The organism is Halomicrobium sp. HArcht1-1, from assembly GCF_058933285.1.
Genome location: NZ_JBZYDL010000001.1, coordinates 873,375 through 1,754,596 on the forward strand (window position 1 = coordinate 873,375; position 881,222 = coordinate 1,754,596).

General features: G+C 66.4%; 879 protein-coding genes, 17 tRNA genes, 3 rRNA genes, 1 other RNA gene and 6 pseudogenes (2 of these 906 cut by a window edge). 464 read left to right on the forward strand and 442 right to left on the reverse strand.

Annotation, left to right across the window (positions count from 1 at the left end; translation table 11 throughout):
- Positions 1-212: the 3' portion of an isoaspartyl peptidase/L-asparaginase gene (locus AC5FRZ_RS04720; RefSeq protein ID WP_493564019.1), read on the forward strand. 634 nt of this gene lie to the left of the window's left edge; only the last 212 of its 846 coding nucleotides appear in the window; its start codon lies off the left edge, out of view; it ends in the stop codon at positions 210-212.
- 5 nt (positions 213-217) lie between these two features.
- Here AC5FRZ_RS04720 and AC5FRZ_RS04725 read toward each other — a convergent pair whose 3' ends face one another.
- On the reverse strand, positions 218-442 hold the full coding sequence (locus AC5FRZ_RS04725; protein WP_153552694.1) for a hypothetical protein: 225 nt from the start codon (positions 440-442) through the stop codon (positions 218-220).
- Positions 443-501: 59 nt separating this feature from the next.
- Between AC5FRZ_RS04725 and map the strand changes: the two genes are divergently transcribed.
- Positions 502-1,398: a type II methionyl aminopeptidase gene (map, locus tag AC5FRZ_RS04730; protein ID WP_170093609.1), complete on the forward strand. Its 897-nt coding sequence runs from the start codon at positions 502-504 to the stop codon at positions 1,396-1,398.
- A 94-nt stretch (positions 1,399-1,492) separates the two neighbouring features.
- On the opposite strand, the gene AC5FRZ_RS04735 is transcribed toward map, so the two are convergent.
- Entirely contained in the window at positions 1,493-1,690 is a 198-nt protein-coding gene (locus AC5FRZ_RS04735; RefSeq protein ID WP_170093610.1) for a DUF7835 family putative zinc beta-ribbon protein, read from the reverse strand.
- A 244-nt stretch (positions 1,691-1,934) separates the two neighbouring features.
- On the opposite strand from AC5FRZ_RS04735, the gene AC5FRZ_RS04740 reads away from it, so the two are divergent.
- Genes AC5FRZ_RS04740 through AC5FRZ_RS04750 form a run of 3 tightly spaced genes read left to right on the forward strand, consistent with a single transcriptional unit; the run spans position 1,935 to position 5,207 of the window.
- Complete coding sequence (locus AC5FRZ_RS04740; protein ID WP_208628839.1) at positions 1,935-2,504, forward strand: HIT family protein; 570 nt, start codon at positions 1,935-1,937, stop codon at positions 2,502-2,504.
- Between the two features lie 47 nt (positions 2,505-2,551).
- Positions 2,552-4,273 carry a sensor histidine kinase gene (locus AC5FRZ_RS04745; protein WP_493564020.1) on the forward strand — a complete coding sequence of 574 codons (1,722 nt, stop codon included), beginning with the start codon at positions 2,552-2,554 and terminating at the stop codon, positions 4,271-4,273.
- A 25-nt stretch (positions 4,274-4,298) separates the two neighbouring features.
- Positions 4,299-5,207 (forward strand): cation diffusion facilitator family transporter, encoded by a 909-nt coding sequence (locus AC5FRZ_RS04750; protein WP_493564021.1) that lies wholly within the window; start codon positions 4,299-4,301, stop codon positions 5,205-5,207.
- Here the strand turns inward: AC5FRZ_RS04750 and AC5FRZ_RS04755 are convergent.
- Genes AC5FRZ_RS04755 through AC5FRZ_RS04765 form a run of 3 tightly spaced genes read right to left on the reverse strand, consistent with a single transcriptional unit; the run spans position 5,204 to position 6,234 of the window.
- Positions 5,204-5,494: a DUF7521 family protein gene (locus tag AC5FRZ_RS04755; protein ID WP_493564022.1), complete on the reverse strand. Its 291-nt coding sequence runs from the start codon at positions 5,492-5,494 to the stop codon at positions 5,204-5,206. The genes AC5FRZ_RS04750 and AC5FRZ_RS04755 overlap by 4 nt on opposite strands.
- A 42-nt stretch (positions 5,495-5,536) precedes the next feature.
- The gene (locus tag AC5FRZ_RS04760; RefSeq protein ID WP_153552687.1) at positions 5,537-5,890 is read right to left on the reverse strand and encodes a hypothetical protein; all 354 of its coding nucleotides are present in this window, start codon (positions 5,888-5,890) and stop codon (positions 5,537-5,539) included.
- On the reverse strand, positions 5,887-6,234 hold the full coding sequence (locus AC5FRZ_RS04765; RefSeq protein WP_170093614.1) for a winged helix-turn-helix domain-containing protein: 348 nt from the start codon (positions 6,232-6,234) through the stop codon (positions 5,887-5,889). Before AC5FRZ_RS04765 ends, AC5FRZ_RS04760 begins: the two co-directional genes overlap by 4 nt.
- Before the next feature lie 244 nt (positions 6,235-6,478).
- Between AC5FRZ_RS04765 and AC5FRZ_RS04770 the strand changes: the two genes are divergently transcribed.
- The 4 genes from AC5FRZ_RS04770 to AC5FRZ_RS04785 all read left to right on the forward strand — a co-directional run bounded on the left by AC5FRZ_RS04770 (position 6,479) and on the right by AC5FRZ_RS04785 (position 10,545).
- Entirely contained in the window at positions 6,479-7,975 is a 1,497-nt protein-coding gene (locus AC5FRZ_RS04770; RefSeq protein ID WP_493564023.1) for a COG1361 family protein, read from the forward strand.
- Positions 7,972-8,640 (forward strand): ABC transporter ATP-binding protein, encoded by a 669-nt coding sequence (locus AC5FRZ_RS04775; protein ID WP_153552684.1) that lies wholly within the window; start codon positions 7,972-7,974, stop codon positions 8,638-8,640. The genes AC5FRZ_RS04770 and AC5FRZ_RS04775 overlap by 4 nt, the downstream gene beginning before the upstream one ends.
- A complete protein-coding gene (locus AC5FRZ_RS04780; RefSeq protein ID WP_493564024.1) occupies positions 8,630-9,772 on the forward strand; it encodes an ABC transporter permease in 1,143 nt (380 codons plus the stop codon). Before AC5FRZ_RS04775 ends, AC5FRZ_RS04780 begins: the two co-directional genes overlap by 11 nt.
- Before the next feature lie 101 nt (positions 9,773-9,873).
- The gene (locus AC5FRZ_RS04785; RefSeq protein WP_493564025.1) at positions 9,874-10,545 is read left to right on the forward strand and encodes a Yip1 family protein; all 672 of its coding nucleotides are present in this window, start codon (positions 9,874-9,876) and stop codon (positions 10,543-10,545) included.
- Here the strand turns inward: AC5FRZ_RS04785 and AC5FRZ_RS04790 are convergent.
- The 4 genes from AC5FRZ_RS04790 to deoC form a co-directional block, all read right to left on the reverse strand.
- Positions 10,542-11,804, reverse strand: coding sequence for a tRNA (N(6)-L-threonylcarbamoyladenosine(37)-C(2))-methylthiotransferase (locus tag AC5FRZ_RS04790; protein ID WP_153552681.1), 1,263 nt, complete (start codon positions 11,802-11,804; stop codon positions 10,542-10,544). The two genes, AC5FRZ_RS04785 and AC5FRZ_RS04790, sit on opposite strands and share 4 nt — an antisense overlap.
- 194 nt (positions 11,805-11,998) lie before the next feature.
- Entirely contained in the window at positions 11,999-12,172 is a 174-nt protein-coding gene (locus tag AC5FRZ_RS04795) for a hypothetical protein (protein ID WP_015762482.1), read from the reverse strand.
- 127 nt (positions 12,173-12,299) lie between these two features.
- Complete coding sequence (locus AC5FRZ_RS04800) at positions 12,300-13,109, reverse strand: glucose 1-dehydrogenase (protein ID WP_170093617.1); 810 nt, start codon at positions 13,107-13,109, stop codon at positions 12,300-12,302.
- On the reverse strand, positions 13,106-13,756 hold the full coding sequence (gene deoC / locus AC5FRZ_RS04805; RefSeq protein WP_493564026.1) for a deoxyribose-phosphate aldolase: 651 nt from the start codon (positions 13,754-13,756) through the stop codon (positions 13,106-13,108). Before deoC ends, AC5FRZ_RS04800 begins: the two co-directional genes overlap by 4 nt.
- A gap of 110 nt (positions 13,757-13,866) precedes the next feature.
- Between deoC and AC5FRZ_RS04810 the strand changes: the two genes are divergently transcribed.
- Positions 13,867-14,700, forward strand: coding sequence for a DUF63 family protein (locus tag AC5FRZ_RS04810; RefSeq protein ID WP_153552678.1), 834 nt, complete (start codon positions 13,867-13,869; stop codon positions 14,698-14,700).
- 235 nt (positions 14,701-14,935) lie between these two features.
- Here AC5FRZ_RS04810 and AC5FRZ_RS04815 read toward each other — a convergent pair whose 3' ends face one another.
- A complete protein-coding gene (locus AC5FRZ_RS04815; RefSeq protein ID WP_170093619.1) occupies positions 14,936-15,112 on the reverse strand; it encodes a hypothetical protein in 177 nt (58 codons plus the stop codon).
- Positions 15,113-15,199: 87 nt separating this feature from the next.
- Between AC5FRZ_RS04815 and AC5FRZ_RS04820 the strand changes: the two genes are divergently transcribed.
- Complete coding sequence (locus AC5FRZ_RS04820) at positions 15,200-15,925, forward strand: nucleoside phosphorylase (protein WP_493564027.1); 726 nt, start codon at positions 15,200-15,202, stop codon at positions 15,923-15,925.
- Positions 15,926-15,962: 37 nt separating this feature from the next.
- A complete protein-coding gene (locus AC5FRZ_RS04825; protein ID WP_170093621.1) occupies positions 15,963-17,426 on the forward strand; it encodes an HPP family protein in 1,464 nt (487 codons plus the stop codon).
- Here the strand turns inward: AC5FRZ_RS04825 and AC5FRZ_RS04830 are convergent.
- The gene (locus AC5FRZ_RS04830; protein ID WP_170093622.1) at positions 17,423-18,610 is read right to left on the reverse strand and encodes an NAD-binding protein; all 1,188 of its coding nucleotides are present in this window, start codon (positions 18,608-18,610) and stop codon (positions 17,423-17,425) included. The two genes, AC5FRZ_RS04825 and AC5FRZ_RS04830, sit on opposite strands and share 4 nt — an antisense overlap.
- An 89-nt stretch (positions 18,611-18,699) precedes the next feature.
- Here AC5FRZ_RS04830 and AC5FRZ_RS04835 point away from each other — a divergent pair, with 89 nt between their 5' ends.
- From AC5FRZ_RS04835 to AC5FRZ_RS04845, 3 genes are all read left to right on the forward strand, one after another.
- Positions 18,700-19,917, forward strand: a complete 1,218-nt coding sequence (locus tag AC5FRZ_RS04835) for a potassium channel family protein (protein ID WP_208628852.1) — start codon at positions 18,700-18,702, stop codon at positions 19,915-19,917.
- Complete coding sequence (locus AC5FRZ_RS04840; protein ID WP_493564028.1) at positions 19,914-21,740, forward strand: DUF8167 domain-containing protein; 1,827 nt, start codon at positions 19,914-19,916, stop codon at positions 21,738-21,740. The genes AC5FRZ_RS04835 and AC5FRZ_RS04840 overlap by 4 nt, the downstream gene beginning before the upstream one ends.
- 134 nt (positions 21,741-21,874) lie before the next feature.
- Positions 21,875-22,651 carry a DUF1405 domain-containing protein gene (locus AC5FRZ_RS04845; protein WP_493564029.1) on the forward strand — a complete coding sequence of 259 codons (777 nt, stop codon included), beginning with the start codon at positions 21,875-21,877 and terminating at the stop codon, positions 22,649-22,651.
- A gap of 570 nt (positions 22,652-23,221) precedes the next feature.
- Here the strand turns inward: AC5FRZ_RS04845 and AC5FRZ_RS04850 are convergent.
- The gene (locus AC5FRZ_RS04850) at positions 23,222-24,196 is read right to left on the reverse strand and encodes a DMT family transporter (RefSeq protein WP_493564030.1); all 975 of its coding nucleotides are present in this window, start codon (positions 24,194-24,196) and stop codon (positions 23,222-23,224) included.
- 221 nt (positions 24,197-24,417) lie between these two features.
- On the opposite strand from AC5FRZ_RS04850, the gene AC5FRZ_RS04855 reads away from it, so the two are divergent.
- Positions 24,418-25,212 carry a helix-turn-helix transcriptional regulator gene (locus tag AC5FRZ_RS04855; protein WP_493564031.1) on the forward strand — a complete coding sequence of 265 codons (795 nt, stop codon included), beginning with the start codon at positions 24,418-24,420 and terminating at the stop codon, positions 25,210-25,212.
- On the opposite strand, the gene AC5FRZ_RS04860 is transcribed toward AC5FRZ_RS04855, so the two are convergent.
- Positions 25,213-26,235, reverse strand: a complete 1,023-nt coding sequence (locus AC5FRZ_RS04860; protein WP_493564032.1) for a hypothetical protein — start codon at positions 26,233-26,235, stop codon at positions 25,213-25,215.
- A gap of 190 nt (positions 26,236-26,425) precedes the next feature.
- Positions 26,426-29,155, reverse strand: a complete 2,730-nt coding sequence (locus AC5FRZ_RS04865; protein ID WP_493564033.1) for a valine--tRNA ligase — start codon at positions 29,153-29,155, stop codon at positions 26,426-26,428.
- Positions 29,156-29,414: 259 nt separating this feature from the next.
- Between AC5FRZ_RS04865 and AC5FRZ_RS04870 the strand changes: the two genes are divergently transcribed.
- Positions 29,415-30,833: a M48 family metalloprotease gene (locus AC5FRZ_RS04870; RefSeq protein WP_493564034.1), complete on the forward strand. Its 1,419-nt coding sequence runs from the start codon at positions 29,415-29,417 to the stop codon at positions 30,831-30,833.
- A gap of 20 nt (positions 30,834-30,853) precedes the next feature.
- On the opposite strand, the gene AC5FRZ_RS04875 is transcribed toward AC5FRZ_RS04870, so the two are convergent.
- Complete coding sequence (locus AC5FRZ_RS04875; protein WP_372479494.1) at positions 30,854-31,777, reverse strand: HFX_2341 family transcriptional regulator; 924 nt, start codon at positions 31,775-31,777, stop codon at positions 30,854-30,856.
- Between the two features lie 94 nt (positions 31,778-31,871).
- Between AC5FRZ_RS04875 and AC5FRZ_RS04880 the strand changes: the two genes are divergently transcribed.
- Complete coding sequence (locus AC5FRZ_RS04880; RefSeq protein ID WP_493564035.1) at positions 31,872-32,519, forward strand: helix-turn-helix domain-containing protein; 648 nt, start codon at positions 31,872-31,874, stop codon at positions 32,517-32,519.
- 59 nt (positions 32,520-32,578) lie between these two features.
- The gene (locus AC5FRZ_RS04885) at positions 32,579-33,895 is read left to right on the forward strand and encodes a cytochrome P450 (RefSeq protein WP_493564036.1); all 1,317 of its coding nucleotides are present in this window, start codon (positions 32,579-32,581) and stop codon (positions 33,893-33,895) included.
- A 116-nt stretch (positions 33,896-34,011) separates the two neighbouring features.
- Here AC5FRZ_RS04885 and AC5FRZ_RS04890 read toward each other — a convergent pair whose 3' ends face one another.
- The 4 genes from AC5FRZ_RS04890 to AC5FRZ_RS04905 all read right to left on the reverse strand — a co-directional run bounded on the left by AC5FRZ_RS04890 (position 34,012) and on the right by AC5FRZ_RS04905 (position 37,142).
- Positions 34,012-34,581, reverse strand: coding sequence for a type IV pilin domain-containing protein (locus tag AC5FRZ_RS04890; RefSeq protein ID WP_493564037.1), 570 nt, complete (start codon positions 34,579-34,581; stop codon positions 34,012-34,014).
- A 117-nt stretch (positions 34,582-34,698) separates the two neighbouring features.
- Complete coding sequence (locus AC5FRZ_RS04895) at positions 34,699-35,079, reverse strand: YgaP family membrane protein (RefSeq protein ID WP_493564038.1); 381 nt, start codon at positions 35,077-35,079, stop codon at positions 34,699-34,701.
- A 223-nt stretch (positions 35,080-35,302) separates the two neighbouring features.
- Positions 35,303-36,877, reverse strand: a complete 1,575-nt coding sequence (locus AC5FRZ_RS04900; protein ID WP_493564039.1) for a sodium:solute symporter family protein — start codon at positions 36,875-36,877, stop codon at positions 35,303-35,305.
- Positions 36,870-37,142, reverse strand: a complete 273-nt coding sequence (locus tag AC5FRZ_RS04905) for a DUF3311 domain-containing protein (RefSeq protein ID WP_493564040.1) — start codon at positions 37,140-37,142, stop codon at positions 36,870-36,872. Before AC5FRZ_RS04905 ends, AC5FRZ_RS04900 begins: the two co-directional genes overlap by 8 nt.
- Before the next feature lie 190 nt (positions 37,143-37,332).
- Between AC5FRZ_RS04905 and AC5FRZ_RS04910 the strand changes: the two genes are divergently transcribed.
- Both AC5FRZ_RS04910 and dnaG read left to right on the forward strand, forming a co-directional pair.
- Positions 37,333-38,070: a sugar phosphate isomerase/epimerase family protein gene (locus AC5FRZ_RS04910; RefSeq protein ID WP_493564041.1), complete on the forward strand. Its 738-nt coding sequence runs from the start codon at positions 37,333-37,335 to the stop codon at positions 38,068-38,070.
- Positions 38,071-38,183: 113 nt separating this feature from the next.
- The gene (gene dnaG, locus AC5FRZ_RS04915) at positions 38,184-39,521 is read left to right on the forward strand and encodes a DNA primase DnaG (protein WP_493564042.1); all 1,338 of its coding nucleotides are present in this window, start codon (positions 38,184-38,186) and stop codon (positions 39,519-39,521) included.
- On the opposite strand, the gene AC5FRZ_RS04920 is transcribed toward dnaG, so the two are convergent.
- The gene (locus AC5FRZ_RS04920) at positions 39,522-39,932 is read right to left on the reverse strand and encodes a GNAT family N-acetyltransferase (RefSeq protein ID WP_170093638.1); all 411 of its coding nucleotides are present in this window, start codon (positions 39,930-39,932) and stop codon (positions 39,522-39,524) included.
- Positions 39,929-41,275 (reverse strand): DUF92 domain-containing protein, encoded by a 1,347-nt coding sequence (locus tag AC5FRZ_RS04925; RefSeq protein WP_372479485.1) that lies wholly within the window; start codon positions 41,273-41,275, stop codon positions 39,929-39,931. Before AC5FRZ_RS04925 ends, AC5FRZ_RS04920 begins: the two co-directional genes overlap by 4 nt.
- A gap of 136 nt (positions 41,276-41,411) precedes the next feature.
- On the opposite strand from AC5FRZ_RS04925, the gene AC5FRZ_RS04930 reads away from it, so the two are divergent.
- Positions 41,412-42,020 carry an undecaprenyl diphosphate synthase family protein gene (locus tag AC5FRZ_RS04930; RefSeq protein WP_170093640.1) on the forward strand — a complete coding sequence of 203 codons (609 nt, stop codon included), beginning with the start codon at positions 41,412-41,414 and terminating at the stop codon, positions 42,018-42,020.
- Positions 42,021-42,079: 59 nt separating this feature from the next.
- Here AC5FRZ_RS04930 and uppS read toward each other — a convergent pair whose 3' ends face one another.
- Positions 42,080-42,994, reverse strand: coding sequence for a polyprenyl diphosphate synthase (uppS, locus tag AC5FRZ_RS04935; RefSeq protein WP_493564043.1), 915 nt, complete (start codon positions 42,992-42,994; stop codon positions 42,080-42,082).
- A gap of 159 nt (positions 42,995-43,153) precedes the next feature.
- Between uppS and AC5FRZ_RS04940 the strand changes: the two genes are divergently transcribed.
- The 3 genes from AC5FRZ_RS04940 (at position 43,154) to AC5FRZ_RS04950 (ending at position 44,139) form a co-directional block, all read left to right on the forward strand.
- Positions 43,154-43,348 (forward strand): cold-shock protein, encoded by a 195-nt coding sequence (locus AC5FRZ_RS04940; protein WP_015762509.1) that lies wholly within the window; start codon positions 43,154-43,156, stop codon positions 43,346-43,348.
- Between the two features lie 5 nt (positions 43,349-43,353).
- Positions 43,354-43,548: a cold-shock protein gene (locus tag AC5FRZ_RS04945; protein WP_015762510.1), complete on the forward strand. Its 195-nt coding sequence runs from the start codon at positions 43,354-43,356 to the stop codon at positions 43,546-43,548.
- 186 nt (positions 43,549-43,734) lie between these two features.
- Positions 43,735-44,139 (forward strand): DUF5778 family protein, encoded by a 405-nt coding sequence (locus AC5FRZ_RS04950; protein WP_493564044.1) that lies wholly within the window; start codon positions 43,735-43,737, stop codon positions 44,137-44,139.
- Here AC5FRZ_RS04950 and AC5FRZ_RS04955 read toward each other — a convergent pair.
- A complete protein-coding gene (locus AC5FRZ_RS04955; RefSeq protein ID WP_493564045.1) occupies positions 44,120-45,856 on the reverse strand; it encodes a flippase activity-associated protein Agl23 in 1,737 nt (578 codons plus the stop codon). The two genes, AC5FRZ_RS04950 and AC5FRZ_RS04955, sit on opposite strands and share 20 nt — an antisense overlap.
- A 158-nt stretch (positions 45,857-46,014) precedes the next feature.
- A complete protein-coding gene (gene carA, locus AC5FRZ_RS04960; protein ID WP_170093643.1) occupies positions 46,015-47,061 on the reverse strand; it encodes a glutamine-hydrolyzing carbamoyl-phosphate synthase small subunit in 1,047 nt (348 codons plus the stop codon).
- A 102-nt stretch (positions 47,062-47,163) separates the two neighbouring features.
- Between carA and AC5FRZ_RS04965 the strand changes: the two genes are divergently transcribed.
- The 4 genes from AC5FRZ_RS04965 to AC5FRZ_RS04980 all read left to right on the forward strand — a co-directional run bounded on the left by AC5FRZ_RS04965 (position 47,164) and on the right by AC5FRZ_RS04980 (position 50,177).
- Entirely contained in the window at positions 47,164-47,577 is a 414-nt protein-coding gene (locus AC5FRZ_RS04965; protein ID WP_018257790.1) for an Lrp/AsnC family transcriptional regulator, read from the forward strand.
- A gap of 150 nt (positions 47,578-47,727) precedes the next feature.
- Positions 47,728-48,600, forward strand: a complete 873-nt coding sequence (locus AC5FRZ_RS04970; protein ID WP_372479482.1) for a mechanosensitive ion channel family protein — start codon at positions 47,728-47,730, stop codon at positions 48,598-48,600.
- Positions 48,601-48,649: 49 nt separating this feature from the next.
- On the forward strand, positions 48,650-49,261 hold the full coding sequence (gene idi, locus AC5FRZ_RS04975; protein ID WP_372479481.1) for an isopentenyl-diphosphate Delta-isomerase: 612 nt from the start codon (positions 48,650-48,652) through the stop codon (positions 49,259-49,261).
- Between the two features lie 82 nt (positions 49,262-49,343).
- Positions 49,344-50,177 (forward strand): hypothetical protein, encoded by an 834-nt coding sequence (locus tag AC5FRZ_RS04980; protein WP_493564046.1) that lies wholly within the window; start codon positions 49,344-49,346, stop codon positions 50,175-50,177.
- 2 nt (positions 50,178-50,179) lie between these two features.
- Here the strand turns inward: AC5FRZ_RS04980 and AC5FRZ_RS04985 are convergent, their stop codons facing one another.
- From AC5FRZ_RS04985 to AC5FRZ_RS05025, 9 genes and pseudogenes are all read right to left on the reverse strand, one after another.
- Positions 50,180-50,554 (reverse strand): cupin domain-containing protein, encoded by a 375-nt coding sequence (locus tag AC5FRZ_RS04985; protein WP_493564047.1) that lies wholly within the window; start codon positions 50,552-50,554, stop codon positions 50,180-50,182.
- A gap of 44 nt (positions 50,555-50,598) precedes the next feature.
- Positions 50,599-52,383, reverse strand: coding sequence for a histidine kinase N-terminal 7TM domain-containing protein (locus AC5FRZ_RS04990; RefSeq protein ID WP_493564048.1), 1,785 nt, complete (start codon positions 52,381-52,383; stop codon positions 50,599-50,601).
- A 427-nt stretch (positions 52,384-52,810) separates the two neighbouring features.
- Positions 52,811-53,254 (reverse strand): hypothetical protein, encoded by a 444-nt coding sequence (locus AC5FRZ_RS04995; protein WP_493564049.1) that lies wholly within the window; start codon positions 53,252-53,254, stop codon positions 52,811-52,813.
- Positions 53,255-53,903: 649 nt separating this feature from the next.
- A pseudogene (locus AC5FRZ_RS05000) lies at positions 53,904-54,032 on the reverse strand (DUF7386 family protein); the annotation flags it as partial.
- A 23-nt stretch (positions 54,033-54,055) separates the two neighbouring features.
- Positions 54,056-54,352, reverse strand: a complete 297-nt coding sequence (locus tag AC5FRZ_RS05005) for a type II toxin-antitoxin system RelE family toxin (protein WP_170093650.1) — start codon at positions 54,350-54,352, stop codon at positions 54,056-54,058.
- Positions 54,333-54,608, reverse strand: a complete 276-nt coding sequence (locus tag AC5FRZ_RS05010) for a ribbon-helix-helix domain-containing protein (RefSeq protein WP_493564050.1) — start codon at positions 54,606-54,608, stop codon at positions 54,333-54,335. Before AC5FRZ_RS05010 ends, AC5FRZ_RS05005 begins: the two co-directional genes overlap by 20 nt.
- Positions 54,609-54,641: 33 nt before the next feature.
- Positions 54,642-54,848 carry a DUF7386 family protein gene (locus tag AC5FRZ_RS05015; RefSeq protein WP_493565075.1) on the reverse strand — a complete coding sequence of 69 codons (207 nt, stop codon included), beginning with the start codon at positions 54,846-54,848 and terminating at the stop codon, positions 54,642-54,644.
- 169 nt (positions 54,849-55,017) lie between these two features.
- A tRNA-Ile gene (locus tag AC5FRZ_RS05020) sits at positions 55,018-55,091 on the reverse strand.
- Positions 55,092-55,258: 167 nt separating this feature from the next.
- On the reverse strand, positions 55,259-55,837 hold the full coding sequence (locus AC5FRZ_RS05025) for an FxsA family protein (protein ID WP_372479471.1): 579 nt from the start codon (positions 55,835-55,837) through the stop codon (positions 55,259-55,261).
- A 139-nt stretch (positions 55,838-55,976) separates the two neighbouring features.
- Here AC5FRZ_RS05025 and AC5FRZ_RS05030 point away from each other — a divergent pair, with 139 nt between their 5' ends.
- Together AC5FRZ_RS05030 and AC5FRZ_RS05035 are read left to right on the forward strand one after the other, a co-directional pair.
- Positions 55,977-57,611, forward strand: a complete 1,635-nt coding sequence (locus AC5FRZ_RS05030; RefSeq protein WP_493564051.1) for a DUF255 domain-containing protein — start codon at positions 55,977-55,979, stop codon at positions 57,609-57,611.
- A 73-nt stretch (positions 57,612-57,684) separates the two neighbouring features.
- Positions 57,685-58,488 (forward strand): TrmB family transcriptional regulator, encoded by an 804-nt coding sequence (locus AC5FRZ_RS05035; protein WP_170093654.1) that lies wholly within the window; start codon positions 57,685-57,687, stop codon positions 58,486-58,488.
- A gap of 4 nt (positions 58,489-58,492) precedes the next feature.
- Here the strand turns inward: AC5FRZ_RS05035 and mptA are convergent, their stop codons facing one another.
- The 3 genes from mptA to ahbB (AC5FRZ_RS05050) all read right to left on the reverse strand — a co-directional run bounded on the left by mptA (position 58,493) and on the right by ahbB (AC5FRZ_RS05050) (position 61,225).
- Positions 58,493-59,422: a GTP cyclohydrolase MptA gene (gene mptA, locus AC5FRZ_RS05040; protein ID WP_208628721.1), complete on the reverse strand. Its 930-nt coding sequence runs from the start codon at positions 59,420-59,422 to the stop codon at positions 58,493-58,495.
- 78 nt (positions 59,423-59,500) lie between these two features.
- Positions 59,501-60,094 (reverse strand): HalX domain-containing protein, encoded by a 594-nt coding sequence (locus AC5FRZ_RS05045; protein ID WP_153552637.1) that lies wholly within the window; start codon positions 60,092-60,094, stop codon positions 59,501-59,503.
- 93 nt (positions 60,095-60,187) lie between these two features.
- Complete coding sequence (gene ahbB / locus AC5FRZ_RS05050; RefSeq protein WP_372479469.1) at positions 60,188-61,225, reverse strand: siroheme decarboxylase subunit beta; 1,038 nt, start codon at positions 61,223-61,225, stop codon at positions 60,188-60,190.
- Positions 61,226-61,361: 136 nt separating this feature from the next.
- Here ahbB (AC5FRZ_RS05050) and AC5FRZ_RS05055 point away from each other — a divergent pair, with 136 nt between their 5' ends.
- Positions 61,362-62,447 carry an anthranilate phosphoribosyltransferase gene (locus tag AC5FRZ_RS05055; protein WP_493564052.1) on the forward strand — a complete coding sequence of 362 codons (1,086 nt, stop codon included), beginning with the start codon at positions 61,362-61,364 and terminating at the stop codon, positions 62,445-62,447.
- 26 nt (positions 62,448-62,473) lie between these two features.
- Positions 62,474-63,379: an alpha/beta fold hydrolase gene (locus AC5FRZ_RS05060; protein ID WP_493564053.1), complete on the forward strand. Its 906-nt coding sequence runs from the start codon at positions 62,474-62,476 to the stop codon at positions 63,377-63,379.
- Here AC5FRZ_RS05060 and AC5FRZ_RS05065 read toward each other — a convergent pair.
- A complete protein-coding gene (locus AC5FRZ_RS05065) occupies positions 63,369-64,136 on the reverse strand; it encodes a hypothetical protein (protein WP_493564054.1) in 768 nt (255 codons plus the stop codon). The genes AC5FRZ_RS05060 and AC5FRZ_RS05065 overlap by 11 nt on opposite strands.
- Positions 64,137-64,220: 84 nt before the next feature.
- Here AC5FRZ_RS05065 and AC5FRZ_RS05070 point away from each other — a divergent pair, with 84 nt between their 5' ends.
- The 6 genes from AC5FRZ_RS05070 to AC5FRZ_RS05095 all read left to right on the forward strand — a co-directional run bounded on the left by AC5FRZ_RS05070 (position 64,221) and on the right by AC5FRZ_RS05095 (position 68,871).
- A complete protein-coding gene (locus tag AC5FRZ_RS05070; protein ID WP_493564055.1) occupies positions 64,221-64,814 on the forward strand; it encodes a class I SAM-dependent methyltransferase in 594 nt (197 codons plus the stop codon).
- Between the two features lie 254 nt (positions 64,815-65,068).
- Positions 65,069-65,767 (forward strand): NAD-binding protein, encoded by a 699-nt coding sequence (locus AC5FRZ_RS05075; protein ID WP_372480808.1) that lies wholly within the window; start codon positions 65,069-65,071, stop codon positions 65,765-65,767.
- Between the two features lie 63 nt (positions 65,768-65,830).
- Positions 65,831-66,436, forward strand: a complete 606-nt coding sequence (locus AC5FRZ_RS05080) for a methyltransferase family protein (protein ID WP_493564056.1) — start codon at positions 65,831-65,833, stop codon at positions 66,434-66,436.
- A gap of 127 nt (positions 66,437-66,563) precedes the next feature.
- On the forward strand, positions 66,564-67,103 hold the full coding sequence (locus tag AC5FRZ_RS05085) for a peptidylprolyl isomerase (RefSeq protein ID WP_493564057.1): 540 nt from the start codon (positions 66,564-66,566) through the stop codon (positions 67,101-67,103).
- Between the two features lie 212 nt (positions 67,104-67,315).
- Positions 67,316-68,479 carry an MFS transporter gene (locus tag AC5FRZ_RS05090; protein WP_170093664.1) on the forward strand — a complete coding sequence of 388 codons (1,164 nt, stop codon included), beginning with the start codon at positions 67,316-67,318 and terminating at the stop codon, positions 68,477-68,479.
- A gap of 50 nt (positions 68,480-68,529) precedes the next feature.
- Positions 68,530-68,871, forward strand: coding sequence for a ferredoxin (locus AC5FRZ_RS05095; RefSeq protein ID WP_153552631.1), 342 nt, complete (start codon positions 68,530-68,532; stop codon positions 68,869-68,871).
- Here AC5FRZ_RS05095 and AC5FRZ_RS05100 read toward each other — a convergent pair whose 3' ends face one another.
- The 6 genes from AC5FRZ_RS05100 to AC5FRZ_RS05125 all read right to left on the reverse strand — a co-directional run bounded on the left by AC5FRZ_RS05100 (position 68,872) and on the right by AC5FRZ_RS05125 (position 76,580).
- Positions 68,872-70,197, reverse strand: a complete 1,326-nt coding sequence (locus tag AC5FRZ_RS05100) for an ABC transporter ATP-binding protein (protein ID WP_493564058.1) — start codon at positions 70,195-70,197, stop codon at positions 68,872-68,874.
- Positions 70,190-71,350, reverse strand: coding sequence for an ABC transporter ATP-binding protein (locus AC5FRZ_RS05105; protein ID WP_493564059.1), 1,161 nt, complete (start codon positions 71,348-71,350; stop codon positions 70,190-70,192). The genes AC5FRZ_RS05100 and AC5FRZ_RS05105 overlap by 8 nt, the downstream gene beginning before the upstream one ends.
- 2 nt (positions 71,351-71,352) lie before the next feature.
- Complete coding sequence (locus tag AC5FRZ_RS05110; RefSeq protein WP_170093668.1) at positions 71,353-72,387, reverse strand: ABC transporter permease; 1,035 nt, start codon at positions 72,385-72,387, stop codon at positions 71,353-71,355.
- 2 nt (positions 72,388-72,389) lie between these two features.
- Positions 72,390-73,388, reverse strand: a complete 999-nt coding sequence (locus AC5FRZ_RS05115) for an ABC transporter permease (RefSeq protein ID WP_170093669.1) — start codon at positions 73,386-73,388, stop codon at positions 72,390-72,392.
- Between the two features lie 7 nt (positions 73,389-73,395).
- The gene (locus AC5FRZ_RS05120; RefSeq protein WP_493564060.1) at positions 73,396-75,066 is read right to left on the reverse strand and encodes an ABC transporter substrate-binding protein; all 1,671 of its coding nucleotides are present in this window, start codon (positions 75,064-75,066) and stop codon (positions 73,396-73,398) included.
- Positions 75,067-75,305: 239 nt separating this feature from the next.
- Positions 75,306-76,580, reverse strand: coding sequence for an RNA-guided endonuclease InsQ/TnpB family protein (locus AC5FRZ_RS05125; RefSeq protein ID WP_493564061.1), 1,275 nt, complete (start codon positions 76,578-76,580; stop codon positions 75,306-75,308).
- A 239-nt stretch (positions 76,581-76,819) separates the two neighbouring features.
- On the opposite strand from AC5FRZ_RS05125, the gene AC5FRZ_RS05130 reads away from it, so the two are divergent.
- Positions 76,820-76,904: transfer RNA gene (locus AC5FRZ_RS05130), tRNA-Leu, on the forward strand.
- A gap of 57 nt (positions 76,905-76,961) precedes the next feature.
- On the opposite strand, the gene AC5FRZ_RS05135 is transcribed toward AC5FRZ_RS05130, so the two are convergent.
- Positions 76,962-77,480, reverse strand: coding sequence for a hypothetical protein (locus AC5FRZ_RS05135; RefSeq protein ID WP_372479457.1), 519 nt, complete (start codon positions 77,478-77,480; stop codon positions 76,962-76,964).
- Positions 77,481-77,562: 82 nt separating this feature from the next.
- Here AC5FRZ_RS05135 and AC5FRZ_RS05140 point away from each other — a divergent pair, with 82 nt between their 5' ends.
- Positions 77,563-78,075 (forward strand): DUF5813 family protein, encoded by a 513-nt coding sequence (locus AC5FRZ_RS05140; protein ID WP_372479456.1) that lies wholly within the window; start codon positions 77,563-77,565, stop codon positions 78,073-78,075.
- A 209-nt stretch (positions 78,076-78,284) separates the two neighbouring features.
- On the opposite strand, the gene AC5FRZ_RS05145 is transcribed toward AC5FRZ_RS05140, so the two are convergent.
- The 8 genes from AC5FRZ_RS05145 to AC5FRZ_RS05180 form a co-directional block, all read right to left on the reverse strand.
- Complete coding sequence (locus AC5FRZ_RS05145; RefSeq protein ID WP_170093673.1) at positions 78,285-78,515, reverse strand: Lrp/AsnC family transcriptional regulator; 231 nt, start codon at positions 78,513-78,515, stop codon at positions 78,285-78,287.
- Between the two features lies 1 nt (position 78,516).
- Positions 78,517-79,203, reverse strand: a complete 687-nt coding sequence (locus AC5FRZ_RS05150) for a potassium channel family protein (protein ID WP_493564062.1) — start codon at positions 79,201-79,203, stop codon at positions 78,517-78,519.
- A 154-nt stretch (positions 79,204-79,357) separates the two neighbouring features.
- Positions 79,358-80,158 carry an agmatinase family protein gene (locus tag AC5FRZ_RS05155; RefSeq protein WP_493564063.1) on the reverse strand — a complete coding sequence of 267 codons (801 nt, stop codon included), beginning with the start codon at positions 80,156-80,158 and terminating at the stop codon, positions 79,358-79,360.
- A 1-nt stretch (position 80,159) separates the two neighbouring features.
- The gene (locus AC5FRZ_RS05160; RefSeq protein WP_015762562.1) at positions 80,160-80,534 is read right to left on the reverse strand and encodes a translation initiation factor IF-5A; all 375 of its coding nucleotides are present in this window, start codon (positions 80,532-80,534) and stop codon (positions 80,160-80,162) included.
- 93 nt (positions 80,535-80,627) lie between these two features.
- Positions 80,628-80,891 carry a hypothetical protein gene (locus AC5FRZ_RS05165; RefSeq protein ID WP_372479454.1) on the reverse strand — a complete coding sequence of 88 codons (264 nt, stop codon included), beginning with the start codon at positions 80,889-80,891 and terminating at the stop codon, positions 80,628-80,630.
- A gap of 14 nt (positions 80,892-80,905) precedes the next feature.
- Positions 80,906-81,439, reverse strand: coding sequence for a DoxX family protein (locus tag AC5FRZ_RS05170; protein WP_153552555.1), 534 nt, complete (start codon positions 81,437-81,439; stop codon positions 80,906-80,908).
- A gap of 171 nt (positions 81,440-81,610) precedes the next feature.
- Positions 81,611-83,311 carry an ABC1 kinase family protein gene (locus AC5FRZ_RS05175; RefSeq protein ID WP_170093677.1) on the reverse strand — a complete coding sequence of 567 codons (1,701 nt, stop codon included), beginning with the start codon at positions 83,309-83,311 and terminating at the stop codon, positions 81,611-81,613.
- 18 nt (positions 83,312-83,329) lie between these two features.
- On the reverse strand, positions 83,330-83,686 hold the full coding sequence (locus tag AC5FRZ_RS05180; protein ID WP_153552557.1) for an Hsp20/alpha crystallin family protein: 357 nt from the start codon (positions 83,684-83,686) through the stop codon (positions 83,330-83,332).
- A gap of 153 nt (positions 83,687-83,839) precedes the next feature.
- Between AC5FRZ_RS05180 and AC5FRZ_RS05185 the strand changes: the two genes are divergently transcribed.
- Positions 83,840-84,763 carry a molybdopterin-binding protein gene (locus AC5FRZ_RS05185; protein ID WP_493564064.1) on the forward strand — a complete coding sequence of 308 codons (924 nt, stop codon included), beginning with the start codon at positions 83,840-83,842 and terminating at the stop codon, positions 84,761-84,763.
- A 48-nt stretch (positions 84,764-84,811) separates the two neighbouring features.
- Here AC5FRZ_RS05185 and AC5FRZ_RS05190 read toward each other — a convergent pair whose 3' ends face one another.
- Both AC5FRZ_RS05190 and lwrS read right to left on the reverse strand, forming a co-directional pair.
- Positions 84,812-85,447, reverse strand: a complete 636-nt coding sequence (locus AC5FRZ_RS05190; protein ID WP_493564065.1) for an HAD family hydrolase — start codon at positions 85,445-85,447, stop codon at positions 84,812-84,814.
- A gap of 88 nt (positions 85,448-85,535) precedes the next feature.
- Positions 85,536-85,940, reverse strand: a complete 405-nt coding sequence (gene lwrS, locus AC5FRZ_RS05195; RefSeq protein WP_493564066.1) for an LWR-salt protein — start codon at positions 85,938-85,940, stop codon at positions 85,536-85,538.
- An 87-nt stretch (positions 85,941-86,027) separates the two neighbouring features.
- Here lwrS and AC5FRZ_RS05200 point away from each other — a divergent pair, with 87 nt between their 5' ends.
- The gene (locus AC5FRZ_RS05200) at positions 86,028-86,873 is read left to right on the forward strand and encodes a hypothetical protein (protein WP_493564067.1); all 846 of its coding nucleotides are present in this window, start codon (positions 86,028-86,030) and stop codon (positions 86,871-86,873) included.
- An 81-nt stretch (positions 86,874-86,954) separates the two neighbouring features.
- Here AC5FRZ_RS05200 and AC5FRZ_RS05205 read toward each other — a convergent pair whose 3' ends face one another.
- From AC5FRZ_RS05205 to ahbB (AC5FRZ_RS05220), 4 genes are read right to left on the reverse strand one after another with little or no spacing between them, the layout of a single operon-like run.
- Entirely contained in the window at positions 86,955-87,233 is a 279-nt protein-coding gene (locus AC5FRZ_RS05205) for a 4a-hydroxytetrahydrobiopterin dehydratase (RefSeq protein ID WP_153552562.1), read from the reverse strand.
- A gap of 40 nt (positions 87,234-87,273) precedes the next feature.
- Positions 87,274-88,617 (reverse strand): glutamyl-tRNA reductase, encoded by a 1,344-nt coding sequence (gene hemA / locus AC5FRZ_RS05210; RefSeq protein ID WP_493564068.1) that lies wholly within the window; start codon positions 88,615-88,617, stop codon positions 87,274-87,276.
- The gene (locus AC5FRZ_RS05215; protein ID WP_493564069.1) at positions 88,614-89,261 is read right to left on the reverse strand and encodes a precorrin-2 dehydrogenase/sirohydrochlorin ferrochelatase family protein; all 648 of its coding nucleotides are present in this window, start codon (positions 89,259-89,261) and stop codon (positions 88,614-88,616) included. Before AC5FRZ_RS05215 ends, hemA begins: the two co-directional genes overlap by 4 nt.
- A 3-nt stretch (positions 89,262-89,264) precedes the next feature.
- Complete coding sequence (gene ahbB / locus AC5FRZ_RS05220; protein ID WP_493564070.1) at positions 89,265-90,344, reverse strand: siroheme decarboxylase subunit beta; 1,080 nt, start codon at positions 90,342-90,344, stop codon at positions 89,265-89,267.
- A 142-nt stretch (positions 90,345-90,486) separates the two neighbouring features.
- Here ahbB (AC5FRZ_RS05220) and AC5FRZ_RS05225 point away from each other — a divergent pair, with 142 nt between their 5' ends.
- Positions 90,487-90,771 carry a zinc ribbon domain-containing protein gene (locus AC5FRZ_RS05225; protein ID WP_170095344.1) on the forward strand — a complete coding sequence of 95 codons (285 nt, stop codon included), beginning with the start codon at positions 90,487-90,489 and terminating at the stop codon, positions 90,769-90,771.
- Positions 90,772-90,896: 125 nt separating this feature from the next.
- Here AC5FRZ_RS05225 and AC5FRZ_RS05230 read toward each other — a convergent pair whose 3' ends face one another.
- From AC5FRZ_RS05230 to AC5FRZ_RS05240, 3 genes are all read right to left on the reverse strand, one after another.
- Positions 90,897-91,322 carry a hypothetical protein gene (locus AC5FRZ_RS05230; protein WP_493564071.1) on the reverse strand — a complete coding sequence of 142 codons (426 nt, stop codon included), beginning with the start codon at positions 91,320-91,322 and terminating at the stop codon, positions 90,897-90,899.
- A 111-nt stretch (positions 91,323-91,433) separates the two neighbouring features.
- Positions 91,434-91,799 carry a DUF7522 family protein gene (locus AC5FRZ_RS05235; protein WP_240936954.1) on the reverse strand — a complete coding sequence of 122 codons (366 nt, stop codon included), beginning with the start codon at positions 91,797-91,799 and terminating at the stop codon, positions 91,434-91,436.
- Positions 91,800-91,942: 143 nt separating this feature from the next.
- Positions 91,943-92,098, reverse strand: coding sequence for a hypothetical protein (locus AC5FRZ_RS05240; RefSeq protein WP_170093688.1), 156 nt, complete (start codon positions 92,096-92,098; stop codon positions 91,943-91,945).
- A gap of 220 nt (positions 92,099-92,318) precedes the next feature.
- Between AC5FRZ_RS05240 and AC5FRZ_RS05245 the strand changes: the two genes are divergently transcribed.
- Entirely contained in the window at positions 92,319-93,611 is a 1,293-nt protein-coding gene (locus AC5FRZ_RS05245; RefSeq protein WP_493564072.1) for an MFS transporter, read from the forward strand.
- A 29-nt stretch (positions 93,612-93,640) separates the two neighbouring features.
- On the opposite strand, the gene AC5FRZ_RS05250 is transcribed toward AC5FRZ_RS05245, so the two are convergent.
- Positions 93,641-94,138: a hypothetical protein gene (locus AC5FRZ_RS05250; RefSeq protein WP_493564073.1), complete on the reverse strand. Its 498-nt coding sequence runs from the start codon at positions 94,136-94,138 to the stop codon at positions 93,641-93,643.
- A 42-nt stretch (positions 94,139-94,180) separates the two neighbouring features.
- Between AC5FRZ_RS05250 and AC5FRZ_RS05255 the strand changes: the two genes are divergently transcribed.
- Positions 94,181-94,564, forward strand: coding sequence for a plastocyanin/azurin family copper-binding protein (locus tag AC5FRZ_RS05255; protein WP_493564074.1), 384 nt, complete (start codon positions 94,181-94,183; stop codon positions 94,562-94,564).
- Positions 94,565-94,612: 48 nt separating this feature from the next.
- On the opposite strand, the gene AC5FRZ_RS05260 is transcribed toward AC5FRZ_RS05255, so the two are convergent.
- From AC5FRZ_RS05260 to AC5FRZ_RS05280, 5 genes are all read right to left on the reverse strand, one after another.
- Complete coding sequence (locus AC5FRZ_RS05260) at positions 94,613-95,707, reverse strand: NADH:flavin oxidoreductase/NADH oxidase (protein ID WP_493564075.1); 1,095 nt, start codon at positions 95,705-95,707, stop codon at positions 94,613-94,615.
- Positions 95,708-95,858: 151 nt separating this feature from the next.
- Positions 95,859-96,848 (reverse strand): ring-cleaving dioxygenase, encoded by a 990-nt coding sequence (locus AC5FRZ_RS05265; RefSeq protein WP_493564076.1) that lies wholly within the window; start codon positions 96,846-96,848, stop codon positions 95,859-95,861.
- A 98-nt stretch (positions 96,849-96,946) separates the two neighbouring features.
- Positions 96,947-98,263, reverse strand: a complete 1,317-nt coding sequence (locus AC5FRZ_RS05270) for a tRNA pseudouridine(54/55) synthase Pus10 (RefSeq protein WP_493564077.1) — start codon at positions 98,261-98,263, stop codon at positions 96,947-96,949.
- Between the two features lie 45 nt (positions 98,264-98,308).
- On the reverse strand, positions 98,309-98,737 hold the full coding sequence (locus tag AC5FRZ_RS05275) for a GtrA family protein (RefSeq protein WP_170093695.1): 429 nt from the start codon (positions 98,735-98,737) through the stop codon (positions 98,309-98,311).
- The gene (locus AC5FRZ_RS05280) at positions 98,738-100,168 is read right to left on the reverse strand and encodes a sulfatase (RefSeq protein ID WP_493564078.1); all 1,431 of its coding nucleotides are present in this window, start codon (positions 100,166-100,168) and stop codon (positions 98,738-98,740) included.
- Positions 100,169-100,417: 249 nt separating this feature from the next.
- Here AC5FRZ_RS05280 and AC5FRZ_RS05285 point away from each other — a divergent pair, with 249 nt between their 5' ends.
- From AC5FRZ_RS05285 to glmS (AC5FRZ_RS05305), 5 genes are all read left to right on the forward strand, one after another.
- On the forward strand, positions 100,418-101,239 hold the full coding sequence (locus AC5FRZ_RS05285; protein ID WP_493564079.1) for an undecaprenyl-diphosphate phosphatase: 822 nt from the start codon (positions 100,418-100,420) through the stop codon (positions 101,237-101,239).
- Between the two features lie 72 nt (positions 101,240-101,311).
- The gene (locus tag AC5FRZ_RS05290; protein ID WP_493564080.1) at positions 101,312-102,175 is read left to right on the forward strand and encodes a CheF family chemotaxis protein; all 864 of its coding nucleotides are present in this window, start codon (positions 101,312-101,314) and stop codon (positions 102,173-102,175) included.
- Positions 102,176-102,270: 95 nt separating this feature from the next.
- Positions 102,271-103,131 carry a CheF family chemotaxis protein gene (locus AC5FRZ_RS05295; RefSeq protein WP_170093699.1) on the forward strand — a complete coding sequence of 287 codons (861 nt, stop codon included), beginning with the start codon at positions 102,271-102,273 and terminating at the stop codon, positions 103,129-103,131.
- 105 nt (positions 103,132-103,236) lie between these two features.
- Complete coding sequence (locus AC5FRZ_RS05300) at positions 103,237-104,430, forward strand: sugar phosphate nucleotidyltransferase (RefSeq protein WP_208628687.1); 1,194 nt, start codon at positions 103,237-103,239, stop codon at positions 104,428-104,430.
- Positions 104,430-106,265, forward strand: coding sequence for a glutamine--fructose-6-phosphate transaminase (isomerizing) (gene glmS / locus AC5FRZ_RS05305; protein ID WP_153552578.1), 1,836 nt, complete (start codon positions 104,430-104,432; stop codon positions 106,263-106,265). The genes AC5FRZ_RS05300 and glmS (AC5FRZ_RS05305) overlap by 1 nt, the downstream gene beginning before the upstream one ends.
- A gap of 23 nt (positions 106,266-106,288) precedes the next feature.
- On the opposite strand, the gene carB is transcribed toward glmS (AC5FRZ_RS05305), so the two are convergent.
- The 3 genes from carB to AC5FRZ_RS05320 all read right to left on the reverse strand — a co-directional run bounded on the left by carB (position 106,289) and on the right by AC5FRZ_RS05320 (position 110,826).
- Positions 106,289-109,531 (reverse strand): carbamoyl-phosphate synthase large subunit, encoded by a 3,243-nt coding sequence (carB, locus tag AC5FRZ_RS05310; protein WP_493564081.1) that lies wholly within the window; start codon positions 109,529-109,531, stop codon positions 106,289-106,291.
- Positions 109,532-109,770: 239 nt separating this feature from the next.
- Positions 109,771-110,001 carry a hypothetical protein gene (locus AC5FRZ_RS05315; protein ID WP_018257712.1) on the reverse strand — a complete coding sequence of 77 codons (231 nt, stop codon included), beginning with the start codon at positions 109,999-110,001 and terminating at the stop codon, positions 109,771-109,773.
- A gap of 288 nt (positions 110,002-110,289) precedes the next feature.
- Entirely contained in the window at positions 110,290-110,826 is a 537-nt protein-coding gene (locus AC5FRZ_RS05320) for a DUF5815 family protein (protein WP_493564082.1), read from the reverse strand.
- Between the two features lie 106 nt (positions 110,827-110,932).
- Here AC5FRZ_RS05320 and AC5FRZ_RS05325 point away from each other — a divergent pair, with 106 nt between their 5' ends.
- Both AC5FRZ_RS05325 and AC5FRZ_RS05330 read left to right on the forward strand, forming a co-directional pair.
- The gene (locus AC5FRZ_RS05325; protein ID WP_493564083.1) at positions 110,933-111,238 is read left to right on the forward strand and encodes a YIP1 family protein; all 306 of its coding nucleotides are present in this window, start codon (positions 110,933-110,935) and stop codon (positions 111,236-111,238) included.
- Positions 111,210-111,578 (forward strand): YIP1 family protein, encoded by a 369-nt coding sequence (locus AC5FRZ_RS05330; protein WP_493564084.1) that lies wholly within the window; start codon positions 111,210-111,212, stop codon positions 111,576-111,578. The genes AC5FRZ_RS05325 and AC5FRZ_RS05330 overlap by 29 nt, the downstream gene beginning before the upstream one ends.
- A gap of 114 nt (positions 111,579-111,692) precedes the next feature.
- Here AC5FRZ_RS05330 and AC5FRZ_RS05335 read toward each other — a convergent pair whose 3' ends face one another.
- From AC5FRZ_RS05335 to AC5FRZ_RS05345, 3 genes are all read right to left on the reverse strand, one after another.
- Positions 111,693-112,106, reverse strand: coding sequence for a DUF7124 domain-containing protein (locus tag AC5FRZ_RS05335; RefSeq protein ID WP_153552582.1), 414 nt, complete (start codon positions 112,104-112,106; stop codon positions 111,693-111,695).
- 40 nt (positions 112,107-112,146) lie between these two features.
- Entirely contained in the window at positions 112,147-112,356 is a 210-nt protein-coding gene (locus tag AC5FRZ_RS05340; RefSeq protein WP_493564085.1) for a hypothetical protein, read from the reverse strand.
- Positions 112,357-112,423: 67 nt separating this feature from the next.
- Positions 112,424-113,674 carry an NAD(P)/FAD-dependent oxidoreductase gene (locus tag AC5FRZ_RS05345; protein WP_153552584.1) on the reverse strand — a complete coding sequence of 417 codons (1,251 nt, stop codon included), beginning with the start codon at positions 113,672-113,674 and terminating at the stop codon, positions 112,424-112,426.
- 128 nt (positions 113,675-113,802) lie between these two features.
- On the opposite strand from AC5FRZ_RS05345, the gene AC5FRZ_RS05350 reads away from it, so the two are divergent.
- Positions 113,803-114,381 carry a DUF6149 family protein gene (locus tag AC5FRZ_RS05350; protein WP_153552585.1) on the forward strand — a complete coding sequence of 193 codons (579 nt, stop codon included), beginning with the start codon at positions 113,803-113,805 and terminating at the stop codon, positions 114,379-114,381.
- A 114-nt stretch (positions 114,382-114,495) separates the two neighbouring features.
- Here the strand turns inward: AC5FRZ_RS05350 and AC5FRZ_RS05355 are convergent, their stop codons facing one another.
- Both AC5FRZ_RS05355 and AC5FRZ_RS05360 read right to left on the reverse strand, forming a co-directional pair.
- Entirely contained in the window at positions 114,496-115,809 is a 1,314-nt protein-coding gene (locus tag AC5FRZ_RS05355) for an NAD(P)/FAD-dependent oxidoreductase (protein WP_493564086.1), read from the reverse strand.
- Complete coding sequence (locus tag AC5FRZ_RS05360; protein WP_493564087.1) at positions 115,806-118,025, reverse strand: sensor histidine kinase; 2,220 nt, start codon at positions 118,023-118,025, stop codon at positions 115,806-115,808. The genes AC5FRZ_RS05355 and AC5FRZ_RS05360 overlap by 4 nt, the downstream gene beginning before the upstream one ends.
- Positions 118,026-118,209: 184 nt before the next feature.
- On the opposite strand from AC5FRZ_RS05360, the gene AC5FRZ_RS05365 reads away from it, so the two are divergent.
- The 3 genes from AC5FRZ_RS05365 to AC5FRZ_RS05375 are packed head-to-tail and all read left to right on the forward strand — an operon-like array spanning position 118,210 to position 119,818.
- Positions 118,210-119,085 carry a homoserine kinase gene (locus tag AC5FRZ_RS05365; protein ID WP_493564088.1) on the forward strand — a complete coding sequence of 292 codons (876 nt, stop codon included), beginning with the start codon at positions 118,210-118,212 and terminating at the stop codon, positions 119,083-119,085.
- Between the two features lie 49 nt (positions 119,086-119,134).
- Positions 119,135-119,458, forward strand: coding sequence for a hypothetical protein (locus tag AC5FRZ_RS05370; protein WP_493564089.1), 324 nt, complete (start codon positions 119,135-119,137; stop codon positions 119,456-119,458).
- 51 nt (positions 119,459-119,509) lie between these two features.
- On the forward strand, positions 119,510-119,818 hold the full coding sequence (locus AC5FRZ_RS05375; RefSeq protein WP_372479427.1) for a hypothetical protein: 309 nt from the start codon (positions 119,510-119,512) through the stop codon (positions 119,816-119,818).
- Positions 119,819-119,897: 79 nt separating this feature from the next.
- Here the strand turns inward: AC5FRZ_RS05375 and AC5FRZ_RS05380 are convergent, their stop codons facing one another.
- From AC5FRZ_RS05380 to pdxS, 3 genes are all read right to left on the reverse strand, one after another.
- Positions 119,898-121,181, reverse strand: a complete 1,284-nt coding sequence (locus AC5FRZ_RS05380; protein ID WP_493564090.1) for a mechanosensitive ion channel family protein — start codon at positions 121,179-121,181, stop codon at positions 119,898-119,900.
- Positions 121,182-121,306: 125 nt separating this feature from the next.
- Complete coding sequence (locus AC5FRZ_RS05385; protein WP_493564091.1) at positions 121,307-121,804, reverse strand: thiol-disulfide oxidoreductase DCC family protein; 498 nt, start codon at positions 121,802-121,804, stop codon at positions 121,307-121,309.
- 30 nt (positions 121,805-121,834) lie between these two features.
- Complete coding sequence (gene pdxS / locus AC5FRZ_RS05390) at positions 121,835-122,740, reverse strand: pyridoxal 5'-phosphate synthase lyase subunit PdxS (RefSeq protein WP_493564092.1); 906 nt, start codon at positions 122,738-122,740, stop codon at positions 121,835-121,837.
- 155 nt (positions 122,741-122,895) lie between these two features.
- On the opposite strand from pdxS, the gene AC5FRZ_RS05395 reads away from it, so the two are divergent.
- Positions 122,896-123,168, forward strand: a complete 273-nt coding sequence (locus tag AC5FRZ_RS05395; RefSeq protein ID WP_170093713.1) for a ubiquitin-like small modifier protein 1 — start codon at positions 122,896-122,898, stop codon at positions 123,166-123,168.
- A 4-nt stretch (positions 123,169-123,172) separates the two neighbouring features.
- Here AC5FRZ_RS05395 and AC5FRZ_RS05400 read toward each other — a convergent pair whose 3' ends face one another.
- The gene (locus AC5FRZ_RS05400; protein WP_493564093.1) at positions 123,173-124,063 is read right to left on the reverse strand and encodes a GNAT family N-acetyltransferase; all 891 of its coding nucleotides are present in this window, start codon (positions 124,061-124,063) and stop codon (positions 123,173-123,175) included.
- Positions 124,064-124,093: 30 nt separating this feature from the next.
- Positions 124,094-125,365 (reverse strand): Glu-tRNA(Gln) amidotransferase subunit GatD, encoded by a 1,272-nt coding sequence (gene gatD / locus AC5FRZ_RS05405; RefSeq protein ID WP_170093715.1) that lies wholly within the window; start codon positions 125,363-125,365, stop codon positions 124,094-124,096.
- Positions 125,366-125,514: 149 nt separating this feature from the next.
- Between gatD and AC5FRZ_RS05410 the strand changes: the two genes are divergently transcribed.
- Together AC5FRZ_RS05410 and AC5FRZ_RS05415 are read left to right on the forward strand one after the other, a co-directional pair.
- Positions 125,515-125,904, forward strand: coding sequence for a DUF7522 family protein (locus AC5FRZ_RS05410; RefSeq protein ID WP_170093716.1), 390 nt, complete (start codon positions 125,515-125,517; stop codon positions 125,902-125,904).
- A 155-nt stretch (positions 125,905-126,059) separates the two neighbouring features.
- On the forward strand, positions 126,060-127,310 hold the full coding sequence (locus tag AC5FRZ_RS05415; RefSeq protein WP_493564094.1) for a DNA double-strand break repair nuclease NurA: 1,251 nt from the start codon (positions 126,060-126,062) through the stop codon (positions 127,308-127,310).
- A 51-nt stretch (positions 127,311-127,361) separates the two neighbouring features.
- Here the strand turns inward: AC5FRZ_RS05415 and AC5FRZ_RS05420 are convergent, their stop codons facing one another.
- Together AC5FRZ_RS05420 and AC5FRZ_RS05425 are read right to left on the reverse strand one after the other, a co-directional pair.
- The gene (locus AC5FRZ_RS05420; RefSeq protein ID WP_493564095.1) at positions 127,362-129,443 is read right to left on the reverse strand and encodes a S9 family peptidase; all 2,082 of its coding nucleotides are present in this window, start codon (positions 129,441-129,443) and stop codon (positions 127,362-127,364) included.
- Between the two features lie 78 nt (positions 129,444-129,521).
- Positions 129,522-129,869: a DUF7113 family protein gene (locus AC5FRZ_RS05425; RefSeq protein WP_493564096.1), complete on the reverse strand. Its 348-nt coding sequence runs from the start codon at positions 129,867-129,869 to the stop codon at positions 129,522-129,524.
- 96 nt (positions 129,870-129,965) lie between these two features.
- On the opposite strand from AC5FRZ_RS05425, the gene AC5FRZ_RS05430 reads away from it, so the two are divergent.
- On the forward strand, positions 129,966-131,780 hold the full coding sequence (locus tag AC5FRZ_RS05430) for an ATP-binding protein (RefSeq protein WP_493564097.1): 1,815 nt from the start codon (positions 129,966-129,968) through the stop codon (positions 131,778-131,780).
- Between the two features lie 97 nt (positions 131,781-131,877).
- Entirely contained in the window at positions 131,878-132,306 is a 429-nt protein-coding gene (locus tag AC5FRZ_RS05435) for a universal stress protein (protein WP_170093721.1), read from the forward strand.
- A 31-nt stretch (positions 132,307-132,337) separates the two neighbouring features.
- Here the strand turns inward: AC5FRZ_RS05435 and AC5FRZ_RS05440 are convergent, their stop codons facing one another.
- Positions 132,338-132,784, reverse strand: a complete 447-nt coding sequence (locus AC5FRZ_RS05440) for a universal stress protein (protein WP_493564098.1) — start codon at positions 132,782-132,784, stop codon at positions 132,338-132,340.
- Between the two features lie 190 nt (positions 132,785-132,974).
- Between AC5FRZ_RS05440 and AC5FRZ_RS05445 the strand changes: the two genes are divergently transcribed.
- Positions 132,975-133,274 carry a VOC family protein gene (locus tag AC5FRZ_RS05445; RefSeq protein WP_493564099.1) on the forward strand — a complete coding sequence of 100 codons (300 nt, stop codon included), beginning with the start codon at positions 132,975-132,977 and terminating at the stop codon, positions 133,272-133,274.
- 392 nt (positions 133,275-133,666) lie between these two features.
- Here AC5FRZ_RS05445 and AC5FRZ_RS05450 read toward each other — a convergent pair whose 3' ends face one another.
- Positions 133,667-134,671: a KaiC domain-containing protein gene (locus AC5FRZ_RS05450; protein WP_170093723.1), complete on the reverse strand. Its 1,005-nt coding sequence runs from the start codon at positions 134,669-134,671 to the stop codon at positions 133,667-133,669.
- A 134-nt stretch (positions 134,672-134,805) separates the two neighbouring features.
- On the opposite strand from AC5FRZ_RS05450, the gene AC5FRZ_RS05455 reads away from it, so the two are divergent.
- The gene (locus tag AC5FRZ_RS05455) at positions 134,806-135,669 is read left to right on the forward strand and encodes an NAD(+)/NADH kinase (protein ID WP_170093724.1); all 864 of its coding nucleotides are present in this window, start codon (positions 134,806-134,808) and stop codon (positions 135,667-135,669) included.
- Here the strand turns inward: AC5FRZ_RS05455 and AC5FRZ_RS05460 are convergent.
- Positions 135,666-135,950, reverse strand: coding sequence for a DUF8006 family protein (locus AC5FRZ_RS05460; protein WP_372479412.1), 285 nt, complete (start codon positions 135,948-135,950; stop codon positions 135,666-135,668). The genes AC5FRZ_RS05455 and AC5FRZ_RS05460 overlap by 4 nt on opposite strands.
- Before the next feature lie 172 nt (positions 135,951-136,122).
- On the opposite strand from AC5FRZ_RS05460, the gene AC5FRZ_RS05465 reads away from it, so the two are divergent.
- Positions 136,123-136,704: a response regulator gene (locus AC5FRZ_RS05465; RefSeq protein WP_170093725.1), complete on the forward strand. Its 582-nt coding sequence runs from the start codon at positions 136,123-136,125 to the stop codon at positions 136,702-136,704.
- Here the strand turns inward: AC5FRZ_RS05465 and AC5FRZ_RS05470 are convergent.
- Both AC5FRZ_RS05470 and AC5FRZ_RS05475 read right to left on the reverse strand, forming a co-directional pair.
- Complete coding sequence (locus tag AC5FRZ_RS05470; RefSeq protein ID WP_493564100.1) at positions 136,692-137,399, reverse strand: hypothetical protein; 708 nt, start codon at positions 137,397-137,399, stop codon at positions 136,692-136,694. The genes AC5FRZ_RS05465 and AC5FRZ_RS05470 overlap by 13 nt on opposite strands.
- 52 nt (positions 137,400-137,451) lie before the next feature.
- The gene (locus tag AC5FRZ_RS05475; RefSeq protein WP_170093727.1) at positions 137,452-138,081 is read right to left on the reverse strand and encodes a TetR/AcrR family transcriptional regulator; all 630 of its coding nucleotides are present in this window, start codon (positions 138,079-138,081) and stop codon (positions 137,452-137,454) included.
- A 322-nt stretch (positions 138,082-138,403) separates the two neighbouring features.
- Between AC5FRZ_RS05475 and AC5FRZ_RS05480 the strand changes: the two genes are divergently transcribed.
- From AC5FRZ_RS05480 to AC5FRZ_RS05490, 3 genes are all read left to right on the forward strand, one after another.
- Positions 138,404-140,230, forward strand: a complete 1,827-nt coding sequence (locus AC5FRZ_RS05480) for a COG1361 S-layer family protein (RefSeq protein WP_493564101.1) — start codon at positions 138,404-138,406, stop codon at positions 140,228-140,230.
- A 3-nt stretch (positions 140,231-140,233) separates the two neighbouring features.
- Positions 140,234-142,768 carry an efflux RND transporter permease subunit gene (locus tag AC5FRZ_RS05485; protein WP_493564102.1) on the forward strand — a complete coding sequence of 845 codons (2,535 nt, stop codon included), beginning with the start codon at positions 140,234-140,236 and terminating at the stop codon, positions 142,766-142,768.
- A gap of 68 nt (positions 142,769-142,836) precedes the next feature.
- Positions 142,837-144,258 (forward strand): dihydrolipoyl dehydrogenase family protein, encoded by a 1,422-nt coding sequence (locus tag AC5FRZ_RS05490; protein ID WP_493564103.1) that lies wholly within the window; start codon positions 142,837-142,839, stop codon positions 144,256-144,258.
- 12 nt (positions 144,259-144,270) lie between these two features.
- Here the strand turns inward: AC5FRZ_RS05490 and AC5FRZ_RS05495 are convergent, their stop codons facing one another.
- Complete coding sequence (locus AC5FRZ_RS05495) at positions 144,271-146,169, reverse strand: sensor histidine kinase (RefSeq protein ID WP_493564104.1); 1,899 nt, start codon at positions 146,167-146,169, stop codon at positions 144,271-144,273.
- Positions 146,170-146,313: 144 nt separating this feature from the next.
- On the opposite strand from AC5FRZ_RS05495, the gene AC5FRZ_RS05500 reads away from it, so the two are divergent.
- On the forward strand, positions 146,314-146,727 hold the full coding sequence (locus AC5FRZ_RS05500; protein ID WP_170093732.1) for a universal stress protein: 414 nt from the start codon (positions 146,314-146,316) through the stop codon (positions 146,725-146,727).
- A 5-nt stretch (positions 146,728-146,732) separates the two neighbouring features.
- Here the strand turns inward: AC5FRZ_RS05500 and AC5FRZ_RS05505 are convergent, their stop codons facing one another.
- Positions 146,733-147,434, reverse strand: coding sequence for a 5-formyltetrahydrofolate cyclo-ligase (locus AC5FRZ_RS05505; RefSeq protein ID WP_493565076.1), 702 nt, complete (start codon positions 147,432-147,434; stop codon positions 146,733-146,735).
- An 87-nt stretch (positions 147,435-147,521) separates the two neighbouring features.
- Here AC5FRZ_RS05505 and AC5FRZ_RS05510 point away from each other — a divergent pair, with 87 nt between their 5' ends.
- On the forward strand, positions 147,522-149,336 hold the full coding sequence (locus AC5FRZ_RS05510) for a formate/nitrite transporter family protein (RefSeq protein ID WP_170093733.1): 1,815 nt from the start codon (positions 147,522-147,524) through the stop codon (positions 149,334-149,336).
- 50 nt (positions 149,337-149,386) lie between these two features.
- Positions 149,387-151,747 carry a DEAD/DEAH box helicase gene (locus AC5FRZ_RS05515; protein WP_493564105.1) on the forward strand — a complete coding sequence of 787 codons (2,361 nt, stop codon included), beginning with the start codon at positions 149,387-149,389 and terminating at the stop codon, positions 151,745-151,747.
- 20 nt (positions 151,748-151,767) lie between these two features.
- Here AC5FRZ_RS05515 and AC5FRZ_RS05520 read toward each other — a convergent pair whose 3' ends face one another.
- Complete coding sequence (locus tag AC5FRZ_RS05520) at positions 151,768-152,397, reverse strand: helix-turn-helix domain-containing protein (RefSeq protein WP_170093735.1); 630 nt, start codon at positions 152,395-152,397, stop codon at positions 151,768-151,770.
- A gap of 147 nt (positions 152,398-152,544) precedes the next feature.
- Between AC5FRZ_RS05520 and AC5FRZ_RS05525 the strand changes: the two genes are divergently transcribed.
- The 4 genes from AC5FRZ_RS05525 (at position 152,545) to AC5FRZ_RS05540 (ending at position 155,099) form a co-directional block, all read left to right on the forward strand.
- Positions 152,545-152,961 (forward strand): SRPBCC family protein, encoded by a 417-nt coding sequence (locus AC5FRZ_RS05525; protein WP_208628653.1) that lies wholly within the window; start codon positions 152,545-152,547, stop codon positions 152,959-152,961.
- A 78-nt stretch (positions 152,962-153,039) separates the two neighbouring features.
- Positions 153,040-153,336, forward strand: a complete 297-nt coding sequence (locus tag AC5FRZ_RS05530; protein WP_206039146.1) for a CGCGG family putative rSAM-modified RiPP protein — start codon at positions 153,040-153,042, stop codon at positions 153,334-153,336.
- Entirely contained in the window at positions 153,333-154,427 is a 1,095-nt protein-coding gene (locus tag AC5FRZ_RS05535; protein WP_493564106.1) for a radical SAM protein, read from the forward strand. Before AC5FRZ_RS05530 ends, AC5FRZ_RS05535 begins: the two co-directional genes overlap by 4 nt.
- A gap of 45 nt (positions 154,428-154,472) precedes the next feature.
- A complete protein-coding gene (locus AC5FRZ_RS05540) occupies positions 154,473-155,099 on the forward strand; it encodes a helix-turn-helix domain-containing protein (RefSeq protein WP_372479404.1) in 627 nt (208 codons plus the stop codon).
- Positions 155,100-155,116: 17 nt separating this feature from the next.
- Here AC5FRZ_RS05540 and AC5FRZ_RS05545 read toward each other — a convergent pair whose 3' ends face one another.
- Genes AC5FRZ_RS05545 through crtID form a run of 4 tightly spaced genes read right to left on the reverse strand, consistent with a single transcriptional unit; the run spans position 155,117 to position 158,898 of the window.
- Positions 155,117-156,292, reverse strand: coding sequence for a hypothetical protein (locus tag AC5FRZ_RS05545; protein ID WP_493564107.1), 1,176 nt, complete (start codon positions 156,290-156,292; stop codon positions 155,117-155,119).
- Positions 156,293-156,351: 59 nt separating this feature from the next.
- On the reverse strand, positions 156,352-156,780 hold the full coding sequence (locus AC5FRZ_RS05550) for an SHOCT domain-containing protein (RefSeq protein ID WP_493564108.1): 429 nt from the start codon (positions 156,778-156,780) through the stop codon (positions 156,352-156,354).
- 43 nt (positions 156,781-156,823) lie between these two features.
- A complete protein-coding gene (locus tag AC5FRZ_RS05555; RefSeq protein ID WP_208628648.1) occupies positions 156,824-157,324 on the reverse strand; it encodes an acyltransferase in 501 nt (166 codons plus the stop codon).
- A gap of 53 nt (positions 157,325-157,377) precedes the next feature.
- Positions 157,378-158,898 (reverse strand): bifunctional phytoene desaturase/3,4-desaturase, encoded by a 1,521-nt coding sequence (gene crtID / locus AC5FRZ_RS05560; protein WP_372479400.1) that lies wholly within the window; start codon positions 158,896-158,898, stop codon positions 157,378-157,380.
- A gap of 101 nt (positions 158,899-158,999) precedes the next feature.
- Here crtID and AC5FRZ_RS05565 point away from each other — a divergent pair, with 101 nt between their 5' ends.
- Positions 159,000-160,064, forward strand: a complete 1,065-nt coding sequence (locus tag AC5FRZ_RS05565; RefSeq protein ID WP_493564109.1) for a Brp/Blh family beta-carotene 15,15'-dioxygenase — start codon at positions 159,000-159,002, stop codon at positions 160,062-160,064.
- On the opposite strand, the gene AC5FRZ_RS05570 is transcribed toward AC5FRZ_RS05565, so the two are convergent.
- From AC5FRZ_RS05570 to AC5FRZ_RS05600, 7 genes are all read right to left on the reverse strand, one after another.
- Complete coding sequence (locus AC5FRZ_RS05570) at positions 160,065-160,736, reverse strand: DUF7504 family protein (protein ID WP_170093745.1); 672 nt, start codon at positions 160,734-160,736, stop codon at positions 160,065-160,067.
- Positions 160,733-161,653, reverse strand: coding sequence for a GAF domain-containing protein (locus tag AC5FRZ_RS05575; RefSeq protein ID WP_493564110.1), 921 nt, complete (start codon positions 161,651-161,653; stop codon positions 160,733-160,735). The genes AC5FRZ_RS05570 and AC5FRZ_RS05575 overlap by 4 nt, the downstream gene beginning before the upstream one ends.
- A gap of 74 nt (positions 161,654-161,727) precedes the next feature.
- Positions 161,728-163,329 (reverse strand): hypothetical protein, encoded by a 1,602-nt coding sequence (locus tag AC5FRZ_RS05580; protein ID WP_372479395.1) that lies wholly within the window; start codon positions 163,327-163,329, stop codon positions 161,728-161,730.
- Between the two features lie 106 nt (positions 163,330-163,435).
- Positions 163,436-164,452, reverse strand: coding sequence for an amino acid ABC transporter permease (locus AC5FRZ_RS05585; RefSeq protein WP_493564111.1), 1,017 nt, complete (start codon positions 164,450-164,452; stop codon positions 163,436-163,438).
- Positions 164,452-165,183, reverse strand: coding sequence for an amino acid ABC transporter ATP-binding protein (locus tag AC5FRZ_RS05590; protein WP_170093749.1), 732 nt, complete (start codon positions 165,181-165,183; stop codon positions 164,452-164,454). Before AC5FRZ_RS05590 ends, AC5FRZ_RS05585 begins: the two co-directional genes overlap by 1 nt.
- Positions 165,180-165,896 carry an amino acid ABC transporter permease gene (locus AC5FRZ_RS05595; protein ID WP_372479392.1) on the reverse strand — a complete coding sequence of 239 codons (717 nt, stop codon included), beginning with the start codon at positions 165,894-165,896 and terminating at the stop codon, positions 165,180-165,182. The genes AC5FRZ_RS05590 and AC5FRZ_RS05595 overlap by 4 nt, the downstream gene beginning before the upstream one ends.
- 5 nt (positions 165,897-165,901) lie before the next feature.
- A complete protein-coding gene (locus AC5FRZ_RS05600) occupies positions 165,902-166,678 on the reverse strand; it encodes a basic amino acid ABC transporter substrate-binding protein (protein WP_493564112.1) in 777 nt (258 codons plus the stop codon).
- Positions 166,679-166,950: 272 nt separating this feature from the next.
- On the opposite strand from AC5FRZ_RS05600, the gene AC5FRZ_RS05605 reads away from it, so the two are divergent.
- A complete protein-coding gene (locus AC5FRZ_RS05605; RefSeq protein ID WP_493564113.1) occupies positions 166,951-168,666 on the forward strand; it encodes a histidine kinase N-terminal 7TM domain-containing protein in 1,716 nt (571 codons plus the stop codon).
- 41 nt (positions 168,667-168,707) lie between these two features.
- On the opposite strand, the gene AC5FRZ_RS05610 is transcribed toward AC5FRZ_RS05605, so the two are convergent.
- Both AC5FRZ_RS05610 and AC5FRZ_RS05615 read right to left on the reverse strand, forming a co-directional pair.
- A complete protein-coding gene (locus tag AC5FRZ_RS05610) occupies positions 168,708-170,297 on the reverse strand; it encodes an oleate hydratase (protein ID WP_493564114.1) in 1,590 nt (529 codons plus the stop codon).
- Between the two features lie 116 nt (positions 170,298-170,413).
- Positions 170,414-171,055: a helix-turn-helix domain-containing protein gene (locus AC5FRZ_RS05615; protein ID WP_493564115.1), complete on the reverse strand. Its 642-nt coding sequence runs from the start codon at positions 171,053-171,055 to the stop codon at positions 170,414-170,416.
- A 383-nt stretch (positions 171,056-171,438) separates the two neighbouring features.
- On the opposite strand from AC5FRZ_RS05615, the gene AC5FRZ_RS05620 reads away from it, so the two are divergent.
- Positions 171,439-172,278 (forward strand): DUF8528 domain-containing protein, encoded by an 840-nt coding sequence (locus tag AC5FRZ_RS05620; protein WP_493564116.1) that lies wholly within the window; start codon positions 171,439-171,441, stop codon positions 172,276-172,278.
- Between the two features lie 6 nt (positions 172,279-172,284).
- Here the strand turns inward: AC5FRZ_RS05620 and AC5FRZ_RS05625 are convergent, their stop codons facing one another.
- Positions 172,285-172,752, reverse strand: coding sequence for a GNAT family N-acetyltransferase (locus tag AC5FRZ_RS05625; protein ID WP_493564117.1), 468 nt, complete (start codon positions 172,750-172,752; stop codon positions 172,285-172,287).
- A 178-nt stretch (positions 172,753-172,930) separates the two neighbouring features.
- On the opposite strand from AC5FRZ_RS05625, the gene AC5FRZ_RS05630 reads away from it, so the two are divergent.
- The gene (locus AC5FRZ_RS05630; protein WP_493564118.1) at positions 172,931-173,698 is read left to right on the forward strand and encodes a Nif3-like dinuclear metal center hexameric protein; all 768 of its coding nucleotides are present in this window, start codon (positions 172,931-172,933) and stop codon (positions 173,696-173,698) included.
- A 52-nt stretch (positions 173,699-173,750) separates the two neighbouring features.
- Entirely contained in the window at positions 173,751-174,326 is a 576-nt protein-coding gene (locus AC5FRZ_RS05635; RefSeq protein ID WP_493564119.1) for a SprT-like domain-containing protein, read from the forward strand.
- A gap of 57 nt (positions 174,327-174,383) precedes the next feature.
- Here AC5FRZ_RS05635 and AC5FRZ_RS05640 read toward each other — a convergent pair whose 3' ends face one another.
- Positions 174,384-174,560 (reverse strand): DUF7557 family protein, encoded by a 177-nt coding sequence (locus tag AC5FRZ_RS05640; RefSeq protein WP_493564120.1) that lies wholly within the window; start codon positions 174,558-174,560, stop codon positions 174,384-174,386.
- 825 nt (positions 174,561-175,385) lie between these two features.
- A complete protein-coding gene (locus AC5FRZ_RS05645) occupies positions 175,386-176,045 on the reverse strand; it encodes a hypothetical protein (RefSeq protein WP_493564121.1) in 660 nt (219 codons plus the stop codon).
- A 575-nt stretch (positions 176,046-176,620) separates the two neighbouring features.
- Here AC5FRZ_RS05645 and AC5FRZ_RS05650 point away from each other — a divergent pair.
- Positions 176,621-176,974 carry a hypothetical protein gene (locus tag AC5FRZ_RS05650; protein WP_493564122.1) on the forward strand — a complete coding sequence of 118 codons (354 nt, stop codon included), beginning with the start codon at positions 176,621-176,623 and terminating at the stop codon, positions 176,972-176,974.
- A 423-nt stretch (positions 176,975-177,397) separates the two neighbouring features.
- Here AC5FRZ_RS05650 and AC5FRZ_RS05655 read toward each other — a convergent pair.
- The 5 genes from AC5FRZ_RS05655 to AC5FRZ_RS05675 form a co-directional block, all read right to left on the reverse strand.
- A tRNA-Pro gene (locus tag AC5FRZ_RS05655) sits at positions 177,398-177,468 on the reverse strand.
- 115 nt (positions 177,469-177,583) lie between these two features.
- The gene (locus AC5FRZ_RS05660; protein WP_493564123.1) at positions 177,584-178,483 is read right to left on the reverse strand and encodes an RNA-guided pseudouridylation complex pseudouridine synthase subunit Cbf5; all 900 of its coding nucleotides are present in this window, start codon (positions 178,481-178,483) and stop codon (positions 177,584-177,586) included.
- 1 nt (position 178,484) lies between these two features.
- On the reverse strand, positions 178,485-179,063 hold the full coding sequence (gene cmk, locus AC5FRZ_RS05665) for a (d)CMP kinase (RefSeq protein WP_153552852.1): 579 nt from the start codon (positions 179,061-179,063) through the stop codon (positions 178,485-178,487).
- 63 nt (positions 179,064-179,126) lie between these two features.
- Positions 179,127-180,041, reverse strand: coding sequence for a DUF106 domain-containing protein (locus AC5FRZ_RS05670; RefSeq protein ID WP_153552853.1), 915 nt, complete (start codon positions 180,039-180,041; stop codon positions 179,127-179,129).
- A gap of 39 nt (positions 180,042-180,080) precedes the next feature.
- Positions 180,081-180,731 carry an adenylate kinase gene (locus AC5FRZ_RS05675; RefSeq protein ID WP_493564124.1) on the reverse strand — a complete coding sequence of 217 codons (651 nt, stop codon included), beginning with the start codon at positions 180,729-180,731 and terminating at the stop codon, positions 180,081-180,083.
- Between the two features lie 84 nt (positions 180,732-180,815).
- Here AC5FRZ_RS05675 and AC5FRZ_RS05680 point away from each other — a divergent pair, with 84 nt between their 5' ends.
- Positions 180,816-181,430, forward strand: coding sequence for a class I SAM-dependent DNA methyltransferase (locus AC5FRZ_RS05680; protein ID WP_493564125.1), 615 nt, complete (start codon positions 180,816-180,818; stop codon positions 181,428-181,430).
- Positions 181,431-181,571: 141 nt separating this feature from the next.
- On the opposite strand, the gene AC5FRZ_RS05685 is transcribed toward AC5FRZ_RS05680, so the two are convergent.
- Positions 181,572-181,799 (reverse strand): DUF7860 family protein, encoded by a 228-nt coding sequence (locus AC5FRZ_RS05685; RefSeq protein WP_493564126.1) that lies wholly within the window; start codon positions 181,797-181,799, stop codon positions 181,572-181,574.
- 185 nt (positions 181,800-181,984) lie between these two features.
- On the opposite strand from AC5FRZ_RS05685, the gene AC5FRZ_RS05690 reads away from it, so the two are divergent.
- The 5 genes from AC5FRZ_RS05690 to AC5FRZ_RS05710 all read left to right on the forward strand — a co-directional run bounded on the left by AC5FRZ_RS05690 (position 181,985) and on the right by AC5FRZ_RS05710 (position 188,934).
- Entirely contained in the window at positions 181,985-182,575 is a 591-nt protein-coding gene (locus tag AC5FRZ_RS05690; RefSeq protein ID WP_208628781.1) for a DUF2150 family protein, read from the forward strand.
- A gap of 62 nt (positions 182,576-182,637) precedes the next feature.
- Entirely contained in the window at positions 182,638-184,995 is a 2,358-nt protein-coding gene (locus AC5FRZ_RS05695) for an Ig-like domain-containing protein (RefSeq protein ID WP_493564127.1), read from the forward strand.
- A gap of 266 nt (positions 184,996-185,261) precedes the next feature.
- Positions 185,262-186,605, forward strand: a complete 1,344-nt coding sequence (hmgB, locus tag AC5FRZ_RS05700) for a hydroxymethylglutaryl-CoA synthase (protein ID WP_493564128.1) — start codon at positions 185,262-185,264, stop codon at positions 186,603-186,605.
- A 320-nt stretch (positions 186,606-186,925) separates the two neighbouring features.
- The gene (locus tag AC5FRZ_RS05705; RefSeq protein WP_493564129.1) at positions 186,926-188,134 is read left to right on the forward strand and encodes a PQQ-binding-like beta-propeller repeat protein; all 1,209 of its coding nucleotides are present in this window, start codon (positions 186,926-186,928) and stop codon (positions 188,132-188,134) included.
- Complete coding sequence (locus AC5FRZ_RS05710) at positions 188,131-188,934, forward strand: hypothetical protein (protein ID WP_493564130.1); 804 nt, start codon at positions 188,131-188,133, stop codon at positions 188,932-188,934. The genes AC5FRZ_RS05705 and AC5FRZ_RS05710 overlap by 4 nt, the downstream gene beginning before the upstream one ends.
- Before the next feature lie 31 nt (positions 188,935-188,965).
- Here the strand turns inward: AC5FRZ_RS05710 and AC5FRZ_RS05715 are convergent, their stop codons facing one another.
- Positions 188,966-189,484, reverse strand: coding sequence for a hypothetical protein (locus AC5FRZ_RS05715; protein WP_493564131.1), 519 nt, complete (start codon positions 189,482-189,484; stop codon positions 188,966-188,968).
- Between the two features lie 81 nt (positions 189,485-189,565).
- On the opposite strand from AC5FRZ_RS05715, the gene AC5FRZ_RS05720 reads away from it, so the two are divergent.
- The gene (locus AC5FRZ_RS05720; RefSeq protein ID WP_372479372.1) at positions 189,566-190,342 is read left to right on the forward strand and encodes a PHP domain-containing protein; all 777 of its coding nucleotides are present in this window, start codon (positions 189,566-189,568) and stop codon (positions 190,340-190,342) included.
- Positions 190,343-190,345: 3 nt separating this feature from the next.
- Here AC5FRZ_RS05720 and AC5FRZ_RS05725 read toward each other — a convergent pair whose 3' ends face one another.
- Together AC5FRZ_RS05725 and AC5FRZ_RS05730 are read right to left on the reverse strand one after the other, a co-directional pair.
- Entirely contained in the window at positions 190,346-191,053 is a 708-nt protein-coding gene (locus AC5FRZ_RS05725) for a helix-turn-helix domain-containing protein (RefSeq protein WP_153552862.1), read from the reverse strand.
- Positions 191,054-191,100: 47 nt separating this feature from the next.
- Positions 191,101-191,670, reverse strand: a complete 570-nt coding sequence (locus AC5FRZ_RS05730) for a DUF7978 family protein (RefSeq protein WP_493564132.1) — start codon at positions 191,668-191,670, stop codon at positions 191,101-191,103.
- Between the two features lie 84 nt (positions 191,671-191,754).
- Here AC5FRZ_RS05730 and AC5FRZ_RS05735 point away from each other — a divergent pair, with 84 nt between their 5' ends.
- Complete coding sequence (locus AC5FRZ_RS05735; RefSeq protein ID WP_372479371.1) at positions 191,755-192,987, forward strand: hypothetical protein; 1,233 nt, start codon at positions 191,755-191,757, stop codon at positions 192,985-192,987.
- On the opposite strand, the gene AC5FRZ_RS05740 is transcribed toward AC5FRZ_RS05735, so the two are convergent.
- Positions 192,975-194,639: a CRTAC1 family protein gene (locus AC5FRZ_RS05740; RefSeq protein WP_493564133.1), complete on the reverse strand. Its 1,665-nt coding sequence runs from the start codon at positions 194,637-194,639 to the stop codon at positions 192,975-192,977. The genes AC5FRZ_RS05735 and AC5FRZ_RS05740 overlap by 13 nt on opposite strands.
- A complete protein-coding gene (locus tag AC5FRZ_RS05745; protein WP_493564134.1) occupies positions 194,636-195,940 on the reverse strand; it encodes a DUF7405 family protein in 1,305 nt (434 codons plus the stop codon). Before AC5FRZ_RS05745 ends, AC5FRZ_RS05740 begins: the two co-directional genes overlap by 4 nt.
- A gap of 270 nt (positions 195,941-196,210) precedes the next feature.
- On the opposite strand from AC5FRZ_RS05745, the gene AC5FRZ_RS05750 reads away from it, so the two are divergent.
- On the forward strand, positions 196,211-197,539 hold the full coding sequence (locus AC5FRZ_RS05750; RefSeq protein ID WP_493564135.1) for a substrate-binding protein: 1,329 nt from the start codon (positions 196,211-196,213) through the stop codon (positions 197,537-197,539).
- 172 nt (positions 197,540-197,711) lie between these two features.
- On the opposite strand, the gene AC5FRZ_RS05755 is transcribed toward AC5FRZ_RS05750, so the two are convergent.
- Positions 197,712-198,329, reverse strand: coding sequence for a response regulator (locus tag AC5FRZ_RS05755; RefSeq protein ID WP_493564136.1), 618 nt, complete (start codon positions 198,327-198,329; stop codon positions 197,712-197,714).
- Positions 198,330-198,527: 198 nt separating this feature from the next.
- Here AC5FRZ_RS05755 and AC5FRZ_RS05760 point away from each other — a divergent pair, with 198 nt between their 5' ends.
- From AC5FRZ_RS05760 to AC5FRZ_RS05770, 3 genes are all read left to right on the forward strand, one after another.
- Positions 198,528-198,953, forward strand: coding sequence for a DUF8009 family protein (locus tag AC5FRZ_RS05760; RefSeq protein ID WP_170093790.1), 426 nt, complete (start codon positions 198,528-198,530; stop codon positions 198,951-198,953).
- 169 nt (positions 198,954-199,122) lie between these two features.
- Complete coding sequence (locus tag AC5FRZ_RS05765; protein WP_170093791.1) at positions 199,123-199,371, forward strand: DUF8028 family protein; 249 nt, start codon at positions 199,123-199,125, stop codon at positions 199,369-199,371.
- An 84-nt stretch (positions 199,372-199,455) separates the two neighbouring features.
- Complete coding sequence (locus AC5FRZ_RS05770; RefSeq protein ID WP_170093792.1) at positions 199,456-200,079, forward strand: ribonuclease H; 624 nt, start codon at positions 199,456-199,458, stop codon at positions 200,077-200,079.
- A gap of 6 nt (positions 200,080-200,085) precedes the next feature.
- On the opposite strand, the gene AC5FRZ_RS05775 is transcribed toward AC5FRZ_RS05770, so the two are convergent.
- Positions 200,086-202,338 carry an NADP-dependent malic enzyme gene (locus AC5FRZ_RS05775; RefSeq protein WP_493564137.1) on the reverse strand — a complete coding sequence of 751 codons (2,253 nt, stop codon included), beginning with the start codon at positions 202,336-202,338 and terminating at the stop codon, positions 200,086-200,088.
- Between the two features lie 100 nt (positions 202,339-202,438).
- On the opposite strand from AC5FRZ_RS05775, the gene AC5FRZ_RS05780 reads away from it, so the two are divergent.
- The gene (locus AC5FRZ_RS05780) at positions 202,439-203,245 is read left to right on the forward strand and encodes a COX15/CtaA family protein (RefSeq protein WP_170093794.1); all 807 of its coding nucleotides are present in this window, start codon (positions 202,439-202,441) and stop codon (positions 203,243-203,245) included.
- Positions 203,246-203,409: 164 nt separating this feature from the next.
- On the opposite strand, the gene AC5FRZ_RS05785 is transcribed toward AC5FRZ_RS05780, so the two are convergent.
- The 3 genes from AC5FRZ_RS05785 to AC5FRZ_RS05795 form a co-directional block, all read right to left on the reverse strand.
- Positions 203,410-204,906, reverse strand: a complete 1,497-nt coding sequence (locus AC5FRZ_RS05785) for a replication factor C large subunit (protein WP_170093795.1) — start codon at positions 204,904-204,906, stop codon at positions 203,410-203,412.
- A gap of 291 nt (positions 204,907-205,197) precedes the next feature.
- Positions 205,198-206,526, reverse strand: coding sequence for an ABC transporter substrate-binding protein (locus AC5FRZ_RS05790; RefSeq protein WP_493564138.1), 1,329 nt, complete (start codon positions 206,524-206,526; stop codon positions 205,198-205,200).
- A 441-nt stretch (positions 206,527-206,967) separates the two neighbouring features.
- A tRNA-Met gene (locus tag AC5FRZ_RS05795) sits at positions 206,968-207,110 on the reverse strand.
- Positions 207,111-207,221: 111 nt separating this feature from the next.
- On the opposite strand from AC5FRZ_RS05795, the gene AC5FRZ_RS05800 reads away from it, so the two are divergent.
- A complete protein-coding gene (locus AC5FRZ_RS05800) occupies positions 207,222-208,220 on the forward strand; it encodes a DUF7115 domain-containing protein (protein WP_372479361.1) in 999 nt (332 codons plus the stop codon).
- Here AC5FRZ_RS05800 and AC5FRZ_RS05805 read toward each other — a convergent pair.
- On the reverse strand, positions 208,217-208,579 hold the full coding sequence (locus AC5FRZ_RS05805; RefSeq protein WP_208628761.1) for a DUF5830 family protein: 363 nt from the start codon (positions 208,577-208,579) through the stop codon (positions 208,217-208,219). The genes AC5FRZ_RS05800 and AC5FRZ_RS05805 overlap by 4 nt on opposite strands.
- Before the next feature lie 119 nt (positions 208,580-208,698).
- Here AC5FRZ_RS05805 and AC5FRZ_RS05810 point away from each other — a divergent pair, with 119 nt between their 5' ends.
- On the forward strand, positions 208,699-209,361 hold the full coding sequence (locus AC5FRZ_RS05810; RefSeq protein WP_493564139.1) for a TVP38/TMEM64 family protein: 663 nt from the start codon (positions 208,699-208,701) through the stop codon (positions 209,359-209,361).
- On the opposite strand, the gene AC5FRZ_RS05815 is transcribed toward AC5FRZ_RS05810, so the two are convergent.
- Positions 209,358-211,850 (reverse strand): PAS domain-containing protein, encoded by a 2,493-nt coding sequence (locus AC5FRZ_RS05815; protein WP_493564140.1) that lies wholly within the window; start codon positions 211,848-211,850, stop codon positions 209,358-209,360. The genes AC5FRZ_RS05810 and AC5FRZ_RS05815 overlap by 4 nt on opposite strands.
- 156 nt (positions 211,851-212,006) lie before the next feature.
- On the reverse strand, positions 212,007-212,126 hold the full coding sequence (locus AC5FRZ_RS05820) for an HVO_2523 family zinc finger protein (RefSeq protein ID WP_015762719.1): 120 nt from the start codon (positions 212,124-212,126) through the stop codon (positions 212,007-212,009).
- A 192-nt stretch (positions 212,127-212,318) separates the two neighbouring features.
- On the opposite strand from AC5FRZ_RS05820, the gene AC5FRZ_RS05825 reads away from it, so the two are divergent.
- Entirely contained in the window at positions 212,319-213,836 is a 1,518-nt protein-coding gene (locus AC5FRZ_RS05825) for a molybdopterin-dependent oxidoreductase (RefSeq protein ID WP_493564141.1), read from the forward strand.
- A gap of 34 nt (positions 213,837-213,870) precedes the next feature.
- Here AC5FRZ_RS05825 and AC5FRZ_RS05830 read toward each other — a convergent pair whose 3' ends face one another.
- Both AC5FRZ_RS05830 and AC5FRZ_RS05835 read right to left on the reverse strand, forming a co-directional pair.
- Positions 213,871-214,614 carry a PspA/IM30 family protein gene (locus AC5FRZ_RS05830; protein ID WP_170093802.1) on the reverse strand — a complete coding sequence of 248 codons (744 nt, stop codon included), beginning with the start codon at positions 214,612-214,614 and terminating at the stop codon, positions 213,871-213,873.
- A gap of 255 nt (positions 214,615-214,869) precedes the next feature.
- Entirely contained in the window at positions 214,870-218,031 is a 3,162-nt protein-coding gene (locus AC5FRZ_RS05835) for an adenosylcobalamin-dependent ribonucleoside-diphosphate reductase (protein WP_493564142.1), read from the reverse strand.
- A 528-nt stretch (positions 218,032-218,559) separates the two neighbouring features.
- Between AC5FRZ_RS05835 and AC5FRZ_RS05840 the strand changes: the two genes are divergently transcribed.
- The gene (locus AC5FRZ_RS05840; RefSeq protein ID WP_493564143.1) at positions 218,560-218,742 is read left to right on the forward strand and encodes a DUF8029 family protein; all 183 of its coding nucleotides are present in this window, start codon (positions 218,560-218,562) and stop codon (positions 218,740-218,742) included.
- A 27-nt stretch (positions 218,743-218,769) separates the two neighbouring features.
- Here the strand turns inward: AC5FRZ_RS05840 and trpG are convergent, their stop codons facing one another.
- The 4 genes from trpG to trpD are packed head-to-tail and all read right to left on the reverse strand — an operon-like array spanning position 218,770 to position 222,654.
- Positions 218,770-219,390, reverse strand: coding sequence for an anthranilate synthase component II (trpG, locus tag AC5FRZ_RS05845; protein WP_170093804.1), 621 nt, complete (start codon positions 219,388-219,390; stop codon positions 218,770-218,772).
- Positions 219,387-221,006, reverse strand: a complete 1,620-nt coding sequence (trpE, locus tag AC5FRZ_RS05850) for an anthranilate synthase component I (RefSeq protein ID WP_493564144.1) — start codon at positions 221,004-221,006, stop codon at positions 219,387-219,389. Before trpE ends, trpG begins: the two co-directional genes overlap by 4 nt.
- A complete protein-coding gene (locus AC5FRZ_RS05855) occupies positions 221,003-221,659 on the reverse strand; it encodes a phosphoribosylanthranilate isomerase (RefSeq protein WP_372479352.1) in 657 nt (218 codons plus the stop codon). Before AC5FRZ_RS05855 ends, trpE begins: the two co-directional genes overlap by 4 nt.
- The gene (gene trpD, locus AC5FRZ_RS05860; protein WP_493564145.1) at positions 221,656-222,654 is read right to left on the reverse strand and encodes an anthranilate phosphoribosyltransferase; all 999 of its coding nucleotides are present in this window, start codon (positions 222,652-222,654) and stop codon (positions 221,656-221,658) included. Before trpD ends, AC5FRZ_RS05855 begins: the two co-directional genes overlap by 4 nt.
- Before the next feature lie 236 nt (positions 222,655-222,890).
- On the opposite strand from trpD, the gene AC5FRZ_RS05865 reads away from it, so the two are divergent.
- The 3 genes from AC5FRZ_RS05865 to AC5FRZ_RS05875 all read left to right on the forward strand — a co-directional run bounded on the left by AC5FRZ_RS05865 (position 222,891) and on the right by AC5FRZ_RS05875 (position 224,477).
- Positions 222,891-222,964 (forward strand) — tRNA-Val (locus AC5FRZ_RS05865).
- A 356-nt stretch (positions 222,965-223,320) separates the two neighbouring features.
- The gene (locus AC5FRZ_RS05870) at positions 223,321-223,677 is read left to right on the forward strand and encodes a hypothetical protein (RefSeq protein ID WP_493564146.1); all 357 of its coding nucleotides are present in this window, start codon (positions 223,321-223,323) and stop codon (positions 223,675-223,677) included.
- Positions 223,678-223,757: 80 nt separating this feature from the next.
- Positions 223,758-224,477, forward strand: a complete 720-nt coding sequence (locus AC5FRZ_RS05875) for a helix-turn-helix domain-containing protein (RefSeq protein WP_170093809.1) — start codon at positions 223,758-223,760, stop codon at positions 224,475-224,477.
- On the opposite strand, the gene AC5FRZ_RS05880 is transcribed toward AC5FRZ_RS05875, so the two are convergent.
- Together AC5FRZ_RS05880 and AC5FRZ_RS05885 are read right to left on the reverse strand one after the other, a co-directional pair.
- Positions 224,474-224,959, reverse strand: a complete 486-nt coding sequence (locus tag AC5FRZ_RS05880; RefSeq protein ID WP_493564147.1) for an HTH domain-containing protein — start codon at positions 224,957-224,959, stop codon at positions 224,474-224,476. The two genes, AC5FRZ_RS05875 and AC5FRZ_RS05880, sit on opposite strands and share 4 nt — an antisense overlap.
- A 346-nt stretch (positions 224,960-225,305) precedes the next feature.
- On the reverse strand, positions 225,306-225,614 hold the full coding sequence (locus tag AC5FRZ_RS05885; protein WP_170093811.1) for a lycopene cyclase domain-containing protein: 309 nt from the start codon (positions 225,612-225,614) through the stop codon (positions 225,306-225,308).
- A 126-nt stretch (positions 225,615-225,740) separates the two neighbouring features.
- Here AC5FRZ_RS05885 and AC5FRZ_RS05890 point away from each other — a divergent pair, with 126 nt between their 5' ends.
- The gene (locus AC5FRZ_RS05890; RefSeq protein WP_170093812.1) at positions 225,741-226,886 is read left to right on the forward strand and encodes a CBS domain-containing protein; all 1,146 of its coding nucleotides are present in this window, start codon (positions 225,741-225,743) and stop codon (positions 226,884-226,886) included.
- A gap of 40 nt (positions 226,887-226,926) precedes the next feature.
- Here AC5FRZ_RS05890 and AC5FRZ_RS05895 read toward each other — a convergent pair whose 3' ends face one another.
- Positions 226,927-227,220: a DUF8011 family protein gene (locus tag AC5FRZ_RS05895; protein WP_493564148.1), complete on the reverse strand. Its 294-nt coding sequence runs from the start codon at positions 227,218-227,220 to the stop codon at positions 226,927-226,929.
- Positions 227,221-227,320: 100 nt separating this feature from the next.
- Positions 227,321-228,073, reverse strand: a complete 753-nt coding sequence (locus tag AC5FRZ_RS05900) for a winged helix-turn-helix transcriptional regulator (RefSeq protein ID WP_170093814.1) — start codon at positions 228,071-228,073, stop codon at positions 227,321-227,323.
- Positions 228,074-228,352: 279 nt separating this feature from the next.
- Between AC5FRZ_RS05900 and AC5FRZ_RS05905 the strand changes: the two genes are divergently transcribed.
- From AC5FRZ_RS05905 to AC5FRZ_RS05915, 3 genes are all read left to right on the forward strand, one after another.
- Entirely contained in the window at positions 228,353-228,718 is a 366-nt protein-coding gene (locus AC5FRZ_RS05905; RefSeq protein ID WP_372479348.1) for a hypothetical protein, read from the forward strand.
- A gap of 125 nt (positions 228,719-228,843) precedes the next feature.
- Complete coding sequence (locus tag AC5FRZ_RS05910; RefSeq protein ID WP_170093816.1) at positions 228,844-229,554, forward strand: potassium channel family protein; 711 nt, start codon at positions 228,844-228,846, stop codon at positions 229,552-229,554.
- A 108-nt stretch (positions 229,555-229,662) separates the two neighbouring features.
- Entirely contained in the window at positions 229,663-231,222 is a 1,560-nt protein-coding gene (locus tag AC5FRZ_RS05915) for a TrkH family potassium uptake protein (protein ID WP_170093817.1), read from the forward strand.
- Between the two features lie 45 nt (positions 231,223-231,267).
- Here AC5FRZ_RS05915 and AC5FRZ_RS05920 read toward each other — a convergent pair whose 3' ends face one another.
- Together AC5FRZ_RS05920 and AC5FRZ_RS05925 are read right to left on the reverse strand one after the other, a co-directional pair.
- Positions 231,268-232,536, reverse strand: a complete 1,269-nt coding sequence (locus AC5FRZ_RS05920) for an RNA-guided endonuclease InsQ/TnpB family protein (RefSeq protein WP_372479345.1) — start codon at positions 232,534-232,536, stop codon at positions 231,268-231,270.
- A 168-nt stretch (positions 232,537-232,704) separates the two neighbouring features.
- Entirely contained in the window at positions 232,705-234,927 is a 2,223-nt protein-coding gene (locus tag AC5FRZ_RS05925; RefSeq protein WP_493564149.1) for a CDC48 family AAA ATPase, read from the reverse strand.
- Between the two features lie 213 nt (positions 234,928-235,140).
- On the opposite strand from AC5FRZ_RS05925, the gene AC5FRZ_RS05930 reads away from it, so the two are divergent.
- Positions 235,141-235,551, forward strand: a complete 411-nt coding sequence (locus tag AC5FRZ_RS05930) for a universal stress protein (RefSeq protein ID WP_493564150.1) — start codon at positions 235,141-235,143, stop codon at positions 235,549-235,551.
- Between the two features lie 46 nt (positions 235,552-235,597).
- A complete protein-coding gene (gene larC, locus AC5FRZ_RS05935; RefSeq protein ID WP_493564151.1) occupies positions 235,598-236,905 on the forward strand; it encodes a nickel pincer cofactor biosynthesis protein LarC in 1,308 nt (435 codons plus the stop codon).
- Between the two features lie 3 nt (positions 236,906-236,908).
- Here the strand turns inward: larC and AC5FRZ_RS05940 are convergent, their stop codons facing one another.
- Together AC5FRZ_RS05940 and AC5FRZ_RS05945 are read right to left on the reverse strand one after the other, a co-directional pair.
- Complete coding sequence (locus AC5FRZ_RS05940; RefSeq protein WP_493564152.1) at positions 236,909-237,196, reverse strand: hypothetical protein; 288 nt, start codon at positions 237,194-237,196, stop codon at positions 236,909-236,911.
- 53 nt (positions 237,197-237,249) lie between these two features.
- The gene (locus AC5FRZ_RS05945) at positions 237,250-237,987 is read right to left on the reverse strand and encodes a hypothetical protein (RefSeq protein WP_372479341.1); all 738 of its coding nucleotides are present in this window, start codon (positions 237,985-237,987) and stop codon (positions 237,250-237,252) included.
- Positions 237,988-238,100: 113 nt separating this feature from the next.
- Between AC5FRZ_RS05945 and radB the strand changes: the two genes are divergently transcribed.
- Positions 238,101-238,808, forward strand: coding sequence for a DNA repair and recombination protein RadB (gene radB, locus AC5FRZ_RS05950; protein ID WP_372479340.1), 708 nt, complete (start codon positions 238,101-238,103; stop codon positions 238,806-238,808).
- A 90-nt stretch (positions 238,809-238,898) separates the two neighbouring features.
- Here the strand turns inward: radB and phoU (AC5FRZ_RS05955) are convergent, their stop codons facing one another.
- The 7 genes from phoU (AC5FRZ_RS05955) to AC5FRZ_RS05985 form a co-directional block, all read right to left on the reverse strand.
- Complete coding sequence (gene phoU / locus AC5FRZ_RS05955; RefSeq protein WP_372479339.1) at positions 238,899-239,579, reverse strand: phosphate signaling complex protein PhoU; 681 nt, start codon at positions 239,577-239,579, stop codon at positions 238,899-238,901.
- Between the two features lie 216 nt (positions 239,580-239,795).
- Entirely contained in the window at positions 239,796-240,464 is a 669-nt protein-coding gene (gene phoU, locus AC5FRZ_RS05960) for a phosphate signaling complex protein PhoU (RefSeq protein ID WP_493564153.1), read from the reverse strand.
- Positions 240,465-240,569: 105 nt separating this feature from the next.
- Positions 240,570-241,238 carry an HAD family hydrolase gene (locus AC5FRZ_RS05965; RefSeq protein WP_372479338.1) on the reverse strand — a complete coding sequence of 223 codons (669 nt, stop codon included), beginning with the start codon at positions 241,236-241,238 and terminating at the stop codon, positions 240,570-240,572.
- Between the two features lie 9 nt (positions 241,239-241,247).
- The gene (pstB, locus tag AC5FRZ_RS05970; RefSeq protein WP_493564154.1) at positions 241,248-242,141 is read right to left on the reverse strand and encodes a phosphate ABC transporter ATP-binding protein PstB; all 894 of its coding nucleotides are present in this window, start codon (positions 242,139-242,141) and stop codon (positions 241,248-241,250) included.
- Between the two features lie 6 nt (positions 242,142-242,147).
- The gene (pstA, locus tag AC5FRZ_RS05975) at positions 242,148-243,845 is read right to left on the reverse strand and encodes a phosphate ABC transporter permease PstA (RefSeq protein ID WP_493564155.1); all 1,698 of its coding nucleotides are present in this window, start codon (positions 243,843-243,845) and stop codon (positions 242,148-242,150) included.
- Between the two features lie 25 nt (positions 243,846-243,870).
- Entirely contained in the window at positions 243,871-244,803 is a 933-nt protein-coding gene (gene pstC, locus AC5FRZ_RS05980) for a phosphate ABC transporter permease subunit PstC (protein WP_170093829.1), read from the reverse strand.
- A gap of 51 nt (positions 244,804-244,854) precedes the next feature.
- Positions 244,855-245,850, reverse strand: a complete 996-nt coding sequence (locus AC5FRZ_RS05985; protein ID WP_493564156.1) for a PstS family phosphate ABC transporter substrate-binding protein — start codon at positions 245,848-245,850, stop codon at positions 244,855-244,857.
- A gap of 304 nt (positions 245,851-246,154) precedes the next feature.
- Between AC5FRZ_RS05985 and AC5FRZ_RS05990 the strand changes: the two genes are divergently transcribed.
- Entirely contained in the window at positions 246,155-247,153 is a 999-nt protein-coding gene (locus AC5FRZ_RS05990) for a phosphate uptake regulator PhoU (protein WP_153552946.1), read from the forward strand.
- Positions 247,154-247,168: 15 nt separating this feature from the next.
- Here AC5FRZ_RS05990 and ppk1 read toward each other — a convergent pair whose 3' ends face one another.
- The 3 genes from ppk1 to AC5FRZ_RS06005 form a co-directional block, all read right to left on the reverse strand.
- Positions 247,169-249,655, reverse strand: a complete 2,487-nt coding sequence (gene ppk1, locus AC5FRZ_RS05995) for a polyphosphate kinase 1 (protein ID WP_493564157.1) — start codon at positions 249,653-249,655, stop codon at positions 247,169-247,171.
- A 1-nt stretch (position 249,656) separates the two neighbouring features.
- Positions 249,657-250,358, reverse strand: coding sequence for a metallophosphoesterase family protein (locus AC5FRZ_RS06000; RefSeq protein ID WP_170093832.1), 702 nt, complete (start codon positions 250,356-250,358; stop codon positions 249,657-249,659).
- A 510-nt stretch (positions 250,359-250,868) separates the two neighbouring features.
- Positions 250,869-251,240 (reverse strand): 30S ribosomal protein S8e, encoded by a 372-nt coding sequence (locus AC5FRZ_RS06005; RefSeq protein WP_015762753.1) that lies wholly within the window; start codon positions 251,238-251,240, stop codon positions 250,869-250,871.
- Between the two features lie 94 nt (positions 251,241-251,334).
- On the opposite strand from AC5FRZ_RS06005, the gene AC5FRZ_RS06010 reads away from it, so the two are divergent.
- On the forward strand, positions 251,335-251,775 hold the full coding sequence (locus tag AC5FRZ_RS06010; RefSeq protein WP_372479332.1) for a DUF2240 family protein: 441 nt from the start codon (positions 251,335-251,337) through the stop codon (positions 251,773-251,775).
- Positions 251,775-252,134, forward strand: coding sequence for a DUF7993 family protein (locus AC5FRZ_RS06015; protein ID WP_170093834.1), 360 nt, complete (start codon positions 251,775-251,777; stop codon positions 252,132-252,134). Before AC5FRZ_RS06010 ends, AC5FRZ_RS06015 begins: the two co-directional genes overlap by 1 nt.
- 8 nt (positions 252,135-252,142) lie before the next feature.
- Here AC5FRZ_RS06015 and AC5FRZ_RS06020 read toward each other — a convergent pair whose 3' ends face one another.
- On the reverse strand, positions 252,143-252,625 hold the full coding sequence (locus tag AC5FRZ_RS06020) for a hypothetical protein (protein WP_372479330.1): 483 nt from the start codon (positions 252,623-252,625) through the stop codon (positions 252,143-252,145).
- Positions 252,626-252,781: 156 nt separating this feature from the next.
- On the opposite strand from AC5FRZ_RS06020, the gene pyrF reads away from it, so the two are divergent.
- Positions 252,782-253,603, forward strand: a complete 822-nt coding sequence (gene pyrF, locus AC5FRZ_RS06025; protein ID WP_493564158.1) for an orotidine-5'-phosphate decarboxylase — start codon at positions 252,782-252,784, stop codon at positions 253,601-253,603.
- Between the two features lie 411 nt (positions 253,604-254,014).
- On the opposite strand, the gene AC5FRZ_RS06030 is transcribed toward pyrF, so the two are convergent.
- A complete protein-coding gene (locus AC5FRZ_RS06030; RefSeq protein WP_170093836.1) occupies positions 254,015-254,218 on the reverse strand; it encodes a hypothetical protein in 204 nt (67 codons plus the stop codon).
- A 60-nt stretch (positions 254,219-254,278) separates the two neighbouring features.
- Between AC5FRZ_RS06030 and AC5FRZ_RS06035 the strand changes: the two genes are divergently transcribed.
- On the forward strand, positions 254,279-254,842 hold the full coding sequence (locus AC5FRZ_RS06035; protein ID WP_493564159.1) for a J domain-containing protein: 564 nt from the start codon (positions 254,279-254,281) through the stop codon (positions 254,840-254,842).
- 35 nt (positions 254,843-254,877) lie between these two features.
- On the opposite strand, the gene AC5FRZ_RS06040 is transcribed toward AC5FRZ_RS06035, so the two are convergent.
- Positions 254,878-255,477, reverse strand: coding sequence for a TetR/AcrR family transcriptional regulator (locus AC5FRZ_RS06040; RefSeq protein ID WP_153552961.1), 600 nt, complete (start codon positions 255,475-255,477; stop codon positions 254,878-254,880).
- A 159-nt stretch (positions 255,478-255,636) separates the two neighbouring features.
- Between AC5FRZ_RS06040 and AC5FRZ_RS06045 the strand changes: the two genes are divergently transcribed.
- The 4 genes from AC5FRZ_RS06045 to AC5FRZ_RS06060 are packed head-to-tail and all read left to right on the forward strand — an operon-like array spanning position 255,637 to position 259,226.
- Positions 255,637-256,236: a TetR/AcrR family transcriptional regulator gene (locus tag AC5FRZ_RS06045; protein ID WP_208628265.1), complete on the forward strand. Its 600-nt coding sequence runs from the start codon at positions 255,637-255,639 to the stop codon at positions 256,234-256,236.
- On the forward strand, positions 256,236-257,735 hold the full coding sequence (locus AC5FRZ_RS06050; RefSeq protein ID WP_493564160.1) for an MATE family efflux transporter: 1,500 nt from the start codon (positions 256,236-256,238) through the stop codon (positions 257,733-257,735). The genes AC5FRZ_RS06045 and AC5FRZ_RS06050 overlap by 1 nt, the downstream gene beginning before the upstream one ends.
- Before the next feature lie 2 nt (positions 257,736-257,737).
- Complete coding sequence (locus AC5FRZ_RS06055; protein ID WP_493564161.1) at positions 257,738-258,517, forward strand: hypothetical protein; 780 nt, start codon at positions 257,738-257,740, stop codon at positions 258,515-258,517.
- A gap of 31 nt (positions 258,518-258,548) precedes the next feature.
- On the forward strand, positions 258,549-259,226 hold the full coding sequence (locus AC5FRZ_RS06060; RefSeq protein ID WP_372479324.1) for an HAD-IIB family hydrolase: 678 nt from the start codon (positions 258,549-258,551) through the stop codon (positions 259,224-259,226).
- A 73-nt stretch (positions 259,227-259,299) separates the two neighbouring features.
- Here the strand turns inward: AC5FRZ_RS06060 and AC5FRZ_RS06065 are convergent, their stop codons facing one another.
- Both AC5FRZ_RS06065 and AC5FRZ_RS06070 read right to left on the reverse strand, forming a co-directional pair.
- Positions 259,300-259,722, reverse strand: coding sequence for an arsenate-mycothiol transferase ArsC (locus AC5FRZ_RS06065; RefSeq protein WP_493564162.1), 423 nt, complete (start codon positions 259,720-259,722; stop codon positions 259,300-259,302).
- Positions 259,722-260,117, reverse strand: a complete 396-nt coding sequence (locus AC5FRZ_RS06070) for an ArsR/SmtB family transcription factor (protein WP_493564163.1) — start codon at positions 260,115-260,117, stop codon at positions 259,722-259,724. The genes AC5FRZ_RS06065 and AC5FRZ_RS06070 overlap by 1 nt, the downstream gene beginning before the upstream one ends.
- 373 nt (positions 260,118-260,490) lie before the next feature.
- On the opposite strand from AC5FRZ_RS06070, the gene AC5FRZ_RS06075 reads away from it, so the two are divergent.
- Entirely contained in the window at positions 260,491-262,158 is a 1,668-nt protein-coding gene (locus tag AC5FRZ_RS06075) for a GTPBP1 family GTP-binding protein (protein ID WP_372479320.1), read from the forward strand.
- A 250-nt stretch (positions 262,159-262,408) separates the two neighbouring features.
- On the opposite strand, the gene AC5FRZ_RS06080 is transcribed toward AC5FRZ_RS06075, so the two are convergent.
- The 5 genes and pseudogenes from AC5FRZ_RS06080 to AC5FRZ_RS06100 form a co-directional block, all read right to left on the reverse strand.
- A complete protein-coding gene (locus AC5FRZ_RS06080; RefSeq protein ID WP_170093846.1) occupies positions 262,409-263,614 on the reverse strand; it encodes an orc1/cdc6 family replication initiation protein in 1,206 nt (401 codons plus the stop codon).
- A gap of 586 nt (positions 263,615-264,200) precedes the next feature.
- Entirely contained in the window at positions 264,201-264,689 is a 489-nt protein-coding gene (locus tag AC5FRZ_RS06085; RefSeq protein ID WP_493564164.1) for a double winged helix-containing putative transcriptional regulator, read from the reverse strand.
- Between the two features lie 3 nt (positions 264,690-264,692).
- Positions 264,693-265,625 carry a methenyltetrahydromethanopterin cyclohydrolase gene (mch, locus tag AC5FRZ_RS06090; protein WP_170093849.1) on the reverse strand — a complete coding sequence of 311 codons (933 nt, stop codon included), beginning with the start codon at positions 265,623-265,625 and terminating at the stop codon, positions 264,693-264,695.
- A 53-nt stretch (positions 265,626-265,678) separates the two neighbouring features.
- A complete protein-coding gene (locus tag AC5FRZ_RS06095) occupies positions 265,679-265,885 on the reverse strand; it encodes a hypothetical protein (protein ID WP_015762773.1) in 207 nt (68 codons plus the stop codon).
- Between the two features lie 28 nt (positions 265,886-265,913).
- A pseudogene (locus AC5FRZ_RS06100) lies at positions 265,914-266,229 on the reverse strand (MTH1187 family thiamine-binding protein).
- A 315-nt stretch (positions 266,230-266,544) separates the two neighbouring features.
- Between AC5FRZ_RS06100 and AC5FRZ_RS06105 the strand changes: the two are divergent.
- Positions 266,545-267,105 carry a response regulator transcription factor gene (locus tag AC5FRZ_RS06105; RefSeq protein WP_372479318.1) on the forward strand — a complete coding sequence of 187 codons (561 nt, stop codon included), beginning with the start codon at positions 266,545-266,547 and terminating at the stop codon, positions 267,103-267,105.
- Positions 267,106-267,114: 9 nt separating this feature from the next.
- Here AC5FRZ_RS06105 and AC5FRZ_RS06110 read toward each other — a convergent pair whose 3' ends face one another.
- From AC5FRZ_RS06110 to AC5FRZ_RS06125, 4 genes are all read right to left on the reverse strand, one after another.
- Positions 267,115-268,263, reverse strand: coding sequence for an ABC transporter ATP-binding protein (locus AC5FRZ_RS06110; RefSeq protein WP_372479317.1), 1,149 nt, complete (start codon positions 268,261-268,263; stop codon positions 267,115-267,117).
- Between the two features lie 102 nt (positions 268,264-268,365).
- Positions 268,366-269,310 (reverse strand): carbohydrate ABC transporter permease, encoded by a 945-nt coding sequence (locus AC5FRZ_RS06115; protein WP_170093852.1) that lies wholly within the window; start codon positions 269,308-269,310, stop codon positions 268,366-268,368.
- Positions 269,307-270,293, reverse strand: a complete 987-nt coding sequence (locus AC5FRZ_RS06120) for a carbohydrate ABC transporter permease (protein WP_493564165.1) — start codon at positions 270,291-270,293, stop codon at positions 269,307-269,309. The genes AC5FRZ_RS06115 and AC5FRZ_RS06120 overlap by 4 nt, the downstream gene beginning before the upstream one ends.
- Before the next feature lie 53 nt (positions 270,294-270,346).
- A complete protein-coding gene (locus AC5FRZ_RS06125; RefSeq protein WP_493564166.1) occupies positions 270,347-271,687 on the reverse strand; it encodes an ABC transporter substrate-binding protein in 1,341 nt (446 codons plus the stop codon).
- Between the two features lie 180 nt (positions 271,688-271,867).
- Between AC5FRZ_RS06125 and AC5FRZ_RS06130 the strand changes: the two genes are divergently transcribed.
- Positions 271,868-272,527: a DUF4013 domain-containing protein gene (locus AC5FRZ_RS06130; RefSeq protein ID WP_493564167.1), complete on the forward strand. Its 660-nt coding sequence runs from the start codon at positions 271,868-271,870 to the stop codon at positions 272,525-272,527.
- A gap of 122 nt (positions 272,528-272,649) precedes the next feature.
- Here AC5FRZ_RS06130 and AC5FRZ_RS06135 read toward each other — a convergent pair whose 3' ends face one another.
- Together AC5FRZ_RS06135 and AC5FRZ_RS06140 are read right to left on the reverse strand one after the other, a co-directional pair.
- Complete coding sequence (locus AC5FRZ_RS06135) at positions 272,650-273,906, reverse strand: PAS domain S-box protein (RefSeq protein ID WP_493564168.1); 1,257 nt, start codon at positions 273,904-273,906, stop codon at positions 272,650-272,652.
- 380 nt (positions 273,907-274,286) lie between these two features.
- Positions 274,287-274,357, reverse strand: a tRNA-Gly gene (locus AC5FRZ_RS06140).
- A gap of 215 nt (positions 274,358-274,572) precedes the next feature.
- On the opposite strand from AC5FRZ_RS06140, the gene AC5FRZ_RS06145 reads away from it, so the two are divergent.
- The 26 genes from AC5FRZ_RS06145 to AC5FRZ_RS06270 all read left to right on the forward strand — a co-directional run bounded on the left by AC5FRZ_RS06145 (position 274,573) and on the right by AC5FRZ_RS06270 (position 291,264).
- A complete protein-coding gene (locus AC5FRZ_RS06145) occupies positions 274,573-275,421 on the forward strand; it encodes a putative RNA uridine N3 methyltransferase (protein ID WP_170093856.1) in 849 nt (282 codons plus the stop codon).
- A 3-nt stretch (positions 275,422-275,424) separates the two neighbouring features.
- Complete coding sequence (locus tag AC5FRZ_RS06150; protein WP_170093857.1) at positions 275,425-276,441, forward strand: 50S ribosomal protein L3; 1,017 nt, start codon at positions 275,425-275,427, stop codon at positions 276,439-276,441.
- A 3-nt stretch (positions 276,442-276,444) separates the two neighbouring features.
- Positions 276,445-277,188: a 50S ribosomal protein L4 gene (gene rpl4p / locus AC5FRZ_RS06155; RefSeq protein WP_170093858.1), complete on the forward strand. Its 744-nt coding sequence runs from the start codon at positions 276,445-276,447 to the stop codon at positions 277,186-277,188.
- A complete protein-coding gene (locus AC5FRZ_RS06160) occupies positions 277,185-277,442 on the forward strand; it encodes a 50S ribosomal protein L23 (RefSeq protein ID WP_015762786.1) in 258 nt (85 codons plus the stop codon). Before rpl4p ends, AC5FRZ_RS06160 begins: the two co-directional genes overlap by 4 nt.
- A 2-nt stretch (positions 277,443-277,444) precedes the next feature.
- The gene (locus AC5FRZ_RS06165; protein ID WP_015762787.1) at positions 277,445-278,167 is read left to right on the forward strand and encodes a 50S ribosomal protein L2; all 723 of its coding nucleotides are present in this window, start codon (positions 277,445-277,447) and stop codon (positions 278,165-278,167) included.
- Entirely contained in the window at positions 278,164-278,586 is a 423-nt protein-coding gene (locus AC5FRZ_RS06170; protein WP_153552979.1) for a 30S ribosomal protein S19, read from the forward strand. Before AC5FRZ_RS06165 ends, AC5FRZ_RS06170 begins: the two co-directional genes overlap by 4 nt.
- Positions 278,587-278,589: 3 nt before the next feature.
- A complete protein-coding gene (locus AC5FRZ_RS06175; protein ID WP_015762789.1) occupies positions 278,590-279,051 on the forward strand; it encodes a 50S ribosomal protein L22 in 462 nt (153 codons plus the stop codon).
- The gene (locus AC5FRZ_RS06180; RefSeq protein ID WP_153552980.1) at positions 279,051-280,004 is read left to right on the forward strand and encodes a 30S ribosomal protein S3; all 954 of its coding nucleotides are present in this window, start codon (positions 279,051-279,053) and stop codon (positions 280,002-280,004) included. Before AC5FRZ_RS06175 ends, AC5FRZ_RS06180 begins: the two co-directional genes overlap by 1 nt.
- Positions 280,001-280,207 carry a 50S ribosomal protein L29 gene (rpmC, locus tag AC5FRZ_RS06185; protein ID WP_015762791.1) on the forward strand — a complete coding sequence of 69 codons (207 nt, stop codon included), beginning with the start codon at positions 280,001-280,003 and terminating at the stop codon, positions 280,205-280,207. Before AC5FRZ_RS06180 ends, rpmC begins: the two co-directional genes overlap by 4 nt.
- A 67-nt stretch (positions 280,208-280,274) precedes the next feature.
- Complete coding sequence (locus AC5FRZ_RS06190; RefSeq protein WP_049940794.1) at positions 280,275-280,577, forward strand: ribonuclease P protein component 1; 303 nt, start codon at positions 280,275-280,277, stop codon at positions 280,575-280,577.
- Complete coding sequence (locus AC5FRZ_RS06195) at positions 280,568-280,894, forward strand: 30S ribosomal protein S17 (protein ID WP_015762793.1); 327 nt, start codon at positions 280,568-280,570, stop codon at positions 280,892-280,894. Before AC5FRZ_RS06190 ends, AC5FRZ_RS06195 begins: the two co-directional genes overlap by 10 nt.
- Entirely contained in the window at positions 280,894-281,292 is a 399-nt protein-coding gene (locus AC5FRZ_RS06200; protein ID WP_015762794.1) for a 50S ribosomal protein L14, read from the forward strand. Before AC5FRZ_RS06195 ends, AC5FRZ_RS06200 begins: the two co-directional genes overlap by 1 nt.
- Before the next feature lies 1 nt (position 281,293).
- Positions 281,294-281,656: a 50S ribosomal protein L24 gene (gene rplX / locus AC5FRZ_RS06205; RefSeq protein ID WP_153552982.1), complete on the forward strand. Its 363-nt coding sequence runs from the start codon at positions 281,294-281,296 to the stop codon at positions 281,654-281,656.
- On the forward strand, positions 281,653-282,396 hold the full coding sequence (locus AC5FRZ_RS06210; RefSeq protein ID WP_372479311.1) for a 30S ribosomal protein S4e: 744 nt from the start codon (positions 281,653-281,655) through the stop codon (positions 282,394-282,396). The genes rplX and AC5FRZ_RS06210 overlap by 4 nt, the downstream gene beginning before the upstream one ends.
- Entirely contained in the window at positions 282,393-282,920 is a 528-nt protein-coding gene (locus tag AC5FRZ_RS06215) for a 50S ribosomal protein L5 (protein ID WP_153552984.1), read from the forward strand. Before AC5FRZ_RS06210 ends, AC5FRZ_RS06215 begins: the two co-directional genes overlap by 4 nt.
- Positions 282,917-283,090: a 30S ribosomal protein S14 gene (locus AC5FRZ_RS06220; protein WP_015762798.1), complete on the forward strand. Its 174-nt coding sequence runs from the start codon at positions 282,917-282,919 to the stop codon at positions 283,088-283,090. The genes AC5FRZ_RS06215 and AC5FRZ_RS06220 overlap by 4 nt, the downstream gene beginning before the upstream one ends.
- Positions 283,091-283,092: 2 nt before the next feature.
- Positions 283,093-283,485: a 30S ribosomal protein S8 gene (locus tag AC5FRZ_RS06225; RefSeq protein ID WP_015762799.1), complete on the forward strand. Its 393-nt coding sequence runs from the start codon at positions 283,093-283,095 to the stop codon at positions 283,483-283,485.
- 2 nt (positions 283,486-283,487) lie between these two features.
- Positions 283,488-284,024, forward strand: coding sequence for a 50S ribosomal protein L6 (locus tag AC5FRZ_RS06230; protein WP_015762800.1), 537 nt, complete (start codon positions 283,488-283,490; stop codon positions 284,022-284,024).
- Positions 284,024-284,746, forward strand: coding sequence for a 50S ribosomal protein L32e (locus tag AC5FRZ_RS06235; RefSeq protein ID WP_372479309.1), 723 nt, complete (start codon positions 284,024-284,026; stop codon positions 284,744-284,746). Before AC5FRZ_RS06230 ends, AC5FRZ_RS06235 begins: the two co-directional genes overlap by 1 nt.
- A complete protein-coding gene (locus AC5FRZ_RS06240) occupies positions 284,743-285,192 on the forward strand; it encodes a 50S ribosomal protein L19e (RefSeq protein ID WP_153552986.1) in 450 nt (149 codons plus the stop codon). Before AC5FRZ_RS06235 ends, AC5FRZ_RS06240 begins: the two co-directional genes overlap by 4 nt.
- Positions 285,192-285,752 (forward strand): 50S ribosomal protein L18, encoded by a 561-nt coding sequence (locus tag AC5FRZ_RS06245; protein WP_015762803.1) that lies wholly within the window; start codon positions 285,192-285,194, stop codon positions 285,750-285,752. Before AC5FRZ_RS06240 ends, AC5FRZ_RS06245 begins: the two co-directional genes overlap by 1 nt.
- Positions 285,749-286,381: a 30S ribosomal protein S5 gene (locus AC5FRZ_RS06250; RefSeq protein ID WP_015762804.1), complete on the forward strand. Its 633-nt coding sequence runs from the start codon at positions 285,749-285,751 to the stop codon at positions 286,379-286,381. The genes AC5FRZ_RS06245 and AC5FRZ_RS06250 overlap by 4 nt, the downstream gene beginning before the upstream one ends.
- Entirely contained in the window at positions 286,378-286,842 is a 465-nt protein-coding gene (gene rpmD, locus AC5FRZ_RS06255; protein WP_493564169.1) for a 50S ribosomal protein L30, read from the forward strand. Before AC5FRZ_RS06250 ends, rpmD begins: the two co-directional genes overlap by 4 nt.
- Positions 286,842-287,336, forward strand: a complete 495-nt coding sequence (locus tag AC5FRZ_RS06260; protein WP_493564170.1) for an uL15m family ribosomal protein — start codon at positions 286,842-286,844, stop codon at positions 287,334-287,336. Before rpmD ends, AC5FRZ_RS06260 begins: the two co-directional genes overlap by 1 nt.
- Position 287,337: 1 nt before the next feature.
- Complete coding sequence (gene secY, locus AC5FRZ_RS06265) at positions 287,338-288,852, forward strand: preprotein translocase subunit SecY (RefSeq protein ID WP_170093863.1); 1,515 nt, start codon at positions 287,338-287,340, stop codon at positions 288,850-288,852.
- A gap of 429 nt (positions 288,853-289,281) precedes the next feature.
- Entirely contained in the window at positions 289,282-291,264 is a 1,983-nt protein-coding gene (locus AC5FRZ_RS06270) for a PAS domain-containing protein (RefSeq protein ID WP_170093864.1), read from the forward strand.
- A 154-nt stretch (positions 291,265-291,418) separates the two neighbouring features.
- Here the strand turns inward: AC5FRZ_RS06270 and AC5FRZ_RS06275 are convergent, their stop codons facing one another.
- The 4 genes from AC5FRZ_RS06275 to AC5FRZ_RS06290 all read right to left on the reverse strand — a co-directional run bounded on the left by AC5FRZ_RS06275 (position 291,419) and on the right by AC5FRZ_RS06290 (position 296,651).
- The gene (locus tag AC5FRZ_RS06275; RefSeq protein ID WP_372479285.1) at positions 291,419-292,597 is read right to left on the reverse strand and encodes a hypothetical protein; all 1,179 of its coding nucleotides are present in this window, start codon (positions 292,595-292,597) and stop codon (positions 291,419-291,421) included.
- Positions 292,594-294,039: a M81 family metallopeptidase gene (locus tag AC5FRZ_RS06280; RefSeq protein ID WP_493564171.1), complete on the reverse strand. Its 1,446-nt coding sequence runs from the start codon at positions 294,037-294,039 to the stop codon at positions 292,594-292,596. Before AC5FRZ_RS06280 ends, AC5FRZ_RS06275 begins: the two co-directional genes overlap by 4 nt.
- A gap of 105 nt (positions 294,040-294,144) precedes the next feature.
- A complete protein-coding gene (locus AC5FRZ_RS06285; RefSeq protein WP_493564172.1) occupies positions 294,145-295,566 on the reverse strand; it encodes an alpha-L-fucosidase in 1,422 nt (473 codons plus the stop codon).
- Between the two features lie 101 nt (positions 295,567-295,667).
- Positions 295,668-296,651, reverse strand: a complete 984-nt coding sequence (locus tag AC5FRZ_RS06290; protein ID WP_170093868.1) for a glycoside hydrolase family 18 protein — start codon at positions 296,649-296,651, stop codon at positions 295,668-295,670.
- A 93-nt stretch (positions 296,652-296,744) separates the two neighbouring features.
- Here AC5FRZ_RS06290 and AC5FRZ_RS06295 point away from each other — a divergent pair, with 93 nt between their 5' ends.
- Positions 296,745-297,080: an L-rhamnose mutarotase gene (locus AC5FRZ_RS06295; RefSeq protein WP_170093869.1), complete on the forward strand. Its 336-nt coding sequence runs from the start codon at positions 296,745-296,747 to the stop codon at positions 297,078-297,080.
- 48 nt (positions 297,081-297,128) lie between these two features.
- Here AC5FRZ_RS06295 and AC5FRZ_RS06300 read toward each other — a convergent pair whose 3' ends face one another.
- Complete coding sequence (locus AC5FRZ_RS06300) at positions 297,129-298,004, reverse strand: amidohydrolase family protein (protein WP_493564173.1); 876 nt, start codon at positions 298,002-298,004, stop codon at positions 297,129-297,131.
- Positions 298,005-298,078: 74 nt separating this feature from the next.
- Here AC5FRZ_RS06300 and AC5FRZ_RS06305 point away from each other — a divergent pair, with 74 nt between their 5' ends.
- From AC5FRZ_RS06305 to AC5FRZ_RS06340, 8 genes are all read left to right on the forward strand, one after another.
- On the forward strand, positions 298,079-298,882 hold the full coding sequence (locus AC5FRZ_RS06305) for an SDR family NAD(P)-dependent oxidoreductase (protein WP_493564174.1): 804 nt from the start codon (positions 298,079-298,081) through the stop codon (positions 298,880-298,882).
- Between the two features lie 55 nt (positions 298,883-298,937).
- Positions 298,938-300,122: a mandelate racemase family protein gene (locus AC5FRZ_RS06310; RefSeq protein ID WP_493564175.1), complete on the forward strand. Its 1,185-nt coding sequence runs from the start codon at positions 298,938-298,940 to the stop codon at positions 300,120-300,122.
- A gap of 190 nt (positions 300,123-300,312) precedes the next feature.
- Positions 300,313-302,463, forward strand: coding sequence for an ABC transporter ATP-binding protein (locus AC5FRZ_RS06315; RefSeq protein WP_493564176.1), 2,151 nt, complete (start codon positions 300,313-300,315; stop codon positions 302,461-302,463).
- Between the two features lie 42 nt (positions 302,464-302,505).
- Entirely contained in the window at positions 302,506-302,742 is a 237-nt protein-coding gene (locus tag AC5FRZ_RS06320) for a hypothetical protein (protein ID WP_170092367.1), read from the forward strand.
- Positions 302,739-303,836: a Gfo/Idh/MocA family protein gene (locus AC5FRZ_RS06325; protein WP_372480807.1), complete on the forward strand. Its 1,098-nt coding sequence runs from the start codon at positions 302,739-302,741 to the stop codon at positions 303,834-303,836. The genes AC5FRZ_RS06320 and AC5FRZ_RS06325 overlap by 4 nt, the downstream gene beginning before the upstream one ends.
- Positions 303,837-303,936: 100 nt before the next feature.
- Positions 303,937-304,707, forward strand: coding sequence for an IclR family transcriptional regulator (locus AC5FRZ_RS06330; RefSeq protein WP_170093874.1), 771 nt, complete (start codon positions 303,937-303,939; stop codon positions 304,705-304,707).
- A 2-nt stretch (positions 304,708-304,709) separates the two neighbouring features.
- Positions 304,710-304,964: a hypothetical protein gene (locus AC5FRZ_RS06335; protein WP_372479278.1), complete on the forward strand. Its 255-nt coding sequence runs from the start codon at positions 304,710-304,712 to the stop codon at positions 304,962-304,964.
- A gap of 671 nt (positions 304,965-305,635) precedes the next feature.
- Entirely contained in the window at positions 305,636-307,504 is a 1,869-nt protein-coding gene (locus tag AC5FRZ_RS06340) for an ABC transporter substrate-binding protein (protein ID WP_493564177.1), read from the forward strand.
- Between the two features lie 323 nt (positions 307,505-307,827).
- Here AC5FRZ_RS06340 and AC5FRZ_RS06345 read toward each other — a convergent pair whose 3' ends face one another.
- The 3 genes from AC5FRZ_RS06345 to AC5FRZ_RS06355 all read right to left on the reverse strand — a co-directional run bounded on the left by AC5FRZ_RS06345 (position 307,828) and on the right by AC5FRZ_RS06355 (position 311,247).
- The gene (locus AC5FRZ_RS06345; protein WP_493564178.1) at positions 307,828-308,832 is read right to left on the reverse strand and encodes an ABC transporter permease; all 1,005 of its coding nucleotides are present in this window, start codon (positions 308,830-308,832) and stop codon (positions 307,828-307,830) included.
- On the reverse strand, positions 308,819-309,844 hold the full coding sequence (locus AC5FRZ_RS06350) for an ABC transporter permease (RefSeq protein WP_153553004.1): 1,026 nt from the start codon (positions 309,842-309,844) through the stop codon (positions 308,819-308,821). Before AC5FRZ_RS06350 ends, AC5FRZ_RS06345 begins: the two co-directional genes overlap by 14 nt.
- A 125-nt stretch (positions 309,845-309,969) precedes the next feature.
- Positions 309,970-311,247 (reverse strand): outer membrane protein assembly factor BamB family protein, encoded by a 1,278-nt coding sequence (locus AC5FRZ_RS06355; RefSeq protein ID WP_493564179.1) that lies wholly within the window; start codon positions 311,245-311,247, stop codon positions 309,970-309,972.
- A gap of 110 nt (positions 311,248-311,357) precedes the next feature.
- Here AC5FRZ_RS06355 and AC5FRZ_RS06360 point away from each other — a divergent pair, with 110 nt between their 5' ends.
- A complete protein-coding gene (locus tag AC5FRZ_RS06360; RefSeq protein ID WP_493564180.1) occupies positions 311,358-312,737 on the forward strand; it encodes an alpha-L-fucosidase in 1,380 nt (459 codons plus the stop codon).
- Between the two features lie 45 nt (positions 312,738-312,782).
- On the opposite strand, the gene AC5FRZ_RS06365 is transcribed toward AC5FRZ_RS06360, so the two are convergent.
- The 3 genes from AC5FRZ_RS06365 to AC5FRZ_RS06375 form a co-directional block, all read right to left on the reverse strand.
- Entirely contained in the window at positions 312,783-313,241 is a 459-nt protein-coding gene (locus tag AC5FRZ_RS06365; protein ID WP_170093880.1) for a hypothetical protein, read from the reverse strand.
- Positions 313,238-313,708: a hypothetical protein gene (locus tag AC5FRZ_RS06370; protein ID WP_493564181.1), complete on the reverse strand. Its 471-nt coding sequence runs from the start codon at positions 313,706-313,708 to the stop codon at positions 313,238-313,240. The genes AC5FRZ_RS06365 and AC5FRZ_RS06370 overlap by 4 nt, the downstream gene beginning before the upstream one ends.
- Positions 313,709-313,877: 169 nt before the next feature.
- The gene (locus tag AC5FRZ_RS06375; RefSeq protein WP_372479271.1) at positions 313,878-316,322 is read right to left on the reverse strand and encodes a beta-mannosidase; all 2,445 of its coding nucleotides are present in this window, start codon (positions 316,320-316,322) and stop codon (positions 313,878-313,880) included.
- Positions 316,323-316,636: 314 nt separating this feature from the next.
- On the opposite strand from AC5FRZ_RS06375, the gene AC5FRZ_RS06380 reads away from it, so the two are divergent.
- Both AC5FRZ_RS06380 and AC5FRZ_RS06385 read left to right on the forward strand, forming a co-directional pair.
- Positions 316,637-319,834, forward strand: a complete 3,198-nt coding sequence (locus AC5FRZ_RS06380) for an alpha-mannosidase (RefSeq protein ID WP_493564182.1) — start codon at positions 316,637-316,639, stop codon at positions 319,832-319,834.
- A 255-nt stretch (positions 319,835-320,089) separates the two neighbouring features.
- On the forward strand, positions 320,090-320,614 hold the full coding sequence (locus tag AC5FRZ_RS06385) for a hypothetical protein (protein ID WP_153553011.1): 525 nt from the start codon (positions 320,090-320,092) through the stop codon (positions 320,612-320,614).
- A 102-nt stretch (positions 320,615-320,716) separates the two neighbouring features.
- Here the strand turns inward: AC5FRZ_RS06385 and AC5FRZ_RS06390 are convergent, their stop codons facing one another.
- Together AC5FRZ_RS06390 and AC5FRZ_RS06395 are read right to left on the reverse strand one after the other, a co-directional pair.
- A complete protein-coding gene (locus tag AC5FRZ_RS06390) occupies positions 320,717-322,216 on the reverse strand; it encodes a cobyric acid synthase (protein ID WP_493564183.1) in 1,500 nt (499 codons plus the stop codon).
- Positions 322,213-323,511: a cobyrinic acid a,c-diamide synthase gene (locus AC5FRZ_RS06395; protein WP_170093886.1), complete on the reverse strand. Its 1,299-nt coding sequence runs from the start codon at positions 323,509-323,511 to the stop codon at positions 322,213-322,215. The genes AC5FRZ_RS06390 and AC5FRZ_RS06395 overlap by 4 nt, the downstream gene beginning before the upstream one ends.
- Positions 323,512-323,860: 349 nt before the next feature.
- Here AC5FRZ_RS06395 and AC5FRZ_RS06400 point away from each other — a divergent pair, with 349 nt between their 5' ends.
- Positions 323,861-324,649 (forward strand): CbiX/SirB N-terminal domain-containing protein, encoded by a 789-nt coding sequence (locus tag AC5FRZ_RS06400; protein WP_493564184.1) that lies wholly within the window; start codon positions 323,861-323,863, stop codon positions 324,647-324,649.
- Positions 324,650-324,736: 87 nt separating this feature from the next.
- Here AC5FRZ_RS06400 and AC5FRZ_RS06405 read toward each other — a convergent pair whose 3' ends face one another.
- From AC5FRZ_RS06405 to cobN, 3 genes are read right to left on the reverse strand one after another with little or no spacing between them, the layout of a single operon-like run.
- Positions 324,737-325,495 carry a cobalt-precorrin-7 (C(5))-methyltransferase gene (locus AC5FRZ_RS06405; protein ID WP_493564185.1) on the reverse strand — a complete coding sequence of 253 codons (759 nt, stop codon included), beginning with the start codon at positions 325,493-325,495 and terminating at the stop codon, positions 324,737-324,739.
- Positions 325,492-326,271: a precorrin-8X methylmutase gene (locus AC5FRZ_RS06410; protein WP_493564186.1), complete on the reverse strand. Its 780-nt coding sequence runs from the start codon at positions 326,269-326,271 to the stop codon at positions 325,492-325,494. Before AC5FRZ_RS06410 ends, AC5FRZ_RS06405 begins: the two co-directional genes overlap by 4 nt.
- Complete coding sequence (cobN, locus tag AC5FRZ_RS06415; RefSeq protein ID WP_493564187.1) at positions 326,261-330,169, reverse strand: cobaltochelatase subunit CobN; 3,909 nt, start codon at positions 330,167-330,169, stop codon at positions 326,261-326,263. The genes AC5FRZ_RS06410 and cobN overlap by 11 nt, the downstream gene beginning before the upstream one ends.
- 34 nt (positions 330,170-330,203) lie before the next feature.
- On the opposite strand from cobN, the gene AC5FRZ_RS06420 reads away from it, so the two are divergent.
- From AC5FRZ_RS06420 to AC5FRZ_RS06435, 4 genes are read left to right on the forward strand one after another with little or no spacing between them, the layout of a single operon-like run.
- Positions 330,204-332,375: an ATP-binding protein gene (locus AC5FRZ_RS06420; protein WP_493564188.1), complete on the forward strand. Its 2,172-nt coding sequence runs from the start codon at positions 330,204-330,206 to the stop codon at positions 332,373-332,375.
- Between the two features lie 51 nt (positions 332,376-332,426).
- A complete protein-coding gene (locus AC5FRZ_RS06425) occupies positions 332,427-332,615 on the forward strand; it encodes a CbtB domain-containing protein (RefSeq protein ID WP_153553019.1) in 189 nt (62 codons plus the stop codon).
- Between the two features lie 2 nt (positions 332,616-332,617).
- Positions 332,618-333,511: a CbtA family protein gene (locus tag AC5FRZ_RS06430; RefSeq protein ID WP_372479264.1), complete on the forward strand. Its 894-nt coding sequence runs from the start codon at positions 332,618-332,620 to the stop codon at positions 333,509-333,511.
- The gene (locus AC5FRZ_RS06435) at positions 333,511-333,840 is read left to right on the forward strand and encodes a (2Fe-2S) ferredoxin domain-containing protein (RefSeq protein ID WP_372479263.1); all 330 of its coding nucleotides are present in this window, start codon (positions 333,511-333,513) and stop codon (positions 333,838-333,840) included. The genes AC5FRZ_RS06430 and AC5FRZ_RS06435 overlap by 1 nt, the downstream gene beginning before the upstream one ends.
- 82 nt (positions 333,841-333,922) lie before the next feature.
- On the opposite strand, the gene AC5FRZ_RS06440 is transcribed toward AC5FRZ_RS06435, so the two are convergent.
- From AC5FRZ_RS06440 to AC5FRZ_RS06495, 12 genes and pseudogenes are all read right to left on the reverse strand, one after another.
- Positions 333,923-335,185: an outer membrane protein assembly factor BamB family protein gene (locus AC5FRZ_RS06440; protein ID WP_493564189.1), complete on the reverse strand. Its 1,263-nt coding sequence runs from the start codon at positions 335,183-335,185 to the stop codon at positions 333,923-333,925.
- The gene (locus AC5FRZ_RS06445; protein ID WP_170093895.1) at positions 335,178-335,549 is read right to left on the reverse strand and encodes a DUF3209 family protein; all 372 of its coding nucleotides are present in this window, start codon (positions 335,547-335,549) and stop codon (positions 335,178-335,180) included. The genes AC5FRZ_RS06440 and AC5FRZ_RS06445 overlap by 8 nt, the downstream gene beginning before the upstream one ends.
- Complete coding sequence (locus AC5FRZ_RS06450) at positions 335,546-336,778, reverse strand: CbiX/SirB N-terminal domain-containing protein (protein ID WP_493565077.1); 1,233 nt, start codon at positions 336,776-336,778, stop codon at positions 335,546-335,548. Before AC5FRZ_RS06450 ends, AC5FRZ_RS06445 begins: the two co-directional genes overlap by 4 nt.
- A gap of 9 nt (positions 336,779-336,787) precedes the next feature.
- Positions 336,788-337,492: pseudogene (locus AC5FRZ_RS06455) on the reverse strand (cobalamin biosynthesis protein); the annotation flags it as partial.
- On the reverse strand, positions 337,485-337,727 hold the full coding sequence (locus AC5FRZ_RS06460; protein WP_208628214.1) for a ferredoxin: 243 nt from the start codon (positions 337,725-337,727) through the stop codon (positions 337,485-337,487). The pseudogene AC5FRZ_RS06455 and the gene AC5FRZ_RS06460, both read right to left, overlap by 8 nt.
- The gene (gene cobJ, locus AC5FRZ_RS06465; RefSeq protein WP_170093899.1) at positions 337,717-338,691 is read right to left on the reverse strand and encodes a precorrin-3B C(17)-methyltransferase; all 975 of its coding nucleotides are present in this window, start codon (positions 338,689-338,691) and stop codon (positions 337,717-337,719) included. The genes AC5FRZ_RS06460 and cobJ overlap by 11 nt, the downstream gene beginning before the upstream one ends.
- A 2-nt stretch (positions 338,692-338,693) precedes the next feature.
- Positions 338,694-339,659 (reverse strand): precorrin-3B C(17)-methyltransferase, encoded by a 966-nt coding sequence (locus tag AC5FRZ_RS06470; RefSeq protein ID WP_493564190.1) that lies wholly within the window; start codon positions 339,657-339,659, stop codon positions 338,694-338,696.
- 1 nt (position 339,660) lies between these two features.
- Positions 339,661-340,653: a cobalt-precorrin 5A hydrolase gene (gene cbiG, locus AC5FRZ_RS06475; protein WP_493564191.1), complete on the reverse strand. Its 993-nt coding sequence runs from the start codon at positions 340,651-340,653 to the stop codon at positions 339,661-339,663.
- A 2-nt stretch (positions 340,654-340,655) separates the two neighbouring features.
- Positions 340,656-341,519 carry a cobalt-precorrin-4/precorrin-4 C(11)-methyltransferase gene (locus tag AC5FRZ_RS06480; RefSeq protein ID WP_493564192.1) on the reverse strand — a complete coding sequence of 288 codons (864 nt, stop codon included), beginning with the start codon at positions 341,517-341,519 and terminating at the stop codon, positions 340,656-340,658.
- Positions 341,516-342,286, reverse strand: coding sequence for a cobalt-factor II C(20)-methyltransferase (locus AC5FRZ_RS06485; protein ID WP_372479254.1), 771 nt, complete (start codon positions 342,284-342,286; stop codon positions 341,516-341,518). The genes AC5FRZ_RS06480 and AC5FRZ_RS06485 overlap by 4 nt, the downstream gene beginning before the upstream one ends.
- The gene (gene cbiT / locus AC5FRZ_RS06490; RefSeq protein WP_493564193.1) at positions 342,283-342,843 is read right to left on the reverse strand and encodes a precorrin-6Y C5,15-methyltransferase (decarboxylating) subunit CbiT; all 561 of its coding nucleotides are present in this window, start codon (positions 342,841-342,843) and stop codon (positions 342,283-342,285) included. Before cbiT ends, AC5FRZ_RS06485 begins: the two co-directional genes overlap by 4 nt.
- Positions 342,844-342,930: 87 nt before the next feature.
- Entirely contained in the window at positions 342,931-343,500 is a 570-nt protein-coding gene (locus AC5FRZ_RS06495; protein ID WP_170093905.1) for a response regulator, read from the reverse strand.
- Between the two features lie 183 nt (positions 343,501-343,683).
- On the opposite strand from AC5FRZ_RS06495, the gene AC5FRZ_RS06500 reads away from it, so the two are divergent.
- The 5 genes from AC5FRZ_RS06500 (at position 343,684) to AC5FRZ_RS06520 (ending at position 349,998) form a co-directional block, all read left to right on the forward strand.
- On the forward strand, positions 343,684-345,249 hold the full coding sequence (locus AC5FRZ_RS06500) for a potassium transporter TrkG (RefSeq protein WP_170093906.1): 1,566 nt from the start codon (positions 343,684-343,686) through the stop codon (positions 345,247-345,249).
- 64 nt (positions 345,250-345,313) lie between these two features.
- A complete protein-coding gene (gene trkA / locus AC5FRZ_RS06505; protein ID WP_493564194.1) occupies positions 345,314-346,651 on the forward strand; it encodes a Trk system potassium transporter TrkA in 1,338 nt (445 codons plus the stop codon).
- A gap of 111 nt (positions 346,652-346,762) precedes the next feature.
- Positions 346,763-347,620: a universal stress protein gene (locus AC5FRZ_RS06510; RefSeq protein ID WP_493564195.1), complete on the forward strand. Its 858-nt coding sequence runs from the start codon at positions 346,763-346,765 to the stop codon at positions 347,618-347,620.
- 4 nt (positions 347,621-347,624) lie between these two features.
- A complete protein-coding gene (locus AC5FRZ_RS06515) occupies positions 347,625-348,308 on the forward strand; it encodes a potassium channel family protein (protein ID WP_170093909.1) in 684 nt (227 codons plus the stop codon).
- 1 nt (position 348,309) lies between these two features.
- Positions 348,310-349,998, forward strand: coding sequence for a potassium transporter TrkG (locus tag AC5FRZ_RS06520; RefSeq protein WP_170093910.1), 1,689 nt, complete (start codon positions 348,310-348,312; stop codon positions 349,996-349,998).
- A 111-nt stretch (positions 349,999-350,109) separates the two neighbouring features.
- Here AC5FRZ_RS06520 and AC5FRZ_RS06525 read toward each other — a convergent pair whose 3' ends face one another.
- From AC5FRZ_RS06525 to AC5FRZ_RS06545, 5 genes and pseudogenes are all read right to left on the reverse strand, one after another.
- A complete protein-coding gene (locus AC5FRZ_RS06525) occupies positions 350,110-350,967 on the reverse strand; it encodes a TatD family hydrolase (RefSeq protein WP_493564196.1) in 858 nt (285 codons plus the stop codon).
- Positions 350,968-351,001: 34 nt separating this feature from the next.
- Positions 351,002-351,460, reverse strand: a complete 459-nt coding sequence (locus tag AC5FRZ_RS06530) for an NYN domain-containing protein (protein ID WP_153553036.1) — start codon at positions 351,458-351,460, stop codon at positions 351,002-351,004.
- 147 nt (positions 351,461-351,607) lie between these two features.
- Positions 351,608-352,117, reverse strand: a complete 510-nt coding sequence (locus tag AC5FRZ_RS06535) for a hypothetical protein (protein ID WP_493564197.1) — start codon at positions 352,115-352,117, stop codon at positions 351,608-351,610.
- Positions 352,118-352,866: 749 nt separating this feature from the next.
- Complete coding sequence (locus AC5FRZ_RS06540; RefSeq protein WP_170093913.1) at positions 352,867-353,154, reverse strand: amphi-Trp domain-containing protein; 288 nt, start codon at positions 353,152-353,154, stop codon at positions 352,867-352,869.
- A 123-nt stretch (positions 353,155-353,277) separates the two neighbouring features.
- Positions 353,278-354,458: pseudogene (locus AC5FRZ_RS06545) on the reverse strand (MFS transporter).
- A 120-nt stretch (positions 354,459-354,578) separates the two neighbouring features.
- On the opposite strand from AC5FRZ_RS06545, the gene AC5FRZ_RS06550 reads away from it, so the two are divergent.
- Positions 354,579-355,607 carry an LLM class flavin-dependent oxidoreductase gene (locus AC5FRZ_RS06550; protein ID WP_493564198.1) on the forward strand — a complete coding sequence of 343 codons (1,029 nt, stop codon included), beginning with the start codon at positions 354,579-354,581 and terminating at the stop codon, positions 355,605-355,607.
- A gap of 5 nt (positions 355,608-355,612) precedes the next feature.
- Here AC5FRZ_RS06550 and AC5FRZ_RS06555 read toward each other — a convergent pair whose 3' ends face one another.
- Positions 355,613-356,998 carry an MFS transporter gene (locus tag AC5FRZ_RS06555; protein WP_493564199.1) on the reverse strand — a complete coding sequence of 462 codons (1,386 nt, stop codon included), beginning with the start codon at positions 356,996-356,998 and terminating at the stop codon, positions 355,613-355,615.
- 110 nt (positions 356,999-357,108) lie between these two features.
- On the opposite strand from AC5FRZ_RS06555, the gene AC5FRZ_RS06560 reads away from it, so the two are divergent.
- Complete coding sequence (locus AC5FRZ_RS06560; RefSeq protein WP_493564200.1) at positions 357,109-359,268, forward strand: beta-glucosidase; 2,160 nt, start codon at positions 357,109-357,111, stop codon at positions 359,266-359,268.
- Positions 359,269-359,275: 7 nt separating this feature from the next.
- Here the strand turns inward: AC5FRZ_RS06560 and AC5FRZ_RS06565 are convergent, their stop codons facing one another.
- Positions 359,276-359,683, reverse strand: a complete 408-nt coding sequence (locus AC5FRZ_RS06565; protein ID WP_372479244.1) for a disulfide bond formation protein B — start codon at positions 359,681-359,683, stop codon at positions 359,276-359,278.
- A 230-nt stretch (positions 359,684-359,913) separates the two neighbouring features.
- Here AC5FRZ_RS06565 and AC5FRZ_RS06570 point away from each other — a divergent pair, with 230 nt between their 5' ends.
- The 4 genes from AC5FRZ_RS06570 to gcvH all read left to right on the forward strand — a co-directional run bounded on the left by AC5FRZ_RS06570 (position 359,914) and on the right by gcvH (position 363,940).
- Positions 359,914-361,368, forward strand: coding sequence for a cytochrome ubiquinol oxidase subunit I (locus AC5FRZ_RS06570; RefSeq protein WP_493564201.1), 1,455 nt, complete (start codon positions 359,914-359,916; stop codon positions 361,366-361,368).
- A complete protein-coding gene (locus AC5FRZ_RS06575) occupies positions 361,361-362,350 on the forward strand; it encodes a cytochrome d ubiquinol oxidase subunit II (protein WP_493564202.1) in 990 nt (329 codons plus the stop codon). Before AC5FRZ_RS06570 ends, AC5FRZ_RS06575 begins: the two co-directional genes overlap by 8 nt.
- Positions 362,351-362,471: 121 nt before the next feature.
- Positions 362,472-363,563 (forward strand): glycine cleavage system aminomethyltransferase GcvT, encoded by a 1,092-nt coding sequence (gcvT, locus tag AC5FRZ_RS06580; protein WP_170093921.1) that lies wholly within the window; start codon positions 362,472-362,474, stop codon positions 363,561-363,563.
- Positions 363,560-363,940: a glycine cleavage system protein GcvH gene (gene gcvH, locus AC5FRZ_RS06585; protein WP_372479241.1), complete on the forward strand. Its 381-nt coding sequence runs from the start codon at positions 363,560-363,562 to the stop codon at positions 363,938-363,940. The genes gcvT and gcvH overlap by 4 nt, the downstream gene beginning before the upstream one ends.
- A 22-nt stretch (positions 363,941-363,962) precedes the next feature.
- Here gcvH and AC5FRZ_RS06590 read toward each other — a convergent pair whose 3' ends face one another.
- Positions 363,963-364,517 carry a hypothetical protein gene (locus tag AC5FRZ_RS06590; protein WP_493564203.1) on the reverse strand — a complete coding sequence of 185 codons (555 nt, stop codon included), beginning with the start codon at positions 364,515-364,517 and terminating at the stop codon, positions 363,963-363,965.
- 125 nt (positions 364,518-364,642) lie between these two features.
- Here AC5FRZ_RS06590 and gcvPA point away from each other — a divergent pair, with 125 nt between their 5' ends.
- From gcvPA to AC5FRZ_RS06610, 4 genes are all read left to right on the forward strand, one after another.
- Entirely contained in the window at positions 364,643-365,980 is a 1,338-nt protein-coding gene (gene gcvPA, locus AC5FRZ_RS06595; protein WP_493564204.1) for an aminomethyl-transferring glycine dehydrogenase subunit GcvPA, read from the forward strand.
- Entirely contained in the window at positions 365,977-367,392 is a 1,416-nt protein-coding gene (gcvPB, locus tag AC5FRZ_RS06600; protein WP_493564205.1) for an aminomethyl-transferring glycine dehydrogenase subunit GcvPB, read from the forward strand. Before gcvPA ends, gcvPB begins: the two co-directional genes overlap by 4 nt.
- Before the next feature lie 50 nt (positions 367,393-367,442).
- Positions 367,443-367,871: a CopG family ribbon-helix-helix protein gene (locus AC5FRZ_RS06605; protein ID WP_015762852.1), complete on the forward strand. Its 429-nt coding sequence runs from the start codon at positions 367,443-367,445 to the stop codon at positions 367,869-367,871.
- Between the two features lie 80 nt (positions 367,872-367,951).
- Positions 367,952-371,080, forward strand: coding sequence for a PAS domain S-box protein (locus AC5FRZ_RS06610; protein ID WP_493564206.1), 3,129 nt, complete (start codon positions 367,952-367,954; stop codon positions 371,078-371,080).
- Position 371,081: 1 nt separating this feature from the next.
- On the opposite strand, the gene AC5FRZ_RS06615 is transcribed toward AC5FRZ_RS06610, so the two are convergent.
- From AC5FRZ_RS06615 to AC5FRZ_RS06630, 4 genes are all read right to left on the reverse strand, one after another.
- Positions 371,082-371,447 carry a response regulator gene (locus AC5FRZ_RS06615; RefSeq protein ID WP_493564207.1) on the reverse strand — a complete coding sequence of 122 codons (366 nt, stop codon included), beginning with the start codon at positions 371,445-371,447 and terminating at the stop codon, positions 371,082-371,084.
- Between the two features lie 128 nt (positions 371,448-371,575).
- Positions 371,576-371,767: a DUF7511 domain-containing protein gene (locus AC5FRZ_RS06620; RefSeq protein ID WP_170093928.1), complete on the reverse strand. Its 192-nt coding sequence runs from the start codon at positions 371,765-371,767 to the stop codon at positions 371,576-371,578.
- A 126-nt stretch (positions 371,768-371,893) separates the two neighbouring features.
- Positions 371,894-372,064: a DUF7838 family putative zinc beta-ribbon protein gene (locus tag AC5FRZ_RS06625; protein ID WP_170093929.1), complete on the reverse strand. Its 171-nt coding sequence runs from the start codon at positions 372,062-372,064 to the stop codon at positions 371,894-371,896.
- Between the two features lie 143 nt (positions 372,065-372,207).
- On the reverse strand, positions 372,208-372,942 hold the full coding sequence (locus tag AC5FRZ_RS06630; RefSeq protein ID WP_372479235.1) for a sporulation protein: 735 nt from the start codon (positions 372,940-372,942) through the stop codon (positions 372,208-372,210).
- Positions 372,943-373,086: 144 nt separating this feature from the next.
- Between AC5FRZ_RS06630 and AC5FRZ_RS06635 the strand changes: the two genes are divergently transcribed.
- The 3 genes from AC5FRZ_RS06635 to AC5FRZ_RS06645 all read left to right on the forward strand — a co-directional run bounded on the left by AC5FRZ_RS06635 (position 373,087) and on the right by AC5FRZ_RS06645 (position 376,615).
- Complete coding sequence (locus AC5FRZ_RS06635) at positions 373,087-373,620, forward strand: cob(I)yrinic acid a,c-diamide adenosyltransferase (RefSeq protein WP_372479234.1); 534 nt, start codon at positions 373,087-373,089, stop codon at positions 373,618-373,620.
- Between the two features lie 90 nt (positions 373,621-373,710).
- Positions 373,711-374,958, forward strand: a complete 1,248-nt coding sequence (locus AC5FRZ_RS06640) for a HEAT repeat domain-containing protein (protein ID WP_372479233.1) — start codon at positions 373,711-373,713, stop codon at positions 374,956-374,958.
- A gap of 46 nt (positions 374,959-375,004) precedes the next feature.
- Positions 375,005-376,615, forward strand: coding sequence for a phospholipase D-like domain-containing protein (locus tag AC5FRZ_RS06645; RefSeq protein ID WP_493564208.1), 1,611 nt, complete (start codon positions 375,005-375,007; stop codon positions 376,613-376,615).
- A 1-nt stretch (position 376,616) separates the two neighbouring features.
- On the opposite strand, the gene han is transcribed toward AC5FRZ_RS06645, so the two are convergent.
- Positions 376,617-378,527 (reverse strand): Hef-associated nuclease, encoded by a 1,911-nt coding sequence (han, locus tag AC5FRZ_RS06650; RefSeq protein ID WP_493564209.1) that lies wholly within the window; start codon positions 378,525-378,527, stop codon positions 376,617-376,619.
- A gap of 266 nt (positions 378,528-378,793) precedes the next feature.
- Between han and AC5FRZ_RS06655 the strand changes: the two genes are divergently transcribed.
- Together AC5FRZ_RS06655 and AC5FRZ_RS06660 are read left to right on the forward strand one after the other, a co-directional pair.
- Complete coding sequence (locus tag AC5FRZ_RS06655; RefSeq protein ID WP_153553059.1) at positions 378,794-379,285, forward strand: JAB/MPN domain protein-containing protein; 492 nt, start codon at positions 378,794-378,796, stop codon at positions 379,283-379,285.
- Entirely contained in the window at positions 379,282-379,710 is a 429-nt protein-coding gene (locus AC5FRZ_RS06660) for an adenylyltransferase/cytidyltransferase family protein (RefSeq protein ID WP_170093935.1), read from the forward strand. Before AC5FRZ_RS06655 ends, AC5FRZ_RS06660 begins: the two co-directional genes overlap by 4 nt.
- Positions 379,711-379,718: 8 nt before the next feature.
- On the opposite strand, the gene AC5FRZ_RS06665 is transcribed toward AC5FRZ_RS06660, so the two are convergent.
- The 3 genes from AC5FRZ_RS06665 to ribH are packed head-to-tail and all read right to left on the reverse strand — an operon-like array spanning position 379,719 to position 381,620.
- On the reverse strand, positions 379,719-379,988 hold the full coding sequence (locus AC5FRZ_RS06665; RefSeq protein ID WP_493564210.1) for a hypothetical protein: 270 nt from the start codon (positions 379,986-379,988) through the stop codon (positions 379,719-379,721).
- 23 nt (positions 379,989-380,011) lie between these two features.
- Complete coding sequence (locus tag AC5FRZ_RS06670) at positions 380,012-381,172, reverse strand: pyridoxal phosphate-dependent aminotransferase (RefSeq protein WP_493564211.1); 1,161 nt, start codon at positions 381,170-381,172, stop codon at positions 380,012-380,014.
- Between the two features lie 34 nt (positions 381,173-381,206).
- Positions 381,207-381,620 carry a 6,7-dimethyl-8-ribityllumazine synthase gene (gene ribH, locus AC5FRZ_RS06675; protein WP_153553063.1) on the reverse strand — a complete coding sequence of 138 codons (414 nt, stop codon included), beginning with the start codon at positions 381,618-381,620 and terminating at the stop codon, positions 381,207-381,209.
- A 122-nt stretch (positions 381,621-381,742) separates the two neighbouring features.
- On the opposite strand from ribH, the gene AC5FRZ_RS06680 reads away from it, so the two are divergent.
- The 15 genes from AC5FRZ_RS06680 (at position 381,743) to AC5FRZ_RS06750 (ending at position 397,195) form a co-directional block, all read left to right on the forward strand.
- Entirely contained in the window at positions 381,743-383,719 is a 1,977-nt protein-coding gene (locus AC5FRZ_RS06680; RefSeq protein WP_493564212.1) for a flippase activity-associated protein Agl23, read from the forward strand.
- Complete coding sequence (locus tag AC5FRZ_RS06685) at positions 383,716-384,879, forward strand: 5-(carboxyamino)imidazole ribonucleotide synthase (protein WP_170093939.1); 1,164 nt, start codon at positions 383,716-383,718, stop codon at positions 384,877-384,879. Before AC5FRZ_RS06680 ends, AC5FRZ_RS06685 begins: the two co-directional genes overlap by 4 nt.
- Positions 384,880-385,076: 197 nt before the next feature.
- Positions 385,077-385,505 carry a hypothetical protein gene (locus tag AC5FRZ_RS06690; protein WP_170093940.1) on the forward strand — a complete coding sequence of 143 codons (429 nt, stop codon included), beginning with the start codon at positions 385,077-385,079 and terminating at the stop codon, positions 385,503-385,505.
- A gap of 50 nt (positions 385,506-385,555) precedes the next feature.
- A complete protein-coding gene (gene purE / locus AC5FRZ_RS06695) occupies positions 385,556-386,212 on the forward strand; it encodes a 5-(carboxyamino)imidazole ribonucleotide mutase (protein ID WP_493564213.1) in 657 nt (218 codons plus the stop codon).
- A 292-nt stretch (positions 386,213-386,504) separates the two neighbouring features.
- The gene (locus AC5FRZ_RS06700) at positions 386,505-386,921 is read left to right on the forward strand and encodes an NADH-quinone oxidoreductase subunit A (RefSeq protein WP_015762872.1); all 417 of its coding nucleotides are present in this window, start codon (positions 386,505-386,507) and stop codon (positions 386,919-386,921) included.
- Positions 386,914-387,603, forward strand: a complete 690-nt coding sequence (locus tag AC5FRZ_RS06705; protein ID WP_015762873.1) for an NADH-quinone oxidoreductase subunit B — start codon at positions 386,914-386,916, stop codon at positions 387,601-387,603. The genes AC5FRZ_RS06700 and AC5FRZ_RS06705 overlap by 8 nt, the downstream gene beginning before the upstream one ends.
- Positions 387,604-387,619: 16 nt before the next feature.
- The gene (locus AC5FRZ_RS06710; RefSeq protein ID WP_170093942.1) at positions 387,620-389,302 is read left to right on the forward strand and encodes an NADH-quinone oxidoreductase subunit D; all 1,683 of its coding nucleotides are present in this window, start codon (positions 387,620-387,622) and stop codon (positions 389,300-389,302) included.
- Positions 389,302-390,357 carry a complex I subunit 1/NuoH family protein gene (locus tag AC5FRZ_RS06715; RefSeq protein WP_208628178.1) on the forward strand — a complete coding sequence of 352 codons (1,056 nt, stop codon included), beginning with the start codon at positions 389,302-389,304 and terminating at the stop codon, positions 390,355-390,357. The genes AC5FRZ_RS06710 and AC5FRZ_RS06715 overlap by 1 nt, the downstream gene beginning before the upstream one ends.
- 34 nt (positions 390,358-390,391) lie before the next feature.
- The gene (locus AC5FRZ_RS06720) at positions 390,392-390,853 is read left to right on the forward strand and encodes a NuoI/complex I 23 kDa subunit family protein (protein WP_015762876.1); all 462 of its coding nucleotides are present in this window, start codon (positions 390,392-390,394) and stop codon (positions 390,851-390,853) included.
- Between the two features lie 317 nt (positions 390,854-391,170).
- Positions 391,171-391,440, forward strand: a complete 270-nt coding sequence (locus AC5FRZ_RS06725; protein ID WP_164731981.1) for an NADH-quinone oxidoreductase subunit J — start codon at positions 391,171-391,173, stop codon at positions 391,438-391,440.
- The gene (locus AC5FRZ_RS06730; protein ID WP_170093944.1) at positions 391,437-391,760 is read left to right on the forward strand and encodes a proton-conducting membrane transporter; all 324 of its coding nucleotides are present in this window, start codon (positions 391,437-391,439) and stop codon (positions 391,758-391,760) included. Before AC5FRZ_RS06725 ends, AC5FRZ_RS06730 begins: the two co-directional genes overlap by 4 nt.
- Positions 391,757-392,059, forward strand: coding sequence for an NADH-quinone oxidoreductase subunit NuoK (gene nuoK, locus AC5FRZ_RS06735; protein ID WP_015762879.1), 303 nt, complete (start codon positions 391,757-391,759; stop codon positions 392,057-392,059). Before AC5FRZ_RS06730 ends, nuoK begins: the two co-directional genes overlap by 4 nt.
- Position 392,060: 1 nt before the next feature.
- Positions 392,061-394,136, forward strand: a complete 2,076-nt coding sequence (gene nuoL, locus AC5FRZ_RS06740) for an NADH-quinone oxidoreductase subunit L (RefSeq protein WP_493564214.1) — start codon at positions 392,061-392,063, stop codon at positions 394,134-394,136.
- Complete coding sequence (locus AC5FRZ_RS06745) at positions 394,137-395,705, forward strand: complex I subunit 4 family protein (protein WP_170093946.1); 1,569 nt, start codon at positions 394,137-394,139, stop codon at positions 395,703-395,705. It begins immediately after the preceding gene.
- The gene (locus AC5FRZ_RS06750; protein WP_493564215.1) at positions 395,705-397,195 is read left to right on the forward strand and encodes an NADH-quinone oxidoreductase subunit N; all 1,491 of its coding nucleotides are present in this window, start codon (positions 395,705-395,707) and stop codon (positions 397,193-397,195) included. Before AC5FRZ_RS06745 ends, AC5FRZ_RS06750 begins: the two co-directional genes overlap by 1 nt.
- On the opposite strand, the gene AC5FRZ_RS06755 is transcribed toward AC5FRZ_RS06750, so the two are convergent.
- Positions 397,192-398,139, reverse strand: coding sequence for an MBL fold metallo-hydrolase (locus AC5FRZ_RS06755; protein ID WP_493564216.1), 948 nt, complete (start codon positions 398,137-398,139; stop codon positions 397,192-397,194). The genes AC5FRZ_RS06750 and AC5FRZ_RS06755 overlap by 4 nt on opposite strands.
- A gap of 89 nt (positions 398,140-398,228) precedes the next feature.
- Here AC5FRZ_RS06755 and AC5FRZ_RS06760 point away from each other — a divergent pair, with 89 nt between their 5' ends.
- The 3 genes from AC5FRZ_RS06760 to AC5FRZ_RS06770 all read left to right on the forward strand — a co-directional run bounded on the left by AC5FRZ_RS06760 (position 398,229) and on the right by AC5FRZ_RS06770 (position 399,513).
- Positions 398,229-398,489, forward strand: coding sequence for a DUF7553 family protein (locus AC5FRZ_RS06760; protein WP_493564217.1), 261 nt, complete (start codon positions 398,229-398,231; stop codon positions 398,487-398,489).
- A 48-nt stretch (positions 398,490-398,537) separates the two neighbouring features.
- A tRNA-Val gene (locus AC5FRZ_RS06765) sits at positions 398,538-398,611 on the forward strand.
- 338 nt (positions 398,612-398,949) lie between these two features.
- Positions 398,950-399,513 carry a hypothetical protein gene (locus AC5FRZ_RS06770; protein WP_153553078.1) on the forward strand — a complete coding sequence of 188 codons (564 nt, stop codon included), beginning with the start codon at positions 398,950-398,952 and terminating at the stop codon, positions 399,511-399,513.
- Between the two features lie 36 nt (positions 399,514-399,549).
- On the opposite strand, the gene AC5FRZ_RS06775 is transcribed toward AC5FRZ_RS06770, so the two are convergent.
- Positions 399,550-399,912 (reverse strand): hypothetical protein, encoded by a 363-nt coding sequence (locus tag AC5FRZ_RS06775; RefSeq protein WP_170093949.1) that lies wholly within the window; start codon positions 399,910-399,912, stop codon positions 399,550-399,552.
- Positions 399,913-400,023: 111 nt separating this feature from the next.
- Between AC5FRZ_RS06775 and AC5FRZ_RS06780 the strand changes: the two genes are divergently transcribed.
- The 8 genes from AC5FRZ_RS06780 (at position 400,024) to AC5FRZ_RS06815 (ending at position 408,194) form a co-directional block, all read left to right on the forward strand.
- Entirely contained in the window at positions 400,024-400,809 is a 786-nt protein-coding gene (locus AC5FRZ_RS06780) for a TSUP family transporter (protein WP_493564218.1), read from the forward strand.
- An 80-nt stretch (positions 400,810-400,889) separates the two neighbouring features.
- Positions 400,890-402,038 (forward strand): thiamine ABC transporter substrate-binding protein, encoded by a 1,149-nt coding sequence (locus tag AC5FRZ_RS06785; RefSeq protein WP_208628171.1) that lies wholly within the window; start codon positions 400,890-400,892, stop codon positions 402,036-402,038.
- Between the two features lies 1 nt (position 402,039).
- Positions 402,040-403,737: an ABC transporter permease gene (locus AC5FRZ_RS06790; protein ID WP_493564219.1), complete on the forward strand. Its 1,698-nt coding sequence runs from the start codon at positions 402,040-402,042 to the stop codon at positions 403,735-403,737.
- A complete protein-coding gene (locus AC5FRZ_RS06795; RefSeq protein ID WP_493565078.1) occupies positions 403,734-404,792 on the forward strand; it encodes an ABC transporter ATP-binding protein in 1,059 nt (352 codons plus the stop codon). The genes AC5FRZ_RS06790 and AC5FRZ_RS06795 overlap by 4 nt, the downstream gene beginning before the upstream one ends.
- Before the next feature lie 58 nt (positions 404,793-404,850).
- Positions 404,851-405,858: an AIR synthase family protein gene (locus AC5FRZ_RS06800; protein WP_372479216.1), complete on the forward strand. Its 1,008-nt coding sequence runs from the start codon at positions 404,851-404,853 to the stop codon at positions 405,856-405,858.
- Positions 405,859-405,926: 68 nt separating this feature from the next.
- Positions 405,927-406,178, forward strand: a complete 252-nt coding sequence (locus tag AC5FRZ_RS06805; protein ID WP_153553084.1) for a DUF7996 family protein — start codon at positions 405,927-405,929, stop codon at positions 406,176-406,178.
- 54 nt (positions 406,179-406,232) lie between these two features.
- Positions 406,233-407,549: a glycoside hydrolase family 68 protein gene (locus AC5FRZ_RS06810; RefSeq protein ID WP_493564220.1), complete on the forward strand. Its 1,317-nt coding sequence runs from the start codon at positions 406,233-406,235 to the stop codon at positions 407,547-407,549.
- 168 nt (positions 407,550-407,717) lie between these two features.
- The gene (locus tag AC5FRZ_RS06815; protein WP_493564221.1) at positions 407,718-408,194 is read left to right on the forward strand and encodes a hypothetical protein; all 477 of its coding nucleotides are present in this window, start codon (positions 407,718-407,720) and stop codon (positions 408,192-408,194) included.
- Positions 408,195-408,202: 8 nt separating this feature from the next.
- Here the strand turns inward: AC5FRZ_RS06815 and AC5FRZ_RS06820 are convergent, their stop codons facing one another.
- From AC5FRZ_RS06820 to AC5FRZ_RS06830, 3 genes are all read right to left on the reverse strand, one after another.
- Positions 408,203-410,320 (reverse strand): GH32 C-terminal domain-containing protein, encoded by a 2,118-nt coding sequence (locus tag AC5FRZ_RS06820; RefSeq protein ID WP_493564222.1) that lies wholly within the window; start codon positions 410,318-410,320, stop codon positions 408,203-408,205.
- Between the two features lie 528 nt (positions 410,321-410,848).
- Positions 410,849-411,958, reverse strand: a complete 1,110-nt coding sequence (locus AC5FRZ_RS06825) for an actin-like salactin (protein ID WP_493564223.1) — start codon at positions 411,956-411,958, stop codon at positions 410,849-410,851.
- Between the two features lie 109 nt (positions 411,959-412,067).
- On the reverse strand, positions 412,068-412,556 hold the full coding sequence (locus AC5FRZ_RS06830; RefSeq protein ID WP_170093958.1) for a FlaD/FlaE family flagellar protein: 489 nt from the start codon (positions 412,554-412,556) through the stop codon (positions 412,068-412,070).
- 173 nt (positions 412,557-412,729) lie between these two features.
- Between AC5FRZ_RS06830 and AC5FRZ_RS06835 the strand changes: the two genes are divergently transcribed.
- The 7 genes from AC5FRZ_RS06835 to artA all read left to right on the forward strand — a co-directional run bounded on the left by AC5FRZ_RS06835 (position 412,730) and on the right by artA (position 421,824).
- Positions 412,730-413,641: a ParA family protein gene (locus AC5FRZ_RS06835; protein WP_153553089.1), complete on the forward strand. Its 912-nt coding sequence runs from the start codon at positions 412,730-412,732 to the stop codon at positions 413,639-413,641.
- On the forward strand, positions 413,638-414,930 hold the full coding sequence (locus tag AC5FRZ_RS06840; protein WP_493564224.1) for a chemotaxis protein CheW: 1,293 nt from the start codon (positions 413,638-413,640) through the stop codon (positions 414,928-414,930). Before AC5FRZ_RS06835 ends, AC5FRZ_RS06840 begins: the two co-directional genes overlap by 4 nt.
- 132 nt (positions 414,931-415,062) lie before the next feature.
- Positions 415,063-416,169 (forward strand): OBG GTPase family GTP-binding protein, encoded by a 1,107-nt coding sequence (locus AC5FRZ_RS06845; protein WP_170093960.1) that lies wholly within the window; start codon positions 415,063-415,065, stop codon positions 416,167-416,169.
- Positions 416,170-416,172: 3 nt separating this feature from the next.
- Positions 416,173-416,607 (forward strand): TIGR04206 family protein, encoded by a 435-nt coding sequence (locus AC5FRZ_RS06850; protein WP_170093961.1) that lies wholly within the window; start codon positions 416,173-416,175, stop codon positions 416,605-416,607.
- Between the two features lie 44 nt (positions 416,608-416,651).
- A complete protein-coding gene (locus AC5FRZ_RS06855; RefSeq protein WP_170093962.1) occupies positions 416,652-417,404 on the forward strand; it encodes a VOC family protein in 753 nt (250 codons plus the stop codon).
- Positions 417,405-417,810: 406 nt separating this feature from the next.
- Positions 417,811-420,723, forward strand: coding sequence for a DUF7282 domain-containing protein (locus tag AC5FRZ_RS06860; protein WP_493564225.1), 2,913 nt, complete (start codon positions 417,811-417,813; stop codon positions 420,721-420,723).
- A gap of 126 nt (positions 420,724-420,849) precedes the next feature.
- Positions 420,850-421,824 (forward strand): archaeosortase A, encoded by a 975-nt coding sequence (gene artA, locus AC5FRZ_RS06865; RefSeq protein ID WP_493564226.1) that lies wholly within the window; start codon positions 420,850-420,852, stop codon positions 421,822-421,824.
- Here the strand turns inward: artA and dph5 are convergent.
- Positions 421,821-422,597, reverse strand: a complete 777-nt coding sequence (gene dph5, locus AC5FRZ_RS06870; protein WP_208628160.1) for a diphthine synthase — start codon at positions 422,595-422,597, stop codon at positions 421,821-421,823. The genes artA and dph5 overlap by 4 nt on opposite strands.
- 75 nt (positions 422,598-422,672) lie before the next feature.
- Here dph5 and AC5FRZ_RS06875 point away from each other — a divergent pair, with 75 nt between their 5' ends.
- The 3 genes from AC5FRZ_RS06875 to AC5FRZ_RS06885 all read left to right on the forward strand — a co-directional run bounded on the left by AC5FRZ_RS06875 (position 422,673) and on the right by AC5FRZ_RS06885 (position 425,358).
- Positions 422,673-423,674, forward strand: coding sequence for a class I SAM-dependent methyltransferase (locus tag AC5FRZ_RS06875; protein ID WP_493564227.1), 1,002 nt, complete (start codon positions 422,673-422,675; stop codon positions 423,672-423,674).
- Between the two features lie 75 nt (positions 423,675-423,749).
- Positions 423,750-423,823: transfer RNA gene (locus AC5FRZ_RS06880), tRNA-Thr, on the forward strand.
- A gap of 329 nt (positions 423,824-424,152) precedes the next feature.
- The gene (locus tag AC5FRZ_RS06885) at positions 424,153-425,358 is read left to right on the forward strand and encodes an NAD(P)/FAD-dependent oxidoreductase (RefSeq protein WP_153553101.1); all 1,206 of its coding nucleotides are present in this window, start codon (positions 424,153-424,155) and stop codon (positions 425,356-425,358) included.
- A gap of 19 nt (positions 425,359-425,377) precedes the next feature.
- Here the strand turns inward: AC5FRZ_RS06885 and AC5FRZ_RS06890 are convergent, their stop codons facing one another.
- The 3 genes from AC5FRZ_RS06890 to AC5FRZ_RS06900 form a co-directional block, all read right to left on the reverse strand.
- A complete protein-coding gene (locus tag AC5FRZ_RS06890) occupies positions 425,378-426,016 on the reverse strand; it encodes a hypothetical protein (RefSeq protein WP_170093981.1) in 639 nt (212 codons plus the stop codon).
- A 107-nt stretch (positions 426,017-426,123) separates the two neighbouring features.
- Entirely contained in the window at positions 426,124-426,366 is a 243-nt protein-coding gene (locus tag AC5FRZ_RS06895; RefSeq protein ID WP_372479202.1) for a DUF7385 family protein, read from the reverse strand.
- Between the two features lie 41 nt (positions 426,367-426,407).
- Positions 426,408-427,280 carry a cytochrome c oxidase subunit 3 gene (locus AC5FRZ_RS06900; protein WP_170093983.1) on the reverse strand — a complete coding sequence of 291 codons (873 nt, stop codon included), beginning with the start codon at positions 427,278-427,280 and terminating at the stop codon, positions 426,408-426,410.
- Between the two features lie 119 nt (positions 427,281-427,399).
- Here AC5FRZ_RS06900 and AC5FRZ_RS06905 point away from each other — a divergent pair, with 119 nt between their 5' ends.
- From AC5FRZ_RS06905 to AC5FRZ_RS06915, 3 genes are read left to right on the forward strand one after another with little or no spacing between them, the layout of a single operon-like run.
- Positions 427,400-428,764, forward strand: coding sequence for a hypothetical protein (locus AC5FRZ_RS06905; protein ID WP_493564228.1), 1,365 nt, complete (start codon positions 427,400-427,402; stop codon positions 428,762-428,764).
- A complete protein-coding gene (locus AC5FRZ_RS06910) occupies positions 428,761-429,018 on the forward strand; it encodes a DUF7410 domain-containing protein (protein ID WP_208628154.1) in 258 nt (85 codons plus the stop codon). The genes AC5FRZ_RS06905 and AC5FRZ_RS06910 overlap by 4 nt, the downstream gene beginning before the upstream one ends.
- A gap of 57 nt (positions 429,019-429,075) precedes the next feature.
- Positions 429,076-429,360, forward strand: a complete 285-nt coding sequence (locus tag AC5FRZ_RS06915; protein WP_015762916.1) for a DNA-directed RNA polymerase subunit L — start codon at positions 429,076-429,078, stop codon at positions 429,358-429,360.
- A 22-nt stretch (positions 429,361-429,382) separates the two neighbouring features.
- Here AC5FRZ_RS06915 and AC5FRZ_RS06920 read toward each other — a convergent pair whose 3' ends face one another.
- Positions 429,383-430,207, reverse strand: coding sequence for a hypothetical protein (locus tag AC5FRZ_RS06920; RefSeq protein WP_493564229.1), 825 nt, complete (start codon positions 430,205-430,207; stop codon positions 429,383-429,385).
- Between the two features lie 77 nt (positions 430,208-430,284).
- Positions 430,285-431,100, reverse strand: coding sequence for an imidazole glycerol phosphate synthase subunit HisF (gene hisF / locus AC5FRZ_RS06925; RefSeq protein WP_153553108.1), 816 nt, complete (start codon positions 431,098-431,100; stop codon positions 430,285-430,287).
- A gap of 103 nt (positions 431,101-431,203) precedes the next feature.
- Between hisF and AC5FRZ_RS06930 the strand changes: the two genes are divergently transcribed.
- The gene (locus AC5FRZ_RS06930; protein WP_372479198.1) at positions 431,204-431,398 is read left to right on the forward strand and encodes a DUF7550 family protein; all 195 of its coding nucleotides are present in this window, start codon (positions 431,204-431,206) and stop codon (positions 431,396-431,398) included.
- 181 nt (positions 431,399-431,579) lie between these two features.
- On the opposite strand, the gene purL is transcribed toward AC5FRZ_RS06930, so the two are convergent.
- Positions 431,580-433,766 (reverse strand): phosphoribosylformylglycinamidine synthase subunit PurL, encoded by a 2,187-nt coding sequence (gene purL / locus AC5FRZ_RS06935; RefSeq protein ID WP_493564230.1) that lies wholly within the window; start codon positions 433,764-433,766, stop codon positions 431,580-431,582.
- A 163-nt stretch (positions 433,767-433,929) separates the two neighbouring features.
- On the opposite strand from purL, the gene AC5FRZ_RS06940 reads away from it, so the two are divergent.
- On the forward strand, positions 433,930-435,090 hold the full coding sequence (locus tag AC5FRZ_RS06940) for a multicopper oxidase domain-containing protein (RefSeq protein WP_372479195.1): 1,161 nt from the start codon (positions 433,930-433,932) through the stop codon (positions 435,088-435,090).
- 162 nt (positions 435,091-435,252) lie between these two features.
- On the forward strand, positions 435,253-436,164 hold the full coding sequence (locus tag AC5FRZ_RS06945; RefSeq protein WP_493564231.1) for a DUF4097 family beta strand repeat-containing protein: 912 nt from the start codon (positions 435,253-435,255) through the stop codon (positions 436,162-436,164).
- 501 nt (positions 436,165-436,665) lie between these two features.
- Here AC5FRZ_RS06945 and AC5FRZ_RS06950 read toward each other — a convergent pair.
- Positions 436,666-438,342: pseudogene (locus AC5FRZ_RS06950) on the reverse strand (cbb3-type cytochrome c oxidase subunit I); the annotation flags it as partial.
- Between the two features lie 94 nt (positions 438,343-438,436).
- Entirely contained in the window at positions 438,437-439,009 is a 573-nt protein-coding gene (locus AC5FRZ_RS06955; RefSeq protein ID WP_493564232.1) for a DUF7998 family protein, read from the reverse strand.
- A gap of 88 nt (positions 439,010-439,097) precedes the next feature.
- Between AC5FRZ_RS06955 and AC5FRZ_RS06960 the strand changes: the two genes are divergently transcribed.
- From AC5FRZ_RS06960 to AC5FRZ_RS06970, 3 genes are all read left to right on the forward strand, one after another.
- A complete protein-coding gene (locus AC5FRZ_RS06960) occupies positions 439,098-439,472 on the forward strand; it encodes a cupin domain-containing protein (protein ID WP_346775241.1) in 375 nt (124 codons plus the stop codon).
- A 67-nt stretch (positions 439,473-439,539) separates the two neighbouring features.
- Positions 439,540-439,773 carry a DUF2249 domain-containing protein gene (locus AC5FRZ_RS06965; RefSeq protein ID WP_015762928.1) on the forward strand — a complete coding sequence of 78 codons (234 nt, stop codon included), beginning with the start codon at positions 439,540-439,542 and terminating at the stop codon, positions 439,771-439,773.
- Positions 439,770-440,072, forward strand: coding sequence for a cupin domain-containing protein (locus tag AC5FRZ_RS06970; protein ID WP_493564233.1), 303 nt, complete (start codon positions 439,770-439,772; stop codon positions 440,070-440,072). Before AC5FRZ_RS06965 ends, AC5FRZ_RS06970 begins: the two co-directional genes overlap by 4 nt.
- Before the next feature lie 53 nt (positions 440,073-440,125).
- On the opposite strand, the gene AC5FRZ_RS06975 is transcribed toward AC5FRZ_RS06970, so the two are convergent.
- Both AC5FRZ_RS06975 and AC5FRZ_RS06980 read right to left on the reverse strand, forming a co-directional pair.
- Positions 440,126-440,446, reverse strand: a complete 321-nt coding sequence (locus tag AC5FRZ_RS06975) for a hypothetical protein (protein WP_153553117.1) — start codon at positions 440,444-440,446, stop codon at positions 440,126-440,128.
- Complete coding sequence (locus AC5FRZ_RS06980) at positions 440,443-440,703, reverse strand: DUF2249 domain-containing protein (protein WP_170093994.1); 261 nt, start codon at positions 440,701-440,703, stop codon at positions 440,443-440,445. The genes AC5FRZ_RS06975 and AC5FRZ_RS06980 overlap by 4 nt, the downstream gene beginning before the upstream one ends.
- Positions 440,704-440,791: 88 nt before the next feature.
- Here AC5FRZ_RS06980 and AC5FRZ_RS06985 point away from each other — a divergent pair, with 88 nt between their 5' ends.
- Complete coding sequence (locus tag AC5FRZ_RS06985; protein WP_493565079.1) at positions 440,792-442,096, forward strand: hypothetical protein; 1,305 nt, start codon at positions 440,792-440,794, stop codon at positions 442,094-442,096.
- 108 nt (positions 442,097-442,204) lie between these two features.
- On the opposite strand, the gene AC5FRZ_RS06990 is transcribed toward AC5FRZ_RS06985, so the two are convergent.
- Positions 442,205-442,537 carry a DUF7521 family protein gene (locus AC5FRZ_RS06990; protein WP_153553119.1) on the reverse strand — a complete coding sequence of 111 codons (333 nt, stop codon included), beginning with the start codon at positions 442,535-442,537 and terminating at the stop codon, positions 442,205-442,207.
- Positions 442,534-442,911, reverse strand: coding sequence for a winged helix-turn-helix domain-containing protein (locus AC5FRZ_RS06995; protein ID WP_018258763.1), 378 nt, complete (start codon positions 442,909-442,911; stop codon positions 442,534-442,536). Before AC5FRZ_RS06995 ends, AC5FRZ_RS06990 begins: the two co-directional genes overlap by 4 nt.
- Before the next feature lie 186 nt (positions 442,912-443,097).
- Here AC5FRZ_RS06995 and AC5FRZ_RS07000 point away from each other — a divergent pair, with 186 nt between their 5' ends.
- Both AC5FRZ_RS07000 and AC5FRZ_RS07005 read left to right on the forward strand, forming a co-directional pair.
- Positions 443,098-445,386 (forward strand): nitric-oxide reductase large subunit, encoded by a 2,289-nt coding sequence (locus tag AC5FRZ_RS07000; protein WP_170093996.1) that lies wholly within the window; start codon positions 443,098-443,100, stop codon positions 445,384-445,386.
- A gap of 133 nt (positions 445,387-445,519) precedes the next feature.
- A complete protein-coding gene (locus AC5FRZ_RS07005) occupies positions 445,520-446,293 on the forward strand; it encodes a hypothetical protein (RefSeq protein WP_493564234.1) in 774 nt (257 codons plus the stop codon).
- A 74-nt stretch (positions 446,294-446,367) separates the two neighbouring features.
- On the opposite strand, the gene AC5FRZ_RS07010 is transcribed toward AC5FRZ_RS07005, so the two are convergent.
- Positions 446,368-446,610, reverse strand: a complete 243-nt coding sequence (locus AC5FRZ_RS07010) for a DUF8593 domain-containing protein (protein ID WP_372479188.1) — start codon at positions 446,608-446,610, stop codon at positions 446,368-446,370.
- Positions 446,611-446,868: 258 nt separating this feature from the next.
- Between AC5FRZ_RS07010 and AC5FRZ_RS07015 the strand changes: the two genes are divergently transcribed.
- The 4 genes from AC5FRZ_RS07015 (at position 446,869) to AC5FRZ_RS07030 (ending at position 450,215) form a co-directional block, all read left to right on the forward strand.
- Complete coding sequence (locus AC5FRZ_RS07015) at positions 446,869-447,138, forward strand: Htur_1727 family rSAM-partnered candidate RiPP (protein WP_170093999.1); 270 nt, start codon at positions 446,869-446,871, stop codon at positions 447,136-447,138.
- Positions 447,135-448,352: a TIGR04347 family pseudo-SAM/SPASM protein gene (locus AC5FRZ_RS07020; RefSeq protein ID WP_170094000.1), complete on the forward strand. Its 1,218-nt coding sequence runs from the start codon at positions 447,135-447,137 to the stop codon at positions 448,350-448,352. Before AC5FRZ_RS07015 ends, AC5FRZ_RS07020 begins: the two co-directional genes overlap by 4 nt.
- Positions 448,353-448,431: 79 nt before the next feature.
- Positions 448,432-449,118 carry a PHP domain-containing protein gene (locus AC5FRZ_RS07025; RefSeq protein WP_493564235.1) on the forward strand — a complete coding sequence of 229 codons (687 nt, stop codon included), beginning with the start codon at positions 448,432-448,434 and terminating at the stop codon, positions 449,116-449,118.
- Positions 449,118-450,215: an asparagine synthase C-terminal domain-containing protein gene (locus AC5FRZ_RS07030; RefSeq protein ID WP_346775275.1), complete on the forward strand. Its 1,098-nt coding sequence runs from the start codon at positions 449,118-449,120 to the stop codon at positions 450,213-450,215. The genes AC5FRZ_RS07025 and AC5FRZ_RS07030 overlap by 1 nt, the downstream gene beginning before the upstream one ends.
- Here the strand turns inward: AC5FRZ_RS07030 and AC5FRZ_RS07035 are convergent.
- From AC5FRZ_RS07035 to AC5FRZ_RS07050, 4 genes are all read right to left on the reverse strand, one after another.
- A complete protein-coding gene (locus tag AC5FRZ_RS07035; protein WP_153553127.1) occupies positions 450,207-450,512 on the reverse strand; it encodes a DUF5658 family protein in 306 nt (101 codons plus the stop codon). The two genes, AC5FRZ_RS07030 and AC5FRZ_RS07035, sit on opposite strands and share 9 nt — an antisense overlap.
- A 130-nt stretch (positions 450,513-450,642) precedes the next feature.
- Positions 450,643-450,849, reverse strand: coding sequence for a hypothetical protein (locus tag AC5FRZ_RS07040; protein ID WP_153553128.1), 207 nt, complete (start codon positions 450,847-450,849; stop codon positions 450,643-450,645).
- A gap of 24 nt (positions 450,850-450,873) precedes the next feature.
- A complete protein-coding gene (locus AC5FRZ_RS07045; RefSeq protein WP_170094004.1) occupies positions 450,874-451,353 on the reverse strand; it encodes an NUDIX hydrolase in 480 nt (159 codons plus the stop codon).
- 39 nt (positions 451,354-451,392) lie between these two features.
- Positions 451,393-452,361 (reverse strand): transcription initiation factor IIB, encoded by a 969-nt coding sequence (locus AC5FRZ_RS07050; RefSeq protein WP_153553130.1) that lies wholly within the window; start codon positions 452,359-452,361, stop codon positions 451,393-451,395.
- 232 nt (positions 452,362-452,593) lie between these two features.
- Here AC5FRZ_RS07050 and gatC point away from each other — a divergent pair, with 232 nt between their 5' ends.
- The 3 genes from gatC (at position 452,594) to AC5FRZ_RS07065 (ending at position 455,621) form a co-directional block, all read left to right on the forward strand.
- Complete coding sequence (gene gatC / locus AC5FRZ_RS07055; protein WP_208628137.1) at positions 452,594-452,872, forward strand: Asp-tRNA(Asn)/Glu-tRNA(Gln) amidotransferase subunit GatC; 279 nt, start codon at positions 452,594-452,596, stop codon at positions 452,870-452,872.
- A gap of 1 nt (position 452,873) precedes the next feature.
- Positions 452,874-454,160: an Asp-tRNA(Asn)/Glu-tRNA(Gln) amidotransferase subunit GatA gene (gene gatA, locus AC5FRZ_RS07060; RefSeq protein ID WP_493564236.1), complete on the forward strand. Its 1,287-nt coding sequence runs from the start codon at positions 452,874-452,876 to the stop codon at positions 454,158-454,160.
- Between the two features lie 246 nt (positions 454,161-454,406).
- Entirely contained in the window at positions 454,407-455,621 is a 1,215-nt protein-coding gene (locus AC5FRZ_RS07065) for a M48 family metalloprotease (protein WP_372479182.1), read from the forward strand.
- A 21-nt stretch (positions 455,622-455,642) separates the two neighbouring features.
- Here AC5FRZ_RS07065 and AC5FRZ_RS07070 read toward each other — a convergent pair whose 3' ends face one another.
- The 3 genes from AC5FRZ_RS07070 to AC5FRZ_RS07080 form a co-directional block, all read right to left on the reverse strand.
- Entirely contained in the window at positions 455,643-456,473 is an 831-nt protein-coding gene (locus AC5FRZ_RS07070; RefSeq protein WP_493564237.1) for a PIG-L deacetylase family protein, read from the reverse strand.
- Between the two features lie 81 nt (positions 456,474-456,554).
- Complete coding sequence (locus tag AC5FRZ_RS07075) at positions 456,555-457,658, reverse strand: glycosyltransferase (protein WP_493564238.1); 1,104 nt, start codon at positions 457,656-457,658, stop codon at positions 456,555-456,557.
- Between the two features lie 35 nt (positions 457,659-457,693).
- Entirely contained in the window at positions 457,694-458,773 is a 1,080-nt protein-coding gene (locus AC5FRZ_RS07080) for a glycosyltransferase (protein WP_170094010.1), read from the reverse strand.
- Positions 458,774-458,856: 83 nt separating this feature from the next.
- Between AC5FRZ_RS07080 and AC5FRZ_RS07085 the strand changes: the two genes are divergently transcribed.
- The 3 genes from AC5FRZ_RS07085 to AC5FRZ_RS07095 all read left to right on the forward strand — a co-directional run bounded on the left by AC5FRZ_RS07085 (position 458,857) and on the right by AC5FRZ_RS07095 (position 460,374).
- The gene (locus AC5FRZ_RS07085) at positions 458,857-459,147 is read left to right on the forward strand and encodes a ribonuclease P protein component 4 (RefSeq protein WP_153553137.1); all 291 of its coding nucleotides are present in this window, start codon (positions 458,857-458,859) and stop codon (positions 459,145-459,147) included.
- Positions 459,148-459,220: 73 nt separating this feature from the next.
- On the forward strand, positions 459,221-459,469 hold the full coding sequence (locus AC5FRZ_RS07090; RefSeq protein WP_153553138.1) for a YhbY family RNA-binding protein: 249 nt from the start codon (positions 459,221-459,223) through the stop codon (positions 459,467-459,469).
- On the forward strand, positions 459,466-460,374 hold the full coding sequence (locus AC5FRZ_RS07095) for a mechanosensitive ion channel family protein (RefSeq protein ID WP_493564239.1): 909 nt from the start codon (positions 459,466-459,468) through the stop codon (positions 460,372-460,374). The genes AC5FRZ_RS07090 and AC5FRZ_RS07095 overlap by 4 nt, the downstream gene beginning before the upstream one ends.
- Before the next feature lie 162 nt (positions 460,375-460,536).
- Here AC5FRZ_RS07095 and ffs read toward each other — a convergent pair.
- Together ffs and AC5FRZ_RS07105 are read right to left on the reverse strand one after the other, a co-directional pair.
- Positions 460,537-460,847: signal recognition particle sRNA (gene ffs / locus AC5FRZ_RS07100), an RNA gene on the reverse strand.
- Positions 460,848-460,920: 73 nt separating this feature from the next.
- Positions 460,921-461,334, reverse strand: a complete 414-nt coding sequence (locus tag AC5FRZ_RS07105) for a DUF7548 family protein (RefSeq protein ID WP_153553140.1) — start codon at positions 461,332-461,334, stop codon at positions 460,921-460,923.
- A 116-nt stretch (positions 461,335-461,450) separates the two neighbouring features.
- Here AC5FRZ_RS07105 and AC5FRZ_RS07110 point away from each other — a divergent pair, with 116 nt between their 5' ends.
- Positions 461,451-461,798, forward strand: coding sequence for a DUF5798 family protein (locus tag AC5FRZ_RS07110; protein ID WP_493564240.1), 348 nt, complete (start codon positions 461,451-461,453; stop codon positions 461,796-461,798).
- 21 nt (positions 461,799-461,819) lie between these two features.
- Here the strand turns inward: AC5FRZ_RS07110 and AC5FRZ_RS07115 are convergent, their stop codons facing one another.
- Both AC5FRZ_RS07115 and AC5FRZ_RS07120 read right to left on the reverse strand, forming a co-directional pair.
- Positions 461,820-462,227: a CoA-binding protein gene (locus AC5FRZ_RS07115; RefSeq protein ID WP_170094014.1), complete on the reverse strand. Its 408-nt coding sequence runs from the start codon at positions 462,225-462,227 to the stop codon at positions 461,820-461,822.
- An 81-nt stretch (positions 462,228-462,308) separates the two neighbouring features.
- Positions 462,309-462,938 (reverse strand): RAD55 family ATPase, encoded by a 630-nt coding sequence (locus AC5FRZ_RS07120; RefSeq protein ID WP_170094015.1) that lies wholly within the window; start codon positions 462,936-462,938, stop codon positions 462,309-462,311.
- A gap of 175 nt (positions 462,939-463,113) precedes the next feature.
- On the opposite strand from AC5FRZ_RS07120, the gene AC5FRZ_RS07125 reads away from it, so the two are divergent.
- From AC5FRZ_RS07125 to AC5FRZ_RS07170, 10 genes are all read left to right on the forward strand, one after another.
- Positions 463,114-463,188 (forward strand) — tRNA-Arg (locus AC5FRZ_RS07125).
- A 317-nt stretch (positions 463,189-463,505) separates the two neighbouring features.
- Entirely contained in the window at positions 463,506-464,510 is a 1,005-nt protein-coding gene (locus AC5FRZ_RS07130; protein ID WP_493564241.1) for a HEAT repeat domain-containing protein, read from the forward strand.
- 56 nt (positions 464,511-464,566) lie between these two features.
- Entirely contained in the window at positions 464,567-465,757 is a 1,191-nt protein-coding gene (locus tag AC5FRZ_RS07135) for an ABC transporter substrate-binding protein (protein ID WP_493564242.1), read from the forward strand.
- 2 nt (positions 465,758-465,759) lie between these two features.
- Positions 465,760-466,686: an NAD(P)/FAD-dependent oxidoreductase gene (locus AC5FRZ_RS07140; protein WP_493564243.1), complete on the forward strand. Its 927-nt coding sequence runs from the start codon at positions 465,760-465,762 to the stop codon at positions 466,684-466,686.
- A 7-nt stretch (positions 466,687-466,693) separates the two neighbouring features.
- Entirely contained in the window at positions 466,694-467,602 is a 909-nt protein-coding gene (locus AC5FRZ_RS07145) for a DUF7551 domain-containing protein (protein WP_493564244.1), read from the forward strand.
- Between the two features lie 195 nt (positions 467,603-467,797).
- Complete coding sequence (locus AC5FRZ_RS07150) at positions 467,798-468,073, forward strand: DUF7521 family protein (protein WP_255318031.1); 276 nt, start codon at positions 467,798-467,800, stop codon at positions 468,071-468,073.
- A 90-nt stretch (positions 468,074-468,163) separates the two neighbouring features.
- Positions 468,164-468,400: a DUF2249 domain-containing protein gene (locus AC5FRZ_RS07155; RefSeq protein WP_170094023.1), complete on the forward strand. Its 237-nt coding sequence runs from the start codon at positions 468,164-468,166 to the stop codon at positions 468,398-468,400.
- A gap of 175 nt (positions 468,401-468,575) precedes the next feature.
- On the forward strand, positions 468,576-468,956 hold the full coding sequence (locus tag AC5FRZ_RS07160) for a putative zinc-binding protein (RefSeq protein WP_372479171.1): 381 nt from the start codon (positions 468,576-468,578) through the stop codon (positions 468,954-468,956).
- 94 nt (positions 468,957-469,050) lie between these two features.
- Positions 469,051-469,761: an endonuclease III domain-containing protein gene (locus AC5FRZ_RS07165; protein WP_170094025.1), complete on the forward strand. Its 711-nt coding sequence runs from the start codon at positions 469,051-469,053 to the stop codon at positions 469,759-469,761.
- Between the two features lie 78 nt (positions 469,762-469,839).
- Positions 469,840-470,727 carry a universal stress protein gene (locus AC5FRZ_RS07170; RefSeq protein ID WP_240936959.1) on the forward strand — a complete coding sequence of 296 codons (888 nt, stop codon included), beginning with the start codon at positions 469,840-469,842 and terminating at the stop codon, positions 470,725-470,727.
- Positions 470,728-470,750: 23 nt separating this feature from the next.
- Here AC5FRZ_RS07170 and AC5FRZ_RS07175 read toward each other — a convergent pair whose 3' ends face one another.
- On the reverse strand, positions 470,751-471,794 hold the full coding sequence (locus tag AC5FRZ_RS07175; RefSeq protein ID WP_493564245.1) for an NAD(P)/FAD-dependent oxidoreductase: 1,044 nt from the start codon (positions 471,792-471,794) through the stop codon (positions 470,751-470,753).
- 193 nt (positions 471,795-471,987) lie between these two features.
- On the reverse strand, positions 471,988-473,271 hold the full coding sequence (locus tag AC5FRZ_RS07180; protein ID WP_493564246.1) for a carboxylate--amine ligase: 1,284 nt from the start codon (positions 473,269-473,271) through the stop codon (positions 471,988-471,990).
- A gap of 321 nt (positions 473,272-473,592) precedes the next feature.
- Here AC5FRZ_RS07180 and AC5FRZ_RS07185 point away from each other — a divergent pair, with 321 nt between their 5' ends.
- Entirely contained in the window at positions 473,593-475,542 is a 1,950-nt protein-coding gene (locus AC5FRZ_RS07185) for a hypothetical protein (protein ID WP_493564247.1), read from the forward strand.
- 131 nt (positions 475,543-475,673) lie between these two features.
- Positions 475,674-477,074: a right-handed parallel beta-helix repeat-containing protein gene (locus tag AC5FRZ_RS07190; protein WP_493564248.1), complete on the forward strand. Its 1,401-nt coding sequence runs from the start codon at positions 475,674-475,676 to the stop codon at positions 477,072-477,074.
- 90 nt (positions 477,075-477,164) lie between these two features.
- On the opposite strand, the gene AC5FRZ_RS07195 is transcribed toward AC5FRZ_RS07190, so the two are convergent.
- Genes AC5FRZ_RS07195 through AC5FRZ_RS07215 form a run of 5 tightly spaced genes read right to left on the reverse strand, consistent with a single transcriptional unit; the run spans position 477,165 to position 483,179 of the window.
- Positions 477,165-478,106 carry a DUF1616 domain-containing protein gene (locus tag AC5FRZ_RS07195; protein WP_493564249.1) on the reverse strand — a complete coding sequence of 314 codons (942 nt, stop codon included), beginning with the start codon at positions 478,104-478,106 and terminating at the stop codon, positions 477,165-477,167.
- 29 nt (positions 478,107-478,135) lie between these two features.
- Complete coding sequence (locus tag AC5FRZ_RS07200; protein WP_493564250.1) at positions 478,136-480,061, reverse strand: glycosyltransferase family protein; 1,926 nt, start codon at positions 480,059-480,061, stop codon at positions 478,136-478,138.
- On the reverse strand, positions 480,054-480,992 hold the full coding sequence (locus AC5FRZ_RS07205) for a glycosyltransferase (protein WP_170094033.1): 939 nt from the start codon (positions 480,990-480,992) through the stop codon (positions 480,054-480,056). The genes AC5FRZ_RS07200 and AC5FRZ_RS07205 overlap by 8 nt, the downstream gene beginning before the upstream one ends.
- Positions 480,985-482,043 carry a non-hydrolyzing UDP-N-acetylglucosamine 2-epimerase gene (gene wecB, locus AC5FRZ_RS07210; RefSeq protein ID WP_372479162.1) on the reverse strand — a complete coding sequence of 353 codons (1,059 nt, stop codon included), beginning with the start codon at positions 482,041-482,043 and terminating at the stop codon, positions 480,985-480,987. The genes AC5FRZ_RS07205 and wecB overlap by 8 nt, the downstream gene beginning before the upstream one ends.
- The gene (locus AC5FRZ_RS07215; RefSeq protein WP_493564251.1) at positions 482,040-483,179 is read right to left on the reverse strand and encodes a DUF354 domain-containing protein; all 1,140 of its coding nucleotides are present in this window, start codon (positions 483,177-483,179) and stop codon (positions 482,040-482,042) included. Before AC5FRZ_RS07215 ends, wecB begins: the two co-directional genes overlap by 4 nt.
- Positions 483,180-483,659: 480 nt before the next feature.
- On the opposite strand from AC5FRZ_RS07215, the gene AC5FRZ_RS07220 reads away from it, so the two are divergent.
- The 4 genes from AC5FRZ_RS07220 (at position 483,660) to AC5FRZ_RS07235 (ending at position 485,710) form a co-directional block, all read left to right on the forward strand.
- A complete protein-coding gene (locus tag AC5FRZ_RS07220) occupies positions 483,660-483,986 on the forward strand; it encodes a DUF7344 domain-containing protein (RefSeq protein WP_170094036.1) in 327 nt (108 codons plus the stop codon).
- Positions 483,987-484,252: 266 nt separating this feature from the next.
- The gene (locus tag AC5FRZ_RS07225; protein WP_170094037.1) at positions 484,253-484,555 is read left to right on the forward strand and encodes a HalOD1 output domain-containing protein; all 303 of its coding nucleotides are present in this window, start codon (positions 484,253-484,255) and stop codon (positions 484,553-484,555) included.
- A 180-nt stretch (positions 484,556-484,735) separates the two neighbouring features.
- Positions 484,736-485,467: a TrmB family transcriptional regulator gene (locus tag AC5FRZ_RS07230; RefSeq protein ID WP_493564252.1), complete on the forward strand. Its 732-nt coding sequence runs from the start codon at positions 484,736-484,738 to the stop codon at positions 485,465-485,467.
- 75 nt (positions 485,468-485,542) lie between these two features.
- Positions 485,543-485,710 (forward strand): DUF7511 domain-containing protein, encoded by a 168-nt coding sequence (locus AC5FRZ_RS07235; RefSeq protein WP_170094039.1) that lies wholly within the window; start codon positions 485,543-485,545, stop codon positions 485,708-485,710.
- Positions 485,711-485,889: 179 nt separating this feature from the next.
- On the opposite strand, the gene AC5FRZ_RS07240 is transcribed toward AC5FRZ_RS07235, so the two are convergent.
- Both AC5FRZ_RS07240 and AC5FRZ_RS07245 read right to left on the reverse strand, forming a co-directional pair.
- Positions 485,890-486,510, reverse strand: coding sequence for a DUF7344 domain-containing protein (locus AC5FRZ_RS07240; protein WP_493564253.1), 621 nt, complete (start codon positions 486,508-486,510; stop codon positions 485,890-485,892).
- A 440-nt stretch (positions 486,511-486,950) separates the two neighbouring features.
- Positions 486,951-488,318, reverse strand: coding sequence for a nucleotide sugar dehydrogenase (locus AC5FRZ_RS07245; RefSeq protein ID WP_493564254.1), 1,368 nt, complete (start codon positions 488,316-488,318; stop codon positions 486,951-486,953).
- Positions 488,319-488,722: 404 nt separating this feature from the next.
- Here AC5FRZ_RS07245 and AC5FRZ_RS07250 point away from each other — a divergent pair, with 404 nt between their 5' ends.
- Entirely contained in the window at positions 488,723-489,232 is a 510-nt protein-coding gene (locus AC5FRZ_RS07250; RefSeq protein WP_170094042.1) for a DUF7344 domain-containing protein, read from the forward strand.
- Between the two features lie 620 nt (positions 489,233-489,852).
- On the opposite strand, the gene AC5FRZ_RS07255 is transcribed toward AC5FRZ_RS07250, so the two are convergent.
- Positions 489,853-490,131 (reverse strand): winged helix-turn-helix domain-containing protein, encoded by a 279-nt coding sequence (locus AC5FRZ_RS07255; RefSeq protein ID WP_026190368.1) that lies wholly within the window; start codon positions 490,129-490,131, stop codon positions 489,853-489,855.
- A gap of 380 nt (positions 490,132-490,511) precedes the next feature.
- Here AC5FRZ_RS07255 and AC5FRZ_RS07260 point away from each other — a divergent pair, with 380 nt between their 5' ends.
- From AC5FRZ_RS07260 to AC5FRZ_RS07300, 9 genes are all read left to right on the forward strand, one after another.
- Positions 490,512-491,063 (forward strand): metal-dependent hydrolase, encoded by a 552-nt coding sequence (locus AC5FRZ_RS07260; RefSeq protein ID WP_493564255.1) that lies wholly within the window; start codon positions 490,512-490,514, stop codon positions 491,061-491,063.
- Positions 491,064-491,159: 96 nt separating this feature from the next.
- Positions 491,160-491,573: a DUF7344 domain-containing protein gene (locus tag AC5FRZ_RS07265; protein ID WP_170094044.1), complete on the forward strand. Its 414-nt coding sequence runs from the start codon at positions 491,160-491,162 to the stop codon at positions 491,571-491,573.
- A gap of 450 nt (positions 491,574-492,023) precedes the next feature.
- Positions 492,024-492,605 carry an acyltransferase gene (locus AC5FRZ_RS07270; protein ID WP_493564256.1) on the forward strand — a complete coding sequence of 194 codons (582 nt, stop codon included), beginning with the start codon at positions 492,024-492,026 and terminating at the stop codon, positions 492,603-492,605.
- Positions 492,602-493,717, forward strand: coding sequence for a DegT/DnrJ/EryC1/StrS family aminotransferase (locus AC5FRZ_RS07275; protein WP_493564257.1), 1,116 nt, complete (start codon positions 492,602-492,604; stop codon positions 493,715-493,717). Before AC5FRZ_RS07270 ends, AC5FRZ_RS07275 begins: the two co-directional genes overlap by 4 nt.
- The gene (locus AC5FRZ_RS07280; RefSeq protein ID WP_493564258.1) at positions 493,710-494,693 is read left to right on the forward strand and encodes a Gfo/Idh/MocA family oxidoreductase; all 984 of its coding nucleotides are present in this window, start codon (positions 493,710-493,712) and stop codon (positions 494,691-494,693) included. The genes AC5FRZ_RS07275 and AC5FRZ_RS07280 overlap by 8 nt, the downstream gene beginning before the upstream one ends.
- Before the next feature lie 82 nt (positions 494,694-494,775).
- On the forward strand, positions 494,776-495,705 hold the full coding sequence (locus AC5FRZ_RS07285; RefSeq protein WP_170094048.1) for a polysaccharide deacetylase family protein: 930 nt from the start codon (positions 494,776-494,778) through the stop codon (positions 495,703-495,705).
- Positions 495,706-495,762: 57 nt separating this feature from the next.
- Complete coding sequence (locus AC5FRZ_RS07290; RefSeq protein WP_493564259.1) at positions 495,763-496,713, forward strand: NAD-dependent epimerase/dehydratase family protein; 951 nt, start codon at positions 495,763-495,765, stop codon at positions 496,711-496,713.
- Positions 496,714-496,782: 69 nt separating this feature from the next.
- Entirely contained in the window at positions 496,783-497,766 is a 984-nt protein-coding gene (locus AC5FRZ_RS07295) for a glycosyltransferase family 2 protein (RefSeq protein WP_493564260.1), read from the forward strand.
- Positions 497,767-498,064: 298 nt separating this feature from the next.
- Positions 498,065-498,325, forward strand: coding sequence for a hypothetical protein (locus tag AC5FRZ_RS07300; protein WP_244257307.1), 261 nt, complete (start codon positions 498,065-498,067; stop codon positions 498,323-498,325).
- 89 nt (positions 498,326-498,414) lie between these two features.
- Here AC5FRZ_RS07300 and glmS (AC5FRZ_RS07305) read toward each other — a convergent pair whose 3' ends face one another.
- Together glmS (AC5FRZ_RS07305) and AC5FRZ_RS07310 are read right to left on the reverse strand one after the other, a co-directional pair.
- Entirely contained in the window at positions 498,415-500,211 is a 1,797-nt protein-coding gene (glmS, locus tag AC5FRZ_RS07305) for a glutamine--fructose-6-phosphate transaminase (isomerizing) (protein WP_493564261.1), read from the reverse strand.
- Between the two features lie 149 nt (positions 500,212-500,360).
- On the reverse strand, positions 500,361-500,909 hold the full coding sequence (locus AC5FRZ_RS07310; protein ID WP_493564262.1) for an HTH domain-containing protein: 549 nt from the start codon (positions 500,907-500,909) through the stop codon (positions 500,361-500,363).
- Positions 500,910-501,200: 291 nt separating this feature from the next.
- On the opposite strand from AC5FRZ_RS07310, the gene AC5FRZ_RS07315 reads away from it, so the two are divergent.
- The 3 genes from AC5FRZ_RS07315 (at position 501,201) to AC5FRZ_RS07325 (ending at position 506,471) form a co-directional block, all read left to right on the forward strand.
- Positions 501,201-502,226 (forward strand): glycosyltransferase family 2 protein, encoded by a 1,026-nt coding sequence (locus AC5FRZ_RS07315; protein ID WP_493564263.1) that lies wholly within the window; start codon positions 501,201-501,203, stop codon positions 502,224-502,226.
- 28 nt (positions 502,227-502,254) lie between these two features.
- Positions 502,255-503,769, forward strand: coding sequence for an oligosaccharide flippase family protein (locus AC5FRZ_RS07320; protein WP_493564264.1), 1,515 nt, complete (start codon positions 502,255-502,257; stop codon positions 503,767-503,769).
- A gap of 758 nt (positions 503,770-504,527) precedes the next feature.
- Positions 504,528-506,471: an archaea-specific SMC-related protein gene (locus AC5FRZ_RS07325; protein ID WP_372479142.1), complete on the forward strand. Its 1,944-nt coding sequence runs from the start codon at positions 504,528-504,530 to the stop codon at positions 506,469-506,471.
- A gap of 52 nt (positions 506,472-506,523) precedes the next feature.
- Here AC5FRZ_RS07325 and rdfA read toward each other — a convergent pair whose 3' ends face one another.
- Positions 506,524-507,132 (reverse strand): rod-determining factor RdfA, encoded by a 609-nt coding sequence (gene rdfA / locus AC5FRZ_RS07330; RefSeq protein WP_170094055.1) that lies wholly within the window; start codon positions 507,130-507,132, stop codon positions 506,524-506,526.
- Positions 507,133-508,161: 1,029 nt separating this feature from the next.
- Here rdfA and AC5FRZ_RS07335 point away from each other — a divergent pair.
- The 5 genes from AC5FRZ_RS07335 to AC5FRZ_RS07355 all read left to right on the forward strand — a co-directional run bounded on the left by AC5FRZ_RS07335 (position 508,162) and on the right by AC5FRZ_RS07355 (position 513,911).
- Positions 508,162-509,633 (forward strand): 16S ribosomal RNA (locus tag AC5FRZ_RS07335).
- 372 nt (positions 509,634-510,005) lie between these two features.
- Positions 510,006-512,925, forward strand: a 23S ribosomal RNA gene (locus AC5FRZ_RS07340).
- Positions 512,926-513,032: 107 nt separating this feature from the next.
- A 5S ribosomal RNA gene (gene rrf / locus AC5FRZ_RS07345) occupies positions 513,033-513,154 on the forward strand.
- Together the 16S, 23S and 5S rRNA genes form the textbook arrangement of a ribosomal RNA operon.
- A gap of 135 nt (positions 513,155-513,289) precedes the next feature.
- On the forward strand, positions 513,290-513,532 hold the full coding sequence (locus AC5FRZ_RS07350; protein ID WP_170094056.1) for a BolA family protein: 243 nt from the start codon (positions 513,290-513,292) through the stop codon (positions 513,530-513,532).
- Between the two features lie 37 nt (positions 513,533-513,569).
- On the forward strand, positions 513,570-513,911 hold the full coding sequence (locus tag AC5FRZ_RS07355; RefSeq protein WP_372479139.1) for a glutaredoxin family protein: 342 nt from the start codon (positions 513,570-513,572) through the stop codon (positions 513,909-513,911).
- Here the strand turns inward: AC5FRZ_RS07355 and AC5FRZ_RS07360 are convergent.
- The 5 genes from AC5FRZ_RS07360 to AC5FRZ_RS07380 all read right to left on the reverse strand — a co-directional run bounded on the left by AC5FRZ_RS07360 (position 513,908) and on the right by AC5FRZ_RS07380 (position 519,909).
- Positions 513,908-515,830, reverse strand: a complete 1,923-nt coding sequence (locus AC5FRZ_RS07360) for a beta-CASP ribonuclease aCPSF1 (protein WP_493564265.1) — start codon at positions 515,828-515,830, stop codon at positions 513,908-513,910. The two genes, AC5FRZ_RS07355 and AC5FRZ_RS07360, sit on opposite strands and share 4 nt — an antisense overlap.
- A gap of 169 nt (positions 515,831-515,999) precedes the next feature.
- On the reverse strand, positions 516,000-517,049 hold the full coding sequence (locus AC5FRZ_RS07365) for a threonine aldolase family protein (RefSeq protein ID WP_493564266.1): 1,050 nt from the start codon (positions 517,047-517,049) through the stop codon (positions 516,000-516,002).
- Positions 517,050-517,052: 3 nt separating this feature from the next.
- Entirely contained in the window at positions 517,053-517,427 is a 375-nt protein-coding gene (locus AC5FRZ_RS07370) for a winged helix-turn-helix transcriptional regulator (protein ID WP_372479136.1), read from the reverse strand.
- 134 nt (positions 517,428-517,561) lie between these two features.
- Positions 517,562-517,828: a helix-turn-helix domain-containing protein gene (locus AC5FRZ_RS07375; protein WP_018259440.1), complete on the reverse strand. Its 267-nt coding sequence runs from the start codon at positions 517,826-517,828 to the stop codon at positions 517,562-517,564.
- An 89-nt stretch (positions 517,829-517,917) separates the two neighbouring features.
- Positions 517,918-519,909 (reverse strand): AMP-binding protein, encoded by a 1,992-nt coding sequence (locus AC5FRZ_RS07380; RefSeq protein ID WP_493564267.1) that lies wholly within the window; start codon positions 519,907-519,909, stop codon positions 517,918-517,920.
- A 191-nt stretch (positions 519,910-520,100) separates the two neighbouring features.
- Here AC5FRZ_RS07380 and AC5FRZ_RS07385 point away from each other — a divergent pair, with 191 nt between their 5' ends.
- Positions 520,101-520,505: a CBS domain-containing protein gene (locus tag AC5FRZ_RS07385; protein ID WP_015763012.1), complete on the forward strand. Its 405-nt coding sequence runs from the start codon at positions 520,101-520,103 to the stop codon at positions 520,503-520,505.
- A gap of 118 nt (positions 520,506-520,623) precedes the next feature.
- Here AC5FRZ_RS07385 and AC5FRZ_RS07390 read toward each other — a convergent pair whose 3' ends face one another.
- Positions 520,624-521,601, reverse strand: a complete 978-nt coding sequence (locus AC5FRZ_RS07390; protein ID WP_493564268.1) for an ROK family protein — start codon at positions 521,599-521,601, stop codon at positions 520,624-520,626.
- Between the two features lie 249 nt (positions 521,602-521,850).
- Between AC5FRZ_RS07390 and AC5FRZ_RS07395 the strand changes: the two genes are divergently transcribed.
- Entirely contained in the window at positions 521,851-523,380 is a 1,530-nt protein-coding gene (locus AC5FRZ_RS07395; RefSeq protein ID WP_493564269.1) for a YegP family protein, read from the forward strand.
- Between the two features lie 4 nt (positions 523,381-523,384).
- Here the strand turns inward: AC5FRZ_RS07395 and AC5FRZ_RS07400 are convergent, their stop codons facing one another.
- Complete coding sequence (locus AC5FRZ_RS07400; protein ID WP_170094065.1) at positions 523,385-524,191, reverse strand: DUF7839 domain-containing protein; 807 nt, start codon at positions 524,189-524,191, stop codon at positions 523,385-523,387.
- Between the two features lie 187 nt (positions 524,192-524,378).
- Here AC5FRZ_RS07400 and AC5FRZ_RS07405 point away from each other — a divergent pair, with 187 nt between their 5' ends.
- Positions 524,379-524,579: a DUF8149 family protein gene (locus tag AC5FRZ_RS07405; RefSeq protein WP_153553192.1), complete on the forward strand. Its 201-nt coding sequence runs from the start codon at positions 524,379-524,381 to the stop codon at positions 524,577-524,579.
- Between the two features lie 4 nt (positions 524,580-524,583).
- On the opposite strand, the gene AC5FRZ_RS07410 is transcribed toward AC5FRZ_RS07405, so the two are convergent.
- From AC5FRZ_RS07410 to AC5FRZ_RS07435, 6 genes are all read right to left on the reverse strand, one after another.
- Positions 524,584-526,224, reverse strand: coding sequence for an aryl-sulfate sulfotransferase (locus AC5FRZ_RS07410; protein WP_493564270.1), 1,641 nt, complete (start codon positions 526,222-526,224; stop codon positions 524,584-524,586).
- A 79-nt stretch (positions 526,225-526,303) separates the two neighbouring features.
- Complete coding sequence (locus AC5FRZ_RS07415; RefSeq protein ID WP_170094067.1) at positions 526,304-526,489, reverse strand: DUF7576 family protein; 186 nt, start codon at positions 526,487-526,489, stop codon at positions 526,304-526,306.
- Between the two features lie 125 nt (positions 526,490-526,614).
- The gene (glmU, locus tag AC5FRZ_RS07420) at positions 526,615-527,796 is read right to left on the reverse strand and encodes a bifunctional sugar-1-phosphate nucleotidylyltransferase/acetyltransferase (RefSeq protein ID WP_170094068.1); all 1,182 of its coding nucleotides are present in this window, start codon (positions 527,794-527,796) and stop codon (positions 526,615-526,617) included.
- Positions 527,797-527,942: 146 nt separating this feature from the next.
- Positions 527,943-528,017, reverse strand: a tRNA-Glu gene (locus tag AC5FRZ_RS07425).
- A gap of 66 nt (positions 528,018-528,083) precedes the next feature.
- Complete coding sequence (locus AC5FRZ_RS07430) at positions 528,084-529,196, reverse strand: PAS domain S-box protein (RefSeq protein ID WP_493564271.1); 1,113 nt, start codon at positions 529,194-529,196, stop codon at positions 528,084-528,086.
- A gap of 180 nt (positions 529,197-529,376) precedes the next feature.
- Entirely contained in the window at positions 529,377-531,341 is a 1,965-nt protein-coding gene (locus AC5FRZ_RS07435; protein WP_493564272.1) for a 3-hydroxyacyl-CoA dehydrogenase/enoyl-CoA hydratase family protein, read from the reverse strand.
- A 113-nt stretch (positions 531,342-531,454) separates the two neighbouring features.
- Between AC5FRZ_RS07435 and AC5FRZ_RS07440 the strand changes: the two genes are divergently transcribed.
- Positions 531,455-532,612, forward strand: a complete 1,158-nt coding sequence (locus tag AC5FRZ_RS07440) for an acyl-CoA dehydrogenase family protein (RefSeq protein ID WP_170094071.1) — start codon at positions 531,455-531,457, stop codon at positions 532,610-532,612.
- On the opposite strand, the gene AC5FRZ_RS07445 is transcribed toward AC5FRZ_RS07440, so the two are convergent.
- On the reverse strand, positions 532,609-532,998 hold the full coding sequence (locus AC5FRZ_RS07445; RefSeq protein WP_493565080.1) for a hypothetical protein: 390 nt from the start codon (positions 532,996-532,998) through the stop codon (positions 532,609-532,611). The genes AC5FRZ_RS07440 and AC5FRZ_RS07445 overlap by 4 nt on opposite strands.
- 92 nt (positions 532,999-533,090) lie before the next feature.
- Between AC5FRZ_RS07445 and AC5FRZ_RS07450 the strand changes: the two genes are divergently transcribed.
- Positions 533,091-533,699, forward strand: coding sequence for a DNA-3-methyladenine glycosylase family protein (locus AC5FRZ_RS07450; protein ID WP_493564273.1), 609 nt, complete (start codon positions 533,091-533,093; stop codon positions 533,697-533,699).
- A 179-nt stretch (positions 533,700-533,878) separates the two neighbouring features.
- Here AC5FRZ_RS07450 and AC5FRZ_RS07455 read toward each other — a convergent pair whose 3' ends face one another.
- Together AC5FRZ_RS07455 and AC5FRZ_RS07460 are read right to left on the reverse strand one after the other, a co-directional pair.
- A complete protein-coding gene (locus AC5FRZ_RS07455) occupies positions 533,879-534,151 on the reverse strand; it encodes a hypothetical protein (protein ID WP_208627837.1) in 273 nt (90 codons plus the stop codon).
- Positions 534,152-534,195: 44 nt separating this feature from the next.
- Positions 534,196-534,660 carry a nucleoside deaminase gene (locus AC5FRZ_RS07460; RefSeq protein WP_493564274.1) on the reverse strand — a complete coding sequence of 155 codons (465 nt, stop codon included), beginning with the start codon at positions 534,658-534,660 and terminating at the stop codon, positions 534,196-534,198.
- Positions 534,661-534,893: 233 nt separating this feature from the next.
- Between AC5FRZ_RS07460 and epsC the strand changes: the two genes are divergently transcribed.
- Positions 534,894-535,499: a serine O-acetyltransferase EpsC gene (gene epsC, locus AC5FRZ_RS07465; protein WP_493564275.1), complete on the forward strand. Its 606-nt coding sequence runs from the start codon at positions 534,894-534,896 to the stop codon at positions 535,497-535,499.
- 192 nt (positions 535,500-535,691) lie between these two features.
- Here epsC and AC5FRZ_RS07470 read toward each other — a convergent pair whose 3' ends face one another.
- Positions 535,692-537,047 (reverse strand): RimK family alpha-L-glutamate ligase, encoded by a 1,356-nt coding sequence (locus tag AC5FRZ_RS07470; protein ID WP_493564276.1) that lies wholly within the window; start codon positions 537,045-537,047, stop codon positions 535,692-535,694.
- Positions 537,048-537,147: 100 nt separating this feature from the next.
- On the opposite strand from AC5FRZ_RS07470, the gene AC5FRZ_RS07475 reads away from it, so the two are divergent.
- From AC5FRZ_RS07475 to AC5FRZ_RS07505, 7 genes are all read left to right on the forward strand, one after another.
- Complete coding sequence (locus tag AC5FRZ_RS07475) at positions 537,148-538,167, forward strand: succinylglutamate desuccinylase/aspartoacylase family protein (RefSeq protein ID WP_493564277.1); 1,020 nt, start codon at positions 537,148-537,150, stop codon at positions 538,165-538,167.
- 99 nt (positions 538,168-538,266) lie between these two features.
- Entirely contained in the window at positions 538,267-538,662 is a 396-nt protein-coding gene (gene sdhC / locus AC5FRZ_RS07480) for a succinate dehydrogenase, cytochrome b556 subunit (protein ID WP_015763031.1), read from the forward strand.
- Entirely contained in the window at positions 538,662-539,027 is a 366-nt protein-coding gene (locus AC5FRZ_RS07485) for a succinate dehydrogenase hydrophobic membrane anchor subunit (RefSeq protein ID WP_170094078.1), read from the forward strand. Before sdhC ends, AC5FRZ_RS07485 begins: the two co-directional genes overlap by 1 nt.
- 2 nt (positions 539,028-539,029) lie before the next feature.
- Positions 539,030-539,917 carry a succinate dehydrogenase/fumarate reductase iron-sulfur subunit gene (locus tag AC5FRZ_RS07490; RefSeq protein ID WP_170094079.1) on the forward strand — a complete coding sequence of 296 codons (888 nt, stop codon included), beginning with the start codon at positions 539,030-539,032 and terminating at the stop codon, positions 539,915-539,917.
- A gap of 18 nt (positions 539,918-539,935) precedes the next feature.
- Positions 539,936-541,813 carry an FAD-binding protein gene (locus AC5FRZ_RS07495; RefSeq protein WP_153553208.1) on the forward strand — a complete coding sequence of 626 codons (1,878 nt, stop codon included), beginning with the start codon at positions 539,936-539,938 and terminating at the stop codon, positions 541,811-541,813.
- A 123-nt stretch (positions 541,814-541,936) separates the two neighbouring features.
- Entirely contained in the window at positions 541,937-543,247 is a 1,311-nt protein-coding gene (locus AC5FRZ_RS07500) for a 5'-deoxyadenosine deaminase (protein WP_493564278.1), read from the forward strand.
- A gap of 28 nt (positions 543,248-543,275) precedes the next feature.
- Positions 543,276-543,375, forward strand: a tRNA-OTHER gene (locus AC5FRZ_RS07505).
- A 574-nt stretch (positions 543,376-543,949) separates the two neighbouring features.
- On the opposite strand, the gene AC5FRZ_RS07510 is transcribed toward AC5FRZ_RS07505, so the two are convergent.
- Positions 543,950-544,034: transfer RNA gene (locus AC5FRZ_RS07510), tRNA-Leu, on the reverse strand.
- A 132-nt stretch (positions 544,035-544,166) separates the two neighbouring features.
- Here AC5FRZ_RS07510 and AC5FRZ_RS07515 point away from each other — a divergent pair.
- From AC5FRZ_RS07515 to AC5FRZ_RS07525, 3 genes are all read left to right on the forward strand, one after another.
- Positions 544,167-544,667 carry a helix-turn-helix domain-containing protein gene (locus tag AC5FRZ_RS07515; protein WP_372479123.1) on the forward strand — a complete coding sequence of 167 codons (501 nt, stop codon included), beginning with the start codon at positions 544,167-544,169 and terminating at the stop codon, positions 544,665-544,667.
- A gap of 45 nt (positions 544,668-544,712) precedes the next feature.
- On the forward strand, positions 544,713-545,840 hold the full coding sequence (locus AC5FRZ_RS07520) for an acyl-CoA dehydrogenase family protein (RefSeq protein WP_170094083.1): 1,128 nt from the start codon (positions 544,713-544,715) through the stop codon (positions 545,838-545,840).
- 111 nt (positions 545,841-545,951) lie between these two features.
- Complete coding sequence (locus AC5FRZ_RS07525; RefSeq protein ID WP_372479121.1) at positions 545,952-546,488, forward strand: HAD family hydrolase; 537 nt, start codon at positions 545,952-545,954, stop codon at positions 546,486-546,488.
- Here the strand turns inward: AC5FRZ_RS07525 and AC5FRZ_RS07530 are convergent.
- Entirely contained in the window at positions 546,476-546,703 is a 228-nt protein-coding gene (locus AC5FRZ_RS07530; protein WP_170094085.1) for a DUF5822 domain-containing protein, read from the reverse strand. The genes AC5FRZ_RS07525 and AC5FRZ_RS07530 overlap by 13 nt on opposite strands.
- A gap of 106 nt (positions 546,704-546,809) precedes the next feature.
- Here AC5FRZ_RS07530 and panB point away from each other — a divergent pair, with 106 nt between their 5' ends.
- The 3 genes from panB to AC5FRZ_RS07545 all read left to right on the forward strand — a co-directional run bounded on the left by panB (position 546,810) and on the right by AC5FRZ_RS07545 (position 548,232).
- The gene (gene panB / locus AC5FRZ_RS07535; protein WP_493564279.1) at positions 546,810-547,616 is read left to right on the forward strand and encodes a 3-methyl-2-oxobutanoate hydroxymethyltransferase; all 807 of its coding nucleotides are present in this window, start codon (positions 546,810-546,812) and stop codon (positions 547,614-547,616) included.
- Between the two features lie 103 nt (positions 547,617-547,719).
- Positions 547,720-547,980, forward strand: a complete 261-nt coding sequence (locus AC5FRZ_RS07540; protein WP_493564280.1) for a type II toxin-antitoxin system HicB family antitoxin — start codon at positions 547,720-547,722, stop codon at positions 547,978-547,980.
- Positions 547,981-548,232, forward strand: a complete 252-nt coding sequence (locus AC5FRZ_RS07545) for a type II toxin-antitoxin system HicA family toxin (protein WP_493564281.1) — start codon at positions 547,981-547,983, stop codon at positions 548,230-548,232.
- Between the two features lie 59 nt (positions 548,233-548,291).
- On the opposite strand, the gene AC5FRZ_RS07550 is transcribed toward AC5FRZ_RS07545, so the two are convergent.
- Entirely contained in the window at positions 548,292-549,083 is a 792-nt protein-coding gene (locus AC5FRZ_RS07550; RefSeq protein WP_493564282.1) for an alpha/beta fold hydrolase, read from the reverse strand.
- Between the two features lie 144 nt (positions 549,084-549,227).
- On the opposite strand from AC5FRZ_RS07550, the gene AC5FRZ_RS07555 reads away from it, so the two are divergent.
- Both AC5FRZ_RS07555 and AC5FRZ_RS07560 read left to right on the forward strand, forming a co-directional pair.
- Positions 549,228-549,467 (forward strand): DUF7127 family protein, encoded by a 240-nt coding sequence (locus AC5FRZ_RS07555; RefSeq protein ID WP_153553217.1) that lies wholly within the window; start codon positions 549,228-549,230, stop codon positions 549,465-549,467.
- On the forward strand, positions 549,467-551,740 hold the full coding sequence (locus tag AC5FRZ_RS07560) for a CDC48 family AAA ATPase (RefSeq protein WP_493564283.1): 2,274 nt from the start codon (positions 549,467-549,469) through the stop codon (positions 551,738-551,740). Before AC5FRZ_RS07555 ends, AC5FRZ_RS07560 begins: the two co-directional genes overlap by 1 nt.
- 309 nt (positions 551,741-552,049) lie before the next feature.
- Here the strand turns inward: AC5FRZ_RS07560 and AC5FRZ_RS07565 are convergent, their stop codons facing one another.
- Positions 552,050-552,790 (reverse strand): DUF7847 domain-containing protein, encoded by a 741-nt coding sequence (locus tag AC5FRZ_RS07565; RefSeq protein ID WP_170094091.1) that lies wholly within the window; start codon positions 552,788-552,790, stop codon positions 552,050-552,052.
- A 714-nt stretch (positions 552,791-553,504) separates the two neighbouring features.
- Between AC5FRZ_RS07565 and AC5FRZ_RS07570 the strand changes: the two genes are divergently transcribed.
- Positions 553,505-553,774 (forward strand): hypothetical protein, encoded by a 270-nt coding sequence (locus AC5FRZ_RS07570; protein ID WP_493564284.1) that lies wholly within the window; start codon positions 553,505-553,507, stop codon positions 553,772-553,774.
- 12 nt (positions 553,775-553,786) lie between these two features.
- Here the strand turns inward: AC5FRZ_RS07570 and AC5FRZ_RS07575 are convergent, their stop codons facing one another.
- Positions 553,787-554,509 carry a class I SAM-dependent methyltransferase gene (locus tag AC5FRZ_RS07575; RefSeq protein WP_493564285.1) on the reverse strand — a complete coding sequence of 241 codons (723 nt, stop codon included), beginning with the start codon at positions 554,507-554,509 and terminating at the stop codon, positions 553,787-553,789.
- A gap of 76 nt (positions 554,510-554,585) precedes the next feature.
- Positions 554,586-555,041, reverse strand: coding sequence for a thioredoxin-dependent thiol peroxidase (bcp, locus tag AC5FRZ_RS07580; protein ID WP_493564286.1), 456 nt, complete (start codon positions 555,039-555,041; stop codon positions 554,586-554,588).
- Between the two features lie 82 nt (positions 555,042-555,123).
- Here bcp and AC5FRZ_RS07585 point away from each other — a divergent pair, with 82 nt between their 5' ends.
- On the forward strand, positions 555,124-555,690 hold the full coding sequence (locus AC5FRZ_RS07585) for a DUF420 domain-containing protein (RefSeq protein WP_170094095.1): 567 nt from the start codon (positions 555,124-555,126) through the stop codon (positions 555,688-555,690).
- 25 nt (positions 555,691-555,715) lie between these two features.
- Here AC5FRZ_RS07585 and purF read toward each other — a convergent pair whose 3' ends face one another.
- The 4 genes from purF to AC5FRZ_RS07605 are packed head-to-tail and all read right to left on the reverse strand — an operon-like array spanning position 555,716 to position 558,625.
- A complete protein-coding gene (purF, locus tag AC5FRZ_RS07590; protein ID WP_170094096.1) occupies positions 555,716-557,158 on the reverse strand; it encodes an amidophosphoribosyltransferase in 1,443 nt (480 codons plus the stop codon).
- 6 nt (positions 557,159-557,164) lie between these two features.
- Complete coding sequence (locus AC5FRZ_RS07595; protein ID WP_015763051.1) at positions 557,165-557,338, reverse strand: 50S ribosomal protein L37e; 174 nt, start codon at positions 557,336-557,338, stop codon at positions 557,165-557,167.
- Positions 557,335-557,517 (reverse strand): LSM domain-containing protein, encoded by a 183-nt coding sequence (locus tag AC5FRZ_RS07600; RefSeq protein ID WP_015763052.1) that lies wholly within the window; start codon positions 557,515-557,517, stop codon positions 557,335-557,337. The genes AC5FRZ_RS07595 and AC5FRZ_RS07600 overlap by 4 nt, the downstream gene beginning before the upstream one ends.
- 46 nt (positions 557,518-557,563) lie before the next feature.
- The gene (locus AC5FRZ_RS07605; protein ID WP_493565081.1) at positions 557,564-558,625 is read right to left on the reverse strand and encodes a M20/M25/M40 family metallo-hydrolase; all 1,062 of its coding nucleotides are present in this window, start codon (positions 558,623-558,625) and stop codon (positions 557,564-557,566) included.
- Positions 558,626-558,710: 85 nt separating this feature from the next.
- Between AC5FRZ_RS07605 and AC5FRZ_RS07610 the strand changes: the two genes are divergently transcribed.
- From AC5FRZ_RS07610 to AC5FRZ_RS07630, 5 genes are all read left to right on the forward strand, one after another.
- Complete coding sequence (locus AC5FRZ_RS07610) at positions 558,711-558,947, forward strand: hypothetical protein (RefSeq protein ID WP_372479115.1); 237 nt, start codon at positions 558,711-558,713, stop codon at positions 558,945-558,947.
- Between the two features lie 62 nt (positions 558,948-559,009).
- Entirely contained in the window at positions 559,010-559,231 is a 222-nt protein-coding gene (locus tag AC5FRZ_RS07615; RefSeq protein WP_153553227.1) for a hypothetical protein, read from the forward strand.
- Positions 559,218-559,646, forward strand: coding sequence for a hypothetical protein (locus tag AC5FRZ_RS07620; protein ID WP_493564287.1), 429 nt, complete (start codon positions 559,218-559,220; stop codon positions 559,644-559,646). The genes AC5FRZ_RS07615 and AC5FRZ_RS07620 overlap by 14 nt, the downstream gene beginning before the upstream one ends.
- A gap of 68 nt (positions 559,647-559,714) precedes the next feature.
- Positions 559,715-560,668, forward strand: coding sequence for a zinc-dependent metalloprotease (locus tag AC5FRZ_RS07625; protein WP_170094099.1), 954 nt, complete (start codon positions 559,715-559,717; stop codon positions 560,666-560,668).
- Between the two features lie 48 nt (positions 560,669-560,716).
- The gene (locus AC5FRZ_RS07630) at positions 560,717-561,352 is read left to right on the forward strand and encodes a DUF6517 family protein (RefSeq protein WP_208627859.1); all 636 of its coding nucleotides are present in this window, start codon (positions 560,717-560,719) and stop codon (positions 561,350-561,352) included.
- Positions 561,353-561,443: 91 nt separating this feature from the next.
- Here the strand turns inward: AC5FRZ_RS07630 and AC5FRZ_RS07635 are convergent, their stop codons facing one another.
- Entirely contained in the window at positions 561,444-561,674 is a 231-nt protein-coding gene (locus tag AC5FRZ_RS07635) for a DUF8527 family protein (protein ID WP_015763059.1), read from the reverse strand.
- Entirely contained in the window at positions 561,674-562,219 is a 546-nt protein-coding gene (locus AC5FRZ_RS07640; RefSeq protein ID WP_372479111.1) for a hypothetical protein, read from the reverse strand. Before AC5FRZ_RS07640 ends, AC5FRZ_RS07635 begins: the two co-directional genes overlap by 1 nt.
- Before the next feature lie 167 nt (positions 562,220-562,386).
- Between AC5FRZ_RS07640 and AC5FRZ_RS07645 the strand changes: the two genes are divergently transcribed.
- The 6 genes from AC5FRZ_RS07645 to AC5FRZ_RS07670 are packed head-to-tail and all read left to right on the forward strand — an operon-like array spanning position 562,387 to position 572,013.
- A complete protein-coding gene (locus tag AC5FRZ_RS07645) occupies positions 562,387-564,174 on the forward strand; it encodes a DUF4129 domain-containing protein (RefSeq protein WP_493564288.1) in 1,788 nt (595 codons plus the stop codon).
- Positions 564,171-565,109: a DUF7269 family protein gene (locus AC5FRZ_RS07650; protein WP_493564289.1), complete on the forward strand. Its 939-nt coding sequence runs from the start codon at positions 564,171-564,173 to the stop codon at positions 565,107-565,109. Before AC5FRZ_RS07645 ends, AC5FRZ_RS07650 begins: the two co-directional genes overlap by 4 nt.
- Entirely contained in the window at positions 565,106-566,416 is a 1,311-nt protein-coding gene (locus AC5FRZ_RS07655; RefSeq protein WP_493564290.1) for a DUF58 domain-containing protein, read from the forward strand. Before AC5FRZ_RS07650 ends, AC5FRZ_RS07655 begins: the two co-directional genes overlap by 4 nt.
- Entirely contained in the window at positions 566,417-567,952 is a 1,536-nt protein-coding gene (locus AC5FRZ_RS07660) for a DUF7519 family protein (protein WP_493564291.1), read from the forward strand. It abuts the gene before it with no gap.
- A 26-nt stretch (positions 567,953-567,978) separates the two neighbouring features.
- Positions 567,979-569,148, forward strand: coding sequence for an AAA family ATPase (locus AC5FRZ_RS07665; RefSeq protein ID WP_493564292.1), 1,170 nt, complete (start codon positions 567,979-567,981; stop codon positions 569,146-569,148).
- 60 nt (positions 569,149-569,208) lie between these two features.
- Positions 569,209-572,013: an AAA domain-containing protein gene (locus AC5FRZ_RS07670; RefSeq protein WP_493564293.1), complete on the forward strand. Its 2,805-nt coding sequence runs from the start codon at positions 569,209-569,211 to the stop codon at positions 572,011-572,013.
- Positions 572,014-573,285: 1,272 nt separating this feature from the next.
- Here AC5FRZ_RS07670 and AC5FRZ_RS07675 read toward each other — a convergent pair.
- The 3 genes from AC5FRZ_RS07675 to AC5FRZ_RS07685 all read right to left on the reverse strand — a co-directional run bounded on the left by AC5FRZ_RS07675 (position 573,286) and on the right by AC5FRZ_RS07685 (position 578,256).
- A complete protein-coding gene (locus AC5FRZ_RS07675) occupies positions 573,286-574,935 on the reverse strand; it encodes a PH domain-containing protein (RefSeq protein ID WP_493564294.1) in 1,650 nt (549 codons plus the stop codon).
- A complete protein-coding gene (locus tag AC5FRZ_RS07680; protein ID WP_170094109.1) occupies positions 574,932-575,393 on the reverse strand; it encodes a PH domain-containing protein in 462 nt (153 codons plus the stop codon). Before AC5FRZ_RS07680 ends, AC5FRZ_RS07675 begins: the two co-directional genes overlap by 4 nt.
- Before the next feature lie 118 nt (positions 575,394-575,511).
- A complete protein-coding gene (locus AC5FRZ_RS07685) occupies positions 575,512-578,256 on the reverse strand; it encodes an ATP-dependent helicase (RefSeq protein WP_493564295.1) in 2,745 nt (914 codons plus the stop codon).
- A gap of 105 nt (positions 578,257-578,361) precedes the next feature.
- Here AC5FRZ_RS07685 and AC5FRZ_RS07690 point away from each other — a divergent pair, with 105 nt between their 5' ends.
- From AC5FRZ_RS07690 to AC5FRZ_RS07700, 3 genes are all read left to right on the forward strand, one after another.
- The gene (locus AC5FRZ_RS07690) at positions 578,362-579,234 is read left to right on the forward strand and encodes a dihydrodipicolinate synthase family protein (protein ID WP_493564296.1); all 873 of its coding nucleotides are present in this window, start codon (positions 578,362-578,364) and stop codon (positions 579,232-579,234) included.
- A 112-nt stretch (positions 579,235-579,346) separates the two neighbouring features.
- On the forward strand, positions 579,347-580,198 hold the full coding sequence (locus AC5FRZ_RS07695) for an ArsR/SmtB family transcription factor (RefSeq protein WP_170094112.1): 852 nt from the start codon (positions 579,347-579,349) through the stop codon (positions 580,196-580,198).
- Between the two features lie 179 nt (positions 580,199-580,377).
- On the forward strand, positions 580,378-581,148 hold the full coding sequence (locus AC5FRZ_RS07700; protein WP_493564297.1) for an MBL fold metallo-hydrolase: 771 nt from the start codon (positions 580,378-580,380) through the stop codon (positions 581,146-581,148).
- A 42-nt stretch (positions 581,149-581,190) separates the two neighbouring features.
- On the opposite strand, the gene AC5FRZ_RS07705 is transcribed toward AC5FRZ_RS07700, so the two are convergent.
- The 7 genes from AC5FRZ_RS07705 to mvaD all read right to left on the reverse strand — a co-directional run bounded on the left by AC5FRZ_RS07705 (position 581,191) and on the right by mvaD (position 588,085).
- On the reverse strand, positions 581,191-582,345 hold the full coding sequence (locus AC5FRZ_RS07705) for a sensor histidine kinase (RefSeq protein ID WP_372479097.1): 1,155 nt from the start codon (positions 582,343-582,345) through the stop codon (positions 581,191-581,193).
- Positions 582,346-582,432: 87 nt separating this feature from the next.
- Positions 582,433-583,500, reverse strand: a complete 1,068-nt coding sequence (locus AC5FRZ_RS07710; RefSeq protein WP_493564298.1) for an mRNA surveillance protein pelota — start codon at positions 583,498-583,500, stop codon at positions 582,433-582,435.
- Between the two features lie 47 nt (positions 583,501-583,547).
- Complete coding sequence (locus AC5FRZ_RS07715; RefSeq protein WP_493564299.1) at positions 583,548-584,765, reverse strand: NAD(P)/FAD-dependent oxidoreductase; 1,218 nt, start codon at positions 584,763-584,765, stop codon at positions 583,548-583,550.
- 38 nt (positions 584,766-584,803) lie between these two features.
- Positions 584,804-585,535, reverse strand: a complete 732-nt coding sequence (locus tag AC5FRZ_RS07720) for a GNAT family N-acetyltransferase (protein ID WP_493564300.1) — start codon at positions 585,533-585,535, stop codon at positions 584,804-584,806.
- A gap of 58 nt (positions 585,536-585,593) precedes the next feature.
- Positions 585,594-586,142 (reverse strand): cysteine hydrolase family protein, encoded by a 549-nt coding sequence (locus AC5FRZ_RS07725; protein ID WP_208627878.1) that lies wholly within the window; start codon positions 586,140-586,142, stop codon positions 585,594-585,596.
- A gap of 4 nt (positions 586,143-586,146) precedes the next feature.
- Complete coding sequence (locus AC5FRZ_RS07730; protein ID WP_493564301.1) at positions 586,147-586,971, reverse strand: YqcI/YcgG family protein; 825 nt, start codon at positions 586,969-586,971, stop codon at positions 586,147-586,149.
- 142 nt (positions 586,972-587,113) lie between these two features.
- Entirely contained in the window at positions 587,114-588,085 is a 972-nt protein-coding gene (gene mvaD, locus AC5FRZ_RS07735) for a phosphomevalonate decarboxylase MvaD (RefSeq protein ID WP_170094120.1), read from the reverse strand.
- Between the two features lie 91 nt (positions 588,086-588,176).
- Between mvaD and AC5FRZ_RS07740 the strand changes: the two genes are divergently transcribed.
- Positions 588,177-588,590, forward strand: coding sequence for a plastocyanin/azurin family copper-binding protein (locus tag AC5FRZ_RS07740; RefSeq protein ID WP_493564302.1), 414 nt, complete (start codon positions 588,177-588,179; stop codon positions 588,588-588,590).
- A gap of 177 nt (positions 588,591-588,767) precedes the next feature.
- Here the strand turns inward: AC5FRZ_RS07740 and AC5FRZ_RS07745 are convergent, their stop codons facing one another.
- From AC5FRZ_RS07745 to AC5FRZ_RS07765, 5 genes are all read right to left on the reverse strand, one after another.
- On the reverse strand, positions 588,768-589,901 hold the full coding sequence (locus tag AC5FRZ_RS07745) for a GNAT family N-acetyltransferase (RefSeq protein ID WP_372479089.1): 1,134 nt from the start codon (positions 589,899-589,901) through the stop codon (positions 588,768-588,770).
- Positions 589,902-590,002: 101 nt separating this feature from the next.
- Entirely contained in the window at positions 590,003-590,623 is a 621-nt protein-coding gene (locus tag AC5FRZ_RS07750) for a 30S ribosomal protein S3ae (protein ID WP_153553458.1), read from the reverse strand.
- Entirely contained in the window at positions 590,620-590,856 is a 237-nt protein-coding gene (locus tag AC5FRZ_RS07755) for a KEOPS complex subunit Pcc1 (protein WP_170094123.1), read from the reverse strand. Before AC5FRZ_RS07755 ends, AC5FRZ_RS07750 begins: the two co-directional genes overlap by 4 nt.
- A complete protein-coding gene (locus tag AC5FRZ_RS07760; protein ID WP_170094124.1) occupies positions 590,853-591,953 on the reverse strand; it encodes a hypothetical protein in 1,101 nt (366 codons plus the stop codon). Before AC5FRZ_RS07760 ends, AC5FRZ_RS07755 begins: the two co-directional genes overlap by 4 nt.
- A gap of 3 nt (positions 591,954-591,956) precedes the next feature.
- Positions 591,957-592,421, reverse strand: a complete 465-nt coding sequence (locus tag AC5FRZ_RS07765) for a 30S ribosomal protein S15 (RefSeq protein ID WP_170094125.1) — start codon at positions 592,419-592,421, stop codon at positions 591,957-591,959.
- 320 nt (positions 592,422-592,741) lie between these two features.
- Between AC5FRZ_RS07765 and AC5FRZ_RS07770 the strand changes: the two genes are divergently transcribed.
- Positions 592,742-594,484, forward strand: a complete 1,743-nt coding sequence (locus tag AC5FRZ_RS07770; protein ID WP_493564303.1) for a DUF7289 family protein — start codon at positions 592,742-592,744, stop codon at positions 594,482-594,484.
- Between the two features lie 93 nt (positions 594,485-594,577).
- On the opposite strand, the gene AC5FRZ_RS07775 is transcribed toward AC5FRZ_RS07770, so the two are convergent.
- Genes AC5FRZ_RS07775 through AC5FRZ_RS07795 form a run of 5 tightly spaced genes read right to left on the reverse strand, consistent with a single transcriptional unit; the run spans position 594,578 to position 597,836 of the window.
- Positions 594,578-595,336, reverse strand: a complete 759-nt coding sequence (locus tag AC5FRZ_RS07775; protein ID WP_493564304.1) for a DUF7289 family protein — start codon at positions 595,334-595,336, stop codon at positions 594,578-594,580.
- Positions 595,329-595,772, reverse strand: a complete 444-nt coding sequence (locus AC5FRZ_RS07780; RefSeq protein WP_493564305.1) for a DUF7266 family protein — start codon at positions 595,770-595,772, stop codon at positions 595,329-595,331. The genes AC5FRZ_RS07775 and AC5FRZ_RS07780 overlap by 8 nt, the downstream gene beginning before the upstream one ends.
- Complete coding sequence (locus AC5FRZ_RS07785; protein ID WP_493564306.1) at positions 595,769-596,764, reverse strand: DUF7261 family protein; 996 nt, start codon at positions 596,762-596,764, stop codon at positions 595,769-595,771. The genes AC5FRZ_RS07780 and AC5FRZ_RS07785 overlap by 4 nt, the downstream gene beginning before the upstream one ends.
- Positions 596,752-597,345 carry a DUF7288 family protein gene (locus tag AC5FRZ_RS07790; protein ID WP_170094130.1) on the reverse strand — a complete coding sequence of 198 codons (594 nt, stop codon included), beginning with the start codon at positions 597,343-597,345 and terminating at the stop codon, positions 596,752-596,754. The genes AC5FRZ_RS07785 and AC5FRZ_RS07790 overlap by 13 nt, the downstream gene beginning before the upstream one ends.
- Positions 597,342-597,836: a DUF7287 family protein gene (locus AC5FRZ_RS07795; protein ID WP_372479082.1), complete on the reverse strand. Its 495-nt coding sequence runs from the start codon at positions 597,834-597,836 to the stop codon at positions 597,342-597,344. Before AC5FRZ_RS07795 ends, AC5FRZ_RS07790 begins: the two co-directional genes overlap by 4 nt.
- Before the next feature lie 226 nt (positions 597,837-598,062).
- On the opposite strand from AC5FRZ_RS07795, the gene AC5FRZ_RS07800 reads away from it, so the two are divergent.
- Positions 598,063-598,134 (forward strand) — tRNA-Ala (locus AC5FRZ_RS07800).
- 404 nt (positions 598,135-598,538) lie between these two features.
- Complete coding sequence (locus tag AC5FRZ_RS07805) at positions 598,539-600,638, forward strand: DUF7289 family protein (RefSeq protein WP_493564307.1); 2,100 nt, start codon at positions 598,539-598,541, stop codon at positions 600,636-600,638.
- A 195-nt stretch (positions 600,639-600,833) separates the two neighbouring features.
- Here the strand turns inward: AC5FRZ_RS07805 and AC5FRZ_RS07810 are convergent, their stop codons facing one another.
- From AC5FRZ_RS07810 to AC5FRZ_RS07850, 9 genes are all read right to left on the reverse strand, one after another.
- Positions 600,834-601,571, reverse strand: coding sequence for a DUF7289 family protein (locus AC5FRZ_RS07810; RefSeq protein ID WP_170094136.1), 738 nt, complete (start codon positions 601,569-601,571; stop codon positions 600,834-600,836).
- Positions 601,564-601,992 (reverse strand): DUF7266 family protein, encoded by a 429-nt coding sequence (locus AC5FRZ_RS07815; protein ID WP_493564308.1) that lies wholly within the window; start codon positions 601,990-601,992, stop codon positions 601,564-601,566. The genes AC5FRZ_RS07810 and AC5FRZ_RS07815 overlap by 8 nt, the downstream gene beginning before the upstream one ends.
- Positions 601,989-602,846: a DUF7261 family protein gene (locus tag AC5FRZ_RS07820; protein ID WP_170094138.1), complete on the reverse strand. Its 858-nt coding sequence runs from the start codon at positions 602,844-602,846 to the stop codon at positions 601,989-601,991. Before AC5FRZ_RS07820 ends, AC5FRZ_RS07815 begins: the two co-directional genes overlap by 4 nt.
- Complete coding sequence (locus tag AC5FRZ_RS07825) at positions 602,834-603,466, reverse strand: DUF7288 family protein (protein ID WP_493564309.1); 633 nt, start codon at positions 603,464-603,466, stop codon at positions 602,834-602,836. The genes AC5FRZ_RS07820 and AC5FRZ_RS07825 overlap by 13 nt, the downstream gene beginning before the upstream one ends.
- 1 nt (position 603,467) lies before the next feature.
- A complete protein-coding gene (locus AC5FRZ_RS07830) occupies positions 603,468-604,013 on the reverse strand; it encodes a DUF7287 family protein (RefSeq protein WP_493564310.1) in 546 nt (181 codons plus the stop codon).
- Positions 604,014-604,246: 233 nt separating this feature from the next.
- Positions 604,247-606,286: a type II secretion system F family protein gene (locus AC5FRZ_RS07835; protein ID WP_170094141.1), complete on the reverse strand. Its 2,040-nt coding sequence runs from the start codon at positions 606,284-606,286 to the stop codon at positions 604,247-604,249.
- Complete coding sequence (locus AC5FRZ_RS07840; protein ID WP_493564311.1) at positions 606,283-608,778, reverse strand: type II/IV secretion system ATPase subunit; 2,496 nt, start codon at positions 608,776-608,778, stop codon at positions 606,283-606,285. Before AC5FRZ_RS07840 ends, AC5FRZ_RS07835 begins: the two co-directional genes overlap by 4 nt.
- Before the next feature lie 109 nt (positions 608,779-608,887).
- Positions 608,888-610,039 carry a pyridoxal phosphate-dependent aminotransferase gene (locus tag AC5FRZ_RS07845; RefSeq protein ID WP_372479075.1) on the reverse strand — a complete coding sequence of 384 codons (1,152 nt, stop codon included), beginning with the start codon at positions 610,037-610,039 and terminating at the stop codon, positions 608,888-608,890.
- Positions 610,036-610,530 carry an Lrp/AsnC family transcriptional regulator gene (locus AC5FRZ_RS07850; RefSeq protein WP_372479074.1) on the reverse strand — a complete coding sequence of 165 codons (495 nt, stop codon included), beginning with the start codon at positions 610,528-610,530 and terminating at the stop codon, positions 610,036-610,038. Before AC5FRZ_RS07850 ends, AC5FRZ_RS07845 begins: the two co-directional genes overlap by 4 nt.
- 100 nt (positions 610,531-610,630) lie before the next feature.
- On the opposite strand from AC5FRZ_RS07850, the gene AC5FRZ_RS07855 reads away from it, so the two are divergent.
- The 7 genes from AC5FRZ_RS07855 to AC5FRZ_RS07885 all read left to right on the forward strand — a co-directional run bounded on the left by AC5FRZ_RS07855 (position 610,631) and on the right by AC5FRZ_RS07885 (position 616,104).
- Positions 610,631-610,951, forward strand: coding sequence for a hypothetical protein (locus AC5FRZ_RS07855; protein ID WP_153553443.1), 321 nt, complete (start codon positions 610,631-610,633; stop codon positions 610,949-610,951).
- A 61-nt stretch (positions 610,952-611,012) separates the two neighbouring features.
- Positions 611,013-611,603 carry a thioredoxin family protein gene (locus AC5FRZ_RS07860; RefSeq protein ID WP_493564312.1) on the forward strand — a complete coding sequence of 197 codons (591 nt, stop codon included), beginning with the start codon at positions 611,013-611,015 and terminating at the stop codon, positions 611,601-611,603.
- A gap of 47 nt (positions 611,604-611,650) precedes the next feature.
- Complete coding sequence (locus tag AC5FRZ_RS07865; RefSeq protein WP_493564313.1) at positions 611,651-612,448, forward strand: BtpA/SgcQ family protein; 798 nt, start codon at positions 611,651-611,653, stop codon at positions 612,446-612,448.
- 42 nt (positions 612,449-612,490) lie between these two features.
- The gene (locus AC5FRZ_RS07870) at positions 612,491-613,441 is read left to right on the forward strand and encodes a mechanosensitive ion channel family protein (RefSeq protein WP_493564314.1); all 951 of its coding nucleotides are present in this window, start codon (positions 612,491-612,493) and stop codon (positions 613,439-613,441) included.
- Between the two features lie 36 nt (positions 613,442-613,477).
- Positions 613,478-614,143 (forward strand): O-methyltransferase, encoded by a 666-nt coding sequence (locus AC5FRZ_RS07875; protein WP_493564315.1) that lies wholly within the window; start codon positions 613,478-613,480, stop codon positions 614,141-614,143.
- A 134-nt stretch (positions 614,144-614,277) separates the two neighbouring features.
- A complete protein-coding gene (locus AC5FRZ_RS07880) occupies positions 614,278-614,880 on the forward strand; it encodes a chemotaxis protein CheC (RefSeq protein WP_170094147.1) in 603 nt (200 codons plus the stop codon).
- Between the two features lie 69 nt (positions 614,881-614,949).
- Positions 614,950-616,104, forward strand: a complete 1,155-nt coding sequence (locus AC5FRZ_RS07885; protein ID WP_372479070.1) for an acyl-CoA dehydrogenase family protein — start codon at positions 614,950-614,952, stop codon at positions 616,102-616,104.
- 45 nt (positions 616,105-616,149) lie between these two features.
- Here AC5FRZ_RS07885 and AC5FRZ_RS07890 read toward each other — a convergent pair whose 3' ends face one another.
- Entirely contained in the window at positions 616,150-616,869 is a 720-nt protein-coding gene (locus tag AC5FRZ_RS07890; RefSeq protein WP_170094149.1) for a DICT sensory domain-containing protein, read from the reverse strand.
- A 233-nt stretch (positions 616,870-617,102) separates the two neighbouring features.
- Here AC5FRZ_RS07890 and AC5FRZ_RS07895 point away from each other — a divergent pair, with 233 nt between their 5' ends.
- The 8 genes from AC5FRZ_RS07895 to acs (AC5FRZ_RS07930) all read left to right on the forward strand — a co-directional run bounded on the left by AC5FRZ_RS07895 (position 617,103) and on the right by acs (AC5FRZ_RS07930) (position 627,788).
- Positions 617,103-619,004, forward strand: coding sequence for a 2-oxoacid:acceptor oxidoreductase subunit alpha (locus AC5FRZ_RS07895; RefSeq protein WP_170094150.1), 1,902 nt, complete (start codon positions 617,103-617,105; stop codon positions 619,002-619,004).
- A gap of 3 nt (positions 619,005-619,007) precedes the next feature.
- The gene (locus AC5FRZ_RS07900; RefSeq protein ID WP_170094151.1) at positions 619,008-619,946 is read left to right on the forward strand and encodes a thiamine pyrophosphate-dependent enzyme; all 939 of its coding nucleotides are present in this window, start codon (positions 619,008-619,010) and stop codon (positions 619,944-619,946) included.
- 73 nt (positions 619,947-620,019) lie between these two features.
- Positions 620,020-620,448 (forward strand): HTH-type transcriptional regulator LrpA1, encoded by a 429-nt coding sequence (gene lrpA1, locus AC5FRZ_RS07905; protein ID WP_153553435.1) that lies wholly within the window; start codon positions 620,020-620,022, stop codon positions 620,446-620,448.
- Positions 620,449-620,483: 35 nt separating this feature from the next.
- Positions 620,484-621,974: a DHH family phosphoesterase gene (locus AC5FRZ_RS07910; RefSeq protein WP_170094152.1), complete on the forward strand. Its 1,491-nt coding sequence runs from the start codon at positions 620,484-620,486 to the stop codon at positions 621,972-621,974.
- A gap of 45 nt (positions 621,975-622,019) precedes the next feature.
- Positions 622,020-622,886 (forward strand): CBS domain-containing protein, encoded by an 867-nt coding sequence (locus AC5FRZ_RS07915; protein ID WP_372479067.1) that lies wholly within the window; start codon positions 622,020-622,022, stop codon positions 622,884-622,886.
- A 53-nt stretch (positions 622,887-622,939) separates the two neighbouring features.
- Positions 622,940-624,643: an acyl-CoA mutase large subunit family protein gene (locus tag AC5FRZ_RS07920; RefSeq protein ID WP_372479066.1), complete on the forward strand. Its 1,704-nt coding sequence runs from the start codon at positions 622,940-622,942 to the stop codon at positions 624,641-624,643.
- A 54-nt stretch (positions 624,644-624,697) separates the two neighbouring features.
- On the forward strand, positions 624,698-625,540 hold the full coding sequence (locus AC5FRZ_RS07925; protein ID WP_493564316.1) for a DUF7847 domain-containing protein: 843 nt from the start codon (positions 624,698-624,700) through the stop codon (positions 625,538-625,540).
- 250 nt (positions 625,541-625,790) lie between these two features.
- Positions 625,791-627,788 carry an acetate--CoA ligase gene (gene acs, locus AC5FRZ_RS07930; protein ID WP_170094156.1) on the forward strand — a complete coding sequence of 666 codons (1,998 nt, stop codon included), beginning with the start codon at positions 625,791-625,793 and terminating at the stop codon, positions 627,786-627,788.
- 12 nt (positions 627,789-627,800) lie between these two features.
- Here the strand turns inward: acs (AC5FRZ_RS07930) and AC5FRZ_RS07935 are convergent, their stop codons facing one another.
- From AC5FRZ_RS07935 to AC5FRZ_RS07950, 4 genes are all read right to left on the reverse strand, one after another.
- A complete protein-coding gene (locus AC5FRZ_RS07935) occupies positions 627,801-628,064 on the reverse strand; it encodes a DUF7520 family protein (protein WP_170094157.1) in 264 nt (87 codons plus the stop codon).
- 183 nt (positions 628,065-628,247) lie between these two features.
- Positions 628,248-630,044, reverse strand: a complete 1,797-nt coding sequence (locus tag AC5FRZ_RS07940) for a cytochrome c oxidase subunit I (protein WP_372479064.1) — start codon at positions 630,042-630,044, stop codon at positions 628,248-628,250.
- 295 nt (positions 630,045-630,339) lie between these two features.
- Positions 630,340-630,585 carry a DUF6684 family protein gene (locus AC5FRZ_RS07945; protein WP_170094159.1) on the reverse strand — a complete coding sequence of 82 codons (246 nt, stop codon included), beginning with the start codon at positions 630,583-630,585 and terminating at the stop codon, positions 630,340-630,342.
- Between the two features lie 49 nt (positions 630,586-630,634).
- Positions 630,635-631,030 carry a DUF7541 family protein gene (locus AC5FRZ_RS07950; protein WP_170094160.1) on the reverse strand — a complete coding sequence of 132 codons (396 nt, stop codon included), beginning with the start codon at positions 631,028-631,030 and terminating at the stop codon, positions 630,635-630,637.
- 95 nt (positions 631,031-631,125) lie between these two features.
- Here AC5FRZ_RS07950 and AC5FRZ_RS07955 point away from each other — a divergent pair, with 95 nt between their 5' ends.
- Positions 631,126-633,726 carry a DUF7527 domain-containing protein gene (locus tag AC5FRZ_RS07955; RefSeq protein ID WP_493564317.1) on the forward strand — a complete coding sequence of 867 codons (2,601 nt, stop codon included), beginning with the start codon at positions 631,126-631,128 and terminating at the stop codon, positions 633,724-633,726.
- Between the two features lie 70 nt (positions 633,727-633,796).
- Here the strand turns inward: AC5FRZ_RS07955 and AC5FRZ_RS07960 are convergent, their stop codons facing one another.
- Positions 633,797-634,102 (reverse strand): hypothetical protein, encoded by a 306-nt coding sequence (locus tag AC5FRZ_RS07960; protein WP_153553424.1) that lies wholly within the window; start codon positions 634,100-634,102, stop codon positions 633,797-633,799.
- A 207-nt stretch (positions 634,103-634,309) separates the two neighbouring features.
- Between AC5FRZ_RS07960 and AC5FRZ_RS07965 the strand changes: the two genes are divergently transcribed.
- Genes AC5FRZ_RS07965 through AC5FRZ_RS07975 form a run of 3 tightly spaced genes read left to right on the forward strand, consistent with a single transcriptional unit; the run spans position 634,310 to position 636,559 of the window.
- On the forward strand, positions 634,310-635,707 hold the full coding sequence (locus AC5FRZ_RS07965; RefSeq protein WP_493564318.1) for an adenylosuccinate synthase: 1,398 nt from the start codon (positions 634,310-634,312) through the stop codon (positions 635,705-635,707).
- A gap of 49 nt (positions 635,708-635,756) precedes the next feature.
- Entirely contained in the window at positions 635,757-635,951 is a 195-nt protein-coding gene (locus AC5FRZ_RS07970) for a methytransferase partner Trm112 (RefSeq protein ID WP_049940806.1), read from the forward strand.
- A gap of 50 nt (positions 635,952-636,001) precedes the next feature.
- Positions 636,002-636,559 carry a DUF7524 family protein gene (locus AC5FRZ_RS07975; RefSeq protein WP_493564319.1) on the forward strand — a complete coding sequence of 186 codons (558 nt, stop codon included), beginning with the start codon at positions 636,002-636,004 and terminating at the stop codon, positions 636,557-636,559.
- 3 nt (positions 636,560-636,562) lie between these two features.
- Here AC5FRZ_RS07975 and AC5FRZ_RS07980 read toward each other — a convergent pair whose 3' ends face one another.
- Entirely contained in the window at positions 636,563-637,642 is a 1,080-nt protein-coding gene (locus AC5FRZ_RS07980; protein ID WP_170094164.1) for a DR2241 family protein, read from the reverse strand.
- A gap of 72 nt (positions 637,643-637,714) precedes the next feature.
- On the reverse strand, positions 637,715-638,590 hold the full coding sequence (locus AC5FRZ_RS07985; protein ID WP_153553420.1) for a CbiX/SirB N-terminal domain-containing protein: 876 nt from the start codon (positions 638,588-638,590) through the stop codon (positions 637,715-637,717).
- An 84-nt stretch (positions 638,591-638,674) separates the two neighbouring features.
- Between AC5FRZ_RS07985 and AC5FRZ_RS07990 the strand changes: the two genes are divergently transcribed.
- The 3 genes from AC5FRZ_RS07990 to corA all read left to right on the forward strand — a co-directional run bounded on the left by AC5FRZ_RS07990 (position 638,675) and on the right by corA (position 641,874).
- The gene (locus AC5FRZ_RS07990; protein WP_493564320.1) at positions 638,675-639,151 is read left to right on the forward strand and encodes a DUF7523 family protein; all 477 of its coding nucleotides are present in this window, start codon (positions 638,675-638,677) and stop codon (positions 639,149-639,151) included.
- Positions 639,152-639,204: 53 nt separating this feature from the next.
- On the forward strand, positions 639,205-640,689 hold the full coding sequence (gene cysS / locus AC5FRZ_RS07995; protein WP_493564321.1) for a cysteine--tRNA ligase: 1,485 nt from the start codon (positions 639,205-639,207) through the stop codon (positions 640,687-640,689).
- A 201-nt stretch (positions 640,690-640,890) separates the two neighbouring features.
- Positions 640,891-641,874 carry a magnesium/cobalt transporter CorA gene (gene corA / locus AC5FRZ_RS08000; RefSeq protein ID WP_493564322.1) on the forward strand — a complete coding sequence of 328 codons (984 nt, stop codon included), beginning with the start codon at positions 640,891-640,893 and terminating at the stop codon, positions 641,872-641,874.
- Here corA and AC5FRZ_RS08005 read toward each other — a convergent pair.
- From AC5FRZ_RS08005 to AC5FRZ_RS08080, 16 genes are all read right to left on the reverse strand, one after another.
- Positions 641,869-643,098, reverse strand: a complete 1,230-nt coding sequence (locus AC5FRZ_RS08005; protein ID WP_208627919.1) for a tripartite tricarboxylate transporter permease — start codon at positions 643,096-643,098, stop codon at positions 641,869-641,871. The two genes, corA and AC5FRZ_RS08005, sit on opposite strands and share 6 nt — an antisense overlap.
- Before the next feature lie 124 nt (positions 643,099-643,222).
- Positions 643,223-643,573, reverse strand: a complete 351-nt coding sequence (gene rpl12p / locus AC5FRZ_RS08010; protein WP_170094169.1) for a 50S ribosomal protein P1 — start codon at positions 643,571-643,573, stop codon at positions 643,223-643,225.
- A gap of 8 nt (positions 643,574-643,581) precedes the next feature.
- Complete coding sequence (locus AC5FRZ_RS08015; protein WP_493564323.1) at positions 643,582-644,631, reverse strand: 50S ribosomal protein L10; 1,050 nt, start codon at positions 644,629-644,631, stop codon at positions 643,582-643,584.
- 1 nt (position 644,632) lies between these two features.
- Complete coding sequence (locus AC5FRZ_RS08020) at positions 644,633-645,271, reverse strand: 50S ribosomal protein L1 (RefSeq protein ID WP_153553413.1); 639 nt, start codon at positions 645,269-645,271, stop codon at positions 644,633-644,635.
- Between the two features lie 297 nt (positions 645,272-645,568).
- The gene (locus AC5FRZ_RS08025) at positions 645,569-646,057 is read right to left on the reverse strand and encodes a 50S ribosomal protein L11 (RefSeq protein WP_153553412.1); all 489 of its coding nucleotides are present in this window, start codon (positions 646,055-646,057) and stop codon (positions 645,569-645,571) included.
- Positions 646,058-646,307: 250 nt separating this feature from the next.
- Positions 646,308-646,508 carry a VNG_1110C family protein gene (locus tag AC5FRZ_RS08030; protein WP_153553411.1) on the reverse strand — a complete coding sequence of 67 codons (201 nt, stop codon included), beginning with the start codon at positions 646,506-646,508 and terminating at the stop codon, positions 646,308-646,310.
- Between the two features lie 177 nt (positions 646,509-646,685).
- Complete coding sequence (gene rqcH, locus AC5FRZ_RS08035; RefSeq protein WP_493564324.1) at positions 646,686-648,812, reverse strand: ribosome rescue protein RqcH; 2,127 nt, start codon at positions 648,810-648,812, stop codon at positions 646,686-646,688.
- Between the two features lie 36 nt (positions 648,813-648,848).
- Complete coding sequence (locus AC5FRZ_RS08040; protein ID WP_493564325.1) at positions 648,849-649,916, reverse strand: NAD(P)/FAD-dependent oxidoreductase; 1,068 nt, start codon at positions 649,914-649,916, stop codon at positions 648,849-648,851.
- A gap of 47 nt (positions 649,917-649,963) precedes the next feature.
- Positions 649,964-650,677, reverse strand: a complete 714-nt coding sequence (locus AC5FRZ_RS08045; RefSeq protein WP_493564326.1) for an MBL fold metallo-hydrolase — start codon at positions 650,675-650,677, stop codon at positions 649,964-649,966.
- 176 nt (positions 650,678-650,853) lie between these two features.
- On the reverse strand, positions 650,854-652,515 hold the full coding sequence (locus AC5FRZ_RS08050; RefSeq protein WP_153553407.1) for a tRNA uridine(34) 5-carboxymethylaminomethyl modification radical SAM/GNAT enzyme Elp3: 1,662 nt from the start codon (positions 652,513-652,515) through the stop codon (positions 650,854-650,856).
- Positions 652,516-652,558: 43 nt separating this feature from the next.
- Entirely contained in the window at positions 652,559-653,074 is a 516-nt protein-coding gene (locus tag AC5FRZ_RS08055) for a cupin domain-containing protein (protein ID WP_493564327.1), read from the reverse strand.
- 51 nt (positions 653,075-653,125) lie between these two features.
- Positions 653,126-653,443 carry a hypothetical protein gene (locus AC5FRZ_RS08060; RefSeq protein ID WP_170094176.1) on the reverse strand — a complete coding sequence of 106 codons (318 nt, stop codon included), beginning with the start codon at positions 653,441-653,443 and terminating at the stop codon, positions 653,126-653,128.
- A 72-nt stretch (positions 653,444-653,515) separates the two neighbouring features.
- Complete coding sequence (locus tag AC5FRZ_RS08065) at positions 653,516-655,747, reverse strand: DHH family phosphoesterase (protein WP_493564328.1); 2,232 nt, start codon at positions 655,745-655,747, stop codon at positions 653,516-653,518.
- 97 nt (positions 655,748-655,844) lie between these two features.
- A complete protein-coding gene (locus AC5FRZ_RS08070) occupies positions 655,845-656,108 on the reverse strand; it encodes a hypothetical protein (RefSeq protein WP_170094178.1) in 264 nt (87 codons plus the stop codon).
- A gap of 50 nt (positions 656,109-656,158) precedes the next feature.
- The gene (locus AC5FRZ_RS08075; protein WP_493564329.1) at positions 656,159-656,776 is read right to left on the reverse strand and encodes a YIP1 family protein; all 618 of its coding nucleotides are present in this window, start codon (positions 656,774-656,776) and stop codon (positions 656,159-656,161) included.
- 48 nt (positions 656,777-656,824) lie between these two features.
- Positions 656,825-657,499 (reverse strand): hypothetical protein, encoded by a 675-nt coding sequence (locus tag AC5FRZ_RS08080; protein ID WP_493564330.1) that lies wholly within the window; start codon positions 657,497-657,499, stop codon positions 656,825-656,827.
- Between the two features lie 315 nt (positions 657,500-657,814).
- On the opposite strand from AC5FRZ_RS08080, the gene AC5FRZ_RS08085 reads away from it, so the two are divergent.
- The gene (locus tag AC5FRZ_RS08085) at positions 657,815-658,558 is read left to right on the forward strand and encodes a CPBP family intramembrane glutamic endopeptidase (protein WP_493564331.1); all 744 of its coding nucleotides are present in this window, start codon (positions 657,815-657,817) and stop codon (positions 658,556-658,558) included.
- Positions 658,559-658,629: 71 nt separating this feature from the next.
- Here AC5FRZ_RS08085 and AC5FRZ_RS08090 read toward each other — a convergent pair whose 3' ends face one another.
- The 4 genes from AC5FRZ_RS08090 to AC5FRZ_RS08105 form a co-directional block, all read right to left on the reverse strand.
- Positions 658,630-659,208, reverse strand: coding sequence for an NADPH-dependent FMN reductase (locus tag AC5FRZ_RS08090; RefSeq protein ID WP_493564332.1), 579 nt, complete (start codon positions 659,206-659,208; stop codon positions 658,630-658,632).
- 80 nt (positions 659,209-659,288) lie between these two features.
- Positions 659,289-659,549, reverse strand: a complete 261-nt coding sequence (locus AC5FRZ_RS08095; protein WP_493564333.1) for a DUF7967 family protein — start codon at positions 659,547-659,549, stop codon at positions 659,289-659,291.
- A gap of 61 nt (positions 659,550-659,610) precedes the next feature.
- Positions 659,611-660,618: a sodium:calcium antiporter gene (locus AC5FRZ_RS08100; protein WP_493564334.1), complete on the reverse strand. Its 1,008-nt coding sequence runs from the start codon at positions 660,616-660,618 to the stop codon at positions 659,611-659,613.
- 79 nt (positions 660,619-660,697) lie between these two features.
- The gene (locus AC5FRZ_RS08105) at positions 660,698-661,612 is read right to left on the reverse strand and encodes an HhH-GPD family protein (RefSeq protein ID WP_493564335.1); all 915 of its coding nucleotides are present in this window, start codon (positions 661,610-661,612) and stop codon (positions 660,698-660,700) included.
- Between the two features lie 98 nt (positions 661,613-661,710).
- Between AC5FRZ_RS08105 and AC5FRZ_RS08110 the strand changes: the two genes are divergently transcribed.
- Positions 661,711-662,040, forward strand: a complete 330-nt coding sequence (locus tag AC5FRZ_RS08110; protein ID WP_153553395.1) for a ribbon-helix-helix protein — start codon at positions 661,711-661,713, stop codon at positions 662,038-662,040.
- Positions 662,041-662,062: 22 nt separating this feature from the next.
- Here AC5FRZ_RS08110 and AC5FRZ_RS08115 read toward each other — a convergent pair whose 3' ends face one another.
- Complete coding sequence (locus AC5FRZ_RS08115; protein ID WP_153553394.1) at positions 662,063-662,851, reverse strand: TrmB family transcriptional regulator; 789 nt, start codon at positions 662,849-662,851, stop codon at positions 662,063-662,065.
- A gap of 673 nt (positions 662,852-663,524) precedes the next feature.
- On the opposite strand from AC5FRZ_RS08115, the gene AC5FRZ_RS08120 reads away from it, so the two are divergent.
- Both AC5FRZ_RS08120 and AC5FRZ_RS08125 read left to right on the forward strand, forming a co-directional pair.
- Positions 663,525-663,857 carry a DMT family transporter gene (locus tag AC5FRZ_RS08120; RefSeq protein ID WP_170094193.1) on the forward strand — a complete coding sequence of 111 codons (333 nt, stop codon included), beginning with the start codon at positions 663,525-663,527 and terminating at the stop codon, positions 663,855-663,857.
- A gap of 180 nt (positions 663,858-664,037) precedes the next feature.
- The gene (locus AC5FRZ_RS08125; protein ID WP_208627935.1) at positions 664,038-665,270 is read left to right on the forward strand and encodes a digeranylgeranylglycerophospholipid reductase; all 1,233 of its coding nucleotides are present in this window, start codon (positions 664,038-664,040) and stop codon (positions 665,268-665,270) included.
- 29 nt (positions 665,271-665,299) lie between these two features.
- Here the strand turns inward: AC5FRZ_RS08125 and AC5FRZ_RS08130 are convergent, their stop codons facing one another.
- The gene (locus AC5FRZ_RS08130) at positions 665,300-666,634 is read right to left on the reverse strand and encodes an aminotransferase class III-fold pyridoxal phosphate-dependent enzyme (protein ID WP_493564336.1); all 1,335 of its coding nucleotides are present in this window, start codon (positions 666,632-666,634) and stop codon (positions 665,300-665,302) included.
- A gap of 78 nt (positions 666,635-666,712) precedes the next feature.
- Positions 666,713-667,981 carry an MgtC/SapB family protein gene (locus tag AC5FRZ_RS08135; protein WP_493564337.1) on the reverse strand — a complete coding sequence of 423 codons (1,269 nt, stop codon included), beginning with the start codon at positions 667,979-667,981 and terminating at the stop codon, positions 666,713-666,715.
- 97 nt (positions 667,982-668,078) lie between these two features.
- Between AC5FRZ_RS08135 and AC5FRZ_RS08140 the strand changes: the two genes are divergently transcribed.
- Entirely contained in the window at positions 668,079-669,260 is a 1,182-nt protein-coding gene (locus AC5FRZ_RS08140) for an AI-2E family transporter (RefSeq protein ID WP_493564338.1), read from the forward strand.
- Between the two features lie 84 nt (positions 669,261-669,344).
- Here AC5FRZ_RS08140 and AC5FRZ_RS08145 read toward each other — a convergent pair whose 3' ends face one another.
- On the reverse strand, positions 669,345-669,623 hold the full coding sequence (locus tag AC5FRZ_RS08145; RefSeq protein ID WP_015763165.1) for a PadR family transcriptional regulator: 279 nt from the start codon (positions 669,621-669,623) through the stop codon (positions 669,345-669,347).
- A gap of 459 nt (positions 669,624-670,082) precedes the next feature.
- Positions 670,083-670,229, reverse strand: coding sequence for a DUF8555 family protein (locus AC5FRZ_RS08150; protein ID WP_170094198.1), 147 nt, complete (start codon positions 670,227-670,229; stop codon positions 670,083-670,085).
- Between the two features lie 58 nt (positions 670,230-670,287).
- Between AC5FRZ_RS08150 and AC5FRZ_RS08155 the strand changes: the two genes are divergently transcribed.
- A complete protein-coding gene (locus AC5FRZ_RS08155; RefSeq protein WP_170094199.1) occupies positions 670,288-671,001 on the forward strand; it encodes a DUF7117 family protein in 714 nt (237 codons plus the stop codon).
- Position 671,002: 1 nt separating this feature from the next.
- Here AC5FRZ_RS08155 and AC5FRZ_RS08160 read toward each other — a convergent pair whose 3' ends face one another.
- The 7 genes from AC5FRZ_RS08160 to glyA form a co-directional block, all read right to left on the reverse strand.
- Entirely contained in the window at positions 671,003-671,476 is a 474-nt protein-coding gene (locus AC5FRZ_RS08160; RefSeq protein ID WP_493564339.1) for an NUDIX domain-containing protein, read from the reverse strand.
- A 1-nt stretch (position 671,477) separates the two neighbouring features.
- Entirely contained in the window at positions 671,478-672,371 is an 894-nt protein-coding gene (locus AC5FRZ_RS08165; protein ID WP_372479037.1) for a bifunctional methylenetetrahydrofolate dehydrogenase/methenyltetrahydrofolate cyclohydrolase, read from the reverse strand.
- Positions 672,372-672,517: 146 nt separating this feature from the next.
- Positions 672,518-674,098 (reverse strand): acetolactate synthase large subunit, encoded by a 1,581-nt coding sequence (locus AC5FRZ_RS08170; protein ID WP_372479036.1) that lies wholly within the window; start codon positions 674,096-674,098, stop codon positions 672,518-672,520.
- Complete coding sequence (locus AC5FRZ_RS08175) at positions 674,098-675,468, reverse strand: NAD-dependent succinate-semialdehyde dehydrogenase (RefSeq protein ID WP_493564340.1); 1,371 nt, start codon at positions 675,466-675,468, stop codon at positions 674,098-674,100. Before AC5FRZ_RS08175 ends, AC5FRZ_RS08170 begins: the two co-directional genes overlap by 1 nt.
- Before the next feature lie 186 nt (positions 675,469-675,654).
- Positions 675,655-676,836, reverse strand: a complete 1,182-nt coding sequence (locus AC5FRZ_RS08180) for an AI-2E family transporter (protein ID WP_493564341.1) — start codon at positions 676,834-676,836, stop codon at positions 675,655-675,657.
- A 13-nt stretch (positions 676,837-676,849) separates the two neighbouring features.
- Complete coding sequence (locus AC5FRZ_RS08185; protein ID WP_493564342.1) at positions 676,850-677,404, reverse strand: metal-dependent hydrolase; 555 nt, start codon at positions 677,402-677,404, stop codon at positions 676,850-676,852.
- 470 nt (positions 677,405-677,874) lie between these two features.
- Positions 677,875-679,149: a serine hydroxymethyltransferase gene (gene glyA / locus AC5FRZ_RS08190; protein WP_493564343.1), complete on the reverse strand. Its 1,275-nt coding sequence runs from the start codon at positions 679,147-679,149 to the stop codon at positions 677,875-677,877.
- A 140-nt stretch (positions 679,150-679,289) separates the two neighbouring features.
- On the opposite strand from glyA, the gene AC5FRZ_RS08195 reads away from it, so the two are divergent.
- The 4 genes from AC5FRZ_RS08195 (at position 679,290) to AC5FRZ_RS08210 (ending at position 685,550) form a co-directional block, all read left to right on the forward strand.
- Positions 679,290-681,350, forward strand: a complete 2,061-nt coding sequence (locus AC5FRZ_RS08195) for a hypothetical protein (RefSeq protein WP_170094203.1) — start codon at positions 679,290-679,292, stop codon at positions 681,348-681,350.
- Between the two features lie 197 nt (positions 681,351-681,547).
- On the forward strand, positions 681,548-682,366 hold the full coding sequence (tbsP, locus tag AC5FRZ_RS08200) for a transcriptional regulator TbsP (RefSeq protein WP_153553382.1): 819 nt from the start codon (positions 681,548-681,550) through the stop codon (positions 682,364-682,366).
- Positions 682,367-682,399: 33 nt separating this feature from the next.
- Complete coding sequence (locus tag AC5FRZ_RS08205) at positions 682,400-684,127, forward strand: YcaO-like family protein (RefSeq protein WP_170094204.1); 1,728 nt, start codon at positions 682,400-682,402, stop codon at positions 684,125-684,127.
- Positions 684,128-684,233: 106 nt separating this feature from the next.
- Positions 684,234-685,550, forward strand: a complete 1,317-nt coding sequence (locus tag AC5FRZ_RS08210; RefSeq protein WP_493564344.1) for a hypothetical protein — start codon at positions 684,234-684,236, stop codon at positions 685,548-685,550.
- On the opposite strand, the gene AC5FRZ_RS08215 is transcribed toward AC5FRZ_RS08210, so the two are convergent.
- The 4 genes from AC5FRZ_RS08215 to AC5FRZ_RS08230 form a co-directional block, all read right to left on the reverse strand.
- The gene (locus tag AC5FRZ_RS08215) at positions 685,547-686,713 is read right to left on the reverse strand and encodes a DUF63 family protein (RefSeq protein WP_170094206.1); all 1,167 of its coding nucleotides are present in this window, start codon (positions 686,711-686,713) and stop codon (positions 685,547-685,549) included. The genes AC5FRZ_RS08210 and AC5FRZ_RS08215 overlap by 4 nt on opposite strands.
- Before the next feature lie 164 nt (positions 686,714-686,877).
- The gene (locus AC5FRZ_RS08220) at positions 686,878-687,720 is read right to left on the reverse strand and encodes an inositol monophosphatase family protein (protein WP_170094207.1); all 843 of its coding nucleotides are present in this window, start codon (positions 687,718-687,720) and stop codon (positions 686,878-686,880) included.
- A gap of 57 nt (positions 687,721-687,777) precedes the next feature.
- Complete coding sequence (locus AC5FRZ_RS08225; RefSeq protein ID WP_153553377.1) at positions 687,778-687,975, reverse strand: hypothetical protein; 198 nt, start codon at positions 687,973-687,975, stop codon at positions 687,778-687,780.
- Between the two features lie 477 nt (positions 687,976-688,452).
- Positions 688,453-688,536, reverse strand: a tRNA-Leu gene (locus AC5FRZ_RS08230).
- A 99-nt stretch (positions 688,537-688,635) separates the two neighbouring features.
- On the opposite strand from AC5FRZ_RS08230, the gene AC5FRZ_RS08235 reads away from it, so the two are divergent.
- From AC5FRZ_RS08235 to AC5FRZ_RS08245, 3 genes are read left to right on the forward strand one after another with little or no spacing between them, the layout of a single operon-like run.
- Complete coding sequence (locus AC5FRZ_RS08235) at positions 688,636-688,917, forward strand: DUF4187 domain-containing protein (protein WP_208627948.1); 282 nt, start codon at positions 688,636-688,638, stop codon at positions 688,915-688,917.
- A 50-nt stretch (positions 688,918-688,967) separates the two neighbouring features.
- Entirely contained in the window at positions 688,968-689,462 is a 495-nt protein-coding gene (locus tag AC5FRZ_RS08240; RefSeq protein WP_493564345.1) for a DUF309 domain-containing protein, read from the forward strand.
- Positions 689,463-689,510: 48 nt separating this feature from the next.
- The gene (locus tag AC5FRZ_RS08245; protein WP_208627950.1) at positions 689,511-690,305 is read left to right on the forward strand and encodes a M14 family metallopeptidase; all 795 of its coding nucleotides are present in this window, start codon (positions 689,511-689,513) and stop codon (positions 690,303-690,305) included.
- A gap of 149 nt (positions 690,306-690,454) precedes the next feature.
- On the opposite strand, the gene AC5FRZ_RS08250 is transcribed toward AC5FRZ_RS08245, so the two are convergent.
- The gene (locus AC5FRZ_RS08250) at positions 690,455-690,916 is read right to left on the reverse strand and encodes a UPF0179 family protein (protein WP_153553373.1); all 462 of its coding nucleotides are present in this window, start codon (positions 690,914-690,916) and stop codon (positions 690,455-690,457) included.
- An 87-nt stretch (positions 690,917-691,003) separates the two neighbouring features.
- Between AC5FRZ_RS08250 and AC5FRZ_RS08255 the strand changes: the two genes are divergently transcribed.
- Both AC5FRZ_RS08255 and AC5FRZ_RS08260 read left to right on the forward strand, forming a co-directional pair.
- Positions 691,004-692,962 carry a PAS domain-containing protein gene (locus AC5FRZ_RS08255; protein ID WP_493564346.1) on the forward strand — a complete coding sequence of 653 codons (1,959 nt, stop codon included), beginning with the start codon at positions 691,004-691,006 and terminating at the stop codon, positions 692,960-692,962.
- 46 nt (positions 692,963-693,008) lie between these two features.
- The gene (locus AC5FRZ_RS08260) at positions 693,009-694,988 is read left to right on the forward strand and encodes an ATP-binding protein (protein WP_493564347.1); all 1,980 of its coding nucleotides are present in this window, start codon (positions 693,009-693,011) and stop codon (positions 694,986-694,988) included.
- A gap of 103 nt (positions 694,989-695,091) precedes the next feature.
- Here the strand turns inward: AC5FRZ_RS08260 and AC5FRZ_RS08265 are convergent, their stop codons facing one another.
- Positions 695,092-695,475, reverse strand: coding sequence for a DUF5820 family protein (locus AC5FRZ_RS08265; RefSeq protein WP_170094213.1), 384 nt, complete (start codon positions 695,473-695,475; stop codon positions 695,092-695,094).
- A gap of 423 nt (positions 695,476-695,898) precedes the next feature.
- On the opposite strand from AC5FRZ_RS08265, the gene AC5FRZ_RS08270 reads away from it, so the two are divergent.
- Genes AC5FRZ_RS08270 through AC5FRZ_RS08285 form a run of 4 tightly spaced genes read left to right on the forward strand, consistent with a single transcriptional unit; the run spans position 695,899 to position 704,733 of the window.
- Positions 695,899-697,971: a PrkA family serine protein kinase gene (locus tag AC5FRZ_RS08270; RefSeq protein WP_170094214.1), complete on the forward strand. Its 2,073-nt coding sequence runs from the start codon at positions 695,899-695,901 to the stop codon at positions 697,969-697,971.
- Positions 697,971-700,253 (forward strand): PrkA family serine protein kinase, encoded by a 2,283-nt coding sequence (locus AC5FRZ_RS08275; protein ID WP_493564348.1) that lies wholly within the window; start codon positions 697,971-697,973, stop codon positions 700,251-700,253. The genes AC5FRZ_RS08270 and AC5FRZ_RS08275 overlap by 1 nt, the downstream gene beginning before the upstream one ends.
- Positions 700,244-701,560 carry a YeaH/YhbH family protein gene (locus AC5FRZ_RS08280; protein WP_493564349.1) on the forward strand — a complete coding sequence of 439 codons (1,317 nt, stop codon included), beginning with the start codon at positions 700,244-700,246 and terminating at the stop codon, positions 701,558-701,560. The genes AC5FRZ_RS08275 and AC5FRZ_RS08280 overlap by 10 nt, the downstream gene beginning before the upstream one ends.
- Positions 701,557-704,733 (forward strand): SpoVR family protein, encoded by a 3,177-nt coding sequence (locus AC5FRZ_RS08285; RefSeq protein WP_493564350.1) that lies wholly within the window; start codon positions 701,557-701,559, stop codon positions 704,731-704,733. Before AC5FRZ_RS08280 ends, AC5FRZ_RS08285 begins: the two co-directional genes overlap by 4 nt.
- Positions 704,734-704,813: 80 nt before the next feature.
- Here AC5FRZ_RS08285 and AC5FRZ_RS08290 read toward each other — a convergent pair whose 3' ends face one another.
- On the reverse strand, positions 704,814-705,032 hold the full coding sequence (locus tag AC5FRZ_RS08290) for a hypothetical protein (RefSeq protein WP_153553363.1): 219 nt from the start codon (positions 705,030-705,032) through the stop codon (positions 704,814-704,816).
- A gap of 172 nt (positions 705,033-705,204) precedes the next feature.
- Between AC5FRZ_RS08290 and AC5FRZ_RS08295 the strand changes: the two genes are divergently transcribed.
- Both AC5FRZ_RS08295 and AC5FRZ_RS08300 read left to right on the forward strand, forming a co-directional pair.
- Entirely contained in the window at positions 705,205-705,588 is a 384-nt protein-coding gene (locus AC5FRZ_RS08295; protein WP_493564351.1) for a hypothetical protein, read from the forward strand.
- Between the two features lie 174 nt (positions 705,589-705,762).
- On the forward strand, positions 705,763-707,214 hold the full coding sequence (locus AC5FRZ_RS08300) for a DASH family cryptochrome (RefSeq protein ID WP_493564352.1): 1,452 nt from the start codon (positions 705,763-705,765) through the stop codon (positions 707,212-707,214).
- A gap of 184 nt (positions 707,215-707,398) precedes the next feature.
- Here the strand turns inward: AC5FRZ_RS08300 and AC5FRZ_RS08305 are convergent, their stop codons facing one another.
- Complete coding sequence (locus AC5FRZ_RS08305) at positions 707,399-709,372, reverse strand: AMP-dependent synthetase/ligase (protein WP_493564353.1); 1,974 nt, start codon at positions 709,370-709,372, stop codon at positions 707,399-707,401.
- Between the two features lie 176 nt (positions 709,373-709,548).
- Here AC5FRZ_RS08305 and AC5FRZ_RS08310 point away from each other — a divergent pair, with 176 nt between their 5' ends.
- The 5 genes from AC5FRZ_RS08310 to AC5FRZ_RS08330 all read left to right on the forward strand — a co-directional run bounded on the left by AC5FRZ_RS08310 (position 709,549) and on the right by AC5FRZ_RS08330 (position 713,585).
- Complete coding sequence (locus tag AC5FRZ_RS08310) at positions 709,549-710,388, forward strand: NOP5/NOP56 family protein (RefSeq protein ID WP_493564354.1); 840 nt, start codon at positions 709,549-709,551, stop codon at positions 710,386-710,388.
- A complete protein-coding gene (locus AC5FRZ_RS08315) occupies positions 710,385-711,026 on the forward strand; it encodes a fibrillarin-like rRNA/tRNA 2'-O-methyltransferase (protein WP_170094223.1) in 642 nt (213 codons plus the stop codon). The genes AC5FRZ_RS08310 and AC5FRZ_RS08315 overlap by 4 nt, the downstream gene beginning before the upstream one ends.
- A gap of 25 nt (positions 711,027-711,051) precedes the next feature.
- On the forward strand, positions 711,052-712,134 hold the full coding sequence (locus tag AC5FRZ_RS08320) for a glutamate--cysteine ligase (protein WP_493564355.1): 1,083 nt from the start codon (positions 711,052-711,054) through the stop codon (positions 712,132-712,134).
- A 288-nt stretch (positions 712,135-712,422) separates the two neighbouring features.
- Positions 712,423-713,034: a winged helix-turn-helix transcriptional regulator gene (locus tag AC5FRZ_RS08325; RefSeq protein WP_372479020.1), complete on the forward strand. Its 612-nt coding sequence runs from the start codon at positions 712,423-712,425 to the stop codon at positions 713,032-713,034.
- A gap of 62 nt (positions 713,035-713,096) precedes the next feature.
- Positions 713,097-713,585, forward strand: coding sequence for a phosphopantetheine adenylyltransferase (locus AC5FRZ_RS08330; RefSeq protein WP_170094226.1), 489 nt, complete (start codon positions 713,097-713,099; stop codon positions 713,583-713,585).
- A 62-nt stretch (positions 713,586-713,647) separates the two neighbouring features.
- Here the strand turns inward: AC5FRZ_RS08330 and AC5FRZ_RS08335 are convergent, their stop codons facing one another.
- On the reverse strand, positions 713,648-713,959 hold the full coding sequence (locus AC5FRZ_RS08335) for a cyclin family protein (RefSeq protein ID WP_018256069.1): 312 nt from the start codon (positions 713,957-713,959) through the stop codon (positions 713,648-713,650).
- 94 nt (positions 713,960-714,053) lie between these two features.
- On the opposite strand from AC5FRZ_RS08335, the gene AC5FRZ_RS08340 reads away from it, so the two are divergent.
- Positions 714,054-714,572 (forward strand): MOSC domain-containing protein, encoded by a 519-nt coding sequence (locus AC5FRZ_RS08340; protein ID WP_170094227.1) that lies wholly within the window; start codon positions 714,054-714,056, stop codon positions 714,570-714,572.
- Positions 714,573-714,605: 33 nt separating this feature from the next.
- A tRNA-Leu gene (locus AC5FRZ_RS08345) sits at positions 714,606-714,689 on the forward strand.
- A 212-nt stretch (positions 714,690-714,901) separates the two neighbouring features.
- On the opposite strand, the gene AC5FRZ_RS08350 is transcribed toward AC5FRZ_RS08345, so the two are convergent.
- Both AC5FRZ_RS08350 and AC5FRZ_RS08355 read right to left on the reverse strand, forming a co-directional pair.
- On the reverse strand, positions 714,902-715,927 hold the full coding sequence (locus AC5FRZ_RS08350) for a sensor histidine kinase (RefSeq protein WP_493564356.1): 1,026 nt from the start codon (positions 715,925-715,927) through the stop codon (positions 714,902-714,904).
- A gap of 303 nt (positions 715,928-716,230) precedes the next feature.
- A complete protein-coding gene (locus AC5FRZ_RS08355) occupies positions 716,231-716,458 on the reverse strand; it encodes a DUF7385 family protein (RefSeq protein ID WP_170094229.1) in 228 nt (75 codons plus the stop codon).
- Positions 716,459-716,554: 96 nt separating this feature from the next.
- On the opposite strand from AC5FRZ_RS08355, the gene AC5FRZ_RS08360 reads away from it, so the two are divergent.
- The 3 genes from AC5FRZ_RS08360 to AC5FRZ_RS08370 all read left to right on the forward strand — a co-directional run bounded on the left by AC5FRZ_RS08360 (position 716,555) and on the right by AC5FRZ_RS08370 (position 719,235).
- Positions 716,555-717,565: a nicotinate-nucleotide--dimethylbenzimidazole phosphoribosyltransferase gene (locus tag AC5FRZ_RS08360; protein WP_493564357.1), complete on the forward strand. Its 1,011-nt coding sequence runs from the start codon at positions 716,555-716,557 to the stop codon at positions 717,563-717,565.
- A gap of 72 nt (positions 717,566-717,637) precedes the next feature.
- On the forward strand, positions 717,638-718,447 hold the full coding sequence (dacZ, locus tag AC5FRZ_RS08365; protein WP_170094231.1) for a diadenylate cyclase DacZ: 810 nt from the start codon (positions 717,638-717,640) through the stop codon (positions 718,445-718,447).
- Positions 718,447-719,235 carry a mechanosensitive ion channel domain-containing protein gene (locus AC5FRZ_RS08370; RefSeq protein ID WP_208627967.1) on the forward strand — a complete coding sequence of 263 codons (789 nt, stop codon included), beginning with the start codon at positions 718,447-718,449 and terminating at the stop codon, positions 719,233-719,235. Before dacZ ends, AC5FRZ_RS08370 begins: the two co-directional genes overlap by 1 nt.
- On the opposite strand, the gene AC5FRZ_RS08375 is transcribed toward AC5FRZ_RS08370, so the two are convergent.
- The 3 genes from AC5FRZ_RS08375 to AC5FRZ_RS08385 are packed head-to-tail and all read right to left on the reverse strand — an operon-like array spanning position 719,232 to position 722,751.
- A complete protein-coding gene (locus tag AC5FRZ_RS08375) occupies positions 719,232-720,773 on the reverse strand; it encodes a class I adenylate-forming enzyme family protein (protein WP_493564358.1) in 1,542 nt (513 codons plus the stop codon). The two genes, AC5FRZ_RS08370 and AC5FRZ_RS08375, sit on opposite strands and share 4 nt — an antisense overlap.
- Complete coding sequence (locus AC5FRZ_RS08380; RefSeq protein WP_493564359.1) at positions 720,767-721,804, reverse strand: mandelate racemase/muconate lactonizing enzyme family protein; 1,038 nt, start codon at positions 721,802-721,804, stop codon at positions 720,767-720,769. The genes AC5FRZ_RS08375 and AC5FRZ_RS08380 overlap by 7 nt, the downstream gene beginning before the upstream one ends.
- Positions 721,801-722,751, reverse strand: coding sequence for a 1,4-dihydroxy-2-naphthoate polyprenyltransferase (locus tag AC5FRZ_RS08385; RefSeq protein ID WP_493564360.1), 951 nt, complete (start codon positions 722,749-722,751; stop codon positions 721,801-721,803). The genes AC5FRZ_RS08380 and AC5FRZ_RS08385 overlap by 4 nt, the downstream gene beginning before the upstream one ends.
- 204 nt (positions 722,752-722,955) lie before the next feature.
- On the opposite strand from AC5FRZ_RS08385, the gene AC5FRZ_RS08390 reads away from it, so the two are divergent.
- The gene (locus AC5FRZ_RS08390; protein ID WP_493564361.1) at positions 722,956-723,396 is read left to right on the forward strand and encodes a DoxX family protein; all 441 of its coding nucleotides are present in this window, start codon (positions 722,956-722,958) and stop codon (positions 723,394-723,396) included.
- A gap of 51 nt (positions 723,397-723,447) precedes the next feature.
- Here the strand turns inward: AC5FRZ_RS08390 and AC5FRZ_RS08395 are convergent, their stop codons facing one another.
- From AC5FRZ_RS08395 to AC5FRZ_RS08405, 3 genes are all read right to left on the reverse strand, one after another.
- A complete protein-coding gene (locus AC5FRZ_RS08395; RefSeq protein WP_493564362.1) occupies positions 723,448-724,434 on the reverse strand; it encodes a 1,4-dihydroxy-2-naphthoyl-CoA synthase in 987 nt (328 codons plus the stop codon).
- Positions 724,435-724,497: 63 nt separating this feature from the next.
- Positions 724,498-725,178 (reverse strand): class I SAM-dependent methyltransferase, encoded by a 681-nt coding sequence (locus AC5FRZ_RS08400; protein ID WP_170094238.1) that lies wholly within the window; start codon positions 725,176-725,178, stop codon positions 724,498-724,500.
- A 241-nt stretch (positions 725,179-725,419) separates the two neighbouring features.
- Complete coding sequence (locus AC5FRZ_RS08405; RefSeq protein WP_493564363.1) at positions 725,420-726,664, reverse strand: mandelate racemase/muconate lactonizing enzyme family protein; 1,245 nt, start codon at positions 726,662-726,664, stop codon at positions 725,420-725,422.
- A 180-nt stretch (positions 726,665-726,844) separates the two neighbouring features.
- Here AC5FRZ_RS08405 and AC5FRZ_RS08410 point away from each other — a divergent pair, with 180 nt between their 5' ends.
- The 6 genes from AC5FRZ_RS08410 to AC5FRZ_RS08435 all read left to right on the forward strand — a co-directional run bounded on the left by AC5FRZ_RS08410 (position 726,845) and on the right by AC5FRZ_RS08435 (position 734,171).
- Positions 726,845-728,320, forward strand: coding sequence for a methyl-accepting chemotaxis protein (locus AC5FRZ_RS08410; protein ID WP_372479012.1), 1,476 nt, complete (start codon positions 726,845-726,847; stop codon positions 728,318-728,320).
- Positions 728,321-728,378: 58 nt separating this feature from the next.
- Complete coding sequence (locus AC5FRZ_RS08415) at positions 728,379-729,344, forward strand: sugar phosphate isomerase/epimerase family protein (protein ID WP_493564364.1); 966 nt, start codon at positions 728,379-728,381, stop codon at positions 729,342-729,344.
- 97 nt (positions 729,345-729,441) lie between these two features.
- A complete protein-coding gene (locus tag AC5FRZ_RS08420; RefSeq protein ID WP_493564365.1) occupies positions 729,442-730,164 on the forward strand; it encodes a TIGR00266 family protein in 723 nt (240 codons plus the stop codon).
- Positions 730,165-730,233: 69 nt separating this feature from the next.
- A complete protein-coding gene (locus AC5FRZ_RS08425) occupies positions 730,234-731,340 on the forward strand; it encodes a Gfo/Idh/MocA family protein (protein ID WP_493564366.1) in 1,107 nt (368 codons plus the stop codon).
- Positions 731,337-732,434, forward strand: coding sequence for a M24 family metallopeptidase (locus AC5FRZ_RS08430; protein WP_493564367.1), 1,098 nt, complete (start codon positions 731,337-731,339; stop codon positions 732,432-732,434). Before AC5FRZ_RS08425 ends, AC5FRZ_RS08430 begins: the two co-directional genes overlap by 4 nt.
- Before the next feature lie 78 nt (positions 732,435-732,512).
- Entirely contained in the window at positions 732,513-734,171 is a 1,659-nt protein-coding gene (locus AC5FRZ_RS08435; RefSeq protein WP_170094245.1) for a glycoside hydrolase family 13 protein, read from the forward strand.
- Here AC5FRZ_RS08435 and gfcR read toward each other — a convergent pair.
- Both gfcR and AC5FRZ_RS08445 read right to left on the reverse strand, forming a co-directional pair.
- Positions 734,168-734,800 (reverse strand): transcriptional regulator GfcR, encoded by a 633-nt coding sequence (gfcR, locus tag AC5FRZ_RS08440; RefSeq protein WP_170094246.1) that lies wholly within the window; start codon positions 734,798-734,800, stop codon positions 734,168-734,170. The two genes, AC5FRZ_RS08435 and gfcR, sit on opposite strands and share 4 nt — an antisense overlap.
- Before the next feature lie 356 nt (positions 734,801-735,156).
- A complete protein-coding gene (locus AC5FRZ_RS08445) occupies positions 735,157-735,948 on the reverse strand; it encodes a DUF8054 domain-containing protein (protein WP_170094247.1) in 792 nt (263 codons plus the stop codon).
- Between the two features lie 269 nt (positions 735,949-736,217).
- On the opposite strand from AC5FRZ_RS08445, the gene AC5FRZ_RS08450 reads away from it, so the two are divergent.
- From AC5FRZ_RS08450 to AC5FRZ_RS08495, 10 genes are all read left to right on the forward strand, one after another.
- Positions 736,218-737,294, forward strand: a complete 1,077-nt coding sequence (locus AC5FRZ_RS08450) for a TrmB family transcriptional regulator (RefSeq protein ID WP_153553336.1) — start codon at positions 736,218-736,220, stop codon at positions 737,292-737,294.
- A 611-nt stretch (positions 737,295-737,905) separates the two neighbouring features.
- The gene (locus tag AC5FRZ_RS08455; RefSeq protein ID WP_372479002.1) at positions 737,906-739,450 is read left to right on the forward strand and encodes an extracellular solute-binding protein; all 1,545 of its coding nucleotides are present in this window, start codon (positions 737,906-737,908) and stop codon (positions 739,448-739,450) included.
- Between the two features lie 77 nt (positions 739,451-739,527).
- Positions 739,528-740,517, forward strand: coding sequence for a carbohydrate ABC transporter permease (locus AC5FRZ_RS08460; protein WP_493564368.1), 990 nt, complete (start codon positions 739,528-739,530; stop codon positions 740,515-740,517).
- Position 740,518: 1 nt separating this feature from the next.
- The gene (locus AC5FRZ_RS08465) at positions 740,519-741,511 is read left to right on the forward strand and encodes a carbohydrate ABC transporter permease (RefSeq protein WP_493564369.1); all 993 of its coding nucleotides are present in this window, start codon (positions 740,519-740,521) and stop codon (positions 741,509-741,511) included.
- Positions 741,512-741,513: 2 nt separating this feature from the next.
- Positions 741,514-742,695 carry an ABC transporter ATP-binding protein gene (locus tag AC5FRZ_RS08470; protein WP_493564370.1) on the forward strand — a complete coding sequence of 394 codons (1,182 nt, stop codon included), beginning with the start codon at positions 741,514-741,516 and terminating at the stop codon, positions 742,693-742,695.
- A gap of 2 nt (positions 742,696-742,697) precedes the next feature.
- Positions 742,698-742,904, forward strand: coding sequence for a DUF8005 family protein (locus tag AC5FRZ_RS08475; RefSeq protein ID WP_170094252.1), 207 nt, complete (start codon positions 742,698-742,700; stop codon positions 742,902-742,904).
- A 49-nt stretch (positions 742,905-742,953) separates the two neighbouring features.
- A complete protein-coding gene (locus tag AC5FRZ_RS08480) occupies positions 742,954-744,018 on the forward strand; it encodes a Gfo/Idh/MocA family protein (protein ID WP_493564371.1) in 1,065 nt (354 codons plus the stop codon).
- A gap of 144 nt (positions 744,019-744,162) precedes the next feature.
- Positions 744,163-745,227, forward strand: coding sequence for a glucose 1-dehydrogenase (locus AC5FRZ_RS08485; protein ID WP_170094254.1), 1,065 nt, complete (start codon positions 744,163-744,165; stop codon positions 745,225-745,227).
- Between the two features lie 158 nt (positions 745,228-745,385).
- The gene (gene trmB, locus AC5FRZ_RS08490; RefSeq protein ID WP_170094255.1) at positions 745,386-746,438 is read left to right on the forward strand and encodes an HTH-type sugar sensing transcriptional regulator TrmB; all 1,053 of its coding nucleotides are present in this window, start codon (positions 745,386-745,388) and stop codon (positions 746,436-746,438) included.
- Positions 746,439-746,518: 80 nt separating this feature from the next.
- Positions 746,519-747,229 (forward strand): dolichyl-phosphate hexose transferase, encoded by a 711-nt coding sequence (locus tag AC5FRZ_RS08495; protein ID WP_170094256.1) that lies wholly within the window; start codon positions 746,519-746,521, stop codon positions 747,227-747,229.
- On the opposite strand, the gene AC5FRZ_RS08500 is transcribed toward AC5FRZ_RS08495, so the two are convergent.
- From AC5FRZ_RS08500 to AC5FRZ_RS08525, 6 genes are read right to left on the reverse strand one after another with little or no spacing between them, the layout of a single operon-like run.
- Positions 747,230-747,769, reverse strand: coding sequence for a gluconate 2-dehydrogenase subunit 3 family protein (locus AC5FRZ_RS08500; RefSeq protein WP_153553325.1), 540 nt, complete (start codon positions 747,767-747,769; stop codon positions 747,230-747,232).
- On the reverse strand, positions 747,766-749,763 hold the full coding sequence (locus AC5FRZ_RS08505) for a DUF7846 domain-containing protein (RefSeq protein WP_493564372.1): 1,998 nt from the start codon (positions 749,761-749,763) through the stop codon (positions 747,766-747,768). The genes AC5FRZ_RS08500 and AC5FRZ_RS08505 overlap by 4 nt, the downstream gene beginning before the upstream one ends.
- Complete coding sequence (locus AC5FRZ_RS08510; RefSeq protein WP_372478994.1) at positions 749,760-750,893, reverse strand: ABC transporter ATP-binding protein; 1,134 nt, start codon at positions 750,891-750,893, stop codon at positions 749,760-749,762. The genes AC5FRZ_RS08505 and AC5FRZ_RS08510 overlap by 4 nt, the downstream gene beginning before the upstream one ends.
- Positions 750,883-752,508, reverse strand: a complete 1,626-nt coding sequence (locus tag AC5FRZ_RS08515; RefSeq protein ID WP_493564373.1) for an ABC transporter permease — start codon at positions 752,506-752,508, stop codon at positions 750,883-750,885. Before AC5FRZ_RS08515 ends, AC5FRZ_RS08510 begins: the two co-directional genes overlap by 11 nt.
- Positions 752,508-753,701, reverse strand: coding sequence for an extracellular solute-binding protein (locus AC5FRZ_RS08520; RefSeq protein WP_493564374.1), 1,194 nt, complete (start codon positions 753,699-753,701; stop codon positions 752,508-752,510). The genes AC5FRZ_RS08515 and AC5FRZ_RS08520 overlap by 1 nt, the downstream gene beginning before the upstream one ends.
- A gap of 34 nt (positions 753,702-753,735) precedes the next feature.
- Positions 753,736-754,896 (reverse strand): alpha-1 4-glucan-protein synthase, encoded by a 1,161-nt coding sequence (locus AC5FRZ_RS08525; RefSeq protein ID WP_493564375.1) that lies wholly within the window; start codon positions 754,894-754,896, stop codon positions 753,736-753,738.
- A 205-nt stretch (positions 754,897-755,101) separates the two neighbouring features.
- Between AC5FRZ_RS08525 and AC5FRZ_RS08530 the strand changes: the two genes are divergently transcribed.
- Genes AC5FRZ_RS08530 through AC5FRZ_RS08540 form a run of 3 tightly spaced genes read left to right on the forward strand, consistent with a single transcriptional unit; the run spans position 755,102 to position 757,786 of the window.
- Positions 755,102-755,845, forward strand: a complete 744-nt coding sequence (locus AC5FRZ_RS08530; protein WP_170094263.1) for a beta-ketoacyl-ACP reductase — start codon at positions 755,102-755,104, stop codon at positions 755,843-755,845.
- Position 755,846: 1 nt separating this feature from the next.
- Positions 755,847-757,442, forward strand: a complete 1,596-nt coding sequence (locus AC5FRZ_RS08535; RefSeq protein ID WP_493564376.1) for an acyl-CoA carboxylase subunit beta — start codon at positions 755,847-755,849, stop codon at positions 757,440-757,442.
- A 2-nt stretch (positions 757,443-757,444) separates the two neighbouring features.
- On the forward strand, positions 757,445-757,786 hold the full coding sequence (locus AC5FRZ_RS08540) for a DUF8022 family protein (RefSeq protein ID WP_493564377.1): 342 nt from the start codon (positions 757,445-757,447) through the stop codon (positions 757,784-757,786).
- Between the two features lie 3 nt (positions 757,787-757,789).
- On the opposite strand, the gene AC5FRZ_RS08545 is transcribed toward AC5FRZ_RS08540, so the two are convergent.
- Positions 757,790-758,005, reverse strand: a complete 216-nt coding sequence (locus tag AC5FRZ_RS08545) for a DUF7836 family putative zinc-binding protein (RefSeq protein ID WP_240936967.1) — start codon at positions 758,003-758,005, stop codon at positions 757,790-757,792.
- A 121-nt stretch (positions 758,006-758,126) separates the two neighbouring features.
- Between AC5FRZ_RS08545 and AC5FRZ_RS08550 the strand changes: the two genes are divergently transcribed.
- On the forward strand, positions 758,127-759,278 hold the full coding sequence (locus AC5FRZ_RS08550) for a thiolase family protein (RefSeq protein WP_493564378.1): 1,152 nt from the start codon (positions 758,127-758,129) through the stop codon (positions 759,276-759,278).
- Positions 759,279-759,357: 79 nt separating this feature from the next.
- Positions 759,358-759,723, forward strand: a complete 366-nt coding sequence (locus tag AC5FRZ_RS08555) for a Zn-ribbon domain-containing OB-fold protein (RefSeq protein ID WP_170094267.1) — start codon at positions 759,358-759,360, stop codon at positions 759,721-759,723.
- A gap of 63 nt (positions 759,724-759,786) precedes the next feature.
- Here the strand turns inward: AC5FRZ_RS08555 and AC5FRZ_RS08560 are convergent, their stop codons facing one another.
- The 4 genes from AC5FRZ_RS08560 to AC5FRZ_RS08575 all read right to left on the reverse strand — a co-directional run bounded on the left by AC5FRZ_RS08560 (position 759,787) and on the right by AC5FRZ_RS08575 (position 762,442).
- Positions 759,787-760,266, reverse strand: coding sequence for an HTH domain-containing protein (locus AC5FRZ_RS08560; RefSeq protein ID WP_170094268.1), 480 nt, complete (start codon positions 760,264-760,266; stop codon positions 759,787-759,789).
- Between the two features lie 150 nt (positions 760,267-760,416).
- On the reverse strand, positions 760,417-761,007 hold the full coding sequence (locus tag AC5FRZ_RS08565; RefSeq protein ID WP_170094269.1) for a DUF7547 family protein: 591 nt from the start codon (positions 761,005-761,007) through the stop codon (positions 760,417-760,419).
- Positions 761,008-761,302: 295 nt separating this feature from the next.
- On the reverse strand, positions 761,303-761,848 hold the full coding sequence (gene dpsA / locus AC5FRZ_RS08570; RefSeq protein ID WP_493564379.1) for a DNA starvation/stationary phase protection protein DpsA: 546 nt from the start codon (positions 761,846-761,848) through the stop codon (positions 761,303-761,305).
- Between the two features lie 216 nt (positions 761,849-762,064).
- Positions 762,065-762,442 carry a DUF8048 family protein gene (locus AC5FRZ_RS08575; RefSeq protein WP_170094271.1) on the reverse strand — a complete coding sequence of 126 codons (378 nt, stop codon included), beginning with the start codon at positions 762,440-762,442 and terminating at the stop codon, positions 762,065-762,067.
- A 111-nt stretch (positions 762,443-762,553) separates the two neighbouring features.
- Between AC5FRZ_RS08575 and acs (AC5FRZ_RS08580) the strand changes: the two genes are divergently transcribed.
- Both acs (AC5FRZ_RS08580) and AC5FRZ_RS08585 read left to right on the forward strand, forming a co-directional pair.
- Entirely contained in the window at positions 762,554-764,653 is a 2,100-nt protein-coding gene (gene acs / locus AC5FRZ_RS08580; protein ID WP_170094272.1) for an acetate--CoA ligase alpha subunit, read from the forward strand.
- Complete coding sequence (locus tag AC5FRZ_RS08585; protein WP_170094273.1) at positions 764,650-765,717, forward strand: phosphotransacetylase family protein; 1,068 nt, start codon at positions 764,650-764,652, stop codon at positions 765,715-765,717. The genes acs (AC5FRZ_RS08580) and AC5FRZ_RS08585 overlap by 4 nt, the downstream gene beginning before the upstream one ends.
- 57 nt (positions 765,718-765,774) lie before the next feature.
- On the opposite strand, the gene bioD is transcribed toward AC5FRZ_RS08585, so the two are convergent.
- The 8 genes from bioD to AC5FRZ_RS08625 form a co-directional block, all read right to left on the reverse strand.
- On the reverse strand, positions 765,775-766,449 hold the full coding sequence (gene bioD / locus AC5FRZ_RS08590; protein WP_170094274.1) for a dethiobiotin synthase: 675 nt from the start codon (positions 766,447-766,449) through the stop codon (positions 765,775-765,777).
- Positions 766,446-767,645, reverse strand: coding sequence for an aminotransferase class I/II-fold pyridoxal phosphate-dependent enzyme (locus AC5FRZ_RS08595; RefSeq protein ID WP_493564380.1), 1,200 nt, complete (start codon positions 767,643-767,645; stop codon positions 766,446-766,448). The genes bioD and AC5FRZ_RS08595 overlap by 4 nt, the downstream gene beginning before the upstream one ends.
- Positions 767,645-768,730 carry a (S)-8-amino-7-oxononanoate synthase BioU gene (gene bioU, locus AC5FRZ_RS08600; protein ID WP_493564381.1) on the reverse strand — a complete coding sequence of 362 codons (1,086 nt, stop codon included), beginning with the start codon at positions 768,728-768,730 and terminating at the stop codon, positions 767,645-767,647. The genes AC5FRZ_RS08595 and bioU overlap by 1 nt, the downstream gene beginning before the upstream one ends.
- Before the next feature lie 4 nt (positions 768,731-768,734).
- A complete protein-coding gene (bioB, locus tag AC5FRZ_RS08605) occupies positions 768,735-769,862 on the reverse strand; it encodes a biotin synthase BioB (protein WP_170094277.1) in 1,128 nt (375 codons plus the stop codon).
- Between the two features lie 238 nt (positions 769,863-770,100).
- The gene (gene thiC, locus AC5FRZ_RS08610) at positions 770,101-771,528 is read right to left on the reverse strand and encodes a phosphomethylpyrimidine synthase ThiC (RefSeq protein ID WP_372478982.1); all 1,428 of its coding nucleotides are present in this window, start codon (positions 771,526-771,528) and stop codon (positions 770,101-770,103) included.
- Positions 771,529-771,617: 89 nt separating this feature from the next.
- The gene (locus AC5FRZ_RS08615; RefSeq protein ID WP_493564382.1) at positions 771,618-772,409 is read right to left on the reverse strand and encodes an Nmad3 family putative nucleotide modification protein; all 792 of its coding nucleotides are present in this window, start codon (positions 772,407-772,409) and stop codon (positions 771,618-771,620) included.
- Between the two features lie 45 nt (positions 772,410-772,454).
- Entirely contained in the window at positions 772,455-773,084 is a 630-nt protein-coding gene (locus tag AC5FRZ_RS08620) for an RAD55 family ATPase (protein ID WP_015763253.1), read from the reverse strand.
- A gap of 28 nt (positions 773,085-773,112) precedes the next feature.
- Positions 773,113-773,739, reverse strand: coding sequence for a MinD/ParA family ATP-binding protein (locus AC5FRZ_RS08625; protein ID WP_493564383.1), 627 nt, complete (start codon positions 773,737-773,739; stop codon positions 773,113-773,115).
- Between the two features lie 82 nt (positions 773,740-773,821).
- On the opposite strand from AC5FRZ_RS08625, the gene pyrB reads away from it, so the two are divergent.
- From pyrB to AC5FRZ_RS08640, 3 genes are all read left to right on the forward strand, one after another.
- Complete coding sequence (gene pyrB, locus AC5FRZ_RS08630) at positions 773,822-774,736, forward strand: aspartate carbamoyltransferase (protein ID WP_170094281.1); 915 nt, start codon at positions 773,822-773,824, stop codon at positions 774,734-774,736.
- On the forward strand, positions 774,733-775,197 hold the full coding sequence (gene pyrI / locus AC5FRZ_RS08635) for an aspartate carbamoyltransferase regulatory subunit (protein WP_153553300.1): 465 nt from the start codon (positions 774,733-774,735) through the stop codon (positions 775,195-775,197). The genes pyrB and pyrI overlap by 4 nt, the downstream gene beginning before the upstream one ends.
- A 75-nt stretch (positions 775,198-775,272) precedes the next feature.
- On the forward strand, positions 775,273-775,644 hold the full coding sequence (locus tag AC5FRZ_RS08640; protein WP_372478979.1) for a TRAM domain-containing protein: 372 nt from the start codon (positions 775,273-775,275) through the stop codon (positions 775,642-775,644).
- A 339-nt stretch (positions 775,645-775,983) separates the two neighbouring features.
- On the opposite strand, the gene AC5FRZ_RS08645 is transcribed toward AC5FRZ_RS08640, so the two are convergent.
- Positions 775,984-776,946, reverse strand: coding sequence for an FKBP-type peptidyl-prolyl cis-trans isomerase (locus AC5FRZ_RS08645; RefSeq protein ID WP_170094283.1), 963 nt, complete (start codon positions 776,944-776,946; stop codon positions 775,984-775,986).
- 132 nt (positions 776,947-777,078) lie between these two features.
- On the opposite strand from AC5FRZ_RS08645, the gene cyaB reads away from it, so the two are divergent.
- The 4 genes from cyaB (at position 777,079) to AC5FRZ_RS08665 (ending at position 780,906) form a co-directional block, all read left to right on the forward strand.
- Positions 777,079-777,630, forward strand: a complete 552-nt coding sequence (gene cyaB, locus AC5FRZ_RS08650) for a class IV adenylate cyclase (RefSeq protein ID WP_493564384.1) — start codon at positions 777,079-777,081, stop codon at positions 777,628-777,630.
- Positions 777,631-777,690: 60 nt separating this feature from the next.
- Complete coding sequence (locus AC5FRZ_RS08655; RefSeq protein ID WP_493564385.1) at positions 777,691-778,893, forward strand: methionine adenosyltransferase; 1,203 nt, start codon at positions 777,691-777,693, stop codon at positions 778,891-778,893.
- 310 nt (positions 778,894-779,203) lie between these two features.
- Positions 779,204-780,391: a tRNA sulfurtransferase gene (locus tag AC5FRZ_RS08660; protein WP_493564386.1), complete on the forward strand. Its 1,188-nt coding sequence runs from the start codon at positions 779,204-779,206 to the stop codon at positions 780,389-780,391.
- 41 nt (positions 780,392-780,432) lie between these two features.
- A complete protein-coding gene (locus AC5FRZ_RS08665; RefSeq protein WP_170094287.1) occupies positions 780,433-780,906 on the forward strand; it encodes a DUF5804 family protein in 474 nt (157 codons plus the stop codon).
- Positions 780,907-780,921: 15 nt separating this feature from the next.
- Here the strand turns inward: AC5FRZ_RS08665 and AC5FRZ_RS08670 are convergent, their stop codons facing one another.
- Together AC5FRZ_RS08670 and AC5FRZ_RS08675 are read right to left on the reverse strand one after the other, a co-directional pair.
- The gene (locus tag AC5FRZ_RS08670; protein WP_493564387.1) at positions 780,922-781,881 is read right to left on the reverse strand and encodes a hypothetical protein; all 960 of its coding nucleotides are present in this window, start codon (positions 781,879-781,881) and stop codon (positions 780,922-780,924) included.
- A 153-nt stretch (positions 781,882-782,034) separates the two neighbouring features.
- Positions 782,035-782,949 carry a PLP-dependent cysteine synthase family protein gene (locus tag AC5FRZ_RS08675; protein ID WP_493564388.1) on the reverse strand — a complete coding sequence of 305 codons (915 nt, stop codon included), beginning with the start codon at positions 782,947-782,949 and terminating at the stop codon, positions 782,035-782,037.
- Positions 782,950-783,066: 117 nt separating this feature from the next.
- Here AC5FRZ_RS08675 and AC5FRZ_RS08680 point away from each other — a divergent pair, with 117 nt between their 5' ends.
- Positions 783,067-783,477 (forward strand): thioredoxin family protein, encoded by a 411-nt coding sequence (locus AC5FRZ_RS08680; protein WP_170094290.1) that lies wholly within the window; start codon positions 783,067-783,069, stop codon positions 783,475-783,477.
- A 52-nt stretch (positions 783,478-783,529) separates the two neighbouring features.
- Here the strand turns inward: AC5FRZ_RS08680 and AC5FRZ_RS08685 are convergent, their stop codons facing one another.
- Positions 783,530-783,811, reverse strand: a complete 282-nt coding sequence (locus AC5FRZ_RS08685) for a DUF7322 domain-containing protein (RefSeq protein WP_493564389.1) — start codon at positions 783,809-783,811, stop codon at positions 783,530-783,532.
- A gap of 51 nt (positions 783,812-783,862) precedes the next feature.
- Entirely contained in the window at positions 783,863-786,010 is a 2,148-nt protein-coding gene (locus tag AC5FRZ_RS08690; RefSeq protein ID WP_493564390.1) for a thioredoxin domain-containing protein, read from the reverse strand.
- A gap of 238 nt (positions 786,011-786,248) precedes the next feature.
- On the opposite strand from AC5FRZ_RS08690, the gene AC5FRZ_RS08695 reads away from it, so the two are divergent.
- From AC5FRZ_RS08695 to AC5FRZ_RS08715, 5 genes are all read left to right on the forward strand, one after another.
- Positions 786,249-787,325 carry a hypothetical protein gene (locus AC5FRZ_RS08695; protein WP_493564391.1) on the forward strand — a complete coding sequence of 359 codons (1,077 nt, stop codon included), beginning with the start codon at positions 786,249-786,251 and terminating at the stop codon, positions 787,323-787,325.
- Positions 787,326-787,550: 225 nt separating this feature from the next.
- On the forward strand, positions 787,551-788,843 hold the full coding sequence (gene purD, locus AC5FRZ_RS08700) for a phosphoribosylamine--glycine ligase (RefSeq protein WP_493564392.1): 1,293 nt from the start codon (positions 787,551-787,553) through the stop codon (positions 788,841-788,843).
- Between the two features lie 71 nt (positions 788,844-788,914).
- Positions 788,915-789,433, forward strand: coding sequence for an acyltransferase (locus AC5FRZ_RS08705; protein ID WP_170094295.1), 519 nt, complete (start codon positions 788,915-788,917; stop codon positions 789,431-789,433).
- Between the two features lie 24 nt (positions 789,434-789,457).
- Positions 789,458-790,192, forward strand: a complete 735-nt coding sequence (locus tag AC5FRZ_RS08710) for an NRDE family protein (protein WP_372478968.1) — start codon at positions 789,458-789,460, stop codon at positions 790,190-790,192.
- Positions 790,193-790,219: 27 nt separating this feature from the next.
- Positions 790,220-790,570 carry a helix-turn-helix transcriptional regulator gene (locus AC5FRZ_RS08715; protein WP_018258646.1) on the forward strand — a complete coding sequence of 117 codons (351 nt, stop codon included), beginning with the start codon at positions 790,220-790,222 and terminating at the stop codon, positions 790,568-790,570.
- A 45-nt stretch (positions 790,571-790,615) separates the two neighbouring features.
- On the opposite strand, the gene AC5FRZ_RS08720 is transcribed toward AC5FRZ_RS08715, so the two are convergent.
- The 3 genes from AC5FRZ_RS08720 to AC5FRZ_RS08730 are packed head-to-tail and all read right to left on the reverse strand — an operon-like array spanning position 790,616 to position 792,425.
- Positions 790,616-791,041 (reverse strand): hypothetical protein, encoded by a 426-nt coding sequence (locus tag AC5FRZ_RS08720; RefSeq protein ID WP_372478967.1) that lies wholly within the window; start codon positions 791,039-791,041, stop codon positions 790,616-790,618.
- 39 nt (positions 791,042-791,080) lie between these two features.
- Positions 791,081-791,401 (reverse strand): DUF8060 family membrane protein, encoded by a 321-nt coding sequence (locus tag AC5FRZ_RS08725; RefSeq protein WP_493564393.1) that lies wholly within the window; start codon positions 791,399-791,401, stop codon positions 791,081-791,083.
- Positions 791,394-792,425 (reverse strand): DUF7490 domain-containing protein, encoded by a 1,032-nt coding sequence (locus tag AC5FRZ_RS08730; RefSeq protein WP_493564394.1) that lies wholly within the window; start codon positions 792,423-792,425, stop codon positions 791,394-791,396. Before AC5FRZ_RS08730 ends, AC5FRZ_RS08725 begins: the two co-directional genes overlap by 8 nt.
- A 108-nt stretch (positions 792,426-792,533) precedes the next feature.
- Between AC5FRZ_RS08730 and AC5FRZ_RS08735 the strand changes: the two genes are divergently transcribed.
- Positions 792,534-793,016 carry a hypothetical protein gene (locus AC5FRZ_RS08735; protein WP_170094300.1) on the forward strand — a complete coding sequence of 161 codons (483 nt, stop codon included), beginning with the start codon at positions 792,534-792,536 and terminating at the stop codon, positions 793,014-793,016.
- Here AC5FRZ_RS08735 and AC5FRZ_RS08740 read toward each other — a convergent pair.
- Positions 793,009-793,764: a DUF2797 domain-containing protein gene (locus AC5FRZ_RS08740; protein ID WP_493564395.1), complete on the reverse strand. Its 756-nt coding sequence runs from the start codon at positions 793,762-793,764 to the stop codon at positions 793,009-793,011. The genes AC5FRZ_RS08735 and AC5FRZ_RS08740 overlap by 8 nt on opposite strands.
- 145 nt (positions 793,765-793,909) lie before the next feature.
- Between AC5FRZ_RS08740 and AC5FRZ_RS08745 the strand changes: the two genes are divergently transcribed.
- Both AC5FRZ_RS08745 and AC5FRZ_RS08750 read left to right on the forward strand, forming a co-directional pair.
- Positions 793,910-794,566: a DsbA family protein gene (locus AC5FRZ_RS08745; protein ID WP_208628028.1), complete on the forward strand. Its 657-nt coding sequence runs from the start codon at positions 793,910-793,912 to the stop codon at positions 794,564-794,566.
- Positions 794,567-794,590: 24 nt separating this feature from the next.
- Positions 794,591-795,154 (forward strand): tRNA (cytidine(56)-2'-O)-methyltransferase, encoded by a 564-nt coding sequence (locus tag AC5FRZ_RS08750; RefSeq protein WP_493564396.1) that lies wholly within the window; start codon positions 794,591-794,593, stop codon positions 795,152-795,154.
- Positions 795,155-795,166: 12 nt separating this feature from the next.
- Here the strand turns inward: AC5FRZ_RS08750 and AC5FRZ_RS08755 are convergent, their stop codons facing one another.
- A complete protein-coding gene (locus AC5FRZ_RS08755) occupies positions 795,167-795,880 on the reverse strand; it encodes a ThuA domain-containing protein (RefSeq protein ID WP_493564397.1) in 714 nt (237 codons plus the stop codon).
- Positions 795,881-795,952: 72 nt separating this feature from the next.
- A complete protein-coding gene (locus tag AC5FRZ_RS08760) occupies positions 795,953-796,486 on the reverse strand; it encodes a phosphate-starvation-inducible PsiE family protein (RefSeq protein ID WP_372478963.1) in 534 nt (177 codons plus the stop codon).
- Positions 796,487-796,687: 201 nt separating this feature from the next.
- Here AC5FRZ_RS08760 and AC5FRZ_RS08765 point away from each other — a divergent pair, with 201 nt between their 5' ends.
- From AC5FRZ_RS08765 to AC5FRZ_RS08790, 6 genes are all read left to right on the forward strand, one after another.
- Entirely contained in the window at positions 796,688-797,227 is a 540-nt protein-coding gene (locus tag AC5FRZ_RS08765) for a transcription factor (protein WP_015763284.1), read from the forward strand.
- Positions 797,227-797,898 carry a DUF2110 family protein gene (locus AC5FRZ_RS08770; RefSeq protein WP_493564398.1) on the forward strand — a complete coding sequence of 224 codons (672 nt, stop codon included), beginning with the start codon at positions 797,227-797,229 and terminating at the stop codon, positions 797,896-797,898. The genes AC5FRZ_RS08765 and AC5FRZ_RS08770 overlap by 1 nt, the downstream gene beginning before the upstream one ends.
- On the forward strand, positions 797,895-798,668 hold the full coding sequence (locus AC5FRZ_RS08775) for a DUF5803 family protein (RefSeq protein ID WP_493564399.1): 774 nt from the start codon (positions 797,895-797,897) through the stop codon (positions 798,666-798,668). Before AC5FRZ_RS08770 ends, AC5FRZ_RS08775 begins: the two co-directional genes overlap by 4 nt.
- A gap of 46 nt (positions 798,669-798,714) precedes the next feature.
- Positions 798,715-799,407, forward strand: a complete 693-nt coding sequence (locus AC5FRZ_RS08780) for a competence/damage-inducible protein A (protein ID WP_170094308.1) — start codon at positions 798,715-798,717, stop codon at positions 799,405-799,407.
- A gap of 190 nt (positions 799,408-799,597) precedes the next feature.
- Complete coding sequence (locus tag AC5FRZ_RS08785) at positions 799,598-800,656, forward strand: ATP-NAD kinase family protein (RefSeq protein ID WP_493564400.1); 1,059 nt, start codon at positions 799,598-799,600, stop codon at positions 800,654-800,656.
- 123 nt (positions 800,657-800,779) lie between these two features.
- Positions 800,780-801,814, forward strand: a complete 1,035-nt coding sequence (locus AC5FRZ_RS08790; protein WP_170094310.1) for a phosphate signaling complex PhoU family protein — start codon at positions 800,780-800,782, stop codon at positions 801,812-801,814.
- A 7-nt stretch (positions 801,815-801,821) separates the two neighbouring features.
- On the opposite strand, the gene AC5FRZ_RS08795 is transcribed toward AC5FRZ_RS08790, so the two are convergent.
- Complete coding sequence (locus AC5FRZ_RS08795) at positions 801,822-802,949, reverse strand: LEA/WHy family protein (RefSeq protein ID WP_493564401.1); 1,128 nt, start codon at positions 802,947-802,949, stop codon at positions 801,822-801,824.
- 104 nt (positions 802,950-803,053) lie between these two features.
- Here AC5FRZ_RS08795 and AC5FRZ_RS08800 point away from each other — a divergent pair, with 104 nt between their 5' ends.
- From AC5FRZ_RS08800 to AC5FRZ_RS08815, 4 genes are all read left to right on the forward strand, one after another.
- Positions 803,054-803,269 carry a DUF7525 family protein gene (locus tag AC5FRZ_RS08800; RefSeq protein ID WP_223270951.1) on the forward strand — a complete coding sequence of 72 codons (216 nt, stop codon included), beginning with the start codon at positions 803,054-803,056 and terminating at the stop codon, positions 803,267-803,269.
- A gap of 117 nt (positions 803,270-803,386) precedes the next feature.
- Complete coding sequence (locus tag AC5FRZ_RS08805) at positions 803,387-803,611, forward strand: DUF7123 family protein (protein WP_018258663.1); 225 nt, start codon at positions 803,387-803,389, stop codon at positions 803,609-803,611.
- 50 nt (positions 803,612-803,661) lie between these two features.
- Positions 803,662-804,105, forward strand: coding sequence for an SRPBCC family protein (locus AC5FRZ_RS08810; RefSeq protein WP_208628036.1), 444 nt, complete (start codon positions 803,662-803,664; stop codon positions 804,103-804,105).
- Complete coding sequence (locus tag AC5FRZ_RS08815; RefSeq protein WP_493564402.1) at positions 804,102-804,914, forward strand: carbon-nitrogen family hydrolase; 813 nt, start codon at positions 804,102-804,104, stop codon at positions 804,912-804,914. The genes AC5FRZ_RS08810 and AC5FRZ_RS08815 overlap by 4 nt, the downstream gene beginning before the upstream one ends.
- 214 nt (positions 804,915-805,128) lie before the next feature.
- Here the strand turns inward: AC5FRZ_RS08815 and AC5FRZ_RS08820 are convergent, their stop codons facing one another.
- From AC5FRZ_RS08820 to AC5FRZ_RS08830, 3 genes are all read right to left on the reverse strand, one after another.
- Positions 805,129-806,322 carry a PQQ-dependent sugar dehydrogenase gene (locus tag AC5FRZ_RS08820; RefSeq protein WP_493564403.1) on the reverse strand — a complete coding sequence of 398 codons (1,194 nt, stop codon included), beginning with the start codon at positions 806,320-806,322 and terminating at the stop codon, positions 805,129-805,131.
- A 225-nt stretch (positions 806,323-806,547) separates the two neighbouring features.
- Positions 806,548-808,077: an aldehyde dehydrogenase family protein gene (locus AC5FRZ_RS08825; protein WP_493564404.1), complete on the reverse strand. Its 1,530-nt coding sequence runs from the start codon at positions 808,075-808,077 to the stop codon at positions 806,548-806,550.
- Between the two features lie 213 nt (positions 808,078-808,290).
- Positions 808,291-810,402 (reverse strand): CDC48 family AAA ATPase, encoded by a 2,112-nt coding sequence (locus AC5FRZ_RS08830; RefSeq protein ID WP_493564405.1) that lies wholly within the window; start codon positions 810,400-810,402, stop codon positions 808,291-808,293.
- 142 nt (positions 810,403-810,544) lie between these two features.
- Here AC5FRZ_RS08830 and AC5FRZ_RS08835 point away from each other — a divergent pair, with 142 nt between their 5' ends.
- Positions 810,545-810,679: a DUF7128 family protein gene (locus tag AC5FRZ_RS08835; RefSeq protein WP_015763299.1), complete on the forward strand. Its 135-nt coding sequence runs from the start codon at positions 810,545-810,547 to the stop codon at positions 810,677-810,679.
- 103 nt (positions 810,680-810,782) lie between these two features.
- On the opposite strand, the gene AC5FRZ_RS08840 is transcribed toward AC5FRZ_RS08835, so the two are convergent.
- Positions 810,783-811,211 carry a DUF5796 family protein gene (locus AC5FRZ_RS08840; RefSeq protein WP_493564406.1) on the reverse strand — a complete coding sequence of 143 codons (429 nt, stop codon included), beginning with the start codon at positions 811,209-811,211 and terminating at the stop codon, positions 810,783-810,785.
- A 96-nt stretch (positions 811,212-811,307) separates the two neighbouring features.
- Between AC5FRZ_RS08840 and AC5FRZ_RS08845 the strand changes: the two genes are divergently transcribed.
- The 4 genes from AC5FRZ_RS08845 to AC5FRZ_RS08860 all read left to right on the forward strand — a co-directional run bounded on the left by AC5FRZ_RS08845 (position 811,308) and on the right by AC5FRZ_RS08860 (position 813,383).
- Positions 811,308-812,186 carry a shikimate kinase gene (locus AC5FRZ_RS08845; RefSeq protein WP_170094318.1) on the forward strand — a complete coding sequence of 293 codons (879 nt, stop codon included), beginning with the start codon at positions 811,308-811,310 and terminating at the stop codon, positions 812,184-812,186.
- Positions 812,183-812,470 carry a chorismate mutase gene (locus tag AC5FRZ_RS08850; RefSeq protein ID WP_015763303.1) on the forward strand — a complete coding sequence of 96 codons (288 nt, stop codon included), beginning with the start codon at positions 812,183-812,185 and terminating at the stop codon, positions 812,468-812,470. Before AC5FRZ_RS08845 ends, AC5FRZ_RS08850 begins: the two co-directional genes overlap by 4 nt.
- Positions 812,471-812,726: 256 nt before the next feature.
- Positions 812,727-812,957, forward strand: coding sequence for an AF_0619 family ribbon-helix-helix protein (locus AC5FRZ_RS08855; RefSeq protein WP_153553261.1), 231 nt, complete (start codon positions 812,727-812,729; stop codon positions 812,955-812,957).
- A gap of 9 nt (positions 812,958-812,966) precedes the next feature.
- Positions 812,967-813,383: a PIN domain-containing protein gene (locus AC5FRZ_RS08860; protein WP_170094319.1), complete on the forward strand. Its 417-nt coding sequence runs from the start codon at positions 812,967-812,969 to the stop codon at positions 813,381-813,383.
- Positions 813,384-813,728: 345 nt separating this feature from the next.
- On the opposite strand, the pseudogene AC5FRZ_RS08865 reads toward AC5FRZ_RS08860, so the two are convergent.
- The 3 genes and pseudogenes from AC5FRZ_RS08865 to AC5FRZ_RS08875 all read right to left on the reverse strand — a co-directional run bounded on the left by AC5FRZ_RS08865 (position 813,729) and on the right by AC5FRZ_RS08875 (position 814,922).
- Positions 813,729-814,152, reverse strand: a pseudogene (locus AC5FRZ_RS08865) (PIN domain-containing protein).
- A complete protein-coding gene (locus tag AC5FRZ_RS08870; protein WP_493564407.1) occupies positions 814,149-814,394 on the reverse strand; it encodes an AbrB/MazE/SpoVT family DNA-binding domain-containing protein in 246 nt (81 codons plus the stop codon). The pseudogene AC5FRZ_RS08865 and the gene AC5FRZ_RS08870 overlap by 4 nt, the downstream one beginning before the upstream one ends.
- Before the next feature lie 141 nt (positions 814,395-814,535).
- Positions 814,536-814,922 carry a helix-turn-helix domain-containing protein gene (locus AC5FRZ_RS08875; protein ID WP_372478955.1) on the reverse strand — a complete coding sequence of 129 codons (387 nt, stop codon included), beginning with the start codon at positions 814,920-814,922 and terminating at the stop codon, positions 814,536-814,538.
- Between the two features lie 135 nt (positions 814,923-815,057).
- On the opposite strand from AC5FRZ_RS08875, the gene AC5FRZ_RS08880 reads away from it, so the two are divergent.
- Positions 815,058-815,831, forward strand: coding sequence for an HFX_2341 family transcriptional regulator domain-containing protein (locus AC5FRZ_RS08880; protein WP_493564408.1), 774 nt, complete (start codon positions 815,058-815,060; stop codon positions 815,829-815,831).
- A gap of 69 nt (positions 815,832-815,900) precedes the next feature.
- Here the strand turns inward: AC5FRZ_RS08880 and AC5FRZ_RS08885 are convergent, their stop codons facing one another.
- From AC5FRZ_RS08885 to guaB, 6 genes are all read right to left on the reverse strand, one after another.
- Positions 815,901-816,491: an arsinothricin resistance N-acetyltransferase ArsN1 family B gene (locus AC5FRZ_RS08885; RefSeq protein WP_493564409.1), complete on the reverse strand. Its 591-nt coding sequence runs from the start codon at positions 816,489-816,491 to the stop codon at positions 815,901-815,903.
- A 55-nt stretch (positions 816,492-816,546) separates the two neighbouring features.
- Positions 816,547-817,455, reverse strand: a complete 909-nt coding sequence (locus tag AC5FRZ_RS08890) for a DMT family transporter (protein WP_493564410.1) — start codon at positions 817,453-817,455, stop codon at positions 816,547-816,549.
- A 16-nt stretch (positions 817,456-817,471) separates the two neighbouring features.
- Positions 817,472-818,263, reverse strand: coding sequence for a 5'/3'-nucleotidase SurE (gene surE, locus AC5FRZ_RS08895; protein ID WP_493564411.1), 792 nt, complete (start codon positions 818,261-818,263; stop codon positions 817,472-817,474).
- Between the two features lie 62 nt (positions 818,264-818,325).
- Entirely contained in the window at positions 818,326-819,738 is a 1,413-nt protein-coding gene (locus AC5FRZ_RS08900; RefSeq protein ID WP_493564412.1) for a small ribosomal subunit Rsm22 family protein, read from the reverse strand.
- Positions 819,735-820,466: a prephenate dehydrogenase/arogenate dehydrogenase family protein gene (locus tag AC5FRZ_RS08905; RefSeq protein WP_170094326.1), complete on the reverse strand. Its 732-nt coding sequence runs from the start codon at positions 820,464-820,466 to the stop codon at positions 819,735-819,737. Before AC5FRZ_RS08905 ends, AC5FRZ_RS08900 begins: the two co-directional genes overlap by 4 nt.
- 64 nt (positions 820,467-820,530) lie before the next feature.
- A complete protein-coding gene (guaB, locus tag AC5FRZ_RS08910) occupies positions 820,531-822,012 on the reverse strand; it encodes an IMP dehydrogenase (protein WP_170094327.1) in 1,482 nt (493 codons plus the stop codon).
- 455 nt (positions 822,013-822,467) lie between these two features.
- Here guaB and AC5FRZ_RS08915 point away from each other — a divergent pair, with 455 nt between their 5' ends.
- From AC5FRZ_RS08915 to AC5FRZ_RS08940, 6 genes are all read left to right on the forward strand, one after another.
- Positions 822,468-823,346, forward strand: a complete 879-nt coding sequence (locus AC5FRZ_RS08915; protein WP_493564413.1) for a DUF5794 domain-containing protein — start codon at positions 822,468-822,470, stop codon at positions 823,344-823,346.
- Between the two features lie 60 nt (positions 823,347-823,406).
- Positions 823,407-823,637, forward strand: coding sequence for a DUF5795 family protein (locus AC5FRZ_RS08920; RefSeq protein ID WP_170094328.1), 231 nt, complete (start codon positions 823,407-823,409; stop codon positions 823,635-823,637).
- Positions 823,638-823,690: 53 nt separating this feature from the next.
- A tRNA-Trp gene (locus tag AC5FRZ_RS08925) sits at positions 823,691-823,871 on the forward strand.
- 239 nt (positions 823,872-824,110) lie between these two features.
- Positions 824,111-824,611 (forward strand): DUF8148 domain-containing protein, encoded by a 501-nt coding sequence (locus AC5FRZ_RS08930; protein WP_493564414.1) that lies wholly within the window; start codon positions 824,111-824,113, stop codon positions 824,609-824,611.
- Between the two features lie 899 nt (positions 824,612-825,510).
- Complete coding sequence (locus AC5FRZ_RS08935; protein ID WP_493564415.1) at positions 825,511-826,239, forward strand: hypothetical protein; 729 nt, start codon at positions 825,511-825,513, stop codon at positions 826,237-826,239.
- Positions 826,240-826,372: 133 nt separating this feature from the next.
- Positions 826,373-826,531 (forward strand): hypothetical protein, encoded by a 159-nt coding sequence (locus tag AC5FRZ_RS08940; protein WP_493564416.1) that lies wholly within the window; start codon positions 826,373-826,375, stop codon positions 826,529-826,531.
- A 194-nt stretch (positions 826,532-826,725) separates the two neighbouring features.
- Here AC5FRZ_RS08940 and AC5FRZ_RS08945 read toward each other — a convergent pair whose 3' ends face one another.
- The 5 genes from AC5FRZ_RS08945 to AC5FRZ_RS08965 all read right to left on the reverse strand — a co-directional run bounded on the left by AC5FRZ_RS08945 (position 826,726) and on the right by AC5FRZ_RS08965 (position 830,166).
- Entirely contained in the window at positions 826,726-828,048 is a 1,323-nt protein-coding gene (locus AC5FRZ_RS08945) for a metallophosphoesterase (protein WP_170094385.1), read from the reverse strand.
- 122 nt (positions 828,049-828,170) lie between these two features.
- Positions 828,171-828,422 carry a HalOD1 output domain-containing protein gene (locus AC5FRZ_RS08950; RefSeq protein ID WP_170094386.1) on the reverse strand — a complete coding sequence of 84 codons (252 nt, stop codon included), beginning with the start codon at positions 828,420-828,422 and terminating at the stop codon, positions 828,171-828,173.
- Between the two features lie 114 nt (positions 828,423-828,536).
- Positions 828,537-829,013, reverse strand: a complete 477-nt coding sequence (locus AC5FRZ_RS08955) for a redoxin domain-containing protein (RefSeq protein WP_170094387.1) — start codon at positions 829,011-829,013, stop codon at positions 828,537-828,539.
- Positions 829,014-829,418: 405 nt separating this feature from the next.
- Positions 829,419-829,868: a hypothetical protein gene (locus tag AC5FRZ_RS08960; protein ID WP_170094388.1), complete on the reverse strand. Its 450-nt coding sequence runs from the start codon at positions 829,866-829,868 to the stop codon at positions 829,419-829,421.
- A gap of 52 nt (positions 829,869-829,920) precedes the next feature.
- A complete protein-coding gene (locus AC5FRZ_RS08965) occupies positions 829,921-830,166 on the reverse strand; it encodes a ribbon-helix-helix domain-containing protein (RefSeq protein ID WP_018258868.1) in 246 nt (81 codons plus the stop codon).
- A gap of 317 nt (positions 830,167-830,483) precedes the next feature.
- Between AC5FRZ_RS08965 and dinB the strand changes: the two genes are divergently transcribed.
- Both dinB and AC5FRZ_RS08975 read left to right on the forward strand, forming a co-directional pair.
- Positions 830,484-831,812, forward strand: coding sequence for a DNA polymerase IV (gene dinB / locus AC5FRZ_RS08970; protein WP_493564417.1), 1,329 nt, complete (start codon positions 830,484-830,486; stop codon positions 831,810-831,812).
- Between the two features lie 211 nt (positions 831,813-832,023).
- Positions 832,024-833,997, forward strand: a complete 1,974-nt coding sequence (locus AC5FRZ_RS08975) for a helicase HerA domain-containing protein (protein WP_493564418.1) — start codon at positions 832,024-832,026, stop codon at positions 833,995-833,997.
- Positions 833,998-834,052: 55 nt separating this feature from the next.
- On the opposite strand, the gene tpiA is transcribed toward AC5FRZ_RS08975, so the two are convergent.
- Positions 834,053-834,700 carry a triose-phosphate isomerase gene (gene tpiA / locus AC5FRZ_RS08980; RefSeq protein ID WP_493564419.1) on the reverse strand — a complete coding sequence of 216 codons (648 nt, stop codon included), beginning with the start codon at positions 834,698-834,700 and terminating at the stop codon, positions 834,053-834,055.
- 116 nt (positions 834,701-834,816) lie between these two features.
- Here tpiA and AC5FRZ_RS08985 point away from each other — a divergent pair, with 116 nt between their 5' ends.
- Positions 834,817-835,365, forward strand: coding sequence for a response regulator transcription factor (locus AC5FRZ_RS08985; RefSeq protein WP_346775248.1), 549 nt, complete (start codon positions 834,817-834,819; stop codon positions 835,363-835,365).
- Here AC5FRZ_RS08985 and AC5FRZ_RS08990 read toward each other — a convergent pair.
- From AC5FRZ_RS08990 to hisC, 4 genes are all read right to left on the reverse strand, one after another.
- Positions 835,362-835,883 (reverse strand): multiprotein bridging factor aMBF1, encoded by a 522-nt coding sequence (locus AC5FRZ_RS08990; RefSeq protein ID WP_153553493.1) that lies wholly within the window; start codon positions 835,881-835,883, stop codon positions 835,362-835,364. The genes AC5FRZ_RS08985 and AC5FRZ_RS08990 overlap by 4 nt on opposite strands.
- Before the next feature lie 109 nt (positions 835,884-835,992).
- Positions 835,993-836,601: a CDP-alcohol phosphatidyltransferase family protein gene (locus AC5FRZ_RS08995; RefSeq protein WP_170094393.1), complete on the reverse strand. Its 609-nt coding sequence runs from the start codon at positions 836,599-836,601 to the stop codon at positions 835,993-835,995.
- The gene (locus AC5FRZ_RS09000; protein ID WP_493564420.1) at positions 836,598-837,104 is read right to left on the reverse strand and encodes an adenylate kinase family protein; all 507 of its coding nucleotides are present in this window, start codon (positions 837,102-837,104) and stop codon (positions 836,598-836,600) included. The genes AC5FRZ_RS08995 and AC5FRZ_RS09000 overlap by 4 nt, the downstream gene beginning before the upstream one ends.
- Complete coding sequence (gene hisC / locus AC5FRZ_RS09005) at positions 837,104-838,174, reverse strand: histidinol-phosphate transaminase (RefSeq protein WP_208625727.1); 1,071 nt, start codon at positions 838,172-838,174, stop codon at positions 837,104-837,106. Before hisC ends, AC5FRZ_RS09000 begins: the two co-directional genes overlap by 1 nt.
- Before the next feature lie 118 nt (positions 838,175-838,292).
- On the opposite strand from hisC, the gene AC5FRZ_RS09010 reads away from it, so the two are divergent.
- On the forward strand, positions 838,293-838,979 hold the full coding sequence (locus tag AC5FRZ_RS09010) for a chemotaxis protein CheC (RefSeq protein WP_170094396.1): 687 nt from the start codon (positions 838,293-838,295) through the stop codon (positions 838,977-838,979).
- Positions 838,980-839,019: 40 nt separating this feature from the next.
- Complete coding sequence (locus tag AC5FRZ_RS09015) at positions 839,020-839,469, forward strand: transporter (RefSeq protein ID WP_372478907.1); 450 nt, start codon at positions 839,020-839,022, stop codon at positions 839,467-839,469.
- Here AC5FRZ_RS09015 and AC5FRZ_RS09020 read toward each other — a convergent pair whose 3' ends face one another.
- The 3 genes from AC5FRZ_RS09020 to AC5FRZ_RS09030 all read right to left on the reverse strand — a co-directional run bounded on the left by AC5FRZ_RS09020 (position 839,470) and on the right by AC5FRZ_RS09030 (position 843,466).
- Positions 839,470-841,104, reverse strand: a complete 1,635-nt coding sequence (locus tag AC5FRZ_RS09020; RefSeq protein WP_493564421.1) for a GMC family oxidoreductase — start codon at positions 841,102-841,104, stop codon at positions 839,470-839,472.
- A gap of 149 nt (positions 841,105-841,253) precedes the next feature.
- Positions 841,254-842,027: a fumarylacetoacetate hydrolase family protein gene (locus AC5FRZ_RS09025; protein ID WP_153553500.1), complete on the reverse strand. Its 774-nt coding sequence runs from the start codon at positions 842,025-842,027 to the stop codon at positions 841,254-841,256.
- 380 nt (positions 842,028-842,407) lie between these two features.
- Entirely contained in the window at positions 842,408-843,466 is a 1,059-nt protein-coding gene (locus tag AC5FRZ_RS09030) for a CNNM domain-containing protein (RefSeq protein ID WP_493564422.1), read from the reverse strand.
- 89 nt (positions 843,467-843,555) lie between these two features.
- Here AC5FRZ_RS09030 and AC5FRZ_RS09035 point away from each other — a divergent pair, with 89 nt between their 5' ends.
- Positions 843,556-844,647, forward strand: a complete 1,092-nt coding sequence (locus AC5FRZ_RS09035; RefSeq protein ID WP_493564423.1) for an ATP-binding protein — start codon at positions 843,556-843,558, stop codon at positions 844,645-844,647.
- 118 nt (positions 844,648-844,765) lie between these two features.
- The gene (locus tag AC5FRZ_RS09040; protein ID WP_170094399.1) at positions 844,766-845,200 is read left to right on the forward strand and encodes a GNAT family N-acetyltransferase; all 435 of its coding nucleotides are present in this window, start codon (positions 844,766-844,768) and stop codon (positions 845,198-845,200) included.
- Positions 845,201-845,268: 68 nt separating this feature from the next.
- Here AC5FRZ_RS09040 and AC5FRZ_RS09045 read toward each other — a convergent pair.
- Positions 845,269-845,342 (reverse strand) — tRNA-Lys (locus AC5FRZ_RS09045).
- A gap of 130 nt (positions 845,343-845,472) precedes the next feature.
- On the opposite strand from AC5FRZ_RS09045, the gene AC5FRZ_RS09050 reads away from it, so the two are divergent.
- A complete protein-coding gene (locus AC5FRZ_RS09050) occupies positions 845,473-846,924 on the forward strand; it encodes a DHH family phosphoesterase (protein ID WP_493564424.1) in 1,452 nt (483 codons plus the stop codon).
- A gap of 33 nt (positions 846,925-846,957) precedes the next feature.
- On the opposite strand, the gene AC5FRZ_RS09055 is transcribed toward AC5FRZ_RS09050, so the two are convergent.
- Together AC5FRZ_RS09055 and AC5FRZ_RS09060 are read right to left on the reverse strand one after the other, a co-directional pair.
- The gene (locus AC5FRZ_RS09055) at positions 846,958-847,272 is read right to left on the reverse strand and encodes a PRC-barrel domain-containing protein (protein ID WP_170094401.1); all 315 of its coding nucleotides are present in this window, start codon (positions 847,270-847,272) and stop codon (positions 846,958-846,960) included.
- 109 nt (positions 847,273-847,381) lie between these two features.
- Positions 847,382-847,927, reverse strand: a complete 546-nt coding sequence (locus AC5FRZ_RS09060) for a DUF7504 family protein (RefSeq protein WP_170094402.1) — start codon at positions 847,925-847,927, stop codon at positions 847,382-847,384.
- Positions 847,928-848,096: 169 nt separating this feature from the next.
- On the opposite strand from AC5FRZ_RS09060, the gene AC5FRZ_RS09065 reads away from it, so the two are divergent.
- Positions 848,097-848,771, forward strand: coding sequence for a metal-dependent hydrolase (locus AC5FRZ_RS09065; RefSeq protein WP_372478902.1), 675 nt, complete (start codon positions 848,097-848,099; stop codon positions 848,769-848,771).
- Here AC5FRZ_RS09065 and thrC read toward each other — a convergent pair whose 3' ends face one another.
- Complete coding sequence (gene thrC, locus AC5FRZ_RS09070; RefSeq protein ID WP_493564425.1) at positions 848,772-849,980, reverse strand: threonine synthase; 1,209 nt, start codon at positions 849,978-849,980, stop codon at positions 848,772-848,774. It abuts the gene before it with no gap.
- A 124-nt stretch (positions 849,981-850,104) separates the two neighbouring features.
- Here thrC and AC5FRZ_RS09075 point away from each other — a divergent pair, with 124 nt between their 5' ends.
- Together AC5FRZ_RS09075 and AC5FRZ_RS09080 are read left to right on the forward strand one after the other, a co-directional pair.
- Positions 850,105-850,791: a protein sorting system archaetidylserine synthase gene (locus tag AC5FRZ_RS09075; RefSeq protein WP_170094404.1), complete on the forward strand. Its 687-nt coding sequence runs from the start codon at positions 850,105-850,107 to the stop codon at positions 850,789-850,791.
- A 273-nt stretch (positions 850,792-851,064) separates the two neighbouring features.
- Positions 851,065-851,892, forward strand: coding sequence for a hypothetical protein (locus AC5FRZ_RS09080; protein ID WP_153553508.1), 828 nt, complete (start codon positions 851,065-851,067; stop codon positions 851,890-851,892).
- On the opposite strand, the gene AC5FRZ_RS09085 is transcribed toward AC5FRZ_RS09080, so the two are convergent.
- The gene (locus AC5FRZ_RS09085; RefSeq protein ID WP_170094405.1) at positions 851,889-852,446 is read right to left on the reverse strand and encodes an NUDIX domain-containing protein; all 558 of its coding nucleotides are present in this window, start codon (positions 852,444-852,446) and stop codon (positions 851,889-851,891) included. The two genes, AC5FRZ_RS09080 and AC5FRZ_RS09085, sit on opposite strands and share 4 nt — an antisense overlap.
- A 247-nt stretch (positions 852,447-852,693) precedes the next feature.
- Between AC5FRZ_RS09085 and AC5FRZ_RS09090 the strand changes: the two genes are divergently transcribed.
- The 8 genes from AC5FRZ_RS09090 to AC5FRZ_RS09125 all read left to right on the forward strand — a co-directional run bounded on the left by AC5FRZ_RS09090 (position 852,694) and on the right by AC5FRZ_RS09125 (position 857,332).
- The gene (locus tag AC5FRZ_RS09090) at positions 852,694-852,876 is read left to right on the forward strand and encodes a hypothetical protein (protein ID WP_015763347.1); all 183 of its coding nucleotides are present in this window, start codon (positions 852,694-852,696) and stop codon (positions 852,874-852,876) included.
- Between the two features lie 6 nt (positions 852,877-852,882).
- The gene (locus AC5FRZ_RS09095; protein WP_153553510.1) at positions 852,883-853,308 is read left to right on the forward strand and encodes an RNA-binding protein; all 426 of its coding nucleotides are present in this window, start codon (positions 852,883-852,885) and stop codon (positions 853,306-853,308) included.
- The gene (locus tag AC5FRZ_RS09100) at positions 853,308-854,000 is read left to right on the forward strand and encodes an RNase P subunit p30 family protein (protein ID WP_372478898.1); all 693 of its coding nucleotides are present in this window, start codon (positions 853,308-853,310) and stop codon (positions 853,998-854,000) included. Before AC5FRZ_RS09095 ends, AC5FRZ_RS09100 begins: the two co-directional genes overlap by 1 nt.
- A 173-nt stretch (positions 854,001-854,173) precedes the next feature.
- A complete protein-coding gene (locus AC5FRZ_RS09105) occupies positions 854,174-854,596 on the forward strand; it encodes a hypothetical protein (RefSeq protein WP_240936970.1) in 423 nt (140 codons plus the stop codon).
- Positions 854,597-854,659: 63 nt separating this feature from the next.
- On the forward strand, positions 854,660-855,292 hold the full coding sequence (locus AC5FRZ_RS09110) for a class I SAM-dependent methyltransferase (RefSeq protein ID WP_208625736.1): 633 nt from the start codon (positions 854,660-854,662) through the stop codon (positions 855,290-855,292).
- Positions 855,293-855,295: 3 nt separating this feature from the next.
- Positions 855,296-855,775: an Rpp14/Pop5 family protein gene (locus AC5FRZ_RS09115; protein ID WP_153553514.1), complete on the forward strand. Its 480-nt coding sequence runs from the start codon at positions 855,296-855,298 to the stop codon at positions 855,773-855,775.
- Between the two features lie 2 nt (positions 855,776-855,777).
- Positions 855,778-856,530 (forward strand): archaeal proteasome endopeptidase complex subunit alpha, encoded by a 753-nt coding sequence (gene psmA, locus AC5FRZ_RS09120; protein WP_170094410.1) that lies wholly within the window; start codon positions 855,778-855,780, stop codon positions 856,528-856,530.
- 76 nt (positions 856,531-856,606) lie between these two features.
- On the forward strand, positions 856,607-857,332 hold the full coding sequence (locus AC5FRZ_RS09125; RefSeq protein WP_015763354.1) for a ribosome assembly factor SBDS: 726 nt from the start codon (positions 856,607-856,609) through the stop codon (positions 857,330-857,332).
- A 127-nt stretch (positions 857,333-857,459) separates the two neighbouring features.
- On the opposite strand, the gene AC5FRZ_RS09130 is transcribed toward AC5FRZ_RS09125, so the two are convergent.
- A complete protein-coding gene (locus AC5FRZ_RS09130) occupies positions 857,460-857,807 on the reverse strand; it encodes an FUN14 domain-containing protein (RefSeq protein WP_153553516.1) in 348 nt (115 codons plus the stop codon).
- A gap of 202 nt (positions 857,808-858,009) precedes the next feature.
- Here AC5FRZ_RS09130 and hflX point away from each other — a divergent pair, with 202 nt between their 5' ends.
- The gene (hflX, locus tag AC5FRZ_RS09135; RefSeq protein WP_493564426.1) at positions 858,010-859,320 is read left to right on the forward strand and encodes a GTPase HflX; all 1,311 of its coding nucleotides are present in this window, start codon (positions 858,010-858,012) and stop codon (positions 859,318-859,320) included.
- A 9-nt stretch (positions 859,321-859,329) separates the two neighbouring features.
- Here hflX and AC5FRZ_RS09140 read toward each other — a convergent pair whose 3' ends face one another.
- From AC5FRZ_RS09140 to AC5FRZ_RS09150, 3 genes are all read right to left on the reverse strand, one after another.
- A complete protein-coding gene (locus tag AC5FRZ_RS09140; RefSeq protein WP_493564427.1) occupies positions 859,330-860,766 on the reverse strand; it encodes an NAD(P)H-hydrate dehydratase in 1,437 nt (478 codons plus the stop codon).
- Between the two features lie 106 nt (positions 860,767-860,872).
- Positions 860,873-861,151, reverse strand: a complete 279-nt coding sequence (locus AC5FRZ_RS09145; RefSeq protein WP_170094413.1) for an acylphosphatase — start codon at positions 861,149-861,151, stop codon at positions 860,873-860,875.
- A gap of 36 nt (positions 861,152-861,187) precedes the next feature.
- A complete protein-coding gene (locus tag AC5FRZ_RS09150) occupies positions 861,188-862,096 on the reverse strand; it encodes a DNA-3-methyladenine glycosylase family protein (RefSeq protein ID WP_493564428.1) in 909 nt (302 codons plus the stop codon).
- Between the two features lie 87 nt (positions 862,097-862,183).
- Between AC5FRZ_RS09150 and AC5FRZ_RS09155 the strand changes: the two genes are divergently transcribed.
- Positions 862,184-862,663 (forward strand): DUF555 domain-containing protein, encoded by a 480-nt coding sequence (locus tag AC5FRZ_RS09155; protein WP_170094415.1) that lies wholly within the window; start codon positions 862,184-862,186, stop codon positions 862,661-862,663.
- A 76-nt stretch (positions 862,664-862,739) separates the two neighbouring features.
- Here AC5FRZ_RS09155 and AC5FRZ_RS09160 read toward each other — a convergent pair whose 3' ends face one another.
- Positions 862,740-862,976, reverse strand: a complete 237-nt coding sequence (locus AC5FRZ_RS09160; RefSeq protein WP_015763361.1) for a UPF0058 family protein — start codon at positions 862,974-862,976, stop codon at positions 862,740-862,742.
- Positions 862,977-863,192: 216 nt separating this feature from the next.
- Between AC5FRZ_RS09160 and AC5FRZ_RS09165 the strand changes: the two genes are divergently transcribed.
- Positions 863,193-863,597: a translation initiation factor IF-2 subunit beta gene (locus tag AC5FRZ_RS09165; protein ID WP_170094416.1), complete on the forward strand. Its 405-nt coding sequence runs from the start codon at positions 863,193-863,195 to the stop codon at positions 863,595-863,597.
- On the opposite strand, the gene AC5FRZ_RS09170 is transcribed toward AC5FRZ_RS09165, so the two are convergent.
- The 3 genes from AC5FRZ_RS09170 to AC5FRZ_RS09180 form a co-directional block, all read right to left on the reverse strand.
- A complete protein-coding gene (locus AC5FRZ_RS09170) occupies positions 863,598-863,777 on the reverse strand; it encodes a DUF7836 family putative zinc-binding protein (protein WP_493564429.1) in 180 nt (59 codons plus the stop codon).
- A 79-nt stretch (positions 863,778-863,856) separates the two neighbouring features.
- Positions 863,857-864,831, reverse strand: a complete 975-nt coding sequence (locus AC5FRZ_RS09175) for a transcription initiation factor IIB (RefSeq protein ID WP_170094417.1) — start codon at positions 864,829-864,831, stop codon at positions 863,857-863,859.
- 210 nt (positions 864,832-865,041) lie between these two features.
- The gene (locus AC5FRZ_RS09180) at positions 865,042-865,326 is read right to left on the reverse strand and encodes a DUF357 domain-containing protein (protein WP_153553523.1); all 285 of its coding nucleotides are present in this window, start codon (positions 865,324-865,326) and stop codon (positions 865,042-865,044) included.
- 101 nt (positions 865,327-865,427) lie between these two features.
- Here AC5FRZ_RS09180 and AC5FRZ_RS09185 point away from each other — a divergent pair, with 101 nt between their 5' ends.
- Together AC5FRZ_RS09185 and AC5FRZ_RS09190 are read left to right on the forward strand one after the other, a co-directional pair.
- Positions 865,428-866,474: an NAD(P)/FAD-dependent oxidoreductase gene (locus AC5FRZ_RS09185; RefSeq protein WP_493564430.1), complete on the forward strand. Its 1,047-nt coding sequence runs from the start codon at positions 865,428-865,430 to the stop codon at positions 866,472-866,474.
- Between the two features lie 76 nt (positions 866,475-866,550).
- The gene (locus AC5FRZ_RS09190; RefSeq protein ID WP_015763367.1) at positions 866,551-866,835 is read left to right on the forward strand and encodes a DUF7545 family protein; all 285 of its coding nucleotides are present in this window, start codon (positions 866,551-866,553) and stop codon (positions 866,833-866,835) included.
- Between the two features lie 69 nt (positions 866,836-866,904).
- Here AC5FRZ_RS09190 and AC5FRZ_RS09195 read toward each other — a convergent pair whose 3' ends face one another.
- Positions 866,905-867,576 carry a 2,5-diamino-6-(ribosylamino)-4(3H)-pyrimidinone 5'-phosphate reductase gene (locus AC5FRZ_RS09195; protein ID WP_493564431.1) on the reverse strand — a complete coding sequence of 224 codons (672 nt, stop codon included), beginning with the start codon at positions 867,574-867,576 and terminating at the stop codon, positions 866,905-866,907.
- A 42-nt stretch (positions 867,577-867,618) separates the two neighbouring features.
- Positions 867,619-868,083, reverse strand: a complete 465-nt coding sequence (locus AC5FRZ_RS09200; RefSeq protein WP_208627348.1) for a hypothetical protein — start codon at positions 868,081-868,083, stop codon at positions 867,619-867,621.
- A gap of 339 nt (positions 868,084-868,422) precedes the next feature.
- On the opposite strand from AC5FRZ_RS09200, the gene AC5FRZ_RS09205 reads away from it, so the two are divergent.
- The 4 genes from AC5FRZ_RS09205 (at position 868,423) to AC5FRZ_RS09220 (ending at position 872,239) form a co-directional block, all read left to right on the forward strand.
- Entirely contained in the window at positions 868,423-869,694 is a 1,272-nt protein-coding gene (locus tag AC5FRZ_RS09205; RefSeq protein WP_493564432.1) for a Single-stranded DNA binding protein, read from the forward strand.
- The gene (locus AC5FRZ_RS09210; RefSeq protein ID WP_493564433.1) at positions 869,691-871,265 is read left to right on the forward strand and encodes an RPA family protein; all 1,575 of its coding nucleotides are present in this window, start codon (positions 869,691-869,693) and stop codon (positions 871,263-871,265) included. The genes AC5FRZ_RS09205 and AC5FRZ_RS09210 overlap by 4 nt, the downstream gene beginning before the upstream one ends.
- Positions 871,265-872,014: a metallophosphoesterase gene (locus AC5FRZ_RS09215; RefSeq protein WP_493564434.1), complete on the forward strand. Its 750-nt coding sequence runs from the start codon at positions 871,265-871,267 to the stop codon at positions 872,012-872,014. Before AC5FRZ_RS09210 ends, AC5FRZ_RS09215 begins: the two co-directional genes overlap by 1 nt.
- 69 nt (positions 872,015-872,083) lie before the next feature.
- On the forward strand, positions 872,084-872,239 hold the full coding sequence (locus tag AC5FRZ_RS09220) for a DUF7837 family putative zinc-binding protein (protein ID WP_493564435.1): 156 nt from the start codon (positions 872,084-872,086) through the stop codon (positions 872,237-872,239).
- Here AC5FRZ_RS09220 and AC5FRZ_RS09225 read toward each other — a convergent pair.
- Positions 872,236-872,499, reverse strand: a complete 264-nt coding sequence (locus AC5FRZ_RS09225; protein WP_170094425.1) for a hypothetical protein — start codon at positions 872,497-872,499, stop codon at positions 872,236-872,238. The genes AC5FRZ_RS09220 and AC5FRZ_RS09225 overlap by 4 nt on opposite strands.
- A gap of 201 nt (positions 872,500-872,700) precedes the next feature.
- Between AC5FRZ_RS09225 and AC5FRZ_RS09230 the strand changes: the two genes are divergently transcribed.
- The 4 genes from AC5FRZ_RS09230 to AC5FRZ_RS09245 form a co-directional block, all read left to right on the forward strand.
- Positions 872,701-873,933, forward strand: a complete 1,233-nt coding sequence (locus AC5FRZ_RS09230) for an ABC transporter substrate-binding protein (protein WP_493564436.1) — start codon at positions 872,701-872,703, stop codon at positions 873,931-873,933.
- A complete protein-coding gene (locus AC5FRZ_RS09235) occupies positions 873,930-876,359 on the forward strand; it encodes a methyl-accepting chemotaxis protein (RefSeq protein ID WP_493564437.1) in 2,430 nt (809 codons plus the stop codon). The genes AC5FRZ_RS09230 and AC5FRZ_RS09235 overlap by 4 nt, the downstream gene beginning before the upstream one ends.
- A gap of 78 nt (positions 876,360-876,437) precedes the next feature.
- Complete coding sequence (locus AC5FRZ_RS09240) at positions 876,438-879,257, forward strand: DEAD/DEAH box helicase (RefSeq protein WP_493564438.1); 2,820 nt, start codon at positions 876,438-876,440, stop codon at positions 879,255-879,257.
- Between the two features lie 76 nt (positions 879,258-879,333).
- A protein-coding gene (locus AC5FRZ_RS09245; protein ID WP_493564439.1) for a pentapeptide repeat-containing protein crosses the window boundary here: on the forward strand, positions 879,334-881,222 show its 5' portion. 226 nt of this gene lie beyond the right edge of the window; only the first 1,889 of its 2,115 coding nucleotides appear in the window; its start codon is at positions 879,334-879,336; its stop codon lies beyond the right edge, outside the window.

Below are 881,222 nucleotides of genomic sequence, written 5' to 3' on the forward strand. Positions count from 1 at the left end.
CGACCGGCGAGGGAGAGGCGATCGCTCGGTACGGACTCGCGAAGGAGGCCGTTCGGGCGCTCGAACGACACGAGCCGAGCCAGGCCGCCCAGACGGCCGTGGACGATTTCGCGGACGCGACGGGCGGACGCGCGGGCGTGATCGTCCTCGACCACGCCGGCCGCGTCGGAGCGGCCGAGAACACCGACGCGATGCAGACGGCCACGCGGTAGGGCCGCTACTCGTCCCAGGGGTCGAGCTTGTTGTCGTACTGCGGTTCGCTGCCGAACCGCTCGACGACGGCGAGCAACGCGGTCACGACGGCCACGCCCGCGGCGGCGCTCGCGAAGACCACGACGCCCGACCAGAGACCGCGGGTCACGATGACGGCGGCCGTCGCCAGGAGCACGACCCCCCACAGGAGCGTGCTGGCGTAGATCGGTCCCTCACGGTTGGTAGCCATTACACCCCTTTTCACGTACAACGGCAAACCCTTTGCCCCACAGTTCCGAACCCACACTCATGACAGACGTGGACCTGGCCGCCGAGAAGTACGAGAAACATCGCGAGGCCGGAGAGATCCTGGCACAGGTGCGCAACGAGGCCGCCGACCGACTCGAAGTGGGGACCGGCTACCTCGAAATTTCCGAGTGGGCCGAAGACCGCATCCGGGAACTGGGCGGCGAGCCCGCCTTCCCGGTCAACGTCAGCGTCGACCACGAGGCCGCCCACGGGGCTGCCGGACCGGACGACGACCGCACCGTCGGCGAGCAGATGGTGAAACTGGACATCGGCGTCCACATCGACGGGTGGCTGGCCGACACGGCCGTCACGGTCGATCTCTCGGGCAACGACGAGCTGAAGACCGCCGCCGACGAGGCCCTCGACGCGGCACTGGAGACCGTCGAGGCCGGCGTCCAGACCGGCGAAATCGGAGCCGTCATCGAGGATGTCATCGAGGGGTACGGCTACAATCCGGTGGTCAACCTGACGGGCCACGGGCTGGGTCACTGGGAGCAACACACCGAGCCGAACGTCCCGAACCGGTCGATCCCCGGCGGTGCGACCCTGGAGGCGGGACAGGTCGTCGCGATCGAACCGTTCGCCACGACCGGGACGGGGAAGGTAAACGAGGGTGCGACGGAGGAGATCTTCTCGCTGGAACGGGAGGGGTCGGTCCGCAACCGCGAGGCCAGACAGGCGCTGAACCAGATCACCGAGGAGTTCAAGACCCTGCCGTTCGCGGCCCGGTGGCTCGACGTGTCCCGTCCGGGAATGGCGCTCCGTCGCCTGAAACAGCAAGACATCGTTCACGGCTACCCGGTCCTCCAGGAAGCCGAGGGCGAACTCGTCAGCCAGAGAGAACACACCGTCATCGTGACAGATGACGGCTGTGAAGTGACGACGCGGCTCGACTGACGCGCTCTCGGTGACTCGGTGTCGGGTGCGCTGGCGCTCGGCGGTGAGCGCCCAAAAGGTGGCGTGGGTGGTGGGTGGTGCCGGGATGTCCGTATCAGGCGTTGTTCATTCGCGTCTCTGTCGTGGTACCACAGACTCGACACTCACTGACGCGATACGGTTCCCGCGAGAACGCGGCGTTCTTCGATTTGGTGCTTTCGGTCAGTATCTGGACGGAGACGTCGTGTGGCGTCGCTCGGTCACACGTCGAGCACGTCTCCGACATGTGGGTGTCGGTGTCTGTGACTGCCATCCCGGTTCGACCAACGGGAGATCAACGCATAAAAACCCTCCACAGTTCGGGGTCGTTTAGACCGTTTATCGCAAGACGGAAGTCGAATATGGCATCTTATGGTACGAGAGGGCAGTAGACTGTTTAAGAATCTCTCTCGTACTGTCTAGATGGGGAGCAACCCGTGAACGGCAACAAGGTTTAAATATTGGATTCGCCGGCCTCGTGGCAAAGCGATTTAGCGTCTCGCGGCCGATCCACGGCCATGGAGCAGGTGTTCGCGCCGTGGCGGATCGAGTGGGTCGAACGCGAGGAGAAGAACCCGGACGTCGACTGCGTGTTCTGTGCGCTGCCCGAGCGCGACGACGACCGGGCGCACAGAGTCGTCGCCCGCAACGACCACGCCTACGTGTTGCTGAACAACGCGCCGTACAGTCCGGGCCACGTCATGGTCATCCCCTACCAGCACACGGGGGACTACCGGGCCCTCCCGGAGGAGGTGTTGCTCGCACACGCTCGCCTGAAACAGCGGACGTTCGACGCTCTGGAGGCGTCGCTCGACCCGGACGCCTTCAACGCCGGGCTGAACCTCGGTGGGGGACCCGCGGGCGGCTCGATCGAGGACCACCTCCACACCCACGTCGTCCCCCGCTGGGAGGGAGACACGAACTTCATGCCGGTGGTCAGCGACACGCAGGTGATCGTCGAGGGGCTGGAAGACACGTACGACCGCGTTCACGAGGGGTTCGCGGCCCAGGACGACGCGACGGTCGTCGACGACGACACCGCCGTCTCGTTCGGGAGCGAACGTGGCTCGAACTGTCGGGAACGATAGTGTCATGACCGTTCGGCGGTGAACACTGCAACAGACGGAGTCTTCGAGTGATCATTCAGTTGTCTGGTGACCTCACCTACGCGGGCTATCTCCTGGTGTTCACTGTGGCAACACTGGCCTGCTTCGTGAGTATCGACCGCGTCCAGCACCTCGAAGAGCCGGGCACGCGACGTGGACTGACGGCACTACTCCTGACCAGCGGTGGCTGGGCGCTCTCGTACCTGGGCTACTTCCTCGTGCCAGATCCCCGGCTCAAAACCGCGTTCTACGTCGCGGGCCTCGTCGTCGGCCTCGCGACGGTCGGTGCCTGGCTCTACTTCTGCTCGGCGTTCACCGGTCGGACGCTGCATCGCAGCACCGGTCTGCGACGCGCGGCCGTCGCGATCTTCCTCGTCGTCGTCGCGCTGAAGGTCACGAACTCGTATCACGGACTGTACTTCGCGACCCGGACCGCGACGGCGCCGTTCCCCCACCTGGCCGTGACACACGGCCCCGCACACTGGATCGTCGTCGGACTCTCCTACGCGCTGACGTTCGTCGGGTACTTCATGCTCTTCGAGCGGCTCCGGCAGGTCAGCTACGAGACGTGGCCGTTCGGCCTCCTCGTCGCGGTGACGGGGGCACCGTTCGTACTGAACTTCGTCGGGCACGCGACGCCCCTGCTCGTCGACGTGAGCCACGAACCGCTCGGTGTCGCGGTCTTCGCCGTCGGCGTCTCGTTCGTCTTCCACGAACGGTTTCAAGCGATCGGGCTCGCAGACGGAGACGACAAGCCCATCCTCATCGTGAACGAACGCGATCAGCTCCGGGAGTACAACGGAGCCGCAGCGAGCCTCTTTCCCTCGTTGAGCCAACCAGACGTGATCGGACGGCCGCTCTGGAGCGTCGTTCCGTCCGTCGCCGAGGCACTCGACTCCGAATCTGGGGTGTTGTCCGTTCACGACGGCAGCGAGGTCCGGTACTACCAGCTCACCGAGAGTCCCTTCGCGGCCGGACGGTCACCGGTCGGTCGGCTCGTGCTCTTTACCGACATCACGGAGCGCGAGCGCGACCGACGCGAACTCCAGCGCCAGAACGAGCGCCTCGAAGAGTTCGCCAGCGTCGTCTCTCACGACCTCCGGAACCCCTTGCAGGTGTTGCGTGGCGCGTTCGAGGGCGCTCGCGAGACGGGGGACCCCTCACACTTCGAGCGCGGAGAGCGGGCGCTCGACCGGATGGAGACGCTCATCGACGACGTGCTCTCGCTCGCCCGGCAGGGCCAGCCAATCGACGAGACCGAACCGATCTCGCTCGCGTCGCTGGCGGCGTCGTGCTGGGAGGTCATCGAGGCCGGCGACGCCGATCTGGTCGTCGAAACCGATCTCGACCTCGTCGCCGACCCCGACCGCTTCCGTCAACTGCTGGAGAACCTCTTTCGGAACGCGGTCGAACACGGTGGTGACGACGTGACCGTTCGAGTCGGGCGACTACCGGACGGTAACGGCTTCTACGTCGCAGACAGCGGTCCCGGCATCCCGGTCGACGACCGCGAGGCAGTGTTCGAATCCGGCTACTCGACGACCGACGGGGGGACCGGCTTCGGACTGGCGATCGTCAGCGAGATCGTCGACGCCCACGGCTGGGAGATCACGGTGTCGGGGCGAGCAGCCGACGACGCCCACGACGGACACACTGAATCGGGTGCTCGTTCGAGAGCAGCCACCGGTGCCACCTTCGAGATCACTGGGATCAGTTCTCCAGCCGGCGTCGACGCGAGCGAAGCGGCTTAGTCACCCCCGGCGCAACGACGACGTAATGTCACGTCGGGACGTGCTCCGCCGGGTCGGTCTCGTCATCCTGGGCGCGAATCTCGCGCTCGTGCTCCTGAAGGGCGTCGTCTGGACGGAGACCGGGAGCCTGGCTGTCGGTTCGGAGGCGGTCAACAGCCTCGCCGACACCGCCTACAGCCTCGTCATCGTCGCCGGGCTCTACCTGACGACACAGCCGCCGGACTTCGAGCACCCCCACGGCCACGAGCGGATCGAGCCGTTCGTCTCGCTGTTCGTCGCCGTCGGGATCTTCGCTGCCGGTGGGATCATCCTCTGGCAGGCCGCCAGCTCGCTGCTGTCGGGCGATGTCGGCGTGAGCCGTGGCCCCGCCGCCGTCGCCGTCCTCGTCTTCTCCGGCGTGCTGAAGTACGCCCTGTATCGGTACTGTCTGTCTGCCGGCCGGGACCACAACTCTCCCGCGCTGGTCGCGACGGCGCTTGACAACCGCAACGACATTCTCACGGCAGCCGCGGCGCTCGTCGGCGTCGTCGGCGCGACGCTTGGCTACCCGGTCCTGGACCCGATCGCCGCGATGGTCGTCTCCGCGGGCATCATCTACACCGGCGTCGAGGTCGTCCGGGACAACCTCGACTACCTCGTCGGGGCCGCGCCACCGGAGGAGTTGCGGGCGGAGATCGTCCGCCGCGCGCTCGAACAGGACGACGTGGAGGGTGCCCACGACGTGATCGCCCACTACGTCGGCCCGGAGATCGACGTGAGCCTCCACGTCGAGGTCGAGGGCGACAAGACGCTGTTCGAGGCCCACGACATCGAGACCGCCGTCATCGAGGCGATTCAGGAACTACCGGAGGTCGACGACGTGTTCGTCCACGTCGACCCCAAGGAACTGGGCGAGTGGAAAGCCGACGCCGACGTGGACCGCCTCGTCGACTAAGCGCCGGTAAACGCGTACAGCACGGTCAGCAGGCCGGTGATTCGACACGTTTGGGCGATCAGCTCTGCCTCGGCGGTCGTCGCCAGCGAGAGGAGGACGAGGGGCTGTTTCAGCACGAACGGTATCGTCGTCAACAGCAGGATGCCGACGGCCAGGGACAGCATCGCACGGCTGGCGTTGCGCCGGTAGCCCCGGTAGGCCTGGTAGGCGACGAAGCCGCCGACGACCGCCGTCAGGAGCGCGGTCACCGTCGTCACCGCCAGCGACGCCTGGAGGAGTTCACTCACGGCTACTCGCCCCCGCTGTCGGCAGTGATGTCGTGTTTCGGGTCATCGCTGTGTGCGGTAGATGACGAACAGGATCAGACCGAGCCCGCTCAGTCTGGTCAGGTCCGTGACGATCCGGATCGTCTCTGTGCTGGCCCCCGTCGTGTTGCCCAGGATCAGGTTCACCACGAGCGGCACGCCGCTCAAGAGCAGGATGCCCGCAGCCATGCCCAGCAGCGCCGAGTCGTGGGTCCGCCGGTAGCTCTGGACGCCCTTGATCAGGATGATGATCGAGAGGACGACCGAGAGGACGAACCCCAGGAAGAACAGCAAGACGAGCAGCTGTCCCGGCGAGGCCGTCGACTGGAGTGGCGTCGACCCGCTCGCGGCGTGTGTGGCCAGTGGTGCGGTCGTCATTTGAGCCCCTCGAACAGTTCGGTGAAGCGGTCGGCCGCGTCGGGTTCACGGCGTTCGATGTCGATGCTGTACTCGCCGTCCGCCAGGTCGACCGTGACGCGGGACAGCTGTGCCCGGAACACGTCGTAGTGGTGGCCCTGTGGATCGAGCTGTTGCTGGGCGACGACGAGGTCCTGCTCGCGCAGCCGTTCGAGCCGGCGGTACACGGTCGGCGGCGAGGCGTCACAGGCGTCGGCCAGGTCCTCTGCCGACATCGGTTCCGTGCTCGTCGCGGCGAGGATCTCCCGTGCGTACTCGTCGTCGAGGAGTTCGGCGACAGTCTCGATCCCTGGCTCCTCGCTCATCAGTCACGTCGACGTAGCGAGTGACGGGGCGGTTCCAGACACGGTTCATATCCGTGATCGACGGGGGAGTATAAAAAACGGGCCGGCACAATTTCACGCCGGGAAGCTGTGGGCGGTGGTATTTTTATTCGGGGGCCAAAGGCGAAAACGGAATGACTACGCCATCGATGTCGCCGAACGTGCCCCGCAGGACGACCGATACGCCTTCCTCTCGACGCTCTCTGTCCGCCACTGGAGGTGCCCGATGAAGCGACTCCGATCGCTCTCGCTCGTCGCGATACTCCTCGTCGGGACCGTCGCACTCACCGTCGGTCCCGTGACGGGTGCCAGCACCGGGGTCGTCTCGATCAGTACGACCACGACACCGGACCAGCCCGCGCCGGGCGACACCGTGACGATCAGTACGACCGTCTCGAACCCGGCGGCGGCCAGCGACAACTACCAGCTTCGCTCGGTCGAAGTGCGCGAGACGACCGCCGACAACAGTACGCTGTACAACTCGACCGACGAGTCGAGCACGATCGAACCGGGCGAGTCGACGACGCGGGACCTCGGAGTCGACATCGAGGAACGGGGCGAACAGCAGTTCGTCCTCCACGTCCAGGTCCTCTCTGGTGGTGACGTGATCAACTTCGAGCGGAACGTGACCGTCACTGCCGGCGAGACCGACCCCGCGCTGTCGCTGTCCGGTGGCGCTGTCGGTGCCGACGGTGACGCGACCTTCGACCTCTCGGTTTCGAACGCGCGCACGGGACCGATCCGAGCGGTCACGGTCGATCTGTCCTCGACCGACCTGCAACTCGACGAAGACCGTCGCGTGGTCTCACAGCTGGACGCGGGGGCAGAGAGGACGCTGCAGTTCTCGGCGAGCGACGTCGAACCGGGCGAGAAGACGGTCGAAGCAGCCGTCTCGTACACGACCGACGACGGCGAGTTCAAGAGCGTCACCCGCGAGCTGACGACGACGGCCGACCGCGCCGAGAATCCCGGCGAAGTCTCGCTGAGCGGCGTCGAGGTGTCGGGTGCTGACGGCGAGTTGAAGGTCTCCGGACAGGCCAACAACGGCGGCGAGACGAACGTATCGGGAGTCACCGTCACCGTCGAAGACGGCAAGTACAGCCTCGGTGAGGCCCAGTCGACTGCGTTCGTCGGCTCTCTCGATGCCAGCAGTTCCACTGGGTTCGAACTCGATGCGACGGTCCCCGAGGGCGCGTCGACTGCCGCGATCCCGCTGACCGTCAACTACCGCCTCGACGGACGCGAGATCTCGCGCACGGTGACGGTACGGGAAGACTTCAGCGCGAGTGGCAACATCACGCTCACCGGCGTCCGGACCGAACAGGTCGGCAGTCAGCTCACGGTCCGTGGCAGCGCCAGCAACCTCGGGACCAGCAACGCCTCCGCCGTGACCGTCTCGGTCGGCCAGAACGAACTGATTCGGCCGGCCCAGTCCCAGTCGAGTTACTTCGTCGGCAACGTTCCACAGAGTGACTTCAAGTCCTTCCAGGTCGACGCCCGACTGATCGGCGACACCAACGAGACCGTCTCGGTGCCGGTCGAGGTCAGCTACCGGGTCAACGGCCAGCGGATCACCAAGACGACCACCGTCCCGTACACGCCGAGGGCTACCGGGGCCGCCGCGGAGCAACCGCAGCGCGACTCCTCGATGCCGATCGTGCTGATCGGCGGGATCGTGCTCGTCGTGGTGGCCGGCGGGCTCGCGTACCGACGATACCGATGAGCGTCATCAGCGCCACCGACGCGGTGAAGATCTACGAGTCCGGCGACAAGACGCTGCGGGCCCTCGACGGCGTCTCAGTCGACGTAAACGCCGGGGAGTTCGCGGCCGTCGTCGGCCCCAGCGGGAGCGGGAAGTCGACGCTGCTGAACCTGCTCGGCCTGCTCGACGAGCCCTCCGAGGGCAGCGTCACCGTCGACGGGACGGCACTGTCGACGCTCTCGAAGCGCGAACGGACGGACCTCAGACGCGAGACCGTCGGGTTCATCTTCCAGAGCTTCTACCTGGTGCCGACGCTGACCGCACGGCAGAACGTCGCCGTCCCCGGCCTCGTCCGCGACGATCGGTCGGACCTGCAGGCGCGGGCCGACGAACTACTCGAACGCGTCGGGCTGGGTGACCGACTCGACCACTACCCAAACGAGCTGTCCGGCGGGCAGAAACAGCGGGTGGCCGTCGCGCGGTCGCTGATCAACGACCCCGACATTCTGCTGGCCGACGAGCCGACGGGGAACCTCGACCAGGACACCGGCGCACAGGTACTGGACGTGTTCGGCGAGATCACCGACGAGGGCGTCGCGATCCTCACCGTCACCCACGACGAGCAGGTGACCGACTTCGCCGACCGGACGATCAGGCTCGTCGACGGGAGGTTAGATGATGATTGACAGCCCGCTCGCGCGGTTCTCGCCGTTCCTGGCCTTCGCTCGGAACAACCTCTCGCGGGCACGCGCTCGGACGATCCTCGCGATGGCGGGGATCACTATCGGCGTGGTCGCGATCGCCTCGCTGGGGATGTTCGGTGCCACGCTCGAACAGTCGTTCATGGGGACGGCCGACGACGCGATCCGAACCGTCGGCGTCGGCCCCGGCGAAGACTCGGAGTTCGGGTTGCTCCGTCGAGAACAGGTCGCCGAGATCGAACGCTACGCCGGCAACGGCGATGTCTACACGCTTTCCCGTGGAGGGGCGAGAGTGACCGGGTTACAGCAGACGACGAGCGCGCCGCTGGTGTCGGTCTCCGATCCAGAGGTGTTCGTCACCGCGGAATCGGGCCAGATCCCGCGGAACTGGCGTTCGGGTGTCGCGATCGGGAACGAACTGGCAGAGACGCTCGGAGTCCAACCCGGAGACAGCGTGCAGGTCAACGGCGAGAGCCGTCGGGTCGTCGCCGTGCTGGCCGAGTCAAGTCGCGCCTCGTTCGTCTCGACGGGCGATGCCGTCGTCCTGCCACCGGGTGAACTCGGTGACGGCGCGTCACAGGTTCTCATTCGCGCGGAGACGCCCCAGCAAGCGTTCGCCATCAGCGATCGGATCGACGAGAATCTCAACAGTGAGCGGCGCTCGCGATACAGCGTCTTCGACGCCGAGTCGGCCCTCGAACGGTTCAACCAGCAGATCGGCCTCATCCGGACGTTCCTGCTCGCGGTCGGGGGGATCTCGCTGCTGGTCGCGTCCGTGAGCATTCTCAACGTGATGCTCATGAGCACGATCGAGCGCAAAGAGGAGATCGGCGTCCTCCGGGCGGTCGGCTATCACCGCCTCGACATCGTCAAGCTGATGCTGTACGAAGCGGCGTTGCTGGGCGTCGTCGGCTCCATCTTCGGCGTGTTCATCAGTATCGGCCTGGGCATGGTGATGAACGCACAGTTGCTCTCGGACCCCCTCGCCTTCTCTGGGCAAGCCCTGCAGTACACGATGCTTGGCTTCCTCTTCGGGACGGGTGCCAGCTTCCTCAGCGGCCTCTATCCGGCCTGGAAGGCGGCCAACGCCCGGCCGGTCGAGGCACTCCGGGACTGACCGGTCGCCGTTGTGGGATTCGCGATTCCGGCGCGGCGACTCGGGACGGCTCCGGGTCCCTCTCGGTAACTATTTCTGGTGCCGTGTCGGAACTGTTGGCGATGGACGTTTCCCTCGCCACGCTGCTCGTCCGGCCGAGAGCGGCGTTCGAGGCGGCCGACGAGCGGCTCTCGCTGGTCCAGCCGCTCGTCCTCGTGTTCCTGGTCGGCGCGGGCAGCATCGCGACCGCGTTCCCTGTCTACGTCGCCCTGCAACGGGGGCTCTCGTCCGACATCGCGACCGTCGAGTTCGTCATCGGTGCCCAGACCGCACGGCTGCCGCTGTGGTTCGCCATCGGCACCGTGGGCGGGATCCTCCTCGTCCTCGTCGGCTGGGTCGTGACGACGGCACTGCTGCACGGGGCCGCGCGTCTCGCGGGTGGCCAGGGACGGTTCAGGCAGTTGTTGGCCTTCGTCGGCTGGTCTCACGCCCCCTACGCCGTCGTCTACCCGCTCGTCGCGCTCGTCGCGGCCTGGCAGCTGGCGGCGACCCCCGGTGCGACGCTGAACGGCGTCCTCCACGGCACCAGCGGCGTCGACGGGACGATGGTGACGTTCAACGGCCGCGGACTGATCGACGTGAGCTCGATCTCCTCTGTGGCGGTGACGCTGTGGATCGGCTACATCTGGATCGGCGCGCTCGACGCGACCTACGACCTCTCGCGGCGTCGTGCGACGGCGGTCGCCGCGGTCGCGACGGTCGTGATGCTGGTGGCGATCCAGCACCCGGTCTAGATCGGCTCGCCGAAGGCGTAGACGGTGTTGTGGCTGGTGATTTCACAGTCGACGAAGTCGCCGACCTTGAGGCCGCGGTCTCGGGCGTCGACGACGACGACCTGTCGGTACGCCTCGTCGTAGCCCACCAGCGACTCGTCGGTCCCGTCTTCGGTCAGGAGGACGCGTCGCTCCTCGCCGACCATCTCCTCGTAGGCGTCGCCGGTCACGTCCATCTTCAGCTCGGACATGGCCTTCGATCGATCCTTCTTCGTCTGGCCGCCGAGGCCCTTCATCTCGGCGGCGTCGGTGCCGGGACGCTTCGAGAAGCGCGTGACGTTGATCTTCTCCGGGCGGGTCTCGCGCAGCAGCGCCATCGACTGCTGGAAGTCCGACTCGGTCTCGCTGGGGAAGCCGACGATGAAGTCCGTCGACAGCGTCCAGTAGTCCAGGTGCTCGTCGAAGGTGTCGACGACCTCGACGTACTCGCCCACGGCGTGCTGGCGGCGCATGTCCGCGAGCACGTCGTCGCTCCCGCTCTGGACGGGCGCGTGCAAGAAGTTGTACAGCTCGTCGTGCTCGGCGAAGACGCGGGCCAGCTCCTCGCGGACGCCGTGGACCCCCTTCGGGTTGGCCATCCCCACGCGGACCCGGAAGTCGCCGTCGATCTCGGTGCAGATCCGCTCCAAAAGCTCGGGCAGCAGGCTCTCGCCCTGGTTCGTGTCCCAGCCGTAGACGCCGGTGTCCTGGCCCGTGATGCGGATCTCCTTCGCACCGGCATGCACCAGCGCTCGGGCCTTCTCGACGTTTTCCTCGACCGACGGGGACTCGATTCGGCCGGTCGCCTGCTTGGTGATACAGTACGAACAGTCTGACATACAGCCACGCGCGATCGGCAGGATGCCGACGACGCCGTCGAGGACGGTCTCCGTGTCGGGCGTGACCGTCGGGCACTCGCCGTTGAGGACGTGCTGGGGCACGTCGTCCCAGTGGAGGACCTCGGCGTCCACGTCGGCCGCGCGGAACTCCTCGCCCTGTGCCAGCGCCATACAGCCGGTGACGACCAGGTCGCCGGGGGTCTCGGCGTCGAGTTCCTCGGCCCGTCGAAGCATGTTCCGCTCGGTCTTTTCGAGGACGGTACAGGTGTTGAGGATCGCCACGTCGGCCTCCTCGGGTCCCTCGGCGGGGTAGTGGCCACCCTCTCGGAGGGCCTGCTCGATCTCCTGGGTCTCGCCGCGGTTCGACGTACACCCGTACGTCTCGATGTGATACTGGGCCATGCGCTGCGTTGTCTCTGTCTTGTCCCTCGTGGCCAAAAGCACGACGGAATCGTTCTCGCAACAGTCGGTGTCGAGGCGGACAAGATTTCCCCGGAGCGAGCCGAGGGCTTTCGAGGACCGCACTACGTGAGTGTTCGGTACAGTGGCTGTCGGCGTGGTAGCGACAGCAGTCGGCGGAGAATCATCTCGATTTGCTAGCGCATCTCGTCTAACGCACGCACGGTGTCTGACATCAGCCAGGCGTCGTCGCTCTGTTCGTCTTCGATCGAGAGGGCGAAAAACGAGTCGCGGCCGTCGTCGAGCGTGATGTGGTATCCGTGACTCGTCAGTTCGTCGTCGCGAGCGGGTGTCTGTTCGGCGTCGGTCACGGGCGGCCTAGCCGGTCACGAGGGAAAACACTCTCGGTCGTGAAAACGGCAGCTAGAGACTCTCAAACGCACGTATGGAAGTGGCCGCCGTCGGCCAGTTTCCGCCCGACCAGGCGGTGAACCTTGCTCACCGCACCGTGTACCCGCCGTCGATCAGCACCGACGAGCCGGTCACGTACCACGAGGCCTCGCTGGCGAGATAGACCACCAGCGGTGCGATGTCTTCGGGGCGGGCCATCTCGTCGAGGAGCATCTCCTCTTTCCACAGCGCTTCCAGATCGGGGTCCTCGCGCAGCGCCTCGTCGACGGGGTCGGTGCGGACGTAGCCCGGCGCGACGGCGTTGACGCGGATGCCGTCGTCGGCCCACTCCGAGGCCAGCTGTCGCGTGAACGAATCGATAGCACCCTTCGTCGCGTTGTACGCGACCTGGTGCTGGGGGTAGTTGGCGACGCGGGCCGACATCGACGAGAGGTTGACGATCGAGCCGACGCCGCCGCGGGCGCTCTCGTCGCTCTGATCGGCGGCGTCGAGCATCGCGCGGCCGGCGTGTTTCGCACAGCGGAAGGTCCCGGTGAGGTTCACGTCGACGACGCGCTGGAACTGCTCGACGGTCATCTCCTCGGCGGGCGCGTGGACGGTGATGCCGGCGTTGTTCACGAGCACGTCCAGCCCGCCGAACGCCTCGACCGTCGCCTCGACCAGCGCCTCGACCTGCGCTTCGTCGGTCACGTCGGCCTCGTAGGCTCGCACGGTCGCGTCGGTCGCGGCCTCGATCTCCTCGGCCGCCCGCCGGCCGCTCTCGGCGTCGCGGTTGCCGATCGCTACGTCGGCTCCGGCTTCTGCCAGCGCCTGCGCGATGGCTCGGCCGATCCCGCGGTTGCCGCCGGTGACGATCGCCGTCTGTCCGTCGAGGCGGAAGCGATCGAGGACGGTCACTGGTCGCTCGCACCGCCCTCGGCGGCCCGCCACTCTTCGGCGATCGTCACGCCACTCGACGCACCGATGCGCTCGGCTCCGGCGTCGAACATGGCCTTCGCTCGCTCCCACGAGCCGACGCCGCCACTGGCCTTGACCGGCCGGTACTGACTCAACAGCTCCACGTCGGCGACCGTCGCGCCACCGTCGGAGAAGCCCGTCGCCGTCTTGCAGAACTCGGCATCGGCCTCCGCGACGATCTCACCGGCGCGGTGCTTCTCGGCGTCGGTCAACAGCGGGGCCTCGACGATCACCTTCACCGGGACCGGCACGGTCGCGACCACTTCCGCGATCGTCTCGGCGACGGCCGCGTCGGCACCGGCCTTCAGCTGGCCGATATTACAGACCATATCGATCTCGTCGGCACCGTCGTCCCACGCCTGTTTGGCCGCCGCCGCGACGGCGTTGGTCGCGCCCTGGCCGTGAGGAAAGTTCACGACCGTGCTGAGCGCCACGTCCGCGTACTCGTCGGCCCGTGCGACGTAACACGGTGGGATGCAGGCTCGCAGTCCGTGTTCGGTCGCGTCGTCGAGCACTGCCTGTACGTCGGCCCACCGCGTCGTCGGTCCCAGCACCGTGTGTTCGATGCGTTCGGGGACGGAGTCCATGGTCACCCATTGGCGGGTCGATACGTAAGCCTCTCGGCGACGGCGCGGTCCCGAGCGACCGATCACCGGAGGTCGGAACACTTTCGCCCCTCGGCGACGGTTGGCGGGATATGCAGATCCTACCGACGAGCTTCGCGCTGCCGCCGCTCCCGTATCTCGTCGTCCTGCTCGGTGGGGCCGGGCTGGTGACGGCACTGCTCTCGGCCGCGGAACCCGAGATCGACCAGCGGGCAGTGGTGTCCCTGCTGCCGTGGATGGCCATCGGTGGTGCCTTCCACGCCTTCGAGCAGTTGGGGCTGTACCCGCCCCTGTACGAACCGCTGTTCGGGACGCCAGCAGTGTACCTGACGACCTTCCTCCTGACAGGCGGCGTCTGGCTCGCTCTCCAGGCCGTCGGCATCGTCCGGGGCAACGAAGACACCGTCGTCCGCAATCTCGGACTGGTCGGGACGGCGATCTTCGTCGTGCTGGTCGTCGTCCGCATCTGGCAGTCGATCGCACAGCCGACGTTCTCGCCGGTGTGGCCGGCGGTGTCGCTGATCGTCGCGCTGGTAGTGACGGCGCTGGTGGTACTGGCGATCAGCCTGTGGCGCACGCCCGTGTTCGTCCGGACGCGGTACGCGGGTCCGGTCGTCGTCTTCGCCCACGCGCTCGACGGCGTCTCGACGGCGGTCGGTGCCGACGTAGTCGGAGCCAGCGAACAGTCGCCGCTGCCGCGTCTGATCATGGAGTTCGCCGGCCAGCTCCCGACGGCCGACCTGCTCGGGGTCGGGTGGCTGTTCCTGCTGGTGAAGCTGGTGATCGCGGCGGCGATCGTCGTCTCGTTCAATCGCTATCTGGCTGACGAGCCCGCCGAGGGCGCGCTCGTGTTCTCGCTCATCGCCGCGGTCGGAATGGGGCCGGCCACCAACAATCTGTTCCTGTTCCTGGCACCGGCGTTCTGACGGCGTCGTCGGCCCGCGCGAGGATCGCTCAGTCCCCTGCCGCTCGGAAGCGAGGGGTCGCTCTGCGAGGAGACGCCAGCCCAGACTATCGGGCGTCCATCTGTGAGCATCTCGCCACGGGGTGGCGCGCTTCACGAAGTTACAGCCGACGGTCTCGTACGGACGGGTGTCGTTGCGTACCGGTGAGCGGTGGGACGGGTAGACGCTCATCGGCACCTCGCGACAACTGTCCGTGTCAGGCAGTCTCGGCCAGCTTCACCTCTTCGAGTTCGACCCCTTCGTGTCCGTCCTCTGTCGCCAGCTCTTTGGCGGCCTGAATCGCCTCGCCGGGGCGCTTCAGATCGCCGTCGACGTGGTAGACTGTCGGTTCGCTCTCCGCGTCGACGCTGAGGTGGACTTCGAGCTGTGGCATAGCCGTACCTTCATACTCACAGACATTATCTGTTTGGGTCGAGCCGAAGCACGGCTATTTTAGTCGCTGTCGTCCCTCCCGACAGACATGGCAAAGCAACCCCACCTGCTCGTCGAGGACGGCGATCTGAGCGACATCGCGCTCGTTCCCGGCGATCCGGGCCGCGTCGACCGGATCGCCGCCCAGTGTGACGAGGCGACGACGGTCGCCCGGAACCGCGAGTACAAGGTCGTCAACGCGACCTACGACGGTCGGGAACTGACGATCTGTTCGACCGGCATCGGCTCGCCGTCGGCGGCGATCGCGATCGAGGAACTCCACGCCGTCGGAGTCGAGACGGTCATCCGGGTCGGCACGACGGGCGCGCTCCAGTCCGGCATCGAGATCGGCGACATGGTCGTCGCCACGGGAGCAGCCAAAGACGAGGGGACGACCGAGCGATACGAGGCCGAGACGGTACCGGCCGTGCCCGACTACGCGGTGCTGTCGGCGCTGGTCGAGGCCGCGGAGGCCAACGACGAGTCCGTCCACGTCGGTCCGATCGCGACGGACGACGCCTTCTACGCCGAGACCGACGAGTACGTCGCGGCGTGGGAAGCGGCGGGCCTGCTGGCCGTCGAGATGGAGGCCGCCGCGCTGTTCTCGCTGGCCCGGCGCAAGGGGATGGCCGCTGGCGCGATCTGTACGGTCGACGGCAACCTCGTCGAGGGGGCCCAGAAAGGCGAGACCGACGACGAGGAACTGCCCGAGAAGGCGAAGAACAACGTCGAGCGAGCGATCACGCTGGCACTGGAGACGGCCGCGTCGCTGTAGCCGACACGCTCATGTCGGCGGCGCGGCAGTGACCGATATGCGCGACCGCCTCGGGCGGGCGATTCGGACGACCGTCGAGCGAGTCCGCGGGCTCCAGCGCCGCGAGCGCCACGAGTTTCGCGCCTGGCTGGAGCGGACGTCGACGATTGTCCACCTCTCCGTGCTGGTCTTCGTCCCGCTGTCGATCGGGCTGGTCACCTACCTCTCGAACACGCTCGAGGCGCTCTCTTTCCTGCTGTTCCCGCCGCTGGCCTCCGGTGCGTACACGCTCTTTGCCAACCCGGACGGCGAGTACGCGAACCCCGCGCAGTTCGTCGGCGGGCTGACGATCGGCGCAGGCTGTGGCTGGGCCGGCCTGGCCGTCTCGAACCGGGTGGTCGGTGCGGCGGCGACATTGGAAGTGACGGCCGTCTCCGCTGCCCTGGCCGTGTTGCTCGTCGGTGCGGCCACGTGGTCGATCGGCCTCGAAGAGCCGGCGGCGTACTCGACGGCGCTGCTTGGGTTGCTCGTCCCCTCGGGCCAGCAACCGGCCTTTCTCGGGAGCGTCTTCGTCGCGAGCCTGCTCGTCGCGAGCGTCTTCGTCGTCTGGCGACGGGAGTTCTACGAACAGCGCGCGACGGTGCTGTACCAGTCGGTCAAGGGCGACGATCATGTCCTCGTCCCGATGTACGGCGAGCAGGCGGACGCGACGGCGATGCTGGGCGGCGAGATCGCCAGCGCGCACGACGCGGGCAAGGTGGTGTTGCTCGACGTGGTCGACGACGAACAGCTGGCACGCGCCGAACGAGACCTGCTGGACGAACACGAGGCCGGCGACTCGGCCGCCGCTGGGTCGGACTCCGAAGAGGCGTTGTGGGACGCCGTCGACCGGTCGGCCGTCGCCGACACGGTCGGCCGACTGGAGACGCGGGCCCACCGCATCGAGACGGCCGCCGGTGTTCCCTGTGAGGTCGTCGTCGCCGTCGAGAGCGGGTCGCTGGGCCGGACGATCCTCGCGACGGCGACCGAGACGAACTGCGATCTCGTCGCCGCTCCCTACGCCAAGCACCGCGGTCGGCTCGCCCCGTTCGTCCACGAACTGTTCCGGAGCGACGTGGACGTGCTAGTCCACCGCTCGGCCGACGGCGCGACCCAGTGGGGGCGGGCACTGGTCCCCGTCCGGCGGGCCAGCGACGTGGCCCACAGCATGATCGACTTCGCGCTCCGGCTCACCGGGGCCACGGGCGAGGTCGCCGTCTGTACCTGTATCGGTCCGTCGGACAACCGGCGACGCGCCGAGTCGATGCTGTCGAACCTCGCGAACGGCTTCACGGCACCCATCGAAACGCGCGTCGCCAGACAGGACATCGTCCCCTTCCTGCGCCGGACGGCACCCGCCTACGATCTCGTCCTCATCGGTGCCAGCCGCGACCGAAGCGCCGCTTCTCGGTTCGTCGCGCCGCCGACCTTCGAGAGCATCGCCGAGATGGACACCGACGTGGCCATCGTGGACCGCGGCTAGAGTTCGTCGTCGAGAATCCGGTCCGCGAGTGACTCGGAGTCTTCGTCACCGAGCGCCGACTCGACCAGCAGGTGACCGCCGATGGCTGCGGGACTGATCACCACGTCCGCGCCCGCTCGCTTGAGCTTCGCGACGTTCTCGCGGTCGGTCGCGGCGGCGACGATCCGGACACTGGGGTTGAGCTGTCTGGCCGTCAGGATCGCCAGCGCGTCCTGTGCGTCGTCGTTGGTCGCCGCCATCACCGCCTGGGCGCGTTCGATACCGGCCCGATGCAGCGGCTCCTCGTCGCTGGGATCGGCCGTCAACACCGGGATGTCCCGGTGTTGGAGCGTCGCGGCGTCGTCCGGGTCGCTCGTCACGACCACGAACTCGACCGCACCGGACAGTTCGTCGAGAATCGGTTCGCTCAGGTCGCCGTAGCCAAGGACCAGTACGTGGTCTTCGAGCAAGTCGAGTTGTGATTCGGTCATGGTTCCGAGTGCCTTCGTGATGCGGCTCTGGATCGCTGGCCCCAACACCGACCCCAGCGCCAGCGCGAAACTGGACGTGCCGAGTACGACCACCGACATGGTGAACAGCTTCGCGGCCTGAGACTGGGGGTCGGGAGAGATGTCGCCGTAGCCGACGGTACTCGAGGTAACGATGGCGAAGTACAGTGCGTCGGTCAGCGTCGAGACGCCGTCGAACTGCTCGCGTAGCGCGTACGTACCGGTGGTGATGTACACTTGCCCACCGATTAGTGCCGCGATCGCGGCCTGCTGGGTCGTCGAGACGTCGAGCGCCCGGTCGAACAGCCGTCGGTTGATCAGCACTGCCGGCAGCGCGAGGATCGAGAGGACGACCAGCGGGAGCGAGACCGGCAAATCGGTCCCCAGGTACGGCAGGTCGACGACCCCCTGTAGCAACCCCTGGACGGCCGACAGCGGCAACAACAGGACCGTCGCGTACCAGCCTGCACGATACCGTCGCCGCAGCCCGGTGACGGCAAAGAGGAGCAGAAAGCCCGTGAGTGCGCCGGTGAATCCGACCGTCTGGCTCACGACCGTCGGGAGATGCTCGGCGAGGGGTCCCGAGGGACGCCGTGCGCTGATGTTCGCCACCCCCGTCACGAACGAGAGCGCGGCGACGAGCGTCGGCAACAGCAGGACTGCGCGCACGCCGAGCACGTCGCGAACGTCGTCCATACCACGTTGCTCGCGTCGGCGCGAGTAAAGCTTGTCTTCTCTCCGCCCGCGCCGATACGACTATAGAACAGGAGCGACAGGGCTGTGACATGGCTTCCTTTCCCGTCGAAGTGCTGCTTGGCATCTATCTGGGGCTGCTCGTCGGGATCATCCCGGCGCTGGTCTCGTGGGCGATGGCGTTCTCGTTTCGCTACTTCGCTGGCGTGACCGTCCCCGCCTTCGGTGTCGCCGTCCTCGCGATCGCGCTGGCGGGGGTCAACGGTGGGCTGCTCGCACTGGCCGATCAGTCGATCACCGCTAGCCCGAACGCCGAACGGATCGTCGTCGCGATCCTCGTCGTCAGCATGGCGTCGATGTACGCCCACAGCAAGGGCGACTCGATGGGTGCGGCGTTCCCGAAACGGCTCACGCTCACGTCGCTCCGGAATCGCACGCTCTCGAAAGACGTGGTCGACTTCGTCGGCGGCGCGGGCGAGGTCCGGATCCACGTCGTCGGCGAGGTGGCGGACATGGAGGGGTACCCGCCCCTGCCCGAACCGCTCCGCGCCGAGATCCGTGGCGGCGAGTGGACGTTTCCCGCCGACCTCCGGCTCGACGAACTCGAACAGCGGCTGGCCGAGCGGCTCAAGACGGAGTTCGACCTCGGCGACGTGTCGGTCACCGTCGACGAGCGCGGTCGGGCGACCGTCGTCGCAGCGCCGCCCTTCTCCGGGCTCTCGAAGCGGATCGAGGACGGCCGCCACGCGGTGTCGGTCGACGCCCTGCTCCCGACCGGGCTCGCACGCGGCGACGAGGTGACGCTGCTGACGACCGACGCACAGGTCCGCGGGACCGTCGTCAGCGCTCGCTCCGGGAGTTCCGAATCCGTCGCCGTCCCGGAGCAACCGGCGGTCGAAGACGGCGAGGAGCTGCCGGCCCCGGTGCAAGCACCGACCACCGACGGCGGCGAGGGCCGGCTCACGGCCGCCGTCCGCCGCACCGACGCCCAGCCGCTCTTGCGTGCCGACCGGGCGAAGGTCGTCGTCGAGTCTCGGGGCACCCGTCGGGAGTACGAACTCGTCTCGCTCCTGCGGCGTTCGGACATGCGATTCCGGCGAGTGACACCACACAGCGGCCAGCCACTCGACGGCGTGACGATCGGCGAGGCGGCCCTCCGAGAGCGCTACGACGTGGCCGTCTTCGCCGTGAGGAAACCCGGCGGCTGGCGGATCGCGCCAGAGGACACGACGGAGCTCGTGGCCGGTGAACAGCTGTTCGTCGTCGGGACGCGGTCCGACCTCGACGCCTTCGAGGAGGCGGTCGCGTGACTCTCCAGCTCGCAAGCGGCGTGACGGGAGCCCTCGTCGACACGGCCGCACGGATCGCCGGGACGGCGGTGCTCGCCGGCTTCCTCGCGGCGGCGGTCGCGCTGTTCTACCGGTGGTACGTCCGCGAGCGGGTGCCGGCCGGACTGGCGTTGCTGGTCGGGCTCTCCGGCGTCGCCGCCGTCGCCGGTGCGACTTCGCTGCTGGCCCAGCAGCTCGTGCCGGGCGGTGCCGAGCCGGACGCCCTCGCGGCACTGCTCAACGTCGTCACGTTCCTCGTCGGCGGCCTCGGCGCGTACGCCGGCATGCGAGTCGGTGACGTACTGGGGATCGATCTGTTCGCGGCGACGGGGGGCAACGGGATCGACGGCGAGGTCAGCCAGCTCGTCAAGGCCGTCGGTCGCGTCATCGCCGTCGAGATCCCCGAGGAGATCGACGACGTGGTCGGCTACGATCCGGTCGCGGCCGCGACCCGCGAGACGCTGGCCGGTCGGACGTTCCTCTTCCCGCGGCGGCTCACGCAGGCGGAGCTGCGCGAGCGGTTCGTCTCGCGGCTGAAGACCGACTACGGCGTCGGCCACGTCGACGTGGAGTTCGACGAGACCGGCGCTATCGAGTACCTCGCGCTGGGCTCGCGGGCCGCCGGGATCGGCCCGACGCTCCCGCCGGCCACCAACGCCGTCGCGATCCGGGCCGACCCGGCAAACGCCGCCAGCGCGGGCGATCTCGTCCAGGTCTGGGAGAGCGATCCCCCGCGGCGCGTGCTCACGGGCGAGCTCCGAGGTGTCGCCGACGAGATCGTCACGGTCGCCATCGACGCCGCGGACACGCCCAAGCTCGACCCCACGAGCCGGTACAAGCTCGTGACGCTGCCGGTCCAGGACCGGCCAGACCGGGAGTTCGCGTCGCTTCTCCGGGCCGCCGACGAGACCCTCGCCACGGTCACCGTCGCGCCGGGGTCCTCGATCGACGGCGCGCCCGTGGGTTCGCTGTCGGTCACCGTCGCTGCCGTCACCCGCGACGACGAGCAGCCGGTCCCGCTCCCGGCACGAGACCGCGTTCTCAGGGCTGGCGACGTACTCTACGCCATCGCGACGCCGGACGCGCTCCGGAAGCTGGAGGCTGCCACCGCGGCCCCCGAGGGCGCGGTCGCGGAGCCGGCCGACGGGACGGACGACGAGCCGGCGACGGCTGCCGAGGACGCAGCCGACTCTGAATCCGCGACGAGCGACCGCTCACCAGCGGACCACCAGCCCGAGCAGTCTGACGGCGAGCGACGAGCAGACCCATCCGACGGGCAACCGGACGCCGGAGACGAGGTGGTGGGCGACGACAGCGAGGACGGCGCGCCGGGCGACGACGCAGACGACGACCTCTCTGGCGACGCGTTCCCCGACAGCGACGAACTCCCGGGCATCGATCCCGAGGACGGGACGGGGGCTCCGTCGGACGGCGGCGACGACGAGACCGAGGCGATCCCCGACACCGCTGCGTTTCCCGACACCGACGACCTCCCCGGATCGGAACTGACAGACGAGGGTGACGCGCGAGCGGATCGGGAGGACGACGGGGACGGAACCGACGACGCGACAGCACAGAGCGCTCCGTCGGACGAGGCGGAGGGCGACTTCGCCGACCTGCTCGACACCGATGTCGGCACGGGGACGGACGATCTGGACGACCTCCTCGACGAGAACTCCGGTGAGACGGTCGAGTTCGACGACGAAACGGCGGACGGACCAGGGACGGACGACCTGGACGATCTCCTCGACGAGGACTCCGACGAGGACTCCGACGAGACGGACGACCGCGACCGGACCAGCTGAGACGGAACGTCGCTGCTTCCCGGTCGGTCCTCACGGGGGAGACGACCGCCGCTCGATCGCGACGACCGTCCGCGTGACCGACGGCGGCTGACCCAACCGCTACCGTTATTTCTCGGCCGCCGTAGAGCACTGACATGGCTGGGCACGACGGCGTCGGGCGGCGACTCGAACGACTGGTCGGGCGCTACTTCGGCGTGACGTTGCCAGACACCGCGGGACTGCCCCGGTACGTCGCACCGCTGCCCGACTGGCTCGAAGACGTCGGGTTGCGACTGGCCTGGCCGATCGCGCTGGTCAACCTCGTCGGCACGCTCTTTGGGTTCTGGTACTACGCGGGTCGGCCGCTGAACCTCGCGCCGCCCCTCGTCGAGGGACAGCTCGGCGCTGCACCGGCGCTGGCCTACCCGCTGATCCCCGACTCGCCCGTCGCGACGATGTTCATCGGGCTCTCGCTCGTGGCCTGGCGACTGGACTACGACGCCGACTGGCTCCACATGCTGGCGTTCTTCGGCTGCCTGAAGCTCGGGCTGTGGACGCCCTACGTCCAGCTCGTGATCAACGGTCCCGCAGGGATCCCGCTGTGGCTCTACTGGTTCCTCGTCGCGAGCCACCTGGCCATGGCCGTCGAAGCCTTCCTGATCCACCGCTACGCGTCGTTCTCGGTGCCGGCCGTCGCCGTCGCGCTGGGCTGGTACGGGTTCAACGACGTGGTAGACTACTTCGTCCCGGTCCTGGACGGGCCACACCACACCTGGCTGCGAGCGGAGTCCGCCGTCGGTGGGTTCGACCACACGCTCCCGGCCCACGATCTGGCCGCCGGCTGGGCGGTGGTGCTGACGTTCGTCGCCGTCTTCCTCGCACTGGCGACGCGGGTCGAGAAGCTCAAACGCCGCGAGCCCGTCGCGGAGTGAGACTGCGAGAAGCGAACGCCGCCGTCCTCATACTGCCGGCTGTCACTTCGTGACGAGCTTCGCCACCCCGGGTGGCGAAATCGGTCACAGATGGACAGCCGGTCGTATCAGGCCGCGCCGACGGCGGCCGCGACGAAGGCCCATCGGGTGCCGCTGCGGGTTTCGGTCTCTTTCTGTGCTGCACGGTGCTGGTCGCGTCGGTGTTGCCAGTTCATCGTAGCCGAATGGAGGGGCCGTACACGCATGAATGTTTCGCGAAATTGATACAATTGTCGTGAACGTCAGTTACAATTAGCGCGTCTGAGAGACACGGATAGCCGGTCCACTCACTCCCGGGTACCGAAAGAGGTAACTGAGCTGTCTGCTAGAATCGTGGTACCACATGGCACGGGCGGCGACGGACGACGCCGCCGAACTCGCGCGGCGCGTGATGATTGTCGACACGTCACAGGAGTCTGGAACGTCTACGGACCGAGCGCCACTGCCGTCATACGGACGGTTGTAGACGTTCACCCAGTCGACCACACACTGCCGTGCGGTCGATCTCGTAGCGATCCACAACCGTCCGTATCAGTCGGACTCGAAGCCGTTGGGCTCGGTTCGGACCGGGGTATCGCTCGCCCGGAGGCCGGGAACGCGGCGGCGGATCGCCGTCGAGTCGACGGACTCGCTCCCGAGCACGGCGAAGCCGGCGAAGATCGTCAGGAAGCCGGCGACGGCGGTCGGTGCGATCGTCTCGTCGAGCAGTGCCCACCCGCCCAGCGTCGCGACGACGGGGACGACGTAGAACACGAGGTTCGCACGGATCGGCCCGGCCGTGTCCAGGAGTTCGAAGTAGGCGATGTAGGCGATCGCACCGGCGAAGACCCCGACGTAGCCAAGCGCCAGCAGTGCCTCGCCGCTCCAGGTGATCACGCCGACTGATTCGCCGGCAGCACGGCTCAGGGCGTGCGTGAGGCCCGCACCGAGGGGAAGTCCCCAGGCAGTGCGGACGCTGCTGGACAAGCTTCCGTCGGCCCAGCGGATGAGCACGCTGCCAAGCGCGCCGCTGACCGCACCGGCGAAGAGGATCGCCTTGCCGAACCCACCGGCGAGGAGGTTCGCCGGGTCGGGGCTGACGACCAGTCCGACACCGAGCAGGCCGAGGATCATCCCGGCGCTACCCCGAGCCGAGAGCCGGTCGTCGGCCAACAGGACTGCCGCGAACACCGGCGTCAGGATCGGGTTCAGGCTGAAGACGATCGAACCGACGGCGCTGGTGGCGTACTGCTGGCCGACGAACAGGAGCGCGTTTGTCAGCCCGATCGCGAAGATCCCGGTGGCGACGATGCCCAGCACGTCGCCGCGAGTGCGCGGCAGGAGTCCCTCGCGGGGCGTCGTCGCGACGGCGTAGCCGATCAGGACGACCGACGCCACGTCGAAGCGCAGGGCGACGAACAGCAGGGGCGGGAAGTAGTCAAGTCCCGCCTTCGCGGCGACGAACGTCCCCCCGAAGAGGACGCTCGCGACCGCGAACAACACGAGCGTTCGGCGGCTACCGTTCACTCGCCGCTCACCCCGTCGGGGCCCCAGCCTGCGGCGGTGCCGATACGATATCGCTGTGCGTCGAGACGAGTCATACTCGAACGGAGGGCCTGCAAGCGCATGAACTACGTTCGAAAATCGAAGCCGCTGTGCAAGGCCCGACTCCCGACCGGCGACCCCCGCCCCGTGAAAATATTTCACGCTGCGAAAGCGGTTTACACCGGCGAGTGCGAACGAGACGTATGGAGGCTGCGCTGTCGGAGATCGAGTTTCTCGCACTCTCTGAGAACCGAGTCTCGGTGCTCGCCCTGCTCGCGAGCGAGCGCCACACCCGCCGGGAACTGGCCGACGAGACCGGCGCATCACAGGCGACCCTGGGTCGCATCCTTGGCGACTTCGAGGACCGGTCCTGGGTCCGGCGCGAGAGCGGCGGCTACGTCGCCACCGCGACGGGCGAACTCGTCGCGGCGGGCTTTACCGACCTGCTGTCGACGCTGGACACGGAGCGAGCCCTGCGACCGATCGTCGAACACCTCCCGACCGCCGCGATGACGTTCGACCTCCGACGGCTGGCCGACGCCACGATCACGACTCCCAGCGGGACCCGCCCCAACGCGCCCGTCCAGCGGGTCCTCGACATGATCGAAACCGCTGCGGACGTGCGTGTCTTCTCACACGCGTTCAACGAGCAGAGCCTCACCGTCGTCCAGGAACGCACCGCCGCCGACCAACAGACGTTTCGCGGCGTGTTCTCCCGGAGCGCGATCGAAGCCCTCGCGGAGGATTCGACGCTGCGCGAGCGACTGCTCGCACTCGTCGCGACCGACGGCGTCGAGATCAGGCTCGCACGCGACGAGCTGCCACTGGCCGTGACCGTCGCAGACGAGACGGTCCACCTGCTCGTACGCGACGACAACGGCGTCCTGCAGGCATCGATCGACGCCGACGACCCCGCGGTGCTGTCGTGGGCCGACGAGACCTTCGAGCGGTACTGGACGGCGGCCGACCCCCTCGATCGAACGGAGTTCGCCGAGTGATTAGCCGGCTTCGACGCTACCCCGACTCGGCGTGCCGGAGACAGACACGTCGGCGGGCGTGTAGACGAGCGTGTCGTCGTCGTCCCGGACGCTGAGCCCCTCCACCAGTAGGTTACCGTTCTGAGTCTGGAGCGTCGCCGTCGCCGCACCCTTCGCGTCGATCGTCGCAAATCGAAGGAGCAGCGATCCGCTGGCGGAGAGGGTCACGTCACGCTTCGAGCGTAGCTGTGCGTAATCGGCGGCCATCTGCCCACCGGCGTCGATCTGTATCCCCTTGTTGCTCTCGATCTCCCCGCCGATAGTCACGGCCCCGGTCGCATCCAGGGACACCCGCTTGTTCGATCTGAGCGTCGCGTTCTGGATCAGAATCTCTCTCGCCTCGATCGACACCCGCTGTCCCCGTGCGTCGATGGTGCCCGCGTCTTTGATCGCGAGCCGAACGCTCCTGTTCTCGAAGTTCTCCAGGTCCTGGACGGTGTACGTCTCCTCGCCCTCGTCGTACTCACCGTCGCCGTCCGCGTCGTCGAACGCCGGCCGATCGCTCGGTCGTCCGCCGCCACCACCGGGACAGTCGTACGCCACGTCGACGGTCAGCAGCGCGTTCTGTATCGTCACGCTGTCACCGGCCGCCTCGGCGACGTGGACCTGTAACTGGGCCGTTCCGCTTTGGCCGTTCGGCTTGCACTTGACCGCGATATCCGTTCCGACACCGGGATCCAGATTCGTCGTCGTTCCGGCGGTGACGACGGTCAGAGCGCCCCCGTCGCCGTCGACCGAGACGCTGTACGCCGTGTTCAGCGCTTCACCGGCGTTGTTGCGCAGCGTCGCGACCGTCGTCTCGCTGGGGTTCGTGACGGTCGTCCCGGTCGGTTCGAGTGCCAGCAGCGCCGAGCCGTCGGGTGCCGTTCCCACCGAGACGCTCCGGTCGGCACCGGCGGTCGTGAGACCGACCGTCGGAGCCAGACCGACCACTACGCCCGCGACGACCAGCACGACGGCGACCGTTCTGAGTACTCGTAACACTGACTACCACCCCGTTTTCGCGTGTCCCACGACCCGCGACGAGCGGGCCACACACCGCCCAGCACCCAGCTGCAGCGGTCGTTCGTTGTCTGTTTACCGGTCCGCTGACGGATAATATTTCTGGGCGCTGGATCGACACGTCTGGCCGACCGCCGGGAACGGTGCCCGCCGAGACGGCTGTCGCTCCCGACTACCCGACGATGACGACCGCGGTCTCGGTCTCGATCATCTCGCCGTCGCCGGAGTAAGTGCGGGCTTCCTCGATCTCGAACATCTCCGCGTCGAGGGTGACGCCAGCGACGTGGAGTCGACCGTCTTCGATCTCGTAGTCGCCCTGTGCGATGCCGGCCTCGATGTCGCCGACCTGGTTGCCGTACTCCGGTCCGACGATCGAGTAGTCGAGGTCGATGTCGCTGATCTCCGTCGTGATGTCGGGGGCGTCCGCGAGCAGTTCGAGGTCTGCGACGTGCATGGCCTCGGCGACGGCGTCTGCCAGCCCCTCGACGTGGCCGTACACCTGGACGTGGTCGAGGTCCGCGTTCAGTGGCAGACCGTTGTCCGTCTTGTACGTCCGCAGCGCCGAGATGACCTCCATCGCCGTCTCGCCGGCTTCGAGGTCGGCGTCGTAGCCGCCGGGGGTCGGCCAGTCGGTCGTGTGGATGGAGGTGTCGCCCCCGGCGAGGCCGGCCCCGTCGGCCGACTCGTCGGTACGGTAGATCCGGTCCCACAGCTCCTCGGTGATGTGGGGGAGGAACGGTGCGAACAGCTTGAGGAAAGTGCGGTGGGCGCGGGTCAGCGCGAACTCCGTCGAGGCGCTGCCCTCGCCGGAGAGGCGCTGCTTTGCGATCTCCAGGTAGTCGTCACAGAAGCTGTTCCAGAAGAACGACCGGAGTTCGTTGCGCGCCTTCGAGAACTCGTAGGCCTCGAAGCGGTCCGTCACCGACTCGACCGTAGCGTCCAGTTCTGCGAGGAACCACTCGTCGATGGGCGCGAGATCGCTCTCGTCGACGGGCTCGACGGCCGCCGGGGCCGGCGTGAGCTGTTCGACCAGCCGCGAGGCGTTCCAGAGCTTCTGGAGCAGGCGCTCGCCGGCTTCGAGGTCGCCTTCCTTGTACGGGAAGTCGTCGCCGATGGAGGTGCCGGCGGCCCAGTAGCGTGTCGCGTCGACCGGGAACTCTTCGAGCACGTCGCTCGGGGGGATGACGTTACCCTTTGACTTGGACATCGCCTCGCGGTTCTCGTCCAGCACCATCCCGTTGATCATCACGTTGTCGAATGGCACCTCGCCGGTGTGTTCGTAGCACTTGACGACGGTGTGGAACAGCCAGAACGAGATGATGTCGTGGCCCTGCGGGCGCAGGTCGAACGAGTAGAGCTCGGGATTTTCCATACTGAACGCTTCGGCGTCGGCGTCCCAGTCCCATCCAGCGTTGACGAGGGGAGTAAGCGACGAGGTCGCCCACGTGTCGAACACGTCTTCTTCCGGCCGCAGGTCGTCGTGGCCACACTCGGGGCAGGCGTCGACGGGCGCGTCGTCCGAGAGTGGGTCGACGGGGAGGTCGGCCTTGTTCGCGAAGACTGGTTCGCCGCAGTTCTCGCAGTACCACACCGGAATCGGGATTCCCGAGTCCCGCTGTCGGGAGATACACCAGTCCCACTCCAGTCCCTCGATCCAGTGCTCGTAGCGGCTGAACATCTTCTCGGGGTGCCAGTCCATCTGGCGGCCCGCTTCGAGGTACTCGTCGGTCCTGTCGAGCATCTCGACGTACCACTGCTCGGTGACGAGATACTCCACCTCCGTCTCACAGCGCTCGTGGACCTGCACCGTGTGATCGTGATCGCGCTGTTCGAGCAGGTACTCCTCGGCGTCGAGATCGGCGAGGATGGCGTCGCGTGCGTCGCGGGTGCTCTGGCCCTGGTAGTCGCCGGCCACGTCCGTCATCGTCCCGGACTCGTCGATGGCGATCCGCAGCGGGAGGTCGTGTGCCTGGTACCACTCGATGTCGGTCTGGTCGCCGAAGGTACAGCACATGACGACGCCGCTGCCGGTCTCCAGATCGACGCGGTCGTCCTCGATGATCGGCACTTCGTGACCGAACAGCGGGACGCGTGCGGTGCCGCCGACGAGGTGCTGGTTGGCGTCGTCGTCGGGGTGGACGAAAATCGACACACAGGCCGGCAACAGCTCCGGGCGGGTCGTCGAGATCGTCAGCGTCTCGTCGTCGTCGGCGTCTCCAGTGCCGTCCTCGACCAGCGGGAACGCGATGTCGTTGAACAGCGTCTCCTGGTGTTCGTCCTCCTGTTCGACCTGCGAGATCGCCGTCTCGCAGTCGGGACACCAGATCGTCGGCGCGCGCTGGCGGTACTCCCGCCCCTTCTCGTAGAGGTCGATAAAGGACAGCTGCGAGACCCGCTGGACGCGGGGCTCGATGGTCTTGTAGGTGTTGTCCCAGTCGACCGAGATCGCCAGCGACTGCACGTCCTCGGTGAACTCGGCCTCGTAGCGCTCACAGACCTCCCGACACTTCTCCTGGAACACCCGCCGCTCGAAGTCCTGGTGGCGAATGCCCTTCTCGCGCTCGGTCAGGCGCTCGGAGGCGATGCCGTTGTCGTCGTAGCCAAAGGGGAAGTAGACGGTGTCGTCGGCCATCCGGTGGTAGCGGGCCACGAAGTCCTGTAGCGTGAACTGGTAGAGGTGGCCCATGTGGAGGTTGCCCGACACCGTCGGCGGCGGCGTGTCGATGCTGAAGCGGGTGTCCGGGTCGACGGTCTCTCCGGCGTCCGGTTCGTCGTACGCGTAGGTCTCCGCTTCGACCCAGTGGTCCTGCCACCGGGGCTCGACGGCGTCGGGATCGTACTCTCCCTCGATCCCCTGTTGCTCTGCTGGCGGTTCGTCGGTCGCGTCCTGTGTGTCACTCATGGGTTCTGTCGGTCGCTGTCGGCGTGGTCGGAAAGCGGTGCGAGCGTCGAGCGGAGTGAGTTAGTGGGGCGTAGCCGCCCCTACTACGGGCCGGAGAACGAGCGCAGTGGGTGCTCGACGCATCATCTACTCGGGGTTAGTCGAGAGGGGGCGTTAACGACTTCGATTTCTGATGCCGGAAGGATACACACAGCTATCGGAACCCATCTGTTTCAACACACCAGTAGTTTCAATACTGTTTGTTCGAGAGTGAATTGTAATGGTCGGTCGTACGTCGACAGCCGTTGTACTTGGTCTGTTGCTGCTCGGGGCGGTGGTTCCGCTGGTGAGTGGTGCCACCGAAGAACTGACGCCGCGAGCGGATCGGACGGCAGTTGAGGTTGATTCGAGCGGAACCGACGCGGTGACGCGTGAACTTTCGAGCGGACAGGCACACCGTGTCCAGTCCAGCGTCGAAGCAAGCGGCCAGATTCTCGATCGACTCCGTGTCCCGGGCGTCCTGATGCTGTTCGCTGTCCTTGTCTTCTGCACGATTGGCTCTGTCGTCACCGTTCTCGTGTCTATCCACGAGCTGGCAGACGCCGACGCGCCGGTGACCGATCGGGTTCAGGCGATTCGGCAGGCCCACAGCGGTACTGTCCTCGTATTCCCGGTCTTCGCTGTGCTGAGTGCTCACTGGCTGGGCGCTCTCGACGTGGTGTCCATCGTCTCGCAGGCAGTACTACCAGTTGAATCGCTGGGCGCTTGGTGGCGAGTTACGAAGTGGTTCGTTGCACTCGGACCGTTCGCTGGCCTGCCGTGGCTGGCGATCACGCTCGTGACCAGACCAAAGATCCAGAACCTTCTGGGTGGCGAATATCAGTGGCACAAAGTGGCCACTGACTGGGCGAAAGAAGTGACGTTGAAAGCCGGCTGGTTCTGGCTGGTCGGAGCAGTCCTGCTGACGTTCGCCTCACAGATTCTCGCGTCACCGATCGTCGGCGGCATACTGGTCGGCCTTTTGACCGTATTCTGGCAATCGATCTCACCGCTGTTGATCTTGCTATTCAACGACGCCCGACCGTTGACCGGCGAGGAGCGAGAATCCGTAATCGGGCTCTTTCGAGAAAAAGGCCTGTCAGTACGAGGACTCTACCGGCTCGATACCGAGGACACTGTCGTGGCACAAGGTCTCATCGCTGGACTATTCGGGAACCACTGGATCTTCCTGACAGACGATATCGTCGACGAGTTCTCTCCCGAGCAGGTCGCTGCGGTCGTCGCACACGAACTCGGGCACGCGGCCCACCGACACCACCTCAAACGAGCAGCGTTCGCGGTCGTGTACTGGTTCCTCGTGTTCTGGCTCTACGCGAACGTGATTCAGATTGTCTGGCTGCTGGTTTTCTCGGTCGTCGTCTACTGGCAGTTCGGTCTGGGCTGGGTCGGGATCCGTCAGGAGTTCGAAGCGGACGCCTACGCAGCGACACTCACGAGTCCAGCAGCGATGCAAGACGCGCTGCAGTCGATTGCAACGGTGAACGCGATGCCCAACGAGACTGGGACGACACACGAACTCACAAGTAAACACCCATCGATCGAGCGCCGTCTCGACCGTCTCGACGAGCTGGCTGAAGACGAGCAACGGTCGTCGAGGAAGCGCGGACAATCGGATCAGCCGGGATCGACTACGCAGTGACGTGAGGGGGCTCGATTCAGCTACTGTTCTCGGTCCCCGTGGGCTCGCACCCACAGCTCTCCGATCCGCGACAGGCGCGTTCGGTACGACTTCCCGTGTTCCTCCTGTTCGATGTAGCCTTTCCCGCCGGGGCCGAGCCGGTCGACGTTGTAGATCACCTTCGAGCGGAAGCTGTCGGTGTACTCCTCGCCCATGTCCCGGGCCAGTGCCTGGGCCAGTTCGGAGACGGACTCGAACTCGCCGTGTTCGCCGAGCGTAAAGAGGATCACTTCCTCGAAGGGCTTGACGTTCGAGAAGGAGGCGACGGGCAACTCGACGACGTGACTGCCGTCGATCTCCTTGGCACCGATAGTGGTCCCGCGCTCGTCGAACTCGTCGAGCAGATCACGCGCCGAGTCGAGGCGGGCCGTGACCCGCTCTCGGAGTTCCTCGTCGTTCTCGTCGGACGCGATCCCGTCGACCTCGGCTTTCAGCTCCTCCAGTAGGTCGTTCTGGCGGCGTAGTTCCTCGGCCAGTTCCGTTTCGAGGTACTTCTCGGGGACGGTGTAGTAGGTGTGGATGCGGTCTCGGTCACCCTCGCGTTCGACCATGATCGAGTGCGACGCCGTCGCGAAGGCAAAGGAGACGGTCCGGGGCATCGCGGAGATGTTGACCCACACCTCGTTGCCCTCGTCGAGTTCGGCGTTGATGAGTTCGAAGGCCTGTTCGAAGGCGGCGTCGTAGTCGTACACGTCCTCGATGACGAACCGCTCGGTGGTCGCGCCCAGCAGGTTCTGGTAGTCCGTCTCCAGTTTCTCGGCGAGGTGCTGGGAGTACTCGACGTTGGCCTCGCTGCCGACGGCTCCTTCCAACAGGATGACGTGGTCCACGTCCAGTTGCTCGCGCACCAGCGGCGCGATCAGCCGGTCGTAGTCGAACCCGACCGGGACGATGTGGGTCTGCATGTCCCGGGCTACTCGTGTCGGAGGCAAAAGAGTAGCCTCTCGCGTGTGTCGGGGCGGTCGACAGTGTCTTTTGCTGGCCGACGCGACCACCGATATGCGGTATCTGACACTCACGTTTCCGCGGTCGCCCTCCTCGGAGCGCCAGGACGCGTTGGTGCCGGGCCTCGACGTCGATCACGGGACGATCTGTAACATGAACTACTTCCACGACGACACGCTCGTAGAGCTGTGCCGGCTGGAAGCCACCCGTAGCAGCGTCGTCAGCGATCTCGAAGCGTGGGACGACGCCATCTCCTACGACGTGTTCGACACCGACGACGGTGATCTGTACGTCTTCATTCACTCCCGGCCGAGTGCGGAGCTGGCAGAGTTGCTCCGAATCGTCGAGCGCCACCGGCTGCTCGTCGAGTTGCCGATCGAACTCGAAACCGAGAGCGTGACGGTCCGCGTCGCAGGTGGGTCCGAGGCACTCCACGACGCGATGGCGGACCTCCCCGCCGACGTGACGGCCGACGTACAGATCGAGCAGCTGGGCACCTACGATCCGGAGGTCGACGCCGCACGGTCGGCGCTGACCGATCGCCAGCGGGCCGTCCTCGATGCAGCCGTCGACGTGGGCTACTACGCGACGCCACGGACCGCGACGATCGAAGACGTCGCGGCTGCCGTCGGCTGTGCGGAGAGCACCGCCTCGGAGCACCTGCGCAAGATCGAGGCGCGGTTGCTTCCGCGACTGACTTAAACGGCCAGCCTTCGCCCGCAGTACACCGATTGACACTGGCCCCATATATTCGGGATACAATGGCAACGACGAACCACACCGACACGCCACCCGGACCCAGCGGCTACCCGATCGTCGGCAGCACCTTCGAGTTCGCCGACGACCGCCTCGGATTCGTCACCGACACGGCCGAGGAGTACGGGCCGGTTGCTTCCTTCGAGGTCGCTGGAACTACGATCTACCAGATCAGCGACCCCGAACTCGTCGAACAGGTCCTCGTCCAGAACAACCAGTCCTACATCAAAGGCGAACTGTTTCAGGAGGCACTGGGTGACGCGCTGGGCGAGGGACTGCTCACCAGCGAGGGCAGTGCCTGGCGCGACCAGCGCCACCGAGTCCAACCGGCCTTCCACCCGCAGATGCTGGAGGCGTACTCCGAGCAGATGACCGACGGTATCGAGCGACTGCTCGACTCGTGGTCCGACGGTGAGACGCGCAACGTACACGAGGATATGATGCATCTCACCGTCGAGATCGCTGCCGATGCACTGTTCGACGTGGACATTCGCGACGAACAGGCGGCCATCAGCGACGCGCTCGAAGCGGTGATGGACTACGCCGAACGGCCGTACCACGCCCCCGACTGGGTTCCGACGCCGGAGAACCGCCGCTATCGGGACGCCCTCGAGACGCTCGACGACGTCGCCGACCGGATCGTCGAGAAGCACGAGGCAGACGGCGGCGACGACGTCGTCTCGATGCTCCTCGCCGCACAGGGTGAAGACATCACGCGCGAACGCGTCCGCGACGAGATCGTGACGATCCTCCTCGCCGGACACGAGACCACCGCGCTGACGCTGACCTACGCGTTGCACCTCCTCGGGCGCAACGCCGAGCAGCGCGAGCGGTTGCAGGCGGAACTGGACGACGTGCTCGGTGGACGGCTCCCCACGATGGGCGATCTCGACGATCTTCCGTACACCGAGCAGACGATCAAGGAGAGTATGCGACGCTATCCGCCGGTCTGGGAACTGGTCAGGGAAGCCACCGAACCCGACACGCTCGGTGACTACGAGATTCCCGCAGGAACGACGGTCACGATGCACCCCTGGGTGATCCACCACGACGATCGCATCTACGACGAGCCGCTGTCGTTCCGCCCGGAGCGCTGGAGCGGGGAGTTCGAGCGGTCGATCCCGAAGTTCGGGTACTTCCCCTTCGGGGGCGGCCCCCGTCGCTGTATCGGCGACCGGTTCGCCATGCTCGAAGCCCGTCTCGTCCTGGCGACCGTCGCACAGGACTGGACCGTCGAACCCCACGACGACCTCTCCTTTGCCCCGTCGATCACGCTCCGTCCGGACGGGCCAGTCGAGATGACCGTCCACCGCCGGGACTGATACTACCGGCTGTAAGTCTGTAAAGAATCTTGCCACCCTGGGGTGGCGAATATCGTGAAACAGTGACAGCCGGCAGTGTGAGACGGAATCAGGACCCGTCGCCGGAGTGCAAAGCGTCACTGGCTCGTCGCGGTCAACGTCTTCGTGATCGGAACCGACTCCGTCGGCGTGTGAACGACGCGGACGGTGATCTCTTCGCCTTCCTCGATCGTACAGTCCGTATCGGGGATGCGGAACGCGATCTGATCGCTGGCCGTGTACTCCGATCCGTGGATCGCGTTCTCGTCGGGCGTGCCGCCGCTGTTGTACGACCGCTCGTCGAAGATGTCGTCGCCCTCGATGTTGCCGGGACCGATCGCCTTGCCGCTGTACCGGTCGACGGGGAGGTTCACCAGCCGCCCCTTCTTGCCGCAGGCGTCGGTCGCGTCGACGGCGACCTCCATCTCGGGGACCGGGATCCTGTCGCCCGCGACGTGAGTGAGCCGGACGATACCGTTGCCGTCACCCACGGTGTTCGCTTCGAGCGTGCCACTGGACTGGCCGACGACGGGTCCCGGATTGGTCGTCTCCTCGGCGAACCCGAGCGCGAACACCGAGACGGTCGCGGCCAGGATCACGACGACCGCGACCAACAGGACGTTCGCCACGACCGGTGAAACGGCACGATCGGATCGAGACGACCCCATAGTCGGTAGTTCTGTAGAGCTAACACAAAAAATCCAGTCTCCGGTTATCGATCGTGAGTCCGAACTACCAGAACGACTGTACTTCGTCGACTGTCCGTCTGTGAAGCGTCTGCGAACTCAGTGACAGCGATCGTGGACGATCTCGCCGCTCTCGTCGGGGCCGCGACGTTCGCCGGGGACGATCGGCTCGCCACAGTCGGCACAGGTGAGTCCGCCGTCCTCGGACGCGTCCTCGACGACAGTCTCCGTGTCCTCGCCTCGCAGTTCGTCGATGTCGAGGCTGACCTCGTCGCCGGTCGTATCGACGCCGAGCGCGTCGTTGACCCCACAGTACTTCGTCGTGGCGTTGAAGCCAAAGGCCAGTGCGCCGATTCCGGCGAGCAGACCGCGCAGTCGCTTGCCGTTCCGGAGCGAGCGAAGCGCTGCGACACTCAGCACGACCGCCAGTAGCGCGCGTACGATCCGATCACGGCCGCCAACGTTGTCCGTTGAACCCATACTCGTATCGTCGGGTTCGACGCTCTTGTATCTTCACCTATGGGTCTCGGACGACCGGTCGTCATACTGCCGGCAGTACGTCTGTCACGAATTTTGCGACCCCGTAGTCGCGAATCGCTTGCTACTACCGGCTGTACATCTGTGACCGATTTCGCCACCCCAGGGTGGCGAAGCTCGTCACGAAGTTCCAGCCGGCAGTATGAAACAGTGACAGCCGGCAGTATCAGTCGCCGTCGACGCCCGAGACGCTGTACAGGCTGGCGTCCTCGCCGGGGGACGCACTCGTCACGAGCGAGACGCCGACGGTCAGGGCCAGTCCCAGCGCCATGCAGACGACGCTGGCCGACCAGCCACCGAAGTAGCTCTGGGGCACACCCGAGAGGAAGACGCTGGCGAGGTAGAACAGCTGCGAGCCGCCGATGCCGGCGTACATCCCCCAGCGAGTCGTCCGGGACCAGTACAGCGCGACGATCACCGGGAGGGCGAGCTGGGCGAACCCGCCGAAGGCGGTGTCGCCGATCTGGACGAGCGTCCCCGGCGCGGAGAGACTGGCGACGAACGAGAGCGTCGCGAAGACGACGACCCCCCCGCGTGCGAGCAGCGCCTCGCGGTCCTGGTCTGATCGAAGCAGGCGGCCGATCGAGACGGCCAGCCCGAGCAGCGAGCGGCGGACGCGACCGACCAGCGACGCGCGGGCCGGCAGCGTCGGCTCCTCGTCTGCGAGGTCGGTCACCGGTCGGTAGAGGTCGCGGGTGAGATACGACGCGCCCGAGAGCAGCATCGAGTCGCTGGAGGACATCATCGCGGCCAGGGCCGCGGCGACGACGGCCGCCGTGAACCACCCGGCGGTGTACTCGTTGAGCACCGCGGGAATCACGTTGCCGTTCTCCGGGACGGTGACGCCCAGGCCGGCGGCCCACGCGCCGAGCATGAACGCGGGGACGAACAGCAGGACCACCAGCACGGGCCACAGCGCCAGCGTCCGCTTGAGCACTTTCTGGGAGCGGGCGACGAAGAACCGCTGGTTGATCTGGGGAAACATCGTCACGCCGAAGGCAATGGAGATCGCCGTCGAGAGGATGTACTCCGGCGTGTACAGGCCCCCGCCCAGTGCGAGGAACTCGGGATCGGTCTCGGCGAGACGCGCCGTCGCAGCCGACGGGCCGCCGACCGCCGAGAGGATCCAGGCGACGGCCGCCCAGATGAGCCCGAGCATGACGATGCCCTGGAGCGTGTCAGTCCAGGCGACCCCGCGCATCCCCGAGACGGCGACGTAGACGATCATAAAGAGCGTGATGCCGCCGGCACCGACCCAGAACGGGACTGCGCCGTCGGTCAGCCCGACGATCGCCTGTCCGGCACCCTTCTGCTGGAGCATCACGTAGGGAAAGAGCCAGAAGAGACTGATCGCCGCCACGAGCCCGCGGAGGAGACGCGAGCCGAAGCGATCGCCCAGCATCTCCCCGAGCGTGACGTAGCCGTGGCGCTGGCCGACGAGCCACTGCTTGTACCCCAGCACGTACCAGAGGACGGCGAAGATGATCCCGTCCATCAGCCCCATCACCAGCAGCCACTCGGGACCCTGCGCGAAGGTGAGGTTGGGGCCGCCGAAGAAGGTAAACGCCGACAGCAGCGTCGCGAACGTCGTGAACAGCAGGACGACCGTGCCGAAGGTCCGGCTGGCGAGGTAGTAGTCTTCCGCCGTGCGGTCGGTCAGGCGGTAGGCGACGACGCCGATAGCCGCCGCCAGCACCATGTAGCCGCCGACGATACCGAGCTGGATCGTCGTGTCAGTCATCACGACTCACCTCCGGCGTCTCGGTCGCTGCTGGATCCGCGCTCTCGACGCCGACGCCCCAGCCATAGCGGGTGAAGGCGTAGAAGGCGACCGACGCCAGCCCCATCCAACCGACGTGCCACCACACCCACAGCGGCAGCCCGGCGACGACGGTGCTGTCTCGCCAGAGGAACCACGGGACCGCCAGTGCCGCCACTACGAGCGCGGCAAGTGCCCACCCGAACGCTTCGAAGCGACTGCGTGTCCAGTTCGAGGCGTCCCACATCGTTGTACTGGCTTACAACTGGACCAACATATGTATGACGCCTCTTCAATAGTCCGAGATGAAGAGAAATGCTGTTCGACATGCCGTCGTGGCGGTGACGGAATCGGCCGGCGACGATCGCAGTCGGGACGGACGAGTTCGGTCGAAACGTGGCCGTAGCTATTTGAGGACACGTCCGCAACGCCGACGCATGCAGACCGCAATCCAGCTGTACACGCTCCGCGAGATCAACGAGTCGATCCTCGACGTGCTCGCCCGCGTCGGCGACGCCGGGTTCGACGGCGTCGAGTTCGCCTATCGCGTCGACGAGGAGCCCGCCGCAGCGATCCGACAGGCCCTCGAAGACGCCGGTCTCGTCGCCTCGTCGGCACACGTCGGAATCGAGGCCCTCGAAGACGACCTCGACGGCGTCGTCGAGACCGCCGAGGCGCTGGGGTACGAGGACATCGTCGTGCCGTGGCTCGATCCCGACCAGTTCGAGACGGTCGAGGCGGTCGAGGCGACGGCCGACCGGCTCTCGGACCTGGCCGGAGCGGTCGCGGACCGCGGGATGCGACTACACTACCACAACCACGACCAGGAGTTCGTCGAGACCGACGAGGGCGTGGCCTTCGATCTGCTCGTCGACCGGTCCAGCGACGACCTCTCGTTCGAGGTCGACGCCGGGTGGGCGCTGTACGGCGGTGCGGATCCCGTCGCTCTCCTCAAACGATACGCCGACCGCATCTCGCTGGTCCACTTCAAGGACGTTCACCTCGACAGCGAGGCCGCGCCCCCACTGGGCGAGGGCGACCTCGACGTCGAGGCCGTCGCGAGGGCCGCCCGAGAGATCGACGCCGAGTGGGCCGTCTTCGAGAACGACGACCCCGACGATCCCGTGACGGCGCTGGCAAACGGCGCGGACGTACTCTCCGGCGCAGTCCGGTAGACGGGGCCGACACCTAGCCCGACGGGGACCGGTCGGCAGCTATTTCAGGCGGCCAATCGAACGTCTTTTCGACACGAATACGGGGTCGGTTCCCCGGCAACTGGAATCCAGGAATGCAGGACTCTACGAAATATCTCATCCACGCAGACTTTACCGCGAACGGCGTCGTCGAGCGAAACGACGTCGTCGGCGCAGTCTTCGGACAGACCGAAGGGCTGCTCGGCGACGAGCTCGACCTCCGGGAGCTACAGGAGGGGTCGAAAGTCGGGCGCGTCGACGTCGAAGTGACCTCGGAAGGGGGACAGTCTTTCGGCGAGATCACGATCGCGAGCGGACTCGACCGCGTCGAGACGGCGATCCTCGCGGCGTCGCTGGAGACGATCGAGCGGGTCGGACCGTGCCGTGCGACCGTCACCGTCACCGACCTCGAAGACGTTCGGCACGCGAAGCGCCGCGAGGTCGTCGAACGAGCCACGGAGCTGCTCGCAGACTTCGAGGCCGAGGCGATCACCTCCCACGACATCGTCGAAGAGGTCCGCCAGCGCCTCCGCGTCGAGGACATCACCGAGTACGAGGGACTGCCCGCCGGCCCACGCGTCGCCGAGAGCGACGCCATCATCGTCGTCGAGGGGCGAGCCGACGTGCTCCAGTTGCTCCAGTTCGGCATCAAAAACGCCGTCGCCGTCGAGGGGACGGACGTGCCCGAGGCGATCGCCGACCTGAGCCGCGAGCGGACCGTCACCGCGTTCCTCGACGGCGACCGCGGCGGCGAGTTGATCCTGAAGGAGCTGGCACAGGTCGGTGCGGTCGATCACGTCGCCTTCGCGCCGGCCGGCACGTGCGTCGAGGACCTCTCGCGCTCACAGATTCTCGCGGCGCTACGGGACAAGGTCCCCTACGAGGCCGTCGACGAGGGGAGCCCGGCCCCGATCGCGGCGACGCCGGACGCGTCCGGGGACGAGCCCGACGAGCCACGCGCAGTCACCTCCGGCGGCCGAGACGTCGACGCCGAGGTCGGGACCGCCGACGCGGCGTCGGCCCCGTCCGAGACGGTCGAACCCGTGAGCCCCGAGGCCGACAGCCAAGCGTCCCCAGAGGCCGCCGAGCGCTCACCCGGCGAGCCCGACGACGGCGGCGGGGACGCAAGCGACGACGCGTCGCCGTCGACGGTGGCGGCACACGCACAGGCGGTCGTCACCGAAGGCACCGGGACCGTCCGGCTGCTCGACGACGAGTCGAACGTCCTCCGGGAAGGTCCCGCGAGCGAGGCGTTCGCGCTCGTCGAGGGGGGCGATCAGATCCCGACGGCGGTCGTCCTCGACGACACGCTCTCCCAGCGACTCCTCGACGTGGCGGCCCAGCGGGGCGTCGACGAGATCGTCGCCCGACAGAGAGGCGAGTTCGTCAAACAGCCGACGGCGGTCCGCGTGCGGACGATCGAGGACCTGTAGCTACCGCTCGAACACCAGACCGTCGGCGTCGTCGTAGTGGTCCGGTATCTCCTCGACGACGGTGAACCCGAACCCACGGTAGAACGCGTGGACGCGCTCGGCGTCGGCCCGCGCGGTGAGCCGCACCGTGTCGATTCCGTGCTCGGCCAGTCGCTCCAGCAGTGCCCGCATCAGGCGGCTCCCGTTGCCCTCGCCCTGTCTGTCGGGCGCGATCGCGAACTCCGCGACGTAGGCGACCCCGTCGTCGGGGACGACGAGCGCGTAGCCGATGGGTTCGTCGACGGTCAGAACCAGGACCAGCGACGGCTCGCCGAGCGACAGCTCCAGTAGCTCCGGCCACGGGTCCGACAGCGTCGCGGCCTGAATGCGGCGCAGCCGGGGCCAGTCGTCGGGCTGGCCCTCGCGGATCATAGCACGAACTGGAAGGCGAGTCCGCCGGCCACCGCCGCCGCCAGCGTGGCCAGCAGGTTCACGCTCTGGTTGCCGACCGTCTCGCCCTCGATCGTCGCCCCGAGGAGGCTGTCGACCAGCATGCCGAGGAAGCCGGCACCGAGGATCACGAGCGCGCCGACGGCTCCGATGTCCGCGAACAGGCCGCCAGCGATGCCGGCGACGATGCCCGAGCCGACCAGCCCGGCGACGGCACCCTGCCAGGTCACGCCGCCGTCGGTGCCGGGTTCGACGCGCCGAAGCGTCGTGATCAGCCGCGGATTGTCGTAGAGGCCGCCGAACTCGCTGGAGAAGGTGTCGCTCATCGCGGCGGCGACCGCGCCCGCGAAGGCGTACAGCAGCAACATCGGATCGATGCCGGTGTGGCTCGGGCTCGCCGCGGCGGCGAGGACGGCCACGAGCGCGACGATGGAGTTCGCCAGGACGTTGCCGCTGCCCCGAGCACCCTCGTTTTCCTCCGCGATGCCGCGGTCGAGCTTCTCGTCGTAGCGGAACTTCGTCGCCAGACCACCGAGACCGAAGAAGGTGATGAGCATGGCGAACCACCGGAAGTCACCGAGGACGATCGTCAGGAGGCCGAGGAAGACGCCGGTGAGCATCCCCGGCAGCGACGCCGTATCGAGCGCGTAGGAGACGTAGCCGAGGACGACCGTCACGCCCAGCGCGAGAGCGATACGCCCCGCCGTCACGTCGTGCAGGGGGAGATCGGAGAACAGCCACAGCAACAGTCCGATCGAGAACAACACCAGCGGGTCGTCACGCTCGAACAGGACTGCACGCAACAGTGCGGCCAGCAGCGCGCCGCTGACCGCGTAGAACGCAAGCAGCGCGAGGAACTGACTCGTCAGCGCTCGGCCGGCCAGCATCGCCGAGACGGCACTCCCGGCGGTCGCCGCCAGGAACCCCGCCGTCACGAACCCGGCAGTCGCGGCCACTGCATCGGCGGTCACGCGCTCGACCAGCCGCGTGCCGAGATTCCCACCGGCAAGCACGAACACGCTGGCGACGAACACCCACATCGGGAGCCCGAACTGGAGGGCGAGCAGCGAGAGCCCGGCGATCGAGAGGGCGAAGCCAGCGAGCCCGTACAGGGTCTGGTCCTCGCGGTCGCCCGGCCTGGCGAACAGCTCGAACAGCGGACCGCCGTCGACGACGGTCAGTGCGAGCGCCGCGATCCCCACGAACGGAGCGATCGCGAGCGCCGTCGCCAGCCACGGTGGTTCGACGCCGTCGACGAGTGGCACGAGGAGCGCCACGGCCCCGACCAGCGCGAACCCGACGGCCCGCCGGACAGCAGATGTCACGTCACGCTGGTACCGTAGAGAGGCACTTACCCTTTCCGAACTCGGCGACCGGCCGTCGGATGGCGGTCGACGGGCGACCACTACGTGAGTCTCGCCGATCCGAAGAATTACGCCGGCCGACGCGCTACGGCTCTGCGTGGCCATCTACGACCGGTATCTCGCTGCCCGCCTCCAGTTGAGCGACGCGGCGCTCCCCGAGACAGTTGCCCTCGTCATCACAGAGCGCGATCTGCTCGTCGACGGTGCCTACGAGACCCTGGAGCGGTTCTTCGATCTGGCCGTGCAGTTCGGTGCCGACCGGATCGTCGTCTACGTCAGCGTCCTCGACGAGGGGGTCGTCCCGACGATCGAGTCGGAGTTGCGGACCCTGCGTGCCCCTCGCGAGGTCGCCGTTCGCGGACCCGACGACGACGACCCGGCAGACGCCCCGATCGGCGTCTCGATCGGGCTCGGCGGCAAACACGAGTTCGCCATCGCCGTCCGCTCGATCGCTCAGTCGGTCGACGACGGCGATCTCGCCCCCGACGAGATCGACGAAAGCGTCGTCGAGGAGCAACTGGTCTTCCCGACCGCACCGGACCTGGTCGTCAAGACCGGGGCCGAACGACTCTCGGATTTCATGATCTGGCAGTCCGTCTACTCCGAACTGTACTTCACGGACGTGAACTGGCAGAACTTCGGCGAACGGGACTACCTGCGCGCGCTCAGGGACTACCAGGATCGACAGCGCCGATTCGGGCGGTAGGCGACGGCGAACCGCGTATTGGAGAGACGGTCGCTCGGAAGTCGGTCCGAAAAGCCGTCTCAGTCCGCGACTACGTCGACATCGTCTTCGACGGCCTCCCGTTCCTGGCGAGTGAGCGCGTCACGGAAGCGACCGAGGATCCGCCGGGCCTGTGACGCCTCGGGACCGAGAGCCCGGACGAGCGTCAGCGCGCGGCGAGCGCGCGTGCGACGCCAGGACGCCGCGCGGTTCTCGTAGGTTCGGATCGCCCGCAGGAAGTCGATCTTCCGGAACTCCGGCCAGTAGGGGGCACAGAAGTAGACCGCTGCCTCGTTGCCGTTGGCGTGCCAGGGGAGGAAATTCGAGGTCCGCTCGTCGCCGCCGGTCCGGACGATCAGGTCGACGTCGCGGGTCGGCCCCTCGTAGAGTCGCCCCTCGATGGTGTCGGCGTCGACCGACTGGGGATCGAGTTCGCCCGACTGGACCGAGCGGGCGATGTCACGCGTCGCTCCGAGGAGTTCTTCGCGCCCGCCGTAGGCCAGCGCGACGTTGAGGTGGAGTCGATCGTATTCGGCGGTCTGGTCCTCGGCGTAGTCGATGGCGTCCCGTACGCGCTCGGGAAGCATGTCGGTCTCGCCGATCGCGCGGATTCGGACGCCGTTGTCGTGGACGCGGTCGGCGTCGGCGAAGGCCGTGAGCTTCTGTTCGATGAGATCGAAGAGGTGTTCTCGCTGTTCCTTCGGTCGGTCGAAGTTCTCCGTCGAGAACGTGTAGAGCGTCACTTCGTCGATTCCGAGTTCGTCACACCAGTGTAGAAGGGCTTCTGTCGTTTCCGCTCCTTCGGTGTAGCCCTCCGTGGTTTCGGCACCCTGCTCGCGGGCGTAGCGGCGATTGCCGTCCTGAATGACGGCGACGTGACTGGGTGCGTCGGAGAGTTCGCGTTCGAGGAGCCGCTCGTAGGCCGATTGCGCAAGTGCTCGTGCCCGCTGTAGCATCGTGTCATTCGACAAACTCGACGGGCATGAGTTTTGCGATCTGTCGCCCGCCGCGGCCGCTCCGTCGGGCCGTTCGACCGGCCGTCTCGAATCCGTCCCATGAGATCGGTCGGAATAACCGGTGGGTTTTAATAGCAGAACCACCTCTAAACACGTGCAATGGCGACCGGTACGGTTGACTTCTTCAACGACACTGGCGGTTACGGGTTTATCGACACAGAAGACGCCGACGAGGACGTCTTCTTCCACATGGAAGACATCGGCGGTCCTGACCTCGAAGAGGGCCAGGAAGTCGAGTTCGACATCGTGCAAGCGGACAAGGGTCCGCGTGCGGAAAACCTCACCCGGCTGTGATCACAATGGCGCAAGGTACTGTAGACTTCTTCAACGACACGGGCGGTTACGGATTCATCGACACGGAGGACGCTGACGACGACGTGTTCTTCCACATGGAGGACATCGGCGGTCCCGACCTCGAAGAGGGGCAGGAAGTCGAGTTCGACATCGTGCAAGCGGACAAGGGTCCGCGAGCCGAGAACCTGACGCGACTGTAAGCTCACGCTGCAGTCGAGTTCTCCGCTTTCCATCGCGACAGCGACGGCACCGGCCGCTGCTACGTCCGTCCGGCGACCGAAGACGTTCGGGAGCAGCGTGTCTCGAAACGGCCGTAGACGAACGATACGGCGGGGTCGCAACCGCGAATCGTGAGTCGTATTAGTGCCGACAGACGAGTGAGGCGTATGGGCGCGGAGACACTCGACGAAGACCTCTATCGACGCACGAAGGCACTGCTCGAACCCGGCGAGATCGAACTGAACGGTACGATCGTCCACACCGACCTCGACGGGCAAGACGACATCGAGATGATGGAGACGACCCTGGAAGCGGGCAACGTCATCGCCGAGCACGCCGGCCACGACCCGAAAGACACCTACGTCTACTCGGGCAACGACGACGCCGACTTCTCCTCGAACCAGCACCAGGGGCTCACCATCGACGGCGAGGAGTTCGTCTGGGAGTGCCAACAGCTGTTGCGCGACGGGAGCTTCGACATCGTGTTTTACTACGAGGCGAGCGCCGATCAGGCCGCGATCCTCGAGGACTTGCGGGACGCGGGGTACGAGGTCACGGGCGTCGAAGGGTAGGCTCCGCCTCGCTCACGTCTTCTCGGACGAAGAACGTCGTCGCCCCGCCAGAGGCACGGAACTGGTAGCTCTCGGCCGTGTATCCCGACAGCCGTGCTTCGAGCGCCGTCGCGTTGTCGCCCCGTGCGACGACGACGGGCGGGCGATCGGCTTCGACGGTCGCCGGGTCGGCCTCACACGACGCGTTCAGGTCGTGTTTAGCGAGGTACCACTGTAGGGGCAACAGCTCTCCGAGATCGCCACAGCTTGGCTCCTGTGGACTGACGCCGCGCGGGGCCGCGAGCTCCGAGCCGTAGATCAGCACGTCCGTCCCGTCGGTGTCGGCCTCGGCGGCGGCCAGCACCGGCCGGAAGTCGTCGGTCGGCTGGGCGTACTGGACGAGGTTGTTGTCCGCCGCGGCCGGCGATTCGTAGACGAGCCCACCGGCCGTCACGGCGACCTGGGCAGTGAGGACGAGGAGCAAGACTCCGACCAGCGAGGTCGACACCGTGTCGTCCTCGTCGAAGGTGGTCCGGCCCAGCCGGTAGAGGTACGCCAGCCCGACCGCCGCCGGGATCGCCAGTGGCACCAGCGCGTTGACCGTGATCCAGGCCCCGTAGATGTCGGTCCCCAGCGGGTAGCCGGCCACCGAGACGAACCCCCAGTAGCTAGCAAAGAGCACGACGGGACGCGGACGGACCGCGCCGTACCGCTCGATCAGGAACCCGCCGACGGCCAGCACCGACAGCGGCAGAGCAGCCACGAGCAGCGTTTCGAGGAACCGTCCGAGAAAGCAGGCGTAGCCGTCGACGAGGTTGTCCTTGTGACAGCCCGGATCGGAGGTGCCGCCGAACCAGTACTCGAAGCCCTCGGTGAGATCCGCGACCGTGGCGTCGACCACCGCCGGGAGCGAACTCGGGTGTCCGATCGCGTACCAGAGTCCGACGCCGTCCGCGGGGTTGCGCGGCGCGAAGAAGAAGACGACGACCAGTCCGAAGACGGCGACGGCCCCGACGAGGTGGCCGGCGTAGCGACCGACGCCGGCTGACCCGAGCGATCGCCCACGGGCCACGAGCCGATCCCAGTACCGCTTTGCGAGGTCGAGACCGCGTTCCTCGCCCCGCTCGGCGAAGAAGAGCTGGTCGACGACGAGCGCGGTCGCGCCGACCCAGACGATGGCGTAGACGACGGTGTTCTCCTTGGCCGCGAGCGCGAGCCCGAACAGCGCGGCGACGCCGTAGACGTAGCGGACCCGTCGCGTGTCGTAGGCCCGCACCGCGAGACCGAAGGCGACGAAGACGAAGCCCGCGACCAGCAGCGTGCTCCGGAAGAACCGCGAGTAGTACAGCAAGACCGGATTGGCCGCCAGTACGATCGCCAGCGCGACCACTTCGCTGTCACGGAGGTGGTCCCGAAAGAGCAGCGCCGACAGCGGCAACAGGCCGCCGAAGACGGCGACGGGGAGTCGCATCACGGCGTCGCCGGTCCCGAGCAACTGGAACAGGTAGGCGTCGACGTACTGGACCAGCGGCCCGTGGACGATGTAGCGATAGGAGATCGACCCCGTCTCGGCGTACTCCAGCGCCCAGTAGGCCACTCTCCCCTCGTCGAAGTGTGCGATGCGTCCTCCCAGGTCGACGAGTCGCGCCACCAGCGCCAGCACCGTCACCGCGACCACCCCCGTCAGCGCGGGGTCGGCGCTCACACGCGCCCGCCAGTCGATGTCGCCAGCAACCATTACGGGGGGAGAGAGAGTCCACCGTTAAAGAGATAGCTATCGATCAAAACCGATCTGAAGGACGATCGACCGGTCGCTTATACTGCCGGCTGTATCTTCGTGACGATCTTCGCCACCCCAAAGTGGCGAAATCGTTCACAGAGGTACAGCCGGTCGTATTACTCTTCTGCCAGCGCCAGCACGTCGTCGAAGAAGTCAAGTGAGTCGTTGGGGCCGGGGTTGGCCTCGGGGTGGTACTGGCGGGTGATGATGTCGAGGTCGTCGTTTTCCAGTCCCTCGGGCGTGTCGTCGTTGACGTTGACCTGCGTCACGTCGAGTTTCTCGCCGGGGTCGGCGACCGTGTAGCCGTGGTTCTGGGTGGTCATGACGACCTGTCCGCTGCGCAGGTCACGCACGGGCTGGTTGACGCCGCGGTGGCCGAACTCCATCTTCTCGGTGTCCCCACCCAGGGCGTTGGCGACGACCTGCTGGCCCAGACAGATGCCAGCGAGGGGGACGTCGCCGACCTTCTCGGCGACGAGTTCGTTGGCTTGCTCGAAGTTCACCGGGTCGCCGGGGCCGTTCGAGATAAACAGCACGTCCGGGTCGAGTTCGTCGACCGTCTCCGGAGTCGTGTCGTAGGGCAGGACGTGGACGGTGGCGTCGCGTTCGACCAGCGACGAGACGATCGACCCCTTCGCGCCACAGTCGACGAGTGCGACCGTCGGCCCGTCGCCGGCTTCGTTGTGGGTCTCTGCCTCGTCGACGCTGACCTGTGCGCCGATGTCGGTGTGGTCGGACATGTGCTCACACTGGGCGAGCTGTTCGAGCGCTTCCGCCTCGCTGGCGTCGGGGCCGGCCGAGATACCACACTTCATCGCACCCTCGTCGCGGATCTCCGTGACGACGTCCCGGGTGTCGAGGTGGTCGACGGCCGGGACGCCCTCGCTTTCGAGCCACTCGGCCACGTCGTCGGTCATCTCGCGAGCGACGGCGGCGCGGGGGTGGACTCGATCGGACTCGAATCGCTCTTCGCGGACGCCGTAGTTGCCGATCAGAGGATAGGAGAACGTGAGGACCTGCTCCTCGTAGGACGGGTCGGTCAGACTCTCCTCGTAGCCCGTGTACGCGGTCGTAAATACCAGTTCGCCACGTGCGGTGCCCGGTGCGCGCGAACGTGCCTCGACGACACGCTCACCTTCGATCGCGACGTATGCGTCAGCCATTACGAGATACGTACATAGTTCGGGCTGATAAGGGTTGCTTTCGAAGTCGAGTTACGATTTTCGTAATCCTCAAGTAGGGACCGCGACAAGCGTCACACCTCAATGGACGACCTCGACCGCGAGATCATGGGCATCCTCCGGCGAGACTCCCGAACGCCGTACACGGAGATCGCCGACGAGGTGGGAACTTCCGAGGGCACCGTCCGAAACCGCGTCGAGCGGCTGATCGACGAGGGGATCATCGAGCGCTTCACCATCGCTACGCAGACGGGCAACGTCAAAGCGATGATCGAGGTCAGCGTCGACGTCAACGTCGACACGCACGCAGTCACCGACCTCATGGCCGAGTGGCCCGAAGTCGACTTCGTCTGGCAGGTGTCGGGAGAGGAGGACATCGTGCTCGTGGTCGACTGCGCCGACACCGGCGGCGTCAACGAACTGATCACACAGGCCCGAGAGCTGGAGGAAGTCGTGAGCACGAAGACGAGGCTGATTCTCGACGAACGGCTCGGATAGTGCCGTTCACTGGAGAATCCGGCGAGATGGGGCTGATTCTCGACGAACGGCCCGACCGCGAGCGCGCTGTGAGTGAATGGCAGGTAGGCGGAACCGGACTCGCCGGTGAACCGCGAGAAACCGTCTTTGGGTCCGGGCACACGATCAGGTATGCTCGTCCAGCAACGGTATCTGACGCGGTTGCTCGATCGCTACCTGGAGATCACCCTCCAGGCTGGCGAGTTTCTCGCGGTCGCGGCGACGGTCTACTTCCTCGGGCGACTCGTGCTCCTGTCCGGTGGCGACTGGCTCCTGGCACGGGCGCGAGTCGACCCGACGTTCGAGAGTGCGCTCCGGAGTATCCTCCACCTGCTGGTCGGTGCCGTCGCGGTCCTCGTCGGTGCCGGAGTCGCTGGCTACCGCGGGGAGCTGGCCGGTTCGACGGTACTGGTCGCCGGGATCACGCTCGCGATTGGGCTGGCGGCACAGGACGTGTTGTCGAACTTCGTCGCCGGGGCGTTCATCGTCCAGGATCCGGACCTGAACGTCGGCGACACGATCCGCTGGAACGACACCGAGGGGCTCGTTCGGGACATCGACCTCCGGGTAACGAGGGTCCAGACGCCAGCGAACGCGACCGTTCTGGTCCCCAACTCCGAGCTGGCCACGAGCGCCGTCACGAACCTGACCAGCGAGGACCCGCAGGCGATCGTCCACGAGTTCGGGATCGACTACGACGAGGACGTGGATCGGGCGGGCGACGAAATCGTCGCCGCCGCGGAGCACGTACCGCGCGTCCGGTCGGTCCCGTCCCCGTCGGTCGAGGTAGTCTCGCTGGACGACACCGCGGTCGTCCTGACGGCGACGATCTGGCTCGACCGCGCCGACCGCAGCCAGCGCGCCACCGTCCAGTCCCAGTTTCTCCGGGCGGTCCACGAGCGGTTCCGTGCCGCCGGGATCGACCTGACCGAGACGACCCAGCACGAGCTCTCTGGCGCTGTTCGCCTCGCCGACGGGGACGAAGCCGACGCCTCACGTTCTTGATCCGTCCCGCAACCGAAGCAGCAAAGAGTGCCTGCCGAGAGCCACGGGTATGAGCGACGCAGCCGAAGGGAGTAAGAGCGACTCCGCCGAGACGCCAGACATGAACGACGTGGAACACGAGAACGCGCTCCAGGACGTGATCACCGTCGACGCGAACGACGAGAAACAGGGGACGGCCAACCGTCTCGACGCCCACACGGGCGACGGCATCCGCCACCGCGCGTTCACGGCGCTGTTGTTCGACGAGGAGGGGCGGATTCTGCTGGCCCAGCGTGCCCACGACAAGCGCCTGTGGGACACTCACTGGGACGGCACCGTCGCGTCCCACCCGGTCGAGGGTCAGAGCCAGGAGGAAGCGACCCGCCAGCGCCTCGAAGAGGAACTCGGGATCACGCCCGACCAGTACGACGACCTCCGGGTGACCGACCGCTTCGAGTACAAGCGCTACTACGAGAACGCTGGCGTCGAGTGGGAGGTCTGTGCGGTCCTGCAGGCGACGCTGACCGACACCTCGCTGGACCGGGACCCCGAGGAGGTCGGTGGTCTGCTGTGGGTGCCCTACGAGGACCTCCAGGAGAACCCGAAGTTCTACCGACAGCTCCGCCTGTGTCCGTGGTTCGAGATCGCGATGCGACGAGATAGCGAGGCCGACGGCGAGTAACACGCGGGTCGGACGCGGCCACTCGTCGCGTTGCGAGGAGTGGCCAACGTCGCCCTCTCTCCGAAACAGGTGAACGGAAATCGTGATCGAACACCTCCTGTGGGACTTTCTCCTTCCGCTGGGCCTGATCGCGGCTGTCTTCGTCGCCGTCGAGTATCGGCGCGACTGGCAGATCGCCCGCTACCTGTTCGAAGACCGAGGACGGGCGGTCGTCTACGGGACAGTCGGGGCGATCGTCGTCGTCGGCATCGGGACGACGTACGTCCTCGGGGACCCGGCGGCGGCCCCACACTACGCCGGTCTCGATACGTACCACCTCGCCTGGACGCTCTTTCTCGTCGGTGCCGGAGCGACTGCGTACGGCGGTCGACAGTATCGGCTGGCGACGGCGATCCACGCAGCCGACGAGGTGACGCCCGCCAGGGTCCCCGCCAGCGGCCACGTACTCGTCGACGGTGTGGCAGAACCCTGTCGAGACGGACAGGTCGTTTCGGCGTCGGACGGGAGCCCGGCGCTGGTCGTCCAGCGCGGCGAGTGCCCCGGATTTGGGGCCGTAGAAGAGCAGGTGGCGTCGGCTCGGGGACAGGCACTGGTCGCCACAGAGCGGCGTGCGGTCCCGTTCGATCTCACCGGGTCGGACGGGGCCGTCCGAGTCGACCCGACCGACGCGAGTCCCGGATTCCTCACCGGCCGAGTCGACGGTGACGAGATAGAGCGCGTGCTCGCACCCGGCGACACCGTCACCGTGTTCGGTCGTGCTGCGGGGAGCGACTCTCTGGAAGCCGTCGTCCTCGCCGAACGAGGTCCCGAGGCGCTGTGCCAGTTCGCGCGAAACAGTCGCCGGCTGATACACGTCGGACTCCCGCTCGCCGTGGTCGGGTACGTCGGGATGGTGCTTGCCGCCGGGATTCCGTGAACTCAGGACACCTCGTAGCTGTGGCCGTCGCTCTGTGGCGGTGCGCCCATCCCGAGAAGGCGACACTCCCCGTCGGCGTCGGCGGCGACGTGCGCGCGGTGGGGACTACCCGGTTCGGCGACGAAGAACTGGCCGGGATCGACGGTGTACGTTCGATCGGGCGTCTCGACGCTCAGCTGCCCCTCGCGGACGTAGAACACCTCTTCCTGTTCGTCGTGGTAGTGCAGGCCCGACAGCGGGATCGACTCGCCGGGTTCGACGCGGTAGGTCCGCAGCCCGATGTGATCGAGGTCTGCGGCCTCGCTGACGTACTTCATCTCGGACGGACGATCCGGTTCCGGGTCGAGGTCGGCGGGATCGACGACGTGGTATCCCATGGGTTCGCGACGCCGAGGGTGAACAAAACCCTGCTGACTCGCCGTTACTCGGTCACGGAGGGTGTCGCGTCGTCGAGGCTCAACGACCCGTCGGCCCGCGGCAGTCGGACGGTGACGGTCGTCCCGTCCTCGACGGCGAAGTCGATCGTGCCGCCGTAGCCACGCACGACCCACGTCACGAGCCAGAGTCCGACCCCGGACGCGTGGTGCAGCGCCGTCTCCTCGCCGCTGGTCACCGCAGCGATCTCGGCCTCGTCGATCCCTGGCCCGTCGTCGATCACGTCGAGACGGACCTGTCGATCGGCGACGTTCTCGGCGACGCGCACCGTCACGGTCGGTGCGTCGCCACCGTGGCGGAGGGCGTTATCGAGGAGTTCTTCGAGCGCGGTCCACAGCGACGAACCGGCCGTGACGGTGAGCGGTTCGGGACAGTCGACGGTGACCGTTCCGTCCGGAAACCGTGGTTCAACGTCGCGAACCACGGCGTCGACCTCCGAGCACAGCTCGATCGGCGATCGCTCGTCGCGTTCGACCGCGTCGGCGATCTGACCGATCTTGTCGCTGGTCGCCACGAGATCGTCGGTCGTCGACGTGATCCGGTCGATCCGGTCGTGTTCCTCACCCGAGACGGCCGCTCCGAGCAGCTCGGCGTTCCCCCGAACGACGTTCAGGTCGTTGCGGAGATTGTGCCGCAGGAGCCGGTTGAGCACGTCGAGTTGCTGCTCTCGCTGTCGGCGCTCGGTCACGTCGCGGAGGCTGACGACCTGCCCCGAGAGGACGCCGTAGGCGCGGGACAGTCCGGCAATGCGAACGTCGTAGTACCTGACTTCCCCCTCGCTCTCTAGGGGCAGTTCGAGCCGCCCCTCCGTGGGTGTGTCGGGCAGCGCTGTGGCCAGATCGGGGAGCACCGTCGCGAGTGTGTTCCCGAGCACGTCGTCGCGCGATCCCTCGAACAGCGTCTCGGCCGCACGGTTGGCGTCGACGATCCGACCCTCGCCGTCGAGGATCAACACCCGATCGTTCATCTCGGCGAGGACGACTTCGCGACCGATCTCTCTGGTCACCGGCCCGATGTCGAACAGTTCGCGCTGGAGAATGCCCACCGCGAGGACGATGCCGGCGGCGACGTAGCCAAGGCTCGACGGGTCGAACCCCGAGGTGACGACGTCGAGGGCGTCGAGGACGAACAGCGCGTGGACGATCATCGGGACGGCAATCGCGCCCAGCAGCGCAGTGCTCTGCCAGCGGTGGAGTCGATTCGACCGAACGAGGAGACGCCCGAGCAACACGCCGCCGACGACGACCAGCGCCAGCGAGTACGCCAGATGTGCCCAGAAGGCGATTCCGTAGGTCGGTGCGAAGACGCTCGTGTTCCCGAAGACGGTCGTTCCCGTCGACTGCCAGACCAGCGCGTGGCGACGTGCCGTCACGACGAGGACCGTAACGAGCAGCGGCTCTACCAGCAGCCCCGCCAGCCGACGACGGGTGAGCCACTCCCCTCTGCCGGTGTATTCGAGCACGGTCACCAGCCAGGCCAGCGGGATGACCGTCGAGAGGATCAACTCCGCCTGTGCGAGCGCACGCATCTCTCCGAACCCGGCGGCCGCAAGCTCTAGCCCTTCGGCCATCGACCACAGGCTGGCCGTGGTGACGAACACGGCCAGCGGCGGCGCACCGGGACGATCCCGGTGGAGCCACACCAGGAACGCGACGCCCATCCCGACGACTGCGGCGGTCAACACCAGCAGCAGCGACACCGGCTCGGAGCCGACGAGCAGTCTCGACTGGCCGTCGGCGGTCGACAGCAGCCCCGTTCCGAGCCGGATCATCCGCTCTCGTCTTTGTCAGATCCGAGTATAAGTGTTCGCGTGGACGCTGTGCCGGCGTTCCCACTCGACAGCGTCGTCAGCCGCCAGCGTCGACCGCCTGGACCACGCCGAGGCCGGCGTCGGCCGCCGATCCTGCCGAGAGGGACAGCCGTGTCTTTTCCGCGACGCTCGACGTGGGCCGCGGGCCGTCCGTGTCGCCGGTGAGCTTCTGGGCGTGACGCGGACGAGCGACGCCGGGGACTCCGTGGTACGAAGCGTGTGCCGTCGCCGGAGAGGGTCTTCATGTGCTCTACAGTCACCTCCTCGCCACTGTCGACCTCCATGCTGTCCTGCATACAGACGGTTCGAGGGGTGGATTCGAGGTAAATAGGTGCTAGATTTCCGGGAGGATTCACTCAGCATTATCTCCGCGTTTGCTCAAAGCGTATTAGAAAGACTTTGGCTCTGTACTAATTCGTTCAGCTTCCCACTGATATACTCCGGTAGGCGCCGTGTTACTAGATTCAAGAAGGCTTTCTGGAATGGCAATCGATGCAGTGAATTTTACTTCTGCTCTATCGCCATCATCGTACATCAAATCAAGCCAGATATTCTGGATTGATATGTACACATAGTTTCCAGTAAAGTATCCCCAGTCGATAGTCACTTTGGGACTTTTTTCACCCGCAGAGTTTGACTCATCATTTAAATCAAACTCATTAAGGAATGAGGGCGTTGCACCCATGTACTCTGGCCGATCAGTGAGATGTTTGTTTTCACTATCGGGATGAAAAGCCGGGTGTTGTTGTATTACTGAAACGATGGCGTCCTCGGGTGAGTTCCCATATGCGGTATCTATATTCTGAAGGGGGGCTGCTTGTATCGTATCCATCACTAATCGTTTCCATCTGGAAGTAATTAAATCAGACGGATATTTTATGCGGCATAAAAAAGTGCATCTCAAATGAATGTGGTCTTGGCACTAATTGAGAATTCAAGGATCGGAGAAAGATGAATATTTTAGCAACTCGCTTGTCACCCTCGATAGATTTTCACCCGGAGACGACCAAATTCACTGAAATCGGGGCCTTAACATTTCCATCCCTCACAGTATAGCTTCGATGGCGATTCTCCCCCTCCACCTCGATCAACTCGTAATCCTCCAGCTTCGAGAGCTTCAACCGCCTCGACCGTTCCGAGATCGGTGTCAGCCCACGCTCACGGAACACGTCGTCGGCCACCGCCTCGTACCGCTCGTGCAACTCCCCAGCCGTCAGCCCACCGCCCACACGAATCAGTTTGTACAGTAACTGGTGGTGGAACGGCAGCGACCCCAGATTCTGCTCCAGAATGTACCGCTGCGCCCGTTCGTAGGAATCGGCCACGTCGTCGCTCCCGATCTCGCTGTGGTCCCGCTCCTCGACCAGCAGCGCCGCCTGCCAAAGCGCCTGGATTTCCTTCCGGGCGACGCCGGCCACTTCGTCGGCGATCTCCACCAACTGCTCGCGCGTGACCACACCGGACGGAAGCTCACGCCGAGCCCGCGCGTCGTCGACGTTCGCCTCGCTCTCGACGAGGTGGGTCAGCGCTGCATCGAGTACGTCGGACATCGGTGGGTCGTCGTGGGGGTCGCTGGCGACGATCGCGCTGGCCTTGTTGAGGAATTGCTGCCAGTCGTAAGCGGGACTCCAGTCTAATCGTCGTCGCCCTTGTACGCGCCTTCACGCTTCCGAACGCTCTCGACTCGGAGCATCTTCGACTCGTGCAAGAGTCGACAGCCGAGGCGATACCCACCGACACGGAGCTTCTGAAACGGCGAACCCGTCAGCGGTTCGAGAAAGTCGTCGGGGTCGCGCCACTCCGAGGAAACGACTTCCTCCAGCTTGTCGATGATCCGCTGTTGGCTATCGCTCCCCAACTGCGAGAACTGGTTTTCAGCGCGCGGCGAGAATTCCCAGTCCCAATCGTCATCACTCGTCGTCTGATCCATACTTCGCTTTGACCTCGTCGCTCGAAATGCCGTCACCCTCGTCGAATTGCGCTTCACTGATGGCGAGGTCCTTCCACACGCCCGCGCCCTCGGGATGATTCACCGAATCACGGAGTGCGTAGCGGATGAACTCGCTTCTGCTGTTGAAGCCACGCTCGCGCCACGTCTCGTCGACCACGTCGAGGAACGACCGCGAGATTCGGAGATTGATCCGGTCGATCTCGGGATCATTGTCGTTCGAGTCGGCTTCTGGCATACGCCTGTACATCCGTTACACTCACACAAAACGCTACCGCCACTTGCTCTCGACACTCGTCCGATACCGTAACCCGATCACACTGGTATTGAACTGCTGGATTGTCTCGGGGTCCAGCTCCCCGGGTGCGTCGTCAATGTTGTCCTCGCTCTCGACGAGGTGGGTCAGCGCTGCATCGAGTACGTCGGGCATCGGCGGGTCGTCGTGGGGATCGCTGGCGACGATCGCGCTGGCCCACAGCCCTTCTCCTCCGGCTAACGAAAATCGCCAGAGGGGAGGGTGGGAAACTGGCTTCCAGCACCACTCGGATTTTCGACAGTTCTGCTCACGGAGCGTCTCGCCAGAACTCGAATGCCTCGAAGACTGTACTTGCGATTCTCGATCAGCCAACGACCGTGTGAAAAACGAATGGGCCGACGCGGATTTGAACCGCGAACCTCCCGGTTATCAGCCGAGCGCTCAACCTGATTGAGCTACCGGCCCGAGCGAGTGCATCCGAGTGTACCCGAGGGGTACTGTTAAACGTTACTTTTCGGGGGCGGAGTGTGGGTCGACACCACGCCCGTCGTCGTCCTGTCGGCTGTCACTGTGTCACGAGCGTCGCCGGCACGGTGTAGCGAGGGGCCGTCGAAGACCGGCGGTCGGCAGTCTCACTCGTCGCGTTCCTCGAAGTCGATGTCGGTGGCGTTGTCGTGGTCGAAACCGGAAGGGGACCCCTCCGAGCCGACGGTACCGGGGCCGTCGCTCGGGCCGCTGTCGGGGCCGCCGGCCGGACCGCTCGGACCCGGGCCGGCGTCGCCCTGGCCGGGGAAGCCGCCGACGTAGACGTTGCCGCTCACGAATCCCTGAGCTTTGGCGTCGAGGTAGGGGGTGATGAGCCAGCGTTTGGCGGCCATGCGGATCGGCGCGCGCGTGATCGGCAGCGCGAGCAGGAGGCCGAGGAGGTCGGTGACGAAGCCGGGCGTGAGGAAGAACGCGCCCGCGGCGACGAGGAAGCCGCCGTCGACCAGCTCGTCGGTCGGTACCTCACCGGTCGCCAGCTTCTCCTGGATCCGGCGCAGCGTGTGGCGTCCCTCGGCACGGACCAGCAACATCCCGACGAGGGCGGTGACGACGACGAGCAACACGACGACGGCCGCAGAGAGCGTGTCGAACTGCGTTGCGGCGACGACGAGCAGGAGTGCGTCCAGCAGCGGTATCAACAGCAACACCGCGATGACCCGGAGCATACCCGCACTTGCCGGCCGCGACTCAAACGCTTTTCGAGTATCGGACCGGTGGGAGCGTGCCCCGACGTCACCGGACGGCGTGTTGACCGAGCTGATCCGAGAGTGCAAGTCTCTTGCCGGTCGGCTCCGTAACCCGGGTATGGATCAGTTCGCAGCGGAGACGAAAGTCGAGTGGCGCGAGTGGGGGCCGGCGGCCTTCGAGGCGGCGCGGGAGGCCGGCAAGCCGATCTTGCTCGCGCTGACGGTGCCCTGGAGCCCCGAGTGTCGCGAGATGGACCGCAAGACGTACGCGGAGCCACGGATCGCGGCCAACGTCAACGACGGCTTCGTCCCGATCCGGGTCGACGGCGACCGCCACCCCGAGGTGCGCGAGCGATACATCATGGGTGGGTTTCCCTCGACGGTGTTTCTCACGCCCGACGGGACGGTGCTGACCGGGGCGACGTATCTCGGGCCCGACGGCTTCCGCGGGATTCTCGACAGTGTCCGCGAGACGTGGGAGACGGAGGGGGAGGCCGCCGGCTCCGTCCCGCGCTCGCTGCAGACCGAGGCACCGCCCGCTGGTGAGGTGACCGCACGGATCGAGGAGGCGATGGTCGAACAGCTGCTCGCGGCCTACGACGAGGAGTACGGCGGCTGGGGCACCGACGTGAAGTTCCCGTTGCCACGGACCGTCGAGTTCGCGCTGGTGCGGGCTCGCGACCAGGCGACACGGACGCTTGAGGCGATTCAGACGCACCTCCGGGACACCGACGACGGCGGGTTCTATCGCTACGCGAACGGCCGGACGTGGTCGGACGCGCGGACCGAGCGGCTCCTCGACGAGAACGCCGGCCTCGTCAGGGCGTTCGCTCACGGCTATCGGTACACGGGGGAGGAGGCCTATCGCGAGACCGCCGAGCGGGCCATCGAGTACCTGACGACGGAGCTGTGGGTCGACACCGGCGGGGACACCAGCGGCGCGTTCGCCGCCAGTCAGGCCGGCGACGACACGTACCACCGGCTGGACGCCAGCGATCGGGCCTCGGCGGACCCGCCCCAGGTCGACGAGACGGTCTTCGCCGACCGGAACGGGATGGCCATCGACGCGCTGGCGACGTACGCCGCCTACACCGACGACGAGCGGGCTCGCCGGTACGCCGAACGCGCCCGCGAGACGATCACCGAGACGCTCGTCGAGAACGGCGCGGTCACGCACTACCGGACCGACGACGCCGTGGGGCCGACCGGACTCCTCCTCGACCAGGCGCGGGTCCTGCAGGGGCTGACGACGAGCTGGCAGGTGCTCGGCGAGGGCCGCCCCGCCAGAGCGATCGCCGACTGGGCGATCGAACACCTCCAGACCGAGAGCGGAGCGTTTCGCGACGGACCGGCCGACGGGCCGGGTCTGTGCTCGCGTTCGCAGTACCCACTCGACGCGACCGTCGAGCTGGCCGACGCCTTGCTCGATCTGGCCGCACTCGCCGACGACGAGCGTTACCAGGCGGCCGCTCACGACGCCATCGCGGCCTTCGCCGGTGCGTCCGACCGAATGGGCGTCGAAGTCGCACACTACGCGGCCACGGCCGCCCGGCTTCGCTCGCCCGCCGTCCTCCGCGTCGGCCCGCGAGCCGGGAGCGACCTCCACCGGGCCGCACTCCGACTGGCCGACCACGAGACCGTCGTCGTCCCCGACGTGGGCGGCGACGAGGCGGTCCTGTTCGAAGGCGGCGAGCAGGTCGGCACGGCCGAGGAGCCGGCGGGGCTCGAAGCCGTCCTGACGGGCGACGCGTAGGCGTCGTTCGAAAAAACGATACACGCGGGCAAACTGTCGATGCGTTTTTGACTGTCCGTGTCCTGTCGTCGGTATGGCGAATCTGAGAGACCTCGGCCTCTCCGAGTACGAAGATCGCGCCTTCCGGTCACTGCTGGACACGGGACCGACAACCGCGAAGGAGTTGTCACGCGCCAGTGACGTTCCGATGGGCCGCATCTACGACGTGCTCAACAGTCTGGAGACGTACAACCTCGTCCGCAGCCAGACGGCCAGTCGCCCCAAAAAGTACGCGCCGGTCGAGCCCGACACCGCCCTGGAGCGACTCCTGGAGGACAAGAAACGCCAGCTCGACGAGAAGGCAAAGCAGTACGAGGAGATCGTCGACGAGCTCTCGAATCAACTCGAATCCGCCGAGCCGGTCGAGGAACCGTTCTGGACCGCCGCCGTCGGCCCTGCCGAGACCGTCGACCTCCTGGTCGAACGGCTCTCGGCCGCCGACGAGCGGATCGTGATGGTGGGCTCGCTGCCCGGCCGGCAACTCGACCTGACCGAGGCGACCGACCGGCTGGTCGACGAACTGGAGAGTGCCCTCCAGCGCGGCGTCGAGGTGTACATGCTCCTGCCGCCCTCGTTCGTCGAGGCAGTCCCGGCAGACGTGGGCGAGGCCTACCAGCGACGCCTCCAGCAGTACGACAACTACCACTACCGCACCACGGAGGAGGTCACGTCGACGTTCGAACTGATCGACGACGTCGAGGTCTGTATCGAGGTTCCCCACCCGCTCGGAGGGTCGACGTTCGCCGTCATCGACCTGAAAGATCCGGAGTTCGCGGACGAGATCTACGCGGAGTTCGAGCCACGCTGGCAGCGGGCCCGAGAGATCGTCGGCGACTGACGCCTCAGTCGTCGGCCAGTTCCGCTTCGAGGTCGCCGAACGTCGCCACCCGCTCGGCGTGAGCGTTGTGCTGGTGGATCGACTCGTCGTTTGACTGTTTCATCGTTACGACGGCGTCCGCGGGGAGATGATCGAAGCGGTCGACGACGCCCTCTGCCATCGAGCGCACGCAGTCCTCGACGAACTTGGCGTTCTTGTGTGACTCGTAGGTCATGTGGTCCTCGTCGGGGCGCTTGGCGAGGTTGTAGATGCGCGCGCTCATCGACTCGCGGGCGACCTCGATCACGTCGAGCAGGTCCACGTCGGGCGCGCCCTCGCTCTCGATGGTCAGTGTCGCGTGGCCCCGCTGGGAGTGGCCCGGCTGGGGGACCTCTTCGAGGAACGAGTCGATGGTCTCGTCGTCGACGTCGAGGCCCCGCAGCGTCTCGCGAGCGCGGGCGGCCGACATCCCCTGCGAGCAGGGACAGACTGTCATCCCGGTGACGCGGGCTCCGATCTCCTCGCGAGTCCCGTCCTCGTCGGCGGTCGCCGACGCGACGATGTCGGCCGTCGACTGGGTGGGCCGTTCGGAGGCCGGCGTCTCCTCGCGGGTGACGTACTCGGCTTCCATGCGCACCTCGGCGTTGGTCGTGTAGTCGTGCTTGTCCAGGAGGCGTTCGGCCGCCTCACCGCAGACCGCTTCGACACCCGAGACCTCGTCGCGGACCGCCGCTTCGAGCGTCTCGTCGATGACTTCCATGTTGCGGCTCATGTCCGCGCCCTTGCGCCACGAGGGGAGATCGACGAACACTTCGAACGTCGCCATCAGCACGATCGGGCGCTGGTCGGCCCGGTCGATCTTCACGAGCTTCTCGACGCCGGTGACGCCGACGCGGTTGAGGCCGACGGTGACGTCCGGGCTCGACGCCTGAACGTCCGGCAGTTGCTGGCTCATCGACCCGTCCTAGGGAACAACTTCGGTTAGTGCTTTCGGAACCCCCGAAAAAGCGGGGTCACAGTGTGAGTGGGTCGATCACTCGTCCAGCGACAGCTCTGCACGACCGCCCACGTCGCGGAAGATCGCCTCGTAATCGTGCTCGTCGAAGCGGTCGACGATCTCGTCGAGTTCGGCCTGGTGGTCCTCGATCCGATCTTTGAGCTCCTGGAACTCGTCGCTCGACTGGAGTTCCGCCTCTCGTTTGGACGCTTTGAGCGCAGCGAACTTCGAGGTGAGCGCGTAGTACTCCCGCAGGTGGTTCTGGTAGGCCGCACAGCTCTGGAGCCGCTCGATCGTCTCGAAGAGGTCGTCGCGGCTGACTGGCTTGACGACGTAGTCGTCGAAGGGCATGTCGATGATGTCGAAGTCGGGATCGACCGCGGTCACCATCGCTACCCGCGCCGGCAGGTCGCGCTCACGGATCCGTTCGAGGATGGCGTCGCCGGAGATGTCCGGCATCCGTCGATCGAGCAACACCACGTCGATCTCGGGGTCGAGTGCGTCCAGCGCGGCCTCGCCGCTGTAGACCGTCTGGATGTCGTACTGACCGCGCAGCTGGGCTGCGTAGGCGTCTGCCACGTCGGGCTCGTCGTCGACGATCAGCACAGTCGCACGCTCGCTCACGGCCATCTGACTAGGTGTACTATGAACCAACTAACGCAAAAGCGTTCCGGGGACCGGCCGCCGTCTGGGAGTTTGCCCCCTCGTCGATGACGCCGTAAGTTAGTTCCCGACGAGATCGTCGTACCGCGCCCCGGTCTGTTTCAGCGTCGCCGTTGAGTAGAGCCGCTCGTGGTCGTCGGGCAGGTAATCGCTCGCCAGCTCGTCGATCTTCGCGTCGACGGCGTCGCTCTCCCGCCCGTGGATCATCGTAAAGAGGTTGTACGGCCAGTCCTGTTCCGGTCGCCGCGGGCGGTGGTAACACAGCGTCACGTATGGCAGTTCGCCGACCGTCCGCCCGCGCTCGTCGAGTTCGTCGTCGGGCACGTTCCAGACGACCATGCAGTTGCTGTCGAAGCCGGTCGCGACGTGGTTGACGACACAGCCGATTCGTTTGATACAGCCGTCCTCGCGCAGGCGCTCGATCGTCGCCAGCACGTCCTCGACCGGCGCGTCGACGCTCGCAGCCAGCTCCCGGTACGGCGTCGCCGACAGCGGCATCCCCTCCTGGATCGCGAGCAGGAGCCGGCGGGCCAGTGGCGTCAGGTCTGCGGCCGCCGACTCGCTGATCCGGGTCGCACTCACGTCGGTCGACTGCAGGCTCTCGCGGGCGAAGCGATCCGTGTTGACGACGGGAAACTCCAGGTCGATGTAGTAGTCGGTCAACATCGGGAGTACGAGCACCGAGCAGTCGGTCCGGGACTCGATCTCCGCGAGGATCTCGTCGCGGCGCTCGCGGGTGCTGGCAGTGACGACGAACCACATGTTCCACTCGTGGTCGCGGGCGTAGTTGTGGTTGACCTGGTCGTAGCCGTTGACGATCTCGGCACACTCGTCGAAGCGCTCGTCGGGTGCCGAGATGGCCGCCAGCGCCGACGACCCGATGACGGGGGGGTTCAACACCGGGCCGAACCGGCGGAAGACGCCCGCGTCGAGCAGTCGTCGGACGCGTTCGAGTGCGTCGTCGGCGTCGATCCCCAGCTCCTCGCCGACGGTTTCGAAGGGACGCTCCTCGACGGGGAACCCGCTCTGGAAGCCGTCGATGAGCGTGGCGTCCACGTCGTCGATGCGCTCGCGCCAGTCGCCCGACTGGAGACTCATCACCACGGCTAGGGAGTGTGGTGGTGTATCCTTTTCGACTGTCTCTCCACTCGATCCCCCAGATTTGTGGGTACTCGACCGGCAATCTCGGTGGGAAACCGGGGGGCTTTAGCCGGTCGCGGCCGAACCTGTTCGCATGTCACAAGCGACCAGCGAGTACGGGGAGTGGCCGCTCAAGCGTCTGATGACCGAGGTCGTCGGCTCCGGACACAAGTCCGCCGAAGACATGTGCCGCGAACAGGCCCGCGAGGCGTTCCAGCGGATCCTCGACGGCGAGCCCGACGAGACGACGCTGGGCGCGTTCTGGCTGGCGAACCGCTGGAAGCGAAACACGCCCGAGGAGCTGGCGGCCTTCGTCGACGTGATGCGCGAGGAGAGCGTCGAGGTCGCGGCTCCCAGCGCAGACCCCGTCGACTGCGGGGCCAACTACGACGGCAAGCACACCTCCGCCATCCTCGGCGTCGCGGCCGGCGTCGTCGCCGCCGCCGCTGGCACGCCGGTCGTCGTCCACTCGGGCGATCGCGTACCGACCCAGAAGCTCGACGCCTACAAGCACGTGCTGGACGAACTCGGTGCGACGACGGACCTCTCGCCCGGCGAGAGCGCCGACCTGGTCGACGACGTTGGCTTTGGCTTCTACTACCAGCCCGAGTTCAACCCCGGCGTCGACGACCTCTTCGACCGGCGGGACATGATGGGCGTGCGGACCTACGTCAACACCGTCGAGACGCTGGCGAATCCGGCCGACGCGAGCGTCCACCTCGGGAGCTTCTACCACCTCGCGTTCGCCAAGCGGATGGTCAAGACGCTCACGAAGTCCCAGCGCAACCCCGCCGACCGCGCGCTGTTCTTCCAGGGGATGGAGGGGTACGACGACATCCGCCCCGGCGCGACCGTCGTCGCCGAGTGGCCCTCCGACGACGCCGAGGCCGACGAGGACGGCATCCTCGACTACGAGATCCGCACCTCCGAGTACGGGATGGACATCCAGGGCGAGGACCTCGAAGTCGAGGACGTGGCCGGCGACTCGGCGACGATCACCGAGGAAGTCGTCGCAGGCGACCGCGAGGACGCCTTCGCCGACGCCGTCGAACTCAACGCCGCACTGCGCATCTACGCACGCGAGGACGTGTCGAGTCTCGACGACGGCCTGGCGGAAGCCCGCGCTGCCATCGGCGACGGCAGCGCCGCCGCGGTCCTCGAAGACCTCCGCTCGTACTGACGACACCGCCAGACCGACGCTCTCAGATGACATCTCAGACACCCACGTTCGACGAGCAAGCGGTGACACACGAACGCGCGACGGTCAACGGGATCAGCCTGCACTACGTGACCGCCGGCCCCGCCGACGGCGACCTCGTGGTCTTGCTCCACGGCTTCCCGGAGTTCTGGTACTCCTGGCACAATCAGCTCCCGTCGCTGGCCGACGCCGGCTACCGGGTCGTCGCGCCGGATCTGCGCGGCTACAACCGCTCGGAGAAGCCACCGAACGTCGGCGACTATCGAGTCGACGAGCTGGTCGCCGACGTCGCCGGACTGATCGAGCACTGCGGCCGCGAGCGAGCCCACGTCGTCGGCCACGACTGGGGCGGCCTGATCGCCTGGCACGTCGGCAGCGACCGTCCCGATGTCGTCGATCGGCTGGCCGTTCTGAACGCGCCCCACCCGACCAGATACGAGCGGCTGCTTCGCTCCTCGCCCACCCAGATCGCGAAGTCCTGGTACGTCTTCTACTTCCAGTTGCCCGTCCTCCCCGAGTTGGGGTTTCGACTGAACGACTACGCCGCCGTCGAGTCGATTCTGGGCGATACAGTCAGGCCCGACGCGTTCACCGACGAGGACGTCGAGCGCTACAAGTCCGCCCTCGCGACGCCGGGCGCGCTGACGGCGGCGGTCAACTACTACCGGGCGCTCGGCCGCCAGCGAGCGCAGTCGATGCTGACCGGCGGCGAGGAGCCCGACCGCAGCGTCGACGTGCCGACGCTGCTGCTGTGGGGTGAGCAAGACTTCGCGCTCGATCTCGAACTGACCGAGGGACTCGACGAGTGGGCGTCGGACATCGCAGTCGAGCGAATTCCCGACGCGAGCCACTGGGTCCAGTTCGACGCGCCGGAGCGGGTCAACGAGGCTCTCGTCGACTTCTTCACCGACTAGAGCGCTCCATCGGTGTCGAACACCGCATGCAGAGCGTGCGGTCGGCGACCCAGTTTACGTCCGTCGAGCCACACTCCGGACACCTGAAGTTCGCGTTGTTGTACTCCGTCGTGCCGCGGCTCGCGGCGAGAGTGCCGTCGTCGACGGCACGTGCCACCAGCGACCGGAAGCGCTGGCGCTTGAACTGCGCTCGGTGAGCGAGAAACGGGCCGGGCTCGTTCGGATCGGCCCCGTGGAGATCCGCCCACGTGATCGCGATTTCCCCGTCGTCGAGCCCGCGAGCGACCTGTTTGATCGTCGCCGCCGCGGCCTCGAAAAGCGGTGTCGTCGCCCACCGCTGTGGCGACTCCACGTCGACCACCTCGTAGGCGTCGACCGCGTCCGCGTACGCCGCCTGTGCGTCTCCCACGTCGCCCACGACCCGGTAGTCGGCGACGAACTCGGCGAGGCAGGCCCGCTGTACCGGGTGTTCGAGGACGTGTTCGAGGTCCCGGGAGACAGCGACACCCTCGACACAGCGGTGGGTCGCCCGTTCGTCGGCTCCAGCGACGCGGTAGGCGACCGCGGCGGTCGCGAGGTATCGTAGTCCCACGCCGATCCAGCCGTTCTCGTCGGCCTCGAAGGGATGGTGTCCCTCGTGGGGACGAGCGAGTCTCGCTCGTGCCGCTCGCGTGTACTCGTCGCCGGCACGCTCGTAGCGCCGGCCCGCGACCGCGTCGACGGCTGCCGTGTGTGCATCCGTGGCCGTATCGACCATACGACTCCTTGGCCGCCGGGCGGAAATACCGTCGGATCTGACTGGCCGGGGAGCACTCTTTGGGGACGAGCCCCAAGGGGCGGTATGGATCGTAACGACGTCCGCGCGGCATGGGAGGAAGTCGCCGAGACGTACGCTCGCCAGCGTGATCCTGGCGGTTCCGACGCGGCACTGATCGGGGAGTTCCTCGACGAGTTACCGCCCGACCCGCTCGTCCTCGACGCGGGCTGTGGCGACGGTGCCCGGACGCTGGCGAACCTGCCGGCCGGTAGCCTGGGACTGGACTTCTCCAGACGTGGACTCGAACTCGCAGCCGAGACGGTTCCCGGGGCCCGCCTCCTGCAGGGGGACATGACCGCGCTGCCGGTCGCCGACGACGCCGTCGACGGAATTACGGCCTACTACGCGGTCTTTCACGTCCCACGCGACGAACAGCCGACAGTCTACCGGGAGTTCGCTCGGGTACTGGAGCCGGGCGGCAGCGTCCTGATGACGCTGCCCGGTGGCCGCTTCGAGACGGTTCGGCGCGGCTGGATGGGCGGCGAGATGTTCTTCGCAGCACCGGGGCGAGAGCGGACACGAGAACAGCTTCGGGACGCGGGTTTCGACGACCTCCGAACGACGAGCGCAGACGATCCGCTCGGCTCCAGCACCGAGTTCGTCGTGGCGTCGCTGTAGCGGGCCACGTCGACTGCTCGTGCTACTGGCCCAGTACCCGTCCCGATGTCGAGACTCGGATTTAATGTCTCTATACTGTTTAATGAGAAGTGGTATCAATAACCATTCGTTCTTCCGAGACAGGGTGTGCCACATACCCACATGATAGTCGTACCGCGTCGTATCGATCCACCACAGTCCGATCCGGAGGTGCGGTGTTGACGGTGCTCGGGACGCTCCTCAGAGGTGTCCTGCGACGGGCGCTCCTGCGTCGGATGATCCGGCCGGTCTTCGGGTTCGTCGCCGTCGTCGTCGCGGGCGTCGTAGGGTTCAGCGTCCTCGCGGGCGTCGGCGTCGTCGACGCACTGTTCTGGCTCCTCGATCCGACCAGCATCGAGTTGCACTTCCAGTCCCACGACGGCCCGGTCAGACTGGTCAAAGCGTACGCCATCGTCGTGCTCTCCGGACTCGTGGTGGCGGGACTGTGGATCGGCGAGACGCTGCTGTCGGCGACGTTCGGCGGCCAGATTCAGGAGGAACTTCGACAGATGCAAATCGAACAGACGATCGAGGAACTCGACGACCACGTCGTCGTCTGTGGCTACGGGACCTTCGGACAGACCGTCGCCGCGGGGTTGCAAGAGCGCGACCGCGACGTCGTCGTCGTCGAACAGGAAGACGAACAGTTCGAGCGAGCGATCGACGACGGACACCTCGCAGTCAGCGGCGACGCCCGACAGGACGAGACGCTGACCGACGCTGGCGTCGAACGGTCTCGGACCGTGATCGGCGCTATCGACGACACGAGCGCGAACGTCCAGATCGCCATCGCCGCGAGTCAGCTCGCGCCCACCGTCGAGCTGGTGGTTCGGGCCGGCAGTCGGATGGACGAAGCGCTGGCCCGTCGTGCGGGTGCCGACGAGGTGATCGTACCCGAAGTCGTCAGCGGCGAGCAGGTGACGGCGAGGCTGTGAGAGACACTCGATTGCCAGTTATCAGAAAAGCTTACACAGTTATCTGTCGTTCATTTCAAAACGATGGTCGTAATTCAACCGTTCGAGTGGCTCGTTTTCGGCCTGGGAGCACTCGCGGGAGCCGTGAACCTCACCGGGGTCCTGGCGAGCATTTCTGGCACGGTTTCGTACTACCCACTCGGCAGTCGCGACTGGCAGTACTACACTTTCTGGGGGCTTTCACACGTTTTAAACGGATCGCTCCTCGTCCTGGGGATTCTCCAGTTCGACGCGCTCGGACTGCCGCCGTGGACGCGACTCCTCGGTGGGGCCCTCTTGATCGCTGGCTTCCTCGTCGTGTTGGTGGCAACCCGGGCCCTCGGCGTCGAGCAGACACGAGGTATGAACGAGGAACTACAGACTGAGGGTGTCTATCGCCTCTCTCGGAATCCACAGTACGTCGGGTACGTCCTGGCAACGATCGGCTTTCTGCTGGTCACCGACGCACCGCTGGTGGTAGTGTTGTGCGGGCTGTATCTGGCGCTGTGGGTGAGCTTTCCCTTCGCCGAGGAACCGTGGCTCTCCGAACAGTACGGTGACGTCTACGAGCAGTACGCGATCGACGTACCTCGGTTCGTCGGAGGGAAGACGATCGCACGCCTCCGGGGCGACGACTATAGTAACAATTGAAACGAGTCACACACCGATCACACTGCTGTCGTGCGATCGGGTGTGCATTGACTTTCAATGGCTACTGTAGTACCGGTGGGCAGCGTCGACCATCAGGGTTTTGCCGGGTCCTCTCTACTGACTGGATATGACACGCGTCACGCTGGAGACCTCGAAGGGCGACATCGAACTGGAACTGTACGACGAGCGCGCACCCCGTACCGTCGAGAACTTCCTCGGACTGGCCGAGCACGATCCGGCGGCCGACGCCGAGCCGGCCCCGGACACGACGACGTGGGAAGACCCCGAGAGCGGCGAGGTTCGCGGCGACTCGCTGTACGAGGGCGTCGAGTTCCACCGCGTCATCGAGGACTTCATGGTCCAGACCGGCGATCCGACCGGCACCGGACGGGGCGGCCCCGGCTACCAGTTCGACGACGAGTTCCACGACGAACTGCGCCACGACGAGGCCGGCAAGCTCTCGATGGCCAACAGCGGTCCGAACACGAACGGCTCGCAGTTCTTCATCACGCTCGACGCCCAGCCACACCTCGACGACAAACACGCCGTCTTCGGCGAGGTCGCGGACGGCATGGACGTCGTCGAAGCGATCGGCAACGCAGACACGGATATGCACGACGGACCGACGACGCCGATCACGATCGACGGCGTCGAGATCCACGACTGATACTGCCGGCTGTAGTCTGTGCAGAACCGTCCGACGCGTCTCGCGCTGTCGACGCTGACGAGAGACCAACGGCGACTGTTCGTCCCACGTCGTTCGACAGCGGGAGACTGAACGGCGCTACCGGGTCGCTGTCGCCGGACGGCTTCGATGATTAACAACGGCTGTAGTACCGTATCCGTGGCTTGAAGTAGGAGGAATCGAGAGTGTTGCCCATGCTCGGGGACAAGCGCGGCTATCAGTTGCTGTATTTCGTCTTCTTCGCCTCCTCGAACGGCTTCATCGTCTTCCGGAACGCCTACTTCGAGGAGCTCGGACTGACAGGGGGGCAGATGGGGCTGTTGGGTGCGCTGCTCGTCGTCGGCGGGATGATCGCCCAGCCGATCTGGGGCGGAGTGGCCGATCGCTTCGCGGCCTCCAAGCCGGTCCTGTTGATCGCGGCCGGCGTGTCGAGCGTGGCCATCCTCGCCTTCCCGCTGGCCGGGCGCGTCCCCGATCCATTCCTCTTGCTCGTGCTCGCGACGGCGCTGCTCTCGACGGTGCGGTCACCGATCGTCCCGATCACCAACGCGATGATCCTCTCTCGGGGCGTCGACTACGGACAGGTCCGTGCCTTTGGCTCGATCGCGTTCGGGCTGGGGAGTCTCGTCATCGGGTGGCTGCTCTCGCGGTTCGCGACGGAGATCGTCTTCTACATCTACGCGGTCGGGATGGTCGTGCTCGTCTTGATCGTCCGCAGCGTGCCCGACGCCGACGCCGACCTGACGCCGGATCTCCGACGCGAGGCCGTCAAGCTCCTGCGCAACCGACGATTCCTGCTCTTGCTCGGCGTCGCGGTGCTGCTGGGCGGGGCCAGTTCCTCGGGCAGCGCCTACTTCTCGGTGTACGTCCGGGCGATCGGCGCGCCGGACAGCCTCACCGGCACCGCCTGGATGGTCAAGACCGTCGGCGAGGCCGTCATCTTCCTCTCGATGGCCAAGATCGGGCTCGCCAACCGCACGCAGCTCTCGCTCGGTGCCGCCCTCTTTGCGGGCTGTTACCTCGTCTACGCCGCCGTGGGAACGCCGACGGCGATCATGGCGGTCCAGCTCGTGCTCGGCGTCGGACTGGCGCTGTACAACCTCGCCGTCGTCGAGTTCGCCCACCGCTTCTCGCCCGACGAACTGACCTCGACGGGACAGGCAGTGCTCTCGGCGTTCGGGATCGGGACCGGGCGCGCGCTGGGTCAACTGGGTGCCGGGAACGTGATGGACCTCGTGGGCGTCCAGTCGATGTACTTCGTGCTGTCGGCGCTTGCGGCCGCCGCCCTCCTGTTGAGCCTGGGCTTTCACGGGTCGACGCTGCGCCGACTCGGCAACGCGGCCGGCGTCGGGCAGTAGCGTCCTGCGGGAAGAGTCGGGCTTAACTGTCCAGCCCGCGTTCGTCCGATATGGCAGACGAAGACGCTCCGGTCGACCCGAGCCAGATGGGCGGGACCGACGCGCCGCCGGTCGAGGACAAGCCCTACAAGATCATCTTCGAGGCCAACAAGTGCATCGGCGCGGGCAAGTGCGCCGAGGTCTCGCACAACTGGGACCTGAACCTCGACACCGGGATCGCCGCACCGAAGGTGTACTTCGTCGGCGAGGACGAGGTCGACGACGAGATCCGTGCCGCCGAGGTGTGTCCGGCCAAGAAAGACGTGGGCGTCATCCACGTGGTCGACCGCCGGACCGACGAGGAGATCGCTCCCGACCCCGAGGGCGACGGGACGCTGTCGGTCGACTGGTGATCATCGACTGCGCTCGTCCTCCCGGTGTCGGTGGCACTCGGCGACGTGACGACCGCTCCCGTACTCTGCTGGCACCTCGTAGCGTGGCCGTTCTCGGGCGCAGATACTGGGGTCCGTGAACGACGCTGTCAGGAGGTCGGCGGCTTCGTCCCAGCGGTCGTCGACGAGCAGGTCGATCGCGCGTGAGACGATCCGACCGGCCTCACCGTCGGGGAGCCGCGAGCCGAAAAACTCCGCGCGGATGGCGTTTGCTCCGGCCAGCTCGAAGCTGTGGCGCTTGACCGAGCGCGTGAACTGCCGCACCTGTGCCCACCCCTCGTCGGTCAGCTCGAAGGTCGACGGTGCGATCAGCTCCGGACAGCGCGTCCGGAAGCGACAGCCACTCGGCGGTTCGATCGGGCTGGGGACGTCGCCTTCGAGGACGCCTCTGGTCCCTTCGACGCGGGGGTCGGGCACGGGAATCGACTCCAGCAGCGCCCGCGTGTAGGGGTGCTGTGGGTTCTCGAACAGCTCCTCTTTCTCGGCGAGTTCCACCAGTTGTCCGAGGTACATCACCGCGACTCGGTCGGAGATGTGGCGGATGACGCTCAGGTCGTGTGCGATAAAGAGGTAGGTGAGGCCGAACTCCTCCTGGAGGTCCCGCATCGTGTTGAGCACCTGCGCCTGGATGGACACGTCGAGCGCCGAGACGGGCTCGTCACAGACGACGAAGTCGGGGTTGACCGACAGCGCCCGTGCGAGGTTGATGCGCTGGCGCTGGCCGCCCGAGAACGCGTGTGGGTACCGGTTGTAGTGCTGTGGATCGAGGCCGACCTTCCCCAGGAGTTCGCGGGCGCGCGCCTCCCGCCCGGACTCGTCGTACATCCCGTGGGCGCGCATCGGCTCCTCGACGATCTTGCCCACCTTCATGCGCGGGTCCAGCGACGACTGGGGGTCCTGAAAGATCATCTGGATGTCCCGGCGGTTCCGTCGGAGCGTCTCCCCGTCCATGGCGGCGAGGTCCTCGCCCCGGAAGTACACCGAGCCGTCGGTCGGCTCGATCAACCGGAGGAGCGTCCGCGCGAGCGTGCTCTTCCCACACCCCGATTCGCCGACCAGCCCGAGCGTCTCGCCCTCGTAGATCTCGAAGGACACGTCCTCGACGGCCCGGACCCACTCTCGGCCGAGGTCGACCAGTCCGTCGCCGTCGCCCGGTCGCAGCTGCAACCACGAGAGGAACCCCTCGTCGTTGGGGAAGTGCTTGGTCAGCCCTTCGACGCGCAAGAGGGGATCGTCGCGGGACGTGGCGGTCGGCTCCGTCGCGGTCTGGCGCTCGGTGTCACTCATCGCTCTCACCTCGGCGTCGGCCGCCGTCGCCGGTCAGCGTCACGTCGACGCCGCTGCGTGTCTCGTTGTCGAGGGGCGGGCTCGTCTCGTAGCCGACGCCGTCGAACACGTCGTGTTTGAGACAGGCCGACCGGTGGGGGTGGGCACCGTCTACCAGCACGCGACAGTCGGGATCGACCTGCGTACACGCCTCGCGAGCCTCGGGACAGCGCGTGTGGAAGCGACAGCCACTCGGCGGGTCGATGGCCTCGGGCATGACGCCCGCGATGGGGTCCAGTTCCTCGACGGTGCGATCCGGGCGCGGGATCGAGCGCAACAGCGCCTCGGTGTACGGATGTCTCGTGTCGTGAAACAGCTCGTCGACGCCGGCCTGCTCGACGATCTCGCCGAGGTACATCACGTTCACGCGGTCGCAGATCTCCGCGACGACGCCCATGTCGTGGGTGACCCAGACGAACGCGGTGCCGTACTTCTCCTGGAGGTCGGCGACCAGTTCGAGGATCTGGCCCTCGACGGTCACGTCCAGCGCGGTCGTGGGCTCGTCGGCGACGATCAGCGACGGCTCGCAGGCCAGCGCCATCGCGATCAACACGCGCTGGCGCATCCCGCCCGAGAACTGGTGTGGGTAGTCGTCGTACCGGGCCGCCGCCTCCGGGATGCCCACCTCGCGGAGCATCTCGATCGCCTCCCGCTTTGCCGCCTGCTTGCCCAGATCGCGGTTGACCTCGATGAACTCCCGGAGCTGGCCCCCGACGGTGTAGACGGGGTTGAGCGACTCCATGGGGTCCTGGAAGATGATCGCGATCTCCCGGCCCCGGATGCGGGTGCGCATCTCTCGTCGGGACAGCGAGTCCTCCGTTTCGACGGGTCGTCCGTCGTCGTCGAGCACGGGGTCCCCGTCGCGGTCGGTCTGGATCTCGAACAGCGTCTCACCGTCGAACGCGACGCGGCCGCCGACGATCCGGCCGGGCTCTTCGACCAGTCGGAGCAGCGACGCCGACGCGACGCTCTTGCCGGCTCCGGACTCCCCGACGAGGCCGACGATCTCGCCGGCCTCGACGGAGAAGCTGATGCCGTCGACCGCCCGGACGACGCCGTCTTCGGTGAAAAAGTGCGTCTGCAGGTTCTCGACGCGGAGCAGTGGGTGTGTCATGGCTAGTTGTTGAATCGCGGGTCGAGAGCGTCTCGCAGCCCGTCGCCGAAGATGTTGAACCCGACCACCGTGACGAGGATCGCCAGCCCCGGCCAGACGCTGAACCACGGGTTCGGGATCATGTAGTTGCGCGAGACCGCCAGCATCTGGCCCCACGAGGGAGTGGGCGGCTGGACGCCGAACCCGAGGAAGGAGAGGCCGGCGACGATCAGGATCGCGGTGCCGACCTGGAGCGTCGCCTGTACCAGCACCGGCGTGAAGCTGTTCGGGATGACGTGTCTGAAGATGATGTCGCGGTCTCGGACGCCAGCGGCCCGCGCCGCCTCGATGTAGTCTTCTTCGCGGATGCTGACGACGCGCGAGCGGATCAGTCGGGCGAACGTAGGGATTGAAGCGATTCCGACGCCGAAGACGATGAACGTCAGCGAGCGCCCGAAGACGGCGATGAAGGCGAGCACTAGCACGAGGAAGGGGATCGCGAACAGCGTCTCGGCGGCCCGCATCAACACGTCGTCGACCCAGTCGCCGTAGTAGCCCGACACGGCACCGACGACGGTGCCACTGGCGAAGCCGACGACCGTCGCACTCAGCCCGACCGTGACCGCGATCCGCGATCCGTAGACGAGGCGCAACAGGACGTCCCGCCCCCGGTCGTCGGTCCCGAGCGGGTGGGCCCAGCTCCCGGCCCCGAACTGGTTCTCGAACCCGACCGGCGGGAGCAGTCGCGGGGTCGCGGCCGACTCGCTGACCGGACTCACCCACACCGTCTTGGCGATCCAGTACTTCTCGACGCCGAACTGTGCGAAGAGCCGATAGCCCGCGAGGAACTCGAACAGCACGGCGTCGATCGTCGCGAACGTGGCCATCGCGGTGACGACGGCGATGATGGCCAGCCCGGTCATCGCCGTCGGGTCGGCTCGGATCTGCGAGAGCGTGTACCGCCAGCCGACGCGGGCTTCGATCTCCGTGGGCTCCGTGTCCCGCTCTTCGACGGCGTCGCGAGTCGTCGGGCCGTCGGATTCGTCGATCGTCGCCATCGTCACTCGGCCTCCCCGTAGGAGACCCGCGGGTCCACGTACGCGTAGGAGAGGTCGGTGACGACGACGCCGACGACGAACACGAACGCGAACACGATGGTCGTCCCCATGATGAGCGGATAGTCCTGGCGCGCGATCGAGTCGACGATGAGTCGTCCCATCCCGTTGATCTCGAAGACGACTTCGGTTAGCACTGCACCGCCGATGGCACTCGACAGCTGGAGGCCGATGATCGTGATCACCGGGAGCTGTGCGTTCCGGAAGGCGTGTTTCCGGAGGATCGTCCGCTCGGAGATGCCGTAGGCTCGCGCGAGCGTGACGTACTCCTCGGTGAGCACGTCGAGCATCTCGGAGCGTTCGATGCGGGTGATCGCGGCCATCTGGAGCGTTCCGAGCGTGATCATCGGCAAGAGGAGGTGTTCGCCGGCCATCGCGAGCACGTCGAGACGCGTCTCCGCGCCCCGGATCCCCGCCGGATCGGCCCACGGCATGACGAGGTTCGTCGTCGGGAGCAGGTTCGTGTGGAACCCGAACACCAGGATCAGCATGAGCCCGATCCAGAACGAGGGGGTCGACACGCCGATCAGCGAGACGATCCGGGAGACGTGATCGGTGAGTCTGTTGCGCCGCTTGGCCGAGACGACGCCCAGCGGAATCGCCGTCGCGATCGCGAACGCGTAACTGGACAGCATCAACAGGACCGTCGCCGGCAGCCGCTCGCCGATCTTCCTCGTGACGGCCACGTCGTAGTAGATGCTCGTCCCGAGATCGCCGGTCAGCAGGGCGGCGACGTAGTTCACGTATCGCACCCACAGCGGCTGGTCGAGCCCGTACCGTGCCCGGATCGCCGCAATTTCGCTCTGGCTCGGTGACGGTCCCAGCATGATCTGGACCGGATCTCCGGGGATCGCGTTGGCCAGCGCGAACGTGATCGTCACGACGCCGAGCAGGACCGGAATCGCCTGCAACAGTCGCCGTACGGTGTAGCGAACGAGCCCCATTCCTCGATCACTGGACGGAGACGTTGTTGTACGCCGAGACGATGCTGAACTGGTCGACGGGGTGGGCCCGGAAGTCCGAGACGTGGCTCCGAACCCCGAAGCTGTTCTTGATGTTGTACGACGGGAGATGGACCCGGTCTTCGAGCACCGTCTGGATGGCGTCGACGTACCACTCGCGGCGCTGTTCGTCGTCGTTGGACTGGCGGGCGTTCATGATCTGTTCGTTCATCGACTCGTTGCGGTAGTAGGTGCCGTTGTTCGTGCCGATCTGGTCGTGGGCGAACAGGAAGTACATGAACGTGTCCGGATCCGGCGAGCCGGCCCAGCCCAGCGTGTACATGTTGTAGTCGTCGGTGCTGCCGGTGACGTACTGTTCGAGGAAGGCTCCCCAGTCGAGGCGCTGGACCGTCGCGTCGTAGCCGGCCTCGCTGAGCCCGTTCGAGACAGAGACCCCGATCTGTTCGCGCTTGTCGTCCGGCGGGACGATAATCCGGGGCTGCCAGTCGTCCGGAACGTTGTCGTTGTCGTCGAGCAGCGACTTGGCCTGGTCAACGTCTGGCTCGTGGGGGATCTGCTGCCACTCCTCGACGGGGAACTCCCAGTCTTCGGAGATCGCTCTGGGAACCGGTGCGTACTGTCGCTCGCCGGTCGGTTCGACGTACTGGCCGACCGCGTCGTCCATCGAGAAGGCGTAGTCGATCGCCTCCCGTACCTCGGGGTCGGCGGTGGGTCCCTCGTTACAGTTGAAGGCGAGATAGAAGTAGCTCGTCCCGAGGACCGACTCGATGTTGGCCTCGCCCATGTTCTCGACGGTCTCCCAGTTGGCGGGCGGAATGTTCTTGACCACGTCGTTCTCCCCGGTTCGGAGCGTCGTGATCCGGGTCGTCGGCTCTTCGACCGGGACGAATTCGATCTCGGCGAGGTTCGGGAGTGGCTCTCCCCAGTAGTCGTCCCAGCGGCTGAGGCGGACGTACTCGCCCTCCTGCCAGTCGTCGAACGTGAACGGGCCGGCTCCGACGGGGCTGGACGTGTTGTAGGCGTCCTTGTCCGATTCGCGGACGGACTTGTCGACGATCTCCCACGGGAGATACGAGTCGAATGCCCCGAACTGGAACTGCAGGTCGAACTGGACGGTCGATTCGTCGACGACGTCGACGGTATCGATCATGTTGAACTCCCCGGCGTTCTCCGTCTCCTCTTCGACGGGGGCCTGGAAGGAGTAGGCGACGTCCTCGGCCGTAACTGGGTCGCCGTTCTGGAAAGTGGCGTCGGTCCGTATCGGCACGATCCACCGCTGGGCTCCGCGCTCTACCTCCGGCATGTCGGCGGCGATCTGTGGGACGAGATTGGTGCCCTCGTCGTACGTGTACAGCGAGTCGAAGACGAGCATCGCGACCTCGGAGGAGGGTACGTCGTTCAGGACGACGGGGTCGAACTCCACGGGCGATTTCGCCTGTGCGAACGTGATCGAGCCGTCGGTCGTGGCCGCTGTGTCGTCGGTGTCCGTCGCCGTGTCCTCGCTGTCGGTCGTCGTCTCTTCCGGTTGCTGTGCACCGCCGTCGCCGCCGTCACCCTGGCAGCCCGCGAGAGCGACGGCGAGAGCGCTGCCAGCGACGCCGCGGACGTACTGTCGCCGTGAGAGCCGTGCGATCCGTCCTGTGTGCTCTGTATCCTTCATGGAAGTTCACCAAGGATTCGCTCGGTGAGTTCTCTCGATACCGGTATAATCGGTTTTGATTGTTCACGATTATCGCTCCGATCCGCCGAATCAGCAGTTGTCTCACGACGAGCCTACCGGATTTCAACACGAACGTATCTGGAGCTAGCAACCGATTACTCGTCGACAGGAGCCGATTGACATCCTCCCGCGCCTGAAGACGCGGGAATCCCACGGTACCGCACCGCTGAGTTGGGATATTACGGTTCGCGGTTCACGACCTGTTCTCGCGGGGCGAAACTACCCTCGCTACGGTCGAACAGGTGAACCGCTGGCTGTGCCAACCAGCCGTTATCCCTATCACCGCCATCCGTGGCGAGACTCGGGAGTACCTTTTGTCGAATGTTCTCTGCGCCGTTCACGTCCGCGTTCGCAACTGTATCGCACTGTTCACACACGTACAGTCCACGTTCGACGCGCTGATCATCGTCGGTCTGTCCACACGCCGAACACGACTTCGACGTATCACGTTCCGACACCAACTCCATGTCGATGCCTTCGGCTGCTGCCTTGTAGTCGAGGAGCGTCGTGAAGCGGTCGAACGCCCACCCGTGCAAGTCGAGATTGCCGTGGTCACCCCAATTCCGAGATTCGTCGTTCTCGTCGTTCTCTCGGATGCCGCCGAGGTCGCCAACGACAAGCGTCCCGACACCTCGTTCAACGCACTCCTCGACAATCGCTTTCGAGAGTGCGTGCAAGAAGTGTGTCCGACGACCCGTTCGCTTCCGGTCAAGACGAGTCGCCTCACGAGACGAGGAATCGTCGCACTTGGCTTTCTGCTTCGTGAAGTAGTACTCGTCCTCTTTGAGGGCGCCGCCGGGATACAACACCGACTCACCGCCGAACGAGACGGCGGCGAAGTTGCAAATCCCGAGGTCAACACCAGCCACCTCGTCACCCGGTGGGTCCGGGTCGATGGTAGTGCGACAGACGAATTGAAGCCGCCACTCGTCGCGCTTGTAGACGGCACGAACCTGTTGAATGTTCCACTCGGTCAGGTCAATATCTGGGCGAGTCTCGTACTCGCAGAGAACGAAGTCTGAGCGGTGTTCTTTGAGGTTGCGGCCTTTCGAGAGGCGGACGCGGGTGAACTGTGCGTCGTGCTTGAAGCCAGCCGCTTTGAACGACACGGTTGAACGTGGGTGGGCGTCTCCGTTTTTGCGGTAGCCGGGCGGTCGAGCACGGTCGTCGCCGTTCCGACGCTTGCCGAACCACCCGTTGAACGCTTCAGCGAGTTCTTCGAGAACGCGCTGACTGGATTGAGAATGTAAGTCCGTGTAGCGTTCGTGGCTTTTGAGTTCGGCTTTGAGTTCCCCGTCATCGGGAATCTCGCCCGTTTCGTCCCACTGTTCTTGTGCGTAGTAGCGACCGACGTTCCAGAGTTTTGAGGCGGCCCACCCGAGATGGTCGAGGTCGTCACGAACCTGTCGCTGGTTCGTGATGGTAGCCTCGATGGTTCGGATGGTCCGACTCATTTTCTGGCTTCATAACCGGTTATGCGTACTGTTTTATTAATAGTACCGGTTGGCGTGGAATATCCAGTCGTGCCATCGAAGGTGGATTGTGAAGGAGTTCTCGGATTCATCCTGCGCCTCAAGGCGCAGGTATTCTCCTTAATTCTCTATAACTGGACTGTCGACGGGTCTCGACCGCCGACAGTCGCGGCCCAGAGACCGAAAGCCCCAACCCACCGGCCGTCGGTAGTCCAGAACGCGCGAGGGTAGCCGAGCCTGGCCAAAGGCGGTGGGCTTAAGACCCGCTCCCGTAGGGGTCCGTGGGTTCGAATCCCATCCCTCGCATTCTCCCGGATCGTTACTCCGAGCGCGACCGTTATAGAGCCGACAGCGACGGCTCGGTCACGGCGGTCCCCGCTGAACCGGTCGGATTCCGTCGGCTTGCCGCCGCCGAAACACGTATCCAGCGAGACCGAACAGCCCGGCGACCAGACAACCGCCGTAGACCGGGCCGAAGGCGACGCCCTCCCGTAGCAGCGGATTCTCCGCGAGCGGAAAGAGCGGCCGGGCGTCTGCGTACAGCAGCGAGTCGAGGACGACGTGGGACCAGGTCCCGACGAATGCACCCGCCAGCACCGGGCCGAGGCCGGTAGTCGGGGCCAGCCGCCCGATATCGAGCAGCGACTGGACACCGTCCGGTAGCGCGAACACGACGACGGTGAGTGTCAGAGCGACGGCGGTCGCTCCGACGAACGTCGTCAGGACGCCGTGGATCGGCCCGTCGAGGGGGCCGAACACGACCAGTGCGGCCCGAACGTCGACGACGACACTGCCAGCCAACACCGTCGGCAGATCGAGGAATCGATACAGGACGACACCAGCGAGTAGCGCCGGACCGAGATGGAAGGGCGTGAGCGGCATCGGTTCGATGGAGTCGTCGTCACCACTTGACTGTGATGGCGTGGCGACGGGCTTTTGCCCGCAAGCGGCCTACGGACGTGCAATGAGCGACGATTCGCCCGAGAGTGCAGCCAGTGCCTTCGAGGGAAACAGTGCGTTCGAGTCGACCGACGACGGCTATCGCGTGACGACGACTGCCTTCGAGGGCACCGTCGTCGTGGACGACGCGCCGGAGTGGCGCGTCGCCTACACCGTCACCGTCCGGGCTCCGACACTGTCCGCCGCGACCGTCGAGTCGGTCGGCGACGCCGTCGCAGACGGCTGGTTCGAGACGCTGGAACGCCGCCTCGAAGACGCTCCCAAAGCCACCCGGACGAGCGTCGAACTGGACACGTTTGCGGTCGAACGCGACGGCGAGAACGTCGTCGTCACATACGGGTTCGAACTGGGCAACGCCGACACCGCCGCACGGGTCGCCAAGACGTTCGTCGAGTACGTCGAGGGGACGTACGTCGAGGGGGTCGTCCCCGGCTACGAGTACGAGGGTGTGGTCGCCGACCTCGTCAACCAGGCCCAGACCAACGGCGAGGGCGGTGCCGGCGGGACGCCGCTGTAGATTCAGTTTCACTCCGGGCGTGGCGACGGTTCAGGTCCACCCCGGCCGGTCGCCCGGTTCCCCGGACTCGCCGTTGGCGAGTCCAGCCTCTTGACCCACGTTCGCGAGAGCGGCGCTCTTGTGAGCCCATCGGAACGCTTCGATCTCTGAGGACGGTTTTGCACGAGCGGTTCGCCGCAGCCGAACCCGAAGTTCAAAACGGTGGTTGTCTAGTCCATCGCGATGTAGGTCTGTGTGTCCTCGACGCCCTCGATCTCCTGGATCTGTTTGGCGGCGATGTCTTTGACCTCGGCGGGCGTCTCGACGACGACCTTCGCGATGAAGTCTACGTCCCCGGCGACGATGTGAGCGGCCGCGACGCCGTCGATGGCTTCGATTTCTCCTTTGAGCCGGTCGGCGTCGCCGGTGTACACTTTGACCATCACGTAGGCGACGACCATCTCAGGCACCCCCCATGGCGGCCGCGCGTCCGGTCTCGCCGACGACGATGCTGCGCACGTCTCCGAGCACGTCGAAGTCCGCGAGGACGACGAGGTGGTCGCCGAGATCGAGTGTCTCGTCCTCGCCGGGCAGGTCCAGCGCCTCGTCGCGCTTGCCGAACGCGAGCAGTCGGGCGTTGGCCGGCAGTTCGAGTTCGCTGATGGAGTAGCCCCGCATCGGCGACTGCTCGGTGATGGTGAACTCCACGAGCTGGAGGTTCTGATCGATGTCGGCGACGGCACGGATGTTCCCGCCCAGCAGGGCGTTCTTGGCGGCGATCGCCCCCAGGCGCTCGGGGTAGATCACTTCGTCCACGTCGCCAGCGTACTTGCGGTAGATCTCCTCGCGGTAGTCCTCGTCGATGCGCATCACGGTCCGGCAGTCGAACTGTTTGGCGATCATACAGGCTACGAAGTTGTCGTTGAGGTCGCCGGTCAGCGCGCCGAGTGCGTCTGCACGGTCGAGGTCGGCGTCGTCGAGGATCGTCTCGACCGCACCGTCGCCCTCGATCACGTCGTGTCCTTCTTCGCGGGCACGCGCTACTTTCGTGGGGTCGTTCTCCACGAGGACCACGTCGTGCCCGCCGTCGTCGAGCACGCGAGCGGTCCGGAGTCCGACGCGACCGGCACCCACGATAACGAATCGCATGGTAATGCTTACGAGTCGGGGGTGGATAAAGGTACCCCGTGGTCGAGACGCGGTGTCCAGATTAGCGATCGAAACTGTGAGAAACGACCGAACCCCCTCGCGGTGCTCGCCCTTCGGTGTCGCCACGCTCTCCGAACGCTGCCACGGAGACCGATCAGTTGTCCGCGTGCGCGAACACGAACGAACGCAGCAGCTTCCCGGCGAGCACCGCGGCCTGCCCGTCGTCGCGGTCGTTGACCTCCACCACGTCGAAGCCGACGGCGTGGGGCGCGACCGCCCGAACCACGTCGCGTAGCACACGCGGGGTCAGTCCGAACGGCTCTTTGGTCCCGGTGCCGGGCGCAAAGCCCGGATCGGCGGCGTCGATGTCGAGCGAGCAGTACACCCGCTCGTCCTCGAAGTCGGGCTCCCAGTCCGCGACCGCGTCGGGCTCGACGACGGTCACGTCGGCCTCGCTCGCACGCTCCCACTCGCTTCGACAGCCACTGCGGGCACCCAGCACGATCGCCCGGTCGGCGACATCCAGCGCGTGGCGGGTGACGGTCGCGTGGCTCAGCGGGTTGCCGGCGTACTCCTCGCGGAGGTCGAGGTGGGCGTCGAGACAGCAAAACACGTCCGGGTCGAGCGCCCGAACCCCGGCGACGGAGACGGTGTGTTCCCCGCCGATCAGGAGCGGTATCGCCCCGTCGTCGGCGTAGTCCCGGACGGTACCGCGGAGAAAGGCCAGATAGTCGGCCACGTCGTCGGTCGGACCGATGTCGCCGTGGTCGGCGACCGCGAGGTCGGTGAACCGCTGGTCGGTCCGTCGATCGTAGTCCTCGAACGACTCGGCGTAGTGGCGGACGCGGCGCGGCCCGAAGCGCGTTCCGGGCTCGAACGTCGTCGAGGCGTCGAGTGGCGCACCGACGACGACGTAGTCGGCCGCGTCGGGGTCTGTGGCCGCGCCAGGGAACATCTTAGACGATCTTGCGCTGTTCCTCGTACTCCAGGTACTCGATCTCGTCGTCGGGGTTGAGATCCTCGTCCTCGGGGATGCGCATCGTGAACGTGTCGTAGGTCTCTAAGTCCATCACCTGAGCGTCGTCGCCCGTGACGGAGACGACCTGTCCCTGCTTTCGCTGGATGATCGGCACCCAGATCTTCGCGTCGACGGGCTGGGAGAGCGAGCGCTTCTTGCCGTCGAAGACGCCTTTCCCGTCGATACGGGCCTTGGCACTGCCGTGCTTGCCCGGCTTGGCCGTGCTGTAGGCGGTGATCTTGCAGGGCGTCTCTTCCATCATCACGTAGCTGCCCTCGTCGAGTTCGCGAACTTCGGTCTGCTGTCGTGGCATACGCCCGGATTATCCATGTGCGAGTATAAACGGTTTGGAATGGCGGCGGGAAAAATTACGGACGACGGGGATCAGAACGGACACACCGAGGACTCACGGCTCGGCTGGCACCGGCTCGGGTGTCGTCGCGACGACACGATACACCGCGTAACCCCCCCAGACGATCAGTCCGAGGAGGATGATGTACGACCGCACTTCCAGCGGGACGAGCGCCTCGTGGACGATCTGGCCCTCCCCGTCGACGGGATGTCCGCTTCCGAAGAGCATCTCCAGCAGGCCGATGGCGACGACGCCGAACACGACGAGGCCACCGCCCAGGTACGCTGCGATCTTGTCGGCTGTGTTGAATTGTTCCATCTGTACTCACCTCCTTAGCCGATCAGGTACCGAAGCTTCGGGTGGTCTCGAACGAACGCGGTCCGCGCCAGGTACGCGTCGACGCCGAGCACGCGCCCGGCACCCAGGGTCGCGATCATGGCGAACAACAGGAGTCCCAGGAGGTCACCGGTGACCAGTCCGTGGGACCAGCCGCCCGTCTCGCCGTTGATGAAGTAGAAAAACAGCATCAGGAACGCCCCGAAGAAAGCGGCCAGCCGGGTGAGCGCACCCAGGATCAGCCCCAGGCCGATCAGCGTCTGGCCCAGCGGGATCATCACGTTCGTGAACGACAGCAGGATGCCGTCGCTGAACAGCGTGACGAACGGGCCGATGCTCGTCCCGGCCGCAGCACCGCCGATGAACCAGCTCGCGTCGAAGGGCCAGCTGGCGAACTTGTCCAGCCCCGCGTGGAGGAGCCACCAGCCGACCACCAGCCGCATGATCACGAGCCAGTAGGCCAGCCACGGTCCCGATACGCCGAACGTTACTTCCCGTCCCAACAGTCGCGTGTCTATCTGTTCTGGCACAGCTATCACTCCGGTGAACGTCTCAAAACGCTAGGTATTAAACGCTCGGGCCGGCACGGGCGGCTCAGAGACGGCAGCTGTCGTGGGTTGCTTACGGGTTCTGGGCACGAACTGGGGGGAAGGCGACCCCTCTGAACGACCGATAGGTCCGTCGAGTAGTACGAACGGCGATCACTCGTCGTCCGGTCCGTAGCTCGACGCGTAACCGGCGTCGTCGGCCGCCTCGCGCTGGCGCATGCTCTGTCGGGTGAACTGGGGAGTCGCACGCAGTCCCTTCGATCGGCGAAACGACAGGTACGTGACCCCAGCGACCGCAAGGGTCCCGACGCCCGCGATCGCCGTCGCTTCGACCGTCGAGGCGGCGTACAGCAGCGCCGTCGAGAGGGTGCCACTGGCGAGGATCATGCCGAGAATCAGACGGCGGGTCATCCGTTCGAGGACGCCGTCCGAGTCCTCGATGTCGGCCCGGACGTGCAGGTCCTCGCGTTCGATCCGGTCGAGCGCGGACTCCAGTTTCGGCGGCACCCGGACCATCGACTCGGCGGCGTCCCGGACCTCATCGGCCCGGTCCCGGGCGTACTGCTTCGCGCCGGCAGCGATGTGGCCCTCCTCCCGAAGGTACTCCGTCGCGACCGTGATGAAATCGAAGTCCGGGTCCAGCGTCACGCACACACCCTCGACGACCGTGGCGACGCGCAACACGAGTGCGAGGTTCGCCGGGAGTCGGAGCGGGAACTCGTAGATCGTGTCTTCGACCTGCTGGATGATCTGCTGGACGCGGTACTGTTCGAGGTCCTCGCCGCGGGCGTCGGCGATGGCCAGCTCCATCACCTCGCCCATCACCTGCCGGTCGGCCTCGGGGCTCAGCGTCCCCATCTCGATCAGCGCGTCGAGGATGGCGTCGATGTCCTGGCTCGCGACGGCCGCGTAGAAGTCGACGATCCGGTCCTGCACGAAGGGGTCGACCCGCCCGGACATCCCGAAGTCGTAGAACACGAGCGTCCCGTCGGACTGCACCGCGAGGTTCCCCGGATGCGGGTCGGCGTGGAAGACGCCGTCGTCGATGATCATCTGGAGGTAGCTGCGCTGGAGCGTCTCGGCGAGTTCGGTCCGGTCGACCGACAGCTCGTCGAGTTCCTCCACGTCGTTGATCTTCGTTCCGGGGAGGTACTCCATGGTCAACACCCGGTTCGTCGAGTGGGTCTCGACGACGCCGGGGATGCGGATGCGGTCGTTGTCGGCGAAGTTGCCGCGGATCTCGGTGAGCATCTCCGCTTCCCGGCCGTAGTCCATCTCCTCGCGGATCGTCTTCGAGAACTCGTCGGCCAGCGTCTCCAGGGAGAACGAGCGCGTCTCGCCGACGAAGTACATCAGGATCGGGAGCGACCAGCGGATCGCCCGCAGGTCGGCCTCGACGAGGTCCTCGATGCCGGGGCGTCGGATCTTCACCGCCACGGCGTCGCCGTCGACCTCGGCGCGGTACACCTGTCCGAGACTGGCCCCGCTGATGGCCTCGTCCTCGAAGTCGTCGAAGGCTTCGTCGACGGGACCGAGCTCGTCTTCGAGGACGGTCCGGGCCTCGTCCCACGGCGCTGGCGGCACCCGATCTTGCAGCTGGGCGAACTCGTCGATGTATTCGGGTGGGAGGATGTCCGGCCGCGTCGACAACAGCTGTCCCAGTTTGATGAACGTCGGCCCCAGCGTCAGCAGCGAGTCCAGCAGCCGGCCGGCGCGGCGACGGCGCTGTTCGGGAGTGACGTCTCTGGAGCGCCCGAAGAGGAGAAACCGGTTCCGGTCCCGTGCGTAGGACAGCCCCAGCGGGAGGAAGTGACGAACGACGACGACGAACCGCCAGTAGGCGCGGAGATTCACCGGTGTGCCACCCCGTGATCAGGCGTCCTCGACGGGGATCGTCGTCTCGGTCCCGACACCGGCCTTCGGCAGCCTGAGTTCGAAGACGCCGCGGTCGATCGTCCCCTCGGCACCCGTCCCCGTCGCGTCCGGCGGAAGCGGGAGCTCTGCGTCCAGAAAGAGCGAGCGGTCCTCCTCGACGTAGCGGAACTCCGAGCCCACGTCTTTCGCGCGCTGGGCCTCGATCACGATGGTCCCTCCGTCGACGCTGACGTCGAGCGTGTCGGCAGTGACGCCTGGAAGGTCGACGACCAGCAGGTAGGCGTCGTCCGATTCGAGCACGTCGGCGAACACCGAGGCGGGGAGATCCCCCAGGGCGTCACGGAGCGCTGACATACACGGGGGTTGGGAATGGTGGGCGAAAAAGGCCGCGGTCGCGGCCAGAAACGGTGTCGGGACGGCTCCTCGCCGGCCGGTCTGTGCGGTACTGGTCGTCGCCGACGGGACGGACACGGCCGGACTTTTGTTCACAGCGTCGAACAGAGAGACATGACCGACGCCACAGACGACCTGACGGCGATCGCCGACGCCCGCGACACGCTCACGACGCTGGTCGAGCCCGTCGAACGCACCGACACCGTCCCGCTGTCGGTCGCGGAGGGGCGCGTGCTCGCCGAGGAACTGGTGGCCCGCGAGAGCAGTCCCGCCGACGGGATCGCGGTCGACGACCGGCTCTTTGCTCCGGGCCACCGCCTGCGCTCGACGGACCTCGGACTCCTGAAAGTGGCCGGCATCGACGACGCACTTGCCGTCCAGCGCCCGACTGTCGGCGTCGTCCCGACCGGCGACGAGCTCGTCCAGCGCGAGGCAGACGCGGGCGAGCGCGTCGAGACGACGGCGTTCACGCTCTCCCAGCACGTCGACCGCTGGGGCGGGAAGGTGACCTACCGCGACACCGTCGGCGAGGACCGCCACGCGCTCCGGGCGGCGATCCAGCGGGATCTGACCCGCGACGCGCTGGTCGTGACCGGCGTGACGGCGGACGATCTCGTCCACGAAGTCGTCGCGGACCTCGGATCGATCCACGTCGACGGCGTCGCTAGCGATCCGGGCCAGACGGTCGCCGTCGCCACCGTCGAGGAGCGGCCGGTCCTGCTCGTGCCGGAGTCTCCGGTCGACTGTCTCGTCGCCGCCGTCCAGTTGCTCCGTCCGCTCGTCGCCGAACTCTCGGGCGCACCGCTGCCCGCTCACGCACACCACCACGCCGCGCTGTCGGAGCCAGTCGAGAGCGCGCCCGGCGTCAGGACTCTGGTTCCGGTCGAACTGGCCGATCACGTGGCGACGCCGCTTGGCGACGGCGAGCCCACGCTCCGAGACGTGATCCGGGCCGACGGCTGGGTCACCGTCGAAGAGAGCGACGACGGACTGGCCGCCGAAGCGTCGGTCGGCGTGATCGACTGGGAACACGCCTGAGACGGAGCATCGTCGATCGTTACTGGATCGACAAGAATCCGCACGAGCTCACCTCATCTCGCCGAATCCGGTGACGCGGCGATCACCGAGGACACACTGGCCGCGCTCTGCGGGATCGTAGCGCTCGACGTGGATCGCGTCGAGCCCGGCGTTCCAGGCGGCACCGATGTCGTCGGGGTCGTCCCCGGCCAGGACCCCCTCGTGGCCGTCGTGGGCGACGCCGAGGTCCGTCATCGCCATCTCGACGGGCGTGGGATCGGGCTTCCAGCCGGTCTCGTCAGAACAGCACACGACCGTGTCGAACCAATCTCGGATGTCGAGTCGCTCCAGCACGGGATCCGTGAGGTACGACTGGCAGTGCGTGACCACGCCGACCGGCGCGTCGATCTCGCAGATGAACGACTCGGCGTCGTCGTAGAGGTACGTCGCACCCGCACGGTCGCCGGGCTGCTCGACCTCGTGGAACGTCTCCCAGAATCGTTCGGGGTCGACACCGCGCCTGCGCAGGACGCGTTCCCGGAGGCCACCGATCCCGTACCAGAGGATCTCCGCCTCCCGCTCGGTGAAGGAGACGCCGAGTCGGTCGCCGACCGCCGACACGACCGTCGGTGGGTACGACGGGTCGATGTCGACGACGGTCCCGTCGAGATCGAACAGCCAGAAGTCGTAGTCGGTGGGGGCCATCGGGACTGTGTCGGTACGGCTGGCGCGAGTAAATAGCTTCTGGGCCGGCGAGCCGTGCAGGAACCTGCTACGGCCTCGTAGCCGCCGGCTACTCCGACGCGACCCTGATCGAACTCCCCAGGTACTTCCGGAGCACTTCCGTGACGGACTCGGCGTTGAAAAGCGCCAGGTCGTCCGCGATCGCCGCTTTCAGTGCCGCGAGATAGGCCTCGTCGGTCTGGAGCTCCTGAAAGCGCACGTCGTCGACCGGGACGCCGAGCGCGTCCTCGGTCTCCGTCCGGAAGAACGCGGGGTCGTTTAGCTCCCCGCGCCAGCAGTTGTCCCGGAAGAACAGCCATCCGTCGTCGCCGGGCTGGGCCGCCTCCCTGTACAGTACCGTCTCGACGGTCGACGGCTCGGCCGTCAGATCCGGGCGGTCCGGTTCCAGGCGAACGGTAGCTCTGAAGACGTAGCGGGCCGAGCCGCCGTCGCCTTCGGCTGGCTGCTGTGTCATACTCACGTCGACGGCCACCGCCGGCAAAACGGTTCGCACGGCCGGCAAAGTATAACACAGTTCGGGCTGAACCCCGAAGCGTCCTCCATGAATCTCACGCTCGACAGCGGCAAACTCCTGTACGGACTGGGCGTCGCGTTCGCACTCGGCGCGCTGGTGTATTTCGCCCGTGACGTGGTGTTCGGACTCTCGATCACGGTGACTGCGGCGCTGTTGCTCGTCGCGTTCGTCGGCTTCCTGCTGGCCGGGCTGTACCGGGAACGGGACCTGCTCGGGACCGTCGCGTTCACCATCTCGGGGCTCTCGTACGTTGTCTTTCTGGGCTACGTCGTCTCCCGGTACGAGCCGGGCGAGACGGTCGTGTTCTTCCTCTTGGCCGGCTCGGCCGCGCTGTTCGTCGGCCTGGGCTACGGCGTCAGGGAGGCCGGTATCGCTCTCGGCCGTCGGACGACGATCGGCGTGGTGATCGCGCTGCTGGTCGTCAGCGCCTCGCTGGTGACGGCCGACGCGCTCGGCGGCGACGTGACCTACACCGTCGAGACGAACGACACCACGACGGTGGCGCTGTCAGGCGTCGGGAGCGACACCGACCGAGTTCGCGGGACGGCTCGCGTCGGCACGCTCACCGCCACGAACCCCTCGTGGTTCACTCGGCCGGTCGATCTCCCCTCGATCCGTGGCTGTCTCGCCGGCGTCGAGCAGGGGGAACGCAGTCGCGTAAACGTCGACTACGAGCCGGCGAGCTACGACACGCCGAACCGCCTCGGGGGCCAGTCGACGCGCGTCCACGAACTCACGGTGTCGTTCGACTTCGCCACGAACCAGACCGGGGATCGCCGCTTCGCCGTCGAACACCGGGGAGACTGCGAGCCGACGCGCTCGGAGCCGACGCTGTTTCTCGTCGTCGACCCGGACGACGACCGGATCGACTGACCGGGAAAACGGCGGCGACGATCCGCCCGACGCCAGTCGACGGCCGACGTGTTCGGCGGGCGTGACGGCCCCGACGGCCTCTCACTCGTGGATCTCGTCGAACCGCTCGGCCAGCTCGATGTCGTTTGCCGTGATGCCGCCCGCGTCGTGGGTCGTCAAGCGTACCTCGACCTCGCGCCAGCCGATCGTCATCTCCGGGTGGTGAAACGCCTCCTGTGCGAGACCACCGGCAGCCGCCGCGAAGCCGACGCCGTCGAGGTAGGCGTCGAACTCGTAGGTGCGGACGATCTCGTCGCCCTCGCGATCCCAGTCGTCGGGTAGCTGTGTCGCGATCTCGTCGTCGCTGAGCAGGTCAGCCATGTCAAGTCCGACGGGCGGAATCGGCAAAACAGTTGGCCCCTTAGTCGTCGCTCAGCTGGTCCAGCATCGACGCGGGGATCTCCTCGCGCATCCCTTCCGGGATGTCCTCGACGGACATCCCCTCGGAGAAGGCCGGCGGGCCACCGGCGGTGGTGTCCGGCCCGAAGTCGGGGTCGAACAGCTGGAGCGCGGTGTTGATCGTCGACCAGTCGTCCTCCTGGGCGGCCTCGCGCAGGCTCTGGGTCGGTGCCGCGAGCAGCTGGGAGACGATCGCGTCGGCCATCGACTCGACGACGGCTTGCTGGCCGTCGTCGAGATCGAGCTTCGAGAAGGCGGTCTGGAGCTCGCTGGCCTTCACGTGGTCGGCGCTCTCGTACATCGCCGAGATGACCTGATCGGCTCGCTTTCGCTTGTACTGGTTGAGCAGTCGGTCGAACTCCTCGTCGACCATCGTCTCGACGGCGGTCGCGGCCGTGCGACGCTGGTCGCGCGTCTCCTCGGTCAGCGACTCCAGCGTGTCCATGTCACAGACGGTGACGTTCGAGAGCGTGTCGGCGTCCGTGGGCACGTCGCGCGGCTGGGCGATGTCGACGACGAACGTCTCGCCCGCGGTCGCCAGCGTCTCGGTGTCGAGCTGTGGCTCCGGGCTCCCCGTCGCGCTGACGACGACGCGGGCCTCCGAGAGCAGCGACTCGACGGCGTCCAGCGACACCGCCGTCGCCGCCACGTCGACCGTCTCGGCGACGTACTCGGCGTTGGGGACGGTGCGGTTGGCGACCACGAGCCGGTCGACCGTCGGCGCGAGGGACTTGGCCGCGCGCGTCCCCATCTCGCCGGCACCGACGACCAGTCCGGTCTCGCCGTCGAGCGTACACTCGTCGGTCGCGAGCCCGACGGCCGCAGAGGCGATCGAGACCGAGCCTTCGTTGATTGCCGTCTCGGTCCGGGCCCGCTCGCCGACGTGGATCGCCTTCGTGATGCCGTCTTCGAGCACCGAGCCGATACCGCCGACGGCGCGGGCGTCCTGGTAGGCTCGCCGGACCTGCCCGAGGATCTGGTCCTCGCCGAGGACGATCGATTCGAGGCCGGCCGCGACGCGGAGGAGGTGGCGCAGGCTCTCCTCGTGGCCCATCCGGACTACCGCGTCGTCGTCGACCGACTCGGTGAACAACGAGAGGGCGTCGTCGGTTCCCTCTTCGGTGACGACGTACCCCTCGATGCGGTTGCACGTCTGGAGTGCGAACGCTTCTTCGACCGCCGGATCCGTCAGGAGCGACTCGACCGCGTGGCGTTGGCTCTCCGTCGCCGCGGTCTCTCGGTCCTCGACGGTGGCGTGCTCGTGGGCGACGCTCACGCCAGAGATGACGCCCGTGCCTGCTTTCACGATAGATCACCAGTGTGCTCGTCGATCACGTCAGTAACTACTTGCCTAGTGTTACTCCCCGGACTATCTAAAGCCTTCCAAACGCGGCGAGATCTGACGGCGGCTCTGATCGCGTCGCGGCGCTCGGTCGGCGGGACGTCGCGCGCTTTCAGCTCGGTGCGAAGGTCGCCGGTCACCGCGGCCAGCTCGCCGACGCCAGCGAACTCCGTTTCGAAGCGCTCGCGCAGGTGTTTCGACAGCGCGGGGCTGGTCCCACCGGTCGCGACGGCGACGGTGACCGGCCCGTCTCGGACCGTCGCGGGGACGACGACGCTGCCCACCTCACGGTCGCCGTCCACGTCCGTGCGGTTGACGAGTGCGCCCTGATCGCGTGCGCCGTCGGCGATGGCCTCGTTGAGCGCTTCGTCGTCGGTCGCTGCCACGACGAGGGCCGGCCCGGTCCGCTCGATCCAGTCGGCGGCGGCCGCGGCGTCGGGGGCCGCTCTGACACGCTCGGCGTCGCCGAACTCGCTGTCGGCGAAGTCGGGACTGACGACGATCACGTCCGACTCGCGGTCGAACCGCCGGGCCTTGCGCGCACCGACCGGGCCGCCGCCGAAGACCAGGACCGTCTCGTCGGTGAAGTCGTGCATGAGCGGGAGCATCGCTCAGTCCCTCGTCGGCTCCTCGGAGGGTTCGATCACGTTCGCCTCGGCGCGCTCGTCCATCCGGATGCCGGTCTTCTTGAGGATCTCGGTCGAGAACAGCGTGTCCCAGTCCTCGTCGGAGACGTCCCAGTACTCGGCCATCCGGTCCCGTACTTGCTCGACGCGCCGGTCGCTCTCGGCCTCGCTGCGGCCGTGGGTCATCGCGAAGACGTTGTACTCCCAGACGCCGTCGTGGCGCGGGCGCTCGTAGCAGTGGGTGACGAAGTCGAAGCTGGCGACGGCGGGACCGACTTCCTCGACCACGTCGTCGGGGACGTTCCAGACGGTCATCCCGTTCTCCGAATACCCGAGCGCGTAGTGGTTCGGGACGACACCGACCCGGCGGACTTTCCCCTCGCGCTCGAAGCGCTTGATCGTCTCGACGACCCATTCGGTCTCGGCGTCGATCGCGTCGGCCACGTCGGCGTAGGGCGTCTCGGTCACCGGGAGCCCGCCCTGAATCGCTAACACCAGATCGAGTTCGTCGGGGGTCAGCCCGTCGCGCTCGGTGGGTGTCACGTCTGGCCCCAGCTCCGAGAGGTCGACGCTGTCGTCCTCCAGTGGCCCCTCGACGGGGAACTTCGCTTCGACGCGGAACTCCTGTTGTTTCGGGAGGTTGTAGGTCTCCTGGCCGGTCGCGTCCTCGATCTCGGCGAGTACCTCCGGGATCCGGTCCTCGTCGGCCACCGAGAGGACGAACCACATGTTCAGATGGGGGTGCTCCCGGCGGTAGTTGTGGGCCACCTCGCGGAAGTCGTTGACCTGCTCGGCCACCGCGTCGAAGCGGTCTTCGGGGGCGTGCATCGCCACCAGCGTCGCCATCCCGCCGATCGCCTCGGCGTCGATCAGCGCGCCGAAGCGAGTCAGCGTCCCCGCCTCGTCCATGCGGTCGATCCGCTCGACCAGTTCGGCCTCGGTCACGTCGATGCCCCGATCTCGCAGCGCCGCCGCGGCGGGCTCGAAGGGTCGCTCGACGACCGGGAATCCTCCCTGGAAGGCGTTGGCGATCGCGCGGTCGACGGACCCCAGCTCCTCACTCATGTCCGTAGCTCGGAACTCGGTCGGTATAAGCCCCGCGGGAGCACTGATTGGCGTGACCGAACGCGTCTCGCCGCCGCCAGCGACGGGGCCAGAGAGCACTGGCGGCGAACGAACTTTCAGCCTCGCCGACGTAACTGCGACGATGATCTCGACGGCCGAACTGGCGATCAGGCTGCTGACCTTCCTGTTCGTCCTCGTCGCCGTGCCGCTCTCGTTCGTCCTCATGTTCCGGTTTCTGGACTACATCGCGATGGACGACCTCATCGAGGAGTACCGCGAGGGACAGGCCAGTCCGCTCCGAGACCGCGGGCAGTTGAACGCCTACTTCGAGGCCAGCGACGAGGCGACGACGACCTGCCCCCACTGTGGTGCGGCCAACGGAGAGGACTACACGTACTGTCACACCTGTCAGGCGAGCCTGGAGTGACGCTGTCGGTGAGAACCGTCGCCACCGGGCGGCAAGTCCCCTCGTCCACCGCTGTCGGTACCGGAAGCGACAGCCGAGGTCGGATTGCTCACGGCAACGGCCGCCAGTAGCCCGCGGCGACGCTGCTACTCCCCGAGAGTCTGCAGGAACGTCTCGAAGACGCCGGTACAGTGGCCACAGAGCGCGTAGTGGTGTCGGTCGACCGGCGGCGTCGCGTGATCGGTGCCGGCGCGGTACCACTCGACGCCGACGGGCGGCTCCGAGAGGGGATCGCGACAGAAGCTACAGTCCTCGGCGACGCGCGCGTAGCCGGCGGCGATGGAGTCGGCGTCGACCGGCGGCTCGGGAACCGACGCCCAGCCGTCGAGCAGTTCGGCGACGGCGGGACGACAGCTCGGGCAGACGCCGACGACCGGCGGGTCGAGGCTGGCCGTCCGTCTGTCGCCGTAGCTCTGGAGGATCCACTGGTCGTCGCGACCGAGCGGGTCCTCACAGATCCGACAGACCGTCGACGGCAGACCGGGACGAACGAGCGTGTGATCGTCGTTCATACCGGCGGTGTCGACCGGGTGTCGTATACGCGTCCCGGAACGGCTCCGCGTTCCCACCGCGTGGCTGGGCCGGCGACTCGCCGTCGAACCGACAGGAGGTCGACGCTACGGTCAGCCGTCGGCGTAATCGTGGACCGCCTCCTTGATCGCCCTGCTCTCGATCGTCCCTCCGGTGTCGGCCCCGACGAAGAAGCCCTCGAACTGGCCAGTCACGAAGTGGTGGGCGCGAAGCTCCTCGAACTCGTGGATCGTACAGTGGAGTTCCCCAGCCTCGAAGAGATCCTCCAGATACTCCTTGGCGATGCCTTCGAGAACGAGGTTCTCGTGGATTGCGTCGGAAATGCCCTGCGTGTGCTCTGTGAGGTCTTCCCGGACGTACAGCAGTTCGTAGCCGTCCTCGTCGTACCTGGCGACGACTCGCAGCGCGTCGCCGACGATCGATTCGAGGTCCGACACGAGAGCTGCCTCGTCGTCCATGCCCATGATAATTGATGGCAGTCCACACCCCTTCAAATCAGGGGGTTCCTCCGGGATATCGTCAGCCGGCTGTCTCGATGGCCCGGAGAACGCCGCCACGAAGGAGACGCTCACCGGAAGCGACGACGCTCCGTGTCAACGAGTCACCGCTGCCACTCGTAGAACCACCACGCTCCGCCCAGCAACATCAGACCGACGCCGAGCGTCGAGGTCGCTGGTTCGGGGATGACAAACAGGACGAATCCGATCGCCAGCATCGCCACCGGTTCGGCCTCGTCGTAGTACTGGGTCAGGTCCATAGTCGTCGGTTCGCCGGCCACTGTCATAGTAGTTGACCTCTGTCCGACCGGCGGTCGTCGACACGGCAGGCACGCCGACCACACTGCTGTCGTGCGGTAGCTCTACATCTGTTCTTTGCTGTAGCTGTGCAATTATCTGGCTCGACCCTGAAAGCGCAGTTCCGGTACCGAGTGACTTTTCGCCGAGAACCGTCCTCAGTCGAAACACGGTGATTCCGTAGTGGTCGATGTCGGCGGTTCGATCGGGCTGTTACGCGACCGGGAGTTCGCCGCGCTCGCCGGGACCGCGTTCGCGAGGAGTCAGGCGTACTCGACGATCATCATCGCCCTCGCGCTGTACGCCGACCTGTTCGGTACGACCGGGACCGTCGAGGGGCTGTTCGGGACCGGCTTCGCGCTCGTCCAGTTGCTCGTCGTCCTGCCGCTGGGTCGTCGCATCGATCTGGGCGACTCGAAGCGGTACCTGCTCGTTGGCTTTCTCCTCAACCTCGTCGTGTTCGCGGGGTTCGTCTTCGTCGAGAACGCGATCCACATCGTCCTGATCCGGATGGTCCAGGGACTGGGCGCGTCGCTCCTGTGGATCACCGGCTCGACGATCGTCGGCGAGATCAGCCCCGACGGCGAGCGGGGCCAGTGGCTCGGCGCGTACAACCAGTTCGGCTCGATCTCGTCGCTGGCGGGCGACCTCGTGGGCGGGTACCTCCTCTTTGCCTACGGCTTTACGCTCACCTACGCCGTCCTCGCCGGGGTCACGCTCGTGGCCTTCGCGCTCGTGTTGCTGTACCTCCGGGACAACCCCGGCGGTCGGAAAGATCCCGACGATGCCGGCGGCATCGAGACCTTCCGTAAGCTGCTGGGCCGGCGGATGCTGCGCGCGCTCGTCGTCTTTCGTTTTACGTTCAGCGTCGGGAAGATGGCCGTCATCATCTTCCTCCCGATCTACGCCCGGACGAGCTTCGGCATCTCCGCGTTCGCCATCGGGTGGATCATGGCCGGCGGGAAGCTGACGAAGGCGATCACACAGGGGTACGTCGGTGACCTGACCGACCGACTCGGTCGCCACCACTACTTCGTCGCCGTCGGTGCCGGGCTGTACGGCGTCGGGACCGCGCTGATTCCGCTGGCAGCCTACTTCGAGGGGACCGTGACGCCGATCGAGTTCACGGCCTTCGGCGGGACCCAGGCGCTGGGTGGGGCCTTCTTCGCCCTCTTTGGCGCGTTCTCGGTCCTGGGGCTCGCCGACAGCCTTCGCCTGCCGGCGAGCATGGCGCTGTTCGTCGAGGAGGCCGAGGCCTACGACGCCGTCGCCTCCAGTTTCTCCCTGCGCTCGATCTCCTGGAAGGTCGGGCAGGTGACCGGCCCGGTCCTGATCGGCGCGATCAAAGAACTCGTGTCGCCCGAAGCCGCGTTTCTCGCCGCCGCGGGATTCCTCGGCTTCGCGACGGTCGTCTTCGTCGGGATGAGCGTCCGGGCGCGGCGAGCACAGACCCCGGTGGCGACGCCCGGCGACTGAGATCGGATCGCTGTCGTCGCCCCCCGATCTCAGGCCCCACAGGACTCCTCCCAGTACGTATCGACGTCGGAAGTGTTTCGAACCGTGTAGTTCGCGCCCGTGATCGAACCCGGGCGACAGTGGAGGCCGTGGAAACTCTGGAGGCGCTCCGTCTCGGCGTTGACGACGGCGACGAACAGCGTCTCGTCTTGTCGGACCTCGCGGACGGTGATGCGCTTGCGTTCGCCGGGTGCCAGCGTGTAGTTCGCGACCCGAGTGGTCGTCTCGGGCAGGTCGACGGTCGTGATGGCGTTTTCGGCTTCCGACTCCGCGCCGAAACCCGCCGCCGTCACGTCGAACTCGGTGGTGTCACCGTTCGCCCACTCGACGGTCACGTTCTCGCCGATCTGGCCGATCGACACCTCGAACCGGTAGCTGTCCGAGACCGCGTTTCCCAGCGTGATCGGTGTCCCGGCCGACAACGGCCCCGCGGTACAACCCGCGAACAGGAGCACGAAAAGCAGACAGAGCGCGGTCCGGGTGTGCACGATACCCGCTCTTTATCACCGCACCGCTTAATTTTACTGCTCGTGACTACAGCGAATCGATCCCGCCGGACGTTCCTGGCGAGAGCGGGCGCGGTGCTGGGAACTGGCGTCCTCGGCGGCTGTCTCTCGGGCAGCCGGAACCGAACGATCGCAGTCGGACCCGGACACCGAATGGTGTTCGAACCCGAAGCAGTCACCGTCCCATCGGGAGCAACGATCACGTGGGTCCTGAAGTCCGACAACCACAACGTCGTCCCGGCCACTGTCCCGGCGGGCTCTGACTGGGAGGGGACGCCGGGGCGAGCCTCGATCACGTACGGGACCGGCTACTCCTACGAGGCGACGTTCACAGTCTCTGGCACTTACGACTACTTCTGTCAACCCCACGTCGACGCGGGGATGACCGGCAGCGTCGTCGTCGAGTGACGATCCGAGCGAACCGGGCGTCGTGCCGGGTGGTTCACACCTGTGTCGCTACTGGAACGCCCGCTGGTACTGTGCCGGCGGTTCGTTGCGGTCGCCAGCACCGAGTTCGCGGGCGGCGTGGAGACCGAAGTAGGGGTTCCGGAGGAACTCACGGCCGACGATGGCCAGATCGGCCCGGTCGTTGCGGACGATCGCGTCTGCCTGCTGGGCCGTCGTGATCCCGCCGACGGTCCCGACGGCGACGCCGGAACTGTTCTCGCGGACGTGTTCGGCCAGCGAGAGCTGGAAGTTCGGTCCCACCCAGTCGGGAGCCGACTCGGGGACGATCCCGCCACTGGAGACGTCGATCAGGTCCGCGCCGTCCTCGGCCAGCGCGTCGGCCAGCCGCGCCGACTGCTCTACGGTCCACGACTCGCGGTCGGGGAGCCAGTCCGTCCCGGAGAGTCGGACGAACACCGGGCGGTCGTCGGGCCAGACCGACCTGACCGCTCGCGTCACCTCGCGGACGATGCGAGCGCGGTTCTCGAAGCTCCCGCCGTACTCGTCGGTTCGGTCGTTGGTGACCGGCGAGAGGAACTCGTGGAGGAGATAGCCGTGGGCCGCGTGGACCTCCGCGACGAGGAACCCCGCGTCACGGGCCCGCTCGGCGGCCGCGCGGAACGAGTCGACGATCCCCTCGATCTCGTCGACGGACAGCCGCTTGGTCGCTGGCGGGTCGTCGTGGGGCCACGATCGATCGGTCGGGCCGACGACCTCCCAGCCCCCCTCGTCGGGCGAGAGGGGCTCGCTGCCCTCCCAGGGACGGCTCTTCGAGGCTTTGCGCCCGGCGTGGGCCAGCTGGATGCCCGGCACCGCGCCCTGCGAGCGGACGAACGCCGTCGTCTCTTGGAGCGCCGCGGCGTGTTCGTCGCTCCAGAGACCGAGGTCCTCGGGCGTGATCCGACCGCGGGGCTCGACGGCCGTGGCTTCGGCCATCACGAGGCCTGCGCCGCCGACGGCCCGCGAGCCGAGGTGGACGAGGTGCCACGGCGTCGCGATCCCGTCCCGGTCTTCGACGGAGTACTGACACATCGGCGAAACCATCAGCCGGTTCGGAAGTTCCGTCTCCCGTAGCTCCAGGGGCGTCAAGAGGTCTGCTGTCATCGTCCGCGCTTGGTCGGCCGGGAGAAAACAGTTTACGATATATGACAGCGTAAACGACAGACGACCGTCTCATACTGCCGGCTGTCACTTCGTGACGAGCTTCGCCATCCCCGGGGTGGCGAAATCGTTCACAGATGTACAGCCGGTCGTATCAGTCTTCCGCCGCGGCGGACTCACCGCGGGGGACCGTCACGTCGGTCAACGCAGCCTCGATCGCCTCGCGGCGGTCCTCGAACTCACCGGGCAGGACGAGCCGGCCGCCCAGATCGTCGAGCGGTTCGTCGTCGGTGTACCCCGGTCCGCTGGTCGCCAGCTCGAACAGGATCCCCGCGTGTTCCCGGAAGTACACCGAGCGGAACCAGTGGCGGTCGATCTGGGCCGTCGGGCGCAGTCCGGCCGACTGGACGGCCTGGCGCATCGCCTCCTGGTCCGCGTCGGTGGGCGTCTGGAAGGCGACGTGGTGGACCGTTCCGTGGCCCTGGCGACCGCCCTCGATCGTCGGCAACACGTCGACGTACCGGCCGACGGTCCCCGCCGCCTCGAACCGGGTCCGCTCGTCGCCCGGCGTGTCGCCCTGGGCCGCTTCGGTGTCGCTTTGTTCCAGTCCCATCGTCTCCAGTAGTTCCATCGTCGGCTGGGGATCGGCGACCCACAGCGTCACCGAGTGAAAGCCCCGGATCGCCGCCGACTCGGGGACGAACTCGGTCCAGGGGACCGTCGGGTCGTCGTCGGGGATCTCGACGGCGACGAGTTCGACCGGGAGCCCGTCCGGGTCCCGGAAGGGGAGCACCGTCTCACCGAAGCGCTCGACGCGGTCGTCGTAGTCGACGCCGTACTCCTCGAAGCGATCCTCCCAGTAGTCGAGGCTTCCCTCGGGGACCCGAAACGCCGTCCGGGAGACCTGCCCGGAGCCGACCTTCCCCTGGCGGAGGTTCTCCCAGGGGAAGAAGGTCATACTCGTGCCGGGCGTCCCCTCGGCGTCGGCGAAGAAGAAGTGGTACGTCTCGGGGTCGTCCTGGTTGACCGATCGCTTGACGAGGCGGAGCCCGAGCGTCTCGACCCAGAAATCGAGGTTTCGCTGCGGATCGCCCGCGATGCAGGTCACGTGGTGGATGCCGGGTGTCGGCGATACGTCTGCCATGTCTCCGGGTACGCGTCGAAGCCACTTGAGTGCATGCTGACACCAGTGTTACCGGCCGGCGCGTCGGCGTGACGATTGCGGCGGCGGTCAGAGCGACCTCACGCCTCGACGAAGAACTCGGGCTGTTCGAAGGGCTCGTCTTCGCCTTCCACGTCGAGCACGTCCAGTGCCGTCACGACCGCGCCGGTGCCGACCTCGTCGGCGAGGTTGGGCTGGGTGCGCCCCTCGTCGCCGGAGATCAGTTCCTTCACGTAGAGCCCGCCGGCCCCGTGGACCTCGATGTCGGCGTGGCGGGCGTCGTCGAGTTCGCCCGCAATGTCGTACACGTCGCGGGTCCGAGTGATGTCGGCACGACGGTGGTCGACGCGCTGGGGCGTGCGCTGTTCGATCGTCGCGCCGTCGAGCGTCGCCATGGCGTCGTCGAGCGTCGTATCGTCGATCGGCTCTTCGAACTCTACGTCCATGCGGTAGGTCTTGGAAGCCTCGTGTTCCTTGACGCGGGCGACCATGTCGTGGGTCGCCAGCCGGAGCCCCTCGACCTCGACCTTGCCGTCGGCGAAGTCGTTGATCTCCGCTTCGAGGTCGTCGGTGTCGACGTCGCGGCGGCGGGGCTCTTTGATCTCGATGACGAAGGGACGACCACCCCCGAGCATCAGGGCGTCCACGTCCTCGCGGCCAGCGCCGTGAAAGACCGCCTCCTCGCCGTCCATCGCGTCGAGGACGACCGGCGCGGACAGTTGCTCGACGCTCTCGGGGTACCGATAGCCGGTGCCGTCACAGCCCGAACACTCCGCGCCGCGCTTGAGGCCGGTCGCGCCACACTCGTTGCAGGGCCACTTCGTCTGGGGGATGTCCCGTTCGAGCTTCCGGTAGCGTCCGTAGACGAACGCGGAGTTGACCTGTACGTCGATCTCGTCGGTCGCGAGGTCGATGGTCAGCTGTACGTCCGGGCGCTCGAAGTCCACTGCTCCGCCGGTCAGGTCGCCGACGCGGCGGCCGACCTCGCGGTTGAACTCCGTCTTGAGCTGTTCGCCAGCGAAGGCCTCGCGGTCGTCGTGGTCGGCGTCGGGCTCGCTGCCGTCCAGTCCCACGTCCTCGCGGAGCAACGCGTCGTTCTCCTCGAACAGCGGCGGCACCCGAGTGCCCAGCTGGTAGGTGGCGAACTCGTAGCCCTGGACCGCGGCTGCGGCCCGCTCGGCCAGTTCGTCGAACCGCGCGGTCTCGCCCTCACAGACCCAGCACTCTTCCGGCGGGTCGTAGGGCTCGTCGTCGTCGAGGGCGATCGTCGTCCGCAACGCCCGACCGCGCTCCGTGTTCGTCAGGCCGAAACTGCGCTCGGCGAACAGCCGGCCCAGACAGGAGTCACAGAGCGGGCCGGTCGAAACGGCGGCCCGAGCGTCGTCGAGGAGTGTCATTGCCGGTGAGTCGTCACGACGGCGTAATTCAGTTTCGAACCCTCACTATGCCTGGCCCCACGTCCAGCGGGCGTCGAGGACATACCGGTAGACGCCGCTGACGAGGGCGGCGAACACGTTTGCCAGTAGATAGTACATGCTGCCCCACTCCGAGAGGGCGTGGAAGATGCCGAGCTGGATCGGGATCGCAGAGCCACGGACGAGGTTCGTCTTCAACAGGCCGACGAGGAACTCGCGCCGCCCGGTGTTCTGTGTCGCCTCGAACGTCCAGGCGTTGTTGAGCACGTACTGGAAGACGATCGTGATCTCGATGGCGATCGTGAGCGCGACGAGGTCGTTCAGGCGTCCGCCCTCGACGAACAACGCCAGCAACGCCTGCTGGAGCGCGAACGCGATGCCGCCGACGACGACGAACCGCCGCAGCTGTAGGGCGAGCGGACCGCTATGGAGGTTGCGAAGCAGATTCCGGACCATCTACTTGTAGCCCAGCGCCTCCAGTCTGGCGTCCAGATCCTCGTCCATCTCGTCGTCGGCCTCGCTCTGCTCTGCCGCGTGTAGCAGGTCTGCGTGGGCGTCGACGAGCGGTTCGAACGCCTCGATCACGGCCCTGGCCTCGGCGTCGGGGCCGTCGGAGCGATCCGCCTGTTGACCGGGATCTGACGGCCGGTGGTACAGCTCCCGGTCGCCGGTGTCGACGTTCTCGATGTAACTCCAGTCGCGGTCGCGGACGCTGACGAGGAGGTCGCCGTCGTCGAGCGAGCGCGGGATGGGCTGGTCGGTGACTTCCTCGCCCCGGACCGTGACCGAGACGACCGGCTCGTCGGCCGGTGCCTCCCCCTCCAAGACGGCGGGGGCCAGCGAGTCCCCGCGCCACTCCGCTGGCGGGGAGACGCCCGCGAGGTCGGCCACCGTCGGCGGGAGCGAGTCGAGGGCGACCTGTCTCTCGACGCGCCGACTCTCTGCGTCCGGCACGTCGACGATCAGCGGCACGTGGATCAGTTCGTCGTACAGCTTCGGGTAGTGGGCGAGGTGGCCGTGGTCCTGGAACTCCTCGCCGTGGTCGCCGGCCAGCACGACGGCTGTGTCGTCGTCGTGGCCGTGTTCCGACAGGGCGTCTAACACGCGACCGACGCTGTCGTCGATCTGCCGGACGGCGCTCTGATAGAGCGTCCTGAGGTTGCCAAGCGTCCGGTCCCCGACCTCCCAGCCCAGCCCGGCGTGGAGGTGAGCCAGGACCATCCGGTGGGTCCCGAAGCGGTCGGCAGACACCTCCCGGATGTACCGCGGGGCCGGGACGTACGGCGTGTGGGCGTCCATGTAGTGGATCCACAGGAAGAACGGCTCCGAGGCCGATTCGAGGAACGAGGTCGCCCCCTGTTCGACGTCGAACATCCGCGAGGTGTCGAGGAACGGACGGTGGCTCTCTGCCGACGAGAGCCACGAGCGGGCGCGGCGAAACGGCGAGGTCGCCAGCTGGAGCCAGGCCTCCACGGTCGGATGGGTCGCGAGATAGCGGCTGTAGATGCTGGAGCCCACGCTGGCGACGAAGGAGTCGAACTCGTCGAAGCCGTCGTCGTACCCCCAGTGTTCGGTCAGGAATCCGTTGGCGGCGTTGAAACCGCCGGTGTGGAAGCCCGCGTCCGAGAGCGTCTCAGCGAGCGTCTCGACTCCCGTGACACCGATCCGGCCGTCGTCGGCGAACACCGGCGAGGACGCCAGCATCGAGGGAAACGAGAAGGGCGTCCAGTTTCCGTTGGCGAAGGCGCGCTCGAAGACCGTTCCCCGCTGGGCGAGTTCGTCCATGACGGGCGTGTGGCGATCGCTGTCGTACGGACCGATGGCGTCCGCACGGAGCGAGTCGACCGTGACGAGGACGACGTTCGAGACGCCGGTTTCGGAGTGCATAGGTGAGACGTGTCGCAACCGCCGACGGCCCCAGCGGCCCGCTGCGAGCGGGCCAAGAGACGAGCGACGGCGGCCGACGGACTCGTTCTGTCTAGTAACACGTGGAAACGGACTTTATCGTTCCGGTCCGCCGCACCACCTGTCTCGGTATCGTCACTTTGCCGTCGACAACGGGACGGAAACGGGCGGACGGGCGCGCCGATCACCGTGGATCGGTGCGTTCATTATCCCGAGGGCGGCGGATGTGGTATGAACGTCGACGACGCCGTCGTCGCCGCGCTGGTCGGGCTGGCACAGGGCGTCCTCGAATGGTTGCCCGTCTCCAGTGAGGGGAGCGTGGCGATCCTCGTCACCGCGCTCACCGGGTCGTCGCCGGCCGTGGCGACGCAGCTCGCGCTGTTCGTCCACGCCGGCACCGCGTGCTCGGCGCTGGCGTACTATCGGACGGAAGTCGGGACGGTGCTCGCTTCGCTACGGGAGTGGTCGCCCCGGACCGCGTTCGACGACGACACGGCGGACCTCTCCTTTCTCGCCCTCGCGACGCTGGCGACGGGCGTGACCGGGCTGCCGGCTCTGCTGGTCCTGGAGGCCGTCGTCTCGGAGCTGACCGGCGGCGCGTTCGTCGTCCTCGTCGGGGGCCTGCTGGTCCTGACGGGACTGCTCCAGCGGTTCGCCGCCTGGGTGTCGCTGGGCACGAGCGAGACGCCCGACTGGCTCGACGCCGTGCTGGTGGGCGGGCTGCAGGGCATCGCGATCCTTCCGGGAATCTCTCGGTCGGGGACGACCGTCAGCGCGTTGCTGTTGCGCGGCCACGAGGGCGAGTCGTCGCTCCGGCTCTCGTTCCTGCTGTCGATCCCGGCGGCCCTCGGTGCGAACGTGGTCGTCGTCCTCAGAGACGGCGTCCCGGTCGTCTCACCGGCGGCCGCCGCGGCCGCGCTGGCGGTGAGTGCCGTCGCCGGCTACCTCACGGTCGGGGCGCTCGTCAGCCTCGTCCGGCGCGTCCCATTCTGGACAGTCTGTGTCGGCTTCGGCGGACTCGCGATGCTGGGCGGTGGCCTACTGCTGGTCTGACGGCCACGAGAGAAGGTGTCGGCCTGAAGGACTTATATACCGGTAAACGCAACGTTCGTGACGAGCGAGGAGATGAGCAGCGAAGAACAGAAGCTGGTCGACACTGCGGGCGACTACATGTACGCCGTCAAGGGCGGCACGCCGGTCGATGACCCACAGTGGCGCTCCTGTCGGCTCGTCATGACCGACAAGCGCCTCGTGTTGGCCAACAGCTCCGGCAAGCAGGCCCTGCCCCACAGCAACATCGAGGTGGTGGGCGAGGAGGAGCTGCCCGCGTCGGTCGATCCAGCGGGGGCGACGCCGATGCGTATCGGCGACAACGTCGTGCTGTTCGACGCTGCCGACGTCTCCGACTTCGAACTGGAGTACTGCCGTGCGACCCTCCACGCGACGGTCATCCTGACGAAACACCCCGCCGTCGTCGGCGGCGTGATTCAGGACGAAGCGACCTGGCGCAAGACCAGATTCCAGCTCGACGACGACGTGATCACGCTGGCGTTTCCCGGCGGCGAAGAGACGACGTTCGCAGTCGACGACGTGGGGACCGTCGAGACGAGCGAACAGACGGTCATGGGAGAGATGCGGACCATCCTGGAGGTCGAGCACACCGACGAGGACGACCGCAGCGTCGAGACGTACTTTTCGGGGATGGACCACCACACGACGGCTCTGCAGTCGCTGTTCGAGCGCGTCATCGAAGAGCGAGAGGGCGACTACGAACTCGACGAGATCGAGAGCCAGGTGTTGATGGCGCTTTACTCCGGGGTCTCGCCCTTCGAGATGTCGGACTTCGTCGGGATCCCCGTCGACGAGGTCGAGGAGATCTACCAGAAGCTCCTGGACGTGGGTGCAGTCGACGAGGTACGCACCCGGACCGAGGTCAGCCTCAACGCCCAGGGTCGCAACATGGCCAGCGAGGCGATGAACGAGCAGTAAACCACACGGACGGGGCCAATTCTCCCGTCCAAAAACTGGGGCGGAAGTTATATTCCCCAGAGTGGGCAACGTGCCCGTAACGACCCCGGACCAGCATGAGTGACACCGAGAAGAAGATCGCGGACACGCGCGGGCAGTTCATGCAGGCGGTCCAGGAGGGACGCGAACGCAACGACGCGTCCTGGACCGCCTGCCGGATCGTGCTCACGACGCAGCGACTGGTCCTGATCTCGGACGGGAAACGACAGATCTCTCTGCAGTCGATCGACCGGATCGCGGATCGACACGACGTCAACCAGGCCAGTGCCGGCGTCTCGAACTACGTCGCGCTCCACGTCGGCGAGGACGTACTGCTGGTTTCGGCCGGCGAGCACGAGGCCTTCGAGACGGATCTGTACCGGGCGTCGCTGAACGGCGAGATCATCCTCGTCCAGCACCCGGCCGTCGAGGGCGGCGTCGTCCAGAACACCGAGTGGACGAAAGGCCGGATGAAAGTCACCGACGAGGCCCTGCAACTCGCACTGGCAGACGGACAGGCCGTCGAGGTCGAACGGGCGGACATCGGTGGGCTGACCATCGAGGACAAGACGGTGTCGGGCGAAGAACGAACCGTCATCGAGGTTGAGCACACCGACGACGGAATCAGCGTCGAGACCCACCTCGCGGGCGAGGAGTTCCACGCGACCGTCCTGCAGGTGATGCTCGAAGAGAGCGCCGAGCGAAACCAGGCCGATCTCGACCTCTCCAGTACGGAGCGGCGGGTCATCATGGCGCTGCACTCGGGGGTCTCCCCGTTCGACATCCCCAGCTTCGTCGGAATCGACGTCGAGCAAAGCGAGGAGATCTTCGACCGGCTGATCGAACTCGACGTGATCAGCGTGGTTCGCGAGCGCACCGAAGTCCAGTTGACGACGAAGGGACGGCGCGTCGCCGGGGAGAACATCAGCGAACAGTGATCGGCCGAGACTGCGGGTAGGCTCTGCCTACGGTCGTTTCCGCGGCGAACGCCGCTCGTTAGGGGGGGCAAAACGTTCAAACGTCCGCTGAATGATTAGTTTCGTATGAGCGTACGAACCGCCGTCGTCCTGGCGGCCGGTGAGGGAACGCGACTGCGCCCGCTGACGCGCAACCGTCCCAAGCCGATGTTACCCGCGGGGAACCGCCCGATTCTCGAATACGTCTTCGACGCCCTCGTCGAGGCCGGTCTCGACCGGATCGTCGTCGTCGTCGGCTACAAGCGCGATCGCGTGCAAGACCACTTCGGCCCGTCGTACCGGGGCGTCCCGCTGAGCTACGTCACACAGGGCAAACAGTTGGGCAGCGGCCACGCTCTCCTACAGGCCCGCGACGCGGTGTCCGGTCCCGTCCTCGTGGTCAACGGCGATCGCGTCATCGACGGCGAGACGGTCGGCTCCGTGATCGACCACTTCGAGACCGACCCAGAGACGCCGGCACTGGCGGTCTTGGAGCGTCAGGACGCCAGCCACTACGGGGCCGTCGACCTGCGGGACGGCGATCTCCACTCGATCGTCGAGAAGCCCGAGACCGACGAGTACCGTCTGATCAACGGCGGCATCTACGCGTTCCCCGAGTCGATCTTCGACGAGATCGAGGCCACGCCACGGGCCGAAGGGGAGCTGGCACTGACCGACACGATCGCGCGCCTGATCGACTCCGATCGGGTCCGCGCGGTGACGACCGACGGGCTGTGGGTCGACGCGACGTATCCCTGGGACCTGCTGACGGTCGCCCGCGAGGTGCTGGCTCGCGGACGGGTCACGGAGTCGAACCGTCGAGACAGTGTCTGGGTCGCCGACTCCGCGCACGTCCACGCGGACGCGACGCTGCAAGCACCGGTCGTGGTCGGTCCCGACTGCGAGGTCGCGGCGGGGACGGTGCTGGGACCGGACGCGGCGCTGGGAGCGAACGTCACCGTCGGCGCGAACGCGACGGTCCAGCAGTCGGTGCTCGACGCGGACACGCGCGTCGACGCGGGCGCGACGCTGGTCGATACGGTCGCCGGACAGGACGTGACACTCGGCGTCGAGACGGTCGTCCCCGGCGGTCCCGCGGACGTACAGATCGGGACCGAAGTGTTCGAAGACCGGACGCTCGGTGCGGTGTTCGCCGACCGCGTGACGACGCGAGGGAACGTCTCGGTGTCGCCCGGGACGCTGGTCGGCCCGTCGGCGACCCTCCACGCGGGCGTTCACGCCTTCGGCCACGTCGCCGAGGACGCCGAGGTGGTCCGCTGATGTGCGGGATCATCGGCTGTGTCGGCCGGGCCGACGAGACCCTCGACGTACTGGTCCACGGGCTCTCGAAGCTGGAGTACCGCGGCTACGATTCGGCCGGGGTGGCGCTTGCCGACGACACGGTTTCGGTCGCCAAGCGATCCGGCGAGATCGACGAGCTGCGTGCGCTGCTCGACGAGACGACGATCGACGGCGCGGTCGGGATCGGACACACGCGCTGGTCGACGCACGGTCCGCCGACCGACGCCAACGCACACCCACACGGGGACTGCACCGGCGACGTGGCGGTCGTCCACAACGGGATCATCGAGAACTACCAGTCGATCCGGGACGAACTGGTCGCCGACGGTCACGAGTTCGCCTCCGACACCGACACGGAAGTGATCCCACACCTCGTCGAGGACGCGCTGGCAGACGGCGCGGAGCCGATGGCGGCACTGCGGCGGGCCGTCGACCGCCTGGAGGGGAGCTACGCCGTCGCCGCGGTCGTCGCCGGTACGGAGGCGGTCTTCGTCGCACGCAACGACTCGCCGCTGGTGCTCGGCCTCGACGAGGGAAGCGAGCCACACGGGGCATCGGCGGCCACCGGCGGGACGACCCGAGCGACCTACCTCGCCAGCGACGTGCCCGCGTTTCGGGACTACACCGACCGGGTCGTCTACCTCGCCGACGGCGAGTTCGCACGTCTCGACGCCGAGGGCTGGACCGTCACCGACGGCGACGGGACCCCCGTCGAGAAGGAGATCGACACCGTCGCCTGGGACGCCGAAGAGACCGGCAAGAGCGGCTACGATCACTTCATGCTCAAGGAGATCCACGAACAGCCCCGCGCACTCCGCCAGTGTCTTCGGGGTCGCGTCGACGAACTCGGTGCCGCCGTCGACATCGAGGATCTCGGCGACCTCTCGCCGACCGGCGTCCAGTTCGTCGCCTGCGGGACCTCCTATCACGCCGCGCTGTACGGCGCACAGCTGTACCGACGGGCCGGCATCCCCGCCCAGACCTTCCTCGCCAGTGAGTACGCGACCGCACCGCCGCCGATCGGCGACGCGCTCGTGGTCGGAGTCACTCAGAGCGGCGAGACCGCAGACACCCTCTCGGCGCTGCGAGAGGCCCGCCACCGCGGCGCACGCACGCTGGCCGTGACCAACACCGTCGGCTCGACCGCGGCACGCGAGTGCGATCACGCACTGTACATCAGAGCCGGCCCGGAGATCGGCGTCGCCGCCTCCAAGACCTTCGCCTCGCAACTGGCGGCGCTGAACCTCCTGGCGCTCGGGACCGCGCCGGTCGACCGTCCCCGCGAGGCGATCGCCGGACTGCGTGACCTGCCGGGACAGGTGCAGGCGCTGCTGGACGACTCACGCGCCAGTGCGGTCGCCGAGCAGTACCAGGACGCCGGAGCGTACTTCTTCGTCGGCCGCGGCCACCAGTACCCCGTGGCACTCGAAGGCGCGTTGAAGATGAAAGAGATCACCTACAAGCACGCGGAGGGGTTCGCCGCGGGCGAACTCAAACACGGTCCGCTCGCGCTGGTGACCGACGACACCCCGGTGTTCGCGGTCGTCGTCGGCGACGGCGAGCAGGCCCGCAAGACCGTTGGCAACGTCAAAGAGGTGGAAGCTCGTGACGCGCCCGTCGTCGCCGTCACGGACGGGCGAAGCGACGTGGAACGGTACGCCGACGAGGTGCTGAAGATTCCCGAGACCCGCCCCGAAGCCGCCGCGGTGCTCGCGAACGTCCAGCTCCAGCTCGTGTCGTACTACACCGCGAAGGGGCTGGGCCGATCGATCGACAAGCCCCGGAACCTCGCGAAGAGCGTCACCGTCGAGTAGCTACCGGCGGACGAGCTCCCGTCTCAGCGGCCCCACTCGCGCTGGGTCTTGGGTCGCGAGGCGATGTCCTGGACGTTCAGGGGCTGGTCGTCGGCGTTGATCGCTTCGAGGGCGGCCTCGGCGGACTCGCGCGTCGAGAAGTACGTGACCGTCTCCTCGACACACGCTTCCAGCACGTCGCGGTTACGCGACAGCACCATGTCGATCTCGCCGTTCTGGATCGCTTCGACGATAGCGTCGACGTCCTCGAAGTCGTCGAAATCGAGCACGTCGAAGTGGTCCTCGAAGCCGATGATCGGCATGTCGACCAGCGCCGTCCCGTCCAGCGGGATCGGTTTGTCGACGGACATCTGTGCCTTCTGGTAGGCCTTCCCGAAGGAGCCGGCCGTCCCCATGACCTCGCCGGTGGACTTCATCTCCGGGCCGAGGCGCGGGTCCGAGCCCGGCAGGCGGTCGAACGGCAGGACGACCTCCTTGACCGAGACCTGGTCCGGGACCTGCTCCTCGTAGTCGAGTTCGTCGAGGGTCGCGCCGGCCATGACCTTCGCCGCGATCTTGGCCAGTGGGACGCCCGTCGTCTTCGCGATGAAGGGCACGGTTCGGGAGGAACGCGGGTTGGCTTCGAGCACGTACACCTCGCCGTCGCGGACCGCGAGCTGGACGTTGAGCAGCCCCTCGGTCTCCAGGGCCGACGCGATGTCCTCCGTGACCTCGCGGATGCGGGGCATCACGTCTTTGATCTCCTGGGAGCGTGGCGGGATCATACACGCGGAGTCACCGGAGTGGACGCCCGCGGTCTCGACGTGCTCCATGACGCCGCCGATCAGCACGTCCTCGCCGTCGGCGACGGCGTCGACGTCCAGTTCCACGGCGTCCGCGAGGAACTCGTCGACGAGGATCGGGTTGTCCGGGGAGACGCGGATGGCCTCCTCGATGTAGGTTTCGAGGTCCTCGTCGTTGTACACCACGTCCATCGCGCGGCCGCCGAGCACGTAGCTCGGACGCACCAGGACGGGGTAGCCGATGTCGTGAGCCAGGTCCAGCGCCTCTTCCTTGCTGGTCGCCGTCCCGCCTTCGGCCTGTGCGATGCCCAGGTCGTCCATCAGCTGGTTGAAGCGGTCACGGTCCTCCGCGAGGTCCATCGCGTCGACCGCGGTGCCCATGATCTCACAGTCGAGGCCGCGACGGTCGAGTTCCTGTTCGAGCGGGTGGCCGATGTCGACGGAGGTCTGGCCGCCGAACTGAACCATCACGCCGTCGGCGTTGGTGGCTTCGACCACGTCGGCGACTTCCTCGGCCGTGACCGGCTCGAAGAACAGGCCATCACTGGTGTCGTAGTCCGTCGAGACGGTCTCGGGGTTGTTGTTGACGACGTGGGCGTCGATGCCGGCCTCTTCGAGCGCGCGGACCGCGTGGACCGAACAGTAGTCGAACTCGACGCCCTGCCCGATCCGGATCGGGCCGCCACCGACCACGACGACGCTCTCTACGTCGGGGTCGATCTGCAGCTCGTTGCGGTCGATCCCCGAGATGGGGTCTCGCGTCGAGTAGTAGTACGGCGTCGTCGCCTCGAACTCGCCGGCACAGGTGTCGACGAGCTTGAAGTCCCGATCGACCGTCTCGCTCTCGACGTCCTCGACCGTGACACCGGACCCATCCGTCGCCGCTTCGAGTTCGTCGCCCTTCTCGCTCAGGTCGCCCTCCGGAACCCAGGAGGCGTGCGTGTCGTTGAACTCGCCGCCCGCCATCGCGGTGATCTCCTGGTCGGTGAAGCCGGCCTCGGCCGCGGTCGCGAAGTCGCCGTTCTGTGCCGCCTCGGCGGCTTCCTCGATCTGCTGGAAGCGCTCGACGTACCAGCGCTCGATGTCGGTCAGCTCGACGATCTCGTCGACCGTGTAGCCGCGGGCGAAGGCCTCGAAGATGGCGTAGGGCCGATCCGGCGTCGGGCGGATCAGGTAGTCGTCTTCGAGTTCGTCGTCGTCGACCTCGCTCCAGTCGACGGCGGGGTCGTACTCCGAGGAGCGCAGCGCCTTCAGCATCGACTCGGGGAAGGTGCGGCCGATGGCCATCGCCTCGCCGGTCGACTTCATCGCCGTCGACAGCTCGAACTCCACGTCGCGGAACTTGTCGATGGGCCAGCGCGGCACCTTCGTGACGACGTAGTCGATCGCGGGCTCGAAGGCCGCCGTCGTCTCGCCGGTGATCTCGTTGTCGATCTCGTGGAGACGCTTGCCCATCGCGACCTTCGCAGTCACGCGAGCGATCGGGTAGCCCGTCGCCTTCGAGGCCAGCGCGGAGGAACGGGAGACACGGGGGTTGACCTCCACGACGCGGTACTCGCCGCCGGGCGTGCCGTCGTCGCGCCAGGCGTGCTGGATGTTACAGCCGCCTTCGATCCCGAGTTCGCGGATCACCTTCAGCGCGGAGTCACGCATCGCCTGATGGCCCTCGTCGGGGATGACCTGCGAGGGCGTGACGACCGTCGACTCGCCGGTGTGGATCCCCATCGGGTCGATGTTCTCCATGTTACAGATGATGATACACGAGTCGTCGGCGTCGCGCATCACCTCGTACTCCAGTTCGACCCACCCCTCGATGGACTCGGTGATCAGCACCTCGCTGTTCCGAGAGAGGCGCAGCCCCTTGCGGACGCGCTCGATGAGTTCCTCCATCTCGTGGACGACGCCCGAGCCGGAGCCACCGAGCGTGTACGTCGTGCGTGCGATGACCGGCAGGCCGCCGACCTCGTCGACGGCGTCCTCGACGCGGTCGCGCAGGCTCTCCTCGGTCAGTTCGGTGACGGTCTCGCCCTCGTCGAGGGTGATCGTCGTCGAAGACGGCACCGGCTCGCCGATCTCCTCCATGCGCTGTTTGAACAGGTCACGATCCTCCGTCGCGTAGATCGTGTCCAGCGGCGTGCCCATGATCTCGACGTCGTGCTCTTCGAGGACCCCCTCCTCGGCCAACTCGGCCGTGACGTTGAGGCCGGTCTGACCGCCGAGACCGGCGATGACGCCGTCGGGATCTTCCTTCCGGATGATCTCGGAGATCGCCTCGGTGTTGATCGGTTCGAGATACACCTTGTCGGCCATCTCCGGATCGGTCATGATCGTCGCCGGGTTCGAGTTCACCAGGACGACCCGTGCGCCCTCCTCCTGCAGGGCACGGCACGCCTGTGCGCCGGAGTAGTCGAACTCGGCTGCCTGTCCGATCTGGATCGGGCCACTCCCGATGAGCAAGATTGTGCGGTCTTCGCTCTCTGTCATTGTCCGTGGGGAGTCCGCACATCGTAATAAGCCCGGCGAAAGGATACGAAGATCGAAACCGAATTTCGAATGTCGTAATGTGGTGGTGTCGCATGGGTGGTCGTGACACCACCCTGACCGTCGATCGATCGAACGCGTCCGACGGACAAACGACTGTCCCATCACTCTACCGGCTACAATCCCGGACTGGCCCGGGCACGCCTCACGAGACCGACAGCCGGCGAGCGCCAGCCACCCGATCAGTTGTTCCGGTCGGCGAACTGGTACCGGTAGGGCTGGTCGCGAATGACCTCGACCTCACCGGTCTGTGCACGCCGTCCGAGTACCGTCGCGACGCGGTGGGCGCTGTCGAACTCCTCGCCGTGCTCGTCGAGGACCTGCAGGATCTCGCGCGCCGTCAACGGCTCGTCCGGGTCGGCGTCTTCGAGCACCGATCGAATTCGCTCGAACTCGCCGTGCCGTGTGCGCATGTGCATACACACGCCTTCACACACCATATAACACCGTCAGACAGCCGTCAGACGGCGTTCTGGGCAGAACCGCCGGACGGCGAACTGTCGGAAGATGCAGACAGCTGTCATACGCTATCGCCGGCCGATCTATGTTCTATGGTCGGATCTATATAGACTGCTCGCTTCGCTCGCGAGACGCTCCGAATTGCTCGTCCGGACCACGACTCATACTGCCGGCTGTAACTTCGTGAAGATCTTCGCCACCCCGGGGTGGCGAAATCGTTCACAGATTTACAGCCGGTAGTATCAGACCGGCGAGTCGTGCTCGGACTCGAAGTCTCGCCGCGCGCGGTACTGCTCGACGAACACGCTGACGTCGAACTCCAGCATCTCCTGTTCGAACTGGTCCATGACCGCGTCGTCCTCGGCGTGGCTGACGGCGTGTTCCATCAGCTCGACGAGCAACTCGACGACGATCTCGTGGAGTCGTCGGGAGTCGAAGTCGGCCACCCACACCAGAGCGTAGCCGACGGCCCCGTCCTCTGCCACGTCGGCGACGGCCATCTCCTCGGGGAACTCCTCCATCACGATCGCCATGAGGTGCGCCGTAGTGAACTCCTCGCGGTCGTCCTCCGCCGGTTCGACGGTCTCGGTGAGGATCTCGACGAGAAACTCCGGGACGAATCGCGAGAGGGGGTGCATGTCCATCACGACGGCGTGGGTCTCGCCGCAGCGACAGTCGATCTCCCGCAGGCCCATGTCGAGTTCGTGGATGGAGCGCTCTTCCCCACAGGGCAGTTCCATAGACTGGCCCCCGTCCCCGGGCACGCCGGACTCTGTCATTGCCTGACCTAACGGATTCCGGGGGTTAAATCACGCGAAGTACGACCGTGGTAGACTGTGAACGAAAAACTATTTCTCTTGTCGAGAAACACTTACCGAAGACTGGATGAACGCAACCGAGCTCACGACGCTACTGGGTGACCCCGCACGATTCTTCGAGCGCCGCGGCGAAGGGCCGAGCCTGCTCGGCCCGTTGCTGGTCGTCGTCGTCGTCGTCGCACTCTGTGCTGCCGTCGGCTCTGTCGTCACGACACTCCAGTTGGGGCAAGCCCTCCAAGGAGATCTACAGACGCTGTTTCTCTTCATGGCAGCTTTCGAGGGCGGTCTCGCCCTGTTCGTGCCGTTCGTCTCGTGGGTGTTGTACGTTCTCGGCTTCACAGCTTGTGGCAGCCCTCCTCGGCGGCGACAGTGACCTTCGAGAGCTCTTTGCGCTGACCGGTTGGGGGTTCCTTCCGCAAGCTTTCGGTACAATCGTATCGACGCTGGTGGCCGTCGCCACTCTGCACGGCGTCGAATTACCGATCACGATGCAGTCAGCGTGGGCAGAGTATCCACTGCGTCGGAACGTCTTCTTCGTCGTCTCATACGGCATGCCGGTCCTCGCAACGCTCTGGAGTGCTTACATCTGGCTCCCTGCTGTCAGGCGGGTGACTGGGCTCGGGCGTCGGCGAGCAGTTGTTACCGTGGCGATCCCTGTGGCAATTGGTATCACGATCACTGTTTTCGGTTCTTTCGTCCTGCAGTGGCTGTAGCTACTCTCCGGTCGTCTGGCCTGTAAGAAGACGAAAACGTGGACAGGAGTAGACGCCATACGCCAGTCGAGCTCCGAGCAACGAGCTTGCGTGGGAGACCCCGTAAGTTATCAATTAAGGCCAATCGTCGCGTTGCTCCTCGGACTCGACGGCGTCGGGAGACTCCGGATCGCCCAGTTCCCAGTCGGCCGCTTCTGCGGCACCTTCGACGGTGAGGTACTCCCAGTCCGCGGTCTCGGCCAGCGCCGCGTCCTCGTCGGTCGTGCCGACGAAGACGTGGCGCTCGGTGTCGAACTGCTCTTTGACGTTGCCCAGGCTCTCCTCGCGCCCGCGTGGGCCCGAGAAGAAGTCCTGCCTGATCCGGTGTTTCCGACAGAAGTTCGTGACGACGTAGGTGGGTTTCTCGGAGATGACGCCGACGTACTCGGCCCACTGGCGCGCGTCGTTGAAGACGGCGTCGGGGTGGGCCAGTTCCTTGAGCGCCGCGAGCTCGATCGCGAGTGTCATGTCGCCGCTGCCGCCAACCATGCCCGAATCTCGGCCGTCACCGGAAAAAAGGCCGTCGGTTCTACGGCCGGCGGTCGTCCGCGTCCCGGAGCTTCGACGCCTCTTCGTTGACTTTCTCCATCTCTCGGACTGCCCGTCGACCGTCTGGTTGGTCGTGGGCGTAGTTGACCGAGGCGTCGAGGAGCGATCCGGCGTGATCTCGCTGGTCGTCCTCGTCGGATCGCCCGCGACGCGAAACGCCGACGAGCCACCGGATCAGAGCACGGAGCATACACGACTGTTGTATCCTCACCGACAAAAAGTGTCGGTCGAAGCGACGTGAAAGACCTTCCCGCGGTTCACTCGGCCTGTGCGGGAGCGACTTCTTCGAGGCGCTCGATGTCGACATCTTCTTCGAGCAGCAGTTCCTTCTTGTCCGCGACCTCGCGTTCCTCGCGGATGAGCTTCTTGAACTTCGACTGCTGGGAGAGATCGCCGATGAGCACGCCGCCGATGAGCTTGCCGTCCTTGAAAGTGAGTCGACGCCACTCCGTGTCGGAGTACTTTCGCTCGCAGTCCTCGTCGCCGAGCGTCGGGTGACCGAAGGAGAGGAAGGGGAAGTCGAAGTGGGTGATCGAGTACGTCGAGACCCAGCGGAACTCTTCTTCGGCCGCGTCGGCGACCATGTTGGCACCGGCGACCGATCCCTGCTCTTTGGCCGAGCCCCACGCGCCGTTCTGTGCGCGCTCGTCGAGGATCGTGTCGTAGAACTGCGTGATGTCGCCCGCGGCGTAGACGTCTTCGACGTTGGTCTGCATGTACTCGTCGACGACGATCCCGTCGTCGGTCTCGATGCCCGAGCCGGCGAGGAACTCGGTGTTGAAGTCCAGACCGATCGCGACGCCCGCGAAGTCGCCGTCGTAGCGGTTACCGTCGGGGTCGACGGCCGCCTCGACGTGACCGTCGTCGTCGACTTCGAAGTGGTCGACGCCGGACTCGAAGACGGGTTCGACGCCGACGCCGCGCATCGCGTCGTGGATGATCTCCGCGCCGTCGAGGCTGAGCGCGTAGCGCCACCAGCGGTTGCCACGCATGAGGAACGTCCCGTCGATCCCCTGTGCGCCACAGATCGCGGCGAGGTCGATCCCGAGCAGGCCCGCACCGACGATGATCGCGTCGTCGGTCTCCTCGGCGTGTTCGCGGATGTTGCGGGCGTCCTGGAACGTCCAGAAGTGGTGGATCCCGTCGGCGTCGGCGTTGTCGACCGGGAGCTGCGCCGGCGTCCCGCCGGTCGCGACGAGCAGCTTGTCGTACTCGTAGCTGTCGCCCTCGTGGGTGTGAATCTCGTGGGCGTCGGTGTCGACTTCGGTGACGTGCGTGTTCAGTTCGAGGTCGATGTCTCGCTCCTCGTACCACTCGGGTTCGTGGATCGAGATCGGTGCTTCGGGGAGCTTGCCCTTCGCGAACTCCTTGATGAGGATCCGGTTGTACAGGGCCTCTCCCTCGTCCGTGATGACTGTGACGTCTGCGTCTGGATCGGCTTCGCGGATCGACTCTGCAGCCGACGACCCCGCGATGCCGTCACCGATAATCACGTGCGACGTGCTCATAAGCGGGACGTTGGATATCGGGCTTAATGTGGATTGCCATCTTCGCGTCAGGTGGCAAGTATTGACGCGGCGGGTGAGAATTACCCCCGATCGCGGGGTTGAAGGCCGTCGCGACCAAGGGAAACGTGATGAAACTCCGCCAGAACGTCAAGCACTTCGCGGCCAAGCAGGCGCTGACACTCCCAGTCGTCGGCGAGGCGGTCAACGACCGGCTGGTGGACTTGCACACGAACGTCTTCGCGGACAAGGCCGACGCGAGCCGCGCCGACGAGCGGCGCGCCCACCTCGACGACTTCTTCGACGCGACGATGGACACCTACGTCGCCGCGCTGGACGCCGGCTTCCCCGAGGCCGAGGCCAGAGAGATCACACACGTACAGGCGAACTTCGACTTCTACAACCACGGCTGGACGGAGATGATGGAGTTCCCCGTCGACGAACTGGCGGCCCACTACGAGCGCTACGAGTCGTTCTTCGAGCGCTACGACATCACGATCGACGAGCCACTCGGCACGTTCGCTCCCGAAGACGGCATCACCGAAGCCCCGTCGACGCCCGAAAAGCTCGACGACCCCGAGCACCCTCACGCGGAGGGCGGGTTCGCCGACGACGTGTACGTCGAGACCGACGACGGCGAGATCGTGGTCGGCGGTCAGGAAGAGCCCACAGACGTAGATCCGAGCGAGGCCCCCGGCGTCGAAGAGTAGCGCCGCCGGTCGCCGTAGACCGCCCTCCGACAGTGCCATCCAGGCGACGGTCGGACGACGGCGTCCGCTGGACGCCGCGACTGCGGACAGCCCCAAACAGCGCGAGCAATCGAACTACCGGTCCCCGGTGATCCGGTCGGCACACTCGTAGCCGGCGACGATGCCGCCGTTGAGGCTCCGCTCGGGATACTGTGCCCGAGAGGCCATCCCGGCGTAGTAGACGCCCTCGGCGATCTCGTCGGCCAGGTCGTACGGGACGGCCATGTCCAGATAGCCCCGCTCGTAGATCGGTGCCGTCCGCGGGTTCCGGGCGGTCTCGACCCAGTTGACGCTGTCGCGGTCGAAGTCGGGAAACAGTCCCTCGATGCCTGACAGCCACGTCTCGCGGATCTCCTCGTCGTCCTGTTGCCAGTAGGGGTCGTCCGTGTGCTGGACGTACTTGGCGATGTAGACGAGGTGTTCGCCGCCGTAGCGCTCGGGCGGGACGAAGTTGGTGTGCTCGATGAGCGCCCCGAACGGAGCCTCGTCGGCGATGTTGAGCCAGTAGGTGTCGGTCAGCGACTCGTCCAGACTGATCACCGAGCAGATCGTCCCCTGGAAGTCGATCCCACATTGATACCCCGTCAGCGCCTCCAGTACCGTCGGCATCGCGGCGACGACGGCGGCGTCGACCCCGTGAGTTTCGGTTCCCTCGTCGGTGTCGACGGTCAGCGAGTCGACGGCACCGCCCGTCGTCGAAAGCTCCGTCACGCGTGCGCCGGTCGTGATGTTCTCTCGGCCCACCGCCTCGACGAGCGCGTCAAGCAGCCGGCCGAAACCGCCGTCGAGGTAGCCGAGAATCTCCCCGTTGAGGATGTCTCGCTCCCCGCGGAACTTGATGCGCCCGAGCAGCCAGGCGGCGCTTACGTCCGCCGCGCGCTCGCCGAACTTCGCTTCGAGCAGCGGTTCGAAGAAGGTCTCGTAGACGTTCTCCGTCGTGTGCTCCCGTGCGAACTCCTTGACTGGCACGTCCTCGAAGTCTTCGAGGCGCTCGTAGGTGTCGAACTTCGGGACGCCACCGCGAACGTCGATATCGAGCGTGAGCATCCCGAGCCTGAACTTGTCGTAGACGCTCCAGTGTGGGAAGGCGAGGATCTCCCAGGGCTTGTCCATCGGGTGGACGACCCCGTCGACGTAGTAGGCGTTCTCGCCGATCCGCCACTCGACGTCCTCGCCCAGCCCCAGCTCGTGGGCCAGCTCGACGATCGTCTCCTCGGACTTCGAGAGGTGGTGATAGAACTTCTCCAGGGGGTCCCCGGCAGTCTCGTACACCGCGGCCAGTCCGCCGATCTGGTCTGTGGCCTCGAACACGTGGACTTCGTGGCCGCGTTGCTGGAGCCGGTACGCGGCCGCCAACCCCGCGATGCCGCCGCCGACGACGCCGATCATGTCTGCTCGTTTTCGGGCGACCGGGATGTGTGTTGTGTCTCGGCCTGCTGGAACTCGAGGACTGCCACGGCACCGCGGCGCGTGCCGTCGTCCTGGATGTCGTTGTCCTCGATCCAGACCGTCCCGCCGTAGAGGTTCATCATCACCGAGACGAAGTAGAGTCCGAAGCCGTGGCTGGTCTGGCTGGCACCGACGTTGCGCTCGAAGACGGTCTCTTTCATCTCGTCGGTCATGCCGGGGCCGTTGTCGGCGACCCTGAGCTGGACGCGGTCGGCGATCTCGGTGGCGGAGATCTCGACGCGGGGCGCTGGTGCGTCGTTGTGCGTGATGGCGTTCGAGATGACGCTGTCGACGACCTTCTCGATGAGATCGTTGGCGAGGACGGTCAGCCCGTCGTCGACGGCCAGGTCGATGGTCACGTCCGTAAAGTCCTCCGAAAGCGCGTCGACGCGGTCGGACAACACCCTGCCGAGATCGATCCTGTCGAGGCGCTGTGCCTCGCTCGCCGTGACGGTGTCGTTGATCGCCTCGATCTCCTCGCTGAGTTCCGAGAGGTCCTCGCACCACTGGACGATCCGGTCGAGGTGTCGCTGTCTGGCGTCGTCGACGTGGTCTCGCAGGTGGTTCGCTCGTCCTTCGATGACGAGCAAGGCGTTGCGCAGCGTGTGTCGCAACACGCCGTCGAAGAACGCGACCTGCTCGTTGCGACGCTCGATCGCCTGTCGGCTCTGGCGGAGCTCGTGCTCGCGGTCGACCTGCGTGAACGCGACCTGCGTCGTCCGGGCGAGGATCGTCGCGAACTGCTCGTCTTCGGTCACGAACGCACCGGGCTCGCGCGAGCCGATCGCCAGCACGCCGTGGTCGTCGATCGGCACCAACAGGAGGTATCGAAACGGCATCGTCGTCCCCGAATCACGCACGTCCGCCCTGTCGATCGTCTCGGACTCGTAGGCGGTGTACACTGGATGGTCGGCGTCCTCGACGGTCAGCTCCGTCAGCGTACACTCCCGTTCGAGCGCGTCGCTGGCGGCGGCCGGGCGCAGTCGATCGTCCTCGTGGACGTACACCGCGGCGGCGTCCTGATCGAGCACGCGGTCCGCGAACGTCACCGTCAGCTCCGCGATGCGTTCGACCGAGTTGGCCGTGATGAACTGCTGGGTCGCCGCCTGGAGGGCTTCCAGGCGGTCCTGGCGACGCTGCTGGCCGGTCACGTCCCGCAAGACGATGAGCCGGCCGCGCTCGATGCCGTGTTGGTCGTCGATCGAGGTGACCTGCGGATCGAAGTACGTGACCTCCTCGCTGGTGGGGTCCGAGCGCGAGTAGACCGAACTACCGTCGAGCCGTTCGGCGAGCCGCGGAGCGACGGCGGCGAGCCGTCGCCCACAGAGTGGGTCGGCGTCGAACATCGTCTCGGCGGCGCGGTTGTGGTCGAGAATCCGCCCGTCCTCTGCGAGGACGAACACGGGGTCGGGCAGTTCGTCGACGAGGATGTCGCTCGCCAGTGGTCTCACGTCGAGGAGGTCGTACCGGAACAGTCCCCAGCCCAGCACCAGCCCGGTGAGACCGAGTGCGGCCGGCGTCAGATCCACGCCCGGATGCGAGAACCGATAGAACTGCGTCGCGGCGTTGACGATGACGGGCACGAGGATCGCAGTCACGACCGTCGCCGTCTGGAGTCGGTAGATGGCCCGCGACCTGACGAGAAAGCGTGCCAGCAGGAGGAACGCCACCGCGAGGAGGAGGTAGGTATAGAGGAGGTCGATCTGGGAGGGGAGCCCCTCTGTGACGGTCAACACCGTGGCGTTCTCCCACGCCCCGACCCACACGCTCTCGGGTCCCGGTACGAGGTCGTGGAACGGAGCCGTCGCCGAGAGGACGGTGTAACTGGTCGGAACGAGCCACAGCGAGCCGACGAACCGCGGCGTGAGAACGTCCTCGCGGCCGATGTAGGAGAGCACGAACACCAACACGAGCGGGGCGGTGCTGCTGGAGGCGGCCCGTGCGATGCGGTCGAACAGGTACGCGCCCGCCATCTGATCGGTCAACAGGCGGGCCGTCGCCATGAACGCCCACGCAGCGGCAGCGACCATCAGCCAGCCAAACGCCGCAGCCGGCGGCTGGTCGTGGCTGCGCCACGCGAACACCGCCATGGCACTGCAGATCAGCCCACTGACCAGCGTCGTGGCGACGACGCTCCAGAACACGTACGTGGCCATTCGATTATCTCGTTCCGACAATATCCGTTCCGACACTAATCAGTTGCCCTGATATCGGCGGTTGCCGTCGCTCGTCGGTCGGTCGCTGTGACGCTCACCGGGAAATCGCTACGACCGGCGCTGTCCGACCGAACCCTGCGTACGGTCCGCTACCTTTTTGCCTGCAGTGGGGATACTCGGATGCATGTTGACCGTCCGGGCACCGGCAACGAGTGCCAATCTTGGGAGCGGGTTCGACGTGTTCGGCGTCGCGCTCGAGCGCCCGGCGGACGTGGTTCGCGTCTCGAAGGCCGAGCGGACGACCATCGAAGTGACGGGAGCCGGGAGCGAGTACATCCCGGAAGATCCGGAGAAAAACACCGTCGGCGCGGTCGCCAAAGCGCTCGACGCCCCGGCACACATCGAGATCGACAAGGGCATCCGACCCGCGTCGGGGCTGGGTTCTTCGGCCGCCAGCGCCGCTGCCGCGGCCGTCGGGCTCAACGAGCTCTACGACCGGGGCCACAGCCGCGAGGCGCTCGTGCCGATCGCCGCCAAGGGCGAAGCCGTCGTCTCCGGGGACGCCCACGACGACAACGTCGCCCCGTCGATCATGGGCGGGTTCACGATCGCGACCGACGAGGGGGTCACGCAGGTCGACGCCGACATCCCGCTGGTGGCCTGCCTCCCCGACATCGTCGTCTCGACGCGCGACGCGCGACGCGTCGTCCCCGAGCAGGCCGGCGTCGACCAGCTCGTCGAGACCGTCGGCAACGCCGCCAGGCTCACGACCGGGATGCATCGGGACGACCCCGATCTCGTGGGGGCCGGGATGTACGACTCGATCGTCACGCCGGCCCGAGCGAAGCTGATCGACGGCTACGCGGACGTTCGAGCGGCCGCACTGGAAGCGGGCGCGACCGGGGTCACCATCAGCGGTGCCGGCCCGACCGTCATCGCCGCCTGTCACGAGGGCGATCAGCGAGCGATCGGCTCGGCGATGATCGAGCGCTTCGCCGAGGAGGACGTGGAGGCCCAGGTGTACCAGACTCGAATCGGCGCTGGCGCGACCGTGTTCTAGGCGCTGTCTCCACCAGTTCGCTTTTGTGTCACGTGATCGACGTGCGAGTATGGTCCCCGATGCGAGCGACGGCACGGACGAGGAGGCGACGGGCGAGTGGCGGCGGCGCGGCGACGGCGGCGTCGATCCGGGTTTCGATCCGGACACGCTGTACCGGGTCGTCCGGGCCGCGATCAAAGACGCACTGTTGGACGTGATCGGCACGTTGCTGTTGCTCGGCGTCGCGCTGGTGGTGGTCACTACCGGCGGACAGTTGCTCCTCGGTGCGATGTCCGAGGTGGCGACGGCGGTCGGTGCCCTGCTCGTCCTGTTCGGGCTCTACCTCGGGGCTGCGACGCTGGGGCTGATCCCGCCGCTCCGAGAGTGGGTGTAACCCTCAGTATAGCGGGTGTCTTTATCGGGCCAGAGCATGTTGTGTGTACACATGGAACGCAGACAGCCGGAGTTCGGGACGGACGGCTCCAGGTCACCGGCACCGATCGCGGTTCGACTCGTGTGGCTCGGCACCGCGCTGTGCGTGCTCGGAGTGCCGCTCGTCGTCGGCGTCGCTCTCGCGGTCGTCCTGTCGGCACCGTCGCTGGCGGCGGGTGCCGACAGTGCCCTCGCGGCCGTCGAGGGGCCACTCGGCGCGCCCGACGGCGTCGAGTGGCTGCTCCACGTGGGCGTCCTCGGCGTGCTCGTCGGCGCGTGGCTCGCCGGTGCGGGGCTCGTGAGCGCGGAGCTGTTGCCCTGATCACACTACCGGCTGTACGTCTGCGAAGAATTGCTCGATCCCGTGTCTCGAATCTCTTGAAACAGTACAGCCGGCAGTATCAGTCCGTCTCGCCGTCGGCGTCCGCCGAGGGCTGTCCGTCGGCCAGTTGTCCGTCGCGCAACTGGGTTGCGGTCCCGTCGCGTGCGGACAGTTCGCGCTGTGGGTACGGCACCGTGATCCCCTCGTCGTCGAACGCCTCCTTGACGCCGCTGACGACCCCCGAGACGGCCCGCCACTTCCGCGGTGGGCTCGGATGTTCGATCCAGTAGCGCAGTTCCAGCACGATCGCGGAGTCGCCGAAGGCCTTCGGGATGACTTTCGGTGCCGGCGCGTCCTCGACGATTTCGACGGCTTCGATCGCGTCGAGGGCCACCGTCTCGGCGTGGTCGGGGTCGGCGTCGTAGTCGATTCCCACCTCCGTCCGCAGCCGCAGCCGGCCGTTTGAACTCCGGTTGGTCAGGGACCGATCGTTGACCTTGTCGTTGGGCAGGACGACCGTCTCGCCGTCGAAGTTCTGGAGTCGCGTGTTGAGGATCGTGATGTCGGTGACGATCCCCTCCTGGCCGTCGACTTCGATCCAGTCGCCGACGGTGAAGGGACGCGAGAACATGAGGACGAAGCCGGCGATCAGCGAACCCAGCGTCTGGCGAGCGGCCAGACCGACGACGATCCCGAGGAATCCCGCCCCGACCAGCAGACCGCTGAGGTTGATCCCCCACAGCGTCATGATCGACGAACCGACGGTGACGAGCAGGACCACCTGGCCCACCCGCAGCATCACCTCTTCCTGGTGCTGGGTGACCCGGTCTGCACCCTGGCTGAACCGATCGATCACAGTTCTGAGCTGGTCGGAGCCGACGTAGGCAAGCACCAGCAACACGGCAGTCATCGTCGCTTTGACGAGGTTCGGGATCGCAGCGAGGATCAGCCCACCGGTGGCGACGGCCACGTCGACGAGTCCCCAGACGACCAGCAGCGAGAGCGTGCCGACGATCAGGACCGACACCTGGAGAATCCGCAACGCGATCCCCGAGATCGTCGTCGGGATGTACATCCCGACCAGCTCGACGCCGTCGGCGACGCGGCTGTCGAACAGTCGGGACGCGAGGACGCGGCGGATCTGGCGAATGAGGAGGGGGACGACGACGAAGACGGCGAGCAGCGCGGCGATCACGAGCACGGCGGTGACGGCCGCCCGTCCCTGGGTCGTCGCGAGTTCTTCGAGGAACCGCTGTCCCTCCCCGAAGACGGACGCCACGGTGTCCTGAAACACCGGCCAGTTCGACGCGGAGCCGTTGGTCGGGACCGGCGTCTCGTCGCCGACCGGCGTCGTCGTCTGCATAGTTCCCCCAGAGACCTACAGCGGCTTCAGGGTTGTCCTCCGGAGCGGTACCGTCGGCTGTCCATCTGTGACCGATTTCGCCACCCCGGGTGGCGAATAGCTTGAAACAGCGACAGCCGGCAGTATCAGTCGAGTCGCCGCTGGAGAAATCGGTCGCGAATCTCCGGCTCGGGGACCGGACACTGGTCTTTCTTGCCGAACACGCGATAGCGATACTCCGCCACCAGATCGTAGACCCCGTCGCGAACGCGGGTGGGGAGTACGATCGCCGGGTACAACAGCGGCCACGGGCCGTCGAGCCGTCGGGCCACGCGCAGTGCGGCCGTCGACTTCGTTGCGACCGCGCCGTCCTCGATCAGGACGACGGAGTCGAACGTCTCTGTCGACAGGTCGTGGCGTTCGAGCAGGGCCTGGCCGACCTCGGACTGGAGCGGTGCGAACCGGAACGTCCCGGCCGCGTCGAACCGCACGACGAACCGGACTGCGGCGTTACAGAGGTTACAGACGCCGTCGAACAGGAGTACTGGTCCGTCGATGTCGTCGAGTCGAGCCGCCACGGCGCGCTCGTCGCTCCCGCCGTCGAGGTCGTCGGAGCCGTCGTCTGCGGGCGTGTCGGCGCTCACGGGTCGAGATTGCTCGCTGTGTTCGAACGCTCAGACGCCACGGCCCTGCATCTTCTCTTCTTCCGGCAGGTCGGCGTTGGCGTCGCCCTTCATGCCGCCGCCGATGTTCGACGCGATCTCGGCGAGGCGCTCGGGGTCGTCCCAGTTGTTGACCGCTTCGACGATGGCGGTGCCCATCGCTTCGGGGTCCTCTGCGCCGAAGATGCCCGAACCGACGAAGATGCCGTCACAGCCGTGGTGCATCATCAGCGCGGCGTCGGCGGGGGTCGCGATGCCACCGGCGGCGAAGTTGACGACCGGGAGGCGACCCATCTCGGCGGTCTCGTGGACGAGATCGGCCGGGGCCTCGTGCTCGCGGGCCCACTTCTCGCGTTCCTCGTAGTTCATTCCGTCGAGTTCTCGGATCGCGCCCTTGATGTTGCGCTGGTGGTGGACGGCCTGGTTCACGTCGCCGGTGCCGGCCTCGCCTTTGGTTCGAATCATCGCCGCGCCCTCGTCGATCCGGCGCAGCGCCTCGCCGAGGTTGCGCGCGCCACAGACGAACGGGGCGGTGAAATCGCGTTTGTCGATGTGATAGCGGTCGTCGGCCGGCGTGAGCACCTCGCTCTCGTCGACCATGTCCGCACCGGCGGCCTCGAGGATCTGGGCCTCCTTGGTGTGTCCGATCCGGGACTTGCCCATCACCGGGATCGACACCTCGTCGATGATCGCCTGCAGCGAGGCGGGGTCGGCCATCCGAGAGACGCCACCGCGCTTGCGGATGTCCGCCGGCACGGCTTCGAGGTTCATCACGGCGACGGCACCCACGTCCTCCGCGATGCGGGCCTGCTCGCGGTTGACGACGTCCATGATGACGCCGCCTTTCTGCATCTTCGCGAAGCCGCGCTTGACCAGTTCCGTCCCCCGCTTGAGGTCTTCGAGATCGGTATCGGACATTACGCTCTGCTTAGGATTGGACTCACTTAACGCGTGTCCTTCTGTGTGGGACACAGTTACACAGCGCGTGCCTGCTCGTGCTCGCGCCGGCTGTAAATCGACCGCCGTCGGTCCGGTTCACAAAGGCTTTGGCCCACGCGGTCGGCAGATCAGGTATGCACTGGCGGCTCTTCGCGACGCTGGCCGAGACGGCCGGCGAGGATCGGGTGTCGGTCGACGACGCCGAGACGGTCGGCGAGGCCCTCGACGCACTGCTGTCGGCCCACCCCGCACTCGAATCGGAAGTGCTGGACGACGACGGCTCGCTGGTCGACCACATCCGGCTGCTCCACGACGGCGACGATCCGTTCGCGGCCGGCGACGGGCTCGACACGCCCGTCTCGTCGGGCGACGAGCTGGCGCTGTTCCCGCCGGTCAGCGGCGGATAGCCCGTCACTCTCTGCCCGTCAGATCCGCGGCCGTGACGAAGCTCGGCGAGTCGTCGGTGTCGGCCCGGACGAACGCCGCCTGGCCGACGTGGCGTGGCGTCTCCGGGAGCAGGATTCGGACGGCGTCGGCACCGATCGCCGCGGCGTCGTCCCGGATCGCGGTGACCAGCGCGTCGGCGGCCTCCGCGTCGTCCCACGCGGCGACGCCGTATTCGGCGACCTGCTCGTCCGCGCCGGCTGCCGTCCTGACCCGACAGGCCATCCCGCAGGTGCCGTCGCGCCTGACCGTGAACACGCGCTGGTCGTCGGCCAACTCGTGGAGGCCCCCGCGGGTCAGCTCCGAGAGTGCCCAGGAGTGTCCCGCGTCGAGGGTCAGCCCCCGCAGTGCCGTCCGCGCGTCGCTGTCAGTCCAGTAGTCCCAGGCCGCCGCGGGATCGGCGTCGACGGTCTCACCGGGGGTCCCTTCCCGTGGCGTCGGCTCGGCCCACCGGAAGCTCGTCACCGGCTCGAACCCCGCGGCGATCGACTGACCCAGCCCGGCGTCGTTCCACGAGAACACCATGTTCCGGGCGACGGTCGCGCCCCGGTCCCGAGCCCACTCGAAGAGCGCGTCGACCATCCGGAGTCCGAGGCCGGCCCGCCGGTAGCCGGGATCGACGCGCATCCCCTGGACCCACGCTTCGTGATCGGTGAGCATGAGTGCCTGACAGAGTCCGACTGCGTCCCCGTCGATGTCGACGACGACCGTGCGCTGGTCCGGCCCGTCTCCCGCGACCCAGTCGCGGAACACGTCCGGAATGTAGTCGCGCTGCTCGCGGTCGTCCCACGTGTCGGCTGTGAAGGCGGCGACGGCCTCGTAGTCGTCTTCGCGGGCCTGTCGAACGGTCCCGTTCATGCGTGTCCCTACGAGCCGAGCGCCTTGAAACTACGTCCAGGGACGGGACTGGGACTGGATCTCGCCGGCCAGGGGCTCGCCCATCGTGTCGGCCACGTCGGACGTGTTCGCCAGCGCCCACATCAGCTTCACCTTCGCCGTCCCGGGGAGCATGTCCTCGCCTTCGACGACGCCGGCCGCCAGCAGATCACGGCCGGTGTCGTAGACTCGATCACACACTCGCCCGTCGAGACACTGACTGGTCATGACCACCGTGGTGCCGTCGTCAGTCAGGTCGTCGACGACCTCGATCCAGTCGGTGTCGACGTGACCCAGCCCGGTGCCCTCGACGACGATGCCCGCGGCGTCGTCGAGTGCCGCCAGCCGACTCGCGTCGGTGCCCGGCGTGAACTTCACCAGTTCTACGTCCGTCTCCAGTTCGTCGTGGAGTGCCAGCTCGGTCTGGCCGCGCTGGGCGTGTTCGCGGTGGAACGTGACGCCGTCGGTCGAGTCCGGATCGCTCTCGCTGACCGCCTCGTAGTCGACGGTGCCGAGGGGCTCGGCACCGACGGTCTCGAAGGCGTCCCGACGAGAGGTGTGGTTCTTCCGGACGCGGGTCCCGCGGTGGAGCGCACAGCGGTCGTCGGACTCGCTTTCGTGCATACAGACCATGACCTCCGCGGCGTCGCTCTTTGCCGCGGCGACCGCAGACACCGCGTTCATCACGTTGTCCGAGGAGGGGCGGTCGGCCGACCGCTGGCTGCCGGTAAAGACGATCGGCACCGGCGTATCGAGCATGAAGGCCATCGCGCTCGCGGTGAACTGCATCGTGTCGGTGCCGTGCATGACGACGACGCCGTCGGCACCGGCCTCGATCTCTTCGTAGATCGCCCGTGCGAGGTCCTGCCAGACGGCTGGCGTCATGTTCTCAGAGAGGATGTTGGCGACGACGCGCCCGCGGTAGTTGGCCATCCCCGCGAGGTCGGGCACCGCTCGCAACACGTCTTCGGCGTCGAACTGTGCGGTCACCGCGCCGGTGCGGTAGTCGACGGTGGAGGCGATCGTGCCGCCGGTCGAGATCAGCGACACCGTCGGCAACGACTCGTCGAACTCCACCGTCGAGGTGCCTTCCTCGTCCTGTGCGCTCTCGACGTCGTACACGTCGGTCTCGACGACCTCGACGGTCGCGTCCTCGCGGTCGATACCGACGTTGTACCCGCCGTCGAGCTTGACGACGAGGTGGTCGGGCGTGCTCGACGGCAGGAGGACGCCCTCGTAGGCCTGCGCTCCGCGTTCGACGTGGATCCGGTCGCCTGCGTTCATGGCCGGTCGTTCCCGCCGCCGGGACGTAAACCCTCCCGTTTCACCGCCGAGCGGGACCGCCAGCAGGGAGCGGGTCGCACCGTCGTCGGTAGGGGCCAACGGTCGCCGCGAACCCCGAAGTTATACGTCTCGCAGGCGACCGTCAGCGTATGAGTCAGTCGATCATCGACAAAGCGTTCGCCGACAACATCGTCACGACCGCCCGGACGGCGACCGGCGACAGCCTCCGATCGGTGACCTACTTCACGCGGGCCAACTTCGAACAGCTCTATCTGCGCGAGGACCTCGAACAGGACGCCGACCTCAACGACTTCGTCGGCCACGAGTGGCAGGGGTACAAGCAGACGGAAAACGCCTACCAGGAGTCCGAGCTGGGCGAGTACCTGTTTACGGTTCGGGCCTTCGAGAACGGCTACCTCCTGCGAGTCACCGCGGAGCGCTCGGGCGTGTTGATCACGACCGACGGACTGTCGATGAGCTCCTACGAGGAGATTGCCGAGGCCATCGGTCGGATGCTCGACGAGCAAAACGAGGAGTGATACTACCGGCTATACATCTGTGAACGATTTCGTCACCCCGGGTGGCGAAGCTCTTCACGAAGGTACAACCGGCAGTATGACGCCACTCCGGGGCCACGGCGGCGACCGCCGTCGGCCGTGACAATTCTTATGACTCGTCGGCGAAAGGCTCGGGTATGACACTCGACCCGGTGCACGTCGACGGGATCGCGCGCCTCGCCGGGCAGATCGAGCAGGGGGTCGACGAGCAGGACCACCGGGACTTCGCCGAGACCGTCTGGCAGGAGTTTCTGGACCCGCTCGTGGTCGACGGCCGGGCGGTGCTGGAGCCGGTCGACGAGCAGCGCCGCCGCAAGGTCGACACGCAGGACGCCGCGCTCCAGGCGACGCCGTTTCCCACCCAGCACGGGCTGGACTCGGGGACGATCAACCCCACGACGTTCAAGAACGGCGTCGTACTGGACGTGGCTCAGGCCGCGATGAGCGCCGTCCCCTCCGACCTGGAGTTGCACCGCGGCCGGACGATCGTCATGACCGCCCACTCGAACGACGCCACGGCCAGCCTGACCGAGGACTGGCGGATGGACGACCAGGGGTACGCCCGCCAGCGGGTTCTCCAGACGCCACGGGTCGACCGCTACGAGCAGGACGTGGTCCACGCGCTGGCGCTGTATCTCGCCGAGAGCGAGCACGCGCTCGAACAGGCAGCCGTGGTCGACGACCTGCTCGTCCTCGACGGCCCGATCTATCCGACCGGGCTCCTCCAGTGGGCCGACCACGATCCCGAACTCGCAGAGTTGCTCGTCAAGGAGGACGTGCTCGCCGTCGTCGAGAACTACGTCACCCTCGTCGAGACGTTCCTCGATCGAGACGTGCCCCTGATCGGTTTCGTCAAATCGACCGGCTCGAAGGCGCTGAGCCGGGCCGTCCGCAAGTCACGAGGGCAGGCTCCGTGGGCCAACGACGCCGCCTTCTTCGAGAAGCTGCTCGCCCGCCGCGACGACGACGGCGAACTCCTGACCGACGCACTGACCTGTACGAACTGGTTCCGGTCACGGCTCGGGACCGATCGCCCACTCTCGACCGACGGCGACGCGCTGGGGATCGATCGCGAACGCGACCCGGCCGCCTACGAGGTGACGTTCTTCGTCGTCTACGATCCCCGCGAGGACGTGCTGTACCGCGTCGAAGCACCCTACGGCGTCACCCGCGACGCGGAGACGCGGGACGCGATCACCCGGCAGGTACTCGCCGACGTGGCCGCCGAACGGGGACCGCCGCTGTCGGTCGCCAAGGCCGACGAACTCGCCCGGATCGGGCGCGACGAGAAGGCGGCCCTCCGCGAGAAAATCGAGAGCCAGCTCGACAGCGACCGCCAGCGCGAGTACAACGACGTGCGGTGGGGTGCCGACTTCGAAGAGCTGTAGACCTCCGTCTCGGCCGAGCGGAGACACGATCCGCGACTCCCCGAGCGACGCTCACTCCTCGTCGACGCTCCCGGTCAGGCCGGCGTCGGGCTCTCGTTCGAGTGCCGGCGGGACCGACCGGTCCGCCGCGTAGCCGTCGAACCAGCGGACGATCCGCTCGATCCGATCGACGACGTGGCCGGGCTGGCCGCTCCGGGAGAGTTCGTGGCCCTCGTCGGGATACCGGACGAGGCGCGTGTCGACGCCGTGTTTCCGCAGGATCCGGTGGAAGAGTTCGGCCGAACAGATCGGTGTCCGGTAGTCGTCTTCGCTGTGGAGGACCAGCGTCGGTGTCTCCACCTCGTGTGCGTGGCCCGTCGGCGACTGGGCTTGCAGGAAGGCGGGCTCCTCCCAGGGGGTGGTATCGAAGTCGTCCTCGACCAGCTTGTACGCCCAGTCCGTCGATCCGTAGAAGCTGAGCAGGTCGTAGACCCCGCGCTGTGAGACCGCGGCCTCGAACTGGTCCGTCTGGCTCACCAGCCAGGCGGTCATGTATCCGCCGAAGCTCCCGCCCGTGACGAACAGCTGGTCTTCGTCGACGGAGGGGCGCTCCGCGACCGTCGCGACGCCGGCCAGCAGGTCGCTGGCCGTGACAGCGCCCCAGTCGCGCTCGATCGCCTGCATGTGTGCCTCGCCGTACCCCGCCGAGCCACGCGGGTTCGACCAGAAGACGACGTAGCCGTTGGCCGCGAGGGTCTGGAACTCGTGCCACATCGTCCCGCTGGTCGTCCACATCGCGTGGGGACCGCCGTGGACCTCGACGGCCAGCGGGTACGACGCTTCGGGGTCGAACTCCGGCGGCGTCAACACCCATCCCTGGCACGTCCCGGCGTCGGTCTCGCCCCCGTCGTCGGCGGAGAAGCGGATCTCTTCGGGCTCCTGGACCGCGTGTGTATCGAGGTAGTCGGCGTTGCACTCGGTGAGTCGCGTCGCTGTCTCGCCGTCGGCGTCGGCGACGAACAGGTCGCCGGGATGGTCCCAGCTACTCTGGACGTACGCGACGCGGTCGTCCCCGACGTCGAAGCCGTCGATCGCCGACCACTCGTCGCGACGCACTCGCTCCGGCTCGACTGCGAGCGGTCGCGGCTCCGCTTCGGGGCTGTCCGTCGCAGCGAGGTCGGCGGCGTGGACTCGCCAGAGCGCCGTCGCGCCTTCGTCTGGCGTCCCGAAGTACAGCGCCCCGCCGTCCGGGTCCCACGTCGGTCTCAGATCAGTGGCGAGCGTCCGGTCGAGGGCTGCGGTGAGGTCGTGGACGGTGTCGGTCTCGTCGAGCAGGTGCAACTCTGTCTGTGCCATCGTCCCCTGCTCCGGATCGGTGTAGGAGAACGCGACGCGTCGCCCGCTGGCCGCGAGCGCCGGCTGGAAGGTCGTCGTCTCGTGGCGCAAGACGCTGTCGCCGCTGTCGAGGTCGTACGCTCTGATCTCCGTCGCCAGCGAGTCGTCGGGGTCGGCCACGTCGGCGTCGCGAGCGACGTACAGCGTGTCATCGTCGCCCCAGGTCGGACTCGCGTGGTCGCTGTCGGCCGTCGTCACGCGCTGGATCTCCGTACCGTCTGCCGTGACGAGGTACACTTGACTCTGTCTGCCGTCGCGGTACTGCTCTGCGGTCCGGTACACCGTCCGGTCGACCACGCGCGGGTCGGGCGTCTCCGGCTCGAATTCGGGTTCGACTTCGAGGTCGCGGTCGGCCTCGCGGTCGGCGTCGGTCACCTGCTGGACGAACGCGATGCGCTCGCCGTCCGGTGCCCAGGCGATCTGGCCGACGCCGCCGACGACGCTGGTGACCTGCGCCGCCTCGCCACCGTCGGTCGGCACCACCCAGAGCTGCTGGCGGTCGTCCGCGGCCCCGCGGGTCGAGACGAACGCGAGGCGGTCGCCGCTCGGGCTCCACCGGGGCTCCGAGTCGATCCCCTCCGAGAGCGTGAATCGCTGCGGCTCGCCGCCAGTGGTGTCGGCGACGTGGACCGTGGCCTCGTACTCGGTGTCGTCGCTGGGCGTCCGCTGGACGTAGGCGACGCGGTCGCCCTCGGGCGAGAGACGTGGCGTCGAAACCTGCGCGAGCTCGTGGAAGTCGGCGGCGCTGATCGGCTCCATACCATCGCCTGTGACTGACAGCCAAAGACAGTGATGGATCCCGTCGAGAATCGCCGTGACACAGCCGGAGCGTTTCTCTCACTCCGCGTGCTCTGGGTCGGACTCCTGGGTCACCGTGATCTCGACCTCGTCGGCGTCGATACCGAGCCTGACGAACTGGGTTCGGGCGTGATCTTTCGCCGCTTCGAGGGCCTGCTCGCGGTCCTGAAACCCGCGGGGCATCGGGGACTCGAACGCGATCTGGATCTCTTCGCCACCGATCGTCTGGGTGCTGCCGCCGCTGTCCACTTCGTAGAACTCGTCGCAGATCCAGACGTACGGCGCGTCGTCGTCCGGGCTGCCGGCGAACGCCGGGGCGTCCTCGCCGTCCTCGTAGATCGTGCCCGTCAGCGCCGTTCCACCCGCCGCACCGTGTACCAGAAGCATCGCCGAAACTTGTGTCTCCACTCTCTTCGATATTTCGCTCCCTGCGCCGGCCCGTCGGGGGAAAGGGGTTAGTCGGGGGAGCGACATTGGTCCCGTATGTCTGATCTCGGGGATTTCACGGAGTTCGACGCCGACGACAGCGAGTCGTCGACGGCGACGGAGGGAGCCACGGCCGACGACGCCGACGACGAGGCCTTCGAGGAGATGGACATCGAGCCCAGCGGCCGCGACCGCGGGATCGGCGTCCTCTCGGCCTCGGAGGGGCTGGCGATCTGCGAAGACGAGCGCGAGACCTGCCTGCGGGCGTACGTCACCGTCGGCAACCGCTCGGACGTGCGGATCGGCAAGTACCTGATCGTCCCCTATCCGGACGGCGAGCGGCTGTTCTGTCGGATCTCCGCCCTGGAGTACGCACAGGAGTTCCGCGCCGACGACGCGACGGAGATCCACGCACGGCGGGCCATGCGCTCGGGCGGCATCGACGAACAGGACTTCAAGTTCATGGCGACGCTGGAGCCGGTGGCAGTCCTGTACGGCGACAGCGGGTCGGGGAGCGACGACGAGACGAAACGGCGGATGACCGACCGCGTCCCGAAGCCCGAGACGGTGGTCCGCCAGGCCACAGACAAGAGCGAGATCAAGACCGGGCTGAAGATCCCCGAAGACGGCGTCTTCCTCGGGCATCTCTCGGTCGGCGGCGAGAAGGTCCAGACGGCCGCCGAGCCGCCGACGATCGACTACCGGCTGAAAGACGACTACGAAGCCGGCGATCCGCTGGTCTTCCGGCACACGCTCGTGGCCGGTGGGACGGGGTCGGGCAAGACCCACGGCTCGAAGAACATCCTCCGGCAGTACCTCGCCCAAGACCGCTCGTACCCCATCGAGGGCGACGACCGGACGGTCTCGCCGTGTCTGGTCATGTTCGACCCACAGGACGAGTACGCCCAGATGCACGACGACGGCGACCTCCCGGAGGCGTTCCAGCGGCGCTGCGAGCGCGAGGGGATCGCCTGCGGTGGCCACGAGGACACGACGGCGTTCGTGCCGTCGGTCGAAGGAGCCAGCTACGCGGCCAGCCACCACCGCGCCGAGCAGGTCGAGTTCACCATCCCGTTCTCGATGGTCTACTCGAACCCGTGGCTGATCGCCGGCAGCCAGCTCAACGACAACCAGTACAGCGCCCTGCACTACCTGCTCGATCGCTTCCAGCAGGAGTACGGCGACGGCGGCACCTACGACCAGTTCACGACGTTCCTCGACGACCCCGCGCTCAAGGAGGAACTCGACGAGTCGGGCCGGGTCCACGAAGCGACCTTCGACGCGGTCAAGCGCCGGGCCTACGGCTTCGGCGGCGTCTTCGATCAGGACGCCCGGCCGATCACCGACATGGTCTCGGAGTTCGTTCGGGCCGGCGGAATCAGCGTGGTCCCGACCTACCACATCAACGACTCCCGCTCGAAGACGACGGTCGTGCTGGCGCTGGCCTCGATGCTCGTCGACGAGAAGCTGTCGAACAGCCCGCGCTACGACCGCATCAAGGAGACGCCGCTCATCCTCGGGATGGACGAGGCCCACAACTTCCTGACCGACGCCGACAACGTCCAGGCCCGGAAGGTCATCGGGAAGTTCACCGAGGCCGCAAAACAGGGCCGCAAGGAGCGCCTGGGGCTGTTCCTCATCACGCAGGACCCCCAGGACATCGCCGATCCCGTCTTCAAGCAGATCAACAGCACCGTCGTCCTGAACCTGGGCGACGAGGACGCCATCTCGGCGGTGAACATCCCCGCGAACCTGGAGTCGAAGGTCCCATACATGGAGAAAGGCCAGATGGTCGTCTACTCGCCGGACAACTCCGAGCCGGTCGAGATTCAGGGACTCGCGACCTGCGTGACGAAACACGGGCGCGATTGACATCCTCCCCGCCCTGAAGGGCGGGGGCGTCGGCACACGGGGGAGCTCGCGGCGAAGCAGTCGAAGAGTATAATCCCGTGCCACGACAGTCCCGGACATGGGCAAGCGAATTCTGGTCCCAGTCGACGGGTCCGAGCAGGCAGACACCGCCTTCGAGTTCGCGGTCGAAGAGTTTCCAGACGCGACGATCGTCCTGTTGAACGTCATCAATCCGGCCGAAGCCGGCTACAGCGCACAGGCTTCGATGCCGTCCTTCTCAGAGGAGTGGTACGAACAGCAACAGAGCGCCGCACAGGACCTGTTCGACGATCTGATCGCCGACGCCGCCATCGGCGACCGCGAGGTCGAACGAGCCGTCGAGGTCGGGCGGCCGACCACGGCGATCGTCGACTACGCCGGGGACAACGACATCGACCAGATCGTCATGGGGAGTCACGGCCGCTCGGGCGTCTCACGGATCGTCCTGGGCAGCGTCGCCGAGACGGTCGTCCGACGGGCGGACGTGCCCGTGACCGTCGCGCGGTAGGACGTTCTCGCGGCGTGCGGTGGGCCACCGTTCACGCCGCGTGGCGCACGATGTGTACGTCGTACTCCGGATCTTCCGAGATCGGCGCACCGACGCTACAGACCGGCGTCGACACGCGCCCGGCGTTCTCGCTGCCGATGAACACGATCGAGGCCTCGATCTCGTGCGACACTTCCCGGATCGTCCGGACCACGTCGGTGGTCACGTCCGCCATCGAACTCACGTCCGCGGGCCGCTCGGCGCGGAACGTGGCCGCGGGCGCGATCTCCGCCACCTGCCGCTCGAAGCGGTCGGCGACGGCCGCCGGATCGTACGACTCGCCCTCGTCGATCCAGCCCCGCTCGACCGCGTAGTCGGCGTCGTCGGGGAGCACCGAGAGCGCGAGCACGTCTTGGCCGGTGTACTCAGAGAACTCCACGGCACGTTCGAGGGCGGCCCGTGCGAGATCCGATCCGTCGAAGGGGACGAGCAGCGTCATGTGCGTCGGGTCTCGCGGCGGTCGCTTAACTCTTGGCGAGGTAGTAGCGGGAACGACGGCGGTGCAGTCGTCGACTCCTCTCGCCGTGCCAGCGAGAGCGAGCACGACGCCGCTGGGCGAGAGTGTGCCTCGGGGCGTGTCGTCTTCGTTACGGGGGAACGCTCTTGTCAGGTCGACGTACCCATCACGTATGGGCTACAATCACGGCGATCCCGAACAGGCTGGACAGATCCACCACGTCGAGTTGTGTAGCGCCGATCTCGAACAGTCGATGAAATTTTGGGATTGGCTGCTCGGAGAGTTGGGCTACGATCACCTCGCGTTCCACGCCCGTTCTCGCGAGCAGGTCGACGAACTGACTGACGCTGTGTGCCAAAGAGACGATAGTGCCGTTCTATACGACGAGCAACATCCCTACGCTGGCGGGTATTACGCACTCTACTGTGAGAATCCGGACGGCATGAAAGTGGAGATCGTTGGGCCGGAATGAGTGTCACGTCGTCGTTGCGTGTGTGTGTCATGCAGTGCGCCTTCGTGATGACCGCTACGAGCGTGCAAACGCGTCACGGCTACGCCGAAAGCCGAGAACGTTCAGAAAAGCGTTCACAACGAATTTTCTCGACGGGGACGATTGCGTGAGTTCTGAACTCGGACCGTTCGCCGGCTGGACTGGCCCGATACGCATGGCCAACGCCGTAGTAGGCGATAACGGGACAATCGTCTGACGGCGCTGGGCCGAACGTCCGCGGCCTCTGGCCGCGGTTCGCTCCGAGCGCACCCTCGGGTGCGACTCGGAGGGTGTTTTTAGCGTAGATTTTTGCAAGGGGGGTTCCCACAGCGAGCCGCAGGCTCGCGAGGAAACCCCCCGCAGTAAAAAGGTACTTAGAAAATATTTGCCTGCTGGTAGACGCTGATGCCGTCCATCGTGATCTCGTAGGGTTTGGTCTCCCGGGAGTGGTTGGCGTTGCGGATCTTCTGGATTTCGACGGCGAGGCGGGTCTCGCGGGTTTCCGTGCGGACGTACTGGAGGACGAAGACGGCGTCGGTCAGGTACTCGATGATGCCGTGTCGGGAGGCGTAGGGGTTGTCCTCGCTGGCCTCGGAGGTGAGCATCGTCGTGACACCGGCGTTCTTCAGCGAGCGGGTGAAGTCGAACACTTCAGTCCGGCGCTTGGCCTGGTCGTCGTACATCATCTCCAGCAAGGACACCGAGTCGAGTACGAGCCGGTCGGCGTCGAACTCCTCGATCAGCGCCGGGAGTTCGCCGCGGATGTTGTCGAGGCTGTTTGCCATCTCGACCGGGTCGAGGTCGACGATGGCCAGCTGGCCCGTGTCCTCGTAGTGTTCGAACTCCCAACCCCGTTCCTCGGCGGTGGCGATGATGGCTTCGCGGCTCTGTTCGAGCGTGATGAACACGGCGTTGTCGCCCTGTTCGAGGCCGTGGTGGAGAAACTGGAGGCCGAAGGTGGTCTTCCCGGTCCCGGCAGAGCCGATGGTGACGATGAGGTGGCGTTCGGGGATGCCACCCTGGATCATCTGGTCGAGGCCGTCGATGCCGAGGTCGATCCGCGGGATCTCGGACTCGAAGTCTTCGTCCTCGAACCCCTCGGAGTCGTCGCTCGGGTCGCCGGCCGAGGCGAACGCCGACTCGAAGTCGTCGTCGAACAGCGAGCCGTCGTCCTCGTCATCGAAGGGACTTGCCCCGTCGGTACCGCCGTCGAAGGGACTGGACCCGGCGGCTTCGTCCGGCGAGTCGTCCCCGTCGAAAGGGCTGTCGCTGTCGGCGTCTGCTTCGAAGGCGCTGTCGCTGTCGGCGGGCTCTGACTCGCCGTCGTCGTCGGACTCGTCGACGGCGCTCTCGAACCAGTCGTCGTCGTCTTCACTCATGGCGTGATCGAGCCCCGGTGGCCGTCATACGCGCCCGTTTTTACCCGAACGGATTAACCTTACCGCCGACGTTATCACCTGCGAACATTGGCGTGTGGACGGGTTTATGTACGCGCCGCCGAAAACCCGGGACGATGAAGGTCGGGATCGTCGCCCAGCGATCGAACCGACGGGCGACTGCGCTCGCGACGCGGCTGTTCGAACGACTGCACGACGGAGAGACGACCGTCGTCTTCGACGAGACGACGGCGGCGGCCCTGTCGGCCGACGAGAGCCGCTGGCCGGACGGGCAGACGGCGACGCCGACGGGCCGTGGCGTCGACGAGATGGACGGCTGTGATCTGGTGGTCAGCATCGGCGGCGACGGCACCTTCCTGTTTGCCGCACGGGGGGCCGGATCGACGCCGATCCTGGGCGTCAACCTCGGTGAGGTCGGCTTTCTGAACGCGGTCGCCCCCGACGAGGCGGTCGAGACCGTCGTCGAGGAGGTCCGCCGAATCCGCGAGACCGGGAGCGCGCGGACTCGAACGGTGCCCCGGCTTCGGGCCACCGGTGAGGACTGGACGCTTCCGCCGGCCCTCAACGAGATCGTGATACAGGGACCACAGCGCGGTCACGGCGGCGGTGCGGGGTTCGAGGTTCGCGTGGACGGGGCACTGTACACGAGCGGTCGCGCGGACGGCGTGCTCGTCGCGACGCCGACCGGCTCGACGGCGTACAACCTGAGCGAGGACGGGCCGCTGGTCCATCCCGCCGTCGACGGACTCGTCGTCACCGAGATGGCGGGCGAGGAAGCGATGCCACCGCTGGTCGTCGACGACAGCAGCGAGATCACAGTGCGTATCGAGAGCGGTGCCGAGAGCGTCGTCGTCAGCGACGGCCGAGTGAGAGAGGCCGTCGCGCCACCGTCACAGGTGACTGTCGCTCGCGCGAGCGAGTCGGTCAACATCGCCGGGCCACAGCGCGACTTCTTCGCCGCGCTCGGGAAGTTGGCCTAACGGCGGCCGACGGCGTAGATCACGGGCGCGACGACGAGCAGTCCCAGTCCGACGAACTTGTACATCGCGACCGTCCCGAGCAGGCTGCCGGCGGCCGGTTCGAACATGCCACCGGGCAGGATCAGGAACAGCAGGCCAAACGAGAGCAGGTGAAGCCCGAGCGCTTTGTTCGACCGCTGCAGAAAGATCCCCACCGCACCGAGCACAGTCACCAGCAGCAACACGTCACCGAGGTTGTAGTTCAACAGGAGGCTGTCGACGACTTGCAGTGGCGTGAACATCCTTGTTCGGATTTTCGCCGTGAGGTAATCTTTAAACTTCCGTTCCGCGAGAGCCACCGGACGAGGCGGCCCCACGACGGCCGTCTGGGATTTTTTCAAGCAGAGAAGGCCAGAATCGAGCGAGGGCGGACGACAAACAAATATATGCACGCGGCTACCAACGTTGAACCTAGTGTCAGAGTCAACTGAGGATGCCACCGTCCTCGTCGTCGACGACGAGAAAGAAGTCGCCGACGTGTACGCGCTGCGGTTGCGTGACGAGTTCGACACCGAGACGGCTTACGGCGGCGAGGCGGCACTGGACGCCATTGGGGATGGTGACGGCATCGACGTGGTGTTGCTCGACCGGCGGATGCCGGGAGTCTCTGGTGACGAGGTGCTCCAGACCATCAGAGAACGCGGCGTCGACTGCCGAGTGATCATGATCACGGCGGTCGATCCGGACTTCGAGATCATCGACATGGCCTTCGACGACTACCTCTGTAAGCCGATCGAGAAAGACGATCTCGTCGCCGCGATCGAACAGCAGCTCACGGCGCGACGGTACGACGACCAGCTGACCCAGTACCTCGAAGCGACCTCGAAGCTCGCGCTGCTCGAAGCCGAGAAGACGGCACAGACGCTCGACGGCAACGAAGACGTGGCTCAGCTACGAGAGCGCATCGAAGCGCTGAAAGACGAGATGGACGACACGCTCGGCGAGTTCGACGACATCGAGCGGGCGTTCAAAGAGATCGGCCGTCATCCGGGCTGATCGCTCGCGCGGGGCGTGTACACGAGATAGCCGTCGTCGCCGCTCCCGACCGTCCGGACTCTGAACGGTCGCGCGCCGTCGGCCGCCTCGCAGGTCACGATCGTATCCAGTCCCGTGCCGTCGGCGACCGCCGCGACGATCTCGTCGGTGTCCCCGCCGGCCAGTACTGCCTCGGCCAGCGGTGCGTCGGCGACGGCGTCGGCCGGCACGTCGAACGTCTCGACGTAGGCCCCATTGGCGGCGCGGACGACCGGCCCGTGCCCGTCGTTGACGACGTAGAGGACCGGATCGGGATGGTCGTCGAACAGGTCTGCGGGCGTCGGAGTGGGCCGTCGCGGTTCCCGTTCGACGGTCATCGTCTCGTCGACTGGCTCTCCGTCGCCCGTCGCGGCGTAGTTGGTCACGACGCCGATGCCGCCCCCGAGTGCGGTACCCAGGCCCACCGCGCCAGACATCGCGAGCGGGACGCCCAGGAACGCGACCGCGACGTAGCCGATCGCCGCCCCGGAGAGAGCGCCGACGACGATGCCGACGAGGAGTCCGCCGACGCCACGGAGCCGCCGTGTCCCGGCGGCGACCAGCAGTGTCGCGACGGCGATGTCCTCTGTGACCACACCGGTGGCCGCGAGGCCGACACAGACGAGTGCGACGGCGCTCACCACCAGACGCTGACCGCGTACACCTACCCCCGTCATCGTTTCGTCACTACTCGGCAGACGGTAAAACAGTGTCTCATCGGCGATGCGGTCAGGCGTCGGTCCGGAGCAGCGACTCCTGTACGTAGTCGTCGAAGGCAGCCAGCACTGCCTCCGAGGGATCGTCGTCTCTGGTCGACTGTCGGAACGTCTGGCCGGCGACGAGCGTCGAGACGAACGTCGCGGTCTGTTCGGGATCGACGTCTCTGAAGACGCCGGTGGCGACGCCTTCCGCCACGATATCGGCGATCTGCTGCTCGAAACCGCGGTCGACCTCGGTGAACTTCTCGCGGATCGTCTCGTCCTGGACGGCCTGTGCGCGCAACTCGACGTAGGTCCCCAGTACTGTCGTCGTGGGTGAGTCCTCGGAGACTTTCTGGGCAGTCGTCGGATCGAGAATGAGACGGACGAACGTCCGGAGGTTCGTCTCGGGGTCGTCACCGGCCTCCAGCGAGAACACGCGGGTGAACTCTTCGAGGATGAAGTCGACGAACGAGGTCAGCAGGTCGTGTTTGTCGTCGTAGTGGTGGTAGAACGTCGACTTGCTCAGATCTGCCTCGTCGGCGATCCGCTGGATCGAGAGGCCGGCGTAGCCGTACTGCTTGAGCGCACAGTACGTCGCACGCATGATCGCCTCCCGCGAGTCGTCGGGGTCGCCCGGAAAGGGCGTCTCCGGAGCCATACCGAACGAATATTCGGTCGGCTTGGTAAGGGTTTCGGTGAGCGTAACAGCGATAGATTGATATGCTACCGAACGTTCGTTCGACACGAATGCCCGAACGATCGTTCGAGAGCGCTCGACGGCGAGCGTCGGCCGGCCGCCCCGCTCTCTTCTGTGCTCTGTGGCGCTCACCGGCCCGCCGCGACACGGCATCTCGAACGGTCTGGAGGGCCAGAAACTCATGAACGGACGCACCCTTCTTCCGATAGCAGTCGTTGTATTGCTCGTCACGTCGGGACTCGCCACCGCAGCGGTCACCGGCAGTCCCGATATCAGCGTTCACGTGGCCGACGACACCCTCGCACCCGGCGAGGAGTCGACGCTCGACGTCGTCCTCGTCAACAGCGGCGACCTCGACTCGGGGTCGGCGCGAAACCCTGCGCTCAACGGCGAGGTGACGACCGCTCGTGGAACGACCGTCAGTGTCGACAAAGGGAACGCGCCGCTGACGGTCAAGACAGACGAGCAGGCCGTCGGGTCGCTCCCCGAAGGATCGACGCGCGAGCCGCTTCCCTTCGCGGTCTCCGTTCCGGACGACGCCGAGCCCGGCACCTACGACGTGCAGGTCACCGTCGAGTACGACTACTACAGCTACGTCTCGGAGGCGTCGGGCTCGCGAGACCGCGAGTCCGAGACCCGGACCTACGACGTGCAGGTGAAAATCGAGGAGTCGGCCCAGCTCGACGTCACTGACGTGGACACGACGACGCGAGTCGACGGGACCGGCACCGTCGAACTCACCGTCGAGAACAACGGTTCGGTGGCGGCCCGAGACACGACCCTCACGCTGGCCTCGCCCAGCGCCGACCTGACGCTCGGTCAGTCCGCGAGCGCGGAACGATACGTCGAACAGTGGGAGCCAGACGAGGAACGAACCTTCACCTACCGCCTGAGCGCCGCCCGAACCGCCGAGTCCGAGCCGTACCCGTTCACGCTGACGGCGGATTACGAACTCGGGAACGGCGAGTCACGCACGACCCAGCCGGTCACCGTCGAAGTGACGCCGGAGCCAGAACAGGAGTTTACCGTCAGCTCGATCGACAGCAGCGTCCCCGTCGGCGACAGCGGTGACTACACCGTCACGCTTCGCAACGACGGGTCGGAGACGCTCACGGACGCCTCGGTTCAGGTGACCTCGAAGAACGCCGACATCACGTTCGGCCAGTCGAACAGCGCCAGCCAGTACGTCGACGAGTGGGAATCGGGCGAAGAACGGACCCTCACGTTCGACGCTCGGGCCGGTGACGGTGCCGAGCGGCGCAACTACACGGTCGACGCGACGGTCGAGTACGATCGACCGGACGACTCCGCTACCCATCGACAGGACGTGTCGCTGTCGCTGCGGCCGGTCGCCGAGCAGACCTTCGCCGTCGACAACGTCGACGCGGACCTGGAAGTCGGTGACGACGGGACGCTGTCTGCCGAGTTGACCAACACCGGCCCCCGGACCGCCGAAGACGTCGTCGTGGTGTGGGCCAGCGAGCAGCGCAACGTCGATCCGATCGAAACGGAGTACTCGATCGGGAACCTCGGCGCGGGCGAGTCCGCGTCGTTCGACTTCGACGTGGACATCAGTGACAGCGCCCGCAGCGGCCCCCGACAGTTCACGCTCCAGACGCGCTACAACAACGACGACGACGAGCAGCGCACCGGCGACTCGATGAACGTCCGTGCCGAGGTCGCGCCCGAGCGCGACGAGTTCGACGTGGCCATCCGGAGTGCAAACGTCTCCGCCGGCGACGGAACGGAGATCGTCGTCGAGATCACGAACGCAAAGAACCAGACGCTCAGCGACATCAATGCCAAGATCTTCGCGGACTCGCCGATCTCCGCCAACGACGACGAGGCGTTCGTGGACGAACTCTCACCGGGCGAGTCCCGGGAGCTCACCTTCTCGATCAGCGCGGGCGGCAGTGCGCTCTCGAAGCCCTATCCCGTCTCGATGGACTTCCAGTACGACGAGGCCGACGGTGACACGGTCACCTCGGACACGTACAACATCCCGGTCGAAGTCGAAGAATCCGGCGGCGGCGGTTCACCGCTCGTGTTGATCGGTGTCGCGGTCGTCCTGATCGTCGCTGCCGTGGGCGGCTACGTTCGGTTCCGATAGCACATGGAGTACCAACGCTACATCGATTGGATCGACGACAAGATCATCTACGACTCCAGGCGCGTCATCCTGGCGTTCCTGGTCCTGACCCTCGTCTTCGGGGCCGGGCTCAGCAACATCTCCACGTCCGCCGGGACCTCGCAGTTCGCCACCGGCCTCGAAGAGGAACAGGCCCTCGAAGACATCAACCGGGAGTTCTCCCCGACCTTCGAGACCGACACCGGGAGTACGCAGCTCATTCAAAAGGAGAACAACGTCCTCTCGAAGCCCGCCATGCTGCGGATGCTCGAAGCCCAGAAGCGGGTGCAGGACCACCCGGACATGCGAGTCACGTCGACGAGCAGTGCCGCCGCGATCGTCGCACAGACGCTCGATCCGTCGGCGACGACTCTCGACCAGCAGATCGACGCGATCGAGCGCGCCCCCGCGTCCGAGATCGACCGTGCGGTGCGCCGGGCCGACGAATCGAGCCCGCAGTTCCGCTCGATCGTCAGCCAGGACTTCAACCGCGGGGACGCCAGCGCCTCGGCGTCGATCGGCGTCATCAGCCACGAGGTGCCCGCCGGACTCTCGTCGGGGTCGGGACAGGGTGGCTCCAGCCCCCTGACGGCGATCCAGAAGCAGGCGGAGTTCCAGGTCGACTCCGCCGCGGGCGGTTCGATCACCGTCTTCGGTAGCGGGATCGTCGCCGACGAGTTCGGGAGCGTCATCACCGACTCCCTGCTGATCGTCGTCCCAGCCGCCGTCATCTTCATCTTCCTGTTCCTCTCGATCGCCTACCGCGATCCGGTCGACCTCGCGCTGGGCCTGTTCGCCCTGTTGCTGGCGATCGTCTGGACGTTCGGGTTCACCGGCATAGCCAACATCCCCTTCAGCCAGTTGCTGATCGCGGTGCCGCCGCTGTTGCTCGCGGTCGGGATCGACTTCGGGATCCACGCCATCAACCGCTATCGCGAGGAGTTGGTCCTCGACAGGGGCGTCGACGAGTCGATGCGGACCACGACCGATCAGCTGCTGGTGGCGTTCTTCATCGTCACCGGCACGACGGTCATCGGCTTCCTGGCGAACTTCACGAGCGCGCTCCAGCCCATCCGCGAGTTCGGCGTCGTCGCCGGGGTCGGGATCGTCTTTACGTTCCTCATCTTCGGGATCTTCCTCCCGGCCGCGAAAGTCGAGATCGACCGGCTCCGCGAGCGCTACCCGATCCCGACGCTGAGCGAGACGCCGCTTGGCTCCGAGGATTCGGCGCTTGGCTCGGTACTGCGCGTCGGGGTGACGATCGGCGACGCCGCACCGGCGCTCGTCCTCGTCGTCCTGCTCGTCGGCAGTGCCGGCGCTGGCGTCTACGCTCAGGACATCGACACGACGTTCAGCCAGGAGGACTTCCTCCCGCCAGAGGACACCCCGGCGTTCCTCGAAGAGCTACCGGAACCGTTCGCGCCGGGCGAGTACACCGTCTCCGCACAGCTGAACTACCTCGAAGACAAGTTCGCGACCACGCAATCGAGTGAGACGACAGTGTACGTCGAAGGGCCGATGCAACGGGACACGGCGCTCGAAGAGATCTATCGGGCCGGAGACGACCCACCCAGCTCCTTCGCCGAGAGCGACGGCCGCGCGGAGTCGACCTCGATCGTCACCGTCATCCAGAGCTACGCCCAGCAAGATCCCGAGTTCCGCCGGCTCGTCGATCGCAACGACCAGAACGACAACGGCGTTCCGGACCAGAACCTCGAACTGATCTACGACGAACTGTTCGCCTCGCCGGCCGGCGACCGCGCCGAGAACTACTTGACCGAGGAGCGGCGGAGCGCCCGCGTCGTCTACACGGTCGAGGCCGACGCCGAACAGAGCGAGATCACCGAGGACACCCGAACGGTCGCCGATCGCTTCCGCATGACCGCGACTGCGACCGGCAACACCGTCGTGTTCAAGGCCGTCTCGGACCTCATCCTCGAATCCGCGATCACCAGCCTCGCCGTCGCGCTGATCGGCTCGGCGATCTTCCTGATGATCATCTACCGGGTGTTCGAAGGGTACGCCACGCTGGGGATCGTCAACGTCCTCCCAGTCGCGGTGACGGTGACGATGGTGGCCGCGTCGATGCGGTTCCTCGCCATCCCGTTCAACGCGATCACTGCGACGATCCTGGCGATCACGATCGGGCTGGGCGTCGACTACTCGGTCCACGTGACCCACCGCTTCGCCGACGAGCGCGCGGAGCACGACCTCCGGACGGCACTCGACCGGACGGTCCGTGGCACCGGTGGGGCGCTGCTGGGCAGCATGCTCACCACCGTCTCGGGGATCGGCGTGCTCGCGCTCGCACTGTTCCCCGCGCTGGGCCAGTTCGGCGTCCTGACCGGGCTGTCGATCACCTTCGCCTTCCTGGCGTCGCTGCTCGTCCTCCCACCGGCGTTGGTGCTGTGGGACGCGCTGATCAACGAGGACCGCCGCCTCCTGTCGCTGTTCGGGATCGGGCCGAAACAGAAGCCGACCACGCAGGCCCCGACCGTCGGCGGCGAACCCGACGAGTAGCCCGACGGCGACCCCGGTGAGCGCCACGTTACTGAACGCTTTTGGGTGGGCGTCCGTTTAGTGACGGTATGACCCACGTCGTCATCATCGGAGCCTACGGCAGCGCCGGAGCCGCCGTCGCTGGCGAGCTGGCAGAGGAACAGGGTATCGAACTGACGCTGATCGACGACGGCGAGCCCGGCGGCGGACTCTGTATCCTGCGGGGCTGTATGCCCTCGAAGGAAGTCCTCTCGGCGGGTGCCCACCGCTTCCAGGCACGTCACGACGACCGACTGGTCGGCGACGTGCCCGAAGTGGACCTCGAACGGACCGTCGAGCGCAAGGACGACCACACCCTCGGGTGGGCGGGCCACCGCCGCGCCGGCATCGAGGAGTTGGCCGAGCGCGACGACGTGCGCTTCGTCCACGACACCGCCCGGTTCGTCGATCCCCACACCGTCCGCGCGGGCGGCGAGGAGTTCGACGCCGACTACGTGGTCGTCGCCACCGGCTCCAGCGTCAACGTCCCCGACGTTCCGGGGATCGACGAGGTCGATTTCATGACCAGCGCCGACGTGCTGGACGCCACCGACTTCCCCGACTCCGGGATCGTGATGGGCTTTGGCTACATCGGCATGGAGATGGTCCCGTACCTCGCCGAGGCCGGCGGGATGGAGCTGACCGTCGTCGAGCACGACGACCGACCGATCGACGAGGCCGACCCCGAGTTCGGCGACGCCGCCCTGGAGCTGTACCGGGACCACTGGGACCTGGAGATTCCGACCAACTGCCACGAGCGGCGTCTCGAAGCGACCGACGACGGCGGCGTCCGGCTCACCGTCGAGTTCGAGGACGACGGGGCCGACGGTCCCACTCGGGAGACCTACGAGGCCGACCAGCTGTTTTGCTTCACCGGCCGCCGCCCGACCGTCGAGGGGCTCGGACTGGACAACACGGAGATCGCCGTCGAGGGCGAGTGGGTCCGCGAGACGATGCAGACGACAGCCCACGACCACGTGTACGCCGTCGGCGACGTCAACGGCAAGGAGCCGATCCTCCACGTCGCCAAGGAGCAGGGCTTTACCGCCGCAGAGAACATCCGCCGACAGGAAGCCGGGAACACGCCCCAGCCCTACGAGAACGTCCACCACCACGTGATCTTCTCCGGGCTCGGCGTCTATCCGTTCGCCCGCGTCGGTCACAGCGAGCAGACCGCCAGCGAGGCAGGTCACGACATCGCCGTCGCGACCCGGCAGGCGAGCGACGACGGCGTCTTCAAGTCCAAGTACGTCCCGGAGGGGCTCGCGAAGCTCGTCGTCGACCGCACCGACGGCACCGTGCTCGGCTGGCAGGGACTGCACTATCACGCCGACAGCTTCGCGAAGACGATGCAGATCGTCGTCGAGATGGGACTCGACGTTCGCGAACTGCCCGATCGCTCCTACCACCCGACCCTGCCCGAGAACCTCGACGGGCTGTTCCGTGACGCCGCCGACGCCGTCGAACAGTGAGAGACTGCGACGTTAGGCGACCGTCAGGTCGCGGATCTCGAAGCGCGCACCGCCGTCGTCGCTGTCGGTGACGGTGACGGACCCCCCGTGGGCCTCGGCGATCTCGGAGACGATCTTGAGGCCGAAACCGGTGCCCTCCTCGGTGGTCGTGTAGGCAGACTGGAAGACGTCGTCGCGCTCGTCCTCGGGGATGCCGGGGCCGTCGTCGGCGACGTAGAAGCCGGTCCCCTCGTCGAGGGGCCCGACGGTGATGACGACTTCTCGACCGGCGTGCTGGACCGCGTTTCGAAAGAGGTTCTCCAGGAGCTGCTGGAGGCGCGTGGCGTCGCCGAGAAAGCGGTCGTCCACGTCGACTCGCAGTGTCGCCTCGTCGCTTTCGACGACCGCCCAGGCGTCCTCGGCGACGGTCCCGACATCGACGGCCGTCGGTTCCGCGACGGTCCTGCCGTCGCGTGCCACCGACAGGATGTCCTCGATCAGCGTGTCCATCCGCTGGAGCGACCGCTCGATCGCGTCGAAGTGCTCCTCGGCCCCGGTTTCGCGCGCGACGTCGATTCGCCCGAGTGCGACGCTGAGCGGGTTGCGCAGGTCGTGGCTGACGACGCTTGCGAACTCTTCGAGCCGGTTGCGCTCGCGAGCGATCTCGTTCTGGTGGCGGCGGCGCTCCTGCTCGTAGCTCACCCAGTTGCCCAGCAGTTCGACGAGAGCGATCTCCCAGTCCGAGAACGGCTCGGCCCGTGGCTCTCGGTCGTAGAAGCAGAACGTACCGTACACCTCGCCCTCGACCACGACGGGCGTGCCGAGATAGCAGGCGATGCCATCGTCGGTGTATCCGGCGCGTTCGGCCAGTTCCGGCGCGTCCCGCGCGATGTCTTCGAGGACGAGCGTCTCTTCGGTGACGATCGCCCGTTCGCAGTTGGTCTCGTCGAGCGAGACCCGGTCGCCGGGCTGGGTGTCGCCGGTCGGATCGCGGACGACCTCGAAGACGTACTCGTCGCCCGCTCTGGAGGAGAGCGCCCCGTAGTCGGTGCCGAGCACCGACTGACCGATCGAGAGCAGCCGATCGACTTGCTCCTCGAAGCTGAGCGTCTTCTCGGAGACGACGCGGTACATCTCCTTGAGGATGCGCTCGCGCTCCTGGAGTCGCTCGATCCGGTGCTTTCGATCCGTCACGTCCTGGAAGTACACCGAAAGTCCGTCGAGCGAGGGGTAGGCTCGCACCTCGAACCACGTCCCGAGCGGCTCGTACTCGGCCTCGAAGGTCGCCACCCGCTGCTCGTCCATCGCTTCGGTGTACTGGTCGTAGAACTCCGTGTCGACGGCACCCGGCAACAGATCCCAGAGCCGGGTCCCGACGAGGTCGTCGATCGACCGATCCACGTCGGCGGCGTCACACACGATCTCTCGCGCCCGTTCGTTGAGGTAGGTGAACCGCCACTCAACGTCCAGCGCGAAGAACGCGTCGGTCATGCGATCGAGGATCGCCGACTGTTCGTGTGGGCGGCTCACCGCCTCGGTGACGGTCGTGACGAGCGCGGGGAGTTGCTCTTCGAGTGGCGTCCGCCGGAGATAGCCGGTCACGTCGGCGTCGATCGCCTCGCTGGCGACCGTCTCGCTGCCGTCGTCGGTGAACAGCACGAACGGGAGCGACGGGGCCCGACGCCGTATCGATCGCAACAGCGACAGCCCACTCCCGTCGGGGAGGTCCTGTTCGCTGACGACACAGTCTGTCGATCCGTCCGTCACGTGGGCGAGTGCCGTCGCCACGTCGGCGACGTGTGTAACGCGAAACGGTCCGCTGTCGCCGAACCACTCTCGAACCGTCGAGTCCGTGTCGGGATCGACGTAGAGGACGTCGACGGTGTCCTTTCGCGGCGCTCGCGTTCGATCGACACTGTTCGCCCGATCCATACACGGGATTGACGAGCCAGCGGCATATGTGTGGTGTCCGCGAATAGCTGCTCCGTTCTGGCTGCGTTCCCGGCACGTACGGTGTGGCTATCGGGAACTGGGTTGGTAACAACCATCTTGGCTAGTGTTGCCGTATCACGGCGTATGTACGAGACGATCCTCGTTCCGACCGACGGGAGCGACCACGCCGACCGAGCGTTCGACAGTGCAGTGGCGCTGGCCGACCGGGCAGACAGCTCGCTCGCCCTGTTGCACGTCGTCGACACCGGGACCATCGGCGAACCGGCGCTGTCGACGACCGAACTCGTCGTCGGCCAGCGCGAGGACGACGGCACCGCGCTGTTGAAGCGCCTGGCCCAGCGCGCTCGCGACCGCGGCATCAGCACCCAACTACACAACTGTCACGGCGAACCGAGCCGGGAGATCCGGAGCTACGCCGACGAGATCGAGGCCGACCTCGTCGTCATGGGCTATCAGGGCCGGGACCACGACCGCACGCTCGGCACCGTGACGACACAGGTCGTCAAGGCGTGTGAACGGCCCGTGTTGCTGGTGTAGCGCGGTCAGGGACGGCGGGCTTCGAGCACCGGCATCTCCTCGATGCGGTCCTCGTCGAGGGCCGCCCAGTCGACGCCGTCCGGGCGGTCGTACAGCGTCGCCGTCTCGATGGTCCGTTCGGGCGTCACCACCAGGTCCATCGCCACGTCGTGTTCGTCGACGAGGTCGTGGTCTCGGAGCTGGCGCTCGTGGACCGTCGTCGCCACGGGCGTCTCGTCGTCGACCAGATCGAGTTCGCGGAGGAGGGCGTATTCGAGGTCGCTGTACCCCTCGCCCTTGCCGATCCGCGCGCCGCGTTCGCTGACGGCGACGCTCCCGGAGACGATCAGATCGATTTCGGGCATCTGGTCGGGGCCGACCTGCACGCCCGCCTCGCTGGAGCCGCTGACGGTCGTGGCGTCGTCGATGTCGTCGACTGCCGCCGGATCGAGGCGGAGAAAGCACTCCTCGTCGCGCAAGCGCGGAACGGCCATGTAGACGGTCTTGCCGGCCCGCATCGCCGCCCGCCGGACCGGGAGCTGCGGGGCGTCGGGGTTGGCCTTTACGGCGTCGGCGGCGTCCCAGACCGCCGTCTCGGCCAGCCGGTCGGCCGCGGCGTCCGCGTCGGCGAAGTTCGGGATGCGACCGTGGGGCGGGAACGGAAACCGAGCGTCGCCGCTCTCTTCGAGGTCGTCCCACACGCGCTGGCGGAGCGTCTGCTTGTCCATGTCGAGGGCGACGGTCCCTCGCACAAAAGCACTGGCGTCACGCCGGAAACCAAACCCTTTCCTCCGGGCCGGCAGAGAAGCACGACGATGGACGAGCAGGATCCACCAGATCCCGAGGAGAGCGTGAGAGAGGCCGTCGAACGGTCTCGCAGTGGGGCTCCGGCAGTGGGGCGGGTCGTTCGCGACCGCTTCTCGACCGACGAGGTGTTCCAGCGCATCGTCGCCGCGGCCGACGAGGAGATCACGTCGGGCAGTCGCGAGCTGTACTTCAGCGGTCTCGCGGCCGGGTTCGCGATCACGATCACGTTCCTGATGCTGGTGTCGCTGACGGCCTCGACCGGCGGCGATCCGATCCTGAGCAAGCTCCTGTACCCGCTGGGGTTCATCTACATCATCATCGGCGGCTACCAGCTGTACACGGAGAACACGCTGCCGCCAGTCGCGCTGACGCTGGAACGCATCGCCAGCGTTCCGGCGCTCCTGCGCAACTGGGTCGTCGTGCTCGCCGGCAACTTCACCGGCGGCGCGATCGGCGCGATGGCGCTGGCCTGGGGCGGCGTGCTGTCGGCCGACGGGACGGCCGCGGCGTTCTCGATCGCCGAAAAAGGCATCAAGGCGAGCCAGGGCGAACTGTTCGTGAAAGCCGCGTTCGCCGGCCTGATCGTCGCCGGGGTCGTCTGGGTCGAGTACGCCTCTCGGGACACGATCTCGCGGATCGCCGTCGTCTACCTGGCGTTCCTCGCGATCCCGCTGGGCGGGCTCTACCACGTCGTGGTCTCCTTCACCGAGATGGTGTATCTGGTGTTGGTCGGGGACCTCGGGATCGTCGTCGGGATGGTCGAGTTCGTGCTCCCCGTGTTGCTCGGCAACACCGTCGGTGGCATCCTGCTGGTCACCGTCGTCAACTACTTCCAGACGACAGAGGAACGGCTGGAGTCGGCTCGCTTCGACGGTGCCAACCGACAGCTCTCCTGGCGGGAGTGGATCTTCGGCGGTCTCGTCGGCCGGTCGTACGTGCCCCTGATCGACACGAGCGAGCGAGCGGCCGGACACGGCGCTGGCTCCGAGCGGATCTTGGTCCCGATCTCGAACCCGCGGACCGAGGGGACCCTCGCCGAGCTCGCGTGTTCGTACGCCGCCGGCAAGGAGGCGGCCTACGTGGAGTTCGTCCACATCGTCCGCCTGCCAGACCGGCTGGCGGGCGGGTACGGCGGCGACCAGACCGACCAGATCGTCGCCGAATCCGACGCACAGATGGAGCGCGTCCGCGAGATCGCGTCGAGCTACGAAGTCGACTCAGAGACCTCGACGATCGTCTCGCATCGCTCCATCGAGGAGGTGTTCCAGCTCGCAGACCGGAAGGGCGCGGACACGGTCGTGATGGGCTGGGACGAGGACGCGCTCTGGAAGGCCGGCCGGGCCGAACGCCCGCTCGACGAACTGACGAGTTCGCTTCCGGCGGACTTCCTGGTGCTGGCCGACCGCGGGTTCGATCCCGAGGAGATCCTGATCCCGGTCGCCGGCAACGAACACTCCGTGCTGAGCGGCGAGGTCGCCAGTGCGCTCCGCCAGACCGTCGGCTCGGCGATCTCGCTGCTGCGGGTCGCAGACGGGCCGGGCCAGCGAACGGAAAACGAGGACTTCCTCGCCCAGTGGGCCAAGAACAACGACCTCGAATCGGCAGCCCGCATCGTCGACGACAGCGGCGACGTCGAGGGTGCCATCGCGCGGGCCGCGCCGGAACACGGCCTCATCATCATCGGGGCGACCAGAGACGGGCTCCTCTCGCGGATCGGGAGCGACTCGCTGCACCTCGACGTGCTGTCGGACGTGGACTGCTCGGTGTTGCTCGCCGAGCGAGCGACCGAGCGCGGGCTGCTCCAGCGGCTGTTCGGGAACTGATCGGCGCGGGAAACGACAGCCCGAAGACGACGGCGACCCACTGAGCGGTCGTGGACGAGACTATCGCGTGGCTCCGCGAACGACCCTTCTACGAGGGGCAGATCGTCGACCAGCGGACGGTGCCGGGAGGAGACGCGACCGTCGCCGACCTCGACGTACACGACCGGCTGGCCGACGCGCTGGCCGAGGACGGCATCGAACAGCTCTACGCCCACCAGGCCGAGGCCGTCGAGGCTGTCCGTGACGGCGACAACGTGGTGCTTTCGACCGCGACGGCAAGCGGCAAGAGTCTCGCCTACACGGTCCCGGCCTTCGAGCGCGCCCTCGAAGATCGCCGGACGACACTCTACGTCGCCCCGCAGGTCGCGCTGATCAACGACCAGACGGAGACGCTCTCGGCGCTGGCGGAGCGACTGGGCTTTGCCTCCGGCGTGTCGGTCGCCCAGTACACCGGCCGCCAGTCCCAGACCGAGAAAGAGCAGATCCGCGAGCGCCAGCCCACCGTCCTCCTGACGACGCCGGACATGCTCCACTACGGCATCTTGCCCCACGCACACCGCCTCTGGAAGTGGTTCTTCCAGCGGCTCGACACCGTCGTGGTCGACGAGGTCCACAGCTACCGGGGGGTGTTCGGCAGCCACGTCGCGCTCGTGTTCCGACGCCTCCAGCGCGTCGCAGAGCGGTTCGACGCCGATCCGAAGTGGCTCTGTTGCTCGGCGACGATCGGCAACCCCGTCGAGCACGCGGCCACGGTGACTGGCACCGCCCCGTCCTCGTACCGACTCGTCGACGACGACGCCAGCGCCAGCGGTCCCCGCCACTGGCTGGTGTGGAACCCGCCCGAGTACAGCGGCGACGGCTGGGGGAGTGGCCGCCGGAAGTCCAGTCACGTCGAGACCAAACGGCTGTTCGTCGATCTGGTCCAGCGGGGCCTCCAGACGGTGGTGTTCACCGGCTCGCGCCAGACCGCAGAGCGCTACGCGGCGGACAGCGCCGAGGCACTGCGCGACCGGGGAGCCCACGACCTCGCGGACGCCGTCGGTGCGTACCAGGCCGCACTGACCGACGACCGTCGCCGTCGGCTGGAGCGAGAGCTCAAGTCCGGCGCGCTGCGTGGCGTCTGGAGCACGAACGCGCTGGAACTCGGCGTCGACGTGGGCGGTCTCGACGCCGTCGTGCTCGATGGCTACCCCGGCACCCGGATGCAGACCTTCCAGCAGGCGGGGCGGGCCGGACGGGGGCGCGATCCCGCCCTCGTCGTGCTGGTCGGCGGGGAGGACCAGCTCGACCAGTACGTCGTCGACAACCCGGACACGCTGTTTGAGCACCCGCCCGAGCGGGCGGTGACGAACCCGGAGAACGAACAGCTCATGCCTGCACACGCCTGTTCGGCCGCCCGAGAGACGTGGCTGAAACCCGACGACGACCGGTACTTCGGCGAGACGTTCCCCGCGCTGGTGGCCGACCTGGAGCGGGACGGCCGCCTCACGCGCCGGACGACCGAGGCGGGGACCCGCTGGGTGTACAGCGGCGAGGGCAGCCCACAGCACGAGACGAATCTCCGGACCGTCGACGACCAGTCGATCCAGCTACGCCACGGGGCGGACACGATCGCGACGCTGCCCCTCGGCGACGCGCTGCGAGACGCACACCCCGGCGCGATCTACCACCACCAGGGGACGACCTACGAGGTGACCGACCTCGACCTCGATCACGGTATCGCCGAACTCGACCGGACGTGGGCGGACTACTTCACGCGGGTGCGCCACGACAAAGAGATCACCGTCGAGGCCGACCTGCGGGCGGACACGCTCGACGCCAGGCCCGACGTGCCCGTGCGCTTCGCGGACGTGACCGTGCGCAAGCAGATCACCGGCTACGAGCGCCGCGACGGCCAGAACGGCGAGGTGATCGGCCGGCGCAGCCTCGATCTCCCCGAGACCACTCTCAGGACCAAGGCGCTGTACGTCACCGTCCCCACGGATCTGGAGCGGGCGATGCTGGGCGAGGCGGTCCCGGCGACCGACAGCGGCCGCGACCGTCCGCCAGCGCCCGACGATCCCGGCGACTTCCCCGGCGGCATCCACGCCGCCGAACACGCCACGATCTCGATGCTCCCCTTCGAGTACCTCTGTGATCGCCGTGACGTCGGCGGGCTCTCGACGCCGCTCCATCCCCACACCGACGAGCCGACGATCTTCGTGTACGACGGCCACCCCGGCGGCGTCGGCATCGTCCGGAGCGCCTACGACGACATCGAGGGGCTGCTGGCGACGACGCTCTCGATGCTGCGGTCCTGTGACTGTGCCGACGGCTGCCCGGCCTGCGTGCAGTCGCCCCACTGTGGCAACGCCAACGACCCGCTGGACAAGGGGCTGGCGACGTACCTGCTGGACGGGCTGACGGAGTGACCGCGTTCAGTTCAGAGAGATCAGCCCAGTTCCTCGACGAACTCCTTGACGATCTTCTCCTCGGCGCGGTGGAGCGTCTCGCTGCAGGTCGACTTGGCGATGCCGACCTCCGAGGCGAGTTCGGTCAGCGAGCAGTCCCGCGGCGTGTCGTAGTAGCCGTTCTCGACGGCGGCCTGGATCAACTCCAGTTGGCTCCCCGTGAGCAACTGCTCGGTCTCGACGTGCTGGCTGACCCGCTCGACGTGGAACGGAATGCCGAACTCTTCGAGTTGCTGGCCCAGCGCGGACAGTCGCTCCTGTGGCGCGGTGATCTCCCAGCGGGCCTCGCCGTCGCTGAGCCTGAACGGCATCTCCAGGGGGATTCCGGAGCCCTGGACCGGGAACAACAGGAGCGGGTCGCTGGTCTCGAACTGGACCAGCGCCGTGTCCTCCCAGCGCTGGAGGATCTCCAGGCTGGTGACGGCCTCGGTCTCGTCCATCTCGCCCAGGATGGCGACCAGCTCGTCGGCGGTGATCTCCGTGAGCCCGACGCCCGACTCCTCGCCGGGGACCGCCGCCAGGATGCGAAACTCCGCGTCCGGATACGACCGCGAGAGTGAACCGATCCACACCTCCTCTGGAATCGTCAGCGTCAGTTCGGCTCGTGGCATGTGTGCGAATATGTTCGTCCGGGGCGACGGCTCCTGTCCCGAACATATTCGGCAACGGCCGTGGCGTGCAAAACTCTTGGGGAGAGCGCCGCGCTGTCGCACAGCGACCGCAGAAGGCTTAAGCGGACGGGCGACGCGCCAGCACCCATGGAAGAAGTCACGGTGACACGGGACCTGCCAGCCGCACCCGAGGCGGTCCTCCCGCTGGTCGAAGAGACGGAGTCGTTCATGAGCGCCGCCGGGTTCGACGCCGTCCGCGTGGAGGGCGAGACCATCCGGATCCAGAACCGCGTGGGGCTGTTCGACGTCGAACTCATCGCCGGCATCGTCGCGGACGACGACGCCGTGCTCGCCTACGAACAGGAAGAGGGGATCTTCGAGGACATGCACACGGCCTACCACCTCGAAGAGACCGACGACGGCACGACGATCTCGGCGACGACGACGTTCGAGGCCGTCGACCTGCCGATCGTCGGCCAGGTGCTGGACGCGACCGTCGTCAAGCGCCAGCGCAGTTCCGAGTTGAACGCGCAGTTCGACTGGCTCGAAGCGGAACTCTCGTAGTCCGGTTCTCGCCCCCTGGAAAGTTCCCCTCACATGTTCGGGACGGGACAGTCGGTCGTGGCGCTCCAAGCTGTTCACATGAGCGTCTCACACGACGACGTCGAGCCCGTGACCGACCACGTCCACGAGAACTCCTGGTCGGTGAACCTCGAACAGCCAGAACACGGCGACGACCGCGACCTCGTCGTGGCCCAGGCGATCGACGCGATCGAACACACCGCCTCGGGCAACCACGTCAACCTCGTCACGCACGGCGAGCACGGCCACCCGGAGACGTACCTCTACGACGCCCTCGAAGCGCGCGAGGACGTGACCTACGACTACGTCGAACAGTGTGGCTGTGGCGGCCACGTGGTCCGCGTCCAGGTGCAATGAGGGGCGTCGACGTCGAGGAACGGCCGCTGGTGCTGATCTGGGAGCTGACCCAGGCCTGTGGTCTGACCTGCAAGCACTGCCGAGCGGACGCCCAGCCCGAGCGCCACCCCGACGAGCTCACGACCGCCGAGGGCAAGCGGTTGCTCGATCAGGCCGCCGACTTCGGCGACGGCCAGCTGGTCGTGCTCTCGGGGGGCGACCCGCTCGTGCGCGACGACGTGACCGAACTCGTCGCGTACGGTACCCAGCAGGGACTGGGGATGACACTGACCCCCAGCGGCACCGAGTCGCTGACTCCGGAGCGCATCGAATCCCTGCAGGACGCCGGGCTCCGCCGGATGGCCCTCTCTCTGGACGGGGGCGACGCCGACTCCCACGACGCCTTCCGCGGCGAGTCCGGGAGCTTCGAGGCGACGCTCGCGGCCGCCGAGGCCGCCCGCGAGACCGGGCTCCCCTTGCAGATCAACACGACGGTGTGTGCCGAGACGGTCGACCAGCTGCCGGCGATCCGGGAACTCGTGGCCGACCTCGGTGCGGTCATGTGGTCGGTGTTCTTCCTCGTCCCGGTCGGTCGGGGCCGGGTGCTGACCCAGATCAGCCCCGACCGGGCCGAGCGGGTGATGGAGTGGCTCCACGAGGTCTCCGAAGCGGAGCCGTTCGGCCTCAAAACGACGGAAGCACCCCACTATCGGCGGGTGACTATCGATCGAGAGCGCGACGGCGACTCGGGAGAGAACGACGGGCTCCAGCGTCGCACCGGCATCCGCGCGGGCCAGGGCTTTGCCTTCGTCAGTCACACTGGCGAGATGTATCCCTCGGGGTTCCTCCCGGAGTCGGCCGGCAACGTCCGCTCGGAGAGCGTCGTCGACCTGTATCGGAACTCGGCGCTGTTTCAGCGCCTCCGGGACGACAGTGCCCTGGAAGGAAAGTGCGGTGCCTGCCCCTACCGCGGGGTCTGTGGCGGGAGCCGATCCCGGGCGTATGCGGCGACCGGCGACCCGATGGGCAGCGATCCGCTGTGCTCGTTCGTGCCCGACGAGTACGACGGCCCGCTGCCCGCGACCCACGAGGAGCGTGTTCCCACAGACTGAGAACACGCGTTTCCCGTTTTACTGTGGGAGCGCCAAGTAGCGGCTATGTCCGAGGGACTTCGCGTCGAGCTGGCGATCGACTCGCCCGAGGCCTGCCCCGTCGCCGACGTGTCCGAGCGAGTCGACGGGCCGGTCACGAACGTCACGCGTTCGACCGGCGGCGACGCAGTCGTCGAAGAGTTCTCCGCGCCCGCCGGGACCGACGTGGGCGAGTCCGTCGAACCGCTCTTCGAGAACGGATCGGAGGCGCGCTATCGCTTCCGGCGCGATCCCGACCAGGACTGTTTCTGTGACGCCGTCGAGACGTTCGACTGTGCGGTCAGCGACATCCAGGCAGAGGACGGGCAGGTCATCGCCACGGCCCACGTCGACGACGCGGCCCAGGTGCGTGCCGTCGTCGAGGAACTCCGGGACGTGTTCGGCGACGTGGCCCTGCGCTCGCTCCACCAGCACGGCGAGGGGACGCTGGGAGACGCCGTCGTCGTCGACCGGGGACAGCTGACCGATCGACAGCGCGAAGTGCTGGAGACCGCCCACGAGATGGGATACTTCGACTATCCGAAAGGCGCGAACGCCGGTGAGGTCGCCGAGGCGCTCGACATCTCCGTCTCGACGCTGGCCGAGCACCTCGCGGCCGCCCAGACCAAGCTGCTCGACGACGTACTGGCGTAGAGCCTTTTCGCTGCTCTTCACCCGCGGGCGACGAACGCACTCGCGAGCAAGTAGGCGTAGCCGACTGCCCCCCCGAGCACGGCCAGCTGTCCGACCGCGGTCGCACCCGGCACGACCAGCCCCGCGAGCTGGCACAGCAGTCCGACGGCGAGAAGCGAGACGCTGGCCAGCGCCGTCCGATCATTCGAGCCCGGCCAGACGCCCACCGACGGAGGGTAGAACTGCATGGCCGCACCGACGATCGTCAGGCCCAGAAAGCCCACGAGCGCGAACTGATAGTGCAGGGTCACCACGGCGGGGGCTCGCCCGGCGAAGACGAGGTGCGTCGCCAGACCGACCGTGACGACGCCAGCGGCGGCGGCCGCGAGGACGGTCCGCAGCCCGACCCGCGTGCGGTCGGAGCGGCGGTACAGCAGTCCGTAAGCGAGCGCGAAGCCCAGAATCGCGACCGCCTCGACGACAGCGCCGGCCACCAGGAGCGGCCCGCCGTCCAGCCCCACCGCGAGGAGTGCGGGGCCGACGCTGCCGGCACCGAGAACGACGAACACGAGCGCACGCGGGGGGTGTGCGACCAGAAACCGCGGGAACAGCCGGAAGCCGACGGCAAGCACCAGCAGCGCCGCCCCGCCCGCCCCCAGCAGGTGAGAGATCCGCGCCGGGACACCGCCCAGCGGCGCTGGGAGCCCGACCGCACCCGCGAACAGCGCGTAGCTCCCGACCGACAGATAGCCAGCGACGAGCGGGACGGCCGCGTTGCTGACGCGATCGATCGGTCGCCGGTCGGACTGGTGGTCGCCGGTGGCGGTCGCTGCGCCCGAGCGGTTGTCCCGGACGGTCCACCCGAGTGCGCCGAGCCAGACGAGAACACCGGCGAACCACGCCACCGCGCCGACTGTCGACACGACGCCGGGGACGCCCGGCCGTGTTCCGGCTGCCAGCGCGACGACGCCGACGACGGACAGGGGAAACTGGACGGCCGGCGCTCGCGGCGTCGCCAGCGTCCGGTCGAAGTACGACGGGATCAGCGCGTAGGACTTCCCGAAGACGGTGTGCAAGACGAAGCCGTACAGCAACAGGACGACCGCCAGCCGTCGTCCGACACCGAGGGGTGCGAGGACTGCCCGGGCGACGAGAGCGGCCGCGCCTGCGCCGACGAACCGCCGCGACCACCGCGACACCCGTGGTGGCGACATCGTCGGAGGGACGCCCGCCGTCGGCCTAAAGCTACGGGCGAACGACTTGGGGACAGAGACTACTCCAGTTCTCGCTCGCGCTCCTGGCTTGCCCGTTCGCGGTACTCTTCGACGTCTTCGAGCGTCTCGGTCTCAAGCAGCCGGTCGAGCTTGCGCTCGAACTGCTCGTCGGTGAGTTCGCCTTCGGCGTAGCGGCGGCGAAGCGCCTCCAGGGCCGTCTCGTCGTCACTTTCCGGCTCTCGCGTTCGCTCGTCCGTCGTCTCGGTGGGCGAACTGTCGGTCAAGTCACCGGCCCACGTTTCGCGTTCGTCTTCGTCGCCGAACAGAGTCGCAGTCAGTGGAATGAACACGGCGTATCCGACGATCAGCGCCGGGAGCCACCACTCCTGGCCGGTGAACAGACCGAACATCCAGATCCCGGTCACCAGCATGGAGACGATCCCGGTGGCGTTCTCGCGGGCGCGATCGATCGGGGTCTCCTCGCTCATTGGTCGTGGTTCTCGGGAGACGGTTATAATGGTGGCGAGAGCGTCACTCGTCGCTGGATAGCGGCTCGATCGGGACCCCACCGACGCGCTCGCCCGGCGCTACGTCGCGGTTGACGAACGAGTGGGCGGCGACCGTCGCACCGTCGCCGATCGTCACGCCCGGCCGCGTCGAGGAGCCGTGACCCAGGGTCACGTCGTCGCCGATCTCGACGGGCCCGACGTGCCACTCGTCGGTGTAGCCCTCGTGGGTGAGCAGTTTCGTGCCCCAGCCGATCAGCGACCCCTCGCCGATCGTGATCTGCTCCGGAAAGAACGGGTCGACGACGACGGCCGGCGCGAGCACGGAGTCCGCCCCGATCTCGACGCCGAAGGCACGATAGACCGGGTTCTTGACGATCGGCGGCAGGTGTTTACACAGTTCGAAGACGTAGTACGTCAGGCCGAATCGGATCGGGTTCCGTATCTGGTACCAGCCGGCGGCCGGTACGTCGCGGACTTCGACGCTGTCGTCGACGGTCGACCGCTTCGCTTCGCGTCCGTCCATACCTGCCGTAGGGGCGCCGTCGACAAGTCGGTTCCTCCGGCGACGCCGCAGCGTCACTCGATCGACGCGAGGGCCTCGGCGTCGCCGAGGGCCGGATAGTCCTCGAAGATCGCGGAGGCGGTGTGTTCGCCGCTGATGAGACACATCGGCATCCCGATCCCCGGGGTCGTGTAGGCCCCGGTGTAGTAGAACCCCTCCAGCGGACCGCGGTGACTCGGTCGGAAGGGGCCGGTCTGGAACAGGGTGTGGGCGAGACCCAGCGCCGTCCCGTCGGGGTCGCCGTAGCGCTCGGCGAACTCGCTGACGCAGGCCGTCGTCTCCGAGACGATCCGGTCGCGGAGATCCACGCCGGTGTGTTCGGCCAGATCCGTGAGGACCTGCTCGCGGTACCGCTCGCGTACGTCCGGACCGTCGTCGAGGCCCGGAGCGATCGGGACGAGCGCGACGACCGCGTGGTGGCCGTCGGGGGCGACGGTGTCGTCGGTCTTCGATGTCACCGAGAGGTAGTAGGCCGGATCGTCGGGCCAGCGCGGCTCGTCGAAGATCGCCTCGAAGTGGTCCGACCAGTCCGTCGGCAAGACGAGCGTGTGGTGTTCGAGCGGGTCCACGTCGCCCTCGACTCCGAGATACAGCATGAACGCCGACGGCGCGTAGGTCTGGTCGTCCCAGTATCCGGGCTCGTGTGCGCGGTCCCGGTCGTCGAGCAGCGCTCGTTCGGTGTCGGCCGGGTTGGCGTTGCTGACGACGAGATCGCTCTCGACGAGGCCGTTGTCGGTCGCCAGTTCGAACTGACCGACCGCGCCGCCGACGTGCTGGACCTCGACGCCGGTCCGGATGGTGACGCCGTGCTCGCGGGCCAGCTCCGCCAGCGCGTCGACGACACCGGCGATACCCCCCTCGGGGTAGAAGACGTTCAGGTTCAGGTCGACGTGACTCATGATCGAGTACAGCGCCGGGGTGTTGTACGGCGAGCCACCGAGGAAGACGAGGGTGTACTCCAGGAGCTGGCGGAGCTTCGGGTGTTCGACGTAGCGGCTCACGTAGTCGTCCATGTTCCCGAACAGGCGATAGCGCGGTGCCATCGGGAGCAGGTCGGTGTCGACGAACTCTCGAAGTCGCTCACGGCCCTCGTAGACGACGCGATCCATCGCCAGCTCGTAGTTGCGCTCGGCGTCGTCGAGGTACGCGGCGAGTGCCTCGCCGGCTCCCGTCTCGTAGGACTCGAAGATCGCCTCGACGCGGTCGCGGTCGGGCGGGACCGTCACGCTGTCGCCGTCCTTCCAGCACACCCGGTACTGTGGATCGAGTCGCTCCAGTTCGTAGTAGTCGCCCGGCTCGCGGTCGAAGTGAGCGAAGAACCGCTCGAACACGTCTGGCATCAGGTACCAGGACGGTCCCGTGTCGAACCGGAACCCGTCGCGTTCGAGCACACCGGCGTGGCCCCCGACCCGGTCGTGGCGTTCGAGCAGTCGGACGTCCAGGCCCGCTCGTCCGAGGTACGCGGCCGCCGAGAGGCCGCCGAACCCGCCGCCGATCACCGTCACCGTCGGATCGCCCGAGAGCGGATCTCGCATGCCCGCTGCTAGTGATCCCGTCGTTTTGAGGGCACCTCGCGTTCTCACACACTGGGAGTTAGGTATCCCACTTTTTCCACGAACGACGCTAGCGTCCGACGATGCGCCCGACAGAGACTTCCTCGCCGTGGCGGCTGCACCGGGACGCGGACACACACCCGTCGCTCGGACTCTCTCGGGCCGCGCTGCTGGTCTTGGTCGTCGGGTTCGGCGGGCTCGCACTCGCCGGGATCGAGGTCCCGCTCCGGGCCCAGATGGTCGTCTACCTCGTCGGGATGGTCGCGCTGAACCTCCCACACGGCGGGTACGAGCACTTCGAGAACCTCCGGCGGCGACGGCCGACGGTCCGGTGGCGGTACGTCGGAGCGTACCTGCTGGCGATCGCTGCCTTCGTGGGACTCTTCTTGCTCGCGCCGGTCGCGGGGCTCGCGCTCGCCCTGGTGGTCGCGATGGCGAAAGGCGGGCTCGGCGGGCTCCACGTGCTGGCAGCGACGAGTGGCACCGAGCACCTGCGGACCCGTCCACAGCGTGCGCTCGCGGTCGCCGTTCGAGGCGGTGCGGTCATGCTCGTCCCCATCGTCTTCCACCCGACGACGTTCCACAGCTTCAGCTCGCTGATGGTCGGGCTCGTCGAACCCGGCGCGCTCGCGTCCTACAGCGGCCAGTTCGACCTGACACGGCGGGTGATCGCCGTCGGCTACGCGCTCGCGCTGGGCACGCACGTCGGACTGGGCTACGTCCGGGGCGGCGGCCGCGCCTGGCTCGTCGACGCTGGCGAGTCCGTCCTGCTGGCCGCGTACTTCGCCGTCGTGCCCGTGCTGGTCGCGGTCGGTCTGTACTTCCCGTTCTGGTACTCGGCCCGCCAGGTCGCTCGGACGGCGACCGTCGAGGCCGAACCGGTCGGAGACGACGAGTGGGACCTGGTCGGGGGCACCTCGGCGTCGACGGTGGCGCTGCGCGCGTGGGGCATCCTGATCGCCGGTGCGCTGGCGACGTTCGCCGTCCTCGCGGTCGTCTACTGGCTGTTCCCCAACCCCCTCGCCGGGACTGCCGCACTCCCCGGTGCAGTCGCGTTCTGGAGCGTCTTCATCAGTATCGTCGCGCTCCCACACGTCCTCGTGGGCTCGCTGCTGGACCGCGACCGGGGCATCTGGTACGTCCCGTAACTACGGCAGCGTGAACGGCTGCCAGCCGTCCGGCTGGTCGCGCAGGCCGCGCACGCGCACCTCGCCGTCGGCGTCGCTGGACTCCGGTTCCCGGACTTCGATCCGCCCGTCGGCCACCTGACTGATCGTGTTGACCGTCTTCGTGTCGTGGGTCGTCGGATCGATCGAGAACAGCCCCAGTCCGTCGGCGCTGTCGATTCGACCAGAGAGCGTCTGGACGAACCGGAACAGCGCCCGCATGTCGACGTACATCGACAGCGACGAGAGGCTGACCAGCCCGGTCCGGACGCGGCCGTCGACAGCGTCGGCGTACAGCGACTCGTACAGCGCCGAGAAGCGCATCCCGATGCCGGTGAGGTCGCTCTGGGTCGAGATCGACCGGACCCTGAGATCGAACTGTGACTCTGCGAGGTCCTGGCCGGTACAGTCGATGACGCCGGCCCGGTCGGTGTCGAACGACGGGTGGAGTCGACGGCAGCTGTCGAGCAGCTTCTCGCAGCTCTGGTTGGTCGAGACGAACAGCATGCCGTCGCCCGTCTCCGTCCCGTCGGCGACCATCGAGCGGACGAGATCCTCGGCGCGGCTCAGCGCCGGCCCGGCGACCAGCACGGTCGAACCCGCCTCGATCGGTTCGATCGGGACGCCGTCGCCGAACTCGTAGCCGCCGCTCATGGGTCTCCTCCGTCCGTCTCGACACCGTCGTCCAGTCGAGCGTGGAGTTCGATCACGTCCATGGCGACGGCCGCCAGATCGCGGAGGTACGCTTCGTCGGCCGCCGAGAACGAACGCGGTTCGTCGTCGTAGATACACAGCGGCCCGATCACGAGCCCGCTCCTGGTCACGAGGTTCGCGCCCAGATACGCCCGGATCCCCATGTCCAGGAGCGTGTCGCTGCGAGACTCGAAGCGCGGGTCCTCGGTCACGTCCTTGACGGCGAGCACGTCGTCGTCTTCGACGATCGTGAACGTACAGATAGAGTCCTGCCGGTCCATCGTGTCCCACTCGTTGGCCCCGCCGTAGCAGGCCAGAAAGTCCTGGCTGTGCTCGCTGATGATGTTGATCGAAGCGCGATCGACCGAGAAGTGCGTGGCCGCCAGGTCGGTGATCCGGTCCAGGGAGTCAAGCAGTGCCCGGTCGTCGAGATCGTACGACTGGAGGGCCGCCAGCCGCTCGCGCTCGTTCTGTGGCAGCGGGTAGGATGCCTGTGATTTCCCCTCCACAGTCGTCTGGAGCAGTCTGGCCAGGCGCTCGGTCCCGAACACCGAGCCCTTGCCGACGTACTCGGTGATGGTCCCGCGCAGTTCGTCGGTGCCGATGGTGTCTGGAGCCGCGTCGGTGTAGAGGATACACCCCGCGTCGGGCGCAGTCTCACGGACCGCGGTGACCAGTTCCAGACCCGTTCCGTCGGCCAGGTCGTACTCCGTGACGACGGCGGCCAGATCGGTCGAGACGACTGCTTTCGCGTCGTCGAGGGTCGCCGCGGTCTCGAAGACCGGATCGAAATCCGTGAGCTCGGTCCGGAGCTGTTCGACCGTGTCCTCGCGGGCGTCCTCGTCGGGATCGACACAGAGGATGCGATGAGACGGCATGCTGTTGGCTACACCGTCTGCCACGAGCGGTATGTACGTACTGGCCGAAGTATCAGCAGCGAAAACTGCGAGTGCTACTCCGTGCCAAGCACCGCGTCGAGCGTCGCGTCGTCGACGTGGCGGCCTTCCCGGCCCGCCGTGTAGGTCTTGGCGACGGCGATGGCCCGGCCGGTCCGGGAGTCGCCCAGATCCGGCGAGAGCTCCGACTCCAGCAGGTCGGTCGTCCACGAGCACTCCTCGTAGTCGATCTCACCGGCGACGAGGCCCAGACACAGCGAGACGACGATGTCGTTCATCGCGTCGGTGACGAACGCGGGGGTCGCTCCGCTGATCGCCCCCAGTCGCTCTACGTCGACCTGTGTCCCGTTGACCGTCGCAGCGAACACGACCGAGCCGGCGGCCAGCTCGGCGGCCGTGTAGTCGCTGTCCGGTTCGTCGGCCGCGTACCGTTCGAGCGTCCGCCGACTCTCCTCGGCGACGGCGTCCGAGAGGTCGAGTTCGGCGACGAGATCGGCGACGATCTCCTCCGGGCTGGGGCTGGGGATGTCCGCGTCGATCGCCTCGTCCAGCGCGCCCAGCGTCTGCACGACGGCGCGGGCCTCGACGGGCCGGCGGGCGGCCACGTCCCCAGCGTCGGTGTCGGCCTCGTTCAGCCGCAGCCCCGCGACGAGTGTCGCCCCCGCCAGCTCGGTCGCGTTCGACACGTCGACCTCGCCGACGGCGTCGCCCACCATCCCGCGAGCGAGCAGGCGCGTCGGCGCGTCGACGCCGAGCTCCTCGACCAGCGCGTCGATCTCGTCTTCGACCGCCTGGACGGTTACCTCGGGCTCCGCCTCTGTCTCTGGGGTCTCGGACTCGCTGTCCGTGTCTTCCGGTGTCGGCGTAGCGGGAGTCTCGTCGTCCGTGTCTCCCCCCGTCGGCCCAGACGGAGTTTCGGGCTCGCCGACCTCGTCGGGCTCCGAAGCCGACTGCTCCTCGGCTTCGCCAGCGCCGTCGGTGGCCGTCGCCGTTTCGACCGGCTGGGCCACCTCTCCCTCCGTCTCGGCGTTCATCTGGTAGCGCTCGTCTTGCAGTCGATCGCCGAGCAGGCGTTTGAGCGCCTCCGCTCGGTTCTCGATCGCCACGCGGCTGGTCTTCGAGGCCCCGCTGAGGACGTTCTGTACGTCCTCCGCGTCGTGGCCGTTGACCAGCGCCGCCAGCGACAGCGCACCCCCAGCGGTCGCCCCCGGCGAGCGCCCGTTCGCGATCACCTCCGGATTCAGCTCGAAGGCGTCGAGCAGGATCCGGTGTGCCACGTCGACCAGCGAGTCGGGCATCTCGACGGCCAGGCCCAGGCGGTCGGCGAGCGCCTGGGGCTTGGGCGGGACCTCGTCGACGTCGAGGTAGACGCTCGCGGTGTCGAGTTGCTGCTCTGTGATCGTGATCTCCCGGTCGTCGAGCAGCTCTGACCACGCGCTCGCGACCGTGTCCTCGTCGACCGGGAGCCCGTCCTCGCGAGCCGACAGGACCAGTGCCGCCGCCAGGAAGTCGTCGATGTTCTCATCGTCGATCTCGGGCTTGTTGCGCAGCTGTCCCAGGCGGACCTGAGTGATCTGTAACGTCTCTTTCGGTATCTGGAGTTGCTCGCAGACGCGGAGCAACCGATCCTCGACGCCGTCTCCTGCACTACTTGCCATAGTGCAGTCGTTCACGCTTCACTGTCTTAACTTTTGGATGCTCGAAACACCGATTGGAGCCGTCGCGGGACCGTCGCCGTCCCGGAGTGGCGAGAGACAGCCCCCCTCACCGCTCGTCGGCTGGTCCGAGGCCGGGGATCGCGACGGCCGCTTCGAGTCGATCCATCGCCAGCGCGGTCGTCAACACCAGCGCGAGATACAGCACTGCCACGACGACGTAGGTGTCGGTGACCCGGAAGCTATCGGCGGCGATGATCCGAGCCTGCCGGAACAGTTCGGGCACGGTGATGAACGCGGCCAGCGAGGAGTACTTGATGAGATAGACGAACTCGTTGGTCCAGCCGGGGATCGCGTAGCGCAGTCCCTGTGGCAGGACGACGTGGCGGATCCCCGCCGCCTTCGAGAGGCCGATCGACCGGGCGGCCACGAGCTGTCCGCTGTCGACCGACTGGAGCGCCCCCCGGATGTACTCGGCCTGGTAGGCCGAGGAGTTGATCGTGAAGCCGACGATCGCCACGAAGACGGCCGCCCGTGGCACGGCCCCCTCGCCGACGAACCCGAGCCCCTCGATCTCCGCTGCCAGGGGGAGTCCGTAGTACAGCAAGAACAGCTGGGCGAGCAGCGGCGTTCCGCGGATGAGCTCCGTGTACGCGAGCGAGACGGTGCCGACGATCCGCCCGCCGTAGACCCGCGCGACGGAGAGCGGGACGGCGATCGCCAGTCCCAGCACCATCGACGCGAGCGTCAGGTACACCGTGATGAAGGCACCGGCGGCCATCGCCGGCCCGCCCTCGATGGCGAAGGCCGTCAGTTCGAACGGCCAGGCGAGCCACTCCGCGAGGAGTCCGAGCGGCCCCAGATCGGCACCGACGGCGGTCAGGGTCTCGGCGGCGTTCTCGAACGGTGCCGTCGGGAGCCACGGCTCGCGGGCGAGGACCGCCGTCTCCGAGCGGAGCAGGTCCGGGAAACCAAGCGCCGTGGCGACGGCGTCGAGGACCGTGTTGTGGTAGGCCCAGCGCAGCGACAGCCACGTCCAGAAGACGACGCCGACGGTTACGACGGCGAGGCGTCGCCGGCCCGGCAGATCGCCGACGGCGGCGGGTTGGGTCTGGTCCGTGCTCATCAGTGGATCTCTGTGAGATCGCCCAGGAACTCGCGTGTGCGGTCGTGTTCGGGGTCGTCGAACAGCTGTTCGGGCGGCCCCCGCTCGACGATCTGCCCGTCGTCGAGGAAGGTGAGCGTGGTGGCCGCAGAGCGGGCGAAGCCCATCTCGTGGGTGACACACAGCATCGTCATCCCCTCGTCGGCCAGGTCGTTCATCACGCCAAGCACCTCGCCGATGAGCTCCGGGTCCAGCGCGCTGGTGGGCTCGTCGAACAGGATGAGCTCGGGGTCCATCGCCAGCGAGCGAGCGATCCCGACCCGCTGTTTCTGGCCGCCGGACAGCTCCGCCGGGTAGGAGTCTGCCTGCTCGGCCAGCCCGACGCGATCGAGGTACTCCATCGCGCGGTGGTGGGCCTCGGCGCTCGGGAGATCGAGCACCTCGGTCAGCCCCAGGGTGACGTTGCCCACCGCGGTACGGTGCGCGAAGAGATTGAAGTCCTGAAACACCATCCCGACCCGTCGCCGGAGGGCGTTCTCGTCCATCGCGTGGATGTCCTCGCCGTCGAGGAAGATCGACCCGCCGTCGATCTCGGTGAGACGGTTGACACAGCGCAACAGGGTGGACTTGCCCGACCCGCTCGGGCCGACGATCACGTCCACGTCCTGTGTGTCCATCTCGAACCCGACGCCGTGCAGTACCTCCTCGTTCCCGTACGATTTCTCGACGTCTTCGAGTCGAAGTAGGCTCATTCGTTGCCTCCTGGGATCGCGTAACGGTCGTGTAGTCGATCGAGCGTCCGGTTCGTCGCGACGGTCAACACGAAGTAGATCGCGGTGATCGTGAGGATGACCTCCATCACGGCGGTGCCCCGGCCCGGCTGGAGATAGAGGTTCTCGGCCCGGGTCAGCAGCTCCGCCAGCCCGATCGCGAAGGCGACGCTCGTGTCTTTCAGCACGATCGTGAACTCGTTTTGAAAGCCCGGAATCGAGCGCCGGATCGCCTGCGGGAAGATCACGTGGCGGATGGCCTGGAGCTTGCTCATACCGATCGAGCGGGCCCCCTCCATCTGGCCCTCGCTGATCGACTGGATCGCGCCCCGAAACACCTGGCTCTGGTAGGCCCCGCTGCGGAGCCCCAGCGCCAGCGTCGCCGCGAGAAACGGCGTCACCTGGATGTCGAGCGCCGGCACGGTACCCAGCTGTGGGATCGGGAGCCCGAAGTACAGCAACACGACGAGCACGACGATCGGCGTGCCACGGAAGACGACGCCGACGGTGCCGACCACCGACCGCAGCGAGTCCGGCCCGTACACCTCGATCGCTCCCATCGGGAAGCCGGCCAGGAACCCAAGCGAGAGACTGGTGATCGTCAACAGCACCGTGACGATCGTTCCCAGCAGCAGGAAGTCCGCGTTGCTGGCGACGAAGAGCCAATCGCTGCTTTGCCACACGAGCCCCGCCATCTATCTCACTCGAACCACTCGCCGACGAGCTCGTCGTAGGTGCCGTCGTCGCGCAGTTCCGCGAGCGCGTCGTTCAGATCGCTCAGGCGCTCGTCGTCGGGGCGCATCCCCATGCCGAACTGCTCGCCGGTGTCGATGACGAACGCGATCGCGACCGCACGGTCGCCCGCGAAGCTCCCTGCCACGGGCTCGTCGACGATCACGGCGTCGACGTTGCCGTTTTCGAGGTCCTGGGCGGCCAGCGTGTAGTTGTCGTAGCGCCGGAGGTCGTCTTCGGCGACGAGTCCCTCCTCGACGAGAGACTCGGCCTCGCCCTCGCCCGTGGTGCCGCCCTGGGCACCGACGCGGACGCCTTCGAGCTCCTCGACAGACGCCGGCTGGAACTCGCCGCCTTCCTGGACGAGGACGGCCTGGCTGGACTCCCAGTAGGGGTCGGTGAAGGCGATCTGCTCCTGGCGGTCCGGGCCGATCGTCATGCCGGCGGCGATCAGGTCGATGTCGCCGTCCAGCACCGACGGGATCAGCGACTCGAAGGCGATGTCCTGCCACTCGCCGACCTCGTAGCCAGCCCGGTCGATGACCGTCTCGGACAGTTCGATATCGAAGCCGACCAGTTCGCCGTCCTCGGTGTACTCGAAGGGCGGGAACCCGGAGTTCGTCCCGGGGACGATCGTTTCCGTGTCCTCTTCGCTACTCGAACAGCCGGCGATCGCTGTCGTGGCCCCGAGAGCCCCGACAGTCTTCATGTACGCCCGCCGATCCATACTGTACGTACGAGCCATACCGATTGATCGGTAGAGCCACTGTTGAACGTTTCGGGCCTGTTCTGGATGGTCTATCATGCCGACGGCGGGGATCGGGATTTTTCGAGGCCGGGCGGGGCCGTAAGATCCGAACCGCCACTGGCCGGCGTCGCCGTCCGGCCGTCGCTACCGCGTTCGAGGCCGGCCTGTACCGCGCTGCCGACGAACGGTCACACTCTCCCGAGCGCGCCAGTATCAGGTCTGGATACGTAGGGACCGTCTTTATGTGTGTCGTTACCTACCACGGTGGTATGACCAGCCCAGCACAGTCGATGAGCTTCTTCATGCTCATCTGTGCTGTGCCGATCGTCGGGCTGGCCGTCTACACCGTTCGACGGCGGGACCGGCCCGGTGCGAACGGGCTGGTGCTCTGTCTCGTGGGGATGGCCGGATGGTCAGTCATGCTCGCGCTGATCACGTGGCCGACGCAGCTGTTGCCGGTGTGGATAAACACCACCGTCCGCCACTTTTTCCAGCTCCTCGTCGTCTTCGGCTGGCCGCTGTTCGTCCGAGAGTACATCGAACGCGACCGGGTCGACCTGTCGTGGATCGCCGGAGCCGTCCTCGCGGTGATCCCTGCGCTCACGATCGTCCTGACGGCGACGAACCCGTTACACCACCTCGTGTTAGCGCCAGAGACCCCCGCGAATCCGGCCGGAATCAGCGAGCTGGCGCTCGGTCCCTGGTACATCGTCCACATCGGGTTCGCCGTCGCGCTGGTCATCCTGCCCGTCGGACTCCTCCTCCGGGAGCTACAGACGGCTCACGGAGCCCACCGAAAACATCTGTTGTTGGTGTTGACGGGGTGGGCGATCGGTTTTCCCGGCGCGTTACAGACGCACCTCTTTCGGACGATCGACGCGATCCCCCTCTACGTCGACCTGACGCCGCTCGCCTTTCTCGTCACGGCCGGCCTCTGGGGCGTGTCGCTCTTTCGCTACCAGCTGTTCATGATGGTCCCCGTGAGCCGCCGGACCGTCGTCGAGACGATCCCCGACCCCGTCGTCGCCGTCGACGAGAACGGCCTCGTAATCGACGTCAACCCCGCCGGCAAGCGGCTGTTCGGGACGCCAGACGACGTCGCCGGCTTCCCCATCGAGGAGCTGTTCGCCGACTATCCCTCGCTCGTCGAGTACTACCGTCGGGGCAGCAGCGACGTGGCGTTCGAACTCACTCACGACGGCCAGTGTCGGCAGTTCTCGGTGACGTGCGAGCGGATCCGTGACGGTGGCTCGGAGGCGGTGCTGGTGTTACGTGACATCACGCCGGTCAAACAGCGAGAGGAGACCCTCAGACAGCGCGAGCAGGAGCTGCGGATGCTCAACCAGGTGTTCTCTCGCGTCTTCCGACACAACATCCGGAACGAACTCCTCGTCGCCCGTGGCCACATGGACCGCGTCGGACACCGGACCGACGACGAGACGGTCGAAGAGAGTGTCCAGACTGCGATCGACGCGACCGAGCGCCTGCTCGGACACGCCGAGAAGACCAGAGAGATCCAGCAGATCGTCGACAGCGACCCCGAATCAACCGTCGTCTCACTGGAGACGCTGGTCGCGACGGCCATCGAGCCCTACAGGGACGACACGGCAGAGGTGACGATCGACGTCGCGGTCGACGACGTCCCCGTCAACGTGATCGAGCGCTTCGAGGCTGCCGTCGCCAACACGGTCGAGAACGCGATCGAACACAACCCGACGCCGCTGCACGTCGGGATCACGTCTCGGGTGGCACAAGACACAGTGACACTCTGTATCGAAGACGACGGCGGGGGGATTCCAGACAACGAGATCGCCTTCCTCACCGAGGGCGAAGAGACGGTGCTCAATCACGGCTCCGGCGTCGGGCTGTGGGTCCTGAACTGGTCCGTCCAACGGTCCGACGGGACGCTGTCGATCGTCGATACGGGCTGTGGCACACGGGTCGAGATGACGCTCCAGCGGTCGAACGACGCTCTCGGGGAGTGAGACTACAGACCGCCGCCCTGGAAACGGTCTCGCCGACGGTGTCAGCGGTAAGCCGCACCGACGGCGTCGGCCAGGACACTGGGCTCGCGGTAGTGCTTGCTCACCGGCGGGATCGTCTCGTCGAGGTCCAGCAGCTCGTAGACCGCCACCATCGCCGACCGGACGGAGTACTCGACGGTGAACACGACGTCTCTGTCGACCTCGGCGTACTGGCCGAGGAAGGCGAGGTTGTTCGACCCGTCCGGGACGACCGCCGGTCGGTCGCCGGGCTCGCGGGGCTGGAAGTGTGCCGTGATGAACGGCATCATCGCGGGAATGCACTCGACGCCCTCCAACAGCTCCGGCAGTCGGTCCTCACACTCCAGGTGGTAACACAGCTCCTGGAGGATCTCTCGGCCGGTACACTCGGACATCGGCTTCTCCACGTAGTTCCCCTCCCGGTCGGGGAACAGCGCGTACCCCCAGAAGATCTTCACGTCGTCTGGCTGGTTCGCGAAGTGGGGCTGAGCGGCGACGACCGTCGAGAGCAGCCAGTTCGACCCGAGGTAGGTCACGAGCCCGTTGCCGGGGTCTTCGTCCGTGAACTCCACGATGTGGTCGAACAGGTCGGTGTTGTGCAGCGTGACGGTGAACGACTCCCACTTCGTCTCCGTGACGTTGTCCGCGAACACCGACGGATTCCCGAACTGCGGATTCCCGTCTGCGATGGACTTCCACAGCTCCCAGGACGCGCCGGTTTCGTTCAGTTCCGGAGCCTCGTCCATCCCGCCGAGCGACGTCCCGTCGGTCATCGAGCCGTTGGTCACGAACACCAGGTCGGTCGGCTCGACCGGGATCGTCTCGGTCCCGCTGTCGGTCTCACAGTGGATCTGCGTGACCGTCCGGCCCGCCCGCGAGGTGACGATGTCCATGTCGGTCACCTCGTGGCCGTACTCGAAGGAGACACCCCGGTTTTCGAGCCAGCGTCGCAGCGGGAGGATCATCGAGTCGTACTGGTTGTACTTGGTCCGGTCGACGCCCTCCATCGTGTGGAGCCGGGGGAACTCGTGGAGGAACCGGTACATGTACCGCCGGACCTCGGCGACGCTGTGCCAGGGCTGGAAGGCGAAGATCGTCGCCCAGACGTACCAGAAGTTCGTCTCGAAGAAGTCGTTGTCGAACCACTCTTCGATCCGCGTGTCGCCGAGTCGCTCTTCGGAGGTCAACAGCAGTCGGAGCAGCGAGCGCCGGTGTCGCCCGGTGAGACCGTAGTTCGAGGCGTCGATCCGCGTCGCTCCGTCCATCAGACGCGTCTCGGCGTAGGACTCGTGGATCTCGTTGAACTCGTTCATCTCGGCTTTGACCGAGCGAGAGGGATCTTCGAGAGACGGAATGGTCCGGAACAGGTCCCACGTACACTCGTAGGCGGGGAAGTTGAACATCCTGCCGCCACGGATGACGTATCCCTCGTCGGGGTCGCCCGCGCCGTCCATCGCCCCGCCGACGACGTCCAGTTTCTCGTAGATGTGGATGTTCTCGCCGGGCATATTCCCGTCTCTGATGAGGAAGGCTGCGCCGGCCAGTGACGCGATACCACCGCCGGTGAAGTGTGCTTCGCGATCGGTGACGTGAGGTTGCTGGTGAATGGTCATTGGGGATCTCTCCGTTCGGATCGGACCACGGTGTGGTTCGTCGGCTCGTTACGTGTCGGAGTAGGTGGGTGTCGGCAGTAACAGTTTGCAGGATAGTTCCTGCTTTTTATAACGGGCTACTCGACGCTCGCGATCGTCTCGGCGACGAGTTGCTCGTGGCCGCGGCGAAGCCGTTCCGAGAGTGCAGACGTCGTCGTGTCGAGTTCGTCCGCGAGTGTCGCGAGGTCGGTTTCGCGGGGTACCTCGAAGTAGCCCATGCGATATGCCACCCGCAGTGCCTCCCGCTGTGGTTCGGTCAGCCCGTAGCTCTCGGCACCTCCCTCGGCCTCGAAGAGCCGCCGTGGTTGGAAGTCGATCCCCGCCTCACGACAGGTATCACTGAACGCTTCGAGCGCGTTCCTGTCCGCAAAGTGGGCGCTGACTTGCCACCCGTGCTGGGTCACGAGCGCACCGCTTGGATACGTCTGGCGATCGACGAGTTCGCCGTAGATCCCGACGTGTGCCGTATCCAGTGCGACCCGGTACCGCGACTCGACGAGGGCCGACTCGATGGCGACGAAGTCGACGACGGAGTCTGCCGCTGTGAGGGCGGTCTCGATGTCGTCCGGGTCGACGCCGGTCGTCGAGAACACCAGCGCCGGCTCTCCGTCCGTCCCCAGGACGGTGTTGTCGACCGTCAATGTCGTCTCGACCGCCGCCGCGACGCCACAGAGCGGGAGCGCCGCCGAGTGCAACTCGAATTCACAGATGACGCCCATACTGTGGCCTCCCGGCAGGGCACCGTAAGACTGTGGGTGAGCCGTTCGATGCCCGGACGACCGAACGACGACTGTCGAAGCTGAAGTAGCCCCCCTCTCTAGCTGGGCCAGTGTGATACTGCCGGCTGTCACTTCGTGAGGATCTTCGCCACCCCGGGGTGGCGAAATCGTTCACAGATGTACAGCCGGTAGTATGAGGAGTGAGCAGTTCGTTGGTTTTGGTGTCTCTACTCGATAGCGTTCAGCTAGGCCGGAGTGGCGACACCGAAAACCCTCTCGGTGCTCGCCCTTTCGGTGCTTTCTCTCCGGTTTCGATCTCTAACCCGAACACCGCCGCCTCCGTGGCGCGACCATTTATGTTCGCGCGTACCACACGGGTGAGCATGGAACAGCTATCCTCGTGTTACTTCTGTGGTGCCGCCCTCGACGCCCAGATCGAGCCGTATCAGGTCGTGCCGGCGTCGCTGGACCCGACCGACGACCAGCAGCGAGCCGTCTCGCTGTGTCCGAGCTGTCGCCAGAAGCTCGCACACGTCGTCGAGACCGTCGTCGAAGCCAGCGGCGACGGGGACGCCACCGCTGCCGTAGACGACGTGCCGGATCTCGACCCCGAGGGCGCGCTCCTCGACGACGAGCCAGGCACCGCGACCGGAGCCGACGACGCCGTGGCCGACGGCCAGCCGACGGACGCGAGCAACGACACGAAGCCGGAACCGGAACCCACACGCGAGGGGCGATTCGACGACGGCAGCGAGTCGTCTCAGTCCGACGCCGACGGCCAGACCCAGCGAACCGGGTCGAGTTACTCGCACAACGGCACGGGCGACGATCACGGTGCCGACCGCCGTCGCGACGGCGAGACACGAACGGACCGTGCTTCGGACGAACGCCGAACAGAGAGCGCCGAACGACGCGACGGTGCCAGTCCGCAACGGGACGGCCGGGACGCGAGCGACGACGCCGAGGCCGACCGGACCCAGCAGACGCACAGTGCCGGCGACACGGGCGAGGAGGACGACGGACCGTCCCTGACGGCACTGGAGTACAACAAGGTGATGCGACTCCTCCAGAACCGCGAGTTCCCGGTCGAACGCGCCGAGATCCACGACATCGCGACGAGCGCCTACGAGATCAGCGACCGGGAGTTCGACGCGATCATCGACGCCGCGATCAAGCGCGGGCTCATCGACGAGGAGAACGGGACGCTCGTGAGCGGCGACTGATCGCGCTCACTCGACTCGCTGCGTGTAGGTCACCTGTTTCTCGGTGAAGCCGCTGTCCTCGTAGAAGCTGCGCGCTCCCTCGTTGGCCCACTCACAGGAGACTTTCAGATAGTCGACGCCGCGTTCGCGCGCGAGTCGCTCGACGCACTCGATGGCCGCGGTGCCGTGGCCCCGACTTCTGTGGCCCTGCTCGACGAACAGATCGACGATCTGGAGGTACCTGTCCAGTGCCCGCGAGGGGTGTTCGCCTTCCCGGACGAGCACCGAGCCGACCGTCCGACCGCCGACTTCCAGCAGGAAGGCCGTGGTGTCGTCACCGTCGATGTGGTGCCGTGCGATGCCCTCGACGACGTCTTCGGGATCGTCGTGAGCCAGCTCGTTCAGCTCCGAGTACGGCTCCATCTCGCTGGCCAGCTGGAACCAGTACTCGGCGAGCAGTTCGGCGTCGTCTCGCGTCGCCTCGACGAGGTCCATACACCGGTCACAGACCCCTCGTCGATAGCTGTTCTGGTGGTCTGGGAACCGATCGCACGCCAGCCGATGGTCGTGTTTAGTGAAGCGAATGCGGGCGTTGCTACCCAAAATCTGTTCACGAAACACTGCCCGCCCGACTCCCCGAAGGCATACGGACGGGGCCGTCGAAGGGCTGGCTATGGAACTGCAGACACTCACGGACCGACTGGACGAGCGACTCGACACGGCGGCCTACGCCGATCTGGACGCGAGCCCGAACGGGCTCCAGGTCGAGACCCGCTCGACCGAGATCGAGCACGTCGCCGTCGCCGTCGACGCCGCCGAGGCGACCGTCGAGGCGGCCGCCGACGCCGGGGCCGATCTCCTGGTCACACACCACGGCATCGTCTGGGGCGGGATGGAGCGACTGACCGGGACCCACTACCGTCGGATGGCTCCCCTGATCGAGCACGACGTGGGGCTGTACGTCTCTCACCTCCCGCTCGACGGCCATCCGGAACTGGGCAACGCCGCCGGACTCGCAGACCTGCTCGAACTGGACGACCGAGCTCCCTTCGGCGAGGTCGGGCCGGAGTACATCGGCCAGCGCGGACGGGCAGCCAGCAGTTTCTCCGCCGAGGCCCTCCGATCGTCGCTGGCCGACGAACTCGACACCGCCGGCCAGCCCGTGCAGGTGCTCGACTTCGGCCCCGACGAGATCGAGGACATCGCGATCGTCACCGGAAGCGGCAGCGACTGGATCGGCGAAGCCGCCGAGGCTGGCGTGGACGCGCTCGTGACCGGCGAAGGCAAACAGAAAGCCTACCACGAGGCCCGCGAGGCGGGGCTGACGGTCGTCCTCGCCGGCCACTACGCCACGGAGACCGTCGGCGTCCGGTCCCTCGCCGCGGTGCTCGAAGAGTGGGATCTGACCACGACATACGTCGATCACCCGACCGGACTGTAGCGACCACGACGGACCGCATCCCTCAAGCGCCCTCGGCCGCCACTGTTCGCCGATGGACGCGCCGGTCGAGTTCGACGCGATCGACGATCACGACGACCTGATCGTGTGGTCCCGTGCCTACTGTAAGCACGCCCGTCGCGAGTGGCTCGTGGACGTGCGCCTCGACCTCGTCGAGTGGACGGTCTCGACGCGAGCCCGCCGTCGTGCCGCCGCGGTCAGACACCCCCAGATCGACGACGCCAGCGTCGACGAGGCCCTGGACTGGGACGCCGTCCCCGGTGCCGACGGCAGACCACTCGCCTGTACGCTGTCGCTGACCTGGGACGCGTTCCGCGAGTTCTCGCAGGCGGAGTGGGCGTCGACGCTGCGCCACGAGCTGATCCACGTCGAACAGTACCAACACTGTGGCACGACCGGCCACGGCGCGGCGTTCCGGCGTCGCGCCGAGACACTCGACACCGAGGTCCACTGCCGGACGTTCGCCGACGCGCGCTGGACCTTCCAGTGTCGAACCTGTGGCACCGTCGTCGCACGACGCTACCGAGACTGCCCGTTCGTCCGCGAGTACGACCGCTACCGCTCGGACTGCTGTGGCGACCGACTCCGACGCGTCGAACGGACGACGTGAACCCTTCGGGGACGAGCAGCTACCGACGTTTCGCCAGCAAATCGTTCAGCCGCTCTCTCAGTTGTCCATCTGCTCGATCTCCTCGTCGCCGAGCGGCGGGAGTGATTCGCCGATCGCCTCCACGTCCTTCGCGCTTCGACTGAGGCGGTCCAGCAGGTCGTTGAAGCTCTCGTCGTCCCGCTTCATGTCTCGGAGTCGCTCCTTCACGTCTTCGCTGACTCGGATCGTGCCCATGTGTGTACGTTGTATACGATCTGTTGGTGTCTCTTTCGCCGCCACAGCCGGTCGACTCTCTCGCGCTCTCGAAGCTGTGCTGTCGGCAGTACGTCTGTCACCGTCTCCAAATCGTCCTCTCAAATGCGGAGCGTCAGCCGTGACGAAACGGGGAGCAGGGAGCTAGTCGGACAGATACGCGTACTTATCCGGTTTCCTGAATCCGTGGTTGAGAAGTTGATACTACTGGTCGATGACCTTCGGGGGGGGGGGGTCGAGCGAGGGGTTTAATCCTCGCGCTGGTGTCTGTCATCATGCTTCCGTGCTTGGTCCACGGGAGCCACAGCGGGCCGGTGTTCCAGCACCGGGTCCGCGTTCTCCGAACTGTTCCAGCAGTCCGGGTGACTTCCGTATCCGATTATTTCGCTCTAATCTATTAATAGTTTCCAAAGATGGAATGGGTGGCGTCCTCTCGGCTTCTCTGGTGGGTTTTATAGGCGAAACACTCGATTGACGCCATAATGTCTGGACGGAAACCTGACGTGAATGACGGCGAGATCGTCACGGTTCTACGCGAGAGTTCTGAACACGTTCTATCTACGTACGAGGTCGCTGAACAGCTACCGATCAAGGAGAAAGCCACGATTCGGCGTCTCAAGGAACTTCACAACGAAGGGCGTATCTGCGGGAAGCAAGCTGGACGCAGCTGGGTTTGGTGGGTTTCAGACGATTCCAAATAATTGAACAGAAGGTCTCTCTTCCGCCAGAAATTCGCCGTACCCAACAAATTGGGAATTGATCCAATTGTCTCGGTTTAGCTTAGCAATTTCAACTCGGTCAGGACAGTTATGATTCTAACCCTTCGATATACTGTTTTAATTTCATCATCTGATTATTGTCCATATATGATGGGCTATCCTCATTTTCAAACCCGGCTTTCGAGCCGAACCAATTGACCAGCTCTTTGTTCGTCATGTCTGTGGTTGAACGAGCACAGTTGCCACATTCTTCCAGGGTGTCGCCTGGATCTGAGATTATCTTTGACTTTTTCTCCGAAAATTCAATACCACAAAGGGTGGTCTCCTCTGATCCTCGAACTTGGTGATATGTATCTGTAGTGGATTCCATCACCCATACTAATTTGGTGGTTTCCTCGTCCGAGGATTCCGTCTCAGACTCACCTGGATCACTCCCTTCTTTTAGAGTGATCTGGGTAACTTCCGCTGGTTTCTCAGGATCCTTTTCGTATTGGTAGGTCTCTGGGTTCGCTATCCAATATTCGACAGTCTGATTTCCACGTTCTAAACCAAGTTCAGCTCTGCAATCTTTTGAAAGGGTTAACGCGGCACGGCTTGGATACACACTTTGTCGAGTAAGTATCCACCTGTCTCCATGTTCAACATACAACAGAACTTCGTCGCCGGTCTCAACTCCGATCGCATCTAAGTCACTGCCACTTAGTTGCAATGTCCCATTCAATCCGTCTTGGGACTTGTCTTCTGACATTTCCAGGAGCTCGTACTCCCTGCAGTAGTGCATATAGGCCAATTCCGGTCGAGCGCTATCTTTTTCAGTAAGGTTGCCTGAGTTAATCATGGCTCTGTCTGGAGCCAGTGGGCACTGCCTCTTGGCCGGGGAATGCCCACTTTACAGACTCCATTATATGTGAGAGACTCGTATATAATAAGTATTGTGGTCCATGAGTTACTAACTTGGCCCATATGGCCCGGGGATGCAAAATATGGGGCTTTCAGGCCACATAAACGGCGTTTACATATTCATGGTGGAAATGAAGGACTCATATGAGTTGTCTACTCTGTGACCCGGCCGGAAAAGTTCTAGTAGTGGTTAATTAGTCAACTACGCCCGTCAATCTCCTATAGAGGCCGTCAGAGTACATCAAACAGCGGATTCAAAATATTGGTGTGATAAGACTGTTCGATATCAAGTCGTAGGACCGGCATTGAGACTCAATCGGTTTCAGGATAAGTGCGGTAGTGGTGAGATTCCACGGACACGAGTGGGTGCTGGAATTCGCTCTTTGACTGTGGTATCCTTGATGCCGTTCGCGTCAGAACCAGGTGCCGATAGGGTCAGGGGAATCAGCCAGGCTACGACCACACGTCGACAATCGGCGGATCTTTCTCCCGATCTACGACTGCCACAGTATCACCGTCGTCTGTGCAGTCCTCCACTACTTCGAGGTCCTGCTGACCGTCACCCAGCTCATTGCTGGGGAGGTCCCAGTACGCAGACGCGCCGACGTAGTCGACGACACACCGGAACGTGGCTTCTTCGGGCAGCGTCGAACGCACTTGCGGCTGTTCCACGTCGGGGGTCGCCCGCTCTACGGCGGCGTCGAGATCGTCGAGGTCGTTCCACTGCCGACGCGTGAGGTCGTCGCGTATCTCGTGCTCGCTCGCCGCTTGTACTGAGTCGAGCGAACACCAGCGGACGGCTTCGCGAACGTCGGGGTCTGCGTGTGGTCGTTTGGGTCGATTCCCTCGGTGATCGACTCATACGGATTATTGTAGATCTTTACCGGATTGACCGCACACCGTGGTGCGGTCGACCGGAAAAACGGCTACAATAATCCGTATCAGAGCAGGACCAGAACCGTCGGTTCGTCGCCCAGTACAGCGCGAGCTTCCACGTCGCCCAGTCGGCGTACGACTCTCTGTCGGCGTCGCCCGCCTCGAAGGACTCCGTGGCGTCGCGCATCCGCCGAGCGAAGCGAGGCGGTTCACTGCTGGCGAGCACCGCGAGCCAGCAGCTTTTTCGCCCACGTTTTTCAAGGAGCCCTCACCGCAGCGAGCCGGAGGCTCGCGAGGAAGGGCGACGCGCAAAAAGGTGGTGTATGGGACCGCCGAGATTCGAACTCAGGTCCTACCGACCCCATCGGCAGAGGATACCACTACCCCACGGTCCCGCACTCGGGATGAGGAGGGTCCACTAATTAAGGGCTACGCTTCGGCGTTGCGTGTGGGAGTCATCGTCTCGGTCGGCCCGTCGAGTCGCGGCGGGTGTCGTCATCCAGAGAACCATTAGACGAGGACGCGTTCGAGTTCGACGGCGACGCCGCCCTCGGCGTCGGGATCGCCGACCAGTCGGCCCAGACACACCGCCGCGCCGTCGGGCGTCACGCAGCACACGTCGGCACCCTGCTCGGCGTCGGTCTCGATGACGCCGGGCGCGTAGACGGGTGCGCCGTGTGCTACCTCGCGGGCGGCGCTGGGGGCGATCGTGACCGTCGGGTAGCCACGGAGTGCGTGCTCGGCGGGTGCGACTGTCTCGTGGAGCCAGCTCTCGTCGTCGTTGTCGGCCCACTCGGCCAGCGCGTCGACGAGGTCCTCCATAGTCACGAGGTCGCGATCGTCGAAGTCGCCGGTCGCGGTGCGTCGGAGTTCGCCCATGTGTGCGCCGGTCCCGAGCGCGAGCCCGATGTCGTGACAGAGCTTGCGGACGTACGTGCCAGAGCCACAGCGGACGCGCAGGAGTGCCCGGCGGTCGTGGCGTTCGAGGACGTCCAGCGCGTGGATCGTCCGGCTGCGGAGCCGTCGTTTCACGGCGCTCTTGCGCGGGGGCTTCTGGTAGATCTCGCCCTCGAACTCGGCGACGATCGAGTCGAAGTCCGGCGGCGCCTGGTCGTGGAGTTCGAGGATCGTGACGTACTCTTTGACCGCGTCGTCGAACACGCGTGCCGCGCGGGCGGCGTCGCCGAGCAAGATCGGGAGACAGCCCGTGACCTTCGGGTCGAGCGTCCCGCCGTGTGCGACGCGCCCGAGCGTCCGGTCGTCGCCGGCCGCGTCGAGCGCGTCGTCGACGGCGTCCCGGACCCAGGCGGCCACCTGGTGGGCGGAGGGGCCGGGTGGCTTGTCGAGGTTGACGACGCCGAAGGTGAGCAGATCGGCGGGCGACCGGTGTTCGGGCGCGTCGCGGACCATCTCAGAACTCGTAGGTGACGCCGGCCGTCGGCGCTTTCCCCTCGTCACCGTCCGGTTCGTAGGCGTCGACGGCGGCGACGATGAGTTCCTGGACGCCACTCTCGTCCCAGCGGGCGGTGTTGATCGAGAGGTCGTAGATCGATCGATCGTCGATGTCGATGCCGTAGTACTCCTGGTAGCGCAGTCTCTCGCTCTCGGCGCGGGTCTGCGTCTCCTCTCTAGCCTCGGCGACCGGCTTCTCCTCGCGGTCGGCGATTCGCTCGGCTCGCACGTCCAGTGGTGCGTCGAGCCACAACTTCAGGTCGGCGTAGTCACCGGCCATCCAGCCGGCCAGCCGGGATTCGAGGACGAGATCGTCTTCCTCGCGAGCGGTCGAGCGCAGTCGCCGGTCGAGGTCGCGGTCGATCTGGTCGTCGGATTCGGCCTGCTGGTTCAGTTCGACCAGCGAGACGCCGCGTTCCTCGGCCAGCGAGCGAAAGATGTCGCCGCCGCTGACGTGGTCGTATCCGAGCGCCTCGGCGAGGTTCGCGGCGAGTGTGCTCTTGCCGCTACCCGCCGGTCCGGAAACGGTGATCAACATGTATCGACTGGTGAGGGCGCGAATAAAGAGGCTGTCTGTTTCCGGTCGCGTTCGCGGGGTCGGCTACCCCGTCGGCGAGGTCTGGACGTTCAGTGCCTTCCGGAGCAGTTGGCTGAAGCCGAGCGAGCACAGGAAGTACCAGAGGATCCAGGCCTGGAGCGGTCCGAGGACGCCCTGTTGCCAGTTCGAGACCTCGCCCACCAGGGGGAGGACCATCACGGTCTCTGCGGCCTCGATGTGGCCGTCGCGGATCATCCAGTACATCCAGAGGAAAGCGGGGATCGTCAGCAGCATGATCCACACCATCGGCCGGAACTGGGCCTTGAACATGCCCAGCTGATCGCCCATCGCCTCCATCTGCTCTTGCTGGATCTCGTCGAGGGCTTCGTCGTCGCCACGCTCTTTGGCGGCCTCACGGCGGTCCTGCAGATCCTGCATCTTCTCCTGGTACTTCCCCATGACTTCCGAGTCCATGAGGTTGTCCTGGAGGAGTGTCGACCAGAGCCCGGTCATGATCGCCAGCACGAGGATGACGACGTAGAACGGAACCACGTCGTTGAGCGGTCCCAGGACGATGTCGATCGTGCCGCCGACGAGTGACCGGATATCCTGTTGCATGTAGCCGGCGAACAGGCCCACGGTGACCAGGGCCGCGCCCTTGTCGTAACTGGTCCAGTTGACGCCCTCGTCGTCGCCGTCGCCGTCGCCGCTGGTGGCCGCGGCGGTCTCGACGCTGTCTTCGCCGAGCGCGTCGCGGATCCCGTCGGGGTCGCTGAGGACGAACCCCGCTCCGTCGGCGTCGACCAGCAGCCCCTTCTCGATGAGCCGGCCCCACTGACCGCTCGTGAGATCGTCGCTCACGTCGGCCCAGGAGACGGTCCCCTGCTCCTCGGCGACGGCGAGGACAGTCGCCAGTGCGTCGGTCATGTCCTCGCCCTCGCTGGCGAGCGACTCTACTTTCTGGGCGGTACGTGCCATTCGTGTACTACTCTACAGCGGCGAGCCCTTATCAACGTTTTACTCGACGCGCGCGTCGATGGCGTCCTGGATGTCGGCCCAGACCTCGTCGGGGGTCTGCTCGCCGTCGATGGCGACGAAGGCGTCCTCGCTCTCGTAGTGGTCGATCACCGGCTGAGTGTTCTCGTCGAACACGTCCAGTCGGTTGCGGACGGACTCCTCGTTGTCGTCGTCGCGCTGGATCAGGTCGCCGCCACAGTCGTCACAGACGCCGTCTTCCTCGGGCGGGCTGAACTCGACGTGGTAGTTCGCGCCACAGTCGTCACACACCCGACGACCGGTGAGCCGGTCGACCAGTTCCTCGCGGGCGACCGACAGCGAGAGAATCACGTCGATGTCGGTCATGTCTTGGAGTTCCTCGGCCTGTTCGAGGTTGCGCGGGTAGCCGTCCAGGACGAACCCGTCGGCCTGGCTGAGTGCCTCGTCGACGATGGCGTTGACGACTTTGTCCGGGACGAGGTCACCAGCGTCCATGTACGCGCCCGGCGTGTCGTACTCCGTGTCCATGTCGGAGATGTCCATCTCCTTGTTGCCCCGGAGCGCGTCGCCGGTCGTGACGTGCTCGACGCCGTAGCTCTCGGCGATGTTGCTCGACTGTGTCCCCTTACCCGCACCTGGCGGACCCAGAATCAGGATTCGTGGTGCTGCCATACCCGGCGATTCTGCGGGGTGCAATAAATGATTGTCCAAACCGTTCTCCGAAGCGCTCTTTGAGGTTCGTTGTGACGGACCGGCATGGACGAGCGAGTACGACGGACGCTCGACACCTACGAGTCGGTCGCCGAGCGATACGCCGAGGTTCACGACGACCGCGAGAAGGTCGCCGACATCGTCGCACGCTTTCTGGACGTGCTGGGCGGGGTTGGCTCAGAAACGGACACCAAGGCGAGAGTCCTCGACGTTGGCTGTGGCCCCGGATGGGAGACCGCGACGTTCGAGGCGCGCGGCATCGATTCGGTCGGCCTCGACCTCACAACTGAATTCATCGCAGACGCCAGCGAGCGCGCGCCCGCATCGGCGTTCCTGCGGGCAGATATGCGGTCGCTCCCGCTCGTGAACGGACGGTTCGACGGGCTTTGGGCCTGTGCCTCGCTGTTGCACGTCCCCAGAGCGGAGGTACCGGAGACACTCCGAGAATTCGCCCGCGTCCTCACCGACGACGGGGTTCTGGGAATCACGATGAAACGTGCGAACTCCGACCAGTCGACAGCATCGCCCTACGAGACCGACGACCGCCACTTCGAGCGCTACGAACCCGACGAACTGCGAGCGTTCGTCGCCGACGCTGGCTTTGCGGTGACCGACGCGATCACGTCCGAGCGCTGGACCTTCCTCGTCGCTCGCCAGTGACACTCCAACTGTCCGTACGAGTGCGCCCGGCGTGGCGGTGTCGACGCTGGACTGTCGCCCTCCTACCGCTGGCTGTCGTTTCGCGAACGGATTCTCCACCCAGGGGTAGCGAAATCGCTCACAGATTGACAGCCAGTAGTCTTACTCCGTCAGCGGGAGCACGATCCCGAAGACGAACGGCGAGAGCAGCGCGACGAGAACGCCCAGGATCTCGGCGTCGAGCAACAGCGTCTCCTCCCAGCCCGGTAGCTGCCCGACGAGCGCGTGTGCGAGGAGTTCGATCAGTGCTGCCAGTGCGAACAGTCCCGCACCGAACAGGAACGATCGCTTCGTCCAAGTCGAGTAGTCGATGCCGCGATGGGACGCCATATCGTTTCCCGGAACGGCATCGTTCAAAAACGCATCCACTCGCGCGCAACTCGACGGACGCTGTGACTCGTTCGACGCGTTCCGGTGTTTCGTCGGTGTTGCTCCGGTGTGAGGACCCTCGTTTCTTACGAGGGCACCGGAGTAGGGGTCGAAAGTAATATCCCCGGCGCTGTGTAGGGAGGGATATGAGCACTCCACCGGGGGAGTACTACACGGAGGAACGGTGGCAAAACTGGATCGACCGCCTCGACGAAGAGGAGATCGATCCGGAAGACGAGGATTCCGCTCGCCTGCTGTTGAATCTGCAGGACGATGCGGCGATCGCCGTCGCCAAGATCATCACCGATCACGACGACGAGTTGATCGATCAGGACACCGCGCTCGAGGAGATCGCGGACATCCGCGCGATCGTCCTCGAAGAGATCGACCTCGACGACGAGGAGACCGTCATGCTGATCGACGGCGTCCAGACCTCCCTCGTCTGTGTCTTCTACGCCGCCGAGGAGTATATCGCCGAGGGCCCCGCCGAGGAGGGAACGGTCATCGACTACATCGAGGCCGCGGCCGACGCCGAGGCCGAGGAGGACCTCGACGCGGCGCTCGGTTACTGCGTCCAGGCCGGTACGCTGGTCATCGACGGCGAGGAACTCGACGTGGACGCGGCCGCGGAACTCGAGTACGGACTGGTCTCGGAGTGGGCCAACGGACTCGATAGCCTCCAGACGGCAATGAGCGACCCCGAGGTCGTCGAAGAAGACGAAGAGGGCGACGCGTAGTCGTTATCGTTTGGATCATAGCTGCGGACAGCTTTTTTACCGGGTACTGACAAGGACGGGCAATGCGACTCCGGGACGACGACCGCGCCCAGTCGGTCCAGATCGGAGCGGTGTTGCTGTTCGCGATGCTCGTCGTCGCGTTTTCGAGCTATCAGGCCTTCGTCGTCCCGAACCAGAACCGCGCGGTCGAGTTCAACCACAACCAGGATATTCGAGACCAGATGCAGGATCTGCGCAACGAACTGGTCTCGATCCACGGCGAGACGGCGACCAGATCGGTGACGCTGACGCTCGGGACCCGCTATCCCGCCAGACTCGTCGCCGTCAACCCCGGGCCCGCCTCGGGGACGATCCGCACCAGCGAAACCGCGGATTCCGGGGCGAATCTGACGATCGAGAACGCTACCGCCAGCGGTGAGACCGGCGACTTCTGGAACGGCACGGGTCGGCGCTACGACACCGGCTTCCTCGTCTACCAGCCCAGCTACAACGTCTACGGACAGGCACCCGAGACGGCGTACGAGAACACGGTCCTGTCGAACCGCTTCGCGGACGAGAGCCTGGCCGCAACAGGCCAGACGATGATCGACGGCAAGCGGATCAGCCTCGTGACGATCAACGGCTCTCTGAGCCGGACCCAGGCCGGTTCGACGAGCCTGGACCTCGAACCGGTGAGTACGTCGACGACGACGGTCGCGGTGTCCAACGACTCCTCGAACGTGACACTCTCGGCGGCGACGCAGCTGTCCGAGTCCGAGTGGGACGCGCTCCTGGCGGACCAACGCGACGAGAACGGTGGTCACGTCCTCGACTACGAGGTTCAGACGATCGCTGGCGCTCGGTACGATCGTCTGTCGGTCACGCTCGAACCGAACGTCTCCTACCGGCTCCGCATGACGAAAGTCGGGGTCGGGAGTCAGGTCACCGCGGAAGACGAGGCGTATCTCACTGACGCCGCAGGCAACGCGACGCGACTGGAAACTGGTGATACGACGACGGTGACCCTCGAACTCCGGGATGCGTACAACAACCCCGTGACGGACGGGCAGATCAACGCGTCGGCAGAGAGCGGGACGCTCTCCCCCGACCAGGTAGCGACCGACGAGAACGGACAGGCGACGTTCACCTACGACAGCACCGGCGTCGCCGGTGGGCAGTGGGTCGACCTGAAGTTCAGTGCCGTGACGGAGCCGACGACCTCGTTCGACGGGACGACGCCGCGCAACGTCACGATGCGGGTCTACGTCGAGAGCGAACCGTCACGTTCACCATCGGCTGGCAGCGGTGCGTACAACGTCACGTGGCTGGACCCGTCCGATCAAACCGGGATCGACTGTCCGAACGGAGTGGACAATCCCTGTACGCTGGACTTCTCTCAGACCTCCGAAGCGACGCTGTCGATGGCGACAGACCCGATTGTCGACGGCGGAGCGGTACAGTACGCGACAAACGATACGCAGGTCGGTACGGTGTCTGCTTCGGGAACGACGAATGCCGTCGGGGAGAACTCGACGACGTTGACACCGGTGAACAACGGAGGGGTGACCGTATACACGTCGAGTGGCGGGGGAGGCGACCGTCTGAGCTTGGAGATCATCAACAGGGCCACCCTCGTGTACAACGACGACGCCGTGACTAACGACGGTCCGGATACGGACAGCGTCGCTGGCGGAGTGAACTTCTCCGTCACGAACGGTTTCGGCGAGAGCGTCACGATCACCGATGTCAGGATAGCGCCGGCGAACAGCGCTATTACGACCCTCAGTGACGACGTGTTCCCGAACGACGAACCCTTGGCGAGCGAGGTGTACGTCGCCGCGGACCTGTCCGATGCCCACGTCGATTACGGCGGTGGAACCGGTGTTCCGCGAACCGTGGACCTGGACACCGACGGGCAAAGCAACGACGGGAACGCACAACTTTCGGACGGCGCAACGGCGACGTTCTACCTCTACGAGTTCACCGACGGCACCTCATCGGTCGACATGAGCGGCGAAGACGTGGAGATCACGGTCACCTACCAGCCAGCGAGTGGCGGAACCGAGACGAAGACGTTTACCATCACGCCAACCGATGGGAGCGGCGGAGGGGGTGGCGGCAGTTCCGCGCCGTCGGCGACCATAACAAGCGCGACCTACAGCGCCGGGTCCTCGCCGCCGAGCGACCGGTACGACGTCACCGTCGACGTCTCAGACGTGGACGGCGACCTCGACCGCGTCGAGTACGAATTTGTCGATTCGTCGGGCACGGTTGTCGACACGGCGACGGACAACGGTGTGAGCGGATCCAGCGACACCTCGACCGAGCAACTGGTCGCACGGACCAACGAGCGCGATAGTTCGTATACCATTAGGGTGACCGTCTACGACTCCGCATCTAACACGGGGAGCGACCAGACCGTCGTCCCGGGTAGCGGCTGACCGACCGATCGGTGTCTCCCGAGCTACCGATCGGAATGTGGATGCGTATTCCACTGACCGTCAGCAGTACCGTACTACGACACTGACTCCCGTCACACGACAGCATTTTCTCGACCCAGACGACGGCAGCTTCGTAGAAACGAGCGACAGGCTCACACTCTGTCGCCGACCGTCGGTCGGCTCGCCCTTGCGGAGTGTGCATATATTCGACGATCGTCGAAGTGATAGTCGACAGTATCTTATACGGCGGCGGTAACTCTCAGTGTATGACAACGGTCGGTATCGACGCGATCGAGATTCGGACGGGCAAGCTCCAACTGGACCTCGCGGAGACGTTCGCGCCGGCACAGGACGAAGACCCCGGCAAGTACACGAAGGGGCTCGGTCTCCACGTCTCTTCGTTCCCGGACGTGTACGAGGACATCGTGACGATGGCGGCCAACGCGGCACACCGGCTCATGGAACGCAAGGGTCTGACGCCCGACGACATCGGCCGGATCGACGTGGCGACGGAGTCGGCCTTCGACAACTCCAAGCCGGTGTCGACGTACGTCGCCGGCTGTCTCGAACAGGTGTACGACGAGGACTTCCACCACGCCAACAAGGGCGAGCGGAAGTTCGCCTGCATCGCCGGGACCCAGAGCCTCGACGACGCCTACAACTGGATCCGCGCGGGCCGCAATCGCGGCCGCAAGGCGCTCGTGATCGCGACCGACACCGCGCTGTACGCCCGCGACGACCCCGGCGAGGCGACGCAGGGTGCCGGCGCGGTCGCGATGATCGTCGACGAAGACCCCGACTTCGTCGAGCTGTCGACCGACCAGGGCTTTGGCAGCGCCGACGAGACGGACTTCCTGAAGCCCAACCAGCAGTTCCCCTCGGTCGACGGCAAGCGCTCGATGAAAGTGTACCTCGCACGCATGCGCGAGGCGATGGAGGACCTCGAACGCGCCGGGGTCGAACTCCACCCCGACGACTTCGCGCTGATCCCGTTTCACACGCCGTTCCCGGGCATGGTCCGCAAGGCCGCTGCTCTGGGCTATCGCCACGTCTGTCGTGACACGGACGTCGAACTTGAACTGGCCGAGGAAATCGGCCGCCAGCCCCGCCGCGAGGAGTTCAAGACACAGGAGCAGTTCTTCGACGCCATCGAGGAGTACACGGACGCACTCACCGAGACGGAACGCTACGAGGACTGGTACGCCGACACGATCGAGCCGACCCTCGAAATCGCCCGCGAGGTGGGCAACTGGTACACTGGCTCCGTCCACGTCGCCCGCGTCGCCGGCCTCAAACACGCACTGGAACACGACCGAGATCTGACCGGGGCCCAGCTCCTCGTGGTCTCCTACGGCTCGGGCGCACAGGCCGAGATCCACGCCGAGACAGTCGCCGACGGCTGGAAAGCGGAGATCGAGGCGCTCAACGTCGACGACCAGCTCGACCGGCGCTACGACATCTCCTTCGAGGAGTACGAGCGCATCCACGACGTCCACAACCACGACACCGACGACTACGCCGACGTGGAGGAACTCACCACGCCAAGCGAGGAGTTCGTCTTCGACGGCTGGGGCCGGATGGGCGAACGGAAGTATCGCTACGTGCGGTAGGCAGTCGGACGGATCGAGAGCGGAGCGAACGATCCGTTTTTTTGCCCACGTTTTTGCAAGGGGGAACCCGAAGCGAAGCGAGGGTACTCCCGCAGGAAAAAGGTGGGTAGCGGGCCGGATGGGCGAACGGAAATACCGATACGTGCGGTAGGCAGTCGGACGGGACGCGAACGGAAGTATCGCTACGTGCGGTAGGAAATTCGACGGATCGAGAGCGGAGCGAACGATCCGTTTTTTCGGTGTCGGGTGTGCTCGCGGATGCCGGTTCGCGACCGGGGAACCACCACCGATTATTGTCCGCCGGCTGAAGAGGGGCGGTGATGCCCTCCACTCGACGACGGTTGCTCGCGTCTGCCGGATTCGCACTCGCTGGCGCTGTCGGCGGCCCCGTTGCCGGCGCACAGTCCGAGTCGCCCCCCGAACCGGTCTCGTGGCCGATGGCCCGCTACGACGCGGCTGGCACGGCCCACCACCCGTCCGCGACGGGGCCGCGTGGCGAGGTCGAGGTCGCCTGGAGCCACGAGTCGACGGACTGGTTCCAGGGAACCACGTCGCCGATCAGCGTCGGTGGCCGGCTCTACGCGGCCGGGGGCGGCCTGCTCGCGCTGGACCCGGAAAACGGAGAGCGGGCCTTCGGAGCCTCGGGGCCCTATCAGTCGAGTCCCGCCCGTGCCCCGGCCGCTATCTACGAGACGGCGACGCTGGCCGTGACCACGCCGACGGAGGTCTTCGGCCTGAACGAGGGCGGCGGGATCGGCGTGCCCCTGACGGACGAGCGTCTGGGTGTCGAGCGGTGGCGCGGGCCGGGTTCGAAGCCCGGCTTCTTCGGCCCCCCGGAACCGCCGTCGCCGGTCGTCGCCGACGGGACGATCTACAGCCCCGTTCCGGCGGGAGACTCGCTGGTCGCGCTGGATCCCGCGAGCGGTGGCATCCGCTGGCGGGTGGCGTTCGACGACGAGGAGACGAGTTCGTCGTTCCAGCGCCCGGCCGTCCGGGACGGGTTCGTCTTCGCGACGGCCTGGCCCGGACAGGTGTCGGCCTATCGCGCCGAGAGCGGAGTCCGGGAGTGGCACCGCAACCTCGACGAACAGATGATCAGCTCACCGGTCGCGACGGCGGAGGGCGTGGTCGTTCAGACTCGCGAGGATGTCCGGTTGCTCGACCCGGCCGACGGGCGTCTCCTGTGGGACACCGACCTCGACGCGAACGTCACCGACAGCGTCCCGGCGGTCGCCGACGGGACCGTGTTCGTGGCCGACCAACTGGCGTCGATGCGCGCGCTCGACCTCGCGAGCGGCGAGGTGCTGTGGACGACGCCGTTCGACGGCAAGACGGCTCCCGTCGTGGCCGACGGCGTCGTGTACGCGGTCCGCTCGGGGTTCGAACTGGTCGGACTCGACGCCGCGAGCGGCGAGCGACTGTTCACCTACCGGCCCTCACAGATGCCACTGTCGCCGCCGATCGTCGGCGACGGACGGCTGTACGCCGCCAACCGAAAGCGCGTGATCGCTCTGGAGGAGACGGCATGACGCCAGAGTCAGACGGCGGGACGGTCGTCGACGACGGTGCCGTCGACGAACGGTCGTCGTCACCGCAGACGACGGTGACCGTGCTGCGGGCCGCCCTGACGGAACTCCGGCGGGACCCCCGGCTGCTGGGTCCGTTCGCCGTCGCCGGGTTCCTTGTCGCACTCGCAGACTGGCTCCGGCAGTGGGACCCGATCCCCGTCGCGACGCCCAACTGGATGGTCGAGACCGTCAGCCTCCAGTACTCGGTGTTCCCCCGCGGGACCGCCCGGACCGGCAGACGCATCGGTGCGGTCGTGGATCTGGAGCTGCCGTACCTCCTGGGTGCAGTCGCCCTGGAAACCGCCGTCTTGCTGGCGATCGGCGCGGCCGGGTGGCTGACGATGACGCGCGCCCTCGACGGTCAGCGAGACCGCGGGTCGCTGGCTCGCTACCTCGCGGTGCTCGTCACTGTGACGGTCGTTCTCGGCGTGTTCGGTCCCGCCGAGTTCTCGCCGGGGAGCGTCCCGCTGGGACTGCTCGTCGTGTTCGCCATCTCGTTCGTGGTGGTCTCGCTGTTCCCGTTTCCCGGATACCTCGCCGTCGGTCTCGGCGTCCCGGCGGCACTGCGGGCGAGCGTCGCGACGGCGCGCGGACAGCGCTTCCGGCTGTTCGGTCTCGTCCTCGCGTTCGGTCTCGCCGTCTGGGGGCTGGCGCTGGTCCCCGTCGCCGGTGGATTCCTGAGCACGGCGCTCGTGGCTCCGGTCCAGGCCGTCTCGATCGCCGTCTTGCTCCGGCAGTCCGGGCCGGTGTCCGCCGAGTGACACCGGGCACTCGCCGGCCGTCCGCCCTCGCTCAGCGGAGGAGCCAGTCGAGACTGGAGGCACACGTGTAGCTCCCGCCGGTGCCGTCCGATTCGAGCCTGAGTTCGTGCTCTTGCTCGCGCTCGGTGCAGGTGCGGATGTCGGTGTGGACGTGGCGCTGGTCGTCGCCGAGATCCTCGACGACGTAGATCGTGACGTTCCCCGGGGTCCAGGCCTCGACCGTCGTCGTCACGTTCTCGCCCGGCTGGACGGTGTGGCGCTGGCTGGGGACGCCGTCGTCGGCTATCGTCACGTTCCGGAACTCGCCGGGCCAGTAGAGCTGTTCGAGCGTCGCGAGTCGGCGGTCGCCGTCGTCGGTCGTAACGGCGAAGTTCAGCTCCATCACGGACTCGGTCTCGGCGACGGTGTAGGCGGTCACGCGGTGGGTGGAGTCTGCCTGGTTCTCGATCGTCAGCTCGGGCGGGGCGTCGATCACCCCTCCAGCGACGACGGAGAGTCCACTCAGAGCGAGCAATCCGACGAGGAGGGCGGTCGTCGTTCGGGGGGCCATGGTGTCGGCGACGAAGGGGGAACTAACGGTTCTTTCGCTCGCGGCGCAACCGACTTTGCCGGCGGTGCCCAGTGGACCACCGTGTACGACTACCACGCCCACACCAACTACTCGGACGGTCGGTACATGTTCCACATGGCCCGGGCCGCGGCGGCGGCGGGGATCGACGGGATCGGCTTCACCGATCACTGCACCGTCACCGAGCGCGCGTTCCGCCGCGAGGAGCGAGCCCGCTACGGGTTCAACCTCGACGAGACCTACGAGCGCCGACGAACGGGGATCGAGTCGCTGCGCGCGGAGACCGACGTGGCGATCTACGACGGCGTCGAGATGGATTATCACCCGAGCGACGAGGACGCGATCGCCGACTTCCTGGCCGAGGCCGACTTCGACTACGCGATCGGGAGCGTCCACGAACTCGACGGCGCGAACGTACAGGTCCCCTCGAACTACGCCGGCCGCTCCGAGGCAACACTCGACGCCCTCGTCGACGAGTACTTCGACCGTCTCGTCGAACTGATCGAGTCCGAGCTGTTCGACGTGGCCGCCCACCCGGACCTGATCGAGCGGACGCCGCCGCTGGCCGGCCGCGCGACCGAGGAGCAGTATCGCCGCGTGGCGGCGGCGTTCGCCGACTCGCGGACGATCCCCGAGATCAACGCCGGGCGTGCGCTGACCGATCTCGACCTCGTCCACCCGACGGCACCGTTCCGGTCGGTGCTGGCCGAGTACGACGTGTCCGTCACCGTCGGTTCCGATTCGCACACCCCCGATGAGATCGAGGCGCGAGTACCCTTCCTGCGGTCGTTCTTCGAGGAGGCAGAACTCGATCCCGTCGCGCCGCCCGCACTCCAGTAGCGCCTACCGGAGTTCCCGCAGCCCCGCCAGCATCTCGTCCATCTCGGCGTCCGCGATGGCGAGCGAGAAGCCGTCGATGCGAGCGAGATCGACCGCGTGGTCCCAGAGGGCGTCGGATTCGAGTCCGTGCAGGACGACCGCGTTGGGCGTCGGCGTCACGACCCGCAGCGCGACCAGCGGCGACTCGCCGCGAGTCACGTCGGTAAACACCAGCGCCCGGTTGGTCGACTGCCCGTAGAGCTGGTAGAACTCGTCCGACGAGAGCCGCGTGATCGCGGCGATGGAGTTGATGACGGTGTGGCCGGCGACGGTGTCGGCGTCCCCGCCGACCAGCTCGGTGGCCCCGATGGCGTCGTAGAACTGTGCCAGCGGGACGTTGGCGGCGTACTCGCCCAGATCGTGGACCACGTCGGAGTCGAAGCCGGCCGAGAGGACGCGAGCGTGCTGGCGGATGTGTTCGCCGCCGCGTCGCTCGTCGATGTCAAGCAGCGCCGAGACGACACGCCTGACCACGCCGATGCCGGGGTTGTCGCGCCGCCCGCTCTCGTAGTCGGAGACGACCGAGGGCGACACGTCGAGCGCGTCGGCCAGCCCCGTCTGGCTCACTTCGAAGTCCGTGCGCCACTTGCGGACGGTCTCGCCGGGCGCGTCGCTGAGCGCGATCTCGCCCGCCATCTTCTCTGCCAGTTCCGCCCGCGGTCCCCGAACCATACCTCACCGTCTACACGGAGACGATCAAAAGCGTACCGGAGCCGCCGTCACCGACCGCTGCTCGGGAGGGTCGCCCCGATCCCCGCACCGATCGAGCCGAACACGAGTGGGTAGACCAGTCCGGCGAGCCCGATCGCCGGCACCAGCGTCGGCCCGCCCGACGAGGAGTCGACGGTGACGGTAAAGAGGAGGGTTCCGACGATCGCCAGCGGGAGGTAGCCGGCCGTGACCGCGCCGCCGGTCCGCAACGCGTCGCCCACGTCGCTCGCGTCGGCCATCCGGGCACCGAAGAGGCCGGCCGCGATCAACAGCGCCGGTGGGAGCACGTACAGGACGGGCGACAGCGCGTCCCCCTGTGCGATGTAGTTGAGGACCTCAGTGCCGCCGAGAAACGGGATGTCGATGTCGATCGTCGTCGTCACGCCGTGGGCGTTGTAGAACACCCAGCCGACGAGCTTCCAGGCGACGCCGCCGTCGCCGACCGCCTCGACGATCTGGTTCAGGCTCGACTCCTCGACGGCGGGGCCACTGAGGACGTACGTGAAGACGTAGCCCAGCACGTACGCCCCGATCCCGCTTCCGGCGGCCGGTCCCAGCTCGCGAACAGTTTCTTTCATGCCGTTCGCCCTGCGAGCAGCCACGGTATATGTCTTTGGGGCCGCGAGGCAAACACTGATGCCGACGACGGCGAAAGCGACCGTATGGCAACGAGCGCGTCGCTGACCGAGCCGTCGGTCCTCGCGTACACGAAACGCGAGCTGTTTCCCGGCGACGATCCGGACGGCTACGTCGTCGCGGACACGCAGTTCGCCCAGGAGCGGTGGGTCGACCGCCGCCCGATCGCCGAGGAGACGAAGGCCGCACTCGCGCCGTTCAATCACGTCCAGGTCGGCACCGGCTACCCGGATCTCGTCGGCGTCGGACCGCTGGACGACGACCTGCTCGCGGTCGACCGGCAGGGCGAGCGGCCGCCGCTGGTGGTCGTCGAGGCCAAGGGCTACTCCGGCGGGACGGTCGACGGAGAGCGTGCCGTCGTCCAGGCACACGACCGACTCGACGAGGCCAACGTCGCCTTCGTCTCGGCACCGCTGGCGTCGATTCGAGACGGCGAGCGCACGCTGGCGCGCGAACTGAACGTCGGCGTCCTCGGCGTCACGGAGGGCGGGCGTGTCGAGGTGCTCGAACGGCCCAGAGTCGTCGGGAACCGGACCGACGGCGAGGCCGGCGCGATCCGGTTTCAGGCCGGTGCCCAGGGCGTCGCCGAGAAGAGCTTCGGGCTGAACCACCCCAAGAACTACCTGGCCTACCCGCTGGCGGTCGCACACGACGGCGAGACGGACCGACTCGTCGCCGACCACGTCGTCGGCGCGGTCGACGCGGCCCGCCAGGGCGCGGCCTTCCTCGGGCTGGTCGACGCGGAGCCCCAGCCGACGCTGACGCCGCTGGGTCGGGAGGTCGTCCGGTTCGGACTCGACGCGTTCGGGACGCTCGCGGCGGCGCTGGCCGACTTCGAGTCGTATCGCCGATCGCGAAAGCGGTTCGTCGACGTCGCCCCGCGCTGGGGACAGGTCGCTCGCCGCGTCGTCTACGCCTACCCGGCGACGACGCTGCTGGTCGAGGAACTCCAGCAGATGCACGACGACGGCATCGAGGCCCCCTCGCTGGTCGAACTGGTCGAGTGGCTCCACGCCCACCACCCGACGTTCACCGTCGAACTGTTCTTCCGTGGCGACGAGACGGTCCGAGAGCGCGTCCTGACCGAAGGCGGCGATCTCAGGGCAGCCGCTCTCTCGGCGGGGAGGGTCTATCACTCGCCGACGGTGTTTCAGCTCAAGGCGATGCTGTACCACGCCGGTCTGCTCACGGATCGCGGGGCCGAGCCGTCGAAGCTCGATCCAGAGCGCGACACGTGGGCGCTGTGTCACCCGGTCTGATCGCCGGTCGGGAACGTCGTCACCGTCTCGATACCGTCGGGCGAGAGGCGGACCCGCTGGTTCGGTGCCACGTCGTCGAAGGTCCGTTCGGTCCCGTCGGGCCACGTGACCGTGATCGTCACGTTGCCCTCGCCCGCGAGGCCGACGTGGCCGACCTGGCTCTCCTGTGAGAGATAGTCCGTCTCCGAGTACTGGACGACCTGCTGGGTACTCTCCTCGCCGGTCACGGTGACGGTCGCGCCCAGCGCCGTCTCGCCGGTCTCGTCGACGGCCCGGAACTGCAGGCGATCCGTGTCGCTGGTGACCGTGTTCTCGTAGACGGCGAACCGGTCGCCGTAGGCGGCCGAGATCACGTCCTGATCACCGTCGTTGTCGAAGTCGAGCGCGACCAGGCCACGCCCGTCGGTCTCGGGGAGTCCCCGCTCGTCGGCCGCGAGGTTCTCGAACCCCTCGTCGGTCCGCTCCCAGAGCATCGGGAAAGTGTAGTGTGGATCGTCGGGGTCCAGCCGGAACACGTTCTGGGTCGCGTGCATGAGGTCGCGGTCCCCGTCGTTGTCGAAGTCCGTCGCCGTCGCGGCCCACCCCCAGCCGCCCGTCTGGACGCCCAGGGATTCGGCTCGATCCTCGAAGGTGCCGTTGCCCCGGTTGATCATCACGGTGTTGCCCTTCGTCCGGCCCGAGTGGAAGGCGAACGTCGACATCCGTTCGAGCAGCTCGTAGCGCTCCTTGGACATGTTGTCCCGGGAGATGGGTAACTCGATGTTCGTGACGAACACGTCCCGACGGCGGTCGCCGTCGAAGTCAGCGACCTCGGCTGACATTCCGTTGCGTGCGGTCGCCCCCTCCAGTTGTCGCTGGCTGAAGGTGCCGTCGCCCTCGTTGACGTAGAGCACGTCGGTGTTGAAGTCGTTGGCGACGTAGATGTCCGGTCGACCGTCGCCGGTGAGATCCGTGGCGGTCGCGGCCAGACTCCAGCGGTTGCCCTCGATGCCGGCGTCCTCGACGCGCTCGAACTCGCCGCCGACGTTGCGATAGAGGTAGTTGGGGTAGCCGTTGTCCGACGTGAGGGTCTCGTTCAGTGCGCTCTTGCCGGCCGGGGTCTTTTCGAGCCAGTCGCCAGACTGGTAGAGGAACAGGTCGACGCGGCCGTCACCGTCGAAGTCGGCCGGGGCGGCCCCGAGCGGGTGGGTGACGTTCCCCAGGCCCACGTCGTCGGGCTCGAACGATCCCTCGTCGTTGTGGAGCGCGACGACGCCACCGCCACGGGGCAACAACAGGAGGTCTTTCCAGCCGTCGTCGTCGTAGTCGACGAACGTGGCGCTCTTGAACTGCCGGTCGTACTCCGGCAACGCTCCCGAGCGACTGAACTCGCCGCCGGTGTTCTCGAACAGCACCGGCCGCTCGCCGCCGACCGCAAGCACGTCGTCCCAGCCGTCGTTGTCCACGTCGGCGACGTAGACGCCCGCGTTGCCGTTGCCGGCACCGCCCGCCACGTCGTCGCTGTAGTTCAGCCCCACCTCTCCGGTCACGTCCTCGAAGCCGATCTCGCCGCCGGTGTCACCGCTTTCTCCCATCTCGGCGATCGAGGTGCAGCCGGCGGTCACGGTCAGGAGTGCGACGACGGTGACCGCCAGCGTCCGTCGGTCGATCATGGTGTCGGGAGCGCGCGGTCCTCGCGCGCGGGGACGAGAATCGCCGTCCGTCCCTTCGTTTCGAGGTAGTCGACGATCCCGTGTTCGTCGTCGTCGACGTCGAAGTCGTACTCCTCGGGCTCCATCGCCCGTCGGGTGGTGACGAAGTCCTCGATGTCCTGCTGGATCGAGGTGAAGTTGAAGTCGACCGGCTCGGGGGCGTCCGTCGCGACCCCCTCCGAGCGCCGCAGGATGAGCGGATCGAACGAGTCGTCACGGATACTCGCCAGCTTCTGTGAGTGGCCGACACGGTCGTGTCGCTCGGCGTCCTCGGCCATCCGATCGACGTCCGTCTCGGTGATCGAGCTCTCGCTGCCGAGCTTGTCGGCGGTCTCGCCGATCTCGTCGGGGTCGTGAGCGGGACAGAACATCTTCTCGGTGCGGTCTTCGAGGTCGCCGCTGTCGTACCACCGATCGAGATCGATGTGCAACCGACCGACTGCCGCGGTCGTCCCACCGGCGAACGGTCCCGAGTCGATCGTCACCGCCGCTTCGCTGGGCTGGGAGTCTTTGAAGCCGGAGCGAAATCCCATCGAGAGGGGGGCGTCGTCTGGCACGTCGTCCTGTTCGACCTCGTCGGCGACCAGCCCCTGTCCCACGACGCCGGTGCGGCGCGTCGTCCGTTCGAAGATCCCGGACAGGGTCGCGTCGAACGTGACGCCGTTGAGCTCGTCGATCTCGCCCCACAGCGCTTCCTCGGCACCGATCGTCAGCGAGCCCAGATCGCTCGTCAGGAACAGAACTGCGTCGAACTCGTCTGCGTGTTCGGGGTCCTCTCCGATCGATTCGAGGAGTGATTCGGGCGACGTGATCTGCTCGACCGAGCTCCCGAGCCGATCGAAGTACCGGCTCGTGTAGCCCAGCATCGTCAACAGGCCGTCGTTGATCGCCGCCGACGGATCACCACCGGTTCCCCACCTGACGGCCGTTTCGAGCGTCGAGAGCGCCGCCTCGACTCGCTCGCGCTCTGCCGTCGTCGGCGGCACCGAGCCGACGTAGGAGAGTCCCAGAATGACCTGGTGCTGGGGCAGCGACGTGTTACCGTGTGCCCCGTGGACGAGGTACTCGTTCCACTCGTGTTGCCCGTCGGGCAGCGACGCCGTGTCGGTGCCCGACGGGAAGCGACCGCCGCCCGTGTCGGTCGCTCCCCCCTCGTCCAGTTCCCGTTCCATGCACGCGGCGAGTGCGGCCGTCCCACCGATCGCAACCGCCGACCGAACGAAATCGCGGCGAGAGATCCCTCGCATACGGTCGGATGACATTGACTGGCATTACCTTCACACCCTGATAATTCTTTCGCGAAGACGCTGTCATTTCGGTGTCGCCGAGTGAAACGAACTGGCTTTCGACCGCAGATCTCCTCGTTGCCCACCAACAGTGAACGATGCCCCCGACAGTACGGACAATCACACCTGAGACTGCGTACCGAGCGAGGTTCCGTGCCATCCGTCGGGTCAGTTTCGGAGCGGCGACAGATTCCAGCGACGAACTGATCCAAAATCATATATGTAATGGTTTGCCAACCATAGGCCATGACAACGGACGACCGTGGTGGCTGCGGTTCGCGGGCGACGCGGCGGCGTGTACTCGAATCTCTGGGTGGGACCGGAGCGGTGGCGCTGGCCGGCTGTTTCGGATCTGACGGGGCGACGACAGAAACCAGCACCGACGACTCGGTGACGATCGGACTCTCCTCGCCCGAATCTGGTCGCTACTCTCCGATCGGCGACCACGAGCGGCGAGGGTTCGAGCTCGCCGTCACCCATCTCAACGAGGGCGGGGGCCTGGTCAGCGGTGAGGGGTTCGCCAACCTCTCCGGAGACGGCGTACTCGACCGGACCGTCGAGACCGCCATCGCCGACACGGAAGGCGACGCCTCGACGGCCGAGACGAACCTCCAGCAGCGACTCGGCGACGACGAGCTGGCCATGTTCACCGGCGGCGTCGCGGGCAGCGTCGTCACGACACACCGGGATCTGGCGGACGAACACGAGACGCCGTACTTCGTCGGCACGTCGACGCTGAACCAGCTCACCGGCGAGAACTGCTCGCCACACGTCTACCGCGAGCTGTTCAACTCCCGCACGCTGGCCCGTGCCCTCGTCCCGGAAGTCGTCGCCGACATCGACGGTGCCCAGTTCTTCTTCCAGGTCAGCTCTGACACGATCGAAGGACGCGACCTCAAGCAAAGTATCAACGGTTACGCGACCGCGAGCGACCTCGACTTGCGGCCCATCGGTAGCACGACGGTCCGGTCGGGCTCGACCGACTTCGAGCGCCCGCTCTCGGAAGCGGCGAGCAACAGCGTCGACATCGTCTTCCTCGATCTGTTCGGCCTCGACGCCGTCAACGCGATCCAGCAGGCCAAAGAGATCCTCCCCGAGGACGCGGTCATCGTCGTCCCGCTGCTCACCCAGTCCGTCGCGGATTCGCTGGGCGAGCGGGTCGAAGGTGTCTACGGCACCGTCGGCTGGCACGAGAACCTCGGGACGCCGCTGTCGGGCAAGTTCGGCGACGCCTACCAGAGCGAGTACTCGGGAACGGTGAGCACCACGGCGCTCGTCCCACCGGGTCCCGCCCAGAACGCGTACGGACAGGTCCTGTTGTGGGCCAGCGCAGCAGAGGCCGCCGGCACGTTCGACGCGGACGCGGTCCGGTCCGAACTCGAAGGGTTCGAGTACGCACTCGGTGCGGGTGCAGAGACGATGCGGGCCTGCGACCACCAGGCGATGCGAGCCGTCCCGGTCGTCCGTGGCAGTACCGAGACGGACTCGGTCGGGAACTACTTCGAGCTGCTGAACGGGCGGCGAAATATGGAGCCCGGCTGTGACGAACCGCCCGCGTCGGCGTGTGAGCTGTAGGCACGCACAGTCGCTCCCCGCCCACACGTCGCCGTCGGGACGTGACTCGCTCTACGTGTCATCGAGAGTGTCCCTCCGAGAGCGTCCCGTCTCATACGACCGGCTGTCCATCTGTGACCGATTTCGCCACCCCGGGGTGGCGAAGCTCGTCACGAAGTGACAGCCGGCAGTATCAGTCGCTCCCGGTCAGATCGGAGAACAGCGATTCGAAGTTGTCGACGTTCTCCGAGAGGTGGTCGACCTCGTCGGCCAGTCGCTCCACGCGAGCGGTAATCTTCGCGTACGCCCCGCTCTCCTCTCGGGCCTTCGGGTTCATCTCGGATTCCAGTGTCGCCTGCTTCGAAAGGGCCGCGAAGTACGCTTGCAGGCGGTCGTCGTACGCGTCCCGGCGCATCATCGCTTCGACCGTCTCTCGGAGATCCGCCCCCGTGACTGGCTTCGTGAGGTAGTCGTCGAAGGGCATGTCGACGATGTCGACGTCGGGATCGACGGCCGTGACCATCACGACATGACAGTCGAGTCCACGCTCTCGGACCCGTCCCAGTACCTCGTCCCCCGAGAGCCCCGGCATCTGTCTGTCCAGGAGGACGATGTCGACCGACTCGTCGGCGTCCTCCAGTGCCTGAGCACCGTCGTACGCGACGCTGGTTTCGTACTCCTCGTCGAGCCACATCGCGTACAGATCTGCAACGTCGCGTTCGTCGTCGACGACGAGGATCTCGGGTGTCTCGGCTTCCGTCTCCAGTTGCACGCCAGATGCCTCCGTTCGTTCGTCGTCCCCCCGCCACATACTGTCGTCAATTTCGCCATATCACAGATAAACCTACCTGCCGGATTATCGCCCGTGATTCTGGATAGCCGGCCGGCTCACGCCCAGTCTCTCCGATCGCCCCGATCCACCATCGAGATCGATCACACGGAGGCGGTCTCGTTCGGCGCTGGCGACGACACGACATTGATACGGCGTCGCCACGCAGTAAGCACACCGATGACCGATCCCGAAGCAATCGAGACGGTCGTCGTCAAGGCCGACGAGATCGTCACCGCGCTGGAGGCCAGCCAACGGGGGACCCGGACCGTCCTCCGTGTCACCGCTCCGTTCAGTGCTCGCATGCGGGCACGCATCCACGTCGAACAGCCCGGTGACGGCGACGACGACGCACAGCTGTTGCTCTCGCCGCACGTGCTCCTCGACGACGATTGTCCGTCACTGCCCACCTCGGACGAGACCGCCGAGCGACTCAGGTCCCGGTCCGACGAACAGTACTCCGTCGAGCACCACCGCGAAACACACGAAGCCGCCCTCGAAGAGTGGCGGTCGACGATCCCAGACCACGTCGTCGACGCCGTCGAGCTCCCCGCTGCCGGCGGCGCGGTCTCGGTGGCGCTTCTCTCGGCTGCGGACCGAGAGTGAGCGAACCGCCGTCGCTCGATAAGCCGACGTTATAAAACGTCTCCGCGGATTTCGAGCGGTCGTAAAACGTTCGTACGCACTTCGTACCAGCGTGAAATGAACTGAAACAGTCCGAAGCCTCGACCGGTTATATGATGCTCTCGGTCGTGGTGATCGATAGGTGTCCCCGATGTCAAGCTCGACCAACAACGACCTTCGATCGTCGCTCCAGTCGGTAAGCTCGGTGAGCGAGGTTGGTAAGCACGTCTTGCCCCCGATCCGGGCGTTCGCGTTCTGGATCGCCATCGCGCTCCCCTTCCTCTATCTCCCGCTCCTCGCGGTTGGCCTCTCCAGCCAGACCCAGACTGGCGCGTTCCTGACCCTCCTGCTGTGTAACGCCGTTGCCCTGCTCGTCGGCCACAAACATCTGCGAGAGTGAAACACCGTCGCCGCCCCGCCATTCATGACAGATAGTCTGTAATTCGGGCAGTATATTTAACACGTACGGACACGTAATACTTGTATGGCCGCATACGGCCGGCCGTCACTTCGAGACTTGTTCGACGAATCGCCGACGCCCCACATCGCGCACCCGCCGCGCACACACCACCGAGACTTCTACGTCGCTACCGACGGCTCGTATCGAGAGTCGTCTGGCGGACTCGGGGTCGTCATCGAGACGCGGGACGGGGAGCGCGTCGCCCGGCTGTCGCTCCACGACGGCGCGCCCGACAACAACGTCGCCGAGTATCGGGCGCTCCACCTCGGGCTCGATCTCCTCGCCGCTCGGGCACCGAGCGACGCCACCGTCGGCCTCCTCATCGACCACGACGACCTCGCGGCCAACGTCAACGCCGCGATGCTCGCCGTCAAGAACGCGCAGTTCGACGCGAGCCACCCGGTCTCGATCCCGCGCTCGACCGGGCTCCACTGGCGTGGCATTCGCGCCCGCATCAACGGCTTCGACGAGGTCAGAGCCGCACGGATCGCCAGCGGATCGAACCCGGCCCACCCGCTGGCCAACGCCCCCGACCAGTACGCACACGTCAACGACGAGCCGGCCCGCTGTGTGCTTCCCGAGACGCCGACCGTCGACGAGCAGGTCCCACCGCCCTCGCGCTCGAACCGCGGCGGCGCGAGCGACTGACGAGGATCAGTCGTCCTGTGCGTCGACGACTGCCACGCCCGCCATGTTGACGATGTCTTTGACTTCGTCGCCACGCTGGAGGACGTGGACCGGCTTGTCCATGCCGACCAGCATCGGGCCGATCGCCTCTGCACCGCCGAGGCGCTGGAGGAGCTTGTAGCCGATGTTACCCGCTTCGAGGCTCGGGAACACGAGGACGTTCGCCGGATCGTCCAGCTCGGAGAACTCGTAGGTCCCCTGGAGGATGTCCTCGACGACGGCCGTGTCGGCCTGCATCTCGCCGTCGACGGGGAAGTCGGTCGCCGGGTCCTCCCGGAGGCGCTCGGCGGCGCGACGCGGTGCCCGCGTGCTCGGGGAGTCGACGCTGCCGAAGTTCGAGTACGACAGCATGGCCGCGCGGGGCTCGACGTTGAACCGCCGTGCCAGCTCGGCCGTGTGACGGGTCACTTCCGTGAGCACGTCCGCGTCGGGGTCCGTGTTGACGGTCGTGTCTGCACAGAAGACGACCCTGTTGCGGAAGGTGAGCATGTAGACCCCCGCTGCGTACTCAGCTTCCGGTGCGGTCCCGACGATCTGGAGCGGCGGCCGCAGCGCGGAGGGGTAGTGGTGGGTCAGCCCGGTCAACATCGCGTCGGCGTCGCCCATCTCCACCATCACGCTGCCCAGGTAGTTGCCGTCGGTGACGAGTTCGTCGGCCTCGCGTCGCGTGACGCCTTTGCGCTGTCGCAGTTCGTACAGCCGGTCTGCGTACTCGTCGAGGCCGCCTTCGTCGGGATCGACGATCTCCGGCTCGAAGGCCAGCCCGAGCGTGTCGGTGATCGCCGAGATCCGGTCCCGGTCGCCCAGCAAGACCGGCTCGGCGATCCCTTGCTCGACCAGCTGGTAGGCCGCGCGGATCATCTTCTCGTCGTCGCCCTCGGCCAGCACCACCCGTTTGGGGTCGCTCTTTGCCTTGTTGAGCACGACGCGCATCATCTCGCGGGACTTGCCCAGCCGCGCCTCCAGCCGTTCGACGTAGTCGTCGAGGTCGATGCTCTTGCGTGCCGCGCCGGAGTCCATCGCCGCCTCCGCGACGGCGGGCGTCACCTCGAAGAGGACTCTGGGGTCGAGGGGCTTGGGGATGATGTACTCGGGCCCGAACTGTAGCGGCTGGTCGCCGTAGGCCTTGACCACGGCGTCTGGCACGTCCTGGCGTGCGAGGCGAGCCAGCGCGCGGGCCGCCGCGACCTTCATCTCCTCGTTGATCTCGGTCGCGCGCACGTCGAGCGCACCGCGGAAGATAAACGGGAATCCGAGGACGTTGTTGACCTGGTTGGGGTAGTCCGAGCGGCCCGTCGCCATGATGACGGTGTCGTCGCGAGCGGTCTTCGCCGTCTCGTAGTCGATCTCCGGGTCGGGATTGGCCATCGCGAAGATGATGGGGTCGCTCGCCATCGACTGGACCATCGCCTCGTCGACGATACCGCCGACCGAGAGGCCGACGAAAGCGTCGGCACCGGCCAGTGCGTCAGCGAGGTCGCCGCCGGCACCCTCGCTGGCGAACTCCGCCTTGTAGCGGTTGAGTCCGTCGTTCTCGACGCGGTCGGCGGTGATGATCCCCGTGGAGTCACACATCGTGATGTTCTCTTTGCGGACGCCCAGCGAGACGTAAAAGCGGGCCGAGGCGATGGCGCTCGCCCCGGCACCGGAGAAGACGATCTCCATCTCTTCGAGCTCTTTGTCCACGATGTCGGCCGCGTTCAGCAGCGCCGCCCCGGAGATGATCGCGGTCCCGTGCTGGTCGTCGTGGAACACGGGCACGTCCATCCGTTCGCGCAGTTCCCGCTCGATCTCGAAGCAGGCCGGCGCGGCGATGTCTTCGAGGTTGATCCCACCGAACGTCGGCCCCATCGCGTCGACGGCCTCGATCATCGCGTCGGGATCTGCGGTGTCGAGTTCGAGGTCGAACACGTCGATGTCGGCGAACCGCTTGAACAGCACGCCCTTCCCCTCCATCACCGGCTTGGACGCCTCGGGGCCGATGTCGCCGAGGCCGAGCACCGCGGAGCCATCCGAGACGACCGCCACGAGGTTCCCGCGCGCGGTGTACTTGAAGGCGTCTTCCGGGGTCTCGTGAATCGCCTCGCACGGCGCGGCCACGCCCGGCGAGTACGCCAGCGAGAGGTCTCGCTGGGTGTTGGTCGGCTTCGTCGTCGCGATCTCGATCTTTCCGGGCGGTGCCCGGCCGTGGTAGTCGAGGGCGTCCTCGTCGAGTCCCATACACATACGCCGACAGGAACGTTCTTAAAGCTCGTGGGGGAGCCGCGTGACAGCACGACGAAAAGCGGGACATAAGTAGTTCAGATCCCAAGCTACCGTCATGAGTCGCCGGTTCCGCAACCTCCTGGTCGGGTCGACGGCCGGAACGCTACTCCTGATGCTCGTCGGGCTCTACACGGCCTACAAGGGCGCAGGGCTGACCTGCGAACAGCGATGGCCCCTCTGTGACGGCTGGCTGGGTCTGTTCCCCGCGAACCTCGTGAGTTTCATCGAGTGGTCCCACCGACTGCTGGCGATGCTCGTCGGCTTCGCGCTGCTTGGGGTCCTGTATCTCGCGTGGCGACGCCAGGACGACCGTCGGGTGAAGTGGGCCGTCACCGCCGCCGTCGCACTGCTTCCCTCCCAGATCATCCTCGGGGCACTGACGGTGACGGAGTTTACCGCCCTGATCACCGCGGCGCACTTCTTTACTGCCTCGCTCATCCTGCTCTGTCTCACGGCGGCCTGTGCCTGGACCGTCGAGCGCCCGTCCGTCGGTGGACTCCGCACGCTGGCGATCCTCGCGGCCGTGGCGGTTCCCTTCCACCTCGCGCTCGACGGGTCCCTGTTCGCGGTGCCGGTCAGTGTGCTCACCGGCTACTACGCCCTCTCTTTCCTCCTCTGGGGCGCGCTGGCGGCCGGGGCGCTGTGGGCACACGGCCACGGACTCCCCCGCGTGCGTCTCCTCTTCGCGCTGGGGAGTGCCGTCTCCTGGTTCGACATGCTCGTCGCTCGCCGGAAGTTCGGGCTCGACCAGACGCTGACGGACGTGGGCGCGGTGGTCGTCCTCGTCCTGATCGCGGGCGCGATCTGGACGCTCTCGAAGCGGTCGAAGACCGGCGGTCTGGCCGCGACGCGGGCGGACTGATACTGCCGGCTGTCACTTCGTGACGAGCTTCGCCACCCCGGGGTGGCGAAATCGGTCACAGATGGACAGCCGGTCGTATGAGTATAGCGGGTTCCTCGATCGGGTGCGCTGACGTTCTGGACGGAGACCACGAGGGTGAGACGGTCGTCCGGCCACCCGGCGCGTTACATGAAATCCGAGAGCCCGGACTGCTGGTCGCCGTCGTCGCTCTCTTGGCTGTCGTCGCCGTCGTCGGCCTCCCCGTCGTCGCCCGCGGGCTCACCGCCCAGCGTCGCCTGTCCACCGTCGTCGTCGCCGTCGCCCTCGGTGTCGTCTGTGTCGTCCGCGTCTGGTGTCGTCTCGCCGGCACTGGCTCCCTCGAAGGCTCCTTGCGATCCCTCGACGGCGGCCGCCTCTCGCAGTTCCTCGGCGTCCTCGACGATCGACTGGACCTTGTTGGTGTCTTTCCCCGACCCGGTGACGAAGGCGACGTGGCTGGCGTCCATCTCGTACTGGGCGGCCATCGCGACGGTGAGGTCGCGGTTCTTGCAGTGGTGGGTCATCGTCGCGAGGAAGGGCATGATCTCCCGGCGCGCGGTGCGCATGCTGACGCCGTTGACGGCGGCGATCTGCTGGGCGATGTGGTCTCGCGTGTTTCGCGTGCCCTTCGAGCGGCCCAGCTTCGACCAGTAGCTCGGGGGACCGTAGCGAGTCCAGCCGCCCTTCGTTCCCTCGCGGGCAGCGGCGACCCCGGCGGTCATGTTGTCGCCCGCGTAGCGCCAGAACGAGTAGTTCTGCTTCGCGCGTACGCGCCCGAGCCAGCGGTCGGCGTTGGCGAGGAACTCGTAGGCGGTCGTCAGCTCGCTGCCCGCGTACTCTTTGGGCATGTTGTCCTCGATCCAGTTGATGAGGTCGTCGGGCGTCTCGTCGACGTCGTAGCTCGCTTCGAGTGCTTCCTGGGGGCCGGCTTCCTTCAACAGGAGATCGAGGTAGTCGAAGATCCCCTCCGTCGTGTCGCGCTCGCCGGTGACCACGTCGTCGGCGGCGAGGTGGTCTCGCCCCTCCGCGAGCGCCTGGAGGTCCTTGATCGCCCCCCGGAGGTCGCCGTCGTTCATCTCGGCGATCTCGGTCAGGGCCTCGTCGTCGAACGCGATCTCCTCCTGGCGGAGCACGTCACGCAACACCGGCACGATCGAGCGCTTGCCCACGTCGCGAAACTCGATGTCCTCACAGGCGTTGCGCAGCCCGTTGCTCATCTCGTAGAACTCGTTTGCGATGAGGATCATCGGCTGGTTGGCCTCTTTGACCAGCGACGTGATCGCCCGCGCTCCCCCGCGGTCGGCGTTGCCGTGGATGTTGTCGGCCTCGTCCATGACGACGAGCCGTCGCCCCGCTCCCCCCGCCGTGAGCGTCCCCGACTTCGCCGCCTCCCCGGCGACTTTCTCGATGACGTCTTTCGTCCGGGAGTCCGATGCGTTGAGCTCGATCGTCGGCCACTCCATGTCGTTGGCCAGCGCGTGGGCCGCGGAGGTCTTCCCGATCCCCGGCGCACCGTGGAGGATGACGGCCTCGCGGTGATCCTCCCAGCTCTCGGCCCACTCTCGCAGGGCGTCGCGGGCCTTGTCGTTGCCCCGCACCTCCGCCAGCGTCGTCGGGCGGTATCTCTCCGTCCAGTCGGCCATTGGCGTGTGCTTGGCGCGAGGCTCGTTTAGGGATTGCGGAGCGATCTTCGTCTCGAAAGAGAAACTGCCGGAACGGCAGGATGTCCACGGAGGATGGGGATGGAAGCGTGTGAGGTGGGCATCTGCCGTGCCGCATTGCGTTCACCGCTCGCCCCTGGGGAAGTGAGCGAGCGGCGGTGGCAACTGATGGCTTCGTACCGGCACTGTGGAGGGCACCGGTGCCTGGTGGTATCAGAGTGTCCTACATAAAACTGTTGGAATTGTTAGATAGCGTGTCGCCGTCGACACCGACTACAGATCGCACGACGCTGCTGGGGGTGCTTCACAGCCGGGCTCCATGCCGCGCTTCGCGCCACGCAGTTCGAAGCGGTCGTCGACCGAGTCGCTCCGTGCCTGGCCACGAACGACCGGCACCGAACGGACCGACTGATGGTCACAGGCTCGCATCTTCTGCGTGCCTGCACCGGCCGCGTACTCCAGTCCTTCGAGTTCGTTCCGGATCGCTGCGGCGTCGAAGCTCCCGGCCCGTTCGGCGGCGTGGGCATAGAGGATGACCTGTGCGTAGGCAGTCTGTGCCGGCCCCGACGCGGCGAGTGTCTCCGCGTCGCCGGTACCGTACTCGCGCTGGTAGGCCTCCCCGAAGGTGCCCGACAGCGGCGTTCCGAGGTCCTCGTGCCAGCCGACGGTGCCGTAGATGCCGGCGACGCGATCGCCGAGCGACTCCGCGATCGACCGGGTGAGGTACGGCACGACAACCGTGGTGTCGTCCGACAGCGCCGCTCGCGCCCACTGGATCGCGTTGACGGCGTCGAGGCCGAACAGATCGAGGAAGACCAGCGACACGTCAGACAGGATGTCGTCGTTGATCGCCGACTCGAAGTTCGTCGTTCCCGGACGGACGGAGATCCCGCCCGTCGGCCGCCAGTCGAGGTCGCTGTCGGTGACGACGTCGTTGATCGACTGGAACAGGTCGTTGCCTTCGGGTGCGTCGGCGTAGACGTGAAAGATCGACTGCTCGTCTGGCACGTCGCTGGCGATCTCCGGAACGAGCGACCGGGCCAGCGTCGTGGTGTTGAACAGGTGTCGGTACACGTGGCGCGAGCAGTCACTTCCGGTGAGGGCATTCACCGTCGACGAACCGACGAAGTACGGCGTTTCGTACTCGTCGGCGAGGTCGCGGTTGGTCTCCGCGACCGAGCCGGCGACGCCGCCAAAAAACGCGGCGAACTCGTCGCCGTCGAGACGCGGACGCACCTTCGATTCGGTCGTCGCCGGGCTACTCTCCGTGTCCAGCACGGCGGTCTCGACGGTCGAGCCCAGCACGCCGTCGCCCGAGAGGGAACTGTACTCGCTGTCGCCGACGAGTCCGCCGCCCTCGTTGAGGTGCTTGACGGCCAGTTCGAAGCCGTCGCGTTCGTGTTCACCGAGAGGGGCGTAGTGGCCCGTCTCGGGTGCCGTGAGCGCGATCGTCACCGACTCGTCGTCGCTGCTCGTCGCCGTCGACGATCCGCCGGATCCCAGACAGCCGGCCAGCGCCAGCGTACCAGCGCCGCCGATCGATTCGAGTACGCGACGCCGCGTCACCGGCGAACCGCAATCATCACAGTCGTCAGCGGTCATGCGCCACAGTTGGCAAACCGTCGCATATATCGATTTGGATATGGGTTCGATTCGCGAGCAATGGAGCGAACAGAGGGCGGCGAGCCGGCGGCTACCCGGCGCAGTCGCGCTCGGCGACACGTGCGGAATCGCCACTGGCTCCGTGATCGTGTCGAACTGCACGGGGCGGGCTCCGAACTTCCGAGCGACTCGCTTCGCTCACGTGCGTTCGCGAGGACTGACCCGTCTTCCGTGGACCCGACATTCGACAGCGTCACCACTCACACGAGGTTCGTGGTTGGAGTAGAATGCCCGGGGAGGGCTCCGAACCGTCGGAAGACTCACTTCGTTCGTCTTCCGTGCCTCGCACTCGCTACGCTCGTGCGAAACCTACGGGTTCGTCGCCCAGTCCGGGCATTTCACGGCGTCACCACTCACTACCGTTCGTGGTTCCTCGGAAAATGCCCGGGGAGGGCTCCGAACCCTCGATCTCCGCATGACTCAGGTCGCAGGCGCGACGAACGCCTGCTGTCATGCCGGGTTGGTACCGCGTGAGTCTGACGACCCTATGAGTGCGGCGCTATGTCCAGCTAAGCCACCCGGGCGCGGTGCATTCGTTCGTTGTCCGGAGGTGCTCTTTAACGTTCTCATCTAGTGGCGGTCCGTGACGGTCTGGCACCCGCGGATTTAAGCCACCGGACTGGTACATGACCACCATGGAGATACCAGACCTCGTCCGGCAAGCGCTCGGGGACGAGGAGGTCACGGCCGGCGTCAACCTCGGGGACGAAGACGCCGTCTGTTTCACCCCGACGCGGACGCTCGTCTACAGGGGCGAAGGGTTGCTGAGTGACGAAGGGGTCGGCGAGTACGCCCACGACTTCGAACGCCTCTCGATTTCCGAGGGTCGCCGGAAGACGAAGTTCACGATGACCTACGTCGACGACAAGGACTCGTTTGCCGTCCCCGGCAAGCGTACCAGTGCGGTCCTCGAACGCCTGCTGGAGGGGAACCTCCGCGTCAAGGGCGTCATCGCGGACGACGAGGGCGTCAGCGGTGTCTTCCGCTTCAGCGAACTGACGCTAGTCGTCACCGACTCGCGCCTGCTCAAACACATCGGCGAGTACACCTGGGCCGGCGACTTCGAGGCGTATCACTACGACGACGTGACGGGGCTGCACTTCGAGGAGGGAAGCGTCGCCACGGCGGTCGTCCTCGAAGCCGACGGCCGTCCGGAACGCATCAAAGCGCCCAACGATCAGGCCGGGTTGTTCCGCAAGACGCTGGAGGGGTCGCTCTTCGCGTACCACGACGTGGACTCGCTGGGCGAACTCAACCACGCCCTCGAAGTCGACGAGACGGACGGCGAGACCGACGACGAAGAGGCGAGCCCCAGCGGGTCGGACGGTCTCGGACTCGACTCGGGCATCGATCCGCTGGTCGGCGACGACGAGGACGCGGAGCCCTCGGACGAGCGACCGGCCGCAGCGGCCGGACAGCGTCAGTCGGCCGCCTCGATCAGCTCACAGAGTGACGCGACCGACACCAGACAGGCGTCTCCGACCGCCGACGGCACCACGAACGATGCCGACATCGCTGCCGTCGAGGAGCAACTCGCGGCGCTGACAGAGACGATCGAACAGCAAAACGAGCTCCTCGCGAAACAACAGCAGACGATCAAGCAGCTGATCAAAGAACTCCGGCAGGGCCGCTAGTCGCGCCCGAGCACTTTCCTGATACACGTCGAGCCGAAGGGGCCGAGTTCGTCGCTGTCGAACTGGACGAAGTGGCCCTCGGAGATGCCCGCGCCACAGCGCTGACAGTCGAACTCGCCCTCTTTGACGACGACGTCGCTCTCGAAGCTGACGAACGTGCCCGTCGCGGTCGGTCGGACCGTCCCGCCCTCGCGTTCGACGATTCCCTCACGCTGTGCGGCCGTCAGGATCTCGCGCTGGACTGCCGGATCGGTGGTGACGATCTCGATGCGGTCCATCGCGTCCTTGACCGATAGCTCGGCGTGTTCGAGGTGGGCGAGCAGTTCCAGACCGAGCGCGACGCGATCGTCGGACGGCACGGTCGGAGCATCGACGGCGACGCTGGTAAACGTTCGGCTACTCCGTCGGGAGCACCCCGCTGGTCCGCGGGCTCGACGGACCACAAGAGGTTTTACACTGCGAACGCGGTTTTCGACCGATGAAACAGTCGACGCGACGGCAACTCGGCGGTGTCGTGGTCTTCGCCGCGCTCGTGGTCGTCGCGTCGCTAGAGCTCTCGCCCCGGCAACTGCTCGACGAGGTCGCACATCTCTCGGCTCACCCCCTCCAGTTCGGCGCGGCGCTGCTCGTGTTGTATCTCGTTCGCCCGCTGTTTGCCTGGCCGATCAGTCCGATCTCCGCGCTGGTGGGCTACGTACTGGGCCTCCGGTACGGGATCCCGGTCGCACTGGTCGGGGCGACGCTGACGACGATCCCGCCCTTCCTGTTCGCCCGCTATGCCGGGCGCAGCGGCGGCGGCCTCTTCGCCCGGCTCAACGACGCGGGCCGGCGGTTCATCTCCGTCACGGGCGCGACTCGCGGCGTTCTCGCGGCGCGCCTCTCGCCGCTCCCCGCAGATCCGGTCTCGTACGGTGCCGGCTTCTCCGGCGTCTCGACGCGGGCCTACGTCGTCGGGACGTTCCTCGGAGAGATTCCGTGGGTGTTCGTGGAAGTGCTCGCCGGTGCGTCGATGCGGACCCTCTCGACCGAGGGGTTGAGTGCGGGCCTGCACGTGCTGCTTGGCTCGTTCGCGGTCGCGGTCGTGTTGTTGGCGGGGCCTGCGTACCGTCACGTCAGGTCGGGTCGCCCCTCCCGCAACTAGGTCGTGACCTCGAAGCGCGCACCGCCCGCGTCGCTTTGCCCGACCGTGATCGACCAGTCGTGAGCCCTCACGATGGTGTCGACGATCGCCAGTCCGAATCCGGTCCCCTCTTCGCTGGTCGTGAACCCCCGTTCGAAGATCGTCTCACGCTGAGTCGGCGGAATCCCTGTCCCGTCGTCGACGACGGCGAACCCGTCGTCGGTGTCGACGACGCGGACCGTCTCGGCTCCGCCGTGGGAGATCGCGTTTCGAAACAGGTTGTCGAACAGTTCCTGGAGTCTGTCGAAGTCGGCCTCGACGCGGCTGTCGGTCTCGGTGACGAGTTCCTTCTCGTCGGCGTTGAGTTGCGACCAGGCCCCCTCGGCGACCACGTCGAGAGCGACCGGTTCGAGGTCGCCGACTCGCTGTCCCTGGCGGGCGAGCGTGAGGAGGTCGCCGATGAGCGCTTCCATCCGGTGGGCGGCATCGGCCGCGTCTTCGAGGTGCTCGAGCTCGCCGGTCGCCATGGCGTGGTTGACGCGTCCCTGAACGACGTTGAGCGGGCTCCGGAGGTCGTGGCTGACGACGCTGGCGAACTGTTCGAGCTGTCGTTCGCGCTGTTTGCGCTCGGTGATGTCCCGGATGACTCCGGCGGTCCCTCTGAATCCACCATCCTCGGCCGGCAGCAGGGCGACGTGGTTCTCGCAGGTGATCTGGGTTCCGTCGGCCGTCCGGAGTGCCATCTCGAAGGTCCCGTTCGTCCGGTCAGGATCGGCCAGCAGTTCTGCGATGAGGTCTTCCCCGGCCGCAACGTCCTCTGGGGTCATCAGCTTCGAGATGTGCTCGCCGACCAGTTGCTCGCGATCGTAGCCCGAGAGCGCCGCCATCGCGTCGTTGACGACGGTGAACTGCCCCTCGGCGTCGAGCGTGTAGACGGGATCGCCAACCGCCTGCAGGATCGTCTCGTAGCGCTCTAGCTCTCGCTGACGTTCCATCCGCTCGGTGATGTCTCGGATGACGCCAGCCGTCCCCTCGAACTCGCCGTCTCCGTCGGTCATGACGGCGATCTTCGTCTCGTTGTAGGTCTCCTCGCCGTCGTCGTCGACCGTCCGCATCTCGAAGGTCGCCACGTCTCGCTCGGTGGTCAACAGCTCGCGGATGCGTTCCTCGGCCCGCTCGACGCCGTCTCCGACGACGAACTCCTCGGGCGACGCCCCGACGATCTCGGACCGCTCGTAGCCGATGTGGTCGGCCAGCGCGTCGTTGATCATCTCGATGGTCCCGTCGGGAGCCATCACGTACATCGGGTCCGCGACGCTCTCGGCCAGCGTCTCGTACTGGCGTAGCGTCTGTTCCCGTTCCTTGCGCTCGGTCACGTCACGGCCCACACCGGCGATGCCGAGGAACTCGCCGGTCGTGTCCGACAGCGCCGTGCCGTGGAACTCGTACGGAATCGTCTCGCCGGATTTCGTCTGCACCGCAGCCTCGTATCGTGACGAGCCACTCTCGATCGCACGCTCGATGGCAGCTTCGACCGTGGGAACGTCCTCGGGAGCGATGAACTCCAGTGCAGTCATCTCCGCGATCTCCTCGTCGCTGTATCCCGTCACGTCGACCACCTGTTCGTTCCACTGGCGCAGCGACCAGTCGGGTGTGACGACGTAGAAGAGATCTTCGAGCGAGTTCAACACGTCCTCGACGTACGCTCGCTGCTCTTCGAGCGCCCGGCGCTGCTCCTTGCGAGCCGTGATGTCCGTGATAAACCCCTCCAGAATCTCCGTCTCGTCGTCGCGCGTGAGCAGCTGGCCCCGCTCCCACAGCCACCGTCGTTGCCCGTCGGCCGTCTCGATCCGGTAGGTCACTTCGAACGGTTCGCCCGTGTCGAGTGCCGACTGGACCGCCTCCCGGATGTCGTCGCGATCCTCGGGATGGACTACGTCGGTCTCCCAGTCGATCCGTCCGCTCTCCAGTGCGTCGGGCTCGTAGCCGGTCAGCTCCCGGACTCCCGCGCTGACGAACTGCATCGGCCAGCCCGGTTCGTTTCGACAGCGATACACCATCCCGGGGAGGTTCGACACCAGCGTCGAGAGGCGCTGTTCTTGCTGTTCGATCGGCGTCGTCGCTCTGTACTCCGCGATCGTTCCCTCGACCCGATCCACGAGCGTGCGATACCCGTCGTCGCCGTCGCGAGGGAGGTACTCGGTGACGCCGGCAGCGACCGCCTCGCTGGCGAGCGCTTCGCTGCCCGCGTCGGTAAACAGCAGGAACGGGAGGTCCGGATACTCCGACCGGACGGTTTCGAGGAGCGCGACGCTGTCGAGGGCCTGCTCGTCGTGGCCGCTGACGACACAATCGAACCGGCCGTCGGCGAGTTCCTCGACTGCCGCTCCACTGGTCGAGACGCTCTCGACGACGACGGCGTCGTCTGCCAGCCGCGCCGTGACGGCGTGTCGGACCTGCGGGTCGTGGTCCACGTGGAGCACCCGAACCCCGTCCCCAGGCTGGGTCATTACACGAGTCTCTGTCGCCCACCGTATAAAAATGTGTAGTTGTGTCGATATGACGAGCCACGGGCCGGCGTCGATCCCGGTCGTCGCGCTGTCACTGTTGCAAGCGACCCGCGACCCAAGGAACGTAAAACCCGCCCAGACTGGCGGCCGGCAGTATCAGTAGAACGTGTCGGCACAGTCGTACACGACCCCGTGTACGGGACAGACGTACTTGCAGTGGCGGTGGTACATGGGCGTTTCACACATCGGACAGGGCCGCCCACCGGTCTCGGTCATGGCTCTCTCTGGGGCGCGGTCGGGCAAGAGCGTGTCGACGTTCGGCGTCGTGGGTGATACTATCGGCTGTACATCTGTGGCCGATTTCGCCACCCCGGGGTGGCGAAGCTCGTCACGAAGTGACAGCCGGCAGTGTGAATTTGGTACGGAATCCGAAGAACCGTTAAGGTGGTCGTGTCCCCAGCAACGGGCATGACACGGTTCGCCCGCCTTCGTCCGTCGGCCGACGACGCGGTGGCGCTGTTTGCCGGCGTCGCGGCCGTCGTGGGCTCGTTCGCCGCCGTCGGCTTCACCCCGTCGTTCGTCGCGTCACCGATCGAGCGGTGGCTGGCCCGGCGGATGCCCGGCGCTGTGGTCTCGCTGGCGATCCAGTTTCTCGGTTCGCTCGGCCAGCAGTTGAACCTCGTCGCCGCCGCGTTCGTGGCCGTCTGCGTCGTCGCCGCGGTCGCACGCGTCGCCGGTACGCTCGGGGATCGACTCGCCAACCGCGCCGTCGGCCCCGTCGTCGCCGGTGCCGTCGTCTTCGGCGTCGCGACGCTACTGACGGGCTCTGTCCCTTCGAGCGGTGGTGCCGCAGTCGGGACGGCGCTCACACTCGGCCTCGCAGGGCTGTCGGGCTCGCTCCCGGCCCGCGGCGCGACGAATCCCGATCGTCGGCGCGTCCTCGCGTCGCTGGGGACGGCGGCTGGACTCGGCGTCGTCGCCAGCGTCCTGACCGACGACACCAGCCAGCCGACCGCGACGATCCCGGACGACGCCAGTCCGGCGGTGCGTGACGCCCTCGAAGCGGCCACAGAGCAGTCGCTGGCCGTCGACGGACTCGAACCGCTCGTGAGCGACGAGTTCTTCAGCGTCGACATCAACGCCGTCGATCCCGAGGTCGACGCGAGCCAGTGGACCCTCTCGGTGACCGGCTCGGTCGAGGAGGAGATCACGGTCGACTACGAACAGTTGCGGTCGATGGACGCTCGGACGGAGTTTCACACGCTGCGCTGTGTCGGCGAGTCGCTCAACGGGACGAAGATGGACAACGCTCTCTGGACCGGCGTCCCCGTCCGGACGCTGCTGGAGCGAGCGGGGCCCGACAGCGACTGTGACTGCGTGCGGGTCCACGCTGCCGACGACTACTACCAGGTGTTCCCGATCGACGCGCTCAACGGCGCGATGCTGGCCTACCGGATGAACGGCCGCCCGCTGCCACAGAGCCACGGCTACCCGGCCCGGGCGCTGGTGCCCGGCCACTGGGGCGAGATCAACGTCAAGTGGATCACCGAGATCGAGGTGATCGACCGCGACGCGGAGGGCTACTGGGAGGAACGTGGCTGGCACGGCACCGGGCCGGTCGAGACCGTCGCGAAGATCCACGCCCAGAACACCCTGCCCGACGGCCGCGTGCAGGTCGGCGGCCACGCCTACGCCGGGACGCGTGGCGTCTCGGCCGTCGAAGTCTCGACCGACGGCGGCGACAGCTGGTCGGAGGCGCGCCTCTCAGCGCCCCTCGTCGAGTCGGTCGATTGGGCCGGCGATCCCGGCGAGACGCCACACGCGCCGGACGTGTGGCGACAGTGGGCCTTCGAGTACGAGCCCCCGGCCGGCGAACACGAGGTCGTCGCCCGCGCGATCGAGGCCGACGGGACGGTCCAGCCCGAGACCGAACGCGAGGCTTTCCCCCACGGCCCCAGCGGGTGGGTGTCGAGGACGGTAGAGTAACCCGCCAGCGAACGGCAGCGCGCGACACGGCAGGTTAGCTCGTCGCCCCGTCCACGTCGACACTCTGGGATCCCTCGGTCTCGCGCCCCAGCTGGGTCTTCAGCTGATCGAGTTCGCGATCGACCCGCTGTTCGGTCGAGCGCCGATCCAGTTCCCGGTCGATCTCGTCGCCCTCTGCGAGCACGTCGTCGAGCGCACCGCTCGCTTCGAGCTCTTCGAGTGCGGCCGCTCTGGCCTCCATCTGCTCGGTCCGTTCGGTCGCGCGCTCGATGGCACGGTTCACGTCGGCCATGTCACCGCCGACCCCGGTGAACGCCTCGGCGACGCGAGCCGACGCCTCGGCCGCCCCGTGGCGTGCCTTCAGCGTCTCCTTGTGGGTTCGGAACCCCTCGATTCGTCCCCGGAGTTCGACTTGGCGCTGGACGAGCTGGTCCTGCGTCGCTTGCAGGCGATCGATCTGTTCGTCCAGGCCAGCGAGTTGATCGCTCGTCGCGTGTTTCTTCTCCAGGGCGCGCCTCGCCAGGTCCTCACGCTCCTGTCGGAGCGCTTCCTGACTCTGCTCGTCGTACTTTTCGACGGCCGCCCGCAGGCGTTCGCGGTGCATCTCCAGGCGCTTCTTCTGGGTGGTGAGGTCGGCGATGCCGCGATTGATCTCCTGGAGTTCGTCCCGGAGTTGTTCGTAGGAGTAGTCCAGCTCTGCGACGGGGTCTTCGACGCGGTTCAACAGGGCGTTGAGCCACGACCGGACGACGAAGCCAAAGCGCCGGAGCAGACTCACGGGCGCTCCCTCCGTTCGATGCGGCCGTGTCGGTCGGAAGCACTGTCCATGGTACACCACAAGACGGCTGAGTGGCGGTTAATCGTGCTTTCGGGTGTGTATTCAGGAACCGACCAGTTGCGTATCAGCGTCGTGTGAATAGTCGGCCAGTCGCCTCGATCAGAAAAGAACGGCAACGTCGTAAACCGAGAGTGTCACACGCTCTTGGCCCCGGGTGTGGCCGACGATCGGCCACGGAGATCCGCAGTCAGATCTTCAACACTCCGACCAGCCACAGGACTCGCAGGTCTTGCAGCCTTCGGAGTAGTACAGCGACAGCGAGCTACACTCCGGACACTCCGGATTCTCGCCCGCGTCGATCAGTTCCTGCTGGTCGGCGTCGGTGGCCTCGCCCGGCGACGACGGTTCTGTGCTCGCCGCGTCCGTGGCCGAACTGTCGGCGGTGACGGCACCGCCGTCGGTCTCGGGCACGTTCGGATCTGCACTGCCGGCCTCGTCTTCGGCGGTCTGTTCGAGCGTTGCCTGGTCCGGGTACGCCTTGTCGATCTCGTCGTCGAGATAGCGACGCATCGCCGTACCGATGGCGTCGGGGATCGACTGGATCTGTTCGCCCTTGTCCCAGGCGACCTTGGGCGAGCGGATGCCCTGCAGTTCGTCTGCGATCTCCTTGGGATCGACGCCCGAGCGAAGCGCCGTCGAGATGGTCTTGGCCAGGGCCTCGGTGAAGGAGGCCGTAAAGCCGCCGGAGTTCCCGATGTTGGCGAACAGCTCGAAGGGCCGTTCCCGCTCTGGGTCCTCGTTGATGTTGACGTACAGCTTCCCGTAGCCGGTGTCGATGCGCTGGGTGACACCGTGGAGCACGTCCGGTCGGCTCTGCTTTTCGGCGAACGGGTTGGTCTCGGGCTGCTCGCCGTCGGCCACTTCCAGCAGCGACTCGACCTGCTGATCGAGTGCGTCCTGTACGGCCTCGTGTTCGAGGAAGCCCTCGATGCCGTCGAAGACCTCCTCGATCTGGGCGACGATCTCGCCCTCGTCCATGTCGGCGAACTCGGTGTTCTGGGCCCGCGTCGTCAGCACCTGCTTGCTGCGGGTGCCGTCGCGGTAGTAGGTGACGCCCTTGCCGCCGTGCTCGTAGATGTACTCGAACACTTCCCGGGCGTCCTCGAGCGTGGAATCGTTGGGCGCGTTGACGGTCTTCGAGATCGCGGAGTCGACGCCCTGCTGGCAGGCACACTGGATGCCGGCGTGTTCTTTCGGCGTGAGGTCGCCGGTCGTGACGAACAGCTCACCGATCGCGTCGGGCACCGTCGAGAGGCCGTCGACCCCGTCGAAGGCGTTGTCGGCCATCTGTTCTTGGGCCTCCTCCTTGACGGCGTCGACGTCGATGTCGTTGGCCTCCAGCACGCGCAGGAAGTAGTCGTCGAACTCGACGAGCATCTCGTCGCCTTGCACGTCGTCGGAGACGTTCTTGTAGTAGGCGACGTTGTAGATCGGTTCACAGCCGCCGGTGGTGTTGCCCACCATCGAGGTGGTGCCCGTCGGGGCGATGGTCGTCGTGTTGTGGTTGCGGATCGGGAAGCCGTCTTCCCACTCGTCGGCGTCGAGGCCGGTCTGGGACTCGAACCACTCGCGGTACGCCGTCGGGTCCGCGTACTTGGAGTTGTCCCACTCGTCGAAGGTGCCCCGATCCGCCGCGAGTTCGTGGCTGGCCCACTTCGAGCCGTGGTTGATCTGGCGCATGATCTGGCGGGCGATCTCGTCGCCCTCGTCGGAGCCGTACTTGACCCCGAGCTGGATGTACAGCTGGGCCAGTCCCATGATGCCCAGCCCGATCTTGCGCATCTCTCGGACCTTCTCCTCGATTTTCTCGACCGGGAAGTCCGACATCGTGACGACGTTCTCGAGGAAGCGCGTGCCCAGCTCGATGCGGCGCTGGAACTCCTCGTTGTCCAGTGCGTCGTCGAGGAAGGCGTCGACGGCGTCTTCGAGCGCGTCGTACTCGTCGGCGTGTTGCTGGGACCAGACCCGCCAGTCAGGGGCATCCTGGTCGGCCAGCGTCGAGAGGTTGATGTGCCCGAGGTTACAGGCCTCGTACTCTTCGAGCGGCTGCTCGCCGCAGGGATTCGTCGCGAGGATGCGGTGATCTGGGTGTTCCTCCACGTCGAAGGAGTGTTGCTTGTTGACGCGTTCGAGGTAGATCACGCCCGGTTCGCCGTTCTCGTGTGCGCCGCCGATGATGCGCTCCCAGAGCTTCTCGGCGGGGATCGACAGCACTTCGCCGGCCTCGACGTACTCGCCGAGGTCGAACATCTCGTACAGTTCCGCGGTCTCCTCGGTGGCGACGTGGGGCTCGTTCGTCCGCGGGTTGGTGAAGGTAAACTCCTCGCCGGCCTGCAGCGCGTCCATGAAGTCGTCGGTGATGCCGACGGAGATGTTGAAGTTCGAGAGGTGGCCCTCGACGGCGTTACGGAGGTGCTTCGGGACTTTGCCGTCCTCGTCGATGAGTTCGCGGGCCTCCTCCAGGGCCTCGGCGAAGGAGTTGTGCGTGAAGTCGTCGGGGTCGTTCAGTCGCAGGGTCTCGGCCAGCGAGACGTCCTTGTTCTTGGCGTGGATGAACTGGATGACGTCGGGGTGGGAGACGCGCATGACGCCCATCTGCGCGCCACGGCGGGCACCCCCCTGTGCGATCGTCTCGCACATCTGGTCGTACGTGCGCATGAACGTGATCGGGCCCGAAGCGATGCCGCCGGTCGAGCCGACCTGATCGCCGTATGGCCGCAGTTGCCAGAAGGCATAGCCCATGCCACCACCGGACTGGAAGACCTGTGCGGCCTCCTTGGCGGTCTGGTGGATGTCGTCGATGTCGTCGTCGGGCGAGTCGACGAAACAGGCAGAGAGCTGCTGTAGCTCGTCGCCAGCGTTCATCAGCGTCGGCGAGTTCGGCATGAACGAAAGGTTCTCCATCGCGTCCTGGAACTCGCCGGCCACGTCCTCGACGTGGTCTCGTACCTCGTCGGGCAGTTCCGGGACGACGGTGTCGTAGGCGAACTTGTTGACGTTGTACACCGACAGCTCGGTCTCGGTGTCGTCGCCGACGGTGGTTCCCTTGCCGAACACTTCGCCGGCGAGTTCGTCACGCCGCGGGTGGTCGGGTTTGAGCTGGTCCGGCGTGACCGTCACGTCGACGCCCCGTTTGTCGGCTTCGAAGACGGCTTCGGCCAGGGCGACGTTCTTGCCGACCCGATCGAACAGATCCTCCTGCTGTTCGATCAACTCGCCGTCGGCGTCCTTGCGGAGATAGCGGGCGGGCAGAATGTTGTGGTAGGCGTTACCAGTGAGTCGGTCTTCGAGCGTGTCGCCGGTCGTTCGCTTGATCGGCAACTGTACCTCGTCGGCACCTGCACCTGCGTCGCTCATTCCTCGGTCCTCCTGCCGACAGTGGCCGTCTGTCGGGCGATACCCCTCTCGATGGTACGTGTAGATCCTCTCATTCGTAACGACGTTTGTGTTTGCACGGATTGCTAAATACCCAGCGATACGTGTCCCTGCGGGCACGCGACGGGAGACAGACCGCCGGGTGGTTTCGACGCTATGCGAAGTATCACTGGTGGGTAATATCAGCCACGATCCAGCGGGCAGCGCACGTGATTCGCTGTACGGTACATAGCAAACGCCGATAGCATATTAATGGAGCGAGACCGGAGTGAAAGTGAAAAGCGGCTCCCGAAAACCACCAGACGAGGGCCGAAATTTCAGTCGAAACCATTGGGGGTTTCGACTGGAGATTCCACGGACGGCCGGCGATCCTCGCCGGCCGATCACGCTGCGCCGTCGTCGTTCAGTCTTGCATTTTTTGTTTCTGATACGTTCGCCGTGTCCCGGCGCGGCGACGCGGCGAGAGAGGGCGGCGACAAAGCATATGCCGGTGGGCGGTGAGTAGCCGGTATGCTCCTGACTATCGGTGGGTTCGGAACGATCCCCGCCCTGCTGGTCGGCCTCGTCGCGCTGGCTGTCGTGATCCTGATCGGGCGGATCGTCCTCAAGTTCGCGTGGCGTCTGGTCGTTCTCGCCGCGGTCGCCGTCGGCGTGCTCTACCTGCTCGGACTGCTCGGCATCTCCGTGCTCTGACCGGGATCGACAGACGCCGCCGACAGTTCAGAGGCCGTCGAGGAAGTTCTCGATGAGGTCGTGGCCGACTGCAGTCAACACCGATTCGGGGTGGAACTGCACCGCTTCGATCGGGTGCTCGCGGTGGCGGACACCCATCACCAGTTCGACCGTCCCGTCGTCGGTCGCCACGTCGGTCGTGGCCGTCACGTCGAAGCAGTCGGGCACCTCGTCGGCGATCAGCGAGTGGTAGCGACCGGCCTGGAACCCCTGATCGAGTCCGGCGAAGACCCCCTCGCCGTCGTGGTCGATCGGGAACGCCTTCCCGTGGATCGGTTCGGGCGCGCGGCCGACCGTCCCGCCGTACTCGTAGACGGCGGCTTCCAGCCCCAGACAGACCCCGAGCGTCGGGACTTCGGGGCTGACTTCTCGCAGCACGGCCATCGTGACGCCCACGTCGCGGTCATTCTTCGGGTGGCCCGGACCGGGCGAGACGACGATCGCGTCCGGATCGACGGCCCGGACCTCGGCGAGTGTCGCCGTGTTGCGCAGTACCTCGGTGTCGGCGTGTTCCGAGACGTACTCGACGAGATTGTAGGTAAAGGAGTCGAAGTTGTCGACGAACAGCACCGTCGGTCGGTCGCCGTCGGCCGCCTCGGCGTCGCTCATCGGGACACCTCCTCGTTCGCGTCGGCCGCGGGTTCTCGGATGCGCTCGACGGCGTCCAGCACGCCGCCCATCTTGTTCTCGGTCTCCTCGTACTCCCCACTGGGGACGGAGTCGGCGACGATCCCGGCACCGGCCCGGACCGTCGTCCGCTGGGTGTGCTCACCGTCGACACCCGCCGGCCCCTCGCACTGCTCGATCGTCGCCGACCGGATCACGATCGCGAAGTCCGTGTCGCCGGTCCAGGAGAAGTAGCCGACGCCACCGCCGTAGACGCCGCGTGGCGACTGCTCCAGTTCGTCGATGATCTCCATGGCCCGGATCTTGGGCGCACCCGAGAGTGTCCCTGCCGGGAACGTGGCCCGCGCGGCGTCGAAGGCGTCTGCCTCCTCGTCGAGCGTGCCGGTCACGGTCGATTCGATGTGCTGGACGTGGCTGTACTTCAGGACGTTCATGAACTCCTCGACGCGGACGCTCCCGGGCGCTGCGACCCGGCGCACGTCGTTGCGAGCGAGGTCGACCAGCATCGTGTGCTCGGCCCGTTCCTTGTCGTCGGCGAGCATCTCGCCCGCGAGGCGGCGGTCCTCGACCGGGCTCGTCCCGCGCGGACAGGTCCCCGCGATCGGGTTCGAGACGATCCGATCGTCGGCCACGGAGACGAGCGTCTCGGGGCTCGCGCCGACGATGCTCAGCCCGTCGTAGTCGAGCAGGTACATGTACGGCGACGGGTTGACCGCCCGCAGCGACTCGTACAGCGCCAACGGGTCCATCTCACCGTACAGTTCCCGCTTGCGCGAGATGACGCCCTGGTAGATATCGCCGCTGAGAACGGACTCCTTGGCGTGTTCGACGGCGTCTTCGTACTCGTCGCGTGGCCCGGCCTCCTCGTGGGCGGGGACGAAGCTGCCGGTTTCGAGGTCTGTGGCTCCGTCGAGGACGGCCTCGACCCGTTCGACCTCGTCCAGCAGCGCGTCGTAGCGCGCGCCGGGATCGTCACCGGGTCGGACGATCGGGGTGAACACGAGCGCGGCCGTCTCCTCGACGTGGTCGAAGCGCAGCGTCGTCGTCGTCAGCGCGAACTGTGCGTCGGGGAAGCGAGAGTCCGGTCGATCCAGTCCGACCTCGTCGAGCCAGAGGTCGTAGACGGCGTCGTAGGCCAGGAAGCCGACGAGGCCACCGTCGAGGTGCTGGCGGTCGTGGTCCGGGAAGCCCCGCAGCTCCACGTCCGGCATGGCCGCCCGGAGGTCGTCTAACACGTCGCCTCCGTCGGTCGTCACGAGGTCGGCGATCCGGTCGTCGAAGACCTCGACGCTGGTCTCGTCGTCGACCGTGATCACCGCGTCGGCGTCGTAGCCGACGAACGAGTAGCGGGCGTGGCGGTCGTCGGTCGCCGGTGCGAACGCGCCGTCGGGGTCGCTGGAGGCGACCTTCTCCGCGCTTTCGAGCAGGAAGGTGTGGCCGCCTTTGCCGGGGGCACCGTCCGTGGTCCGGCCGGTCAGCGCGGCGTAGGCCGCCAGCGGCTCCACGTCGGCCGACAGCTCCGCGACCGCTCGCACCGAGACCGGGCCGTCGGCGGTCGCTCGGTCGACGAACGTCTCGCGGTCGATGTCGAGGGTCACTGTCCCGCCTCCACGGCCGCGGGGTCGGCGCGCTTTGCCTGCTGGACGAACGCGCGGACGGCGTCGTGGTCCTTGACGCCGCCTTCGGCCTCCACGCCGGAGGCCACGTCGACGCCGAACGGTCGGACCGTCCCGACGGCTTCGGCCACGTTCTCGGGCGTGAGTCCGCCCGCGAGGACGACCGGCGCGTCCAGCGTGTCGACGATCTCTCGCGTCCGGTCCCAGTCGTGGGTCTCGCCGGTGCCGCCGCCGCCTTCGGCGTCGACCGAGTCCACGAGGAGGGCGTCCGCGGCGTCGGCGTACGCCTCGATCTCGGCGTGGTCGGCGTCGACGACGGCGACCAGCTGCGCGTCGACGCGTCGCCGGAGCGCGCCCAGCTGTGTCGGGGTCAGTCCGTCGTGGACCTGCACCACGTCTGGCTGGACGGTCTCGACGCGGCGGGCCACGGACTGGACGGCCTCGGGCATCGTCACCAGCACGCTCGTCACGAGCGGTGGCACGCCAGCCACCAGCGTGGCCGCGGTCTCGTCGTCGACCTCGCGGGGCGTGTCCACGCTGACGCCGTTGATGACGCCGATCGCGTCTGCGCCCGCGGCGACGACGGCCTCGCGGTCCTCGCGGCGAGTGATACCACAGACCTTGACCCGCGTCATGCCTCGCCTCTGAGCTCGTCGAACTTCCGGGCGGCGTCGCCGGACTCGATCGCCTCGCGAGCCGCCTCGACGCCGGCCTCGTGGCTGTCGGCTTCACCGGCGACGTAGATCGCCGCGCCCGCGTTCGCGAGGATGATGTCCTGTTTCGGGCCGGTGACGGTCCCCTCGACGATCCCTCGCAGGTCCTCGGCGTTCGCTTCGGGCGTGCCGCCGGCCACGTCTTCGATGTCGGCCGTCGTCAGCCCGATGTCTTCCGGCACGAGCGTGTACTCCTCGATCTCGGAGCCGGTGACCTCTGCGACGACGGTCTCCCCGTGGATCGCGATCTCGTCGAGCCCCGATCCGTGGACGACCATCGCTCGCTCGACGTCCATCCGGGCCAGCGCCTCCGCGATCGTCGGCACGAGGGCCGGATCGTAGACGCCGAGCACCTGCGCGTCCGCACCGGCGGGGTTGGTCAGCGGTCCGAGGATGTTGAAGATGGTCCGCATGCCGAGTTCCTTGCGCGGGCCGATGACGGCCTTCATCGCGGGGTGGAAGACGGGCGCGAGCATGAACCCGATCCCGTCGTCCTCGATGGCCTGCTCGACCTGTGGCGGTTCGGCCTCCACGTCGACGCCGGCCACCTCCAGTACGTCCGCGCTCCCCGACGAGGAGGAGACGGAGTAGTTGCCGTGCTTGGCGATGGGGACGCCGGCACCCGCGGCGACCATCGTGCTCGTCGTCGAGACGTTGATCGTGTCGTAGTCGTCGCCGCCGGTGCCACAGGTGTCGACCAGCGGCCTCCGGTCGGGGTCGATCGTCCGCGCGGCGTCGCGCATCCCCTCGGCGAAGCCGGCGATCTCGGCCTCGGTCTCTCCTTTCGCCCGAAGGCCCGTCAGCAACGCCCCGATCTGGGCCTCCGTGGCGTCCTCGAAGACCGCCGTCGCCGCCTCGCGAGCCTCGTCCTGTGTCAGATCCTCTCCCTCGGTCACGCGTTCGATGTATTCCTGCATTGTGGGCCACCAATGAACTCTTTCGTGTTGTAATGTACAACCTCGTACATCCAAATAAGGCTGTCGGGACCACGTGACGGATTCGATATCGGGACATCGCCCGAGCGGACACGCCGTGTCGCTCGAATCGCGCTCGACCGCACCATGTCCACAACCCACAGACGGCGCTGGGATTCGCTTTCGAAACATTCAATTATACCCCTCTGCAACGGATGAGTGTAGATAGAAGCCAACGCGGGTTGGTGGTCTAGTTGGTTATGACACCTCCTTGACATGGAGGAGGCCGGCGGTTCAAATCCGCCCCAACCCATTTCTGCGACGAACGGACGTGAGAAGTGAATGGCGCGGTGATTTGAACCCTATCAGTCGCGCACAGCGCAGCGAGCACGTCTGATTCCGGTTCAAATCCGCCCCAACCCATTTTTGACGACACAAACCGCGAGCGAAGCGATTCGTTCGCCGGTCTTGATGCCGCCCCAGTCGACAGACGGCACCGCTTCGGGGACACGTCCTCGTGAGTGTCGCGTGTGGCTCGGCGGTGGCCTCTCGGAAGCCGGCGTTTCGAAACCGCCGCTGGACGACGGTGTGCCGGCTGTGTCACAATTTTTCGCGCACGATATCGGCGGTCCCAATAGCTTCATACGCCGTCCGCCAGAGTGTGACCACATGGACGAGACGATCTGCTCACGTCGGCCGTTCGAACAGTTCGTGTTGCTGGCGGTCGCCGAACTGACCATCGAAGGGGAGACTCCGGTCCAGTCCCACGTGGTGACAGAGACGATCAAGGACCAGCTCGATACGGTCGATCGTGATCCGTTCGGCGGCGTCGAACGACAGGCGGTCGTGTCGGCGCTGGGATCGCTCGCGGCGGACGACCTGCTGTCGACCGAGCGGACCACGTCGGCGACGGGGAAGGGGCGGCCGGCCTACGACGCCGAAGTCGGCGTGAAGACGATCGTAGAGACACTCCTGGACGACGACACGGTCGGTCCCTACGCCGAGCGCCTGCAAACGACAGTCTGAGCGGTGTTTCTCCGCCGCGGGGCTGCCGATCGGCGTCTCGGAACGAAATCCACTTGGAGATAGCCAACCGACCTCCGCGTATGCGCGAGTTCGAGTTCACGGTCCAGTACGAGTCGGGCGCGGACGACCTGATGGACCTCTTCGTCGAGACTCCGTCGCTCTACGCTCGCTCGCAGGCCTGTTTCGCCAACGCGGACGCGATGTGGCGAATCGACCGCATCGTCGGCCCGTCGGACGTGCTCGACCGGCTCGACGATCTCTATCTCGACGAGTCGATCTGTAACGAGTGTCTGGACATGGAGCAGTGTTCGTCCACACGCGAGTACCAGCTTCTGGACGCCGGTCCGGAGCATCGCCTGGTCTACACGCGCCGCCAGGAGATCGACCGCTGTCACTCTATCCCGTATCTGGCCGTCGACTACGTGGGCGACGGGGTGCTGTTCGACGCGGAACGGTCCGGCGACGAGTACGTCTGGCGAGTCCTGATGCCGGAAGCGACGCCGGTCGGCGAGCTGTACGACGCGATCGAGCGGAACCTCAGAGACGGACTGACGCTCGAACTGGGCCACGTCGGCGGGATCGACGGCTGGCGCGGCGACGATGCCTTCGACGCCGATCTCACCGTCGAGGAGCGTCGAACCCTACAAGCGGCCGTCGACGCGGGATACTACCGGACGCCACGGGAGACGACTGTCGGCGAACTGGGCGAGCGACTGGACGTGCCGCGATCGACGGTACAGTACCGGTTACAGCGAGCGGAGGGCAAGGCCGTCGAACAGTTCGCTGACGGCAGCCTCTAGACGATCGAGGCGTTGCTCGCTTCCTGCTCGATGGCCGGTGGTTCGCCGGCTTCCAGGCGTTCGAGCCGGTCCATGATCGTGTGGACCACGTCACCATTCGTACAGGGAGCCACGTGCTGGAGTTCCCCGCCCTCGTACTCGGCCAGCCCCATCACGGGCAGGATCATCGCCGAGTAGTCGTCGGTGATCTCCGAGGAGATCTCGGTCGTCTGGTAGAACGACTCCAGCGAGACGTTGTTCGACAGCGCCCACTGCTTGAACTCGGCGACGCGATTGAGGATGTACCGACCCTCTTCTGTGTGAGCGGCCGCCGACTCTCTGGACACCTGCTTGCCCCAGACGATGACCGAGAAGTCTTCGATCGCGTCGTCCTGGTCCAGCGTTTCGAGTCGCTCGATGACGGCCGCCTGTCGCTCGTGGGCACCGTCCGGAACGAGCGACCGGACGTAGAGTTCGATGTGGGGGGTGGGGGTATCGGACATGGTTCAGTTGATCTACGTGTCAGAACACGCGCATCACACTAATACTTTGCGTGGACCCGTTGACGTGGGTAACATTCACATACAAAATAGTGGGTAGAGCGGTTTTGCACTAGCTTTGACAGCAGCTGGTTCTGTGATCGTTCAACTCACAGGGAGAAACGCTTTCCAACTATAATCGGATGTTTAAGAAATACTATACTGATCGGTCCGCGGTGTCTCGCTGCTGCGGTCGGAGAACGGTCGCCGTCGTCGCTGGCTCTCCGGTACCGCCTCGCACCGTCTGTGTCGGCGCGTTACGATATCGCTCCCTCGGTTGCGACGGCCACGGGACGAACAGCCGACAGCGTCAGTCGTCGTCGAGTCGCGCGAGTGTCTCGTGAGCGCCGACGACCATCGCCGGAACGACGAGCATGAAGATGTGTTCCTCGATCGGGATCCCCAGCAGTTCGACGCCGGTTCGCATCGGGATCGCGAACACGCCGACCTCCAGCGTATACCAGTCCCAGACGTACGCGAACGGATAGAGGACGGCGATCGTTCGGGCGGCAGTCCGGGCCGCGTCGGCGTACCAGAGCAGGCCGGCCGCGACGAGACCCCACACGATCTCTGTCGCGAGGTACGTGTACGGACCGAGGACGGTGATGTCCGGGAGCACGCCGGGTGTTCGGGCGCTGGCACAATGAACTGCGGGGGTGAACGAGTCCGACGAGCATTCTCAGGGGCTGGAACCGGAACCAACTTTGATTACCTCCGGCGTCGAACCCTCGTAATGGGAAGTACGATGAATATAGCTGATATTGCCACTAGTGATTTTGTTGAACTCGACGCCGATGTCCGCCTCGGGAAAGTGCGCTCGATCTTCGAGCGCGAGAACCCCAAGGGAATCGTCATCACCGAGGACGGGGCGTACGCCGGCGTGATTACCCAGAAGCAGCTGGTCCAGTCCCACGTCGAGGACAACGCGAAGGCAGGTGCGATGATGCGGTCGGCCCCGAAAGTCGAACGCCACGACGACGTCCGCGAGGTCGCTCGCGTCCTCGTCGAGGGCGGTGCGAAGATCGCACCGGTCTTCGAGGGCGACTCTCTGTGGGGCGTCGTCACGGGCGACGACATTCTCGACGCCGTCCTGGAGAATCTCGATGCTCTCACCGTCGAACAGATCTACACCAAAGACGTCGTGACGATCACCGAGGAGACCCACGTCGGGCAAGCGATCAACCTCCTACGCAAGCACGGCATCTCTCGTATCCCCGTGCTCGACGACGACGGGGACCTCTCTGGCATGGTCACGACCCACGACATCGTCGACGTGGTCGTCCGAGACATGAACAAGGCGACGCGGGGCGACCGCTCGGGCGAGAACGACCGCGTCCTCGATCTACCGGTCTACGACGTGATGAACAGCCCCGTCGAGACGACCTCGCTTGACGACTCCGTTCGCGACGCCGTCGAGCGGATGCTCGAAAACGACTTCGCCGGCCTCGTGGTCACGCCGGACCACGACGACTCGCTGGTCGCCGGCATCGTCACCAAGACGGACGTGCTCCGCGCGCTGACGTTCACCGAGGAGGACCACATGGACGTACAGATCACCAACATCAACCTCCTGGACAACACGATCTCTCGGGACGACATCCGCGAGGAGATCGGCGACGTGGCCAGCAAGTACCAGGACATGCAGGTCCAGCACGCCCACGTGCGCTTCCACGAACACAAAGAGAAGCTCCGTGGCACGCCACTGATCCAGTGTCAGATCCGCCTGCGCACCAACAAGGGACAGGCCGCCGGCTCCGGCGAGGGCTACGGCTCCGACACGGCGTTCAACGTCGCCCTCGACAAGCTCCAGCGTAACGTCCTGGAGATGAAAGGCGTCCGCGCCGACGAGGAGTACCGCGGCCAGCTGCTGCGGAAGCTGGGCGAGCTGTAGGCTGTCAGCGGCGCTTTTTTCGGTCGAAGGGAGTGAGCGCTCAGGCGAGAACCTGATCGGGTGCGAACAGGACGACGGCGACCAGAGCCAGCAGGATCAGTATCGCGGTGACACGCAGGACGCCTGCGATCCGTCGACGATCCGTCGGCAGGGACTCTGCGATCCCCGACAGGGTAGAGCCCGCGGCCATGACGAGCAAGTAGCTGTTCGCACCGCCACGCAGGGCACCGTAGGCGTAGACGCCCACGAACAGTACCGCGCCGGAGAACATGATGAGAGGCATGGGACTGCCGGACGGTTCGTCGAACAGGACGGCTTCGATTCTGGAGGGCATCGTGTGGACGCTTCGCGCCGAGGCTCAAATAGCGTGTGATATCGCGGTGGGCACCTCCCGACGCCCTGGCCGTCGAGAGACGCACCAGGTCGTCGACGGCTTAGGGCGTCGATTCGGTCCCGAACACTTCGAGAGCGTCTCTCTCCAGTCCCGTCTTCGAGAACAGCGAGACGACATCGCCGGTCTCGATGACCGTCTCGCCCTTGGGCGTGAGTACGTCGCCGCCGCGTTCGACACCGACCACCAGCATCTCGTCGCTCAGGAGTTCGTCTTCGACGGCCTCCTCGATCGTCAGCCCGGTGATCGCCGCTCCCTCTGACACCGTGAACTCGACGACTTCCGCGCCACCGGCGAGGCTCATGAAGTCGGTCAGGGACGGCCCCTTCGGTGCGTCTTCCGGGCCGAAGGGATCGTACGGTCGATGGTACGCCCCATCGATGACGTTCTCGTCTTCGATCGTCACTCCGAGGTCCGACAGTTCGCCCGCGATACGGCCGACATCGCTCGTATCCGAGCCGACGACGGTTATCGTGAGATTCGAGTTCCCGGTCATCAGCTTCCGGACGGTCACGACTCCGGAGACCTCCAGCGCGGACTGTGCAAGCCGATCACGCTCCGGAATCGGTGCGGTACAGCTGAACTGGTAGGTGACGTGTCCCTCGATAGACTTGTAGTCGATGTCCGCGAGATATCCCCGCAACACCCCCTCCTGTTCGAGTTGCCGAATCCGGTTGCGGATCGTCGCCGGTGTCACCTCCATCTCTTCGGCGATCTCCGGCGCGGCCGTGTTTCGGGCATCCTGAGCCAGGTAGTAGAGAATGCGTTTGTCGATCTCGTCAACGCGGTACTCCATACTGGAACTACGGTTATAACGCATAATTAACCCCCGATTCGCAGGTGTACTGGCGGGCATCGTCTTGGTTCGTCGTTGTCATACTCACCCGCACGAATTCTTGGTCGAAAAATATTCTGCATCAGATTTTCGATGGCGAAACTCTAACCGGAGTATTTATCACGCCGCGAAAATTTAGCAGAGGACAGCGTTCCACAGAGACGACACAACCGTTCGAGTCGGCCACCGAGTGCGCGTCGCCGGTCCCGGTGACCGATTCAGAGGCACACGACAACCACCATGACAGCAACCAACAGCAGTCCACCCGAGGATATCCCCGACAGCGTCGTCACCGCACTCCAGGACAGCGACGACGGCCAGCTCAGGGAGATCATCCACTACGCCCAGCAGCTGCTCGGAGAACACCCGTCGATCACCGACGCCATCGAGTCGCGCGAGGGTGAGGAACTCGTCCGGACCGAGGATCACGGCGCGTACACCATCGCAGTCGTGAAACGCCCGGACGAGACGGGCGAAGCGCATGGCCCCTTCACGTACCGAGTCCGGTGGGCCCCGCCCGTCGAGGACGAGGACGGAGGGGGCAAGTACCACTGGCACTATCTTGGACGGGTACACGGCGACTCGGAGGGGAAGTCTCGTGACTGACGCCACTGGGTCCCGGACTTCGCCCCTCGGAAGTGGCGACAGCCGACACACACCGTCCCGTCGTCACCTCGGCTGTCCGGTCCCCTGACTGTATCGTCGTTCGACTAACCCACCATCACACACTCATGTACATCATCGTCGTCGGCGCGGGAGACATCGGCACGCCGCTGATAGAGATCGCAACGCGCTCTGGAAACGAGGTCGTCGTCATCGAACGAGACCCGGAGAGAGCAGACGAGGTCGCCAGCGAACACGACTGCCTGGTCGTCAACGCGGACGCGACGGTAAAGGAGACCCTGCGTGACGCCGGGGCCCAGCGGGCAGACGCGATCATCGCCACGAGCGATCAGGACGCGACGAACGTGATGATCTCGCTGCTGGCCCAGGAACTCGACATACCGGCGATCGTGTCGGTTGTCCACAACCCCGAGCACATGAACCTCTTTCGCCAGATCGGCGTCAACACGATCGAGAACCCACAGCGACTCATCGCCGATTATCTCTTTCGAGCCGTCGAGCGACCGTCGGTCGTCGACTACATGCGAGTCGGGGACGTGGCCGAGGTGTTCGAGATCACCGTCGCAGAGGACGCCCCGATCGCCGGGATGACACTAGGGGAAGCCGACGAGGCCGGCCTGCTCGACGACGAGACGCTCGTCGTCGCGATCGAACGGCCCGAGGCCGACTCCCCGATCACGCCCCGCGGAGAGACCCGGATCGAGCACGAGGACCTGTTGACCGTCTACTCGGGGATCGGCGCGACACCGGCGGTGACCGACATCTTCGGCCACTACGAGGACCACGAAACGAACGAGTCTGACGGCTTCGAATTTTGAATACGACTGACACGACGATGAGCAAACACTCGACGATCAGGTCCCGCCCGACCGACCACACCGTCGGCGGGTGGTCCCTGGGGACCGAAGGGACGGGAGTGCTGTAACATGAAAGTGAACACGAACACCGTCGGTCGAGACGTTGGCCGCATCTTCCAGGCCATCTCGTTGATGATGGTCGCCTCGGTCGTCGTCGCAGGCATCAACAGGGAGTTCTACGCGATACCCGCCTTCCTCCTCTCTGCCGCGCTGCTGGCCGGCATCGGGACCGGACTCGCCCGGTGGTACAGGTGGGCTGGGCCACCGGAGAAACGGGAGGCGATGGTCACCGCCGCGACGGCGTGGGCGCTCGTCGGCGTCTTCGGTGGCCTGCCTTTCTTCCTGATCGCGTGGACGATCCAGATCGATCCCTTCCCCGCCTGGACGAACACGCCGCCGATGGACGCGACGACCGCGGTGTTCCTCCATCCGCTCGACGCGGTCTTCGAGAGTATGAGCGGCTTTACCGGGACCGGACTCACGATGGCTGCCGTCGAGGAGAAACTGCCACGCTCCCTTCACTGGTGGCGGTCGTTCATCGAGTGGGTCGGCGGCGTCGGCGTCATCGTGTTGACCGTCGCGATTCTCCGGCGCGGTGGTTCCAGCAGCGGCTCGTACACGCTCTACGAGAGCGAGGCCCGGTCGGAAAAGATCCATCCGAGCATCGTGACGACGGTCCAGGAGATCTGGAAGATATTCGTTGGCCTCACTCTCGGCTCGATCGGTCTGTTCCTCCTCGCGGGCATGCCGCTGTGGGACGCCATCAACCACGGGATGACCGGCATCGCGACGGGTGGATTCTCCGTCCACGCCGACTCGATCGGCCACTACGGGAGCCCCCTGATCGAGTACGCGACGGTCCCGATCATGGTCGCCGGCAGCATCGCATTCCCGATCCACTACCTGATCTTCAAAGGCGAGATCCGGAACTTCTACGCCGACCTGCAGACCCGCTGGGTGCTCATCTGGTTCTCGGTGGGATCGCTCGCACTGACGGGGATCCTCTTCGCCAACGGCCAGTACGCCACGCTCGAAGAGACGTTTCGCACCGCACTGTTCCAGTTCGTCTCTGCGACTTCGAACACCGGCTTCGGGAGCACGACGATCGGCGGCGGAACGGAGTCGGTCTGGAGTGCCGGCGCAACGCTGTTGACGTGTGTCGGGATGCTCACCGGCGGGGCGGCCGGATCGACGGTGAGCGGACTGAAGCTCATCCGCGTGATCACGATCGTCAAGGGGACTGCCTGGCAGATCCAGGACATCTTCTACCCCCAGACGGCGATCCGCTATCTCACGATCGGGAACCGCCGACTCAGCGAAGAGCAGGCGCAGCGAGAGTTCACCGAAGCGACGGTCGTGTTCGTCCTCTGGATCACGTTCCTCGCCATCGGCGTTGCCGTCCTCCTGCGCGTGCTCTCGCCGGCACATCCCCTGGAGTACGTGATCTTCGACGTGATGAGCGCACAGAGTAACGTCGGCCTCGACTCCGGCATTACCGGCCCGACGATGCCAGAACCGGCGAAGGCAATGCTGATCGTCAACATGTGGGTTGGACGGCTCGAAATCATCCCGATCGCCGTCCTGCTGGGCTCGGTCGTACAGCGACTGAACCTCTACCGATCCGGTTGACATCCTCCCCGTCCTGAAGGGCGAGGATTCCCGAGCGTTGGGATATTACGGTTCGCAACCCACCTGTTCCCTCGGGCGGAACGACCCAGAGGTTTGGTTGAACAGGTAGGCTACTGGCCGTGCCAAACGACCGTTACTCATATCCTCCGTTGGAGGATTCTGAGTTATCTTTCTGCGAATATTCACCGCACCATTCACGTCCGCGTTCATCGTTGCACAGCACGATTCACAGACGTACAGGCCACGTTCCACACGGTTGGCGTCACGCTTCCGTCCACAGCACGAACACGTCTTCGACGTATCTCTCTCGGAAACACGGTCAACAAGAATTCCGTGTTCCTCTGCTTTGTACTCCAAGAGCGTCGTGAAGCGGTCAAACTCCCACCCGTGGAGTTTCTTGTTCCCGCTTCGACCCCAGTTCCGTGACTCTCCGTTCTCGTCTTCACGAATCTCACTCAAGTCACCGATGGCAATACGACCAACTTCGTGGCCGATGCACCGCTCTACAACGTGCTTGGCGAGCGAGTGCAGGAAGTGGTCTTTCCGACGCGAGAGTTTCTGTCGGGCGCGAAGCGCACGGTGTGACGGACCGTTCTCGCCCTCTGTGTCGTACTCGTCACGAGTGAAGTAGTGCTTGTCCTGCTTCAGCACGTTCCCCGGATACAACTCGGCGTCACCGTTGTCGTAAGCGATCGCGAGGTAGTTCTTGATGCCGAGGTCGATCCCCGCCGTGTTGTCTCCCGGTGCGTCCTCGACGGGAATTTCGACCTTACAGACGAGGTGCAGTTCCCAGCGGTCGCCGTTCCAGACGGCGCGAACCTGCTGGATGTTCTCCACAGTCACGTCTGGTCGTGTTTTGTACTCACAGAGGATGAAATCCGAGCGGTGGTTCTTTAGGTTGAATCCCTTGCTTAGACGAAGTTGGTTGTGCTTCGTGTCGTGCTTGATGCCTTTCTGCTTCCACGTCACGGTGGAGCGCGGGTGTTCGTCGCCGTGTTTGCGATAGCCCGGTGGGTTGGCGTCCTCGTCTCCGCGTTGGCGTGCTTTGTACCAACTGGTGAACGACTCAGCAAGCTCTTCAAGAACTCGCTGACTTGACTGAGAATGTAGGTCACTGTATCGTTCGTGTTCCTTGAGTTCGGATTTGAGTTCGCCGTCGTCGGGTATTTCCCCGTCTTCATCCCATCGGCCTTGCGTGTAGTATCGGGCGACATTCCACAGTTTCGACGCGGAGAACCCGCACTGGTTGAGGTCGTCACTCACCTGTTGGTGGTTAACGATTTTCGCTCGATAGGTGCGAGTTGTCTCCAGCATCGGACTGTATTCATAACTAGTTATGGGAGATTGTATATTAAACACAACGACTGGGCGTGGAATATCCAGCAGTGCCATGGAACGTGGTTAGTGGAGGAGTTGTCGGCTGTATCCCCGCCCTAAAGGGCGAGGTTTTAGCCTTGAAACGTCCATAAGAGCGGCGGACGGTTACTGGAAGCCGATGCGGCCGCCGCCTTGAGTCTGCTGGGGTTCGCCGCCGCCCTTGAACTCGTCTTGCATCTGCTCGTAGTAGTCGCGGATGTCGTCGGTGATCGTCGGGCGCACGTTCTCCATGGCCTGCCGGAAGTGCTTCATCTCGACCATCTCGGCGTCGTCGTCCTCACGCAGCGCCTCGATGGCGGCCTCGCGGCCGATCGACTCCAGGTCGGAGCCGACGTAGCCGCCGGTCATCTCGGCGAGTTCGCGCAGGCTCACGTCCGGCGACAGCGGCGTGTCGTCGGTGTGGATCTTGAGGATCTGTTCGCGACCCTCGATGCCGGGTTCGCCGACCATCACGAGGCGGTCGAAGCGACCCGAGCGGATCAGTGCCGGATCGATCATGTCCGGCCGGTTGGTCGCGCCGATCACCATCACGTCCTCCATCTCTTCGAGCCCGTCGAGTTCGGTCAGCAGCTGGTTGACGACGCGCTCGGAGACGTTGCTCCCGGTCTCGCCGCCACGTCCCGGTGCGAGCGAGTCGAGTTCGTCGAAGAAGATCACCGTCGGTGCGACCTGCCGGGCCTTCCGGAAGGTCTGACGGATCGCCTTCTCCGACTCGCCGACCCACTTCGAGAGGAGCTGTGGGCCCCGCACCGAGATGAAGTTGGCGTCGGTCTCGTTGGCGACGGCTTTGGCCATCAGGGTCTTGCCGGTCCCCGGCGGCCCGTACAGCAGGACGCCAGAGGGCGGCGAGACGCCCATGCGATCGAACTTCTCCGGGCTGTTCATCGGCCACTCGACGGACTCCTGGACCTGCTCTTTGGCGTCGTCGAGGCCGCCCACGTCGTCCCAGGAGATCTTCGGGAGCTCGACCAGCACCTCCCGCATGGCGCTCGGACTCACCTCGTTGAGGGCACCGCGGAAGTCCTCGCGTTTGATGATCATGCGGTCGATCAGGCTCGGCGGGATGTCCTCCTCGTCTAAGTCGATCTCGGGGAGGTACCGGCGCAGCGCCTTCATCGCGGCCTCTTTGGTCAGGCTCTCGATGTCGGCACCGACGAACCCGTGGGTCTCGGTCGCCAGGTTCGAGAGGGCCACGTCGTCCGAGAGGGGCATCCCGCGGGTGTGGATCTGGAGGATCTCCTCGCGGCCGACCTCGTCGGGAACGCCGATCTCGATCTCGCGGTCGAACCGGCCCGGTCGGCGCAGTGCGGGATCGACGCTGTCGACGCGGTTGGTCGCGGCGATGACGATGACCTGCCCGCGGGATTCGAGGCCGTCCATCATCGTCAGCAGCTGGGCGACGACACGGCGCTCGACCTCGCCGGTCACGTCCTCGCGCTTGGGCGCGATCGAGTCCAGTTCGTCGATGAAGATGATCGAGGGGGCCTCCTCGCTGGCGTCCTCGAAGATCTCCCTGAGTTGCTGTTCGGACTCGCCGTAGTACTTCGAGATGATCTCCGGACCGGCAATAGAGAAGAAACTGGCAGAGGTCTCGTTGGCGACGGCCTTCGCGAGCAGGGTCTTGCCCGTGCCCGGTGGACCGTGGAGCAACACCCCCTGTGGCGGCTCGATGCCGAGCTTCTTGAAGATCTGGGGGTGTTTCATCGGCAACTCGACCATCTCGCGGACCCGCTGGATCTCACTGGAGAGGCCGCCGATGTCCTCGTAGGTGATGCCCCCGCCGGTCTTCTCGAAGCCGCTGATTGGCTCTTCGCGCAACTCCACGTCCGTGTCCTCGGTGATGAGACAGACGCCCTCGGGCTCGGTCTCGACGGCGATCAGCGGGATCGCCTGGCCCGGCGAGCGCATGAACGGGTGGTTCGTACTGGACATCACGGGGACGATGTCGCGCTCGACGACCGGGCGCTTGAGGATCTGGCGCTTGACCATGCCCGCCGCGTCCGAGCCGAACTGGACGCTGGCTTCTTCGGGCGGAGCCAGCACGAGCTTGTCGGCCTTCTCGGCGTCGGCCTTGCGAATCGTCACGCGTTCGCCGATACCCACGTCGGCGTTCTGTCGCGTGAAGCCGTCGATGCGCACCGTGTCGGTGTTCCAGTCCTGTCGATCCGCACGCCACACTTTCGCGGCGGTGGTGTCACTTCCCTCGATCTCGATGATGTCGCCGGGCGAGAGCTTGAGATGCAAGAGCGTGTCCGGATCCAGGCGAGCGATACCGCGCCCCGAGTCGTTCGGGTACGCTTTCGCGACCTCCAGTTGAACCTCGTTCATAGTTAGTCTGCGGGGATACCTGATTTCAGTCGTGACCGGAGATATGCTTTATGCTACCGGCGGTCCCCCGTTCGTCCGGCAGGTACTTATGTTATCATGTGTCACACCCGTGCGGCCGCGTTATCGACGCCGCCACCGTACGTCGGTCGCCTCTTCATGTCACACCTTGCCGTGGTGGTAGCTTTCATAGGGCTGGCCGCGAAAGCCGCGACTATGGTGTTTCTCGTTCCGTACGACGGATCGTCGCCGGCCCGTCTGGCACTCGAACGCGCAGTCGAGTACGGTACGGCGCTGGATCGCGACGTCGTCGCCGTCAGCTACATCCCGACCGGCGACAGCTACGCCGAGCGCCGGCAGTGGGTCGACCGCGACGACGACTTCCCGCTGGAATCGGTCACGCAGGACCTCGAACGCAAGATCGAGGAGGCGACCGACGACACGGAACTGCGCTACACCGACGTGAGCGCACACTCGCCCGCGGGTGGCTTCTCCGAGGACGTTCGCCAGACTGCCGGCGACGTGGACGCGACCGTCCTGTTCGTCGGGAGCGACGACGAGGACGTGGTCGTGCCGGTCGGCGAGGAAGCCGACGAGGAGTACGACGTCCACGTCGTCCGCAACTGATCGGCGCTTCGGGGTACTTTTCTTTCGGCGCACCGACGCAACGGGTATGCGAACACTCGCTTTCGACGGCCGCATGGGTGCCAGCGGCGACATGCTGCTCGCTGCCCTCCTGGCCGTCGGTGCCGATCGCGACGCCCTCGCCCCCGTCGAGGACGCCCTCCCGATCCGGTACGAACTCTCCGAGACGGTCGAACGCGGGATCGGTGCCACGAGCGTCGCGGTCTTGTTGACCGACGTAGACGAGGCTCGGACGGACGGGACCGACGCGAACCACCAGATGCCTTCGAAGGTACCAGGGCACGACCACAGCCACGACCACGCGGACGGCGGCCACGGTCACACTCACGGCGACACCGCCGCCGAGGGGCACGGTCCGTCCCGCTCGCTGGGCGAGGTCCGCGAGATCGTCGGGGAGATGGCCCTCCCCGCCAGCGTCGAGCGCGACGCGCTGGCGATCTTCGAGCTCCTCGGTGAGGCCGAAGCCGCGGTCCACGACACCACGCTCGACGAGATGCACTTCCACGAGGTCGGGGCCGACGACGCCATCGCCGACATCGTCGGCGTCTGTCTCCTGCTGGACGACCTCGGCGTCGAACGCGTCGTCACGACGCCGCTCTCCGCGGGCGGTGGCACCGTCGAGATGAGCCACGGGACCTACCCCGTTCCCGGCCCGGCCGTCGTCGAGATCGCCGAGCGCGCCGACTGGTCGCTCGCTGGCGGACCCGTCGACGCCGAGTTGCTGACGCCGACCGGCGCGGCGATCCTCGCACACCTCGCCGACGGCGTCGACGCGCTGCCGGAACTCGCCGTCGAGGCGTCTGGCTACGGCGCTGGGGGGTACTCGTTCGAGAACCGCCCGAACGTCCTGCGGGCGATCGTCGGCGACGGTGGCGGCGGGCTCCGTCGTGACGAGATCACCGTCCTGGAGACGAACCTCGACGATACGACGCCGGAGGTGCTGGGTAGCTTGCAGGAACGACTGCAGGAGGCGGGGGCGCGAGACGTGTCGATCCTCCCGGCCACGATGAAGAAGTCACGGCCGGGCCACCTCGTCAAGGTGGTCTGCAAGCCGGCAGACAGCGAGCGCGTCGCGCGCCGGCTCGCCGAGGAGACGGGAACGCTGGGCGTGCGAGCCCACGGTGCCGGCCACCGCTGGATCGCCGACCGCGAGATCGTCACGGCCACGGTCGAGATCGACGGCGACGCCTACGAGGTCGACGTGAAGGTCGCCACCGACAGCGAGGGCACTGTCTTCGACGTGAGCGGCGAGTACGACGACGCCGCCGCGGTCGCAGGCGAGACCGGACTGCCCGTCCGCGAGGTGCTTCGCCGGGCCGAAGACGCCGTCCGGTAGCCGTCAGGGATCTGCGCGCTGACGGTCGGTCGCCAGCGAGTCGTCCAGAACCGTCTTCAGGATCGCGACCGCCCCGACGGCCACGAGCAGGAAGCCGGCGATCTCGGTCAGGAAGCCCGAGACGCTCAGCAGCGGGCGCTGGAGGAAGGGTGGCAGCAGGGCGACGACGATGGACAGCGGTTCGAGGACGTTCCAGTTCCGGACGGCCAGTCCCACGAAGACGACACCGTAGAGGACGAGCAGTTTCCGTTTGGCCGCGTACGCGAGCGTCGCACCGAGTGGAGGGCGCATGGTTCGAGAGGCTCCCGCGCGTCCAAAATGGATTTCGGGTCGTCGTCAGCCGGTCACTCGTCGTCGCCGTCGCGGTGCTCGGCCAGCGCCTCCTCGATCGTCAACTGCCCGTCCGCGACTCGGCGGGCCAGGCCCTCGCCGATGGCCCGGTTCGTCTCGCTTTGCTCCCGGGAGCGCTCTTTGATGCGCTTGAGTTCGCCCGCCGTGGGATCGATCTCGCGGGACTCGATCTCCTCGCCCTCGATGCGGGCGATGTTGACCGCCGCGAGCACGTCGCCCATGCCGCGGGTGCCCGTTCCGAGGTGTGGCGTCGTCCCGGTCTCGTCGACCAGTTCGACGGTCACGTCGCCCAGATCGTCGATGATCCGCGCCCCCAGCAGCCGCGCGCCGTCGCCGATCCGGACGAGCGGGTCGACCGCGTCGGCCAGCTCCTCGTGGACGGCCTCGGCGACCTGGTCGGCCGGCACCTGGAACGCGGCCACGACCATCTCGCCCGAGAGGACGGCGATGCCAGGCCGGTCACCGGGGTCGATCCCGACGACCAGCTTGCCGCCGTTGCCCCGCAGCAACGAGACCACCTCGTCGACGGCCGCACGCGGTGTCGCCGGATCCGCTCGCACGACTTCGACGCCCGCCGGCTCGTGACTCTCGTCGGCCGCCGTCACGACGACGCTGGTCTCGTCGGGCAGTTCCTCGCCCGGCTCGATCGTCGTGAAGTCGACGCCGCGGTCCCGCAGCTCGCCGACGACGCCGTGGTACACCTCGAAGTCCGCGGTTGCGACGACGATCACTAGTCGTCACTTGTCGCTCGCCTCCAAGTATCTACCGTCGCAGGTGCCGATCAGCGAACGCAGGTCACGCGTCGGTCGTCAGCGTTTAACCGCGCCTCACCGTAGCCGAGGACGTGAGCGAGTACGTTTCGACCGGCTGCGCGGAGATCGACGACCTGCTCGGTGGCGGGTTCGAGCGCGGCGCGGTCACTCAGATCTACGGCCCACCGGCAGCGGGCAAGACGAACCTCGCGCTCAGTGGCGCAGTCGAAGTGGCGGCCGCCGGCGAATCGGCGCTGTACATCGACACGGAGGGACTGTCGGCCGACCGGATGGAGCAGATCGCAGGGGCGCGCGCCGACGAGACGGACGAGACGCTCGCGGACCTGGCCGAACGGATCGTCGTCTCCGAGGCGCTCGACTTCGAGGACCAGGAGGTCGCCGTCCAGGACGCCGCGGAGCTGGCCTCGCAGGTCGAGTTGATCGTCCTCGACAGCGCGACCGGCTTCTACCGGCTCGAACGGGACGACGGCGACGGCGGCGAGGCGCTGCGAGACGTGGCCCGTCAGATCACGCACCTGCTCTCGCTGGCGCGCAAGCACGACCTGGCCGTGGCCGTCACGAATCAGGTCTTCGCGGACCCGGACAGCGACGGCACCCGAGCGCTGGGCGGCCACACGCTGAACCACTGGTCCGGCGCGATCGTCCGGCTCGACCGGTTCCGGGGCGGGAATCGGAGAGCGACACTGGAGAAACACCGCGCGAAGGCCGCGGGCGACACCGTCCAGTTCCGGATCACCGAGGCCGGTCTGGCCGGCGGACAGGACCGTTCGCTCGACTAGTCGCTCGGTCTGTCGTCTTCGCCCGCACTTTTCGGCTCGGGTCGGCACTGTCGACGACTCCTCCGCTCGCGAGGATGCAGACGGGTTCGATCAGTAGATCAGTTCGTCGTCGTTCTCGACCATGTACAGCGTCCGGGCGGCGATGTTGACGGCGTGATCGCCGACCCGTTCGAGGTCCCGAATCGTCAGCAGGAGACGCGACACGTCGTTCATCAGCTGTTCGATCTCCGCGTCGTCGGCACCGTCGCCGACCTCGCGCTCGATGAGGTCGCGGACGACCGCCTCCGAGGCGTCTTCACAGCGCTCGTCGATCTCGTCGTCCCGTTCGGCGATCTGGTAGCAGGCGTCGGTGTCCTCGTCGCGGTACCCCGCCATCGCGTCCTCGATCATCTCCAGGGTGTGGTCGGCGATGCCCTGGATGTCGACCTCGGGGAACATGTCCCGGTCGGCGGTGAGCGTGTACTCGCCGAGGTTGGTCGCCAGGTCGGCGACGCGTTCGAGGTCGGTGATGATCTTGAACGAGGCGGCGATGAAGCGCAGGTCACCGGCGACGGGCTGTTGGAGCGCCAGCAGGTCGACACAGTCCTGTTCGAGTTCGAGGTACATCTGGTTGATCTCGTCGTCGCCCTCGATGACTTCCCAGGCCAGCTCCTCGTCTTTCTGTTCGAGCGCGTCGAGTCCGACGCGGAACCGCTCCAGGACGACTTCGGACATGTAGAGGACGTCCTCCCGGAGCTCTTCGAGGCGTTCCTGATACGATTCGCGTGGCATGCACGGTCTTGCGCCGGACATCCGTATCAGGCTTTCCCTTCGACGAACTCCGGGCAGCTAATAGATCAGTTCGTCGTCGCTCTCAACCACCTTTTTGCGCGTCGGGTCAACCGAGCTGACCACTCGCGCAAAAACGTGGGTGAAAAGGCTGGCCCTCACTTCGCTCGGACCAGTGAACCCCGCTCGATTCACTCGCGGGGATGCAGACAGAGTCGATCAGTAGATCAGTTCGTCGTCGCTCTCGATCATGTAGAAGGTCCGGGCAGCGATGTTGACGGCGTGGTCGCCGACCCGTTCGAGGTCACGGACGGTCAGGAGAAACTGTTTGGTGTCTGCCAGCAGCGTCTCGTGGTCGTCGCCGGCCGCGTCGTACGCCGCCAGGTATCGCACGAGGTCGTCGGCCGCGGCCTCACAGCGCTGATCGAGGTCCGTGTCGCCGGCCACGATCGTCCGACACTGTTCCGGGTCCTCCTCGACGTAGGCCGCGATCGCGTCGGCCACCTGGCTGCTGGCCATGTCCGCGATGTCTGCGATCGGGACGACGGTGAGGCGGTCGCGCCCGGGCGTCCCGGCGTACCGGCCGATGTTGGCGGCGAGGTCGGCGATTCGCTCCAGATCGGTGAGGATCTTGAACGTCGCGACGACGAATCTGAGATCGCCGGCCACGGGCTGTTGGAGCGCCAGCAGATCGATACACTCGCTTTCGAGTTCGAGATACAGCTCGTTGATCTCGTCGTCGCGCTGGGCAATCTCCCGGCCGCCGTCCTCGTCGCCGTCCTCGTAGGCGCGTGCCGCCTCGCGGAGGCGCTCGACGACCAGCGTCGCCATCGACGTGACGCCCTCTTTCAGTGCTTCGAGCTCTGTTTCGTAGCGATCTCGTGTCATGTGTCGATTGCGCGGGGGGAACTCATACGGATTGTTGTCGCCGTTTGCCAGGTCGATCGCACGAGGTCGTGCGGTCGATCCGGGACAGATCGACAACAATCCGTCTCACTCGATCCGGACGCCCAGTCGGTCGGCCAGTTCGTAGAGGTCTGTGACCTCGTAGGTCGGCGTCGCCGAGAGGTCGAGGTCGGCCCGGTGGTCACGCCGGACGAACGCCGAGTCGATCCCGGCCCGCTGGGCGGCGACCACGTCTTTCTCGCTGTCGCCGACGTACAGCGCCGATCGCGTGCCGAGGTCGTCGAGTGCCTGCTCGATGTAGCTTGGGTCTGGCTTCTTGCGTCTCGCCCCGTCGATGGTGGGGACGCGTCCGTACGCGGTCTCGAAGTGCCGCCCGAGGTCGTGGTGGTCGAGGATGAACTCGATCGTCGCGTGCTGGTTGTTGCTGACGAGCCCGGTCGCGTGTGGGAGCGCTTCGAGGACCGCCGTGTCGTCGTAGAGGGACTTCTCGCCGCTGTGGATCGCCTCGCGCTGGATCGCACTGGCCTTCGCCTCCCGGCGTTGCCAGAACTCTGCGGGGTCGATGTCGAAGCGGCGTTCGAAGGCCTCGCCGGGTGGTCCGTCACTGGCGGCCATCTCGCGGGCGCGCTCCTCGTCGACCGATACGTCGAACGCCGCGAACGCCTCGCCGACGGCTTCGGCCAGCAGCCGTTCGTCGGTCCGTTCGATCAACACGCCGTCGTTGTCGAAGACGACGGCGTCGTAGTCGGGTGCCATCCGTCGGTGTTATCCGAACTTGCCGGTGATGTAGTCCTCGACGCGCTGGTGCTCGGGGTTCTCGAAGATCGACTGCGTGTCGCCGAACTCGACGAGTTCGCCGCCGGTGAGGAAGACGGCGGTCTTGTCCGAGATCCGGGCGGCCTGTTGCATGTTGTGTGTGACGATGACGACAGTAAACTCTTCGGCCAGTTCCTCGATGAGGTCCTCGATCTTCGAGGTGGCGATCGGGTCCAGCGCCGACGCCGGCTCGTCCATGAGGATCACGTCGGGATCGACGGCGATGGCCCGCGCGATACAGAGGCGCTGTTGTTGCCCACCCGAGAGGTCGAGCGCGGACTTGTCGAGCTGGTCCTCGACTTCGTCCCACAGCGCCGCTCGCTTGAGTGCCGTCTCGACCTTCTCGTCCAGGTTCTCGGTCTCGTCCTGGATCCGCAGGCCGTATGCGACGTTGTCGTAGATGCTCTTGGGGAAGGGGTTGGGGTGCTGGAACACCATCCCGATCCGGCGGCGCAGTGCGACCGGGTCCACGTCGTCGTCGTAGATGTTCTTCCCCTCGAAGTAGAGTTCGCCCTCGACCCTGGCGGCGTCGATGAGGTCGTTCATCCGGTTGATACACCGCAGGAACGTGGACTTCCCACAGCCCGATGGGCCGATCATCGCCGTCACCTGATTCTCTGGGATCGACATGGTGATGCCCTGTAGCGCCTGTACGTCGCCGTAGAAGACGTCCAGGTCCCGGGCCTCGATGACCTGCTCACGACCGGTCTGGGCACCGCCGTCGGTGCCGTCGACCTCGATCGACTGGTCGACGAGTGGCTCACCCGACGGGTCCGGGGTGGAAGTGGTCGCAGCGGCCGTGGGATCGGTACTGTCGTCGCTCGTCATCTCGTTCTGTGTCATGAATTGTCACTCTCGTTGATACCGGTTGCGGATGACGATCGCAGTCGCGTTCATCACCAGCAACACCGCCAGGAGCGTGATCACGCCAGCGGCGAGGACGCCGTGGCGAAACGCCGGCTCCAGTTCGCTCGACCAGCTGTAGATCTGTCGGGGCATCATACTCGCCACGTCGAAGAAGCCGTTCGGGGCGAGTCGCACCGACGCCGCCGCCCCGATCATCAGCAGCGGTGCCGTCTCGCCGATCGCGCGCCCGAGCGCCAGGATCGTCCCGGTGAGGATCCCCGGCAGCGCTTCGGGCAGGACGACCTGCCGGATCGTCTGCCAGCGGGTCGCCCCCATCCCGTAGGAGGCCTGTCGGAACGAGTCGGGCACCGAGCGGATCGCCTCCTGTGCGGAGATGATGACGATCGGCAGGATCAACAGGCCGACCGCGAGGCCGGCGACGACAATCGAGCCCTGGGGCCACTGGACGATCCGGATGAACAGTGCCAGTCCCAGCAGGCCGTAGACGACCGAGGGGACGCCGGCCAGGTTCCCGATGTTGATCTCGACGAGCGTGACGAACTTGCCCATCGGCCCCTCGGAGGGGGCGTACTCTTCGAGATAGATCGCCGCGCCGACGCCGACGGGGAACGTCGCCAGGACGATCACGATGATCATCATGATCGAGCCGACCATCGCGGGGTAGATCCCGGCGTCGGCGGCGGTCCGCGAGGTCGCACTGGTCAGGAACCCCCAGTCGAGCCAGGAGTCGGGACCGGCGAAGCCGGCGGCATCGACGACGACGCTGCCGACGGCCACGCCGAGGACGGCGATGACCGGGAAGGCCAGTCCGCGCACGCCTTCGCGACGGCGCACGACGCCCTCGACGTAGATGCCGACCGGCAGCGCGACGAACGCGACCAGCAGCATCCAGCCGCCGTAACCGATCCCGAGCGCCGGACCGGTGACGAGGCCGGCAAGCGCGCCGACGAGTGTCGCGCCGACGACCGCGAAGCCGGCCCGTCGAGAGTCGCGACGCCGGGCGACGAACACGCCGCCGGCCACGGCGAGTGGCGCGACCAGCGTCCCGAGGAGCAACAGCCAGTTGGTGGGCACGTACGGCAGGCGCAACAGCACTTCTCGCAGACTGATCACGCGGTGGTACAGCCCGAAGTCGACGCCCAGCGCCGCCGCCAGGTCGGTGACGAGCCAGTTGAACTGGGCCGGCGGGGTCCCCAGGACCGTCACGACCGGCGCGCCAAACAGCACGACGAGGCGTTCGAGGGCCGCGTTGGGCCGCAGGCGTCCGTGGGCGACGATCAGGCCGCCGGCCGCGACCAGCGAGGTCACCAGCGCGAACCACTCGAGGATCGAGAGCAACTCGATGAACATGACCGCGAACCCGCCCGTGAGCAAGACGCCGACCACGGGGAGGCCGCTGGTCACGTACGCGACCTCGCCGGCCGGTTCGTCGAGCCGGTAGTAGTACACCGCGAGCGCGGCCAGCGGGGCCAGCACGGTCGCGGCGTAGGTGAGGAGCCACCCGCTGTCGGCCGAGAGCGGTCTGAACGCGTCGTTGGCGACGAACAGCAAGAGGAGCAACACGGAGACGAGCCCGAACGCGGTCGCCGCGAGGCAGGTCGCCTCGAACGCTCGCCCGCGGAGGTGGTTGACCGAGCTGTCGTCGCCGTGCCAGTCGACGTCCGGTTCCGTCGTCGCCATCAGTGCTCACCCATCGTTGTGTCGTTCATTCGTACTCCTCCCGGTATCGGGCTGCGATGCGGTTGCTCACGAGGTTCAGCAGGAACGTGATCACAAACAGCGTCAGCCCGATCGCGAACATGCTGCTGAACCCGAGCTGACTGACGCTGTCGGCGCTGTTGATCTGGACCATCGCGGCCGTCATCGGCTGGAACCCCTGCCAGAGGTTCTGGAGGGGCTCCGCGAGGTTCAGCATCCGGGGCTGACTGCCGGCCGCGACCACGACGATCATCGTCTCGCCGATGGCTCGCGACAGCGCGAGGATGAACGAGGAGAAGATCCCCGACGCCGCCGCGGGCAAGACCACGCCGGTGGTCACCTCGAACTTCGTCGCTCCCATCCCGTAGCCGGCCCGCCGCAGCGAGTCCGGGACGGAGCTCATGGCGTCTTCGCTCAGGCTGGACACCATCGGGATGATCATGATCCCGACCATGATCGACGGGCTGAGAATGTTGAAGGTGTTGACCGGCAGGCCGATCGTCCGCAGGAACGGCGTCACGTAGACGAGCGCGAAGATCCCGTAGACGACGGTCGGAATCCCCGCGAGGACTTCCAGACCGGGCTTTAACACCGAGCGCATCCGGTCGCTGGCGTACTCGCTGAGATACACCGCCGCCGCGACGCCGGTCGGCAGGGCGATCAGCGCGGAGATCACCGTCACCAGCAGGGTGCCACTCAACAGCGGGAGCAGCCCGTAGACGTTCCGGCTGAGGAGAAACTCCGTCCCGCCGAAGAACTCGAGCGGGTTCACGAGCGTGAAGAAGGTGATCGCGTCCCGCGCGAGCAACACGACGATGCTGATCGTCACGAGGATCGACAGCGCCGCACACAGCAACAGGACGTACCGGTACATCCGTTCGCGCGCCGCACGCCCGCGTGGTCTGGACGTGATATCCGGTTCGGGCGTCTCGGCGCTCATCGTGTTCGCCTCCGTGTGTTCTCCATGTGTGTGTCCTGAGACAGCACTGTTCTATCCGGCGACCTCTTCGAGCTTGGCGAGGTTCTCGTCGCGTTGCTCGGCGCTGGACGGGACGTAGCCGATGTCCTGTACCACGTCCGTTTCGGACTGTTCGAGGTAGTACCGGACGTACTCGTACACTTCCTCGCGCTGGAGCGCCGACTCGGCGACGTAGAGAAAGAGCGGCCGCGCCATCGGGTAGGAGCCGTCCTTGGCGTTCGGGAGGCTCGGGGATGTACACTCCCCGTCTGCCTCGACCTTGACGTCGATCGCCTTGACGGCTTCCGAGTTCGAGTTGTAGTACGCGTAGCCGAAGTATCCCATGCCGCCTTCGTTGTCGCGGATCCCCCGAACGATCGTCTCGTCTTCTTCGGTCGGCTGGTAGTCGGTCGTGTGCTGGGTCTCCTCGCCGACGACGTTCTCGTTGAACCAGTCGAAGGTCCCGGAGGTCGACGCCGGACCGTAGAGTTCGAGTTTCCGGTCGGGCCAGTCATCGCGTACGTCCGACCAGTGGGTAACGTCGTTGTCGCTCCAGATCTGGCGCAGTTCCTCGAAGCTCATGCACTCGACCCACTCGGCGTCGTTGTTGACGGCCATCGTCAGCGCGTCGCCAGCGACCTGGAACTCGATCGGTTCCACGTCGTTGGTCGTACACTGCTCGACCTCGGCGTCCGTGATCGGCCGTGACGCGCCGTTGATGTCGGAGTCGCCGGCACAGAACCAGTTTTCGAAGCCGCCACCGCTCCCGGTCGGGTCGACGGTGACGTTGACGTTCCCGTGGTCCTCCATGAACTCCTCGGCCATCGTGTCGGATATCGGAAAGACAGTACTGCTCCCTTTCACGATGACCTGCCCGGAGAGACCGTCGCCGCCACCACCGTCGTCGGAACCGCCGCCCCACGCGTCCCGACGCGTGTTCTGGACACAGCCCGACAGCGCCGTCACACCGGCCAACCCTCCGGCGATAAATTTCCGACGCGAAACGTCCCTGTTGGGGTCCCGTGTCATCGTCTGAAGCGTACTCAGGGGTGAATAAGTACTCTACTATGAAGAGTACCAAACTGTACGTAGTCTATATAGGAGTATGTTTGGTATAGATATCCATGGAGAGAAAAACGCAAGTTACACCGCCGTTACTCCCTCGTTCCGGGCAGTCCGGAACTGGTTCTCCTCTCCCGGTACTGCCCCGGAACCACTCTCTGAGACGGTTCTCCGTCGTCGACGCCCGTTTTGTTCTCTCCGAAACCTCTCGTATTGTTGTCGCTATATAGTTCCCTATGGGTTTATGTTGTTCTGGGCGCGAGAGGGATCTATGGAGACGCGAAAGGTGCAGGTGACGGGTGGATCGACGTACACCGTCTCGCTTCCTAAAGAATGGGCGACAGAAAACGACGTGAGCGCCGGGAGCGTCGTGGAGTTTCACGCCGAAGAGGACCTCCTCCTGCTCTCGCCCCGCCGCGAGAACGGGCGCGTCGAGGGGACGCTGGACATCAGCGGTCTCGACGAGGACCACGAGCTCACCCGCGCGGTGATGACGATGTACGTGAGCGGCTTCGACGTCATCACGCTGGAGACGCCCCGGATCTCGCCGAAACAGCGCCGCGTGGTCCGCGACGCCGTCCAGGGGCTCGTGGGGCTGGAAGTGATCGAGGAGACCTCCGATCGGGTCGTCCTGCAGGACCTGCTCGACTCCTCGGAGCTGTCGGTCCACAACGCCATCACGCGGATGCAACTGGTCTCGCTGACGATGCTGGAAGACGCCATCGACGCCCTCGTCGAGGACGACGACGACCTCGCGGCCGACGTGATCCACCGCGACGAGGACGTGGACCGTCTCTGGTACATGGTCTCGCGCGTGTTCCGGACAGTGTTGCGGAATCCGACGGCGGCGACCGAGATCGGCTTCCCCCGAGAGACCGTCTTCGACTACCAGTCCAGCGCCCGCCAGCTGGAGCGCATCGCCGACCACGCGACGAAGATCGCCGAGCTGTCCCGCGAGATCGACGCCATCAGCGGCGAGACCGGCGAGAAGCTCCGGACGCTCCGCGAGGAAGCCGCGACCGTGCCCGAAACCGCGATGGAGGCGCTGCTGGCCGACGACTCCGAGGAAGCCGTCGAGCAGGCCAACCAGGCCCGTGGCACCATCGAGGACGTCGACGCGATGGCCCGCGAGGTCGACGAACAGGTCCGGGAGGCCGACCCCCAGAGCGCCCAGGTGCTCGGGCTGGTCGTCGACTCGCTGTCCCGGACCGCCGACTACGGCGGGAACATCGCCGAGAGCGCACTTCAGAAGGCCGCACCGCGTCCCTGAGACGGCCGCCCTCGGCTACTCGTAGTACTGGCGGAGCGCCGAAGCGGCTCCGTCCGCGGTCTTTCGGTACACTCGTTGTCCGTCCGGCGTCCGGACGGCGTACTCGTAGGTCCGGCTGTCGGGCTCGTACCAGCGGTCCTCGTGTCGATCGAGGATCCGCGGCGACCCGCCGTCGGTTTCGGAGGGGAGTTGCGCCTCAGGGTCGTTCGTCACTTCCGTGTCGTCACCGTCGACTTCACTGGTATCGGTGCTCCGGAGTGGCCCCGCCTCGACGAGCAGGTCGCCGTCGATCGGGTACGGTTCGATCAGGCCGGCCACCGGTTCGTCCTGGCTGGCGGCCGCCCGTGTCTGTTCCATCAGCACGTCCTGCGTACTGACGGCCGACTCGTCTCCGGGCCGTCGCTGCTCGTAGCTCCCATCAGACTGCATCTCCCACACGTGACGGTTGTCGGCCAGCGTCAGTTCGAGCACGAACTTCAGCTGTCGCCGGATCGTCGGATCGTCGACGGGCGTGACCGCTTCGACCCGGTAGTCGAGGTTCCGGGTCATCCAGTCGGCGCTGCCGATGAAGTACCGCGGATCGCCCACCGTCTCGGCCGCCGCGGGGTCGTCGGGCGCGGCTCCGTTCTCGAAGTAGAAGATCCGCGAGTGTTCCAGGAACCGCCCGACGAGGCTGTACACGTCGACGTTCTCGCTGACGCCCTCGACGCCGGGACGCAGCCGACAGATGTCGCGGACGATCAGGTCGACGTCGACGCCCGCCATCGCGGCGCGGTACAGTTCCTCGACGATGGCCGGATCTTCGAGCCCGTTGACCTTGACGACGATCCGGGCCGGGTGTCCCGCCTGCGCGTACCGGGCTTCCCGTCGGATGTACCGCGTGAACCGCTCGCGCATCGTCACCGGCGCGATCAGGAGCTTCCGAAACTGCTCGTCCAGCGAGGGGCCGGTAAAGAAGTTGAACACCGTCACGAGGTCCTGTCCGATGTCCTGGTCGGCGGTCAGCAGGCCGAGATCGACGTAGCCTTTCGCGGTCTCGGAGTGGTAGTTGCCCGTGCCGACGTGAGAGTACAGCTCCACGCCGTCGTCCTCCTCGCGGACGACCAGCGCCGTCTTCGTGTGGGTCTTCAGCCCGATCGTCCCGTAGGCGACGTGAATGCCGTGTTCTTCGAGCGTCCGGACCCATTCGAGGTTGTTCTGCTCGTCGAAGCGAGCCTTCAGCTCGACCATCACCGCCACCTGCTTGCCGTTCTCGGCCGCGTCGATCAGCGACTGGATCACCTGCGAGTCGCTCGTCGTCCGGTAGATCGCGGCCTTCACCGCCAGCACGTCGGGGTCGGTCGCCGCCTCGTGGAGGAACGACTGGACGGTCTGGGTGAAGTCGTGGTACGGGTGATGGAGGAGGATGTCCGTCTCGCCGACCCGCTCGAACACGCTCTGGTGTTTCGTGGTGTGTTCGCCGATCGCGGTCCGGTCGGTCGCGGTCAGCTGGGGGTGTGGTCTGGGCGTCCAGGCGTCGCGTTGCAGCGCCGGCCGATCGAGGTCGACGAGGCGGTCGAACTCCCGGTAGTCCAGCGGCCCCTCCCGCTCGTAGATCTCGCGTTCGTCCAGCTCCAGTTGCTCCTGTAGCGTTTCGCGAGCGAACGTGTGGGCGTCGGCCTCGATTTCGAGCCGCACGACGGAGGCGAACCGGCGCTGTTCGAGGACCTCCTCGATCATGTCGATCAGGTCCTCCGCGATCTCCTCGTCGCGCCTGACCTCGGCGTTGCGCGTCAGCCGGAACAGCGCCGTGTCGACGATCTCGACGTTGGGCAAGAGTAAGTCGAGGTTGTTGCGAATCACCGCCTCGATCGGGACGTATCGCGCACCGGCTTCGAGTTCGACTAGCCGCGGCCGATTGGGCGGGATCTTCACCCGAGTGAAGGTCAGTTCCTCGCCGGGGGACTGGCGCGTGACGATCGCCAGCGACAGCGACCGGTTCGAGATGAACGGGAACGGGTGGGCCGGGTCGAACGACAGCGGCGTCAGCGTCGGCAACACCGAGTCCTCGAAGTACGTCCGCAGACGCGCTCGCTCGTCGGCCGCCAGCGCCGAGTAGTCGAGGATCTCGATGCCGGCGTCGGCCAGCGCCGGTCTGATCGTCTCCCGGTAACACGCCGTCTGCGCGGCCAGCATCGGCCGCAGTTCGTCGTGGATCTCTCGCCACTGTTCCAGCGGCGTTCGGCCGTCGGGGGTACGGTCGGTGACGCCGGCCTCGATCTGTTGTTTGAGGCCGCCGACCCGTTTCATCACGAACTCGTCGATGTTGCGTGTGAAAATCGACAGAAACCGGACCCGTTCCAGCAACGGCGTCCGTTCGTCCTCGGCCTCGTGGAGCACCCGCTTCTGGAACTCCAGCTCGCTGAGTTCGCGGTTGAGATACAGCGACGGATCCGCGAGGTCCACGTCGTCCGGCTCGAAGGGCTCGATACCGACGCCGTCCTGGTCGCGCTCGCCGTCCATCTCACTCCTCCACCGCCGGACGCGGGTCGACGATACTGTCGGCGCTGCGCTCGACGTACGTCTCCGGTGGCTCGACGGAGACGAACTCCCCGGTCGAACACCGATAGGCCGTCAGCTGTCCCCCGTAGACACAGCCGGTGTCGAGCCCGACCGCCCACGGCGTGGCGAACGGCTGTGCCAGCACGGTGTGGCCGAAAAACACCTTCCGCCCGCCGTTTCGGGTCTCGAACCAGTAGGGTCGGTCGTAGCTGCCGTCCGGGACCAGCGAGCGGTTGTTCAGCAGCTCCTCGGCGCTGTGCTCGGCCAGTGGCTTGCGGTGGTCGATCCCGCCGTGGACGACGAGCGCGCCGTCCCAGGAGACGACGAGGGGCATCGACTCGACGAAGGCCAGGTCGTCGTCGTCGAGCGCGTCGATCGACGCCCGGCCGTCGAGGAGCTTCTGCTCGTTGTTGCCCCTGACGCTGAGCAGGTTGTCCCGTTCGCGGACCAGCGACAGTGCGCGTCGACTGTCCGGCCCCTTCCTGACGAGGTCGCCGACGAAGACGAACAGGCTCCGGCCGTTGTCGAGCCGGTCGAGGAGCCGTTCGAGCGTCTCCGCACAGCCGTGTACGTCGCCGACGACGTACACCTCGTCCCAGCGGGACACGTCGATCTGGCGGTGCTGTTTCGCGACGGCTGGTTCGAATGAGAGTGTTGCTGTCATCGTGTCCTGTCCGAATCGTCCGGACCGAGACGAGCGCCGTTGTAACTGGTTTATAATTGGGCTCCCGAGCGGTACATATCGGTACGTATCGCAATCGAAACGATGTGCGTACTGATCGCACCGCTGTCGTGCGATCGGGTGTGCGCCGACTTTCGATGGTTACTGCCGTCGTTTTCCGGCGCGTCCCGCAGGTGACCGTCGTCGTGCAGCGTCCGAAAAGTGGGGTCTGGTGGCCCCAACTGGGATGGCGTGACGTGACGGGATACCCCGGGCTCGTGGGGTGGCGTGTCGACCGCGGATCGGGCACAGTCCGCGGCGTGGGGAATACACGCCACCTGAGACTCTGCCGGGACGTGGTAAAAGCGTCGCTAAGAGGTGTCCGGACCGCTACCGAGAGCTATTGTGACTATAGTAGCAATTGAAAATCAATGCACACCCGATCGCACGGCGAAAGTGCGATCGGTGTGTCAATCGTTTCAATTGTTACTATATCGAAACGGTTTCGACGGATTACTCGATCAGGACTGCGTTGACCTGTCCGTCCTGACCGGGGCGGGAGGTGACGCGGGCCCGGCCCTCGCTGGTCTCGACGATCGCACCCTTGGTCACGATGTTTCGGCGAGCGTAGTTCGGGTCGGAGGCGTTCTCGACGACGTCCTCGATGGTGGCCTCGACGACCTCGCCGCCGTCTGCGACGCTGGCGACGTTGGTGGTGACGGCGCGGAACTTCTCGGTGTTACCGCGTGCGTCGACGGTCTTGAGCTTCTGGTCGCCGACGGTCGTCTCGGTGGACTCGTTGCCCAGTTCGTACTTTCGCTTGTTGCGCGACGGGCGAACGCGACCGCCGGTCCGCTTGCGTGTGGAGCGTCCCTGATCTTTCATACGGTAGGGATAGCCCAGCGGCTACTTGAAGCGTTCGATGACGAGCCGCCAGCGACCGACACCCTGATACGCCGCCCAGCCACACGTCTCGGCGATGAGTCTCCGCCGCGCCGTCGCCGCACCGTTCGCCAAAGACGGGAGCGATCGACTCGGAGAGAGCGAGTTCGTCGTCGCGCTGTCGCTCGACCGCGACTGGTTCTCGCCGGACCAGGCCAAGCGTCTCGTCGACGTGGCCGCCAGCGAGGGGCTCGTCGAGCGCGAGGGCGACGACCTCGTCGTCACCTTCGATCCGTCGGAGGTCTCGCTGCCCGACGGGTTCGCCCCCGACGAGTCGATCCTCCGCGAGCGGTCGACGTTCGAGCGCGTCCTCGCCGCCGTCGTCCAGCACGGCGAGGACAAACAGTCGGCGGTCGCGGCGATCAACCGACTCCAGGACGAGCTGGGCGTCACTCTGGAGGCTGCCGCCGTCGTCTACGCCCGTCGGCAGGGGATCGACGTGGCCGAATTCGCAGAGCGCATACGAGGTGATCTGTGATGGTCGAGGATCGAATTACCGACGGTAAACGCGTCGCACAGCTGCTCGCGTCGGAGCTGACGGGACTGGAAACGCCGCCGCTGGATCGGGTCGGCGTCGTCGACGCCACGCCGGAGGTCGAGCCGACGGCGGACGGAACTGCGGCCTACGGCGTCGCGATCGACGGCGACCGGATCGGGACCGTGACGGTCTTTCCCGACGGTGCGACCCTCTCCGTCGACGGCTCGCTGCCCGAGGCGTTCGAGCCCGCGGACGGGATCGATGTCGAGCGCGGCGACGAGGGGGTCGTGGTCCGGATCGAGCACGCGGCGGCCGTCAAAGGTGCCGTCGACGCACTCGTCGCGATCACGGCCGCGTAGGCCCGGAGCTACCGCGAGACCGGCGATTCGACGAGCTTTCTGGAGGTCCAGGCGATGAACCCGGTGAGAATGAGCACGGAACCAAGCACCGCGAGCGCCGCGGCCGCGAGCCAGACGGCCGTGGCAAAGCCCAGTATCGGCCCCAGCAGGGCCACGGTGATCGGCGAGAAGACTACCAGCAGCGATCCGATGCCGACGATGCGGCGCTGCTCGCGCGTGAGGTCGACGCCGAGGGTGAAAATCTCCCAGCCGTCCTCTGGCTCCGGGGCCGCCAGTCCGACGGAGAACAGCGGGATCCCGACGAACACGAGCACGCCGGAGACGACGGAGGTCCAGAAGGTGTTTGCCAGCGGGAGTCCGAGCAGGGCCCCGACCAACACGAGTGCGAAGCCGCCGACGAGGCCGATCGGGCGGAGACGGGTATCATCGAGCACGGCGTCGAGGTCGGGCAGTTCCCGCGCGACGTGCTCGATGTCGAGCGAACGGTCCATAGCCGGGCCGACGGAAGCCAGCGATTTATAGACCCCGGTCCCCGTATCAAAAATCATAACACCGCCCCCCGTTCCCGGCAGGCGCGTGAAAACTGGGGCCACGGTGGGCCGGCACGGAAGGAAACGCTTGTGTCGGTCGCCGACGCCAGACCGGCCATGGGATTTTTCGATCGACTCGGCCAGCGAATCACGGCCGCGGACAGCGTCGTCTCCGTCGGCCTCGACCCGGACCCCGACCGACTGCCCGACTGTGTCGCCGACGCGGAGCTGCCCCGCTGGGCGTTCAACCGCCGCGTCATCGACGCGACCCACGAACACGCGGCCTGCTACAAGCCCAACGCCGCCTTCTACGAGGACGCGGACGGGTGGCGCGCGCTCGAAGAGACGATCGCCTACGCCCACGGCAAGGACGTGCCAGTGTTGCTGGACGCAAAGCGCGGCGACATCGGAAACACCGCCCGTCAGTACGCCACGGCACTCGACCTGGCGGACGCGATCACGGTCAACCCCTACATGGGCGGTGACTCGCTGGCTCCGTTCCTCCAGCGCGAAGACGGCGGCGTGTTCGTCCTCTGTCGCACGTCGAACTCTGGCGGGGCGGACCTCCAGGACCTCGAACTGGCGTCGGGCGGGCCGCTGTACGAGCGGGTGGCGAGGCTGGCCGAGACCTGGAACGAGCGGGGGAACGTCGGCCTCGTCGTCGGCGCGACCAACCCCGACGAACTCGCGGGGATTCGCGAGGTGGTCCCCGACCTGCCCTTCCTCGTCCCCGGTGTCGGTGCCCAGGGCGGCGACGCCGAGGCGGCCGTCGAGCACGGTCTGGCCGACGGCGTCGGGCTCGTCAACTCCTCGCGAGGCATCATCTTCGCCGGTGAAGACGCGGGACGCGGCGCGGGCAGCGACGAAGACGCGTACTTCGGCGCGGCCGAGCAGGCGGCCCGCCGGCTCAAAGAGCGACTGAACGAGCACCGCGACTAGTTCTCGTATATAAATCTTCGGCCGTCGTTCCGGCTCTGAAGTCGTGGGTGCGTTTATACGGTGGTGTGGGGCGTTGCTTCGAGTGCCGCACGACGACAGCTCCACACGCGACTGCTCGCACGCCCACCCGTCCCAGACCGACGAGGTCGCCGCTGACATCCCCACCCCTCCAAATCCCACCCACCGTACCGCGCTCGTCGGTCGCTGCCGCCGGTAGCTCCCGCCCCTCACCCGCAACCGTCCGCCGGCCCGGCCGGACTCCCCTCCACCGTCCGCCGTGCCACATTCGCCGGCCTCTGTGTCCGGTCCCTCCACCCTCCGCCCCCTCCACGGTCCCGCCAGCACCGACCGCCCCGCTGTCGTCCCGTGTGGCCCTCCAAACGCTCACGGATCCGCACCGACCGCTCCGTCTCAGAACTCGTAGGTGTCGACGCCGTCGGGCAGGTCCTCCGACGCCGGCTGCCGGTCCGGCTGACTCCCGGCCTCGCCCAGACAGGCGGTACAGATGCCGTCGCTCTCGGCGTAGTGGTTCTCACAGACCTGTCTCCCGCACAGATCACAGGCGTCCTCGCTGGTCGCGCTCTCACAGATCTCACAGAGTCCGGTGACGCTCATGCTACACAGTAGCATGCCCAGCGGCGAGAGGCTTACGGTCGTGGGTCCCGAACTCCGACTGTGCAGTACGACCGTCTCACTACGGGACTGGCCGTCGTGCTCGGTGGACTGACCGTCGTCCTGACGGTGGTGGGCCTGGTCGAAAGCCCCGCCGTCCTCGTCCTCGCGTCGACGTTCGGCGTGGCGACGTACTTCGTCTACTACCACGCCAGCGGGCGGATGGCGGATCGGGTCTACCGGCGGGTCGAACAGCAGGCCAGGGTCGACGGCGGTCGCCAGCGACGGACCGGCGCTGGCCCGCGCAAGGAGTGGGAACCGCCGCGCGACGGTGCGAGCGCCCGCCAGGCAGGCGGGGGCGCGCGTGCTCGACAGACTGGCGGTTCGCGGCGACAGCGGGGCCAGCGACGCAAGCGACGCGAGCGACGGACCCGCGCGCCGTCGGCGAGCAACGAGATCAGCGCGACGGAGGCCTACAGCCGGCTCGGCCTCGATCCGGGTGCCGATCAGTCCTCGGTCAAGGCCGCGTACCGTCAGAAAGTCAAAGAGGTCCATCCCGACACCGACAGCGGCGACGAGCAGTCGTTCAAACGCGTCAAAGAGGCCTACGAGCGGCTGAACGACTGACCGTCTCGGAGCAGGAGTCGATACCAGTCCGGCCCTCAGTCGTCGTCGAGCAACACGGCGTCGACGTACTCGGCTGCCGTCTGGCGTGCGGTCGCCAGGGTGTCCGCTTCGTCGAGGACGACTGCACGGGTGCGAGCGCCGTCGACGATCATCATGAGCGCGCGTGCGACGTGCTCGGAGTCGACCGGCGAGAAGACCCCTTCCCTGACGCCGTGGTCGATCACTGTCCGGAGCATGTAGCGGACGTACTCGTCGTTTTGCTGGAACCGCTCGCCGAACGTCTCGTTGTAGGGTGCCTGACTGCGCATCTCCAGCATCGCGATCAGCAGATCCTGGTGGTCCTCCGCGTCGGCGATCAACTTATCGATCAGTAAGTCGAGCCGCTGTTCGGGGTCGGTCGTCTCCACGTCGTGGACCGCCGCCGCGAACTGATCGAGGATGTAGTCCAGAAACGCCGCGAGGAGGTCTTCTTTCGTCTCGTAGTGGTAGTGTACGGCGGCGGTCGTCTTGCCGTACTCCTCCGCGATGCGCTTGATCGTCAGATCGGCGTAGCCGTGGTCTCGGAGCGCGCGATAGGTCGCGCGCATGATCGCTTCGTCCGACTCCGAGAGTGATCTGTCCGGCGGTTCGGCCATTGCTATAACGTATAGCCAGTCCTGCATAACGCTTTTGACCGCCGAACGATCGCGGGCCAGTCTTCGATCGACCGTACTCGTCGTGTCGCCGTGGCTGTGGTCGCTGTCCGCTTCCAAAGGCTTTTGACTAAACAGTCAGTAAGTGGAATATCGACCGACATGGAGGACGAACCAGCTACCGAGATTCTACACGCGACGTATCGTGCGCTCTGTGAGCACGGCTACGCGAATCTCACCGTGCAGGACATCGCTGCCGAGGCCGACAGGAGCACCGCCTCTATTCACTACCACTACGACGACAAAGACCAGCTGTTCGTCGCCTTCCTCGATTATCTGTACGACCGATACACCGAGCGGCTGGCCGACGCAGGCGGGGACTCGCCGCGGGAACGGCTCGACGCGCTGTTCGAGGTGTCGTGTCGCGCGGATCCGGACGGCCAACAGCAGGCGTTTCGCACGGCGATGCTCGAAGTGATGGCACAGGCACCCTACGACGATGCCATCCGCGAGCGCCTCGCAGAGTTCGACACACTCCTGTTCGAGCGGTTCCAGGAGATCCTGGAAGCCGGCATCGAGACGGGCGCGTTCGACGAGCGCGTCGATCCGGCCGCCGCTGCGGAGTTTCTGACTGCGACGATCACCGGGGCACACACGCGAGAGATCGCGACCGGCACGCCGTCCGACCGCCTCTACGCGACGGTGACACAGTACACCGAGCGGCACCTGCTGGCTGAGGGGCCGACGGGAGGTGCGGACTGATGGGACTCCTCGACCGGATTCGCTCGATGTTCAGAGGTCCCGAAGAGTTCGACCTCACCTCTGGGAGCATCGGCAAACCGCTCTTTTTCCTGTCGATGCCGATCGTGATCACGAACCTCTTCCAGACGGCCTACAACCTCGCGGACACCTTCTGGCTCGGCCAGTACAGCACGGACGCACTGGCCGCGATCTCCTTCGCGTTCCCGATGGTGTTCCTGCTCATCTCGCTGGGCATGGGCATCTCCGTCGCCGGGAGCGTGCTCGTCGCACAGTACACGGGTGCCGACGAGGAGCGAGAGGCGGAGTACGCGGCGTCTCAGACGGTGACCTTCGCGGCTATCGCGTCGATCGTGCTCGGCGTCGTCGGCTTCTTCGCCGTCGAGACGTTCCTCGGCGTGATGGGCGCGTCCCAGGACGTGTTGCCCCTGGCGACGAGCTACATGGAAGTGATCTCGCTCGGACTGCTCTTCATGTTCGGCTTCGCCGTGTTCATCGCGCTCATGCGGGGCTACGGCGACACCATCACCCCGATGGTCGTGATGTTCGGTTCGGTGGTGCTCAACATCGTCATCGACCCGTTCCTGATCTTCGGCTTCGAGAGCAACCCGCTGTTCGCGATGCTCGATCTGGGGGGGCTCGAAGCGACGCTGCTGGCGGCGACGGGCTACACGGGCTCCGGTATCACCGGCGCGGCCATCGCGACGATCTTCTCGCGGGCGGTCGCACTCGTCGTCGGTCTCGCGATCATGTTCAGGGGGACCCGCGGCGTCCAGATCCACCTCGGCGACATGGTGCCCGACCTCGACTACCTCCCACGGCTCGTCCGAATCGGGCTGCCAGCGTCGATCGAGGGGATGGGACGGGCGCTGTCGATGAACCTCCTGCTGTTCATCGTCGCGTTCTTCCCCGACGCCGTCGTCGCCGCCTACGGCATCGGGACGCGCGTGTTCTCGGTGATCTTCCTGCCGGCGATCGCCGTCGCCCGCGGTGTCGAGACGATGACCGGCCAGAACATGGGCGCGGACAAACCCGACCGCGCCCAGCGAGCGACCGGGCTCGCCGCGACGGTCCTCTTCGGCGTGCTCTCGGCCGCGGGGATCCTCGTCTTCTTCGTCGCCGCACCCATCGCCGACGTGTTCACGACCGATCCCGAGGTCGTCGACGTCGCGACGCAGTTCCTGCGCTACGTCGCGCTGACCTTCGGCTTCATCGGGATCATGCGGGCGTACACGGGGAGTTTCCGCGGAGCCGGCAAGACACTCACCGCCGCGGCGATCTCCGTGCTGATGCTCGGGATCATCCGGTTCCCGATCGCGTGGTTCGCGGCCGGCGAGATCGGCGAGACTGGGATCTGGCTCTCCTTCGCGATCTCGAACGTCGCCGGTGCGGTGATCGCCTACGGGTGGTATCGCCGCGGGACGTGGCGTGACAACGATCTCACCGAAGACGGCGTCGACCTCGACGACGCGGGGATGGAGCCCGCGACGACGGACGACTGACCATGGCCGAAGGACGTGTCCCAACCGACCACGGGGCAGAGATCGAGCGTCGCCTGGCCGACCTCGTGGACGCGCACGACGATCACCTCCCGTCGCGAGTGTCTCCGGTCCTCGACGACCGGTGGTACGGCGAACTGCTGGTGGGGTCGTACGCGTCGGTCGCCGACGAGTCGCCGGCCGAGACGGCGCTCTCAGGGGCAGTGGCCGTCGAGTTGCTGCGAGAGTACTGTCACCGGCGGGGCAATCTCCTCGGCCATCTCTCGGACGACGACCTCGGTGCGGGGGAACGGACGGCGTCGTTACTGGCGGGTGATTTCCTCTTCTCGGCGGCGTACTCGGAGCTGCTTGCCGTCGAGGACAGTCGTTGTCGCGACTGCGTCGAGACGATGCTCGACGCATCCAAGCGCATCGTCGAGACGTTCGCCGACGACGCGACCGCCCAGTCCGCGCGCTCGGTGATCGAGGACACGGCCGGGGCACTCGGAGGCAGTGCCGCCGCGGTCGGTGCGACGATCGGCGGGATCGACGACCGGTCTCGGGACCGTCTCGAAGCGCTCGGCCGGAACCTCGCGGCCGGACGGGCCGCCAGGTGGACGCTCGCTCTCGACGCCGACTGCGGGCTCGCGTGGCACGTCGACCACCACGGGCTCGCCCGGTACGCGGAGGAGCGCCTGGCGCTGGCCGACAGGCAGTGTCGAGCGCTCGCGCCCCTCGCGGAGACGGCGCGCCTGCGCCCGGCGTTCGAGGCGATCGAGGACGGCCCCACACGCACCCGTCCGTAACGGACATACCGATCGCCGACCGAGCGACCGTATGCAGGAGACACCGCCGCTGGTCGTCGACGTCGACGGAACGCTGACCGGACCGGACCAGGCAGTCGCGCCCCGTGCGATGACGGTCCTCGCGGAGTGGCCGGCTCCGGTGGTCGTGGCTACGGGCAAGGCATTCCCGTTCCCGGTCGCGCTCTGTCAGTTCGTCGGCATCGAGCCGTGCGTGATCGCGGAGAACGGCGGCGTCGTCTTCGTCGGCGAGAGCGACGAACTGGTCTTCGGCGGTGATCCAGAAGCCGTCGACGCCTTCGTCGCGGCGTATCGCGAGCGGGGACACACGCTGGGCTGGGGGAGCGTGGACCTGGCGAACCGCTGGCGCGAGACGGAGATCGCCGTCTCGCTGGACCAGCCCCGGGAACCCCTCGACGAGCTGGCCGAGACGCACGGTCTGACCGTCATCGACACGGGCTACGCCTACCACGTCAAGTCTCCGGGCGTCGACAAGGGAACGGGCCTGCGGGCGGTCGCCGAGGAACTCGGGCACGCACCCGGCGACTTCCTCGCGGTCGGCGACTCGATCAACGACGTGGCGACGTTCGAACTGGCCGGCGAGAGCGTCGCCGTCGCCAACGCGGACGAACACGCGGCCGCGGCGGCCGACCGCCGGACCGACGCCCAGTACGCCGCGGGGTTCCTCGAAGCGGTCGAGCCGTATCGGTGACCGAACGGGCAGAGCGACAGCGTTGCTCAGAGCGCGACCGGTTCGTCGTATCTGCGGCCGTGTTCGGCGGTGCTCATCGATCGAGCGTCTCCTCGACTTCGTCGAACAGGGCAACGACGCGGCCTTCGATCTCGTCGCGGATCGCACGCACGGCATCGAGATCCCGACCGTCCGGATCGTCCAGCGCCCAGTCGCGCACGTCGACCGTGGCGTCGAGATCGAGCGTCGAACAGCCCATCGTCGCGACGTGATCGCAGGCGTCCAGTTCGGCGGTCGAGATCTCGCGCGGTGTCCGATCCGAGACGTCGATGCCGACCTCCGCCATCACGTCGATCACTTCCCCGTGGACGTGGTCGGCCGGACGAGTCCCGCCGGTGCGGATCTCGACGACCTCACCGAGGTCCCGGCGGTCGCGCTCGCGCTCGGCGAACGCCGTCGACATCTGCGAGCGACCGGCGTTCTGGACACAGACGAACGCGAGGCGAACGTCGGCCATCAGGCCTCACCTCGCGTCTCGTCCAGCGCCGACAGGAGTGCCGTCGTCCGCGCCGTCGCCTCGTAGTAGCGCCAGGTCCCGTCCTTGCGTCGGGTGACGAGCCCCGCCTCCCGGAGGTCCGACAGCGCGTGACTGATCGCGCTCTCGCTGACGTCGACGACCGGACTGATCTCACAGACGCAGAGCTCGTCCTCGGCGGCCGACAGGAGCCGCGCGATCCTGTAGCGAGTGTCGTTGCTCAACGTCGCCAGCGCCGTCAGATCGACCTCGGGATCCGACGGGATCGTCGCTGCGTGTGATTCGATCGATTCGACGCGGTTCTCGACGTCGCCGGCACAGCACTCGCCGAGTTCCCGCTTGAGGAGGCGCTCCAGTCGCTCAGATTGTTCGGCCATCGATACTTGATTGATTGCACAATCGCTCATATAACGGTGGCGGGTCGGCGTCCCGGCTGGTCGGTGCAGGTGTCGATACGTGGGCTGGACCCGTTCGCCGGCCCGGATCTGTTTGTCGGGCTGGACCTGTTCGCCGGCCGGGATCTGTTTGCCGGACTGGACCTGTTCGCCGGACTGTGTGGCCATCGACACGTGGACTGTGCCGATTCGCTGGGGGTGTGTCGGTCGGCCAGTGGGTGCCGACTCGTTGCCACTTTCCGTCCACTGCTGACGAGCACCAGACTGTCGCCTCCGGACCGCTATTGACCGCTCAGGTGGGATACGTCCTCGTACCCGGGGAAGGTTTTTATTCTGTGGTCCGTTACCCCGTCGCATGAGCCCCGACCAGGCCGTGCTCCGCCGTGCGATCGAGCGCGGCGAACAGGAGGGCGGCAGCGTCGAGTTCAAAGAGCGGCTCACCGAAGACCTCCACCTCGCCGAGGGTCGACTGGAGAGCCTCGCCGCACAGTTGCGCCACCGCATCCTCTCCGGTGACGGGGAAGCGACCTACGTCGTCGGCGTCACGGACGACGGGGGCCTCGCCGGGATCTCCCCGGAGGCGTTCTCCGAGTCGATGGACGTGCTCTCGCTGCTGGCCGACGAGGCCGGCGCACACATCGAGGCCGTCCAGACCTGGGGGGTCGACAGCGCATCGCAGACGACCGACCCAGACGGTCCCCCGGCGACGGCCGACACGGACACAGACACCGCCCCAGAGGGGATCGTCGGCGTCGCGACGATCCGTGAGGGAGCGGTGCTGGAAGACGACGACCACATCGTCGTCGGCACCGCGGGCCACGTCGACCACGGGAAGTCGACGCTGGTGGGCACGCTCGTCACCGGGAGCGCCGACGACGGTGAGGGCAGCACCCGATCGTATCTGGACGTGCAACCACACGAGGTCGAGCGCGGCCTGTCGGCCGACCTCTCGTACGGCGTCTACGGCTTCGAGGACGACGAGCCGGTCCGCATGGACAACCCCGACCGCAAGGACGATCGAGCACGCGTCGTCGAGGAGTCCGACCGCCTCGTCAGCTTCGTCGACACCGTCGGCCACGAGCCGTGGCTTCGGACGACGATTCGGGGACTCGTCGGGCAGAAGCTCGACTACGGCCTGTTGACCGTAGCGGCCGACGACGGACCGACGAAGACGACCAGAGAGCACCTGGGCATCCTGCTCGCGACGGAGCTGCCGACGATCGTCGCCATCACGAAGGCAGACCTCGTCAGCGACGAGCGCGTCGCCGAGGTCGAGCGGGAGGTCGAACGGGCGCTGCGAGACGTGGACAAGACCCCGTTGCGCGTCGAGCGCCACGGCGTCGACGCCGCGATCGAAGAGATCTCCGAGACCGTCGTTCCCGTCGTGACGACGAGCGCCGTCACGATGGACGGGATCGACCAGCTCGACGCGATGTTCGAACGCCTCCCCAAGACTGCCGGCGAGAGCGGCGCGTTCCGGATGTACGTCGATCGCAGCTACAACGTCCAGGGCGTCGGCGCGGTCGCCTCCGGGACGATCAAGTCGGGAACGGTCGAGGCCGGCGACGAGTTGCTGCTGGGACCGATGCCCGACGGCACCTTCCGCGAGGTCGAAGTCCGATCGATCGAGATGCACTACCACCGCGTCGACGAGGCCAAAGCCGGCCGCATCGTCGGCATCGCACTCAAGGGCGTCACGGAGCCCGCCCTCGAACGCGGGATGGTGTTGCTGCCCCGCGACGCCGATCCGGACCCGGTCAGAGAGTTCGAGGCGGAGGTGATGGTGCTCAACCACCCGACGCGGATCGGCGACGGCTACGAGCCGGTCGTCCACGTCGAGACGATCAGCGAGGCCGCCCAGTTCTTCCCGACCGACGGCCAGCTGTTGCCCGGCGACAGCGGCGAGGCCACGGTCCGCTTCAAGTTCCGCTCGTACCTCGTCGAGGAAGGCCAGCGGTTCGTCTTCCGCGAAGGCCGATCGAAAGGTGTCGGGACGATCACCAGCGTCGAGACGGACGACTGACGGCCGCGTCGGACTGTGGCGTGATGTGGTGTGGAGAGTGAGAGGAAGTTTCGAGTGCTTTCGGGAGTGAGGGTGGTGGGGTAGGGTGGAGTGGGATGGTGAAGGTAGAGTAGTGGAGTGGGATGGTGGAGTGGGATGGTGAAGGTAGAGTAGTGGAGTGGGATGGTGAAGGTAGAGTAGTGGGGTGGTAGGGAGAGGAGGTTTCGAGTGCTTTTCGCTGTGTAGCTGGGGTGGGACGAGTCGATATCGCTCAGGCGTCGCCGGCCACGTCTTCGATGTCCTCGCGGGTGTCGAAGACCAGTTCCGGATCGAGATCGTCGAGTTCGAACTCGTAGTACTGGCCGCCGCTGAGGCCTTCGTTGCGTTCGTAGCGCTTGAGGAAGCCGAGCATCCGCAGGTCCGAGAGGTGGCTGTGGACGCTCCGGACGGTCGTCAGCGGTTCGTTCGCCCACGATTCCGCGACGTTCTGGTAGAGCTCGTAGATCTCCTTCGCACGGGCGGGCGTCTCGCCGTCGTCTTCGAGATGGGCCAGCGTCTCCAGCACCAGCTGTGCGTGGGTCGTCTGGTCGCGGATCTTGTCGCTGAGACGCCCGCGCTGGACACGTTCGCGGGCACGTTCGATGTGTTCGTCGGTCACCCGAAACTCGCCCTGATTCTCGGCGACCTCCGCTCCGACGCGTAGCAGGTCGATCGCCTGCCGGGCGTTCCCCATGTCGCGAGCGGCCAGCGCGGCGGCCATCGCGATCGCCGACGAGTCGTAGCCGTCGTCTTTCAGCGCGTTCTCGGCGCGCTCTTCGAGGATCGCGCGGAGTTCGTCGGCCGAGTACGGCGAGAAAGAGATCTCCGTCTCCATCAGCGTGTCTTTGACCTTCGCCGAGAGCTGCTGGCGGAAGGTGTAGTTGTTCGAGATGCCGATGACGCCCACGCGCGAGTCGGTGATGTGGCCGATCGAACGCGCTCGCGGGAGCTCGTACAGCAGCGTGTCCACGTCGTCGAGGTGGTCGATCTCGTCGAAGACGACCAGGTGGGTCCCACCGGTCGTGTCCAGTTCCTCGTACAGCGCTCCGAAGGCGTCGCCAGTCCCGAGCCCGCGCTTGGGGAACGTCTCGCCGTCCGGCCCACGGAGGTCGTTGACGAGTGCGCGCACGACCATGAACACTGTCTTGCCGTTGCAGTTCTGCTCGTGGACGTGGAGCGCGTCGGCCTCCGGACGCTGTTGGATCTCCTCGGTCAGCGCGTCCATCATGTAGTTCGTCACCGCCGTCTTCCCGAGGCCAGCTTTCCCGTAGAGGAAGATGTTCTGGGGACTTCGGCCGAACAGCACGTCCTTGAGCGCGTTGCGGTACTCCTCGATCTCTTCGTCGCGTTCGAGGATCTCGTCGGGCTGGTAGTCCTCGGTCAGGACACTTTTGTCTGCGAAGATAGTGTCCGTAATCGCATCGAAGGGACCACCCATCGTTAGTTCGGTCAAACCGTGGCCACCACATAAACCTTACTTCACGTGTTTCTCTTGTTTCTCGTGCTTCAGGTGATGCCACTGTGGTGACGACTTTCGTTTCCGATGTCGTCTTTTCCTGTGCGAAGTCCTCACACGCCCTTCTCTCGCTTTTTCGTCGCCCCGTTCTCACGTGAAAGCACTCGAAAGCTACTCTCACACTGTGGTCGACTGGCTCTCGGCACGACGGGTACGGAGTCGTCGACGGCCAGAACTGTCGACCACACCTGCCGACGACCACGATCTGTCGACGCTGTCCTCACACTTTCCCGGTCGCTGCTGCGCTATCCTCACACACCCCACTCGCTGCTCCGCTGCCCCCCACCCCTCATTCGCAACCGAAAGCACTCGAAATCCCCTCTCACTCTCTCGTGACCCGCCCGTTCGCCGTCTCGATTGCTCCCCAGAGTGGATTTCGAGTGCTTTCCACACGACCGCGCGGGCCTGCCGTGTGGAGAGAGTACATTTCGTGTGCTTCCCGGCAACAACTCACACGACGTGACTGAGAGCGAGCGAGACGGATCGTCTCTCCACGCCCCCACGCCGATCAGTGCTCTGCCCGGTACTGCCCGTCTGACTCCGTGACCAGATCGAACACTGCGGCCCAGCCGAGCAGCCGCTCTATCCGTTCGTGCCACTCGGCCTCCCAGTCTTCGTGGCGGTTCCGTTCCCACCGGGGGATCTCCTCTCGGATGGCAGTAAAGACCGCTTCGGGCGTCCGTGGCTCCGTCGCCACACACTCCAGCACCTCTCGGGCACCGAAGACCCGCTCCCGGAAGGCGGTCGGCAGTTCCTCGTCGCTCGGCGCGTCACGCACCCGGTGGAATCCGCGGTCGGTCTCGGCGACGAGGCCCAGCGCCTGCATGAACGTCAGGTACTCCCGTGCTTCGTCTCGCGACGTGGCCGCAGTTCCGTCCCGCACCCGCGTACAGCAGTCCTCGACGCTGCCGGGGACCAGCGGGAGCGTCTCGGCGGCCTCTCGGAGGAAGCCGACGGCACGGACCGGCGGGACGACCTTGAACCGAACCTCGGGCATCGTTCAGAGCCCGAAGCTCTCTGCCAGCACGTCCTCGTGGGTGTCGCCGAAGACGTGGGTCTCGCCACCGACCACGTCGACGGTCACCTGGGCCGGCGCGAACACTTCGACGGGCAGCTCGCTGAAGTCCCAGTCGGCGTCGTCGAAGGTCTCGGCCAGTGGCGTCCCGTACTCCTCGCCCGCGATCGAGGTGACCTCCTCGAAGCGGTCGAACTCCTCTTCGACGGTGAGGTGGACCTGTCCGCCGTAGGCCAGCGCGTCGGTCGTCCGTGCGATGGCGGCCGCCTCGCTGTCGGCGACGGGTGCGACCGGCGCGGAGCCGGTCGCCGAGAGGATCGAGATGGGATCGTACCCCAGCTCGGACAACCGGAACGCCGCCAGCTCGGCGGCCCGTGCGGCGGCGACGACGCTGCCAGTGACGCTGGCCGTCGCGTAGACCGGGAGGAAGACGGCCGTCTCGGGAACGCCGGTCCGTTCGGCGACGTGGCTGGCAACGTCTTGCTCCGGTAGCTCGTCGGCTTCGATCGTCAACACGGCGAAGTCCGCGGCGTCGTGATAGCCCACGCGGCTGTAGATCTCTTCTTCGGCCACCAGCGCGCGGGCGGGGCCGCTGCCCAGCCCCTCGAAGCCGTCGACGCTGAGTTCCCAGCCGCCTTTCTGGGAGCACAGCAGCCCCAGCGCGGGGTGGTCGGTCGACAGTTCGACGTGGGTCAGCGGTGCGCCCGCGACGCTCGACAGCTTCGTCTGGACGGTCGCCAGTCCGGCCGTCTGGATCTCGGTCGCGAGCAGCCCCGCCTCGACGGCACCGGGAACGTCGACACCGAAATCGAGCACCGCGGCGTCGCCCTCCAGCGCGTGGACGGCGATCGTCAGTTCGTCGGCGAAGTCGATGGCCTCGTCGACGAGCTCCGTCGCCATCCGATTGAGACTCTCCATACCCACCGCTTGGCTCTCCCTGCCCTAAGACTGTTCGTGTTCGATCGGTGTACTCACGTCACGACGAGGTAGACGCCCGCCGCGGCCAGGACGAGTCCGGCGACGCGTCCCAGCGTCTCGTTGATCTGGACCTCGTCGCCGCCGGCACCCAGATAGAGGTACTGCTGCTGGAGCTTCCCCATCGCCACCGGCTTGATCGCCCAGACGACGCCGAGTACCACGCAAAACGCCCCGAACGCGACGGTCAGCCACGATTGCATGCCCACACGTGTGTCGGCCTGTGTGAAATCAGTCGCGGTCGCTCCGGGCCGCCCGCCCGAGGTGCTCCTCGACGGCGGTCACCTTGTCGGCGGCCGCCTGGTCGACGGTCCGCTTGTCGTCGATCTTCAGGAAGGTCTCGACGCGATCGGCCTCGACTGCCTCGTGGGCGGCGTGGGCCGCGTCGAACAACTCCCTTGCTGTCCTGGGCTTCGATGATCGTGCCCATCGGCGTCGTCTCGTAGGACACGTCGAACGGCTCCAGCGCGGCGACGGCGTCGGCGACGTACGACGCCATGCTCTCTTCGACGACCGGTGCGACCGAGAGGAACGCGATACAGGTCATGCTGGTAGCTGACGGTTCGACGCACCGCCCCTTAGATCACGCGGTGGCACCACTCCTCGCGACCGCGGAAAGATCACCACGTGACCGCGGCATGCCCACCACGCGACCGCGGGAGGAGGGGTACCGTTCGGAGCGTGGAAAGCACCCGCTGACACCGTCGCCGTCTCAGCCCGTCTCCGTGTCAGCGTCGCCGGCTCAGCCCGTTTCCGTGTTTTTCTCGACTCTATACGACCTCAGTCAGTGACGTGTGGCTGCTGTATCGACGGCCCGTACCGTTCCAATAAGTATACGTTATTGGGCACGAAAGTCGGCCCCGTGAGGAGTGTCTCAGACGACGTTTCGGTGCTCGTCCTCGAAGACGAGAGCGAGCTACTGGAGGCGTACGTCAACGGGCTCGAAGACGAGTACGACGTGTACGCAGCCGAGACCGCGGCGACCGCGACGGACCACGTGGACGGTCTCGGCGACTCCCTCGACGTGGCCCTCCTCGATCGTCGGCTCCCCGAGCGGTCCGGCGACGACGTTCTGCGGTACATCCAGTCGGCACCCATCGACTGTCGAACGGCCATGGTGACCGCCGTCGACCCGTCGCTCGACATCATCGACATGGGGTTCGACGACTACGTCGTCAAACCGGTCACGCCGTCCGACCTTCGGGCGGTGATCGACCGACTGTTGAAACTCGAAGCGTACGACGAAATCTACCAGACGCTGAGCGAGAAACGCGTCAAACGAAGCGTCCTCGCGGCCGAGCTGTCTCGGACGGAACTCGAACGCAGCGAGGAGTTCGCCGCGCTCCAGTCCGAGATTGCCGATCTCGAAGCCCAACTCGAATCGATCGAGTCGGAGATCGACGACGAGGCCCTCCCGCACTGATCGCGCCGATCAGGTCGGCGGGCTGGAGATCTCGTCGTTCATGTCGAGTCGCCGGTTGTGGACCGCTTCGCCCGACCGTCCGTCGAAGAGGTGGATCGTCTCTTCGGGAATCGAGACGGTGACACGATCACCGACAGCGGCCTGCTGGAGGCCGTCGATCGTCGCGATGAACGTCTCGCCCTCCGGTGCGCTCTCGAACCGGAGGTACACCGTGTTCTCGTCGCCCATCGGCTCGACGACCTCGACGACCGCCGAGTAGGTGTGACTGCCCGATTCGTCGGTGCCCACTTCGATGTCCTCGGGGCGGACACCGAGCGTGACGTTTCGGGTCTCGCCGACGTCGTCGAGCGTCGACTGTGAGAGGGGATATTCGAACCGCGAGCCGACGAGCGTGTCGCCGTCCCGCTCCATGTCGAAGAAGTTCATCGACGGATCGCCGATGAAGCCGGCGACGAACTGGTTTGCCGGTTCGTGGTAACACTCGAGCGGCGTCGCCACCTGCTGGAGCTTCCCGTCGTTGAGGATGGCGATACGGTCGCCCATCGTCATCGCCTCGGTCTGGTCGTGGGTGACGTACATCGTCGTCACGTCCAGTTCGGACTGCAAGCGCTGGAGCTCCGTCCGCATCTGGGAGCGCAGTTTGGCGTCGAGGTTGCTCAGCGGCTCGTCCATCAGGAACACCTCCGGGTCTCGGACGATCGCCCGACCGAGCGCGACGCGCTGTTGCTGGCCGCCAGAGAGCTCCGAGGGTTTACGATCCAGCAACTCCGCGATCCCCATCGTCTCTGCGGCGTCGTGGACCCGCTCTTCGATCTCGTCGTCCGGGAGCGTCGTCGACTCTTCCAGGCCGAACGCCATGTTCTCCGCCACGGTCATGTGGGGGTACAGCGCGTACGACTGGAACACCATCGCGATGTCGCGATTCTGTGGCTTCACGTCGTTGACGACCCGTCCGTCCAGGCGGATGTTGCCGCTGGTCACCGTCTCCAGCCCGGCGACCATCCGCAGGGTCGTCGACTTGCCACAACCGGAGGGACCGACGACGACGATGAACTCGCCGTCGTCCATCTGGATGTCGACGCCGTCGACTGCGACGATTTCGCCTTCGTCACCGTCCTGGAACACCTTCGTCAGTCGGTCGAGTTCGAGCGTCCCCATCCTACCGCCCTCCGGAAGCGACGGTACAGTTCTCGTGCGATACGTCTCGTCGACTGTGTGACTGATGTCGAATCATGAGTTCCTGCTGGCTGGTGCGTCGGGTCATGTCGCCACCCCTTCGGCGAACTCCTCGCCGAACATGATGTACACCGCGAGCGTCGGCAGGGCGGCGATGAACGCACCCGCCATCCGAAGCGCGAAGTCCTGTCCTTCGAGTGACTGTCCCAGGCCCGCGAGGATCAGCACGATCGGTGCGGCCGTACTGGATTCCGTCTGGACCAACACGAGCGTGAACAGCAGGTCGTTCCAGATCTGGGTGAACTGATAGATCAGAACGACGGCGAACATCGGCCCCGACAGCGGGAGGACGATCCGGCGATAGACGCGCCGGATCGACGCGCCGTCGAGCCGTGCCGCTTCGATCATCTCCTCGCTCATGTTCTTGTAGTACGATCGGAACAGCACCGTACAGATCGGGAGCCCGTAGGCGACGTGTGTGACGATGAGTTCGACGACACCGGTGTAGTCCGAGCTGATCCCGAGTGCCCACACGAAGCCGAGTGCCTCCTGCAGTGGCACCATCGACCAGAACTGCGAGAGCGGCACGAGCACGGCCTGGTAGGGGATGAAGATCCCCGCGACGAACAGCGCGAGGATCGGTGCCTTGTACTTGGGCTTCCAGTTCGACTGCGTGATGCCGTAGGCCGCGAAGCTTCCCAGCAGCGCCGAGATGACCGTCGCCGGCACCGCGTACAGCGCGCTGTTGATCAGTCCGCGCGCGAGCGCGTCGAACGCGGCCTGCCACTTCGCGAGCGTGAACACCTCCGGCGTCGGCGGTGCGAACGGGAGCGTCCCGCTGACGCCGGAGCTGGTCTTGAACGAGGTGACCAGTCCCGACTCGATCGGGATCAGGAAGAACGCCAGGATCGCGAGCAGCCCGAGGTACAGCGCGACGCGGTAGGCGTCGATCTCCGCGAGCAGTCCCGCTGGCTGGTCCGATCCCGTCGCCGATACAGCGCCACCGTCCGTCCGTGTCTCGTCGCTCATAGGTGTCCCTCCTTGTACTGGTAGTAGAGGTACGGGCCGACGATGCTCAGTGCCATCAGGAACAGCATGATCGCGATCGCCGACGAGTACGCCCAGTTGAGGTTCGCGTACGCCTCACGGACCATCTTGGTCGCGAGGATGTCGGCCCCGTTCGGTGGTCGGTAACCGCCGACCAGCGAATACAGGAAGTCGAAGGCCTTCAGCGCGAACACCATCAGGACGACCGAGGCGCTGATCGTCGATCCCTTCAGCTGTGGGATGATGACGCGCCAGTACATCCGCAGCGTCGACGCGCCGTCGACCTTGGCCGCCTCGTAGTGCTCGTCCGGAATCGCGCGCAACCCGGCGAGGTAGACGACCATCGCGTAGCCCGCGAACTGCCACATCAGCGCGAACACGACCGCCCAGAGAACGATATCCGGGCTGCCGATCCAGTCGACTCGGTCGAGACCGATCGACGTGAGCACGATGTTGATGACGCCGTTGTTGAAGTTGTACATCCACGCCCAGAACTGGGCGGTCACCACGAACGAGAGGCTCATCGGGAGCAGGTAGATCGTCCGGAAGGTGTTCTCGAATCGGATGTTCCGGTCGATCAGGATCGCGAGCCCCAGCCCGATCGCCAGTGTCACGAGCGTGAACCCGATCAGGAGCACGAACGTGTTGACCGCGGCGTCGACGAAGCCGCTGTCGGCCAGCGCGCGGGCGTACATCTCCAGGTCCAGATCGCTGTAGTCCGGCGTTCCGAACCCCTGGAAGTCCGTCAGCGAGATCATGACGTTCCAGATGATCGCGCCGTAGACGAACAGCCCCACCAGCAGGAACGGTGGGAGCCAGAACTGCGAGGACTCGACGAAGTCGCTGCCGAACCGCTCGTTCAGTCTGGCGATCGGCCTGAATCCGGTCTGCTGTTGCTCTTCGACGACCCCGCCGTCGGTGACTGCGTCGCCACTCTCCTCGGTGTCGTCGTTATGCAATGCCATGTCTCTCACCACCTGTCGAAACCGCCGAAATCCGGTCGCTCATTGGACCGGGATCAGTTGGAAACCGCGTCGATGAAGCCGCTGGTCGCCGCCTCGACGTTGTACGGTCCCGAGAACTCGCTGGAGATCACGTCGTTCAGCGTCGACATCGTCTCGGAGTCGACGCCCAGACCGTGCTGGAGGTTCGGGGGCCGCTCCTCGGCGTTGGCGAAGTCCTCCTGGGTCTCCTGGAGGTACGGACCGAACGCGCTCATGTCCACGTCCGTCCGGGTCGGGATCGATCCCTTGTACTGGTTGAACGCGACCTGTGCGGCCTCGCTCCCGGCGAAGGCCATGAACTTGTCCGTCTTCTCCGGGGTCGGGTTGTTCGACGGGTAGAGGAACGAGTCGAAGTGGAGCATGTACATTCCCTCGGAGCCGGGGAACGTCTTGAAGCCCCAGTCCTCGTCGTACTCGAAGTCCTCGGCGTTGCGGAAGGCACCGGCCGCCCAGTTACCCTGGTGGATGAAGGCAGCGTTGCCCTCGATGATGTTCTGGTTGGACTCCGTCAGACCGATCGAGGACGCGTCGTCGTTGATGTAGTTCTCGAGGATCTCGGCGACCGACTCGAAGGCCGACTGGACGGCGGCCTCGTCGGGACTGCCCTCGATGAAGTTCATGTACGCGTCGTACCCTTCCTTGCCGAGCATGGTCGACGCCCACAGCTGGGTCGTCGTCCAGGTCCCACTCATACCGTGGGTCATCGGCACCGCGTCGGTCTCGGTCGCGACCGTCTCCAGTGCGTCGATCAGGGCCGAGACGCTGGTCAGCGAATCGGGATCGACGCCCGCCTCCTCGACGACCGAGGTGTTGTAGAACAGGCAGTTCAGTCGGTGGGAACCCAGCGGCACGGCTCGGAACGCACCGTTGTACTGGTGGAGTTCGACTGCTTCCTGGACCATCACGTCCTCGAAGCCCTCGTCTTCCCACACGCTGTCGGCCTCGCCCAGCACGCCCTCGTAGCGCTGGAGGTTCTTGCCGGGCCAGTTGGCGAAGGAACTCGGTGGGTTGTTGTTCTGCAGCCGGTTGGCGACGACTGCGTCGAGGTTCTGGTTCCCGCCCCCACCGATGGGGTTGAACTCGTGTTCCATGTCGGGGTATTCCTCTTCGAACGCCTCGACGAGTGCCTCGGCCGCCGCTGCACCGTCGCCGCCGGTCCAGCCGTGCAGCACTTCGAGTGGATCTCCGCTGCTGTCGCCACCGTCGCCGCCGTCACTGCCGTCGGTGTTCTCACTGCCGCCGTCTCCGCCGTCACCACCGCCGTCCCCGCTACAGCCAGCGAGGCCGATCAGTGTTGCCGCTCCTGTCGCTTCAACGAACCGCCGCCGCGAAAGTCGGTCACTATCGTCAGTCATGGTACTCCATGATAGGGAATGATCGATTGCCATATATAACTGTCCCTCTGCACGAAATTATTCTTACTGAGATTTTTCTACTTAGTTCTGTTCACCATGGGGAACAAATTGTGTGTCGGTAGTTCGCTCGAACGATCGAAGACCGATGGGCATACGGCGGTCCACACGGTGATCGTACCCATGCGCCCTTCGACGACCGCCGCAACGTACCCCATCGCCGGCGACGCGCGTGAGCGGCCGTTGCTCGCCGTGTGGCTGTCGCTCGCTCTCTCGTTCGTCGTCCCAGTCGTCCCACTGCTCCCGGTCGTCGGCTACGTCGTCCGTGCCCTGACGGCCAGCGAACGCGGTGACGCTCTTCCCCCGTTTCTCGCAGACGGTCGGACCCTCCTCCGCCAGTCAGTCGGCGGGTCAATCCTCTGTGTGGTCTTCCTCGGGCTACCCCTCGCTGCCCTGCTCGTGACGGTGTACGGCGTCGTCACGCTGGACGCCAGCGCGGGCGACCTTCCGACGGGTCGTATCCTCGCCGGTTCGACGGCGACGCTATTCCTCGGCCTGCTGGGGCTCTACTTGCTCCCGGTCGCGCTGACGGTGTACGGCCAGACGGGGTCGCTTCGGGAGGCGTTCTCCATCGCCTCGTTTCGGTCGATCGGTGGCCACGGCGCGTACTTCTTCGGCTGGACGCTCGGGTTCGTCGCGCTCACTGTCACGCTCGGTATCGGGGGCTCGCTCCTCACGTTCCCCCGCGTCGGGCCGCTCCTCGGGACGTTCGTCTTCGCATACGGAGTCCTCGTCACCGCGTACCTCTGGGGGCGTTCGATCGCCCGCGCGCGCCGACGCTGATCGCCGACACACGACAGGAGATTTCTCTATAGTGAACGAGGTTCTGGGCTGACGCCGTCACGACCCCACTCTCGGGGCGGCCCGACGACGAGTCTGCGAACGGCGGCCGCCTGTCCGTTATCTCACTCCGCACCCTCGATATCTGTCGGCTGGTGCAACCCGACGACGACACGCGTCCCGCCGAACCGACTCTCTTCGACGCGGAGGTCCCCACCGGAGCTACGGACGATCCATCGGGTCAGCCACAGCCCCATCCCGCTACTGTGTGAGAGCGCGCGCTCGGTGTCCTGTGTCAGCACATCTCGTTCGACAGCGGGGAGTCCGGGGCCGTCGTCCGCGATCGCCAGTGACACGTCGTGGGCCGGATCCCGCGGATTTCGGGACACCTCGACGTGGACGCTGGGATCGTCGCCGTCGTTGTGCTCGACCGCGTTCTCGAGCAGGTTCTCGATCGCGTACGGGAGCAGTTCGTGACCCTTGACGACGGTCGCGGTCGGCCCCGTCGTCGTGACCGTTGCCGTCGGCCAGTCGAGTTCCAGTCGCTCCCTGTTGTCGTCCAGTATCGACGACAGCTCGAACGTGGTCCAGTCCTCCTCACCGCCACAGTCACGCAACTGCTCGATGTGGCGCGCCCTCTCACTGAGCTCCGTGACGTTGTCGATCCGGCGCTCGATCGCGTCGACGTGATCGCTTTCTCCGGGCACCGCCTCAGCGAGCACTTCGAGGTGGCCCCGCATCACGGTCACGTCGTTTCGGATGTTGTGTCGCAGCACTCGATTGAGCACGCTGAGCCGTTGCTCGCGCGTCTTCTGCTCGGTGATGTCGGTCGTGACGAACGTCGCGCCGGTGAACTGGTCGTCGCTGGTGTACAGCGGCCCCGCCCACACTCGAACGTCCAGTATCGCGCCGTCGCTGTCGCGGTGCCGCGTTTCGACGCCGGTGAACTGTTCGCCCGCTTCGAGCCGGCGACGCCACGACTCGACGGTCTCTGGGGTGTCGGCCACGGTCTGGAGGTAGGGCCGACCCACGACTTCGGACTCCGTCCAGCCGAACATCGACTCGGCACCCGCGTTCCACAGCTGTATTGCGCCGTCGCTGTCGACGACGACGATCGCGACTGGTGCGACCTCGACGACGGAGACGAACCGACTCACCAGATACTCGATCGTCGTGGTGAGGACCTCGATCTCCTCCTCGGTGGTCAGGTGTTCCCGGAGGACGGTGACGAGGTCGACGACGAGCTGATCGACCAGCTCGTCGCGATCCGTCGAGGCGTTGGACTGGTACGTGCTCAGCAAGAGCTGCTGGACCTCGGTGTAGCCCTCGGATCCGAGGACGTTGAACAGCGCGCCGACGAGTTGCTCTGCGCTCCGACTCATTTAGGCAAGCCTAAAAAACAGTCGTGTAAAGAGGTTCCGAACAACAGTCTCCGCTGGACGGTGGCAGCAGCACCCGCGTCCGCGGGCCGCACGCGCGGGCACTCGCCGGCCACGCCCGTGCGACGTGTGGTGAGAGATGCCACTCGAAAGACGACCTTCGATGTCCACTTCCGGGGCTCGAATCTCTCCCCTACAGCAGTTAGCGATTACGAGAGACGAGCACACGCACAGCGGTTGCTCGTTGTATAGCGTTCGAGAGAAGTGCGGTGGGGGGGATTTGAACCCGAAGCAGACGTGCTCACTTCGTTGCGCGCGACTGCTGTGGTTCAAACCCCTTGTCCCGATTGCTGGCGCTCACGAGTTTGTTCGCGCCAGAACAATGCGGTGGGGGGGATTTGAACCCCCGTTAGGACCGTGGCAGGGTCCTGTGATACCACTACACTACCACCGCGGTGAGTGCATTTTGATTTGGTGGGGGTGAAGGATAAAAGCCTTCCGAATCGGAGCCAAAACCGTGGGAGGGCGACCCGAGTGAGAGAATACCACGTACAGGCCATCTAGGGTCGTGTGAACGCTTCTCATCGCGCGCGTGAAGCGGACTCTTTTTAAGGATGGCTGGGGGAGTAATCGGCACAGTCTAGTGGCGCGACGTGGAAGCGTTCCGGTATGACGACTAGCGTACTCGTGCCGTCTTCCCTCGTCCGGGAAGCCGAGGACAGACGCGAGGCGACTCGCAAGCTGGGATACGTGGCCCGCGCGGCCGTCGTGTTCCGGGTCGATCGGCTGACGGTCTTCCCCGATCCAGCGGGAGCGGGGAAGTGGGAAGACGGGTTCGTCGAAACCGTCTTGCGGTACGCCGCGACGCCGCCGTACCTCCGAAAGGAGGTCTGGGGCAAGCGGGACGAACTGGAGTACGTCGGCGTCTTGCCGCCGCTCCGCGTCCGCTCACAGACCGGCTCCGGATCCGAGGGTTCGGGGTCGTTAAGACAGGGAATCGTGACCGAGGTCGGAGCTGATGGGCGCGTTCGGGTCAATTGCGGACTGCAACACCCGATCTCTCTCCCGGTACCTTCCGCGATGGAAGTGCCCGGCGAGGGGGAGCGCGTCACCGTCAGGGTCTCTTCGCGACGGCCAGTCCGCGCAAAGCTCGTCGACGAGCCCCTCACCGGGTACGTCGTCGACACCGCGGACGTGGATACGGCACTCGAACGGTCCGACGCCGGGTTCGCCATCGCCGCATCGCGGCATGGTGAGGAACTCGGCGTCGACCGGCTCGGCCAACTGGTCGAGCGCCGGGACGCCGCGGGCCACATGACAGTGGCCTTCGGCGCTCCGGAGCGCGGGTTGCCAGCGATATTCGGATTGGACCCGGACGACGCCGTCCCAGACGGCACAGGTGACGACGACGCCGGGTTCGACCTTTGGCTGAATACGGTTCCAAACCAGGGAAGCGAGGTCGTGCGAACCGAAGAAGCGATGTTCGCCACCCTCGCTTCGCTGACCCTCACGGAGTAGACCATGCCACAACCAAGCAGACCACGCAAAGGCTCGCTGGGCTACGGCCCGCGTACGCGAGCGGCGAACGAAACGCCGCGCTTCAACAGCTGGCCGTCCGACGACGGCCAGGCTGGTCTCCAGGGGTTCGCCGGCTACAAGGCGGGAATGACACACGTCACTCTCGTCAACGACGAACCCAACTCCCCACGCGAGGGGATGGAAGAGACCGTCCCGGTGACGGTCGTGGAGACGCCGCCAGTGCGCGCCGTGGCAGTCCGAGCCTACGAAGACACGCCGTACGGCAAGCGTCCGCTCACGGAAGTCTGGACCGACGAGTTCCACTCGGAACTCGATCGCGCTCTGGACCTTCCCGAGGGCCACGACGCCGATGCCGCAGAGGAACAGGTACGCGACGCACTCGACGCCGGTGACATCGCGGACGTGCGCGTCGTCACGCACACGGTCCCCGACGAACTGGCCAACGTGCCCAAGAAAAAGCCCGACGTGATGGAGACGCGAGTCGGCGGTGGCTCGCTGAGCGACCGATTCGAGCACGCGCTCGAACTGGTCGACGGCGGCGGCGAACACGCCATGAACGACGTGTTCCGCGCCGGTGAGTACACCGACATCGCGGCCGTCACCAAGGGGAAAGGCACCCAGGGCCCCGTCAAGCGATGGGGCGTCCAGAAGCGGAAGGGCAAGCACGCCCGCCAGGGCTGGCGACGACGGATCGGCAACCTCGGTCCGTGGAACCCCTCCCGGGTCCGCTCGACGGTGCCCCAGCAGGGCCAGACCGGCTACCACCAGCGCACCGAGCTCAACAAGCGCCTCATCGACATCGGCGACGGCGACGACGCCAGCGTCGACGGCGGCTTCGTCAACTACGGCGAAGTCGACGGGCCGTACACGCTCGTCAAGGGCTCGGTTCCCGGTCCGGACCAGCGCCTCGTGCGCTTCCGACCGGCAGTGCGTCCGAACGACCAGCCGCGCCTCGACCCAGAGGTGCGCTTCGTCTCGACGCAGTCGAATCAGGGATAACACATGCAGGCAACAATCTACGACCTGGACGGTAACGCAGGCGACGAGGTCGATCTGCCCGCGGTCTTCGAGACCACGGTCCGACCGGATCTCATCGCCAGTGCAGTGCGTGCCCAACAGGCAAACCGGAAGCAGGACTACGGGTCCGACGAGTACGCGGGCCTGCGAACGCCTGCCGAGTCGTTCGGCAGCGGTCGCGGGATGGCCCACGTTCCCCGAGAGGGGGGCCAGGCACGGCGCGTCCCCCAGGCAGTCGGGGGCCGACCGGCCCACCCGCCCAAGACCGAGAAGGACCGATCGCTGACGATCAACGACAAGGAGCGCAAGCTCGCGACGCGCTCGGCCATCGCCGCGACGGCCGACAGCGAACTCGTCGCCGAGCGCGGTCACGAGTTCGACGACGATCTCGAACTCCCGCTCGTCGTCGACGATTCCTTCGAGGACCTTCAGAAGACCCAGGCCGTCGTCGACACGCTCGAATCCCTCGGCGTTCACGCCGACATCGAGCGCGCCGACGACACGAAGATCAAGGCCGGCAAGGGCTCCGCCCGCGGGCGGAAGTACCGCCGACCGTCCTCGATTCTGTTCGTCACCAGCGAGGAGCCGTCGAAGGCGGCTCGCAACCTCGCCGGTGCCGACGTGACTACCGCGCGCGAGGTCAACGCAGAGGACCTCGCACCGGGGACGGCCCCCGGTCGGCTCACGATCTGGACAGAGAGCGCACTCGAGGAGGTGGCCGAGCGATGACGTGGGACGTGATCAAGTATCCGCACGTGACCGAGAAGGCCATGAACGACATGGACTTCCAGAACAAGCTGCAGTTCGCCGTCGACTCCGCGGCCTCGAAGCCCGAAGTCGCCGACGCGGTCGAACAGCAGTACGACGTCACCGTCGAAGCGGTCACGACGCAGAACACGATGGACGGCGAAAAGAAGGCCGTCGTTCGCCTCTCTGAGGACGACGACGCCCAGGAAGTCGCCTCCAGGATCGGGGTGTTCTAACGATGGGACGACGAATTCAGGGACAACGACGCGGTCGCGGGACGTCCACGTTCCGGGCTCCCTCGCACCGCTACAAGGCAGACCTGCAGCACCGTAACGTCGAAGACGGCGACGTCGTCTCCGGCACGGTCGTCGACATCGAGCACGACCCCGCCCGCTCGGCACCCGTCGCGGCCGTCGAGTTCGAGGACGGCGATCGCCGGCTCGTGCTCGCGCCAGAGGGCGTGGGCGTCGGTGATCGGATGCAGGTGGGTGTCTCCGCGGCGATCGAGCCCGGCAACACCCTCCCGCTGGCCGAGATCCCGGAAGGGGTCCCGGTGTGCAACGTCGAGGCCAACCAGGGCGACGGCGGTCGCTTCGCCCGGGCCTCCGGCGTCAGCGCACAGCTGATGACCCACGACCGCAACGTCGCGGTCGTGAAGCTCCCCTCGGGAGCGGTCAAGCGGCTCGACCCGCAGTGTCGTGCCACCATCGGCGTCGTCGCCGGTGGCGGTCGCACCGAGAAGCCGATGGTCAAAGCCGGCAACAAGCACCACAAGATGAAAGCGCGAGGGACCAAGTGGCCCAACGTCCGCGGTGTCGCGATGAACGCCGTCGACCACCCGTTCGGTGGCGGCGGCCGACAGCACCCCGGCAAGCCCAAGTCCATCTCGCGTAACGCCCCGCCGGGTCGGAAGGTCGGGGACATTTCCTCGAAGCGAACCGGTCGAGGTGGCAACGAATGAGTTCAGGATATCAGACTGGCCAGGAGGGTGACTTCACCTATCGTGGCCACACGCTCGACGAGCTGCAGGAGCTGTCGCTCGACGAGGTTGCGGAACTGCTCCCCGCTCGCCAGCGGCGAAGTATCACACGCGGTCTGACCGACGAGCAACAGAAGCTGCTCGAGAAGGCCCGCGACGCAGAGCCCGAGGAGACGGCGAACAACCCGATCCGAACCCACCTGCGGGATATGCCGATCCTGCCGGAGTTCGTCGATCTGACCTTCGCCGTCCACAACGGGCAGAGCTTCGAGCGCGTGCAGGTCGAGCCCGAGATGATCGGTCACTATCTCGGTGAGTTCCAGCTCACTCGGAAGTCGGTCGAACACGGTCAGGCCGGCATCGGGGCGACCCGCTCCTCGAAGTTCGTACCGCTCAAGTAAATCATGGGAATCAGCTACTCAGTCGACGCCGACCCGGACACGACGGCAAAAGCGATGCTCCGGGAGCGGCAGATGAGCCACAAGCACAGCAAGGCTATCGCTCGGGAGATCAAGGGCATGACGGCCGACGACGCGATCGCGTACCTCGAAGACGTGATCGCAGAGAAGCAGTCGGTCCCGTTCAAGTCCCACAACTCGGGCGTCGGCCACCGGAACGACATCGACGGCTGGGACGCCGGTCGCTACCCCGAGAAGGCCAGCGAAGCGTTCCTCGACCTGCTCGAAAACGCGGTCGGGAACGCAGACCACCAGGGCTTCGACGGTGGGTCCATGGAGATCATGCACGTCGCCGCCCACAAGGTCGGCGAACAGCAGGGTCGCCAGCCCCGCGCGATGGGCCGGGCATCTGCCTGGAACAGTCCGCAGGTCGACGTCGAACTGATCTTAGAGGAGGTCGACGAATAATGGCAGACGAACAGCAGTTCATCGAAGACGGACTTCAGCGGACCCAGATCGACGAGTTCTTCGCGGACGAACTCGGTCGTGCCGGCTACGGCGGCATGGACGTCGCCAAGACGCCGATGGGAACCCAGATCGTGCTCAAAGCCGAGAAACCCGGTATGGTGATCGGCAAGGGTGGGAAGAACATCCGGAAGATCACCACCACCCTCGAAGAGGAGTTCGGCCTCGAGGATCCGCAGGTCGACGTCCAGGAAGTCGAGGAGCCAGACCTCAACGCCCGCATCGTCGCGGACCGTCTGGGCAACGCCCTCGAACGCGGCTGGTACTTCCGCAAGGCCGGTCACACCACGATCGACCGGATCATGGAAGCAGGCGCGAAGGGCGCAGAGATCGTCCTCTCCGGGAAGGTCACGGGCGCACGCTCGCGCGTGGAGAAGTTCAACCGTGGCTACATCAAGCACAACGGTGAGCCCGCGGAGAACATCGTCGACAGCGGCGTCGGCGTCGCCGTGATGAAACTCGGCACCATCGGTGTCCGAGTGAAGATCATCCCGCCTGAGGCGGAACTCCCCGACGACTTCGAGATCTACGAGGACGTCGAGGTCGAGGACTACGTCGCCGACACCGACGGCGAGTCCGTCGAGGAACTCCTCGAAGGCGAGCCCGAAGGCGAGGACGCTGCCGCCGAGCACGGCGCGCAGGCCCCCGCCGACGAGGACGCAGACGAGGACGAACTCGTCGAAGACGTCGACGAGGAAGTCGTCGAGGAAGCGGCCGACGAGTTCGACGAGGTCGAGACGCCCTCCGACGAGGACGCAGACGTCGACATCGACGACGTCGAGGAGTCCATCGAGGAGGATCTCGACGAGGACACCGCCGCCGAGGCGGAAGAACTCATGGACGAGATGGACGATTCAGACTCGTCCGCAGACAGCGAGGAGGGTGACGACGAATGACCGTCATCCACGTCGAAGAGGTCCGCGACATGACGGCCGCCGAGCGCGAGTCGGAACTCGAGGACCTCAAGACGGAACTGCTCAACGCCCGCGCCGTTCAGGCGGCGGGTGGAGCACCCGAGAATCCGGGCCGTATCGGCGAGCTGCGGAAGGCCATCGCCCGGATCAAGACGATCCAGACCGAAGAAGGGGACCTCGAATGAGGTCCGACGGGTCGAACGGTGTGAACCGTGAGACGTGCGACGTTGCGGACGAAGAGGACTCCGAATGATGCCACTGACACCCGAAACGCTCCCACGACACGAACTCGCCGGCCTCGACGTCGAGGTCGTCGCAGCGGCAAATCCCGACGCGATCGGTATCGCCGGGACCGTCGTCACCGAGACGACGAAGACGCTGGGTGTCGAGGGGACCGATCGGGTGTGGCACGTGCCGAAGGACGCGGCGACGTTCCGGTTCGACCTCCCGGCCGAGGGCGACTCCGAGTCGCGCTCGGTCCGGGTTCGCGGTTCGAACCTCGTCGCCCGCCCCGCTCGACGCACGGAAGCGACAGGTGATTCCAAATGGCGCTAGGACTGAACGTACAGGAACCGGACGAGGCCTGTGCCGACGATAACTGCCCGTTCCACGGCACACTGAGTGTCCGCGGGCAGACGATCGAAGGCGAGGTCGCGTCCACTGACATGGAGAAGACCGTCGTCGTCGAACGCGAGTACGACGTGAAGGTGCCCAAGTACGACCGGCTGATGAAGCGACGCAGCCGCGTACCGGCTCACGCACCCGACTGTCTCGACCTCGCGGTCGGCGACACGGTCACGATCGCAGAGTGTCGACCGCTCTCGAAGACGAAAAGCCACGTTGTCGTTGCAATCGAGGAGGGTGACGACTGATGGAGGCCCTGAAAGCAGACGTCACACAGGGTCTCGAGAAGGGCTCGCTGATCACGTGTGCCGACAACACGGGCGCACGCGAGCTGCGAGTCATCAGCGTCTCGGGCTACTCCGGGACGAAGAACCGTCATCCGAAGGCCGGGCTCGGTGACAAGATCACCGTCTCGGTCACGAAAGGGACGCCGGAGATGCGTCGGCAGGTGCTGGAGGCCGTCGTGGTCCGCCAGCGCAAGCCGATCCGCCGTCCGGACGGCACCCGCGTCAAGTTCGAAGACAACGCGGCCGTCATCATCAACGAGAACGAAGAACCCCAGGGCTCGGAGATCAAGGGCCCGATCGCTCGCGAGGTCGCCGAACGATTCGGCTCCATCGCGAGCACAGCGACGATGATCGTATAGCATGACACGACAACCATCCAAACAGCGCAAGAACGCACGGCGTGCCCCGCTTCACGAGAAGCAAAAGCAGGTGCGATCGACGCTGGCCGACGACCTCCGCGAGGAGTACGGCCAGCGATCGGTTCGCGTCAACGCGGGCGACACCGTCGAAGTGCTGCGCGGCGACTACGCCGGCGAAGAGGGCGAAGTCGTCGAGGTCGACCTCGACGACGCCGCTATCTACGTCGAGGACGTGACCGTCGCGGCAGCCGACGGCGAGGACGTTCCACGCCCGCTCGACGCGAGCAACGTTCGCGTCACGGAGCTGGATCTCGACGACGACCGCCGCGAGGCGCGCCTCGAATCCGAGGAGGACAGCGCATGAGCAACCATCAGAAACGACTATCGGTCCCGAAGAGTTGGCCGGTCGAGCGCAAGACCGAGACGTTCACCGTAAAGGCAGACGCTGGTCCCCACGGCGAAGCAGGAGTCCCGCTCCTGATCGTCCTGCGGGACGTGCTGGGCTACGCGGACTCCCGGAAGGAAGCCCGCTACGCTCTCAACAACGACAGCGTCCTGATCAACGGCAAGGCCGTCTCCGACGAGGAACGCCCGGTCGGGATGTTCGACATCCTGGCGTTCGTCGAGCGAGACGAGTACTACCGCGTGTTCCCCGGCGAGGGCGGTCGGCTGGCGCTGACCCCCATCGACGAGGACAGCGCGCAGTCCAAGCTGGGCAAGATCGTCGGCAAGCGAGCGGTCAGCGGCGATCAGATCCAGCTGACGCTGCACGACGGCCAGACGCTCCTGGTCGAGGAAGACACCGACTACGACGGTGGCGACTCCATCGTCGTCGGCAACGACGACGACGAGGTCGTCGCTCACTTCGAGTACGAAGCGGGCGCGCTCGTCACCGCCGTCGACGGCGCACACGCCGGTGAGATCGGTGAGATCGACGAGATCCAGGTCACGCCGGGCAGCTCCTCGAACAACGTGCTCGTCGAGCAGACCGACGGGGACGGCTTCGAGACCGTCGAAGAGTACGTCGTCGTCATCGACGAGAACTTCGTCGACGAGGACGCAGCGGACGCAGCCACAGATGACGACGGAGGTGACGACGAATGAGCTCCGAGACCGACGCTGGCTTCCACGAGATGCGCGAGCCTCGCGTCGAGAAGGTCGTCGTCCACATGGGCGTCGGCCAGGGTGGTCGTGAACTCCAGGAAGGCGAGGAGATCCTCGCCGAGATCGCGGGCCAGCAGCCGGTCCGGACGGTCGCACAGAAAACCGTCGGCGAGTTCGAGATCCGCCAGGGCGATCCGATCGGTGCGAAGGTGACCCTGCGGTCCGACGACGCCCAGGAGTTCCTCGAAACTGCGCTCCCGCTGACGGAGCTGTCAGTTTCGCAGTTCGACGACACCGGCAACTTCAGCTTCGGTGTCGCAGAACACACCGACTTCCCGAGTCAGGAGTACGACCCGCAGATCGGGATCTACGGGCTGGACGTGACGGTCAACCTCGTCCGCCCCGGCTACCGCGTGGCCAAGCGCGACAAGGCCTCGCGCTCGATCCCGTCCAGCCATCGACTCGACGCCGACGACGCCGCTGCTTACGTCGAGTCGACCTTCGACGTGGAGGTGAGCGAATGAGCGAAAGCGAATCAGAAACAGAGGCCGAGGAATCGGTCCCGACCGGACAGCTCGAGGCGTGCCAGCGATGCGGTCGCGAGCAGGGTCTCGTCGGCAAGTACGACATCTGGCTGTGTCGCCAGTGTTTCCGAGAGATCTCTCGGGGCATGGGATTCAAGAAGTACAGCTAACTATGACAGGAAACGACCCACTCGCCAACGCGCTGTCGGCGCTCGACAACGCCGAGAGCGTCGGCCACCTCGAACAGACAGTACAGCCCGCTTCGAACGAGATCGGCAGCGTACTCGAGGTCTTCTACGACCGCGGGTACATCGACGGCTTCCAGTTCGTCGACGACGGTAAAGCCGGCTCCTTCGAGATCGAACTGAAAGGTGCCATCAACGAATGTGGCCCGGTCAAGCCCCGCTACACGGCGGGCGCAGACGAGTTCGAAAAGTGGGAGAAACGCTTCCTCCCCGCCCGTGACTACGGGACGCTCGTCGTGACCACCAGCCACGGCATCATGAGCCACTACGAGGCCCGCGAAGAGGGCATCGGTGGCCAGGTCATCGCATACGTCTACTAACAATGCCAGAAGTAACACTCGCAATTCCAGACGAGGCAAGCGCGGAGCAGGACCACCTCGACCTCACGGTCGAGGGGCCCAACGGCTCCGTCACACGGCGACTCTGGTATCCGGACATCGACGTCTCCGTTCAGGACGGTAGCGTCGTCATCGCTTCCGAGGAGTCGGACGCGAAGACGCGCTCGACGATCGGGACGTTCGAGAGCCACGTCGAGAACATGTTCCACGGCGTCACGGAGGGCTGGGAGTACGAGATGGAAGTCTTCTACTCTCACTTCCCGATGCAGGTCGAAGTCGAAGACGGTGACGTCGTCATCGAGAACTTCCTCGGCGAGCGAGCGCCCCGACGCGCTCCCATCCACGGCGACACCGACGTGTCCGTCGACGGGGAGGAACTCACCCTCTCCGGCCCGGACATCGAGGCCGTGGGCCAGACAGCCGCAGACATCGAACAGCTCACACGCGTCAACGACAAGGACGTCCGCGTGTTCCAGGACGGCGTGTACATCACGAACAAGCCGAACCGAGGTGACGCCTGATGGTAGACGACGAAGACGCAACCGAGCAGGGCGACGACGAACTCACCGAACTGACCGACATCAGCGGCGTCGGCGACTCGAAAGCAGCGGCCCTCCGCGAGGCCGGCTTCGAGACCGTCGACGACGTTCGCGGTGCCGACCAGTCCCAGCTCGCAGACGTCTCGGGCGTCGGTAACGCACTCGCCGCTCGGATCAAGGCCGACGTCGGCAGCCTCGAAGTCGCCGACGACACCGAGGCCGAGGTCGAGGAAGAGGAGACCGACGAGTCCGACGAGGACGTCGAGACGGAACTCCGTCCTCGCGGCCTGGTCGACAAGACCCCGACCCTCGACGACGAGGAAGAGCGGCTACTCACCCAGCGTGATCGGGAGAACACGCCTCAGTTCAACGCACAGGATCACCACAAGAAAAAGCGGATCCCGACCTCTTGGCGCGCGCCGCGTGGCAAGCTCTCGAAGCAGCGCCGCGGCATCAAGGGCAAGGGCGATACGGTCGAAGCCGGCTTCCGCTCGCCCAAGGCGGTGCGAGGCAAGCACCCGTCGGGCTTCGAGGAGGTCCGCGTCCACAACGTGGACGACCTCGAGGGCGTCGACGGTGACCGCGAAGCCGTCCGAATCGCCTCCAAGGTCGGCGCTCGCAAGCGCGAGCGCATCGAAGAGGTCGCCGAGGACGAGGGAATCCGCGTACTCAACCCCACCTACGAGGAGGTACAAGTCGAATGACGGACCTGACAGCACAGAAGCGACTCGCAGCAGACATCCTCGACGTCGGCGAGAACAAGGTCTGGTTCGATCCCGAACGCCAGTCCGACCTCGCAGACGCCATCACGCGTGACGACGTCCGCGAGATGATCGACGAGGGTGCCATTCAGGCGAAAGACGCCCAGGGCAACTCGCGCGGTCAGGCGCGAGCACGCCAGGAGAAGCGAGCGTACGGCCACCAGAAGGGAGCGGGTTCCCGGAAGGGGAAAGCCGGCGCACGCCAAAACGAGAAGCAAGACTGGTCGTCGCGCATCCGAGCCCAGCGAAACTGGCTCAAGGAACAGCGTGACGACGGCCAACTCGACAGTTCGCAGTACCGCGACCTGTACGATCAGGCGGCCGGCGGCGAGTTCGACAGCGTCGCCGACCTGCAACGATACGTCGAAGCAAACTACGGTGACGAATAATGGCAACAGGACCACGATACAAGGTGCCGATGCGGCGCCGCCGTGAGGCACGAACGGACTACCATCAGCGGTTGCGCCTGTTGAAATCTGGCAAGCCCCGTCTCGTTGCTCGAAAGAGCAACAAGCACGTCAGGGCGCAGCTGGTGACGCTCGGCCCCGACGGAGACGAGACCCTCGCTGCAGCACAGTCACAGGACCTCCAGGAGTTTGGCTGGGAGGCACCGACGGGCAACCTGCCCGCCGCGTACCTCACCGGTCTGCTCGCGGGTCTGCGAGCGATCGAGAACGGCGTCGAGGAGGCGGTCCTCGACATCGGGCTCAACAGCCCGACGCCGGGCAGCAAGGTCTTTGCGGTACAGGAAGGTGCAATCGACGCTGGGCTCGAAATCCCCCACAACGACAGTGTGCTCGCCGACTGGCAGCGAACCCGCGGCTCTCACATCGCGGAGTACGCCGAGTCGCTCGACGAGGACCTCTACGGGCGGGACTTCGACGCCACCGAGCTGCCGGAGCACTTCGACGAGCTCCGGGAGACACTGCTGGAGGCAGATGAACTATGAGTAACGGATGGAACCCACGAACGCGGCTGGGCAAACAGGTCGCCAACGGCGAGATCGACTCGATGCAGGAGGCGCTGAACTCCGGCCTGCCGCTCAAGGAACCGGAGATCGTTGACCAGCTCGTCCCCGATCTGGAGGACGAGGTCCTGGACATCAACATGGTCCAGCGGATGACCGACTCCGGACGCCGGGTCAAGTTCCGCTGTGTCGTCGTCGTGGGCAACCGCGACGGGCTCGTCGGCTACGCCGAGGGGCGCGACGACCAGGTCGGCGGTGCGATCCAGAAGGCAATCGAGATCGGTAAGCTCAACCTCATCGACATCTCCCGTGGCTGCGGTTCCTGGGAGTGTGGCTGTGGCCGTCCCCACACGGTCGCGCTGCGCACGACCGGCAAGGCCGGGAGCGTCGAGGTCGAGCTCCAGCCCGCACCGCGTGGGCTGGGCCTGGCGGGCGGAGAGACCGTCCGCAAGGTGCTCGAACTCGCCGGTATCGAAGACATCTGGACCCGCTCGTCGGGCAACACGCGAACGACCGTGAACTTCGCGAAGGCGACCTTCAACGCCCTGCAGAACACGGCCGAGGCTCGCGTGCCCGAACGCACCTTCGAGAAGCGTGAGGTGATCGAATGAAGGCACTCGTTCAGCTCCGCGGTGAAGTCGACATGAGCGAGGACGTATCGGACACGCTGGAGATGCTCAACATCCACGGCGTGAACCACTGCGTGCTGGTCCCCGAGACAGACACCTACCGTGGCATGGTGACGAAGGTCAACGACTTCGTCGCCCACGGTCGGCCGAGCGTCGACGTCGTCGAGACGCTGCTCGCAAAGCGAGCCGAGCCCCTCGAAGGGTCGGCCGATGTCGACAACGAGTGGATCGCCGAGCACACCGACTACGACGACCTCGGTGCGCTCGCGCAGGCCCTCGTCGACGAGGAGACGACGCTGCGCGACGAGGGACTCTCCCCGACGCTCCGTCTGCACCCGCCCCGTGGCGGCCACGACGGGCTCAAACACGCCGCCACCGAGAGCGGCCAGCTCGGGAAGCACGACTCCGAGCAGATCGATCAGCTACTGGAGGCGATGCGATAATGACGAGTAAGAAACGACGACAACGAGGTTCGCGCACCCACGGCGGCGGTTCCCACAAGAACCGCCGCGGTGCCGGTCACCGCGGTGGCCGCGGTCGTGCCGGGCGCGACAAACACGAGTTCCACAACTACGAACCGATCGGCAAGAGCGGCTTCAAGCGACCCCAGAAGGTCAAAGAGGAGATCGCCGAGGTCGAGGTCCGAGAGCTCGACGAGGACGCTGCACTGCTGGCAGCCGAGGGCGTCGCGGAAGAGACCGACGGCGGCTACCGCATCGACGCCCGCGAGGTCGTCGACGAGGACGCCGACGCGGTGAAGGTCCTCGGTGCCGGCCAGGTCCGCAACGAGCTCGAACTGGTCGCCGACGCCTTCTCCAACGGCGCTCGCGAGAAGGTCGAGGCCGCCGGTGGGAGCGTCGAGCTGACCGAGCTCGGCGAGGAGCGCGCAGAAGCCAAAGCTGAAGACGACGAAGACGAAGCAACCGACGAGGAGTAACATGAGCTGGAAGGACACCGCCGAACCGGTCCTCGTTCGCATGCCCGCCGTCCGCCGGCCGGAGGGGCACGTCCCCTTCAAGCGGAAGCTGGCCTGGACAGCTGGGGTGCTCGTGCTGTATTTCTTCCTGACCAACGTGATGCTGTTCGGACTCGACATCGGTTCGGACTCGGCACCACTGGGTCGATTCTCGTCGATCCTGGCGTCCGGTCAGGGGTCGATCATGCAGCTCGGTATCGGGCCGATTGTCACGGCCAGCATCGTGTTGCAGCTGCTCGGCGGTGCCGACCTGCTCGGACTCGACACGCAGAACAACCCCCGTGACCAGATCCTCTACCAGGGGCTCCAGAAGCTGCTGGTACTCGTGATGATCTTCCTCACGGGGCTGCCGATGGTCTTTGCCGGTGGCTTCCTGCCACCCACGTCGGTGAACCTGTTCGGGCTGAATCTGAGCGCCGGGGCCACTTCGTGGCTCATCTTCGCCCAGATCGCCGTCGGTGGCATCCTGATCCTCTACATGGACGAGATCATCTCCAAGTGGGGGGTCGGGAGCGGGATCGGCCTGTTCATCATCGCCGGCGTCAGCCAGCAGTTGATCGGTGGTCTGTTCGCGCACCCGATCTTCGGGAGCCCCCAGGGCGAACTCGGGTTCTTCCCGACCTGGTTCCAGATCATCACCGGTAACATCCCGATCGGACCCGTCCTGCAGGCCGACGGCCTCCAGGAGCTGCTGATCGGTGAGGGCCAGATTATCGCGCTGCTGACGACGCTCCTCATCTTCGTGGTCGTCGTCTACGCGGAGTCGGTCCGCGTCGAGATTCCGCTCTCGAACGCGCGGGTCAAGGGCGCGCGTGGTCGCTTCCCCGTGAAGCTCATCTACGCCAGCGTCCTGCCGATGATCCTCGTCCGCGCGCTGCAGGCCAACATCCAGTTCCTCGGTCGGATCCTGGTGTCCCAGACCGGCCAGAACGGCGTCATCTCGCTGTTCGGAATGGAACTGCCGTGGCTCGGCGTCTACTCGATCTCACAGGGGAGTCCCGCCAGCCCGACGGGGGGACTGTTCTACTACCTGTCGCCGATCTACGCGCCACAGGACTGGATGTGGTGGGCCTACTCGACACAGGACGCGCTCAACGTGCTCCTGCGAGTCGGCGTCGACCTGACGTTCATGATCGTCGGCGGTGCGATCTTCGCCATCTTCTGGGTGGAGACCACCGACATGGGGCCGGAAGCGACGGCCAAGCAGATCCACAACTCCGGGATGCAGATTCCCGGCTTCCGACAGAACGTCGGCGTCGTCGAGAAGGTGCTGGAACGCTACATCCCACAGGTCACCGTCATCGGCGGTGCCCTCGTGGGCCTGCTCGCCGTGATGGCGAACATGCTGGGTACCGTCGGGGGCGTCTCCGGTACCGGGCTGCTGCTGACGGTCTCGATCACGTACAAGCTGTACGAGGAGATCGCAGAGGAGCAGCTCATGGAGATGCACCCGATGATGCGCCAGATGTTCGGGTAATCACACGGCGACGTTCACGGCCGACGACGCCCTCGTCGACGCGGTCTCTGGACCGCCCTTTTCCGTCTACACGACGAAGTAGACGCCTCTTTGCCGAGATGAATTTCTCCTCCCGATCGGTGTCGTAGAAGACTCACTAGTTATCTGTTCTGTATCTATCTACGGCCTTTATTGCTCTCTCTGTCTGCGTCTGGGCGTTATCGGGGACAAATATCCCCCGATATCTCACTACACTCCTGTTCTGGAACTATATACAGTGTATTTGTGCATCAAATCGATCGTCTGTGTTCGAAACCGCACTATCTCTCTTGTCTCGGCCCGATTCACACACTTGTCACCGATTGATGGATTCCCTCGGGGACCCTCGCACTGCGGTGCGTGTTGCCAAACGTTTTGTATTCTCGGGACGGGCACTACGTCGTGGCGTCGATGAACCCGATACTCTCCCCACCGAAGGCAGTTCTCGTCGTCGGTGCCCCGACCTCGCGACGTGAGCGGCTCGAAACGGTCCTCGCCGACGTGGCCGACAGCGTGTACGTCGCCGAATCGACAGACCGGGCCACGGCTGTCCTCTCGGAGCACGACGACGTTGGCTGTGTCGTACTCGCGGCCGACTGCGACGGCGTCGTCGGGTTCCGGCGGACCGTCACAGACCACGACGAGTATCTGCCGGTCGTGCTCCTGTTCGACGGCTCGGTGACCGACGTGAGCGGCGTGACCAGTGCCGGAGAGACGACGCTCCTGCCGACTTCGGCGTCGGACGAGGAGCTGTGTGATATCGTCACGGACCACTTCGAAACGTACCGTGATCGGCTGGTAACCGCAGAGGAGAGTGACATGCTCCAGTCGTTCCTGTCCTCGATCGAGATCCCCATGTTCGTGAAAGACGAGCAGGGTCGGCACCTCCGGAAGACGGAGGCGTGGGGCGGTATCGACCCGGAGGTCGTCGTCGGGAAGACCGACCGGGAGCTGTACGCGTACGATCCCGAGTCGGCCGAGCAGTTCTACGATCACGACATGCGGGTCATCGAGAACGGCGAGCGCATCGTCGACCGCGAGGAGGCTCCCGGACCGCCGGGCAACCGGTACTGGGCACGGACGACCAAGGTCCCGTGGCACGACGACGACGGCAGCGTGAAGGGACTGCTGGGACTGTCCTACGAGATCACGGACCTCAAGCAGCAGGAGCGGCGACTGGAACTGCTGGAAGACCGTTTCGACCAGTTCGCGACGTTCCTCTCCGAGGAGGTGCTCGACACGCTCCAGTCGGCGAACGGACAGCTCGGCATCGCTCGCGAGACGGGCGACGACGACGCGTTTCGGGCCATCGAGAGCGCTCACGACCGCATGGAACAGCGACTTCGCGACCTCAGTACGCTCGCGAGCAAGTCCCCGAACGTCGGTGCCACGAACAGCGTCAATCTGGCCTACGTCGTCAACGAAGTCTGGTCGTTCATCGCGACCGGCGACGCACAGCTGGCGTTGCACGTACCCGACGAGACCCTCATCCACGCGTCGATGGGCGGCATCCGTCCGATCGTCGAGCACCTCCTCCGACACGCGGCCGACAGCGGCGAGGACGTGACGGTGTCCGTCGGCGCACTCCAGGAGGGATTTTACGTCGCCCACGACGCGCCCACGTCGTCGGCCGACTGCGGGCGAGCGACCGAGAGTGGATTCGTGACGCCGAACGACGGACAGGGATCGGGCCTCGCGTTCGTCTCCGAGATCGTCGAGCGCAACAACTGGTCGCTCACGGTCACCGACCGTGACGAGTCGGGGACGCGCATCGAGATCCGTGGTCCGCTGGTCGTCACCGGCACGGAGACGGACTGTGTTCCGGGGGCCGACCACTCGCTCACCGAGAGCGATCCGGTCGGCGAGGGTGACGTGACCGGCAGCGTCGAGGTCGAGTCCGTGAGCAACTGGTGGACGCTGGCCGGAACGACGGGGACACAGCGACAGCAGCGAGACTACTACTTCGCACACGCCGCCGTCGAGGGCGACGCCCGTATCGAGGCGCGACTCGTCGACATCGAACACGTCAACGACTACGGCTCTGGCGGACTCATGGTCCGGGACGGGCTCGGTCCCGAGGACCCGTACGGCTTCCTCGGCTGGACGGTCGGGCGCGGGACGGAGATTCTCTGGCGGACCGACCCCGGCGGCGAGACGAGCCGGCATCTGCTCGACGACGACGCGGGACCGCAGTGGCTCCGGATCGACCGGATCGGCGACACGGTGACCTACCTCGTCTCGCTCGACGGATCGAACTGGCGTCGCCTAGACCAGCGTCCGGTCGCCCTGTCGGACCCGATCCACGTCGGACTCGCCGTCTCGGGTGCGATTCCGACCGACGAGTGCGAGGCGACGTTCGCGGACGTGACGGTCTGTGAACTCGAATGTGAGTGATACGGATTATTGTCGATCTGTACCGGATCGGCCCCACGCCACCGGGAGCCCCTATCCGCCGTCTCCCGAGCCCGTCCGCACATCGTTCGGCCGGATGCCGTGCGATCGACCGGCAAACGGCGACAACAATCCGTATGAGGGGCGTTCTGCCGTCTCACTCGATCGTCGCCAGTACGTCGCCGATCCACTCCAGGTTTCGCTCGGGGACGACGCCGTAGCCGTAGAACGACAGCGAATCGGCACCCGCGTCGACGGCCGCCTCGACCTGCTCGCGGAGCTGTGCCCGCGAGTGGACGATCGGATCGCCCGCGAGGATGCCCGCCCGCACGGGGGCGTCGACGAGCGACCGGGTCGTGTGAACGTCGTCTCGGACCACCGTCGGATCGGAGTGGTACGCGAGAACCGTCGCTTCGTCCATGTACTGAGACATCCCCGAGAGATCGAGACCGTGCTTCCAGGAGTGTTCGACGCCCATCCGGTCGTCGCCGAGGCCCCCCATCTTGAAGTAGTAGCCGAAGTCGGTGTCTCCGAGCACGTCGTCGAACGCGCCGAACAGCTCGGTCAGCGTCTCGCGGCGCGCGTCGGCGTAGGCGAACACCTCGGGGTGTTCCATGAGCCAGCCACCCACGTCGGTATCGTGGGCGAGACGACCCTCGAACCGGTCTGTCAGCCCCGCGCGGGCCGACTGCCGGGCGCGTTCGACGTCGACGCCGGCCGCCCGGGCGTTGTCCTGACAGTGTTCGCAGAAACAGAGGCCAAAGAGGAACTCGCCGAGTCGGCCCAGCCGGTGGAAGAACTCCTGGTGGTGCCAGCCGTAGCCGGTGCCGTACTGGTAGTCGGCCAACTCCATCTCGACGGTCTCGAAGACATCACGGTCGCCGAGGTCACCCGTCAGCTCGATACCGAACTCCTGTACGTCGGGGTGGGACGGACAGAGACCGAACACCAGCGAGTCGCCGAACGGGGACGTGAGCGTGGCGTCGGGGTGACGTTGGCCCTGCCGAGAGCTGTGGAACGTCGCACCCCACGAGTTCAGATCGACGGGGGTGCCCTCGAAGCCGGCCGCGATCTCGGCCAGCCAGTCGTCGTCTCCCATCGTCTCGTTGACGTCGGGCGTGATCTCGCCGTAGCGGTCCCAGTCGGGCTGGAAGTACTCACTGGCGTCGGCGAAGAACGTCTTTCGCTCGGGGTTGTGCGGGTTGAGCGTCTGCACGGAGTGCATCGTCGTCGCCAGGTTCACCTCGTCGATCCCCAGGGCGGCGAGACGCTCGGCGGCCCGCTCTGGTCCCTCGTCGACGAGGTCCCACGGGTGTGCCCAGATGGCGGCGTTCACGCCGACCACCTCGCGTTACTCTCGAAGGTCGCCGCTGGATCGGCCGGATAGATCGGGCGCGGGACGTGCTCGTACGGTGTCTCCTCGACGCGCTGGTTCGTATCGCCGGCAGTGAGAGCGAACAGCCGTCTGGCGGCGACCTCCTTCCAGGCCGGACTGAGGTAGCCGCTCTTGAGGACGACGGTGCCGCGCTCGGCGAGGTCGAGACCGAAGTCCGCGAAGAAGTCGGGGTCCCGGTGCAAGTTCGTCTTGCAGTCTGCGACGAACACGTCGGCGCTGTCGGTCGCGAGGTGGGCGACGGCGGCCCGCTCGTAGCTTTCGACCCGCTCGACCGTCCCCGTGAGTTCGAGGCCGCCCTCTCGATCGACGAACTGACCCAGTTCGAGCTCGACCGTCGCGCCCGCGCCGGCAGCCACACAGGTGTCGTAGCTGTCCGGGTCCGCGTAGATCGCGGCGATGGGCCGGTCGAGGTCGTCGCGATCCAGCAGACGTTCGAGGAAGTCGACGGCGTCCTGACTGCCGCCGGCACCGGGGATGTCGCCCGTCTCGGCGACGGCGACCGGCCGCGCGTCTTCGCCGGCCGCGACCGTCAGCGCCTCCGTCGGCGAGTGTGCTTCGGTGGTGAAGTCGAACTCCCGGCGACGTTCCCAGAACGAGGTCGCGAGGTCGGCCGCCGTCTCCGTGACTGTCTCGCGGGCGCTCGCGTCGCCGGTCACGAGCGCGTGACACCCCGCGTGGGGGGAGTCGGCCCAGGGAAAGCCCAGGAAGTAGTTGGCGTCGGCGACGCCCGGGCGCTCGTCGGCTTCCCGGAGACGTTCGATCAGCGTCCGCATGGGCTCGGCTTCCGTCTCCGATCGCTCGCCGGCCAGTATCATCGGCATGGACTCCCAGGCCAGCGCCAGGTCGAGTTCCCCCCGGAGGTCTGCGACCAGCAGGTCGGCCGCGCGCTCGCCCGTCTCGACCACGTCGGTGTGTGGCGCGGTCCGGTACCCCGCGACGCCGTCGACTCGCTCGACCAGCCCCTCGGTGATGGTCGCGTGCATGTCCAGTGCGGCGGTGACCGGCACGTCGTCGCCGACGGCCTCGCGGACGGTTTCGAGGATCGCCCCTTCGGGGTCGGGCTCGCCGTCGACGTACATCGATCCGTGGAGGTCGAGACAGACGCCGTCGAGGTCGGCGTCGAGGCGGTCGGCGAGCTCCGACCGCATCCACTCGAAGGCGTCGGCCGTCACCGTACCAGAGGGGATGTTCGCGGCCCCGACCGTCGGGACGACTTCCACGTCGGCCTCGCGGAGTCGGTCGACGATGCCGTCCAGCGACCGCTTGGCGGCGAAGGAGTCGAGCAGCGCTTCGCCGGTCGCGGTCTCGAAGTCGGCCAACGTCGTCGGTCGGTCTGTGAACGTATTCGTCTCGTGACTGATCGTCGCGACTGCGACACGCATAGCGGACCGACAGTGCCGGCGGTAAAAAATCTGTGGGAACAGCTCGCAATCGACGGGGCGGCGTCGACGACGCGACACTCGCTCGACGGTCGGCCTGCCGACGGTCTACTGTCCCGAGTTCACGTCGTCCCGCGGGTTGGGCACGTCAGAGAGCGCGACCGTCGTGGCGCGTTCGTCGACGGCCGCGTCCGGAATCTCCAGGGTGACGACACCGTCCTCGACGGTCAGGGGAACCTCGTCGCCGGTGGCCACGACTTCGGCTGTCGACAGACCGGACAGATCGGCGTGTTCCCCGAGTGCGAGGGGCTCTGTCTCGTCGGGCTCGTCGAGGAAGTGGACGTAGAGCGTGCGGTCCTTCCACGTGTACCGGACGCCGTGGTTCTTCGGGTCGTCGGGGAGTCCCTCCTCGGACTGTGTCTCCTCTGGCTCGGCCTCGGCGACGGGATCGCGTCCCCACGTGGCCCAGTAGGTCGTCCCGTAGATGGCCGCTCCGTTGTCGTCGAGCCACTCGCCCAGCGTCTCGATGGGGCGACGCTGGAGTTCCGGGATGGTCCCGTCGGCTCTGGGGCCGACGTTGATGAGGAGGTTCCCGTTCTTGCTGACGACGTCGACGAACATCGCGACGAGTTCGTCGCCGTCGAGGTGGTCGTCCTCGTCTTCGGCCCGGTTGTAGCCAAAGGAGTAGCCGACGCCTCGACACATCTCCCACTTGCCCTCGTGGATGTCGTCGAGGTGGTCGTACTCGGGGGTGACGAAGTCGCCGTGGTGGCCCCACGACTCCTGGGCGGCGCGGTCGTTGACGGCGACTTCCTTGTCCCACTCCTCGGCCGCGCGCTCGTAGAAGTCGACGACGAGTTCCTGGGCGTCGAGGCGATCACCGTCGATCCGGGGCGTGTCGAACCAGAGCAGGTCGGGCTCGTACTTGCGGATGAGTTCGCGGTGTTTCGCGTTCATGAAGTCGACGTACTCCGGGCCGGGGACGGCGTCCTCGATGGTGGTCGCGTCGTAGTCGGGGTGGCCGAACAGCCCGTCGAACCCGGGCTGGTAGTAGTTCTGGTTGGCGTGATACGACGGCGCAAAGCGAAGCCCCTCTGCCTGGACTGCCTCACAGAGTTCGCCGACCAGATCCCGTTCTGGCCCCATCTGGGCGGCGTTGTACTGCATGTAGTGGCTGTCCCACAGCGGGAAGCCGTCGTGGTGTTCGCCGGTCATGACGACGTATCTCGCACCCACATCCGAGAAGAAAGACGCCCACTCCTCGGGGTCCCAGTGCTCGGCGTCCCACATCTCGGCGAAGTCGAGGTACTCCACGTCCTCGCCCCACTCGTCCTCGTGGTACTCGCGGATCTCGCTGTCTTCGCGGTACATCCCGAAGGGGTACCACTCGGCGTAGCTCCCGACCGGTGCCCACCCGGGCACCGAGTACGGACCCCAGTGGATGAAGATCCCGAGCTTCGCGTCTTCGAACCAGTCTGGAACTGGATGCTCGTCTATCGACTCCCAGGTCGGATCGTACTGCTCGCCCATACTGGCCGTAGCCACGCCCCCAGTACAAAACAATTGGCTTCCCAGAACGGTTCGCCGCCAGCCGCCCGACGCGTCGGGCGGTGCAATCGCGGCGGCGAGATCTACGCTTCGTCGGCCGTCTCGACCATCCGACCGTACATCGCGTCGAGCAGTTCGTCGTGCTTGGCGTCGTGGCCGTACTGCCAGCACATGATCCCCCGCAGGGACTCCTCGCGGAGGTACTCGACCTTGTGACCGATGGACTCGGGATCGTCGTAGCTCATGAACTCGCCCTCGGCTTCGAGGTAGGGTGCCTTGGCGTCCTCGTCCCACTTCCTGGTGTAGCTGTCGTCGTCGCCGAACTCGGCTTGCATCTCCTCGTAGCCCATGCGTTCCGTCCCACGGCAGTAGAACCCGCTGCCGACGACGATCTTCTCCCGCGGGACGCCGGCCTCGACGTACGTCTCGACGGTGTCGGCGACGCTGAAACGCGGGTTCAGCGACGACGTGTAGAGGTTCGTGTGGTGGCTCCGCTCGTTGAGGAGCATGTCGTAGGTCATCGCGTTGACGAGGTCGAGGCGCTCGGCGACGGCCGGCAGGTCCACGCCGACGAGGTGGCTCGGCAGGTTGCTCAGTGCCGACGTGAGCAGGTACTCGCGGCCGTCTTCGCGCCCGGCCTCGTCGAGGCGCTCGCGCAGGTGTTCCAGGATCGCCGTGAAGTCGTCGGCCTCGTCCTCGTCGGGAAACTCCCAGTCGTAGTCGATGCCGTCGAGGTCGTGCTCGCGGACGAACTCGATGGCACTGTCCGCGAACCGGTCGCGGCTCTCCGCGGTCGCCGCGATGTCGGGGAACTCCTCACAGCGGCCCCAGCCGCCGACGGAGACGATGACCTGCAGGTCGGGATTGTCCTCGCGGAGCGCGACCAGTTCGTCGATGTGCTCGGCGTCGTCGTCGATCACGCCGTCGGCAACGTCTGCGAACGCGTAGTAGACGTGCGTGAGCTTCGAGGCCGGGATGTCCACGTCCGGCAGGCAGCGGTCGGCGACGTACGCGCCGACCACGTCGTCCGATGCGAGTGACTCGGGAGACTGGGCTGTCTCTGACATACGCCACCGTTACGCCAGGCTCGTCTTAAATCTACGTGAAGCGACGCCCCGAGCGGGGACACCTATTTACGGGCTGGCCGTCCAGCCTGGCGCATGGGAAACGACACCGAGACAGTCGTCGTCATGCAGCGACTCGACCCAGACCGCGTCGACGAGTACGTCGAGAGCCACGAGCACGTCCCCGCGGCGGTGACGCGGGCGATGGAAGCGGGCGGTGTCGAGGAGTTCCGCCTGTTCGTCGAGGACGACGTCGCCGTCTGCGTCGTCGAAGCCGAGTCGTTCGAGGCCTACCAGGAGCGCTACGAGAGCGACGAGGCGTGTCTGGAGTGGGAGGCCCACGTCGACCAGTTCAAACGCTCGGGCGTCGATCCGGAGACGGGCGAGATGCCGACGATGGACGAGATCTGGTCGTTCACCAGCGACGAGTAGCTACTGGGCGATCGCTCCGGCCGGGATGGCCCATCGCGGGACACGGCGTCACACCCGGTGGATCTCGTGGAAGGTCCGATAGCGCAGGTACGCCTCGTCGCGCCAGGAGAGGCAGTCGACGGCGTCGAGCCACGACAGACACGCCTCGTAGTCGGCCCACTCGTCCATCCAGGGGTAGTCCGAACCCAGCATGAGCCGCTCGGGACCGAACCACTCCAGAAGTCGCCGGAGGTAGTCGTGCAGATCCGCGTACGGCCAAGACGTTCCCGACGACCGGGGCACCGAACTCACCTTGACCGCGACGTTGTCGGCGTCGGCGAGGACCTCGAAGTCGGTCCACGGCGCGGCGTCCGGTGCCGTCGTCTCGTCTGGCCACCCCATGTGGTCGATCACGAACGTCACGTCGGGGTGGCGCTGGACGAGCCGTGCCACGTCGCGCAGCTGTTGGGCCTTCGGGAACACGAAGACGGCCGTATCGAGGGCTCCGGCAGTCTCCCAGAACTCCGTCAGCGAGTCGTCCAGGAACCACGTCCCGGAGCGATCGATCGTCGTCGGCGCGGCGGCGTACTCGAAGGCGGCGTGCAACCGGACGCCCAGCATCCGGTCGTGGTCGACGACGCGCGCCAACTGCCCAGCGGGATCGGGCCGCTCGGCGTCCGGAAAGAAGTCGATCAGCCCGACGCCGTAGAGGCGGTCTGGGTGGGCCTCGATGGCCTGCTTCGTGTACTCGTTGGCCCGCTCGCCCCGACCGTACAGCGGAGTGGTCACGACGACGGCCTCGGCAACGTCGGCCCGATCCATGTCCGCGACGAGGTCCGCGTGCGTGTACGGCCCGCTCCACCCCGGCGGCGTCACGTCCGGGTGTCGCCACGGCAACTCCGCGGTGTCCGCTCCCCACGCGTGGGTGTGCGTATCGACCAGCATACGCCGTCGTTCAGGCCCACGAGGCATGAATCTTTCCGGAGGGTTTAGGACGCAGGTCGCGGTACCCGTCTGACATGGTCGGCACAGCGACGTACGACTTCGAGGGAGTGGCAGCTATCGTCACCGGATCGACGAAAGGGATCGGCCGCAGCGTCGCCGCGGCCTTCGCCGAACACGACGCCGACGTGGCCGTCAACGCACGAACGGAGAGCGAGGTCGCCCAGACGGCGGCCGAACTCGACGAGCTGGGCGAGGGCACCGTCGTCGGTATCCCCGGCGACATGGCCGAACCCGACGACGTGGAGACGCTCGTCGCGGAGGCGATCGAGGCGTTCGACCAGGTGGACGTGCTCGTCAACAACGCGGCGGTCTGGCCACGGGAGGGGTCGTTGCTCTCGGCCGACCTCGACGAGTGGGACCACACGATGGCCGTCAACGTCCGTTCGCAGTTCTACTGTGCGACGCTGGTGGGCCGACACATGGTCGAGGCGGGCGTCGACGGCCGTATCGTCAACGTCTCCAGCCAGACCGGCGATCGACGGACCGGCGGGCGTGGCCTGTACGGCATCTCGAACACGGCGGTCAACGGGCTCACCTGGCGGCTCGCCCACGACTTCGCCAGCGAGGGGATCCGCGTCAACGCCGTCTCGACCGACGCCGTCGACACCTTCCAGCTCCGCAAAGAGGCACGCGCCGTCGCCGACAGCGAGGACACGACCGTCGAGGCCGTCCTCGACGACTGGGGCCAGCAGCGCCCGCTCGGCCGGCTCGGGCGCCCGGAAGATGTCGCGGACGGCGTGCTCTTCCTGTGCTCGGACCAGGCCGACTACGTCGTCGGCGACATCCTCCGGATCGGCGGGGGCGGCAACCTACAGTAGCCACGGGGCGACGAGACTCACCCAGTTTTATTAGCCGGCGTGTGGCGGTGTGTGTATGGTCGAGATCACCAGCATCGAGAGCACCGAGTTCGCGTATCCGCTCCCGGACGTGGGGACGGACCGTCACGGATTCAACCTCGTGTACGAGCCCGGCACCACGACCGAGCGGAAACTGTTCGCGATCGAGATCCACACGGACACGGGCATCTCCGGGCAGTACGTCGGCGGCAACTCTCCGGCGGCCGCCCAGTACAACATCGTCGCCGACTACCTCGTCGGGAAGAACCCGCTCCACCGCGAGAAACACTGGTCGGAAGTCAAACGCGCGCTCCGGAAGTACGATCGAATGGGAATCGGCCCCATCGACATCGCGCTGTGGGACTTCGCCGGCAAGTACCACGACGCGCCGATTCACGAACTGCTCGGCACCTATCGCACGTCGATCCCCGCCTACGCGTCGACGTACCACGGCGACGAGAACGGCGGTCTGGACTCCCCCGAGGCGTTCGCGTCGTTCGCCGAGTCGTGTCTCGACCGCGGCTTCGGCGGGTTCAAGCTCCACGGCTGGGGTGGCGGCGACGGCTCCCGAGACGTCGACCGCGAGGCCGCCGCGGTCCGGGCGGTCGGCGAGCGCGTCGGCGACGAGATGGACCTGATGATGGACCCCGCCTGCGAGTACGAGACGTTCGGTGACGCGCTCCAGGTCGGGCGCGCCTGCGACGACGCCGGCTTCTTCTGGTACGAGGACCCGTACCGCGACGGCGGCGTCTCCCAGCACAGCCACAACAAACTGGGCGAACACCTCGACACGCCGCTCCTCCAGACCGAACACGTCCGCGGCCTCGAACCGAAGACCGACTTCGTGGCCTCGGGTGCGACCGACTTCGTTCGAGCCGACCCCGAGTACGACGGCGGGATCACCGGCGCGATGAAGACCGCACGCATGGCCGAGTCGTTCGGACTCGACGTGGAGTTCCACGCGCCGGGGCCGGCCCAGCGCCACTGCATCGCCGCCTGTCGGAACACCAACTACTACGAACTCGCACTGGTCCACCCGGACTGTCAGAACACCCAGCCGCCGGTGTACGACGGGGGCTACTCGGATCTGCTCGACACCGTCGACGACGACGGCTGTGTCGACGTTCCGGACGGCCCCGGCCTCGGCGTCGAGTACGACTGGGACTACATCGAGGCCAACGCGACCGGGAGCCGGCACGTCTACGACGACAGTAACAATTGAAACGATTGACACACCGATCGCACTGATGTCGTGCGATCGGGTGTACATCGACTTTCAATGGCGATTATAGCGTCGGCGTCTCGCGGGCGCTCGTCGATGCCCTAACCGTCAAAATAATATGTGACGCTTCGAATATACGCAGTAAGCCCCTGTCTGTGGTACGCCATTACAGGGCAGTCAGGATTCGACTATGCACACTCAGAGTCACCAGCAGTCGGGCAGTAGTGTCGTCGACCCCATCCTGGAGATCAGAAACGCGTCTGTCACGTTCGACATGGATCGGGGTGAGTCTCGCGTCCTCGACGAGACCAACATGGACATCGGCCGCGAGGAGGTCCTGGGGATCGTCGGGGAGAGCGGATCGGGCAAGTCGATGTTCGCCTCGGCGTTGCTCGACGCCGTCGTCCAGCCCGGCCAGCTCAGCGGAACCGTCCGCTACCACCCCGAAGACGGCGATCCGGTCGACGTGACGTCGTTGCCGGAGGACCAGCTCAAGTCGTTCCGCTGGGAGCACATCTCCATGGTGTTCCAGGGCGCGATGTCGTCGTTCAACCCCACGACGACCATCGAGACTCACTTCAAAGAGACGCTGCTGGCCCACGACACCGACGTCGAGGAAGGGCTCGAACACGCGCGGGAACTGCTCTCGGATCTCTACCTCGAACCCGACCGCGTGCTGGCGTCGTACCCACACGAACTCTCCGGGGGGATGACCCAGCGTGCGCTCATCGCGCTGGCACTGGTGCTCGAACCCGAGGTGCTCGTCATGGACGAGCCGACGGCGGCGCTGGACCTGCTCATGCAGCGGTCGATCCTCGAACTGCTCGAAGACCTCCAGTCGAAGTACGACCTCACGCTCGTGTTCATCACGCACGACCTCGCGTTGATCTCGGAGCTCGCAGACCGGCTGGCGGTCATGTACGCGTTCGACTTCGTCGAGATCGGTCCCACCGAGGACCTCCTCGACCACGCGGCCCACCCGTACACGCGGGCGCTTCTCAACGCCGTCCCGAACCTCGAAGCGCCCATCGACAAGATGGAACCGATCGCCGGCTCCGCTCCCGACCCGGTCAACGTCCCGGACGGCTGTCGCTACCACCCGCGGTGCTCGCTTGCCGACTCGACGTGTCGGGAGTCAGACCCCGGCTTCTACGACGCGACGGACACCCACGACGTGGCCTGTCACCACTGGGAGGCGGCACAGACGGAGATCCCCTTCTCGCTCGACGACGGCCAGGACGGCGCGGCGTCGGCCGACGTTTCGGCCACCTGGTCCGACCACCAGGACGAGGACCCGCTGGTGTCGATGGAGTCGCTGGAAGTCCACTTCGGCGACGACGACGGGCCACTGAGTGGCTACTTCTCCGACTCCGAGACGGTCCGGGCCGTCGACGGCGTCGACCTGGACATCTACGAGAACGACGTCGTCGCACTGGTCGGCGAGTCCGGCTGTGGCAAGACCACGCTGGGCAAGACCGCCGTCGGGCTCCAGCGCCCGACCGGCGGTTCGATCACCTACCGCGGACAGGACATCTGGGACGCCAAGGACGGGAAGGGTGACGTGTCGGTCCCCTTCGCCGACATTCGCCGCGCGCTCCAGATCATCCACCAGGACCCCGGCAGTGCGCTGAACCCCTACCACCGGGTACAGACCACGCTCGCAGAGCCTCTCAAGCGCTGGTATCCGGAGCTGGACAAACAAGAGCGCAACGCCCGCATCAACGGGATGCTCAAGACGGTCGGCATCACGCCGGCCGAGGACTACGCCGAACGGTACCCCCACCAGCTCTCTGGCGGCGAACAGCAACGCATCGCGCTCATCCGCGCGCTGTTGATGAACCCGGATCTCATCCTCGCCGACGAGGCGATCAGCGCGCTCGACGTGTCGCTGCGCGTCGAGACGATGGACCTGATGCTGGAGCTGCAAGACCGGTTCGACACCTCGTTCCTGTTCATTTCCCACGACCTCTCGAACGCCCGGTACCTCGCCGAGAAGGCCGACGGCCGCATCGGGATCATGTACCTCGGCGAACTCGTCGAGATCGGACCGGTCGAGCAGATCCTCCAGAACCCCAAACACCCCTACACAAAGGCACTGCGCTGGGCGACGCCGGACCTCGCCGAGGACGACGAATCCGAGATGCCGATGCGGACCATCGACATTCCCGACCCCGTCGACCCACCCAGTGGCTGTCGGTTCCACACGCGCTGTCCCGAAGCCCGCGAGGTCTGTGCCGAACAGTCGCCCACGCTGGAAACGAGCGACCACTGTGCGTCCTGCTTCCGGACGGACGAGGACCACGAGTACTGGGACAGTCCATCCCTGGCCGACGACGCGTAACGCGGCGGAACTTTTATTGAGTCGTCTGTCGCAGTCGAGTGTATGAGTTCGAACAGCGTTTCGAGCGAAGCGACCTCGCCGACCGCCGTCAGGCGCGTCCTCGGGCACGTCTGGCAATCGAACCTCCTCCGTATCGCCCTGCTGGGCGTCGTCCTCGTCGTCCTCGGTGCGCTGGTCATCGACGGCGTGTTCGCGGGGATGTTCGGCATCTGGGGCGTCTCGGCCATGCTCGTGGGCTTCGGTGGCTACCTCGTCTACAAGCTCTCCTACGAGCCATAATGTATCGGGCGGGAATCATCGGTGCGGGCGGCATCGCCGGCCTCGGTATCCTCGGGATGCACGACGAGGACGACGTGGGCGAGACGAAGGTCCGCGCGAGTCACGCGGGCGGCTACGACGCCACCGAGGACATCGAACTCGTCGCCGTCGCCGACGTCGACGAGGAGACACTCGCGACGTTCGGTGACGCGTGGGACGTTCCCGCCGAGCACCGCTACACCAGCCACGAGGCGATGCTCGCCGCCGAGGACCTCGACGCCGTCTCCGTCTGTACGCCGTCGTACCTCCACCACGATCACGTCGTCGACGCCGCCAGCGCGGCCGACCCGCCCTCGGTCATCTGGTGTGAGAAACCCATCGCCTCGCAGGTCGCGAACGCTCGGGCGATGATCGACGCCTGCGACCGCCGAGAGATCGACCTCGTCGTCAACCACTCGTTTCGCTTCACCGAGAAACTCCAGCGCCTGCGGACGCTGCTGCAGGACGAGGCCCTCCTGGGCGAGGTCCAGTCTGTCTCTGCGCAGTTCAGACAGGAACTGCTCCGCAACGCGACGCACGTCCTGGACACGCTGTCGTACCTCCTCGATCAGGACGTCGACACCGTGGCCGGCCACCTGACGGGGACGAACGGTGCCACGACCGCACTCGACGCCGACGAACAGGTGACCGACTCCGGTGGCGGGGGATTCCTCGTCACCGACGAGGACGTGTACGTCAACGTCGACTGCACGCTCGAACGGGAGATCTCCTCGATGACCTTCCAGATCGTCGGGACCGAAGGAAAGTGCTATCTCAACAACGACGACGGCGAGTGGCGCTACTGGCGGCTCGAAGACGGCGAACACGTGGAGCGTGAACTGCCCGGAATCGACGGCGCGTGGTCGTGGGACGAGGACTACCGGTCGGCCTTCCCCAACGCGGCGCGCCACGTCAGCGACCTGCTGGACGGGGCGGCGACGAACCACTCGCCCGGCACCGAGGCGATCACGTCGCTGGAGGTCATCATCGGCCTGTACGTCTCACACAACACCGACAGCATCGTCTCACTGCCACTCGAACGCCCCCTCGAAGACGTGACGGTCACCTCGTGGTGAGTACGCCGCCGTCGAAAGCCGGTGTGTCTCCCGTCTCGGCCCCTCGCCGGTTCTTCGAAAAAGAACAACTGTTTTCTAACATGGGACTGTACCCCATGCCATGTCGGACGGTCCAGAAGCGACGTACCCGATCAAGGCCGCACAGACCTCCTATCGCGTCCTCGAAGCACTGGAGGAACTCAACGGGGCAGGTATCTCCGAACTCGCCGCGGAGACCGACCTCCCGAAGAGCAGCGTCCACAACCACCTGAGCACGCTCCGCGAGATGGAGTACGTCGCGAAGGAAGGGTCGACCTACCGTATCAGCCTGAAGTACCTCAGCCTCGGGACCCACGCCCGCTCCCGCCGGCAGGTCTACGAGGTCTCGAAGTCCGAAGTCGACGAACTCGCCGCGGACACCGGCGAACTCGCGAACCTCATGGTCGAGGAGCACGGACGCGGCGTCTACGTCTACAGCCGACACGGCGACGACGCCGTCAACGTCGACGCCCGCGTCGGCCACCGCGTCCACCTCCACAGCACCGCACTGGGCAAGGCCATCCTGGCCCACCGCGACCGCGACGAGGTAACAGACATTCTCGACAGGCACGGGATGCCGAGGATGACCGCAGAGACGATCCAGAGCCGCGACGTCCTCTTCGACGAGCTGGAGACCATTCGAGACCAGGGCATCGCATTCGACAGACAGGAGCGTCTGGAGGGACTCCACTGCGTCGCCGCACCGATCCTCGACAAGGACAGGGAGGTCAGAGGGGCGATCAGCGTCTCCGGCCCGGTCAACCGCCTCAACGGGGAACGCTACGAGGAAGAGATCCCGAGCCTCCTGCGCAAGGCCGTCAACGTCATCGAACTCAACATGGCGTACTCGTAACCGTGTCCCGGCGCGACTCGTTCCCGCGATTCCTGCTGAAGTACGTCTGTAGCCAGAAGCGCGGCATCGCGGCGCTCTTTGGCTTCCTGGCAGTCGCGCTCGTGCTCCTCGCCGTGTCGGTCTCCGTGACCGAACCGGGGAGCGCGAACCACGTCCTCGCCGTCCTCAATCTCCTCGGGATCGGACTCCTCGAAGGGCTACTCGTCGTTCTCGTTCTCGCTTGCTGGTCGATCACCGGCGACGATCCCGTCGAGTGATCGTCCGGCCGTCTTCACCGCGGTAGTTCCCGAGCCATCACCTGGGCGAACGACGAATCTGCAATGACGAACAAGATTCTTCGCTGCCGAACGGTTCCACTCCATCCCGCTCGCTTCGAGTAACGAAAGTACGTCTGTTATCTGGGCACCCGGAAAATCCGAGCCCCGCTGTAAAATGGCAGTAGCGGTGTTCTATGACAATATTCCACGCAGACGAATCGACGGCTGACGGGGACGTGGACGGACGAGTGGTCGAAACACACCGAACGTCCGTGATGGTCTCCGAGACACGTGAATACCTGCCACGGACTCCGGACGGCCCAGAAGACAGAAGAACCGTTCGGCAAAACATAATCAAATTCGGCGACGAAGAACAACTCCGCTACGGCGCTCCCAGATGGGATAACAAAAGTACGTTTGATATTGGGTGTTCTGGTCGTCGTGAGAACTGCTGTCGTCGGCCGGCACAGGCCCATTACCGTGGTATTCAGCATCACATAACGCACCGTGTCGGTCGACGGCGTCGTCTCCAGAGACGGTGTCACTGCGAGGCTCCGCCGCCCGCTCTCTGACCACGACGGTCGCCACCCGATGGCCGGGAGCGTCGTCGGCCCGGACCGCCGACCCCGATGATGAAAAATTATAAATAGTCTAGGTAACTGGGGTGTGGTATGGTGGCAAACAGAAACCGCCAGGAGAGTGGAGAGCGTAGCCAGCGTCGGGTCTCACGCCGACGGCTGCTCACCGTGACTGCCAGTGGCGCTGCTGCCCTCGCGGGCTGTAGCGGTGACGGATCGACGACCACGTCGACCGACGGGAGCGGCGACACCTCGACGCCGGCTTCGGACGCCGAGCCGCGCGACCCCGAACTGGTCAGGAAGGTCGGACGGATCCCGACCGACGTCAACTGGAACATCTTCGGTCCGGACTTCCCGTGGAACCTCGCGCGTGGGCTGTACCACGTGACCCGGCCCACCCAGCTGTGGGTCCTCGACGACTGGTCGTACGACACCGACGAGCAGATCGAGACCTGGACGTTCCCCGACAACCTGACCTGGTGGAACGGCGACCAGGTGACGGCCGAACACCAGTACATCTCCGACGAGATCTCGCGCCTCCAGAATCCCGAGGGGAGTTCCATGAAGCGGGTCTGGACCGAAGACGACCGAACGCTCAAGCGCGAGTACAAGAAGCCCCAGAACCCGACGATCCTCAAGGAGAGTTCCACGGGGACCTTCCTCGCGGCCCACCCGAGCCTCTACCAGGAGTGGCTCGAAAAGTACCAGGACGCTGCGGACCAGTCCGCGCGGGACTCGGTCACCCAGGAGCTCGAAAAGTTCAAAGTGACCAGCACCGAGATCCTCGACAACGGGCTCGGTAACGGCCCCTACGAGCTGACGGAAGCCAACAACCAGGCCATGGTGTTCGAGGTCCGGACGGACCATCCGTGGTACCAGGACAACCAGGTCGAGACCTACCGCGTCCGGGCGATCAAGGAGGGCGGCAGCATCATCAAGAAGCAGGACAAGCTCGACCTCGGGCGTGGGCTGTTGAAGTCCTCGTTCACCGGTCCCGATCACCTGCAAAACATCACCGAGAGCCGGTCCGTCCAGCTCCGCAAGGTCGCGTTCAACCACACGAACGAGCACCTCCAGAAGCGGAAGGTCCGGCAGGCACTCGCCCACCTGATCGACTGGAACAGCATCATCGCGAACCAGGAGCCCCAGGCCGCCGTGGTGCCAAAGCAGACGGGAATGGGCAAGCGGATGGCAAAGCAGTGGCTCGGTGACGAACTGTACGGCAAGATGGCCGACTACCCGATCACCGCCGACCCCGAGGGCGCGACGAAGTACCTGAACGAGGCCGGCTACAGCAAGCAAGGCGGGGAGTGGGTCGATCCCGACGGCAAGACCGTCTCGTTCAACATGCTCTCGATCAACTGGGGTGCCTTCACCAAAGGCGCGCGGACGGTCAACTCCCAGATGAACCAGTTCGGCTTCGACATGAACTTCGAGGGCGTCTCCGGCGGTGTCTACTACAAGCGCGCCAGAAACCAGATGGACTACGACCTGACCTTCTTCTTCCACAACAACTTCCTGAACCACCCGATCTCGTACTTCCGATCGAGCCAGATCGGCGGGCTGCGTCTCGCGAATCTGGAGAACTACGGCACCCAGCTCCCGAAGTGGCTCGACGAGGGCAAGGAACGCTCCCCGTTCAACGGGATGCCGCTCACGCCGGAAATCCCGACCGAGCCCGGTGCCAAGGAAATCTCCGGCGACGGCAAGCAGATCAACCTCTGGGAGCTGTACGACGAGACGCTCAGCGCGGAATCTGAGGCACAGACCCGCGAGAACGTCCGCCTGCTCGCCCGGTACTGGAACTACGATCTGCCCCACCTCGTCATCCTCCAGCCGAAGGCCGGCTTCTGGGGAGACACGAAGGACTTCGACATGCCGGTCGACGACGAGACCTACGAGATCTACGCCGGCATGCACGCCGCACTCAAGCGCGGGGCGATCAAGCACAAGTACAAGTAACCGTCGTCCACCCGACCGCTGTCTGTCCCAGTCCACCGTTTCACACCGTTCTTCATACTACCGGCTGTACATCTGTGAACGATTTCGCCACCCCGAGGTGGCGAAGATCCTCACGAAGTTACAGCCGGCAGTATCAGACCGCTGACTGTCTCTTCGTGACGCTATTCGCGACGACACCTCACAGATAGACAGCCGGAGGTCTCACCCGCTCTGCTCGCTCGACGGACGTCCAGTCGCGAGTCCCGACCGGCGGTCTCGTGCGAAAAATCGGGTCTTCGGTAGACCGCACGCAGTCACGTCCCGAGAAAACGCTGCGAGAAGTCTCACTCCATCTTCGCCGTCGCCGTCTCCTCGCCGGCCGTATCGGAGTGCCGGGCCCGGATACGGGGGTTGAACAGGCGGTCCATCCCCTGGGAGAGCAGGATGAGGCCGACCGAGAACAGCGAGATGGTCACCATCGGCCAGATCATCCAGTGGATCCGTCCCAGGTTGCTCAACACGCCGCTGGTCTGGTAGGCTTCGTTCATGATGACGCCCCAGTTGGCCGAGGTGAACGGCAGGATGCCGAGGAAGTACAGCCCGACGGACTCGAAGATGACGCCTCGGGCCGCGTTGGCCGCGTTGATCGTGATGTAGGGCATCAGCTGCTTCGTCACGTCTTTGCGGAGGATGTGTGGCGAGGACATCCCCATCGCTCTGGACGCCTCGACGTAGGACTCGTGGCGGATCGAGAGCACCTGTGACCTGAGGGTGCGAGCCAGACCCGGCCAGTTGTCGATCCCCAGCAACAGCCCGACGACGAAGGGTCGTTCCGGCGTGAAGATCGACGCGATGACGAGGATCAGGGGGAGCCCCGGAATCGTCAGCACCGCGTCCGTGATGAACATCAGGATGTCGTCGACCCTGCCGCCCTTGTAGCCGGCCGTGACGCCGATGACCGTCGCCAGCACCATCGAGATGACGGCCCCCGCGACGACGATTTCGAGGACTGCCGGCGTCGCGTGGACGAGCTGTTTCCCGATGGCCTTGCCGTAACCGTCGGTCCCGAGGGGCACCGCCCAGTTGGTAAACGGCGGCACGTACCGCGGTGCCTCGTTGAACTCCGGTTTCGGCACGATCGAGACGCCGACGGTCCCGACGAGGGTAAACGCCAGCAGGATCGAGATCCCGATTCTGGTCCGCAGGTCGCCCCAGATGATCCGGCACGGGGTCCGGATCGAGTCCTCGACGAAGCGGTCGAACCGCTCTCTCTGCGAGAGCGGCCCCGTACTCTCGTCGGCGATGTCCGCGAGGTAGTCGGCCGCCGATTCGGAGTCAGAACGACTCATCTTCGCCTCCCGATTCGATCCGTGGGTCGATGAGACTGTATGTCATGTCTGCGATCGTGATGCCGGTGATGGTGATCGTCGTGAAGAAGATGAACGAACCCAGCAAGAGCGGGTAATCGCGGTTCTCCAGGGCACCGAACGTGTACCAGCCGACGCCCGGGTACGTGAAGATCTGTTCCATGATGACGCTGCTGGAGAAGATGCCCGCCAGCCCGATCATCAGCCCGGTGTACATCGGCAGGATGGCGTTCTTGCCGACGTAGCGAGCGGCGATGAGCCGGCTACTGAGTCCGCGAAGCCGGGCCGAGCGGACGTAGTCCTCTCCGAGGATACGGACGCTGTTGCCGCGCATCCCCAGCGCACCGCCCCCGAACCCGACGACGAAGCCGGTGAAGATCGGGAGAATGGAGTGGTGGACGACGCTCACCATGAAATCGAGGTTGAACCCCGGCGTCGTCGCCGGGCCGTATCGCCCGGCGATCGGGAACCACCCCAGCTGGTACGAGAAGACGATGAGCATGAAGATGGCCGCCGCGTAGTAGGGGACGGAGTTGGCGGCGACGATGATGCCGGTCATCCCGGAGTCGAACCGCGACCCTTCGCGGTAGGCCATGAACGCGCCCAGGAAGACGTTCGTCGAGAACCCGAGCACGAGTCCGTAGACGCTGACGTAGATCGACCACGGCATCGCCTTGAACAGGATGTCGAACACCGGTTCGTTCTGCCAGATCGACTTCCCGAAGTCCTGGTGGACGACGATGTCCTTGATGTAGTTGTAGTACTGGACGTACAGCGGTGCGTCGGGCTGGAAGCCCGTGTACAGCTCGATCAGTCTGTTCACCTCCTGCATGTTGGCTTGCCCGGTGCCCTGGGTCGCCATGTCCTGTAGCAACTGCTGGCGCATCAACTCCAGTGGCCCCCCGGGCAGCAAGCGGTACATGAAGAACGTGATCGTCACGACTACGAACAACGTCAGCACTGATTGGCCGATTCGCTTGGCATAATACCGCATACGACGTTGTTTGCAAACCCTCTATATATAATTTGCGTAGCAGGACTGGACCGCGGTCCCCCTGTCGGCGGCGACAGTCTCGCTCTCCGTCCGCACGACGCTCTCGGAATCGAGCGTCGTTCGTCTCACCCGACGACGTGGATTCGATTGTCGTATCTGGTCTGCTGGGAATCGGTCTTGACACAGCTGGTCGCGACGACCGCGTTCCCGACGACGGCGGGCGAGGCAAACTGGCTCGAAAACGTGTTCGTCGTGTTCACTCGCCACAGCGTCTCGCCGGAGGCGGGGTCGACGCCCTGTAGGTTGACGCCGCCGACGTACAGCGTCTCGCCGTCGAACGCAGCCGTCTCGTAGGTGAGCCCGACGTTGCGGTGCCAGTCGACGGCTCCCTCGGCGGCGTCGACGGCGTACAGCGTGCCGGTCACGCTGCCGACGTAGACGGTGTCGTGTCCGATCGTCGGCGTCGTCCAGAGCTGTCCCTCCAGTGGGGTCGTCCACCGTTCGCGCCGTGCTTCGAGGTCGATCGCGTAGAGACGCCCGCCGTTGTCGCCGACGTACGCGATCCCGTCTGCCACTGCCGGGGCCGAGCGGCTCGCGACGCCGTCGATCTCGTGGTGCCACCGTTCGGTGCCCGTGGCTCGATCGAGGGCGAACAGCGTCGAGCGCTCACCGTCCGCACACGTCGCGAGGTACAGCACCGTGTCGTCCCAGACCGTCGGCGGCGACCAGACGGCGTCCGAGGGCTGGCAGTCGCGTCCGTGGTGCCACTGTTCGGTGCCGTCGTCCGCGTCGAAGGCCCGGAGCGTCTTTCCGGCGGTTCGCGTCCGGGCGTACACCGTGCCGTCGGCGTACACCGGGGCCGAGACGACCTGGAGGGGCTGGTGCCACTCGGTGTCGCCGCCGTCGCGTGCGAAGCCGTACAGGCCCGCTCGTTCCCCGCGGATCGTCACGTAGACGCGCCCGGCACCGAGGGCCGGGGAGAACCGGTTGGCGCGACTGAGCGTGCGGGACCACTCGACCGCTCCGGTCGTGACGTCGAGGGCTTCGACGGAGCGCCCACAGCCGACGTAGGCGATGCCGTCGGCGACGGCCGGCGTCCCGAGGATGTCCCCCTGGTCCTGGGCGCAGGTGTGAGACCACTGCTGTGTGGCGTCGGTTCGCGGCCCGGATGCGTCGGGACTGTGGCTCGTGTGACGCGCGTTGCGGCCGAACATCCCCCATCCGGTGTCGACGGAGAGGTCGGTCGCGGCCTCGGTCGTGCGCTCGTCGTCGGTCGTGCGCTCGTCGTCGGTCGTTCGGGGCGATCGATCGGTCGTCGTCGGTGCCGAACAGCCGGCGAGCAGCCCGCCACCGACGACGGCCAGCACGCTCCGTCGATCGACCCGTGTACTGTCGTCCGTCACTGTCGGCTGTTCGGCGACCGGTCGCTTAAACGTTTGTCCGAGAGTCGCTCCGTCGGCGTCACGATGTGAGTGACGAACAGCTTTTTACCCGATTGCCCGCACAACCCTGTATGGTCGCCTACGAGCCGACGTGGGAGTCACTCGAACAGCACGAGCTACCGGACTGGTTCGACGACGCGAAGCTCGGGATCTTCATCCACTGGGGGGCCTACTCCGTCCCCGCGTGGGCCCCCGTCACCGACGACGGGGAAGTCAGCGAGTCCGGCTACGCCGAGTGGTACGTCAGGGGGATGTACGACGAAGACAGCGACGTGTACGACTACCACCGCTCGACCTACGGCGAACAGGTCGAGTACACCGACTTTCTGGAGCAGTGGAGCGCCGACGGCTGGGACCCGGTGCGCTGGGCGACCTTCTTCGACGAGGAAGTGGGTGCGCGCTACGTCGTCCTGACCGCGGAACACCACGACGGCATCCAGCTCTGGGACAGCGACGTGACCGACTGGACGACCGTCGAGCGCGGTCCGAACCGGGACATCGTCGGCGAACTCGGTGCGGCCGTCCGCGACCGCGACATGAAGTTCGCCGGCTCCTTTCACGGCCTCCTGAACTTCTTCGATCCGGACAACCCCGGTCTGTTCGGTCACCCGGACGTCGACGACGAGGGCCACCCCGGCCCGGAGTACGTCGAGTTCATGAACGAGAAGCTGACCGAACTCATCGACGAGACGCGGCCGGATCTCCTGTGGCTCGACGGCAACTGGAAGGCCGACACCGAGGCGTACGGGACCAAAGAGACCGTCGCCTACTACTACGAGCAGGCGGCCGAGGAGTGGGACAAGGAAGTCGCCGTCAACGACCGCCTCGGCGCGGGCGAAGAGCAGACACACGGCGACTTCTACACCCCCGAGTACGAGACGTTCGACGAGAGACAGGAACACAAGTGGGAAGCGACGCGCGGACTCGGAGGGTCGTTCGGGTACAACCGCAACGAACCCGAGGACCACTATCTCACGGTCGAGGAACTCGTCCACTCGTTCGTCGACATCGTCTCGAAGAACGGCAACCTCCTCATCAACGTCGGCCCGCGAGCGGACGGGACCATCCCGGCGGTCCAGAAAGAGCGCCTGCGGGGGCTGGGCGAGTGGCTCGCGGTCAACGGCGAGGCCATCTTCGGCACCACCTACTGGGAGCAGGCCGAGGACAGTGTCGCTTCCAGCACCGACGTACGCTACACCTGGAAAGACGGGACGCTCTACGCGACGCTGTTCGACTGGGCCATCGGCGAACAGACGCTCTTCGAGGACGGCCCCGACGTAACGCCCGCGTCGGTGTCGCTCCTGACGGCGTCCGGCAAAGAGCCGGTCGACTGGAAGCACGAGGACGGGGCGGTCACCATCGATTTCGACGCCAATCCGCCCTCTGACCATCCGGGCGTGGCGTACACGCTCACGCTGCAGGACGTGGCGAACTCGGCATCGTCGTCCTGATTCCTCCAGTCGGCTCCGGTCGACCACCCCGAGTGCCGATCTGTGCTACCGCAACACTGAGCGACGGGCGAACAGTCGGCGCAGTCGAAAGCCGACCGCACCGCCCACGAGTCCGGTCGCGAGAGCGACGGCGGCAGGAAGCGAGACGGCCAGTCCCTCGTAGATCCCGTAGACGATCAGTTGATCGACGAGTGTTCCGGGCGGTCGCCCGAGTGTCGTGAGCACCACGTCGTACCGGCCCGAGATGACGAAGTCGTCGACGACGTGGACCGCCAGCAACAGCGGCGTCGCGACGACCGCGGCGAGCGCACCCCGGTAGTAGCCCGCGTCGTCCCACGCGGTCAGCGTCCCGGCGACCACTCCCCCGAGGAATCCGTTGGCCACGATCGCCGTCGTCGGCAGCAGCCCCAGCTTCCCCACGGCGAACGAGAAGACCACGACGACCACGGCACCGACGAACTCCGGGTGGTCCAGACCGCGCCAGCGGTGACGAGCGGCGCTCACGGCTGTCTCCCACCGTCCGTGTCGACGGCGGTGACGGTCGCGACGCCGTCGTCGACCGAGACCAGGAGGCCGGTACAGCCGTCGGCCGACACGTCCCAGAGGTAGTCGGTCGTCTCGCCGGTGGCGCGCACGCGGGCACGGAGGACGTGTCGCCCGCTCCGGTCGACGACATCTTCGAGCAGTACGTGTCGGTCTTCGTCCGCGTTTCGGCCCGGCACCGTAACGCGCTCGTCGAACACGACCTCTCGCACGACGAGCACGTCGAGAAACACCGTCAGCTCGACCGTGTGGGGTCGTCCGTCGGCGTTGAGGAGCCGGAGCCCGCCCTGTGGCACGCCACTGTCTGTACACCCGCCGTCGGTTCCGGCCGAGAGGCACCCGCTCAGTGCGGTCAGGCCGCCGAGACCGGCCAGCAGGCGACGCCGTTCCAGTGTTCGCCCGGTGGTGTCGCTGTGCCTGCGAGTCACACAGGTGGATCGCCGCACCACGCTATAATGCTTGGGGACGAGGCGCGCTCGACGCCTCGGTCGAGGGAAACATCGACAGTGGCCCGTCTCATACTGCCGGCTGTCACTGTTGCAAGACATTTGGGACCCCGTGGTCGAGAAATCCTTCACAGACGTACAGCCGGCAGTATCAGTACGTCTCGCGGAGGTGTGTCACGTCGAGGGCCGCGAGCGCGTCGGCGATCTCCGAGCGGTCGGCGTCGCTCTCGACGGTGATCGTCCGGGACTCGCCGGGGACGAGGTGGAAGTAGTTGTCCGAGAACGGCTCGGACAGCGGGGCGTCGAGTGTCACCCACAGCGCCGGCACGTCCGTCTCCAGGGTCACTCTCCGTCCGTCGACGCGCACCTCGATGTCGGGCACACGAAGGTCGAGTCGCTTGTAGGGCTCGCGGAACGCGACCGAGGGGTACGACTCGACCGGGCCGTCGAAGTCGGCCCGCACGAGGCAGTTCGACGGATCTACGTCCGGGGCGACCGCGTCGACGTCGACGGTCAGTGGGGTCGTACTGTCGAGTGCGGACACGGTCGTGTCGTGTGACGCTGCGTGGATTCGCTCCCCGTCGAGCGTCCAGACTTCCACGGTGAGCGTCCCAGTGACCGCCTCGGGTCGATCGCTGGTCAGCCACACCTCGACGCCGTCGTCGGTCACCGTCGTCGAGACCAGCAGCGGTGCGAAGATCCGGCGAGCGACGTACTGGCTGGCCTTCCAGTCGCCGCCGTACTCGATCGACGACCAGGAGGCACACGGCCAGAGGTCGTTGAGCTGCCAGTACAGCGCCCCCATCGTGTGTGGCCGCTGTCGCCGCCAGTGCTCGATCGCGGTCTGCATCGCCATGCTCTGCTGGATCTGGCTCAGGTACGTGAACGTCTCGAAGGAGAAGGGCGTCCGGAAGTTGTCGGTCATCCGCGAGAGGATCCGGCCGTTGCCGCCGGGGCTGCGCTGGTGGTGTTCCATCAGCGGGGCGGTCGGGTTGAGTTCGTCTGCGGGCAGCACCGACGCGAGCAGCTCCGGCGACGGGAATGACTGGTAGCCGAACTCGGAGACGAACCGCGGTTCGGTCTCCTCGTAGGCGTCGAAGGAGGCCCCGCTGTGCCACACGTCCCAGTAGTGGATGTCACCCCGTTCTGTCATGTAGGGATCGTCGTACTCGCGGCCGCTGGAGGGCGAGGCCGACCAGTAGGGCCGCGACGGGTCTTCCTCGGCGACGATCTCGTCGAGCGTTTCGAGGAAGATCGCCTCGTAGTCGGCTTCGAGGCTGTCGATGTGGTCCTCGTCGGCCCACCAGTTGTGCAGTCCCTCCTCGTTCTCGTTGTTGCCACACCACAGCGCGAGGCTCGGGTGGTTGGCCAGCCGGCGGACCTGATAGCGCGCCTCGGCGGCCACCGTCTCGCGGAACGCCTCGTCGGCGGGGTACAGCGAACAGGCGAACATGAAGTCCTGCCAGACGAGCAGGCCGAGTTCGTCACAGCGCTCGTAGAAGGCGTCGCGTTCGTAGTGGCCGCCGCCCCAGACACGGATCATGTTCATGTTCGCGCTGGCGGCGCTGTCCAGCAGATCGGTGTACTCCGTCTCGTCGACGCGGCCGTGAAGCGCCTCCATCGGGATCCAGTTGGCCCCTTTGGCGAACACCGGCACGCCGTTGACCGCGAAGGCGAAGGACTCGCCGGCGTCGTCTTCCTCGCGGCACAGCTCGATCTCCCGGAATCCCACGCGGTCGGTCGTCCGATCGGTGTCGTGGTCGCTCTCGACGGTGACCGTCAGGTCGTACAGCGGCTGGTCGCCGTAGCCGTTGGGCCACCACAGGTCGGGATCGGCGACGGTGAGTTCGAGCGTGTGCTCCTCCCGACCGCCGTCGAGTCCCACCGTTACGGACTCGGTTGTTCCGGCGACGTTCGCGGTCAGCGTCGCCTCGGTCTCTGCCGGCACGTCGAGGCCGACGTCGACGGTCAGGTCGACGCCGTCGTCGTGGTGGTCCTGTCGGCTCTTCGTGTAGGTGATGCGGGGTCCGGAGTGGCCCACCAGCTCTACGTCGCGCCAGATGCCCATCGTCGGCAGGCACGGCCCCCAGTCCCAGCCGTAGTGACAGGCGGCCTTGCGGATGTGGTTGCGGTCGGGCACGTCCTGGGGGTAGCGCATCACCGGCACGTCGTAGGGGTGGTCTGCCGCCCGCTGGCTGCTGTACTCGACCGGCGACTGGAACCGGATCTCGACCTCGTTCGGTCCGGGTTCGAGGGCGTCGCCGACGGGAAACTCGTAGCGGCGATGCATGTTGTCCGTCCTGCCGACCGTGGTGTCGTTGACCCGGACCGTGGCGACGGTGTCCAGCCCGTGACAGACGAGCGTCTGTCGTGCCTCGGACAGCAGCGTCTCGTCGACCTCGACGGTTCGCCGGTAGCACCAGTCGCGCTCGGCGACCCACTGGACGTCGAGTTCGTTGTCGGCCTCGTATGGGTCCTGGATGGTGCCGGCCGCCAGCAGGTCGCTGTACACGTCGCCGGGGACCGTCGCTGGAAACTGCTGGCCCCCGTCTGCCGGGCGACACTGCCAGCTACCGTTGAGAGAGTGGCGTTCCATGTACGCGCTTATCGCGCTCTGGGCAATAACTCTATCGGGGCCGCCAGCGGTCGTGTTTAGTTGAGCGAATGCGGCCGTTGCTGCACCGAAAGCCCTCGTGCCGTTCCGGTCCCGGGACCACTGCTGCGCTCCGGTGGGTGCTTTCGGGGTCCGGGTTCCCGGAACGACGCTCGCCCTTTCGGTGTCTACAGGCCGGAAGATGCAGCGGCTTATCTGAACACGATCCCGCCAGCGCCCGCTCGCCGGCCCGTGTGGTGTGCCGACGACGACCGAGACCCTCGACACTTAAGGTGATCGCTCGAACAGTGGGTAGCATGCGCGACACCAGCAGCGCGAAACGCGCCGACGAGACCGAGGAGCGTCTCCAGCGCCTCCGGGTCGCACAGCGCAGCGAGATCGACACCATCTCACACCACGAGACGCGAGCGTTTCTGACGCCCGAGCAGGCCCGCGAACGGTCCTTCGAGCCGTGCTCGGTCGGCGTCACGTGGGAGCGGGGCCGGGAGACCGAGCCCGACGACCGTCGGGACGCCGACGCAGACGTGCTCACCGGCCAGGTCTCCGAAGAACAGGCGGTCGGACGGAACGTCTGGTTTCGCCTCCAGTGTACCGTCCCCGAGTCGATGGCCGGCCTGCCGGTGTACCTCCGCTTCGTGGCCGAACCGCTGTACGGATCGAGCCACCACGGCGACCCGCGCGTGGAGTCGCTGTGTTTCCGGGACGGGACGCCGGTCAAGTCCTTCGACAACGGTCACGATTCCTACAAGCTCGTCGACGAGGCCGCGGGCGGGGAGTCGTTCGACCTCCTCGTCGAGGCCGGGACGACGACCCTGTGGGGCAACCTCGGCGTCGACGAGTTCACGCTGGAGACCGCCGAACTGTACGCCGAGCGGCCGGCAGTGGCGGATCTCCACCGCCACGTGTCGATCTGTAACGACCTCCGCGAGCAGTACGACGAGGACTCGCCCAACCACGGCCGGCTGCTCGACGCGCTCGTCGCGGCCAGTCACACGTTCGCGTTCGACGCCGACTCCGAGGCCGAGTACCGAGAGAGCGCCCGCGCCGCGATCGAGGAACTGGAAGCAGTCGAGACGGAACTGACCTCGGATCTCACCGGCCAGCAACTGACTGCCGTCGGCCACGCCCACCTCGATCTGGCGTGGCACTGGCCGTGGTCGGAGACGGTCCGCAAGTGCGGGCGGTCGTTCTCGAACGTGCTGACGCTGATGGACGACTACCCCGAGTTCACGTTCATGCAGAGCCAGCCCCACCTCTACGAGTGGATCCGCGACCGCTACCCCGAGCAGTTCGACCAGATCGACCGGCGGATCGACGACGGCCAGTGGCAACCCGAAGGGGCGCTGTGGGTCGAGTCGGACATCAACAACGCGGGCGAGGAGGCCCTCGCCCGACAGTACCTGCTGGGCAAGCGCTACTTCCGCGAGGAGTTCGACGTAGACCCCGAGGTGACGTTCATCCCCGACGTGTTCGGCTACAGTGCCGGCCTGCCGGGGATCGCGCAGGCGGCCGACTGCCCGTACTTCCTCACCCAGAAGATGTCCTGGAGCGAGATCAACGACTTCCCACACAGCACGTTCCGCTGGGCTGGCATCGACGGCTCGGAGGTGCTCGCACACTTCCCGCCGGGGGACACCTACAACGGCCAGATGGACGTCGAAGAGATCACCCACTCGGTGTACAACGACGCCCAGAACGCGACGACGACGGACCGGGCGTACCTGTTTGGCTGGGGCGACGGCGGCGGCGGCCCCACTCGCGAGATGATCGAGAAGGGCCAGGTCGTCGACGACATCGAAGCCCTGCCGGACGTCGAACACGGGTCGCTCGCGGGGCTGTTCGACCGGCTGGAACGCAACTACGACGACTATCCCGTCTGGAACGGCGAGCTGTACCTCGAAAAACACCGCGGGACCCTCACCAGCCAGGCCCAGACCAAGCGAAACAACCGCAAGGGCGAGTACGCGCTCCGGGAGGCGGAGCTGTGGTGTTCGCTCGCGCTGGCGACGACCGACTTCGACTACCCGCACGAACGGCTCCAGGACGCCTGGAAGGTGCTCCTGTTCAACCAGTTCCACGACATCCTGCCGGGCTCGTCCCAGACGGACGTGTACGCCGACGCCGACCGGGACTACGAGCGTGTCTTCGAGACTGCCGCGGACGCGCGGGCGGCGGCGCTCGACGCACTGCTCGGCGAACCGACCGACAGTGACCGGCTCGCCGTGACGAACCCCCTGTCGTGGGCACACGAGAGCGTCGCCACCGTTCCGGCCGAGGACGTGTCCGGTGACGCCGACGACCTGGTCGGGACAGCCGACGGCGACGATCTGGCCGTCCAGTCGACGACTGCCGGCGTCGGCGACGACACGGCGGACGTGGTGCTCGTCGAGACTCCGGAGCTGCCAGCGATGGGCGCGACGACGCTCTCGCTGGAGGACGCTGCCGAGCCGGTCACGACGCCCTTCGAGGTGTCGACCGACCGCCTCTCGAACGGGCTCGTGACGGTGTCGTTCGAGAGCGACGGCACCGTCTCCGTCTACGACGAGGAACACGACCGGGCGGTCCTCGACGAACCGGGCAACAGGCTGATGCTGTACCGCGACCAGCCCCGCTACTTCGAAGCGTGGGACATCGAAGAGGACGTCTACGAGGTCGGCGACCAGCTCCCGGCCCCGGAGACGACGGTCGTCGAGGACGGCCCCGTTCGAGCCACGGTCCGCCAGCGCCGCTCGTTCGGCGACTCCGCGCTCGTCCAGGAGATCTCGCTCTACCGGGACTCCCGGCGCGTGGAGTTCCGGACGGAAGTCGACTGGCAGGAAGAAGAGAAGCTCCTCAAGGCTCACTTCCCGGCCGGCGTGTCGGCCACCAGCGCGACCTACGACACGCACTTTGGCCACCACGAGCGAGACACCCACAGCAACACCTCGTGGGACGCCGCCCGGTGGGAGGAGGCGGGCGGGCAGTGGGTCGACGTGTCCGAGACCGACTACGGCGTCGCCCTGCTCAACGACTGCAAGTACGGGGTCAACGTCGACGGGACCGACATCTCCCTGTCGCTGCTGCGCGCGCCGAACCACCCAGACCCCGAGGCCGACCGCGGCACCCACGAGTTCACGTACACGCTGCTCGCCCACGAAGACGGCCCGGCCCAGGCCGGTGTCGACCGCGCTGCCGGCGAACTGAACGCGACCACGCGAGCCCGCCCGGTCGACGAGGCGGCCGCGGTCGCACCCGTGACCGTCGGTGACGAGGACGTGGTCGTCTCGGCGATCAAGCGCGCCGAAGACAGCGACGACGAACTCGTCGTCCGCCTGTACGAATCGGCCGGCCGCCACGTCGACACGACCGTCGACTTCGAGTTCGCGGTCACCGACGCCCGAGAGACGAACCTCGTCGAAGACACCCGTGACACCCGGACGGTCGACGACTCGCAGCTGTCGCTGTCGTTCGACCCCTTCGAGATCAAGACGATCGCAGTCCAGATAGGCGACTGACGGGAGCGATTCCGCAGCTCTTCTGGTGTATGTCTGAATACGAGGGCCAAATCACCTCGGTCTACAATCGAATGCCTCAGTCCCTCATTGAAAATGGCCACACTCGTGCCATATCGGGAAACGAAGGGATTATTTGAGTATGGGGATACCTATTTTGACGGAACTGGCACACGGTGCCACAACGCCGCTGTCTCTCGTTCTCTGCCCGCGACCGCAGCCACAGTCTTTTCGCCGTCGGCGGCCGGACGCCCGGACATGGAGCAGTTCGTCGCCGAGAACCTCGACTACTACGCGGAGACGCAGGGTGTGTTGCCCGAACGGCTCGACGCCGTCGGCGAGACGTACCGCGAACAGGGGTACCTGACCCGCGACCAGCTCTACGAGATCGCCTACGAGTCCTCCACGCGCAGCGCCTACCACGTCGAGTCGAACCCGGACGAGCGCTGTCGGGAGGTGACCCGCAACGTCCGCACCGTCGACGGCGACTTCTCGAAGATCCAGTTGCTCACTGGGCTCAGTGGCTTCAAGGCCCCGACCGCGTCGTGCGTGCTCGCCGCACTCGACGGCGACCGCCACGCCGTCGTCGACACGCGCGTCTGGGCGTCCCTGGAGCGGACGGGGTACCTGGAGGGGCGCAAAGAGTCGTTCGACGCGGCCGACTACGTGACGATGATCGAGCCGATCAGGGCCATCGCCGAGGAGACCGGGTATCGACCGGTCGAGGTCGGGTACGCGCTGTTCGCCCACGACGACCGCGTCCGCGAGGGGACGCTCCACTGATACTGCCGGCTGTCACTTCGTGACGAACTTCGCCACCCCGGGGTGGCGAAATCGTTCACAGACGTACAGCCGGTAGTATGAGGAGGCCCCTTCGAGCCGCGATCACGACTCGGAGCGGCCTGCTGGGAGATCGAGGGCGGACAGATCGAGTTCGCGGACCAGCGCCGCGGCGTCGTCGAACGGCGTCTGAGCCGACCGCTCGCTGCTCGGCCTGGTCCGGCCGGCGTGTGCGTACACCGCGTCGACGAACGCCGACCGCACCTGTTCGTTCTCGAAGAGGCCGTGGAGATAGGTGCCGAGCACGTCCTGGGTCGCGGCGCTGTCGGGACCGAGTGGCTGGTGGGCCGACGCTGCGACGCTCGTCTCGCCCATGTGGATCTCGTAGCCCGAGGCCGTCCCGGTCGCACCCTCGATTGGGCCGACGCCGTCGACCGCGACACTGACCTGCTCGACGCGCTTGGTCTCGCTAAAGCGGGTTTCGACCGGGAGGCGGCCGACGCCCGCGACGGTCTCCGCGTCGCCGGTGCCTTCGACGCTGGCGTTCGTGATCCGCTCGCCAAGCAGCTGGTACCCGCCACAGAGGCCGACGATCGGGCCGGCAAACGTCCGGATGGCCTCGTCGAGACCGGCCTCACGCAGCGCCAGCAGGTCGTCGACGGTGTTTTTCGTGCCGGGGAGGACGAGTCCGTCGACCCGGTCCAGCGCCCCATCGAGCGGGCAGTAGGCGACCCGGACGCCGGGCACGGCGGCCAGCGGTTCGAGATCGGTGAAATTCGAGATGTGGGGCAGTCGGGGGACGCCGACCGTGACGGTCGCCGCGTCCGGGACGCCGTCGTCGGCACCGATGACGGCCCGCTGGTCCCTGGCGGGGAGCGAGAGGCTGTCTTCCGCCGGCAGGCCGGGATCGTCGTAGGGGAGCACGCCGAGGACCGGGACGCCAGTACGGGCTTCGAGTTCGTCGATCCCGTCCGCGAGCAGCGTCGGGTCGCCCCGGAACTTCGTGATCGCGACCCCGGCGACCCGCTCTCGGATGGCTGCCGGCGCGAGTTCGAGCGTCCCGTAGAGACTGGCGAAGACACCGCCTCGCTCGATGTCTCCGAGCACGAGGACGCTCGCGTCTGTAAAACGCGCGGTCTCGACGTTGGCGAGGTCGCGGTCCTGGAGGTTGATCTCGGCGGCGCTGCCGGCCCCCTCGGCGACGATCACGCTGTACTCGTCTGCAAGTCGCTCGTAGGCGTCTCTGGCCGCGCTGCGAGCGTGTTCCCAGTGGTCGTCGTAGTAGGTCCGGGCCTCGTAGTGGCCGATCGCCTCGCCGTCGATCACGAGCTGGCTCTCCCCGTCGCCGCGGGGCTTCAGCAGGACCGGGTTCGTGTCTGTCGTCGGTGTGATCCCGGCGGCGCGGGCCTGGACGTACTGCGAGACGCCGATCTCTCCCCAGTCGCCGTCGGGCGTCGCCACCGCGTGGGCGTTGTTGCTCATGTTCTGGGCTTTGAACGGCGCGACGGAGACGCCCCGCCGTGCCAGCAGTCGGCACAGTCCCGCGACGACGGTGCTCTTGCCGACGTGACTCGCCGTCCCGGCGACGAGGATCGTCGTCGTCATATGGCGTCGAGGAAGCGATCGAAAGCACCGCTCTCGGGGTGGCAGTGGCAGTACGTCCCCAGCGTTCGATACTCCGTGAGGCCGTCGCTCCCGTCTGCGATCCCGTCGCCTCGCGCTACGTCGAACGCGAAGGTGGCGTCTCGACCGACGGTCCCACTGGAGTAGTGAAACTCGTGGCCCCGTCGGCGCTGTCCCGCTCCGGCCGTGAGCGTGTCCCTCTTGGCGGTCAGTTCGACGTGATCGAGCGCCTGATAGCGGTCGTGCATCGTGACCGTCGCCGGGAGGACGCCGGCCATCGAGTGGGTGTCGCCGTCGGTCGTCGTCAGCGTCTCGGACAGCGTCATCAGCCCACCGCACTCGCCGTAGACGGGGAGCCCGTCGGCCGCTCGGCGGGCGAGCGTATCGAGCGCGGGACTGTCTGCCAGCGCGTCGCCGTGGCGTTCCGGATAGCCGCCAGGGAGGTAGACGCCGTCGCAGTCGGGCAGCGGGTCGTCCGTCGTCGGGGCGAACGTCGTCACGTCGGCGCGTTCCCGGAGCCGTTCGACGGTGGCCGGGTAGTAGAACTGAAACGCCGCGTCGCGGGCGACGGCGATCCGGCGATCCGTCGGCGACGTACTCGACGCAGCGTCCGGGCGGGGCGGTGCGCTGGCGACCTCGGCGAGGCGCTCCGTGCGGAGGTGTGTCGCGGCCTCGGAGAGAGCGGTCTCTTCGAGGGGCGCTTCGGTCCCCATGTGGAGCCCGAGATGGCGATCCGGAATCTCCAGGTCCTCTCGGGGCGGGATGCGACCGAAGTACTCGATGCCGTCGGGCAACGCTGTCCGGACGCCGTCGGCGTGGCGACCGCCGTGGGCCCGCTGGGCGATCACGCCCGCAACGTCGATCTCGCGGCCGATCGACGCGGCGTACTGCTGGAAGCCAAGCGCCGTCGCGGCGACACTCTCCATGCCGGCGCTGGCGTCGACCACCAGGACGACCGGCAGCGACAGCGTCTCTGCGACCATCGCCGTACTCGAACAGTCCCCGTCGTACAGCCCCATCACGCCCTCGACGACGCAGATGTCGCCGTCGCCCCGGTAGTAGTTGCGCCGGAGCCCGGTCTCGCCTTCGAGCCACTGGTCGAGCGTGCGCGAGGGGCGGCCGGCAACGTGTTCGTGATGGCTGGGATCGATGAAGTCGGGGCCGGCCTTCGCGGGCTGGACCGCGTAACCGGCGTCGTCCAGCGCCCGGATCGTGGCCAGCGTCGCGACGGTCTTGCCGACGCCAGAACTCGTTCCGCCCAGGACGAAGCCGTTCATCTGTCTGGTAGCACCAATACACTATGATTAGCACAAACTGACTTTAATTAGTTGGTGTCGGCCGACGCCTCGCCGGGGACGGTCGCCGCCGTGTTTCACACCGTCCTCGGCGCATCGCGGTCGGTGGTTCGGGACCGTCTGCGTGTCCGCCGACGACCGACACCGTCCATCCTCGATGCTCGCGCTTTGGCCACGAAAGTGGTTCTGAGGCCCCAAGACGTCGGCTGCGAGGGTCATCGATCGCCGCCGTGATCCCGGTGACCGCAACTTATTTGATCCTCCCATTCATCGACAATAGCAAGCACAATTGGTGTAGTACAACTTCATTTGTACTGCCCATCCTCAACAGATGACTTCCGACGCACTCCTCCTCATCGGCCGGCGCACGACACACGCTCAGGCGACGTTCGAGACCCACGCGGCGCGTCTCGAAGACCGCGACTTCGTCGACGAGGTTCACGTGTGTCCCTTCGAGAGCGAACCGATCCGCGAACTCCGCGATCAGTTCGAAGCGGTCTCGGCCGATCGGGTGTTCGCCGTGCCGATGTGTGTCGCCCACTCCTACGCGACGCTGGACGACCTCCCGGCCGCGCTCACGCACGTCTCCGGGGACGTGCGCTACTGTGAACCCCTCGGCGGGAGTCCGGTGGTGACGGAGGTGCTGCGAAGCCGTGCCACCGACGCGATGCCCGCCACCGAGCCCACTTCGCTGGCGCTCGTCGGCTTCGGCAGTAGCTCGAAGCCCCACCACAGACAGACGGCGGAGTACCACGCCGCCCGCATCGCCGAGCAGTCGGCCTACGACGAGGTCGAGACCTGCTATCTCCTCCAGAACCCGACCGTCGAATGCGTCCGATACAACCTCCGCAACGAACGCGCCGTCGCCGTGCCGCTCTTTTTCACCCGAAGCGAGGCCACGGAGCGACGGATTCCCGAGGCCCTCGAACTGGACCGCGGCGGGATCGAATACGCCGAACCGCTGGGCGAGCACCCGCGGATCACCGACGCCATCCGCGCGGCGGTCGAGCAACAGCGCGTCCTCGCCGACGGCGACGCCGCGACGTCGACGGCCGCGACGGCCCAGCCAAGACCGGTCGCCACCGACGGCGACGGGCGCTCTACGCCGCCGAACAACTGACACCACCGCTTACAGCACGAGGGCTCCGACTCGGGTGACGGTCACGACGAAAGAGCGATGCGGCCACGGCCGGCGGTGACCGCCCGCCTACGCCGTTCGCACGGCCAGGACGGAGAGATCGGAGAACGGCGTCGACGACGGCTCGCTGCCGCCAGCGTGACTCGCCAGCTCGTCGAGCGTCGTCGTCGTCCGCGTCTCCTCGTCGTGGGTCAGGTGCTCGAAGACGAGCGCCTCCAGCGACGGGTTCGCGCCCGCGTCGAGCAGTTCGGCGGCGATGTCGCCGGGCATCCAGTCGTAGGGCCGGGGCAACACCAGCAGGTGCCGCCGGCCGGCGTCGTCGCGCAACCGATCGAGGTCGGGCGTCACGTCGCCGCTCTTGTGTAGCGTGACGAACGTCGTCGCCTCCATCGGCGTGCGCGCACGGCTGGCGGCGATCTGGAGCGAGGAGATGCCCGGAACGACGGTGACCGGGCGGTCGACCGCCCGCTGGACCTTCCCGACGAACTGGTAGCCAGAGTGGTTCGGATCGCCCATCAGCAGCGCCGTCCCGGACTCGCCGTCGGCCACGCGCTCTGCGAAGCGATCGAGCGTCTCGCTCTCGTCCCGGTAGCCACAGGTCAGCGCGTCGCCCTCGATCGCCTCGTCGACGAAGCCGACGACGGTCTCGAAGCCGACGACCACGTCGGCCTCGCGGATCGCGCGCTCGCCCCGCGGCGTGAGGTAGTCGGGGTTGCCCGGCCCGATCCCGACCGCGGCGACCGGCTCGGCGGGCGACTCGACTTCCGGCGACGCCGCGGCGAACGCCGCCGGATCGGGGCCGGCGTCGAGGTCGTAGTCGTCGCTCATTCGTCGTCGCTCTCCCCGCTCGATCGTTCGGCGGATTCGCCCGCTCGGCCTGCGGGTGAGCTCTCGATCGAGAGGTCACCCGCACGCACGTCGCTCGCGACGTGAACGAGTTCGTTGGTCAGCCCCGCCGCCAGACCGCTGCCACCGCGTCGGCCGACGTTCGTGATCGTCGGAACGCCGTGCTCGGCGGCCACCTCCCGCAGGCGTGTTCGGCTCTCTGCGGCCTTGACAAAGCCCACAGGCGTCGCGACGACGACGGCGGGTCGTGTGCCGTCCTCGATGCAGTCGGCCAGCGCCAGCGCGGCGGTCGGCGCGTTGCCGACGACGGCGATCGCGTCCTCGTAGACGCCTTCTCTGTCGAGTTCGAGCACCGAGGCGGCCGTCCGGGTCATGCCGGTCTCGGCCGCTAGCTCGGCCCCGTTGCCGATCGCCTTCCGGACCGGGCAGTCGTGCCCGCGCCCGGTGATCCCCTCCTTGACCATCGTGATGTCGGTGACGATCGGTCGCTCGTCGAGGACCGCTCGCGCGCCCGCACGGACGGGTTCGGAGTCGTCGGTGCCGGTGAACCGCAGCAGGTGCTGAAACTCGGGGTCGCCGGTGGCGTGGACCGACTTCTGGCGGAGCCGATCCGCCAGGGTCTCGTCGGGGACGAGTTCGCGCACGCGGTCCATGCTCGTCTCGGCGATGTCCATCGCGTTCTCGGTGGTCGCGCCGAGGTCGGCGTACTCCTCGAACGACGCTTCGGACTCCTCGGGCGTCGCGCCGTCAGTCGTCATCGCCGGGCACCTCCTGGCCCGCTTCGCCGCCGGCACGCGCCTCGATGTCGCCGTCGACCTGCAAATTCAGATCGCGGAGTCGATCGGCCGTCTCGTCGTCGGCGTCCCAGAGGCCGCGGTCGATCGCCGCCAGTAGCGTGTCGGTGATGCTCTCTAGTGCCCACGGGTTCACGTCCCGGAGCCACTCCTGGCGCTCCTCGTCGAAGGCGTACTGCTCGGCCACGTCGTCCCAGAGGCGGTCGCTGACGACGCCCGTCGTCGCGTCCCAGCCAAGCACCACGTCGACCGTCGTCGAGAGGTCGCCGGCCCCCTTGTAGTCGTGTTCGGTCATGCTGTCGAGCCACTCGGGGTTGAGCACGCGGGCTCGCATGGCCTTGCGGACCTTCTCCTCGTTGGTGTAGACGGAGACGTTGTCCGGGTCGCTGGAGTCGCCGACGTACGACGCCGGTTCCTCGCCCGCGATCTCGGAGACGGCGGTGATGAAACCGCCGTGGAAGGCGTACCAGTCCGAGCTGTCGAACTCGTCTTGCTCGGCGGTGTCTTCGATCTTCACCGTGGCGTCGACGCTTCCCAGACGGCGCTCGAACGCGTCGTGGGCCTCGGTCGTCTTTCCACGGGAGCCCAGCGCGTAGCCGCCCCACTGGACGTACACGTCTGCGAGGTCCGAGCGGTCCTCCCAGTTGCCCTCGTCGACGGCCTTGTTCGTCCCCGCGCCGTAGCCGCCGGGGCGGGTCGTGAACACGCGGTGTTTCGCCTGTTTCTCCGGCTTCTCGACGCCCTGCTCGTCGAGTTCCTCGGTGGCTTCCTCGACGTGTTTCTTCACGTAGTTCATGTCGTGGGGCTCGTCCAGTTCGACCACGGCGTCGACGGCGTCGTGGATCACGCTCGCGGCCTGCGGGAACGCGTCGCGGAAGAGTCCGGAGACCCGCGTCGTCACGTCGATGCGGGGGCGACCGAGTTCGTCGAGTGGGATCGGGTCCACGTCGTCGATTCGGCCGGCGTCGGTCCAGCGCGGCTCGACGCCCAGCAGCGCGAGCACCTGCGCGATGGTCTCGCCCCGCGTTCTGACGGTCGGCGTCCCCCACGCGACGACGCCGATCTCCTCGGGGTACTCGTCGTGCTCGTCGTGGTGGCGTGCGAGCGTCTGCTCTGCGACCTCGCTGCCGACCTGCCAGGCGCTCTTTGCGGGCACTTTGCGCGGATCGAGCGTGTAGAAGTTCCGGCCCGTCGGCAGCAGATCGACGCCGCCCCGAGTCGGTGCGCCACTGCCCCCCGGTGGGACGTACTCGCCGGCCAGTGCCTCTGCGGTTCGGGGAATCTCCTCGGCGGCACCTTGCACGCGGGGCTGAACCTCGTCACAGATGAACGCCAGTGCCTCCCGCAGGTCGTCGTGTGCGCCCGACTTCGCCCGGGCGTCGCCGAGCGGATCGATGTCGACCACGAGGAGGTTCATGTTCAGCTCCTCGTCGGGACCCGCCTCGACGTTCGAGGCCGGCAGGTCGAACTCGTGTTCGGCGAGGGTCTCCACGAGGTCGATGCTCGTCTCGTACACCTCGTCTGCGGCTTCCGAGAGGGTCATCCCCAGTCGCTCGTCGTAGACGCCGGGCTCGTCGAGCATCCGCTGGTAGTCGACGCCCAGCACGCCCGCGACGCTCTCCCGGAGGCTGGGGCCGCCGGGGTTCTCCAGCCGAGTGAGTGCGACGAGGTACTCGACGAGGCGGTCGTCGGTCGGGGGCTCGCCCATCGTGTGCAGCCCCATCCGGATCTGGGTCGTCTTCACGTCCGTGAGGTACTCGTGGACGCGCTCGACCAGCTCGTCGATGGCGAGGTCGTCGCCAGAGACATCGCCCTCGGCCAGCGTCGATCCTGCTTCGTCCGGGCCTCGAACGTCGGCTTTCTCGTCCACAGTCCCCTCGATCCCCAACTCGACCGCCAGATCCAGCTCTGCAACCTTCTCGCGCAACAGTGCTTCGAGCTGCTCACCGTCGTCTGCGCGGGCGTCTTCCATGCCTGCCTCGCGGTACTGGTCGGCCAGTTCCTCCAGTTCCGCCAGTTCGTCGTAGGTGCCGGCGTTGCTCATGACCGGCGTGAGGTAGTCCACGATGGCGGCGTAGGAGCGGCGCTTGGCCTGGGTTCCCTCGCCGGGGTTGTTGACGATGTAGGGGTAGACGTTCGGGAGGTCGTCGATCAGTTGGTCGGGCGCGCTCGCGCCGTTCAGGCCGACGGTCTTGCCGGGGAGCCACTCCAGGCTGCCGTGCGTGCCGAGGTGGACGACGGCGTCGGCCTCGAACTCCTCGCGCAGCCAGCTGTAGAAGGCCACGTAGTCGTGGGGCGGCTGGAGATCCGAGTCGTGGTACACCTTCGCGGGGTCCATGCCGAAGCCACGCGGCGGCTGGACCGTCACGAGGACGTTCCCGAACTCGACGCCGGGGATGGCGAAGGGACGGTCCGGTGGGTCGCCCCACTCCTCGCGAACGGCGTCCCGAAACCGCTCGTCGGTCTCGGCGAAGTAGTCGTCGTACTCGTCGGTCGACACCACGTCGACGCTCAGCTCGCGCACGTCCTCGGGCGCGACCCAGCGGTCGTCGAGCGTGAGCTGCTGGGTGAGTCGCTCGACGAGCGCCTGGCCGCTGTCGGGCATCGTCGTCCCGGTGTCGTACCCGCGCTCGTCGAGTTCCGACAGCAGATTGACCGTGCTCTCGGGGCTGTCGAGACCGAACGCGGTGCCGATGCCGTCGTCGCTGGGCGGGTAGTTGTGGAGGACGACGGCGATCTGCTTGTCCTCGTTTGGCGTGTGCCGCAGGTGCGCCCAGTTGACCGCCAGTCGCGCGACGTGGTCGACCCGGTCGTCGATCGGGAAGTGTTGCTTGGGCGCGGTGCCGATGCCGGCCTCGTCGTCGGTGCGTTCCTTCCCGCTGATCGGGTGCGTGACGACGTTGCCGTCGAACTCCGGCAGCGCGACCGAGAGGGCGAGTTCGAAGCCCATCACACCGGTGTCGCTGCTCTCGTACCGGGACCGGGAGCGCATCGTCGTCACGGTCTGGAGCACAGGAACGCCCAGCCTGTCGAGGAACACGGCCTGGGCGTCGTCGCCCTCGTCGTCGGCCGAGCGGCCCCGCTCGTCCATCGACAGCGAGAACATGAACGACGAGCAGACGGCGTCGACGACCGGCTCGCCTGCGGGCCGGGCGCTGGGACCGTCCTCGCTGGCGAGGAGCCACTCTTCGGTCACGCGCTCTGCGTCCCACTGTTCGTCGGTGTCTGTCGCCGGGTTACAGAAGATCGGCAGGGCGTCGGCCCCCTGTGCCTCGATCGCCCTGACCTGTGCGTCGACGTAGCTGGTGTTCTCGTGTGTCCAGTGGGACTCGTAGAACCACACGGCGACGGTCGGGCGGTCGGCGTCGAACGTCGCGACGAGTTCGGCGTACGACGCGCCCGGGTGGTCCGGGTGGTAGACGCCCTCCGTCGGGAGGTCGACCGGGTCGTCGTACGGGCGATCGACGCCGCCGTACTCGTCGACGAGGTATCGGATGCAGTTGGCGACGTTGCTGGTGCCGCCCCGTTCGAGGTAGTCGTACACCCGGTCGCGGTCCGTCGCGGCGACGGACGTGTCGTCGAGCGCGTAGGCGTCACCGGTCGACTTGACGACCAGGGGCACGCCAGCGTCTTCCAGTCGGGCGACCGCGTGGTCGTAGCCCGGCATGCTGTCTTCGGCACCGTGGAGCCAGAAGACGGCCGCGGTCGCGTCCGCTATCTCGTCGAGGAACTCGTCGACGTCGCTCTGGTCGTCCAGGTCGCTCTCCGAGCGGACCACGAGTTCCGCGTCGACTCGCGACGCGGCCCGCTGGACGGCCCCGAGCTCGTTCTCCGTCGCCGTGTACAGGGCGATCGTTGGCATAATATTGTTAAACCTCCATTGTCCTAATACAAGCATGATTGATTTCGGTGGCGGCAAAAAAGCTTCGCCCGGGCGGGCGGGCGAACTCGGGTTCGCCGACATCGTGGGCCAGACGGAGCTCAAAGAGGCGCTGTTGACCGTCGCGGCCAACGACGACCTCGACGGCCTGCTGATTCAGGGGGAGAAGGGCACCGCCAAGTCGACGGCTGTGCGGGCGCTCGCGGCGTTGCTCCCCGACCAGACCGTCGTCGCCGACTGCCCGTACGGCTGTCCGCCGGACGAGCCCGACCGCCAGTGTGAGGACTGTCGCGATCGGACCGACCCGCCGACGGAGCAGCGTCCGGTCCCGCTCGTGACCCTCCCGCTCGGCGCGACCCGCGAGCGCGTCGTCGGGACCCTCTCGGTCGCCGACGCGCTCGCTGGCGACTACGAGTTCGACCCCGGTCTGCTGGCGCGAGCGAACCGCGGCATCCTCTACGTCGACGAGGTGAATCTGCTGGACGACCACCTCGTCGACGTGTTGCTGGACGCCGCAGCCAGCGGCACCAACCGCGTCGAGCGCGACGGCGTGAGCGTCGCCCACCCCGCCGACTTCACGCTCGTCGGGACGATGAACCCCGAAGAGGGCGAACTACGGCCCCAGCTACGGGACCGCTTCGCGCTCCAGGCCACCGTCACGGGTGCCGACGACCTCGACGACCGGGTCGCGATCATCGAGCAGGCGCTTACAGACGGCGACGACGGCGACCGGCAGGCCGACGTTTCCGACGACGAGCGCCGGACCCAGCTCCGCGAGGCCCGAGCGGGGCTGTCGGCGGTGACCCTGCCCCCCGAGTTCACCACCGAAATCGCCAAGCTGTGCCGCGACGCGGGCGTCGACGGCCACCGCGCGGACATCGCGACGGCCCGCGCTGCTCGCACCCTCGCGGCACTCGACGGCCGCGCGAAGGTCCTCGAATCCGACGTACGGCGGGCGGCTGCCATGGCCCTGCCCCACCGACTCCGCTCGCGCCCCTTCGAGGACGCGCCCGACGCCTCGGAGCTGCTGGACGACCACTTCGACGACGAGAGCGCCGACGAGTCCGAGCGAGACGAGACCGACGCGGACGGCGACGGAGACCCAAGTGAGGCCGAGGGGAAAGGCGGTGACGACGCCGACGGCGAGACCGCAGACGACGAGAGCGGGGGCGACACCGCCGACGAAGAGAGTGCAGGCGACACGTCGGACGGCGACGACGAGGGGCAGACACAGCAGCCGGCCGACGACGACGGCGAAGACGACGCCCCGTCACCGCCGCCCGGCACCGAGGCCGGCGACGCCGAGGAGGACTCCAGCGGGAACGAGCGCGGCGAGAACGAGTCCGGCGGCGAGAGCGACGAACAGACCGAGGGGACGCCGCTGGTGCCCGGCCAGTCCTCGACGCCGGTCGGCAAGAGCGACGCGCCCGACCTCAGCCCGCCCGAGGCCGTCGCCGAGGGTCGGGCCGGCGGCGGACGCGGTTCGGTCAGTCCCGCCGTCGACGGGGAGGGTGCGCGGGTCAGGACCCAGCGCGCGGATTCGGACCGCCAGATCGACGCCGCGGCCTCGGTTCGGGCCGCGACCGCACGCGGCAACGCCGGTGTCGAGTCTCGCGACCTCCGCCAGTCGGTCCGGGAACGGGACAGCGCCGTGCTCGTGGTCTTCGCCGTCGACGCGAGCGCGTCGATGCGGCCGGCGATGCGGGCCGCGAAGGGGGCGGTGCTGGAACTCCTGAAAGACGCCTACCAGGAGCGCGACGAGGTCGCGTTCGTGACCTTCGGCGGTGAGGGGGCCGACGTGCTCTTGCCGCCGACCGACAGCGTCACGCTCGCGGCCAGGCACCTCAAAGACCTCCCGACGGGGGACCGGACGCCCCTGCCGGCGGGACTCCGGGCTGCCGGCGACGTGATCCGGCGGGCCGATCCGGCCGCCAGCGTCGTCGTCCTCGTGACCGACGGGCGAGCGAACGTCGCCGACGGGAGCCCGACCGAGGCGACCCGCGACGCGGCCCGCGAGATCGCTTCGCGGGGAAGTTCCGTCGTGGTCGTCGACGCCGGAGACGACGGCGACACCGACCTCACGGGGCTGATCGCCGACGAGACCGACGGCCGGTGCGTGCCCCTGGACGCGCTCTCGGCCGAACGGATCGACGCCGCCGCCGGAGCCGCAAGCACAAACGAGATTTAACAGAGGCGAAAGTTTTACAACCTCGTTTGTGTTTAGTCAATCGTGGTTTCAATGACGACTACTACCGACACCGTCTCGGGTCGCGTCGCACAGGCACAGACGGAACTGACCCCGACACAGTTACTCGCCGGCATCGCGCTCGTGGCCGCGCTTGGTTTCGCGCTGGTCTTCCTCCAGGCACCGATGGCCCACGACTCGATGCACAACTTCCGACACGCGGCGGGGGTCGTCTGTCACTGATCATGCTCGCCGAATACATCCTCCGCGGCGCGAAAGCGGGGCTGGTCGCGGGCCTGCTGTTCGGACTGCTCGTCGCTCTGGTCGCCAATCCGCTCGTCGCCGCGGCCGACACGCACGGCCACGCCGAGGCCGGAACCTCCGGCGAACACGCCGAAGCGGGCCACGCCGAGGGTGAACACGCCGAAGAAGGCCACGCTGAAGAAGGCCACGCTGAGGGGGAACACGCCGAAGAAGGCCACGCTGAGGGTGAACACGCCGAAGCGGGCCACGCTGAAGAAGGCCACGCCGAGGCCGGCGGCCACCACGAGAGCGCCGTCTCGGCGACGGTGACGAACGTCGTGAGCGTCGGTGCCAGCGTGCTGTGGGGCCTGTTGCTCGGGACGGTCGTGTTCGGCGTCGCCGGCTACGTCCTCGAACCGATCGTTCCCGGCGAGGGGGCCGTCCAGAGCGCGCTGCTCGCGGTCGGTGGCTTCGTCACCGTCTCCGGCGCGCCGTGGCTCCTCCTCCCGCCGTCGCTTCCAGGCGTCGAACGCGCCATCCCGACGGACACCGGGATGGTGCTCTACGCCGGCATGATGGTCGCTGGCGCTGTCGTCTGCCTGCTGTCTGCGGTGTGCTACGACCGACTGCGCGACCGGTACGGTCGCCCCGCGGCGGCGGTCGCCGCGCTGGTCCCGTTCGGGCTGCTCGCGGTTCCGGCCACGCTCACGCCGCTCGGACCGGCGACCGGCTCGCTCTCACCGGCGCTGGCCGACGGACTGCTCGGGACGGTCGTCTTCGGCCAGCTCCTCCTGTGGACGGCCCTCGCCGCGACGCACGCGCGACTGGGCGGTGACGATCCGTCGCGACCGGCGACCCCGTCCGCACGGACAGACGCCACCTTCACCGCGGACTGATGGAGGAACGCACGGCCGAGGTCCACGAGCGAGGCTTCTCCGATCACGTCCTCGTCTGTACGAACGGCCGAGAGGAGCACGCCTGCTGTGGCGAGGCCGGCGGCGAGGCAGTTTTCGACGCCGTCGCCGAGTGGCTCCGCGAGCGCGATCTGCTGTGGTCGCGCGTCTACGTCGCCGAGACGGGCTGTCTCGGACTCTGTAGCGCCGACGGCGCGGCGATCGCGGTCCACCCTCGGAGCAACTGGTACGCCGACGTACGGCCCGACGAGGTGGCCGCGCTGCTGACCGAGGAGTTCGGTCCCGACGGGTCCCGACTCGGCAGCGACTGATTTCGCCACCACGAATAGCTTCACCCGACCGGGTAACGAGACTGCTTCGAGACAGCGTGTCGCGGAGAAACTGCCGGGCGGGCTACCGGCGCTGTGGACTGCTCGCCGACTGGCTTCTCGCCGCACGATCGACGAAGAGACGATACGCACCGCGCTCGGTGCCGTCGTCGTGGTAGACGACCGGCTCTTCGACGGCGACCACGCGGTCTCCGTCGACTGCGACCGCAGTGACGATGCCGTCGGTCTCGCGGCTCGCTACCGGGCCGTCCCGGGCCGACAGCACCCGGAGGCCGTGGCAGTCGACATCGCGCGTCCGGAAGTGCTGTGCGCCCGGCACGACCACGTGGCGGTCCGTGGCGGCGATCTCGCCGGCGAACCCGCCCACGTCGGCCGACCACCGACGTTGGCCGTCCGGTCCGTAGCCGAAGGCGGTGTGTTCTGCGGGGTGGAGAGCGTCGGTCTCGCGACTGTCGACGGCGTAGGTGTTGCCGGTGACGAAGACGGCCGCCTCGCTGCCGGCGACGACGTGGTTCGGGTACGCGTACAGCGTCTCGTCGCCGACCGTCGTCCGTGTCGCCAGCTCGGCGCGCCACCGGACGGTGCCGCCGTCGTCGAGGCGGTAGCCACAGTAGTCGCCGTGACTCGCGACGACGGCACCGTCCTCGACGAGCGCGGCGTCACCGACCCGTCGCTGTCCGTCGCTGTCGGGATCCCACTGCCAGTGGCTCGTCCCGCGTTCGGCGTCGAGGACGACGAGACCCTGCTGGTGGTCACCGGGACAGCGGTTGTACGCGACCGCGAGGCGGTCGTCTCGCCGGTCGAGGCTGATCGGCGACGCGTCGGCCTCGAACTGCCAGCGTCGCGTCCCGTCGTCGGCGAACGCGGAGACGACGCTCCGAAACGAGCGTCGGTCGCCGTCGCGCTCGTAGCGGCGGGCGGCGACGTACGCGCGGTCCTCGTCGGTCACGATGTCGGCGACGAACGGCAAGAAGAACCGCGTCTCTCTCTGTGGCTCGCCGATCTCTGTTGCCGTCGCGTGCTGCCAGCGCCGTCGACCCGTCGCCGCCTCGTAGCACCGGACTCGCCCGTCTGGGCCTCGCTCACCGGCCAGCACCGCGTCACCGAACGCCGCGAGCGCGACCACGGCAGCGTCGGACTCCTCGCCGTCCGCGCGCCACTGCTCTGTCAGGGTGGCGTGGTCGAACGCGATCACGTCGCCCGTGGCCGTTCCGACGACGACCAGCTCTCCCGTCAGCGCGACTGCCGAGCGCCGGCCGGCGTGGCGCGACCACGCCGGGGGTGGATCGCCGAGGCCGACCGACTGTGGCTCCGGCCGGTCACTCATCGACCGGGAAGGCTTCGTGGAGCACGTCGTGGGCCTCGCCCAGTCCGTCGAGGACGCTCTCGCCCTGGCTCGTCAGCCGGTGGACCGCCCGCTCGGCGTCCCGAACCGCGACGAGTCGCCCTCGCATGTAGTCGTACTCCTGGCTCTCCGGGTCGGCCTCGGCGATCTCGGCTTCGAGATCGACCAGCGCCGCGTCGAGGTGGCGCTCGATGGCCGAGAGCGACTGGGCCTCGGCCAGGGCCTCGATCGGTCCGTCGAGTTCGCCCTCGAGCTCTCGCTCCGCGTGCTCGCGCGCGTGTTCGTCTTCACTTCCCAGTACGTTCATCAGTCCGAGTCGGAGTGCTTCGATTTCGTAGCAGCTCATTGTGAGAGTGTTTGATCGACGAGTTCCGAGACGATGCGATCACGGTCGAGGTGCGAGGAGACGATCCGTTCGGCGTCGTCCTCGCCGACGCCGCCGTACCAGACGCCGTCGGGGTAGACGGCGACCATCGGCCCCTCGCCACAGCGACCGAGACACGAGGAGCGGGTCACGCGGGCGTCACAGGCCTCCGAGTCGCGTTCGGCCTGCCGGAGCCGCTCCAGGACGGCGGCCGAGCCGTCGGCCGCGCAGGTCTGGTTCGTACAGACGGCGACGTGTTTCTCCGGGGCGTCGTGTGCGTGGGGTTCGTCGTCGACGTTCTCGCGGTCGGCGTGGGTCTCCTGGTGGGTCAGCGCCCGGAGCATCGCCCGCGCGCCGCCCACGTCTTCCTCGTAGCCGTCGAGTTCGACCTTGTACTTGCAGGTGTCACAGGACATCTCGACGCTGTCGGTGCGGGCCTCCTGCCAGCGGTCGCCCAGCACGTCCAGCAGCCGCGAGTCCGTCCCGAGTGGGTCGCCGGCCGCGGCGTCGACGTAGGGGTACTCCTCGTCGAACGCGTCGGCGCGGTCTCGAATCCGCTGGGTGAGGACCCCGTCGCCGAGCATGTAGGGGAGGACGACGACGCCGTCCGGTCGCCGCTTTGCGACCGTGTGCAGCGTGTCTTCCAGGAGCGGCTCGGTCACGCCGATGAAGCTCGTCTCGACGTGGTCGAACGCGCGGCCCTCGTACAGCAGGCGCGCCAGCTTGTGCGCGTCGCTGTTGGCGTCGGGGTCGCTAGAGCCCCGCGCACAGAGGACGACCGTCAGATCGTCCGCCGTGCGGTCGAGCCCGAGTTCCGTCTCGACCGTCGCCGCGCGGTCGTCCAGCAGGTCCACGATCGCCGGGTGGACACCGAGGTGCGCCCCGTTGTGGATCGTCAGGTCGGGGTGGGACGAACGGGCCTGCTCGACCGCCAGCGGCACGTCGTTCTTGACGTGGCTCGCGGCAAAGAGCGAGAGCTGGACGACGGTGACCCGCGAGACCGACGCCGCCAGTCCCGCGATGGCCTCGTCGATCGAGGGCTCGGCGAGTTCGAGAAAGCCAGCGTCGGTCGGCACGCCGAGGCGCTCCTCGACGGCCGCAGCCAGCTCCCGGACCTGTTCGTTCGACTTCTCGCGCCGGGAGCCGTGTCCGACCAGCAGGACGGCCTCGTCGTCGAGCGAGACCGGTGTCGCGGCGGCGTCGGCGGTCATTCCAACCCCCCCCACGCCGCTCCCGGTGGCGCGTTCGACGCTGCGCCGGAGCTTCTGGCGGCGCTCAGCCGAGTAGAGTCCCGTCTCGTCGCTGCCGGCGTACACCCACTCGGCGAACGCCGCCACGTCGGCGTCGTCTGCGAGTCCGAACCAGTAGCCCCCCGAGGACGTCTCCGAGCGGTCGTCCGTCGGCAGCGTCGGCGCTGCCTCGGCGAGCAGCGACTGGATCGTCGCCAGCAGGCGCTCGTCGTCGTGGACGAACGAGACCCCGACGGACCCAGAGGACTCGCGGAAACAGACCGTCCCGCAGGCCTCCAGCAGGCCACGCACCAGCGCCGCCCGCTCCTCGCTGAAGGCGTCGAAGCGGTAGCCACCGGGCTGGCCGTCCAGCGGGAGGCCGAGCGCCGCGCTCGCTCGGTCCGCGGGCGGGCCGAACACCTGTAGCTCGTATGCGTCCTCGTACCGGACGATCGAGGCGTCGTGTGCGGACTCACGCTCAGCGACGCGGTGGTCGCGGTCGGTGCGGTCCGCACCGGCGACTGCCGCCAGCGCGTCCGCGGCCGTCTCGTCGCCCGCTCGGACGGTCACGCAGTCCGCGGTGAGATCGCCGTCTCCGACGACCCGACCCCAGAAGTACGCCGTTCCGGGCGTGACCGTCAGCAGGTCCTCGGCGGCCGTCGGCGTCGCAGGGTCGGGGCTGTCGGCGTCACTCATCGTCGTCCTCCCGCACCGAGATCGCGTCGACCGGACACGCGGCCGCGGCCTGTCTGGCGTCCTCGATCCGGTCGTCGTCGAACGTCGCGACGACGGTCTCGTCGGGGTCGCTCGCTCCCGCGCCGATCGTCGCCAGCCCGTCGGCGGCCTCGACGAACCGATCGTCACGGACGAGACAGGCGAAGATGCCGTCGCAGGCCTCCCGGTCGAGCGCCACGCGGTACTCAGTAGTCATACTTGGACTCGTACCCCCGCGGCGTCACCATCCGGTCGTCCCAGACGTAGGTGTCCTCGTTGCCCACGAGGATGGTCGTCGTCATGTCGATCAGGTCGGTCTCGCCGAGGTCTTCGAGCTCGCCCAGCTCGACGATCTCGACGGCCTCGTCCTCGCGGCCCGCGCCGTGGACGATCCCCACGGGCGTGTCGGGCTCGCGGTGTTCCAGCAGAATCTCACAGCACCGCTGGAAGTTCTCCCGTCGCTTGCGGCTCCAGGGGTTGTAGATGGCGATCGTAAAGCCCTCGCCAGCGACGGCGTGCAGGCGCGACTCGATGGTCTCCATGGGCGTCAGGTGGTCAGACAGCGAGACGCTGACGGTGTCGTTGACCAGCGGCGCGCCCAGCCGTGCGCCACAGGACTGGGCCGCGGGCACGCCGGGGACGACCTCGAAGTCGACGGCGCTTGCCGTCCCGCCCTTCGATTCGAGGATCTCCAGTGCGAGCCCGGCGAGCGCGTAGACGTTGGGGTCGCCGCTGCCGATGATTGCCACGTCGTTGCCCGCCAGCGCGCGGTCGATGGCCTCCTCCGTCCGAGAGACCTCGCCACACATCGGCGTGTCGTACAGTTCATCGGCCGACTCGGTGACCTCCTCGGGCAGCAGATCGACGTAGGTCGTGTAGCCGACGATGTGTTCCGCTTCGAGCAGCGCGCCCCGCGCTCGCTGGGTCATCCCCTCTGGCTGGCCGGGTCCGAGCCCGACCGCCACGAGGCGACCGGGCGCTGCGTCGAAGTCGTCGACGGTCGCGCCGACCTTCTCGTCGGTCGTCGAGTCCGAGCCGCCACAGCCGGAACTGGACGACGAGCTGTCGGTGCTCGCGCCGCACTTCGACGTACTGTCGTCGCTCCCTGCGTCGGTGCTGCTGGCACCGCACTTCGATTCTGCGTCTGTGCTACTCGCGTCGGTGGTGTCGTCAGTGCTCATTGTCAGAAGTCGTCGACGTCACGCCCGCCGCGCGGGGTGACGAGATGTTTGCCGTAGTCGTTCTCCCAGACCTCGGTCTCGTGGTTGCCCACGAGGATCGAGGTGCCCATGCCGCCGACCTCGTCGTCGTGGTCGGTCGCTGCGCCAAGCGTCGTGATCGTGTGGGTCTCGTCCTCCAGATTCCGACCGGCCGCGCCGCGGCCGGCGTCGTTGAAGATGCCCACCGGCACGTCGTCGGCCCGCTCCTCTCTGAGCACCTCGATGGCGCGCTCGTAGTCGCGCCAGCAGTTGTAGAGGACGACGACGAAGCCACTGATCGCCGCGGCCCGGAGCTTCTCCTCGATCTCGTCCCAGCCGCGCCACTTGTCGGACAGCGAGATCGTACAGAAGTCGTTCGAGAGGGGCGCACCGAGGTTGGCAGCGCCGCCGAGCGCCGCCGTCACGCCGGGGACGACCTCGATGGGCACGTCGGTCGCGCCCTCGGCCTCGGCCATCGTGTACAGCAGATCGCTCTTGCCGTAGACGTTCGGGTCGCCACCGGAGACGTGGGCCACGTCCTGGCCGTCGCGGACCCGCTCGAAGGCCTCGCTGGCGAGTTCGATCTGGCGACCCATCGAGGACCGCACGAGCTCCTGGCGGGTCCCGTTCGGTCGTTCGAGGACGGTCCCCGACTCGCTCTCGGTCCCGCCGTCGGACCTGTGGCCCGACGAGGTTCCGCTCGCTTCGCTCGCGGAACCCCCGTCCGCGGCCGCCTCGACCGCCGCGCTCTCCGGGGGCAGCGTCCCGTCCTTGCGGAGGAACTCCTGGTAGAGGTTGGAGGCGATGACGCAGTCTGCGGTGCGGATCACGTCTTTGGCCTCCTGTGTCATCGCGTGAGGGAGGCCGGGACCGATGCCGACGACGGAGAGGGTCCCGTGGTCGTCTGGGGGTTCGCTCGCGTCCGGGTCGTCGGGCGACTCGCCCGCCATCCTACCGCCCCACCGCCACGGTGACAGCGTCGTCGAAGCGTTCCTTCTTGCGGGCGAGGTCGTGCTCTCGGCCGCCTGCGATGGCCGAGGCCTCCGCGATGCCCGGCCAGCCGATCAGTTCCTTCGACCGGGAGGGCGAGGGGCCCTCGAACGCTTCTAGGGTCTCTTTCTCGAAGAGGACGACGCCGGCCCCGATCTCCTGGGCGGCCTCGTAGAGCCCGTCTTCGCCCTCCTTGCGTGTCCCGGTCGCGACGAACTCCACGTCCGAGCGGTCGAGTCCCAGATCGTCGAGCGCGGCGTCCCAGGCGTCGAGCACCTGCTGGCTGTCGACGCCCGAGACCGTTCCGGTCCCCAGCACCACGCCGTCGTCTTCGTTGCGCTTGAGCACGGTCACGTCGTCGCCCACGAGGACGGCTTTCGGGCCGTCGAGGCGGGCGACGGGACCCAGTTCCTCGTTCAGCACCGCGAGGTTCGTCGCCACCGTCGAGTCGCCGTTGACGACGTGGGTGTCCAGCGCCTTGGCCTTGCTCTCGACGCCCTGCTTGCCCGCCGCCTCGCTCGCGGTCGTCATCGCCGGGACTGCGCCCAGCTGCGCGAGGTCGTTGGCGACCTGATTGGCACCGTGGTGGCCCCCGGTGATCGGGATGGCCCACGTCAGGGCCTCGTCGATCACGACGATCGCGGGGTCGTCCCACTTGTCGTCGAGCAGCGGCGCGGTCTTTCGCATCGCGATGCCGGAGGCCATCAGGCCGACGAAACAGTCGTACTCGCCCCAGTACTCCTCGAACACGTCGCCGTGGTACTCGACGATGTCGACGGTCTCGTAGTCGTCGCCGATCTCGGCGACGATCTCGCGTGCGGTGTCGAGCTTGCGCTCGAAGCTGATGATCGCGATCTCCTCGGCCACTTCCCCGTCTGAGTCGGGCGTCGAACAGTGGCCGCTCGATCCGTCGCTCGATGCGTCCGTCTCGGTGTCGTCGTTGTCGATGCTCATTGTCAGTCGTCCGCCTCGCTCTCGCTTCCGTCGCGATTCGCCCAGCCGTCGTACAGGTAGGACCGTTCGTACCCCGCCTTCCGGGCCGCGTCGCCGATCACCACCAGCGCCGAGGCGCGGTAGCCGGCGGCCTCGACGCGGTCGCCGATCGTCTCGATGGTGCCCTCGATCACGTCCTCGTCCGGCCAGGAGGCGTGATAGACGACGGCGACGGGCGTGTCCGGGTCGTGGCCGTCGTCCAGCAGGCGGTCCATCGTCTCGGCGACGGCGTGAGTCCCCAGATAGAGGCAGGTCGTCACGTCGCCCATCTCGACGAACTCGCTGATGTGGTCGTCCTCGGCGTCGAGGGTCTTGCCCTGCGGGCGGGTGAAGGCGACGTGGTTCGCCACGCCGTTCAGGGTCAGCTGGGTCCGCAGCGTCGCACTCGCGGCGAACGCCGAGGTCACGCCGGGGACGATGTAGGTCGGAACGCCCTCGTGTTCCAGCGCGTCCATCTGTTCCAGCGCCGCGCCGTAGATCGCCGGATCGCCGCTGTGGAGCCGCACCACGTCTCGTCCGTCCTCGTAAGCGTCTCGCATCAGCGGCACCAGCTCTTCGAGGTCCTTGCCGATGCTCGAAACCTGCTCGGCGTCCGCACAGTAGGCGTCGAGCAGCTCGCTGTTGACCAGTGAGCCGGCGTGGACGACCAGATCGGCGTCCTCGACGAGCTCCCTGCCGGTGACCGTCAGCAGTCCCGGATCGCCGGGACCGGCACCGACGAAGGGGATCCCGTCCTGTACGTCGCCAGCGGCGTGGGCCTGGATCCGGTCGTCGCGGTCCGCGCGGTCGTCTGCGACCGCGTCGATCGCGTCCTGTGGGTCCGTCATCGCTGTCCCCCCGCAGACACGTCGGCGCTGGCATCGCCGTCGGTCGTCTCGACGGCCGTCCCGGCCTCTCCTCGCTCGTCTGCCGCCTCGAAGGTCGCCGTCGCCGGCTCGGCGTCGAGTTCTCGCTTCTCGGCGTAGGCCAGCGTGTAGTAGTCCCGCTCCGTGAGTTCCTCGGGGTCGTCGGTGACGACCGTCTCGCCCTGTTCCATGTAGAGCCGGCGGCCGTAGACGACATCGTAACCGGCGTCGACGAGTCGCTCGTGGGTCGCCGGCACGTCCGTCACCTTGAACAGCACCATCCGGTCTGGCCCGGTCGGGGCCGCGCCGCGGGCGGCCTCGTGGAGCGTGAGGCTCGCGCCGGCCGCCACTTCGACGCCAAGCGCCGTCGTGAACGCGCTGACGGCGCTGACGCCGGGGACCGTCTCGACGGTCACGTCGGGGTGGAACGCGTCCAGCGTCCGGCGCAGGTGGCCGAACGTCGAGTAGACGTTCGGATCCCCGAGCGTCACGAACGCCGCCGTCCCGTCGCGGGCCCGCGGTGCGATCTCGGCGGCGGCCGCCTTCCAGGCCCGGCGGAGTTCGTCCTCGTCGCGGGTCATCGGGAAGTCGAGGTCGCCGATCCGGTCCTCGTCGACGTACGTCGTCGCGACCGACCGCGAGAGTCTGCCGGGCGTGTACACCACGTCGGCTGTTTCGAGGACTTCGCGCCCGCGTACGGTCACGAGATCGGCGTCCCCTGGGCCGAGTCCGACGCCGTAGAGGGTCACTGCTCTCCCTCCGGGTTCCCCGCGCCGCCGACGAGCATGTACACCGGGTTCTCGGCGTCGAAGCTCGTCGCCCCGGCGAGTTCGTAGCCGTGGCTCACCTGGAACTGGACGACCTCGTGGAGGATCCCTCGCTCACGGAACGCCGCCGTCGCGGCACCCGCCACTTCGAGCCGCGAGACGTTCATCACGACGCGGTCGACCTCGGTCTCGACGGCGTGGTCGAGGATCGCCTCGTAGTTCCGACTCCCGCCCAGAAAGAGCGCGTCGGCGTCGTCGGGGAGTCCGTCGGGAGCCTCGGCCTCGCGGACGGTCACGTCGGCGGCCGCGTCGTTGGCCGCGAGGTTCTTGCGCGTCGTTGCAACCTTACTTGCCTTGCGTTCCAGTGCGGTGACCCGTCCGGCGCGGCGACTCGCCTGGATCGTCACGGCACCGGTACAGGAGCCGACTTCCACGAAGTGGTCGTCCGGGCCGAGAGCGAGCTTGTCGAGCAGGACGGCCCTGACTTCCGGCTTCGTCGGGCCTGCCTTGGCGTCGTGAGGAAGCGATACGTGCGCCATCGGCGAACACAAGGCTCGTTGCGCGTAAAACAATTTTGGTTGTTTTACCCCAAGGGAACTTTCCCTGTGCCGGTCCCGACGGCGGCCCTAGTTTCCCCGCTCGATCTGTTCGTGGATCTCGACGACGCTCTCGAAGTCGTCGATCTCGGCTTCGAGCTGGCCGCGGAGTTCGCTCGCCCGCCGCTTTAGCTCCTGGTACTCCTCGCTGTCGGCCAGTTCGTACTCGGGGTGCTCGGATTCGAGCACGTCGAGTTTCGACCGGAGTTCGAAGAACTCGTCGAGTCGCTCGTCGGGCTCTCGATCGACGTGCTGGGCGATCGTCTCGCGCAGCGTCTCGTTGTCGATCGGTTTCGTCAGGTAGTCGTCGAAGTCCATCTCCAGAATGTTGAGATCCGGACCGACGGCGGTCGCCATGATCACGGGACAGTCGTACCCTCGCTCGCGTAACTCGGCGAGCACTTCGTCGCCGTGCATCTCCGGCATTCGCCGGTCGAGCAACACGGCGTCGACGTCCTCGTCGATGGCATCGAGCGCGGCGGCTCCGCCGATCGCGACGCGTGTCTCGAACGCCTCGTCGAGGGCGAGCGCGTACGTCTCGGCCACGCTCTCCTCGTCTTCGACGACGAGGACGAGCGACCGGTGATCCGTTCGTGCCACGTCTGTAGTCGTAGGGACCCTGACGCAAAGAAGCTGACTGCAGTCGGGACACTCCCTCGGGGCGTCCTCGGTCGCCGTCGATTCGCATCGCCTTTCTCGTCACGAAACCACCACGAGCGTTCCGGTGATTTGATAGTGTCCGACAGTCGGATACCCTATAGTGATGTACGGGCGTGGTCGGCCGTGAGCTGGGGCGTCGACTGGCGGGCCAGCACGAGCCTCGTCGGCACCGTCGTGAAGTACCTCTCGCTGACGATGGTGGTGCCCCTCGTCGTCGCGATCATCTACGGCGAGGACATCGCCGTCTTCGTCGTGTCGATCGCCGCCACCGCCGTACTTGGACTGGCACTTGAACAGCTCGATCCAGAGCCCGACGTCGGCCCCCGCGAAGCGCTCGTGTTGGTCTCGTTCGCGTGGTTGGCCGCGGCCGTCGTCGGGACGATCCCCTATCTGATCGCCGGGAACGGCATCCCGTTCGTGATGGCCCCGAGCGCGCCCGCGTCGACGCTGGCCAATCCGGTCAACGCCCTCTTCGAGTCGATGAGCGGCTTCACGACGACGGGGGCGACGGTGCTGGGCGAGATCAGCACGGATCGCCACTCCCACGCGGTGATGATGTGGCGACAGCTCACCCAGTGGCTGGGCGGCATGGGGATCATCGTCCTGATGATCGCGATTCTGCCGGAGCTGGCGGTCAACGGCGCACAGCTGATGCAGTCTGAGGCCCCCGGTCCGGAACTCCAGAAGCTCACCCCCAAGATCGTCGAGACGGCCCGCGCGCTGTGGCTGATCTACTTCGGCTTCACAGTGCTGTACGTCGCGATTCTCTACGGCCTCCAGCTGGCCGGCCTGGCCGAGAACATGACGCTGTACAACGCGATCGCACACGGGTTCACGACGCTCCCGACCGGTGGGTTCTCGCCCGAAGCCCAGAGCATCGCCGCGTTCAAGCCGATCGTCCAGTGGGTCGTCATCCCGTTCATGATGATCGCCGGCGTCAACTTCGCGCTGTTCTGGCACGTCATCAGCGGCGAGGCACGGACGATGATCGAAGACGCGGAGTTCCGAGCCTACGCCGGTGCGACGGCCGTCCTGATCGCGCTCCTGTCGGTGCTCCTGTTCCGCGGCGGTGCGCCGGCCCTGGGCGACCTGGGCGGCGTGACCGACGGGGTCACCGAGAACGCGCTCCGGCAGGCGGCCTTCCAGATCGGTTCGTTGCTGAACTCGACGGGCTACGCGACGAGTGACTTCGCCAAGTGGGAGACTCACTCTCAGATCGTGTTGCTGTTCGCGATGTTCATCGGCGGCTCCGCGGGTTCGACTGGCGGTGGCGTGAAAGTCGTCCGGTGGCTCGTCGTGTTCAAGGCCGTCTACCGCGAGCTGTTCACGACGGCCAACCCCAACACCGTGCGCCCGGTCCGTCTGGCCGGGCGCGTCATCGACGAGGACGCGATCCGTGGCATCATGGCGTTTACGCTCCTCTATCTGGCGCTGTTCGGCGTCAGTGCCGTCTTCCTCGGGCTCGACTCGGCACGGATCGGCTACGAACTGACGATTCTCGAATCGGTCAGTGCGTCGCTGGCGACGCTCGGTAACATCGGTCCGGGGTTCGGCTCGCTGGGACCGTTCGGGAACTACCTGAAGTTCTCGGACCCGTCGAAGCTCCTGATGGTGTTCCTGATGTGGGTCGGCCGCCTCGAAATCGTCCCCGTGCTCGCGCTGTTCGTCGGCCGACTGGACCGCTCGTAGCTGGTCCGTAACGTACTTGCCGACACCTCCGGAACGTAGTGGAAATGATACGGGAGTGGATCGAATGCGCGTGATCATCGTCGGGGCTGGCGAGGTCGGCCGCTCGATCGCCGCGAATCTCGCCGACGGACACGACGTCGTGGTCGTCGAACGCGATCCGGAGATCGTCGAGGAACTGACCTACTCGCTGGACGTGCTGACGATCCAGGGCGACGGCACCGACCTCTCGGTCCTTCGCGAGGCCGGCGTCGGCGAGGCGGACATGCTGATCGCGAGCACCGACATCGACGAGACCAACATCGTCGCCTGCGGTGCCGCAAAGACAATCTCCGACGTGTTCACGATCGCGCGAGTCAAGCGCCGGGACCTCCTCTCGACGTGGCGCAACACGAACCAGGCGTTCAACGTCGACTTCATGGTCTGTTCGGACCTCCTGACTGCGGAGGCGATCTTCCGGATCTCCGGGGTCCCAGGGGCACAGGACGTGGACACGTTCGCGGGTGGGATCGTCCGGATGGCGGAGTTCGAGATCGACGAGGACAGTCCCGTCACCGGCCAGTCCGTCAGAGAGGCAGACCGCTACGCGTCGCTGACCTTCGCCGCGCTCTTTCGTGACGACGCCGTCATCATCCCGACCGGCGACACCGTCATCCAGAGCGGCGACCGGATGGTCGTCATCGGGAGTCCGGACTCGATCGGCGACTTCGCGACCGACACGGTCTGTGCGGGCGAGGAGAGCGGGGCCGACTCGGTCGTCATCGTCGGCGGCGGACAGCTGGGGTTCCAGGTCGCACGCCTGTTCGAAGAGCACGGCTACCGGCCACAGCTCATCGAACACGACGAGGACCGGGCCCGCGAACTGGCCGAGCAACTCCCGAACACGACCGTGTTGCAGAGCGATCCGACCGACTCGGAGTTTCTCGTCCAGGAACGTGTCGACGAGGCGGACGTCGTCGTCGCCGCCCTGGAGAGCGACGAGAAGAACTTGCTCGTCTCGCTGCTGGCAGAGCGCATCGGCGTCGACCGCACGATCGCTGTCGTCAACGAGATCGAGTACGCCGACCTGTTCGAGACCGTCGGCGTCGACATCGCGGTCAACCCCCGCGAGGAGACGGCCGAGGAGATCGTCCGCTTCACGCGGGACAACCGAACCGAGAAGATCGCCATGCTCGAACACGACCTGGCGGAAGTCGTCGAGATCGAGATCGAGTCCGACAGCGTGCTGGCGGGTCGTCGGATCGCCGACGCGGTCGAAGAGTTGCCGGCCGGCATCGTCGTCGGTGCGATCTCGCGAGCGGGCGAACTCGTGACCCCGCGGGGAGACACGACGATCCAGGTGGGTGACCACGTGGTCGTCTTCGTCGACTCGACCGTCATCGACACGGTCACCGAACGGCTCTGACGAAGCGACGCCTTCTCGGACGACGAAATAGGTTCTCGACGATTTTCTCTCTGTTTCGTCGCTGCCGTTCGTGTGGGTAGATTTATTGTCTCACCTCGGATGACCGTACGTATGGAGCGGTCAGCTGACGAGCCAGACGAGCGACCGGCGGTCGACGAGCCCGTCGGCGAGAGTCACGACGTCGTCCTCTATCCGATCTTCGAGGGTCACAGCAGCCACACCTTCGAAATCGCCCGCGACATCGCGGAGGGTGCCGGGGCGAAACTCCTCGTTCTCGACCTCTACGCTCACTCCGACGAGATCGTCGACGAGTCCCAGCGCGTCGCGCGGGATCTGCTCGCGACGCACCTGGACGACAGTCACGACGTGCCGGTCGAAACCCACTACGAGCGGACCGACGATCCAGTCGACGCGGTGATCACGGTCGCCCGAGAGTACGAGACTCGACTGATCGTCTTCGACGAGCACACGCCCGAATCGCTCGTCCATCCCCTCGCCAACGACGTTCCGAACCGGATCAGCGACCGCGTCGAGACCGACGCCGTTACCGTCGAGCGCACGCGGGACGACCGCCTGTCGTCGATCCTCGTCCCCGTCGCTGGCGGACCACACAGCGGCCTCGCCGTCGCCATCGCCGGAGCGATCGCACGCAGTACCGACGCGGTCGTCGAGCTGTTCCACGTCACCGAAGACGACGGGACCGACGCGTCGGTCGACGAACTCTTCGAGCAGGCGCGGGAGCGACTGCCCGACGGCGTCGCGGTCGACACGTGGCACCTCGACCGGCCCGACGTGGCCGACGCGATCATCGAGCAGTCGGCCCACTACGATCTCACGATCGTCGGCGAGCCCAGTCGGGGACGGCTCAAGCGGTTCCTGTTTGGCTCCGTGACCGACACCGTCCGCTCCGACTCCTCGAACACGGTGCTCGTAAGTCGACGCAGTAATGGGGACCCGTTCAATTGCTAACGGTATGTATATCGTCATCGTCGGTGCCGGCGACACCGGCACGCCGCTGATCGAGATGGCAACGAAGGGCGGCAACGAAGTCGTCGTCATCGAGCGCGACGAGCAGCGGGCCGAGGCGGCGGCCACGCAGTTCGACTGCCTGGTCATCAACGACGACGCGACGACCAAGGAGACGCTCAAAGACGCGGGTGCCCAGCGGGCCGACGCACTCATCAGTACGACGGATCAGGACGCGACGAACGTGATGGTCTGTCTGCTGGGCCAGGAACTCGACGTTCCGACGGTCGTCTCGATCGTCCACAACCACGAGCACATGAACCTCTTTCGCCAGATCGGCGTCAACACGATCGAGAACCCCCAGCGACTCATCGCCGAGTACCTCTACCGCGCGGTCAAGCGCCCCTCCGTCGTCGACTTCATGCGGATCGGCGACACCGCCGAGGTGTTCGAGATCAGCGTCACCGAGGAATCGCCACTGGCGGGCCACTCGCTCATGGAGGCCGGCGAGGAGGGGCTGTTGCCCGACTCCGTCCTCATCGTCGCGGTCGACAGGGAGGGCAACGGCGATCCGATCGCACCCCGCGGGAGCACCCGCATCGAGCCCGGCGACCTCCTGACAGTGTACTCCGGCAAGGGCGCGACGCCGGACGTGACGGACATCTTTGGCCACCCGGAAGACCACAACTAGTATGTCCGACCGGGTCCTGACCGCCGTTCCGGACGATCTCGCGACGATCGCGCGAGACGTGGGCTCCCTGCTGTTGATCGAGTCGCTCGTGATGACGGTGAGTCTCGTCGTCGCCCTGGCGTTCGGTGAGTGGTACGCCGCCCTCGGCTTCCTGCTGGCTGGCGGGATCACGGCCGGAGTTGGGGGCCTGTCGAACCGCACCTTCGCGGACGCGCCCGATCCGAAGATGAAACACGGAATGGTGATCGCGGCCAGTGGCTGGCTGATGGTCGCCGTCTTCGGCGCGCTCCCCTTTCTCTTGACCGCCTGGCTGACGCCCCCAGATGTGATGGCGACGTTCGTGCCGGCGGGCACCGACACGAGCGGCTGGGAACCCATCGCCGTCGGCTCGTCGACGACGGTCTCCAGTCTCGCGTACTTCCGCGATCCGCTGCACGCGCTCTTCGAGAGCATGAGCGGCTGGACTGGCAGCGGTCTGACGATGGCGATCCACGAGCCGTCGCTGCCGCGGGCGATCCAGTGGTGGCGCTCGGTGATCCAGTGGGTCGGCGGCGTCGGCGTGATCGTGCTCACTGTTTCGATCCTCGCCCGGCCCGGCAGTGGGAGCTACGCGCTGTACCGCAGCGAGGCCCGCGAAGAGAAGATCCACCCCAGCATCGTCTCGACGGTCCGGACGGTCTGGAAGCTCGTCCTCGGCTACACCGTCGCCGCGACGCTGTTGCTGTTCGTCGCCATCCGGCTCAGCGACTTCGGCAGCTCGCTCCCGCTGTGGGAAGCCGGCTGGCAGGCGCTCAACCACGCGATGACGGGCCTGACGACCGGCGGGTTCAGCGTGACGGACAACTCCATCGCGACCTACGACTCGCCGCTGGTCGAGGTCGCGCTCTACCCGATCATGATCGCCGGTGCGGTCGCGTTCCCGGTCCACTACGTCGTCTTGCACGACTTCGAGTTCGGGGAACTGGTTTCGGACCTCCAGACCCGGTGGCTGTTCCTCCTGCTCGGTGCCGGCGTCGTCGTCCTCTCGGTCCAGAACGTCGTTTCGGTCCCCGTCGCGAGCGACGCCTTCGCGACCCAGTCGCTGCTGGGCGGCGCGATTCCGGCGCTCGACCCCCAGCAGGTCGACGCCGTCAGAGACGCCACCTTCCAGTGGATCAGCGCGCTCAGCTGTACCGGGTTCCAGTCCGCACCGATCGGCCGCTGGGTGGCCGGCGCGAAAGTGCTCGTCGTCGGCGCGATGACGCTGGGCGGAGCCGCCGGGTCGACGGTCGGCGGGATCAAGATCGTCCGTGGCTACACCGTCGTCCGGGGGATCGTCTGGCAGTTCTCTCGGGTCTTCCTGCCGAAAAACGCCGTCATCGTCGCCAAAATCGACGGACGGACCCTCGACCGGGACGCGATGGAGCGGGAGTTCAGCGAGGCCGCGATCGTCTCGCTGCTGTGGCTCTTCTTGCTCGGTGTCAGTAGCATCGTGCTGGTCAACCTCGCTGGGCCGGACTTTGGCTACGCCGACGCGCTGTTCGAAGTCGCCAGCGCACAGGGCAACGTCGGGCTCTCCTCGGGGATCACCGGCCCGACGATGTCGCCCCTCGCCGAGGCGATGTTCTTCCTGAACATGTGGATCGGCCGTCTGGAGATCATCCCGGTGCTGGTGTTCGCCCGGTCGATCGTCGCCGGACTGGACCCGTAGGCGACGCCGCTCTCGGTCTTCCCGCGTTCGACAGTGCCACGCTATCGTAGCCGTTGCAAATCAATGCACACCCGATCGCAGTTCCGCCGTGCGATCGGTGTGTAAATCGTTTCAATTGTTACTAGAGGCGTCCAGCGTCGCCTCGGTGTCGATGCCGTACACGCGGGCGGGCGTCTCGACGTGTGCCCGGCGGACGGCCTCGTCGTGGCCCTCTTCGAGGAGCCACCGGACCCGCCGCGGGACGGTCTTCGGTCCCAGCACCGCGCCGGGACGGTCGGGATCGTCGATGTAGTCGGTCTCCATCAGGAACGGCTCGCCGGTCTCGACGGCGTCTTCGATGTCGTCTTTGTTCGCGATGACGCTCTTGACCGGGCCGCGAACGCGGCCGTTCGAGTAGTGTTTGACGACCTGCTCGCGGGGCAGCCCCTCGCTCTCGGCCCACTCGACGATCTCGGTGAAGTCCTCGCCGCCCTCCGTGTGGAGCTGGACGACACAGCCCACCTCGCCGGCCAGATCGAAGGCGTGGCGCATCACCGCGTTCGACGCCTCCCAGACGGCGTCGTCGACCTCGTAGTGGGGCCGCCCGGACTTGATCGCCAGCGCCGGGCCGTCGGCGACGTACTCGGCGGCCACGTCCAGCCCGGACTGCATGATGTCCCGTGCCTCCGCGGGCGTGTAACCGTCGTCGACGAGCTGGCTGATCAGCGCCGGGTGGACCCCCAGCACGGGCCACGCCCGCCCGGGCAGGACCTCGTCGGCGGCCTCGGTCACGTCGACGGTCAGGTCGAAACACTCCCGGAAGATCGACTCGTCGGTCGCCGCCTCGACGAGGTTCCACGACGGCTTGTTCAGCACGTTCAGGTGAGTCCCGCCGTGGTCGGCGAACTCCTCGACGGCTTCGACGCCGCGGCCGTTGACCGGATCGAGGTGCAGGTGGTTGTCCAGCACCGGCGTGTCGAGTTCGTCCATACGCGGTCGTGGGGTGGACGGCCCAAAAGGGGTTCTACTCCTCCAGCGTCGTCGCGTTCTGGGCGGCGTTCCTGAGAGCGTCAGAGCGGCCGTGTTCGCCGGGCGCGATCGCCAGCGTCTGGATGCCCCGCTCGCCGACACTCTCCAGGACGGGCTTGAAGTCGGTGTCCCGCGAGACGATCGCCAGCAGGTCGATGGCTCCGTCGGCTCCCGCGGCGGTCGCGTCGACGGCCAGCTTCACGTCCACGTCGCCACTGGTGACGACGACCTCGAAGCCACGCGCCTCCGCGGCCTGGATCAGACCCGGCGTGGCGTGTTCGTCCACGTAGAGTCGCGTGATCGCCAGCCGCCCCCACTGCTCGGCCTCCTCGCGCACGTCGTCGAGATCCACGTCGAACTCGCTGCGGAGCACGTTCGGTCCGTCGACGAACAGTCCCACCCGTGGCTCACCCGTCTCGCCGTCGTCCCCGAGGAGCCGACCCAGCAGTTTCATACCTGCCGGTCCGACCCGACGCCTAAAGGGGTTACCGCTCTGGTGGGTGATCGAATCGCCACCGCCGCTTTTTCCCAATGTCCGTCGTGCTGCCGATACGCCCGGACAGCGGAGACAGCAGCCCCATCACGACGCACGTTACGCCAATCAATCAGTACACGTCTGCACGTCGTCCGGCGGAAATTCGACGGTGACCGATGCTCGACTCGGGATGTTCCCGAACAATGATTTGCTCCAGACGTTTACCATGGCCCAGTTTGCCGATTCCTCAAGTGGTTCCGGCCACTCATCGAGAGGAATCTCGAACGTGACTTGGTCCCCGTCGATCGAGTGACGTGGGCACCAGCCCTTGTTTCGCCCCTCCTCGGTGAGTCGGAGGGTGGATGCAAAGACTGTCAAAAACGTCTCGTCAGGGTCGAATTGAAGATGGTGTTCGATATCGTCGATGTAAGAGACATCGTCGTTTATCGCTTCGTTCGCATCGTCTGGCGTCTCGAAGACAGCCGCCGTAAACGGGGCATCGTCCCACCGACTCTCATCTTCAAATAGTGGTTCTTCTGTGGTAAACTGAATACGGGACTTCGAACTTGTCCCTCCAAGACAGCCGGCAACGGCCGCTGTCCCTACTGTAGCGATATACTTCCTTCTTGTTGTCATTATCGATGTTTTAAATGCCATGCGCAAAACTATTAAAAATACGGCTATGTCTAAAGCCAGCGCTGAGATGAGAATTTAGAGCGACAGACAAGCCGCCGAAAGTCCTCTGGGCGTCGGCGGTCGCTGATCGACATGTCTGCACTTACTTCACTCGTTTCGATAGTGGTCCATCAGGCTACTCGAGAGTGCTATAGTAACGATTACAACAATTCACACGCCGATTGCACTGCTGTCGTGCGATCGGTGTCCATTGACTTTCAGCGGCTACGAGGGTGTCATAGAACTATTCTCACGGCGGTTGTCTTCAGGACTGTCGGAAATGAATCGTCTGCTCAGTAGGTGCGCGCATCGACCTTTTTCTGCGTCGGGTTTCCTCACTCGCTGCGCTCGTTGCGGGAACCGCTCCTCGAAAAACGTCGGTGAAAAAGGCCGACGGCTCGACCACTGGTCTCGCCGTCGGTGAACTGCGCTCGCTTCGCTCGCGCAGATGCTGGTGATCCGTGTCTCGCCTGTACTGAGCACACACAGAAATAGAATAGGGTGTGTGAACTGTTGTATGACACCATCTTTCAGTGGCTATTATAAACCCGAATGAGATATTGCCTGATACTGCCGGCTGTACGTCTGTGAAGAATTTCGCGACCACGGGGTCGCGAATATCTTGAAACAGCTACAGCTGGCAGTATGAGGAAGCCCTCGATGCATCGGTAAGCCGTCTCGAAGAGCTATCGACGACATCCTCGGTTATCTCACTCGATTTCGAGCGTCCCGCTGGCCGACGCGTCGGCGTCGGCGTTCTCCGGCCACTCCAGTTCGAACTCGACGCTGAGTTCGCCGTCGGCGTCGACGGGCCCCTCCCGTTCGGCTTTCACCTCGAACTCGACGGTCTCCGGAGGCTCCATCGTCACCGACTGGTCGCCCGAACGCAGCGTGATCGGCCCGCCCTCGTCGAGGCTGTCGGCGACCTGCCGGAGGTACGTGGCAACGTCGCGCTTGCTTTGCATCGCTTCGGACTCGAAGAGCACTTCTTCTGGCATACTTCCTGGTTGGAGTCCCGTACTGATATAGCCTCGCAGCAGTTGGATTGGTTGATACGATGGCCGAACCACCGTCCGTGTGATCGATCTCGTCGACCCTCCGTGGCGACGAGAGCGGCCCGGCTACGCGCTCGGGGCCGCGCCGCGGCGACGCCAGTGGAGGAACACGGGCAGGGTCAGGGCCGCGATGGCGATCTCGATCCCGCCGGTGACGAGGAAGGCGGTGACGTAGCCGGCCCGCTCCGCGACGGTGCCGCCGATCAACACCCCCGCGAGGAAGCCGACGCTCCCGAAGATGTTGAACCCCGCCATGGCCGCCCCGCGTTCTTCGGGGGCCGCCAGGTCCGTCACGAGTGCCATCGTCGCCGGAGCCATCAGCGCGCCGATGATCCCCACCACGACCATACCGAGCCCGACCAGCTCGATCCGGGGCGCGAGCCCCACGCCGACGACCGCGACGCCGTAGCACGCCGAGCCCGCGACGATCGGACCCGTTCGCCCGATCCGGTCCGAGAGGACGCCGAAGGGGTACTGCAGGAGCGCGAAGGGCGCGAAAAGAGCGCGAGCACGATCCCGGTCGCGCCCGGCGAGAGGTCGAAGGCCGTCCGGAAGTACAGCGTCCCGACCAGCGCGAAGAAGCCGGCGGTAAAGCGGTCGATGAAGCCGTAGGCGTAGGGGACGACCAGCCGCGGCCGTGCGGTGACGCTCTCGACGGCTGCACCGAGGCCGCGTCGGTCCGTCGGCGCTCGGTCGGTCACCGTCACGGCCAGGACCGCGCTACAGGTCAGGAGGACGCTCGCGCCCGCCACCGGGACCAGCGGGCCGATCTCGTACAGCTGCCCGCCCAGTGGCGCACCCAGTGCCGTCCCCGAGCCGATGGCGATCCCCGCCGCTCCCATGTTGCGGCCGTGGCCGCCGTCCAGGTCCATCAGCATCGTCATCGCCAGCGAGAAGGCACCGATCGTCATCGCTCCCTGGGCGATCCGCAGTCCGAGGACGGTCAGGAAGGCGGGGCCGAGCCGGGGGGCGACCAGCAACGCGGCGTAGCCCGTCGCGCCCCCGAGGGCACCGGCGACGATGTAGGGCACCCGCCTGCCGGTCGCGTCGCTTGCGAGCCCCCAGACGCCGGCACAGAGCACGAAGGCACCGAACTCGGCGGCGAGAAACCACATGCTGGCCTGGAGGTCCGTCGTCGCCCCCAGCGCAGCCACGAGCCTGTCGATGCCCGGGTAGAGCAACACCTGCGCCAGCAACACCAGGAACACGACGCCGGCCAGCGCCCCCCGCGCTCGTCGCTCGCTCACAGTCGCCGGTTGGGTCGCGAGGATAATACGAATGTCGGGTTCGGATCGCCCGCGGGCGAACTACCGGCCGAGACGGGCGCGAGCCAAACCGTTTTCCGTCGGACTCTCTGGGCTGTGGCTATGGACCTCTCAGTTGTCGACCTCTCGCCGGTCCCGAACGGCGGCACCGCGACCGACGCCTACGCCAACACCGTCGCGGCCGCACAACAGGCCGAACGGCTCGGCTACTCCCGGTTCTGGGTGGCCGAACACCACGGGATGGGCGACCGGCTCGCCGGCACGACGCCGGAGGTGTTGCTCGGCCACCTGGCCGCCGAGACGGCGGAGATCCGCCTTGGATCGGGCGCGGTGTTGCTCAACCACTACAGTCCGTTCAAGGTCGCCGAGCAGTTCGGCGCGCTGGACGGGCTCGCGCCCGGCCGGATCGACGCCGGGCTGGGGCGGGCCAACGGCTCGCCGGCCGTCGACCGCGCGCTGGGGACCGACCGCCACGTCCAGAACCCGGACGAGGACCACGCCGAGAAGATCGAGGCGGTCGTCAACCACCTCTACGACGACTATCCGCCGGAACACGCCTACAGCGACGTCGAGATCCCGCGATCTGACGTGGCCCCTCCCGCGCCCTGGGTGCTCGGATCGAGTCCGTCGAGTGCGACGATCGCTGGCGAGCTCGGTCTGCCGTTTTGCTTCGCGGCGTTCATCCGTCCGCAGTTCGCCACGCACGCCTTCGAGGCGTACCGCGAGGCCTTCCAGCCCAGCCGGCTCGCCGGTGGTATCGACGAACCCGACGGCATGGTCGCGGTCAACGCGGTCGCCGCCGAGAGCGACGCCGAAGCGGCGCGGCTCCGCGCCGTGGCCGAGGCGTCGTACAAACGGATGGAGCGAGGCGTCGTCGGGACGACGCCGTCCGTCGAGGTGGCCATCGACGAACTCGGGGGCGTTCCCGAACCGACGCCGGCCACGCTCGACGACGACGAGTGGCCCCGCGCCATCTCTGGCAGTCCGGAGACGCTGGCCGGCCTGCTCGAACAGCTCTCGGATCGCGTCGGCGTCGACGAGGTGATGATCCAGCACGTCGTCGCGGACCACGACGACGCGATGCGTTCCCACGAGCTGCTGGCCGAGGGCGTCGGGCTCACGCCCCGGTAGCGACCCTACGCGTAGGCCTCGAACTCGCGGCCGAACGCGAGAAAGACGACGACGCCGACGACGCCGATCGCCGAGGCGACGGCAAACGCCAGCTTCGGGCCGGCGGCGATCGTTCCGACGCCGGTCGTCAGCGTCCAGTCGCTCCCGTAGAGCCACCCGCCCAGCGCGGCGCTCGGGATCACGAGCGCGTTGCGCAGGAGGTAGTAGGTCCCGGTGACGCGTCCGCCGGCGTCCCGATCTGCTGGGCCGACGATCAGCGCCTTGTGTGCGGGCAGGCCAGCGAACCGCAGCCCGGAGAAGGCAAACAGCAGGACCAGCACCCACTGGTCGGCCGGCGCGAAGATCAACAGGAGCGGGAAGAGGGCGTAGACGGTGAAGCCGACGGCGACGACCGGCTTCAGCCCGGTCCGTTCGGCGAGCTTCGAGACGGGGACCATCGACAGCAGCGCGACCACCATCTCGACGCCCAGCAAGAGCCCGAAGAAGGCGTCCGGCCGCAGCGAGCGGCCGGCGATGTCGAAACCGACCGCGAGGAAGTCGGTGACGACGATGACGAAGAGGACGTACACCATCCCGTTGGCGAAGCGCACGAGCGTGTCGGCGACCAGCAGCGGCCGCAACGTCGCGGGCATCGCTCGGAGGTCGGCGACGACGCCGGAGATGCCTTCGAAGGACTCGCCGATCGTATCGTCGCTGGCGTCGTAGCGGACGTGCTGGGTCACCGTCGCCACCGCGCCGAAGGCGACGGCGACGAGCAGGATCCACTGGAAGCCGGTGACGAAGTCGGCCGCGACGGCGAGCAGGCCGGCCGCGAGCAGCGGCCCCAGCAGGAAGCCGATCCGGCGGAACACCTCGGTGCTGGCGAACCCCATCGCGAGGCGGTCCTGCGCGACGCTTTGCTTGACGACGGCGAAGGTCGCGCCCAGTCCGAACGACTTCCAGGCCTGCGTGAAAAAGAGCCCGACGAACAGCCAGACCCACGGTTCGACGGCCCCACCGACCGCCACCGTGCCCGCGACCGGCAGGGCGAACTCGACGACCGGCACCGAGATCGTCGGGACGAACGAGGCGAGGTACCACAGCAGGAAGCCGGCCGTCGCGACCGTTCCAAACAGCGTCAGTGCCAGCCGCGAGCCGATCCGGTCCGAGAGGGCACCGCCCGGATAGGGGTAGACCGCACTGACGAGGTTGCCCACGCTCCCGTAGAGACCGATCACCCCGGCGCTCGCGCCCAGTACGTTCAGGTACTCCGGGACGTATCGGCTCGTCATCTGGAAGGCGAGGCTGAAGGCGAACATCGCCAGCGAGAGGACGAGTACGTCTCGTTCGAGTGCGAAAAACTGCCGGAAGGGGGCCAGTACGCTCGCGTCGTCGCTGGCGTCCGCCGTCATGGCTCCCCGTTCGCACTCTCGGGCCTAAACGTGCGGGAACCGGCAACCACCTGTCGTGGCCGGCCGGAACCGAACGCTTAAGCCGAAGCTGACTGAATGGTCAGTCAGATATGAGCGACAGCGAGCAGTCGGTCACCCACGGCATCGAACCGACCGATCGGGTCGCGACACTCGTCGACGATCTCACCGCCGAAGAGAAACTCGCGCTCGTCCGGGGAGCCGTCGATCCCGAGGGCAACGCGACGGGGTACCTGCCCGGTGTCGAGCGACTCGACGTGCCGGAACTGCGCCTGGCCGACGGCCCCCTCGGCGTCAGAACGGAGGAGCCGGCGACGGCGTTCCCGGCCTCGCTCGCGCTGGCGTCGACGTTCGATCCCGCGCTCGCACGACGCCAGGGCGAGGCGATGGGCGCGGAGGCCAAAGCGCGAGACCAGGACGTGTTGCTCGGGCCGGGACTGAACCTGATTCGGGTCCCCCACTGCGGGCGCACTTTCGAGTACTACAGCGAAGACCCGATCCTGACGGGCGCGTTCGCGGGTGCCGCCGTCGCGGGGATCCAGTCGGCCGGCGTCGTGGCGACGCCGAAACACTACGTCGCCAACAACCAGGAGACGCGCCGAGCGTCCGTCAGCGCCGCGGTCGACGAGCGCGTGCACCGAGAGCTCTACCTCCCCGGCTTCCACGACGCCGTCGACGCCGGTGCGCGCTCGCTGATGACCGCCTACAACCGGGTCAACGGCACGTACATGAGCGAACAGCGCCATCTCCTCGGTGACGTTCTCAAGGGTGAGTGGGGCTTCGAGGGGTTCGTCGTCTCCGACTGGTTCGGCACCGAGTCGGCCCAGCGCGCCGCCAACGGTGGGCTCGACGTGGAGATGCCCGGCGTCTCTCTCGAAGAGCAGTTCGCTTCGATGGGGATGGACCCGTCGGCCGTGGCCGACGAGATGGACCCGGAGATCGCCGAGGGGATGCCCGACATCGGCGCGGGCGGGCACTTCGCCGACGATCTCCTCGACGCCGTCGCCGCCGGAGACGTGCCCGAGGCGCGCCTCGACGACATGGTCGCTCGCGTCCTGAGCGCGATCGAGTGGGCGGGACTGCTCGACGACCGCCGGGACTCCGGGACCGACGACGAACTCGCCGACGAACCCGAACACCGCGATCTGGCCCGTACCATCGCCACGCGGGGCACGGTCCTGCTGAAAAACGAGGACGCGCTCCCGCTGGACGACGACGCGAGCGTCGCGGTCGTCGGTCCGAACGTCGACGAGGCGATCCTCGGCGGCGGGGGCTCCTCCGAGACGACCCCCTTCGACGAGACGAGCCCAGTCGAGGGCATCACGGCGCGGGCCGACGGCGATGTGGCCGTCGCACGCGGTCTCGCCCCGGTCGAGTCGGTGTCGATGTTCGACGGCATGCTCGGGGGCGACGACGCCGCGAGCGAGGCCGACGAGGAACCCGATCCCGATATCGACGCGGCGGTCGCCGCCGCGAGCGAGGCCGACGCCGCCGTCGTGTTCGTCCGTGACGCGGCGACGGAGGCCGCGGACCGCGACACTATCGCGCTCCCCGGCGAGCAGGACGAGCTCGTCGAGCGCGTGGCCGCGGCCAACGACCACACGGTCGTCGTTCTGAACACCAGCGGTCCCGTCGAGCTCCCCTGGCGCGAGGACGTCGCCGCCGTCGTCTCCCAGTGGTACCCCGGTCAGTCCCACGGCGAGTCGATCGCCGCCGTCCTCTACGGCGACGCCGACCCCGGCGGTCGCCTCCCCGTCACGTTCGCCCCGGAAGACGCCTATCCGGCCGACACGGCCGAACAGTTCCCCGGTGTCGACGACGTGGCCGAGTACTCCGAGGGACTGCTCGTGGGCTACCGTCACTTCGACGCGACCGACGCCGAACCGACGTATCCCTTCGGCCACGGCCACTCCTACGCCTCCTTCGCGTACGAGGACCTCGCCGTCGACGGGGAGACGGTCTCCGTTACGGTCTCGAACGAGAGCGAGCGAGCCGGCCACGAAGTCGTCCAGGCCTACGTCGACGCGCCGGACGCGCCCGACGACCTCGAACGCCCGCCCCGCGAGCTGGCCGCGTTCGAGGCCGTCGCGATCGAGGCGGGCGAGACGGTGACGGTCGAGTTGACCCTCGACGACCGCGCGCTCGGTCGCTACGACGTCGCGGACGGCTGGACGATCGACGACGGCCGCTTCACCGTCGCGGTCGGGCGCTCCTCGCGTGACCTGCGGCTGTCGGCCGACATCGAGCGATAGCCGCCGATCACCGCGTGGCGGCGACGACGGTCAGGGTCACGAGCGCGAACCCCACCAGCGCGAGGTTCGGAATCGTCAGCCCGAGCAGCGGCGACTGCCACTGGACTGCTGCACACGGGCCGTTCAGCGTGCAGCTGTCCACTGTCGCCTGCACGTACGAGTGGTACGCGGCGACGCCGCCCCCCAGCATCGACAGCGGGAGTGCGGTCCGCCACACCCCCGGTCGGTCCTCGATCGCGGCGACGCCGAGGACGACTACCAGCGGATACATGAGAATGCGCTGGTACCAGCACAGCTCGCACGGCACCAGCCCGAGCCCGAGGCTGAACCAGAGGCTCCCGGCCGTCGCGACGGCTGCGACGATCGCTCCGGCCGCCAGCCAGTGACGTGACCGCCCGTCGGTCCGTGCGTTCATTGCACATTCGTTTCACCAGTCAGTGCTTAGTTTACACGGTTCGAGTTGCTGTGCTCTCCCCTCCAGTGTCGGCCGGGGGCGTCGTCGTCCCGCGATCGACGGAGAAACTGCTCCGGGAATTTCGACGGTTGTACCACAACTATCTGCGGAGACGATTTCCAGTTCGTGAAAACCGATGAAACCGCTATGTGTAGGACGGCAGTAGTACAGCGCTGAGCGAGGAGATCACAGTGTCCGCCACAGGAGCCCTGATCGACGGCACAGTATTGCTCGCAGAAAACAATATCCTGCTGTCTCCGGAGTTCGCCAGCCGGCTCCAGTTCGGGTGGACGATCACCGTCCACATCCTCTTTGCGGCGCTCTCGATCGGGCTCGCCCCGTACATCGTCTATTTCACCTGGAAGGACGTTCGAAGCGACGACCCGGCGTACACGCGGCTCCGATCGTTCTGGATCAACGTGTTCGCCGTCGGCTTCGTGATGGGCACCGTGACGGGGATCCCGATGAGCTTCCAGTTCGGGACGAACTTCCCGCGCTTCGCGGCGGTCAGTGGCGAACTGATCGGCGGCCCGCTGGCGTTCGAAGCGAAGATGGCGTTCTTCCTCGAAGCCGTCTTCCTCGGGATTCTCCTGTTCGGCCGTGAACGGGTCTCAGACCGGACGTACGTCCTCTCGTCGATACTGACCGGCGTCGGCGCGTGGCTCTCGGGCTTCTGGATTCTCGTCGTCAACGCCTGGATGCAGACACCGCGTGGGTTCGAACTCGTCGAGCGAAACGGCGTCGAGATCGCCAGACTCACCGATCCCGTTGCCGCGTTTTTCACGCCGCGGATGCCCTGGATGTACGTTCACATGATGAACGCGTCGGTGATCGCCGTGACGCTGGTCGTCGCCGGGATCGCCGCGTACTTCGTCTGGCGGAATCGCGACTCCGTGGCCTGGAACACGGCCCTCCGCATGGCCGTCGTCGTCCTGTTGATCACTGCTCCGCTGCAGGCGCTTCACGGGGACGCGTACGGGCGACACGTGGCCGACACCCAGCCCCAGAAGTTCGCGGCGATGGAAGCTCACTACGAGACCGGGCAGGCGGACCTCCACCTGATCGCGATTCCGCGGAGTCTCGACGCGCTGACCGACCCCCGGACGGACAACCTCTTTACGATCAGTCTCCCCGGGCTCGGATCGTTCCTCGCCAGCGGGGGTGACTTCTCGGCCGAAGTCGTCGGGTTACACGAGTACGACGAGAACCCTCCCGTCGCGCTCGTGTTCTGGTCGTTCCGGCTGATGGTCGGACTCGGCTTCCTGTTCGTCGGGCTGGCGCTGTGGGGCGGTAACCGACTCCGCAAGGGCCGCCTTGCCGACTCCGGCCGGTACTTACGGGCGATGATGCTGTCGAGCCCACTGGGCTACGTGGCGCTGCTGACCGGGTGGTACGTCACCGAGATCGGCCGTCAGCCGTGGGTCGTTCAGGGCGTCCTCAAGACCAGCGACGCGGTCTCGCGGAGCCTCACCGCCACCGAGGCCACCGGGACGCTGGTGGCGTTCGTCGTGCTGTATCTCGCCTTGCTCGCCGCCTTCGGTGCCGTCCTCAAGTGGCTGATCGAGGGCGAACTCGAACGCATGGGCGTCAGTACGGTCGACGACACCAGCCGGCCACGCCTCCCGTGGGTGAGCGGCGATGACTGAGCTGCTGCCCGTCGACCGGTATCTCGTCGACTCCTTGCCGACGATCTGGTTCGGCGTCGTCGTGTTCTCGCTGGCGATGTACGTCGCTCTCGACGGCCTGGACTTCGGCATCGGGATGCTGTACGCGACTCGCGACGAGCACGAGCGAGAGACGCTCCTCTCTGCGTTCGGTCCGGTCTGGGACGCCAACGAGGTGTGGCTGGTCGCCTTCGGGACGACGCTGCTCGCGGCCTTCCCGCCGATCTACGCGCGGCTGCTGAGCGGACACTACCTGCTCTCGATCGCGATCGTGATGGGACTGCTCGTCCGCGGCGTCGCGCCGGAACTGCGCGAACAGCGTGAAGATCCCGACTGGCGACGGCGCTGTGACCGGCTGTTCGTGTTCGGCAGCACGGTGACGCCGCTGCTGCTCGGCGTCCTCGTCGGGAGCTGGGCGTTCGGGACGCCGACGCTGAGCGTTCCGAGTCTGCTGACGGGCGTCGGCCTGGTCGCGCTCTGTGTCACCAGCGGCGCGGCCTTCGTCGCCGCGAAGACGAGCGGCTCGCTGGCCGACGCGATGGTTCGCTACGGAACCACGGCGACGGTCGTCTACCTCGTCGTCGTCGTCGTCCTGCTGGCGGTCGTCGCTCTCACGAACCCGTCGAACGTCCGGGCGCTGTTGCTCTCGGCCCCGGCGCTCGGCGCTGTCCTCGCCACCGTCTCGTTCGCCGGGGCGGGTCTCGCCGCCGCCCGACTCGACAGGCACCGCCTCTGGTTCGGGACGACGTTCGGACTCTCGTTCGCACTCGTCGGCCTCGTCGCAGTGGTGCTCTATCCGAGACTGCATCCGGCCAGCGGGCTGACAGTCGACGCCGCCGTCGTCTCTCCGCTCGCGCTCAACCTCACGACCGTTCTCGGGCTGCCGGTGTTGGTGCTCGTGCTGTGGTACTTCAAGTTCCTCTACGGGACGTTCGCCGGACCGGTGGACGGATCGAAGGCATAGCGCGGGACGGCATCGCTCGGAGCGCGCGGCATCATTCTATATCGCGGAATATGGTTTATACACTGCTGAGCGAACGCACGAAAGACCAAACGATAAGCCCGCGCCGGGCGAGAGCAGCGACATGGGTCTACGAGCACCCCCTCTTGACGACGTTCACGCCGCGGCCGAGGCGAGTTTCACTGACTTCGGCGGCTGGGAGATGCCCGTCGAGTTCGACTCGATCCGGACCGAACACGCCGCCGTCCGCGAGACGGCCGGCAAGTTCGACGTGTCTCACATGGGCGAGATCGTCGTCTCGGGGCCCGACGCGACGGGGCTGATGCAGCGGCTCACGACGAACGACGCGACCGACCTCCGGCCCGGACAGGCACACTACGCGGCGATCACCCGCGAGGACGGGGTGATGCTCGACGACACCGTCGTCTACCGGCTGCCAGAGGCCGTCGAGGGCGCGTACCTGTTCATCCCCAACGCCGGCCACGACGAGCAGATGGCGACGCGGTGGCGCGAGCACGCGGCCGAACACGGTCTCGACGCCAGCGTCGACAATCGGACGACCGAGTACGGCCTGATCGCGCTCCAGGGACCCGACGCACCGTCGCTGCTCGCAGACGAGACGACGCTGTCGCTGGACGAGCTGGGCCGCTTCGAAATCGCCACGGCCACCGTCGCGGGCGTCGAGACGCTCGTCGCGACGACCGGATACACCGGCGAGGCGGGCTACGAACTCGTCGTGCCGTGGGACGAGACCGGTACCGTCTGGGAGGCACTCGCGTGCCAGCCCTGCGGACTGGGCGCGCGGGACACGCTCAGACTGGAGATGGGCTTTCTCCTCTCCGGGCAGGACTTCGATCCCGACGACGACCCCCGCAACCCCTACGAGGCAGGGATCGGCTTCGTCGTCGACCTCGACACCGAGTTCGTGGGTCGCGACGCGCTGGAAGGCGTCGACGTGGAGGGTCCCGCGGAGAAGCTGACCGGCCTGTCGCTGATCGACCGCGGCGTTCCGCGTGCGGGCTACGACGTGACGACGCCGGACGGCGACCACCTCGGCACGGTCACCAGCGGGACGATGAGCCCGACGCTGGGCGAACCGATCGCGCTCGCGTATCTCGACGCCGACGAGATCGAACCCGGACGGATGGTCCGAGTCGTCGTTCGGGGCGAACCGAAGAAGGCACGTATCAGGACCACGCCATTCCTCGATAGATGAGCTTCGACGTTCCCGACGACTGTCGGTACCTCGACTCCCACGAGTGGGTGCGACAGGCAGACGACGCGACGATCGGCATCTCTGACTTCGCGCAGGACGAACTCGGCGACGTGGTCTTCGTCGAACTGCCCGACGAGGGCGAGAAACTGACTGCCGGCGAGGAGTTCGGCGTCGTCGAATCGATCAAGGCGGTCTCGGACATCTACGCGCCCGTCTCCGGGACCGTCACCGCGGTCAACGACGCCCTGTTCGACGAGCCCGAACTGGTCAACGACGACCCCTACGGCGACGGCTGGCTGCTGGAACTCGAACTGGCCGACGAGTCCGAGCTGGACGACCTGCTCTCGCCCGACGAGTACCGCGACCAGATCGCCTGACCGGCTCGAACCGCCGGCCGTCTCAGTCCGTGGTCGTCGTCTCGGCCGGCGCTCCCGGTGGCTCGGCGATGGCCAGCTCGAACTCGACTTCGATCGGGTCGTCGGTCGCCGGTGTCTGCTGGTCGGTGTTGTCCAGCGCCAGGAGCAGCGCCCGGTCGTCCAGTCGTTCGACCAGCGCCGTCTCACTGACGTTCTGACGGGTGTACTCGTCGACGACCGACACGTCTCGGGCCCCGCTCTGGTAGGCGTCGTAGGCCGCGCGCTCGAACACCAGCACGTCGACGGTCGCGTCGTTGACGACCGACACCTCGTAGCTCAGATAGGAGCCACCGGCCGCGTCGTCGTTCTGTAACTGGTGGGCGCTGAACTCGCCCGGCGCAAGTTCGACGATACCCTCACTGCTGCTCGACGTGAACGCTCGACGAGGGTCGTCGGGGTAGTCGTCGGCGCGGTCGGGAACGCCGTCGTCGTCGCCGTCCGGCGGTGTGGGCGTCGGCGTCTGATCGCCGCCCAGCGCCGAGCAGCCGGCGAGCAATGCTGCGCCGCTCAGGAGGAGTTCGCGACGGGGGACACGCATGGCGCTCCGTTCCGAGAGAACGCCGGTAGGCGTTTCGGTCGCCGCGACTGCTCTGGAACGCGCACACTAATGTAGGCCCAGCCGTAAGCCTCGCCTATCACGTCCCTACGGGGACGACCTACATCATGAGCGAAGACGATTCTCGCGGGACACCGTACGCACCGCACACGGCGACGACGACGGCGGCGATGCTCGACGCCGTCGGCGTCGACAGCGAGGCCGCACTGTTCGACATCCCCGAGTCCGTTGCCTTCGACGCGGACTTCGACATTCCGGAACGCTCCGAGCGGGAGACGCGCTCGCACGTCGAGGGGATCCTCGGGCGCAACGACGACCTGACGGCGTTTTTGGGCCGAGGTCACTACGACCACTACGTCCCCAGCGTCGTCGACGACCTGGCGGGCCGCTCGGAGTTTCTGACCTCCTACACCCAGTACCAGCCAGAGATCGCACAGGGGTTCTTGCAGGCGCTGTTCGAGTATCAGTCGATGCTGGTCGAGCTGACGGGCCTGGGCGTCGCGAACTGCTCGATGTACGACGCCGCGACGGCGCTGGGGGAGGCCGCGACACTCTCTCAGCGGCTCCGGAGCATCTCCGGTGACCGGGTACTCGTGCCGGACCTGCTGCGAGCGGGCAAGCGCGACGTTCTGGACAACTACGCCGCGGGGCCGGGGCTGACCGTCGAGACGTACCCGACGACGGACGGGAACGTCGATCTCGACGCCCTGCGGGAGGCACTCGACGACGACGTGGCGATGGTCTACGCCGAGAACCCGACGGTCCGGGGCACTATCGAGGAAGGGCTGGCCGCCGTCGGCGACGCCGCCGACGACCACGACGCGCTGTTCTGTCTCGGGACGGACCCGGTGGCGATGGCGCTGCTCGAAACGCCGGCAAGCGTCGGCGCGGACGTGGTCGTCGGCGACGCGAGTTCGCTGGGGACCGGCACGGCCTACGGGTTCGGACTCGGGCTGTTCGTCACGCGTGAGGAGTTCCTCCGGCAGGTCCCGGGACGCCTCGTCGGCGCGGCCGAAGACGACAGCGGCCGGCGGGCCTACACGCTCACGCTCCAGACGCGCGAACAGCACATTCGCCGCGAGCGAGCCACGTCGAACATCTGTACGAACCAGGCCTGGGTCGCGCTGCGAGCGGCGATGCACGCTGCCTGGCTCGGCCCCGACGGCCTGCTCGACCTCGCGGAGTCCTGTGTCACCCGCGCTCGCGATCTCGCGGCGCGGATCGACGGGATCAGCGGCGTGCGAGCGCCGGTCCACGACCGCCACCACTTCCGCGAGTTCGTGGCCCACACCGACCAGCCCGCCGAGGCGATCCGCGCCGACCTCGCGGACGAGGGGTACGCGGTCCACGCGGTCGGCGACCACGAGATACAGATCTGTGCGACCGAGACGACCGAACGCGCCGTCGACGACTTCGTCGACACCCTCGCGGAGGTGGCCCGATGAACTACTCACAGGCCCGCTGGACGGACGACGACGACCGGTACGAACCGCTGCTCTCGGAGAAGTCCAGCGAAACGGTCTCGACCGAGGACGGACCCTTGCCCGACGATCTGACCCGCGACTCCCTGACGCTGCCCGACGTGAGCGAACCCGAGCTGGCCCGCCACTACACGCGCCTCTCACAGACGAACTACGGCGTCGAGAGCGGCCCCTTCCCGCTGGGCTCGTGTACGATGAAGTACAACCCCTCGTTCACCGAGGATCTGGCCGCCAGCCCCGACGCCGCCGTCCACCCGGACCAGCCGACGGAGACGACGCAGGGAACGCTGGAACTGCTGTACCGGCTGCAGGACTATCTCGAGCGGATCGGCGGGATGGACGCCGTCTCGCTCCAGCCCCCCGCCGGTGCGGCCGGCGAGTTCGCGGGGATCCTCGTCGCGAAGGCCTACCACGAGCACAACGGCGAGGACCGCAGTGAGGTCCTGATCCCCGAGTCGGCCCACGGCACCAACTTCGCCAGCGCGGCGATGGCGGGCTACGACGTGGTCTCGCTGGCCGGCGACGACGACGGCCGCGTCGATCTCGACGCGCTGGCAGCGGCCGTCGGCGAGGAGACCGCGGCGCTGATGCTGACGAACCCGAACACGCTGGGCCTGTTCGAGCGCGACATCGAGGCGATCGCCGAGATCGTCCACGACGCTGGCGGCCTGCTGTACTACGACGGTGCGAACCTCAACGCGCTGCTGGGCCGCGCCCGGCCAGGCGACATGGGCTTCGACGTGATGCACTACAACGTCCACAAGACGTTCGCGACGCCCCACGGCGGCGGTGGACCGGGCGCGGGGCCGATCGGCGTCACCGACGATCTCGCGCCGTTCCTCCCCGCTCCGCGGGTCGCGGCATCCGGCGGGGGCTACGAGTACGTCGATCCCGACCACTCGATCGGTAAGGTCCACGGCTTCTACGGCAACTGGCCGGTCCTGTTGAAGGCCTACGCGTACATCGCCCGGCTGGGCGACGCGGGGCTCGCCGACGCCAGCGCGAAGGCCGTCCTCAACGCGAACTACCTCGCCGAGCAGATCGACTACGAGATCCCCTTCGGTCCCTTCCACCACGAGTTCGTCGCCAGCGCGGGCGAACAGGACGCCGCGGACGTGGCAAAGCGGATGCTCGACTACGGGGTCCATCCGCCGACGACGAAGTGGCCCGAGATCGTGCCCGAGGCGCTGATGACCGAACCGACCGAGGCCGAGTCTCGACGGACGCTCGACCAGCTGGCCGAGGCGTTCGACGCCGTCGCCGGGGAGAGCGACGAGACGCTCGCGAGCGCTCCGGAGTCGACCGCGGCCCGCCGGATCGACCAGGTTCGCGCCGCTCGCGAGCCGCGCCTCAGTTGGCAATCGCTGGACGAATAGTCGCCGGAAATACGGAATCCTTATTATTTTACTGACGCTGAGTTAACAACATGGCCGTCGTTAGCGTCTCGATGCCCGACGAACTGCTCGAACGGATCGACGAGTTCTCCGAAGACCACGGTTACACCGGCCGGAGCGAGGTGTTCCGCGAGGCAGCCCGGAACCTCCTCGGGGAGTTCGAGGATCGCAAACTCGAAGATCGCGAACTGCTCGGCGTCGTCACCGTCCTGTTCAACTACGAGACCACGAGCGTCGAAGAGCGGATGATGCACCTGCGCCACGAACACGAGGGGCTGGTCGCCTCGAACTTCCACAGCCACGTCGGCGACGCCTTCTGTATGGAACTGTTCGTTCTGGAGGGGCAACTCGACGAGATCTCTGCGTTCGTGGGCAAGATCCGCGCGACCAAGGACACGCTGACCATCGACTACTCGGTGACGCCGGTCGACGGCTTCGAACCGACCTTCGAGGGCGCGTGAACGCCTCGATCCTCGCTTCGTTCCGGTCTGGCGTTGACCGGTTGATATATCTCCCTCCACGCGTTATCTGACGCCGTTCGATGTCCGCTCTTCGCGTCCTCCACGTCAGACCCGCCGGCTGGTCCGGCCCCGAACTCGGTGACGACTTCGCAGTCACCGTCGTCCACGAGATCGACGGTGCTGACTTCGAAACGGCGAGTCTGGACTGTGCCGTCGTCGAGGCGGCCCTCGGTGACGAAAACGGGATCGACGCGCTGACGGCGCTGCGCGAGCGGGCTCCCTCGCTGCCGATCGTCCTCTCTACTGCGGTCGCCGACGGGGCCGTCGCGGCCGCCGCCACGCGGCACGGCGTAACCGAGTACGTCCCCCGAGACGGTGCGGTTCGGGTCGCCGACCGGGTGCGAGCCGTTGTCGCCGATCGCGCAGCCGGCGATGCTTCCGCGCCCGAGCCAACGGGAGAGTCGGCGGCTGCCAGCGCCGCTATCTCGGAACGCGAGCAACGCCAGCACGCGTTGACGGCGACCAACGAGGCACTGGAGTCGCTCGCGACGCTGGCGTCGCGAAACGACCTCACGCAGACAGAACGGATCCGCCGGGCTCTGGAGATCGGCCGCCAGCGTCTCGGGCTTCCCTTCGGGTACTTCACCCGGATCGACGGCTCGACCCAGCGGATCGAGGTGACGGCCGGTCGCTCGGAGCTGGTCAGGGCGGGGATGTCCGTTCCCCTGTCGGAGACGTACTGTCGGCGGACGACCCAGCAGGACGGTCTGCTGACGATCGCCGACGCCGAGCGCGAGGGCTGGGACGACGACCTGGCCTTCGAGAGCTTCGGCGTCTCCTGTTACCTCGGTGGGACCGTCGTCGTCGACGGCGAGACCTACGGTACGCTGTGTTTCGCCGCGATGGATCCCAGAGATCGGTCGTTTACCGACGCCGAGAAACGCCTCGTCAACCTGCTCGTCGAGTGGGTCGGCAACGAGATCGAGCGCCACCAGCGAGAGACGGATCTCCAGCGATACGCCGACATCATCGAGGCGGTCGACGACGGCGTCTACACGCTCGACGACGAGGGCCGCTTTACGCTGGTCAACGACGCGATGACGGATCTCACGGGCTACGACCGCGAGACGCTACTTGGCTCGCATACGGGCCTGATCAAGGACGACGCGACCGTCGACCGCGCCCAGTCGATCCTCGTGGAGATGCTCCGCGGGGTCCGGGCCGACGAGGAGACGTTCGAGCTTTCCATCCAGCGCGCCGATGGGACCGCCTTTCCCGCACAGGATCACATGACGATTCTGCGCGACGACGGCGCGTTCGCCGGGACTGCCGGCGTGATCCGTGACGTAACCGCACAGCGAACACGCGACGAGGCTCTGGAGGGGCTGTTAGAGACCACTCGATCGCTGATGGCCGCCCAGACACCGACGGAGGTCGCAGAGATCGTCGCCGGTGCCGCGAGCGAGACGCTGGGATTCGAACTCAATCTGGTCCGACTGCACGACCCCGTCGAGGACACGCTCGTTCCGATGGCCACGGGGGGTGACGGTGCCACCGAGATCGATCGGCCGATCCGGGACAGCGACGAGGGGTATCCCGGTGAGGCCTTCACGACCGGAGAGACGCTCGTCGTCGACGACCTGAACGACCGCGCTGGCTACGACAACGGACCTGCGGCGTCGGCGATCTACCTCCCACTCGGTGAGTACGGGGTCTGTACGGTCGCCAGCACCGAGCCACGCGCCTTCGACGACAGCGACCGATCGATCGCCGAGATTCTCGCTTCGAACGCCGCGGCGGCGTTCGAGCGCGTCGATCGCGAACAGGAGCTGTTACGCTACGAAACGGCCGTCGAGAACGTCAACGACATGCTGTACGTCCTCGACGACGAAGGCCGATTCCAGCTGGTCACACAGCCGCTGGCGACGTACCTCGGCTTCGACCGGTCCGAACTCCTCGGGGCGCGCCCGGAGATCGTCCTCGACGACGCGACGGTCGGCCGGTTCGAAGCCGAGATCGGATCGCTCCGCCGTGGAGACGCCGACCACGCAGACGTACAGACCGAGCTGTCGACGGCAGACGGCAACGACCGACCGGTCGAGATCGAAATCTCGCTCATCTCCGGTGAGGGTGCGTTCCAGGGAACCGTCGGCGTCGTCCGCGACCGGACGGAACTCCAGCAGACCCGCGAACGGCTCCACCAGGAACAGACTCGCTTTTCTTACCTCTTCGACGCGCTGCCGGACCCGGTCGTGGAGGCGGAGCTGATCGACGGCGAGCCGGTCGTTCGATCGGCCAATCCCGCGTTCGCCGAGACGTTCGATCTCGGCGACTCGTCGCTGTCGGGTCGGACGCTCGGTTCCCTGCTGCGGGGGCCGGACGACTCCGAGTCGACCGATCCCTCGCTGTCTGCGGTCGTCGACGGCGAGTCCGCCCAGGGCGAACTCAGACGCTGGACGGCCGACGGGTTCCGAGACTTTCTCTTCCGAGCGGTCCCCTATCAGCGGGGCGACGGCCGGCAGTTCGCCTTCGGTATCTACACCGACATCACAGAGCAGCGCGAGCGCCAGCGGCGGCTCGAAGTCCTGAATCGCGTGTTGCGCCACAACCTCCGCAACGACATGACCGTCATTCTCGGGACGGCCGAGGAACTGGTCGGCCGCGCCGACGACGAGGAGCACCGCACCCTCCTCAAACGACTCCTCCGAAAGGCCGAGGGCGTCGTCTCGCTGTCGGACCGCGCCCGCGAAATCGAGGCGGCCGTCCGCCGGGATCCCGCGACGACGGACTCCGTCTCGGTACCAGACATCGTCGAGAGTGTCGTCGACGAACTCGCGACCGAGCACCCCGAGGCGACGCTCCGGACCGACTGCGATCCCGTTCCACCCATCGCGGACCCGCGACTCCGAACGGCGCTGTACGAGACCGTCCAGAACGCCCTGGAACACAACGAGGCACCGACCGTCTCCGTCGACGTGACGGCCGACGCCGAGAGCGTCTGTATCCGGATCGAGGACGACGGCAGCGGCATTCCAGCGGACGAACTCGCCGTCGTCACTGGCGACGCAGAGATCACGCAACTGACACACGGTACCGGGCTGGGCCTGTGGCTCATCACGTGGCTGATCGAGTCCTACGGCGGCACCGTGACCTTCGAGAACACTGCTGGGACGACGGTGACGCTCCGCGTGCCCCACACCGACCGCTGAACTACAGAGCCGCTCGGATCTCTCTGGCCAGCGCCGCGTACTGCTCGGTGCCCGTACTCTTCTTGACGAACGCGGTCGGGCAAGCGGCCGAAGCGTCGTCGATGTCGTCCTCGTCGCGGCCGGTAAACACCAGAAACGGGATCTCCGGCCGGCTCGCGCGGATCTCCTGACAGAGTTCGAGTCCGTCGAGTTTGGGCATCGTCAGGTCGCTCACGACGGCATCGAAGGAACCGCCACGCACCGCCTCGAGAGCCGCTTCCGGATCGCTCTCGGTCGCGACCGTCAGTCCGTCCTGTCTCCCCAGAAATGCCTCGGTGATCTCGAGTACGTCTTCGTCTTCGTCTACGATCAGGACCTCGATTGCCATCGTCACATGTGAATGGTACACACTGGGTTAAACCCCAGGGTCGCGGAGTCTCTTCCTGCCGGCTGTCGCTTTTTGGGCGACTCGCCACCACGCGGTGACGAGAGCGGTCACGCTGTCTGCCCCCAGTATCACCGCATCGCGGCCAGGTCCTCGAACACGTCCCGGTCGGCACTCAGCCAGGTGGTCGTTCGCTCACCCTCCTCGACGCTCCGGGGCGACACCGTACAGCGATCGGGAGCGTCGTCGTACTCGACGACCGTCGCTTGCAATTCCAGGGCTCGACCAGCGCATGCCGTCGCGCGGGTGCCGTGCAGGCTCATTCAGTTCGGCACTCATAGCGGAGGGCAAAAACGGCTACTAAGAGTGCTATCGAGAGCTATAGTCGCTATTGACCACGCCGACGGATTGTCGTCGGTGGCTCCGCCCGTCCGCGCCGTCGTTGCCGATCAGGCCGTCGCGCCGGTGTCGACTTCGCCGTCGATGCGGACGAAGCCGTACTCACACTCCTCGCAGTGCCACTTCGTCTTCGTCCCCAGATGCATGGTCGTACTCGCGACTTTCCAGAACGTCCGGTACTCCTCGCACTCGGGACAGTAGTGCTCAAGGTCCATTGCCATACGACCGGCTTTTTCGCGGGTGTAATTGAAGCTCCCGGTTCTCGATCGATAAACGAATATCCGCGATATCGAATCGATGGTCGATAGCCTCGGGATGCGCCGCTGGGAAGCTCGAACGCGAACGCAGAAACCGGGCTGCCTGGTCAGGCGTGTTGTTCGATCGCGTCGCCGAGTTGCTCTCGCACGGCCGCGCGATCGGTCGACGTGATCGTCACCCGCGTCGTCCGTTCGTCGGTGTCCGTCATCTCGCTCAGCAGGCCGCCCTTGCGGTCGATCTCGACGAACAGCTCCAGTTCGTCGGGGCCGGGTCGGGCGACGAGTTCGACCTCGTCGAGGTCGCCACGGAACTGGCCCGACTGGACGCGGAACTCGAACTCCTGAACGAACCGGCTCCCGGTGTAGCGCCCGTATGGGTCGGCCTCGCACTCGGCGGTGTGGAGGGTAAAGCCCAGCTCCTCCATCGCGTCGAAGACGGTCTGGAGACGGTCGGTCGGGCGCACGTCGAGGTAGTCCGTGTCTTCGGGGTCGACCGCGAGGTCGATGTCCAGTTCGGTCTCGATCCACACGTCGACGTTACCGATCGTCACCGGCGTGTCGTACGGGACGTCGATCGATACGTTACGGGTCTCCTCCTGATCGGGCTCGATGGTCAGCCCTTCGGCGAGAGTGAAGCGGTCGACGTCGACTTCCTCGTACCCCTCGTCGGTCAGGTACCTGGTCTCGATCTCGAAGCGGATCGTCCCGATCTCCTGTTCGGCGTTGCCGCCGACGATCTGTACTTGCGCGTCGACTGTCTCGCCCGGCTGGACGGTCTCGGAGGGCAGGACTGTGTCGACGGAGGCGTTACCGATACCGATGCTCGCGAGGACGTTCTTCATGGCTCCGTCGGAGATGCTGCGTCGTTCGACATAAACTTCGTGTCGGTGGCGATGTGCGATCCGAGTGCATTCACTATCGCGGATACTCGTTTATCGATCGCTGCCTCAGGCGGCTATAAGTCACTGGCCGCCCCAGCGTCGACCATGACGATCTACACGGGCCGTGGCGATCAGGGCCAGACCGACCTCCGGAACATGGAGCGGGTTTCGAAGGACAGCAAACGGATCGAAGCCTACGGCACCGTCGACGAGGTCAACGCGCTCGTCGGCGTCGTGCGGCCGACCGGCCACGACGACATCGACGAGAAGCTCCGGGAGATCCAGAACCACCTCCACGTCGTCCAGGCCGACTTCGCGAACCCCGCGCCGGAGGACGACGATCCACAGATCGACGAGCGCCACGTCGAGACCCTGGAGTCGTTCATCGACGAGGCAGACACCGAACTGGAGCAGCTCACGCAGTTCATCCTCCCATCGGGCTCCGAACCGGGGGCGAAACTCCATCACGCTCGGGCGGTCTGTCGGCGCGCAGAACGGCGGGCGGTCTCGTTCTCGGCCGAAGAGCCGGTCAACGAGACCGCGATCGTCTACCTGAACCGACTGTCGGACGCGCTGTTCACGCTCGCGCGGCTGGTCAACAAACGCGAGGGCGTCCGCGAGGAGAATCCCGAGTACTGACCGCCGCGGCCGGCGTGGCCCGCTCGTCGGCGGTCGTCCTCACGACTGCGGATGGAAACGCCTTTGATCCGGACAGACACACAGTCGAGCATGAGCAACGGGGACGACGACGGCGAGGACGCTGCACTCGACGTGACTCTCGACAGTCGCCTCGACGACGCAGCCGAGGCCCTCGAGGCCGCAACGACCGAGTCGGCACTGGACGACGTCGAGGCGACCCTCGACGAGATCGAATCGGACCTCGAAGACGCCGAGCTACCGGAGCCCGACGAGGACGACGAGGACGCGGACGACCCCCGCGAGCAACTGGAGTCGCGCCTCTCGGAGTTGCGTGACGACCTCGAAGACCAGCGCGGCCCCTACGTCGAGGACGTCGCCGAGACTGTCGATTCGGCGTCCTCGACCGTCGCGGACAGCGAGTGGACCGACGACGGGGAACGAGAGGCCGTCGCCGCCGTCGAGTCGTTCCTCGACGCCGCTGGCGAGCACTACGACCTCGACGCCGACGCGGGCGACACGCCCGAGAGCGCGTCAGACGCGCTTGCCGACGCCGCGGCGGCGCTCGAAACGTCCGGCCTCGACCCCGACGAAGACGCCGACGCCATCGCCGGACTGGTCGAAGCCGCGGCCGCGCTCGAAGACGATCTCGACGCCGCGGAGACGTGGGACGATCTCACCGTCCAGGAACAACTCGACGCTCGGGGCTTCTACGACGTGCTGGACAACGAGAACCGTAAGGACTTCCCGCCGGAGTGGTCGGCCCTGAAGATCTACGCCAAGCAGGGCGAGGTCGAGCCGATGCTGTTCGCGCTGGGGAAGCTGGACGACTCGGAGTTCATGGAGGAGTACGTCCTCGATCAGTTCCTCCACATGGGCAGCGAGGCGACCGACGCCTTCGAGGAGCTCCACCAGCGCGCACAGAAGCGCGACAAGCTCCCGATCCGGATCCTCGGAAAGATGGGCGACGAGCGTGCCGCCGACACGCTCCACGACTTCATCGAGGGCGACGGCGATCCGGCGCTCCAGAAGGTGACGCTGCGCGCGTTGGGTGAGATCGGCAGCGCCGACTCCGTCCAGCCCGTCGCAAACCGGCTCGTGGCCGAGGACGACGAGGTCCGGTCGGTCGCGGCCCGCGCGCTGGGCCTGCTCGGCGATACCCGCGCGATCGAGCCACTCGCCGACGTACTCGGCGAGGACGATGTCGACTCCGTTCGAGCCTCTGCCGCGTGGGCACTGCGCCAGATCGGCACGGCCCGCGCGCTGGACGTGGCCGGCGAGTACACCGACGACGAGGCCTACCTCGTCCAGGCCGAGGCCGAGAAAGCCGCGAGCGTCTGAGCGTCTCGCCTGTAGTTTATCAGGGAAGACGGCCCATCCCGTCTCGATGGTCCGTTTCGCCCCGCTCCTCTGTGTCTGCTGTCTGTTCCTCGCAGCAAGTGCTCTCCCGGCCGTCGCACAGGACGAGACGGCACCGTCTGATCCGCACCCGGAGATCGTCGCCGCGTATCCGGACCCGATCGCCGACGGCGACGCGGGCGAGTTCGTCGTCCTCCGGCTCCCCGCCGAGATCGATCTCGCCGGCTACGTCTTCACCGACGGCGACACGACCGTCTCGCTGTCGAACGTCTCCCGGAGAGGGCGGGTCGCTCTCTCTGCCGGACCCGATCGCGCTCGCAATCACACGGCCGCGCCGGTCGTCGCGGTCGATCGACTCGGACTCGCCAACAGCGGCGAACACCTTCAGGTGCGTCGGAACGGCACCGTCGTCGACCGAGCCGTCTATCGGGACACGGAGGCGGGCGAACGCGTCACCTGGAACGGGACAGAGCCCGTCTGGCGACCGATCGGTGCGACGGACCGGCCGGTGGTGTCGGCGGACGGCGGCCACGTCCGTGCGTTCGTGCTCCCGGACGGTCCCGCCGTGCCGATCCAGACGTTGCGTGACGCCGACGACCGTCTCCTCCTGGCGGGATACACCCTCACCTCCGACCGGGTCACCGACGCGCTCGTCGCGGCACACGAACGGGGCGTCACGGTGCGGGTCCTGCTTGAGGGCGCGCCGGTCGGCGGGCGCACGCGCCAGGGCGCACGGCGACTCGACCGTCTGACCGAGGCCGGCGTCGAGGTCCGCCTGATCGGCGGCGAGTACGCACGCTACGACTACCACCACGCGAAGTACGCGGTCGCCGACGAGCGCGCGCTCGTCCTCACCGAGAACTGGAAGCCGAGCGGGACCGGCGGCCACAGCAGCCGCGGCTGGGGTGTCCGAACGAACCAGTCCCGCGTCGTCGACGCCCTCGTTGCGACGTACCGGGCCGACGCCAGCGGTCGCGACGCACGCCCCTGGTCGCAGTTTCGCCGCGGCCGCTCCTTCGAACGGGGCGCGGTCTCGAACGCGAGCTACGAGACGACCGTCGCTCCCGAGACCGTCCCCGTCGAGGAGACGACGCTGCTGGTAACTCCGGACAACGCCGAGCCGCGACTGGTCGATCGGCTGGACGGAGCACAGAGCTCGATCGACGTGATACAGGTGTCGGTGGGCTGGGACAGCACCTTCGCGGCCGCGCTCCGTCGCGCCGCCGACCGCGGAGTCCGCGTTCGCCTCCTGCTGTCCAGCGCGTGGTACGTCCGCGAGGACAACGAGCGGCTCGCCGAGCGCTTCGAGGAGTGGGCCAGCGCCAACGACGCGCCCCTGTCAGTTCGCCTCGCCGACCCTGCGGGACGCTACGAGAAGATCCACGCGAAGGGCGCGATCGTCGACGACCGCCGCGTCGTTCTCGGGAGCCTCAACTGGAACGACCAGGCGGCCGCGAACAACCGCGAGACCCTCCTCTTGCTGCGTGGCTCTGCGGTGGCCGACTACTACGGGACGGTGTTCGACGCCGACTGGCGGGGCGGTCGCTCGCCGGTGCCCTACGGACTGCTCGCGGCGGTCGCTGGCTGTCTCGGACTGGCCGCGATCGTCGGCGGGAAAATCAGGTTCGAACGGCGATAGGTCAGTCCTGGCTCAGCACGCCCGTACTCTGTAGCTCCTCGTCGATCTCGGCGTCGGCCATCTTCTCGACCAGCGCGTCGATCACCTGCTCGCGCATCCCCTTGACGAACTTGATGGAGCCGACGACGAGGTGGCCCCCGCCGCTGACGCCGCCGCCGTCGATCTCGTCGGTCAGCTCGGTGACGTACTCCGGAATGTCGAGGCGGACGCCGTCCGAGCGGAGGACGGCGAAGTCCGGACCGTAGCCGATCGTGATGACGGGATCGCCCGTCTCCTCGACCTTGCGGTCGTGGATCTTGCCCGTGGTCTTGCCCGGCGCGGGGTAGGTAAAGCGATGGGCGTGGTGTTCCACGTCGATCTGGTAGAGGTGTGCGCCGTTGTCCAGGCGCTCGTGTTCGAGGTGGTTCATCGCGGCGTCGAGCTGGGTGTCGACGTCTCGCTCGGCCCGCGTCGAGAGGAACTCGACGATCTCCTCGTGGCGGTCGCGGTCGTCGCAGTTGACGTTCAGCGCGTCGTCGATCAGTTCGCGACCGTCGTCGTACTTGAGCCAGAAGGTGGCGTAGTCGAGTGCTTCACCGACGTCCCGGAGATCTGCCTCGTCGTAGCCCTCCTGTCGGGCCAGCTCGACGTACTCGGGCATTGCCTCCCCCTCGGAGCGGTCCGAGACGCCGGCGACCGCCGGGACGTGGCGCAGCTCGTCGGTCAGCGACGGGTCGATCATGCGGGCGAGTTCGACACACATCATCCCGGTCGTGATCCGGTAGTCCTCGTCGTGGAGGTAGGGGTTGACGTGGGCGTCGATCAGCGGCTCGACGGCTTCCGGGTCGGGGTGGTGGTGGTCGACGACGACCACCGGGATGTCGTAGTGCCGGAGGTTCCGGTAGGCCGGCGTGTCCTCCTCGGTCGAGCCGTTGTCGAGCATCAGGACCAGCGGGAGCTTCTGGCCGTGGCGCTCGCGGTTCTCCAGCGCGAAGTTGAGGTCGCGGGTCACGTCCTCCAGCTCGTAGTAGGGTGCCTTGCTCGGCAGCCGCTTGAGCATGTGTCGGCCCGCCTCGTCGTCCTGGTAGTGCTGTGCGACGAACCGCTCCAGCGCGAGCTGTAGCGGGACGCTGGCACAGAGGCCGTCGCCGTCGGCGTGGTGTCGCATCCGGATCGGCCGCCCTTCGAGGACGGTCCGACGGAGCTGTCGGGCCACGTCTCTGAGATCGTCCCACAGCTTCTCGAAGGCTGGCCACTCCACGAGGGGGTCGATATCTGCGGGCTCGGCCGCAGCGTCCAGCGCCTCGTCGATGTCGTCACGGACCGCCTGCTCGCGGTCGCCCTCGAGGACGCTCAGCTCCTCGACCTCGACCTGGACGCCGCCGTTGCGGCTCTCGACGCGGCCGGTCACCTCGGCCACGTCGTCGAGGTCGACGGCCGGGAACGCCCGAACGCCGGCCTCGTCGAAGGCCGCGCAGGGCACGACGCCGCTCTCGTCGCGCAGCTGGAAGATCGTCGGCCCGCCGGTCTGTTTGATCTGGAGGACCTCGCCCCGGACCGTGACGGTCTCGCCGGTCGCGTCCGCGAGGTCGTCGACGACGGCGTCGGACCCGCGGCCGACCGATTCGGTCGTGTAGTCGGCGAACTGGACCTCTTCGAAGCTCACGTCGCCGTTCTCTCTGACCTGGGCGAGTTCGACGACGAGTTCGTCGCCCACGTCGTAGTCGCCGACGAGGTTCGAGTCGTGGACGAGTCCAGACAGTTCCTCGGAGAGATCGACGAAGACGCCGTACTCGACGACGCCGTTGACTGTACCAACGTAGCAGCTGCCCTCCTCGACGTCGTCGAGGGTGCAGCCGTCAGCGAGTTCGTAGACGACGGTTCCCCCGTCGGGAACCGGGGCACCCGTGTCGGTGCCGGCTGGCGGAGACATTTGACCTGTCTTGGTCGCTACCGCGCTTTTATGCTTCGGTATCGGCGCGTCAGCCAGCAGCGGCTGAGCCCCAGGTGACTGATACTGCCGGCTGTAGCTTTGCTCGCCCTTTCGGTGTCGACACGAACACAGTGCGGACGGGTTCGAAAGCCGAGCGAACGCTTTCGGTGTGTTCGCCGCTCGCGACACGATCGCTCGCGACGTTCGCCACCGTCCCCGACACGTTCCTCGGAAAGTTTAGAAGGCGCGATACCACACGTTCAGACATGGGCCTGTTTCGCTCGAGCGGGATCCTCGGCATCGCCGACTCCGCGCTCGAGTTCGCCCTCGCGGCGTCGGAGGAGAGCCACCCCAACGAGTACATGGGGATCCTGCGCGGCGAGGACGCACGCAAACTCGGGCTGGACGAGGACGGCACGGTACTGTCCGACGTGCTCGTGATCCCCGGAACTGAATCGAACCCGGTGAGCGCGACGCTCAAGACGAGTATGGTACCCAACGACCTGCGGGCAGCGGGATCGATCCACTCCCACCCAAACGGCGTGCTCAAGCCGAGCGACGCCGACCTGCAGACGTTCGGCCGCGGCGACGTCCACATCATCGTCGGCGCTCCCTACGACAAGGGCGACTGGCAGGCGTTCGACAACGAGGGCCAGCCGATCGAACTCGACGTGCTGGACGTGGAACCGCCAGAGGAGGAGTTCTTCGACTTCACCCAGGCGGACATCGACGCCGAGTTGCGGGAGGACGAGTGGTGACCCGCGACGTCGTCGCCCAGGGGACCTTCGACATCCTCCACCCCGGCCACGTCCACTACCTGCGCGAGGCGAAGGCGATGGGCGACCGACTCCACGTCATCGTCGCCCGCAGCGAGAACGTCACGCACAAAGCGCCACCGGTCGTCCCCGACCGCCAGCGCGTCGAGATGGTCGAGGCGCTCGATCCCGTCGACTACGCCCGACTGGGCCATCCCGAGGACATCTTCGTCCCCATCGAGCAGATCGAACCCGACGTGATCGCGCTGGGCTACGACCAGCACCACGAGGTCGAGGGGATCGAGACGGCGCTCGACGAGCGCGGCCTGGACTGCGAGGTCCGCCGGGCCGGGCCGCGAAAAGCCAGCGAGGAGGAGATCCTCTCGACGGGCTCGATCATCGAGAAGATTCTGGACGAACGGAGGTAGCTGCCACGCTACTGGGTCGCCGAGCCGTCCAGCCGCCGGTATCCCCAGAGCGCGATAGCACCGACGCCGAGGGCGACGAAGCCAGCGCGCACCCACTGTGCATCGCCGTCGAAGAAGGGCTCGACACCGGCGAAGCCGATAGCCGCGACGCCCAGCAGTGCCAGCGCGTAGGGTTCGAGCTCCCAGCGCTCGACGGCGAGTTCGAACCCTTTCGAGAGGACGGCACCCAGGACGAGCGCGAGCAGGAACTCGGTGTTCAGTGCCGGGAGGGCAAACATGTGGGGGGACCGTGGTCGTCAGACTATAAGAGGCCGGCGTCGTCGAGTCGCTCGACGGCCGTTTCGAGTCGTTCCTTGCTGTTGGCGTAGGAGATGCGCGCGTAGCCGGGCGTCCCGAAGGCGTGGCCCGGCACGGTCGCGACGTGGGCTTCCTCGATGGCTTCCTCGCACCACGCGTCGTCGTCGCCGTCGGGCGCGACCTCGGGCATCATGTAGAAGGCTCCCTGGGGCTCGGGGACGTGGACGCCCCGCTCCTCGAAGAGGTCTTTGAGGAAGGTCCGGCGCTCGTCGAAGGCCTCGACCATCTCCTGGACTTCTTCGTCGGTGTTGCGGATCGCCTCGACGCCCGCGTGCTGGACGAAGTTGACGGCACAGGAGACCGAGTGGCCGTGGACCTTCCCGGCCTCGTCGATCAGCTCCTGCGGGCCGGCGAAGTAGCCCAGCCGCCAGCCGGTCATCGAGTAGGCCTTCGAGAAGCCGTTGAGCGTGATCGTCCGGTCTTCCATGCCGTCCAGCGTCCCCAGCGAGGTCGCCTCGCGGCCGTCGTAGGTGATCTCCTTGTAGATCTCGTCAGAGATGACCTGGAAGTCGTGCTCGACGGCCAGGTCGCGAACGCCTTCGAGGGCCTCGTCGGTGTAGACCGCGCCGTGGGGGTTGCCCGGCGAGTTGACGACCAGCAGTTCCGTGTCGTCGCTCACCGTCTCGGCGAGGTCGTCGAGCGCGCCCGCGAGCTGGAAGTCGTGGGCCGCGGTGTCGACGCGTTTTAGCGAGCCGTCGGCGAGTTTCACCATCGCCTCGTAGGAGACCCACGCCGGGTCCAGCAGGACGACCTCGTCGCCGTCGTCGATCAGCGTCTGGAAGATCTCGTAGAGGGCCTGCTTGCCGCCGGGCGTGACCATGAGGTTGTCCTCGTCGTACTGGGTCAGTCCGTCGTCGTGGAGCTTCTCGGCGATGGCCGTCTTGAGCTCGGGGATGCCACTGGTGGGCGTGTAGCCCGTGTGGCCGGCGTCGAGGGCCTCCTTGGCGGCGTCTTTGATGTTCTCGGGCGTGTCGAAGTCCGGTTCACCGACGCTCAGGTCGACCACGTCGACTCCCTGGGCCTCCAGTTCGGCGGCCTTGTTGCTGATCGCGAGCGTCGCGCTCGGTTCGACTCGTCCTACACGTGCGGCGAAGTCCTGTGTCATTGTGGTACTCTCTGTCGTTGTCGTCGCTGCGCGCTCACTGTCGCAGTTCCGTCGCGAGCGAGACGGCACTGTCGACGGCGTCGCCGCCTTTGTCGGTTCGTGCCGTCGCCTCGTCCTGGCTCATGCCCGGGCCGATGACGCCCATCGTCACTGGGGTGTCGCGGTCGAGGCTGACCCGCGTCAGTCCCTGCGCGGCGGCGTCGGCGATCACCTGGTCGTGGTCGGTGTCGCCGGTGACGATCGCGCCCAGCACCGCGACGGCGTCGATGTCGTCGCGCCGTGCCAGCCGGTCTGCGGCCAGCGGCGTGTCGTAGGACCCCGGCACCTCGCGGGTCGCGACGATCGTCGCGTCCTGGCCCTTTGCGGCCTCGCGAGCCGACGCTTCCATCGCTTCGATAACCTGCCCGTGTTTGTCGTACTGGGCGACGACGAGCCCGAGCTGCACCATACCCGAGTGGCGAGTGGGAGAGCTAAAAGAAGTACCGCTTACGGCCGAGTCCGCGACGATCGGCGGCGTCGGTCCACCGCGAACCAGAAGTATTCTAAACGGCCCTCGTTTCAGTGGCCGGTATGCATTCGTCGGGCCCTGACACCGACGCCGAGCGCCCTCCACAGGAGACCGACGGTGGTGCCGGCGACCCCAGCGACGACGGCCGATCGCTCCGGACGCTGGCAACGACGACCGCCGATCTGATCCTCGCGGTGACGATCCTGGGTCTCGTCCTCCGGCTGGCCTTCCTGGGTGATCGCATCGCCCACTGGGACGAAGCGCGCGTCGGCTACTGGATCACCTACTACGTCGAGACGGGGTCGTTCGCCTACCGCCGGATCATCCACGGCCCGTTCGTCCAGCACGTCAACGGCTGGCTGTTCCCGCTGGTGGGTGCCAACGACTTCACGATGCGGCTCCCGGTCGCGCTGATCAGCGCGACGCTCCCGCTGTCGGCGCTGCTGTTTCGCGAGCACCTCCGCAGGGTCGAACTGCTCGCGATGGCGCTCTTTCTGGCCGTCAACCCCGTCGTCCTCTACTACTCGCGGTTCATGCGCAGCGACCTGCTGGTCGCGACGTTCATGTTCTTCGCGCTGGGCGCGCTGGTGCGGTTCTACGACACGCGGCGCTGGCGCTACGTCTACGCCGCCGGGGCGCTGATGGCGTGTGGCTTCGCCTCGAAAGAGAACGCGATTCTCTACGTGCTGACGTGGCTCGGCGCGGTCGGTCTGCTCGCCGACCAGGCGCTGTATCGCCCCCGGAACGACGCGAGTGGCGCGCGACTCCTCCTGGCGAAACTGCGGGCGCTGGCCGGTCGCGTCCGCGGCGGCGCGCCGACGGCTGCCAACGATGGGTCCCCGTCGGAGCGGTCTCCGGGCTGGCGCTCTCAGGGCGGGCGGATACTGCTGCATCTCGTCGGCGTCGCCGCGGTCTTTCTCGCGCTCAGCCTGTTCTTCTACGCACCGCGCGGTGCGGGCGTGGCGGGACTGTACCACCCGCCGGGGACGACAGAGCAGGTGATGTTCTGGCAGGCCGTCGGGGACCCGGCACAGTTGCCGACGCTCCTCGAAGAGACCTGGGCCCACGTTCGGTTCGAATACGGCGAGTGGTTCGGACAGGCCGGCGAGAGCGGCGAGGAGAGCATCGCCAGCACGTACGTCGAGTATCTCGGCCGGTTCGTCCGGGTCATGGGGCTGAAGGCAGCGCCCCTGACGGTGCTCTCGGTCGTCGGGTTCGCCGCCGAGCGATACGGGCGCGCGGAGAGCCGGAACCTCGTGATGCTCGCCGGCTACTGCGGGTTCGTCTCGGTGCTTGGCTACCCGCTGGGGACGGACATCTTCGGGGCCTGGCTCGTCGTCCACGCGCTCGTCCCGCTCTCGATTCCGGCCGCCGTGGGGCTCGCCCGGATCGTCGACTGGGCGCGGGGCGCGTTCGTCGCGGACGACGCGGTCGGCTTCACGACCGCTGCGGCCGTCCTGCTGCTCGTCGGCGGCGCGACCGCGGGCGTCGTCACGAACTCGGTGTACCTCAACGACCAGTCCGAGGACAACTATCTGGTCCAGTACGCCCAGCCCGGCGACAGCCCGCGGGCCGAACTCGAAGCGATCGATCGGGCGGCCGACGACGACCGACGCGGGCCGGACGTGTTGTTGTTCTACGGCGAGGAGGGGGACCGCTGGGCCGACGACGAGGCCCTCGTCGAGCGGGAACGGGCCGGCTGGAACCGCTCGAAATTCAACTATCGGCCCCTCTGTAGCAAGTGGTTCAACGCGCTGCCGCTGCCCTGGTACTTCGCCACCAGCGACGCCGACGTGGACTGTGCGAGGACCCCCGGCAACGTCACGGATCGCCTCGACGACAGGCCGCCGGCCGTCGTCGTCACGGTCGCCTCGGACCAGACGACTCCCGAGGCGGCGCTGGATGACGCGTACAGCCGAGAGACCTACGAGATGCGAGCGTACGGCACGCGGATGGTGTTCTGGGTCCACGAGGACGTCGAGCGCGACCGTTCCGTGAGGCAACGCTTAAGCGGGTCGGTCGGAACCCCTCGCACATGACCATCTCGACACCAGGCGTGACGCTGGGCGTCGTCGGCGGCGGTCAGCTCGGACGGATGCTGGCGGAGGCCGCCGCGCCGCTGGGCGTCGATCTCGTCGTGACCGATCCGACCGAAGACCCGCCGGCCGGCCCGGTCGCGAGCGACGCGCTCGTCGGCGAGTTCGACGAGGTCTCGACGATTCGAGCCGTCGCCGAGCGCGCCGACTACCTCACCTTCGAGATCGAGCTGACCGACCCGGACGCACTGGAGACGGTCGCGGCCGAAACCGGCGTCCCGGTACACCCGAAGCCGGACACGCTCAGGCTCATTCAGGACAAACTCGTCCAGAAGCGCCGCCTCGGCGACGCTGGCGTCCCGGTCCCGGCCTTCCGGCAGGTCGACGACGAGGACGACCTCCGGGCGGCGGGCGAGGAACTGGGCTATCCGCTGATGCTCAAGGCCCGCGAAGGCGGCTACGACGGGCGCGGCAACTACCCGGTCGAGTCGCCCGACGACGTGACCGACGCACTCGACGCGATCCAGGGGCCGGCGATGGCCGAGGAGATGATCGACTTCGAGCGAGAGCTTGCCGTGATGGGCTGTCTGGGAGCCGACGAGCGCGACACGTTCCCGGTCACCGAGACGATCCACCGGGAGGAGATCCTCCGAGAGACGGTCTCTCCCCCGCGGGCCGACGACGACGTTCGAGAGCGGGCCAGAGCGGTCGCGCTCGACGTACTCGACGCGATGGAGGGGCGGGGCGTCTACGGGATCGAGCTGTTCGAGACGAGCGACGGCGAGATCCTGCTCAACGAGATCGCGCCCCGCCCCCACAACTCGGGCCACTGGACCATCGAGGGGTGTCACACCTCGCAGTTCGAACAGCACGTTCGGGCCGTCACCGGACGAGCACTCGGGACGACCGAGCGCCGCGGACCGACGGTGTCGGCAAACGTGCTGGGCGACGTAGCGGACCGCCAGCGGGCGACACTGTCCGGCGAAGACGCGGTCTTCGAGACACCTCGGGCACACCTCCACTGGTACGGGAAGCGCGAGGTGTACCGCCTCCGGAAGATGGGACACGTGACCCTCGTCGGCGACGGCGAGACGACGGGTGAACTACTCGCGGACGTTCGGGAACTGCGAGAGCAACTGACCTTCCAGTCCCGCTCGCAGTGAGCACTGCCCGTCTCGGTTCGTGTCGAGCGTGGCGAGGCCATGTCCAGTCCCCGCCACGGGAAGAGAGTCGTGCCGCGTGCCTCTGATAGGAACCGCACTCTCAGTTTCGTCCCGGTCGAGATAAATCTCAGTTACAGTTCCGCGAGGCGTTTTGCTAATAGTTAGTACTTTTCTGAACGGCTGTCGTACTGTCTGACATGTCCGAGTTGCCAGACGACTTTCCCGAGTGGCTCACGGCGGAGCGCCACGCCCACTACACCCGGCCGCCGACGCTCGCCTACCAGCTCTCGCGCGCGTACCCCAACATCGACACCGAGTCCGAGCTGTACCGTGCGGCCCACCGGGACATCGTCCGCCAGTACGAGGCCGGCACGACCCCGGAACAGATCTTCTCGAACTTCCTGTCGATGGTCCGCGATGCCGGGGGCGTCCTCCCGGTCGCGCTGGTCGACCGCCCCGACGGTGACCGGCTCGTCGCCGACCCCGGTGGCGACACGCTGCTGGAGTTCGGTCTCGACGACGAGGAGTACATGGAGTTCCGCGAACTCTCCCGGACGGACTTCGACGACATGAGCCGCGAGGAGCTGATCGATCTCCTCGTCTCGCTCCAGGACGCCGTCGAGTGACCGGCGACGGATCGCCCACACTTACGGCCCAGCGGGACGGAGAGCCGCTCATGACAGAGCCAGAGAGCGTGCAGTCGCTGATCGACCAGCTCCGCGAGGAAGCCGCGATGGACCGCCCGGACGAGGCGACCCCCGACGTGGGGATCATCATGGGCTCGGACTCGGACCTGGCGACGATGGCCGGCGGCAAGGGCAAGCGTCCGGGTGCCTACGCCGCCCTCGCCGAGGAACTGGGCTTCGCCGAACAGACCGACTTTACCGACGCGCCCGAGGCCCGCTTTAGCTTCGAGTCGTTCGTCGTCTCGGCTCACCGGACGCCGGAACTGATGTACGCCTACGCCGAGACGGCCGAGGCCCGCGGTCTGGATGTCGTCGTCGCGGGCGCGGGCGGGAAGAGCGCGGACCTCCCGAACATGACCGCCTCGATCGCCTACCCGCTACCGGTGATCGGCGTTCCGGTCCAGGAGAAGTCCGTCGACAGCGTCATCGGAATGCCACAGGGTGCGCCGATCACGGCGGTCGACGCCGGCAAGTCGTTCAACGCCGCTCTCACCGCGGCCCAGATCCTCTCGCGGAAACACCCGGAGCTCCGCGAGCGCCTGCAGGCGTACCACGACGAACTACAGGACGAGGTCGGCACGGTGTCTCGCGATCTGCACGAGCTGGGGACGCCGGGTTTCAAAGCCGAGTACTGGGACGAGGAGTAGGGCGGCCCGAGCGAAGCGAGTGGACGCTTTTTCACCCACGTTTTTGCGCGAGGGTACCCGCAGCGAAGCGAGGATACCCGACGCGGAAAAAGGTGGATCTGCACGAGCTGGGGACGCCGGCGTTCAAGTCCACGTACTGGGACGAGGAGTAGGGCGGCTGAACCGGCTCTCGACGTGTTCCCAGCACCGACGGCCGGGGTGGCTGTCGTAGGCCACTGAAATCCCCGGAAATCACAAGAATCAACCCTTATATGCCAGCGGTCGATAGTCACGAACGATAGGAGATTCCGGAATGAGTAATCCATGGATTGCGATCGGCGCGCTCGCGCTCGTCGGCGTCCTGATTCCGTTGAGCATGATATCGGTATCGGCGCTGTTACGACCGAGCGTGCCCGAACAAGGCAAACGCGCCACCTACGAGAGCGGCGAAATCCCGACCGGCAGCAGCCAGCAGATCAGATTCAACATCCAGTACTACATGGTCGCGCTGCTGTTCGTCGTCTTCGACATCGAGACCGTCCTCATCTTCCCTTGGACGGTCATCTATCGAGACGCGGTCGGTGCCCTCGGCTACGAGCAGGTGTTGTTCCCCATGCTTCTGTTCCTCGGGGTCCTGGTCGCGGGGCTCGCCTGGGCGTGGCGCAACGGCGCTGTACAGTGGGTCAAAAGCCCGCGGGCAACTCGGCAACTGAGTACGAACAATGAGTAGTGACCAACCAACACCCGGCGACGCACAGTCTACACAGGAAGCTCGGATCGGGAGCGGTGCTGACGACCGCTTCAACTCGAAGCTTCGGGAGGCGTTCGGTTCGACGCCGTTCATCCTCACGAAGTTCGACAAGTTCATGAACTGGGTGCGCGGCTCCTCGATGTTCATGCTGCAGTTCGGGATCGCCTGTTGCAGCATCGAGATGATGCACACCTACGCGGTCAAACACGACCTCGACCGCTTCGGTGCCGGCGTCCCGCGCGCCTCGCCACGACAGGCAGACGTGATCATCGTCCCCGGGACGATCGTCTCCAAGTTCGCCCCGCGGATGAAGCGGGTCTACGACCAGATGCCCGAGCCGAAGTTCGTCGTCTCGATGGGGTCGTGTACCATCTCTGGTGGCCCGTTCCAGGAGGGGTACAACGTCATCAAGGGTGCCGAGGAGGTCATTCCGGTGGACATCCACGTCCCCGGCTGCCCGCCCCGCCCCGAGGCGCTGATCTACGGCGTCGCGAAACTCCAGGAGCGGATCGCCAACGGCGAGTCCGCGCCGGTCACGGTCAAGCCATACGAGCTCGAACAGTTCGGCGACCTCGAACAGGACGAACTCGTCGACAAACTGGCCGCCGAGATCGACGAGGAGGACCTCGTGATGCGGTACAACTGGGCTGATTCGCCATGACTCGGAGGTGTCTCGCATGAGTCTCGAAGAACCTGAACCGTCGACACAGCTCGACGTCGGCGTCACCGACGACGGACTGGACTACGACCAGATCGAGGCGCTGATCGACGACTACGTCATCGGTCGCGAGAGCCACGTCAACGCAGAGGGGTTCGTCATCCGACCCGACGACGTGCAAGCAGTGCTCTCGACTCTGAAGACCGAGGCCGGGTTCGACTTCTGTTCCTGTGTCACCGCACAGGAGTACCAGGACCGCTACGAGTCGATCTACCACCTCAAAAAGTACGACGACCCGACACAGGAAGTCAGCGTCGTCGTGCCCTCGCCGCGTGACGACCCACACAACCAGTCCGGTGCCGAGGTCTTCGAGACCGCCGACTGGCACGAGCGCGAGGCCTACGACCTCGTGGGGATCGAGTACGACGACCATCCGGATCTCCGCCGTATTCTCCTCCCCGAGACGTGGCAGGGTCACCCCCTCTCGCTGGACTACAACCAGGACAAGCCACAGATCGTCCCACTGCGGGAACACGCGAACCCGCTGCAAGACGACAAGCGGAGCCCGAACGACCCGGACACGATGTTCGTCAACATCGGGCCACACCACCCGGCGACTCACGGTGTGCTCCACATCAAGACCGCACTCGACGGCGAGCAGATCGCCGATCTCGAACCCGACATCGGCTACCTCCACCGCTGTGAGGAGCAGATGTGCCAGCAGGGGACCTATCGCCACCAGATCATGCCGTACCCGGACCGCTGGGACTACATCTCGGCCGGCCTGCTCAACGAGTGGGCCTACGCCCGCGCGGCCGAGGACCTGGCGGACATCGACGTGCCGGAGTACGCGCAGGTCATCCGAACGATGGGCGCAGAGATGTCCCGGATCGCCGCACACATGCTCGCGGTGTCGACGTTCGCGCTGGACATCAACGGGGACTTCACCGCGACGTTCATGTACGGCATCCGCGACCGCGAAGTCGTCCAGAACCTCCTCGAAGACCTGACCGGCCAGCGGCTGATGTTCAACTACTTCCGGCTGGGCGGCGTGGCCTGGGACCTGCCCGAGCCCCGCGAGGAGTACTTCGAGAAGGTCCGTGACTTCGTCGACGGCCTCCCGGAGAAGCTCACCGAGTACCACGACCTGCTGACGAACAACGAGATTCTCCAGATGCGGACCGTCGACACGGGCGTCCTGCCGCCGGAAGACGCCAAGAGCTACGGTGCGACGGGCCCGGTCGCACGCGGTTCCGGCATCGACTACGACCTCCGTCGCGACGACCCGTACGGCTACTACGACGAACTCGACTGGGACGTCGTCACCGAGGACGGCTGTGACAACTTCTCGCGCCTGCTCGTCCGCATGCGCGAGGTCGAGGAGTCGGCCAAGATCATCGAGCAGTGTGTCGACCTGCTGGAAGACTGGCCCGAAGACGAGCGCGAGATCCAGGCCAACGTGCCCCGCACGCTGCGCCCGGATCCCGACCGCGAGATCTACCGCGCGGTCGAGGGTGCGAAAGGCGAGCTGGGGATCTACATCCGCTCGGACGGCACCGACAAGCCGGCGCGGTTCAAGATCCGCAGCCCGTGTTTCAGCAACCTCCACACGCTGCCGACGATGTCGGAAGGCGAGTACATCCCTGACATGATCGCCTCGCTGGGCAGCCTCGACATCGTGCTCGGGGAGGTGGACCGGTAATGCAATCCGAGACGCCGCTTCCCGACACGCTCGCGAACCTGCTCGGACTGGACCCGTCGAACCCGCTGGTCCTGTTCGTGATGGCGGTCGTCGCGTCCGGTGTGATCGCGTCGGGACTGCTCGCCCTGGTCGCCGTCTCGGGGATCTGGGGCAAGCGAAAGATCACGGCAGCGTTCACCGACCGGATCGCGGTCAACCGACACGGGCCGGCAGGCATCCTGATCATCCCGGCAGACGCGCTCCGCCTCCTCTCGAAGGAACTGATCATTCCGGAGGGCGTCGACCGTCCGGCCTGGGACCTGGGGCCGCTCATCATGGTCTTCTCGGCGCTGGCCGGCTTCGCCGTCATCCCCATGGGGAACGGCATCCAGATCGCCGACCCGGAGACGGGACTGGCCTACGTGTTCGCGATGGCCTCTGTCGCCTCGCTGGGCCTCGTGATGGCCGGCTACTCGTCGAACAACAAGTACTCGTTCCTCGGGGGGCTGCGAGCGGTCGCGCAGAACCTCGCCTACGAGATTCCGCTGATCCTGACGGGGATGTCCGTGGCGCTGTTCGCCGGGACGCTCCGCCTGAGCGAGATCGTCGCGGCCCAGAGCACGACGCTGTTTAGTCTCGGCGGCCTCGCGATCCCGTCGTGGTACGCGTTCGTCAACCCCTTCGCGTTCGTGCTGTTCATGGTTGCGAACCTCGCGGAGGTGGGACGGAACCCGTTCGACATTCCCGAAGCGCCGACCGAGATCGTCGCCGGGTGGCAGACCGAGTACTCCTCGGTGTACTTCGTGCTCGCGTACCTCTCGGAGTTCATCCACATCTTCCTCGGCGGTGCGATCATCGCGACGATCTTCCTGGGCGGTCCGGCCGGCCCGGTGCTGCCGGGCATCGTCTGGTTCCTGATCAAGATCGTCGGGATCTACCTGTTCACCCAGTGGGCGCGTTCCGCGATCCCGCGGGTCCGGATCGACCAGCTCATCGAGATCGGCTGGAAGGGCCTGCTCGTGCTGGCCTTCGCGAACCTGCTCCTGACGGCTGGAATCGTCGGGGTGATCGCCTGATGAACGCGACGACCACAACCCGAGGTGACCTGCTATGATCGGAATCCTGAAATCGATGGCAACGACGATGAAGCACGCGCTGGACGGCGAGACCTTCACGGTCTCGTACCCCGAAGAGGTACCCGAAGTGAGCCCGCGCTTCCGCGGTGTCCACAAGTTCAGCCAGGAGCGGTGTATCTGGTGTCGCCAGTGCGAGAACGTCTGTCCGAACAACACGATCCAGATCGTCACGGACGACCAGCGCAACGGCGAGCAGTACAACCTCCACATCGGCCAGTGTATCTACTGCCGACTCTGCGAGGAGGTGTGTCCGGTCGACGCCATCCTGCTGACCCAGAACTTCGAGTTCACGGCCGACACCAAAGACGAGTTCGCCTACAACAAAGAACAGCTGAAGAACGTCCCGTGGTACAAGGACATCGACCCGCTGCAGTCGCGTGAACCCGACCGCGGCGCGTGGATCGGCGAGGGCGACGGCGAAGTCGACTATCAGTAGACAGTCGTCGCCGGCGATCGTGTCGCCGACTCGCTCAACCGAAGCTCAGAGGCTCTTTTTCACACTGCATCCGTTCGAGAGCGACGCGACGAACCCGACCGCATGGCCCTTTGCCGGGCGATCGTTGCGCGCGCGCCGCGTGCCGGCCGCGGATTCGGAGAGGGTGGTCGCCGGCCCAGACCACTATTCTGTGGGGCTTTCCCCCTCACTCGGCAACATTATCCGGGAATTGCTGTTAGCGAGTGCCAAACCGGCCGTGTTCTGACGAACGGAAAGAGGAATCTTCAAAAGCGCGCCGGCAAGACTGTGCAACAATGATGGGACTGTACGAGACAATAGCGTTCGTGCTGTTCGCGGTGGTTACCATTGCGAGCAGCTGGGGCGTCGTGCTCGTCCGCGACGTCTGGCACTCGGCGCTGTTACTGGGCGTGGCGTTACTGAGCGTCGCGGTCCACTACCTCATGCTCAGGGCCGAGTTCGTCGCCGCGATGCAGATCCTCGTCTACGTCGGCGGGGTTCTGATCCTGATCACGTTCGCGGTGATGCTCACGCGCAAAGACGAGAGCGTCGTCGAGGTGGGGGCATGAGCCGTCCACAGCTCCACACCGGAACTTCCCTGTGGCCCGGACTGGCGGCGGTCGCGCTCTTTGGGGTCCTCGCGGCCGCGTTCCTCGGGGCGTCGCTGCCGGAGCCCGCTGGCTTCGGGCCCGACGCACAGATCGTCAAGAGCATCGGGGCGGCGATGTTCAACATCGACCCGACGGCGATCATGGACGAGGGTGCGATCCCGAGTGAGGGCTTCCTCGCGTTGTTCCTCATCATCGCCGTGGTGCTCGACGCGGCACTCGACGGCGCGCTGATGCTCGCCGAACGCGACGAGGACCACTCCGGAGGTGAGAGCCGATGATCCCCACGCAGTACTATCTGTTGCTCTCGGCCGCGGTCTTCTGTATCGGGATCTTCGGCGTCCTCACCCGCCGGAACGCGCTCATCTTCCTGATGTCCGTCGAGTTGATCCTCAACGCTGCCAACATCAACCTCGTGGCGTTCTCGTTTCAGTACGGGAACCTCTCGGGGCAGGTCTTTGCCCTCTTCGCGATGGGGCTGGCGGCCGCAGAGGTCGCCGTCGGGCTCGGGATCGTCCTCGTACTGTACCGCAACTTCTCGGACATCGACGTGACCGAGGCGACGACAATGAGGTGGTAACATGACTGCATTCGACTACGCACCCGCGATCGCGTTGCTTCCGTTCGTATCGTTCCTCGTCGCGCTGTTCGGCGGGCAGTACCTCCCGAAGAAGGGGGCTCTGGCCGGGATCGCAGCCACGGCCGGTTCGCTCGTGCTGTCGGCGTGGGTCGCGCTGACCGTCGCCGGGGGCCAGACGTACAACGAGGCGCTGTACACCTTCACGGCGGGACTGGAGACGTTCGAACTCCACCTCGGGATCCTCATCGATCCGCTGACGGCGCTGATGCTGCTGATCGTCTCCTTTATCGCCCTGCTCGTCCACGTCTTCTCGCTTGGCTACATGAACGACGAGGGCGAGACCGGCCTCCCACGCTACTACGCCGGCCTCGGGCTGTTCACCGCGAGCATGCTCGGGTTCGTCTACGCCGACAACATCCTGATGGCGTTCATGTTCTTCGAGCTGGTCGGCCTCTGTTCGTACCTCCTGATCGGCTTCAACTTCCGGGAAGCAGGCCCGCCAAGCGCCGCCAAGAAGGCGTTCCTGGTCACCCGCTTCGGTGACTACTTCTTCCTGATCGGCGTCGTCGGCATCTTCGTCACCTTCGCTGGAGCGACCCAGACGCCCGGTCTGTTCGCTGGCGAGGGTTCGTTCCCGGTCGTCGCAGAACACGCGATCATGGACGGCGCGACCGAGGGGCTGAACACCTTCGGCTTCGAGCCCCAGACGTGGTTCACGATCCTCGGACTGCTCGTGCTCGGCGGCGTGATGGGCAAGTCCGCCCAGTTCCCGCTGCACACGTGGCTGCCCGACGCGATGGAAGGTCCGACGCCGGTCTCGGCGCTGATCCACGCGGCGACGATGGTCGCGGCCGGTGTCTACCTCGTCGCGCGGATGTACGGCTTCTACGCGCTGACGCCGACGACGCTCGCGGTGATCGCGCTCGTCGGCGGCTTCACGGCCCTGTTCGCGGCGACGATGGGCGTCGTCAAGCAGGAACTCAAGCAGGTGCTCGCCTACTCCACGATCTCGCAGTACGGCTACATGATGCTCGCGCTGGGGTCGGGTGGCTACATCGCCGCCGTCTTCCACCTGACCACCCACGCGGTGTTCAAGGCGCTCCTGTTCCTCGGTGCCGGTGCGGTGATCATCGCGATGCACCACGAGGAGAACATGTGGGAGATGGGCGGACTCAAGGACAAGATGCCCGTCACCTACTACACGTTCCTCGCGGGCTCGCTCGCGCTGGCTGGCATCGTTCCCTTCGCCGGCTTCTGGTCGAAAGACGAGGTACTGTACGAGGCCCTGATCCACGGGTTCGGGACCGAGGGTGGTCTCGGTACCGTCTTCCTCGTCGCGTACGCGATGGGACTGCTCGCCGTCTTCTTCACCGGCTTCTACACCTTCCGGATGGTCTACCTGACCTTCCACGGTGAGCCCCGGACCGAGACGGCCAAGAAGCCCCACGGCGTTCGCTGGAACGTCAAGGGACCGCTGACGGTCCTGGGCATCCTCGCGACGACGATCGGCTTCGTCAACCTCGCCCCGGTCAAGAAGCTCACCGGCCTCGAGGTCGACTTTCTCCACAAGTGGCTACTCGGTGGGGAAGGGTCCGGCTGGGAGGCACTGCTAACCGGCTACCACCACTACGAGGCGGTTCTCCACGACGGGCCGGCACACGTCCTCGTCGGTGAGCCACTCGGGGCGACGGGGACGCTGATCGCCTCCGCGCTCCTCTCGCTCGGTCTCGCGGTCGCTGGCGTCCTCGCCGCACGCTCGCTGTACAGGGTGCCCGAACCGGTCGAACACACGGACAAACTCGGCTCGATCAAGACGCTGCTCATGCACAACTACTACCAGGACGAGTATCAGGTCTGGCTCGCGACGGGGTTCACCTACCCGCTCTCACGGGCCGCAGACAAGTTCGATCAGGGCGTGATCGACGGCGTCGTCAACGGAATTAGCAGCGTCAGTCTGTTCTCCGGCAGCCGCGTTCGCCGCCTCCAGACTGGCGTCGTCACCAACTACGCGCTGTTCATCACGATCGCACTGGTCGTGTTACTGGTCGTCTTCGGCCTCTCAGGGGGGTGGTTCTAGATGGTCGCCGTCGCCGCACTGCTGGCCGTCACGCTGCTCGGTGCCATCGCGACCTTCCTGGTCGACGACCGCTACGCCGCGAAGTTCGCGACCGCAGTGAGCACGATCCCGCTCGTCGGCTCGGTGTGGATGTACTACGTCTACCTCACCGAGTACCAGGGCGTCGGGAACGCCTTGCTCTCGCCTGACACGGTCGCTTTCAGACAGACGATCGACTGGATCGAGCTGGGCGGCTACACGATCCAGTACTCCGTCGGACTGGACGGCGTGAGCATGCCGCTGCTGGCTCTGACCGGCATCCTGACGACGCTCGCACTCGTGAGCTCGTGGACGCCGATCGACGAGCGCCAGTCGCAGTTCTACGGACTGATGCTCCTGATGGAGGTCAGTCTCATCGGCGTCTTCTCGGCGCTCGATTTCTTCTTCTGGTTCGTCTTCTGGGAGGGCGTCCTCATCCCGATGTACCTGCTGATCGGGGTCTGGGGCGGCCCGCGCCGGAAGTACGCAGCGATCAAGTTCTTCGTCTACACGAACGTGGCGTCGCTGGTCATGTTCGTGGGCTTCTTCGCGCTGGTGTTCTCGCTCGGTGACTCCATCGCGACGCTCGGCCTGCCCGAGATCACGCAGGCCCTCGTCGCCGGTGAGATGGGATCGCTGGCCGGTATCGGCGTCGCGGACCTGAAGCTGCTGGCGTTCGTGCTAATGTTCGTCGGCTTCGCGGTGAAGGTACCCGTCTTCCCGCTGCACACGTGGCTGCCTGACGCCCACGTCGAGGCACCGACGCCGGTGTCGGTGATGCTGGCTGGCGTCCTCCTGAAGATGGGGACCTACGCGCTGTTGCGGTTCAACTTCACGATGCTGTCGGACGTGGCGACGGGATCGGTCCTCGCGATCATGCCGGTCGCGATCGCGGTGATCGGCGTGTTCAGCGTCATCTACGGTGCGTTGCTCGCACTCGCACAGCGTGACCTCAAGCGCATCGTCGCGTACTCCTCGATCTCGTCGATGGGCTACGTCATCCTCGGTCTCGTCGCGTTCACGCCACACGGCATGGGCGGGGCGACCTTCCAGATGATCTCTCACGGCCTGATCTCCGGGCTGATGTTCATGGCCGTCGGCGTGATCTACAACGAGACGCACACGCGCATGGTCGGCGACATGTCCGGCCTCGCAGACCGGATGCCGTGGACGGTCGGCATCTTCGTCTCGGCAGCCTTCGGTTACATGGGGCTGCCCCTGATGAGCGGGTTCGCCGCCGAGGTGTTCATCTTCCTCGGTTCCTTCGGTGCGACCGACACGCTGGGGACGCTCGCGCCGGTGCTGACCTCGATCGCGATGTTCGGCATCGTGATCGTCGCCGGCTACCTCCTGTGGGCGATGCAGCGGACCCTCTTCGGTGGCTACGAGCTCGAAACGGACTACGAGCTCGACGGTGCGGCGTTCCACGACGTGGCACCGCTTGCAGTCCTGCTCTTGCTGGTCATCCTGCTCGGGGTCGCTCCCGACCTCTCCTACGGGATGATCCAGGAAGCGGTTAATCCGATCCTCGACATCGGAGGTGGTGTCTAATGGTACAACTTCCAACGTGGACGGCCCTCAGCCCGACGCTCCTGCTCGGTCTGACGGCGATCGTCCTCCTGCTCGTCGATAGCATCGATCCGGACTCCTCGAACAACGAACTGCTGGCCGGGGTCGCGGGGCTCGGCTCGCTCGCCGCCGCAGTGACGAGCGTCTGGTTCATCGTCGCCGGCACGGGCCTGCCGGCCGAGAACGGCGAGTTGATCTCCCTGTTCGACGACCAGCTCGTCGTCGACCAGATGGCGCTGTTCTTCTCGTTCCTGGTCGCCAGCGTCCTCACGCTGGTGGTCGTCGCTAGCTACGACTACATGGCGGACAAGGCCCGTCAGGCCAAGTACTACTCCCTGACGGTCATGGCCGCGACGGGGATGAGCCTGCTGGGCAGCGCCAACGGGCTCGCGGTTGCGTTCGTCGCCCTCGAACTGGCCTCTCTGCCATCGTACGCGCTCGTGGCGATCCTCAAGACGAACAAGGGCAGCGTCGAGGCCGCACTGAAGTACTTCCTCGTCGGTGCGCTCTCCTCGGGCGTGTTCCTGTACGGCATCTCGCTGGTGTACGGTGCGACCGGCTCGCTCCAGTTCGACGCCGTCGCAGCGGCACTGACCGACGGCGTGCCCGCGGGCATCCTCGGCATCGGCGTCCTGATGATCGTCGGCGGCGTCGCGTTCAAGACCGCGAGCGTCCCCTTCCACTTCTGGGCACCGGAAGCCTACGAGGGCGCGCCGGCTCCGATCTCGGCGTTCCTCTCTTCGGCTTCCAAGGCCGCGGGCTTCGTGCTCGCGTTCCGCGTGTTCGTCACCGCGCTCATGGGCGATGCGGTCCTCGCTGCCATCGACTGGGTGCTGGTCTTCCAGGTCCTGGCCGTCGTGACGATGTTCGTCGGGAACTTCGCGGCCGCGACCCAGGAGAACGTCAAGCGGATGCTGGCCTACTCCAGCGTCGGCCACGCCGGCTACGTGCTGATCGGACTGGCCGCACTGACCGGCGGCAGTACCGACGCCTACGTGCTCGGGTCGGGGATGATGCACCTACTGGTCTACGGCTTCATGAACACGGGTGCGTTCCTGTTCATCGCGCTGGCCGAGTACTGGGACATCGGACGCACCTTCGAGGACTACAACGGGCTCGCGACCCAGGCGCCGCTGGCCTGTGCGGCCATGACGGTGTTCCTGTTTAGCCTCGCTGGCCTGCCCATCGGCGGTGGCTTCTTCTCGAAGTTCAATCTGCTGATGGCGACCGTCCGCTCGGGGACGTGGTTCCTCGGTGCGGCGCTGATCATCAACAGCGCGCTGAGCCTCTACTACTACACGCGGGTCGTCAAAGCCATGTGGATCGAAGAGCCCGCCAGCAGCCTGGAGATCGAGCGGTACCCGATCGGGCTGTACACCGCAGTGCTCGTGGCTGCGCTCGTGACGGTCCTGCTCCTGCCGGGCTTCAACGCGGTGTCTCAGACCGCAGAAACCGCTGCGAGCCTGCTCTAAGCGCGCTCGTAGAGCAGGACGCCGCCGCTCTCCGCTCGCTCGACGCGACCTCGTTCTTCCAGCACGTCCAGGTGGCCGACAGCCTCGCTCATGCCCGAGAACTGCTCGGTCACGGGGAGATCACCGAACAACTCCTCCATCACGTTGACCGGCGTCGTGGGACTGTCCAGTAGCGCCTCGACGTCGTCGGTGCGGTCCTCGTGTTCGGCTCTGATGGCCTCGATGCGCGCGCTTGGCTCCTCGATGTCCGTTCTGTGGCCCGGCAGGAACCGATCGTACCCCGCCGTCGCGAGCCGATCGAGCGAGTCGTTGTATCGCGGCAGCACCCGCGGCCGCGGCTCGTCGTCGTCGGCCGGCGGCTGGAGGAAGGGGTTCGGTGTGATGTCGGCGAGGACGTTGTCGCCGACGATCGCTCGGCGTTCGCCGTCGGCCTCGAACGCGAAGAGGACCTCGCCGACGGAGTGGCCGACGAGATCGTCGACCGTGACGAGGCTGTCGTCGACGGCGATCTCGTCGCCGGCAGCGACCGACCGATCGACCGTGACGCTGGACGCGTAGTTGAGGAACGCCTCGGGCAGCTGTGTGACGGTCTCGGCCGTCTCGGCCGCCATGCCACAGCGCTCGAAGAAGTCCACGAAGTACGACTGCTCGTGATCGAGTCGGCCCGCGAAGTCTTCGAGGATCGGCGTCGCGGCGTCGCTGGCGACGATCCGGGCACCCCGTTCGCCAAAGCGGTGGGCCAGCCCGAAGTGGTCCGGGTGGGGGTGCGTGATCAACACTTGCTCGATATCGTCGGGCGCGAGCGACCGCGCCTCCAGCGCCGTCAGCAGCTCCGACCACGCTTCCTCGCTGTCGGGACCGGGATCGACGATCGTTCGACCGGCGAGGTAGCTGTTGACTGGGCCGACCTGAAACGGCGTCGGGAGTGACACACGGCGAAACATACCACCCGTACTTGCTCACGCTGGAAAACAGTTCTCTCAACTCCAGTCGCGCCACAAACGATTTATTCGTCCTCACCCAAAGGTCAGATATGAATCGGCACTTCGAAGACACACGGTACTACCTCACGCGCGCCGCCACGACAGCCAAGCGAGGGTTCGCCGCAGAACTCGAACCGGCCGTGACGAGAGTCCGCGAACTGATCGGCCGAGAGCCCGACCCTCCGGCCGGTCGTCTCGACGAGGTGTCGCTCGACCCGCGCGCGGTGCGAACCGCGGTCGTCGAGAGGGCCACCGACGTGACCGAGACTGTGCGCGACCGCATCACGGCCCGACGTGGGAACGAGCGCTGATCGGGAAGACAATTCTTAAGTCTACCCCTCGAATAGCCTGCACTGTCCGGGTTGGTGATCTAGTCGGTTATGATACCTCCTTCACACGGAGGAAGTCGGCGGTTCGAATCCGCCCCAACCCATTTCTGCGACGAACGGACGTGAGGAGTGAATGGACTCAGCAGATTCGGACCCTGCGAGACGAACGCAGTGAGTCTCGCTTCGGTTCGAATCTGCCCCAACCCATTTTTGACGACACAAACCCGCGAGCGAAGCGAGCGGTCCGTGTCGTCAAAATTGGTGACACGGATTGGAAGCAGACGAGACGAGCATCGCGAGTCTCGGCGCGGTTCGAATCCGCCCCAACCCATTTCTGCGACGAACGGACGTGCGGAGTGAATAGATTTGCCGACTCGCTTTTCGACGGTCCACTGGGTCGACTCGCCCCAACACGTAATCCGCTGGCGGTCGGGGGAGTCGTATGGGCGACGATCCACTGCACGAACGGATGGCCCGCTACGAGCAACTCGCCAGCGAGGCCAGGGAGCGTGCCAGCGAACGCGACGCCGTCGGCGACGAGGTGGGCGACCGACTCGCCGACACGATCGCAGAGGCGGTCGACGAGGCGGGTGTCTCCATCGAGGCCGTCGACCGCTCGCGAGACGGCCACAACTACCGGTTCACGGCGCGACTCGACCGCGCGGCGCTGGTCGCGGCCCTGACCGACGCCTTGCCGGCCGGATTCGTTGTCTCGCACGTCAACGACGACGGATCGCTGAGCATCGAGTGGACGGGCTCGGACCGGACGCCGTCGAAGCGCGAACACGGGGCGGTGCTGAAAGCGATCGTCGCCGAGGCGACCGAGACCGACGCCGACGGACTCATCGAGTCGGTGCCGTCCCGGACCGCCGTCCTCGACCGGGCCGAACAACTGGGGATCGATCGGGAGGACGCTGCAGATCGGCTGAGTCGACTGGCGACGCTGGACGTGGTCGACATCGCCGACGGTCGAGTCTACCCGGACACGAACTTCTCGCGGTACTGAGTGGCTGGTGATCGACGATCCCGGCCGCTCAGTGTGTCACTCGCTGAGGTCGACCGTGCCCTTCGAGTCCCAGATCTCCATCATCAGCTGGGCGAAGGTGGCCGTTCGGACGGGGTAGCCGTCGGTGTTGGTCGCGTCGACGGGCTTGCTGGCGAGTTTCTCGACGATCGTCTCGTTGTAGTCCATGTCCGCGAGCGTCTCGCGCACGTCGAAGGTGAACGTCCCGTCGTCGTCGGTCGTGAGCCACGCGGCGGCCTGTGCCTTCTCGCTGTACTCGATCGTGTACGTCTCACCGCCGACGAGGTCGTAGATGTCGTCGAGGCGTCCGATTTCGAGATCGTCGTCGCCGACCTCGACGAACAGCGTGTCGTCGTCGATGCGGGTGTCGTACCGCTCCATATCCCTACTCGGACGGTGGGGCTCAAAAGACGTGCCGCTTTCCGGCGAGGTCGTGTGTCGCTCGCGAGATCCGCCCCCACTGTCTTGGCCCTCTGTCGCGAACTGACGACCGTGTCGCTCGCACTGACGCCCACGACGGTCGCGGTGTTCGTCGGCGTCGTCCTGATCGCCGGAGCGGTCAACGGCCTCGCCGGCTTCGGATTCGCACTCGTCGGGACGATGGCACTGGCGACCGTGGTCGAACCGACGACGGCAGTCGTGTTCATGATCGTGCCGATTCTGGCGGCCAACGCCTCGCTCGTTCGGGAACTGTCGGTCGAGGACGTACGCAGCTGTGGTCGCCGGTTCGGTCCGCTGCTGGCCGCGGCCCTGATCGGCACCGTCGTCGGGCTGGCCGCGGTCGACCGACTCCCCGCGGCCCCTCTCAGAGTCGGGCTCGGTGTGGTGACGCTCGGCTTCGTCGCGACGGCACAGCGAGCGGTGCCGATTCCGTGGTTCGACCGGCTGAAAGCGGGCTGTTTCGTCGAGACGCCACTGGCGATGGTCGCCATCGGCGCCGTCTCCGGCGTCCTCTTTGGCGGGACCAACGTCGGCGTCCAGCTGATCGCCTATCTGCGGAGTCGCGACCTCTCGCACGAGCTGTTCGTCGGCGTCGCCGCGATGATCTTCCTGGGTCTGAACGCGGTGCGGGTCGGCGCTGCCGGGGCGCTCGGACTGTATCCCGACCTCACGACGGTGGCCCTCTCCGTCGCGGCCGCAGTGCCAGCGGTTGCAGGCGTCGCCGTCGGCCGGCGGCTTCGAGTGCGGATTCCAGAGCGAGCCCGCCGTCGCTTCGTCCTCGGGCTGCTGGCCGTCGTCGGCGTCCGGCTCGTGCTCGGCGGGCTCGGACTCGCCTGATCGCGTAGTCCTGTCGACTCTCTCACCCCTTGCCGGCGAGAGCGTGCGGTTCAAGTATTCCTCGGTGTAACAACTGGGAAATGAGACGACGGAACTTCCTCACGCGAACCGGAGCCGGCCTCGCAGGCCTGACTGCGCTGTCGGGCTGTACCGGCGACGGCGGCGACGGGACCGAGTCGGCGAGTACCGAGAGCGCGACCGACACCGAGGCCACGGAGAGTGCGACCGAGGCGGGAACGACGACCGGGACCGTCGAAGAACTGAGCGGGACGCTGTCGGTCGCGACCTACTCGTCGTTCGTCGGCGACGGCGCGGCCGGCAACTGGCTCAAATCCGAGTTCGAGTCCGAGCACCCGGAGGTGACCGTCGAGTTCGAGACGCCCGAGAACGGGCTCAACCAGTACATCCAGCGCAAGTCCGAGGGCGCGCCGATCGACGCCGACCTGTTCGTCGGGCTCAACACGGGGGAACTCGTCCGGGCCGACGAGCAACTCGACGAGACGCTGTTCGCGACCGCCAGTGACCGCATCGACGGCGCGGACACGGTCAAGTCGGAACTGCAGTTCGATCCCGACGGTCGCGTCGTCCCCTACGACACCGGGTACATCAGCCTCGTCTACGACGAGGGCGAGGTCGACGCGCCGGGCACCTTCGACGCCCTGCTCGAACCCGCCTACGAGGACGCGTTGATCGCCCAGAACGCCCAGCAGTCCGACCCCGGTCGCGCGTTCCTGCTGTGGACGATCTACAACAAGGACCCCGACGGCTATCTCGACTACTGGGAGGGGCTGGTCGACAACGGCGTCACGATCCTCTCGGACTGGGAGCCGGCGTACAACGCGTACTCGGACGAGGAGGCCCCGATGGTCGTCTCGTACTCGACCGACCAGGTGTTCTACCACGGCGAGGGCGTCGACATGTCCCGCCACCAGGTCGGTTTCCTGAACGATCAGGGCTACGCCAACCCCGAGGGGATGGCCCAGTTCGCCGACAGCGACGACGCCGAACTGGCACAGGCGTTCGCCTCCTTCGCACTGACAGCGCCGGCCCAGCGCGAGATCGCCACGCGAAACGTCCAGTTCCCGGCCGTCGAGGGCGTCGACCCCGGCGGCGACTTCGGCGAGTACGCGCTGGAGCCCCCCGAACCTGTCACCTTCACCTACGACGAGCTGTCGGGCAACGTGAGCGGCTGGATCGACGAGTGGGCCCGACAGATCGCGAGCAACTAGGATGGACGCCCGGGTCGACAGACTCGCGCTGCCGGTGGGGGTCATCGCGACACTGGCGACGCTGCTGGTCGTGTTCTACTACCCCGTCGGGAGCGTCCTCGTCGGCGCGGTCCGTGTCGGCGGGGTGCTCTCGCTTGAACCGCTGGGGGCGGTCCTCGGCGACCCGTTCTACGCGGATCTGTTCGGCTTTACGGCGTACCAGGCGCTGCTGTCGACGGTCGCCAGCGTCCTCGTCGGACTGCCGGGCGCGTACCTGCTGGCTCGCTTCGAGTTTCCCGGCCGGCGCTTCCTGCGCTCGGTGACGATTCTCCCCTTCGTCCTGCCCTCGATCATGGTCGCGGTGGGCTTTCTGGCGATGTTCGGCCGCACCGGGCTGTTCAACGACCTGCTCGCCGTCGTCGGGCTCGGCCCGGTCGAACTCACCTTCACGCTGGAGATCATCGTGCTGGCCCACGCCTTCTACAACGCGCCGCTGGTGACGCGACTGGTGACGGCCGCCTGGGAGTCGGTCGACGCGCGACGCGTCGAGACCGCCCGGACGCTGGGTGCGTCACCGCTCGTGGCGTTTCGCGACGTGGTCGTCCCGCAGTTGCTCCCGGCGCTGCTGACCGCCGCGGTGCTCACTTTCCTCTTTACGTTCATGTCGTTCCCGATCGTGCTGGCGCTTGGCGGGCTCGAATTCGCGACCGTCGAGGTGTGGCTGTTCGCCCGCGTTCAGAACCTCGCGCTGACCGAGGCGGCGACGCTCGGCGCTATCGAGACGGCGCTGTCGCTGGGACTGATCTACCTCTACCTCCGGTTCGAGGCGATGCAACTCGGTGCCGGCGGGGGATCTCGTTCGATCGATCGAGAGCCGCTGTTGGCCGGCTGGCGGTCGCTGGTCGATCCGCGCCGGCTCGCGCTCCTGTCGTACGGCGGCGTCGTGCTGATCCTGTTCGTCGGGCCGCTGGCGAGTCTGGTCGTCGAGAGCGTCACGACGCCCGAGGGACAGTTCACGACCGACTACTACGCCTTCCTGCTGGCCCAGCAGGCCTCGGCCGCGACCGGGACGGTCCAGCCGGGGCCGGCGATCACGAACTCGCTGCTCTTTGCGGCCGGCGCGCTCGTGCTCGCGCTCCCGATGGGCGTCGTCGTCTCGGTCGTCGCCGCCCGCGAGACGCGCGGCTCGCGGATCGCCGAGGCGCTGCTGACGGCACCGCTCGCGGTCAGCGGGATCGTCCTCGGTCTGGGGATGCTCCGGACGCTCGTGTTCGGGACGGAGCTGTTCGGCCACCGGCTGACGGTCACCGGCCCGGTCGCGATCGTCGCCGCCCACGCGGTCGCGGGCTACCCCTTCGTCACCCGGACGGTGACGCCGGCACTGAGTGCCATCGACGACCGACTCGTCGACGCCGCCCGCTCGCTGGGTGCGAGCCGGACGACGGCCCTCCTCGACGTGGAACTGCCGCTGATCGCCGCCGCGCTCGTGGCCGGGGCGGCCTTCGCCGTCGCCATCAGCATCGGCGAGTTCGACACGACGGTGTTGCTCGCCGAGGGCGTCGACAGCGCGACGATGCCGGTGGCGCTGGAACGGTACACCGGGAACCGCTCGCTGGGGCCGAACCTCGGACCGGCGACGGCGATGGGGACGGTGTTGCTCGCGGTGACGACCGTCAGCTTCGTGGTGATCGATCGCGTGGGCGGGCGGTGGGAACGATGACGGCACCGGGCGTCGAAATCGAGGGACTGACTGTCGGCTACGACGACGTGACCGCGCTGGACGACGTGTCGCTGTCGGTCGCCGACGGCGAGTTCTTCACTCTCGTCGGCCCCTCGGGCTGTGGGAAGACGACGACGCTGCGCTCGATTGCGGGCCTGGAGTCGCCCGATCGCGGGATCGTTTCGATCGGCGGCCGGGACGTGACCGGCGAGCCGCCCGAGGACCGCGAGACGGGGATCGTCTTCCAGAACTACGCGCTCTTTCCCCACATGAGCGTCCGCGAGAACGTCGCCTACGGGCTCCAGTTTCGCGACAGTCCCGCGCGCGACGACGACGAGCGCGTGACGGAACTGCTGGAACTCGTCGAAGTCGCCGACCTCGCCGACCGCGACCCCGACCAGCTGTCCGGTGGCCAGCAACAGCGGGTCGCGCTGGCGCGTGCGCTCGCACCCGAGCCGGCGGTGCTCTTGCTGGACGAACCCCTCTCGGCGCTGGACGCACAGCTGCGCCAGCGCCTGCGCGTCCAGATCAAGCGGATCCAGTCGGAGCTGGGGATCACCACCGTCTACGTCACCCACGACCAGGCCGAGGCGCTGGCGATCAGCGACCGCGTGGCGGTGCTGCGCGAGGGCCGCGTCGAGCAGGTCGCGACGCCGGAGACGGTGTACCGCGAGCCGGCGACGCGGTTCGTCGCGGAGTTCGTCGGCGACAACAACGTCTTCGACGGCGTCGTCACGCCGGACGGGACGCGGGCAACTGTCGGCGACGCTGCCATCGCGCTCCCGGCTGGCAGTGACTGCGACCGCGGCGAGTCCGTCGTCGTCGCCGTTCGGCCCGAAGCGATCGCCGTCGGCCGGGACAGTGCGGACACGCCGGCTACGGAGCGGACGGTGTCCCTGCGGGCGACGGTCGAGACGGTGGAGTTCCTCGGTGACGCCTACCGAGTCCACTGCGAGTGGCAGGGCCGGACGCTCGTCGTCAAGACCGACGCCGACGAACCGCCCGCGGGCGACGTGGCGCTCCGCGTCGACCCGGCGGACGTGCGCGTCCTCTGACGCCAGGGGAGACGCGCGGATGGCTGGCTCTTTACCTCCCCGCCACCAACGCCGCTCCATGACAGATCTGGGCAAGATCGACGCCTCGTTCTTCGACGAGACGATCTATCCGAACCTCGGCGCGTCGCGGGCCGACGTGACCGTCGGGCCGCGCCACGGCGTCGACTTCGGGGTCCTCGACGTGGGTGGGCAGGCGGTCGTGATCGCGACCGATCCGGTCTCGCTGCTGCCGGAACTCGGGCTCGAACGCGCCGGCCGCTTCGCCCTGGAGATCGTCCTGACCGACGTGGCCGTCTCGGGCGTCCCGCCGACCCACCTGGCGATGAGTCTCACGCTCCCGCCGTCCTGGAGCGACGACGACCTCGCGACGGTGTGGCGGGCGATCAGCGACCACGCCGAGCGCCTGGGCGTGAGCATCGTCTCGGGCCACACCGCGCGCTACCCCGGCATCGACAGCTCGTGGGTCGGGGGTGCGACGGTGCTTGGCGTCGGCGACCACGACGACGTCGTCCGGCCCGACGGTGCGACGCCCGGCGACCAGCTCGTCGTGACGACTGGGCCGGCGGCCGAGGTGACGGGCCTGCTCTCGACGCTGTTTCCCGAGCGGCTGGGCGTCGACGCCGAAACCGTCGCGATCGCACAGGAGCGCGTCGACGACATCGCGGCCGTGGCCGACGCGCGGACGGCCTTCGCCGCCGGTGGCGTCACGGCGATGCACGACGCCACCGAGGGAGGCGTCGTCGGGGGGCTGACCGAGATGGCGACCGGAGCGGGCGTCCGCTTTACCGTCGACAGCGACCGGATGCCGGTCCAGCCCGGCGTCGAGCGGGTGTGTGACGCCCTCGACGTGGATCCGTGGCTGGTGACGAGCGCGGGCACGCTGCTGCTGACCGTCGAGCCGGAGGCCACAGACGACGTGGTCGGGGCGTTGCGTGACCGCGGGACGCCGGCGGCGACCGTCGGCGAGGTCGTCGCCGGTGAGGGGGTCGTCCGGGACGGGGAGCGCGTCCACCCGCCCGACGGCGATCCCTCGTGGGACGCGTTCGACCGACTGAGCGGGGCCTGACACTGCCGGCAGTACGACCTCGCCGACGAGTTCGGCACGCATTTACTCGCGGGGTCCCTTGTGTGGGTATGGTAGCGGACACGAGCGGTCATCGGAACAAGATCGCCTTCGGCCTCGCGTTCGCGACGGTCGTGATCGTTCCCGGACTGGCGAACTACGCGCTCTCCGGGATCGGACTGGACACCCTCGGAAGCGTCGTCTGGGCGATCGGCTACGGGCTCGGTGCGATCGCGATGTGGTCGATCTGGATCAGGCCACTGGAGCTGACCGGACCCGACGGCGTCGACCCCTCGGAGACCAGCGAGGAACACGTCGACTGAATCAGATACAACGGCTGTAGTAACTCTTTTCAGCCAGTCGGCCACACGTGCAGTATGAGCAAGGACAGTGCTGGGACCGCCGTTCCGGGCCACGGCGCGCGGTCAGGGTGGTCGCGCGAACAGGCGAGTCGTATCGAGCGAACCGACGACACGACGGCACCGATCTTCTACCCGCCCGCGACCGATCAGGCACCCGACGTTCACGTCTGGGACACCTGGCTGTTGCGCGAGCGCGACGGCACGGTCGCCACCGTCGACGGCTACCGGGTCGCGTTCTCGCTGACTGCGCCGGCCGACCTGTTGCCGGGCAAGCGCCACGACGTGGCGACGATCCGGTACTTCTACTCGGCCGACGGCCGGACGTGGCAGCCCGGCGGCGTCGTCTTCGAAGAGCCGCTGGGCCAGCGCACCTGGGCCGGCTCCGGGCTGTACGACGACGGCGACATCTACCTCTTCTACACCGCGGCCGGGGAGCGCGGGGCCGACGAACTCACCTACACCCAGCGCATCGTCGGCGCGTCCGGGGGAACGCCGCGCACCGACGGCGACTTTGCCATCGAGGGACCCTGGACCCACCACGAACTGCTCCGCCCGGACGGCGACCGCTACGAGCGCCAGGACCAGTCTCGCGGGATGACCTACACCTTCCGAGATCCGTGGTTCTTCGAGGACCCCGCGACCGGCGAGACGCACCTCCTGTTCGAGGCCAATACGCCGGTGCCCGAGGGCAGCGACGCCTGTGGCGGCGACGCCGCCCACCAGGAGTTCAACGGCAGCGTCGGCCTCGCCCGCTCGCCGACGGGCGACCCGCTCTCCTGGGAGCTGTGTGGCCCGCTCCTCGATTCGGTCTGTGTCAACCAGGAACTCGAACGTCCCCACGTCGTCCGGCGGGACGGCCGCTACTACCTCTTCGTCTCCAGTCACGACCACACCTTCGCGCCGGGGCTCGACGGCTACGACGCGCTGTATGGCTTCGTCGCCGACTCGCTGCGTGGCGACTACGTCCCGCTCAACGACTCCGGACTCGTCGTGACCAACCCCGCGAACGCCCCCTTCCAGGCGTACTCGTGGATGGCCGTTCCTCACCGCGAGGAAGTGCTCGTCCAGAGCTTCTTCAACTACTACGACTTCGACGCCGACTCGATGGATCGGGTCGCAGACCTGCCCGAATCCGAGCAGATGCGACGCTTCGGCGGGACGCTCGCGCCGACGCTGCGCCTCCGGGTCGAAGGGACTCACACGGAGATCCTCGGGACGCTCGATCACTGGCAGATCCCGCTGCCCGACGAGGACCTGCCGCCGACGGACCGCGAGTACTTCGCGGGCGAGAGCGACGACGGCGGCTCGTACCACCGGTATCGTAGCCATTGAAAGTCGATGCACACCCGATCGCACGACGGAAGTGCGATCGGTGTGTCAATCGCTTCAATTGTTACTATAGCGACTGATCTGCGCGTGGGTTCGCCGGTGTCGAAGGTAAAACGCTAAATGCGGCCCTGTCGATCTACCGTCAGGTCTCTCCACCTGGTGTCTCTTGTCGTGCCTGATAGTATCGATACGGACCGTGTGCTGCTTCGGGCGGGCGTGTTTGCCGCGGTCATTTTGCTGGTCGGAGTGGTGCAGTACGCCTCGTTTCGAACACGGTTTGGCATCGGGTCGCAGCTACTGGCAACGGTGTTTTGGGTGACGGTGCTCCTGTCGATCCCACGGTTGCTCACGTCACGGTGGCATGGACGAATCGCGACAGCTCTCTTTCTCGCCGGGTTCTTCCTGGTACTGACCGGTCTGAAAGCGGGATGCTACGGTGCTCCCCATCCAGATGGACCGCTGCTGTTGGCCTACGAATGGGACGCCGACGGACTCCGCTACGGCGGCCGGACGCCAACCGGATATCTGTGCCGTGGACGGCCGCATCTCCTTCAGCTCGTGGTCGGCTATCTTTCCATCGGTGTCGGGGGAGCCCTCACAGCGGGTGAGCCGTTCGACAGTTCCCGATCGACGCCGGAGCATGGATAACCGATGCGCTACCAGATCGACGCCAGATCCCAGGCGTCGACTGTCGGCAGTCGGGCGCGGCCGCCGACGGCTGCGAGGCCGACGCCGGTCGCGTCGTCGCCGGTCGGATAGACGCGACTCGTCAGGCAGTGGCGCTCGTTGGCGAACAGTTCGACGACCGATCCGTCGACGAACACGCGCAGGTCCAGGGGCTCGTCGTACGGTGTGACGGGCACGTGCTGACTGTCGCTCGTCGCGCGCGGGTCGGTACTGGCGCGACTCCGATCGACTTCGAGCACGTCGTCTCTCGTGTACCGCAGCGTCGTGCGCTCGTTCTCTGCCGCCGTCCCGAGCAGCGTCACCTCGACGGCGTCGGCGTCGACCAGCGAGAGCCGGGTGGCGAGTTCGAACGCGCGTCCGTCGGTGTCCAGCCGGGTCGACTCGCCGTCGTCGAGCGTGACGCTCTCGCGGGACTCGCGGTCGCCACGGAGCCGCGTCAGTTCTCGGGCCGGTCGCTGTCGGAGGCGGCCGTCGTCGCCGAGGGACAGCTCTCGCGGGAGCGACATCGTCCCCGACCAGCCGGCGTCCCACTGGGCGCGCACGTCGCGCGCCTCGGGGACCCACCCCCAGGTGAGCAGGCGGCCGTCGTCGGCCCGTAGCGACTGTGGGGCGTAGTAGTCGCCGTGATCCAGCGTCCCGCGCCGCTCCGGCTCGAAGGTCGTGCCGTCGAACCGGCCGAGGAAGTAGACCACGTCCTCGTAGTTCGAGACGTGCAACAGCTGCTTTTCCCCGAGGTCGAGTAGCTCCGGGCACTCCCAGACGGTCTCCTGTGGCGTGTCGCGGTCCCCCGAGAGGATCGGGCCACAGTACTCCCACTCGCGGAGGTCCGGGGACTCGTACAGCAAGACGACGCCGCCGCCGTCGGCCAGTCCGGCCCCGATCAGCTGGTACCAGGTCCCGCCGTCCTGCCAGACGCAGTGATCGCGGAACTCCCCGTTCCACTCCTCGGTCGAGAGCAGGTCCGGTTCGGTCGGGGGCGCTTCGATGATCGGATTGTCCGTCGCTTTCTCCCAGCGCCGCAGGGAGGGGTCGTCCGTCGTCGCGAGACAGGGCAGCTGGTCGCGGCCGCGCCCGCCCGTGTACACGAGCGTCGCCGTGCCGTCGTCGTCGACCGCACAGCCAGACCAGCAGCCGTCGCGGTCGGGACCGTCTGGCGACGGGGTGAGCGCCACGGGTTCGTCCTCCCAGTGGAGGAGATCGTCGCTGACCGCGTGGCCCCAGTGGATCGTGTCGTGGTACGGGCCGCCGGGATTGTACTGGTAGAAGACGTGGTAGCGACCGTTCCACTGGACGACGCCGTTGGGGTCGTTGAGCCAGTTGGCGGGCGTCGAGAGGTGAAACTGCGGGCGGTGTGGGTCGTCCTCGAAGCGATCGCGCAGGGCGGCGATCTCCTCGCCCGTCCGTGGTCGTTCGGGGATCGCGCTGTCGGCGGCGTTCGTCAGGACCGCACGGGCGAGCCTGTCGCGCTGGTCGTGGTCGCCGCCCTCGGCCGCGAAGACGAGGCCGTCACCGAGGCCGACGACGGAGCCCTCACCCAGCGACCAGCCCACGACGGTCACGAGGTCGGGCACGTCGTGGTCGGCGCTGACAGTGCTTGCCAGTACCTCGCCACGTTCCGGAAGGATCGAATCGTAGCGCGCGAGCGTCGCGTCGGTGTCGCCTCTGGTGAGCGGCCGGCGCGTGGTCAGTGGCTCGAACAGGGGGTGGTCGTCGTAGGCTGCCTTGATCAGCGGACCGGTCGGGCCACCGTCTGGATCCGGCCCGACCGCGTCGGGGACGACGGGATCGATCCCGAGGTCGTCTACCGCAGTCAGCGCCGCCAGCGAGAGGACGAGCCCGCCGCCCGAGCGGACGAACGCTCGGAGGACGCCGCCGAGGTCGGCAGTCGATCCCAGTTCCGGGGGCTCGTCGGCGTGCCACCAGCAGGTGTCGAACGCCGCCAGCGAGCGGTCGCCGTCGACGAGGTCGCTCACGGCGACGGGCGTCAGGTCCAATCCCGCCCTCGCGGCCCACTCGTCGGCCGCGATCTGCTCCACGGACCGCCCGCCGTCGTGGAGTGACGCGACACGCACTGCCGTATCAGTCATAAGCGAACAAAGACAAGCACAATCAAAAACCTCCCGCTCTCCGTGGCACCGTCCCGTCTCCCGATGTGCCGGCTGTCAGTCCCGAAGTGACGAGACCGGTCTCAGACGGACAGCCGACGGTCAGACCGGGTTACGGAGCCACCCGCGCCCGAGACTTGTACTCGATGATCGTCTCGTGACACCGCGGGCAGACGAACTCCGTCAGCTTCGTCGTCTCGTCGTTGTAGCTCATTCTGACGCCACACGCCGGACAGTTCATTATAGTTCATGATAGATTCTGCGGTGAGTTAAAGCTTCCGTGGCGGCGTCGTCGAGTGGCGTCTGCTCTCCGAATGACGACCGTCTGACTGAGCTTTAGGTGCAGTTCTCCCCAACAACGAGTCGAATGTTCGACCGTCGTGACACTGACTGTCAAACAGAGTCGCCGATAGTTCGCATCGATCCGACGGCGTTCGAGACGCTGTCACTGTCGAGACCGGCGGATTCTCCGTCGATCGTCCGGTGGTTCGACACGCTGGCGGGCGGCTCCTAGGCGTTCTCGCCGAGGCGCTCTGCGATCCGCTGGGCACCGATCGTCGGGGCGATGTCGGGCTGGTCGGCGGCGATGGCCTCGATCTCGCGGTTCAGTTCCTCGCTGAGCCGGCGCTCGAACTCCTCGACGATCCCCGGGATACAGGCCATGCCGCCAGTGAGGACGACCGGCCGGTCCAGGGCCAGCTGGTACACTTTCATGTAGTCGTTGGCCAGCTCCGGGAGGAACGTGTTGGCGACTTCCTCGACCGCGTCGTCCAGGTACTCGTCGACGGCGTCCATCACGGAGCGTTCGATCGTGAACTCGTGAGAGCCTCCGCCGGGCTGTTGGATGATGTCCGTGAAGGGTTCGAAATCGACGAAGTCGGCGTGTTCCTCTTTGTACTCGCGGGCGGTCTGGGTGTCGATGTTGACCCGCCCCTGGGTCTCTTCCTCGACGTAGTTCGCGATCATGCGGTCGACCTCGTTGCCGGTCACGGCTCCGGTCGTGAACGGCGCGAGCTGTTCACCGCGTCGGTAGGCCGACGCTTCGAGGTTCGTCGATCCCATGTTGACCGCCAGGAAGATCTCGTCGATGGCTTCCAGATCGTCGCCGAAGGCCGGGATCGCACCACAGAGAGACTCGGGGTAGCTCTCGACGAGGCGCTTGCCGATCGAACTGCCCTCGATGACCGAGCTGAGGTTCTCCAGGCCCTGTGGGTTGTCGATCGTCGGAATCGCGTAGACCACGGCGCTGTACTCGGGGAGGGCGTTCTGGTCGATCAACGCCTGGAAGAACGTCTCGGTCAGCTCGGCCCGGTCCTCGTCTTCGGGCAGTCCCGACCGGAGCATGAACTGGACGCGGTCGGGGTACTCTGCGGCCGCTTCCTCGCCGTAGAGGACTTTCTCCTCGCCGGTCAGTGCGTCTTCGTAGGTCGCGAGACAGGTCAGGGTCCTGATGATCTCGTCCTCGGTGCCACGGGCTCCGGGGACGGAGATGACGGTTCGGGTACTGCCGAGCTTCACGCCGATGGGCACTGCCGCCTCGGCGTCGCCGGCCGGTGATTCCTCGTCGACTGACTCTGACTGGTCGCCCGTCGAGGCGTCGTCTGCCGCGTCGTCACTCATGTGCCAGTGGTTTTGCCGCGTCCGATATATATCCCCCGACCGAACTAACAGAGCTGATAATCGAACTGCCAGCAAGCGATCCGCTCGACCATCCGTCCGCGCGACCGGTCTACGCCATCGAGTGGAGCTTCGCGACGTAGACGAGACTCAGCATGTGATCGTCCACGTCGAGGCTGGCACCGTCGTTGGTCCCCGACTCGTCGATGCCACGGAGGTAGTCCGACAGCGACGACTGGACATCGTCGGTGATCCAGTCGATGTCCTCGTAGTAGTCGAGTGCCTCCTCGGCCCCCTGGTACCCCGAGTGCATCAGGAGGAACTCCAGCCACTCGAAGACGACGAACTCGGCCGCGTAGTTCTCGGGCAACGCCGCCAGATACGGCTTCTCCGTACCGTCCGTGCCGAGGAAGGGGAGCAGTTCGCGGTAGAGGCCGGCACGGAACGAATCGCCCGCGGGAGCCTCGCCGCCCTCGTCCATCGCCATTCCCAGCTCGGCCGGATCGAGCGTCTCCTCGTCGCCCATCCCGTTGCCCGGCCGCTGTTGCTTTGCCATCTTCCGTAACTCGTCGAGGTCGTAGTCGCGCGGATTGATGGTCATGATACTGCCCTGTTTCCCCTGCAACGTGTTAAATCTTGCACACAGTCAGACGACCGTCTGACACGCTGAACGACTCGTTCTCTCGCGGGCCCTCGCTGGCTCCCAGTCCAGTCGTTGATAATCGGGAGCGTATTTTTATATTCGGCTAGCGACGAGATCCTGGTACTTCGACGATGAGTCGCCAATCTGGGTCCACTGTAGCGCGCCTGTGTGTGACGAACGCCAAAGGCGGCACCGGGAAGACGACAGTCGCCGTCAACGTGGCCGGCGCGCTCAACGAACGCGGCCGTGACGTGCTGTTCGTCGACCTCGACCCGCAGGGCAACGCCACGGAGGCGCTGGGGTTGGTCGAGAGCTACGACGCCCAGCCACCGACGCTGTTCGACGTGCTGACGAGCGCCGACCAGCGCTCGTCGATCGCGGATCTGATCGTGGACCACGACGAGATGGACGTGGTCCCGAGCAACATCGACATGCTCCAGGTCGAACACGAACTGACCATCGCCGACCTCGTGGCGCGGGTCCAACACGACGACTCGATCGACATCGACCCCAAGACGCTGAGTGACCTCTCGCTGAACGTCACGCCCGACTCCGTTTCGGGCGCGCACGCACTCGACGTACTCGACGAGGCACTCGCCGTGGTCGAAGACGACTACGACTACGTCGTCATCGACTCGCCGCCCTTCTACGGGAAGCTCACGGACACCGGTATCTACGCGTCGCAGAACATTCTCGTCCCGGCGCTGACCGAGGCCTCCTCGGAACGAGCTATCGAACTCCTGATCGACCAGATGGCCGCCCTGGAGGGCCAGACCGGCATCACGGTCAACACGCTGGGCGTGGTCGCCAACCGGGTCGAGAAGACCAACGAAGACGAGACGATGCTGTCGTGGCTCGGCGAGGTGTTCGAGGAGTTCCCGATCTGGGAGGTCCGCAAGCGCGTCGCGCTCCAGCGGGCCTTCACAGCCGGCAGTTCTATCTTCCAGTACGAGGAATCCGTGGACATGGAATCGGTCTTTCTCGACGTCGCGACGGAACTGGACAGACAGTTCGGCCTGCTGGACGAGGAGGTGCCGGCATGAGCGACGACGACGAGCGCATGGACCGCGCCAAACGGATCCGCCGGATGCGAGAGGGCCAGCGCTCTGGCGACGACGCCGACGATTCCGAGGAGGTAGACACAGACGATGCAGCGACCGACGAAGAGCCAGCGCCGGAAGCAGACGAGGAGTCAGAAGCGCCAACGGACGACGACCAGCCGGAAGTGGCGGACGCAGACGACGAGACAGAGGCGACGGAAGCGACCGCAGAGCAGTCTGACACTGCGTCCGAGGCAGTCGGCGACACGGAGACAGACGAGGAGTCGGCCACCGAGGCCGACGACGCAGCGACGGAAGCCGGCGACGACCCAGCAGCGACCGGCGAGGCGTCACCGTCGGAGACGGACGCCGACGATCGACCGACGGACGGTAGCGACACGGCCGTCGAGACGGACGAACCGAGCGAACGAACACACGCTACCCCCCAGAACGAGGCGGCCCAGCAGCCAGCACGGACGGACGGGGCCCCGCAGGGGACGGACAGAACACAGACGAGCGACGACAGTATGAACGAGGGCACTTCGGCGAGCGACCCGGAGGAATCGAACACGACCGACGAGGGGTCACCCGACCCCGAGGCAATCGCACAGCGGGCCGCACAGGCGGCGGCCAGTGTCTCGGGCGGCGGGACAGAGGCCCAGTCGTCTCAGACAGGTGGGGGCGAACCGACGCCGGCAGAGACTGCCGCCGCGGTCCAGGAGGCCAGCGGCGTCGAACTCCCCGACCAGGAACAGATCGACGCTGCGCTGGCGGAGGCCGACGAGTCGACCGAGGACGCCGCGAGCACGGACACCGCACCGTCGGCAGTCGAGTCGGAGAACACGACGACCGAGGAGTCGACGCGCGTCCTGGAGTTTACGCTTGGCGACGAGCACTACTGCATCGACATCTCGCTGGTCGAGGAAATAGTCAAACGCGACACGATCACGCGCGTGCCCAACACCGACGAGTACATCGAGGGCGTGGTCGACCTGCGGGGCCAGATCACGACGATCCTCGATCCGAAGGCGCTGCTCGACATCGACGCCGAGGGCCAGGAATCCCTGATGATCGTCTTCGACCCCGAAGCGTTCGACGACCAGGGCGCGATCGGCTGGATCGTCGACGAGGTACGGCAGGTCGCTCCCGTCATGGAGTCCGAGATCAACGATCCTCCGGTCAAAGAGGAGTACATCCGGGGCGTCGTCGACCGCGACGACGGGTTCGTCATCTGGACGAAACCCGAAGTGGCGATCAAGCTCGCGACCGCCGAGGAGACTGACGACGGGTAGCTGCGGTCCTCTGTTTTCTCGGCACGATACTGCCGGCCGGAACGCTGCGTCTCGCTTCTCGACCCCGGGGTGTGAATATCTCCGACAGTATGAGGAAAGCCTTATTCGGAACCGAGGGCGGATATACTGTTGATGGGGCTCGAAGAGGAGATCCGCGAGATCGAAGAGGAAATCGCCAGCACGCCCTACAACAAGTCCACAGAGGCTCATATCGGCCGGCTCAAGTCCAAGCTCGCGGAGAAAAAGGAGAAGCTCGAACAGCAAGACTCCTCGGGCGGTGGCGGCGGCTACGCCGTCGAGAAACACGGCGACGCCACCGTCGCGCTCGTCGGCTTCCCGAGCGTCGGGAAGTCGACGCTGTTGAACGCCCTCACGAACGCCGAGAGCGAGACGGGCTCCTACGAGTTCACGACGCTTGACGTGAACCCCGGGATGCTCCAGTACCGCGGGGCCAACATTCAGATGCTGGACGTACCCGGACTGATCGAGGGTGCGGCCGCCGGCAAGGGCGACGGCCAGGCCGTGCTCTCGGTCGTCCGGACTGCGGACCTGATCGTGTTCGTCCTGTCGGTGTTCGAGATCGACCAGTACCAGCGTCTCAGCGAGGAACTGTACAAGAACAAGGTCCGCGTCGACCGGGAGCCACCGCGGGTCTCGATCCGGCGCAAGGCCAAGGACGGCCTCTCGATCAACGCCAGCGTCGACCTCGATCTCGACGAGGAGACGATCAAGGGCGTCCTCCGCGAGCACGGCCACGTGAACGCGAACGTCACGATCGGCGAGCAGGTCGACATCGACCGGCTCATCGACGGCGTGATGGACAACCGCGTCTACGTCCCCTCCGCCGTCGTCGTCAACAAGGCGGATCTCATCGAGCCCGACTACAAGGAGACTGTCGACGCACAACTGCGCGACTACGACATCGATCCCGACGACGCCGTGTTCATCAGCGCCGTCGAAGAGCGCGGCCTGGATGCGCTCCGCGAGCGGATCTGGGAGGAACTCGGACTCATCCGGATCTACATGGACAAGCCCGGCCGGGGCATCGACAAGGATGAGCCGCTGATCCTCCGGCGGGGCCAGACCGTCGAGGACGCCTGCGAGAAGCTCGGCGGCGACTTCGAGGAGCGCTTCCGCTTCGCCCGCGTGAGCGGCCCGAGCGCCATGCACGAGGAACAGCAGGTCGGTCAGGACCACGAACTCGAAGACGAAGACGTGTTGCGGATCCTCACGGAGTGACGGATGGACCGACGCCTCGGCGCGATCTGTCTGCTGGCAGTTCTCCCGTGGTCCGTGGCCGTGGCCGGGACCGTCACATTCGTGTTCCCCTTCGCGCTGGTCGACCCTAACACCGGCGCGATCACCACCATCGACGCCTACTACTTCCGCCAGACGACAGTGCTCCCGCCCTTCTTGCAGGCGTGGGGGATCGGTGTCGTCCTCTATCTCGGTGCCGTCGCCAGCGCCCTCGCCGGGCGTGTGCTGGGCCGCGAGGACCGCCGCGTGACCGACGGGCTGCTCTTGCTCGCCGGACTGACCCAGCTGTCGCTCGCACACGGCTTCGGTCGCCAGCCCGGCCGCTTCGCGATCCCGCTGGGGACGGTGCTGTGTGTCGCCGTCGTCTGGTGGTTCGACTGGTCGACAGTCCGCGCCGGTGTCGGGCTGTCATCGGAGTGACGGCTGGCACTAGGCTTTTCGGCTCGCACCGTCTTCGTTCGCACATGGGACTGACCCTCGACCACACGATGATCCGTGTCGAAGACCTCGACGAATCGCTCGACTGGTACACCACACACCTCGGTTACGAGGAGAAGGGTCGCTGGGAAGCCGAGACGTTCACCAACGTCTTCCTCGGTCCCGAGGACGTACACGAGGACGGTGCCCTGCTCGAACTCACCTACAACCACGACGGGCGCACGTACGAGCTGGGCGACGCCTGGGGCCACATCGCGGTCCGCGTCGAGGACGTGACCGAGGCCTACCACGAACTGATGGACGAGGGCGTCGACGACTATCGCCCGCCCGAGGAGAACCCCGGCTACGCCTTCGTGAAAGACCCCGACGGCCACGAGATCGAGATCGTCGAACGCGACCACGGCGCACGCTATAGTCTCGATCACACGATGCTCCGCGTCGAGGACGCCGACGCCGCGATCGGCTGGTACGCCCGGAAGCTGGGCTTCGAGCCCGCCGGGCGCTGGGAGGCCGACACCTTCGCGAACTACTTCATGGCCGACCCCGACGCCGCCCAGGAGGCCATGACCGTCGAACTCACGTACAACTACGACGGGCGCACGTACGAGCTGGGCGACGCCTGGGGCCACATCGCCGCCCGCGCCGACGACCTCGAAGCGACCTGGGAGTCGCTGCTGACCCGCGAGGCCGAGGACTACCGCGATCCCGAGTCCTGTGACTACAACTACGCGTTCACGAAGGACGCCGACGGCCACGAAGTCGAGATCGTCACGTCGTAGCCGACGACACGAACCGGACACCTCTGCTGGACCTTCTTCCCGAACGTTGCCGCTGGGTGACTGTGCCGTCCGAGCAACAGCCAGAGCAGTCACATGCTCGCGAGCGCACGCGTGGTCCGTAATCGGTGACTCGGACACTTCCTCGCTGGCCGAGAGGTACCGACTCACTGACGGCGTTGCCCGAACGACAATTCCGCCGATATCGGCCGGGACAGGCCGTGAGTATGTGTGTCACCCTCGCATAAGTGACCACAAAGCATTTATAACACCCGCCTAACGTTTTGAGTGTACCCCTACCCATGGTGTCAGTAGCGAGTATGCCGGTTCGGTCTGTACGCGGTTCGCCACAAGAGCCGCGTCCGACAGGGAGAAAGCTGCTGGCTCCGATTGCAACAGACAACAAACTATGACAGGAACTAACGACAAGGTTCGCAGCCTGTTCCTCTCTGCGCTGATGGTCATGTCCGTCGTCGCGATGGGCACGGCTTTCACCGCGGGAGCAGTTGCGGACAATTCCGCTAACGATACTGTCGAAAGCCTCGACATCACGCAGAACCGCGTGCTCGAGGCTGACGACTCTCGTAGTAACGACGTACAAACACAGACCGTCGAATTCGACGCGTATCTCGACTCCGACGACACGGAAGAGATCACGATCGACACGGCCGACGCTGAAGACAACGGCCTGACGATCGACGACGTTTCCGTCGACGGCTCCACGTCTAGCGACGTTTCCGTCGAAAACGTCGACTTCGACGACGATCAGATCACCTTCGATCTGAGCGAGGACGCCGGTGGCTCCGCGGTTAACGGTGCCTCCGTCGTGCTCAACGTCGACTTCGACGTGACTGACGGCGAGAACGCGAACCGTCTCGAACACGTCGTCACGGCAACTGGTGACGATGGCTCCACGACGCTGAGCCCGGTTGTCGGCACGTACAAGGTCGCCGGCGAGTACTCGAAGACCGTCAACGGTGAGGATTCGGTCTTCGCTGGTGAGACGATCCGATTCACCCCCGGTGCCGAGAACACCCAGATCGAGGTCTACACGACCGACGATGATGGTAACCCGACGAACAACCGTGTTGCCAACTTCAACACGGCGTTCGACACGGCCATCAACTTCGACACGTCGAACCTCGACACGGGCGAAACGTACAACGTCCAGATTAGTGGTAGCGGTGTGACTGACACCAACTACGATCTTGCAGCCAACGACCTCGGCCTCAGCGCCGAAGCCCGTGACACGCAGATCTCCACGGAAGACCGCATCGTCGCGGATGTCGAGTCCAACGCGAACCTCGACGACCCGTGGACGGCCACGCTCCTCGACAGCGACGGCGAGGCCGTCGAGGACGACGGCGGTGACACCATCGAACGGACCGGTAGCTTCTCCGGTTCCGGTGAGGCGACCGTTCGCTTCACCGCCCCGACCAACGCTGACTACGGCACGGGCAACTACTCGATCGAAGTCACGCACGACGACACCGGCATCACGTCGGAAACTGACTCGATCGAAGTCTCGGAAGCCGGTGAGGGCGACGTCTCCTTCGCTGGTGACGGCGTCTTCACCGACGAAGCTGGTGACGTCGCGAACGTCACGGTCGAGATGACCAACACCGACGAAGCGACGGTCACCATCGGTACCGAAGATCAGGGCTACTACATCGTCTACCAGGTCTCTGACGAGAGCGGTGACGGTCAGGTCTCCCTCGAATTCAACAGCTACACCGCAGGCCGCGCATCCGAGGAGAACGTCGTCAGCGTCGGTAACACTGACGACGAGATCGAATTCGTCACGCAGGGTGGCGACTTCACCGACACCGACGAGGCTGTCGGCTCCGACACTCTCGACCCGACGGAGTACGAGATGAACGCTTCCGTCGGCCACGTCGAGATGGGTACTGACGACTACACCGACTCCGACGCGCTCGGTACGCTCTCGCTGCAGCCGCGCTCGACTGACGGCATGCAGTCGTGGGTCACGCCGAAGGGCACTGACATCGACGACCTCGAAGTCGGCGACGTCTACGACGAGATCGGCTCGTCGATCACCGAGTCTGGTGAAGTTGCCTACGACGGCGGTGACGCCGACGGTGACACCGTCATCCTCCAGCTCGAAGCTGGCGGTATCGAGGGTGCTGTGGACCACGCAGGTGGTCTGAAGACCCTCATCGACAACAACCAGGGCAACGACGACGACGAAGCGATCGACCTCACGATCGAGCAGACCAACGAGGAAGCAAACCGCAACCCGAAGGAGCTCGACTTCGTGAACGACGACGCGATCTCGGTCATCGAAGACCCCGAGAACAACTCGTACTTCATCGCCGTTGAACTGTCGAACGTCGACCAGCCGACCCGCGACCTCGCGGAAGACGACAACTTCGAGGCGACGTTCACCATCGAGGACGACAACGTCCTCAACACGATCGACGACAACGAGGAAGTCACCAGTGACTTCACGCTCGTCGAACCGAACACTGAGCTCGTCACGAACGCTGACGACCTCATCCTGATCGAGTCCGCGTCCGGTCAGACCGTCTCCGGTCAGACCAACTACGCGCCTGGCACCGACCTCAACGTTCGGGTCAAGTCCAGCGACAACGCGAGTCCGTTCCAGACTCGACCTGAAGCAACCGTCCAGCCGGACGGTACCTTCACGACGGAAGGCGCTGACTTCAGCGACGTCTCGCCCGGGACCAACCTGACGCTGCAGACGCGTCGCGGTGGCTCCCCGGTCGGTGACGAGTACGACGGTCGCATCGGCGAAGTGCCGACTGCCTCCGTCAGCATCAGCAACCAGACCACCGACGGCTCCACCGTGACGGTCGACTCGGTTACGACCGAGAACGGTGGCTTCGTCGCGATCCACCTCAACAACGCCAGCGGTGAGGTCATCGGCAACTCCGAGTACCTCGACTCTGGCACCCAGCAGGATGTCGAGATCAGCCTCGACTCCGCTCTGGACGAGAACGCGACGGTCGTCGCGATGCCCCACCAGGACACCAACGACAACGAAGAGTACGACTTCGGCGATGGTGATGGTGCGGACGGTCCGTACACCGAGAACGGCTCGGCAGTGACGGACAGCGCGACGGTCACGATCCAGACCACCGAGGACACGGACACGCCGACGCCTGAGCCGGAAACGGACACCCCGACGCCGGACGAGGACACGCCGACTCCGGACGAGGACACCCCGACTGACGACGGCGGCGACGAGACCACCACCGGCGACGGTGCTGGCTTCGGCGCAGTCGTCGCACTCGTCGGCCTCCTCGCTGCTGCGCTGCTCGCGACGCGGCGCAACAACTGAGGACACTAACTAACCGGACTTCGTCCGGTCCTTGATTCGCGATTTTTCTTCGGACGCTCCTTCGATAGTGCCGACAGCGGGCACAACGGCAAAGCATATACCCGCGATTGCGTAACGTAGCAACACATGGTCGGTGCCGCCCCGCTTACCTCGGTCGTTGGCGACCCGCTCGCCGTCGCACGGCCGCTCTCGTGGCTGCTCGTGATCAGCTTTCTCGCGACGGGCGTCCTCGCTGCCCACACGGACGCACGCGAGCGAGCCCGACAGCTCGGCGCTCTCACGTGGGGAGTCTTCGGACTCTTCTGGCTCGTCCTGGTGCCCCACTTCGTCCTCGTCCAGAAGAGCATCGTCGAGGGGATCGGTAGTATCGCTGCCGTCCCACTGTCGCTGTACGTCGGCTACCTCCTCTGGAACGGCCGCGACTCGCTGTTCACTCTCTCGAAGGCGATTGGGTACATGGGGCTGCTCTATCTGCCCTTCACCTACCTTCCGCTGCTGGAGTCGAACCCGCTTCGCAAGTGGATGATCGAGGTCGTCGCCGCACAGACGGGGACGCTCCTCTCGCTGATCGGCGTCGAGCCCGAACTCGTGCGAGGGACCAGCGTCCTGAGCGAGGTCCCGTCCTCGGACTACGGTTATCTGAGCACGTTCTACTTCCCGGGCAACGAGCGGCCGATCACGTACACGATCATCGTCGCCTGTACTGGCGTGGGGAGCATCTCGATTCTTGCCGGTGCGATCCTCGCCGTCGAGGCTCCGCTGGGTCGGAAGGCCCGCGCGCTGGCGGTCTCCGTGCCGGTGATCTACGGGTTGAACCTGGTTCGGAACGTGTTCATCGCGACGATGTTCGGCCAGCAGCGAATGCAGTGGTTCGTGGGCACGATCACCGACCTCTTTGGAACGGCCGACGAGCAGATGGTGTCGTACTACATCGCCGACCGCCTGCTCGCGCAGTTCGGTTCGGTGATCGCGCTCGTAGGCATCACGTGGCTGGTGGTGAAGGTGCTGCCGGAGATCCTCTCGCTCGTCGACGACGTGGCGTATCTCGTGACCGGGACGGAGTACGACCTCCGGGAAGAACTGACGGCCGAAGGTGACTAGTCGTCCAGCGGCGCGTCGGCGAGCGTCGTGAGTGCGTCTCGTTCCATCTCGTGGAGGTCGGCGGGGACGACCAGGAGGTGCAGCGGGCCGCCGTAGTCGCCGTCGGCGAGTGCGTCGAGGCTGTCTGCTTCGACGACTGGGTTCGCACTGCCCGCCCGTGCGACGACGACGCCGAGCGTGTCGAGGTGGTCTGCGAGCAGGCCGGCGGCGTGGTCTGCGGTCATGAACTCCTGTTCGCCCTCCCAGTGGGGGTCGTCGACTTTGATGTCCAGGTAGACGAGGGTGTGGAGGCCTCGCTCTTGGTTCGCCGTGATCGTCTCGACGACGCTGTCGGGGACGCCGTCGCCGCCGTGGGCGTCTTCGAAGGGGAGCGTCGTCGCCTTCCCGAAGCGGTAGTTCTGGAGCCCGGTCAGTGAACTCGCGGCCGTCTGTGCGGTCGTCCCGTGGATCACTCGCGTGTGGATGCCACGCTCCTCGGCCCGCAGACGGAGGTCGACGTGTGTCGTCGAGACCATCGTGTCGCCCGCCGTTACGAAGGCCACGTCGCCGTCTTCGGCGGCATCGAGGAGTTCGTCGGGGGTCTGTTCGACGGCTGCGCGATCGAGCACTTCGACGTCGATGTCGTGGTAGTACTCCAGTTTCTGGATCGTCGTGCCGATCAACTTGCTCGTGTAGAACTCGGCGTAGATGTCGGTCGCAGTCTGGAGGGCCTCTTTCCCTTCGACCGTGATCGAGCGCTCGTCGTAGAGTCCGAGACCGACGAATGTGAGCATACCCTGTGTCGGCGTCGCCGGCCAATAAAGGGCGCGAAGCGTCAGGCTTACCGCCCACGGGTGGCCAGTGGCGGTATGGGCGTTCCCTGCGTGCGTGTCGACCGCGAAGCCGGCGAGGAGAGCCGACAGCGCCTCGCGGACGCCGATCTGGTCGCAGAGGGCTACGACATCGTGGTCGACGAGGCGACGATCTACATCCCGGTCACGGACCCGACGGCGGTCCCGGACGAGTTCGACGTGGTCGAGTACGACGCGCCGGTCCGCGAGTCCCAGACGATGCCGGCCGACCGGCTCGACTTCGAGCCCAGTTACGAGCGGATCGGCGAAGTGATCGTCGTCGACGAGGACGATCCGGAGCGTGCGCGAGTGATCGCCGACGCGATCGTCGCGTCCGACCTCCCGGTCCGGACCGTCCTCAACCGCGCCTCGAAGGTCAAAGGAGAGACTCGCGTCCGTGACTGGGACGTACTGGCCCAGCCCGACGACGAGCCGGACCGGCCGGCTACCGAGGTCGTCCACCGCGAGTACGGCTGTGAGTTCCTGGTGGACCTCGACGCGGTGTACTTCTCCCCTCGTCTGGCGACCGAGCGCCACCGCGTCGTCGAGCAGGTGGACGCAGACGAGTGCGCGCTCGACATGTTCGCTGGCGTCGGCCCCTTCGTGGTTCCTTTCGCACAGCGCGGTGCGACGGCCGTCGGCGTCGACGTCAACCCGACCGCGATCGAGTACCTCCGCGAGAACGCCCGACGCAACGGCGTCGCCGACCGTGTGACCGCTATCGAAGGCGACGTACGCGCGGTGGCTCCCGACTACGAGAACTGGGCTGACCGGCTCGTCATGAACCTCCCACACAGCGCCGACGAGTTCCTCGACGCTGCCGAGACGATCGCCGGTAGCGACTGCGTGCTCCACTACTACGACATCCAGCACGAAGACGATCCCTACGGGCCGGGCGAGCGGGCGATCCGGGCTGCCTTCGAACCCGACTACGACGTACGCGTCGAGACCCGCCACACGGTCCGCTCTTATGCCCCCCACGAGCACAACGTCGTCCTGGACGTTCGTCTCTCCCGGTAACCGTGTCTCCGTGTCCCATAATCGCCGGACTTCGGAACCCTTATGATCGTCTTGGGCATCGTACCGTATGCCCGCGCCGGTGTAGCTCAGACTGGCAGAGCGAATCCTTCGTAAGGATTAGGCCGAGGGTTCAAATCCCTCCACCGGCTTTTTGCTGCGAACAACTTCGTGAGCAGCACATGCTGTCGTGGGATTTGAACGAGCGAAGTCGCAGCGCGAGCGTAGCGAGCGGTCGTCTTCACGTGGTTCAGAATCCCTCCACCGGCTTTCTGCGAGGAACGACGGTGACGAGCGGTCGCCATCGCGGCGGTCCCATTCTGGAGCGAGCTGATCCGTCGCGGTGCAGGGCTCCAGCTCGTCCCTTCGCTTCGGATCGGGAGAGACCTTCCCGTCGTGACGTACTCCCTGTCGCGCTCGGCCTCGCCACTGGCACTCGACCGCAACCTACTACCCGATTTGTGCCCCAGTGTAAGCCGAGATGGAGTCGTACGATATCGTCGTCGCAGGCGGTGGGCCGGCGGGGTTGCAGTTCGCCCGGTCGGTCGTCGGGCGGTCGGACCACTCGGTCGCAGTACTCGAAGCAAACGACGAGCTGGCGGACAACGACAAGTCGACCGGTGGGACCTTCCACCAGGTCGTCGAGGGCTTTGGCGTGCCCGACGACGTCGTGATGTCCGAGTCGGCCACGGTCCAGTTCGAAGGGCCAAGTGCCCGGGCGACCCTCGACATCCCCAATTACGTGCTCGATTTCCCGGCGTTCCTCGAATTTCTCGGCGCGGACGCGGCCGCCGACGGGGCCGACATCCACACGGGAGTTCGCGTTCGGGAACCGATCGTCGAGGGTGGCACCGTCGTCGGTGTCCGCGGGACCCGCGACGGTGAGTCGGTGACATATCGGGCGGATCTGGTCGTCGACGCGACGGGACCGGCGGGGACACTGACGACCCGACTGGACATGTGGGACCGCGAGGCGGCCCAGCGCGGGATCGGCAAGGAGTACGAGGTGACCGGCCGGTACGACCTGTCGTCGATGCTGTTCCGGTTCGACCACGAGTACGCGCCGGGCGGGTACGCGTGGGTGTTTCCGGGCGGTGACGACGTGTTCAAAGTCGGCGTCTGCTGGATCGACGACTTCTACGCGCGTCACAGTCCGCCAGACGACGGGGCGATCGACGACTACGTCGAGCGGTGGGCTCGCAACGACCCCCGGTGGGAGGTCGACGACGTACGGGCCGTCCACGCCGGGCAGGCGATCTCCGACAACTCGATCAACCGCCGTGCGACGGACGGGCTGGTCGCCGTGGGCGACAGCGTCTCCAGCATCAACCCCCTCTTTGGCGAGGGAATCCGGTCCGGGATGGAGTCGGCCGAGATGGCGGCCGAGGTCGCGACGCGAGCCCTCACCGCCGGTGACGTGTCCCGGTCGTTCCTGTCGGCCTACGAGCGCCGCTGGAACCGCGAGAAGGGGTCGAACTGGAAGCGCCAGCGCATCGCCGGGGAGTTGCTCTACGACTTCGACGCGGCCCAGCAGAACAGGTTCGTCGCCAACAGCGGCCGTCTCTCGGACGCACAGCTCGATCGCCTCCAGCGGTACGAGCTGACGCTGCCGGATCTGCTCTCGTTGTACCCGTTCCGGCTCGACGACGTTCGGAAAGCGCCGACGCTGCTGCGACACCTGTGGTGAGTGTCGCGGTCGACAGCCGTCAGGTTCGGCGTGCGAGGAGTCCCACCACGAGAGCGACGGCCACGAGCGTCCCGACGACACCGACGCCGGGGCCGGAGCCGGAGTCGGGGACCGGGCTCTGTGCGCGGATCGGCGATTCGATCGCCTCGTCGCTGTCGTAGCGCCACGTCGCCGTCGCACCCTCGACGGTGTCGGCGTTACTGTCGGTGACGTTCGTCGGCATCGTGACCGTGTAGGTCAGCGCGTAGCCACTCTGAGAACCCAGCTGGCCGCTGTTCTGGACGAACGAGCGATCGACGAAGGTGACGTTGCCCTCCTCGACGGTCGTCTCGACGCCGCTGCTCGGTCCGGGATTCCACGACGACAGCCGCAGATCGACCGTCACGTTGCCGTCGTCGGTGAGGCTCTGGTTGTACGACACCGACTCCGCGCGGCTCTCGTTGACCCCACGGAGCAGGTACCGCTCGACCGAGCCGTACCCCTCGTCTTCGGCCGTCGACTGGAGGCGATCGTAGGTCGAGGGGGGCATCTCGATCGTCGTCTCGTAGGACTCGACCGTGCCGTCGCCGTCGACGGTCGCGTCGACGGCCACGTCGGCACAGCCACTCAACACCAGGAGGACACCGACTGCGAGTGTCGCGAGCGATCTTCGATCCATGCTGTCGCCTCTGGACCACTCGGTAAATGCTTTCTCCAATACCGTGACCGTTTGTCCCCGTTCTCTCTGGAGTCGTCGTCAGCTGGACGGCCGGGTAGTCGACAGTCTCAGTGAGTCAGCAGGAGGAGTCGCTCGTCGGTCCGGACGAGACAGATCGGGCTGTCGGGGTTGCCGAAGGTGTTCTCGCGACGCCGGGAGACGAACAGCTTCTCGAAGGCCTTTCCACAGGCCGGGCAGGCAAATTCCGCACGGTTTTCGAGGGCCATCGTCTCGCGGTCCTCCTTGAGCAGCTTGAGACCGTGACGATAGTCGTGGACGTCGAAGCCGTCGCTCACGTCGAGTTCGTCCATACGGGTAGCTGGTGAGAACCCGGCTTGAAACTACCGGCGGCTCAGATCGACAGCTCTGCGCCCACGTACAGCACGACGACGAGGAAGATCCAGACCACGTCGACGAAGTGCCAGTACATCGAGGCTGTCGAGACCGAGGTGTGTCGTTCTGCGGAGTACTGACCGTAAATCGCCCGGACGAAGACGATGCCCAGCAGGACGGCACCCATCGTGACGTGGAGTCCGTGCAGTCCAGTCAGCCCGTAGAACGCGGAGGCGTAGGCACCTTCGGCGATGGTGAAGCCTTCGCCGACGATGAACTCGTAGTACTCGTAGGCCTGTCCGCCGATGAAGATCACGCCCAGCAGCAGCGTCAGCCCGAGCCATCGGACGAAGCTCTGTCGGTCTCCGTCGAGGAGCTTGACGTGTGCGTAGTGCAGCGTCAGGGAACTGATCACGAGGATGATCGTGTTGGCGATGACGAGGTTGCCGAACACGTTTCCGCCGTGAGGGAGCAGTTCGGCCGACCACACGTTCGCGCCGCGAACGAAGAAGTAGTAGACGAAGCCGGCACCGAAGGTGGCGACCTCGCTGCCGAGGAACAGCAGCATCGCGAACCGGAGGGTTCCACCGGAGTGGTGATCCGTCCCGCGTTCCCAGAAGTTGGCGACGAACGCGTGGTAGAGCCAGCCATAGAGGCCGGCCAGGAAGATCCCGACGGTGGCGACGGTCGTCCCGGCGGCGATCAGCTCGGAGACGACGGGATTCTCTGCCTGTGAGAGGACGAACAGGCCGGCAGCGACGTAGATGCCGGCAGCGCCGATGGCAGTGATGAAGGGCCACCAGCTGGCCTCCCCGAACCCGCGGGGCCAGTCCTCGACGGCGGGGAGATGGTGGTCCCCGTGCTCCTCTGACGTGTCTTCGGCTACGGTCATACGCGCTTCTTGCGAGTGGACCATCAAAAGCGCTTCCAACTCCGTGCGCTTCGTCCGCGTGGCTGGCCGGTCGGGCGCGAACCGATGCCTTCTCCCTCGCCGAGCCGAACAGTCGAGTAATGCTTCGGCGTCGCGCAGTCGCAGTCGTCGCGCTGGCGGTGCTGGCGGTCGGTCGTGCCACCGCTCACGGGGGCAGCCTGGCCCAGGACATCCGCGAACCGCTGACGATTCCGACGTGGTTGTTCCTCTCGACGGGCGGGGCGGCGGTCGGCGCTTCGTTCCTGCTTGCCAGCTTCGTCACGGACCGGGAACTGATCGACGCGATCCACGACTGGCGTCGCGGCGCAGGCGTTCCGGGCCGGCGCGTCGCGGTCGGCCTGCTGCGGGCGGCGGGGATCGCTGGCGTCGTGCTCGTCGTCGTCGTCGGCTACTTCGGGCCGACGGACGCCCGCTCGAACGCCGCGATCTTGCTGGTCTGGGTCGGCTGGTGGGCGGGGCTGTCGATGAGCGCGTACCTGCTGGGTAACAGCTGGAGCGTGCTCAATCCGTGGCGGACCGTCGCCGAGCTGGTGCCCGCGCTGGACCTGCGGTATCCCGACCGGCTCGGTGCGTGGCCCAGCGTCGTCGGGCTCCTGGCGCTCGTCTACCTGGAGGTCGTCAGTCCGCTGGCCGAGAACGCGTCGCTGCTCGCGACCACTGTGGTGGCGTACTCTGCGGTGACACTCGTCGGCGCGGTGGCGTTCGGTCCGGAGACGTGGTTCGGGAAGGTCGACCCGCCGGCTCGCGTGTTCCGCTACTACGGCCGCGTCGCTCCGCTCTCGTCCGACGGCGACGGGCTGACGCTTCGCCTTCCGGGAACGGCGCTGTCCGAGCGGCGACTGGTCGACGGCCGCGACGAGGTCGCCTTCGTCCTCGCCTTGCTGTGGGTGACGACCTTCGACGGGTTCGTCTCGACGCCCGCCTGGCGCGGGATCGCGGGGCCGTTCGTCGGGCTCGGGATCCCGCCGCTGGGTGTCTACCTGCTCGCCCTCCTGCTTGGCTTCGGGCTGTTCTGGAGTCTCTACGTGCTCGCGGCCAGGCTCTCGCGGTCGACGGCCGAGACCTTCCTGACGCCCGCCGCGCTGGCCGCCCGGTTCGCGCCGCCGCTGCTGGCGATCGTCGCCGGCTACCACTTCGCTCACTACCTCGACTACTTCCTCGGGCTCGCGCCGGCACTGGGCCAGACGCTGGCCGCGCCGCTGACGGCCCGGAGCACGGTGCTCGTGCTCTCGATGCCGGGGTGGTTCGGCGGCGTCGCGATGGCCAGCATCATCGTCGGCCACCTGCTGGCGATCTGGGTGGCCCACGCCGCGGCCTACGACCTGTTTCCCGGACGCCTCCAGGCGATTCGGTCGCAGTATCCGTTCATCGCCGTCATGGTCGTCTACACCATGACGAGCCTCTGGGTCATCTCCCAGCCAGATATCCCACTCCCCTACCTATGAACGAGGACTACCACGTTCCCACGTCGGCCCCGCTGTACGAGTGTGAGTACTGCGGTCGTCCCTTCGCCCGCGAGCGGTTCCGGGCGCTCCATCGCGGGCTCGAACACGCCAGCGAACTGGACGACGAGGAGGTCGAGCGGTTCCGCGACGCCTACCGCGAGGAAGAGGAGGCAATCGGTATGTTCCGACTGAAGGCACTGGCGGCGCTGGTGGTCGTGTACTTCGGCCTGCTGATGATCTACGCCGTCGTGTGAGGGCACTCGAAACCGCGAAGCGAAGCTTTCATGCGCCCGAACGGAATACGGACGGGCATGGATCTGCGCGTCATCGAGAAAGAAGAGACGATGCTCTCGATCGAGATTGCCGGCGAGGACCACACGTTCATGAACGTCCTGAAGGGGGCGCTACTGGAGACCGACGGCGTCACGGCGGCGACCTACGACATGAACCCCGAACAGTCCGGTGGCCAGACCGACCCCGTGCTGACCGTCAAGACCGATGTCGACGTGAATGCGCTCGACGCTCTCGAGGCCGGTGCGGACCGCGTCATGGAGAAAGCAGACGACTTCGAGGCGGCCTTCGACGCCGCGGCCTGACGTTCGGGACTCTCTTCTGTTGTTAGCAGACCGCCACAGTGACGAACACGCGGTCGTTCGGCGCGACGTGGACGTCGACGCCGATCCGCGTCTGTGACTCGACGAGTGCGTCGGAGCGATCCTCCCAGCCGTCCAGCAGCGTCCCGGCCAGCGACGCCTCGCTGTCGAAGTCTTCGACTGGTCCCGTCGAGAACACGGTGTAGCGGTCGACGACCGGGTTCTCACAGTACTCTCTCACCCGAAGCATCTCTTCCCTGGAGAGTGCCGGTCCGTCGCCGGTCGCGTTCTGGACGGTGCGCTTGTTGACGTAGGCGGCGTACCACGCCAGGTCGGAGTCGTTGGTCACGGCACCGACCCCCTCGGACTCGCGGCGGTCGGTGAGTTCCTCGACGTAGGCGGCTTCGACGTCTGCGATCGAGAGGTCGCCGACCTGATCCCCCGCGCCAGCCACGTCGTCGGGCACCGGTGGCCGTCCCATCCCCGGCAACGTGACGACGCCCGCGTACGCGAGAACGAGCGTGATCCCCAGGACGGCGGCGATGGCGTAACCGGCGACGTACCGGGGTTCGAGCACGTCGCGGTACGAGGTGCCGCCGAGTTCGTCGAGGTCGTCCCAGTCGGGCTGGCGCTGTTCTAACTCGACGTTGCCACAGCGCTTGCACGGCGGGGAGTTTTTGGTGTGTTGACGGCCACACTCCGTACAGACCCAGACGGGATCGGTCGGGCCGTCGGTCTCGGCCGGTGGGACCTGTTCGACGGCTCGCTCGAACTTGTTGTGCCCGCAGTTGTCACACGGCGGATCGTTCTCTTCGTGGGGTTTGCCACACCAGGTACACCGCCACTCCATTATCGGATAGTCGGGGAGTGGGGCGCAAAAGGGTAGCGGTCGCGGGGATAGGACGGTCGAGGCGAACGCTGCGAGGGTTACAGACGCACCGGCACGCCCATCTCGTCGAGGCGCTGCTTGGTCTCTGCGATGGAGTATTCGTCGAAGTGGAAGATCGAGGCCGCGAGCCCGGCGTCGGCACCGGCCTCGGTGAACACCTCGTACATGTCCTCGGGACTGCCACAGCCCGAGGAGGCGATCACCGGCGTGGAGACGGCGTCACAGACGGCGCTGGTCAGCGGGATGTCGTAGCCGTCCTTGGTGCCGTCGGCGTCGATCGAGTTGACGAACAGCTCCCCTGCGCCGCGGTCCTCGGCCTCGGTGGCCCACTCGACCACGTCGAGGCCGGTGCCTTCGCGGCCGCCCTTGACGGTACACTCGAACCAGCAGGACTCCCCGTCGACGTCCGCGTAGTGTTCGCCCTGCTCGTCGAATCGTCGCCGCGCGTCGACCGAGATGACGATACACTGGCTGCCAAACGCCGCCGCGCCTTCCCCGATCAACTCTGGCCGCTCGATCGCACCGGAGTTGATCGAGACCTTGTCCGCGCCGGCCCGCAGCGTCTCTTTGATGTCTTCGCGGGTGCGGATTCCGCCGCCGACGGTCAGGGGGATGAACACCTCGTCCGCGACCTGTGAGACGGTGTCGAGCATCGTCTCGCGCCCCTCTGCGCTGGCGGTGATGTCGAGAAAGACGAACTCGTCGGCCCCCGACTCGTTGTACTTCTTGGCCATCTCGACGGGGTCGCCGGTGTAGGCCAGGTCCTCGAAGTTGACGCCCGTGTACACCGCGGCGTTGCCGTCCTCGTCGAGGTCCACGTCGATACAGGGGATGATCCGCTTCGTGAGAGTCATTTACTACCTGTCCGTTCGTCGCTCCGGGCTTTGTCGGTTTCGGCTGGCGCAGCCGGGACGAGATTCCGACAGGAATAGGTACCACCGCGGGGAACGACCGGACATGAGCGACGACCACGGGCACGACGAGGACCGTCCAGACTACGACCCAGCACACGTCGAACTGCCATCGCGCGAACCGCCGCTTCGCGAGACCGCACCCCAGAGTGACTTCACGATGGGACAGGTCGCCCGCGGGGGCGCGGTCGCCGCCGTCGGACTACTCCTGATCTTCGGACTGGCGCTCGTCCTGGTCTGAGACTGTCGCCGTCACTGCTTGCGATCACCGGCAACGGAAGAGAGCGTGTGCGCCCCCCGTCGACGAATGGGGGCGTCCAGCGGACAGCCGACGACGGCGTCATACGAAGTATTGTAGCGGTTTACCGCTGATCGTCTCCCCCGCGGTGACGATCGCCGGGAAGCATCTACGATAAACCGTATCAGGCCAGCTCGTCGGCGATGATCGACCGAAGGTCGGCGATCGCCTCGGCGTCGTAGCGCAGCGACTCGCCGCCGATCGTCAGATCGAGTCGTCCGCTGTCGTCCGCGGAACCCAGCTCGTAGACTGGTGCGACACCGTCGAAGGCCTCGCGTACCGCGCGGGCGTCCGTCGTCTCGATCACGACGCGTCCCGGCTGTTCGCCGAACAACAACTCGACTCCAGTGCCCTTGTTCGTGGCGTCGATCTCGACGCTCGCGCCCCCATCCTCGTGGACCATCTCTGCCAGTCCGGCGGCGAGGCCGCCGTGGCTCAGGTCGTGGGTCGCGAGCGTCGCCGCGTCGTCGGCTACGTCGGCGAGCGTGTCGACGAATGCGTCGGGGTGGTCCAGCAGCGTCGGGAATCGGTCGCTCCCGCCGAACTGCCCGAGATACTCCGAGCCGCCGAGACGTGGCTCCGCGTCGCCCTCTAGTGCCCGCGCTCCCACGAGCAGGAGGTCGCCCTCGCCCGACAGCGACAGCGGCGGCGCGTCGTACCCGTCCTTGGTGCCGACCATCGCCAGCGTCGGCGTCGGCGGGATCGGACCGCTGACGGAGTCGTTGTACAGCGAGACGTTGCCGCCGACGACCGGCACGTCGAGCGTCGAGCACATGTCGGCGAGCCCGTCGACGATCCCCTTGAACGCGCCGTACACGTCGGGCTTCTCGGGGTTGCCGCCGTTGAGACAGTCGACCGCCGCCAGGGGCGTCGTCCCCTTGGCGGCGAGGTTGGTGGCGTTCTCCAGCGCGACGGCGCGTGCGCCCTCGTAGGGTGCCGTGTCCGTCCAGTTGGGGTCTGCACCGGCCGTGTAGGCCAGCCCGACGCCGCTCTCGCTGTCGTCGTCGCTCGCCTCTGCGCCAGCCTCTCGGATGGCAAGTACCGCCGCGTCGTCGCCGGGCGGAGTCGCCGTCCGGACCTGCACCTCGTGGTCGTACTGGCGGTAGATCCAGCGCTTCGAGGCCGTGTTCGGGCTGGCGACGACTGCCTCGAAGGCTTCTTCCAGGGCGACCTCGGGGAGGTCTCGCTCGGGCTGGGTCGGCTCTTCGGCCGGCAGGTCGTTGAACGGCGCGCCCTCGCCGAGGAACTCGGCGTCGCAGTCGACGACCGTCTCGCCCTCGAACGTACAGACGTAGTCGCCCGTGTCGGTGACCTCGCCGATGACGGAGGCACCGAGGTCGAAGCGCTCGGCGATGGCCTTCACGCGGTCGACGTTCTCCGGCGCGACCTCGTAGCACATCCGCTCCTGGCTCTCGGCGAGCAGGTACTCCATGGCGTTCATGTTGGGCTCGCGCTCGTGGACTTCGGTGAGCTCGATCTCCGCGCCCAGCCCGCCCTTCGCGACCAGTTCGGAGCTCGCACCGCCGAGGCCGGCCGCGCCGAGGTCGCGGGCCGACTCGATCAGCCCCTCGTCGATGAGCTGTTCGTTGGCCTCGATCAGCAGCTTCTCGGTGTAGGGGTCGCCGACCTGAACGGCCGGGCGATCCTCCGTCTCGGCGTCCTCTGCGAGGTCCTCGCTGGCGAAGGAGGCCCCGCCGAGACCGTCCCGTCCGGTGGAGTTGCCCACCAGGACGAGCTTGTTGCCCGGCTGCTGGGCCTCGGCGGTGATCATCCGCTCTTCGTCGACCAGGCCGATACAGGAGACGTTGACCAGCGGGTTCCCCTCGTAGTCCTCGTGGAAGGCCGCGCTCCCGGTGACGGTCGGGACGCCGATACAGTTGCCGTAGTGGCTGATCCCCTCGACGACCCCTTCGAGCAGATAGCGGGAGTGTTCGCGGTCGAAGTCGCCGAAGTACAGCGAGTCAGCCAGCGCGATGGGGTAGGCACCCATCGACAGCGTGTCCCGGACGATCCCGCCGACGCCCGTGGCCGCGCCGTCGAACGGGTCGACGTAGGAGGGGTGGTTGTGGCTCTCGATCCCCATCGTGATGTAGGTGCCGTCGCCCCCGGGCAGTGCCACGACGGCGGCGTCGTCGCCCGGACCGACGACGACCTGATCGCCCTCTGAGTCGAACGCGCCCAGCAGCGGTCGTGACGATCGATACGCACAGTGCTCGCTCCAGAGGTTCTCGAAGAGGGCCGCCTCGGCCTGAGTCGGTTCCCGGCCGAGCTCCTCGACCACGAGATCGTGGTCAGCATCGGAGAGGCTCATTACCTCCCCGTGGCTTCCGGCCGGCTAAATCGCTTTCCATGCGCGCCCGACGCGATCCACTCTGTCCACCCATACCGTCGGCCCCTGCATACTCAGGGGGGTTTTCACCTGGTGGGAATCCCCTTGCTCGGCTATAAGGGAGTACTACCTACGCCAAAGTGTAATGACTGATCGCATCGGAGCCCCCGGAACGAGTATGAGTCGCCGAGAGTTCGTCGCTGCAACGGGCCTGAGCGGTTCGCTGGCACTTGCCGGCTGTCAGGCACCCACGTCGTCCTCGAAGGTCTCGACGACGAGCGAGACGGCGACGGAGACCTCGATGGCGAGTCAGTCCGAGTCGCTGCCGACGACCTCGCCCCCGGAGATCGTCAACGTCGACGAGCAGGGCGGCGAGGTCACGATCTCGACCGTCGCCTCGAAGCACATGGTCCACCCCGAGGAGACGATGGGTGGTCCCGTCGAGCTGCCGAAGGTGTGGGCGTTCCAGGCCGACGACGGCGAGCCCAGCGTCCCCGGTCCGATCCTCCGGACGACCGAAGGTGAGGACATGAAGGTGACGCTCGACAACACCGACGCCAACATGCCTCACACGCTGCACTTCCACGGCGTCCGCAAGACCTGGGAGAACGACGGCGTGCCGACGACGACGGGCATCACGGTCAACCCCGGCGAGAAGCACACTTACGAGATTCCGGCCAACGTCCCCGGGACGCACCTCTATCACTGCCACTACCAGACCCAGCGTCACATCGACATGGGGATGTACGGCATCTTCCGCGTCGACCCGAAGGGGTACGAGGAGGCCGACCAGGAGCTGTTCATGACGTTGAAAGACTGGGACTCGACCCTGAACAAGCAGATGGCCGGCATGGACGCCACCTACAGCCCGCGGGACCGCAATCCCGACGTGTTCACGATCAACGGCAAGAGCGCGCCCCGGACGCTCCACCCAGAAGACGGCTCGCCGGTCATCGTCTCGCAGGGTGACACGGTCCGCATCCACCTCACCAACAACGGGTACATGAGCCACCCGATGCACACGCACAACCACCGCTTCCGCGTGGTCGAGAAGGACGGCTCGGAGGTCCCCGAGGCAGCGCAGTACGAACAGGACATCATCAACGTCGCTCCCGCGGAGCGAAAGACCATCGAGTTCGACGCCGACGCCGACCCCGGCATCTACCTCATGCACTGCCACAAGGTCAGCCACGCGATGAACGGCAACACCTACCCCGGCGGGATGGTCGGCGGGATCGTCTACAAGGAGGCGATGGACTCGGACATCTTCGGCGAGCTGATGGACTACGCCGGCTACGAAGGCTAACCGCCGGCCACGTCGGGCATCACGCGGATCGCAGTCTACGTTCGGGCACGCGGCGTCGCTGTCGGTCTGCCGTCTCCAGCCGCTGACACTGTCGGCGGGCACACTTTCGCATTCTGAAGCTGTGGTAGATGGATTATACTGCTAGCACCGGAACCATCGGGTATGGATTGGTCTCACTCGAACTCGGACGACGACTCGAACCCACAGACGTCGACGCGACGCCGCGTTCTCGCCACGGTCACTGTCGGCGCGGCGACGGCGCTCGCGGGCTGTACGATCTCGGGACAATCGGAACGGGACACGACGGACGTGGAGTACAGCGTCGCCGACGTTGACGCGGTGGCCGTCGACGGCGACGACGGCGAGACGACCGTCGAGCCGTGGGACGGCGACGAAGTCCAGATTCAGGCGACGAAGTACGCCATCGGCGGGACGGAGCTGAGCGACGTCCAGGTCACCAGAAACGTCGACGACGGACAGCTCTCGGTCGGCGTGAAAGACACGACGGGGGTCGCGATCGGGACCGTCGGGGGCGGACTCGAATCGCTCACGGTCAAGGTGCCGTCCGGCGTCCGGGTCACCGAACTCACCGTCGACGACGGTGACGCGACGGTCGGCGACGTGGCCGGGGACCTCGCGCTCTCGGTCGACGACGGCAGCGCCGAGGTCGGTCCGCTCGACGGGGGCGTCCAGATCGACGGCGACGACGGCGAGATCGAGATCGGCGCAGTCGACAGCGTCGCGGGGACGGTCGACGACGGCGAGATCTCGGTGACCGAAGCGACCACGATCGGCGACGTCGAGGCCGACGACGGGATCATCGACCTCGCCGTCGAGAACGTCGACGGCCCGGCGACCGTCAGGGCCGACGACGGTGACGTGACGCTCCGACTGTCGCCGTCGCTGGATCTCTCGGTCACCGCCCGCAGCGACGACGGGACAGTCACGGTCTCGGACGGTGTCCTCGACGAGGTCGAGACCAGCGAGGAGGAGACGCGCGGACGGGTCGGCGAGGGTGGCGACACGCTGACGGTCGCAGTCGACGACGGATCGATCACGCTCCAATCGCTGTAGTGCGCCGGCCACGAAAAGCCGTCTCAGACCACGTAGGACTGCAGTTCACCGCGAGACTGTACGTCGACGAACCGGTAGCGTCGCCCGTCGTCGAGGTCGCCAGCGAAGTCCGGTCCGTCGACGCCGTCCATCTCGTAGACCTCGTCGGCCCCGCGACAGTCGTGGGCCAGGATCGACTGCTCGACGGGTTCGGGCAGGCTCTCGCCGGGCGGGACCTCGACGACGAACAGTCGGTCGGTGAAGCTCTTTGCCGTCCAGGCGTCCTGGACGCCGTCGCGGTCGGCGATCTCCTCGGCCAGCGCGCGCAGCTGTGTGGCCCGGTCGCTCATACACGACGGACGCAGCGTGAGAACGAGGCTCCGGTGCCGAAGGTGTTCGCCCGTCTCGGGCGTCGCTGCTCGCTCGCTCTTCCTCGCCACCGTCGGACCGCAGCTCCGGCGAGGCTCCGCTCACTTCGTTCTCGGAGCCGCCGTCGGTCAGCGCGGGCAGTCGCTCGGACGCGAACCACTCGAACTCGCGGGCTCGCATGCCGTCGCGGTCGAGGTCCCACGGGTCGCTGCTGGTCACTCGCGGCCCCTCCATCCAGGAGGTGACGACGTTCCACAGGAAGAGGAGCTGGCCGACGACGAGCAGGACGACGCCAAGCGTCGCGATCTGGTGGAGCAGCGTGAACAGGTCGATCGGACCGACGGCCACGTCGTAGGTGGCGTACCGCCGGGGCATCCCGGCGTAGCCAAGCAGGATCATCGGGAAGAAGGTGATGTTGGTCCCGATCATCGTGAGCCAGAAGTGGGCTTTGGCCAGCGTGCGCTGGTACCAGCGGCCGGTGTAGATGGGGAACCAGTAGTAGATCCCGGCGAACACCGCGAAGGCGATCCCGCCCATGATGACGTAGTGGAAGTGGGCGACGACCTGGTAGGTGTCGTGCAACAGGAGGTCGACGGGGATCGCCGCCTCGAAGACGCCGGTCATCCCGCCGATGACGAAGTTGGCGATGAAGCCGACACAGAAGAGGAACGGTGCGGTCAGCCGCAGGCGGCCGTTCCACATCGTCGCCATCCAGTTGAACGTTTTGACGGCGCTGGGGATCGCGATCGAGATCGTGATCGCCATGAACGCGCCCCGAAGCCGCGGGTCCATCCCGGTCGCGAACATGTGGTGTGCCCAGACGCCAAAGGAGAGGACCCCGAGCGCCAGCGTGGAGTAGACGACGAACTTGAAGCCGAACAGCTTCCGACCGCAGAACTTCGGGAGGATGTAGCTGATCAGCCCCATCGGCGGGAGCACGAGGATGTACACCTCGGGGTGGCCGAAGAACCAGAACAGGTGTTGCCACAGCAGCGTCCCGCCGCCGTCGCCGATCGCGAAGAAGGTCGTCCCCATGTTGCGATCGAGCAGCAGCATCACGAGGGCGCTCCCCAGCAGGGGGAACGCAAAGAGGATCTGGCCGGACTGGACCAGGACGGTCCAGCTGAAGATGTCGAGGTTGGCCCAGTTGATGTCCTCGCCCTGTTCCGTGAAGATGGTCGCGATGAAGTTGATCGCACCCATCGTCGCGGAGACGCCGGTCAGGTGCAGCCCCAGGATCATCAGGTCGATCGCGGGACTGGGCTGGTCCAGCGACAGCGGCGTGTACATCGTCCAGGCCGTCTGTGCGGGTGCGATGCCGGGGATGAAGAAACCGGCCCAGATCAGGACCGCCCCGAAGGGCAACAGCCAGAACGCGATGGCGTTGATCCGCGGGAACGCCATGTCGTCGGCCCCGATCAGGATCGGGACGAAGTAGTTCGAGAACGCCGCCAGAATCGGCGTCCCGAACAGGAACAGCATCGTGATCCCGTGGCTGGTCAGTAGCGCGTTGTACATCGCCGGTTCGAGGAAGTTCGAGGTCGGGGTGACCAGCTCGAACCGCATCAACACGACCGCCACGCCGCCCCAGGCGAAGGCCAGCACGGCGAAGGTCCCGTAGAGCAGTCCGATATCTTTGTGGTCGACCGTCGTGAGCCAGCGGGTCAGTCCGCCGGGCTTCTCGCCGTGGTGGACCGTCTCGTCGGCCGTCCCGCCGCCGCCGACGGCCGGCGTGTACGAGCGCCAGTTCTCTAGCCTCGTTACGACCGCGGCCGCACCGGCCACCAGTGCGACCATCACCGTTGTCAGGACGAGCTGCGTTGCTGCCATTGCAGGCCGGTTTCGCCGCTCTCCACATCGGCGTTACTCCGAACACGTTCGTGCGGGCATTGATAGTCGTTCCCACGACTCACCCTCGCGCCACCTAGAACGGGGTGTCGAACCCGCCTTCGTCGGCCACGTCGTCGTCAGCCGTGGCGTCGCCCGCGTCGATATCGGAGGGGATCTCGCCGGTCTCTCGGAACACCGATTCGAGCTCTCGCAGCTTCGCGTTGATGGTCTCGCTCTGGTGGTGCATCGGGTCGACCCGGACCCGCACGAGGTCGTACTCGTGGGACTCGCGACAGCCGTTCCAGGCCCGGAACGCGCCGACGGTCAGCGTGTCGCTCTGTGGACAGAACTCGGTCGTCGGCGTGAACTCGGCCCGGAGGACGCGCTCGCCGTCGGTCTCGGTCTCGCGGGCGTACCGGAACCCCGACTCGGGATGTCGCCGGTCGAGGTTCAGCCGCGCGAGGTTGTAGCCGAAGGTCATGTCGATGACGCCCCGCCGCTCGAAGAGCGTCCGCGTCGCCCGGTGGAAGGCGGCGTGTTCGCGGCCGGTCAACACCGCGCCGTCGAGGAACGGTCCCGGTTCCGGGAGGTGTTCGGGAGCGAACTCGTCGTAGTCGTCGTACTCGGGACCCTCACCGTCGCGAGCGAAGCCGGAGAGGAGGCTCATACGTCAGCGTTGGGCCGCCAGCCCGCTGTGGTTGCTGGCGAACACGTTCGGGCAAACCCAGACCGCCGTCCCGGCCGACGCTTCGGTCGTGACCGCAACGTCGATCGACGCCGAACGACGCTACGACGACGCACAGTTCTCCGCACAGACGATTCACGAGACCGAGCGCCAGAAGGTCGTCCTGGGATACTTCGAGCCGGGACAGTTCATCCCCGTCCACGCGCCCGACAGCGACGTGGCGATCACGGTCGTGTCGGGTTCGGGCGTGATCCGCGACGGCGAGACCGACCACGCGGTCGAGCCCGGGAGCGTCGTCGCCGTGCCCGCAGGAACGGAACGCGGGGTGAAAGCCGACGACGGCGAGCGACTGGCGGCGACGCTCGTCACCGCGCCACCGCCGACCGACGCCGAACACGAGCCGGTGCGTCGGGGCCTCCAGACGGGACAGTTCGATCCGGACTGACACCGTCGCCACGTGCCGAACACGTTCGGCCAAAGTCCCTCCCGATCGTGGCCACTACCGTCGACTGATGCCAGCCGAAACACTCGATCTGCGCGAGGTACCGCCGCCACAGCGCCACCCCATGATCCACGAGGCGTTCCAGACCCTCGACAGCGGCGAGGCCCTGGAGATCGTCAACGACCACGAGCCAAAGCCGCTGTTCTACGAGTTCCAGGCAGAGGTCGAGGCCTTCGACGCGGAGGGGTACTCCTGTGAGGAACGGGACGACGGCAACTACGTCGCACGGCTCCCGAAAGCATGAACGACACCGAACTGGTCTCGCTGGACGACCTCGACGACGACGGCCGGGCGACGCTGTTCGAGCACGAACCCCACACGGTCCGGCTCAGCCTCGCGGCCGACGAGGGCGTCCCGGCCCACCAGCATCCAGACCGCCAGATCGTCTTTCACCAGCTCTCGGGGGAGCTGGACCTCCACCTCGGCGACGAGGTGGTGTCGCTGACGGCCGGCGACGTGGTCCGGTTCGACGGCGATCAGGACATCTCCCCCCAGGCCCGGACCGACAGCGAGGCGCTGCTGGTCCTCGCGCCCGCGGCCTGACCTCTCGGTTCGATCGTCCCCGGCTTCACCCCCCGTTCTCGCCGCGAACGCACTCACCGACTGCCAGAGAACAGCTCCAGAGCGGCCGCCAGCGTCTCGTCGTCGCCGTCGCTCGCGGCCCGTTCGAGTTGCGCTTCCGGGACCGCCAGGAGCCGCTCGACGAGGCGGTCGCCGAGTCGCTCGACGGCGTCGCGCTCGTGTTCCGACAGCTCCAGCTCCGACAGTGCTCGCTCGACCTGACGGTCACGGACGGACTCGCCGCGCTCTCTGATCCGTTCGATCGCCACGTTCTCTGCCGACCGCGTGGCGTCGCTCGCTCGCTCTCCCTCCGCTTTGCGTGTCCCGCTCTCTGGCTCGGTCACGCAGTCGGTCATGCCTTCCAGATCGTCGTCACGGTCACGTCCTCGCCCTCGACGGTGTCGTAGGCGAAGCCGCGGTCGTCGAGTTTCGGGTACAGGAACTCCGGCGCGCGATCGTTGAACTGCACGACGACCTCGTCGTCGTCGATCTCCGCCAGGGTTTCGAGGGTGTTTTGCAGTGGCTTCGGCGGGCCCAGCGAACGCACGTCGAGTTCGCGGGTCGGTGCGTCGTCGGGTGCGTCGGTCGTCTGCAGGGCCTCGGTCGCGTCCATGCGTGAACGGACGGCCGCCCCCGGAGCAACCGTTGTCCCGAACGTGTTCGGCCACACCGACAGCACGCTGGCGGACGAACGGACGGGTATGAGCGTCATTCCGGCCGCCGTCGACGAGTCGAGCGGTCCGCCGACTGTGATCCCGCTCGCGCACTTCCTCGTGGCACTGGCGTACCTGGTCGCGGGAGTGGCGACTGCCGCGGTGACGACCGGCTGGGCGGGCCAGGTCGCTCACGTCCACCTGTTCGTCGCGGGCTGGATCTGTCTGACCATCCTCGGGGCGATGACGCAGTTCGTCCCGGTCTGGTCTGGCGTCTCGCTGCACTCCAGACGGCTGGCGATCCTCCAGTTGCCCCTCGCGGGGCTCGGATTCGCCGGCCTCGCGGCTGGCTTTCTCACGGGCGCGCTCGGACTGCTCCCGATCGCTGGCGTGCTCGCGGTCGGCGGTGTCTGGCTCTTCGCCTACAACCTCGCCCGGACGCTCGCCGGGGCCCGTCCCTTCGACGCGACGGAGTCACACTTCGCCGTCGCCGTCGGCTGGTTCGTCGTCGTGACCACGCTGGGGATGGTGCTGGCGGTCGACTTCGCCGCGAGCGCGTTACCCGTCGCGGGCCTCACCCACGCGACCGTCCGCTCGGCCCACGCGACGGCGGCGATCTTCGGTGCCGTGCTCACGACGGTGCTCGGGGCGCTCTATCAGCTGGCGACGATGTTCACCCAGACCGAGCTCGGCCCCGTCGAGCGCCGTTTCCAGCGGGTCGAAACGCTCGCGTACCCGGTCGGCGTGGCGGCGCTCGTCGTGGGGCGGCTGTTCGGCGTCGCTCCGATCGCCCGCGCTGGCGGGGTGATCGTCGCCCTCTCCGTGCTCGGCATCGCCGTCGTCGTCGCCAACAGGCTCCGCCAGACTCGCGTCGAGTGGACGCCGATGCTCACCCGCTACGGACTCGCGGCCGCGGGGCTGGGCGTGTGGGCGGTCCCGGCGCTGGTCGGCTGGTCGCGGAACGCACTCGGGCCGGCCGTCACCTTCGGCGGTCCGGCGACGGGCTCGCTGCTACTGGCCGGCGGTCTGGCCTTCGTCGTCCTCGGAACGCTGTACCACATCGTCCCGTTCCTCGTGTGGGTCGACCGCTACAGCGATCAGGTCGGCCTCGAACCGGTGCCGATGGTCGACGATCTCTACCTCGACCGGCTGGCGGTCGTCGACGGCGTCGCCTACACCGCCGGGATCGCGCTGGTCGTCCTCGGTTCGGTCGCGCCGACGCTGCTCCCATCGCCCGCGATCACTGCGGGCTGGGGACTGGCGGCCCTGGGCGCACTCGCCTTCGCGGCGAACCTGCTGCTGGTCGTCGTCGAACACGGCGACTACTCCGTCGGGACCCTCGTCAGTGCGTGACACTACCGGCTGTCCATCTGTGAACGATTTCGCCACTCCGGGGTGGCGAAGCTCTTCACGAAGTGATAGCCGGCAGTATGAGTGGGGTCGCGTCCGCCAGCAGTGTCGTCAATCGACGTACAGCGAGTAGAGGATGATGGCGAAGGCGACCGTCGTCAGCAGACTCTGGACGAAGACACTGACCACGAGCCAGTCCTGGAAGCCGCTCTCGGGGAGCCACGAGAGACGGGCCAGGATCCTGGGGACGAAGATGTCGATGACGCCCCCTATCAGCGCCCCAAATGTCATTATCCCGAACCCCCACGAGAGGGCCTGTAACTCTCTGGCGCTCGTTCGCTGATAGGCCCGGTAGGAGTAGTACGTAATCAGCCCACCGAGGATGAGCGTGAGCGTCTTCGTCGCGACGATACCGACCTGTGAACTGGGGACATGTGGGCTCATGTTTCTTTTCTGACCTCCGACCAGAGGTTTTCGAGGCGTTCGTCCGGCGTCCGAGGCCGGTGAGAGATCTCGACTTCGAACGTCCGGTCGTCGTCCAGCGAGATGACGACGTCTTCGAAGCTGATCGCGTAGCGGCTGGCGTGTTGTCCGTCGGGACGCACCTCGACGCCCTCGTGAAGCAGCGACGCCTCCGTCAGTAGTTCGAGCTTTCGGTAGGTCGTCGACAGCGGCACGCCGCTCTCCTCCGCGATTTCGCTGGCTGTCATCGGCTCTTCCAGGACGCTGACGATCGCCCGACAGTCCTCGTCGTCCAGCGCGTCGAGCACGTCCTCTAGCGCTGGCGACAACTCGTCTTCGAACGGGTCCCGGACCATCCGTGACAGAGTCTCACCTGTCGAGGTGTAAAACAGCACCGACACGGATCGGCGAGTTCGGCCGCCATACTGCGGCTCTTGTCGCTACCGTCGCCGCTCGCGCTGGCGACGAACATGTTCGCCCCGTCGCCCGGTGCTGAGAACCCGAAGCGGATTGATGTAGGGAGTCGGCCAATCGTCACCTGTATGCAAGTACAACGTGCGACGATCGCGAAGATCATCGCGGTGGTCTTCGTGTTCAATCTGATCGTCATGGGCGGTGGTGCGTGGCTCGCGTACCAGTCGGCACCGCCGATCCCCGACGAAGTCGTCGGACCCGACGGCGACACGATCGTGACCGGACAGGAGATCAGAGACGGCAAGAAGGCGTTCCAGAAGGACGGGCTGATGAACCACGGCTCGATCCTGGGCAACGGTGCGTACTACGGACAGGACTACACTGCGGACACGCTGGACCTGAAAGTCCAGCACATGCGGGACTACTACGCCCAGGAGCGCCACGGCAGCGCGTACGACGCCCTCGAAAGCGACGAACAGGCCGCCGTCGCCGACGTGGTCGAACGGGACCTCGACGGCGAGTACGGCGGCGGACCGATCGAGTACTCCGCGGCGGAGGCCTACGCTCACGAGCAGGTCCGCCAGGAGTACGTCGAGCGCTACCACGAGGGCGACCACGAACGGGGCGTACCCGTCGACATGATCGACAGCGAGGAGGAAGCCCGCCAGTTCGCGGACTTCGCGCTGTGGACGGCGTGGTTCTCCCACACCGACCGACCGGGCGGGGATCACTCCTACACGAACGACTGGCCCTTCCAGCCCGGTGCCGGTAACGACGCGACGGCGGCCGCGATGACCTGGAGCGTCATCGCGATGGTCCTGCTGGTCGCCGGAGCCGGCTTCGGCGTCTGGCTGTACAAGTCGATCTCGCTCCCCGAACCGTCCGCGAAGGGCATTTCCGTCCCCGAACCCGGCGACGTGAAGGTGTTCCCCAGCCAGCGGGCCGCCTTGCGCTTCGTGCCCGTCGCCGCCGGACTCTTCCTGGCACAGGTGTTGTTGGGCGGGTTACTGGCGCACTTCTACATCGAACGCGCCGGTTTCTTCGGCATCGAGGAGATCTTCGGCGTCCACATCCTCCAGTTGCTCCCCTTCGCCATCGCCAAGACCTGGCACATCGACCTGGGGATCCTCTGGATCGCCGCGACGTGGCTTGGAGCCGGACTGTTCCTCCCGCCGCTGTTGACGGGCCACGAGCCCGATCGCCAGTCGACGTACGTCAACGGGCTGTTGGCGGCGATCGTCGTGGTCGTCGTCGGCGGTCTCGGTGGGATCTGGCTCGGCTCCAAGGGGTACATCGACGGGAGCCTCTGGTGGATCCTCGGCAACGAGGGCCTGGAGTACCTCGAAGTCGGGAAGCTCTGGCAGTTCGGCATCCTCGCGGGGTTCCTCATCTGGGCCGTCCTCTCGGTGCGCGGTCTGAAGCCGCTGCTGGACAGAGAACCCAGCTACGGGCTCGCACACATGATCCTCTATGCCGGCGGCTCGATCGCCCTCCTCTTTACCGCGGGCTTCCTCTTTACCCCGGACACCAACATCGCCGTCACGGAGTTCTGGCGCTGGTGGGTCGTCCACATGTGGGTCGAAGGGGCCTTCGAGTTCTTCATCGTCGCCATCATCGGGCTGACGCTGGTGTCGATGAACCTCCTGAAGCGTCGCAGCGCCGAGAAGGCGGTCATGCTCCAGGCGCTGCTGGTGATGTCGACCGGGGTCATCGGCGTCTCGCATCACTACTGGTGGATCGGGATGCCCGACATCTGGGTGCCCATCGGGAGCGTCTTCTCGACGCTGGAGCTGATCCCGCTGGTGTTCATCCTCTACGAGGCGCTGGGCCAGTACCGCGCCATGACCGGGGCCGGCGAGAGCTTCCCCTACCGGCTCCCGTTCATGTTCATCATCGCCAGCGGCGTCTGGAACTTCGTCGGTGCCGGGGTGCTTGGCTTCTTCATCAACCTCCCGTTGATCAACTACTACGAGCACGGCACCTACCTCACCGTGGGCCACGCCCACGCCGCGATGTTCGGGGCCTTCGGCTTCCTCGCGCTGGGCATGGTCACGTACATGCTCCAGATCGCCATCGAGCCCGACCGCTGGGACGGCACCTGGCTGCGCTATGCCTTCTGGTGCTGGAACGTCGGGCTGGCGCTGATGGTGTTCGTCTCCGTGCTGCCGGTGGGCTTCCTCCAGCTGGAGGCGATCTTCACCGGGAGCTACGCGGCGGGTCGGAGCCTGGCGTTCTACAACCAGCCGCTGATTCAGGACCTCTTCTGGGCGCGTCTGCCCGGTGACACCCTGATGATCCTGGGGACGGTCATCTACGCGGCCGACATCGTCCGCAAGCGGTTCGTCCTCCGAAAGACCGCGGCGGACCCGGACATCGACGACGTCGCCGTCGCGAAAGGCGTCCTCGACGACGACTAACCGCGCGTTACCGCCGCTCTTTCGCGTGTTACTGCGGGCAGGCATCTCGACGGGTTCTCCTCGGTATGGTCTCTCTGACGAGAGGATAGGCAAGGGTTAAGCGGATCGAAAGCATACGGTTGCTAACCCTTCGATGACCACCGACGACCTCGGGGCCGTTCCCGAGTCGCCCGCCGCACTGCTTGCCGACCCTCGCATTCGCTCCGATCACTTCCGGCTCCTCGAAGACCCGGACGGAGCCGTCCTCCTGATCGGCGTCGTCCACGACCACCCTGCCAGCGTCTACCGGGTCGACAGCGTGATCCGGGCGCTCGACCCCGACACGGTCGCCGTCGAACTCCCGCCACTGGCACTGCCGCTGTTCGAAGCGGACGGCGAGGGAGAGATGAGCGCCGCACTCGCCGCGACCGACGCCGACAGTGTTGCGATCGACGCCCACGGCCCCCGGTTCCTGGCGGCGCTGGCCGACGAGATCCGCGACCGCTCGCCAGGCCGTCAGACGATCGGTCGAATCGCCTCCAACGCGCTCACGGTCGGCCGGCAGGCACTGTCCTGTCGCCTCGCGAGCGTCTTCGGTCGCGATCGGTTCTCGACGCCACTGGCCGACGGGGGGATCGATCTCGACATCGAGCGACCGACCGATTCCGCGGCCGTGGCCGCACACGAACGCCGACACCTCTCGCGGAGCTTCTCTGTCCTGCGGGCGTTCGAGCGCCCGGCGGCCGACGAGATCGTCGACGCCGCTCGCGAGCGCACGATGGCGCGGACGCTGGCCGGAACCGACGGGACCGCGGTCGCCGTCGTCGGCTTCGAGCACCTCGACGGAGTCGCCACGGAGCTACGGGAACGCGGGGCGACGGCACTGCCGGTCGACGCTGGGAGCCTGCGCGAGTACGCGGAAAAATAGACGGTCCGGAACACGACCGGGGTCGGTACGGGGCTTACTGGTGATTCGTGGTCGAGTCCGGATGGTCGTCGGTCTCAGAGGTTCTGTTCGAGGTGCACCTCCTCGTCCGATATCTGGGCGACTGCCGAGTGCGAGAGCTCGTACACGTCTTCGCCCTCTGTCGTCCAGCCCAGCTTGGTGCGGACGCTCTGGTCCAGCGAGGACGACGGCTTGACGTGTGCGTTGCTCCCCTCGATGTTCTCGATCGTTCCGATCATATCGCCGTCGGCTGTCAGTACGTTCTTTCCTCTGTCTTCGGCCATGAAGTCTCGTGGCATGGTGAACTGCCGTCCCGGGATCGCCGGGCGGCAGACGAGGTGTGAGACCAGTCGGCATTAAGTATACGTCCGTTATATTCTCGCGACCGGATCTGGATGTCCGTTCGCTTTCGTTACCACTCCGTCTGACCGCTCTCCGCCGGGCTACCGTTCGTAGGATCGGCTTTTCGCCGCTGTCTCCCCGAACCGGTACGTCCCGTTCCCAGCCGATGGGAACGCGCTCCCCCGGTTTTGTGGGTCAGGACGTAACCGTCGTGTATGCCAGACGATCCCCTCTCTGTCACCGTCGACGAACCGCGCGAGGCCGTCACCCGCGAGTGGGAGCTGTTCGTCCGCGAGTCGTCCGAGGACACCCTGACGCACGCGGGCAGCGTCAGCGCACCGTCGGCCGACATCGCCCGCGAACAGGCTCGACAGCTGTTCGAGTGGACCGCCGGGGCGCTGTGGCTCTGTCCGGCCGACGAGGTCGAACGCGTCCAGACCGAGGCCGCGTCGCCGGTCGCCGCCACGGAGGTCGACGAGGCGTGATCTCCGTCAGCAAACTCCTCTGTGACCTCGACGCAGAGGGCGACGGCCTGCGCTACGACGCGGCCGAGGAGTCTCGCAAGGAACAGATCCGCGACCGCAAACAGCGCCGTCCGGTCGTCGTCTGGAACGTCACCAAGCAGTGCAACCTCTACTGTGACCACTGCTACGCCGCCGCCGACACCGAGGTCGCGGACGGCGAGCTGTCGACGGCCGAAGGGAAGGCGATGCTCGACGGACTGGCCGACTACGGCGTGCCGGTGGTCCTCTTCTCGGGCGGCGAGCCTCTGGTCAGAGACGACCTCGAAGAACTGATCGCCTACGCCGACGAGCGCGGCGTCCGCCCGGTCCTCTCGACCAACGGGACCCTCATCACCGAGGAGCGCGCCCGGTCGCTGCGCGACGCCGGGCTGAAGTACGCCGGGGTCTCCGTCGACGGGCTCCCCGAGCGCAACGACGCCTTCCGCGGGAAAGAGGGCGCGTTCGACGCCGCCGTCCGGGGGATCCAGAACTCTCTGGACGCCGGGCTGAAGACCGGCCTGCGGTACACGATCACCGAACGCAACGCGCCGGACCTCACGGGCGTCGTCGACCTGCTCAGCGACAAGGGGCTCGATCGGTTCTGCTTCTATCACCTCGACTACGGCGGTCGGGGGACGGAGATCCTCGACGCCGACCTGACGCCCGACCAGCGCCGCGACGCCGTCGAGACGGTCTGTGACATGACCCGGTCGTACCACGAGCGCGGCGAGGAGATCGAGACGCTGCTGGTCGGCAACTACGCCGACGCCGCCTACATCGTCGAGTACGCGCGCGACCACTACGGCGAGGCGAAGGCCCGCACCGTCTACGAGTACCTCCGGACCAACGGCGGCGATCCCACGGGCGAACGGGTCGCCGACGTGGACTACCAGGGCAACGTCCACCTCACGCAGTTCTGGCAGAACTACTCGCTTGGCAACGTCCGTGACCGTCCCTTCGGCGCGATCTGGGAGGACGAGTCGAATCCCCTGCTCTCGGCGCTGCGGGACCGCGAGTCCCGCCTGACCGGGAAGTGCGCCGACTGCGCGTACAAGGCGGTCTGTCGCGGCGGCTCCCGCCTGCGCGCGCTGACCGTCGAGGACGACCTCTTCGCGCCCGACCCGCAGTGTTACCTCACCGACGAGGAGATCCAGACGCCACCGCCGTCGCGGCCCGACACGGGGACGGCGGACTGACAGCGAGAGGCCGTCGCGCGACGACGCGCCGCTGGCCGCGACCGAGGCGCTTTTGCCGACCGCTACAGTACGTTCGCCCGTGCTAACGGTCGAGCTCCACTCCCACTCTGCGCTGTCCTACGACGGCCGCGATCCGGTCGAGCTCCTGCTCGAACAGGCCGAGGCGGTCGGCCTGGACGCGCTGGCCGTCACCGACCACGACGAGATCGACGCGAGCCTCGAAGCCGCCCGGCTCGCGCCCGAGTACGGACTGATCGGCATTCCGGGGGCGGAGATCTCCAGCCAGGCCGGCCACGTCCTGGGGCTGGGCATCGAGGAGCTCGTCCCGGCCGGGCTCTCCTTTTCCGAGACGCTCGACCGCATCCACGAGCAGGGCGGGGTCGCCGTCGTCCCCCATCCCTTCCAGGAGTCTCGCAGCGGCGTCCTGGACAAGGTCTCGAAAGACGAGCTGACGGCGGCCGACGCCATCGAGGTGTACAACTCCCGGCTGTTGACCGGGCGCTCGAACCGGCAGGCCCACCAGTTCGCCAGTCGCCGCGGGCTGCCGATGACCGCCGGCAGCGACGCCCACATCAGCGAGATGGTCGGGCAGGCGGTGACACACGTCGACACCGACGAGCGAAGCGTCGCGGCGATTCTCGACGCCATCCGGGAAGGACAGACGACGGTCGAGGGCAAGCGCACCCCCTGGCACATCAGCTTCCGCCAGGCCGCTGGCGGGGCCAAGCGCCGGGTGAAGAACCGCTTCTCGCAGCTGATCGAATGATCCGGGGTGCCGACGCGTCGCTCGTCCGGCGAGCGATCCGGGACCGCGATCCACTGCCGGGAACACGGGGGTTCGCCGGACGAGTGTCCGTCGAGGGCCGGCCCACGCTCGTCAGGGACGTGCTCGGTCGGGTCCCGCTGTTCGTCGAGCGCGGGGCCGCCGATCCGACCGCCGACGGCGCGTGGGCGTTCGAACCGACGACGCTCGACGACCCGGTGTCGGTGTCCGCGGGCCACCGTCTGACGGCCGACGAGGACGACGCTCGCTGGACGCTCCCCGAGGGCGACCGGAGCGACGACGACACCGCAGTCGCTGCCGTCCGACGGGCGATCCGGACCGCGACTGACGCCGTCGACGCGGCGTCGACCGCCGTCGCCTTCTCTGGCGGCGTCGACTCCGCGCTCCTGGCCGCGCGCCTCGACGCCCCGCTGTACGTCGCCGGCTTCGAGGGGAGCCACGACATCGAAGCCGCGCGCTCGGCCGCGGCGGCTCTCGACCGCGAGCTGACCGTCGTCGAGTTCACGCACGACGATCTGGTGAGCGCGGTCCCCCGGATCGCCCGCGCGACGGGACGGACGAACGCCATGGACGTACAGATCGCGCTCCCCCTCTTTCTGACCGCTGGGCGCGTCGCCGCCGACGGCTACGACCGCCTCGTCGTCGGACAGGGTGCCGACGAACTGTTCGGTGGCTACGCGAAGGTGGCAAACGCCCCCGACGATCACCGGATCGAGGCCGACACGGTCCGTGGCGCTCAGCGAGAGGTGATCGCCACGCTGCCCGAGCAACTGGAACGAGACGTGTTGGCCCTCGAAGCGGCGGGCGTCGAACCGGTCGCACCGCTGCTCGACGATCGTGTCGTCGCGACGGCGCTGGGACTGGCCGGCGAGCAGCTGGTCCGGGGCGAGGACGAGCGCAAGTGGGCGCTGCGACGGGCCGCCAGCGAGTGGCTCCCCGAGGAGATCGCGCGGCGAGACAAGAAGGCGGTCCAGTACGGCACGTACGCCGCCCGCGAACTCGACCGACTGGCTCGCCAGGACGGGTTCAAGCGCCGGATGGACGATCACGTCACCAGGTACGTCGAGTCGCTACTGTAACGCGACGCCCAGCAGCGTCGCGGTGTTCGCGACGACCGTCGCGACCGTGACGAGGGCAAAGAGTCCGAGGAAGATCGCCGCGTTCCGGTCCGAGAGCAGCGCCCAGCCGGCGACGAGCCACACCATCGCCGCGAACTTCACGAGCCACAGGCCCGGCAGTCCGAGCAGTCCGATCGCGGCCTCGACGACCGCGTTTCCCTCCTGCAAGCCACGGGACAGCCCCACCATCGTCGTCAGGATGTCGAGCGTGGTCGCGACGAGGACGACCGCCCAGAGGACGGCGTGAGTCCGCGTCATCCGGCGTTCGACACCCAACAGTGCTGCCAACACGTCTAGTCGTGCATACGGCGCTGGTCGCAAAAGTGCGATGCCGACCGATCTGTGAGACGCCACGGCAAGGTCGGGGCTGTCGACAGCGCCAGTTTCGTCAGGCGTCGTCGAGGTCGGCGTAGGTCCGAACCAGTCCACACTCGGGACAGAGTCGCCCCTCGACGGAGTGGTTCTCCGTCATCCCCAGCGAGCCCAGCAACCCCTCGCGGCGCTCGTCGGTGTTGATCTGGAGTTTGAACCCCTCGCCAGTTCGGAGCTCGACCGGTTCCATCGTCACGCCACAGTCCGGACAGCGTCGATCCATAGCGGCGCTTGTACGACCGCGCCGTTAGGCGTTGTGCTCGCTCTCGACCGTCTCGATCGCTCGCTGGCCGACCTCGGCCACGTCGGCGGGCAGGTCGTCGCGGTTTCGCAACGCGGCCGCAGTGAACCACTCCCAGTCTCCGGCGGGCTGTTCGCCGGGTTCGGGATCGATCTCTCGATGGGGGGCCTCACCGTAGAAGATGAAGTCGACGTGCTGGTGGCCGACGCCCTCGTCGGTGACGTTGATGTCTTCGAGCAGGAAATGCTGTGGCTGCGGGATCGAACGGGCCGTCTCGCTCTCCAGATCGCCCTCGGGTGCGAGCAGGGCCACGTCGAAGCCCAGTTCCTCGCTGGTCTCACGCAGCGCCGCCTCGTGGGGGAGTTCGTCGCGGTCGATGTGGCCGCCGGGCGGGAGCCACATGTCGAGCTTGTCGTGTTCGTGCAGCGCGACGGCACCGCTCTCGACGACGTAGACGGTCGCGACGAAGTGGCGCGTAGTCTCCATACGGCCACAGAAGAGAGTGGGGACCGTCGGCGTTTCGCTCTACACCTGCTGGATCTCTTCTTCGGCTTCCAGCAGTTCGTGGTAGCGGTTGCGGATCGTCACCTCGGAGATGTTCGCGACTTCGCTGACCTGGCTCTGGGTGACCTTCTCGTTGGTCAGCAGCGAGGCGGCGTACACGCCGGCCGCCGCGAGGCCGACCGGGGACTTGCCGGAGTGGACGCCCTGCTGTTTGGCGTTCTGGAGCAACTGGCGGGCGCGTCGCTCGACCTCGTCCGAGAGGTCGAGATCGGAGGCGAAGCGCGGCACGTAGCTCTCGGGATCTGCCGGCTGGATCTCCAGGCCGAGTTCGCGGACGACGTAGCGGTAGGTCCGGGCGATCTCGTCTTTCTCGACGCGAGAGACGGCGCTGATCTCGTCGAGCGAGCGCGGCGTGCCGGCCTGACGGGCGGCGGCGTACAGCGACGAGGTGGCGACGCCCTCGATGGAGCGGCCGGGCAGGAGATCCTCGTCCAGCGCGCGGCGATAGATGACGCTGGCGGTCTCGCGGACGTTCTCGGGCAGGCCCAGCGCCGAGGCCATGCGGTCGATCTCGCCCAGCGCCTGCTTGAGGTTGCGTTCCTTGGAGTCGCGGGTGCGGAACCGCTCGTTCCAGGTACGCAGGCGCTGCATCTTCTCGCGCTGGCGCGAGGACAGGGAGTTGCCGTACGCGTCCTTGTCCTGCCAGCCGATGTTGGTCGACAGCCCCTTGTCGTGCATCATGTTGGTCGTCGGTGCGCCGACGCGGGACTTCTCGTCTTTCTCGCTGGCGTCGAACGCGCGCCACTCGGGACCGGGGTCGATCTCGTCTTCCTCGACGACCAGTCCACACTCTTCACAGACGGTCTCGCCGCGTTCGCTGTCGGCGACCAGATCGCCCCCACACTCTGGACAGACGTGCTCTGACTCGTCCTCGGTCTCCTCTGTGTGCTCGTTCTCGTCCGTAAATCGTCGGATGGTGGTATCGGTCATTGGTTGGAGTGACAGCCGGGTCAGGTACCCGAGAAACCTTCTAGCGATTACACTGTTGTTGTTGCGTCGACTTAAAAGTTTTGGCTATCGGCGAATTCAGATTTTCCGAATCACAAAACAAGCTTTGCTGGTGCGATATCGGTTCCGTGGCGGACGGTCGTCGAACTGCGTTCCGAGCGGGCGTTCCCAGGGTATCGAAACCCTTACCGCCGGGCCACCGCTCCGGGGATGTATGAGCGAATCCGTCGTCGATCCAGACGAGGTCCGTCACGTCGCGGATCTCGCCCGTGTCGACCTCGACGACGACGAGGTCGAACGGTTCACCGAACAGTTCGCGGACATCCTCTCTTACTTCGAGACGCTGGACGAGGTTCCCGAAGTCGAGCGGGAGGCCGAACTGACCAACGTCATGCGTCCGGACGAGAGCCACGAGGGGCTCAGCCAGGCCGAGGCGCTCGAAAACGCGCCGGACAGCGAGGCCGGACACTTCAAGGGGCCGAAGGTGTCGTAAGATGGCGACCGAGTACAACGCCTACATCAGCGACGAGACGATCGAGGGCGCGGACGAGGGGCCACTGGCCGGGAAGACCGTCGCGGTCAAAGACAACATCTCGACGAAGGGCGTCCAGACCACCTGTGGCTCGTCGATGCTCGCGGGGTACGTCCCGCCCTACGACGCGACGGTCGTCGAACGACTCACGGCGGCCGGCGCGACCGTTCCCGGCAAGACCAACATGGACGAGTTCGGGATGGGGACGACGACCGAGACCTCGGCCTACGGCCCGGTCGAGAACCCCGCCGCTCCGGGCCACGTCCCCGGGGGCTCCTCGGGTGGCTCCGCCGCCGTCGTCGCTGGGGGCGACGCCGACATGGCTCTGGGGACCGACACCGGCGGTTCGATCCGCTGTCCCGCCGCGTTCTGTGGCGTCGTCGGCATCAAGCCCACCTACGGGCTGGTCTCCCGGTACGGGCTCGTCGCCTACGCCAACAGCCTCGAACAGATCGGCCCGATCGCGCCGACCGTCGAGGAGGCCGCGGAGCTGCTCGAAGTGATCGCCGGCCCGGACGAACACGACGCGACGACCCGAGACCACGAGGGCGCGACCGAGGGGCTCGCCGACGCCGCCGACGGCGACGTCGACGGACTCTCGATCGGCGTGCCGACGGAACTCGTCGAAGGCGCGGACGAGGCAGTCGTCGAGACGTTCTGGGACGCCATCGACGAACTCGAAGCACAGGGCGCGAGCTACCACGAGGTCGACCTACCGAGCGTCGAACACGCCGTCGAGGCCTACTACGTGATCGCGATGTCGGAAGCATCCTCGAACCTCGCGCGCTTCGACGGCGTCCGCTACGGGGTCTCCGCGAGCGAAGGCTACGAGGGCAACTGGAACGAGAGCTTCGCCAACGCCCGCGAGGAGGGCTTCGGCGAGGAAGTCAAGCGCCGAGTCCTGCTCGGGACGTACGCGCTCTCGGCGGGCTACCACGACAAGTACTACAAGAAGGCTCAGGACGCCCGCGCGTGGGTCAAGCAGGACTTCGACGAGGCCCTCTCGGAGGCCGACGTGCTGGCCTCGCCGACGATGCCGATCCCGCCCATGGAGATGGGCGAGAGCCTCGACGATCCACTGACGATGTATCTGGCCGACGCCAACACGACGCCGGTCAACCTGGCGAATCTCCCGGCGATCTCCGTGCCTGCCGGCGAGACCGACGACGGACTCCCGGTCGGGCTGCAACTGGTCGGTCCCGCGTTCGGCGAGAAACAGCTGATCCGGGCCGGCAGCGCGCTGGCCTGAGTGGACGGCGAGCGAAGCGAGCCGTTTTTCGCCCACGTTTTGTGCTGCGGGTTCCCGCAGTGAGTAGCGCGAACGAGGAAACCCGTAGCTGAAAAAGGTGGTCGCGTGAGAAACAACTGATCCGAGCCGGTAGCGCGCTGGCGTAGGCCGCCACTCGAACGCGGCTCTACGAAGCACGAACGACCGCTGCCCGTTCTCTCATCCTCACCGATACTTTTTCACTGCGGCCGCGCCAAGATTCGGACGATGCCCTCCCACAACGCCCTCGGTATGCGGTTTCGGCTGGCGGCGCTGGTCGCGTTGCTGGTCGCCTTCGATGCGGTCTTCGTCGTCGCCGTCTACTGGCTGGGCCACCTGGCAGTCGGCCTGTTCTCGTGGGCCATCACCTACGAGTCCGTCGGGCTGGTGGCCGACGCGTTGCAGTTCCGGACGCTCCCGTCGCCGCTGGTCGTCGCCGTCGGGACCGCGGCGACGCTGGCGGGCCAGTCGGTGTTTGGCTACCGGATGAGCGCCAACACCGTCCCTGGCGAGCGACAGACGTTCCGGGACCTCTTCGCGCCGGTCACCGAACCGATCGAACCCGGACGGCCTTTCGGCGGCCTGCTGGCCGACCGCTCGCACGCGGTCTCCGAGGACGGTGACGACGAGCGCGATCCACGCGTCGTGCCGACGTTCGACTACGGCGAGTACCGCGAGCGCGTCGCGGCCCGGCTCGCCGGGCTGGCACAGCTCTCGGACACACCGATCCCGGACGTGCGGGTCGTCGACAGCGAGACGCCCAACAGCTACGTCGCCGGCCGGCCCGGCGAGCAGATCCTCGTCGTCACGACGGGGCTGCTTCGCAGGCTCGACGACGAGGCACTCGACGCCGTCCTGGCTCACGAACTCGCCCACCTCAAGCACGGCGACGCGTTCGTGATGACGGCCGCTGGCTTCCTGCCGACGGTCACGGCCCGCGTCAACGGGGGAACGATCGAGTTCCTCCGCCGATCCGGACTCGGGTACCTCCCCGGCGTCGAGCAGCCCGAGGACAGCGACACGGTCGCGTTCGGCCAGTTCCACATCGCGATGCTCGCGCTCTCGCCGATCGTCCTCGCGCTCTCTTCGGCGCTGTGGCTCGCGAGCACGGCCTGTTACCGATCGCTCTCGCGAGTGCGCGAGTTCCACGCCGACGCCGGGGCGGCCGCGATCAGGGGGTCGCCGGCCGCTCTCGTCGGCGCACTGGAGACGCTCGACGACCTGCGTCCGTCCGAGGACCTGCGGACCGCCCAGACCGGCGTCCGCGAACTGTGCGTGTTGCCCGACGCGATCGACGACGGTGACGGGATCGACGGCGACGACGCCGTCGCTCGGACGCGGCGTCGATGGCGCTCGGTGGCCGCTCGCGTCCTCCCCTCCTCGCACCCGCCGATCGAATCACGGGTCGCCGCGCTCCGAGAGCGGGAACGATCGGAGCGGTGAGACGCGGATAGCGCTTTCGCTCTAGAAGAAAAAGAGGCGCTCGGCGGCGTCCTCGGTCAGCGGCGCACCGTACTCGGAGATCTCGACGGCCTCGGCGTGGTCGACCGCGGCACCGGCGTCCTCGCCGTAGCGATCTTTCAGCTCGGCACGGAAGCGGTCGGCGACGTTGATCTCGGTGTTGGCCGAGAGGTGATCGACTCCCGCCTCGGTGAGCCACTCGCGGCGTGCGTCAGCGTCCTCGGGGACGTTCTCCAGCTCGCCGAAGGTGTAGGGGAGCCACTCGTACATCTGGGAGACGTGGCAGTCCATCGCGTCGATCTTGCGCTCTTCGACGTCGCTCACGTCGAGGACCACGTCGGGCTCGAAGGCTTCGGGCTTCTGGAAGTGATCGGCGACGTAGCCGATGACCGGGTTCGACGCCATGGGCTGGGTGTCGGGGACGATGTTGGGGACGATCAGCGAGTACGCGGCGTCCCGGAGCAACTGCGCGGTGTAGCGGTGGTCGGGGTGGTAGTCGTTTGGCCGGGGTCCGAGCACCAGATCGGGGTCGACCCGGCGGATGTAGCGGATGAGTTTCTTGCGGTTGGCGAGCGTCGGTTCGAGCAGGCCGTCGGCGATGTCGAACACGTCGTAGTCGATGCCCAGCGTCTCCGCGACGGCCTCGGTCTCGCGCTTGCGTCGCGCAGCGAGCTTCTTGCGGTTCATCTCGTGGTGGCCGGCACTCCCGTCGGTGACCGAGAGGAAGGTCACGTCGTGGCCCGCTTCCACGTACTTTGCCGCGATACCGCCCGCCTTGATCGAGCAGTCGTCCGGATGTGCACCGATCACGAGGAGGTGCTGTGTCTCGCTCATATCCGTCTCTCGTCGGGGGTGAACGAAACGTTTTGGATATTTCCCGGCGAGAGAACCGTGAGCGTTCCGACGACGAGCGTGTCAGCTGACCTGTTCGTAGATGTCCGCCAGTCGTTCTACGGAGTGCTCGACGCTCGTCTCCTCGCGGCGGTCCAGGCAGCGCTCTCGGAGTCGCTCTGACTCGTCGAGCGCCCGCTCGATCGCGTCGCGGAAGGCGTCCGTGTCGCCCTCGGGGTACTTGTAGCCGGTGACGCCGTCGTCGATCGTGCCACTCAGCGCGCCGCTGTCGACGCCGACGACCGGCGTCCCACAGGCGTTTGCCTCCAGTGCGACCAGTCCCTGGGTCTCGACCGGGCTGGGGAACGCGAACACGTCGAGCGCGGCGTACAGCTCGGGCAGCTCCGCTCGGTCGAGGAACCCCAGGAAGTGGGCATCGACGGCTGCCGCCTCGGCCGTCGCTTCGAGGTCCTCGCGGGCGGGTCCGTCGCCGCCGAAGACCAGCGTCACGTCCAGCCCCTCGGCGGCGGCGACGATGTCGTCGAGGCACTTCTCGTAGCCGTGTCTCCCGGTGTACCCTACCAGCGGGCCGTCTGGGAGGTCGTGTCGCTCGCGAAACGCCGCCGTCTCGCTCGGCGCGAAGAAGTCGGTGTCGACGCCGTTGGCGAGCACCTCCACCGGCGTCGAGACGCCGACGGTCTCCCGGAGGTGGCGGGCGGTCCGTTCGCTGGGCGTGACGACGACGTCGGCACCGTTGAGGAACCACCGCTCGTAGCGCGTCGCACAGTTGCGAATCAGTCGCTCGATGGTGCCGTTGAGGGAGACGTACTCCGCGTACTCGCTGGTCGGCGTGTGGTAAGACGCCACCAGCGGTGCGTCGTTGCTCCGGGCGAAGCGCTTTGCGGCCAGCCCGAGACTGAACGGGGTGTGTGCGTGGACCACGTCGGCCGCCTCGACGGCCGTCGGGATCTGCGGTGCCGCGACGCGAAACCCCTCGTAGAACGGGAACGGGAGGCTCGACACCGGGTGTTCGCCCGCCGTCGCCTGGTGTTCGCTCCGGGGATAGATCACGTCCATCTCGCTGTCGCGGCGGCTCCACTGCTCTCGCCAGGTCTTGACAGTGTAGGTGACGCCGTTGACCGTCGGGAGATATGTGTCGGTGAACGCAGCCACGCGCGGCAGTGCCATCGGCGACGTTTGATCGACCACGCCTTAAACCGTTGCTATCTCTCGCCGACAGCCTCGGGGACGTTCCCGTCGAGGAGCTGTTCGTAGATGTCCGTCAGCTGTTCGCCGACCCGGTCGAGCCCGTGTTCGCGAGCGGTCGCTTTCGCGTTCTCGCCCAGCCGTTCCCGGAGGTCGGGGTTCGCTTCCAGCCGTTCGAGCGCGTCGACGAACTCCCGTTCGGACGAGCAGATCAGGCAGTCGTGGCCGTCCTCGTAGTACTCAGCGAAGGCCGGGATGTCCGAAATCACGCAGGCTTTCCCGCAGGCCATCGCTTCGAGCACGACGATCCCCTGGTTTTCGACCTTCGCGGGGAACATGAACACGTCGCCGGCCCCGTAGGCTCCGCGGATGTCGTCGACCCATCCCGAGAACGTGACGTTCGCGGGCGGGTCCTTCGTCCACTTTCGTACTGCCGAGGACGCGCTCGGCCCGGTCTCGTAGGTGCCAAACCAGGTGAAGTCGTAGTCGGTCCGCTGGGCGACCCGACAGAAGGTCGAGAGTCCCTTGCGCTCGAAGACGTTGCCGACGGCGAAGACCCCCATCCCGTCGATGTCGTAGCGCTCGCGGTACTCCTCGCGGTACTCCTCGTACCCCCTCAGCCGGTCGAGGTCGATCCCGTTCGTGATCGGCCGGATCGGCGCGTCGATCGGATACGACTGCAACACCCCTCTCGTGTACTCGCTGGGACACAGCACGAGGTCGGCCTGCGAGTAGAACCACTTGAGGTACTTCCCCAGGACCGGCGCGACGACGTTGGCCCCGCGGAAGCTGTCCCGGAAGTCCTCGCGAGTGACGTGCGAGTGGAGGATCACCGGCGTGTCGGTCCGCTGGGCGTGCTTGATCGTCGCGGCCGTTCCCGGCCCGATCATGTTGCAGTGGACGAGATCCACGTCGGTGAACGCGCGCCCGCCGGTGAGCTTCGACCGGACGGCGTCGACCGGGTGGTCACCCTCCCACGGCGAGGTAACGACCTCGACGTCTCTGTCGGCGAGCGCCGCTCGCTGGTGCTCGACCGACGTACCGATCCCGCTGCGGTCCAGCCAGCCCGCGACCTCCAGGTAGTTCAGCGTGCGCACAGCGATCTGTCCTCCAGTATCCGACAAAAGGCTGTCGGTCCGATACGAAACGTATTCCCGTCGGGTCGGCGGAGGTGTGGTCGATGACGCCCGGTGAGTCAGAGATCGCTCGCGAGCGGATTCGACGGCTCCACGACCTCGCTCGCGAGGCGGCCGGCGACGGCAACGACGAGCGAGCCCGCGAGTACGTCCGCCGCGCTCGCCGCGTCGCCGAGCGCAACCGTCTCGGGCTCCCGCGGCGGTTCAAGCGGTTCACCTGTGACGCCTGCGACGCCTACCTCCGTCCGAGCGTCAACGCGCGGGTCCGTCTCCAGGACGGCCACGTCGTCGTCACCTGCGACTGTGGGACCCAGGCGCGCTATCCCTACGAGTAACGGCCGACTATCCGCGTTCTCGTTCCGACTGTTGGCCAAGTGTTTAAGTCCTCAACAGTAAAATCGGGACAGTATGAGTAACAAAGACCGCCGACAGCGGATTCACGAACTCGACGCCACGCTCCGTGTCGGCAAGCAAGGTATCGATCCGGTCGCCGACGAACTCTCGAACCAGCTCGACGACCGCGACCTCGTGAAAGTGAAGTTCCTCCGGTCTGCGCTGGGCGGGACGACGACCGAGGACGAGGCCGACGAACTCGCCGATCTCGCCGGTGGGACCGTCGTCCAGACGAGGGGCCACACCGCCGTGTTCGAACGATGACGCAGGGGACGCCGGTCGTCGACGACCCGACGCCACTGGCTCAACTCCTCGCCGATGTCGGGGTCCCTTACGCCGAGTCGATCGGACAGGCCCTGACTTTCGTGGTCGTCTTCCTCGTGATCTACCTGTTCGGTCGCGCCGTGATCCTCCCGGTGGTCAACCGCGCGCTCAAATCGCGGGACCTCGACGCCCACGCCCGCAAGCCGCTGAAGAAGATCGTCAGCATCGCCGTCGTCTTCGTCGGGATCTCGGTGGCGTTCGGCATGGCCGACTACGGCGACTTCCTCCAGTCGCTGGCGACGATCGCCGCCGCCGCGACGCTGGCGATCGGCTTCGCGATGCAGGACGTGCTCTCGAACTTCGTCGCGGGTATCTTCATCTTCACCGACAAACCGTTCCGCATCGGCGACTGGATCGAGTGGGACGGCAACGCCGGCGTCGTCGAGGACATCTCGTTGCGTGTCACTCGTGTCCGGACCTTCGACAACGAGCTGCTGACGGTGCCCAACTCCCAGCTGACCGACGGCGTCATCAAGAACCCCGTCGCCAAGGAGCAACTGCGCCTGAAGTTCGTCTTCGGCATTGGCTACGACGACGACATCGGCAGAGCGACCGAGATCATCCTCGAAGAGGCCGACGAGCACGAGGGGATCCTCGCCGACCCCGAACCGTCGGTGCGACTGATCGAACTGGGGGACTCCTCCGTGGGGCTCCAGTCTCGCATCTGGATCGCGAACCCCTCGCGGGCCGACTTCGTCAAGATCCGCGGCGAATACGTCAAAGCGGTCAAGCAACGCTTCGACGAGGAAGGCATCGACATCCCTTATCCGAACCGGACCATCGGCGGCGGCCTCGAACTGGCCAACGTCGACGGCCTCGTGGAACCGACCGCCGACGACGACTGACTACCGTTCCCTCTGTTGGTCTTCGCGGTCTCTCGTCGTCGCAGTGACGAACGTTTAACTGCGCCGGCCGTTCGAGTTCGACGAGTAGCGCCACTGACTGCACTTTTCCGCAAGTGGTGCGCCCAGCGCACCCGCTGTCGAAGAGTGAGCAGCGTATGAATGAGATGGACAGCGAGATTGCCCGGCGTTCGGGCGCAGGTAGTCCCGTTTGCCTCCTCCACCCCGCGATCCGACGAGCGACAGGTGTACGAGGGTCCGCTGCTCACTTCCGTGCCTGGCGGAGTGCCCTCGTCTAACCACAGGCGAACGCCCCTGCAGGCGCAGCCGTGTGGACCGCTGTCCCCGTTGGACGAGGCTTCGACGTTAGCTCACGGGGCCTGCGTCCGGCAGACCGGACGCCCCCGAGTTCGGTCCCCGCTCAAGACCGTAGTGCGGGCGAGGAGGGGGGCCTAACCCCTCGACCTAGTCCACTCGGAAATCCGCCGCCACAACTTAAGGACCTTTCGGAAAGACGGGACGGCGTGGTGGTCGTCGCCACGCGGCCGGCTAGATGAGCCGCTGGGCGCGTGCGTACCACGCTGCAGCGGCGGTGACACAGAGCGCGGTGACCACGAGCGCCCCACGGTGATACCCCAGCACGTCTGCCGTCGTGAGCTGTGTCACCATGCTCTGGGGAACCGTGGCTGCCCAGACCGTAGCCAAGACCGTCATGAACACGCCCAGGACGAGCGTCGCCCCGGCGACCAGATCGGGTGGCGACCGGCCCTGTCGCCCCGCGGCGAAGACGATGATCGCCACGCTCGCGAAGAGGCCGACGACGAGCGGACTGATGGCCCCGGCGGCGAAGTACGTGCTCACGGCGCTGCTCTGCTCGACGACCGCGTACGGTGCCGCGAGGACCGCGAGGACGGCCAGCGATGCGACGATGCCGACGGTCGGTGCGAGCCGCAACTGCTCCATACTCGGTGGTGGATCTCCCCCGGTCTTATACTGTCGGTTCGTGGCAGGCGCGGCTTCTTTCCACACGTGGTGTCGGAGCCGAAAGGGCCACAAGGGTGACTCACGATAGCTCTGCCATGGGACTCGGAAGCACGGCCAAGAAGGTCCAGAAGCTCGCTGATCTGGCCGAGAAGATGTACAAGCGGATCAACCACATGGTCGAGCAGCTTCAGGACCTTCGGGGGACGGTCGACGAGACGGGGGCACGCGTCGAGGAGATCGAACGAGAGCTCGAACAGCACCGCACGCTGCTGGAAGCGATCGCCGAGGAGCACGACATCGACGTCGACAGCGTCGTCACCGACGCGGTCATTCAGGACGCCGAGGGAGCGGACCCGAGCGGCGACGCGGCATCGCCGGACGACCCGGACACTGCCGGAGCGCCGTCGGAGACGACCGAAGACGCCGACGGACAGAGCCCCTAGCTGGACCGTCGTGTCACGGATTCACCGCAGCCGCTCGTGCTCGACTTTGAGACACCGATCCTGGACGACCTGTAGCCCCGCGTTCTCGGCTCGCTTCGCGGCGTCGTCGTCACGGATTCCCAGCTGGGTCCACAGCACGCGCACGTCCTCGCGGTCGAGCGTCTCGTCGACGATACCGGCCACCTCCTCGCTCGGCCGGAACACGTCGACGATGTCGATCGTCGCTTCCACGTCGGACAGCGAATCGGACGCACGTTCTCCGAGGATCTCGTCGGCGAAGGGGTTGACCGGAACGATACGGTAGCCCTGCGATTGCAGGTAGGCCGGCACGTCGTGGGCCGCTTTCCCGCTCGTCGTCGAACAGCCGACGACGGCGATCGTGTCGTAGTCGAGGATCTCCCGGAGCGTGTCGTCAGAGTCGACGGGCATACGGACACCTACCGGCGGCGTCGGCAAAAGCGTGCTGTCGGTCCCGTCGTGGGCGATCCTCCGCTGCCAGCGGTGGGCAGCCTACGGGTTCGCCGACTCGGCCTCGGTCGGGAGATCGACCGCGACGATGCCGCTCTCGTCGAGTTCGACCGTGCCGTCGAACAGCTGCTCGATCGTGTGCAGCGTCTGTTCGTCGTGAGCAGTGGACTCGATGACGTGGACGCCGACCGCGTCGACGTCGTCGACACGGCTCGTGATCGCGTGCATGAACTCGAAGACCGTCTGTAGCGTCGCGTACATCAGCAGCGTCGACAGCGAATCGACCATCACGCGGTTGCGCTCTCGGCCGAGGTCGCCGTAGAAGTACTCGATGAAGTTCGAGAACCCCAGCCCGATCCCCGTCATGTCGACCGGCGACGTCGCGTACTTGACCGTCAGCGTGTCGGTCGTCGACCGCCCGACGTGCTCGGTGACACAGTCGACGATCCCGATCGCTCGCGCTTCGTCCTCGTCGTCGAACCCGAACTGCCTGGCGACCCGGCGGGCGCTGTCACGCGTCGTGATCACGATCGCTCCCTGGTCGGCGTCGAGCCCGTGGGCGAGAATCTGACGAGCCAGGCGGCGCTTTCCCGTCAACGGCGGCCCCTTCACGAGGATGTTCGTCCCCGGTGCAACCATCCGTCCGTCCAGTTGTTCCCCCAGATCGTACATCGGTAGTCGTCCGTGTGCGACGCTAGCCAGGCGTGCACAGATACGGTACACCATGCTTCCCGTTCAACAGTTATTGCTTTTCGGGATTCGGCAGCAATCGTGGGACGCGAACACGTAACCCGGTGCCCGCGAACCGGGGGGTTTAAACCGGGACGCCCTCATAGCAATCAGTACAGGGCGCTTAGCTCAGCCTGGACAGAGTACGTGGCTTCGGACCACGTTGCCGGGGGTTCAAATCCCTCAGCGCTCGTGATTTTGTGACGAGCAGATACGAGAAACAAACCACGTACAGCTGAAGGTTTGAGCAGGCGAGACGAGCGAAGCGAGTCTCGACGTGGTTCAAATCCCTCAGTGCTCGTCGCTTTTCGCGACCGGACGTGAGCGAAGAGCGGAGAGACGTACGAGAGTCCTGTCGGGAAATGACACGTAGCGCCACACCGTCCCGTTCTCGGCAGCCCGACGCCGACTCGCCGTGTTCTCCGCCTGCTCTTTCCGACTCGTTCCCCGACCGGATCGAACGCAAGCGCTTTCAGTCGGTCCCGTGATGTCGCTCTCACGACCATTCAGATGGTGGACCGTACCGAACCACCGGAGCCGGCACGGCTCGTCGAGATCGTCGAAACGGAACCGGTCGAACGGGTGCGGGACGCACTGACGGCACTCGCCGCCGCGCCCCCGTCCGTTCGGAAGGACGCGGTACAGGCGCTCGGCGATCTCGCAGACGACGCTCCGTCGCGCTTCGACGGGCTGGCTCCCGTCGTCGCCTCGTTTCTCACAGACGAGGAACGCGCGATACGGCTCACGACCGCGAAGCTGTTCGTCGCCGTCGCCGAGGCCGACCCCGACGCCGTTCTCGGTTCCGTCGACGCCCTCGGTGCTCGCCTCGGCGACGAGGACGAGTTCTACTACGTCCGTGCTCGCTCGGCCGAAGCGCTGGGGTACGTCGCTCTCGAACACCCCGACGCCGTCGCAGCGCCCGACGTGCTCGCCGATCTGCGCGTCGGCCTCGCGTTCGACGAGCCCGAGGTCACGGCGAAACTCGCCAAGGCGCTGGCGTTCGTCGCGCTCGGCGACCCCGACCGACTCCGGCACCTCGTCGAACACCTCGGCGACCACCTCGACGCCGAGAGCGAACTCGTCAGGTACCACGTCTGTACGGCGCTGGTCGCGACCGGCTGTGAGCACCCGGAGCGCCTGGCCGACGTTCGAGACGGGCTCGCTGCGCGCCTGGACGACCCGAACCCCTACGTCCGGGGTCGCGCGGCGGAAGCGTTCGGCACCGCCGGGGCCGACGTGTTCGAAGACTACCCGACCGCCCGACTGCGGGCGCTGACCGACGACGAGGAGTCGTTCGTCACAGAGCGTGGAGCGTTCGCGGCCGAGCGTGGCCGATCAGGTGATCGGCGCTCGGAGGAAAGCGATCTCGGAACGATCGCGTCGCTTCGCCGGACGACCGGTTCGGTGATCGAAGAGTTGACGACCGCCGACGCCGTCGGCGACTGTCCCCACTGTGGGGCTGCACTGCCCGAGTCGGGGCCGCCGATGTGTCCCCAGTGTGGCGCGCCGCGGTAGTTTCGGCTCGCCTAAAATCCACAACGCATATATATCGTTTAGGCGAGCCAAAATCTATGGCGCGCAACTCGAACGACGCGAACGGAGCGACCCGACGAGAGTACGTGTTGTCCGGTGGTTCTCTGGTGCTCGCCGGCCTGGTCGCAGGCTGTAGCGGTACCAGCAGCGACCGGTCGACCGAGACAGCCACCCAGACGGACGCACAAACCGAGCCGAGCGACGGGGACGCGTACTCCGTCTCGATGGCCCCCGTTGGCGAAGTGACCTTCGACGCCGTCCCGGAGACGTGGGTTCCCTACGGCGGCGATTTCGCCGACATGGGCGTCGCGCTGGGCCAGGCCGACGGGATGGTCGGGATCGGGCAGTCCGGCGAGTATCACACTGGCGTCTACGACGAGCTCCCGGGCGTCAGTGTCGACTTCGAGCGGATCGCCGCCAACGATCTCGTCGAGGCCGACATGTCCAGAGAACTGTTCTACGAACTCGACAGCGACGTCCACGTCATCGACACGGGCATGCTGCGAAACTGGTTCGACTGGAGCGACGACGACATCGCCGAAATCCGGGAGAACGTCGGCCCGTTCTTCGGAAACATGATCTTCCGGCGGTCCGACGAGTGGCACGACTACCGGTACTACACGCTCTATCAGGCCTTCGAGAAGATGGCCGCGATGTTCCAGGAGCGGGCCCGTTTCGAGGCCTTCGAGACGCTCCACGATGAGTTCCTGGCCGAACTCCAGTCTCAGCTGCCGCCGGCAGACGAGCGTCCGAGCGTCTTTCTCACCTACGAGGGAACGGACGAGCCGGAGACGTTCTCGCCGTACCGACTCAACGACGACGGCACGAGCAAGAAGCAGTGGAACGACCTCGGTGTCAGCGACGCACTCGCCGGAACGGGTGTCGAGAACCTGAGTACCGAGAACCGGGGCGAACTCGACTACGAGAACCTGCTCACGATCGATCCGGACGTGTTGCTGATTCGCGGCCACGAGGAGAAGTCGGCGACCGAGTTCCGCGAGACCGTCCTGGGCTTCCTCCGTGAACATCCCGTCGGCGGGAAACTGACGGCGGTCGAGAACGGTCGCGTCTACCGCGGTGGACCGCTCCGACAGGGCCCGATTCAGAATCTGTTCCTCACCGAGCGGGCCGCCAAGCAACTGTACCCGGAGACGTTCGGGCGCGTCACCGACGATGCGGAGCTCTTCGACCGCCAGCGGGTCGCAGACATCGTCACCGGAGAGTTCTGACGATGGGCGAGACGACGCCTGCGAACGGAGCGACCGACCACGAGGTCGTGATCGTCGGCGGCGGCCCCGCGGGCTGTTCGGCCGGCGTGTTTACCGCCCGGTACGGCCTCGACACGGTCGTGTTCGACCGTGGACGGTCGTCGCTCCGGCGGTGCGCTCACCTCGAAAACTATCTCGGCTTCCCCGCCGGCATCGATATCGAGACGCTCTACGAGCTGTGCCACGACCACGTCCGAGCGGCCGGCTGTGACCTCCGTGCGGACCTCGTCGAGTCGGTCCAGCGCCGTGACGACGGCGGCTTCATCGTGGCACTCCAGTCCGGCGACCCGGTCACGACCGACCGAGTCGTCGCTGCGACGCGGTACGGCGGGGAGTATCTCCTGTCGCTGGACGAGGCGGCGATGGTGACGACCCGCGAGCACGACGGCGAGGTCCACGAGACCTTCGACGACTCCTATCCCGCGGCGGACGGGACGACGCCGATCGACGGGCTGTACGTCGCCTCGCCCTCCGAGGCGTCCCGGCAGGCGATCGTCGCTGCTGGACGGGGCGCGCGGACGGCGCTGAGCGTCGTCGAGGACGTTCGACGCGACCGCGGCGTTCCCGAGCCGGTGGTCGACCACTACGACTGGGTCCGTCGGCGCGCGGAACTCGACGAGGAGTGGGACGATCGGGACCGGTGGCGCGAGTGGTTCGCCCAGCAGCTTCCGGACGACCTCGACCCCGAATCGCCGGCACTGGCGTCCGTTCGCGAGTCCGAGATCGACCGGGTGTTCGAGAGCTACGTCGACGAGTCCGAGATCGAGCGACGGCGCGAACGCGGCCAGGAACGCCTCCTCGATCACGTCGACGACGATCTGATCGTCGAACGGGCCCGCGCCATCGAGGACCGAACCACGGCAGCACACGTCGACGACAACCCACGGTGAGAGACAGATGATCGGGACGACACTCGCAGAGCTTCGAGAACGCGTGGAACGACTCGCCACGGACGACGGCTCGTACCGCGTCGTCTGTGGTCGGACTGGCGAGCGACCGGTCCCCGTCGCGACACTACGCTTCGACAGTCGCTCGACGGCCCGCCTCGCGGTCCGTGCGACCGAACAGTACCGGAGCACGCTTCGCACGTACGATCCCCGGACGCCGCGATACGACCTGATCGTCTGCGAGGGGTCGGACCCGTTCGGCGACCGGGCGCTGCCTGGGGCTCCGCGTCCGGACACCGACGCCGCGGTGTCGCCGGTGTCCGACGCCCGCGATTCGAACGAGGGGAAGCAACGGCGCATCGAGTTCTGTCACCGGGTCGCCGCCGCCGTCTTCGAGGCGCTGTCCGACGGCCCGTACGACGATCTGGAGACCGCCGTCGTGGACGCGTACTTCGAACTCGCAGAGACCGTCGACGACCCGGACGACCTCTGTCTGTGCTTGCTGGAGTCGCTCGCCGCCGAGTTCGACGCGCGACTGAGCCCCGACCAGCAGGCGGCACTGTTGACCGACGCGGCGTCGCAGCTGACGCCCGTCGATCGGACTGGGCAGCCGGTCGCCACGGCACTGGCGGCGCTCCAGCGTCGCGGCCTCGTCGGGGAGTTCAGCTGTCGCTCGACGTCGATCGACCGGGCGAACCGACGACGGACCGTCCAGGTGACCCTCTCTGCGTACGCACTGTCGGTCCGGGACGGTCGACTGCCGGTGCTCCCGGTGGCGGTCGAGCTGTCGCGCCACCAGCCCGAGTGGTCACTGTCGGGGTTCCGCGTCGTCGACGCGGAGCGTGGCTGGCGTCTCGTCGTCGAACTCGGCGGCAGCGAGCCGATGTCGCTCTCGACCGTGCCAGTCCAGTCGCCGTAGCGCCCCAGACGGTCACCCGCTCCGCATCGACTGCGATCGGGCGTCGTTCTCAGTCGGCAGGAACGCCACTCCCGCTTGAAGGGGTCTCACACGGTAGTTACACGTAGATAGATCGGCGTCCCCGTTGTGCCCACTGGACGCAGAAACGCAGTAGCCAAACCCACACCAATGTTACCGAACGTCACCACCACGGTCATGGTCATCGTCCTCGTGATTAGCACGGTCATCTTCGGCGGGCTCATCGCGTATCTCGCGCACCGCGCCGCCCGCCGATCACACTCCCGGCCGATGCAGTTGTTCAGCGTCGGGTTCGCCATTCTGACGGCCGGCCTGGCGACCAGCGGCGTGCTCGCAGTGCTCTTTCGGCTCGACGCGAAGGAGGGACTGCTGATTCAGGGCGTGTTCGTCCTCGTCGGTCTCGGTGTCCTCCTCCGGTCGATCTACATGCGCCGCCCGAACGTCGGCGTCTGATGCCGTCGCCCGTCGCTGGCGACGCCCGACCTCGGGCGAACGAACGTCATCGGGTGAAGCTATAGCCCCGTTCACACCCTACAGTCACCTATGGCCCACGAGTACCAGACGGACGCCGACAGACGCCTCGACGCCCGCGAGATCGACGGCGAACCGTTCGCCGACATCATGAATGCGATCGAGTCGCTACCCGCGGACGAGACACTGCTGCTCGTGAACAGTTTCGAACCCGTACCGCTGTACGACGTCCTCGAAGAACGCGGCTTCGAATACACGCCCCACAATCCGTCGTCGGATCTGTGGGAGATAGAGATAACACCTGCATAAACGTTCTGTCTAGTTCGAGGGCTGCGGACTACTCTCTTCTTTATAGACAGCTGTCTGATTTCCTATTTATATTGGCCACATTTGGCAGTCTATTCTCCTCGCTACCGTCGGCCCGACTCGGAGACGAAGCCGTTCGGGACAACCACTTCCTCGAACGGCACAAATTGTCCGACCGATGACCGAAGACTACGACGACCTGCCGCTGGTGTACTCGTGCTCTGGGTGTTCGAGTGCGGCCCAGATGGCCAACGACCTCGCCGTGCGACTCGACCGCGAGCGCGTGGCGGAGATGTCCTGCATCGCGGGCGTGGGTGCAGACGTCGACCCGCTCGTGGAGACGGCGATCGCCGGGCGACCGATGGTCGTGATCGACGGCTGTCCGCTGGAGTGTGCGCGCAACAGCCTCGAACGCCACGACGTGACTCCCGACCGTCACGTCAACCTCGCCAAACGCGGCGTGGCCAAAGAGTACCACACGGACTACGACGACGACCAAGCCGAGCGGCTGTTCGAAGACCTCCGTGCGACGGTCGAAGAACTCACCACGACGGCCTGATCGACTGGTCGGCAGTGTCGAGTACGCTTCGAGCCCGGCCGATGCTCCGCCTCGATCCCGGTGCGTTGAAGCCGTCCCAGTCCCGGGTCCCGATATGCAGAGTCCCCAAGAGTGGACGGCGGCGGACGTCCGCGAGTTGCATGACGACCTCGTCTCGCTGTACGAACCGGTCGCACAGACCGAGGCACACGGTGCCGACGCCGACGCGGAGCCGGGCGAGGGCGTTCGACAGCTGGTGACGACGATCCTCTCGCAGAACGTCGCCGACGAGAACACGCGCCGGGCATCGGAGTCGCTGTTCGAGACCTACGACGACTTTTCGGCCATCGAGGCGGCCGACCACGACGAGTTGGCCGAGACGATCCGCGTCGCCGGCCTCCCGGACCAGAAGGCGGCCCGCATCCAGCGTGCGCTGGCGGCGATCCGCGAGGAGACCGGCGGGGCCTACTCGCTGGCCTTCCTCGACGCGCTGCCGACAGCGGAGGCGAAGGCGTGGCTCACCGACATCAAGGGCGTGGGTCCCAAGACCGCGAGCGTCGTGCTGAACTTCCACTTCGGGAAGCCGACGATGGCCGTCGACACGCACGTCGAGCGCGTGTCCAAGCGATTCGGGCTCGTCCCCGAAGACGCGAGCAACGAGCGCGCCCACGACGTGCTCGACGCGGTCGTGCCGGACGAACTCACGTATCCGCTCCACGTCCTGCTCATCCGCCACGGGCGCACGCACTGCTCGGCGCGGAACCCGGACTGTGACAACCCGGTCTGTGAGCGGTACTGCGACTGTGAGGGCTGTGGGAGCGACTGACGGCCGTCGCCTCTCGACCGCCGGGAACAGGGGTCGCCGTTTATGACGTGTGGGTGTGTCTGTCGGAGTGGGAACACTATGTACGACACCGTTCTGGTCCCGACAGACGGCAGCGACCACGCGGAACGGGCCGGTGCCCACGCCGCGTTCCTCGCGCGGGCGTTCGACGCGTCGATCCACCTCCTCAACGTCGTCGACCTCCAGGCGGCGGCCGGCCCGATGAACGCCGGTGGCGTCGACGAGGCCTACGTCGAGCGCCTCGAATCCGAGGGCGAGGCGACGATCGGGGCGCTCGAACCGGTCGTCGACGGCCTCTCGGTCGAGACGGCCGTCGTCCGGGGACGGCCCAGCGAGGCGATCCTCGACTACGCCGCGGAACACGACGTGGATCTGCTGGCGATGGGGACCCACGGCCGGACGGGTCTCGAACGGTACATCGCCGGGAGCGTCGTCGAACACGTCGTTCGTCACGCGACCGTCCCGGTCCTGACGACCCGGGCGGTCGAGACCAGCACCGTCGACGACGGCTACGACGAGATCGTGATCCCGACCGACGGGAGCGAGCCGTCGACGGCGGCGGTCGAGCACGGTCTGGCCATCGCCGAGCGGGCCGACGCCCGTGTCCACGCGATCAACGTCGTCAACGTCGCGACGCTGGCTTCGGGCCCGGACCACACCGCACCGACGGAACTGCTAGAGGAACTCACTGCTCGTGGCGAGCGCGTCACCGAGGAGATCGCGACGGCCGCGGCCGAGCGCGGGCTCGACGCCACGACGACGGTCCGCGAGGGATTCCCGGCCCGGGACATCCTCGACTACGTCGAAGCGAACGACGCCGATCTGGTCGCCATGGGGACGGCGGGGCGAAGCGGCCTGAACCGCTTCCTCCTGGGCAGCACCACCGAGCGCGTCGTCCGCCACTCCCCGGTGCCGGTCTGTGCGGTCAACGCTCGGGACACGGAGTAAGCGCCGACCCGCCCGACGCTCGATCACAGGGCGTAGGCGAGGCGTTCGCCCACGTCCAGACCGTTGCGAAGCGCCGCGTGGAGCCGCGCCTCTCCGGCGACCCAGTCGCCGACCGGATAGAGCCCGTGCTCGTTGGCCGAGTCGACCGGGCCCGACTGGACGCCCGCGTCCGGGAGCGCGTAGCGCCACCCCTGGTGGTCGGTCCAGTCGGGCTCGGTGAGTCGGTCGTCGCCGACGACGGCCGCGGTCAGTTCGGCCAGCTCGGCGACGTTGTCGGCCGGATCGCCGTCGTCGTTGTCGACCGACCACTCGGGGCTTGCCTGGACGACGAGCAGACTCTCCCCGTCGGGGACGTGGCCGCGCTTGCACTCCTCGCGAGCGATCCAGCCCACCTCGTGGTCGTCGTCGGTGTTGATGAGCGCGTAGTAGGGCCGGTCGAGTTCGAACTCGTAGTGCAGCACGGCCGTCCAGATCGTCCGGTAGGGCACGTCTTTCGCGGCCGCGGCCAGCCGTTCACGCACGGGGTGGTCCCACTCCGCGTCGTCGAGCAGCGCCGCGGTCTGGGGTGCCGGCGGGTTCAGCGCCAGCGCGTCGAAGGGGCCCCACTGCTTGCCGTCGGCGTCCGTCAGCTCCCACTGGTCGGTCTCCGGGAGCCGGCGAACCGCCGCGACCCGCGTCCGGCGGTGGACGGTCGCGTCGGTCTCGGCGAACAGTCGCTTCGCGATCTGAGTGAGGCCGGACTCGTAGCTCCACCGGTGTTCGTCGGTGTCTCGTCCCTCGGAGACCGTTCCGTCCCCGTCGAAGGTGTAAATCGGCTCGGTCACGTCGACCCGTCCCGCCTCGCCCAGCGTCTCGCGGACGAGGTCCGCGACGCGCTCGTCGTCGGACTTCAGGTAGTTCGCGCCGTAGTCGTAGGTCAGCGAGCCGTGCCGCCGGGTCGCGGCCCGCCCGCAGACGCCGCCGGACTTTTCGAGGACCGTCAGATCCGCCGACGGGTGGGCTCCGTCGACCACGTAGCTGAGTGCCGCTGCGCCAGCGCCCGCGCCGACCACGCCAACATCGACCATACGGGTAGGAGGGCCACCACGCAGATAAAACGGCGACCAACACAGTTGGATCGGTCGCGTTCGCGGCGGCATCACGACGACCGATCCGGCCGAAACCAGTGGGAGGCACGGCTTATACTGCCGGCTGTAACTTCGTGAAGATCTTCGCCACCTCGGGGTGGCGAAATCGTTCACAGATTTACAGCCGGTAGTATTACTCTCGCACGAACAGCCGCTGTACGGCGGTGACGAGCCGGGAGGCGGAGTTAGACTCGCTGTGGCCGTCTGCGCTCGCGTCCCCAGTCACCTGCTCGACCGTGTTGCGAACGTCGCGGACGAACGGGCCGGGATCGTCGGTCGAGAGGTAGTCGAAGCGGGGCTGCCCGAGTAGCGACGCCGCGATCTCGCCGGCACGGACCGGGAACGAGGGGCGTTCGACCAGCGGGTACTCCTCGGTCAGGACGCTGTGGAGGTGCAGCGCTTCGCCCCGGAGGAGGTGCCCCCCGATCCCGACCTCGTAGTCGGGTGGGCCGTCGATGGGGCGATCCGTCGCCTGCGCCCAGGCGAGCAGGGGGAAGTCGACGCCGGCCTGGACCGTGAAGGGCAGCGACGACCAGAACCGTGGGTTGATCTCCATCAGCTTGAACGTCCCCGTCCGCGGGTCTCGCAGGAACTCCACCATGGCGACGCCGTGCCAGTCGAGTTCGTCCAGCAGCGCCCGCCCGGCCCGCTCCAGGGCCGGGATGTCGACGGACTCGCGGAACGCGCTCGGGCCGCCACAGTACTTCCACCCGCGACGCTGGCGGTGCTGAAACGTCGCGACGGGGCTGCCGTGGTCGTACTGGGCGAAGAAGCCGTACTCCTCGATCGTCGGGACGTACTCCTGGACCAGTGGCACGTGGCCCATCTCCTCGACGATCGCCTCGCCGTCGGGTCGCTCGCCCGGTTCGAGGTACGTGGTCGAACTCCACTGTGTCTCGGGGTCGGCGAAGCGGTCGGCGTACTCGGGCGCGCGGAAGGTGTAGCGTGGCTTGACGATGCACTCTGCTTCCCAGTCGCTCCACTCAGAGAGCGTCCGCGTCCGGGGCGTGGCGACGCCGGCCCGGTCGGCGGCCTCGAACAGCGCCACCCGATCTTGCACCTGTCGCAGGGTCCCAAGCGTCGGCCACGGCGTCCCGACGTGCTCGCGAAACTGGTCGCGGTTGCGCGCCAGAGCGTACACGTCCGGTTCCCGAAACGGGAGGATCGTCGCCACGTCGTCGCGTCGGGCCAGTTCCAGCAGCGCCGTCTCGTAGCCCGGAAAGTCCACCGCCGGATCGGGGACGGTGACCGATTCCTCGCAGTACGCCGACGCGGCGGCCGGTGGGGTGTCGTGCTCGGAGGCGACGATCGCCGGGATCGATCGACGACCGAGCGACCGGACCGCCGCGGTGCTGCTTGCCGTATCGATTCCGGGCACGACCACGCCCTCCCGGCGACCGTCTCGCGTACCTGCCATACGCCACCCGTCGGTGGCCTGTAGTTTTGTTACGGAGTTCCTGTCGGCGCGGGCAGATCTACGCAGCGAGTGCCGACGATCCCGCCGGAGTAAGAGTGCCGTCTGCGGCGAGTAACCGCCGCCTACGACCACTGTAAGCTCCCCGTACCCGAGCGGTGACCGACTCCGCGTCCGAACGCCGCTCCGACTTCGAAACGGCCGTTCTTACCGGTAGCCGCAACCAACCTGCCGGTAACAGCCGTCTATCGCGATCGTATCCGGCGGCTATCGGTGGGCAAAACAGTCAGAACGCTTAGGTGTGTAATCACTCGCTACTCGTACATGGCTGATGAACAGTCTGACCGTACCGACAGTAAGACGACGCTACTGGACCGCCGCGACGCGCTGAAAGTGCTCGGGGGCACCGCGCTCGTCGGGATGAGCGTCGGGTCCGCGACCGGACAGAGCGAGACCGAGTCGTTCGTCATCGACGCCAGCGAGGCGACGTGGAGCTACGTGATCGAGACGACCGGCGACGTGACACGCGTCCCGACCGACGGCGAGGTCGACGACAGCATCTCCGACGGGACGATCCAGGGCACCGTCTCCTCGGGTCTCGCCGCCTACGAGCTGACGGGCGACGTGACGGCGCTGACGATGGACGGCCCGTCGACGTTCTCCTTCGGCCCCGACGCCGGGGGCCAGCTCAAGGAGCGCCACGAGATCGCGATCTCCTCGCCGACGGAAGTCGCCTACGAGCTGACGACCACCGGCGAGATCACGAAGCTCACGGACGTGGGCAAACTGTCCGCCGAGACCGAGAACGACGTGATCACCCAGAACGACGACGGGACGTACACCGTCACCGGCTACACGGGCAACGGCTACGGCGACTCCTACGAGTTCCTGGGCAGCGTCGTCGCCTTCTCGCCGAAAGACGCCGACGCGAACGTCACGCTCGACGGGGACTCGATCTCCCCGTACGATCTCGTCGGCGAGGACGAGCCCAGCCAGACGCTGGCGGTCGTCTCACAGACGGAGGTCTCCTACGAGTTCACCGTCGACGGCTCCGTCGAGAAGGTCCTCGACGCCGGCCGGAACTCCGCCGAGACGGAGAACGACGTGATCGCCGAGAACGACGACGGCACGTACGCCGTCGCCGGCTACACGGGCAACGGCTACGGTGACTCCTACGAGATCACGGGCGAGGTGAGCGACTTCGCCCCGGTCGATGGCGACTACACGCTGTACCTGGACGGTGACCAGATCGCGCTCTCGGAGCTGACCGGCCAGGAGTCGACGGACGAGTCCACGGACTCGACCGAGGACGGCTCCGACGACTCGACGGAATCGACGAGTCCGGTGATCGGCGGCGGTGACGGCTACGCGGACGCCGTCGAGCCGACGCAGGCGACCGTCACCGTCGACTCGGTGTCAGAGCTGGTCGACGCACTGGGCAGTGCCGCCAGTGGTGACGTGGTCTACGTCGACGGGAGCGCCGAACTCGACCTCGGTTCGCGGGACATCACCGTCCCGGCCGGCGTCACGCTGGCGAGTGACCGGGGGGTCGACGGGGCTGCCGGTGGCCACCTCTACACCACGTCGGTCATGTGGCCCCTGGTCTACGTCTCGGGGGGCGCTCGCGTCACCGGACTGCGCGTCAGCGGCCCGAGCTACTCCTACCGCGAGTACGACGCCGACGCGGTCGACATGGGTCTGCGGGTCACTGGCAGCGGCGTCGAGATCGACAACAACGAGATCTGGGGGTTCACCCACGCGGCGGTCCGGCCGGCCGGCGACACGCACGTCCACCACAACCACATCCACCACAATCCGATGGACGGCCTGGGCTACGGGGTCAGCACCACGTCGGGCCAGCCGCTCATCGAGTACAACGAGTTCAACTACAACCGCCACAGCATCGCCAGCGGCGGCGGCAACGGCTACGTCGCCCGCTACAATTACTTCGGGTCCGCGGCAGTCGACCACGTGATGGACATGCACCGACCCGGCGGCACGACCATCGAGATCCACCACAACACCGTCGAGGCCGTCACGCACGTTCAGGACAGCGGCCGCACGGAGGCCGTCGCGATCCGGGGGACGCCGAGCGACGTGGCCGACATCCACGGCAACTGGTTCTACAACCCCAACGAGCCCAAGTCGACGCCGGAGGGGTGGGACGGCAGCGCGATCACGCAGGTCCACACCAGCAGCTGGCAGAACGTCGAGTTCCGGAACAACCACTACGGTAGCGACGAGCCAGCACCGGACATCGGCTGTCCACGATAGCGAGTCGCTCGCTTCGCGCTGGCGGCTCTCTTTTCGGGGAACGCGGGGGACACCCAGTCGAACCGGTACTCTCCGCTTACCGGCCCGTAAGAACTACCATTACAATGACGCCGGCCGGTCACGCTCCGCCTGTGTCACGAGATTCCCAGCCCCGCCGCTCTCGCCGTGCCTTCCTCGCGCTCACAGCGGCAGCCGTCGGCTCGCTCGCCGGCTGTCCGGGTGGTGGTCCAACGACGGAGACGCCGGTGCCGCCCGACGACGGGACCCGGACGCCGGGGGAGACGCCGGTCCAGACGACCGAGAGACAGTCCCGGTTCGACGAGGTGATCGACATCACCGAGGTCGGCGGTGCGGCCGACGGCTCGGAACCGATCACCGAGCTGCTGGCCGAACACGCGGCCGACGATACGCTGATCGAGTTCCCGGCCGGGACCTACGCGGTCGATCACGTCTCGCTGAACGGGCTCCGCAACGTCGGGCTCCGTGCGGTCGACGGAGCCGACGTGTCGCTCGTTCCGACCGCTCCCGCCAGCGAGCTGGGCACGACGCTCTTGCGACTGGTCGATCTCAAGCGGTTCCTCTTCGAGGGGATCGACCTCGACTTCCGAGCCGAGGGGTACGGCGGCATGATGTACGTACTGGGGACCGACGACTTCGCCGTCCGCGATGTCACGGTCAGGGGCCAGTACCCGACCGACGTGTCCGGGTTCCGGTTCGAGGCGGTCACGCCAGACAGCACCGCTCTCGTCGAGAACGTCCATCTCTCCGGTGGCTCGACCGACGACTCAGACTCCGTCGGGATCTACGTCGGCCACAACCACGCCGGGACCCTGACTGTCCGGGACTGCGTGGTGGAGAACTTCCCGAACAACGGCATCTACGCGTCGTCACCGGGCCGCCAGGACGGCCTCTCGGGCTCGAACGGACCCGTCCACGTCCGGGGCGGGCGCTACCGGAACAACAACATCGCCAACGTCAGACTCGGCTCGACCGGCTCGTCGGTCAAGCGCGCGACCGTCGTCGTCGACGAGGTGCCGCCGCGTCACACCAACGGGCTCGATCCCCGCGGGATCCGGATGCGAGCCCGCGAAGGACAGGTCGTCGAGGACTGCGAGGTCCGCATCGAGGGGCAGGTCCCGACGAGTTCCGGCGGGATCGTGCTCCACTCGGAGGCGGGCCAGGCGACGATCAGAGACTCGACGGTGACCGTCGACACCGACGGCGTCCCGGCGATCAACGCCCTCCGTCCCGCCGACAGCCAGCGGGGACCGGTCGTCGAGAACGTCACCATCAGCGGCCGCGCGGCGACCGAACACGCGATCGACATCACCAGGCGAAACGGCACACGCATCCGGGGCTCGCGGATCGAACAGACGGGGCCACGCCGCTCCGGGATCCGGTTCGAACAGTCGCGTGACTGTCTCATCGCCGACACGAACTTCGACGTGACGGGCGATCCGATCACCGCGATCGACTCCGAAGTCGTGCGACAGAACGTCTCGCTCGAACCGCCGGAAAAGCGATTCGAGTAGCGCGGCCCGGCGGCACTTCTCCGAGGCCGACACGTCCGAGAGCGGCGGCTGTCGTCGCGATCTTCGATCGCCGAAAAGAGTGTAGCCGCGTTACCCGATCCGGACGCGCAGCCAGCGAACTGCGTTCTCTCGGGACGGCTCCGCCGGTGGCTCCCCCTCGTAGAGGAGGTAGGTCAGTTCGAGCGGGCGGTCGCCGCGTTCGAGATCGAGTTCGTACGTCGCCGTCCCGGTCCCGCCGTCGCCGAGCGTGAGCGACGTGCGACCGAGGGTCCGCTCCTCGACGAGGCCGCGGTCGGTTGCGATGCCGGTCCGGGCGACGACGGTGTAGTTCGCGCCGGAACGTGCCGGGCTCTCGACGACCAGCTCGTGGACCGACTCGTTGCCGATCGTCTCGCCGGTCGCCATCACCTGCTCGCCGTCGGGCCCGTCGGTAGTGAGATAGAACTCCGTGACTCCCTGACCGCTGTCGTCCGTCGCGACGACGCCCCCGGCACCGACGGCGGCGACGCTCAACAGGACGGCGACGATCAGGAACACCTGCGTCTTCGGCCGTTCGGTCGTCCCCGCCAGCGCCCGGCGCAGCGGGGTCGTCACTTCGAATCGCTCTCCGGCCGGCAACCGCTCGCGTCTGACGAGCGCGATCACGCCCGCGGCGATCGTCACCGCGGCGACGGTGTCCAGGACGGGGACGAGCGTCAGCGACCAGACGGCCTCGACGGCGACGCCGACCAGCGGAACGACGAACAGGCTCAGTCCGACCGCGAGCGCGCCGCGCTCGATCGCAGTCGGGCTATCCACGGTCGTCCCGTTCTCTCGACGGGCCGCCGGATAGAGAGCCGCGACGACGGCGTACCCCGGTACGAACAGCAAGAGCGGGACCGCGAGGACGCCCCTCGCGGCGACTGGGAGCCCGAGCGGGAGCGAGAACAGGATCGCCCCCACGAGGGCCAGCAACACGACCGCTGCGACGTCGATCGACGACGCCAGTCGCGGCAGCGCGACCGGCGACGACTGGACAGTTCTGTCTGACATTGGGCTGGATTCCGAATCTCCGCGCATAGTTATGCTCCGTCTATCCCGTCGATCCCGGTACAGACGGTGACGTTGCTGTTCGCGTAGAGGCGGTGCATGTCCTCGCGACACACCTCCGAGGGGGCGAGTCGCCGCGTCTGTGACTCGTTGCCGACGAGGACTACCGGTGCGCCGGTCGACTGGTACTGCCGGTAGACGACGGTGTCGTGGTAGATATCGCCGTCCTCGACGGCCAGCATGTTGGCCGGCGTCGCGCCGCTGCGCTCGAACACCGTCCGATAGGGGTGATCGGTGTAGATCGGATCGGCCACTTCGGGCCGCGTCGCGCCGACCGTCTCGACGGCCGACAGCTCCGTCTCGTCGTAGGCGTAAGTCGAGTACTCCTGGTCGAAGACCGGGCTGTCCGGGGTCCCCTTGTGGTTGATCGCCATCGCACCGGGGACCACCAGCGCGAACACGAGCAGGCCGGTCATCGCCATCCGTGGCGAGAGCCGGCGCACCGCGAACCGGCAGCCAAGCGCCGCGAGCAGCGCCATCGGGACGTACATGAACGCGTACCAGCGGCCGGGCAGGAAGGTCGTGAAGCCAAACAGCGGGAGCCCGAAGGTAAACGTCGCCAGCACCACCGCGGCCGCGGCGTAGGTCACCGTCGCCGGAGTGGCGTTGCGTCGGCGGAAGACCGCGACGGTCCCGATCACGACCGCGAAAAACAGCGCGAAGAAGCCGAGCGCGTCCGCGAAGGCCACGTCGATCGGGACGCCCGCAGCGCTGCTGGCACCGCCCGCGCCGCTCGGATCCGGACCCGCGAGGTTGAGGAAGCCGACGGAGGTCGCGATCGCCCGGTCGACGGTGTCGAGCAACTCCAGGGCGAACACGCTGTCTCGGTACGGCGTGATCGACCAGAGCGCGGCCACGAAGGCGGTGACGAGCGCGAAGACGGGCCACAGCGATCCCGCGCGGTCGAAGTCGCCGGGCAGCACCGATCCCAGCGACCCTACCACGGCACCGACGCCAAGCACCACCAGCAGGATGAACGCCGAGATCTGGTGGGTCAGCGCGGTCGCGATCCCGAACGCCACGACGATCGCGTACGTGGCGCGTCTGGTGTCGCCAGCGAGGAGCCGCGTCGCTCCGGCCAGCGCTCCGAGGAAGAAGACCAGCCCCATGCTGGTCGGGATGATGTGGACGCCCCACCGGATCACGTGATCGGCCATCACGAACAGGCCCGCTGCCAGCAGCGCCCAGCGGCGGTCGAACAGCAGCGTCCCGATCGCGTACAACAGCAGCGTTGACAGCGGGAGCGCGAGTCCCATCGAGACGTACGTGGCCGCCCGCAGGCCGACACCGATGGCGTCGGCAGCGATCACCACCAGGACGTGAAAGAGCGGCGCGGTCCGGTACTTCACGTCGGCGATCGCCGACAGCGAGTCCGTCGCCTGGATGGCCGCCGCGTAGTCCGTGAGGTGCGTCCAGCTGTCGACGCCGATCAGTCCGGGCGTCGAGAGCAACGCGGTGAACCTGACGACGAGCGCCAGCGCGAGCAACTGGCCCAGCACGAGTCCGGGGCCGAGCGCGTCGTCGTCGAGAAACAGGATCTGTGCGAGGATCGCGGTCCCGACGAGCCCGCTGGCGAGCAGAAACGTCGTCGTCCGACCGCCGGCAGTCGCGCCAAACAGTGCGAGTCCGCCGATTCCAAGCGCCGTGAGGCCCGCGACGACACGCCCGTCAACGCCGACGCGTCGACGCTCGATCGCGCGCTCGTACTCGCCAGCACGGACGCGTCCGACGAGATACACCAGGCTTCCGAGGCCCAGCACCGGCGGGAGGACCTGGATGAACAGCTGTCCAGAGAGGAATCGAAGCGGGAAGAGGACGACCGCGACCGCGAGGCCGGCGATCCCCACGAGGAGATCCGGCTCCGCCGGGAGTCGCTCGCGAGGCGTCGCGCTAGCCATCGACGGTCACCCCCTGTGCGCCGGCTCGTCGATACACCGACGCGATGTTGCGGGCCATCTCCGACAACCCCAGAGCTGTGACCTGCTCGCGGCCCTCTGAGACCGGTGCGGCCCGGAGCGTCGCGACGAGTCGCTCGACGAGTTCGTCGTCGTCGGCACAGACCCCCGAGTAGTCGAGAGCCTCGACGTAGTTGGACACGTCTCCCACGTCGGTCGAGACGACGGGGCAGTTACACGCCAGTGCTTCTTTCACCGTGTTCGGTGACCCCTCGCGTCGAGAGGTCAGGAGCATCACGTCTGTTGCGTTCATGTATCGTGGTATCTCTCCGTGGTCGACGCCGCTCACCGTCCTGAGCGCGACGTGTGCATCGAGGCGCGACGCCGCGTCGTCGACGACCGCGCGGGCCCGTGGGAAGTCCTTGATCGGGCGCTCGGGGTCGTAGGGAAACAGGACGATCCGGGCGTTCTGATCCCACCCGAGTTCGTCGCGGGCGCTCGCCTGTGCGGTGGGGCTGAACCGCTCCATGTCGACGCCGTGGGGGATGACGTGGGCGTCTCGGTCGAGTTCGGTCGCCATCGCGTCGGACATGACGATCACTTCGTCACACCGGTTTGCACACCACGTCGACAGCCGTCCGTAGGCCCCCAGCAGGTCAGACCCCCACAGCGAGAGGACGACCGGGCGACGCCGCTGGGCGAGGGCGGCCGGCGCTGTCAGCCCGTAGTTGGCGTGGACGACGTCGTACTCCGACAGCGACTTGCGCAGCGTCGCCCCGTAGAAGCGCGCGTAGTGGCGCAACCGCCGGGTTCCGTCATCGCTGTTGGGGACTGCCACCGTATCACAGTTCAGCCCCAACTCTTCGAGGGCGTCGACCTGTTGTCTGTAGAACGACGCGTCTTCGTTGGTCACCAGCATGAGCACGTCACCCATCGGCGATCACCTCGACGACCCGCTCGGCCGCGTCACCGTCGCCGTAGGGGTGGCCCCTGTCGGTGGCGTCGACCGGCGTCGCCAGCGCGTCGCGGATCGCCGTCGTCCGTGCGCCGACGAGCCTGTTCCAGCCCTCCGAGACCGTCTCGTCCCACTCGGTCTCCTCGCGCAACGTCACGCAGGGCGTTTCGAGGAAGAACGCCTCTTTCTGGACGCCCCCGGAGTCGGTGACCACGCGGTCGGCGGCGTCGAGCAGGCGGACGAAATCGAGGTAGCCGACCGGGTCGATACAGTGCAGTTCGGACTGGATCGCCTCGAACAACTCCTGATCTCGGAGCGCGGCCGCCGTACGCGGGTGGACCGGAAAGACGACCGGCGCGGGGTGGGTCACCAGCGCCTCCACGATCGCGGTGAGGCGGTCGGGATCGTCCGTGTTGCGGGGCCGGTGTACCGTCGCGAGGACGAACGACTCGTCGAGTCCGAGCCGATCGAGGACGGTCGACTCGTCGCGCGCGATCCGCTCGGCCCAGCGGAGCGCGTCGTACATCACGTCGCCGGTCTCGTGGACCCGATCACCCAGCCCCTCCCGTTCGAGCGTCTCGGTCGCCGCCCGGCAGGGCGTACAGAGCACGTCGGCGACGTGATCCGTGACGATCCGGTTGGTCTCTTCGGGCATCGATCGCGTCCCGCTTCGCAGTCCAGCCTCGACGTGGGCGACCGTCACGTCGCGGTTGGCCCCGACGAGCGCTCCGGCGACCGTCGAGTTCGTGTCGCCGTACAGGAGGACCACGTCGGGCGCTTCCCTGGCGACGATGGGGTCCAGTCGTTCCATGATCCGTGCGGTCTGGACCGCGTGGGTGTGCGAGCCCACCCCGAGGTTGTAGTCGGGTTCGTCCAGATCCAGGTCGTCGAAGAACACCCCCGACAGCTCTTCGTCGTAGTGCTGGCCGGTGTGGACGAGCACCTCCTCGTGGTCGGGTGCGAGCGCACGCGAGACGGGGAAGGACTTGACGAACTGCGGACGCGCCCCGACGACGGTGAGGACCTTCATGTTCCCACCGCCACGAGCACGTCCCGGACGAACGAGGCCACGTCGATGGTCTCTGCGACGAACTCGCCCCGGCGGCGGTCCCAGTCGCCGTCGTCGTCCGCGAGCAGCGTCTCGATTCGGTCGTGGGCCTCCGACTCGTCGTCGGTCGAGAACACGAGCCCGTAGTCTGCGAGTCGCCGAAAGTTCGCCATGTCGTCGTCGCCCGCAAAGGAGTTACAGCGCACGGCCGGCGTCCCGAGCAACGCGGCCTCCGTCGCCATCGTCTGGGAGTCGCCGACGTACAGCCGGGCGAACGCCAGCAGGTGGTGGAGGTCGGCCGGCGCGACCGGGAGTCGGTACTGGTCGAACGGCGCGTCGAGTGGCTCTTCGGACGTGATGTACACCTCGCCGGCCTCCGCGAGTGTCTCGACGATCGCCTCCTTGCCGGCCCGCGAGAGGCCCCCCTCGCCCACGTCGTGCTGTGCGCCCCAGGAGACGAACCGGACCAGCGAGTAGTCGGCCGACGGGTCCACCCCGGCCGCCCTGACTACCTCCCGGTCGGGCTCGAACCGCTCGGGGTGGAGGTAGGCCAGTTCGTGGAGCCCCTCGTAGCGCACGTGGCGCGCGTCGATCTCCCCGTCGTACCACGCTGGCGTACAGACCACGTCGGCGAAGGGGAAGGCGAGGCGATTGGTCAGCGCCGCCGGCTCGCTGTCGGTCAGGACGACGCTCTTGGCTCCGAGAGCAGTCGCGACGTGGGCCGCCGCGACGCCGCCGATCGCGGTGACCACGTCGGGCTGGAAACGGCGCGCCGCCGCCAGCAAGCGCAGCTCGTACAGCGCCTGCACGCCGATCCGCTCCAGCGTCGACTGGCCCGAACCGGCGAGCACGCTGTGCTCGATGTCGAAGGCGGTCAGCAACTCGGTGGCAACGTCTTTCTCGCGCGTACAGACGCGCACCTCGTGCCCGTCGGCGGTCAACTCCTCGATGACGGGGCGATAGAAGTGGACGTGGGCGGGATGCTGAATCGTGATCAGGACCCGAAGCTGCTCGGTCTGTTCTGCTGGTGGCGTCCCCACCCCGTTCTGGTCGGGCGGGACGGTAGCGTTCTGTGGCGTGTCTGTGGCTGTCGCGGCCGAGGCGTGTCTCCGACGCATCACTCGGTGGTGACCGGGTGAGTGTTTTGTTATGGCCGACCTAAGCACCCAGTCCCCAGCAGCCGCCCACTACAGCGTTCGCGGGGACCTCGCCAGTTCTTCGGCGTCGTCGCCTCCGATCGCCGCTCCACTCCATGCGAGCGCGGGCGCGCGATGGAGAGCCAAGGACTGCTGTCGTCGGTCCGTCGTAACTCGCCGTCGACGAGCGCGGAAAATGGAAGCGGGGAAAGGGGAGTGGGGTGGGGTGGGGGGTGGGCAAGTGGCGACGAGTCGGGGGGACGGAGACAGCCACTGTGTGGGGGATTCGCTCCCCAGATACCACGTATCGGCCCAGGGGTATTGTTAGTCGATTCGTACTTCTCGGGCGGCGAAGTGACAGATTCGACTACCGGTGGTAAGACCGGTGAAACGCTCGTCCGTGCGAAATCGTGACAGTAAGATAATACATAACCTTCCGTGTCCGGTCGGCACCTCTCACCGATGACCGAACACGAATCGCTGCCGACCGACGCCTCGGACGACAAGCCAGACCACGTGCTCCGACTGCTCGCCTCGGAGACGCGGCGTGCAGCACTCCGGGAACTCCGTTCGGAGCCGTCTCGATCGCTCGACGCCCTCGCGGACGCCGTCGCCGACAGCGAGGAAGTCTCGGTCGAGTCCACGGAGCGACTCTGTCACCGCCTCCATCACTGTCACCTCCCTCGCCTCGAAACGGCCGGCGTCTGTCGGTACGATCCCGACGAGTCGCGGGTCGACTACGTCGGCGACGAGACCGTCGAAGCCGTGCTCTCGCTGCTGGAGGAGTGATCGCTCGGCCGTCGGGAGACATCGGCTGTCACGCGAGGGTCCACAAGAGTTACGTCTGTACAATCCAACCTCCTGTCACGTATGCAGTTCGCTCTCGTCTCTTCGCCTGCACGTCTGTGTCGTCCGGACGCGACATCGCCGTCCAGTTCGAGCAGCCGGGCATCGTGCGACAACGTCTCGTTGCGACACCGCGCCCTCCGCCGCGTCCCGCCTGCCGGAGCAGCTACCGCCACCGTCGACGGTTCGAGGACGGTGAGACAAAACAGATGAACGGCGACCTCGTCGTCGAGTACGACGAAGAGTTCGATCGCCACGTCGTCGAGGTCGACGCCGACGACGATCGGTCGACCAGCGAAGTGGTCGTCTACGCGATGTCGGAAGTGTCGGGTGAGGAACCGACAGCACTGCGACCGCTGGGGACGGTGATCGATCCGGACGCGCTGGACACGATCTTCGATAGATGTCCCGACGACGATCGGGGAGACGCCCACATCTCCTTCGAGTACGAAGGGTACGAGGTGACGGTGTTCAGCCACGGCCGCATGACGATCACCGAGCCCCGGTCCTGATCTGTCCGAGATTCCCGATACGGGCTCGCTCGTGTGTGTCACTCGCCAAATCACGAAGAGTACTTACGGGGCCGACGGCTACCATCTGTGCGTATCAGATGCGGTTCTCTTCAACTGACGGCCGGGGCGTGTCGGCCGATACTGTCCGTACCGGTGGGTACCGTGATGGGACGACGAGGCATGACAGCGAACACTGACGACGCCAGGCGGCGGGCGATCGACAAGCTCGAAGGCCTCGGGCTGAGTGCGTACGCCGCACGCACGTTCGTCGCGCTCGTCGAACTCGGGAGCGGCACGGCGAAGTCGATCAGCGCCACTGTGGATGTCCCGCGCACGCGGGTGTACGACGCCGCCGACGAACTGTCCGAGTGGGGGCTCGTCGAGATCGAGTCGGCGACCCCGCGCCGATTTCACGCGGTCTCGATCGAGCACGCGCTGTTCGTGCTGGGGACCGAGTACACCGACCGGATCGACGACGTGACGGCGGCACTGGAGGCCGTCGGCTCGACGGAGTCGTCGCTGTCGCGGGACGACCTCTGGCTGTCGAGCGATCCGGCGGCGATCACGGAGCGAACGAGTGCGGTCGTTGCCGACGCCCAGGAGTCGGTGTTGCTGGCGACGACCGACGACCGGCGGGCCGAGCCACTCGCGGACGCCCTCGTCACAGCTGCAAAGCGCGGCGTCGAGGTCCGTGCGATCGGTGTCGACGACCGATTCGACGAGAGCCCGGTCACCGTCGTGGACGACGACCGACCGTGGAACCCGGCCGTGTTGCCCCTCTCGACGGTGCTGCTCGCCGACGGCGAGGACGCCGTGGTGACGTTCCAGTCAGAGGAGTCACTGGCCTTCTGGAGCCGCGGCGAGTCGAACAATCTGCTCGTCCTCCTGCGGACGTTGCTGGGGATCGAGTAGCGAGGACAGTCACCGGCTTACTCCGCGAAGGCCCACAATAACCAAACCCCTCCTCACGGACAGCGTGAACGAACCATGCCGTCAGTGACCGAGCGGACGACTGCGGGGACGGAGTACAGGGCGATCGTCGAACGATACGACGCGCGGCCGAACCAGTGTACGATCTTCCGGGCGACAGACGAGCACGCCGCCTGGATCACGGCCGACGAAGCGACCTACGTCGATCTGGCCCTGGTTCGGTAGCACGCCTTCTCGCGGACCGTCACCGTACCCGAGCACCGTGCGTTCGGCGTTCGTACTGTCGACTGTCACTGCTTCAGGAGTGCCGCGACGCCCGGGTCGCGAGAGTCGTCCAAGACGGACAGCCGACAGTCGCAACCGCTCGCGCAGAAAACCGAGCCCGGTCCCGCCGACCGGCTGTCCTAGACTGTGCTCTGCTCGTCGGTCTGTCGGTCGGCGTACTCGTTGGCGATCGCACAGCAGGCGAACGCGACGAGTACGACCGGGACGACGACGCCGACGCTGACGGCCGGGACGATCAGTGCGAGGCCGTACAGGGCCGTGCCGCCGGCAGCGAGCCCCGCGTAGTACCGGGGCCAGGGACGGTCCTCGTCGTCGCCGATGTCGAGGAACTCTTCGAGCTGGTCGGCGTTCGGTCCGAGACTGATCGTCCCCCGGTTCTGATCGAACGCCACGACGTTCATGTCGTCCATCTTTGGCAGATGGCACTGGTAGAGGCCGACGTAGACGCGCTTGCGCTCGCTCGACGAGATCGCCTGGACGGTCGTGTCGTTCTCGATGGCGGCGATGTGCTCGGCGAGGTCGCTCAGCGAGACCGTCTCGTCGTCGGCCGCTTCGAGGTACCGCAACACCTCGCGGCGACGCTGGTTTTTCAGTAGCTCGAACACCCGATCGACCGGTAACGCTGCCGGCTCGTCCGCCGTCACCTCGTCCCCTTCCTGCTGGGCTGACTCCGTCATTTCGTTCGTGTCGCCGACCGATCCACCCTCCGTCTGTGTTGACTCATCGCGCGTTGCACTCATAGTAGTCTCCCAGTGTTCGCTGATTCATGTTCGTGACCTCAGTTGATCGTCCATTACCGGCTTGTGTCTGTGTCTGTTTCCTCGGTGACCCCGTACCGGTGACGCGACGCCAGCACCCACCACGGATCCTGGCCTCGGTCCAGTGGACATATACTCACACCAGCGGGAGGCTTTTAATTGTTTCCTATACTTAACTTCCATCCTGAATGTTACCCCAGCTATAATATTTGTCAAGCAGACTATTATAGCCGGCAGCCGGCGGTTACTCCGACTAATCGTACGCGTAATCCGATTTTACGGCCGAAATACAGGTCTTTGAAAGTATATTGTTATTTTCGGAAAATAATAAATGGCGCTCTTCGAATCGCGCTGTTGGCCGCCACCGCCTCGCCGTCCGTACGTCCCGTGGTCGCGAAGGGTACCGGGGACGGCCGACAGTATCAGTCGGAGGTCGCGGGCCCGCTCCCGATCGTGTACACCTCGCCGGCCGTCGCCGGGTCCGTCAGTGCGTCTCGACCGTCGACCACGACCGGATCGGTGAGTCGGTCCCAGGGCACGTCGTCGAACGCGTCGTGGGCCGTCACCAGCACGAGCGCGTCCGGGTCGATCGCCGGGAGGTCCGACAGCGTCGCCGGCCGCCCGGGGAAGGCCGCGAGGTCGCTGCACACCGGATCGACGGTGTACACGTCGGCACCGGCCGCCGACAGCGCGGCGGTGATCGTCCAGGCCGGCGACGCCCGCGTCTCGTCGATCCCCGGCCGGTAGGTGACACCGAGGACGGCGACGCTCGCGTCTCCGATCTCCGTGCCGGCGTCGACGAGCTGTTCGACGGTCTTGTGGACGGTGAACTCCTCCATCCGCTCGTTGACCTGGCGAGCCGTCTCCAGCAGCGGTGTCGACGTCTCGACGGTGTCGATGACGAAGTGGGGGTAGTAGGGGATACAGTGCCCGCCGACGCCGGCACCGGGATCGTGGATCTCACAGTACGGCTGGGTGTTGGCCGCCTCGATCGCTTCGCGCACGTCGATCGCGAGCTCGTCGGCCAGCCGTCCCAGCTCGTTGGCCAGCGCGATGTTGACGTCCCGGTAGAGCCCTTCGAACAGCTTGACGCACTCGGCAGTCGTCGGATCGCTCACGGGGATGACCTCGTTGCTCGTGAGCTCGCCGTACACCAGTTTCGCGACGCGCGTGCTCTCTTCGTCGACGCCACCGACGATCTTCGGGTAGCTGCCGGTGATGTCTTCGAGCGCGCGCCCGCTGGCGGTCCGCTCCGGACAGAACGCGAGCGCGAACTCGTCGGGGGCCAGCCCGCTCTTCTCGACGAGTCGTGGCAGTAGCACGTCGACGCACGTGCGCGGGGGGAGCGTCGATTCGAGGAACACCGCGTCGCCCGGTGCCAGTCCGGCAGCCACGTCGTCGACGACCGACTCGACCGCGGACAGATCTGGAGTGTCCGTGTCGTCGAGCAGCGTCGGGACGATGACGACGTGCAGCGCCGCCGACTCGGCGGCGTCGACCCCGTCGGTGGTGGCACGCAGCGACTCCGTTTCGACGGCCGTCTCGACGGCGGTGTCCAGTCCCGGTTCGTCCTCGACCGGGGACCGGCCGTCGTTGATCGCGTTCACGACGGCGCTGTCGATGTCGACACCGGTCACGTTCCCCGACCGGTCGGCGAACACCGCCGCGAGGGGGAGTCCCATCTTGCCGAGACCGTAGACTGCGACCGGAACAGCGCCGTCTCTGAAGGCCCGTCGCTGCTCGTCGGCCGGACGGTCACTGCCGTACAGCCGACTCAGTGTCGTGCTCATCCGTCGATTCCTCCGTCCGGCGTGGCCGGTCCGTGATCTGTCGTCACCATCTGGTTTGCCCGTCCGACGTGAGCGACATTGTTACGAACACCATTGCCCGGACGTACGACCGCGTTATGGCTCGCGTGATCGGTCCCGTCGTCGTGGCGGCGTGGCTCGCTCGAACGTGACGCATCCGGAATCATTTCCGGCGCGATTCGTCGCCGGGTGGCGGCTCCGCGCCCGTCGTGTCGGCTGTCTGGAACTGCGATCCCACCGCGTCGCCGATCGGTAATCCGACCGTAGCGACTGTCCAGCCGGCGAGTTCACCGAGTAACCTCACTGTTACTAAACTATGGGCGAGGGTCATATGTGCTGTATCGATTGTATATGCCGGACGCTGCGGGACAATCCGAAAACGTTCGATGTTCAGCAACAACGATGAACTCTCACAAGACACGGTGTTCGACGTGCTTAGCAGCGCGCGGCGGCGGGAAACGATCGCGATCTTACGGGAGGAGGAGACCCCGATCGAGCTGACGACGCTGGCGGAGATCGTGGCCGCCCGAGAGAACGACACGACCGTCGAGGAGCTCTCCTCCCAGGACCGCAAGCGCGTGTACGTCTCCCTCTACCAGACTCACGTGCCGAAGCTCGTCGACGTCGGGATCGTCGAACACGACTCCGACACCGGCGAGGTGTGGCTCACGTCCCAGGCCAGCGCGATCGAGCCGTATCTGCACAACCCCGAACAGTCCAGACGGTGGCACCGGTATTACCTGGTCGTGGCGGTCGTCGGTGGACTGGCGTTTCTGGCCACGTCGTTCGGCGTGCTCCCGTTCGTCTCGGGAGCGCTCCTCGGCCAGATTCTCGTTCTGGCGTTCGTTCTCCTCGCGGGTGCGCAGTTTCTCCTCGCGTGGCAGCACCGCCTCTGACCCGCCGTCTGGGACCGTCCGTTGCGCGTCGTACCGCCGGCCGTCTCGTCGTGTCGCAGTTTCCAGTCCGGTGTCCCGGCGCTCACCGACCGACGGCCGACAGCGTCGCCGGCTCGACGCTGCGGCTGGCGGTCGCTGTCAGTCGTGTGAAATCGGGTATGAGAATGAAGGTGGTCAGTCGTCGGTGCCCGAGTCTGGTAGCAGCTGTTCCGGTGTCCGTTCGTAGACCGGCGTCTCTGCGAACTCTGTGATCCGTTCCATTTCGCGCTCCGAGATGTGCTGAACCATCGCCAGTGTCTGGGTCGTACGATCCTATAGTAATTGAGTCCGTAGCGAGTTCCCCGCCGACGGAAGCGACGAGTTACCGCACGGAAGTCCCAGCGTTCTCGGGCCGTCGGGGGCGACCAGCGCCTTCGAGACGGTTCTGACACTGTCGGCTCTCCTGATACTACCGGCTGTAAATCTGTGAACGATTTCGCCACTCCGGGGTGGCGAAGATCCTCACGAAGTTACAGCCGGCAGTATGAGAGACCGTCGCGACCTTCGGGGTCGCGGATAGCCCGAGCCAGCCCACACGGTAGCGCTGCTGCCCGTGGCTCGTCGGCGAGCGCCGACGGGCGCTACACCATGTTCTCGGCTTCGATCGTCTGCCAGACCCGGTCGCCTTCCTCCGTGAGGCCGTAGACGCGACCCTTCTTGCGCTCGTCGGAGACGAGCAGATCGACCAGTTCGTTCTCTCGGAGCTCCTGGAGCGCCCGCGAGACGTGGGCCAGGCCCACGCTGGCGTCGTCGGCGATGTTCGACGGTGTCGACGGTCCCTCGTCGAGGCGACGCATCGCGGCGACCCTGTAGCGCGAGCTGATGACGAAACTCACGTCGTCCCAGTCGGGGTCGGTCATGACCGTCTCGCCCCCGATCGGTCCGTCGCGCCACTGGGTGACGGCACGCGACAGCGTCCGGTAGTACTGTGGAGTATCACTGTCGCTATAAGCGAGTCGAGTCGGACATAAAGACAGTCGGTCGTTAATCCCGTTCACGCTCAGTAAGCGGGTCTTTCTCGCGTGCTCTCCTCTACCGACAGTCAGCAGGCGGTCCGTATGCAGTGGTCGGTCGCCCAACGACCGCCTTCGCATATGGCGTCCATAACAATACCACTCGGTTTCCGACCATCGGTCGTGACTTCCAGACGTGTTCGAACCCGTTCAGAGATCGTTATCGACCGTGCGGGGCGTATCGAGGCCGGAGTACGAGCGACGCGACGAACGACCGACGCCACCTGATGTGGCCCTGGGAACACCTCGCCTGTGGCTACGTCGCCCTCTCGGTGCTGTCTCGTCTCCTCGACGGCGATCGGCCCACGGGCCCACAGACCGTCGCCGTCGCGGTCGGGACGCAGTTTCCGGACCTGGTCGACAAACCGCTGGGCTGGGGGACGACGCTGCTGCCCTCGGGGATCTCGCTGGCCCACTCGCTGCTGGTCGCCGTCCCGCTGTCGGCCGCCGTCGTCGCCGTCGCGCGCGCGGCCGGCCACGGACGGGTCGGCTGGGCGTTCGCGATCGGCTACCTCGCTCACCTGCCCGGCGACGTCGTCTATCCGATGGCACTGGGCGGGCCGCCCCGGCTGGCCTTCCTGCTGTGGCCCCTCACGGAGACCGTCGCGTCCGCGCCGGTCTCGATCACCGGCCACGTCTGGGACCTCCTCGCTCAGTTCGTCGCCCTGCTGGCCACGCCCGCGGGACGAGTGTACGTCGTCCTCGAACTCCTCCTGGTGGGTGGGGCGATCGTCGCATGGGTGCTGGACGGAACGCCCATCCTACCCGACGCCCGGTAGCAGTGGTCTACCGACGAGTGTCACCGGTGTCGTTCGACGCGAACTGGCCACTACACCGAAAGAACCCACAAAAGCGCACGGGAGATACTGTATAGCATGGGTGCCGAGCATCACGACGACCAGTTAGCTGCTGTGGAACTCGACGACGAGCTGTCCTCGTCGTCGGTGACCGAGACGACGGTCTCCGTCGACGACCTCTTCGACGTCCTCGCACGTCCCGCAAACCGGTACGCCTTGACGTATCTCCTGCGGGACGAGGGGCCGGTCTACGCACACGAACTGGTCGAATACATCATCGACGAAACCGATCCGCCCGAGGGCCTCTCGGAGCGGGAGTATCGTGGTCAGATCGATTCGCGACTGCTCCACGTCTCGCTGCCCAAACTCGAAGACGTGGGACTGATCGAGTTCGACGATCGCCGCCAGCGAATCTCCGAGACCGACGAGACGCCGGCCGTACTACCGTATCTCCGCTTCGCGCTCGTCCAGCAGCGAAGTCACGACGACTGATACGACCGGCTGTACATCTGTGACCGATTTCGCCACCCCGGGGTGGCGAAGCTCTTCACGAAGATACAGCCGGCAGTATGATACGGATCGCTGTCGCCGTTTTTCCGGTCGAGCGTACGGCGTCCGACCGAACTATAGTAGCCATCGAAAGTCAATGTACACCCGATCGCACGACAGCAGTGCGATCGGTGTGTGAACTGTTTCAATTGTTACTATCGGGACGGGCTCGGGAGACGACGGGGCCACGACCGCCCCCCGACAGTGATCGCCGATGCCACGAGCGACGCCTCGTCGCTCGTTTCGAGGCCGACGACGGTCGTTCCGCCGAGACAGGAGATCCCTTACGGATTCATCACGCGGCTAACCAGAGCGGTCCGATCCTATCATCTCTATAACAAAGGCGTCTGTCGCGGAGTGATCTGACGAACACTGGCCCTCAGTGTGGATACTATGACAAATGCGAGAATCGGTGACGGGAGTTACGTAGCACCGGAGGCCGTCGTGGGTCGCGACGAGGACGCGGAGACGACCGCACGACTCGGCGAGAACGCAACGATTCGGTCGGGGACCGTGATATACGCCGACGTGACGATCGGCGACGATTTCTCGACCGGGCACAACGCACTCGTCCGGGACGGCACGGTCGCGGGCGACGACGTGCTCGTCGGGACCAACACGGTCGTCGACGGCGACGTGACGATCGGCTCGCACGTCAGCCTCCAGACCGGCGTGTACGTCCCACCGGAGACGACGATCGGCGACGAGGTCTTCCTGGGCCCGCACGCGACGGTCACGAACGACAACTACCCGATCCGCTCGGCGAGCGAACTCGACGGCGTCACGATCGAGGAGCACGTCTCGGTCGGAGCCAACGCGACTCTCCTGCCCGGCGTGACGATCGGTGCGGGATCGTTCGTCGCCGCCGGAGCCGTCGTCACGGCCGACGTTCCGCCCGAGACGCTCGTCGTCGGTGCGCCCGGCCGACACGAGGAACTGCCCGCCTCGCTCCAGGGAGGGAACCGGATCGAATGAGTTCTCAGATCAACCTCGACGGGGTCTCGCTGGCCGACCCGGTCGTCGAGGACCGCGAACAGCGCCGCGTCCGGTCGGTCCTCGAAAGCGGGCACCTCGCGGCCGGCAGCGAGGTCGCGGCCTTCGAAGCGGCCTTCGCGGACTACTGTGGGACCGACCACGCCGTCGCCACCAGCAACGGAACGACCGCGCTCCACGCGGCGCTCGCGGCGCTCGACATCGGCGAGGGCGATCGCGTGCTCACCACGCCGCTCTCCTTCGTCGCGACGGCCAACGCGATCCGACTGGTCGGCGCAGAGCCGGTCTTCGCCGACGTGGACCCCGACTCGTACAACCTCGATCCCGAGGCCGCCCGCGAGCGCGTCGACACCCTCGACGGCGACGTCGACGCCATCATGCCGGTCCACCTCTACGGGCTCCCCGCCGAGATGGACCGGTTCAGAGCCCTGGCCGACGCCTGCGACGCGACGCTCGTCGAGGACGCCGCCCAGGCCCACGGAGCCACCTACCGCGGCGAGCCGGTCGGATCGCTGGGTGACGCGGGCTGTTTCTCCTTCTATCCGACCAAGAACATGACGACCGGCGAGGGCGGGATGGTCGTCACCGACGACGACGCGGTCGCTCGTCGGCTCCGCTCGTTCATCAACCACGGACGCGATCCCGAGGACGGCTCCGTCCACCGCTCGGTCGGCCACAACTTCCGGATGACCGACATCGCGGCCGCCATCGGACGGGCACAGCTGGAGCGACTGCCCGACTTCGTCGAGTCCCGACGTGCGAACGCTCGGCGACTCTCCACCGGGATCGACGCGCCCTCGATCACGACGCCGACGGAGGCGGCGTACAAGCGCCACTCGTACCACCAGTACACCGTCAGATCGACCGACCGGGACGCGCTGGCGTCCGACCTCGAACGAGTCGGGATCGACACCGGCGTCTACTACCCGACGCCGATCCACGAACAGCCCGCTTACGACGACGTGGAGTCGTCGCTCCCCGTCGCAGAGCGACTGACACGGGAGGTCCTCTCCGTGCCCGTCCACCCCTCGCTGGCGACCGAGACGGTCGAAACCATCGCGACTGCGATCAACACGGTGGTCGCAGATGAGTGAGAACGGGTGTCTCAGGACCGGCGTCGTCGGCGTAGGCAACATGGGTCGCCACCACGCCCGCGTCTACGCGCAGAACCGCGCCGTCTCGCTGGTCGGTATCGCCGACGCCGACGCGGCGACGGCCCGCGAGGTGGCCGACGACTACGACACGAACGTCATGTCGACCGACGAACTGCTCGACGCCGTCGACGCCGTCACCATCGCCGTCCCGACCCGGTACCACGACGACCTCGTCGAGCGGGCGCTGGACGCTGGCGTCCACGTCCTGGTCGAGAAGCCGTTCGTGAAGGACCTCGCCGACGGCGAGGCGCTGGTCGAACGCGCCGCCGCCGAGAACCTCGTCCTCCAGGTCGGCCACGTCGAGCGGTTCAACCCCGCCATCCGAACCCTGACGGAGGTCCTGGCCGACCACGAGGTGCTCGCGGTCGAGGCCCGGCGGCTCGGTCCGCCGGTCGACCGGGACACGACCGACACGGTCACGATGGACCTGATGGTCCACGACCTCGACGTGACTCTCTCCTTGCTCGACAGCGGCGTCAGGACCGTCGACGCGGTCGGCACCTGCAACGGGCAACACGTCACCGCACAGCTCTCTTTCGAGGACGACACGGTCGCCCAGTTCAGTGCCAGCCGGGTGACCCAGCAGAAGGTCCGGCAGCTGGCGGTGACGACCCGCGACGCGCGGATCACCGTCGACTACGCCGACCAGGACGTGCGAATCCACCGCCACTCCGTGCCGGCCTACGTCGAGAACGACGGCGACGTTCGATACCGCCACGAGAGCGTCATCGAGCAGCCGACCGTCGCCAACGGCGAGCCGCTGGTGACGGAACTGGACGCGTTCGTCGAGGCGGTCGTGACCGACAGCGAGCCGGTCGTCTCCGGCACGGACGGGCTGCGTGCCCTCGAAATCGTCGACGAGATCGACGCACAGGTGTCGACCGAACTGGACGCTACTGCCCAGCAGTCCCGCTAACCGAGTGTGAGACGACTATGATACTGTTCTGCCAGTGCGTCGGTTCCGGCCCACCGAGAGCGGCCCGCACGGAGGTGAGCGGATGGGCTCGGTCGTGATCTCCGTCGACGCGGAACTCGGCTGGGGCTTTCACGACGTGGCGAACTACTCGGAGCGACTGGCGGCCGCCCGCGTCGGCTGGAAGCGACTCGCCGGGCTCTGCTCGGAGTACGAGATCCCCGCGACGTGGGCGGTCGTCGGCCACCTGTTGCTCACCGACTGCGACGGCCGCCACGAGAACCACCCTCGCGGCCCGGAGTGGTTCCGGTGTGAACGCGACCGCTGGGCTGACCGTCCGAGCCTGCGGTACGGCCCCCACCTCGTCGCCGACGTGGCGGCGGACCCGGTCGGCCACGAGATCGGTTGCCACACGTTCTCACACGTCCTCTTCGGAGCGGACGACACGACGGCCGCGACCGCTCGCGCCGAGATCGAGGCGTGTCTCGACGCGACCAGCGCGACCGACTACTCGCTTCGCTCGTTCGTCTTTCCGCGCAACAGCGTGGGCCACCGCGACCTGCTCGCCGAGTACGACTTCGACTGCTATCGCGGTGTCGCTCCGGAGGAACGGACGCCGCTGAACAAACTCCGCGAAGCGACCGTCGGCGAACCCGAGCCACGGCTCGTCACACCCACCGTCGACGAGCACGGGCTGGTCGACATCCCCGCGTCGCTGTACCTCTTTTCGTTCGAGGGCCGACCCCGGCGACTCCTGACGACGGTGTTCGAGGACCCGATCGTCCAGTACGCTCGACGCGGGATCGACGCCGCGGCCAGTCGGGACGGCGTCTTCCACATGTGGCTGCACCCGAACAACCTCGTCGGTCGCCCGGAAATCGCACGCATGCGAGCGATCTTCGACTACCTCGACGAGCGTCGCGCCGACCTCGCGATCGAGACGATGGGCGAGGTCGCCGCCCGAGTCGGCCGCACGGATCCGCCGACGGCGGGCCACTCCCCCGACGGCGTTTAACTCAGCAAACACTATAGGGCGGGCATAACAAACCCGACACGAGTGGAGTTCCTTTCCATGTCTGAACCCAACCTCAGCGACAGATCGGTGCTGGTCACGGGCGGTGCCGGCTTCGTCGGCGGCCAGCTCGTCCAGACGCTCGCCCCGGACAACGACGTGACCGTCCTCGACGACCTCTCGACGGGCGAACGCGACCGCGTTCCCGACGACGTGACCTTCGTCCACGGCGACGTACGCGACCAGCGCAAGCTCAAACAGGAGATCGAGGCGGCAGACGTCGTCTTCCACGAGGCGGCCGTCGTCGGCGTCCCGGCCTCGCTGCGGGATCCGCCCCGGAGCAACCACGTCAACACCGGCGCGACCGTCCAGTTGCTCGATTACGCTCGCCAGTACGACACCCGGGTCGTCCTCGCCTCCAGCGCCGCGATCTACGGCGAGCCCGAGTCGGTCCCGATCGGGGAGGATCACCCCCTCGAACCGACCTCGCCGTACGGCGTCGACAAGCTCGCAGTCGATCACTACGCCCGCGTGTTCGCCCAGCAGTACGATCTCCCGGTCGTCCCGCTGCGGTACTTCAACATCTACGGACCGCGGACTGGCCCTAACCCCTACAGTGCCGTGGTCGACGTTTTCCTCGAACAAGCTCGAAACGGCGAGCCGATCACGGTCCACGGCACCGGCGAGCAGACCCGCGACTTCGTCCACGTCGACGACGTGGTCCAGGCGAACCTCCGGGCCGCGACCACCGACGAGGTCGGCGTGGCCTACAACGTCGGCACCGGCTCGTCGGTCTCGATCGCGGAACTCGCCGAGCTGATCCGGTCGGCGACGGACAGCGACTCCCCGATCACACACACCGACGAGCGGCCGGGCGACATCAGCGACAGCGAGGCGGACATCTCCCGCGCACGCGAACGACTCGGCTACGAGCCGACGGTCGATCTCCGCTCGGGCATCGACCGGCTCGTCGACGCGGCCACCCCGGCCGATCCTCCTTCCTCGTCGTAGCACATCCATAACAAACCCGTCCCCTCGGGAAGAGAGTGGTACCGATTGCTGCACGGACTTTCAGCAGACATGTTCAACGGACACTCTCTCAGCGTCGTCGTACCGGCATACAACGAGCAAGCACACGTCGGCGAAGTCATCGACACCCTCCCGGACTGTGTCGACCGGGCGTACGTCGTCGACGACTGCTCGACCGACGACACCTGGTCGGTCATCCAGTCACACGTACCCGCCCGCGAACGCTCTCGGTCGCGGGCACGCGCCGACGGCGGCGAGGCGGCACAGACGATCGTCCCGATTCGCCACGAGCAAAATCGCGGCGTCGGTGGCGCGATCAAGACCGGCTACCTCGCTGCGATCCGGGACGGCACGGACATCGTCGCCGTGATGGGTGGCGACGGGCAGATGGACCCGGACCTGCTGCCCGACATCGTCGCGCCGGTGGCCGACGGCCGAGCCGCCTACGCGAAGGGGAATCGGCTGTGTTCGTCGTCGGACCGTTCGTCGATGCCGACCTTCCGGCAGGCGGGCAACCGCATGCTCTCGGCGCTGACGCGACTCGCGTCGGGGTACTGGGGGATCGGCGACCCGCAGAACGGGTACACCGCCGCCTCCACGGCGGCGCTCGAACGCAGCGGGGTCGACGAGATGTACGAGTTCTACGGCTACTGCAACGACCTGCTGGTCAAGCTCAACGTCGCAGACTGCCGGGTCGCCGACGTGCCGATGCCCGCCGAGTACGGCGACGAGACCAGCCACATCGACCTCCGGACGTACGTGCCTCGCGTCTCCGGTATGCTGGCTCGGAACTTCTTCTGGCGGCTCCGCCGATACGCCAGCGACGTCGGCCCGGCGATCCCGGCCGGCTATCTGGGCGGGATCGCGCTTTCCGTCCCCGGCTTGGCGGGCGTCCTGTTCGCGTTGCTGGCGGGTAACAGCGGCTTACTCGCTCTCTCGTCGGTGGTCCTCCTCGTCGCGACCGTGGCTCTCGTGGCCGGCGTCGCGCTCGACCGCAGGCACAACGACGAGCTGGCTATCGTCGCCGATAACTGAGCCCTACCGTTCGGGAGCGTCGGTAACCCCTCCTTTCGGTGTCGCTTCGGAAGACGCAACCACGCCGCCACCGACTGGTAGGCAAGTCAGTCCACTTCGACGGAACGGTTTTGTCGGTATGTACGGATTACCAGGTGTTGATGGCTCCGACACCCACCTATCTGGCCCTCCGCGGCGTGGACAGTGCGTCTGCTACTGTCGGCTGTCCGTCCGTGAACGATCCCGCCACCCCGCGGTGGCGAACAGCGTCACGAAGTGATCGCCGACCGTACGAACGACGCCGATGGAGGACCAGAGGATGACGAACGAGACGGACAACACCGACGGTGACCCGCTCGCGGACGCCGCCGCGACGTTCGCGGGGACGCCCTGGGAGGGCCGTCCGGTCGATCCGGACCTGCACAGCGATCTGGGGTACGAACTGGTCGACTGGGAGGTCGTGCCCAACGCTCGCGACGACAAGCAGGTGTTCCTCCCGATCGAGGAGTCGATGCTCCGTGACGAGGCGTTCATCGTCGCCGAACCGGACGCCTGCTGTGACCTCGGCACGAAGCTGTAACCGAGCCCTCGCACGGAACGTCGTCCGTCGCTTCGCGGTGAGTGTCTCCCCCGTTCGACGCTCACCGGGACATCGCTACAGCCGTCCGTCTACTCGACGGTCACGCTCTTGGCGAGGTTCCGGGGCTTGTCGATCGGGCGGTCGAGGCCCGCGGCGACGTGGTAGGCAAGCAACTGGAGCTGCACGTTCGCGAGCACGCCCGTCAGTGCCGGATCGGTGTCGGGCACCGGCAAGTGGGCGTCCGCTCGGTCGGCCAGCGGGCTGTCGGCCGGGCCCACCGCGACGATCGGCCCGCCGCGTGATCGAATTTCCTCGGCGTTGCTGGCGACCTTCTCGGTGTTGCGCCCCGTGTCGATCGCGAACACGGGCGTCTGATCGGTCACGAGTGCGAGCGGACCGTGTTTGAGTTCGCCGGCGGCGAAGCCCTCGGCGTGTTCGTAGGTGATCTCTTTGAGCTTGAGCGCCCCCTCCAGTGCGACCGGGTGGCCGGTCCCGCGACCGACGAAGAAGTACGCGTCGCTGTCTCGAAACTGCCGAGCCACGGACCGAACGTCGTCCGACTCGACGACCGTGCGGACGGCATCGGGCAGGGCCGCGAGCGCGCGTCGGAAGGGGCGGCCCCGCTCGGTCCCCTCGCGAGCGGCCAGTTGCTCGGCCAGCAACGCCAGCGTCGCGACCTGCGAGGAGAAGGTCTTGGTGGCCGCGACGCCGATCTCGGGACCGGCCCGGATGAACAGCGCGTCGTCGCACTCTCTGGCGGCCGTGGAACCGACCGTGTTCGTGACCGCAAGCGTGGGCTGGTCCTGTGAGTGTGCCTCCCGCAGCGCCGCCAGGGTGTCGGCCGTCTCCCCGCTCTGGGTCACGCCGACGACGGTCGTTCCCGGCCGCGCCGGTGGCGGTGCCGTGACGTACTCGCTGGCCAGGTGTGCGCTCGCGGGGACGCCACGCTCGGTCAGCAGCCGCGCCCCGTACAGCGACGCGTGGTAGGAGGTTCCACAGGCGACGAAGGCCACGCGTTCGACGCCGTCGAGAGTGTCGTCCGCGAGGTCGTCGAGCGCGACGCCGTCGCCGAGTCGCCCCTGGAGGGTCTGCTCTAGAGCCCGTGGCTGCTCGTGGATCTCCTTGTGCATGTAGTGGTCGTAGCGCCCCTTCTCGGCGTCCTCGGCGGTCCACTCGACGGTACGGACAGGTCGATCGCGGACGCGACCGTCCGCGCCGGTCACCTCGTAGTGGTTCGGTCCGACCGCGACGATGTCGCCGTCGTCGAGGTAGACCACGCTGTCGGTGCGTTCGATGAACGCGGGCACGTCGCTGGCGAGGTAGTTCGCGTCCTCGCCCAGACCCAGAACCAGCGGCGAGCCGTTCCGGGCGGCGTAGACCCGATCGCTGTCGGCGACGACCATCGCGATCGCGTAGCTCCCGTCGATGTCGCCCAGCGTCGCCCGGAGCGCGTCGACCGGCGCTGCGCCCGCGGCCAGGTACTCCTCGACGAGGTGTGGCACCACTTCGGTGTCTGTCTCGCTCTCGAGGACGTGGCCACTCGCCCGGAGCTGATCGCGCAACGACGCGTAGTTCTCGACGATCCCGTTGTGGACGACGGCGACGCTGTCCGTGCAGTCGGTGTGTGGGTGGGCGTTCTCGTCGCTCGGTTCGCCGTGGGTGCTCCAGCGGGTGTGGCCGATCCCGACCGTCCCGCCGGGGCGGTCACGACGGACACGCCGGGCCAGCTCGGCGACCTCGCCGGAGCGCTTGACGACCTCCAGGGACGCACCGTCCGGCACGGCGATCCCGGCGGAGTCGTACCCCCGATATTCGAGGTTGTCCAGTCCCGAGAGCAGCGTCGAGACTGCCTCGTCACATCCCACGCAGGCGGTGATCCCACACATCAGCGGCCATCCTCCGTGGCGAGACGTGGGCGTCGCTGTCGGTCGACTGCGCGTCCGAAGGGCGGTCTTGACATACACACCCGCTACCCCGCTCGCCACCTTTGTTATGCGACGGCTGTCAGTTGCCTCCGACGGACCCGCCGGGCTGCTCAGAGACTGCCCGCAGTCTTCACTTCCCCCCGCTCCGTGGCGGCGAGGGGATCGCTCGCGAGTTCGGCCAATCCAGTCAGATACGAGTGGACCGTCATGTCGACTTCCTCGAACTGGCTCGGGACGACCCCCGCGAGTTCGCCGTCGACGTACGTCGCCAGACAGATCCGTGGGAGCGTGATGCAGTCGAACGTCTCGTCGGTGACGAACGATTCACAGTGCGTCTGTTCGAAGGGGAGTTCGACCTCGGGATAGCCGTCTGCCCAGTGTTCGAACTCCTCGATCTTGTTGTGCAGGTACCGCCCGACCGGCGACTGGGAACAGCGTTCCCCCGTGTAGAGACGATCGCCCCACACCTGGACGGTGAACCGATCGATCCTCTCTCGCTCCTCCAGTCCGTCGAGGCGTTCGAGAACGGCCGACTGCGCCGTCTGGGAGGGCGTCGGTGCCCCCAGCGACCGCACGAACACGTCGATGCGAACGTCGTCGCTCGCTTCGACGCGCTCGCTGTGATTCGACCACCACTCACTGTACGGTGTCTCTGACATCGTGTTCTTCTTGTTGGGTCGTACCGGCCGACATAAACGGGTTCGACCGTTCACAGAACTGGTTCGAGATAACCCGCCACTGTCGCCGATATGGCGGGATTTCTCCGAGCGGGAGTCCCGGCGCTTCTGCCCGAATGCGAGTCGCGTACCATCCTCTTGCGGCGGACCGTCCCGGCCTTACCGGGTGAACGACCGTTCATCGGGCCGGTATCGAGACGAGAGCGTTCGGTAGCCCGGCCATAACAATGGACGGGCCAGCGGTCCGTCGGGACAAGGAATGGTGATCGGTGTATGAGTTGCCGAGGGCAGGCCGCGAGCGGGTACAGCAGCGACACAGCGTCCGTTTCGGCCCTCTCCGTGGTCGTCGTGACCTACAACGAGGCCGATCGTATCGAGGCGTGTCTCGAAGCGATCTTCGAGGCGTGTCGCCAGTTCGAACGGACCGAAGTCGTCCTCGTCGATTCGCGCTCGACCGACGAGACCGTCGCACTGGCCGCCGACTATCCGGTCCGCGTCTATCGTCTCCCCGCGTCTGTGGATCGGACGCCCGGTGCCGGTCGATACGTCGGGACACGGGTCACGTCGGCCGACGCCGTGCTGTTCGTCGACGGCGACATGATCGTCGAGCCCTCGTGGGTCGCGGCCGCCGCAGTGCGGCTCCGGTCCGAGCCCGCGGTCGCCGGGGTCGACGGCTGTCTCAACGACGCCTCCGGACGGACCGAACGCCGCGTCGACACGCTGCGTGGCGTCGTACTGTACGACCGGTCGATCCTGGCGTCGGTCGGCGGCTTCGACCCGCACCTGCAGGCCCTCGAAGACGTGGAGCTCGGCTTCCGTCTCAGGAACGCGGGGTACCACCTGGTGCGGCTCCCGATCGTCGCCGCAACCCACCCCTTCGGCGACGGGCTGCCAGAGCTGCGTCGCCGGTGGCGCAGCGGCTACTACTTCGGCCGCGGACAGGTCCTGCGCAAGTGGTCTCGATCCCCGCGGATGGTTGCGCGCGTGTGTCACTACTCTCGACTCTACGCGGCGATGGCCGGCTGGACGGCGCTCGGAATCCTCGCCACCGGTTCGCTGGGTCCGGCTGGACTCCTGTCGTGGTGCTGTCTGACGGCGGCGCTGATCGGCGTCTGTCTCCGACTCAAGGGACGGACCTGGGTCGAAAACAAGTCGATATCGCTCGCTCCCGTCTGGGCGGGCGCACTCGTCGGCTTCCTCGGCCCGCACCCGCCGCCGTCTGCCTATCCGGTCGGACAGGTCGAGCTGGTCGCGACGCCGACCGAGCGGACTACCAGAGCTGTCGGAGGGATTCGATGACCGACGCGGCCACGCTGGGGGGAGGTTCGTGGATCGGTCGCTAACCGAGGCGTTCAGCGCACTGTTCAGTGCCAAGCTGGCGACTTCGGTGATCAGTATCGTCTCCTTACCGATCGTCGTCCGGGAACTGGGGACGACCGGGTACGGAGACTACGCCTTCCTCATCTCCTCGTTCAGCCTCTACATGATCCTCGTCAGCTCCGGTGTCACGGAAGGCGTCCAGAAGTTCGTCGCCGAAGAGCGCCCGGACGACCGCTGGCACGAACACGTCGTCGGCTTCTACCTCCGACTGACCCTCGGACTCGGGGCGGTCGGTGCCGTCGTCGTCGGCGCGGCCAGCGCGAGCGGGTTGCCGGATCGCCTGCTCGGTGCTCCGTTCTCCTACTACTTCGCGTTGCTGGCGGTGCTGGTCGTCGCTGCACAGCTCCGGGCGTTCACGCGCCGGACGCTGATGGGGCTCGGTCTGGAGCGCTACTCCGAGCCCCTGCGGGTCGCGACGAAGCTCACCTGGGTCGGACTCGGACTCGGGCTGGCCGCCCTCGGGTTCGGCGTCGATGCGTTCCTCATCTCGAACATCGCCGGTGCGACGCTGCTCGCCGTCGTCGGTCTCGCGGTGATCGCCCGCCGACTGTCGGTGTCTGCCATCCTCCGTGGGCCCCCGGACGACTTCCCCACCAGAGAACTACTCTCGTTCAACGGGCTCAACATCGTCCTCGTGCTCCTCTTGCTGTCGCTGTTCCACGTCGACGTGGTGATGATGCGGCTCCTGACCGACGGCGGACAGACGGGACAGTACAGGGCCGCCCTGGCGATCGCAGAGTACGTCTGGTTCGTTCCGCTCTCTCTCCAGACGCTGCTCTTGCACTCCAGTTCCCGACTGTGGGCCGAGCGTCAGTTCGAGCGTCTCACCGACATCGCTTCCCGAATCACGCGCTACGTCTGGCTGCTCGTGTCGCTGATGGCGATCGGTCTGTTCGTCCTGGCCGACGCGGCGATTCCGCTGTACTTCGGTCCCGAGTTCACCGACACCGTCGGGCCGCTGCTCGTCCTGTTGCCCGGGACGATCGGCTTCGCGCTGGCCCGCCCGCTGTACGCCATCAACCAGGGGAGCGGTCGCCTCCGAATCCCGATCGTCGCCACGGGTGGGGCTGCCGGCATCAACGTCGTCCTCAACGCGGCGCTGATTCCGGCCTACGGGATGATCGGCGCTGCGGCCGCCACCAGCGTCGGCTACGGTTCGATGTTCGCCTTCCACGTCGCCTGTGCGCGGTATCTGGGGTATCGACCGCTGGACGATCTCCGGCTCCCGTCGCTGGTCGGGACCGTGGTCGTCGCCGCACCCGTCATCTACGCCGTCGACGCCGTTCTCGTCGGCGACTACCTCTCTCTCGCGGTGGTCCCGGTCGTCGGTGCAGTCGTCTACACGATCGTCGCCGTGGCGTTCGGTGCGGTGACCGTCGACGAACTCCGGTCGGTCACCGGTGCGTTGCCCGCACCGGTCGGTCCTCGGCTCCGGGGGCTCTTGCCGGGATCGGACCGGTGAGGTGTCGCGTCACTTGGCAAATTAATTCCCGAATTTCAAGTGAAGAAATGTAAACTGGTGGCCCATACCATCAACAGGGTGTGACGTTCGACCGGCCGCCGCGACGTATCCGACCTCCAGTTTCGTCTGGAAATATATCGAACACAACAGCCGCCATCATCAATACTTTTCTGGTGTCGTGTCGCCGATCGAGAGGGCTGGTGCCGTGCGCTACGTGATCGTCTTGCAGGTGACGATGCGACCGCCGACGCCGGTACCCCTGCTCTGTGCCTGTCTCGCGGCCGCACGTGAAATCGAACTGTTCGGTCGTGGGGTCGTCTCGCTCCGGACACGCCCGCGCAATCTCGACGTGTACCGGAGGTCAGTCCGACGTCGCACGATCCGGGCCACGGATTCGAGCATATCAGCGAGAGACGACTACTCAATTTCGATACTGCATCTCAAACTGGTGGTTCGTTTCTCGTTCCGAGCAAGTGTACGCAGCCGTATACGTTCTCGGTGAGCTTGTGCTTCCGGCCAGTCGTCGCCGTGCGTCCTCCCGAACGTATCACTCTCAGTACACCGTTTCCGACCCGCGATTTCCCCGCTCGACCTCGATAGTGCTATCACTGGTACCACCGTTATTTCCTCCTCGTGAACACCTGTGCCGGCTCCCGGACAGCGACCAGTCAGTTTCGAAAGAGTTTCTCCCCGACGGCGACAGTCCTTACATCTGTCATACCAGAATCTACAAATAGGAGCGCGCCGTGGGCTGCCACATGGACTCCGGAACGCTGACCGTCGAGAATATCGGCGGCATCGAGCACACGACAGCAGAGATACCGCCCGGCGTAACCGTCCTCGCGAGCCCGAACGCCTCGAACAAGACATCGTTTCTCCGATCGGTGATGGCCGCGCTCGGTAGCGATCAGGTCTCGCTCAAAGGCGACGCAGACGAAGGGTCGGTAAGTCTCGAAATCGACGGGACGACGTACGAACGAACGTTCGAACGAACGGGTGCGACCGTCCGCTCGGACGGCACCCCCTACCTCGACGACTCTGCCGTCGCGGATCTCTTTGCCTTCCTGTTGAAGTCCAACGAGGCCAGGCGTGCCGTCCAGTCGACCGTCGATCTGCGGGAACTCATCATGCGACCGGTCGACACCGAAGCGATCCAGTCCGAGATCGAGCGTTGTCAGCGCGAACGTGATCAAATCGACGAGCAACTGGACGAGATCGACTCGCTCAAGCAGCGACTTCCCGACCTCGAAGAGCGAAAGCGCGAGCTGCAAGAGGAGGTCGAGGCGAAGCGTTCGGAGCTGGAGTCACTCGAAGCGGATATCGAAGAGGCCGACGCCTCCGTCGAAAATCAGCGCGAGGAACGCGACGAACTCGAAGCGGCGCTGGAAGAGCTTCGAGACGTTCGATCGACACTCGAAGACGTTCGCTACGAGATCGAGGCAAAGCGCAAGCGCCACTCCTCGCTCAAGGAGGAGCGAAACGAGCTCGAAACCGAGATCGACGAACTGGCCGACGTTCCCGAAGACGAACTGGCCAACATCGAGAGCCACGTCGACGACCTTCGCTCCCGGAAGCAGCAACTCGACGCCGAAATCAGCGAACTCCAGAAGACGATCCAGTTCAACGAGAAGATGATCGACGAGGCGACGAGCGGAAGTCACCCGGCCGTCGACATCGCGACCGACGGCGGGGACGGTGCCACCGTCACCGACCAACTACTCGACCAGCGCCAGGAGACGGTCTGTTGGACCTGTGGCTCGGAGGTCGAGATCGACCAGATCGAGGACACCGTCGCCAACCTCCGTGACGTGCGCCGCGAGAAACTCGACACGATCGACGACATCGAGTCGGAACTCGACGAGTACAAGCGCCAGAAGAAGTCCTACGAGTCCCAGCAACGCGAACGCGATCAGGCACAGCGCCGCCTCGCGCGCGTGGAGAACGATATCGAATCCACTGACAGCGCGCTCGAACGACTGACCGAACGCAAAGACGAACTCACTGACGAGGTCGAAGACCTCGAAGCGCGCGTCGAGGACCTCGAATCCGGCAGCTACGACGAGGTCCTGGAACTCCACCGGACCGCCAACGACATGGAGTACGAACTCGGGCGACTGGAGACAGAACGCGACGAAGTCGAGAGCGAGATCGAGGACATCGAGTCCCGCGTCGCCGAGGCAGACGACCTGCGCGCACAGCGCGAGCAACTCCAGGAAGAACTGACGGACCTCCGCACTCGCATCGACCAGATCGAGGCCGACGCCGTCGAGCAGTTCAACGACCACATGGAACAGCTCCTCGGCATCCTCGACTACGACAACATCGAACGGATCTGGATCGAGATCGTCGAGGAGGAGGTCAGAAAGGGACGACGCAAGACCACCGAACGGACCTTCGAACTCCACGTCATCCGTAGCAGCGACAGCGGCGTCGCCTACGAAGACACCGTCGACCACCTCAGCGACTCCGAGCGGGAGGTGACTGGACTGGTGTTCGCCCTGGCCGGCTACCTGGTCCACGACGTTCACGAGGACGTGCCGGTGATGATCATGGACGCACTCGAACCGATCGACTCCGAGCGTATCGCTGCACTCGTCGAGTACTTCGAGTCGTACGTCGACTACCTCGTCGTCGCACTGCTGCCCGAAGACGCAGACGCTCTGGAGATCGACCACCACCGAATCACCGATATCGGCGCGTAACGACCGCTGGTGGCTTTCGACGGCCTCCAACGTGACTGCTGCGACTGACGGGTCAGCTCTCCTCGCTTTCACACTCACAACCGCCCTCGTCGAGCAACGACGCCACGGTCCTCTGTGTCTCGCAGTCCCGACAGTACACCTGAAAGTCGATGATGAGCCGGAAGTCGCCGAGCGATATCCGGCCGGTGTCGCGCAGCCGCGTCAGCTTCTCTTCGGTGACCGACGTCGCCCGACTGACGAGACGCTGGATCGTCGTCTTTTGCTTCTCGATGTGCTCTTCGTCGCTTGGCGTCTCGTACTCCGCGTCCCGGACGTCTTTGACGTAGGATCTGATCGCCTGGTACGTGACGAAGTCGCTCTGTAGCTGCTCGACGTCGACTCCTTCCCGTTCGAGCCGCGTCTCGATGGTTGCACGGTCCGTCTCGGCGTCGTCGTTCGCCAGGGCCTCGTAGATCGCCTTCCCGTCGCTGTCGAAGTGCGTGATACCTTCACTCTCCAGTCGCGCGTCGACCAGCGCGACGTTGAACTCGGTCGCGAGCTGGCGGAGGCTCTTCCGATCGTCGCCGTCGGCCGTCCAACTGGCGACGAGTTCGTCTCCCAGGCCACCCAGCCCGTACTCGTCCAGCAATCGTTCGACTTTGCTTCGCCGCTGTCTGTTCATACGTGGTTCCAACGCGCTCCCGGGTTATGTAAATTGCTTCCGCCTTCCACACCGACCGTCCACTACGGTGAAATAACGCGGGTATCGGCGTTACGTTTCGCCGCGTCCTCTCGTGGCTGTCGTGTCGGATACTGCCACAGCTACACTTCGAATGCTAGGCCAATCGTGAACTCTTCACCGAATAGCGAGGATATAGTAGAGTAGGCGACAGTATAGGGACACTATGGGAAATGCGGGTGTACATGTAGGCTTACGCGCCCAATACCGGGGAATACATCTAGAAACACCTCGACACTCTGTGCAAAATGGGAAAAACGTCTATAGAACATCCCCCATAAGCGAATAATCGGGGTGATACAGATGCGTCTTCGACGGCCTTCCGGAAACGTGGGATGGTCCTCCTGTTTGTGTTCGCTGGCGATTCACTGTGGTCGTCGCCTCCGCTGCAAGACTCACACTGTTGGCCGTCATCGTCACACGGTACTCGCTACCCGGTGGGCGAGACATCCCACGCAGATAGCTCGCTGCCCGTGTCGGGTCGATCGTCTGCCTGTCCGCTGTCACTGTGGTTGCTGTGTGCCCGTTGTGGAGTCGTCGTCGTTCAGGGACTTCCAACGTCGATTCCGTCCGTCCCCTCTGTCTCGCTTATATCCCCTCGGTCAGTTCACACGACGGCGCGGACCACCACACGTGAGCCGTGTGCTGCCATCACAGGGCGGCTTCGAGACGTGCGATTTATATGTACCCCTCCCATCGGGTGTAATACGAAGGTCGCGCCGGGTCGCCCGGCAAGGCCGGGGCGGCAAACCGCCGTGGTTTGTCGGCCACGAAGAGTGAGAGTGTGCCCACCTCGCCGCTCCGCGGCGAGTGGCCCTCTCGCGAAGGATGAGGATCTCACCCCTGCGGTCCGCCGTCAAGATGAGATCTGATGTGAGCCCTGACGGACCCAACACGATGTAGCTGGGGAGGGATACCCCAGCGTTTGCTTCCGACGGAGTGATACCTTTCCGCCGCTGACTATGTCAGCACATTCCGGTTGATCCTGCCGGAGGCCATTGCTATCGGAGTCCGATTTAGCCATGCTAGTCGCACGGGTTTAGACCCGTGGCGTATAGCTCAGTAACACGTGGCCAAACTACCCTATAGACCATGATAACCTCGGGAAACTGAGGCTAATCGTGGATATCGCATTCACGCTTGAACTGCCGAATGCGAGAAACGTTCCGGCGCTATAGGATGTGGCTGCGGCCGATTAGGTAGACGGTGGGGTAACGGCCCACCGTGCCAGTAATCGGTACGGGTGGTGACAGCCAGAACCCGGAGACGGTATCTGAGACAAGATACCGGGCCCTACGGGGCGCAGCAGGCGCGAAACCTTTACACTGCACGACAGTGCGATAGGGGGACTCCGAGTGCGAGGGCATATAGCCCTCGCTTTTCTCGACCGTAAGGTGGTCGACGAATAAGGACTGGGCAAGACCGGTGCCAGCCGCCGCGGTAATACCGGCAGTCCGAGTGATGGCCGCTGTTATTGGGCCTAAAGCGTCCGTAGCTTGCCGTGAAAGTCTATCGGGAAATCGACGTGCTCAACACGTCGGCTTCCGGTGGAAACTACACGGCTTGGGGCCGGAAGACTCAGCGGGTACGTCCGGGGTAGGAGTGAAATCCTGTAATCCTGGACGGACCACCAATGGCGAAAGCACGCTGAGAAGCCGGACCCGACAGTGAGGGACGAAAGCCAGGGTCTCGAACCGGATTAGATACCCGGGTAGTCCTGGCCGTAAACGATGCTCGTTAGGTCTGCCGTGCACTACGAGTGCACGGTGAGCCGAAGTGAAGACGATAAACGAGCCGCCTGGGAAGTACGTCCGCAAGGATGAAACTTAAAGGAATTGGCGGGGGAGCACCACAACCGGAGGAGCCTGCGGTTTAATTGGACTCAACGCCGGACATCTCACCAGTCCCGACAGCAATAACGACGGTCAGCTTGACGAGCTTACCCGAGTTGCTGAGAGGAGGTGCATGGCCGCCGTCAGCTCGTACCGTGAGGCATCCTGTTAAGTCAGGTAACGAGCGAGACCCGCATCCGTAGTTGCCAGCGATACCTCGAGGTAGTCGGGTACACTACGGAGACCGCCGACGCTAAGTCGGAGGAAGGAACGGGCAACGGTAGGTCAGTATGCCCCGAATGGACTGGGCAACACGCGGGCTACAATGGTCGAGACAATGGGTCGCGATACCGAGAGGTAGAGCTAATCTCCCAAACTCGGTCGTAGTTCGGATTGTGGGCTGAAACTCGCCCACATGAAGCTGGATTCGGTAGTAATCGCGTGTCAGAAGCGCGCGGTGAATACGTCCCTGCTCCTTGCACACACCGCCCGTCAAAGCACCCGAGTGAGGTCCGGATGAGGCCATCATGCGATGGTCAAATCTGGGCTTCGCAAGGGGGCTTAAGTCGTAACAAGGTAGCCGTAGAGGAATCTGCGGCTGGATCACCTCCTACTGAACGGGATCAGGCCGACGCGCCTGGCCCACCTGCTGTTACCGTTGGTCGAGTGCGACCAACAATCTGGTCGGAAGACCGTGTTGGGCCGTCAGGGCTCACAAGACCTATCCGAGGCGGATCTCCCCTCCGGGGAGGCTGGGTGCAACTCCCAGCGGGTCCGTACCTCGTAGCAGTTCCGAACCGTGCCCCTTAAGTGTGGGACGGCGCTCGGATCTGGTACGAAGACCAGTGCACTACCCCGTGCAAGCGCGGGTAGGAAGGGTCGATGTACAGACCGGGTCGCACCGGCTGTACTGATGACACCGCGTGTACGTGCGATCCAGGCGTCCACTGGACTCGTGCAATTTCATCGAGTCACAACCAAATTTGACGTTGGCTACTGTGCCGCCTGGTGGATAGCTCGGCTCGGAAGCCGATGACGGACGTGCCAAGCTGCGAAAAGCCATGGGGAGCCGCACGGAGGCAAAGAACCATGGATCTCCGAATGGGAATCCCTCTAACAATTGCTTCGCGCAATGGGGAACCTCGAGAATTGAAACATCTTAGTATCGAGAGGAACAGAAAGCGCAATGCGATGTCGTTACTAACCGCGAGTGAACGCGACACAGCCCAAACCGAAGCCCTCACGGGCAATGTGGTGTACGGACTACCTTTCATCGGCCGACCATCTTCACGAAGTCTTCTGGAACGAAGCGTGATACAGGGTGACAACCCCGTAGTGAAGATCAGTACGTCGTGCGGTAGCTCCAGAGTAGCGGGGGTTGGAAATCCCTCGTCAAGACGGCAGGCATCGACTGCCAAGGCTAAATACTCTCCGAGACCGATAGTGAACAAGTAGCGTGAGCGAACGCTGAAAAGCACCCTCAGACGGGGGTTGCAATAGGGCTTGAAATCAGGTGGCGATCGAGCGACGGGGCTTGAAAGGTCCTGTAACAAACGAAAGCGGCGCGAGCCGTGTGTAGGACTTACAGGAAGCCGAAGTTCCGTCGTGCGTTTTGAAAAACGAGCCAGAGAGTGTGCCTGTTTGGCGAGTCTAACCCGATAATCGGGGAAGGCATAGGGAAACCGACATGGCCGCAGCATTGCGAGGGCCGCCGTCTTCAAGGGCGGGGAGTCAAACGGGCACGACCCGAAACCGGGTGATCTACGCGTGGGCAGGGTGAAGCGTGCCGAAAGGCACGTGGAGGCCCGTTAGGGATGGTGTCCTACAATACCCTCCCGTGACCTACGTGTAGGGGTGAAAGGCCCATCGAACCCGGAAACAGCTGGTTCCAACCAAAACATGTCGAAGCATGACGTCCGCCGAGGTAGTTCGTGGGGTAGAGCGACCGATTGAGGTGCTTCACTTCGAGAGAAGTGAACACTTCTGTCAAACTCCGAACCTACGAACGCCGTCGACGTGGGCAGTCCGGTATGCGGGGTAAGCCTGTGTACCGTAAGGGAGACAACCCAGCGCCGGGTTAAGGTCCCAAAGTGTGGATTAAGTGTGATCGAAAGTGGTCTCAAGCCCTAGACAGCCGGGAGGTGAGCTTAGAAGCAGCTACCCTCTAAGAATAGCGTAACAGCTTACCGGCCGAGGTTTGAGGCGCTGAAAATGATCGGGACTCAAATCCACCACCGAGACCTGGCCGCTCCCGTGAAAGGGAGATCGAGTAGGTTGGCGCTCCGATTGGATGGAAGCAGGGGTGAGAACTCCTGTGGACCGATCGGTGACGACAATTCTGGCCATAGTAGCAGCGATAGTCGGGTGAGAATTCCGACGGCCGAACGAGCAAGGGTTCCTCAGCACTGTTCGTCAACTGAGGGTTAGCCGGTCCTAAGTCCCCCCGTAATTCGAAGGGGACGACATGGGAAGCTGGTTAATATTCCAGCGCTCATATGCAGTGAAACCGACGCCTCGGGGTCGACCAAGCCGGGCCTTCGCCCGGTCGAACCGTCCAAATCCGTGGAAGCCGTAATGGCAGGAAGCGGACGAACGGCGGGAAAGTGAAAATTGGTTCAACCTGGGGCCCGTGAAAAGGGAGCATACGATCCGTACCGAGATCCGACACAGGTGCTCGTGGCGGCGAAAGCCAAGGCCTGTCGGGAACAACCGACGTTAGGGAATTCGGCAAGTTAGTCCCGTACCTTCGGAATAAGGGATGCCTGCTCCTGACAGGAGCAGGTCGCAGTGACTCGGACGCTCCGACTGTCTAGTAACAACATAGGTGACCGCAAATCCGCAAGGACTCGTACGGTCACTGAATCCTGCCCAGTGCGGGTATCTGAACACCTGAGTACAATAGGACGAAGGACCCGTCAACGGCGGGGGTAACTATGACCCTCTTAAGGTAGCGTAGTACCTTGCCGCTTCAGTAGCGGCTTGCATGAATGGATTAACGAGAGCGTCACTGTCCCAACGTTGGGCCCGGTGAACTGTACGTTCCAGTGCGGAGTCTGGAGACCCCCAAGGGGAAGCGAAGACCCTATGGAGCTTTACTGCAGGCTGTTGCTGGGACATGGTCGCTACTGTGCAGAGTAGGTAGGAGCCATTACACAGGTACCCGCGCTAGCGGGCCACCGAGGCAGACATGAAACACTACCCGGTAGTGACTGTGACCCTCACTCCTGGCGGAGGACACCAATAGCCGGGCAGTTTGACTGGGGCGGTACGCGCTCGAAAGAATATCGAGCGCGCCCTAAGGCTATCTCAGCCGTGACAGAGACGCGGCGAAGAGCGCAAGAGCAAAAGATAGCTTGACAGTGTCACTACCAACACGGTGACGCTGACGCGAAAGCGTGGTCTAGCGAACGGATGCGCCTGCTTGATGCGGGCCGATCTACGACAGAAAAGCTACCCTAGGGATAACAGAGTCGTCACCGGCAAGAGCACATATCGACCCGGTGGCTTGCTACCTCGATGTCGGTTCCCTCCATCCTGCCCGTGCAGCAGCGGGCAAGGGTGAGGTTGTTCGCCTATTAAAGGAGGTCGTGAGCTGGGTTTAGACCGTCGTGAGACAGGTCGGCTGCTATCTATTGGGGGTGTAAAGGTATCTGACGGGAACGATCGTATAGTACGAGAGGAACTCCGATTGGTGGCCACTGGTGTACCGGTTGTCCGAGAGGGCACGTGCCGGGCAGCCACGCCACACGGGGTAAGAGCTGAATGCATCTAAGCTCGAAACCCACCTGGAAAAGAGATACCGCAGAGGTCACTCGTAGAAGACGAGATAGATAGACTCGGGGTGTACGCGTCGAGGCAACGAGACGTTGAGCCCGCGAGCACTAATCGACCGAAGCCACACACTCATTGCACTGTGACTCGATTTGCACGAGTCCAGGCGTTTACTGGATCGCACGTATTGCGCGGAGACCGAGAGTGGTAGTTTCACGGTTCGATTCCGTGACTCGGCGTAAAGGCGGCCATAGCGGCAGGGAAACACCCGTACCCATCCCGAACACGGCGGTTAAGCCTGCCAGCGTTCCGGTGAGTACTGGGGTGTGCGAACCCCTGGGAAAGCCGGTTCGCCGCCTGCTATTCATACTACAGAGCCCACAGCCGTGGTGGCTGTGGGCTTTTTTCATATCGATCGGGGAGCGGTGGTGCCCGATCTCTCCGTGCCGAGCGACCGCTGTAGCAAGCGTTTTTCCCCTCGCCCGTGTGCTGGCCGTATGGACACAGACGAGATCGAGCGACTCATCGAGGCTGGGATCGACGACGCGGACGCGACAGTGACGATATCGCACGGGACTGCGGAAGACGACCACTACGCGGCGCGGGTCGTCGCGCCGGCCTTCGAAGGCGAGTCCCTCGTCGACCGTCACCAGCGGGTGTACGACGCCCTCGACGGGCATATGACGACGGACATTCACGCGATCGAAATCGAGACGTACACGCCCGGCGAGACGGACTAGCACAAGCCATTTGCGCACGGAGAGCGAGGACACGTGTATGACGTTCAATCCGAACGAGGGACTGCCACAGGAGGAGGTCACGGAGCGCGTCGACGAGGCAATCGAGAACAACGAGGTCGTCCTGTTCATGAAGGGCACAGAGATGATGCCTCAGTGTGGGTACTCGGACAAGGCACTCACGCTGATCGGACAGTGTCGCGACGACTTCGAGACGGTCGACGTACTCGAATCACTCGACGAGTATCGGGCGGCACTGGAAGAACACAGCGGCCGTGAGACGATTCCACAGACGTTCGTCGACGGGGAGTTCGTCGGCGGTAGCGATATCCTAGAGCAGTACGCCGAGCGGGGCGAACTCGAAGCGACGCTGCAGGCCTAGACGAACCGGAACGTTTCGAGGTTCTTCGGGTTGTAGGTCCGCATGTTGAACTTCTGGTAGAGTGCCGACGACAGCTGATTCGTCGACTGTTCGTCGCCGTGGACGCAGATGACTTTCTCGGGCCGGGGATGCATCGTCTCGACGAAGGTCTCCAGTCCCTGTCGGTCGGCGTGGCCGGAGAAGCCGTCGACGGTTTCGACTTCCATCTTCAGCGAGACGCGTTCGGCGCGGGGCCCGCTGCCGTCCGACAGCGTGATCTCGTCCTGTCCGCGCTGGATCTGTCGGCCGAGGGTACCCTCTGCCTGGTAGCCGACGAACATCATCATGTTGTCCGGGTCGCTACCGAGCAGGCGGAGCCACGACATCACGGGACCGCCAGTAACCATCCCGGAGGTCGTGAGGACGATACAGGGTTCGTCGTCGGCGATGTCTTGGCGCATCTCTTGGCCGCCGTCGACCTGCTGGAACTGCTCGGCCAGGAAGGGATTCTCGTCTTCGTAGAGAATCCGTTGGCGGAGGTCGTCGCGGAGGTACTCGGGATAGGCAGTGTGAATCGCCGTCGCTTCGCGGATCATCCCGTCGAGATGGACGGGCATGGTCGGAATGTCGCCGCTTCGCATTGCCTCTTCGAGGACGAGCATGAGTTCCTGTGACCGGCCGACGGCGAAGGCCGGAATGAGGATCTTCCCGCCTCGATCGTAGGCTTCGTTGATGGCTTTCTTCAGGACGCGCTCGGAGTCGGCCTGATCTGTCTGGTAGTCGTTTTTCCCGCCGTAGGTCGATTCGAGCACGAGGGTCTCGACGCGCGGGAAGTCGTTGACCGCGCCGTCGAGGAGACGGGTATCGCGGTAGTGGATGTCCCCGGAGAAGGCGACGTTGTAGTGACCGTCGCCGATGTGGAAGTGCGACACCGCGGAGCCGAGGATGTGTCCGGCGTTGTGCATCGTCAGCTTCACGTCGGGCGCGATGTCGGTGACGTTGCCGTACTCGACGGGAATCGTGTGTTTGAGTGCGTCCCGGACCTGCTGGCTCTCGTAGGGGGGTGCGCGTCCCTCTTTGGCGGCGACGTCGAGGTAGTCGAGCTGGAGGAGCCCCATCAGGTCCCGGGTCGGTGCAGTGGTGTAGATCGGGCCGTCGTAGCCGTACTTGAACAGGATCGGGATGAGCGCGGAGTGGTCGAGGTGGGCGTGCGTGAGTACGACCGCGTCGATCGACTGTGGACCGGCGGCGAGGGCCTCCGGTGCCTGGAGGTACGGCACCTCTCCTTCCGCGCCGGGCTTGTCGCCACAGTCGATGAGGATGCGCGACTCGGGCGTCGAGAGGATGAACGCGGCGCGTCCGACCTCGCGACAGCAGCCGAGCGTCGTCAGGCGCACCCAGTCGGTGTCGTCCGTCGTCGGACGGTTGATCTGGCGACCGACGCGTTCGAGGATGTCACGTCGTTCGGTCCGTTCCTGTTTGAGGAAGTTCCGGACGTTCGAGACGGTCGAGGACTCCATCGGTGGTGTTCGGACGACTTCCGGTGTCCAGCCGACCGACGCCGAGATTTCGTCGAGGGTCTCGCCGTGGCGGCCGATGACGAGGCCGGGCTTTTCGGCTTCGATGAACACTTCGCCGGTGTCGTGGTCGAAGTCGAGGTTCTGGACGCCCGCAGCGTCCGGGATCGTCGACGAGATCTCTTCGCGGGCGCGCTGCTCGTCGACGAGTGCGCCCTGCGTCGGGCGGACGTTGATGCGTTTCTGGAGGGTCTGGGCGAGGTTCGGTACGAGCCGGTCCCTGTTGGCGACCTTCCGTGCGTCGGGCGTGTAGATGACGAGTTCTGGCCCTTCGAACGTCACCGAGGCGATCTCGATGTCGTCCGGCGTTTCCTGCTCGACCGTTGTTCGAATCTTCTCAAGTGTCTCGTCTGTGGAACTCATGGGTTGAAATCAACGATTAGTGGCCGTCAGCGGCTGCGAAAACGACGGCAACGGGGGTTCGATAGATGCGGCTATGCTGGGGAGTGGCAAGAACCTTTGCTTCTCGATCCACGCACTCGGAGTTCCGACGGTCGGGGCAGGTCGCACGACGATCTGGCGTCGGGGGCGGCTACTCGGTGGCCTCGCGGACCACGCGTCCGATCCGGTCGATCGCCGCGTCGATGTCGGCGCGGTCCACGTCGAGGTTAGTACACAGCCGCGTCGTGTACTCGGAGACGCTCCCACAGCGGACGCCACGCGCCACACAGGCCTCGACGAAGGCCTCACTGGTGATCCCGGCTGGTTCGCTGTCGACGACGACGATGTTGGTCTCCGGTGTCGGCACGCGGAGGCCGTCTATCGCGTCGAGACCAGTCGCCAGTCGCCGTGCGTTCTCGTGGTCGTCGGCGAGTCGGTCGACGTTGTCGAGCGCTTCGAGGCCGGGTGCCGCGACCATGCCCGCCTGCCTCATTCCGCCGCCGAACAGCTTGCGGAGGCGACGGGCCTCGTCGACGAACGACTCGGTGCCCGCGAGGACCGAGCCGACGGGTGCGCCCAGTCCCTTGGAGAGACAGGCCATCACCGAGTCGGCTTCCCGGGCGAGCGCGGCCGGCGTGGTGTCCAGTGCGACCGCAGCGTTCCACAGCCGCGCGCCGTCGAGGTGGACCGGCACGTCGAGAGCGTGTGCCGCGTCACACGCAGCGTCGACGTGGGCTTCGGGGACCGCGACGCCGCCGCGGTAGTTGTGCGTGTTCTCCAGTGTCACCAGACCGGTCCCCGGTCGGTGCAGGTCCTCGGCGACGAACGCCTCGTTGATCTGTTCGGGGGTCGGGACGCAGCGCTCTTCGGCGTCGACCGTGCGACACTGGAGCTGTGCGTGCTGGGCGGTCCCGCCGAGTTCCCAGCGATAGATGTGTGACTCACGGTCCAGCAGGAGTTCCTGTCCACGTTCGGTGTGGGCTCGGACGGCGATCTGGTTGCCCATGGTGCCGCTGGGAACGAAGAGCGCGTCGGCTTTCCCGAGCAGATCGGCGGCACGGGCCTCCAGTTCGGCGACGGTGGGGTCTTCGCCGTACACGTCGTCGCCGACCGGGGCGTTGCGGGCGGCCTCCCGCATGGCTGTCGAGGGCCTGGTCACCGTGTCCGAGCGGAGGTCGATCGGGTCGTCGTGTCCGGACATGGATCAGGCCTGCTGGGCGGCGTCGTCGCTCGGTTCCGTCAGGTGGGCCTTCCCCCACTCGGCCATCGCGTCGATCACCGGTTCGAGCGACGAGCCCCGTTCTGTCAGGGAGTACTGGACCCGAAACGGCTGTTCGCTGATGACCTCGCGGTCGACCAGGCCGTGTTCTTGGAGGTCTTCGAGACTGTCCGAGAGGACTTTGCTGGAGATCCCGTCGACGCTCTCTTTCAGTTCGTTGAACCCGGACGGGCCGTGTTCGAGCAGGCGGTGGACCAGTACCGGGTGCCACTTCTTCCCGATCACCGACGCCGTCGTCGTGATCGGACACCACTCCTCGCCGGCACACCACACTTCCAGGGGCTCGCTGGCGTCTGTCATCGTCGCACGGCTACGTGGTCCCCACGGTTATAGTTACGTGTCGTAAGTGGGTTCGGGATGGAAACTCCGACGGTCGAGGCTCTCGCGTCGCTGGCGGATCGATCGACGAAGAGAGACCGCAGCGGCCCGAACTCCTACGGTGAGACTGTCGACGCTCGGTAGACCTTCTTGCGGGCGTCGGGCAGAAAGACCTCTTCGGTGACGAGATCGGCTTCCGAGAGGGTTTCGAGCGCGGCGCGTACGGTTCGTTTCGGGAGCAGCGTCTCCTCGGCCAGCTGTGCCTGCGTCATCGCGCCCTCGCTGTCGAGCACCCAGTGGACGAACTTGGCACTCGGCGGTGCGTCTTCGAGCTGGTGGCGCGGCAGTGACTCACCGGTATCGGACTGTGTCGTTGCGGTCATCCAGTGACCATCCATTGTGGCTTCTGCATTAATAGCTCTTGGTTACCGCCAGCATACCCGGTCTGACCGACGTGTGGCGCGACGTGCGCTCAGCCCTCGCGTTGTTCGCTGGCGGCGGCCGCCAGCGCGTCGATCGTCGCCGGATTCTCGATGCTGCTGGTGTCGCCGATCGTCTCGCCGGTGTAGGCACCCGCGACGGCCCGGCGGACGATCTTGCCGCTCTGGGTCTTGGGGAAGCCGTCGACGAAGACCACGTCTCGGGGCCGGAACGGCTTGCCGAGTTCGCGACTGACCTGCGAGCGCAGGTCTGTCCGGAGGTCCTCGTCGGCCTCGACGCCGTCTTCGAGGACGACGAACGCGACGACGGCGGTGCCCGTCGTGTCGTCTGGTACTCCGACGGCGGCGGCCTGATTGACGGCGTCGTGTGCGATCAGTGCCCCCTCGACCTCCGCGGGGCCGACCTTCCGACCGGCGACGTTGAGTGCGTCGTCGGCTCGACCGTGGAGGTACCAGAGTCCGTCCTCGTCTTTCTGGGCCCAGTCGCCGTGGTCCCAGCAGTCCTCCCACGTCGACCAGTACGCTTCGAGGTAGCGCTCGTCGCCGCTCCACAGGGACTTTGTCGTGCTGGGACAGGAGTCCCGTGCCACGAGAAAGCCCCGCTCGTGGTCGTCCGCGACGGACTCGCCGGTGCTGTCGACGATGTCGACGTCCATCCCCAGCCCCGGCCCGCCCAGCGTGCAGGGCTTGAGGGGCTGAATCGGCATCGGCATGAGGAAGCACCCGCAGATCTCGGTGCCGCCGGAGATGTTGATGATCGGAGTCTCACCGCCGCCGACGTGCTCGTAGAACCACCGCCAGGACTCGTCGTCCCAGGGTTCGCCCGTCGATCCCAGCAGCCGTAGCGACGAGAGGTCGTGGGCCTCGACGGGGTCAGTGCCGTGTTTGCGAAGCGCACGGATCGCGGTCGGACTGATGCCGAACTGGGTCAGTCCGTGGCGTTCGATCATGTCCCAGAAGCGGTCCGGGCCGGGATAGTCGGGCGCGCCCTCGTACATGAAGACGGTGCCGCCGAACGTGTGGGTCCCGATCAGCGTCCAGGGCCCCATCATCCAGCCGATGTCGGAGACCCAGAAGAACCGGTCTGCGGGCTGCAAGTCGAACCCGAAGTGTAGTTCCTTCGCCGTCTGCACCTGGACCCCGGCGTGCGTGTGGACGATCCCCTTGGGTTCGCCGGTGGTCCCCGAAGAGTACAGCAGCATCGACTCGTCGTTCGCGTCGAGGCGTTCGGTCTCGAAGGTCGCGTCGGCGGTTCCGACGGCGTCGGCCCACCGCTCGTCGCGATCGGTCCAGGGGATCTCGTCGACCGCACCCAGGCGGTCGAAGACGACGGTGTCCGTGACGCCGCCGGCCTGGTCGATGGCCTCGTCGAGGGTGTCTTTCAGCCGGATCTCGTCGCCGCGCCGGTAGAATCCGTCGGCGGTAAAGAGCACGTTACAGTCGCTGTCCGCGATCCGGGTCGCGGTCGCGTCGACGCCGAACCCGGAGAAGATCGGGACGGCGATCGCTCCCAGTTTGAAACAGCCGTACAGGATCGAGACGACCTCGGGGACCATCGGCATGTACAGGCCGACCGTGTCCCCCCGCTCGATGCCTCGCTCGCGGAGCGCGTTGGCCACGCGGTTGGCCTGTCGGTGGAGGTCGTGGTACGTGACGTGGCGCTGGTCGCCGGGCTCGCCCTCCCAGATGCAGGCCACGCGGTTGCGTGCCTCGCTGTCGAGGGCGGCGTGGCGATCCAGGACGTTGTGCGCGAGATTGATCGTGCCGCCGGGATACCACCGGGTGAACTGCGGGCCGTCCGTGTCGTCCCGGATCTGGTCGTACGGTTCGTAGAACTCGATGTCGAGGTAGTCGACGATCTCGTCCCAGAACCAGTCGATCCCGGAGGCGGGCTCTCCGTCTACGTGTCCGGTGGTGCGTGCGATCAGTTCCTCGTAGTCGGCGATGTCGTAGGTCCGCATGAACTGGGCGACGTTTGTCTCCTCGACGAACGACTCGTCGGGGACGTGGACGAACTCACCCATCGCACTCACCGCCGTCGCGGTCGGCTGTGGAACCCGCCGTCTGGCGAGTGACTCGCTGGCACATATCTATTCGTTTGACATTCATCGACAATGATTGCTTGGTGAATTGTAGGGTAAACTACACTACCGAACTGGCGAACGGTTCTGCCGTGATGGCAACGCATATTAGGCCGACATTGGTACATCTGCACATGGACGACATTTTTGTCGGACGACTGATGACATCCGACCCGGTAACGGTCTCACCAGACACGCTCGTCGAGGACGCGGCACAGCTGATGATCGACGAATCGATCGGTTCGCTGATCGTCACCGACGACGACAACGACATCCGAGGGATCCTCACGTCGACCGACTTCGTGGAGATCGTCAAGGAGAGCGATCCGAAGGCTCAGACGACCGTCGAGCGCTACATGAGCACGGACGTGCTGACGACGACCGCACAGGAGCAGATTCAGGCGGTCGCAGACCTGATGCTCGAAGCGGGCATCCACCACGTCCCCGTCGTCGACGAGACCGAGGGCGTCATCGGAATCATCTCCACGACGGACCTCACCGCGTACGTCTCGACGGTCCAGACGCCGAGCCCGGCCTGACGCGCTCTCTTTCCTGCGGACTCGAATCGCCGGACACCTTCTCGGGCTGACGACTGTCCGTCCGCGAACGATCCCGTCGCCCCCAGTGGCGACCGCGACACGGCGACAGACTGCCGTATCAGTCGTCCGTGTCGGCTCGTTCGCTCGCGGTCGGTTCCCAGGCCCTCGCCTCCGAGCGCTGCTCGACGAACGCTGCGAGCGCGCCGTAGAGACCGATGTCGTCGCCCAGCCGGCTGATTCGGATTTCGGGTCGCTCGACGAACAGGTAGTCGTCGAGGTACCGGTCGATCCCGTCCAACACGACGCGCTCGTTGTTCATCGCGACGCCGCCCCCGACGGTGATGAGTCCCGGATTGAGAGCGTTACAGATGGCTCCGATCCCGGCCGCGTTGTACCGCGCGACGCGATCGAGACAGGACTGGGCGAACGCGTCCCCCTCCGATGCGGCCCTGAACACGTCCTGGGCCGTCACTTCGGCATCGAGGGTCGTCTCCGGTTCCTCTGTGCCGATCCGTCTGGACACGTTCCGGGCGATCCCACGTCCCGAGCAGAACGCCTCCCACGCGCCCGTGACGCCCGTACTCTCCACGTCGCTGTCGGGTGCGACCGGGAGCAGACCGAACTCGCCGGCCTGGGCCGACTCGCCCCGGACGAGCCGGCCGCCGTCGACGACGCCGCCGCCGATACCGGTGCCGAACGTGACGTGGACGAGGGTGTCGACGTCGTCGCGAGAGCCGTAGTGCCACTCGCCCAGCACGGCGGCGTTGCAGTCGTTTTCGACGACGACCGGGAGCCCGTGGGCCTCGTGGATCGCCCGGCCGGCTTCGATCCGATCGACGGTGTCGCCGTCGGTCGTGTCCAGCTCGTCGATCTGGGCTCTGTTTCTGTCGACGAGGCCGGTACAGGAGATGGCGACCCCGGAGAGCGGTTCCGTCGCCGCCGCGGTCAGATCCGTGACGGCGTCGACGAGCTGTCGCTCCAGGTCGTACGGTCGAGTCGGTTCGACGGTCACGTCCGTGACGATATCCCCGCTCGGGACCGCGACCCCGTACCGAAAGTTCGTGCTTCCGATCCCGAACACGGCGACCTGATCCATACACCATTTCATCCGTTCACTCAACTTAAGTATCCTTCCGTTAGCGGTCGCCCGGCTTCGGTGGCGACCGGCAGGCGTCGCCTACGCCGTCTCGACAGGGGACTCTCCCCCCGAACGAGTCTTCTGACCGACACGTGTCAGTTGCGACCACTTCGAGACACAGGAGCCCTGCGGGTAGTCGCCCTATACCGAAGATTGCGGAACCGTACTGCATCTTTAAGTATCACGTGGTCGATATTCATTATAGATATGGCAAGTTCCAGTTCGGAGGACGGGGCCCTGCTCAAGTGGTATCGCAACCGGATCGCCGAGCCGACGACCGACGACGAAGTGTACGGATACTGGTTGTTCGTCTTCGGTGTCGTGATCGGTCTGTTCGGCGTGTTACTCGCCGGCTCGACTGCCACACAGACCAGCGGCTCGTTCCAGCGACTGGCCGGGATCGCTCTGGGCGGACTCGGACTGCTGTTCGTCCTGATCGGGCCGATCGTCCGGCTCCCGCTGGAGCGCCGGGCGACGAGGGTCGCCTACGTCGGAGCGGCCATCAGCGTCCTCGCGATCGTCTGGCTCGTCCTCTCGTTCGACGGCGGACGCGGCCAGCGCTCGATCGTCTTCGGGACCTACGGCATCGGGATGGCCGTCATCGCGCTGGGTGCGATCCTCGTGCCGATGATGAACGAGACCGACGGCGAGACCGCCGTCTCGGCCGCGGAGTCGTCGGCCCAACGGGCACAGGCGGACGCCGACAGTGCCCGTATGGAGGCCGACGAACACCGAGCGGAGGCCGACGACCTTCGCGAGCAGGTCGCCGCTCGGACCGACGAACTGGCAGTGCTCCACGACAGCGCGGCGACGTTCGAGCTGTACGAGGACAGGGGTGGCAAGTACCGCTGGCGGCTCCGCCACCGCAACAGCAACATCATCGCCGACAGCGCGCAGGGGTACTCCCGCCGCGTCGACGCCCAGAACGGGATCGAGAGCGTTCGCCGCAACGCACTGGGCGGCGCGCTCGTGGAACTCGAAACCGAGATCGACGACTCGACCGACGAGGCCGAGACGGGCGTCGTCGCCTACCCGCCGGGCGAGAGCAAGGCGACGTTCGAGCTGTACGAGGACAACGCGGGCGGATACCGCTGGCGACTCCAGCACGCCAACGGCAACATCATCGCCGACAGCGGCGAGGGCTACACCGAGCGCCGCGAGGCCGAGGCGGCCATCGAGCGCGTGAGCGAGCGGGCCGGACCGGCACAGTACCTCCGTGCCGATCCGACGGCCTTCGAGGTGTACCAGGACGCCGCCGAAGAGTGGCGCTGGCGGCTGATTCACAAGAACGGCAAGATCCTCGCCGACAGCGGTGAGGGGTACGCCTCCCGCAGCGGGGCTCGCGACGCCGTCGATCGGGTCCGGTCGGGGCTGGAAGACGACGACTACGAGTTCGAGATCTACGAGGACACGGCCGGCAAGTACCGCTGGCGGCTCGAAGCGGACAACGGCGAGATCGTCGCCGACAGCGGGCAGGGCTTCAGCGAGGAGCGGGGCGCACGCGAGAGCATCGATCGCGTCGAGGGACACGCGCCCGACGCCGCGGCGCTGGACATCGGACTGGCGGCTTTCGAGGTCTTCGAGGACAACGCCGGACAGTATCGCTGGCGACTCCGCCACCGCAACGGGAACATCCTCGCGGACGGCGGCCAGGGGTACAGCTCGCGGACGAAGGCCTTCGACGGCATCGACAGCGTCAAGCGAAACGCGCCCAACGCCGAGACCACCGACGCCTGACGGCTCAGTCGTCGTACTCGACGATCTCGAAAGCCGCGTCGCCGTTTCTCAGCGTGTCGGTCAGTCCGGCGAGATCGTCCGCCACCGCCAGCAGACACACGTCGAGCCCCTTCGTCGCGGCCTCCGCGACGGCGGCCGCCGTCGCGAACTGGATGTCGACGTCGAGGTCGGCGGCGTGGGCCGTCGCGACGGCCTCCGTCCCCGAGACCGCGAGCAAGTCGTGGTCGCGCGCTTCTGCGGCGACGGCCGCGTGATCCACGTCGCCGCTCCCGCCGTCGCGGATCGGCGGGATCGAGACGATCGTCACCGTCCCGAGGTCGTACTCCAGGACGCCGTCGAAGTCGGTGATACCCACGTCCCGGCCCGCCTCGGCCGCCGAGACGGCGACCGCGGTCGCCGTCCCGGCCTCGCCCGGTGTCGCGTGCAACACGCCGTCTCGCATCGTCAGCGAGACCGCCTGCCCGTCCTCGATGGCGGTGGTCGCGATGGCGGTCTCGATCTCGACTTCGCCGATCACGTCGTCAGAGACGTGGTCGACGAACTCCCGGAGGTCGGTCGTCTGCGTGATGAGCCAGTCGACCCCCTCCTTGGTGACCTCGTAGCGCCCTCGTCCGTGCTTCTGGACGAACTCGTTCTCGACGAGATCCTGGAGGTAGTTCGAGACCGCCTGCGAGGTGATGCCGATGCTGTCGGCGATCTCCTGTTGACTGACTGCCGGCTGGCGCTCGGCGATCTCGATGAGGATCTGGTACTGGGTCGCCGACCGCTTGCTCTGGAGGACCGTGGTGCCGTCGTGTGCCCCGTCCGTCATTGTCGATGCTGAGGGCGGCCGGGACAAGTATGTTTGCCCTTTCTCCCCACAGGACCGGCGCTGGGGCGCTCACGATCGTCTAAAGGAAAGTCGAGTTGCCACCGGGCAAGCCACGTTGTGGTCGGTCCCAGCGTGGTTGTGCCAGGAAAACCGATGATATTTCACCCCACTGGACGGAGTGGCGACCATGACGGACGACGAACTCCCCGACATCCCCGTGATCTGTACGGACTGTGACACCCGGACCAAGGTCGCGTTCGACGAGGTCGAGGCGGCGGTCGAGCGCCACAACGAACAGCTCCACGACGGTGAGACAGTCGCGCAGGTCGATCCCGAGGTCATGGAGGTCCTCGCCGACCGCGTCGCCGAAGATCTGGGACTGCTGTAGGCCGTCAGCGGACGTTTTCGACCCCTGTTCTGACGCGTCGCCCGATGCCGGCGGCGACGCCCCGGAGCGTGTGGCCCGCCCAGTAGAACTCGCTGCCCGCCCAGCACAGACCGACGAGCACGAACAGCGTGGCGAAGGCCAGGTCGGTAAAGAGGACCCACGGCGGTGCGGTGTAGAGGATCCCGTTCGTGACCAGCGACGGCGTCACGTCTTTCAGGGTGAGCCAGAACCGGTCGGTGGGAGTCCGATCGCCGCTGGTCTCGACCGACGCTCCGACCGAGGGCGGCGTCGCCGTCCCGTTCGCCGCTCCCTCTGGCTGGGTCCGGGGTTCGATCGGTGCCCGTCCCCTGAGCCGTGCGGCCGGTCCGCCCTCGCTCTCGTCGCCGGTTCCGATCCGCTCGACGTCGTAGGGCATCCCGACGGTGGCCGACCAGACGATCTCGTCGTCGGCGTTCACCTCGACGAGTCGGTTGCCGTTCGAGTCGACCAGCAGCGTGTTGCCGTTAGGGAGTCGGTCGGCGTCCCGTGGCCACTTGAGACGCACGTCCTGCCAGGACCAGCTCTGGACCCACTCGCCGTCGACGCGCTGGTACTCGACGACGCGGGCGTTCTCGGAGTCCGCGACGACGACGGCGGGGCCGCCGTACGCTCGCGGGATGTAGTCGGCGTTGTGTTGCTCGTAGAGGATCGAGTGGTTGCCGTCCTCGCCGAGAGTCCAGTCTTCGTCGACGGCGTACCCGCCGCCGTCGGTTCGGTCGAGGAAGATCACCTCGTCCATGTTGCGCGGACTGAGCATGATTCGGCCGTCGGCCAGCACTTCCACGTCGTTGACGTGCGTCCAGTCCCCGCCCTGACCGCCGGCCTCGGGGCTGTAGTGTTCGTCGAAGCGCCACTCCCAGACGATCGAGTCGTCGCGCGTGTCCACGACGAACACCGAGTCTTCGACGATGTCGGCGACGATCAGGTGGGTGTCGTTGAGCCGATCAACGTCGTGCCAGCGGCCGGACGCGACCTGGGGCGTCATCTCGGCGTACACGGTCTCGTGGTCGCCCGTGGTGAGGTTGACGCGGTTGACGACGTTGCGCGTACACTGGTCGCCGTGGAACTGTTCGCACTCTGTCCCCTCGAAGTGTTTCGCGGCGACGTACTCGACGGTGTAGCGCTCGCCCTCGACGGGATCCACGTCGAAGTAGACCCGGTAGGTGTCGTTGAAGTAGACGACGCTACCGTCGGGCGTCAGCGCGGCCAACTCTGCCGTCTGGCCGCTCACGTAGAACCCCTGTGTCGCGACGACGGTCAGACCCCGATCGCCGCTGGCCGCCCGGACCTGCCGGGTCGACCAGTTCTCGCCGGGCAGTGTCTCGGACTTCGCCCGGTCGAACCGTGATTCTACGTCGATCTCCGTCAGACCAGTCGACGCCGGTGTCGCCGTGGGCGTCGCGTCACCGCCGGCCGATCCGTCGTCCGCCGTCTCGTTCGCACCGCTCGATTCCGGCGTCGCAGTCGCCGTCTCGGTGACGGTCCCACCGGTCTCGCTCTCGGCACCGGCAGTCGACTGGAGAAACGACTGGCCGACCGCCGCGGCCGAGAGGATCATGACCGTCAGAAAGAGGACTCGCAGCGCCGATCGTGTGCGCGCTCTCATCGGTTGAACGGGCGGAGAATCGACCGACTGCGGTTAAGTCTTTGTGAACGCTCAACGTCGCTTTGAGCGATCGGGTCGCTCAGCGCTCGTCCCACGCGCTCAGACAGGACTCGTCACAGAAGTGCGCTTCCTGGACGGTGTCGTCTTCGATCCAGGTCACTTCGCGGTGGGTCGGTTCGTTCACGATCGCGTCGCCACAGTGCTCGCAGTCGGGCGCTTCGGACTCGTCTAAGTCCTCGTGATGGTCCGATGTGGGATCTACCATTAGCCGAACCGTCGGTGTCGCGGTATTTAATCCCAAAGATATCTCACGCGCCGTGTGCCCCTCGCTTGACTGCTCGTCCGGAATCGCTGCCCTCGGCGTCACGGACGGACAGTCACACTGCCGGCTTACCGATCCCGCGTGACCGACTCGCCCGGCGTCGTGCTGGCCCCGCTCGACAGGGTGACGCCGGGATTGATGCTCGTGTTGACCGCGGTCTTGACGCCGTCTCCGGCGACGACGCCGTACTTTCGTCGGCCGGTCGAGACGCGGTCGCCCTTGACGGTCTGTCTGACCGGCTCCCCGTCGTGACGGAGGTTCGCCACCTGCGTGCCGGCTCCGAAGTTCACGTCCTCGCCGAGGACGCTGTCGCCGACGTAGGTGACGTGGGGGACGGCCGAGCCCGCACCGATCACGCTGTTTTTGATCTCGACGCCGTGGCCGACGTGGGTGTCCTCGGCAAGGAGCGTCGCTCCGCGCACGTAGGCGTTGGGTCCGACTTCCGCGCCGGAACGGATCAGCGCCGGCCCCTCGACGACGACGCCGGGCTCGACGGTCGCGCCGGCCTCGACGACGACGGTTCCGCGAAGCGTCGCGTCACCGCGGACTTCGCCGTCGATCCGCCGATCGAGTTCGCCCAGCTTCCACTCGTTGGCCGCCAGCAACTCCCAGGGTCGCCCCACGTCGAGCCAGCGGTCGACCTCGACGGCGGAGACGGCTCCGGTCTCGATCGCCCGCGCGACCACGTCGGTGATCTCGTACTCGCCGCGCTCGCTTTCCTCGACGTCGAGCCACTCGCGGGCGTCGGCCGGGAACACGTACGCGCCGGCGTTCGCGAGCTCCGTCGGCGGGTCGTCGGGCTTCTCGACGATCCCGGTCACGGTGCTGCGGTCGGTCGAGAGGACGCCGTAGGCTGTCGGATCGTCGACGCGAGACGCCGCGATGGCCGGGCCGGCGTCGAACAGCGCGGCGATCGACGACTGATCGTAGAGGTTGTCGCCGTTGAGGACGGCGAAGGGACCGTCGAGGTGCTCGCTTGCGGCCCTGACGGCGTCCGCGGTGCCGCGTTGCTCGGCCTGGACCGCGAACTCCACCGGGACGCCGCGATACTCCTCGCCGAAGTACGACCTGACCGCGTCGGCTTCGTAGCCGACGACCAGGATCAGCTCGCTCGCCCCCGCCTCGACCGCCGCGTCGGCGGTGTGTGCCACCAGGGGCCGGTCTGCGACCGGCAACATCGGTTTCGGCGTGTCCGCCGTGAGCGGTCGCATTCGCGTCCCCTCACCTGCCGCGAGGATGACTACTTGCATACGTGCCGAGACTCACGGTATCCATTTGATACTGCCGGCTGTCCCTTCGTGAATATCTCCGCCACCCCTGGGTGGCGAAATCGGTCACAGATGTACAGCCGGTCGTATGAGATGGCTCCCGCTCACGACGTTGTTCGCGAGAGAAATGCTCGCTCAGGGATTTGAACCCTGGTCATTGGCTCGAAAGGCCAATATGATTGGCCGGACTACACCAAGCGAGCGACGCATATAGGGAGATAGGCTCGTGGTATTTAAAATCGTCTTTCTGCAGGCAGTTTGCGAACCACTCACTCGAATTCGACGCCGGAGACGGTGACCCGGAGGCCCCCGCTCTCGCTCTCGGACAGCGAGAGCTGCCAGCCGTGGGCCGTCACGATCTGCTCGACGATCGTGAGGCCGTAGCCGGTGCCGTGGTCGGTCGTCGTGTACCCGTACTCCAGTACGTCGTCGCGCTCGCCAGGCTCGATTCCGGGGCCGTCGTCGGCGACGAAGAGCCCGTCTTCGGTCCGGTCGACGGTGACAGTCACGCCGGGACCCGCGTGACTGGCGACGTTCTCGAAGAGGTTCTCGAACACCTCCAGCAGTCGGTTCTCGTCGGAGAGCACCGTCCCGAGGTCGTCGCTGGCCGAGAGCGAGCCGTCCTCCGGTCCGGCGGTCGTCCAGGCTCGGTGGACGATCCGTTCCACGTCGACGGGTTCGGGTTCCGTGATCCGATTGCCGTCCCGAGCCAGCGTCAACACGTCCTCGATGAGCGCCTCGATCCGTTCGAGTGACTGCTCGATGTGGTCGAGGTGGGCCGTATCGGCCGTCTCGCGGGCCAGCTGGAGCCGTCCCATGGCGACGTTCAGCGGATTGCGGAGGTCGTGGCTGACGACGCTGGCGAACTGTTCGAGTCGCTCGTCCTGCCGCCGGAGCTTCTCCCAGCCCTCGACGCGTTCGCTGATGTCTGCGATGGTCCCGACGTTGTAGCGGGTCCCGTCGACCTCGATGGCCGTGGTGTGGGTCTCGACGGGGACCTCGGTGCCGTCGAAGCGACTGTGTCTCGCCTCGCGCTGTCGCGTCTCTCCGACCTCGAACGACTCCCAGTACTCCTCGAATCGCGCTCTGTCGATCGCCGGGTTCACCTCCCACAACCCCGTCCCGTGTAGCGACTCGCGATCGGTGCCCAGCAGATCGGCGTACGCCTGGTTCACGTAGGCGAATCGTCCGTCCGCCCCGTAGACGCCGACAGCGACGCCGACGCGCTCCACGACGGCGTTGAAAAATCCCGGCTCGAAGCCGCCGTCGGTCCGTCCGTCCGTCCTCGATCGCTGGTCCGCGACACCTCGTCGCCGGCCGTCGCTGGCAGGCTCGCTCTGTGCACCGTCCCGGTCGCCGTGTCTGCTGTGTTCCCCCGTCATGTTCGCACCCACAGCGCGTACCTGACGCTGATACTCCCTCTTCTGAGCCCAGCATCAAAAACCCCTTCCGTGGTAGCACGACACATCCACCACAGGAGGGCGAATCGATCGGTCCCGTTCAGGGAGTCTCGACGCTCGACTGGTAGGGTGGGGATCGATCGCGAACGACGGTCGACGGGCCTACTTGCCCTGGAAGTCCGGGTCGCCGTCGCCCATGAACGCCGTGATGCCCTCCATCACGTCGTCGGTGCCGATGAGGTGGCCGAAGGCCTGGGCCTCGACCTCCAGTCCGGCGTCGGTGTCGTCGCGCCCGGCCAGCATCGCCTTCTTGGTCAGCTCCTGGGCGACGGGCGGTCCGGCGGCCAGATCGGTGGCCAGTTCGAGCGCCCGCTCGTCGATCTCGTCGTTGGGGACGACCTCGTTGACGAAGCCGTAGTCGGCCATCTCCGCGGCGTCGTAGCGCTCGGCCGTGAAGATGATCTCCTTGGCGCGGCCCTCGCCGACGATGTTGCTCAGGCGCTGGGTGCCGCCCCAGCCCGGCAGCAGGCCGAGGTCGTGCTCGGGCTGGCCGAGTTCGGAGCGCTCGCTGGCGACGCGCATGTCCGCACAGGTGGCCAGTTCCATCCCGCCGCCCAGCGCGTAGCCGTCGATGCCGGCGACGACCGGCATCGGACAGGATTCGAGCTTGCCGAACGTCTGCTGGCCCTTCCGGGAGAGCTCGATCGCCTCCAGCGGCGTCGCGTTGCTCGCCATCGACTGTACGTCCGCGCCCGCGGAGAAGGCCCGGTCGCCCGCACCGGTCAGCAGGATCGCACGCACCTCGTCGTCCTCCTCGAGGTGGTCGACGGCGTCGGCGATCTCGTCCATCATGTCCGGACTGACCGTGTTCATGCGGTGTGGACGATCGAGTTCGATCTGGGCGACGTACTCTGCGGGGTAGGAAAGCGAGATCGAGTCGTAGTCGGCCGACGCTTCCTCGTCGTCGTCGTAGAAGCCACCCTCCTCGGCGGCCGCTTCGAGGCCGGCCGAGAGCTCGTAGCGGGCTGCACCGGTCTCCTCGTGGGCCGTTTCGAGCGCGTCGACGAGCGCCTCCAGGCCCGTCTCGTCTGCGAGCTTCGCCGGCCCGTCCGGGAAGCCGCCGCCGAGCATCACGGCCTCGTCGATGTCGCTGACGGGCGCGACGTCGTTCTCGACCAGCTTCCCGACCTCGTTGGCCATCACGGCGAGCAGACGATGCTCGACGTCTTCGCGGCCGGCGTCCGTCGGGATGTCGACGCCGCCGTTTTCGTAGTCGTAGAACCCTTCGCCTGACTTCTTGCCCAGCCGCTCGTCTTCGACCGTCTCTTCGAGGAGCGGACACGGTGCGTACTGCTCACCGAGCACCTCGTGCATGTATTCGAGGACGTGGAGGCCGACGTCGTTGCCGACCTGGTCGGAGAGCTCGAACGAACCCATCGGCAGGCCCATGTCGAACTTCGTCGTCGAGTCGACCTCGGCGATCGTCGCCACGTCGTCGTGGACGAGCCAGCAGGCCTCGTTCATCAGCGGGACGAGGATGCGGTTGACGATGAATCCCGGCGAGTCCTTCCGCACTCGGACGGGCGTCTTGTCGAAGGCGTCGGCGAGTGCTTCGATCGCGTCGAGCGTCTCGTCGTCGGTGTGTTCCCCCGAGATGACTTCGACGAGGGGCATCCGGACCGGGGGGTTGAAAAAGTGCATCCCGCAGAACTGCTCTGGGCGCTCCGTGACTTCGGACAGCTCCGTGATCGAGAGGCTCGACGTGTTCGTCGCGAAGATCGCGTCCTCGGGGGCGTGGGCTTCCACGTCGCCGTAGACGTCTTTCTTGATCTCCATTTTCTCCGGGACGGCCTCGACGATCACGTCGGCGTCGCCGACGGCCGCCTCCATGTCGACCAGCGGTGTCACGCGTTCCAGCGCCGCGTCGGCTTCGTCCTGGCTGAGCTGTTCTTTTTCCGCGAGTTTGTCGAGGGACCACTCGATGTTGTCGTAGCCGTCCTGGACGAACTCCTCTTTGATGTCGCGCATCTGCACGTCGTAGCCCGCGATGGCGGCGACCTCGGCGATTCCGTGACCCATGTTCCCTGCGCCAAGCACCGCCACAGTCTCAATGTCCTCAAAATCCATGACAGGCGTATCCACTCTCGCCCAGGGTTTCAACGTTTCTCTCGCACAACAACCACGTTGCCGTTTATTTCTGTACGAAATCATTATCCGTGATACCGTTTAACACTGGTAACATGGACTTCGACCTCACAGACGAGCAACGGCAGGTCCGAGACGAGGTGCGACGGTTCGCCGAAAACGAGATCAAACCCAACGCGACCGAGTACGACACCGAGGAGAAGTTTCCTCGTGAGATCGTCGAGCAGGCGGCCGAGATCGGACTCACGGGCGCGAACATTCCCATCGAGTACGGCGGCGTCGGCTACGACACGCTGACCAACGCGATCATCGCCGAAGAGCTGTTCGCGGCCGATCCCGGCATCGGACTCTGCATCCAGTCGACCGCCTTCGGGGCGGACGCACTCGTCGGCTTCGGGACGGAGGAACAGAAAGCGGAGTTCCTCGAACCGGTCGCGACCGGCGACGCCATCATGGGGGCGGCGATCTCCGAGCCCGACGTGGGCTCGGACGTGTCTTCGGTGTCGACGCGGGCAGAGAAAGACGGCGACGAGTGGGTGATCAACGGCAACAAGATGTGGATTACCAACGGTTCGATCGGGGACTACTTCGTCGTACTCTGTAAAACGGACCCGGAGGCGGAGGGTCGGTACAACGGCTTCTCCCAGATCGTCGTCGAGGCCGATCGCGACGGGTTCGAAGCCGACAAGATCACCGGCAAACTCGGCATCCGCGCGTCCGACACCGCCGAGCTGATCCTCGACGACGTGCGCGTCCCCGAAGAGAATCTCGTCGGGACCCGCGGCGCGGGCTTCCTCCAGCTCATGCAGTTCTTCGACGAGACCCGGACGGGCGTCGCCGCACAGGCCGTCGGGATCGCGAAGGGAGCCGCCGAGCGCGCGCTCGATTACGCCGAGGACCGCGAGCAGTTCTCCAAACCAATCAGCGAGTTCCAGGCGATCCAGCACAAGCTCTCCGAGATGCACACGCAGGTCGAGGCCGCCCGGATGCTCACCTACAAGTCCGCCTGGAGCGTCGACAACGAGGGCGACCAGCTGACGATGCTGGCCTCGATGGCCAAAGAGTTCGCCTCACGGGTCGCCGTCGAAGTCGCCGACGAGGCCGTCCAGATCCACGGTGGGGCCGGCTACGTCAACGACTTCGACGTCGAGCGGTTCTACCGCGACGCCAAGATCACCCAGATCTACGAGGGGACCTCGGAGATCCAGAAGAACATCATCGCGCGCGAGCTGCTCGGCAAAGGGATGACCTAAGCCGCGACGCGCAACGCTTCGTCGAGGCTATCGACCGTCTCGATGTCGACGCCGGGGATCTCGCCGATCTTGCTCTTGAGTGCCATCTTCTTGATGTCGTCCGACACGATAATCCAGTTCGTGATTCCGTACTCGGTGCCGGCCTCTGCGGCCTCCTGTGCCTTCTCGAAGACCTCCCCGTTGAGCGCCGACTCCATTTTCAGGACCGAGACGTGGGTGTCGATGGCGGGGTCGGTCGCCAGCTCTTCGAACCGCTCGTTGACGGCCGCAAAGACTTCCTCTTTCGTCTCGATGTCCGCACCGAACTCGGCGATCAGCGCGTTCTCCTCTACGTACAGGCTCCAGTCGTCTGTCGTCACGCTCACCCTTCTGTACCCGCAGAACATAACTACGTTCCCGTGATTATCACCAGAGATATTCGCCCTCGCTCCGACGCTCGACCGCAACGTTCTCGACGCTCTCGTCCCATCGTCCCTCCGTGAGCGACCCACACGACCGACTCCGCGAGGATCCCGACCTGGGACCGCTCGTCGAGACTCACGGCGAACTGACGATCTCACCGGCCGAGGACTTCTTCGCGCGAATCCTGACATCGATCGTTCGCCAGCAGGTGTCGATGGCGTCGGCGGCAGCCACCCGCGAGCGACTGTTCGACGCCGTCGCGGTGACGCCGTCGGGCGTTCTGGCGGCCGACGACGAGACACTGCGTGACGCCGGCCTCTCTCGGCAGAAGACGCGTTACGTCAACAACGTCGCGAGAGCCTTCGAGGAACGCGGACTCTCACGGGCGTACTTCGAGGACGTGGACGACGATGCGGTCGTCGACGAACTCACGTCTATCACCGGCGTCGGCGAGTGGACGGCGAACATGCAACTCATCTTCTCGCTGGGCCGCGAGGACGTGTTCCCCGTCGGCGACCTCGGCGTCCGGAAGGGCATGGCGTCGCTCGTCGATCCGGAGCTGACCCGCGCCGAGATGTCCGCGTACGCCGAGCGGTGGGCTCCCTACCGGAGCTACGCCACCCTCTACCTCTGGCGCGCCGAAGAGGACATCGAAGAGAGTGTCGACGAGGTCGAATCGCTGTGACCGGCGCGTGTCCCACCATCGGTGGCCGAAAGGCGGCCAGGAGGGCCGAACTGTCGTCCGGGACCCGGTGCATCAGGATCGAATCACGTCGCCGCCACTCGCCATCTCCCGTGCGAGTATCACAATACCACTGACAAGAACCTGTCGAAAGAAACCCGTGTGCGGGGCGGCTGCGACGCTCACTCTCCGTCCATCTCGAAGTCCTCGATCGAGTGGCCCTGCCGGACGATCCGCTCGCTGATCAACAGCTTCTCCGTCCGGTCGAGTGCCTCCCAGTCGAGGTGGTCCGGGGGCGACGACTCCAGGGACTCGAACTGCTCGATCACGCGGCCGTTGACGAATCGCGAGAACTCCTCGCAGTTCGGGCAGGTCACGGAGAGGTGCGAAACGTCGAAGTCGCGTGTCACGGTGTGCTCACGGCAGTTCGAGCACCGGTACGTACGCTCGGTCATACCCGTCGAAGGGGTTCGACGGGGTTGAGCACTGTGGTCCGTCGCTACCAGTCGAACACCTCGTGGACGGCCAGTCCCGCCTCGTGACACACCGGGCCGGTCACGTCGGTGACGCCGTCGAGAATTGCCTCCGATCGAACCGTCGGCTCGCCGCCGGTGAACCTGTGGATCTCGTCGCCGCCGACGCTGTAGACGATCCGCCCCAGTCCGACCGAGCGGAGGCCGCCGGCACACATCGGGCACGGTTCCGTGCTCGTGTACATCACCGTCCGGGCGCGTTCTTCCAGCGTGTACGACCGTTTGGCTTCCAGCGCGAGGTCGAGCTCCGGATGGCGTCGCAGGTCGTCCTCCGTGACGACGCGGTTCGACGCCGCCGCGATCTGCTCGTCGTCCCGGACGAGGACGGAACCGAACGGTCGGTCGCCGCGGTCGGCGGCCCCACGGGCGAGGTCGATGGCCGACTGCACGTGTCGCTCGTGATCGAAGTCCTCGAAATCGGGGTCTGCCATACCGCCACTCTGGCGTGCCCCACAAAGAAAGGCTGGGTCCTCTTGCCGGTCTCGCAGGGTAGTAGCGACGGGGTTTAAGAGGCTGGCTCTGCGAACGTAGAGTATGCTCCGCGGGCACGCTCGCGACCGATCGGTCGTCCCACGAACGCACGCGCTCGCCGGCCGTTGTCGCTGAGCGTCCCGCTCTTCTCGTCACCGCGCACCGCTCTCTCACCACGCCTGACACTCCAACAATGTTCGACCGCATCGCAGACGACATCCGATTCGCCAAGGCCAACGATCCGGCCGCAACGAGCACCCTCGTGGTGCTGTTGACCTATCCGGGACTGCACGCCGTCTGGTGGCACCGCCTCGCACACGCCTGTCACCGCCGCGGCCTCGACCTCGCTGCCGCCCTGCTGGCGTACGCCGGTCGATTTCTCACCGGCATCGAGATCCATCCCGGCGCGACCGTCGGCGAGCGGCTGTTCATCGATCACGGCATGGGGACCGTCGTCGGCGAGACCGCCGAGATCGGCGACGAGGTCGTGATGTACCACGGCGTGACGCTGGGCGGGAAGTCCAGCGAGCCGGTCAAGCGCCACCCGACGATCGAGGACCGCGCGCTGATCGGTGCCGACGCGACGCTGATCGGCGACATCACGATCGGCGAGGACGCGACCGTCGGTGCCGGGTCCGTCGTCGTTGACGACGTACCGCCAGACACGACCGTCGTCGGCAACCCCGCTCGCCCGATCGACGCCCCCAAAGACGAGGAGCCTGTCTCGGACGAGGACGACGGAGTCCACCCGGACTGCGCCCCCGGCGTCGAACCCCGCTGGCGGGAAGTCCAGTCGTAGGCGGGGTCGTTCCTTCCCGCTCGCGGAATCGAGACCCCTCGCTTCGCTCGGCGTCTCGCTACTCACGGGTCGTTCCTTCCCGCTCGCACCTCCGAGGCCCGCTGCTCGCTTCGCTCTCAGCGCGCCTCGCTACTCACGGGTCGTTCCTTCCCGCTCGCGAAATCGAGACCCCTCGCTTCGCTCGGCGTCTCGCTACTCCTCTCCGGCTTCTTCTTCCTCCGTCTCCAGTTCGCCGTCGGCGTCGGCTCGCCGGGTCACGTCGACCCGGTAGTGCTGGAGGATGTCCCGACCGAGCAAGAGCGGGTAGTCCATGTGCCCGCGGTCCTCGATGCTGGCGGTGACCGTGTGCTGGGTGCCGCCGACACCGACGACGAGGTCGACGACGGGTCGGGACTTGCCCTGCTTGAGGCTGCCAGAGCGGACGGTCACGATGTCCTTGATCGGGCCGGTGCCCAGACGAGTGGCCAGCTGTGAGTCGATGCTGGTCCGTGTCGCGCCGGTGTCTGACTTCGCGAGGACCGTCTCGGTGCCCCGAGTCCCGGCGACCATCACCTCCTCGATGTAGCCGACGACGGCTGGCTCCCTGGGTTCAGTCTCGACGGGCGTGGGCATGCATACCGGGCTGGAGTCGTCCAGCCGCTCTGCCAGCCGTTCGACGTCGTCGTCGGCCACGCTCCCGCCGGCCGCTTCGATCGCCAGCCGTGCGATGTGGGGTGCCGGACTCGTCCCCGTGGCCTTGAACAGCCCCCGGAACCCGGCCGTCGGGTTGACTTCCAGGACGAAGTAGCCGTCGGCTCCCTCGATGATGTCGACGCCGGCGTAGTCGAGTCCGAGCACGTCCGCGGCCGTCGTCGCCATGTCGGCCACTTCCGGTGGGAGATCGTCGGTCACGTCCTCGACGTCGCCGCCGAGTGCGACGTTGGTCCGCCAGTCGCCGTCGGGTGCGTAGCGGTTCATCGCGCCGACGACGACGCCGTCGACGACGTAGACGCGCAAGTCGTGGTTGCGCTGGTCGTCGACGTCGAGGTACTCCTGGAGGAACGCCTGTCGCAGGCCGACCTGGGGGTTGACGGGATCGTCCAGATCGACGAGCCAGGTGCCGCCGCCGTGGGTCCCGATCGCGGTCTTGTACACTGCGCGGTCGCCGAAGCGAGCCCGCCCCTCGTTGAGTCGCTCGCTGGACAGCGCCAGCAGGGCGTCTGGCACCGGGACGCCGGCCTCCGCCAGCGCCATCGTCGTCGCGAACTTGTGCAGGGCCGTCGTGATGGCTTCGGGCGGGTTCAGCATCGGGACCAGCCGAGCCAGCGTGTGTGCGAGGCCGATTCCCTCGACGGGCTGTTCGTCGCTGGACAGGAGGAGTCGATTGACGACGACGTCAACGTCCGGTTCCAGCGTCACGTCCCCGTCTCGCACGTCGACGGCCGTGTTCTCCGCGCGGAGCCACTCGGTGTCGTAGCCCAGCGCGTCGACGGCGTTCAGGATCGCCTTCGTCTCCTTGCTGTTGTGGAGGCTCAGAACGCCGACCGTCGGAGCCGCAGCGTCGTTCATACGACTGGTGACTCCCACAGACGCCAAAGCCCTGACGGTCGTCGGGGGTGACGGGATCGACTGTCGGACCGGTTTTACCCTTCGGCGTCGATTAGGTGCTATGGACGAAGCGCGGCCGTTCACCTACGACGGCGGACGGGTGGACCCCGGCGAGACCGAGAACGTCCGATACACGGTCAGCGAGACGTACCTCGGCGATCCCGTCCGGATGCCGGTCACGATCGTCAACGGCGAGGGCGCGGGACCGAGGCTGTTTCTCGCGGCGGCGGCCCACGGCGACGAACTCAACGGCGTCGAGGTCGTCCGCGAGGTCGCCCACGAGTGGGACCTCGCCGATCTCTGCGGGACGCTGGTCTGCTGTCCCGTCCTGAACGTTCCGGGTTTCATCGCCCAGCAGCGATATCTCCCCGTCTACGACCGGGACCTGAACCGCTCGTTTCCGGGCCGGGACGACTCGACGGGCGCAAAGCGGATCGCCAACGAGATCTTCCGGAACTTCGTCGCACCGTGTGACTACGGACTCGACTTCCACACCTCCACGCGCGGCCGGACCAACATGCTCCACGTGCGGGCCGACATGGCGGACGAGCGGGTCGCGCGACTGGCGAAGTCGTTCGCGACGAACGTCGTCATCGCTTCGGACGGTCCAGATGGGACGCTACGCCGCGAGGCGACCGACGCGGGCGTCCCGACCGTCACCGTCGAGATGGGGGAAGCCCACCGCTTCCAGCGGCCACTGATCGACCGGGCGCTCGTGGGCGTCCGCTCCGTCCTGGCGGAGTTTGGCCTCCTACGAAGCGCGTGCGTTCACTGGCCGGGCTGGCGGACGATCATCGACGGGAGCGACGAGAAGACGTGGATTCGGGCCGACGCTGGTGGCCTCGTCGACATGCACTTCGACCGCGGTGCTTTCGTCGAGGCGGGCGAGCCGATCTGTACGATCGCCAATCCCTTCAAGACCGACCGGACAGCCGTCGAAGCGCCGTTCACCGGGCTGCTGGTCGGGGTGCTGGAGAACCCGCTCGTCTACCCCGGCAACCCACTCTGTCACCTCGTGAAACTCGACGACCGGACCCAGCGCGCCCTGGAGCGCAACGGCGGGATCGACGATCGCCCGTGAGCGACGTGTCACGCAGAACGTGAACTACCGATCATGTTTGCCGGGAGCGCGCGTACGTTGTAGTAACTTCTATTTGTCCCCGCTCCAAGTGCTGGGTGTATGAGTCAGTCTTACAATCGCGGCACCGTCGAGGACTTCGGACGGTGGCGGGACTTCTCGGCCGGGATGTGGGCGTGGATCTTCCACAAGTTCACCGGCTGGGTACTCGTCGGCTACCTCTTTACCCACATCGCCGTGCTGAGCACGGCGATCCAGGGGGAGGCACTGTACAACGGCACCCTGCAGGGACTCGAAGCCCTGCTCGTCGTTCGCTTCCTCGAGGTTGGCCTGCTCGCCGTCGCCGTCTTCCACATCCTCAACGGGCTCCGACTGCTGTTCGTCGATCTGGGGATCGGACTCGAAGCACAGGACAAGAGCTTCTACGCGTCGATGGTGCTGACGGGCGCGATCGTCGTCGCCAGCATCCCGACGTTCCTCGGGGGGAAACTCGTCTAATGGCCGAACACTACTCCTCTTTCGAACGCAAAGGATCGCGGTGGCTGCTACAGCGGGTCACGGCCGTGTTCCTCGTGGGCGTGCTGGCCTTCCACTTCATGCTGCTGCACTTCGTCAACCACGCGGCCGAGGTGACGCTGGCCGGCACGACCACGCGGATGAGTTCCATCGGCTACTTCACGACGATGTGGCTGTTCCTCGTGACCGCGACTTTCCACGGCGTCAACGGCGTCTACAACGCCCTCATCAACCAGGGGCTGACCGGGACCCGCAAGCGGGCGGTCAAGTGGGTGCTGATCGTCGCCGGTGTCCTGCTGATCGCACAGGGAACCCGCGTCGCCGTCGCCATGACCAACCTGATCTAACCATGAGTACGATCGAACAGGAGACAGAGACAGAGGAGACGACCGACGAGTCGGCCGAGCCGACCGTCGAATCACCGGGCGAGCGCCGCCGGGCAGAGAAACGCGAGCGGACCCAGTCCCGAGAGGACCAGCGCGTCGACGAGGAGATCGACTCCTCGGAGGAGACGGTCACGCTCAAAGTCTTCCGCTACGACCCCGAAGTCGAGGGGAAAGAAGAGCCGCGCTTCGACGACTTCACCGTCCCCTTCCACAAGGGGATGACCGTCCTCGACGCGCTCATCTACTCGCGAGACCACTACGACTCGTCGCTGACCTTCCGACACTCGTGTCGGCAGGCCGTCTGTGGTTCCGACGCCCTCTTCATCAACGGTCGCCAGCGGCTGGCCTGCAAGACCCAGATCGCCGATCTCGACGCCGGGACGATCCGGATCGAGCCGCTGCCCCACCAGGAAGTCGTCAAGGACCTGGTCGTCGACATGGAGCACTTCTACGACCAGATGGAGGCCGTCGAGCCGTACTTCGACGCCGACGAGCTGCCCGACGACGAACTCGAAGAGCAGCGACAGGACCGCGAGAACCGCGAGAAAATCAAGATGTCCACGCGCTGTATCTGGTGTGGCGCGTGTATGTCCTCGTGTAACATCGCGGCCGGCGACAACGAGTATCTCGGGCCGGCGGCGATCAACAAGGCCTACCGCTTCGCGATGGACGAACGCGAGGGCGAGCAGCGCAAGCAGGAACGGCTCCGTATCATCGAGCAAGAACACGGCGTCTGGCGGTGCCAGACGCAGTTCTCCTGTACCGAGGTGTGCCCGAAGGACATCCCACTGACCGAGCACATCCAGGAGCTCAAACGGGAAGCAGTCAAGAACAACCTCAAGTTCTGGTAATCCTAAGGGAGACTAACAATGCACGAACACGACGTGATCGTGGTCGGTGCCGGCGGTGCCGGCCTCCGAGCGGCGATCGCAGCCGACGAAGAGGGTGCCGACGTGGCACTCGTCACGAAGCTCCACCCCGTCCGGAGCCACACGGGCGCGGCCGAGGGTGGCATCAATGCAGCACTGCGCGAGGGCGACGACTGGGAACTCCACGCTTACGACACGATGAAGGGGTCGGACTATCTCGGGGACGCCCCCGCGATCGACACCTTCGCCCAGGACGCCCCCGAAGAGGTCGTCCAGATCGAGCACTGGGGAATGCCGTTCTCCCGCGAGGACGACGGCCGCGTCTCGCAGCGTCCGTTCGGCGGGATGTCGTTCCCGCGGACGACCTACGCCGGTGCGGAGACGGGCCACCACCTGCTGCACACGATGTACGAACAGGTCGTCAAACGAGGCATCGAGGTGTACGACGAGTGGTACGTCACCAACCTCGCCGTCACCGACCACGACGACCCGGAGGATCGCCACTGTCACGGGGCCGTCGCCTACGAGATCGCGACCGGCAACGTCGAGGGCTTCTGGGCCCGCGACGGCGTCATCCTCGCGACCGGCGGTCTCGGACAGGCCTTCGATCACACGACGAACGCCGTCGCCAACACCGGCGACGGCTGTGCGATGGCCTACCGCGCGGGCGTCCCGCTCGAAGACATGGAGATGATCCAGTTCCACCCGACGACGCTGCCGTCGACGGGCGTGCTCATCTCTGAGGGGGTCCGTGGCGAAGGCGGGATCCTCTACAACGACGACGAAGAGCGGTTCATGTTCGAACACGGCTACGCGAACAACGACGGGGAACTCGCCTCTCGTGACGTGGTCTCGCGGGCCGAACTCACCGAGGTCAACGCGGGTCGTGGCATCGAGGACGAGTACGTCGACCTCGACATGCGCCACCTCGGCGAGGAGCGCATCCTCGATCGCCTGGAGAACATCCTCCACCTCGCGGAGGACTTCGAGGGCGTCGACGGCCTCGACGAACCGATGCCGGTCAAGCCCGGCCAGCACTACGCCATGGGTGGCATCGAGACCGACGAGAACGGCGAGACCTGTATCAGCGGGCTCTACGCCGCGGGTGAGACGGCCTGTGTCTCGCTGCACGGTGCCAACCGTCTCGGCGGCAACGCGCTGCCGGAACTGCTCGTGTTCGGCGCACGCGCCGGACACCACGCCGCCGGCAAGGACATGAAGACCGCCGAGATCGAGACCGGTCGCTCTGCCAAGAGCGAGGACGGCGACGTGTCGCCGCCAGTCCAGCCGGGTGCGATCCAGACTGGAGACGGAGACGTGGCCGCAGACGGCGGTGAGCGATCCGACGGATCGCGATCCTCGTCAGACCTCCGGGCTGACGGCGCGATGGTCGAGCCCAAGGAGACCCTGGAGCACACGGTCCAGCAGGAGCGAGAGCGAATCGAGACGCTGCTGGAAGCAGACGGCATCAACCACGCCGAGGTCCGCTCGAACGTCCAGGAGACGATGACCGAGAACGTCAACGTCTTCCGCGAAGAAGAGAGCCTCAACGACGCGCTGCGTGACCTCCGTCGCGCACGCGAGCGCTACGAGGACGTCGCCGTCGCCGACCCGTCCCGCACCTACAACACGGACCTGATCCACACCATCGAGACGCGCAACATTCTGGACGTCGCCGAAGCGATCACGCTCGGCGCGCTGGCCCGCGAAGAGTTCCGCGGCGCTCACTGGCGCGCGGAGTACCAGGAACGACGCGACGAGGAGTGGATCAAGCACACGATGCTGGCCTGGGACGACGGGACGCCGGAGTTGTACTACAAGCCGGTCCTGCTCGAGAGCCAGTGGAAAGAGTACGAACCCAAAGAGCGGTCGTACTGACCACGGCGTCGACCGCGATCGCCGCTGTCGACGCGACCCGCGACCTGATCGCCGGTCGTCCGTGGAGTCGACGCGTTTTCTCGACCCCAACCGCTTAGGCAGTGGCACACTTCCCTCGTGGTGATGCGACTCACCGGGACCGTCGTCGCCGACAGCGACACCGTCTACGAGGACGGCGCGGTCGTCACGAGCGGCGACGAAATCGTCGCCGTCGGCGATCGCCAGCGCCTGGTCCAGCAGTACCCGGACCACGACAGTCGGTCGTTCGACATCGTCGCGCCGGGGCTGGTCGGCTCGCACGTTCACTCGGTGCAGAGCCTCGGACGGGGGATCGCAGACGACGAAGCGCTGCTGGACTGGCTCTTCGACCACGTCCTCCCGATGGAGGCCGCCATGGACGCCGAACAGATGCGGACCGCGGCGACGCTTGGCTACATGGAGTGTCTGGCCAGCGGCGTTACGACCGTCGTCGACCACCTCTCGGTCGCCCACGCCGACCAGGCCTTCGAGGCGGCCGGCGAGATCGGGATCCGTGGCCTGCTCGGCAAGGTGTTGATGGACCACGACGCCGGGGCACTCCAGGAGGACACCGACGCGGCACTGGCCGAGTCCGAGCGCCTCATCGAACGGTATCACGGGGCCTTCGACGACCGGATTCGCTACGCCGTCACGCCGCGCTTTGCCGTCTCCTGTACCGAGCGCTGTCTCAGGGGTGCCCGCGAGCTCGCCGACGCCTACGACGACGTGCGCATCCACACGCACGCCAGCGAGAACCGCGACGAGATCCAGACGGTCGAAGACCGGACGGGCATGCGCAACGTCGAGTGGCTCGACGAGGTCGGTCTGACGGGGCCAGACGTGACGCTGGCCCACTGCGTCTGGACGGACGAGACCGAGCGGGCGATCCTCGCCGAGACCGACACCACCGTCGTCCACTGTCCCAGCTCGAACATGAAACTCGCCAGCGGGATCGCACCCGTCGAGGGCTACTTGCAGCGGGGGATCACCGTCGCGCTGGGCAACGACGGCCCTCCCTGCAACAACACGCTCGACCCGTTCACCGAGATGCGCCAGGCGGCTCTGCTGGCGAAGGTCGACGGACTCGACGCGACGGCACTGCCGGCCGCGACCGTCTTCCGGATGGCGACCGAACACGGGGGGCAGGCGACTGGCTTCGACGTGGGCGCTCTCGCGCCGGGGCGGCCCGCCGACGTGATCGGCCTCGCGACGGACACCGCCCGCTCGACGCCGGTTCACGACCCGCTCTCGCACCTCGTCTTCGCCGCCCACGGCGACGACGTTCGGTTCACGATGGTCGACGGCGAGGTCGTCTACGACGACGGCACGTTCGCACACGTGGACGGCGACGCCGTCCGTGCGGACGCTCGACGGCACGCAGACTCGATCTACGCTGAGATCTCGTCCAAGGATTAATGGCCGTCTCGTCCCAACGACAGGCCGCGGAAGGGTGGCTCAGTGGTAGAGCGCCGTGGACCGACTCCAGCACCGGTCGACGGTCGTCCCCTTCAGGGCTTCGCGTGGTTCGAATCCCGCCCCTTCCATCGTGCTCCGAACGACAGTGAGGAGCCGACGGTGTACGCGTGGATTTATGCCGACGGGAGACTGGCGACCGACAGGACAGTGTCTCGTGTGAGTGCCTCAGCTATCGATCGTGAAAAGCGTAGGAAAGGGGTGGTGGGTGGTGGTGGGTGCTGGCACCGGGATGGTGCCGTACTTACGCATTGGCGGCGGATAGTAATAAATGCGTCGGCCAGTTATCAATGTCTATAATTAGAGCGGGCGACCGCCGTTCTCTCGTCTCTGATAGCACCGTTCGAGTGGTCCTCCCAGTACCGACGACCGATATCGACTCCGTGACGACTCTCCCGACGTAGTCGAGTCGGAAACTGCGTGGGACCGGATTCGAACCAGAAGAAGACTCGCTCACGCTCGTCTTCTAGGGCTCGAATCCTCGGGACGATTTTGCCACTCACGGGCTTGTTCGTGGCAAAAATGCGTGGGACCGGATTCGAACCTGCGGAAGACGGTCGGCCTCGCTTCACTCGGCCGCTGCGACTTCCCGGGCTCGAATCCTCGGGACGATCTTGCCACTCACGGGCTTGTTCGTGGCAAAAATGCGTGGGACCGGATTCGAACCGGCGGACCCCTACGGGACAGCGCCCTCAACGCTGCGCCGTTGGCCTGGCTTGGCTACCCACGCTCGTTGCGTCGTGCGCATTCAGTCCTATTCCGTGGTTGGGTAAAAGCGCTTTCGTTTGCGACTCTCCGCGCGAACCTCTCACACTCGCGACAAAGCGGGCATTTCAAATACGTTCGGTCCGCTACGGCCCGCATGGCAAAATACTCGACCGGCAGTGGCAGTGGCAGCGCCGGCGAGAGCTGTGAACTCTGTGGCGCGTCCGACGCCGACCTCGAAACGGCGAACGTGGCGGGGGCGACGCTGCAGGTGTGTGCGGACTGCTCTCAGCACGGCGAGACCTCGAAAACCGAGTCGTCGGACGGTTCTCGTGGCGACCGAGACACCGACCGCAAGCGCCGTGCGGCCCAGAACGCGGCCAAGATGGCCGACGCACAGCAGCCCGACGCCTCCCACTGGGAGGACGGCGCGAACTACGAGGACGACCAGCTCCCGTATCTCGTCTCCGACTACGGCTCCGTGGTGACCGAGGCACGCCAGGACGCGGGCCTCCAGACCCAGGAGCTGGCCGAGGAGCTGGACGTCGACGAATCCGACGTTCTCGCCGTCGAACAGGGCCGTGCGACCCAGGCCGGCGTCGGCGGGTCGGTCGTCGCCAAGCTCGAAGACTTTCTCGACGTCGAGCTGACCGAGTGACGGTCACGCCGTGGCACCTATTGGCAATGGGGCTGTACGTAGCGTATGGAGCTCTCGTCCGAGCAGCGCGCGATCCGTGACACCGTCCGCGAAGTCGCCGACGAAGAGATCAGGCCGGTCGCACGCGAGTGTGACCGCGAGCAGACGTTTCCCGAAGACGCCTGGGACACGCTAGCCGAGATCGACGTGACTGGCCTGACAGTGCCCGAAGCCTACGGCGGCCTCGACGTGGACCGCCAGACGTACGCCGTCGTCAACGAGGCCGTCGCCCACGGCTCGCTGGCGGTGGCGACCGCGCTGTCGGTCCACTGTCTCGCGACCTCCTGTGTCGCGACGTTCGGTGACGAACAGCTCCGGGAGACGTGGCTCCCCGATATGGTCGCGGGCCGTCCGGTCGGGGCCTTCGCCCTCTCCGAGCCCGAGGCGGGGTCGAACCCTCGACAGATGCAGACCGTCGCGCGCCGCGAGGGCGACGAGTACGTGATCGACGGCGAGAAGGCCTGGATCACGAACGGACAGCGCTCCGGAGTCGTGATCGTCTTCGCGAAGACCGACCCGGACGATCCGGACTCGGTCACCCAGTTTCTCGTCCCGAAAGACAGCGACGGACTGACCGTCGGTTCGAAAGAGGAGAAGCTGGGGCTGCGAGCCAGCGACACGACGACGCTGACTCTCGATGGCGTCCGCGTCCCGGACCGGTACCGGCTCACCGAGGAGGGCCGCGGGCTCGCTGCGGCCCTGTCGATCCTGACCGGCGGACGGGTCGGGATCGCCGCGCAGGCGGTCGGCCTCTCGCAGGCGGCCCTCGACGAGACCGTCGACTACGTCACGGAACGCGAGCAGTTCGACGGCCCGATCGGCGACATCCAGAGCGTCCGGCACACGATCGCGGAGATGGAGACGACCGTCCGGGCTGGCCGCGAGTTGACGCACGCGGCGGCACGAGCCATGGACCGCGACGAGGACGCCCGTGCGAGCGCCAGCGTCGCGAAGTACTTCGCCACCGAGGGGGCCGTCGACGTGACCCAGCAGGCCGTCCAGCTCCACGGCGGCTACGGCTACACGACAGAGTTCGACGTCGAACGGTTCTACCGGGACGCCAAGGTGACGACGATCTACGAGGGGACGAGTCAGATCCAGAAGAACGTCATCGCTCGCTCGCTCCTCTCCTGATTCCCGACACGACGGCGCTCCGTGCGCGTCGGTAGTGCCACCAGCCCGTCTCTCCGCTAGGGACGGCGAAGCGACCGAACGCTCTTCTCTGTCGGGGCCGTGCCCACGTGTATGAGTGCCGACTACGACGCCGTCGTCTACGACCTCGATGGCACGCTCGTGCGTCTGGCGGTCGACTGGGACGCGGTCGCGAGCGACGTCGACGACGTGTTGCAAGCACGCGGCGTCGACACGGCGGGCCACTCGCTGTGGGACATGCTCGAACTCTCAGCGCAACGGGGCCACCGCGACGCGGTCGAGTCGGCTATCGCCGATCACGAACGACCGGGAGCGCGCGACTCGGAACGACTCCCGGCGCTGGACGAACTGCCCCTGGACGTTCCCGTCGGCGTGTGCTCGCTCAACTGCGAGGCTGCCTGCCGGATCGCCCTGGAGACCCACGGGGTCGAGGGCCACGTCGATGCCGTCGTCGGCCGCGACTCTCTGTCCGCGTACAAACCCGATCCGGCCCCGCTCCGGGCGCTGCTTGCGGAGTTCGACGTGTCGCCGTCGGCGGCCCTGTTCGTCGGCGACTCGGAGAGCGACGCGACCGCTGCGCGACGCGCGTCGATGGACTTCCAGTGGGTCCGCGAGCGTCACTCCCTGTAGCGTGCGTAGGCGTACACACCGGCGGCGGTACAGAACCAGACGACGGCACCGACCCGGATCGCGAACTCGGCCCACTCCGCCCAGCCGGTCAACTGGACGAACAGCGAGAGGGTGGCGACGATCGGCGCGCCGACCAGGATGGTCGTCACGAAGGTCATCTGCATGACCCAGCCGAAGTCGACGCCATCCGGGTCCGTCTCCTCGACGTGTGGCATGGCACACACTCGTGGTGTCCGGCGCTAATCAGTTACGGAACCGTCGAACGCGCGTGCCTGTGAGTGCATGGCAGGGCTTATGCGCCGGGGCGTCCCAGCCCAAGCCATGCGGGCCAAGGACATTCGCGCGAAGGCAGGTGAGGAGCCGGTGACGATGCTGACGGCCTACGACGCACCGACCGCGGCGGTCGTCGACGAGGCCGGCGTCGACATCGCGCTGGTCGGCGACTCGGTCGGGAACCTCCGTCTGGGGTACGACTCGACGCTGCCGGTCACCGTCGAGGAGATCGCCAGCCGCACCGCTGCGGTGGCGCGGGCCACAGAGGACGTGTTCGTGCTCGCGGACATGCCCTTCCTCTCGTACGGTGCCGACGAGGCCGAGGCGATCCACAACTGCGGTCGCATGGTCAAGGAGGCGGGTGCGGACGGGGTCAAACTCGAATCCGGCCCCCACACCGTCGACCTCACCCGTCGGCTGACGCAACTGGGCATCCCGGTCCAGGCACACCTCGGACTGACTCCCCAGCGCGAGAACGAGACTGGACTGTTCCGCCAGGGCACCGACGAGGAGTCGGCCACGGAGATCGTCGAACTCGCACGGGCCCACGAGGAGGCCGGCGCGTTCTCGCTCGTCCTCGAACACGTCCCCGCCAACCTCGGTGCGGCGGTCACGGACGCGCTCGACGTTCCGACGATCGGCATCGGTGCCGGCCCCGACTGCGACGGCCAGGTCCTGACCGTCGACGAGGTGATCGGCCTCTCCGAGGGCGTGGCCCCCTTCTCCAAGCGCTTTGGCAACGTCCGCGAGGAGATGGCGTCCGCGATCGAGGGGTACGTCGACGCCGTCGAAGACGGCACCTTCCCGGCCGAAGAACACAGCTACGTCGAGGAGGAACTGGACGACCTGTACTGATCGAGCGCAGGCCGTTCGGTCGTCGTGACGGCGAATTCAGTCGTCGGGTGGTCGGTACAGGTATCAACCGAATGCTTATTCCCTCGCTTCACCAACTCCGAGTATGGCGAGTGCAACGCGTGACGAGTCTCCCGAAGAAGGCGTGGAGTTCATCCACGAGGATGATGGGAAGATCACAGCTCGTGACCTCGAAACTGGTGTTGCCTCTTTTGGAGAGACGAAAACAGAAGCACTCCGAATGCTCGCTGAAGCGCTTGAATTGCACGAAGGTGGCGGAGAGCCGATCACTGACGATGATCTCGAAGAGTGGGGGATTGACGACGCTGTGTCCGGCGACAAGAAGCTTCCAGAGTTCATGCGGTAGATGGTTCGGACGGATTTCTCCGGGCGTGAAACCGCTGCTGTTTTAATTGATCACGGGTTCGTCCGGACAGGACGCGTCGGTAGTCACCTGAAGCTTCGCTACGAGTCGCCAGACACGGACGAAGTGCGTGTCGTGACGGTTCCTATGAGCTCAGCGGACGACATCCCGACCGGGACGCTCCAGTCGATCGCCGAGCAGTGTGGAGCAAACGACTTTCACGCGTGGTGTCAGTGGATCTCTCAGAATCTGTAACGCTTGGTACGCACACCCACTACCCAGCGTTCACAGCCGCTTCGACGACCGAAGCGAGCTCACGTCGTCCGTGACTGCTCGATACTGCCGAGGAACGAGGCGACGGCGTCGTCGAACGCTTCCGGCCGCTCGACCATCGCGAGGTGTGCAGCGCCGGGAATGGTCTCGAACTCCCCCGCCGGGATCTCCTCGGCGAGGGTCTCGTGGTACGACGGCGGTGTGAGGCGGTCGTGCTCGCCACACAGTGCCAGCGTCGGCACGTCGACCTCACCGAGTCGGTCTCGAACGTCGAATCGGTGGCAGGTCTCGAAGTCCCGGCGCGTCACTCCCTGTCCGACGGCGCGCATCGTCTCGATCGAGTGCTCGCGCGCACGCTCGGGCGGGTCGTGGAAGAGCATATCCTCGCCGTGCAGGAACGAGACGGCCGCCTCGAAGTCGGCCGCCAGATCGTCCCGGAGCGTCTGGACCACCGGGAGCTTCGCGCCGCTGCCGGCGAGGACGAGCCCGTCGAGCGGGACGGCGCGTCGCAGGACCGTCGCCAGTGCGACCGCACCGCCGAGCGAGTTGCCGACGAGGACCGCCGCGTCCGTCGCTTCGGCGACGGCCACCACGTCGTCGACGTAGCTCGTCAACGTCGCTTCACCCGGTGGGGTGTCGACGTCCTCGCTCGCGCCGTGGCCGCTCAGATCGAGCGCAACGGCCGACGACGCCGGCCCACTCGGCGCGTACTGCTGGCTCCAGAGCGCGTGTGTGCCGGCGCTGCCGTGGACGTACAGGACTGTGGTGCTCTCGCCTTCGCCCGGGACGGACCGGTACGCCGTCGTCCGCCCGTGGTGTTCGACCGTCTCCATGCCACTGCTTTCGTGGGGATCCCGTATAGTGGTGGGGCCGGCGCCGGTGTGAACCGCAATCAGTGGGTTCTTTCTCTGTCCGAACGCCTTATTGCGGTTTTCGACGAAAGGTTTATATACTTGCCTCACTAACTCGTAGTTAGCATGACTGACCAACAGCAGCTTGTCGGCGATGCCCCGTTACGACGCTACGAGTACGACGACGCGGTCGTTCTCGCGGCGGACATCGGTATCACCGGCGATGCGACGGTCGACGTCGTCGACGACACCGCGATCGTCGTCGTCGGTGACGAGCAGTACGACTTCGATCTCCCGGCGGGTGACGCACGAGCGTTTATCCGGAACGGGGTTCTCACTGTCGAGATGAGCGAGGTGTCCCACTGATGAAACTTACCGTCAAACCACTCAAGCAGAAAGACGCCGGACGCGGTCTCGCGGCCGTCGACCGGGCAGCGATGGACGAGATGGACCTGGAGAACGGCGACTACATCGTCATCGACGGCGAGGGCGGTCGCGCGGTCGCCCGCGTCTGGCCCGGCTACCCCGAAGACAGCGGCAAGAATGTTGTTCGAATCGACGGCCAGCTCCGACAGGAAGCCGGCGTCGGCATCGACGACCAGATCGAGGTCGAGAAGGCCGACGTACAGGTCGCAAAGCAGGTCACCGTCGCCCTGCCCCAGAACCTCCGGGTGCGGGGCAACGTCGGTCCGATGATCCGCAACAACCTCAGCGGCCAGGCGGTCACGCAGGGCCAGACGGTGCCCGTGAGCTTCGGGCTCGGCCCGCTTTCGAGCATGAGCGGCCAGAAGATCCCGCTGCGGATCGCCGAGACCGACCCCTCGGGGACGGTCGTGGTGACCGACCAGACCGACATCGAGGTCAGCGAGAAGCCCGCCGAACAGATCGCGGGCGACGCCCCGACCGAGGGCGGCGGCGAAGCTACGCCGGACGTGGCCTACGAGGACATCGGCGGCCTCGACAGCGAACTCGAACAGGTCCGCGAGATGATCGAGCTGCCGATGCGCCACCCCGAACTGTTCCAGCAACTCGGCATCGAGCCGCCGAAAGGCGTCCTCCTGCACGGCCCGCCGGGCACCGGGAAGACGCTGATGGCCAAGGCCGTCGCCAACGAGATCGACGCCCACTTCACGACCATCAGCGGCCCGGAGATCATGTCGAAGTACTACGGCGAGAGCGAAGAGCAGCTCCGCGAGGTCTTCGAGGAGGCCGAGGAGAACGCCCCCGCCATCGTCTTCATCGACGAGATCGACTCGATCGCGCCAAAGCGCGGCGAGACCCAGGGCGACGTGGAACGCCGCGTCGTCGCACAGCTCCTCTCGCTGATGGACGGGCTCGACGAGCGCGGTGACGTGATCGTCATCGGCGCGACCAACCGCGTCGACGCCATCGATCCCGCACTGCGCCGTGGTGGCCGCTTCGACCGCGAGATCGAGATCGGCGTCCCGGACAAGGAGGGCCGCAAGGAGATCCTTCAGGTCCACACCCGCGGCATGCCACTCTCGGAGGACATCGACCTCGAGTCCTACGCCGAGAACACGCACGGCTTCGTCGGTGCGGACCTCGCACAGCTGACCAAGGAGGGCGCGATGAACGCGCTGCGGCGCATCCGCCCCGACATCGACCTCGAAGCCGACGAGATCGACGCCGAGGTGCTCGAATCGCTGGAGGTCTCGAAGCAGGACTTCAAAGAGGCGCTAAAGGGGATCGAACCCAGCGCGCTGCGTGAGGTCTTCGTCGAAGTCCCAGACACCTCCTGGGAGTCCGTCGGCGGCCTCGAAGACACCAAAGAGCGCCTGCGCGAGACGATCCAGTGGCCACTGGAGTACCCCGGGGTCTTCGAGCAGATGGACCTGCAGGCCGCCAAGGGCGTCTTGCTCTACGGCCCGCCGGGCACCGGGAAGACGCTGCTGGCCAAGGCCGTCGCCAACGAGGCCCAGTCGAACTTCATCTCGATCAAGGGCCCCGAACTGCTGAACAAGTTCGTCGGCGAGTCCGAGAAGGGCGTGCGCGAAGTGTTCAGCAAGGCCCGAGAGAACGCCCCGACCGTCGTCTTCTTCGACGAGATCGACTCGATCGCGGCCGAGCGTGGCTCGGGCGGCGGTGACTCGCAGGTCGGCGAACGGGTCGTCTCCCAGCTGCTGACCGAACTCGACGGGCTCGAAGCGATGGAGGACGTGGTCGTGATCGCCACGACCAACCGGCCCGACCTCATCGACTCGGCGCTGATTCGCCCCGGTCGACTGGACCGTCACGTCCACGTCCCGGTCCCCGACGAGGACGCTCGCCGGGCGATCTTCCAGGTCCACACTCGTGGCAAGCCACTGGCCGACGGCGTCGACCTCGACCAGCTCGCCCGGAAGACCGAGGGATACGTCGGTGCCGACATCGAAGCGGTCGCCCGCGAGGCCTCGATGGCCGCGACCCGGGAGTTCATCAACAGCGTCGATCCCGACGACATCGACGACTCCGTCAGCAACGTCCGCATCACGATGGACCACTTCCAGCAGGCGCTGGACGAAGTCGGACCGAGCGTCGACGATGACGTGCGAGAGCGCTACGACGAGATCGAAGAGCGCTTCGACCACGCCGAGGCGGAGCTGGACGACGGCGAGACGGTCTCGCGAACGTTCCAGTAGTACCTTTTTACTTCGGCGGGTTTCCTCGGGCCTTCGGCCCTGCGTGAACCCCCGCTCGCAAAAATCTACGCTAAAAACACGCCGCAAGCGCGCTCGGAGAGCGCGACTTGCGGCGAACCGCCTCACTTCGCTCGGCGGACGTTCGTGGTTCAGCCCACCGTGTCTACCGAATCGAATCACGACAGCGTCACGTTCACACCTCCATACTCTGTTCGAACCGATCTCGTCCGCCGTCACGGCTGTGTCCTCTACGAGATCGTGGCAGAAGCCAGCCACGACGTGTTTCTCGTAGTTCCAGTAACTGCGTACTTACTGAATTTTTGGCTCGGACGCGGCTTCTGTCCGGAGCTGGACGAACGCGTCGGCCAGGATGCCGTAGTTGACGATCGTGACGATGGAAATGATCGTCAGGATCACGATCTGTCCGACGGCCGGGCCAGCCATCGCGAAGAGGGAACTCAGACCGCCGACCGCGCCCGCGACGATCCCGACGATCAAGACGAGCCCGAACAGTCGCCAGCGGTTGCCCGTCGCGAGCTCCCAGCTCCGTCGGAGCGCGTCGATCGGTCCCTGATCTTCCACGCCGATCGCGAAGAAGGCGAACGTGAAGCTCACCGACAGGAAGAGGCCGGGGACGACGAGCGCGATCAGTCCGAGCGTGACGGTGATCGAGACGACGACGTTCGCGACCACGGCGGCGACCAGTGCCCGGCCGACGCGGTGGGTGAACAGCTCGCTCGGGAGCGACGACAGCTCGCCGGGTTCCCGCACGAGGAGTCGCGTCGCGACGAGGAGGACGTACGTCCCGAACAGGATCGAGACCACTGCCAGCAACCCGGAGACGCTCGTCGAGATCGGCAGCGTCAGCCCGATCTGTCCCTGCTGGGCCGTGTCCGGCAACAGGCCGGCGACGGCCGTGTTGATCGAGCCGACGAACACCAGTTGATACGCGACGGTCAATGCCATCAGGGCGATACCACTCGTCGACAGCGCACGTCGGCTTCCGCGGCCGAGTGCAGTTCCTATCTGGAGGGTCACGACCGAATCCACTCCCGGATGGGACTTAAACGGTGAACGTGATTTACAGAGCCAGAAAGTTTGCGGCTCTGTTTACGAAGACGGGCGAATATTCGCCGTTCGTTCATCGCTCGGGACAGCTACCGGGAGAGATTAGCGTTTGACATCCTCCTCCGCGTGAACGCGGAGGAATCCCGAGCGGTGGGAGTTTCAGGTCTGGAGTCCAATCACCGGACTCCCAGTCCTTTCGGGCACGGGTAGTCCCACAGTGTCGGACTGGTGGACTGCTGGCCATGCCAAGTGGCCGTTACCCCTATCCTCGACCGTATATGGCGTCCCGGTGTTGTTTTTGCCACAGGGACGCCAGTAGGCGTCAGCAGAGTCGGGGGTACCTTCTGACTCGCTTTGAGCAGTCGGCACAGACACACTCTGCTGGAATGTGCGTTCACCGACTCCCCTTTCGGATACTGTCTCATTGCGTGGGTGGACAGGCCACCTCCGAAGGACGGTTCGGAATCCGCTCCGTTCCGACCGATTCCTCCCTACTGATAGGGTTTCCTGTCTCTTAAACACCAGTATTCTGAAACTCAGAGTGCTGTCGAACGTGGATACTTTCCCCAAGTGACGGCGCGTATCCACGGCGTGAACGCCGTGGTATTGCGCCTGTTCAGCGTATAAGGTATCTAGATGCACGACACCACAATTAGGGAAACGCGTTTTACTGACTCTACTGTGAGTGAAGGTAACATGGTACAGTGTGACAGCTGCGACGCCGACGTCCGCGAAGTGTGGCGACACCGCAAACACGCCGAATCGATGACCCACCGGAGTATCGAGTGGATCTGTCCCGACTGCCACCCGGAGTTGCCCGCGACGGCCGAGACGCCGCCCAGCGCCGGGAGGGCCATCGCCGACGGGGGCCAGCCGACTGCAGCGTGTCCGATCTGCTCGGCGGCGACGGTCAACGGACAGGGCCTGTGCAGTTGCACCGAGTGTGGCTGGACCGGGCGGCTCTGACATCGCCGTCCGTCACGACCTCTGGTCCGTCTTCGCGAGGGCCGCACGGTAGCTCCCGTCCCAGTTGGGTCGGATCACGTCTTCGACGCTCCAGGGAGTCGGGACCGTCGCTTCTCGCAGTCGCTCCGGACCGAACAGTCGAAACTGCAGAATATCGCTCGTCTCGCCCTCGTACTCGAAGGTCATCACCCGGTGGGCGAGTCCCGGCGTCGGGTCCGCTCGGTAGCCGACGAGCTCTTCGACGCCGTCGACGGCCGGATCGTAACTGTGGACGACGGCGGTCGCGTCTGCCGTCGTGACGTGGGCCAGATCGGCGAGAAACTGCCGGAGTCCGTCCATCGAGCCCGCGAGACACATCTGCGTGCCGATGGCCAGCGCCGACTGGAAGCGGTCGCGCTCGAAGCGGTCGGGCAGCGCGAACATGTCGCCACGTCTGGCGTCCTCGACGCCTCGCTCTCGCATGGTCTCGACGAGCGCGTCGCTGGGCTCGATGGCGACGGTCTCGAACCGCTCCTGGAAGTACAGCGCGTGTCGGCCGGTGCCCGCCCCGAGATCGAGCAGGGGGCCGTCGAGCCAGGCTTCGAGCCACTCGCCGTGGCCCTCACCGTCGAACGGTTCGAAGTAGAACGTCTCGATGGGGTGTTCTTCGGTGTCGTCGCCGTCTTTCACGAGCAGGGGAGCCGACCGCTCTCCCCGGTGGTGGTCGCGGATCGCGCGGCCGAACGCGTCGGACATGGACGACGGTGGTCTCCCCTCGAACTTGTGTGTTATTGTGACATGGTGTCGTGGGACGTGATAGCGATCGGCCGCGTCAGTCGAGGTCAGTCAGAATTTCCTCTGCGTGTCCCTCGGGCGAGACGCCCTCGTAGACGCGTTCGACCACGCCGTCGGGGTCGATCACGTACGTGTTCCGGAAGACGCCGTCGAAGGTGTTTCCGAACATGTTCTTCTCTCCGTAGGAGTCGTACTGGGCGGCGACAGCGCCGTCCTCGTCCGACAGGAGCGTGAACGGGAGGTCGTACTCCGCCGCGAAGGCCGCCAGGTCGTCGACGGGGTCGTCGCTGATCCCCAGGACGGCGACGTTTCGATCCGCGAACGCGTCCCACTCGTCGCGGAAGCCACAGGCTTCTTTGGTACAGCCCGGCGTGTCGGCTCGGGGGTAGAAGTAGAGGACGACGCGCTGGCCCTCGTACTCCGAGAGTGAGACGGTCTCGCCGTCCTGATCTGGCAGTTCGAACGTCGGGGCGGTGGCTCCGGCTTCGAGCATGTCGCTCTCTCCGTGGGGGCGTCCCAAAGCCGTGGCGTTCCACGAACGCAACCGCCTTGTCCGCGCGGACCAACTGCCGCCCATGGAACGACTGGTCCGAGAGCGTACCGGGGTCCTGACGACCCTCCTCACGATCGTCTCGCTGGCGCTCGTCTTCGGTGCCGTCTTGCGGGTCGGTCCCGCGACGGCGCTGCCCGCAGCGCCCGACTCCGTCCTGGCGGCGATTCCCCACGCCAACGCGGCGATCAGCGCGACCGCGATCGGGACGATCGTCGTCGGCGTCCGTGCGATCAAGCGTGGCGACGTTGGCCGCCACAAGCGACTGATGGCGACGACGTTCGCGCTGTTCGTCGCCTTCCTCGTCCTCTATCTGTACCGCGTCTCGCTGCTCGGCCCGACCGGCTTCCCCGAGAGCGCGCCGGCCTGGATCGAGACGTACGTCTACTTCCCCGTGCTGGCCGTCCACATCCTGCTCGCGATCGTCTGCATCCCGCTGGTGTACTACGCGCTCTTGCTGGCGTACAGCCATCCCATCGCCGAGCTACCGGACACGCCACACCCGCGCGTCGGCAAAGCAGCGGCTGGCCTGTGGCTGATTTCGTTCGCCCTCGGAATCGTCGTCTACGCGATGCTGTACTGGCTGTTCTGAGACGGTCGGAAGAAGATCGCGGGGCTCAGTCGTCGGCTTCCATCGTCTGGTCGCCGATGACGGGGCGGTCGACCTCGCGGTCGGTCTCCTCGCCCTCGATGTCGTAGGGGTACTCGCCGGTGACACAGCCCAGACACAGCTCGTCCTGGCCCTTGTCGAGGCTCTGTGCGATGGCCTCGACCGAGAGATACGACAGCGAGTCGGCCTGGATCTCGTCGCGGATCTCCTCGATGGACCGGTCGGCCGCGATCAGCTCGTCGCGGGTGGCCATGTCGATGCCCATGTAGCACGGCGAGATGATCGCGGGGGCACCGATGCGGACGTGGACTTCCTCTGCGCCCGCGTCCTTCAGCAGCTCGATCAGCTGCGTCGAGGTCGTCCCGCGGACGATCGAGTCGTCGATGATGGTGACGGTCTTGCCCTCGATCGTCGACTTGATCGGGTTCAGCTTGAGCCGCACTGCCCGCTCGCGCTCGTCCTGGGTCGGCATGATGAACGTCCGGCCGACGTACCGGTTTTTCATCAGCCCCTCGGCGAACTCGATGTCGACGCCGCTCTCCTGGGCCGCCTCGGCGTAGCCGGAGGCGAAGGCGCGCCCGGAGTCGGGCACCGGGAGGACGACGTCGCTGTCGACGCCGGACTCGTCCCAGAGCTTCCGGCCCAGTTCGCGCCGCACCTCGTAGACCAGATTGTCGTCGATGGTCGAGTCGGGGCGCGCAAAGTAGACGTGTTCGAAGAAGCAGTGGGCCGTGTTCTCCTGTTCGACGAGCTGGTAGCTGTCGAAGCCGGTGCCGTCGTCGTGGAGCACGACCAGCTCGCCGGGCCTGACGTCTCTGATCAGCTCGCCGTCGAGCGTGTCGATGGCGGCCGACTCCGAGGTGAGCACGTAGCCGTCGTCGAGCTTGCCGATACACAGCGGGCGGTTGCCCTCCGGGTCACGAACGCCCATGACGGTGTCGTCGTGAGAGATCGTCAGGGCGTAGGAGCCGTGGATCCGTGACATCGTCCGCTTGACCGCACGGACGAGGTCGGCTTCGAGGAGGTTCCGGGCCAGATCGTGGGCGATGACCTCCGTGTCGCCGTCGCTCGTGAACGCGTGGCCGAGGTTCGCGAGTTCGTCGCGAATCTCGTCGGCGTTGACGAGGTTCCCGTTGTGGGACAGTCCCAGCGAGCCGGACTTGAACGAGACCGAGAACGGCTGTGCACAGCAGGAGTCGACGCTGCCGGCCGTCGGATAGCGAACGTGTCCGATCCCGTTCGAGCCGTTCAGCGACGCCAGATCGTCGGGCTCGAACACGTCGCCGACCAGCCCCATCTCGACGTGGCTGTGTTGCTGGAAGCCGTCGTGGGTGACGATACCGGCCGACTCCTGGCCGCGGTGCTGGAGCGCGTAGAGAGAGTAGTAAAGCGGGCGGGCGGCGTCACGGTCTTGGAGTGCGATGCCGACGACGCCGCACTTTTCGTGCATGTTGGGTTATTCGCCGGATTTGCTCTGCCACTCGTAGTCGCGGCGTTTGGCCGAGTTACCGAAGCCACACGCCGAACAGACTTTCTTCTTTGTATGATAGGACTTTTCGCCGCACCGACGACACTTCGTGTGCGTCGTGGTGTTCTTCTTACCCTGGCTCGGAGTTCCTGCACCAGTCATGGTTTGATAGAGACGACGTTGTCGCCGCGTATAATCGTTGTGTCTTCGTCTTCGATGACGAGATTCATGTGCTGATCGTAGCCCGAGAGCTCACCTTCGTACAGCTCGCCGCCCTTGAGATGTACGGTGACTGTCTCGCCCAGTGACGCCTCGAGCACGTCGAGCGGTCGTCCACTCATACCCCAACGGGCTGGCGACGAGTGTATAAACGTACCGCTTGCGAACTCACAGGTCGACGCTGAACGGCGCGAGCGCGTCGGCCTGGGCCGCGAAGCCGGCCAGGAGGTCTGCCACGGCTTCGAGGTCTGCCGGGTCGATCACCTCGACGGGGGTGTGCATGTAGCGGTTGGGGAGACCGACGTTGAGCGACGGGATCCCGCCACGCGACGTGTAGAAGGCGTCGGCGTCGGTGCCGGTTCGGTTGCCCGTCGCCTGCAACTGCACGTCGATGTCCTCGGTCTCGGCGGTGTCTCTGACCGCGTCGACCAGCACGGGGTGGTTCGCGCTCCCGCGGGCGATCACCGGGCCGTCACCGAGCGCGACGCCGCTGGAGCGCTTTCCCGGCGAGTCCGGCTGGTCGGTCGCGTGGGTCACGTCCACGGCGATCGCGGCGTCTGGATCGAGGTCGAAGCCGACCATCTTCGCGCCCTGGACGCCGACTTCCTCCTGTACCGTCGAGACGGCGTAGACCGTCGCGTCGGTACCGGTTTCCGCGGCCCGGCGCAGTCCCTCCGCGGCCGCCCAGATGCCGATTCGGTTGTCCATCCCGCGGGCCGAGAGGTAGCCGTTCTGCAGTTCGCTGATCGTCTGTTCGAAGGTGATCGGGTCGCCACGCGAGACCAACTGTTCGGCCTCGTCGCCGTCCTCGGCCCCGATGTCGACGTGTTGTTCGTTGATTCCGGGCACGTCGTCTTTCTCGCCGTTTCGCAGGTGGATCGCCGTCTGTCCGACGACGCCGTCGATCGGGCCGTCGTCGGTGTGGACGGTGACGTGCTGGCCCCGCGAGACGGTGCTGTCCGAGCCGCCGATGCGGTCGATCCGCAGGAAGCCGTCGTCGGTCACGTCCCGGACGATGAAGCCGATCTCGTCGCCGTGGCCCGCGAGCGCGACCTCGGCGTCACCGCTTCCCTTCAGCACTGCGACGGCGTTGCCGTAGTCGTCGACTCTCACCTCGTCGGCGTACGATTCCACGTAGTCGATCCAGACTCGCTGGCCCGCCGTCTCGTAGCCGGAGGGCGTCGCGGTCGAGAGCAGTTCGTCGAGAAACCTGCGTCGGTCCTCGTCCATGGCCGGGCCTTCGCCGGCATCCGTCATGTATCTTGCCAGAGACCTGCGGGCGAAGCGATAAGTGTCGCCCGTTCGAAACGCTGCCATGGCCGAGTTCACGTTCCTCGAACTCCACCTCGACGACGCGACGATCACGAACAACGCACCCTATAGCGGTGCCCAATCGGAGTCACAACGAGCGGACACCGACGACGAGGACGACAGCGGGCGTTCGATCGTGCGACTACTGGCGGTCGCGCTCGGCGTCGCCGCCGTCGCGGCGGTGGCCGGACGCGCACTCTCCGGGGGCGAGGGTCTGGTCGACACCGACGATCTGTCTTGATCGGCCGGTCTCCCCACTGTTTGGTCATTAGTTTAAGTAGTTTCAGTGAGAACACGTTTCTCGTGAGTCAAACAGACAATCCCGAAGAGCGCATCGACGAAACGACCACCTGGCCCGACCTCGCGATCAGCCTCTACGACCGTCTGACCGGCCGCAACGCCGAGATCACGTACGAGTTCGAGGATATGGAAGTCGACGTGCCAAGCGGCACCGGCGACGACGCCGACCACGCTCACTGGCGGGTCGACGGAACGCTCCGGGTCACGACCCGTGAGCAAGACTGATCGGTTCCCGCCGCTGTCGGTCGACGCGGAGCTGACCCTGACCGTCGACGGCCACGAGTACTACGTCCGCGATCGCGGGAACCGGATCGTCGTCGACGCACCGACGCTCCCGGCAGCGCTGGCGTTGCGCGATTCGCTGCCGGAGGGTGGCGTCGGCAGGCTCCTCTCGACGACCGACCTGACCGTCGACGTGGCGGTCCACGACGCCGTCGTCGCCACCACTGGTCCCAGCGCCGACGGCCCGATCGGGACGACTGTCGGTGGGTCGCCGACGACGGTGCGACCCGCTGGACTGGCCACGGCACTCGTCCGCGAGGGGCGGGCTCGCCCGGTCGCCACGGCGGCTGTGGTGGCGACTCTCCTCGCGCTGGCCTGGCTCGTCGGACGCGCGATCGACGCCGTCGGAGCCGACTGATTCGGAGTGCGAAGACGGGAACGGGCCACGGGGAGAAGGCCTATCCCGACCCGTCGCCTTGTGCGCGTATGGGATTGTACCACAGCGTGCAGGCCGTCGCCGGGGCCTCCGGTGACGGACCGATCGACTGGAACGCCGTCGCGGCGGCGGCCAAGAGCTCGACCGATCCCGGCTCGCTGGCACTCACCGATCGGCAGGAGGCGGCCTACGCCGACGACGTGCGTGCCGCTCGCGACCGCGTTCGGAACGTCGCCGACGTCGGCTTCGACCTCCCGGAGACCGTCGAGATCCAGAACCGCCACCACTGGATCGACGCCAACGTCGAGACCTTCGAGCGGGTGATGCGCCCGATCGAACAGCAAGCCGACCTCATGCCCGGCGTCGCCCGTGTCGCCAACACCGGCTCGATGGCGTTCGCGCTCTCCTTTCTGGGCCGGAACGTCCTCGGCCAGTACGATCCGCTCTTGCTGGCCGACGACGGCGACGACCACGCGCTGTACTTCGTCCACCCGAACATCGAACAGGTCGCGTCGACGCTCGCCGTCGACCCCGACCGCTTCCGTCGCTGGATCGCCTTCCACGAGGTCGCCCACGCCGCAGAGTTCGGCGCGGCCCCGTGGCTCTCCGATCACCTGGAGTCGACGATGGAAGACGCCATCGGCGCGCTCACCGAGGGGTCGATCGACCGGGCCTCGCTGGGCGAACTCGACACGACGATGACGGCCGTCGAAGGGTACGCCGAACTCGTCATGGATCGTGCTTTCGACGACGAGTACGACGACCTCCGGCGCAAGCTCGACGAGCGCAGAGGCGGCCAGGGACCGATCGCGAAGCTGATCCGCAGACTGCTCGGGCTGGGGATGAAGCGCCGCCAGTACGAACGGGGGAAGGCCTTCTTCGACGCCGTCGCGGACGAGCGAGGCGTCGCGGGGGCCGGCGCGGTCTGGGACAGCCCCGACTCGCTGCCGACCGACGCCGAGCTGGACGATCCCGCCGCGTGGCTCCGTCGCGTCGACCCGTGACGCCCCGATGGCCAGCAAGCATATGGTCGCTGGCGCGAACCCATCTGTATGCGCAAACTGGCGATTCTCCTGTCGGTCGCGCTCGTCGCGACCACGGCCGGCTGTGGCTTTCTCCTCGGCGACGAAGCGCTCGCGTTCGAATCTGCACCCGCGAGTGTCAGCGACGAGGCCCTCTCCGAAACTGGCTACGAGCAGACGCTCAACGAGAGTCAGACGGTCTCTCGGGAGTTTACCGTCGCGGGCCAGAGTCGGCAGGTCAACGTGACGAACCACCTCGCACAGTACGAGCGTTCGATCGACCTCGGCCCGCTGGGCGAACAGCGGGCGGCGGTGTTCGCGACGTTCTCCAGCCCGGAGGTGAGCGTCGCCTCCCAGACGTTCAACCCGATCAGTGACATGTCCAACCGCGAGCTGCTCTCGCAGTTTGGCTCCAACTACGATGGTCTCAGCGTCGGCCAACAGGTCGAGAATCAGACGCACACGGTACTCGGATCCGAGGCGGGCGTCGAGAAGTACGAGGGGACGGCGGAACTCGGCGGACAGTCCATCGACGTGTACATTCACGTGACGACGGTGAAACACGACGGGGACTACGTCGTGGCGCTGGGGCTCTACCCACAGCAACTCTCCGGCGAGGAGACACACGTCTTCGCGATGCTCGACGGCCTCCAGCACGGCGAATGACCGAGTAGGCTCTCGCCTCGCGACTGCTGTCACGTCGTCGGCGCGGCCCGCCATCTCGGAGTAGCGAAAAACGGACGGCTCGTCGCTCGTCTCAGCGACGCCGGTTCACGAAGCCAAGCGCCACGCTGTCTGGGAACACCCACCAGCCGAGCACGGCACCGGCGACCGTCCCGGCGACGCCGGCCCCACCGATCGTCGGGAGACTCGCCGAGACGTTCAGCGCGACGAGTGCCATCGACACGCCCACGAACAGGGCGAAGCCGACGCGGAACTTCAGGAGGAACGACCGGCGGTCCTCGTCCGTGACGGAGGGCTGGACCATCAGTGAAAGCCCCTGCCAACGTCTTCGTCGACCACGTCCTCGAACTCGGCTTCGAGCAACTCCTCGGCCTCTTCGAAGGTGTCGGTCAGTTCGTCCATCTCCTCGGGGCGGTCGTAGTGGTCGAAGTCCATCGGCCCGTAGGCCGGCGAGTCCAGCGCGTCCATCACGTCCTCGAACAGCGCGTCGGGCGTCGTCGGCGCGTCGGCGTGGGTTTCGAGGACGGCCGCCAGTTCCTTCGCCGTCTCCTCGGCCTCGCCCTCGTCCTCGACGGGCTGTTGGACGCCGAAGGCACCGGTCCCCTGCTCGGGAAACAGCGGATCGAGCTCGTCGTCGATCCGGCGAGCCACCTGCGATCCCACGCCCTGCACGTCGTAGGGGTTCCTGGCGTAGGTCTTGAGCTGGAAGACGCCGGCAGCCGGGTGGCCGATGTAGAGGTCTTCGCCGATGCCGCTCGCGCGGTCGCCGCCGACGGCTCGCCAGCCACCGGGATCGGCGTTCGATTCGACCACGTCTTCGAGGATGTCGTCCCACTCACGAACGCGCATGCGGTCCGTTTGGGAGCGGCTCTGAAAATACCCTTCGGTCGGTCCGACCGCCGGCTGGACCGGGGATTTCTTTGCATCCGAATCCGAGACGTGCAATAGAGCAGTCGTCCGCCGTCTTGCCGGGCCGCCCGGCTGCCCTCCCCGCGCGGCGGCGACCCACAGAGACCATGGTCCCTACGCACCGCACCGCCTCTCGGACGAACGCCCCGACCCGACAGCTCCTGATCGTGGCGACGTGTGTCGTCGGCCTCCTCGTCGCCGCGGCGGCCATGCCAGCTACGGCACCACAGCCGACGCCCCCAGAGTTCCTGAACGGGGAGTCGGACTGCCAGATCCTCTTCTCCGAGGATCCGGTCGCCGGACACGAACTCACAACGACGGTCCTGTACGACGAGGAGCCCGTGTCGGACTCCCCGGTGTGGTTCAACGGCGAACGCGTCGGCCAGACCGACGAGGACGGGCAGGTCGTCGGCACCGTCCCCTACGAGCAGACCCTGCAGGTCCGGGTCGAACTGCCCGGCGGGGGCAGCTGTGCGGCCAGCATCGACACCGGGGACTCGGACGCGCCGCTGAAGACCGTCGACCGATCCGGCCTCGGTGTCGCCGCCCTCGACGGCGTGGCCCAGCAGCAGGCCCAGAACGGGTCGGGCGCGTACCCCGTTCGTGGCCGGATCGACCTCTCGGTCGACGAACAGCCCTACCCCGGCGAGACGACGACGCTGCGGGCGACGATCCAGGGCAACCCCGTGGCCGACGCGACGGTCTCGGTCGACGGACGGACGATCGGACGGACCGACGCCGACGGCACGATCGAGATCCGCGCGCCGATCGAGGGCGACCGGACGCTCACCGTCCACGTCGAGCGGGGAGCCTTCGAACGCGAGACCGAGATCGTCGTGCTCCGCCTCGACGCGACGATACGGACCGACGCACTGCTCCCGCTGCCGGGGCAGAGCGCGACGGTCGACGCCCGGCTCGGCGACCGACCGGCGGTCAACGCTACCGCGCTAGTCGGCGGCGAGCGACTGGGCCGAACCGACGCCGACGGCCACGTCGAGATGACGCTCCCGGCCGACCCGACGGCACGGCTCACCGTCGCGACGGCCGACCAGGTGGCCACCACGCCGGTCCTGCTGGCGTTCGCGCCGACGATCCTGCTGACCCTCCTCGCCGTCCTCGCCCTCGTCGGCGTGCCGGCGGCCGGCTACTCGATCGCCGGTCGCCGCGGTGTGGCGATCGGCTCCGGCGTCGCCGTCAGCGTCCTGGCGCTCGCGTACGTGTTCCTCCGCTTTGGCCGGACGATCGCGCTGCTGGGGTCGCTGGCGCTGCTCGCGGTCGTCGGGCTCGCCGCCTTCCTCCGGAGCGACTACAGCGCACTCCAGGCGGCCCGAGCGACCGCCGGCTGGTTCCGCCGTCTCGGCCGCCGACTCGCCGCCGACGGCCTGTGGCTGTCCGGGCGACTCGAAGCGGCTGTCGGAAGCCTCGAACGCCGTCTCCGGCGTCTGCGGGACCGACTGACGGGTCCAGACGCGACGCCGCTCGCGGACGCCGGTCGCTGGCTCACGTCGCTTCCCGCCCGCCTGCTCGCGTTCGTCCGCGCGCTCGCTCGCGGGCCGAGCCGGCTGTTCGATTCCGAGGAGAGCGACCACGACGATTTCGCGGGCGAATCCGGACACGCGGACGGCGAGACGACGCTCTCGCGGCGCGCACAGTTCCGCCGCGTGTGGCGTGCGTTCGCCGGTCGGGTCGCCCCCGAGACGTGGCCGCGACGCACGGCCGGCGAGGTCTCCCGTCGGGCGATCGATCGCGGGCTCTCGCCCGAGCCGGTCCGCGAACTGACCGACACGTTCCGGGCCGTCGAGTACGGCGACGAGTCGCTCACCGACGGGCAGGTAGAGCGCGCTCGCGCGGCGCTGAACGAGATCCGCGACGAATCCGAGGAGGGGTCGGCGTGAACCGTCTCGTCGTCGGGGGCGGCGTCGTGTCGATCCTCCTCGGCCTCGTCGCGCTCGCGGTCGGCGTTCCGGCGACGGCGGAGACGATCGTCGCCAGCGCCGTCGCGCTGCTCGCGATCTTCGGCGTCGGCGTGTCGCTCTGGAAGCTGCTCGCGTCGCCCGACGGTGACGGACCGGCCCTGCCGCCGCCGTGGACCGACGACGGCGCGCTCTTCGACCGCGCGCCGGAGCGAAGCCGCGGCGAGGACGCTCTCTCGGGCGAGTCCTTCGGAGCCGTCCTCGCGGACGCCGGTCAGACGGCACGCTCCGACGGGACGGTCGAGGCCGGCTACGACACCGTTCGGCCGGTTCTCAGGCGCGCGCTCGTCGACGCCCTCGTCATCCGAGAGGGCGATCGCGCCGCAGTCGAGGCGTCGCTGGCGGCGGGGAGCTGGACCGACAACCAGATCGGGGCCGCCGTGCTCGATCCGGGCGTTGATCCGCCCCCGCGTTCGCTGCGAGCCCGGATCGAGGCCTGGCTCTTCCCGGAGCGCGTCGTCAGGCGACACCTCCAGATCGCTGTCCAGGCAGTCGCAGAGGCGGCCGACGATGCGGTGCCGACGGTGCCGGGCCAGGACGCGCCCCGCTCGGTCCCGGTCAGCCAGCCCCGACTCGAAGACCTCCAGCGCGGCGTCGACGGCACCGTCCAGCGCGCCGTCGACCCGCTGGCGACCGCCCGCGGCCCGCGACCGCCCGGTAGCGAGGCCCGAGAGGTCGCGGTCGGTGTCGAGCAGGCCGACGCGGATGGCGACGGCGCAAACGGCGAAGCGGCGGGCGACGAAAGCGCCGAGTCAGCTGGTGAGGCGGGAAGCGACGACGAGACGGCCAGCGGAACCGACAGGAGCGGGGACGCCAGAGAGCGGGACCGCTTCGCCACGGACGGTGGTGTGCGATGAGCCGTCAGTCGACGCGCTGGCGGGCGACGGTGGCGGCGGCGACGCTGTTCGCGGCGGCCGGGCTCGTGGCACGCAGCGGCGCGTTGCTCCTCGCCGCGGTCGTTCCGCTGGTGTATCTCGCGTACTCGCTGGTCACGAGCGGTCCCGGTTCGGTCTCACTCTCGATCACCCGCCACGTCGAGCCGGAGCTGTCGCCGCCGGGGACGCCGGTCCACGTCACGCTCGAAGTGACCAACGAGGGCGACCGGCCGGTGTCGGACCTCCGCGTCGTCGACGCCGTCCCGGCGGACCTGGCGGTGACACGTGGCTCTCCCCGGACGGGCGTGGCGCTCGAACCCGGCGCGACGACGACGATCGAGTACGTGCTGATCGCTCGCCGCGGCGTCCACGCGTTCGAACCCCCGCGCGTCAGGGTCCGGAGTCTCGGGGGCACGAGCGTCACGACGCTGCGCCCGACGGTGTCGGGCGACACACAGCTGGTCTGTCGCCTCGACGCGGACGCGCCACCGATCGACGACCAGGGCGCGCAGTTCGTCGGCGACCTGACCACCGACGAACCGGGCGAGGGGCTCACCTTCCACTCGACCCGGGAGTACCGCCGCGGCGACGACGCGCGCCGGATCGACTGGCGGACGTACGCCAAGACCGGCGAGCTGACGACGATCGACTACGAGCGCCGCCGGGCGGCCTCGGTCGTCCTCGTCGTCGACGCTCGCCGCATCAGTCGCGTCTCGGCGGGTCCCGGGCGACCCACTGCCGTCGAACTGTCCGCCTACGCGGCGACCCACGCGGTCACCGACTTCGTCGCCAGCGGTCACGACATCGGCGTCGCGGTGATCGGGGCCGACGGTCCGGGGCCGGCCGGGCTCCACTGGCTGGCTCCAGAGAGCGGCGACGGGCAGCGGTCCCGAGCGATCGACTACTTCCGGACGGCGACGGAGGTGACCGGCGGCGCGCCCGACACCGACCGCCAGCTGGCCGAGTTGCTCGACCTGGTGCCGCCGGGGGCGCAGCTGGCACTGTTCTCGCCGCTGCTCGACGATCTACCTGTCGAGGCCGTCCAGGCGTGGCGCTCGCAGGGGTACCCCGCCGTCGTCCTCTCCCCGGACGTAGTGACCGACAACACCGTCGGCGGGCAGTTCGAACAGGTCCAGCGGTACACGCGACTGGCTCGCTGTCAGGCGACCAGCGCGCGGGCGACGGACTGGCGACGGGGAACGCCGCTCCCGATGGCGCTGGCGTACGCGTTCGCGGCCGACGCACGGCTACCGAGTCAGCGCCCGACCGGCGCTGGGGGGGTCCCGTAGATGGCGCTGTTCGGTCCCCGTCTCGATCGGCCCAGCGCCCTCGGCGACGAGGGGCGGCCGCGGGCGACGAGCCTGACCATCGCGTCCCTGCTGGTCTTCGGGCTGTTCGTCGTCGCGACGACCTGTCCGTGGAACTACGGCCTCCGGTTCGGCGACGGACTGGTGCCGTCGCTGATCGTTCCCACCTGCGCCCGGCTGGGCCGGCTGACGCTCGCTTTCGGCACCGTCACGGGGCTGTTGACCGCCGGGCTCGCGCTGTTGACCCGCGAGCGGTTCGTGTCGCTGTTCGTCGGACAGATCTGCTTCCTGCCGGCCGGTGCGGCGCTGGTGGCCGGTCTCACGGGGCTGCTGGTCACCAGCCCGGCCTACGGCATCTTCTTCGGCGGCTTCGCCGTGGCACTGGTCGCGCTCGGGAGCACGTGGACGGACACGACCAGTGCGTCGGCCGTCCGCCCGGCGCTGTTCCAGGAGGGGCTGACCTACCTCTCGATGGTCGGCTGGGGGATCGTCGTGGTCGTGCTCGGCGGAGCCGCCCTGCTCGTTCGCACCGTGGTCGGCCCGGCCGGGAGCGGCCCCGGTCCGACCGCGGCGCTCTCGACGTTCCTCGTCGTCGTCTTCGTCGGCGTGCTCTCTTTCCGACTGGGGCTGCGCTGGCTGCCGATCCGACAGCTCACACCCCGAAATCGCCGTGAGGCCGTCGACAGACGACTCGGACAGCTCAGGCTCGCGACCACCGTGGTCCTGATCGGGACTCTCGTCGCCGTGCTCTGTGTCCTCCCCGCCTGGTTCCTGGGGTGGTTCGACGCGGTGTACGCGCTCGTCCCGCCCGCTCGCGTGCTCTTTCCCGTGCTCGCGACGCCGATCCCGGTCGTCGCCGTCCTCGGCGTCGGCGTGGTGACGCTCGCGATCGGACTGGTCGCGCTCACGCTGCGCCGGCTGACTCGCCCGGTCGACACGACGGCGAACCGCTTGCTCGCGCCCGTCGCGGCGGGACTGGTGCTCGTGATCGGGTTCCTCCCCTTCGCCCTGTCGCTGATCCCGGTGCCCGGCAGCGCACCGCCCATCGTCCTCGTGGCGTTCCTGGTGCTGGGGCCGATCGCGCTCTACCTGCTCGGCTGGACGGTCGTCGCCGCCCAGTACCTCTCGCTCGTCCCCGAGCGGGCCGGCGGGCCGGCGCTCGCGGCCGGCGGGATGGTCTTCGCCACGATCGGGGCGGCCCTCACCGGGGTGCCGACGCCGCTCGTCGTCGCGACGGCCGTGGTCGCGATGGTCGTCTGGGACGTGTCCTCGTTCGGGCTGGGCGTCACCGCCGAACTGGGCCACCTCCCGGAGACGAGACGGCTGGAGCTGTTCCACGCCGTCGTCGCGGTCGTTCTCGGAGCAGCCACGGTGCTCTCGCTGAGCCTGCTCGGCGTGGTGCGTACCTCTCTGGCCGGCGAGGTCGCGGCGACCGTCGCGGCCGCGCTGGCCGTCTTCGGCGTCCTGGTGTTACTGACGCCGCTGCGGGGATACGTCGCCGGGGAAGGGAGAGATTGATGGGGGCGGGCGACGAGCCACCGCGCATGGTCCACCATTCCGGCGGCGACACGGTCGAAGATGCAGCCCAGACCTGCCTCTCCGTCGTCGAGCGTATCGAGGAAGCCGCCGTCGTCGAACGCACCGTCCTCCACGAAGTCCTGTCTGCCGTCCTCGCGAAGGGCCACGTCCTGCTGGAGGACGTGCCCGGCACCGGCAAGACGGTCACTGCCCGCGTCCTCGCAGAGGCGCTCGGCCTGGAGTTCACCCGCATCCAGTTCACGCCGGACCTGCTGCCGGCGGACGTGACCGGTTCGAACGTCTACAACGAACACGAGGGTGCCTTCGAGTTCGCTCCGGGGCCGATCTTCGCCAACGTCGTGCTGGCCGACGAGATCAACCGCGCGCCGCCCAAGACCCAGTCGGCGCTGCTGGAGGCCATGGAGGAGGGACAGGTCAGCGTCGACGGGACGACACACGAACTGCCCGACCCCTTCGTCGTCGTGGCGACCCAGAACCCGATCGAACAGGAGGGGACCTTTCGGCTCCCCGAGGCACAGCGAGACCGCTTCAGCGTCAAGACCTCGCTGGGGTACCCCTCCGTCGACGGCGAGATGGAACTGCTCGACCGGCGAGCGCAGCGCCGGACGCTCGCCCCGAGCGTCGAGCCGGTGGTCGAGGAGGCCACCGTCCGCGAGCTACAGGACCTCGCCGAGGACGTCTCGGTGCGGGTCCCGGTCCGACGGTACATCGTCGACATTGCCCGAGAGACGCGGGCCGACGAGCGATCCGAGGTCGGCGTCTCTCCCCGCGGCGTCCAGCGGGTGTTCGAGGCGGCGCGTGCCAGCGCTGTCCTCGCGGGTCGGGACTACGTCGTCCCGGACGACGTGAAGCGTCTCGCCGTGGCGACGATGGCCCACCGGGTCGTGCTCTCGACGAACGCTACCGTCGAAGGCACCGAGACCGCCGATATCGTTCGCGACGCGCTGGACCGCGTCGAGGTGCCGGCCGTCTCGCCCGACGCCCCCGACTCGGACGCCGGCGTAGACGAGGCGGCCGCGGAGTCGCCAGAGCAGTCCGCCGAGACGACGCCTGCGACCGAGCAGGCGACCAACGGCCACGAGGAGCCGTCTGGCGACGTGTCGACGGACGCGCCCGCTCCCGACTCGACGACGACCGACGCCGAGCCCGACGGATCGGACGACGACCTGTTTTGAGACGGCCGCCAGCCCACCCCGACCGACAGCGTTTTTCGGCCTGCCCGCCAGACTCCGTGCGTGCAATTACGCGGCGTCGCAGTCGAGGTGAGCGACGAGCAGACCGTCGACACGCAGTACGGCGAGAGCGATCTCTGTGAGGTGACGGTTCGGCCCGACGACGGGCGTGGCGAGCCCGTCACCGTCACGCTGTGGGGGAAGTGGACCGAGACCGGCGCGGTGCTCGAACCCGGCATGAGCGTCGCCGTCTACGACGCCGAACCGCGCGAGTACAGAGGCGAGACCCAGTACTCCGTGGGCAGCGACGCACGGATCGTCGTCGAGCCGGACTTTCTGGTCGACGTGACCGACGTTCGCTCGTGGGTCCAGTGCCCGCGGATGTACTACCTCAACAAGCTCTCGGGGACTCCCCAGGCCTACCCGGTCGTCAAGGGGACCATCGTCCACGAGGTCTTCGGCGACCTGCTCCGGGGCCGTGACGTGGAGGAGGCGGTCGCAGCCCACGTCGAGGACGCCGGGCTCGACCTGGGGCTGCTCGGCCGCGACGCCGACGAGGTCGCTGCCGACGTTCGCGACCACGCCGCGGCCATCGACGGCTGGCTCAGGCAGGGAACCCTGACCGAAGCGGACGAGTGGCGATCCGAGATGACGCTGCTCTCGGCTCGCTACGGCATCAAGGGGCGGGCCGACGCCGTCCGACGCGGGATGCCGGTCGAACTCAAGACCGGCAAGAACACCCGCAGAGAGCCACGCTTCCAGGACAAGATCCAGGCGGCCTGCTACGCGCTGCTCCTCGGCGAGCGCCGCGAGGAAGCGCCCGACACCGGCACGCTGCTGTACACCAAGAACGCCGCCGTCGAGCGGACCGAGGAGTCCGGCGATCTCTCGCCGGCCAAGGAGTTCTCGATCAACGACGGCCTGCTGAACTTCGTCGTCCGGACGCGTAACGAGATCGCGGCCATGGAGTACGACGCGAGCGTCCCGACGGGCTACGAGGCCGACGCCAAGTGTGAGTACTGCTTCGAGCAGGACACCTGTATGGCGGTCTCCGGACGACTGGACCAGGAGTCGAAGGCCGGCCAGGTCGGCACGGCCATCCCCGACGAAGAGCGCGAGTACTTCGACCGGTTCTACCGGGCGATCGAGGCCGAGCGCCGGGCCGTCCACCGCGAGTACGCCAAGCTGTGGGACCAGCGCCCCGAGGAGCGAGCCGACGACGACCGCGCCCTGATCGACCTCGAACCGACGGGCAAGCGTCGACTCGACGGCGGCCGCTGGGAGCTGCGAGCCCGCGGCACGGGTGCGGTCTCGAAGATCCGCGAGGGCGACATCGCGCTCGCAAGCGACGGCGACCCGATCGACGGCGACGCCGAGATGGCTCGCGTCGAGCGACTGGGTGGCGAGACGCGCGAGGAGCGAAGCGACGAGGGGGTCTCGGAGACGCGAGCGGGAGCGAAGCGACACGCGAGCCGTGCGGACGAGCACAGCGAGCCCGCAGACGGTGCGAACGGTGAAACCGCGAGCAGCGGCGACGATTCGACCCGCGGTGAGATCGTCGTCACGACCGACGAGCCGGTCGAACTGCGCCGACTGGACGTGTACCCCTCCGAGATCGGCACCGACCGGATGTTGACGGCGCTGCACGACGGCCTGCTCACCCAGCCCCCCGAACAGAAGGACGTACTCTTCGGCCGGCGCGAGCCCGCTTTCCGATCGATCGACGAGACGTTCATCGACAACAACGACGCCCAGAACGAGGCGGTCCGGCTCGCCGTCGGAGCCGACGACTGCGCGCTCGTCCACGGGCCGCCGGGAACGGGCAAGACCTACACGCTCGCCCGGATCGTCCGGGCGCTGGTGGCCCGCGGCGACCGGGTGTTGCTCTCGGCGTTCACCAACCGCGCGGTGGACAACTGCATCGAGGCCCTCGAAGCGCAGGGCTTTACCGACATCGTCCGGCTGGGCACCGAGAGCGGCGTCCGCGAGGACATGCAGCAGTACCGCCTGGAGACTGCCGGCGATCCCGACGACTGCGTCGGCCGGCTGGAGGACGCGAGCGTCGTCGCGGCGACGACGGCCTCCTGTGGCTCTCGGGTCGCCAAGACCCAGTCGTTCGACGTGGCGATCGTCGACGAGGCCGGCCAGCTCACTGAGCCGGGGACGCTGGCCGCGACGACGCTGGCCGACCGGTTCGTCCTCGTCGGCGACCACCAGCAGCTTCCCCCGGTGGTCCAGAGCGAGGACGAGACGCTCTCGCGGTCGCTGTTCGAGCGGCTCATCGAGGCCTATCCCGACGCCAGCGTCCTGCTCGACCGCCAGTACCGGATGGCCCAGCAGATCCAGGCGTTCGCCTCCCGGGAGTTCTACGACGGACAGCTCCGGCCGGCCACCGGCGAGGTGGCGGCCCAGCGAATCGCAGACCTGGACGGCGTCACGCTCGACGCGCTCCCGGAGACGCTGCGTGACGGCGTCAACTTCGTCGATCCCGACGGGCACGTCGACGGCAACACGAACCCGGCGGAGGCGAGCGCGGTCGCCGACGTGGTCGATGCCTACCTCGCTGCCGGGGTCGAGGCCGGTGCCGTCGGCGTGATCGCACCCTACCGTGCGCAGGTCGCCGAGATCGACAAACACGTCCCCGAGGGGGTCGCCGTCGACACGGTGGATCGCTTCCAGGGGTCGAGCAAGGCGGTCATCGTCGTCTCCTTCGTCGCCACGGGGTCGCTCGACGGCCCGATCTTCGAGGACTACCGTCGCATCAACGTCGCCCTGACGCGAGCGAAGAAGGCGCTCGTGCTGGTCGGCGACGAACGCGCGCTCTCGACGGACGAACTGTACGAACGGATGGTCGAGTGGGCTCGCTGACGGTCTCTCCAGTGACCCTCGTCAGGGTCAGTCTGTCAATCGCTTGATTCGGTTCATGCGACAGACCGGACAACAGACGGCCGTCTCGTGCTGTGGGATACTGAATCGCACCCCGCAGGTCCGACACCGGTACGTTGCCACGCGGTTCTTAGAGAGTTCTGCCATCACCCTCGGTTCGTCGCTCGATGGCTGCTGTCGGTCGTAACGCGGCCGATTCGGTATCACACATCTGTGCTCACGTTCCGGTCGTCGGTTCGGCGGGGCGCGTTGTAGCCGTTGTTTCCAGTTCGATAGGTCTGCCTCCCGCTCGGCCACGGTCGGCCGTCAGAGGCGTTCGATTTAATTACTAACCTCGGATCATTCTTTGCGGCGTCGACCGGGACCAGAGCCGGCGACGCCACCGACAAGACACACGATCGGCCGCTCGATCACCAGCCACCACACTCTGTTCGTACGATTTCCTGTCATAGTTGTCCACCCTGGCGGTTCGCGTCCGGTTCGATTCCGGGCGGTGGACCTAACCCCAGTGGACGCCGGTTCGAGTCCGGCCTGGGGCATATGCTACTGATACCGACAGACAACATTGTCGTCGCTGTACTCAGATCAGTCGCTGTCTCGGTGTATGTTGGTCTGATTACGGCATTGTACAGAGTTCCACAACGGAAACTCGATCAATTGGCTTCGTGGTTCCACTCTCTTCCCGGAATCAAACAAATAGCAGTCGTCTCTGCACTCATCTCAGGAGCATATCTATTCGGAATCACAACACCAACCATCTACTTTTTCTCAATTCCTATTGTTGGTTGGCTCACGATTCTTCGACTACTTCACTAACCCGCAAAAATGGCTTCGTTGATTCGAGCAACATATTCGGGGCCGTAGTAAACGAATGCAAGCGTCGCGAGCATCCCGAACATGATCAGGTGCCCGGCGGTTCCGACTGTCCACATGGTCATGTATACACCTTCTCACCTGATCAGTATATTTCTTGCTACGATTGTCGGTTTGGAAGCGATATTTTTGGAGACACCCTCTCTTCTGGATCCACAGGACACAGAACTCCAGTGACCTACGGTGGCGTAGGACGGTTCGATCCCGTCCGTGGGCCTCTGTCGGTGTACAGTCGACAGTTTTACACTCCGACTTACCGATGTGACGACCCTCGTCCGTAATTCGTCTCGCTGCACTGTCCCGGTCGATCTGGGAGGTGACGCCGGGGTGGCTGATCGAACCGGCGGCCGACCGCGGGCGATGTAGCACGCCGTCGCCGTGCTACGGCTCGCGAGTGGACGATTCGGTCGGCTCGGGCGCACCCGCGTCGCCCTCCTCGTCCGGGGCGTCGGCCTCGTCGAGCAGCGCCGTCAGCCCTTGTCGTCGGTCGCCTCGTTCGCCGGCCCGGAGGTCGGCCATCAGGCGCTCGCGGAGCGTCTCGTGGACTGTCCGGGCGCGCTGGTCGTCGAGGTCGTACGCCGTCGCGTCCCCGCCCAGCAGGCTCGCCGTGCTGGCGGTGTCGGCGGTCACGCTGGCCAGCGAGAGACGGCGCTGGAAGATCGTTCGCGTGTCGATCACGGTCTGGACGCGGTAGTACGGCACCAGCCGGGTCGACCGCACGAGGACGCCGCTCCGGGTGGCAAACAGGTGCTCCAGCAGTGCGAACCCGCGGTGCTTCCAGCTCAGGTGCCCGGCCAGTACCGCGACCGGGACCAGCGCCAGCGGCGCGTACCAGTAGGGGACCGTCTGGACCAGCGTGTCGACGGAAAGCAACAGCCCCGTCGCCACGAGCGGGAGCAGCGAGTACCGGACAACGTAGCGTCGGCGCGACCTGTCGGGGAGTCGCTCCATCGCCGGCACGTCGGCGTCGGTCAGCGCCTCGGCGACGGCCAGCACCGTCTCGCGATCGTCCAGCGGAATCGCCGTGTTGCTCGCGTCCTGACTCCCCGAACCCGGCGCGTAGCCGGCCGTCTCGACGGCCAGGGCGGCGTATCCGACCTGTCGCATCAGTAGGTTCTCGCGGACGGTGACCGTCTGGACCTTCTCCAGCGGGATCGAGCCGCTGTACTGCTGGATCAGTCCCCGCTCGTATCGCAGGTCGTCACCGACGTAGTCGAGGTGAAAGCCGTGGTACTCCGTGATCGTGAACGCGGCACTCAGGAGCCAGGCCGCGAGTGCGAACAGCGCCGCGGCGACGCCGACGGTCAACAGCGCCTCTCCCGTCGAGTAGGTCTGGAGCCCCGACAGCGAGACCCTCGACGGGCCGCCCAGTGTCTCGACGGTCGCCGAGAGCAGTCGGAGCGCGTACTCCTGTGCGAACGGGACGCCGAAGAGGACCACCGCGGGGGCTGCAGGCCGGAACGAGACGAGCGCGAGCGTCAGCAGGTCCCTGGTCGAGAGCTCGTAGAGCCGACGCTGCTCTGGCTCTGCGGCCTCTCTGGCCACTGTGTCGTGTGCTGGCTCGCCCTCGTCGCCTTCCGTCTCGTCGTCCTCCCGTCGGTACTGAGCGACGGCCGACTGGAGCGCTCTGGCCTCGTCGACGTCGACGGCGTTCAGGACCGCCTCCGTCGCGCTCCCCCCGGCCGTCTCGAACTTCACGACGGCGAGACCGAAGAGCCGCTGGACGGGGCCACGTTCGATGTCGACGTTCTGGATCCGTCCCAGCGGAATCTCCCGTTCCTGTCGGTCGAAGACGCCGGAGTCGACGGACAGCGTGCCCCCCGCGAGTGCGTAAGTGAAGCGGTAGTACCGCGCCACGGCGTAGGCGGCCCCGACGAGGGCACCGACGGGTGCGAGGACGAACACCGCTCCGAGCGGGAGCACGGCCAGTGGACCCGTCAGCATCATGCCGGCGAAGAAGCCGATGCTCCCGAACCGGACGACGTTGGTGACGACGCTACCGACGGCGCTGATCGGGTGGAGACGGTTCATACGGCGTCGGTGGCCTCGCTCTCGGCCGCGAGCTCGCGCAGTTGCTCGCGCAGTTCGGTCGCTCGCTCCGGACGCAGCCCCGGAATACGGATGTCGGCACCCCGCGTTCCGGCGGTGTAGACGACGACGCTGGAGAGACCGACAAGCCGCTCGACCGGCCCGCGCTGGGTGTCGGTGTGCTGGAGCCGGACGTAGGGGACCGAGGTGTCGACCTGCGTCACGACCCCGCGGACCAGAAAGAGCGCGTCGTCCTGAATCTCGAAGCGCCAGCGTCGAAATCTGAGGACGGCGTGGACGGTCCCGAGAACGGCCGCCACGACGACGACGGCGGCGATCAGTGGCGGGTCTACCGGGACCGCGAAGCGGTCGATCGCGACGGCGACGCCCGCGAGTACCGCCGCGACCACGACCGCCCGCCCGATCCACAGCAGTTGCACGCGGGAGTTGAGCCTCTCCATGCGCGATTTCCGGGGCGGCGCGGTGAAAAGGGTTGGTGTGGTCTACCGTCGTTCGGTTCGTCCCGGTCACTGCCGGCGGCGTTGCCGAGGGCGCAGTGCTGTCGTGTCGTCGCCGGTATCAGACCTCGCCAGCGTCGTCGTCGATAGCCGCCAGCACCCGGTCGTGGAACGCCTGCAACACCGCGGACTCGTCTTCGGCCAGCACCACGTCGCTGGCCAGCAGCGTCGCCAGCCCGAACGCGCGCGGCGATGGTGAGTCGACCCGGACGGTCTCGACGGCGAGTTCGCCGGCCTGGATCGCGCCGGTCACGTCCTCGATGGCGTCGACGTTGAGCTTGTCTTCCAGGATCTCGCGATACGTCTCCTCGACGACGGCGAACTCGCCCAGTTCTTCGGCGAACGAGAGCAGCATCTCGGCGTTGACCTGCTGTTCGCTGGCCGACTTCTCGTAGCCCTTGTACCGCTTGAGGATCATCAGCGCCCGCGTGGCGTTGATCCGGAAGTACCGCTGGAGCAGGTCCGTCCCGTCGAGGCTGGCCCGCAGATCCGCCCGGACCGCCGTCGGATCGATGTCGGTGACGATCCCCTCGATGTCGACTTTCCTGTTCAGCGGCATCGAGAGGGTGAAGCCGTTGTCGGCGACGGCGACCTGGACGTTGGCGCTGGCTCGCTGGGCGACGCGGTAGGCCACGAGCCGCGAGAAGCCGTCGTTGAACCGTCGTCCGTACCCGGAGTGGACGTAGTAGTGGCGCTCGTACTCGTCGTGGTCCAGCGCGACCTCGATCACGAGTCGGTCGTCGGTCGAGACGCTCTCCGAGCCGGCGTACGCGACCTGCTCGGAGAACATCCGCGTGATCGCACGCACGGTGTTCTCGTCCAGGGGGAACTCCCGGAGCCACAGTCGAACGGCCGGCGGGCCGCCCTCCTCCAGTCGCGCCAGGAGCTGGCGCTGGAAGGCGAGGATCTCTCGGCCGAGGTCGTACGACAGCGGCAGCCGTTCCGAGAACCACGACGGGACCGTCGGCCGCGCGCTGGTCCGGTCGACGTACACCTTCGAGCCCCGACGGTACCGATACTCGAAGTTGTCGCCCCCGAGCACGAACACGTCGCCGCTCTCCAGCGTGTCGAGGTAGCCCTCGTCGAGTTGCCCGACCCACTCGTCGCTTGCCCGGGTGTACACGTCGCAGGTGAAGGAGTCGGGGATCGTCCCGATGTTGGTCATGTAGATGACGCGGGCCATCCGCCCGCGCTTGCCGATCAGGTGTTCGCCCACCGGATACTCCTCGTAGTGGTGCTCGCCGTCGGGAGGATCGTTCGTGTCTCGCCAGATCTTCGCGTAGACGTTCTTGTCTTCCATCCCCGGATAGTCGGCGGTGAGGTACCGACAGAGCTGCTCCCACTCGTCGTCGGTGTACTCGCGATAGGGGTAGGCACGCCGGAGGATCGCCTCGGCCTCGCGCTCGGGCCGGACGGCGTTGATCGCCATGCCGTAGACGTGCTGTGTCGCCACGTCCTGTGCGCGCTCGGGGACGAACACCCGGTCGACGAACCCCTCCGTGGCCTTCTTCAGCATCACCGCACACTCGACCAGCTCGTCCCGGTCCAGCGCCACGACCCGCCCCGTGACGGTCTCTCCGAGCTGGTGGCCCGCTCGCCCGACTCGCTGGAGGAGCGCGGCGACGGACTTGGGAGAGCCGACCTGCACGACCAGATCGACGTGGGGCATGTCGATTCCTAGCTCCAGACTCGTCGAGGTCGTCACCACGTCGAGTGTCCCCGCTTTGAGACGCTCCTCGATCTCCTGGCGGCGCTCTTTCGAGAGGCTCCCGTGGTGGCACCCGGAGTTGTCCTCCCCGTAGTCGTCGAACTCCGAGCGGAGGTTGTGCAAGACTCGTTCGGCCCCCGATCGCGTGTTCGTGAACACGAGCGTGTTCGTGTGTTCCCGAATCAGCTCGTGGAGCTGCTGGTAGAACCGTCCCTGAATCACGTCTCGCGGGGTGTCGATGAGGTCGTCCGTGGGCGTCGTCAACTCCACGTCGAAGTCACGGGCGAAGCGGGCGTCGACGATCTCGTACTCGCGGGGTGACCAGTCGTCGCCGCCCGCGCCGTGGCGCTCACACCCGACCAGGAACTGAGCCATCTCGTCGAGTGGCTCGACGGTCGCCGAGCAGCCGATCCGGGTCGGCGAGCCGTCGGCCAGCGCCTCCAGGCGCTCCAGAGACACCGAGAGGTGGGTCCCGCGCTTGTTCTCGGCGAGGCTGTGGATCTCGTCGACGACGACGTACTCCACCGTCCGGAGCTTCTCTTTGAACTTCGGGCTGTTGAGCAAGATCGCCAGCGTCTCCGGCGTCGTGTTGAGGATGTGTGGCGTCGTCTCCAGCATCTGCTGGCGGTCGCGGTCGCTCGTGTCCCCGTGGCGAATCGCGTGCCGGATCTCGACGGTCTCGCCCCGCTCGTCGAGCTTCTCGGTGATGTCGCTCAGCGGGACCGCCAGGTTCCGGTGGATGTCGTTTGCCAGTGACTTCAGGGGCGAGACGTACAGACAGTAGACGCTGTTGTCGAGTGCGTCCTCGCGGGCCTTCGCGAACAGCTCGTTGACGATGCCGGTAAACGACGCGAGCGTCTTGCCGCTGCCGGTCGGCGCTGCGATCAGGGCGTTCTCCCGCTCGTGGATCAGCGGGATCGCCTCCTTCTGTGGCGGGGTGAAGAACCCCCCGTTCTGCGGGACGAACTCGCCGAACTGCTCGACCCACCACTCCTGGACGACCGGCGCGAGCCGGTCCAGCACGTCGCCGTCGTCGATCGCGACGCTCTCGGGGTCGAACGCCGGGTCGACGCCCGCGAGCCGTTCGCGTCCCTCCATTCGTTGTCGAGGGGTAGGACTGGGACGACAAGTGCCTTCGGACCGCACGGTGAAAGTGAAATCTCGATTCCCAAGCGCTAACTCGCTGCCACTCCCGATTCCGGTATGGACTACAGCGTCGGCTGTCCGATGGTGACTCCGTTCGAGGACGACGGCACGCTCGATCGCGCGTCGCTCCGGTCGCTCGTCGATCACCTCGTCGCGGGCGGTGTCGACAGGCTCGTCCCCTGTGGCACCACGGGCGAGTTCGCGTCGCTGACGGATGCCGAGCGACGGAGCGTCGTCGAAACGACCGTCGAGGCCGCCGACGGCCGGGCGATCGTGATGGCCGGGGTCGGTGGGACGGCGGTCGCAGACGTTCGCGAGCGCATCGCGGCCGCCGCCGACGCGGGTGCCGACGCGGCGCTCGTCGTCGCTCCGTACTACGGCGGTCAGGCCTCTTCTGCCGGCAACGAGCGGTTCTTCGACGCCGTCGCGGCCGGTGCGTCGATCCCGCTGTACCTCTACGACATCCCCAGTGCGACCGGGCAGTCACTCGCGGTCGAGACCGTCGCGTCCCTGGCCGAACGCGGCCGCTACGACGGCATCAAGGACTCCAGTGGCGACCTGACTCACTTCGACGAACTGCTGGACCGGACGCCCGACTCCTTCGAGGTGCTCCAGGGGTGGGACGCCCAGTACGTCCCCTCGCTGCTCATGGGCGGCGACGGCGGGATCAACGCCGTCACGCACGTCCGGCCCGCGGCCCTCGGGCGGGCCGGAAGCGCCGTCGCCGACGGCGACGTGGCCGCCGCCAGAGCGGTCCAGTTCGACGAGATCGATCCCGTGTTCCGGTCGGCAGCCGAGCACGGATTCGCGCCAGTCTGTAAGGCGATCCTCGCCAGGCGGGGCGTCGTCGAGAACGCCGCGGTCCGTCCGCCACTGGTCGCACTCGACGACGCGACCGCCAGCGAACTGGTCGAGCGACTGGAAGACTGATACTGTCGGTCGGTAGGAGTCCCTTACTCGGCCGTTCGTCCGCTCGCTGATCGGTCAAACGTCGCTCGGACACTCCACGAGATTCATTACACTGGCCGTCTGTGGTTTCGATATGTCGCTGTTGCCCTCCAGAGGCCCCGATACGAGTACGTCACAGGAGGGGGAACTCCAGGTCGTCGGCGTCGACGACGAGGTGGCCCCGCTACTCGACGCGCTCAACTCCGAGACTGCCCGCGCGATTCTCAACGAGATCTACGACGAGCCGGGCACGCCGTCGGAGATCGCCGACAGACTGGACATGTCGATCCAGAAGGTCTCCTATCACATCGAGAAGCTCGACGACCAGGACCTGATCGCCGTCGCTGGCACCCAGTACTCCGAGAAGGGCCAGGAGATGACGGTGTACCAGCCGCCGGACGATCCGACGGTGCTGTTCGTCGGGACCGAGGAGCGAAAGCGGTCCCTGACGACGATGGTCAAGCGCTTGTTGCCCGTGGTGGGTGTCGTCGCGCTCGGTAGTCTGGTCATCGAGCAGCTGTTCGGCAACGGGCTCTCGGTCGGGTTCACTTCTGCCGGGCCGTCCTCGCAGGGCGGCGACGGCGCGGGTGGCAGTGACTCCGGCGGCGTCACGAACACGACGGGCGCGACCGAGACTCCGACGGAAGCGCCCGCGGACACGCCGACGCCCACCGAAACGGCCAGCGACGGCGGCGACATCGGCATCGCCGAGGCGACGGAGACGCCCGCCGACAGCGCCACGTCGACGCCGACTCCACCACCCGAGACCGACACGCCGGTCCCCGAGGAGGAGACGGTCGATCTGGCCGCCGAGACGACCACCCAGGCCGCCGATCTGGCGGCAAACGGCGGGCTGGAACTCTCTCCGGGGCTGGCCTTCTTCCTCGGCGGGATGACGGTCGTCGCGGTGCTCGGCGTCTGGTGGGCGTACACGAGGTACGCTTAAACTGGATTTTGAGCCACAGGTGGGGCTTTATGGGTACCCGTCGTAGGCGTATCTGCGCCGTCGGCGGGCGCTTCCCGTCACCCGCCGCCCTCGCCGATGGCCGCCGCCTGCCCACCCCGACAGACAGTCCCGCTGACCCCATCCAAATCGCTTAGGCCCTCCACCCCGAGCGATCCGACATGCGCCTGACCTTTCTCGGAACCGGCAGCGCGATGCCGACCGGCACCCGCTTCCAGTCCGGACTGTTGCTCGAAGACGGCTTCGACCGGCTGCTCGTCGACTGTGGCAGCGGCGTCCTCCACGCGCTCGAACGCACCGACGTTGGCTACGAGGGCGTCGACACCGTCTTGCTCACCCACCACCACCTCGATCACGTCTCCGACCTCGACGTGTTCATGAAAGCGCGGTGGCTCGCGGGCGAAACCGACCTGACGATCGCCGGACCGCCGGGGACCCGTGACCTGATCGAGGGGCTCCTCGATCTGCACGACTACATGCGCGGCCGACTCGACCTCACGATCGAGGAGGTCGGCGTCGACGCGCCGTTCGCGCTCGCTGGCTTCGATATCGAGGCCATGGAGACGCGCCACTCGATGTCGTGTTTCGCCTATCGCTTTCGGGCCGAAAGCGAGGAGCCGGCGCTGGTCTACAGCGGGGACTCGGAGGCGTTCACGGACCTGATCGAGTTCGCGGATGGGGCGGCCGTGCTCGTTCACGACTGCTCGTTTCCGGACGACGTGGACGTGTCCAACCACCCGACGCCCGCCCAGCTCGGGACGGCCCTGGATCGGGCCGAGGCCACCGTCGGCCGCGTGTACCTCACCCACCTCTACCCTCACACGGAGGGCCGTCACGAGGAGATGCTGGACTCGATCGGGGCGGCCTACGACGGCGACGTTCGCTTTGCCGCCGACGGGCTGTCCGTGACGATCGATCCGACAGCGTCCTGATCCGCCGGCAGTCTCGGTCTGGCACCGCGACACGCGGCCGTATCAGGCACGCTGAAGCCGAACGCGGAACTCCGCGCCGCCGGCATCGCTCTCGGTGACGGTCACGTCGCCGCCGTAGGACTCTGTCAGGGCACGGACGAAGCCGAGGCCGAACCCGCTGCCGCTGCTGTCTGGGCCTTTCTCGCCCATCTCGAACAGCTCGTCGCGGACCGACGGGTCGATGCCCGCTCCGTCGTCGGCAAAGCAGACCACCACGTCGTCGACGCTCGTCTCGACGCTCGTCCGGACCGTGATCTCTCCGTCGTTGTGGACGACGGCGTTCGTGAGAATGTTCGTGAACACCGATCCGAGCAGATCTCCGGCGTACACCGTCTCCTCGAAGGCTGCCTTGTCGAACTCGACGGTCAACTCGTCGTAGCCGGTCTCGGCCTCGCTGACGGTCCGTTCGAGTATGGGTGCGACGTCTCTCGGTTCCGGTTCCTCCTCTTCTTCCAGCGTCGAGACGAGGTTCCCGACCCGCTGGATCAGGTCGGCAGAGCTGTGTGCGGCCTCGTTGATCCGCTCGGCGTAGGCGGCGGTCTCGCCGTCGGTCTTGTCGGCGAGGACCTCGGAGAACCCGGTGATCACCTGCAGGTCGTTGCCCAGGTCGTGGCGCAACAGCCGGTCGTACAGCTCGATCATCTCCTTTTTCGTCTCCAGGTCCTGTCTGGCCCGTTCGAGTCGCTCCCGCGATCGGATGTTGCTGATCGCCGTCGCGGCGTGAGACGCCAGAATCTCCATCGGGCGCACGACCGCGTCGTCGAACTCGGACCGACTCGTCGAGCGCATCACGAGCACCGCCGTCACCTCGTCGACGATCGTCGCCGGGACGGCCAGCGCCGCGGTCGTCTCCGTGTCGGCAGCGACACGAGCGTCCGCACCGCTCGCTACCTCGGTCGTTCTGGACTCGTAGGCCCGCCGCGCCACGCTCGTCGGCGCTTCACCGACCGACAACGCCGGATTCGTGCTGTGGACGACCTGCAGATCGTCGTTTCGCACTTCCACGAACGTGTTGTCGGCGGCGTCGAACAGCAGTGACATCGCTTCCAGCGTCATCGAAACGACCTCCTCGACGCTCTCACAGCGGTTCAACGCCTGTCCGTACTTGTTGAGATCGGCGACCTGCCTGGCGAAGTCCGTCTGATTCTCGAATGACATTCTGGTGACTGGCTCCGGTCGGTAGCTGAACTGTCAGTACCTGAAGATAGATGTCGCCAATGAAAACCGTTTCGCCCCGTTCGCTCTCTACTGTAGCCGATACCGCAGTAGCGCGGCCACGCCGCCCAGATTACGGAGCTGTTGACCGGGATCGAACTCGTGGGAGAAGACGGTCACGTCGCCGCCTTTCTGTTCTGTCGTCGTGACGATCTCGTCGACGTCCACGTCCCACTCGCTTTCCTCGCCTCGCTCCTCGCGGAGTCGCTCGTCGAGCACCAGCAGTTCCTCGATCGCGCCGAACTCGGCGGCTTCGGCGACCGCGTCGGGGCCGTACGCGACCTTCGCGCCCGTCGCGATGCGTTCCATCAGCTCGTCGATCAGCTCGGCTTCCTCCGCGATACGGGTCCGCTCCTGGACGTCCTCGACCGCACCGCGCTTGAGCACCTCGTGGACACCGCGGTCGCCGACGGCGCTGGTGTCGACGGTCGTGATCTCCGCTGCCAGATCCGGGTGCTCGTCCTGGATGTACTTGAGCGCGTCCTGCTTGGTGAAGCCGGGGCCGGCGAGGATGTAGGCGTCCACGTCCATCCGCCGGAGCACGTCCGAAAGCTCCGCGAACAGCTCCTCTCGCGGTCGAGCGTAGTCGCCCTTCCCCGTCGTCGAGGTGATCGACGCGCGCGACTCGGTGCCGTACTGGGCGACGGTGTGGACGTGTGCTTCCCCTTCCTCGACGGTGGCGATCGCCACGTCGGGCTGGTCGGTCGCCTCGGTCGCCTCCTCGACGCGGTCGATCTGGTCGGGCTTCCAGACCTTCTCGACCTCGATCTCGTCGTGTTCCTCCACGTTGAACGTGTGGTGGAAGTCCAGCTGGTCCTCCAGCGAGCAGTCGACGATCGTCCCGCCGACGCGCAGCCGATTGGCGAACTTCGCGAACTCTACGTCGGTGACAGCGACCGCGATCCACATCGGCTCGCGCTCCCCACCCTTGTCGCGCAACTGATCGTCGTCGCGCTGGATCCGCCGGGTGGTGTCGCCCGCGACGCGGTCGCCCGGCTCGATCACGTACGTCAGGTGCCACAGATCGTCGAGCGTCTCGGGGACGAGCGTCAGCCGCTCGCGCCCGCCCTCGACCTGCTGGCGGTCGGCGATGCGCATGCACTGTGGTGGGCCCGTCGGTGGTAAGTGCCCTCCGGTTTCGCCGTTCAGGGCTCTGTGTCGACCGCCTCGGGATCGCCCGCGTCGTCCACATCGTCGACTGCCAGCCCGAGTTCCGACTGGACCAGTTCGACGGCGTTCTCGACCGCGCCGACGCTGCCGAGATAGCCCGCGCCCACGGAGGTCTTGAGCGCGAGCGCCGCCCGGCCGGTCAGGACGCCGTCCCCGACCTGTGCGACCGCGCCGTCGCCGACGCTGACGAGCCACCCGAGCGAGTCGAACGTGTAGCGAGCCAGCCGAGGCTCGAAGCCGCCGGCCCCGGACAGCCGATGCTCGACCAGTGTCGTGACGTTCTCCGCTGCGACCCCGGCCTCTCGGATCGCCGCCTGCGCACTCGCCGGGACCGGCTCGCCGTCCGTGTCGACGACCCTCGCCGCGTCGCCGACAGCGAACGTGTCGCCCGTGAGCCGCAGGTCGCTCCTGACGACCGGTCGCTCGTCGTCCAGCGCAGCGGGTCCCTGCAGTCCACCGGTCCAGACGAGCTGCTCGTACGACAGATCCTCCCCTTGGGCGACCGTGATCGTCTCTCCGTTGACGGCTTCGACGGTCGCGTTCGTGCGGATCTCGACGCCGCGCTGGCCGAGCTGATCGGCGACGGCCCGCTGGAACGCCTCGGGAAAGCTCGGCGCGACGCTGTCGAGCTGTTCGAGCAGGAGGATCTCGGCGTCTCCGCCGTCTGCCCCCTCGTCGTCGGCTGTCTCGTCTCCGTGTTCCCGCGCCATCGCCGCGAGTTCGCCAGCGACCTGCACCCCCGAGAGGCCGGCACCGCCGACGACGACGCGCCCACCCTCGTCGAGCACGTCCAAGTACCGTTCGCGGATCTCACGGGCGTGTTCGAGGCGCTTCAGCGGCGTGGCGTGCTCTCGGAGTCCCGCGATGTCGTAGAACGCCGTCTCGGCACCGAGACAGATCGCACCCACGTCGTAGTCGAGGTCCGAGGCACCGTCCAGTCGAGCGACGCCCGCCTCGGGGTCCACGTCCGTGACCGTCGCCTGCCGGACCTCGCAGTCCAGCAGGTCGGTCAGCGGGATCGAGATCTCGTCCTCGACTGCGGGCCGACGAACGACGCGGTGGAGTTCGTGCTGGACGACGTGGGTCTCGGACTCGTCGACGACGACGAGGTCGACCGATTCGGGCAGCGACGATTCGAGCTTCCGGGCGAGTGTGAGGCCGGCGTAGCCAGCACCCAGGACGGCGACGCGCATACCGTCGGTTGGGCGCGCCGTCGTATCAACGTTGGCCGCTACATCGTCGTCGACAGCATCACTTCGTCGACCTGCTCGTCGTCGATCGTGTAGTGGTTCCGGCGGATGGCCTCGGTGTCCCAGCCGTGGTGGGTGAGGAACTCGATGGCCCGGTCGTTCGTCATCGGGAGGCTGTTGTACACCTTCCGGTAGCCGTTGGCCTCGGCCCAGGAGAGGCCCCGCTGGAGGAGTTCGCTGCCGATGCCCCGTCCTCGATAGTCACTGGCGACGCCGACGGTCTGCTGGGCGGTCCCGGCCAGCGAGTCCAGTTGCGGCAGGTCCAGGTGGGTCCACCCGACGACCTCGCCGTCAACCGTCGCGACGAAGAACACGCGAGACTCGACGGTCGTGTGGCGGTTGACGGTGTCCTCGTAGAGCAGTTCCTCGGCGACGGTCTCGGCGACGACGTAGGTCTCCTCGTCGGTGACGTCCCGGATCGTCCGGACGAGGCCGTCGAAGTCCTCGTGGCGGGCCGGCCGGATCGTCACCGACAGATCGCCGGTCTCGTACTCCTCGACTGCTCCCACGTCCAGCGCGACGCGGATCGTCCCGCCGTCCTCGCTGAGGTAGCCTCGCTCTTTCAGTTCGTCGAGGTGTTCGCCGAACGATTCCGCCGACGCGTCGCTTTGCTCCAGCAGAATGTGTCGCTTCGCGGTGCCGTGGCGCTCGACGTACTCGTAGATGCGGCGACTGGTATCAGACTCGAACGTCGGTCGCTCGACTGTCTCCATACCCCCGCTTGGTGGAGCGGGCGCTTAATGGTTGCTATGGTATCACATACCGCACCAGTCACCAGCGGTCGACGGCCGCCGCCGTCGAGAGGACGGTGGCGAACTCCCCGTCGAGGTGTGCCAGCGCCGTTCGGTGAACGAGTGCCGCGTCGAACTGCTCGTCTTCCAGCGTCCGGTCGAACGTCGCCGTCGCGTCTGCCACGACGAACACCTCGAACCCTCGGTTCTCGCCCATCCGGACGGTCGTCGACACGCAGTGGTCGGTCGTCAGCCCACAGACGACGATCGACTCGTGGCCTCGTTCGCGGAGCCACGCCTCCAGACCGGTGTCGACGAACGCACCGTTGACCTGCTTGCGGAACGTCGCCTCACCGTCGGCGGGGGCGAGTTCGGGCTTGTAGTCGAACCCGGGCGCGTCTCCCCGGAGCGGCGAGTCGGGCTCTGTCGAGTCGTGTCGGACGTGGACGATGGGCTGGTCACGCGACCGCCACGTCGCGAGGAGTCGTGCTGCGTTCGCCTCGGCGTCGGGGTTGTTGCGCGTTCCCCATCCGGGTTCGTCGAACCCCTGCTGAAAGTCGATCAGCACCAGGACCGGTGTCTCCGCCATCGTCTCAGTTGGGGTGGCCCACGCCCTCGCGAGCGTCCAGCAGCCGCGTCGACTTGGGGTGCTCGCGGCTGGTCGCGATCGGGCACTCGCTCGGTGCCTGTCGTTCGTCCTCCGAGAGCATGTACTGTGGCCACTCTCGATCCCCTTCGACGCCCCAGTCCCCGAGATCTGCGTGCGGACAGACGCCGTCGTACCCTTCGAGTCGGTCCTGGATTATCTCCCGGGCGTGTTCGCCGGCCTCGGTGTCGGCGGTCACGCCCATGTCCTCGAAGAGTGCCCGCGGCTGGAAGGTGATCTCCAGTCCGACCGGGCAGTACCGGCTCTTTCGGGTGTCGTAGAAGGGTGCCCGGCAGGTCGGGAAGATCGGCTCGCCGCCGAAGGAAAACTCCCAGTGGGGATCGTCCGGCTCGGTCGGGATGTCTTCGGGCCAGGGCGCTGGATCGTGGACGTGCAGGAACTGCAGGATGTTCCACAGCGCCTCGTGGTACTGGGCCTCCGTGAGTTTGCGCTCGGGCGGCTTGAAGAACGCGACGAGTGACGCGCGGTCGCTGTGTTCCTGGTACGTGTCCAGATACTGCAGGAGGGTCCGGCCCAGATCCAGCAACGCGTCCTTGTCGGTCATCGACGGGACCGCGGTGTACAGCGGGTCTCCGTTGGCCACCGATTCGGCCCCGAAAAAGCACGGGAACGGCGTGCCGTTTCGCTCGCCGAGGAGGCCATCACGGAACGTGGTCCAGTGATCGACAACCCAGTCGGTCGTCGCGCCCGATGCCACCCGTTCCTCGACGGTCGCCTGGTCCTGAAGCTCGCCGACGATCCGGTCGGACATAGCTGTGGCGTACGGTCCGTGGATGCATTTATGCGTCGGTATCGGCGACGGAAGCGCCGTCGCTCCGGCCGAACTGTCGCTTCGCGAACGGATTCGCGACCTCGGTGTAGCGAAATCGGTCGCCGATTCGTGGTCGGCCGTCTCAGAACAGCGCCTCGGAGTCGTCGAGAATCCGCGCGGGGCCGCCGACCTCCCAGACTCGGGTGTCGACGCCGCAGTCGGCTACCGTCTCCTCGACGCGGTCGACGTACTCCGCCGTGGTGTTGACGTAGACGCTCGCACCGGTGTCGACGGAGAAGTAGACCGGGACGTCCTCCGCTCGGAGTTCGCGGACGGCGTTGAAGATCTCGATCGTCCGGGGCTGCCAGTACACCCAGCCCGCCGGCCCGGTCATCGTCGTCGCGGCCAGGGACAGCGAGTCGTGTTCGGCCAGCTCGAAGGTCCGGTCGAACTCGCCGCCCGCGATGGCGTCGCGTGCCTCGGCGATCTGGCCGTGGATGTGGGCCATCCGGTTCTCGAACATGTGACTCGCCGCGGCCTCCTCGTGGGCCGCCTCCGTCTCCTTGTAGGACGGGACCATGCCGGCGACGACCCGAAGCTCGTCTTCCAGTTCGGTCTCGATGCGCTCGGAGCGACAGTCCGCGTCGTTCATGCCGTTCTTGAGGTGGGAGAACCCGCCCGTCACCGCCCGCGCGGCGGAGCACGAACCGCGACGCGCGACCGTCGACACCTCGGGGCGAGTCATGTCGAGGCCCGCCGCCTCGACGAGTGCCATCGCCGCAGCCGCGAACCCGGAGGCAGAGGAGCCAAAGCCGATGTTCGTCGGGAAGGAGTTCGCCGACTCGAAGCGCACGCGGTGGTCGATCCCTGCCAGCTCGCGGACGTGGTCGACGACGGCCGCGATGCGCTCGGCCCCGCGCCCCTCGACTGCCTCGCCGTCGACGACGTACTCGTCGGCGTCGAGTTCCGGATCGAACGCCGCGGTCGTCTTCGAGTGGCTCGGTGCCGTACAGACGCTGATGCTGTCGTGGTAGGGCAAGCGCAGTTCCTCGTCGCGCATCCCGTGATACTTGACGATCCCCTGGATCGGGTGTGCCTTCGCGGTCGCTTTCATACCTCAGCCTCCCGGCGACTCCACTTTGCAGTTCCGAACCGAGGCCGTCCGGAACCGAGCCGTCTTTGATCGTCCAGTCCCGACTTGGGCTATGGAGCGTCGCGCCTACCTGCGAACGGTCGCCGGGGCGAGTGCGGTCGGACTGTCGGGGTGTCTCGGTGGCCTCGCCGAGTCAGGGGACTACGACGTCGGGATGACGAGCAACGCGTTCGATCCCGCCGAGATCACTGTCGCCGCCGGTGACACCGTCGTCTGGCGAAATACGAGCTCTCACGCCCACTCCGTGACTGCCTACGAGGACGCCATTCCGGACGGAGCAGACTACTTCGCTTCCGGCGGGTTCGACGACGAACCGTCGGCCCGCGACGGGTGGACGAACGCGACAGACGGCTCGCTGTATCAGGGGGACACGTACAGCCACACCTTCGAGGTCGCCGGCCAGTACCGCTACTTCTGTATCCCACACGAGCGCGGCGGAATGATCGGAACGGTCGTCGTCGAGTAACGAAGACGGTCCCCGCTCGTTCTCTCGTCCGGACCGCTGCCGTCGTCTTCCGTCGGTGTCCTCGCCGCTCACCGAGACATCGCTGTGACCGCCGTCTCATACTACCGGCTGTAAATCTGTGACCGATTTCGCCACCCCGGGGTGGCGAAGATCTTCACGACGTTACAGCCGGCAGTATCAGGCAACGTCCCGATCTGCCAGCGCCAGCTCCCACTCTCGCTCGGTCGGATCGACGCCGGCAACGTCGACCGGCCCGTCCTCCGAGCGGTGCGCCGGACGCACCGCGAGGACGGACCTGTCGGAAAGCATCGACAGCGGGAACGCGTCACTCGCCCGGAAGCCGAACGCGTCGAGGACGGACGACGGGATCGGTCCCTCGCCGACCTTGACGACGTCCGAGTCGGCCGCGTCGGCGACGATCGGCGTCAGCAGCGCCTCGAAGACCTCCGGCGCGACCGCGCTCCCGCGTGGCACCGTATCGAGGACGGCAGTCGTCAGGATGCCGCCGCGCCGCTCTCGACAGACGACGCAGGCTGCCACGGCTCTCTGGTCGCGCCGGGCGACGTACGTCGTCGTCTCCCAGCGGGGGTTCGCGAAGCGCCACCGGTAGTAGTCGGCGTCTCTGACCACGTGGACGGGGTCCCGTCTCTCGCCGTCGCTCAGTCCGGCGAGCAGGTCGGCGGGAACGCCGTGGTGTCGCTCGACGGCAACCCTCGCCCCGTCGCGGCGGAGTCGGTCCCGGACGGAGAGATAGCCCCGGGCCAGGGGCGTCGCCAGCCGGCCGAGGTGGCGGGACGCGATCGATCGGAACTCCCGCTTGGAGCCCGAGTCGTGACGGACGAGCCGCTGGGGGTTCTGGATCCGGTAGTGGGTGCGTGGCCCGTCCCTGAGCGTCCAGTCGAACGACTCTAGGCCCGGAACGAGGGCGGCCGTCGGGAAGTTGAAGTACAGTTGTGCGGGGCCGTCGCTGTACCGTTCGAGCAACCGTTCGGTCATTCCGGTGAAGACCCCGCGCTCGCGATGGTCCGGGTGGACGACCCAGTCGGCCGGCTGGAAGGCCAGCACCGTCTCCTCGCCGAGCCGCACTCTGAACGTCAGACAGGGCTCGGCACCGACGACCTCGCCGTCGCACTCGGCGACGACCATCGGAATCTCGTCGACGTACGGGTTCTCTCCGAACCGCCAGCGGAACCACGCCGCTCGCCGCTCGTGTCCCCAGACCGTCTCGTGGAGGTCGAGAAACCCCTGTACGTCGGTCGGCTCGACGGGCCGGTACTCGTAGCTCGACCGCCTCTGTTCGAGGTGACTCATTGGGGCGTGGTTCTGCCGACGGCCCCTTCGTTGGGCTCCGTCTACCAGCGATTAGCCGGCTGCTACGAGGGTTGCGTCGAAAAAACGCGGCGAAAGCGCAGTTACTCCTCGACGTCGACCGAGGTCTCTTCTTCGGCTGCGACTTCCTCGGGACGGGCTTCCATCGTCGTCTTCTGGATCTCGACCCGGCGAAGCGGGTAGATGTCCTTGCACTCGCTGTACAGTGCAGAGGAGAGTCGCCCCTCGACGATGGAGTCGACGAGCTGCTCGAAGCTGCGGTCTTCGGCCGTCTCCTCGACGATGTCGATCATCTGACGGCGGATCGCCTTCTCCTGGGAGGCGTCGGCCTTCTTGGTCGTCAGCGCGACCGGCTGGATCTGGACGCGGTAGTCGTCCGTCGTCAGCACGGTGATGAAGGCCTCGACCTTCGAGGAGCCTCGGCGGACGAGCGACCGCAGGTAGTCGCGGGTCAGCTCGTGCTTGATGAACTCCGTGTACGCGGAGTCGGAAGCGACCTCGTTGATCTTGAAGGTCAGCTTCGTGTTGTTCTCGCTGGCGTCGTCTTTCAGATCGCCCAGCGTTGTCTGGATGGTGCGTCCGAGCACCTTCTCTGCCTCGTCTGCCGTGGTCTCACCGAGTTCCTCCCGGTCGAACTGCTCGGGAGCGAGCACGGTGTACCACCGCTTTTGCTGCTTCTGTCGGGATACGGATCGTTCGCTCATGATGTGTGTGTTGTGTGTTGGTCGGCAAGCTGTGCTGCGACGCGGAGGTTGACGACGTAGTCGTCGACTGTCGAGTGGAGTCCGCCGGTCGTCTCGCGGTCGATCGTGGTCACGATCTCGTCGCCGTCGACGCGCGTGGCCATCTCGTCGGTGTTGTCCGGGCGGAGCGCGCTGGCGATCCGTTCGGCCGTGGCGTCGTCGCCGTGGGCCGTCCGGATCGTCGCTTCTCTCATAGTGCCTCCCGGACCTGCTCGACGAGGTCGTCGGTGTCGCCCTCGAACCGCGCGTTCGTGCGGGTCGCGGTTCCGCCGACGGCGGTCGTCGCGGCGTCGAGCGCGGGCGCGACGGATCGGTCGTCGGTTCCACGAACCGCGGCCCTGTCGCCGGCGACGACCAGCGTCACCGGCTCGGGCGAGCGAAACCGCGCGACGAGTCGGGCGACCGTCTCGACTGGCATCGCGTCGCCCCGGACGACGAACAGGCCGTCGTAGCGCTGGGTCGACGCGGTCCGGATGCCGGTGTGGGCCCGACTCGCGTGGGTCCGCCAGACGTCGAGTGCCTGCTCGCGCACGCCGTCGTGGCCGAGCGCGAGCGCGACGCCGAGTCCGGGCCGTTCGCGTGCGACGGCATCCAGCACGTCGCCGTAGCCGCCGATCGTCTCGAACGGGCCGCCGACGTAGGGGTGCAGCGCCCGCTCGATCGCCTCGGTGGCCCGATCGTTGGCGGTCTCGTCGCCCGCGATCGCCAGCGCGACCAGCGAGGCGACGCGACGGTGTCGGTCCGTGTCGGCCTCGGAACTCAGCGCCTCGATCGCCTCCTCGACGGCCGCGCGCTCGCCGGAGAACGGCGCGTGCAACAGCGTCGAGTGTGCGAGCCCGTCGACGTACTCGCTCACCGGGACGGCGACGCCGGGGCGGCGCTCGAACCCGCCGGCCTCGGCCAGCGTGGCCCCGTCGGAGTCGCCATCGGCGACGGTCGCGCCGGCCAGCGCGAGCGCCAGATCGGGCTCGGTGCCCAGCGCCCGCACCGTCTCGACGGCCGCGGTGCTCAGTGGCTCGTCCGCGAGCGTCGCGGTCGCGTCGACGCCGTCGGCACCGACGCTGACCGTGACGTCGGCGTCCGTCGTCCGGGCTCCCGCCTCGCCCGTTCGCGCGATCGACGCCTGGAATGGCGTCTCTCGCGCCGTGAGAGCGCGTGCGAGGAGTCCCGTCGCTGCCAGTCCGTCACCGTCGGCGCGTGCGACGAGCCGAACGAAGTCGGCCCCGTCGAGCGTGCCGGCGAGGTCACTGGGCGGCGTGGCGGACGCCTGATCGCGACCGGCTGTGGACATCGATTACTCGAGCAGTTCCTTCGCTCGCTCGTAGCTGTAGGTGAAGTCCGCGTCGATCTCGTCGCCGCGGTAGTAGTCGACGAGACGGCGGATCTTCGACTGGTTGTTCTGGAGCGCGCGCTTGTTCTGGTGGTCGCCCGGGTTCTCGTCCATGTGCTCTCGCAGGCGGACGGCCTTCTTCATCAGGTTCCGGAGGTCCTCGGGCAGTTCGTCGGTCGCGTCGTTCTCTTCGAGGATCTCGGTGACCTTCTTGCCCGTCGCGAGCGAGACGTCCGGGATCGGCGTCCCCTGGACGCCCTCGTCGCGGAGCTTGAGGCCGATCTCGCTGGGCGAGTGGCCCTGCTCTGCGAGCTCGACGACTCGCTCCTCGATCGCGTCTTCGTCTACGTCGCTCCACTCCGGCGGTTCGTCTGCCACGGGCTTGTCCGAGTCGGACGAGCCGCGGCGTCGTGTGTGCATTCGTGCCATTGTTAGGTTGGAACGGCACAGACCGCTACGTGCTACTCGCAGCGCGAGCGTGTGGTGTCGAAACACCGGACACGGCCGCAATCTCGAAGCCACGCAACCGCGTGGCGGGTCAGATTTGCGGTCGTGCTGTTCCCGACGTACTCTCCCCACTCGGCGCGTAAAACCGTTTCTACTGCGGCCGGCGACGCTCTGTCGACGGCGACGGGCCGGCCCGAGCGATTCCTCTCCCGCTCGAATATCACCGGCGATAACCGTTTGAACGGTCCTAAACGGTTCGAACGGTCGCGCGCCTTATTCCCTCCAGTCGCATCCGTGACGGTATGTACCGGGGCCTCGGCCGGCGCGGGCAGTCCTCGCCGATCGCCGTCGTTCTCGTCCTCTCGATGGTCGTCGCCGGCTCGCTGGCCGTCGTGACGCTGGGTGCCCAGTCGCTGTCGGACACCCGCGAGACGATGGACGTCGAGCGCGCCGAGAAGGGCCTGACGCAACTGGACTCGAACGTCGCGATGGTCGCGCTGGGGAGTGCCGGCGGACAGGAACTCTCGCTGTCGAGGACGGACGGGGCTGCCTATCGGCTCCGAGACGACGCGGGGTGGATGACCGTCGCGGTGACGAACACGTCCAACGACTCCACGAAGACGGTGATGAACGCGACGCTCGGCTCGATCGCCTACGAGAACGACGGCCGCTCGGTCGCGTACCAGGGCGGGGGCGTCTGGAAGACGGACGGCAACGGGGGGTCGCTGATGGTCTCACCACCGGAGTTTCACTACCGGGACGCGACGCTGACGCTCCCGCTGGTGACCGTCTCCGGCGAGGAGTCGCTCGACGGGCGGATCGCGGTTCGGCCGGGCGGGCGCTCGACGCAACACTTTCCGAACGCCTCGGCCGACGAGCAGTGGGTGAACCCGCTGGACGGCGGCCGCGTCAACGTGACCGTCAAGAGTGAGTACTACCGGGCGTGGGGCCAGTTCTTCGAAGAGCGCACGGACGGCGACGCCACGCTCGACCACGCGAACGAGACGGCGACGGTGACACTCGTCGTCCCGGCCGGGCCACAGACCGTCACGAACGCCGTCGCGGCCACGTCGGCGGGCGGCGAGATCGTACTGGCGGGGAGCGGCGATCAGACCCGAACTGACAGCTACAACTCCTCGAAAGGGACCGGGCTGTACGCCGACACGAAGACACACGACGGCTCGATCCGGACGGCCGGCGACGTGACGGTCAAGGGCAACAGCCAGGTCAACGGCTCGCTGGCGTCGGGGGGCAAAGTGACCGTCAAAGGGGGCGGTGTAGTGACCCGAGACGCCGGCTACACCGACGACATCAAGGTCACCGGCAGCGGCGGTGTCGACGGCTCGATCGAACAGCTCTCGGGTGTCGACGGGATCGGTCCGGTCGACGCCGTCATCGAGCGGCGATACGAGAACGCGACCGAGGACAACGACAACGGTGACACGAGTGCAATCTCGGGGACGACGCTCGACGACGGCGACCAGACGCTCTCGGCCGGCGAGTACCACCTCGATCGACTCGTTCTCGACGGCGAGACGCTGACGCTGGACACCGGACGCGACGGGCGGATCAGTATCGCGATCCGTGACTACGTCCAGCTGAAGAACGACGGCCGCATCCACGTCGTCGGAAACGGGACGGTCCGCCTGTACGTCGACGGGCAGGCGACGACGGCGTCGGACCACCACTTCTCGATCGAGGGAAGCGGCGGCCAGATCGACGTCGACGAGGGGCAGAACGCCTCGCAGTTCTGGCTCTACGGTCGCGACGACTTCCAGGGACGGATCGACGGCACCGCCGGTGACACCCACCTGTTCGAGGGCGTCGTCTTCGCGCCCGGCGGCACGCTCGGCAGTAGCTCGTTCTCGATCGAGAAAGGGAGCATCTACGGCGGTGTCGTCACCGGCACCGTCACGATGGACAACGGCGGACAGGTCCACTACGACCGATCGCTAAAGCGGGTCAACGCCGTCCCGCCGGCCGAGAACATCGTCCGGCTGACCTACCTCCACGTCTCGGAGATCGAGATCGAGGCTCGCGACTGATACCGTTGGCTGTCACGTCGTGACGATATTCGCCGCCCCTGGATGGTGAAATCGGTCACAGATGGCCAGCCGACAGCACGATCCCCTCGGTCGTCACAGATCGATCGTCAGATCGATCTCGTGGACGGGAACGTACAGTCGATCCGGCGATGTCCCCGGCTCCAGGTAGCACGTCACGCTGCCCGCGCCCGGATCGGGCGCACACGCTGAGAGTGCGGTCTGCTCGAAGGACTGCTGCCAGAGCTCCCACCGCGGCGACGTGACGGTCACGCTGACGTTCTCGAACTGCCCGCCGGTACCGGCGACGGCGACGGCCGAGGACTGCTGGTTCGCGCGCACCAGGACTGTCGACCCGGCGACGCTCCGGACGCGCTCGGTCCGCGTCTGGACGATCGGAACGAGCACACGGCCGTCTCGGACCACCAGCGGCGGTTCGACGGAGGTGAAGCCGCCGTCACGGGAGACCTGAAATACCGCGCCACCCTCGTAGACGAGCCGTTGCGCTCCGTCGCCCTCGTAGACGATCGGCCTGACCGACCGCTCGACGCTCTCGTTCCCGTCGGCGGTGTCGCGGTCGATCGCGGTCACGTTGATCGTCACGTTTTCGCCCGTGTACAGCTGTGCGCTGCCGAGACTGACTTCGGTCGCTCGGCTCGGGGCCCCCCGCTGGTGGATGTCGGCCATGTTGTCCGCCAGCACGTCGAAGGCCCGCTGTGCGTTGTTCGTCTGCTCGGCATCCCGCACGTCCTGGAGGGTTCCCAGTCCGCTGACCGAGATGATCGCGACCGAGGCGACGACCATCCCGAACACGAGGGCGAACCCGAGCACCTCGCTGACCGCGCGATCAGTCATTGCGCACCCCCAGAGCGCTGCCGTCGTAGCCGACGACGACCGTTCCGCCGTCGGCCGACGAGTTGCTGAGTGCCGTCCTGTTCTGGACGCCTACCGTGACACGAACCTCGGGACTGCTCGACCGCAGGCGGATCGTCGGCGACGGCGTCGCCACGAGTTCGAGCCGGTAGGTCGTGCCCGTGATTCGGGCGGGGAACTGCTGCTCGATCCGCACCGTCGCATCGGCCGGATCGTCACTGGCTCTGACGAGCCTGTCCGCGCGTGCGATGTCGGCCGACACCTGCTGGCCGATCACCTGCAGCTCGGATCTGACGACCTGTCGCTGGCGGTCCTCGACGAAGCTGCCGGACGCGACGAGCAGCCCCGTCACCAGCATGGTCGCGATCGCGAGGCTGAGCACGTAGCTGAACGTCGAGGAGACGGCGCGATCGTTCACGTCGGCTCACCCGGTGCGACCCGGATCGTCGTCTCGTAGCGCAACTTCGCCCCGTCGTAGCGGTACGTGACGTTCGCGGCGTAGATGGCGGGCGTCGCGTACGGATCGTCGCCGGTCGACGACGACGGCAGGTTCCCGTTGCTGGTGGCGTCCTCGCCGACGATCAGCGAGTAGTTGCCCGTCACCTCGTCGCCCTCCTCGTAGGCGATCTCGTAGGGCTCCGACACGCCCTCGCCGAACGACAGTGCCGGACACGGTGTCCCGTCGACGAGCCCCGCCGTCAGATCGACGTGGAAGTAGTCGACCCCGTCGTCGACCGCGCAGACCCCCTGTCGTCCGGTACCGTCCTCGACGCCGATCTTGTACGTCCCGTCTGCGGTGTCGTGGGTGACGTTCATGATCCAGGTCGCGCCCGCGCTGTCCTCGATCCGCACACGGAACTGGTCGGCCGGGCCGCCGAAGTTGCCCGTGCGGTTGACGCCGCTCACGTTCATCCTGTAGGCGCGTGTCTCCGCGACCCCGTGGGCGACGCGCCAGTCGACACTCGTCGCGCCACCCTCGCTCGCGTTTTCGAACGAGGAGCCGCCGGGTGCATCGTCCCTGATTCTGGTTCCGTTCTCGATGTCGGTCGGTCCCGCGACGCTGACCACCTTCCCGCCCGAGGCGTGGTGTTCTCCCGACAGCGCCGAGAGCGTCGAGACGCTCTCGTCGAGGCTCGTCGCCAGCGTCGTCGTGTCGCTGGCGTTGTGCGTGTTCGCGTACTCGATCGCGTGGCCGGTCGACTGCTCGACCGACTGGCGCACCAGCAACGCGTCGTCGCTGCCCGCCGTTTCGCCGCGACTGGCGAGGTTCTCCGTGAAGATCGCCGAGTTGACGACCAGCGCCAGCATGACGAACGTGACCGCCATCACGAAGGCCGCCACCAGAATGACCTGTGCGCGGTCCTCGCCCAGCGAGCGACAGCGGCGACCCAGGCGGCTCAGATCCGCCACGCGACCACCTCCACGCGGACCACGTTGTACACCGACGTGCCGACCTGCTGGACGGGATAGCGACTCGCCGAACCGACGGTCACCGACTCGTTGGCGGTCTCGTCCGGTTCCATCAGCGGATCGTCCGGCCTGAGCGTCACGGTCCGTGCGGCCGACACCGCGTTGTCGCTCGGCCGACCGCGGTAGATCATCCGCCGGGTGGCGATCCCGCCGCTCTGCCTGCGGTACCGGAGGTAGACGTTGTACGAGATGCTGCGCTCGTCGAGGGTCCGCTCCAAGATCCGCCCGAAGGTCGTGTCCGGCGGCTCGTTCGTGTAGAACCCGATGTCGGGTGCGCCGTGGAACCGGCCGTCGGTGTCGTTCCAGTACCGGACGCTCGTCGAGAGCGCGCCCCGGTCGGCCGCCGTCGCGAGCACGCCCTGCGTGACTGAACGCTGCTGGTTCTCGATGTGCTGGCTCGACGTACTGGCCGACAGCGGCGTCACCGCCGTCATCTGCATCGCGAAGACGACGCTGCTCAACAGCAGTAGCCCCGCGATCACCGCTTCGAGCGTGTGGGCCTGCCCGCGTTCCGGACTCACCACAGTACGACCTCCAGCGTGACGACCTCGCGATGCAGCGACACCACTCGACGCGCGGTCACCGACTCGTCCACGTCGGCCGTCGTCGGCTCGCCCGCCTGGAGAGACACGTCGCCACTCTCGCAGTCGCTCTGGTCCCGCAGCGCCGCGGCGTCTGCGTCCCAGCACAGCGGACTCGCCCCCTCGCGGGCCGTCGTCCCGTTTCGCGTCACCGTGACGTTGACCCGCTGGCGGTCGTCTAGCCCCAGCCGCTCGTTCGTCGTCTCGCCCGCGAAGTGACAGCCACTCTCCGAGCGATTGTCGAAAAACGCCGCCGTACACGTGGCGTTCAGGACCTTCGGACGCTTTGCGCTGCCCAGCGTCGCCCGCGAGAGATCGTCGGCCACTCTGTCGACGGCGACGGTCTCCTCCTGTGCCCCTGCGGTGAACGGCTCGACTACGCCGGGCACGAACAGGAAGACGAACAACACGACGGCGAGGAAGAGACTCATGCCGAACGCGAAATCCAACGTCGTCTGTCCGCGTGTGTGACCCCGCATACTGTGACCCGAAACCGCGCTGACTCTGGTGGAGGGAGGCTGTTGCCCGCCTTATCTATTGTGGCCGAACAGTCAAAATGGAGACACGACACGCTCGACGACGGCGGACGACACCGTGACCCACGGTCCGATCCCTTCGATGGGTTTAAGAAAATCCACCCGGTACGAAACGATGCGAGGGCTCGTAGATCAGTGGTAGATCATCCCCCTGGCACGGGGAAGGCCCCGGGTTCAAATCCCGGCGAGTCCATGATTCTTGCGCTGCGAGCAAACTCGCGAGCAGCGCGAATCGTCGCCGATGCCCGGATTTGAACCCCTGGAAGTCGCAGCGCCGAGCGCAGCGATACGACCGTCTTCCTCTGGTTCAAATCCCGGCGAGTCCACTTCCTTTCATCGTTTCGCTCCGTTAGTCATTTCCTCGCCGACTCTTGCGAAGCCTTCGCTCGGTCCCGTCGATTCTACGGTTCCGGCGTCGTGAGCACGTTCGTGACGCAGGCGTCTCGTCGTTCTCCATAGACCTACAGCCGGCGCTGTGAGAAACCTCTTCAGCACTACCACTTTCGATCGGCGGAGCAGATTGGTCCTGTCGCTGGGACGTTTATTTCCGAGGAAAAGATTCTTTATATGGCTGACCGTACTATAGCCACTGTATCTATGGGGGACGCCGATGTGGAGAGGGGACAGTCGAGCGTACTGGGCATCGTGTTACTGTTTGCGATCGTCATCACGGTCTCGATGTCGGTCGTCGTCGTCGGCAGCGGTGCGTTGGCGGACGCCCGTTCGTCGGTCGTCGACCAGAGCGCCGTCACGTCGATGGGAGAGTTGCAGTCCGCGACGGCGTCGGTCGAGCCCGGCGGCGGATCACGGCAGGTCTCTTTTGCGGATTCCGACGCCGGTGTCGGGGCGGCCGTCGGCGACGGCGGCGTCACGACAGTGGACGAATCGTCGGGGACGATCACCGTTTCCGTGACCGACGCCGATTCGGGCGCGACCGAGACCATCACCAGGAATGTCGGCGCGGTCACGTACGAGGGCGACTCCGAACGGCTGGTCTACCAGGCCGGCGGCGTGTTCCGCGTCGGCCCGGACGGTGAGTCCGGGACCGTCGTCTCGCCGCCGAACGTCCAGTACCAGTATCGCAACGGCGCGCCGACGCTACGCCTCTCGATCACGGAACTGGCCGTCGACGGGCCGAACACGCGAGGGTCGTTCGACGACGGCGTCGAACTTCGCCAGGCGGAGCCGTCGACCCGTCGGTTCCCGACCGGCGGATTCGAGAACCCGCTGGAGCACGGTGATTCGATCGAGATCACCGTCGAGAGCGTCGCATACCCAGTGTGGGCGGACTTCTTCGAGCAGCGGACGGGCGGCACGGTCACCACCGGTGACTTCGACGGCGACGGACAGCAGGCCGCCCGCGTCACGCTGGAGGGCCCGCCTGACGTGTCGCCGACGGCGCCGGGGGCACTCGTCACGACGAACATTCCACAGCTGTCGGTCTCGAACCACGCGCTGATCGACAGCTACGACTCCTCGACGACGCCGGTGTCGCCCGGCGGCGGGACGAACGCTCCGGTGTACGTCGACGGGAGCTACGATCCGAACAACCACGTACGGATCGACGGCGACCTCGTGGTCGCAGAGCACGCGACCTTCGACAGCAACGACAATGCACCGCCACGTGCCCACATCGAGGGCAAGACGATTACCGGAGGAACGCCGGGATCGGGGAGCAAGACCAAAGTGAACGGAAACACCCAGTTCAAGGGTCTGTTTTCGACGACCGACGATCTCTTCGTCGAAGGCAAGAACCACAATCCCGGGAAACGGGCACGCTTCGAGGACGACGTGTACGTGGGCGGTGGCGTGACCAACTTTCGAGACGTGCGTGTCGAGGGAGACATGTACGTCCAGGGAGACATCGAACTGGGTGATGACAGCCACATCACCGGGGACCTAGTCGCTGGCGGGGAGATAACAGAAGCTGGCGGAGCGGATGTTACAGTCGAGGGGGCGCGAGATGAGAACGCGAATCCGCCATCGCCGCGGAGTCCGAACCTGCCGACGCTGGGCTCGGTCGCTGGCGAGATCACTGCCACGAAAGACAGCGTCGACGACGGGGACAACGACAATCCCGGAGACGGGACGATCGACGAAATCGAGAGCTACAACAACTGCGACCCGTGTACGCTCACGGGCTCTGCGGGTGGCAACGAGTACTACATCCCCGATGGGATCAACCTGTACGACAGCGAAACGCTCATCTTCGACACGTCTTCGGGACCGATCACCGTGTACGCTGGACCAAATGCTGGCGGAACCAGTCTGTACCTGAACGACGGCAGCATCGAGGTCCACGGCGACAACCCCGTTCGGATCTACAACGGTGGCGGTTTCGAGATGACGGGTGATACGGAAGTCGTGACGAAAGATGCGACGGGGACTACGGAGACGTACCGAAGTCAAAACTTCCAGGTCTTCGTCAAGCCCAGCGAGACAGTCAACTTCAACGGGCAACCGTCGTTCACCGGTGTCGTCCACGGTCCCGGCGGCACGGACATCACGCTGACGAATCACGCCGAGATCTACGGGGCTATCATCGGCGAAGCGACCGATGTTAGCCGACACGCCACCATCCACTTCGACGAGGCGCTGCTCGACTCGCCGTCGCGGGCACCCGGTGGCAACGGTGACGACGGCCGCGTGGCCTACCTGACGGTCGAAACCCGCGAAGTGACGGTCGAAGACGACTAACCTGGCGCTGTCGCTTCGTGGCGCGATCCACGATTCGTGACGAAACTGCGAGACTGATCGCCAGTCGTATGCCGAGTTCCTGCCAGCGCGTCTCGCTTCAGATCGATCCCGGGTTCATACTGCCGGCTGTACCTTCGTGACGATCTTCGCCACCCCGGGGTGGCGAAATCGTTCACAGATGTACAGCCGGTAGTATCACGCCTCGAACTCGTAGTTGACGCGGAACTCGCGGACGACGATCGTCGCGTCGGCGTTCGAGGGCGTGTACGTACACGTTGTTGTATCTGGTGTGGGTCGGCTACAGGTGGCTCCAGCCTCCGAGAGTGTCCGCTCCCAGACCGTAGCACGACCCTCGGTCGTCTCGATGCTGAGTGTGACCGGTGCCGCGCTCGTGCCGAAATACGCCTGTTCGCTGGCGATACGCTCGAACGTCGTGGTGACCGTTCCGCCGCTGACCTGGCGCTGGGCCGCGGGTTCGGTCGTGACGATGGGGAGGATGACGGCGTCGTCGTCGAAGACGAACGTCGGTTCGTCGACGAGCACCGCACCGCCGTCGTCGCTGGTCCGGACGAGCCCTCCGGCCTCGTAGGCCACTGTCGTCCCGTCGAACCGGTACTGGATCGGTCTGAAGTCAGTCTGTAGCTCCGGCGAGCCGGCGACGCTGACGGTCACACGCGTCTGTTCACCGTATCCGATCGTTCCTCGTCCGGCCCGCAACTGGCCTTGCTGGACGGTGGTGTTGGACTCGCGCAACGTCTCGATCCTGTCACCCAGCGTCTGCATCGAGTGCTGGCCGCTCTGCTGGACCGTTCGATCGCTGGCGTCGCCGATCGCGTCGATGCCGAAGGTGAACGTCGCCGTGATCGACAGGAGGACGACCGAGAACAGCAACACGTAGCCGAGCACGTTGCTGACTGCCCGCGTATCAGTCATCGACGACCTCCAGTCGGGTCCCGGTGTATCGAACCGCGATATCGCCGCCCTTGGTCGTCGTCTGGGCGACCGGTGTGTCGCTATCGAGGGCGACACTGACGGGTCGTTCGACCAGCGGCGACGTGACGACGACTTCGCTCGCGGTGACCTCGATCGCGTAGCCTCGCTGGACGAGAGCGGGCGGCAGGTCCCGTTCGAGACGGAGCGTCGTCGTCGCCGCCGTCCGATGGAGCCGGTCGGCACTCTCGATGGTCCCCGCGACCTGGTGGCCGACACTCTCCATCTGTGACTGTGCGGTGGCCGTCTTCTGGCGCTCGACCGTGTCGGACGCGGCGACGATCAGGCCACTCATCAGCGCCGTGGCGATCGCGAGCGTCAACACGAACTCGACGGCCGACGTGACGGCGCGGTGTTCGCTCATAGTTCCTCCGGTGCGATGCTGACGGTGCCCTCGTAATCGATTCTACTGGTTCGGTGGGTCACAGAGAGGTCGACGGCGTAGAGCTGTGTCGCCGTGTTCGGTCCCGTCGCGCTGCCGTCGGCAGTCAGACGGTAACTGCCAGTGACCTGATCGCCGTTCTCGATCCGCACGTCGTAGGGGGCCTGAATGGCGTGGTCGAACGCGAGTGCGGGACAGGCCTCGCCGTCGACCGTCGCGTTTCCGAGATCGACCGTGAACGTCGACTCGCTGGCGGTACACGTCGTCGTTCCGCTCGGCCTGTCGACACTGACCGTGCCTCCCGCGTCGATTTCGACGGCGTAGGTGTCCCCGTCGTCGAAGACGACCGTCGTCGCCCCGCTGCCCCCGTCGACGGTCACGGTCGCGTTCCGGACGCGGGTGTTACTGGCGACCGTCCAGTCTTCTTCTCGCGTCCCGTCGCCGTCCGTGTCGTAGTCGAGGGTCCCGCTCGACTGGGTGACGGTCGTTCCGGTTTCGATTCCGTCGAACTCGACGGTGACGGCGCTGTCGCTGTGGGCGTAGTAGCGTCGGTACTGTTCGCCGAGCGTCGTCACGTTGTCCTGGACGTAGCGCTCCTGCTCGCCCACGTCGTTGGGATGGGCGCTCGTGGCTCGCTGGACGAGCCAGGTTCCGTCGCTCCGGAGTTCGGTGAGCAGCGTCCGCGTCTGGTCGGCGCTCACGTCACTGGCGGCGTCTCGCGTCGCCGTCTCCGCGTGGAGCCCGCTGGTGAGAAGCAAGGAGAGCGCCACGACGATCACGGCGATGACGACCGCTCCGATGAGCAGGATCTGTCCCCGCTCGTCTACGTCTGCCACGCGACCACCTCCACGTAGACGACGGTGTACAGGTCGTCGTCGCTCGCGTCGCCGTCGGTCGGCGGTGCGTACAGCCGCCCCGGCTCGTCGGACAGTCGCGTCCCGCTCTGGGTCCCGTCGGCAGCGGTGAACTGGTGGTCGTTCGCCAGCGGCACGCTCGCACGTGCCCGCGTCGCGCCTGCGCTGGGCTGGCCCTGATAGACCATCTGCTGGGTCTTCGTGGTGCCACTCTCGTACCGCAAGACGACGTTGTACTGGTACGTATCGCCCAGCCCCTCCGCTAGCGCCGCCCCGAACGCGTTGGTCGGGAGGTCGTCGCTGTACTCGGACCCCGTCGAGAGAGGACAGGTCGAGAGATCCGCACTGCCCGTGTAGTACTCCTGGTCGCTGGGCGTACAGTAAAAGCCCTCGTCCGTCCAGTACAGCACTGCGCTCCGGAGCGTTCGATCGTCGATGGCCGAGAGCGTGCTCCTGGTGAGCCCGTCCTCGCCCTCGACAGCCGCCTGTCCGCTGGGGGTTCCGGACATCGCCGTGGTCGCCTGGAGCGCGAAGAACACGCTCACGACGATCACGAGCGCGGCGAAGATCCCTTCCAGCGTGTACACCTGTCCCCTGGTCATCTTACCACACGTGTACCGTGATCGTCAGTCGTTGGTCGCCGACAGCGACGGTCCGCCTGGCGACGCCGGCGGTGTCTGCGTTCTTGTACTGTGGTCCTGCCGCCAGCCACGAACAGCCCGACGACTGGTCTTCGAAGGCTTCGTCAGTGCCGTCCCAGCACTGCTGATTCCCGCCCTGTCTGACAGAGACGTTCGTCGTGCCCTCGATCGGGACTCGGTCCTGGAGTGTTCCGCCGCCGAAGCCACAGCCAGCCGTCGGCGTCGGCCCGCCGACCAGCGCCACGAGACAGTAGGCGTTCGCCTGGCTGGTGGTCTCTCCGTGGCCGAGTGCGTCGCCGGTCACCCAGCCCGCGACGCGCTGTGACTCCAGTTCGTGTGTCGCCTGTTCGCCCGCCGTCGTCGTACTGAACACGCCCGGTGCGATCGTGAGCGTGAACACGACCGCGAGGACGAAGACGCTGACCCCGACCAGGAAGTCGAAGCTAATCTGGCCTCTCTCGGTGGCTCTTCGCGCTCCCCGTCGAGTGCTGTCGTGTCTGGAATCCAACGTACCCACTCCCACCCCGGTCTCTGTCGGCCCCCCGCTGGGGTAGACGGATCGGATCAGTTGTAAGTCGACGTAGCACATTATCAGTTTTACCCTTGTCACACACCGTGAAACGAGCCCACTATAGTAACAATTGAAACGATTTACACACCGATCGCACTTCCGTCGTGCGATCGGGCGTGCATTGATTTTCAATGGCTACTATAGCGTCCGGCTCGTCGAACCGTGGTTCCTCATCCCACTGCGATCCAGGTGATCAGTGCGATCGTCGGCAGGATCACCGCGAACTTCACTCCCGAGATGATGTTCACGTCCCGGATGTACCCCGCGATGAACGACGAGAGGAGCGCCTGCAGCGTGACGGCGTGGAAGAACAGCAGCGAGAGCAGGTCCGTGTCGACGTTGCCCCCGAAGCTCTGCCCGGTCGCACCACTGCCGCCCGCACTGGCCGCGCTCTCGGACAGTCCCGCCATCACGTCGAGGAACTGCGTCTTCAGCAGTGCCATCACGCCCAGCAGCGTCAGGTACGTCATGAGGATGATGACGACCTGCATCCGGGTCCGGGCGATCCGCTCGCGGTCGATGTCGTCCTGATTCTCCGAGGCCTGTGCGGCCGTCGAGAGCACGTTCTGGATCTGGCTGGACGCTTCCTGTGCCTCGCTGATGAGCTTGACCGTCCGGGCGAGTCGCGGGACGTGGTACTTGTTGTTGAACTCTCTGAGGGCGTCTTTGAGGCTGGTACCGTAGTTGACCTTCGCGTGCATGATCTCGAACTCCTCCGAGAGCTTGCCTCCCGATGTCGTCGAGACTACCTGCACGGACTCCAGCAGCGTCATCCCCGTGTCGTTCGCGCTGGCGAGTTTCCGGAGGTTCTCCGAGAGGCTGCCGATGATCGTCTTGCGCGAGCGGACGTTCCACTCGTAGAAGATCGCCAGCGGGAGCAGATTGATGTACAGTGGCACGTACACCCAGAAGAACGTCCCGAGCACTGGTCGAGCGATCATCCCGTCGAGACTCATCGGCGCGAGATCGAACACGACGACGAGGAGCAACGCGACGATCGTCACGGGGACCGTCACGCCCAGCACGAACAGCGGGTGATCACGGAAGAACAGATCCGGGCGCTTGAGCACCTGCATGAATTCGTAGGTCCCTTCGCGGCTCTTGATGCGGTCGAAGATCGTGTACTGGCCGGTGTAGTTCTCGACCAGTCCGAGGTTCAGAAAGCCCAGTCCGTCGTCGACGACGAAGTCGTCGTCCTTGCCGTCGGGCCGCAAGTAGCCGTCGCCGACCTCGTCTCGGGTCACCGTCGAGACGAGCACGAGGAAGCCGGCACCGGTCAGCGGGATCAGCCCGTAGACCGTGCCATAGAGGAGCCGATTCTGCGCGTTGCCCATCATCGACATGATGACGAGGATGATGATGAGCAAGAGCGGAAACAGCGACAGGGTCATGTACATCTCCCCGAACAGCTCGAGGGTGTCCAGCATCTTCTGCTGTTCCTGCTTGGCGGTCCGCATGTGCTTGTCCTTCTGGTCTTCGAGGAAGGAGGTCATGTCCCCGCCGGAGTTGATGATCGAGAGCATGTCGGTCAGGAACTGCGAGAGCTCGTCCGAGGGCGTCTCGAGTGCCTGATTGCGGATCGCGGTCCGGTAGTCAGTGTCGAAGTACTCCGTCTCCAGCACGATCGACTGGAACTCCTTTGCACACTCTCCGTAGGTGTCGTCGGCCTTCGCCATCGCCTGGAGGATCTCCAGTTGGTTGAGCCCCCCGACCGACAGCGCGTACATGAACGAGATCGAGTCCGACAGCAGGACGTTGACCTCTCGCTCGCGTGCGTTGGCCCGGAAGTACGGGATCGAGACCAGCGATCCGAAGCCGATACCGAAACCGATGACACCGAACACCAGCCCGGTGATCAGGATCAGCGCCGGGATCTTGATCACGTCGAGCACGGCCGAGACTCCCTCTGGCACCGGGATTCCGATGAACGTCGGTGCCTCGGCTCCCGTCCCGCCCAGCAGGAAGGTGACGCCGAGGTAGCCGATCAGCGTGCCCACGAGCCACAGCGCCAGTCCCGAGATGACGCCGATCGCCAGCGCGCGTGCGAGGAACATCTCGACGTTGTCGGCCATTCGGGCCTGTGCGAGCTTCTTCTCGACGTTCCTGACGAAGTCGCCGTCCTCGTTGAACAGCCACTGGAAGAGGGGGTAGAACGTGTCCCCGAGCGCCCCACCCGAGAGCTGTTGCTGGCCGCGCGTGTCGAGGCTCATTCGCCTTCGGCCTCCGCGCCGGCTTTGGGTACGAACTGTCCGAAGTCCACCTCCTCGTCGTCCGTCTGTTCGCTGTCCTCGTCGCCGCTCATCAGCGCCGAGACGATGTCCGGCGTCTCACGCTCCTGGAACTTCTCGAACAGCGGACCGGCGTTGTCGAGGATGTCGGCGGTCTCGTCGAGCATCTCCGGTGGTGCCTCGGGTCTGGGGACCATCTCCTCTTTGGCTTCGTCGATGTCGATCTTGACCGACTCCATCTCTCGGAGGTCCTCCAGCGAACTCTCCAGGTCGTCGTTGGCGATCAGCGTGAGGATCGTTCCGGGATCGTTGATGAACGCCTGGATCGTCGCCGCCACCTGCGTGTACGTGTTGAGCCCGTTCTCGATGAGGTGGGCCAGCACGACCTTGCGCTTGAACAGCTCCTCGTCGAGTTTCTCCTGGGTCCACCCGCGGTCGAACTTGATCTCTTCGAGGGTGTTGGAGTTGCCCATCTGGATGTACTCGTCGGTCTCGGCGCGCCACTCGTAGACGTCTCGAACGTTGATCTCGTCGTTCTCGGCGGAGTACTCGTTGATCTCGGTCAGAGTCTTGTTTCGGCGGACCTTGTTGCCGTCGACGCGGGTCTGGGTCTGGATCGAAACGAGGTCCAGCGCGGTAAACAGCGTCTTCGAGACGTTGATCGGATCGGTGGTGAACCGCTTGATGACCTCGCCGACGGAGTCGGCGTGGAAGGTGGTGTAGGTTGTGTGGCCCGTCGACATGACCTGAAAGAGGACACGCCCTTCCTCGCCGCGGATCTCGCCCATGACGATGTAGTCCGGGCGCTGGCGGAGCGCGGCCTCCAGCAGATCGAACTCGTCGACGTCGCCCTTGTCGTCGTCGCCGAAAGAGGGTCGGGTGACGCTGGCGACCCAGTTGCGCTGGGGCAGTTCGACCTCGCGGGTGTCCTCGATGGAGACGATCTTCGAGTTCGACGGGATAAAGAGTGAGACGGCGTTCAGGCTGGTCGTCTTCCCCGACGCGGTCCCGCCAGCGAAGATGAGGCTCTTGTTGTTCTCGATACAGAGCCAGAGAAACGCCATCTCGTCGAGCGAGAAGGTGTTCCAGTTGATGAGGTCGATCGGCGTGAAGGGAACGTCCTTGAACTGCCGGATGGTGTAGTTCGTCCCGTGATCCGAGACTTCTCGCCCGAGCGTCAGCTGCGCGCGAGAGCCGTCCGGCAGCGTCGCGTCGACCTGGGGCTGGCGCTTCGAGATGCCCTTGCCCGAGCGCTGGGCGAGCTTGACGACGAAGTCGTCGAGGCTCTCGCGACCGTGCTCGACGTTCGAGATGATCTGTTCGTAGTCGGTGTGATAGACGAACACGCGCGAGTCGTAGCCGTCACAGGAGATGTCCTCGACGTTGATGTCGTGTTTCACCGGGTCGATCTTCTGGTAGCCGATGAAGTCCCGCTTGAGGACGTACAGCAGCTTCTCGACCTGGTACTCGGAGAGCTGCTCGGGATCGTCTTCGAGGACGGCCGGCTCGGGTCGGGCACTGATGCCGTCGAGCTGGCCGGTCCCGACCGCCTGGTCCTCGACCTCCATGCCCAGGAACTCTTTGAACTGATCGAGCACGCCGAGTTCGGCGCTGCCCACGGGGCCGCTGTACAGATCGTAGCGATTCAGCAGCTGCTCGGCCTCTCGCTGGATCACGTCGGCCCGGTCGGCCTCCGATCCCTGGACGATCACGTCGTCCTCTGAGTACTTGATTGCGGTCTTCAGCTTGTTCGAGAGGAACCCCTTGAGGTCGTCCTCGATCTCGTTGTGGTAGGGCTCGATGACGTAGTACTTCTTCTCGTTTTCCTTCCGAGAGTGGAAGATGATCACGCAGGCGTAGGGCTTGTTGACCCAGTAGCGCTCGATCTCCGTGAAGTGCGTCTTCTTCTTCAGCGGGACCGCCTTCTCCAGATCGTAGCGGTTGACGACGGTCGTGTGCCCCTCCTGTGTCGAGAAGAAGGCGTCTTCGTCCAGTTCCGGATTGACGTCGACGGTCCGCTGCTCGACGAGGTTGTCCAGCAGATCGGCGGCCCCGCTGGCTTCGGACAGCTGGTGCTCGACTTCCTCGGGCTCGAAGCCGAGATGCTCGGCGGGGTCGAACGGGATCTTCTCGCCGTCGCCGTCCGTGGGCGGCGTACTGTCTTCCTCGTAGTAGTACTCTTGCTTGAAGTGTTCCCACGTGTAGACCCCTTTCGTGACCGGCGTCGCCTCCGGATCGACGTAGGCGTCGAAGGGCTGTTTCAGCGTCTTGGCGTTGCTCGCGGCATCTGTCAGTACCGATTCGATGTCGTTCGGGTCGAAGCCCAAGTACTGACTTCGATCGAACCGACCCCCGCTGTGGTGGTCTCGGCGAAGATCTTCCCAGGTGTACTCACCGACGACGGCCGGCGGATCCTCGGTCACCTCCCCCCGAGTGACTTCGGATCCGCTCCCCCCCGTGTCATCAATTGCCATTGTGTTTCCTCTGCCCCTACCGGTGAAAAAGCTTTACGGCATCGATGGTGGTCGCTGATACTCGGCCCGCCGTCGCCACCGCGATGCCAGCGGCTCGATCGCGGGAGCGCTACTGGTCGGCGAGGAACGACTCGATTCGGTCCATCGCCGTCTTCAGGTCTGACATCCCGGTCGCGTACGACACGCGGAGGTGACCGTCCCCGCCCACGCCGAAGGCAGAGCCCGGCACGACGGCGACCTGTTCGGCTTCGAGCAACGCCTCGGCGAACGCGTCGGCGTCGTCCCAGGGACACTCCGGGAACGCGTAGAACGCGCCCTTGGCCGTAAAGCAGTCCAGTCCCATCTCGTCGAACCGCGAGAGGACGAACTGTCGGCGGCGGTCGTACTGCTCGCGCATCTCCCGGAGTTCGTTCTCGCAGTTGTCCAGCGCCTCGATCGCCGCGTACTGTGGCGTCGTCGGGGCCGACAGCATCGTGTACTGGTGGACCCGGTTCATCGCCGCGATCGCCTCGGGCGGGGCCAGCGCGTATCCGAGGCGCAGGCCGGTCATCGCGTACGCCTTCGAGAAGCCGTTGAACACGACCGTCCGCTCGCGCATCCCCGGGAGGGTGGCGATCGACGTGTGGTCGTGCTCGTAGGACAGCTCCGAGTAGATCTCGTCGGCGAACACGAGCAGGTCGTGTTCCCGAGCGAACTCGGCGACCGGGCGCAGTTCCTCTGCCGTCATCGTCGCTCCGGTAGGGTTGTTCGGATAGCAGAAGATCAGCGCATCGGCCTCGGCCGCGCCGCTGTCTTCCAGGACCTCGCGGGTGAGCTTGAAGTCGTCCTCGACGCGCGTGGGCACGTCGATCACGTCGGCACCGGCGAAGGTGACCCCTGGTTTGTAGGAGACGTAGCAGGGCTGGGCCACGGCGACCTGATCGCCGGGGTTCAGCAGTGCGCGAAAGGCCAGGTCGACGCCCTCGCTGGCCCCGGTCGTCACGAGGATCTCCTCGTCGGGGTCGTAGTCGAGGTCGTACCGCTCGGCCACGTCGTCGGCGATTCGCTCGCGCAGCTCTCGCTTGCCGCGGTTGGCGGTGTAGGAGGTCTTGCCCTGTTCGAGCGAGGCGATCGCGGCCTCGCGGGCGCTCCACGGCGTCGAGAAGTCCGGCTCGCCGACGCCGAGCGAGATGATGTCGTCCATCTCTTCGGCCAGCTCGAAGAACCGCCGGATTCCGGAGGGCGGCACTTGATCGACGCGGTCGGCTGGCTCGAACGTCATGGCGAGATCGAGAGCCGATCGTCGTCGTTGCCGTCGCCGAACTCGATGCCCTGTTCCTTGTACGACTCCATGATGTAGTGTGTCACGGTCTGGGTGATCTCGGGGATCGGCGCGATCTTGTCGCTGACGAAGTGTGACACCTCGCTCATCGAGTCGCCTTCCACCTCCATGTCGAAGTCGTAGTCCCCGCTGATCAGCCGTAGCGACTTCACCTGCGGGAACTTGGCGATCCGCTCGGCGATGTCGATGTAGCTGGTCTCGCGGTCCAGTGTGACGTTCAGTTCGACGGTGGCACGCACGGGCTCGTCGCCCTCCTCGACGGCCTCCCAGTCGACGACCGCCGTGTACCCCTTGACGACGCCCTCGGATTCGAGTTCGTCGACGATACGCTCGACCTCCGGCTCGGTCAGGCCGGTCTGGCGGGCGATGTCCGCGTTCGACTGGCGGGCGTTCTCGCGCAGGACCGCCAGCACGTCCTTCCGATTGCTCATACGTATACCCGCGCTGGGGTCGACTAAAGCGTTGCTACACCGTGGTGGGTCGACACACACGCTCGGACACGTTTATCTTATTCCAGACCGACGACCGGATATGGACGGCCCCGACAGCGACGACACCGCGTGGCACGTCGTCGCGGAGCACGACGACGCTGCGGCACTGATAGACACGCTCCTCGAACTCGACCCCGATGCGTCGTTCACGAAGACAGAATTGAGCGATCGGGCGGACGTACCGCTCAAGTCGCTGTACCTCAACGGAACGCTGGACGCGATCACGGAACTCGGCCTGCTGGAGAAGCGCGAGCGCGACGGCGAAGAGCCGCTGTACTCGGTCGCCGCCGACAGCGACGCCTTCGCGGCGGCCCGGTCGTTCGGCAACGTCACCCGGGCGGCGGCGTCGACGGAACCGTAGCGACTGGCGCATCGGGACGCTGGCGAGGTTTCTTACGCGGTCCCGACAAACCCTCGGTGAGATGGTCGCACTCGATTCGGAGGACGACGTTCTCCAGCGTGGCGACGAGGCACCGGCCTTCGAACTGCCAGGGACGGACGGCGAGACCTACACCCTCGACGCGTTCGCCGACCGCGAGGCGCTGCTCGTCGTGTTCACCTGCAACCACTGTCCGTACGCACAGGCAAAGTTCGACGAGCTGAACCGCCTCGCGGCGGAGTACGACGAGGTCGCCGTCGTCGGGATCAGCGCCAACGATCCCGAGGAGTACCCCGACGACTCCTTCGAGAAGATGCAGGAACTCGTCGGCGACGGGACCGTCGACTACGACGCATACCTCTTCGACGAGTCCCAGGAGACGGCGGCGGCCTACGGCGCTCGCTGTACGCCCGATCCGTACCTCTTTGCCGACGACGGCGGGACCTTCCGGCTGGCCTACCACGGTCGTCTCGACGACGCGACGAACCCCGACGACGAGCCCACTCGGCGCGAGATGCAGGCTCACATCGAGACGCTGCTGGCCGGCGAGGAGATCACGGCCGAAGCGAAGCCGTCGCGTGGCTGTTCGATCAAGTGGAAGCCGGGCAACGAACCCGACTACTGGGACGCGTAGCTCGGATCGTCCAGCGCCCTTTTTTCCCGCCCAGTCGAACGACGGGCATGACCGAAACTGCACTCGGAGCGATCCGACCGCTCGTCGGGATGGTCCACCTGCCGGCACTGCCCGGCGCGCCCGGCTTCGAGGACCGCGAGACGGTCCGGGAACACGCGCTGGCAGACGCTCGTACGCTCGCCGACGTGGGCGTCGACGCGCTGATCGTCGAGAACTTCGGCGACGCGCCGTTCTACCCCGACGACGTACCGCCCCACGTCGTCGCCGAGATGACGACCGTGACGCGTGCGATCACCGACGCCGTCGACTGCCCCGTCGGCGTCAACGTCCTGCGCAACGACGCCACGGCAGCGGTCTCGGTCGCCGCGGCGGCCGGTGCCGACTTCGTCCGCGTGAACGTCCACACCGGCGCACGCCTGACCGACCAGGGTATCGTCGAGGGGCGCGCCCACGAGACGGTCCGCCTGCGCGAGCGCATCGACGCAGACGTCTCCATCCTCGCCGACGTGGCGGTCAAACACTCGGCCCCGCTGGCAGTACGTGGCGTCGCCGAGATCGTCGCCGACACGATCGAGCGCGGTCACGCCGACGGGGTCGTCGTCTCGGGGACTGCGACCGGGAGCGAGGCCGACGCGCCGGACGTGGAGGCCGTCGCCACGGCTCGGGACGCCGTCGACCCGACCGTGCCGGTGTTCGTCGGCAGCGGCGTGACGAGCGAGACGGCCGCTTCGCTGCTCGACACCGCCGACGGGTTGATCGTCGGGACGGCGCTCAAAGCCGGTGGGGCAGTCGAGAACCCGGTCGATCCCGACCGTGTGGCCGAACTCGTGGCCGCGGTCCGCTGAGCGGTCCCAACGGTTTTGTCCGCCGGGCCGCTCCTCACGGTCGTGAAACGACCCGTCGGCTACGGCTCGCTCCTGCTCGCCGCCGTCCTGGCTGTCGGTGCCGCGTACGCAGATCTGCTCCCGGTCGAGGGCGTGGTCGGTGGGGTGCCGATGCCGCTCCTCGTCGCCCAGGCACTCTCGGCGGCTGCGATCCTGTTCGCGAGCTACGGGCTCTACATGTTGACGCGGCGCGTCCTGGTGGACAACGCGCCGACCAAACGCCGCGGCCACGACGTTCGAAACGTGCTCCGGCTGGCGTTCGGAGCCGCGACGGTGATCGCGTTGCTGGGCGTGCTCACCCAGCAGTGGGTCGGCGTCCTCTTCTCGCTGGGCGTGGTCGGCTTCGCGGTCACGTTCGCGCTCCAGCAACCCCTGTTCTCGGCCATCGGCTGGCTGTACATCATGGTCAAGCGGCCCTACCAGGTCGGGGACCGCGTCGCCATCGACGACTCGAAGGGCGACGTGGTGGAGGTCGACTTCCTCGTGACGACACTGTGGGAGATCGACGGCGGCCTCGTCAGTTCGAACCAGCCCTCCGGACGGATCATCACGCTGCCCAACAGCGTCGTCCTCTCCTCGCACGTCGCCAACTACACCCGCGAGGAGTTTCCCTACGTCTGGAACGAGCTCACGGTCCAGGTCGCCTACGAGACCGAACTGGAGTACGCCCGCGAGCGGATGATCGCCATCGCCGACGACTACCTCGGCGACGAGATGGCCGCCCGGATCGCGACCTACCGCGAGCGCCTCTCCGAGACGCCGGTGGAGCTGGAGGTCCGGGACCGCCCCTCGGTCAACGTCGTCCAGCAGGAGTCGTGGGTCGAACTGCGACTGCGCTATCTCGTCCACCCGCGGCGGGGTCAGCGCGTCCGGAACGAGCTGTACGAGCGGATCCTCGCCGATTTCAACGAGGCACCCGACCGGGTCCGGTTCCCCGTCAGCCGGAACCGGTAGCGGACGCTTTTTACCGTCGCTGTCGAACGTCGACACATGTCCGAGGACCCGCTGCCCGACGTGACCGAGGAGTTCGCGCGAACGCTGGCACCCGGTCGTGACGACGTGATCCGTGCGATGGACGAGCGCGCCGACCGCGAGGGTTTTCCCACCGTCGGCCCGGCCGTCGGCGGGTGGCTCCGGCTACTCGCTCGCGCCGTCGACGCCGAGCGCGTCTTCGAGTTCGGCTCTGGCTACGGCTACTCGGCGTACTGGATCGCGTCGGCGATCCCGGCGGACGGCGAGATCGTCCTGACCGAGATCGACGCCGACGAACTGGACGACGCGCGTGAGAACCTCGCGGCCGGTGGGTTCGAGGACCGAGCACGCTTCGAACACGGCGACGCAATCGAGACCGTCGACGCGTACGACGGCCCCTTCGACCTCGTGTTGATCGACAACGAGAAGGACCGCTACGCCGAGGCCTTCGAGGCCGTTCGCGAGAAGATCCCGGTCGGTGGCATCGTCGCCGCCGACAACGCGATCGAGGCCGGCCCGCTCGACTTCGAGGACGTGCGCGCACTCCTGGCGGGCGACGCCGTCGACGCGACCGCGTCGAGCCACGGGATCGCCGACTACCTGGCGACAGTCCGAGACGACCCCGACTTCGAGACCAGTCTGCTCCCGCTGGGCGAAGGAGTGGCCGTCTCGATCCGGGCCTGATCGGACGGCGGTCGTCCGCGCTTCGGTTCGTCCCCGTCCGGTCACGGATTCGTTCCCCAATTCTCGTCTCCGAAAATGAGGGTGCATAGCTTATGTGTGAGGGCAGGTAACCCCTGTCCAACGATCGACCACTCATGAGCCTGATGATCGATATCCGGAAGCTGGGGCTGTTCAACAAGATGGCGAAGGAGGGCGGTAACACCGTCGCGAACCACCTGAGCCAGATGACCGGGATGGAGACGGAGATGGAGATCACCAAGATCAACTTCATCGACATCCCCGACATCAAGACCCACATCGGCGACGAGCGCCAGATCGGGATCTCGATCCGGATGCTCGAACCCCCACACGGCTACATTCTCTTCCTGTTCAACGCGGAGAACGCGAAGAAGCTGGCCAGCGGGATGATCGGCGACATGGGCGAGACCAGCGACGCCACCGACGGCTTCACCGACATGGAACGGTCCGCGATCCAGGAGATCGGCAACATCATGACCAGTGGCTTCATCGACGGCTGGGCGAACGTCCTGGAGACGACCATCGACATCTCGACGCCGAACTTCACCTTCGGCCCCGGCAGCGGGATGGTCGACGAACTCGTCGGCGACCGCGAGACCGACATGGCGCTGATGTTCGACTCCCGTGTTCACGCCCTGGAGTCAGACATCAACGTCAAGGTGTACACCTTCCCGGAACTCGAAGAGCTGGTCGAACTGATGCAGGAGATCGAAGTCTAGGGCGTAAACCTCACTATCGTTTGCCGGTGTTCCACGAGCTATTTGGGAACGCGGCCCGTGATACTGTACATGGATCTCCTAGAAGAGACAGTCGTTCCCGAAGCAGCTCGGGACATCAAGCAGGAAGCCCGCGAGTTCGCAGCCGAACACATCGAACCAAACGCCGCAGAGTACTACGAGCGCGGCGAGTACCCGGTCGACATCCTGGAGCAGGGGATGGAGGCCGGGCTGGTCGCACAGGACATCGGCGAGGAGTACGGCGGGCGCGGGCTGTCCCTCCAGCAGGTCCTCGCGATGGCCGAGGAGTTCTACAAGGCCGACGCCGGCATCGCCCTGACCCTGCAGCTCGCGAGCTTCGGCGCGGAGATGCTCGAAGACCACGGCAACGAGGAACAGAAAGAGGAGTACCTCCGTCCGGTCGCGGAGAACGAACAGCTCACTGGCCTGGCCGTCTCGGAGCCCGAGACCGGGAGCGACATGGCCGGGATGCAGACGACGGCGGAGAAAGACGGCGACGAGTACGTCCTCAACGGCGAGAAGTACTGGATCGGCAACGGCGTCGAAGCCGACTGGGTCACCGTCTACGCGAAGACCGGCGACGACCCCAACAACCGCTACGGCAACTACTCGCTGTTTATCGTCCCGACCGACACCGACGGCTACGACGCCGAGCACATCCCGGAGAAGATGGGCTTCCGTGCGTCCAAACAGGCCCACATCGTCTTCGACGACTGCCGAGTTCCCGAGGAGAACGTCATCGGCCACGAGGGCGCTGGCTTCTACATGCTCGCGGAGTTCTTCAACCACGGGCGCGTGATCGTCGCCGGCCACGGCCTCGGGCTGGCCGCGGCCGCCATCGAGGAGGGGTGGGACTTCGTCCACGACCGCGAGGCCTTCGGCAAGTCCGTCGACGAGTTCCAGGCGGTTCAGCACAAGCTCGCAGACATGCGCATGGAGTTCGAGTCCGCCCGAGCGCTCACGTGGCGCGCGGCCGACAAGGTGGCTAACCAGGAGAACGCGGGATTCTGGGCGGCCATGGCCAAGACGAAGGCGACCGAAGTGTCGACCCAGTGTGCCGAGAAGGGGATGCAGCTCCACGGCGGCCGTTCGGTCCTGACCGAGAACCGGATCTCTCGTGTCTACCGCGACGTGCGCATCCCGGTCATCTACGAGGGCGCGAACGACATCCAGCGCAACCTCATCTACAGCCAGACGCCCCAGTAGCGCGTCGCGTTTTCGAGCCCCAGTTTTCGTTTTTCGGCCGTCCGCTCACTGCTCGACGTAACCGTACGTCGAGCGCAGGTGTTCGAGGATCCAGTCGACGGTGTCCGCGTCGTACGTCCAGAAGCCGTAGAACTCTCGCGGGGCCCGTTCCTCTGCCAGCAGCGCGCACTTCTGGCCGTCGTCGCCACCGCCGTCGAAGACGACGAACCACGATTCTTCGATCTCGGTCGCACGCTCGATGTGGAGCGTGAAGTTGTCGGTCTCGGGGGGTTCCTCGTCGGGTGCGGCGTAGGCGTGTACGTCTACCGCGCCGTCGCCCAGTTGCTCGTACCTGTCGAGTTCCCCGGCCAGCGTCGATACCGTCTGGAAGCCAGCGTGTAGCGAGCCACGACCGACGCGGAACGCACGGTCTTCGATCTCTCTGGTCGCGGCCATCATCTGTCCGATGCTCCAGGACGTGAACATCGTCTCGTCGAGTTCGTCGAGGATCGGACGGTACGGGCTCTGCTCGACGCCGATGGGCCGGTCGTTTCGGGCGAGTCGATCGGTGAACTGTTCGAGGCTGGCCGCCGCGATCACCCCGTCCTCGTCACTGAGAGTGACGAACTCTCCCGGCCGTCCACTGACCGTCTCCTCGGCCGTGACGGCGACGTTTCGGTCGGAAAACTGCTGTCGAAGATCGGCGGCCGCGTCATCTCCGGCGTTGAACACGATGAGTCGTTTCTCGTGGTCTTCGACCCCGGCGATGAGTTCCGAAAGCGACATTGAGTCTATGGTTGTAACGGTCCGGGTCGGCTTAGGGGTTGTGCCTCGTCACCGTCTGCCCGTTGTTCATGGTATTCCGTGTGCTAGCCGACCACTTGACATGTCGAAAACGGCCATTTGAGTGGTATCTGCGTGACGTTCATGATTAATGGGGTGCGACGTAGTGGAAAATCTTTAGTCACGGCCCTCCAACGGTGGATATACGGCTTCCCAACTGGGGCCGATGATTTCAAATGACAGATAACGAACTAATCTGGCGAATCGCTGGCGGTTCCGGTGACGGGATCGACTCGACGAGCCAAAACTTCGCAAAGGCCCTGATGCGCTCGGGACTTGACGTTTTTACGCATCGTCACTATCCCTCGCGCATCCGGGGCGGCCACACGTTCGTAGAGGTACGCGCGAGCGACGAAGACGTACGCTCGCGTGGTGACGGCTACAACTTCCTCCTCGCCCTCGGTGACTCCTTCGCACGGAACCCACAGGACGAAGCCTACTACGGCGACGAGGAAGTCAAGCCGCTCTCGGAGAATCTCCACGATCTCCGAGAGGGCGGCGTCATCGTCTACGACGAGGGACTCCTCGACGAGGACGCCATCGCCGAGTTGAACCTCGAAGCGCGTGCCGAGGAGAACGACTGGCACGTCTACCCGATGAACCTCCGCGAGATGGCCCGCGAACACGGTCGCGAGGTCATGCGCAACACCGCTGGCGTCGCCGTCACGGCGGCGCTGCTGGGTACGGACCCGGCCTTCTTCGAGGAGCTCATGCGAGAGAACATGTCGGGCGACATCCTCGAAGACAACCTCGCGGTGCTCGAAGACGCCTACGAGCGAGCCGAGGAACTCGAACACACCCACGACCTCACCATGCCGGAAGCGGCGGACCACGACGACGAGCAGGTCCTCCTCTCTGGGTCGAACGCCATCGCCTACGGTGCGCTCGACGAGGGCTGTCGCTTCATCGCGGGCTACCCCATGACGCCGTGGACCGACGTGTTCACGATCATGTCCCAGCACCTGCCGAAGTTCGGCGGGATCTCCGAGCAGGTCGAAGACGAGATCGCCGCGGCGGCGCTGGCACTCGGTGCCAGCCACGCTGGCGTCAAGTCGATGTCCGGCTCTTCCGGTGGTGGGTTCGCGCTCATGAGCGAGCCGCTGGGCCTCGCCGAGATGACCGAGACGCCGGTCGTGCTCGTCGAAGCGATGCGCGCTGGCCCCTCGACCGGGATGCCGACCAAGCCCGAGCAGGCCGACCTCGAACACGTCCTGTACACGAGTCAGGGCGACTCGGCTCGCGTCGTCTTCGCACCCGCAAACATCCGGGAGTGCTACGACCAGACGCGAGCGGCCTTCCGGATCGCCTACGAGTACCAGATCCCGTCGATCGTGATCTACGACCAGAAGCTCCAGGGCGAGCTTCGCAACGTCGACGAGAGCTTCTTCGACCGCGAGCCAAACGCCGACCCCGGTTCCGTGCTCACCGAAGAGGAGATCGCCGACGCGGCCCACCACGCTTCGGGCAAGTTCCAGCGCTTCCAGCACGAACCGGAGGACGGCTCCAACGTGAGCCCGCGCTCGGTTCCCGGCCAGAAAGACGGCCGCTACCTCGCGACCGGCAACGAACACAATCCGTCGGGCCACATCAGCGAGGACCCCGACAACCGGATCGCACAGATGAACCGTCGGCTGGACAAGCTCGACGACATCCGTGCTGACCTGGACGAGAACACGTCCCACCAGACCTACCACGGTCCGGAGGACGCCGACTACGGCATCCTCGTGTGGGGCAGCCACCAGGACACCGTCTTCGAGGCCGTCGACCGTCTCAACGACGACGGCCACTCGGTGAAGGCACTCGGCGTCTCCGATATGGCTCCCTACCCCGTCGAAGAGGTCTCGGCGTGGCTCGAATCCGTCGACGAGGCACTCGTCGTCGAGATGAACGCCAGCGCACAGTTCCGCGGCCTCACGCAGAAAGAGATCGGCCGCTTCGGTCCGAAGCTCTCCAGTCTGCTGAAGTACAACGGGAACCCGTTCGAACCGGCAGAGATCGTCGAGGGCTTCGAGACCAGCATCAACGGCGAGGATCTCGCCGCGAGCAACATGAAGTACCTCCCAGCGGCAGGTGACTAAGCTATGAGTGCATTCTCAGCAATCGGCGACGAACGCGAGGTTGACCGCGACGAGTTTACGCCCGGCATCGAACCACAGGCAACGTGGTGTCCCGGCTGTGGCGACTTCGGCGTCCTGAAGGCGCTCAAGCAGGCCATGCCGGAAGTCGGCCGCAACCCCGACGAGGTCGCGCTGTTTACCGGTATCGGCTGTTCGGGCAAGCTCAACAGCTACTTCAACAGCTACGGCTTCCACACCATCCACGGGCGCTCGCTGCCCGTCGCACGTGCGGCGAAGCTCGCGAACCCCGACGTCGAGGTCATCGCGGCCGGCGGTGACGGCGACGGCTACGGGATCGGCGGGAACCACTTCATGCACACCGCCCGCGAGAACCACGATATGACCTACATCGTGTTCAACAACGAGATCTTCGGCCTCACCAAGGGCCAGACCTCGCCGACCTCCCCGAAGGGTCACAAGTCAAAGACCCAGCCCTCGGGCTCGGCGAAGTCCCCGATCCGCCCGCTCAGCCTCGCGCTGACCTCCGGTGCGACGTACGTCGCCCGGACCGCGGCGGTCAACCCCAACCAGGCGAAGGAGATCATCGCGGAAGCGATCGAACACGACGGCTTCGCACACGTCGACTTCCTCACCCAGTGTCCGACCTGGAACAAGGACGCGAAGCATTACGTCCCGTACACGGACATCCAGCAGTCCGACGACTACGACTTCGACACCTCGAACCGCGAGGAAGCCCAGAAGATGATGTTCGAGACGGAGAACAAACTCTACGAGGGCGAAGTCCTGACCGGACGCTACTACGTCGACGACGAGAGTCCGTCCTACCAGGAGGAGAAGCAGGCCACCGGTGAGATGCCCGAAGAACCGCTCGCAGAGCGGTACTTCGACGAGGACTACGAGTGGGAGCGCACTGCCGACTCCCTGCTCGACCACCACAAGTAACGCCGCTCGGCGGGACTGCATCCTCGTTTGTGGATTCGGAAGGTATTTTTTCGTCCGTAGCAAAGAAACGTCTATGAGCGTCGATTCTACGGAGCGCCGCATTCTCTCTGTCCTGGAGGACGATGCACAGGCATCGTACGCGGAGATCGCCGAACGGGCGGACGTTTCGAAACCGACCGTTCGCAAGTACATCAACAAACTCGAAGACGAGGGCGTCATCGTCGGCTACTCCGCCGACGTGAACCCCAAGAAGCTGTCGAGCCAGTCGATCGCACTGGTCGGGATGGACGTCGCGAGCGACTGCTACGTCGAGGTGACTCGCGCACTCTCTGCGATCGACGCCGTCGAGTCGCTGTACACGTCCAGTGGCGACCACATGCTCATGGCGGAAGTGCGGGCCGCCGACGGCGGCGAAGTCGGCGAGATCATCGAAGACGAGATCCTCTCGACGGAGGGTGTCACGGCGGCACACCCCTCCTTTCTCCAGGAGCGGCTCAAGTAAGTGGTTTTTAGACGCTCCATCGCTCACTCTCGCGTATGACTTCTCGCCTGGTGTTGGGGGCGGGGCCGCTCGTCCGGTCACTGCTCGACGAACTCGCAGCTGGCCGTGGCGAGGTGACGGTCCTCACCGAGGACGAACACCGGGTCGACACGCTCCGTACGGACGCGGTCTCGGTGCAGTTGGCGGATCCGGCCGACCGCTCGGTGCTGTCGTCGCTGGGCTGGACGCCGGAGACGGTGTTCGTCGCCGTCGGCGACGCCAAACGCAACGCGGCCGTCGCGCAGGCGGTGCGATCCGTCTTCCCGTCGGCGATGCTCGTCGCCTACAGCGGGCTGGAGACCGATCCGGCGGTCGACGAGGCCCTCGAACGCGCCGCCGACCGGGTCGTCGATCCCGGTGCGGCGATCACCGACCACCTCATGGAACGCGTCGGCGAGGCCGGTCTGCGGACCCGACAGCTCCAGCGCGTGTTGCGCGATGTGGACGGCACGCTGGCGGTCGTCATGCACGACAACCCGGACCCCGACGCCATCGCGAGCGGGGTCGCGCTGTCGCGGCTGGCACAGGCCGTCGGCTGTGAGACGGAACTGTGTTACTACGGCGAGATCACCCACCAGGAGAACAGGGCGTTCGTGAATCTGCTGGAGTTCGATCTCCAGACCCTCGACGCCGACGCGGATCTCGACGCGTACGACGGCTTCGCGCTGGTCGATCACTCCCGTCCCGGGGTCAACGACCAGCTCCCGCCCGAGACGCCCATCGACATCGTCGTCGATCACCACCCGCCGCGTGCGCCCGTCGAGGCGCGATTCGTCGACCTCCGGAGCGACGTGGGTGCCACCAGTACGCTGCTCGCCGACTATCTCCGCCGATTCGACTCGCTCGTCGAAGAGGCGGTCGCGACGGGACTCCTCTTTGGCATCAGCGTCGACACGCGCGAGTTTCGACGCGAGGTGTCGGTCGACGACTTCGAGGCCGCGGCCTACCTGCTGCCACACGCCGACCTCGACATCCTCCAGCGTATCGAGGATCCGAGCATGAGCGCCGACACGCTCGATACGATCGGACACGCGATCGCGAACCGCCAGCGGGAGGGATCGGTGCTGCTGAGCTGCGTTGGCGAGCTCCCGGATCGGGACGCACTCGCACAGGCCGCCGACCGACTGCTCGATCTTCAGGGGATCAACTCGACGCTGGTCTACGGCGTCAAGGACGGTACGATATACGCGTCGGCGCGCGCTCGCGGCACCGAGATCGATCTCGGCGAAGTGCTCCGCGAGGCGTTCGGCCAGATCGGTAGTGCGGGGGGCCACGCCGACATGGCCGGTGCACAGATCACGCTGGGCGTCCTCGAATCCATCGAGGACCGGGACGAGTCGCTCCACGAGGTCGTCCGTGCCGTCGTCGACGACCGGTTCCTCGACGCGGTCCAGGCCCGTCCCAACCACCTCCTGAGCCCGGTGTACACCGCGTCGCGCTACGGGGCCACCGACGAGTATCTCGACAGCGAGGACGGCGAGGAGTGACGGACCGTCGGGGCCTTTTTCTCCCGTGGTCTCGTCCCCGAACTCATGGAAGCGGACGGCGAACCACGCGTCCGGGAGTACATGACCAGCGACGTGGCCACGGTCTCGCCCGACGACACGGTCGAAGCGGTCGCCCGTCGAATCGCCGAGAGCGACGAGTACAGCGGTTTTCCGGTGTGTGAAGGGCGTCGTGTCGAGGGCTTCGTCAGCGCCCGAGACCTGTTGCTGGCCGAGGACCACGAGCCGATGTTTCGCGTGATGAGCGACGACATCCTCGTCGCCCACCCGGAGATGGGCGTTCAGGACGCGGGACGGGTCATCCTCCGGTCTGGCATCCAGAAGCTCCCGGTCGTCGACGACGCGGGCCACCTCGTCGGCATCATCTCGAACGCTGACGTGATTCGTTCGCACATCGAGCGCGCGACGCCGAACAAGGTCGACAAGCTCACCCGGACCCTGGAGTCGATCCACGACGTGTCCGCGCGGGACGAACGGCGCGAGGTCGTCATCGACGAGCTGGTACCGACACAGGGGACCGTCTACGCGGACGAACTGGAGGGACGGACCTACGAACTCAAACGCGGACTCGCCGAGCCGCTCGTGGTCATCGACAACGGGGGGCTTCAGCCGCCCGATCAGGCGACCGTCACCGAGTTCGCCGACGGCGAGGGCTCGGAGCAGACCCGTGAGCTGTTGCTTGCCGACGGCCACCACCGCGTGAAAGCGGCCGAACAGCTGGGAATCGAAGAGATGGACGCCTACGTGATCGTGCTGGACGACCCGGTCGACCTCGGGATGGCACGCACCGCCGACGACGCGGACCTCACTTCGATCAGCGACATCGAGGTGGTCGACTACGCGCGCCACCCCCTCGTCGAGACGACCGAACGCCTCCAGGGCGAAGACGAGTAGGACCCCCTCGGCGCGTACAAAACTTATTGTCACACGAAGTCAACGAATACAGTATGTACGACGAGGCCGACCTGGCAGCCATCCGGGAGGCGAAAGCCGACTGGGAGGCCGAGACGCTCGATCCAGTACTGGACGCCTACGGCGAGCGAGCCGAGCGGTTCGCCACCGTCTCGAATCGCGCGGTCGACAGGCTGTACACGCCGGCCGACGTTGCCGACCTCGACTACGAGCGTGATCTCGGGTTCCCCGGCGAGGAGCCCTACACCCGCGGCGTCTATCCGACGATGTACCGTGGCCGCCAGTGGACGATGCGCCAGTTCGCCGGCTTCGGCACGGCTCGGGAGACCAACGAGCGATTTCAGTACCTGATCGACGAGGGCCAGACGGGACTCTCGACGGCCTTCGACATGCCCACGCTGATGGGGATCGACTCGGACGACCGCATGGCCGAGGGCGAGGTCGGCAAGGAGGGCGTCGCCGTCGACACGCTCCGGGACGTGGAGATCCTCTTCGACGGGATCGACCTCGCCGAGATCTCGACGAGTTTCACCATCAACCCCAGCGCGCCCGTCATCTACGCGATGTACGTCGCGCTCGCGGACCGCCGCGGCGTCGACCGCACGGAGCTTCGGGGCACTCTCCAGAACGACATGTTCAAGGAGTTCATCGCACAGAAAGAGTGGGTCGTTCCCCCGGAGCCGTCGCTGCGGCTCGTGACCGACGTGATCGAGTTCGCCACCGAGGAGACGCCGTCGTTCAAGCCGGTCTCGGTCTCGGGCTATCACATCCGCGAGGCCGGATCGACCGCCACGCAGGAACTGGCCTTCACGCTCGCCGACGGCTTCGCCTACGTCGAGGACTGTCTCGATCGAGGCCTGGACGTGGACACGTTCGCCCCGCAACTGTCCTTCTTCTTCAACGCGCACAACTCGATCTTCGAGGAGGTCGCGAAGTTCCGGGCCGCGCGGCGGATCTACGCGCGGGTCATGGACGAGTGGTACGACGCGAGCGAGCCGGCCGCCAAGCAACTGAAGTTCCACACCCAGACCGCCGGCCAGTCACTGACCGCCCAGCAGCCGCTGAACAACGTCGTCAGGGTGACCATCCAGGCGCTGGCCGGCGTCCTCGGCGGGACCCAGAGCCTGCACACGAACAGCTTCGACGAGGCACTCGCTCTGCCCAGCGAGAAGGCGGTTCGGGTGGCCCTGCGAACCCAGCAGATCATCGCAGAGGAGTCCGGTGCGGCCGATATCGTGGACCCGCTGGGTGGGAGCTTCGCCGTCGAGACGCTGACAGACGAGATCGAGGCCGACGCGATGGCGTACATCGAACACGTCAGGGACGAACTGGGCGACGGCTCCATGCGAGCGGGCGTCCTCGCGGGGATCGAAGACGGCTACTTCCAACGGGAGATACAGGACGCCGCCTACGAGTACCAGGAACGCGTCGAGGACGGCGAGGAGACCGTCGTCGGCGTCAACGCCTACGCGGTCGAGGAAGAGACCGAGCCCGACCTCCTGCAGGTCGAAGACCGCGTGCAAGAACAGCAACGCGAGCGCCTCGCAGACGTACGGGCCGAACGCGACGACGAGGCCGTGACGGCGGCACTCGCCGGTGTCAGAGAGGCGGCCGTCGGCGGCGAGAATGTGATGCCAGCGATCGTCGAGGCCGTCAAAGTCGAGGCGACGATGGGCGAGATCATGGGCGTCTTCGAGGACGAGTACGGGAGCTACCGGGAGACGATCGGGGCTGCGTGACGCGGTCGACTGCCACCCGGAAAACTTATTCGTTGCCGATAGGTCGTCGGTGACATGAAGCCCGCTGGCGCACTCGCGACCGGTATCGACACCCTCCGCCGACAGCCCCAGATCGTCGCGATCCTCTTCGCGTTCTCGCTGCTGAGCACCGGCCTCTCTGCTGCCCAGTTCGTCAACCCACTGCTCGCGTATCCCGCGACCGGCGTCGTCTATCTCCTACTGCCCTTCCTCGTCGGCGGGCTCGTCGCCTACGTGGCGGCGTCGATGACGGAGACCCCGTCGTTCGGTCAGTTCTTCGCGGCTGGCCGGGACCACTACGTCGGCCTCCTCCTGGGCGGACTGCTCCTCGGTGTCGTCACGCTCGTCCTCTACGTTCTCGTCGCGATCGTCTTCTTCGTGGCAGTGGTTCTGGTGTTCGGGTTCGCGCTCAACACCGGGCTGGGGACCGCGACGCTTCTGGTGGTCGCGCTCCTCTCGCTGGTCGGTTTCCTCGTCGTCCTGGTCCCGTGGTTCCTCTCGCAGTTTTTCCCCGCCGCGATGGTGCTCGACGGCGACGGAGTGGCCGACTCGTTCCGCCGGAGCCTCTCGCTCGTTCGCTCGAACGTCCTCTCGGTGCTCGGTTTCGACCTGCTGGCGTTCGTGATCGGTCTGTTCGCACAGCTCCCGACGGCGTTCCTGTTCTACACCAGCTTCGACTCGATGGCGATGGACGCCGGGTCCAACACCGGGATGGTCTCGATCTTCGACTACATGTCGACCACCGAGGCCGGGCTCTTTCTCGGTTCGAGTCTCGTGATCAGCACGGTCGTCGGCTCGGTCATGTACACGTACTACGTCGCCTACTACCGTGAGATCGGCGACGCGTCGGCGGCGGCGACCGCCACGACCAAGCTGTAACGGCACTCGACACTCTCGTCTTTGCTCTCCAGTGACCGTTCGCCTCCACTGGACCGACACCGGCTTTTGACCGAAGATACCGTCGGTTGTGCCGCAGGTGTTTCAGAGTGGTAAGGTGAATGGCTTCGCGGTCCCTGCCTGCCATTCGTTTGTCTCTGGGAAACGAGATGCCAGTATCTATACAGATCATGTCGCTTGGAATAACTTAATACGGTTCCACTGTGAGCACCAGCATGAGGTATATTTAATCATGCCAGATGAGGGACCCGAACTCGAGGCACGCCTGACGGAGCAAGAGTACTTCCGTCCGCCGACCGACTTCGTCGGCCAGGCCAACGTCACCGATCCGGAGATCCACGAACGGTTCGACGAGAACTACCCGGAGGCGTTCGAGGAGTACGCCGAACTCCTCGACTGGGACGAACACTGGGACGAGGTGCTCGACGACTCCAATCCGCCGTTCTACGAGTGGTTCACCGGTGGGAAGCTCAACGCGTCACACAACTGTATCGACCGCCATCTCGACGAGCGCAAGAACCAGGCGGCGATCATCTGGGAGGGGACCGACGCCGACGAGAGCGAGACGATCACCTATCAGGACCTGTACAACCGGGTCAACGCGATGGCCGCCTCGCTGCAGGACGTGGGCGTCCGCGAGGACGACGTGGTCACCTGTCATCTCCCGATGCTCCCCGCGCTGCCGGTGACGATGCTCGCCTGTGCCCGCATCGGCGCACCACACTCGGAGGTGTTCGCCGGCTTCTCGGCCCAGGCGCTGGCCGACCGGATCGACTCCGCCGACAGCGACGTGGTCGTCACCTGTGACGGCTACTACCGACGCGGCGAGTTCCTCAACCACAAGGAAAAGTGCGACGAGGCGCTGGACGCCGCCGAGTCCGACGTGGACACCGTCCTGCTGTGGACGCGCGAAGACGAACTCCACCCCGACGTCGAGATCGGCGAGGACGACCCGTACGTGCTTGTCGACGACCTGCTTGCCGACAACGAGCGAGCGCGCGTCGACCCGGTCTCGCGTGACGCCGAAGATCCGCTCTTCCTGATGTACACTTCCGGGACGACGGGCCAGCCGAAGGGCTGTCAGCACCGCACCGGCGGCTATCTCTCCTACGTGACGGCCACCTCGAAGAACGTCCTCGACATCAAACCCGAGGACACCTACTGGTGTGCCGCCGACATCGGCTGGATCACGGGCCACAGCTACATCGTCTACGGACCCCTCTCGCTGGGGACCACCAGCGTGATGTACGAGGACACGCCCGACCATCCCCACAAGGGCCGCATCTGGGAGATCGCCGAGCGCTACGACGTGGACATCTTCCACACCTCGCCGACCGCCGTCCGGATGTTCATGAAGTGGGGCGAAGAGTACGTCCAGGACTACGACTTCGACTTCCGGCACATGACGACGGTCGGCGAACCGATCCAGCCGGAAGCGTGGCTGTGGTACTACAAGTACATCGGCGGCGAGGACGCGGCCATCGTCGACACCTGGTGGCAGACCGAGACCGGCGGCCACCTGATCACGAACCTGCCCGCGCTCGACGACATGAAGCCCGGCTCCGCCGGCAAGGCGGTCCCCGGGATCCAGCCGGCCATCTACGACGACAACGGCGATCCCATCGAACCCGCGTCGGGGCGTGCCGGCAACCTCGTCATCGAGAAACCGTGGCCCGGTATGCTCCAGACGGTGTACGGCAACGACGAACGCTTCATCGAGGAGTACTGGCAGGACTTCTCTGACACCGACTCCGACGATCCCGAGGACTGGGTGTACAAAGCCGGCGACGGCGCGGTCCACGGACAGGACGGCTACTATCGGGTCCTCGGCCGCCTCGACGACGTGATGAACGTCGCGGGCCACCGTCTCGGAACGATGGAGCTGGAGTCGGCCGTCGCCGAGGTCGAGGACGTGGCCGAGGCTGCCGTCGCCTCCCGCGAGGACGCCGAGAAGGGAGAGGTGCCGGACGTGTACGTCGTCCTCCGAGACGGCGTCGAACCGAGCGAAGCGGTCCGTGACCGGATCGTCTCGGCCGTCGAAGACGAGATCGGGAAGTTCGCCCGCCCGGCCAACGTCATCTTCTGTGGCGACTTGCCAAAGACTCGCTCCGGGAAGATCATGCGCCGGATCCTCGAAAACATCTCCAACGGCGAGGAACTCGGCAACACGACGACGCTGCGTGACCCGAGTGTCCCCGAGGAGATCCGCGATCAGGTCCAGGGCGACTGATCGCCCGACCGCCTACTCGTTTCTGGCGTCGTCGTCGAAGTTGTTCGCGACGTACACCACCAGCGCCAGCAACACGCCCAGGCCGGTCCCGATCGTCACCATCCCGAAGACGGCGACGCCGACCGGCGTCGGCGGCAGCGCGACGACGCCGAACAGCTCCGGTTCGAGCGTCTCGTCGGTCGCCCAGGCGAGTACGTACCCCATCACGCCTGTCAGCGCCACGATGATCAGGTAGAGTCTGACGACGAGTCGATCGCCACGCAGCGTGCCACTCACGCTTGCCACTCGGGAGCGAGTCGATTAGCCTTTTTCGCTCCAGTGCCAAGGGCCGCTATGGCCGAAAAAGACCTCCTCTTTCTCGTGCTCGCCGGGATCGCGTCGCTGATGTTCATCACCGGGATCATCCTCATCTCGGGCGGCGTGTAGACCACCGGCGAATCGAAAAGACGACCGCTCGAACTACCGTTCGTCCGACTGCTCGCTGGGCTGTCCGCCGTCGGCCATCACGGCCTCGTCTTCCTCGCCGCCGTCGGCGAGAGCGGTCTCACGCTGTTCTTTGAACCAGCTGAACTCGTTGCCCAGCATGTCGTTCTCTTCGAGGTTCCACGGGTCGTGGCTCTGGACGCGGCGACCTTCGAGCCAGGAGGTCACGACGTTCCAGACGAACAGCAGCTGTCCGACCAGCAGGATGAACGCGCCCACGGTCGCCAGCTGGTGGAACGTCGTCACCTGTGCGAGCGGCGCGAAGGCACCGTCGAAGTTGTAGGTCGCGTAGCGCCGTGGCATGCCGAGGTAGCCAAGCGCCAGCATCGCGAAGAAGGTGACGTTCGTGCCGATCATCGAGAGCCAGAAGTGTGCTTTCCCGAGGGTGCGCTGGTACATCCGCCCGGAGACGATCGGGAACCAGTAGTAGATGCCGGCGAAGACGGCGAAGCCGATCGCACCCATCACGATGTAGTGGAAGTGACCGACCACGTAGTAGGTGTCGTGGAGCACGAGGTCGACGGGGATCGACGCCAGGAAGACGCCGGTGACACCGCCGATGATGAAGTTCGAGACGAAGCCGATACAGAACAGCATCGGCGTCGTCAGGCGAAGCTGGCCGTTCCACATCGTCGTGATCCAGTTGAACGTCTTGACGGCGCTGGGGATCGCGATGGCCAACGAGACCGCCATGAACGAGGCACGCAGCCGCGGGTCCATCCCGGTCGAGAACATGTGGTGGGCCCAGACACCGAAAGAGAGCACGCCGATCGCCAGCGTCGAGTAGACGACGAACTTGAAGCCGAACAGCTTCCGGCCCGAGAACTTCGGAAGGATGTAGCTGACCAGTCCCATCGGCGGGAGCACGAGGATGTACACCTCGGGGTGGCCGAAGAACCAGAACAGGTGTTGCCACAGCATCGTCCCGCCGTTGCCGGTGGCGAAGAACGTCGTCGCGAGATTCCGGTCCAGCAGGAGCATGATCATCGCGCTGCCAAGCAGCGGGAAGGCAAAGAGGATCAGCCCCGACTGGGTGAGGACCGTCCAGCTGAAGATGTCGAGGTTGGCCCAGTTCACGCCGTCACCGCGCTCGGTGAAGATGGTCGCGATGAAGTTGATCGCACCCATCGTCGCCGCGACCCCAGAGAGGTGCAGGCCCAGCAACATCAGGTCGACGCCGGGGTTGGCCTGTTCGGCCGACAGCGGCGTGTACATCGTCCAGGCCGTCTGTGCGGGCTCGATCTCGTTGCCCGTCAACGGCGCGGTGAAGAACCCGGCCCAGATCAGGAGTGCGGCCGGCGGGAGCAACCAGAACGCGATCGCGTTGATCCGGGGAAACGCCATGTCGTCGGCCCCGATCAACAGCGGGACGAAGTAGTTCGCGAACGCCGCCAGGATCGGCGTCCCGAACAGGAACAGCATCGTGATCCCGTGGCTCGTCAGGATCGAGTTGTAGTAGCTGTTCCCGACGATGACGCCGCCGGGCAGCGTCAGCTGCACCCGGATCAGCACCGCCATGATGCCACCGACGGCGAAGGCGATCACGGCGTAGACGCCGTAGAGGATCCCGATGTCTTTGTGGTCGACCGTCGTGAGCCACCGCACGAGCCCACCCGGTTTCTCTGCGTGTCCGTGTCCCGTCGCCTCGCCGTACCCCCCGCCGCTCGCGAGGGGTGTGTACGACCGCCAGTCCTCGGCTCGCGCGAGGGCCCCGACGATCACGACGAGGAGAACGGCCATGAGTCCGGTCAGTACTAACTGCTCTCCTGCCATGGGTGTGCCTCAGGTTTGGGGCATAATGAAAGGGTCGGTTCAACTTGAAAGGGCGACCGAACGCATTCGGAGTCGTCCGACGAGTCCGCCGGGGTCGGCACTCGTATCGGCGGCTGTCACCGCCCAAGACGATGCGCCGTTCCGGGCGGCGTCGGTCGTCACAGACGGACCGCTACGGTAGCTATCGAACGTCACTGTACATCCAATCACACGACGACAGTGCGATAAGTATCTCGATCGTCTGGATCGCTACTGTCGGAGTGACGCTACTGACGGGACGAGAACGGAGACGGCGCTATTCTGCGGACTCTTCGGTCTGCTGTTCGGCCCCTTCGATCGCTTTGCCCGTGTAGTACGAGAGAATCGCCAGCCCGACGAACATCGAGCCGACCAGCGCGAACTGCATCGTACTGAACACCGGATCGACGCCGAACGCCGGGACGACGGCGAAGGCCGCGATGAAAAAGAGGAGGATCCCCAGTGGGATCGCGTTGACGGTCAGATCCAGGAGCGTCTCTTTCTCGAAACCGAGCAGTGACATACCTGGTCGTTAGCGAACGGCGACTAATAGCTCTTTGATTTTCTGTCGGTCAGACCGTCGTCTGCTCGGCGACCGAGGCGACGCTCCCGGCCGCCGCGAGGATCACGCCGGCAGCCACGATAGCGACACTGCGCGAGAGGAGGCCGTCCCGTCCGAAGTTCTCCAGTGTGACTGTCGCCAGCGGGACCTGCCAGACGACGAGTCCGAGCCCGACGACGGCCAGAACGCCACCGAAGCCGAGCAGCGTCGGCCACGGGCGAGACGTGTACCCAGACTCAGTCAAGATGCCGGCGACGCTGCCACCGAACAACACCAGTCCGAACACTGCGACGGTAAACAGGCCCAGAAAGACACCGACCTCCGAGACGACCAGTCCCAGAGCGACGAACAGCGGCCACGGGCTCGCTCGACCGTACTGATCGCTCAATCCCTGCTCCTCGTTCATACGCGCGCTTGCGGGCGAGGAAACATAGTCCCGTCGGAGTCGTCGTGCCAGACCGGGCGCAAAGTATTTGTCCCGCATGCGGCTTGTGGGTTATAATGAGTACACGCACGGTCGAGCAGATCGACTCGTGGGACACCGTGCCCTTCTCGGGTGGGTACGAGGGGCTCCACGAGCTGGCCGACTCGGAGTTTTCCGGCGTCGTCGTCGCCGGTCCGTCTCGGCTGTTCATGCTCAACGGCAACGTCGTCGGAATCCTCGACGGAGCGATCGAGGACTTCGAGGACGCCAGTGGGACCGCACGGAAGGCACCGCATCCCGGACTGCCGTTGCTGGCGGTCATGCAAGAGCGCTCCGACGAGGTCAGAGCGAAGTACTACACGGAGGACACGCCCATCGCCGAGGTCGACCAGACCCTCTCCAGTGGCGGCTTCACCGGCTTCGTCGAACTCTCCGAGAACGTCCTCTCGGGCGACTACTACCAGATCTACCACCAGGGGCGCTCGATGAGCGTCGCCTGGGTGGGCAACAGCGACCAGCTCGTGACCGAAGACGAGGCCTTCGAGCAGGCCAACGGCGAAGTCGGGATCTACGAGGTCCGGCCGGTCGACATCGAGATCGTCGACGTGCCCGAACCGACGACACCCGAGCCGGCGTCGAGCGAGGGGACCGCCGGTGTCTCCGGCGAAGTGCCGGCCGACGAGCCGCCAGCGGACGAATCTACCTCGGAGTCGACTGCGTCTCCCGACCCGGACACCGCCGACGAGCCGGCAGCGCCGGGCGACGCCGCACCAGCGGACACCACCACAGGCGACGACGGTGGGGAGCCGGCGGGACACGGCGGGGACGCCCGATCGGATCCCGTCGCGAAGACGGGGACGGAGACGACACGGCGGCGCGAAGCGGACGCCGACGCTCGCGAGCAGACCGAGCCACGCACGTCAGAGCCGTCCTCGCCGACCGACGAACGGACGGACGCGACTTCGGACTCGGCCGCGCCGTCCTCCGAGTCCCGAGCACCCGAAGAGTCGACGCCGGACCGAACGCCCGAGCAGTCGTCGCCAGAACGGACACCCGAGCAGTCGCCCGACAGCCAACAGCGTCCCCGCGACCGACGCCAGAGCGACCAGACGCCGGCCGGCGACAGATCCGAGGAGTCGACGCGACGCGAACAGGAGCCCCGGAGCCAGCCCGCGACCGACCGGCCCGCGAGCGAGAACGCGACACGCACGTCCAGCGAACCCGTCGATCCCCAGCCGACCGACGGCGTCTCGGCGGAACCTGAGGCGGGCAGGCAGCCCGAACCGGTGGACCAGTCCGCGAGCGGTGCTAGTGTCGCTCCCGCGCCCAACGATCCGTCGGCCGCGGGTGCCGGCGACCTCGAAACCCGCTCGATCCCGTCGCTCGATCCGTCTCACTCTGGCACCGCGAGCGCAGCGACGGCCGCCGACGAGCCATCGAATCCGGCCCCGTCGGCCGGAGCGAACGGCGGTGTCGAGAGCGATCCGGAGCCCGAGCGCCGCCAGTCACGGCATCCCGGCGCACCGGCCGACCAGCAGTCAGCGACGGCTGAGTCGGAGCCGGACCGAAAGCGCGAACCCGAGCGCTCCGCCGAGGCGACCGAGCGCCGCCAGTCCCAGCCCAGAGACGAGCCCGAACGCCAGTCGAGGGGACGGGCCGACCAGCAGTCGACAGACGCTCCCGATCGCCAGCCCGCCCAGCCGACGAGCGAACCAGAACCCGAGCCGACAGACACGACGGAGTCCCACGCGGAGCGCGTCGCGGAACTCGAAGCGGCTCTCGAAGAGACCGAGGCCGAGCGCGACCAGCTCCAGTCCGAACTCGACACGCTCGCGAGCGAGCGGGACCGTCTCCAGTCCGAACTCGAAGAGGCTCGCACGGAGATCGAACGGCTCGAACAGCGGGTCGAAGAGCTGTCGGTCGAAGACGACGACGTGCCGGCCGCGGAGACGCGGCTGAGCCAGCGAGAGGCCATCGACCAGACGAACCTCTTCGTTCGCTACAACTCGAAGGGCGACGCGACGCTCGCGGCCGTCCACTCCGGGAACGCCGACCGATCTGCGGTCGACGACAACCTCCGACTGGAGTTTCACACGCAGTTCGACGCGGGGACGGCGGCGGTCGGCGACACGGAGTTCGAGACGTTCCTGCCCGAGAGCATCCAGTACCGCTTCGTCGACTGGCTCGTCAGGAACCTCCTCTACGAGATCCGCGACACCGGCAACCCCGAAGCGATGTCGGAGCTGTTCGACGCGCTGCCACAGATCGACAGGGCGGAACTCAACGGACAGATCGCCGTCGAGTACACGGAAGACGGCGAGCAACACCGGTCCCAGGAGCAGTTCGACGTTGTCGTGCGCGATCGGATGGGGAATCCGCTGATCGTCGCCAACATCAACGACTCCCGCGATCCGGCGACCGACGACATGATGACCGACCTGATCACGCGGGCCGAACGGGTCGGATCCTCGAACGAGTCACTGGCCGGTGCCTTCCTCGTCACCGAGAGCTTCTTCGAACCGCCTGCGCTCGAAACGGCCGAAGAGGCGACTTCCAGCGGACTGTTGAGCCGCGACAAGCGAAAGAGCTTCGTCAATCTCTCGCGCAAGGACGGCTATCACCTCTGTCTGGTCGAGGCGCGCAACCAGGAGTTCCACCTCGCGGTCCCGGAACTGTAACTGACGGATCGAACGGCGATTCGATCCGGAGAACTGAACGTGGCGGTCCGATCCCCACCCGACTGGAGCGTCAGCCTTCGATCTCGGCGGCGTCTTCGATCTTCATGCCTTCGAGCTTGTCGATGATCTCGTCGACTTTCTCGTCGAGGTCGTCGACGAACTCGGCGGTCTGTTCGGTCGTGATGGCACCCTGGCTCGACGGCTCGATGAGGTTCTCCTCTTCGAGGACGCGCAGCGAGTACCGAACCTTGTGGTGCGGGTAGCCCGTCTCGTTGGACATCTTCACGATACCGATCGGTTCGTTCTCGATGACCATCCGCAGAACCTGCAGATGACGCTCCAGCATATCTACTTCCTTCTCAAGCCTGTCTATCATGGCAATTGTTAACTTGTGTTTGCAGGATTTAAAAGTTGCTGTCGTGGGGGGCCGTTTGCCGGTATATTTCGCCGATCTACCCCCGCTGGCAGCGAGCTATCTTAGCGTACAGCGAATGTGTGCATAAAGCTGTCGTGGTGCGTGCGCACAGTCTCGTCGCGCGCGGTACCGTAATCTGTATACCCCGGTGGCTGAAAGTCGAGATTGATGACCGTAACCATCGTCGGCTCGCAGCTCGGCGACGAAGGGAAGGGCGGGATCGTCGACGTCTACGGCGACGCGGCGGACGTCGTCGTCCGCTATCAGGGCGGCGACAACGCCGGCCACACCGTCGTCGACGGCGGCGAGGAGTACAAGCTCTCTCTCGTTCCGAGCGGGGCCATCCGCGGGAAGATCGGCGTTCTCGGGAACGGGTGCGTCGTCAACCCCGAGACGCTGTTCGACGAACTCGACGCGCTGCGCGACCGTGGGATCGAACCCGACGTTCGCGTCGCCGCTCGTGCCCACGTTATTTTCCCCTACCACCGCGTTCTCGACGGAATCGAAGAAGACGCAAAGAGCGAGGAAGGCGATCTCGAGGCGGCGACGACCGGCCGCGGTATCGGGCCGACCTACGAGGACAAGGCGGGCCGGCGCGGCGTTCGCGTCGGCGACCTGCTCGATCCCGAGACCCTCCGGGCCCGTCTGGAGTACGTCGTTCCCCAGAAGCGTGCCCTCGCTGCGGACGTGTTCGGCATCGAGACCGACGAGGCCTTCGAGGTCGAGCCGCTGTTCGAGCAGTACCGCGAGTACGGCCGCCGACTCGAAGCGGAAGGGATGGTCGTCAACGTCGGTTCGTTCCTCGACGACGCCATCGACGACGGCCAGAACGTCATGCTCGAAGGCGCACAGGGCACCTCGATCGACATCGACCACGGGATCTACCCCTACGTCACCTCCTCGAACCCGACGGCCGGCGGGGCCTGTACCGGGACCGGGCTGGGTCCGACCACGGTCGGCCAGGGCGAAGTCATCGGGATCGTGAAAGCCTACCTCTCACGCGTCGGCACCGGCCCGCTCCCGACGGAGCTGGCCGGCGTCGAGGGCCACACCCCCGGCTACGAGGACAGCGAGTCGCCGGATCTCTCGGACGACGACATCACCCAGCCCCAGAGCGAGGCGGAACTGGCACACTACATCCGCGAGGAGGGCGGCGAGTACGGCACCGTCACCGGCCGCGCGCGCCGCGTCGGCTGGCTCGACATGCCCATGCTCCGCCACGCCGCGCGGGCCTCCGGGTTCACCGGGATCGTCGTCAACCACGTCGACACGCTCGCGGGACTGGACGAGATCCAGGTCGGCCACTCCTACACGCTCGACGGCGACGAACTGCTCTCGATGCCTCCGACGACCGAACGGTGGGGCGAGTGTGCGGTCAACTACCGGACCTTCGAGGGGTGGGACGAGCAAGACTGGACCGCAGTTGCCGACGAGGGCTACGACGCGCTCCCGGAGACGGCCCGGACCTACCTGGAGTACGTCAGCGACGAACTCGACGTTCCGATCTACGCGGTCGGCGTCGGTCCCGGCCGCGAGGAGACGATCGTCTGCGAACGACCGTTCTAGACCGTCGACACCCGGCACGTTTTTCACAGCGCCGACCGGAGACGGGTGTATGAAGGAGGATCTGATGGACATCATCTGCTGTCCGCTCGACAAGCACGAGCTCGACCTCGAAGTCGACGAGCGCGACGACGAGGAAGTGCTCGCCGGATCGCTGGTCTGTACGGAGTGTGGCGAGAGCTACCCGATCGAAGACGGGATCCCGAATCTCCTCCCGCCGGACATGCGCGAGGACGCGCCGGCCTGATGGCTGTCACTACATGAACCTTTTTCTGCCGGCGTCGCCCACTCTCTGGCGTGCCTGATACGTTACCCGTGCACGTCAACAGGGCGTCGTTGCACTCGCTCGAAGTCGCCGACCGCTTCGAGACCGACGACTCCTTCGAGATCCTGTTGATCAACCACGGCGAGCCGACCCACGTTCACCTGCACTTAGACGACGCCCTCTCGGAACTGGCCTCGATCGAAGCGCCGAACCACCACGTCGAGCGCGAGTCCGAGCGGCGGGTTCGGGTCACCGTCCACAGCCACGGCTCGACGTTCGGCAAGCTCAAGATCGCTACCAGCTACGGGGCCGAGACTCGCTACGTCGACGTCGACATCGACGAGCCAATCGAGACCGAGGAGCCGGTCCAGGTCGACGAGTCGCTGTCCAAGCCCCAGCCCCGGTCGGACGGGCGCGACGACACGACCGGCGTGAACGCGGTTCCGTGGCCGCTGCTGGCTCTCGGGCTCGTCGCCGTCGCGCTGGCGCTGGCGGTCGCAGCCTGGGTCGGTGGGACGGCCGCCTGGCTCGGGGCGTTCGTCGTCCTCGCGGCCGTCGCCGTCGCGACCGCGCTCGCAGTCGGCGAGTGACGATCACTCCGCGTCGGTTTCGACGCCACAGAGGTTCCCCTCGTCGTCGAACAGCTTCGCCCGCAGGAATCGTGTCCGGTAGCGATTGGCTCCGTCGTACACGTCGGCCTCTCTGATCGCTTCGGTCTCGCCGTCGGCCACCGCCTCGACGATCCGCTCGACCTGTTCTTTCTCGCTCGGGGTGAGCTCGAACTCGTAGGTCTGGGACTGTTCGCCTTCCAGCTTCGTCCAGCGGCGCGCGGCCGAAATCACCAGCGAGCACGGTTCGCGACACGGGAACTCGCCGTCACCGCCGTCGACGTCGAGTTCGGTCTCGTCGTCGTACTCCCACTCCCGACGCTTCAGACACTGCGAGTCGTCACAGCAGGCCTCGGCGACCCAGTTGACGTGTTCGTACCCTTCGCCGCGGTCCCAGGTCTGGACCACGCCGTAGATCCCGCTCTGGCGCTCCATCGTCTCGCGCCAGTGGTTGACGTCGAGGTCGCCGGTCCGCTCGCGGTGCCAGTTGGCCACCGTCGCGGGGTAGACGAACTCGACGGTCTGGACGAGATCGGCAGGACCGAGGTCGACGAACTGCCAGCCGGTCTGCAGTGTCGGAGCCGTCTTCAGCGGACGGTACTTGCCGTCGTCGTCGTGCTTGACGAGCGTTCGAGCGTCGAGCGGGTCGTCGTGGCGTTCGAGCGTCGCGTCCGTGGCCGTGTCGTCGACGTGACGGATGTCGTAGCGCCGGATGCCGTCGTCGACGCGGGCCGTGATCTGTAGCTGTCCCCAGCTCTCGGTCACTCCGTCTGCGAGCGCGTCGTAGCGTTCGGGCACCGTGCGTTCTTCGGCCCCCTCGATCCACCGGAGGAACGCCCAGCGGTCTTCTTTCTGTGGGGCGCTCGTGTGCCAGAAGTACCAGTTCGAGACGTACGCAGGGTACTCTGTCGCGACGCGGCGGAGGTCGTCGTCGGTCTCGACCGTGTGACTGTCGCCGTCGACCGCGACGACGTAACCGCCGTCGTCCGGTTCCACGACGAGTCCGTCGAACGCGATGCCGTCGGCTGCCGTCGTCACCAGTGCGTCCAAGTGGGCACCCTGCATGGTCGACCGGAAGGATTCTGTCGAGAAAAGTGGGGCGGTTCAGTGGGGCATCTCGCCCTCAGTACTCGGGGATCAGTCGCCGCTGGCCTCTGCCCCGCCGGTCTCGGATTTCACCCGCTGGATCGCGTCGCCCACGTCCGCGCCCGCGTCGGCCGCCCGTTCGAGCAACACGTCGGCCATCAGGGGCTCGGTCCCGACGGCACCGGAGTACCAGATGTCGTGGCCGTCGACCGTCGTGGGCACGTCGTAGCCGGTCCGGTAGTCGTCGGTCAACCCCATGTCCTCGGGGATGTCCTCCTCGGTGTGGTAGCCGTCGGCGACGAACAGCGGGACGACGACGATGTCGTCGCTCTCGAAGTACTCCGTCACGTCGTCGATCTCGGGGTCCTCGTCCATGAACAGCGCCTGCACCTCGTCGAAGCGGTCGCGCTCCCCGATGCGGTCGGCGTGGTACTCGATGGCCTTCGCGGAGTTCTCGTTGCGCTCCGTGCCGTGACCGACGACCGCGAGCCCGAAGCCGTCGCCGACATCCGGGTCGCCGGTGACCGACTGGGCTCGCTGGACGATCACGTCGCTCATCGCGTCGTGGGTCCCGGCGGGACCACAGTAGTGGATCGTCTGCCCGGTGTCTTCGGCCGTCAGCGTCGCCGTGTCGGCGCTGGTGCCGTCCGAGTCCCACAGCGCAGGGTCCCACTCGTCGAGGCGGAACTCGCGGGGGATCACCTGCTCGGTGAAGTACCCCTCACTGATGAAGAGCGGCACGAGATAGACCTCGTCGGCGTCGACGGTCCGCAACACTTCCCTGAAGTGTGGCTCTTCCTTCCAGAAGCTCTCGCGGACCTCGTCGAAGGCGCTCACCGCGCGGATCGTGTCCGCGTGGTCGAACGTCGGCGTCGATGACCCGGCGCTGAGATGCGATCCGTGGGCCGCGATGACGAGCGCTTGCATGACCAGTTCTTGGGGAGAGACGTTCTTAGGGGCTTCGTTGCCGGAACCAGTGGCGCTTTTCCGGGGCCGACGGAACGGTCCGCCATGGCATCACTCGCAGCGCGAACGCGCGAGGCCGTCCGTGCGAGACCGTTCCTCTACGACGCGCTCCGGGCCGGCGTGGTCAACTACACCGCCGCCGCCCGCTGGCTGCCCGTCGAGGGCGAGACCGACGCCGTCGCGACGGCACTGCGTCGCTACGCCGAGGAACTGGACGGCGACGCCGGCCTCGAATCCGACGCGCGCGTCGAGATGCGAAGCGGCCTCGGTCGGACCGACGACGAGGACGCTCTGATCACGGTCGCCGACGCCGCGTACGCCCCCGACAGTGGCTCACTGACTGGACTCGTCGTTGCTGGCCTCTCCGGCGTCGACACGTTCGAGCGGGTGCTCGGCGCACTCAGAGCCGAGGGGATCGGCGTCGACGCCGCGGGATTCGCCGAGGAGACGGCGCTGGTGATAGTCGGCCGCCGTGACGGCCCCGACGCGGTGCGGGCCGTCGAGGGGACGCTGGACGCGTGAGCGTGGCCGCACATCCGACGCTTTGAAATCGCCGCCTCGTCTGGTACTCGACGATGACGCTTCGCGTGACCAACACGCTCACCGGCGAGCGAGAGGCGTTCGAGCCACAGGATCCCGACTCCGTCTTGCTCTACTACTGTGGCCTGACGACCTCCGATCCCGCTCATCTGGGACACGCCCGCGGGTGGGTCCACGTCGACGTGATGCATCGCTGGCTGGCGCACCTGGGCTACGACGTGCGTCACGTCGAGAACTTCACCGACGTCAACGAGAAGATCGTCGCTCGCGTGGGCGAGGACGGCGAGAGCGAGGCCGACGTGGCCCGCCACTACGTCCAGTCGGTGATCGACGACATGCGCGCGCTCAACCTCCGGCGCGCGGAGGTGTACCCGCGCGTCTCCGAACACGTCCCCGAGATCGTCGCGATGGTCGAGACGCTGATCGAGAAGGGTTACGCCTACGAGGCAAACGGCTCGGTGTACTTCGACGTGACGACCTTCGAGGAGTACGGGAAGCTCTCGAACCAGCAACTCGACGAGATTGAGGCCCAGGGCGACCCGGACGAGCAAACCGAGAAGCGAAACCCCGCGGACTTCGCGCTGTGGAAGGCCGGCGGCGTCGATCCGGCGGCGATCGAAGAGCACCAGCACGAGGGAGCGTCGCCCCCCGAAGCGGCCTGCGAGACCGCCCAGACCTGGGACGCCCCGTGGAGCGAGGGCCGACCCGGCTGGCACATCGAGTGCTCGGCGATGAGTACGACCCACCTCGGAGAGACCATCGACATCCACGTCGGCGGTCAGGACCTCGTCTTCCCGCACCACGAAAACGAGATCGCACAGAGCGAGGCCGCGACCGGCCAGCAGTTCGCGCGCCACTGGCTTCACGTCCGCCTCTTAGAGACGAAAGGCGAGAAGATGTCCTCGTCGCTGGGCAACTTCTTCACGGTCGAGGCGGCCGTCGACGAGTACGGGACGGACGTGGTCCGGACGTTCCTGCTGTCGACGGCCTACCACAACAGCGCCGTCTACAGCGAGGCGACGATCGACGAGGCAATCGAGCGCTGGGAGACGCTCGAACGAGGCTACGAACGGGCCGTACAGGCGTGTGACGACGCAGACGCGTACGCGACGGTCGAAGACGACACGCTCCGGACGGCCGTCACCACCGCCCGCGAGCACTTCGAGACGGCGATGAACGACGACTTCAACACCCGCGAGGCGCTCGCGGCGCTGACGGAACTTGTCGGTGCCGTCAACGTCCACGTCGACGAGCGGTCGTCGTTCGACTACCGGGCGCTGCGTGCGGCCGTCGAAACGATCGAGGAACTGGGCGGTGGCGTCCTCGGGCTCTCGTTCGGTGGCTCCGAGGGCGGCGACGTGTCGATCGCCGAGGATCTCGTCGAACTCCTGCTGGACGTGCGCGAGGCCGAGCGAGCCGCCGGCAACTACGAGCGGGCGGACGAACTCCGAGACGAGATCGAGTCCCTCGGTGTCGAAGTACAGGACACCGACGACGGCCCGACCTACCGACTCGGATAGCTAGCCACCTGCGAGCGTGTCCGTCCGCTCACCACCGCCAGCGCCTCGGTGACCAGCGAGAACGCTTTTGTCGATCGCTGCTGTGGACCGTCGTATGAGATCGTCAGCGGGGACCCGCTCGCACGCCACCTCTGCCCGGTCCGAGGGAATCTTCGTCGACAAGAACCCTCGCTCGTCCGACTCTCGGGGAGGGTCCGTGCCGTGATCGACGCGTTCGTCTTCGGCGATGACGGGATCAGCCGGTACGACGAACTCGCGGCGGCACGCGACGCCGAGGGCACGACCTGGGTCCACGCACCCGAGGTCACCGACGCGGAGCTGGACGCCATCGCCGAGACGTTCGCCATCCACCCGCTCACCGTCGAGGACCTTCGGAACGGCGTTCGCGCCAAGACGGAGACGTTCCCGGAGTACACCTTCGTCTTGCTGAAGACGATCACGCTGGCCGGCGGTGCGACGACGTTCGCCGAAGAGCTCTCGACGACGCCGATCGGACTGTTCGTCGGCCACGACTGGGTCGTCTCTGTCTCGTCGGGCGCTGCGTCGCCCGTCGATCGGGTCCGACACGCGGTCGAACGCGAGGACGAGCGACTGCTCCAGCACGGAGCCGACTTCACCGCATACCGCGTCATCGAAGTCGTCGTCGACGACTACTTCGAGGTGCTGGACCGCGTCGAGGATCTCATCGAGGCGATCGAAGACGAGGTGATCGACTCGCCCGACCGAGAGACGCTCGAACGGATCAACGCGGTTCGGCGCGACCTGCTCTCCTTCCGGAAACAGGTCTGGCCGGCCCGAGAGGCCGTCGGCGTCCTCGCGCGCGGCGATCCCGCACAGGTCCAGCCACAGACCGAGAAGTACTTTCGGGACGTGTACGACCACCTCGTCCAACTCGCGGACCTCACCGAGACGTACCGGGACCTCGTCTCGGGCGCACGAGACATCTACCTCAACGCGCTCTCGCAGTCGACCAACGAGGTGATGAAGACGCTGACCGTCGTCGCGACGATCTTCATCCCGCTGACGTTCGTCGCTGGCGTCTACGGGATGAACTTCGATCCGGCCGCGAGCCCCTACAACATGCCCGAACTGGGGTGGGCCTACGGCTACCCGGCGGTCCTCGTCGTGATGGCGCTGATCGGCGTCGTGATGCTGGCGTACTTTCGCCGACAGGGCTACTTATAACGCCAGGGGGACGAGCAGGACGCCCATCAGATTCGCCCGCCGTGCGCCACAGCGGGCCGGGACGAGCCCGATCACGGTGCCGGCAGCCAGCGACGCTACGCCGATCGGACCGGCGAACAACCATCCGAGGCCGACGAGCGAGACCAACACGGCGACGGCGAGTCGCGTCGTATCCAGCGTCCCCACGACGGCGAGGTAGCGATCGCCCACCAGCGGGACCAGCACGAACCCGGCGGTCGCGGCGACGGTCACGCTGACGAGCAGGAGGCCGAGGGCCAGAGGCGCGTCGGTCTGCTCGAAGGCGACGAGCACACCCGTCCGTGGCGTTTCGAGGGCGACGAGTGCGAACAGCGCGAAGACCGCGGTCGCCGTGTTGACGCCGCTGGTCGCGACCACGAACTCTCTGGGTCCCGACCCCGACAGCGCGGCGAGGGCACCAGTCGCGGCGATGGCCGCAGTCACGCCGGGGACGTAGCCGACGATCGCTCCGGCGACGGTCCCAGTCAGTGCGACGACGCCGATCGACCGCCGGGAGAGTGCCACGGTCGCGTCGTCCTGTGGGGGCACGCCGTCGCCGCCGATGCTCTCGATCAGCACCGGCGCGCCGAACAGCCCCGCGAACAGCGGCATCAACATGCTCCCGACCGCGACCGGACCGTCCGGTTCGATCGGCAGTACGACGACACCGAGGACACCGCTGCCGACCAGCGCGACGCCGGCACCGATCCGCGGCCAGCGTCCGCGCTCGGTGACCACCAGGGCCACCCCGACGAGGGCGAGCAACGGGCCGAGATGTGTGCGGACTGTCGGGTACAGGCGCGTCATCGCCAGCGTGATCGGGACCGCCAGCGGGACGGCCAGCGCCACCGCGAGCCCGCTGCCAAGCGCCGACAGCCGGAGCGCTTCCCGTCCCCGACCGGCGATCACGAGGCGGTGGCTCGGGAGCGCGCTCGCGGCCATCGCCGGATCGGGCACGCCAAGCGCCATCGCCGGCACCACGTCGAGGAAGGTGTGGGTCGTCCCGGCGGCCAGCATCGCCGCACCGACGAGCCGTGGCGGTCCCGGGACCGCAGGCGCGACGGTCGCCAGCCCAAGCGCGAACGTGTTGGCGTGGATGCCCGGCACGAGCCCGCTGACCGTTCCCAGCGCGATCCCACCGGCGATCGCCGCCAGTGTCGCCACTGTCAGCTCTGGGTCGACGACGAACTGTACCGGTCCGGTCACTGCGACGGGCTGGTCCCGCCCTCGCAGATAAACCTGTGGCGTCGCTACCCGACCAATCACGGACGTAGCGCTGTCGCTCTCGGATCTGTGTCGAAAGAATCGAAGTGTTGGTGCTGTGGCCGAATTAGCCGAACAGCTCGCCGAGGCCTTCGCCGCCGTCGCCCTCGTCTTCGTCGTCGTCGTCGCCGGCTTCTTCCTCTGTGGCCTCTTCTTCTGCGGCCTCTTCCTCGGCACCAGCGTCTTCCTCGGCACCGCCCTCGGCGGCCGGCGCGGCAGCGCCGCCGGCTGCGACGGGTGCGGCGGCGGCCTCGTCGACGGCCTCGTCGATGTCGACGTCCTCGAGTGCGGCGACGAGCGCCTTCACGCGGGACTCTTCGACGTCGACGCCAGCGGCGTCGAGCACGTCAGTGAGGTTGTCTTCGTTGATCTCTGCGCCCGATTCGTTCAGGATGAGTGCAGCGTAAACGTATTCCATTGTTGTAATTAGAACATTGCTCCGAGTGCGTCACCAGCGTCCTCGTCGTCGTCATCGTCGTCGTCCTCGGCCGCTTCGGCCTCGGCGTCGTCGCTGGTGTCCTCGGTTTCAGTGTCAGCTTCGTCTTCGTCGGTCGATGCTTCTGTGGCTGCCGGCTGGGCGTCGACGCCCTGGAGTTCCTCCGGCAGCGCTTCTTCGTCGTCGATCTGGGCAGCGATCGCACGGACCTGTGCGTCGGCCTTGCTGACCAGCTCCGGCACGACCTCGGGGTCCTCGATCGACGCGAACACCGCGAGGCTCTTGGCGTCGCCGCGTGCGTTCTGCAGCAGCGTCGACGCGTTCTGCGTGGTCGGGTACTCGGCGTTGACCGAGAGGTTCCACCCGGCCGACGCGGCGGCCTTGATGTCTGCCTCGTACTGCTCGACGTCGAGTTCGAGCTCCTCGGGTTCGAACAGCACGCCGTCGGCGAAGACGGCACGCAGGTCGAGCCCGACTTCCTTGGGCTCGATCCCGAGTTCGCCGAGGACGTTCTCGAGATCCGTCGAGACTTCCTCGCCCGCTTCCAGCACGGTCGAGTCCTCGACGACCTTGATCGAACCGCCGTCGATGCGCGCGTTGGCACCGACGTTCTGGAGTTCGCCGACGAACGGCCCCGGATCCACGCCCGTGTCACCCTCGGGGATGACGATGTCGTTGGGCGCGACCTCGCCCGCACTGATCGGCGCGGGCGTCTTCGAGGCTTCCAGTTCCTTGTACAGCCCGAAGGGGTTGTCGTTCGTTCCGATCAGACCGACCTGACCGGAGACGTAGTCGCCGAGCTGTTCGAGGCCGGCGTCGACCTCGTCGAGTGCACGCTCCAGCAGCGTGTTGCGCGAGACGCGCAGTTCTGCGGTCCCGTGCAGACCACGGCGCATGTCTTGGAGCTGGCGCGAGGGGATGCCGGTGATCGCGACGACCCCGATGCTGTCGTAGGACTCGATCATCTCGACGATCGAGTCGACTTCTTCGCGCTTCCACTCGGGGATCGTCTCGGTCTTTCGTTCTGCTTCGGCGCTCATGTTAGGCCACCTCCACCGCGGGGCCCATCGTGGTCTTGACGTAGACCGAGTCGATGTTCATCGGCCCCTTCTCCAGGTCGGCGTGCAGGCGGCGCAGGATGACGTCGATGTTGTCGCCGATCTCCTCGGCGGACATGTCCTCTGCACCCACGCGGGTGTGGAAGGTTCGGCGGTCACCACTGCGGATCTGCACGGACTTGCGCATTCGGTCGACCATCTCGACGACGTCGTCGTCGGGACTGATCGGGTCCGGCATCTTCCCGCGTGGACCGAGGACGGTCCCGAGGTAGCGACCGATGTCTTGCATCAGCGCTTCCTCTGCGAGGAAGAAGTCGGTATCGTCGGCGAGATCTTTCGCTGCATCGTCGTCGTCGCCCAGCTCGGCCAGCTCGTCGCTGGACATGACCTGGTCGGCAACGTCTTCGGCTCGCAGAGCGGTCTCCCCCTCGGCGAACACGACGATGCTCGTCTCCTGGCCGGTACCGGCAGGGAGGACGATGCTCTCGTCGATACGGTTCGACGGATCGTTCAAATCAAGGTCGCGCAGGTTGACGGCGAGGTCGACTGTCTCGGTAAAGTTCCGAGGGTCGGCCTCTTCGAGTGCGCGAGAGACTGCGTTCTCTATATCCTGGTCTGCCATTGTTCACCTCCGTAGTACGCCCAACGGGCTTCTACGGGTCAGTGAAACAGGGCGTACTGTCGTAGACAGTACAGTCGCCTGTCTCACCCGGTACGAAGCCGATGCGACACTTAAAGCCGTCGAACCACGGTAGCGACGGCACTGTCGTCGGTCTCCGTGTCACCCAGCTGTCGCTGATACTGCCGGCTGTACATCTGTGAACGATTTCGCCACCCGGGGTGGCGAAGCTCTTCACGAAGTCACAGCCGACGGTATGAGGATCGGCAAAAGCGCCGAAAACCGGCGTCGGTGGCCCAGTCAGGCCTCGGCGGCGTCCAGCAGGACGTCGTCGTACTCGCCGGCATCGACCTTCTCCTTGAAGTCGCGGGGGTTCTCGCCCTCGATGGTGACACCCAGCGTGACGCAGGTGCCGACGACTTCCTTCGCGGCGTTTTTCGTGTCGTACGCGAGCAGGTCGGTCTGCTTTTGCTCGGCGATCTGTTTGATCTGGTCGACCGAGAGATCGGCGACGAACTCCTCGTGGGGTTCGCCAGATCCGGTGTCGAAGCCAGCTTCGTCCTTGATGAGCTCGGCCGTCGGCGGGACGCCGACCTCGATCTCGAAGGAGCCGTCGTCGTCGTAGTCGACGGTGACGGGCACTTCGGTGCCGTCGAAGGCCGCGGTCTGGTCGTTGATCTCCTGGACGACTGCCTGCACGTCGACGGGGGTCGGCCCCAGCTCCGGACCGAGGGGCGGGCCAGGGTTGGCCTCGCCGCCCGGAACGAGCACTTCGATAGTTCCAGCCATGTTAGGTTGGACCTGCCCAGCAGTTTTAAGGATTGCTTTTCGACGACGCCGCGTGGGAGTGAACCACACCGCTCTGGTCGGTGTCGGAGAATCGCGCCGATCACGACAGTCGAGACGGTGTGTCGCGACCCGGCGTCGCGAATATCAAACAGTGACGGTCGACGGTATCATACGGATTATTGTAGATCTTTACCGGATTGACCGCACACCGTGGTGCGGTCGACCGGGAAAACGGCTACAATAATCCGTATCAGGCGAGATTGATGCCGTTCATCGCCAGGTAGTCCGAGGCCGCCTTGATCTCCACTGGCGAACCGATGATGCGGACCTGTGTGCCCTCCTCGCGTACCGTCAGCGTAAACTCGCGTTCGAGGTCTTCGCGGATGCCGTCCAGGGCAGCGGCTGGCAGGAGGATCTGCGTGCTGTCGCGAAACCGGTCGGCACTTGCCATTATCGGATGTGGTGTCGGACGAGGTATTAGTGTATCGAAGTACTCGTATCGCCGAGAATTCGATGTTCGTCCGTTCTCTCGTCTAATACTCTCGGATATTTCCGATCGGCAGCTGTCGGCGCTGTGACACCGATCTGGACGACGTTCACTGCTGGTAAACGACCCGGAGAGCGGGGGTTACTCGACCATTCGACTGCCGCCCGGCGGGAGGAACTCCTGGATCAGGTCCGGACTGGCGACCTTCCGGACGAACGATTCGTCTTCGAACCGCTCTTTGAACTCCCGGTACAGTCGCTTCGCGATGTCGTTCTGTGCGTACTGACCGGGTTCGATCTCGACACTGGTCGCTACGCGGTCCTCGATGGCCGATCGCGGGCCGCCGAGCACGCCGGTCCAGTCCTCACAGGAGATCCCGACGGCCACGTCGACTTCGAGGTCCCGGAAGTACGTCCGGTCGCCTCGAATCGCGAAGCCGCCTTTCTCCAGGTACTCGCCGCTCTCCGGCGTCTTCGACACCTGGTCGGGATCGACCATGTACGCGTCACCGGCGTACTTGCCGTCCTTCCACACCGACGAGTACGCCACTGCGAACGTCGCGGCTTCGCGCTTGTCCTGGTCCGGGATGTCCACGTCGCGGCTGGACTCGCTGGGACCGGTCGCCTTCAGGACGGTCACGGGACCGCCGTGGGCCTGCGCGTGGAAGAACTTGTCTCCGCGGTCGAGGTACTTCTTGACCAGCTCCTCGTTCTGGTCGGCGTTGCGGCCGCCGATCACGAGGAAGTCGTTCGAGGTGCGGAACCACCGGAAGCGATCGTACCACGGCTCCTGTCTCCGGACGGGAATCGACGCCCGCGAGAGCCAGTCCACGTCGTCTGACTCCTCGGTCTGCTCCTGGGTCTCCGTCGTGTCCTCGGCTTCCCAGTTCTCGCGGCGTCGCTCGACGGCTTCGAGATCCTCTCGCGTGTCCTCGATCGCCGCCTGCGCGCCCTCTTTCTTCTCTTCGATGCGCTTTGCCGCCTGGTAGAGCTGGTCGGCGTTCTTCTCGACGCCCATCGTCGCGTCGATCGTCACGCGCACGTCGTCGATCGACAGGGCCACCGTTCCCTCACTGCCGTCGAGACCCTCGACGGCCTCGGCCGCGTCGATGCCCTGCTCTTTGCCCTCCTCGAAGGTCGCCTCGATCTCGTCCCACGGCGTGTCCTGGGCTCGCGCGCCCTGAATCGTCGAGAGGATCTCGTCGACGAGGTCGTAGCGGGCGTACAGCAACTCTGCCTTCTCGCGCTCGGCCTCGGCGTCGGCCTCGAAGTCCTCGATCGCGCTCTGCTGTTGCTGGATGATGCGCTCGTACTTCTCGATCTCGCTCTCGAAGTCCGGCCGGTCGACGCCCGCGTCGGCGATCTCCTCGGCCGTGTCCTCACGTTCGACCTCGTAGAAGTACTCGTCCAGCGCCTCGGTGAAGGTCTCGAAGGCACGGCTCTCTACGTCGTCGTACTCTTCGAGGGGGATCGGCGTCACGTCCACGCGACGCTCGATCTCCTCGCCCTCGATCTCTTCGTACTCGTAGTAGACGCGCGGATCGAGGTCGCCGCTCCGGAGGCGCTCTTTCAGCTCGGCGATCACCTCGTAGAGCCGCTCGAACTCCGCTTCGTCGGTGTCTTCGATGGCCTGGTTGTACGGGATCCCGGCCCGGGTACACAGCTCCTCGCCGTAGAGCCCCCCGAAGTTCAGCTGGGTCGCGAGCGTCCGCACCACGTCGGCGTCGGACTGGCGCATCCGCTCCAGAAACGTCTCGTAGTCGACGGTCAGCGGATTGAACCGCGCCGACGGGAACTCGTACTGGCTGCCCGGCGCGACGGTGCGTGACTTGAGGCGGACCGTCTCCAGGCAGTCGACGACCTCGCCGTGTTCGTCGAGCACCGCGACGTTGCCGTCGCCAAACAGCTCCGCGACGACCGTGGTGGAGGCGTCGGGACGGTCGAACTCGAACTCCATGATCCGGTCGAACTCGAACTGGCGCACGTCGGCCAGCTCGCCGCCCGCGATCCGATTGCGAAGCATCATCGCGAAGTTGGGCGGTCGGCCCGGCGCGTCGGGGACGTGGTCGGCGTCGACGACGTGGGCGCGCTTGTTCTCGCCGACCTCGATCAGCAGCTCCACCCGGCCGCGGTCGAAGTCCCGCATCTTGAGCCGCAGGAGGTCGTCCTCGTAGAGGTACGCCTTGTCGAGCTTGGCCCCCTCGTAGCCGCCCAGCTCCCGTTCGAGGGCGGCGAGGTCGACGCTCGTCAGCTCCCGCTTGTGGTCCATGTCGGGTGGTGCAGGCCGGGACGCAAAACCGCTTCGCTACAGGTGCTCGCCGATTCGCTCGCCGGTTCTCAGGCCGTTCCGGACGGCGGCGTGGAGCCGCGCCTCGCCCGCGACCCAGTCCCCGGCCACGAAGAGGTCGTGCGCTGGTGCCGTCTCCAGGGCGTCCGCCGCAACGCCGTCGTCCGGCAGCGCGTACCGCCAGTGCTGGTGGTCGGTCCAGTCGGGCTCGGCCAGTCGGTCGTCGTCCAGTAGCGTCGCCGTCGCGTCTGCGATCGCGTCGGTCAGCGTGGCGGCGTCGTCACGGTAGTGGGTGACCGACCAGTCCGGTGCCATCTGGACCAACAGGAGCGTCTCGCCGTCTGGGACGTGCCCCGCCTTGCACTCTTCGCGGCCGACCCAGCCCACGTCGTGGTCCTCGGTTTCGCTGATCAGTCCGTAGTACGGGCGGTCGAGTTCGAAATCGTAGTGCAACAGACCGGCGACGACGGTGCGATAGGGGACGGAGGCGGCGGCCTGCCTGAGCCGCCGTCGGTCGGCGTGTCGCCACTCCGACTGACCCAGCAGGTCCGCGGTCTGTGGACCCGGTGGCGTCAGGAGCGTGGCGTCGAACGGGCCGTAGGTTCCGCCGTCGGCGTCGGTGACACGCCAGCCCGCCTCACTTCGCGCCAGTGACTCGACGCGCGTGTGCCGGTGGACCGTTGCGTCGCCGGCCGCGAACAGCCGCTTCGCGAGCTGGGTGATCCCTTGCTCGTAGGTCCACCGCGTCGTCTGTTCGTCGCGATCCTCGCTCACCTGTTCCGCGGATCGCGTCGGCGCATCGCGTATCGCCCCGTCAGAATCGAACCCCCACACGGGCTCGTCGATCTCGGTGAGTCCGTCGGTCGGGAGTTCCTCGGTGACCAGTTCGGCCACGCGGTCGTCGTCGGCAGTCAGGTAGTTGGCACCGTACTCGTAGACACAACCGTCGCGCCGCCGGGTCGCGGCACGGCCGCAGACGCCGCCGCTCTTCTCGAAGACGGTCACGTCCACGGGGTGTTCCCGGAGCGCGTACGCCGCCGCCGCACCGGCCGCCCCCGCACCGACGACCGCGACTGATCGTTGCATAGACAGATCTCCACACGGACAGTACAAAAACCCGCTCGTTCGATCGGTCAGAGCGTCGCGGCGAGTGCGCCCAGTACGTCGTCACCGTCGCGGACGAACGGCGTCCCGTGGGCCATCGCCGCCACCTCGAAGGCGGGTGCCCGCGCGGCGAACTCCCTGACGGACGCCCGGACCCGATCCATGTCGTAGGAGTCGAACCAGATCGGCGTCGTCATCGCACCATCCTCCTCCCAGACGAGGTCGCCGAGCAGCGCCACGCCGCAGTCGTGGACGTACACCGTGTGTCCCGGGTTGTGTCCCGGTGTCGCGTAGCTGGCGAACTGACCGACGGCTTCGCCGTCGTCGACCGGCCGCAGGTCGATCCCGTCGGGGAGCGGACAGAGCGTCCGGGCGGCACGGTGGAACAGCCCCTTGTGGTTGTTCGACGGCGGCGGTGCGCCGTTCTCGACCAGCTCGTAGTCGGCTCGCCCGAGAAAGACCGGGCCGGTAAACTCCGGTTGCAGCCGTTCGAGCCCGCCGACGTGGTCCAGATCGTAGTGAGTCAACAGGACGCGGTCGAGATCGCCGGGCTCGTAGCCCACAGCTGCGAGCTCGTCTCTGATCGAGGGCTCGTTCCAGAACAGTCCGGTGTCACACAGCGTCACGGCCTCGCCGTCGGTGCCGTCCATGTCCCGCTCGTCGAGGAGAAACGCGTTCGACGCTAGCGGCGGCAGTAGTCCCAGATCGAGCTCCCAGACCCCGTCGATCAACCTCCGTGCCATTGCCGACCGTACGCCGGCCCCACGCTAATGAGTGTCGCCCGATTTCACAGTCGCTTGCTGACGTACGGGCCACTCCCATCTTTTTCCACGTCGGGTTTCCTCACTCGCTGGGCTCGTTGCGGGAACCCTCGTGCAAAAACATGGGTGAAAAAGCCGGACTCACTCCGTTCGTCCGGTCACAGTCGCTTGCTGACGTACGGGCCGTCTTGCTTGTAGTCGAGCTTCTCGCGGTAGTACTGCCGGACGCCGATACCGGAGATGACCGCGAGCTTGTCGTAGCCGGCGTCGGCCGCCAGTTCCTCTGCCGTCGCGAGCAGTCGGCGACCGTATCCCTCGTGCTGGTGTTGGTCGTCCTCGCTGGCGCTCCCGAGGCCGACCTGGCTGCCGTAGACGTGGAGTTCCCGCACGAGCGCGGCGTTTTGCAGTTCGCGCCGAACCGGGTCGTTCGGGAACCGGAGGCGACAGAAGCCCACGAGCAGGTCCTTGTCGGGATCCTCGAAGCTGATGAAGTGTTCGGTCCCGCCGGCAGCCTCGTAGGTCATGACGTCCTTCTCGATCCGTTCGGGGTCCTCGTCGTTCATCCCGACCTCGCGACAGCGGATACAGTCGCAGGTCCAGCCGTGCTCGTCCATCCGCTGTCGGGCGAGCTGCCGGAGGTTCGACTTCCAGACGCCGCCCTCGATGAAGTCCGCGGGGATGTCACGCTGGACGCGCTGGAGGCGGGTGTACTTCGGGATCATCGACTTGATCTCGGCGACGAGCTCCGCGGCCTCGTCGTTGTCCAGGGGTTCGAACTCGTCTTTGCGCCACCAGTCGTAGGTGACGGTCCCCTCAACGACCAGCGTCGGGTAGATCTTGAGGTAGTCCGGTCGCCACTTGCTGTCCTCGAAGATGCGCCGGAAGTCCTCCAGACACATCTCCTTGGACATGCCGGGCTGGCCGGGCATCATGTGGAAACCGACCTTGAACGCCGAGTCTCGCAGCCGGCGGTTCGCGTCGACGCTGGCCTGGACGCCGTGGCCGCGGTGCATCTCCCGGTTGATCCGCTCGTAGGTGGTCTGGACGCCGACCTCCACCTTCGTCCCGCCCAGCCGGAGCATCCGGTCGATCTGCTCGGGATCGCACCAGTCGGGCTTCGTCTCGAACGTCGTGGCGACGTTTCGCACGTCGGCGGTCTCGTTCTCCGCGATCACGTCCTCAAGGTAGCGAAAGTCGTACTCGTCGGGGTCCTGCGCGAAGCTCTCGCCCTCCGCGGGCGCTGGCTGGGCCTCGGTGTCGAAGTCGTTCATCGCCTCGATGGCGCGCTTGACGAACCACTCCTGGTAGTCGTGGCTTCGTGCGGTCATCGTCCCGCCCATCAGGATCAGTTCGGCCTTGTCGACGGGGTGGCCGATCTCGCGCAGCTGGTTCAGCCGCAGGGTGACCTGTCCGTAGGGGTCGTAGTCGTTCTGGACGCCGCGGGCGGCCGCGGGCTCGTGGCCGGTGTAGGACTGCGAGGACGAGAACTCCGAGTCGGGGCCACCGGGACAGTAGAGGCACTTCCCGTGGGGACACCGGTGGGGCGAAGTCATCACCGCGATCGGCGAGACCCCCGAGGCAGTCCGCACCGGCTTGCGCTGGAGGACTTCCTCCAGTTCCTCGCGTCGCTCCAGCGGCGCGTAGTCGAGGATCTCCGAGTTCTTCGGGACCTTCGGTGCGGAGTACTTCGAACAGACCTCCATCTTGGCGCTCTCCACGTCCTCGCGCTCCAGTTCGCCCGCGAGGATGCGGTCGACCAGCTCTGCACAGACCTGCTCGAACGCCTCGGACTCGGTGGGATCGCCCGTCTCGGTGCTCATTGCCGTTGTCACAGTTCGTTCGCTCGCGCGAATAAGCGTGTCGCTACTCCTCCCGCCGGCCGTCGCCGTCCTCGTCGTCCCAGTACGGCACCTCGGCGTCGAGATCGAGGTACGTCGAGAGTCGGCGCTCGCCCTTCTGGCCGCCGGGTGGCGATCCCGCGAACACGCCGACCGCGTCGTTGTCCGGGTAGACCGTGATGTCGGGCTCGTTCATCGTCGACATCGCGAGATACCGGAGCCCGTCCGGCCCGGCTTCAAGTTCGTGCTGCCCGGCCTCGCTCCGGGGAAAGACCGCGAAGTCGCCCGCTTCGAGGTCGCGTTCCTCGCGGTCGCTCCCGAGCCACAGCGTCCCGCCGCCGTCGAGGACGAAGATCGCCTCCTCGTTGCCCTCGTGGTAGTGGGCGGGCCAGCCCCGAGCTTCTGGCTCGATCTCGTAGAGGCTACAGCCCAGCTCGCTGGCGGCGCTGGCTCGTGTGAAGCGCTTGCCCCTGAACGAGCGAGTCCCGTGATCGTACTCCTGCCAGTCGAGGGCGTCCGTATCGAGGACCTGATCGTCCATACGCGGCGTTCGCCGACCGACTGCAAGAGCGTTCTGGTGGTCCGTCGACGGTTACCGGGGCGGTGAGAGATCGACAGTCGCGTCCGGGTCGGTCCTGTAGCGTCGCCAGCCGTAGACGCTCAGTGCGATGCCCAAGAGCGACGCGACCACGACCAAGACGCCCACGAGCGTCCGATCGAGGCCGCTCGGCAGCGACCCCGAGTCGATCACTGTGTTCGCTAAATTTGCGACTACTGCAAGCCAGACACCGGCGACGAGCGGGAGCTTCCAGCGCCGGATCGCCCCTCGCCAGCGAACGACGGCGAGCACGAGCGCGGGGAGCAACAGTGTCGCCGACACGAGCACAGCTTCTGGTGCGGGGAGGGCCATAGCTGGGGGATTTCGTCGACGGCACAAAGAGGCTGTGTCTGCTCGACCGCCGCTGTCGTGATGGTCGAGCCGTCAGAACCGCTCGCCGACGACGGCCAGCGTCGCGTCGATCACGGCGTCGCGCTCGCCCGAGAGGAATCGGATCGACTGCTCGCGGGCGCTGCGTGTCCGGACGGCGGCTTCCGGTGCGGCCTCGTCGATCGCGTCGGCCAGATCGTGTACGTCGACCGTCTCGTCGGCCCGCACGAACAGGGTGTCGTCGGCGACGCCGACGAGTGCGTCCGTCTCGCTGTCGGCCTGCCGGAACAGCTCGTCGAGCAGGATCGTCGACGGCGGGAAGTCGTAGCGGTGCGTGAAGGCGTCGGTGTCGAGGACGGCGACGGTCGTCCCGCCGATCTCCTCGTGTTCGATGTTGGCCGTCGCGGTGTCGACCTCCGTCGCGAGCTTCTCGCGGAACTGCTCGGCGACGTTGCCGGCGAGCCCGGTCACGTCGTCCTCGTCGTCACCGAACAGCAGGTCCTTGATGAGCTCGCGCTTGTCCTCGTAGGACTGGTAGTACGCTTCCAGCGCGACCGCGTCGCGAAGCTCCGTCACCGAGGCTTCGTCGTAGCCCGCCTCGGCCGCGGCGTCGAGGTAGGACGCTGGCGTCTCGTCCCAGAAGCTGACTGCCGGCAGGTGGACGAGATCGTCCTGTACGTGCTCGTTGACGTGGGCGGCGACGTTGGCCGCCAGCGCCGTCGCCGTCGTCGGCGACGCACCGGCCAGCGACGGGCTGACGAGCGTGTCGACCGAGTCGGCGATCGCTTCGTCGGCGACGGCGTCGTCGATCACGACGCGGGGTGCGCCGTACACGTCGAGCAGATCGAAGCCGTCGAGGCTCTCGCGGGTCCCACCGGCGGCGACGAAGACGAAAAGCGGGAGCTTCTCGTCGTGGCGCTCCCGGTTTTCGAGCATGTTCGTCACGTCCTTGGTGGCGTCTTGCATGTCGTAGACGCCGCCTTCCAGCGGTCGGCGATCGAAGTAGTGATACTGCGCGTCGGCTCGGCGGTGCTCGTCGGCGACCAGCGGGAGCGTCGCGCGTTCGAGGGCTACGCCAGCGACGTAGCCGTCGGCGGTCGCGGAGTGGCGGACGATCACCGGGCGGTCGGTGATGACTGCGCGTCGGATCGCCGTCGCGGCGTCGACGAGATCGTCGGCCAGTGCCTCGATCGTCGGGTCCTCTGCGAGTGCGTCGACGGCGGCGGGCCGAGCGCGGTCGTCGAGCGCGTCGGCCATCCGGTCCGCGACGGTCTGGCGCTCGTCACCGTCGAGCGCGACGAGTGTCTCGGTCTCGACCTGAATCTCGCCGCGGCGACGGCGCACGTCGCCGTCCAGTCGGACGATGTCCTCTTCGACGATGTCGGGGTAGGCGCGGACGCCCGCCTCGACGAAGGCCGCACAGTCGACGGTCCCGGTCTCGTCCCGGAGCTCGAACACCGTCGGTCCGCTGGTCTGGCGAACGTCGACGATCTCGCCTTCGAGGCGAACGTCGTCGCCTTCGTGGTCGTCCAGGCTGTCGACCGTCACGACGGGGTGGTCTCGCTGGTGGTCGACTGCATCGTCGCTCTCGGCGTCGGCCGACGTGTCGTCGCTCTCGGCCGTCGCCGTACTGCCCTGTCCGACGACGCTGGCGCTTCGCTCGACGCGCTCACTGTCGTCGGCCTGGCTGACCTTCGCCGCGTCGGCGTCGGTCGTCGCCGCTTCGACGGTCTGGTCGTCTCCCGACGGTTCGGAGTCACTCGTCGCTTCGGCGGTCTGGTCGTCGGGCGAGGAGTCTGTGTCGGTCGTCGCTTCGACGGCTTGCTCGTCGGGCGACGGTTCGGAGTCGGCGTCCGCCGCCGGCTCCTCACGCCCGTTTCCCGACTCGTCCTCCGCGACGTCCTCGGCGAGTCGCGCCGTGTCGAACTCGGGGTCGTCGATCAGCGTGCCGCGGAACTCTCGCTCGGCCTGCCGGATCGACCAGCCGAGGTCGATGTTGCCGTTGTCTCGGACGTTTTTCACCTTCACGAAGACGGTGTCGCCCGGCTCCCAGTCCAGCGAGTCGAGTCGCTGATCCAGCTCGCTGCGGTGGAGCAGCCCGGTCACGCGATCGCCGATGTCGACGAAGACGCCGAACTCGGCGAAGCCGTCGACGGAGCCGCGGTAGTATCGATTGGTCGTCAGTTGATTCGGATGGTCGCCTCGGAATTCGAACAGGACGTCCTCCTCGTGGAGGTCACAGATGTGACCGTCGACGGAGGTGCCACAGATGATACACGAACCCATTGACCGGTGAAAGCATTTCGGCACTAAAACGGTTGTCGAAATCCTCGTCGCTCGCCGACCGGCCGGGCTGGGCCTGCCGTCGGTCGGTTCCGTCCCGCTACTCGTAGATCTGGCTCTCCGATTCGAGCATCTCGACGCCACGCGCCACCTCGCTTGCCTGCTCGGGCGCGAGGGCGATCTCGAACTGGCTGCCGTCGTCGTCCTCGAAGGCGAGCTTGACGCGCTCGTCGCCGAACTCCCGTACGTCGATGCCTTCGACATCGTACAGCTTCGCGGTCGCGGTCCGGTTCGAGGGGCCGACGTGTTTGAGTGCGCCGTCTTTGAGTTCGAACATGAAGTCGTCGAGGTCGAGCGTGAGCATATTCGAGGAGCCGGCCGGCAGCCACCTAAACTGTTCGACGTGGCCGGGCGCTACAGCAACGCATTGGCCGCCGCGAACGCGCGAAAGCCGTAGCCAAAGAGGACGGCCGCGGGAGCGACGCTGACGACGAGGGCACGCGGGAGCGAGAGGTTGTGGATCGTCCCCATTCCGTAGACGTACAGCCCGGTACCCCAGAGACCACAGGCGATCCGCACCTCCGGGATCGGGAGCCCGGCGAACACACACGGAGCGGTCGCGTAGGCGATCACCTGCACGGTCTCGCTGATGCCGCCCCGATCCGGTGCCAGCGGTGCCAACAGGAGCGTCTGGGCGGCCGCCGTGAGGTGGAGCACCGCGGGCGCGACGAAGACGACGATGGCGACCAGCGCCAGCAGCGCCATCAGTGGTTCCAGATCACCGATCACCGGGTAGTCGTACGGCCCGAGCGACAGCTGTCCGCGCTGAGCGAGTTCGACGACCGCGAACCGCGACGCCTCCTCGACGAGGACGACGACGGCGATGAAGACGAGTGCCGGTGCCTGATCGCCGGGTGCGATCCCCGCCTGGAAGAACCGCTGCGGTCGCAAGAGTATCTCGACCCACGCGCGCAGGAGTGCGATCGGGCCGCGGTCGCGCCCGCCCGTCGGGTTCTCGACCCACTGTGTCACGTGTGGTCGTAGGTCCAGCGAGCGTTAGTCAGTTTCCTTTCCCGACGGTCACAGTCGCTCCCACGCTGCCCGGAGTGCGTCTCGCGGACTCTCTCGGAAGCGCCCAAGCGCGGGGAGGAGGTCGTGCTTGAGGCCGTGGAGCGCGACGCCAGCCAGCCCGATGCCCAGCGTGGCACCAGCGAACAGAAAGGAGAGCAGTACCACGGGACCGTCGACCGGCGCGGGCACGGTCCCTGGAGGGACCGCCGCGAACAGGGCTCCGGGGATCCCGACGGCGATACCCAGTTTCAGCGACTGCGTGGAGCGCCGACGGAGCCGGTCTCGATCGCCCGCTCTGGCGGTGGCGTCGCCGCCCCCGACTGCCTCGTCGACGTCGAGCGCCGCCAGTGTCCGTTCGTTCGTCTCGATGTCCGCGACGCGGCCCCGCGCACGACCGACCACCGTCTCCCGTTCGATGTCGTGGAGGAGTCGGAGGCGCTCGGTCACGAGCGACAACTCCCCGAGCATCTGTTCGACGGTCTCGTCGTCGTACTGGTCGAACGCGAGTTCGAACTGCTCGTCCGGATAGTCGACCAGGTACCCGAAATCGTCGAGCCCGGCGGCGACGCGTTCGCGAATCTGTCGCTGATCGCGGCGGCGCTTGGCGTCCGACAGTCCGCGAAAGTCACTCGCGATGCGCTCTCGCTGTGTCTTCGTGAGCAGGGCGGCCGGTTTCTCTGGCAAGACGGCCGAATTTATTGCTGACGCGCTCTTAATCGTGTCGACATTCGAGGGACGGGCCCGAACAGATCGCCTGCTGTGGACCGCTTCGAGGTCGGTGTACGACCGTATACGCGGTCGACGAACGCCAGTGTACACTCGTCCACCTCCCGATTCGGAAATAAACGGAGCTCCCCGTTCTTGTGCCCCCTCGTGGTACGAGGTGGTGATGGCTGACGACGGCCCACGACCTCCGCGCCCGGAGGACGGCACTCTAGCGCATCGCACCCGAACACACGAGCGACGTCGCCTCGCCGTTGGTGAGCTGGGGGGAGACGCGTGAGCGTCTTCCCCGAGCGGTTGCCGTCGTCGGCCATCGGCGACACGCCGCTGGCGGTCGCTTCGGCCCTCCTCCTCGCTGTTTGCGGCTGGATCGCTGGCTTCGGCGGCGTCGCGGTGTTTCAGCTCTCGGGTTCGTTGTTCGGCGTCGCGGAGACGGACGCCTTCACGGTTCTGGGCTCCGGTGTCCAGATCGGTTTCGCCGTCGTCGCCGTCGCGTACCTGTGGCGTGTCGAGGACCGGCACCGGTACGTTCGGTTCCGGATTCCGACGATCCGAGACCTCGGCTGGATCGCCGCCTTGCCGCTCGGTCTCTGGGCGACCTCGGCGCTCCTGGGTGTCGTCTTGCCGGCGATCGGTCTCTCGGTCCCGACTCACGAGACCAGCAGGACCGTCGCGCTGCTCTTCGACCGCCCGGCGCTCTGGATCGTCGCGCTCCTCGGACTGTACGCTGTCGCGGCCCCCGCGGAGGAACTCCTCTTCAGAGGCGTCGTGCAGGGGCGCGTGCGGCCACACCTCGGGACGGCCGGTGTCGTCCTCGTCAGTGCCACGGCGTTCGCCCTCATGCACGGCGTCTTCGCCGTCTTCTCGACCGGCAGCGCGGTGTACTCGGTCGTCTCGACGGGTGCCGGCGGTCTGCTCTGGGGGTACGCCTACGAGCGGACCGAGAACCTCGCCGTGACGGCCCTGAACCACGCGATGATGTGGACGATTCCGTTCGAATCGGTGTTCTCGATCTTCTGACACACGGCTGTCAGTGCATGGATCGACTCGCCGCCCGAGGCGGCGAACACCGGGAGTGACGAACGGCGGTATCAGTCGTCCGCGCCGACGTTCTCGCAGCTCTCGATACTCTGGGGATCGGGCTCGATGCCGGCGTACTGGACGGCCTCGCGGCCGAGCGTCTCGATGCGCTCGCGCACCTGCTCGTCGACGAGTCGCCCGTCCTCGAAGGCACTGGCCGCGCGGGGCACCGCTGCCTGATGTGGGATCACCCAGCAGTCCAGCGACCGCCCGACCGACCGGAGGTGCTCCAGCGCCGTCACGGGGAAACTCCCCCCGGCGACACACAGGAGGCCGACGGTCTTGTTCTCGAACTCGTCGAAGCCACAGTAGTCCAGCGCGTTCTTCAGCGGCGTCGAGAACGAGCCGTGATACACCGGCGTGCCCAGCAGGATCGAGTCCGCCGCCCGGATCTGCTCGCGGAACGCCGCTGCGTCGCCAGCGTCCTCGGCGTCGGGGTCGAACACGGGGAGGTCCCACTCGCGGAGGTCGAGTAGTTCGGTGTCACCACCGGCCGCCGCTGCGGCTGCCAGTGCGACTCGGAGGCTCTGTCGGGTGTAACTGCCCTCGCGGAGACTACCACAGATGCCGACGACTTTCGTTCGCGTCATAGCGCCCCAGACGACTGGGGGTTATTTATGAGTACGCTTCGTCCGTCCGCTCTGGTGTAGTGGGGCCGTCGGCGACCGCTCTAGATGCGGTCGTCAGGGTCGTGAACGTCGGCCATCCGCTGGGCTTCTGTCGCGTATCGTCCGTGCAGGTCCGCGTCGTCGACGGTCCCGAGGTTCCCCGGTTCGGCGTCGACGGCGGCGGTCGTGTCTCGGATGTCTCCGAACGAGGTCAGCGCCCGCTCTTTGCGGAAGTACCGCTGGTCGTCGGGCGTCGCGTACGTGAGGATGACGAGGTTCTGCTCGTCGTCGGAGGAGGTCCGTTCGACCAACCAGACCCTCACCGTCTCGTCAGTCGATGTCGTATCCGTCAGTTCGTCACCGCCAGTCAAGTTCTCTGTGGGGTCAGATCCCTCGCACCGTGTTGATAACGCCGATCGATTCGAGCGAGATCCAGCAGAGAAAAGTCGCGTACAGCAGGACGAACGTGTAGGCCTCGCGGTCCGTGATCTCCAGCCCGGTTCTCGTGAAGACGACGAACACGAGCGTCGCGAACGTCAGAAACCCCATCGTCGGAATCGCTGCGAGGAAGTTGATCGTCGCCTCTCCCGCGAGGAGGACACCGATGGGGATGGCGACCAGGAGATTGAACGTGTTGCTCCCGAGGACGTTGGTGAGGCTCGTCACGCTGTCGTCGTCGCGGGCCGCGCGGACACTGACGAAAGCGTCGGGCAGACTCGTCCCGGCTGCGATGACGGTCAGCCCCCAGAGGAACGTCGGCGTGCCGAAGAAGTCGCCGAAGGAGAGCGCGGCGCGAACGATGCCCTCGACGCCGACGGCGATCACCACCAACGCGACCGCGAGCGTCCCCCACTCCTTGAGCGGACGGACGTCGGGCGCGTCGGGGGCCACGTGGTCGCTGGCGTCCTGCTGGTGGAGAAAGACGTAGACGCCGTAGGTGACCAGCGGGAGAAGCACCAGCGTCGGCGTCAGGATCGCGGCCTCGTTCGTCCCGCCCGGCACGTAGGTCGCGCCGAGCGCGAAGACGAGGAAGAGCACGAGGATGCTGATGATGTAGAACTGCGCGTCTTTGTGGACGATATCTCGGGTCGCTTCGAGGTCCTCGCTGGCGAACGCCGAGAGCGCCGGGATGACGAGCAGATTGAAGATGGCGCTCCCGACGATCGCGCCGACGCCCAGCGAGAACTCACCGTGGACGACCGTACTGATGACGATCGAACTGATCTCCGGGAAGCTCGACCCGACGGCGACGACGATCGCGCCGTGGACGGCGACGGGCAGCCCGTAGAACTTGCTCAGACGCTCGGCGGAGCGCTCGAAGTACGTGCTGCCTTTCCAGATGACGAGCGTCGCGACGACGGCGAGTCCGAGCGCGACGAGCGGACCAGTCATGAATGCGTGGTTGTGGAGGGGGGTTCAAAGGTCTGGTTCAGTCGGACGGTCCGATCCGGGAATCTCGTCGACCAGACACTCAACGGAGACAAACGGTGAGTTCCTCCTCGCCGTCCTCGACGCTGACGAGGCCGTCGTCCGCGAGGTCCTCGACGAGCCCACGGAGCCACTCGCGGCCGTACTCACCGTCCGGGGAGTAGTCGACACGGACGCGCGGCCCGAGTTCGTCGAGCGCGAGGCGGTCGTACTCGCCCAAGACGTTGACGACGCGGCCGCGCATCTGTCGGCGGCTCCCCTCGAAATCGGGCTGGGTCGGCACGTCCGGAGCGGTGAAGTCGCCGGTGTCGTAGGCCTCACACCACTTGCGCCACGGGCAGCCGGCGGCGTCGCAGGCCGGCGTCTTCTCGCAGGCGACCCCGCCGAGTTCCATGATCGCGTTGTTCCAGACCCGCGACCGTCCGTCGGGCATGAGCGCCCCCGCGACTTCCTCGAACGCCGCGTCGTCGTCGGGCACGTCGAACGCGCGGTGGAGGACGCGCTTGACGTTCGTGTCGACGACGGCGTCGCCCGCGTTGAACGCGAACGAGGCGACCGCGTTGGCGGTGTAGGGGCCGACGCCGTGGAGCTCCTGCAGTTCGGCGGGCGTCTCGGGGAAAGAGCCGTCCCACTCGTCGAGGACCTGATTGGCCGCGGTGTGGAGGTACTTCGCCCGGTTGTTGTACCCCAGCGAGTGGGCCGTCCAGAACGCGACCACGTCGGACTGGTCGGCGGCCGCCAGCGCCTCGGCGTCGGGCCACCGATCGAGGAACTCGCGCCAGGCGTCGACGACGCGGCCCAGCTGGGTCTGCTGGCTCATCACTTCCGAGACGAGGATCTCGTAGGCGTCGTCGGTCTCGCGCCAGGGAAAAGACCGGTGGTCGGCCTCGTACCACTCGATCAGGGCCCGCTGGACGGCGTCGCGGTTCTCGGGGACTGCGCCCGGCAGCTCCGTCATTACCGCGGCGTTACGAGCGACGGCGCTTGTGCGTGACGGTCCACACCCGGCCGCCGGAGGCCGAAAGAGGTTTTCCCGCGCTGGACCACCGCCCCAACATGACGCTGGACGATCTCTCCGACGACGTACAGGCCCAGTACTCCGAGCTTGGCGCGGAACTCGCCGTCTCGCTGGACCGCGAGACGCGCAACGAACTGGCGATGCTGACCAGCGCACTGGATCCCGACGATCCCGACGAACTCGTCCGCCGCGCGGTCCACATGCTCTTTCAGAACGCCGTCGAGACCGGCAACCTCGACTTTCACCTCCGCTCTGGCTACGACTGTACCTACGACGAGTACCTCTCCGGGATGACCTTCGACGAGATGACTGGCGCGGACCAGTTCCCACAGGCCCAGGAGAAAGACGACCGGCGTTACCAGTTCTAGGGGCGGCCGCGAAACGGGACGTTCACTCGACGAGCGGCGCTGCACCGGCCCACAGCCGCTGGAAGTGGCGCTCGAACTCCTCGACGATCTCCGAGTCCTTGATGCCGAGGACGCCGATTCGATCGTCGGCGGCGACCGGGTGCGGGATGTCGATTGTCGTCCCGATCCCGTCGACGACGTCGAAGGACAGTCCCACGTCGGGCAGCGTCCTGACGGCCACGTCGCCGGACTGGTCGGCGATCAGCCGGTCGAACGTCTCGGGCAGCGTCAGCGCCACCTTCTCGCTGACGAGGAGCTGCACCGTCAGATCCGCGCTCGCGCCCTCGAAGAAGGCCTCCCACTCTCTCTGGAGCGTCTCCCACGTTGCGTTCTCGTAGGGCGTCCCGACGATGCCGTGGACGAACTCCTCGGCGGTGCGCGTGTGCTCTTGCAGCGCCGTCTGCATCTCCTCGCTGCCCAGCGAGCCCAGCCAGAAGCTGCTCTCTGTCGGTGGCGTCGGGAGCACGTTCGTGCGGACCGCCGCCGCTCGCTCCCGGTAGTGTCGCCACTCCTCTCGCAGCTCGTGTGCCCGCTCGGCCAGCAGCCTGTCGACGACGGCCTCCGGCTCGACGGCGACGTACTGCTTCGGATCACTCGACTGGAGGCGGACCACCTTCCGGGCTTCGAGACCGTTGAGCACGTCGTAGATGCGACCTTTCGGAACGCCGCTGGCCTCGGAGAGCTCGGTCGCCGTCGCCGCACCCGTCAGTAACAGCGTCCGATACACCTTCTCCTCGTAGCTCGACAGGCCGAGCGCACCCAGCTCCGTCATGCACCCTCGTTGCGAGCCGGTCCGTAAATATGTACCCCGTCTGGTGGTTCTCGGGAGGCCGTGTCACGGCCGCCCGTCGCCGCTCGGGATCGACGACGGTCCGTCGTGGGTGCCGTCGCACCGCCCACGGGATGGCTGATTACGGCGGCGCTGGTGGTGTAGCATCTGGGCCGTCGGTGTGCGAACTAAGCACTGAGGATTGCACGATGGAGGGCGCTTCCAGATCAGCATATCCGCAGAGTTGGAATAATCCCAATCACACCAACGAAAAACCCTGCGAGGAGTAAGAAGAATGAACCGTCCCCTGCGAAGACGCCAATTATAGTCAATTGGAGGGCAAAGAGTACGAGTGCGATCCCTCTAAGAGCAGCGAGGATGTCAAGCCAGACTGGATTATTTTCATCCACAGTTGGATGTACCTTTCATGTATAAATTAATCTTGGTATCAAACCTAAATCGCAATCGAAATTCTGTTTTCGTTCGTTCGCTTTTTACTCTGTCCCGACCACCCGCGGATAGCTGATACGGGATCGGGACGACGGTACGACACGCTGGTCCGTCCGGAAGGTCCTGACGAGACCGAGAGCGACGGCCGCGAGACACGACGGGAAACGCGTCGCAAGTCCCGACCTGTTCCAACAGTTGCATGTCGGTGGGTTCCCCAGCCGGCGGTATGCATCCGTACGTCCTGCTCGGTGGTGCGATCGTCTCCGAACTCGTCGGCACGACTGCCCTGAAGCTCTCAGACGGCTTTTCGCGGCCGTTGCCCAGCCTCGGGGTCGTCGTCGGCTACGGCGTCGCCTTCTACCTCGTCTCGCTGACGCTCGAAGAGTTGCCCATCGGCGTCGTCTACGGGACGTGGGCGGCGCTGGGGATCGTCGGTGTCGCAGCGATCGGCGTCGTCGTCTTCGACGAGCCCATCGACGCCGTGGGAATCGTCGGGATCCTCCTCATCGTCGGCGGCGTCTACTGTGTCAACGTCCTGTCCCAGATGGCTGCCCACTGATGGCGCGAGCCGGCGGCGGGACAACGAACTGGAAGTGGGAGCGTGTTTCGACATCTTTTCTACGTCGTTGGCGTATCCACGGACAGATTCGTGAGTTCGCTATGGCGCTTCACTACTGTCTGTCCGCCGACGTATCGCCGACGCACCGTCCCCGTCGACACGGTCGCCTGACCCAGAGCCATGAGTGACAACTACGACGTGGTCGTCGCCGGTGCAGGCCCGGCGGGGGCACAGTGTGCGCGAGACCTCGCCGACCGCGGGTACGACGTGGTCGTACTGGAGACCGAGACTGCGGCGGAGTTCCCTGCCCGGAGCGACAAGTCCACGGGCGGGACGTTCGCGTCGATGATGACGGCCTTCGGGATCCCGGACGACGTGGTGATGCACGCGACCGACGCCGTCGTACTGGAGTCCCCGAGCGACCACTTCGTCCAGGACCAGCCGGGTTTCGTGCTGGACTTCCCGGCGTTCAAGCAGTTCCTCGTCGACGACGGCCGGGCGAAGGGTGCCGAGTATCGGTTCGACGCTCGCGTCCGGGACCCGATCGTCGAAGAGGGGTCGGTCGTCGGCGTCCGGTACAACGGCGACGAGACGGTTTACGGTGACATCGTCGTCGACGCGACGGGGCCGGCGGCACCGCTGGCCAAGGAGCTGGGCGTCGTCGATCTCGAACGCCGGAACCACGCCATCGGCATCGAGTACCAGTTCGAGGGCGTCGAACTGGACCACCCCGACTACGCCGATCTGACGGACGCGATGATGCTCCGGCTGGACCACGACTTCGCTCCCGGCGGCTACTCGTGGATCTTCCACACCGGCGGCGACACGGCCAAGGTCGGCGTCTGCTACATCCAGAACGAGCGATACCGGGAACACGCCAGCGACGAACGGACCGTCGACGGCTACCTCGAACACTGGCTCGACAGCGACCCGCGCTTTGCCGAGGCCAGCCGAGTCGAGTCGACCCAGGTCCGTGGCTCTGCACACGTCCAGCCGCCGGGATCGATGAGTACCGACTCGTTCGTGGCGATCGGCGACACGGTCCCCTCCGTCGATCCCGTGTGGGGCGAGGGGATCGACAAGGGGATGCGCTCGGCACGCGCGGCGGCGATGACCGCCGACCGCTGTCTCACCGGTGGCGTAGATACGTCCCGCGAAGCGATGGCGGTCTACGACGATCTCTGGCACGAACGCGTGGCTCCCAGACAGGAGCGTCGCCTGTTCATGACGCGACTGCTGTATCTCGTGCCCAACGAGCGATACGACCGGCTCATGCGGGACCTGAACGCCCTGGACCGCGAGACGCTCTCGAAGGTCAACGAGGGCAGCAGACGGCACATCCTCGGCCTCCTCTCGCCGAGCGATCTCTCCTACCTCTGGCGCTACGTCCGCGAGTTCACGCTGCCCGTCTAGACCACATGGCGCGTTCGACGCGTGTCGAATCAGGCGACCGCGTCGACTGCATCCGCGAGCAGCCCGGAGCCAAGCTCGATCTCTCGGCGCGTCGAGTCCAGCGGCGGGAGCAGGCGCAGCGTCTTCCGACCGCAGCCAAGCGTCAACAGCCCGCGCTGCATGGCGGCCTCGATGACCGCTTGCCGCCGTTCCTTGCTGTCGAACTCGACGGCGAGCAAGAGCCCCTCGCCGCGCACGTCTTCCACGGCCGCCGACTGGGCCGTCGCGTCGCGGAACCGCTCGACGAACGCCCGCCCTCGCTCGACAGCGTTGTCGAGCAGATCGTACTCCTCGATGGCGTCGATGGTGAGCGCGCCCTGGGCGCACGCGAGCACGTCCCCGGCTCCCCACGTCGAAGAGAGGCGAGCCTTCTCGTCGGGGAACACGTCCGCACTGGCGATGGTCGCGCCGACACGGAGCGCCTTCGCGCTGGCGATCACGTCCGGATCGAACGGGTAGTGGTCCGAGCCCCACCACTCGCCCGTGCGCCCCAGACCGGTCTGGACCTCGTCGACGACGATCGGTACGCCGTGTCGCTCGGCGATGTCGGCGACCTCCGTCGCGAAGGCGTCGCTGGGGAACCGGTACCCTCCCTCGCCCTGGATCGGTTCGAAGATGATATAGGACACGTCGTCGGGATCGACGTGGCCGGTCTCGGGGTCGAGCATCCGCCCCAGCACCGAGCCGTCGCCCGTGAAGAAGCCACAGTCACAGCTCTCGGGCGTGCAGTGGCGGTCGTCACAGAAGGGAACGTCGTGGACCGTCGCGATCTCGGGGAACTGCCTGCGGTACACCGCCTTCGAGCGGTTGAGCGAGAGCGCTCCCAGCGTTCGACCGTGGAAGGCACCTTCGAAGGTGATCGCGTACTTGCCCCGGCGGTGGTCGTAGCTGATCTTGATGGCGTTCTCGACCGCCTCGGCACCGCTGTTCGAGAGGAAGACGGTGTCCATCCCGTAGTGACTGGAGATGTTCGTCAGGCGATCCATCAGCCCGGCCGCGCCGGGGAGATCGGAGCCGGTGCCGGTCGCGTAGAAGTCCTGTCCCGCGATCTTCGTGGGCTCGACGAGGTCGAACGCCGACAGCGGATCGAGCACTTTGGGGTTGTTGTAGCCCAGTGGCATCGCGCCGACGTGGCCGGTCCAGTCCATCAGGACGTTGCCGTCCACGTCGGTACAGAAGGGGCCGATCGCCGGTGCGTCGCGGTCCCAGACGAACTCGTAGACGTAGGTGCTGGGGGCTGCGTGCTCGTGGTGGTATTCGACCCACTCGCTGGCGCGTTCGCCGGGGAGGTCCTCGACCGTCGGCTCGACGCTGTCACGATCCATGCTACCGAACTACACGCCCGCTCGTGATAAAAGACACCGCCGGATGGGTGGCACCCGACGGACGGTTGTCGTTCCGTCTCAGACGATCACCGCGAGCGTCACCGCGGTCGCGCCGGCCAGCAGCGCGAGGCTCCAGAGCGCCACTCTGACCGCGAAGCGACGGTCCGGGCTCGCGATCGTCAGGCCGGCTTTCACGGCGATGCTGGCGGCCGTCGCCAGCAAGATGGCGATCGTCGCAGTGTTCGAGTCGACGGCACCACCCCGGTAGAGCAACACCGCCGAGGTGGTGCCTGCGCCGCTGGAGACCAGCCCCGACAGCAACGCGGTCAGGTACAGTCCGCCGGTACCGAACTGGGCTCTCGCGACCGTGCTGGCCACCAGCACGACGAGGAAGATGCCGCCGAACACGAGCGCGTTACGGAGCGAGAACGGACTGTCGAGTTCCATCTCGACCGACTCCGTCCAGTCGGCGGTGTAGGCCGCGACGGCGACGCTCCCGACCGCGACGGCACCGAGCGGGACGATCGACTGATAGAGGATTCCTCGCTCGAACGTGAACGCGATCGCGATGACGAGATTCCGCAGCGCCATGGCGGCGTCGGCCAGCAGGATCGCCGCCAGGGCGTAGCTCGCGGCGGCCGGCCGCTGGCGGACGTGGTCGAGCATGGTCCCGACGACGGCCGTCGAGGAGGCCAGCCCGCCGAAGAAGCCGGTCACTGCGATGCCACGTCCGCCGTAGGTCTGGACGATCGCGTAGTTCGCGATGCCGATGCCCGCGACGGTGACGACGAGCAGCCACGCGACGCGCAACTCCAGTTCCAGCGAGAGCTCCGCGACCGAGACCGGGATCGGAGCGGCGGGCAACAGCGGGTAGACCACGAACGCCAGGATCGCGAACTCCGTCGCAGACCGCAACTCGGCGCGGCTGAGCCCCCCGGCGAAGCTGTGGAGTTCGCGTTTGAGCACCAGCAAGAGCGACGAGAGGATCGCGACGGTCACGCCTTCGAGGATGTACGACTGCATCACGAGCGCGCCGACGCCGTAGGCGACCAGCATCGAGACGGAGGTCGTCAGGGACAGTCCCGCCGCCTCGTCTCTGAACCCCTCCGCCGCCAGCAACACGCCCTGGACGATGACGAGCAGGCCGCCGACGACGAGCAGGCTGTCGGCCTCGACGAGCGTGAAGACGGCACCGAGCAGGCTGACGAGGGCGAACGTGCGGATCCCGGCGGACTTCTGGGACCACTCTCGTTCGATGCCCAGGAACATCCCGAGGGCCGCCGCGAGGACGATGCGTCCCACCTCGTCGCCGACCGGACTCAGTCCGACTGTTGTCAGCGCGGTCACAGTTACTGTTTCACACGCCTGGCATAAATCTCCGCCGTCGGTCCGTGTTTCGGATCCACCCCCGACCTTTTTTTCGGGGTCCATCGAACACGGTGCCATGGTCGAGTTCGAGTTCGACGTCGACTGGCCACGAACCGCGTGGGTCGCCCTGGGGTTCGTGCTCGCCGCCGCCCTCGTCTTCGTCGCCTATCGCTTCGTCGGGACCTTCGTCTTCGGACTGTTCGTCTACTACGCGACCCGGCGGCTCTATCGTCGGGTCCGGCGACGGATCGACCAGCCGTCGGTCGCCGCGGGCGTCTCGCTGGTCGGGATGGTGCTTCCGGCGCTGCTGTTGCTGGCCTACACGCTCGGGATCGCCCTCCAGCAACTGAGTCGCTTCGCCGACGAGATCGACGGTGCCGGGTCCGGGAGCCAGATCGACGACCTGCTGGAGACGGCCGAACCGTACCTGAATCTGACGGTGTTGAGCGATCCGACGGCACTGCTGGACAACGTCGGCGGCGTCGGGACGGTTACGACGACGCTCGAATCGGCGCTTGGCTATCTCGGGGTCGTCGGCACGGGACTCTTACACCTGTTCGTGATGCTCGCGATCGCGTTCTACCTGCTCCGGGACGACCGCCGGTTCGCGGGCTGGGCCGGCCACTTGACGGCAGAGCGCACCGTCTTCGAGGAGTTCGTCGCTGCCGTCGACGAGAGCTTCGACAAGGTGTTCTACGGCAACATCCTGAACGCGATGATCACGGGACTGGTCGGTGGCATCGTGTACACGCTGCTCAACCAGATCGCGCCCCCGTCGGTCGCTATTCCGTACGCGGCACTGGTGGGCGTGCTCGCCGGTGGAGCGAGTCTGATCCCCATCGTCGGCATGAAGCTAGTCTACGTCCCGATGGCGGCGTATCTCGCCGTCCTGGCGGGGACCAGCGGTGAGGGGTGGTGGTTCGTCGTCGCCTTCGCCGCGGTCAGTTTCGTCGTCGTCGACGTGATCCCGGACCTCCTCGTGCGGCCCTACGTCTCGGGCGGAGAACTCCACACCGGTGCGCTGATGTTCGCCTACATCCTCGGCCCGCTCATCTGGGGGTGGTACGGTATCTTCCTCGGTCCGATCGTGCTGGTGTTGGTCACGCACTTCGCACGGATCGTCCTGCCGGAACTGGTGACTGACGAACCGATTCGCGCCAGAGAAGTCGATCCGGCCGTGTTGACCGACGATACCGACGGCGCGGACGCCGTCGACGGTGAGAGAGACGCCGACGGGGGGACACCAAGCGGGGCCTGACGCTGTTACGGACTCGCCGGTGACGAATGCCGACACTCCACAGTGCCAGTCGTATGTGACAGTGACTGACAACAGTCAGCGGCGCTACGTTACGTCCACGTACTCGTCTTCCCAGTCTCGCCGTGCCTCGATCTCTCGTCGGCCGCGCCGCGTGAGACTGTAGTAGTTCGTCCTGCGGTCGCGCTGCCCTTTCTCCACCAGTCCCTTGTCGACGAGCGTATCGAGATTCGGGTACAGCCTGCCGTGGTGAATCTCTTTCTCGTAGTAATCTTCGAGTTCCTCCTTGATCGCCAGCCCGTGTGGCTCCTCTTTCCCGGCGATGACGTACAGGAGGTCTCGCTGGAATCCTGTCAGGTCGTACATCGGTAAAGTCTATCACGTGTTTATTGTCGGAATCTAATAAGTATATCGGATCCGACTCGACGCTTTCGCTTCGCTTCGAAATCACGCGCTCGTGGCGACCTCTCGCCAGATCCGCCGGTGTCAGCTGAGTGCGAACGAATAGTTGTTGCACTGACGATATCGCGATCTGTCGACGTATCTCAGATACATCATACCCCGCCGCTGAACGGCGACGGTCGCGGTGCTGTCGCTCGACCGTTTCGCATCTGTTCGCCGAGCGACGGCGTCGCGACTACCGAGTTTCGAAACGAAAGTGGAAAGCGAATCAGGCGGAAGGCCCGATTCGCTTGCCGCCCTGAATTGGTCCCCGCTGACGCTTCGGCCCTCCAAAGCGAAGCGTCACTTGGTCGTGGGTCGTTGAGTAACTTAAACCTGTCGCCAGCCGCCAGATCAGGTCGCTGCAGTGACCACTATCGCGAGCTACATGTGTTCTTCTTCGAGGACCCAGCCGAGTGCGCGCCGATAGTGCGTCAGCATCATCCGCACGCGATCGTGGTTCATCTCCTCGCTGTCCAGTTGTTCACAGAGGAACTCGTACTGCTCTCTGATCGCTGCTTGCTCGCGCATACCGATTGTTCGACCCGGCGACGGAAGGAACTTGAGGCTGCCACGCCGACAGTGTGCCATGAAGGTTCGAGGCCACCGCGAGTGCAAGGCGTGTGGCAGCCGCTGGTCGTACTACGAGACGGCCAGCGTGGAGTGTCCGGACTGCGGGAGTCTCCGGAGCGTCGGCGTCGACGACCGCACGCGCCACACGAACGCCCCCGTCGAGTACGATCTGACGCCGGTGCGCGGGTCGATCGACGAGCAACCGCTCGAAGAGATCGCCACGGACGCCGCCGAGCGGTCGTCGGAGTACGTCCGTCGGCGCGGCTTCGTCGACGGCGGATCGCTGCTCGTCCTCGACGAGACCTTCGTGGCCGCGACCGAACTCCGCCACGTCGCCAGCGAGATCGCACGCACGCTCCAGCCGACCGACGCCCAGGAGCTGTACTTCTTCACGCTACTCAGGGGTGCCGACGAGGGCGAGCGGCCGGATCCCCGAGAGGTGCCGTCGGAACTGCGTCCGTCCTACGGCCTGGCGATGATGGCCGCCGTCGAGGCCTACCAGCGTGATCTGCGCGCGTACCTCGACGACGAGCCCGACCCACAGGCCCGGTCGCTGTCCGGTCGCATCCGAGACCACCGCAAACGGATCGAGGCCCTCGACGGCGACGTGGACCCGAAAGACGCCGACCGGCTCGTCCACGCCGCGCGGGACCTCGGACAGTACCTCGCGGCCGGCGACGAGAGCGCGCTCGTGACGGCCGACAACTGGCTCAACGGCGTCGAACAGTAGCTTACCGCAGTTCGTCGATCACGTCGCGGTCGACGGTCGCGGCGGGCACCTCGTCGTGCCACGCGGCGGCGGTGACAGACGCCCGCGCCGGCTCCGGCTCGCCGGCCGCTATCTCGCCGTCGTAGATCTCGAACGCGAGCGAGGCCTCGCGGTCCCCGTCGGTCAGGGTCACGTCGTTGACGGCCACCAGCCGTCCGACGGTCAGCTCCAGCCCGGTCGTCGCCGCGACGGCGTCGCGGAGGGCGGCCTCCCGTGACTGGTCACCGCCGACTTCGCCACCCGGGAGGCTCCAGCGCCCGTCTTCACAGACCAGGAGGACGCGTCCGTCGGCGTCCGTCAGGAGGGCCGCGACGGCACACTCGTAGCCGCCGTCGAGCCGTGACTTGGCGTGGTTGAACGCGTCGGGGTCCAGACGCTGGGTCGACTCGAACCGCGTCACGTCCTCGCCCACGTCGTCCGCGTGTCCCTCGGCCATCTCAGGGGAGGTCCACGTCGACGCCGTGTTGCTGGGCCGTCGCCTTCACGGTGTTGTACAGCAACATCGCACGCGTCATGGGGCCGACGCCGCCGGGGACCGGCGTGATCGCGCTCGCCTTCGCTTTGGCGCTCTCGAAGTCTACGTCGCCGACCAGCTCGTACCCCTTCTCGTTGTCGACGTCCACGCGGTTGACGCCCACGTCGATCACGGTCGTCCCCTCGGTGAGCATCTCGCCGTCGATCAGCTCCGGCACGCCCGCCGCGGCGATCACGATGTCCGCCTCGCGGGTCTTGGCCGCCATGTCGTCGGTCCGGGAGTGACACACCGTCACCGTGGCGTTGCCGCCCTCGTCTTTCTGGAGCAGGAGGTTCGCCATCGGCTTGCCGACGATCTCCGAGCGGCCGACGACGACGGCGTCTTTGCCCTCGGTATCGACGCCGGCAGCATCGAGGAGCTTCTGGATGCCGTGGGGCGTACACGGCTTGAAGCGTGCGTTCCCGGCCACGAGGCGACCGACGTTCTCCGGGTGGAAGCCGTCCACGTCCTTGGCGGGGTCGATGTTCCGCAGGACCGTTCGATCGTCCACGTGGTCCGGGACCGGCATCTGGACGAGAACGCCGTTGACGGCCTCGTCGTCGTTGAGTTCGTCGATCGTGTCGTACAGCTCCTGGGCGTCGGCGTCGGGCGAGATCTCGATGTCCAGGGCCTCGATGCCGACCTCCTCGCAGTCGTCTTGCTTCATCGAGACGTAGGTCTCGCTGGCGGGGTCGTCGCTCATCAGCACCGTCGCCAGCGCGGGCGTGACGCCCGCGTCCTCCAGCGTCGCGATCGCGTCGCCGAGGCCGTCCCGGATCTCCTGGGCGACCTCGTTGCCGTCGATAATTTCGGTCATCACCTGATGGGGGTGGCCCGCGAAACAAAAGCCCTCCCATGACAGTGTCGACACATTCGGTTCGTCGTCGCTGTCCCTCGGTCACCGCCGATCGGCTTCGGCAATCTACGGACGGGTTTCGAAACCCGGACCGGTAGCCGGTCTGCTCACGCGACCGGGATCTCGACGAGCGATAGCCCGCCGTCGATCGCATCGCGGAGCGCGTCACGGATCTCCGTCGCCGACTCCGGCCGGTACCCCTCGATCCCGAAGCTCTCGGCGAGCGTCTGGAACTCCGGGTTCGTCAGTTCCGTCCCGAACGACTCGCCGGTGTGTGCCTGCTGTTGCTGGGAGATGAGGCCGTAGTCGTCGTCGACGAACAGCAAGATCGTGTACTCACAGCCGAACCGCGTCGCGGTCTCGATCTCGGCGGCGTTCATCATGAATCCGCCGTCTCCACAGGCCGCGACGACGTTCGAGTCCACGGCGAGATCCGCTGCGAGGCCCCCGGGGACCGCGATACCCATCGAGGCGAAGCCGTTCGAGACGATGCAGGTGTTTGGCTCGTAGGTCGGGAAGTTCTGTGCGATGGCCATCTTGTGGCTCCCCACGTCCGAGACGAGTACGTCCTCGGACGCCATCTCGGAGCGCAACACCGGCAGCACGGAACGGACGGTGAAAGGAGGCTCGCCGACGGGCTCGTCGTCCACGTCGGCGACGATCTGCTCGCGGAGGTCGTCGTACCAGTCACGCTCGAACGACGGGTGTCCTGCCCGACACCAGTCGGTGAGGTGACCGAGTGTCTCTCCCACGTCGGCGACGATCTCCACGTCGGGACCGTAGGCCTCGTACACCTCTGCGGGTTCGCTGTCGACGTGGACGAGCGGCGTCGTCCCCGGATACCAGTCGCCGGGATCGTGCTCCGCGATGTCGTAGCCCAGCGTGAGCACGAGGTCCGCGGCTTCGATCGCTCGTGCCGGCTCCCCGTTCGACCCCGAATCGAGCGTCATCAGCGAGCGGTCGTCGTCGTCCGACACCGCCCCCTTGCCCATGTACGTCGAGACCACGGGGGCGTCCGTGGCGTCGACGAACTCGCGCAACTGCTCGCTGGCGTCCGTCCGTACGACGCCGTTCCCGACCAGGAGAATCGGCCGCTCGGACTCGGCGAGCAACGTCTCCGCCCGGTCGAGGCTGTCGGGGGCGGGTGCCCCGATCGGGATCCGCTCGCCCGCGGCCATCGGTTCCGTCTCCGTCTGTCCGCCAGCGACGTCCTCGGGCAACTCCATGTGGGTCGCGCCGGGCTTCTCGTGCTCTGCGACCTTGAAGGCCTTCCGTACCGACTCGTGGACGATCTCCGAACTGTCGAGTTGGGTGTTCCACTTCGTCACCGACGCGAACGTCTGGAGCACGTCGATCGCCTGATGGCTCTCCTGGTGGAGCCGCTCCAGGCCGCCCTGGCCGGTGATCGCGACGAGCGGACTCTTGTCGAGGTGGGCGTCCGCGACGCCTGTCAGGAGATTCGTCGCGCCCGGACCGAGCGTCGAGAGGCAGACGCCCGCGTCGCCGGTGAGTCGACCGTGTACGTCGGCCATGAACGCCGCGCCCTGCTCGTGGCGCACCGGGACGAACGTGACCGTCGACTCCCGGAGCGAGAAGAGCAGGTCCTCCAGTTCCTCGCCCGGGAGTCCGAACACGTGTTCGACGCCCTCCCGTTCGAGACTCGCGACCAGCAGATCAGAGACCTGCATCACGCCACCCACACCGTCTTTCGGTTGACGAACTCGTGGATACCGGCCGCCGCGAGTTCCCGGCCGTACCCCGAGTCCTTGATGCCGCCGAAGGGCACCCGCGGGTCGGACGTGACGAGCTCGTTGACGTACACACAGCCCGCGTCGATCCGTCGGGCAACCCGTTCGCCGCGTCCGCGGTCCTCGGTCCAGACACTCGCTCCCAGCCCGAAGTCGGTGTCGTTGGCCAGCTCGACGGCCGCCGTCTCGTCGGCGACCTCGTACACCGCTGCGACGGGGCCGAACGTCTCCTCGCTGTCGACCGGACTCCCCTCCGGTACGTCGGTCAGAATCGTCGGCGGGTAGTACGTCCCCTGGTCGGCCTCGCCGTCCAGTGGTTCGCCGCCAGTCACGACGGTCGCACCCGCCTCGACACTCGCCTCGACCTGTTCGTGGAGGTCGTCGAGGAGGCCCGAGCGCGCTTGCGGTCCGACATCCGTCTGTTCGTCCATCGGATCACCGACGACGAGGGACTCGATCTCTTCGGTAAAAGCGTCGAGGAACTCGTCGTACACGTCCGCGTGGATCACGAAGCGCTTGGCGGCGATACAGGACTGCCCGCCGTTCTGGTTGCGTGCCCAGGCACCGACCTCCGCCGCCGACTCCACGTCCGCGTCGTCGAGGACGACGAAGGGATCGCTCCCACCCAGTTCGAGGACGCTCTTCTTCAGGTTCTCGCCGGCCGTCGCCGCGACGGCCCGTCCGGCTGGCCCGCTGCCGGTCAGCGTCACAGCGCGAACGCGGTCGTCCGCGACGACGCCCTCGACTCGCTCGGACGGGAGCAACAGCGACTGGAAGACCCCCTCCGGATAGCCGGCCTCGCGGAACACCTCCTCGATGGCACGAGCACACCCCGGGACGTTCGAAGCGTGCTTGAGCAGGCCGACGTTACCGACCGTCAGAGACGGCGCGGCGAAGCGAAACACCTGCCAGAAGGGGAAGTTCCAGGGCATGACCGCCAGTACCGGCCCGAGTGGCTCGTACACGGTCTTGGCGGACGTTCCGGCTGGACTCGGGTGGTGTTCGGACTGGAGGTACGCGCTGGCGTGTTCCGCGTAGTGGTCACAGCCCCGCGCGCACTTCTCGACCTCGCTGACGGCCTGCTCGATGGGTTTGCCCATCTCTTCGGTGATCGTCTCCGCGTACTGGCGCGTGTTCGCTCGCAGCACGTCGGCCGCGGCTTCGAGGAGACGCTCGCGGCGCTGGATCGAGCGCTCGCGCCACTCGTCGAAGGCGTCTGCTGCCCGCTCCAGCGCCGCGTCCGTGTCCTGTTCTGTGTGCTGGTCGTAGCTGTCGACGACCTCGCCGGTCGCGGGGTTGCTCGCGTCCATGGTACTGGCGGTGTCTCTCGGAGACGGATAGTTAGCGGTCGAATACCCCGTCTTCGACCGCTGGCACCGTCGCCCACACGACGTGCCATACGGTGCGATCCGAACAAAGGAACACTTACCGGCTCCGTTCTGGCTCTTGAGAGCGTGTCCGTCGGGCCGTCAGCGTGGCCTCCGCGGTCCCGTCGCTCACGTCGAATCGATTTCGTCGCCGGCTTCCCCCTCGGAGTCTGACTGTGGCTCGGTCTCGCCGGACAGCTCGTCGACGTCGGCACCTGTCTCCTCAGCGACCGCGGACTCCGGGGCGATCGGCTCGCCGTGGAGCAGTTCGGGGAGCACGATCCGGACCGTCTCCAGTAGCAGGACGAACACGATCGGCAGGAGGAAGAAACCGTACCAACCGAGGAGGATCGGGCCGAGGACGTACGCGAACAGGAGGAGCATCGAGTTCAGCTTTTGTCCCGAGATGTACGGCTGGACGAACGATTGCGGGAGGATATCCAGCACGAGGAAGTAGACGGCGAGCACGCCGCCGACGAAGACGAAGCTGACGGTGTCCTGCTGTGCCGCCCTGACCGCGAGGTACGCGACGACCGGGAGGTAGACGATCTTGCCGACGACGATCGGGACGAGGCTGGTGACACCCGTCAGGACGCCGAGCGTGAACACCATCGGGACCTGCAATCCGGCGGGGGCAACGAGGTTCGTCGCCGCGTACGTCGCGGTCGCGACGACGGACATCACGAGGACGAACAGGAAGTTGCCGAAGAAGACCGACTCCATGTCGGTGTCGACGGCGAGTGCGTAGGCGTACACCGTCGTCTCTCGCCCGCCGCCGACCGTCGCGAGGGTCTCTGCGAGCGACTCGTCGTACACCAGCAGCGCGTACGAGAGTGTGATGGCGAGCGCGACGAGCACGACCGTCCCGAAGACCGCGTCGACCGCCTGCAACCCCTGCTGGATGGCCGACCCGGACAGGAGTGCGGTGAGTTGCTCCACCGAGGGCGGGTCGCCGAGTATCGATAGCGGATCGAGCTCACTCGAACCGCGCGCGCCCAGTCCGAGTCGCTCGGCGATCATCGAGGCGACGCTCTCGTCGAGGAGCCGGCGGCTCTGCTGGACCAGCCGCAGCGTCGCGTAGAGCACGAGTACCAGAATCGGAACCAGGACGGTCAGCACCGTCAGTGCGGCCGCCAGCTGTTCGGACTCGGTCACCGCCTCGAAGCGGTGACAGATCGGCCGCGTCGCGTAGTAGCCAAAGAGGCCGAGGACGAGTATGCCGACGAACGAGTAGGCGATGAACAGCGCCGTCCCTGCGAGGACGACCACGTAGAGCCACCAGAACAGTTCGCTGCGGCTGGGTGCGGTCATCGAGACACCTCGATCATATCGGGACGAGTCGATCCCGTCGGTCGACCGGCGTGAGCAGGTACGCGAGAGCGACGTGTCCGAGCACCATCACGGCGAAGAACCCGGAGTTGATCCACGCCGCGTTGTACCAGACGAGGTCGATGGTCCACGGTAGCTCGAAGAACGGCCAGAACGGCTCGATCGGCGTCGAGATGTCCGGTGCCGAGAGCACGTCCGCGAACACGTGGGCGAGCCCACCGGTCAGGAATGCGACGAACGAGAACCGGAACACGCGAGACGCGTCGAAACGTCTGTCGCCGATCCACTCGTCGATGCGGCGGCGAAACAGTCCGGTGACGATCGCGGCACCGACGAGGCTCGCGACCGTGACGAAGACGACCGTATGTGTCTCTCCGTGGTGGTGTACCTCGGCGGGAAACAGCCGCACGAGCCACAGGTCGATGTCCGGAAGGAGCGCCGCGACTGCTGCCAGGGCGATAAAGGCGACACTGGCCCTGTCGGTCCAGCGGAACCACGCCGGAACTGCGAACAGGAGTCCGAACGCGAGGTGCCCCGTGATATCTACCATCGTCTCACCTCGTACCGGCGACCGACACATAGCGAAACGGCCTGCGCTCGCAAGCCGCTGGTCGTCGTCCCGGAGACCGGTGGATTCGCGACGCCGGTCACTGTGCTGGGTTCGCTCGAACCACAACGACGGCTTCACCGCCGATGATCGTTTCACCCCCTCCGCGACGGTCGTTCGCAGGCGATACTGATCGTCAGTCACTGCTACGCTGGACACGCCGTCGCCGAAACTGGCCCCACCTGTGTCCCTGTTGCACTGCTCGCGCACGCTCCGCTCCGCGCTCGCAAAAACGAGATCCTTCGCTACGCTCAGGCTCTCGCGCCCAGCTCACGCATCGCTCCGCTCCGCATTCGCATCCACGAGGGCCACGGCGAGTGTAACGAGCCGTGCCCCTCGCGCTACTCGCGTGTCGTTCGCTACGCTCACTCCCGCTCGCAAAAACGAGACCCTTCGCTACGCTCAGGCTCTCGCTACTCGTAAACCAGCCCTTCGCTCTCCTCGCCGTAGAGGTCGAACTCGTCGGTGAGTTCGTCGACGCGCGCACTGACCTCGGCGATCACGTCCTCGTCGTCGGGTGCGTCGACGACCTCGTAGATGAGGTCCGCCACTTCCTCGCAGGCTTCTTCGTCGAAGCCACGCGTCGTGAGGCCGGGGGTGCCGGCGCGAATGCCCGAGGGGTTGAACGCCGAGCGCGTCTCGCCGGGGACGGTGTTGGCGTTGAGGACGATGCCGGCTTCTTCGAGGGCCTCCTCGACCTCTTTGCCGGTCGTGTCGGGATGGGACGGTCGGAGGTCGATCAGGACGAGGTGGTTGTCCGTGCCGTCGGAGACCAGATCGAGGCCGTGCTCTTGCAGACGGTCGCCCAGTGCCTTCGCGTTGTCGACGGTCGCCTGTGCGTACTCCTCGAACTCCGGTTCGAGCGCTTCGCCGAAGCCGACCGCTTTGCCGGCGACGTTGTGCATCAGGGGGCCGCCCTGCATGCCGGGGAACACCGCCGAATCGATGTCGTCGGCGTACGCCTCGTCGCACATGATGATGCCGCCACGCCCGGCGCGGATCGTCTTGTGTGTCGATCCGGTGACGAAGTCGGCGACGCCGACCGGCGAGGGGTGAACCCCGGCGGCGACGAGGCCGGTGATGTGTGCGATGTCCGCGAGGTGGTAGGCGTCGGCGGCGTCGGCAGCTTCCTGGATGCGCTCCCACTCGACGGTACGGGGGTACGCGGAGTAGCCCGAGACGATGATGTCGGGGTCGTACTCCTCGGCCTGTGCCTTGAGTTCGTCGTAGTCGAGGCGACCGGTCTCGGCGTCGACCTCGTACTGCTCGACCTCGTAGACCTGGCCGGCGAAGTTCGCGGGGTGGCCGTGCGAGAGGTGGCCGCCGTGGGTCAGGTCCAGCGAGAGGATCTTGTCGCCGGGATCGAGCACCGCGAGGTAGACGCCCATGTTGGCCTGGGAACCGGAGTGTGGCTGGACGTTGACGTGGTCGGCACCGTACAGCTCCTGGGCCCGTTCGATCGCGAGTTCCTCGATCTCGTCGGCGGGTTCACAGCCGCCGTAGTAGCGTTCGCCAGGGTATCCCTCGGCGTACTTGTTCGTCAGCGCCGAGCCCTGCGCTTCGAGGACGGCCTCGCTGACGTGGTTCTCCGAGGCGATCATGGCGAGCGTGTCGTTCTGCCGGTCGACCTCGTCCGTCAGCGCGGCGGCGACGTCGGGATCGGCCGACTCCAGATGGTCGAAGTGCATACTCGAACCGTACGGTCCGGCCGTCAATAATCTACCTTTCCGGGGCGCACCTGTGGGCCGTTCACACACTGGTAGCGTATGCGACACTCTGGCACGCGACCAGCAACCATTATGTAGGCGAGGCACACATACCATGCTGTATGTCTACCTGGGGGGTGACATACGCCGGAGACCGGTCGGCCGAGTCGGACGCTTCGGGGGGGTTCGAAGGGACCGATCCGGCCGGACTTCCAGCGTTGTGTGCCCAGCTGAATCGACTGAGCGAGGCGTCGTCGTCTGCGATTCCGAGAGATATCGACGAGTGCTTCGAGGGCGAGGCCGATCGGCTCTCGATCCCGTGTTCCGACGTGACGGTGACCGCACTCGATCTCGACGCCCAGTACCGCGTGACGACCCCGACGGAACTCCCCGACGGCGAGTACCTCCTCAGGTGCCGCAGTCGATCGGGGGCGTCGGCCCACGGGCCGACGAGCTACCTCCGGTTTCCGGGACCTGCGTCGGTCAAGCCGGCCGGCGACGAGTTCGTCGTCTCGTTCTGGGAGCCCACGACGGTGACCGTCGGCGGCTCGTCTGGCAACCGGGCCGGACCGGGTCGAATCACGATCGAACCGACGCCGTCCGGGCTCGCCACTGGACTGACCCACCTGGCGGCCGCCCACCACACGACCGCTCCCGTCAGGTCCCACCCGAGCTTCAGGGCACACCCGCCCTTGCTGGAGCTGGGATCGGAGACGAGCGTTCCGTCGGCCGTCGCCGCCGAGACGCCGGACACCGGAATCGAGTTCCTGGTCCCGCCCGAACTGGATCGACTGTTCGTCGCCGCGCCGCTCGCGTACTACCTCGGGGCGACCGTCGAGGTAACCGACTGCGACGCGCCCGTGTTACGGGCCGACGAACCCTCGATTCGGTACGAGTTCGACGATCTCCCCGGCTTCCAACACCAGTGTGCGCAGCTCCTTCGGCGGGCCTTCTTCCTCGACTGTCAGGCTCGTCGGGTCGCGCCCGATCGGGCGTCAAGCGACGGGCTCGAACAGCTCCCGATCGATCTGGACTCGCTGTGCCAGCTCGGCCCCGCGGCCCGTCTCGAACAGTGTCTCTCGCTGTCCGAGCGGAATCTGGACGCGCTGTTGCCCGACTGGCACCTGTCGACGTACGCCAAACCGACGCCGGGCCGGATCACGTGTCTTCCCTTCCTGCTGGACAGACTCAGCCTCGTCTATCTCCCGCGCGCGACCGAGCTCGACCGGGACGAACTGCTCGAACAGACCCTCTCGGACGCCTACACCGCACGCGGCGAGACCGCCACGTCGGGCGTGCTCAAACCGGAGCTACAGGCCGGGCAGCTCCACGCGTGGCTCGCGCCGGGAACGCCGATCCACGCGTTCAAGCCGGTTCCGAAAGCGTACCACAACCGCGGCAAGTACCGGCATCGCAGCAACGACCAGCTCCAGGTCGGCGTCGTCCTCAACGACGACGCGATGTGCGAGGAACACCAGATCGTCTCCGACATCTACGAGGAGCGTGCCGCCGATCTCCCGATCGACGTGACGATCCAGTCACGGCTCGACCGCGCCGAACTGGCGGCCACGTTCGAGGCGAAAAACGACTTCGTCCACTACATCGGGCACTGCGAGGACGGCGGCCTGCGGTGTACGGACGGCACGCTCGACGTAGCCGAGATCGAGGAGTCGAACACGCAGACGTTCTTCCTCAACGCCTGTGGCTCCTACGACCAGGGGCTCTCGCTGGTCGAGCGCGGCTCGATCGCGGGCGGTGTCACCTTCAAGAAAGTGCTCGACCAGCAGGCCGCGAAGGTCGGGACCGCGTTCGCGCGGCTGCTCGTCCACGGCTTCAGCATCGAGCGAGCGCTCCAGCTCGCCCGTCGGCGGATCATGATGGGGAAAGACTACGCCGTCGTCGGCGACGGGACGTACGCGCTCTTGCCGAGCCCCAAACAGCCCGCGGTCGTCAAGATCGCCGACGCGGGAGAGCGCTACACCGTCAGCTGCGAGATGTTGACGGCTCAGTCCAACGGGGACCGGTACGACCTCCCCTTCGACGGCAGAGAAATTCTCAACGGCGACACGCTGGAGAAGACCGTGACCGGGGCGGAGCTGCGCGAGGTCCTCGCCGCCAAGTCCCTGCCCGTGATCTACGACGGCGACTTCCACTGGTCGGAGGAACTGGTCGACGAACTCTGATCGCCCACGGGGAGGCTCCGCGCTCGTGCGTTCGTCGCTCGCCCGCCGACGTGCCCGCTCCGTCTGTCATTGTCCCCCAACCGGTACCGGCAACAATTATGTCTTGACGGCGTGGCAGTATTATCTCTGCAGACGAATTCAAGCGAAGTCGGCCAGTAAAATTAAATATGACAAAATCGTAGTAGTCTAACAGAAGCATGCGTTCGAACCTACTCGAAGACGACGTAAGAACTGTTCTGTCCGAAGCACTGGACAGTGAAGACAGTTCGCTCACAGTTGTTAATCCCTCTAGAGAAACGCTTTCGGAACTCGTCTCGGTGCTGGACGAACACGAGGATCCGCCCGCCGTCCGCCTGCTCGCGGAGAACCGCGCCCTGAAAGACGAGATGGGCGACTTCATCGTCGCGAGCACGGCCGCGGACCTGATCGAGGCCGACGTGCTGGAGCTGAAGATCCTCGACGACGTTCCGAACCACTCGCTGCTGATCGGCTCCGAGAGCGTCGTGTCGCTCATCGACGCCGGTGACGCGGTCGCCGGACTCACGTCCGACGAGGACGCGTTCCTCGACGACATCTCGTCGTTCTACGACGACGAGTGGGACCGTGCCGACAGCTACTCGCTGCGGACGCCAGCGATGTCCCGCGTCATGGACACGCTGGAGTCCGACATCGGTCCCGAGACGGCCGCAGACTTCGAGGGCGTGCTCGCCTCGCTCCAGACCGCACGCGGCGACGGCGACGGGCTCGACGAGGTGACGATCAGTCTGCTGGTCGCCGCCAAGAACGGCGAGTTGCTCTACGACATCAGCAAGTGGGGCGAGGACATCGGCCTGGCGAGCAAGGCGACGTTCTCCCGCACCAAGACGACCCTCGAAGACATGGGCCTGATCGACACGGAGAAGGTGCCCATCGACGTGGGCCGGCCGCGGCTCCGGCTGATGCTTGGCGACGAGCGACTCCAGTCGGTCGACAGTGACGAGCTCGCGAGCGTCGCGCAGGGCATTATCGCCTCCTAGGCTTTTTTACCCCGACTACTGTTACTCGTCGGCATGGGTACGGTAGTGGACGTTGTGGGGAGTGGACCGGCGACGGAGAGCCTCCTCGCGACACTCGAGGACCTCGACGTGGGTATCGACCACCGGGAAGCGCCTGCCGTCGACAGCGCCGACTTCGCGGTCGTCGTCGGCGAGACCGGAGCGGCGACGTTCGAGACCGCCAGCGAGCAGGCCCTCGACGGCGGGACGCCGTGGATCGCGGTCGAGATCGGCGGTATCGGCGGCCAGCCGACGGTCCCGGCGTCGATCGCCGGCTTCGATCCCGATCGGGAGTGCTACGACTGCCTCCGTGGTCGCGTCGAAGCCAACACGACGGCGGCCGCCGACGGCGTCGACGAACCCGGTCCGGCGACGCGCCGTGTCGCCGGTGCCGTCGCCGGAGCGGCCGTCGCCGACTACCTCGCAGACGAACCCGGAGCGGCCGGGTCGTCGGTGCTGGGGCACGTCGTCGAGCTACCCCGTCAGAAACGTCGCTTCTTCCCGCTGCCGGGCTGTTCGTGTGGCGGCGAGCGCGACACGACGATCGACCGCACTCACGCCACGGTCGACACCGAACAGGCGCTCGAACGCGCCGAGCGAGCGCTGGACGACCGCGTGGGGATCGTCCAGCAGGTCGGCGAGGCGGAGTCGTTCCCGGCACCGTACTATCTCGCACAGCTCACCGACACGTCCGGGTTCAGCGATGTCACGGCCCCGCGACAGGCCGCTGGCGTCGCGGCCGACTGGGACGGGGCGTTCATGAAGGCGCTGGGCGAGTCCTACGAGCGCTACGCTGCCGGCGTGTACACGGCCGCGGAGACGACGACCGCCACGGCGGCGTCGCTGGACGACGCGGTCGCGCCCGAGGCTTTCGTCGCGCCCGAGGACACCGACGCGGACGCGACGACCGAACTCGACTGGATCGGTGCCCAGAACCTCGCGACCGATGAGTCGGCGCTGGTGCCCGCAGAACTCGTCTTTCACCCGCCTACCGAGTCCCGCGTCCGTCCGCCCCTGACGACCGGGCTGGGTCTGGGATCGTCGGGCTGTGAGGCGCTGTTGGCCGGGCTCTACGAGGTGATCGAACGGGACGCGGCGATGCTGTCATGGTACTCGACGTTCGAGCCGCTGGGGCTGACCGTCGACGACGACGTGTTCGGGACGCTGTACGAGCGCGCCGCCTCGGAGGGACTGACGGTGACGCCGCTGTTGCTGACACAGGACGTGGACGTGCCGGTCGTCGCCGTCGCCGTCCACCGGGACGAGTGGCCCAGCTTCGCCATCGGATCGGCGGCGGATCTCGACCCCGAGCAGGCCGCTCTCGGCGCGCTCGAAGAGGCGCTCCAGAACTGGATGGAGCTTCGGAGCATGGGCCCCGAACAGGCCGCGGAGGCGAGTGGCGCGATCGGTGAGTACGCCGACAAGCCAGAGCGAGCCGTCGACCTGCTGGCGTACGACCAGACCATCCCGGCCGAGGCGGTCGGGCCAGACGCCGTCGACGACGGCGAGGCCGAACTGGACGCCCTCGTCACAGCGCTCTCGGAGGTCGGGCTGACGCCGTACGCGACGCGGACGACGACGCGGGATCTGGACGAACTCGGCTTCGAGGGCGTCCGCGTGCTGGTGCCAGAGGCCCAGCCGCTGTTCCTCGGCGACGCCTTCTTCGGCGAGCGCGCGGCGACGGTCCCGAACGAACTCGGCTTCGAGCCGCGACTCGATCGCCCACACCACCCGTTCCCCTAGACACGCACCGACGGGTGTCGATCGCGTGGCCCGGTCGTCGTCGGTCTGTCGAATCTCCGTTTGACCGTCCCGTACTTTATTGACCCCCTCGTTCGGATGTCAGAATATGCCCTCCCGCAGATTCGCCGCCGTCGTCGGCCTCGTCCTCCTCGCGTTGACCACACTCGCAGTCGCTCCCGCGGTCGGTGTGCCGCCGCCTCGTCCCCTCTGTGACGCCTGTGGCGAGACGTTCGCCGAGACCGCAGGCGCACACGGTGTCGAGGCGACCGTCGTCGAGAGTACCGCGACCGTGCGGGTCGCCGAGAACGGGACGGCGACCTGGACCGTGCGAAACACGCTCCGAGAGCCCGCGGCCGAGCGGCTCCGGGCCAACGAGAGCCTGCGGACGGCGATTGCCGATCGGGCGATGTGGGACGTGACGCTTCTGGGCTCGAACGTCTCGTCGGACGGCGTTCTGACGCTTCGCTACCGTGACCCGGAGTTCGCCGAGCCCGCTGTCGGCGGGACGCTCCGCTCTGGTGCGTTCACCGAACGCTACGGCTACCGCTCTCTGGACGGGCTCGGTGCCGACCGTCTCACCGTCGTCGCGCCCGACGGGATGACGGTCGAACGGACCGTCCCGGGCGCGACCGTCTCGCCCGACCGCACGCGCATGACCCTGACCGACCTCGACCGCTACGGAATCGTCACGTTCTCCCAGCAGGGTGACGCTCTCGGGGCCGTGTGGAGTTCGCTCGCGATCCTGACGATGCTCGGCCCAGTGGTCGCGTTGAACGTCGCGGTCCTCGTCGGACTCCCGACGGCGCTTTTCGGCTGTCTCGTGGCCGCACTCTGTGGTGCCGTCTCGTGGCTCGATTTCGACTTCGGAGCGTCGACCGAGCAGGTGGCCACGGCTCTCGGTGGACTCGGCGTCGTCGGCGTGCTGGCGACGGTAGCCACAGCGCCGGTCTCGTTGCTCGGGACGGCGGACGTTCCGATCGTCGGCGCTGGGGTCGGCCTCGCCGCCGTCGGTGTCGCGCTGTCGGTCCCCGCCGTCCGCGATCGGCTGTCCTATCGGACCGTCCTCGCTCTCGCGAGCGCGGGACTCGTGACTGCCGTCGGTATGGCCGTCGTCGTGCTGCCGGTGTTCCAGCAGTCCGGTCTCCTTCGGGCCCAGCGCGTCTTCCTGGGTCTGTTCGCCGCGCTGTTCGCGTTCCTGCCGGCGGGGTACGCGCTGGGCCGTCGACGCCGTCGGCTCGCCGTCGCGACGGCCTGTGTAGCCTTCGGTCTCGTGCTCTTCCAGCAGGGCATCCCGCTCGGACCGCTGGGGCTCGGCATGCTGGTCGCGGTGTTGAACGGGATCTACGGGATCGCCGTGGTCGTCTGCGGGATTCCGCTGTTGCTCGCGGGTCGGGCGATCGGCCGGGCCGACGGCCGGGCCTAGATCCCGAAGGTGACGCGCAGCATGTCCCGCGTTCCCGGACCCAGACCGACGGCCGTCACGGCGACCAGCAAGAGGAGCGCGTAGCGCTGGCTCTCTTCGACGAACTCCTCGGTAAAGAGCCACAGCACGAGCGACGCGACGAGCATCTTGACGACGAGGAAGGGCCACGACGTACCGATCGTCGCCGACAGCGACGCCGGCTGGACCGCCTCGGTCACGTCGACGATGATCCGGTTTGCCGGGTGCTTGGCGAAGTACTCACCGGGAATCCCGAGCGCGTCGAGCCAGTCGCCCGTGATCACGTTCGCGATCCCGTCGATCGCGTGGCCCCAGAGCACGAAGAAGCCGATGTACGCCGTCGCGTCGGTCAGCTCCGGCCAGGCGACTTCGATCGCCTTCCAGTTGACGTACGCGAGCGCGATCGCACCGACGACGACGATGGTCACCATCTGGGGGTACAGCGTGACGTACTCTCTGGTGACCGACAGCCAGAGGAGATAGAGGAGGTTCGCCGCGAGCAGGCCCCAGCCGACGACGCCCAGAGCGCGGTTGCCGTGGTCGATCCGTCCATCCCGTTCCAGTCGGCGCACGGCGACGAGCGATCCGAGCGTCAGCACGAACAGCGTGAAGTAGATGACCGGACTGACCAGCAGGGAGTTCAGCGGGTACGAGATCGCCGGGTCGACGCCGGCCCTGACGGCGGCGTCGGTCGCGTCCTCGACCACCCGGAGCGAGCCCCCCAGCAGCATGAACGGAACCAGCGGGTAGTACAGGTCGATGTCGGTGACGAGCTCGTAGCGCTGCAAGAAGAGGTAGACGCCGACCAGCATGTACACCAGCACGAGCATGTAGCCGACCTCCGAGACGATCGTGTACCCCGGCTCGGCGTAGACCGCCGTCCCGGTGGCCTGGGCCTGCGCACAGGCGTCGGCGCTGAACACCAACTCCACGGTACTGCCCTCCCGCAACGCACAGCGGGCCGCCTGCGCGTCGGCCGCGACTGGCCCCCAGAAGTACTGCCAGACGAATCGGTCCCAGACCGTCTGCGTGGCCACCAGCGCGGCCCCGGAGAAGAGTCCGACCAGCCCAACCAACGAGGCGACCCAGAGCCGGAGCGGGTCGCGGCCGTCGAGTCTCGATTCCAGTCGAGCCACTGCGTCCATGCATGTCTCGCCGTGAGGTGGGCGTTTTAGCGTTCCGGTCCTGTGTCTGCTTCTCACCCACGCGTCGCGTTCCAGCGACGGTCTCATACTGCCGGCTGTCACTTCGTGAGGATCTTCGCCACCCCGGGGTGGCGAAATCGATCACAGATTTCCAGCCGGTCGTATCAGTCGGCGCTTTTCCCGCGGACCTGTGCGACGGCGTCGAGCACGGCTCCGTGATCGGTACCGTTCGACGCCACCAGCCCCTCGCTGTCCGGGGTCCAGCGGTCGCCGTCGACATCCGTGACGGTCCCGCCGGCCGCACGGACCATGTGGACACCGGCCACGGTGTCCCAGGCGTTCGCGGACTGCGTACAGACCGCAGCGTCGAACCCGCCGTCGGCCAGCAGCGACAGGGTCGCCTGGAACGAGCCCAGCCGTCGCACGTCGCCCAGTTCCTCGTCGGCGATTCGACACAGGTCGCCGAACGCGGTCGCGTCTTCCCAGCGGTTGACGACGGCGACCAGGAACGCGTCGGTGTCGGTCTCCTCGCTGACCCGCATCGACTTGCCGTCCCGCGTCACGCTCTCGGGCCCCGCCGCGTAGAGGTCGCCCATCGCCGGGAGGTAGTTCGCCGAGCCGACCGGTTCGCCGTCGACAAGCGCCGTGACGCTGGTCGCCCACGTCCGATTCCCGCGGACGAAGTTCGTCGTGCCGTCGATCGGGTCGACGATCCAGGCCGGGCCGGACTCGGGCACGCTCTCGACCAGCGTCGCTTCGGCCGCGTCGCTCTCGGGTCCGGCGAGCTGGGGGCTGTCCTCCTCACAGACGAACTGGTCGCCAGAGAACTCCTCTCGGATCGTCGCGACGACCTGCTGTTGGGCCTCTCTGTCGGCTATCGTCACCAGATCGGTCTTGTCGGCCTTGGTCTCGACTTCGAAGGACCCGCGGAACCGCTCGCGAGCGACGACGCCGCCGGCACGCGCTGCGCGCTCGGCGATCGCCGCCCGGTGGTGAGCGTCTGTCATACCGTGGGATCGGTCGTCCCGACAAATAGCGTCACCGCTTCCGACCGCCCCGTCGACCTACTCCGTCGGCGCTTCGTCGGCGGCTGCGAGGATCGACTCCGCGATGTCACGGGCCTCCTCGGGCGTGTACAGGACCTGATTCCCGAGAGACTGTTCGATGCGGACGTACCCGTCGTCTGTCTCGATGGAGAAGAACGCCGTGTTCTCCAGCGGCGTCACGTCCAGACCGGTTGGCTCGCGCTGATCCGTGGCCATGTGACAATGTACCACGCCGACGGGCTTAAATCTACGCCATGGTGAAACGAACGCTTGACACAGTGGGGTTCTTCGCCGCCGTTGCCTGTGACGATACTCCTATCTCGCGCGTCTTCCAAGCAGTCGTTCACGACGACGCTGGGAGCGGCTCTTGCGTCCGCCGCCGTTTCTGGGCATGGCTACTCGAAGCGTCTCGGTAGAAGTTTGCGAGGGAAGATCGCTCCGTTCGCGGGTCGCGCGTTGCGCTCTCCGCTCACAACGAGGGCGTCCGTGGGGACGCCCTCGCAGATCTTCCTGCACTGTTTGCGAGGGGCCGCGTGGGCCTCGTCGACCTCGATTAGGCCGACGAACAGTGCGAGGGAAGGGATTTGAACCACGGGAAGACCGTCGGCCTCACTGCGTTCGGCCGCTGGGACTTCCCTGATTCAAACCCTTCCGGGTGCATTCCGCGCCGACACGTGTCGTGTCGCCGCGTCATGCGAGGGAAGGGATTTGAACCCTTGGACCCCTACGGGAGCGGATCTTGAGTCCGCCGCCGTTTCCAGGCTTGGCTACCCTCGCACGCTTGCGTTCGGGTTCAGTGTGGGGAAGTATATATGCAGTACGGAACGATGCTGTCGCGTCCAAACTGTTTTGTCCGGTCGACTGGAGACGCCGGATATGCCCTCCGAGATCGAGTACTGTCCGTTCTGCGGGGTGCGGCTGGCGAACGAGGAGTCACTCGACGACCACTGTGGGGACGCCGAGGAGTGTGCGAACGCCCGCGACCGCTGGCAGTCGAGCGGGTCGCTCCTCGCGAGCCAGCGACAGCGTGCCCTGGGCTGGGTCGTCGCAGGCGCGATCGTGCTCTATGCATTCGTTCAGGCGTCGATCCTGCTCGGGATCGTCGCGAGCGTCGTCGTCCTCGTCGTCGCCCACGTCGACTGGACGGCGCTCGCGTAGCGTCCGCCGTCGAGCGGAGGGATTACCTCCCTGCCACTCCAGGACTCGGTATGGACGATCACACCCGTGATCACGATGTCGCCCCGCCGATTTCCGGGAACCCGACGGGCTGGGACCAGGATCGTCGCGCGTCGAACGGGTGGGAACACGGCACTCTCCGCGGGGCCGTGGTCCACGGCGTTCGGCTCTACAACGCCGGGGAGTTTCACGAGGCCCACGACTGTTTCGAAGCGGAGTGGTACAACTACGGACAGGGGACCACGGAGAGCGCGTTCCTCCACGGAATGGTGCAGGTCGCCGCAGGTGCGTACAAGCACTTCGACTTCGAGAACGACGACGGGATGCGGAGCCTCTTTCGGACCGCCTTGCAGTATCTCCAGGGGACGCCCCCGGACTACTACGGCGTCGACGTCCTCGACGTGCGGACGGTGTTGACCGACGCCCTGGACGATCCGACGGCTCTGCACGGCTGGCAGATCGGGCTGGACGACGAGTGTCCGACCGCGAGCGAGCGGGACTTCGAGTACGCCGCGTCCCTGGAGTAGGGGCCGGCGAGCGTGTAATATTTCTCCGTGGAGCCGCTGCATGCTGCTGTGTACGTCGAACAACTGGGCGACGGCGATCCTGAGGTCGCCGTCGTGGGTGGGATCCACGGTGACGAACCCTGCGGTGTCCACGCGGTCGAGACACTCCTCGAAGCGTCGCCGACCGTCGAGCGACCGGTCGCGTTCGTGATCGCCAACGAGGCGGCGATCGAGCGCGGCCAGCGCTACGTCGACACCGACCTGAACCGGTCGTTCCCCGGCTCGCCGGACGGCTCCCGCGAGGAGCGACTCGCGGCCAGGCTGGTCGAGGAGATCGGGGACTGTACGACGCTGGCGCTGCACTCGACGCGGTCCTACGGCGGGATGTTCGCGCTCGTAGATACGATCGACGACCTCGCCCGGAGCGTCTGCCCGCGCCTCCCGATCGACGCCGTGATCGAGACGGACGGCTCGAACGAGGGGCGGATCTTCGACGGGATTCCGGCGACGATCGAGGTCGAGTGTGGCTATCAGGGCTCCGAGCAGGCGGCCGACAACGCCGTCGTGCTGACGCGGGCCTTCCTCCAGGCGGTCGGTGTGCTGCCAGCGGCGTCACGCACCGAACCCAGAGACGTACCGGTGTACGAACTCGGCGACCCGATCCCGAAGGCGATGGGCGAGGTCTACGAGGTGTACGCGGACAACTTCGAGGAGGTCGGTGCCGGCGAGGCGTTCGCCGCCACCGACGGCGACCCCCTCGTCGCCGACGAGCCGTTCCACCCGGTGTTGCTCTCGCCGGACGGCTACGAGGACGTGTTCGGCTACACGGCAGAGCGGACCGGCAGTCTCCGGAGTGACGACTGAGACGACCGGCTGGAAATCTGTGATCGATTTCGCCACCCCGGGGTGGCGAAGATCGTCACGAAGTGACAGCCGGCAGTGTGAGACGGCGTCGTGTCGCCGTTTGCCCGGTCGACAGAACGACGGCAGATCCGCGTCGACGGGCGTGACTGTCAGCGGCCGCTGCGCTCTTCGGGCGGTGCCAGCTCGACGAGCGTGAGGTCGCGATCCAGTCCGCAGTAGTCGTGGGGGGGATCGCCGACGATCTCGTCGATGCGGTACTCTTCGTCGAAGGACGCTCCCGCCGGCTCGCAGTACTCGTGGCTCGGACAGCCGGTGTAGGGACACGGCCCCTCCAGCGTGGCGCTACTCCCGGCGTAGGCTCCTTTCGCGCTGACGTTGGCTTTGATCGGTGCGGGTTCGACCTCGACGGCCTTGACGCCGCTGTCGTGGACGGCACAGTCGAGGACCTGTCCCGACTCGCGAACGTCCGTGATCCGGTAGCGCACGCCTTCGGTGAGGTTGAGGCACTGGTCGCGATAGGGACAGCCGTCACAGCCGCTTGCCTCGCCGCGATAGACGAACTCCTCGCCGGCCGTCGCGAGGCGGGAGCCGATCAGCGTCACGGTAGTCATGGTCGTTCGTTCTCGGGGCAGACCACTATAGGTGTCGACTGGATCGCGGGCCACATATTTACGTACCGAACGGCCCTACGTCGGGTAGTGACCTATCTGCGGCGATACCTCGACGGCGAGCCGACCGTCCTCGTCGTCGGGTTCGACGACCCGCCACAGGTGGCCCAAGTGGTCCCGGAATACGAACTGGCGTTCGTGGCCGACCGCGAGGCGGCGCTCGCGGCGCTCGACGAGAGCGTCGTCTGCCTGCTCGCGCGCGACTCGCTCCCCGACGGGACCGGCGACGATCTCGCGACCGACGTGTTCGAGGTCACCGACGACGTTTCCGTCCTGATCGCCCCCACGGCCGGCGGGGCCGACCGCGCCGGTGCGGTCGGTCTCACTGGTGCCCGCTACGTCCCGCCGTCGGCTTCTCGGGGCCAGTTCGCGACGGCACTGGCCAGTGGTGCCGAGTCGGGCGAGCGCAGGCGAAGCGAGTCGCTGCTGGCGGACGCGTTCGAGCAACTGCTCTCGACACGGAGTGAGACGATCTACGTCAAGGACGCGGACGGACGTTACCTCGCCGTCTCGAACGCCGACGAGCGTGATCGCTCGCTGCTGGGCAACACCGACGCACAGCTGGCACGCGAAGGCGACGCCGACGCGCCACTGCTCGAACGCCGTCATCGGGACGCGCTCACTGTCGCCGAGAGCGGCGAACCGATCCTCGGAGCCGTCGAGCGGTTCGGTCAGGGCGAGGGAGCCGCCTGGCTCGAACGGACGATCTACCCCTGGCAGGTGGACGGTTCGATCGTCGGTGTCGTCGGCATCGAACGGTCCGTCACGGAGCGCCACGAGACCCGAGCCGCGCTGCAGACCCGGATCGACCGGCTGGAACGGTTCACCAGCTACGTCAGTCAGGAACTGCGGTCGCCGCTACAGGTCGTCGACGCCTATCTCGACCTCGCCTGGGCCGGCGACGAGGTGGCCTTCGACCGTCTGGCGGAGGCAACAGACCGGATGGCCGAACTCGTCGACGCCCTCGAACGACTCGTCGACGGTCAGCAGGTCGACATCGAGCGCACGCAGACGGCCCGGATCGCGGCGATCGCTCGGGACGTGTGGACGGTCGTGGGCGATCGTCGAGGCTCGCTGTCGGTGGCGCTCTCGGACGACGCTGTCGTCAACGCACCCGAATCGACGATCAGGCCGCTCCTCGAAGCCTTCTTCGAGACGGCCGTCGCCGCGAACGACCGCTCCGACGGCGGCCGGGAGAGCCGATCCGTCGAGGTGTCTCTCGGTGCGCTCGACGACGGTTTCTACGTCGAGCACACCCACGCCGACGCCGCTGGCGACGACCCCGAGCCGGTGTCGCCGAGCGTCCGGTCGACGGTCGAAGCACAGGGGTGGACGCTCGGCGTCTCCCGCACAGACGGCGTCGCGCGCTACGAGGTCCGCAACTGTATGCTGGTCACCCAGCGCCCCCAGGTCCCCGAACTGCGGGGGGACCGCACGCTCGACGGCTCGGCCACCGTCGGGAGCGACCAGTTCGAGGGTCGTGTCGCCGTCGACGGCGACCGCTGGACCCTCTCCAGCGGGCGCAGTTCCCACGAGGGGCAGCGAAGCGAGTTCGCGTACGCGGCCGTCGACGGTCCGGTCGAGATGACGGCTCGGCTCCGTCGGCTGGACGAGGGCGGTCCGGACGGCACCGCCGGCCTCACGATCCGGTCGTCGCTGTCGACGGACGCTCTCTCTGGTTCCGTCGGGCGGACGGCCGGAGGCGGAACCGAGGTCCGCTGGCAGACGGCGGCGACCACGGCCGAAACGAGCCAGCGATTGGACGCGGTCGTCGGGCAGCACGACTGGTTTCGCCTCACCTTCGACGGCGACCGGGTCACGGTCTCGGTGTCGGTCGACGGCCGGTCCTGGCAGCCGGTCGACCAGCGCACGCTCGAACTGCCCGGGCGAGCCTACGTCGGACTGATCGTCTCGGACACTGCATCCCAGCGTCGCTGTACTGCGGTGTTCGACGACGTCTCGGTGCGAGTAACCGACGACGGGCGCTGATTCTTTCGGTCCGTACGTTTATTTTACTCAGCGTGTAACTCCAGCTATGACGCTCTCCCGTCGGTCGTTCGGACAGACACCGACGATCCTCGCCGTCGAACCCGCCGACTCCGACGCCCTGGACCCGCTGAGCGATCTCGACCGATTCGCCGTTCGATCGGTCACAGAGCCGCTCACGGCCGACCAGATCGACGCCGGTGTCGTCTGTGTGGTCGCCGCCGAATCCGGGCGTTCGAGCGTCGACCCCAGAGCGGTCTCGACCGCTGACGGCGTCCCCTGGATCACCGTCTCCGAGACCTACGACGCCGACGAGGCGGCCGCGACCGCTGCCGCAGGCGGTATCTACCTCCCCCGCTCGACGATATCGCGTGCGTCGTTCGTCGAGACGGTCCGGGACGTGGCTCGTCGGGGCGAAGCCAACTCCGCGACCCGCCTCCAGACTGACGCCTTCGAGCAGTTGCTCGACGCTCACGACGGATCGCCCTTCGTCAAGAACCGCGCCGGACAGTACGTCGCGGCCGCTGGCGACGGCGAGCTGGACCCGGAACTGCTGTACGGCCGCACCGACGCGGACCTCGCGAGCGAGCGCGACGGCGCGTCCCACGTGTCCGAACGCGCCCACGACCGAACGCAGTCGGTCCTCGACACCGGGGAACCGATCGTCGGAGCCGTCGAACAACACGACACCGGCGAATCTGCTCGCTGGATCGAGCGCACGATCCTCCCCTGGACGGACGGGGCGGGCGAACTGCGCGGCGTCGTGGGCTGGGCGCGCGACGTGTCCGAGTGGGAGCGCGAGCGCCGGGAGATGCAGCGCCGGATCGACCAGCTCGAACGCTTCACCGGCTTCGTGACCCACGACCTGCGGTCGCCCCTCCAGGTCGCCGACGGCTATCTCGAACTGGCCCGAGCGGGCGACCAGGCGGCCCTCGACCGCGTGGAGAACGCCAACCGCCGGATGCAGGAACTCATCAGCGACTTCGAGACCCTGGTCGGCGGCGCACACGATGGGGACCCACACTACACGCGACTGGCCGACATGGCCCGTGACGTGTGGGCGGTCGTCGCACGGGAGTCGTCGACGCTGCGGATCGATCTCCCCGACGAGACGATCGTCAACGCCGAACGGTCCGCGCTGCGTCCGATCCTGGAGAACCTCTTCACCAACGCGATCGATCACGGGGGATCGGACGTGACCGTCTGGCTGGGTGCGCTGGCGGACGGCTTCTACGTCGCAGACGACGGTCCCGGTATCCCGGAGGCAGAGCGCGCCAAGGTGTTCGAAGCCGGCTTCACGACGGCCGAGGACGGCACGGGCACGGGGCTGGCGATCGTCGCCGACGCCGCCGACCGACTGAACTGGGAGGTCGGCGTCGAGGCCAGCCGAGCCGGCGGCGCGAAGATCGCACTCCGGAACTGCATGATGGCGACCGATCCGTCACGCCACGCGCCGGCCGACGCGACCTACGACCTCACGGACGCTCGCGACGTCGGCAGCGTGGCCCTCGCGGGGAGCGTGAGCGAGGACGGCGACGAGTGGGTCGTGACCGGTGGCGGTGGCGACGGCGAGCGCGGCGGGTTCTACTACGTCTACACGAGCGTCGCCGGGCCGATCAGCGTCCGTGCCCGCCTCGCCGACTTCGAAGCGGCCGGACACGACAGCGAGGCCGGACTGACCGTCAGGGACGACGCCGGTGACGGCGCGCCGTACGGCTCCGTCGGCCGAACGCCGGACGACGAAGTGGAGACCTGCTGGCGACAGACGCGGAGTGCGACGCCGATCAGCCAGCGTCTCGGTTCGGGCGTGGCAGACGCTCGCTGGCTCCGTCTGGATCGCATCGGCGACAGCCTCACCTGTTACGTCTCCCGCGACGGCCGGGGCTGGCGGACGATCGACCAGCGCCCGCTCTCGTTGTCCGACCCGATCACGCTGGGGCTGGCGGTCCACAGCGGGGTCGCTCGGGATCGGGCGACGGCAGCGTTCGACAACGTCTCGATCCGCCGGATCGCTCCCGACGAGTGGTGACGCCGCCGTCTCCCCGTTTCGTCCGGACGGGGCGTCATCGAACTGTTCGACGCTGCCCCGACGGACGGCTGCGGTCGCTTCGCCGGTTACCGCGCGGCGATGATCACTCGTCTGTCGGGCCGACCACTTCGTCGAGCGCCCGAAAGTACTCGTCGCGGGGCACCTGATACTCGTCTCTGTAGTCGATCCGGCCGGCGTCGAAGTCGTCTGCGAGCGACACTGCGGCGTCGATCGCCGCCGCCCGATCGTCGTACCGATCGGTGCCACAGTCGACGTCGGGTTCGAGGTACAGCGTGACGAACCAGTCGTGGCCGACGCGTTCGCCACCGGGGCGACGGCCCCGTTTGCCACGCGTCACGTAGATCGTCGGCAGACACGCCGCCGGCAACGACCCTCCGTCGAACACGTCCGGCCGGTACGCGAGCACGATCCGCCCTCGCTCCTCGTTCCAGCGTTCCCAGGCCGGGTTCAGCGCGTCGAGTCCCATGCTCGGTCGACGGCTGCCCCGGAGAAAGGTCCGACGATCGCTCGTCGGGTGACGAGCGTGGCGGTGATTCCCGAGCGTCCCAGACGACCCACGCGGGTCGACCTACTTACGTAATCGTACTTTCTCGATGACAAATATTGGAATTAATGGCGGCTCTGGTGGCGATCGAGACAAGGATTATATGTCTGTATCACCCATACGTTAAATAGTATCGGAAACGGTTCGATCAGCGATATGGTACCAATGCCCAGAACGGCGGTGTTCGTTTCGGCCATTGGTACGTATACACATGGCACGAAAAACCAACAGACGCCCGGACCGCCGGTCCGAGCGTTCCAGTACTGTTGACCCGAACGGTTCCCGAGACACCGGTTCCGGCACGGCTGACGGCGTCGTCAGCGTTCGACCACACGCTGTGATAGTATGACAGGCACCAAAGAATCACTCGAGGAGCTGAGCAGAGAGTACCAGGATTCCATTCCGGCGGATCTCCGGACGACTCACTCGTTCGACTGGTACCTCGACGAGCTGTACGACCACCCCACGATCGCTCGCAACGCCCACCAGCGCGTCGCCGACATGTTCGACTACTACGGCACCGAGTACGACGAAGATGCCGGCGTCGTCGAGTACAAGCTCGCCTCCGAAGACCCGATCAACGACGGCGAGAACACCTTCTACGGACGTGTCGTCCACGAGGCGATGCACGAGTTCGTCAACAAGGTCAAGTCGGGGGCACGCGGGCTGGGGCCAGAGAAGCGCATCAAGCTGTTGCTGGGACCGGTCGGCTCCGGAAAGTCCGACTTCGACCGACAGATCCGACGGTACTTCGAGGACTACACGCTCCGGGACGACGGCCGGATGTACACGTTCCGGTGGACGAACCTCTGTGACGTGATCGACGATCAGGACCCGGCCGACGACGTGGTCCGATCGCCGATGAACCAGGACCCGATCGTCCTGCTGCCACAGAAACAGCGCGACCGCGTCATCGAGGACATCAACGAGGAGCTGGACGCTCCCTACACGATCCGCAACGAGCAGTCGCTCGATCCGGCCAGCGAGTTCTACATGGATCGGTTGCTCGCCCACTACGACGACGACCTCGAATCGGTCCTGGACAACCACGTCGAGATCGTCCGCTTCATCGCCGACGAGAACCAGCGCCAGGGGATCGAGACGTTCGAACCCAAGGACAAGAAAAACCAGGACGAGACCGAGCTGACCGGCGACGTGAACTACTCGAAGATCGCGATCTACGGCGAGAGCGACCCGCGGGCCTTCGACTACTCCGGGGCGTTCTGCAACGCCAACCGCGGTATCTTCTCCGGCGAGGAGCTGTTGAAGCTCCAGCGAGAGTTCCTCTATGACTTCCTGCACGCGACCCAGGAACAGACGATCAAGCCAAAGAACAACCCTCGCATCGACATCGACCAGGTGATCGTCGGCCGGACGAACATGCCCGAGTACCGGGACAAGAAGGGCGACGAGAAGATGGAGGCGTTCAACGACCGGACCAAGCGCATCGACTTCCCGTACGTGCTGGGCTACGAGGACGAGGCAAGGATCTACCGGAAGATGCTGCGCAACGCCGACCTACCGGACATCCAGGTCGAACCCCACACCCTGGAGATGGCCGGTCTGTTCGGTGTCCTCACCCGGATCGAGGAACCGGACTCAGAGACCGTCGACATGCTCCAGAAGGCCAAAGCCTACAACGGCGAGATCGGCGAGGCCGAGGACGTGGACGTGAAGAAACTGCGCGAGGAGGCCGCCGAGACGGCCGACATCGGCGAGGGGATGGACGGTGTCTCGCCGCGGTTCATCGGCGACGAGATCGCCGAGGCGATCATGGATTCGATGCACCGCAGCCGGCAGTTCCTCTCGCCGCTGACGACGTTCAATCACCTCGAAGGAAATCTGGAGAACCACGGATCGATCCCCGAAGAGGAGTTCTCGACGTACTACCGCTACCTCGAACTCGTCCGCGAGGAGTACAAGCAGCGAGCGATCGAGGACGTGCGCCACGCGCTGGCCTACGACGTCGACGAGATCCAGCGCCAGGGCGAGAAGTACATGGATCACGTCATGGCCTACATCGACGACGACACCGTCGAGGACGATCTCACCGGCCGCGAGCAAGAGCCAGACGAGCAGTTCCTGCGCGGCGTCGAGGAGAAACTCGACCTGCCGGAAGACCGCAAGGACGACTTCCGCCAGGAGGTGAGCAACTGGGTCTCGCGGCGCGCACGCGAAGGGGATACGTTCAACCCCCAGGACAACGACCGCCTGCGTCGCGCCCTGGAACGCAAGCTCTGGGAGGACAAGAAACACAACATCAACTTCTCCGCGCTGGTCTCCAGCGGCGAGATGGACGACGACGAGCGCAACGAGTGGATCGACGCGCTGATCGAGCAGGGCTACTCCGAGGAAGGGGCCAAGGAGGTGCTGGAGTTCGCCGGTGCGGAGGTCGCCAAAAGCGAGATGGAAGAGTAATGAGCGGCGAGGACTTCATCGGTCGGGCGAACGAGGCACTCGACAGCACCTACGAGGAGCCCGTGAGCCTCGCGGCCTTCCTCGATCGACTGTTCGAGCGGCCCGCGCTGGCCTCCCACGCCTCGAAGTACCTGCTCGACGCTATCGAGGACGCCGGCACCCGAACCGTCATCGAAGAGGGCGAGCGAAAGGACCGCTATCGGTTCTTCGACGATCCCCACAACGACGGCGAGCACGCCATCCTGGGCAACACCGAGGTGTTGAACAAGCTCGTCGACGACCTGCGATCGATCGCGGCGGGCCGGGGCAAAGACGAGAAGATCATCTGGCTCGAAGGCCCGACGGCCACCGGGAAATCGGAGCTCAAACGCTGTCTCATCAACGGGCTCCGCGAGTACTCCCGAACCGACGAGGGGCGGCGCTACACCGTCGAGTGGAACGTCGCCGGAGCCGGCGGGAGCGACCGGACGCTCACCTACAGCGACGACCCCGTGGCCGACGAGGACGACTGGTACGAGAGCCCGGTCCAGGTCAATCCGCTCACAGTGTTCCCACAGGACGTGCGTCGCGATCTCCTCGCGGCGCTGAACGAGCGCCTCGACGACCACGTCACGCTGCGCTCGGAGGGCGACCTCGATCCGTTCTCGCGAGAGGCCTACGAGTTCCTCGAAGAGCAGTATCGCCGCGAGGGGGTCGAGGACCTCTTCTCTGCGGTCACGAGCCCGGAACATCTCCGGGTGAAGAACTTCGTCGTCGACGTGGGCGACGGCATCGGCGTCCTCCACTCCGAAGACGAGGGCTCGCCCAAGGAGCGACTCGTCGGCTCGTGGATGCACGGAATGCTGCGAGAACTGGACTCTCGCGGGCGCAAGAACCCGCAGGCGTTCTCCTACGACGGCGTGCTCTCGCAGGGCAACGGCCTGCTGACGATCGTCGAGGACGCGGCCCAGCACGCCGACCTGCTCCAGAAGCTGCTGAACGTCCCCGACGAGGGCCACGTCAAGCTGGACAAGGGAATCGGGATGGACATCGACACGCAGCTGATCATCATCTCGAACCCCGACCTCGAAGCCCAGCTCAATCAGCACGCCGACCGCGAGGGACAGGACCCGCTGAAGGCACTCAAGCGCCGCCTCGACAAACACGAGTTCACGTACCTGACGAACCTCTCGCTGGAGGCAGAGCTCCTCCGTCGCGAACTCACCAACGAGACGACGGTGTGGCAGGCCGACTCCTGGGAGGAACTGGAGACGTGGATCCAGGAACCACTCACGGTCGCCGTCCGGGACAGTGCGAACGACGTGACCGACGTGGAGCTGGCTCCCCACACCCTCGAAGCGGCGGCGATGTACGCGATCGTCTCCAGACTCGACGCGACGGACCTGCCGGGCGGACTCGACCTCGTCGACAAGGCGTTGCTGTTCGACCGTGGCTACCTCCGGGAGGGCGACGACCGGATCGCGGCCGAGGAGTTCGACTTCTCCGACGCCGCCGCCGACGGTGAGGGCGGGATCCCCGTGACGTTCACGCGGGACGTGATCGCGGACCTGCTGCACGAACCACAGGACCGCCACCACGCCGAGTTACCGGTCGAACGGGTTCTCATGCCGCGAGACGTGCTCAACCGGATGGCCGAACAGCTCGACAGCGCACCGGTGTTCTCGCCGACCGAGGCCAGCGAGTTCGAGGAGCGCGTGGTGCCGGTCAAGAACCACGTCTTCGCCGAGCAAGAACGGGACGTGCTCGACGCGATCATGCGAGACAAGCGCGTCGACGAGTCGACCGTCGAGGAGTACGTCGAACACGTCTACGCCTGGGAGTCCGACGAGCAAATCGAGAACGAACGCGGCGAGTACGAGGAGCCGGACCCGCTGAAGATGAAGGTATTCGAGATCGAACACCTCGGCCGCTTCGCGGAGGACAACTACGACGGCAACGAGCCCGACGACGCCGTCAGGTCGTTCCGGACCGAGAAGATCATCACGGCGCTGAACCGCCACGCCTGGCAGTCCCGTGACGAGACGTTCCGCGTCGGCGACGTGAACCCCAAGGAGATCCCCGTCGTCCAGACGGTGCTCGGGAGCCACGACTGGGCCGACGTACGGCGGGCCTACGAGGACTTCGACCCGCGCCAGTGGGACAACCCACCGAGCGGGACCGAGACGGCCGATCTGAAGGAGACGACGATCGAGAACATGCGCGATCTCTTCGACTACAGCGCGGCGTCGGCGGAGCTGACGAGTCGCCACGTCATGAGCCAGGTGAGTTACAAATGGGACTGAGAGACGACCTCGAACGGTACCGCGAAGTCGGCGAGCAACGCCGGCAGGACCTCGCCGAGTTCATCCAGTACGGCGACCTCGGCCAGAGCCGCCAGGACTCGGTGAAGATCCCGATCAAGATCGTCGATCTCCCCGAGTTCGAGTACGACCAGCGAGACATGGGCGGCGTCGGTCAGGGCCAGGACGGCCAGCCCCAGCCCGGTGATCCGGTAGGCCAGCCCCAGCCAGACGACGACGGCGACGAGGACGGCGAGCCCGGCGAGGACGGCGGCGACCACGAGTACTACGAGATGGATCCCGAGGAGTTCGCCCAGGAACTGGACGAGCAACTCGGACTCGATCTCGAACCGAAGGGCAAGCAGGTGATCGAGGAGGTCGAGGGCGACTTCACCGACATCACCAGGTCTGGCCCCTCCTCGACGCTGGACTTCGAGCGGCTGTTCAAACAGGGGCTCAAGCGAAAGCTCGCGATGGACTTCGACGAGGCGTTCGTCCGCGAGGCGCTGAAAGTCGACGGCTGGGGGCCGGCGACCGTCTTCGAGTGGGCCCGCGAGCAACACATCCCCGTCTCGAAGGCCTGGATCGAGGAGGCCTACGCCGAGTTGCCGGCCGACGAGAAGACGGTCTGGGACAGCATCGACGAGATGACCGACGCGGTCGACCGGGAGAGTACCGCCAACCGGATCCGACGGGAGGGCGTCGACCAGATCCCGTTCCGGCGGGAAGACGAGCGATACCGCTACCCGGAGATCGAGGAGGAGCGCGAGAAGAACGTCGTCGTCGTCAACATCCGGGACGTGTCCGGGTCGATGCGCCAGAAGAAACGAGAACTGGTCGAGCGGACCTTCACGCCGCTGGACTGGTACCTCCAGGGCAAGTACGACCACGCCGAGTTCGTCTACATCGCCCACGACGCCGACGCCTGGGAGGTCGATCGCGACGAGTTCTTCGGCATCCGCTCTGGCGGCGGCACTCGCATCTCCAGCGCCTACGAGGTCGCCTTGCAGCGCCTCGAAGAGGAGTACCCCTGGAGCGACTGGAATCGCTACGTGTTCGCAGCCGGCGACTCCGAGAACTCCTCGAACGACACCGAGGAACACGTCATCCCACTGATGGAGGAGATCCCGGCGAACCTCCACGCCTACGTCGAGACCCAGCCGTCGGGCAACGCGATCAACGCGACCCACGCCGAGGAAGTGGAGCGTCACTTCCGCGGGACCGACGACGTGGCCGTAGCCTACGTCTCCAGCCCGGAGGACGTGACCGACGCGATCTACGAGATCCTGAGTACGGAGGACGAATCATGAGTACCGACGACCACATCCGCAAACAGCGCGTCGCCGCCGAACTCGAAACGTCAGTCGACGAGGCGGCGAATCTGGCGAAGAAACTCGGTTTGACCCCCTACCCCGTCAACTACTGGATCGTCGACTACGACGAGATGAACGAGCTGATCGCCTACGGGGGGTTCCAGCAGCGGTACCCACACTGGCGGTGGGGAATGGCCTACGACCGCCAGCAAAAGCAGGGGCAGTTCCTCGGCGGGAAGGCCTTCGAGATCGTCAACAACGACAACCCTGCCCACGCCTTCCTCCAGGAGTCCAACGAGCTGGCCGACCAGAAGGCCGTCATCACCCACGTCGAGGCGCACGCCGACTTCTTCGCGAACAACGACTGGTTCGGACTGTTCGCAGACGATCCCGAGGCCGCGGCGATGCTGGGACGCCACGCCGAGACGATCGAGGAGTACATGCAAGACCCCGAGATCGACCGCGCCGAGGTCGAGAAGTGGATCGACCACGTCCTCTGTCTGGAAGACAACATCGACCAGCACCAGCCCTACGCGCCCGTCGACGGCGAGGACCGGCCCGACGAGGAGGATCTGGCGGAAGTGGCCGATCAGCTCGGCGATCTCGAACTCTCCGAGGAAGTCCGTCGCCAGGTCTTCACCGAGGAGTGGCTCGACGCCCAGCGCGAGGACGACGAGCCGATCACGTTCCCCGAAGAGCCACAGAAAGACGTTCTCGCGTTCCTCCAGACCCACGGGATGCAGTACGACGCCGACGGCGAGAAGGCCGTCGAGATGGCTGACTGGCAGTCGGACGTACTGGAGATGCTCCGCCGGGAGGCCTACTACTTCGCTCCCCAGAAGATGACGAAGGTGATGAACGAGGGATGGGCCTGTGTCGCTCCCGACACGCCGGTCTTCACCGCAGACGGAATCCTCCCAATGGAAGACGTTGTCGACGATCACACCCACGTGTCCGACGGGAACGAAGTGCGTGAGGTCTACGACTCGAACGTGATCCCCGAGCACGACGTGATCTCGATCGAAACACGTCGCGGGTTCGAACTGACCGGCTCGAATAACCATCGCATCCGTCAGCCGGATGGTGATTGGATCCAGCTCGACGAACTCTCTCCAGGCGACAAAATTGCCGTCAGCGGCGGCGAAGATCTCTGGGCTGACGAGCGAGAAGCCGTGACATGGGATCCACGTGAGTATACGACCCTCGACGATGTTGCCCAAGAGGCCGGTGTCTCCGTCTGGACCGTAATCCGATATCGGGAGACGGGACGGGCACAACGGGCCGACGCGATCGAAGCTGCGCTGTCGGAGTACGACGCATCGAATCCCGGTCTGTCGCAACGCGACCCGATCAGAGTTCCCAACGAGGTCACAGCGCAGTTCGGTCGATTCCTCGGGCTCCTGATCGGCGACGGCCACGTCCCGTCCAACTCCCGGCATATCGGATTCACGTCTGGCGACGAGGGTCGTGCAGAGGAGTTTGCCGGGCTGGTCTCGGAACTGTTCGGCCATCGGTCGACTGTCGATCGAGACGGATCGCGGTGGCGTGTCTATGCGTACTCGAAGCACCTCCGAGAGTTACTAATCGAGGAGTTCGAGCTCCCGACGGGGGAGGCGGCCAGCGAAAAGACCGTCCCCGATCAGATTCTCCGGTCACCACGCCAGGTCGTCGCGGCATTCCTGAGCGGACTCTTCGACGCCGACGGCTATGCTGGCGATCAGGGAGTGATCCTCTCGACCGCCAGTGAGGAGCTATCGAAGACTGTTCAGCTCTTGCTCTCGAACTTCGGGATCCTGAGCCGGCGTCGTGAACAGGCCGACGGCTGCTATCACGTGCATCTGACCGGGAAGTCTGCCGATATCTTCGCAGAAGAGATCGGATTCGGATACGAGGAGAAGTCGATAGCGCTCGCGACGTACCTCGACGAACTTGCCTGGTTCGAGTCCGAATCGTGGACTGACGAGATCGTCGCGATCGAGGAGGCGACCGGTGATGTCTACGATATCTCGGTTCGCGAAACGCACCGCTACGCTGCCGGCGGCTTCGTCAATCACAACTCCTACTGGGAATCTACTATGATGGCGGGCGAGCAGTTCGCCAGCGCCGACGAGTTCGTCCTCTACGCCGACCACATGTCGAAAGTCCTCGGGTCGGGCGGGCTCAACCCCTACAAGCTCGGCCTCGAACTGTGGACGTACCTCGAAAACAGCGAGAACCGTCGGGAAGTCGTCGAGCGACTGCTCCGCGTCGAGGACGTGACCTGGCGGAACTTCCACGACGTGATCGACTTCGAGCGGGTACAGAACTTGATCGCGCCCGATCCGGCAGTGACCGACGTGCCCGCCAGCCTCGACGACCTCGATCCCGACGATCCGCGAGTCGACGCCGACGCGCTCGCTCGCGCCCGCGACGGCGAGATCGACGTCGAGACCTATCCGTGGAAGGTCCTGACCGAAGCGGGGATGGCCGAACGCCACTACTCGCTGGTCAAGCCACAGTACCGCGGGTTCGTCTCGCGCATCAGCCAGTCTGAGCTGGAGCGCATCTCGCGGTACATGTTCGACGACGCCCGGCACGAGAGCGTGGCCGACGCCCTCGCGGACGTCGACTACGCTCGGGGCTGGGAGCGGATGCGCGAGGTTCGCGAGAGCCACAACGACGTGACCTTCCTCGACGAGTTCCTCACCCAGGAGTTCGTCGACGAACACGACTACTTCACCTACGAGTACACCCACTCCTCGGGTGACTTCCGTGCGACCTCGACGGCCGCCGAAGACGTGAAAAAGAAGCTGATGTTGCAGTTCACCAACTTCGGCAAGCCGACGATCACCGTCGCCGACGGCAACTACCGCAACCGCAACGAACTCCTCTTGACCCACCAGTACAACGGCGTCGTACTGGACCTCGAACAGGCCACGGAGACGCTGAAACGCGTCTTCGAACTCTGGGGACGGCCGGTCAATCTCCTGACCATCGACAAGGAGTTCGACGAACACGACGTGGAGGTCGCGCGGCGACGCGACCAGGAACCCGAGCCCGAGGAGGTCGGCAAGCGCCTGCGGTACGACGGCGAGGAGGTCACGATGCAGGAGGTCGACTGGTCCGAGGTCGAACACCTGGACGCCGACGACATCGACTACGACACCAAGCCCGAGGAGTGGCTGTCGTAGCCGGTAAATCACTATCCAGTAAAAAGGATTTTCTGGACCCGACCAATACCGTCTTTACTGCAGGGTTTTCGTGGAGAAATCTATTCAACTTCAATCTCGTCAGTATCTTCGACCTCGAAGCTGGCCTCACTCGTTTCATCAGCGCTCGCACCACCAGTTGAGAGTCCAAGGCAGATAGCAGTAGCCGCAATACCCTTAACCAAACTCCTTCGTTTGAGCTTGCTATCGTTCTCAGAGCGAACTTCGGTCATTGACTCCCATGCTTCGACATATCCTCCCGCATCAACGTTCTCGCCCACTTTTTCAGTAGTCTTCTATATCTAATTTTTCGTTTTCTAGAATCATATTATATCTATTCTTGACTGCTATTAGGATCTTTGGGCAAAGAATACACTACGTATACTTTTCAAATTCTTTTAATCATTAGCCTCCTAATCTCCCGTACGTCGTGATGGAGTAATTCATACAAAGATGACTGCACCCTCAAGAATTAACGAACATACGGAATATCCTCATTATATCAAATACATATTAGCTGGGCTTGCCCTCGTGCTGTTGATGAGTGGTGGTTATACGGTCTACCAGTCACAAACTGTGGAAGGAATCGTGCGTATCGGGGTTGGGATGTTCGTCGCTTTTCTATCTGTTTCATATTCAAACAGCACCCCCCAATCCGAAAGTGACGAACCAGCGACTGATATAGCGGCAGCACAAGCCTTCTGGCTATTGATTACGCTGGTCGTATTACAGTCGATCTTCCAACTTGTGCCAACAGACATAGCAATGACGGTTCTCGGCATTGTTGGCGTCGGATTATTCGCTGCCATTTGGATATTCTACCAATATCTGGACTAACACCCTAATCAGGGGTCATTCGCAACGAGGCTAATTCACAAATCAAACGGATCGGATGCTTAGACGATGACAACAAACCCGACGAATGGGCCATCTCACCACGTACGTTTCAGATAGCCCACACCTACGCTGTTGTGTTCGTGATACTTCCCCTGGGAGTCCGTCTATCTTTCCATGAGCACCGTTCTCGTCTGGTTCCGCCGTGATCTACGCTGTCACGACAACGCGACGCTGCGACGCGCCGTCGCCGAGGCCGACACCGTCGTGCCGCTGTACTGTCTCCCGGACCGACTGACCGGCGAGGGGATGTTCGGGCTCGACAAGGTCGGCCCCCATCGGGCGCAGTTCCTGATCGAGAGCCTCGCGGACCTGCGCGAGTCGTTACGAGACCGGGACGGCGAACTGTACGTTCGCAGCGGTGACCCCGGAACGGTCGTCCCCGAGGCCGCCGCGGAGTTCGACGCCGACGCGGTCTACTGGCAGGCGCTCCCGGGTCCCGAAGAGCGGGACGAAGCGGGCAGCGTTCGGGCGGGGCTGGCCGACGCCGGGATCGGCTTCGAGACGTTCTGGACGCACACGCTGTACCACCGCGAGGACCTCCCCAGGCCGCCCGACGAGATCGAGGACACCTTCACGCCGTGGAAGGACCGAACCGAAGCGAAGGCGACCGTCCGACCGCCCAAACCGGCCCCGGAGTGGGTACACGCCCCCGACGGGGGCCGTCGCGCCACCAGCGGTGCCGACGACCTCCCCACGCTCGCGGAGTTCGGCTTCGACGAGGACGAGGCGGCCGTCGACGACCGCGGCGTCCTCGACTGGACCGGCGGCGAGACGGCGGGGCTGGATCGCGTCGCGACGTACGTCTGGGAGCGCGACTGCCTGCGGGAGTACCGCGAGACGCGCAACGGCCTCGTGGGTGCCGACTACTCCTCGAAGTTCTCGCCGTGGCTCTCCTTTGGCTGTCTCTCGCCACGCCGGCTCCACCGAGAGGTCGAGCAGTACGAGACCGATCGAGTGGCCAACGACTCGACGTACTGGCTCGTCTTCGAACTGACCTGGCGGGACTTCTTCCAGTACCAGCTCGCGAAGTACGGCGCGAAGTGGTTCCAGCCCGGCGGCATCCGCGAGCGGGACGACATTCGGTGGCGGCGCGACCGAGAGCAGTTCGAGCGCTGGGCGCGTGGCGAGACGGGGATTCCGTTCGTCGACGCCAACATGCGCGAACTGAACGCGACGGGCTACATGAGCAATCGCGGTCGCCAGAACGTCGCCTCGTTTCTCGCGAACAACCTCCGGATCGACTGGCGGCTCGGGGCGGCCTACTTCGAGTCGCGGCTGGTCGACTACGACGTGGCCTCGAACTGGTGTAACTGGGCGTACCAGTCACAGGTCGGCAACGACTCGCGAGACAACTACTTCGAGATCGTCGGGCAGGCGACACACTACGACCCCGAGGGGGCGTACGTCACTCGCTGGTGTCCAGCACTGTCGGCACTCCCGCCGGAGTACGTCCACGAGCCTTGGACGATGAGCGAGCGCGAGCAGGCCCACCACGGCGTCGAACTGGGGATCGACTACCCCGCGCCGATGATCGACCTCGAAGCGTCGTACGAGAAGCTCCGGTGACGGCCGCCGTCGAGCCCGCTCGAACCGACAGTGTCGAACGGATCGTCGTCGCTCCTGACCGGATCAACTGCCCCAATCGTGCGACCGACCGGGCAAACGGCGACACTCCTCGGTCTCATACTGCCGGCTGTACCTTCGCCACCCCGGGGTGGCGAAATCGGTCACAGATGTACAGCCGGTCGTCTCAGTCGTCCATCGTGACGGGCTCTTCGTAGATCTCCGAGAGGCGATCCTCGAAGGCCTTCCTGATGTTGCGGCGCTTCTTCTTCATCGACGGCGTCAGGAGGTCGTTCTCTGCAGTCCACTCTCTGGGTACCAGCACGAACTTCTTGATCGTCTCGACTTTCTCTAAGTCCTCGTTGACCTCGTCGACGGCCTCCTGGATCCACTCGTGGACGCGGTCGTCGTCACACATCTCGGCCTCGCTGTCGGGCAGGTCGATCCCCTCGCGGTCGGCCCACCGACGCAACTGCTCGAAGTTCGGGACGAACATCGCCGCGACGAACTTCTGGTCGTCGCCGACGACCATCGCCTGTGCGACGCGGTCGCTGGTCGAGAAGGCGTCCTCGATCGGCTGGGGAGCGACGTTCTTGCCCGTCGAGAGGACGATCACCTCCTTGAGCCGGTCGTGGTAGATCAGGAAGTCGTCCTCGGTCTGCTCGACGATGTCGCCGGTGTGGAACCAGCCGTCGGGCTCGAAAGACTGGGCGGTCTCTTTCTCTCGGTTCCAGTAGCCGTCGGCGACGTTCGGTCCCCGAACCAGCAACTCGCCCACGTCTCGGCTGGTCTCGAAGTCGTCCTGATCGACGACGTGGGTGTCGAGCTTGACTTCCTCGTCGACGACGGGAACGCCCATCGTCCCCGGTCGCACGTCTTCGGGCGGGTTGACGCTGACGACCGGGGCGGTCTCGGTGAGACCGTACCCCTCGACGATCGTGAGGTCCATCCCGAGGAACGTCTCGCACAGCTCCTTCGAGAGGCTGCCGCCGCCACTGACCATGAACTCGATGTTGCCCCCGAGGTTCTCCTTGAGCTGGCTGTAGACAAGTCGGTCGCTGATGCCGTGTTTCAGGCGCAAGAGCGGCCCGGGATCGTCGGTCCGGGCCCACTCTCTGGCCACGTCGGTCGACCACTCGAAGATGCGCTCTTTGATCGGCGACTCGCTGGCCTGATCGCGCATCCGGTCGAAGATCCGCTCGTAGACGCGGGGGACGCTCGCACCGGTGTCGGGCCTGATCAGCTTGATGTCGTCGGCGAGCGTGTCGGGGTCCTCGACGTAGCCGACCGTCGCACCCGCGGCGAACATCACGAAGTGGCCGGCGAGCCGTTCGAAGACGTGTGCGAGCGGCAGGAAGGAGATCGAAGTGGTGCCCGGTGAGAGCGTCGGATGGTCCGGGTCCTTGTCGGGGCGGGGGGCGAGTCGCTTGTACACCTGGTTGACGTTCGAGCGGAAGTTTCTGTGGGTGAGCTTGACGCCCTTCGGCTGGCCGGTCGTCCCGGACGTGTAGATGAGGCTCGCGAGGTCCGACGGAGAGCGCTCTTCGAGCCAGGACTGGTAGCGGGCGTCGTCGTAGGCCTCGGCACCGATCTCGTGGAGCTCGCCCAGCGTGTACACGTCGTCGCGGTCGGTGTCGTACTCGTCGATGGTGACGATAAAGGAGAGGTCGAGTCGGTCTTCGACTTCGAGGAGCCGATCGAGCAGCGCCTCGTTCTCGACGACGACGGCGTCTGCGCCGGGATCGCTCAGGAGGTACTTGACCTGACGTGGGGAGGACTCGGTGTAGACCGTCGTGACGATGCCGCCGGCCGCCAGTGCCGCGAAGTCGGACAGCGCCCACTCCATACGCGTACTGGAAAAGAGGCCCACGCGCGTGTCGTGGTCGACGCCGAGTTCGCGAAAGCCCGCCGTGAGGTTGTGGACCATCGACTGCATCTCGTCGTAGGTGATCGAGGCGTACTCTCCGTCCGGAGCAGCCGGCATCACTGTGGGTGTCAGCGAGCGGTCGTAGGTGCCGCCCTTGTACAACTGGGCGGCCCTGTCCGAGTTTCGCTGTGCGGTGGCCTCGAACAGCTCCGGGATCGTCGTGTCGGCGACGACCTCGTCCGAGTACTCTCGCTCCGCTTCACGCCACGACGGCACCGTTCTTGACCCAGCCATGAGACACAAATACACGGTCGACCGTGATATAAATAGGGGCGTATAACTGCCTCAGCGTTCCCGCTCGTTCCCGTTGTTCGGCGTTTACTGTCGCCTCTCCGAAAGGCCCAGCTGCTCGCCCGCGATCGACGGGACCGACCGCGCCTTTTAACGCGGCGGCCCTGCAAACACGCTTCATGACTGACGGGTGGTTCGCCGGGCTCGATCCCGACGACGACGAGGCAGCGGTCGCCGCGATCCGCGAGGATAGCGCCGACGAACCGGCCGAGTGGCCGCGGCTGGCCGTCGACGCTGGATTCGCCGAGGACACCGACGAGTACTACGACCGCCTGCGCGCCGCGACGACGGCGGCCGCGGAGCAGGCCGTCCAGGAGCGAGAGGGTGCCGACGACCGCCAGCTCGTCCACGCCGTGCGGTCGATGGCCGACTGCGAACGGACGGCAAACGAGCTGGCAGAGCGGGTCGCCGAGTGGGGCGAGAGCCGCTCGGCCGACGCTGGCAGTGGCGTCGAGTACGCCCGCGAGCTGGCCCGGGGAGACCCCGCAGATCCGGCCGGTGAGAGGGTGCAGTCGCTCGCCCAGCGGGTGGTCGATCTCGACGAGGAAGCCGACCGTCTCAGAGCGTACATCGACCGGACGGCTCCCGAGGTCGCGCCGAACCTGGCGGCACTGGCCGGGCCCGTCCTGGCCGCTCGGCTCGTCTCGCTGGCCGGCGGGCTCGAATCGCTCGCGAAAAAGCCCAGTGGGACGGTGCAGGTCCTGGGTGCCGAAGACGCGCTGTTCGCGCACCTCCGTGGGTCGGCCCCCTCGCCGAAACACGGGATCATCTTCACTCACGAGGCGGTTCGGGGGACCCACCCGGACCACCGCGGGTCGGCCGCTCGCGCGCTCGCGGGCAAGCTCACCATCGCCGCACGGATCGACCACTACAGCGGCGACCTGCGCCCGTCCCTCCAGGCGGAACTCGACGAGCGCATCGAGACGATCCAGTCCCGAACGGGAGGTGACGGGGCGTGACGCTCCCGGACGGCGTCGAGCGCCACGACTTCGACGGCGAGACGGGACTGGCGACGCGGGGCGAGCCGGTGTACGGCGAGGCGACCGACGGTGCGTGGCGACGGTGGGACCCCGACCGCTCGAAGCTCGGGGCGATGCTCGCACTCGGGATGGAGACCGGTCTGACCGGCGGCGAGACGGTGCTCTACCTCGGTGCCGCTGCCGGCACGACCGTCAGCCACGTCGCGGACTTCGCCGGACCGACCTACGCCGTCGAGTTCGCGCCACGGCCGGTCAGGGATCTGCTCGACGCGGCGGCACCGCGACCGAACCTCTTCCCGCTGCTGAAAGACGCTCGCGAGCCGGATTCCTACGCCCACGTCGTCGAACCGGTCGACGTGCTCGTCCAGGACGTGGCGACGCGCGGCCAGGCACTCGTCGCCAACCGCAACGCACGCTTCCTCCGCCCGGACGGACGGCTCTTGCTGTCGATCAAAGCTCGCAGCGAGGACGTGACCGCCGATCCAGCGGCCGTCTTCGAGGACGTACTGGGGACGCTCGAAGAGTGCTACGAGATCGAGGCCAGCGAGTCGCTGACACCGCACCACGACGATCACCTCGGCGTCGTCGCCCGCCCTCGGCGTGACGGAACGTTTTAACGCCCGGCAACCGACACTGTGACCGATGGAGGAGACGGGTTCCGCCGCCGCGTTCGACCGGATGGGCACGCTCGGGATCGAAGAGGAGTTCTACGTCGTCGACGAGTACGGCCGGCCGACCGCAGGGTCGGACGAGCTGGTCTACGAGGGCGACCCGCCGACGATCCTCGACGGACGGCTCGATCACGAACTGTTCAAGACCGTCGTCGAGACCCAGACGCCGACACTCGACGGGCTCGGTGACGCACGATCGGCTCTGGAAGACGTTCGCAACGCATTGATCGATCACGCCGAGGCCAACGGCTTCCAGATCGCGGCGGCCGGACTCCACCCGCTCGCGAAGTGGCGCGAACTCGAACACGCTCAGAAACCCCGCTACCGCTCCCAGCTGGATCGCATCCAGTACCCACAACACCGCAACACGACGGCGGGGCTGCACGTCCACGTCGGCGTCGACGACGCGGACAAGGCCGTCTGGATCGCCAACGAACTCCGCTGGCACCTCCCGCTCGTGCTCGCGCTGTCCGCGAACTCGCCGTACTGGAACGGCTACGACACCGGGCTCGCGTCCGCTCGTGCGAAGGTCTTCGAAGGGCTCCCGAACACGGGCATGCCGACCGCGTTCGAGTCGTACGCGGCCTACGAGCAGTTCGAGCGCCGGATGGTCGAGACCGACAGTATCCGCGACCGGGGAGAACTGTGGTTCGACGTGCGACCACACTCCGGGCACGGCACCGTCGAAGTCCGGACGCCGGACGGCCAGCGGAACCCCGAGTACGTGCTCGCCTTCGTCGAGTACGTCCACGCGCTGGTCGCGTCCCTGGCCGACCAGTTCGAAGACGGTGCCTCGGGAACCGACACCCGGCGAGAGTATCTGGACGAGAACAAGTGGCGAGCGATGCGCCACGGCCACGACGCCTCGCTGCTCACCCGAACGGGGTCGACGGCTCCGCTGGGAGAACTGGTCGACCGGGAGTGTGACCGACTCGGCATCGACGGTCTCCGGACGCTCTACGACCGCGAGAGCGGCGCGAACCGCCAGCGCCGCCTCCGAAAGCAAAGCGTCGCCACTCTCGCAGACGACCTCGTTTTGCAAAAGAACGCGTAATTGGGTACTACCCCCACTCCACGTCACTTCGAACCCGTTGCGGGCATCCCGGTGCCGGCCGGGTCACCACGCCGGCCGAACGTCCACCTGCGGTGTACCATCCCATGCCACACCGCTACCGCTACATTGTGGGGTATATGCTAAATAGTTTCCGAGACATCTCGTCCGCGATAATGGCGGGGGGTATCAGCCATTCTTTAAGTGATATCCGCACAAAAGATATTTTGACCTTCCAGAAAGGACCCAAGCTTTTAGTGCGCTGGCGACTTCCGTCCTTCTAGAAACGACATGACGACAGACGACACATCCGACGATCACGAGGACACGGACGACGACTTCGGCGAGGACCCGTTCGACGACGATCCCTTCGACGAGGAACTGGACGACGACGTGGACGTGCGCGAACGACTGGAAGAGGAGGCCGATCGCGCCGTCGAGTCCTTCGACGAGGGGATCGTCGACCTGCTGTCGTGGGTGCTGGACACGGAGACTCGGGCACGGATCTACGTCCACCTCCGGCAGCGCCCCGACAGCACCAGCGACGAGATCGCAGAGGGGACCGGACTGTACCCGAGCACCGTCCGAGAAGCGCTCGCGGAACTCCACGAGGAGGGGAAGGTCACCCGCCAGAAACGCGAGAGCGACGGCGCGGGGAACAACCCCTACGAGTACGCCGCGATGGCACCCAGCGACCTCGTGACGGACGTGGTCGACGAGGTCCAGTCGGAGCTCAACACCGTGTTCAACCTCGACGACTACCTGGGCGGGCGCGACGACGACACCGAGGACGCCGAGACCGATCCGGTCACCATCAGCGTCAGCGACGAGGCCGACGACGAGACCCCTGACGACGAGACGGCCGACAGCGACGACGAAACGGCCGCTGACGACGACGAGTAGCCACCTCGTCTCGTACTGCCGGAGTCGAAGCCCCTAAATCGAGAGCCCTTCTGCCACGTTGTATGAAGGTCGCGCTGGGTGGGACGTTCGATCCGATTCACGATGGTCACCGCGCGCTGTTCGAGCGTGCGTTCGAACTGGGCGACGTGACGGTCGGGCTGACCAGCGATGATCTCGCGCCCGAGCTTCGGGACGAAGACCGCTACGTCCGTTCTTTCGAGGAGCGCCGCCAGGACCTCGAGGAGGAACTCGCCGACTTCGCCGCGGAGTACGACCGCGAGTACGACGTTCGAGAGCTGACGGAACCGACCGGCATCGCCACCGAACCCCAGTTCGACGTACTGATCGTCTCTCCCGAGACCGAGACCGGTGGCAAGCGGATCAACGAGATCCGGAGCGAGCGTGGCCACGACACGCTCGACATCGAAGTCGTCCCACACGTCTACGCCGACGACGACGAGGTGATTTCGAGCACGCGGATCGTCCGCGGCGAGATCGACCAGCACGGCAACGTCACGCCCGACCGGGACGGTCGCCCGGAACGGGCCTGATGCTGCCGGCGTGCGATTCTGTGTCCGACCGAATCTTCACAGACGAGATTCCGAGGGCACGATCACCAGTCCGGGGCGTCCAGCCCGGCGTCTTCGAGCAGTCCTTTCCACCGCTGTTGAATCGTCAGCCGAGACACGTCCGCCGCGTCGGCGACGACGCGCTGTGACCGCTCCTGTCCGCTGACCAGCGCACCGACGTAGAGGCTCGCCGCCATCACCGCACGCTTGGAGCGCTCCTCTTCGACCGGCATCGACGAGAGAAACAGATCGACCGCTCGGGACCGTGCCGTCCCTTCCAGGTCGAGTCGATCTGCCGTCGCTTCGAGATTCTCCAGCCACTCCTCGTGTTCCCGCCGGTCGCTCGCGCGGTACATACACCGGCGTTGGCCCCGATCGAACTTAAACGCTCGTCGGTGCCTCGGTTCAATTGTTACTATACTATATCCGTCACCCGACCGACGATCCACTATGCCGACGGTCAGCCAGCTCTGGACCGCACCCGACGCGGGCGAACCGATGGAATCGCACGACACGCTCGATGCAGTCGCCGACAGCGGTCTCCGCGGCGACCGGTACTTCACCGGCACGGGCCACTACGCGCCCTACGACGTGTGTCAGGTGACCCTGGTCTCTCGCGAGGCACTGACACACATTCGCGAGGCGTTCGACATCGACTTGCTCGACGGCCGTCACCGACGCAACGTCGTCGTCGACGGCGTCGACGTGGGCGAACTCCTCGACACGCAGTTCCGGATCGGCGACGCCGTCTTCGAAGGGACCCGACGCCGGCCGCCCTGTGCCCACGTCGAAAAGGTAGCCGACGAGGCAGGCGTCGCGCGTGCTCTGGGCGACGAACGCGGCGGTATCTGTGCGGACGTTGTCGAGTCCGGAGCCATCGCCGTCGGCGACGATCTCACCGTCGTCGAACGGCTCGACGACCCGGACTCGCTGGCCGACGCCATCCGGGACCGCGCCGGAGAGCGTTAAGTACTTGAAGCGGTCGGGAATAGCCACTCTTGAGCGCGGGTAGCCAAGCACGGAAAAGGCGTAGCGCTTAGGACGCTATCCCGTAGGGGTCCGCCGGTTCAAATCCGGTCCCGCGCATGAGCGAACGCAGTGAGCGAAGAGCAGGACTGATTTGAACCCTGGAAGCAACGGGCAGCGAACGGCTGTGAGCGAGCATTTCTTCCGCCGGTTCAAATCCGGTCCCGCGCACTGACCGAATTTTTCGAGCGAGCAAACGAAGGAGAGAGCGGGCCGGATTCGAACTCCAGAAGACGAACGGAGAGGTGACTCGCCTCGTTCTCGGTTCGAAGCTACGGCCGCGGTTCTGGAACCGGGAACCGGAACTCGAAGACAGTGCCCTCTTCGCCGGTCTTCGAGAGGGCGACGGAGCCGTCGTAGCTGTCCGTGATCTCGCTGACCAGATAGAGCCCCAGTCCGTGGTCGCTCACCTGTGGTCGGTCGAACAGCGTCGCCAGTTTGTGTTCTGGAATCCCGTCGCCGTTGTCTTCGATCGTGACGACGACGGAGTCGTCGACGCTCTCGATGTCGACCACGATCTGCAACGATGGGGTCTCGTTGTGCTCGACCGCGTTTCTGAAGATGTTGGCGAAGATACGCCCCGCCAACTCGTCGGCCCGGACGTAGTAGTCTTCCTGGCATCGCAGCTCGACGTCGATGTCTGGCCGTTGATCGCGCACCTTCTGGATCTCGTTTCGGACGACGTTCGTGAGGTTCGTCTCCGTCAGTTCTCGGCTGTCTTCGATCGTACTGAGTAGCGCACGTACTTCCTGGATGACGGTCGTTATCTCTTCGCCTTGCCTGTGGACGCGTTCGATCCTCTCGTCGTCGGGATCGATGGGTTCCGCGGCGTCCATCAACACCGACGTGTTCCCGGTGATCACCTGCGCAGAGTTGAGTACCTCGTGGCGCAAAATACCGTTCATCTGGTCGATCAGGTCTCGCTGCTTTTCCATGTGTTCCGCGCGAAGCGACTCGCGTTCTGCAGTCAGTGTGCTGACGACCACCCGAACCTGTGCGATCCCGACAACGAGGCCGATGCCGAAACCGACCGCGAGCGACCAGCGGATCCAACTCACGAGTATCCAGGTACTCTCTGTCGAGATCGAGGCCATGAGGACGACGTTGAACACGAGAAAACAGATCCCACCGGTCAGCCAGTACAGCTTGATCGTCGAACACTGCTCGCTCGAAAATTCGCGCCGCCGTGACCACCGCGATCCGTAGATCATTCCGAGACAGGACGGGACGACTGTGAGGATGCCGACAATATACTTCGGCGTGAGCAGTACCGGCGAATCCAGTGCGTAGAGGGTCACTGGCTCGACTGTCGTCCACACCAACAGCAGAAGTGCTGTGAGGCTAATCACATCGACGGCGTTAGAACGCGGCTTCGTCCCCAGATACCTCTCTATCACGTCCATCTATCTATCAGTGAGTCACAAAAGAGTCGTAGATGTTATCGATCGAAATAACAGCCCGGTCGACGACTCACGCCAAGGCCAGCCACCGGTTGGATGAACTATCGAAACGAGATAATACCTCTCGATTCGGACAGTGTATTTGCGCGCCACCGCACACAGCTATCGCACGGGGAGACTGGCCTCCTGCTCTCTGCGAGTTCAGGGTTTGTGTGTGAAGATGACGACGTTGCCGTCGTCGATGGTCGTACAGAGGTCGAGATCCATGTCCAGATTGAGCGACGTGAACTCGTTCTTGCAGACGACCATGTCGTCGAACGGCTCTTCGCAGGCCGGGCACGCGACGGCGGTCGTGTTCTGGTACGACGAGATCGCGTCGTTGTCTTCACGGGGGGTCAGCGACGCGACGAGTTCCTCGAAGTCCTCCATACTGATGCGGGCGGTGGCCGCGACAATAAATTGTGGGGCGAACCGACTCGGCCGTAACCGACGCGTTCAAGTCCGCCTGCGCCGGGAACTGTTGCAATGAGTACAGACGGTGGCACGCGACTGGTCCTCGTCGCTGGTTCGACACGGACGGCCGAGATCGACGGTATCTCTGCGGCCGGGGCCGACGAATCGCTGCTGGCACACACACCCGCTGCCGACGCCGAGATCGTGCGCTACGGCGATGTCGTGCGAGCGCCAGCGGTCCCTCAGAGCCCGACCGGCTGTCTCACGCCCGCCGTCGTCACGCGTGCGGTCGTCGAGTTACTGGACCTGGACGTGACCGTCGTCGACGGCGGGCTCGCCGAGCCGAGCGGTGCGCCGACGGTGACGGTCGGCGCGAGGCCGGGCCGAGACGTTCGCGAGCAGGACCCGGTGCCGTCGGCACCGGGCGCGTTCGAGGCGGCCCGGCAGTTCGGCCGCTCGCTGCCCGCCGACGAGGTCGTGATCGGCGAGACGATTCCGGGCGGGACGACGACGGCACTCGGCGTCCTGCGGGCGCTTGGCGAGCGCGGCGTGGTCTCTTCGTCGCTTCCAGAGAACCCGATCGATCAGAAGGAGTCCGTCGTCGAGGAGGGACTGACCGCGAGTGCGCTGGAGCCCGGCGCGGCGGCCGACCAGCCAAAGCGGGCTGTCCGCCGGATGGGCGATCCGGTACTGGCCGTCGCCGCGGGGGTCGCGATCGGGGCGATCGAGACCGGGCGAGCGGTGACGCTGGCCGGCGGGACCCAGCTGGCGACCGTGGGCGCGCTCTTGCGCCACGCCGGCATCGAGGGGCCGCTGTCGCTCGCGACCACGTCTTTCGTCGACGACGATCCCTCGGCCGACGTTCGCGGACTGGCAGCGGATCTCGACCTCGACCTGACGGTGACCGATCCGGCGTTCGATCGGGCAGACCACGTCGCGATGGAGCGGTTCGTCGCGGGCGAGGCCAAGGAGGGCGTCGGGATGGGCGGTGCGCTGGCGCTGGCCGATCGGGCCGAACTCGATCCGGCGGTGGTTCGGGATCGGGTCGCTGCGATCGCCGACGACCTCGCGTTCGAGCCCTGACGGCGGACAGCCATCTGACGTGCGTCTGACGGCCAGCAAACCTTTTTGACGTACCCCAGTAAAAGAGAAACGATGAGCGCGTTGCGCGAGTTCCTCGACGACATCGTCGCCGACACCGACGCGGTGTTTCTGTTCTCTCCGAGCGCGTCGCTGTACCAGTCGTTCGAGGACGACGACACCGAAGTCGTGGTGATCGCTCCGGAAAACACGGTCGACGCGGAGACGTTCGTCGAGTTGCCCCTGGAGTTCACCGACATGGCCGACCGGATTCGCTTCGGTGTCGAAGGTGCGCTCGAACAGGAGTACGTCGAGGAGGACGCCGACGTGGTCTGTATCGGAGACGTGTTCGCCGACACGCCGGACTCGATCGTTCGCGTCCAGGTCGCCGAGTTTTCGCCCTCCGGGGTCTACGGACTGTTCGTCAACTCCCGGGCGGAGCCGTCGGTCATCAACGACGTACTGGACGTGGCCGTCGAACTCGGGAAGAAAGGACAGAAGGGCAAGCCGGTGGGCGCGCTGTTCGTCGTCGGCGACGCCGGGAAGGTGATGAACAAGTCCCGCCCGCTGTCGTACAATCCCTTCGAGAAGTCCCACGTCCACGTCGGCGATCCGATCGTCAACGTGATGCTCAAGGAGTTCTCCCGGCTCGATGGGGCCTTCGTCATCTCTGATGGTGGCAAGATCGTCTCGGCCTACCGGTACCTCGAACCGTCCGCCGAGGGCGTCGACATTCCGAAAGGACTGGGCGCTCGCCACATGGCAGCCGGTGCGGTCACCCGAGACACCAACGCCATCGCGATCGTCCTCTCGGAGAGTGACGGACTCGTCCGGGCGTTCAAGAGCGGTGAGTTGATACTCGAGGTCGATCCGGAGGAGTACTGATGCAGCTCGACTGGCCGGCGATCGTCCGCAGTCTGTTCTCGCGTGAGGCCGTGACGGCGGTCGCGATCAGTATCCTCGTTCTCGGGGTGTTGCTGGCGTATCTCGCGTGGCGGTACATGCACTACTTCCTCAGCGACGCCGGCATCGACGAGGCCGTCGAGGGGACGGCGTTCGAGCGGACGGCCCAGCGGTTCGGAACGTCGACCGTCGGGCTGATCGCCACCCTCGTCGGCATCTCGCTCTACATCGCCGCGATGATGCTCGCGGGGGCCGTCTCACAGCGGTTCCGGGACGTGTCGCTGTGGTCTCCGTTCGTCGCCTACCTGCCGAACCTCTTCGTGGCGCTGTTTGCCCTCATGATCGGGCTCATCGCCGGAGACAAAGCGAAGCTCTCGGTCAGCGAGAAGTTCCGGAGCATCAAGCTGCCGGAGGCGGAACTGCTCCCCGAACTGGTCAAGTACAGCATCATCTTTCTGGCCGGACTCGTCGCGCTCGGCCAGCTCGGGGTCGCGACGGAGGCACTGTTAATCGTGCTCGCCGCCTACGCGTTCGGTCTCGTGTTCCTCGGCGGACTGGCGTTCAAACAGCTGCTGTCGGCCGGGGCTGCGGGCGTGTATCTCGTTCTCAGCCAGCCGTACAGCATCGGCGACGAGGTCCGCATCCAGGGCCAGCGTGGCATCGTCCAGGAGGTCGACATCTTCGTCACTCACATCGAGAGCGAGGGCGAAGAGTACGTCGTCCCCAACGATCAGGTGTTCGCTGGCGGGATCGTCCGGATCCGCGACTAGTCGTTCTCCGACCGGCCCAGCAGGTCTCGCAGTTGTTCTCTGTCGACCGTCCCCGACTGTGTCCTGGGCAGTGCATCGACCAGCGTGACGGTCTTCGGGACGGCGAAGTCCGCGAGATCGTCCGCGACTGCCTCGATCACCGCAGGAGCGGTGAGTTCGTCCGTCGCGGGGACCACCGCTGCGGCCACGCGCTGGCCCCACTCCTCGTCCGGAACGCCGACGACCGCCGCGGTTTCGACGGCCGACAGTCGCTCGATGGTGCGTGCGACGCGTGCCGGGCGGACGTTCTCGCCGCCGGTCACGATCATGTCGTCGACGCGGCCGACGACGAAACAGCGGCCGTCGTCGTCGCGGTAGCCCAGATCTCCCGTCCGGAACCCCCACTCGTCGAAGGCGTCTGCCGTCTGGCTCTCGTCGAGGTAGCCCGGCGTCACCGTCGGTCCCGAGACGACCAGTTCGCCTACTTCGCCGGGCTGGCACGGATCGCCGTCGTTCAGGACGGCGACAGACGTGCCGTCGAGGGGGCGTCCGACGGTCTCGGGCTGTTCGAAGGCCGCTGCCGGCGTCGCGGTCGTGATCTGTGACGCCGTCTCCGTCGTTCCGTAGGTGGGGTACACCGGCACCTCGGCGTCCCTGCAACGCTCGATCAGCGCCGGCCGTGCGGGAGCCCCGCCGAGCAGGACGAACCGGAGCCCGTCGGCCGGCCGCCACCCCTCGTCGAGGAGCCGCGTGAGCATCGTCGGGACCAGCGAGACGCCGGTGATCGACGCCGCCGAGAGGACGCGTGCGGTCTCGCTCGGGTCGAACGACCGCTGTAGCACTGTCGTGGTGCCGTACAGCGTCGAGCGGACGAGTGGGGCCAGCCCGCCCATGTGGTACATCGGCAGACAGACGAGCCAGCGGTCGCTCGCCGAGACGCCGAGTCGGTGGGCCGAGCCGACAGCGCTGGCGACGAGGTTCCCCCGCGTCAGCCGGACCCCCTTCGGTGCGCCGGTCGTCCCGGAGGTAAAGAGGACGAGCCGATCGGTACTGGCGTCGGCTTCGGCGGGCGGCCCGGCGGGCTCGGTCGGTTCGAGGCGTACCACGTCCTCGGACGACGGTTCCGCGATCGAACAGACGGTGGCATCCGAGGGAGCGACCGCACGGGCCGTCGACTCGGTGGCGGGCGAACAGAGCACCGCGTCGACACCTGCCGTGGTGGCCTGGCGCGCGACGGTCTCGGTCGCCTCGCGGACGTTTAGCGCCACTGCGACACCGTTCTGGCGGGCGATCGCGAACAGCGCCGTCGCGAACGCCGGTCCCGTCGGGAGCACGAGCCCGATCCGGGGCGCTGGCTCGTCGACCAGCGCCGCCAGCCCGCCACGCCACGCCTCGACTCGGCTGTCGAACTCCGCGTAGGTCCACGTGTCCCCGCCGTCCGTGTCGATCAGCGCCGTCGCGTCGGGGGTCGCTCTGGCACGCTCGCGCAACAGGTCGTTCGACCGTCCGGGGAGCGGGTTCTCGACTGGCCACTCCTCGGGACCGGGCAGTCTCACCATCCGACCTCCTCGGGATCGATGCCGAGACCGTCGCCCTCGGGAACGGCGATGCGGCCGTCGCTCACCGGGGCCGGATCGTCCGTCAGGTCGTCCGCGAGCGCGTCGGCGGTCGCGAGCCCGCAGGGTTCGACGGCCGGAATCGCGGCCGCGACGTGGACCGCGGCCGCCCGTGCGACGGCGGCGTCGATCGTCGTCGTCACTATCGGATCGATACCCGACTCTCGGGCCCGCATCGCGATCGTGTGGGCGTTGCCGGGGCCGCCAAGCACCATCGGCTTGAGGATCACGGCGTCGACGTCGGTGGCCAACACCGCTGCGGCCGTGTGCTCGCAAAAGCCCTCGTCGATGGCAACGCCGACGGTCTCGTTCCCGAGGGCTGCGTGGCCGTCGAGATCGGTGGCCGGCAGCGGTTGCTCGACGTAGGCGACGCCCAGCGGGGCGAACGCCTCGAACGCCCGGCGGGCGCTGTCTCGGTCCCACGCGCCGTTGGCGTCGACTCTGATCGTCACGTCGTCTCCGACGGCAGCACGGACCGCCCGCACGCGCTCGACATCGTCCGCGACCGAGCGCACGCCGGCTTTCAGCTTCAGGCAGTCGAACCCGTCGTCGACCGCCGCTCTGGCCGCCCGCGTCGTCTCCTCGACGCTCCCGTCGCCGACCGTCGCGTTCACCGGCACCGAACCGGTCCCGGCGTCCGGATCGAACCAGCGGGCGAGGGACACGCCGTCGGCGCGGGCGTCGGCGTCGAGCAACGCCGTCGCGATGCCGTGGCGCGCCGCCGGCACCGTCGCCGCGTCCAGTTCCAGCAGCGCCGCGCTGTGGCCACGCTCCGCGTAGGTCTCTAGGGCCGTCGTCAGCGCCGCCTCGCAGTCGTCGAGCGACTCCGTCCAGCCGGGCAACGGCGTCGCCTCGCCGACGCCGACCGTCCCGCGGTGCTCGAATCCGACGACGAATCCCTCCCGGGACTCGATCCGGCCGTGAGCAGTCGACAGCGGTGTCGCAAGCGGGAGCGTGAATCGGTTCAGTGTCATGCTGTCAGTGCGAGGCCGAGGGCGAACAGTACCGAGTGGACGAACACCGTCTGGCCGACCCGTTCGAGGGCCGGGTTGAGCGCCTCACCGTCGGTGCGACGCAGGACCGTCTTCGACACGGAGACTGCGAGCGGCAGCGAGAGGAGCGGGGCCAGCGCCGGGAGGCCGAACCCGCCGTCGAGAGCGAAGACGATCGGGACGACGTAGGCCATCCCCACGAGCGCCAGGAACTCCAGTCGGCTGAAGCGGTAGCCGAACATGACTGCGAGCGTTCGCTTGCCGGCCTCGGCGTCGGTCTCGCGGTCGCGAATGTTGTTCACGACGAGAATCGCCGTCGAGAGGCCCGCGGCGGGGAGGCTTGCCACCACCGCCGTCGCGAGGCCGATCTCGGCGGGGAGCCACGTCGGGAACAGGCCGACATCGCTGGTGGCCACCGCCTGGACGTAGTAGGTGCCGGTGACGGCTACGACGCCGAAGTAGACGAACACGAACAGATCGCCCAGTCCCCGATAGCCGTAGGGGTAGGGGCCGCCGGTGTAGAGGATTCCGGCGGCGATGCTCGTCAGGCCGACGACGAGGATCGGCACGCCACCGACCGCGACGAGGTAGACGCCGACGACCACCGCGAGTCCGTACGTGGCGGCCATCGCGTACTTGACCTGTTGGGCGGGGATGAGACCGCCCGCGGTCACTCGCGTAAAGCCCTCCCGGTCGTCCGTATCTGCCCCGTTGACCGCGTCGTAGTAGTCGTTCGCGAAGTTCGTCCCGATCTGGAGGAGCAACGCCCCCGCCAGCGCTGCCAGCCACGGAAGCGGCGCGAACGCGCCGTCGTGGAGTGCCAGTCCGGCCCCGACGATCACGGGTGCCGAACCGGCCGGCAACGTCTGCGGGCGGGCGGCCATCACCCAGGCTCTCCGTTTGGACACGTCCGCCGTCGCCGTACTCATTGCTCCGTATTCGGGCTGGGAGGCCCAAAGCGACTGCGGTTCGGCCGGGGCAAGAGCGCCACGACCGGACGCGGCTTCGCGCCCTCGTGACACGGATGTCACCCGGTAACTGCAATGTCGCCAAATCGATATATACGGCACCGCCGTAGCTGGTAACGTGATGAAAGTAGCTAACTTCACGAAACGTCGAGACAGGGTGGTCGCATGATCCCGCTTCAGTCGGAACTCTTCGCCAGCGCCGGCAGTGGCGAGCTGTTCTTGCTCGCACGCCTCCTCTTTGGCGGCGTCCTCGCGTTCATGGGCGTGAACCACTTCACGAACACGGCAGACATGGTCGGTTACGCCCAGTTCAAGGGCCTGCCGGCCCCGAAGCTCTCGGTCGTCGGTTCGGGCGGCCTGCTTCTGTTCGCGGGGGCGGGGGTCGCCGTCGGCGCGTTCCCGGTGGTCTCGGGCTTCGCGCTCGGGCTGTTCTTGCTGCTGTCGGGCGTCACGATGCACGACTTCTGGTCGATGGACGATCCCGAAGAACGGCAAAACGAGATGACGAGCTTCCTGAAGAACCTGTTCGGTGCCGGCGGCGCGTTCGCGTTCGCGGCCCTCGGTGCGGTCGCCTGGCCCTACAGCGTCGGGCTGGCGCTGTTCTAGATCGCCGACCCGCGTCGGGCGGCGAAATTTCACAGATTTCAGCCGACAGTATCAGTAGTGCCAGGGGTAGTCGTCGAAGTCCGGGTCCCGCCCCTCGTTGAACGCGTCCCGCCCCTCCTGGGCTTCGTCGGTCATGTACGCCAGCCGCGTCGCCTCACCGGCGAACACCTGCTGGCCGACCATCCCGTCGTCGGTCGCGTTGAAGCCGTACTTCAGCATCCGCATCGCCGTCGGTGACTTGCCGTTCATCCGCTCGGCCCACTCCAGTGCCGTCGCCTCCAGTTCCTCGTGAGGGACGGCCTCGTTGACCATCCCCATGTCGGCCGCCTCGGCGGCGTCGTAGGTCTTCCCGAGGAAGAAGACCTCTCGGGCCTTCTTCTGGCCGACCTGCTTGGCGAGGTACGCCGAGCCGAAGCCACCGTCGAAACTCCCCACGTCGGGATCCGTCTGGAGGAACTTCGCGTGCTCGGCGCTGGCGATGGTCATGTCACAGACGACGTGCAGCGAGTGGCCGCCGCCGACCGCCCACCCCGGCACGACGGCGACGACGGGCTTGGGGATGTGGCGAATCTGGCGCTGCACTTCGAGGATGTGGAGTCGGCCGACGTTGTCGGGGGCGTCCTCGCGAAACTCGTCGAGTGAGGGCTCGTCGGACGCGATATTTTCGTCCGCATCGTCTCGCGGGTCGGTCCCCTCCCCGTTCGACTGTTCCGAGTCGCGTGGCGACTCGCTGTACTCGTAGCCCGACTCTCCCCGAATCGACTGATCCCCACCGGAACAGAACGCCCAGCCGCCGTCCTTCTCCGAGGGACCGTTGCCCGTCAGGAGCACACAGCCCACGTCGGTCAGGCGCTTTGCGTGATCCAGCGCCGTCGAGAGTTCGTCGACGGTCTCCGGGCGGAAGGCATTGCGGACCTCGGGACGGTCGAGGGCGATCCGGACCGCGCCGGTCTCTCTGGCGCGGTGATAGGTGATGTCCGAGAAGTCGTAGCGGTCGATCTCCACCCACGCGTCGGGGTCGAACAGCTCCGAAACCATGGCCGAGAGTGGGGCAGGCCCGCGCAAAAAGATACTGACCCGGCCCTGGACGAACGTCACCGATTACGGTGCCACACCAACGGTCAAGAGTGTCCCCCAGGTCCGATACCGGTCGACCATCGCCGCTCGCGTCTCCCACTCCTCGGTCGGGAATGCTTCCGCGGGTGGGATCTCGATTTCTTCGTCCGGGATCGTGTCCTGCGTGGCGACGTGCAGGCCGGCCTCGCGGAACAGCGACCGGTACTCCGCACGACTCCAAAGCGACATCGGAGCGTCGATCCGGTCTCGCCAGCGGTGTGATTGCTCGGACTCCTCGTAGAAGTTCACCGCACAGAAGAAGGTCCCTCCGGGCCGAAGGACTCGTCGGATCTCTTCGAGGACGGAAATCGGCTGCCTGGCGAAGAAGAACGTCTCCATACTCCAGACGTGATCGACGCTGTCGGCGGCGAGAGGCAACTGGTGGCAATCGCCTCCCGCAAAGTCGAGCGCGCCGGTGTCCGTGTGATCGCTCGCCGCCGAGGCCATCTCTCGACTCACGTCGAGACCGATGCCGCGGTCGATGGCTTTCGTTTCGTGCAACGCTCGCAGCGCGTACCCGGACCCCGTCCCGAGGTCGAGCACCGTGTCCCCGGCCTCGACAGGCATCCGGGCGAGCGCCCGCTTTGCCGTGTGCCAGTGGTGGTCTTCCATCTCACGCTCCCGCCCCGATGTCGCCCACTCGTCGAACTGATTGCTCGTCGACATTACCTGCAGCTATCACTCTCGACTACAAGTAGGTATCGACTCCACGACATTTGGGCCCGGGTCACTCCACTACGGATCGTCGAACACCGCTGAGCTTTGCTCAGCGAGCCCGACGAAGCTCGCTACGCTTCGTCGAACGAGTCGAATCGGAGACTCGCCGGTTCGATCCGACTACTCGGCCGGATCGAACGCCGACAGACTCGCTGCGCTCGCCTGTCGGGCTTGATGAAGCGTCACTCCGTTATGCTTCATCAAACAGCGTCTCGCCGTCGACCATGTGTTCCTCGACGGCGTCCATGTCCAGCGTGAGGCCGAGGCCGGGCACTTCGGGGATCTCGATGTAGCCGTTTTCGATGACCGATTCTTCGACCAGGTCCTCCCACCAGCCCAGCTCGTAGCTGTGGTACTCGACGGCCAGCGCGTTCGGGATGGCGGTGCCCACGTGGGCGCTCGCCATCGTCGCGATCGGGGAGGAGACGTTGTGCATCGCGACGGGGATGTAGTACTGGTTGGCCACGTCGGCGATCTTCTGGGTCTCGCGCATGCCGCCGACCTTCGGGAGGTCGGGCGCGATGATGTCGACGGCCTGGTTCTCGATCAGTCGGCGTTCCTCGGTGACTCGATAGCGGTTCTCACCGACGGTGATCGGCGTCTTCGTGGACTTGGTGACCTCTTCCTGCACTTCGAGGTTCTCCGGCGGGACGGGGTCTTCGAGCCACCACACGTCGTACTCCTCGATGGCGTCGGCCAGTCGCTTCCCGGAGCCACCGGAGAACGTCCAGTGGCAGTCGAAGGCCACGTCGGCCTCGTCTTTGACTTCCTCCGTGACCTTCTCGACGATCTCGGCCTTGTGGCGGATCTCGCCCGGCCGGAGGTGGCGGTTCGCGCGGTCTTTCTCTAGGCCGCTTGGCACGTCGAGGTCGAACTTCAGGGCGTCGTACCCGAGTTCGTCGACGACGCGGCGGGCCTCGTCGGCACAGGCGTCCGGGTCCGCCTCTTCCTCGGTGTGACAGTCACAGTAGACGCGCACCTCGTCGCGGTACTTGCCACCGAGCAGCTGGTAAGCCGGCACTTCGAGGATCTTGCCGGCGAGGTCGTGCAGCGCGATCTCGATCCCCGCGATCGCGGTCACGGTGATCCCCTCGACGGAGCCCTCGCCGGACATCTTCTGGACGAGGTGCTCGTAGAGTCGGTCGATGTCCAGCGGATTTTCGCCGATGACGAACGGCTTCATCCGTTCGATGAGTTCCGGCACGCCGGCTCCCCAGTAGGCCTCACCGGTGCCGACGACGCCCGCGTCGGTGTAGATACGTACGAGCGTCCACGGGAAGTTGCCGTCGACCATCGTCGTCTGAACGTCCGTGATCTCGACGTCGCGGCCGCCGCCGCGTTTGGCGGTGACACCCATCGTCTCGGCGGACAGCTCTCGCATCGTGTACTCCGCGTTCGGGTCGTGCAGATCCGCGTAATCGATGTCGTTTCCCATGTCCGAACGTTCCGACTAACCCCTAAAAAGATATTCCATCCAGTGTTCTAGCGTCCACGCCGACGGTCGGCAGAATTATCAGCGCCTGAAATGGGACCATACATCACTTTATACCCGACGCAGTATGTGACACAAGACCATGTGTCGGGCCGAGAGAACTCTCCCGAAAACGTGTCACCCATGATAAATGAACTCACTTCGAAACGGGGTGTCGGACTCGCCGTCGGCGGACAGTTCTGTCACGCACTGTATCAGATACTCCTCGCCGCCGTCGCACCGAGCGGTCTGTACGTCCCGCTGGCGGTGCTGGGCGTCGTCGCTGCCGGTGGGGCTGGCGTCTACTCCGTCCGGCGACTGTCCGGACGGCTGCACGATCTGACCGACGAGGTCGAGGCTCTCAGGGCCGAGACGGAGACGATCGAATCACGCCGGTCGACGCTCGAAGCGGAGCTTCAGTCGATCCGAGACGAACTCGAAACGGCCCGGTCTTCGCTTCCAGAGACCGCGGGCGAGGCGGCCGCCGCGCCCGACGGCGGCGTCGCCGCACAGAACGCCGCGACGATCGAAGAACTGGACGACTACATCGCGCAGAGCTGCGAGATTCTCGACGCCGCCAGCGAGGGCCGACTGGGACGGCGCATGGCCACCGACACGCCGTCGGACGCGCTGAACGAACTCGGCACGGAGTACAACGAGATGGCCGCGACGTTCGAGCAGACGATCCGTGCCGGCGGTGACTTCGCCGGGGACGTCGCGGGCTCCAGCGAGCAGGTCACCGCAGCGACGCAGGCGGTCAAGGACGCGAGTAGCAACGTCGCGGAGTCGGTCCAGGAGATCGCCGACGTATTCTACGAACAACACGAGCAGATCTCACAGATCAGCGACGAGATGGGCGAGATGTCGGCCACGATCGAGGAGATCGCGGCCTCCTCGAACGAGGTCGCCGAGATGGCCGACAAGACCGAAAAACGCACCGTCGAGGGGATCGAGTCCGGCCGCGAGGCCCGGGAAGCGATGGACGAGACCTCGGAGCGAACCGAAGACGTGGTCGAGTCGATCGAGGAGCTCAACGACCAGATGGACGAGGTCGGCCAGATCGTCGACCTCATCGACGACATCGCCGAGCAGACCAATATCCTCGCACTGAACGCCTCCATCGAGGCCGCACACGCCTCTTCGGGAGCGAACAACAACGGCTTCGGCGTCGTCGCAGACGAGGTCAAGTCCCTGGCCGAACAGACCAAAGACGCGACCAACCAGATCGAGAGCCTGATGGACGAGATTCAGGACCAGACCGAGCAGGCGGCCGACGAGATCCAGGCGATGCAGGGCTCCGTCGAGAAGGGCCGGACGACCGTCGAGGAGAACCTCGAATCGCTGGAGTCGATCATGGAGCACGTCCAGCGGACCTCCAGCGGCGTCAAGGAGATCAGCGACGCGTCCGACGACCAGGCCGCCAGCTCGGAGGAGGTCGCGTCCATCGCCGACGACGCCGCCGAAACGTCCCGCGAGAACGTCGAAGAGGCCGAACACGTCGCCGCCGTCGCCGAAGAGCAGAACCTCGCGCTCGGCGAGATGTACGTCAACGTCAAGATGCTCTCCATGCGCTCTCAGCAGCTCTCGACGCTGTTCGACCGCTACTCCATCGAGGAGTGACGCCGGCCGCGTGACCCGTCGCCAGGGTTTTATTACAACGACCATTGTAAACTCGCTCATGGACGTAGGTGTACTCACCGTCCCGCTGGGTGACCAGTCTCTCGAAGACGCGCTCTCCTATCTCGACGGCATCGGCGTCGACGCCGTCGAACTCGGCTGTGGTGGCTTCCCCGGCGACGACCACCTGCCACGCGATCAGTACCTCGACGACGAGGACGCACAGGCCGAGCTACACGCCCTGCTCGACGAGTACGAGATGCGAGTCAGCGCGCTCGCGACGCACAACAACCCGCTGCACCCGGACGACGAGCGCGCGGCCCGCGCCGACACCGAACTCCGCGAGGCGATCACGCTGGCCGACCAGCTCGGGGTCGACGCCGTGACGTGTTTCTCCGGGCTGCCGGCGGGGAGCGACGCCGGCACGGTCCCCAACTGGATCACCGCGCCGTGGCCGAACGAACACGCCGAGGCCCTGGAGTACCAGTGGGAACTGGCCGTCGACTACTGGTCCGAGCTGGCCGAGCACGCGGCCGACCACGACGTGCAGGTCGCTATCGAGATGCACCCCAACATGCTCGTCTACGAGCCCCACGGGCTGCTGGACCTGCGCGAGATGACCAACGAGTACGTCGGCGCGAACTTCGACCCCTCGCACCTGTACTGGCAGGACATCTCGATCACGGACGCGATCCGACTGCTGGGCGAACGCGACGCCATCCACCACTTCCACGCGAAGGACACGAAAGTCTACGAGGAGCGGGCCCGCACGCGGGGCGTACTCGATACGACCGCCTACACCGACGAACTGGAGCGCTCGTGGCTGTTCCGCTCGGTCGGCTACGGCCACGGGGAAGACCACTGGCGTGACGTGGTTTCGACGCTCCGGATGGTGGGATACGACGGCGCGCTCTCGATCGAACACGAGGACTCGCTGACCTCCGCCACCGAGGGCCTGGAGAAGGCCGTCGACCTCCTCGACGACGTGATCTTCGAGACGACGCCCGGCCAGGCACACTGGGTGTAGCTCGCCGAAGTCCCTCGTGTCGCTGGGAACCGCTGGACCGTTCTTTCCAGCGGCACGCTTATTGTAGCACTCTGTGAACGCCGGTCTAGGTGATACGATGGAGTTCGAACTCACACACCGCCCGTCCTACACGCACGTCGTCGTCGAACTGGGCAGCGGCGAGACGATCCTCGCCGAGCCCGGAGCGATGACGACCCACTCCTCCAACATTTCGATGGACACGACGACGAGCAACGAGGGGCTGCTCAGCTCCGCGAAGTCGATGCTCGGTGGCGAATCCTTCTTCGCCAACGAGTTCACCGCCACGGATGGCTCCGGCACGGTCACGCTCGCCCCGCCCACGCCCGGCGACGTGATGCAGTACGAACTGTCCGACGAGACCATCTACGCGGTCGACGGCGCGTGGCTGGCTTCCGAGCCGTCGATCTCGATCGAGACCGAGTTCGGCGGCCTCAAGTCGATGCTCGCCGGGGCCAGCATCACGCCCCTGACCCTCGAAGGCACCGGGACCGTCTTCGTCGAGGCATTCGGCGGCCTCGAATCGATCGAGCTCGGGGCCGGCGAGACCTACCACGTCGACAACGAGAACGTCGTCGCCTGGGACGGCTCGGTCGACTTCGACGCGCGGCGTCCCGGCGGGATGAAGTCGACGTTGCTCAGCGGCGAGGGGCTCGTCTTCGAGTTCACCGGACCGGGCACGGTCTGGTACCAGACCCGCGGGCTCAACGCCTTCGCCTCGACGGTCGCGGAGCTGCTCCCCGGCGGTGACAGCGGCGGGGCCACCAGCGACGGCGGTGTCGACGTCGACGACTTCCTGTAGCGCCCGTCGTCGCCCTCTGGTGTGGCTCCGAGGACAAGAACTATACTGGCCAGGGAGCGAACCCCGAGTGTGACACTCGACATCGGTATTCTTGGCTATCGGTTCATGGGCAAGGCCCACTCGAACGCGCTCGACCGCCTGCCCATGTTCTTCGAGGACGCACCGCAGACGAACCGCGACGTGCTGGTGGGCCGCGACGAGGCGGCGCTCGCGGACGCCGCCGACACGCTCGGCTTCGATCGGACCGCGACGGACTGGCGCGAGGTGGTCGACGAGGTCGACGTGTTCTACAACCTCGGACCGAACCACGTCCACGCCGAGCCCTCGATCGCCGCACTGGAAGCGGGCACGCCGGTCTTCTGTGAGAAGCCCCTCGCGCCCACGCTCGCCGCGGCCGAAGAGATGGCCGACGCCGCGGCGGGCGTCACCGCCGGGACGGCGTTCAACTACCGCTTCGTGCCGGCACTCCGGTACGCGCGCAATTTGATCGACGACGGCGAACTCGGCGAGATCCACCACTTCCGCGGGCGCTACCTCCAGGACTGGCTCGTCGATCCCGAGGCCCCCTGGAGCTGGCGCAACGACGAGGAGATGGCCGGCAGCGGCGCGCTTGGCGATCTGGGCGCGCACACGGTCGACCTCGCGCACTTCCTGCTTGGCGACACCGCGGGCGACATCGAACGGCTCAGCGGCCATCTCCGGACGTTCGTCGACGAGCGCCCGGTCGAAGGGAGTGATGACACTCGTGAAGTCACCGTCGACGACGCCTACAGCGCGCAGGTCGAGTTCGAGTCGGGCGCGATGGGCACGCTTGAGGGGTCGCGCTTCTCGAACGGGCACAAGAACGACCACACGATCGAGATCGAGGGGTCGGCGGGGAGTCTGCGGTTCTCCCTCGAACGCCTCAACGAACTGGAGCTCAAGCGCGCTGACAACCGCGGCTTCGAGACGATCCTGGTGACCGACGCCGACGATCCATACGTCGACCACTGGTGGCCGCCGGGTCACGTCCTCGGCTGGGAACACACCTTCGTCCACGAGAACTACGAGTTCCTCACCGCCGTCCGCGACGGCACCGACTACGAACCGAGCTTCGAGGACGGGCTCCGCGCCCAGCGGGTCCTCGACGCGATCGAGCGCAGCGACGAGCGCGGCGAGTGGGTGAGCGTCGCATGACCGACGTGACCGTCGCGCCGCTGCTCGATCGGCTGGACGACTACCTCGAACGGGAGGGGCTCGAAGCGGTCTGGTTCGCACGGCCCAACTCCTTCGCGTGGCTCACCGGCGGCGGGAACAACATCGTCGACCGCGCGACCGACATCGGGATCGCCGCGGTCGGCTACGACGGCGACGAGCGGACCGTCGTGACCAACAACATCGAGGGCCAGCGGCTGATCGACGAGGAGGTCGGTGACGTGCCCGTCGAGACCGTCGAGTGGTACGAGGACGGCGTCGCCGACGCGACCCGTGCACACAGCCCGCAGCCCGCGGCCGCCGACTTCGACGTCGAGGGGTTCGACACCGTCGAAGCGCGCGATCTGCGACAGCCCCTGACGGCCGACCAGATCGAGCAGTACCGTTCGCTGGCCGCCGACGCGACGAGAGCGTTCGAGGGCGTCCTGCGCGACGCAACCGCCGACGCGACCGAACGGGAGATCACGGCCGACATCCACCGCGAGCTCGAAGCCGAGGGGATCTGGGCACCGGTCGTCCTCGTCGGCGGGAGCGAGCGCGCGCCCGCGTACCGACACTACACGTCGACGGAGACGGAACTCGGCGACTACGCGCTGGCGAGCATCACGGCGATGCGAGACGGGCTCTTCGTCAGTACCTCCCGGACGATCGCCTTCGACGCCCCAGAGTGGCTGGCCGAACGGACCGACGACGCCGCCCGCGTCGAGACCACGGCGCTGGCGGCGACCCAGCGCGTCGGCCGCGAGGGAGGGACTGCCGGCGACGTGTTCGCGGCCGTCCAGGACGCCTACGCCCAACTCGGCTGGTCCGGCGAGTGGGAGAACCACCACCAGGGCGGTGCGGCCGGCTTCGCCGGTCGCGAGTGGATCGCGACGCCGACCCACGACGCGCCGGTGTTCCTGCCGATGGCGTACTCGTGGAACCCGACGGTCCAGGGGGCAAAGAGCGAGGACACGCATCTGGTGACCGACGAGAGCGTCGAGCCCATCTCGGTGACCGGAGAGTGGCCCCGGACGACGGTCTCGGCCGTCGGAGCCGACCTGACTCTCGACCGCCACGACGTACTCTACCTGTAGCACCCGGCCGAGATCTGTTTACAACTGCTGTTGTATCTCTTGCAAAGGTCTAAGTAGGCACTCTCTAGTGGTGCTCGTATGGCACAGGAACGCACCTGGTGGAAGGAGGCGGTCGTCTACCAGATCTACCCCCGCAGCTTCTACGACGCGGACGGCGACGGGATCGGTGATCTGCAAGGTATCATCGAGAAACTGGACTACGTCGCCGATCTCGGCGTCGACGTCATCTGGCTCAACCCGGTCTACGACTCTCCCCAGCGTGACAACGGCTACGACATCAGCGACTATCGGTCGATCGACGAGACGTTCGGCGACATGGACACCTGGCGTCGACTGCTCGACGAGATCCACGCTCGCGACATGCGCCTCGTGATGGATCTCGTGGTCAACCACACGTCGGTCGACCACGAGTGGTTCCAGCGATCGCGACGTGGCGATCCGGAGTACGAGGATTTCTACCACTGGCGAGACACCGACGACGGCCGGCCGCCGAACAACTGGGACTCCTTTTTCGGCGGGTCGGCGTGGGAACACGACGCGGTCCGGGACGAGCAGTACCTCCACCTCTACGACACGAGTCAGCCAGATCTGAACTGGGCCAACGAAGACGTTCGCGAAGCCGTCTACGAGATCGTCGACTGGTGGTTCCAGCAGGGGATCGACGGCTTCCGCATGGACGTGATCAACCTCCTCTCGAAGGCCGAGGGGCTCCCGGACGGCGACCCCGACAGCGAGTGGGTCGGCTCCGAGCACTTCGTCGACGGACCAGAACTGCTCGACTACCTCGTGGAACTCGAAGAGCGGGTCCTGTCGAACTACGACGGGCTGACCGTCGGCGAGATGCCCCAGTTGACCGTCGAGCAGGCACGGACCTACGCGGGGGGCGACGGCCCGCTGGATCTGGCCTTTCACTTCCAGCACACGAAACTCGATTACGGAGCCGACGGGCGCTGGTCGGTCGGCGAGTGGGACCTGACCGAACTCAAGGCGATCACGGACCGCTGGCAGACCGGACTCGCCGACGACGGCTGGAACGCGCTCTACTGGGAGAACCACGACCAGCCCCGCGTCGTCTCTCGCTACGGCGACCCCGACGAGTACCGCCGGGAGTCGGCGACGATGCTTGGGACGTTCGTGCTCACGCTCCGGGGCACGCCGTTCGTCTATCAGGGCCAGGAGCTGGGGATGACGAACGCGCCGTTTCCGACGATCGAGGACCTCCGTGACGTCGACGCGATCAACCACGCCCGCGAGCTGATGGCAGAGCGCGACTGCGAGTACGACGCGGTCAGGTCGATCGTCGAGTACCGCACCCGCGACAACGCGCGGACGCCGATGCAGTGGGCCGACGACGACCACGCGGGCTTTACCGACGGCGAGCCCTGGATCGACGCCAACCCCAACTACCCCACGGTCAACGTCGAACGCGAGCGAGCCGATCCCGACTCGGTGCTGTCGTACTACCGAGAGCTGATCGACCTGCGCTCGTCGACGCCGACGCTGATCTACGGCGAGTTCCGCGATCTGCTACCGGACGACCGACAGGTGTACGCCTACGAGCGACGCCACGAGGACGACCGCGTCGTCGTCGTGCTGAACACGTCCGGGTCCGCGGCGTCCGTCGAACTCCCGGTCGGGGTACCCGAAGCGTGTCTCCTCTCGAACTACGACGGGTCTCCGACGGACCTCTCGGATGCCACCTTCCGGCCCTACGAAGCGGCCGTCTACCGCGTCTAGTCCTCGGAGCCGACCCGGATGACCTGCAGCAGCGAGTACACCGGGACGCCGTTCACGTCGCCGAGTCCCTGCTTGTCGGCCAGAACGACACAGGCGACGGGGTTCCCGCCCTGATTCCGGATCGCCTCGATCGTCTCCGTCATCGTCGTCCCGGAGGTGATCGTGTCGTCGACGACGTAGCAGTCCCGACCGCGAATCTGGGCGAAGTTCCGGGAGAACGAGCCGTCGAGCGACTGGTCGCTGTCGTCGTCCCACTGGTGCTTGCTGGGTGCGTACGTCCCCAGGTCGGCGTCGAGTTCGCGGGCGACAGTCGTCGCCAGGGGCGCGCCCGCCTTCTCGATCCCCATCACGAGGTCGACCGCTTCGCCCTGCTTGAGCAGGAGGTCGGCCATCGCGGAGCCGACCGCGGCGAGACGGCTGCTGTCCCTGCCGATCGTGCTCCAGTCGACGTGGATGTCGTACGGGCCGCCGTTGGGCTCGCTCGTCGAGTCGGTCCCGCTCCCGCTCTGCTCGACGAGCCAGCTCGCGGTCTCCCGAGAGACGTTCAGCTCGTCGGCGATCTCGCCCTTCGAAAGGCCGTGCTCTGCCAGATCTGCCGCACTCTCGATCAGATCGTCGATGTTCTTCATGGTGGTCCATCTGACCGGGAGGGATTAATACCCAGGGGGATCTCGACGACCCCGGACTCCCCACGTCCGACGACGGTCACCGCAGCGACGGCTCCGATCGTCAGACTTTTGCAACACCTGCTGTTAATCGGGAACGGCTGGGTACACAGACCGTCGTTCTCCCCCCGAACGACGGAGGCAGACACCCTTTCCCCCACTACATCTGCCGTTACCCCCCACACCAAACCCGGCCACCGTTCTGTAGTAGCCACCGTGGATCGGTGGCCGCCGCCGGCACGCTGTCGTGCGGTCTGGGGCCACGGTCCACACTATCGCTCGCCGCACACGGACAGCTGCCGGTCAGCGGGACCGCTGTGTCACTCTGGGTCGGGGAGCCGCAGGAACCGCTGCTCACACTCCGGGCAGACGAGCGTCTCGCGCGGTTTCTCGCGCGGATTCGTGTATCCGCCACAGCAGGACACCTCCGACGATCGATCGAAGGCGCTCCCACAGGCTGGACAGTCGGTGAGGAACTCCCGGAGTGGTCTGGCCATCGCGAGGCGGTCCGCGGGATCGTCGACGTGTGGTTCGAGCGCGCTGACGGCACCGAGTTCGGCGATCGCGACGTGGCGAGCGACGAGTGCAGTCTGTCCGCCGACGGCGAGCCACTCCTGTCCGTCCTGCTCGACCGGCCGTGCCGACGGCACGCTCGGTACCGACGCCAGTTCGTCTGCCAGGTCGTCGAGCGACTGGGACGCGAGCCGGTCCATCTCGGTGTGCCAGCGCCGCTCGAAGTCGGGATCGAGATACACGCGCTCTTCGTCGGCGTCGAGCAGACCGGCCCGTCGGAGTTGCCCGAGCAATCGATCCCCGTCTCGGGACCGGTCCGCGATCGATCCCGGCTCGTTGGTGTCGTGGAACCACGTCGTCGGGATCGGTGACGCCGCGACCAGTCGGGGCGCGAACTGCGGGGTGTAGGGGACGAGATACCCCCGGAGCCAGATCACGACGAGTCCGACGACGAGGACGGCGGCCCCCGCGAAGGGCTGTCCGAGCACGACCACGACGTTGACGGCGAGCCACAGCATCGCGACGTTGACCAGCGTACACGGGACACAGCGCCGCGAGCCGGTGTGTGCCGGATTCCGGAGCGCGCCGAGGACACTCATGGAGTCGTCGACGGCTGCCAGTGGCTTCAGCGTTGTCGAAGTCGACGTTGCCCGCCGCCACCAATATTTTTAACAACTGGTGTGGTTAGTAGTTGCATGGCCAACCAGTCGCTCGCGGCCGACGGACCCATCGACGGCGAGCAGCGACAGTCGGCGTCAGTCCGCCGGCCGCTCGCGGGCTCACCGCCGAACAGGGTGTCAGTCACGGGAACGGATGCCGTACAGAACAACGAACATATAACTCATCCTCCGGAAGCGCCAGTCAAACGATGAAAGACGACGATCTCATCGACGTTCTCGAAGACGCGGGTCTGTCTCCGTATCAGGCGGAGGCCTACGTGACCCTGCTCGAACTCGGGAGCGCCTCGGCGACCGACATCGCGGACGCGTGTGACGTGCCCGATCCGCGGATCTACGACGTGCTCCGTGACCTCGAGTCCAAGGGGTACATCGAGACGTACCAGCAGGACAGTCTCACGGCACGCGCCCACGACCCGGAGACGGTACTGGACGACCTCCGGTCCCGATCCAGCGAGTACCTCTCGGCGGCCGAAGAGATCGAGGACCGCTGGAACCAGCCCGCCGTCGCCGAACACGAGGTGAGCATCGTCAAGCGGTTCGAGACGGTGATGAACCGCGCCCGCGAGATCATCGACAACGCCGAGAAACAGATCCAGATCGCGGTCGACGTCGACCAGTTTCACTCGCTGAAGGACGCGCTCGGGGACGCACGCGACCGCGGCGTCCACGTCAAACTCAGCCTCTGTACCCGCGAGGGCGATCGACTCCCCTCTGAGGAAGCACTCGCGAGCGTCTGTACCGAAGCCCGCCACCGAGACACGCCTTCCCCGTTCCTCGTGCTCGTGGACCGACGGTGGACCTGCTTTGCGCCCCACAGCCAGTCCGTCAACGAGTACGGCGTCCTCGTCAGCGATCGGACCCACACGTACGTGTTCCACTGGTTCTTCCTCACCTGCCTCTGGGAGATCTGGGACACCATCTACACGCTCCGGACGCCGGAGACGCCGACGACGTACGTCGACCTCCGTCACTGCGTCCGCGACGTGGATCCGCTGCTGGAGGAGGGCGCGACGATCGTCGCGACCGTCGAGGGATACGAGACGGACACCCACGAGACCGTCACCCTCCACGGCCGGATCACGCGCGTCCGGTACACGGGCGAGACCGCCGGCCGCGACCAGCAACTCCCGCTGTCACAGCTCGCGGGTCGGGTGAGCATCACGCTCGAAACCGACGACGGACCGGTCGAAGTCGGCGGATGGGGTGCCGTGATCGAGGAAGTCGAGGCCTCGGAGATCACGATCGAGGACGTTCGCTACGACTGATACTACCGGCTGTACATCTGTGAACGATTTCGCCACCCAGGGTGGCGAAGATCTTCACGAAGTGACAGCCGGCAGTATGAGACGGCCCAGCTGTCCGTCGATGACCCATCTCGCTGGGTCGCGCATCGCTCGACACAGTGGCGGCCGACAGTGTGAGACGGAACGCCGTCGTTACTTCTCGGCGACACTGTTGGCTGTAACTTCCTGATACTGCCGGCTGTCACTGTTGCAAGCGATTCGCGAGCACGGAGTCGCGAAATTCTTTACAGACTTACAGCCGACAGTACGATCGCCGCCACGGGTGACACTCGGGACAGCGCTTCGACGCTGGGACTGTCGCTTCACCGATCGTTGACCCGGTACGCTCTCGTTACCGATCGTTTTCACCCCCTGTTAACGACTGGGAGAAACTAGCAACCTATTTCTCGTGTAACGGCTCTGTTGGTCGCTACACGCCGATTGTTTATAAGTGATGGCCGGGCAGCCTATCATCTCTCTAATAAAACCACAAAAAATAAAACATCTCGTTCGGTACGAAAACAGCGTTTACAACAGGTGTGGTTAACTTTCGGCAACGCTTAAGTAGGATGGCTGCAACTCAACGAAAGACGATGTCAAATAACCACTCAGACGACGACGGACAGCGAAGCAGTGTCTCTCGACGACGGTTCGTCGCAGCCAGCGGTGCATCGGGCGTCGCGGCGACACTGGCCGGCTGCGCTGATCTGGTCGGTGGCGGCGACGGTGGCAGCGACGGCGGTGACGGCGGCGACGGTACCGGAACGACGACGGGCGACGGCGGGAGCGACGGCGCGACGACGATCCAGTGGGGTATCGGGCCGACTGCCGTCCAGACGGCCGGCGAGGAGATGAAGACGGCGCTCCACGAGGCCGGTGGTCTCAGAGACGACATCGAGATCGAGTGGGTCCCGAGCGCCTCGGACACAGGCGAGGTCCGGTCGAACTACAACCGCATCCTCAACGCGGACCAGAGCGATCCCGACATCTTCCAGATGGACAACGGCTGGGTGAACATCTTCATCCAGCGCGGACTGATCCAGAACCTCTCGGAGACGCTCCCGGAGGACCTCCTCTCGGACATCAACGAGAACTACTTCAGCGGGTTCACCGACACGGCCCGAGAGCCGTCGTCGGGCGACCTCTACGGTGTGCCGCTGTTCCCCGACTTCCCGACGATGCAGTACCGCAAGGACCTCGTCGAACAGGCGGGCTACGACCCGGAAAGTGAGAACTGGGCGACCGAGCCGATGACGTGGGAGGAGTGGTCCCACGTCGTCGCCGACGTGAAGGACAACGCCGACGCCGAGTACGGCTTTACGACCCAGTGGGACATCTACGAGGGCACCGCCTGCTGTACGTTCAACGAGGTCATGTCCTCGTGGGGCGGCGCGTACTTCGGCGGCCGCGAGAACCTCTTCGGTCCGGTCGGCGAGCGGCCGATCACGGTCGACGAGCCCGAGGTTCACAACGCGCTCAACATGATGCGGAAGTTCGTCCACGACGAGGAGTTCGACGGGACCTTCGCAGACTACGCCGGCAACATCGCGCCGACGGACATCCTCGGCTGGATCGAGGAGCCCTCTCGCTCGCCCTTCGCCGAGGGCGACGCCGTGTTCCACCGCAACTGGCCGTACTCGCTCGCGCTGACCGGCCGGAACCCCGAAGAGACCGACGACCCCGCACTCGGCGAGGACCTGGGTGCGATGCCGATCCCCTACGCCGTCTCCGAGAGCGAGGCCGCCCAGCCCGGAACCGGTGGCACGACCTCGGCGCTCGGTGGCTGGCACCTCACGTTCAACCCCAACAGCGACAACCTCGACGTCATCGACGAGGTCGTCTCCGCCGTCATGGAACCGGACTTCGCCCTCGAACTGTTCCGACTGCAGGGGTGGCTCCCGCCCCGTCCCGAACTGTTCAACTCCGACGAGGCCCGGAACGTCGCACCGGTCGGGCGCTACATGGACACGCTCCAGGTGGCCGGTGAGAACGCGATGGCACGGCCGGTCACGCCCGTCTGGAGCCAGCAGTCCAGCGACATCGCTCAGTCGGCCAACAGGGTCGTCGGCCAGGAGACCTCGGCCGAGGACGCGATGGCTTCGCTGACCTCCAGCCTCGAAGCCACCGAACAGAACTGAATCCAGCGCCTAGTTTTACAACTCTGGTATGTCATCACTAAACATGGATGGGATGTCGATATGAGAGGTGACCGCCCATGAGTACCGAGATGGCGGGTGGTGAACGCGAATCACGTCGCTCGGGGCCGCTGGTTCGTGTCACCCGCTGGATGGAGAACCTCAGCGACACCACCTACGCGTACCTGCTCTTGACGCCCGTGTTCGTGTTGCTGGGGAGCATCGCTATCTACCCCCTCCTGCGAACCTTCGAGATGTCGCTGTTCGCTCAGACGTTTACCGGACTCGGCGAGTTCGTCGGCCCGGGGAACTACGTCGACCTGTTCACCGGGAACATGGATCGGTACCTCCCCGGACAGCCGACGTTCCTACCACAGAGCTTCGGCATTCAGGGCCTCGTGACGAGCGCGCTGACGATGACGCTGCTCTTCGCGTTCGTGAGCGTGTTCTTCGAGACGATCATCGGCATGGGGCAGGCGCTGATCCTCGACCAGGACTTCTACGGTCGCCGCTGGATCCGTGCCGCGATCATCATCCCGTGGGCGGTGCCGGTCGTCATTCAGGGGATGATGTTCTACCTGATGTTCCAGCCCAGCATCGGGTTCCTGACGCCGCCACTGGCAGACCTCGGCCTGCTCGCGCCCACGAACACGCTCAACGATCCGGCCAGTGCGACGTTCGTCATCATCGTCGCCGACATCTGGAAGACCTCGGCGTTCATGGCGCTGCTGATCCTCGCCGGCCTCCAGAGCATCGACCGTGGCCTCTACGACGTGGCGAAAGTCGCCGGAGCCTCGAAGTGGCAGCAGTTCAAACACATCACCTTCCCGCTGATCCTGCCGACCATCGCCGTCGCGGTGCTGTTCCGGTCGGTCGCGGCCATGCGGGTGTACGGGATCATCGACATCGTCTCCAGCTGTACCGTCGTGCCCTCGCTGTCCTGTATGGTCGTCGAGTCCTTCTTCTCGGGCTTCAACGCGGCCGCCGGGACCATCGCGTTCACGACGGCGGCGATCATCGGGCTGGTCGTGATGTCGCTGATCCTCTGGCAGGGAGAGGAGGCGATCTAACATGGCGACGATAGACGACACCGACGAGCCGGACGGACCGCTCAACCGCTGGGTCCAGCGGGCGATCGAAGACCCGGAACGCGTCTACCGGGCGCTGTTCTACACCGCGATGATCTTCTTCATGATCACCACGCTGTTTCCCTTCTACTGGCTGCTGGTGCTGGCGGTGACGCCCAACAGCGAGATCATCGGCGGCGGTTTCATCCCCGAAATCGAGCTGTTCGGGGCGACGGTTCCGTTCCCGCTGCCGGTCCCGCAGGGGTTCAATCCGGGCGCGTTCGTCGACGTGTTCAGAGAGATTCCGTTTCACCTGTACATGCTGAACAGCTTCGCGCTGGCGGTGACGACGACGATCATCGTGCTCGTCGTCGCCAGTCTGGCGGGCTACGTCTTCGGCCGCCTGGAGTTCCCGGGCCGGGCAGTGCTGATGCTCGCGATCCTCGCGATCAGCTACTTCCCGCCCGCCGCATTCGTCGTCCCGCTGTACGACGTCTTCGCCGGCAACGCCGTGAACATCCCCTTCACGGACGTGGCGCTGTTCCAGTCGATCGAACTACTGAACACGCCAGGATCGATGGTGCTTCCCTTCAGCGCCCTGTTCATGCCCCTGTCGATCTTCATCCTGACGACGTTCTACGGCCAGATTCCGGACGGACTGGAGGACGCGGCCCGCGTCGAAGGGACGACTCGACTCGGCGCGCTGTTCCGGGTCATCATGCCGCTGTCGGCCCCCGGCGTGGCGACCGCAGCGGTCCTGACGTTCATCTCGGTGTACAACGAGTACTTCTTCAGTTCGATCATGGCGACCTCCCCACAGGCCGGGAACTGGTCGCCCCTGGTCGGCGGGATCCTCAGCTACCAGACCCAGTACACCACCTCGTTCAACCTGATGGCGGCGGCGAGCGTCGTGGGCGTGCTCCCGATGCTCGTCCTCGTCGTCGTCGCGCAGGAACGCATCGTCAGCGGACTAACCTCGGGAGCACTCAAGGAGTAATCATGGCAAGCCTCAAACTCGAACACGTCACGAAACGCTACGAAGACGTCACGGCAGTCGACGACATGAACCTCGACATCGAAGACGGGGAGTTCGTCTGTCTCGTCGGTCCCTCGGGCTGTGGGAAGTCGACGACGATGGAGACGATCGCCGGTCTCACCATTCCGACCGAGGGGAAGGTGTTCATCGGCGACAGAGACGTGACGAACCTGCCGCCCAAGGACCGTGGGATCGCGATGGTGTTCCAGAACATCGCGCTCTTTCCCCACATGGACGTGTACGACAACATCAGCTTCGGCCTGCGTCTCAGAGACTTCCCCAAAGAGGAGATCGATCGCCGCGTCGAGCGGGCCGCCGACATCGTGCAACTGGAGGGGATGCTCGAACGGATGCCCGACGAGATGTCCGGCGGGCAGCGCCAGCGCGTCGCGATCGCGCGTGCGATCGTCCGGGAGCCCGACGTGTTCCTGATGGACGAACCGCTGGCGAACCTCGACGCCAAGCTCCGGGTCCACATGCGGACGGAACTCCAGCGACTCCACAAGGAACTGGACACGACGATCATCTACGTCACCCACGACCAGGCCGAGGCGATGACGATGTCCGACCGCATCGCCGTCCTCGACACCGGGGAACTCCAGCAGATCGATCCCCCGCTGGTCTGTTACAACGAGCCGACGAACCTCTTCGTCGCGGGCTTTATCGGCTCGCCGTCGATGAACTTCGTCAACGGGAGCGTCGGGGCCGACGCGATCGAGACGCCGAACTTCTCGATCGAGTTCGATCCCGCTCGCGTCGACGGGCTGGCACCGGGCGACGACGTGACCGTCGGCGTCCGGCCCGAAGACGTGTATCCGGTGCCCGAGGCCGACGACGTCGCCCACCCCACCGCCGCGATTCAGGCACGTTCGGACGTGCTGGAGCCGATGGGCGACGAGATCTTCGCGTACCTCCTGCTTGGCGACGGCGAGACCTCGATGTCACAGGAGGCCGCGACGGACGATCAGTTGCTCATGAGCATCGAACCGGACTCAGATATACGGGAGGACGAGGCGGTTAGCGTCGTGCTCGACCGGCGAAAGATCCACCTGTTCGACGACGCGACCGGCGACGCCATCGCCCACGGAATCGTCGACGTGACGGGCGACGGATCGGCGGGCACACGCGCGGAGAGTGACGACTGACCATGGTCGCCGACACCGCCGCGCTGGTGTACTGGAGCGGGATGGTCGCCCTGTTTTTCTTCTGGGTCTACGGCATCGTGTCGTTCGCCTTCGACCTGCGCAACAAGATCGTGCCGGGCATCCTCCAGTACCGACGCGGTCGCCGCGAGCGCAAAGCCGAACGGGAACGCGAACAGGAGCGGGAAGAAAAGGAACAACAGCTGTACTAAATGATTCCCGAGCGTTTTTATCCCCGTCCCACGGAGGCACGGACAGAGAATGACTGACATAGAAGACGTTCGGCTCGGATTCGTCGGACTCGGCAACATCGCACACCTCCACGCGGACCAGGTACTCGACGTCGGGGGGACGGTGACCGCCGGCACCGACATCGACGAGGAGGCTCGCGACGCGTTCGCGGCGGCCTACGACGCCGACGTGTACGAGGACGAGGACGCGATGTACGAGCACGTCGACGCCGTCGTCGTCTCGACGCCCAACACGTTCCACGAGGAGTACGTGACCAGCGCGCTCGAAGCGGGACTCTCCGTCCTCGTCGAGAAGCCACTCGCACACTCTCTGGAGAGCGCAGAGCGGATCGCGGACGTGGCGGCCGACGCCGATGGCTTTTGCATGGTCGGGTTCCACAATCGCTTCCGTGGGCCGGTTCAGGTCCTCGACCAGTACCGTCAGGACGGCGAACTCGGCGACGTCTCTCACGTCGAAGCGAACTACATCCGCCGACGCGGCGTCCCCGGTCGTGGCAGTTGGTTCACCCGAAAGGAGGTCTCGGGCGGCGGCGCAGTCATCGACATCGGGACCCACGCCATCGACGTGGCGCTGTACCTGATGGGCTTCCCGGAGATAGAGGAGGTCTCGGCCCAGACGCGTGCGCAGTTCGGCCCGGACGACGACTACACGTATCTGAACATGTGGGGCTACGACGAGGGTGCCGGCGGCTTCGACGTCGACGACTCCGCCACGGCGTTCGTCCGCTGTGCGAACGGCAAGACGATCTCGCTCGAAGTCGCGTGGGCGAGCAACCGCTACCCGAGCCAGGAACTCGTCGTTCGCGGCGACGGCGGCGGCGCGCACCTCGATATGGCCGACGACTCCCTGACCGTGCTCGATACGGCCGACGACGGCGCGGCCCACCACCGTGACACCGAGATCGAGACCGCAGACCAGGAGGCCCACGGGCTCGAACAGGAGTACTTCCTCGAACACGTCGCCAGCGGGGACACCCCGGCGATGAACACGGTCGAGGAGGGGCTGACCGTCCAGCGCGTGATGGACGCGATCTATCGGTCCAGCGAGGCCGGCGAAGCGGTCTCGGTGGAGTAACCGCTCTCCAATTGCGGTCTTCCGGACGGCGACTCGCGCTGCCAGCAGCGACAGCGCCGTCTGTCGGCACGAAAGGCGCAAATTACGCCGGACCGCGCGAGAGAGGAAGACTTAATCCCCGGTGCTCACATCTTCCGACCACGTATGAAAGCTGTCGCAATCCGTCGCGGGAGCGACGAGCCAGAACTGATCGAGAAGCCACGGCCGGAGCCAAAACACGGCGAAGCGCTGGTTCGGACGCTCCGAGTCGGTGTCGACGGCACCGACCACGAGGTGTTGAGTGGTTCCCACGGCGGGTTCCCCGAGGGCGAGGACCACATGGTGCTGGGCCACGAAGCCGTCGGGGTCGTCGAGGATCCCAACGGCACCGGCCTCGACGAGGGCCAGTACGTCGTTCCGACGGTCCGGCGCAAGCCAAACGGCGAGACCAACGAGTACTTCCGTCGCAACGAGCCGGACATGGCCCCCGACGGGGAGTACTTCGAACGCGGGATCGTCGGCGAGCACGGCTACATGTCCGAGTACTTCACCAGTCCCGCGGACTTCCTGATTCCCATCGAGGAGGAGATCGCACCGTACGGCATCTTCGTCGAGCCGCTGTCGAACACGGAGAAGGCCCTCGAACACGCCCGTGCGACTCGCTCTGCGTTCGACTGGTACCCCGAGTCGGCCGCCGTGCTGGGCAACGGTCCGCTCGGTCTGTTGACGCTGTGGCAGCTCACCCAGGAGTTCGACCGTGCCTACTGTCTCGGTCGACGCGACCGGCCCGACCCGACCCTGGAGTTCATCGACGAGGTCGGCGCGACGTACATCGACTCACGCGAGACTCCGGTCGACGAGATCCCCGACGAGTACGAGGGGATGGACTTCATCTACGAGGCGACCGGCTACGCGCCCCACGCGTTCGAGACCGTCGAGGCGCTCGCACCCAACGGCGTCGGCGCGCTACTCGGCATCCCCAGTTCCTGGGACTTCGAGATCGACGGCGGCTCGCTGCACAACGACATCGTCCTCCACAACAAGTGTCTGTTCGGCTCGGTCAACGCCGGCATCCGACACTTCGCGGAGGGGGCGGCAGTCGTCGAGGCGATGCCCGACGACCTGCTCGATCACCTCGTGACGACGGTCACCGATCCGGAGAACGTCGAGCCGGCCTTCGAGGACGGCGACGACCAGATCAAGGCGATCGTCGAGTTCGAATCCCCCTGACACTGCCGGCTATCACTGTTGCAAGCTATTCGCGACCACGGCGAAACTTTTCACAGACGGACAGCCGGCGGTACGAGACGGATCGCTGTCGGAGTGATCGCGGGTCCGGAAACGTAGCTGTCGGAAGACTTAGTTGGCGCGTCGGTCAACCGATTCGTATGCCCCGCGACGACCTCCGGGACGCACTGGAGCAGGTCATCACCGTCTTCGATCTCGGTGAGTACGAGGTTACGGCCTACCTCGCGGTGCTGGAACACGGCGAGCTCTCCGCGTCGGAGCTGTCCGAGCACACGGACATCCCACAGCCACGGGTCTACGACACCGTCCGCAGTCTCAGCGACGTCGGCCTCGTCGAGCTGAAAGACAGCCGACCGATGACGGTGCTCGCGATCGATCCACGGGAGGCTTTCGACGACGTGCAGTCTTCGCTGGACTCCCTCGTGGACGACCTCTCGCGGCGCTACACCGCGCCGACGCGCAAACCCGAGGCGGTCTCGCTGGTGAAGTCGCGCCCGACGATACTGCGCTATCTCGAAGACATCATCACTGCCGCCGAGTACGAGCTGATGCTGTCGTTGACCCCGCGGCTGCTCGACCGGTTCGAGGACGCGCTCCGGTCGGTCCACGACGAGGGCGTCGCCATCGAGATCGTCGTCTCGCCGGCCGCCAAAGCACCGCCTGCCGGCGAGTTCGACTACCGGGGCCTCGCCACGACCGTCAAAGGCCGTCGCGGGATCACGACGCCGGTCGTCGCCGTCGCCGACGGCAACTACTCGATGTACGCCACCCGAGAGAGCGTGCGCGGGAACAACGACCGCTACGGCGTCATCTTCAACCGCTCCGAGCTTGGCTTTCTCGTCTCGGGCTTTCTCAACACGGTGCTGTGGACGACCGCCGAGACGATCGTCGGCAACGGCGAGGACCTGTCGTTTCCCCGGCGCTACGGGACGATCCGACGGTGTATCTCCGATCTGCAGGCCCTCGACGGCGAGTTCTACGCGGCCATCGAGGGACGGGACGTCGAGAGCGGCGATCCGCGCGTCGTCGAGGGACGGATCGTCGAGGCCGAGTTCGGCCGCAACCGCGAGGTCGCGACCCTGACGGTCGAAGGCGAGGACGGACGCGTCGCCGTCGGGGATCGCGTGGCGGCCTACGAGGACATCGAGGCGTTCACCATCAGCGTCGGCCGCGACGAGCCGCCGACGACGTAGCGAGGCGACGTGTGTTACCACCTCGCGTTTTCTTTTGGGTAACCTAAAACTCAAGTGCGTCCGGCAGAGACCCCTATCTAATGAGCCAACAGACGGTTTCAGAAGGGGAGGATGGGTTCACCTTCGACGACCTGACGGTCGTCATGGGGACGTACAACGAGGCCGAAGCGATCGGGACGGTCCTCTCTGACATCGACGCCGAGACGGACGGCCGCGCGAACGTGATCTGTGTCGACGGGTCGAGCGACCGCACGCCGGAGATCGCCCGCGAACACGGTGCCCGCGTCATCGAACAGGAGCCACAGGGGTACGGTGTCGCCGTCCGCGAGGCGGTGCTGGCCGCCGACCGGCCCGTGGTCGTCACGACCGACTGTGACGACACCTATCCGATGGATCGACTCGGCGACTTCCTCGAACTGATCAACGACGGCGCGGACGTGGTCAGCGGCGACCGGCTCTACCACGGTGCCGATCCGATGCCGGCGTTCAATCGCTTCGGGAACCACGCCTTCGCCGTCCTGGCGAGCGTGCTGATGGGCGAGCGCGTCCACGACACGACGACTGGCATGCGAGCCTACCGCCGCGAGGTCGTCCAGAAGATCGAGTGGACCGAGAACACCGGCCTCTCGGCAGAGCTGTTGATCCGCCCGCTGATGCGGGGCTACGACGTGCGCGAAGCGCCCATCGCCTACGCCGAGCGGGCCGGCGAGACGAAGCTCGACCCGCTCTCGGGCGGTGCAGCCATCGCGAAGTCCATCGTCAAAGTCTGCGTCCAAGAGCAGTTCCGCTGATCACCGGTCGGGCGGCTGTCGGTAGCTCTCCGTCCCGCCGGGGTGGCCCTGCGGATTTTCCAGGCCCACGAGCTTGCCGCCGGTCGGCGACGAGTACAGCGCGTACTGGAGTTCGTTGACCAGGTAGTACCGGACTCGCTCTTCCGGCCGTCCGTCTGGGTCCGGATCCGCGGTGTCGACGCTGAACTCCCGGAGCAACTCGTCTCTCCCTGCCTGATCGAGCGCTGCGAAGGACTGCTCTTCCCACGTCTGGGCGTAGGATTCCAGTTCGTCCAGCGCCGTCGCCACGCCACGCCCGTACGCCGGCCGGTCGGTGACTTTCCCGACGACGTACCGCTCGACGAACGCGTCGACGTTGTCGACGGCCTCGGGATAGATCGTGTCTGCGAGCGCGAGCAGCGTCTCTCGCTGTTGCTCGGACAGCCCCGGCTGCTCGTCGTCTCGGCGGAGCCGATCCCAGGTCAACGCGCTCCCGGCGGCGACGCCGCCAACGGCGAGCGCGATCACCGCGTCGCGTCGTGTGAGTTCGTAGTCGGTCATGGTGTCGTCAGCGTCGTCTCGATCGAGACGCCGTCCTCGTGGCTGCCGGGGACGTACGCCGCTTCGCCGCCACAGAGTCGCCCGTCCCGACAGACCTCCGCGTACGGCGTCAGGACGCGGACGCGTCCGTCGGCGGTCTCGACGGGCACTTCGAACCGGTAAGTGAAACCCGCTCCGGTGCCGTAGTCGACGAACGCCGACAGGACGAGTCGCTCGCGGTCCGCGAGGGGGACGACCGTCCGGTCGAGCCCCTCGCCGGTCAGCGCCGCCCGCTCCCCGTCGAGAGCCAACTGGAGCGACAGCGACTCACGGCCGGCCACGTCGGCGGTCGTGTAGCCACTCCCGTTCTCGCTGGCCAGTCGAATCGACACCCGCTGTGCGAACTGTGGGACTCCGAGCGTCGTCTCCTGACGCACCGTCTCGCCGCTGGCGTGCTCGACGCGCTGGAGCCGCGGCTCGACGGTCGCGCCGGTCGTGGGCGACCACGGCCCGCGGTAGGTGTACCGATAGATTTCCCGGTCCGGGAACGCGTCGACGACGGCGAACTGCCGCTCGTCGAGCGCGTACACCGTCCCGTCGTCGTAGCCCGGATCGTTTCGCAGGGCCTGGAAGGGATGGCCCAGCCAGTCGCCGTACGGCGTCGGCAAGAAGACGAGCCCGTCGTCGAGCGACCGCTCCTCGAACGGCTCGTACGCCTGCTCGTAGCGGTCGGTGACGGCCGCGTTGTCCGACACCGGCTCCGCGACCATGGCGACGCCCAGACCGGCAACGAGCGTCGCGGAGAGGACGAGCGCCGCGGTGACGTGTCGGGCGTTCGCCCAGGAGCGACGCTGCACCGTCTGGCGGAGCCGATCCCACGCGACGGTCAACCCGACCGCGCCGAAGACGGCCGTCGGCAAGAGGAGGTCGACGTGGTAGTACGTCCCGAGCGTGTGGACCAGTCCGTCGCCAGCCCGATCCAGTTCGCCGAGCGTGTTCAGCGTGCCCCAGAAGAAGAGGTTCCCGACGGGGACCGTCAGGGCGATCCCGGCGACGGTCGCCTGTCGCGGCGTCAGTCCCCGCCTGATCGCCGTCGCGAAGCCGAGGGCGGCCGCCAGCGTCCCCAGCGCACCGGCGACGACCCACCTGGTCGCGTACACCCACAGCGCCTCGGCGTTCGAGCGCAGCGCCAACGAGGGCGTGTACTCCCGGCTGTAGCCGGCGATCTCGCGGACGCCGAAGCCCGGTCCGTCCATGGGAGCGAAGACCTGGTAGGGAAAGCGCAGCGGATCGCCGGTCACCACCGCGTTGTAGCCAAGCGCCACGGCGACGCCGACGATCCCCAGCGCCGCCGTCAGGCCCTGTCGCACGAGTGGCTCGCGCTCCAGTTCCCGCAGCGTCCACAGCGCGTGGGCGATGAACGGCGCGGCGAACAGGACCGCGGTGTAGGGGCGCGCGAAGAAGGCGATCCCGATTGCCGCTCCCGCCGCGACCGCGCTCGCCCGGCTCCCGGTCCGGTCGGCGTGGAGGTACGCCGCCGCGAACCCGAGGTTCCAGAGCGTCGTCGGGACGTACGGCAGGAAGACGGACGCGTCGACGAGAAAGAGCGGCGAGCCCAGCAGCAACCCCCCGGCCAGCAGTCCCCGCCGACGGTCGAACAGTTCCGTGCCGACCCGAACCGTCAGCGCGACGACGCCGGCAGCCACGAGCGCGAGCGCGATGCGGGCGCTGCCCAGGAGCGTCCCGACCGCGAACATCGCGGCCGGCACGGGCGAGTACTTGGGGTACAGCCGGCCGTCGCCGGCCTCGACGAAGAACCACGGTCGGAACGCGTCGGTGACGGGCGGATCGAGGAACAGCCGTCCATCCAGCAACATGGCCGCCTGCTGGAGGTAGACGGCCTCGTCGTGGTTGGTCGTGTGGTAGGGAAACACCTGCGTCGCCAGCGCGTAGACGACGACCCCCGCCGTCACCGCCAGCCCCGCGACCGCGAGCCGGTGGCGGCGGCGCGTCATTCGGTTGGGTACCAGGCCAGCGGATGGTCGGCCGTCAGGTCGATCTCGACCGGTTCGCCCGGTTCGAACGACTCGCTGTGGTTGTGCAGACAGTGGACGACGTCGCCGCTGTGGAGCTTCACCCGGTAGACGAAGGAGGGGCCGTTGTACTGGCGCTGCGTGACGTAGCCGTCGGCGGTCGACTCCGCCGTCGGGATCGCCCGCAGGTCGTCGGGCCGGACGAGCACGTCGACGGTCGCGCCGTTGTACGCCTCGACGGGGCCGTTGAGCCGCGCCGTCCTGAACGTCCCCATCCCGGTCTCGATGTCGTCGCCGGCCACACGGGCAGAGAGGAAACTCGCCTGCCCGAGGAAGCTCGCGACGAAGCGCGACTCGGGATTCTCGAAGACCTCGGCGGGATCGCCCACCTGCTCGATCGTGCCGTCGTTCATGATCGCGACCCGGTCGGAGATCGAGAGGGCTTCCTCCTGGTCGTGCGTGACCGAGATCGCGGTCACGCCGGCTCGCTTGAGGATCTTCCGGACCTCCTCGCGCATCTCGACACGGAGGCGCACGTCGAGATTCGAGAACGGCTCGTCGAGCAGCAACACGTCGGGTTCGGGCGCGAGCGAACGCGCCAGCGCGACCCGCTGTTGCTGGCCGCCGGAGAGCTTGCTGGGCATCTTCTCGCGGTGGTCGGTGAGATCGACGAGTTCCAGCAGCTCCGTGACCCGCTCGTCCGCCTCGTGGCTGTCGGCGTCCCGGAGCCCGAAGGCGATGTTCTCCGCGACGTTCAGGTGCGGGAAGAGCGCGTAGTCCTGGAAGACGATCCCGACGTTTCGCTCCTCGGGCTTGCGGAAGGTCGATCCGTCGGCGACGGCCCGATCCTCGATCTGGATCGAACCACCCGATGGACGTTCGAGGCCGGCGATCATGCGCAGCGTCGTCGTCTTCCCACAGCCCGAGGGGCCGAGCAGTGTCAGTAGCTCGCCGTCGTTGACCGACAGCGAGAGGTCGTCGACCGCCGTCTCCGCGCCGTACTCGCGGGTGATCCCGTCGAGTTCGAGGACGGTCGCGGACGGATCGTCGACCGCCGATTCGACCGAGTCGAACGCTGCTGTCGTGTTGCGTGTGTCTATGTCAGGCTCCATTCTGTTGTTCCCTCCCGAGGATGACGAGCATCGACAGTCCGGACACGACGACGAGTACGAGCGCCGGGACCGCGGCCTGCCCGTAGTAGCCGGACTCCTGGACCCGCCAGATGTAGGTGACGAAGGTCTCGAAGCCCAGCGGCCGCAACATGAGCGTCGCCGGCAGCTCTTTCATCGTCGTCAGGAAGACCAGCGCGCCGCCGGCCGCGATACCGGGCGCGACCAGGGGCAAGACGACCTTCCGGAAGGCCGTCAGCGGCGGGTATCCCAGCGACCGAGCGGCCTCGACGTAGCTGGGATCGACCTGTAACAGCGACGACTTCGTCGTCCCCACCGCCTGTGGCATGAACCGGACGACGTAGGCGAACACGAGCAGGAACACCGTGTTGTAGACGAAGGGGACGTACTTGAGGCTGAGGAAGACCAGCGCGAGGCCCAGCACGACGCCGGGGACCGCGTAGCCGACGTAGCTCAGTCGGTCCGGCAGCGAGCTGACCCGCGAGTCGCCACGGGCCGCGAGGTACGCGAGCGGGAGCGCGACGACGACGCTGACCGCCGCCGCTGCGGCCGCGACGGTCAGCGAGTTCCAGGCAAAGCCCAGCTCGAAGGGCCGGCCAGCCCCCGAGTAGCCGACGCCGCCCCTGACGAGCCACTGGAGGAGAATCGCGATCGGCAGCGCGAGTCCGAGCGTCGCGACCGCGCCACAGAACAGCGTCGCCGGGAGCTTCCAGACGCCGAGTTTGATCTCGCCGGGGCGGCGCGCGCCGCGACTGACGTACGCGCCGTCTCGACCGGCCTCGATCCGCGACTCGATGGCGAGGACGACGACCGCCATGGCGAGCAACAGCCACGAGAGCACGGCAGCGTAGTCGATCCGGCGCGCCCCGAACTCGTTGAAGATCATTCGGGTGAACACGTCGTACTTCATGATCGACGGCGTCCCGAAGTCACCGAGCGTGTAGAGGGCCACGAGCAGTCCCCCGCCCGCGATTCCCGGCAGGATCTGGGGCAGCGTGACGCGCTTGAACGCCTCCCAGCGCGTGTGGTTGAGCGACCGTGCGGCCTCGACGATCGTCCCGTCGAACGACAGCAGGGCGGCGCGGGTCGTCAGGAAGATGTAGGGGTACGTAAACAGCGTCAACACCAGCGTCGCGCCCGGGAGCCCGTAGATCGCCGGGATCTGCTCGACGCCAAGCGGCGCGAGCAGGTTCGAGAGGTGGCCCTGCGGGCCAAAGGCCGAGACGAACGCGAACGCGCCGATGTAGCTGGGGACGACCAGCGGCAACGCGCTCGTGACCGTCCAGAATCGGCGGAAAGGAAGGTCCGTCTGGACCGTCAGAATCGCAAGCGGGACTCCGACGAGCGCGGACAACAGAGTCACGCTGCCCACCAGCACGATCGTGTTCGCCGTCACCTCGATCGTCGTCTGGCTGGTGAGCAACTCGATCGCACGCGCGGTGTCCATCTCGCCGGCCCGGAGGACGAGCCAGGCGAGCGGCGAGAGCACGAGGAGCGTGATCGCGACGGCGACGCCGGAGAGCACTCTGGAGGCGGAGCGTTCGGTGGTCGCCCCCTGGCTCTGCTCGGCGACGCGGTCGCGATCTCCGGTGGCCATCAGAGGACGCCGACCTCACGCAGCATGTCGACGGTCCCGCCCAGATCCGACAGCTCGCCCAGATCGATGTCCGGCGGGTTCAGCTCGTCGATCGTCGGGAGACCGCCGACCGGCTCGACGCCCGAGATCATCGGGTACGCGTACGTCCGAGTGGCGAAGAACTCCTGGGCCTCCGCCGAGAGGACGTGTCGGAGGAAGTTCTCCGCGAGTTCCTTGTTCTCGGTGCCGTCGAGGATCTGGGCACCGGAGACGTTGACCAGCGCACCGGCGTCGCCCTCGGTGAACGCGAGGTCGACCGGGGCCGAGGAGCGGTCGCTCTGGACCCGCAGCGAGTAGTAGTGGTTCGCGAAACCGGCCGAGATCTCGCCGTCGGCCACGCGGTTCGAGACGGCGAACTCGTTGTCGTAGGTCGTCACTCCGAGGTCCTGCATGGACTGGAGCCACTGGCGAGTCGTCTCGTCGTCCTCGATGACACGCATGGCGGTCACGAACGACTGGAAGGCGCTGTAACTGGGTGCCCAGCCGAAGGAGTCTCCGAAGGCGCTCGTCTCGGGGAACTCTGCGACCGTACTCGGCACGTCACTGGCCGAGAGCTCGTTCGTGTTGTACGGGATCGCGCGGGCGCGGCCGGCGAAGCCGACCCAGCGGCCCTCGCTGTCCTTGAAGGCGTCGCGAACCGGATCGGTCACCTCGCTGGACATCGACGCGGCGTTTCCGTCCTGTGCGACCGATCCGAGCGCACCGGCGTCGACGGCCATGAACACGTCTGCGGGCGTGTTACCGGCGTTGTTCTCGACACTGATTCGGTTCGCGAGGTTGCTGGCCGAGTCCTGCTGTGGGCTCACGTCGAAATCGGGATAGATCTGTTCGAGGAGATCGACCAGATCGAGGTAGAGACCGCTCTCGCCGCCACCGAGGAACATCGTCAGTTCGCCCGAGAGGTCCGGAAGGTCGTCGATGCTGGTCCCTTCCGGAGCGGAGCGTTGTTCGACGAGCGGGCCCGAGCCGCGGAAGTCTCCCACAGACAGCTCGCTTCCGCTCGTCCCGCCGCTCCCACCAGGGAGCATGTCCGTACACCCGGCGAGCGCGCTGGCGGCGAGCGTGCTGCTCGCGGCCAAGAAGCCCCGGCGTGACGACGGACGCGTGCGATCTCGATCCGATCGATCGTCGTCGTCGGCGTTGTGTTCCATCATTAGATTTAGGCCCTCCTAAACAACTTATACCTTTCTAATCGTCTGCCGGTACGGCGGTCGGTTCGTCGCTGAGGCTGCCCGGGTCGATCTCGTCGAGACAGCTCAGCCAGTCGAGCATGTACTCGCCACAGTAGTTCAGGAACGGGCCGTTCTCCCAGTCGTCGAAGTCGCCCTCGGCGAGGGCCTGGGCCATCGCCCGGAAGACACCGGCGTAGCTCTCGGCGTCGTCGCCCGCGTCGTCGACGATCTCCCAGACGTGTTCGTTCAGTTCGAGGCCGTGGACCTCGTTGGTGAGGTCCGAGAACGTCGAGCGGGGAGCCTTGTTGTGTTCACAGAGGGGGTCGCCGTTGTACACCTGCTTGCCGAGCACGTCGGCGGCCCGTTTGAGGAAGAGCCCGCTCCAGATGTCGTCGAAGCGACCCACGTCCCAGCGGTTGTCGTCCATGGGCAACTGGTAGAAGGCGGGGATCACTTCCCGGCGGAAGGCGAGGTTCATCGAGCAGACAGTGAGGTACTGGCCCGGTGCGGCGACGAAGTCCGTCCCGTAGTCCTCGCTGGTCGTGCGCGTCTGGGCCTGGCCCTGCAGGTCGCCGTCCATCAGGATACGGACCGCGTCGAGATCGGGGACGTTCGTCCAGAGACCCTGTGAGGCGACGACCTCGTCGACGTGGGCGGTCTCGGTCTCGACGGTCTCGTCCATGGCGGCGTAGGGGTAGCCACGCGGGTAGAGGTCGTGGTCGGACTGGTAGAGGACGTTGACCCACGCCTCGTCCGAACGGACCTGCTCGATCTCGCCGTCGTGGTCGAGGTTCCGCATGTGGGTGCCAAAGAAGTCCACGTCGTCGTGGGGGAGCGTGTCGTCGTCGATGAACACGCCGTACTCGAAGTCGTTGGCCCACATGTACAGCAGGCCGAAGGAGGTCTGTGCGTGACTGGCCTCGGGAATCAGGTGGTCGTACTCGCTCACGCCCTGCCGTTCGAACCACTCGGTGCGGCGCGAGCCGTCGAACACTTCGCCGTCGACGCCCAGATCGTCGATCAGCGCGGCCATCTCGTCGGTGTCACAGAAGTCCTCCGTCACGAGAACGAAGGACAGACGGTCGGTGTCGAACCCGTGTCGACGCGCGTTCTCGACGTACGCCTCGATGCACTCGTACTCCCTGATCGTCGGAACGACGACGCAGATGTCGGTCATTGGTTGCCCACATCTCTTTAGGCAACCCTAAAATACTTGTCGTTGTCGTCTATCACCCACGAAGGAAGCCTTCGGAATAATTTGCCAGTCGGTAATGAATGTATATAGTAAATATAGGCTGAATAAGGAGAACTATTATTTGCTTGCCCGCGGCGTGTTCCAGTACCATGAACAGACGAACTACTGGGGGCGATCGCGGCCAGCCATGAATCTCGATGGCCAGACCTGCGTCGTGACCGGGTCGTCGCGCGGGATCGGACGCGGTATCGCCAAAGACCTGGCCGCCCACGGGGGCGACGTCGTGGTGAACTATCGTTCGTCGGAAGACGAAGCCAGAGCCGTCGTCGAGGAGATCGAAGACGACGGCGGCACCGCGATGGCCGCACAGGCCGACATCTCCGAGCAGGACGACGTGGAATCGATGGTCGCGGCGGTACACGACACGTTCGGGTCGGTGGACGTACTCGTCAACAACGCCGGGGTCACCATCGACAAGAAGTTCGAGAACATGACCCGCGATGACTGGGAGACGGTCATCGACGTGAACCTCGGCGGCGTCTTCAACTGTACGAACGCCTTCTACGAGGACATCGAGCAGTCCGAAACCGGGCGACTGATCAACATCTCCTCGGTCGTCGGCCAGCAGGGCAACTACGGGCAGGCCAACTACGCGACGACGAAGTCCGGTCTGTTCGGGTTCACCCGAACGCTCGCGCTCGAACTCGCCGACACCGGCTCGACGGCCAACTGCATCGCACCGGGGTTCGTCGCCACGGACATGCTCGAAGAGGTACCAGAGCGTGTGCAGGAGAAGATTCTGCGAGAGATCCCGCTGAATCGGTTCGCCACGGTCGAGGACATCTCGGGGATCGTCCGGTTCGTCGCCAGCGAAGAGTCGAGCTACATGACCGGGCAGGTGCTGGGCGTCAACGGCGGTATGGAGTGGTAACATGAGTGAGCACGACACAGATTCGGACGGCCAAGCGGAGACCGACGACGCGGTCTCTGACCCTATCGAGGAGCTTCGGGAACGCAAACGCGAAGCACAACTCGGCGGCGGCGAGGATCGCATCCAGGCCCAGCACGACAAGGGGAAGATGACTGCCCGCGAACGGATCGACTTCCTCGTCGACGACGGAACGTTCAACGAGATCGACCCCTTCGTCGAACACCGGTCGACGAACTTCGGGATGGAAGAAAAGCAGTTCGCGGGCGACGCCGTCGTGACGGGCTACGGCGAGGTCGACGGGCGGAAGGTCTTCCTGTTCGCCCACGACTTCACCGTCCTCGGTGGCTCCGTCGGCGAGGTCGTCGCCGACAAGATCTGCAAGGTGATGGACAAGGCCATCGAGAACGGCGTACCCGTCATCGGGCTGAACGACTCCGGCGGCGCGCGCATCCAGGAAGGGGTCGACTCGCTCGTCGGCTTCGCCAAGATCTTCCAGCGCAACACGGAGGCCTCGGGACTGATCCCGCAGATCTCGGCGATCATGGGGCCGTGTGCCGGCGGCGCGACCTACTCGCCCGCACTGACGGACTTTACCTTCATGGTCGAGGACACCAGCCACATGTTCATCACGGGGCCGGACGTGATCGAGACGGTCACCGGTGAACAGGTCTCCAAGGGCGAACTCGGCGGTGCGGGCTCACACGCCTCGAAGTCCGGCGTCGCCCACTTCGCCTACCCGAGCGAGGAGGCCGCACTGGAGAACATCCGGCGGCTCCTCTCGTATCTCCCACAGAACAACATGGAGGACCCGCCGCGGGTCAAACCGTGGGACGAACCGGACCGCGAGGTGCCGGAGGTCACCGACATCGTCCCCGACGCCCCGCGCAAGCCCTACGACATGACGAAGGTCATCGGGAGCATCGTCGACGAGGACTCGTTCTTCGAGGTCCACGAGAACTGGGCGCGCAACGTCGTCGTCGGCTTCGCCCGCATGGACGGGCGCTCGGTCGGGATCGTCGCCAACCAGCCCCGGGTCAGCGCCGGGACGCTGGACATCGACGCTTCCGAGAAGGCCGCCCGGTTCATCCGGATGTGTGACTCGTTCAACGTCCCGATCGTCTCGCTGGTCGACGTGCCGGGCTTCATGCCCGGGACCGACCAGGAGCACAACGGGATCATCCGCCGCGGGGCGAAGCTCATCTACGCCTACGCCGAGGCGACGGTGCCGCTGCTGTCCGTGGTCGTCAGGAAGGCCTACGGCGGGGCCTACATCGTCATGTCCTCGAAGTTCCTCGGTTCGGACGTGAACTACGCCTGGCCGGGCTCTGAGATGGCGGTGCTCGGACCGCGCGGCGCGGTCAACATCCTCTATCGCAACGAGATCGCCGAGGCCGACGATCCCGACGCCCGCCGGCAGGCGCTCATGGACGAGTTCCGCGAGGAGTTCGCTCACCCCTACGGGCCGGCCAAGCGGGGCTACCTCGACGACGTGATCGAACCGAAGGACACCCGCGAACGACTGATCGACGACCTCGACCTGCTGGAACGGAAACGCGAGGAGTCGCCGCCGAAAGACCACGGCAACATCCCACTGTAACGATGTCGTCACTCGAATCAACCGACGACGACGAGGAAGCGGTCGAGGACGCCGACGAGACGACGGTGACCGTCACTGCCGGCGACCGGGAACTGGACGTGTCGCTCCCGGACGACGCCTCGCCGTCCGAGGCCGCGGCCATCGCCTCGGCGATCAGTGCTCACGTCACGGATCGCCAGCGCGCTGGGGCCGCCGCGGCAGCGGCCGCGAGTGACTCCGAGCCCGAGTACGCCAACGAGTGGGTACTCGAAGGGCGTCTCGAACGCTTCGGCAAGCGCCGCCGCCCACAGCGAGTCGAGCGAGGCGACGAGTGGAAGGCGGCCGGTCGGTCGTTCTATCGGTAGGCGCTACTCCGCGCCGTTCATCTCTCGGAGCACTTCGAGGTCGCGGGTGGTCTTCGCGAACTCCGCGGTGGGATTGTACGCGTCACAGTGGTCACACTGGAACCGCTCTCCCGACGCCGGAAGCTCGGAGAGGCGCTGTTCCCACTCGGTCGTGCAGTCGGGACACTGGAGCTGTATCCAGGCTTCCTGCATGTGTTCGTGTGCCAGTGGCACACTCATATACTTTGTCCGGGCTCTCGACCGCCGGGAACGCGGGCCACAACGACACCTAGAGTGACAGGTCAGGGCAAAGACAACTGGAACCACAACGAACACAATACCCCCGCGAGTCCCCACCCACATGGGAGTCGCCGTAATCGAAGCGTCGATGACGAAGTTCGGCCAGCGCGACGCCTGGCTCCGCGATCTACTCGCGGAGGCGGGCGAGGCGTGTCTGTCCGACGCACCCATCGACAACGACGACGTGGAGCATCTGTACGTCTCGAACATGTCCAGCGGGGAGTTCGAGGGGCAGACGGGCGTGATGAACTGGCTGGCCCACGATCTCGGCCTGCTGCCGGCCTACAGCGAGCGGGTCGATCAGACGTCTTCCTCCGGCGGTGCGGGGATCTACGAGGCCTGGCAGTCGATCGCCTCCGGTGCGAGCGAGATGACGCTGCTGGTCGGCGGCGAGAAGATGACCCACAAGACGACGCCGGAAGCGACCGACATCATCGCCTCGATCACCCATCCCGACGAGTACAAACACGGCGTCACGCTGCCGTCTTTCGCCGGCCTGACCGCTCGCCACTATCTCGAACGGTTCGACGCCCCCCGCGAATCGCTGGCGAAAGTCGCCGTGAAGAACCATCACAACGGCGTCGACAACCCCAACGCGCAGTTCCAGAAGGAGATCACGATGGAGACGGCCCTGGAGTCGCCGATCGTCGCCGACCCGCTGCGCCTGTACGACTTCTGTCCGATCACGGACGGCAGCGCCGCGATGCTCTTTACCACCGAGGAGCGGGCGGCCGAGTTGACCGACGACTACGCCGTCGTCTCGGGGATCGGCGGCGCGACGGACACCCACGTCGTCCACGAGCGGACGGATCCGACGGTGATGGGTGGCGTCGTCGAGTCGAGCGACCAGGCCTACGAGATGGCCGGCCTGGGTCCCGACGACCTCGACGTGGCCGAACTCCACGACATGTTCACGATCTTGGAGTTCCTCCAGCTGGAGGGGATCGGCGTCGCCGAGCAGGGCGAAGCCTGGGAACTCGCGATGGACGGGTACACGGACAGAGACGGCGAACTGCCGATCAACACTTCCGGCGGACTGAAGTCCAAGGGCCACCCGCTCGGCGCGAGCGGGGTCGCTCAGGGCGTCGAGATCTACGAACAGCTCGTCGGCGAGGCCGGGCCTCGACAGGTCGAGGCCGACGTGGGACTGGCCTGTAACGTCGGTGGCTTCGGGAACTGTGTCATCACCACGATCATGGAGGCCGCAGAATGACTGCTGTTGGACACGCACACCTCGGAGGCTCGTATCGCGCGCGACAACGTCACACTCGGTCACAGGGAGGTGACCTCGCGTGACCTTCGACGCACACCGCTGTGAGAACGGTCACGTGACCTATCCCGGCCACACGTTCTGTCCGGAGTGTGGCGAGAAACAGACCGAGACGATCGACCTCTCGGAGCGCCGCGGCGAGGTCGTCACCTGGACTCACTCGACGGCGACGCCGCCGGGCGTGCGCGAGCCGAACACGCTGGCGATCGTCGAGTTCGACGTGGCAGACACCGTCGTCCGCGCGCTCGGCCAGGTCACGACCGAGGACGTCGAAACCGGCGACGTGGTCGAACCGGTGTACGTCGAGGAACTGCGTGATCCCGAGATCGGGATCAAGGAACCGGAGAGTCAGGACTGGGACGGGTATCGGTTCCGACCAGTCCAGTGAGGCGTCTCGCCGTCGAACAACTGGTCGGAAGCGGCTCAGTTCCGACCAGTCCAGTGAGACGTCTCAGTCCGCCGTGACGGTCGTCCGTCGAACCGGTTCGTCGGTGGACTGTTCGACCAGTCGGTCCAGACAGTCCGCGACGGATTCGGTCTCGGAACCCGCCGCGTGCGGTGCGACGGTCCGGAGGTCGCCGTCCTCGTAGAGTGCGAGACAGATCGCGGGAAAGACCAACTCGGTGCGCTTCTCGCCGGTCTCCATCGAGTAGCACTCTCGGGTGTCGAAAAACGGCGTCAGCCGGGCACCGTTGGACCGGGCCCAGTCGCTGAACTCGTTGTACCGCCGCCGCTGTTCGGGCGCGTCTGCCCCGTCGACCGGCAGCCGCTTGTCCCACGACGTTACGCTGTAGCCGTCGAGCAGCCCCTCCGACGTGAGCCGCTCCAGTCGCGCGATGGTCCGCTGGCTGCTCTGGGTCGCCGGTGTCGGGAGGGTCTCCCGAACGAATAGCCTCGCCCGAACTCCCCCCGGCCGCTCTGTCGTGGGCATGGTGTCTCTCCGTAGTAGCCCACGAATAATAAATCATTATGTTTTTTAGAGTATGTTTATTCGCGGCGCTACGAGAACGAGTGCAGTACGGCGGACGGGCCTTACAGCTGGTAAATTCTGGCGTTCGAGCGTTTCCAGTCGATCCGGTGGTTACGACGATTCGTCGTCGTCCGAATCAGTCTGGTCGGTCACGTCGTCTTTCAGCGACCGGAGTTCTGCGTCCACGTCGACCGGCACGTCCCCGTTCTCGTCGCCGTCCTCCGATTCGGCCGTCGTGGCCGAGTCCGCCGAGCCATCGGCGGCCTGCTCCTCGATGCGGGACTCGATGTCCGCTCGCAGGCGACGCGCTTCGGTCAGGAGTTCGCGCGCCTCGTCGTCCGTGGGCTGGCCCTCGACGGCGTCCTGAAGGTCCGCGAGCGCGCCGTCGAGCTTCGAGAGCGTGGTCGCGCTGAGGCGCTCGGCGCGGGCTCGCACGTCGCTCCCCTCCGAGTCCGCAGTCGGTGCTCGACCGTCCGCCATCCGTAGCGCCCGCTGGAGGAGCTTCAGGGCCTCGATGTTGGTCCGCAACAGGAGGATCGTCGCGGGAATGGCGACGTCGCTGGTCAACCGCATCAGTTCGCGGGGCGTCGGCGGACGCAGCCGGTCCTCGTCGTCCCGTGGCTCGAACTCGGTTTCGAGCCGCTGTAACGTCGTGACGAGTTCGCCGACCAGGGACGCCAGATCGTCGTCGGAGCTGCTCATACGCGCTGTTGCAGTGTGAGATATAAAAACCCAGCCGCGGTCGGATTAGGCGAACCAAAATCCTTTTAGCTTTAGGCATACCTAACCTCCGCTAATGGCACCCGTCTCGGAACGCGAACAAGATTCAGACGACGCTCGGACAGAACCGTCGGTCAGCGCCCATCAGAGTTCCCCCGACAGAACGGTCTTCACAGAAGACGGAAACTCCGACGCCTGGATCGCGACCGACCTCACGGTCGAACCCTGGGAGTAACGCGGCTCTTCTCCTCGCTACTCGATACCGTCAGTTGCCACGCTACTGCATCGCGTTCTCGGTGACGAGCGTGTCGTCTTCGAGGTAGTGCTCGATGTGGTGGGCGTCTTCTTCGGTCTCGACCAGGATCTCGCGGAGGATCTGTGCCGTCGCGTGGTCGCCGAGGTTGGTCGCCAGCTCGACGTGATCACGTAGCGACTCGATGATCTCGCCGTACATCTCGAGGTCGTTGGCCAGCGAGGTCCGGATGTCGTACACGTCCTCGTCTTCGGATTCGACCGGCGCGTGGTCAGCCAGTGCGGCCGGTCCGGCGACGGGCGTCCCACCGAGTGCCTGGGCGCGCTCGGCGAGTTCGTCGGCCGCTGCTTCGGCGTTTTCGGCGGCGTCGCCCAGGAACAGGTGGAGGTCACGGAACTCCGCCCCCTCGACGTTCCAGTGGTGCTTCTTGAGCTGGTGATAGAGGACGTAGGTCGCCGCCAGGTCGCTGTTCAGCGCGTCGATGATCTGCTCGGACTTGTCTCGCTCGAGGCGAAGCTCGTTGTCACCGACGGTGCCAAACTCCTGCTGGACGGACGTTTGTTTGCTCATGGCAACTACGACTACTACCGGACGGCACTTAAAACCTTCGCGATTCCAGAAACGATTTTTTGCTTTTGGCAAACCTAATTCTCGAATCCTGCACAACGTGGCAACTAGATGTAGTGTTTTCCACGCTCTGCGGGAGCCGATCGACCGAGACGAGCTGCTGTCTGATCGGGAACGACGGTCCCAGAAAGTCGACCGCCGGCAGTGCCGCGTCGCGACCTACAGCGTGCGGTCGAGCGCCACGTACGCGACACCGTCTGGTGGCGTCGGCGACACGTCACTCGCGGTCGAGACGGTCCGGCGGTGTACGTCGACGAGAGCACCGAGCATCGCGTCGCCGACGCCGAGTGCGTCTCCGAACTCGTCCCACACGGTCGCCGGAACTCGCAGGTAGTAGACCTCGGCCGTGCGCTCGATCAGCGGGTCCTCGTACTGCTTGCGCCACTCGTAGACGATGTTCTCGACGCCGGGCAACTCCTCGACTGCCGCCTGGTGGTCGGCGAGTCGCTCGGTCAACGCTGCTGGATCGACCGCGAACTCGCTGGCCGATCGCTCGACGTCGGCGGCGTCGAACAGGTCGCTGTCGACGGACTCCATCGCGCGACGTTCGCACTCGATGCATAAAAGTCCCAACAATCGACGGGCCGTTCCCACCGCCCGAGACACCGCCAGCAGAATTATCCCGTCACGCAGGGAAGGTCGAACTGCATGGGACGCCTCTCAACGTTGTTCTCGCCCGACCGGGTCGCCGTCGTCGGTGCGACAGACTCCGACGGTGCAGTCGGTCGCGCGATCACGGAAAACTTGCAGGCGTCGTTCACGGGTGATATCGTCGCCGTCAACCCGTACAAGGAGAGCGTGCTGGGTCTGCCCTGCCACGACACCGTGGCCGACGTCGAGGCAGACATCGACGTGGCGGTGATCGTCGTCCCACCCGACGTCGCCGTCGACTCGATCCGCGAGGCCGGCGAGGCCGGGATCGAGAACGTCGTCGTCATCACCGCCGGCTTCGGCGAAACCGGTACGGAGGGCGCAGCACGCGAGAAAGACCTCAGAGAGACGGCCGCCGAGTACGACCTCAACCTCGTCGGCCCGAACAGCCTCGGCATCATGAGCACGCCGACCGGGCTCAACGCCACGTTCGGCAACGAGATGGCAACGAGTGGCGGCATCTCGTTCATGAGCCAGTCTGGCGCGTTCGTCACGGCCGTCCTGGACTGGGCCGCCGAACGCGACGTGGGATTCAAAGACATCGTCTCGCTTGGCAACAAGGCGATCCTCGACGAACGGGACTTCATCGACGAGTGGGGTGCAGACCCCGACACCGACGTGATCCTCGGCTACCTCGAAGACATCGAGGACGGCGCGGGCTTCGTCCAGACCGCCCGCGAGGTCACACAGGAGACGCCGATCGTGCTCGTCAAGTCCGGCCGGACCGACGCCGGTGCCAGCGCCGCCGCCTCTCACACCGGCGCAATGGCCGGCTCGGAAGCGGCCTACGAGGCGGGTCTCGAACAGTCCGGCGCGATCCGGGTCGAGACCGTCCAGGAGCTGTTCGACTACGCACAGATCCTCGCCGACCAGCCCCTCCCGGAGGGGAAGGAAGTCGCGATCGTCACGAACGCGGGCGGACCCGGCGTGATGACCACCGACGCCGTCGGCGACAGCGGCCTCGAACTGGCCGACCTCACCGACGACACCGTCGAGCGCCTCGCCGAGACGATGCCCGACGAGGCCAACATCTACAACCCCGTCGACATCATCGGCGACGCACCGGCGGCCCGGTTCGAGGCGGCCCTGGAGACCGTCATGGCCGACGACAACGTCGCCATGGCGGTCGTCGTCGCCTGTCCGACAGCAGTCCTCTCGTTCGAGGAGCTGGCGGAAGTCGTCGTCGACTGCCAGCAGGAGTACGACATTCCCGTCGCGACCACGCTGATGGGCGGCCAGAGCGTCGGTCCCGCCGCCTCGACGTTGACCGAGTCCGGCATTCCGAACTACTTCGACCCGGCGCGGGCCGTCGACAGCCTCGACGCGCTGGCCCGCTACGACGACATCCAGTCCCGTGAGTACACCGACCCCGAGACCTTCGACGTGGACCGCGAGCGGGCCCGGAGCATCCTGTCGTCGGCCGCGGACCGAAACCAGAACCGCCTCGGCGTCGAAGCCATGGACTTGCTCGACGCCTACGGGATTCCGACGCCGGAGGGCGAGGTCGTCGACTCCCCGTCGGAGGCCCAGTCGGTCGCGGAATCGATCGGCGACGAGGTCGTCATGAAGATCGTGAGTCCGGACATCCTCCACAAGTCCGACATCGGTGGCGTCGAGGTCGGCGTCTCGCCGGAGGACGTGTGGGACACCTACGAGGACCTCGTCGTGCGAGCGCGCAACTACCAGCAGGACGCGACGATCCTCGGCGTCCAGGTCCAGGAGATGCTGGACGTCGACGCGGGCACCGAGACGATCCTCGGGGTGAACCGAGATCCCCAGTTCGGCCCGCTGGTCCTGTTCGGACTCGGCGGCATCTTCGTCGAAGTACTCGAAGACACGACGCTCCGGGTCGCGCCGGTCTCGGAGCCCGACGCCCGCTCGATGCTCGACGACATCGAGTCGGCTCCGCTGTTGCGGGGCGCACGCGGTCGCGATCCGGTCGACGAGGACGCGCTGGTCGAGACGATCCAGCGCCTCTCACAGCTCGTCACGGACTTCCCAGCGATCGTCGAACTGGACATCAACCCGCTCGTCGCGACCAACGACGGCGTCGCGGCGATCGACCTGCGGCTGACCCTCGATCAGGAGGAACTATGAACACGCTACTGGTCACCTCGACGAACGACGGCATCGGCAAGACGGCGATCACCCTCGCGCTCGCTCGGCGCGCACAGCAGGCGGGCTACGACGTGGGGTACATGAAACCGAAGGGCACGCGGCTCCAGAGTGCGGTCGGCAAGACCCGCGACGAGGACCCGATGCTCGCGCGCGAACTGCTCGATCTCGACGCGGAGATGCACGAGATGGAGCCGATCGTCTACTCCCCGACGTTCATTCAGGAGGCGATCCGCGGGCGCGAAGATCCCGACGAACTTCGCGAGCGAGTCGTCGATAGCTTCGAGGACCTGGCCGAGGACAAAGACCTGATGATCGTCGAGGGGAGCGGCGACCTCTCGACGGGGAGCATCGTCGACCTCGACGACGTGGACATCGCCGAGGCCCTCGACGCCCGCATGTTGCTGGTCACGGGGTACGACTCCGTGGCGACGACCGACGCGGTGCTTGGCAGCGCACAGACGGCCGGCGACCGGCTGGAAGGCGTCGTCTTCAACGGCGTCGCCGACGCCAAGATGGACGAGCTCAACGACGACGTGATCCCGTTCCTCGACGGGCGGGACGTTCCGGTGTTCGGCGCGCTCCCGACGGTCCCGGAGCTGTCGGGCGTCACCGTCGAGGAACTCGCCCGGAGCCTGGGCTGTAACGTCCTGACGCCGGATATCGACCTCGACAAACACGTCGAGCGGTTCACCGTCGGCGCGATGGGCGGCAGCAGTGCGCTCGACCAGTTCCGGCGGACACGGGACGCGGTCATGATCACCGGCGGCGACCGCTCGGAGGTCCAGACGGCCGCACTGGAGTCCGCAGGCATCAAGGCGCTGTTGCTGACCGGCGGCTTCCGACCGGCCAGTGCCGTCCTCGGTCGCGCACAGGAAGAGGGCGTCCCGATCTTGCTCGTCCAGTCGGACACCCGGACGACGATCGATCGCGTCGAGGACGTTCTCCACGCGGGACGTACCCGAACCGGAGACACCGTCGACCGAATGGGCGAACTGCTCGCCGAAGGCGTCGACGTGGAACGGCTGCTCTCGGTCGATCTCTGAGCGAGCCTCGCTGGACCACTCCGCAGACGACTGGTCGGCGGTCCGCTGGCAGCACTCTCAGTCGCCGCCACTTTCGACGCCGCGAAATCGTTCGGGGAGTGCCGACGCCACGGCGTCGACGAGCGCCTCGCCGTCTGCCACGTCGACCGGCGGCAGCGTCGCCACCGGCACGTCGTTGGCCGTCTCGATCTCGCGTGGATTCGTCCGCTCGGCGACGGTCGCGCCCTCGTACTCGTTCAGGACGACCCCGCGAACGGAGACGCCCCGGCGACGCAGCGCCTCGACGGTCAGTGCCGTGTGATTCAGCGTCCCCAGCCCGGAGCGGGCGACGACCAGCGTCGGCAGGTCGAGGTCGCCGACGAGATCGACGACCTCGTGGGTCGCCGTCAGCGGGACCCGAAGTCCGCCGATCCCCTCGACGACGGTCGCCTCGCTGTCCTCGACGGCCGCGCGACAGCCGGCCAGCAGACGGTCGTAGGAGAGTTCGACGCCCGCCTCGCGGGCCGCAACGGCGGGGGCTAGCGCCGGGCCGAGTCGTTCCAGACAGGTCGCCGCCGCGGCGTCGCCACAGACGCGCTCGACGAAGCGCGCGTCGTCGTCCGCCGGGACACCGGTCTGACAGGGCTTGACCGCGGTCGCGTCGATTCCGTCCCGGCGGAGCCACCCCGTGATGCCGGCCGTGAGGACCGTCTTGCCGACGCCGGTGTCGGTCCCGACCACGAACAGGCTCACAGCAGCTCACACTCCGTGCCGGCACGCGCGAAGGCGTCGAGACAGCGCTCGATCGCCGCCTCGTCGTGGGTTGCCATCGGCGCGACCCGGAGCCGCGACCGGCCAGCCGGGACGGTCGGCGGCCTGATCGCCGGTGCAACGATGCCTCGGTCGCGGACGGCCGCCGCGAGTGCCATCGCGTCGTCTCGGTCCCCGACGACCACGGGGAGGATGTGCGTGTCGCCCAGCACCTCGAACCCGGCGGCTTCGAGGCCGTCCCGGAGCCGTTCGACGTTGTCCCAGAGTCGCTCCGGCCGAGACCCCTCGCGGGCGATCCGGAGCGCCTCGCGTGCCGCTCCGGCGGCCGGCGGTGCGAGTCCGGTCGAGAAGACGAACGTCCGGGCCTCGTTGAGCAGGAACTCGATCAGCGTCTCCGCACCGGCGACGTACCCGCCCTGTGCGGCCAGTGCCTTCGAGAGGGTCCCGAGCTGTACGTCGACCCGGTCGCTCACGCCCTGTGCCTGGACGACACCGCCACCGTCGGTACCGACGACGCCGGTCGCGTGGGCTTCGTCGACCATCACCCACGCGCCGTGGCGCTCGGCCACGTCACAGATGTCGGACAGCGGCGCGCGGTCGCCGTCCATGGAGAACACGCTGTCGGTGAGGACGAGCCACGACTCGTCGTCGGCGTCGCCGCTTCGGGCGTCCATCCGCCGCGCGAGATCCGCGGGATCACAGTGGTCGTAGACCACCGTCTCGCCGGCCCCGATCCGACAGCCGTCGACGATGCTGGCGTGGTTCAGCTCGTCGGAGAACACCACGTCCGGCGCGAGCGCGTCGATCACACCGACGTTTGCAGCGTAGCCAGACGAAAACGCGAGCGCGCGCTCCGTTCCCTTGCAGTCTGCGAGGTCGCGCTCCAGGGCTCGATGGAGCGTCGTATCCCCCGTGACGAGCCGCGACGCGCCGGCACCGGTACCGATCGACCGTGCCGCGGCCTCGGCCGCTCGCTGGACCCGGCCGTCGTCGGCCAGCCCGAGGTAGTTGTTCGCGGCGAAGACCAGCTCCGGCTCGCCGAAGTCGGCGGCGTCACCGCCCGGATCGTCGGCCAGTCGGGTCCGGCCGGCGACCGATTCGGCGGGGTTCAGGTGGCGTCGCAGGCCGCGCTCTTCGCGCTGTTCGAGCCGTCGCCCGAGCGAAAAGCCGTGTGTCATCAGAACGTCGGCATCAGTTCTGCCGGCCCGTAGACGCCGTAGTCGCCCGCGCGATTTCGCAACACGGCGGCCTTCAGGTAGCCGATCGCGGGGCCGTTGACGTTGGCTTCCATGCTCGTCGCGTCGTCGAGCTGGAAGGTGTTGGTCCCCGTCTCGCCGTCGAAGGTCCTGCCGGTCACGCTGACGGTCGTCGTCGTCGGCTTCTCGTCCTGTCGCACGTCGAGAATCCCGCCGACGGTCACGTCCTCGGCGTCACAGACGCCGGCCCGCTCCAGCAACACGTCGTCGGCGTGTTCCATGTCGTCGAACTCCAGGCGACCGTCGTGCTCGTCGATCAGCGCCTCGATCTCCGCCTCGCTCATCTCGCGGGCCGACTCGATGTCGTAGCCGTCGAGGTGGGCGATGTCCTCTCGCACGGTGCCGCGGTTGTCCTCGTAGCCCGACTTCAGGCCGACGCCCCACCAGATCTCGACGGACTCGATCTCGACGAACGACTGGGCGGCGAGCGCCGCCGCTCCGGTGAGCAGCCCCGGCGTCGCACCGGCCCCACAGACGAACGTGATGCCGGCGTCGACGAGTCGCTCCTCGCGGTCTTCCAGCATCCCGATCACGCGCGAGCGTTTGAGCACGTCGATCAGGACGCCCTCGTAGTCGGCGTCTGCGAAGCGCTGGGCGACCCGAGGGATGAAGTCGTGCTCCAGGTTGGGCAGCGCCATCAGGACCGCGTCGATCTCGTCGGCTTCGGCGATCACGTCGTCGATCGGCGTCTCCGTCTCTCGGCCCTGGTCGCTGGCGACGATGCCGGCCTGCTCGCCGTGCTGTTTGACGCCGCCGGCAGCCGCGCCGCCGTCTGATCGCAGATCAGACGAGCCGTCGGTCGCGTCGGGGTCGTCGGCCGGGCCGCTCGCGATGTTGCCCTCGGTGGCGTCGAGCAGTTCGTCCACGTCGAGCCCGCCGTGGTCGATGGCGACCCCGTTGCGATCACACGCCGCGACGGGCGTGAGGCCCTCTCGGTGGGTCGCGACTTCGAGCGTCCGTCTGCCGATACCACCCGTTCCGAGTACTGCGAATCGAATGTCGTCCATGGTGTCAGTCTCCGGATTCCGCTTCGCTGGTCGCCGTCCCGGCCGCCGTCTCGACGACGGCGTCGGGATCTGTTGCGTCGCCGTCTCGCTCCTTGACCGCCGCCGGGTCGAACTCGTTTTCGGCCATGTTCGGCTCCAGTCCCGCTCGCTCGACGGTCTCGATGTCGTCACCGGGCGACTGGCCGTCCGTCGTCAGGTAGTCGCCGGTGAGCATCCCGTCGGCACCCGCCTCGAACGGGAGGTGCTGTTCGTCCTCGTCGAGGTTGACCTCCCGGCCGCCGGTGAGTCGGACCCGTGCCTCGGGGTGGAGGAATCGGTACACTGCGATCGTCTTGACGATCTCCTCGGTCGTGATGTCGGCCGTCCCGTTCAGCTTCTCGGAGAGGGGCGTCCCGGCGACCGGATTGAGGATGTTGACCGGGAGCGAGGACACGCCGATGTCCTGGAGGGCGACCGCCGCGTCGACGCGATCCGCCGGGGACTCGCCCATCCCCAGAATCACGCCGGCACAGAGGTCCATGCCTGCCTCCTTGGCGACTTCCAGGGTCGCGACCCGATCCTCGAAGCTGTGGGAGTCGACGATCTCGGGGAAGAAGCGCGGCGAGGTCTCGATGTTGTGATTGTAGTGGTTGAGTCCTTCGTCGGCCAGGATGGCCGCTTCTTCCTCCGTGAGGATGCCGAGACTCGCGTCGACCTCTACGGCCGTCTCGTCGCGGACGAGCCTGATCGCTCGCAACACCTCGCGCCACTCCTCGGGTCGGTGCTCTTTCGAGACCCCCTTCTCGGCGACGACGATCCCGAAGCGCTGGGCACCGTCGCGTTCGGCGCGCTTGGCCGCGGCGAGGATCTCCTCGGGATCGAGGAAGCCGTAGTTCTCGATCCCGGTGTCGAAGTGGACCGACTGGGCACAGAAGCCACAGTCCTCGGCGCAGTTGCCGGCCTTCGCGTTCACGATCGAGCAGGCGTCGACGGTCCCGTCACCGAACTGTGACCGGACGTAGTCGGCCCCCGCTGCGAGTTCGCCGACGGGCTGGGCCAGCAGCGCGAGCCCGTCGCGGCGATCCAACTGTTCGCCGTCGATCACGCGGGCGACAGCGTCGTCGATCGTTCGGTTACCTGTCTCGTAAACCACATGCTAGGTGGCAGTTGACGGAACCTTATAGGTTCGGGTCGCGGGAGGGCGACCGTCGCCCCGAGCAGTCGGTCACGGACCGCCGCCGAGAGGGTCGTCCACCCGCCGCAGTGTCTCGGAACGATGGTAAATCGAGAAAACCGCTACGGCGATCTGTCTCATACTGTCGGCTGTCCGTCTGTCACGAATTTGGGACCCCGTGGTCGCAAATATCTCGAACCGGTGACAGCCGGCAGTATCAGTCGTCGTCGCCGACGACGGTGGGTCGCCCCTCGTGGTGGTGCAGTTCGGCGTCGCTGTCGTGGGTGCCGACGGGCGGTCGGTTCACCGACGCGGCCGCCGACCCTTCGAGATCGGTCTCGTCGGCGATCGACGCCATCTCGTCGCCCTCCCGTGCGTCCTGATCGATCCGCATCGAGCAGAACTCGACGCCACACATCGAACAGAAGCGGGCGTCCTTGTAGTTGTCACCCGGCAGCGTCTGGTCGTGGTACTCCTTGGCGCGCTCGGGATCGAGCGCGAGTTCGAACTGTTCGGACCAGTCGAAGGCGTAGCGGGCTTCGGAGAGAGCGTCGTCCCAGTCGCTGGCTCCGTCGCGGCCGTTGGCAACGTCGGCGGCGTGTGCGGCGATCCGGTAGGCAGCGAGCCCCTCTCGCACGTCCTCTCGCTCGGGCAGTCCGAGGTGTTCTTTCGGCGTGACGTAACACAGCATCGCCGCGCCCGCGCGTCCGGCCTCCGTCGCGCCGATCGCGCTGGTGATGTGGTCGTAACCCGGCGCGATGTCGGTCACCAGCGGGCCGAGGACGTAGAACGGCGCGCCGTCACAGACCTCCTGCTGGCGCTCGACGTTGTCCGCGACCTCGTCCATCGGGACGTGGCCCGGTCCCTCGACCATCACCTGGACGCCCTCGTCCCACGCTTTGCGGGTCAGCTCACCCAGGGTGTCCAGCTCTGCGAACTGTGCCTCGTCGCTCGCGTCGGCGATACAGCCGGGCCGCAGGCCGTCGCCGAGACTGAAGGTCACGTCGTGTTCGCGGAAGATCTCGCAGATCTCCTCGTACTTCGTGTACAGGGGATTCTGCATCCCGTTCTCCTCCATCCACTTGGCCATGATCGACCCGCCGCGAGAGACGATCCCGGTCTTGCGGCCGTCGGTCAGCGGGAGGTGCTCCATCAGCACGCCCGCGTGGATCGTCATGTAGTCGACCCCCTGCTCGGCCTGCTTCTCGATCACGTCCAGCAGGAGCTCGTGGGTGATCTCCTCGGGGCTGCCGGCGCGCTTGACGGCCTCGTAGATGGGGACCGTTCCGACGGGAACGGGCGAGTGGTCGACGTTGGCCTCGCGGATCTCGTCCAAGTTCGCGCCCGTCGAGAGGTCCATCACCGTGTCCGCGCCGTAGTGGACCGCGGTGTGGAGCTTCTCCAGTTCGCCGTCGAGATCGCTCGTCTCCTCGCTGTTGCCGATGTTGGCGTTGACCTTCGTCGAGAACTCCCGGCCGATGATCATCGGGTCGAGCGTCTCGTGGCCGACGTTGGCCGGAATCACGGCCTGCCCGTCCGCGACCTGCTGGCGGACGAACTCGGCGTCGACGTTCTCGCGCTCTGCGATCCGTTCCATCGCCGGTGTGATCTCTCCGTCGCTGGCACGCTGGAGCTGCGTCGTCATGGATAAGCTAGTTATATCACTGGATTATAAATCTTGCCAGTCTCGTCAGTACGGGTCGTCGCCGAGACGAGAACGAACGCTGGCCGCCGTTAGCGATCGCCCGGCCGACCAACCACTTCGACGAACTCCTCGCCGTCAAGTTCGCTCACCAGGGCGGGCTTTCGGGTCATGTAGTCGGACCCCTCCGAGACGGCGAAGCGCTCGGCCACGGCGGGGTCGAGGTAGTACCCGCCGGGTCCGTCCGGGCGGTCGCGGTACTCGCTCAGCCGAATCGGATCGCGCTCGAAGAGCCCACCGGGAGCGCGGCCGTCGAGCAACACCAGCCGCTTGTCGTCGTAGAAGGGGACGCCGTCCGTCGCTCGCTTCGCGTGGGCGTTCTCGGGGTGGCGTGCGAGCTTCTCGCGTTTCATGTCGATCGGGTCGTCGGGTTCGATCACGGTACGCGTCTCGACGGTGAAGTAGCCGACGAGATAGCGATGTTTGCGCTCTGATCCCTCCTCGACGAGCGAGGTGTAGAACGCCACCACGTCGCCTTCGCCGAGGCGCGAGAGCCGCGAGACGTACTGCCCGAACCCCTCGCGGTGCTCGCCGTAGGTCATCGCCTCGAAGTTGGGGTCGCGGTGCAGCGGCCAGTCTGGGACGGCCTCGTCACGCACCGTCTCTGCGCTCCCGTCCTCGGGATAGGTGTCGAGTCGGTTCGTCAGGTCGGCCCCAGTCCGGTCGTCGTACCGCAGGTCCCACGATCCGAACGTCTCCGGTTCGTCGGTGTCGGGCGTCTTCTCCGGGATCGGGACGTACTCGAAGCGACCGTCCGGGTACAGCGGCCCGTGTGCGTTGACGTTGCTGTCGTCGGCTCCGACGCCGGCAAAGACGACTGTCATCGTCGACACTGGGCGACGAGTCGGCAAAGGAACTCCGGTGGTCGACTACGCGATGTCTCGGGACGTGTCGATGCTGACCTGTTCGACCAGATCGAGCTTGATCACGTCCGAGGGGGCGCGGCCGCCGCGGAACTTCGGAATCGCCAGCCTGTTCTCGACTTCGTCGCCGGAGACGGTGGTGTCGAGCTGGAAGACGACGTCCGCGAAGTGCTCGGTCGTGTCTCGCAACGACGCGACCTCGCGGCCGTCCAGACAGTGGAGGATGGCGATGCTGCCCGTGTTGACGATGTGTGTCTGCAGGTCGTTCATGAAGGCACGGAACCGGGAGTGTGGTTCCTGAGCCTCTAACACGTCGAGCGGGTCGACGATCAGGTTCGAGGTCTCCGGGAGCGCACTGACCAGTTTGCCCGCGTTGTCCAGCGGCGCTTCGCCCGAGATGTGTCGCACCGTCGGGTCGCCGGTCTCTGCCGGGGTCTGCTCGATACTCGCCTGCACCGCGGTGGCCGTCCGGTCCAGCGAGAGCCAGAGCGTCCCCCGCGTCGCGGTCAACTCGTACAGAAACAGCTCTGCCTGGCTCGCTGGATCCGCCGTCAGGGCCACGATGCTCCCCTCCGGGATTCCCCCATCCAGTTTGCGGTCGAGAACGTCGATCCCCGTCCGCAGACGATTCACCATGCCACTGTGAGACACGTCCCGACACGGATTAAATATTCCGTTCGGCCACCTCGTCGACGACGCGGTCGTACCGCGCAGCCACGGTCCCGTCGGTCAGCGGTGCTGTCACGTCCGGCACGTGGGTAAGCGTCTGGCAGCCAAGCAGCGGTTCCGGCTCGATCCGGCCCGCGCTCCGGGTCACCACCGCACCGAGAACGCGGGTCCCCAGCGTGCGAGCCATGGCCGCGGTCTTCGCTGCGTCTTCGAGACTCTCCGGCGTGGCCGTCGAGACGACGACGACCGCGTCGGCCGCGCGCAACGCGGTCGCCACGACCGGCGACGCGCCGGCTGGCGTATCGACGACGACTGGCCGCGGCGTCGCGGCCAACTGCTCTAGGGTCGCTTCGAGTGCCTCGACGCCGCCACGGCCTGCCGGCAGCACCTCGACGCCGGGCAACTCCACGGCCGAGTGCGTGACTTCGTCGAGGGACGCTCCGTCTTCGTAGGCACCGATACCCGGCCGTGGGCACGCTCCCGCGACGAGGTGCAGGTCCGGCATGTCACAGTCGCCGTCGACGGCGATCGGAGCACGCCCCTCGCCCGCCAGCCCGCGAGCGAGACACGCCGTCGTCGTGGTCTTTCCCGACCCGCCCTTACCGCCTGCGATCGCGAGCATGGCGGGGACTGTCTCGTCATCCGTCTTGAACGCTCGGGACGGTTCGGGAGATTCAAGGCCGTCGCGGCCACGGTACCTATCGATGCGCCAGGACCACATCATCAGCGCCAAACAGCTCTCCCGCCAGGACATCGAGGCGGTGCTGGACCGCGCTGCCGAGATCGCGGCGGATCCGTCGGCCTACGCGGACCGACACGAGGGGTCCCTGCTCGGCCTCCTCTTTTTCGAACCCAGTACTCGGACGAAGATGAGCTTCACAGCGGCGATGAAACGCCTCGGCGGCGACATCGTCGACATGGGCACGGTCGAGTCCTCCAGCGTCAAGAAAGGCGAGTCGCTGGCAGACACCGTCCGCGTCGTCGAGGGCTACGCCGACGCGCTCGTCTTGCGCCACCCCAGCGAGGGCGCGGCCCAGATGGCCAGCGAGTTCGTCGACGCGCCGCTGATCAACGCGGGCGACGGTGCCGGCCAGCACCCGACACAGACGCTCCTTGATCTGTACACGATCCGCGAGAACGCTGGCTTCGACGACCTCTCGATCGGAATCATGGGCGACCTGAAGTACGGCCGCACCGTCCACTCGCTGGCCCACGCCCTGACCGTCTTCGACGCTCGCCAGCACTTCGTCAGCCCCGAGAGCCTGCAACTGCCCCGGTCGGTGCGGTACGACCTCCACGAGTCCGGCGCGGAGGTCCGCGAGCACACCGACCTCGACGACGTGCTGTCGGAACTGGACGTCCTCTACGTCACTCGGATCCAGAAAGAGCGGTTCCCCGACGAGAGCGAGTACCACGAGGTCGCCGGGGAGTACCAGATCGACGCGGCGACGATCCGCGAGCACAACGAGGATCTGACGGTCATGCACCCGCTCCCGCGGGTCGACGAGATCGCTCACGACGTGGACGAACTCGACGGCGCACAGTACTTCCAGCAGGCACACAACGGCGTCCCCGTCCGGATGGCGCTACTGGACATGGTTCTGGAGGAGTCACAATGAGCGACGACCCCGAACTCCGCGTGAGCAAGATCCGCAACGGCACCGTGATCGACCACATTCCCGGCGGCCAGGCGCTGAACGTGCTGGCGATCATCGGCATCGACGGCACCAGCGGCGAGGAGGTCTCGGTCGCGATGAACATCCCCTCGGACCGCCTGGGCAAGAAAGACATCGTGAAAGTCGAGGGCCGTGAACTCTCACAGAACGAGGTCGACGTGCTGTCGCTGATCGCACCCGCCGCGACGATCAACATCGTCCGGAACTTCGACGTGGCCGAGAAACACCGCGTCGAACGCCCCAGCCGCGTCCAGGGCGTCCTGGAGTGTCCGAACCGCAACTGCATCACGACCGAGTCCGAGCCCGTCGACTCGGCGTTCGAGGTGCTCGACGACGGCGTCCGCTGTGAGTACTGCGATACGATCATCCGCGAGGACATCGCCGCCCACATTCTCGTGAGTTAGCACCGTCGCGGTACCCGCGTCCGCCTGCGGTCGAATACCTCCAACTTATTTGCGACACCCTCCACAGTCGTCGGTATGAACTCGCTTCCGGTCGACGGTGTGGCCCCGCTCGCGGTCGGCGGGGCCGCGGTGCTCGCTCTGGCGCTCGTCGCGATCTGGTGGCGTCGACGCGGCGCGTCCGACAGACGCCAGTCGAAACGCGCCCACGACGCGGCCCAGCAGCGCGATCCACCCGTCGAGATCGGCGAATCCTACGACTTCGGGATCACCGACTTCAGCACGCACCACTCCGGCGAGAAGGTCGCCGTCGGCAAGGTCGAGGGGTTCGTCCTCTTCGTCGAGGACATCCCGTCTGGACTTTCCGAAGGCGACGTGATCCGGGCGAAGGTGCTGTCGTTCAACAAGGGCAAGACCTCCGCCGACGCGACGTTCGTCGAACGACGCTGATACCGCTGGCTGATTTTCGATGTCAGAGATATACGCGATACTGATTACGCGACAGCGACGCAACTGGTGAGGGTGAAAAAACGGGAGAAGTTGCGGGAGCGATTTACTCGTCTGCTGCGCCTTCGATCTCGTCCATGATCTCGTCGGCGTCACACCCACCTTTTTCAGCGTCGGGATTCGCTCGCTGCGTCTGCTCACGGGCGCGGAGCGCCCGTTCGCACGGTATGCGGGACCTTCGGTCCCGCACTACTCGCGAACCACTCCTCGAAAAACGTGGGCGAAAAAGGCTGAACCTCGTTACACTCGGTTCAGTGAAACCGCGCCAGAGGCGCGGTACGCTTACTCGTCGGCTGCGCCTTCGATCTCGTCCATGATCTCGTCGGCGTCGACGTCTGCGTCTTCGAGCGCGTCCTCGATGTCAGCGCCGCCAGCGCCGCCCATGCCGCCCATCATGCCGGGCATGCCCATGCCGCCACCGCCGAGCTCTTCCTGCACGATGATGCGGTCGATGTCGAGCAGCTGGGTGAGCTGCTGGGCGATCTGCTGTTTGCCCATCATCCACTGCTGGTTCATCGTCAGCTGGGGCGTCGCCTCGATGTAGAGCGTGTCCTTCTCGACCTCGACGGTCTCGGTCTCGGGTTCGGCGTCCTCGTCGTCCTCGTCGGACTCGACGAGCTGCTCTTCCTCGACGGTCTCGGTCTCGAACCACACGTCGAGCTCCATGTCGAGCATCATCGAGAGGATGCCCTGGGCCTGCTCTTCGCGGTCATCGACCTCGCTGAGGACCTCGTAGTCGTACTCGATGTCCTCGCCGGCCAGCGGGTGGTTGAAGTCGACGCGTGCGCGGCCGCCGATGATCGTCTCGACGTGGCCGTGCTCGCCGTCGACGTCGACGTGTGCGCCGGGGTAGCGGTCGTCTTCCGGGATCTTGTCGGCCGCGACGGTACGGACCTCGCTCTCGTCGTACTCGCCGAAGGCCTCGGTCGCGGGGACGGTGACGGTGCCGGAGTGTCCGACTTCCTCACCGTAGACGTCCTCTTCGACGGCCTCGAACAGGTGGCCCTGGCCGAGCACGATCGTTCGCGGTGCGAACTCCTGGTCCTCGCCGACGCCTTCCTCTTCTGCGACTTCCGGGTCTGTCGTGTCGACGAGGTCGCCGCCCTCGACGGTGCGTGCGGTGTAGGCCATCTCGACGAAGTCGCCCTCTTCGAAGCCCTGGGCTTCCTCTTCATCGGCCGCTGATTCTTCTGCGTCCTGCTCTTCGAGTTCTTCGTCCGCGTCGGCCTCGGATTCGTTACTCATACCCTATCGGTCTGGCGTTGCACTCTTAAGAACAACGTTTCGGCTGCGCGACCGGGGCCGACGGGCCCCGATATCGCGCTCGCTCCCGTCGTTCTCGAATGCATTTTATCCCCTGACGGTCAGTTTCGGGGTATGTACGAGGTCGAACTCAAGGTCGAGACCGATCACGAGCCCGTGCGCGAGCGGCTCGACGCGCTCGGGGCGGCGTTCCTGGGCACCGTCGAACAGGCGGACACCTACTACGACGCCCCCCACAGAGAGTTCGCTGAAACCGACGAGGCGCTGCGGGTGCGTCGCGAGACCGTCGACGGCGAGTCCTCGGCGGTGATGACCTACAAGGGCCCCAAAGTCGACGCGGGGTCGAAGACCCGCGAGGAGATCGAGACCGCCGTCGGCGACGGTGACGACGCGGCGGCGATCTTCGAGTCGGTCGGGTTCGAGGCCGCGGCGACGGTTCGCAAAGAGCGCGATCGGTACCGGCTCGACGGCTACACGGTCACGCTCGACTCGGTCGCGGGCGCGGGCTCGTTCGTCGAGGTCGAGACCGAGGCCGAGGAGATCGACGCCGCGCGCGAGGGCGCGGCCGACCTCATGCGCGACCTCGGACTGGATCCCGACGACCAGATCCGGACCTCGTACCTCGGGCTGTTACTCGACGACGCCGACGGTGATGCGAGAGAGTAATCATATCCGAGGATTTGGTTTCCGCAAGTTATAGAACCGGGGCCATCGAACGCAGTACCAATGACAGATCGGAACATCCACGTGCAGCCGTCTTCTGGGCTGGCAGTCGAGGAACAGGGCGTCGAGATCGTCGAGCGAAAGGGGATCGGTCATCCCGACTCGATCTGTGACGGCGTCGCGGAGACGGTCTCGCGGGCCCTCGCACAGACGTACCTCGACCGCTTCGGAACGGTCCTGCACTACAACACCGACGAGAGCCAGCTCGTCGCCGGGACCGCCGCTCCGGCCTTCGGCGGCGGCGAGGTGCTGGAACCGATCTATCTGCTGATCGTCGGACGGGCGACCAAGACCTACGAGGGCGAGCGCATTCCCGCGGAGACGATCGCGCTCGAAGCGGCGCGGGACTACCTGGAAGCGAACTTCCCGTATCTGGACGTCGGCACCGACATCGTCGTCGACGTTCGTCTCGGCGAGGGCAGCGGCGACCTCCAGGACGTGTTCGGCGACGAGGGGTCCGTACCGATGGCCAACGACACGAGCTACGGCGTCGGGCACGCACCGCTGTCGGAAACTGAACAGATCGTCAAAGCCACCGAGCAACGGCTCAACGGCGAGTACTCGGTCGACCACCCGGAAGTCGGGCAGGACGTGAAAGTGATGGGCAAGCGCGAGGGCGACCACATCGACGTGACCGTCGCCGCGGCGATGGTGGATCGACACATCGAGGACCTCGAAGCGTACAAGGACGCCGTCGCCAGCGTCCGCCGGTACGTCGAAGACCTCGCCACGGAGTTCACCGACCGAGCGGTGACGGTCCACGTCAACACCGCCGACGACTACGACGAGGGGTCGATCTACCTGACGACGACCGGCACCTCCGCCGAGCAGGGCGACGACGGCTCCGTCGGCCGCGGCAACCGCGCGAACGGCCTCATCACTCCGAACCGACCGATGAGCATGGAGGCTACCTCCGGCAAGAATCCGGTCAACCACATCGGAAAGATCTACAACCTCCTCTCGACGGAGATCGCAAAGAGCGTCGTCGACGAGGTCGACGGCATCGAACAGCTCCAGATCCGACTGCTCTCTCAGATCGGCTCGCCGATCGACCAGCCCCACGTCGCCGACGCCGAACTCGTCACCGAGGACGGCGTCACCGTCGCGGACATCGAGGACGAGGTCGAGGCCGCGATCGACGACGAGCTGGCCGACGTGACCAACGTCACCCGGCGCGTCGTCGACGGTGAACTCTCGACGTTCTAAGCGAGAGCCAAAGCGACCATCGGGAGCGCGGCTCTCGGAAATTACGAGCGGGAGAGAGCGGAGGGAATGACACGCGAGCAGCGAGAGCCAAAGCGACCATCGGGAGCGCGGCTCTCGGAAATTGCGAGGCGCGGAGCGACCAGCCTCGAACCGACGCGGGGAACGGAGTGACCCGGGGAGTGCGATCTGATACGGACGGTTGTAGCGATCTACCGGTGAGTGTCGCCACGGGGTAGACGCTCACCGGTACGTAACGACAACGCTCCGTATGAGGCGACATTCCTTTATCCCGGATCGGTCAAGCATCGGTATGCACCCGCCGGGAGCCGACATCGTCCTCGTTCGCCACGGCGAGATCGGGACCAAGAGCGAACAGGTACGCCGATCGATGGAGGAGCGACTGGCGACGAACCTCTCGGCGTTGCTCGCGGATCGCGGCGTCGACGGCTCCGTCGAGCGCGAACGGACGCGGCTGTTCGTCCACACCGACGAGCCCAGCGCCGCCGTCGAGGCCGCGACAGACACCTTCGGCGTCGTCTCTGCGAGCGCCGCCGTCCGCACCGAGCCGACGCTCGATGCCATCTGTGAGGGGCTGGCAGAGATCGCACGTGAGCGATTCGACGGTGGCACCTTCGCGGTCGACGCTCGCCGGGCCGGCCAGCAGTCTGCCCACGACTTCTCCAGCGAGGACATCGAGTCCGACGGCGGCGCTGCCGTGTGGGCCGCGATCGAAGCGGCAGGCGGCGATCCGGCGGTCGACCTCGACGAGCCGGACCTGACGTTCCACGTCGAGTGTCGTCGGGAGGTCGCGTACCTGTTTCTCGACAAGCAGGCGGGTCCCGGCGGGCTCCCCGTCGGGACCCAGGAACCCGTCGTCGTCTTGCTCTCTGGGGGGATCGACTCTCCCGTCGCGGCCTGGAAGCTGCTCAAGCGCGGCTGTCCCGTCGTGCCGGTGTACGTCGACCTCGGAGCGTACGGCGGCCCGGACCACCGCGCGCGAGCCCTCTCGACCGCCGAGACGCTCGCCAGCTACGTCCCGAACTTCGACCGCTCGGTGCGAATCGCCGACGGTGGGGATGTCGTGGAACGGCTCTCAGCGGAGTTGGACGCACGGCGGATGCTCGCCCTGCGGCGGTTCATGCTCGCCGTCGGAGCCCGGATCGCCGAGCGTACCGACGCCGTCGGCGTGGCGACCGGCGAGGCGATCGGACAGAAGTCGAGCCAGACGAGCGCCAACCTCGCGGTGACGGACGCGGCGGTCGACTGTCCAGTCTTCCGGCCGAACCTGACCGCCGACAAGGCCGATATCACGCAGCTAGCCCGCGAGATCGGAACCTTCGAGGCGTCGACGATCCCGACCGGCTGTAACCGCGTCGCGCCGTCGCTGCCCGAGACGAACGCCGACCTGCACGCCCTCCGCGAGCGCGAACCTGACGACCTGTTCGAGCGTGCGAGGGCCGTCGCCGAGCGTGCCGAGGTCGTCGCCCGCGACCGCTGAGAGCGAAACCACTATCCCCGGCGACCGTCTCGGACAGCACGATGGCGCGAGTGTGTCTCGTCGGCTCCGAGGACTGCAACCTCCGGTACGAACTGCTCTCGCGCGAGACCGCACGGGAAGCGCTGGCGACCTACGACATTCGCGAGCCGTTCGCCAACGCCCTGGCCGTCGAGACCGTCAGCCTGGGGGCCGCGGTGGCGCTTTGCAACGACCTCAACTGGTATCTCGTTCGCTTCACCGACGCCGCGATGGTGCTCGAACCGTCGGTCAGCGAGACGGAGTGGCTCTCGCGGTCGCTGGCGACGGCGATGCGCGACGACGCCGTCGACGAGGACGAACGCGACCGGTTCCTGAAGGTGTACGGCGTCGAGTCGCCCGAGGACGACGACGCTGAACCCCGACTCGTCGAGCCGATGCTGGTGACGCGGACCGGCGATTCGATCCCGGAGTACGATCTGCGTGCGGTCGACGAGACGGTCGTCGTCAGGGTGTCGAGAGACGAGTTCGGTGCCTGAGACTGCCGGTGACCGTCAGCGGACCCACTCGCTGATCTGGAGCAGCGACCGCTCTCCGTCGAGGGCGACGTACCACGCGTCGTCGTTCGGGTGGGGGAGCTGTTCGCCCTCGGACAGGCGATCCCGGAGCGCCGACAGCGCCGTCGACGCCGGGGCACACTCCTCGTAGCGGCCGTCGATCGCGGCGGTGAGGATCGACCGTTGCGCTTCGGGCACGTCGTCGAGCGCGACGAGATACCGCTCGGCGGCGAACGAACGGAGCGCGGACTCGTCTGTGGCGACCCGTTCGAGGGTGTACTCGAAGGTACGCCGCTCTTTGGTCTCCTCGGAGTCGCCGGCCACGTCGACGCGCATCGTCCGGTCTCGCCACCGGACCCAGGTCCGATTCCCGACGAGCCGCGAGTCCGTCCCGCCGTCGGGGTAGGGTGCCGGGAACGCTCGAATCGAGAGCTGTCGCTGCGGGAGCCCGTCTCCATCACCCTCTGATTCGGGATTCAGTACTGCCGATTCGAGCGCGGCCTGGTCAGATTCGGGTAGCTCCTCGAAGTGGACGACCGTCGCGCCCTCGGGCGCGGTCTGTCCCGCTTCCCAGGACACGTCCATCTCGTAGGCCGGAATCGCGTCGACGGCGACGATCTCGGACGCCGTCCGGTAGAATTCGCCGTCGTGGCGTACGATCACGCCGTCGCGCAGCGGTCCAGAGCCGTCGGTCGTGTACGCCGCAGGCCCGTCGCTGGCTGCCCGTTCGACGATCAAACGCTCCGTCTCGTTCAGGCTGACCGGGAGGTCGTCGGCCGGTGCGTACGGCCCGGTCGTGAGGACGATGCCCGACGTACAGTCGGCCGTCTCGGATCCGTTCGGGCTCGAAGTCGGCGAGCGCTGATCCGGGCGGTCGCTCTCGGGATCGGCCCCGACACAGCCGGCCGCGAGCAGCGAGGCGCTGGCTGCGAGGACGCGGCGGCGAGATCGTTGCATACCCGTCTCTGCCGGCCGTACTGATAAACTCCTTGTGGAGGCTCAAAACGCGGTCGAGGCGACTTCGGACGGTGCTATCATGACCATCGAAATTCGATGCACACCCGATCGCACAGCAGTGCGATCGGTGTGTCCAGCGTTGCAACCGGTACGCTACTCGTCGAACATCCCCGTCGACATGTAGCGCTCGCCGCTGTCCCAGTAGACGGTCACGACGAGCGGGTCCGCGACGCCCTCGTCGAGCAACTCGGCGGCCTTCTCTCTGGCGGCGAGATTCGACGCCCCGGAGGACTGGCCCACGAGGATCCCCTCCTCGCGGGCCAGGCGGCGACACTCGGCTTCGGCGTCGGCGAGTTCGACCGTCGTCACCGAATCGAGCAAGTCCACGTCGAGGTTCGGGCTGACGAACCCCGGTCCCATCCCCTGGAAGCTGTCCTCGCCGGTCCCGGGCTCTTGCCCCGAGAGGACGGCGTTGTCGGCCGGTTCGACGCCGACGATGTCCACGTCCGGGAACGCCTCGCGGAGCCGACGGCCGACCCCGGTGATGGTTCCGCCCGTGCCGATGCCGGCGACGAAGGCGTCGACCGTCCGGTCGCCGACCTGTTCGACGATCTCCGGGCCCGTCGTCTCGTAGTGTGCCCGCGGGTTGGCCTCGTTCTCGAACTGCCGGAGCTGGACGTACCCCTCCTCGGCTTCGAGTTCGTCGGCCCGGTCTTTCGCGGCGGAGATGTCGCCGTCGACGAGTTCGATCTCCGCGCCGTAGGCGTTCATTATCTGGCGGCGCTCGGGCGACTTCGAGCCCGGCATCACGAGGCACACGTCGTACCCCTTGGCCGCGCCGGCCATCGCGAGTCCGATCCCCGTGTTGCCACTCGTCGGCTCGACGAGCGCGTCGCCGTCGCTCAGTTCGCCGGCTTCCTCGGCGGCCTCGATCATGAACCGCGCCGGGCGGTCCTTCGCGGAGCCGCCGGGGTTGAACGACTCGACCTTGGCTGCGACCGTCGCGCCCTCGGGTGCCGCGACCGAGACGAGCGGCGACCCCAGCGTCTCCAGGATTGTCTCGTTCATTACCGCCATCTTGAGGGTCCCCGGTTAAAACCCTCCCCGTCACCAGCATGGCGTGCCGTTACCGGTGACGACCGAGAGAGCGCGAGCGTTAAGCGACTCCGGGCGCTACTCCGGGGTATGCCACTGACAACGATGGAGCCCAACCCCGTCTGGTCGGAGGGGGCCTACGAGGACACCGTCGACGTACTTGCCGAGCACCGCGACGAACTGGTCTACAAGGTCTGGGGCGGCGACTGGTGCAAGGACTGCCGCTCGCAACTGCCCGACTTCGGCGCGGCGTTAGACGCCGCCGAGGTCCCCGAAGCGAACGTCGTCCACCACGAGACCGAGAAGGAAGACGACGGCTCGAAGACCGGTCCCGGCGTCGAGGAGTACGGGATCGAGTACATCCCGACCGTGGTCGTGGAGCGCGTGCCGGAAGGCACGGACAGCGCGAGCGGCGGCGAGGAGATCGCCCGCTTCGTCGAGGACGCGGACGTACCGATCGCCGTCTCTCTCGCAGAGGAGATCCAGGCGGTACTCGACTGATACTGCCGGCTGTCACTGTTTCGAGACACTCGCGACCCCGTGGTCGCGAAATTCACTCGTCGCTCCGGCTCTGGTGCCACCAGTAGAGCACGCCGACACCGGCGAGCGCGGCGACACCGACGGCAACCAGCACACTGGCGAGGGGCCACTGGCCGAGGACGAGACCGTACAGCGCGCCGAGGCTGACGGCGGCGAGCCCGAACTGTGAAAGCACCAGCGCGGCGACGAACGCCCAGAACGTCCCCCGCGAGACGTCACCGACCGTCGCCGCCGTCACGTCCGGCGACGCCTCGTCTTCGGTCAGCAGTGAGAACGGGTCGAGCACGCTACGCACCGCTCGAACGCGGCCACGCCGACGGACGCCACACGGCGACGGTGCGTCGTCTCACGCCTGCTCTGTCGCCCAGTCGAGCGCGTCTCGCAGGTGGTGTTGTGGCGGCGAACACGTGAACTGTCGGCAGGCGTAGACGGTCGCCTCGCCGTCCCGTTCCGTCCGGTCGGCCCAGATCGGCGGGACCTCCTCCAGCCCCAGCACGTCGAGCCACGCGTCGAGATCGTCGTCGCTGGGCGGCCGCCACGCGAGCAGCCGGTCCGGGAGGTACGTCTCGGCCAGCGTCGTTCGCCACTCTGCCGGGACCTCGTCGGCGACCAGCGTGAGTTCGAGATCGCCCCGACGATAGCGGTCGGCCGCGACGACCAGCGAGGCGTGTTGCATCGGGTTCGCCTCGATCTTGTTGGCGTGTGTCTCCAGGACGCCCGCCGCGATCGTCTCGAAGCGGTCGTGCGGGACGAACGCCGACAGCGAGAGCAGCGCCTGGACCGCGACGCCGCTGCTGGACGGCGTCGACTGGTCGGTGAGCTCCTGTGGGCGAGCCACCAGCGACTCGCCGCTGGTCGGTGTGAAGTACAGCGTGGCGTCCGTCTCGTCCCAGAACTCTCGCTCGATGGCGCGGGCCAGCGACAGCGCGAACGCGAGGTGTTCGACGTCGCCGGTCGCCTCGAACAGCGTCAGCGCGCCCCGACCGAGGAAGGCGTAGTCTTCGAGGTAGCCGTCGATGGCCACGTCGCCGTCCTTGTACCGGCGTGCGAGCCGTTGCTCGCTCTCGTCCCAGAGGTGTTCGCGGACGAACGCGAGGGCGTCGGCGGCCGGTTCCGGATCCACGTCGTCGAGGACCATCGCGCCCTCGGCCAGCGCCGTGATCATCAGTCCGTTCCAGCCCGCGAGCACCTTCTCGTCGCGTGCGGGGCGGGGGCGCTCCTCACGGGCTTCGAAGACCTGCTCGCGTGCGCTCGCCAGGTTGCGCTCGACCTCGCTCGCTTCGAGCCCGCTGGACTCGCTCAGGGCCTCGATGGAGGCGTCGACGGTCAGCACCGTCTTGCCCTCGAAGTTGCCCGACTCGGTGATCCCGAAGCGGTCACACAGCAGGTCGGCCGCCGTCTCGTCGTCGACGGCCGCGCGGATCTCCTCGGGGGTCCAGACGAAGTACGCGCCCTCTTCGGGCTCGGCGTCCGCGTCATCGCGACGGCTGGCGGGCGGCACGCTCTGTGCGTCGAGCGTGCTGAAGAAGCCACCGTCCTCGTGTGTGAGTTCGCGCTCGACGAAGGTGAACGTCTCGCGTGCGATCTCGGCGTACCGCTCGTCGCCGGTGAGCTGGTAGCCAGCGAGGTACGCTCGCGGAAGCGTCGCGTTGTCGTAGAGCATCTTTTCGAAGTGGGGGACGACCCACTCCCGGTCCGTACAGTAGCGGTGGAAGCCGCCGCCGACGTGGTCGAAGAGCCCGCCGTCGCCCATCGCATCGAGCGTCTCGGTGACGACCGCGCGCACGTCGTCGCGGTCCGAACGGGCGACCTCGCGCATGAGGTAGTGGAGTCGTCCCGGCTGTGGGAACTTCGGGCCGTTCCCCCAGCCGCCGTGTTCGCGGTCCGCGGCCCGAATCGCGGCGTCGACGGCCGCCTGCAGCGCCTCGTCGTCGGGCACGTCGCCCGGCTGTCCCACGTCGCCCACGTCGCCCTCGATGGCGTCGGTCCACTGCCGGGCACGGTTGTACATCTCCTCGCGTTGCTCCGAATCGGACCACGAGCCCGCGATGTCTTCGAGCAGCTGGCCGAACGCCGGCATCCCGCGGCGCTCCTCTGGCGGGAAGTAGGTCCCCACGTAGAACGGTTCGCCCTCGGGAGTGAGCCACGCCGACAGCGGCCAGCCACCGCGGCCGGTCACCTGCTGGCAGATGCTCATGTAGATGGCGTCGAGGTCCGGGCGCTCCTCGCGGTCGACCTTGATCGGGACGAAGTGTTCGTTGAGTAGCGCCGCCGTCTCGGGGTCGGAGAAGCTCTCGTCTTCCATGACGTGACACCAGTGACACGCCGAGTACCCGATCGAGAGGAAGATCGGCGCGTCGTGCTCGCTGGCGGCTTCGAGTGCCTGTTCGTCCCACGGCTGCCAGTTGACGGGGTTGTCCGCGTGCTGGCGGAGATAGGGGCTCTCCGCCTCGTCGAGGCGGTTCCGGTCCGTCGGGCCCGAGTCGCTGCTCATAGCCGACCGTCCGGGTGGCAGACGGGAAAGCCTGTCCGTCTCAGCGATCGCCGACCGACGTTCCAGTTCGGTCCGGGTGGTCGTCAGATACCTTCGGACGGCTAGCGATACCGACGAGACGGTGCGATCGACGGCCGACTACCTTCGTCTGGAGTCGGGGAACTGACCGGTTAGTGGCGGACTTCTCGGCCGTACACGACTCATTACGAAATCGATACGCCGAGAGATGTCGCTACCGATGAGCCCAACAGACGACGCGACCGACGAGAACGGCGTCGACCGCCGACGCGTGCTGAAGACGATCGGGGCGGCGACTGCGGGTCTGCTCGCCGCCAGCGGCACTGCAGCGGCACACGAGACCCAGTTCGAGGGCTGTGATCGCGTCTGTACGGGGACGGACGGGAGCTTCGCCGTCGTCGCCGTCGACGGGACCTTCACCTGTCGACCGATGACGGCGACGAGCGGCGTCGACGTGCCCTGGAGCTGGCAGAGCTACTGTTACGAGGCGTCGGCCGACGAGACGATCGTCGGGCTGCTGGAAGAGAACGTCGTTCGGGGCGGAACTACCGATTCGAACGGCTCGTGTAGCCTCTGTATCAACCCCAACGACTGCGCCGCGGCGGCCTACGACAGCGTCGACGACATCGTCGCGGCCCTGGACCAGAACGACGCCTGTGGCGTGTGCGCCGGACACGTCGAGGCAGGGAGCGACTGTACGACGTACGCGGTCGACGGCGACGGCGGAGACGGCTCGGACGGCGACGACACCGGTAGTGGTACCGACGGCGACGGCGGTGACGGTGGCGAAGGGAGTGACGGGACAGACGGCGACGGCGATCCAGACGACGGTAGTGAGACGGGGGACGACAGCTCGGACGGAGACGACCCAGACGACGGTGATGTGGACGATGGCGACGGCGAAGACGGCGATGATGCGGGCGATAGCGACGAGGACGACGAAGACGATGGCGACGATGGCGGCGATGACGACGGCGACGAGGACGACAATGACGACGAAGACGACGAAAACGACGGCGGCGATGACGACTACGATACGAACGAGCACTACGCGGACGACCGAGAGCTCTGGCGCAGCGACCTCGTGGACGACGGCTCGGACGACGGGCCGGCGTGGGAGTGTGAGAACACGACCGAGAATCCGACCGCGATGGAGCTGTGGTACGATCGAGACGACACGCCGGTCGATCCCGCAGACAGAGAACGCTGCGGATCGGAGGCCGACGAGGACGACGACCTGCTGACGGCGATGCAGCGGTGGCTCGCTCGTGACGACACGCCCGACAGCCTGGACTGATACTGCCGGCTGTCACTGTTGCAAGCGATTCGCGACCACGGGGTCGCAACATTCGTGACAGATGTACAGCCGGCAGCCTGAGACGCAGTCTCGTCGGTCCGTACCGGTCGATCGAACGACGACGACCACAGGTGTGTGCGGGAAGACGGCCGTGAGACGGACTGAACGGCCGCCGACGCGAGGGGAAAGGCAAGGTTTAGGCCCCTGCCAGTCGCCCCCTCAGGTATGACAGAGACCGTGGTGCTGATCGGTGGCGGGGGCCGCGAGCACGCGATCGCCCGCTCGCTGGCCGACTCGGATGCCCGACTGTACGCGTGTGCCGGCAACAGGAACCCCGGAATCGCGGCGCTGGCCGACGGGTTCGAGACGCTCGACACGACGAACCCGACGGCGGTCCGGACCTACGCCAACGAGGTCGACGCGACGCTCGCGGTGATCGGTCCCGAGAACGCACTCGAAGCCGGCGTCGCCGACGCGCTCGACGAGGCGGGCGTGTACACGTTCGGTCCCCGACAGGACGCGGCCCGCATCGAGACGGACAAGGCCTTCCAGCGGCGGTTCATGCGGGAACACGACATTCCGGGCTGTCCCGACTTCGAGACGTTCGACGACATGGCTGCCGCCTGCGAGTACATCGACGACTACGACGGCGACCTCGCGGTCAAGCCGGCCGGGCTCACCGGCGGCAAGGGCGTCCGAGTCATCGGCGATCAGGTCACCGCCGAGGAGGCAAAAGCGCACCTCCGGAGTGCGGACTACGACCGCGTCGTCCTCGAAGAGCGCCTCGTCGGCGAGGAGTTCACCGTCCAGGGGTTCGTCGCCAACGGCCAGCTCCGTGTCACACCCGCCGTACAGGACCACAAGCGCGCCTACGAGGGCGACGAGGGTCCCAACACCGGCGGCATGGGGAGCTACTCCGACGCCGGCCTGGAGCTGCCCTTCATGTCGGAAGACGACTACATGGAGGCCGTCGACGTGCTCCGGGCGGTCGTCGACGCGCTGGACGACTACAAGGGCGTCCTGTACGGTCAGTTCATGCTCACCGCCGACGGGATCAAGGTCGTCGAGTTCAACGCTCGCTTCGGCGATCCCGAGGCGATGAACACGCTGCCGGTGTTGAACACCGACTTCCTCGACGTGCTGACGGCGGCCCGCGAGGACGAGCCCCTGCCACAGCTCTCTTTCGCTCCGCAGGCGACGGTCTGTAAATACGCCGTCCCCGAGGGCTACCCGACCGAGCCGGCCGCGGGCGCGAAGGTGACGATCGACGAGGACAGCGCCGGTGACGCGCTCCTGTTCTACGCCAGCGTCGACGAGCGCGAGGACGGCATCTACACGACGACCTCTCGGTCGTTCGCCGTCGTCGGCCTGGCGGAGACGATCACCGAGGCCGAAGAGATCGCGGAGGCGGCCCTCGACGCTGCCGGCGAAGAGGGACTGCGGATGCGCCACGACATCGGCAAGCCCGACCTCGTCCAGCAGCGGATCGATCACGTGGACGAACTGCGCGGCGAGTAACGCGGCCCGAGATCGATCGGATCGGCCTCGACGACGCGGGTTTTTAGACGGCTCCTGACGAACGGTCGGTCGTGACTGGGCCACGACGACACGACCGCCTCGACCGGACGGCGACACCGGGACCGCACAACTCCCTGCACCACTGGCCGTCGGCCAAGCACCCACTCAGGCTGGTGGTGAACTTCCTCGTCGTCTGGACCCTGCGGTACTCTCCGAGCCTCGCGCTCAAGCGGTGGCTGCTCCGTCGGCTCGGTGCGACGGTCGGCGAGGGCGTCTCGCTGGCGCTGACGGCCACCCCCGACGTGTTCTGGCCCGAGCTGCTGACGATCGAGGACCACGCGGTCGTCGGCTACGACGCCACGCTGCTGTGTCACGAGTTCCTCCGAGACGAGTATCGGACCGGCGAGGTCGTCGTCGGCGAGGGCGCGATGATCGGCGCGGGAGCGATCGTCCTCCCCGGCGTCGAGATCGGTCACGACGCCAAGGTCGGTGCCAACGCCGTCGTCACGGCAGACGTGCCGCCGGAGACGACGGTCGTCGGTGCGCCGGCCGAGCCGGTCGGCGAGGACGACACCGACAGCACCCTTTAGCCCTCGGGGACCATACGCTCGGTCGTGTGTACGCTCGTCTTCGCCTGGCAGGTCTTCGAACAGCCACTCGTTGTCGCCGCCAACCGTGACGAACGGCTCGACCGGGAGTCGAACCCTCCTGCCGTCCACGACTGGCGCACACGCGTCGTCGCACCGACTGACGCGGAAGCTGGCGGCACGTGGATCGGCTACAACGAGCACGGCGTCTTCGTCGCGATCACGAACCGCTGGACGGACGCCGACCTCGCGGGCGAGCGCTCTCGGGGCCTGCTCGTGCGCGACGCGCTGGGCGAGCGATCCGCGGAGGACGCCGCTCGGCTCGTCGAGCGCGCCGTCGACGCCGACGAGTACCAGGGGTTCAACCTCGTCGTCGCCGACGCGTCGGCGGCCGTCTACACCGAGTGGGACGGGACGCTCTCGGTTCGCACGCTGAGCCCCGGCGTCCACGTGGTCGTCAACGTCGGTGCCGACGGCGACTACCGGATGCCCGACGATCGACGGGCGGCGGCACAGCGTCAGGCCGACAGCGCCGGCCGACTCGTCCAGACCCTCCAGCCAGAGCCAGACGAGAACGGGGGCTCGTGGCTCGACCGCGCAGCCGAGACGATCGCGGACCACGACTACGGCGTCTGCGTCCACGGTGAGGGGTTCGGCACCCGCTCGTCGTCGCTCGTCGTCCTCGGGGACGAGCGGTGGTTCCGCTACGCCGACGGACCGCCCTGTGAGACTGCGTATCGTCCGGTCGAAGGTCAGGTTTAAGCGGCCGACCCTCCCATAACGGAGTATATGAGCATGGCAGCCATCGAGGAGGAGCTCTCGGACGACGAGCGTGCCGGCCTGGAACTCATCAGAGAGTCCGGTGGCATCCACCAGAGCGACTTCTGGAAGGAACTGGACGTGTCTTCGCGCAAGGGGAGTCGGATCGTCGACTCGCTGGCGGACAAGGAACTGATCCAGCGCGAGGAGACCATCTACGAGGGACACAACACGTACCACCTCACGCCGGCACCCAGAGACCTGGACTTCTCGCTGCTGATGGCCGGCGACCAGCTCTCGCCGTTCATCGGCGACGAGGAGGTCGACGCCCGGAGCGACGCCTTCTCGCAGTGGGTCATGAGCCTCGCGTACAACGAGTAGCGCCGCTTCTCGAACGGCAAAACGCAGAACGGACTGTTCGAAGCGCTAGTCTTCGAGCGCGTCGGCGATTCGGTCGAGCGTGCGGCGCACGTCGTGGACCTCGTCGCGCAGCTTTCGGACTTCGCGGGTCAGCTCTTCGTTGTCGCCGCTCTCTTCTTCTCGGCCGCCCGGTCCCATGCCGCCGGCACCGCCGGGGCCGCCGGGACCGCCGCCCATCATGCCGCCCATCATCTGTGCGAAGGGGTTCCCGCCGCCACCGCCGCCGCCCATGCCGGGCGGGCCGCCGCCACCGCCCATCATCTCTTCCATGCGCTCCTCGCGGCTCATCTCGCCGTCCTCGCCCTCGCGCTCTTCGGCTCGTTCCTGACGGATCTCCTCGACGCGCTCTCGGAAGGACTTCTCTTCGTCCTCGCCCGCGTCCGAGGGTTCGTCTGCTGGCGATTCGTTCTCCTCAGCGTCGTCTTCTGCCATGGACGGCCGTTGGCGTGCGGGTCGGAAAAGGGTTGTCGTCTACGTGATGCGACGGACGAGCACCGACAGGCCCAGCGCGCTGGCCAGCAGGATGACGAGATTGAAGATCGCCTGGAACAGCGGCCGATAGTCCGGCGTGACGAAGTTCCGGATCGCGTTCGAGGTCGCGAAGTAGAACTGCAGCGTCGCGATCAGGGCCACGAGGATCAGGATGCCGAAGGCGGCCCACTGGAGCGCGTCGATGACGCGCTGTCCGGTGTCGGACTCCGTCGTCTCGTCGGTGTCGTCGGGACTCTGCGTCGTCTCGAACCCTTCGTCGTGCTGTGCCTCGGTCGCGCCGCCGATGTCGTCGTCAGTCATTGATCTGTCTCCGTGCGGTCAGCAGTGCGGTTGCGAGCAGTGCCACGAGCGCGAGCCCGACGCCGAAGCCGGGACCGTCGCCGGTGGTCGTTCGGGTCTCCTCCGCTCGGCCGCCGTCTCCTCCGCTGGTGCTCTCGTCGTCGAAGTCGCCGGTGTCGAACTCGACCGCTCGGCGCGTCTCGTTGGCCTCGACGACGCGGGTCGGGTCGAGGTTGGCGACGCCGATCGCGGTGTCGATCACGACCCCGTCACGCAGCAAGATCGCGTCGATGTAGTAGTTGTAGCTGTCGGGGACCGTCAGCGTCGTGCCGGGCTCGACGGTCCGGCCCGGACGGATCGAGCCGACTTCCTGGCGGGACTGTGCGGCGACGAGGTTCGACTCGGCCTGGCGAGCCCGGAGCCGCAGCGTCACGTCGCCGGCTTCGGTGTCGCCGTCGTTGGTCAGTGCGGCCGTCACCGACAGCTCCGAGCGGTTGTCGCTCGTCGTCGTCGGGTCGACGGCGATCGTCGGAATCTCAGCCGGGGAGTTCTCGTAGCGCTCGAACGTCACCGTCGAGTCGGCGTAGTCGGGCGTCAGTGCCTGGACGCCGCTGATCGTCCGCGTGCCGCGGGCGACGCGGTCGCCGTCCTCGTAGACGATCGTCTCGATGCGGTAGCCGCCCTGGCGCTCGACCGAGAGGTCGGTCAGCACCGAGACCGATCGATCACCCGTCACGTTGCCGACGGACTCGTAGACCTGATCTTCCAGCAGGCCCGACTCGGCGTCGATCGCGCGGACTTCGAGCGTGACGTTTCTCGCCGGCCCGCCGCTGTGGACGAGCCGGGTGTCGAGCTGGAGGTTTGCCGTCCGACCGGGCACCGAGGTGACGTTGATCGTCGAGTCCTCGGTCTGGAGGTGGAGGTAGCTCGGCCGGACGTTCTCGTCGTCGGGCTCGTCGAGCACCCCGGGAACCGCGAGCGGTGTGGCGAGCATGGCGACGACGAGAACGACCATGCCGCCGGTGAGTATCGTTTCGCGTTGCACGTCCGAGATCCCTCCACGGAGTCATAAATGTTTTCTGACTAACCGAGGCGGTATGCAATTCGATTTGTGGGGGCAAAATTCATTGCCTCTCAGTGAGAGTCCAACAGTATGAATCAGCGAGCTGCCCTCTCGGTCGTCCTCTCGATCGTCGGCCTCGCGGCCGTCGTCGTCGGCATCCACCAGGAGTTGCTGCAGTTCCGACCGATGTACGACGCGACCGTCGAAACCGGCTGGGGCGGCCCGGTCAGCCACGAGGAGCGCCTGCTCTCGCGTGTCGCCGTCGTCGGCGTTCTCGGCGTCGTCGCCTCCCTCCGGTGGCGGCGGGCCGCGTTCGGAGCGGTCGCCGCGAGCGCCGTCGTGTTCTTCTACGTGGCGAGAGCGGTCGGCCACTACGTCGCCGAAGGGTCGCTGTACACCGGCGTCTCGGTGGCTGGCGGCGACGCCGGACGCTTCGTGCTGGGTGCCGAACCGTACTGGCTCGTCCTGGGGGCCGCCTGCCTCCTCGCGGGAGGCGTGGTCCGTCTCTACACGGGACGAAACAGGACCGCGAACACCACCGTCCCAGCGGACGCCGACGCCAGCATCAGCTGAACGCGCCGAGGTTGGCCTGGAGTTGCCGATCGACGCTGTCCTCGCTGAGCTCGTAGCCCACGGTGTCCCGGAGGTCGACGGCGTAGGTCCCGCCGCTGTTCTCGACGACGAGGAGACGGCCTTGCGACCCGACGACGGTGCCAGACAGCAGCGTCTCGGCGATCGGACGGTCCGTCAGGCCCAGCCCGTACTCGAACTCGAACGTCTCGATGGGCTCGAACTCGTCGAGCAGCGTCCGCCAGGCGGGCTCTTCGACCGATCGGTGTAGCCCCTCGATCTTCGTTGGCACGCGGACGCTGTCGCCCACCGTCGCGGCGATCTCGGCCTCGATCTGGCGAGCGACGCGTCCGTTCGCGACGGTCCGGAGGTGGGCCGCCCGGTCGGCCCCCTGTTCTCGCAGTCGCCGTTCGAGCCGCCACGAGCGGGTGACGCCGACTTTGAACGTCGCCGGAGCGAAAGCGGCCAGGTAGACGGCGTGTTCCTCGTGACAGCTCTCCAGTGGCATCGCACAGTCTCCGCGACACCGCGCACAGGGCCAGCGGTCGGTGTGTCTGTCACAGTAGGGTGCCGTCGGAGCCTCGCAAGCGACGTGCGTTCCCTCGTCGATCGTGCCCGCACAGTGGCGCTCGCCGAGCGAGTACGACACCTGCTGGCCGGGCTCCAGTGGCTCTGTTCGAACGGCTCCGTCGGTCCCGAGCAGGAGCGCAGCCGACTCGTCGACGCGAGCGCGATAGCCGACGACTTGCACGGCGGCGGCTACGGGATGGCGGGCAAAATACCCGTGGGATCGTCGCTGTCTCCCGACGCCCGCGTCGATGCCGCCCCCGCTCTCGGCGCGGATTCTACAGCACACAGACCGCGAAACTAAAGTGCACGAACCCCGATTGCCGACTATGGACGATCTCTCTCCGACGCGGCGCTCGCTGTTGCTGGCCGGCGGTGCAGCGGCTGCCTCGCTCGCGGGCTGTCTCGACTCCTCGAGTGGTGGCTCCGAGCAACCGGACGGAACGGCGACGGTGACGACCGGTTCGCTCTCGACGCCGGTCGCGGGCGATCCCGAGGCCGACGTGACGGTCGCCGTCTACGAGGACTTCGCCTGTCCGCACTGTGCAACGTTCAACCAGGAAGTCTACCCAGACATCCGCTCGGAGTACGTCGAGAGCGGGGCGATCCGGTACGAACACCACGACTTCCCCCTGCCGGTCGACCAGAACGTCTCTCTGGAGGCTCCGAACGCGGCTCGAGCGGTACAGGACGGCGTCGGCGACGAGGCGTTCTTCGAGTACGCCGACCTCCTGTTCGAGAACCAGGGCTCGCTGGGGCCGGACCGCTACGCGTCGCTGGCTCGGGAGGTCGACGCGGACCCGTCGACGGTGAAGACCGCAGCGGTCGAACAGGCCTACGAGGCGACTATCGAGGCCGATCGCGAGGGCGGCATCGACGCGGGAGTCGACCGGACGCCGACGGCGCTGGTCAACGGCGAGAGGGTCGAAGCCAGCTACGAGGCACTCAGCGCCGCGATCGACGCGGCCCAGTCCGACAGCACTTAACGGCCGACGCTCCTCCCCTCGGGTATGCAAGGCGAACCCGAGGTCGCCGTCCTCCGACTCGGCCACCGTCCCGGCCGGGACGAACGGATGACGACCCACGTCGGACTCACGGCCCGGGCTCTGGGTGCGGATCGGCTCGTCCTCGCGAACGCGGGCGCGAGCCGGCAGGACACCGTCGAGGACATCACCGACCGTTTCGGCGGCCCCTTCGAGGTCGAGGTCACCGAGCAACCGAACCGCTTCCTGAAAGACTGGTCGGGCTCGATCGCCCACCTCACCATGTACGGCCTCCCGGTCCAGGAGGTCGAAGGCGAGATCCGCGCGGCCCACCGGAGCGAGCCGCTGCTGCTGGTCGTGGGCGCGGAGAAGGTCGGCTTCGAGGTGTACGAGCGGGCCGACTGGAACGTCGGCGTGACGAACCAGCCCCACTCAGAGGTCGCCGGGCTGGCGGTCTTCCTCGATCGACTCTTCGAGGGGCGCGAACTCGACCGCGAGTGGGAAGACGCGGACCGCGTCGTCCAGCCCCAGCCCGAGGGAAAGCGCGTCGTCCCGGCCGAGGAAGCCGCCGAGACAGCCGACGACGGATAGCTGCGGCCGCTCTCACTCGCTGGCTTCGACGTTGACGTTGTCCCACTGAGTGACGCTGCGACCTGTCGGTGCCGCCCACTCGACGGCGTTCGCGAGCACGTCCTGAATCGTCTCGTCGTGGTAGATCGGGTACGTCTCGTGGCCCGGTCGGAAGTAGAAGATCCGGCCGCTGCCGCGGCGATAGCAGACGCCGGATCGGAACACCTCGCCGCCCTCGAACCAGGAGCTGAGGACGTGTTCGTCGGGCTGTGGGATCCCGAACGGCTCGCCGTAGGTCTCGGCCTCGGGGACGACGATCGGCGTCTCGATGCCGTCGAGGATCGCGTGATCGGGATCGATCGCCCAGAGACGCTCACGCTCGCCGGCCTCTCGCCAGTTCAGGGTACAGGGGGTCCCCAGCAGTCGCCGGAAGGGCTTCGAGAAGTGCGCGGAGTGGAGCACGAGCAGGCCGAGCCCGTCGTTGACCGCGTTACAGACCCGCTCGACCACGTCGTCTGCGACCTCGTCGTGGGCGGCGTGACCCCACCAGAGCAACACGTCGGTGTCGTCGAGCACCGACTCGGTGAGGCCGTGCTCCGGCTCCTGCAGGGTCGCCGTTCGCGTCTCGTGGCCGCGCTCGGCCAGCGCGTCGGCGATCGTCTCGTGGATGCCGTCGGGGTAGATCTCCGCGACGGCGTCGTCCTCACGTTCGTGTACGTACTCGTTCCAGACAGTGACGGCGACCATGCGTGTCCTCGGTCGGGACGTGTGCAAAAGTCTGCCGGCCCGTCACGGCCGCACTGTCGCCGGGACTGCTCGCTACGCGGACTCGCCGTCGGACAACTGCAGGGAGTCGTTCCCGTAGACCCGCTCGACGAAGAGCAGCGCGACCAGCGCGAGAATGATGATCGCGTACGACCCGGCGGCCAACACGGCGTCCTCCAACGTGGCGTACTCTCCCGTCCGGAAGATGATGGCTTTCCGAACCATCGCTATGACGCCGGTGTAAATGACCAGCCTGACGACTCTCCGGGTGTCGTTCTGTTCGACGTACGCGAGCACCGTCTGGTACACCTCGACGATGATCAACAAGAGGAGTCCGGTGTCGATGAACCTGATGACGACGAGCGGATCGGTGATCCTGCCCGATCGCACGGCATCGAGTATCTCCAGAATCAGGTCGAACACTCCGACCGCAAAGAGCAGGGCAAAGACCGTCGCGGCAGCGAGTTCGACCCCGTGGACGAACCGACCCACGACGCGGGAGTATCGCTCACCCAGCGACGCCGAAGACTCACTCTCGACCGGGGCAGACGAGTTCTGGTCGGGCGAGGGCTGTTCGTCGCCGCTCATTCGTCCAGCCCCGTCTTCCGAGGGCCGTTGTCAAGCATATACCGTTTCGTATGTTCCTTGGACACATATACCATTTGTCGCGACGACCGACGCCGACAACCGATCCTCCACTGCTGGCTCGGTTGCCGTCTCTGCTTTTCGACTCCGGGTGTCGTACGGGAAAGCTAAAACTTAACCGGACGACGGCCCGAAGAGCATACAATGGCTTTTGAGGACCTCCTGGAGGATCCTGTGATACAGAAATACCTCCACGAACTCGTCGGACCGAAAGGGATGCCGGTCGCCGCCGCGCCGCCGGACGGCGAAGTGACCGACGAAGAACTCGCCGAAGAGCTGGGACTGGAGCTCAACGACGTGCGCCGGGCGCTGTTCATTCTCTACGAGAACGACCTGGCGTCGTATCGACGACTCCGAGACGAGGACTCGGGGTGGCTCACCTACCTCTGGACGTTCAAGTACGAGAACATCCCCGAGAAGCTCGAAGAGGAGATGCACCGCCTGCTCGACGCGCTCGAAGACCGCGAGTCCTACGAGCGAGACAACGAGTTCTACCTCTGTGAGCGCTGTGGCATCCGCTTCGAGTTCGACGAGGCGATGGAGTTCGGTTTCCAGTGTCCCGAGTGTGGTGACCAGGTCGAATCGATGGAGAACACGCGACTCGTCGACGCCATGGACGAGCGGATCGCGAAGCTCCGGGACGAACTCAACGTCGACCACGAACGAGAGGACGCCGAAGCCTGATGGTCGTACTCGCAACGAAGCTGTACGTCGACGGCGACGCTCGCCAGCGTGCGCTCGATTCGCTGACCTCGCTCGTGGGGAACGAACTCGCGGATCTCGACGTGGAGTACGACGTGGGGATCCGTGACGACGACTTCCCGAGCGTCACGATCTCGGGGCCAGACGAGACGATCGCCCGGAACCTCCTGGGCGAGGAGTTCGGCGAGATCGTCCCGACTCTCGAATCGGGCGAGACCTACGTCGGCACGCTCGACTCCTGGGACGACGACGGGTTCGTCCTCGACGTCGGCCACGGCGACTCCGTCCGGATCCCGGCCGACGAGATCGGACTGGGCCGGGGGAGTCCCGAACAGGTCCGGACCCGCTTCGGGCTGGTCCAGCACCTCCCGCTGGAGTTCGTCAACGACGATCCGCCACGCCTCAGCGACGCCGCCCAGGACGAACTGTACGGGTGGACCCGAGGACAGGGCCGCGTCAACGTCAACAGCGCGACCCGGGCAGAGGTTCGGGCGACCGTCAACCGCGCCGGTCACGCCCAGGACATCATCACCGTCGAGCGCGTCGGCCTGCTCGAACAGAGTATCGTCTGCCGTGACGAGACCGATCCGCCGGGGCTGCTGTCCAGCATCGGCCAGTACCTGCCCTCGGAGCTGCTCTGTATCGTCCCATGAGGCGTCGGGGTCTCGTGCTCGCTGCGGTGCTCGCACTCGTCGCCCTGAGTGGCTGCACCTCGCTTCTCGGGCCGGGCGAACCGGACCCCCAGCGGCTCAACGAATCCGCCGACTACGACTGGGATTCGAGCGTCAACGCCTCCATCACCCTCGAAAAGAACGCCTCCGTCCACGTGTACGGTACCGAGAACCGCTCGGAGCTCCAGGTGTACAAGCGCGACGCGCTGGGCCAGGAGAGCCATCTCGAAATCAGGGCGCTCCAGTACCGATACCCGAACGGGACCGTCGTCACCGCCGATCACTCGGCGCTGTCGGTGACCCAGACCCGCGAGCGGACCATCCTCGACGTGCCCAACGAGACCGCCGGACAGGTCGCGTTCACCGCGCCGCGACAGGGCAAACGCTACTCGACGCCGGTGTTCGTTGAGGGGGCGACGAACCTCACCCTCCCGCCGGGAGCCCGCGTCGGCGTCCCGCTGCTCTCGCAGGTGAACCCACCGGCCGGCGAGCGATCGGTGACGGACAATCGGATGACGCTGACCTACGAGAACGTGACCGCCCAGACGATCCGCGTGCGGTACTACCTCCAGCGTGACCTGCTGATCTTCGGCTCGGTCTTCGGGGGTGGGATCGTCCTGGCGATCGGCGGGAGCGTCTACTACTGGCGACAGATCCAGTCGCTGAAACGAAAGCGCGAGGAGACGGCCATCGACATCGACACGGACGGCGACGACTTCGGCGACGACGGGCCGCCGCCGGGCATGCGGTAGTCGCGACGACGAGAGGCTTTTACTCGGTGACGACCAACGCCGCGACATGCACGTCGCGCTGGTCACGGTCGGCGACGAACTACTCGCTGGCGACACCGTCAACACGAACGCCGCGTGGCTCGGCCGCCAGCTCGCCGACCGCGGAGTGTCGGTCGAACGGACGACGGTCGTCCCGGATCGGCTGGCGGACATCGCCCGCGTGGTCAACGAGTACCACGCCGAGTACGACGCCGTCGTCGTCACCGGCGGGCTCGGACCGACACACGACGACAAGACGATCGAAGGCGTCGCCGCCGCCTTCGGCCGTGACGTGGTCGAGAGCGAGGAAGCACTGTCGTGGCTGGAAGAACACGGCGGCTACGAGCGTGCCGATCTCACCGACGGCACCGGCCACGTCCCCGAAGGGGCGCGTGTGCTGCCCAACCACGAGGGCGTCGCGCCGGGCTGTGTCGTCGAGAACTGCTACGTACTGCCGGGTGTCCCCGCAGAGATGAAACGGATGTTCGAGGAGATCGAGGACGCGTTCGACGGCGAAGGGCGACACGTCACCGTCGTCGAGACCGACGAACCCGAGAGTGCGCTGCTGGATCGCCTCGCCGCGGTCCAGGAGCGGTTCCCGGTGAAGGTCGGGAGCTATCCGGGCGAGCGTGTCAGCGTCAAGTTCGAAGGGACCGATCGGGAACTCGTCCAGGAAGCGGCGGCGTGGTTCGAAGCGCGGGTCGAGTCCGCCGACGACTAGCGCCCGAGGAACTTGAGCCAGAGCGCCGTCGCGACGATCCCACCGATCGTGACGAGGTAGCCGGCCGCGTCGATGATCCCGGGCTGTACGGTTTCTTGCAGCGGAACGAACATACGACTACGTCCATCGCCCTCCGGCTTCAAAGATTCGTTCCCGGGTGGCTTTTGCGAGTGGCGACCGAACGCGTGGTATGCGCCGAATCGGTGTCGTCGTCAACCCCATCGCCGGGATGGGTGGGCGGGTCGGACTCAAAGGGACGGACGGCAAAGTCGAAGCGGCTCGCGAGCGGGGGGCCGAGCCCCGCGCACCCGAGCGTGGGGCCACCGCGCTGGCCGCACTCCGGGAGTACGGCGACGAGATCGAGGTGCTCACCTGGGGCGAGCCGATGGGTGCCGTGGCGGCTCGGGACGCGGGATTCGACCCCGTCGTGCTCGGGGAGCCAGCGAGCGAGGTGACGACGAGCGAGGAGACGCGGGCCGCCGTGCGTGCCTTCCGCGAGCACGGTGTCGATCTCGTGCTCTTCGTGGGCGGTGACGGCACCGCCGTCGACGTGGCCGAGGAGCTCGGCGACGAGACGCCGATGCTCGGCGTGCCGGCCGGCGTCAAGGTGTATTCGTCGGTCTTCGGCGTCTCGCCGCGTGCGGCCGGCCGCATCGCCGCCCGCTTTACCGACACCGAACGGGCAGAGGTCAACGACATCGACGAGGACGAGTACCGTCGGGGCGAGGTCGTCACCGAACTCCGGGCCGTCGTCCGCGTCCCACAGGCAGACGAGCGCCAGTCCGCGAAGCAACTCGGCGGCGGCACCGTCGGGACGCTGGCCGAGGCCGTCGCCGAGGAGGCACGGCCGGGAGTCACCTACGTCCTCGGACCGGGCAGCACCGTCGGCGCGATCAAGTCGGCGCTGGGGTTCGACGGCACGACCCTGGGCGTCGACGTGTGGCGGGACGGGGAGGTTCTCGTCAGGGACGGCGGCGAGGCGGAGATCGTCGACGCGCTCGGCGAGGACAACGTCGTGATCGTCTCGCCCATCGGCGGACAGGGGTTCGTCTTCGGCCGAGGGAACCAGCAGCTGTCACCGGCCGTCATCGAACGCTGTGAGATCGAGGTCGTCGCCTCGCGGGCCAAGCTCGACGACATCGGCGTGTTGCGCGTCGACACCGGCGATCCAGCACTGGACGAGCAGTTGCGCGGCTGGCTCCGGGTGCGCGTCGGGGCCTTCGAACGCCGTCTCGTCGAGGTCGCCTGACGCCGCGACGACCGGTGGATGTTCGTCCACCGATTCCCGGCAAAGAGATTCAATATTATTATTCGCAGAATGTATTCGCCCGTATAGACAACATTAAGGTGAGCTGGGACAAGTAAAGGACATATGGAAACCCGAAAGGTACAGCGGTTGGGGCCTTCGACGCTCGCGATGACGTTGCCGGCGGAGTGGGCCAGCGCCCACGACGTGGAGAAAGGCGACGAAGTGTCGCTGCGAATCAGCGGTAACGGTGCTCTCACAGTGTTGCCCGAATCGGTGCAGGCAGAGGAGTCCGAGGCGATCATCTACGCCGCCGACCTCGACGCCGACGCCGTCGAGCGAGCGATCGTCGCCCAGTACGTGCTGGGCCGCCGGATCATCCACATCGACGCTGGCGAAGGCGAGACGCTCCCCTCGGAACACATCAACGCCGTCTACAACGCCGAGACCCAGCTGATGGGGCTGGGTGTCATCGAGGAACGACCGGAACGCATCGCCATCCGGTGCTCGGTCGACCCCGAAGACTTCACGCTGAACAACCTCCTCGAACGGCTCGAATCGACCGGCAGCACCATGCGAAACGAGGCCGTCAAGTCACTGGCCCACGGCAACCCCGACCTCGCACAGCGCGCACTCAACCGGGAACGCCAGGCCAACAAGATCTTCGTGCTGCTCCTTCGCCTCATCTTCACCTCCTACCAGAACCCCAATCTGGCGCGGGCGGTCGGGCTCGACGACGGCTTCCCGCTGATCGGCTACCGATCGATCGCGAAGAACCTGGAACTGACTGCCGACAACGCCGAGGACATCGCCGAGATCGCCCTGGAGTCCGACGATCACACCCTCACGGTCGAGTCGTCGACGATGCGTCGGATCCGCGATTTCACCGATCAGGTCAACGAGATCACGGAGAAGGCGGTGACCGCCACCGTCGAGCGCGACTACGACACCGCGATCGAGGTCCGCGAGACCTACGCCGAGATCGGCGACCGGGAGACCGAGATTCTGGACGATCTGCCGGAGATGGGCAACGAGTCTCTCCTGCAGGTGCGGGAAGTCCTCGTGAGTCTCCAGCAGACCGCCGAGTACGCCGTCCGAAACGCCGAGATCGCGACGAACCTCGCGCTCAACGAGGAGTCCGAACACACCGAGATCAAGTAACCGTCCGTCAGAGCACGCCGTCGTCGGTCTCAGAGCCACCATCGAGGATGCCGTCGTCGGTTTCGGTCGCCGTCTCGGTTGGCGTCGTCGTCTCCGAGGAGACGGGACCGTCCTCACCAGCTGTCGCCGTGGCACTGCCGTCGGATTCGGTCGCGGTATCGTCGGTCGGCGCTGGCGTCGCGGTCTGCTCCCCGCCCTGTGCGCTCTCGGAACTGTCGCCGAAGATGTCGGTCTCGATCCGCTGCTCGTAGTCGACGGCGTCGAGATCGATTCGGAACTGCTCCGTTCGGAACTCGACGATCAGGTAGAAGTCGATGCGTAAATCCGTGACCTGGTCGCGGTCGATGTGGCTGACCCACCACTCGTCGAGTCGGTCGTTGCGGATCGCCGCGTTCGCTCGGATCGTCTCTGTCGTTCGCGGTTCGAGGAGATACCCTCTGTCGGTCTCGCCCTCGCCCACGGGGACGCCGTTCATCGTGATGTCGTAGCCGACCTTCGAGACGGTGTAGGGCACTGACTTTGGGTTGTAGACGGTGAAATCGAGGTCCAGCGGCGTCTGCTGGCGTGTCACGTTCGGCCGGTCCCACGCCCCGCGCGTCCGGTTGATGTACAGGACGGGGTCGCGAACGAGCGGACGATTTGCCTCGACCGGTCGGGTCTCCGTCGAGTCGAACTGCCCGGCGATGTCGGTCTCGATCGCTCTCGATTGGCCCAGAGAGGCCTCGCCGAGCGGCGTCTCGACTCTCGCGTCGATGTCGACCGCCGTCGTCTCCCCGTTGTCGACGTGGGTGTACCACCAGACCGGAATCTGCTCGTTGTCGATCGCCGTCGTGAGGTTCAGCGTCGAGTTCCCGGTCGGCACTCGGACCCCGTCTCGCTGTCCGCTGGCGAGTGTCACGTCGTTCATGGCGACGCTGTAGTTGACGCGTACGTTCCCCAGTCTCACTCCGATCGGATTCGGGTTGTGCAGGTGTAGGTCCGTGTAGACGACCGTCGTCGTCTCGTTGACCGGCCCGAACTGGTTGTCGACGCCCGCGAGGCTGGGCGTACCGAGGACACCGAGGGCGACGCCGCCACCGAGGAGCAACGCGATCCCCAGGACGCCAGCGAGGGCGACTGTGAGCGATCGACGCATGTAGTAGCGACTCCACGCCAGACTGGATATATCTTCGGGCCCGCTATCGCTCTCGGGACGCTCGCTCCGCATGAATTAAGTGGCCACTCGGGATACCAACTCGTATGGCAACAACGTCGTCGAAGACGGACATGAGCGTCGGACTGGGGCTGCTCTTCTCGATCGTGGCGGTCGTCGCTTCGGTCGCGACAGGGGTCTTCGGCTACTCGTACGCGCTGGAACACGCCCGTGCAGTGCAGGTCAACGGCGGGATCGCCTTCGGCGTCGCGATGCTGGCGGCGGGCCTGGCGATCGTGGCGATCCACGCGTTCGACGACTGATCGACCGGCCGACGAGTCGTCGCTCGACCATCCTTTTGTTCCCACCTTCCGCCCGTCTACTCCGGTTCGATAGCTCGGAAAGGAACGGTTAAGACTTCGAAGGCCCTACTTCGAGGCATGGGAGAGATCAGCGAGGAAGACCGGCAGATCCTCGACTACCTGAGGGACAGCGTCTCCCGCGGGCAGAGCTACTTCCGCGCGAAGAACATCGCCGAGCAGCTCGGTCTCTCGTCGAAGCAGGTCGGTGCCCGGTTGCCGCGACTCGCCGAGGAGGCCGACGAGGTCGACATCGAGAAGTGGGGCCGATCCCGCTCGACGACGTGGCGCGTCACGCTGAGCTAGTCGTGGCGGTCTTCGCCGTCTTTTTGACCACGTACCCCTGACGACATCGTATGACTGTCCGGGTCGAGCGGACGATGACGGTACCGGCGTCGCCCGAGCGAGTCTGGGAGTTCATCGCGGACCCGGACCGACGCGCCGCGCCGATCAGCGTCATCGAGCGCTGGGAGACACACGACGACGGCTCGGCCACGTGGCACCTCGCGCTCCCGATCCCGCTGATCGACAGCACGGTCGCCGTCGAGACCAGCGACGACGAACGGCGCGCGCCCGACTACGTCAGCTTCACCGGCCGATCGAAGGTGATGTCGGTGCGAGGCGAGCACGAACTGGAAGCGATCGACCGGGACGACGGGAGCGTGGCGACGCGACTGACGAACCGGTTCGTCGTCGACGGTCGAATCCCGGGCGTCGAACGGTTCTTCAAGCGCAACTTCGACGCCGAGCTAGAGAACCTCGAACGCGCGCTGCTGGCAGACGTCGAGGACCGACCATGAAAATCGCGCTCGCACAGCACCGCGTCGAAGCAGGCACCGTCGAGGGGAACGTCGAGCGAGCGACGGCGATGATCGAACGAGCCGCCGACCGCGGTGCGGCGCTCGTCGCGTTGCCGGAGCTGTTCGCCACTGGTTACTTCGCCTTCGACGCCTACGCCCGAACGGCCGAGTCCCTGGCCGGGCCGACGCTCACGCGACTGCGGGAGACGGCGATCGACCACGACGTCGCACTCCTCGCGGGATCGATCGTCGAGGATCTGGCCGCCAGCCACGAGGCCGGCATCGAGACGCCGGCCACGGCGGGCTACGCCAACACGTCGGTGCTGTTCGACAGCGACGGACAGCGCCGCAGTGTGTACCGCAAACACCACCTGTTTGGCTACGGCTCGGCCGAACAGGACTTACTGGAGCCGGGCGAGCGTCTCCAGACCGCCGACGTCGGAGGCTTTACCGTCGGCGTCACGACCTGCTACGACCTCCGCTTTCCGGAGCTCTACCGGGAACTGGCCGACCGCGGGGTCACGCTCGTGCTCGTCCCGAGCGCGTGGCCCTACCCCCGCGTCGAGCACTGGTCGGTCCTGCCGAAGGCACGCGCCGTCGAGAACCTCACGTACGTCGCGGCGGTAAACGGCGTCGGCACGTTCGACGACGAGGCGCTGCTCGGTCGCTCGACGGTGTACGATCCGTGGGGGACGCCGATCGCGTCGACGGGCGACGAGCCGGCACTCGTCACCGCCGACCTCGATCCGGATCGGGTCGCCGCCGTCCGCGAGTCGTTCCCGGCGCTCGACGACCGTCGTCAACCCTGATCTTTATACGTGCTCGGTCGAGAGTACCACATGCCGGCACGGCGCTTTTCACGTCTTTGCCGGCGAACTAGCTCGGCTCGCTCGACTCGCTGCTCGGCCACGGTGGCGATCGCCCAAGGCTGTCCGGACAGCCTTCCTCGGCGTCCTTCCATCGTGTTGGGTCTCCAGCCCTTTTGACGCTCGCAACCGTCCTCTCTCGTCTTCGGAGCGTCGCTCACACCGGCGAGAGCCGCACGATCGGTGCCGCCTCGGCGTCGACCGCCACGTAGAGGTGCCCCTCGTCGACGCCCTGGGCCACGTCCCTGATTCGCCATCCCCGTCCCGACAGCAGCTGTTCGGCCTCGGTCACGTCGGTGCCGTCGACGGTGAAGCGAGCGAGAGACTGCGAGGCCAGCCCGCCGACGAACAGGTCGCCGTCCCAGTCCGGGAACGCCGCGCCGGTGTAGAACGTCATCCCGCTGGGTGGGAACCCACCGCTCCCGCAGGGCCAGGAGTAGACCGGCCCGACCACGTCGTCGCGGTCCGCGTGTGCGACGCCGATGGGATCGCCCGACCCGTACGTACAGCCTTCGTCGGCGACGGGCCACCCGTAGTTGCCCCCACGCCGGAGGACGTTGATCTCGTCGCCGTCCTGTTCGCCGAACTCGCTCTGCCAGATCGCGCCGGTGTCGGGATGGACGGCCATGCCCTGGGCGTTGCGGTGGCCGTAGCTGTAGATGGCGTCGGCGGCCGCCGGCTCGTCGACGAACGGATTGTCGTCCGGGATCGAGCCGTCGGGTTCGAGACGCAGCGTCACACCGAGTTCCGTCGTCAGGTCCTGGGCGACGTGGTCGGGGCCGAAGTCCTTGAACTGTCGATCGCCGACCGTCTGGTAGACCGTGCCGTCCCGGCCGAAAGCGACCCGAGAGCCGAAGTGACCGTTCGACTCGACGAACGGCTCGGCGACGTGGAGCCGCTCGAACGCTTCGAGCGAGCCACTGTCGACGTTCAGCCGCCCGCGACCCAGCGCCGTCGTCGACTCGCCGCCGCCGTTCGCGCTGGCGTAGGTCAGGTACACCCACGGCGTCTCCTCGAACTCGGGGTGGAGTTCGCTGTCGAGCAAGCCACCCTGCCCCCGAGCGTGGACCGACGGCACGCCGCTGACCGTCGTTTGCTCTCCCTCGGGCAACGACACCAGCGAGAGCCGACCGGGCCGTTCGGTCACGAGCAACTGTTCCCCGCCGGGCAGCGGTGTGACGCTCCACGGAGCCGTAAGCGAGTCGGCGACCCGTTCGACGGCGACCCCCGCGTCGTCGCCGGTCGTCGTCGCTCGATCGGCCGACCGGCCCGTACAGCCCGCGGCGAGGCCGGCTGCGATCGTGGCCAGCACCGAGCGACGCCGCGTGACCGCTGTCGTCTCGTCGGTCATACTGCCACTTCGTGCCCCACACTCACAAAGGCCCCGTCGACGCGCTCCCGCGGTCGAACTCTCTCGGAGCACACGCCGTCGCTACTCGCGGCCCACACCGCTCGCTGAGTGCATCACTCCTCCTCGCAGTGATTCACTACTCGCGGCACACACCGCTCGCTGGGTGCATCACTCCTCTGCTCGCAGTGAACCACTGGTCGGCGATCAAACGCCTCCCAGCGTCGTTCACTCCTCGGTCCGTATATCCGCCGACAACCCCTGTGCCATCTCGATCTCCTTCGAGTTGTTGAGCGTCCAGGCCGTCCGTTCGGTGACCGCCTCGATCACTTCGCGGGCGTGTGGCGAGCCGCTGCCGGACTTCTTGACGCCGCCGAAGGGGAGGTGGACCTCCGCGCCGATACACGGGAGGTTGCCGTAGGCCAGTCCGAGGTCGGCGTTGTCTCGGAAGTAGTTGATCTGGCGGTAGTCCTCGGCGATGATCGCACCGGCGAGGCCGTACGGCGTCGCGTTGACCATCTCGACCGCGCGTTCGACCCCGCCGGAGTACTCCAGCAGGGCGACGTGGGGGCCGAACACCTCCTCGGTGAGACAGCGCAGTTCCGGATCGTACTCCATCTCGTAGACGAAGGGTCCGACCCAGTTGCCCTCCTCGCGGCCGTCGGGAATCGCGTCGGAGGCCAGCTCTTCCCGGTCGACGAGTACCGTCGCGCCCTCCTGTCGGGCCAGTTCGTTGTACTCGGCGAACTTCTCGACTTGCTCTTGGTCGACGACCGGGCCCATGAACGTCGACTCGTCGAGGGGGTCCCCGACCGTCACGTCTTCAGCGAGGTCGACGAAGCGGCGCTTGAACTCCTCGTACACGTCCTCGTGGACGATCAGGCGCTCCGCGGAGACACAGCGCTGGCCGGTCGTCTTGAACGAGGACATCACCGCCGAGTGGACCGCAACATCCAGGTCTGCGGTGTCGGTGACGACGACCGCGTTCTTGCCGCCCATCTCGCAACACGCGCTCCGGCCCGGCTGGCCGCCGATCTTGCCGGCCACCTCGTGGCCGACCGCCGCGGAGCCGGTAAAGAGGACGGTGTCGACGCGGTCGTCCTCGACGATGGCGTTGCCGGCGTCGCCGTACCCCTGAACGAGGTTGAACACGCCGTCGGGGATCCCCGCGTCGTCGAACATCTCCGCGACGATCTGGGCACACCACGGGGTCTGTTCGGCGGGCTTCCAGACGACGGTGTTGCCCTCGACGAGCGCGACCGCCATGTGCCAGAACGGGATGGCGACGGGGAAGTTCCAGGGCGTGATACAGCCGACGACGCCGCGGGGCTTGCGCCGCATGTAGGCGTCCTTGCTCGCGACCTCGCTCGGAACGACGTCGCCGTGGGGGTGGCGGGCGTTGCCCGCGGCCCACTCGACCATGTGGTAAGCTTCGACCACGTCGGCTCGGCCCTCGGAGAGTTCCTTCCCGCACTCTCTGCTGACGACGGTCCCGAGTTCGTCGGTGCGATCTCGGAGCTCGTGGAAGATCTCCCAGAGGTGTTCTGCGCGATCGATGTAAGAGAGGGCTTGCCACTCGTCGGCGGCGGCCTCGGCGGCGGCGACGGCGCTGGATACGTCGTCGCTCGTTCCGCGCTGGAACTCGGCCAGCACCTCGCCGGTCGCGGGCTCGCGGCTCTCGAATGTCGTCGTACTGTCGCCGTCTGTCCACTCACCGTCGATGTAGTGGCTGCCGGGGACCTCACTGTCTCGAGTCATGTGAGCGTGTGAACTTGACCCCCGGTAGACAAAAATCTATGTCACGAATCTGCACCGACACCGTCCCCTCTCACACCCGGACTGGGTTCCTGTGGACGGTTTCGCCACCTGGTTCGCGACTATCGGAGCCCGGTTTCGATCACTCTGTCGACGAGTGATCGTCCGTATTAGTTCACGCGTCTCCGCGGCGCTCGTACAGTCGATTCGTCGCCGTCAGACCGATTCGAGCGCGGCCTCGAAGTCGGCCGTCTCGACGACGACCGATTCGGCGCTGGCTGCGACGTCGTCGGGATCGATGTCGTCGGCGACGGTCCGGATCGCCCGCATCGAGGCTTCCCGGACGAGTGCCTCGATCTGGGCTCCCGAGTACCCCTCCGTCTGGGCCGCCAGCCCGTCGAGATCGACGCCGTCGCCGAGGGGCTTGTCGGCGGTGTGGACCGCCAGGATCTCGCGACGCGCGTCGCGGTCCGGGTTCGGCACTTCGATGTGTTGCTCGAACCGACCCGGCCGCAAGAGCGCATCGTCCAGCGTCTCGCGGCGGTTCGTCGCCGCCAGGACGACGAGGTTGGGGTTCTCCGTGATCCCGTCGAGTTCGGTCAGCAACTGGGAGACGACGCGCTCGGAGACTTCGTTGCTCTCCCCGCGCTGGCCCGCGATGGCGTCGATCTCGTCGAGGAAGACGATGCTCGGGGCGGTCTGACGAGCCCGCTCGAACACCTCTCTGACCGACTCCTCGGACTCGCCGACGTAGCGATCCAGCAGTTCGGGGCCGTTGACGTGGATGAAGTTGACGCCGCTCTCGCCGGCGATCGCGCGGGCCAGCAGTGTCTTGCCGGTCCCCGGCGGCCCGTAGAGGAGCACGCCGCTGGGCGGATCCGTGTCGGTCGCCGAGAAGAGCGGCCCGTACGCGAGTGGCCACTCGACGGCCTCCGTGAGCCGCTCTTTCACCTCGTCGAGCCCGCCGACGTCGTCGAACGAGACCGACGGCGACTCGGCGACGTACTCTCGCATCGCCGAGGGTTCGACGGCCGCCATCGCCGTCTCGAAGTCGGCCCGGTTCACGTCGGGGTCTTCGCTCTCTCGTCGCAGCGCCGTCATCGCGGCTTCCGTGGTCAGCGTCGCCAAGTCCGCGCCGACGAAACCGTGGGTCTGGCTCGCCACGTCGTCGAGTTCGACGTCGTCGTCGATCGGCATCTCGCGGGTGTGGACGTCGAGGATCTCTCGACGACCGGGCTCGTCCGGTACGCCGACCTCGATCTCGCGGTCGAAGCGCCCGCCCCGCCGGAGAGCGTCGTCGATCGTGTCGACGCGGTTGGTCGCGCCGATGACGACGACTCGGCCGCGGTCTTCCAGCCCGTCCATCAGCGTGAGCAGCTGGGCAACGACGCGGTTCTCCATGTCGGCGTCCTCGTCGCGAGAGCCCGCAATCGAGTCGATCTCGTCGATAAAGAGGATCGACGGTGCGTTGTCCTCGGCGCGCTCGAAGGCCTCTCGCAGCCGCTCCTCGGATTCGCCCTTGTACTTGGAGACGATCTCGGGGCCGGAGATGGTGTCGAAGTACGCGTCGACCTCGTTGGCGACGGCCCGAGCGATCAGGGTCTTCCCGGTGCCGGGCGGCCCGTGGAGCAAGACGCCACTGGGCGGGTCGATTCCGAGCCGGTGGAACCGCTCGGGCTCGGAGAGTGGCATCTCGATCATCTCGCGGATCTGGTCGAGCTCTTCGTCGAGACCGCCGATGTCCTCGTAGTTCACGTCGATGTCGGCCGTCTCGGTCGTCTCGTCCTCGGACGGTGGATTCACCGACGACGCGGTCGCCGACTCCTCGCGGTCGCCACTGTGGGGCAACACTGTGACGCGCGTGTCGTCGGCGACGCGCACGGAGCCCTCCGGCGAGGTCGAGCGCACGAGGAACGTCCCCAGCCCCTCGACGTGGACCTGCTCGTCTCGCTGGACGAGCCGGTCGACGAGCCGGTCACGGACGGCGTGTTCGTAGGACTCGCTGCCGGGGAGGGGCTTTGCCGGCTGGACGGTGATCGTCGTCGCGTCGTCGACGCTCGCGTTCGAGATCGTCACGGTGTCGCCGATGTTGACACCGGCGTTGGCCCGCGTGTCAGCGTCGATTCTGACGAACTGGCCGCCGTCGTCGCTGGCCGGCCAGACCTTGACGACGGTCTTCCTGTCGCCGCCGACGATGATCGGGTCGCCACTGAGAACGTTCAGTTCGTCCCGGACCGAGTCCGGCAGCCGAGCGATGCCACGCCCCGCGTCGCGCTTGTTGGCCCCTTCGACTTCGAGTTCGATCCCGCCAGACGGGTGACCATTCATGCGCTCAGGTAGAGGACCGACGGTCTTGATACCGTCGCCTGGTGGCTGGGCGGTCACGGTGTCCACCGACGGCGACCCAGCGGTGGACTGTCGAACGTGGCCCGGAGAAACGCCTATATCCGAGGCGTGTGGAACATGTGACATGGTCTCTCAAACCGAGCGTGACGAGATGACCTGGTACGAGTGCGAGCACTGCGGGCTCATGTTCGACGACGAGAGCGACGCCGACCAGCACGAACGCAACTGCGACTCGGAAGAACCGTCCTACATCCAGTAGACGACCCGCCGACTGCCTCGACGGTCGGAGCGGCGCGTTTGTGCGGCTACACTCCGTTTCGCGACCCAGCGGCCGCGAATAGCTCGAAACGGGACGCCGGGGATCACTCGCTGGCGACGATCTCGTAGCTCCGTTCGCCCATCTCGTCTTCGACGAACACGAAGACGCGTCCGCGGGCCGTTTCGGGGTCGGCCTCGACTTCGACGCGCATCGACGTGTCCCTGATCGTCACGCCGGGGAACACCTCTTCTTGCTCGCCCGTGTCGAGCATGATCCGACCCACGCCGGTCTCTTCGAGGATGTCGTCGTGGGTGTTGAGATCGTTGACGTACAGCAACACGCCCTCGGTCTCGTTGGGGTCGGTCACGAGGACGTGGACCTCTTTCGCCGGTGCTGCCACGACGCTGTCTTCGACTCGCTCGGGGACGCCGTGGTAGAACACCTCTCGGCCGTCGGTGTACTCGACCACGACGCCGTCTTCCGTGAGTTCGACCGACAGCGTCTCCGGGGCTACGTCGTTGCGGGCACTCATTGACGACGGTTCGCCTCGGATCGGCAAAAGCGCCGCGTTCCACCGGCGGCTACCAGACCGCCACAGGTAAATACGGTCGTGTGGGACAGTGAGACGATGCAGGGGAAGGCTGCGGCCCCAGCCGCCGGGACAGTGCTGAACGCGCTCGCCACCCACCGCGGGTCGGCGTTCGCCATCGACGAGTACACCCACGCGACCGTCGATCTGTTCACCGAGGCAGAGATCGACGACGACGAGGAGGCGATCGTCGGGGAGATCGCTGGCGCACCGGAGGCCGACACTCGCCTGATCGAGACCTGCGTCGAGTACGTCCTCGACGCTCACGGCGAACCCGAGGTGGCCGGTGCCGTCGTCCGAACCGAGAGCGACGTGCCGATGGCGTCCGGTCTCAAGAGCAGCTCGGCGGCCGCCAACGCGACCGTCATGGCGACGCTGGACGCGCTCGACCGGACCGATCGGATGACGCGAGAGGACATGGCCCGCCTCGGCGTGATGGCGGCACGGGACGTAGGCGTCACGGCCACCGGCGCGTTCGACGACGCCTCCGCCTCGATGCTGGGGGGCGTCACCGTCACGGACAACGACGCCGACGAGCTACTGGCACGCGACGAGATCGACTGGGACGTGCTCGTCTACACGCCCCCAGAGCAGGCGTTCAGCGCCGACGCGGACGTACGCCGCTGCGAGCACGTCGCGCCGATGGCCCGGCTGGTCGAGGAGCTCGCGCTCGACGGCGACTACGAACGAGCGATGACGGTCAACGGACTGGCCTTCTGTGCGGCTCTCGACTTCGACTCGGAGCCCCTCATCGAGGCGATGCGACAGGTCGAGGGCGTCTCGCTCTCTGGCACCGGCCCGTCCTACGTCGCCGTCGGTCCACGACCCGCACTCGAACAGGTCCAGGTCTACTGGGACCGACGCGACGGCAACACCTGGCTGACGACGACCCAAACGGAGGGAACCCACACACTATGAGCACGAATCCAGAGGACATGAGTCTCGACGAACTGCGCACAGAGATCCAGACGATCGACCGCGAGATCGTCGAGAAGATCGCACAGCGGACCTACGTCGCCGACACGATCGCCGAGGTCAAAGACGAGAAGGGCCTGCCCACGACGGACGAAGACCAGGAACAGTCCGTGATGGACCGAGCCGGCGAGAACGCCGAACGGTTCGACGTGGACGCCAACCTCGTGAAAGCGATCTTCCGACTGCTGATCGAACTGAACAAGGTCGAGCAGCGGGAGAGTCGGTGAGGGTCAAAACACGCACCTTAGGCGTTCTATCTCCTGGGTAGGGTTTTATGTTCGGTTCTGAGGGATTCTCTTCTTTCGGCCGGAGTCGGTGAGCAGCCGGAAGACCGGATTTTCGTCCGCATTGAATACGTTCCAACAACTCCGTTCAACTGCCCCGCCAAGTCTTGATGAGAGAAACACCGCGAAGCTACCGGTCAGTTCTTATAATTGTGTGCCAACCAAAGATACAATATTCTGTGTGTACATAGTTTCCTGTATGCCCAGTATCACCGTCAATGTCGACGACGACCTCAAAGACCGGATGGAGAGACACCCGGAAATCAACTGGAGTGAGGTTACCCGACAGGCCATCCAGGAAAAAATCGAGACACTCGAAGTGATGGACGAACTCACGTCCGGGAGCGAACTCACTGGGAGTGATGTCGCCGATATCGCCGACAAAATCAACAAGAGCGTACGCGAGCGCGTCGAAGAGGAATCGGAGTAGTCTCGACGAATGAAGCTGGTCGTCGATGCCAACGTCGTCATCTCTGCGCTCATCGCTGGCTCAAAAACCCGTGAACTCATCGTCACGCTCGAACCCGACCTCGTGACACCAGAGTTCGTCCACGAGGAGATCGAGAACTACACTGAGTTGATCGTCGATAAATCCGGCATGACTCCAGAACGAGTCACCCAGTTCGTCGATCTCCTGTTTCAGTACATCGACGTCGTCCCCGCCGACGAGTTCTATCCGCACATCGAAGAGGCCGAAGCAGCGATCGGTGAGACTGATCCCGACGACGTGCTGTACGTCGCCTGCGCCCTCGCCTGTGAGGCTGCCATCTGGAGCGACGACACTGACTTCGACGAGCAGGATGTCGTCGAAGTATATTCGACGACTGATGTGATCGGCTCATTCGACACGCTCTAGCCGATCAGAACGACCGCCCGTAAAGTGAGGAATTCTATTTATATACGCCACCTCTACACGGCCTCTATATCCCGAATCATGTGGTATTGGAGGGGGTGAGAGGACATATTTTCAAGAGAATCCATTATGGATTTCAGCGACCTGAACAAGGTCGAGCAGCGAGAGAATCGGTGAGCGAGGGAACGGGGTTAGACGGGCTCTAACCACATATTTCACAGCTTCGAATGGGCAGACGATTCGATCAATTTTGTCGCAGAATCAAACACTGCTACGAGTTTCCCGCTTCCTCGTACTGCCGGCTGTCACTTCGTGAAGATCTTCACCACCCCGGGGTGGCGAAATCGGTCACAGATTTACAACCGGTAGTATCAGCAGACACTCTGTCCCTTCGTCAGTTGGCTCCAGTGGGACTCGTTCGACCTCGATCTCCTCGTAGTCTTTCTCAGACGAGAGTACGTCCGTCCCCCCGCGTCTCCGCAGTCGCCGCGTGGAACGCGTCGAGCGGCGTCATGCCCTCGTCGTAGTAGTTGACCGCTTTCAGCACGACCTGTTTCTCTTCTTCGTTTCGCACGGGGACGAGTTCGAGCAGGTTCGCTACCAGTGGGACGTAGTCGAACTCGTAGCGTTCCCGGGCGAGGAGGAGTTCCAGATACGAGAACGCCGACGTTTCGACATCGTTCTCGACGAGGGCGTCCTCTGCGGAGTTCTGTAACCAATCGGAATCTTTGGCGAGTGCGAGCAGGAAATCCATCTCGACGTACACCGTCATCTGTCGCCGCTGACTCCCTCAGCTTTGTCTCTCGCCGCTTCCTCGATGTCCTCCTGGATCGCCTCGGCGGATGCATCGCGCAGTTCGCCTGCCGCTTCGCGGACTGCAGCGAGTGGGTCGTCCGCGACCGGGATCAATTCGATTCTGTCCTCGTACATGACGATGTGATACTTCTGGCCGTACTTCTCGCGCACCTCCTTCGGGATGTACAGCCGCCCCTGTGCGTCCGTCTCTGCTGACATGACTGGTAGTACGATACCATCAGCAAAGAATCTTACCACCAGAAGGGTGTTGGTGGATTCTTGGGCAATTTCAACAGCTACACACTGTCCCCAAATCGTTGAACGAGGTCGAACAGGGAGAGTCGATACCACCGGACTACTTTACTCTCCTGTCCGTTCGTCGGCAGACTCGACGTCGACGTCGAGACCGTCGTCCTCGACCGCAAGTGTGACGCGCGTGACGGCCAGCGCGAACTGCGTGGGATGGTTGCTCGACCCGTCGACGCTCACTTCCGTATCGACGATGCCCGCCCGGTAGAGTCGTCGCAGTCGACGATACACCGTCGGCTGTGACACGTCGGTGGTCTCGGCGATCTCCTGGGCCTCCATCGGCTCGTCGGCGATCGCGTCCAGTACGTCGAACGTGTAGGGATCGCCGACCAGTTCGAGCAGGTCCTGTCCGTCGGGGACCGTCGGGCGAGTTCCATCGTCCGTCTCCTCGGCGTGTCGGCCAGACAGCGGGCAATCGGTAGCGGGGAAATTACTCATCGATGTATCCGGGCGCGCGTGCGCCCCGATTCGGTGTTGCTCCGAACGCGTATTCATGTCTATCACGATACTATTTGAACTATCGATACTATCGTAACTATTTGTACGACGCGAGCGAAGGCACACGTACCAGAGATGCAAGGCTCGGATTCGCTCCGTTCTGTCGAGGAGGTACACATCGCACCGCTGGGCTACGAGTACGACCGCATCGGCGATCCGGTCGTCGAGTACGGGGTCGACACGCTCCACCTGTTGACCGACAGCGAGCTGGAGACGACTGCGTACCACGAACGCCTGGAGCAGGAACTCACCGATCACGGCGTTGTCCTGGAGTACCACGAGACCGACCTCGACGACGTGTACGACGTACTGGGGCGGATCACGACGCTCATCGACGGCCACCAGGGAGACATCGTCCGGGTGAACGTCTCCAGCGGTCCGAAGCTCGCGACCGTCGGCGCTGCACTGGCGTGCATGGCGACCGACGCGAGTGGCTACCACGTTCGGACGGCAGAACACCTCCACCCGGTGGCCGAGACGCCACAGACCGGCGAGACGATCATGGCCGAGCAGCTCCCGTCGTATCCCCTGGAGACGCCGACGACGGACCAGGTTCGAATACTGAACTACGTCGACGAGCACGATACCGCTGCCCACACGCCGAACAAGAGCGAGCTCATCGACTTCGCCGAGCGGGAGGGACTGGCGTTCATCAGCGAGTCGGACCCGGCCAACGACAAAGCGAAGTTCGCACTGCTGAACAACCGCATCGTCGAGCCACTCCTCGAAGACGGCTACGTCTCCGTCGAGTCGGTCGGACGGACCAAACGGATCTCGCTGACGGAGACGGGAGGGAACGCGTTACGGGCGTTCCGGCACAAGCTGCCCGCCGAGTCGAACGGCGAGTGAGCGCGGGCCGATCTCGTCGCTGGAATGCCCCGTGAGAGCGAACGGTCAGATCCGTCGCCGAAATCGGGATCAGGCGTCGAGCGAGTCGACGCCCGCCGTGACGGCTGCCTCGAACTGAGCCGTCGAGAACGTCGATATCGGTACTGGCGGCTCCGGGTCGTCCTCGGGCTGGCGCAGCTGTTTGCGCCACCACTGTACGTCGTGCCACTCCCCGGCAGTGTACCCGACGTTCTCGTACGTTCCGACTGGTTCGAACCCCATCTCCCGGTGGAACGCGACGCTCGCCCGATTCGGCAGTGTCACACCGGCGTACCCGTTGTAGAACCCCTGCTCGCCCAGCACGGCGAACAGCGACTCGTAGAGACCGGTCGCGATCCCGGCACGACGGTGGTCGTCGTCGACGTAGATCGAGAGCTCGACGCTCCACTGGTAGGCCGTTCGGTTCCGGTGGTCGCTGGCGTACGCGAAGCCGACCACTCGGTCCTCGCGTTCACACACCAGCCACGGGTACGTTTCGAGGGTCGAACGGAGGCGCTCTCTCATCTCCTCGTCGGATGGTGGCGTCTCCTCGAAGGAGACCGCCGAGTCACGGACGTACGGCGCGTAGATGTCCGCACACGCGGCCGCGTCGTCTGGGCGAGCGCGTCGGATAGTGCTCATCGAGTCGCTCTATCGACCGTGGCCGCTTAAATTGCCACAGATCGACTGCTCTGCGTCACCGGAGCGCAGCCAGTTCCTCGCGGATCGCGTCTCGTTTCAGGAGCAGGAAGCCGACGAGGACGACGAGGAAGCCGGTCACGGTCGTGGCGTCGATCGTCTCTTCGAGCAGGAGCCAGCCCGTGACCGCGGCGAAGACCGGCGTCGCGTACGAGACGAGGTTGATCTGGATGGCTCCGAGTCGGTCGAGCAGGCGAAAGTAGACGAAGTAGCCGATCACGCTGGCGAACACGGCGAGGTAGACGATCGCGACGACCGACTCCGCCGTCAGGGTCATCCCGCTCAGGGACTCGTTCGGGAGCGCCCGGCTGATGGCGTGTAAGAGGACGGCACCGACACCGTTCGACCAGGCGACGAGCCCCTCCGTCCCGAGCCCGCTGTCGACCCGCTGGAGGAGGACGCTCCCGAGGGCGATCGACAGCGCGGCCAACAGGACGAACCCGGACGCGACGAGTTCGGCACTGAGCCCGCCCGTCACGTCCGGACGCGTGACCAGCACGACGCCGACGAAACCGAGCACCAGCCCGGCCGTCCCGACGGTAGACAGTCGCTCGTTCGGGAGTAGCGCCCGCGAGAACGCCGTCGCGAGGATCGGATTCGTCGCGATCAGGATGGCCGCGACCGCGCTGGTCACGTCCTGCTCGCCGACGAACAGGAAGGCGTTGTACAGCGCGATCACGAGCGTGGCGCTGATCGCGACGGCGACCCAATCCGCTCGGGAGCGGGGCAGCCAGTCGTCGGTCGCGACGGCCGCGTAGGCGAGCATGAGGACGCCCGCGAGGTCGTAGCGAATCGCCGCGAACAACACCGGCGGCAGGTCTTCGAGCCCCGCCTTGATCGCGACGAAGGAGGTCCCCCAGAGCATCGCCAGCAGGACGAACAGGAGCGTCTCTCGGCGTGTGCTCATCGTGGTGGCACTGTTCTCACGAGCGGTCGTAGGTCTCGGCGAGTCCGTCCAGTGCCTCGTGGTGCTCGGTCGTGTGTGGGGCCGTCAGCGGCGAGACGCTGACCTTGCCGTCGACGACGGCCCGTCGGTCGGTGCCCTCCGGATCGGGGATGTCGCCCTCGGCCATCCGCTCCCAGATCCGGTCGTGGAGGGTCACGGTCTCGCCGTTTCGCTCGGCCCCCATCTGGTAGACGCGGGACGGTTCGGTGATCGCCATCTCCGCGGGACCCCGGTCGGCGACCGGCGCGTTCACGTTGAGGTAGTCACACTGTTCGAAGACGCCCGCGCCCATCGAGTGGGCGGCGAGATAGCTCGCGGCCCGGGTGGCTTCGCCGTAGCTGTCGTAGTTCTCCTCGACCTCGGAGAAGGCCGCGTCCTCGCGGACCGGGATGTACATCGAGACGGCGATCGCGGGCACGTCGAAGAAAGTCGCCTCGACGGCGGCACTGACGGTTCCCGACCGTCCGAGGACGTAGGCCCCGAGGTTCGCGCCGCGGTTGCAGCCGGCGACGACGAGGTCCGTTTCGGGGACCAGCGACTCGATGCCGGCGACGACGCAGTCGGTCGGCGTGCCCGCGACGGCGTAGCCCAGTTCGTGCTGGTGGACCGGGACTTCGTGTGAGATCGCGCGCCCGACCGCGCTCTGATCACTCTTCGGTGCGACCGCCGTCACCGATCCCACCTCGGTCAGTGCGTCGTACAGCGCCCGGAAGCCGACGCTGTCGATCCCGTCGTCGTTGGTCAGGAGGATCGACGGCTCGTCGTTCATACGTTCCGTCGGGCCGAGAGCGGGAAAAACACTCCGGCGGCGGCAGCCGCTCGGTCGATCGGTTACGCCGGTACGCGGTCGACGACGGTCTCGCCGTCGACGACGACGTTGTACGCGCCCTCGTCGTCGTTCCAGAGCACCAGCGCGTTCTCGAAGAGGAGGAGGTCGCCGTAGGCCGCTCCGCGGAGGTCCTCGTTGAGGATCGACTCCTCGGTGAGGACGGCGAAGTGGTCCGTCGACTGGCTCCCGTCGCCGATCAGGTAGAGGGGGTTGCCCGCTTCGGTGAGGTCGCCGCTCAGCTTCACGCCCAGCAGATTGATCCGGTCGGTGACGTAGGAGTCTGCCTCGGCCATCTTCGCGACCTGCGAGCGGTTCCCGCGCGCGTCGATGGCGGTCCGTCCGTCGGTCCGCAGGATCGAGTAGGCGTACTGTACGTCCACGTTGACGAACTCTCCGGGCTGGTGGTCCGGGCCGCTCGCACCCTCGTCCAGCCGGCGCTGGAAGGGCGGCACGTCGATGTCGGGCCGTACGTCGAACGACCACGACTCGCTGGTCGGAGACTCGTGGGCCCAGAGCCGGACTGTCGGGCTGTACACCGTCGCAGGCCCGTCGTCGGCGACGGCCCGCTCGATCTCGCGGAGCCCGATCGCGGTGTTCCTGTCTGCCGGTTCGATCGCCGCCAGCGACCCCGCCGGAGCCAGCCAGTCGAGCGCCCGCTCGACGACGGACGCCGGCTCGTCGAGTTCGTTCAGGACGTTTGCACAGACCACCAGATCGAACTGGTCGTCGGGCTCGAACGACTCCACGGTCGTCCGGTGGATCGTCGTCTGGACGCTCGCGGGCGTCGTTTCGAGCATCGCCCCCAGCACGTCCGCCGCTGCGCTCGGCTCGACGGCGTGGTAGTCGACGAGACACTCCTCGCCCAGCAGGTCGAGCAGCCCCAGCGCCGGGCCGCCGACGCCGGCACCCACGTCCAGGACCCGAATCTGCCTGTCGAGGAGCCCGTCGCTCAGGAGGTCGGCGATCACGTACTGCGTGACGGCGTAGTAGTCGGGCAGGTGGTAGATCGCGTACGCCAGCGCCGTCAGGTCGTCGTACTCGACGGGCCGTTGCTGGAGGTACCGTTCTTTGATCGCCCGGATGCGGTCTCGGAGTCGGTCGCCGGTCTCGCCGTCGGGCCAGCCGACGCCCTCGCGTTCGACGAGCAGGTCCTCAAGTCGGCGGACGTGCTCGGGCGGCAGCGCGTCGACCCCCTCGAAGGCCGGTGACGGCGGTTCGTCGCCGATCGGTTCGAAAGTCCCGTCCTCGCGTTCGACCAGCCCCAGATCGAACGCCTCCTCTCGGAGGACCCGTCGAACCACGGCGGGGTGGGGCTGACCGTCGACGTATTCACAGATCTCCTCGGGATCGATCGGGCGGACCTGGCGGAGGTACTTCGCGTTCGAGCGGATCGAATCTCTCGTCTCGTCGTTCATTGTAGGCTCTCGTACAGTTCGGTGAACGTCTCGTCGTCGGCCCGCGCGATCTGTCGTGCGGCGGCCGCCACGTCGTCGGCTCCCTCGAACGCCGCCTGGATGTCGGCGTAGACCCGCGGTTCGCCGTCGGTCATCTGCTCGACGAGGTCGAACAGCGCCTCGGAGATCGGCGTCTGGAAGGTCTCGGGTACGTCCTCGGCCGCGAGCGCGAACGCCAGCACCGCCGTGTGGGCGCGTGCTTGCACCGTCTCCATCGCCTCGTCGTGCTCGGCCGGCGTCGTCGCGACCAGCTCGTTGCCACGCGTTCGCAGTCGTTCACGGATCGTCTCGCCGACCGGCCCGTCGGCGTCGGTCACCACCGCGAGGTTGCCGGGCGCGTTCTCGGGCGCGAACAGCGGGTGGAGACTGACGCGTTCGATCTCGGGGGCGTGTGCTCGCATCGCGTCGATCGGATCGCGCATACTCCCGGTCACGTCACAGATCGCCCGGTCCGCGCGATCGGCGTACTCCCCGATCACGCTCGCCGCCGCCGGGAGCGGGACGGCGACACAGACGAGGTCGAAGCGCTCTTCGACGGGCGGTGTCAGCGCGCGACCGTCGAGCGCGTCGGCCGCCGCCGTCGCCGCGGTCTCGTCGGCGTCGACGAACGCGATCTCGTCGTCGGCCGTCGCGACGCTGTCAGCGAACCACCGTCCCATCGCTCCCGCGCCGACGACGAGGACTCTCATTGGCACGGGGTAGCCAACGACCGCTCAAAAGCAGTTCGGTCCGCCACATCGCCGGACGCGTCGATCAGCTGTCCGGGCTGTAGTTGGGCGCTTCGTCCGTGATCATCACGTCGTGGGGGTGACTCTCCTGCTGGCCAGCCGCGGAGACGCGGACGAACTCCGAGCGTTCCTTGAACTCCGGAATCGTCTCCGCGCCGACGTAGCCCATGCCAGAGCGCATCCCGCCGACGAGCTGGTGGAGTTCCGACTGGACCGAGCCCTTGTACGGCGTCGCGGCCTCGACGCCCTCTGGGACGTACTCTTCGTCCTCTTCCTCTTCTTTCAGGTAGCGCTCGCCGCCGCCCTCGTTCATCGCGCCGACCGATCCCATGCCGCGGTACTGCTTGTACTTCTTGCCGTTCATCGTGATGACGCGGCCGGGTGCCTCGTCGGTGCCTGCGAAGTAGGAACCGAGCATCACCGCGTCCGCACCGGCGGCGATCGCCTTGATCGCGTCCCCGGAGTAGCGGATGCCGCCGTCGGCGATCACCGGCACGTCGTGCTGGCTGGCCACGTCGGCGACCTGCGAGACGGCGGTAATCTGGGGCATGCCCGCACCGGTGACGACGCGGGTCGTACAGATCGATCCCGGACCGATACCGACCTTGACGCCGTCGGCGAAGTCGACGACCTCCTGGGCGGCTTCGCGGGTCCCGATGTTGCCCACGACCACGTCCGCGTCGACTTCCGCCTCGATCTCGCGGGCGCTGTCGATGACGTTGCGGTTGTGCGCGTGGGCACAGTCGATGAAGAGCACGTCGACACCGGCTTCGTCTGCGGCGCGCGCACGATCGAGTTCGAACGGGCCGACCGCCGCCCCGGCGACCAGTGCGCCCTCGTCGTCGCGAGCGGCCTGATCGTACTCGCGGCGCTGGAGGATGCCCTGCATCGTCACGAGGCCGATGAGTCGATCGCCGTTCTCGACGATCGGGACGCGTTCGATCTTGTGCTCGTACATCAGCTCCAGGGCCTCGCGTGCGGTCACGTCTTCGGGTGCCGTGACGACCTCGTCGGTCATCGCCTCGCTGACGAGGTCTTCCTCGCCGACTTCGAGGTAGGGGCGGATGTCGGTGGCGGAGATGATCCCCAGCACCTCGTCGTCGTCGCCGACGACCGGCGCGCCCGAGACGCCGCGTCGGTCCATCATTTCGTCGACTTCGCGGACGGTCTGATCGGGCGAGGCCGTGACCACGTCGCGGATGATCAGCTCGTCGGCGCGCTTGATACGCTCGATCTCGTCGACCATCGTCTCGACGTCCATGTTGCGGTGAAGGACGCCGAGGCCACCGTGTCGGGCCATCGCGATGCCCATATCGCCCTCGGTGACCGTGTCCATCGCCGCCGAGAGCACCGGAACGTTCAGTTCGACGTTCGTCGAGACGCGTGTGGCCGTGTCGGCCTCGTCCGGCTCGACGCGGGACTCTTTGGGCCGTAGCAGTACGTCGTCGAACGTCAGGGCTTCCGGAACGCGGAGCTTCTCCGAGAAGGGTTCGGACTCGTTCGCCATGTCAAGGGTGGCAGACGGGCGCTGAAAAACGTTCCGAGATTTTCTCCCGAGTGCCTACCGATGTCACACGCAGACGGCGCGACGAGGGCCACACGGCACTCTAAAAATGGAAACTATCGCGTGTGAAATGTGGACAATCTCCATTCAGACCACGACATCTCCTGCCGTCCGTTGTGTATGAGTCGCAATCTCACACAACGTTTATCCGCTGACAAAAGATAATGATGAACATGAACTGTGCTGTGTCTCCCAGCGCTGGTTCCGTTCGCCGACAGACCGCCGACTCCGTGGCTGTCACAAACTGGTTTATGGGAGACACAGCTTTTCAGGGGTTCTCGAAGGGGTGGAATATGTGGTCCCCGAAGGGAGGGAATACGCCGTCTCGGCCGTCGGCAGTACCGTCCCCACGCAGCGAGTACCCGACGCCCACGGGTGAGGGCAGACTGTAGCACGAAATGAGTAGCTCCCAACATCCGGTCGCGCTCGCACTGGAGCGACGCGTCGGTGGTGCCACCCGTCTGCTCGCGACGGTCATGCTGCTCCCGCTGCTGGACGGCGTCTTCGCCGCCGTCGTCCTCGCTGGCGGACTCGCGTCGGTGACCGGCATCATCGAGGTCGGCCTGCTGGTCTTCGGTGGCTCTGCCACCCTCGCCGTGATCCTCGCCGAGATGGAAGGCTCTCCCAGAGAGGTCGCCACCCCGATCCTCGCGGTCGGTGCGATCGTGATCGCCGGCTCCGTCGTGGTCGCCGCCCTCGCGCCGACGATCCAGACGGTCCTCGATCCCGTCGTCTTCGAGCGCTTCGCGGCGATCATCATCCTCGCCATCGCCGGCCGGACCGCCAGCGCGAAGATCGGCGACTGGCTCCCGCGTCCGTCGATGATCCTGCTCATCGGCTTCGTCGCCAGCGTCAACGCCGCCGGCTTCTCGCTGGAGATCCAGACCGATCCCGAACTCATGCTCAGAGCCGCCGCCGCTGCCGGCGTCGGTGTCGGGTTCGCACTCACTGCCGCCGTCGGCGCGCCGTGGCTCCGCAACGCCGTCGACATCGACCGCTTCCGCTTCGGAAGTGCCGTCGCACTGGGCGTGTTGCCGATCAGCATCCTCACGTCGGTCGAGGCTCCGGTCTCACTGGCCGTCCTCGCGGTCACGACGCTGCTCTCGCTGGACCCACAGCGCGCTCGCGAACGCGACGAACACTACGAGCCCGACGCCGTCGACGTGACCGCCGCCTTCGCCGACGGCGGCGCGTCCCAGGGCGTCGACCACGACACCACTGACGCCAGCTCCCACCCGACCGTCGACGACGACGACGACCGCGCGCCCTGGCTCTGACCGCGCTCGGCGCGATACGAAGTGACAACCCTTAGGTTGCTCAGCGCCCCCGTTGTTGCTATGGCTGACAACCGCGTCGTGCAGGGCCGCATGGTCACACCCGAGTCGCTCGCCGAGCTGATCGAAGACGACGACGTCATGGACGCCGAAGCGATCGATGACGCCGACCGCTCGTGTCCCGACTGCGGAGGGGACGTGCTCTCGGTCGGCTACATGCCCGGTATCACGGAGTTCGTCACCGGCTACAAGTGTCAGGACTGCGACTGGAGCGACACCGACCGCGACGACTAACCTCCGGACGCAACCGTAACCCCTTTCATACAGGTGGGCTTACGCCGGAGTGCGGGGTCGTGGCCTAGTCCGGGAAGGCGGCTGACTCCAGAGGCAACGTGCCCGGTGACGACACTCCAGGGTTGATATACTGAGCGGCCGACTGATCATCGGCTCGCGTTGATGACCCTCTGGAGTTCCGAGGCACACACCGGAGATATCAGCCGATCGGGGGTTCAAATCCCTCCGACCCCATTCCGTCGTTCAAGTTTTCTAAAGGTAGCAGCCATATAGCTGCGGCTTTCGCAAACTTCAGAACGGACGAAAACCACAGTCAGATCTCTGTCGAGTCGGGAGATCGTCGATGACTGGAGAGCCTCGGCTCACCCCCGACGAGCCCCGATCCTCGTGACGAGTTCGTTCGAGCGTCGCGTCTCCTGAAGACGACCGACGACGAAGGCTGACACGCGCAGGTCAGATGTCCCCAGCTGGGGGTGGATCCCGCCGCCGACGTGACCGGTCGCCCCCGCTGTCGCCTGGTCTACATCAAGTCGCTGGAGTTCACGGAGCAGGGCTATCCCCACCTGCACGTCCTGTTTTTCGACGTACCCACCCGCGACTCAGACGGCTTGCCGTGGCTCTGCGACAAGCAGGAGATCTCGGCGAAGTGGTTCGACTACAGACAGGGCCGGATCGTCGACACCTACCCGCTCGTCTATCGTGACGACCTGGACGCCGACTTCGACACCGACGAGGGCTTCGTCGACTGGTACCGCTTCGGCGATCACGACCACACCGACGAGTGGGTTCGCGAGCGAACGCGAGCGCACGAGCTGATCGAGTTCGACGACGAACAGTCGACAGAGTCGACAGCTGGCGCGTACCTCGGGAAGTACCTGAGCGCGACGTTTGGCTCGCTGCTCGACGCCACCGAATCGTTCGAGGAACCGGACGACGACGAGCGTGAGGCGTTCGCCGACAAGGCGGCGACGTAGAAGCTCGCACTCTACTGGGTGACGAACCGGCGCTTCTGGTCCTGCTCGAAGCCGATCACCGAAGGAATCGACCCGAACGACCACACGCAAGACCCCGACGTTCGGCAGACCGTTCGGTGGTGTTCGCTCGACTCTGTGCAGACTGCCAGCGAGCGAGAGATACAGGACGATCTCGCTCGGCGGCAGTGGGACGATCTCAATGATCTCGATGTTGCGGTAGAGCGGGCGATTTCTGACGTTGAGCAGCCGCAGGTACGCTCAACACTACCAAATGAGCTCGACTTTTCAGTGTGTTGTTGACTACATTGGCGCGTATTCGTACTGGGATCTCCCAAATAGTCATATTGAGGATAGTTTTTGCGATTTTCAAACTGCAGCCGATAATAATCTCTCAAAACGCCCGACTGGTAGCGTTTTGACAAGGACATAGAATTATATGCGTCGACCCTAACTTGCCTATTAATGGTCAACGGTACGAACCAGTTGAATCAAGCAAGCTCAATCAAGGATGTCACTTGTTATACTCGCGATCTCATTAAGTGGCATTTATTACTCATCACAGGTCAATTTGAAATACGATTACCATTGGTGGATTTGGCCTATTGCATTGGTGTCTGTTATTTTATTCTTTGTTGGATTGTATATGTCCTATGTTGATTGGCAGGGCGAGAGGGATTTACGAGAAGCTCGAACAAGTAATATAGAAAGCCAAACAAATGATATGAATGATGAACAAAAGCCAGCCGATGCAATGTCTGAGGATGACACAGTTTCTACAACAAAATGGAGTGAAATAATACAAAAATGATCGATGAGCTCGGACGATGACGACTTGAGAAACTTTGTTAGAAATCTCCACAGTCAGTATGAAAATAACAATATAATCAAAGATTGGTGCGATGTCAAACTATATTTTTAAAAATAGCTCGCATTCAGAACGAGGACCAATCACTCTGGGTGATAAGTCAGATAATAACAAAGATTTCATCCAAATCGGCCAACGGACCCATCTCCCTATTGACATCATCCAAAAACCCTCAGTGATTGATAATAATGCCCATGCTTTGGTTAAGGCCATAACTCTAGGAGAACGAAACTATCTTATATCAAGTCTCGATGATCGTGATGACATTAGAACATTTTCTGGATCTAATATGTCTTTTGAGGATTTGTCAAACTTAACTTCAAAAATCAAAAACCCACAACATCTCATCATGCCACTGAAAGATAATCTGCGGAACCAGAGGCAGAATTGGAGGTCTTCTAATAATTATTACTTCATGAATGGTGAATATGCTGTGACGAAAAATGGGCCTATCAAAGTTCATTGGTACCCTCCAGAGAAGGATCCAGATGTTGTTGGTGACGGCTATTTGATTGGAAATGATGCAATCACAATCACCCAAAAGTGGCAGGGCGACTCGGACCCTCCCCAAGGATTTGACCATGACAACGATTATGATATATATAGTCAAAACCGTCCCTTGATGATATACTTCGGTCAAGAAATAAAAGAGGATGAGGACGCAGAACATGATTCACTACGTGAAAGGATAGATCTTCTCTATAGGAGTGTGTGGTCTGAGCCAGAAATTAATTCAAACAATATAGTTCGATTGTCTTTTTAGCCCCGCAAATATTTGATTGACTATCGCCTCTAAATCCACATTTATTAGATTCCTCGATGGTTGTGGAGCCCGAATCCACTTTCACTCCGGCTGAAGTCCTAGCTAAGTACTCCCCTCTAGTTTTCTCGACTGCATGGCAGCCCAACAGACGCCATCCTTCGACGATCTCGAACCGGTCGACACGCAAGACGACGAGTACGATAGCGAGTGGATCGAGCTCGACCAGGGCGAGGACGTGGTCGGTGAGAGTCGCGACCTCACGCCCAACTGCGGGCAGTCCGACCCACTGTGATTGAGCTCGGCCCGCGGCATCGGCGACGTGGTGGCGATGTGGTCGAACGGCCAGATCGACCGCCAAGCTCGAAGAGAACGAACTCGATGAGGGTGACGTGGTCGGCATTCGCCACACGGAGTAGACGGCTGTCTTCGAGCCGGAGGACGGCGAATCTCGTCGGGAAGTGACTGTTGACGCCGACGAGGCGCGGGTCACTCGCTGGTCGGCTCCGCGTCGTCGGCTCCGACGACTGTCTCGTCGGGCAGATTCACGTCGGGCGTCCGACCGAGCGTCAGCAGTCGTTCGGTGAGGGTCAGTTCGTCGGGACTCGGCGTCGGCTTCTCGATCTGTTCGTACTCGACGGCGACGCCGTCCTCGGTGGGGGCGATTCTGACCGCACAGAGCTGATAGGAGGGGTAGAACACCGGCGGGAGCAGGCCGATGACGCCGTCCCGGCGGTGGAGGCGTTTGAGCCACGTGCCGGTGTTGACGACGAGGCCGCCGTCGACGCTCTGGACGGAGGGGCGGTGGGTGTGGCCGTAACAGAAGATGGTCGTCGCCGGCTGCTCGTCGAAGACCGTCCGGGCGGCCGCGGCATAGGGTGCCTCTGCGTCGACGGTCAGGCCCGTTTCGAAGACGCCAAAGCGGTCGATGGTCTTCCTGATGTCGCGCCGGAGCAGGGACAGTGGAATCGCGACGAGCAACAGGACACCGGCGACGGCGGTGTTGATCGCGAGCAAGAACCACACAGCGGTCCCGATGGTTCCGAACTGGCCGAGGAACGTGGTCGTGGCGTCGACGGGGAGCGACCAGATGTTCAGGAGGTCCAGGCCGGCCAGAACGGCCAGGACGGCGCTGACGTTGAACAGCAACAGGAACGGAATCAGTGCGTACCGCAGTACCGGATTCATCTCGCGGTAGAAGTACTTCGAGAGCATCCAGACCGGCACGCGCTCCGTGGGCGTGACCGCCTGGACGTCCTTGAGCCAGTTGTACTTCCCACGGTTCGAGAGCTGGCCGGCCCGACTCGTCACGAGCGTGTTGTAGTAGTAGCCAAGCGGCGTCACGTGTGGGTCGCCCCAGTTGTCGATGTGGTTGTTCGGATCCTGCTGGTGGCCGTGTTCGAAGTGGATCGCGTGGTCGCCGACCGGACGAGTGATCGACTGGGACTGGACGAGATCGACGTTGTACTCGGCGAAGCGCTCGACGTAGGCGTCGTAGGCGGCGAGTTCGTGGTCGTGGTTGCCGGGGACGAGCGTGATGGGGATCTGGTCGCCGGTCGCGCGCAGTTGTGCGAACAGCTCCGGGTAGGTCGATTCGAGCACGTCGAACTTCGCCATCCCCTCGACGGTGGTGAACTCCCAGAGACCGAACGCGTCGCCGTTGATGACCAGCGCAGCGTTCTCGTCGCTCCGTTCCAGTCGTTGCAGGAAGGCGAGCAGTTCGTCGAGAAAGTCGACCTCCTCTAGTTGCTCGTCGCCGCCGATGTGGAGGTCGCTGATCACGTAGTAGACGCGGTCGTCGTCGCCGGACATTGCACTATGGTGTCGGGGCCACCACAAAAGGCGTTGCTCTCGATTGGTGAGACCGCCGGCCGTCCGGCTGCTGTCCGTCACCGTCGAGATCGGTCGTCTCGGGGCAGTGACAGCCGTCGATGTCAGTGCCGACCCGTACTGGTCACGTCGATGCCGACACCGGATTCTCGAACGGAGACGCTGACGCTGGTACCGAAGTACTCGAACTGGAGTTGGCTGCCCGCCTCGGCAGTGCTCACGAAGTCGTCGATCGCTTCCGGATCGAGCGCGTCGTAGAGTGGTGGGAGTTCGGTTCGGGGTACGTCCCGCGTGTGTGCGACAGTCTTGATGATCCGATCGCTCGGTGTCAGCGGCTCGCCGTCCGTCTGTAGCATTGTTCTCGTCGCAGGGCTACGCGGTAGCGTGTGAAAAGTGACGCTCATTCTGATAGTGTGGTCGTTATCTATTCTTGGTTGCCAGAACGGGGCGGGGTACGCGCAGCCAGCCGATCAGGCGGCTGCTTCGACGGCGGCCAGCACGTCGTCGTAGTCGGGTTCGTTGGTGGGGTCGTCGGCGACCCAGCTGTAGGTGACTGTGCCGTCGTCGTCGAGCACGAACACCGCGCGGTTGGCGATGCCGTGGAGGCCGAGGTCCTCGATGTCCATCTCCAGGTCGTAGGCGCGGATCGCCTCGCCGCTCATGTCGCTGACGAGGTCGAACTCGATGCCGTGTTCCTCCCGGAACGCACCCTGTGAGAACGGCGAGTCGGCGCTGACACCCAGCAGTGTCGCGCCGGCCGCTTCGAAGTCCGCGAGGTGGTTCTGGAGCGCGACCATCTCGTTGGAACACGGCGGCGTGAACGCGCCGGGGAAGAAAGCCAGGACGATCGGACCGTCGCCGACGTGGTCCGAGAGGTCGAACGGTTCGTGATCGCTCGTTCCGACAGTCGCCGTGAACATCGGGGCGGAGTCTCCTTGGGATACCATCGCCCGAGGGTACACACGGTGCGGTTGTAAAACCGACCCCAAACGGACGGGCAGTGTTTAGTGAACTGATTTTGGGTAGCAATGCATCGAAAGCCCTCGACACGTTCGGCGGCGTCTGCGGCGGCTCTATCCGAGCGGGAGCGAGGATATCCGCCACAGACGCCGCGAAGCGCGTCTCGCCCTTTCATCCACCAGGCTCGTGGACAGTGCCACCAGCTACGTCCTGGCGGATGAAAGGGCGAGCGCCGTTCCGGGAACCCGGACCCTGCAAGCACCGACTGGAGCGCAGCAGTGGTCCCGGGACTGGAACGACGCGAGGGCTTTCGGTGCAGTAACGGCCGCATTCGATTCACTAAATACGACCAACGGACGCCGCGTCGTCGCCGGTCGTAGCAGCTCTCGTGGTCACTGGTCGGTCGCGGTCTCCAGTAGCGTCTCGCGCTCCTCGAAGAAGGCGGGCGCGTCGGCGTCGGCCTCCAGTTCCAGCACTCGTGTGATCGCCTCGGTCGCGTCGCTCTCTGCCTGGAGGGACGCTGCGAGGTCGACGTAGGCTGCTGCGAGTGTGCCGATCTCGTCGAGGCGCTCCTGCTTGTCGGCGACCGTCGACTGCTTGGCCTCCAATTCCGCGACGGTCGTCTCGTCGACGGCCTCGCCGGGGCCGGCCGGCTGGTCTGGACTGTCTGCCTGTTCCCGACCGGACGCGAGTCGATCGCGGACGGCGGCGGCCTCCGTGTCGATCTCGTCGAGGAGGTCGTCGATCTCCGCAGAGAGTCGCTCCGACTGGCCCGAGAGGAGGCGCGCCTGTGTGTGACAGTAGTCTACGACGGCCTCGACTGACTGCTCACGATCGTCCATACTGGAAGTTCGCGATCGAGCGGGAAGGTCGTTCCGTCACGAGTCCGGCCGCTCAGAACGTGAAGTCGTCGCCGCTGCCCTCGTCGCGGGCTGCGGGGTCGGTCTGGTCGTTCATGTTCTGATCGAAGAGGTTCTCACCCGGTTCTTCGGTCTCTTCCTCGGCGGGTCCGTACGCGGACAGGCCCATCGTCAGCAGTTCCTCGTAGGCCTGTTCGCGGTTGAGGTACTCGCCGGACTCGACGAGCCGGTCGATCTCGGAGACGATCCGGTCGGGGAGGTCGACGCTTGTCTTGGCCATGTTCACCCCTCTGTGAGGTACCACCGTCAACGTTACGCTCCCCGTAAGGGCGCTGCCGACACGAACATTGAAGTGTGTGCAGTGTTAACATGGATGTAGCGCCAGGGAGCAACCGGCGGGAACCACCGTCGAGGCAAACTGGTCGTGGCACTGCACCACAACGTCGAACGCGGCGACCGTGGCTCCGGTCCCACCACGAACGCACACCAGCGGAGTCCACGGTTGCCCCCTTCACTGGCAGGACCGACCCCCCCTGCCTCGCACCGTTTCGCTTTTTTGCGCGAACGTTAAGGGCTCGGGCTCACGTAGCCTCCGCTATGGACGGGGCTCGGTTGCCGGGCACGTCGACAGACGACGGCGACCGCATCGTCGCCCACGTCGACATGGACTGCTTCTACGCGGCCTGTGAGCGCCGCCGCGAGCCGGCTCTGGAGGGCGAACCAGTCGTCGTCGGCATGGGCTTCGAGCCCGGAGAGACACACGGTGCCGTCGCGACGGCCAGCTACGAGGCCCGCGAGTACGGCGTCGACAGCGCGATGGCGATCTCGGCGGCCCTCGAACGGCTCCCGCGAAAGGTCGACGCCGTCGAAGACCCGGCCCTGGATGTCGCCGACGCCGGCTTCTACCGCCCGGTCGACATGGAGTACTACGAGTCGGTCAGCGACGCGGTCCGGACGATCCTCCACGACCACGCGCCGGTCGTCAGAGAGGTGAGCATCGACGAAGCGTACCTCGACGTGACCGACGTGACAGAGTGGGAGACCGTCGAGCAGTGGGCGGCGCGACTGAGAGACGAGATCCGATCGACTGTCGGCGTCCCGGCCAGTGTCGGCGTCGCCCCGACGATGAGCGCCGCCAAGGTCGCGAGCGACCGCGACAAGCCCGACGGGCTCGTCGTGGTCGAACCGGGAGACGTCCGGGAGTTCTTCGCAGACCTCCCGGTCGAGGACGTTCACGGCGTCGGCCCGGTCACGGCCGAGGAACTGGGCGAGCTCGGGATCGAGACGGCCGGGGAACTGGCGAGCGAAGAACCGGACGTGCTCGAAGCGCGCTTCGGTGAGCGCGGGCTGGAGATCTACCGTTACGCACGCGGCGAGGACGACCGGGAGGTCACGCCGCGCGGGCGGCCGAAGAGCCTCTCGCGGGAGTCTGCCTTCACCGAGGCGACGGACGACCGCGAGCAACTGGCCGACCGCGTCCGCTCGCTCGCGGCGTCGGTCGCGGATCGGGCCACGAGCAAGGACGCGCTGTACCGGACGATCGGCATCAAGGTGGTGACGCCGCCGTTCGACGTCAACACTCGCGCCCGCTCGCTTCCGGGACCGGTCGACGAGCCCGATCTGGTCGAATCCGTCGCGCTGGACCTGCTGGACGAGTTCGAGGGCCAGCGCGTCAGGAAGGTCGGCGTCCGCGTCTCGAACCTCTCCTTCGCCGCGGGTCGACAGGCGAGCCTCGGGGGCTTCGACGGAGCTGACGACGATGGCGAGAGCGTCGAGACGACGAAGGTTGACGACGGAGCCGCCGAACGGGCTTCGGACGGACAGGTAACGCTGACCGGTGCCCCCTGGGCCGACGACGAAGCGGCCGACGACGCCACGGCAGGCTCTCTGGAAGGCCAGACGACGATCGACGACTTTCGTGGGTGATACTGCCGGCTGTCACTTCGTGAAGAGCTTCGCCACCCCGGGGTGGCGAAATCGGTCACAGAGTTACAGCCGGTCGTATGAGCGTCGGCGTCCCCAGCGACGGCACACGACGGCCGTTCTCGCCGCTCGTCGCCCGCCCGCTCGGCTGCGCGTGACGGGCGTCTGACGGAGAGTTATGAGGCGGTGGAAACTGGTAGTGGACAACTGAACCATGGCCGAGACGGAACACATCACTGTCGCGACGACCAGCGCCGGTGTCGGCGGAACCGACGAACCGGGCCGTTCCGTCGACCTCCCGGTCGTCGAACTCCTCACCGGCCGGGGGTTCGTCACGGGTAAGTCCGGCTCCGGGAAGTCCAACACGGCGTCGGTCATCGCCGAGAAGCTGCTGGACAACGGCTTCGGACTGCTGATCGTCGACATCGACGGAGAGTACTACGGCCTCAAAGAGGAGTACGAGATCCTCCACGTCGGCGGCGACGAGGAGTGTGACATCCAGGTCACCGTCGAACACGCCGAGAAGATCGCCTCGCTCGCGCTCGAACAGAACGTTCCGATCATCCTCGACATCTCGTCGTTCCTCGACCAGGAGGAGGCCGAGGACCTCCTCACCGAAGTCGCTCGGCACCTCTTTGCCAAGGCCAAGAAGCAGAAACAGCCGTTCCTCATGCTCGTCGAGGAGTGTCACGAGTGGATCCCGGAGAAGGGGTCGGTCAACGAGGTCGGGCAGATGCTCATCAAGATCGGCAAGCGTGGGCGCAAACACGGCCTCGGAATGGTGGGGATCTCCCAGCGGCCGGCCGACGTGAAGAAAGACTACATCACGCAGTGTGACTGGCTGGTCTGGCACCGGCTGACCTGGAACAACGACACCAAAGTCGTCGGTCGGATCATCGACTCGGAGTACGCCGACGCCGTCGAGGATCTGGACAACGGCGAGGCGTTCCTGATGACCGACTGGGCCGAGACCATCCGCCGGGTCCAGTTCCACCGCAAACAGACCTTCGACGCGGGCGCGACGCCGGGACTGGACGACTTCGAACGGCCAGAGCTGAAGTCAGTCAGCGACGACCTCGTCAGCGAACTGGAGACCATCAGCGAGGAGAAAGAACAGACCCAGGGACGGATCAAGGACCTCCGGGAGGAACTGGACAAGAAGAACTCCCGGATCGCAGAGCTGGAGAAGGAACTTCAGGACGCCCGCGACATGACCCGCATGGCCGAGCAGTTCACCGAGGCGTTGCTCGACCACGTCGAGGGGTACAACCCCGGCCGCACGCAGAAGGAGAAAGAGCGGACCCGACAGGCACAGCTCCGGGGTGCGCTCGACGACGGTGGGGAGGCCGACGACGAATCGAGTGAGGCCGAACCGACGGAGGGCGAATCGACCGACGACCAGTCCGCGGGATCGGACGGCCCGGACAGCCCGGACGGCGAGCCGACCAACGAATCCGAGCCCCCATCGGCCGCGGACGAACCGGCGGACTCCGCTGACGAACCCGCCGATAGCTCGGACGAGCCCGCCGACACGCCGGAGGAAGGCGCTGTGACCCCAGACACGGACGAACCCGCCCCCGACGGGACCTCTGGTGGCGGGTTCGGCGACGCCTTCGGCTCGTTCGCCGACGGTGGCCCCGCCATTTCCGGCGGCGAGCCGGCGGGCGGCGCTGGCGATGGCGCGACCGACGCCACCGACGACGCTGGCGACGAACCGGACGGGCTCGACCTCGACTTCGAACCGGCGGCCTCGGGGAACGCCGACGGCGGTGCCGAAGTCGCGTTCGCGGACGCGACGGCCGAGGAGGACGAGTCCGGCGACGCTGACGACCGGCGAGAGTCCTCCGCCGACGAGGGACCCCACTCACAGCCGCGGTTCGTGGTCGACCTGCGAACCGAACTCGAAGAGATGGACGAGAAGACCAGACGGATGTTGCAGTACTACGTCGAGCAGGGCGCGGACACGCCGCTGAACGCGCACTTCTCTGCGGGCGGGAGCGGTGATCGGACGAGCGCCTACGCGCACAACCGCGAGCTCCGGCTGGCCGGGTTCGTCGAACACGTCGGCCGCGGGCGGTACGCGCCGCGGCTGAAAGCGCTCGTCCGAGAGCGTGCTCCGGACGAGCCGTCGGCGACCGCGGTCGTCGACGCCGTCACGGAGCTTCGAAGCACGATCGGAACGGCGTGAACGGCGGGCTCTCGCCCCGAAGTTCCACATCTGCCGACCCGTCGAGACGGTGACGTTACTTCAGCGGTGCGACCAGATCCTCCAGCGCGGCACGCGGATCGTCGGCCTTGGCGACGCCGCTCGCGAGCAGGACGCCGCTCGCGCCGAGTTCGCCGGCCGACACCACGTCTTCGCCGGTCGAGATGCCAGCGCCACAGAGCACGTCGACGCTCTCGTCGACCGACGCCGCGGCCGAGACCGCGTCCGTGACGATGTCCGGGTCGGCCTTGCTGACCGGCGTCCCGGTCCCGATCAGGGCGGGCGGTTCGACGGCGACGGCGTCCGGTCCCAGCGCCGCCGCGGCGGCGATCTGTTCGGGGTTGTTGGCACAGACGATCGTCTCCAGGTCCGCGCGCTCGGTGGCGTCCAGCGAGCCGTCGACGTCGGCGAGCTTCAGTCGGTTCTCGGAGTGGTTCAACAGCGTCCCGGTCGCACCGGCGTCGGCCGCGGCCTCCGCGAGCGTGGAGCCGGTGTGGCTGCCGTGCTCGACGGGACTGACGTGCTGGGCCCACGTCTCGACGCCGGTCTCGGCGACGGCGTCGAGGTGGGCCGCCTGGGGGGCGACGGCGACGCGAACGCCGGTCTCGTCGCTCACGTCGGCGGCGGCGGTCGCGACTTCGATCGGATCACACGGGTACGCTTTGAGGTTTACCAGAACGAACATACAGAGGCCACCGGACGCCGGGATCATATGCGTTGCGTGACGGCCCCGCGCTCGCCGGTCCCAGTATCGTTAATACGAACAAGCGGGTACCCACTGCTACGAGCGTGAGTGATCTGGTGCCAGACGAACCGACGGTGTTGGTCGTGGAAGACGAGCCCCAGCTGGCGGATCTCTACGCGGAGTACGTCGACGACTCGTACACGGTCCTGACGGCCTACAGCGGCGAAGCGGCGATCGAACAGCTCGACGAGGCCATCGACGTCGTGTTGCTCGACCGGCGGATGCCGGTCTGCTCGGGCAACGAGGTACTCGCCGCCATCGAAGACCACCCACTGGACTGTCGGGTCGCGATGGTGACCGCCGTCGACCCCGACTTCGACATCATCGAACTCGGCGTCGACGACTACCTCGTCAAACCGGTCACCCAGGACGAGATCCGGGAGGTCGTCGATCGACTGTTCAAGATCTCGGAGTACAACGATCAGCTCACGGAGCTCACCGGAAAGAAGCTCAAGCGCAACGTCCTCCAGGTCGAGAAGCCACCGCGCGAACTCGAAGCCAGCGAACGGTTCCAGCAGCTCGAAGCCGAGATCAGAGAACTCGAAGCGACGGTCGAGACGATCGCAGACGACCTCGACGTCGAGGAACGCGACCTGCGACTCTAGTCCTTTCGCTTGACCACGTCGCCGAGCGTGTACTCGCCACTCGACGAGCCACCGCTCCACTCCTCGTCGGCGTCGGTGCCGCCGGCACTCAGCGAGATGTCGAGCTCGCGTTCGAGCGTCGTCTGGACGTCGTCGCTGGGCAGCGTGTCGCCGTGTTCGAGCTTGCGGATCAGACTCGCCTTCAGATTGAGCTCACCGGCCAGCTCCTCTTGAGTGAGGCCGCGTTCTTCGCGGGCCTCGCGGATTCGCTGGTCGTAGTCCTGTGCCAGCTCGTCCATCTCGTCGAACATGTCGTGTCGGGGGCGGCTGCTGGAGCTGCTGGAACTGCTGGAGCTGCTCCCGGAGCTGCCAGACGAAGAACTGCTCGTCGAGTACTTCGTCGAGGTCGAGGAGCTGTCCTCGGTCGTGACCTCGGTCCCGAAGTCGGTACATTCGTCGCAGACGTCGAGCTCGGCACCCTCGATCTTCACTCGATTCGGAGAAGCGACGTCCTTCCCGCACATCTCACACTGAACCATACGCACGGCTTCGATGTGGCGAGGCATAAATGGTGTGGCACCGGGTCACGGCTCGTCGTGCCTCCCAGTCCCGAGTAGCGTTCCCCGTCGCGACGGACCGTGTCGTCGGTCAGTCCAGCGCCCGCATCGCGTAGTAGAACCGCTGGAGCGCCGTCAGGTGGCCCACGACCGCGAAGACGACCAGCAGCCAGCCGACGACGGTGAGCCCCTGGAAGGGCTGGGTGAGGACGGCCGCGACCGCGCCCGCGACGCCGATCAGCGCCAGTCGATCCGCGCGCCCGAGCAGGCCGCCGTACACCCGATCGAGGTCGACCGCCTGGGCCTGTGTGCCGAGGTAGGAGGTCATCAGGACGCCGGTGACGGCCGCCAGTCCGAGGTCGTACCGACCGATTCCGGCCGCGAGGCCGACCAGCATGACGATGTCGGCGTACCGGTCGAGCACGTGATCCAGCAGGTCACCGCCAGAGGAGGCGACCGACAGCTCGCGGGCCAGCGCGCCGTCGACGAGGTCGAGCCAGCCGTTGGCGAACACCAGCACGGCACCGACGGCGTACAGCAGGGGCCGATCGCCCGCCAGGAAGAACACGCCGCCGGCTGCGGCCGCGAGGGCGAACGCGACGACGCTGACGCCGTTGGGACTCACGCCCAGCCGCTTTGCGACCGTCACGAAGGGGCCAAGCGCCCGGTCGGCGAGTGGGCGGAACTGATCCAGCGTCATAGCCACTCGACGAACGAGACGGTGCCGGCACTCGGCGCTCGCTCACCGGCGACGACGGCCTCGATCTCTTCGGCAACCGCCGCTCTCGATCGCTCTGTCGTGTCGATCTCGTAGACGGCGTCGGTGCCGTGGGCCTCGACGGCCTCGGTGAGGATCACGTCGAGGGCCTCGCTCTCCGCGTTCTCGGCGATCGAGGCGTCGCTCTCGTCCCGGTCGGCGAGGCGGTCCTCGATCGTCGCCGGGTGTGCCCGCAACACGATCACGCGATCCGCGTCGAAGTGGTGGGCGAGGTGAGACTCGACGAGCACGTCGTCGCGGCCGTCGAGCCACGACTCGATCGCCTCGAAGTCGGCCACGACGCTGTCGCGGTCCTCGTCGACGCCGTCGGCCAGCCCCTCGCGCTTGATCGCGTCGTTGAGGTGGATCACGTCGAGGTCGGTCGCCAGTCGCTCGGTCGCCGTCGTCTTCCCGGTGCCCGGCGTCCCGGTGACCGCGACGCGCATCAGTCGAGCACCCCGTTGACGACCTCGACGGCCGTCTTCGCGTCCTCGCGCGTGCCACAGGTGATCCGGACGCACTCGGGCAGGCCGAAGCTGCCACAGTCTCGGACGATGACGCCGTCGCGCTGGGCCGCGTCGGCGACGGCCTCGGCGTCGCCCACCTCCGCGAGCACGAAGTTCCCCCCGCTCTCCCAGGTCCGTGCGTCGAGGTGCTCGTGGTAGTACTCGCGGGCCCACCGGGCGGTCTCGACGGTCTTCTCGACGTGTTCGTCGTCGTCCAGTGCGGCCAGTCCCGCCCGACAGGCCAGTTCGCTGGCCGCGAACGGCGTGTTGATGCGCGCGTAGGCGTCGGCCCACTCCTCGGGGACGAAGCCGTAGCCGAGGCGAACACCGGCGAGTCCGTACGCCTTCGAGAAGGTCCGCAGGACGGCCACGTCGTCGCGCTCGTCGACGAGTGCGCGCGCGCTGGTCGCGTCGGTGAACTCGCCGTAGGCCTCGTCGACGAGGACGAGCGTCTCCTCGTCGGTCCGGTCGGCGATCTCGGCCACGTCGTCGTTTCCGATCTCCGTCCCGGTGGGATTGTGAGGGCTGGTGAGATAGACGATCCGCTCGCCGTCGTAGGCTTCGAGCACCGTCTCGGCCGTCTGCTCGAAGTCGTCGGCCTTCGAGAGGGTGTACTCTCGGATCGTCCCGTGGTGGAACCGCGCGCTCATCGGGTAGTAGGCAAACCCCGGCGCGGGGACGAGGACCGCGTCGCCCGGCTCCAGCATCGCGCGGGCGAAGTAGTCGAGGACGCCGTCGCCGCCGTTGCCCAGCCAGACCTGTTCCGGGGCGAGCCCCCAGCGGTCGGCGAGGCGATCGACGAGGTCCGCGTGGGAGGCTTTCGGGTACGAGTGCATCTGTTCGGCCGACGACCGGATCGCCTCGACGGCGGCCGGACTCGGACCGTACATGTTCTCGTTCGACGCGAGCTTCACGAGATCGTCCGGGTCCACGTCGAGTTCCCGAGCGACCTCTTCGATCCCTCGCCCGGCACGGTAGACGCCGTGGGCCGAGAGGTCCCGTGGTTGCATGGTCGATGCAAGCGGACGGGAGGGCTTAAGCGTGCTCACTGTGGGCGGTGTGGCGCGATTACAGTCGTTGATAGCGCGGGGGAAAACAATATGATACGGGCACTGTTCCTGTGAACCGATGCCGTTACTCATCGACGTTCGGAAGCTGTCTATCATCAACCAGCTGATAAAGAGCGGGGCCGAGAACGTCACCTCCTCGCTGGAGACGCTGGCCGGCGTCGAAGCGACCGTCGAGATCAAGAGCCTCTCGTTCGTCGAACCGTCGGACATCCCCGCCGAGATGGGTGACGGCGAGATTTACGGGGCTCGCGTCAGGCTCACCGAGCCGCCATACGGCGTCTTCCTGATGACCTTCTCCCCGGCGACGGCGGCCGAGGTCGCCAGTCTACTCACGAACACGTCGACGGAAGACGGCTTCAACCAACTCCACGAGAGCGCGCTCTCGGAGATGTGTAACGTCCTCACCTCGGGGTTCATCGACGGCATCGCGAACACGCTGGAGACGACGATCGACTTCGCCACGCCACAGCTGGAACGAGATCAGGCGACGGCGATCGCCGACGACGCGTTGACCCACGTCAGGCGCGACTCGATGTCGATCGTCCTGGACTCGATCGTCGACATCGCCGACTCCGACGTGGCGTTCAAGCTCCGGATCTTCCTCGTTCCGGATCCGGGCTCGTTCGTCCACGTGATCGACCAGCTGGAGCTCGATCGGTCGACGAGCGAGCCGACGCGGTCGAAGGCCCACGAGGTCGAGGAGCTCGACATGACGGCCGACGATCCGGTCGATCTCGGCGAGTAATCCCCACTGTTTGATTACGGTCGAGTCCCGACGGCAATCCATGAGCGAGCTACTGGCTGGTATCTACGCCGTCCACATGACGTTCGCCGCTCTGTGGACGGGGAGTGTCGTGTTCGTCGCAATCGCCGTCCTGCCGACCGCGATGGACGGCGAGGGATCGCCCGAGCCGCTGTCGGCGATGATCGGGAAACTGAAGCTCATCTCGCGGACGAGTGCCCTCTTGCTCTTCCTCACTGGCGGCCACCTCGCGGCGACCCAGTACGGAGCCAGCGGTCTCACGGGGACGTTCCGTGGCTACCTCGTCATCGCGATGCTGGTCCTCTGGTTCGTGCTGGCCGGTCTCGTCGAGGTCGGATCGAGCAAGCTCACGGACGGGTTCGACCAGCAGAAGCTCAGAGAGCCGGCGCGGAACGCCCGACCGTTCTTCCTGGGGGCGACGGTCGTCGCCGTCCTCCTGTTGCTCGACGCGGGCATCATCCTCGGTATCTGATCACAGCCGTTCGTCGAGTGCGTCGCCACACCGAAGCGCCAGCGCCGCGATCGTCAGCGTCGGGTTCATCGAGCCCGCGCTCGGGAACACGCTCGACGACGCGATCCAGCAGTTGTCCAGGTCGTGAGTCCGGAGGTCGGGGTCGACGACGCTCGCTGCGGGGTCGGTCCCCATCCGCGTCGTCCCCATGTGGTGGGCAGCGGGACCGGTCGAGTCTGGCCCCGCCGTCCAGCCGATGTCGACGCCAAGCTCCGAGAGGACGGCGTGTTGAATGCGGTTCGCCCGCTCGATCGTTCGGAGCACGCGCTCGCCCCACGACCAGTGGATCTCCGGGACCGGGTTGCCGTGATCGTCGGTCGTCGACGAGTCGAGCGTGATCCGGTTCTCGGCCCGCGGGGGCTGGCCGACGAGCCCCCCCATCGCGACGTGGTTCCCGTAGCCCGTCCGGAGGTCGTCGAGCAGGTCGTCACCCCACGTCTCGGCGTCCAGCGCCATCTCGACCGGCGACGGGCCGGCGTAGTTGAGAAACTCCAGTTTGATCGGCGACAGTGGCTCCTCCGCCTGGGCGACGACCACGTCGCCGTCTCTGGTGACCGCCTGTCCGGGCTCGTCGTAGAACTGGTGGCTCTCGCTGGTGAGGAAGCCGACGTGGTTCTGGCGGGTCGGCTCGTCGATCGTCCCGCCGGCCCCGGCAAAGAGGTGTTCCATGAAGTACCGGCCGACCGCGCCAGAACTGTTCGCCAGTCCGTCGGGATGATCGGGCGAGCGAGACAACAGGAGGAGCCGCGGAATCTCGATCCCGCCGGCCGCCAGCACGAACTGACGAGCCCGCTGGCGGTGTTCGGTTCCGTCCGGCGTCGCGTACACCGCGGCCGCGATCCGTTCGGCGTCGTCGCCGGTCTCCAGTCGCTGGACCGGCGCGCGGTCGACGACTCGGGCACCCGCGCGCTCGGCCTTCTCGACGTGGGTGTCTGCGCTGTACTTCGCGCCGGAGGGACAGACTGGCTGACAGGTCCCGTAGCCGACGCAGGCCGATCTGTCGTCGTAGGGCTCGCTGTTGCGAGCGTTGGGTACGCTGTGGGTCGTGATACCGAGCCGCTCGCAGGCGGGTGCAAACAGCGAGTCGCTGTACGACGGCTCGAACGCCGACATGGGGAACGGTGTTCGCCGTGGCGGTCCGAAGGGGTTGTCCGAGGCCCCCGCGACGCCCAGCGCCGACTCCGCCTCGGCGTAGTAGGGGCGGAGTTCCTCGTAGTCGATCGGCCAGGCCGGATCGTCGTTCGGGTGGTCCCCGGCGAAGTCTGTCGGATGGAGCCGCGGGACCATCCCCTGCCAGTGGAGCGTCGACCCGCCGACGCCCTTGACGCGGTTGGCGTTCAGCGGGTAGAACTGCTCGCCGCCCGTCGAGTACTCGTCGCGCTCGCCGCCCATCTCCCAGATCGACAGGTCGTCGTGAGCCGGTCGGATCGAGCGCTCCATCTGCTCGGGCCGTTCGTCGAAGTCGAACCGCGGCCCCGCTTCCAGTACGACCACGTCGTGGCCGGCGCTGGCGAGCCGATGGGCCACGAGCGCGCCGGCCGGCCCCGCACCGACGACGCACACGTCCTGTCTGGGTGACGGCGTGCGCGACTGCACGCGCTAGAATTAGGCAATCCTAAACTTATGGGTTGTCATCCGGACCAACACCACTCTTCACGGCGATGGGCACGGTCGTCGACGCCAACGACACGTTCTGTCACCACTGGAAACGGCCAACGGTGCACTAAGAAATCCCGCCGTTCCGGTCAGGGAATCCGCACGCTGTGTTTGAGCGTGCCGACGCCCTCGATCTCGATCTCGACGTTGTCGCCGTCGGCCAGCGGGCCGACACCCTCCGGCGTCCCGGTCGCGATCACGTCGCCGGGCTCTAACGTCATGTAGGCCGTGATCTCCTCGATGAGCTCCGGGATCGAAAAGATGAGGTGCTCGATCGAAGAAGACTGTTTGGTCTCGCCGTTGACGCGCGTCTCGATCGTCGCGTCGTCGGGGACGTGTTCCGGCGTCGCGACGAGGGGGCCGATGGGACACGCGTTGTCGAAGGCTTTCCCGCGAACCCAGTTTTGTTCTCTCTCCTGGTCGTCGCGGTTCGAGAGGTCGTTGACGCAGGTGTAGCCCGCGATCACGTCCTCGGCGTTGCGCTGGCTGACGTTCTTGCACTGCTCGCCGATGACCACGCCCAGCTCTGCCTCGTAGTCGATCCGGTCTTTGTCCGCCAGCAGCGTCACCGTCTTGTCGTGGCTCGCGACGGTGTTGGGCGGTTTCAGAAAGAGGAGCGGTCGATCCGGCACGTCGTTGTCCATCTCGTCGGCGTGCTCCGCGTAGTTGCGGCCCACACAGACGATCTTCGTGGGCTCGCAGGGCGGGAGTACGTCGACTTCTTCCGGGGCGTAGGATTCGTCGCCGAAGGCGATGCGGCCGTAGGGGCCGGCCGCCGCCGTGACGACCGGCTCACCGTCTTCGACGGTCCACCGCCCGCCACGGACGTTCCCCGCAGAGTCGCGAAATCGAACACGCTTCATACGGCCGGCAACACGGCCGGTACTGATAAGCGTTTACACGGCCATTCGAGGGCCGTCGTGCGGTACGACGGCTGCCTAGGATCCTATCGTCAGTCGTCTCTGCCGTCGGGCGAAACGACCGCACGCCGGAGCGGTCGGGCCACACCGTCGGCCGTCCATCTGTGACGGTCGACGCCGCCACGGACGGCGAATCGATTCATACTACCGGCTGTACATCTGTGACCGATTTCGCCACCCCGGGGTGGCGAAGATCGTCACGAAGTTACAGCCGGCAGTATCAGGCCGTTATAGTAACAATTGAAACGATTTACACACCGGTCGCACTGCTGTCGTTCGATCGGGTGTGCATTGATTTTCGATGGCTACTATAGCCAACGGGCTCACTCCACGTCGATGGGATCTTCGATGTCGCCCGTGATCGACTCCAGCAGGTCGGTGACGGTCACCATGCCGACGACCTCGCCGTTTTCGATGACCAGCGCGAGTTCCTGGTTCTCGGCCTGGAACTGGTCGATCGCGTCGCTGACGTCCACGTCCGGCGAGAGAGTCACCGGCGGAGCTGCGAGCGCTTCGAAGTCGACGGTTCCCTCGGCCAGATCGTCGCGGTGGCGTGCGAAGACCGGGAAGTAGAGGATGCCACGGAAGTCGGTCAGCTCCCCACCGACCAGCGGGTACCGGGTGTGTGGGTTCTCGGCCATCCGCCGGAAGTTCTCCGCCGTGTCGACCGCCGTCGACAGCGCGACGATCTCGTCGGTCGAGACCATCACGTCACGAACGGGCTGTTCGCCGATCTGGAGTGCGTTCATCACCTCGGTGCGACGCTCCTCGCTGAGGTCGCCCTCGTCCAGGACCGACCCGAGCTTGTTCCGGAGGTCCGCCCGCGACTCGATGACGTCTTGCTCGGTTTCGAGCCACGCGCCGGTCATCTCGATACCGAACAGCTTCAGCGTCCACTTGGCGACTCCGTCGCCGAGCGTGATCAGCGGCGAGATCAGGTGATTGAACCAGTACAGCGGCCTCGCACCGTAGCGACACACCATCCGGGACCGCTCGACCCCGAGGTACGTCGGCGTCTGCTCGCCGTGGGTCAGGTGGAGCAGGTTGATGATCAGGAACGCGAGGATGGCACCCGAGCCGACCGTCGCGAGCACGGTGTTCTTGAACAGCGGTTCGAACAGCGCTGCCAGCGCCGGCTCGGCGACGATCCCGACGGCGATGCTCGAAGCCGTGATCCCGACCTGACAGGTGGTGAGATAGATTTCGAGGTTCTGGGTCATCTCCCACGCGCGTTCGAGCGCGGCGTCGCCGTCGCCGACGAACTCGGACTCGGAGAACTGGCGAGCCCGCGTCAGCGCGAACTCGATCGCGACGAAGAAGCCGTTCGCGAGTATCAGCGCGACACCAGCGACCAGTCTGACGCCGATCTCTGGAGGATTCATCGCCGATCCGTTCTGGCCGACGCCTGTTATACCTCATGGATCGAAAACCACCGCAAAGTGTTTGTTCCAGAGTTCCCTAATTTCCCATTGTGAAATTGTCGCGTCGGCTACGGGACTCGCTCGCCGGGAAGCTCCCGGCCGCGCCCGTGCTCGTCGTGACGGGGATCCTGTGGTTCGGCGGCGCAGTCTGGAACTTTCAGGGAGAAGTCACGACGCTCGAAAGTGCCGCGTTACCGGTCGTAACGTTCGTGCTGACGGGTGGATTCTCGACCGGCGTCGTCTTCGTCGGCTACCGGCTCTCCCAGAGCCAGTTCACACCCGAACAGCGGTGGTCGATCGTCGGCTGGACCGTCGGCGGACTGGGGATCACGGTGTTGTTGCACACCGCGACGCTGGCGATCCGCGCCGCAGAGGGGCGACCGATTGGCGAGCCCCAGTTCCCGCTGCTCGTCGCTGGAGGCGTGGGCGCACTCGCGGGCTACGGGATCGGTGAGCTGCTGGTCGACGTACGCCGGTCGGCCGCTCAGGCCGAACAGGCCCGAGACGGCATGGCGTTCGCAAACAGCCTCCTGCGCCACGACGTTCGCAACGCTCTGCAGGTAATTCTCGGACAGGTCGACGTGTTGACGGCCGTCGACGACGAGCGAGCGACCGAGGCCGCGAACCGAATCGAGAGCCAGGTCGAGGCGCTGTACGATCTCACGGCCAACGCCGAGGCCGTCACGGGCGTCCTGACGGACGAGGCGACCCCGGAACCCAGAAACGTCGTCGAAGACATCGAGGCGAGCGTCGCGACCGTCACCGAATCGTTTCCCGACGCCACCGTCGAGACCGCACTGCACGACGAGCTGGTCGTCCGGGGCACCGACGCGCTCAGGCCGGTCTTCGCGAACATTCTCGACAACGCTATCGAACACACGGGTCCGGAACCGACCGTTCGCGTGACGACCGAGACGGCCGACGGCGTCGCCCGTGTTCGATTCGCCGACGACGGCCGAGGCATTCCCGAAGCCCAGCGCTCCCAGATCTTCGAACGCGGCGTCACGACCGACGGAGGGAGCAACGGGCTCGGGCTCCACATCGTCTCGACGCTGGTCGAACGCTCCGACGGCTCGATCTACGTCGAGGACAGCGATCTCGGCGGGGCGGCGTTCGTCGTCGAGTTACCGATCGCGGAGTGATACCGCTGGACGGGGCTTCTCGTCCGAGACGGCGACGTTCGCGACCGACGGGTGTGTCCCGGCCGGACGACCAGCGTCGGAGAGAAGCGTTTTGCCCGTCCAGAAACTGCAGGCGGACATGAGCGACCCCACTGTGACCGTCCTCTCGGGCGACGCCGACCTCGAACCCGCCTTCGACGTTCGCCGCGACGTGTTCGTCGACGAGCAGGGCGTCGACGAGGCAATCGAGATCGACGGCAAAGATCCAGATGCGACTCACGTCCTCGCCGAGGTCGACGGCGTCCCGGTCGCTACCGCACGGCTACGAGTGATCGACGACGGCGTCGGCAAGGTCGAGCGCGTCGCGGTTCGTGGCCCTCACCGCGAGTCCGGCGTCGGTCGCCAGGTCATGCATCGGATCGAGCAACTCGCGATCGACGACGGGCTCGACCGCCTGGAACTGCACTCCCAGACCCGTGTCGAAGGGTTCTACGAACGACTGGGCTACGAGACGGTCAGCGACGAGTTCGACGAAGCGGGCATTCCCCACGTCGAGATGCGAAAGGACCTGTGAACGCGACGATCCCCGAAGGCCGCCCGTGACCGGTACCGTCGCTCACGGACTTGTTCGCAACAGCAAAGCGGGCCGGAAGGGATTTGAACCCTCGACCGACGGCTTAAGAGGCCGTCGCTCTGCCAGACTGAGCTACCGGCCCAGTGCATTCGAACGTTAGCGGGGCGAGTAAAATAGGTTTCCTTTCGACGCCGCCGTGCAGGGGTTCCACATCCCGACGCCACCGGAGACAGTTGATATAAGAGGCTTCGATCCGACTCGTATACACACAAATGAGCACAGCCAGCGGGATCACCATGGCCTCTATGTCGAAGTACGCTATTCTCGGGTGTGGGAGTGTGGGCCATGCCGTTGCGGAGGAACTGGTCGACGAGGGCAAGGACGTGCTGATCCTCGACCGCGACGAGGGACGGGTCGAAGCGCTGCGCGACCAGGACCTCAACGCCCAGGTGGGCGACATCGCGGACGACGAGATCAGCCAGACGCTGAGCGACAGAGACGTGGTGTTGATCCTCTCGTCCGACGTGGAAGCCAACGCCGCGGCGGTCCGGAACATCCGGGCCGACGACGGCGAGCAGTTCATCGTCGCCCGGGCCGACGACCCGGTCTCGGCCGACGATCTCAGCGAGGTCGGGGCGGACGTGGTGATCAACCCCTCGACCGTGATCGCCGACTCGGCGATGCGGGCTCTCGAAACGGGCGAACTGGAGTACAAGGCGAGCCAGCTCGCCGAGGTCATCGAGGACACCGACCAGCGGATGGCGATCCTCATCCACCGCTCGCCGGATCCGGACTCGATCGCCAGTGCGGCGGCGCTGCGGACGATCGCCCAGAGTCTCGACGTGGAGGCAGACATCATCTACGAGGGCGAGATCGGCCACCAGGAGAACCGGGCGTTCGTCAACCTGCTCGGGATCGACCTGGTCTCGCGCGACGACGTCGACCTCGACGACTACGATACGTTCGCGCTCGTCGACACCGCCAAAGGCGGCGACCCGACGGTCGAACAGGTCGATCTCATCATCGACCACTACGAGCACGACCACGCGCACGACGCGACCTTCGAGGACATTCGACCCAACGTCTCCGCGACCTCGACGATCCTGACGAAGTACATCCAGGAACTGGAACTGAGTCTCCAGCAGGAGGTCGCGACGGCGCTGCTCTACGGGATTCGGGCGGAGACGCTCGACTTCAAGCGCGATACGACGCCGGCAGATCTCACGGCGGCGGCGTACCTCTATCCGTTCGCCGACCACGACACGCTCGAACAGGTCGAGTCGCCGTCGATGTCCCCGGAGACGCTGGACGTGCTCGCGGAGGCGATCCGCAACCGCGAGGTCAAGGGCTCGCATCTGGTCTCGAACGCGGGGTTCATCCGCGATCGCGACGCTCTGTCACAGGCGGCCCAGCACCTCCTCAACCTCGAAGGGATCACGACGACGGCGGTGTTCGCGATCGCCGACGACACGATCTACCTGGCGGCACGTTCCAAGGACATCCGGATGAACATCGGCAAGGTACTCGACGACGCGTTCGGCGAGATCGGCGACACCGCGGGCCACTCGACGGACGCCAGCGTCGAGATTCCGCTGGGCATCTTCACCGGCATCGAGACCAGCGAGGACAACCGCGACACGCTGCTGGCACTCACCGAAGAAGCCGTCCGGAGCAAACTGTTCGAAGGGATGGGCGTCGACAGCGAGAGTTCGAACGGGAACTGACGGGCGTCTGGTGGCGGTCGCCGCGTCGATTCTCTAGGCGGTAACTTCGTCTTCTTCCTCTTCGTCGGCGGGTTCGTTGCCCGCTTGGAGTCGCTCGACGATGTCGTTGACCACGACGACGTCGCCGACGGCCTGGACCCAGCGGTAGGGGACGATGACGCCGCGCGCCTGGTTCGCCTTCGCCGAGAACAGTTCGCGGTTCAGTTCGTGCAGCGCGAGTCCGGTCACGCTCTGGCGGTCGAGGTCGAGCCGGATGTCTTCGACTTCACCGACGAAGACGCCGGTGTTCGTGTACACCTCGCGACCCACGAGCGTCGTGATTTCCTGGGGAACGCTATCCCGATCCATATGGCTCCGGAGGGTGGCCGGCACCTTAATTGTTGGTAGGTGTCTGACGCGGCGGCCACACGACCGCCTGTCGTCGGCCACTCGTCTGGTCCCCTCACGGGCGAACACCTCACCGCGCGTCGACGACGCGGTCGACGCTGCGCGCGAAGCTGTCGGCCAGCTGATCGTCGAGCGCGTCGCCGGTGATCGTGTAGACGCCCCGGAGAGTCCGGTCGCGGGCCGCCGTGGTGACGTGATCGAAGAAGCGACACACTCGGTCCTGATGGGCGTACATCGCCAGTACGTCGAGCGCGTCGAACAGGACCCACCCGTGACCGGCGTCGAGCGCACCGAGCGCGCTCGTGAATCGCATACTGAGGCCGGTCAGATCGTCCGGGACGATCGGCTCGCTCGTCCACAGCGGTCCGTCGTATTCGGGCTCGGAACCGGTGACCGGAACCAGCCCGACCCTCTCGACGGCCAGGCCGCGTTCTCGAAGCCGGCGTTCGACGGTCGCCGGTGGCGTCGACGAGACGAGCACGACGTTGCCCGTGACGCCCCTCGGCAACAGCGAGAGCGACCGCTGCATCGACGGCATCGAGACCAGTACTTGCGTTCCGGGCTCGACGCGGAGTCGCCGGTCGTCGAGTCCCTGTGTGTCGTTTTCGCTGCGCACGTCGTGTCACCACCGACCGCACTGCCGGCACAGGCCGCCGGGCCTGCACCACCCAGAGGGGACCCAGCCCTCGTTTCTGGTCGTTGATTCGTCCCGACGCTTAAGTGTATTCCGCCCCCGTTCTCGCCGCCCCCAAACAGTATCGGTCACTGAGACCAAACACCGGTGTATGCCGTCGACAGTCGTACACATGGCGGTCGCGGGCCTCATCGGAGCGGCACTGCTCGGGACGGCGTTCGACCGGCGGTCGGTGCTGATCCTCTTCGGGGCGATGATCGCCGCGGATCTGGACTCGTTCGTCGGTCTGGTCTCGGTCGTGGGCCATCGGACGGCGTTTCACACGCTGCTGGTCCCGATCACGGCGGCCGTCGTCCTGCTGGTCGATCTCCGCCGAGGTGGGGGATCGTGGGTACGGCGGCGCTGGGGCCCTCGTGGCGTGCGCATCACCTGGGTGACGATCGTGGCGTACGCCGGTGCGGCGATCGGGTTGGATCTGTTCTCCGCCGGTGGAGCGAACCCGTTCTGGCCGCTCCACGACCAGTTCTACGTGATCGACGGGAAGATAGAACTCTCCAGTCGGCGGGGAATCGTCCAGACGTTCGTCGATCTCGGTTCCGAGCGGGGCGGCGACGCGAGCAGTAGCGAGACGGTCGCTCGGGGGACTTCTCGGGACGTCAACGTGAGCACGGGCATCGACCCGAACCCGGACGGCGGCGACACGGCCGAGCCCGTCGACCGTGTGTTCCCCGTCGTGCGGTCGGGGTGGCAACTCCTCGTGCTCGTCGTGGGAACGACCGTCACCGCCGCGCGGTTCTACGTCGACCAGACAGTCCCAGCGGAGTGACTACTCGGGGTCCGGGACGGCGGCCGGCGTGTCGGGGACGTGATCGACGCCGTCGACGAGGTCGCGCGCGCTGGCGGTGTCTTTCAGCCCGGTCCCGGTGACGACGAGCGTGGCGCTGTCTCCTGGGGCGACGATCTCCGCCTCGACCGCGGATTCGAGGCCCGCGAGCGTCGCGGCGCTCGCGGGCTCGGCGTAGATGCCCTCGGTCTGGCCCAGCGTGCGCTCGGCGTCCAGAATCTCTCGATCGGAGACGACGACGGTGGCTCCGCCGCTGTCTTCGAGCGCGCGACACGCCTTCTGTGCGTTGTGTGGGTGGCCCACGTCGATGCTGTCGGCCTGCGTCTCGCCGCCGGCCCGTGCCCGCTCGCCGGTAAAGCGGTCGTGGATGGCGGTTGCGCCCTCGGCCTGTACGCCCAGCAAGCGCGGACACTCCTCGACGATGCCCAACTCCGCGAACTCGCGGAACCCCTTCCAGGTCGCCGCCAGCCCGCAGCCGTTGCCCATCGGATAGACGATCCAGTCGGGCACCGAGGCTCGGCTCTGCTCGGCCAGTTCGTGGCCGACGGTCCGGAGTCCCTCGACGGCGTAGGGGTTGACTGCGGCGCTGCAGTCGTACCACTCGCGGTTCGCTGCGACGCGGCGACACAGCGAGAAGGCGTCGTCGTAGTCACCGTCGACGGCGTACACGTCGGCACCGTAGACGAGCGGCTGGACGGCCTTGCCCTCGGGCACGTCTGCCGGGACGAAGATACAGCACTTCAGGCCCGTCCGGGCGGCGTACCCCGCCAGCGACGCCGCGGCGTTGCCCGTCGACGCACAGGTCAGCACCGATTCGTCGCCGGCCAGTGCGCGACTCGTCAGGACGGCGCTGGCCCGGTCTTTGATCGATCCCGTCGGATTGCCGCGTTCGTCTTTGAGCCGGACGGTGACGCCGAGTTCCCGCGAGAGCGTCGGCGCGTCGAGCAGCGGCGTTCCGCCCGCGCCGAGATCGACCGCGTGCCCGTCCGTCGGCAACAGCGGGGCGTACTTCCAGAGGTCGTCGATCCCCTCTCCGACGCCGTCCGCGACCGCCTCGCGAGCACCGGACTGGTCGTACTGCACGTCGAGGATGCCGCCGACCCCGTCGTGGTCCGGACAGACGAGTCGCTCGTCTGCCGGGACGAACACGCGGCCACAGTCGATGCATTCGAGTGCGATAGTGGGGTTCACGGTACCAGCGACGCTGAATCTGCGTTCGTGGATTGGTTCCCTGCGACGCGTATATGCCTTCTGGGATTCCGCGGTCCCCGCCGCGTTCCGGACCGTTGATGTACCCCCTCGCACACGTCCCGGTATGGGTCTCGCAGTGCGACGACGACTCGGGGTCGCCGACACCGTGACGCTGGTCAACGCCGTGATCGGGTTCGCCGCCGCGGTCGTCGCCTACAGCGATCCGGCGCTGGCGGCGCGACTAATCCTGCTGGCCGCGATCGCCGACGCGCTCGACGGGATCGTCGCCCGCTTCGCCGGGAACACGGAGGTCGGACCGCTGCTGGATTCGATCACCGACGTGGTCTCGTTCGGTGCGACGCCGGCACTGTTCGTCCACGGCGTCGCCCGCGAGGCCTACGGCCCGCTGGGCGAGACGGACACGCTGTTTCGCCTCGGGCTCGTCGTCCTCGCGTCGTCGTTCGTCGTCTTCTCGGTCGTCCGAACCGCGTTCTACACCGTCTACGTCGACGAGGGCGAACAGCGGCCGGGCATCCAGAACACGCTGGCAGCGACGATTCTCGCGGCGGCCTACCTCGCTGGCGTCGCTCCCGTGCCGGTGTTGCTGGCCGGAACGGTCGTCCTCTCGGTGCTCATGATCGCGCCGGTGGGCTACCCCAAACTCCGCGCTCGGGACGCGCTGGTCCTGGGACTCGTCCAGGCGGGTGCGATCGTCGATCCCGGCGCTTTCCAGCGGGTGTTCCCTCGCGTCCTGCTGGTCGCCGCCGTGGCGTACCTCTCGCTCGCACCCCGCTACTACTGGGGAGAGTGACGCCGTCGTTCGCACTGCGTCGGGCCGTCGGAGTGATCGATTCGACGCGGTGATGGGGAAAGATTTTACCGCCGGACATCGAACAGACGAGCGATGTCGAAGAAAGCCGTACTTCTGGTTGCAGCAGCCGCCCTGGCCCTCGTCTACTTCGTCAAGAAGTAACTGACGGGTGTCCGAATCGCACGTCAACCGTCGTCCCACCCGGTCTCTGCTCCGACCGGCGGGCGTTCCTTTTCCGAAGTCACTTACCCGGTCCAGGTCGTAGCGACGGACATGTACGGCGTCGTCACCAGGAACGAGGAGGAACTGTCGTGGTCCGAGTTCGACCGCGGATTCTACGAGGTCAAAGACGTGACCGGCCGTGCGGCCGAGCCGGTCGCCGACGCCGTGAACATGGTGTCGTGTTTCGGCGACAACGCCGCCGAGGAGTCGCCGGAGCTGCTGCCGGTCGACGACGAGGGCAACGAGGCGACGCGGGACCGACCGTACTTCGACTGGTCGTACGTCTGTCCCACCCACGACCGATATCGGGAGGGGCTGCTGGAACTGATCGAGGACGCCGCCGCCGAGAGCGAGGATCTGCGTCTGGACGACGTCGGCTTTCCCCGCGACGAGTACTGCCACTGTGACCGCTGTGAACGTCGCTTCGAAGCCAGCGACTACGACGAGTGGACCGAGTGGCGCGACAGCGTCATCACCTCGTTCGTCGCCGACGCCCGCGAGCGCGTCCCCGGCGACCTGTACCTCACGCTCTACCCCGATCCGTACCCCGGGCACCTCTCGCGGCGGGCCGGAATCGACGTCGAGGCGCTCGAAGCCTACGTCGACGAGTTCGTCGTGCCCGTCTACGACATGGCCTACACGACGACCTACTGGCTCGAAATTATCGCCCAGGGGTTCGTCGACCGGCTCTCGACGCCGTTCAGTCTCGAACTGTACGCCGTCGACGTGGACATCGACGACCTCCTGAAAGCGGCGGAGGTCGCAAGCGAGTACGGAGAGAGCGTGCTCTTTGGCTACGACGCGAGCAACGCCCGGGCGACGCTGCGCCGACTCGACGCCGACGAGCGCGACGGGAAGTCGTTCGGTCCGGACAGCTAGGCCTGTTTCTCGCGCCACTCACGCAACTGCTCCCGATCTCGCGTGTCCTCGGGCAGTTCGTCGAACCATCCGGCGTCGGAGATCTCGCCGTCGGGGTCGTCGACGGTCAACTCCGTCTCCACTGCGCGACCCTGGAACATCGGGAGGACGCCCCAGGTGTCGTACTCCGCACAGTGGAACTCGGCGCGTGCGAGAATCGCGAGCCCCTCGTCGGTCGCCTCGATGCCGGCTTCCTCGCGTAGTTCGCGGCTGGCGGCCTCGCGGAACGACTCCGTTCCGTCGACCTGTCCGCCCGGCAGCACCCACATGTCCACGTCGTCGTGGCGCACGAGCAGCACCTCTCCGGCGTCGTTCGTGACGACGGTGTGGACTCCGTAGGGCAGTCCGTTCTCGCGGGTCCGTTCGGCGACGGTCTTGAACCGCGGTCGCGAGACACTCCGGTGGCGCGAGAAGGTGCTGTAGTCCTCGTAGTTCGAGGCGAACTGGTGGCGGGTCTGCTCGGCCTGCTGGCGGGCCTGGTCTGCCAGGTACCACAGATTGTCGACGGCCGTCATACCCGTCTGTGACAGGGACGGCCGCGACAATCGCTCTCCGATCCTGACCCACGTGTCCGAGCCCGGTCCGACGCCGGCAGTGTCGACGGCGGGCACCGTGGAGACGGGTCCGTGGCCCGAGAGCGCCACGAACGACGACGAGTGGCGAACGCGATCATGCCCGCCAATAGAGCGGGTACTGTCATAAGTGTTCGAGGGCGAAGGGAAAATCAGTCCCTTTTTGCGGGCCGGTCGACTACGGCGAGGTATGGCATTCGAAGAAGACGACACTGTCGTGTTGCACGACAAGCACAGCGAGTACGACGGCGAGGAAGGGACGATCACGCAGGTCGTCGAGACGATGTTCGGTGACGCGAACTACACGATCTCGTTCGAGGACGGCCAGGAGCAGGGCATCCCCGAGGACTCGCTCGAAGCGGTCGAGGAGTAGGCCGGGATGTCGTCGGTCCCGTTTCACTACGTCGACCTGCGGGCGTTCGCCTACGCGACCGAAGACGAAAAGCGGGTCGCAGAGGCGCTACAGACGTATCTCCCCGAGGAGACCGAACTGGAGCGGGCCGAGTCGGAAGGCCACTACGGCGACCGAATCGTCGTCCTCTCGGCGCGGGTCGAGAACGCGGACGACATCCGCCACGTCCTCACGCAGGTCGCGGCGGTCGACGACCTCGAAGCGGTGCTCGAAGAGCTGGACGACCGCGTCGACGACAACTGTTCGTTCTTCCTCACCTTCGACAAACAGGCGGCGTTCGGGAACAGCGTCGAGCGAGGCGACGGGATCACGCTGCGCGCGAAGGTCGAAGCCTACCCCGCCAAACGCGAGACGGCCATCGAGAACGCTCAGGACGCCCTCTCGGAGCTGTGATGTACGCGGCCGTCCACGCCCGTCCGGACGGGCAGAGTACGGTCGCCAGGATGGCCCAGACGGCCAGCCAGTATGGCTACGACGGGATCGTCGTCAGGAACCACGGCGACTGCGCGGCGACGTTCGACGCCGAGGCGATCGCCGACGAGTACGACGTGGCCGTCGTCGAGGGGATCGAGGTCCGGGCGTCTGATCCGTCCCGGGCCAGCGGTCTCGTCGGGAACCACCGGTCGTCCAAGACCATCGTCGCGGTCCACGGCGATTCCGTCGCGATCAACCGTTTCGCCGTCGAGCAGCCCACCGTCGACGTCCTCGCCCATCCGACGCGGGGCGACGGCGACGTGAACCACGTACTGGCGAAGGCCGCCGCCGACAACGGTGTTCGCCTCGAATTCTCGCTGCACGACGTGCTCCACGAGACCGGTGGGACGCGGGTCCGTCACATCCAGTCGCTGCGGAAACTGCGCGAACTCGTCGAACACTACGACGTTCCCTACGTCGTCAGCGGGGACCCACACAGTCACCTCCAACTCAGAGCGCCGCGGGACCTGATCGCGCTGGGCGAGACCATCGGCTTTTCGCCGGACCAGATCGAGACGGGACTCAGAGAGTGGGCCGCGTTGATCGAACGGAACCGCCGCCGACAGTCGGACGCGTTCGTCGAACCCGGTGTCTGGCTTGACGACGAGTGAGCCACTGGGCCTCGTCGAGATCTGGAGACGGCAACCGCCCCTCCGAACGCGACTGTACGACAGCAACCGAATAGGTCGACACGCCGCCAGCCTTCCCGCTCTCGGACGGCGATGCGGATTGATACAGGGTCGTTGCGGTGGATTTATGATGTATGGTTGTTTTCCTAACACTCATGGGGGAGACTGTCAAGTCGTTCGACGCGTACGTCCTCTCGGGCGTCGCAGCGGTACTGGGTACAGGGTTCGTCGTCGGTGCGATGCTGGCGTTGCTGGGTGGTACCGAGACGACAGCAGCGATGGTACTGGCCGACTCGGTGCCGGTCGGGACGGCGGTCGGCGTCTTGCTGTTGTTGACCACGGGCGCGTTCGTTTCGGGCCAGCGCTGGGCTCGCTATCTCGGCTTTCTCGCGTTCGTCGCCGTCGTCCTGTTCGGGTTCCCGTCGCTGTCGAGTCCGTCGGTGATCCCGGTGGTACACACGTCTCTGTCGGTGCTCGCGGCGGTGTACCTCCTCTTCCGGAATCCGATCTCGAAGGCAGAGCGCTCGCAGGTCGACGAGTCCACGAGCGCGAGCAAAGTCGGCTCGACGATCCGGTGACGGCCGGGGTCCAGCGGGGCGAGATTTCGACAGTGTATTTGGGCCTGCCGACCAACGACGCCCATGAAACGATCGATCGACGAACACGCCGACCGATTCTCCGACCACGCCGCCGACTACGACGAGAGCCAGGACTCCGAGGAGTACCGCGAGTGTGCCGACCTCGTCGTTCGCCACGCTGCCCCCTCGGCCGACGACGTGGTGCTCGACCTCGGCACCGGAACCGGTGCGATCGCGCTGCCGCTGGCTGACGCGGCGGCCGAGGTCGTGGGTCGGGACATCAGCGAGGGAATGCTCGAACAGGCACAGGCGAAGGCCACGGAGCGTGGCATCGACAACGTCTCCTTCGGCGAAGGACGATTCCGGGAGCCCTCGGTCGAGGGAGAAGTCGACGTCGTCACCTCGAACTTCGCGATGCACCACCTCGACGACGAGGCAAAGCGCGAGGCCATCGACGCCATCGCGGCGCTCGAACCGCAGCGGTTCGTCCTCGGTGACGTGATGTTCTTCGACGAGCCCGATCCGTCGATCCCCTTCTACGATCCGTCGGTCGACGACCCGGCCACCGTCGGCGTCCTCGCGGACGCGTTCACCGACGCCGGCTTCGCACTGACGGCCGTCGAGATGGTCCACGGACAGGTGGGGGTCCTCGTCGGCGAGCGAGTGCCCGACGCCGAGGCCGTCGACCAGTCCTGACGGATGAAACACCTCCCCAAACACCTACAGCCCCGGTGGCGCTACCTCGGGGTCGAAATCGAGAGCTGGCCCGACGCCGACTTCGGTCGCCGCGCTCTCCAGCGGGAACTCTGGTACGCCGCCCAGAACCTCGTGGGCGACGCCGGCAGTGCCGACCTCGATCTCACCGTGCTCCGGTTCGCGTTCGAGGACGGCCTGGGGAGCGCGCTCGTCCGGACGCGGCGCGGCCGGACCGACAGCGCACGTGCCGTGATCGCCTCGCTGTCGACTGTCGACGACGACCCGGTCGGCGTCCGGGTCCGTGGCACGAGCGGCACCGTCCGTGCGTGTGAGGAAAAATATATACGACGCGCATCGGAATCGTCCGCACAGAGACAGGTCGCGTTCGACGGCGACGAGCGGACTGCGGTCGTCCGTGACGGCCGTGTCGACGTTGCCACCGACGACGGATTTTCGGGCGCGACCGACCTCGATCTCCAGTAACTATGCAGGGACAAAACCAACAGCAGGCCTACGACCGCGGCAGCACCATCTTCTCGCCCGACGGGCGACTCTACCAGGTCGAGTACGCGCGCGAAGCAGTCAAGCGCGGCACCGCGAGCATCGGCGTCAGGACCAGCGGTGGCGTCGTACTCGCCGTCGACAAGCGGATCCGCTCGCCGCTCATGGAGCGATCGTCGGTCGAGAAGATCCACAAGGCCGACGACCACATCGGGATCGCCAGCGCCGGCCACGTCGCAGACGCCCGCCAGCTGATCGATCTCGCTCGGCGGCGCGCACAGATCAACCGACTCCGCTACGAGGAACGGATCGGCGTCGAGACGCTGACCAAAGAGATCACCGACCACATCCAGCGATACACGCAGGTCGGCGGCGCGCGTCCGTTCGGCGTCGCGCTGATCATCGCCGGGGTCGCCGACGGCGAACCCAGGCTGTACGAGACCGATCCCTCCGGTACGCCCTACGAGTGGAAGGCGCTCGCGGTCGGTGCCGACAGGGCCGACACGCGGGCCTACCTCGAAGAGCACTACTCGGAGACGCTGGCCCTCGACGGCGCGATCGGGCTCGCTCTCGAAACACTGGCCTCGGTCAACGACGACGCGCTCGCGCCGGAAGCGGTCGGTCTCGCGACGGTCGACGCCGAGACCGAACAGTTCCGCACGCTCTCGGACGAGGAGACGGAAACGCACCTCGCCGAGCGAGACCTCCTCGCGGACGACGAGGACCTCGAAGAGTAACCCACCACCGCGTCCGCAGTCGGTTTTCGCTGCCGTCGTGGAAAGGTCTTTGAACCGGGCCCCAGTAGCGTCGGGTATGATATCACTTGACGAAGCGGTGACGGCGAGACTCGAATCCCACGGCCAGCGGTTCGAAGTGCTCGTCGACCCCGACGCCGCGCTGGCGATCAAACGCGACGAGTTCGACGGGGAACTCGAAGACGTCATCGCCGCCGAGGACGTGTTCGAGGACGCCTCTCGTGGCGACCGCCCGCCGGAAAACTCCCTGACAGAGGTGTTCGACACGACGGAGCCACTGGAGATCATCCCGGAGGTGATCAAGCAGGGGGAGATCCAGATCACGGCCGATCAGCGCCGCGAGATGCAAGAACAGAAACACCGACAGCTGATCCAGCAGATCACACGCAACGCCGTCAACCCCCAGATGGACGACGCACCGCACCCGCCGGACCGCATCGAGTCGGCCCTCGAAGAGACGGACTTCAGGGTCGATCCGATGGAGCCCGTCGACAATCAGGTCGACGACGCGCTGGACGCGCTCCGACCGGTAATCCCGATCCGGTTCGACGAGGTGACCGTCGCGGTCCAGGTCCCCGCGGACTACGCCGGTGCCGCCCAGTCTCGCATCCGGCAGTTCGGCGACCTCGAACGCGAAGAGTGGCAGGCAGACGGCTCCTGGATTGGCGTCATCACCTTCCCTGCGGGGATGCAAAACGAGTTCTACGACGTGGTCAACGAGCACACGAGCGGCGAGGCCGAGACCCAGATCGTCAAGGACGAAGACGAGATCTCGATTCGGTGAGCGACGCGAGAGTGACTCCCGCGGTCGCACCGACCGAGACACCAGCCGGAGAGTAGCCCGTCGCTCTCGGACGAGTGCTGGGTCGGACGAGGTTGTTCGACTGCGGCGAGAACGATTCGTACCGGCGCTATCCCTTCCGGAAGCCAACGAGGAAGCCGCCGGTGAAGCCGGCGCTCACGGGCAGGGCCGAGAGGAGGCTCATGACCCATCCGGGGGGCTGTGCGCCCGCCGTCTCACCGGCCGCAGACGAGACGTTCCCAGCGGTGCCGCTGATGGCACTCCAGTTCACTTCGAGGATGCCACGCGTCTCCAGGAACTTGAACAGCGCCAGTTCGAGACCGACGAGGATCGCGATGAGCTTCGCGACCTTCTTGGCCGCGAAGCCGATGACGCCCCCGATCACGGCACCGCCGCCGACTTCGAGGCCGACCTGCTGGAGGCCGGGAAGCTCTAGCTGCAACGGCAACTCTATCATATCCGTACTCTCACCGTGATCCGTTAAGGGTCTTGTGCCCTCCGGATCGGCCGGCCGAATCGAAGTAAGCAGCGGTTACTGCCCGCCGGAATGGCTCGCTGGCTGCCCGATACCGTCGATAGCCGTCGCTGTGGCTGCTGTGGCCGGCGGATCGTGTGAGTACCCCGCAGACTAAATAATCGGGCGACGTAGGAGGTGACGAGTGACGGCTAGTACCACAGCGGAGCGAGCGGTCATCGCCAAGCGCGTCGACTCGGGCACCGCAGACACCGAGGAGATCACCGACCTCGCGAGAGCCGCCGGCTACGAGGCCGTCGGCGAGGTGACACAGACGCGGACGGAAGATCCCGCCTACCACCTCGGAGAGGGGAAGGTCACACGCCTCGCGAACGTCGTCGCCCGCGAGGGCGCGACGGCCGTGATATTCGACAACGAGCTGGGACCCTACCAGACGTACAACATCGGCAACGAGCTTCCCGACGGCGTCCAGGTCGTCGACCGCTTCCGGCTCATCCTGGAGATCTTCGGCCAGCGCGCCCAGACACGCAAGGCACAGCTCCAGGTCGAACTGGCAGAACTGCGCTACGAGCTGCCCCGGGCCGAGGCGAAGGCCAGCCTCGCCAAGCGCGACGAGCGACCCGGGTTCATGGGGCTTGGCGAGTACGACGAGAGCCGCGAAGAGGACATCAAAAAGCAGATTTCGCGGATACGCGACGAGCTGGCGTCCATCGAGGAGACCGAGCAACACCGCCGCGAACAGCGCCGCGAGTCCGGTTTCGATCTCGTCGCGCTGGCGGGCTACACGAACGCCGGCAAGTCGACGCTGTTGCGTCGCGTGGCCGACGACGTCGACGTCGACGAGAACGAGGAGCTACACCCAGATCTCGATCCGACCGCCGAGAGCGAAGACCGGCTGTTCACGACTCTCGGGACGACGACCCGCCGTGCAGACATGGACCAGCGGGACGTGCTGGTGACCGACACCGTCGGCTTCATCTCGGATCTCCCCCACTGGCTCGTCGAGTCGTTCAAGTCGACGCTGGACGCTGTCTATCGCGCCGACCTGGTGTTGCTCGTCGTCGACGTGAGCGAACCCATCGAGCAGATCCGCGAGAAGCTGGTCACGAGCCACGACACGCTGTACGAGCGCAACGAAGCGCCGATCGTCACCGTCCTCAACAAGACGGACACGGTCGACGACGCGGAGATCGAGCGCAAACGCGCGGCGCTCTCGGGACTGGCTCCCAACCCCATCGCCGTCAGCGCGAAAGAGGGCGCAAACGTCGACGCGTTGCTCGACCGGATCCACGACGAACTGCCGGACTACGAGCGCGAACGCCTCGTCTTGCCGATGACCGACGAGACGATGAGTCTCGTCTCCTGGATTCACGACCACGCACAGGTCGACAACGTCGACTACGGCGATCAGGTGATCGTCGAGTTCGAGGGCCGGCCGGCCGTCGTCGAGCAGTCACGCGCCAAGGCCGGCGAACTCGTCGAAGCGTCGGCCTAGGTCGGAACGCTACTGTTCTCCCTGCCAGAGCGCCCGTGGGAGCGCCGCGACCAGGTCCGTCGCCACGAGTCCGTTGCCCTGCTCGTCGGCGACGAGGTCGCCTGCTCGGCCGGTGACGTACGCGCCGATCGCCGCGGCGTCGTGTTCCCCACACGTCGCGGCCAGCGCGCCGACCACGCCAGCGAGCACGTCGCCGCTACCGCCGACGGTCATGCCGGGGTTGCCGGTGCGGTTGACGCGGGTGCGCGTTCCGTCGGAGACGATGTCGTGGGCACCCTTGACCAGCATCGTCTGACCGATCTGTGCGGCGAAGTCGGCGACGCGCTCCGCGCGCTCGCGCCACTCGTCTGCCGTCTCGCCGCCCATCGTCCGGAGCTCGCCCTGGTGGGGTGTACAGATCAGGTCCGCCGCCGTCTCGACCTCCGGAACGACCGACAGCGCGTCGGCGTCGACGACGGCGCGACCGTCGTACCGTTCGAGGAAGTCCGCGGCCGCGTCGAGTGTCGGCTCTGCGTCACCGAGCCCCGGCCCGAGGACGACCGCGTCGCTGGCGTCTGCGAGGGCGATCAGTTCGTCGACGTGTGACGGCGCGAGTGTCGCGCCGTCCAGCGGTCTGACGATGAGGTTCTCGCTGTAGCCCTGTACCGCGTCGGCGACGCCGCGGGGACAGGCGACCCTGACGAGGTCGCCGCCGGCTCGCAGCGCCGCCTGTGCCGCCAGTGCCGGTGCGCCCGTGTACGGGCCGCCGCCGACGACGAGCACCTCGCCGTTGTCGCCCTTGTGGCTCGTCGGATCGCGGTCGAGCCGACGCAGGTCGCCCCGCTCGACGAACAACTCGGCGGTGTCGGGGATACCGATGTCCGCGACGGTGACGGTCGCATCGAGCGCGTCCAGCCCGGGCTTCGTGTCGTGGAACGTGACGACCCGGTCGGCCTCGACGGCACCTTCCGCCAGCGATCCGGTGTCGCCGTCCATCCCCGAGGGCACGTCGACGGAGACGACGGTGCTCTCGCTGTCGTTTATCCGCGTGGCCGCCGTCGCCGCCGGCTCGCGGAGCGAGCCGCTGATCCCCGTTCCGAGCATCGCGTCGACGATCACGTCGGGGTCGTCGAGCGCGAACTGGCTGGCGTCCCGGACCTGCTCGGTCTCGTAGTCGGCGCGTCGAAGCGCCGTCCAGTTCTGACGTGCGATCTCCGTCGTGATCGTCTCGGGCCGCCCCAGCAGCGAGACGTGCAGGTCGTATGCGTCGAGAAACCGGGCCGCGACGAACGCGTCGCCGCCGTTGTTCCCACGGCCGGCGACGATCCGCACCGACGCACCCTCGTCTGCGATCCCTTCGACCACCCGAGCCACCGCGTTCCCCGAAGACTCCATGAGCTGTTTGCGAGGGACGCCCAGCGCGGCCGCGTTCTCGTCGACGACTGCCATCTCCGAACCGGTGATCATGGCTGGGTCTTGGCGCGCGGCCACCCTAACGGTAGGGGACGCCGTCGGCGTCGACACACCAGCCGCGCCTTCGCGGTCTCGTCGTTGCCACCTCGAAGGCGCGAGATCAGCGCCGAATCTCGAAGCCCTCGATCCCAGCCGGCTCCTCGTACTCGACCTCGACGCCGTCGACGCGGGCCCTGGAACTGCCCTCGTGACACCACTCGACCATCGACTCGACGGCCGACGCAGGCCCCTCGAAGACTGCTTCGACGCGGCCGTCCGCGAGATTCTTCACCCAGCCGTCGACGCCCGCCTCGCCCGCGGTCTCGCGGGTGTTGGCGCGGTAGAAGACGCCCTGTACCTTGCCGCTGACGAACACGTGTGCGCGTGTGCGGTCGGACATGGTCGAGTGTGATTACGCCGAGGCCCAAGAGCGTGTTCACGCCTGGTCGCCGCCGCTTCGGAGGTAGTGAAAGACGTACGTCTGCGCGTAGCCGGCGTACTCGCCGCCGAGGGCCTCGCGGATCGCCCGCGAGGTGTCTGCGTAGTTGCCCCGATCGGCAGCCGGGAAGTACTCCTCGATGGTCGTCTTGATCCAGGTGTCCAGCGGGACCGCTTCGAGGAAATCGAGCGAGAACAGTAACACGCAGTCGGCGACCTTGTCTCCGACGCCGACGAACTGGGTGAGGTGGTCGCGAGCGCCCTCGTAGGCCATCCCGCGGGCCGCTTGTGGGTCTGCTTCGCCCTCGGCGACCATCGTCGCGGTCCGCAGGACGTACGGCGCGCGGTAGCCCAGCCCGAGGTCCCGCAGCGCCTCCTCTGTCGTCGCTGCCAGCTGTTCCGGCGTCGGGTACGCGTGGTAGGTCTCGCCGTCGAACGTGACCGGATCGCCGTACGTCTCGCGCAGCGCCTGTTGCATCCCGTGGATGCGGCCCACGCGCATCTGTGCCGAGCAGATGAAGGAGATCAGCGAGCCGAACGGCGGATCGCGGACGAGACGCATCCCCCAGTACTCGTCGTACGCGTCCTGGACGACGGCGTCGTCGGGTGCCGTCGCACGGATCGCTTCGAGGTCGTCGTCCAGCCGGAGCAGCCGCCGGAGGTGTGGCGTCGCGTCGATGTCGCTCTCCCATTCGAGGTGCCCGTCGCGCTGTCGAACCCTGATCACGTGGGCTCGGCCGTCGACTCTGACAGTCGTCCAGTACCACGCCGAGCCGCCGTGTACGCCGTCCTGATCGTACATCCGACCGTCAGAGCGGTCCCAGAGGTACGACTGGCCGCTCTCGACCGTCGACTGGAGGTCGACGCCACCAGGCAGGCTCGCGATCGCTATCTGGCCCCGTTCCATCGACTCGTCGTCGGGGCTTGGGCGGTTTCTAGTTTTCGAGAGCGTGACGGGCTAACCTTCTTAATACTGGCAGTCGAATCGACATGTATGGATTGTCGAGTTGTCGTCGAGGCCGCTGTGCCCGTCTACGACGTGGAAACCCCAGACGAGGCGGTCCGGATCGCGATCTCGAAGACCGGCGAGATGCTCAATCCGGACCTCAACTACGTCGAGATCAACATGGGCGAACGACAGTGTCCTCACTGTGGCGACGAACTCGAACCCGCCTTCATCGCTGCCGACGAGAGTCTGGTCGCGCTCGAACTGGAGATGACCGTCTTCAACGTCGAGCGCGACGAACACGCCGCCCGGATCGCTCGCAAGGAGATCGGCCAGCGCCTCGAGAACATCCCGCTGGAAGTGTTACAGATCGAAGCGATCGAGGAGACGGACGACTCCGACGCCGAGGACCCAGCGGAAACGACCGACGACGGAGGCAACGACGCTGAATCCGATACTGACGAGACGGGCGCGGAGTCGGATTCGGACGACGTGTTGCCCGAGTTCGACGAGTTAATGAACGAATAACGTCGGTATCTCTCACGCGACAGCGCACTATCCGTCGATTTTGTAGATGACGGCGACTGGTGACTGAGAGCGAAGTTCAGTCGGCAGCAGCAGAAACCGGTTCTTTCTCTTCGGCGTTCATCTCGGAGGTAATACCCTTCGCGAGGGCAAATACAGCGGCCTTGTGGTCCGTCTTCGACTTGTGGATCGAGGTCGGCTGGACACCGAGATCGACGTACTTGTCGTGTTCTACTGTGTCCCCTGTTTCTTGTTCGTAGTGGTTCTGTACCTGTGCAAGCAGGCCGTGGAGATGGATGAGTTCCTGCTTCTTCATAGTCACCCACACCTAGAAACCGAAGGGTTATAGTACTACTCTGAGTGTGGTTAACACACACCTTTCAATTACGGTCCCGAAGTAGACGGATTGTACTCCGCTCTCGCCGAAACGAATACGGTGTCTACTGTCTCTTGACCGCTGTGTAGTCACTGTCTACGCTCTGTGCAGGCGGAGCGTGAAAGATTTTTGGTCGCCGCTGTGCTGGGTGACAGTATGGACTACGACGAGATGCTCGACCAGGCGATCGAGGAGACGCCGGAGATCGAGGGCGACGGCGAACGGTTCGAGATCCCCGACCCGGACCTCCGCCAGGAGGGGAACGCGACGGTGTTCGAGAACTTCCAGTCGGTCTGTGATCGGCTCTCGCGAGCGGACGAACACGTGATGCAGTTCCTCCAGAACGAGGTCGGGACGAGTGGCCACATCGACGAGAGTGGCCGGGCCAGGCTCACTGGTGAGTTCCGGGAGCGACGCATCGCCGACGCGCTCGACGCCTACGCCGACGCCTACGTGCTGTGCCCGGAGTGTGGGCTCCCCGATACGAAGCTCAAGGACGAGCAGGGCGCGACGGTACTGCGATGTGAAGCCTGCGGCGCGCAGTCACCGGCCGGGCCGTAGCTACTGTAGTCCCTTCAGCGTCTCCAGGTCTCTGTCGGTTCTGGTGTACTCCGCGAGTCGCCGACTGGCGTGACAGTTCGGACAGTGGTACGTGGCGTCGTGTTTCGGGAGCGCGGTCGGCGTCGACTCCCAGTCTTTCTTGCACTCGGGACAGAGCAGTCGAACGTAGGCCTCCCCCATGATTGTGAATAACACGCAATGGATGCCGAAAAAGGTTCGTGTACCAGCAGCGAACGCAGCCGACTCGGCGAGCGAGGGGTTACGCCGGGAGGCCGTCGACGTCGAGCAGCTCCTTGTAGCGGTTGCGGATCGTGACCTCTGAGATGTCCGCGACGCCGCTGACCTCGCTCTGTGTGACCTTCTCGTTGGTCAGCAGGGCCGCTGCGTACACGGCTGCGGCCGCGATTCCGACCGGGGACTTCCCGCTGAGGATGCCACCGTCACGAGCCGCTTCGATCAGTTCGCGTGCGCGTCGCTCGGTCTCGTCCGACAGCGACAGCTCGCTGCAAAAGCGCGGGACGTAGCTCTCGGGCTTGGCCGGGGCGACTTCCAGGCCCAGCTCCCGGATGATGTAGCGGTAGGTCCGGGTGAGCTCCATCCGCTCGACGCGGGAGACGTGGGTCATCTCGTCGAGTGACCGGGGGTTGTTCGCCTGACGGGCGGCGGCGTACAGCGCCGACGTGGCGACGCCCTCGATGGAGCGACCGGGCAGCAGGTCCTCGTCGAGCGCGCGGCGATAGATGACGCTTGCGGTCTCGCGGACGTTCTTGGGGAGTCCGAGCGCCGATGCCATGCGGTCGATCTCGCCCAGCGCCTGCTTGAGGTTGCGTTCCTTGGAGTCGCGGGTCCGGAATCGCTCGTTCCAGGTGCGCAGGCGCTGCATCTTCTGGCGCTGGGAACTCGACAGGGAGTTGCCGTAGGCGTCCTTGTCCTGCCAACCGATGTTGGTCGACAGCCCCTTGTCGTGCATCATCTTTGTCGTCGGCGCGCCGACGCGGGACTTGCTGTCTTTCTCGCTGGCGTCGAACGCACGCCACTCGGGACCGTGGTCGATCTCGTCTTCCTCGACGACCAGTCCGCACTCCTCACAGACGGTCTCGCCGTGTTCGGAGTCGAGTTGCGTGTGGCCGCCACACTCGGGACAGACGTCCTCGTCGACGTCCGCCTCCTCTCGCTCGATCTCTGCGCTGGTCTGCTGTTCGCCGCTGTTGGTTCGGGTATGTATCTCGCTCATAGTGGATGCCTCGATTGCTGAGGACACAAACCTTAAAAACAGGCTGCGACCTTCTTAACAAGTAGTTAGTCAGAAAAGTATATAAAGTCTTCGGTAGCGGTAATTCGCAGGACTGCGCCGTGCTGTCAGTTGTCATGGGTGTGTAGAACGTCGACACGAGACGGTCGTTCGAGCGGGCGCTTACCCGCAGTGGCAACCGGTAGTGACTCCCTAAACGGTAAAGAGGTGGCCCTCGGTCGGCACGTCGAACAGCCCGATCCGCGCCCCGGCGTCGAGCCACGCGTGGCCGTAGGAGAACGACGCCAGCGCGTTGACCGGGTCGTCGTCCGCCCGGAAGTGTCGGCCGTCTTCGAGATACGACGCCGCCATCTCCGCGCACTCGACGGCCGCGTCGTGCATCGGCGTCCCCTCTGGTGGCGCGATTTCGGCCGCCGAGACGGCCTCTGCGAGCAGTCCCTCGTATCGATCGGTCTTCTCCCGTAGCTCTGCAGCCATACCCAGTACAGACCGTCGAGTGGCTAAGCGGTTTCGTCCGATGGGCGCGGACCAGACACGACAGCGCAACCTACAAAGCCCGCCACGAAGTAGGGAAAGTAATGACTGAAGACGTCGTCGAACACCGGAGACTCATCATCGCTGGGACGGGTATCGCGGGGCTCACCGCCGCCATCTACGCCGCCCGCTCGAACAACGATCCACTCGTCTTCGAGGGGGACGAACCCGGCGGACAGCTCACGCTCACCACGGACGTTGCGAACTATCCGGGCTTCCCGGAGGGGATCAGCGGCCCCGATCTAGTCAACGACATGAAAGAGCAGGCCCAGCAGTTCGGTGCCGAACTCGATCACGGAATCGTCGAGAACGTCGACGCGAGCGATCGCACGTTCCGTGTCGAACTCGCCAACGGCGACGCCTACACCGCCGACGCCGTCATCGCTGCCTCCGGAGCGAGCGCGCGCACGCTCGGCGTCCCCGGCGAGGACGAACTGATGGGCTACGGCGTCTCGACCTGTGCGACCTGTGACGGGGCGTTCTTCCGCGACGAGGACATGCTCGTGGTCGGCGGCGGCGACGCCGCCATGGAGGAGGCCACCTTCCTGACGAAGTTCGCGGACACCGTCTACCTCGCACACCGCCGCGAGGAGTTCCGCGCGGAGGACTACTGGATCGACCGCGTCCAGGAACAGGTCGAGGACGGCGACATCGAGATCATGCGCAACACGGAACTCCTGGAGATCCACGGCTCGGCCGAAGACGGCGTCGACCACGTCACGCTGGCCCGCAACGACGCGGGGTACCCCTCGGAGGCGCTCGACGATCCCGACACCGAGCAGTTCGACTTCGACGTGGGCGCGGTCTTCCTCGCGATCGGCCACACGCCCAACACCGGCTACCTTGAAGACACCGGCGTCGAACTGGACGAGGCCGGGTACCTCCAGACTGAGTCTGGCGTCGGCGACGGCGAGACCGCCACCGCCGTCGAGGGGCTGTTCGGTGCCGGCGACGTGGTCGACCACCACTACCAGCAGGCCGTCACCGCCGCGGGGATGGGCTGTAAGGCCGCCCTCGACGCCGACGAGTACCTCGAATCGCTTCCGGACGAGTCCCAGGCAGCCGAGACGGCCCCGCAGGCAGACGATTGAGGAATCGGACACCGCCTTCTCGTGCTATGCTCGCCGACCCGCAGTCCCTTTACGTAGCGGCGGCCAACGAGCAGTCATGACAGACGACACTGTCACCGTGACACTCGAAGCCGGTGAAGAACGCGACGAACTGACCGTCCCGACCGCGCTCGTGGACATGCTCCGAGAAGGCGAGGAGTCCGATCCGGAAGTCGTCGGCGACATCGCGATGTTCGGCATGGCCCAGCGGATCCACGGTGCCGTCCACCACGCACAGGGCGAACCCGACGCCGAGATCGAGTCCGTCAACGAGACGGCGATGGAGCTGTTCGAAGAGCGCTTCGGTGCGACGTTCTCCGAGCTGACCGGCCACGACCACTGACTGCGATCTCGTTTTCCGAGGCGACGGCTCCCGTACTGTCGGCTGTGAGATAACGGTCCATCGACACGCTCACGCCGCGTCGGTGACCGTCCACGAGAGGAGGACGCCGTCGTCTACCCGCTCGACATCGTCGAGCGAGAGCGCCGGAAACTCGTCGACGAATCCCTCGCCGTCTGCCAGGGTCGGGGCGTCCCGTCCGCCGATCACCGTCGAGCCGACGAACACCGAGAGCTCGTCGACCAGTCCCGCCTCGAACAGCGAGAAGATCAGCTCGCCCCCGCCCTCGACCATCAGCTGGTCGATGCCGTCGCCCTCCAGCTTGGCGAGTGCGGTGACCAGATCGACGCGGTCCTCGCCGGCTGCGATGACGGTCGCGCCCGCTTCTTCCATCTGCGTGACGAAGTCCGTCGGTGCCGCCTGGCTGACCAGCAGGTATGTGAGTGCTGCCCCGTCGAGGACGCGTGCGTCCGGCGGGGTCCTGACCTGCGAGTCGGCGACGACTCGCGCGGGATTGGCGGGCTCGCCACGTTCCTCGCGGGCCCGCTGGCGCTCGGGGTCGTCGAGTGTGAGCGACGGATCGTCGGCCAGCACCGTCCCGACCCCGACCATGACCGCGTCGCTCTCGGCGCGCAGCTCGTCGACTCGGTCGAAGTCCCGCGTTCCCGAGATCTCGATCTGTTCGCGGCGGCGCGTCGACAGCTTCCCGTCGGCGCTCATGGCGGCGTTGACGACCACGTGCATGATCGTCAGGAGGGAAGTGGCGCAAAAACCGGTTACGAAACGCTATGCTTCGGACTCGCGCTTGCCGTCGGCCAGTAGCTTCCGGGCGTCGATGGCCTTCTTGCCGTGGGCGCTCGTCCGGAGCCTGACCGCCGGCCCGTCGAGCCAGAGTTCGCGCACGTCGACGACGATCTCGGACGACCAGCTCTTGATCCGACCCTCGCCGTGGCTATCGATTTCGATAAAGGTACGCGGCGTTCGCTGGCGACCCATCGTCCACTCCGTGTCCCCCAGCTCCATCGTCTCCGCTTCGAGCGCTTCCCACTCGAAGATCACGACGTGTTGCTCGCGTGGCTGATCCGACCGCTCGTGGTCGACTCGCGTTCGGGTTTCGTAGTCGACGCCGAAGTGCGCGGCCCACAGCTCCAGATACTCGAAGTCGAACTTCTTCTTGCCCTCTCCCTCGCCGTCCCTGTTCGTCCAGACGACGTGGGCGTCCGAGGGCTTCTTCCCGAATGCGCCGCCCATGTCATCGACCCCGCTGGCGCTGTCGTTCACGTCCGTCACCGAGCGAACGCGGGCCGACCAGTCCCGCGCTCGATCGCCGTCGACGCACCGAGCTGTCGCCCGTGATACTGTCGGCTCTCACCGTTTCGAGAGACTCGTGACCCCGTCCCGAGGTTCGTAACAGACGGACGGCCGGCAGTGTGACCCCGCACTGTGGCATACGCCTGAAGTACCGTTATCTCGAATAAAAACGTGCTGGCCATACGTCAACGGGAGAATACGTACACGTTCGTCTCCGCTCGGTCGCGGTGTCGGCCCACCACCGAACGCTTTTCATCGCCGCCGCCGAACCACGGCCCGATGACACTCGACGAGCATGCCGAGGAACTCGCCTCCGACCTCGGTGTCGACAAAGAGGAGGTCAAAGAGGATCTGGCGAATCTCGTGAACTACTCCGTCCCGATGGACGAGGCAAAGCAGAGCCTCAGACGCAAGTACGGGGACGGCAGCGAGGGCGGGACGACGCCATCGAGCAAAGACATCGCCGACATTTCGGCGAGTGACTCGAACGTCACCGTCACGGCCCGAGTGCTGACCGTCGGTCAGCGGTCGATCCAGTACCAGGGCGACGAACAGGTGATCTTCGAGGGCGAACTCGCCGACGAGACCGGGACGATCTCGTACACGGCCTGGGAGGACTTCGGACTGGCTGCCGGCGACACGATCACCGCGGGCAACGCGGGTGTCCGCGAGTGGGACGGCCGACCCGAGCTGAACCTCGGCGAGAGCACGAGCATCGAGCGATCCGACGAGCCGCTGGACGTGCCCTACGAGATCGGCGGCGACGCCGAACTCGCGACGCTCGCGCCGGGCGACCGCGGGATCAACGTCGAGGTGCAGGTCCTGGAGGTCGAGGAGAAGACGATCGACGGCCGCAACGGCGAGACCGACATCCTCAGCGGCGTCTTCGGCGACGAGAGCACCCGGCTCCCCTTTACCGACTGGGACCCACACGCCGAGATCGAAGCCGACGCGTCGATCCGCATCGAAGACGTGTTCGTCCGGGAGTTCCGGGGCGCGCCGTCGATCAACGTCTCGGAGTTCTCGACGGTGACGCCGCTGGACCGAACGGTCTCGGCGACCGAGAACGCACAGCAGATGCCGATTCGCGAGGCCGTCGACTCCGGCGGACTCTTCGACGTCGAGCTGACCGGCAACATCATCGAAGTCCGGGACGGCTCCGGACTGATCGAGCGGTGTCCGGAGTGTGGCCGCGTCGTCCAGAACGGCCAGTGCCGGAGCCACGGCACGGTCGACGCCGTCGACGACCTGCGGACGAAGGCGATCCTCGACGACGGCAGCGCCACCGTGACGGTCGTGCTCGACGACGAACTGACCGCCGAGGTGTACGGGGGTGACCTCGCGGACGCGACAGAGCACGCGCGCGACGCGATGGACAAGGAGGTCGTCGCCGAGCGGATCGCCGACCGCATCGTCGGCCTGGAGTACGTCGTCCGTGGCTCGCTGTCGGTCGACGAGTACGGTGCGAACCTCGACGCGACCAGCTTCGAGGAGAGCGACGACGACCCGGCAGAGCGTGCTCGGACGCTGCTCGCGGAGGTCGAGCCATGAGCACCGACGAGGACCAGGGCGGCGCAGGTCGGCGCGAGGTCGCCTATCGCCTCTTTGCCGCCGAGTTCGACGACGCGGACTTCTCGTACTCCGAGAGCGACGAGGAGCGTGCGCCCAACTACGTCGTCACGCCGACCGGCGCACGCGTGAACAGAGTGTTCCTGGTGGGCGTGCTGACCGAGGTCGAGACGGTCAGCGAAGACTACCTCCGGGCCCGCGTCGTCGACCCCTCGGGTCCGTTCGTCGTCTACGCCGGCCAGTACCAGCCCGAGGCGCTTGCCTTCCTGGAGAGTGCCGACCCGCCGACGTTCGTGGCGGTCACGGGCAAGGCTCGGACCTACCAGCCCGACGACAGCGATCAGGTGTACACCTCGGTTCGGCCCGAGTCGATCAGCGAGGTCGACGCGGCGACGCGGGACCGCTGGGTCGTCCAGACGGCCGAGCAGACGATCGACCGCGTGGCACGCGCCGCAGAGGGCAAACACGCCGACCTGACCGGCGACGACCTGCGGGCGGCGCTCGTCGACCACGGCGTCGACGAGGGAGTGGCCGCTGGCATCCCCATCGCACTGGAACGGTACGGAACGACCGGCGACTACCTCGCGGCAGTGCGGGACCTCGCGACCGACGCCGCCCGCGTCGTCGCCGGCCAGCGAGACGAGGTCGAGCCACTGACCGTCCGACCGGGACAGGGCAGCGACGATCGACTCGCCGGCCTCGTCGAGCGACCGATCGAACACTCGGCCGACGACGAAGGGGCTGAGACGGTCGCCGAAGAACCGGGCGAAACAGACCGACCGGACGAGGGGGCCGACGACCAGCGTGCGGGAACCGCGGAAGCGACGACGGGCCAGCAGCCGAGCGGTTCGGACGTCCCCTCGATCGACGACGAGTCCGCGGGCGAGACGACCGAGAGCGTCGGCGACGTGGCCGACGAAGAACCGTCCGGAGCCGACTCGACGGACGAGACAGTGGAAGCGTCCCCAGGCGAGACGACAGAACCGTCGCCGGACGAGATCGACGCGACGAGCGACGAGCCCACCGACGAGTCAGCGTCAGACCGCGAGACGGCTGCCACCGATCCGTCCGCTACGGCGGAGACAGAGTCGACGGACGACGACCTCGGGGAGTTCGACCCCGAGTTCGAACTCGACGAGAGCGAACGCGAGGAGATCGAGTCCGAGTACGGCACGGAGTTCCAGAGCGGGACCGAGGTCGACGAACCCGGAGCGGCCGACATCGACACGCCCGATCCCGAGGCCGTCGACGCCGAGAGCACCACGGCAGCCGACGCGGAGCCGTCGTCCGACGCCGAGCCGAGTGAGGGCGAAGCCGCCCGAAGCGCCGACTCGACCGACGAGGACGACGCGACCGACGTGGATCTCGAAGACGCGGTGATGGACGTGATGGACGATCTGGACGACGGGGACGGCGCAGCCCGGACGGCGGTCGTCGACGCCGTCGTCGATCGGACCGGCGGCGATCCCGACGCCGTCGAGGACGCCATCCAGGACGCACTGATGGGCGGGCGCTGCTACGAGCCCGACGACGGTCTGTTGAAGCCGATCTGATGGGCGTCGAACCGGTTCCAGACCGCCCCGCTGCGGTCGCAGCCACCGGCGAGGAGCGCTGTCTCGTCGTCGCGGACTACCACGCCGGTATCGAGCGGGGACTGCGCCGCGAGGGCGTCGAACTGGCGAGCGACGCCGACGTGCGACGTGACCGGCTCCTCGATCTGCTCGCCGAAACCGCGCCCGACCGACTGGTCGTCCTCGGCGATCTCGTTCACTCGATCGGCGATCCGGCAGGGGCCGAACGCGAGGAGGTGACGGCGCTCCTCGACGCGGTCGAGGTCCCGGTGACCGTCGTTCGCGGGAACCACGACGGCGGGATCGACGAACTCTGTGCAGACGCGGCGACGCCCGTGACGGTCACACCCAGCGACGGCGTCAGGATCGGTTCGGTCGGGTTCGCACACGGCCACACCTGGCCGAGTCGAGCGGTGCTCGGAGCCGACGTGGTCTGTGTCGGCCACGAACACCCAGTCGTCCGTCTCGAAGACGAGGTCGGCGGCCGGCGGGTCGAGCGCGCGTGGCTCCGCGGACGCGTCGACCCCGCGCCGTTCGAGAGCCAGTTCGACGGCGCACTGGGTATCGACGCCGATCTCGTCGTGTGCCCGGCGTTCAACGACCGCTCTGGAGGCACGTGGGTCAACGTCGCCGGCCAGGAGTTTCTCTCCCCGTTCCTCCCGGCAGGACTGGCCGACGGAGAGGCCTACCTCCTCGACGGCACGCGTCTCGGTCGGTACCGATCGATTTGAAGGCCGTAGTCCGACCGTACCGGCCAGTAGCGGGCGTATAACAAGGTGGGTAGCACTGGGCTGTCCACCATGGGCGCGGTATCGTCGGACCACACGCTGGGGCGCTGTCCGGACTGTGAGACCGAAATCCCGCTCGGGCTGGTCATCATCGAGTACGAGACCGACGCCGGACGAGAGTCCTACGCCGAGTGTCCGGGCTGTCGGGAAGTGGTCCACCCGGTCTAGAACCATGTCGCGATCGTCGTGAGGACGAACAGCGACGCACCGACCACGACGACCCACAGCAGCGGCCCGCTCTCGGTCGGCGCACCGGATTCCTCGGGATTCGAGAACCCCGCCAGAGCGGTGAGCAGGACCAGCGCGCCGACGCCACCGGTGATCCAGTCGATCGTCGTGAGACCGGTGGATGCGGCGAGTGCGGTGTCGACGACCGAGACGACGCCGAACGCCGTCAACGAGACGAGATAGAGGACGCGAGCGTTCATACAGTCGTTCGGGCGAGCGCGAACATATGGCTGGCGTCCCGCGCGGGAGCGATTACTGTGTATCCGACGGCCTTGAGATAGGCAGCCGTCGTATAAATTTCTGGGAGAATTTCGCATACATTCACCCATCTGTCCACCAGTATTTCACATTTGATAATATCTGCGGAACGCCTTTATAACAAAACTAGCTTCCTTTGGACCATGCGTACTAGACGTAACGTGCTCAAAACGGCCGTCGGTACCGCGGCGGTTGGCCTCTCTTCGGGCTGCTTGGGTACTCTCAGCGGCAGTGACCAGACTGTCTCGTTCGGGGCCGTGTATCCTCTCAGTGGACCCCTGGAACAGGTGGGGACACACGGCAAGCGGGCGACCGAGCAGGCGGTTCGAGACATCAACGCGGCAGGTGGCATCAACGGACAACAGGTCGAACTGACGGCGATCGACAGCGAGGCGACCGTCGAGACCGCGGTCGAAGGATACCGCGAGTTCGCCGAGAGCGGCGGCGTCGGACTCGTCGGCGGACTCGTCAGTGACGTGTCGATCGCACTCTCACAGGAAGTCGCCGACGACGAGATCATGGAGGTCAGTCCGGCCAGTACGGCACCGCAACTGACGACGGCCGGGCGGGCCGACGATCGGAAGTACTTCGGGCGGACCGTTCCCAGTGACGGGCTCCAGGCGGCGGCGATGGCGAAAGTCGTCGACGACTCGCTGTATATCGGTGCCGACTCCGTCGCACTGTTGAGCATCGACAACTCGTTCGGTGCCGGGCTCGCGGCGGCACAGCGGTCGCTGCTCGACGCCGAGATCGTCGCCGACGTGCGCTACGACTCCGAAGCCGATTCGTTCGCCGGGACGCTGGATACCGTCTTCGAGAACGACCCGGACGCGGTCGCCTTTACGAGCGTTTCCGGACAGGAACGGGGCATTCTCGACGCGTACAGCCAGCGAGACGAAGACGTTCCGTGGGTGTTCTCCGCGGGCATGTTCGGCGGCGACGTGCCGTCGTACTACGAAGGGTTCTACAGCGCGTCGCTGTCCTCGTCGCGGACGGACGCGTACTTCGATCTGGTGCGCCGACTCTCGGACATCGACTCACTCGCGGCGTTCGCCGCCAACGGCTACGACGCGATGTTCCTGATGGCCGCCGCCGCACAGCAGGCGGGCGAGACGACCGGCCCGGCCATCGCGGACACGATCCAGTCGGTCTCTGGCGGGACGGGACACACCGTCTCGGTCGGCGACTTCGACAAAGTGCGCTCGCTGACGGACGCGGGACGCGAGCTGAACTATCAGGGCGCGTCGGGCGGTGTCGACCTGACCGAGAATCTCGAACCGCTGAGTTCGTACCTCATCCAGCGGATCGACGGCGGCGTCGTCGAGTCCTTGGAGTTGCTCCAACGGGGCTTCTTCGAATCGGGGGGCCAACAATGAGCTGGGGAAGCAAGCGGCTCGTCAGCTCGATCGAGCGGTCCCTCCCGGACGTGATCAGACGACGGTACGCCGCGAAGTTCGGCGTCCTGCTGCTCGGCGTCGTCCTCGTCCTCGCGGCCGGCGGGGGGCTCGTCATTCTGGAGACCGAGTCGCTCGTCGAGAGCCAGACCGAAGACCAGATCCGCGGCGTCGCCGAGTCACAGGCCGCGTCGATCTCCGAGTGGTCCTCGACCAAGCAGTCGACGGCGTCGTTCCTCGCCGACTCGCTGTCGGATCGGTCCGGCGAGAGCGCAGCCGACAACCAGCGATGGCTCGAACAGAAGCTCATCGGGCTCCCCGGTGACGTTCGCTCGCTCCACTACGTCGACGCCGCGGAGGGGTCCGTCGTCGCGAGCACCGACGACGGCCTCCAGGGCACGTCACTGGCCGCCGTCGAAGCGCCGTGGACCGACGGCAGCGGCGCGATCGTCGCCACGGGGCCGACCTCGACCTCCGAGCCGTACGAGAGCGGTAGCGAGCCGGTCATCGCGTTCGTCCAGCCCGTGCCCGGAAACGATCAGTACGTGGTGCTGACCGCGTCGCTCGAAGCGCGATCCCACGAGTTCACCTCGCCGTTCGCCACCGGCGACGTGAAGGTCGTCAGCCAGGACGGGCGGATCGTCCTGGACAACCGAAAGGGATCGCTCCTCGAACAGTACGAGACGACCGACGGCTCGACGGAGACGGCCGTCGAGTCGGCACTCGGCGGTGAGACCGGGTACAGACAGGTCTCGGCTCGAACCGGCATGGACGAGGGTCAGTACGTCATGGCGTACACGCCGATCACCGGCACGGAGTGGGTCCTCCTCTATCACGTGCCCGCGAACCGCGCGTTCGCGCTCCAGTCGGCCGTCTCCGAGAACATCGGACTCCTGCTTGCGCTTGCGGTCGGCGCGCTGTTCGTCGTGGGTGCGACGATCGGCCGAGGGACCGCCCGTTCGCTCGCCCACGTGGCCGAGAGCGCGGAGGACATCGCTGCGGGCGACATCAACAGCTCGATCCCCGAGACCGACCGCATCGACGAGATGGGACAGCTGTACGACGCCTTCGCCGCGATGCAGTCGTACCTGACGACCGCCGCCGACCAGGCCGACGCGATCTCGGAGAAGCGGTTCGACGACCCCGCGCTCGACGAGGAGATCCCCGGCGAGTTCGGCGCGGCGCTGGAGAAGATGAGCGGCGACATCCAGGAGCTGATCGCCAACATCGAGGAGGCCAAAGACGAGGCAGAGTCCGCACAGGCGGAGGCCGAGTCGATGGCGACCGCCCTCGAAGCGAAGGCCGAACAGTTCAGTGACGTGATGGACAGTGCCGCGGCCGGCGACCTCACCCAGCGGATGGACACCGACAGCGACTACGACGCGATGGTCGACATCGCGGAGAGCTTCAACGAGATGGTCTCGGAGCTCGAACGGACCGTCGTCCGCATCGAGGAGTTCGCCGGCACCGTCGACTCCTCGACGGAGTCGATCTCCGCGAGCGCACAGGAGGTCAAGTCCGCGAGCGAACAGGTCAGTCGGTCCGTCCAGCAGATCGCGGAGGGCGCAGACCGTCAGAACGACCACATCCAGCAGGTCAGCGGGGAGATGACGGATCTCTCGGCGACCGTCGAGGAGATCACGTCCTCGACCGACGAGGTCGCCTCGAAGTCCCAGCGCGCCGCCGAAACTGGCGCTGAGGGACGCGAATACGGGCAGCTGGCCGCAGACGAGATCGAAGCGATCGACGAGACGGCGACCGAGGCCGTCGAGCAGGTCGAGTCCCTCGCCTCGGAGATGGAGCGGATCGGCGAGGTCGTCACGCTGATCGACGACATCGCCGACCAGACGAACATGCTGGCGCTGAACGCCTCCATCGAGGCCAACCGAGCCGGCGAAGCCGGCGAAGGGTTCGCGGTCGTGGCCCGCGAGATCAAGGCACTGGCCGAGGAGACCCAGGACGCGACCAACGACATCGCGTCGCTGATCGAGAGCATCCAGTCCCGGACGGACGACACCGTCGACGACATCCGCGAGATGGGCGACCGCGTCGACAACGGCAAGGAGACCGTCGAAAACGCCACGGAGGCCCTCTCGGAGATCGTCACGCAGGTCGAAGACGCCAACTCCGGGATCCAGGCGATCAGTGACGCGACCGACGAACAGGCGGCCTCCATGGAGGAGGTCGTCTCGATGGCCGAGGAGGTCGGCTCGATCAGCGAGGAGACCTCTTCCGAGTCGGAGAACGTCGCGGCGTCGGCCGAGGAACAGGCCGCGTCGATCTCGGAAGTCACGAGCAGCATCCAGTCGCTGTCGAGCCAGGCGAGTGACCTGAAGGAACTCGTCAACCAGTTCGACACCGACGCCGAAAGCACCACCGGCGAAGTGTCGGCCGCGTCGGACGACTGAGCGGTCCGCACCCGACTCGGGCCGTTGTGGACCGGCGCCGTCCGCATCTTTAACCTCGTCCAGCCGTTAGCAGTGGCGATGAGTGAGACGGGCGCTGACGCGTTCACTGCACTCGGCGGGTCGGTCCGTTCGGCGCTGTCCGAGCGGGGCTTTACGACGCCGACGGAGCCCCAGCGAAAGGCGATTCCGCCGCTGGCGGCGGGCCACGACGCGCTCGTCGTCGCGCCGACGGGGACCGGGAAGACGGAGACGGCCATGCTCCCCGTCTTCGACGCGCTGGCCGACGAGGACCGCTTCGGCATCGGGGCGCTGTACATCACGCCCCTCCGGGCGCTGAACCGCGACATGCGCGAGCGACTCGACTGGTGGGGCGACACGCTCGACCTCGAGATCGACGTGCGCCACGGCGACACGACTGACTACCAGCGACAGCAGCAGGCCGACGATCCACCCGACGTGCTCGTGACGACGCCGGAGACGCTCCAGGCGATGTTGACCGGCTCGAAGCTCCGGACCGCACTGGAAGCCGTCGAGCACGTCGTCGTCGACGAAGTCCACGAACTCGCGGCCGCCAAGCGCGGCGCACAGCTGACCGTCGGGCTGGAACGGCTGCGCGAGGTGTCGGGCCCCGTCCAGCGGATCGGGCTCTCGGCGACCGTCGGCGATCCCGAGGCCGTCGGACGCTTTCTCACCGGCGACCGTGGCTGTCGGATCGTCGAGGTCGACGTCGGGAGCCGTCTGGACGTGTCCGTGGTCCGACCGACGGTCACCGACGCCGACGAGCGACTGGCCAGCGAACTCGTCACCGACCCCGAGGTCGCAAGCCACGTCCGCCGGATCGACGAACTGATCGCGGCCCACGACTCCGTTTTGGTGTTCGTCAACACGCGCCAGACGGCGGAGGCGCTGGGCTCGCGGTTCAAAGAACTCGGCACGAACCTCGGGGTCCACCACGGTTCACTGGCCAAGGAGACGCGGATCGACGTGGAAGACCGCTTCAAACAGGGCGATCTCGACGCTCTGCTCTGTACCTCGTCCATGGAGCTCGGGATCGATGTCGGCCACGTCGACCACGTCGTCCAGTACGGCAGTCCCCGACAGGTCGCTCGCCTCCTCCAGCGCGTCGGCCGCGCAGGCCACCGCCGGGACCTGCTGTCTTCGGGAACCGTCGTCACCACCCACCCCGACGACACGCTGGAGGCGCTGGCGATCACGCGACAGGCTCTCGACGGCGAGGTCGAGCCCGCCGAGATCCACGACGGCAGCCTCGACACCGTAGCCAATCAGGTGCCCGGCATCGTCATGGACGTCGGCGAGATCCGCGCCATGGAAGCCTACGAGATCGTCACGCGGGCTTTCCCCTTTCGGGACCTGACCGTCGACGAGTTCCGGGAAGTGGTCCGCGAACTCGGTGAGAACCGCGTCATCTGGATCGACGAGGACGACGACCGACTGGAGAAGCGACGGGGGACCTGGCAGTACTTCTATCAGAACCTCTCGATGATCCCCGACGAGGCGACCTACGACGTCGAAGACGTGGCCTCGGGCGACCAGATCGGCACGCTCGACGAGCAGTTCGTCGTCAACTTCGCGAACCCCGGCGAGGTGTTCATCCAGCGCGGGGAGATGTGGCGGATCACGAACGTCGACGAGGACGAGGAAGTCGTCACGGTCTCGCCGATCGAGGACCCGGCCGGCGAGGTGCCGTCGTGGGTCGGCCAGGAGATTCCGGTCCCACAGGCGGTCGCCCGCGAGGTCGGCGAACTCCGACGCGTCGCCGGCAGACAGCTTCAGGACGGCGCTGGGGCCGACGCCGTGGCTCGTGACCTCACGCGGCGCTACGAGGGCGATCCGGCCACCGTCGAGAGCGGGCTCGAACAGCTCCGAGACCACGAGGCTCCCATCCCCGACGACGAGACGATCGTCGTCGAGATGCACGGCCGCGAGGTCGTCGTCAACGCCTGTCTGGGCCACCAGGTCAACGAGACGCTCGGCCGACTGCTCTCGTCGCTGGTCGGCCAGCGAGCCGGCGCGACCGTCGCGATGGAGGTCGATCCCTACCGGATCGAACTCGAACTGCCAAGCGGCGTCAGCGGCGGCGACGTGATCGACGTGCTGGAGACGACCGATCCCGAGCACGTCCGCCACATCATCGAGCTGAGCCTGAAAAACGCCGACGCCCTGAAGTTCAAGCTCGCACAGGTCGCGGCGAAGTTCGGCACGCTCAAGCGCTGGCAGGGCTCTGGCTCGGGCCGGTTCGGGCGCGATCGGCTGCTGGCCGCCCTCGAAGACACGCCGATCTACGACGAGGCCGTCCGCGAGGTGTTCCACGAGGACCTGGCCGTGGAAGCGACCCAGACGGTCCTGTCGGCGATTCAGTCCGGCTCGATCGCTGTCGAGACCGTCGGGGACCGCACGCCGATCGGCCTCGGCGGCCGTTCTTCGGGTCGGGAACTGCTCTCGCCGGAACACGCCGACGCCAGCGTCATCCAGACCGTCAGGGAGCGCATCCAGAACGACCGGGTGCTCCTGTTCTGTCTCCACTGCCGGGACTGGCGGCGCAAACAGCAGGTCGGTCGCGTCCGCGACCAGCCCGACTGTCCCGACTGTGGGTCGACGCGCATCGCCGCACTCAATCCGTGGGCCGAGGAGGTGATCGCGGCGGTGCGAGCCGCGGACAAAGACGAGGAACAGGAGAAGATGACCGAACGGGCCTACCGGTCGGCGTCGCTGGTCCAGAGCCACGGCAAGCAGGCGGTGATCGCACTGGCCGCACGCGGTGTCGGCCCCCACAACGCCGCTCGCATCATCAACAAACTCCGCGAGGACGAAGACGAGTTCTACCGGGACATCCTCCAGCAGGAACGCGAGTACGCACGGACACAGTCGTTCTGGTGAGGGCACTTGCACACACGATCTGCTCGGTGGCTGGAGATTGGGTAGCTTTTTGTTCGTCAGTTGATCACGATGGATCATGCCAGAGACTGCGGTATCGGAATCCAGAGCGCTCCTCGAACGGTCGCCCGACGAGCGCGAGGCACTCGATATCGGCGACGACGAAGTCGTCGACGCTCTGTTCTCGGTGATCGAGCACGGGAGTCAGGCCGAGAAAGTAATCTCTGACTGTACGCTACCGGCACTAAACCTCGACTTCAGAACGATCGAGAGCGACAACAACCATCCGGTCGTCTTCAGGAACTGTACGTTCGAAGGGGCGGTTAGCGCTGTCGACGCCGACGTGACCGTGCCGATCAGCTTCGAGAACAGTGACATCGGCGGTCTCGAACTCTCTGGAGCCCGCTTCGAGTTCGATCTATCACTGTCCGAGTCGACCGTGAGCGGTGACGTAGACGCCTTCGAAGCGCGGTTCGACGACCAGTTCGACGTGACGGGATCGACGTTTACTGGCCCCGTTACACTACAGGAAGCACACTTCGGCAACGATGCGGACTTCGAACGGGCCAGCTTCGAAGAGTCGGTCTCGTTCGAAACCGCCTCGTTCAGTGGTGCGTCGAACGAACTCGGAGACAATGCCAGTTTCGAGGATGCGACCTTCGAGGGGGAGGTCGACTTCCGTCAGGCAGCGTTTACGTACGCAGACTTTGCAGACGTATCCGTCGCCGGTCGTGTCAGATTCGAAGAGACGACGTTTACCGGCGACGTGGCGTTTACCCGTGCGACCTTCCAGAGCGAAGCGGACTTCGACGAGGTCGATTTCGGTGGCGATGTCGACTTCGAGTCGGTCACTTTCCAGGGCACTGCGGTGTTTCGCGGAGCGGAGTTCGAGGGCGGTGCCCGTTCACTCGAAGAAGACGCGACGTTCTCGCAAGCGGTGTTCGACGACGAACTGAACGCCTGTGACGCGCACTTTCGAGACGGGCTGTTCGACGGTATCACGGTGAACGGCCGTGCGACGTTCGAGGGTATCCGCTTCGACGGCGACGCTTCCTTCGAAGCTGCGACGTTCGCCGACGAGGTCGACTTCGACGAGGCCCGGTTTTACGGCGACGTGAGCTTCGAGCAGGTGTCGTTCGACGGCGTCGCCATATTTCGCGGAGCGGAGTTTCGCGGTGCCGACAACCACCTCGAAGAGGACGCCTCGTTCGACGCAGCGACCTTCGGCGCGCGGGCGGGTTTCGAGGACGCCGTCTTCAGCTCCGGATCGTTCGTCGACACCCGCTTCGCTGCCGAGACCACCTTCCGTGGTGCAAAGTTCGATCGCGCCGTCTTCCACGTCGTTCCGATCACGAACGAAAGCTACGTCGACTTCACCCGCGCGATCATCAAGGACGGAGAGATCCGTCAGCCAGAGGGAGGCTGGGTTCGTTACGATCTGACGAACGCGAGTCTGGGCTCCGTGTCGTTGCGTGCAACCACCGAGAGCGACCACCGACAGCTCCTCGACTACTTCCGTTTCTGCAACACGGAGTTCAACGAGTTCGACGGCTACGACTTCGACTTCTCGGCTCACACGGACTACCTGGATCGAAACGACTGGTCGCTCCACGAGTTCGACGAGAACTTCGCCGACGTGACGTTCGCGCTGCCGATGACCCCCGAGAACGTCGAGCGTACCTATCTCAAAGCCAAGACGGCAGCCTCCAGTGCTGGCCAGATGAAGGCTGCTGGCGAGTTCCGGGTCAGACGCCAGCAGTTCGCCCGGAAGAAGTACGTCGGCATCGCCAGAGACGGGACGACCGATCTCGTGACGCGGGCGAAAAACGCCAGTCGCGCGGTGGAGAACGCGTTCCTCGGCGTCACCTGCGGTCACGGAATGCGATTGGGGCGGATCGTCGCGGTCTTCGCGCTCTTCCCGTTGTTCCCAGCGATGCTGTACGCCTTCGGTGGATCAGCGTTCTCGAC

Excerpts from the sequence above, each read along its gene's own strand:
- AC5FRZ_RS04725 (WP_153552694.1), bottom strand. The coding sequence starts at position 442 with ATGGCTACCAACCGTGAGGGACCGATCTACGCCAGCACGCTCCTGTGG.
- map (WP_170093609.1), top strand. The coding sequence starts at position 502 with ATGACAGACGTGGACCTGGCCGCCGAGAAGTACGAGAAACATCGCGAG.
- AC5FRZ_RS04735 (WP_170093610.1), bottom strand. The coding sequence starts at position 1,690 with ATGGCAGTCACAGACACCGACACCCACATGTCGGAGACGTGCTCGACG.
- AC5FRZ_RS04740 (WP_208628839.1), top strand. The coding sequence starts at position 1,935 with ATGGAGCAGGTGTTCGCGCCGTGGCGGATCGAGTGGGTCGAACGCGAG.
- AC5FRZ_RS04750 (WP_493564021.1), top strand. The coding sequence starts at position 4,299 with ATGTCACGTCGGGACGTGCTCCGCCGGGTCGGTCTCGTCATCCTGGGC.
- AC5FRZ_RS04760 (WP_153552687.1), bottom strand. The coding sequence starts at position 5,890 with ATGACGACCGCACCACTGGCCACACACGCCGCGAGCGGGTCGACGCCA.
- AC5FRZ_RS04765 (WP_170093614.1), bottom strand. The coding sequence starts at position 6,234 with ATGAGCGAGGAGCCAGGGATCGAGACTGTCGCCGAACTCCTCGACGAC.
- AC5FRZ_RS04770 (WP_493564023.1), top strand. The coding sequence starts at position 6,479 with ATGAAGCGACTCCGATCGCTCTCGCTCGTCGCGATACTCCTCGTCGGG.
- AC5FRZ_RS04775 (WP_153552684.1), top strand. The coding sequence starts at position 7,972 with ATGAGCGTCATCAGCGCCACCGACGCGGTGAAGATCTACGAGTCCGGC.
- AC5FRZ_RS04780 (WP_493564024.1), top strand. The coding sequence starts at position 8,630 with ATGATGATTGACAGCCCGCTCGCGCGGTTCTCGCCGTTCCTGGCCTTC.
- AC5FRZ_RS04785 (WP_493564025.1), top strand. The coding sequence starts at position 9,874 with ATGGACGTTTCCCTCGCCACGCTGCTCGTCCGGCCGAGAGCGGCGTTC.
- AC5FRZ_RS04790 (WP_153552681.1), bottom strand. The coding sequence starts at position 11,804 with ATGGCCCAGTATCACATCGAGACGTACGGGTGTACGTCGAACCGCGGC.
- deoC (WP_493564026.1), bottom strand. The coding sequence starts at position 13,756 with ATGGACTCCGTCCCCGAACGCATCGAACACACGGTGCTGGGACCGACG.
- AC5FRZ_RS04810 (WP_153552678.1), top strand. The coding sequence starts at position 13,867 with ATGCAGATCCTACCGACGAGCTTCGCGCTGCCGCCGCTCCCGTATCTC.
- AC5FRZ_RS04815 (WP_170093619.1), bottom strand. The coding sequence starts at position 15,112 with ATGCCACAGCTCGAAGTCCACCTCAGCGTCGACGCGGAGAGCGAACCG.
- AC5FRZ_RS04820 (WP_493564027.1), top strand. The coding sequence starts at position 15,200 with ATGGCAAAGCAACCCCACCTGCTCGTCGAGGACGGCGATCTGAGCGAC.
- AC5FRZ_RS04825 (WP_170093621.1), top strand. The coding sequence starts at position 15,963 with ATGCGCGACCGCCTCGGGCGGGCGATTCGGACGACCGTCGAGCGAGTC.
- AC5FRZ_RS04830 (WP_170093622.1), bottom strand. The coding sequence starts at position 18,610 with ATGGACGACGTTCGCGACGTGCTCGGCGTGCGCGCAGTCCTGCTGTTG.
- AC5FRZ_RS04835 (WP_208628852.1), top strand. The coding sequence starts at position 18,700 with ATGGCTTCCTTTCCCGTCGAAGTGCTGCTTGGCATCTATCTGGGGCTG.
- AC5FRZ_RS04845 (WP_493564029.1), top strand. The coding sequence starts at position 21,875 with ATGGCTGGGCACGACGGCGTCGGGCGGCGACTCGAACGACTGGTCGGG.
- AC5FRZ_RS04855 (WP_493564031.1), top strand. The coding sequence starts at position 24,418 with ATGGAGGCTGCGCTGTCGGAGATCGAGTTTCTCGCACTCTCTGAGAAC.
- AC5FRZ_RS04865 (WP_493564033.1), bottom strand. The coding sequence starts at position 29,155 with ATGAGTGACACACAGGACGCGACCGACGAACCGCCAGCAGAGCAACAG.
- AC5FRZ_RS04870 (WP_493564034.1), top strand. The coding sequence starts at position 29,415 with ATGGTCGGTCGTACGTCGACAGCCGTTGTACTTGGTCTGTTGCTGCTC.
- AC5FRZ_RS04875 (WP_372479494.1), bottom strand. The coding sequence starts at position 31,777 with ATGCAGACCCACATCGTCCCGGTCGGGTTCGACTACGACCGGCTGATC.
- AC5FRZ_RS04880 (WP_493564035.1), top strand. The coding sequence starts at position 31,872 with ATGCGGTATCTGACACTCACGTTTCCGCGGTCGCCCTCCTCGGAGCGC.
- AC5FRZ_RS04885 (WP_493564036.1), top strand. The coding sequence starts at position 32,579 with ATGGCAACGACGAACCACACCGACACGCCACCCGGACCCAGCGGCTAC.
- AC5FRZ_RS04890 (WP_493564037.1), bottom strand. The coding sequence starts at position 34,581 with ATGGGGTCGTCTCGATCCGATCGTGCCGTTTCACCGGTCGTGGCGAAC.
- AC5FRZ_RS04895 (WP_493564038.1), bottom strand. The coding sequence starts at position 35,079 with ATGGGTTCAACGGACAACGTTGGCGGCCGTGATCGGATCGTACGCGCG.
- AC5FRZ_RS04900 (WP_493564039.1), bottom strand. The coding sequence starts at position 36,877 with ATGACTGACACGACGATCCAGCTCGGTATCGTCGGCGGCTACATGGTG.
- AC5FRZ_RS04905 (WP_493564040.1), bottom strand. The coding sequence starts at position 37,142 with ATGTGGGACGCCTCGAACTGGACACGCAGTCGCTTCGAAGCGTTCGGG.
- AC5FRZ_RS04910 (WP_493564041.1), top strand. The coding sequence starts at position 37,333 with ATGCAGACCGCAATCCAGCTGTACACGCTCCGCGAGATCAACGAGTCG.
- dnaG (WP_493564042.1), top strand. The coding sequence starts at position 38,184 with ATGCAGGACTCTACGAAATATCTCATCCACGCAGACTTTACCGCGAAC.
- AC5FRZ_RS04920 (WP_170093638.1), bottom strand. The coding sequence starts at position 39,932 with ATGATCCGCGAGGGCCAGCCCGACGACTGGCCCCGGCTGCGCCGCATT.
- uppS (WP_493564043.1), bottom strand. The coding sequence starts at position 42,994 with ATGCTACAGCGGGCACGAGCACTTGCGCAATCGGCCTACGAGCGGCTC.
- AC5FRZ_RS04940 (WP_015762509.1), top strand. The coding sequence starts at position 43,154 with ATGGCGACCGGTACGGTTGACTTCTTCAACGACACTGGCGGTTACGGG.
- AC5FRZ_RS04945 (WP_015762510.1), top strand. The coding sequence starts at position 43,354 with ATGGCGCAAGGTACTGTAGACTTCTTCAACGACACGGGCGGTTACGGA.
- AC5FRZ_RS04950 (WP_493564044.1), top strand. The coding sequence starts at position 43,735 with ATGGGCGCGGAGACACTCGACGAAGACCTCTATCGACGCACGAAGGCA.
- AC5FRZ_RS04955 (WP_493564045.1), bottom strand. The coding sequence starts at position 45,856 with ATGGTTGCTGGCGACATCGACTGGCGGGCGCGTGTGAGCGCCGACCCC.
- carA (WP_170093643.1), bottom strand. The coding sequence starts at position 47,061 with ATGGCTGACGCATACGTCGCGATCGAAGGTGAGCGTGTCGTCGAGGCA.
- AC5FRZ_RS04965 (WP_018257790.1), top strand. The coding sequence starts at position 47,164 with ATGGACGACCTCGACCGCGAGATCATGGGCATCCTCCGGCGAGACTCC.
- AC5FRZ_RS04970 (WP_372479482.1), top strand. The coding sequence starts at position 47,728 with ATGCTCGTCCAGCAACGGTATCTGACGCGGTTGCTCGATCGCTACCTG.
- idi (WP_372479481.1), top strand. The coding sequence starts at position 48,650 with ATGAGCGACGCAGCCGAAGGGAGTAAGAGCGACTCCGCCGAGACGCCA.
- AC5FRZ_RS04985 (WP_493564047.1), bottom strand. The coding sequence starts at position 50,554 with ATGGGATACCACGTCGTCGATCCCGCCGACCTCGACCCGGAACCGGAT.
- AC5FRZ_RS04990 (WP_493564048.1), bottom strand. The coding sequence starts at position 52,383 with ATGATCCGGCTCGGAACGGGGCTGCTGTCGACCGCCGACGGCCAGTCG.
- AC5FRZ_RS04995 (WP_493564049.1), bottom strand. The coding sequence starts at position 53,254 with ATGGATACGATACAAGCAGCCCCCCTTCAGAATATAGATACCGCATAT.
- AC5FRZ_RS05005 (WP_170093650.1), bottom strand. The coding sequence starts at position 54,352 with ATGGATCAGACGACGAGTGATGACGATTGGGACTGGGAATTCTCGCCG.
- AC5FRZ_RS05010 (WP_493564050.1), bottom strand. The coding sequence starts at position 54,608 with ATGCCAGAAGCCGACTCGAACGACAATGATCCCGAGATCGACCGGATC.
- AC5FRZ_RS05025 (WP_372479471.1), bottom strand. The coding sequence starts at position 55,837 with ATGCTCCGGGTCATCGCGGTGTTGCTGTTGATACCGCTGCTGGACGCA.
- AC5FRZ_RS05030 (WP_493564051.1), top strand. The coding sequence starts at position 55,977 with ATGGATCAGTTCGCAGCGGAGACGAAAGTCGAGTGGCGCGAGTGGGGG.
- AC5FRZ_RS05035 (WP_170093654.1), top strand. The coding sequence starts at position 57,685 with ATGGCGAATCTGAGAGACCTCGGCCTCTCCGAGTACGAAGATCGCGCC.
- mptA (WP_208628721.1), bottom strand. The coding sequence starts at position 59,422 with ATGAGCCAGCAACTGCCGGACGTTCAGGCGTCGAGCCCGGACGTCACC.
- AC5FRZ_RS05045 (WP_153552637.1), bottom strand. The coding sequence starts at position 60,094 with ATGGCCGTGAGCGAGCGTGCGACTGTGCTGATCGTCGACGACGAGCCC.
- ahbB (WP_372479469.1), bottom strand. The coding sequence starts at position 61,225 with ATGAGTCTCCAGTCGGGCGACTGGCGCGAGCGCATCGACGACGTGGAC.
- AC5FRZ_RS05055 (WP_493564052.1), top strand. The coding sequence starts at position 61,362 with ATGTCACAAGCGACCAGCGAGTACGGGGAGTGGCCGCTCAAGCGTCTG.
- AC5FRZ_RS05060 (WP_493564053.1), top strand. The coding sequence starts at position 62,474 with ATGACATCTCAGACACCCACGTTCGACGAGCAAGCGGTGACACACGAA.
- AC5FRZ_RS05065 (WP_493564054.1), bottom strand. The coding sequence starts at position 64,136 with ATGGTCGATACGGCCACGGATGCACACACGGCAGCCGTCGACGCGGTC.
- AC5FRZ_RS05070 (WP_493564055.1), top strand. The coding sequence starts at position 64,221 with ATGGATCGTAACGACGTCCGCGCGGCATGGGAGGAAGTCGCCGAGACG.
- AC5FRZ_RS05075 (WP_372480808.1), top strand. The coding sequence starts at position 65,069 with ATGATCCGGCCGGTCTTCGGGTTCGTCGCCGTCGTCGTCGCGGGCGTC.
- AC5FRZ_RS05080 (WP_493564056.1), top strand. The coding sequence starts at position 65,831 with ATGGTCGTAATTCAACCGTTCGAGTGGCTCGTTTTCGGCCTGGGAGCA.
- AC5FRZ_RS05085 (WP_493564057.1), top strand. The coding sequence starts at position 66,564 with ATGACACGCGTCACGCTGGAGACCTCGAAGGGCGACATCGAACTGGAA.
- AC5FRZ_RS05090 (WP_170093664.1), top strand. The coding sequence starts at position 67,316 with ATGCTCGGGGACAAGCGCGGCTATCAGTTGCTGTATTTCGTCTTCTTC.
- AC5FRZ_RS05095 (WP_153552631.1), top strand. The coding sequence starts at position 68,530 with ATGGCAGACGAAGACGCTCCGGTCGACCCGAGCCAGATGGGCGGGACC.
- AC5FRZ_RS05100 (WP_493564058.1), bottom strand. The coding sequence starts at position 70,197 with ATGAGTGACACCGAGCGCCAGACCGCGACGGAGCCGACCGCCACGTCC.
- AC5FRZ_RS05105 (WP_493564059.1), bottom strand. The coding sequence starts at position 71,350 with ATGACACACCCACTGCTCCGCGTCGAGAACCTGCAGACGCACTTTTTC.
- AC5FRZ_RS05110 (WP_170093668.1), bottom strand. The coding sequence starts at position 72,387 with ATGGCGACGATCGACGAATCCGACGGCCCGACGACTCGCGACGCCGTC.
- AC5FRZ_RS05115 (WP_170093669.1), bottom strand. The coding sequence starts at position 73,388 with ATGGGGCTCGTTCGCTACACCGTACGGCGACTGTTGCAGGCGATTCCG.
- AC5FRZ_RS05120 (WP_493564060.1), bottom strand. The coding sequence starts at position 75,066 with ATGAAGGATACAGAGCACACAGGACGGATCGCACGGCTCTCACGGCGA.
- AC5FRZ_RS05125 (WP_493564061.1), bottom strand. The coding sequence starts at position 76,580 with ATGAGTCGGACCATCCGAACCATCGAGGCTACCATCACGAACCAGCGA.
- AC5FRZ_RS05135 (WP_372479457.1), bottom strand. The coding sequence starts at position 77,480 with ATGCCGCTCACGCCCTTCCATCTCGGTCCGGCGCTACTCGCTGGTGTC.
- AC5FRZ_RS05140 (WP_372479456.1), top strand. The coding sequence starts at position 77,563 with ATGAGCGACGATTCGCCCGAGAGTGCAGCCAGTGCCTTCGAGGGAAAC.
- AC5FRZ_RS05145 (WP_170093673.1), bottom strand. The coding sequence starts at position 78,515 with ATGGTCGTCGCCTACGTGATGGTCAAAGTGTACACCGGCGACGCCGAC.
- AC5FRZ_RS05150 (WP_493564062.1), bottom strand. The coding sequence starts at position 79,203 with ATGCGATTCGTTATCGTGGGTGCCGGTCGCGTCGGACTCCGGACCGCT.
- AC5FRZ_RS05155 (WP_493564063.1), bottom strand. The coding sequence starts at position 80,158 with ATGTTCCCTGGCGCGGCCACAGACCCCGACGCGGCCGACTACGTCGTC.
- AC5FRZ_RS05160 (WP_015762562.1), bottom strand. The coding sequence starts at position 80,534 with ATGCCACGACAGCAGACCGAAGTTCGCGAACTCGACGAGGGCAGCTAC.
- AC5FRZ_RS05165 (WP_372479454.1), bottom strand. The coding sequence starts at position 80,891 with ATGGAACAATTCAACACAGCCGACAAGATCGCAGCGTACCTGGGCGGT.
- AC5FRZ_RS05180 (WP_153552557.1), bottom strand. The coding sequence starts at position 83,686 with ATGTCAGCGCTCCGTGACGCCCTGGGGGATCTCCCCGCCTCGGTGTTC.
- AC5FRZ_RS05185 (WP_493564064.1), top strand. The coding sequence starts at position 83,840 with ATGACCGACGCCACAGACGACCTGACGGCGATCGCCGACGCCCGCGAC.
- AC5FRZ_RS05190 (WP_493564065.1), bottom strand. The coding sequence starts at position 85,447 with ATGGCCCCCACCGACTACGACTTCTGGCTGTTCGATCTCGACGGGACC.
- lwrS (WP_493564066.1), bottom strand. The coding sequence starts at position 85,940 with ATGACACAGCAGCCAGCCGAAGGCGACGGCGGCTCGGCCCGCTACGTC.
- AC5FRZ_RS05200 (WP_493564067.1), top strand. The coding sequence starts at position 86,028 with ATGAATCTCACGCTCGACAGCGGCAAACTCCTGTACGGACTGGGCGTC.
- AC5FRZ_RS05205 (WP_153552562.1), bottom strand. The coding sequence starts at position 87,233 with ATGGCTGACCTGCTCAGCGACGACGAGATCGCGACACAGCTACCCGAC.
- AC5FRZ_RS05215 (WP_493564069.1), bottom strand. The coding sequence starts at position 89,261 with ATGCTCCCGCTCATGCACGACTTCACCGACGAGACGGTCCTGGTCTTC.
- ahbB (WP_493564070.1), bottom strand. The coding sequence starts at position 90,344 with ATGAGTGAGGAGCTGGGGTCCGTCGACCGCGCGATCGCCAACGCCTTC.
- AC5FRZ_RS05225 (WP_170095344.1), top strand. The coding sequence starts at position 90,487 with ATGATCTCGACGGCCGAACTGGCGATCAGGCTGCTGACCTTCCTGTTC.
- AC5FRZ_RS05230 (WP_493564071.1), bottom strand. The coding sequence starts at position 91,322 with ATGAACGACGATCACACGCTCGTTCGTCCCGGTCTGCCGTCGACGGTC.
- AC5FRZ_RS05235 (WP_240936954.1), bottom strand. The coding sequence starts at position 91,799 with ATGGACGACGAGGCAGCTCTCGTGTCGGACCTCGAATCGATCGTCGGC.
- AC5FRZ_RS05240 (WP_170093688.1), bottom strand. The coding sequence starts at position 92,098 with ATGGACCTGACCCAGTACTACGACGAGGCCGAACCGGTGGCGATGCTG.
- AC5FRZ_RS05260 (WP_493564075.1), bottom strand. The coding sequence starts at position 95,707 with ATGACAGCAGACCTCTTGACGCCCCTGGAGCTACGGGAGACGGAACTT.
- AC5FRZ_RS05265 (WP_493564076.1), bottom strand. The coding sequence starts at position 96,848 with ATGGCAGACGTATCGCCGACACCCGGCATCCACCACGTGACCTGCATC.
- AC5FRZ_RS05270 (WP_493564077.1), bottom strand. The coding sequence starts at position 98,263 with ATGACACTCCTCGACGACGCTCGGGCCGCCGTTTCGACCGGCCCGCTC.
- AC5FRZ_RS05275 (WP_170093695.1), bottom strand. The coding sequence starts at position 98,737 with ATGGTCCGGAATCTGCTTCGCAACCTCCATAGCGGTCCGCTCGCCCTA.
- AC5FRZ_RS05280 (WP_493564078.1), bottom strand. The coding sequence starts at position 100,168 with ATGCACTCCGAAACCGGCGTCTCGAACGTCGTCCTCGTCACGGTCGAC.
- AC5FRZ_RS05285 (WP_493564079.1), top strand. The coding sequence starts at position 100,418 with ATGAACGTCGACGACGCCGTCGTCGCCGCGCTGGTCGGGCTGGCACAG.
- AC5FRZ_RS05290 (WP_493564080.1), top strand. The coding sequence starts at position 101,312 with ATGAGCAGCGAAGAACAGAAGCTGGTCGACACTGCGGGCGACTACATG.
- AC5FRZ_RS05295 (WP_170093699.1), top strand. The coding sequence starts at position 102,271 with ATGAGTGACACCGAGAAGAAGATCGCGGACACGCGCGGGCAGTTCATG.
- AC5FRZ_RS05300 (WP_208628687.1), top strand. The coding sequence starts at position 103,237 with ATGAGCGTACGAACCGCCGTCGTCCTGGCGGCCGGTGAGGGAACGCGA.
- glmS (WP_153552578.1), top strand. The coding sequence starts at position 104,430 with ATGTGCGGGATCATCGGCTGTGTCGGCCGGGCCGACGAGACCCTCGAC.
- carB (WP_493564081.1), bottom strand. The coding sequence starts at position 109,531 with ATGACAGAGAGCGAAGACCGCACAATCTTGCTCATCGGGAGTGGCCCG.
- AC5FRZ_RS05315 (WP_018257712.1), bottom strand. The coding sequence starts at position 110,001 with ATGCGCACACGGCACGGCGAGTTCGAGCGAATTCGATCGGTGCTCGAA.
- AC5FRZ_RS05320 (WP_493564082.1), bottom strand. The coding sequence starts at position 110,826 with ATGACAGAGTCCGGCGTGCCCGGGGACGGGGGCCAGTCTATGGAACTG.
- AC5FRZ_RS05325 (WP_493564083.1), top strand. The coding sequence starts at position 110,933 with ATGAACGCAACCGAGCTCACGACGCTACTGGGTGACCCCGCACGATTC.
- AC5FRZ_RS05335 (WP_153552582.1), bottom strand. The coding sequence starts at position 112,106 with ATGGTTGGCGGCAGCGGCGACATGACACTCGCGATCGAGCTCGCGGCG.
- AC5FRZ_RS05340 (WP_493564085.1), bottom strand. The coding sequence starts at position 112,356 with ATGCTCCGTGCTCTGATCCGGTGGCTCGTCGGCGTTTCGCGTCGCGGG.
- AC5FRZ_RS05345 (WP_153552584.1), bottom strand. The coding sequence starts at position 113,674 with ATGAGCACGTCGCACGTGATTATCGGTGACGGCATCGCGGGGTCGTCG.
- AC5FRZ_RS05350 (WP_153552585.1), top strand. The coding sequence starts at position 113,803 with ATGAAACTCCGCCAGAACGTCAAGCACTTCGCGGCCAAGCAGGCGCTG.
- AC5FRZ_RS05355 (WP_493564086.1), bottom strand. The coding sequence starts at position 115,809 with ATGATCGGCGTCGTCGGCGGCGGCATCGCGGGGTTGGCGGCCGCGTAC.
- AC5FRZ_RS05360 (WP_493564087.1), bottom strand. The coding sequence starts at position 118,025 with ATGGCCACGTACGTGTTCTGGAGCGTCGTCGCCACGACGCTGGTCAGT.
- AC5FRZ_RS05365 (WP_493564088.1), top strand. The coding sequence starts at position 118,210 with ATGTTGACCGTCCGGGCACCGGCAACGAGTGCCAATCTTGGGAGCGGG.
- AC5FRZ_RS05370 (WP_493564089.1), top strand. The coding sequence starts at position 119,135 with ATGGTCCCCGATGCGAGCGACGGCACGGACGAGGAGGCGACGGGCGAG.
- AC5FRZ_RS05375 (WP_372479427.1), top strand. The coding sequence starts at position 119,510 with ATGGAACGCAGACAGCCGGAGTTCGGGACGGACGGCTCCAGGTCACCG.
- AC5FRZ_RS05380 (WP_493564090.1), bottom strand. The coding sequence starts at position 121,181 with ATGCAGACGACGACGCCGGTCGGCGACGAGACGCCGGTCCCGACCAAC.
- pdxS (WP_493564092.1), bottom strand. The coding sequence starts at position 122,740 with ATGTCCGATACCGATCTCGAAGACCTCAAGCGGGGGACGGAACTGGTC.
- AC5FRZ_RS05395 (WP_170093713.1), top strand. The coding sequence starts at position 122,896 with ATGCACTGGCGGCTCTTCGCGACGCTGGCCGAGACGGCCGGCGAGGAT.
- AC5FRZ_RS05400 (WP_493564093.1), bottom strand. The coding sequence starts at position 124,063 with ATGAACGGGACCGTTCGACAGGCCCGCGAAGACGACTACGAGGCCGTC.
- gatD (WP_170093715.1), bottom strand. The coding sequence starts at position 125,365 with ATGAACGCAGGCGACCGGATCCACGTCGAACGCGGAGCGCAGGCCTAC.
- AC5FRZ_RS05410 (WP_170093716.1), top strand. The coding sequence starts at position 125,515 with ATGAGTCAGTCGATCATCGACAAAGCGTTCGCCGACAACATCGTCACG.
- AC5FRZ_RS05415 (WP_493564094.1), top strand. The coding sequence starts at position 126,060 with ATGACACTCGACCCGGTGCACGTCGACGGGATCGCGCGCCTCGCCGGG.
- AC5FRZ_RS05420 (WP_493564095.1), bottom strand. The coding sequence starts at position 129,443 with ATGGAGCCGATCAGCGCCGCCGACTTCCACGAGCTCGCGCAGGTTTCG.
- AC5FRZ_RS05425 (WP_493564096.1), bottom strand. The coding sequence starts at position 129,869 with ATGCTTCTGGTACACGGTGCGGCGGGTGGAACGGCGCTGACGGGCACG.
- AC5FRZ_RS05430 (WP_493564097.1), top strand. The coding sequence starts at position 129,966 with ATGTCTGATCTCGGGGATTTCACGGAGTTCGACGCCGACGACAGCGAG.
- AC5FRZ_RS05435 (WP_170093721.1), top strand. The coding sequence starts at position 131,878 with ATGGGCAAGCGAATTCTGGTCCCAGTCGACGGGTCCGAGCAGGCAGAC.
- AC5FRZ_RS05440 (WP_493564098.1), bottom strand. The coding sequence starts at position 132,784 with ATGACGCTGCTCGTCCCCTTCGACGGATCGGATCTCGCACGGGCCGCC.
- AC5FRZ_RS05445 (WP_493564099.1), top strand. The coding sequence starts at position 132,975 with ATGGGCTACAATCACGGCGATCCCGAACAGGCTGGACAGATCCACCAC.
- AC5FRZ_RS05450 (WP_170093723.1), bottom strand. The coding sequence starts at position 134,671 with ATGAGTGAAGACGACGACGACTGGTTCGAGAGCGCCGTCGACGAGTCC.
- AC5FRZ_RS05455 (WP_170093724.1), top strand. The coding sequence starts at position 134,806 with ATGAAGGTCGGGATCGTCGCCCAGCGATCGAACCGACGGGCGACTGCG.
- AC5FRZ_RS05460 (WP_372479412.1), bottom strand. The coding sequence starts at position 135,950 with ATGTTCACGCCACTGCAAGTCGTCGACAGCCTCCTGTTGAACTACAAC.
- AC5FRZ_RS05470 (WP_493564100.1), bottom strand. The coding sequence starts at position 137,399 with ATGACGGGGGTAGGTGTACGCGGTCAGCGTCTGGTGGTGAGCGCCGTC.
- AC5FRZ_RS05475 (WP_170093727.1), bottom strand. The coding sequence starts at position 138,081 with ATGGCTCCGGAGACGCCCTTTCCGGGCGACCCCGACGACTCGCGGGAG.
- AC5FRZ_RS05485 (WP_493564102.1), top strand. The coding sequence starts at position 140,234 with ATGGAGTACCAACGCTACATCGATTGGATCGACGACAAGATCATCTAC.
- AC5FRZ_RS05490 (WP_493564103.1), top strand. The coding sequence starts at position 142,837 with ATGACCCACGTCGTCATCATCGGAGCCTACGGCAGCGCCGGAGCCGCC.
- AC5FRZ_RS05495 (WP_493564104.1), bottom strand. The coding sequence starts at position 146,169 with ATGGATCGGGCGAACAGTGTCGATCGAACGCGAGCGCCGCGAAAGGAC.
- AC5FRZ_RS05500 (WP_170093732.1), top strand. The coding sequence starts at position 146,314 with ATGTACGAGACGATCCTCGTTCCGACCGACGGGAGCGACCACGCCGAC.
- AC5FRZ_RS05505 (WP_493565076.1), bottom strand. The coding sequence starts at position 147,434 with ATGGACAAGCAGACGCTCCGCCAGCGCGTGTGGGACGACCTCGAAGAG.
- AC5FRZ_RS05510 (WP_170093733.1), top strand. The coding sequence starts at position 147,522 with ATGGACGAGCAGGATCCACCAGATCCCGAGGAGAGCGTGAGAGAGGCC.
- AC5FRZ_RS05520 (WP_170093735.1), bottom strand. The coding sequence starts at position 152,397 with ATGCCACGAGCCGAACTGACGCTGACGATTCCAGAGGAGGTGTGGATC.
- AC5FRZ_RS05525 (WP_208628653.1), top strand. The coding sequence starts at position 152,545 with ATGGAAGAAGTCACGGTGACACGGGACCTGCCAGCCGCACCCGAGGCG.
- AC5FRZ_RS05530 (WP_206039146.1), top strand. The coding sequence starts at position 153,040 with ATGAGCGTCTCACACGACGACGTCGAGCCCGTGACCGACCACGTCCAC.
- AC5FRZ_RS05535 (WP_493564106.1), top strand. The coding sequence starts at position 153,333 with ATGAGGGGCGTCGACGTCGAGGAACGGCCGCTGGTGCTGATCTGGGAG.
- AC5FRZ_RS05540 (WP_372479404.1), top strand. The coding sequence starts at position 154,473 with ATGTCCGAGGGACTTCGCGTCGAGCTGGCGATCGACTCGCCCGAGGCC.
- AC5FRZ_RS05545 (WP_493564107.1), bottom strand. The coding sequence starts at position 156,292 with ATGTCGCCACCACGGGTGTCGCGGTGGTCGCGGCGGTTCGTCGGCGCA.
- AC5FRZ_RS05550 (WP_493564108.1), bottom strand. The coding sequence starts at position 156,780 with ATGAGCGAGGAGACCCCGATCGATCGCGCCCGCGAGAACGCCACCGGG.
- AC5FRZ_RS05555 (WP_208628648.1), bottom strand. The coding sequence starts at position 157,324 with ATGGACGGACGCGAAGCGAAGCGGTCGACCGTCGACGACAGCGTCGAA.
- crtID (WP_372479400.1), bottom strand. The coding sequence starts at position 158,898 with ATGCGAGATCCGCTCTCGGGCGATCCGACGGTGACGGTGATCGGCGGC.
- AC5FRZ_RS05565 (WP_493564109.1), top strand. The coding sequence starts at position 159,000 with ATGCGCCCGACAGAGACTTCCTCGCCGTGGCGGCTGCACCGGGACGCG.
- AC5FRZ_RS05570 (WP_170093745.1), bottom strand. The coding sequence starts at position 160,736 with ATGAGCGGCGGCTACGAGTTCGGCGACGGCGTCCCGATCGAACCGATC.
- AC5FRZ_RS05575 (WP_493564110.1), bottom strand. The coding sequence starts at position 161,653 with ATGCCGTCTCATCGCATCCTCTGTGTCGATCCCGACGAGGACGCCCGC.
- AC5FRZ_RS05580 (WP_372479395.1), bottom strand. The coding sequence starts at position 163,329 with ATGGCAAGTAGTGCAGGAGACGGCGTCGAGGATCGGTTGCTCCGCGTC.
- AC5FRZ_RS05585 (WP_493564111.1), bottom strand. The coding sequence starts at position 164,452 with ATGAGCACGGACCAGACCCAACCCGCCGCCGTCGGCGATCTGCCGGGC.
- AC5FRZ_RS05590 (WP_170093749.1), bottom strand. The coding sequence starts at position 165,183 with ATGAGCCTACTTCGACTCGAAGACGTCGAGAAATCGTACGGGAACGAG.
- AC5FRZ_RS05595 (WP_372479392.1), bottom strand. The coding sequence starts at position 165,896 with ATGGCGGGGCTCGTGTGGCAAAGCAGCGATTGGCTCTTCGTCGCCAGC.
- AC5FRZ_RS05600 (WP_493564112.1), bottom strand. The coding sequence starts at position 166,678 with ATGGCTCGTACGTACAGTATGGATCGGCGGGCGTACATGAAGACTGTC.
- AC5FRZ_RS05605 (WP_493564113.1), top strand. The coding sequence starts at position 166,951 with ATGACCAGCCCAGCACAGTCGATGAGCTTCTTCATGCTCATCTGTGCT.
- AC5FRZ_RS05610 (WP_493564114.1), bottom strand. The coding sequence starts at position 170,297 with ATGACCATTCACCAGCAACCTCACGTCACCGATCGCGAAGCACACTTC.
- AC5FRZ_RS05615 (WP_493564115.1), bottom strand. The coding sequence starts at position 171,055 with ATGGGCGTCATCTGTGAATTCGAGTTGCACTCGGCGGCGCTCCCGCTC.
- AC5FRZ_RS05620 (WP_493564116.1), top strand. The coding sequence starts at position 171,439 with ATGGAACAGCTATCCTCGTGTTACTTCTGTGGTGCCGCCCTCGACGCC.
- AC5FRZ_RS05625 (WP_493564117.1), bottom strand. The coding sequence starts at position 172,752 with ATGGACCTCGTCGAGGCGACGCGAGACGACGCCGAACTGCTCGCCGAG.
- AC5FRZ_RS05630 (WP_493564118.1), top strand. The coding sequence starts at position 172,931 with ATGGAACTGCAGACACTCACGGACCGACTGGACGAGCGACTCGACACG.
- AC5FRZ_RS05635 (WP_493564119.1), top strand. The coding sequence starts at position 173,751 with ATGGACGCGCCGGTCGAGTTCGACGCGATCGACGATCACGACGACCTG.
- AC5FRZ_RS05640 (WP_493564120.1), bottom strand. The coding sequence starts at position 174,560 with ATGGGCACGATCCGAGTCAGCGAAGACGTGAAGGAGCGACTCCGAGAC.
- AC5FRZ_RS05645 (WP_493564121.1), bottom strand. The coding sequence starts at position 176,045 with ATGTCAGAAGACAAGTCCCAAGACGGATTGAATGGGACATTGCAACTA.
- AC5FRZ_RS05660 (WP_493564123.1), bottom strand. The coding sequence starts at position 178,483 with ATGGTCCGCGACGCGCCCGAACACCGGTCGCCCGCCGATCTGCTCACC.
- cmk (WP_153552852.1), bottom strand. The coding sequence starts at position 179,063 with ATGTTGATCACCGTTTCCGGACCGGCGGGTAGCGGCAAGAGCACACTC.
- AC5FRZ_RS05670 (WP_153552853.1), bottom strand. The coding sequence starts at position 180,041 with ATGGCACGTACCGCCCAGAAAGTAGAGTCGCTCGCCAGCGAGGGCGAG.
- AC5FRZ_RS05675 (WP_493564124.1), bottom strand. The coding sequence starts at position 180,731 with ATGGCAGCACCACGAATCCTGATTCTGGGTCCGCCAGGTGCGGGTAAG.
- AC5FRZ_RS05680 (WP_493564125.1), top strand. The coding sequence starts at position 180,816 with ATGGACGAGCGAGTACGACGGACGCTCGACACCTACGAGTCGGTCGCC.
- AC5FRZ_RS05685 (WP_493564126.1), bottom strand. The coding sequence starts at position 181,799 with ATGGCGTCCCATCGCGGCATCGACTACTCGACTTGGACGAAGCGATCG.
- AC5FRZ_RS05690 (WP_208628781.1), top strand. The coding sequence starts at position 181,985 with ATGAGCACTCCACCGGGGGAGTACTACACGGAGGAACGGTGGCAAAAC.
- AC5FRZ_RS05695 (WP_493564127.1), top strand. The coding sequence starts at position 182,638 with ATGCGACTCCGGGACGACGACCGCGCCCAGTCGGTCCAGATCGGAGCG.
- hmgB (WP_493564128.1), top strand. The coding sequence starts at position 185,262 with ATGACAACGGTCGGTATCGACGCGATCGAGATTCGGACGGGCAAGCTC.
- AC5FRZ_RS05705 (WP_493564129.1), top strand. The coding sequence starts at position 186,926 with ATGCCCTCCACTCGACGACGGTTGCTCGCGTCTGCCGGATTCGCACTC.
- AC5FRZ_RS05710 (WP_493564130.1), top strand. The coding sequence starts at position 188,131 with ATGACGCCAGAGTCAGACGGCGGGACGGTCGTCGACGACGGTGCCGTC.
- AC5FRZ_RS05715 (WP_493564131.1), bottom strand. The coding sequence starts at position 189,484 with ATGGCCCCCCGAACGACGACCGCCCTCCTCGTCGGATTGCTCGCTCTG.
- AC5FRZ_RS05725 (WP_153552862.1), bottom strand. The coding sequence starts at position 191,053 with ATGGTTCGGGGACCGCGGGCGGAACTGGCAGAGAAGATGGCGGGCGAG.
- AC5FRZ_RS05730 (WP_493564132.1), bottom strand. The coding sequence starts at position 191,670 with ATGAAAGAAACTGTTCGCGAGCTGGGACCGGCCGCCGGAAGCGGGATC.
- AC5FRZ_RS05735 (WP_372479371.1), top strand. The coding sequence starts at position 191,755 with ATGGCAACGAGCGCGTCGCTGACCGAGCCGTCGGTCCTCGCGTACACG.
- AC5FRZ_RS05740 (WP_493564133.1), bottom strand. The coding sequence starts at position 194,639 with ATGATCGACCGACGGACGCTGGCGGTCACCGTCGTCGCACTCCTGACC.
- AC5FRZ_RS05745 (WP_493564134.1), bottom strand. The coding sequence starts at position 195,940 with ATGTCATCCGACCGTATGCGAGGGATCTCTCGCCGCGATTTCGTTCGG.
- AC5FRZ_RS05750 (WP_493564135.1), top strand. The coding sequence starts at position 196,211 with ATGACAACGGACGACCGTGGTGGCTGCGGTTCGCGGGCGACGCGGCGG.
- AC5FRZ_RS05755 (WP_493564136.1), bottom strand. The coding sequence starts at position 198,329 with ATGTGGCGGGGGGACGACGAACGAACGGAGGCATCTGGCGTGCAACTG.
- AC5FRZ_RS05760 (WP_170093790.1), top strand. The coding sequence starts at position 198,528 with ATGACCGATCCCGAAGCAATCGAGACGGTCGTCGTCAAGGCCGACGAG.
- AC5FRZ_RS05765 (WP_170093791.1), top strand. The coding sequence starts at position 199,123 with ATGTCAAGCTCGACCAACAACGACCTTCGATCGTCGCTCCAGTCGGTA.
- AC5FRZ_RS05770 (WP_170093792.1), top strand. The coding sequence starts at position 199,456 with ATGGCCGCATACGGCCGGCCGTCACTTCGAGACTTGTTCGACGAATCG.
- AC5FRZ_RS05775 (WP_493564137.1), bottom strand. The coding sequence starts at position 202,338 with ATGGGACTCGACGAGGACGCCCTCGACTACCACGGCCGGGCACCGCCC.
- AC5FRZ_RS05780 (WP_170093794.1), top strand. The coding sequence starts at position 202,439 with ATGAGTCGCCGGTTCCGCAACCTCCTGGTCGGGTCGACGGCCGGAACG.
- AC5FRZ_RS05785 (WP_170093795.1), bottom strand. The coding sequence starts at position 204,906 with ATGGCCGACTGGACGGAGAGATACCGCCCGACGACGCTGGCGGAGGTG.
- AC5FRZ_RS05790 (WP_493564138.1), bottom strand. The coding sequence starts at position 206,526 with ATGACCGCTGACGACTGTGATGATTGCGGTTCGCCGGTGACGCGGCGT.
- AC5FRZ_RS05800 (WP_372479361.1), top strand. The coding sequence starts at position 207,222 with ATGGAGATACCAGACCTCGTCCGGCAAGCGCTCGGGGACGAGGAGGTC.
- AC5FRZ_RS05810 (WP_493564139.1), top strand. The coding sequence starts at position 208,699 with ATGAAACAGTCGACGCGACGGCAACTCGGCGGTGTCGTGGTCTTCGCC.
- AC5FRZ_RS05815 (WP_493564140.1), bottom strand. The coding sequence starts at position 211,850 with ATGACCCAGCCTGGGGACGGGGTTCGGGTGCTCCACGTGGACCACGAC.
- AC5FRZ_RS05820 (WP_015762719.1), bottom strand. The coding sequence starts at position 212,126 with ATGACCGAGACCGGTGGGCGGCCCTGTCCGATGTGTGAAACGCCCATG.
- AC5FRZ_RS05825 (WP_493564141.1), top strand. The coding sequence starts at position 212,319 with ATGACACGGTTCGCCCGCCTTCGTCCGTCGGCCGACGACGCGGTGGCG.
- AC5FRZ_RS05835 (WP_493564142.1), bottom strand. The coding sequence starts at position 218,031 with ATGAGCGACGCAGGTGCAGGTGCCGACGAGGTACAGTTGCCGATCAAG.
- AC5FRZ_RS05840 (WP_493564143.1), top strand. The coding sequence starts at position 218,560 with ATGCTCCTGACTATCGGTGGGTTCGGAACGATCCCCGCCCTGCTGGTC.
- trpG (WP_170093804.1), bottom strand. The coding sequence starts at position 219,390 with ATGAGCGACGCCGAGGCGGCCGACGGCGACCGACCGACGGTGCTGTTC.
- AC5FRZ_RS05855 (WP_372479352.1), bottom strand. The coding sequence starts at position 221,659 with ATGACGCGGGTCAAGGTCTGTGGTATCACTCGCCGCGAGGACCGCGAG.
- trpD (WP_493564145.1), bottom strand. The coding sequence starts at position 222,654 with ATGCAGGAATACATCGAACGCGTGACCGAGGGAGAGGATCTGACACAG.
- AC5FRZ_RS05870 (WP_493564146.1), top strand. The coding sequence starts at position 223,321 with ATGGACGAGACGATCTGCTCACGTCGGCCGTTCGAACAGTTCGTGTTG.
- AC5FRZ_RS05875 (WP_170093809.1), top strand. The coding sequence starts at position 223,758 with ATGCGCGAGTTCGAGTTCACGGTCCAGTACGAGTCGGGCGCGGACGAC.
- AC5FRZ_RS05880 (WP_493564147.1), bottom strand. The coding sequence starts at position 224,959 with ATGTCCGATACCCCCACCCCCCACATCGAACTCTACGTCCGGTCGCTC.
- AC5FRZ_RS05890 (WP_170093812.1), top strand. The coding sequence starts at position 225,741 with ATGAATATAGCTGATATTGCCACTAGTGATTTTGTTGAACTCGACGCC.
- AC5FRZ_RS05895 (WP_493564148.1), bottom strand. The coding sequence starts at position 227,220 with ATGCCCTCCAGAATCGAAGCCGTCCTGTTCGACGAACCGTCCGGCAGT.
- AC5FRZ_RS05900 (WP_170093814.1), bottom strand. The coding sequence starts at position 228,073 with ATGGAGTACCGCGTTGACGAGATCGACAAACGCATTCTCTACTACCTG.
- AC5FRZ_RS05905 (WP_372479348.1), top strand. The coding sequence starts at position 228,353 with ATGACAGCAACCAACAGCAGTCCACCCGAGGATATCCCCGACAGCGTC.
- AC5FRZ_RS05910 (WP_170093816.1), top strand. The coding sequence starts at position 228,844 with ATGTACATCATCGTCGTCGGCGCGGGAGACATCGGCACGCCGCTGATA.
- AC5FRZ_RS05915 (WP_170093817.1), top strand. The coding sequence starts at position 229,663 with ATGAAAGTGAACACGAACACCGTCGGTCGAGACGTTGGCCGCATCTTC.
- AC5FRZ_RS05920 (WP_372479345.1), bottom strand. The coding sequence starts at position 232,536 with ATGCTGGAGACAACTCGCACCTATCGAGCGAAAATCGTTAACCACCAA.
- AC5FRZ_RS05925 (WP_493564149.1), bottom strand. The coding sequence starts at position 234,927 with ATGAACGAGGTTCAACTGGAGGTCGCGAAAGCGTACCCGAACGACTCG.
- AC5FRZ_RS05930 (WP_493564150.1), top strand. The coding sequence starts at position 235,141 with ATGGTGTTTCTCGTTCCGTACGACGGATCGTCGCCGGCCCGTCTGGCA.
- larC (WP_493564151.1), top strand. The coding sequence starts at position 235,598 with ATGCGAACACTCGCTTTCGACGGCCGCATGGGTGCCAGCGGCGACATG.
- AC5FRZ_RS05940 (WP_493564152.1), bottom strand. The coding sequence starts at position 237,196 with ATGCGCCCTCCACTCGGTGCGACGCTCGCGTACGCGGCCAAACGGAAA.
- phoU (WP_372479339.1), bottom strand. The coding sequence starts at position 239,579 with ATGCCACGCGAATCGTATCAGGAACGCCTCGAAGAGCTCCGGGAGGAC.
- phoU (WP_493564153.1), bottom strand. The coding sequence starts at position 240,464 with ATGACACGAGATCGCTACGAAACAGAGCTCGAAGCACTGAAAGAGGGC.
- AC5FRZ_RS05965 (WP_372479338.1), bottom strand. The coding sequence starts at position 241,238 with ATGGCACCCGACTACGACGCCGTCGTCTTCGACAACGACGGCGTGTTG.
- pstB (WP_493564154.1), bottom strand. The coding sequence starts at position 242,141 with ATGACACAGAACGAGATGACGAGCGACGACAGTACCGATCCCACGGCC.
- pstA (WP_493564155.1), bottom strand. The coding sequence starts at position 243,845 with ATGGCGACGACGGAACCGGACGTCGACTGGCACGGCGACGACAGCTCG.
- pstC (WP_170093829.1), bottom strand. The coding sequence starts at position 244,803 with ATGAGCGCCGAGACGCCCGAACCGGATATCACGTCCAGACCACGCGGG.
- AC5FRZ_RS05985 (WP_493564156.1), bottom strand. The coding sequence starts at position 245,850 with ATGACACGGGACCCCAACAGGGACGTTTCGCGTCGGAAATTTATCGCC.
- AC5FRZ_RS05990 (WP_153552946.1), top strand. The coding sequence starts at position 246,155 with ATGGAGACGCGAAAGGTGCAGGTGACGGGTGGATCGACGTACACCGTC.
- ppk1 (WP_493564157.1), bottom strand. The coding sequence starts at position 249,655 with ATGGACGGCGAGCGCGACCAGGACGGCGTCGGTATCGAGCCCTTCGAG.
- AC5FRZ_RS06000 (WP_170093832.1), bottom strand. The coding sequence starts at position 250,358 with ATGACAGCAACACTCTCATTCGAACCAGCCGTCGCGAAACAGCACCGC.
- AC5FRZ_RS06005 (WP_015762753.1), bottom strand. The coding sequence starts at position 251,240 with ATGAAAGATCAGGGACGCTCCACACGCAAGCGGACCGGCGGTCGCGTT.
- AC5FRZ_RS06010 (WP_372479332.1), top strand. The coding sequence starts at position 251,335 with ATGAGTCTCCGCCGCGCCGTCGCCGCACCGTTCGCCAAAGACGGGAGC.
- AC5FRZ_RS06015 (WP_170093834.1), top strand. The coding sequence starts at position 251,775 with ATGGTCGAGGATCGAATTACCGACGGTAAACGCGTCGCACAGCTGCTC.
- AC5FRZ_RS06020 (WP_372479330.1), bottom strand. The coding sequence starts at position 252,625 with ATGGACCGTTCGCTCGACATCGAGCACGTCGCGCGGGAACTGCCCGAC.
- pyrF (WP_493564158.1), top strand. The coding sequence starts at position 252,782 with ATGGGATTTTTCGATCGACTCGGCCAGCGAATCACGGCCGCGGACAGC.
- AC5FRZ_RS06030 (WP_170093836.1), bottom strand. The coding sequence starts at position 254,218 with ATGAGCGTCACCGGACTCTGTGAGATCTGTGAGAGCGCGACCAGCGAG.
- AC5FRZ_RS06040 (WP_153552961.1), bottom strand. The coding sequence starts at position 255,477 with ATGGCCGAACCGCCGGACAGATCACTCTCGGAGTCGGACGAAGCGATC.
- AC5FRZ_RS06045 (WP_208628265.1), top strand. The coding sequence starts at position 255,637 with ATGGAGGACGAACCAGCTACCGAGATTCTACACGCGACGTATCGTGCG.
- AC5FRZ_RS06050 (WP_493564160.1), top strand. The coding sequence starts at position 256,236 with ATGGGACTCCTCGACCGGATTCGCTCGATGTTCAGAGGTCCCGAAGAG.
- AC5FRZ_RS06055 (WP_493564161.1), top strand. The coding sequence starts at position 257,738 with ATGGCCGAAGGACGTGTCCCAACCGACCACGGGGCAGAGATCGAGCGT.
- AC5FRZ_RS06060 (WP_372479324.1), top strand. The coding sequence starts at position 258,549 with ATGCAGGAGACACCGCCGCTGGTCGTCGACGTCGACGGAACGCTGACC.
- AC5FRZ_RS06065 (WP_493564162.1), bottom strand. The coding sequence starts at position 259,722 with ATGGCCGACGTTCGCCTCGCGTTCGTCTGTGTCCAGAACGCCGGTCGC.
- AC5FRZ_RS06070 (WP_493564163.1), bottom strand. The coding sequence starts at position 260,117 with ATGGCCGAACAATCTGAGCGACTGGAGCGCCTCCTCAAGCGGGAACTC.
- AC5FRZ_RS06075 (WP_372479320.1), top strand. The coding sequence starts at position 260,491 with ATGAGCCCCGACCAGGCCGTGCTCCGCCGTGCGATCGAGCGCGGCGAA.
- AC5FRZ_RS06080 (WP_170093846.1), bottom strand. The coding sequence starts at position 263,614 with ATGGGTGGTCCCTTCGATGCGATTACGGACACTATCTTCGCAGACAAA.
- AC5FRZ_RS06085 (WP_493564164.1), bottom strand. The coding sequence starts at position 264,689 with ATGCCCGAGGTTCGGTTCAAGGTCGTCCCGCCGGTCCGTGCCGTCGGC.
- mch (WP_170093849.1), bottom strand. The coding sequence starts at position 265,625 with ATGGAGAGTCTCAATCGGATGGCGACGGAGCTCGTCGACGAGGCCATC.
- AC5FRZ_RS06095 (WP_015762773.1), bottom strand. The coding sequence starts at position 265,885 with ATGCAATCGTGGCTGACCGTCGCGTTCGGGGCGTTTTGCGTGGTACTC.
- AC5FRZ_RS06110 (WP_372479317.1), bottom strand. The coding sequence starts at position 268,263 with ATGGGGACGCTCGAACTCGACCGACTGACGAAGGTGTTCCAGGACGGT.
- AC5FRZ_RS06115 (WP_170093852.1), bottom strand. The coding sequence starts at position 269,310 with ATGAGCGACGAGACACGGACGGACGGTGGCGCTGTATCGGCGACGGGA.
- AC5FRZ_RS06120 (WP_493564165.1), bottom strand. The coding sequence starts at position 270,293 with ATGGCATTGCATAACGACGACACCGAGGAGAGTGGCGACGCAGTCACC.
- AC5FRZ_RS06125 (WP_493564166.1), bottom strand. The coding sequence starts at position 271,687 with ATGACTGACGATAGTGACCGACTTTCGCGGCGGCGGTTCGTTGAAGCG.
- AC5FRZ_RS06130 (WP_493564167.1), top strand. The coding sequence starts at position 271,868 with ATGCGCCCTTCGACGACCGCCGCAACGTACCCCATCGCCGGCGACGCG.
- AC5FRZ_RS06135 (WP_493564168.1), bottom strand. The coding sequence starts at position 273,906 with ATGAGTCGGAGCGCAGAGCAACTCGTCGGCGCGCTGTTCAACGTCCTC.
- AC5FRZ_RS06145 (WP_170093856.1), top strand. The coding sequence starts at position 274,573 with ATGACGACTAGCGTACTCGTGCCGTCTTCCCTCGTCCGGGAAGCCGAG.
- AC5FRZ_RS06150 (WP_170093857.1), top strand. The coding sequence starts at position 275,425 with ATGCCACAACCAAGCAGACCACGCAAAGGCTCGCTGGGCTACGGCCCG.
- rpl4p (WP_170093858.1), top strand. The coding sequence starts at position 276,445 with ATGCAGGCAACAATCTACGACCTGGACGGTAACGCAGGCGACGAGGTC.
- AC5FRZ_RS06160 (WP_015762786.1), top strand. The coding sequence starts at position 277,185 with ATGACGTGGGACGTGATCAAGTATCCGCACGTGACCGAGAAGGCCATG.
- AC5FRZ_RS06165 (WP_015762787.1), top strand. The coding sequence starts at position 277,445 with ATGGGACGACGAATTCAGGGACAACGACGCGGTCGCGGGACGTCCACG.
- AC5FRZ_RS06170 (WP_153552979.1), top strand. The coding sequence starts at position 278,164 with ATGAGTTCAGGATATCAGACTGGCCAGGAGGGTGACTTCACCTATCGT.
- AC5FRZ_RS06175 (WP_015762789.1), top strand. The coding sequence starts at position 278,590 with ATGGGAATCAGCTACTCAGTCGACGCCGACCCGGACACGACGGCAAAA.
- AC5FRZ_RS06180 (WP_153552980.1), top strand. The coding sequence starts at position 279,051 with ATGGCAGACGAACAGCAGTTCATCGAAGACGGACTTCAGCGGACCCAG.
- rpmC (WP_015762791.1), top strand. The coding sequence starts at position 280,001 with ATGACCGTCATCCACGTCGAAGAGGTCCGCGACATGACGGCCGCCGAG.
- AC5FRZ_RS06190 (WP_049940794.1), top strand. The coding sequence starts at position 280,275 with ATGCCACTGACACCCGAAACGCTCCCACGACACGAACTCGCCGGCCTC.
- AC5FRZ_RS06195 (WP_015762793.1), top strand. The coding sequence starts at position 280,568 with ATGGCGCTAGGACTGAACGTACAGGAACCGGACGAGGCCTGTGCCGAC.
- AC5FRZ_RS06200 (WP_015762794.1), top strand. The coding sequence starts at position 280,894 with ATGGAGGCCCTGAAAGCAGACGTCACACAGGGTCTCGAGAAGGGCTCG.
- rplX (WP_153552982.1), top strand. The coding sequence starts at position 281,294 with ATGACACGACAACCATCCAAACAGCGCAAGAACGCACGGCGTGCCCCG.
- AC5FRZ_RS06210 (WP_372479311.1), top strand. The coding sequence starts at position 281,653 with ATGAGCAACCATCAGAAACGACTATCGGTCCCGAAGAGTTGGCCGGTC.
- AC5FRZ_RS06215 (WP_153552984.1), top strand. The coding sequence starts at position 282,393 with ATGAGCTCCGAGACCGACGCTGGCTTCCACGAGATGCGCGAGCCTCGC.
- AC5FRZ_RS06220 (WP_015762798.1), top strand. The coding sequence starts at position 282,917 with ATGAGCGAAAGCGAATCAGAAACAGAGGCCGAGGAATCGGTCCCGACC.
- AC5FRZ_RS06225 (WP_015762799.1), top strand. The coding sequence starts at position 283,093 with ATGACAGGAAACGACCCACTCGCCAACGCGCTGTCGGCGCTCGACAAC.
- AC5FRZ_RS06230 (WP_015762800.1), top strand. The coding sequence starts at position 283,488 with ATGCCAGAAGTAACACTCGCAATTCCAGACGAGGCAAGCGCGGAGCAG.
- AC5FRZ_RS06235 (WP_372479309.1), top strand. The coding sequence starts at position 284,024 with ATGGTAGACGACGAAGACGCAACCGAGCAGGGCGACGACGAACTCACC.
- AC5FRZ_RS06240 (WP_153552986.1), top strand. The coding sequence starts at position 284,743 with ATGACGGACCTGACAGCACAGAAGCGACTCGCAGCAGACATCCTCGAC.
- AC5FRZ_RS06245 (WP_015762803.1), top strand. The coding sequence starts at position 285,192 with ATGGCAACAGGACCACGATACAAGGTGCCGATGCGGCGCCGCCGTGAG.
- AC5FRZ_RS06250 (WP_015762804.1), top strand. The coding sequence starts at position 285,749 with ATGAGTAACGGATGGAACCCACGAACGCGGCTGGGCAAACAGGTCGCC.
- rpmD (WP_493564169.1), top strand. The coding sequence starts at position 286,378 with ATGAAGGCACTCGTTCAGCTCCGCGGTGAAGTCGACATGAGCGAGGAC.
- AC5FRZ_RS06260 (WP_493564170.1), top strand. The coding sequence starts at position 286,842 with ATGACGAGTAAGAAACGACGACAACGAGGTTCGCGCACCCACGGCGGC.
- secY (WP_170093863.1), top strand. The coding sequence starts at position 287,338 with ATGAGCTGGAAGGACACCGCCGAACCGGTCCTCGTTCGCATGCCCGCC.
- AC5FRZ_RS06270 (WP_170093864.1), top strand. The coding sequence starts at position 289,282 with ATGAACCCGATACTCTCCCCACCGAAGGCAGTTCTCGTCGTCGGTGCC.
- AC5FRZ_RS06280 (WP_493564171.1), bottom strand. The coding sequence starts at position 294,039 with ATGCGTGTCGCAGTCGCGACGATCAGTCACGAGACGAATACGTTCACA.
- AC5FRZ_RS06285 (WP_493564172.1), bottom strand. The coding sequence starts at position 295,566 with ATGGGCGAGCAGTACGATCCGACCTGGGAGTCGATAGACGAGCATCCA.
- AC5FRZ_RS06290 (WP_170093868.1), bottom strand. The coding sequence starts at position 296,651 with ATGTCAGAGACAGCCCAGTCTCCCGAGTCACTCGCATCGGACGACGTG.
- AC5FRZ_RS06295 (WP_170093869.1), top strand. The coding sequence starts at position 296,745 with ATGGGAAACGACACCGAGACAGTCGTCGTCATGCAGCGACTCGACCCA.
- AC5FRZ_RS06300 (WP_493564173.1), bottom strand. The coding sequence starts at position 298,004 with ATGCTGGTCGATACGCACACCCACGCGTGGGGAGCGGACACCGCGGAG.
- AC5FRZ_RS06305 (WP_493564174.1), top strand. The coding sequence starts at position 298,079 with ATGGTCGGCACAGCGACGTACGACTTCGAGGGAGTGGCAGCTATCGTC.
- AC5FRZ_RS06310 (WP_493564175.1), top strand. The coding sequence starts at position 298,938 with ATGGTCGAGATCACCAGCATCGAGAGCACCGAGTTCGCGTATCCGCTC.
- AC5FRZ_RS06315 (WP_493564176.1), top strand. The coding sequence starts at position 300,313 with ATGCACACTCAGAGTCACCAGCAGTCGGGCAGTAGTGTCGTCGACCCC.
- AC5FRZ_RS06320 (WP_170092367.1), top strand. The coding sequence starts at position 302,506 with ATGAGTTCGAACAGCGTTTCGAGCGAAGCGACCTCGCCGACCGCCGTC.
- AC5FRZ_RS06330 (WP_170093874.1), top strand. The coding sequence starts at position 303,937 with ATGTCGGACGGTCCAGAAGCGACGTACCCGATCAAGGCCGCACAGACC.
- AC5FRZ_RS06340 (WP_493564177.1), top strand. The coding sequence starts at position 305,636 with ATGGTGGCAAACAGAAACCGCCAGGAGAGTGGAGAGCGTAGCCAGCGT.
- AC5FRZ_RS06345 (WP_493564178.1), bottom strand. The coding sequence starts at position 308,832 with ATGAGTCGTTCTGACTCCGAATCGGCGGCCGACTACCTCGCGGACATC.
- AC5FRZ_RS06350 (WP_153553004.1), bottom strand. The coding sequence starts at position 309,844 with ATGCGGTATTATGCCAAGCGAATCGGCCAATCAGTGCTGACGTTGTTC.
- AC5FRZ_RS06360 (WP_493564180.1), top strand. The coding sequence starts at position 311,358 with ATGGTCGCCTACGAGCCGACGTGGGAGTCACTCGAACAGCACGAGCTA.
- AC5FRZ_RS06375 (WP_372479271.1), bottom strand. The coding sequence starts at position 316,322 with ATGGAACGCCACTCTCTCAACGGTAGCTGGCAGTGTCGCCCGGCAGAC.
- AC5FRZ_RS06380 (WP_493564182.1), top strand. The coding sequence starts at position 316,637 with ATGCGCGACACCAGCAGCGCGAAACGCGCCGACGAGACCGAGGAGCGT.
- AC5FRZ_RS06385 (WP_153553011.1), top strand. The coding sequence starts at position 320,090 with ATGGAGCAGTTCGTCGCCGAGAACCTCGACTACTACGCGGAGACGCAG.
- AC5FRZ_RS06390 (WP_493564183.1), bottom strand. The coding sequence starts at position 322,216 with ATGACGACGACGATCCTCGTCGCCGGGACGGCGAGTCACGTCGGCAAG.
- AC5FRZ_RS06395 (WP_170093886.1), bottom strand. The coding sequence starts at position 323,511 with ATGAACGGCTTCGTCCTGGGCGGAACGAGTTCTGGCGTCGGCAAGACC.
- AC5FRZ_RS06400 (WP_493564184.1), top strand. The coding sequence starts at position 323,861 with ATGACTTCCGACGCACTCCTCCTCATCGGCCGGCGCACGACACACGCT.
- AC5FRZ_RS06405 (WP_493564185.1), bottom strand. The coding sequence starts at position 325,495 with ATGAGCGACGACTACGACCTCGACGCCGGCCCCGATCCGGCGGCGTTC.
- AC5FRZ_RS06410 (WP_493564186.1), bottom strand. The coding sequence starts at position 326,271 with ATGACGACTGACGGCGCGACGCCCGAGGAGTCCGAAGCGTCGTTCGAG.
- cobN (WP_493564187.1), bottom strand. The coding sequence starts at position 330,169 with ATGCCAACGATCGCCCTGTACACGGCGACGGAGAACGAGCTCGGGGCC.
- AC5FRZ_RS06420 (WP_493564188.1), top strand. The coding sequence starts at position 330,204 with ATGATTGATTTCGGTGGCGGCAAAAAAGCTTCGCCCGGGCGGGCGGGC.
- AC5FRZ_RS06425 (WP_153553019.1), top strand. The coding sequence starts at position 332,427 with ATGACGACTACTACCGACACCGTCTCGGGTCGCGTCGCACAGGCACAG.
- AC5FRZ_RS06430 (WP_372479264.1), top strand. The coding sequence starts at position 332,618 with ATGCTCGCCGAATACATCCTCCGCGGCGCGAAAGCGGGGCTGGTCGCG.
- AC5FRZ_RS06435 (WP_372479263.1), top strand. The coding sequence starts at position 333,511 with ATGGAGGAACGCACGGCCGAGGTCCACGAGCGAGGCTTCTCCGATCAC.
- AC5FRZ_RS06440 (WP_493564189.1), bottom strand. The coding sequence starts at position 335,185 with ATGAGTGACCGGCCGGAGCCACAGTCGGTCGGCCTCGGCGATCCACCC.
- AC5FRZ_RS06445 (WP_170093895.1), bottom strand. The coding sequence starts at position 335,549 with ATGAGCTGCTACGAAATCGAAGCACTCCGACTCGGACTGATGAACGTA.
- AC5FRZ_RS06450 (WP_493565077.1), bottom strand. The coding sequence starts at position 336,778 with ATGACCGCCGACGCCGCCGCGACACCGGTCTCGCTCGACGACGAGGCC.
- AC5FRZ_RS06460 (WP_208628214.1), bottom strand. The coding sequence starts at position 337,727 with ATGACTACTGAGTACCGCGTGGCGCTCGACCGGGAGGCCTGCGACGGC.
- cobJ (WP_170093899.1), bottom strand. The coding sequence starts at position 338,691 with ATGAGCACTGACGACACCACCGACGCGAGTAGCACAGACGCAGAATCG.
- AC5FRZ_RS06470 (WP_493564190.1), bottom strand. The coding sequence starts at position 339,659 with ATGGCGGGCGAGTCGCCCGACGACCCGGACGCGAGCGAACCCCCAGAC.
- cbiG (WP_493564191.1), bottom strand. The coding sequence starts at position 340,653 with ATGAGCATCGACAACGACGACACCGAGACGGACGCATCGAGCGACGGA.
- AC5FRZ_RS06480 (WP_493564192.1), bottom strand. The coding sequence starts at position 341,519 with ATGACGGACCCACAGGACGCGATCGACGCGGTCGCAGACGACCGCGCG.
- cbiT (WP_493564193.1), bottom strand. The coding sequence starts at position 342,843 with ATGGCGCACGTATCGCTTCCTCACGACGCCAAGGCAGGCCCGACGAAG.
- trkA (WP_493564194.1), top strand. The coding sequence starts at position 345,314 with ATGCGCGTGATCATCGTCGGGGCTGGCGAGGTCGGCCGCTCGATCGCC.
- AC5FRZ_RS06510 (WP_493564195.1), top strand. The coding sequence starts at position 346,763 with ATGGAGCGGTCAGCTGACGAGCCAGACGAGCGACCGGCGGTCGACGAG.
- AC5FRZ_RS06515 (WP_170093909.1), top strand. The coding sequence starts at position 347,625 with ATGTATATCGTCATCGTCGGTGCCGGCGACACCGGCACGCCGCTGATC.
- AC5FRZ_RS06520 (WP_170093910.1), top strand. The coding sequence starts at position 348,310 with ATGTCCGACCGGGTCCTGACCGCCGTTCCGGACGATCTCGCGACGATC.
- AC5FRZ_RS06525 (WP_493564196.1), bottom strand. The coding sequence starts at position 350,967 with ATGGACGAACTCGACACGCCGGTGCTGGACAACCACCTGCACCTCGAT.
- AC5FRZ_RS06530 (WP_153553036.1), bottom strand. The coding sequence starts at position 351,460 with ATGAAACTGCTGGGTCGGCTCCTCGGGGACGACGGCGAGACGGGTGAG.
- AC5FRZ_RS06535 (WP_493564197.1), bottom strand. The coding sequence starts at position 352,117 with ATGACAACAAGAAGGAAGTATATCGCTACAGTAGGGACAGCGGCCGTT.
- AC5FRZ_RS06540 (WP_170093913.1), bottom strand. The coding sequence starts at position 353,154 with ATGCCAGAAGAAGTGCTCTTCGAGTCCGAAGCGATGCAAAGCAAGCGC.
- AC5FRZ_RS06550 (WP_493564198.1), top strand. The coding sequence starts at position 354,579 with ATGGACCTCTCAGTTGTCGACCTCTCGCCGGTCCCGAACGGCGGCACC.
- AC5FRZ_RS06555 (WP_493564199.1), bottom strand. The coding sequence starts at position 356,998 with ATGACGGCGGACGCCAGCGACGACGCGAGCGTACTGGCCCCCTTCCGG.
- AC5FRZ_RS06560 (WP_493564200.1), top strand. The coding sequence starts at position 357,109 with ATGAGCGACAGCGAGCAGTCGGTCACCCACGGCATCGAACCGACCGAT.
- AC5FRZ_RS06565 (WP_372479244.1), bottom strand. The coding sequence starts at position 359,683 with ATGAACGCACGGACCGACGGGCGGTCACGTCACTGGCTGGCGGCCGGA.
- AC5FRZ_RS06575 (WP_493564202.1), top strand. The coding sequence starts at position 361,361 with ATGACTGAGCTGCTGCCCGTCGACCGGTATCTCGTCGACTCCTTGCCG.
- gcvT (WP_170093921.1), top strand. The coding sequence starts at position 362,472 with ATGGGTCTACGAGCACCCCCTCTTGACGACGTTCACGCCGCGGCCGAG.
- gcvH (WP_372479241.1), top strand. The coding sequence starts at position 363,560 with ATGAGCTTCGACGTTCCCGACGACTGTCGGTACCTCGACTCCCACGAG.
- AC5FRZ_RS06590 (WP_493564203.1), bottom strand. The coding sequence starts at position 364,517 with ATGCGTGTCCCCCGTCGCGAACTCCTCCTGAGCGGCGCAGCATTGCTC.
- gcvPA (WP_493564204.1), top strand. The coding sequence starts at position 364,643 with ATGAGCGAAGACGATTCTCGCGGGACACCGTACGCACCGCACACGGCG.
- gcvPB (WP_493564205.1), top strand. The coding sequence starts at position 365,977 with ATGAACTACTCACAGGCCCGCTGGACGGACGACGACGACCGGTACGAA.
- AC5FRZ_RS06605 (WP_015762852.1), top strand. The coding sequence starts at position 367,443 with ATGGCCGTCGTTAGCGTCTCGATGCCCGACGAACTGCTCGAACGGATC.
- AC5FRZ_RS06610 (WP_493564206.1), top strand. The coding sequence starts at position 367,952 with ATGTCCGCTCTTCGCGTCCTCCACGTCAGACCCGCCGGCTGGTCCGGC.
- AC5FRZ_RS06615 (WP_493564207.1), bottom strand. The coding sequence starts at position 371,447 with ATGGCAATCGAGGTCCTGATCGTAGACGAAGACGAAGACGTACTCGAG.
- AC5FRZ_RS06620 (WP_170093928.1), bottom strand. The coding sequence starts at position 371,767 with ATGAGCCTGCACGGCACCCGCGCGACGGCATGCGCTGGTCGAGCCCTG.
- AC5FRZ_RS06625 (WP_170093929.1), bottom strand. The coding sequence starts at position 372,064 with ATGGCAATGGACCTTGAGCACTACTGTCCCGAGTGCGAGGAGTACCGG.
- AC5FRZ_RS06630 (WP_372479235.1), bottom strand. The coding sequence starts at position 372,942 with ATGAAGAACGTCCTCGCGAGCATCGGTATCGGTAACGCCTCCGTCGAC.
- AC5FRZ_RS06635 (WP_372479234.1), top strand. The coding sequence starts at position 373,087 with ATGACGATCTACACGGGCCGTGGCGATCAGGGCCAGACCGACCTCCGG.
- AC5FRZ_RS06640 (WP_372479233.1), top strand. The coding sequence starts at position 373,711 with ATGAGCAACGGGGACGACGACGGCGAGGACGCTGCACTCGACGTGACT.
- AC5FRZ_RS06645 (WP_493564208.1), top strand. The coding sequence starts at position 375,005 with ATGGTCCGTTTCGCCCCGCTCCTCTGTGTCTGCTGTCTGTTCCTCGCA.
- han (WP_493564209.1), bottom strand. The coding sequence starts at position 378,527 with ATGTCTCCGCCAGCCGGCACCGACACGGGTGCCCCGGTTCCCGACGGG.
- AC5FRZ_RS06655 (WP_153553059.1), top strand. The coding sequence starts at position 378,794 with ATGGGCCTGTTTCGCTCGAGCGGGATCCTCGGCATCGCCGACTCCGCG.
- AC5FRZ_RS06665 (WP_493564210.1), bottom strand. The coding sequence starts at position 379,988 with ATGTTTGCCCTCCCGGCACTGAACACCGAGTTCCTGCTCGCGCTCGTC.
- AC5FRZ_RS06670 (WP_493564211.1), bottom strand. The coding sequence starts at position 381,172 with ATGACACAGGACTTCGCCGCACGTGTAGGACGAGTCGAACCGAGCGCG.
- ribH (WP_153553063.1), bottom strand. The coding sequence starts at position 381,620 with ATGGTGCAGCTCGGGCTCGTCGTCGCCCAGTACGACAAACACGGGCAG.
- AC5FRZ_RS06680 (WP_493564212.1), top strand. The coding sequence starts at position 381,743 with ATGCATTCGTCGGGCCCTGACACCGACGCCGAGCGCCCTCCACAGGAG.
- AC5FRZ_RS06685 (WP_170093939.1), top strand. The coding sequence starts at position 383,716 with ATGACCATCTCGACACCAGGCGTGACGCTGGGCGTCGTCGGCGGCGGT.
- AC5FRZ_RS06690 (WP_170093940.1), top strand. The coding sequence starts at position 385,077 with ATGTCCGAGTTGCCAGACGACTTTCCCGAGTGGCTCACGGCGGAGCGC.
- purE (WP_493564213.1), top strand. The coding sequence starts at position 385,556 with ATGACAGAGCCAGAGAGCGTGCAGTCGCTGATCGACCAGCTCCGCGAG.
- AC5FRZ_RS06700 (WP_015762872.1), top strand. The coding sequence starts at position 386,505 with ATGAGTAATCCATGGATTGCGATCGGCGCGCTCGCGCTCGTCGGCGTC.
- AC5FRZ_RS06705 (WP_015762873.1), top strand. The coding sequence starts at position 386,914 with ATGAGTAGTGACCAACCAACACCCGGCGACGCACAGTCTACACAGGAA.
- AC5FRZ_RS06710 (WP_170093942.1), top strand. The coding sequence starts at position 387,620 with ATGAGTCTCGAAGAACCTGAACCGTCGACACAGCTCGACGTCGGCGTC.
- AC5FRZ_RS06715 (WP_208628178.1), top strand. The coding sequence starts at position 389,302 with ATGCAATCCGAGACGCCGCTTCCCGACACGCTCGCGAACCTGCTCGGA.
- AC5FRZ_RS06720 (WP_015762876.1), top strand. The coding sequence starts at position 390,392 with ATGATCGGAATCCTGAAATCGATGGCAACGACGATGAAGCACGCGCTG.
- AC5FRZ_RS06725 (WP_164731981.1), top strand. The coding sequence starts at position 391,171 with ATGGGACTGTACGAGACAATAGCGTTCGTGCTGTTCGCGGTGGTTACC.
- AC5FRZ_RS06730 (WP_170093944.1), top strand. The coding sequence starts at position 391,437 with ATGAGCCGTCCACAGCTCCACACCGGAACTTCCCTGTGGCCCGGACTG.
- nuoK (WP_015762879.1), top strand. The coding sequence starts at position 391,757 with ATGATCCCCACGCAGTACTATCTGTTGCTCTCGGCCGCGGTCTTCTGT.
- nuoL (WP_493564214.1), top strand. The coding sequence starts at position 392,061 with ATGACTGCATTCGACTACGCACCCGCGATCGCGTTGCTTCCGTTCGTA.
- AC5FRZ_RS06745 (WP_170093946.1), top strand. The coding sequence starts at position 394,137 with ATGGTCGCCGTCGCCGCACTGCTGGCCGTCACGCTGCTCGGTGCCATC.
- AC5FRZ_RS06750 (WP_493564215.1), top strand. The coding sequence starts at position 395,705 with ATGGTACAACTTCCAACGTGGACGGCCCTCAGCCCGACGCTCCTGCTC.
- AC5FRZ_RS06755 (WP_493564216.1), bottom strand. The coding sequence starts at position 398,139 with ATGTTTCGCCGTGTGTCACTCCCGACGCCGTTTCAGGTCGGCCCAGTC.
- AC5FRZ_RS06760 (WP_493564217.1), top strand. The coding sequence starts at position 398,229 with ATGAATCGGCACTTCGAAGACACACGGTACTACCTCACGCGCGCCGCC.
- AC5FRZ_RS06770 (WP_153553078.1), top strand. The coding sequence starts at position 398,950 with ATGGGCGACGATCCACTGCACGAACGGATGGCCCGCTACGAGCAACTC.
- AC5FRZ_RS06775 (WP_170093949.1), bottom strand. The coding sequence starts at position 399,912 with ATGGAGCGGTACGACACCCGCATCGACGACGACACGCTGTTCGTCGAG.
- AC5FRZ_RS06785 (WP_208628171.1), top strand. The coding sequence starts at position 400,890 with ATGAGACGACGGAACTTCCTCACGCGAACCGGAGCCGGCCTCGCAGGC.
- AC5FRZ_RS06790 (WP_493564219.1), top strand. The coding sequence starts at position 402,040 with ATGGACGCCCGGGTCGACAGACTCGCGCTGCCGGTGGGGGTCATCGCG.
- AC5FRZ_RS06795 (WP_493565078.1), top strand. The coding sequence starts at position 403,734 with ATGACGGCACCGGGCGTCGAAATCGAGGGACTGACTGTCGGCTACGAC.
- AC5FRZ_RS06800 (WP_372479216.1), top strand. The coding sequence starts at position 404,851 with ATGACAGATCTGGGCAAGATCGACGCCTCGTTCTTCGACGAGACGATC.
- AC5FRZ_RS06805 (WP_153553084.1), top strand. The coding sequence starts at position 405,927 with ATGGTAGCGGACACGAGCGGTCATCGGAACAAGATCGCCTTCGGCCTC.
- AC5FRZ_RS06810 (WP_493564220.1), top strand. The coding sequence starts at position 406,233 with ATGAGCAAGGACAGTGCTGGGACCGCCGTTCCGGGCCACGGCGCGCGG.
- AC5FRZ_RS06820 (WP_493564222.1), bottom strand. The coding sequence starts at position 410,320 with ATGACTGATACGGCAGTGCGTGTCGCGTCACTCCACGACGGCGGGCGG.
- AC5FRZ_RS06825 (WP_493564223.1), bottom strand. The coding sequence starts at position 411,958 with ATGAGTGACGACGCGGCAGACGACGCCTCGACGGGCGACCAGTCAGAG.
- AC5FRZ_RS06830 (WP_170093958.1), bottom strand. The coding sequence starts at position 412,556 with ATGACCATCAATCCGCGCGACTACGACCTCGACGAGTTACGGAAGATG.
- AC5FRZ_RS06835 (WP_153553089.1), top strand. The coding sequence starts at position 412,730 with ATGAGTCGCCAATCTGGGTCCACTGTAGCGCGCCTGTGTGTGACGAAC.
- AC5FRZ_RS06840 (WP_493564224.1), top strand. The coding sequence starts at position 413,638 with ATGAGCGACGACGACGAGCGCATGGACCGCGCCAAACGGATCCGCCGG.
- AC5FRZ_RS06845 (WP_170093960.1), top strand. The coding sequence starts at position 415,063 with ATGGGGCTCGAAGAGGAGATCCGCGAGATCGAAGAGGAAATCGCCAGC.
- AC5FRZ_RS06850 (WP_170093961.1), top strand. The coding sequence starts at position 416,173 with ATGGACCGACGCCTCGGCGCGATCTGTCTGCTGGCAGTTCTCCCGTGG.
- AC5FRZ_RS06855 (WP_170093962.1), top strand. The coding sequence starts at position 416,652 with ATGGGACTGACCCTCGACCACACGATGATCCGTGTCGAAGACCTCGAC.
- AC5FRZ_RS06860 (WP_493564225.1), top strand. The coding sequence starts at position 417,811 with ATGACAGGAACTAACGACAAGGTTCGCAGCCTGTTCCTCTCTGCGCTG.
- artA (WP_493564226.1), top strand. The coding sequence starts at position 420,850 with ATGGTCGGTGCCGCCCCGCTTACCTCGGTCGTTGGCGACCCGCTCGCC.
- dph5 (WP_208628160.1), bottom strand. The coding sequence starts at position 422,597 with ATGCTCACATTCGTCGGTCTCGGACTCTACGACGAGCGCTCGATCACG.
- AC5FRZ_RS06875 (WP_493564227.1), top strand. The coding sequence starts at position 422,673 with ATGGGCGTTCCCTGCGTGCGTGTCGACCGCGAAGCCGGCGAGGAGAGC.
- AC5FRZ_RS06885 (WP_153553101.1), top strand. The coding sequence starts at position 424,153 with ATGGAGTCGTACGATATCGTCGTCGCAGGCGGTGGGCCGGCGGGGTTG.
- AC5FRZ_RS06890 (WP_170093981.1), bottom strand. The coding sequence starts at position 426,016 with ATGGATCGAAGATCGCTCGCGACACTCGCAGTCGGTGTCCTCCTGGTG.
- AC5FRZ_RS06895 (WP_372479202.1), bottom strand. The coding sequence starts at position 426,366 with ATGGACGAACTCGACGTGAGCGACGGCTTCGACGTCCACGACTATCGT.
- AC5FRZ_RS06900 (WP_170093983.1), bottom strand. The coding sequence starts at position 427,280 with ATGACCGTAGCCGAAGACACGTCAGAGGAGCACGGGGACCACCATCTC.
- AC5FRZ_RS06905 (WP_493564228.1), top strand. The coding sequence starts at position 427,400 with ATGCTTCGGCGTCGCGCAGTCGCAGTCGTCGCGCTGGCGGTGCTGGCG.
- AC5FRZ_RS06910 (WP_208628154.1), top strand. The coding sequence starts at position 428,761 with ATGAACGAGGACTACCACGTTCCCACGTCGGCCCCGCTGTACGAGTGT.
- AC5FRZ_RS06915 (WP_015762916.1), top strand. The coding sequence starts at position 429,076 with ATGGATCTGCGCGTCATCGAGAAAGAAGAGACGATGCTCTCGATCGAG.
- AC5FRZ_RS06920 (WP_493564229.1), bottom strand. The coding sequence starts at position 430,207 with ATGGAGTGGCGGTGTACCTGGTGTGGCAAACCCCACGAAGAGAACGAT.
- hisF (WP_153553108.1), bottom strand. The coding sequence starts at position 431,100 with ATGACTCTCACGAAGCGGATCATCCCCTGTATCGACGTGGACCTCGAC.
- AC5FRZ_RS06930 (WP_372479198.1), top strand. The coding sequence starts at position 431,204 with ATGAGCGACGACCACGGGCACGACGAGGACCGTCCAGACTACGACCCA.
- purL (WP_493564230.1), bottom strand. The coding sequence starts at position 433,766 with ATGAGCCTCTCCGATGCTGACCACGATCTCGTGGTCGAGGAGCTCGGC.
- AC5FRZ_RS06940 (WP_372479195.1), top strand. The coding sequence starts at position 433,930 with ATGACTGATCGCATCGGAGCCCCCGGAACGAGTATGAGTCGCCGAGAG.
- AC5FRZ_RS06945 (WP_493564231.1), top strand. The coding sequence starts at position 435,253 with ATGGATTGGTCTCACTCGAACTCGGACGACGACTCGAACCCACAGACG.
- AC5FRZ_RS06955 (WP_493564232.1), bottom strand. The coding sequence starts at position 439,009 with ATGAGCCTCCTCTCCGGCTTCGCTCGCGACGGTGAGGGTCCCGAGTAC.
- AC5FRZ_RS06965 (WP_015762928.1), top strand. The coding sequence starts at position 439,540 with ATGCCAGCCGAAACACTCGATCTGCGCGAGGTACCGCCGCCACAGCGC.
- AC5FRZ_RS06970 (WP_493564233.1), top strand. The coding sequence starts at position 439,770 with ATGAACGACACCGAACTGGTCTCGCTGGACGACCTCGACGACGACGGC.
- AC5FRZ_RS06975 (WP_153553117.1), bottom strand. The coding sequence starts at position 440,446 with ATGACCGACTGCGTGACCGAGCCAGAGAGCGGGACACGCAAAGCGGAG.
- AC5FRZ_RS06980 (WP_170093994.1), bottom strand. The coding sequence starts at position 440,703 with ATGGACGCGACCGAGGCCCTGCAGACGACCGACGCACCCGACGACGCA.
- AC5FRZ_RS06985 (WP_493565079.1), top strand. The coding sequence starts at position 440,792 with ATGAGCGTCATTCCGGCCGCCGTCGACGAGTCGAGCGGTCCGCCGACT.
- AC5FRZ_RS06990 (WP_153553119.1), bottom strand. The coding sequence starts at position 442,537 with ATGAGCCCACATGTCCCCAGTTCACAGGTCGGTATCGTCGCGACGAAG.
- AC5FRZ_RS06995 (WP_018258763.1), bottom strand. The coding sequence starts at position 442,911 with ATGGTCCGGGACCCGTTCGAAGACGAGTTGTCGCCAGCGCTAGAGGAC.
- AC5FRZ_RS07000 (WP_170093996.1), top strand. The coding sequence starts at position 443,098 with ATGCAAGTACAACGTGCGACGATCGCGAAGATCATCGCGGTGGTCTTC.
- AC5FRZ_RS07005 (WP_493564234.1), top strand. The coding sequence starts at position 445,520 with ATGACCACCGACGACCTCGGGGCCGTTCCCGAGTCGCCCGCCGCACTG.
- AC5FRZ_RS07010 (WP_372479188.1), bottom strand. The coding sequence starts at position 446,610 with ATGCCACGAGACTTCATGGCCGAAGACAGAGGAAAGAACGTACTGACA.
- AC5FRZ_RS07015 (WP_170093999.1), top strand. The coding sequence starts at position 446,869 with ATGCCAGACGATCCCCTCTCTGTCACCGTCGACGAACCGCGCGAGGCC.
- AC5FRZ_RS07035 (WP_153553127.1), bottom strand. The coding sequence starts at position 450,512 with ATGACGCGGACTCACGCCGTCCTCTGGGCGGTCGTCCTCGTCGCGACC.
- AC5FRZ_RS07040 (WP_153553128.1), bottom strand. The coding sequence starts at position 450,849 with ATGGATCGACGCTGTCCGGACTGTGGCGTGACGATGGAACCGGTCGAG.
- AC5FRZ_RS07045 (WP_170094004.1), bottom strand. The coding sequence starts at position 451,353 with ATGGAGACTACGCGCCACTTCGTCGCGACCGTCTACGTCGTCGAGAGC.
- AC5FRZ_RS07050 (WP_153553130.1), bottom strand. The coding sequence starts at position 452,361 with ATGACCGATACCACCATCCGACGATTTACGGACGAGAACGAGCACACA.
- gatC (WP_208628137.1), top strand. The coding sequence starts at position 452,594 with ATGAGCGAATCCGTCGTCGATCCAGACGAGGTCCGTCACGTCGCGGAT.
- gatA (WP_493564236.1), top strand. The coding sequence starts at position 452,874 with ATGGCGACCGAGTACAACGCCTACATCAGCGACGAGACGATCGAGGGC.
- AC5FRZ_RS07065 (WP_372479182.1), top strand. The coding sequence starts at position 454,407 with ATGCCCTCCCACAACGCCCTCGGTATGCGGTTTCGGCTGGCGGCGCTG.
- AC5FRZ_RS07070 (WP_493564237.1), bottom strand. The coding sequence starts at position 456,473 with ATGAGCGAGACACAGCACCTCCTCGTGATCGGTGCACATCCGGACGAC.
- AC5FRZ_RS07075 (WP_493564238.1), bottom strand. The coding sequence starts at position 457,658 with ATGGCACTGCCGCGCGTGGCTGCGTTCACCGACACATATCTCCCGACG.
- AC5FRZ_RS07085 (WP_153553137.1), top strand. The coding sequence starts at position 458,857 with ATGACGCCCGGTGAGTCAGAGATCGCTCGCGAGCGGATTCGACGGCTC.
- AC5FRZ_RS07090 (WP_153553138.1), top strand. The coding sequence starts at position 459,221 with ATGAGTAACAAAGACCGCCGACAGCGGATTCACGAACTCGACGCCACG.
- AC5FRZ_RS07095 (WP_493564239.1), top strand. The coding sequence starts at position 459,466 with ATGACGCAGGGGACGCCGGTCGTCGACGACCCGACGCCACTGGCTCAA.
- AC5FRZ_RS07105 (WP_153553140.1), bottom strand. The coding sequence starts at position 461,334 with ATGGAGCAGTTGCGGCTCGCACCGACCGTCGGCATCGTCGCATCGCTG.
- AC5FRZ_RS07110 (WP_493564240.1), top strand. The coding sequence starts at position 461,451 with ATGGGACTCGGAAGCACGGCCAAGAAGGTCCAGAAGCTCGCTGATCTG.
- AC5FRZ_RS07115 (WP_170094014.1), bottom strand. The coding sequence starts at position 462,227 with ATGCCCGTCGACTCTGACGACACGCTCCGGGAGATCCTCGACTACGAC.
- AC5FRZ_RS07120 (WP_170094015.1), bottom strand. The coding sequence starts at position 462,938 with ATGTACGATCTGGGGGAACAACTGGACGGACGGATGGTTGCACCGGGG.
- AC5FRZ_RS07130 (WP_493564241.1), top strand. The coding sequence starts at position 463,506 with ATGGTGGACCGTACCGAACCACCGGAGCCGGCACGGCTCGTCGAGATC.
- AC5FRZ_RS07135 (WP_493564242.1), top strand. The coding sequence starts at position 464,567 with ATGGCGCGCAACTCGAACGACGCGAACGGAGCGACCCGACGAGAGTAC.
- AC5FRZ_RS07140 (WP_493564243.1), top strand. The coding sequence starts at position 465,760 with ATGGGCGAGACGACGCCTGCGAACGGAGCGACCGACCACGAGGTCGTG.
- AC5FRZ_RS07145 (WP_493564244.1), top strand. The coding sequence starts at position 466,694 with ATGATCGGGACGACACTCGCAGAGCTTCGAGAACGCGTGGAACGACTC.
- AC5FRZ_RS07150 (WP_255318031.1), top strand. The coding sequence starts at position 467,798 with ATGGTCATCGTCCTCGTGATTAGCACGGTCATCTTCGGCGGGCTCATC.
- AC5FRZ_RS07155 (WP_170094023.1), top strand. The coding sequence starts at position 468,164 with ATGGCCCACGAGTACCAGACGGACGCCGACAGACGCCTCGACGCCCGC.
- AC5FRZ_RS07160 (WP_372479171.1), top strand. The coding sequence starts at position 468,576 with ATGACCGAAGACTACGACGACCTGCCGCTGGTGTACTCGTGCTCTGGG.
- AC5FRZ_RS07165 (WP_170094025.1), top strand. The coding sequence starts at position 469,051 with ATGCAGAGTCCCCAAGAGTGGACGGCGGCGGACGTCCGCGAGTTGCAT.
- AC5FRZ_RS07170 (WP_240936959.1), top strand. The coding sequence starts at position 469,840 with ATGTACGACACCGTTCTGGTCCCGACAGACGGCAGCGACCACGCGGAA.
- AC5FRZ_RS07175 (WP_493564245.1), bottom strand. The coding sequence starts at position 471,794 with ATGGTCGATGTTGGCGTGGTCGGCGCGGGCGCTGGCGCAGCGGCACTC.
- AC5FRZ_RS07180 (WP_493564246.1), bottom strand. The coding sequence starts at position 473,271 with ATGGCAGGTACGCGAGACGGTCGCCGGGAGGGCGTGGTCGTGCCCGGA.
- AC5FRZ_RS07185 (WP_493564247.1), top strand. The coding sequence starts at position 473,593 with ATGGCTGATGAACAGTCTGACCGTACCGACAGTAAGACGACGCTACTG.
- AC5FRZ_RS07195 (WP_493564249.1), bottom strand. The coding sequence starts at position 478,106 with ATGTCAGACAGAACTGTCCAGTCGTCGCCGGTCGCGCTGCCGCGACTG.
- AC5FRZ_RS07200 (WP_493564250.1), bottom strand. The coding sequence starts at position 480,061 with ATGGCTAGCGCGACGCCTCGCGAGCGACTCCCGGCGGAGCCGGATCTC.
- AC5FRZ_RS07205 (WP_170094033.1), bottom strand. The coding sequence starts at position 480,992 with ATGGGTGACGTGCTCATGCTGGTGACCAACGAAGACGCGTCGTTCTAC.
- wecB (WP_372479162.1), bottom strand. The coding sequence starts at position 482,043 with ATGAAGGTCCTCACCGTCGTCGGGGCGCGTCCGCAGTTCGTCAAGTCC.
- AC5FRZ_RS07215 (WP_493564251.1), bottom strand. The coding sequence starts at position 483,179 with ATGCGTCGGAGACACGCCTCGGCCGCGACAGCCACAGACACGCCACAG.
- AC5FRZ_RS07220 (WP_170094036.1), top strand. The coding sequence starts at position 483,660 with ATGACCGAACACGAATCGCTGCCGACCGACGCCTCGGACGACAAGCCA.
- AC5FRZ_RS07225 (WP_170094037.1), top strand. The coding sequence starts at position 484,253 with ATGAACGGCGACCTCGTCGTCGAGTACGACGAAGAGTTCGATCGCCAC.
- AC5FRZ_RS07230 (WP_493564252.1), top strand. The coding sequence starts at position 484,736 with ATGACAGCGAACACTGACGACGCCAGGCGGCGGGCGATCGACAAGCTC.
- AC5FRZ_RS07235 (WP_170094039.1), top strand. The coding sequence starts at position 485,543 with ATGCCGTCAGTGACCGAGCGGACGACTGCGGGGACGGAGTACAGGGCG.
- AC5FRZ_RS07240 (WP_493564253.1), bottom strand. The coding sequence starts at position 486,510 with ATGAGTGCAACGCGCGATGAGTCAACACAGACGGAGGGTGGATCGGTC.
- AC5FRZ_RS07245 (WP_493564254.1), bottom strand. The coding sequence starts at position 488,318 with ATGAGCACGACACTGAGTCGGCTGTACGGCAGTGACCGTCCGGCCGAC.
- AC5FRZ_RS07250 (WP_170094042.1), top strand. The coding sequence starts at position 488,723 with ATGTTCAGCAACAACGATGAACTCTCACAAGACACGGTGTTCGACGTG.
- AC5FRZ_RS07255 (WP_026190368.1), bottom strand. The coding sequence starts at position 490,131 with ATGACCGACCCCGACTGGGACGACGTGAGTTTCGTCATCAGCTCGCGC.
- AC5FRZ_RS07260 (WP_493564255.1), top strand. The coding sequence starts at position 490,512 with ATGTGGCCCTGGGAACACCTCGCCTGTGGCTACGTCGCCCTCTCGGTG.
- AC5FRZ_RS07265 (WP_170094044.1), top strand. The coding sequence starts at position 491,160 with ATGGGTGCCGAGCATCACGACGACCAGTTAGCTGCTGTGGAACTCGAC.
- AC5FRZ_RS07270 (WP_493564256.1), top strand. The coding sequence starts at position 492,024 with ATGACAAATGCGAGAATCGGTGACGGGAGTTACGTAGCACCGGAGGCC.
- AC5FRZ_RS07275 (WP_493564257.1), top strand. The coding sequence starts at position 492,602 with ATGAGTTCTCAGATCAACCTCGACGGGGTCTCGCTGGCCGACCCGGTC.
- AC5FRZ_RS07280 (WP_493564258.1), top strand. The coding sequence starts at position 493,710 with ATGAGTGAGAACGGGTGTCTCAGGACCGGCGTCGTCGGCGTAGGCAAC.
- AC5FRZ_RS07285 (WP_170094048.1), top strand. The coding sequence starts at position 494,776 with ATGGGCTCGGTCGTGATCTCCGTCGACGCGGAACTCGGCTGGGGCTTT.
- AC5FRZ_RS07290 (WP_493564259.1), top strand. The coding sequence starts at position 495,763 with ATGTCTGAACCCAACCTCAGCGACAGATCGGTGCTGGTCACGGGCGGT.
- AC5FRZ_RS07295 (WP_493564260.1), top strand. The coding sequence starts at position 496,783 with ATGTTCAACGGACACTCTCTCAGCGTCGTCGTACCGGCATACAACGAG.
- AC5FRZ_RS07300 (WP_244257307.1), top strand. The coding sequence starts at position 498,065 with ATGACGAACGAGACGGACAACACCGACGGTGACCCGCTCGCGGACGCC.
- glmS (WP_493564261.1), bottom strand. The coding sequence starts at position 500,211 with ATGTGTGGGATCACCGCCTGCGTGGGATGTGACGAGGCAGTCTCGACG.
- AC5FRZ_RS07310 (WP_493564262.1), bottom strand. The coding sequence starts at position 500,909 with ATGTCAGAGACACCGTACAGTGAGTGGTGGTCGAATCACAGCGAGCGC.
- AC5FRZ_RS07315 (WP_493564263.1), top strand. The coding sequence starts at position 501,201 with ATGAGTTGCCGAGGGCAGGCCGCGAGCGGGTACAGCAGCGACACAGCG.
- AC5FRZ_RS07325 (WP_372479142.1), top strand. The coding sequence starts at position 504,528 with ATGGACTCCGGAACGCTGACCGTCGAGAATATCGGCGGCATCGAGCAC.
- rdfA (WP_170094055.1), bottom strand. The coding sequence starts at position 507,132 with ATGAACAGACAGCGGCGAAGCAAAGTCGAACGATTGCTGGACGAGTAC.
- AC5FRZ_RS07350 (WP_170094056.1), top strand. The coding sequence starts at position 513,290 with ATGGACACAGACGAGATCGAGCGACTCATCGAGGCTGGGATCGACGAC.
- AC5FRZ_RS07355 (WP_372479139.1), top strand. The coding sequence starts at position 513,570 with ATGACGTTCAATCCGAACGAGGGACTGCCACAGGAGGAGGTCACGGAG.
- AC5FRZ_RS07360 (WP_493564265.1), bottom strand. The coding sequence starts at position 515,830 with ATGAGTTCCACAGACGAGACACTTGAGAAGATTCGAACAACGGTCGAG.
- AC5FRZ_RS07365 (WP_493564266.1), bottom strand. The coding sequence starts at position 517,049 with ATGTCCGGACACGACGACCCGATCGACCTCCGCTCGGACACGGTGACC.
- AC5FRZ_RS07370 (WP_372479136.1), bottom strand. The coding sequence starts at position 517,427 with ATGACAGACGCCAGCGAGCCCCTGGAAGTGTGGTGTGCCGGCGAGGAG.
- AC5FRZ_RS07375 (WP_018259440.1), bottom strand. The coding sequence starts at position 517,828 with ATGACCGCAACGACACAGTCCGATACCGGTGAGTCACTGCCGCGCCAC.
- AC5FRZ_RS07380 (WP_493564267.1), bottom strand. The coding sequence starts at position 519,909 with ATGGGTGAGTTCGTCCACGTCCCCGACGAGTCGTTCGTCGAGGAGACA.
- AC5FRZ_RS07385 (WP_015763012.1), top strand. The coding sequence starts at position 520,101 with ATGGACGACATTTTTGTCGGACGACTGATGACATCCGACCCGGTAACG.
- AC5FRZ_RS07390 (WP_493564268.1), bottom strand. The coding sequence starts at position 521,601 with ATGGATCAGGTCGCCGTGTTCGGGATCGGAAGCACGAACTTTCGGTAC.
- AC5FRZ_RS07395 (WP_493564269.1), top strand. The coding sequence starts at position 521,851 with ATGGCAAGTTCCAGTTCGGAGGACGGGGCCCTGCTCAAGTGGTATCGC.
- AC5FRZ_RS07400 (WP_170094065.1), bottom strand. The coding sequence starts at position 524,191 with ATGACGGACGGGGCACACGACGGCACCACGGTCCTCCAGAGCAAGCGG.
- AC5FRZ_RS07405 (WP_153553192.1), top strand. The coding sequence starts at position 524,379 with ATGACGGACGACGAACTCCCCGACATCCCCGTGATCTGTACGGACTGT.
- AC5FRZ_RS07410 (WP_493564270.1), bottom strand. The coding sequence starts at position 526,224 with ATGAGAGCGCGCACACGATCGGCGCTGCGAGTCCTCTTTCTGACGGTC.
- AC5FRZ_RS07415 (WP_170094067.1), bottom strand. The coding sequence starts at position 526,489 with ATGGTAGATCCCACATCGGACCATCACGAGGACTTAGACGAGTCCGAA.
- glmU (WP_170094068.1), bottom strand. The coding sequence starts at position 527,796 with ATGCAAGTAGTCATCCTCGCGGCAGGTGAGGGGACGCGAATGCGACCG.
- AC5FRZ_RS07430 (WP_493564271.1), bottom strand. The coding sequence starts at position 529,196 with ATGACGGGGGAACACAGCAGACACGGCGACCGGGACGGTGCACAGAGC.
- AC5FRZ_RS07435 (WP_493564272.1), bottom strand. The coding sequence starts at position 531,341 with ATGGATTTTGAGGACATTGAGACTGTGGCGGTGCTTGGCGCAGGGAAC.
- AC5FRZ_RS07440 (WP_170094071.1), top strand. The coding sequence starts at position 531,455 with ATGGACTTCGACCTCACAGACGAGCAACGGCAGGTCCGAGACGAGGTG.
- AC5FRZ_RS07445 (WP_493565080.1), bottom strand. The coding sequence starts at position 532,998 with ATGTTCTGCGGGTACAGAAGGGTGAGCGTGACGACAGACGACTGGAGC.
- AC5FRZ_RS07455 (WP_208627837.1), bottom strand. The coding sequence starts at position 534,151 with ATGACCGAGCGTACGTACCGGTGCTCGAACTGCCGTGAGCACACCGTG.
- AC5FRZ_RS07460 (WP_493564274.1), bottom strand. The coding sequence starts at position 534,660 with ATGGCAGACCCCGATTTCGAGGACTTCGATCACGAGCGACACGTGCAG.
- epsC (WP_493564275.1), top strand. The coding sequence starts at position 534,894 with ATGTTCGACCGCATCGCAGACGACATCCGATTCGCCAAGGCCAACGAT.
- AC5FRZ_RS07470 (WP_493564276.1), bottom strand. The coding sequence starts at position 537,047 with ATGAACGACGCTGCGGCTCCGACGGTCGGCGTTCTGAGCCTCCACAAC.
- AC5FRZ_RS07475 (WP_493564277.1), top strand. The coding sequence starts at position 537,148 with ATGGACGAAGCGCGGCCGTTCACCTACGACGGCGGACGGGTGGACCCC.
- sdhC (WP_015763031.1), top strand. The coding sequence starts at position 538,267 with ATGAGTCAGTCTTACAATCGCGGCACCGTCGAGGACTTCGGACGGTGG.
- AC5FRZ_RS07485 (WP_170094078.1), top strand. The coding sequence starts at position 538,662 with ATGGCCGAACACTACTCCTCTTTCGAACGCAAAGGATCGCGGTGGCTG.
- AC5FRZ_RS07490 (WP_170094079.1), top strand. The coding sequence starts at position 539,030 with ATGAGTACGATCGAACAGGAGACAGAGACAGAGGAGACGACCGACGAG.
- AC5FRZ_RS07495 (WP_153553208.1), top strand. The coding sequence starts at position 539,936 with ATGCACGAACACGACGTGATCGTGGTCGGTGCCGGCGGTGCCGGCCTC.
- AC5FRZ_RS07500 (WP_493564278.1), top strand. The coding sequence starts at position 541,937 with ATGCGACTCACCGGGACCGTCGTCGCCGACAGCGACACCGTCTACGAG.
- AC5FRZ_RS07515 (WP_372479123.1), top strand. The coding sequence starts at position 544,167 with ATGGCAAAATACTCGACCGGCAGTGGCAGTGGCAGCGCCGGCGAGAGC.
- AC5FRZ_RS07520 (WP_170094083.1), top strand. The coding sequence starts at position 544,713 with ATGGAGCTCTCGTCCGAGCAGCGCGCGATCCGTGACACCGTCCGCGAA.
- AC5FRZ_RS07525 (WP_372479121.1), top strand. The coding sequence starts at position 545,952 with ATGAGTGCCGACTACGACGCCGTCGTCTACGACCTCGATGGCACGCTC.
- AC5FRZ_RS07530 (WP_170094085.1), bottom strand. The coding sequence starts at position 546,703 with ATGCCACACGTCGAGGAGACGGACCCGGATGGCGTCGACTTCGGCTGG.
- panB (WP_493564279.1), top strand. The coding sequence starts at position 546,810 with ATGCGGGCCAAGGACATTCGCGCGAAGGCAGGTGAGGAGCCGGTGACG.
- AC5FRZ_RS07540 (WP_493564280.1), top strand. The coding sequence starts at position 547,720 with ATGGCGAGTGCAACGCGTGACGAGTCTCCCGAAGAAGGCGTGGAGTTC.
- AC5FRZ_RS07545 (WP_493564281.1), top strand. The coding sequence starts at position 547,981 with ATGGTTCGGACGGATTTCTCCGGGCGTGAAACCGCTGCTGTTTTAATT.
- AC5FRZ_RS07550 (WP_493564282.1), bottom strand. The coding sequence starts at position 549,083 with ATGGAGACGGTCGAACACCACGGGCGGACGACGGCGTACCGGTCCGTC.
- AC5FRZ_RS07555 (WP_153553217.1), top strand. The coding sequence starts at position 549,228 with ATGACTGACCAACAGCAGCTTGTCGGCGATGCCCCGTTACGACGCTAC.
- AC5FRZ_RS07560 (WP_493564283.1), top strand. The coding sequence starts at position 549,467 with ATGAAACTTACCGTCAAACCACTCAAGCAGAAAGACGCCGGACGCGGT.
- AC5FRZ_RS07570 (WP_493564284.1), top strand. The coding sequence starts at position 553,505 with ATGGTACAGTGTGACAGCTGCGACGCCGACGTCCGCGAAGTGTGGCGA.
- AC5FRZ_RS07575 (WP_493564285.1), bottom strand. The coding sequence starts at position 554,509 with ATGTCCGACGCGTTCGGCCGCGCGATCCGCGACCACCACCGGGGAGAG.
- bcp (WP_493564286.1), bottom strand. The coding sequence starts at position 555,041 with ATGCTCGAAGCCGGAGCCACCGCCCCGACGTTCGAACTGCCAGATCAG.
- AC5FRZ_RS07585 (WP_170094095.1), top strand. The coding sequence starts at position 555,124 with ATGGAACGACTGGTCCGAGAGCGTACCGGGGTCCTGACGACCCTCCTC.
- purF (WP_170094096.1), bottom strand. The coding sequence starts at position 557,158 with ATGCACGAAAAGTGCGGCGTCGTCGGCATCGCACTCCAAGACCGTGAC.
- AC5FRZ_RS07595 (WP_015763051.1), bottom strand. The coding sequence starts at position 557,338 with ATGACTGGTGCAGGAACTCCGAGCCAGGGTAAGAAGAACACCACGACG.
- AC5FRZ_RS07600 (WP_015763052.1), bottom strand. The coding sequence starts at position 557,517 with ATGAGTGGACGACCGCTCGACGTGCTCGAGGCGTCACTGGGCGAGACA.
- AC5FRZ_RS07605 (WP_493565081.1), bottom strand. The coding sequence starts at position 558,625 with ATGGACGAGGACCGACGCAGGTTTCTCGACGAACTGCTCTCGACCGCG.
- AC5FRZ_RS07610 (WP_372479115.1), top strand. The coding sequence starts at position 558,711 with ATGGCCGAGTTCACGTTCCTCGAACTCCACCTCGACGACGCGACGATC.
- AC5FRZ_RS07625 (WP_170094099.1), top strand. The coding sequence starts at position 559,715 with ATGGGATTGTACCACAGCGTGCAGGCCGTCGCCGGGGCCTCCGGTGAC.
- AC5FRZ_RS07630 (WP_208627859.1), top strand. The coding sequence starts at position 560,717 with ATGCGCAAACTGGCGATTCTCCTGTCGGTCGCGCTCGTCGCGACCACG.
- AC5FRZ_RS07635 (WP_015763059.1), bottom strand. The coding sequence starts at position 561,674 with ATGGTCCAGCCCTCCGTCACGGACGAGGACCGCCGGTCGTTCCTCCTG.
- AC5FRZ_RS07640 (WP_372479111.1), bottom strand. The coding sequence starts at position 562,219 with ATGCGCGTTCGTGAGTGGGACGACATCCTCGAAGACGTGGTCGAATCG.
- AC5FRZ_RS07645 (WP_493564288.1), top strand. The coding sequence starts at position 562,387 with ATGGTCCCTACGCACCGCACCGCCTCTCGGACGAACGCCCCGACCCGA.
- AC5FRZ_RS07655 (WP_493564290.1), top strand. The coding sequence starts at position 565,106 with ATGAGCCGTCAGTCGACGCGCTGGCGGGCGACGGTGGCGGCGGCGACG.
- AC5FRZ_RS07660 (WP_493564291.1), top strand. The coding sequence starts at position 566,417 with ATGGCGCTGTTCGGTCCCCGTCTCGATCGGCCCAGCGCCCTCGGCGAC.
- AC5FRZ_RS07665 (WP_493564292.1), top strand. The coding sequence starts at position 567,979 with ATGGTCCACCATTCCGGCGGCGACACGGTCGAAGATGCAGCCCAGACC.
- AC5FRZ_RS07675 (WP_493564294.1), bottom strand. The coding sequence starts at position 574,935 with ATGAACCGTCTCCACCCGATCAGCGCCGTCGGTAGCGTCGTCACCAAC.
- AC5FRZ_RS07680 (WP_170094109.1), bottom strand. The coding sequence starts at position 575,393 with ATGGAGAGGCTCAACTCCCGCGTGCAACTGCTGTGGATCGGGCGGGCG.
- AC5FRZ_RS07685 (WP_493564295.1), bottom strand. The coding sequence starts at position 578,256 with ATGGAGGGACGCGAACGGCTCGCGGGCGTCGACCCGGCGTTCGACCCC.
- AC5FRZ_RS07690 (WP_493564296.1), top strand. The coding sequence starts at position 578,362 with ATGGACTACAGCGTCGGCTGTCCGATGGTGACTCCGTTCGAGGACGAC.
- AC5FRZ_RS07695 (WP_170094112.1), top strand. The coding sequence starts at position 579,347 with ATGTCGCTGTTGCCCTCCAGAGGCCCCGATACGAGTACGTCACAGGAG.
- AC5FRZ_RS07700 (WP_493564297.1), top strand. The coding sequence starts at position 580,378 with ATGCGCCTGACCTTTCTCGGAACCGGCAGCGCGATGCCGACCGGCACC.
- AC5FRZ_RS07705 (WP_372479097.1), bottom strand. The coding sequence starts at position 582,345 with ATGTCATTCGAGAATCAGACGGACTTCGCCAGGCAGGTCGCCGATCTC.
- AC5FRZ_RS07710 (WP_493564298.1), bottom strand. The coding sequence starts at position 583,500 with ATGCGCATCGCCGACCGCCAGCAGGTCGAGGGCGGGCGCGAGCGGCTG.
- AC5FRZ_RS07715 (WP_493564299.1), bottom strand. The coding sequence starts at position 584,765 with ATGCGCGTCGCCGTCCTGGGTGCTGGCTACGCCGGCCTCACACTCGCC.
- AC5FRZ_RS07720 (WP_493564300.1), bottom strand. The coding sequence starts at position 585,535 with ATGGAGACAGTCGAGCGACCGACGTTCGAGTCTGATACCAGTCGCCGC.
- AC5FRZ_RS07725 (WP_208627878.1), bottom strand. The coding sequence starts at position 586,142 with ATGGCGGAGACACCGGTCCTGGTGCTGATCGACTTTCAGCAGGGGTTC.
- AC5FRZ_RS07730 (WP_493564301.1), bottom strand. The coding sequence starts at position 586,971 with ATGTCCGACCGGATCGTCGGCGAGCTTCAGGACCAGGCGACCGTCGAG.
- mvaD (WP_170094120.1), bottom strand. The coding sequence starts at position 588,085 with ATGAAAGCGACCGCGAAGGCACACCCGATCCAGGGGATCGTCAAGTAT.
- AC5FRZ_RS07740 (WP_493564302.1), top strand. The coding sequence starts at position 588,177 with ATGGAGCGTCGCGCCTACCTGCGAACGGTCGCCGGGGCGAGTGCGGTC.
- AC5FRZ_RS07745 (WP_372479089.1), bottom strand. The coding sequence starts at position 589,901 with ATGAGTCACCTCGAACAGAGGCGGTCGAGCTACGAGTACCGGCCCGTC.
- AC5FRZ_RS07750 (WP_153553458.1), bottom strand. The coding sequence starts at position 590,623 with ATGAGCGAACGATCCGTATCCCGACAGAAGCAGCAAAAGCGGTGGTAC.
- AC5FRZ_RS07755 (WP_170094123.1), bottom strand. The coding sequence starts at position 590,856 with ATGAGAGAAGCGACGATCCGGACGGCCCACGGCGACGACGCCACGGCC.
- AC5FRZ_RS07760 (WP_170094124.1), bottom strand. The coding sequence starts at position 591,953 with ATGTCCACAGCCGGTCGCGATCAGGCGTCCGCCACGCCGCCCAGTGAC.
- AC5FRZ_RS07765 (WP_170094125.1), bottom strand. The coding sequence starts at position 592,421 with ATGGCACGAATGCACACACGACGCCGCGGCTCGTCCGACTCGGACAAG.
- AC5FRZ_RS07770 (WP_493564303.1), top strand. The coding sequence starts at position 592,742 with ATGTACCGGGGCCTCGGCCGGCGCGGGCAGTCCTCGCCGATCGCCGTC.
- AC5FRZ_RS07775 (WP_493564304.1), bottom strand. The coding sequence starts at position 595,336 with ATGACTGATCGCGCGGTCAGCGAGGTGCTCGGGTTCGCCCTCGTGTTC.
- AC5FRZ_RS07795 (WP_372479082.1), bottom strand. The coding sequence starts at position 597,836 with ATGAGTCTCTTCCTCGCCGTCGTGTTGTTCGTCTTCCTGTTCGTGCCC.
- AC5FRZ_RS07805 (WP_493564307.1), top strand. The coding sequence starts at position 598,539 with ATGGGGGACGCCGATGTGGAGAGGGGACAGTCGAGCGTACTGGGCATC.
- AC5FRZ_RS07810 (WP_170094136.1), bottom strand. The coding sequence starts at position 601,571 with ATGACTGATACGCGGGCAGTCAGCAACGTGCTCGGCTACGTGTTGCTG.
- AC5FRZ_RS07815 (WP_493564308.1), bottom strand. The coding sequence starts at position 601,992 with ATGAGCGAACACCGCGCCGTCACGTCGGCCGTCGAGTTCGTGTTGACG.
- AC5FRZ_RS07825 (WP_493564309.1), bottom strand. The coding sequence starts at position 603,466 with ATGACCAGGGGACAGGTGTACACGCTGGAAGGGATCTTCGCCGCGCTC.
- AC5FRZ_RS07835 (WP_170094141.1), bottom strand. The coding sequence starts at position 606,286 with ATGAGCCTCGACACGCGCGGCCAGCAACAGCTCTCGGGTGGGGCGCTC.
- AC5FRZ_RS07840 (WP_493564311.1), bottom strand. The coding sequence starts at position 608,778 with ATGGCAATTGATGACACGGGGGGGAGCGGATCCGAAGTCACTCGGGGG.
- AC5FRZ_RS07845 (WP_372479075.1), bottom strand. The coding sequence starts at position 610,039 with ATGACGTTCGAGCCAGCCGACCGCGTCGATCAAGTGCCGCCCTCCGGA.
- AC5FRZ_RS07850 (WP_372479074.1), bottom strand. The coding sequence starts at position 610,530 with ATGAGCAATCGGAAGGACGTGCTGGCGGTCCTGCGCGAGAACGCCCGC.
- AC5FRZ_RS07855 (WP_153553443.1), top strand. The coding sequence starts at position 610,631 with ATGGACGGCCCCGACAGCGACGACACCGCGTGGCACGTCGTCGCGGAG.
- AC5FRZ_RS07860 (WP_493564312.1), top strand. The coding sequence starts at position 611,013 with ATGGTCGCACTCGATTCGGAGGACGACGTTCTCCAGCGTGGCGACGAG.
- AC5FRZ_RS07865 (WP_493564313.1), top strand. The coding sequence starts at position 611,651 with ATGACCGAAACTGCACTCGGAGCGATCCGACCGCTCGTCGGGATGGTC.
- AC5FRZ_RS07875 (WP_493564315.1), top strand. The coding sequence starts at position 613,478 with ATGTCCGAGGACCCGCTGCCCGACGTGACCGAGGAGTTCGCGCGAACG.
- AC5FRZ_RS07880 (WP_170094147.1), top strand. The coding sequence starts at position 614,278 with ATGAGCCTGATGATCGATATCCGGAAGCTGGGGCTGTTCAACAAGATG.
- AC5FRZ_RS07885 (WP_372479070.1), top strand. The coding sequence starts at position 614,950 with ATGGATCTCCTAGAAGAGACAGTCGTTCCCGAAGCAGCTCGGGACATC.
- AC5FRZ_RS07890 (WP_170094149.1), bottom strand. The coding sequence starts at position 616,869 with ATGTCGCTTTCGGAACTCATCGCCGGGGTCGAAGACCACGAGAAACGA.
- AC5FRZ_RS07895 (WP_170094150.1), top strand. The coding sequence starts at position 617,103 with ATGACAGATAACGAACTAATCTGGCGAATCGCTGGCGGTTCCGGTGAC.
- AC5FRZ_RS07900 (WP_170094151.1), top strand. The coding sequence starts at position 619,008 with ATGAGTGCATTCTCAGCAATCGGCGACGAACGCGAGGTTGACCGCGAC.
- lrpA1 (WP_153553435.1), top strand. The coding sequence starts at position 620,020 with ATGAGCGTCGATTCTACGGAGCGCCGCATTCTCTCTGTCCTGGAGGAC.
- AC5FRZ_RS07910 (WP_170094152.1), top strand. The coding sequence starts at position 620,484 with ATGACTTCTCGCCTGGTGTTGGGGGCGGGGCCGCTCGTCCGGTCACTG.
- AC5FRZ_RS07915 (WP_372479067.1), top strand. The coding sequence starts at position 622,020 with ATGGAAGCGGACGGCGAACCACGCGTCCGGGAGTACATGACCAGCGAC.
- AC5FRZ_RS07920 (WP_372479066.1), top strand. The coding sequence starts at position 622,940 with ATGTACGACGAGGCCGACCTGGCAGCCATCCGGGAGGCGAAAGCCGAC.
- AC5FRZ_RS07925 (WP_493564316.1), top strand. The coding sequence starts at position 624,698 with ATGAAGCCCGCTGGCGCACTCGCGACCGGTATCGACACCCTCCGCCGA.
- acs (WP_170094156.1), top strand. The coding sequence starts at position 625,791 with ATGCCAGATGAGGGACCCGAACTCGAGGCACGCCTGACGGAGCAAGAG.
- AC5FRZ_RS07940 (WP_372479064.1), bottom strand. The coding sequence starts at position 630,044 with ATGGCAGGAGAGCAGTTAGTACTGACCGGACTCATGGCCGTTCTCCTC.
- AC5FRZ_RS07945 (WP_170094159.1), bottom strand. The coding sequence starts at position 630,585 with ATGTCACTGCTCGGTTTCGAGAAAGAGACGCTCCTGGATCTGACCGTC.
- AC5FRZ_RS07950 (WP_170094160.1), bottom strand. The coding sequence starts at position 631,030 with ATGAACGAGGAGCAGGGATTGAGCGATCAGTACGGTCGAGCGAGCCCG.
- AC5FRZ_RS07955 (WP_493564317.1), top strand. The coding sequence starts at position 631,126 with ATGAGTACACGCACGGTCGAGCAGATCGACTCGTGGGACACCGTGCCC.
- AC5FRZ_RS07960 (WP_153553424.1), bottom strand. The coding sequence starts at position 634,102 with ATGATAGACAGGCTTGAGAAGGAAGTAGATATGCTGGAGCGTCATCTG.
- AC5FRZ_RS07965 (WP_493564318.1), top strand. The coding sequence starts at position 634,310 with ATGACCGTAACCATCGTCGGCTCGCAGCTCGGCGACGAAGGGAAGGGC.
- AC5FRZ_RS07970 (WP_049940806.1), top strand. The coding sequence starts at position 635,757 with ATGAAGGAGGATCTGATGGACATCATCTGCTGTCCGCTCGACAAGCAC.
- AC5FRZ_RS07980 (WP_170094164.1), bottom strand. The coding sequence starts at position 637,642 with ATGCAGGGTGCCCACTTGGACGCACTGGTGACGACGGCAGCCGACGGC.
- AC5FRZ_RS07985 (WP_153553420.1), bottom strand. The coding sequence starts at position 638,590 with ATGCAAGCGCTCGTCATCGCGGCCCACGGATCGCATCTCAGCGCCGGG.
- AC5FRZ_RS07990 (WP_493564320.1), top strand. The coding sequence starts at position 638,675 with ATGGCATCACTCGCAGCGCGAACGCGCGAGGCCGTCCGTGCGAGACCG.
- cysS (WP_493564321.1), top strand. The coding sequence starts at position 639,205 with ATGACGCTTCGCGTGACCAACACGCTCACCGGCGAGCGAGAGGCGTTC.
- rpl12p (WP_170094169.1), bottom strand. The coding sequence starts at position 643,573 with ATGGAATACGTTTACGCTGCACTCATCCTGAACGAATCGGGCGCAGAG.
- AC5FRZ_RS08015 (WP_493564323.1), bottom strand. The coding sequence starts at position 644,631 with ATGAGCGCCGAAGCAGAACGAAAGACCGAGACGATCCCCGAGTGGAAG.
- AC5FRZ_RS08020 (WP_153553413.1), bottom strand. The coding sequence starts at position 645,271 with ATGGCAGACCAGGATATAGAGAACGCAGTCTCTCGCGCACTCGAAGAG.
- AC5FRZ_RS08025 (WP_153553412.1), bottom strand. The coding sequence starts at position 646,057 with ATGGCTGGAACTATCGAAGTGCTCGTTCCGGGCGGCGAGGCCAACCCT.
- AC5FRZ_RS08030 (WP_153553411.1), bottom strand. The coding sequence starts at position 646,508 with ATGGCAAGTGCCGACCGGTTTCGCGACAGCACGCAGATCCTCCTGCCA.
- rqcH (WP_493564324.1), bottom strand. The coding sequence starts at position 648,812 with ATGGACCACAAGCGGGAGCTGACGAGCGTCGACCTCGCCGCCCTCGAA.
- AC5FRZ_RS08040 (WP_493564325.1), bottom strand. The coding sequence starts at position 649,916 with ATGCAACGATCAGTCGCGGTCGTCGGTGCGGGGGCGGCCGGTGCGGCG.
- AC5FRZ_RS08045 (WP_493564326.1), bottom strand. The coding sequence starts at position 650,677 with ATGGCACGGAGGTTGATCGACGGGGTCTGGGAGCTCGATCTGGGACTA.
- AC5FRZ_RS08050 (WP_153553407.1), bottom strand. The coding sequence starts at position 652,515 with ATGAGCACCGAGACGGGCGATCCCACCGAGTCCGAGGCGTTCGAGCAG.
- AC5FRZ_RS08055 (WP_493564327.1), bottom strand. The coding sequence starts at position 653,074 with ATGGACGATCAGGTCCTCGATACGGACGCCCTCGACTGGCAGGAGTAC.
- AC5FRZ_RS08060 (WP_170094176.1), bottom strand. The coding sequence starts at position 653,443 with ATGGCCCTCCCCGCACCAGAAGCTGTGCTCGTGTCGGCGACACTGTTG.
- AC5FRZ_RS08065 (WP_493564328.1), bottom strand. The coding sequence starts at position 655,747 with ATGGGTTCGTGTATCATCTGTGGCACCTCCGTCGACGGTCACATCTGT.
- AC5FRZ_RS08070 (WP_170094178.1), bottom strand. The coding sequence starts at position 656,108 with ATGCTCACGCTCGACCTCGACGACTTCATGTTCGAACTCAAAGACGGC.
- AC5FRZ_RS08090 (WP_493564332.1), bottom strand. The coding sequence starts at position 659,208 with ATGACGCGAACGAAAGTCGTCGGCATCTGTGGTAGTCTCCGCGAGGGC.
- AC5FRZ_RS08100 (WP_493564334.1), bottom strand. The coding sequence starts at position 660,618 with ATGACTGGTCCGCTCGTCGCGCTCGGACTCGCCGTCGTCGCGACGCTC.
- AC5FRZ_RS08105 (WP_493564335.1), bottom strand. The coding sequence starts at position 661,612 with ATGACGGAGCTGCCGGGCGCAGTCCCCGAGAACCGCGACGCCGTCCAG.
- AC5FRZ_RS08110 (WP_153553395.1), top strand. The coding sequence starts at position 661,711 with ATGACGCTGGACGATCTCTCCGACGACGTACAGGCCCAGTACTCCGAG.
- AC5FRZ_RS08115 (WP_153553394.1), bottom strand. The coding sequence starts at position 662,851 with ATGACGGAGCTGGGTGCGCTCGGCCTGTCGAGCTACGAGGAGAAGGTG.
- AC5FRZ_RS08120 (WP_170094193.1), top strand. The coding sequence starts at position 663,525 with ATGCATCCGTACGTCCTGCTCGGTGGTGCGATCGTCTCCGAACTCGTC.
- AC5FRZ_RS08125 (WP_208627935.1), top strand. The coding sequence starts at position 664,038 with ATGAGTGACAACTACGACGTGGTCGTCGCCGGTGCAGGCCCGGCGGGG.
- AC5FRZ_RS08130 (WP_493564336.1), bottom strand. The coding sequence starts at position 666,634 with ATGGATCGTGACAGCGTCGAGCCGACGGTCGAGGACCTCCCCGGCGAA.
- AC5FRZ_RS08140 (WP_493564338.1), top strand. The coding sequence starts at position 668,079 with ATGGTCGAGTTCGAGTTCGACGTCGACTGGCCACGAACCGCGTGGGTC.
- AC5FRZ_RS08145 (WP_015763165.1), bottom strand. The coding sequence starts at position 669,623 with ATGTACGACCTGACAGGATTCCAGCGAGACCTCCTGTACGTCATCGCC.
- AC5FRZ_RS08150 (WP_170094198.1), bottom strand. The coding sequence starts at position 670,229 with ATGCGCGAGCAAGCAGCGATCAGAGAGCAGTACGAGTTCCTCTGTGAA.
- AC5FRZ_RS08155 (WP_170094199.1), top strand. The coding sequence starts at position 670,288 with ATGAAGGTTCGAGGCCACCGCGAGTGCAAGGCGTGTGGCAGCCGCTGG.
- AC5FRZ_RS08160 (WP_493564339.1), bottom strand. The coding sequence starts at position 671,476 with ATGGCCGAGGGACACGCGGACGACGTGGGCGAGGACGTGACGCGGTTC.
- AC5FRZ_RS08165 (WP_372479037.1), bottom strand. The coding sequence starts at position 672,371 with ATGACCGAAATTATCGACGGCAACGAGGTCGCCCAGGAGATCCGGGAC.
- AC5FRZ_RS08170 (WP_372479036.1), bottom strand. The coding sequence starts at position 674,098 with ATGCAGGTCTCTGATCTGCTGGTCGCGAGTCTCGAACGGGAGGGCGTC.
- AC5FRZ_RS08175 (WP_493564340.1), bottom strand. The coding sequence starts at position 675,468 with ATGGACGCGAGCAACCCCGCGACCGGCGAGGTCGTCGACAGCTACGAC.
- AC5FRZ_RS08180 (WP_493564341.1), bottom strand. The coding sequence starts at position 676,836 with ATGACCGCACCCAGCCGCAGCGAACTGTTCTGGTGGCTCTACGTGGTC.
- AC5FRZ_RS08185 (WP_493564342.1), bottom strand. The coding sequence starts at position 677,404 with ATGGTAGATATCACGGGGCACCTCGCGTTCGGACTCCTGTTCGCAGTT.
- glyA (WP_493564343.1), bottom strand. The coding sequence starts at position 679,149 with ATGCACTTCGACCATCTGGAGTCGGCCGATCCCGACGTCGCCGCCGCG.
- AC5FRZ_RS08195 (WP_170094203.1), top strand. The coding sequence starts at position 679,290 with ATGTCTACCTGGGGGGTGACATACGCCGGAGACCGGTCGGCCGAGTCG.
- tbsP (WP_153553382.1), top strand. The coding sequence starts at position 681,548 with ATGCGTTCGAACCTACTCGAAGACGACGTAAGAACTGTTCTGTCCGAA.
- AC5FRZ_RS08205 (WP_170094204.1), top strand. The coding sequence starts at position 682,400 with ATGGGTACGGTAGTGGACGTTGTGGGGAGTGGACCGGCGACGGAGAGC.
- AC5FRZ_RS08210 (WP_493564344.1), top strand. The coding sequence starts at position 684,234 with ATGCCCTCCCGCAGATTCGCCGCCGTCGTCGGCCTCGTCCTCCTCGCG.
- AC5FRZ_RS08215 (WP_170094206.1), bottom strand. The coding sequence starts at position 686,713 with ATGGACGCAGTGGCTCGACTGGAATCGAGACTCGACGGCCGCGACCCG.
- AC5FRZ_RS08220 (WP_170094207.1), bottom strand. The coding sequence starts at position 687,720 with ATGACAGACGCTCACCACCGGGCGGCGATCGCCGAGCGCGCAGCGCGT.
- AC5FRZ_RS08225 (WP_153553377.1), bottom strand. The coding sequence starts at position 687,975 with ATGGCCACGGATCAGCGCGAGCCAACCGGTCTGGACGTGACGCCGCTG.
- AC5FRZ_RS08235 (WP_208627948.1), top strand. The coding sequence starts at position 688,636 with ATGCCCTCCGAGATCGAGTACTGTCCGTTCTGCGGGGTGCGGCTGGCG.
- AC5FRZ_RS08240 (WP_493564345.1), top strand. The coding sequence starts at position 688,968 with ATGGACGATCACACCCGTGATCACGATGTCGCCCCGCCGATTTCCGGG.
- AC5FRZ_RS08250 (WP_153553373.1), bottom strand. The coding sequence starts at position 690,916 with ATGACTACCGTGACGCTGATCGGCTCCCGCCTCGCGACGGCCGGCGAG.
- AC5FRZ_RS08260 (WP_493564347.1), top strand. The coding sequence starts at position 693,009 with ATGACGCTCTCCCGTCGGTCGTTCGGACAGACACCGACGATCCTCGCC.
- AC5FRZ_RS08265 (WP_170094213.1), bottom strand. The coding sequence starts at position 695,475 with ATGGGACTCGACGCGCTGAACCCGGCCTGGGAACGCTGGAACGAGGAG.
- AC5FRZ_RS08270 (WP_170094214.1), top strand. The coding sequence starts at position 695,899 with ATGACAGGCACCAAAGAATCACTCGAGGAGCTGAGCAGAGAGTACCAG.
- AC5FRZ_RS08275 (WP_493564348.1), top strand. The coding sequence starts at position 697,971 with ATGAGCGGCGAGGACTTCATCGGTCGGGCGAACGAGGCACTCGACAGC.
- AC5FRZ_RS08280 (WP_493564349.1), top strand. The coding sequence starts at position 700,244 with ATGGGACTGAGAGACGACCTCGAACGGTACCGCGAAGTCGGCGAGCAA.
- AC5FRZ_RS08285 (WP_493564350.1), top strand. The coding sequence starts at position 701,557 with ATGAGTACCGACGACCACATCCGCAAACAGCGCGTCGCCGCCGAACTC.
- AC5FRZ_RS08295 (WP_493564351.1), top strand. The coding sequence starts at position 705,205 with ATGACTGCACCCTCAAGAATTAACGAACATACGGAATATCCTCATTAT.
- AC5FRZ_RS08300 (WP_493564352.1), top strand. The coding sequence starts at position 705,763 with ATGAGCACCGTTCTCGTCTGGTTCCGCCGTGATCTACGCTGTCACGAC.
- AC5FRZ_RS08305 (WP_493564353.1), bottom strand. The coding sequence starts at position 709,372 with ATGGCTGGGTCAAGAACGGTGCCGTCGTGGCGTGAAGCGGAGCGAGAG.
- AC5FRZ_RS08310 (WP_493564354.1), top strand. The coding sequence starts at position 709,549 with ATGACTGACGGGTGGTTCGCCGGGCTCGATCCCGACGACGACGAGGCA.
- AC5FRZ_RS08320 (WP_493564355.1), top strand. The coding sequence starts at position 711,052 with ATGGAGGAGACGGGTTCCGCCGCCGCGTTCGACCGGATGGGCACGCTC.
- AC5FRZ_RS08325 (WP_372479020.1), top strand. The coding sequence starts at position 712,423 with ATGACGACAGACGACACATCCGACGATCACGAGGACACGGACGACGAC.
- AC5FRZ_RS08330 (WP_170094226.1), top strand. The coding sequence starts at position 713,097 with ATGAAGGTCGCGCTGGGTGGGACGTTCGATCCGATTCACGATGGTCAC.
- AC5FRZ_RS08335 (WP_018256069.1), bottom strand. The coding sequence starts at position 713,959 with ATGTACCGCGCGAGCGACCGGCGGGAACACGAGGAGTGGCTGGAGAAT.
- AC5FRZ_RS08340 (WP_170094227.1), top strand. The coding sequence starts at position 714,054 with ATGCCGACGGTCAGCCAGCTCTGGACCGCACCCGACGCGGGCGAACCG.
- AC5FRZ_RS08355 (WP_170094229.1), bottom strand. The coding sequence starts at position 716,458 with ATGGAGGACTTCGAGGAACTCGTCGCGTCGCTGACCCCCCGTGAAGAC.
- AC5FRZ_RS08360 (WP_493564357.1), top strand. The coding sequence starts at position 716,555 with ATGAGTACAGACGGTGGCACGCGACTGGTCCTCGTCGCTGGTTCGACA.
- dacZ (WP_170094231.1), top strand. The coding sequence starts at position 717,638 with ATGAGCGCGTTGCGCGAGTTCCTCGACGACATCGTCGCCGACACCGAC.
- AC5FRZ_RS08370 (WP_208627967.1), top strand. The coding sequence starts at position 718,447 with ATGCAGCTCGACTGGCCGGCGATCGTCCGCAGTCTGTTCTCGCGTGAG.
- AC5FRZ_RS08375 (WP_493564358.1), bottom strand. The coding sequence starts at position 720,773 with ATGGTGAGACTGCCCGGTCCCGAGGAGTGGCCAGTCGAGAACCCGCTC.
- AC5FRZ_RS08380 (WP_493564359.1), bottom strand. The coding sequence starts at position 721,804 with ATGACACTGAACCGATTCACGCTCCCGCTTGCGACACCGCTGTCGACT.
- AC5FRZ_RS08385 (WP_493564360.1), bottom strand. The coding sequence starts at position 722,751 with ATGAGTACGGCGACGGCGGACGTGTCCAAACGGAGAGCCTGGGTGATG.
- AC5FRZ_RS08390 (WP_493564361.1), top strand. The coding sequence starts at position 722,956 with ATGATCCCGCTTCAGTCGGAACTCTTCGCCAGCGCCGGCAGTGGCGAG.
- AC5FRZ_RS08395 (WP_493564362.1), bottom strand. The coding sequence starts at position 724,434 with ATGGTTTCGGAGCTGTTCGACCCCGACGCGTGGGTGGAGATCGACCGC.
- AC5FRZ_RS08400 (WP_170094238.1), bottom strand. The coding sequence starts at position 725,178 with ATGTCGACGAGCAATCAGTTCGACGAGTGGGCGACATCGGGGCGGGAG.
- AC5FRZ_RS08405 (WP_493564363.1), bottom strand. The coding sequence starts at position 726,664 with ATGGGAAACGACATCGATTACGCGGATCTGCACGACCCGAACGCGGAG.
- AC5FRZ_RS08410 (WP_372479012.1), top strand. The coding sequence starts at position 726,845 with ATGATAAATGAACTCACTTCGAAACGGGGTGTCGGACTCGCCGTCGGC.
- AC5FRZ_RS08415 (WP_493564364.1), top strand. The coding sequence starts at position 728,379 with ATGGACGTAGGTGTACTCACCGTCCCGCTGGGTGACCAGTCTCTCGAA.
- AC5FRZ_RS08420 (WP_493564365.1), top strand. The coding sequence starts at position 729,442 with ATGGAGTTCGAACTCACACACCGCCCGTCCTACACGCACGTCGTCGTC.
- AC5FRZ_RS08430 (WP_493564367.1), top strand. The coding sequence starts at position 731,337 with ATGACCGACGTGACCGTCGCGCCGCTGCTCGATCGGCTGGACGACTAC.
- AC5FRZ_RS08435 (WP_170094245.1), top strand. The coding sequence starts at position 732,513 with ATGGCACAGGAACGCACCTGGTGGAAGGAGGCGGTCGTCTACCAGATC.
- gfcR (WP_170094246.1), bottom strand. The coding sequence starts at position 734,800 with ATGAAGAACATCGACGATCTGATCGAGAGTGCGGCAGATCTGGCAGAG.
- AC5FRZ_RS08445 (WP_170094247.1), bottom strand. The coding sequence starts at position 735,948 with ATGAGTGTCCTCGGCGCGCTCCGGAATCCGGCACACACCGGCTCGCGG.
- AC5FRZ_RS08450 (WP_153553336.1), top strand. The coding sequence starts at position 736,218 with ATGAAAGACGACGATCTCATCGACGTTCTCGAAGACGCGGGTCTGTCT.
- AC5FRZ_RS08455 (WP_372479002.1), top strand. The coding sequence starts at position 737,906 with ATGTCAAATAACCACTCAGACGACGACGGACAGCGAAGCAGTGTCTCT.
- AC5FRZ_RS08460 (WP_493564368.1), top strand. The coding sequence starts at position 739,528 with ATGAGTACCGAGATGGCGGGTGGTGAACGCGAATCACGTCGCTCGGGG.
- AC5FRZ_RS08465 (WP_493564369.1), top strand. The coding sequence starts at position 740,519 with ATGGCGACGATAGACGACACCGACGAGCCGGACGGACCGCTCAACCGC.
- AC5FRZ_RS08470 (WP_493564370.1), top strand. The coding sequence starts at position 741,514 with ATGGCAAGCCTCAAACTCGAACACGTCACGAAACGCTACGAAGACGTC.
- AC5FRZ_RS08475 (WP_170094252.1), top strand. The coding sequence starts at position 742,698 with ATGGTCGCCGACACCGCCGCGCTGGTGTACTGGAGCGGGATGGTCGCC.
- AC5FRZ_RS08480 (WP_493564371.1), top strand. The coding sequence starts at position 742,954 with ATGACTGACATAGAAGACGTTCGGCTCGGATTCGTCGGACTCGGCAAC.
- AC5FRZ_RS08485 (WP_170094254.1), top strand. The coding sequence starts at position 744,163 with ATGAAAGCTGTCGCAATCCGTCGCGGGAGCGACGAGCCAGAACTGATC.
- trmB (WP_170094255.1), top strand. The coding sequence starts at position 745,386 with ATGCCCCGCGACGACCTCCGGGACGCACTGGAGCAGGTCATCACCGTC.
- AC5FRZ_RS08495 (WP_170094256.1), top strand. The coding sequence starts at position 746,519 with ATGAGCCAACAGACGGTTTCAGAAGGGGAGGATGGGTTCACCTTCGAC.
- AC5FRZ_RS08500 (WP_153553325.1), bottom strand. The coding sequence starts at position 747,769 with ATGACCGACTACGAACTCACACGACGCGACGCGGTGATCGCGCTCGCC.
- AC5FRZ_RS08505 (WP_493564372.1), bottom strand. The coding sequence starts at position 749,763 with ATGACGCGCCGCCGCCACCGGCTCGCGGTCGCGGGGCTGGCGGTGACG.
- AC5FRZ_RS08510 (WP_372478994.1), bottom strand. The coding sequence starts at position 750,893 with ATGGAGCCTGACATAGACACACGCAACACGACAGCAGCGTTCGACTCG.
- AC5FRZ_RS08515 (WP_493564373.1), bottom strand. The coding sequence starts at position 752,508 with ATGGCCACCGGAGATCGCGACCGCGTCGCCGAGCAGAGCCAGGGGGCG.
- AC5FRZ_RS08520 (WP_493564374.1), bottom strand. The coding sequence starts at position 753,701 with ATGATGGAACACAACGCCGACGACGACGATCGATCGGATCGAGATCGC.
- AC5FRZ_RS08525 (WP_493564375.1), bottom strand. The coding sequence starts at position 754,896 with ATGACCGACATCTGCGTCGTCGTTCCGACGATCAGGGAGTACGAGTGC.
- AC5FRZ_RS08530 (WP_170094263.1), top strand. The coding sequence starts at position 755,102 with ATGAATCTCGATGGCCAGACCTGCGTCGTGACCGGGTCGTCGCGCGGG.
- AC5FRZ_RS08535 (WP_493564376.1), top strand. The coding sequence starts at position 755,847 with ATGAGTGAGCACGACACAGATTCGGACGGCCAAGCGGAGACCGACGAC.
- AC5FRZ_RS08540 (WP_493564377.1), top strand. The coding sequence starts at position 757,445 with ATGTCGTCACTCGAATCAACCGACGACGACGAGGAAGCGGTCGAGGAC.
- AC5FRZ_RS08545 (WP_240936967.1), bottom strand. The coding sequence starts at position 758,005 with ATGAGTGTGCCACTGGCACACGAACACATGCAGGAAGCCTGGATACAG.
- AC5FRZ_RS08550 (WP_493564378.1), top strand. The coding sequence starts at position 758,127 with ATGGGAGTCGCCGTAATCGAAGCGTCGATGACGAAGTTCGGCCAGCGC.
- AC5FRZ_RS08560 (WP_170094268.1), bottom strand. The coding sequence starts at position 760,266 with ATGCCCACGACAGAGCGGCCGGGGGGAGTTCGGGCGAGGCTATTCGTT.
- AC5FRZ_RS08565 (WP_170094269.1), bottom strand. The coding sequence starts at position 761,007 with ATGAGCAGCTCCGACGACGATCTGGCGTCCCTGGTCGGCGAACTCGTC.
- dpsA (WP_493564379.1), bottom strand. The coding sequence starts at position 761,848 with ATGAGCAAACAAACGTCCGTCCAGCAGGAGTTTGGCACCGTCGGTGAC.
- AC5FRZ_RS08575 (WP_170094271.1), bottom strand. The coding sequence starts at position 762,442 with ATGGAGTCCGTCGACAGCGACCTGTTCGACGCCGCCGACGTCGAGCGA.
- acs (WP_170094272.1), top strand. The coding sequence starts at position 762,554 with ATGGGACGCCTCTCAACGTTGTTCTCGCCCGACCGGGTCGCCGTCGTC.
- AC5FRZ_RS08585 (WP_170094273.1), top strand. The coding sequence starts at position 764,650 with ATGAACACGCTACTGGTCACCTCGACGAACGACGGCATCGGCAAGACG.
- AC5FRZ_RS08595 (WP_493564380.1), bottom strand. The coding sequence starts at position 767,645 with ATGACACACGGCTTTTCGCTCGGGCGACGGCTCGAACAGCGCGAAGAG.
- bioU (WP_493564381.1), bottom strand. The coding sequence starts at position 768,730 with ATGGACGACATTCGATTCGCAGTACTCGGAACGGGTGGTATCGGCAGA.
- thiC (WP_372478982.1), bottom strand. The coding sequence starts at position 771,528 with ATGACGACGCAGCTCCAGCGTGCCAGCGACGGAGAGATCACACCGGCG.
- AC5FRZ_RS08615 (WP_493564382.1), bottom strand. The coding sequence starts at position 772,409 with ATGACAGTCGTCTTTGCCGGCGTCGGAGCCGACGACAGCAACGTCAAC.
- AC5FRZ_RS08620 (WP_015763253.1), bottom strand. The coding sequence starts at position 773,084 with ATGGTGAATCGTCTGCGGACGGGGATCGACGTTCTCGACCGCAAACTG.
- AC5FRZ_RS08625 (WP_493564383.1), bottom strand. The coding sequence starts at position 773,739 with ATGCTCGCGATCGCAGGCGGTAAGGGCGGGTCGGGAAAGACCACGACG.
- pyrB (WP_170094281.1), top strand. The coding sequence starts at position 773,822 with ATGCGCCAGGACCACATCATCAGCGCCAAACAGCTCTCCCGCCAGGAC.
- pyrI (WP_153553300.1), top strand. The coding sequence starts at position 774,733 with ATGAGCGACGACCCCGAACTCCGCGTGAGCAAGATCCGCAACGGCACC.
- AC5FRZ_RS08640 (WP_372478979.1), top strand. The coding sequence starts at position 775,273 with ATGAACTCGCTTCCGGTCGACGGTGTGGCCCCGCTCGCGGTCGGCGGG.
- AC5FRZ_RS08645 (WP_170094283.1), bottom strand. The coding sequence starts at position 776,946 with ATGAGTAACGAATCCGAGGCCGACGCGGACGAAGAACTCGAAGAGCAG.
- cyaB (WP_493564384.1), top strand. The coding sequence starts at position 777,079 with ATGTACGAGGTCGAACTCAAGGTCGAGACCGATCACGAGCCCGTGCGC.
- AC5FRZ_RS08655 (WP_493564385.1), top strand. The coding sequence starts at position 777,691 with ATGACAGATCGGAACATCCACGTGCAGCCGTCTTCTGGGCTGGCAGTC.
- AC5FRZ_RS08660 (WP_493564386.1), top strand. The coding sequence starts at position 779,204 with ATGCACCCGCCGGGAGCCGACATCGTCCTCGTTCGCCACGGCGAGATC.
- AC5FRZ_RS08665 (WP_170094287.1), top strand. The coding sequence starts at position 780,433 with ATGGCGCGAGTGTGTCTCGTCGGCTCCGAGGACTGCAACCTCCGGTAC.
- AC5FRZ_RS08670 (WP_493564387.1), bottom strand. The coding sequence starts at position 781,881 with ATGCAACGATCTCGCCGCCGCGTCCTCGCAGCCAGCGCCTCGCTGCTC.
- AC5FRZ_RS08675 (WP_493564388.1), bottom strand. The coding sequence starts at position 782,949 with ATGAACGAGACAATCCTGGAGACGCTGGGGTCGCCGCTCGTCTCGGTC.
- AC5FRZ_RS08680 (WP_170094290.1), top strand. The coding sequence starts at position 783,067 with ATGCCACTGACAACGATGGAGCCCAACCCCGTCTGGTCGGAGGGGGCC.
- AC5FRZ_RS08690 (WP_493564390.1), bottom strand. The coding sequence starts at position 786,010 with ATGAGCAGCGACTCGGGCCCGACGGACCGGAACCGCCTCGACGAGGCG.
- AC5FRZ_RS08695 (WP_493564391.1), top strand. The coding sequence starts at position 786,249 with ATGAGCCCAACAGACGACGCGACCGACGAGAACGGCGTCGACCGCCGA.
- purD (WP_493564392.1), top strand. The coding sequence starts at position 787,551 with ATGACAGAGACCGTGGTGCTGATCGGTGGCGGGGGCCGCGAGCACGCG.
- AC5FRZ_RS08715 (WP_018258646.1), top strand. The coding sequence starts at position 790,220 with ATGAGCATGGCAGCCATCGAGGAGGAGCTCTCGGACGACGAGCGTGCC.
- AC5FRZ_RS08720 (WP_372478967.1), bottom strand. The coding sequence starts at position 791,041 with ATGGCAGAAGACGACGCTGAGGAGAACGAATCGCCAGCAGACGAACCC.
- AC5FRZ_RS08725 (WP_493564393.1), bottom strand. The coding sequence starts at position 791,401 with ATGACTGACGACGACATCGGCGGCGCGACCGAGGCACAGCACGACGAA.
- AC5FRZ_RS08735 (WP_170094300.1), top strand. The coding sequence starts at position 792,534 with ATGAATCAGCGAGCTGCCCTCTCGGTCGTCCTCTCGATCGTCGGCCTC.
- AC5FRZ_RS08745 (WP_208628028.1), top strand. The coding sequence starts at position 793,910 with ATGGACGATCTCTCTCCGACGCGGCGCTCGCTGTTGCTGGCCGGCGGT.
- AC5FRZ_RS08750 (WP_493564396.1), top strand. The coding sequence starts at position 794,591 with ATGCAAGGCGAACCCGAGGTCGCCGTCCTCCGACTCGGCCACCGTCCC.
- AC5FRZ_RS08755 (WP_493564397.1), bottom strand. The coding sequence starts at position 795,880 with ATGGTCGCCGTCACTGTCTGGAACGAGTACGTACACGAACGTGAGGAC.
- AC5FRZ_RS08760 (WP_372478963.1), bottom strand. The coding sequence starts at position 796,486 with ATGAGCGGCGACGAACAGCCCTCGCCCGACCAGAACTCGTCTGCCCCG.
- AC5FRZ_RS08765 (WP_015763284.1), top strand. The coding sequence starts at position 796,688 with ATGGCTTTTGAGGACCTCCTGGAGGATCCTGTGATACAGAAATACCTC.
- AC5FRZ_RS08770 (WP_493564398.1), top strand. The coding sequence starts at position 797,227 with ATGGTCGTACTCGCAACGAAGCTGTACGTCGACGGCGACGCTCGCCAG.
- AC5FRZ_RS08775 (WP_493564399.1), top strand. The coding sequence starts at position 797,895 with ATGAGGCGTCGGGGTCTCGTGCTCGCTGCGGTGCTCGCACTCGTCGCC.
- AC5FRZ_RS08780 (WP_170094308.1), top strand. The coding sequence starts at position 798,715 with ATGCACGTCGCGCTGGTCACGGTCGGCGACGAACTACTCGCTGGCGAC.
- AC5FRZ_RS08785 (WP_493564400.1), top strand. The coding sequence starts at position 799,598 with ATGCGCCGAATCGGTGTCGTCGTCAACCCCATCGCCGGGATGGGTGGG.
- AC5FRZ_RS08790 (WP_170094310.1), top strand. The coding sequence starts at position 800,780 with ATGGAAACCCGAAAGGTACAGCGGTTGGGGCCTTCGACGCTCGCGATG.
- AC5FRZ_RS08795 (WP_493564401.1), bottom strand. The coding sequence starts at position 802,949 with ATGCGTCGATCGCTCACAGTCGCCCTCGCTGGCGTCCTGGGGATCGCG.
- AC5FRZ_RS08800 (WP_223270951.1), top strand. The coding sequence starts at position 803,054 with ATGGCAACAACGTCGTCGAAGACGGACATGAGCGTCGGACTGGGGCTG.
- AC5FRZ_RS08805 (WP_018258663.1), top strand. The coding sequence starts at position 803,387 with ATGGGAGAGATCAGCGAGGAAGACCGGCAGATCCTCGACTACCTGAGG.
- AC5FRZ_RS08810 (WP_208628036.1), top strand. The coding sequence starts at position 803,662 with ATGACTGTCCGGGTCGAGCGGACGATGACGGTACCGGCGTCGCCCGAG.
- AC5FRZ_RS08815 (WP_493564402.1), top strand. The coding sequence starts at position 804,102 with ATGAAAATCGCGCTCGCACAGCACCGCGTCGAAGCAGGCACCGTCGAG.
- AC5FRZ_RS08820 (WP_493564403.1), bottom strand. The coding sequence starts at position 806,322 with ATGACCGACGAGACGACAGCGGTCACGCGGCGTCGCTCGGTGCTGGCC.
- AC5FRZ_RS08825 (WP_493564404.1), bottom strand. The coding sequence starts at position 808,077 with ATGACTCGAGACAGTGAGGTCCCCGGCAGCCACTACATCGACGGTGAG.
- AC5FRZ_RS08830 (WP_493564405.1), bottom strand. The coding sequence starts at position 810,402 with ATGAATGGTCACCCGTCTGGCGGGATCGAACTCGAAGTCGAAGGGGCC.
- AC5FRZ_RS08835 (WP_015763299.1), top strand. The coding sequence starts at position 810,545 with ATGGTCTCTCAAACCGAGCGTGACGAGATGACCTGGTACGAGTGCGAG.
- AC5FRZ_RS08840 (WP_493564406.1), bottom strand. The coding sequence starts at position 811,211 with ATGAGTGCCCGCAACGACGTAGCCCCGGAGACGCTGTCGGTCGAACTC.
- AC5FRZ_RS08845 (WP_170094318.1), top strand. The coding sequence starts at position 811,308 with ATGCAGGGGAAGGCTGCGGCCCCAGCCGCCGGGACAGTGCTGAACGCG.
- AC5FRZ_RS08850 (WP_015763303.1), top strand. The coding sequence starts at position 812,183 with ATGAGCACGAATCCAGAGGACATGAGTCTCGACGAACTGCGCACAGAG.
- AC5FRZ_RS08855 (WP_153553261.1), top strand. The coding sequence starts at position 812,727 with ATGCCCAGTATCACCGTCAATGTCGACGACGACCTCAAAGACCGGATG.
- AC5FRZ_RS08860 (WP_170094319.1), top strand. The coding sequence starts at position 812,967 with ATGAAGCTGGTCGTCGATGCCAACGTCGTCATCTCTGCGCTCATCGCT.
- AC5FRZ_RS08870 (WP_493564407.1), bottom strand. The coding sequence starts at position 814,394 with ATGTCAGCAGAGACGGACGCACAGGGGCGGCTGTACATCCCGAAGGAG.
- AC5FRZ_RS08875 (WP_372478955.1), bottom strand. The coding sequence starts at position 814,922 with ATGAGTAATTTCCCCGCTACCGATTGCCCGCTGTCTGGCCGACACGCC.
- AC5FRZ_RS08880 (WP_493564408.1), top strand. The coding sequence starts at position 815,058 with ATGCAAGGCTCGGATTCGCTCCGTTCTGTCGAGGAGGTACACATCGCA.
- AC5FRZ_RS08885 (WP_493564409.1), bottom strand. The coding sequence starts at position 816,491 with ATGAGCACTATCCGACGCGCTCGCCCAGACGACGCGGCCGCGTGTGCG.
- AC5FRZ_RS08890 (WP_493564410.1), bottom strand. The coding sequence starts at position 817,455 with ATGAGCACACGCCGAGAGACGCTCCTGTTCGTCCTGCTGGCGATGCTC.
- surE (WP_493564411.1), bottom strand. The coding sequence starts at position 818,263 with ATGAACGACGAGCCGTCGATCCTCCTGACCAACGACGACGGGATCGAC.
- AC5FRZ_RS08900 (WP_493564412.1), bottom strand. The coding sequence starts at position 819,738 with ATGAACGACGAGACGAGAGATTCGATCCGCTCGAACGCGAAGTACCTC.
- AC5FRZ_RS08905 (WP_170094326.1), bottom strand. The coding sequence starts at position 820,466 with ATGAGAGTCCTCGTCGTCGGCGCGGGAGCGATGGGACGGTGGTTCGCT.
- guaB (WP_170094327.1), bottom strand. The coding sequence starts at position 822,012 with ATGGCGAACGAGTCCGAACCCTTCTCGGAGAAGCTCCGCGTTCCGGAA.
- AC5FRZ_RS08915 (WP_493564413.1), top strand. The coding sequence starts at position 822,468 with ATGAGTAGCTCCCAACATCCGGTCGCGCTCGCACTGGAGCGACGCGTC.
- AC5FRZ_RS08920 (WP_170094328.1), top strand. The coding sequence starts at position 823,407 with ATGGCTGACAACCGCGTCGTGCAGGGCCGCATGGTCACACCCGAGTCG.
- AC5FRZ_RS08935 (WP_493564415.1), top strand. The coding sequence starts at position 825,511 with ATGTCAAACTATATTTTTAAAAATAGCTCGCATTCAGAACGAGGACCA.
- AC5FRZ_RS08940 (WP_493564416.1), top strand. The coding sequence starts at position 826,373 with ATGGCAGCCCAACAGACGCCATCCTTCGACGATCTCGAACCGGTCGAC.
- AC5FRZ_RS08945 (WP_170094385.1), bottom strand. The coding sequence starts at position 828,048 with ATGTCCGGCGACGACGACCGCGTCTACTACGTGATCAGCGACCTCCAC.
- AC5FRZ_RS08950 (WP_170094386.1), bottom strand. The coding sequence starts at position 828,422 with ATGCTACAGACGGACGGCGAGCCGCTGACACCGAGCGATCGGATCATC.
- AC5FRZ_RS08955 (WP_170094387.1), bottom strand. The coding sequence starts at position 829,013 with ATGGTATCCCAAGGAGACTCCGCCCCGATGTTCACGGCGACTGTCGGA.
- AC5FRZ_RS08960 (WP_170094388.1), bottom strand. The coding sequence starts at position 829,868 with ATGGACGATCGTGAGCAGTCAGTCGAGGCCGTCGTAGACTACTGTCAC.
- AC5FRZ_RS08965 (WP_018258868.1), bottom strand. The coding sequence starts at position 830,166 with ATGGCCAAGACAAGCGTCGACCTCCCCGACCGGATCGTCTCCGAGATC.
- dinB (WP_493564417.1), top strand. The coding sequence starts at position 830,484 with ATGGACGGGGCTCGGTTGCCGGGCACGTCGACAGACGACGGCGACCGC.
- AC5FRZ_RS08975 (WP_493564418.1), top strand. The coding sequence starts at position 832,024 with ATGGCCGAGACGGAACACATCACTGTCGCGACGACCAGCGCCGGTGTC.
- tpiA (WP_493564419.1), bottom strand. The coding sequence starts at position 834,700 with ATGTTCGTTCTGGTAAACCTCAAAGCGTACCCGTGTGATCCGATCGAA.
- AC5FRZ_RS08990 (WP_153553493.1), bottom strand. The coding sequence starts at position 835,883 with ATGGTTCAGTGTGAGATGTGCGGGAAGGACGTCGCTTCTCCGAATCGA.
- AC5FRZ_RS08995 (WP_170094393.1), bottom strand. The coding sequence starts at position 836,601 with ATGACGCTGGATCAGTTCCGCCCACTCGCCGACCGGGCGCTTGGCCCC.
- AC5FRZ_RS09000 (WP_493564420.1), bottom strand. The coding sequence starts at position 837,104 with ATGCGCGTCGCGGTCACCGGGACGCCGGGCACCGGGAAGACGACGGCG.
- hisC (WP_208625727.1), bottom strand. The coding sequence starts at position 838,174 with ATGCAACCACGGGACCTCTCGGCCCACGGCGTCTACCGTGCCGGGCGA.
- AC5FRZ_RS09010 (WP_170094396.1), top strand. The coding sequence starts at position 838,293 with ATGCCGTTACTCATCGACGTTCGGAAGCTGTCTATCATCAACCAGCTG.
- AC5FRZ_RS09015 (WP_372478907.1), top strand. The coding sequence starts at position 839,020 with ATGAGCGAGCTACTGGCTGGTATCTACGCCGTCCACATGACGTTCGCC.
- AC5FRZ_RS09025 (WP_153553500.1), bottom strand. The coding sequence starts at position 842,027 with ATGAAGCGTGTTCGATTTCGCGACTCTGCGGGGAACGTCCGTGGCGGG.
- AC5FRZ_RS09030 (WP_493564422.1), bottom strand. The coding sequence starts at position 843,466 with ATGAATCCTCCAGAGATCGGCGTCAGACTGGTCGCTGGTGTCGCGCTG.
- AC5FRZ_RS09040 (WP_170094399.1), top strand. The coding sequence starts at position 844,766 with ATGAGCGACCCCACTGTGACCGTCCTCTCGGGCGACGCCGACCTCGAA.
- AC5FRZ_RS09050 (WP_493564424.1), top strand. The coding sequence starts at position 845,473 with ATGAGCACAGCCAGCGGGATCACCATGGCCTCTATGTCGAAGTACGCT.
- AC5FRZ_RS09055 (WP_170094401.1), bottom strand. The coding sequence starts at position 847,272 with ATGGATCGGGATAGCGTTCCCCAGGAAATCACGACGCTCGTGGGTCGC.
- AC5FRZ_RS09065 (WP_372478902.1), top strand. The coding sequence starts at position 848,097 with ATGCCGTCGACAGTCGTACACATGGCGGTCGCGGGCCTCATCGGAGCG.
- AC5FRZ_RS09075 (WP_170094404.1), top strand. The coding sequence starts at position 850,105 with ATGGGTCTCGCAGTGCGACGACGACTCGGGGTCGCCGACACCGTGACG.
- AC5FRZ_RS09080 (WP_153553508.1), top strand. The coding sequence starts at position 851,065 with ATGTACGGCGTCGTCACCAGGAACGAGGAGGAACTGTCGTGGTCCGAG.
- AC5FRZ_RS09085 (WP_170094405.1), bottom strand. The coding sequence starts at position 852,446 with ATGACGGCCGTCGACAATCTGTGGTACCTGGCAGACCAGGCCCGCCAG.
- AC5FRZ_RS09090 (WP_015763347.1), top strand. The coding sequence starts at position 852,694 with ATGGCATTCGAAGAAGACGACACTGTCGTGTTGCACGACAAGCACAGC.
- AC5FRZ_RS09095 (WP_153553510.1), top strand. The coding sequence starts at position 852,883 with ATGTCGTCGGTCCCGTTTCACTACGTCGACCTGCGGGCGTTCGCCTAC.
- AC5FRZ_RS09100 (WP_372478898.1), top strand. The coding sequence starts at position 853,308 with ATGTACGCGGCCGTCCACGCCCGTCCGGACGGGCAGAGTACGGTCGCC.
- AC5FRZ_RS09105 (WP_240936970.1), top strand. The coding sequence starts at position 854,174 with ATGGGGGAGACTGTCAAGTCGTTCGACGCGTACGTCCTCTCGGGCGTC.
- AC5FRZ_RS09110 (WP_208625736.1), top strand. The coding sequence starts at position 854,660 with ATGAAACGATCGATCGACGAACACGCCGACCGATTCTCCGACCACGCC.
- AC5FRZ_RS09115 (WP_153553514.1), top strand. The coding sequence starts at position 855,296 with ATGAAACACCTCCCCAAACACCTACAGCCCCGGTGGCGCTACCTCGGG.
- psmA (WP_170094410.1), top strand. The coding sequence starts at position 855,778 with ATGCAGGGACAAAACCAACAGCAGGCCTACGACCGCGGCAGCACCATC.
- AC5FRZ_RS09125 (WP_015763354.1), top strand. The coding sequence starts at position 856,607 with ATGATATCACTTGACGAAGCGGTGACGGCGAGACTCGAATCCCACGGC.
- AC5FRZ_RS09130 (WP_153553516.1), bottom strand. The coding sequence starts at position 857,807 with ATGATAGAGTTGCCGTTGCAGCTAGAGCTTCCCGGCCTCCAGCAGGTC.
- AC5FRZ_RS09140 (WP_493564427.1), bottom strand. The coding sequence starts at position 860,766 with ATGATCACCGGTTCGGAGATGGCAGTCGTCGACGAGAACGCGGCCGCG.
- AC5FRZ_RS09145 (WP_170094413.1), bottom strand. The coding sequence starts at position 861,151 with ATGTCCGACCGCACACGCGCACACGTGTTCGTCAGCGGCAAGGTACAG.
- AC5FRZ_RS09150 (WP_493564428.1), bottom strand. The coding sequence starts at position 862,096 with ATGGAACGGGGCCAGATAGCGATCGCGAGCCTGCCTGGTGGCGTCGAC.
- AC5FRZ_RS09155 (WP_170094415.1), top strand. The coding sequence starts at position 862,184 with ATGGATTGTCGAGTTGTCGTCGAGGCCGCTGTGCCCGTCTACGACGTG.
- AC5FRZ_RS09160 (WP_015763361.1), bottom strand. The coding sequence starts at position 862,976 with ATGAAGAAGCAGGAACTCATCCATCTCCACGGCCTGCTTGCACAGGTA.
- AC5FRZ_RS09165 (WP_170094416.1), top strand. The coding sequence starts at position 863,193 with ATGGACTACGACGAGATGCTCGACCAGGCGATCGAGGAGACGCCGGAG.
- AC5FRZ_RS09170 (WP_493564429.1), bottom strand. The coding sequence starts at position 863,777 with ATGGGGGAGGCCTACGTTCGACTGCTCTGTCCCGAGTGCAAGAAAGAC.
- AC5FRZ_RS09175 (WP_170094417.1), bottom strand. The coding sequence starts at position 864,831 with ATGAGCGAGATACATACCCGAACCAACAGCGGCGAACAGCAGACCAGC.
- AC5FRZ_RS09180 (WP_153553523.1), bottom strand. The coding sequence starts at position 865,326 with ATGGCTGCAGAGCTACGGGAGAAGACCGATCGATACGAGGGACTGCTC.
- AC5FRZ_RS09185 (WP_493564430.1), top strand. The coding sequence starts at position 865,428 with ATGACTGAAGACGTCGTCGAACACCGGAGACTCATCATCGCTGGGACG.
- AC5FRZ_RS09190 (WP_015763367.1), top strand. The coding sequence starts at position 866,551 with ATGACAGACGACACTGTCACCGTGACACTCGAAGCCGGTGAAGAACGC.
- AC5FRZ_RS09195 (WP_493564431.1), bottom strand. The coding sequence starts at position 867,576 with ATGCACGTGGTCGTCAACGCCGCCATGAGCGCCGACGGGAAGCTGTCG.
- AC5FRZ_RS09200 (WP_208627348.1), bottom strand. The coding sequence starts at position 868,083 with ATGGGCGGCGCATTCGGGAAGAAGCCCTCGGACGCCCACGTCGTCTGG.
- AC5FRZ_RS09205 (WP_493564432.1), top strand. The coding sequence starts at position 868,423 with ATGACACTCGACGAGCATGCCGAGGAACTCGCCTCCGACCTCGGTGTC.
- AC5FRZ_RS09210 (WP_493564433.1), top strand. The coding sequence starts at position 869,691 with ATGAGCACCGACGAGGACCAGGGCGGCGCAGGTCGGCGCGAGGTCGCC.
- AC5FRZ_RS09215 (WP_493564434.1), top strand. The coding sequence starts at position 871,265 with ATGGGCGTCGAACCGGTTCCAGACCGCCCCGCTGCGGTCGCAGCCACC.
- AC5FRZ_RS09220 (WP_493564435.1), top strand. The coding sequence starts at position 872,084 with ATGGGCGCGGTATCGTCGGACCACACGCTGGGGCGCTGTCCGGACTGT.
- AC5FRZ_RS09225 (WP_170094425.1), bottom strand. The coding sequence starts at position 872,499 with ATGAACGCTCGCGTCCTCTATCTCGTCTCGTTGACGGCGTTCGGCGTC.
- AC5FRZ_RS09230 (WP_493564436.1), top strand. The coding sequence starts at position 872,701 with ATGCGTACTAGACGTAACGTGCTCAAAACGGCCGTCGGTACCGCGGCG.
- AC5FRZ_RS09235 (WP_493564437.1), top strand. The coding sequence starts at position 873,930 with ATGAGCTGGGGAAGCAAGCGGCTCGTCAGCTCGATCGAGCGGTCCCTC.
- AC5FRZ_RS09240 (WP_493564438.1), top strand. The coding sequence starts at position 876,438 with ATGAGTGAGACGGGCGCTGACGCGTTCACTGCACTCGGCGGGTCGGTC.